Origin of the sequence: Streptomyces sp. CA-106110 (assembly GCF_050936285.1) — a bacterium.
Classification (GTDB): Bacteria; Actinomycetota; Actinomycetes; order Streptomycetales; family Streptomycetaceae; genus Streptomyces.
In genome coordinates this window covers 7,400,986-8,323,731 of record NZ_JBNJNB010000001.1, presented here as the reverse complement: position 1 = coordinate 8,323,731, position 922,746 = coordinate 7,400,986, and the positions used below count along the sequence as shown (strand labels likewise).

The window sequence follows — 922,746 nt, the reverse complement described above, 5'->3', positions numbered from 1 at the left end:
GGCGGCCGCACCGTCGTGCAGGCCGGCCGCGACCTGCACCTGAGCTGGCCGATCGTGCAGCAATGCTTCGAGGACTACGCCGCCCAGGTCCTGCCCGAGACCCCGCCCGCGACCTCGGCGATAGGGATCGACGAGACCCGGCGGGGCAAGCCGGTGTGGAAGCAGAACCCGGCCACGGAGAAGTGGGAACTCGTCGCGGACGCCTGGCACATCGGTTTCGTCGACGCGATCGGCGGACAAGGGCTGTTCGGCCAGGTCGAGGGCCGTAACGCGGCCTCGGTCGCCGACTGGCTCACCGCCCAGCCCGCCTCCTGGCGCGAGCAGGTCCGCTACGTCGCCATCGACCTGTGCTCCACCTTCCGTGCCGCCGTCCAGCGTGCCCTGCCGCATGCGGCCGTGGTCGTCGACTGCTTCCACATCGTCCAACTCGCCCAGCGCCACCTCGCCGACCTGCGCCGCCGCCTCACCTGGAAGCAGCACGGCCGCCGAGCCCGCAAAGGCGACAGCATCTACACCGTCCGCAAACTCCTGCGCCGAAACAAAGAAGACCTCACCGAGGACCAACACACCCTCTTTAAGGTCGAGTTGGACCACATGGGCACCTACGGCCGACAGATCTACACCGCCTGGCAGGCCAAAGAACTCCTGCGCGACCTCCTGCACCTCGCCGTCAGCCGCGCCCACACCACCCCCGACCACTCCGCGATCTCCGCCGCCCGCCACCGCTTCCTCGCCCACGTCGCCGACCACGCCCACCTGCCCGAACTCGTCACCCTCGCCGAGACCATCGAGCAGTGGTGGGACGGCATCGAGACCTACCTGACCACTGGAATCACCAACGCCGCCTCCGAAGGCAACAACCGCCTCATCAAACTCGAAGCGCGTAACGCCTTCGGCTTCCGGAACCGAGCCAACCAACGACTCCGGTCACGCTGTGCAACCACACGCCGGAGCCGCCGGGAGGCGCACCCCCACTAAATTCGAAGACCCGGGTTACGAAGACGGCCCTCTGGTCGCGGGCAGCGCCTACCTGGACAACCCCTTACTCTGGCCCGTGCACCTCGGCTCCTGCTTGCAGTTGGCCATGGGCGCCAAGACGACGGATTAGCATTAAAAGGACGGAAACACTTCCGGAGTTTTCCAAAAACGGGGCCGAGTGAGGGAAATTACCCTCCGCGCGCGCTTCTCGCCCACAGTCGTTGCAGGCCCGTATTTGTGATTCGCACTCGTCCCGACAGCGTGCAACATGTCGTCATCGCGCCTGGTAGGCGTGTCAGGCAACACCTTAACGATCACTCCGGTTACTGTGCGGGCCCCAGGGGTTTTTCACAAGGGATTGAACACGCCAGTCGGCGGACGAGATTTTTTTTCCAGCCAATTACTGGCGTATCCCGGTCGAGAGGATACGAACCATGCACGACTTTTCGCGTCGCGGCCTGTTCAAGGCGACGGCGGTCGCCGGAGCCGGCGCGGTCGCCGTCCCGGGCGTTACGGCCGTGGAGGCCCCGTACGCGAGCGCCGCGAGCCACGGGCACGAGAACGGGAAGTGCCCGCGGGCGCAGCTGACCGGCCGCATCGTCCACCCCGAAGACGCCGGATACACGGACGCGCGCCTCGGCTGGGACCAGCTCTTCTCCCACTATCCGCTGGTCATCGTCTTCGCCCAGAACACCCAGGACGTGGTCAACGCCCTGACGTGGGCGCGGCAGAACGACGTGGCGGTGCGGGTGCGGAGCGGCCGCCACGCCCTTGAGGGCTGGTCGAACGTGGACAACGGCCTCGTGATCGACATCAGCGAGTTGAAGTCGGTCCACATCGACACCCGCTCTCGTATCGCGACAGTCGGCGCTGGGCTCAACCAGTTGGAAGCGGTGACCACACTCGCGAAGCAGGACCTCGCGGTGACGACGGGAACGGGGGCAGCGTAGGCCTGTCCGGTGCGACGCTCGGCGGCGGATTCGGCTTCCTCACGCGCTGGCTCGGCATGGCCTGCGACAGCCTTGTGGGGGCCGAGATCGTCGTCGCGTCGGGTACGGAGTGCGCCAAGGCGATCAGGGTGGATCTGGAAAACCACTCGGACCTGCTCTGGGCGCTCCGCGGGGCGGGAAACGGCAATTTCGGGATCGTCACGTCACTCACCTACAGCGTGGCTCCGCTGAAGAGCGTCACTTATCTGCAAGCGACGTGATCCGGAGCCGAGGTTCTGCAGGACGACCTGCGAGGGGTCTTCGACGCATGGCAGCGTACGGCACCGGTCGCGGATAACCGTCTCGGCACCCAGCTTGAGATCCACAAGAACCAGATCCTGCTGTTCGCAGTTCTCGCGGAAGGATCGGAGGCAGAGGCGCGGCAGTTGCTGGCCCCGATCCTGTCGGTCGGCAGCCCCCAGGTCTCGGTTGAGGTCGACAACTGGGGCGTGGTGTATGCGAAATTCCAGATTCCGACCGCGGCCGAACCCGCGAATTGGAAGTTCTTCTCCCAGTTCACCACCAGACCGTTCCCGAAGACGGCAATCGACGTGATCGCCTCATTCATGCAGAACGCCCCTACGGACGACAGCAATTTCTTCACCCAGGCCTTCGGCGGGGCGGTCAGGAGGCAATGCCACGTAGCGTAAGTTGATCAAGGGCGTGGGGCCGCCTTCGACTCCGGGCGGTAGGTTGCTGACCGTGACTCAGGGTGCTGGTGCAGGCGGGCGGTTGCCGGAGTGGATCTCGATCGGGCTGCTGGCGGGCTCGGTCCCACGTGATGTGATCGACGACGCGGTGCGGGCGTTCGGACGGCAGGCCAGACGGTCGGACGGGAAGCTCCCGCCGCATGTGGTGGTGTACCTGGTGATGGCGTTGGCGCTGTTCGCGGACGACGACTACGAAGAGGCCATCACCCGCCTTTCGGAGCCGTTGGAGCGGTGGGGCTGCTGGGACCGGGCCTGGGAGGTGCCCACGACCAGCGCGATCACCCAGGCCCGCAAGCGCCTGGGCTCCGAACCGCTCGCGGAGATCTTCGACCGCATCACCGAGCCGGTCGCGGAGCAGCTCACCCGCGGGGCCTGGCTCGGGCCCCGCCGCCTGGTCTCCATCGACGGCATGGAGTGGGACCTGCCCGACACCGAATCCAACGCCGAGGCGTTCGGCCGCTCCGGGACCGCCGCCAATCCCTCCGCCTTCCCCAAGGCGCGGGTGCTCACCCTGGTCGAGACCGGCTCCCGCGCCCCGATCGGGGCGGCGATCGGGCCGATCGCCGGCAAGCGCGCCGGCGAGCAGACCCTGGCCTTCCATCTGTTCGAGCGCCTGGAAGAGGACATGCTGCTGCTGGCCGACCGGGGCTTTTTCGGCTTCGAGCAGTGGTGCGCTGCCGCCGGGACCGGCGCTGACCTGCTCTGGCGCGTCGGCGACACGCTCACCCTCCCGCTGGTCGCGGACCTGCCCGACGGCTCCTACCTCTCCCTGGTCTACTCCCCCCGCCTCAACACGGCGGCGCGGGGCCGACTGCTGGAAGACGCCCGCGCCGGGCGGGAGGTCGATCCCGCAGCCGCCCGAGTGGTGCGCGTGGTCGAGTACGAGGTCCCCGACCGCGGCACCGACGCCGAGCGGGAGCTGATCTGCCTGATCACCACGATCACCGACCACACGAACGCCCCCGCCCCCCTGCTCGCTCACGCGTACCACCAGCGCTGGGAGCACGAGCAGTCCAACGATGACCTGAAGACCGCCCTACGCGGCCCAGGCCGCATCCTGCGTTCCAAGAGCCCGGACCTCGTCCGGCAGGAGCTGTACGGCTACCTGCTCACCCACTACGCGATCTCCGCCCTGATCTGCCGGGCCGCCACCGAGGCCGACATCGACCCCGACCGGGTCAAATTCACCCGCACCCTGCGCATCGTCCGCCGCCGCGTCGCCGACCCGGCGGCTATTTCCCCTGAGGACCTGGACGCCATCCTGGCCAGGGTCCGCGCCGACATCACCCGCAAGAAGAACCTCAACCCCCGCCGCCGCCATCGCAGTTACCCCCGTGTCGTCAAGCGCGCCCGGCACAACAGCTACCGCGTCAAGCGTCCTGCCGACACCGGCACCCGCCATCCGGCGCCGCCCACAATCCACCTCGTCAACGCCCGAGCACTCACTCTCACAGCATGATCAACTTACGCTACGTGGCATTGGGTCAGGAGGAGCCCCGGGGCGGCACCGCTTTCCCGCATCGCAACGCGCTCTTCTACTCCGAGCCCGGCGCCGGCTGGGGGAAGCGCAGCGACCAGCCAGGCGTCTCCGACCCGCTCACCCCGCAGGCCCAGGCCTGGATCGCCGAGTTCAGCCAGGCGCTGCGGCCCTACGTGAACGGCGCCTACGTCAACGTGCCGAACATCGCGCAGCAGGATTGGGAAACCGCCTACTGGGGATCCAACTTCGACCGGCTGCGCGAGATCAAGGCCAAGTACGACCCGTACAACGTCTTCCAGTACGAGCAGAGCATCCCGCCGGCGTCCCGCTCGCGCGAACGCGCGTGACCCACCTCAGCCGGCAGGCACTTGCGCTCGCCCTCTGCCATCGGCCCGCGCACGGCCCGTCCGGCGGGTAGGCGGCACGGCGGCCCGGAGCAGCCACCACCAATGACCGAGGCCCAGGTCTCCGGGTACCACCCCGCTGATCTGGGCCTCGGTCGCGTCCCAAGGATCTTCCACCCCTGGTCATCCGGCCGTCGGGGTCGGCAGCACCCGCTCGGCCAGCCGCAGCACCGTCGCCATGGCGCCCTTGGCTCCCATTTCACGCCAAGCCATTCTCAGCGCGATCGGTTCGTAATGATCCGTGACCCGTAGGAAGCGCACGCCCGGTGTGCTGACGTTGTCGGCGACCGTCGTCAGCGTCAGGGCGCAGCCCACCTCCGCCTCGACGAGGGCCAGCAGGGTCCACGTGTCGGGCGCGACCTGGACGATGTCCGCCGAGAAGCCGGCGCTGTGCGAAAGGCTGCGCAGCCGGTCGATGAGTACCGAGCCGGAGTAGGGCGGCAGCGAGACGAACGGCTCGTGCGCCAGCTCCTCGATGCGGACGGTCTTCCTCTGGGCAAGGCGATGCGAGGCGGCTACGGCGACGACGAGGTTCTCGTGCGCCACTACGCGTGCCGCGAGGCCCGGGATGGCGCCGTCCCAGCGGGAGAAGCCGATCTCCATCTCCCCCCTCAGCACCTTGCTGAGCGCGGGCATGGCGAAGTTCTGGCTGTGGAGCTCGATCTGGATGCCCGGGTAGTCCTGACGCACCTGCCGGGCCAGTCTGCCGACCATCGAGTGGGTCGACGCCCCGGCGAACGCCACTCGTACCAAGCCCACTTCACCTCGTCCTGCCGCCTTCACGACCAGGAGGGCGCGGCGATGGGCCTCCAGCATGTCCTGGGCCGGGCCACGCAGGGCCTCCCCTTCCGCGGTCAGGCGAACACTGCGCGTGGTCCGCTCGAACAAGCGGGCCCCGAGTTCCTCCTCCAGACGGCGCACGCTGCGGCTGACCGGAGGCTGGGCCAAGTGCAACCGCTCGGCGGCACGGCCGAAGTGCAGCTCCTCCGCCACGGCCAGGAACACCTGCACGTCCTGGATCTCCATGACATCCTCCGCCCGCCTCGCCATTGATGTCGCCATTGAAATAGTACTCGTCCAATTAGGTATTGGACTCATATCAAAACGAGGCGCAGCCTGGGAAATGTCGCACGTGAGTGCGGTAAGCGACAGGAGAGAAGGGAGCAACGATGCTGTTGCCCACCACGGACCCTGAAGAGGCGGGCCCAGTGGCCACCACCGGCCCCCTTGACGGCGTCGTCGTGGCCGACTTCAGCCGTGTACTGGCCGGTCCTTACTGCTCGATGCTGCTCGCCGACCTCGGAGCCACGGTCATCAAGATCGAGAGTCCCGCCGGTGACGAGACACGGCACTACAAGCCGCCCACCCTGGGTGAGAACTCGACCTACTACCTCTCCCTGAACCGCAACAAGCGATCCATCGTGCTGGACCTGACGAACCCCACGGACCTCGGCACGGCCCAGCGGATCGCGCGCCGCGCGGACGTCGTCCTGCAGAACTTCAAGCCGGGAGGTGCGGCCCGTTTCGGGCTGGACCATCCCTCGGTCGCGAAGGAGAACCCCGCCGTCGTCTATGCCTCGATCAGCGGCTTCGGCACCCGGCCGCAGGCCGCAGGGCTGCCCGGATACGACCTCCTCGTCCAGGCGATGTCCGGCCTGATGGACGTCACCGGCACACCCGATGCACCGCCGCTGCGGGCCGGCGTGCCGATCGTCGACGTCATGACCGGCCTGCACACCGCGATCGGCATCCTTGCGGCCCTGCACCACCGCATCCGCAGCGGTGAAGGCCAGCACGTCGAGCTGAGCCTGCTGATGTCCGCCCTGTCCGGCATGGTGAACCAGACCGGCGCGTACGTCATGGCAGGGACCGTGCTGCACCGGATGGGCAACGAGCACCCCAGCCTCTACCCGTACGCGCCCTTCGAGACGCGCGAGGGACAGCTGGTCATCGCCATCGGCAACGACCGGCAGTTCCGGCGCCTTTGCCGGGTGCTCGGACTGCCCGAGCTGGCCGACGACCCCCGTTTCGGCACCGCTCACGCCCGCAGCGTGAACCGGGACCACCTGCGGCCGCTGCTCACCCACGCCCTGTCCGAGCGCACCGCCGACCAGTGGTTCGACCTCCTGACCAGCGCGTCGATACCGGCAGCCCCCATCCAGGACACCGCCGGCGGTCTGGCCGCCGCGACCCGGCTCGGACTCGAACCCGTCGTCCTGAGCGGCAAGGGTGACCGGGCCCTTCCCGGTATCCGAAACCCCATCACCTTCTCGGCCACGCCTCCCACGTACCGACACGCACCACCGGGACTCGGCGAACACCGCGAGGAGATCCTCGCCTGGCTCGACGGCCCGTCTTCCGCACTCAACGAAAGGGATCCCCGATGACCGCAGTACCCGACCCCGTCGAAGGCATCCCGACACGCCCCGTGGACACCGACTACTACGGCCTGCACGAGCTGCTGTCGGACGAGGACCGCGAACTCGTCCAGCGCGTCCGATCCTTCGTGCAAGACGACCTTCTGCCCGTCATCAACGGCTACTGGGAACGGGCGGAGTTCCCGCAGGCCCTCCTGCCGGCCTTCGCGAAGGTGGGCGTGGCCGGCACGACGGCGAACAGTTACGGAGCACCCGGCCTCACTCAGTTCCAGACGGGCCTGGTCGCGATGGAACTCTCCCGTGGTGACGGGAGCTTCAACACCATCAACGCCGTGCACTCAGGCCTGGTCATGGGCACCCTCGACCGCTTCGGCAACGATGAGCAGAAGCAGCGATGGCTTCCGTCGCTCGCCCGGCTCGACAAGCTCGGCGCCTTCGGTCTCACCGAGCCCCAGCACGGCTCGGACTCGGTGCGGCTGGAGACCAGCGCGCGCCGCAACGGCGACGGATACCTCCTGTCCGGTGCGAAACGCTGGATCGGCTTGGGGCACATCGCCGATGTCGTGATCATCTGGGCGCGGGACGAGGCCGACGGCAAGGTGCGGGGCTTCGCCGTGGAGAAGACCGATGGCCGCTACCCGGACGGATTCCAGGCCTCCCCCATCCTCGGGAAGATCGGCAAGCGAGCCGTCCCCCAGGCGGACATCCAGCTTCACGATGTCTTCGTCCCCCACGACAACCTCCTCGCCGATACCCGCTCGTTCCGGGATGTCTCCACCGTCCTGAGCGCCACGCGTTCTTTGGTGGCGTGGGAAGCACTGGGGCACGCCACCGCGGCGTACGAGATCGCCGCGCGCTACGCCCTGACCCGCCACCAGTTCGGGAAGCCGATCGCCAGCTTCCAGCTCATCCAGTACAAGCTCGCCAGGATGCTCGGGGAGCTCACGTCCATGCAGCTCCTGTGCTTCCGCGCGGCAGCCCTGCAGGACAGCGGACGGTACCGCAACGCACAGGCGTCGCTGTTGAAGATGCACGTCTGCGATAGGGCCCGTGACCTGTGCCGGGAAGCCCGCGACATGCTCGGAGGCAACGGGCTCCTGCTGGAGAACGACGTGGCCCGTCACCTCACCGACATGGAAGTGGTCCACACCTACGAGGGGACGGACTCCATCCAGTCCCTCATCGTCGGCCGCGACATCACCGGTATAGCCGCTTTCGCCTGACCCACCGGGAGGAGAACTGACATGACAGCCGAAAGCTACATCTACGACGGCGTGCGAACCGCCTTCGGCCGGCACGGAAGGGCACTGGCCCACATCCGGCCCGACGACCTCGCGGCCGAGGTCATCACCGCCCTCCTCGCCCGGCACCCGGACCTGGATCCCGCGCGCATCGACGACGTCTTCCTGGGAGACGCCAACGGAGCAGGCGAGGACAACCGCAACGTGGCCCGGATGAGCGCACTTCTGGCCGGTCTGCCGACGTCCGTCCCGGGAGCCACCGTCAACCGCCTCTGCGGCTCCGGTCTCGAAGCGGTCGTCCAGGCGAGCCGCGCGATCGAGTCGGGGGACGCCGACGTGCTCCTCGCGGGCGGCGTCGAGTCGATGAGCCGCGCGCCCTGGGTCCTGCCCAAGCCGGAACGGGGGTTCCCCGCAGCCGATCAGACCCTCTACTCCAGCACCTTGGGGTGGCGTATGACCAACCCCAGGCTGCCCGCCCAGTGGACGGTCTCCAACGGAGAGACCGCCGAGATCCTGGCGGACAAGTTTGGCATCAGCCGCGAGGAACAGGACGCCTTCGCGCTGCGCAGCCACCGGCTTGCCGCGCAGGCCTGTCGCGACAGCGTCTTTGACGACGAACTCGTCGCACCGGCCGGATCGAACCTGACGCGCGACGAAGGAATCCGGGAGGACACCACCCTGGAGAAGCTGGCCGCCCTGCGACCCGCCTTCCGCCCGGACGGCACGGTGACCGCAGGCAACTCCTCCCCGCTCAACGACGGCGCGGCCTGCCTGCTCATCGCGAACTCCCACGCGGGGATCAAGGGCGATCCGCTCGCCAGGATCGTCTCCCGTACTGTCGTCGGCAACGACCCGGACATCTTCGGGATCGCTCCCGTCGAAGCCGCCGACAAGGCGCTGGCCCGCGCGGGACTGCGTTGGCAGGACGTCGACCTCGTCGAACTCAACGAGGCCTTCGCCGCCCAGTCGCTCGCCTGCCTCACATCCTGGCCCGAACTCGACCCCGAGCGCGTGAACATCCACGGCGGAGCCATCGCCATCGGCCACCCCCTCGGTGCGTCAGGTGCGCGAATCACCCTGCATCTGGCCCATGAACTGCGCAGGCGAGGCGGTGGGATCGGCCTCGCGGCACTCTGCATCGGCGTGGGGCAGGGGATCGCGGTCGTGCTGGAAGCCTGACCGTCGGGGACTGTCCCGTATCCACGCTGTCCGGCGTGCTGCTCGGCCCCAGCGCGTGCGACGGGTGCCGGACATGAGACTCGCCGGCGCATCAGAAACATTCTCAGCCGGGCCGGCCCGATTCCCGGCCACATGGCCCACGAGGTCGCCCGACGTCCCGATCAGCTCAGCGTTCGGCCGAGGAGTACCGGGCCGATCCGCTGCCTACGGGCCATGAGCCCGCCCATGACCGCCCACTCGGGGAAGGCGTCACCGGGCGATCACCGACCTGGGCATCCTCGCGCGGTCGGGCACAGGCGAACAACTGCGCTTGTCGCACACGCGCGTCGACCCGAGCGCACAGGGCCGCGCTGAACCCGCGGTCCCGACCGACTGTCCACGCCGATCCAAAGGAGACCCACGTGCACATCAGAATCATCGGCACCGGCGTGATGGGCCGCGGCATCGCCCAGTGGGCCGCCACCGCCGGTCACACCGTCGAACTGGCCGACGCCCGCAAGGAAGCCGTCCAGGACGCGATCGAATTCGTCCGTCACATGCTCGCGCGGGCCGCGAGCAAGCACCGCATCACACCCGAGGACGCCACGGCCGCGGCCGAGCGGCTGATCCCGCTGGACGAGCCGATGGCACCGGGCCAGGACGTGGATCTGGTCATCGAGGCGGTCCTCGAGGACCTCGACGTCAAAGCGGAGCTGTTCCAGCGGCTCGAGCGGATCCTGCCCGCCCGGACCGTCCTCGCGACGAACACCTCGTCGCTGCCGGTCACCCAGATCGCCGCGCGGCTGTCCGACCCCTCGCGACTGGTCGGGCTGCACTTCTTCAACCCCGTGCCGTTGATGAAGATCGTGGAGGTCATCCCTGGAGAGCTGACCCGCCCGGACATCCCGCCCGCTCTGGTGAAGCTGGTCCAGGAGACCGGGCACCGTGCGGTGACGGTGACCGACACCCCCGGCTTCCTGATCAACCACGCCGGCCGCGGTCTGGCCACCGAGGCATTGGCCCTGCTGGAGGAGTCGGTCGCCGATCCGGTCGGAATCGACCGGATCGCCCGCGACGTACTGGGCCTGCGCATGGGGCCGTTCGAGCTCATGGACCTCACCGGCCTGGACGTATCGGCCGCGGTCATCGACGCGATCTGGCGCGGCTTCCGCTACTCCGACCGGCTCCGGGCCTCCTACCTGACGCCCAACCGGGTCGCGGCCGGGCTGTACGGCCGCAAGACCGGGCGCGGCTTCTACTCGTACGCTCCCGACGCCCCAGCCCCGGCCGAGGAACCGATCACCGGTGATGCCGACCGGCCGGTCCAGGTCGCGGGTGACGGACCGGACGCCGACGCCTTGCGCCAGACCTTGGCCCGGGCCGGCGCCGACCTGTCGGCGTCCGACCGGGCGATCGTCCTGGTTCCCACGTGGGGTACGACCGTGGCCGCCGCGATCTTCGGCGACGGCCTGCCCACCCGGCGTACCCTGGGCATTGACGCTCTGTCGCTCGACACGCCGCGCCGAGTGCTGGCCACGACCCCCGCGGCGGACCCGGATGTGGTGCGCGACGCGCAGGCGGTCCTGACCAGGTCCGGTGCGACCGTCACGGTCGTCCGGGACACCGCGGGATCGGTCGCCCAGCGGCTGCTGTCCTCGATCGTCTCGGTGGCGGCATCCATCGCCGAGCGCTCCATCGCCACCCCCGACGACATCGACGCGGCGGTCACGGCCGGCCTCGGCTACCCGCACGGCCCGCTCGCCTGGGGCGAGCTGATCGGACGGCGGCGACTGCTCACCCTGCAGGAGGGACTCCACCGCACCACGGGTGACCCTCGCCACCGGCCGACCCGCTGGGTCACCGAGCGTGTCCAGCTCGGTCTCCCCCTCACCTTCGGGCATACGGAGAAGTAAGGAGCCCCGGACATGCGCTGGTGGTCGTCGCTGGTCACGATCGGCCGGGAGGGGCTGCGCGTGCAGCAGGTCTTCGCGGCTCCGTCGGCCATCGCGCGGGCCGTACTGGCCGTGCTGCTCGCCACGGTCCTCGGCCGGCTGCTGGACGACCCTGTCGCCGGGGCCATGGCCAGCGTCGGAGCGTTCATCTGCGGCATCGGCACGCTGCTGAGCCCACTGCGGCACCGTGTGGTCAACGCGCTCGGGATGGCCGCGGCCTTCAGCGCGATGGCGGTGCTGGGGGCCCTGGTGCACGACACCACCTGGCTGTTCCTCCTGCTGCTCGCGCTCGCGGCGTTCGCCGCCGGGCTGTGGCGGACGCTGGGCGTCGCGCCCGGCATCCGGGGTTGCCTCACGCTCATCGGGCTGATGATCACGGGTGATCTCGCTCCCGACGTGCACGGCGGCCTGGTGGTCGCCGGGTGGATCGCGACCGGGACCGGACTCGTCGTGGTGGTCCAGCTGCTCCCGCCGTACGGTCCTCGGTTCGCCGCCCAGCGCCGTGCCCTGACGGCTCTGTACCGGGCACTCGCCGAGGCCTCGGTCACGGCGGACTCCGCCGCCCTGGCCCGGTCCGCTCCGTTCACGGCGGCCCGGCAGGCCCTGGACCTGCTGCCGCAGTTCAGCCGACCGCCGGCGGCGGCCATGTTCGGACTGCTGGGAGAGGCCGAGCGCATCCGTCGCGTGCTGCAGACCGTGCGGCTGACGGCACCCACGGAGACAGCGGCCGGGAGCCAGGAAGTACTGGCCGCCGCCGCTCAGGTGCTGGACGGCATCTCCCGTACGGTGGCCTCCGGCCGCGAGCACCGCACCCTCGAGGAGGTCTGGACCGTCCTGGAGTCGTGGGCGGCCGCCTCGCCCGTGCGCAGCGTGCGCGACCTGGCCACGCGGCTGCGGCCGGCCGAGCAGCTGGCCCTGCGCTCGACCGACGACCGCCTCGGCGACGCACTGGAGCCCCACTCCGAGGTGCCCGGCCTGTACGCGGGCACCGCCTCCGCGGCACGCACCGCTCGCCGGATGCGGGCGCAGCTCCATCCGCAGTCGCCGATCTTCCGCCATGCGGTGCGGCTCGCGGTGGGCGTGGGGGTCGCCGAGGTCATCGGCCGGTCGATCGGCGGATGGGGCGGGCTGGGCATCTCCGCGCACGGCTTCTGGGTCGCCCTGACCACCATGCTGGTGCTCTTCCCGGAGTACGGGCACACCATCGCCCGCGGCTGGGGACGGGCGACCGGGGCCGTGCTGGGCGGTCTGCTCGCCTGGGCGCTGTCCCTGCCGCACTGGTCACCCCTCGGCCTTGCGGTCGCGTCGGTGGTGCTGGCGGCGGCCTCGTTCGTGACCCTGCGGACCGGACAGCTGATGCTCAACCTCTGGCTGACCACCTGGATCGTCTTCCTGATCCACCACGTCGGCGGGCTGCCCGGGCCCACGGCGTGGGCACGCGCCGCCGACACCGTGGTCGGCGCCGCGCTCGCCGTACTCATCTTCCTGGTCTGGCCGACCTGGTCCACCCGGCGGCTGCCGGGCCTGCTCGCGGAGTGGCTGCGGGTGCAGGACCGGCTGCTCCCCGAGCTGCTGACCGGCTATGCCGACGTCGGAGCGACCGATCCGGCGGCCGTCGACGAGCTGAGGGCGCGATCACGGCAGGTCAGGGAGCACCTGGAGACCGCGGTGAAGGAGTCGCACGCCGAACCGGCCCAGCGCCACAGTCCCTGGTCGACCGCGCAGCTGGAGCAGATCAGCACCCAGGTGTCCATGGTCGCCGGGTGCGTCACCCTGCTGCACGAACACCTGCCGCGAACTCCGCACGACACCGTGCCGGAGCTGACCGAACTGGCCGATCCGATGCACGAACACCTGTCCGCCCTGGCCCGTGCCGCCGCCGGAGCCGAGCCCGTGGCCCCGGGAGCACTGCGGTCGGTGTTCGACTCCTTCACCGCCCGGTCCGGCCTGCCGGCCGAGCTGTCCTACGGTTCCGACAGAGCCGTGACCAGCCACGCCGTCGCCCTGAGCGCCGCAACCGTCGACGCCGTCGAGGCCCTCACCGCCACCATCGCCTCCCGCCACCGCCCCCGTCGTCACGCGGCAGCCTGAGATTCCGCAGGCCGGTCTTCCGCCTCGGCCGGGCGCTCGAGGGATCGGTGCCGGAGAGCGCCTGGGCGCGCGGCTGGTCCTGTGTGGTCCCCGTGCTTCCCCGCCCGGCCGACGATGCCTGCCTCCTCCGTTTCCGCCCCCCGTAACGGCGGCCGGTGACCATGGCCTCGTGCTCGGTATGCGGCGCCGGCCGGTGGGGACGGGACTACCGAGCGGACACCCAGTACGGCCCCGGAACGAGCGAGGAGCGGGGGACGACCGGCACGGCCATCTCATCGAGGTGGGCGTCCAGGGTCAGCGCCGCGTTGATGATGGCAAGGTGGGTCAACGCCTGGGGGAAGTTCCCCAGTTGTTCGCCGGTCAGCCCGATTTCCTCGGAATACAGTCCGAGATGGTTGGCATACGTGAGCATCCTCTCGAATACGAGCCTGGCTTCTCGAAGACGGCCGGCGAGAGCGAGGGCTTCGACATACCAGAAGGTGCACGCGGAGAAAGTACCTTCGGAACCCCGCAGCCCGTCCGGGGAAGCCGCCACGGCCCCGGCGTTGTTCCGTTACGCCCGACTTCGTAGTAGTTGATCAGATGCCGTAGACGGCGAAGGCGTCGTTGTGGTTGAGGAGATCGCGGCGGGCGTGGGCGATGTTGGCTCGTCCGGCGAGGCGGAACGTGCTGATGCCCAGGTTGCGGAAGCTGGCCAGGGTTCGGGGGGCGGTGCCGGTCCGGACCTGGGAGTTGTCCTCGTGGAAAGTGACGTCCCGCACCCAGTGGATCTTGTTTTCGATGGACCAGTGGGCCCTCTCGTAGTGGTTGAGGTGAGCGGGGCCGGCGAGGTGGGCGGGCATGCTGGTGACGCCGAAGACGATCTCCTTCCCGGTCCAGGTGCCGTCGAGGCCGCCGGTGTCACGGCGCAGGCGGAAGACCTGTCCCGCGCCGGGGAAGAGGGCGTCGTCGGCTTGGGCGGTGCGGATCGTGCGGCGCTCGGTGCGCCCGTGCCCACGGTCGTCCTCGGCCTCGGTGGTCTCGGTCCACTCGGCGTCGGTGCCGGCCAGCAGCGCCTGGGCCGCGGCGCGGGCCAGCGGCTGGTTCCCCTTCAGGATTAGGACGTAGTGGGCGTCGAGCCGGTCCGTGATCAGGCGGGCGGTCTTCTTTGTGGTGTGCAGGGCATCCAGGGTGAACACCCATCCAGGCAAGGCGAGTTGGGTCAGCAGGGTGCGGGCCGCCTCGCCCTCGCCGCGCTTGTCCGGAACCTGGGTCTGGCCGAGGACCGCGCCGCTGGCGTGGGCGACCGCCCCGACCAGGAAGACCCGCCCCGATTCGGTGCGGGCGCCGGTCAGGGCCTTGCCGTCGAAAGCCGCGGCGGGCAGGAGCCCGGCCGGCGCCGGGTGTTCCACGGCCCGCTGGGCGGCGCGGCGCTGTTCGCGCTCGATGGGCCCCGGGGTGCACGGGATCTCGGGCGCCGTTGCGGTTCCGGCCGCGACTTCGGTGACGTAAGCACAGGTCGCCGCGTCCAGGGCGTCGGCGTCCAGGTCGGCGAGCACGCGGCGGAAGGTGCGTTCGCTGGGTACGAGGTACTGGCCGGCCAGCGGGTCGTACCGGGCGCCGATGCGTGCCAGTTTGATCTGCGGGGCGCGGGTGGCCCACTGCCAGATCGCGGTCATGGAGTCGCCGCCGACCACCAGCGTCGCGCACGCAGCCAGCACCAGGATCACCACCAGAGGATGCCGCCGCCCTCGCTCCGCGCGCCGGTCAGGGACCTGGCGCAGCCTGCTGACCAGCGCAGAATCCGCTGCCGCAGGGTCGGCGGCGAGCTCGGCCTCCCACAGCGCGAGGTCGGTGAGCTGGCCAAGGACAGAGCTGATCAGAGAGGATGCGGACACGAGCGCGGCTCCTGAGACGATCTTCTGGCGTAGGAACCTGAAAGGTCATCAGAGGCCGTGCTCGCCTCGCAACTTGCCACCTCACTCCACGGACAAACAACCCAAAACCCATCAACGATCAACTACGCCGGGGCCGTGGGGAAGCCGCCGGATCATAACGGTAGACGAGATTGTCCGACACCAGATCCTTCTTGATCGCGTCCATCGTGGACAACCAGCGGGGGTCGTTGGGGGCGATGAACCCCACCGCCGGCATGACCAAGAGGGAGGAGTCCAGGACGTCACTGCCGAGGTACTGCGTGAACGCGGCGCGCTCCCGACTCCAGCCGCGTTCCATGACCTGCGAATAAACGGCATTGCGGTGGCGGATCCACTCGCTCAGCTCGGCCGGACGGCCTCTGGCGGTCGCCATGCGAATGGCCCGGTCCAAGGCGATCCAGGTCGCGACCCGACCATAAGTGAAGTTCTTGTCCCCACCACGGGTTTCCCATATCCCCGCCTCGGGCCGCTCCCAGTTGTCGCACACCCAGTCCACTATGCGGGTCAGCGCCTGCCAGTTGGCGTAGCTCGTCTGCAGACGGCGCTGGTCGGCGTGTTGGAGGCAGTCCAGCACCGACCCGTAGATGTCGAGTTGCAACTGGTCGGCGGCGCCGTTTCCGATGCGTACCGGAGCGGATGCCCGGTAGCCCTCCCAATGGTCCAGGGTCTCCTCTCCCAGATTCCCCGAGCCGTCCACCCGGTACATGACCTTCAGGGGGTGCCCCCCTTCATTGGCCTGTTCCCGGACGCGGTCGCCCATCCAGTCCGTGAATGCGGCGGCTTCCTCGGTGAAACCCATCCCGAGCAGAGCGTGCAGGGACAAGGTGGTGTCCCGGACCCAGGCGTAGCGGTAGTCCCAGTTGCGCTCGCCGCCGATCTGTTCCGGCAGGCTGGTCGTGGGAGCCGCGATCATGGCCCCGGAGGGGGCGTAGGTCATGAGTTTGAGTGTCATGGCAGAGCGGTTGACCATTTCCCGCCATCGACCTGTGTACCGGGAATGTGCCAACCAGTCGTGCCAGAAGCTGACCGTGCCCTCCAGAAGCCGGTCGCACTCCTCCGGCGGAATGATGCGGGGCGGACCTTCAGGGTCCGTCTCCAGCAGCACCCCGCTGGCACCGCCGGCCCTCAGCCTTGCCGTCAACCGCAGCACACCCTCGCGAATCCGCCCTTCGCCCGCGCACTTGTCGCCGAGCGAATCCACGACGTGTACGGCCAGACGCTCATCTCCGCCGGTGAATTCCCAGCCCTCCGCGGTCGCGGTGACCTCATGCGGTTGCCGTTCATAGTCGAACCGGGGCGCGATCTCGATGTTGAACGCCATTTCGCCCCGCGCGCACCGCAGCAGACGTACCAGCCTGTGGTTCCTCGTCGGCCTGCCCGTCAGCACCGGGGGCATGAAATCGATGACCGCCGCCACGCCTTGTTCGGTGAGGAATCTGGTGACCAGCACGCAGGTGTCCGGAGAATAGTGCTGCCGTTTCGCGTATGTCCCCACCCGAGGACTGATCTTGCAGTAGCCACCAGTCTGATGGTCGAGGAGCGATCCGAAAATACTCGGCGAGTCGTACCGCGGACTGCAGAACCAGTCGATCGTCGCCTCGGAGGAGACCAGTGCGGCCGTCTGCAGGTCACCGATGAGCCCGTGTTCCGATATCGGCGGGTATTCGTCCATAGAGCTTCTCGCCTTCCGACCGGTCGTATCGCCCACCGAGCCCTGTCTGCGTCGGCCCTTCCCCGCTGGTCGTCCGCCACCTGCCCTGCTGCTCGCCGCTGGATGGCGCCCCATGTCCAGACTGCATGCTGTGGACAGGTCCCGCATGATTTGTCGCCCCTTGCCGCGGGAGAGGCAGAACAAGCCCCGGCATCAGGACCGCCGGTGGGCGACGTCGTGGGGTCCGCAACAGATCTCCCATCGACTCAAGGCCGACGCCCCCGACCTTGCCTCCACGCACATCCCGCACGAGGCGACCTCCCGGGCCCTCTGCACCCAGGGACGCCGAACGCTCAAGCGCGGGCTCGTCGCCTGCCTGCGTACCGGGCGTGCGCTGCGGGTGCAGCGAGCAGGCTCCCGACAGCGCGCCAACAGTCACGTCACACCCGACGTCATGATCAGCGAGCGGGCCAGCGGAGACCGGGGACCACGTCCCGAGGTTCTTCCACCCTCCATCGGTGCGCCCACGTGTTCAACGCGCACGCGGACCGTGCGGTGGAAGGTGTTGCGCTCCCCTACTACGCCGCTGCCTCGGAGTTCGCGCGCCCGGGCTCCATGGCTGACGGTGGGTTGCGCGTACCGGGGATGCGTATGACCGCCTCGGTCCCCTGAGCATCGGCGGGTTGCAGCGTCACTGTGCCACCGGCCTGCTGAACAACCTTGGCCACGATGGCGAGGCCCAGACCGCTTCCCGGCAGGCTGCGCGCTGTCGGCGAGCGCCAAAACCGGTCGAACACATGCGGCAACTCGTCGGCGGGAATGCCCGGGCCTTGGTCGCGCACCGTCAGCCGGCCGTCGCTGAGCCGAAGACTCACGATGCCTCCGGCGGGCGAAAACTTGACGGCATTGTCGAGCAGGTTCACCACCGCTCTTTCCAGAGCGGTGGGTTCGGACAACACGTACCACTCATCCAGGTCACTGGTGAACTCGAGTTCACTGCCCCGCAGCTTCACACGCTCCATGGCACGTCTTGCCACTTCGTGCAGGGCGACGACGTGCAGGGATGTCTCGTCCGGTGTGGTGTCCGGCCGGGAAAGCTCCTGCAAGTCGGCTGTGAGGGCCGCGAGTTCTCCCACCTGGGACTCCACGGAGTGAAGCAGGTCATTCATGGCCTTTTCGGGAATATTCCGGCCTGACTTGTGGCTCCTGATCAAGAGTTGGATGTTCGCGCGGAGCGATGTGAGTGGGGTGCGCAACTCGTGTCCGGCATCGGCGATGAGTTGCTGTTGGCGGTCTCGCGACGTCGCGAGAGCCTCGGTCATGTCGTTGAAGCTCTTGGAAAGCCGGGCGATCTCGTCATTGCCGTCGGCAGGTATCCGAACTGTCAGGTCTTGCGTGTGTGCGATGTGCTCCGCGGCATCCGTGAGATGTCCCACCGGCCGCAGGCCGGCACGGCTGATTCCTATCCCGGCCGTGGCCGCGCCGACGACGCCGAGTCCTGCGAAGCCGAGCAGGAAGAGGGCGAGACTGTTCAGGGGCTTGTCCACGACATTGAGGGATTGCGCGATGGATACCGCGTAGTCCCCCGAGAACCGCGGGGGCATATCGGGATGTGTCGTCGAAACACGCATCCTCTGCCCGTCCTGCGACGTGGCGTCATGCACCGCCGACCTGAGCATGCCCCGCGCGACGGCGAGATCGCTCTCATCGACGGCAATCTTCTTGTTGCCAGGAGCGACACATACCGTCCCGTCCGCGGTGATGACCTGCACCACATAGGGCGTGGGCGTTTCGCTGCGTTGGCCCGTGTCCGGCAATTCCGTACCGCACAGACTCAGCAGATCCTGGACATACCCGGGCGATGCCTGCACGCTCTCCAAGTTCGAGTCCAGTTGAGCTGTCAGCTGCTGACGGGTGACGAGCCATGACGCTACTGCGACGGCACTCACCGCTACGGCCACGGCCGCGGCAGCGGACAGTCCCAGTCGCAGCCGCAAGGTCAGACGCCAGAGCGGGCTCTTCATGTCAGTCGTTCCCTCGAGTGTTCACTGCGCGCCCCTTGCCACTCCGAGGCAGGCGCGTTTGCACCATGGCCGCCCACCGGCCCTGGGCACACTGCCCAGACGGCGCACGCACGCCGGCTGCACCGTGCGCTGACCGGCTCCCTCGTCCTATGCCGAGAGTGTGCGACGCGAAAATGAGAGCCATCTGAACGCTCTGGCCCGATGTCCCGCCAGCCCGCCCTCCGAGGAGCTGCAAGATCATCATCAAAGGGATGGCGGCCACTATTGGTTTGTGGACGTGGGCTCGACTTTGCGTGCGAGCAGGTGAATCTCCTGGAACTGCCGACGGTCGGTGGGCTGTGGATTACGAACCATCCGGGCTACCTCGGCCAATCCGGACGTGCGCAGCATCGCGGCGAGGTGATCAGGCGACCACCGATAGGCCGGCGCAACCGCGTGGTCGAAGACCTGTGGCGGGTGAGACGGGTCATCGCCGGCCCAGAAGCCGACCAGAAGATGGCCGCCAGGTGCCAGCACACGATGGAACTCCGCCAAAATGGCGGGGAGTTCTTGCGGTGGAGTGTGGATGATGGACCAACGGGAGAGGACGCCTTCCAGCATTCCGTCGGCGATGTTCAACGCGGCCATCGAGCCCACGTCGAACCGCAGGTCCGGGTAGGCCTGTCGAGCCAACTTGATCATCGCAGGAGAGGCATCCACGCCGAACGCCGCCAGCCCCAACTCGCTCAGGCGAGCGGTGATATGGCCAGGTCCACATCCCAGGTCCGCCACCTGACCGCCGCCACTCGCACTGACGACCTCGGCGAAGGCACTCAAGACTGCGCGATCAAGGGGCCTGCCACGCAGCTCGTCGCGGAACCGCTGCGCATACAAGGAGGCAGCAGCGTCGTAGGCATCACGGGTGGCACTGAGGGCATCATGTCCGACCATGTCCGCGACAATAGTCCTGGCGCTGAGCCCGGCTGCCGTTCCTCCCTCGGCTGCACTCGCCCACGGCGGATCAAGGGACATCCTTCGTCCGACGCTCTTGGTGTCAGCCGCTGATGTCGGACGTCAGTGGGTCGCTTGACGGTGGCCTGGACAGGGAACTGCTTCCCCTACCTCAGGAACGCCGACTTGGACGCTGGGCGACCACGACCAGGTACAAACCGAGGAGGCCGAACGGCATGCCTCCGTAGAACAGCAGGCTGTCACTTCGGGGCCCAGTGATGAAGAGCTGCATGAAGAGGAAGAGACCGAGGGCCAACGCGCCGTAGCCCCACAGACGCGGCCGTGCGATCGACACTCTCCGCACTGGGGGCCGAGCCGTTGTCACGGCAACCAGGCCCGGGGCGAAGCAGAGGACCGCGGCCAAGATCAGAAATATGTCCATGCCGGACTGACATCCCATGGTGAGAACGCGGTGCCGACCAAGTGATCAACCGGCGCGCAGATCATCCTCCTCTGCGAGTGCGCACGCAAGGATCAGGGGCCACGCGTACCTGAGCGCCGCCTTTCCTCTCCCGGCATTCGCCGACCGCGATCCTCGCTCGATCCCGGCTCCGCTCCCGGCCTGCCGTCCCGGTGCTCCAACGGGAACGTGTTGTCCTGGAGCATGAGGGGCCGGCCTGGATGTCAGATGCCCGAAGCCGTCGGGAACATCAAGACGGGTCGCACGTCGGTCGGGATCGGTTCTCCCGTGCCGCGATCTCACGGAACAACGCTGCGAGTTTGTGCAGTTGCTGCTGTCGTGCTTGCTCGGCCTTGCGCCTCGCCTCTCGTGCGTCATCGACGACCCCCCAGGTGCCGCCAAGGCCGACGGCGAACCACACTGCGGCGTGCATGTAGGCGTGCTGGTGCACGCGGTGGATGCCCACGGCGTAGGCGCCGAGGGTGCACAACCGCACAGCCCATCGGTTTATCGCATCGGCCTTCCGCTTGAGCCATCGGTCCCGCGTGGTGCTGTGCCCGCTCAAGTCCTCACCTTGCTTGCTGGTCCTACCGACGGCCGGTAGCGCCGAGCCTATAGACGCTGATCCGCCTCGGACGGCCAGGGGAGGGTCCCGGCGCTCGGTCGTGCAGTACTGCGCCATGGGCGGCTCCGCCTCACAGCACAACCCACACCGGGTCCCACCATGGTTCCCCGGGGTTCCCCGCACGATCGGGCACCCATGCGGCACGGGCACCTTGAACCGGCGCATCTCTCCCAGCGCGGCGATCCTGGGCGCGCCGATCTCGTCGGTGGCCTCGCCCGTCCGGATGACATGCCGCACCGCCTCCACTCGAGCCGTGCCACGCCACCCGAACGCGTCCACGCTTCGCACTTAGGGTCACGCCAGGAGGTAGCGGATGCGAGTGGGGTTGCACGCGCTCGGCATCGGTGACGGTGCCCGTCCGGAGGTCATCCGAGCGGTGGCCACAGCCGCGGAGACGCACGGCTTCGCGAGGCTCTGGTGCGGCGAGCACGTGGTGCTCGTGGATGCGCCCGTCTCCCGCTACCCCTACTCCGCGGACGGCCGGATCGCCGTGCCCTCGGACGCGGACTGGCTGGACCCGCTGCTCGCCCTGAGCTTCGCGGCGGCGGTCACGAGCCGGATCGAACTCGCCACCGGCGTAATCCTGTTGCCTGAGCACAATCCGATCGTGGTCGCCAAACAGGCCGCCACACTCGACGTGCTCTCAGCCGGGCGGTTCAGCCTTGGTGTCGGGGCCGGCTGGTCGGCCGAGGAGTTCGCAGCGCTCGGAGTCCCCTTCGCCGGGCGCGGGCGGCGGACCGAGGAGTACCTCGCCGCGATGCGCACGCTCTGGGCCGAGGACCCGGCCTCCTTCGCGGGGGAGTTCACGCGCTTCGACGCGATCCGGGTCAACCCGAAGCCCCTGCGCGGCGGCCGGCTCCCAGTCATGATCGGCGGCAACAGCGACGCCGCTCTGCGCCGCGCGGTCGCGCTCGCCGACGGCTGGTACGGCTTCAACGTCCCGGCGGCCGACGTCGGCGCGCGCGTCGCCGTCCTCGCCGACGAGTGCGCCCGCCAAGGTCGCGCCTTCGACGAACTCATGGTTGCTGTCGCGTTGAGCGACGGCACACCGGAGCACCTGCCGTCACTCGCCGCAGCAGGCATCGCAGAACTCGTGGTCGTCGGCGCACCCCCGCCGACTCCCGACGCGGCAGCCACCTGGGTCGCGGAACTCGCCCGGACGTGGATTCACGGGAACCAGTGACCGGGGTCGGCTGGGTCACCAGCCACCATGGCCTTCGCTCCCCCGGGCACGCGGAGTCCGATCACGGTTCCAGTCATCGCAAAGGGTGGGCCGGACACGCCTCCCACCGCCTTGCCCGCTGCTTCGAGCGCCGGGCTACCGTCATCGACGCCTTCTTCGACCTCGCCGACACCGTCATCACTGTGCGTGGCCTGATCCGCCAGGCATGGACACATCGCTGGGACGAGTGCCCGAACCCCGTCCGTGACCACACGCCAATCCGCGCGGCCCTCTCAAAGCGGTGTGCCCTTCAGCCGTCCATCCGGGATTGTCCGACCGCAGAGCCTGAGTGCCAGGTCTTCGGCGGCGCCGTGCAGCGCCGGGCCCGATCCGTACGACCAGTCAAGGTCGGTGGCCTGGAAGCTGTGTCCCTCAATGTTGATGCCGAAGTGTGTGTGCACGCCGCCCTCGGTGAGGTCGTTGAGAACGACCCGGATCGTCTCGTCGGGTGAGCGGCGCGGCACCCCGAGCGGTACGGTCACGTCGAGGCCGTGGATCACCACATGATTGAGCGCGCCGTGGTACCCGCCACCCGGCGGCGTCCAGTGGTGCATCACCTCGTCGCGCAGGTTGGCGACGAGCTTGCCAGTCGGTAGTTCGGCGTCCCGGCGGGCGATCCGGTTCGACAAGCGGCTGAAGTCAAAGTCGCAGCGGCGCAACTCGGCCATGAACTCCTCCTCGGAGTACCGGGCCGCCATGGTCATGTGCGCGATGACTTCGCGAACCCGCCACCCCTCGCACAGAGATGGGGTGTCCCACTGCGCATCGGAGGCGAAGCCGAGCAAGTCGGCGAGGGCCGCGAACTCGGCGGCTACAGCAGGTTGCAGAGAGGCGTCATCCGTCAAGGTCATCAACTCCATGCTGCTCGTACGGTCGTCGATCGTCACCAGGTCAGACGAACCACCTGCGCCAAACTCATCGGTCCACGGTGATACAGGTTCATGGAGATCTCCACTGTAGATCGGCAACCCTCCATGTGAGCCCCAGACCAATTCCTGCACCGCAATCTGGGTGCTCTGTGCCCACGGATCCCGGCGACCTCTTTTGGTCCGCACCCTGGGACTTCCACGTGGAGGCGTCTGGGGTCCGAACAGCCGACCATCCGCATCACAGATCCACGCGGGACTCTGTCTCCCGGCTCCCCTGCCGCAACACGACGTGCGCGGGCCTGAACGGCAGACTGCGCAGGGTCGGCTCCATGACCTTGAAGAGCGCTTCTGCGTCCGCGCCGTAGGCGTACACCACGGCTTCGCCACCACCGAACTCGTTACCGTCGACCTCGCCGACTCCCGCCTTCTTGACGGCGACCGCCATGGCCCGCTCAGCGTCGAATATGGCTTCGCGCTCAGCACGTGAGCCGTACTCGTCGTCACTCAGGCGGTAATGGGCGATGACGGCCTGTTCCGACGTCTCCGGTTCGGGGAGCTCAAAGAGTGTGTCCATGAGCGCACGATCCCACCAGCCTCTGACAACGCGCCCTGCCGGACATGCCGTGCCCAGTCCACGCGGTTACCCGAGGCCGCGACCGCCGTCATCGGCAGCGGAGCCGGGAAGCGCGCCTGGCGGAGCGGAGCGCAGCCGGGGCTTGCTGGGGTAGAGAAACTTCCACCGCGCGGAGGCCCCGGGCTTCGGCCGCATACGACGCCTACTGAGCGTGAGGTGATCAGCCCTTCGGCTCGGCCGCCTGGACTCATTCGGCGCGCTGTCCGACACGGAGGACGCTCAGATAACGGCGGGGTGCTCGGTCGCCCATCCGCGTGCGGATGCGCTGGGCGATGGCGTCGAGCAGGGGCTCACGGACGTCGCGGTCGATCTTCCGGTACAGCGACGTCGAGCGAAGGAGATCGGCGAAGCCGTCCCCGTCGAACCACTGAACGGTCGGGTACCAGCGCACGATCGTCGGGCCGAACAATCTTCCAGGGTCGTCGACCAGTCCCCAACCCTCGTCGGTGGTCCGCACGTCGTCCTCCAGTGGCGGATGGCTCCAGCCGGGGTTCCCGGGGCAGAACCGCTCATGGAGGTCGGCGGTCTCGGCGTACACCTCAGGCTCTCCCGGCCGGCGGACAACGACGTTGCCGAGCAGTGCCATCCAGCCTCCGGGATGGAGCACGCCGTGCGCTCGCTGCCAGCCGATCGACGGGTCGACCCAGTGCCACGACGACGCAGCCACGAGGACGTCGAAGCGTCGACCGCGGTCGTCCCACTCCTCAAACGTCGACGTCTCGACTTCGACGTTACGGAAGGTGGCGATCCGTTGGCGAGCCAGTACGGCCATGTCCGCGCCCGGCTCGATGGCGGTCACGGAGCATCCGAGCGCTGCCAGCGAGCGCGTCGCCTGACCGGTACCGCAGCCCACCTCCAGCACCGACGACCTTTCGTCCATGCCGGTGACGGCGACAAGGTCCGCGAACAGTTCGTCGGGGTATCCCGGCCGGACCCGGTCATAGATCTCCGGCACCTCGTTGAACACCCGGCCGAGGTCATGTCGATTCGGGCGCGCCTTCGGATCATCAGCCACGAGCGCACAAGCTATGAGGCTCGTCGACGGGGCGCCACTGGTTTGGCGGCAGCCGCTGACGCGCTGCCGCCGCCAGTTCGGAGAAGTCCGAAGACGATCAAGCCAGTCCAGACGCCCTGCCTCGCTCGTCGAGGAGTTGGCCCATCACCTCGCCGAGTACTCCGGTGCCGGCCGGACCGGGCTCGTCTTTAGCCGTCAACCGGCCCCACGCGAAGATCCGGGCAGTCATCCGCAGAAGTCTTCCGCCGGCTCGGCCAGGAAGACGTCAAGATCGTCGCCGTACAGCGTTCGGACCGAAACCACTGAACAGACCGACCTGCCCGTCAGGTTGGAAAAGCCTCGTTGTCGCGCGACCGCGCTGCCATCAGCGCGGATGCGCGCCTCATGAGCGCAAGCGTGAGCGCGGACGTCACGGCATCCGGGCTTGACGTTCACACTAATGTGACCCTTTAGCGTCCGTTCAGCAGCTGAAGGCCAGCTGAACGGCGCAAGGAGACATTGCCATGTCCAAGGCTCTGACAGGACGGACTGCGCTCGTGACCGGAGGGTCGCGGGGTATCGGTGCGGGGATCGCTCGTGAACTGGCGCGCGAGGGTGCACACGTTGTCATCACCTACCGAAAGTCGCGCGAGCAGGCGGAAGAGGTTGTAGCCGACCTGACCGCTCTTGGGGCGGAGGCGCTTGCCGTACAGGCGGATCAGTCCGTTCCCCACGAGGCGTCGACCGCTGTCGAACAGGCTGCCGAGTTCCTGGGCGGCCAGATCGATGTGCTGGTGAACTCTGCCGGAGTCGCCGTCATGGGCACCGTCGACCAGTTGGACCTGGACCTTCTCGAAGGGGTCCAGCAGATGATGGCCACCAATGTGATGGGGACCGTCGTCACCACGCATTCCGCATCGCGCTATCTGCCCGACGGCGGGCGGGTCATCCTGATGGGAAGCAATGTCGCCCACCGCATTCCCGTCCCTGGCGTTGCCGAATACGCGGCAAGCAAGGCAGCGATCGACCAGCTCGGCCGCGGGTGGGCGCGCGACTTCGGCCCGCGCGGCATCACCGTCAATGTCATACAGCCCGGGGCGACCGACACGGACATGAACCCCGCGGACGGGCCGAACGCTGCCCCGCAGGTGGCCATGACACCGCTGGGGCGCATGGGCACCACCGTGGACATCGCCAAGGCGGTCGTCTTCCTCGCCAGTGAGAACGCTGCGTACATCACAGGCGCACGGTTGACCGTCGATGGCGGATTCAGCATCTGATTCGGAAGCAGCACCCATAACGCGCGGGGCTCCGGTGCCAGGACGACGGTCGACGGCACCGGAGCCCCGCCACTGGGGAATCCGTCCGTTGCGGCGTCCTCCAGCCCGCCTCCGTCTCACCGGCATCGTCAGCCCTGCGCCTCACCGACAGCGCCTTCCAGCAGGTGAGCGCTCGGCCGCGTGAGTCTCGCCGCTGTTACTCCGCAACCAGGACCAGGACTCCATCCGCGGTCGTAGGCGTGGGGGCCGTGCCGTCCTCCTGGAGGCGCAGGTATGCCTCGATCGCGCGCTGGTTGCGTTGCAGCACGTCGATGCGCCGTTTGATGCTGCTGAGTTGACGTCGCAGACCGTCCAGGTCTCTTGCTTCCGGGCACTCCCGGGCGTGCGCATCGCCCTCGGCGGACTCGAGACAGGGCAGGACCTCGCGGATCATCTCCGTCGTCAAACCGGCTTCGAGAAGTTCGCGGATCTGCAGTACACGGTCGATGGCCGGCTCGCCGTACGAGCGGTATCCGTTGGGGCTCCGGAACGGCGTCAGGATGCCGACCTCTTCGTAGTAACGAAGCAGCCGCGGCGCGACACCGGTCTTCGCGGCCAGTTCTCCGATCTTCATACTTCCCTCCCCCTGTCAGGCATTCGTGCGGACGGTACGACTCGTCGTCGCACAGGTAGTCGATCTTGCCTTCGGCCGCTGGACCTTCACACTACTGGAAAGGTTTGACTTCTTCCGCGGTCCGGAATGTGAGATCAAACCGCCGCCGCCACAGTGTCGGCGTCCTTAACCAACGAAGGTCGGCGAAACGGCTTTGGGCTGGAGTTTCAATGCCCCGGTCAAGCGCCGCTGCCTGGGGCTTGGAGCACTGGTTTGGAAGACGGCGTATGCGGCCACTGGCCGACCTGCCGAGACTCCAACCTGGGCCAGACTGGGACAGAGCGCAGCAGGGCCCGTCGTTCCCCGTGGCTCCCCCCTGCGTCCCCTCAGAACGGGCCCGCAGCGGGCACGATGGGCCCCCTCGATGCCGAACTACGGGCACGACGGTCACCAAGGTCTACTGAGCACCTTTTGATCCGCAGCTCAAGTCGAAAATGACGTGGTCCAGTTGGCCCCGCGGTGTGAATATGGCCGGATGCTCTTTCGCGCTGCGACAGCAGACCCCGCAGATCTCAACCGCGCCGCCGCCTACCCGGCCGATGGTCCCGTCCCCGCCTTGACCGCGGAAAGGATCCGAGAGGAGCTCGCGAGCAACCAGTTCCGCCCCGAGTGGATCTGGTTCGCTGAGGACGAGAAGGGGAAGATCCTGGCTCGCGCTCTGTGGTGGGGCCGTGCCGACAGCGCGCGGCCGATCGCGCTCGATTGCCTCCAGGTGCACTCCAGCGTCGCCGACCCGGTCGCCATCGCCTCCGGTCTGCTTGCCGCTGCCCATGCCGCCTTCGGGGCTCTTCCTGCTTACAACATCTCGCTGCCCCGCGACTGGCGGAGCAGCCCGGCGTTGGTCGATGCGGTGGCCTGGCGTAGGGAGGCGGCGTACAGGTCCGGACTGAGCAGCGAGATTGAGCGTCTGCGGTACGAGTGGACACCGGCTGCCGAGGTCCCTGTGCCTGCGGGGAAGCTGGTCTTCCGGGAGGGTACGGACGAGGAGTTCCTCGACGCGTTCATCCGGCTGTCGGCCGGGAGCCTGGATCTGCACACACAGAACGAGCTCCGCTCGATGGACCCCGAGCAATTGGCCGGCGGACATCGAGTTCTACCTCAACTGTCCTGGTGAGCGCTCCTGGTGGCGCCTTGCCGAACTGCCGGACGGCACTCTGGCGGGCCTGGCCATCCCCTCCGCGACCCCCTACCACCGAAACGTCGGCTACCTGGGTGTCGTCCCGGAGCAGCGCGGACAGGGCCTGATCGACGAAATCCTCGCCGCGATCACCAGGTTCCACGCGAGCGAGGGTGCCGACCGCATTACCGCTACAACGGACACCGTCAACGCTCCGATGGCCGCCGCCTTCGACCGCGTGGGCTATGAGATAACGGAGATCCGCCTCGTCCTGGAATCCCCATCGCAGTGAGCCGACAAGCTCGTCCCCGACGGCCAACAGGGAGCGACGGCGGCAGCGTAACCACGCGGTCGGCGTAGCGGCTTTGTGTGATCACAGCGTCGTGGCGTCTTGATGGCCCCGTTGTCCGGGGGCTGGTGTCGATCACTCAATTCCGAGGGGCCCAATGCCTAGATCCTCACGCATGACACGACGCATCTGAGCCATGGCCGTGCGCCGCTGCGCTATCAAGGGGGCTTCCTCGGCGGATCCGACAGCCACCCCCCGGGCGTAGGCGTCACGTATCGTGCGCCAACCGTGAAACGCCTCATTCCCTGCCGCCACGACCTGAGGCGGGCCCACGAGCCACAGGCGCTCACTTGCTGTGTAGATACCCGTGCCGCGGAAGGCTTCCCGCACGGCGGCATCACGCGCCGAGTCGGACATGTGATCGCCCAAGGCGACAGCGCGGATCTCTTCACCTGCGGCTTTAAGCGCGGAAACGAACTCGGTGTACACCTCGCGCCGTACCTCCAGCGCGTGCCTGGCCTCCTCCCGCTGCCACCGATTGCGATCCGCGATCAGAGTGGCCGAGATGCCGATGACGGCACCAGCCAGTGTAGAGAGCAAAGGCATCCAGTCCATGCGCCGCAGCTTGTCTGAACCAGTGCGCGAGTACCAGTGGTCTCGTTGCGGACGCGGGCCCAGTGCGGCGGCGCCTGCCTTCACCGTGACTCCCCGCTGTTCCCCGCTCGATCTGGTGCGGTTGTGGCGCAGCAGCGATCCTGTGTCAGGAAGGGGTGCTCTCGAGCAGCGTCAGTGAGCAGCCTTACCACTTCCGCCACTTATCCGTGATCTGGTACCGGCCGAGTCCATGTCGGGCCCGGGGCGGTCAGAGCGACAATGTCGACGCCGTGCTCGGTAAGTGATCGGTCGATGTAGTCGCACAGTAGCTCGCGCTCGTCGGTTTCGTAGGTGCTCCCGTTGTGGGCTTCGTTCACCGCGTTCAGGGCCAGGACAACGCGTTCCACGACGCCGAAGATCTGCGCGTCGTCTGCCTCAGCCAGGCAGCGAAGCTCTGTCTCGAAGGTGTCGAGGACGGCGTCGGTCGCCGTGAGCAGATCTTCGGGGAACAGCTCCGCCATGCATGCGCACTCAGGATCCAGGGTGCCGGCGGCAAGCTCTTCAGCTTCCTCCGCTAGGCCCTCGCGCCATATCGTCGTAGGTCTCTCAGCCATGGAGCGGACCGTACAGCGCAGGTCTGACAGGGGGCTGGGCATCGACGTGACTCGTACGCCGGCGCCAGGTGCACGCTTTCCAAGTGTGCTGGTTCCGGTCGGGCGGCCGTATGGAGGCGTTCACCTGTGTGCATGTGCGGCCGTCGCCTTGGAACGCGACTTGCCGTGGTACTCATCCGGACGGGGCGGTACGTGCATGAATGAGACCAGAAGTGAGACCACTACCGGTGCTGGTCGACTGGGCGGCACGAACGAACGGGCAGCCTTCTGATCCGTAGGCCGGTGCGACATCATCACGAACCGACTTCCTGCCAAGACCCGTTGGCTGGTCTGCCGAGTCGTCGGTGTGCCACTGTGCGCAGTAATACGCCTCTGTTGATGTCAGCTACTGATGTCACGCCAGGTCCTGGAAACCGTGATCTACCGGATGTGCGTGGCGGGTGGCAAGATCACACGAGTGTCCGATGCTGCTGAGTTGTCGTTGCGGTGGGGAGGGAAGTCCGCACGCTGGTGGACCGCGCTGGCCGCGCTCTTCGCGGTCGCGGCGGGGGTAGCGGCACGCCTCGGTGCTCCGGACGCCCAGGATTGGGGGATCCTTTCCGCATGCGTGGGTTCGGCGGCTGCCTTGGGCGTCGGGCTGCTCAGGCGACGGGTGGAGGCGGGCCCGGACGGGCTGCGTTTCCGCACCGTGCTGCGGTGGCGGCGGCTGGAGTGGGATAAGATCGTCCGCTTTGAGGACCTGCGGGTAGATTCTGCCGACTCCCGGATCAGTACTCCGAACCTGCGTGCCGCGGCCACGTTGCGCGACGGCTCCACGGTCTCGCTGCCGGTGCCATGGGTCGGCGCCGCCGACGTGGGCGACTTCGAGAAGCAACTGTCCCAGTTGCGTGCACTGCACCGCCGTTACAGGCGCAGCACCCGGGGGTCATGACTGGGGCAACCTCGGGCCCCGGTCGCTCTCTGGAACAGAGCCCCTGGCCTGTGGTGCGGAAGGTCAACTATCCGAACCAGCGTGAACCCGGCGCCCTTGTAGTACCGGTGCAGCCCCTCATTGTCCTTCCATGCGTCGAGACGCACAACTCGGCCTGCAAGGCCAGCGGCGGCAGAGGCGTTTCAATTCCCGTCCCGTTCAAGGGATCGGCGCCGCTTCGGCCGAGGGCGGATGTAGTCGAGGATGGCGCCTGCAGTCGTCACCACGACTACCACCGACATGAGGGCGGAAAAGATCCGCAGCACCCCCTCGCCATATAGGGCCTGGTAGCCGAACCAAGCCAGGGCGATGCAGGTCATCAGGCCGTCGCCAAGTCTTCTCAAGCGCGGGTCCATGCGCACTCCCGAGTCAGCACGCCCGCGAACCGAGCCCCTGAGTGTGGCATGGACCCGCCCGCGTCCTGCACCCACCACTCTCCCCAACTCCCATCCGGTCCGCCGTCGACCCACACACCGTGGAGCGGGCGTGGTTCAGGGCGTCCAGGTGGAGCGCGCCACGTAACAACGTAAGGAGGATTGATCATGGCACCGCTCGGCGGCCTGACCCACCGAACGTCTTTCTCGGCGCGCGGCGGTGTCCTGCGCCGGAACAACGTCCGGCGGATCTGGCTCCGTGCCCTCGCCGCGACCGGCCTCGGCGGCGTGCGCTTCCACGATCTCCGGCACACCGGCAACACTCTGGCCGCGACCGGTGGTGCGACCACGCGCGAGCTGATGCACCGCATGGGCCAGTCGTCGGTGCGGGCCGCGCTGGTCTGTCAGCACCTCGTCAACGGCCGCGATCACCAGATCGCCGACCACGTCGACGGACAGATCAAGAGGGTGAAGCGGCCCCCGCGCGGTCCATCTGGCACGTAAGTGGCACGACGGCTCCGAACAGCCAAGAAAGATCAAGGCCCAGGTCTCCGGGTACCTCCCCGCTGACCTGGGCCTTCATCGTGTCCTGAGACCGGTGGGCGCGGACGGTTTCGAACCGCCGACATCCGCCTTGTAAGGGCGGCGCTCTACCGCTGAGCTACGCGCCCAGGACGAGTCGACAGCCTACCTTGCCCGGGGGGATGCCCGGCAAACGCGTATACGCGGGATGCGGGCGGGCGGCAGCCCTCGGCGGTCCCTGGCGCCCCCGTACCGGGGGTTAGCCCCACCCCTGATCCGGGAGAGTGCCGGATCCTCCCGGGCGCCCGCCCTGCGTACGGTCGAAGGGCGCTCGGGGCCCTCCGGGCCGAGTCCAGGGTTCAAGATTTCAGGGAGAAACTCATGGCTCGTACGACGCGGCGTACTGGACCCGGTCGGCGTACTCGCGTGATCGCTCTCGGCGGTGTCGCCGCCGTGGTCGTCGCGACGGTCGCCGGGTGCGGGAACGATGCCGGGGACGACCCGCACCCGGATCACCGTACCTTCGCACTGCACGGCCGGACGCTCACCGTCGACTCCGACGACTCGGCGCTGGAGATCGTCCCGGCCGATGTGCACCAGGTCGAGGTCACCCGGTGGTTCAAGGGGACGGTCGTGGTCGGCGGGGACCCTCGGGTGACCTGGGCCATGAAGGACGACCGGCTCGTTCTGCGGCTGAAGTGCTCCGGGCTGGTCGCGGACTGTTCCGCCCGGCACCGGATCGAGGTGCCGCGCGGGGTGGCCGTCAAGGTCGAGGAGGGCGACGGGAGCGTGCGGGCGCAGGGTTTCAAGGACGCGCTGAGCATCCGTACCCAGGACGGCTCGGTGCTGGTCACCGACGCCTCAGGGCCGCTCACGCTGGACAGCGCGGACGGGTCGGTGCGGGCGAGGGGCGTGCACTCGCGCCGCGTGCACGCCACGACGCAGGACGGCTCCGTCGACCTCGAACTGGGAGCCGTGCCCGATCGCGTCGAGTCGAGCAGCGCGGACGGCTCGGTCACGATCGCGCTGCCGCACGGCACGTACCGTGTCAGCACCCGCGCGCAGGACGGCTCGGTTCATGTGTCGGTCCCCAGGGATTCGGCCAGCTCCCATGTGATCGACGCGCGGACGGAGGACGGGTCGGTCACCGTACGGACGGCGGGGTAGTCCGCAGGGCCGGGAGGGACGAGATCCGGCCACTGCGCACAGTGAACCGAACGCCCCGTGTGTTCGTCCTCAACCGGTGGGAGAATGACACCGGGCAGGGCGGATGACAGCACGGGAGAGGGATGTGACGGCGACACCACCACAGCCGTGCACGCCGTTCGCGCCATGCGCGCGCCATCGATCGCCGAGCTGTCGGCCCGGTCTCACGCGCGCGCCGCGTCCGTCGGACACCGGGCACCACGATCTGCACGCCGCACGGGAGACCGCCGGCGCGTCCGGCAGCATTGATCCGCGCGCGGCCCAGGGCGCCGCACGGAGCGCGGCGTCCCGTCGCCCCACTCCGGCCCGTGACGTCCTGGCGCTGCTCAGCCTGCCCCTCGTCGCCGCGCTCGGCGCCGCCCTCGTTCTGCCCGCGGCGTTCGCCGGGGGCGGGACGCGGCGCTGGTTCGGAGGGCGGTCCGAGGGGCAGCGGGCCCAGGCGCAGGCCGCCAAGGACGCCGCCGCGGCCGCCTTCTACGAGCTCGACACCGCCCAACGCGATCTGCGGATCTCGATCGAGACCATCGCCGCCGTGGACGACTCCCCCGCCGCCCGTCGTGCCCTCTCCGACTTCGAGGCGCTCGGGCGGCGTATCGACGAGGCCAGTCACCAGTACATCCAGGCCGTCGACGCGCATGACCTCGACCGGGTCGATCTCGAGGCCTCGGCGGCCTCTCACGCCCGTGCCGAACTCACCACGGCCAAGGACGAACTGACCCGTGTCAAGCAGGAGCTGGATCGTTTCGGCGACAGTCTCGGGCCGTTGCTCGGCAAGGCCGAGACCCAGCTCGCCCGGCTCGCCCCGGCCGTGGAGCGCGCGCGCCAGGCCCTGCTCGCCGCGAGCAACGCCCTGGACGGCGTCCGGGCCTCGGGGCTCAAGGCCGACGACCTGGCCGCCCGGCTGGCCGCCCTCGCCCCCGAGCTGACCAAACTCAACCAGGGCGCCGGCCGGCACGGTGCGGCGCAGACCCTGGAGCGCGCCGAGCGTGTGGCCAGGGAGGCCGAGGCCGTACGGACGCAGGCCGAGCGGCTGCCCGAGCAGGCCGCCGAGATCGATCACCGGCTCGTCTCGCTGCGGACCCGGGCGCAGGCGCTCACCACCCGGGCCGGGCAGGTGCAGCCCGTGCTGAGCGAGCTGCGGCGGCGGTTCACCGCGGCGTGCTGGCAGGACCTGCAGCACGTGCCGGATCAGGCCGGCGAGACCGTACGGCAGGCCGAGCTGAAGCTCAGGGAGGCGCAGACCGCGCGCGACGACCAGCGCTGGCCGGACGCGACCTCGCTGCTGTCGACCGTGCGGTCGCTGCTGAACACGACGGACGAGGCGGTGTCCGCGGCCGGTGACCGGCTGCGGCGGCTCAACGCCGTGCAGAAGGATCCGCAGCAGGAGATCGAGCGGACGCGGTTCGCGATCCGTGACGCGCAGCGGCTGGCCATGACGGGGCGGACGAATCCCGATCCGCGGCACGCCCGTCCGCTCGACGATTCCGTGGCCCGGCTGGACCGGGCGGTCGCCACGCTCGAGGGCCGTCACCCGGACTACTGGCACTTCCTGACCGAGACGGAGGCGGTGCGCCAGACGGTGGCCCGGGTGGTCTCGCAGATCCGGGAGGAGCGGGGAGCCGGTCACTGAGGCCCGGCTCCCCGCTCCGGAAGCGGCCCGCTCAGGTGCGGTAGGCGTAGTACGCCGCGTTCGGGTACGACGCGATGATGCTCGCCACCGACCTGTTGTAGGTGTTGGTGGAGTGGTACGTCACGTACGGCACGCCCTGCGGGCTGCGGTAGGTGACGATCATCGAGTGGTCCTTCGACCCGTCCTTGTTGAAGTCCATCTGCAGCACGTCACCGACGTCCATCTGGTAGACGTTGGCGAGGCTGGTGACCCGCTTGGAGGACAGGGCGAACCATGAGAACTCGTTCACGCCGACGAACGAGTCCGACTGGATGTCGGCGGTGCCGAACCACTTGTGCCAGTCGTACGTGTAGCCGGGGACGTGCTTCCAGCCGCCGGCCTTCAGGGACTGGCTGACGAAGTTGGTGCAGTCGCCGCCGGCGCCCTGCCCGTTGAAGTCCGGGTAGGCCGGGTTGTAGTTGTTCCAGTACTTCTGCGCGTACGCCGCCATGGCCTTGTAGTCGTAGCCGGTGACCGAGAAGTTCTTCGGCTTGGCCGGCGCGGACCGCGTGGTGGCGGAACGGGTCGCCGAGGGCGGCCCGTCGTCGGCGGCGGTGGCCGGCGCGGCGACGGCCGGCTTGGCCACCTGGTTCACCGCGAGGTAGCCGTCGTCGGTGTCACGTATACCGCTCAGCTGCCAGTCGCCGTGCCGGTCCGCCTTGAACGTCAGCTCGTGGTGGGCCTGAAAGCCGGTGGTCTTCGGCTCGGTGCCCTTGACCTTCTCGTACGTCAGGGTCGTGGTCTCGGTGACGTCGACCGTGGCGCGCCGGCCCTTCACCTGCGTGGCGTCCAGCGTGACGCTGGTGCTGGCCCCGCTGTACTTCTCGCCGAGCTACGCCAGGCGGGACTTGCGGCCGCTCAGCTGGTCAAGTGCCGAGCTCTCCGCGCGTGACTGCGTGCCGGACAGACGTACCTTGCCGGAGAAGCCGGACGTGCGCTGCTTGCCCTCGGCGCCGCGCCCGTCCACCAGGGCCTGCGTGCGGTCGGTGAAGACCGCGTCGGCCAGTCGCTGGAAGGTGGCCTTGGTCGCCGGGTCCACCGTCGGGTCGTCGGTCACCGCCGCACCCGCGCTCCAGTTGGGCAGCAGGGCCACTCCGGCGACCACCGAGGCGGCCGCCGCCGTGATGATGGTCGCGCGGCTCCGCTTACGGCTCAATCTTCTTGATTTCAATGATGTTCCCCTCTATGCCGGTACCCCTACCGGGCGTTCGCATCTTCGCACGGCCTCTGTGGCAGTTGTGAAGAGGGGATGCACCAGTGGAACAAGACTGTTCCAGGCGTCAGTTGACAACCGTCGACCAGTCCGGCGACTGGGCCGGGTCCAGACTGCGCAGCCGCTCGAGCGTTCCGGGCTTCTGCACGTCGAGCCAGTCGGCCAGTTCCTTGAAGGACACGCACTTGACGCCCTTCTTGGAGCAGACGTTCTTGACGACCTGGTCGATGGCCTTCATGTAGATGCCGCCGTTCCAGTCCTCGAAGTGGTTTCCGATGAACAGGGGAGCCCGGCTGCCGTAGTAGACGCGGTTGAAGCCGGCCATGTACGAGTCCACGGTCGTCTGCTCCCACTCGGCGTACTTCGCCGGATCACCCTTGGTCTCGCCGCCCGACTGGTTGTAGAGGAAGTTGAAGTCCATCGACAGGCCCTGGTACTTGCCGCCCTCGTACGGGAGCATCTGCAGCGGGAAGTCCCAGATGCCGTTCTTCTTCACCGGCCATATCTGGAAGTCGCCCGGGGAACTGGCGTCGTAGCGCCAGCCGTAGCTCTTCATGGCCTTCAGCAGGTTCGGCTGGCCCTCCAGGCAGGGCGCGCGGCCGCCGGTGACCTCGTCCTTGAAGTCGAAGGGCAGCGCGGGGATGTCCTTGTAGCCGGTGTTGGTCTTCCAGTTCTGGACGAAGGAGTAGAACTGGTCGATCTCGCTCTTCCACTCGTCGACGCTCCAGTCGCCGCCGCCCTTGGCGCCGCAGAAGTGGCCGTTGAAGTGGGTGCCGATCTCGTCGCCTTCGGCGTAGGCCTGGCGGAGCTGCCCCAGCGTCTCGCGTATGTGCTCGTCGGTGGCGTAGTCGATGGCCGCGTCGCCCGGCGAGTGCATCGGCCCGTGGTACAGGTCCTTCTTGCTCTTGGGCAGCAGATAGATGCCCGTGAGGAAGAAGGTCATATGGGCGTCGTACGCCTTGGCCATCTCCCGGTAGTGCGAGAAGAGATGGTCGCTGCCCTCCAGCGCGCCGTCCCAGGAGAAGACGACGAACTGGGAGGCTTTTCACCGGGTTTGAGCGGAACCGGCTTCAACTCGCCCTTCTGCGGGCCGGTGTACGAGGTGGACCCGTCGCCGAGGATCTTCGTCTTGCCGTCCCACTTCGGCGTCTTGCTCGGCTTGGCCGCAGCGCCCTTGCCGTCGCCCTGCCGGGCTCCGGCGGAGGCGGTGGGTGCGGTGTCGTCGTGCCGGGAGACCGCGAGGAAGGTCACCGTCACCGACGCCAGGGCGAGGAGAGCCGCCAAGGTGATGTTCCGGCGGTTGGTACGTGCGGGTCGGGCGCGGCGGTGGCCGTTTCTCGTACTCATGGGCGGCTCGTTCTGCGAGGAGGCGGGCGGGGTGCGGTCTGCGGCGCCGGCGTCAGCCGAGCGGGCTCATGGCCTCCGTCCAGATGCCGTAGGGCACGCTGTCCGCCGGGGTTCCGGCGAGCCCCTTGAGCGGCAGCGGTTGGAGGCTCTTGGACAGGTCCATGCGGTAGGCGACGATCGCAGTGGACACGGACTTGGCCGTTCCTACGTACCAGGAGGCTGTGTCGTCCTGTGTGGTTCCGGCTTTTCCGGACACCTGCGCGGAGACGGAGGCCGCGCTCGGATGGGCGGTGCGGAAGGACTGAGTGAGGGCATCGTCGACCTGGCGGGCCACCGCGGAGCCGACGGCCTGGCGGGGCTTCGGCGTCTTCAGGGCGACCAGGGAGCCGTTGCGGGTGATGCGGCGAACCGAGTACGGCTCGGTGTGCGTCCCGTCCGAGGCGAACGTGGCGTACCCGCTCGCCATCCGGATCGCACTGGGCGTGGCATTGCCCAAGGACAGCGCGGGCACCTGCGGGCCCATGCTCGAGGAGAGCAGTCCGGCCGCCTCCGCCGTCTCGCGCACCTGCACCAGGCCGGTGTCCATGCCGAGCTGCATGAAGGGCGTGTTCACGGACAGGGCGAGGGCCTGGGCCAGGGTCATCTGGCCGTAGGACCTGTTGCCGTCGTTGTGGGCGGCGACCCTCTTGCCGCTGCGGTCCCAGTACGGACCCTCGGGCGTGGTGACGGGGACGCCGTCGTCGCCGTCGTAGAGCGACTCCGGGGTGACCGGGGTCGCGGGGCCGCCGCCCCGGGTCTTGTGGACGCCGTGCTCGAGACCCGCGGCGTAGACGAACGGCAGAAAGGCCGAACCCGCCTGCACCGTAGTGGCGTTGGACTCGTTGTAGCCCTGCGTACGGTGGTCGGGGCCGCCGTAGACGGCGAGGATGCGGCCGTCGGTGGCCACGAGGCGGCTCCGTAGTGCGCGGTCTTCGCAAGGTCGGGGTGATCGATGCCGCCCTGTTTGCGGGCCTTGGTCACGGCGTCGGTGAGCGCGTCCTCACGCTTGCGGTCGAAGGTCGTGTAGATCTGGTAGCCGCCCAGGTCGAACTGCTTGTCCGAGATGTGCGCGGACTTCTTGGCGTACTGCGAGGCGAGTTCGACCAGGTAGTCGCTCTGCTTACCGGTGTCGTAGAGAGGGTTCTGCTTGAGCGGCTCGGGGAACGTCTTGTACTTCGCCCGCTCTTGCGGCGACAGCTTGCCGATCTTGACCATGCGATCGAGGATCCAGGACCACCGCTCGACCGCCCGCTGGTGGTTGGCCTGGTTCAGGGTGGGGTCGTAGAGACCGGCGCCCTTCAGCAGGGAGGCCAGAAAGGCGGCCTCGCCCGCGTTGAGCCGGCTCACGTCCTTGCCGTAGTAGGCCTGGGCGGCACGCTGGATGCCGTAGGTGCCGCGACCGAACCAGCTGGTGTTGAGGTACCCCTCGAGGATGTCGTCCTTGCTCATCCTGTTGTCGAGCTTGAGGGAGATCATCGCCTCGGTGAACTTGCGGTCCACCGTCTGGTTCTGGTTCAGGTAGACGTTCTTCACATACTGCTGGGTGATGGTCGAGCCGCCCTGGGTGTCCCCCTGGCCGACCGTGCGCCACAGGGCTCGGGTGAGGCCTTTGAACGAGATGCCCGGGTCCGAGTAGAAGCTCTCGTTCTCCGCGGCGAGCACCGCCCAGCGCACCTGCTCGGGTATGTCCTTCAGCGGCATCGCCTGCCGCTGCACCCAGCCGGTGCGGGCCATGGGCGTGCCGTCGCTCCAGAAGTAGACGTTGTCCTGCTGGGTGGCGTACGAGTTGAGGTTCTTCGGTATGTCCGTAGCGGCGTACGCGACGACCAGGAAGAGGCCGCTCAGAACCACGGACGTCAGCCCGCCCCCCAGCCACTGCCGCCAGGAGGGCATCCAGCGCCGCCAGCCGGTGCGGCCAGGGCGCGGGTAGACCGGCTTGAGTTTGCGGGCGTAGGGCGCGAGCCGCTGGGCGTACGGCTCCAGCTTGCGGGCGTAGGGCTCGAGCTTGCGCACGTACGGCTGGAAGAACGCGGTGACACGAGTGAGGGGCGGGGCCGGGGCTGCCTTCTTGCGGCTGGCGCGCCGCCCGGCGGGCTTTGGCCGGAACACCCGCAGTTGCATCGTGGCGTCGGGCGCCTGCTGCGCGGCGGCCTCCGGGTCCGGCTGCGGAGGTGCCACGGCCTTCAGCTGCATCGTGGCGTCCGGAGGCAGCGCGGAGCCGACCTTCAACTGCATCGTAGTGTCCGGGGGCAGCGGCACCCCGGCCTTCAACTGCATGGTGGTGTCGGGGTCGAAGGATGTCTCGGCCCGGGCCTCGCCTTCCGCAGGACGCTGCCGGGGCTGCTTCGGCGTCGGCCGGCCGGGCGGGAGACCGTCGTTCTCGCTAGCCACGGCAGCCTCCGGCGCACACACGAACCCGGAAGCACCGCCCCCGTATCCGCTGCCAAGCCTGGGTCACCACTGCGTCTCCCTCCGCACTCGGTGTTGCGCGCGCGGGTAGATGCAGCTGCCACGTATGCGGCTGCGAGCCCCCCTCACGACGATGCGGCTCATCGTGACTCACATAAAAATATCAGCGGTCTCTGTGGTGTCCTGGGTCAGGAGGGACGAAGAAATGGCCAAGTCGGGAACTTTGAGGAGATCTTAAGAAGATCCTCGGGCCGCCCAGGGGCCCAGCAGCCCCACGAAGTCCTGGGACCGCCCGAAACCGCCGGTTAGTCTGTGTCCATGCCTCGCTATGAGTACCGCTGCCGTACCTGCGGCGACACGTTCGAACTGAGCCGTCCGATGGCGGAGTCCTCCGCACCCGCCGCCTGCCCGTCGAGCCACGACGACACGGTGAAACTGCTGTCGACGGTCGCGGTGGGTGGCACCGCGTCCGCTCCGGCCGCTGCCCCCCGCGTGGGCGGCGGCGCCGGTGGCGGGTGCTGCGGCGGCGGCTGCTGCGGCTGAAACCGCTCGGCCGCGCCGCGCCGGGCCCGGCGCATCCGGTCGCGCCGGGCCGGTCACCGATCGACGGCAGTCGGCCTACGCCTCCCGCGCCGCCTTCAGGAACTCCCGCAGAATCCGCTCCCCGGCCAGAACTCCCCGCTCGGGCAGGGCACTGATCGCCGGTGCCGTCCAGTCTGCGTCGGCCAGTTCGCCGTGGCCCGGGCGCCAGCCGCGGTCGGCTGCCAGCAGCAGGTCAGCGTCGAGCAGCGAGTCCCCGGCCGCCAGGGTGAGGGTGGCGCCGGTGCGACGGACGACCTCGCGCACCGCCGCGCTCTTGGTCAGCGGTTTCGGCACGGCATAGATCTTGCGGCCCTGCAGGGACACGGTCCAGCCGCGGTTCTCCGCCCACACCGCCAGTTCCTTCACCCATTCCTGGGGCAGCAACTCGCGTTCGACGACGAGATAGACGAAGAGGTCCTCCGCGACCCGGTGCTTGCGTACCCAGGCCGGGTCGGCGGTGGTCTCCAGATGCTCCCGTACCTCGGCCAGTGGCGCGCACTCGTCCGCCAGCCGGGCGAGCACCGACGCGTGCCAGTCGGGGTCGGAGACGCCGTCCGCCAGCAGATGGCCGCCGTTGGCGCAGATCGCGTACGCCGGGGCGGGACCCGGCAGGTTGATGCGCTGGTACTGCTTGCGGGTGCGGGTCGTCGTCGGCACGAACACCGCCCGGTCGGCGAGGTCGGTGAGCAGCGCGGCCGCGGTCTCGGTCATGTACGACAGGGGCTTGCTCTCGTGCACCTCGACGCACAGCAGCCGGGGCGCCCTCGGATCCGGCATGGTCAGCGCGAGCGCCGCGGACGAGTAGATCAGCGTACGGTCGAGGTCGCTGGCGACCAGCACGGGGGTCATACCGCCACCGCCTTGCCGTCGGCGCCGGTGGCGCCCCGTGTGTACTGAGGATGGATCAATCCGACACAGGTGTAAGGGAGTCCGTCGACCTCCTCGACCGGTACCCCGCGCTGCTCGGCCAGCAGGCGTACATGGTCGAGGTCGGCGCCGGCCCCGGACCGCGCCAGGATCTTCCAGGGCACCCGGCGCAGCAGCACCCGGGTCGTCTCGCCGACACCCGGCTTGACCAGGTTCACATCGTGGATGCCGTACTCCTCGCTGATGCGCTCCACCGCCGCCCAGCCCTCCCAGGTAGGGGTGCGGTCGCCGGCGAGCAGTTCCTTGGCCTGCGCACAGGCCGCCTCCTCGACCTCGGAGAACCGGGCGGAGACGGCGTCGAGGAAGGCGCCCGACACATCGGCACCGGCGAGCTCCCGGTAGAACTTCGCGCCGTGGTAGTCGTGCGGGCCGACCAGGTCGGCCCGCAGCACCGTGCGCGAGATCAGCCCGGACACCGTCGAGTTGAGGCAGGCGGAGGGGATGAGGAAGTCCTCCCGCGTGCCGTACGTCCGGACACAGGAGCCCGGGTCGGCGAGAACGGCTATCTCCGGGTCGAAGCCGGTGATGCCGTCGGACTCCTCGAACTCCCGTATCGCGTCGGCCAGTTCCCGGGTGATGGCGCCCTTACCGGTCCAGCCGTCGACGAAGACGACGTCGCGGGGGTCGTGCCGGTCGGCGAGGTAGCGCAGCGCGTTGGCGTCGATGCCGCGGCCACGCACGATGGACACCGCGTAGTGCGGCAGGTCGAGGCCGTGCCGGTGGTGGGCCCAGCGGCGCATCAGGATGCCGACGGGGGTCCCGGCGCGGGCGAGCGAGACGAGGACCGGGCGCGGTGACCGTTCCGCCAGCAGGCTCTCGGTGACCACGCCGACCGCCTGCGCGATCCGCACGGCCGAGCTTTCGAGAGCCGCGTGGAACAGCTCCTGATACTGCTCGCTCGGCTGGTACTCGACGGGAAGGGACTCGGCGTAGTGCGCCCCGCCCTTCTGGATCGCCTCCTCGCGCTCCTCGGTCGGCGCCTCCAGGGTGACGTCCGAGAGATCCTGGAGCAGCCAGCCGACCTCGTCGGGCGCGTACGAGGAGAAGGCGGGGCCGCGGAGTGGCTCGGGCAGCATGGCGGGCCTTTCGGGGGCATACGGAGGCGCGGGGACGTAACTGGGTACGACCGCGAGCAGGACGTGCGGGGTGTGAGCGGCGAGCCGGTCGAGCAGGCCGCCGGGGGCGTGCAGTTCGGGAGTGTCGGCCACGGAGTCCACGACCGCGACGACGGCGTCGAAGCCGGCGTCCGCGACGTTGTAGGCGTAGCGCTCGCCGGGGCCGTCGGCGGGGGCGTCATGGGCGGGGAAGACGATCCGGCTGCGTATCGCGTAGCCGGGATCGTCGACGGCCAGGACGGGCGAGCGGGTGGTCGTGGAGTAGCGGACCTCGGCCGGAACGGTCTCCTCCAGCTCGCGGGCCAGGCGGAGCGGCGCGTACATCAGCTCCTCGAAGCCCAGCACGAGCACGCGCCGGGCCCCGCCGGGTATTGCCTCGGCGAGCCGCGCCGCCATGGCGGGCAGCGCGTGCTCCAGCCGGGCCCGGTGCCCGGGGGTGAAGCCGTGCCGTCCTCCGTCGGGCAGCCCGCGGGGCCAGCCGAGCTCGACCCGGGTGACCGTCCCGTACGCCTGGCGGTGGGGTACGGCCGACTCGTGCCGGGCGACCAGCTCCTGCCCCTTCTCCAGGACGCCCTCCGGCAGCCGAACGGTGCCGGCGGCCGCCGTCACGAGGTCGATCCGGGCGCCGATCTCCCGCCCGAACTCCGTCAGCCGCCCCAGGTCCGCGGCGGAGCGCATATCGACCAGCGCCACCACGACATAGCGCTTGCGCGGGTACCGCTGGTGCAGATCCCGGATGGTGTTCATGACCGTGTTGCCGGTCGAGAACTCGTCGTCGACCAGGACCAGCGGACCGTCGCCCGCGAGCAGCGCCGGATCCTCCGGGAGCAGCAGGTGCGAGGTCGCGTGGGAGTGGGACTCCTCGAAGCCGCCGGCCTGGGCGACGCCCTCGACCGGGCGGCGCGTGGAGTGGAGACAGGTCGCGAGACCGAGACCGTCGGCGACCGAGTGGCCGAGTCCGGTCGCCGTCTCCGCGTACCCGAGGACGACCGCGCGGCGCCCCTCCTCGGTGCTCAGCAGGTCCCGTACCCTGCGGCCGAGCGCGAACCCGTGGCCGTGGACGACGGACGGGAGCTGCGGGACGTGCTTGCCCAGCACATTGGAGACCAGCAGGTGCGCGCGTTTGGGGTTGCGCCGCAGCGCGAGCCCGAGCAGATCGGTCAGCCGCTCGTCGCCGACGAGCTCGACCCCGAGCCGCTCGGCGACCCAGGTTCCGGACCAGACCATGTTCTTCATCGGTTCCTCGTCGGTACGGCGTCAGTGCGACAGTGGGGCGGTGGCGCCGCTCAGCCCGGAAGCCCCCGCGGCCAGCAGGTCCACGAAGCCGATCTCCTCGTCCGCCACGCCGAAGACCTCGGCGCGCTGGAGGGTGCGCTCGGCCCAGGCGCGATGCGGCTTCACCTCGTTCATCTTGTTCGTGTAGGCGGAGCGCAGCACGCCCCCGCCGAGGCGCTCGGGCCTCAGGATGTCCTGGGCATCGCTGAACTCCTCGTGACTGACGACCGACAACGCGTGCACGGGCATCACGTGCGAGGGGTGGATGCAGGTCTTGCCGAGAAGGCCGTTGGCACGGTCCAGGGAGATCTCGCGCAGCAGCCCGTCCAGGTCGCGCTCGATGAGCGTCTCACGCAGTTCCTCGACCTCTCCCTCGAGGAACGGGCTGCGCCGCAGCTGCGGCTTGAACATGCGCTCCTGGACCCGGAAGTACTCCCACACCGGCCCGGTCACGGTGAACCCGGTGCCGTCGGCACGCCCGAGGACGTTGACCACGTCGGCGATCACGGAGGCGACGATCTGGACGTCGTACGCCGTCATGTCGGGCGCTCGGCGCAGGCCGTAAGAAGAGCAGAAGTCGGTGACGCCGAGTCGCAGCGCGAGGACGCGGTCGCGGTACTTGTCCACCGTGCGGAAGATGCCCGCCAGCGTCTCCCGGCGCGTCTCCAGGTAGAGCAGGGAGGGCGACTCCAGGACGGGCATGGCGAACAGCCGGCGCCCGCTCGCCGCCTCGGCCCGGGTCAGCGCCTCCATGAAGGCGACACCGCGCTCCTCGGTGAACTTCGGCAGCACGAATCCGGACAGCAGGCGGACCGCCGGGCCGAGCCGGGCCACCAGGTCCGGGATCTGCTCGGGCAGCCGGACCCGGATGAAGAGCAGCGGAAGCTCGACGTCCGAGGAGGAGGCCAGGGCGGTCAGCTGCCGGACCAGGTTCTCCTCGGCGTCCACGACGTCGGCGTCGTCGATGGAGTCCTCCAGGCACAGCACCATGGAGACGACTCCGCGCCGCGCCTGCTTGACCACGTCGTCGCCGAGCTGCGGGCGGGTCGCGGGACTGTAGAGCGTGGCTCCCAGGGCCGCCGCGAGCACGCGGGCCGGGGAGTCGGCGGTGAACACGGCCGGCTCCCGGTGGAAGAGGCGCTGCCGCTCCTCAGGGGCGATGTGCCCGAAGTGACGCATAGGACTTTCCCCCGTGGTGTTAGCGATGCGACAAGACGTGGCCGGTAATAGTACGTAGGACTCGATGTCCTGGGTTCCCGTCGGGCATGAAGTTCAGGTAACTCGGCTGTGTCGGCGGTACGTCAGCAGCACGGCGGTCACCGCCACCCCCACGTTGTCGTGACCTGGACGGAGAAGGCAGGATGACGCCATGACGCACGCGATGCTGAAAGGGTCGAACGTAGCGCTCGAGGCCACGGCGGTACGGGCGGTGCTGCGTTGGGCACCGGGACAGGGCGTCCCGGACGTGGACGCCTCGGCGCTGCTCCTCGGCCCCGACGGACGGGTGCGGTCCGACGAGGACTTCGTCTTCTACAACCAGCCCCGGCACCCTTCGGGGAAGGTCCGGCTGCTCGGCAAGAAGCGGGAAGCGGACAAGCTGACCGAGACGGTCCAGACGGATCTGGCGGGCATCGAGTCCGGCGTGGCGCGGATCGCGCTGGTCGCCTCCGCGGACGACGTCACCTTCGACCGGGTGCGGGCGCTGTGCATCCTGCTGTACGACGCGGCCGTCGCCGACGGGGAGCCGCTGGCGTACTTCGAGATCAAGCCGGAGACCGGCGCGGAGACGGCACTGATCTGCGGCGAGCTGTACCGGCGAGGCGACGGCTGGAAGTTCCGGGCGCTGGGCGAGGGCTACTCGAACGGGCTGAAGGGCCTCGCGAACGACTTCGGCATCTCGGTGGACGAGTCGGAGGCCCCGCAGACCGACGCGGGTCTGCCCATGGCGGAGGCCCCGGACACCGCGGTGGTCCACGGCGTGGGTACGGTGTCGGTGCCCGCCCCGCCCGAGGTGTCGGTACCGCTGCCGCCGGAGCAGCCGCTGCCGCGACAGCCTGCGTACGGGTATCCGCCGGTGCCGGCGCCGACGCAGCCCGCATACGGCTATCCCCAGCCGGTCGGCCGGCCCGCCTACGGCTATCCCCAGCCCCAGACGGCCGCGGCACCCGACCCGGCGTACGGGTATCCGCCCACCGCGGCGCCCGCGCCTGACCCGGACTTCAAGCTGCCGCCGCAGGGGCCGCAGTTCATCGGGCGGTAGCCGGCGAAAAGCCCGTGGGCGGGGCCCCGGCGGGCGGGGCCGGCTCACGCCTTGGTCTTGTACCCGCGGCCCCACTGCAGGCCCCATCCGTACAGCCGGTCCAGTTCCGCCTGGAAGCCGTAGACGAACTTCACCTCGCGGCGGACGACGAGCTCGCCCTTGATGTTCTCGATCATGACGACCGCGCACGAGCGGGCCTGCGGATGGCGTTCGTCGAGCCCGATCTCGATGCGCGGGCCGTTGCTGGGGTAAAGGGCGACCACCGCGTGCGTACGGTCGAACGCCGGCGTCTGGTCGTAGATGTAGACGAATACCAGGAGCCGTTTGAAGTCGTCCCGGTGGTCGAGGTTGACGAAGATCGTCTCACCGGAGCCGGAGCCGAACCGGTCGTCGCCGCTGAGCTTGATGTACGGCGGATCGTTGAGCTCCCCGAAGAAGCTGCCCAGCGGCTGAACCACACCCTTGGTGCCGTCCGACAGCTCGTACATGCAGCCGAGGTCGAGGTCGACGTTGACCATGCTCTGGGTGTGCGCCTGGACGACCTCCGGGGTGAACAGGCGGAACGGATGGCGCAGCAGACTGCCCCGCTCGGGGCCGCCGATGTCCGAGGTCCGCATCCGCCACGACAGGTTGATACGCAGGTTTCCGGTCGCCGCGCCCTGCTTGGTGAGGGAGACCCGGTGGTGCCGTTTGGTCAGCTCGATCGAGTTGGTCGCGGCGCTGCCCGAGTCGAACTCGGTCGCGCGCCCGCGCCACATACCGTCCCAGAAGCTCATGCCCGCCCCCTGCACTGCACTCACGGTTCAACAGCCGCGGGGCGGCCGTCGAGGACGAATCCCCACGGCCGCCCCGCACAGAGCGTTCCTCGCCCTGGAGCCCGTCACACCCCGGACGAGACCTCAGTCTTCGCGTCCGAGCTCTCCGCTTTTCCCTCGGCCGCCGCGAGCGCGCGGTTACGGCGCACGGAGGACCAGAAGGACCAGCCGATGAGGAGGACGCCGACGAGACCGGTGATCACCTCGTTGATCTGGTGCTGGATGGTGACCATGAGGATCACGGCCAGCGCGCCGATCGCGTAGTGCGCGCCGTGCTCCAGGTAGACGTAGTCGTCGAGGGTGCCCTGGCGGACCAGGTAGACCGTCAGCGACCGGACGTACATCGCGCCGATGCCGAGGCCGAGCGCCATCAGGATGATGTCGTTCGTGATGGCGAAGGCACCGATCACACCGTCGAAGGAGAAGGACGCGTCCAGGACCTCCAGGTAGAGGAACATGAAGAACGCGGCCTTGCCGGCCAGGAGGACCGCCGAGCGCTCCTTGCCGGTGCGTACGGCCTCTTCCTCCTCCTCGTTCTCCCGCTCCTCCTCATCTTCGAGCCGGTCCTCGAAGTAGCCGGAGAGACCGCCGACGATCATGTAGGTGATCAGACCGGCGATGCCGGCGATCAGTACCGTCTGCGCCTTGTCGGCGTGCGTGCCACCGTGCTGGTGGGCGTGGGTGGCGAAGGTGAAGGACGTGATCAGCAGGACGACCAGCGCGATGCAGACCGACAGCATGTCGACCTTGCCGAGCTTGGCGAGCGGCCGCTCGATCCAGCGCAGCCACTGGATGTCCCGCTCCTCGAAGATGAAGTCCAGGAAGATCATCAGCAGGAACATCCCACCGAAGGCGGCGATCGCCGGGTGGGCATCGGTGACGAGCTGCTGATACTGATCCTTGTCGGTCAACGCCAGGTTGACCGCGTCTATCGGGCTCTTTTTCGCCGTGATGGCGACGATCACCACGGGGAAGACCAGCCGCATGCCGAACACCGCGATCAGCACGCCCACCGTGAGGAAGATCTTCTGCCAGAAGGCACTCATCTTCTTCAGGATTCCGGCGTTGACCACCGCGTTGTCGAAGGACAGCGAGATTTCGAGGATGGACAGGATCGCCACGATGCCGAAAGCGGTCCACCCCCCATAGAGGACCGCAAGGACCAAGCCGACCGCGGTGACCACGAACGACCAGCCGAAGGTTTTCAGAAGCACTGGCTACCCAATCCGAATCTCTACGGGGCTCCCCCGTCGCCGTACCCGGCTTTACGAAACGTTGACTCCGAAGTCTAGAGCGATCCCGCGCAGACCGGATGCGTACCCTTGACCTACGGCCCGGAACTTCCACTCGCCGCCATAGCGGTAGAGCTCGCCGAAGATCATCGCGGTCTCCGTGGAGGCGTCCTCACTCAGGTCGTAGCGGGCGAGCTCCTGGCCGTCGGCCTGGTTGACGACACGGATGAAGGCATTGCTGACCTGCCCGAACGTCTGGCCACGCTCGTCGGCCATGTGAATGGAGACAGGGAAGACGATCTTGTCGCACTGGGCGGGCACCTTGGCGAGGTCCACCAGGATCGACTCGTCGTCACCCTCGCCCTCACCGGTGAGGTTGTCACCGGTGTGCTCCACCGAGCCGTCCGGGCTCTTGAGCTGGTTGTAGAAGATGAACCACTCGTCACCGAGGACCCGGCCGCCGCTGCACAGCAGCGCGCTCGCGTCGAGGTCGAAGGGGGCTCCGGTGGTGGAGCGCGCGTCCCAACCGAGCCCGATCATCACCTGCGTGAGGTTCGGTGCGGCCTTGGAGAGGGAGACATTGCCTCCCTTGGCGAGCGTGACGCCCATGTTGCTGGTCCTCCCCGAGATGATGCTGCTCTGGTTGTTCTGCGCGTCCGGCGCCGCACACAAACGGTGCGGCGCCGGACGACAGGGCTTTCAGCCGGCTCAGACGTTCACGCCGAAGTCCTGCGCGATGCCGCGCAGGCCCGAGGCGTAGCCCTGCCCGATGGCGCGGAACTTCCACTCCGCGCCGTGGCGGTACAGCTCGCCGAAGACCATGGCGGTCTCGGTGGAGGCGTCCTCGCTCAGGTCGTACCGGGCGATCTCCTGCTGGTTGGCCTGGTTGACGACGCGGATGAACGCGTTGCGCACCTGGCCGAAGGACTGCTGGCGGTTCTCGGCGTCGTAGATCGACACCGGGAAGACGATCTTCTCGACCTCGGTCGGGACCGAGGCGAGGTTGACCTTGATCACCTCGTCGTCGCCCTCGCCCTCACCGGTGAGGTTGTCACCGGTGTGCTCCACCGAGCCGTCCGGGCTCTTGAGGTTGTTGAAGAACACGAAGTTCTGGTCGCTGCCGACCTTGCCCGACGTGTTCAGCAGCAGGGCGCTGGCGTCGAGGTCGAAGTCGGTACCGGTCGTGGTGCGGACGTCCCAGCCCAGACCGACGAGGACCGCGGTCAGGCCGGGGGCCTCCTTGGTCAGGGATACGTTGCCGCCCTTGCTGAGGCTGACTCCCACGAGTCCCTCCATTGGTGTCCGGGGGCGGGGAGCCCCGTCGTGCGTTGGCATCGGATCAACGAGTCGATCCTAGTGACGGGTTCCCGTGGCCTGCAGGCCTTGGAACCCGAGAATTACAGGGTGTCGAGCGCCTTCACGTACTCGTTCAGGTCGCGCGCGTCCGGCAGGTCGTTGACCACGCTCCACCGCACGACGCCTTCCCTGTCGATGATGAAGGTCCCGCGCACCGCGCAGCCCTTCTCCTCGTCGAAGACGCCGTAGGCGCGCGAAGTGTTGCCGTGCGGCCAGAAGTCGGACAGCAGCGGGTACTCCAGGCTCTCCTGCTCGGCGAAGACGCGCAGGGTGTGGATGGAGTCGTTGGAGACGGCGAGCAGCTGCGTGTCGTCGTTGACGAACTTCGGCAGGTTGTCGCGCAGCGCGCACAGCTCGCCGGTGCACACACCGGTGAAGGCGAACGGGTAGAAGAGCAGGACGACGTTCTTGTGACCGTGGAAGTCCGAGAGACTCACGGTCGCGCCGTGGTTGTCCTTGAGCTCGAAGTCGGGGGCCTTGTCGCCGACCTGGATCGCCATGGGCCTGCATCCCTTCGCTGAGGCTGTTCGGGTGCCGACCACCCTACGCAGCGATCACAGCGGACCCACGGACGGGCTGAGTCGAGTCAGCCCGTCCGGCGTGCTGGGACGAGGCCGTCAGGCCGGAAGGGGGTCCGGGGGCTTCGCCCCCGGGCACGGCCGCCTCGGCGGCCGGCCACCCCGGCGGAGCGTCACCGCTTGGACTTGGCCGCCTTCGGCGTCACCAGTCGGGACCCGCTCCAGTCCTTGCCCACGCTGACACTCTTGGACGCCGACAGACCCGCTGTCGTCGAGGCTTCCGAGATGTCGCTCGGCTCCACGTAGCCCGTACGGCCGGTCTTCGGCGTGAGGAGCAGGATCGAGCCGCCTTCTTCGATGTACGTGGTGGCGTCCACGAGCACATCGGTCAGGTCGCCGTCCTCGTCGCGGAACCACAGCACCACGGCATCGGCGACGTCGTCGTACTCCTCGTCCACGAGCTCGCTGCCGATGACTTCCTCAATGGCCTCGCGGAGCTCCTGGTCGACGTCGTCGTCGTAGCCGATCTCCTGGACCACCTGCTCGGGCTGGAACCCCAGCCTCACGGCAGGGTTCGTCCGCTCCTCCGCGTGGTCCGCGGTCGCGCTCACGGGTTGCCTCCTGATCATGTCTTGGTGAGTATCTCAGCCACGCGCCTACGCGAAGCATTGGCCGTAGTCCACACGGGCGGGGCGGATCGCGCAAGTACCCGGCGGTTCAGACCGTCGAAACGGTGACGATCCTGGCCGTGTCGCCGCAACTCCAGGCACGGTATCGCGTCCAAGGGTGATCTACACCACACCGTTCTGCCCGGTTTGCGCATTCCGGAATCATCCGCGGGTACGAGTGTCGAATGACTTTGCGGGACGCGTCACGACTCGAGCGTATCGTTGCGTTTTGGTCGGGCTCGTCCCCCGAAGACCGGTCCCGCGTGATGGTTACCTCACAGTAGAGATGACGTTTCGCTTCCGCGAGGTACACGATGGGGATCGGCGCAGGCACAAGGAAAAAGTGGCCCTCTGACAGGTAAGGAACAGCGTGGCTTCCGGATCCGATCGCAATCCGATCATCATTGGCGGCCTTCCGAGTCAGGTTCCTGACTTCGATCCCGAAGAGACCCAGGAGTGGCTCGACTCCCTCGACGCCGCCGTGGACGAGCGCGGCCGTGAGCGAGCCCGCTACCTGATGCTCCGTCTGATCGAGCGGGCCCGCGAGAAGCGCGTGGCCGTGCCCGAGATGCGCAGCACGGACTACGTCAACACCATTCCCACCAAGAGCGAGCCGTTCTTCCCTGGCAACGAGGAGATCGAGCGCAGGATCCTCAACGCCACGCGCTGGAACGCGGCCGTCATGGTCTCCCGGGCCCAGCGGCCCGGCATCGGGGTCGGCGGCCACATCGCCACCTTCGCCTCCTCCGCCTCGCTGTACGACGTGGGCTTCAACCACTTCTTCCGCGGCAAGGACGAGGGCGACGGCGGCGACCAGGTCTTCTTCCAGGGCCACGCCTCTCCGGGCATCTACGCGCGCGCGTACCTCCTCGACCGGCTCACCGAACGTCACCTGGACGGGTTCCGCCAGGAGAAGTCCAAGGCCCCGTACGGACTCTCCAGCTATCCGCACCCGCGCTCGATGCCGGACTTCTGGGAGTTCCCGACGGTCTCCATGGGCCTCGGCCCGATCGGCGCGATCTACCAGGCCCGGATGAACCGCTACATGCACGCGCGCGGTATCGCGGACACCTCCCGCTCTCACGTGTGGGCCTTCCTCGGCGACGGCGAGATGGACGAGCCGGAGTCGCTCGGCCAGTTGTCGATCGCCGCCCGCGAGGGCCTGGACAACCTGACCTTCGTCGTCAACTGCAACCTGCAGCGCCTGGACGGCCCGGTGCGCGGCAACGGCAAGATCATCCAGGAGCTGGAGTCGGTCTTCCGGGGCGCCGGCTGGAACGTGATCAAGCTCATCTGGGACCGCACCTGGGACCCGCTGCTGGCGCAGGACCGGGACGGGATCCTGGTCAACAAGATGAACACCACGCCGGACGGCCAGTTCCAGACGTACGCGACGGAGTCCGGCGCCTACATCCGCGACCACTTCTTCGGCGACGACCACCGGCTGCGCGCGATGGTCGAGCACATGACCGACGACCAGATCCTGCACCTGGGCCGCGGCGGGCACGACCACCGCAAGATCTACGCGGCGTTCAAGGCGGCCAAGGAGCACAAGGGCCAGCCGACGGTGATCCTGGCCAAGACCATCAAGGGGTGGACGCTGGGCCCGAACTTCGAGGGCCGCAACGCCACCCACCAGATGAAGAAGTTGACGGTCGCCGACCTCAAGCACTTCCGGGACCGTCTGCACCTGCCGATCTCCGACCAGGACCTCGAGTCCGGGCTGCCGCCGTACTACCACCCGGGCCGGGACACCGAGGAGATCCAGTACATGCACGACCGGCGCAGGTCGCTCGGCGGGTACGTCCCGACGCGCGTCGTGCGCTCCAAGCCGCTGCAGCTGCCCGGCGACCAGACGTACGCGAGTGTGAAGAAGGGCTCCGGTCAGCAGTCCATCGCCACCACCATGGCGTTTGTTCGACTGCTGAAGGACCTCATGCGGGACAAGGAGATCGGCCGCCGGTTCGTGCTGATCGCGCCCGACGAGTACCGCACCTTCGGCATGGACTCGTTCTTCCCGAGCGCGAAGATCTACAACCCGCTCGGCCAGCAGTACGAGTCGGTGGACCGGGACCTGCTGCTCGCGTACAAGGAGTCGCCGACCGGCCAGATGCTGCACGACGGCATCTCCGAGGCGGGCTGCACCGCGTCGCTGATCGCCGCCGGTTCGGCCTATGCCACCCACGCCGAGCCGCTGATCCCCGTGTACGTCTTCTACTCGATGTTCGGTTTCCAGCGCACGGGTGACCAGTTCTGGCAGATGGCGGACCAGCTGTCTCGCGGTTTCGCCCTGGGGGCGACCGCCGGCCGTACGACGCTGACCGGTGAGGGTCTGCAACACGCGGACGGCCACTCGCAGCTGCTGGCCTCCACCAACCCGGCGTGCGTGGCCTACGACCCGGCGTACGGCTACGAGATCGCGCACATCGTGCAGGACGGTCTGCGCCGGATGTACGGCTCCTCGCCCGAGCACCCGCACGGCGAGGACGTCTTCTACTACCTCACCGTCTACAACGAGCCGATCCAGCAGCCGGCCGAGCCCGCGAACGTGGACGTCGAGGGCATCCTCAAGGGCGTCCACCGGATCGCCGAGGGCACCTCGGGCACCGTCCCGGCCCAGATCATGGCCTCCGGTGTCGCCGTGCCGTGGGCGCTCGAGGCACAGCGGATCCTCGCCGAGGACTGGAACGTGCGGGCCGGTGTCTGGTCGGCGACCTCCTGGAACGAGCTGCGGCGCGAGGCCGTGGAGTGCGAGGAGCACAACCTGCTGCACCCCGAGGAGGAGCAGCGGGTGCCGTACGTGACGCAGAAGCTGGGCAGCACCGAGGGTCCCTTCGTCGCCGTGTCCGACTGGATGCGATCGGTTCCGGACCAGATCGCGCGCTGGGTGCCGGGGGCCTACCAGTCCCTCGGCGCGGACGGCTTCGGTTTCGCGGACACCCGTGGGGCGGCCCGCCGCTTCTTCCACATCGACGCGCAGTCGATCGTGGTCGCCGTTCTGGCGGAGCTGGCCAGGGCGGGCAAGGTCGACCGCTCGGTGCTCAAGCAGGCGATCGACCGCTACCGGCTGCTCGACGTGCCGGCGGCCGACCCGGGAGCGGCGGGCGGCGACGCGTGAGGCCGGGGTCGCACTGACCGCGACAAGGGCGGCGGGCCGATGGCCCCGCCGCCCTTACGCGTTCCTTACGATGCAGCCATGGAGCAACCGTCGGCGCAAGCCCGTTGGGAGCAGCGCACCCAACGGCCGCTGTTGGCGCTCGCGCTGTTGTTCGCCGTCGCCTACGCCGTGCCGATCGTGGACAACCCGGCGGACCCGACCCTGGCGCTCGCCTGCACGGTGACGGAGTGGGTGGTGTGGGGCGCGTTCGCCACCGACTATCTCGTACGGCTCGCGATCGCCCCCTGCCGTCGGGAGTTCGTCCGCACCCACTGGCTGGACCTGGGTGCTGTGGTGCTGCCCGTCCTCCAGCCGCTGCGGCTGCTGCGGATGGTGTCGACGCTGCTGCTGGTCGGGCGGCGGGCCCGGATGGCCTCGCAGATCCAGCTGACCACGTACGTGGCCGGCGCGGTCGTCGGGTTGCTGATGTTCGGGTCGCTCGCCGTGCTGTCGGTGGAGCGGGAGTCTCCGAACGGGAACATCAAGACGCTGGGGGACGCCCTGTGGTGGTCCTTCACGACGATGACGACCGTGGGCTACGGCGATCATGCGCCGACCACCGGGCTCGGGCGGATTCTCGCGGTGGGGCTGATGCTCTCCGGGATCGCGCTGCTCGGTGTGGTGACCGCGAACATCGCCGCCTGGTTCATCGCGCGGTTCGACCAGGACGACGTGGAGGAGCGCCGGCAGACGGCGGCGATCGAGGCGCTGACGGAGGAGGTACGGGCGCTGCGGGCCGAGGTGGCCGCGTTGTCGGGGACCTCGGTGCCGCACCCGCACACACCTGAGAAGGCGGGCCCGAGGCCGTAGCCGGGCCCGCCTCTCGCTCCGCTTCGGCCCCTCGGGTCAGAGAAGTGCGTTCCCGGGGGTCGTCAGGCCGACCAGCCAGATGAGTGCCAGGAGGGTGTCGATCGCTCCCAGGACCAGGGCCACCAGGGCCGGGACGGCGTGCGTGCCCGCCCAGCTGCGGCCCATGGCCAGCTAGCCGCAGACCACGGCGACGGGACCGAGGACGATACCGAGGGCGAAGAAGCCCGCGATCGCGCAGACGACTCCGATGATTCCCAGCGTCGCGCGATCCGGCCCGCTCCTGGACCACATCCGGCCTCGTGAACGGGGGTACCTGCGCGTACTGTTTCCGAAGCCCGCCATCATCAACTCCCTGAACTCTCTAGCCGGTTCGGGCCTGATGTGCGGGTACCCCCGTTTTCCGGGCCAAGTCCTGCCCGCGCGCCGCCCCCCTCCGGCAGCGCACCGCAGTCCAGCCGTCCTCCGCCTCGCGAAGCCCTGCCGTGCGAAGGACGTGACCCGCCCTGACCCGTGACGCCCCGGGCCGGGCGGGATCTCGACCGTCGTCACCCTGCAGGGCGAACTCGCCCGGGTGGCGTCAGATGTGCGCGGCCCCCGCGCCGGCCTCCGCGTTCTCGCCCCGCTTGGTGAGCAGGGCGACCAGCACTGCGACCGCCGCGACACCCGCGGCGACCAGGCAGGCCAGGCTCATACCGGAGATGAACGTGTCATGGGCGACAGTGGTGATCTTCTGGGCGATCGCGGCCGGGGTGTCCGGGGTCACCGGGGCCACACCCACCTGTACCGCCTCGGAGGCCTGGCCGAGCTGCGCCCCGGTCAGCGGCGGCAGCTTGGCGTCCGCCCAGTTGCCCGCGAGGTCGTGGTCCACCTTGGAGGCCATCACGGCGCCCAGAACCGCCGTGCCGAGGCTGCCGCCGATCTGCATGGCGGCCTGCTGCAGACCGCCCGCGACACCGGAGAGCTCCATGGGCGCGTTGCCGACGATGACCTCCGTGGCGCCGACCATGACGGGCGCGAGACCGAGGCCGAGCAGCGCGAACCAGATCGACATGACACCGCTGCCCGTGCCGGCCTTCAGCGTCGACATCCCGAACATGGCGATCGCGGTGGCCGCCATGCCTCCCGCGAGCGGGATGCGCGGGCCGAGCTTGGTGATCGCCGCGCCCGCGAGCGGAGAGCCGACGATCATCATGCCGGTCAGCGGAAGCAGGTGCAGGCCCGCGTCGACCGGGCTCATACCGTGCACGTTCTGCAGGTAGAAGGTGACGAAGAACAGGCCGCCCATGAAGGCGATCGCCATGAGGACCATCAGGACGACACCGGCCGACAGCGGCACCGAACGGAACAGCCCCAGCGGGATCAGCGGCTCCTTCACCCGCGTCTCCCAGAAGGAGAAGAAGGCGAAGCCCAGCACGGACGCACCGATGAACAGCCAGGTCTTCGCGTCGCCCCAGCCCCAGGCCGGCGCCTTGATGAGCGCCCAGACCAGGCAGAACATGGCGCCCGACAGCAGCACGATGCCGAGCAGGTCGAAGGAGCGCGGCGCGTTCTTCGCACGGTGGTCGGTGAGGATCACCAGGCCGAGGACGAGCGCGAGGGCGCCGACCGGCACATTGATGAAGAAGACCGACTGCCAGCTGACGTGCTGGACGAGCAGACCGCCGAGGATCGGGCCGCCCGCGGTGGAGGCGCCGATGACCATGCCCCAGATGCCGATCGCCATGTTCAGCTTCTCGGCGGGGAAGGTGGCCCGCAGCAGGCCGAGCGCGGCCGGCATCAGCAGCGCGCCGAACAGGCCCTGGAAGACGCGGAAGGTCACGACGAGGGCGATGCTGTCGGACAGGCCGATGGCACCGGAGGCGGCGGCGAAGCCGACCACGCCGATCAGGAAGGTCTGCCGGTGCCCGAACCGGTCGCCGAGCTTGCCCGCGGTGATCAGGGTGACCGCGAGGGCGAGGAAGTAGGCGTTGGTGATCCACTGGACGTCGGCGAAGCTCGCGCCGAGGTCCTTGGCGATGGCCGGGTTGGCGATGGCGACGATGGTGCCGTCCAGGGCCACCATCATGACGCCGACCGCGACGGTGATCAGGGTGAACCATGGGTGGCCGCGCAGTCCGCGTCCGGGCGTCCGGTCCGACGGCGCCGCCGGCCGGCCTGCCGTCTTGTCCCCCGGTCCCGTCGCGTCGACGGTGGTCTGACTAGTCATACGGTGGAGGCTAGTGACAGCCACTGACAATCGACAAACCAATTCACATGTCGGTAACTGTCACGCCACTCCCGGATAGGCTGAACGGGCCAGATGAACAGAAAGAGGACACATGGAGACGGCGCCGCGGCCGGGGCTGCGTGAACGCAAGAAACAGCGCACCCGGGACGCGCTGCTGCGCGCCGCCCTGGAACTCTTCCTCGCTCAGGGGTACGAACGGACGACGGTCGACGAGATCGCCGAGGCCGTGGACGTGTCGCAGCGCACCTTCTTCCGGTACTTCGCCGGCAAGGAGGAGGCCGTCTTCTTCGCCCATTCCGTCGCCGCCGCCCACTTCGTCGACCTGGTGCGCGCCCGGCCGCGCGACGAGGCGCCGCTGGAGGCGCTGCGGCAGGCGGTCCTCCAGGGCTGGGACGGCATCGGCGAGGCCATCGAGCAGATCATCCCGGTCCAACTCCATCTGCGCACCTACCGCTTGATCGAGTCGACGCCGGCCCTGTTCGCCACCCACCTGCGCCGTTCGGCGGAGCTGGAGGAGGAGATCGCCCGCGTGATCGCCGAGCGCGAGGGGCTCGACGTGGACACGGATCCACGGCCGCGCGTGGCGGTGGCCGTGTTCGGCGGGGTGATACGCGTGACGGAACGGCTGTGGAGCGCACGGGAGGACCTCAGCGTGGCCGCGATCCACGAGTTGACGGCCTCGTATCTCGATGCCGTGCGCCCGGTGTTGGCCGAGCAGTGGCGCACGGAGTGACCAGGCATTCCTCCCGCGGGCGTCAAGCCAATTACCGGCGCGCAGGGGCCCGGAGGCACCCGACGGGGTGAGATCCGGCCACCCGGAGTGCCAAGTGACGTGCGCCTCATCGACTTACCGTGACGATCGAACGCAAATCACACCCGTTTTGCCGCAATTGGCGTACGAGAAACGTGAGACGCATCACTCGGTTAACGCGAAACACTCCCGTTCTCCTAGTGTGTCCTTCCAGTGACTTCCTTCGACACCTCCCCGCAACTCAACGTCTGGCGTGCACTGCTTGCGCTGGGCGTGGTCTTCGTGATGCTCGCGACGACCGGCTGGACCGCCGTGCGCAGCCATCGCGGCGCCACGCCCCTCCAGGCGTCGCGTTCGGCGTGGGAGCACGGCAGGATCGCCGGACGCGAGCTGCCGGACCCCGGCGCGTCCCCGGCCCGGATCGCCGATTTCTTCGCCTCGCTCAGCGCCCACCAGCGCTCCCGGCTCGCCCACCGCTACCCGCTCGCGGTCGGCAACATGAACGGGGCGCCCGTGCAGCTGCGCTACGCGGCCAACCGGATCGCTCTCGGCAAGCAGCGCAAGGTCGAGCGCGCCCGGATGCACGACGACCGGCTGTCGTCCGTCGGGCAGCGGGAGGCGGGCCGCCTCATGCACCGCTTCGAGGCCCTGATGAGCCAGGGCCGGCAGATCCTCGCCTTCGACCCGGAGGGCTCGGGCCGTATCGCCGAGGTCCTCGGCGATCTCGACACCGCCCAGCGGATCTCGGTCGTCGTCCCGGGTGTCGACACCGATCTGCTCACCTTCCAGCGCACCTACCGCGCGTACTCGGCCCCGGTCGGCATGGCCACGTCACTGTACGCGGCCGAGCACGCGGCGAGCCCCCGGACACGTACCGCCGTGATCGCCTGGGCGGACTACACCGCGCCCAGCGGCCTCGGCATGGAGGCGGCGACCGCGATGCGCGCCGAGGAGGGCGCCGTCAGGCTGAACGCCCTCGTCCGCGCCCTGCCCGGCCGCTCGCCGATCCAGCTGTACTGCCACAGCTACGGCTCGGTGGTGTGCGGGGTGGCGGCGCACGCACTGCCGTCCCGGGTGTCCGACATGGCGGTGGCCGGCAGCCCCGGCATGCGCAGCCAGTCGGCCGCCGGGCTGCACACGACCGCCCGGGTGTGGGCCATGCGGGACGCCGACGACTGGATCCAGGACGTGCCCTACCTGGAGGTCGGCGGCCTCGGCCACGGCGCCGACCCGGTCTCCCGAGCCTTCGGGGCGAGGGTGCTCTCCGCGCAGGGAGCCAAGGGTCACGCAGGCTACTTCGCACCTGGCACCGAGAGCCTGCGGAACTTCGCCGCGATCGGTGTTGGCGCATACCGCACGGTGGACTGCGTCCGCCATGATGACGTCTGCCAGCCGGGTTTGTCCGGGTCGGCGTCGTCCGGACGCGCATAGAAAGACAGGAATTGCGGTCTGCCGGGGGAGGCGACGGAGGAGCAAGTGCCGCATACGATAAGCCGCATGGGTGACGTACTGGCCGGATTTCATGCCGCCTGGGAGTTCGACTCCGACTCCGTGCTCATCCGCTTCGAACGGGGGATCCGGACGCCGAAGCTGTTCCAGGCGCTCGGCGAACGGCGTATTCCCCTGGAGGCGATCGCGGGGGTGACGCTGACCGAGGGGAAGCGCGGGACCGTGGTCCTGCACGCGGTGCCCAGGCCCGGCGCCGACCCGCTGATGGAGGCGGCGGACGGGCAGCTCAAGGAGGCGTCCAACCCCTACCGGCTGGTCCTGCCAGCCGAGCGGGAGGCGCTCGCCGAGTACTACGCGGACGAACTGCGCTCGCTGCTGACCGCCGACGGCGCTCCAGCCGAGCGGTTCCTGGTCGATCCGCCCGGGACGCCGCAGCAGTTCAAGGCGTACGACGGAAAGGCGTCCTTCGACGGCAGGGCGGTGTCCTTCCGCTGGTTCTGGACGGGCGCGTCCTCCGCCAAGTGGAAGGCCGGCGACCAGAGTTTCCCGGTCGGCGACCTCAGCGGGGTCGAGTGGCGTTCCCCCGAGGTCTTCGAAGGCCATCTGCGGCTGCTGCGGCGGGAGCCGGCGGTTTCGCAGCCGGCTCAGCCGGACCAGGATCCGTCCTCCGTGGTATTCGGGCTGGGCTACGGCCCGGTGCATGAGTCGTTGCCCTTCGCGGCGGCGGTGCTGGCCGCCGTACGGGCCGCCGGGCTGGCCCCGGTCGCGGTGCCCGCCGCCAGGCGGGACCCGGCGGACATCGCCGAGCGCATCCGCCACCTGGGGGAGCTGCACAAGGCGGGCCTGGTCACGGACGAGGAGTTCAGCACCAAGAAGGCGGAGTTGCTGGCGGAGCTCTAGCCTCCGGGCGGAGCTCCGCCGTCCGCCGGGTGCGGCGCTACTCCCTGCCCGCCGATGCGAACGTCATGTCCGGGTAGCGGTCGCCCGCGACCTTTGCGGCGATCGGTTCCAGCAGGGCCAGTTCGGCGGCGGTCAGGGTGATGTGCGTCGCCGCCACATTCTCCTGGACGCGCGTGCGCTTGGTCGTGCCCGGGATCGGGACGACCGGCAGTCCGTGCACCGCGGCCTGCTGCTGGGCCCAGGCCAGCGCGATCTGCGCCGGAGAGGCGCCATGGGCCTCGGCGACGGCCCTGATCGGCTCCAGGAGCGCCACGTTGGCGGCCGCGTTCTCACCGGTGAAGCGGGGCATCGTCCGGCGGAAGTCCTGGTCCGTCAGGTCGGTCTCGGCGTTGGAGAAGGAGCCCGTGAGGAAGCCGCGGCCGAGCGGTGAGTACGGCACCAGGGCCACGCCCAGTTCCTTGGCCGCCGGGACCACATTGGCCTCGATGTCCCGGCTGAACAGCGACCACTCCGACTGCACCGCGGCAATCGGGTGGACGGCCCGGGCGGCGCGTAGTTCGCCGGCGATGACCTCGCTGAGTCCCAGGTGCCTGACCTTGCCCTCACGCACCAGCTCCGCCATGGTGCCGACGGTCTCCTCGATCGGCACGTTCACGTCCCGGCGGTGCATGTAGTAGAGGTCGATCACATCGACGTCCAGGCGCCTGAGGCTGGCCTCGACGCACTCACGGATGTAGGGCGGGTCGTTGCGGATGACACGCTTGTACGGTTCGTTCGGCGACGAGGAGATCGCGAACTTCGTCGCGATGACCACCTCGTCCCGGTGCGCCTTGAAGAACGGCGACAGGAACTTCTCGTTCTCCCCCGCGCCGTAGGCGTCGGCCGTGTCGTAGAGCGTGACGCCCAGCTCCAGCGCCCGCTCCAGCGCGGCGCGCGACTCCCCGGCGTCCGAGGGGCCGTACGCCCAGCTCATGCCCATGCAACCCAGGCCCTGCACGCCGACCTCGGGGCCGTCGTCGCCGAGCCGCACCCTGGCGATCCTGCTGTCCGTCATCGGGGCCTCTCCGACGCCAGGGCCTGCCCGGCGTCCGCGTAGAAGTCGATCTTGCGGTTGAGCACCGCGAGCGTGTCCTGGAGTTCCGCGATCCGGGAGAGCACGTCCCGGCGGGTCGCCTCCAGGAGTTCGTAGCGCTCGGCGTAGGTGTGATCTCCGGCACGCACCAGCTCGGCGTAGCGCACCATGTCGGCGACGGGCATACCGGTGAGCCGGAGCTTGCCGACCAGGTCGAGCCAGGCGAGGTCGGCGTTGCAGTAGCGGCGCTGACCGGTGTGCGAGCGGTCCACGTGCGGCATGAGCCCGATCCGCTCGTACCAGCGCAGGGTGTGCGCGGTCAGGCCGGTGAAGGCGACGACCTCGCTGATCGTGTAGCTGTCCTGCCCGTCGGGCCGGGGGTGGCCCAGGGGCGGGACGGAGCAGACGTCGGTCCCGTTGTCGGCCGCCTCGGCCAAGGTCTCGATCACCGTCATGCACCCCACGCTAAAACCTTCGAGTGGACTCCAAGCAAGCGGAGTGGGGTGAAAATGGCGAGACCCCGGCAGACGGCCTGACTAGCGTGCGCCTCATGAGTGTTGTACGCCGGGCCGTGCCCGAGGACGCCGCCGAGCTGCTGCGGCTGCGTCAGGTGATGCTGGACTCCGTCCACTCCGCAGGTTCCGCCACCCAGTGGCAGGTGGAGTCCCTGCCGACCGTGCGCCGCCGTCTCGCCGATCCCGGGACAGGATTCGCGGCGTTCGTCATCGACCATCCCGAGCGGCCGGGGGCGCTCGCGGCACTGGTGGCCGGGACGGTCGAGTACCGCATCGGCCGCGAGGGCAATCCGCACGGCCGGGTGGGGCACGTCTTCAGCGTCGCCACCGATCCCGACGCCCGCCGCCGCGGATACGCCCGCGCGTGCATGGGGAGGCTGCTTGACTGGTTCCGCGAGCAGGACGTCCGGCAGGTCGACCTGAACGCGTCCGCCGAGGCCGAGCCGCTCTACGCGTCGCTGGGCTTCGTACGCAAGCCGGACCCCTCGATGCGGCTGCAGCTGTGAGCCGCATAGGCTCGGAAGCATGTCCTTGCAGAGCCTGGCGCTGATCGAGAACTGGCCCGTCGCCACCGCCGCCGCGGCGGTGGTCCGTGCGGACGGCACCGTGCTCGGCACGCGCGGCCCGGTCGACCACCGCTTCCCGCTGGCCTCGGTCACCAAGCCGCTCGCCGCGTACGCGGTGCTCGTCGCGTACGAGGAGGGGGCGGTCGAGCTGGACGAGGCCGCGGGACCGCCCGGCTCCACGGTCCGCCATCTGCTCGCGCACACCTCCGGGCTGGCGTTCGACGAACACCGGGTGATGTCGGCACCCGGGGAGCGGCGGCTGTACTCGAACGCCGGGTTCGAGGTGCTGGGCGACCATGTGGCCAAGGCGACGGACATCCGGTTCTTCGAGTACGCACGCCAGGCGGTGCTGGAGCCGCTGGGCATGACCTCGACGAGCCTGGACGGCTCCCCGGCCAAGGACGGCGTCTCGACCCTCGCCGACCTGGTGCGGTTCGCGGCGGAGGTGCAGGCGCCGCGGCTGCTGGATCCGCGGACGATGGCCGAGGCGATGACGGTGCAGTTCCCCGACACGAAGGGCGTGCTGCCGGGGTACGGGCACCAGAACCCCAACGACTGGGGACTCGGATTCGAGATCCGCGACTCCAAGTCGCCGCACTGGACGGGGAATTCGTCCTCGCCGAGGACGTTCGGCCACTTCGGGCAGGCGGGCACGTTCCTGTGGATCGACCCGGACGCGCAGGTGGCGTGCGTGGCGCTGACGGACCGCGCGTTCGGGCCGTGGGCGACCGAGGCGTGGACGCCGTTCACGGACGCGGTGCTGGCGGAGCTCCGCGGGCGCTAGCCCATCTCCCACATCAGCAGCTCCGTCTCCGTCACACCCATCGCCTCCAGGTCCTTCGCGTCCGTGATCCGCGCCGCGTCCCCCGGGCCCAACTCATGCCCGCCCAGGTGCGCTTCGCCGCGGACCACATGCACGTACGCATACGCGGCGTCCGGCACCGCCGTCCGCTCCCCCGCCCCCAGGCGGCGCACATGGAGCATCGCGCGGGCCTCCGGGACCGCGTACGGCGTGGAGTCGGCGATGCCGTGGACCACCTCGTACACGGGATCGCCGCCCGGTTCCAGCGGAGCCAGCCACATCTGGACGAAGACCAGCGGCACGTCGCCGTCGTTGCGCTCCACATGGCGCACGCCACCGGCCGCGCTCAGGCGCTGGACGTCGCCGGGCCGGATCACCGAGGTGCGGCCCGTCGAGTCACGGTGACTCAGCTCACCCTCCACCACCCATGTGACGATCTCCGTGTGGCTGTGCGGGTGCTCGTCGAAGCCCGCGCCGGGTGCGAGCCGCTCCTCGTTGCAGGCGATGACCGCGCCGAAGCGCAGGTTGTCGGGGTCGTAGTGCGGACCGAAGCTGAAGGCGTGCAGGGACTCGATCCCCGCGGCCGGATCCCCCCCGCGGTAGCGCTCGCCGGCGCGCCGTACGTCCATCACGGGATCCACGGTAGTCCCGCGCGGCGCCCGCCCTCCGGGACCCCCAGCACACGGCCCCGGCCCGATAAGGCAGTCTTGTCCCCGTGCCCCATCCCGAAGCCAGCCACACCGAACACGCGGTGCGCTCAGTCCATCCGCACGCCGCGACACTGAAGCGGCTGGAGAAGTCCTCCGGAAGCCTCGCCGCACAGGCCATCGCCCGCATGGACGAGACCCTGCCGTGGTACCGCGCGATGCCCCCGGAGAACCGCTCCTGGATCGGTCTGGTGGCCCAGGCGGGCATCGCCGCCTTCACCGAGTGGTTCCGGCACCCGGACGCGCCCCAGGCGATCTCCACCGATGTCTTCGGGACCGCGCCGCGCGAGCTGACCCGCGCCATCACGCTGCGCCAGACCGTGGAGATGGTGCGCACGACCATCGAGGTGATGGAGTCCGCCATCGACGAGGTGGCCGCTCCAGGTGACGAGTCCGTGCTGCGTGAGGCGCTCCTGGTGTACGCCCGTGAGATCGCCTTCGCCACCGCCCAGGTCTACGCGCAGGCCGCCGAGGCACGCGGTGCCTGGGACGCCCGGCTCGAGTCGCTCGTCGTCAACGCCGTGCTCAGCGGGGAGGCCGACGAGGGGGCGGTCAGCCGGGCCGCCGCGCTCGGCTGGAACTCGCCCGAACATGTGTGTGTGGTGCTGGGTACGGCGCCCGACGGTGACAGCGAGTTGACGGTCGAGGCGATCCGGCGGGCCGCCCGGCATGCCAAGCTCCAGGTCCTCACCGGGGTGCTCGGGGACCGGCTCGTGGTGATCGCCGGGGGCCGCGACAACCCGCTCGCCGTGGCCAAGTCGCTGATCGGTCCGTTCGCCGCCGGAGCCGTGGTGGCCGGTCCCGTCGTGCCCGATCTGCTCGCCGCGACCCGCTCCGCGCAGGCCGCGGCCGCAGGCCTCAAAGCGTGTTCTGCCTGGCAGGACGCACCGCGGCCGGTACTGGCCGACGATCTGCTCCCGGAGCGCTCGATCGCCGGAGATCCGAGCGCGCGCGAACAACTGGTGGAGGAGATCTACAGACCGCTGGAAGAGGCGGGCTCGGCTCTCCTGGAAACCCTGAGCGTCTACCTGGAACAGGCGTCAAGTCTCGAAGGCGCCGCAAGGATGCTCTTCGTTCACCCGAACACCGTGCGCTACCGGCTCCGACGTGTGACTGATGTCACCGGCTGGTCGCCGTCTGATGTACGCTCCGCGTTCACGTTGCGGATCGCACTCATCCTGGGGCGGCTGACCGAGGGGGAACCCCAGAACTAGTCTTTTGTCGGAGGCCCACAAAACCCCCTGCGGTTCTTCGTCCCTGTCCTCACGGGCGGCTTTGGCCGTCCCCAAGAGAGAGTGTGAGAGTGCTCGTACTCGTCGCTCCCGGCCAGGGCGCCCAGACGCCCGGCTTCCTGACTCCCTGGCTCGAACTCCCCGGCGCCGCCGACCGTATCGCCGCCTGGTCGGACGCCATCGGGCTCGACCTCGCCCACTACGGCACGGAGGCCGACGCCGACGCCATCAGGGACACCGCCGTGGCCCAGCCGCTGCTGGTCGCCGCCGGTCTGCTGTCCGCCGCGGCACTCGGTGACATCGTTCCCGGGGCGGTCGCCGGCCACAGTGTCGGTGAGATCACCGCCGCCGTCTTCGCGGGCGTCCTCGAGGACGCGGCCGCTCTGACGCTCGTCCGCCGGCGCGGGCTGGCCATGGCCGACGCCGCCGCCATCACGCCCACGGGCATGTCGGCGCTGCTCGGCGGCGAGCCGACGACGACGATCCCGCATCTGGAGAGGCTCGGTCTGACCCCGGCCAATGTGAACGGCGCAGGGCAGATCGTCGCCGCCGGCACCCTGGAGCAGCTCGCCGCCCTCGAGGCCGACAAGCCCGAGGGAGTGCGCCGTGTCGTCCCGCTGAAGGTCGCGGGCGCTTTCCACACCCACCACATGGCCCCCGCGGTCGACGCCCTGGCGCACGCCGCCGAGGCGCTGGCGCCCGCGGAGCCGAAGGTCACCTACGTCTCGAACAAGGACGGGCAGGCCGTCGAGACCGGCCCCGAGGTGCTCCAGCGCCTGGTCGGCCAGGTCGCCAACCCGGTCCGCTGGGACCTGTGCATGGAGACCTTCGAGAAGCTGGGCACGACCGCGCTGATCGAGGTGTGCCCCGGCGGCACCCTGACCGGCCTTGCGAAGCGAGCGCTGCCCGGCGTCACGACGCTGGCCCTGAAGACCCCCGACGACCTCGACGCGGCTCGCGAGCTCATCGCCGAGCACAGCGCCTGATCAGGAGACCCGTGAGCATGTCGAAGATCAAGGCACCGAAGGGCGCTCCCTACGCGCGCATCCTCGGCGTCGGCGGCTACCGCCCCGTCCGGGTGGTCCCCAACGAGGTGATCCTGGAGAAGATCGACTCCTCCGACGAGTGGATCCGCTCGCGTTCCGGCATCGAGACCCGGCACTGGGCGAACGACGAGGAGACCGTCGCCGCGATGTCCATCGAGGCGTCCGGCAAGGCGATCGCCGACGCCGGGATCGACGCCGAGCAGATCGGCGCGGTCGTCGTCTCCACCGTCTCGCACTTCAGCCAGACCCCGGCCATCGCCACCGAGATCGCCGACAAGCTCGGTACGAACAAGGCCGCCGCGTTCGACATCTCGGCCGGCTGCGCGGGCTTCGGCTACGGCCTCACGCTCGCCAAGGGCATGATCGTCGAGGGGTCCGCGCAGTACGTCCTCGTCATCGGCGTGGAGCGCCTCTCGGACCTGACCGACCTGGAGGACCGGGCCACCGCCTTCCTGTTCGGCGACGGTGCGGGCGCGGTCGTCGTGGGCCCCGCCGAAGAGCCGCACATCGGCCCGACGGTGTGGGGTTCGGAGGGCGACAAGTCCGAGACGATCAAGCAGACGGTGCCCTGGAACGAGTTCCACGCCCGGATCGGCTCGATCGGCGGGACCTCCACGGCCGACGTCTCCGGGCTCCCGGTGGACAGCGAGGGCAACGTCAAGTTCCCCGCGATCACCCAGGAGGGTCAGGCGGTGTTCCGCTGGGCCGTGTTCGAGATGGCGAAGGTCGCCCAGCAGGCGCTGGACGCGGCCGGGATCAGCGCGGACGACCTGGACGTCTTCATCCCGCATCAGGCGAACGTGCGGATCATCGACTCGATGGTGAAGACTCTCAAACTGCCGGAGCACGTCATGGTCGCCCGCGACGTGCGCACCACCGGCAACACCTCGGCCGCCTCGATCCCGCTCGCGATGGAGCGGCTCCTGGCGACCGGCGAGGCGAAGAGCGGCGACACCGCGCTCGTCATCGGCTTCGGGGCGGGTCTCGTGTACGCCGCGACGGTCGTTACCCTCCCCTAGGCACTCCGTGCCGGATCAAGCGGTCCGACACGGGAACTGCAAGCACCTGCCGCTGACGCGGTGGGCGCCACACCCTCTGGATACATACGAAGGAGCGCCTGACATGGCCGCCACTCAGGAAGAGATCGTCGCCGGTCTCGCCGAGATCGTGAACGAGATCGCCGGGATCCCCACCGAGGACGTCCAGCTGGACAAGTCCTTCACCGACGACCTGGATGTCGACTCGCTGTCCATGGTCGAGGTCGTCGTCGCCGCCGAGGAGCGCTTCGACGTGAAGATCCCCGACGACGACGTCAAGAACCTCAAGACCGTCGGTGACGCCGCCGAGTACATCCTCAAGCACCAGGTCTGATCAACCGATCAACCTGGGCAGACTGCCCAACGCCGGGCCGGTGGCCCGGCCTTCGGGCCGTCGCCCCGCCACCCGGCGGTGGCGCCGCTGAATCCTCGCATCCGTTGGAGAAAGAATTCCCGTGAGCTCGACCAATCGCACCGTGGTCGTCACCGGTATCGGCGCAACCACACCGCTGGGTGGCGACGCGGCCTCTACCTGGGAGGGCCTCGTCGCCGGCAAGTCCGGTGTCGGCCCCCTCGAGCAGGAGTGGGCCGCCGAGCAGGCGGTCCGCATCGCCGCGCAGATCGCCGTGGAGCCGTCCGAGGTCATCCCGCGGCCCCAGGCCCGACGCCTTGACCGCTCCGCGCAGTTCGCGCTGATCGCGGCCAAGGAGGCCTGGGCGGACGCCGGTTTCACCGACAAGGCGGGTGAGGACTCGAGCGTCGACCCCGACCGTCTCGGTGCCGTCATCGCCTCCGGCATCGGCGGTGTCACCACGCTGCTCGACCAGTACGACGTACTGAGGGAGAAGGGCGTCCGCCGGGTCTCCCCGCACACCGTGCCGATGCTGATGCCGAACGGCCCGTCCGCGAACGTGGGTCTGGCCGTGGGCGCCCGTGCCGGTGTGCACACCCCGGTGTCCGCGTGCGCGTCGGGCGCCGAGGCCATCGGCTACGCCATCGAGATGATCCGCACCGGCCGCGCCGACGTCGTCGTCGCCGGCGGTACGGAGGCCGCGATCCACCCGTTGCCGATCGCCGCGTTCGGCAACATGATGGCGATGTCCAAGAACAACGACGACCCGCAGGGCGCCTCGCGTCCCTACGACACCGACCGGGACGGCTTCGTCCTCGGCGAGGGTGCGGGCGTCCTGGTCCTGGAGTCCGCCGACCACGCCGCCAAGCGCGGTGCCCGTGTCTACGCGGAGGCGGTCGGCCAGGGTATCTCCGCCGACAGCCACGACATCGTGCAGCCCGAGCCCGAGGGCCGCGGCATCTCGTACGCCCTGCAGAACCTGCTCGACAACACCGACCTGAACCCGGCCGAGGTCATGCACGTCAACGCGCACGCCACCTCGACGCCGGCCGGTGACGTGGCCGAGCTGAAGGCGCTGCGCAAGGTCTTCGGCGACGACGCGGACCACATCGCGGTGTCCGCGACCAAGTCGATGACCGGTCATCTGCTCGGTGGCGCGGGCGGAGTGGAGTCGGTGGCGACCGTCCTCGCGCTGTACCACCGCGTCGCCCCGCCGACGATCAACATCGAGAACATCGACCCCGAGGCGGAGGCCAACGCCGACGTCGTCCGCGGCGAGGCCCGCAAGCTGCCGGTGGAGGGCCGGATCGCCGCGCTGAACGACTCGTTCGGCTTCGGCGGCCACAACGTCGTCCTGGCGTTCCGCACGGTCTGACGCGCACCGTCCCCGTCACGTATGAAGGGCCCCCGCCGCTCGGCGGGGGCCCTTCGGCTGTCGTCGCGTGCCGTTCAGCCGTCGTCAGGTGCTCTTCAGACGACCTGGTGCAGCCACCGCACCGGGGCGCCTTCACCCGCGTAGCGGAACGGCTCCAGCTCGTCGTCCCAGGGCTTGCCGAGCAGTCTGGCGAGTTCGGCCTCGAGGTCCGTCTCGCCGCGCTGGGAGCGCACCAGTGCGGCGCGCAGCCGGTCCTCGGGGATCAGGATGTCGCCGTGGATGCCGGTGACGGCGTGGAAGATACCGAGGTCAGGGGTGCAGCTGTAGCGCTCGCCCTCGGCGGTCGGGCACGGTTCCGCGGTCACCTCGAAGCGCAGCAACTGCCAGCCGCGCAGGGCGGAGGCAAGCTTGGAGGCGGTGCCGGGCTCGCCCTGCCAGGAGAACTCGGATCTCCAGGTGCCGGGAGCCGCGGGCTGCCGGATCCAGTCGAGGTTGACGCGCGTGCCCAGCACGCCCGCGACCGCCCACTCGACGTGCGGGCACAGTGCGCGTGGCGCGGAGTGTACGTACAGGACTCCACGTGTCGTCACCTGAACCTCCGGGCAGACCGCGACATCTTGTAACTTTACGGAACGTGCGTGGCAGAGCGGCCACGGGGCGAGGCTACCGTGCTGCGGCGCAAGGAGTGTGACGTACCGTCGGTCCGGACGGCCGTAAACTCCGATGTTTCACCCAAGGGGACGCGCGACTGACCCAGCGTGTCCGAAGCGCTGCCGAACTAAGGCGTCCATGGACCGCCGGGCCATGGACAACGAACGAGGGGACCAGGATGCGGAAGCGAAGCCACCGCCCACGGACCGTGGTGGCGGTCACGGCGGCGGCTCTTCTCGTGCTCGCCGGGTGCGACGCCTCAGGGGGCGACGGCACCGCTTCGCAGACGACCACCGAGCAGTCGCGGCCGTCCCCGAGGCCGGCGCAGCTCTGGAACCGCTCCCCGGGCTCGATCGCCGCCGTCGGCGACTCCATCACCCGCGGCTTCGACGCGTGCAACGTGCTGTCCGACTGCCCCGAGGTCTCGTGGGCGACGGGCAGCGACGCCGGCGTCGGCAGCCTCGCGGTACGGCTGCTCGGGGCGACCGGGGCCGCCCTCAAGAGCTGGAACTACGCCGTGACCGGGGCCCGGATGTCCGATCTGGCCGGGCAGATGGTGCAGGCCGCGCGGCGGAAACCGGAGCTGGTGACCGTGATGGTCGGCGCCAACGACGCTTGTCGGCCCTCCCCCTCCGCGATGACCTCGGTCGCCGACTTCCGCGCCCAGTTCGAGGAGGCGATGGCGGCACTGCGTGACGAGCAGCCCAAGGCGCAGGTCTACGTCTCCAGCGTGCCGAACCTGAAGCGGCTGTGGTCGCAGGGCCGCACCAGCCCGATCGGCAAGGAGGTGTGGAAGCTGGGGATCTGCCCGTCGATGCTCGGCAACGCGGACGCGCTGGACGAGGCGGCGACGAAGCGGCGCGACAAGGTGCAGGCCCGCGTGGAGGCGTACAACAAGGTCCTGAAAGAGGTGTGCGCGCGGGACCGGAGGTGCCGCTTCGACGGCAACGCGGTCTTCGACTACCGCTTCGGCACCGACCAGCTCAGCCAATGGGACTGGTTCCACCCGAGCAGGAACGGTCAGGCACGGCTCGCGGAGATCGCCTACCGCACCGTCACGGCGAAGGACCCCGTGACCTAGTGTTTCCCACATGAGCGAACTTTTCGGCACACTTCCCGACGGCACCCCGGTACGCCGCTGGACGCTCGAGCGGGACGGGGTGCGCGTGCGGGTCCTGTCGTACGGCGGGATCGTGCAGTCGGTGGAGATCCCCGACCGGGACGGACGCCGGGCGGACGTGGTGCTGGGCTTCCCCGGGCTGAACGGCTATCTGGAGCATCCGGAGCCGTATCTCGGTGCGCTGGTGGGCCGGTACGCCAACCGCATCGGGGGTGCCCGCTTCCCGCTGGGCGGCCGGAGCTACGCACTCGAGCCGAACGACGGGCCGAACTCGCTGCACGGCGGTGCGCGCGGATTCGACAAGCGCGTGTGGGACATGGAGCCGGTCGAGCACGGCGTACGGCTGTCCCGGGTGAGCCCGCACGGCGAAGAGGGCTTCCCCGGCCGGCTGGAGGTCTCGGCGACCTGCACCCTCGATGCGCGGGGCGCGCTGCGGATCGCCTACGAGGCGGTCACGGACGCGACGACCGTCGTCAACCTCACCAACCACTCCTACTGGAACCTGTCCGGTTCGGGGCATGCGGGCGGGCACGAACTGCGCATCGCCGCATCCCGGATCACCCCGGTGGACGGGGACCTGATCCCGGCGGGCGAACCGGCGGACGTGACGGGCACCCGCTTCGACTTCCGCACGGCGCGGAAGACCGGCGTGGGCTACGACCACAACTTCGTGCTCGACAAGGGCGTGACCGCGACCCCGGAAGAGGTCGCCGAACTGCACGATCCGGCATCCGGGCGGGTACTCACCGTGGCCACGACCGAGCCCGGGCTCCAGCTCTACACCGCGGACCACCTCGGTGCCCCGTTCGCCCCCGGCGACGGGATCGCGCTGGAGACGCAGCACTTCCCGGACTCCCCGAACCGGCCGGACTTCCCGAGCACCGTCCTGCGACCGGGTGAGGTGTACCGCTCGGAGACGGTGTACGCCTTCGGGGTAAGGGCCTAGCCGCTCCCGCCGCGCGGCACCGGCCCCGCAACGCCCCGAGCCCCGGTCCAGGGGTCAGGTCCCGGACCGGGGCTGCTCGCGGGGAGGCCTGCCCCGGATCAGACGTTAATCCCCGTCGTGCGCCGGTGGTCCGCGATCGAGCGCCGGGCCTGGATCTCGTACGAACCCTTCACAAACGACCAGGCGTTCGAGTTCACACCCCGGACCTCGCACCCGCATGGCGTACCGGTAGCCGCCTGTGGAGCGACAGATCTCGTGGTCCTGCCGCGACATGCGGGCGATACGCATGTCGTACCGCGACGCCATGACGGCCAGGTCCAGGAGGGAGGAACGGCGCGCGGAGATCGTGCGTGCGGCCTTGGAAGTGATCGCCGAGCGCGGCTACCGCGGAGCGAGCATGGCGGCGGTCGCCGAGCGGGTGGGCCTGACCCAGCAGGGGCTGCTGCACTACTTCCCGACGAAGGACGCGCTGCTGGTCACGGTGCTCAAGGAGCGGGACCAGTGGGACGCGGTACCCGACGGCCGGTGGCGTCCGGACCTGCTCGCCGCGCTCATCGAGTACAACGCGATGCGGCGCGGAATCGTGCAGACGTTCGCGGCGCTGCTCGGCGAAAGCGTCACGGAGGGGCACCCGGCGCGTGGGTACTTCACCGAGCGGTACCGCGGCGTGCGCACGAGCATGGCGGCGATGCTGCGCGCCGAGTACGGGGAGCGGCTGCCGAGCGGCCTGACACCCGAGCGCGCCGCCCCGTTGCTGGTGGCCGTGATGGACGGACTGCAGTACCAGTGGCTGCTCGATCCGGACTCGGTGGACATGCCGGGAGCGTTCCGGGACTTCCTGGTCCTGCTGGGCGAGGCGGCACCGGAACCGACGGGCGGACGCTGAACGGCCGTGAACCCCGGCGCACCCGTGGTCGCGGACGCGCCGGCTTCGACGAGGAAGAGCACGCCCGGGTTCGCGCTTTCCTTCGCTGCGGACTCACCTGCCGGCGGGCACCGCCGCCACCACTTCCACCTCGATCAGCGCCTCGGGGCGGAACAGCCGGGTCGCCTCGAAGGTCATGCTGGTGGGCGGGGTTCCGGTGAGGAACTCGCGTCGTACGGAGCCGTATTCGTCGAGCCTGGAGATGTCCGTCAGGTAGGTGCGGATGCTGACGATGTCCGACAGGGCCGCCCCGTGCGCCGTGAGCAGCGCGTCGATCGTCTCGAAGACGCCCCGGCTCTGCTCGGCGAGGGTCGCGCCCTCGGCGATCTGTCCGGACAGGAACAGCAGCGCGCTGCCGTCGGCGAACCCGACGCGCGCGACCTGGGAGTAGTACGGGCTCAGCGGCTGGGGTGCGGAGGCGGGGTTGTCCAGGGTGATCTCCATGCCGTCGACGCTATGGCCGGGCATGGGATGCAACAAGCGAATGTCTAGCATGGCTGCCATGCTTCTCCCGCATGACGAGAACCTGTCCGGCGTCCCCGGTCTGACCACCGTCTGGTTGCGGGTCTTCCTCGAGGTCGCACGGCAGGGCTCGTTCACGGTGGCGGCGCGGCGGCTCGGCTGGACCCAGTCCGCGGTCTCCCGGCAGATCTCGGCGCTGGAGTCGGCACTGGGCGGGACCCCGCTATTCGACCGGCTGCCGCGAGGGGTGCGGCTCACGGAGGCCGGGCTGGTGCTCGTACCGCACGCCGAGACGGTGGTGGAGCGGCTGCACGACGCGGCCCGCGACCTGGCCGCGCTGCGTGAGGCGACCGGGGGCCGGCTGCGGATCGGTGTCTTCCCCACGGCGGACGCGGCGCTCGTGCCCCAGGCCATCGCCGCGTTCGCCGCCCGCCATCCCGGGGTCCGCCTCACCCGCGAGGAGGGCCTGACCCCGGGACTCCTCGACGGGCTGGCCGCGAGCCGTCTCGACCTGGCGGTGGTCTCCACGACCGGCACGGCTCCCCTGGCGGACTTCACACTCCATCACCTCCTTGACGAGACCCTGTACGTCGCCGTGTCCGCGGGCCACCCGCTCGCCGACGGCGGCCCGGTGCGACTGCTCCAACTCGCCGACGCCGACTGGATATCCGGTACCCCACGCCCCGAGGGCTCCCTCCTCGACGCGGCCCTGCGCCACGGCTTCCGGCCTCGCATCGCGCACGTCGTGGCCGAGTGGACAGCCAAGCTCGGGTACGTCGCGGCCGGTCTCGGCGTGGCCCTGGTCCCGGCCCTGGCGGCGGACTCGGTGCGCCCGGACGTCGTACTGCTCCCGGTCCTGGACGAGGCGGCGCCGGCGCGCGCGGTGTACGCGGCGACGGCCCGGGGGCGGTCCCTGACCCCCGCCGCGGAGGCGTTCGTGAAAGCGCTCCGCGAGGCGGCGGCGCGACTGCCCGTCTGAGTCCCGCACCGTGGCACGCACCACGGCCGCCACGCGATACTGCGCCCGTCCGGCACCACGCACCCCACTGCGACGGAAGGACCTGAACTCCCTTGACTTCCCTACGTGTGCGGAGCGGCGTCCTGGGACTGGCCCTGCTCGCGGGGCTCACGGCCCCGCAGACGGCGACCGCCGAACCCGCCGCCACCACGACCGCCGAGGAGCAGCGGCTCGACCGGGCCGTCCCGCAGGAGATCCTGAAGCGCTCCGGATTCGACTCCATGGCCCCGGAGTTGGCGCGGGCGCTGGCGAAGACCCACTCCTACACACAGGCCGAGCGGGTCGTCGCCCGGCAGGGGTCTTCGCTGTGGCGGCGGGCCGTCGACCGGGCACAGGGCCGGGGCGCGACCGGCGGCGACCTCAGCAGGGACGACGATCGGCCGCTGTACTGGGCGCGGTTGGGGATGACCCGTGAAGTGCGGACCTGGGAGCCGCGGTTCGGTCTCACCGGCACCCAGCGGGAACGGCTCCTGTCCGAGCTGGAGGTGACCTCGCGCGGCCAGGACACCGTGCGCTACCCGCACGGCAAGGGTGTGCAGCGGATCCTGCTGACCGGGTTCGACCCGTTCACGCTGGACCGGGACATCCGGATCTCCAACCCCTCCGGGGCCACCGCGCTCGCCCTGGACGGCACCACGATCGAGACGGCCCACGGCCCGGCGCGCATCGAGACCGTGGTGTTCCCGGTGCGCTGGAAGGACTTCACCGACGGTGTGGTCGAGCGGACGCTGCGGCCGTACCTGCCGAAGGCCGACCTGTTCACCACCGTGAGCCAGGGCAGGATCGGCCGCTTCGACATCGAGCGCACCAACGGGGCCTGGCGGGGCGGCTTCCCCGACAACGACACCATCGGCCGGACGGAGACCGTCCCGGTCGCGGACCCCGCCACGCAGCCGCAGTGGACGTCGACCACCCTCCCGTACCGGGCGATCGTCGCCGCGGACACCGGGCGCTTCCCCGTGTACGACCACACCGAGGTGACCGAGATCCCGGCGGGCGGCACGGCTCCCGTCGTACGGACGGACCGACGGCCGGCTCGGTGGCCCGGGCCGGGGGCGGCGGCGACTACCTCTCGAACGAGATCGCCTACCGGGCGACGCTGCTGCGGGACCGGCTCGGGCTGCACGACACGCTGCCGGGCGGGCATGTCCACACCCCGGTCCTGCAGTTCGGGACGGGCAACACGGACCCGGCGACCGGCACGGTCACCGACCCCGAGTTCGTACGCAACCGGCTCGCCATCATCGCCCAGGTGAGGTCCATCGTGACGGTGGCCGCGGACACCGCGTTCGGCGTCAGGCGCGGCTGACCTGCTCACCCTTGGGGTCCTCCGCCCCGGCCGACTCCTCGCCCAGCAGGTCGCGGGCCAGCAGCGTGGCGCCCGCGACCGCGCCCGGCATCAGGAAGACCGCGACGAGGGGGACGAGGAAGGCCAGGCCGAGGGGCGTGCCGAAGCCCCAGACGAGCAGCTTGCGCGAGCGCAGCAGGGTGAGGCGCTCGCGGAGTTCCACGCCGCGGCGCTGGAGGGCGACGGCGGTGAGTTCCTCGGTGAGGAAGAAGCCGGTGACGAAGAAGCCGGCCACGGGGACGACGGTCTGCCCGACGATCGGGAGGAAGCCGAGGGCGAACAGGAGGACGCCCCAGAGCGCCGCGCGGACGAGGATGCGGAGGCTGTCGCGCGTCGAGATCCACAGTTCGCGGTGGAGGGGCAGGCCCGACTGCGGGGCGGTGCCGTCCGGGGAGACATCGCGGTCGACCCGCTCCGAGAGGCTCTCGTAGAAGGGCTGCCCGACGAGAAGGGTGACCGCCGTGAAGGTGAGCACGGCGAGGAGGAGGGCGAGGGCGAACAGGACGGCCGTGAGGAAGCCCCGGAAGAGGCCGAGCCAGGGGCTCGGCCAGGTGTCGGCGAACGGTGTGGCCCAGGTGACGGCGTCATCGCCCCACAGGGCCAGGGCGACGAGTATCGCCGTGTACAGCACCAGGGTTATCAGCCCCGGCAGGAGGCCGAAGCCGTACTGCCTGCCGTGCCGGGCCACCCATCGCTGGCCCTTCAGGAGATGAACGAATCCCGCCCCGAGATCATGCATGGGGGAGACTTTACCCACGCGGCCGGGCACCGAGGAGCGTGCCCGCGGCGAGGCCGGCCGCCGCGGGCAACTGCGGGCTGCTGTCAGAGCTTGACGATCATCTTTCCGATGTTGTCGCCGCGCAGCACGCCGAAGAACGCCTCCAGGTTGTTCTCGATGCCCTCGACCACGGTCTCGCGGTACTTGAGGTCGCCGGAGCGGACCCAGGGACCGACCTCCTGGACGAACTGCGGCTGCAGGTCGTAGTGGTCGCCGACGAGGAAGCCCTCGATACGGCCACGGGTCTGGATGAGGCGGACGAGGTTCTTCGGGCCGGGCGCGGGCTCGGTGTCGTTGTAGACGGAGATCATGCCGCAGACGGCGATCCGGCCGCCCTGGTTGAGGGACCCGATGGCGGCCTCCAGGTGCTCTCCGCCGACGTTGTCGAAGTACACGTCCACGCCGTCCGGAGCGGCCTCGCGCAGCTGGCGGCTCACCGGACCGTTCTTGTAGTTGAAGGCGGCGTCGAAGCCGTACTCCTCCAGCAGGAGCTTGACCTTCTCGTCGGAGCCCGCGGAACCGATGACCCGGGAGGCGCCCTTGAGCTTGGCGATCTGGCCCACCTGGCTGCCGACCGCACCGGCGGCACCCGACACGAAGACGGAGTCGCCCTCCTTGAAGGAGGCGGTGCGCAGCAGACCGGCGTAGGCGGTCAGGCCGGTCATGCCCAGCACGCCGAGGTAGGTGGAGAGCGGAGCGGCCTCGGGGTCGACCTTGACGGCCTGCTTGCCGTCCACCACCGCGTACTCGCGCCAGGCCAGGAAGTGCAGGAGGTGGTCGCCGGCCTCGATCCCCTCGACGTTGGAGGCGATGACCTCGCCGACCGCGCCGCCCTGCATCGGCCGGCCCAGCTCGTAGGGGGCCGCGTACGACTTGGCGGCGCTCATGCGGCCGCGCATGTAGGGGTCGACGGAGACGTACTTGTTCCGTACGAGCACCTGGCCCTCGCCCGGCTGCGGGATCTCCGCCTCGACCAGGGCGAAGTCCTCGGGCTTGGGCCAGCCGACCGGGCGGCTGACCAGGTGCCATTCGCGGCTGACGGAGGGGAGGGTGGGGGAATCGGTCATGGCGCCTTTCCTCACGGCTGCGGCTTTGAGTACTTCACTACCTGAAACAACCATGCGCCTGAATATTTCATGCTGTCAAGTAACAGGGTAGCCTGGATGCCATGGCCACCCAGAAGACATCCCGCATAGACCCCCTGACCCTGGAGGTCGTGGAGCTCATCGGCACGGTCGTGGCCCGCTACCACGAAGAGTACGAGGAGGCCGCTGCCGAGCACGCGCTGACCGGGGCGCAGGCGCGACTGCTCGGCCTGCTCTCGCTCGAACCGCTGCCGATGCGGCGGCTGGCGCAGAAGCTGAAGTGCGAGCCGTCCAACGTCACCGGGATCGTGGACCGGCTGGAGGCGCGGGGTCTGGTGGAGCGCCACCCGGACCCGGCCGACCGCCGTGTGAAGCTCGCGGTGGCCACGGAGGAGGGCCGCCGAGTCGCGCGCGGCCTGCGCGACTCCCTCGACTTCGCCCGCGAGCCGCTGGCGGGACTGTCCGACGCCGAACGGCTGTCCCTGCGGGACCTGCTCCGCCGGATGCTGGGGGCGTAGGGCACCGCGCGGTCACCCGCCGCGGCCGCCCAACGTGCCGGCTCAGGCGCCCCCGGAAGCCGGGCGCCGGGGACGGCCCGGCGGTCCGGAAGTCGAGCGGCGCCTCCGTTCGACCCGCGGACCGCTCAGGTGCACCACCACAGGAAACGGTTGCAGGTTTTCGTCGGCGACGGTCGCGGAGTCGGGCTGGCCGAGGGCGGCTTCGTCGCCGGAGCGCTGCTCGGCGTGGACGACGGCGTCGGCTGGGGGGCCTGGACCGTGCGGGTCGGGAGGACCGTCGCGGTCGGCGACGGTGTCTCCTTGTCGGCCTTCTTCTTGTCCTTGGCGGACTCCGACGCCGACGGAGACGCGGAGGTCGATGCGGAGATCGAGGTCCCACCGGCGGCACCGCTGCCATCGGGCATCGCGGTGCTCTCCTTCACGGAGGCGCCGCCGTCCGCCGTCGCGTCCCCGGCGGCCGCGGTCTTCGGATTGGTCCCGGGCGCCTCTATGCCGAGTTCGGCCAAACTCAGGGCACCCGCCGCCAGCAGCAGCCCGGCGCCCACGAACAGCACCCGCCTGCGCCGCCGGCGATGGGCCGCGGCCTTGCGGTCGCGACGCCCGGCCCGTCCCTCGGGAGCGCCGTCACCGTCGCCCGAGGCGACGCGCGCCTTCGACCGCCGCCGGCCCTGCGACCGCCCGGGCCGCGCGGGTTCGTCCTCGTACGGCACCTCGGGTTCCTCGGAACCGTCCGTGCCGTCGTATCCCTCGTAACCGTCGCCGGCGGGGTGTTTGCCCTCCTCCTCCGCGGCGGCGTACGCGTGCAGTTCTTCGACAGGTGTGCCGCACCCCGGGCAGGCGAGGGCGCCGTTGAGGTGCCTTCGGCACGGGTGGCAATAGTCCATGACGCGGGAAGACTAAATTCCGCACGGGTAACGTTCCTAGGGGCAGCTGTGAAAGTTGTGTGCTGAACCACCCTGAACGGTGTGGCGAGTTGAACACGGAGCGCTACGGCGTTCCCGGATCGCTTGCCGAAACCGTTATGCGTACGCCCCATTGACACCCCCGCCGCCCCCTCCTTACTGTCACGCCAGCATTTCGAACGCGTGACGAAATTTCGAACACGCCAGTCTGAGCCGACGAGGCACCGTCCGAGCAGCGAGGGGCAACTGCCGTGCGCATCACCGGAATCAGCACACACGTGGTCGGGACGCCATGGCGCAACCTGACCTACGTCCAGGTGCACACCGACGAGGGCGTCACCGGAGTCGGAGAGACCCGGATGCTCGGCCACACGGACGCGCTGATCGGCTATCTGCGCGAGGCGGAGACCAACCACATTCTCGGTTCCGACCCGTTCGCGGTGGAAGAGCTGGTCCGCCGGATGAAGTACGGCGACTACGGCCGGGCGGGCGAGATCGTGATGTCGGGCATCGCAGTCGTCGAGATGGCCTGCTGGGACATCAAGGGCAAGGCACTCGGCGTCCCCGTCTGGCAGCTCCTCGGCGGAAAGGTCACCGACCGGGTCAAGGCCTACGCCAACGGGTGGTACACGACGGAACGGACACCCGAGGCGTACCACAAGGCCGCCCAGGAGGTCGTCGCCCGCGGCTACCGGGCCCTGAAGATAGACCCGTTCGGCACCGGCCACTTCGAGCTCGACCACGAACAGACCCTCTACTCCGTCTCCCTCATCGAGGCCGTCCGCGACGCCATCGGCCCGGAGACCGAGCTGATGCTGGAGATGCACGGCCGCTTCTCCCCGGCCACGGCCGTCCGGCTCGCCCGCGAGCTCGCGCCGTTCAAGCCGGCCTGGCTGGAGGAGCCGGTGCCTCCCGAGAACCTCAAGGCGCTGGAGAAGGTCGCCGCGAAGGTCGACATCCCGGTCGCCACCGGCGAACGCATCCACGACCGCATCGAGTTCCGCGAGCTGTTCGAGAACCAGGCCGCCGACATCCTCCAGCCGGACGTCGGCCACATCGGCGGCATCTGGGAGACCCGGAAGCTGGCCGCCACGGCCGAGACCCACTACATGCTGGTGGCCCCGCACAACGTGGGCGGCTCCGTGCTCACCGCCGCCTCCCTCCAGGTCGGCTTCACCTCCCCGAACTTCAAGATTCTCGAGCACTTCAACGACTTCGCGGACGCGGAGATCAAGAAGGTGGTCAAGGGCGCGCCCGAGGTCGTCGACGGCTACTTCCACCTTTCCGACGCCCCAGGGCTCGGTGTGGAGCTGGACACCGACGCAGCGGCCGAGTTCCCGCAGCAGCAGGCCCGGTTCGACCTGTGGGCCGAGGGCTGGGAGCAGCGCAAGCCGAAGGGGACGCAGTGAGCACCGAGGTCGTCGTCGAGGCGCCGGGCGTGCACCGTCTGGCCCGCCACGAACCGGTGGCGCCGGGCCCCGGAGAGGCACTCGTACGGGTGCACGCCGTCGGCATCTGCGGCAGCGACCGCGAGGTCTTCCAGGGCAACCGGCCCGAGGGCTACGTCCGTTATCCCCTCGTGCCCGGTCACGAGTGGTCCGGCACCGTCGAAGCGGTCGGCGCCGGAGTGCCCGAGGCACTCGTGGGCCGCGCAACCGTCGGGGAGGGCTTCCGCAACTGCCAGGTGTGCGACCGCTGTCACGCGGGCGAGACGACCCTGTGCACATCGGGGTACGAGGAGACGGGCTTCACCCAGCCGGGCGCGATGGCCGCCACCCTCACACTCCCTGCCCGTCTGCTGCACGTCCTCCCCGAGGACGCCGACCTGACGGCGGCGGCCCTGCTGGAGCCCGCCGCCTGTATCGCGGCCGCCGCGCTGAAGGCGAACGCCCGGCCCGGCGAGCGCGTCGCCGTGGTGGGCACCGGCACGCTCGGCATGTTCGCCGTGCAGTTCCTCAAGGCCCTCTCCCCGGCCGAGCTGCTGGTGGTCGGCACCCGCGACGACCGCGAGGCACTGTCCCGGCAGTTCGGCGCCACCGACTTCCGCACCCGGGACCAACACCTCCCGGCCGGCTTCGACGTCGTCATCGAGACCGCCGGGTCCGTTTCCGCCGCGCGCACCGCAGCGGCCCTGCCCAGGCGCGGCGGACGCCTCGTCCTCACCGGCATCCCGGCACCCGGCGCCGAGGGCCTCGACCCCACCGATCTCGTCGTACGGCAACTGGAGGTGCACACCGTTTTCGGGGCGCCGCCGGACGCCTGGGCGCACACGGTCCGGGTCTTCGGCGCCGGGCTGCTCGATCCGCTGCCCCTGATCACACACGAACTGCCGCTCGACGGGTTCCCGCAGGCCATGGAACTGTTGGGGTCCGGCGATCCGAAGGTCGGCAAGGTCCTGCTGCGTCCCTGACACTCCCGGACCGTACGCCGGCACGGAATCACCCGACGAGTTCCGTGCCGGCGTACCACCCGGCCTCTCCACGCCCCACAACACGAACGTTGTCCGAAATACCGAACGTGAAGGACGCCTTGTGACCGACTCCGCTACGGCAGCCCGCAGGCCCGGTGAGCAGGTGCTCGCCGCGCTCGGCCTGGGCGCTCCCGTCCCTTCCCCCGCCGACGCCTCTCCGCACACCTTCCCCGGAGGCGGCCGCTGGCGCACCGAGATCCCCTCGTGCGAGGGACCCGAGGCGCTGGCCGTGGTCCTCAAGGAGTCCTCCCGGCTCGACGTGCCCATCCACCGCATCAGCCAGGGCAGCGGGGTGTGGATGCTGACCGACGCCGAGATCACCGAGATGGTCGAGGCGACCGGTGAGCGCGACATCGAGCTGTGCCTGTTCACGGGGCCGCGCGGGACCTGGGACATCGGCGGCTCCGTACGAACCGACTCGCGCGGGGCCGGGCTGCGCGCCCGCGGCCACGACGCCGTCGCCGGCTGTGTCGAGGACGCCGTCCGGGCCACGGAACTGGGCGTCAAGTGCCTGCTCGTCGCCGACGAGGGGGTGCTCTGGACGCTGCACCGGGCCCGCACGGCGGGGATCATCCCGGCCGACACCACCCTCAAGGTGTCCGCGCTCATCGGGCCGGTCAACCCGGCGTCGTACTCCGTCTTCGAGCACCTCGGCGCCGACTCCCTCAACGTACCGAGCGACCTGACGCTCGATCACCTCACCGAGATCCGGCGGGTCTCCGCCGCCCCCATGGACATGTACATCGAGGCCCCCGACGACCTCGGCGGCTATGTGCGGATGTACGAGGTCGCCGAGCTCATCCGGCGCGGCGCACCGCTGTATCTGAAGTTCGGTCTGTCCAAGGCCCCCGGGATCTACCCGTACGGCACCCATCTGCGGGACCTGACCCTGGACACCGCCCGGGAGCGGGTGCGGCGCGGCCGGCTCGCTCTCGACCTGCTCGCCCGGCACGGCGCGGACGGCGACATGGCGCCGCTCGGCTCCCGGCTGCCCGGCCCGCTGCACCGGTTTCCCACTGATGTCACCCCACTCAACGACGAGAAGAACGAGGACTGATCAGCCATGCGCACTCGTAGAGCCGCTCTCGCCGCGACAGCCGCAGCCGCCTCCCTCGCCCTGACCCTGTCCGCCTGCGGCCAGAACAGCGAGGGCGGCAGCAAGGAGGACAAGGGGAGCGCCAAGGGCGGCACGATCGGCATCGCGATGCCGACGAAGTCCTCCGAGCGCTGGATCTCCGACGGCAACAACGTCGTCAAGAACCTCCAGGCCAAGGGCTACAAGACCAAGCTCGTCTACGGCGAGGACGACCCGGACACCCAGGTCTCGCAGATCGAGAACCTGATCACCCAGGGCGTCAAGGGCCTGATCATCGCGGCCATCGACAACAAGTCGCTGAACAACGTGCTCCAGGAGGCCGCCGACGCCCACATCCCGGTCATCGCCTACGACCGGCTGATCCTCGGCACCAAGAACGTCGACTACTACGCCTCCTTCGACAACACCAAGGTCGGCGAACTGCAGGCGGGCTACATCGTCGACAAGCTCGGCCTGAAGGACGGCAAGGGCCCCTTCAACATCGAGCTGTTCGCCGGCTCCAACGACGACAACAACACCAAGTACTTCTTCAACGGCGCGATGAGCGTCCTGAAGCCGTACATGGACAGCACGAAGCTGGTCGTCCGCTCCGGCCAGACCGCGCTCAACAAGGTCACCACCCTGCGCTGGGACGGCGCCACCGCGCAGAAGCGCATGGACGACATCCTCACCTCCTCGTACAAGAGCCAGAAGGTCGACGCCGTCCTGTCGCCGTACGACGGCATCTCCATCGGCGTGCTGTCCTCGCTGAAGTCGGACGGCTACGGCAGCAAGAGCAAGCCGCTTCCGGTCGTCACCGGCCAGGACGCCGAGCTGGCCTCGGTGAAGTCGATCATCGCCGGTGAGCAGACGCAGACCGTCTACAAGGACACCCGCAAGCTCGCCGAGGTCGCCTCGACGATGGTCGACGACGTGCTGGCCGGCAAGAAGCCCGAGGTCAACGACTCCAAGACCTACGACAACGGCGCGAAGGTCGTCCCGTCGTACCTGCTGCAGCCGGTGAGCGTCGACAAGACCAACTACGAGGAGACCCTGGTCAAGGGCGGCTACTACACCGACGCCGAGCTCAAGTGACCCCGCGGCCGTACCCGACCCCACACTGATTGGAAGGCACGACCATGGCGGGACCCGTCCTGGAAATGCGCTCGATCGTCAAGACCTTTCCCGGCGTCAAGGCGCTGTCGGACGTCACCCTGACCGTCCGTCAGGGCGAGGTCCACGCCATGTGCGGGGAGAACGGCGCCGGGAAGTCCACCTTGATGAAGGTGCTCTCCGGCGTCCATCCGCACGGCACCTACGAAGGCGAGATCCTCTTCGAGGAGGAGATCTGCCGCTTCAGGGACATCCGGGCGAGCGAGCAGCACGGCATCGTCATCATCCATCAGGAGCTGGCGCTGGTGCCGTTCCTGTCCATCGCCGAGAACATCTTCCTTGGCAACGAGCACGCCACGCGCGGCTTCATCAACTGGAACGACACCCTCAAGCACGCCACGGAACTGCTGCGCCGCGTCGGTCTCGACGAGCACCCGGAGACCAGGGTCGCCGACATCGGCGTGGGCAAGCAGCAGCTGGTGGAGATCGCGAAGGCGCTGTCGAAGTCGGTGAAGCTGCTCATCCTCGACGAGCCGACGGCGGCCCTGAACGACGAGGACAGCGGCAAACTCCTCGATCTCATCCTGGAGTTGAAGAACCAGGGCATCACCTCGATCATCATCTCCCACAAGCTGAACGAGATCCGCCGGGTCGCCGACTCGGTGACCATCCTGCGCGACGGACGCACGATCGAGACGCTCGATGTGAAGGCGCCGGAGACGACCGAGGAGCGGATCATCGCCGGCATGGTGGGCCGCGACCTCGACCACCGCTTCCCCGAACGCACTCCGCACGAGGCCGGGGAGGACGCGGCCCCGGCGCTGGAGATCCGCAACTGGACGGTGTTCCACCCGATCGACCAGCAGCGCAAGGTCGTCGACGATGTGTCGATCCAGGTGCGGCGCGGAGAGATCGTCGGCATCGCGGGACTGATGGGCGCCGGGCGCACCGAGCTGGCGATGAACGTCTTCGGGCGCGCCTACGGCCGCTACGCGAGCGGCACGGTGCTCAAGGACGGCCGGGAGATCCGTACGAAGACCGTCGCCGAGGCGGTCGGACACGGCATCGCGTACGTCACCGAGGACCGCAAGCACTACGGACTGAACCTCATCGACACGATCAACCGGAACATCTCGCTGACGGCGCTGAAGAAGGTGGCGAAGCGGGGCGTGGTCGACGAGCACGAGGAACGGCAGGTCGCCGAGGGCTACCGGAAGTCCATGAACATCAAGGCGCCGACCGTCTTCGAACCGGTGGGCAAGCTGTCCGGAGGCAACCAGCAGAAGGTCGTCCTCAGCAAGTGGATCTTCTCGGGGCCCGATGTGCTGATCCTGGACGAACCCACGCGCGGTATCGACGTGGGCGCCAAGTACGAGATCTACACGGTCATCGACCGGCTGGCCGCCCAGGGCAAGGCGGTCGTCTTCATCTCCTCCGAGCTGCCGGAGCTGCTCGGTATGTGCGACCGCATCTACACGATGGCCGCCGGAAGGCTGACCGGTGAGGTGCCGCGGGCCGAGGCCACGCAGGAAGTGCTGATGCGCCATATGACGAAGGACAAAGAGGTGACGCGATGAGCGCCGATGTGACCGCGAAGACCCCGGCCCCCGCGCCGCCGGGCAGAGGCGGATCGGCCGGCGGCGAGGGTCTGCTCCAGCTGATGTTGAACGGTCTGCGCCGCAACATGCGGCAGTACGGCATGCTGATCGCGCTCGGCCTGATCGTCGTCCTCTTCGAGATCTGGACCGGCGGGGACCTGCTGCTGCCGCGCAACGTCTCCAACCTTGTGCTGCAGAACAGCTACATCCTGATCCTCGCGATCGGCATGATGCTGGTGATCATCGCCGGGCACATCGACCTCTCGGTCGGTTCGCTGACGGCGTTCGTCGGCTCGTTCGCCGCCGTGCTGACGGTCAGCCATCATGTGGCGTGGCCCCTCGCCCTGGTGCTGTGCCTGCTGGTGGGCGCGGTCGCGGGCTCGGTCCAGGGGTTCCTGATCGCGTATCTCGGCATACCGTCGTTCATCGTCACCCTCGCCGGGATGCTGCTGTTCCGCGGTCTGACGGAGATCCTGCTCAAGGGGCAGACCCTCGGCCCGTTCCCGGACGGGCTGCAGAAGATCGGCAACGGCTTCCTGCCCGAGGTCGGCCCGAACACCAACTACCACAACCTCACACTGCTCCTCGGCCTCGTGCTGATCGCAGCCGTGGTACGGCAGGAGATGCGGGACCGGCGGCGGCAGCAGGAGTTCGCCCTCGACGTGCTGCCCGGGCGGCTGTTCGCGCTGAAGCTCGTCGCACTGGTCGCCGCGGTGTTCGTCCTGACGCTGCTGCTCGCCAGCTACAAGGGTGCCCCGATCGTGCTGATCATCCTCGGTGTCCTCGTGGCCGGCTACGGCTATGTGATGCGCAACGCCGTCTTCGGCCGCCACATCTACGCGATCGGCGGCAACCTGCCGGCGGCGAAGCTGTCCGGCGTCAAGGACAAGCGGGTCACCTTCCAGGTGTTCCTGAACATGGGCGTGCTCGCGGCCCTGGCCGGTCTGGTCGTCGCGGCCCGCCTGAACGCGGCCTCACCGAAGGCGGGTGTGAACTTCGAGCTCGAGGCGATCGCCTCGTCGTTCATCGGCGGCGCGTCCATGAGCGGCGGTGTGGGCACCGTCCTCGGCGCGATCATCGGCGGTCTTGTCCTCGGCGTGCTGAACAACGGCATGAACCTTCTCAGCGTCGGCACCGACTGGCAGCAGGTCATCAAGGGCCTGGCCCTGCTGGTGGCGGTCGGCTTCGACGTGTGGAACAAACGCAAGTCCGGTTCGTGAGCCGGCAAGGCCCCCACCCGGCGGTGGGGGCCTTGCGCTTCCTCGTGCGACCCGTCCCCGACTCGCCGGGCGCGTGACGCGCCACCAGCGGGAACGGTTCCCGAAGACACATCTCTTTCACATCAGTTGAACACCGCCTCCCGCGCATCCGTATGAAAGGGCGGCCCGTGCTCCCCCCTGCACGGGCCATCTGAAAGTCGACGGGCCCGGTCGTCCCCACCGGGCCCGCCTCATACGGAGGTTCCATGGCCGACAACGTCACCTCGCTCTTCCGCAGCACCGCAGCGCACAGCCCCTCGATGGCAGCGCTGACGCGGGAGGGTGGCGACGGTACCGGCCCGGTGGACTTCTGCATCCCGTGCAACCCGTACTTCCCCACGTCCGCCATGTTCGACGAGATGGCGACGCGGCTGCGCGAGATCGTCACCTACTACCCGAGCAGCGCCGACACGATCACGGCCGAGCTGTGCAACCTGCTCCAGCTGCCGCCGCAGTGCGTGGCGATGGGCAACGGCTCGACCGAGCTGATCACCTGGATCGACCACCTGCTGGTCCGCGAGTCCCTCGCCGTCCCCGTCCCCACCTTCGGCCGCTGGACCGACCAGCCGATGGAGACCGGCAAGCGCGTCGACATGTTCCCGCTCCAGGAGTCCAGCGGATTCGCCCTGGACCTGGCGCAGTACGCCGAGTTCATCCGCAGACGCGGCACCCGCGTCGCCGTCGTCTGCAACCCGAACAACCCCGACGGCGGGTTCGTGCACCGTCAGGCGCTCGTGCAGTTCATGGACGCGATGGCGGATCTGGACCTCGTGGTGATCGACGAGTCGTTCCTGGAGTTCGCCGACGCCGAGAACGAACCGAGCGTCGTCCAGGACGCCGTGATGCGCCCGAACGTCATCGTGCTGCGCAGCCTCGGCAAGAACTTCGGCCTGCACGGCATACGGTTCGGCTATCTGGTCGCCAACCCCTCGCTCGCGGGCAAGGTCCGCTCGATGCTGCCGAAGTGGAACCTCAACTCCTTCGCCGAGCACGTGGTGTTCATGCTGAAGGAGCACGCCTCCGAGTACATGGAGAGCCTGCACCAGGTCCGCCGGGACCGCCTGGACATGTCGCGCCAGCTCTCCCAGCTCCCCGGCCTGACGGTCTACCCGTCGCAGGGCAACTTCCTCTTCGTGCGCCTCCCCGTCGGCGCCGAGGGCACCGTGGTCAGGGACCGGCTGCTGACCGAGCACCGGATCCTGGTCCGCGAGTGCGGCAACAAGATCGGTTCATCCAGCCGCTTCCTGCGGCTCGTGGTGCGCCCCGAGGTGGACGTGCGTCGCCTGGTGTCCGCCATGGAGCAGGTGCTCTACGGGACCAGGAGGGGAGCCGCCGTGCCCGAGCTGAGCACGGGGACCAGCTACAGCTCGGGCACGGCGGCGGTGGACCGGCTCGTCAGCCAGACGAACGGGGCCGGTGTCATGGGACTCGCCTCCCAGGCCGCGTCGATGCCGCTGGCCCCGGGCTCGGCCCCGGCGCCCATGCCCACGCCGGCTCCGCTGCCGACGCCGGCTGCCCCCATGCCGGCACCCGTGCCCATGCCCGCTCCCATGCCGGCACCCGTGCCCATGCCCGCTCCCATGCCGGCACCCGCGCCGATGCCGGTACCGATGCCCGCCCCGGCAGCCGCCGTCCCCATGGCCCCCGCGATGCCGCCGGGGGTCACTCCGGCCCCCGCGACCGGCTTGCAGCCCGTTCCGCAGACCGGTCTGCCCGGGCTGGCGGCGGCCGCGCAGAACCGGCGCGGCATGCCCGCCGCGGGCGGCCTCACGGCCGCCCAGGTCCGCGGCCGCACCCAGCCGGAGCCGGTCCCCGAGCCGACCGGCTGGCCGGCGGCGGGTGCGATGTACAACCAGGTCGGCTGAGCCGCCCCTCACCCCCACCGACCCTCCGTCGCCCACCCGGCGCGAGCCGGACGGGTGCCGTGTGCCCGCAGAGACGCCCCAGGCCGGTCGGACTGCTCTGCCGAGGGCTTCCACCCGCTCGGCAGATCGATCTCGACGCGCACGGTCTTGCCGGGCGGCGGCTCGCGGTCCAGCACCTCCCACCGGTCCGCGAGCGCGTCGACGAGCACAAGCCCGCGGCCGCTCTCCGCCAAGGCTGCCGGTGACCGCACCGCACCGGGCGCCGACGGGTGCGGCGGCCCGCTCCGGGTGTCGCTCACCTCGATCCGGACGCTGCCGGTGACCAGGGACAGCCGCAACTCGAAGTCCCTGCCGGGTACGCGGCCGTGCGTCACCGCGTTCGCGGCCAGTTCGGCGACGATCACGGCGGCGGCCTCGGAAGTGTCCGTCCCGTGCGGGACGCCCCAGGTGTGCAACTGGTTCAGCGCAAGGTGCCGGGCCAGCCGGGCGCCGCGCGGGATGGCGCTGAGGCGCTGCGCGAACACACGTACGGTAACCGGGCCTTGGGGAGTGGGGGGTGCGGTCATGCGCCCAATCTGGCGGGCGGGAGGGGCACTTCACCAGGTCGACAGCACGTACGCTGCGGCAGCGTACGCGTTCACCGACTGGACAGTACCAGTTACTTTCCGTGACCATGGCCGCGGGAGGTGGCTGACGGTGGTCGATGGTGCGACGGGTACGGGCGGGGAGCCGGAGTCCTCGGACAGTCTGCGGACGTTCGGGGCGGTGGTGCAGGCGTTACGGGAGCACGCGGGGCTCAGTCGGGACCAGTTCGGCGAACTGGTGCGGTTCTCCAAGCACACGGTCGCGTCCGTGGAGCTGGGGCGCCGGATGCCGATCGGTGCGGACGGCGCCTGGTCCCGGATCCGCCCGCTGCTGTCCCCGGCCGTACCCGCCTACACCGGCGTCTCCTTCGTCGAGACGGACCTGCACGAGGCGGCCGTGCGGCATCCGGCGACGGCCGAACTCCTGGGCGGGGGGATGATGTTCTCGCTCGCCGACGGCAGGGGCTTCCTCACGCACCTGGAGACCGACGGCTCGATCCACGCGTACGTGGCCGTCAAGGCCCCCGAGGACTGGCTGCCCGGCATCGACTTCACGGACCCGGCCGCTGCCAAGGCGAAACTGCTGGGGTATTTCGAGGGCTGGGACGACCGGTTGCGTGCTCTCGTCGCCGACGCGGACGGCACGCCGACCCCCCGTCAGATCCACGCCCTCCCGGTCGGCCACCGCTGGAACCGCACGCCCGGGGTGACCCTTCTCGGCAACGCGGCCCGTCTGATGTCGCCGTTCGCGGGCGAGGGCGCGAACGCGGCGATGCAGGACGGCGCGGAACTGGCCACGGCGCTCGCCGGGCACCCCGGCGACCCCGAAGCCGCACTCTCCGCGTACGAACACGCCCTGTTCCCGCGCGTCGAGCGGGCCGCCGCCGAGTCGGCCGAGGGCCTCGCTCTCCTCTTCGGCCCGGACCCCGTACGGAACCTCGTCGCGATGATGAGCGGCGGCGCCTCGTAGTCCGGGTTCCGGTCAGGGGTTCTCCCAGGCCGCGGGTTCCTCGGCCAGTGCCCGCACCGGGGCCGGCAGCGTGCCCGTCGCGATGTCCGCGAGGGTGACGCCCTCCAGGATGCGGCGGACGTTCGCCCGGACCGCGACCCACAGCGGCAGCAGCGGCTCCGCGGGCCCGGTGTAGGCGAGCCGGTTCGGGCGTTCGCCGCGCACCGAGACGATCGGGCCGTCCACCGCGCGGATGACGTCGGCCACGGTGATCGCGTCGGCCGGGCGCGCCAGCCGGTAACCGCCGTTGCCGCCGCGCCGACTGTCGACCAGGCCGCCGCGGCGCAGATCTCCGAGGATCCCCTCCAGGAACTTGTGCGGGATGTCCTGCGCGGAGGCGACGGTCTCCGCCTTCACCGGATCGCCGCCCTGGCGCACGGTCAGCTCCAGTGCCGCCCGTACCGCGTAATCCGCCCGTGCCGAGATCCTCATACGCTCATTGTGATGCCTGTCACCGGCCACAATGTCGGCAGCCGCGCCCGTGAGGAGACTGTCCTGGTGTTGAGCAGACGTACCTTCAGCGCGCTCGTCGGCACCGCCACGCTCGGCCTTTCGCTGGGCGGGAGCGGTGAGGAGTGCGCCGCCGTCACCGCGCCGACCGGTCCTGTCCCCGAGCCGCCGGGTGCGGACGGACGGGACCACTCGGTGGGCTTCGACAAGTACTCGATGATCGTCGACGGCAGACGGGTCGTGCTGTGGTCCGGCGAGGTGCATCCGTTCCGGCTGCCGAGCCCTTCACTCTGGCGGGACGTCCTGCAGAAACTGCGCGCCCACGGCTACAACACGATCAGCGTCTACGTCTCCTGGAACTACCACTCCCCGGCCCCCGGCAGATACGACTTCACGGGCGTGCGTGACCTCGACCTGTTCCTGCGCACGGCCGCCGAGACGGGGCTGTACGTGACCCTGCGCCCGGGCCCGTACATCAACGCCGAGGTGGACGCGGGCGGCTTCCCCGGCTGGCTGACCGCCACCGAGGGCACGGCCCGCACCGCCAACCCCACATACCTGAGGCATGTGGACGAGTGGCTGACCGCCGTGAACCGGATCGCCGTCCGGCACCTGTACACCAAGGGGACCGGCACCATCGTCCTCTACCAGCTGGAGAACGAGTACGCGAACCACGTCACGGAGGCGACGGGCCGCGACTACATGGCCCACCTCTACCGGAAGGTGCGCGCGGACGGCGTCGACGTGCCGCTCTTCCACAACGACAAGGGCAGGAACGGCCACTGGGCGCCCGGCACCTTCGACACGGGCGGCGGCGAACAAGGGCGTTGGCTGTACGCCTTCGACGGCTACCCATCGCCGTTCCAGGTGCCCCCGGACTGGGGGTACTTCGGCCCCGGAGGGACCAAGGGCGGGTCGACCGCGAGCCCCGACACCCCTGGGTTCCTGGCCGAGTTCGGGGGCGGCTGGTTCGATCCGTGGGGCGGCGCCGAGTTCGACGGCAAGGGGTACGCGGAGTCGCGCCGCACCCGGGACGCGGCCTACGAGCGGCGGTTCTACCTGACCAACCTCGCCAACGGCATCAAGGTCCACAACGTCTACATGACCTTCGGCGGCACCTCATGGGGCTGGCTGCCCGCGCCGGTCGTCTACACGTCGTACGACTACGGGGCCGCGCTGGACGAGGCCCGGCAGCCGACCGCCAAGCTGGTCCCGATGCACCAGCTCGGCCATCTGCTGTGCAGCGTGCCGGATCTGGCCAAACTCGACCGCGCCGAGGACATCGATGCCGGCGGCGGTCCGGGCCTGAGGGCCTATCACCTCGTCAACCCGGACACCAAGGCGCACGTCTACGTGCTGCGGAACGACACCTCCACCGAGGCCGTCGCCGCCGTCCCTCTCTCCGGGACCACCGTCCGCGTGGCCCTCCCCGGCCGCGACGCCCGGCTGCTGACCACCGGCCTCTCCCTCGGCCCGCGCACCCTGCGCCACTCCACCGCCCAGCCCATGCTGTGCCTGACCGCGGGCCGCCAGGACGTCGCCGTGTTCACGGGCCGCTCCGGCGAGGCGACACAGACCGTCCTGGAGTGCGCGAGCAAACCGTCCGTCACCGTGCTCGAAGGCGATGCCCTGTACGAGTACCGGGACGGGGCGCTGCACGTGGACGCCGGGCTCGGCGGTCTCACCCGGGTGCTGGTGGAGGGCGGAGGAGTGCCGCGACCGCTGCTGCTGCTCCTCGCCGACGACCAGACGTCCGTACGGCTGTGGCGCCATGACACCCCGTCGGGCTCCCTCCTGGTGTACGGGCCCGCGCTGCTGCGCACCGCCGTCCTGCGCGGCACGGCCGCGCGCCTGACCGGCGACACCGTCGAGCAAGCGGACCTGGAGGTGTGGGTACCGCGCGGGGTGACGGAGGTCGTCTGGAACGGGCGGCCCGTGCCGGCACGCGTCACCGCCTCCGGCAGTCTGCGCGCCACCCGGCGGCTGCCAGGTGCGGGACCGGTCCGGCTGCCCGCGCTGACCGGGTGGCGGCGGAAGGCCGAGAACCCCGAGTCGGCCGCCGGCTTCGACGACTCGGCATGGCGGACGGCCGACCGGACGTCCTCCTACAGCACGACACCCGTGCCCGCGGGAGCACCCGTCCTCTTCGCGGACGACTACGGCTTCCACTACGGGGACGTCTGGTACCGGGGCCGCTTCGAGGACGCGGCGGACGCCGGGTCGGTCTCGCTCTCGTATGTCACCGGCACCCAGGGGCTGCTGATGGCGTGGCTGGACGGAGAGCCGCTGGGCACGCACCGGATGCCCGTGCCGGACAAGAAGACGGTGCGGCAGGCGACATGGGCGGCGACGGCGACGTTCCCGCTCCCGCCGGAGAAGGGGCCCGCGGTGGGCAAGGAGAAGGAGTCCCACGTCCTGTCCGTCCTCGTCCGCCGGATGCAGCACGACCAGGACGGCCGGGCCGACGACACCCACAAGGCGGGACGGGGACTGGTATCCGTGTCCTTCGGCGGCGCGTCGCCGAGGGTCGGGTGGCGGATCCAGGGCGGGGCGGCGCCCGATCCGGTGCGCGGCCCGCTCAACAACGGCGGGCTGTACGGGGAGCGGCACGGCTGGCATCTGCCTGGCTTCGCGGACGGCGACTGGCAGTCCGTCGCTCTGCCGCGGGCCGAGCGGCTACAGGGCGTGGTCTGGTACCGGACCGGATTCCGGCTCGCGGTCGATCCCGGGACGGACGCGTCGATCGGGCTGACCCTCACCGACGACCCGGACCGCGCCTACCGGGTGCAGATCTTCCTCAACGGCTGGAACATGGGCCAGTACATCAACGACGTGGGTCCGCAGCACACCTTCGTGCTGCCGAACGGGGTGCTCGACACCCGGGGGGAGAACACGCTCGCTCTGGCGGTCCTCTGCGACGGGACGACGCCGTCGGGCCCGGGGGCGGTGGAGCTGACGCTGCTCGGCCGGGCGTCCGGAGGAGTCCCGGTGACCCGGGTGGACTCTCCCGGCCCGACGGGCGCGGCCTAGACCGCCGTCCCGCGGGGCAGCACGGCATGGGCGATGCCGGTGAGGTTGCCCTGCAGGATGAGGATCTCCCTCTGGCCCGATCCGTCGAGACCGGCGGCGTAGACGTTCCCGGCCAGGTCGGTGATGTACATACGGCCGCCGTCCGGATCGAGGGCGATGCCGATGCCCTCCATCAGGTGGGTCATCAGGATCTCGGGCGTCCGCCGGCCGCCCGGCGGGTCCGTCGGAGCGCGGTTCACGGTGTTGCCGCGCGGCGGGTCCCCTCGATCCGTCCAGTACAGCATGTGCTCGGCGAGGTCGAGTTCCAGGTCGATGGGCTCCGGGAGACCGTCGAACAGCACCTCGATGTCGCCGCGTTCGGCCGGGCTCTCCCCTGCGGGCAGGCCGATCCCGGCCCGCAGGATCCTCCCGAATCCGGCGTCGCTCGGGCCCTTCTGCGTCCAGTAGAGGTGTCCGGCGGCCGGGTCGACCGTGACGCCCACGCACCACTTCGTCTCGTCGCGGCGGTCGTCCTCGCCCTGTCCTGCCTGCACCAGGGTCTCGAGGTGCGAGCCGTCGAGGTCGCAGCGCATCACGCGCATGCCCTCGCGATCGCCCCAGTACAGCTTGCGGCCGGCGGCCTCGAGGTGGAGCTGCTTCGGCGTGTGGGTGACGCCGCTGGGCACGATCGTCGTCCGGTTGCCTCCGTCCAGGTCCACTCGTTCGATCGAGCCGTCGTTCTCCGGCGGGAAACCCATGTTCGTCCAGTAGATGTGCCCGGCCACCACGTCGACGGCGACCCCGTCGGGGATCCTGCACCCGGTGACGAGGACCTTCTTGGCTGAGCCGTCGGGGTTGACGGAGAACAGGCGGCCGTCGCTGCTGGCCTCGAGCACGAACAGTCTTTCCTGGCGCCGGGTCACGGTCCTTCCTCCGCCGGGCGACCGGCCGCGGCGGACGGTTCGTGCTCGGCCCGCACGGCCAGCAGGGCGGACAGCATCGCGTCCCGCCGGGCGTCCAGTTCGTCGATCGAGCGGCCGCCCGCCTCCTCCAGGACGCCGTTCACGATCGTCTCCTTGAGCTCGGGCGTGAACTCGGGAGTGCCCAGGTGCTGCCAGGACTCCACCATCCGCGGCATGAGGGTGTCCATGAAGTGCTGGATGCCGCCCTCTCCTCCGCCGAGATGCCACAGCAGATGGGGGCCCATGACTCCCCATCTGAGCCCCGGCCCCCAGGACACCGCGTCGTCGGAGTCCGCCACGTCGAGCACTCCCTCCTGGACCAGATAGACGACCTCGCGGTACAGCGCTTCCTGGATCCGGTTGGCGACGTGCCCGGGGAGCTCCTTCTTGAGGTGAATCGGTTTCTTGCCGATCGCGGCATAGAACGACATGGCCTCCCGGATCGTCTCCGGCGCGGTCCTCGTCCCGCCGACGACCTCGACCAGCGGGATGATGTGCGGCGGGTTGAAGGGATGGCCGATGACGGTCCGCTCCGGATGACGGCACTCGGCCTGGATGACGCTCATCGTGATGCCCGACGAACTCGACGCGATGATCGCGTCCGGCGGCGTGGCATCGTCGATGTCGGCGAACAGCCGGACCTTCAGCTCCGGGCGCTCCGGTGCGTTCTCCTGTACGAAATCGGCGTCCCCGAGTGCCTGGCGGAGGTCCGCGGTGAAGCTCAGGCGCTCCGGCGAGGCGTCGGGTGCGAGCCCGATGGAGGCCGCCGCGTCCCATTTCGCCGCCACGTACGACCGCAGGGCCGTCTCCGCGGTGGGGGCGGGGTCGGTCGCCGTGACGTCGAAGCCGCGGACGAGATAGTGCGTCGCCCAGCTCGCACCGATGGTGCCGGTCCCGACGATCGCCACGCGGCGGACGGTTCTGTGCGCATTCATGGCTGGTCACTGCTCCTGGAAGTCGTACGCGGGCTACGGGGGAAGGAATCGGCCGGCCTGGCCGGCATCAGCGGCCGTGCCAGACGGGGGCGCGCTTGTCGGTGAACGCCCGTGCGCCTTCCTGCGCGTCCTCGCTGGCGAACACCCCGCTCGTGAGCTCGTCCTGCCGCCGGAAGGCGTCGCTCTCGTTCAGGCTCTGCGTCTCGCGCACGACCTCCTTGACGGCCGCGAGCGCCAGCGGAGCGTTCCGCCCGACGCGCTCCGCCAGTTCGCGGGCCACGCCGAGCGCGGCGCCGGACGGGGTCAGCTCGTTGACGAGGCCGTGCTCCTTGCCTTCGGCGGCGGTCAGCGGCTCCCCCGTCAGCAGCACACGCATCGCCACGTGGTGCGGCAGGCGGCGCGGCAGCCTGACCAGTCCGCCCTCCGCGGCCACCAGCCCGCGCATGACCTCGGGGAACCCGAAGCGGGCGTCCTCCGCCGCGACGATCAGGTCGCAGGCCAGCACCATCTCGAAGCCACCGCCGAGCGCCCAGCCCTCGACCGCGGCGATCAACGGCTTGCGCACGGTCGTTCGGGTGAGTCCGCCGAATCCCCGGCCGGGGAGCACCGGCAGCTCACCCCTGGCGAATGCCTTCAGGTCCATGCCCGCGCTGAACACCCCGCCCGCGCCCGTCAGGACGCCGGCCGTCAGCTCCGGGTCCCCGTCGAGCAGATCCACGGCCGCCCCGAGCTGTACGGCGACCTCGTGGTCCACGGCGTTCTTCTGCTGCGGGCGGTTGATCGTGATCGTCAGCACTCCGGCGCGGCGATCGTGCAGCACCACGCCCGGCGCTCCGGAAGCCGTGCTCATCGCGACGCCTCCCCTTCCGGCGCGCCGGGAATCGCTCCCTCGGCGTGCAGTTCGGCGATCTCGTCGGGGCCGAATCCCAGCTCGGTGAGGATCTCGTCGGTGTGTTCGCCCAGGTCCGGTGCCCGCTTCGCCGGGATCTTCGGCACGCCTCGCAGATTGACCGGACTGCTGATGGTCTCCTCCAGCCCGGTGACCCCTTCCTGCGGCACGACGATGTCGTTCACGCGCAGCTGCGGGTCCTGCACGGCCTCCTCCGGTGTCTGAATGAGGCTGAAGGTGACGCGTTCCCGGGCCAGAGCGTCCTTCCAGTGGGCGAAGGGCCGTGAGCGGAACTCGGCGTCGAGCAGCTCGGCCAGCGCGCCGGCGTACTTGACGAAGCCCTCGGTGTCCGCGAAACGGGGATCCTCGAGCAGCTCGGGGTGTCCGATGGCCCGCGTCAGTCCCGGCCAGTGCGGGGGTGAGGCGACCAGCATGAACCACTCACCGTCCGCGGTCAGATAGGGGTTGATCAGCGGGTTCGCCGGCGCCTTCCGGTCGTGCAGCTCGAACGGCGTGCCGCCGGCGAGCGCGCCGGCCACGAGCGTTCCGGTGGCCCAGACGCCCGTCGCGAGCAGCGAGGTCCCGACACTGGCCCCTTGCCCCGTCCGTTCGCGGCGGTACAGGGCGGTCACGATCGCGGCGTAGATCGCGATCGCCGTCATGTAGTCGCCGCTGCCCCAGACCGGCACGGTCGGCGGGGCTCCCGCGTCCCGGGTGGAGGCCAGCAGCCCGCTGCGCGACCAGGCGGCGGTCAGGTCGAAGCCCGGCTGCCCGGCGTCGGGCCCGGCATCCCCGAAGCCCGTGATGTCGGCGTAGACGACCTTCGGGTTCCAGCCCGCGATCTCGTCGTAGCCGAGGTGCAGCTTCTCGCGCGTGCCGTGCGGAAAGTTGGTGATCACCACGTCGGCCCACTCGACGAGGCGCTTCAGGATCCTGGGGGCCCCCGGGGACTTCAGGTTGATCACCATGCCGCGCTTGTTGCGGTTGGCGAGGTGCCAGCTGTAGTTGGCCTGTGCCCGGGGGCTGGGGGGTACGGAGCTCAGCCCCCGCTGAGGGTCGCCCGCTCCCGGTGGCTCGATCTTGATGACGTCCGCTCCGAAGTCGGAGAGCACGGTGGCCGCGGCCGGTGCCGCGATGAAGCTCGACGCGTCGAGCACCTTCAGGCCGGTGAAGACGGATTCGATGGTCATGGCCATCACTTCACGAAGGCGCTGAGGCCGCCGGTGACGGCACGTCCGACGATGAGGGTCTGGATCTCCCGCGTGCCCTCGTACGAGTAGAGGGCCTCGGCGTCGGCGACGAAGCGGCCGACCTTGTAGTCGAGGACGATGCCGTTGCCGGCCAGCAGCTCCCGCGCCCACCCCACGTTCTCCCGCATGCGCACCGTGCAGTAGGCCTTCGCCAGGGCGGACTGCTCGTCCCGGTACACCCCGGCGTCCTGCAACTGGGCCAGCCGCGTCACCATCCCGCACGAGGCCGTGGCGTTGCCGAGCATCTTCACCAGCAGGTCCTGCACCAGCTGGAAGCCTCCGATCGGGCGGCCGAACTGCTCGCGCTCCTTCGCGTACTGCAGGGCGATCTCGTAGGCGCCGAACATCACTCCCACCGCCTGCCACGCCACCCCGCTGCGGGTCCGGCGCAGGATCTCGGCAGTCTCCTTGAACGAGTTCGCCTTCTGCAGCCGGTTGGCCTCCGGGACGCGGCAGCCCTCGAGCACGATGTCGGCGTTCTGCACGATCCGCAGCGCCATCTTGTGCTCGATCTTCGTCGCGGTGAACCCGGGGGTGTCCTTCTCCACGACGAAGCCCAGCACATGACCGGTCTCGACATCACGGGCCCAGACGACGACCAGGTCGGCGAAGGTGGCGTTGCCGATCCACCGCTTGGCCCCGTCCAGGACCCATCCGTCGCCGTCCCGGCGCGCGGTGGTCTGCAGGCCGCCGGCCACGTCGGAGCCGCCGTGCGGCTCGGTCAGCGCGAAGGCGCCGATCTTCTCGAAGCGGCTCATCGCCGGCAGCCAGCGGCGCTGCTGTTCCTCCGAGCCGCAGGTGAGGATGGTGCCCATGGCCAGACCCGTGTGCACACCGAAGAACGTGGCCATGGATGCGTCGGCGTGCCCGAACTCCAGCGCGATGAAGCCCGCGAGGAGGTTGCTCGGCTTGGATTCCGAGGAGTCCGGGTCCGCCCAGTCCAGCAGCCCCAGCCGCCCGAAGCCCTCCACCAGCTGGAAGGGGAACTCGGCCCGGGCCCAGTAGTCGTCCACGATCGGGTCCACCTGCGTGCGCAGGAACTCCCGGATGGACTCGATCGTCCCCCGCTCCCCGTCCGACAGCAGTTCCTCGTAGGCGTAGAAGTCCGCGGGCAGCAGCCCTTTGTCCAGGTAGGGGCCGGAGGGTGTGGGCAAGGTCGTGGTGCCGCTCATCGCAATCTCCCTCAAGCGCTGCGGGGCATGGCTCGGAGATCCGCGCCCGTCAGCGCTCTCCCTGCCCGGCGTATCGGTTCTTGGCGCGTATTGAACGCGGAACCGGGGCCGGTTGCCCGGACCCGCGCCGACCGCGGGTGCCGATGTCGCCGCCGACCACCCCAGTGGCCCGCCGCCCGCCCCGTGCGGGAGAGGCCGGGACCTTCCTGGTGACCGGCTGCCCGAACCGGGATCGCCTTCCCGGACAGGGGGGCGAGGGCTGCGCTCGGGACGGCGCTGTGGAGAACGGCGCTGATGCCGCCGTGCCGCGGTGGTCCCGGCGACCTGGTGGGGCCGGCCCGCACCGGGTCGGCGCGGGCCCCGGCTTCGGTGAGCGCGACAGGGTGCCCGGTGCGGGCCATGAGGCCCTCCCGGGGAGGGACGGAACGGCGGCGAGGCGGGGGAACGCGGCCCCGCCCCGCCGCCGCACGGGACCCTGGAGCGGGTGTCAGCCGGCGAAGGCCGGCTGCGGCAGGCCCGTTCCGGCGCCCGGTACGACGAGCACCGAGCCGGAGAGCGGATGCGGGGCGTCCGGACCCGTGCGGGCCGTGGTGATGTAGAGGTCGGCCAGGTCCGCCCCGCCGAACGCACAGGCGGTGGGCCGGGGCACGGGCAGTTCGAGTACGCGGTCCAGCTCTCCGGAGGGGGTGTAGCGGTGGACCGCCCCGCCGTCCCACAGGGCGACCCAGACGCAGCCGTCGGCGTCGACGGCGAGCCCGTCCGGGAAGCCGCGGTCGACCCGCGCGAGCGGGCGCCGATCGAGGGGGAGTCCGTCGTCGCCGACGTCCAGGACGTCGACGCGCCGGGTCGGCGAGTCGACGTAGTACATCAGCCGGCCGTCGGGGCTCCAGCCCGTGCCGTTGCTGACGGCGACGTCGTCCAGCACCGTGCGCACCGTGCCGTCCGGGGCGATGCGGGACAGCGAGCCCCCGCCGGGCGCCTCGTCGTAGCGCATGGTGCCCGCCCACAGCGAGCCGTCGGGGGCGACGGCCGCGTCATTGGCACGGCGGCCGGGCACGGGTTCGCGGAGCAGCCAGCGGAAGTCACGGCCGCCCGGCCCGTAGAGGCCGACGCCGTCCCGGAGGTTCACCACCAGGCCGCCGCCCACACGCGGCTTGGCGGCACCCACATGCTGCTCGGTCGCCATGACGATGCGGTGCCCGGAGGCGGGGTCGTACGTGTGCACGCGCGAGCCCAGGATGTCGACCCAGATCAGCCGCCGGGCGCCGGTGTCCCAGGTCGGCCCCTCGCCGAGGGCCGCCTCCGCGCGTACGGCGACCTCGAACCCCCTCATGCGGCACCCCGGTGGCCGAGCCGCTCGGAGAGTTCCCCGGCACCCTTCCTGGCGAGCTGCTCCAGTTCGCCGCGGCGCTCGTCGCTCCAGCGGATCATCGGGACGGAGATGGAGAGAGCGGCCACCACTTGCCCGGTGCGGTCGCGCACCGGTGCCGCGACACAGCTGACGTCGGGGTTGGACTCGCGGGTCTCCACGGCGACGCCGCGGGCGCGGATCTCGCCCAGGGCCTCCCGCAGGACGGTCGCGTCCGTGATGCTGTTCGGGGTCATCGCGGCGAGCTCGGCACCGTCCGGGATGCGCGCGGCCAGTTCCTGCTCGGGAAGGGACGCGAGGAGCATCTTGCCGACCGAGGTGCAGTGGGCGGGCAGCCGGCGGCCGGCCGCCGACACCATGCGCACGGCGTGCGTGGAGTCGACCTTGGCGATGTAGATGACGTCGGTGCCCTCGAGGATCGCCACGTGCACCGTCTCGTCGCAGGTCTCGGCGACGGACCGGGCGACCTGCTGGCCCTCGGCGGCGAGGTCCAGCTGCTCGGCGTAGCGGCTGCCGAGTTGATACGGGCGCACGCCGAGCCGGTAGCGTCCCGGCTGGCCCGGCACCGGGACGACGTACGAGCGGGCGGCGAGCGTGGTGACCAGCTCGTGCACGGTGGTGCGCGGCAGCTGGAGCTTGCGCACGATGTCGGGGGCCGAGAGCGTCCCGTCCCCGTCGAGGAAGAGCTCCAGTATGTCGAGAGCCCGGGTCACGGCAGGTACGAGGCGTCCCACGACCGGCCCCCTCTCCTGTGTTCGAAATTTCAACTGGTGATCGGCATGGCGAACACAGGCTAGTCACAGTGGGCTTGGCCGGGCAATGGCCGTGCGGTGCGTGCGACGGTGGTCCGGGGCCGCCCGCCCCCGGGTCACGGGGTGCCGGGGATGGGCCCGAAACCCTTCTCGCGGGCTTCGTCCGGCACTGCCGCCCGGAAGGCCGGGCGGGCAGTACGGTGGGGCGCGTAGACCCTCGACCGAGACGCAAGGCTGTCGGCAACGCTCGTGACCCGGACCTCCCATCCCTTCGGCGCCCTGGACTTCCAGCTGGTCCTGCTGCGCCGTATGGCCGACCACAATCCGGACCTGGTCGAGAACGCCCGCCGCACGCTGGGCGTGTCCATCGCCGACATGCGTGAGGCCAACAAGCGGTGGCAGGCGATGGTCCGCTCGCCGCGTCCCCGGCCGGCCGCTTCCCGGTACCGCTCGGTGCTCGGCGAGCCCGAGTCGACGCAGCCCCGCCGGATCGGCGACCTGGACTGCGAGGCCGTGCTGTGGCCGGTGCCGCTCTGGCCGGACCTGCGCTTCGAGATCCTGGTGGCACCGAACGGGGTGGTGTGGAACGAGTGGCTGGTGCGCGCCCCGGGCGCCACCGCACCGGCCCTGGAGAGCGTGCGGGACCTCACGCCCTGGTCCTGCACGGTCGACGAGGTGGCCCGCGCCTTCGCCCCGGCCCGCCCGCTGGAGGGTACGGCACCCACGCGCTGGGGGCTGGCTTTCACCGCGCCGGACGCGTCGGGCGAACGGCGGGCGTGCGCCGCGGAGTTCACCTGGGGTCTGCTGCAGCGGGTCGGTGTCCGCGGGCAGCCTTGAGTATCTCCGTCACGACCACGGGCACCGATCCGGGGTGCAGGTCGAGGAACAGGTTCGGCTCGACCAGTTCGAGCTCCATCACGCACGGCCCCCCGTCCGCCCCGTCCACGAGGTCGACACGGGCGTAGAGCAGCTCGGGTGTGCCCGGTACGGCGGCCAGCGCGCGCCGGGCGACGTCGAGTTCGGCCGTGGTCGGGTCCCAGGGTTCCACGCCGGGGTGGGCCACCTTCTTCTCGTCGTACAGAGTGCCGGGCACGAGGACGGCGCCCTTCCGGCTCGCGTGCAGGAACCGTCCGCCGAAGAACAGCAGCGCCCGTTCCCCGCCGGCGTCGATGCCCTTCACATAGGGCTGCACCATCGCGGTGAACCCCTCCGCGTGCATCCGCTCGAGCTGCCGTACGGCGGTGGCGTGCTCCCCGGGCGTGTACCGGGCGGCGAACCGGGCGCCCGCGCCGGAGGTGGGCTTGACCACGTACTCGTCGTCCCCGGGCAGGTCGAGGGGATCGCCGGGAGCGACATAGCGCGTGGGGACGACCGGGACGCCCGCGGCGGCCAGCTCCCCCAGATACCGCTTGTCGGTGTTCCAGCGCACGACCTCCACCGGATTGACCAGCCGTGTGGCCTTCGCGCACCGTTCGGCCCAGCCCGTGAACTCCGCCGCCCGCCAGCTGTAGTCCCAGGTGGAGCGGATCACGGCCAGGTCGTACGCCGCCCAGTCGACGTCCGAGTCGTCCCAGTACACGGCATCGGCCCCGGCCCCGGCCGCCCTCAACTCCGTCACCAGGCCGGGCAGATCGCGGTCCGCAGAGACGTCCGGCCCGGGGCGGCAGGTGACGAGCGCGACTCGGGCGGCATCGGTGCGGGGCACGTCTGGACTCCTGTTCGGGCGACGATTGCTGCGCGCAGGCTAACAACGGGCCGGGGAGCCGCGGCACCCCATATGGGCGGCGGCTGTCAGGGCACGACCCCTGGGTGGCTCGCCCACGTCGGCCGGGACCGGGCGAAGTGAGGTGTCCATCACCACCCGAGCGGGTTTTCGCTCACTCTGGTGTAGGAACGGTCCTTGAGTCCGTACGTCCGCTTCGACCCCAGGAGTGCTCCGCGTGTCCTCCCTCTTTCCGGCCCTGACCGAGTCCTCGGCCGGGCGGCGGCCCGCCCTGCGCTTCGGGGAAAGGGCCCTGACGTACGCGGAACTGGCCGCGGCGGCGGGTGCGCTCGCCGGGCGGATCGGCGGGGAGGCCAGGGTGGCCGTGTGGGCCACGCCCTCGTTGGAGACCGCCGTCGGTGTGGTGGCCGCGCTGAGCGCCGGTCTGACCGTCGTACCGCTCAACCCGAAGTCCGGGGAGAGCGAGCTGCTGCACATCCTGTCGGACAGCGCGCCCTCGCTGGTGCTGGCCGCCCCCGGCGACGAACTTCCCGGGCCGGTGGGCGAGTTGGAGCGCGTCGATGTCGATGTGCGTGACGCCGGCGCGTACGCGCCCGCCGATGCCGCCGACGAGGACCCCGCCCTCGTCGTCTACACCTCCGGGACCACCGGCCCGCCCAAGGGCGCCGTCATCCCCCGCCGCGCCGTGGCCGCCACGCTCGACGCGCTCGCGGACGCCTGGCAGTGGACCGGGGACGACGTGCTCGTGCACGGGCTGCCCCTGTTCCATGTGCACGGGCTGGTTCTCGGCATCCTCGGCCCGCTCCGGCGGGGCGGGTCCGTCCGGCACCTGGGACGCTTCAGCACCGACGGCGTGGCACGCGAGCTCGGCGGCAGGGCGACCATGCTGTTCGGCGTGCCGACGATGTACCACCGGATCGCGGAGGCGCTGCCGGGCGACCCGGGGCTGGCCAAGGCGCTGGCCGGCGCCCGGCTGCTGGTCTCGGGGTCCGCCGCGCTGCCCGTGCACGACCATGAACGGATCGCCGCCGCGACCGGCCGCCGGGTCATCGAGCGCTACGGGATGACCGAGACCCTGATGAACACGAGTGTCCGCGCGGACGGGGAGGCGCGCCCGGGCACGGTCGGTGTGCCGCTGCCCGGGGTCGAGCTGCGGCTCGTCGAGGAGGACGGCTCGCCGATCGCCGCGTACGACGGGGAGACGGTCGGCGAGATCCAGGTCCGCGGCCCGAACCTGTTCACCGGGTACCTCAACCGGCCCGACGCCACCGCCGCCGCGTTCACCGCCGACGGCTGGTTCCGCACCGGCGACATGGCGGTCCGTGAGGCCGACGGGTACGTACGCATCGTGGGCCGCAAGGCCACCGACCTCATCAAGAGCGGCGGGTACAAGATCGGGGCCGGTGAGATCGAGAACGCCCTGCTGGAACACCCGGGGGTACGGGAGGCGGCCGTCACCGGGGAGCCCGACGAGGATCTGGGGGAGCGGATCGTCGCCTGGGTGGTGCCGGTGGATCCCGCGACCCCGCCCGGCGCCGACGAGCTGGCCGACCACGTGGCCCGCCGGCTCGCCCCGCACAAGCGCCCGCGGGTCGTGCGGTACCTGGAGGCCCTGCCCCGCAACGACATGGGCAAGATCATGAAGCGGGCGCTGGGCGATGCCTGAGCGCCCGACCGCGCGGGAGGCCCTCGCCCTCGTCACCGAGGACTTCGGCGAACTCCCCCACCCCGTGCGGGAGTCCAACCCGGACGGCCCCCTGGAGTGGGCGGGCTACGACGCCTCGCGCGCCCGCGCCGCCGCACGCACCGGCGAGGCGGAGTCCGTCGTCTGCGGCCGGGCGACCGTCGGCGGCACCCCGGCCGTACTGATCGCGTTCGAGTTCGGCTTCCTCGGCGGGTCCCTCGGCGAGCGCACCGGGGACCGCCTGGAGGCGGCGCACAGGTACGCCCGTGAGCACCGGCTGCCGGTCGTCTCGCTGGTCGCGACAGGCGGCAGCCGGATGCAGGAGGGCATGCTCGCGCTGACCCAGCTCCAGCGGGTGGCCCGGCAGACGGCGCTCACCCGTGCGGCCGGGCTGCCGCAACTCGCCGTCCTGCGCGACCCGACGACCGGCGGCGGCTGGGCCACGCTGGGCGCAGGCGCCGATGTGGTGCTGGCCCTGCCGGGCGTCCAGGTCGGCTTCGCGGGCTCCCGGGTACGCCCGCCGGACGCGGACCCGGCGGCGTACACCGCGGAGGCCCAGCTCGCGGCCGGCACGGTCGACGCGGTCGTACCGCCCGAGCAACTGCGCGAGACGGTCACACTGTGGCTGCGGCTGCTGACGGCTCCCTCGGCCGAGCCGGCGCCCGTACCCGCCGCGCTCGGTGCGCCGGACCTGCCGGCCACCGGCTGGGACGCCGTGCGGCGCGCCCGCGACCCGGAGCGCCCGCGCGCCGGGGCCTACCTGGACGCGTACTTCACCCGCCGGGCGGCCGTCGGCGGCGACCGCAGCGGTGGCAGGGACGCGGAGGGCATGCTGTGCGGTTTCGGCATCCATGACGGCCGTACGATCGCGTACGCCGCCCAGACCGGCGCCGCGACCCGCCCCGCGGGATACCGCACGGCCGCCCGGCTGATCCGCCTGGCCGACGCCCTGTCCGTGCCCGTACTGACGCTGGTGGACACCCCGGGCGCCGCCAACGACGCGGAGGCCGAACGGCAGGGCGTGGGCGCCGCCATCGCGGATCTGTTCACCGCGGTCGCCACCGCCCGTACGCCCGTGACCACGCTGGTGATCGGCGAGGGCGGCTCCGGCGGCGCGCTCGCCCTGGCCGCCCCCGACCGCACCTGGGTCGCACCTGACAGCTATTTCTCCGTCATCGCACCGGAGTTGGCGGCCGCGATACTCAAGCGCCCGGCCGACCAGGTGCACACCACGGCGGACCAGCTCCGCCTGCGCCCCCAGGACCTGGTGGAGCTGGGAGTGGTACAGGGAATCGCAGCCACCGAGACCGCCCCACCAGGGTGAACCACGGAACACCGGCGCGGGCGGGCAGGGGAGCTCCACTTGCGAGTGGACGCGGGGGCTGCACGGCGGGCAGGCGCGGGGACTCCGTTGAGGGGCTCGGCTTGCAGGCCCGGGAGCTCCGCTTGCGGGCGGGCGCGGGTGTTCCGCTGCGGACGAGCGCGGGAGGCTCCACTGCCGGCGACCGCGGGGGCCCTACCTCAAGCAGGCGCGAGGGCCGTTGCCGGGCACCGCTTGCGGCCGGGGGCTCCACACTGCGGGCGGGATCGGGAGCCCGACAGCGGGGAGGCATGGCGGCTCCGCTTGCGGGCGGGGTGTTCCGCTGCGAACGAGCGCGGGAGCTCCACGACGGGGAGCGTGGCGGCCCGGCTTGCGCGCGGGTGCGAGAACTCCTCCGCGAAGAGTCGCGAGGACCCCCTGCCTAGGCACCCGCGGCGGCCCCGCTTGCAGACAGGCGCGGCGACTCCTCCGCGGGCAGGCGCGGGAACTCCTCCACCGACAGACGCGGAGACTCCTCCACAAGCGGCCGCACAGGCTTCGATGCCGAGGTCAGCGCGCGGTGGCAGGGGAGCGCGGGCGCAAGCTTCCCGGGGCGCGACGCACCCCAGTTCACCCGTCCGGGTGAACCCGCCCGGCCCCTCTCAAGGGGCGAGGTCCTTCCGTCCGGCGCACGATGCTGAAGGAGAGGCCCGCCACCCGGCGGCCACCCGCGGTCTGTTCTCGGAAGGTACCGCCATGACCGTCAGTCTGGACCAGCTGCGCCGTTGCCATTTCGCCGTCGACCTGGGAGCGGCCCGGACCCGTGTCTACGTCAAGGGGGCCGGGCTTGTGGTGGACCAGCCCAGCGCCGCCGCTGTGAACACCCGGACCGGTGCGCTGATAGCGGTCGGTGAGCTCGCCGAGAAGATGACAGGGCGTACTCCCGCCTACATCCGCGTGGCGCGGCCCGTGTCCGGCGGCACCGTCGTGGACATCGAGATGGCCCAGCGGATGCTGCGCCAGCTGCTGGGCGAGAAGCTGCGCCGGAGCCTGCGCCGCAAGCCCCGGCTGCGGGCGGCGGCCTGCACGCCCCACGACGCGGACCCGCTGGCGCAGCGCGCGGCCATCGAGACGCTGGTGGGCCTGGGCGCCCGGCGGGTGGAGCTCGTCGACACGCTGGTCGCGGCCGCCGTGGGGTGCGGGCTGCCGGTGGAGCAGCCCGAGGCCTCCATGATCATGGTCTGCGGGGCGGCCGCCACACAGATCGCCGTGCTGTCGCTCGGGAACATCGTGACCGCGGAGCGGATCCCCGTCGGGGGCGAGGCGGTCGACCACGCGATCGTGCAACATCTGCGGCACGAGCACGCGTTGATGCTGCCGAGCCAGTCGGTACGGCCGTTGCAGCTCGCCCTCTCCGGCAACGGGCTCACCCCGCACGGACCCGCGGCCACCGAGATCCTCGGGCGCGACGTGGCGACGGGACTCGCGCGTTCCGTGCTGGTCGACACCGCCGCGGTACGGGACGCCATCCAGACCCCGCTGACCGCCGTCCTCGACGGCATCGGCAAGGTACTGCGGGACTGCCCGCCCGACCTGGTGGCCGACCTCGCCGACCGCGGCATCATGATGGTCGGCGGCAGCGCCCTGCTGCCGGGCCTCGACCAGATGCTGCGCCAGGCCACCGGTATGCCCGTGCACATCGCCGAGCGACCGGACATCTGTGCGGTCCAGGGCCTGGGAGAGATGCTGGAGGGCAGGATCCAGCCACTGCTTCTCAATCCGCTCGCGGCCTGACCCGAAGGGGGCCCGCGCCCCGGTGCCCGTACGGCACCCCTTCGTGGACCGTCGCCGTACCGCGCCGTCCTCCGCCACGGCGTCACAGGGCCTGCTCAGCCCAGACGATCTTGCCCTGTGAGGTGTAGCGCGTCCCGACCGCCTCGGCGATCTCGGTGACGATGAGCAGGCCGCGCCCGCCCTGGTCACCGGCCTTCGGATGCCTGGGGTGCGGGGCCGCGCTGCTGGTGTCGGACACTTCGCAGACCAGGGCGCGGTCCCGGATCAGGCGCAGTTCCACCGGGCCGGTCGAGTAGCGGATGGCGTTCGTGACCAGCTCGCTGGCCAGCAGCGTGGTGCTGAAGTCGAGGCCGTCGAGGTCCCAGGCCTGCAGCTGCCGCCGGGTCCAGGCACGGGCCACCACGACGGCCGCGAGGTCGTGGGGCAGCCGCAGACTGGCGATGTCCTGGGAGTCCAGCGCCCGGGTGCGGGCGGCCAGCAGTGCCTGGCAGTGGTCGGGGAGCAGCACGCGCGCGTAGTCGTCGAGGACCGCCTGGACCGGGTGGCCGGACCAGCTCGGCACCGCCCGCGAGGTCGGCCCGAAGCGTGTCTCCGGAGCGGGCTCGGGTGCCTCGCCGCTGCTGCCCAGGAGCAGGACGCTGTCCGGATGGACCTGGAACTCCCACTCCTCGAAGAGCTCGTCCGAGGAGCCGAGCGGCCGGTGCTCGGGCAGGTAGGGGGTGCTGACCCTGCCCTGGGCGGTGACGACCTGAAGACAGACGTTGCCCGCCCGTGAGACCGTGCAGCGCCCGTTGACCGGGTCGTAGACCAGGAACAGACAGTGGTCCCCGGCGCCCGCCGGCTCGTCGTCGGCGGCCGTGGAACAGCCCTGCGGCGAGGGTGGCGAGGGACTGTCCGCGGCGATGCCGTTCACCCGCGCCAGAAGCTCCGAAGGCGCCATGTCCAGCCTGGCGAGCGCACCGATCACCGCCCGCAGCCATCCCATCCGGGCCGCCGCGCCGAGGCCTTCGTCGCCTGCCACGCCCACCACGAGGGCGAGACGTGCGCCCGGGAGTCGGATGGCGTCGAACCACGCACCGGCGGATCCGCCGGACGAAACCTGTCCGCCGATGGCGGGCGCCGCGGTCACTGAGGGCATCTCCTCCGGCAGCAGAGAGCGCTGCAGCTCCCGTCCGGCGTCCTCCCACTCGATGCGGCGTCGCATCAGGTCGAGACCGCGGGCCGTGCGCTCCGCGAGTTCGGTGGCCGCCCGCAGGTCGTCCTCCCGGAACGGCGGAGTACCGGCGCGCCGGTAGAAGGTCGCCAGTCCGAGAACCAGGCCCTGGACGGTCAGCGGGACGACCATCATGCAGCACAACCCGGCTTCCTCGATCCGCCGGGCGCGGTCCGGGTCACGTGCCAGCCACCGGGGCTGGGAGCCCAGGTCGCGGACGATGCGAGGCCGCAGGTCCTTGACGCACTTGCGGTACGGAGTCTTGGCGGGCAGCCTGCTCGCGTCGCCGACCGCATAGGCCGGACGGCATCCACGGCAGTGCACCGAGCGGAAGGCGGCGCGCCGCAACGTGGGTCGTGCGCTCTGCGCTCCGTGCCAGGCCCGTTCCCCGCACCGGACCGTGTCCGAGAGCTCGACGGCAGCCAGGTCGGCCAGACCGGGCACCGCCGCGTCCGCGAGGCCTTGAGCGAGCTGGAGCGGGTCCCCCGCGGGCCTGGCCGGGCACCCGTCGGTGTGTGGAGGAGTGAAAGGGGTCATGGTGGCCGTCCTGAGGATGTACCTGGGTGGCTGTGCTGTCATCCAGGTTCCGCCCGCACCGTGACGTGCCGCATCCGCGCCGTACCGCAGTGAGGGTCCGCAATGCGCACCCGGGGGCTCGCGGGGATCCCGCAGCCCGTTGCGGGTTTCCCGCACACTCCCGCCCGAGGGCCGTATGGAGCGGCCGGAGGGGCGACCGGAGTCCTACCGTTGCTGTTATGAACGTCCAACGTCACGGCCCCGCTCCCCCGGCCGACCCGCGGACGACCGTGGTCCTCGCGGACGACCATCTGGTGGTCCGGGCAGGTATGCGGCTGCTGCTCTCCCAGGACAAGGCCTTCCAGGTCGTCGCTGAGACCGGCACCGTGCCCGAGACCCTGCGCGTCGTGCAGGACCGCCGTCCGTCCGTGCTGGTCCTGGACCTGTCGATGGGAGGACAGTCGAGCCTGCCGGTCATACCCGAGCTGCTGGCCGCCTCCCCCGAGACACGGATCCTGATCCTCACCATGCAGGAGGATCCCGCGTTCGCGCGGGCCGCGATGAGGTCGGGAGCCACCGGCTACCTGCTCAAGGAGGCCGCCGGCGAGGAACTGGTCGCGGCGACCCGTCAGGTCTCCACCGGTGGCACCTACGTGCAGCCAGCCATGGGAGCCCGCCTGGCGACCGCGGACAACGGGAACGGCGGCGGGAACGTGCTGACCGGCCGCGAGGTCGAGGTGCTGTCCCTGCTGGCGGCCGGACACACCAACCAGGAGATCGCCCGGCGCCTGTATGTCTCGGTGCGGACGGTCGAGACCCACCGGGCCCGCATCCGGGACAAGCTCGGCACGGAGACAAGGGCCGAGCTGATCGCGGCGGCACGCGAGCGCGGGCTGCTCACATGACCTGGGGGCTGCCACCGCGGTTCCGCCTCGTCACCGAGGCGGCGGCCACCGCACTGCTGGTGGCGGCCCTGGCACTGGAGGTCACCGACCAGCCGCTGCAGTCCGAACTCATCCTCTCCCTCGCCGCGGCGATCCTCTTCTTCACCGCCGCGTCCCTCTCCACCCTGGCGCGCCGGACCTGGCTGATGGTCGTGGCCGGGATCTCGATGATGCTCGCGGTGGCGGGACTGGTCCGCATCGCCCAGGAGCCGCTCCTCAACGCCCTGCACGTCCTGCCCCTGCTGCTGATCGCCTACGCGGCCTCCACCGGACGCGCCACGGCTCTGCGCCAGCGCAGACTCGAGCGAATACGGGCCTCCGCGCGCCGCGACGGTGAGGAGCGGGAACGCCACCGCTGGGCCCGTGAGCTGCACGACGACACGCTCCAGGAACTGGGCGCGGTGCAGATCGTGCTGGCCTCCGCGGCCGTCGGCGGGCGGCCCGAGGCCATGCAGGGGGCCATCGACCAGGCGCGCAGTCTCATCAGCAACCAGATCGCCTCGCTGCGGCACCTGATAGCCGAGCTGCGCCCGGCCGCCCTCGACCAGCTGGGGTTGCGGCCGGCCCTCCAGACGCTGTGCGAGCGCGCCTCGGAAACCTTCGGCATCGCCGTCGAGTTCCGCGGCGACCCGGACGGGGACGGGGTCGGCGACAGCCGGCTCAGCCCCGAGGCGCAGGCCCACGTGTACCGCATCGTCCAGGAAGCGGTCACCAACGCGGTGAAGCACGCCCAGCCCCGCACCATCCGGGTGAAGCTGCACGAGCACGGGCGCACGGTCACCGCGACGGTGACGGACGACGGCTGCGGGATGCCCAACCCACCCGGCGCCCGCACACCCCATCGCGCCAGGGGCGCCGCGTCCCAGGGCATGGGCCTGGCGGCCATGCAGGAGCGCGCGGACCTGCTGGACGCGTATCTCGCCTTCTCCAGCGTGCCCGGCGCGGGGACCCGGGTGAGGCTGCGGGTGCCGTACGACCGGTGACGTGGCGGGCCCGGCGCCGAGCGGACCCGCTGGACGGAACCTGCCAAGTGGCGTACCCCACGGAAAGATCCCCGCGCCCGTGCGTCCGATCCGGGGGGCATGGCCGGCCTGATGCGAGAGAACCTCTGCGTCACGCGGGACATCGAGCCGGCCTCGGGGGCCCGGACCGACCGTCCTCCGGCACGACTGGGGTGCCGGCGGATCGCCGCAACCCGGGCGCGACGGTGCTGGTCCCGCTGAGGGCCCCGGCACGCCCACGAGCGGAGCGCATCCGGGGGGCCGAACTCCGCACCGGCTGGGGCCAGTTGGTGTCCTGATCTTCCGCCACTCGGGCGGGCGGCGGGCCGACTGCCGATCCCTGATGTGTCGTTACCGCCATCCGTGGCAGAGAGGGTGCACAATCGGTGCAGGTGAAAATGTTCCTGCACCGACAGGCCTCGGTGGGGCGGGTGGGACTCGAACCCACGGCCGACGGATTATGAGTCCGCTGCTCTAACCGGCTGAGCTACCGCCCCGTTACGGCGCGTCGCGTACATGTGTGCGCGCCGTCTGCCGCAGCATAGCCGCTCATACGATCTCCTGCTTCGGATGGTCGGCTACACGTGACCTTGAGGACCCCACCAAAGGTGCGGCGGTTCCCGCGGACATAAAAAAGGACCCCAGCGGGGTCCTCTTCAGCGCTCCCCCGACTGGACTCGAACCAGTAACCTGCCGGTTAACAGCCGGCTGCTCTGCCAATTGAGCTACGGAGGATTGAGCTCCCCCGACTGGACTCGAACCAGTAACCTGCCGGTTAACAGCCGGCTGCTCTGCCAATTGAGCTACGGAGGAATGCCTCGTTGCATCGAACGTACCTACCTGGGTATCCGCCAGGGGGCGCGCGCTCGCTGCGACACATACATTAGCGCAAGCAGGGGGGTGCTCCGCCAATCAGTACTCCCCCGCGCCGATGCCCACGCAAGGGACGACGCAGACGCAAGGGAAGGGTGGCCGCCATGCGCTATCGGCTCACGTTCGTCGCCGGACTGGTTCTGGGCTACGTGCTGGGCACGCGAGCCGGACATGAACGGTACGAGCAGCTGAAGAAGTCCGCCCGTCAGGTCGCCCAGAACCCCGCCGTCCGCAACACCGCCGAAACCGCTGCCCAGCAGGGACGCGAGATCGCCGGGAAGGCCTTCCACGTCATGAGCGACAAGGTCGGCGACCGCATGCCGGCCTCGGTCGCCGGGCGTGTCCGCTCCCTGCGTGACCGGAACGCGAACGGCAGCGGCGGGGACGACTGGGGAACGAACAGCACCTGACGGCCCCGGCCGCCGGCACCCGTCCGGCGGCCGGCAGGCTTCCGTTCGCGCCGGGAGTGTCGTGAAGCGCTCCCGGCGCGGCGCGGTCACCCCCCTCCGTACGGCAGAATTCCGCCATGGGGATAGTCGCCGGGTTGGACAGTTCGCCCGATTTCACTCGTATCGTCGTCTGTGACACGGACACGGGTGCCGTGCTCAGGCAGGGGTATGCACCGCATCCGGTGGAGAGCCCCGAGGCCGGCGCCGCCGGCGGAGGCCGTCCCTCCGACATCGATCCGCAGGCCTGGCTGCTGTCCCTCGGGGAGGCTGCCGGCGGCGGGCTCCTCGAAGGCGTGCAGGCCATCGGCGTCTCCGCCCAGCAGAACGCGCTGGTCCCGCTGGACGCCCAGGGCGCCACCGTGCGGCCCGCGCTGGTCGGCGGCGACAAGCGGGCGCAGGTCGCGGCGGCCGACCTGATCGAGGCCCTCGGCGGCCGGCAGGCCTGGGCCGAGGCCGTCGGATGCGTACCCCAGGCCGCGCGGCCCGTGACCAAACTGCGCTGGCTCGCCAAGAGCGAACCCGACAACGCCCGGCGCACCGCCATGCTGCTGCAGGCCCACGACTGGCTCGTGTGGCAGCTGCTCGGGCGGCCGTTGCGCAGGACCACCGATCGCGGCGGGGCCTCCGGGACCGGGTACTGGTCGGCGGCGACGGGCGCCTACCGCACCGACCTGATCGAGCTGGCGCTCGGCCATCAGGCCATGGTGCCCGAGGTACTGGGGCCCTCCGAGGCGGCGGGGACGACTCCGGAGGGGCTGCTGATCTCCGCGGGCACCGGCGAGACCATGGCGGCCGCCCTGGGTCTCGGCATCGGGCTCGGCGACGCGGTCGTCTCACTCGGTGCCTCCGGATCCGTCATGGCCGTGCACCCCGAGGCACTCGTCGACTCGACCGGGATGATCACCTCGCTGGCGGACGCGACCGGCATGCATCTGCCGGTGGTGACCACGCTCAACGCGGTGCGCACCCTGCGCGGCACCGCCGAACTGCTCGGCGTGCCCGACCTGGAGGCCCTGTCCGAGCTCGCCATGAAGTCGACACCCGGCTCCCACGGGCTCGTCCTCCTGCCCTACCTGGAGGGCGAGCGGACCCCCAACCTGCCGCACACCGCGGGCACCCTGGCCGGACTGCGGCGCGAGTCGATGCGGCCCGAGCACCTGGCGCGCGCCGCGTTCGAGGGAATGCTGTGCGGACTCGCGGACGCGCTGGACGTACTGCGCGGGCGCGGCGTCGAGGTGCGGCGGATCTTCCTGCTGGGAGCCGCCGCGGAGCTGCCCGCCGTGCAGGCCGCGGCGCCCGCGCTGTTCGGCGTGCAGGTCGTGGTGCCGCAGCCGGCCGACTACGCGGCGGTCGGTGCGGCCCGGCAGGCGGCCTGGTCGCTCGGCGTGTCGCGGGGCACGCTCGACCCGCGCACCCCGCCCGCCTGGCAGGGACCGGCCGGCCAGGTGCTGGACCCGGGCGACGAACTGGCGGTGGGACAGGCGGTGCGTCAGCAGTACGTGTCGGTGCGCGAACAGACACATCCGGGGGCGTTCCGCTCATAGGGTCACAAACGCCCGCACCTTCGAACGTTCACCCGGTGCCGTACACGTGCGGGCGTACCGCTACGGTGCCTTTTCCGGCTCCTTGCCTGTCCACGTCCGGTGGCTGATTCCACGTCAGCTTTTTCGCCCGCCGCCGCATTATTCAGTTGAGGTAACGCGGGTGGAGTGTCGGACGATAGTGGGTGGTGCATCACCGACCGCGATGCCGTCCGTCGACGACTCCGAGAGATCTCGCGTGCTCATACGACTTCTGAGGGCCCACCTGCGCCCGTACAAGAAACCGATCCTCCTGCTGGTGCTGCTGCAGTTCCTGCAGACCTGCGCCACGTTGTACCTGCCCACCCTCAACGCGCACATCATCGACAACGGTGTCGTGAAGGGCGACACGAACTACATCCTGACCTTCGGCGGCCTGATGATCGGGGTCTCCCTCGGCCAGGTCGTGTGCAACATGGGCGCCGTCTACTTCGGTGCCCGCACCGCCTCCGCCGTCGGCCGGGACATCCGGGCCGCCATCTTCGACCGGGTGCAGTCCTTCTCCGCCCGTGAGGTCGGCCATTTCGGGGCGCCGTCGTTGATCACCCGCACCACGAACGACGTGCAGCAGGTGCAGATGCTCACCCTGATGACGTTCACCCTGATGGTGTCGGCGCCGATCATGTGCGTGGGCGGCATCGTGCTGGCGCTCGGCCTGGACGTGCCGCTGTCCGGCGTACTGGTCGCCGTCGTGCCCCTGCTCGGCATCAGCGTGACGCTGATCGTGCGGAGGCTGCGGCCGCTGTTCCGCAGCATGCAGGTCCGTCTCGACACGGTGAACAGGGTGCTGCGCGAGCAGATCTCCGGCAACCGGGTCATCCGCGCCTTCGTCCGCGACGACTACGAGAAGGGCCGCTTCGGGGAGGCCAACACGGAGCTCACCGAGGTCTCCCTGCACACCGGCCGGACCCTCGCGCTGATGTTCCCCATCGTGATGACCGTGGTGAACCTCTCCTCGATCGCCGTGGTCTGGTTCGGGGCGCACCGCATCGCCAGCGGCGGCATGCAGATCGGCGACCTGACCGCGTTCCTCGCCTATCTGATGCAGATCGTGATGTCCGTGATGATGGCCACCTTCATGTTCATGATGGTGCCGCGCGCGGAGGTGTGTGCCGAGCGCATCGAGGAGGTGCTCGACACCGAGTCCAGCGTCGTGCCGCCCACCGCCCCGGTGGGCGAGCTGCGGCGCCACGGCCATCTGGAGATCCGCAACGCCGGGTTCCGCTACCCGGGTGCCGAGGAGCCGGTTCTCAAGTCCATCGACCTGGTGGCGCGGCCCGGCGAGGTCACGGCCGTCATCGGGTCCACCGGCAGCGGCAAGTCGACCCTGCTCGGGCTGATCCCCCGCCTCTTCGACGCCACCGAGGGCGAGGTGCTCGTGGACGGCGTGAACGTCCAGGAGGTCGAGCCGCGGCTGCTGGCGAAGACGGTCGGGCTGGTCCCGCAGAAGCCGTACCTGTTCGCGGGCACGGTCGCCACCAACCTGCGCTACGGCAATCCTGATGCGACGGACGAGGAGCTGTGGCAGGCGCTGGAGGTGGCGCAGGCCAAGGAGTTCGTCTCGAAGCTGGAGAACGGGCTCGACTCCCCCATCGCGCAGGGCGGCACGAACGTCTCGGGCGGCCAGCGCCAGCGTCTGGCCATCGCCCGCACCCTCGTCCAGAGGCCGGAGATCTACCTCTTCGACGACTCCTTCTCCGCGCTCGACTACGCGACCGACGCGGCCTTGCGGGCGGCGCTCGCGCAGGAGACCGCGGAGGCGACCGTCGTGATCGTCGCCCAGCGGGTGGCGACCATCAGGGACGCCGACCGGATCGTGGTCCTCGACGAGGGCCGGGTCGTCGGCACCGGCCGGCATCACGAGCTGATGGCAAGCAACGAGACCTACCGGGAGATCGTGCTCTCCCAGCTCACGGAAGCGGAGGCTGCCTGATGGCCGGGCCCATGGGACGCATGATGGGCGGGGGCGGCCCCGACCAGCGCTCGATGGACTTCAAGGGGTCCGGAAAGCGGCTCCTCGCCCAGTTCAAGCCCGAACGGACCCTCATCGTCACGATGTTGGTCTGCGGCGTGCTCAGCGTGGGGCTCTCCGTGACCGGGCCGAAGATCCTCGGCAGGGCGACCGACCTCGTCTTCGCCGGGATCATCGGCCGGCAGATGCCCGCGGGACTCACCAAGGAGCAGGTGCTCGAGTCCATGCGGAAGCGGGGCGAGGGCGGCATCGCCGACATGCTCTCCGGCACGGACTTCACCCCGGGCAAGGGCATCGACTTCGATGCCGTGGGGAACGTCCTGCTGCTCGCGCTCGGCACGTTCCTGGTGGCCGGCCTGCTGATGGCGGTGTCCACCCGGCTGTCCAACCGGGCCATCAACAAGACCGTCTACCGCATGCGCGAGGACGTGCAGGCGAAGCTGTCGCGGCTCCCGCTGTCGTACTTCGACCAGCGGCAGCGCGGTGAGGTGCTCAGCCGCGCGACCAACGACATCGACAACATCGGGCAGACGCTCCAGCAGTCGATGGGCCAGCTCGTCAACTCCCTGCTCACCATCGTCGGTGTGCTCGTGGTGATGTTCTGGGTGTCGTGGGTGCTGGCGCTGGTCGCACTCGTGACCGTGCCGCTCTCCTTCGTCGTGGCCACGCGGATCGGCAAGCGCTCCCAGCCGCACTTCGTGCAGCAGTGGCGCACCACCGGCAAGCTGAACGCGCACATCGAGGAGATGTACACCGGGCACACCGTGGTCAAGGTGTTCGGGCGCCAGGACGAGTCGGCGCAGCAGTTCGCCGAGCAGAACGAGCAGCTGTACGAGGCCGGTTTCAAGGCGCAGTTCAACAGCGGTGTGATGCAGCCGCTGATGATGTTCGTGTCGAACCTGAACTATGTGCTGGTGGCCGTCGTCGGTGGACTCCGGGTCGCGTCGGGCTCCCTGTCCATCGGTGACGTCCAGGCCTTCATCCAGTACTCGCGGCAGTTCTCGATGCCGCTGACGCAGGTGGCGTCGATGGCGAACCTGGTGCAGTCCGGGGTCGCCTCGGCGGAGCGGATCTTCGACCTGCTGGACGCGGAGGAGCAGGCCGCCGACCCCGAGCAGGGACAGCGTCCGGAGGAACTGCGGGGCCGGGTGGCGCTGGAGCACGTGTCGTTCCGCTACGACCCCGACAAGCCGCTGATCGAGGATCTGTCGCTGAAGGTCGAACCGGGGCACACGGTCGCGATCGTCGGCCCGACGGGTGCCGGGAAGACCACGCTCGTGAACCTGCTGATGCGGTTCTACGAGGTCACCGACGGGCGGATCACGCTCGACGGGGTCGACGTCGCCAAGATGTCCCGGGACGAACTGCGGGCCTCGATCGGGATGGTGCTCCAGGACACCTGGCTGTTCGGGGGCACGATCGCGGAGAACATCGCGTACGGGGCCGCGCGCGAGGTCACGCGCGGGGAGATCGAGGAGGCGGCGCGGGCGGCGCACGCCGACCGGTTCGTCCGTACGCTGCCGGACGGCTACGACACCGTGATCGACGACGAGGGCACGGGGGTGAGCGCGGGTGAGAAGCAGCTCATCACCATCGCGCGCGCGTTCCTGTCCGACCCGGTGATCCTGGTGCTGGACGAGGCGACCAGTTCGGTGGACACCCGCACGGAGGTCCTGATCCAGAAGGCGATGGCGAAACTGGCGCACGGACGGACGTCCTTCGTCATCGCACACCGGCTGTCGACGATCCGGGACGCGGACACGATCCTGGTGATGGAGAACGGGTCCATCGTCGAACAGGGCACGCACAGCGACCTGGTGGACGCCGACGGTGCCTACGCACGGCTGTACAAGGCGCAGTTCGCCCAGGCGGTGGCCGAGGTCGACTGAGTCCCTGGGGGCCGCTCCCTGCGAGCGGCCCCCTTTTCAGTCCAGGTAGCCCCTCAACTGGTCCGCGAACGCGTGGTCCCGGAGCTTGTTCAGGGTCTTGGACTCGATCTGGCGGATGCGTTCACGCGTCACGCCGAAGATGCGGCCTATCTCCTCGAGGGTGCGGGGACGGCCGTCGGCGAGGCCGTACCGGAGCTGTACGACCTTCCTCTCCCGTTCGCCGAGGGTGGAGAGAACCGCCTCCAGGTGCTCCCTGAGCAGCAGGAACGCCGCGGACTCGACCGGGCTCGCGGCGTCGCCGTCCTCGATGAGGTCGCCGAGGGCCACGTCGTCCTCCTCGCCCACGGGGGCGTGCAGCGAGACGGGTTCCTGGGCGAGCCGCAGCACCTCGCTGACGCGCTCGCTGGGCAGCTCCAGATGGGCGGCGACCTCTTCCGGCGTCGGCTCGTAGCCGCGCTCCTGGAGCATACGGCGCTGGACGCGGACGACGCGGTTGATCAGTTCGACCACGTGGACCGGCACGCGGATGGTGCGGGCCTGGTCGGCCAGGGCCCGGGACATGGCCTGACGGATCCACCAGGTCGCGTACGTCGAGAACTTGTAGCCGCGGGCGTAGTCGAACTTCTCGACGGCCCTGATCAGGCCGAGGTTCCCCTCCTGCACGAGGTCCAGCATGGTCAGTCCGCGGCCGACGTACCGCTTGGCGACGGAGACGACGAGCCGCAGGTTGGCCTCGATGAGCCGGCGCTTGGCCATCCGGCCCATGACCACCAGCCGGTCCAGGTCCAGGGCGAGCCGGGTGTCCAGGTCCGGGGTGTTGACCAGCTTCTCCTCGGCGAACAGGCCGGCTTCGACACGGCGGGCGAGCTCCACCTCCTCGGCGGCCGTGAGCAGGGGGATGCGGCCGATCTCGCGCAGATACTGACGGAACAGGTCCGAGGAGGGACTGCCGCTTGTCTCCGCGGGGGCGCGCAGCGGTTCGACGGGCTCGGGCTCCTCGGTGGCCTCGCCCGCGGGCGGCTCGTCGAGTTCAGGCGGGTCCTGGGGCTCGGCCTCCGTCCCGGGATCCTGCGCGAGCCCGTTGTGCGTGGACACCGCCGTGAGGACGCCGGTATCCATGCCCGGCTCGTCGCTGACGACGTCGGTCTGTGTGAGGGTCTGGGTCTGCACCGGGGCGACCTCCAGGAATGTCGCTGCTGAGACATGCGGCAGCGGTATGTCGGGGATGGGTCCGGTGGTCCGCCCGCCGGCCATCCCGTAGTCGATGAGCGGAACCGCGGGGATGCCGGACCCGCTGTGGGCGGGTCGGCCGCGCTCCGAGGACTCAGGCACCGGAACCCAGTGTGGAGTACGACACATCGCTCCCACGAGGGGCGTGCGTCCACTTTTTGAGTCCGGTGCGTGACCGGGTGGTTACTCAGTTTGTTCGACCATCTGACCGGAGGACCGGGAGCATAGGGGAAGGACCGATCGGGCTAGACGGGGGACATGAGCGAGAACGAGGAGCTGCGACGTCGCCTCGAGGCACTCGAGGCGCGCGTGGACGAGGTCGTGGAGCAGCAGGCCACGACGCGTAACCTCGCCGTCGGGTCCGACCGGGACGTCGCCGCGCTGCGGGAACAGCGGCGCGCGGACATGCAGTTGATCCGGGACTTGTGGGACACCCAGCTCGAGCACGGCAGGACGCTGCACCAGCACGGGGAGCTGATGGGAGCCCTCGCGGCCGGGCAGGCCGAGCACGGCAGGATCCTGGCCGAGCACAGCAGGATTCTCGCCGAGCACAGCGGGATTCTGGCCGGGCACGGCGGGATGTTGCGTTCCCTGGCCGCAGGACAGGCCGCGATCCTGGACCACCTCGGGATCGCCCCGCCCGAGTCGGGCCCGGAGGACTAGAAACCCTGCGCGGCGGCGCTCACAGCGCGGCCGTCCCGCGTTCGCGCAGCGCCTGGTCGTACTGCTGCAGGACCCACAGTTCGTTCTGCACGGCAGTGAGGTGGGCCGGGTCCGCGTGGGAGCCGAGGCGGGTCAGGGTGCTCTGGATGTCGCGGACACGGCGCTCGACGGCGCGGCGGCGGACCGTGACCAGCTGGGCTCCCGCGTAGGTGTCGTCCACCTCTTTGCGCAGCATGATGGCCTCGACCGCCAGCTCCGTCACCATGGCGCGGACCGTGTCGTCGGGGGCCGCCTCGCGAACCCGGACCAGGTACTCCTGCGGGTCCTGCGCGCCGTACTCCGCTCCCCCCGCCTCCAGGATCGCCTGGCGCACCGCCGCGTACGGCGGTGCGGTGAACTCGTCCATCCCGTACGCGTCGAACGCCGGGGAGACCAACTCCGGTCGCTGGAGAGCGAGTTTGAGCAGCTCGCGCTCGGTCGCGAAGACCGGGTTGCGAAGGTTCAGCGCCGGGCCGGAGACCGTCGGGCGCGGAGCCGCCTGGTAGGGCTGCTGGGGGTGGCGGCCGGCGGGCGCGGGTCCCCTGCCGCCCCGGTCGCGTGCCCAACGGGCCAGTTGCGCCACCCGCTTGACCACGAACTGGGTGTCGAGGATGCCGAGCATGCCGGCGAGCTGGACCGCGACCTCGTGCTGGGCGCCGCTGTTCTTGATGCGGGCGACGATGGGGGCCGCCTCGTCAAGGGCTGCGGCACGGCCGGCGGGGGTGTCGAGGTCGTACCGTACGACGATCTGGCGGAGCGCGAACTCGAAGAGCGGGGTGCGGGGTTCGACCAGGTCGGATACGGCCTCGTCGCCCTTCGCCAGGCGCAGCTCGCAGGGGTCCATGCCGTCCGGCGCGATCGCGATGTACGTCTCGGCGGCGAACTTCTGGTCGTCCTCGAAGGCGCGCAGTGCCGCCTTCTGCCCGGCCGCGTCACCGTCGAAGGTGAAGATCACCCGCGCCGAGCCGTTGTCCATCAGCAGCCGTCGCAGGATCTTGATGTGCTCGCCGCCGAAGGCCGTGCCGCAGGTCGCGATGGCCGTGGTGACCCCCGCGAGATGGCAGGCCATGACGTCCGTGTACCCCTCGACGACCACCGCCCGGCTCGACTTCGCGATGTCCTTCTTCGCCAGGTCGATGCCGTACAGGACCTGCGATTTCCGGTAGATCGCCGTATCGGGCGTATTGAGGTACTTCGGCCCGTTGTCCGCCTCGTACAGCTTTCGTGCGCCGAAGCCCACCACGTCGCCGCCGATGTCGCGGATCGGCCACATCAGCCGGCCCCGGAAGCGGTCGATGGGACCGCGGCGGCCCTCCTGGGAGAGACCGGACAGCAGCAGTTCCTTGTCGCTGAAGCCCTTGCCGCGCAGAAAGCGGGTGAGGTGGTCCCAGCCCTGGGGGCTGTAGCCGACGCCGAAGTGGAGCGCGGCGGCCTGGTCGAAGCCGCGCTCGGCCAGGAACGTCCGCCCCGTCTCCGCCTCGGGGCCGGAGCCGAGCTGCTCCGCGTACCACTCGGCGGCCAGCTTGTGGGCCTCGACCAGGCGGATGCGCTCACCGCGCTGGTGGGTCGGGTTGTACCCGCCCTCCTCGTACCGCAGCGTGATGCCCGTCCGGGCGGCGAGGCGCTCGACCGCCTCGGAGAACGAGAGGTGGTCGACCTTCATCACGAACGTGATGGTGTCGCCGCCCTCCTGGCAGCCGAAGCAGTGGAACAGGCCCTTGCTCGGGCTGACCTGGAAGGACGGGGACTTCTCGTCGTGGAACGGGCACAGGCCCTTGAGGTTGCCGCCGCCCGCGTTGCGCAGCTGGAGGTATTCGGACACGACGGAGTCGATCGGGACCGCGTCCCGTACCGCCTTCACGTCCTCGTCGTTGATCCGTCCTGCCACGAGGAGATTCTACGGTGGCGCACCGACAGCCACGGGGCTCGTGCGGCGCCCCGGCGAAGACGCGGGGCGCACGCGCGGGCACCTAGGCGGACAGGCTCTCCAGCGGCACTCCGGGGTCCGCCAGCGCCTCCGGGTTCACCACGGTCCTGGCCCGGATCAGGTCCTGGATGCGGTCTGTGACGTCCCACACATTCACGTTCATACCGGCCAGCACCCTCCCCTCCTTCAGCCAGAAGGCGATGAAGTGCCGCTTTCCGGCGTCGCCCCGGATCACCACCTCGTCGTACGACCCCGGCGGCGCCCACCCCGAATACTCCATCCCGAGGTCGTACTGGTCGGAGAAGAAGTAGGGCACGCGGTCGTACGTGATGTCCTTGCCCAGCATCGACCGGGCGGCCGCAGGGCCGCCGTTGAGGGCGTTGGCCCAGTGCTCGACCCGCAGCCGGGTGCCGAACAGCTCGTGCCGGAAGGACGCCACGTCCCCCGCCGCGTAGATGTGCGGGTCGGAGGTGCGCAACCCCGCGTCCACCGCGACGCCGCCCCCTTGCGCGCGGTCGGCCAGCTCCAGCCCCGCCGACTCCGCCAGGGCGACCCGCGGCGCCGCGCCGATGGCGGCGAGCACGTCGTGCGCGGGGTGCTCGTCGCCGTCGTCGGTGCGGGCGGCCAGCACCATGCCGTCCTGGCCGACGATCTCGGTGAGCCGTACGCCGAAGCGGAAGCGGACGCCGTGCTCGCGGTGCACTTCGGCGAAGAGGTTGCCCAGCTCGGGGCCGAGGACCGCGTGCAGCGGGGTCGGCTCGGCCTCCACGACGGTCACCTCGGCGCCGTACTCGCGGGCCGCCGCCGCGACCTCCAGGCCGATCCAGCCGGCGCCCGCGATCACGAGGTGGCCGTTGTCCCGGCCGAGCGAGGCGAGGACGCCCTTGAGCCGCTCGGCGTGGGCGAGCCGGCGCAGATGGTGGACACCGGCGAGATCGGTGCCCGGGATGTCGAGGCGCCGGGGCTCGGCTCCGGTCGCGAGCAGCAGCTTGTCGTAGCGGACGAGGGTGCCGTCGTCACCGAACCGGACCGTCCTGGCCTCGCGGTCGAGGGCGACGACGGTCTGGCCGAGGTGCAGCTCGATGTCGTTCTGCGCGTACCAGGCGGGCTTGTGGACGAAGACGCTGTCTCGCTCCTCCTTGCCGAGGAGGTACCCCTTGGAGAGCGGGGGCCGCTCGTAGGGGTGGTCGCGTTCGTCGCAGATCAGTATCACCCGGCCGGTGAAACCCTCCGCGCGGAGTGTCTCGGCCGCTTTCGCACCGGCGAGACCTCCCCCCACGATGACGAACGTCTGATCCGCGTCGACCACTTGATGCCTCCTCTTAAGGATGTCGCCATATGCGAGCCTCTCGCATGGAGCGTGGTGCGGGAAGAGGGAGTGCCCCGATCAGGCCGGGTCCCGTCACCTTCGGCTCATGTCCGCCGGGTCAGCCGTGCGTGCAGGGAGCGCGCCGAGGCGTCCGTGAGCGAGGCAATCTGGTCGACGATCACCCGTTTGCGGGCGCGGTCGTCGGCGGCCTCGGCGAACAGGGCCCGGAACTGCGGGTCGAGTCCTTCGGGGGCCCGGGCGGTGAGCGCCTCGGCCAGCTCGGCGACCACGACCCGCTGGTCGGCGCGGAGCCGCTCCTGCTCGGCGCGCTGCATCACGTACCGGTCGGCGACCGCCTTGAGGACCGCGCACTCCATGCGGGCGCCGTCCGGTACCACGAGTTCGGCGGCGTACCGCGTGAGGCGCCCGCTGCCGTAGGCCGCCCGGGTGGCGCCTTCCGCGGCCAGGCAGAAGCGGCCGATGAGCTGGCTGGTGGCGTCCTTCAGCCGGGCCTGGGCGACCGCGGAGCCGTCATAGCCGCGCGGCCACCACTCCTGGGTGAGGAGCCGTTCGAGGGCCTCGGCCAGTTCCTCGGGGTCGGTGTCCGCCGGCACGTACCGCCCGAGGGCGACGGCGAACACCGCCTGCCGCTCCGGCTCGGCGTGCAGGCAGCCGGGGTCGATATGGCCGGCGTGCAGGCCGTCCTCGAAGTCGTGCACCGAGTAGGCCACGTCGTCGGACCAGTCCATGACCTGAGCCTCGAAGCAGGTGCGGTGGCCGGGCGCGTCCTTGCGGACCCAGTCGAAGACGGGGCGGTCGTCCTCGTAGACGCCGAACTTCCGGGACGTGGAATCGGTGGGGTGGGCGCCGCGCGGCCAGGGGTACTTGGTGGCGGCGTCGAGGACGGCCCGCGTCAGGTTGAGGCCCACGCTGACGAGTTCACCGGTGTCGGCCCCCACGAAACGCTTGGGCTCGATGCGGGCGAGCAACCGCAGGGACTGGGCGTTGCCCTCGAAGCCGCCGCAGTCCTCCGCGAACTCGTTCAGCGCCTGCTCGCCGTTGTGCCCGAACGGCGGGTGGCCGAGGTCGTGGGAGAGACAGGCCGCCTCGACGAGGTCGGGGTCGCAGCCGAGGGCGGCGCCGAGCTCACGGCCGACCTGGGCGCATTCCAGCGAGTGGGTGAGCCGGGTGCGGGGGCTGGCGTCCCAGGCGTCGGTACTGGTCTCGCCCGCGGCCGCGGAGCCGAGGGCCTGGGAGATGCCCGGGGCGACGACCTGTGTCTTGCCCGCGAGCCGACGCAGCGCCGCCGAGTGCAGCACCCGCGCGCGGTCGCGCTGGAAGGCCGTGCGTCCCGGGCGTTTGTCGGGTTCGGGTGCCCAGCGCTCGACGGCCGCCGCGTCGTACGCCGAGCCGGCCGCGCCGTTCTCGTACCGCGCGCAAGTGTCGTCGGCCTTCGGTGCAGTCCCGTCCATGACCCGACAGTAATCGCAGCGGATGACAATCGGGATGCGGGCGTCCGTCTACCGGCGGGCCGTTTCGCGGGCGCACGGGTGAAGGGCGGCCTCGGGTTCTCCCGGGCGAACGCGGCCGGATTCGGGGCGGGAGCGCCGAGGGTCCTGGGCGCGGACAGGCCCCGGAATCGGCCCGCCGGAGTGGAGCCGGTGGGTTCAGGCCGTGGCCAGCGCGGGCTCGGCGGTCGGCTCGGCGGGCTCAAGTGCCTGGTCGTAGCGGTGCAGGACGAGCCGGGCCATCGCCGGGTGGGCGCCGAGCGGGGCCGCGGCGACCCCGGGGGCGGCCTCGGCGCACTCGGTGGCGAAGCGGCCGGGCGCGGCGAAGCAGGAGGCGACGGCGATCCGGTGACGACCGCGGGCGGCGAGCGCGCGCACCGCCTCGGACACGGTGGGCGCGGCGGCGGAGGCGTAGGCGGGGACGACGGGGACGTCCAGGCGTTCGGCGAGGAGCTCCGCGATGCGACGGGTGCCGGCGGCGGAGTCCCGGTCGCGGGAACCGGCGGCGGCGAGCACGACGGCGCTCGCCCGGCGCCGGCCGTCGCTGAGCGTGGTGCGCCAGCCCGCCTCGACGAGCCGGGCGTAGAGGGCCTCCACAAGGAGGGGGTGCGGTCCGAGCGGTGCGGCGATACGGATGTCCGTCCGCGCCGCCGCGACGGCTTCGGGGATGTCCCGCTTGACGTGGTGGCCGCGGCTGACGAGCAGCGGTACGAGGACGGCGCCGGGGTCGCCGAGCGCGGCGAGCGTGTCGGGCAGCAGGGGCTCGTTCAGCTCGATGTGCCCGAGGTGCACGGGCAGATGGGGGCGCAGTTCGCGGACCCGTTCGGCGAGGGTGCGCACGGTGGACAGGGCGCGCGGGTCGCGGCTGCCGTGTGCCACGAGGACGAGCGCGGGCGGGGCCGGGCGCCGGGAGCCGTTCATGCTGACCAGGCCGAGCCGGCTGCCGAGCTGACTGGTGATCCGGTCCATCAGTTGCGCCGTGCTGTCGAGGTGGGTGCCCTGGAGCGGCCGGCCGCCGGGGCTGGGCTGGGACTCGTCTCGAGGAGGGTTCGACGCCGTCATGGACCGATCCTGACGGCAGCAGATTGCCGGACTGTTGCACCACCGTGACCGCGCTGTTTTCCGGGACTTCACCTCGCGGGGGCGCACGGGGTGAGAAGCGCGGGGCCGGCCGCAGCCCCTCGCGGGGAGCGGGGCCGTCGACCGCGGGCCCGTCCTGGTCCGGCGCGAACCGGATCACCGTACGCTGCGTCCTCACTGGTGACACTGGTGAGAGCGAGCGACCCGGGGGGACGCGTTTCGATGGGCCTGCCGCGCCTGAGGATCCGCAGACCGAAGCTGCCGCGTACGCGTGCGGGACAGCGGCGGGCCGTACAGGGTCTTGTGCTGCTGTGTGTGCTGGCGCTGCTGCCGGCGACCTGGATGTTCCTGACCACGGGCAGCCGGCTGCGCACGACCGCGGATGTGCCCCGCACCGATGTGGCCGTCGTCTTCGGCGCCGGTCTGTGGGACGGCGAGCCGTCGCCGTACCTCGCCCACCGGCTCGACGCGGCCGCGCAGCTCTACCGGGCGGGCCGGATCAAGGTCGTCCTGGTCACCGGCGACAACAGCCGCGACGACTACGACGAGCCGGACGCCATGCGCGTCTATCTGACGAAGCACGGTGTACCGGGCGGCCGGGTCGTGCGCGACTACGCCGGGTTCGACACCTGGGACTCCTGCGTCCGGGCGAAGAAGATCTTCGGTGTGGACCGGGCGGTCCTGATCAGCCAGGGCTTCCACATCCGGCGCGCCGTCGCCCTGTGCCGGGCGGCGGGCGTGACGTCGTACGGCGTCGGCGTCGACGACAAGCACGACGCGACCTGGTACTACGGCGGCACCCGGGAGGTCCTCGCGGCGGGCAAGGCGGCCGTGGACGCGCTGTTCCAGCCGGACCCGACCTTCCTCGGCCCCAAGGAGCAGGGGGTCGTGAAGGCACTCGCGCAGGCGCGGGGCTGAGGGCGCGGAGCACGGGCGGACGGGACCTCACCGCGCCGGGCGGCCCGCGGGGAGGCCGCCGTCCCGGCCGTGTAACCGGCGGCCGCCACGGCACGTAACACCGCCGACGCAGGCTGGGCGGTATGCGGAACACCTCGACGCCCACCCATTGCCCGTACTGCGCGCTCCAGTGCGGGATGAATCTCTCGCCCACCCCGACGGGAGGCGTCCAGGTGAGCGAGCGCGCGGACTTCCCGGTGAACCGTGGCGCGCTGTGCGGCAAGGGCCGGACGGCACCCGCGCTGCTGTCGTCGGGGGTCCGGCTGACCTCGCCGTTGGTGCGCCGCGCAGGGGTTCTCAGGCCCGCCGGGTGGGAGGAGGCCCTGGACCGCGTCGCCGGGGAGCTCGCCCGGGCGCGGGTGGAGCACGGCCCGGACGCGCTCGGGGTGTTCGGCGGGGGCGGCCTGACCAACGAGAAGGCATACGCGCTCGGGAAGTTCGCCCGGGTGGTCCTCGGCACCTCGCAGATCGACTACAACGGGCGGTTCTGCATGTCGTCGGCGGCGGCCGCGGGCGTACGGGCGTTCGGCCTGGACCGGGGGCTGCCGTTCCCGCTGGAGGACGTGCCGCGCACCGGGTGCGTGATCCTCGTCGGCTCCAACCTGGCGGAGACGATGCCGCCCGCGCTGCGGTATCTGACGGAACTGAAGGAGAACGGCGGCACGTTGATCGTGGTCGACCCGCGCCGTACCCGGACGGCCGAGCAGGCGGACCTGCATCTGGCGCCCCGCCCGGGCACGGATCTGGCGCTGGCGCTCGGTCTGCTGCACCTGATCGTGGCCGAGGGGCGCACGGACGAGGCGTACATAAGGGAGCGCACCAGCGGCTGGGAGGAGGCGCGGGCCGCGGCGATGGCGCACTGGCCGGAGTACGTCGAGCGGATCACCGGGGTGTCCGTGCCCGAACTCCGGGCGGCGGTACGGCTGTTCTGCGAGCCGAAGGCCGCGATGGTGCTCACCGCGCGCGGACCCGAGCAGCAGTCCAAGGGCACGGACACGGTGGGCGCGTGGATCGACCTGTGCCTGGCGACCGGCCGCGCGGGCCGGCCGCTGTCCGGCTTCGGCTGCCTGACCGGCCAGGGCAACGGGCAGGGCGGCCGCGAGCACGGTCAGAAGGCGGACCAGTTGCCCGGCTACCGCAGTCTGACCGACCCCGCGGCGCGGCGCCATGTCGCCCGGGTGTGGGGGGTGGACCCGGACGCGCTGCCGGGCCCGGGCCGCAGCGCCTACGAACTCCTCGACGCGCTGGGCACGGACGTCCGCACACTGCTGCTGATGGGGTCCAACCCGGTGGTGTCGGCACCGCGCGCGGCGCACATCGAGGACCGGCTGCGCTCACTGGACTTCCTCGCCGTGTGCGACGTGGTCCGCTCCGAGACGGCGGAACTGGCCGACGTGGTCCTGCCGGTCACGCAGTGGGCGGAGGAGACGGGCACCACGACCAGCCTGGAGGGCAGGGTCCTGCTGCGCCGCCGGGCGCTCGCCCCGCCGCCCGGAGTCCGCAGCGATCTGGAGGTCCTGCACGAACTGGCCGCCCGACTGGGCATGGAGAAGGGCTTCCCCACGGACCCGGAGGAGGTCTTCGGCGAACTGCGCCGCGCGAGTGCGGGCGGTCCGGCTGACTACTCCGGGATCACCTACCGGAGACTGGCCGAGGAGAACGGTGTGTTCTGGCCGTGCCCGGCGCCGGCCGCCGGGGAGGACGTACTCCCGGACGATTCCGGGCTCGACGGGCCACCGGCGGCCGTTCACCCCGGTACCCCCCGCCTCTTCCTCGACCGCTTCGCCACCGGCGACGGGCGGGCGCGGTTCGCCGCCGTGTCGTACCGTCCCGCCGCCGAGGAGCCCGACGACGACTATCCGGTACTGCTGACCACCGGCCGGGTCGTCGCCCAGTACCAGTCGGGGGCGCAGACGCGGCGCGTGGAGGAGCTGAACGCCGCCGCGCCGGGCCCGTATGTGGAGATGCATCCCCGGCTGGCCGAGCGGCTCGGCGCGGTGGACGGGGAGGCGGTGGCCGTGGTGTCACGACGGGGCCGGGCCGTCGCGCCCGCGCGGATCAGCCGTGCCATCCGGCCCGACACCGTCTTCATGCCCTTCCACTGGCCGGGCGAGGGCCGCGCCAACACGCTGACCAACCCGGCGCTCGACCCCACCTCCCGGATGCCGGAGTTCAAGGTGTGCGCGGTACGGCTGGAGCGGGTGACCGGCGACCCCGGAGAGTGACTCAGGGAGTGGGCGTCCGTGAGGCGCTCGCCGCGCTGTCCGGTGGCGGGGTGCTCGCTGCCGCTCCGCCGGACGGCACGCCCGGCCGAGGTGCCTCGGACGTCCCGCCGGACGATCGGGACTCCGGGAACGGGGAGCCGTCGCCGCCCGTGCTCTCCCCTGTGTTCTTCCGCGTGGGATCGATCCCGACGGTCAGCGTCGCCAGCAGCCCCTTGTCCGCGTCCCCGGTGACGTGTATCAGCCCGTCCCTCGTGCCGCCTCCGCCGTACACCGGGTCCTGAGCGAGCCGGGTGCGCGTGCCGGTGTGCCGGGTGTAGGGGGCCCTCGCGCCGACCTCGTCGGAGTACCGGTCCGCGAAGAAGAGCTCGCCGGTCCAGTTGACCCTGCCGCCCGCGTAGGTGCCGCCGGTCGCCCTGCCTCCGGTGTGCACCCTGACGTGGAAGTGCGGGGCCCGCCGCGCGTACCAGCCGGGGAAGACGGTCGCGAACTCGGCGGTCCCGCCGGCGTCGGTCGTCTGGAAGCCCCGCAGATACGTCCGTGGGTTCGCGCCGCTGTTGTCGCTGCCCGCGGCGGGCGCGGTGCCGCCCGGCCTCGCGGTCGGGTAGCCGGAGTAGTAGCCCCAGGCGTCGCAGTGCCAGACCTCCACCGCGGCGTCCTTGAGGAGCGCACACGCGTGCGGCTCGTCGCGCACGGTCAGGCGCAGCGTGAGCGGGACGCCCTTCTTGCCCTCGGTGATGTCCCTGCGGAACGGTGCGCCGGCGAGGTGGTAGGGCCCCTCGGTGACGCTCGGGTTGAGGACGCACAGTCCGTCGCCGGGAGCGGGGCTCGGCACCTTGCCGGGACCGGGGCCCCGGGAGACCCGGGACGGGGAGGAGCAGGAACTGAGCACGGGCCCCAGGACGGCACCCACGGCGGCGCCGCCCAGCGCGAGCGCCCGCCGCCGGGTGAAGTCGCTTTCGCTCATGGCCCGGACCCTAGGCGCAGCGGCCCGGCGGCAGGAGGGGGCACACGGGGCGGTCGCCCGCACGAGCGATGCGGTCCCGCCCGCTTCTCTGGCTCACTCGAAAGCCGGACATCCCGGGTCTCAGCGGCGCGCCGACCAGTCCCCGCTCTCGATGGGCCTGCCGTGCGCGCGCAGCCGTGCGGCGACCGCGGGCCCCGCGACATAGACCCAGGCGTGCACGGTCCTGCCGTCGGCGGCCGTGACGTCCCGGCGCACCCGCTCGTACAGGGTGTGGGGATCGCCCGGCACGTACTCCTCCAGCCGGTCGAGGGCGGCGAGCAGTTCGCCGTACGCCTCGGGCAGCGCGGTGACGATCTCACCGGTGACCGTGCCCCCGTCCTGCTCCACCGCGTACGGGTATCCGGGGCCGTCGTACAGCACGGCGCCGGGCAGCAGGCCGGGCTCCTCGCGGCGGGTACGGCCGCGCAGGAAGAGGTCGTGGTTGTGCTCGCCGGGGCGCAGCGTCCCGTACACGAAGAACGGCAGTCTCACGCGTCCGCTCCCCTCGTCCGTCCTGTCGGCCGCAACCATGCGTCGTCTCACCTTCGCACCTCTGACCGCGCCTGCCGAAACGATCCTCACCCCCCACACACATCTCCTCGACCGCGCTATGGACATGACATGTCATGAACCCTTAAATCAGGGGAACGCCTGAGGCCCACGCCTCCGGCCCCCCTATGCGCCCCCACGCGCCTTCCCGAGGAGACCGATGAGTCGGATACGGCACATCCGAGGTTCCCGTCTCACCGCGGCCGGTACCGCCGCGACCACCGCCGCCCTGCTGGCCGCCGCTCTCGCCCCCGCCCCCACCGCCGGCGCCACCGACAGACCCAGCCGGGCCACCGCGATCGACAACGCCGCCGCGGCACTGGTGCACCAGGCCACGCGCCTGGGCCTGACCCCGGCGCAGGGCACGAGCGTACGCGACGTCGTCGTGGACGCCGACGGCAGCCAGCATGTGCGCTACGACCGCACGTACCGTCAACTCCCCGTCCTCGGCGGCGACTTCGTCGTCCACATGAGCCCGAACGGCTCCTACCGCAGCTCGGACCGGGCCACGAAGCGTGCCATCACCGTGCCGACGACCACTCCCTCCGTCAAGGCTCCCGAGGCGGCCGATCTGGCCACCACCGCGCTGCGCGCCGCGAACGCCGGCGAGCTGCTGAAGAAGGTGACCGCCAAGCCGCAGCTCGTCGTCGACGCGCTGCACGGGGCGCCGCGGCTCGCCTGGCGCACCGACGTCGTGGGCCAGGACTCGCTCGGCAACCCGGTCGCCCGCACGGTCCTCACGGACGCCCGCACCGGGAAGCAGATCGACGCATGGGACAGCATCGAGACGGCGAGCGGCGACGGGCAGTCCCTCTACAGCGGCACGGTCGGTCTTGAGACGACGCAGTCCGGATCGACGTACCAGCTCAAGGACCCGACCCGGGGCAACACCTACACCGGCGACGCCGCGAACAAGACGGACCTGTGCTTCCTCGGGATCTGCTTCAGCCGTGCGCCCGCCACCCTGTTCACCGACTCCGACAACCACTGGGGCACGGGCACGGCCTCGGACCGCTCCTCGGCGGCGGTGGACGCGCAGTACGGCACCGACGAGACCTGGGACTACTACAAGAACGTCCACGGCCGCAACGGCATCGCGGGCGACGGCAAGGGCTCGTACAACCGTGTGCACTACGGCACCAACTACAACAACGCCTTCTGGGACGACAGCTGCTTCTGCATGACGTACGGCGACGGTGACGGGACGACCTTCGGCCCGCTGGTGGCGCTGGACGTGGCGGGCCACGAGATGTCGCACGGCGTGACGTCGAAGACGGCGGCGCTGACGTACTCGGGCGAGTCGGGCGGCCTGAACGAGGCGACCTCGGACATCTTCGGGACCCTGGTGGAGTGGTACGCCAACAACTCCTCCGACCCCGGTGACTATCTCATCGGCGAGAAGATCGTCCGCTCGGGCTTCGGCAAGTCGGCGCTCAGGTACATGGACAAGCCGTCGAAGGACGGGAACTCGGCGGACTGCTGGAGCTCGTCGGTCGGGAACCTCGACGTCCACTACTCCTCGGGCGTGGCCAACCACTTCGCCTACCTGCTGGCGGAAGACAGCGGCGCGAAGACCCTCAACGGCGTCTCATACGACTCCCCCACCTGCAACGGCTCCACGGTGACAGGCATCGGCCGGGACAAGCTCGGCAAGATCTGGTACCGGGCCCTGACGGTCTATATGACGTCCTCGACGAACTACGCGGGGGCGCGCACGGCCACGTTGAACGCGGCCAAGGACCTCTACGGCGCGGGCAGCACCGAGTACAACGCGGTGGCGGCGGCGTGGAGCGCGGTCAACGTGAGCTGATCACCGCCGTGCCGCGGCGGGCGTAAATCCGTGGCGGGCCGGGTCCCGGTGCGTCTACGCTCCGGCACCCGACCCGCCGACGGCCTCACGGAGACCCATGCCCGCCGCGAAGATGCACGCCGACGAACTCGACGTCGACAGCGCCCTGGTGCGCCGGCTGATTGCGGAGCAGTTCCCGCGGTGGGCGGGGCTGCCCCTCGCCGACGTCCCGTCCGCCGGGACCGACAACGCCATGTTCCGGCTGGGCGACGACATGGTCGTACGGCTGCCGCGCCGCCCGGGCGCGGCCGGGCAGGTGGCCAAGGAGCAACGCTGGCTCCCGCTGCTCGCCCCGCACCTCCCGCTGCCGGTCCCGGTGCCGCTCGGCCGGGGCGAGCCGGGGCCGGGGTACGGGCAGCCCTGGTCGGTGCTGCGCTGGCTGGACGGCGAGAACGCGTACGACGCGCCCCTCGCCGATCTCACCTCGGCAGCCGAGGAGTTGGGCCGCTTCGTGGCGGCACTGCGCAAGGCCGACGCGACCGGCGGCCCGGCCTCCTGGCGCGGCGGCCCGGTCGGGGCGAACGACGCACACGTCCGCGCCGCGATCCGCGACCTGGGCGCCGAAGACCGGGTGGACGCGGCCGCGGCGACCGCGCTGTGGGAAGAGGTCCTCCGGCTCCCCCAGTGGGACGGCGATCCCGCGTGGCTGCACGGCGACCTCCTGCCCGGGAATCTGCTGACCGGGGCCGGCCGGCTCACCGCGGTGATCGACTTCAGCGGCCTGGGCGTGGGCGATCCGGCGGCCGACACCCTGGCCGCATGGGCTGTCTTCACGACCGGCACCCGCGAGGCGTTCCGCGAGGCGGCCGAGTGCGAGGACGCGACGTGGGCGCGGGGACGGGGGTGGGCCCTGTGCTTCGGGCTGACGGCGGAGCACTACTACCGGCAGACGAACCCGGTCCTGGCGGCGGTGGGCCACCGGACTGTGGCGGAGGCGCTCGCGGGCTGAGGGGGTCGTGGCGGAGCAATGGGCGCTTCGGACACAGCGGTCCTCCAGGACCCGCGCACCGCCACCGCCCTGCCCGACCGGAACGGCCGGCTGCTCCTTCGCACGCATCCGCGCAGGTCAGCGGCGGATCCGAAGATGCCCGGAAAAAACTTCCGGCGCGGTGTCGAGAAAGCGTCGACGACTCCGACGTCCCCTGTGAAAGTTGCCCACAAGGGGCGGCGGCACGCACCCAGGGAGCGGAATCATGAAGTATCTGGTGATGGTCCAGGGCTCACAAGCCGACTACTACGCGATGCAGGGAAAGGGCTCCGAGCACAGCCCGGTCTGGAGCGAGAAGGACCTGCAGACGATGTTCTCCTTCATGCAGGCCGTCAACGACGACCTCGCCGAGTCCGGTGAACTGGTCGACGCCCAGGGGCTGGTCGAACCCGCGCAGACCCGCTTCGTGCGGGCGGACAAGGACGACCGCCCGGTGATCTCGGACGGCCCCTACGGCGAGACGAAGGAAGTGCTCGCCGGGTACTGGGTGCTGGACTGCGAGAGCCTGGAGCGGGTCACGGAGATCGCGGCGCGCGTCGCCCGGTGCCCGGTCCCGGAGGGCTCGCCCGATCACCCGGTCGTCATCCGCCCCATTCAGGAGAGCGGCGGCGATCTGTGCCCGTGACAGGCACGAGCGAGGTCGAGGACCTGCTGCGGCTGCACGCACCGCAGGTCCTCGGTGCGCTGGTGCGCCGCTACGGGCACTTCGGCCCGGCCGAGGACTCCGTACAGGAGGCACTGCTCGCCGCCGCGCAGCAGTGGCCCAGGACCGGCGTACCGGTCAATCCGCGCGGCTGGCTGATCAAGGTGGCCTCGCGCCGCCTCACCGACCAGCTGCGCAGCGACGAGGCGCGGCGCCGGCGCGAGGAGACGGCGGCGCAGCTGACACCGCGGGACGCCTTCACGGCGCCTCCGCCCGGTGAGAGCCGCGCCCCGTCCGACGACGACACTCTGACGCTGCTCTTCCTGTGCTGTCATCCCGCCCTGACGCCGGGCGCGCAGATCGCACTCACCCTGCGGGCCGTCGGCGGTCTGACGACGGCCGAGATCGCCCGTGCGCTGCTGCTGCCCGAGGCGACGGCCGCGCAGCGGATCAGCCGGGCGAAGGCGAAGATCAAGGACGTGCCGTTCCGTCAGCCGCGCCCCGAGGACCGCGACCAGCGGCTGGCGGCCGTGCTCCAGGTGCTCTATCTGATCTTCAACGAGGGCTATACGGCGACCTCCGGAACGACTCTGCAGCGCGCGGACCTCGCACATGAGGCGATCCGGCTGACCCGTGCCGTGCGGCGACTGCTGCCGCGGGAGGGCACGGTCACCGGGCTGCTGGCCCTGATGCTGCTCACCGAGGCGCGCAGCGCGGCCCGCAGCGGTCCCCACGGCGAGCTGATCCCGCTCGACGAACAGGACCGCGCACGCTGGGACCGCAAGGCGATCGCCGAGGGCACGGCGCTGGTGGAGGAGGCGCTCTCCGAAGGCCCGGCCGGCGCCTATCAGCTGCAAGCGGCCATCGCCGCCCTGCACGACGAGGCGGAGCGGGCGCAGGACACCGACTGGCCGCAGATCCTCGCTCTGTACGACCTTCTCATGGCCCGTACCCCCGAGCCCATGGCGGCGCTGGGGCGGGCGGTGGCGGTCGCGATGGTGGAGGGCCCGAAGGCCGGGCTGGCCGAAGTGGCGGGGATGGAGGACCAGCTGACCGGCCATCACCGGCTCGACGCCGTACGCGCCCACCTGCTGGAGAAGGCGGGAGACCGGGAGGGCGCCAGGGCCGCGTACCAGTGGGCCGCGCGGCACACCCTCAGCATCCCCGAGACCCGCTATCTCCAGATGCGGGCGGCACGGCTGGGACCCGGCGCCGAGGACACGGACAGGACACCGCCCGGCAGTTGACCGACGCGCTGCCCATCGACCGAACCGCCTCCCGGCGCCCAGGTGCGCCGGACTACCCCGCGTACGGCCGCGTCCGCTTCGCCTCCCGCAACGCCCCGGCCCACCAGACGAGTTGATCCAGCATCACCTTGACGGCGGCATCGGGACCCGTCGTGTCACGCGGCCGGCCCTCCTCGTCGAAGGCGGCGCCCCCGCCGTGGAAGGACACCGTGTCCCGCATGGTGACCGCGTGGAGTTCGGCGAAGACCTGGCGCAGGTGTTCCACCGCGCGCAGGCCGCCCGAGACGCCGCCGTACGAGACGAGGGCGACCGGTTTGGCCCGCCATTCGGTGTAGTGCCAGTCGATCAGGTTCTTCAGGCCCGCCGGGAAGGAGTGGTTGTACTCGGGCGTGAGGACGACGAACGCTTCGGCGCCGCCCAGCTTCGGGGTGACCTCGGCGAGCGCGGCCGTCGCCCGGGGGGACGGGGCCAGCGTCGCGGGCAGCTCGGCCTCGGCCACGTCCACGACATCGAGTACAAGGTCGTAGCGTTCGCGGATCCGGCCGAGCAGCCACTCGGCGACGACGGGAGCGAAGCGGCCCTGGCGGTTGCTGCCGATCACGACGGTGACGCGGACAGGCGCGGAAGTGGGGACATCTGTGATGGTGTTCATGACGCACAGCCTCATACCTCAACCATTCTTGAGGTCAAGCGCGCACCTCCGGGTCGCGGCCGGGCCTGCCCGCGCGCCGTCACCGCGCAGCGCGTCTCACTCTCCGTCACCCGTTTCGCAGCCGCGTCTGGGCCCTTCGGGTGTTCTGTCGCGACCCCCTGTCGCATGCCCGCTGACCTGCCCGAATGCCGCCTCCTCCAGCCGGTGGGGCTGTCGACCTGACACTCGTTCACCGTATTTCTGACACATCGTCAGAAGGCGGCTCGGGCCCACAGCCCTTTTCCTCGAGAGTGCAGGGCACGACCTACGCAGCGGCACACTGGGGGTGCCGCGGGCCGTGTCCCCGGAGGAGCACCGCCATGCGACGAACGGCCCGCCTGATCACCGGTCCTGTGCTCGCCGTCGCCGCCGTCGCGCTGGCCGCCGGAACCGCGTACGGCAGTGACGCCCGAAAGCTGGAGGTCTTCCCCACGACCGTGGTCCCCGGAGCCGACGTGACCGTCAACACGGCGGCGTGCGGCCCGGACGGCTCGGCCGCCGGGGACGCCACCGCGGTCGGCGCCGGCGTCTTCACCCTGGTGCCCAGCGCGCATAAGCAGGACGCGATCGGACGGTTCCGGGTGCCGCCGAGCGCACAGCCGGGCACGTACGAGATCGTCGCGAAGTGCGCCGGCGCCCGGCACGACACCGTGGCGGGGGACCTGATCGTCTCCATGACCGCGGCCAAGAACCCGGCGCTTCCGAAAGGAAGCGTGCAGACAGGGGTCGGGGGCGCACTCGGCCCCGACCCCGTGCGGTCCGCGGCCGGCGTGGCGGCGCTGGCTCTCGCGGCCGCCGGCGGTACCTGGCTCCTGCATCGACGGGCGAGAGCCGACAGGATGTGACGGACATTCCGCGCTGTCCGTCCGCCGGTACCGCCCCCCGCTCCCCCTCCGGGTCCGATGCCCCTCGCGGCCCGGAGGGGGCTCTTGATCCCGCATCCGATCGGAGTTTCATGTGAACAAGGTCGGCACGTCCGGCACGGTCGGAGACGCCGCCATAGCATCCGTCACGATAGCCGCCCTGTGCTCCGGTGTGTGGCTGCTGCACAGCGCCGAGAGCCAGGCACCACCGCAGCCGTCGGCCGCGCAGGCGGCCGCGGTCACGGACAGCGTGAAGCCCGGCTCGCCCCCGTTGCCGCCCTCGCCACCGGACCGCATACGCATACCGTCGATCCGCGTCGACGCCCCTCTCACCGGACTCGGGCTGACCGACAAGGGCCGCCTCAAGCCCCCGCCCGCGACGGACAAGAACCTCGCCGGCTGGTACCGGGGCGGCGCAACCCCCGGAGAGTCGGGCACCGCGATCGTCGCCGGTCATGTCGACAACGCGACGGGCCCGGCCGTCTTCTACGCCCTCGGCGCGGTGAAGAAGGGCAGCACGATCGAGGTGCACCGGCGCAACGGCTCGACGGCCGTCTTCTCCGTCTACGGGGTCCAGGTCTTCTCGGACAAGAAATTCCCCGACCACACGGTGTACGGGACAGCGCACCGCCCCGAGCTGCGGGTGATCACCTGCGGTGGCGGCTACTCACGCGGGACGGGCTACCGGGGAAACGTCGTCGTCTTCGCACGCCTCACGGCCGCACGCTGATCAGCCCTGCCGGCCACGCCCCGCCCGAGGGCGCGCGACCGGCGCCGGGTCCCTGCCCGACGGGACCTCACCACCAGCGGACGCCGCGGCACCGCACCCTCACAGCCGCGCCCCGCCCACGCTGAGGGCAGCGTTCCTCACGGGAAACGGCCGTGATGCGGCCGGGTAACGTCGGCACCGCACGCTGCGGTGCATGACCTCGGACACGCGTGTGGTGGTGATCGGCGCCGGACTCGCGGGCACCCGTCTCGCCCGGCGGCTCGGCGAGCTCGGCACGCCCGCCCTGCTCGTCGGCGAGGAAGAGCACGCCCCCTACAACCGCGTCCTGCTCGCCGACGTCCTGGCCGGCCGCTACGCGCCCGAGGTGATCTCCCTGCCGGCGCCGGAGCACCTCGTCCGCGCCCGGGTCGTCCGGATCGACCGCGCGCGCCGCGAGCTGCACTGCGCCGACGGCTCGGTGATCGCCTACGGCACGCTCGTCCTCGCCACCGGCTCCAACCCCGTGCTCCCGCCCCTGCGCGGCCTGCTCGACGGCGACAGGCAAGAACTACCCGCGGGCGTGCACGCGTTCCGCACCCTGGACGACTGCCTGCGGCTCGCCGGGGCGGTACGCGAAGGGGTGCGTGCCGTCGTCGTCGGCGGCGGACTGCTCGGCGTCTCCGCGGCCCGCGCGCTCTCCGTCCGCGGCGCCCATGTCGTTCTCGCCCAGCAGGCCGAACGCCTGATGGAGCGCCAGCTCGACCCCCCGGCCTCCCGGCTGCTGCACCGCCACCTCGGCGACCTCGGCGTGGAGATCCACACCGAGACGCGGGTCCGCGGCGTGCGCACCCTCGGCGGGGCGGTTCACTCCGTGGAGATGGCCGACGGCTATGCCCTCGGCACCGATCTCGTGGTCCTGGCCTGCGGCGTCCGCCCGCGGGTGGGACTGGCCCAGGATGCGGGACTGGCCGTCCGCAAGGGCATCCTCGTCGACGACGAACTGCGCACCTCGGACCCGCACATCCGGGCCATCGGCGACTGCGCCGAGCACGCCGGCACGGTGTACGGGCTGGCCGCCCCGGCCCTCGAACAGGCCGACGTCCTCGCCGGACTGATCGCGCCCGGGACCGGCCTGCCGGGCGGCCCGGCCGCCCGCTACACCGGCACCCGCGCCCTGACCCGGCTCACCCTTTCCGGTCCTGCCGTCCTCGACCTCGCCGCCTTCGGCGAGACGGACCCGGAACCGGGCGACGACACGGTCCAGCTCGCCGACGCCGTCAGCGGCACCTACCGCAAGGTCGTCGTCCGCGACGGCCGCCTCGTCGGCGGGGTGCTCGTCGGTGCACTCGGCACCGTCGGCGTACTCGCCCGCGCCTGGGAGGAGGCCGAGCCGCTCCCGGCCGACGCCCCCCTGCTCCACCTGCTCACCAACGACGGAGGCTCCTGATGTCCACGGCCACCCCCACCCTCGTGCTCGTCGGCCACGGCATGGTCGGCCAGCGCTTCCTCGAAGCTCTGGCCGAGCGCGGCCTGACCGCCACGCACCGCGTGGTCGTGCTGTGCGAGGAGCCGCGCCCCGCCTACGACCGGGTCCGGCTCACCTCGTACTTCTCGGGCACCACACCCGAGGAACTGTCCCTGACCGACCGGGAGTTCATCGAGCGGCACGGGATCGAGCTGCACCTCGCCGACCCGGCCCTGACGATCGACCGGGACGCTCGAACGGTCACCGCCCGCTCCGGGCTCACCGTCGCCTACGACACCCTCGTCCTCGCCACCGGCTCCTACCCCTTCGTCCCACCGGTCCCCGGCAAGGACGCGGAGGGCTGCTTCGTCTACCGCACCATCGAGGATCTGCTGGAGATCGAGGAGTACGCCCGGACGAGGGCGACCACCGGGGCCGTGGTCGGCGGCGGGCTGCTCGGTCTGGAGGCGGCCGGCGCACTCACGGGCCTGGGCCTGGCCACCCACATCGTGGAGTTCGCGCCGCGCCTGATGCCGGCGCAGGTCGACGAGGGCGGCGGCGCCGCGCTCCTGCGGACCGTCAAGGGGCTGGGCCTGACCGTGCACACCGGCACGGGCACACAGGAGATCGTCGCCGGTGCGGACGGCCAGGTGACGGCCATGAAGCTGTCCGACGGCTCGGTACTCGACACCGACATGGTCGTGTTCTCGGCCGGGGTCCGCCCCCGCGACCAGCTCGCCCGGGACTGCAGGCTCGTGGTCGGCGAGCGCGGCGGCATCGCCGTGGACCAGCAGTGCCGCACGGTGTCCGACCCACGGGTGTTCGCGATCGGCGAGTGCGCGCTGGCCGCGGACGGCCGGGTGTACGGGCTGGTCGCGCCGGGGTACGAGATGGCCGGGACGGCCGCCACGGCGATCGCCGACGACGAGGCAGAAAAGTCGTCGTTCACCGGCGCCGACCTGTCGACCAAGCTCAAGCTGCTGGGCGTCGACGTGGCGTCCTTCGGTGACGCACACGGCACCACCGCGGACTGCCTCGACGTCGTCTACGCGGACTCACGCTCGGGCACGTACAAGAAGCTGGTCATCGGCCGTGACGGGGAACTGCTCGGCGGCATCCTGGTCGGCGACGCGGAGGCGTACGGCACCCTGCGCGCCCTCACCGGGTCCGTACCGCCCGTCGCCCCCGAGCAGTTGGTGCTGCCCGCGGGGTCCGGCGCCCCGGTCCAGCTCGGCCCGTCCGCGCTGCCCGACGAGGCCGTCGTCTGCTCCTGCCACAACGTCACCAAGGGCACGATCCGCGGCGCGGTCACCGAGCACCGCTGCTCGACCGTGCCCGAGGTGAAGAAGTGCACCAAGGCCGGTACGGGCTGCGGAAGTTGCGAGAAGGTGCTCGGCCGGCTCGTCGCGGACGAGCTGGCGGCGAGCGGCGTCGTGGCCGACAAGGGGCTATGCGGCTGCTTCCCGCAGACCCGCGAGGAGCTCTACGAGATCGTCCTCGCGCTGCGCATCTCCTCCTATCAGCAGCTCCTCGACCGCTACGGGCGCGAGGGCGCGCGCGGCGGCGACGGCTGCGAGACCTGCAAGCCGGCCATCGCCTCGGTCGTCGCCTCGCTCGCCCCGGCGATCGGCGCCGACGGCCATGTACTGGACGGCGAGCAGGCGGCCCTGCAGGACACCAACGACCACTTCCTCGCCAACCTGCAGAGGAACGGTTCGTACTCGGTCGTGCCGCGCATCCCCGGTGGTGAGATCACCCCGGAGAAGCTGATCGTGATCGGTGAGATCGCCCGCGACTTCGGCCTCTACACGAAGATTACCGGGGGCCAGCGGATCGACATGTTCGGCGCGCGGGTGGAGCAACTGCCGCTGATCTGGGCCCGGCTGGTGGACGCGGGCTTCGAGTCGGGGCACGCGTACGGAAAGGCCCTGCGTACGGTGAAGTCGTGCGTGGGCCGGACCTGGTGCCGCTACGGCGTCCAGGATTCCGTGCGCATGGCGATCGACCTGGAGCTGCGCTACCGGGGCCTGAGGTCCCCGCACAAGCTGAAGTCGGCGGTCTCGGGGTGTGCCCGCGAGTGCGCGGAGGCCCGTTCGAAGGACTTCGGCGTGATCGCCACGGCGAAGGGCTGGAACCTCTACGTCGGCGGCAACGGCGGTGCCACCCCGCGTCACGCGGACCTGCTGGCCCAGGACCTGTCCGACGCCGAACTGGTCCGCCTGATCGACCGGTTCCTGATGTTCTACATCCGCACGGCCGACCGCCTGGAGCGCACCTCGGTGTGGCTGGAGCGCATCCCCGGCGGTCTGGACCACGTACGGGACGTGGTGGTCCAGGACTCCCTCGGCATCTGCGAGGAACTCGAGTCGCTGATGGCGGCACATGCGGCGAACTACCGCGACGAGTGGGCGCAGACCCTCGACGACCCGGAGCGGCTGGCCCGTTTCGTGTCCTTCGTGAACGCCCCCGGCACCCCCGACCCGGTGGTCGGCTTCGTCCCCGAGCGCGACCAGATCAAGCCCGACCTGCCGTTGCTGACGCTCGGCACCCGCCCCCTGGAAGGAAGCGCGCAGCGATGACACCGGCACCCGGCACGCGAAGCCCTGAGGTCCGGCTCCGCCTCGACCACGACCGCTGGCTCACCGTCTGCGACCTGGGCCTGCTGGTTGCGGGCCGCGGGGTGGCGGCACTGCTGCCCGACGGCCGCCAGGCGGCGGTCTTCCGCGACCGCGCGGGCCGGCTGTACGGCATCGACAACCGCGACCCCTTCAGCGGCGCCGCCGTCCTCTCCCGCGGCCTGACGGGCACTCACGAGGGCCGCCCGTTCGTCGCCTCCCCCTTGCTGAAGCAGCGCTTCGACCTCACGTCGGGCCAGTGCCTGGACGACGAGAAGGTGCGCGTGGCGGTGTACGAGGTACGCAGCGCCTGACCGCTGGGCGGCGTCCCCGCACAGGGTGTGCACTCGGCTCTCTGAACTGCGTGTCCGAGGCCACGAAGCCCCGCGCGGAGGAGTGAGAACACATGAGAGCTGAGCGCGTTGCCGACGCGGGCGTTAGAAACAGTGCGGAGAGGCCGCTCAGCCATGACCGAATCGTAGCGACAACACTACTGATGGTTCGGATGACGAGCATGGCGAGTATGGCGAGTATTGCGAGTAAAAAGTCTGCTAGCGGCCCATTTGAGCCTTTGCCGTAAGAGGTAAACGCTCTACGCTTATTTCTATACGAAGGAGGGACGCCGGCCTGCCGCGTCCGCGGTGGCCGGCTCGTGCATCCAGAAAGAGGTTCAGCAATGGCGCCATCGTCCACCCGGCCCGAGCTCGATGAGACGTACACCGAGATCACCGACTGGTTCTTCGAGACCTACCTGCCGCGGTGGGTCACGGCCGTGGAGACTTCACACGATCCCTCCTTCATCGGCGACTACTGGGCAGCCCCGCTCTGGGTCGGAGACGACAGCGGGCCCGTCATCCTCGCCCCCACGGCGGAGGACGTCACCGCATGGTTCAAGGTCACCTTCGACCGCCTGAGAACCGCGGGCTACACGCATACCGCGGTGCTCGACCGCCGCGTGGTGGTGTTCAACAAGGACGGTGGCGCCATTGACGTCATCTGGTCGCGTCGCCGCGCCGACGATTCGGAGATCGAGCGCCTGGCTGTGCACTTCGTCATCGCCCGCGGCGGCGACGGGCTGCGTATCGTGACGATCGAGGCCACCCTCACCGACTCCGACACGCTCGACGAGGTGTGGCCGATCCGCCGGGGCGGGGACCTGTGACCTCCGCCGTCCTCGCGCAGCGGTTCGCTCCGTCGGGCCTCCGCTCATGATCGTCGCCACAGGCGACACGAGGACGCCGACAGACATCGCGCTCGCCGCATATGAGCGCGCCGGCGAGCCCAAGAAGCTCATCGCCCACGAGGGCGGGCACTTCGGCGCGTACGTCGCCCCCTTCGACGAGACCGGTGGCAGGGCCACGGACTGGTTCATCCAGCATCTCAAGCCCGCCGCGACCAGCTGACGAGCACCAGGCACACAAGGAAAGTCACGCATCATGGCATCTGACCTTCGTTTCCACGTCCACGTCGCCGACCCGACCCCCGAACACGGCACACCCCCGGTGCCGCACGGCCACCCGGCGGTCGCATCCCCCATGTCATCGACGCTCATCACCGGTGAACGCGACGCCGTCCTCGTCGACACCCCATGGACACACGAACACATTCGCGTGATCGGCGACTGGATCGCCTCGTTCGACAGAAACCTGACCGCGATCTACATCACCCACGGCCACGGCGACCACTGGTTCGGCGTGCCCGGACTGCTCGACCGGTTCCCAGGAGCAAGGGTGTACTCAACCGCCGGGACCGCCAGGTACATCAGGAAGCAGCACGAGACCCGCGGCGAGCAGTGGGACGCCCGGTTCCCGGGGCAGGTCTGCGAAGGAGAGATCCACCCGGAGATCATCCCGGCGGAAGGCATCGAGCTGGAGGGCAACGTTCTGAAGGCGGTCGAACTCGGCCACACCGACACCGACGAGACAACCGGTCTGTGGGTACCGTCCATCCGCCTCTTCGTCGCGGGCGACTCGGTCTACAACCACTGTCACCAATACCTCAACGAATCCGGCGACGGGGGACTTCAGGCGTGGTACCGGGCGCTGGACACGATCGAGGCGCTGGATCCGACGTACGCGGTGGCCGCCCACAAGGACAAGGCACAGCCTGACGACGCGGGCGCCGTCCAGCGGACGCGGACCTACCTCGACACGTTCCAGCGACTCGCCGCAGAGGACACCCGCACGCCCGAGGAGTTCTTCGACGAGATGATGCGGCTGTTCCCCGGGTACGCCAACCCGAAGGCCTTGTGGCGCAGCGTCGTCGCAGTCATCGGCCGGCCCACCGCCGGGTGAAGACCTCTCGCGGCGCCGGGCTCGACGATCCGGTGGGCGTCGGCGTGGCTCACGCCGACGCCCACCGGGGCGGCTCGGCCAGGGCTGGACATCAGCTGGGTCAGTTCTCCTGCCACCAGGCGGTGACGGCCTTGGCGTACTCCTCCGCCGCTTCCTCCCAGACGAAGTGTCCCCCCTCGATGATCTCGAGCTTGCTGTGGGGCAGGCGCTCGTGCAGGTACTCGGCGTTGACCACCGGCACCACCGAGTCCTTGCTGCCGTTGATGATCTGGACCGGCGTCTCGACAGTGGCCAGCAGGTCGCCCAGGACCGGCAGTTCGGCGGGATACGCGCGAACGTAGGACATCTGGTCGACGAAACGCTGTCCCACGTAGGACGCGAGGTAGTCCTCGCGCACCTCCTCCGGCAGCTCGTAGCCCTCGATCTTGTCGACCGCGACCGTCACGATGGTCTTGGGGTTCATGGCCCGGTACGGCGCCAGGTCCTCGGCATGCACCCACTCGCGCAAGGGACTGCCCAGTTGCAGCGGGACTGCCGCCCCGCCGGTGCCCACGACCGCGCTGCGGAATCGGTCCGGGTGCCGGGCCACGGCGAACAGCACCGCGCTAGTGCCGATGTCCGGGCCCACGACGTGGGGCTTCGCCAGCCCGAAGGTGTCGGCGAGCCGCACGATGAACTCGCTCATCGCCTTGGGCGAGAGCAGGTCCTCCCGCAGCTCGGAGTGCCCGAACCCCGGCAGGTCCACCGCGATCAGGTGAGCGTGCTCGGCCAACCGGGACCAGGTCGCGTCGAAGGCGTACAGGCTCTCCGGCCACGGGCTCAGCAGCAACGCGTCGCAGTCACGGGGCTCGTCGCTCTCGGCGTACCGGATGGACAACCCGTCGATCGTCCGGAATCGGGGCTTGATCTCACTCATGTTCTCCTCCTCTGACAGACACCGCGAGCCGAGTGACCCTTCGTTCGCGAGGCGGCCGCCAGTCGACGAGATCGACAGGGACAACGGCGGGATGTAATGACCTATCGAATTAGTCACTTACTTCCTACCACGGCTCCCTACCGACATGTAAGCTCCTTTCACGAAAAGACCCTGTGGTACGGTGCTGGCGTGAGCAGAGAAGGACAGGACACCGCACGGTCGATCCCCGCCACTGCCGCGGCCATCGTGGATCTGCTCAACTCGCGAGCCCACGGCATCACCCCGGCCCTCCCGGACACGCTCGAGAGTCCGCAGACGGCAGGCAAGATCCTGCGCCCGTTCGGTCAGCCCGAGGGGCAGCAGCCGGCACCGAGCCTCATCGCCGAGGTCCGTGACCTGCGTGCGGCCCTCGTTGACATCGTCACGGCATCGGAACCCGAGGAAACGACAGCCGGCTGGGCACAGATCACGCGGTGGTCGTCTTCGATCACACTGAGGCAGGTCTTCGCGGCGCCGGGAGAGGTGGGGCTGCAGCAGATCGACGGCGATCCCGTGATCGGCGGTATCACCATCGCGGTGGCGGAACTCGTCGCCGACGGCACCTGGCGGCGCATCCGCGCCTGCGCCAACGAGACCTGCGCCCACGCCTTCTACGACACCACGCGCAGCCGCACTCAGCGTTGGCACTCGTACGAGGTCTGCGGCAACAGGAACAACGTGGCCGCGTATCGAGCCAGGCACAAGGCCCGGTCCACGCGCTGACGTGCGCCCCGGCGCGACGAGGCGGGGTGATCGATACCGGGCCCGCCCGTCCACGATCGCCGCTGCCCTCAAGGACGCGCGGCTCGTTCCCCGCGACCACCCGGGCGGCGGCACGCGTTCTTCCGCCAGACACCCTTCCGCCTCGGCAGCCCACCCAGCGCGGCGGCGAGCCCTTCCTGCCACGCGACGTCGAAGTGCGACCAGACCACATGAAGTAATGACCTAAACTGGATGGCGATTACACGTAGTGGGTGTGACCCGTGCTTACCTGGTCCCCGATCTCCTCGGCACTGGTCTCGCTCAAGAAGCAATCGACTGATGGGAAGAGCAGGCATGGCCGCGCACACATCGGATACCACCTGGCGTGGCCGAGCACTGGTACCCGTGCTCGTCTACGTGGGCACAGTGGTGGCGGTGATCAGCAGCCTCGGTGCGCCGCTGATTCCCACCATCGCCGGAGCCGACCATGTGCCACTCTCCGAAGCCCAGTGGTCCCTGACCGTCACTCTGCTGGTCGGAGCGGTTGCCACCCCGACGATGGGGCGGCTGGGCGACGGTCCGCTACGGCGCCCGACGATCCTCGGTGCCCTGTCGTTCGTGCTGGTGGGAAGCGCGCTGGCGGCCCTTCCGTTCGGCTTCGTCTGGCTGGTCGTGGGCCGGGCGTTCCAGGGCGTCGGGCTCGGCCTGATCCCGCTGACCATCGCGACCGCCCGGGACAACCTGCCGGCGGAGCGTTCCCGCTCGGTCATCGCGCTGCTCTCGATCACCACCGTGACCGGCGTCGGCCTGGGGTATCCGTTGACCGGTCTGATCACCCAGGTCTTCGGGTTCCATGCCAGTTTCTGGTTCGGTGCGGCGGTCAGCGGCATCGCCCTCATCTCCGCGGTGGTCGTCCTGCCGCACACCCGGCACCTGGCGCCGCGCCGTCTCGACGCGGTGGGCGCGATCCTGTTCGGTGCGGTCCTCGGCGGGCTTCTGCTCGCGCTGAGCGAGGGCGAATCCTGGGGTTGGACATCGCCGACACTGATCAGCGTGTGCGCCGCGTCGCTGGCGTGCCTGGCGGTCTGGATCGTGTACGAGCTGCGGACCGGTCAGCCGCTGGTCGACCTGCGCCAGCTCCGCAACCGTGTCGTACTGACCGCCGACCTGATGGGGCTCGTCGCGGGCATGGGGATGTACCTGCTCTTGTCCCTGGTCACGCGGCTGGCCCAGACGCCCGCCGGCCCGGCTCACGGCTTCGGGGTGTCGGTTGTCGTCGCCGGATTGATCCTGCTGCCCTTCTCGGCCGGCAGCCTGTCGGCGAGCAGGGCCGTCCCGCTGGTGGCACAGCGCTTGTCCTGGCGGTTGACGCTGCCGCTGTCCTGCGGCGTCATCCTCCTGTCCATGCTGTGGTTCGGGCTGAACCGGTCCGGCCTCTGGGAGCTGTTCGTCGTGATGGGCGTGGCGGGCCTCGGTGTCGGCTGCGTCTTCGCCTTGGTGCCCGGGTTGGTCGTCAACTCGGTGCCGGCCAGGGAGGTCGGGAGCGCCATCGGCTTCAACCAGGTGCTCCGCTACGTCGGGTTCGCCACGGGAAGCGCGTTGAGCGCCGCGGTACTCGAGTCCCACACCAGGGTCGGAGCGGTCCTGCCGGACCCCGTCGGCTACAGGTTCGCGGCCGTGCTGGGATGCGCGATCTGCGCGGCGGGCGCAGTGACCGCGATCGTGCTACCGGGGCGGCGCCGCTCCCAACCGGACGTCCCCGTGGACGGCGGGGAAGCGCCGACCGTGGGCATGCCGGTGCGGAAAGGGCAGGAGCCCGCCGATCGCAGCATGGAAACCACAGGCTGACCTGAAGCCGGAGCGATCGAAGGCGAGGCCGTCAGCACGCCTGCGGCCAGGGGGCCGAGCTCCACGGCTACGCTCCCAGGCAACCGGCCCCACCCGTCCCGCTGGTCTCCACACAAGGTGGCGCTGGACCACCGTCCGTCAACGCGAGCTTGCGAAAACCCCAGGTCAATCCTTCGGATGCTGCCACGCCTTGTACGTGAACTCGAGGCTGTACCCATCAGGATCGAAGACGTTGGCCGCGTAGTACCCGGGAGCGTAGTAGGGGCGGTCCGCGGGTGCGCCATTGTCGGTCGCACCCGCCGCCATGGCCGCCGTATACGCCGCGTCGACCGCCTCCTTCGACGGCGCGGTGAAGCCGACATGCGCGGCACGTCCCTCACTGACGCCGTCACGCAACCAGAGCACAAAAGCCGTGTCGGTACCGAACCCCTTGAGGTCGGGGTGACCCTCCGGGCCGGTCGAGCCGTCGAAGTCGATCACGTGGCTCATGCCCAGCGGCTTCAACGTCTGGTTGTAGAACTCGACGGAGCGGTCCAGGTCGCTCACCGTCAGGAAAACATGATCGATCACTGTCTCATCCCTCTCTGAAGCACTGAAGACGCCAGAAACGTAGTGCGAGACCAGGACTGTTCCGATCCTGGTCTCGATAAGCATCGGAAATGTGACTGCCACCTCAGCCCGCCTGCTGCGACTGCTCGCGGTGTTGTCCAGCCGGCCGTCATGGACGAACGGCGAGCTGGCCGAGTGGCTGGGCGTCACCGAACGGACCGTGCGCCGCGACATCGCCCGCCTGCGCGAAGCGGGGTACGGCATCGACTCCGAGGGCGGCCCCTACGGCGGCTATCGCCTGGGCCCCGGCAAGCGAATGGCGCCCCTGACACTCGACGACGAGGAAGCCCTCGCGGTGTTCGCCGCGCTACGCGAGGCCCCCGGCGACGACCCAGCCGCGACGTCGGCGTTGCTCAAGCTGAGGCATCTGCTGCCGGCGCGGGTCGTCGAGCGAATCGACGCGGTGGACGACAGCTCCGTCGACATCATGCAGGCCGAACCCGGCCGGGTCGCCGTCCCGCTGCTGTTCGAGATCGCGACCGCCTGCCACCGCGGGGAACGGCTGTCGCTCACGTACCGCGACGCCCGCGGCACCGAGACCAGACGGCAAGTGGATCCACATCGGCTGGTTCGCAGCCCGAACCGGTGGTACCTGGTCGCGTTCGACGTGGCCAAACATGAATGGCGGACGTTCCGTGCGGACCGCATCATCGCCGCCCAGACGACAGGGGCCGGCGTTGAACTCGAGGACCCGCCGGACGCCGCTGACATGGTGACGAAGATGCTGGTGAGCGACTATCCGTACTACGCGACGGCGCGAGTCGCCGTGCCCTTGGCGCAGGCACGCCACATTGTTCCGCCCCACCTGGGCAGCTGCCGGGCCGACGGTCCGGACACCACCTGCATCACGATCGGCGGCGTCACTCCCGACAGCCTCGCTGCCGCATCGTTCCGCTTGCCGACACCGCTCCGCCTGGTCGCATCCGATGAGGTTTACGAGGCGGTCCACCGTCGGGCGGCGCAGTTCACCGAGGCTGTCCAGTGCGCAGAGGGCGACTCCTCTCGCACCCGGCAAGGGGTGCCGTTGACCAGCGGCGAAGCAAGGGACAAGTAGCCCGAGAGTAACTTCGCGGCGAGCGGAGCTACTTCGGCAATGACCGTCGAGTGGCTGGTCAGCCGGGCCTCAAGTCAGTTTCCATCTGGTCTGTCTGACGTGAGATCGTCGCCTTCCTTCGGCGCCCGCGCTGACACCCGACACGGCCCGGTGAACCGTCCCGGGCACAGCACCCGGGCCCCGCTCACGCCGACGCGGCGCTGTCACCCGGAGGCCTGCGGAGCAGGTGCAGACAGACAGTAGAGAACTCGGTGATCACTCAGGCTCGTGCCTGCTCGACTACAGGGATCGATCACGAAAGTCCGCTTCGCCTACTGCCGGAGGCTCTAAGATCCACAGCTGGCAGAACAGTGGGAGGGGATGGCATGAGAATGCGCATGCGTGCTGCCGCAGCCGCGGCAGCGGCAATAGTGGGGCTGCTTCCGATAGGCGCAGGCGCAGCGTCCGCGGAGCCGCTCGGTACGCACACGGCGGCAGCCCATCAGATCGGGACAATGAAGGAGTGGGGTAGCGGCATCCACAAGTCCTACCGCCGGGGTAACACCGTCTACCTCACCATGTACTACACGCAGAAGTCGCCGGACGCGCTGGTTCCGTTCGGCTTCGGGCTGTCCTTGTGGAACCACTCCGCCCCGGGCGAAAAGCAGCTGCGAGGCATCACCGCGACGTGGTGGAACCCCGTGCGCCACCGCTGGGAGAAGCCCAGCTACCAGGAGTCGGACGGGTTGTTCGGCTTCGACCTCCCCGCCGGTTCCACGGTGAAGCTCGCCTCCGGCAAGGTCGGCCACGTCTACGTGCGGGTCACCTTCGGCAAGACCGCCTACACGGGCCAGTGGCACTTCGAGCCGATGGTGACCGCCTACTCGTTGCTCACTCGGAAGGGCACCTCCGACAACAATTTCCTGGCAGACAGCAGGACCCAGTACACGTCTACGCTGCGCCCCTGACTTCGCTCTTGCATGACGGTCTGCCGGCTCCGTCGGCAGACCTGGAGGCTCTTGGCTGAGGGCCGCTGCCATCATGTCGGCGGCCCGGTCTTCCTCCGCGCCCCGTTCCACAGGCTGCCATCCGTGCGCCAACTTGCTTCCGACCTCGGGCTGGTCAACAACACCGTGGTGCGGGCCTACCGCGAACTGGAGGTCGCAGGTCTCGTCAGGAGCCGCAGAGGCTCCGGTACGCAGGTCATCGCCCCAGCACCCGAGACCGACCTCAAGGCGAAGCTCCAGGAATACGCCAACAGTTACGCGGCTGCTGCAAAGCAGCTCAATTCCACCGACGAAGAAGCCCTCGCGGCGATCCGTCACGCCTTGGCAAGCATCGACACAGCCTGATCAGGACAGCACACATCTTTCGCGTCGGGCCATCATGCGCTCAGTGGTCAGGAGGTCATCTCCCCGGTAGTCGCAGTGGTGGGTGTCGCCCAGATAACGACGGACCCAGCACCGTGGCCCGCAGCCACCTTCACGATGCCGGGGTCGATCCACATCACGGTTCTCATCGGCAGGTCGAACGAGGTGAGCCTGAAGCCGGCGCGCGCGGCGGCGTCCGCGAGCACGTCGTCCGGCACAGGGTCGACCACGACGGCGCGCATGTAGGAGCCGAAGTCAGGCTCGTCGGGCAGCCAGCAGTACTTCGCGAGGTGCTGTTCGATCCTGTCGGCGAGGGCGGTGCGGAACGCGTCGATCTGTTCGCGGGTGCGCTGCCGCCTGCCGTGGGCCGTTGTGACGTTCGCCGAGGCCGTACGTAGCGGCGCGCCGACATCATGGTGCGAGGGCGTGGCGAGCTGCTCGGCCCACCAGGCGGCGGCAGCCGCAGCTTCGGGGCGAGGGGCCATCGGCCCCATCCCCTCGAGGCTGCCGCGAGGATGGTGAGGGTGCGCGGGCGGTTCGGTGAGGGTCATAGTGATCCCTAGGTCGAGACCGGCGCGGGGGGCGGGATGCCAGTGTGCAGGCCCGTGAAGGCCTTGTGAAGTATGTGGCCTTTCGTTACCGCGGGTAGGTCAACTCGACCAGGCGGGCGGCCGGACGGCCGCCACTCGCCCATCACTTCCGCTCGAAACGCTCCAGCGGGTCAACGGCAACCAACGTCAACAAACGCCATTTTCCTGGTCAGCCACTTAGAGCGTGCGCGGATAGGCGGGTGTAAGGGCTGGATGCAGGTGCAGGCACGGGCCTGCGCGATCATGTGAGTTGCTACGCTCCGTGACCGTGGAGGCTCCGTGCCTGCGCTCCCATTATGGCTTGTCGATCCGCTCTGGCAGCAGTTCCGGGAACTGCTACCAGAGCGCGGTGAGTTCGCTTCCGACCACCCGCTGGGCTGTCATCGCCGACGCATCGGTGACCGCACTGTCTTCGACCGGCTCGTGCAGGTACTGGTGTTCGGCTGCGGCTACCGCAAGGTCGCCGACAATGCGTGCTCGGCGACGACCATCCGTACCCGCCGTCAGGAGTGGATCGAAGCTGGGGTCTTCGAACGCCTGGAGCTGCTCGTTCTGGAAGCCTACGACCGTTTCATCGGCCTACAGCTGTCGGATGTGCCAGTCGACGGCTGTCACTCAAAGGCCCCCTGCGGTGGTGAAGTTGCAGGCCCTTCGCCCGTGGACCGGCGAAAGGGCGGTATGAAACGCTCCACCGCAACAGACGCCGGCGGCATCCCGCTCGGCGCTGTCACCGCTCCCGGCAACCGGCACGACTCCCCGCTGCTGGGTCCCACCCTGGAGAGACTGGAACGTATCGGGCCGCTCCCGGAAAACGTCACGGTCCACCTCGACGCCGCCTACGGCACCGGCAAGGGAACCAGAACGGCAGCAGAGTACGGCCTGCGGGCACAGGTCGCGGTCAAGGGCGTGGCCGCACCGATCCAGAACACCAAACGATGGCCGGTGGAGCGCACGAACGCCTGGGGCAATCAATTCTTCAAGATCGCTCGCTGCACCGAACGCCGCACCGAAGTCATCGATGCGTACCTGTCGTTGGCCCACGCCATCATCACTCTGCGTCGCCTCATCCGCCGCGCGTGGACCCTCTACCGCTGGGACACACGCCCCCGGAAACGCCCCTGAACACCGCCTATCCGCGCACGCTCTTAGCTTGAAAGTCCCCGCACACAATGCAGGGAGGGGCACCCTCGCACAGGGTGCAAGACCGACCCCCCGCACAAAGTGGTGAACAACGGCCAGTGGGTATCGACGGGGCGTCGGAGCCGCAGGCCACCGGCCGTCGAGCGTGACCGGCAGCAGCCCCGCCCACCTGCGAATTTCGAGCGGCAGAGGAGAAGGGCCAGCCTGTGCGGGCCCAGGCCGCCCCGTTGCCTGTCAGTGCAGTCCGCTGTAGGCGGCCATGATGATCTCCATGCCGCGGTTGTCCTCCTGCTGGTCCCGGTCGATCATCTGGTTCATGACATAGGCCACCGTCATGCGTGAGCCGGGATCGCTCGCGACCAGCGAGCCGCCCCAGCCACCCCAACCGAAGGTGTTGCCGAACTTACCGAAACCCACCGTCCAGCACATCGGGGTGTCCAGCACGCGGTCCTCGCCGCGGAACACTTCCTGCCACGCGGGTTCGCAACCCTGGGGGGACAGCAGTCGCACGCCGCCGGCCGAACCCTGGTTCGCCAATACCGACTGAGCCAGGGCGACAGAGCGAGCGTTGCCGAAGCCGTTCACCGCAGGGATCTGCACACGGCGCCAGGCCAGGGAGTTGGCGTCCTTGACCTGGATCGCCACACCGGTATTTTCCCGGCGTGTGCCGTCCGGTCCGAGCGGTGCGCTGGCGGTGTACTCGTCGGACAGCGACGGCGGCGGGATGAGCGGTGCGACGCGGTGGTCATGTTCGGCGGAGAGTCCGATGTGGAAGTCTGCGCCGAGCGGTTTGGCCACCTCTTCGGCGAAGAACTCGCCGAGACTGCGGCCGGTGATGCGGCGGACGATCTCACCCATAAGGAAGCCGAAGGTGAGCGTGTGATAGCCGGCGGCCGTTCCCGGCTCCCATTCGGGCGCCTGCGCGGCCAACCCTGCCGTCACGCTCTCCCAGTCGTAGAGTTCCTCGACCGCCCTCGGCCCGGACAGGTCCGGCAGCCCCGCGGTGTGCGACAGCACGTGCCGCACCAGCACGTTCTCCTTACCGGCCGCGGCGAACTCGGGCCAGTAGGCGGCGACCGGCGCGGCCAGATCGAGCTCGCCCCGGTCGGCCAGAATCAGCGCGCACAGGGCGGTCATGTTCTTGGTCGTCGAGTTCACGCCGGTGAGCGTGTCGCGCTCCCAGCTGACGGAGCGGTCCGAATCGGCGTACCCGCCCCAGATATCGACCACCGGCTCGCCGTCAACGTAGACGGCCGCCGAGGCACCCACGTCGTCCTTGCCAAGCAAAGCTGCAAGGGCCGCCCGGACTGCCTCGAACCGCGGCTCGCAAAACCCCTTAACATCAGTCATGGGCGTGAGCCTCATGCAACGCCAGGGCTTCCTGCCCAACAATTCCCGTACTGGTTCTGTCGGGCGGGGCGCGATCAAATCTTCTCCACTCCAGCAGGCAGCCTTACAGCGCGCGGTCGGGCCGCCGGACCCCTCGGTCGACCGCTCCTGTCTTCGCCTCGCGGTCGGCCGATGGCCCGGTCGGCGCCCTAGACCGCAGCGCCGATGACCATCAAGGCGCCGCACGCGGCGCACGGCCGGCCTGGACTCGTGTGGCTCCTGCGGCTGTTTGGCAGGGTGGGCGTTCCTCTGCGGAGACGCAAGAAGGAAGGACGGAAACGCGTGCTGGAGCGGCTGAATCAGGCGCTGGACCACCTTGAGGCCTGCCTCGACCGGGAGGTCGATATGGCCGAGGTAGCCCGGATCGCCGCGGTGTCGGAGTACCACTTCCGGCGGCTGTTCTCCGCGCTCGCCGGGATGCCGCTCCCGGTCTACGTGCGCCGGCGACGAATGACGCTCGCCGGGGCCGAGGTGCTGGCCGGGGAGCTGACGCTGCTCGATGTCGCGGTGCGGTACGGGTACAGCTCGGGCGAGGCGTTCGCCCGGGCATTCCGGTCGGTGCACGGCATCGGGCCGGGCGAGGCCCGGCGCACGGGTGCGGTGCTCACGGCACAGCCGCGCATGTCCTTCCGTGTTGTCGTCGAGGGGAGTACGACCATGCGCTACCGGATCGTGGAGAAGGAGTCGTTTCGGGTCGTCGGCAGGAAGGCCCGGCTCCCGCTCGTGCGCGAGGGGGTCAACGCGGCCGCCGCGGCGCACGTGGAAAGCCTGGACAAGCAGGCAATCGTGCGGATGAAGGAGCTGGTCGGCCAGGAGCCGGAGGGGATCCTGTCGGCGGTGGTGTACCTGACCGACAGCCGGGAAGAGGGCGCCGAGGCGGACTACTGGATCGGCGTGGTGACCGGTCCCGAGGTGGCAGCCGAGGAGCTCGACGCCCTCGACGTGCCGGCCGGGACCTGGGCGGTTTTCGACAACCACGGGCCCTATCCGAGCGCCCTCCAGGAGCTGTGGCGAGACGTGTTCACGCAGTGGTTCCCCTCGAACCCGTACACGAGCCGGACAGGTCCAGAGCTCCTGCGGACGCAGCCGGTGGAGATCGGCGCGGAGACCGACTCCCAGCTGTGGATCCCGGTCGAGAGGGGCAGCGGGAGCGCCGGGACATGAACACCAGCACCTCGGCGATGCCCTCCGCGCGGAAGCCCGCCGACGACTGCGGACAAAGATCAGACCGCAACGAGGGCACAACGGCTTCGCGGAGGCTCAACGGCAACCAACACCAACAAACGCCATTTCCCTGGTCAGCGACTTAGCTTGACCGTCTCCGCAGAGGATGCCCGAAGGGGCGGCACCCCCGCACAGGGTGTACGGCTGACTTCCTGATCTGGGAAGTCAGCCATCTCCCATACCTTGAGGGCACTCTCAGGGCACATCGCTCAGCGCGGCTTCCATCATGGCGGCGGTCCGGTCTTCCTCCGCCTCCCACAAGTGCGTGTAGACGTTCAGCGTGATCGATGGCTTAGCGTGACCAAGCCTCATCTGCACCTGCTTCGGCGTCGCCCCGTTCCTGATCAGCACTGAGAGCCTGTCGGGTGGCTGATCATGCGCGAAGCGTGACGGCCGCGATCTGCCCTCTGGGCATGGCGACGGCCCCGGAATGATCACGTGGTGTGTGCCAGTGCGACAACTCCGAGGCCGTCAGCGGCCCATGCTATCCGTCCAGCCTGACCGATGAGATGTGGGAGATCATCCAGCCGCTCCTTCCCATGCGTGACCTGCGGAAAGGCGGCGGGGTGCGCAAGTACCCGGATCGGCTGGTGCTCGACTCAATCTTCTACGTGCTGCGCTCGGGCTGCCAGTGGCGGATGCTCCCGCGCGACCTGATGCCCTGGGACGCGGCCCACCGCTGGTTCACCAAGTGGCGCCGGGACGGCACCTGGGACCGCGTCCACGACGAGCTGCGCCGTCAGGTCCGGATCGGGGCCGGACGCGATCCCGAGCCGTCAGCCGCCGTGATCGACGCCCAGTCGGTCAAAACCAGCGAGGGCGGCGAGGCGCGTGGATTCGACGCGGGCAAACGAACGACGGGGCGGAAGAGACATCTGATCGTCGACACGATGGGCCTGCTGCTGGTCGTCACCGTCACCTCCGCGTCCGTGCAGGACCGCGCAGGAGGCCGCACCGTCCTGGCCCGGCTCGCCGCCGGCTTCCGCACAGTCAGTCTGGTGTGGGCCGACGGCGGATACGCCAACTCTGTTGATTCCACGCTGCTTTCATGGGCTCGCAACGCGCTGGACATCGTCGTCCAGATCGTGAAGCGGACCGACGATGTCAAGGGTTTCAAGGTCCTGCCCCGCCGCTGGGTGGTGGAGCGAAGTTTCGGCTGGCTGGTCCGCAACCGCCGACTGGCCCGCGATTACGAACGGCTGACCGCGACCTCCGAGGCCATGATCAAGGTGGCGATGATCCGCCTGATGCTCGTCCGGCTCGCCGGGCAGCCAACGCGGTGGAGCCACGAATCCCACCGCAAGACCGCCCGAACCAAGACCGTCGAAGACCTCATCGCAGCGTAATCAACCAGCCACCCGACAGGCTCTGAGGCGTAGAAGTGCCGCAGATCGTGAAGCGTCGTGTCCTCGGGGACACGGACGTTGCTGCCTGACTTCTTCAGGTGGGTGTTCGCCCGCTTGACGTTCCGGGCCCACACTTTCGCCCAACTGCCACGCCGGATCGCTCCGCCAGTCTCGCTGGTGTACAGCAGGCGGGCGTGGCGCCACACGGGCTTACGCGGGTTCGTTCGGTCCTCGATGTGGACGACCCGAGGCGGAAACTGCTCACGGTGCCGTGTGATCCCGTCGACGACGGAGAGCCCTTGAGGAACGGCCCGATAGCTCTGCTTGGTCTTCGGCTCCCCGAGATACGGAACGCCCTTGTCCGGACCGATCACCTGCTGCTTGACCGTGACCAGTTCAGTCGGCTCTCCATCTTCCAGGCCGAACAGCTCACCTTGGCGTAGACCCGTCGACGCGGCCTGCCGCACCAGGGCCCGGTAGCGGGGAGACGCCGTGGCAATCAGCGCCTTCACCGCGTCCGGGTGAAGCGGATGGATCTCGGGATAGAACACCTCGGGGGGCTTCAGGCCCTCCCACGGGTACTTCGCGATGATCCCTTCCTGGTGGGCCATCTTCAGGATGCTGGTGCAGACATTCCAGGGCGTCGCAAAGGTCGACGGAGCAATGACCGCAGACCGCTCTTTGATCCACTTCAGTCCGTCTGCCCGCTGAATCCGGCCGATCTCCCGATTGCCGAAGGTCGGGTAGATGTGCAGCCGTAGGGCGCGCTCGACGTTCGTCTCGGTCCGCTCGCGGTGTACGGCTGTCTCCTGCCAGCGTTCAGCGATGGCCCTGAACTTTTGCTTGCCCAACTCCCGGTTCACGAACGTGCCGCCGTCGAGTTCAGTCGTCACCTTGGCGGCACGGGAATCCGCAGCAGTCTTCTTCTCGAAGTTCTCCTTGCACTGCTTGCCGGACAAGTCCCGGTAGCGCACCTGCCAACGTTTCCCTGTGCCGTGCTCGGTGCTGGGATACACCGTCTGGGTCTTGCTACTGTGCGCCTCGCACGGCTCGGCGTCGGCCGGCGGTCGGGACAGGTGCCAGCGGTCGTACACCTCAGCCATCAGTTCCCCTCCCCCTCCGGGCAAGCCGAGCCAGCCATGAGGTGGCGTTCTTTCTGGTGGGGTTCGTCGCTGTCTCGGGTCATGCCGCGCGTCGGCCTCCGATCTCGTCAGCGTCGTACTTGTCGAGGGCTTCGGCGTCGTACAGAACATGTCGACCGCGTCTGATGAAGCACTGCGGGCCGGTTCCGGCGTAGCGCCAGTAGCGGACGGTTGCGGGCGACGTGCGGTAGCGCTCGGCGACTTCCGCAGTCGTCAAGTACTTCTTCATGACGTCCTTCCTGTGGCGAGCGACTACTCGCACGGTCATGACCCCGAAGCTGATTTCGGGATTGTGCGGCGGGGCTCGGGTGGGGGTCTGCGTCTGTCCGAGGTGCGGGAATCTGCGTCACCGCGTCATCTGCGTCAGCCGGGCCTCTGACCTGCGGGTTTCTGTGAGCAGAGGCCTCGGGAGGTGTGTCACCGGCGCGGGGTGGTCCCTGTCATCGGTGACGCGGATGACGCGGGTGACGCAGCCGCCGCCCGCCTGCGTCACCGCTGTAGCGGCAGGTCACGGGCCGTTTTCGACCCTTGGGTGACGCGGGTGACACAGCGTCCCTTCTCTTCGGACAAGAGAGAGGGGGTGTCTGTTGTTGGTGCGCTGCGCCTCAAGGCGTGAAGGTCGACACCCTCCAGCGCGGTCAGTTCCTCACGGGCGGTTTGGCGGTTGAGCTGGAGGTGACGGGCGATCGACGCGGCGAGGGCGGATTCACCGGGGGTGTGGCCGTGTCCGGCGTACTGCCAGTCGGCAAGGATCAGGATCGTGTCCGGCTCGACCTCTTCCAGGCCGAGGGCTTCACGTTCCTGGGCGGCTCGGTAGTCGGCGCGTTCCTGGCGGAGGGCGCCGAGGGTGGTGGAGTACTGGCGGGATTTGGTGGAGAAGTGGCCGCGGAAGCCGAGCATGTGGGCCCAGGCCCACAGGCGGCGGTCAGGGTAGAGGGGGTCGAGCAGCTTGCAGGCTTCGATGAGGCGGCGTGCGTGGTCGGGGACTTGGTGGCGGTCGAGTTCGGCGAGTTCGCCGATGCGGCGGTCGAGGGTGCCGGTGGTCTCGGCGGCTTTGGTGGCGTATTTGGCGACGTAGGCGGCGACGGCCTGTTCGGTGATGTCGGAGCCGTCGCCGAAGGCTTTGATGGGCCGGACGTCGAGCTGGGTGCCCCAGCGGAAGGTGCGGGCGAGCTGATCGCCAGCGGCCGGCACCGACACCGAGGTGTAAGAGTGCCCGGCGGCGGCGCGGATCGCGTCGGTGAGCAGCTCGACCGTTGCCCAGGCCGGGGGCGGGGTGTCCGGTCCTTCCGGTCCGTCGATGCGGATCACTGCGTGGAAGTGCACGGCACCGCGCTTTTGGAACTCGGCGACCTTGCCGTACGACAGCCGGGCGCGCTCCTTCAACTCTCGCTGGGTCAGGCCTGCGCGGGCGGCGATCTCGCGGCGGAGCCGGTTGGTGAAGCGCTGCCACAGCTGCCCGGCATGGTTGTTGAAGAGGACGGCGCCCGCGTAGTCGTACGTGGCCGGGTCCAGCGCGATGCCGAGGGCCGGGTCGTCGGCAGTGTGACGGGTGCCGCAGCGGCAGGCGCCACGGTCGGGCCGGTTGTGGACGGGGCCGAAGGACGGGGCGGTGAGGGTGGCGAAGACGCGGGGGTGGTCGCGGACGGTGGCCGGGATGTCGCGGCGGTCGTCTCCAGCGAGTCCTGCTCGGATGAGGTAGTAGGTGTCGCCCGCGTAGGTGAAGGCGCAGGCCGGGCAGCGAGAGGCGCGGCGGTTGCCGCACGCGATGCGGAGCCGTCCGCCGGGCTCGGACTCGGTGGAGTAGTGGTGCAAGGTCTGGCCGGTCGTCTTGTCCTTGTGGAGCGTCCAGCCGGTCAGATGGATGGGGTCGGCGCAGCCTCCGGTGCGGCGGATCTGCTCTTCCCAGCGGTGGAAGTCATCGGCCGAGGCCACCCTCAGCAGGTCGCCGAGGGTGACCGGGTCGAGCAGCTGCTCAGGCACGGGCGCCCTCCCGGAGACGGGCAGGGCAGGTTCCGGTGCCGTGGCAGGCCGGGCAGTGGGCGGTGATGGTGCGCAGGTGGCCGCGGGCATCGCGGCCGCCGAGGGTGACGGCGGCGGAGGCGAACCCGTCGCAGGCTGGGCAGACCCTCGGTGGGCGCGGGGTGCGGTGGGTCATGATGGTGGTTCCTTTCGATTGCGGTTGGAAGGAACGGCCCCGGGTGGCGGCGTGCTTGGCGGCTTGTGCGCCACCCGGCGGCTGGTCGGTGAGAGGCGTAGGGCCTCGGCGGCCCCGGCCCTTAACCGCGTACATGGCCGCGTCGGCAGCGGCGAGAGCGGCGGTCAAGGCGGGCACCGGGAGAGCGGCGACGCGGCAGGCACCGACCGAGGTGGCCAGCGGCAGCGACCTGCCGCCGTAGTGCAGCGGCCGGTGAAGTGCGGCGGTGAGCGTGTCGAGGTCGGCGGCGGCCAGGTCCTGGATGACGGCGACGAACTCGTCTCCGCCCAGGCGGCCAGCGGTGCCATTGCGTCCGCACCAACCGCGTAGCCGGTTGGCGGTCTCGATGAGGGCGGCGTCCCCGGCGGCGTGGCCGTGGGTGTCGTTGAGGGTCTTGAAGTGGTTTTCCCGGACTAACTCAGGTGGCGTGTGGGGCGTCATGATGGAGACCTCCATGCGAGTGGAGGCGGGGCGCGGTGGCTTTGGTAGGTGGCCGCGCCCCGCGTGCTGGACAGGGGGTTGTGAGAGTTGCGGAGACGGGAAGAGCGCGTGGACATCACTGAGCACGAGCTGGCCGATCCATGGGAAGGACTTCTCGTCGCTCCTGCTCATGGCAGTGCCGTCGGAGTGCTGGTCCTGGCAGGATCCAGCGGGCGCATTGACCGCGAACGAGCGCGCATCCTGGCTCAGCAAGGAGTCACTGCCTTGGCGATCCGCTGGTTCGGTGGGCCAGCGCAGAGCCCGGGAATTTGCGAAGTCCCCTTGGAGACCTTCACCACCGCCGTCGACGTCCTTCAACGTGAGGGAGCGCGACGCATCGGAATTCTTGGTGTCTCCAAGGGAGCTGAAGCAGCATTGCTCACGGCGGTGCACGACTCACGCGTGGACATGGTCGTCGCGTTGTCGCCCACCTCGCGGGTCTGGTGCAACGTCGGTCCAGGCCGTGACGGAGCGCATCACCCGTATCGCTCGTCCTGGACGTGGCAGGGGCGGCCGCTGCCTTTTGTCCCGATGGACGACTCGTGGTCTTCCCCGGAGCCAGACAGCGGGCCCGTCGCCATCCGCGGGTGGTACGAACTCAGTGAACGGACCTTCGCTCACCTCCTTCCGCCAGCAGAGATTCCCGTGGAGGCCGCCAGAGCCGACCTGCTGCTGATTGCAGGCGGCGACGACGCGATGTGGCCGTCGCTGCCTTTCGCCGAACAACTGGCGCAACGCCGGCGCTCGGCCGGAGCTACTGTGCGTGTGATCGCGCGCGACGATGCCGGGCACCGACCGCGCCTTCCTGGGGAGAGCCCCGCCTCAGCGTCCCCGCACTTTCAGTACGGAGGCACGCCTGAAGCTGACGCGCTCCTCGGCAAGGCTGCATGGCCTCATATCCTTGACGGACTCGCCGGCGGGAGCCCATCCGTGCATAGCGGCTGCGGATGAGAGGCCGATGCGTCTTGGTCACGAGGTCCCCTTTCGGTTTCTGATCTGCGGGATCCCGATTGGCTGTATGTCTCGTACCGGTCGCCATCCCACCGCGACCTCCGACACACCGACTTGGCCTGCGGTAGTCCGGTCAACATGGTCGAGGTCGACCAGGATGACGGCGGCGCGCGGGTGCCGGCGGATGCAGTGTTCGGCGCGGGCGGTCCATCCGGCGCGGGTGTGCAGGCCGGTGAGCGGGTCTCGACGGGCGGAGGAGAGTCGGCGGGTGAGGATGCCGCCGTGCACGGCCCAGCCGAGTAACGACGCAAGGCTCGCGGCTATGTGTAGGTCCATGACGTTCTCCCGTGGCGATGGCGGTTGGCGGCCGGATGCCAGTCCCAGATGCGGCGGCGTGCTTGGCGGCTTGTGACACCGCTCCGGGGGACGGTCACCGACGTTTGGTGTCGGAGTTGACCAGCGAGCGGATCACCAGGGCGCAGATGGCGAGCGAGGCGCCCGTGATGGCGATCGCCAGGAGCATGGAGACGAGGACGGCGCCGACGACCAGGACCACGGCCGTGCCGCCACCGACGAGCGCGACCACGGCGCCAGGGGTGAGCTGGATGGTGGGCCGGGCAGGAGCCGGGGCGACCGGCATGGGCGCGGGGACCGTCGAGTGCTGGACCGCGGCGGTCGGCTCGACGATGGCGGGCGGTGTGACGATGCCAGTCGGCATCGGGTTGGTCGGGACCTTGGGCCGGAGCATGGCGCGGTCTTCCTTTCCTGGTCGGGTTACTTGAGGAAGCTGTCGATGGCGGGGGCGAGGACGCTGTCGGCAAGGAGGAAGCCGCCGAGCAACAGGACGGCGACGAGCCACCAGGGCGGGCGGATGAGCTTGACGCCGAGGTAGCCGACAACGAGCAGGGCAAGCCAGAGCGGGACCTGCATGGCGGGGGCCTCCTAGCGGACGCGGCAGCGGTGGGTGCGGGCGGCGAGCTGGGCGGCGGAGGAGCTGGAGTAGTCGGCGGACCAGCCGCACCGGTCGTTCGTGCACACGGCGGCATGCTTGGTGTGGCCGTTGCGGTCGCGGTGCGTGCCGATCTGCACCGGGCCGATCCGCATCACGGAGTGGAAGTGGTCACGGGCAGGCATGGCGAGGTGGTTCTCCCTTCGGGTCAGGCAAGTTGAGCGGCGATGGCGTCGGCCAGTTGCGGCGGGACGCCGAGCCGGGCGCGCAGGGTCTCGGTGTCGATCCGGGTGCCGGTACGGGCGCGGTGGTCGTCGGCGACCTTGCGGGCGTGCTCGACCAGCACGGCCGGAACCGCGGGCGCCGGGTCGGCGGCCGGGAGGGCCGGGGCGTCCTCAGACGGGGTGACCGGAACGAGGTCCGGCTCCGGCTCCGGGGTGGGATCGGACTCGATGTCGGGTGCAGGGTCCGGGGCCACGGGTGCCGGCGGATGCAGCGCCCGGTCTCCGGCTGAGTGAGCGAGGAGGGTTCCGCCGAGGAAGGCGAGGGCGGGCCATCCGGCGATGCCGAGCCGGAGCGGGGCGGGCGGATGGGCCAGGTCGAGGAATCCGGCGGTGGCGATGTTGGCGCCGAGCGAGGCGAACAGGGCGATCACGAACCAGGACCAGGCCAGCCGGGAGGGCCCGTCGGAGCGGAGGCGTCGCCAGGCGGCGACCAGGAGCAGGTCGACGCTCACCGGGTAGGCCCAGGCCTTCCATCCGGCCTGTCCGGCTGCGGCGGCCAGGTCGTGCAGGTGGGCGAAGGACAGCGCCCCGGCGATGACGGCCTGAACCAGGACGGCGTCGATACGCAGTCGCGAGCCCATGGCGGTCACCGCACCGGGGGGCGGCCGTTGGCCTCGGCGATGGCCTGCAGGACCCGGTCGAGGTTGGTCGCGTCCAGGCCACTGACGGCGTCGCCGAGCGGGATGCGGGCGGCCGCGTCGGCGAGGGAGGCGGCGATGGCCAGGATGCGCAGTTCCCCGCCAGAGGCGGGCAACTCCTTGGCTTCCAGGGCCTCGACGACCTTGAGCCAGTCGATGCCGTACGGCTCTGGGGCGAGCCCGGAGTAGTCGATCAGCAGCAAGCCGGGCCGTTCTGCCAGGCGCTTTACCCACAGCCCATGGTCGATCAGGAGGTTGATCGCGGCCCGTAGGGCGGGCGAGCCGTCCGCCGTGGTCTGGAGGGTGCCGGCCAGCCCGTCGAGGGCGATCGTCATGGCGCCGTTGTCGGTGTCGTACCAGGGGCAGTCGCGTTCGTCGTGGTCGATGCCGGTCTCGTCGCCGTCAACGTCGCCGCAGTACTCGCAGAACACGGGGTGCTCCCTTCTGTGATGAGGCATGGAGGGGGTAGGGACCTGGCGCGAAGGCGGTCGCGCCGACCGTGAGGCGGGGAGGGTCAGGCCGTGGCGGGAGCCGTCTTGGCCAGCGGCACCGGGGCCGCAGGGATGCCCGGCAGCGCGGGCCGGAACGGCGCCAGTTCGGGCAGGTCCGGGGTCCGGTGGGCGTGTCGGTTGCAGAGGTTGGCGGCCTGGCGCAGGGAGGTGTGCGGGGCGCGGATGCGGTGCCAGCCGCCGGTGGAGTCCCCGGCGATGGCCACGCCGCGCATTTCGGAGGGGATCTGGATGGCGGCGAGGACGGCGTCCGGGGAGATGTCTCCGAAGGCCATGTTGGCGGAGGTTTCGTCGTTGACGCGGTGGGCGGTGCGGCCGGTGAGCTGGGCGCGGAGCATGGTGATGCCCTTGCCGAGTTCGGAGCCGAAGCGCTGCCCGCAGATCTCCAGGTAGATGCCGGCCGCACGGCCCAACTGGGCCAGCCGGACCAGGGCGGTGATGATGCGGTCCCGGCGCTTCTCCTCCTCCTTGGAGGCGAACAGGGCGAGTTCGGCGACCTCGTCGACCAGCACCACGATCGGGGTCGGACGCAGGTCCTCGGGCAGGTCCCAGATGTCTGCGGCGATCTCCGCGTCCGGGACGGCCGAGGTGATGCGCTGTTCGGCGCGGATGAGCTGGTAGACCTCTCCCATGCGGGTCACAAGTGCGTCGAGGAGTTCGGCGGCGGTGTCGGGGTTATCCGCCAGGGCGGAGAACCGGCGGGCCAGCGGGAACAGCTCCACCCCCTGCTTGCAGTCGATCCCGACCAGGGCAACATCCTGCGCGGCGAGTCCGGCGACCAGGTTGCGCTGGTAGACGGACTTGCCGGACTCGGTGGCGCCCAGGGTGAGGGCGTGGGGTATCGCCCGGTAGTCGCGGTAGTGGACCGAGCCGTCCTCCCGCAACGCCACCGGGACCCGCATGGAGCGGGTGTCGGTCTTGGCGGGCATGTGCACCCGCTTAAGCACGTCGTAGCCGGTCATCCGCACCTCGACCACACCCGAGCGAATCTCCCGCGAGGTGACGCCGTACATGGAGAAGGAGTGGCGCAGCCGGTCGGAGGCGGCGGCAACGTCGAAGGCGTCCTGCCCGGGCCGCAGTTTCAAGCGCAAGATCAGGCCGGTCCGCGTCGGGCGCAGGCGCAGGATGCGCGGCGGGCGGGATTCCGGGGCGGGCCGGTTGGTGGCCCGGGCTAACGCCAGCCGCCACCGCGACGGGGGGACGGTCAGCCCGCAGGCGTCCATGACCGTGGCGTAGCGGACCAGGACCCGGAGCGAGGCGAGGGTGACCCCGAAGGTCATCCAGTACCAGGCGGGGCGCCGCCACCGCAGGAGACCCGCGGCAGCAGCGACCAGCACCAGCGCGACCGTGAACCCGGTCATCGTCAGGCCGCCTTGGGCTTCGCCGCAGCAGCGGCGAGCGAGGTGACCGCGACCGCGCGGAACGCGATCCCGTGCCGCTTCTGCCCGTTGAAGTCGTTCTCCCACGGCCGGGCGATCAGACCCGTGAGCGCGACCGGGGTGCCCATGGCCAGCTCACCGGAGATACCGGGCTCGGGAACGGTGACGGACAGGATCTCTACCTCGTCGTTCGCCGCGAACATCACGTCCACGGTCATCAACTTCGCGCCCGTCTCGGCATCGGTGGCGATCTCACCGGTCCGACGGTCCTTGACCTTCGGCTGCGGAGTCTTGGCGACCATCACGGTCGCCGCGGAGGTGTCGACAGGAATCTGACGCACAGCAGATCACTCCTCTATAGAGGTTGGGCTCCGTCACTCATGTACATGAGTGACATGAAGAAGAGTGTCTGACTCCTATACATGAGTCAACCCGCCGCGAAGAAGAACTCGCAACGGGTTGAGGAGAGTTGAGGCTGCGTCAGTCTGAGGCAGGGATCCGGTACTCGAAGATGAACTGGTCAGCGGCCATGAGCGTGTCACAGACCTCCACCACACGGCCCTCGGTCGTACGCGCCTCGCGGATCAGATGAACCACCGGCGCACCCGGGCTGAGCGCCAGCTCCGACGCCTCAGCCTTGGAGGCCGTACGCGCCTGCAGCGTCTCCACGAACTCGGCGAACTCGTGCCCGTGGTCCTCGAGTCGGGCGTAGATGCCACCGCCGCCGGGGTTCTCGGCGAACAGCTCGGGGATGTCCTTGACGACATCCCACGGGAGGTACGACGTCGCGGTCTCGACGGGGGTGCCGTTACGGAAGTAGAGGCGACGCCGGGCGAGCACCTGGGTGCCGGCGGCGATGCCCAGTCGCTGGGCGGCATCCTCGGGGGCCTCCATGGGGCCGATATAGAGGACGCTCACCTTGGCCGTGGCGCCGGACTGTGCAGACTCCGCGAGGTAGGCAGCCTTGCCGCCCTGGCGGTGCGAGCGCCGGAAGCGGTCGGAGGAACGATGCCGTACCGGCGGGCGATCCTTCACGATCGAGCCCTTGCCATGCCGCGTCTCGACAAGCCCGCTCGCGCGGACCTCGACCATGGCCTTACGAATCGTGCCACCCGAGACGCCGTAGCGGTCCACCAGCTCCGACTCACTCGGCACCATCTCACCAGGCTTGAGGACACCAGCCCGGATCTGCTGCACGATCTCCTCGGCGATCTGCACGTACCGAGGTACAGCCCTCTCACCTCCTACCGCTGTTCCCATAGTCCTCCTCTTCCTCCTATGCTCCTGTACATGAGTAACAGTGCCCAGGAAGGCCAGTCAACGCCGCTGCACTCCGTGTCCGTGGCCGGAGTAGTAGTGCGCGAAGACGGACGCCTCCTGGCAATCCGCCGAGCGGACAACGGCACTTGGGAGCTCCCCGGCGGCGTACTCGAACTCAACGAGACCCCCGAGGCAGGCGTCGCCCGCGAGGTCCTGGAAGAGACCGGCATCCACGTCGAGGTCGACGAACTCACCGGGGTCTACAAGAACACGACCCGCGGCATCGTGGCCCTCGTCTTCCGCTGCAAGCCCTCAGGCGGCACCGAGCGCACCTCCACCGAGTCCACCGCAGTCGAATGGCTCACACCCGACGAGGTCAGCGAGCGCATGGCCGAAGTCTTCGCGATCCGACTCCTGGACGCCTTGGACGGCAACGGCCCACATGTTCGAAGCCACGACGGCAGGCAGTTGATCTCGGCATCGTGACTGATCTCGACAACGCCCCTGGGAACTTGCGGGACTTGCTCGCCGAGATTCAGGCGCACCCGGGGTGCGTGGTCGAATCACCTGATAGCAGGTCGGTGACGGTGGACGCTCGTCATCGCGTTCCCACCGATCTCCGTGAGCTGCACCAGTTGTGTGCCGGCGTCTCCTTGCACGTGGACGCGGACTATCCGTGGTGGCTTACCGGTCCGTCTGGCGTGGTGCCCGCAGGGCCTCTGTTGCTGACGCCAGAGGTCGCCGAGCAGGTGGCCGCAGAGGATCCAGCAGATCTCACGAATTCCTGCTACGTGATCGCGCAGGAGGCGCCAGGTGCCACGGGCGGGCAGCTGGTGGTTGTCGATCTGCACCCGGAACGAGTAGGGCGCTGCTATCTCACGGCATGGGACAGCTTCGGCCTGGTGGGAGAGATGCCCATCGTCGCCCTGTCGATGGCTGAGCTGCTCGGGTGGTTGCTGCGCCTACGCGGGGGCAACCCGATGGACCACCTGCCGGACCTGGGCGATGCCTACGACGCCCTCCCGGGATCCCCTGACTGATCACAGTCATCCCGACCAGTCGAGGCAAGCGGTGTCAAGCATCAGGTGAAGCCACAACGTCAAGCATCAACCGAGACAAGACAGCGCAGTTGATCTCGGCGCGGTAAGACTTTCCCTACTTCATCAAGCACCCGTCGTCGCTTCGCTCCTCCGGGCGGGAGCGGGCGGCCGGCGGCGCCCGCGCTCATGTCTCCGCCCCGCTCGGCACCGCCGGCCGCCCGCTCCCGCCCAAGAGGCAGGCACACCGGCATGAGGTCAGAACACGTCGTGGCGGGGGCGGTCGGCTCCGCGACTTTAGCCAGCCACTTTGGCGCGAGCCTCGAAGATCATGGCCCCAACGTCGTGCTTTACCGGGCAGGTCCACAGACTGCCCGACGCGCCGGAAGCTTACGGGGCCATGATCACTCGCGCCAAAGCAGCTCCCGGCCAAAGTCGCTACGCCGACCGCGCATCCAAGGCGCAGACCATGGCAACCAACGCTTGAAGCCACTCCAGAGCGACCCGTTTCCAGTACAGGGTTCGGTCTATGGACCGGCGAGGTAAAGCTGCCAGACTGCGTCTGTGCCACTCTCGCACGATGCCAGCGGTTGCTCACCAGGCTTGTATCCCACCTGCGTGAAGCCAAGGCGTCGGGGCACCGCCTCGCTGGCAGTGTTGGCCAGGTCATGCACTATCTGTACGTACTCGACGCCTGGCAGCGCGAACGCTTCCTTCGTCATGGCTGCCGCTGCTCGTGTGGCCAGGCGGAGCCTCCCCCTGAGTGGTGGACACCCTGACCTCGACCCCGGTGGGGGTCGGGAGAGGGTGACCGATTATGGTGATGAAGGTCTATTCGCCCGAGTTCAAGGCCGACGCCGTGGCCCTGTTCCACTCGGATGCTGATCTCACGATCGCGCAAGCCGCGCGTGACCTGGGACTCAACGCGGAGACCCTGCGGAACTGGATCCGCGCCGACCGCGCCCGCGGCGGCAGCACCACCGGCTTGACCAGGAAGAACGTGACCAGCACCACCCCGGCCGTCGAGGCCACCCGCGAGGAGCTCGCAGCCCGCATCCAGGCCCTGGAGGCCGAGCTGAAGGCCGCCCGCAAGGAGAACGCCACGCTCGCCACCGAGCGGGACATTCTGCGCAAGGCGACGAAGTTTTTCGCCTCGGAGATGACCTGGTAGGCCGCTGCCAGTTCATCGAGGACCACTGCGAGACCTACCCGGTCAAGCGGCTGTGCCAGGTGCTCGACGTGCACCGCTCCAGCTTCTACAAGTGGCGGGCGGGTCGCGAGGCCCGCGCCGCGCGGGAGCGGACCGAGGCGGCCCTGGCGACGAAGATCAAGGCCGTGCACGACGACTCCGACGGCACCTACGGCTCCCCGCGCGTCACCGCCGAGCTGCGGGACACGCACGGCATGGAGATCAACGAGAAGAAGGTGGCCCGCGTCATGCGCAAGTTCAACATCGTCGGGGTGCACCTGCGCAAGAAAGTCCGCACCACCGTGCCCGAGCCGGCGAACCAGGTGGTGCCGGACCTGTTCGGCCGGGACTTCACCGCCGCCGAGCCGGGTGCGAAGTACATGGGCGACATAACCTATCTGCCCGTCGGCGACGGCGAGTTCCTCTATCTCGCCACCGTGCTGGATTGCTTCAGCCGCCGGGTGGTCGGCTACTCCATCGCCGACCACATGCGCACCGAACTGGTCGCCGACGCGCTGCGGATGGCCGCCACGACCCGCGGCAGCCTGGACGGGGCGATCTTCCACAGCGATCACGGAGCCCAGTACACGTCGAAGGAATTCGCCGACCTGTGCAAGGAGTTGGGCATCACCCAGTCCATGGGCGCCGTCGGCACCAGCGCGGACAACGCCGCCTGCGAGAGCTTCCACGCATCCCTGAAACGCGAAACACTGCAAGGCGCCCGCCGCTGGGACGGCGCCCGCGCCTGCCGGCTGTCCGTGTTCCGCTGGCTCACGCGCTACAACACCCGCCGCAGACACAAGAAGAACGGCCAGCTCAGCCCCGTCGCCTACGAGGCCCGACACTCAGCTACACTCACACTTGCCGCATAAGCATACAAACCGGTGTCTACTTCTCGGGGGGAACCCCCGGCCCCTACCTGTGGCGGCTGGATGTAGCCAGTACCCCATCTCCCGACCGCGCGTATCGGCGATGCGGAACAGAGAGCAGCTACCTACCAGCTTTCCCGCGTCGCTGATTGCATAGTGGTACGCCTGGCCGGCACGCCATTCTGGGTCGCAACGGGCCAGGAAGTCGGAGGTGGCCTGCTGGCTGTGGCCAGCCACCCAGGGCATCCACGGCTGCAGATGGTGAAGTGACTCTTCGATCAGCTGGAACAGGGTCTGGAAGTCTTCCTGGAGCCGCCAACGACGCAAGACGAAGTCTTCGCAGTCGATGACGGGCTTCGGACGGCTCATGGCGATCATGGTCCAACGTTTGGGTGGATGCTCGCAACGCGATTCCTACAGGCACAGGGACGCAGTTGAGCGTCGCAAGAGGCACGGTAAGACGGCAACGAGAGGTGAGGGCCAGCCAATGACCGTGAGCCGACCGCGTGATCACGGTTCCGGCATCGTGCCCGGTCCGGCGGGAACCAGCGGGGACTCACGGGGAACACCGGCGCCGATCTCGCTCCGACCCAGCTCGAGGAGTTGCCAGGTCAGCCGTGATCCGCATACGGCGTCTTCCAAACTAGGGCTCTCGGCCAGCGTACGGCCCCATGATCTCGCGACCCATGGCAGCTCCAGCCCAAAGCCGACCGCCAGCCGCGCGGGCGGCGGCAGGGTGGGGCTCAGCTCAGGCGGAGAGGCGCACGTCGCCCACATACCGCACATCTCTGAGCGGAACGCCGTCGTACTCCTCGACTCGCTCGGCGCCGTCTGGCGAGAAACCCGCGCGCTCGTAGAACCGCAGCGCCCGGACGTTGTCCGCGAGGACCCACAGTTCCAGACGCCGGAATCCGAGCTCGTCGGCCAACGAACGTACTGCCTCCATTAGCCGTCGGCCCATGCCAGTTCCTATCCGATCCGGCCGCACGTAGAGGGCGTAAAGCTCACCGGTCGCGCCCCCGTCGGGATCGCCAAGGCGCAGCCCCATTGCGGCCCACCCGGTCACCGTGCCAACGTCAGTGGCGACGAGGTTCTCTACCTGGTTCCCGGCCGCCTTGAACCACTCCCGACGCTGGGCCGCGTCCTCTTTGACGCTCATGGCATCGAGGTAGCTCTGCGGCACGATCCCGGCGTACGCCGCCCGCCAGCCGCTCACCCGGACCGCCGAAACGGCGTCTATGTCACTCAGCTCCATCGCCCGCACCTCGATCATGAGCGGATGGTAGCTGCGTACGAGTGACCAGTCGCTCGATTTTGGGGCCAGGCACGGACGCACCGCGCAGCTCTGCTGTACAGCAACCACCACAACCGCACCCGACCGACACGAGCCCCTAGTCCGTCTCAGACGCCGTCCCAGACAAAGTGAGATGCGCCGGTGCGGAGAGCAGCCAGAGCGGCCAACGACGTCTCGTCGCCACCGCCGAGCAGTCGTTCGAGCTGTTCCCGCTCCATGACCTCGCCCCTGGTCCGGATCCTGCTGTACAGCAGCCCCTCGCCTGAAAAACAGAAGGTCGGCTGTGCCCTGCGTGCCCGTTGCGTGCCCGGTCCGACGGGACACAGCGGGGACTCACGGGGAACAGCGGCGCCGATCACGCTCCGGCGCAGGTCAGGGAGTTGCCAGGTCAGCCGCCATCCGCATACGGCGTCTTCCAAACTAGTGCTCCAGGACCCGGGCAGCGGCGCTTGACTGGGTCATTGAAACTCCCGGCCAAAGTCGCTACGCCGACCTAATGCGTCAACGTGGCCGCAGCACCGTGACAGGCTCAGCTCATCGCCTACGATGATTCATCCAGGAGAGATCCTCTCCGCTGTTGCCCATGGACGCACGCTTCCAGGCGCGCAGATCACGCCGAGACTCCCGCGCATCGAGCTCCATACTGCGGCTGTCTCGGTTCGTACTCCCACGGCGTCGTGCGCGCCGGTCGACGAGGACGCCCAAGACGAGGAACCCCAACACCACCAGCGCTGCTGGCGCCACGAGAATCATGAACCCGATAGTGCAGCCGCTCAACTTCGCTGTCCAGCCTAGGAGTACGGGGTCATTAAAACGGCTCTCCCGGCATCGGTGTGGGTCAGCCGGTGCGAGTTGGGGGGCGCTCCCAGGGTAGGACGAGGGTGATGGGTCCGCAGGTGAGCATGACCAGGGAGAGTGCGGCTGTGGCGGTGTGGAAGCCGTAGGCGCGTCGGACCAGTAGGCGGACGTGGTTGTTGAGGCCCTCCGCCCGCCCATTGTTGATCTTCATGCGGATCGAGGCGAGGATCCCGTCGCGGAACTTGCGGATGGTCTTGGCGACCTTGATGAAGGCGGGGAGCTGGGAACGCTGGGCCTGGGAGGTCCAGCGGTCGATCAACTCGGCGGCCTCGTCGGCGTTCAGGTCGCCGGCGAAGATGGCCCGGAAGGACTCCTTGAGGCGGTAGGCCCGCCAGATGCCGCCGCCTTTGCGGCGGAGCTTGCGGAGTGTGGATGCCTGTTCGTCGGTGAGGTTCTCCGGGTTCTTGAGCAGCGACCAGCGGGCGCCCTTGAACTTCTTCGCTCCTTCCTGGTCGCCGAGCCCGCGCATCTCGTTCCAGGCTTCGCGGCGCACAGTGTCCAGGGCGTCGCCGACGAGCTTGACGGCGTGGAAGGGGTCGATGCAGATCGCGGCCTGCGGGGCGTGGCCCTTCTCGCGGACGCTCTTGGCGAAGGCCGGGCCCATGTCCATGCTCACCGCGGCCAGTCGTGCGGCACGCTCGGGGCCGAGCTCGGCGAAGAACCGGTCGAGCGTCTCGCTGTCCTTGCCCTCGGCGCCCCAGACGATCTTCTTCCCGGTGTGGTCGGCGACCAAGGTGAGGTAGTTGTGGTGCTTCTTCCAGCTCACTTCGTCGACGCCGATGGCGACCAGGCCGTCGAGCCGGTCGGTGTCCAGGCCGTCGGTGACCACGCGGGCGCAGATGCGGCCCACAGTGTCCCAGTCGACGCGCTGCAGGCGGGTGATGGTGGTCTTGTCGGTGCGGGTGGCCAGGTAGGCGACGACGTCCTCGAAGTCTCGGGTGAAGCCGGAGCGGTGCCTGGCGAAGGGGACGGCCTCGATCTTGACACCGTGCTGGGGACAGTCCAGGCGGCGAAGGTTTGCACGCAGGACCAGGCCCCAGCGGCCCAGGTCCAGATGCCGCCAGCAGGAGGAGACCGGCCGGGTGTCGTACCGCGACGCAGCGGTGAAGTCACAGCCAGCCTCCGGGCAGACCAGACGCCGACGGGTCAGCACCACGTCCACGATCACGCGGTCCTCGCCGAACGACACGTCGGTGACGCTCGCGCCGGGAAGGTCCAGAAGGCGGTTGAATGCAGTGGTAACGCGCACGGCGCTGGCTCTCCGGCAGGTCAGGACGGTCTTCGACAACCTCCAAACCTACGGTCCACCCCGTGCGCGTCCTGCATTCCACCGCCCTGGGACGGAACCATCCAACCCGGTCAACACATTGACGCCGAGATCACACCCAGTCACCCACACCCATACCCGGAGAGCCATTAAAACTCCGCCGCCCGCGCGTCAAAGTGTGGGCCCCAGGGTTGACTCGGCGGGCACTTCAAGATCAGTGTGGTTGATCAATTCCCGGTGAGTGGGGGCAACGTGTCGTTACGGCGGTTGCGGGGATGGGCCCTGGCGGTAGCCGTCGTGATCGGCTGGGGGACGGCGGGATGCTCCTCGGGGATGCCCGCCAGTACCAGGGCAGTCATCGGGGTCGATGCGCCGATAGCCCTGGCTGATCAGGCCGTTCACTTGAGGATCAGTGGTCTGGAGCCACACGACGAGATTACTGTCGGCTCGTCGGCGACCGCACGCGACGGCAAGGTGTGGCACGGCCAGGCAAAATTCACCGCGGACGACCACGGCATCGTTGATCTCTCCACGACGAGGCCGGTGTCGGGGACGTACAACACGGTCGACGGAATGGGCCTGTTCTGGTCGATGAGGCCCCCTACCGGCGACCCGAACAGTGACTACTTCTCCCTCCATTCCCCTGAGTCCTCCCCCTCGTACGCCGTGAAGATCACCGTGACGGCGCATGGGCGGCAGTTGGCGAGCCGCATGCTCACCCGCGAAGGCGAGGCCAAGGGAGTCAGCGCCCGAACGCTCACCCTGGCCCACGACAAGGTCGTCGGAGAGATGTTCCTGCTGCGGCCCGGCACTCCTCGGCACCCGGCCGTGTTGGTCTTCGGCGGATCCGAAGGCGGTGTCAGCATGAAGTGGGAGGCGGCTCTGCTGGCCTCCCACGGCTACCCGACGCTGGCCCTGGGCTACTTCGGGGAGCCCGGCCTGCCCGCCACCCTACGCAACGTCCCGCTGGAGTACTTCGCCACCGCCGCCCACCTGCTGGCAGCCCAGCCCGGCGTGGACCCCTCACACATCATCGCCATGGGTTACTCCCGAGGCAGCGAACCCGCCCTGCTCCTCGCCGAGAACTATCCCCGTCTGATCCACGGCGCCGTCGTGTACTCCCCGTCGTCCAACGTCAACCAGGGATTCGGCGGGGGCAACGCCTGGACCAAGGACGGGCATCCCATCCCCCAGGGCAGCATCCCGCTGGACCACCTCAGCGGACCCCTTCTGGCCATCGCCGGAGCAGACGACGCCCTATGGCCATCACCGACCTACGTCAAGGCGATCACCGGGGAGCTGCACGCCGCCCAGGACCGGTACCCGTACCAGGCGCTGATCTACCCCGGGGCCGGGCACGGTGTCGGAACCTTCCCTTTCCTCCCGGAGGGCACGGTTGACCCATCCCTGGGCGGCAATCGCGTCGGCAACGCTGTCGCGAAGGAGCAGGGCTGGCCCAAGGTCCTTGCCCTCCTCGCCGACATCCAGAGGTGAGTGCCACGGCACGCAGGCCGGAACAGGCAGCCCCCGTCAAGACCACGTGCGGCGGCTGACACCAGCGGCTGACACCAACAAGCACGAACAACAGCGATCGGCGCCGAACCTCAGTGGACGATCGGCCGAGGCGCAGTGGTGGTTGGTCGAGTTGACAGACACCCGTGATCGACCTGATAAGGATGACGTCGAACCGTAAAGCTGCCGCCGCGGCTTACTCCACCGTGCACGTTGTATGCGGGTCATGACAGAGAGCCGCAACGGCAACCGTCACCAGGATTAGGGCATGTCCCGTAGATCATTGCGGGGGTGGAGCGTTGGCCTTTGGTGGGCGTGCTCTGCCATATGTCGTTCGGCGAGAGAGGCGATCTCGTGCACGGTCGCCACGGGCACTGAGAGGGCGATATCCCATGTTTCGTCATCGTGGCCGATGAGGATGACCGCTTGGTCTCCACTCTTCGCCCAGTAAACGGGGGCATCGGCGGATGTGCCGATCGCGAGTGAGCGGCGTGCGTTCCAGTCCGCGTCGTCGATGCCGTGGAGTCGCACGAAGTCCGCAGCGGGGGCCCAGATATTCAGCTCCCACGTGGGGGTTTGCAGCTTCATCGCGACCACGGAGCCGGTCGCTTCGTTCAAGGTCACATCCACCATGGGGACGATGATCACACGCCATTCTGCTGAGCAGCCGAAGGTTCCCGTTTGTCGTGGTGGACGGGGTGCCCGGGCCGTCTCTGGGTCAGTTGTGGCTGTACAGACGCGCCGCGCTCCATCGATCCGCCACGTCGAGCTACTACGTCACTCGGGCCGCGATCTAGTCACCACGCCGCGGACCATCTGTGGACAGGCCATGGCTGCCCACACCGACGTGAGACTGTGCCCAGCGACTTCGTGAGCAACCGAAGGGCCCTCCGGAGCCGTGCCACTCTCGTGCCAGAACGGACGGGGACTCACGGGGACTCGGGGGGCATAGGGGTGCCCGCCGTCGGACTCGGCCAAGGCAGGGACCCCGCAGGTCACGCCCGTGGTCGCCCACCTCGCTCCTAAAGCGGTGCTCACCCGAGTCGTCAGCGTTGCAGAAGTCGTCGAACAGCACGTTGACCACGTAGCCCAGATCCTCGAGTTCCTCCGGCTGAAGCCACACGTCGCGTTGCCATGAGGGACTCGTCAGAGCGAGAACCGCCGGCACAACATGCGGACGAAAAGCGGGGAACTCGATGCCGTGATCAGTTACCCAGCCAGCCTACTGCGCTGGTGAGGGGCGTTGGCGTTGTCCGATCACGGGACTGCGGACAGAGACAAAACGGCTCTGGTCGGAGTTTTGTGAATGGCCAGGTCAGCAGCACGGGGATACTGGGGATCCAGCCCCACTGCGGAGGTCGCTACCCAACAGCCACGACGTGACCGGCCGTGACCTGAGGAGAGTTGGGAAGCAACGACGCGAGGTTGTCCCGTACGAAGTCCGTCGCCCGCTTGACTGACTCGTCGGCCCCGGCTTGGTCTTCATAGACGCTGGTAGAGACCATCACTCCATTCCCGCCGTCAACCCAGTAGTAGGCCACGAAGCCGGGGACTTGGCGGAGGAGGGGGACGAATCCCTCGTCCACTCGGCGTCCCGCCTCGGCAGGATCCGTCACCCCTTCGTACCGCCGAACCACTGCGTACATAGCTATCTCCTCATCGATCCCAGGGCCGCCTTGCTCGAAACGACATACCCCTCAGCGCGCGTCCCCCGCTCGTGGGACGTCCGGAAGGCACTCGGATAGGCGCATGGGCCATCCGAACTGGGCATCTGTTGTGTGCGGGGCGAAACGGGGCTTCACGGAACTCTGGTCAGAGCCGTTCTAGAGCCCCATCAGCCCCCGCAGCAACAGACTGCGGCGCCAGACAGACTTGGGCGCCTGTCGAATCCGTGTCGAAATCCGGCTTGTTGGGCGTCCAGCTGAGGGATAGACACAGGTCAACGCGAGGATGAGCCTCAACCCGCCAAGCGCCTTCTAAGCGCTTGGCCGCAGGTCCAAGTCCTGCCTGGGGAGCCATCCCAGGGCACAACGAGGGCACAACTGCTTCGGGCGGGTTCAACGGCAATCAACGCCAGCAAACGCCATTTGGCCTGGTCAGCGACTTAGCTTGACAGTCTCCGCAGACAATGCAGGGAGGGGCGGCACCCCCGCACAGGGTGCCGCCCCTTCCGGTGCGCCGGGATCGTCGTCGTATCGGTGAGGGTCAGGGCCCGACGACGATCCCGGGGTCTCTCAGCGGTGGTCGCTGTCCTCCGCCTGCGACGCCGCCCGGCCCGCCTCCAGACGCGCCACCGGGATCCGGAACGGCGAGCAGGAGACGTAGTCGAGTCCGACCTCGTGGAAGAAGTGGACCGACTCGGGGTCGCCGCCGTGCTCGCCGCAGACGCCGAGCTTGAGACCGGGGCGGGTGGCGCGGCCGGCTTCGGCGGCCGCCTTCACCAGGGAGCCGACGCCGTCCCTGTCGATCGTCTCGAAGGGGCTGACGCCGAAGATGCCCTTCTCCAGGTAGGCCGTGAAGAACGACGCCTCCACGTCGTCCCGGCTGAAGCCCCACACGGTCTGGGTCAGGTCGTTCGTGCCGAAGGAGAAGAACTCGGCGGCCTCCGCGATCTGACCGGCGGTCAGCGCGGCGCGCGGCAGCTCGATCATCGTGCCGATCGCCAGCTTCAGCTGCGTCCCCGAGGCAGCCTCGACCTCGGCGATGACCCGGTCGGCCTCCTCGCGCACGATCTCCAGCTCCTGGACCGTGCCCACGAGCGGGATCATGACCTCGGCGCGCGGGTCGCCCTTCGCGGCCTTGCGCTCGGCAGCCGCCTCCGCGATGGCCCGCACCTGCATCGTGAACAGGCCCGGGATGACCAGGCCGAGGCGTACGCCCCGCAGGCCCAGCATCGGGTTCTGCTCGTGCAGGCGGTGCACGGCCTGGAGCAGGCGCAGCTCGTTCTCGTGCGGCTCCTGACGGGACTCCGCCAGCGCCACACGCACCGACAGCTCGGTGATGTCGGGCAGGAACTCGTGCAGCGGCGGGTCCAGCAGGCGGATCGTCACCGGGAGGCCGTCCATCGCCTCGAAGAGCTCGACGAAGTCCTGCTTCTGGAGCGGCAGCAGCTCCTTGAGGGACTCCTCGCGCTCGGTCTCCGTGTCCGCCAGGATCAGGCGCTCGACCAGCTCACGCCGGTCGCCGAGGAACATGTGCTCCGTACGGCACAGGCCGATGCCCTGCGCGCCGAAGCGCCGCGCCCGCAGCGCGTCCTCGGCGTTGTCCGCGTTGGCGCGGACGCGCAGGCGGCGCTTGCGGTCGGCGAACGCCATGATCCGGTGCACGGCCTCGACGAGCTCGTCGGCGTCGTCGGCGCCCGCGTGCATCCTGCCCTCGAAGTACTCCACCACCGGGGAGGGGACCACCGGGACCTCACCGAGGTACACCTTGCCGCTCGACCCGTCGATCGAGATGAGGTCGCCCTCCTCGACCACGTGCCCGCCCGGCACGACCATCCGCCGGCGCTTGGTGTCGACCTCCAGCTCCTCCGCGCCGCATACGCAGGTCTTGCCCATGCCGCGCGCGACCACGGCCGCGTGGGAGGTCTTGCCGCCGCGCGAGGTGAGAATGCCCTCGGCCGCGATCATTCCGTCCAGGTCGTCCGGGTTCGTCTCGCGGCGGACCAGGATGACCTTCTCGCCCGAGCGGGACCATTTCACCGCGGTGTACGAGTCGAAGACCGCCTTGCCGACCGCCGCGCCCGGCGAGGCCGCGATGCCCCGGCCGACCTGCTCGACCTTCGCCTGCTCGTCGAAGCGCGGGAACATCAGCTGCGCGAGCTGCGCGCCCGTCACCCGCTGCAGCGCCTCCGCCTCGTCGATCAGGCCCTGGTCCACCAGCTGCGTCGCGATCCGGAAGGCCGCGCCCGCGGTGCGCTTGCCGACGCGGGTCTGCAGCATCCACAGCTGGCCGCGCTCGATGGTGAATTCGATGTCGCAGAGATCCTTGTAGTGGTTCTCCAGCGTCTCCATGATCTGCATCAGCTGGTCGTACGACTTCTTGTCGATCTGCTCCAGCTCGGCGAGCGGCACCGTGTTGCGGATGCCCGCCACCACGTCCTCGCCCTGCGCGTTCTGCAGGTAGTCGCCGTACACGCCCTGGTGGCCGGAGGCGGGGTCACGGGTGAACGCCACACCGGTGCCCGAGTCGGGGCCCAGGTTGCCGAAGACCATCGAGCAGACGTTCACGGCCGTACCGAGGTCGTGCGGGATGCGCTCCTGGCGGCGGTAGAGCTTGGCCCGGTCGCCGTTCCAGGAGTCGAAGACCGCCTTGATGGCGAGGTCCATCTGCTCGCGCGGGTCCTGCGGGAAGTCGCGCCCGGCCTCGGCCTTGACGATCTTCTTGAACTTGGTGACCAGCTTCTTCAGGTCCGCGGCCTCCAGCTCAGTGTCGACCGTGACCTTCTTGGCCACCTTGGCCGCCTCGAGCGCGTCCTCGAAGAGGTCGCCGTCGACGCCGAGGACGGTCTTGCCGAACATCTGGATGAGGCGGCGGTAGGAGTCCCACGCGAAGCGCTCGTCGCCGGCCTGCTTCGCCAGGCCCTGGACCGACTTGTCGGAGAGGCCGATGTTGAGGACGGTGTCCATCATCCCCGGCATCGAGAACTTCGCACCGGAGCGGACCGAGACGAGCAGCGGGTTGTCGGCCTGGCCGAGCTTCTTGCCCATCCGCTCCTCGAGCGCGGTGAGGTGTGCACTCACCTCGTCACGCAGTGCCGCGGGCTCCTCGCCGCTGTCGAGGTAGACCTTGCAGGCCTCGGTGGTGATGGTGAAGCCCGGAGGGACGGGAAGGCCCAGGTTGGTCATCTCGGCGAGGTTGGCACCCTTGCCACCAAGGAGGTCCTTGAGGTCCTTGTTGCCTTCGGTGAAGTCGTAAACGAACTTCGCGCCCTCGGCGCCGTTCTCGGCTACGTGGTGATCTTTGTTTTCCGACACGGTCTCGACTCCTCGAGGACGCGGTGGCTGCCCTGACGGCGAGGAACATACCCAGATCGAAGGCGTCTGGGTACGTCCACTTGTGCGTCACAAGCCTGTACCCACTCGTCCGCCACCAGATCGAAAGTCAAGGCTCGGCAACCGCCCATCGGGTGTTGTTTTCACTTCTTGAACGCATCAACGTCCTTAGGCACGTCCAAACGCTCGAATGAGCAGCTGTCGGCACTTCTGATTTCGATCGATGAACGATCAAGGGGTGGCACTCAGTGCCACCCCTTGGAGAAGTGCAGTCGCACTGGAACCGCTCATCTGAGCGCAACCCCTATCAGGGGTGGCGAGAATCACGCTATGCGAGGCGGCCGGCTTTCACCATGCGGACGGGCATCCGGACAGAAACACGCCCGTCCACAGGGCAGGCCGCCACCCCCGTCACACCCCGAGCGCGAGCAGCCGCTCCTCCACCCGCTCCGGGGCGTAGAGGTGCTCCACGACCAGCGCACCGGCCCCGATCAGCCCCGCCCGCTCCCCGAGCTGCGAGGTCACCACTTCCAGGTGCGCCGTGGAGCGGGGCAGCGCCCGCTGGTACAGCAGTTCCCGGACACCGGTGAGGAAGGGTGTTCCGGCCAAATCGCCGGCGATCATCAGGACCCCGGGGTTCAGCAGGGTCACCACGGTCGCGAGGACCTCCCCGACCAGCCGCCCCGCCTGCCGTGCCAGCGCGGCGGCCTCCGGGTGCCCGGCGGCCAGCAGATCCCGTACGTCCGAGCCCGAGGCGGCCGGCACTCCCGCCTCCGCGAGCCGGCGGGCGACGGCACCGCCGCTCGCGACGGCCGCCAGACAGCCGTACGAACCGCACCGGCACAGCGCATCGGCACCGTCGGGAACGCGGATGTGGCCGATGTCCCCGGCGCCGCCGTCGATCCCGCGGTAGATCCGGCTGTCGACGACCACACCCGCGCCGATGCCGGTGGAGACCTTCACCAGCACGAACGCCGAACAGTCCGGGTGGCCGGTGCACTGCTCGCCGTACGCCATCAGGTTCGCGTCGTTGTCGACCAGCACGGGCAGGTCGGCCGTACCGCCCGTGCGCTCCGCGAAGGCGCGGCCCAGCCTGCCTCTTATGTCGTAGCCGTCCCAGCCCGGCATGATCGGCGGCTGGACGACCCGTCCGGTGTCACGGTCGACCGGCCCGGGGACGGCCAGCCCGATCCCGCACACCTCGTGCGCGCCGTGGCCCGTCTTCCGCAGCAGTTCGGCGAACCGGCCGCCGAGTTCACCGAGCACCGCGTCGGGGCCGTCCTCGATGACCAGGGCCCCGGAGTGCTCGGCGAGCACTTCGCCGGTCAGGGAGAGCACGGCGGCGCGGGCGTGCCGGGTGTCGAGGTCGGCGGCGAGCACCACCGCGTGGGCGTCGTCGAGCTCCAGGGTGATCGAAGGGCGGCCCCCCAGCGGGGAGTCGACCGGTCCGCCCGCCCCCTCGCGCAGCCAGCCGGCCCGGAAGAGGCGGTCCAGGCGCTGCCCGACCGTGGCCCGGGACAGGCCCGTGACCTGCTGCAGGGCGCCCCGTGTCGTGGCGCGGCCGCTGCGCACCAGCGCGAGCAGATCCCCGGCTCCGGCCTGACCGCCCGGCTTTCCGGCCCTCCCGCTCATGCGAACCCCCTTGCGTTCACTGACCCTGCATTACATGCTGAGTTTTGCGTGTTAAATAGGCGTAACCCTACGGTAGCCACTGCCGAACCCGTCGGCCGGACGTCTTTCGGGGAGACCTGAGTGGACCGAAGTACCCAACTCACCCGCCGTACGGAACCCACGGGTCCTGTGCGCCCCTTGGGGCCGCCGCCGGCGTCCTCTCCGGGTGAGACCGTCCGTTCCGGTCCCCATGTATACGATCCGGCGGGGCCTGCCGGGTCGCTGCACGTCAGGGCGGCGCAGGTGCTGGAGGACAACTGGACGGGGACCTCCACGGTGCCCTCGCGCCGTCTGTACCCGCACCAGTGGTCCTGGGACTCGGCGTTCATCGCGATAGGCCTGCGGCACATCTCGCCGCTGAGGGCACAGACGGAACTCGAGACGCTGCTCGACGCCCAGTGGGCGGACGGGCGCATCCCGCACATCGTCTTCAACCCCTCCGTGCCGCTCGACGCGTACTTCCCGAGCCCCGACTTCTGGCGCTCATCGACCGCGGGGCGCGCTGCGGGCGCCCCGCGCACCGTACAGACCTCGGGCATCGTGCAGCCACCGGTGCACGCGCTGGCCGCCTGGCTGGTGCACCGGTCGGACCCGGGGCTGTCCCGGGCGCGCGGCTTCCTGGCCCGGGTCCACCCGCGTCTGGCCGCCTGGCACCGCTATCTGCTGCACCGCCGCGACCTGGGTGGCGGCGGGCTCGCCTCGGTGGTCCACCCCTGGGAGCAGGGCATGGACAACAGTCCCGCCTGGGACGCCCCGCTGTCCCGTGTCACTCCGGCCCCGGCCCGCTCCTTCCGCCGCGCCGACCTCGACCACGGGGCGCCCGAGGACCGGCCCACGGACCTGGACTACGGACGGTATGTGCGGCTGGCGGCGGACTACCGGGACGGCGGGTACCAGGACGGAGCGGCCGGGAGGTACCGGGAGGGGCCGGAAGGGACGTCCTCGGCCGGAGGCGGCGCGTTCGCGGTCGAGGACCCCGCGTTCAACGCGCTGCTGATCGCGTCGGAGCACGCGCTCGCCCGTATCGCCCGGGAGCTCGGCGCCACGGGCACGGCGCGGCACGCCCGTGCGGAGCGCCTGACGGCGGCCCTGGTCGACCGCCTGTGGGACCCGGCGGAGGGGCTGTTCCTGTGCCGGGACGTGTGCGGCGGCTCCCTCATCCCCGAACGCAGTGTCTCCGGGCTGATACCGCTGCTGGCGCCCACACTGCCCCGCGACATCGTCGCCGCGCTCGTCCGAACTCTGCGCGGGCCGCACTTCGGGCTCGGCGGCGCGACCCGGCTGGTACCGAGTTACGACCTGCTCGGCGAGGCCTTCGACCCCCACCGGTACTGGCGTGGGCCCGCCTGGTTCAACACCGGCTGGCTGGTGGAGCGCGGCCTCAGGGCGCACGGGGACGGCGCGAGCGCCGACGGGCTGCGCGAGGCCCTGCTGACCACTGCGGACGCCACGGACTTCGCGGAGTACGTCGACCCGTACACCGGCGAGGCGTGCGGCGCGCTCGGCTTCAGCTGGACCGCCGCGCTCACGCTCGACCTGCTGCACGAACGCCCCGGACACGGCGTGTCCCCCGCGGGCATCGGCACGTTCGACAGAAGTGAGAAGTGACCAGGGAGGGGACCGGGGATGACGGAGCGGCATCATCTGCTCGTGCGCGGCGGGACGTTCGCCGCCGTGGGCGACGGCGGGGACATCAGCGGGGTGCGGGGCGGCGGTTCCCCGGCCGGATTGTTCGTACGGGACGCACGGCACCTGAGCCGGTGGCAGCTCACCGTCGACGGTGCGGTGCCCGAGACGCTGACGCCGGTCGCCGGCGGGGACACCGTCCGCTGTGTCCTCGTGCCGCGCGGCGGCCGCCAGGAGCCGCCCGCGCACACCGTCTTCCGTGAACAGGCCGTCGCCGACGGCGCGTTGGTGGAGTCGCTGCGTGTCACCAGCAACCGCCCGGTGCCGACGACCGTCCACGTCGCGGTCACCGCGGACGCCGATTTCACCGACCAGTTCGAACTGCGCTCCGACCACCGTACGTACGCCAAGTCCGGTGCCGTCCGTTCCCGTCAGGTCCTCGACGACGGCGTGGAGTTCAGCTACCGGCGCGGCGAGTGGCGGTCCCGTACGACCGTGACGGCCGAACCCCCGCCGGACGGTGTGGAGGAGACGGGCACGGGCGCCCGCCGCCTAGTGTGGACGCTGGACCTTGAGCCGCACGGCTCGGCGGAGCTGGCGCTGCGGGTCGCCGCCCGGCCGCACGGGGCGGTGCAGGACCCGGTGGTCCCGCCTTCCCCCGCCGCCGTCAACAGGCAACTCCTCGCGCTCGAGGGCGAGTTCATGGAGGGCGTGGCCTTCCCCACCGGCTGGCCCGAGCTGGCCACGGCCTGCGCTCGGGGCCTGTCGGACCTCGCCGCGCTCCAGGTGCCCGCGACCGGCCCCGACGGCGAGGAGCTGCACGTCCCCGCGGCCGGCGCCCCCTGGTTCCTCACCCTGCTGGGCCGCGACGCGCTCCTCACCTCGCTGTTCGCCCTGCCCTACCGCCCCGGGCTGGCCGCGGCCACGCTGCCCGCTCTCGCCGCGACGCAGGCCACCGAGGTGGGCACGCGTTCGGTGGCCCAGCCGGGGAAGATCGTGCACGAGGTGCGGCACGGGGAGCTGGCGCACTTCGGGCAGGTGCCCTACGGGCGGTACTACGGCTCGGTCGACGCGACGCCGCTCTTCCTGGTCCTGCTCGGGGCCTACGTCGAGCAGACCCGAGACATGGCACTGGCCCGCCGGCTGGAACCCAACGCCCGCGCGGCGATCGGCTGGATGCTGGACCACGGCGGGCTCACCTCGCGCGGCTATCTCGTCTACCGCGCCGACCAGGGCGGCCTCGCCAACCAGAACTGGAAGGACTCCCCCGGTGCGATCTGCTGGGCCGACGGCAGCCGTCCGGTCGGTCCGGTGATGGCGGCGGGTGCGCAGGGGTACGCCTACGACGCGCTGCGCCGCACCGCGCACCTGGCCCGCACGGTGTGGGACGACGAGGTGTACGCGGCGCTGCTGGAGCAGGCGGCCGGGGATCTGCGCGACCGCTTCCAGCGGGACTTCTGGATGGACAACCGTGCCTTCCCGGCGCTGGCCCTGGACGGCGAGGGGCGCCAGGTGGACGCGCTCGCGTCGGACGCGGGCCATCTGCTGTGGTCCGGCCTGCTCGACAAGGAGTACGGAGAACTGGTCGGCCGACGGCTGCTGGAGCCCGACTTCTTCTCCGGCTGGGGCGTACGCACACTGGCCGCGGACCAGTCCGCGTACCACCCGATGTCGTACCACCGTGGCTCGGTCTGGCCGCACGACAACGCGCTGATCACGCTGGGGCTCGCCCGCTACGGGCTGCACGACGAGGCCCGTACCGTCGCGCACGCGCTGGTCGAGGCGGCGACGGCCACGGGCCACCGGCTGCCGGAGGTACTCGCCGGGTACGGCCGCGACACGCATCCGGAGCCGGTGCCGTATCCGCACGCCTGCGTCCGTGAATCGCGCTCGGCGGCGGCACCGCTCGCACTGCTCACCGCGGTCGGCGGCGCCTAGCGCGGCCTCCCGAGCCTGGTTGACCTCGGATTTGCCGGGTGTTTGCCGGGCGCTGGGCACCGTGGTTGAACGCACGTCCCCGGCCGCCCGTACGGGATGACGGCGGGCTCAAGCCTCCCCAGCGTGGCCCGCCCTCCGCCACGGGCTTCGCACGGAAGGACCCTCGGGTTGCCTCTCAATACACGCTCACCACAGACGACGGACAAGGCTGAGGCGGCCACGGACGGGGTCCTGCCGGCGGAGGACGATCGGCCGGCGCCGGATTCAGACGGCGGCAGCGCCGAGTCGCACGCATCGGCGCACGGCGACGGCGACTTGGCGACCGAGCACTCCCAGGAGCACCGGCCCGGCGCGGACGGGGCCGGGGATCCGGCCGGTGGCGCCGCCACCGACGACACCGCCTCGGCCGGCGCCGAGTCCGGCGCCCCGGATGAGAGGACGACCGAGGCCGCGTCCCACGTCGCCCCCGAGGAGGCCGCCGGCACGCCCGCCACCGACGGCGAGCCCGACGCGACCTCGACGGAAGCCCGAACCGGCACCGACACCGCTGACACCGACAGCGAGCCCGACGCGACCTCCGCGGAAGCCCAGAGCGGCACCAACGCCTCCGGCAGCGACGGTGAGCCCGACGCGAGTTCCACGACTGTCCAGTCCGGCGCCGACCGCAAAAACGAATCCGGATCGGCCACCCCCGGCACCCAGGACGAACCCGGGTCGGCCACCCCCGGCACCGAGGACGAACCCCGGTCGGCCACCCCCGGCACCGAGGACGAACCCCGGTCGGCCACCCCCGGCACCGAGGACGAACCCCGGTCGGCCACCCCCGGCACCGAGGACGAACCCCGGTCGGCCACCCCCGGCACCGAGGACGAACCCCGGTCGGCCGCCGCCGAAGCCGGTACCGGCACCCCCACTGCCGACACGGGCCGCCGCCTCCGGGGGCTGCGCAAGTGGAGGGCCGGCCACCCCATGGCCGCCCGCGTGCTGGGCGGCGCCCTCACCGTTCTCGCCGGTGCCCTGGTCGTCGCCTCGTTCCTCATGCCCAACAAGCCCGACTTCCGGCCCGCGGTGTTCACCCGGATACCGGTGGAGGCCCTGATCGGCGCCGTCGTGCTGACCGCACTGCCACGGCGGCCGCGGCTGATCGTGGCCTGGCTCGGCGGGATCGCGCTCGGCGTGCTGACCGTGCTCGACGTGCTCGACATCGGCTTCTACCAGTACCTCGGCCGGGGCTTCAACGTCATCCTCGACTGGCCCCTGTTCAGCGACGCCTACGCCTACCTCAAGGACACGCTGGGCGGAGCGGGTGCCCTCGCCGCCCTGGTGGTGGCCATCGCACTCGTCCTCGTCGTCCCCGCCGTCTCCGCGCTCGCCGTCGTCCGGGTCAGCAATGTGATGGCCCGGCACCGCACCACCACCACACGCACCGTCCTGGTCCTCAGCATGGTGTGGATGACCTGCACGGCCCTCGGCCTCCAGGTCGGCGGGATGCAGCTGGCCTCCGACCACACCATCACGCTGCTCCAGTACCGCGCCGACAACCTTCGCGCGACCGTCCGCGACGAGCGCGAGTTCACCAAGACCGCCCAGGACGACGCCTTCGGCAACACCCCGGCCGCGCAGCTCGTGCCGGATCTGCGCGGCAAGGACATGGTCTTCACGTTCATCGAGAGCTACGGCCGCAGCGCGATCGAGGACCCGGTCATGGCCCCCGGTGTCGACCGGACGCTGGACGCAGGCACCCAGGCCCTGGCCAAGGCGGGCTTCCACGCGAAGAGCGGCTGGCTGACCTCGGCGACGTACGGCGGCAGCAGCTGGCTGGGCCACTCCACCTTCATGTCGGGCCTGTGGGTCAACAACCAGAACCGCTACCGGACGGTGACCGCGAGCGACCACCTCACCCTCACCGAGGCGTTCAAGAAGTCCGGCGCCTGGGACACGGTCGGGATCATGCCGGGTGTGCAGAAGGGCTGGCCGGAGGCGAAGTGGTACGGCCTCGACAAGGTCTACAACGCCTTCCAGCTGGGCTACAAGGGACCGAAGTTCAGCTGGTCGACCATGCCGGACCAGTACGCGCTGGAGCAGTTCCAGCAGCGGGTGCACGGCAAGAAGCACGACAAGCCGCTGGCGTCGTTCGTCATCCTGACCTCCAGCCACCAGCCGTGGGCGCCGATCCCGAAGATGGTCGGCTGGGACCAGCTGGGCGACGGCTCGGTCTTCGACGCCATCCAGAAGGCGGGCAACAACCCGGCGGACGTCATCGCCGACTCCGCCCGGTCCAAGGAGGAGTACGGCAAGTCCGTCCAGTACTCCGTGACCGCTCTGACCCAGTGGCTGGAGCGCTACGGCAACGAGGACACCGTGCTCGTCTTCCTCGGCGACCACCAGCCGATCTCCCGGGTCAGCGGGAACCACGCCAGCCGTGATGTGCCGTGCACGATCGTCGCCAAGGACCCGAAGGTGCTCGACAAGATCGCCGACTGGGGCTGGACGGACGGACTGCGGCCCGCCCACAACGCGCCGGTGTGGAAGATGAGTTCGTTCCGCGACCGCTTCCTGACGGCGTACGGCTCCACCCCGCACCCGTCGAAGCGCTGACCCCCGGGGGCATCAGCCTCCGGACGTGTCCAGCTCCGCGTCCTCGCCGATCCCCGCGCAGTCGTACGGGTCCTTGAGCCAGCCGTCCGGCAGCACCACCCGGTTGTTGCCGGACGTGCGGCCACGGGGCCCGTCGGCGCCCAGCGGCCAGGCCTGGTCGAGGTCGAGCTCGTCCAGGCCGGCCCGCAGCTCCTCGAGGGAAGAGGTGATCGCGAGCCGCTTGCGCATCTCCGAACCGACCGCGAAGCCCTTCAGGTACCAGGCCACGTGCTTGCGGAAGTCGATGACTCCGCGCGGCTCGTCGCCGATCCACTCGCCGAGCAGGGTGGCGTGCCGGACCATGATGTCCGCGACCTGGCGCAGCGTCGGCCGCATGATCGCGGCCGTACGGCCTTCGAAGGCCGCCATCAGGTCCGCGAACAGCCATGGGCGCCCGAGGCAGCCGCGGCCCACCACCACTCCGTCGCAGCCCGTCTCGCGCACCATCCGCAGCGCGTCCTCGGCCGCCCAGATGTCGCCGTTGCCCAGCACCGGGATCTCCGGGACGTGCTCCTTCAGCCGCGCGATGGCGTCCCAGTCCGCCGTACCGCCGTAGTGCTGGGCGGCGGTACGGCCGTGCAGCGCGATGGCCGTCACGCCCTCCTCGACGGCGATCCGACCGGCGTCCAGGTAGGTCATGTGATCGTCGTCGATGCCCTTGCGCATCTTCATGGTGACCGGGAGGTCCCCCGCGCCGCTCACGGCCTCGCGCAGGATCGCCCGCAGCAGGTTCCGCTTGTACGGCAGCGCGGAACCGCCGCCCTTGCGGGTCACCTTCGGCACCGGGCAGCCGAAGTTCAGGTCGATGTGGTCGGCGAGGTCCTCCTCCGCGATCATGCGGACGGCCTTGCCGACGGTCGCCGGGTCCACGCCGTACAACTGGATCGAGCGCGGCTTCTCGGTCGCGTCGAACTTGATCAGCTGCATGGTCTTGTCGTTGCGCTCGACCAGGGCCCGGGTCGTGATCATCTCGCTGACGAACAGCCCCTTGCCACCGCTGAACTCCCGGCACAGCGTGCGGAACGGCGCGTTCGTGATCCCGGCCATGGGCGCGAGCACGACGGGCGGCTGGACGGTGTGCGGACCGATCGGCAGCGCCGTGTACGGCGTCGCCGGGGTCGCCGTGGTCGGGTTCGTCGTGAGCGTGGACATTCCCCCATTGTCACGTATGCCGAGGGGTACCCGGCACGGATCCGTCCTGTGGGACCATGTAGCGGTCATTAGTTAACCGCACTATCGATATCGGCGTACGATGGATCACATGCCCGAGCTCAGCCACCGACGACGTTTTCTGGTTCTCGCGATCTGCTGCATGAGCCTGCTGATCGTGAGCCTCGACAACACCGTCCTGAACGTCGCACTGCCCTCGATGCAACGCGAGCTCCACGCGACCACGGCGGGTCTGCAGTGGACGATCGACGCGTACACCCTGGTCCTCGCGTCGCTGCTGATGCTCGCCGGGTCCACGGCCGATCGCATCGGCCGCAAGCGCGTCTTCATGGCGGGCCTGATCGTCTTCAGTATCGGCTCGCTGCTGTGCTCCCTCGCACCGAACCTGGACCTGCTGATCGTGTTCCGCATGGTGCAGGCGGTGGGCGGTTCGATGCTCAACCCGGTCGCCATGTCGATCATCACCAACACCTTCACGGACGCACGTGAGCGCGCCCGCGCGATCGGGGCCTGGGGTGCCGTGGTCGGCATATCCATGGCGGCCGGCCCGCTGGTGGGCGGGTTGCTCGTCGAGTCGGTCGGCTGGCGGTCGATCTTCTGGGTCAACCTGCCCGTGGGCTTCGCCGCGCTCCTGCTCACCCTGCGCTACGTCCCCGAGTCCCGGGCCCCCAAGGCCCGCCGCCCCGATCCGGTCGGCCAGTTGCTGGTGATCGCCCTGTTCGGCTCCCTCACCTACGCGATCATCGCGGCCCCCGACTCCGGCCTCGCCTCCGTCCTCCCGTTCGCGGGCATCGCGATCGTGGCCCTGCTCGGCCTGTTGTGGTTCGAGCCCCGTCGCGCCGAGCCCCTCATCGACCTGCGGTTCTTCCGTTCGGCCCCGTTCAGCGGTGCCACCGTGATCGCGATCAGCGCCTTCGCCGCGCTGGGCGGCTTCCTGTTCCTGTCCACGCTCTACCTGCAGAACGTGCGCGGCCTCGACGCCCTGCACGCGGGTCTGTGGATGCTGCCGATGGCGGCCCCGACCTTCCTGTGCGCACCTTTGTCCGGCCGTCTGGTCGGCAGCCACGGACCGCGCCTGCCGCTCCTGATCGCGGGTACGGCGATGACCGCGAGCGCCGTGCTGTTCGCGGCCTTCGAGGCGGAGACGGCGAACGCCACGCTCTTCGTGGGGTACGTCCTGTTCGGCATCGGCTTCGGCTTCGTCAACGCCCCCATCACCAACACCGCCGTCTCCGGCATGCCCCGCGCACAGGCGGGCGTCGCCGCCGCCGTCGCCTCCACCAGCCGGCAGCTCGGCCAGACCCTGGGCGTCGCCGTGGTCGGCGCCGTGCTGGCCTCGGGCGTGGCCTCCTCCTCGTACAAGGACACCTTCGTCGCCGCCGCCCGTCCCGGCTGGTGGATCCTCACCGCCTGCGGACTCGCGGTGCTCGCCCTGGGCGCGCTCACCTCCGGCCGGTGGGCCAGGGGGACGGCGGAGCGTACGGCCGATCTGCTGGAGTCGGCCGAGGTCCGGGAAGCCGCCGGAGTCTCGACGTAGGGAGCCCCGTTCGCGCGTCGGCCGCCGCAGAAACGGCGGCCGACGGCTCCTCCTCCCCTACACCGCGCTCCTGGCCAGTGCGATGTCCTGGAGCTTCTCCAGCCGCAGCCCCGACTCCTCGTCCGCCGGCGCGTAGGTGACCATCCGCGCTCCGTCGTGCGGCCCCAGCCACAGGTCCGTGTGGTCCAGGGTCAGCCGACCGACATGGGCGTTGAGGAACTGCTTGCGCTTGCTGCGGACGCCGACGACCTCGTGCCGCTCCCAGGCCTGCCGGAACTCGGCGGACTCGGCCGTGAGCCGCTTGAGCAGCATCTTCCAGACGGGTTCGCCGAGATGGCCGGCCATGGCGCCACGGAACTTGGCGGCCATGAGCCGCATGGTCTCCTCCAGCTGCACGATCGACGCCTGCCAGTCCGCGTTGGTGTAGCACAGCACCATGCAGTTGCGGTCCGTCGGCGGGACGCCGTCGAGGTCGCACAGCAGCAGCCCGTAGGTGCGGTTGTAGGCGAGGATGTCGTACCGGCTGTTCTGGATGCAGGCCGGGATCGGCTCCAGCTGTTCCAGCAGGGCGCGCTGGGCGTCGGTGACCGGCGAGCAGCTCGAACCGGGGGCCGGGTCGATGGCCCCGGCCAGGTTGAACAGGTGCGACCGCTCGCTGCCGTCGAGCAGCAGGGCGCGGGCCAGGGCGTCGAGGACCTGGACGGAGACCTGGATGTCCCGGGCCTGTTCCAGCCAGGTGTACCAGGTCACTCCGACCGCCGAGAGGTGCGCGACCTCCTCGCGCCGCAGCCCCGGGGTGCGGCGGCGCCGGCCGCGGGGCAGTCCCACCTGCTCCGGGGTGATGTGCTCGCGCCGGTGCCGCAGGAACGCGGCCAGTTCGTGCCGCCGGATGTCCGATGCGGGCGCCTCGCGGTCTCCCCGTGCCCGCGGTTCACGGACAGCCGTCGTCTCCTGCACCATGGTCGTCATTCCCCCAGCCTGCCGAGTACCGGACCCTGTTGCCAGGTAGCGCTTCTACCAGGATAAGGAGACTCTGGTACCCCTCTGAGTCTCCCCGCAGGCTCGATGGCGTGACCGAAACTCTGACTTCCCGTACCGTCCGCTCGCCGGTGACCACGCCCCGGCTGAGCGGCCTCGGACTCTTCACGGTGCTGCTGGCCGCGGCACTGCCGCTCATCGACTTCTTCATCGTCAACGTGGCCCTCCCGACGATCGGCAGGGACCTGCACGCGAGCGAGGCCGTGCTCGAACTCGTCGTCGCCGGGTACGGGCTGTCGTACTCCGTCCTGCTCGTCCTCGGCGGGCGGCTCGGCGACCTCTTCGGCCGCCGCGAGTTCTTCTTCGGCGGGATGGCGGCCTTCGGGGTCACCTCGCTGGCGTGCGGGCTCGCCCCGAACGCCTGGACACTGGTCGCCGCGCGGGTCGCGCAGGGCGCGGCGGCCGCCGCGATGCTGCCCCAGGTGCTCGCCACGATCCAGGCGGCGACCAGCGGTCAGCGCCGCGCCAAGGCGATGGGCCTGTACGGGGCGACGGCCGGGCTCTCCATGGTGGCCGGGCAGATCCTCGGCGGTGTGCTCGTGGCCGCGGACATCGCGGGCACCGGCTGGCGCTCGGTGTTCCTCGTCAACGTCCCCGTCGTGGTCGTCGGCCTCGTGCTGGCCGCGCGGACCGTCCCCGAGACCCGCTCCCACCACCCCGAGCCGGTGGACGGACCCGGCACCGTGCTGCTCGCCCTCTCGCTGCTGACCCTGCTCGCGCCGCTCACCGAGGGACGCGCGGCCGGCTGGCCGCTGTGGACCTGGCTGGCCCTCGCCGCCTTCCCGTTCGCGGCCTGGGCGTTCTACGCGGTGGAGCGCCACGCGGACCGGCGGGGCCGCACGCCGCTGGTGCCGCCGAGCCTGTTCGCGCTGGTGTCGCTGCGCCGCGGGCTGATCATGATCGTGCCGTTCTCCATCGGCTTCAGCGGGTTCATGTTCGTGATCGCGGTGTCCCTGCAGCAGGGCGCCGGACTCGGCCCGGTCGGGGCGGGCCTGGCACTCGTGCCCATGGCGGTGGCGTTCTTCGTCGTGTCGCTCTGCGGACCGCGGCTCGTCGCCCGGTTCGGCACCCGTGTGGTGAGCGTCGGCGGTCTGGTCCAGGGCGTCGGTGTGGCGCTGATGGCGTTCGCCGCCTGGCGCTCCTGGCCGCATCTGGGCGTGGTGGAGCTGCTGCCGGGCGCGGCGGTGGCCGGCGCGGGCCAGGCGCTCCAGCTCCCGATCGTGCTGCGGATCGTCCTGTCCGAGGTCCCGCCGGCCAGGGCGGGCGTCGGCGGCGGCGTGATGATCACGACCCAGCAGTCGGCGCTGGCGCTCGGCGTGGCGACGCTCGGCTCCCTCTTCCTGGCCCTGGTGCCCGGCATGGGGATGCGGGACGCGCTGGTGACCACGCTCCTGGTCCAGCTGGCCGGTGTGGCCCTCACGGTCGGCCTGAGCCTGCGCCTGCCGCGCACGATCAGCTGACGCCGGGCCCGCCCGGAAGTGCCCCGCGTCCGCACAGGACGCGGGGCAACGGAGCGCTTCGGCGAAGGCTCGGTGACAGGAGTGTCAACTCGCCGTACAAGACGCCCTATCGATCTTGCTGGTGCTGCACACTCCTTGCTGCGCGGGCGGACAGGTTTTCCGTGGAGGCGTCATGCTGCAGATGAACACGAGCAAGGTCAGCCGCTGGGACCAGGACGGGCATGAGCACGTGGTGCGAGTGGAGGGGACGGGGGCGAAGCGCAAGATCCGGTGCGACACATGCGGCTGGCGCAAGAGTGCCCAGTTCCTGCCGTGGCTGAAGGCCGAGGAACACCTCGCCGAGGAACACCAGGCGACGGAGGACCAGGCGGAGACCCAGCAGTGACCTGCCCCCGGGCGACGACCGGGCACGGGCCCTCCTCGGCCCGGCGGGCGGACGGCGTCGGCCCTTGCGGGGACTGCCGCAGTGCACCGTCGTGCACCGGCGGTCCCGGCCGGGCCGGGACCGCACGGTCCGGCCGGCCGGACCGGCGGGCTCATGCGGCATCTCCTGGCGTCGGAAGGCTCCCGGTCCGCTTCCGGTGAGCGGCTCCGGGCCCAGGGCTCCCGGATCGAAGAGAAAGGCGGCCCCGGTGCGGGACCGCGGCACGATTCCGTTCTCCTCGGCCCCACCCATGGACGGCGACCCCATGCGGCCCATACAAGTGGTCACATGGCAGCAATGGACTGGAAATTGGTCGTCGACACGCACAACGCCCCAGCCCTGGCCGACTTCTGGGCGGCGGCTCTGGGCTACGAGGTGGAGGACAACAGCGCGCTGATCGAGCGGCTGCTGGCGGCGGGCCAATTGCCGCAGATGGCGGTCGCCGAGCACAACGGCATCCGGGTCTTCCGGGGTTTCGCGGCGATCCGGCACCCCGAGGACCCGTACGACAAGGAGACGGGCATCGGCCGGGGCCGCCGGGTCCTGTTCCAGGACGTCCCCGAGCCCAAGAGTGCCAAGAACCGGCTGCACATCGACGTCCACGCGGGCCCCGAGGCCCGGGACGCGACGGTCGCCCGGCTGGAGTCCCTGGGCGCGACGCGCGTCGAGGAGGTGGACAAGGGCCCCGCCGGCCACTGGTGGGTCATGCGGGACCCGGAGGGCAACGAGTTCTGTGTCGCCTGAGCGCGGCCTGCCTCAGGTACCGGCCCGCAGCCCGCGCAGCAGCAGATCCAGCACGGCCTCGAACTGGTCGTCGATACCGGGCCGCGACCACTCCCGGTGGTAGGACGGGTCGTGGAAGCGGCCCGTGGCGTGGAACAGGGCGCGGGCCGTGGTCGCGGGGTCGGCGGCGGTGAAGGCACCGGACGCGGCACCGTCGCGGACGATCTCCGTGAGCTGGCCCGTCAGGTCCTCCAGGTGCTGGTCGACCACCTGGCTGTTCTCGTCGGCCAGCACGGTGAAGGTGGCGAACAGCTCGGGGTCGTCCCCCGCCTTGTGCCGCTTGGCCTCGAACAGCCCCCGGAACCAGTCTCGCAGCCGCGTCTCGGGATCCGCCTCCTCGGTGACGAACCCGGCCAGCGCCGCGGCCGTACGGTCCAGCCACCGCTTGGTGACCGCGTCCCGCAGTGCCGCCTTCGTACGGAAGTGGCGGTACACGCTGCCGTGGCTGACGCCGAGCGCGCGGGCCACGTCCACCACGGTGGCCTTGGCGGGGCCGTGGCGGCGCAGCACCTCCTCGGTCGTCTCGAGGATGCGCTCGGCGGTCAGGGTCTCGGTGGTGGGTGCCATGGCAAAGACGCTACCCGCCGGCGGGGTCAGCGCTCGCTGTCGAGGTGCGTCATCTGCATCTCGGGGTAGCGGGCACCGGCCGCCGCGTCCGCCGGAACGGCCGACTCGATCGCCGCCAGGTCGGCCTCGTCCAGGGTCACGTCCAGTGCGCCGAGCGCCTCGGACAGGCGTTCCCGGGTGCGGGCGCCGGCCAGCGGCACGATGTCTCCGCCGCGGGACAGGACCCACGCGATGGCCAGCTGGGCCACGCTCACTCCCTTCTGTTCGGCGATCTTGCGCAGCGCGTCGACCAGGCCGAGGTTGTGGTCGAGGTTCTCGCCCTGGAAGCGGGGCGAGAAGGAGCGGAAGTCGTTCGCGGCCAGCTTCCGGTCGCGGGTGAAGTGGCCGGAGATCAGGCCGCGGGACAGGACGCCGTACGCGGTGATGCCGATCCCCAGCTCCCGGGTGGTGGGCAGGATGCGGTCCTCGATGCCCCGCGAGATGAGCGAGTACTCGATCTGCAGGTCCGTGATCGGGGCGGTGGCGGCGGCCCGGCGGATGGTGTCGGCGCCGACCTCGCTGAGGCCGATGTGCCGGACGTGTCCCTTCTCCACCAGCTCGGCGATGGCTCCGACCGTCTCCTCGATCGGGACGTCGGGGTCGAGGCGGGCGATCCGGTAGACATCGATGTGGTCGACGCCGAGCCGCTGGAGCGAGTACGCGGCGAAGTTCTTGACGGCGGCGGGGCGGCCGTCGTGCCCGGACCAGTTGCCGTCGGGGTCGCGGAGTGCGCCGAACTTGACGCTGACCAGGGCCTGTTCGCGGCGGGCGGCGGGGGCGGAGCGCAGGGCCTCGCCGATGAGCATCTCGTTGTGGCCCATGGCGTAGAAGTCGCCGGTGTCGAGCAGGGTCACGCCCGCTTCCAGGGCGGCGTGGATGGTGGCGATGGACTCGGCCCGATCGGCGTCGCCGTAGAGGGCGGACATGCCCATGCAGCCGAGGCCGACGGCGGAGACCTGGGGGCCGGTGGTCCCGAGCTGGAGGGTGCGCATGAAATCTCCCTGGTTCTCGTTGAAGCGTGAATCCAGCATGGCATGACAGCTGACAGATTTCAATATCTGTCATTCGTCATCTGTCACCCTCACTCGCCATCCATCACCTGCCCCACCCGCACCGTCGCACTCCGGGCGCGGCCGGGCGCGCGATCTGGTCCAGACCTATTGACGAGAGGTCTGGACCAGCGCACCGTCATGCCTACGACACCTCACCGCACCCCCACCGGGAGGCCCGCATGCTCCGCCACAGGTTCCGCCTGCTCGCCGCCGCCCTGACGGCGGCGTTCCTCGTCCCGCTGTCGGTCGCGACCGCCCCCACCGCGTCCGCGGCCGACACCTGCGCCGTGAAGTCCCGCCCGGCCGGCAAGGTCCTGCAGGGCTACTGGGAGAACTGGGACGGCTCGTCGAACGGGGTCCACCCGCCGTTCGGCTGGACCCAGATCACCGACTCCCGTATCGCCGCGCACGGCTACAACGTGATCAACGCGGCGTTCCCGGTCATCCGCTCCGACGGCACCGCGCTGTGGGAGGACGGCATGGACACGGGGGTGAAGGTGGCGACCCCGGCGGAGATGTGCGCGGCCAAGGCGGCGGGGCAGACGATCCTGCTGTCCATCGGCGGGGCGACGGCGGGTATCGACCTCAGCTCGACGGCCGTCGCGGACAGGTTCGTCTCGACGATCGTCCCGATCCTGCAGAAGTACAACTTCGACGGCATCGACATCGACATCGAGACGGGCCTGGTCGGCAGCGGGAACATCGGCCAACTGTCCACGTCCCAGGCCAACCTGGTCCGCATCATCGACGGGGTGCTGGCCAGGATGCCGTCGAACTTCGGCCTGACGATGGCCCCGGAGACCGCGTACGTCACCGGCGGCAGCATCACCTACGGCTCGATCTGGGGCGCGTACCTGCCGGTCATCAAGAAGTACGCGGACAACGGCCGGCTGTGGTGGCTCAACATGCAGTACTACAACGGCAGCATGTACGGCTGCTCCGGCGACTCCTACGCGGCCGGTACGGTGGCGGGCTTCGTGGCGCAGACGGACTGCCTGAACAAGGGCCTGACCGTCCAGGGCACCACGGTCAAGGTGCCGTACGACAAGCAGGTCCCGGGACTGCCCGCCCAGTCCGGAGCGGGCGGCGGCTATATGTCACCGTCCCTGGTCTCCCAGGCGTGGAGGCACTACGGCACGAGCCTGAAGGGCCTGATGACCTGGTCCGTCAACTGAGACGGCTCGAAGAACTGGACGTTCGGCGACAACGTCAGGGCGCTCCAGGGCCGCTGAGGCCGCCGGTGAGGCCCTGCCCCGCCACCAGCGACCGTCCGAGGGTGCTCCGCCCCTGGCGCGGGGGCGGGGCCGGGGCTCGACAGGGGACGACGAAGCCCCCGGTTCCCGCGCAGGGAACCGGGGGCTTCCCGGACGGCTTCCGCACCTCGGCGCCGAACCGTGACCGGCGCGTGTGCGGCGTGCTCAGCAGCCGATCAGACGGCTCGCGAGGTAGCCCTCGATCTGGTCCAGCGACACGCGCTCCTGCTTCATCGAGTCGCGCTCACGCACCGTCACGGCGTTGTCGTCGAGCGTGTCGAAGTCGACCGTCACGCAGTACGGCGTGCCGATCTCGTCCTGGCGGCGGTAGCGGCGGCCGATGGCACCCGCGTCGTCGAACTCGATGTTCCAGTGCGCGCGCAGCGCCTGGGCCAGCCCCTTGGCCTTCGGGGACAGCTCGGGGTTGCGGGACAGCGGCAGGACCGCGACCTTCACCGGCGCCAGCCGCGGGTCCAGGCGCAGCACCGTGCGCTTCTCCATCTTGCCCTTGGCGTTCGGCGCCTCGTCCTCGACGTAGGCGTCCAGCAGGAACGCCAGCATCGCGCGGCCGACACCCGCCGCGGGCTCGATGACGTACGGGGTCCAGCGTTCGCCGGCCTCCTGGTCGAAGTACGACAGGTCCTGGCCCGAGGCCTTGGAGTGGGCGCCGAGGTCGTAGTCCGTGCGGTTGGCGACACCCTCCAGCTCGCCCCACTCGTTGCCGCCGAACTGGAAGCGGTACTCGATGTCGGCGGTGCGCTTGGAGTAGTGGGAGAGCTTCTCCTTCGGGTGCTCGTACCAGCGCATGTTCTCTTCGCGCAGGCCGAGGCCCGTGTACCAGTTCCAGCGCTCCTGCATCCAGTACTCCTGCCACTTCTCGTCCTCGCCCGGCTTGACGAAGAACTCCATCTCCATCTGCTCGAACTCGCGGGTGCGGAAGATGAAGTTGCCCGGCGTGATCTCGTTGCGGAAGGACTTGCCCATCTGCGCGATGCCGAACGGCGGCTTGCGGCGCGAGGTCTGCTGGACCTGGGCGAAGTTGGTGAAGATGCCCTGCGCGGTCTCGGGGCGCAGGTAGGCGATCGAACCGCTGTCCTGCGTCGGGCCGAGGTGGGTGGAGAGCAGACCCGAGAACTGCTTGGGCTCGGTGAACATGCCCTTGTTGCCGCAGTTCGGGCAGTTGACGTCCGCGAGGCCGTTCTCCGGCAGCCGGCCGTGCTTGGCCTCGTATGCCTCTTCCAGGTGGTCGGCGCGGAAACGCTTGTGACAGGAGGTGCACTCGGTGAGCGGGTCGGTGAAGGTGGCGACGTGACCGGAGGCCACCCAGACCTCGGTCGCCAGGATCACCGACGAGTCGATACCGACGACGTCCTCGCGCGACGTCACCATGTAGCGCCACCACTGGCGCTTGATGTTCTCCTTGAGCTCGACACCCAGCGGTCCGTAGTCCCAGGCGGCACGCTGACCGCCGTAGATCTCGCTGCAGGGGAATACGAAGCCACGGCGCTTGCTCAGGCTGACGATGGTGTCGATCTTGTCGGCGGCCACGGTGCTCTCTTCATTACGACGACGGGCGACGAAGCGTCTGCTGCGGAGCATTGCTTCAGAGCGAATGCTTCAGGTTACCGGCGGGGGCTCCCATCCAATCAAATCGGTAGGGCACCCGGAGCGGGTACCCGGGCGGGCCCTGCTCTCACCGCGATCGTTGTTGACAACGGTTTCCATGTTTGTTGAAAATGACTGTCATGAACGTACGACGACGCCTCATACCCGCGACCGCCGCCACCGCCGCCACCGCACTCGGGATCGCGGCCCTCTCCGCCTGCTCCACCGACAGCGCAGCCGCAGGCAACACGGACAAGTTCGACGTCGTCGCGTCGTTCTACCCGATGGCCTTCCTCGCCGAGCAGATCGGCGGCGACCACGTCCACGTCACCAGTCTCACCCAGCCCGGCCAGGAACCGCACGACCTGGAGATCAGCGCCCGGCAGACCGCGCAGCTCCAGGAGTCCGACGCGGTGCTGTACCTCAAGAACCTCCAGCCCTCCGTCGACGACGCCGTGGCCCAGTCGGAGATCAAGACGAAGATCGACGCCGCCTCCCTGACCACCCTGGAGGAGCACGGCAACGAGGTCGGCGGCCACGCGGCCGAGCACGACACCCACCAGGGCGAGGAGTCCGGCGGCAAGGACCCGCACATCTGGCTCGACCCGGTGCGCTACGCCCAGGTCGCCGAGGGTGTCGGCAAGGCCTTCGAGAAGGCGGACCCGGACCACGCGGCCGACTACCGGAAGAACACCGCCGCCCTGGTCAAGAAGCTCGACGGCCTCGACACCGAGTTCAAGGCCGGCCTCGCGAACACGAAGACCAAGGTCTTCGTCACCACGCACGCCGCCTTCGGCTACCTCGCCGAGCGCTACGGCCTCACCGAGGAGGCCATCAACGGCCTCGACCCCGAGTCGGAGCCCAGCGCCGCGCGCGTCAAGGACCTCGAGAAGATGGCGAAGGCCGACGGCGTGACGACCGTGTTCTACGAGACGCTCGTCAGCGACAAGACCGCGAAGACCATCGCGCAGGACGCGCGTCTGAAGACCGACGTCCTCGACCCGATCGAGGGCATCACGGACAAGTCACGCGGCAAGGACTACTTCGCCGTCCAGGAAGCGAACCTCAAGGCCCTGCAGACGGCCCTGGGCGCCAAGTGATCGTCGGGGAGGCCGACATGGGCGAGACGGACAACAAGAGCGGGCCCGTCATAGCGATGCGCGGGGTACGGGCCGAGCTGGGCGCCCGGCCCGTCCTGCGTGGCATCGACCTCACCGTGCGCCGCGGTGAGGTCGTCGCCCTGCTCGGCGCCAACGGCTCCGGCAAGTCGACCGCGATCCGCAGCGTCGTCGGCCAGGTGCCGGTCAGCGGCGGCGAGATCGAGCTGTTCGGCGTCCCGCGCGGCCGCTTCCGCGACTGGGCGCGCGTCGGCTACGTACCGCAGCGCACCACCGCCGCGGGGGGCGTCCCGGCGACGGTCACCGAGATCGTCTCCTCGGGCCGGCTGTCCCGGACCCGCTTCGGCGTCTTCCGCAAGGCCGACCACGCGGCCGTACGCAGAGCGCTGGAGATGGTCGGGATGGCCGACCGCGCCAAGGACTCCGTGAACGCCCTCTCCGGCGGCCAGCACCAGCGGGTGCTGATCGCCCGCGCCCTGGTCGCCGAGCCCGAGCTGCTGATCATGGACGAGCCGATGGCGGGCGTCGACCTGGCCAGCCAGGAGATCCTCGCCCGGACGCTCCGGGAGCAGGTGGCGGCCGGTACGACGGTCCTGCTGGTCCTGCACGAGCTGGGCCCGCTGGAGCCCCTGATCGACAGGGCGGTCGTTCTGCGCGACGGCTGCGTCCTGCACGACGGACCGCCCCCGCACGCGGTCGGCCAGCATGCGCTGCCCGGCCACGACCACGTCCACCCGCACGCACCGGCGGGCACCGAATCGATCCGTACGGGACTGCTGAGCTGATGGAACTCCTCGACTACGAATTCATGCGGCGCGCGTTGCTCGCCGCCGTGCTGGTCGGCATCACCGCCCCCGCCATCGGCATCTACCTGGTGCAGCGCCGCCAGCCCCTCATGGGCGACGGCATCGGCCACGTGGCAATGACGGGCGTCGGTCTCGGCTTCCTGTTGCACAGCTCCCCCGTGTGGATGGCGACGGCCGTCTCCGTGCTCGGCGCGGTCCTCATGGAACTGATCCGCTGGTACGGCAAGACGCGCGGCGACATCGCGCTCGCCATGCTCTTCTACGGCGGCATGGCGGGCGGCGTGATGTTCGTCAACATCGCACCGGGCGGCTCCAACGCCAACCTCAGCTCGTACCTGTTCGGCTCCCTGTCGACGGTGTCGCCGTCGGACGTGACGGCCATCTCGATCCTCGCCGGGTTCGTGATCGTGGTGACCCTGGGGCTGCGCCGCCAGTTGTTCGCGGTCAGCCAGGACGAGGAGTTCGCCCGGGTCACGGGCCTGTCGGTCCGCGCGCTGAACCTGCTCACGGCGGTCACGGCCGCGGTCACCGTGACGGTCGCGATGCGGGTCGTCGGCCTGATCCTGGTGTCCGCGCTCATGGTGGTGCCGGTGGCCGCCGCGCAGCAGCTCACCCGTAGCTTCGCGACGACCTTCGTGATCGCGGTGGTGATCGGGGTCACGGTGACGATCAGCGGCACGGTGACGTCGTACTACCAGGACGTACCGCCCGGTGCCACGATCGTATTGCTGACCATCGGCGTGTTCGTCGTGCTGACCGCCCTGGCCACCCCGCTGGCCCGTCGACGCGCCCGCGCGGTCGCCGCCGCGCAGGCCGCCGGGGACCCGCTCGAGTGCGCAATTCCGGCCACCCGGGAGGCGACCGACGAGGTCGGAGTCTGACCATGCCCCGTCCGGGCTGGCACAATGGCCCGGCAGGGCGCAGACGTGAGCCGGGAGAGAGCCGACGAGGCGCGCCGGTGTCGACAGCGCGACCACGCGGCGGCCCGAAGGGCTGAGCACGGTCGCGGTCCCGGCACCGGCTCGAGGTGCCCCGTAGGCGAGCGAGCCATCAAGAAGGAGGCAACGGTGACGACCGCCGGCCAGCCCGTGAAGGGACGATCCACCCGCCAGCGTGCCGCCGTCGCGGCGGCGCTCGACGAGGTCGACGAGTTCCGCAGCGCGCAGGAGCTCCACGACATGCTCAAGCACAAGGGCGACTCGGTGGGCCTGACGACGGTCTACCGCACGCTGCAGTCCCTCGCCGACGCGGGCGAGGTCGACGTCCTGCGCACGTCCGACGGCGAGTCCGTCTACCGCCGTTGCTCGACGGGCGAACACCACCACCACCTGGTCTGCCGCATCTGCGGCAAGGCCGTCGAGGTCGAAGGCCCCGCGGTGGAGAAGTGGGCCGAGGCGATCGCCGCGGAGCACGGCTACGTCAACGTCGCCCACACGGTGGAGATCTTCGGCACGTGCGCCGAGTGCGCGGCGGCCGCCGAGGGCTGAACGGGGCTCAGGCGCGCGGCAGCTTGCTGTCCAGCAGGACGCGCAGCCGCTCCACGTCCTCGGGGGTACGCGCGCCTCGCTTGACGAGCACCACCGTAAAGGTTCCGGCACGGTCGGGGCTGCGCAGCAGGAAGCAGCGGTCCGACTCGGCATAGCTGCCGTAGTTGGCCCACGCCGTGCGCGAGTCGACGTGGGCGCTGACCAACCGCACGCCCTCCTCGCCGACGGTCACCCGCATCACACCGTGGTGCTGGTTCGCCCGCAGCATCCGGCGTGCCGTCACACGAGGCACCCGGAACATCAGCACCGGCCACAGGATGAACATCACCCCGAACGCGACACCGGTGCTGTCATCTCCGCGCAGACCGGCCGTCAACGCCACCACTCCCAGCAGCACGATGCAGAGGAGGGAGACGGGGCGGTACAGCAGGCTCAGCCCGCCTCGTTTGCGCATCATCAGCCGGACGGCTTCCGTCATGTCCTCGAGCCGGAGTTCGCACTCCAGCACGATGTCGGTTCCGCGCTGCCCCACGGTCTGCTCGGTCACGGCCCCTCCCCAGGTCGTACGGTGACGAGCCGTGATCGTAGAGCAGGGTCCTGCGGGGGCAATGGGCGGGCTACTGCTCGCCTTCCATGGCCTGCAGTTCCTCGTTCGGGATGGCACCGCCGAAACGGCGGTCCCGGGAGGCGAACTCCAGGCACGCCCGCCACAGGTCGCGGCGGTCGAAGTCCGGCCAGAGCACGTCCTGGAAGACCATCTCGGCGTAGGCGCTCTGCCAGATCAGGTAGTTGGAGGTGCGCTGCTCGCCGCTCGGCCGCAGGAACAGGTCCACGTCCGGCATGTCCGGGTAGTAGAGGTATTTCGCGAGGGTCTTCTCCGTGACCTTCGCGGGGTCGAGCCTTCCCGCCTTCACGTCCTCGGCCAGCGCCTGCGCCGCGTCGGCGATCTCGGCCCGGCCGCCGTAGTTCATGCAGAAGTACAGCGTCAGCCGGTCGTTGCCCTTCGTCTGCTCCTGGGCGATCTGGAGCTCCTTGGCCACCGACTTCCACAGCCTGGGCATACGACCCACCCAGCGCACCCGGACGCCGAGTTCGTCGAGCTGGTCACGGGTCTTGCGGATGAAGTCGCGGTTGAAGTTCATCAGGAAGCGCACCTCGTCGGGCGAGCGCTTCCAGTTCTCGGTGGAGAAGGCGTACAGGGAGATGTTCCCCACGCCCATCTCGATCGCGCCCTGCAGCACGTCCAGCACGCGCTCGGCGCCGACCTTGTGCCCCTCGGTGCGCGGCAGTCCCCGCTCCTTGGCCCACCGGCCGTTGCCGTCCATCACGATCGCCACGTGCTGCGGCACCAGCTCGCCCGGGATCTTCGGCGGGCGGGCCCCGGACGGGTGCGGCTCCGGGGTCGTGTACTCGCGGCGCTGACGCCCCAGGAACCCGCGTACGGCCATGTGCTTCTCGTCTCCCTCGATCTCAGGTCGCTCTACTGTTCCACGTACCGGAGCGAGCGCAGTCCGCGCTCCAGGTGCCAGTGCAGATAAGCCGACACCAGCCCGCTGCCCTCCCGGACGTACCGCGGCTCGCACGCGTCCGCGGTCTCCCAGTCTCCCGTCAGCAGCGCGCCGAGCAGTTCGAGGGCCCCTGCCGAGGGTACGACGCTGCCGGGCACCCGGCAGTCACCGCAGACCGATCCACCGGAGGCCAGGGAGAAGAACCGGTTCGGCCCGGGCATGCCGCACTTGGCGCAGTCGCCGAAACTGGGCGCGTAGCCGTTGACGGCGAGGGAGCGCAGCAGGAAGGCGTCGAGGACGAGGTTCGGCGCGTGCTCCCCGCGGGCCAGCGTCCGCAGGCCGCCGACGAGCAGCAGATACTGCTGGACCGCCGGTTCCCCCTCGTGATCGGTGAACCGCTCGGCGGTCTCCAGCATGGCGGTACCGGCGGTGTAGCGGGCGTAGTCCGTCACGATCCCGCCCCCGTACGGGGCGATGGTCTCGCTCTGCGTGCACAGCGGCAGTCCGCGCCCCACCAGCTCGCTCCCGCGCGCGAAGAACTGCACGTCCACATGAGAAAAGGGTTCCAGCCGGGCCCCGAACTTCGACTTGGTCCGGCGCACGCCGCGGGCCACGGCGCGCACGCGTCCGTGACCCCGCGTGAGCAGCGTGATGATCCGGTCCGCCTCACCCAGCTTCTGGGTGCGCAGCACGATGCCGTCGTCGCGGAACAGACTCATGGGAGTCATTCTCGCCTACGACGGGCGCGCTCCGGGCCGTATGGTCCGCTTTCCGGTCGCGGGTGCCCGTCCGTCAGGGCACCTCGCCACGACTGCGCGCGTTGGCGTACGCGGTCGCCGCCCTGAGGCGCTCCGCCGGGGTCGCGAGGCGTACGGCCTCCGGCTCCACGTCCCATTCCTTGCCCCCGCCGTAGGGTCTCAGCTGTACATACGGCCCCTCGTGCCCCATGACCACGCCCACCCTCCCGGTACGGATGTCGACGGCGTGCGAACCGACGGGCGGCGGTTGCATCACAGCCCCGTGGCACGCTGCGCACGGGGGGCCGCCGCGAGCGGGGCGGCGACGCCGACGGGACAGCCGCCCGATGCCACGGGCGTGCGTTGGGTCTCGCGCGCGAGAGCCAACGGATCGAGCCGGAGCGACGGTGACGTGATTCGGGTGTCCGCAAGCACAGCCCGCAATTCCTTCACTGGTTCCTCCGCCTCTTCGACGCATCGCGCCGAGTCTCGTCCCCCGAGTGATACGTGTACTGCAGCCACCGTGCTCCCCTTCCTTGTCGACTTTTACTCTTCGCATCTCCATAGTGACGCTCTGCATCTACACTCGACAGGTGTCTGTGCCCTACAAGTGCGAGGCAGGAGAGGGATGTTGGGCCGGCCGACGGTGCGCGCCCGGCGTGCGGGGAGCTCTGCGGCGCGGGGCTGAGCCCGGCCACGGGTGCGGTGTCCGCTAGCGGCGGTCCGGGAGCGCTTCCTGAAGTTCCGCATCGAGGTCCGGATCGAGGTCCGAGGGGCCCCGACGCGCCGCGTCGCGGCGCAGCAGGGCCAGGTGCGCCCCCGTCAGCGCCATCATGAGGCCGATGTTGACCAGCGCCGCCACGTGCATGCCGTCGGTGAACGCCGTCCTGGCGACCGCGAGGAGTTCACCGCCGAGCCGCTCGGGCAGCCGGCCGGCGGCCTCGGTGGCACCGCCCAGGGTCGCGCGGGCGGCCCCGGCCGGATCGAGTTCCGCGCCGTCCGGAAACGAGCCGAGGTTCAGCTTGGCGCGGTACACGGCGGCGGCGACGGACCCGGCGACGGCCACGCCCAGCGCCTCGCCCAGGTTCGCGCCGGTCTCCCCGATGCCCGAGGCGTTGCCGGCCCGTTCGGGCGGGGCGCTGCTGATGATCACGTCGTTGGTGAGGGCGAGCGCCGCCTGCACCCCGAAGGAGGTCACGGCGAAACCGGCGACGGCGAGGGCCGGCCCGGACGTCGTACCCGCCCGGGTGAGCAGCACCAGCCCGGGCACGGACAGCAGGAAGCCACCCGCCATGACCCATCCGGGTCCGATGCGGGCCGCCACCAGGGGTGCCAGCAGCGCGCTCACCACGCCCGCGAGCACCGCGGGCAGCGTCCACAGCCCGGTCGCCAGCGGAGACAGGCCCAGCACCAGCTGGAAGTACTGCAGAAGCAGGAACTGGATCCCGGTCACCGCGAAGAGTCCGAGGGTCAGCCCGCCCAGCGACACCCCGAACGCCGGGCGGGAGAAGAGCCGGAGGTCGAGCATGGGATCGGCGAGCCGCAATTGCCTGCGCACGAAGACGACACCGAGGCAGAGGCCCACGGCGACGCTCAGCAACGGCAGGGTGCGCAGACCCTGCTGGGCGATCTCCTTGAAGCCGTAGACCACCGGCAGCACCGTGGCGATGGACAGCATGACGCTGACCGGGTCCAGTCGGCCGGCCTGCGGATCGCGGTACTCGGGCAGCAGCAGCGGCCCGGCGATCAGCAGAACGACACCCACCGGCACACCGAGCAGGAAGACCGAGCCGTACCAGAAGTGCTCCAGGAACAGCCCGCCGATCAGCGGGCCGACCATTCCGCCGATGCTGAAGTTGGTCATCCACACCGCGACCGCCACCCGGCGCTGCCCCGGGTCACGGAACATGTTGCTGATCAGGGAGAGGGTCGACGGCATCAAAGTCGCCCCGGCCACCCCCAGCAGGGCGCGCGAGGCGATGAGCGTCCCCACACTGGGCGCGCAGGCGGCGAGCACCGAGGCCACGGCGAAGGCGGCGGCACCGATCAGGAGGAGCCTGCGGCGCCCGATCCGGTCACCGAGTGTCCCCATCGTCGCGAGGAAACCGGCGACCATGAAGCCGTAGATGTCGACGACCCACAGCAGTTCCGTACTGCTCGGGTGCAGACGCTCGCTGATGCTCGGCGCGGCCAGGTGCAGCACGGTCATGTCGAGGCCGATGAGCATGGTCGGCAGCGCCAGGACCGCGAGCCCGATCCACTCCCGTCGCCCGGCCCGGGTTGCGCTCACCGCGGTGAGCCGGCCGCGCCGGAGGGCACCAGGGCGTCCCGGAAGACCTCGAGCAGGCGGCTCACCGCATGCGTGACCGGCCGGGTCAGCGCCTCGTCGGGCGTGAGCCACAGGGCCGAGGTGCCCTCCGGCCCGAGTTCCACCGCGCGGTCCGCGTCCACCGCCTCGGCCGTACGGTACACATGCCACAGATGGGCGTCGGCACCACGCCGGCAGCCGTCACCGGGCACCGCGATCGTGGCCAGCTGCTCCAGCGGCTCGCCGGCGATGCCGGTTTCCTCGGACAGCTCGCGTGCCGCCGCCTCGTCGGGGTGCTCATGGCACTCGACGTGCCCGGCGGGGATCGTCAGGCCGAACGGGAACGCCGTCCGGTCGAACAGCAGGACGCGGCCGTGGACGTCCCGGACGAACACGCCCGCCGTCTCGTGCCAGTACTCGCCCTCGTCGTCCGTCCACCACCGGACCGCTGGGTCCAGCACCAGCGCCCGGTCGGCGACATGCCCGCAGGCGCCGCACGCGCAGTGCCGTCGGCCGTCCGCCGTGGTGCGCCACCGCACCGCTTCGCCGCGGCACCGCAGACAGTAGTGGTGCGCGGCGCCGTCACTCAGCGCGTGCGCTGGAAGGAAGTCCAGTTTCATGCCTCGCTCCCGGAACTCCCGGGGACACTCGCGTTCTTCGACCGCGCGTCACGGATGGCGCGGCCGTGCCGGACGGCACGGCCGCGCGCGGCGGACCACCCCAGGTGCCCGCCGCGTGAAGCCGGATGTGCAGGGCCCGGCGGACCGTCAGTCGTCCAGCCCGAACCGGGAGAACAGTTCCTTGTCACCCGTGACGTACGAGGTGTCGGTGATCGCCGTCTGGTCGGACGGACCGCGGCTGCACATGCACATGTGCCGGCCGGTGGACACCACACGTGCCGCACGCGCGCCACCCGAGGACATGATCTCCTCGGCGATGTCCTTCACCAGGTGCTCCTGGATCTGGAACCTGCGGCTGAACGCCTGCACCAGCCGGGGGAACTTGCCCAGGCCGAGGATCCGGTCGCCGGGCACGTACGAAACCGCCACCTTGCCGTAGAAAGGCAGGAAGTGGTGCGCGCAGATCGAGTAGTAGTTGATGTCGTGCACGCGGACCACACCTGCGTGTTCACCCTGGACCTCGACCGTCGTCTTGAGGATCGTCGAGGTGTCGATCTCATAGCCGCTCAGCAGCTGGCGGTAGGCGCGGACGATACGGGGCTCGCATTCGGGTTCCCGGTACCAGTCGAGGGCGCGTTTGTCGGTCGTGACGTTTTCTTCGAGCCACTCGGCGATGCTGCTCACGAACACACCTCCAGATGGACGGATTTGCGCGTTTGCTGCTGTCGTTTCAGCTGTGCCTGTGGCTAGTTCCGCACAAGTGGCCATCCGGGGAACGGCCGTCCCCGTACTGGAGCTCGGTACTCGCGTCGCTCGCCGGGACTCCCCGGGATCCGTCTCACCGGACCGCATACGAGCGCACATGCGCCTTGAACAGCAACTTCGCGCTGACGGTGTCATGCTGCCCGCGGCCAGCATGGTGCGCAACTCATCACAGATGTCCGGGTGACCCCTCACTCTCTCGGTCTTTCCCGCTTCCCAAAATGGTTAATTCACTGTAAAGCTTTGCAAAGAGAGCACGTCGAGAACGGGAGAAGGACGCGGCGTGGGCCGAGGTGTGCGCTCAGCCGGACGCCGCGGTCGGTTCGGGCTCCGGGTCCGGCCCGGTCGGCTCCGTGGCCTCCCAGAGCACGTTGAAGCGGTTGATCCGCTCGGACACGTGCTCCCGGGTCATCTTCAGCGTCGTCTTCGCTGGCATGACCTCAACGTCCGGCTCGGTCTCGTAGGAGAGTTCGCCGTCGAAGACGATGAAGTCGTTGAGCGGGGTCACCTGCGCGGGCGGTGGCAGCAGGGAACGGACCGCGATACGGGCGTCGATGCCGAACTCCCGGTGCCGCTCGCACAGGCGCTCGAGGCTCGGGGTGCGGTCCTCGGGCTTGCTGACGAGGAACAGCCGCCGCACCACCACGCCGCGCTGGCTGATCGCCCTCTCCTGGGCCTTCAGGTACCGGTTCGCCGGCTCGCTGAACCAGAAGTCGCGGTCCACCGAGGTGCTGGTGGCGTACACCGTCTTCTTGGCGCAGGTGGTGAGGTCGATCAGCCAGTCGTGGTTCTCGCCCGGGCAGTCGGCACTGCCGTTACTGAGGCTCTCCATGAGCGAGGCGAGCCGGCCGATCTCCTCCTGGGCGAAGGTCTTGACGAGCTCCGATCCGTGCTCGCCGACCTGCGTGTACTTACGGGCCAGCCGGGTCACCCCGTCGGAGCGCAGCACTGAACGGTCCACCTGGCTGAACAGCTCGGTCGCGTCGTTGATCTTGGCGAAGCTCTCGTCGACCGCCCGGCGCATCTGCTCGTGATGGCTGGTCAGGCTGTCCCGCATCTCGCGGATGCGCCGCTTCTGGCTCTCCTCCATCGACTCCAGGCGTTGCTCGAACTCCATGAGGTACTGGATGATCAGTGCCGAGCCGCCGAGGACGACGGACACGGTCAGCTGCCACACCTGGTTCTTGTCCTGATCGAGGACGTTGGTCAGCACATAGGTGGCTGCGGCGACCGCGACCGTGAGCAGCGTCTTGCGGAGCAGCTTGGGTATGCGCTGCTCCTCCCGCTGCGGCACGGCCCTCACGTCCCCTGTCGATGCTCCGCTCATTTCGGCCTCCCCCGTCGGGTGTCTGGTTCGTGCCTCCGCTCAGCGCGTGCTCAGTGCCTCGTGCAGCAGCGGAATGGCCTGGACGGCCAGTTGATCCCGGATGCGCTGGACCAGGGTCTGCCATTGGCGAGTGAACCCCGGCTCTCGTTCCAGCACGTCCCACAGGTGGCCCAGCGCCGGGTCCACGTGTGCGCGCGGCATCCACAGATGCAGCAGGTGATCGACGGCCGGGCGCAGGGCGAGGACGGCCGAGGGGCCGTCCGCGGCGCCGAGCCTGCTGTTGTCGAGCATGTGCACGACGGTCGTCAGCAGCCAGTCGTGCAGCGCGAGGTCCTCGCACAGGCCCGCCGCCGCGGCGGGCGGGGTGCCCTCAGGCAGCCGCAGCTCGACGGTCCGCAGCCCGTCCTCGGCCAGAGTGAAACGCTCCAGCGCCGGCCCCTCACCAGCCGCAGCACGACGCGCGGCCCACCGCAGATGGGTGCGCCGCGACTTGAAGGGTGCCTTGTGGTCGAGCAGCGGGTGGCGCAGCAGCTGGGCGAGCAGGCCCTCGGCGATCATCCCGAGGTCCAGCTCGCCGCGTGCGGCGCCGCCCAGGACGCCCGCCGCGGTGGCCTGCTCGGGAAGTTTCCCGAAGGGTTCGACGATCCCGGGCCGCACCAGGTAGTGGCCCCAGGGGCGGCGCGAGTCGGGGCCGCCGGCCGGGGCGCCGAAGTACGCGGTGGCCTGCAGCACGCGGCCCTCGGTGAGCGCGGCCCGGGCGGCCACCGTGCCGACGGCGCGCACCTTGGCGCCGTTGGAGGTGGGCAGCCGGCAGTCCACGCCGGTCAGGACCTGCGGCGAGAGCGCGTAGAGGTTGGGCCGCTCGGAGACGCGGACGTGTTCGTCGGCGCGCAGTCTGAGCAGCTGGGCGGCGGCCCGGCCGTCCAGCGCCTGGAAGGACGGCAGCAGCCCCGTGCGCGTCTCACCGCAGGCGAGCACCGGACCCGCCGAGTGCCCGGGAGCTGCCATCTCAGCTCTCCCCGTAGGAGAGGGTGGCGGCGGGCTCCTCGTAGAAGACGTATGTGGCGCGCTGGGCCACCGCGGCCGGAACCGCGACCCGTTCGCGGGCGGAGCGCTCGGCGACCTGCCGCAGGGCTGCGGAGTCGACGTCGATCTGGTCGAGGACGAGCCGTACGGCGTCCTCCACGGCGAGAAAGCGGTTGGGCATCAGGGTGCAGGTGCGGTATGCGCTGAAGGGTGCCGCCGAGGCGTTGAGCCGGAGCAGCGGCGGCAGCCGGTCCCAGTCGTAGGGGAAGTCGCCGCCGTCCCAGGGGCGTGGGGTCAGCACGGGCTCGCCGAGGTGACGCAGCAGGCCGAGACGGGCCAGCTGCCAGACGGCGGCGAGGAACGGGCAGGACCACAGACGCTGTCCGTCCTTCTCCGACCACAGCTCGACGTCCATGAACACGGAGTGGTTGCGCGCCGCGGTCTCCTGGGGAGGCTGCCAGCCGGTGATCTCGCCCATGGCGCTGCGCGAGGAGGGGGTGCGCTGTCCGTTGGCGAGCCAGCCGGTCTGGCTGACGGACGGGCGGGAGCCGTAGCTGCCGGGCGGCGGCGACTCCACGAGACGGTGCATCACGGCCTCGGCGAGCTCGATCTTGTCGGCTACGGCGCAGCCCGACTCACGCGCCAGGTAGTCGATGACCAGTCCGGCCCGTTCGGCCTCCGCCAGCACCATGGGCACGAGTTCGGCGGGGGTGGAGAAACGGGTGAAGTAGTCGTCGATGAGGAAGCACGTGCTGATGCGGGGCCGCTTGCCTCCGGCGCGGCGTGCGGCGGAGGCGCGGGCGGCGTCCACCCAGATCCGCACCTCGGCGAAGTGCTCGCGCAGCCGCTCGGGGCCGGCCTCGAAGTCCTCCATATAGAGGTGGCCGAGCTCCAGCGAGAGATGGGACAGCGGTAAGGACTGCGTGCGGGGCTGTGCGGTGGTCTCCTGGAACACGGCTTCCGTCACGCCTGCTCCCAGTACTTGTCGTCGGTCAGCCGGCCGGCCAGTTCGCTCAGCGCCTCCCATGTCTCCCGGTTGGCGATCTGGCTGTCGAGCACGTCCTCGTCGGTGATGAGCTGCTCTCGCCACTGCAGGACGGGCTCCAGGGGCACGGAGCCGAGGACCTGGGTGTATCCGATACCGAGGGTGGAGGACATCTGTTTGAGGTCGCGGTCGCACTCCCGCATCCAGGCGGACTGGGTGGCCGAGACCTGCGACCACAGCGACGACTCGGGGTCGGGTACGGCGGCCCGCACGAAGCGGATGACGCTGCGCAGCGCGTCCTCGTCGTGGCCGCGGGCCACACCTCCGGCGACGATGCCACGTTTGCCGAAGACCAGGCTCGCCGCGGCCGCCACGTGCTGACGGGTCCAGCGGTGGAAGACCAGCCAGCGGAACTCGACGCCCCGCATCTCCCGCTGCGAGGTGGCCTCCAGGACCATGTCGACGGCGTAGCTGCGGCCGGCACTGAGGTCGACGACGATCAGGTCGAACTCGCTGTTGAGCCGGAGCAGCAGATCGACACAGCGGCGCAGGTTGTCCTCGCCGGTCGCGAACTCGCCGCCGCTGAGGTCGCCGGGCATCAGTACCAGACGGCCGGAGCCGGGCGGCCGGTTGCGCAGCACCCGGTGCTCGGTGTCCGCCCACACGTCGATACGGAGCGGCTCGCCCACCGTGCCGCTCAGATACGAGTGCAGGCCCCGGTCCTCGGCGGCCTGGCGCGCGTCCGGGACGTCGAAGACGGCCGCCGCGGTGGGCGAGCCGAAGTCGAAGTCGAGGTAGCACACGTCGTCACCGGCCAGCGCCCGGTGGTAGGCGAGGTTGGCGCTGGTGACGGAGCGGCCCGTGCCTCCCTTGTCGGAGGCCGCGAAGACGAGCACGGCTACACCCCCTGGACCGCGGCCTCGCGGGCCCGGGCGAGGGCGTCGAGCTGCCCGAGCACGTCGAGCGTCAGCGCACAGGCGGTTCCGGGCTGTTCGTCCACGAGTGTGCGGGCACGGCGCAACTTGACCTCGATGCTCCTGAGTTCCATTCCGCGGTTGCCCTCGGAGGCGGGCGCGGGCTCCATCTGTTCATTGCCCAGGAGATGACTGGACTCGCTGAGCAACGCCCTGGCCAGTTGGGTCAGTTCGGTGCTGCGGATCGGCGGCTGCCGGTACATCTGGTGGACCTGGACCATCACCTCGGTGACGCGCTCGGTGACGTTCCAGGACACCGGTCCTTCGGAGACCGGCGATTCGGGGTAGGCGGCGTGGACGTTGTCCCACAGGCCGACGCCCTCGCCGTCGCGAATGCGGCGCATCCACACATGGCCGAAGATGTCCTCGGCGAGCCTGAGCAGCCGGTCGTGCGAGCTCAGGTTGCGGGAGAGCGTGCACAGCTGGATGGTGCGCTTGAGCAGCTGTGCGGAGAAGTCGGTCATGGTCCACTGCATCTGCGGCCCGATACGTTCGCTGCCCTGCAACGGCAGGGTGACGCCGGGGTTGTGCAGCTGGACCATGGGGTCGTCGCGCATCATGCGGCTGGTGATGCGGCCCCGCTCGGCGAGGCGTTCCATCACGCTGACGGTGCGGGTCAGGTCGTCGTCGGTGGCCCGGCGCCGCATCAGGTCGTGGACGAGGATGGCGGCGACGGAGAGGGAGAAGTACTCGGACTCCAGCTTCTGGCCGGTGGTGCGCCAGGGGATGTCCTCCAGGGGCCAGCGGTCGGTGTCGAAGCGCGCGATGCCCGACCAGAACTGCTGGGTGATCTCCCAGCGCAGTCGTAACGCCTCGGCGAGCTTCTGCTGCTCGGAGTTGAGCAGGCCCAGGGTGAGGGTGCGGTCGGAGAACAGGTCCTGGATACCGTCGAGTGCGACCACGGTGAAGTACAGGTAGGGCACCGGGTTGGCGACGCCCACGGGCTGGGGCCCGATCTCCTCGTCGGTCTCCACCTCGGGGGCGTCCTTGACGATGCTCCAGCCCCAGCCGCACTCGAAGAGCTGACTCTCGTCCTTGAGGCCCTCCTCGACGTCGACACCGAGGACGAAGCTCTCGACGATGGCCGCGCGCAGCGGCCGGAAGCGGCGCTGGAACCTCTGCAGGACGTGCCGCTGCGACAGCCGTCCCTGGCCGAGGAGTTCGCAGAGGGTGCGGCCCTGGGAGGAGTCGGTGTCGAAGACGTTGACGGTGAAGGAGCGCAGCAGGCTCACCATGGCGGCGGTGAGCCGGTTGCTGGTGGCGGCCCGCAGTTCCTGGATCGTCTCGTGGATGTCGCTGCGGCGGGTCTTGGACTCGTACACCTTGAGGAAGCCGAGCGTGGCCAGGCAGAGGGTGATCGACATCGAGTAGGAGTCGACCACCCCCAGTGCGCGCTGTTCCTCGGTGAGGTCCCGGTGCTCGTCCATGGAGAGGAAGTAGTGGCCACCGGCGAACGTGGGCCTCTTGTCGTCGCCGATGTGCATGCGCATGAACTGGTTGGCGGCCGTGACGAGGTTGGCCGGGATCTCCAGCCGTCCGCCCGCCTTCCTCAGGACCTTCTGGACGTCGTCCTGCGTGGTGTCCGGGTCGTCCAGCCGGAAGGCCGGGATCTCCGTGGCCGGATACAGGAGGCACAACAGGTGCTCGGCGTCGGCGACACTGCTCTCCCCACCCCACTTGCCCCAGGTCCACTCGCCCCCGTCGAACGAGTTGCGGGCGACCGCCTGCCAGATGTCCAGCAGATGCTGGCGTGGCTTGATCTGCATCCCATGCCCCTCACACAGGCCGCACTGCCATCAATTGAAGATGAGCCCTCTTCTGTTGTGAAGATTCGGTCCTCAACCGGCCGGAATATCGGAGTCCGAATTCCGTCGGCCGCAGGCGACGATCATTCCCGAATAACCTTCGCGTACGGCGGCCGAGGCCTTGAGGCGGGTGGTCTTGAACTCGCCCGCAAAAGGCTCGAGGCTCTCGTACACCTCCGACTCTCCCACGTCGCAGGCGGGGAAGAAATGCTCGCCCGCATGATAACCCTTCGAATGTTCCATGAACGCGGCGGCGAAGGGCGCGCCTGGGGCCAGGGCACGCAGGAAGCACTCGACGCCCCTGGTGAACTCCTCGTGCGAGGTGGTCATCGACTCCGCGACGAAGAACATGGTCCCCATGGACCAGCGGCCCTGGTGCCGCACGAGGTCGAAGAGGTCGCCCGACTCGACCCGGACGGCCTTGCGGAACTTGGCCCGCGGATCCATGTCGAGGGCGGCGTAGCCGTCGTTCTTGCACAGGACGCGCCAGAACTGGTCCCAGTTGGCGTCGTAGGACTCGGTCTGGCCGCGCAGGTAGCGCACATTGGCGGAGGAGCGTTCGAGGAGGGTGATCTCGTCACACCAGGGCAGCATGGTCAGTGCGGGGTAGAGGTTCGCGCCGGCCCCCACGTCGATACCGGAAACCGGTCCGGCAGCATGCTCTCTGAAATGATCGCCGAAATGATCGCGTACGATATGAAGGATCTCCGCGTCCTCCGCCTGTAAGTCACGGTAATTGTGATCAACGTAGGCGATCGGATCGAATGCGGCCCAGGACACATCCGCATTCAACTGCGCGTCCCCCGGCGATCTGAAGGTCATCGCCCCACGGTACCAATGTCCAAGGCCCACTGGATCCCCCTCGCCTCGATGTCGCAGGAACAATTACCTCCCGCGGGGCGCATCGGGGGCGCACCGGGGCGAATGCACTTTTGGACCTGATCCCGCCTTGAACGGCCAGATCGTTGCCGCTCAAGATGGTCGTAACTCTGTCGAACACACCCGAACGACAGACGGCGCACGTCCCACCCGTACCACCCGTGCGGGTGGCACGGACCCTTGACTCCATCTCGCAGGGGGGCGGCATGACCGCGTTTCCAGAGGAACGTTTCCCTTCGCCCGGCGGCCGTATCGGCCCGTCCCTCTTCCGTGAACGGGCGTTCGTGGACCGGCCCCTGACGATGAGGGGGGTGACCGAGGACGACCTGCCCGAACTCATCCGCGTCGACCACGAGGCCTTCCCGGACGACCCGTACCCCCACTTCGTCCTGCGCCAGTTGTTCGATCTGCACGGCGACTGCCTTCTCGTCCTCGACGACGGGCGGAGCCTGCACGGCTACGTCCTGTACGTGACCACGCGGGACGGATACCGGAGCTGGGTCGTCAGCCTCGGCGTCACGCGCGACCAGCGGGGGCGGGGGCTGGGCCGACGGCTGATGCTGGAGGTGCTGCGCCGGCTGCGCGGCGACGGCGTCCGCGAGGTCCGGCTGACGGTGGAGCCGGCGAACGCCGCCGCCATCATGCTGTACCGGTCACTGGGCTTCTCGTCCGACGAAGGCGTCCGCAAGGACTACTTCGGTGCCGGGGAGGACCGCCTCATCATGACCCTCGGACTGTGAGCCGCGCGGACCGCACCGGGGAGCCTAGAAGACACCCCTCGCGTCCGGCCGGCCCCTCGCCGGGGCGCCCGTCACCGCCGCCTCGATCCCGCTGAAGTGGTCCGTCATCGCCCGCTCCGCGCTCTCCGCGTCCCGGGATCGCAGGGCCCTGACGATGTCGCGGTGGCGGCGGGCCGTCAGCTCGGGGGCGGGGCCCCCGGGCCACTCCCGGGCGAGGGCGACCCGCCGGAACACCGTCCAGAACGCGCCCAGTAACTGCGGCACGAACGCGTTGCCCAGCGTGCCGTACAGCAACTCGTGGAACTCCCGGTCGAGTTCAGGAAAGGGGCGGCCCTCGCGGCCCGCCGCCTCCATGCGGTCCACCACCGCCTCCAGCCGGTCCAGCTCCGGCTCGGACACCGTCGTCGTCACGCGGCGGATCAGCCCCTCCTCCAGCACCTCGCGGACCTGGAGGATCTCGTTCAGGGCGTCCATCTCGTCGTCGGGCCGGGTGAGCGCGCGGAAGGTGAGTCCGTCGACGAACGGGGTGAGCGACGCCTGCCCGACATACGTCCCGTAGCCGTGCCTGATCTCCACGATGTCGAGCGCCTGGAGCGCCTTGAGCGCCTCCCGCACGGAGTTGCGACTGACCTCGAGATCGTCCATCAGTTCCGACTCGGTGGGCAGCGGATCGCCGGGCCGGAGTTTGCGATCGAGGACGAGTTGCATGACCTCGCGCTGGATCCGGCCGCTCACGCGCCGCTCGGCCTCGTGCCTGTTTCCGGGCTCCTGAGCCATGCGCCGAATCGTACGCGCGCGTTCGCCCGGCGTCGTCTCCCGGTATGGACATATTGCCAACTACCTACATTTCACGACGCCATTGGTCGCACCTTTGGCGGTTACGCCATTCGGGTAACGTCCCTTGACCACCCCGGCGCCCCCTCCTAGGGTCGCGCTGCCGATGGAGACGTAGGACGTCGTATCTCCCCCGTCCTCCAGTCACCTGCCGAAGACTCCACCCAGATCATGTTTGCTGGAGGAACCGTGCGCGACGTCGCCCGCGACGTACCGGCGCCGGCCCGCTGGGCGTTCTTGAGGTACTCCGGCGCGCTGGGCGCGGCAGCCCTCTCCTCCTCGCCGGCCGCCTGCTCCTGGGGCCCGGAGTCCACCAACGACATCGGCGGCCACCACACGCTGACGGCGGTCATCGGGTACGGGAACGACGGCAGCTGGGATCCGACACAGACCGCCTCGGCCTTCAGCATGGCCACCAACAACCACATCTACGAGGGGCTGCTCGACACCGATCCGATCTCCCGCAAGCCCTACGCGGCGCTCGCCACCGAGGTGTCGAAGGACCCGGACGGTACGTCCTGGACGCTCACGCTGCGGTCCGGTGCGACCTTCCACGACGGGCATCCGGTCACGGCCGACGACGTCCTGTTCGTCTTCGACCGGATCCTCGACCCGAGGACACCGACGCTCGTCACGGGCTTCTTCGCGAGCTGGCTGAAGGAAGTGCGCAAGATCGACGCGCGGAACGTCGAGCTGGTGCTCAAATTCCCCTTCCGTGACGGGCTTTCCCGGCTGACGCTGGCGAAGATCATGCCGAGGCACGTCTTCTCCCGGCCGGGCGGCTGGGACGACGCCGTCAGAGGCACAGCGATCGGCTCGGGACCGTATCGGCAGAGTGCGCACCACCCCAAGTCGAATACGGTCCTCGAGGCGTACACCCGCTACAACGGGCCGCGCCCGCCCGCCTTCAAGAAGATGAACTGGTTGTCGATCGTCGACGCCGCGCCACGTGTCGCCAGGATCTCCGGTTCCGGCGCGGGGGCGCAGGTCGCGGACAACATCCCGTACGCCGACATCGGGCATCTGAGGCGGGACGGGCTGACAGTCGCGGGCGGCGCCGGGATGAACAACCTGTTCCTGATGTTCAACACCGGGCACCGGCCCTTCGACGACGTCCGGGTCCGGCAGGCGCTGCACTACGCCATCGACAGCGAGAAGATGGTCAAGGTCGCGCTCAGGGGCCGCGGCAGGCCGTCGACCTCCTTCCTCGACGAGGCCAACCCCGCCCATCGGAGGGCCCGGACGGTCTACGGCCACGATCCCGGCAAGGCCAGACGGCTCCTGAAGGAGGCCGGGGTCAGCGGGCTGCGGATCGAGCTCCTGGCGGTGAACGTGAGCTGGGTCGTCGACTGTCTGCCGACCATCAAGTCGTCCTGGGACGCGATCGGTGTGCGGACGGCGCTCTCGCCGCAGGAGACGACGGCCGTGTTCACGAAGCTCGACCAGAAGCAGGACTACCAGGTCGTCGCCGCCGCCACGAACCCCAACCAGTTCGGCGCCGACGCCGATCTGATCATGCGTTACAACTACGCCCCGCAGAACCTGTGGATGCGCTACGCCCGCTGGGCGGACCACCCCGTTGCCGAGAGGCTCTTCGCGGACATGGACCGGGCGACCCGGGAGCCCGACCCGGACAGAAAGCGGACGATGATCCAGGACTGCATCGATGTCGTCGCCGAGCAGGCCGTGCTCTACCCCGTGGTCCACAACGAGCTGATGACGGCGTGGAACCCCGCACGACTCACCGGCGTGAGGGCGCAGCCCTACCCGGGCATCAACCTTCTCCAGGCCAAGTGGGCCTAGCGACAGGGGGCACAGTCCGTGGTCGCCATCGCCAGGATTCTGACCCGCCGGGTCCTCCTGCTCGTGCCGCTGATGCTCGGCATCGTGCTGTTCGTGTTCCTGTTGATGCGGTTCTCGGACACCGACCCGGCCTCCGCGTTCTTCCAGGGCACCGATCCGACACGGCGGCAACTGCACGACTTCCGGGAGTGCAACGGGCTGCTGGACCCACTGCCGGTGCGCTACGTCCACTTCGTCGGCGCGCTGCTCCACGGCGACATGGGCACCAGCGTGCTGACCCGGGCGCCGGTGGTCGAGCAGGTCACCACCGCGCTGCCGCTCACGCTCCAGCTCACCTTCCTGGGGCTCGGGATCGCCGTGGTGCTGGCGCTGCTCGGCGGGGTGACCGCCGCGATCTACCGGGACCGGCCGCCGGACCAGATCATCCGGGTGGTGTCCCTGACCGGGGTCGCCGCTCCCGGTTTCTGACTGGCCCTGCTGATGATCCAGTATCTGGCCGTGGACCGGGGCTGGTTCCCGACCGGCGGCTACATCAATCCGGCCGACTCCTTCACCGGCTGGCTGCGGACGATGGCCCTGCCCGCGCTCGCGCTGTCGCTACCGGTGGCGGCGCAGCTGACCCGCATCGTGCGCACGTCCGTGGTGGAGGAGCTGGACAAGGACTACGTGCGCACGGCGATCGGCAGCGGGCTGCCGCCCCGGGTGGTGGTCGGGCGGAACGTGCTGCGGAACGCGCTCGTCAACCCGCTGACCGTGCTGGGCCTGCGGGTCGGCTATCTGCTCGGGGGCGCGGTCGTCATCGAGACGATCTTCTCCCTGCCCGGGATGAGCAAGTTGATGATCGACGCCGTCAAGAACGGCGACCCGGCGGTCGTCCAGGGCGTCGTGCTGACGACCGCGGCCAGTTTCGTGGTCGTCAACCTCGTCATCGACATCCTGTATCTGCTGGTCAACCCGCGACTGAGGGATACGGCCCGGTGATCGCCACACGCAAGAGCCTCACCGAGGCCCTGTCCCGCCCCGGGCTCCGGCTGCGCGGCCGGCGCCGACTGCCGGCGCTGCCGAAGGCCGCGCTCTGCTTTCTGACCCTCGTCGCGATGGTGGCGCTGCTCGCACCCCTCGTCGCCCCGCACGACCCCCTGGACCAGCAGGACCCGGTCGACGGTACTGGGCACCCGTCGGCCGCGCACTGGATGGGCCAGGACAGCCTCGGCCGGGACATCCTCAGCCGGCTGATGTACGGCGCCCGCTGGTCCCTCGCCATCGGACTCGGGGCGACCGCCCTGGCACTGGTCGCCGGGGCCCTGCTCGGGGCGGTCGCGGCGACCTCCCGCAAGGCGGTGGACGAGACGCTGATGCGCGGTCTGGACATCGTCATGGCGTTCCCGGGCATCGCACTCGCGGCGGTCCTCATCTCCGTGTTCGGCGGCGGGATCACGGTGCTGATGTGCGCGATCGCGTTCCTGTTCACCCCGCCGGTCGCCAGGGTCGTACGGGCCAACGTCCTGGACCAGTACGGCGAGGACTATGTGACGGCGGAACGGGTCATCGGCGCCCGCACCCCTCATGTCGTCGTCCGGCATGTGGCTGTCAACTGTGCCGCGCCGGTCCTCGTGTTCTGCACGGTCCAGGTCGCCGAGGCCATCGTGTTCGAGGCGTCGCTGTCCTTCATCGGCGCGGGTGTGCGGCCCCCGGACCCGTCATGGGGCGGTGTCATCGCGGACGGCAAGAACATGGTGCTCACCGGCGGCTGGTGGGCCACGGTCTTCCCGGGCCTGCTGATGCTGGTCACGGTCCTCTCGTTGAACGTCCTGGCCGAGGGCGTCCTGGACGCGTGGGCGGCTCCTGCGGCACGGGACGCGGAGGTGCGGGGGGACGGCGACCGGCTGGAGACGCCGGAGCCCGGCAGCGGCGAGGTGGTGCCGTTGCCCGGGCTCGCCGAGGCCGCGCGGCGACTGCGCTCCCGGGCCCGCCCGCTCCCCGGCGGGGAGCCGGTGCTCGCCGTGGAGGACCTCGCCATCGACTTTCCCGGCCGGCACCACGGCGTTGACGTCGTCGACGGGGTGAGCTTCGAGGTGCGTCCCGGTGAGGTGCTCGGCCTGGTCGGCGAGTCGGGATGCGGCAAGTCCCTGACGGCGCTCGCGGTCATGGGCCTTGCGCCTCGGGGCGCCCGGGTGCACGGACAGGTGCGTTTCCACGGGCGGCAGTTGGTGGGCACGCCGATGCGCGCCCGCCGCAGGCTGCTGGGCCATGAGATGGCGATGATCTACCAGGACGCCCTGTCGTCGCTGAACCCGGCCATGACGATCCGGGCCCAGCTCGGACAGGTCGTACGGCGCGGCGGACGGCGCAGCCCCGCCGAACTGCTGACGCTGGTCGGCCTCGACCCCGGGCGCACGCTGCGCAGCTACCCGCACGAACTCTCCGGCGGTCAGCGCCAGCGCGTCCTGATCGCCATGGCGCTCTCCCGTAACCCGCGGCTGATCGTCGCCGACGAGCCGACCACCGCGCTCGATGTGACGGTGCAGGCCCAGGTCGTCCAGCTGCTGCTGAGGCTGCGAGAGGAACTGGGCTTCGCGCTGGTCCTGGTCTCGCACGACCTGGCGCTGGTCGCGGACGTCACGGACCGGGTGGTGGTGATGTACGGCGGACGGATCGTGGAGACCGGGGTGACCGCGGACCTGGTGGAGGCGCCGGCCCACCACTACACGCGCGGACTGCTCGGCAGCGTGCTGTCGCTGGAGTCCGCGGCCGAGCGGATGACGCAGATCAAGGGGGTCGTGCCCGCCCCGGCGGACTTCCCGGCGGGGTGCCGCTTCGCGGACCGCTGCCCGTCCGCCGACGAGGTGTGCCGGTGGACGGCGCCCGCGTTGGCGGGGACGCCCGCGCACCGGGCGGCCTGCCACCACCCGGCGGTCCGCCTGGGGACGGCGGAGGAGAGCGAGGCCGTCGGATGAACGCGATCGTGCGGCTCCGCGACGCCCATGTCGTCCACCGGGCGCGCAGCGGCGGGCTGTTCACCCGGGACCGGGTGCACGCGCTGACGGGCGCCGACTTCGCGATCGCGCCCGGTGAGACGGGCGGTGTGGTCGGCGAGTCGGGCTGCGGGAAGTCGACGCTGGCCAAGGTGCTGGTCGGAGCCGAACGGCCGACGTCGGGCACGGTGCTCTTCCACGGCCGCGACCTGTGGTCGATGCCGCCCGCCGAACGCCGGACCGCGGTCGGCGGCAGCACCGGCATGATCTTCCAGGACCCGTCGACCGCCCTGAACCCCCGGCTGACCGTCCGGCGGATCCTGCGCGACCCGCTGGACGTGCACCACTGGGGAACCAGGGCCCGGCGCGAGGAACGGGTGAGGGAGTTGATGGCCCTCGTCGGTCTGCCCCGCACGCTCACCGAGGGGCTTCCGGGGCGGCTCTCCGGGGGCCAGCGCCAGCGTGTCGCCATCGCCCGCGCCCTCGCACTGGAGCCGGACCTGGTGGTCGCGGACGAACCCACGAGCGCACTGGACGTGTCGGTCCGCGCACAGATCCTGAACCTCCTGCTAGATCTCAAGGAGAGCCTGGGCCTCGCCCTCGTCTTCGTCTCGCACGACATCCAGACGGTACGGCGGATGAGCGACCGGGTGATCACGATGTACCTCGGCCGGATCGTCGAGGAGGCCCCGGCCGACCGGGTGACCGGCCACGCACGGCACCCCTACACCCGCGCCCTTTTCTCCGCGACGCCCGGGCTGCTGGATCCGATCGACCCGATCCCGCTGGCCGGCCCGGTGCCGTCGGCGACCCGGCCGCCGAGCGGGTGCCCGTTCCGCACCCGCTGCTGGAAGGCGGACGAGGTATGCGCCGCGGCGATGCCCGAGTTCTCGGGCGCGTCGGCCGCCGGGCACCGCTTCCGCTGCCACCATCCTGTGGAGGAGGGCGAGCCGACCGGCGACCTCGTGCGCCAAGCGGCGGTGCCCTCCCCGGCCACCGTCGTGGCCGAGGCACTGCCGGACCGGAAACACGCGCGGGAGCCCTGATGTCCTTCCCCACCTCCAGTGAGCCGCACGGACGCACCGGCGCCCCGAAGCCGCACGGCAGGAAGGCGGTGTCCGGTGTGGTCCCGCCCGTCTGCACCCCCCTGACACCGGAACGTGAGGTGGACGTCGCCTCGCTGACGAGGCTCGTGGACCATCTGCTGAGCGCCGGGGTGGACGCCCTGTTCGTGCTCGGGTCCTCGTCCGAGGCGGCGTACCTGACCGACCGCCAGCGGTGCCTGGTGGTGGAGACCGTGGTGTCCCATGTGGGGGGCCAGGTCCCGGTGCTGGCCGGCGCGATCGACATGACCACGCCCCGGGTGCTGGACCATGTGGCGGCGACGACCGGGGCGGGCGCGGACGCGGTGGTCGTGACCGCGCCCTTCTACACGCGGACGCATCCGGCGGAGATCGCCCGCCACTTCCGCCTGGTCGCCGACCGCTCCCCCGTCCCGGTCCTCGCCTACGACATCCCCGTCGCCGTCCACACCAAGCTGAGCCCGGAGCTGGTGCTGGAGCTGGCCGCCGACCGGGTCCTGGCCGGGCTGAAGGACTCCAGCGGTGACCTGGCCGGCTTCCGCGCCGTCGTCAGTGGCGCCCGCACGTGGGCCGGCGGCACGGACTTCAGCGTGCTCACGGGGTCCGAGCTGGTCGTGGACTCGGCGCTGGCGCTGGGCGCGGACGGGGCGGTGCCCGGACTGGCCAACGTGGACCCCGAGGGCTACGTCCGGCTGGACCGGCTGTGCCGCGCGGGCGACTGGGACGCGGCCCGGGCCCAGCAGGACCGGCTGTGCGCGCTGTACGGCATGGTCGGGGTCGGGGACCCGGTTCGGATGGGCGGCAGCTCCTCGGGCCTGGGGGCGTTCAAGGCGGCACTGCACCTGCGGGGGGTGATCGCCTGCCCGGCCACGGCGGAGCCCCAGGTGCCGCTGTCCCCGGAGGAGACGGAACGGGTGGGGAAGTTCCTGGCGGCGGCAGGGCTGCTGTAGCCGTCAGCCCAGCCGGGCGACAGGGATCCGGCGGAACTCGATCGAGTTGTAAGGACCGCTCGTCCCGGTCTCGTACAGGATGCCGACCCTGGCGCCGCGCAGCTGTACGAGGTCGCTGTAGGCGGCCCAGTGCCGGGACAGCGTCAGCGCCTTGCTGAAGGTCGCCCCGCCGTCGGTGCTGCGCCAGATCGCCATCGCGCGGCGCGCGGTGGGGGTGGAGGGTCCCGAGAACAGCAGGGGCGCACCGCGACCGCCGAGTTGCAGCGTGCTGCCCTGCACGGGCGGGACGTCGTCCAGGGTGCGCTGCACGGCGAACGGGCGGTCCAGGCTCTGCCCGCCGTCGCCGGAGTAGCTGTCGAGGCGGTTGCCCGCGCTCCTGCCGCCCTGGTCGCGTGCGCTGAAGTAGAGCCTGCCGTCGGGGAGTTGGGCGGCGCTGCTCTCGTTGGCGTTGGTCCGCCCGTCGTAGGACTCGTCGGCGAAGCCGATGTGCCAGCTGAGCCCGCCGTTGTCGCTGTAGAGCGCGTGCGCGCCGTAGTACCTGGCCTCCCGCCCGGTGTCCCGGGAGCCTGCGGGCGGCGCGGCGGAGTGGTTGGCGGGCACGACGAGACGGCCTGCGTACGGACCTCGGGTCAGGGCGATCGCATGGCCGGGACCGGTGGCGTACCACCGCCAGTGCGGCCGTTTCACCTCCGCGGTGATGTCCCGCGGGGGCGTGAAGTGCCGCCCGTCGTCACCGCTCGTCTGTACGAACACCCGGCGGCTCCGCACCGGCGTCGCCTTGCCACGCATGATCTTCGACTCGGTCATCGCGCCGCCGTTGTAGGACGTGACCAGGACGATCCGCCCGGTGCGCGGGTCCACCACCGGCGCCGGATTCCCCCGGGTGTCCCCCCTGCCGGCGGCGACCACTTCGAGGGGCCCCCAGGTGCAGCCGCCGTCGGAGGAGCGCTTGAGCACGACATCGATGTCGCCGCTGTCCCCCGCACCGTCGCGCCGCCCCTCGGCGAAGGCGAGCACGGTCCCCTTCCGGGTCGTGACGACCGCCGGGATCCGGTAGGTGTTGTATCCGCCCCGGCCGGCGGTGTACGGCACGGAGGAGGTGCAGTCGGGGGCGGCGGAGGCGGGCGAGGCGGGTGCGATGGTCATGAGCGGTGTGAGCAGCGCGGCAGCGAGGACGGCGCGGCACAGAGGTGTCATCCCTCTCCCCAGGGGCTGTGGTCCCCGAAGGGACGGTGACCTTGTCGGTCACATGCTCCCCAGCCTCAGCGCGTGTGATCCCCAAACCGTGCGCGACTCACTGGCGCGAGTGACCTAGGACGGCGTCCGTGCCGCCGCCAGCAGGCGGGTCACGTCGTCCGAATGGATCGTGAGGGCCGCGCCCACGGTGGCGAGGACGTCCCGTTCCGCCGGGGTGTAGGGGCCGTCCGCCAGGGCGATACGGGCGCCCTGGAGAAGGATCGTCTCGCGGCCCGCGGAGGCGAGATGGGGGGCGAGGGGGTCCAGGGCCTCGTGGAGTTCTATGGCCAGGCTGGTACCGCCCGGTTCGCCGCAGACCCGGCCGGTGTCGGCGGCCAGGGCCTCGACCAGGGCGCCGAGCCCGTCCCCCGTGCAGTCGTCGAAGCCGGCGGAGCGGACGGCTGCGGCGGCCGTCTCCAGGGACGTCCGGGAGCAGGCGCCGCCCGCGGCCAGTACGGCGAGGGCCACCGTGTGGACCGCGTCGCGGAGCATCGCCGAGAAGCGGGTCGTGGTGGGGTGGTCGAGGACGTCCGTGCCGTAGTGGCGGCCGCAGGCCGCGCACTCGACGACCGGGCCCGTCTCGCCACGCGGCAGGACCGGGAGCCCGACGAGGGTGAAGCGGCGCCGCCCGGCGAGCCGCTGGTAGTTGCGGTCGCCCCCGCAGCCGGGGCAGAAGAACTCACCGTCGCCGAGGGCGGTCCATGCGGTGCGAATTCCGAGGACGTGCGCGGCACGGCTCTTACGGACTCCTCGGCCGTTGCGTCCCCGTCCTGGCAGCACGTCGCACCTCCGTAACCCCACGGCAACGTCGCCGCGCTGGCGTGATGTTAGCCACATTGGCGAGGCGAAGTCAGTACCCCGGACGAGACCGTGCCGTGATCTCCGGCCGAAATGGCTGGTCCATGACGCGGCCCCGCCCGCCCTTGAGGGCGGACGGGGCCGTGAACGGGCCGGTCAGAGGGTCAGCGGTCCGCGCGGTTGACCGCGGAGACCACCGCCTTCAGCGATGCACGTGTCGTGTTCGCGTCGATGCCGATCCCCCAGAGGACCTTTCCGTCGATCGCGCATTCGATGTATGAAGCGGCCTGCGCCGAGGCGCCCTCGCTCATGGTGTGTTCCTGGTAGTCCAGCAGGCGTACGTCGATGCCGATGGACTGCAGGGCGTCGAAGAAAGCCGAGATCGGGCCGTTGCCGGAGCCGGTCAAAACCGTGTCCTCGCCGTCGACCGTGGCCTCGACCGTGAGGGTGTCCACGCCGTCCGTGTCCGTCGTCGACTGTCCCGTCCGTACCTGGATGCGGCCCCAGGGGTTGCCCGGGTTCGGCAGGTACTCGTCCTGGAAGACCGACCAGATCTCCGCCGGCGTGACCTCGCCGCCCTCGGCGTCCGTCTTGGCCTGGATGATCTTCGAGAACTCGATCTGCATCCGGCGCGGCAGGTCCAGCTTGTGGTCGTTCTTCAGGACGTAGGCGATACCGCCCTTGCCGGACTGCGAGTTGACGCGGATGACCGCCTCGTAGGAGCGGCCGACGTCCTTGGGGTCGATGGGAAGGTACGGCACAGCCCACTCGATGTCGTCGACGGTCTTGCCCTGGGCGGCCGCGTCGGCATCCATGGCGTCGAAGCCCTTCTTGATGGCGTCCTGGTGGGAGCCGGAGAAGGAGGTGTAGACGAGGTCCCCGATGTACGGGTGGCGGGGGTGGACCTCCATCTGGTTGCAGTACTCCCACGTGCGGCGGATGTCGTCGATGTGGGAGAAGTCGATCTGCGGGTCGACGCCCTGAGAGAAGAGGTTCATGCCCAGGGTGACCAGGTCGACGTTGCCGGTGCGCTCGCCCTGGCCGAACAGGCAGCCCTCGACACGGTCGGCGCCGGCCATCACGGCCAGCTCGGCGGCGGCGACGGCGGTGCCGCGGTCGTTGTGCGGGTGGGCCGACAGACAGACGTACTCGCGGCGGGAGAGGTTGCGGTGCATCCACTCGAAGCGGTCCGCATGCGTCGACGGTGTCGAGCGCTCCACGGTGGCGGGCAGATTGAGGATGATCTCCCGGTCCGGCCCGGGCTGCCAGACGTCCATGACCGCCTCGCAGACCTCCAGGGCGAAGTCCAGCTCGGTGTCGGTGAAGATCTCCGGGCTGTACTGGTAGCCGAACTCCGTACCACCGGCCCCGGTGTCCAGCAGCTTCTCGGCGTACTCCATGACCAGCCGCGTGCCGTCCACGGCGATCTGCTTGATGTCGTCCTTGGAACCGCGGAAGACGACCCGGCGGAAGACGGGGGCGGTCGCGTTGTAGAGGTGGACGTTGGCCCTCTTCGCGCCCTTCAGGGACTCGACGGTCCGCTCGATCAGGTCCTCGCGGGCCTGGGTCAGTACGGAGATCGTCACGTCGTCCGGGATCGCGCCCTCTTCCTCGATGATCGAGCGCACGAAGTCGAAGTCGGTCTGGCCGGACGCCGGGAAGCCGACCTCGATCTCCTTGTAGCCCATCTTCACCAGCAGGTCGAACATCGCGCGCTTGCGGGCCGGCGACATCGGGTCGATCAGGGCCTGGTTGCCGTCGCGCAGGTCCGTGGAGAGCCAGCGCGGGGTCCGGGTGATCCGCTGGTCGGGCCAGGTGCGGTCGGGGATCTCGACCTGGTCGTACGGTCGGTACTTGTGGATCGGCATGCTCGTCGGCTGCTGGCGGTTCGCCATGATGCTCGGGCTCCTCAGAAGGTCCGGGAAGGACGGCCGACTACGCAACGCCAAGCTCCGCGGGGAGGGGGTCGACCTCGACTACAGGCCCTCGCCGCGGCAGCTAAGGAGGAGCAGCCCGAAACGCATGATGCTCCGCATGCTAGCCGAGCCGCACCGGATACGAAGGCCTGTATCAGTATGCGGGACCGGGGAGGCAATTCGGACAAAAGGTGCGTCAGCTCACAGCGGCCGGGATCGGGGGTCATAGCACCTCACCGCGGAACCGGCGGCTCGAAGTCGCGGCTTTTCACCAATCATGGTTGCGGATGGCGACAGAGTCGTGACGGAGTGCAATGGTGCCGGACATGACCACCAACGGGGGCTTTGAGCCCGTCTTCTGCACCATCGTGCCGCCGCACGTCCTCGACAGACTCGCGCAGCACGAGGACTCCTCCGTCGCCACTCCCGCGCGCCGCACCCTGGAGCGCGACGCCCTGGAGCGCACCCGCCGCCGGCTGACCACAGTCCTCGGCGCGCCCGCCGCGACCCCCGCCGAGCACCCGGCCGGCCAGCCGTACCGCACCGTCTACGACGCCGGGCACCAGCAGAACCTGCCCGGCAGGAAGGTCCGCGGCGAGGGCGACGAGCCCGGCCAGGACGCCTCGGTCAACCGGGCCTACGCGGGCCTCGGCGCCACCTTCGAGCTGTACCGGCAGGCGTACGGCCGCGACTCCATCGACGGCAAGGGGCTGCCGCTGGACGCGACCGTGCACTTCGGCGAGGACTACGACAACGCCTTCTGGAACGGCGAGCAGATGGTCTTCGGCGACGGCGACAACGAGATCTTCCTCGACTTCACCATCCCTGTGGACGTCATCGGCCACGAACTCACCCACGGCGTCACCCAGTACTCCGCGAACCTCACCTACTTCGGCCAGTCGGGCGCCCTCAACGAGTCGCTCTCGGACGTCTTCGGCTCACTGATCAAGCAGTACACCCTCGGCCAGACCGCCGCCGACGCCGACTGGCTGATCGGCGCCGGGCTGCTCGCCCCCCACGTCACCGGCAAGGCGCTGCGCTCGATGAAGGAGCCGGGCACCGCGTACGACGACGACGTCCTCGGCAAGGACCCGCAGCCCGCGACGATGGACGGCTATGTGCGGACCAGCCAGGACAACGGCGGGGTGCACATCAACTCCGGCATCCCCAACCACGCCTTCTACCTGGCGGCCAACGCGCTGGGCGGACACGCCTGGGAACGGGCCGGGCAGATCTGGTACGACGTACTGACCGGCGGGGAGTTGCAGCCGGACGCCGACTTCGCGGACTTCGCGAAGCTGACGGCGGCGGCGGCCAAGACCCGCTACAGCGACGGCGGCGAGGAGCAGGAGGCCGTCCTCAAGGCCTGGGAGCAGGTCGGGGTGCCGACCTCGTAGCCCCGAGCGCCCGTCTCGTACTAGACAGGTCCCATGCGTATTCGGGTGAGGCGTACGGGCGGGTTCGCGGGCATCGAGCGCCGGGCCGAGGTGGAGACCTCGGGACGGGCCGACGCCCAGGAGTGGCACGCCCTGGCCGAGCGGGCACTGACCGCCGGCCGGGGCGCGCCGCCGGCCGGCGTGCCGGACGGCTTCAGCTACGAGATCAGCGTGGACGGCAGGACCGTGTACTGCGCGGACCCCCGGCTGACCGAGGAGCAGCGGACGCTGATCTCCCGGGTACTCAAAGAAGGCGCCTGATCCGTCCCCGGGAGGCGTCCGATCCGGCCTCCCGGGATACAAGTGGCAGTTCACGCCTGGCCGTTGACTTCCGTTACCAACGGTAAGGATGATCCGGCGCATGGTGACGAACCCGATACCTCAGTTCCCGGCCGGCTTCCTGTGGGGCGTGTCGACCTCGGCCCACCAGATCGAGGGGGCAGCCGGCGAGCGCGAGCCCTCCGTGTGGGACGCGTTCACCACCGAGCCGGGGCGGGTGAAGGACGGCTCGACCGCGGCGGTGGCCTGCGACTCCTACCACCGCTACCGCGAGGACGTGGCGCTGCTGGCCGGCCTCGGCGTGGACGCCTACCGCTTCTCCATCTCCTGGCCCCGGGTGAACTCACCCGGGGGCCTCGACTACTACGACCGGCTGGTGGACGAGCTGTGCGGGGCCGGAGTGCGGCCGGTGCCGACCCTGTTCCACTGGGACCTGCCGGCCTCACTGGACTGGCTGGAGCGGGACACGGCGTCCCGGTTCGCCGAGTACGTGTCGGTCGTCGCCGAGCGGCTCGGCGACCGCGTCACCAAGTGGATCACCCTCAACGAGCCCGCCGAGCACACCCTGCTGGGCCATGCGCTCGGCGTCCACGCGCCGGGCAGGCGGCTGATGTTCGGCGCGCTGCCGGTGGCCCACCACCAGCTGCTCGCCCATGGCCTGGCCGTCCGGGCGCTGCGCGCGGCCGGGGCGGCGGGCATCGGGATCGCCAACTCGCACGGGCCGACGTGGCCGGCCTCCGGGAGCCGGGAGGACGTGGAGGCGGCGGAGTTCTACGACGTCCTGCTCAACCGGCTCTTCTCCGACCCCCTCCTGCTCGGCCATTACCCCGAGGGCGTCGGCGCGTTGCTGCCCGGCGACGTCGAGGCCGATCTGAAGGTGATCGCGGAGCCGGTCGACTGGTACGGGATCAACTACTACGCGCCGGTGAGAGTGGGCGCTCCGCAAGGCACGGAGATCGAGTTCGGCGGCCTCAAACTCCCCGTCGAGCTGCCCTTCTCGGTGCGGGAGATCGAGGGCCACCCGGTGACGGACTTCGGCTGGCCGGTGGTCCCCGAGGCGCTGACCGAGCTGCTGACCGGCTTCCGGGAGCGCTACGGCGACCGGCTCCCGCCCATCGTCATCACCGAGAACGGCTGCTCGTACGAGGGCGTCGACGACCAGGAGCGCATCGCCTACCTGGACGGCCACATCCGGGCGCTGCACCGTGCGGTGGAGGCGGGGGTCGATGTGCGCGGCTACTTCGTGTGGTCGCTTCTGGACAACTTCGAGTGGGCCGAGGGGTACGCGCAGCGCTTCGGGCTGGTGCACGTGGACTTCGAGGACGGGTCGCTCGCGCGGACCCCCAAGGCGTCGTACGCATGGCTGCGCGACGCTCTGCGGGCGCGAAGATGACGACGGACGAGCGGCCTGCCGAGCGGCCCGCGGACGCGCTCGCCGAGCCTGTCGAGCGGGTCGGCCGGAGCTGGACCGCGGCCCTGTCCCTCGCCAACGCGGCCATCTGGGTCGGCTGGTACGGCCCACTGCAGATCCTGCTCGCCTCCCAGGCGAAGGACTTCGCGCCCGGCTCCGGCATGTCCAAGGAGACGATGCTGGCCTGGGTCACGGGCGCGGGCGCGGTGGTGTCACTGCTCGCGAACCCGTTCTTCGGGGCGCTCTCGGACCGCACCACGGCCCGCTGGGGCCGGCGTACGCCGTGGATCGTGGCCGGGACGGCGGGCGGGGCGCTGTCGCTGCTCCTGCTCGCCGACGCGGGTGGCCCGTGGACCATGGCGCTGGGCTGGTGCCTGGTCCAGCTGACGCTCAACGCCGCCTTCGCGGCCGTGACGGCGGCGGTTCCCGACCGGGTGCCGCGGTCCCAGCGGGGCTCGGTGGGAGGCTGGCTGGGCGCGGCACAGATCCTCGGCGTGGTCGGCGGCACGGGCCTGGCGACCGTGGCCGGGGGCGTCGCCGCGGGCTACGCGGCGTGCACGGTGTTCACGATGGCGGGCGTGCTGCCGTACGTGCTGCGCCACAGGGATCTCAGACTGCCGGCGGCGGACCGGCCGCCCTGGTCCCGGCGAGCCTTCCTGGCCGGGTTCTGGCTCAGTCCCCGCCGCCATCCCGACCTGGGCTGGGCCTGGCTGACCCGATTCCTGATCAACCTCAGCAACGCGCTGGTGCTGCTGTACCTGCTCTACTACCTTCGGGACCGCCTCCACCACGCCGACCCCGACCAGGGTGTGCTCGTCCTCACCGCGGTCAACGGTGTGACCCTCCTCGCCACGGTCGTCGTCGGCGGGGTCTGGTCGGACCGGGTGGGCCGCCGCAAGCCGTTCGTGATCTGGTCGGGCGTACTGATGGCGATCGCCACGGCCGTCCTGTCCGGCTGGCAGACCTGGCCGGGCACGGTCGTCGCGGCCGCGGTCCTGGGCGTCGGGTTCGGGGTCTTCACCTCGGTCGACTTCGCGCTGATGACCGACGTCCTGCCGAGGGCGCTGGACCGCGGCAAGGACCTCGGGATCATCAACGTCGCCAATGCCCTCCCCCAGGTCGCGGCCCCGGCCCTGGCGGCGCCGATCGTGACCCATCTGGGCGGTTACCGGGTCCTGTACCTGGTGGCGGCGGTGATCGGGCTCGCCGGGGCGGTGCTGGTGGGGCGGATCAGAGGGGTGGACTGAAAGCCGGGACAGAAGACGCCATACCACGGTATGGTCTTCTTATGGCGACGAAGAAGATCACGATCACCGTTCCGGAAGAGCTCTTGGAGGCGGCGCGAGGGCTTACGGACAACATCTCCGGCTTCGCGGCTGAGGCCTTGGCGGCCAAGATCAGACGCGAACTACTGGCCGAGGACCTGCGGCGTTACGAGGAGGAGCACGGCGCGTTCACAGAGGAGGAGATGGCCGAGGCCTTCGCCCGCCTCAACGGCACCGCACCCTCGAACCAGGAAGCCGCGTGACACCGATCGCCACCCTCGTCCTCGACTGCGAAGGCCTCTCGGCCTGGATGGCACAGGACCGAAAGACCGTCGCCCTGTTCAAGGCGCTGACCCTCACGGAGGCGAACCTGGTCGTATCGGCCAACACCATCATCGAAGTCACTCACGAAGGCACCAGCATGCCGCGCCTGAACTGGGCACTGTCCCGCGTCAAGGTCGAACCCGTCACCGAGACGGCCGCCAGGGCCGCCGCCGAGCTCCTGAAGGAAGCCGGCCTGCACGGCCACAAGTACGCCATCGACGCCACGGTCGCCGAGGCCGCCCTCCGTCAGTCCGGCCCGGTGGCGGTCCTCACCTCCGACGCCGACGACATGCGGAAGCTGTGCGGCAGCCGCGTCAGGATCATCGCGCTCTGACCGGCCGGGGCGGCGCCGGCCCGGTGACGCAGGTGCTGTCGTACAAGCACACGGAAAAGTCCTACGGCTCTGTCCATGCCGCGTCGTACTCTTGAAACCGCGAGGCCGCCCGCAGCTGCGCGGCCCTACGGAGGAGGAATCGCAGGCCTACAGAGCCGGCCCATGACTCAGACACCCACAGCTCACACCCCCGCGCAGGGGCAGGCGAGAACGCAGATCACCGTCCCTGCTCAGCACCCCATGGTGATGGTGCTGGGTTCCGGTGACTCCCTGCTGCGCGTGATCGAGACGGCCTTCCCGGGGGTCGACATCCATGTCCGGGGCAATGAGATCAGCGCGGTCGGCGACCCGGCGGATGTCGCCCTGATCCAGCGCCTGTTCGCAGAGATGATGCTGGTGCTCCGCACCGGGCAGCCGATGACGGAGGACGCAGTGGAACGCTCGATCGCCATGCTCAGGGCGAGCGACGACGGTGAGGGCGACGGATCTGAGACCCCGGCGGAGGTGCTGACACAGAACATCCTCTCCTCCCGCGGCCGCACGATCCGTCCCAAGACGCTCAACCAGAAGCGCTACGTGGACGCGATCGACAAGCACACGATCGTCTTCGGCATCGGGCCGGCCGGTACCGGCAAGACCTACCTCGCGATGGCCAAGGCGGTGCAGGCCCTGCAGTCCAAGCAGGTCAACCGCATCATCCTGACCCGCCCGGCGGTGGAGGCGGGCGAGCGACTCGGCTTCCTGCCCGGCACGCTGTACGAGAAGATCGACCCGTATCTGCGCCCGCTCTACGACGCGCTGCACGACATGCTCGACCCCGACTCGATCCCGCGGCTCATGGCCGCCGGGACGATCGAGGTCGCGCCGCTGGCCTACATGCGGGGCCGGACGCTCAACGACGCCTTCATCATCCTGGACGAGGCCCAGAACACGAGCCCCGAACAGATGAAGATGTTCCTCACCCGCCTCGGCTTCGACTCGAAGATCGTGATCACGGGTGACGTGACCCAGGTCGACCTTCCGAACGGGACCAAGAGCGGTCTGCGGCAGGTCCAGGAGATCCTGGAGGGCGTCGAGGACGTCCACTTCTCCCGGCTGTCGTCCCGCGATGTCGTACGGCACAAGCTCGTCGGCCGTATCGTCGACGCCTACGAGAAGTACGACAGCGAGAACGGCACCGAGAACGGCACGCACAAGCCGGCCGGACGCGGTAAAGCCGGACACGCGCACAAGGGGAAGTAGACCAGCAGCACCATGTCGATCGACGTCAACAACGAGTCCGGTACCGAGGTCGACGAGCAGGCGATCCTCGACATCGCCCGCTACGCGCTCGCGAGGATGCGCATCCACCCGCTCTCCGAGCTCTCGGTGATCGTCGTGGACGCCGACGCCATGGAGCAGCTGCACGTCCAGTGGATGGAGCTGCCGGGGCCGACGGACGTCATGTCCTTCCCGATGGACGAGCTGCGGCCGCCGGCCAAGGACGAGGAGGAGCCGCCCCAGGGCCTGCTCGGCGACATCGTGCTGTGCCCCGAGGTCGCCGCCAAGCAGGGCGCCGAGGCGGTGACGCAGCACTCCATGGACGAGGAGCTCCAGCTCCTGACTGTGCACGGCGTGCTGCACCTGCTCGGCTACGACCACGAGGAGCCCGACGAGAAGGCCGAGATGTTCGGCCTCCAGGCCGCCATCGTGGACGGCTGGCGCGCGGAGAAAGGTATGACCGGCCCGTCGCCGGCTCCGACCGTCTCATGAATCCGCAATTGGTCCTCGGCGCGATCGCTCTGATCGTCGTCGCCTGGCTCGCCGCCTGCGCGGAGGCGGGCCTGGCGCGCGTCTCCAGCTTCCGCGCCGAGGAGGCCGTACGCAGCGGACGGCGTGGCAGCGCCAAGCTCGCCCAGATCGCCGCGGACCCGACCCGCTACCTCAATGTGGCGCTGCTGGTCCGCGTGGCCTGCGAGATGGCCGCCGCCGCCCTGGTGACGTACGCCTGCCTCCAGGAGTTCTCCGACACCGCCGAGGCGCTCCTGATCGCCATCGCGGTCATGGTCCTCGTGTCGTACGTCGCCGTCGGCGTCTCCCCGCGCACCATCGGTCGCCAGCACCCGCTGAACACGGCGACGGCGGCTGCGTACGTCCTGGTGCCGCTGGCCCGGATCATGGGCCCCATCCCGCCCCTGCTCATCCTCATCGGCAACGCCCTCACCCCCGGCAAGGGCTTCCGGCGCGGCCCCTTCGCCTCCGAGGCGGAGCTGCGCGCACTCGTCGACCTCGCGGAGAAGGAGTCCCTCATCGAGGCCGAGGAGCGCCGCATGGTGCACTCGGTGTTCGAGCTGGGCGACACCCTCGTGCGGGAGCTGATGGTCCCGCGGACGGACCTGGTGGTCATCGAGCGCTACAAGACCATCCGCCAGGCGCTGACCCTGGCCCTGAGGTCCGGCTTCTCGCGCATCCCGGTCACCGGCGAGAGCGAGGACGACATCGTCGGGATCGTCTATCTGAAGGATCTGGCCCGCAAGACGCACATCAGCCGGGACGCCGAGTCCGAGCTCGTGTCCACCGCCATGCGGCCGGCCACGTTCGTGCCCGACACCAAGAACGCGGGCGACCTGCTGCGCGAGATGCAGAAGGAACGCAACCACGTCGCCGTCGTCATCGACGAATACGGCGGCACGGCCGGGATCGTCACCATCGAGGACATCCTCGAGGAGATCGTCGGCGAGATCACCGACGAGTACGACCGCGAGCTGCCGCCGGTCGAGGAGCTGGGCGGGGACCGCTACCGGGTCACGGCCCGTCTCGACATCGGAGACCTCGGCGAGCTGTACGGGCTCGAGGCGTTCGACGACGAGGACGTGGAGACGGTCGGCGGACTGCTCGCGAAGGCGCTGGGCCGGGTGCCCATCGCCGGTGCCTCGTCGGTGGTCGAACTGCCCGACGGGCGGGAACTCCGGCTGACCGCGGAGGCCGCGGCCGGCCGCCGGAACAAGATCGTGACCGTGCTGGCGGAGCCGGTGGGCCCGGTCGAGCCCCCGGAGGAGGAGCCGAAACCGGAATGACCCCCCAGGAGTTGCGCGCGTTCTGCCTGTCCTTCAACGCGGTCGTCGAGGACTTCCCGTTCAACCCGGACACCTCGGTCTTCAAGGTCCTCGGCAAGCTCTTCGCCCTGACGCACCTGGACGCGCGGCCCCTGACGGTCAACCTCAAGTGCGACCCGGACGACGCGGTACGGCTGCGGGCCGAGCACCCCGGTCTGATCATCCCGGGCTGCCACATGAACAAGCGCCACTGGAACACCGTCACCGTGGACGGCGGGCTCCCGGACCGCCTGGTCCGTGAGCTCGTCGAGGACTCGTACGACCTGGTGGTCGCCGGACTGCCGAGAGCCGACCGCCTCCGCCTCGACCGGCCCTGACCCGGGCCGCCTCGAGCGGCCCGTTCTTCGTATGCTCGGGGCATGACCGACAGCAACGCGCTCGAACCCGAGGACCGCAAGATCGTCACCCTGGCCCGTTCCGCGCGGGCCCGCAACGGAGTGCCCGAGGGTGCCGCCGTGCGGGACGAGACCGGGCGTACGTATGTCGCCGGGACCGTCGCCCTCGACTCCCTGAAGCTGAGCGCGCTGCAGACGGCGGTGGCCATGGCGGTGGCGTCCGGGGCGAAGTCCCTTGAGGCGGCGGCGGTCGTGACCGAGTCGGAGTCCGCGTCCGCGGAGGACCGGGCGGCGGTGCGGGACCTCGGTGGACCGCAGACGCCGGTGCTGGTGGCCGGTCCCGACGGGACGGTCCGGGTGACGGTGACGGCGGGCTGAGGCCCCGTACGGCCACGGCCGCTGTCCGTCCGGACGGCGGCCGTTGCCTGCCGTCCGGACGCGGGGCGGTAACCGCCCTTGCGCAGAACGAGAACTGACGGATCGTCAGTCCACTTGCCGCATCTCCATTGACTTCTCACACGACCCGCACATCAATGCCCCCTGTCGGTGCGGAAGAGCCGCCGCGCCCGCAATCACACGAGGGGGCCATCATGGCTTTGCAAACCCGAAGACGCCGCTGGGCCTCGGTGCTCGCGGTGACCGCTCTGGCCGTCGCCGGCACAGGCGCCCTGGCCTGCCCGGCCGGAGCCGCCCCGCAGCAGGTGGACTTCCCCACCCACTGCATCCCGCCCGCGATCGCGGGCATCCCGCCGATCGACGGCACCACCACCGCGAAGATCACGGTGGACAACGCCGCCCCCAAGGTCGGTGACACGGTCGCCGTCACCTACACGGTGGTCACGCCCGCCGCGAGCAACCCCACCGATCTCGCCCTGCCGGCCGACATCATGACGCCCACCGGCAAGGTCACCCTCGGCGGGGCGCAGACCGGCAGCGTCACCGTCACCGGACCCAAGAAGAACGATCCGGTGCCGGGCAGGGGCGCCTTCCCGTCGTTCAGCATGACCGGCACCTTCACGGTCACCTCGCCCGGCGCCATCACGCTCTCGCCGGGCGACTACAACATCCACACCAGCTACATCCTCGAGCTGGACACCCCCTGCACGGTCACCCAGCCGCCCGCGCCCGTCTCCGAGACGGTCACCGCGACGGACTCCACGCCCGTCAACAACCGTGCCATCACCCTCGGTTCGGCCTCCGGAAAGCCCGGCGACAGCGTCACCGTCACGGGCGGCAACTTCACCCCGGGCGCGACCGTGACACTGGCGGGCCGGTCCGGCGCTACGCAGACCGCGGACACGGCGGCAGTGACCGCGGACGCGCAGGGCGGCTTCAGCGGCTCGCTCGTCGTGAACGACACGACGACGACCGGTGTCGTGGCCTACGAGGGCGGCGCCTGGAGCCAGGACAAGGGGGCCGGTCCCGCCGCGTACACCGTCGTGGACGACACACCCGTCCCGGCGAACAGCCAGAAGCTCACCGCCGCGGTGAAGGCCGGCACCCTGTCGATGTCGCAGGCCGGGGACAGCGTGCAACTGTCCTCGGTCGACTTCGGCAAGGGCGGGGCCTCGCAGGGCGCCCTGCAGACGGTGACCGTCAAGGACTTCCGCGGCGGACCCGCGGGCTGGTCCCTGACCGGCAAGGTCACCGACTTCACCGGGCCCGGCGCCAGGATCGACGCCGGACGGCTGAGCTGGACCCCCGCCTGCGCCACCAAGGCGGGCAGCCCGGGCACCTGCCGGGCCGGCTCGGCGGGTGCGGTGGGCGCTTCGGGCGCGACCCTGGCGTCCACACCCGACGGCACGCTCACCGGCGGTGAGTTCACCGTCGACGCCGGGCTCTCGCTGGACGTCCCCGCGTTCGCCCCGCCCGGGTCGTACTCCGGCGTGCTGACGCTCACGCTCACCTGAGTCCGGTTCATCTCGCCCAGCGGCCGGGCGGCCCTCGCACCGGGGCCCGCACCCGCCCGTCCACCTCCTTCCCGGGGGTCCGCACCCATGCGCAAGCCGAACGCCCCGCTCCTGGCTCTCCTGCTGTCCCTTCTCCTCGCCGCCCCGGCGGTGCCCGCCCACGCGGCCGACAACGGCGGCTGGTCGGTCTACCCCGCCTCCTCGCAGCTCGCCGCACGCCCGTACTTCTATCTCTCCGCCGACCCGGGAACGACCCTCGACGACAAGGTGGTCGTCGCCAACAAGACCGGGAAGCCGCTCACCTTCCGGCTGTACGCGGCCGACGCCTACAACACCGTGCGCGACGGCGGGTTCGCCGTGCGGACGCTCACGGAGAGGCAGCGGGGGGTGGGCGCCTGGGCGAAGCCCGCGAAGGACCGGGTGACCGTTCCAGCGCACCGCGCGGTCACCGTGCCCTTCACGCTCCGGGTGCCCGAGGACGCCGAACCGGGCGACCACCCGGGCGCCCTGGTGGCGCTGGACGAGCGGGTCGACCGTGGGAACGGCTCCCTCGCACTCGGTGTGCAGCAGGCCGTCGGCGCCCGCGTCTACCTCCGGGTCGGCGGGCCCACCCTCGCCGCCATCGCCGTCGAGGACGTCCGCCTCAGCCACCACCAGCCCCTGGTTCCCGGCCTCGGGAACAGCACGGCCACCCTCACCTACACCCTGCACAACACCGGCAACGTCACCCTCGACCCGGCGGTGGAGCTGCGGGCGACGGGCCTCTTCGGCCGTACGCTCCTTGCCCGTCGCATTGCCAAGGTTCCCCCGGAGCTGCTGCCCGGTCAGCGTGTGCGGCTCACCGCACCGTGGCGGGGCGCCCCCCAGTTCGACTGGGGCGAGGTCACGGTGACGGCGAGCGCGAAGGACACCCGCGAGTCGGCGGGCACGTCCTTTGTCGCGCTCCCGTGGCTGGTGGTGGCGGTGGCGGCCGCGGCGGGGGCCGTGGCGGGGTGGCTGACGGTCAGAGGGCGTCGGGGCCGCGCTCGCCGGTCCGTACCCGTACGACCGTCTCCACCGGCAGCGCCCACACCTTCCCGTCCCCGATCTTCCCGGTCCGGGCGGCCCGCACGATCGCGTCGATGACGGCGTCGGCCTCCGCGTCCTCCACCACGACCTCGATCCGGACCTTGGGCACGACGTCGACCCGGTACTCGGCCCCCCGGTACACCTCGGTGTGGCCCCGCTGGCGTCCGTAGCCGCTCGCCTCGGTCACGGTCAGTCCGTGCACACCGAGTTCCTGGAGGGCCGTCTTGACCGTGTCGAGGCGGAACGGCTTGACGATCGCGGTGATGAGCTTCATGCCGGGCACGTGACCTTCTGCGCGGGGGCGGGGCGAAGCGGGAGTCCCGGGCTCCGTGGCCCGGGACGCCGCGATCGTAGGCGGTCCCGGCCTGCGCCGTAAGGTCCCGGCGGGTGGGCTCCTCCTCTCCGGTCGCGGGAGAGCCCAGGGCATGGCCGCGTTTTCCGGTTCCGTACGGGGTTGTCCCGGTGACGTTCCGTGGTGCCCCGGGTTTCCCGTACCCTCACCGGGCCCGGGGGCGCTCGGCCGTGCGGCGGGGCTCCGTGGATCAGGGAGAATGGGCGCCATGAGCGTTCGCACCCAGTCCTCCGAGCCGACCGAGGCCGTCCACCGGGCGGGATTCGCCTGTTTCGTGGGCCGTCCCAATGCCGGCAAGTCCACCCTCACGAACGCTCTCGTCGGGCAGAAGGTGGCGATCACCTCGAACCGGCCGCAGACGACGCGGCACACGGTGCGGGGCATCGTGCACCGCCCGGACGCGCAGCTGATCCTGGTCGACACCCCTGGTCTGCACAAGCCGCGCACGCTGCTGGGCGAGCGGCTCAACGACGTGGTCCGCACGACCTGGGCCGAGGTCGACGTGATCGGTTTCTGCCTGCCCGCCGACCAGAAGATCGGCCCCGGTGACCGCTTCATCGCCAAGGAACTGGCGGGGATCAAGAAGACCCCCAAGGTCGCGATCGTCACGAAGACCGACCTCGTGGACTCCAAGACCCTGGCCGAGCAGCTGATCGCGATCGACCGGCTGGGCCAGGAGCTCGGCATCGAGTGGGCGGAGATCGTGCCCGTGTCGGCGGTCGGGGCCAAGCAGGTGGACCTGCTGGCGGACCTGCTGATCCCGCTGCTGCCCGAGGGCCCCGCGCTCTACCCCGAGGGCGATCTGACGGACGAGCCGGAGCAGGTCATGGTGGCCGAGCTGATCCGCGAGGCGGCGCTCGAGGGCGTGCGTGACGAACTGCCGCACTCGATCGCCGTGGTGGTGGAGGAGATGCTGCCGCGCGAGGACCGCCCGGCGGACCGGCCGCTCCTCGACATCCACGCGAACCTCTACATCGAGCGGCCCAGCCAGAAGGGGATCATCATCGGGCCGAAGGGCAAGCGGCTGAAGGAAGTCGGCATGAAGTCCCGCAAGCACATCGAGGCACTCCTCGGGACCCCGGTCTTCCTCGACCTCCATGTGAAGGTGGCCAAGGACTGGCAGCGGGACCCCAAGCAGCTGCGGCGGCTGGGCTTCTGACGGGCCTCGCCCCGAACTCCGCGACCGCTCACGCCGGGCGGCGGAACCCGATGGTCGGCACGGCCCTGCGGCGCGGCCACGGCTCGACGCTCGCCTCCGGGACGAGCCCTTCCAGGAACGCGTAGCGGCTGAGCGCCACGGGGTCCTGGTCCTCGTACGACTGCACCCGGCGCCACCACGCCGCGATCTCGGACCAGCCGGGCGCCGAGAGCGAGCCGCCGAACTCCTGCACGGACAGAGCGGCGGTCAGACCCGCGAAGGCGAGGCGGTCGGCCAGCGGCCACTCGGCCAGCGTGCCGGTGACGAACCCTGCCACGAAGACGTCGCCCGCACCCGTGGGGTCGAGTGCCTCCACGGCGATGGCGGGCACGCCGGCGGATTCCCCGGTGCGCCCGTCCACGGCGTACGCGCCCTCGGCGCCGAGGGTGACGACGGCCAGCGGCACATGGTCGGTCAGCGCACGGGCGGCGGCGCGCGGGCAGTCCGTGCCCGTGTACCGCATGGCCTCCTCCGCGTTCGGCAGGAACGCCTCGCAGTGCTCGAGATCGGTGAGTCCGGCCAGGTCCCAGGCGCCGGTGCCGTCCCAGCCGACGTCGGCGAAGACCCGGGTGCCCTTCTTGGCGGCCTCGGCGATCCAGGGGGCGGGTCGGCCCGGCGTCAGCGAGGCGACGGCGGCGCGGGCGCGGGGCGGGCAGGCGGGGGCGGGCTCCTCCGGCGGCGGTTCGTGGCCGTGGGAGACCATGGTGCGCTCGCCCTCGTACGCCATGGAGACGGTGACCGGCGAGTGCCAGCCGGAGACCCGGCGCGAGGTGGAGAGGTCGATGCCCTCGCCCTGCTCCAGCTCGTCCCAGCAGTACTCGCCGTAGTGGTCGTCGCCGAAGGCGGCCGCCAGGCAGGTCCGCAGCCCGAGGCGGGCCAGCGCGGCGGCCATGTTGGCGACGCCGCCGGGGCTCGAACCCATCCCGCGCGCCCAGGACTCGGTTCCGCGCACTGGGGCGGAGTCCAGCCCGGTGAAGATGATGTCGAGGAACACCGTTCCCGTGAGGTAGACGTCCCAGGGCGGGTCCCCGGGCGCGCGCAGAGCGGTCAGGGGATCGAAGTCGGGATGGTGGTGCGGGTCCTCCCCGATGTGGGGATGGCGGTGCGGTCCCTCTCCGGTGGTCGAGGTCACGGTGGCTCCCTGACATGGTGCGGATCCAGCCAGTGTGCACCAAGAGAGGCGGATGCAGGCCCGTCGACGACTGCCCGGGGACCGGGTGGCGCCGTCGCCCCGGATTACCATCGGCGCATGTCAGAGACAGGGGGCGTCCGCGAGGTGAAGTCGGCCGCGCGCACGGTGGAGCTGCTCGAGGTGCTCGCCGCACGCGGCGACCGTCCGGCGCGCCTGCAGGAGCTGGCCGACCAGTTGTCGGTGCCGCGCAGTTCGATGTACGCCCTGCTGCAGACCCTCATCGCACGGGGGTGGGTGCGCACGGACGTCACGGGCTCCCTCTACGGCATCGGCATCCACGCCCTGCTGACGGGCACGAGCTATCTGGACTCCGACCCGCGGGTCCGGTCGGTGCGCCCATATCTCGACGAGGCGTCGGAGGCGCTCGGCGAGACGATCCACATGGGACGGCTCGACGGCACGGACGTGGCCTATCTGGCGACGCGCGAATCGCACGAATACCTGCGGACGATCAGCCGGGTGGGCCGACGGCTGCCGGCGCACGCGGGCGCGCTCGGCAAGGCGCTGCTGGCGGAACGGCCGGACGAGTCGGTGCCCGCCGGCCCGTACGAGGCGCTCACCCCGCAGACGCACACGACGCGCGCGTCGCTGCTGGCGGACCTCGCCGCGATCCGCGAGCGCGGTCACTCCGTCGACCGCGAGGAGAGCGTCCTCGGCATCGTCGGCTTCGGCTTCGCGCTCCGCTACGACACCCCGGCCCAGGACGCCATCAGCTGCTCGGTGCCGGTGGCCCGGCTGACGCCGGGTCATGAGGAGCGCATCGTCGCCGTGATGCGCGAGGTGCGGGACCGGATCGAGGGGGTCGCGGCACCCCGCGCCGGGGCGCCGCACTGGCGCTGACACGGGAACATCCGGCGACGATCATCGAAAAGCCGAGCACTTACCCGCCGCCACCAGCCTCAAACTGAAAAGTGATCCAGATCACACATCCTGAGCTTCTTCTCGAACCGCGTGCTTGATACAAATTTCCCGCACGTTCCTGTCGGTCGACGGACGGCGCCCACCCCCCTTTTTTTCCAGCCGCCCATCCCGCACGCCCTGGAACGCCCGTGTCCTCCCGCCCCGCCCCGCCCTGGCCCCTCGTCGCCCTCTTCACGGCCGGGTACCTCGCCGCCTATCTGCTGCCGACCACGGTCGGCAGGCTCGATTCCGGCCTGCCGCTGTCCCCGACCCAGGCCGGTTCCATCGGCAGCGCCCTGCTGTTGAGTTCGGCCTGCGCGGGCTTCCTGCTCGCCGCCCACGTCCACCGCATCGGCACCCGCCGCCTCGCGCGTGCGGGGCTGCTGCTCGCCGCCGCCGGGTACGGCACGGCCGCACTCAGCCACAGCATCCCGGTGGTCGTCGCGGGAGCGGTCGCGGGCGGATTCGGCTCGGGTACGGCCACCACGGTCGCCGCGACCGGAATCGCCGCCCACCGCGACCCGCACCGTGCCTCCACCCTGGGTCTGCTCGGCGTCTCCGCGCTCGCCGGGGTGGTCTATCTGACGGTCCCCCACCTCGGGCCGGGCCACGGTCTCCCGCTGGCCGCGCTCGCGCTCACCGCGCTGCTGGTGTGGCCCGCGACCGGCCGCCTCGCCGGTCCGGCCCGGTCGGCGACGCCTCCCCGCGGGACGGGCGCGACGGGCCGCCTGCCCCGTGCCCGCTCCGGGCTCGTCCTCGCGGCCGGGATCCTGTGCTGGTCCCTCGCCCAGAACTCCCTGTGGGGCGTCAGCGGGCGCATCGGGCTCACCCAGGCGCACCTCTCGGAGGTCACCGTCGGCGCAGTCTTCGCGGTCGCGCTCGGCGCCGGGCTGCTCGGCGTGATCGGTGCGAGCGTGCTCGGCCCGCGCCTCGGCCGCGCGGTGCCCATCGGCGCGGGTACCGCGCTCATCGCCGGCTGCATCGCGCTCAGCGCCTCCGCCAACGGCCTCGGCACCTTCGCGGCCGGCGAGATCGCTTGGAACACGCTCTACCCGATCGTGCTGTCGTATCTGATCGGTCTGGCCGCCTCCCTCGACAGCCGCGGCCGCTGGGCCGTCCTGGTCGGCTCGGCGTCCTCGCTGGGCACCGCGGCGGGTCCCCTGGCCGGCAGCCTGCTGTCCGCGCAGGCGGGCTTCCCGGCGATGGGCACGATCCTCGCCGCCGGCCTGCTGGTCATCACGCTCCCGCTGACCGCGGTCGCCCTGCACACCGGCGGCCGTCCCCTGCTGCCCGGCGCGGCACGCCGTCGCACCTCGGCGGTCGTGGTGGCCGTCACCACGGGCACCCCCTCGGGTGCGGTACCAGCGGCCGGCGCACCGGAGCAGACGGTCGTGGAGTTCCCGCTCGACGCGACGGCGGTGACGGCGCAAGAGGAGTACGACACGGCGGGACCCCGGCAGGCGACCGCCGCACCGGGGCCCGGAACCGTCTAGCGTCCGCCGAACTCGTACGCGTCCACCTCGGCCAGATAGCGCGTCCGCCGCTCCTCGTCGTGCTCCAGGAAGGAGGCGGCGAAGGAGTTGCGGGCCAGCTCGCGCATCCGCTCCTCGGTCAGGCCGAGGGTGTCGCGTACGGCGTGGAAGTTGTCCCCGATGTAGCCGCCGAAGTACGCGGGATCGTCGGAGTTGACGGTGCACAGCAGCCCGGCGTCGAGCATCGCGGGCAGCGGGTGGTCCGCCAGGGTGTCCACGGCCCGCAGCCGGACGTTGGACAGCGGGCACAGCGTCAGCGGCACGCGCTCGCGCACCAGCCGCTCCACGAGCGCGGGGTCCTCCATGCAGCGCAGTCCGTGGTCGATGCGCTCCACCCCGAGGACGTCGAGGGCCTCGGTGATGTACTCCGGCGGTCCCTCCTCACCGGCGTGCGCGACCCGGCGCAGCCCGAGGGCGGCTGCGGCCTCGTAGACCTCGCGGAACGTGACCGGCGGGTGGCCGACCTCGGCGGAGTCGAGGCCGACGCCGGCGATCCGGTTGAGGTACGGCTTGGCGGCCTCGAGCGTCTCGAGGGCCGAATCGGCGGACTCGTCCCGCAGGAAGCACATGATCAGCTGAGTGGAGACGCCGTGGTTCTCCTCGCTGCGGCCGAGCGCCCGCCACAGCCCCTCGACGACCGTGCCCATGTCGACGCCCCGGACGATGTGGGCCTGCGGGTCGAAGAAGATCTCGGCATGCCGCACACCCTGCGCGGCGGCCCGCTCCAGATAGGCGTTCGCGAGGTCCTCGAAGTCCTGCTCGGTCCGCAGCACGGCCATGAGCTCGTAGTACAGGTTCAGAAAGGACTGGAGGTCCTCGAAGGCATAGGCCTCGCGCAGCGCGTCCGCGTCGGCGTAGGGCAGTGCCACGCCGTTGCGCGCGGCCAGCGCGAAGGCCAGTCCGGGTTCGAGGGTGCCTTCGATGTGGAGGTGCAGTTCAGCTTTGGGGAGGGGCATCAAAGCATCGTAAGGCCCGGTCATGCGCGTTTCGGGACAGGCACCCTGAGCAGGTCGTGCGCCACGGTCAGCTCCCCTTCGAAGCCGGCGGCCCGGGCCTGCCGCTCGAACTCCTCGGGCTCCGAGTAGCGCTGGCTGAAGTGGGTGAGGACCAGATGCCGCACGCCGGCTTCCTGGGCCACCCGAGCTGCCTGACCGGCCGTCAGATGACCGTGCTCGGCCGCGAGTTCCTCGTCCTCGTCGAGGAAGGTGGACTCGATGACGAGCATGTCGCAGCCCTCGGCGAGGGCGTGCACCCCGTCGCACAGCCTGGTGTCCATGACGAACGCGAACCGCTGACCGCGCCGTGGCTCACTCACGGCTTCCAGCGGGACCCCGTCCAGGGAGCCCTCGCGCTGGATTCGGCCCACGTCAGGGCCCTTGATCCCGTACTCGGCGAGCCGCTCGGGCAGTATCCGCCGCCCGTCGGGCTCGACGAGCCGGTACCCGAACGACTCCACGGGGTGGGACAGCCGGCGGGCTTCGAGCGTGTACGCGGGGGTCGTCGCGAGCACCCCGTCCTCGGCGACCGGTTCCTCGGCCAGCTGCGCGGTCTCCCGGTAGGCCGTCGCGTACCGCAGCCGCTCGAAGAAGAGCTGCCCGGACCGCGGATAGTGCGCGGTGATCCTGTGCGGCACCCTGTCCAGGTTGATGCGCTGAATGACCCCGGCCAGCCCCAGCGAATGGTCTCCGTGGAAGTGGGTGATGCAGATCCGGCGCAGGTCGTGGGCGGCGACCCCGGCCCGGAGCATCTGCCGCTGGGTGCCCTCACCGGGATCGAAGAGGATGCCCTCCCCGTCCCACCGCAGCAGGTAGCCGTTGTGGTTGCGCTGCCGGGTCGGGACCTGGCTGGCGGTGCCCAGGACCACCAGTTCACGTGCGGACACGGCGCCTTACCCGGGGGGCCACTGCATGCCGCGGCCGCCGAGAAGGTGGCCGTGCGCGTGCCAGACGGTCTGTCCTGCGCCGCTGCCGGTGTTGAAGACGACGCGGTAGCTCTCGAGCTTCTCCTGCGCCGCGACCTCGCCGGCCTCGTGCAGCAGGTCGGCGGCGATGGCCGGTTCGGCGGCGGCGAGGGAGGCGATGTCCGGGTAGTGGACCCGGGGAATGATCAGTATGTGGGTCGGCGCCTGGGGGTTGATGTCCTGGAAGGCGACGGTGGTGTCGGTCTCTCGGACGATCGTCGCCGGGATGTGCCCCGCGATGATCTTGCAGAACAGGCAGTCGTCCTGCGGCTCTCCCGCCATGGGTGCCTCCTCGCACAGACTGATCATGACGACGGCATCGTATCGGCCTTCCGTGCCCGCCCTGAGAGGGGCGGGCACGGAAGAACCGACGCCGTGCGGCGGACCAGGCGCGTCCCTACGCCGGTGCCGGGCCCGGGGGGTGCACAGCGGCTGCGACGGATCACAGCGGCGGCAGCTCCGGCGGGGTCTTCGACGGGTGTTCCTCCAGCGCGGCCAGCGCCCTCCGCACCGCCTCGTCCAGCTGGGCGTCCCGTCCGGCCGCGTAGTCCTGCGGAGCCTGGACCACCTCGACGTCCGGATCGACCCCGTGGTTCTCCACGCCCCACCCGTAACCCTCCAGCCAGAACGCGTACTTCGGCTGGGTCACCAGCGTGCCGTCCACGAGCCGGTACTTGCTGTCGATGCCGATGACGCCGCCCCAGGTGCGGGTCCCGACGACCGTTCCGATCCCGAGCGCCTTGATCGCCGCGTTCACGATGTCCCCGTCCGAGCCGGAGAACTCGTTGGCGACGGCGACGACGGGCCCGCGCGGGGCGTCCTCGGGGTAGCTGTACGCCCGCAGCCCGCGCGGGAGGTCCCATCCGACGATCCGCCGCGCGAGCTTCTCCACGACCAACTGCGAGGTGTGCCCGCCCCGGTTCTCGCGGACGTCCACCACCAGCCCCTCCCGGGCGACCTCGATCCGCAGGTCGCGGTGGATCTGGGCCCAGCCGGGCGCCTGCATGTCCGGCACATGCAGATAGCCGAGCCGCCCACCGGACTGCTCGTGCACGTACGCCCGCCGGTCCGCCACCCACGCGTGGTACCTGAGCGGTTCCTCGTCCGCGATCGGCACGACGACGACATGCCGCGGATCGCCGCCGCCCGCCGGTGAGACCGTCAGCTCCACCGGTGTGCCCGCCGTGCCGACCAGCAGCGGCCCGGGCCCGGTCACCGGGTCCACCGGCTGACCACCGACCGCGATGATCGCGTCCCCGGCCCGTACGGCGACGCCGGGCGCCGCCAGTGGCGCGTGGGCGGCCGGGTCGGAGGTCTCCGAGGGCAGCACGCGGTCGATCCGCCAGCCGCCGTCCTCGTGCCGGGAGATGTCGGCCCCGAGGAGCCCCTGCCGCCGGTCCCCGCCGGGCCCGTGGCCGTTCGGGGTGACGTACGCGTGCGAGGTGCCGAGCTCTCCCTGGACCTCCCAGAGGAGGTCCACGAGATCGTCGTGCGTGGCGACCCGGGCGATCACCGGCCGGTACCGGTCCAGTACGCCCTGCCAGTCGACCCCGTTCAGGTCGGCCCGCCAGAAGTTGTCCCGCATCAGGCGGCCGGTCTCGTCGTACATCTGCCGCCACTCGGCCGCGGGGTCGACCGTCTGCCGTACCCGCGACAGGTCGACGGTGACGTTGGCGTCGCTGTCGTCGTCGTTGGGGGCCCGCCGGTCGCTCGGCACGGCCTTGAGCTTGCCGTCGGTCCACAGCAGCACCCGCTTGCCGTCACCGCTGACCGCGAACTGGTCGGCGTCCGCGGCGAGGTGCTCGATGCGCTGCTGGACGAGGTCGTAGCGCTCCAGCTCCGTCTTGGGGTCCGGATCGTCGGGCGTGGCGCGCGAGGCACCGAGCACCCCGCGCACCGGGTGCCGCAGCCACAGCACCCCGTCCTTGGCGGCCCGCAGCCCGGAGTAGCGCGCGGCCTCGACCGGGAAGGGCACGATCCGGTCGGCCAGCCCGTCCAGGTCGATCCGGGTCGTGGGTGCGCCCTCGCTGTCGGGTGTCTCGTCCTTCTCGGGCGCCGCGAGGGGACGGCCGTGGCGCTGCGGCCCGAAGGGGGACGGGGTGGTCGCGGCGAGGGTGATCAGGTGCGGCCGCGAGCCGCCCACGAACGCCAGGTCGAAGACGTGTTCGTCGTAGACCGGGTCGAAGGAGCGTGCCGAGAGGAACGCCAGGTGCTTGCCGTCCAGGGTGAACGCCGGTGAATAGTCCCGGAAGCGCAGCGGGGTCGCCTCCGTCACCGAAAGGTCGGCCGTGTTGGCGAGCTTGAGGTGGCGCAGCGGGCGCGGACCGGGGTGCGACCAGGCGAGCCACGCCGAGTCCGGCGAGAAGACGAGCCCGGTGACCTCCCCGTCCTCGCTACGGTCGACCTCGCGCACCTCACCGCTGTCCCGCTCGACGAGCAGCACCCGTCCGTCGTGTGCCGCGACCGCGACCCGGCTGCCGTCCGGCGCCACCGCGAGCCCCAGCACCCGTCCCAGCCGCCCGGCCGCGAGCCGGCGCGGGACGGCACCGGGCAGCAGGCCGGTGGCGGGAGCGAACTCCAGCGCGTCCTCGCCCTCCGCGTCCGTCACCCACACCACCCACTCCTCGCCGTCGGCGCGGAAGGCGCGCGGCAGCCGGGCCCGTACGCCGGGTTCGGCGGCGAGCGCACGGGCAGGGCCCGAGCGGTGGGTGACCCAGTGGACGGCACCGCGCACGGAGACCGCGCTGCCGCGCCCGGTGTGGTCGGGCGAGGCGGCTCCGAACCAGCGGGCGGCGCTAACGGGGTAAGGCTGGACGTCGACGCGCTGGCCGCCGAGCCGGATGTCCAGCCGCCGGGGCTCGGCCCCCTCCAGGTCGTCGAGGAGCCAGAGTTCACCGGCGGCGGCGTACACGACACGGGTGCCGTCGGTGGCGGCGTGCCGGGCGTAGAAACCGTCGAGCGGGGTGTGCCGCCGCAGGTCCGAGCCGTCGGCGAGCGACGAGTACACCGCCCCGATGCCCTCGTGGTCGCAGAGGAAGGCTATGCGCTCGCCCACCCACGCCGGGTACTCGATGTTCCCGTCGAGGTCCTCGTGCAGCCGTACGAACTCGCCCTCGCCCTCCCGGTCGATCCACAGCTTGCCCGCGGTGCCGCCCCGGTACCGCTTCCAGTGGGCGGCCTCACGGCCCATGGGCGCGGACAGCAGCACCCTGGCCGGACCCTGGGCGACCTCGCCGACGGGGCCGTACGGCAGTGTGGTGGCTGGTCCGCCGTCGAGCGGTACGGTGCGCACCCAGGTGCGGCGCAGCGAGGCCTGGCCGACCGTGCTCAGGGCGAGCACCTCGCCCTCACGGGTCCAGCCGCGCACCTGGGTCTTCGAACTGCCCCAGTGCGTCAGGCGCTTGGCGGGGCCGCCGTCGATCGGGGCGATATGGACCTCGGGCGCACCGTCGCGGGTCGAGGTCCAGGCGACGGTCGTACCGTCCGGAGATATCCGAGGATGGTTGACCGGGACGTTGTCGGCGCTGACCCGCCAGGCGCGGCCGCCGTCGAGGGGAGCGACCCAGACGTCGTCCTCGGCGGTGAAGGCGACCAACTCGCCGTACAGATGCGGGAACCGTAGATACGCGCGCGATGCGGACTGAGTCACCAGGTCACCCTAAGCAGCGATCCCGCTCTCGAACAGGGGTTTACCCCACATGATCCGGTCCCGTGCAGCCGTCACTTGCCCCGCACCGGCCAGCAGGTGGGATCGCCCTGGCACCAGATCGTCCTCGTCACGGTGACGGTGGGGCCGGGCTGCCCGGGCGCGGCCGGCTGGAAGGAGACGGGCGGCGCCGGTGTGGCCGCGTGGCAGTCGCCGAGGCCCCGGACGTGGAACACCTGCCTGCCGCCCACCGTGGCCCTCAAGTCCCCGCGCACGCAGGCGCCGTCGACGGCACGGGTGACGCGGCCCTTGACGGTGATGTCCCTGTCGTCGTCCGTGCGCCCCTGGCAGTCGACGGTGACGACGGTGGTCTCGGAGGGCGCGGGCGTCCTCCCGGACACGGCGCTCCTGCCGCCGTTGCCGTAGGTGCCCGTACAGCTGAGCCAGCGCACCTTCACGTGCTGCCGCTCCAACTCCTGGGTGGCGGTCCGGTCGGTCGTGTACGCCACCGAGACGGAACCGAGATCGCCGGGCTGGCAGGCCACGACTCCGCCCATGACGGCCGCCACGACGCCGGTGACCACCACGGCCCGCCGCCCCGCCGGCCGCCGCCCAATACGTCTCAATGCCACCATGGACGGCAGATTGCCACCCTCGCGCCGTCGACGGTAGGGCGCATACGGCCACCCGGGGGCCCGTGTTCCCCGGTGCGAGCAGCGGTTCCGATGGGGCGGAATCGCTGCGTGCCTTCTGCCGACGCGCCGTCAGGGGCGGAGCAGCAGCCACTCCTGAAGCTCGATCAGGTTCCCCTCGGGATCCCTGAGATGGGCGACACGCATGCGGTCGGTCATCGAGGCCGGACCGTGCACCAGTTCGGCGCCGCGGGACGTCGCCTGCTCGCAGTACGCGTCCAGGTCGTCCACGCGCAGCACCACCAGTGAGCGGTGGCCCACCGGCTCCTCACCCAGTTCGCCGAGGATCCCGGCCATCATCGCCCGGTCCTGCAGCGCGATGCCCGCCGAGCCGGTGGCGGGGCTGAACTTCTCGTAGGGCCCGTTCACCGCCCCCGACTGGGGTTCGAGGCCGAGTACCTCGGCGTAGAACCGGTAGCAGCGGGGGAAGTCGGTGACCAGCAGCCGTACTTGGGCGAGTTCCACGGTGTTCCCCGGATGTCAGGACCAGCGGCCCGTGCGGCCGAGCAGCAGCGCGGCCGCCACGGTCCCCGCGGTCGATGTCCGCAGGACGGTGTGCCCCAGCCGGAACGCCCGCGCCCCCGACTCCCCGAACTGCGCCAGCTCCTCCGGGGCGACGCCTCCCTCGGGTCCGACGACCAGCACGATCTCACCACGGGTGGGGAGCTCCACGGTCGCCAGGGGCTCGTCGCCGCTCTCGTGCAGGACCGCGGCGAAATCGGCTTCGGCGAGGAGTGCCGCGACCTGCTTGGTGGTCGCCGCGTCCGCGACCTCAGGGAAGCGCACGCGGCGGGACTGCTTGCCCGCCTCCCGGGCGGTCGCCCGCCATTTGCCGAGCGCCTTGAGCCCGCGGTCGCCCTTCCACTGCGTGATGCACCGGGACGCCGCCCATGGGACGATCGCGTCCACCCCGACCTCGGTCATGGTCTCCACGGCCAACTCGCCCCGGTCGCCCTTGGGCAGGGCCTGGACGACGGTGATGCGAACGGGCGCCGGGGGCTCCTCGTGCAGGGACTCCAGGTCCATGACCACCAGCCGGTCCTTGCCCTCGGCCGCCTTCACCACCCCTTCGGTCCACCGTCCGCGCCCGTCGGTGAGGACCACGTCCTCACCGGGCCGCAGCCGCTTCACCGAGACAGCGTGCCGCCCCTCCGGTCCGTCGAGTACGAACTCCGGCCCAATTCTGTCGAGTTGGTCCACGACGAAGACGGGAGCCGTCATCGCCCGGCACCTCCCCTCGACAACACTGTCGCGGCCACCAGTTCCGCCGCGAGCACCTCCACCAGCTGCGCGGCGGGCAGTTCGCGGGCCAGACGGTGCCCCTGCCCGGCCCACAGCCCCATGCCCTGCGCGTCACCCGCCTTGGCGGCCGCCTTGCGCAGCGTCGAGGTGAGGTGGTTGATCTCGGGGTACGCGGCGGGCGCGTAAGGCCCGTGCTCGCGCATGAACCGGTTGAGCAGACCGCGTGCCGGGCGTCCGGAGAAGGCGCGCGTCAGCTCCGTGCGGACGAAGAGGGGGTCGGTCAGCGCCTGCTTGTGCAGAGGGTGCGCGCCGGATTCGGGCGTGGCCAGGAACGCGGTGCCGAGCTGCGCCGCGCTCGCGCCCGCCGCGAGCACCGCGGCGATCTGACTGCCGCGCATGATGCCGCCGGCCGCCACGATCGGGATCCGTACGGCCTCGCGCACCTGCCCGACGAGCGAGAGCAGTCCGATGCCGGACCCGTCGTTCTCCTGGATGTCCCGGTGGGTGCCCTGGTGGCCGCCGGCCTCGACACCCTGCACGATCACCGCGTCGGCGCCCGCCTCCTGCACCGCGAGGGCCTCGTCCGCGGTCGTCGCGGTGACCAGCGTGAAGGTGCCCACACGCCGAAGGGAGTCCAGGGCCGCAGGCTCGGGCACCCCGAAGTGGAAGGAGACCACGGGAACCGGGTTGTCGAGGAGGACGGCCAGCTTGGCGTCGTAGCCGTCGTCGCGGCCGCTGTCGGGATCGCCCAGTTCGGTCTCGTACCAGGCGGCCTCGCCGGCGAGCTGCTCGGCGTAGACCTCGACGGCGGCGCGGTCGCAGTGGTCGGGCTGCGGCATGAACAGGTTCACCCCGAAGACGCTGCCCGTCAGCCCCCTGAGCTGCTTGATCTCCTGGTACATCCCGTCGGCGGTCTTGTAGCCGGCGGCGAGGAACCCCAGGCCGCCGGCGTCGGACACGGCCGCGGCGAGAGCGGGGACGGAGACGCCGCCCGCCATGGGGGCCTGCACGATCGGATGGCGGAGAAGATCGGTCAGCGCGGAGGACATGACGGCATGTTGCCACGTCCTTGGAACAAGTCCGAATCCGGGCGTCCCCTGGCATATGCCAGGGGAAGAGGCGGCGGGTCAGAGGTGGTGGCCGGGCGTCCGCGGGCGGCACGATCCGGTCCACGAGCGGCACGATTCAGCCCAGTCCAGGCGCAACCGGCCCGTCATGGAGTCCCCCCGCTCGAGCGAGGTCGAGAGTGGAAGATCGAGGACGAGGCCGTTCAGACCGAAGCGCGAGCTTCGGCGCGGCAGCCTGGGGGCGGCAGCCTCCGGTAGGGCCACCCCGGCGCCGGGTGCGTCACCGACGCCGGGTGGCCACTCCACGGGTCAGCGCCCGTTGAACGCGTCCTTCAGCCGCGAGAACAGTCCCTGCTGTCCCGGCTGGAACTGGCCCTGAGGGCGCTCTTCGCCGCGCAGCTGCGCCAACTCCCTGAGGAGCCGTTCCTGTTCGGGGTCCAGCTTCGACGGGGTCTGCACCTCGACGTGCACGACCAGGTCGCCCCGGCCGCCGCCGCGCAGATGCGTGACACCGCGGCTGTGCAGCGGGATCGACTGCCCGGACTGGGTGCCGGGACGGATGTCGATCTCTTCCAGGCCGTCCAGCGTCTCCAGCGGGACCTTGGTGCCGAGGGCGGCCGCCGTCATCGGGATGGTGACCGTGCAGTGCAGGTCGTCACCGCGACGCTGGAAGACCGAATGCGGCAGTTCGTGGATCTCGACGTACAGGTCGCCGGCGGGACCGCCACCGGGGCCGACCTCGCCCTCGCCCGCGAGCTGGATCCGCGTGCCGTTGTCGACACCCGCGGGGATCTTGACCGTGAGCGTCCGGCGGGAGCGCACCCGCCCGTCGCCCGCGCACTCCGGGCACGGGTTCGGGACGATGGTCCCGAAGCCCTGGCACTGGGGGCACGGCCGGGAGGTCATGACCTGGCCCAGGAAGGACCGCGTGACCTGGGAGACCTCACCGCGGCCGCGGCACATGTCACAGGTCTGCGCGGATGTGCCGGGCGCCGCGCCCTCACCATTGCAGGTGTTGCAGACGACGGCCGTGTCGACCTGGATGTCCTTCGTCGTGCCGAAGGCGGCCTCGTCGAGCTCGATGTCGAGCCGGATCATGGCGTCCTGCCCCCGGCGGGTGCGCGAGCGCGGTCCACGCTGCGACGCCGTGCCAAAGAACGCGTCCATGATGTCGGAGAAGTTTCCGAAGCCGCCCGCACCGAAGCCGCCCGCACCGGCCGCGCCCGACTGGGACAGGGGGTCGCCGCCGAGGTCGTAGACCTGCTTCTTCTGCGGGTCCGAGAGGACCTCGTAGGCGGCGTTGATCTCCTTGAACCGCTCCTGCGTCTTGGGATCGGGATTGACGTCCGGGTGCAGCTCGCGGGCGAGCCGACGGAACGCCTTCTTGATCTCATCCTGCGACGCGTCGCGGCGCACGCCGAGTACGGCGTAGTAGTCCGTGGCCACTTACGACTCCGCCAGGATCTGTCCGACGTACCGTGCCACCGCTCGTACCGCTCCCATCGTTCCCGGGTAATCCATGCGGGTCGGTCCGACCACGCCGAGTTTCGCTACTGCTTCGCCGCCCGAACCGTAGCCCACCGAGACGATGGACGTGGAGTTGAGTCCCTCGTGGGCGTTCTCGTGGCCAATACGCACGCGCATGGCCGGATCCTTCGCCTCTCCCAGCAACTTGAGCAGCACGACCTGTTCCTCGAGTGCCTCGAGGACGGGACGGATGGTGAGAGGGAAGTCATGTGCGAAGCGGGTGAGATTGGCGGTGCCGCCGATGATCAGCCGCTCCTCGGTCTCCTCCACGAGCGTCTCCAGAAGGGTGGAGAGCACCGTCGAGACCGTGCCGCGGTCCTCCGGTTCGTCGAAGGCCTCCGGCAGGTCCTGGACCAGCTGCGGAACGTCCGCGAAGCGGCGGCCCACGACCCTGCTGTTGAGACGCGCGCGCAGATCGGCGAGAGACGTCTCTCCGAACGGCGCCGGGCAGTCGATCATGCGCTGCTCGACCCGGCCGGTGTCCGTGATCAGCACGAGCATCAGCCGCGCGGGCGCCATCGACAGCAGCTCCACATGGCGCACCGTCGAGCGCGTCAGGGACGGGTACTGCACGACGGCGACCTGCCGGGTGAGCTGTGCGAGCAGCCGCACGGTGCGCGTCACCACGTCGTCGAGGTCGACCGCGCCCTCCAGGAAGTTCTGGATCGCGCGCCGCTCGGGCGGGCTCATCGGCTTGACGGCCGCGAGCTTGTCCACGAAGAGTCGGTAGCCCTTGTCCGTGGGGATGCGTCCGGCGCTGGTGTACGGCTGGGCGATGTACCCCTCCTCCTCCAGCGCGGCCATGTCGTTGCGGACGGTGGCCGGGGAGACACCGAGCTGGTGCCGCTCGGTGAGCGCCTTGGAACCCACCGGCTCCTCGGTACCGACGTAGTCCTGGACGATGGCGCGCAGCACTTCGAGCCTGCGTTCACTGAGCATCGCGCACACCTCCAGCGATTCGTCCCCTTGACGCTCCCCTGGCACTCTGCGTGTACGAGTGCCAGCATCCCGGAGCAAGTGTACGGCGGTCGGGTACGCACCCGGCAAGGCCGGGCGACGCCGTCGTACCGACGTGTACCGACCTGTCCTGGGCTGTCCTCCCGGATCGGGCGCCTACCGATAGCGTCGGCGCATGACGGTGCTGTGGGAAGGGTCCGGGTGGGAGGCGCTCGGTCCGGGAGCGGGGCGCACACGGCTCCCGGGCTGGAACTGCACGGCGGGACTGGTGGTCGGCGAGCACGGGGCCCTGATGGTCGACGCGGGCTCCGGCCCGGGCGAGGGCGCGCGGTTGCGTACCGAGGCGCTGCGGCTGCTCTCGACCCTCGGCGGGGACCGGCGTGTGACCCATCTCGCGCTCACCCACCCCCACTTCGACCATGTCTTCGGTGCGGCAGCCTTCGCGGACGCCGAGGTGTTCGGCGCGGCAGGCATCGACACGGTGCTCGTCCACGAGCGGGGCGAACTGGTCGCGGACGCGGTGCGCAACGGCCTGGACGCGGAGGTGGCGGCCGAGGCGGCGGACCTCCTGGTGCCTCCGCGCCATCAGGTCTCCGGTGAGTGGACCCTGGACCTCGGCGGGCTGCGGGTGCTGCTGGCGAACGTGGGACCCGCCCACACGGCCCACGACCTCGTCGTCCTCGTCCCCGGGGAGCGGGACGTCGTCTTCTGCGGCGACCTCGTGGAGGAGTCGGGCGAACCCCAGGCGGGCCCGGACGCGGTGCCCTCCCACTGGCCTGCGGCTCTGGACCGGCTGCTGGAGCTGGGCGGGGAGGACGCGGTGTACGTGCCCGGGCACGGCGCGGTGGTGGACGCGGGGTTCGTACGGGCGCAGCGCGACGAGTTGGCGGCACGTTACGGCGTGTCGTAGAACCTGGCGTAAGGCTTCTCCTATCGTCATCCGAATGCGCCAGTACTCGCCGGACCTGACTCCGCCGTGGAAGAAGCCCAAGCCCGTCCCGGAGGTCCCGGCGGATCCCGGTCTGGTGGTCGAGGAGCCGCGCACCGGCTTCTGCGGCGCGGTGATCCGCTGCGAGGCGGGCACGGTGACCCTGGAGGACCGCTTCGGCAAGCACCGGGTGTTCCCGCTGGAACCCGGGGGCTTCCTGCTGGAGGGCCGGGTGGTGACGCTGGTGCGCCCGTCAAAGATTCCGGCGCGTCCCACGCATACGGCCTCGGGCTCGGTGGCCGTCCCCGGGGCCCGCGCGCGAGTGGCCCGCGCCGGCCGTATCTACGTGGAGGGCCGCCACGACGCGGAACTGGTCGAGAAGGTGTGGGGCGACGACCTGCGCATCGAGGGCGTGGTGGTCGAGTACCTGGAGGGCGTCGACGACCTGCCGTCCATCGTGTCGTCCTTCGCGCCCGGCCCCGACGCCCGCCTCGGCGTGCTGGTGGACCATCTGGTCCCCGGCACCAAGGAGTGGCGCATCGCCGAGTCGGTGACGAGCGAGCACGCACTGGTGGTGGGCCACCCCTACATCGACATCTGGCAGGCGGTGAAGCCCGCGGCCCTGGGCATCCCGGAGTGGCCGCGCATCCCGCACGGACAGGACTGGAAGAAGGGCGTGTGCCGGGCCCTGGGCTGGCCGGAGAACACGGGCGAGGCGTGGCAGCGGATCCTGTCGCGGGTACGGTCCTACAAGGACCTGGAGCCGGAGCTGCTGGGCCGCGTGGAGGAGCTGATCGACTTCGTCACGGCGCAACCGTGAGCGGCGGCAGCGTACGAACCAGGTGAGGGATCGAACCGCTGCTCCGCGTTGGTTCCCCCGGCTGTGTGATCAGTCCACCAGGTCCCGTACCACCGCGTCCGCCAGCAGCCGTCCGCGCAGCGTCAGCACCGCTCGTCCCTCCCCGTACGGCTCCTCCTCCAGGAGCCCGTCCGCCAGGGCACGGCGCGACGCCGCCAGCCCCTCCTCCCGCAGCAGGGACAGCGGCACTCCCTCCCGCAGCCGCAGTTCCAGCAGGATGCGCTCCACCCGGCGGTCCTCCTCCGACAGGACCTCCCGTCCGGCGCCCGGCGACCGCCCCGCCGCCAGTGCCGCCGCGTACGCCCCCGGATGCTTCACGTTCCACCAGCGCACGCCGCCCACATGGCTGTGCGCGCCGGGGCCCGCGCCCCACCAGTCGGCGCCGCGCCAGTACAGCTCGTTGTGGAGGCAGCGACCCGCCTCGGACGTGGCCCAGTTCGAGACCTCGTACCAGTCGTAGCCCGCGGCCCCCAGCGCCTCGTCCGCGATCAGATAGCGGTCCGCGTGGACATCGTCGTCCGTCATCGGGATCTCGCCCCGGCGGATGCGGCGCGCGAGTTGGGTGCCCTCCTCGACGATCAGCGCGTACGCCGATATGTGGTCGGGACCCGCGCCCAGCGCCGCGTCCAGCGATGCCCGCCAGTCGTCGTCCGACTCCCCCGGCGTGCCGTAGATCAGGTCCAGGTTCACATGCTCGAAGCCCGCCGCCCGCGCCTCGGCCACGCAGGCCTCGGGCCGGCCCGGGGTGTGCGTGCGGTCCAGGATCTTCAGGATGTGCGGGCGCGCGCTCTGCATGCCGAAGGAGATCCGGTTGAAGCCGCCCTCCCGGAGCGTGGCCAGATAGCGCTCGTCGACCGACTCCGGGTTCGCCTCCGTCGTCACCTCCGCGTCGTCCGCGAGCCCGAACTCGTCGCGGATCGACCCCAGCATCCGTACGAGCTCCTCCGCGGCGAGCAGCGTCGGGGTGCCGCCCCCGACGAATACCGTGCGGACCTCGCGCGGGTCGTCGCCCAGCACCTTGCGGGACAGGCGGATCTCGTCGATCAGCGTCTCGGCGTAGTTGTCGCGGGACGCCAGCACTCCGCCCGTGCCGCGCAGCTCCGTCGCGGTGTAGGTGTTGAAGTCGCAGTAGCCGCAGCGCGTGGCGCAGTACGGCACGTGGAGGTAGAACCCGAGGGGGCGCTCGGCGGCTCCGGCCAGGGCGTGCGCGGGCAGCGCCCCGTCGTCGGGGACGGGCTCGCCGTCGGGGAGTGCGGAAGGCATGTCCTCCATTGTCCCGTACCGCCGGGACAACCCGGCTGTGCCGATGAGGCGGTCATTGCGCCTGCAGCACCAGCAGCGCCAGGTCGTCCTCGGGCGGCTGCTCGCCGAACTCGTGCACCAGCCTCCTGATCCGCTCCGCGATCAGCTCCGCGCTCAGCCCGGCGCAGCCCGCGAGCGCGGCGGCCAGCCCGTCCCCGTCGTCGAACTGGCGGGGGCCGCTGCGCCGCTCTGTCACCCCGTCCGTGACGCACAGCAGGCTGTCGCCGGGATGCAGCTCGAAGGTCTCGCAGGTGTACGGCACGTCCTCGACGACCCCGAGCAGCGTCTGCGACCGCCCCATGGCCCGTACGCCGCCACTCGGGCCCAGCAGCAGCGGCAGCGGGTGCCCGGCGGCGGCCAGCGTGCAGCGCACTCCGCCCTCGAAGGGGACCAGCTCGCCGTACAGGAGCGAGAGGAAGCGGGCGTGTGGGCCGTCGTCGATGACCGGCACGGGCGCACCCGCGGCCACCAGAGCCCGCGCCGCCGCGTCGGAGGCCTCCGTCGCGTCGTCCAGCAGAAGCTGGTTGAGGCGGTCCAGCACATCGGGGACCGCGTAGCCCTCGCGGGCCAGCAGCCGCAGCCAGGGCCGGGCAAGCCCGATCACGACGGCCGCCTCGGGACCCTTGCCCTGGACGTCGCCGAGCGCGAAGCACCAGCGTCCGGCGCCGGCCGGGAAGATGTCGTAGAAGTCGCCGCTCGGTCCGCCGCCCTTGTCGCAGGGCTCGTACACGAGCGCGCTGCGCACCCGGGGGATCTCGGCGACCGCGCCCGGCAGCAGCCCGCGCTGCAGCACCCGGCTGATGGTGGCCTGGCGTGCGTACTGCCGGGCCGCACCGATGGCCAGCGCCACCCGGCGGCTCAGGTCCTCCACGAGCCCGGTGATCTCGTCGGGGAAACGCAGCAGCCCGGCCCGCCCGATGACGAGCGTGCCCAGCGGCCGGCCGCCCGCGATCAACCGGTACGCGAGCGCCGCCCCGGTCGCACCCCGCGGGCCGAGCGCCTCGCCCGGCCAGGGCACGGGCACCGCCCTGGAGCGCACCGCCTCGGGCAGCCGGGGCGGATCCTTCTCCAGGGCCAGGCGCAGTTCCTCGATGCGGTTCTCGCTGCCGTGCCAGACGCGCGCGAGCCGGGGCCCGGCGGCGATCGCCGCATCGGGCCCGTGCCAGCCGGTCGCCTCGTCCTCCAGCCAGACCGCGCACCAGTCGGCGAGCCGCGGCACCAGGAGCTGTCCGGCGAGCGCGGCGACCAGGTCCTCGTCGAGCTGTCCGGCGAGCAGGTCGGAGGCCTCGGCGAGGAAGGAGAGCGCGCCGCGGCCCCGCCAGTCCCGGTCGTACACGGCGCGGGCCGGCTCGGTGAAGGCGGGAAGTTCGGGTCCGAGTATCTCGGCCGCGCTCAGCCCGTGTTCCAGGGCGCCGTCACCGGCGTAGGCCTCGAGCTCGTCCTCGGCCTCGAGGACGTGGTCGAGGGGCAGCAGTGCCCAGACCGTCTTGCTGCCGGGGCGGTAGGTGATCCCCCAGGCCGTGGAGAGCGTGGACACGAGCCGCAGCCCGCGCCCGTACTCCGGTATGCCGTAGGGGCGTTCGGCGCCGTCGTCCCGTACCGCGCGGGAGGGGTGGTGGTCGGAGACCTCGACGACGAGGCCGGTCGGCTCGTCGTCCGTGTTCTCGAGACGGCAGGCCACGTCGACGTCCGTGCCCGCGTGCACGACGGCGTTGGTGACGAGTTCGCTGACGACCACCAGCGCGTCGTCGGTCAGCCGTTCCGTGAAGGTGTCGGGCTCGGCGGCCCGTGCCCAGTCGGACAGGGCGGCGTGCACCAGCCGGCGGGCCGAGCCGGCCGCGAGCGGTCCCCCTGGCAGCGTCGCACGCACCACCGTGTGCAGCCCCGCGGCTTCTTGCACAGGCGCATCAGGGCCACGGGAGACGGTCTCCCGTTGCGTGGGAATGCCCCGCATGGACGGCTCCCCGAGCGGTTCGGACGATTACGCGTCTGACAATGCGGACAGAGTGACAGACCGGGAACGCCCATAAGCGTCGAGTTACCGAAGTGGGTCGCCATGAGTGAGAACAGTGCTACAGATGTGTTCGAAGACGGACAGATTCGAGCATCGGAACGGCACCCTTTGCTCATGACGAGGACAGCCGCCCGGACGGCGGCTCCAGATGCTGCCGAGGAGGGGCCCGGCCAGGTGGCGGCGCCGAGGCGCTGGTCCACCGCCGGGGCGGCGGCTCTCGGACCCGGCGGAGTGCCGCGATCACGTCGGAAAGCTGCGGCGGCCGGTGGCGGGGAACGTCAAGCGGTGCCGTCGGCCCCAGCCGACGGCACCGCCCGAGGCACCCCTACGCTTCGCGCGCCCCCGCGTACATCTCGTCGATCAGGTGCTTGTACTCCCGCTCCACGACCGGCCGCTTCAGCTTCAGGCTCGGCGTGATCTCCCCGTGCTCGACGTCGAGGTCCCGCGGCAGCAGCCGGAACTTCTTGACGGTCTGCCAGCGCTGGAGGCCCTCGTTGAGTTGCTTCACATAGCCGTCGACCATCTCGACCGTAGCGGGCGCGGCGACGACCTCGGCGTACGACCTGCCACCCAGGCCGTTCTCCTTCGCCCACTCCATGAGGGCCACCTCGTCCAGGGCGATCAGCGCGGTGCAGAAGTTACGGTCGGCGCCGTGCACCAGGATGTTGGAGACGTACGGGCACACCGCCTTGAACTGGCCCTCGACCTCGGCCGGCGCGATGTACTTGCCGCCGGACGTCTTGATGAGGTCCTTCTTGCGGTCCGTGATGCGCAGGTAGCCATCGGGGGAGAGTTCACCGATGTCGCCGGTGTGGAACCAGCCGTCCGCCTCGAGGACCTCGTCGGTCTTCTCGGGCAGCCCGTGGTAGCCCTCCATGATGCCCGGGCCGCGCAGCAGGATCTCGCCGTCGTCCGCGATGCGCACCTCGGTGCCGGGCAGCGGCTTGCCGACCGTGCCCGTGCGGTACGCCTCGCCCGGGTTCACGAAGGAGGCCGCGGAGGACTCGGTGAGGCCGTAGCCCTCAAGGATGTGGATGCCGGCGCCGGCGAAGAAGTACCCGATCTCGGGCGCGAGGGCCGCGGAACCGGAGACGCAGGCGCGCAGCCGGCCACCGAAGGCCTCGCGGATCTTGGCGAAGACGAGCGCGTCGGCCACCTTGTGCTTGGCGCCCAGGCTGAAGGGCACCGCGTGGGTACCGGTCCGGCGGAAGTTGTCCTGGGAGACCTTGGCGTACTCACGTGCGACCTCGGCCGCCCACTGGAAGATCCGGTACTTGGCCGCGCCGCCGGCTCGTGCCTTGGCCGCGACCCCGTTGTAGACCTTCTCGAAGATGCGCGGCACGGCCGCCATGTACGTCGGCTGCACGACCGGCAGATTCTCGATGATCTTGTCGACCCGGCCGTCGACGGCGGTGACGTGCCCCACCTCGATCTGGCCGGAGGTGAGCACCTTGCCGAAGACGTGCGCGAGCGGCAGCCACAGGTACTGCACGTCGTCGCTGCCGACCAGCCCGGTCGCCGCGATCGCCTTCGCCATGTACGCCCAGTTGTCGTGCGGCAGGCGCACACCCTTGGGGCGGCCGGTGGTACCGGAGGTGTAGATGAGGGTGGCGAGCTGGTCCTTGGTGATCGCGCCGACCCGCTCCTTGATCAGCTCGGGGTGCTTCTCCAGATAGGCGGCGCCCCGGGTCTCCAGCTCGGCGAGGGTGAGCACCCAGTCGCCGGTCTCGACGCCCTTGGGGTCGATCACCACGACATGGGTCAGCTCGGGCAGCTCGGCGCGCCTCTCCCGGGCCTTGGCCAGTTGCTCCGCGTTCTCCGCGATGAGCACCTTGCTCTCGGAGTCGGAGAGGATGAAGGCCGACTCCTCGGCGTTGGTCTGCGGGTAGACGGTCGACGTGGCCGCGCCGGCGCACAGGATGCCCAGGTCGGCGAGGATCCACTCGACCCGCGTCGAGGAGGCGAGCGCCACCCGCTGCTCCGGCTGCACACCCAGCTCGATCAGTCCGGCCGCGATGGAGTAGACCCGCTCCGCGGCCTCGGCCCAGCTCAGCGACTTCCATTCGTCCGGGCCCTCACCGGAGGCCGGGGGCACGGGGTAGCGGTAGGCCTCTGCCTCGGGCGTTGCCGCCACGCGCTCCAGAAAGAGGGCCGCCACGGACGGCGGACGGTTCTCGATCAAAGTCTGTGTGTCGCTCACGACATCCTCCGGGGCCCGCGACGGTGCGGCTGACTCAGTGCAGCTGACTCGATGACTCAATACTGATGGCTCGATGCGACTGGCTCACGGCGTCCGGCGTCACTCCGGCGCACTTGTTTAACTCGCGAGTAACTACCGAGCAGAGATCAGGGTAGAGCCCGACCGGCCGGTGCGTAAGGGGCGGTGGCGTGTCACTTCCAACAGAGAGCGACCGGGTACACGCACAGGACCCGTCGCACTTTCGTACGACGGGCCCCTGTTCGGCCGGTTTTCCGGGGATCCCTCGGTTACTTCTTGCCCTTGGCCGACCCCGCGCTGTCATCGCTGGACAGGACGGCGATGAAGGCCTCCTGGGGAACCTCCACGGAACCCACCATCTTCATCCGCTTCTTTCCCTCCTTCTGCTTCTCCAGCAGCTTCCGCTTACGGGAGATGTCACCGCCGTAGCACTTGGCGAGGACGTCCTTGCGGATGGCGCGGATGGTCTCGCGGGCGATCACCCGGGAGCCGACGGCGGCCTGGACCGGCACCTCGAAGTTCTGCCGCGGGATCAGCTCCTTCAGCTTGGCGACGAGCCGGACACCGTAGGCGTACGCCTGGTCCTTGTGGGTGATCGCCGAGAAGGCGTCCACCTTGTCGCCGTGCAGCAGGATGTCCACCTTGACCAGGGAGCTGTTCTGCTCGCCGGTGGGCTCGTAGTCCAGCGACGCATAACCGCGGGTCTTGGACTTCAACTGGTCGAAGAAGTCGAAGACGATCTCCGCGAGCGGGAGCGTGTAGCGGATCTCGACTCGGTCCTCGGACAGGTAGTCCATGCCGAGCAGCGTGCCGCGGCGGGTCTGGCACAGCTCCATGATCGCGCCGATGAACTCGGTGGGCGCGAGGATCGTGGCCCGCACGACCGGCTCGTAGACCTCTTCGAGCTTGCCCTCGGGGAACTCGCTCGGGTTGGTGACGATGTGCTCGGTGCCGTCCTCCATGATCACGCGGTAGACCACGTTGGGCGCGGTGGCGATCAGGTCGAGCCCGAACTCGCGCTCCAGGCGCTCGCGGACCACATCGAGGTGGAGCAGGCCGAGGAAGCCGACGCGGAAGCCGAAGCCGAGGGCGGCGGAGGTCTCCGGCTCGTAGACGAGCGCGGCGTCGTTGAGCTGGAGCTTGTCGAGGGCCTCGCGCAGGTCCGGGTAGTCGGAGCCGTCGAGCGGGTACAGGCCCGAGAAGACCATCGGCTTCGGGTCCTTGTAACCGCCGAGGGCCTCCTGGGCCCCCTTGGCCTGGCTGGTGATCGTGTCACCGACCTTGGACTGGCGGACGTCCTTCACACCGGTGATGAGGTAGCCCACCTCGCCGACCCCGAGCCCGTCGGCCGGGAGCATCTCAGGCGAGCTGACACCGATCTCCAGCAGCTCGTGGGTCGCGTTGGTGGACATCATCCTGATGCGCTCGCGCCTGTTGAGCTGTCCGTCGACGACACGGACATAGGTGACGACGCCCCGGTAGGAGTCGTACACCGAGTCGAAGATCATCGCGCGGGCGGGCGCGTCCACGACGCCGACCGGCGCCGGGATCTGCTCGACGGCCTTGTCCAGCAGGGCCTCGACGCCGAGACCCGTCTTGGCGGAGACCCTGAGCACGTCGCCGGGCTCGCAGCCGACGAGATTCGCGAGCTCCTCGGCGAACTTCTCGGGCTGTGCGGCCGGCAGGTCGATCTTGTTGAGGACGGGGATGATCGTGAGGTCGTTCTCCATCGCCAGGTAGAGGTTGGCGAGGGTCTGGGCCTCGATGCCCTGGGCGGCGTCGACGAGGAGGATCGTCCCCTCGCACGCGGCGAGCGACCGCGAGACCTCGTAGGTGAAGTCGACGTGCCCAGGGGTGTCGATCATGTTCAGGATGTGCGTGTTGCCCGGATCGTGGGTCGGGGCCCACGGCAGACGCACCGCCTGGGACTTGATCGTGATGCCGCGCTCGCGCTCGATGTCCATGCGGTCGAGGTACTGAGCGCGCATCTGCCGCTGCTCGACGACACCGGTCAGCTGGAGCATCCGGTCGGCGAGCGTGGACTTGCCGTGGTCGATGTGCGCGATGATGCAGAAGTTGCGGATCAGTGCCGGGTCGGTACGGCTCGGCTCGGGCGCATGGCTAGGGGTGGCGGGCACGCAGGGTCCTGATTCTTGAGGCGTCCGCAGTGTCTGCGGTCTCGGGTCGGATCGATACGTAGCCTCCATCGTCCCACGCGCGGGAGGCTGCGACCGTTTTGGGCCATGTCGTGACGGGCCGGACGGCCGGATCGGGCGACGCCCGGGGGCCTCTGCGGCTGGTTTGGGCCGCCAGAAGGCGGCTGGTAGCCTGGGTGGCTGTGCCTCATGCCCTCTCAGCGCGAGGCACGACTTCAAGAAATCATCGGTGCGTGAGGCTCCCAGCCCCGCGTGCCTGAACCTGAAAAGGCTCATTCGTGGCGAACATCAAGTCCCAGATCAAGCGGAACAAGACGAACGAGAAGGCGCGCCTTCGCAACAAGGCCGTCAAGTCCTCGCTCAAGACCGCGATCCGCAAGGCTCGCGAGGCCGCTGCCGCGGGTGACGCCGGGAAGGCCACCGAGCTCCAGCGCGCTGCCGCGCGTCAGCTCGACAAGGCTGTCTCGAAGGGCGTCATCCACAAGAACCAGGCCGCCAACAAGAAGTCGGCGCTGGCCACCAAGGTCGCGTCCCTCAAGGGCTGACACTTGATTTGACGCCGGAAGGAATCGAGCGGGCCCTCTCTCATCCGCTCCCATCCGGCACCCCGGGTTCGTACGCGGCCTGCGTTCGCCACGCGGGTACGAGCCCACGAGCTTGAACCGAAGGCCCCGCCACCGCCCTTCCCCAGGGTGAGCGGTCGGGGCCTTCGGTGTGCCTGCACGATGCCGCCCCGGGCGGAAGCCCGCGACTAGCCCCGGCCTCTGGAGCGCGCCGCCCGCGCGATTGTGACGACCGCCTTCTCCAGGGCGTACTCCGGATCGTCCCCGCCGCCCTTCACGCCCGCGTCGGCCTCCGCGACCGCCCGTAGGGCGACCGCCACCCCTTCCGGTGTCCAGCCCCGCATCTGCTGGCGGACCCGGTCGATCTTCCAGGGCGGCATGCCCAGCTCCCGGGCGAGGTCCGCGGGACGCCCGCCGCGCGCCGACGACAGCTTGCCGATGGCCCGCACGCCCTGCGCGAGCGCACTTGTGATCAGCACCGGCGCCACGCCCGTGGCCAGCGACCATCTGAGCGCCTCCAGCGCCTCCGCGGCCCGGCCCTCGACCGCCCGGTCCGCCACGGTGAAGCTCGACGCCTCGGCCCGCCCGGTGTAGTAGCGGCCGACCACCGCCTCGTCGATCGTGCCCTCGACGTCCGCCACCAGCTGGGACACTGCCGACGCCAGCTCCCGCAGGTCGCTCCCGATCGCGTCCACGAGCGCCTGGCACGCCTCCGGCGTCGCCGAACGTCCCTGCGCCCGGAACTCCCCGCGCACGAACGCCAGCCGGTCGGCCGGCTTGGTCATCTTGGGGCAGGCGACCTCGCGTGCCCCCGCCTTGCGCGCGGCGTCGAGCAGTCCCTTGCCCTTCGCGCCGCCCGCGTGCAGCAGTACAAGGGTGATCTCCTCCGCGGGCGCGGCGAAGTACCCCTTCAGCTCCTTGATCGTGTCGGCCGACAGATCCTGCGCGTTGCGGACGACCACGACCTTGCGCTCGGCGAACAGCGAAGGACTCGTCAGCTCGGCGAGCGTGCCCGGCTGCAGCTGGTCCGAGGTCAGATCCCGTACGTCCGTGTCGGCGTCGGAGGCCCGGGCGGCGGCCACCACCTCCTGCACGGCACGGTCGAGCAGGAGGTCCTCCTGGCCCACGGCAAAGGTCACGGGGGCGAGGAGGTCATCGGTCGCGGTCTTCTTGGCCATCACGGAAAGCATCCCACGGGCCACTGACAACCCGGTCCGGCCGCCCTCCGGCCGCGGCCGGACCCCGGGTCACACCTCGGCGCTACGGCTCCTCCCGCCAGCCGTCCCACTCCCCCACGAACTCGTCCAGCTGCCCGGCATCGAGGACCTCGGCCTCGTCCCGCAGCACCACGAGCCACTGCGCGTCCTCGGCGTCGTCCTCGCCGGCCAGCGCGTCCCGGACGATCCGCGGTTCCTCGTCCAGCCCGAACCGCGCCCCGAGCGCCTCCGCCACCTCTTCCGCGGCATCGCGGTCGGGCAGCACCAGCACATGTCTCACATCGCTCACCACGTCATTTTCCGCTACGGCCGCTCCGCCCGACGCCGGGGCCGCCGTCGAAGACGCAGGTCACCGCCCGTCGTCCGAGGCCGCTCGGACCGTGGGCACCCGGTCCAACTCGATCCCGAACCGCTCCCGGTACGTCTCCAGCACCTCCTCGTCTCCCGCCAGTTCCGCCACCTCCGTCTTCCCGTCGGGGGCCGTCGTCGTCAGACGGCTGCCGCTGAGCGTGATCCGCCCGCCGTCCTCCGTGACCCGCGAGCACACCAGCGACCGCACGAGGTGCGACGCGGGAGAGGTGGTGTTCCACCAGGCTCCGACGGTGAAGTCCTCAAGCACCCGCGGCCGCATCTCCAGCCGGTACTGGAGCTCGCCGTCCCGCAGCACGTCGAGATCCCCGCACTCCGCGGCATCGCCGCCCCCGCGAACCCCTGCCGCATCCGCCCCGGCCTCGATCACCCGGAACGCACCGCCCGCATCCCGCTGCTCACCCCGCTCCCCGAACGCCAGCGGCCAGTGGCTGTTCGCCCCGAAACCGACGTCCGCGAGCCAGTCGCCCCCGTCCACCGTCCGCACCCGCAACGCCAGATGGGCGTACGGCACCCCCAGCCGCTCCTCCTCCCCGTACACCCGCGCGGCGAGCAGCGTGACATCGAAGCCGAGGGCCGCCAGCAACGCCCCGAACGCCCCGTTGAGCTCGTAGCAGAAACCTCCCCTGCGCCCTCCGCCGATCTTGTCCAGCAGCCGGCCCTCCTCGAGCACGATCTCCTCGCCGAGGTGGATCGACAGGTTCTCGAACGGCACGGTCTGCAGATGCCGAAGATGCAGCTCGCGCAGCACGTCGACGGTGGGCCAAGCGGGATACTCCACCCCGATTCGGCGGAGATAGGCGTCAGCCTGTGCGGAATTCATGTGCTCAGTCTCTCGCCACTCTCAGACCGGCGCCCGCACCTACGACGGCAATCGCCCCGTCCTCGTCGGTGCGCAGCACCATCGCGCCCTCCTCCCGCAGCGCCGCGACCGTGCCGGGAGCTGGGTGACCGTAGGGATTGCCGAAGGCTTCCAACAAGTAGTTCAAGGGGAAGCCGCCCATGACGGAAAACGTGCAGGTCAGAGGCGCTGGGCAATCGACTCGCTCACACAGTGCCGTGCCTACACAGCTCAGGGGCGTGTCTGCCCTCCGCCTCAGCGTCCTGACCGACGAAACCACCAGTCCCGAACGTCAGCGGGAAGCCAATCAGCGCGCTGCCGCTTCGATGGGAATCGACCTTGCCGACAGGGAAGCCGTTGACCTAGGCGTCAGCGCGAGCAAGACCACGCCCTTTGAGCGGCCGGAGTTGGGCGCATGGCTCCAGCGCCCGGACGACTTTGACGCGCTGGTCTTCTGGCGATTTGATCGCGCCGTTCGGTCCATGGACGACATGCACGAATTGGCGAAATGGGCGCGCGAGCACCGGAAAATGGTCGTGTTTGCCGAAGGTCCGGGCGGGCGGCTGGTGCTGGACTTCCGTAACCCGCTAGACCCCATGGCTCAGCTCATGGTCACGCTGTTCGCGTTCGCGGCGCAGATGGAAGCTCAGGCAATCCGGGAGCGCGTAACCAGCGCGCAAGCTGCAATGCGGGTCATGCCTCTTCGCTGGCGTGGTTCCCGTCCGCCGTACGGCTACATGCCCGCCCCGCTCGCACGGCCCCGGCGTTGTTCCGTTACGTCCGACTTCGTAGTAGTTGATCAGATGCCGTAGATGGCGAAGGCGTCGTTGTGGTTGAGGAGATCGCGGCGGGCGTGGGCGATGTTGGCTCGTCCGGCGAGGCGGAACGTGCTGATGCCCAGGTTGCGGAAGCTGGCCAGGGTTCGGGGGGCGGTGCCGGTCCGGACCTGGGAGTTGTCCTCGTGGAAAGTGACGTCCCGCACCCAGTGGATCTTGTTTTCGATGGACCAGTGGGCCCTCTCGTAGTGGTTGAGGTGAGCGGGGCCGGCGAGGTGGGCGGGCATGCTGGTGACGCCGAAGACGATCTCCTTCCCGGTCCAGGTGCCGTCGAGGCCGCCGGTGTCACGGCGCAGGCGGAAGACCTGTCCCGCGCCGGGGAAGAGGGCGTCGTCGGCTTGGGCGGTGCGGATCGTGCGGCGCTCGGTGCGCCCGTGCCCACGGTCGTCCTCGGCCTCGGTGGTCTCGGTCCACTCGGCGTCGGTGCCGGCCAGCAGCGCCTGGGCCGCGGCGCGGGCCAGCGGCTGGTTCCCCTTCAGGATTAGGACGTAGTGGGCGTCGAGCCGGTCCGTGATCAGGCGGGCGGTCTTCTTTGTGGTGTGCAGGGCATCCAGGGTGAACACCCATCCAGGCAAGGCGAGTTGGGTCAGCAGGGTGCGGGCCGCCTCGCCCTCGCCGCGCTTGTCCGGAACCTGGGTCTGGCCGAGGACCGCGCCGCTGGCGTGGGCGACCGCCCCGACCAGGAAGACCCGCCCCGATTCGGTGCGGGCGCCGGTCAGGGCCTTGCCGTCGAAAGCCGCGGCGGGCAGGAGCCCGGCCGGCGCCGGGTGTTCCACGGCCCGCTGGGCGGCGCGGCGCTGTTCGCGCTCGATGGGCCCCGGGGTGCACGGGATCTCGGGCGCCGTTGCGGTTCCGGCCGCGACTTCGGTGACGTAAGCACAGGTCGCCGCGTCCAGGGCGTCGGCGTCCAGGTCGGCGAGCACGCGGCGGAAGGTGCGTTCGCTGGGTACGAGGTACTGGCCGGCCAGCGGGTCGTACCGGGCGCCGATGCGTGCCAGTTTGATCTGCGGGGCGCGGGTGGCCCACTGCCAGATCGCGGTCATGGAGTCGCCGCCGACCACCAGCGTCGCGCACGCAGCCAGCACCAGGATCACCACCAGAGGATGCCGCCGCCCTCGCTCCACGCGCCGGTCAGGGACCTGGCGCAGCCTGCTGACCAGCGCAGAATCCGCTGCCGCAGGGTCGGCGGCGAGCTCGGCCTCCCACAGCGCGAGGTCGGTGAGCTGGCCAAGGACAGAGCTGATCAGAGAGGATGCGGACACGAGCGCGGCTCCTGAGACGATCTTCTGGCGTAGGAACCTGAAAGGTCATCAGAGGCCGTGCTCGCCTCGCAACTTGCCACCTCACTCCACCGACAAACAACCCAAAACCCATCAACGATCAACTACGCCGGGGCCGTGGCCCCGCTCGAAGGTGGCGGGTGGACCCTAGTGCAAGATCCGGAAGCCGTCGCAGTAATTGAGCGGATCATCAAGGAACTGCACAGCGGAAAGACAGCGGCGGCAGTCGCAACCGGTCTGAACACCGACGCCATTCCTTCACCCCGCGATCACTGGAGTCTACGGAAAGGGCGCGGCACGGGAGGAAAGACGGGCGGCGAAAAGGGCGAGACCGTTCAGCGTGAGCGCTTCGCGTGGCGGCACGGGGCGATCAAGGAACTGCTCACCAGCGAGCGGCTGTTGGGCTGGAAGACGCAGGACAACAAGCCCGTGCGGGACAGCAAGGGAGCGCCGGTAATGGCGACGGCTGAGCCGATCCCCACCCGCGAGGAATTCGACGCTGTGGGCGCGCTGTTCGCTGAGCGGGCCGTAGACAACAAGCATACCGACCGCACCGACACTGTTGCCCTCTTGCTAAGGGCGCGCAGAGAATCAACATGCTGGTTTGATCTTCGTTGGTGGCTGGTTGCCGTACCTGTCGAGGTGGGTAGCCAGGTCCGTTGGGGTGCGGAATCTGGCTGTCGACGGCGGGATCGTGTGGCCGGCCTCGGCCAGGAGGGGTCGCACTTCCTGGACAGCGCGGGTGAGGGTGCTTCTGGTGACGCCGAAGAGCTGGGCAAGCAAGTCATGGGTGCCGATCTTGCGCTGGTAGAGCACGGTGGCCAGGATCCGGTCGGCGTCGGAGAGCTTGTCCTTGGCCCCTGCGCCGCGTGTTCGGTGTCGTTCGCCGCCCCGTCGCTCGTGGCGGAGCCGCTCGCGCTGTTCGGCCAGGGCAGGGATCAGATCGTTGAGCAGGGTGTCCAGTTCGACGAAGGTCATGCCGGTCAGCTCAGGGTCCCAGAGCATGGAGCCGTCGATGCGAGCCGGTGCTGCAGCCGGCCGGGCGACGGTCGCGGGATCCGTCCTCGGGCCGGGAGTGGGCGGGGCATCGGCGGGGTGGAGCGTGTAGTTCCAGTCTCCGTGGAAGCGGTGCCTGCTCATCGCCAGGGCGTCGATCTCGGCGTCGGTGACTTTGATGCCGGTGTCGTAGGTGTTGGTGTCGAGTGCGGCCTCGACCCGGAGCCCGGTGCCGGTGGTGGTGGCTGCGATGGTATTCACGATGACGTCGTGGCTGGTCAGCGGTCTGCCGCGCCAGTTCATGGAGATGTGGGAGAACAGCCGGTGCTCCACTCTGTTCCATTTCGATGTGCCGGGCGGCATGTGGCAGACCGTGATCTGCAGGCCGGTCTCGGCCGCGAGGGCTGCGAGTTCGGTCTTCCATGCGCGGGTGCGGTAGCCATTGGAGCCGCCGGCGTCCGCGGTGATCAGCAGCCGTGCGGCATGCGGGTAGTCGTGCCGGCCACGGGCATGCCACCAGCGGCCAATCGAAGCGACCGCGAAGGCCGCGGTGTCGTGGTCGCACCCGACGTTGACCCAGCCGGTGTTCGCCGTGATGTCGTAGATCCCGTAGGGGATCGCCTTGCCCGGCCCCTGCCGGTCGAGGAAGTCGTGCGTCTTGACCTGCACCGGCTCGCCCTGAGGCTGCCACTCACGCCCAGCGTTCTTGTACTCGCCGACCAGCTCTTTCTTCTTCGTGTCCACGCTGATCACCGGATCCCCGGCGTCTCGGTGATCGCGGGCCTGTTCGTTGATGTAGCGGAACTGCGCGTCGCGGTCGGGATGCTGGCTGCCCTCGATCGTCTTGGCGTTGGCCTGCAGACTGAAGCCCTCCTCGCGCAGCAGGTCACCGACGGTGTCCGCCGAAACGCGATGGCCCTGCCGAGTGAGTTCACCGGCGAGTTTGCGCGTCGACTTCGTCGTCCAGCGCAGCGGCGACATCGGATCCCCACGCATATCCGGCTCGACCAGCGCCAACAGCGCAGGACGCAACCCCTCGTCCACCTCGGCCGCCCTCTTACGCCCGCCGCCGGGGCGGCGGACCCGTCCCGAAGGCTCCGCACCCGCCTCCAGCTCGTCGACGCCCTTGCGGACGGTGGTCTCGCTGACCCCGGCCGCCTGCGCGACCGCCCGGATCCCGCCGTGTCCCAGGATCCGGGCCTCGGTTCCCATCAGCAGACGGCGCTGACGCTCGTCCAGGTGCGGAACCAACACCGCTAATCTCACAAAGAGTTGATCACGAGTCTCCTGCGATATGGCCATATCACATCAACGAGCCAGATCCACGGAAGCAACACCTTGATTCTCTGCGCGCCCTAACGGCTTGGTGCGCGATAGCTGACACCCCCTGCCTAGGTACGCGAACGGCCGTGCGGGACGATCATGATTGTGACGTCAGGATGGGCCCGCACGGCCTTGAGGCATCGTATCTGTACGGGGATCCCGCGCCGCCGCTTAAGCAAGCTGATTGTGGAGCTGGCCGACCCGTGGACGGCCCGTGAGGAGTCCCGGCTGCGCGAACGCCGAGGCCACGACCGGCAGCGCGCCGCAGGAGCCGGCCCCGACCACGAACTGGTCTTCACCGACCGGGTCATTGCCACCCTGGTCGTCCTGCGCTTCCAACTCCCGCACGCCGCCCTCGCCGTGTTCTACGGCGTGGACCGCTCCACGATCACCCGCGCCGTTCACGAGGTACGCCCCCTGCTCGCCGCCCGCGGTTTCGCTATCCCCGATGGCCCCGACCTGCGGCTTCGCTCCCTGGCTGATGTCTTCGCCTACGCCGCCTCCCACGGTGTGGAACTGCGGATCGACGGTACCGAGGTCCGTGTACGCCGCCCCCGGGCGAACAAGCCCGGCCGCCGGGCGTTCGTCTCCGGCAAGATGAAGCAGAACACCAAGAAGGCCAGCGTCATCAGCGACGAGAAGGGCCGCACCCTGTGGACCGGGGCCATCCGGCCCGGCCGTATGCACGATCAGACCGCGCTGAAGACCGAAGGCATCTCGGACCTGTTCGAGCAGTTCCCCCAGGTGAAGGCCAAGGTGGACGCCGGATACCGAGGCCTGGCCAAACAGTTTCCCAACCAGGTCGAAGCCCCGCCGCTGAAGCCGAAGAAGGATTCCCCGCCCGAAGAAGTAGCTGTCTGGGAGGCCGCTCGCAAGAAGCAGTCCTCCGAGCGGATTCCAGTCGAGCACGCCAACGCCGAGCACAAGCAGTGGCGGTCCCTCCAGCGCTGGATCGGACGCCGCGAGTACTACGACGAGACCCACCTGGCCATCGCCAGCCTGGTCTCCGACCGCACCGCCGAGCGGTGATCATCCACCAGCCAACCCGCCAGGCCAACACGACCCGACCTCAATCGCGCACCAACTCGTAAGGGTTATCCACTGCGCCGGCTGTGGCGAACACATGTATCTGCACCGTCCGTCGCCAACGAGCAAGAGCACAAGCCGCACCGAGACCTATAAATGTGGTTCGTTCACACGTGGCGTTAAGTGCGCGTCCCCAGCGACCGTGAAACGGGAATGGGTGGACGACTATGTGACTGAGCGCTTCCTTACCTCTGTGGGCGGGCTCAGGCTCACGGAAACCCGCCGCATCCCCGGGTACAACCCACAGCCCGAAATCGACGCCACAACGGCCGAATACGAAGCCCACATGGCGGAGCAAGGGCGGCAGCGCAGCAAGGCGGCACGGGACGCATGGCAGCGACGGGCGGACGCATTGAGCCTTTCTCGGTAACCGGCGGTCGCTGAGTGTGATCGCCTCCGGGTGTCTCGTGGTGCACTCCCAACTCCGGGCAGGCGTAAGGCCCCTGGTAGGAACGATCTTGCAACAGAAAGATCCGACCGAGGGGCCTCACGTGCCGACCAGTGTCACATACACCGCCGTGCTCGATGTCCGGCGCTCCACCGCCGAGCACCTGGCCCGGCTCCTGCGAAGCCATCGAACCGAGGTCGGCACCCGCCGCGGGCGCCGCGCCCTGGGCTGCTTCAAGCAGGCCGTGCTGATCCTGCGCTGGTTCATCGACGGCACCCGCCTGGCCCAACTCGCCCGCGACAACGCCCTGTCCACGTCCACCGCCTACCGATACCTGCACGAAGGGCTGACGGTCCTGGCGGCCGGGGCACCGGACCTGGCCACCGCGCTGGAACGGGCGAAGGCGGCCGGCCTGACCCATCTCAATCTGGACGGCACGGTCATCCGCACCGACCGTGTCGCGGCCCCGGGGCCCAACGGGGCAGACCTCTGGTGGTCCGGGAAGCACAAGCATCACGGCGGCAACGTGCAGGTCATCTCCGCCCCGGACGGCTGGCCGATCTGGGTCTCGCCGGTGCGGCCCGGCCGCGAGCACGACACTACCTGCGCCCGCCACCACGGGCTGCTCGATGCGCTGAACCGGCTCGCCGACCAACTGGGCACCCTCACCCTGGTCGACCTCGGCTACGAGAACGCCGGAGACGGCTTCCGTCACCCGGTCAAGAAGCCCGCGGGCGGTGAACTCACCGAAGCCCAGCAGACCTTCAACAAGGTCATCCGAGGTATCCACGGGATGTGCGAACGCGCGAACGCCCTGCTCAAGACCACCTTCAAGGCCCTGCGGCGGGTCAGCCTCGATCCCAGCCGCATCACCCAGATCGCCGCCGCAGCCCTCGTCCTACTCCAACTTGAATACGACCGCACCATCTGAACGTTCACACACAGGCATGATCGCTTACCGGGAAAGGTTCATTGGACGCGCGGCTAGCGGAACTGGAATCGCGCGAAGCCACGCCCGAACGCGTCGAAGTCACGCAACTGCCGCACACCTACGCCGACGTATGGGCGGCAGCGAACGACACGGAGCGGCGCGCAATGCTGCGGGACGCTGGGGCAGTGCTCCGTGTGCGTAAGGCGAAGCGCGGCAAGGTGTTCGGGCTGGACGAGAGCCGGGTGAGCTTCAACCTGCGGGAAGCATTCTTCGCTGACGCGGCGCTGGACCTTGAGGCGATTGCGGCGCTGAGTCGGTAGCTACAGCTATACGGGCCCAGTCTGGAGCGATCCGGGCTGGGCCCCTTTGCATGCCCCTAGGAAGCCCGTAACGGGCCCACAGAGAGCCGCAGATACGTTTCTACTGGCTCGTCAGACCATCGCGCCATCGTCGAGCGGCTTCAGGCTGGTCCTCACGCGCGTGAGGAGCCGTCTCGATGAGATGCAGGAGGACCCAGGCCACGCCGAAGCATTCGTCGTGGCCGAAGCAGTCCGCCAAGGCATGGGCCTCCTCATCGGTCACGGGTCGCTCAATAAGATCCAGAAGAGCTCCCGCGCGTTCGACGGCCTCCTCAAGAGCCTCGTCGGGCTCGCCGTCCTCGGACGGGAGTTTGCCCAGGGCGGTGAAGTCAGCAACCTCCGGACGGATCACGACACATCCTTCCTACCATTGGGGTGAAGCCGCCGTGGCGGCTTCACCTCAGGCTATCGGGACGGGAGACCTTCTCAACCGTGATCACGATCTACGGCTGGAGTACTAATTAGGCGGATGGTATCTTGGAATTGAGCCCGCCCCAAATGCCGAAAGGCGCCGGGTTGATCACGTCACGGGGCGGGCCCTCTCCTATTTAACTAAATGCATTTACAGCCCCGGATCGGCTGTCTATGCCGAGTAGCCGAGGGGAATCCCACCCCTCGGCTCTCACAGAATCCGTGCGTAACAGTCTCCCGTTACACGGCTCTTGCCACTCTGATCACCAGGCCACGGACGCCACTGTGGTCCATCTCCAGTGCGCGAACATGCGGGGATACCTATCGGCAATCTCCCACATCTTCTGGAGCGCTTTCCGCAACGCCGCCAGCTTCTTGTACTTCTGACGGATCCACCGCACCAAGTAGGCATTGATGCGCATCAGGAGTGGGTTCAGCGCCGACCGGTAAAACCGGCCGAAATACTGCATCCAGCCCCGCACGGCCGGGTTGATCCGTCGTGCGAGCTCGACAAAGGAGAGATCGGACCGGGTGTGGAGCCGCCAACTGCGGACTTCCGCACTGATCCTCTTCAGAGCTTCCTTGCTGATCGCCGGCTCGAACGATGTGGACCGCCGTCCGTGCTTGTTCCGGCTCTCGCGTGCGCGAAACGTGTACCCGAGAAAGGTGAACTCCGTCTGCCCGAAGGGCCGTCGGCGCTTACCGTCCCGGCAGTACACGATCTTGGTCTTGTCGGGGTGCAGGTGCAGCCCGACCTCCTCCATCCTGTCCATCAGCGAGGCCAGTACTTCGCGGGCCTGACGCTCCGACACGCAGTGCACGACCGCGTCGTCGGCGTAGCGCTCGAACGTGATACCCGGCCACTTTCGGGCGAGCCACAAGTCGAACGCGTAGTGGAGAAACAGGTTCGCCAGCACGGGCGAAACCGCTGATCCCTGGGGAGTCCCACAGTTCCGCTCTTGCAAGGTGCCATCGGGCAGTTGAAGCGGAGCTTGGAGCCACCGCTTCACATACAGAACCACCCAACGGGCATCGGTGTGCGCTTCCACAGCTTTGACGATGAGGTCCCACCGGACGCTGTCGAAGAACTTCTGGACATCGAGATCGATCACCCAGTCTCTCTTCCAGCAGCGTTGACGGCACCGTTCTACCGCATCCAAGGCCGATCGTCCGGGCCGGTAGCCGTAGGAGTCTTCATGGAATACGGGATCGACCCGTTCCATCAGATGCCTGGCCACCACCGTCTGGGCGATTCTGTCGGCCACCGTGGGCACGCCCAAGATCCTTACGCCGCCTCCGGGAGACGACTTGGGAATCTCCACCGCACGTACCGGCGGGGGAAAATACGTCCCTGACGACATCCTGTTCCAGATCTTATAAAGGTTGCCCTTCAGATCCTTCTCGAAGTCCTCAATGGAGCGACTGTCCACGCCGGGCGCGCCTCTGTTCGCTTTCACTCCTTCGTACGCCTCCCAGACTTCCCGTTTCGAAATATCAAACGGCTTGCCTGATGACTTCAACGCGTCCATATAGGTCCTCCCGGGAAGCCCGGTTGTCTAGATAAACAACGTCACGAATGGCCCGGCCCCTTCGCTCCACTCTCATTACAAGAGCTTCATCACTACTACGAACCGGTCCGCCAGCGTGCCCCGCATCGGTACTCGATCCCTTGTGGTGTCCGCCACTTGGGACACTCCCTCTCACCCGCTCGAAGACGGGGCAGTATCGAGGCACGCCTTCTCCTGTTCCATGCGAGAGCGGCAGACCGGCCTCACGTCGTCTACATGCCGGACACCACCTGGCCAGTAAGCGGATTCCCGCCAGGCTCTTCCCGGAGTTAGCTAAAGACCCCGGTTTTGATGCCATCTGTCTGCTTAACGACACTTCAGCAACGATTCGCTTGCGCTCGTCTTCCCGATCCCCACCTGACGCCTCTCGGGCGCCTTTTCCTCATCGCTCACCACGACAGTCTTCGGCTAACGCGGCATGAGGCGGTTTAGAATCTCCCTCCGCAGGGCGATTCTGAAGGGCCATACCTTCATCTCTCGCACAGCATCGCATCCAGAAGCTTTCCTACATCAACTCCCTTTCGCGTTCAGGACACAATTAGCTAAATCATCGGGGCCGAAATTGGTTCTCCGGCGGGGTCGGGAAGGGTTTACCGGCCGGATTCTGCCGGGCAAAATATGGGGTAGCGGCTCACGCCGCACTCCGGGTCCGCCGACGGCGGCCCGGCGGTACTGGGGTCCGCTCGGACCGGGGAGCCGCCAAGCTCCGTCCCGTCATCCTCGCAGCGCTCACCCCGTGGAGGGGGCCTGGCAGCCCTGAGCCACGAAGACCGGATCTTCGTGGAGGGCACTGTGCCCGAGAAGCGGAAGTACACCCTGTCGCCGGAGGCGCTCGCTGCGCGCAGTAAGGGCGGAAAAGCCGTGCACGCGACGCTTGACGCCTACGTAAAGCGGATCGTGGACCGTGCGCCGGAGCTGACCGACGAGCAGATCGAAATGCTGCGCCCCCTGCTGCGCCCGGTTTCCGGGGGTGCGGCGGAATGAGCGCATACGTAAGGGGCCCCTTGAGCAAGGGCCCCCACGCAGAGCACGACGCCACCAACGTCACGGGCAATCGTACCCAGGACGACACATCCTTTAACGAAATCGAGTCGGAGGCCCCGGCCCTTTCCCCGGAGCACCACGACGAGATCGTGAACGGCTCCGCCGTGAGCGCGGTCGTCGCCGCCGCGCGAGGCTACGAGACCCTGCACGACACCCCCGAGAACCGGGCCCGGCTCAAGGAGCTGGGGTTCGTCAGGGACGCGTACGACCGTGACGCGGCGTGGCCGATCCTGCTGGTGCCGGTCCGCCGGGCGACCGGCGAGGTGATCACGCACCAGGCCAAGCCCGCCGTTCCCCGTGTGGTCAGCAAGGGCCGCCGGGAGCGGCCGGTCAAGTACGAGACGCCTCGGGGCAGCCGAGTGCACCTAGACGTCCCGGAGTTCACCCGGGAGCGGCTGGCCGACCTGGACGAGCCGCTGTGGTTCACCGAGGGCGCCAAGAAGACGGACAGCCTCGTGACCCAGGAGAAGGCGGCCATCGGCCTGGCAGGCGTGTTCTGCTGGCGCCGGTCGCTCGGCACCCTCGGCGACTGGGAGGACGTGCCCCTGCGGGGCCGCCGGACGGCCGTGGTGTGCTTCGACGCCGACGCCCGCGACAAGGCCGAAGTGCGGGCCGCCATACGCCGGTTCGGGCTGTGGCTGCGCTCCAAGGGCGTGGAGAAGGTGCTGTACGTCATCGTCCCGGCGTCGGTGAACGGCACCGACACCAAGGGCGTGGACGACTACTTCGCCGCCGGGGGCACGCTGGAGGCGCTGCGGGAGGCCGCCAGCGACTCGCCGCCCGACGACGGCCCGGCCGACGGGCAGTTCACGGACACGATGCTGGCGGAGGCCGCCGTCGCGGAGGTGCTGGACGGCCGCTTCCGGTACGCCGAGGGTCTCGGCTGGCTGCAATGGACCGGCGCCGTCTGGCAGGGCTCCAGCGACCGGCACGTGAGCCAGGAGATCCACGACCTGTTCGCCGGACTGCGCTGATCCGCCCGCCTTCCGGGGCCCGAGAAAGCTCATGGCCGGTACGACTCGATCGAGCGTGCTCGCGCACCTGGAGACTTGTTCACATGGGGTCCGCTCCGGCGTTCCCTGATCATCAGAGTGGCCCTGCTCGGTAGCGTGGCGGATATGAGGAATCAGTCCCCCACCCGGGCAGGGCCGTTGAGGGGGTAACGGGCGACAGGGCTGCACGGACATCCTGCGCTGCTTCGGTGGCGCAGGCACCCATCGGTGCCTGCTGGAGGGCCAGGTCGTGACCTGTGTTGAACTGCCATCAATCGCGTCTTCCTCGGGTGGGCTGCGCCCGTGCCGGTCGCTCAGACAGCGGGAAGCCCCCCGGGGAAGGCATGCGCTGTGACGTGGACGCTGCCGGAGCCAATGCTGAGCGCTCCCGTGCCAAGCCCCGATCTGCGGCCGGGAGGGGCGGGGGAGCCAAGTGGGGCGGCTGGCGGGCGATGCTGTCCGTGGACGCCGGGCGGATCATGCAGCGCTCCCGCAAGGGCACCGGCCTCGAACAAACCGGTCTTGCCAGAGACCTCCGCCGCCGGCATGCAGCTTCCCGACCGCACCGCGCTCGACGGCGAACTCGTCGTGTGAGAGGCCTCACGCCTCGCGTTCGAGCGCCTGCAGGGCCGTTTGCGGCCGGCCACATCACCAGCTTTACGGGGCGTCAGGCACAGACCTTCAGTGTGCGACCAGTCGCTCGCTCATCCACTGCAGCATCGGCGGGATCTCCCGCTCCCAGGTGTTGAAGTTGTGCCCGCCGTTCGGAAGGATGATCGACGAAACCCTGGTCACGTTCGTGTCCTGCACGCTCTTGATGAACCTCATCGTGTCCTTGTAGTTGTGCTCACCGACCCTGCTGCTGGTGACGAGCAGCGACGTCTCGGGCGCGGCCAGATGCTTGAGCGCCCAGAAGAGGTCGGCACGGTTCTGCAGGTTCTTGTCGCCGTGGAAGAGGTCCCCGGTGGTGGGGTCGATCGGCGCCCGGTAGTACGGCGACAAGCCCGCGGCGGCCGCGTACGACCCCGGGTGGTGCATGGCGATCTTGAGTGCGCAGTAGCCGCCGGTCGAGTCGCCGACGATGCCCCAGCTGGCGGGCGTCTTGTCGACCCGGTAGCGGGCCATCACCGAATCGCGCAGATCCTTGGCGAAGAACGTCTCGGTCTGCGGGCCGCCGGGAACGTCCACGCACTCGGTGTCCCGCGGCGGCGCCACGGTCGGACGCAGCATCACCAGGATCATCGGCTGCATCTTCCCGCTTTTGGCCAGCTGCTGCGCCGTGCTCGGGTAGTGCAGCTTGTCCACCAGCCCCTGGGCCGTGCCCGGGTAACCCGTGAGAACGACGGACACCGGGAACTTGCGCGCGCGGTTCTGCGGCTGAAAGTACTCCGGGGGCAGGTACACGAACGCCGGCGCGGCGAGATGGGTCGTACGGCCGATGATGTCGACCTTCTGGACCTGCCCGGCCATCTGCGGCAGCGCGCTGCTCGCACCGATGACCCGGGAGGCGGAGACCACTTGGACGGGGCTGCTGCCGCCCTCCGCCATGTGGTCGACGACCACTCCCTGGCCGGTCTCCTGGCCGAACAGGTCGGCCCAGCTCGCGTAGAAACCGAAGGCCTGATTCGTGGCGAGTCCCACCGCGGCGAAGAGCACCAGCTGCGTGCCGAGCAGCAGCCCGAACCGTCCGGTGACGGCACGCCAGTTCTGCCGGGCCAGTCGCGGCCACAGCCAGACCGTGCCGAGGAGCAGTAGGACGGCGAGGACGATCGCCAACATCAGCACTTTGTTGCTCGTGAGACCCATGGGCTGTTACCTGCCTGCGCTCTCCGCCCGGCACCCGCCCGCGCTTCGTTGCGAGGGCTTGCCCGGGGCTTTCCTTGGCCTTTGACCCGACTTTCCGGTGGGGAGTGAACCTCTCCTCCCGAGACACCGTCCTAGAGGGCCCAATGTCGCCGGATGCCCGATCGGGCCCGGGTTCAAGGTCTCTCGCAGAACTACGAGATGCGATGTCTGTCAGGGTAGATGAACAAATATCGGGTGAGGTTCCGCCCCGATCCAGCCGGCCGCGGCGCATACTGCGCGGCCCGCGCCCCGAGACCGAAAGAGTGCAACGGCTGCGAAGCACACTGATTTCTGGTCGGTTCAGTGTCCGGCTGGCGGCTGGATGTAGTCCTCCAGGCGGGCCACCGCGAAGCCCTGTTCCCGGACGCGTTTGAGTAGATTCGCGAACATCTCCGTCATGGTGGCGCCCTTGAGCTCCGCAGGGCCGCGGAAATGGGCGAGGATTATGTCGCCGGGACGCAGCTTCTTGTCTGGCTCTTGGTACTGGATCGTGCGTATCTGCATGGACTCGCGCCACCAGACGATCGCTCGTGGCCCGCACTCTCCCACCGCGATCTTGGTGTTGTTGTTGTACGCCCCGTAGGGCGGCCGGAAGAGGAGCGGGGCGGTGCCGAAGTGCTGGGTGAGGGTCTTCTGGTCGCCGCACACCTCTTGCTTCTGGCGGACCAGTGGGATGGTGTTCATCGCGGGATGGTGCAGGGTGTGGTTCTGGATGTGGTTGCCCATCGCCTGCAGTGACTTGAAGTACCCGTAGTCCGACTTGATGGCGTCGTTCATCAGGAACATCGTGATCGGGATCTTCAGGTCCCGCATCATCTCGATGAACTTGGGGTCCTTCTCCAGTCCGTCGTCGACGGTGATGAAGACGACCTTCTGGGATGTCGGTACGTGTGTGAAGACCGGAACCGGGCCGGTCGCGGACAGCTTGATGGGTTTGTCCGCCGGGAGCCGCGGGCAGCGGTGTCAGGCCCCACTTCTGCCAGGCGGCAGGCTCAGCCGGGACGTGCGAGGCGGTCCCGGGCGTGCCGCCGACGGTGGCGGACGCCGACGGGGTGGCCGCCGGACCAGTTGCGTTGCCACCGCTCATGCCGCAGCCGCCTACGGACAGGGCCAGGAGCGCGCTGGCCAGCGGGGCGTAGAACCTGCCGCCTATGTAGCGTCGCTTCACCGTACCGGTCTCCTGACTGCAGAGCTGACCTTGACTCTGCTGGGAAGGTAACCGCGGCATGAAAGGTGAAGTTCAGCGGCATGAAAGGCGAAGTTCAGCGGAGGGTGAGAATATGGCCAAAGCCGACACCGCCCCCGGGCGCCATGCGGGGCGTCACGGCCGACGCCCGGCGGGAGGCGGCCGGTGCGGTGGGTGAAGGAATCGCGCAGCTGCTTGGCGCCCGAGGTCTTCTGCCGCGCTCGCTGTCGGAGCCGTGTAGACCGGCTTGAGTGCACGGAAGATCTTGTCTCAGTCCTGGCGGCCCGCGTAGCGGAACGACGCCCGGATCAGGTGAAGCCGTCAAGAATCAACGCGTTGCTTCGCAGGAACGATCTCGTTGATGTGGTATGCGAATATCCGACGAGGTTCGCGGGCAACTGGCGCGACGGTTCGAGGCCCTGCTCCCTCATCTGAACGAGCGTCAGCGGCGGCTGGCGCTGGCGACCGAGGCCCGACTGCTTGGCCACGGAGGTGTGCGCCTGGTCGCGCAGACGGCCAGGGGCAGCGAGACGACCGTCCGCAAGGGCGTGTTCGAACTCGAAGCCGGGGCCGAGCCGTGGTGGGCGGATGCGGGCCGAGGCCGTTGACCCGCATCTGGTTCCGGCGCTGATGTCGCTGGTCGAGCCGGATGAGCGCGGTGATCCGATGTCGCCACTGCGCTGGACGACGAAGTCGCTGCGTCACTTGGCCGCCGAGTTGTCCCGGCGGGGGCATCGTGTGACCGCGCCCACGGTGGGCCGGCTGCTGAAGGAACACGGGTTCAGCCTGCAGGGCACCGCGAAGACTCTGGAGGGCGATCAACACCCCGACCGGGATGCGCAGTTCCGTTATATCAACGAGCAGGTCAAAGAGCATCAGGCCGCGGGCGAGCCGGTGATCAGCGTGGACGCGAAGAAGAAGGAGGTGCGACACGATGCTGCACGAGATGAGTGAATGCGCTGGTCAGACGCCCGACGACTGACGTCGGCAGCGTGTTCCTGGCCAGTGCTCAAGGCCAGTCCCCACCTCGACGTGCGTTGCCGGTAACGGCTCGGTGCGGAGCTCGGGGGAAAAGCCCAAGGGCCTGCGTTCCATCCGTAGGCCACAGGCAAGGGGAAGACCGGACGGGTGAAGGCGACTGAACCCCTGATGATGCTTCGTGATCTTTGACCCCGCAGATGGGATGTTCCAGCGGGGTACAGGACTGGCCGTTGAAAAGCGGCAGGCGCCGGTTGGGGATTCTTTGTCAGCCGGCAGAGCATCGCCGTCCCGGAGTTAAGGGGGCACCCACCCCGGTCGCATCTCGCTCGTGTGGAACGTGGTAACCCCGATGGGGTCCGGAGGCAGCTTCTCCGGTAAGCCGACCGCGAGGAAGGCCCAACTCCCCAGCGGGCACAGGACGATCCAAGAAGCCAAGGCCGGCAGCCGAAAGGCAGCAGGAAACCGGGACTGGTGACCAGCGCCTCCGCTGGTCGTCCCGCATAACTGGCCGGATACGGGCACTGCCCGGACCCGAAAGGGTGCTGACGTGGATCAGGTGGGCCTGTGAGAACCCAATGACTATCAACGCTCGAACCGAAGGACAAGTTGGACACCATGGCAACACCGAAAGCCACGGCGGACTCCGCCGTGGTTCACCGGGCTGCGGTGAACGGACCGGAGGACGAACCCACCGACTGGCTGTCAATCGATTGGCAGGCGACGGAGGGAGAAGTAAGGCGGCTGAGGCAGAGGATCTTCACGGCGTCGCAGGCAGGGGACCTTAAGCGGGTCCGCAATCTGCAGAAGTTGATGCTCCGTTCCCGCGCCAACACGCTGGTGAGCGTGCGGCGGGTTACGGAGGTCAATGCTGGCCGCAAGACGGCGGGCATCGACGGGATGGTTGTACTGCTGCCCCGGGGAAAGGCCGAGTTGGCTGACTGGTTGCAGCACAAGGCCGCTCCGTGGAAGCCCCGACCCGTCAGGCGGGTATTCATACCGAAGGCGAACGGGCGTCAAAGGCCGCTCGGGATTCCCGTGATCTTGGACCGGTGTCTTCAGGCCCTGGTTCTCGGTGCACTTGAACCCGAGTGGGAAGCACGGTTCGAGCCGCGATCCTACGGATTTCGGCCCGGCCGTGGCTGTCACGACGCGATCCAGGCCATCTTCCAGGCAGCGAAGGGCAAGGACCCCAAGCGGCAGTGGGTGCTGGACGCCGACCTGACGGCGGCATTCGACCGAATCAATCATGATCGGCTTCTGGCCCTGCTCGGACAGTTCCCCGCCCGAGGCCTGATTGAGCAGTGGCTCAAGACCGGGGTGGTCGACCAGGGAAGATTCGCCCCGACGGTGGAGGGGACCCCGCAAGGCGGGATCGTTTCGCCGTTGTTGATGAACGTGGCCCTTCATGGGCTGGAGGAGGCGGCTGGGGTCCGCTATCGGCAGACCGGTGCTCATGCCGGTGAGACCGAGGCGGGCGCGCCGATTTTGATCAGGTACGCCGACGATCTCGTGGCTCTCTGTCACAGCCGCGAGGATGCCGAACAGGTCAAGGCTCGGCTCGCCGCGTGGCTGGCGCCCGGGGGCCTGGTCTTCAACGAGGACAAGACGCGCATAGCGCACCTTGATGACGGCTACGACTTCCTGGGGTTCAACGTCCGCCGCTATCGCGGCACGCTGCTGATCAAGCCGAGCAGGGCTGCCCTGCAACGGATTCGGGACCGGCTCTCCGCCGAGGTGATGACCCTGAGAGGGGTCAACGCCGCAGCGGTGATCGCCAAACTCAACCCGATCATCCGGGGCTGGGCCGCCTACTACCGGGGCGTGGTGTCCAGCGAGGCGTTCGCCTCCCTGGACTTCCACATGTGGAAGCTCACCTACAAGTGGGCCAAGCACAACCACCCGAAGAAGTCGAAGCACTGGGTGGCGTCCCGATATTTCGGTCGGTTCAACCGGTCCAGGCAGGACCGGTGGGTGTTCGATGACCGGGAATCCGGGGCCTATCTCACCAAGTTCGCCTGGACCAAGATCGTCCGGCACCAGATGGTTTCGGGCCGGGCGTCGGTCGACGACCCGGCCCTGAGCGAATACTGGGCTGCACAACGGAGAAAGGGGAAACCCCCGCTGAGTACGACCGGGCTGCGACTGCTGCGGAAGCAGCACGGCCGCTGCCCGCTCTGCGACGGGCTCCTCCTGCACGCCGACCGCGAACCGCAGAGCCCATGGGAATGGGAACAGTGGCTCAAAGTGACCCGGCAGGCGGTCCGCAAGAACGCAATCACCGCCGAGCCGGGCCGCAGCACACCGAACAGCGCCGCCTATCTCCGCCTGATCCACACCCACTGCCACCGCTGGCGCGGTGCCAGCACCGGCAGTCGGACAGCACTGCAACCTGCCAGCAGCCCTCCGGGGCCTGCTTGAGCCGTGTGCTCGGACGACGGGCATGCACGGTTCTGAGGGGGCGGGAGCACAGCAATGTGCTCCCGCTACCCGACCAGTTGGGGCTGCTGCCGATGGCCGGGCAGGAGTGGCGCCCGCGCGGGCAGCCCGTCGAGGTCGAGGACCACAGCTTCTTCGCCGGCCCGCGCGTGGAGACGGTGGTTCCGTACGGGATCTACGACATGAACGCGAACGCCAGCTGGGTGAACGTCGGGGTCGACCACGACACCGCCGCGTTCGCGGTCGCTTCGATCCGCCGCTGGTGGCAGGCGCGCGGCCGGCACGACTACCCTGCCGCGTCCCGGCTGCTGATCACGGCGGACGCCGGTGGGTCCAACAGCTACCGCTACCGGCTGTGGAAGGCCGAGTTGGCCGCGTTCGCCGCCGAGGCCGGCCTGACGGTCACGGTCTGTCACTTTCCGCCGGGCACGTCGAATAGGGTCGGGGACTGGCGCGGTGACGCAGTACGTGCGTTCCGTTTCCAGCCCCCGCCACCTCGATTCCGTGCATGCGGTTCTCCCGCACACGGCTCACCGACGCCGTTCACCACCGGCATTCGGCTTCCCCCGCCAGTCCCGAAAGGGCCTGGGGGCGACGACGTTTCCAGAAAGGCTGACCAGGCCCAGGTGGTCCGGGGAGGCATACGACACCACGTACCGTCCAAAGCCACGGGAGCGTTTGTGGCGTTTGCTGATGAATAGCGCCATCCGCATCCGCACATACTCCCTGATCACACCGAAGCGGTGAGCCGAGTTACCGTACTTGAAGTACGCGGCCCAGCCGGTCAGGAACAAGTTGAGGTCCTGAACCACCACCTCGGTCGGCAGCAGCAGTCTGGAGCGGTCCGTGAGTTCCCGGATCCGTTCCCGTGCGTGCCGCACCGCCTTGTCTGCGGGCCAGCGAGCGAGGAAAGGGAACGGCCGCCGCCCGGGGCGGGCGGGCGCGTTCACCATCCGGTGATGGAAACCGAGGAAGTCCACTCCCTCGCCTCCCGCCCGAAGGCACACAATCCTGGTCTTGGCCTCCTTCGGCTCCAAGCCGAGTTCAGCCAGCAGTTCCCGAAGCCGCGCCAGCGCGGCCTCGGCCTGCCGCCGGGACCTGCACATCACCAGCGCATCGTCGGCGTAACGCACCAGCACCCCATGCTCCAGCTCGTCCCATGCCCGATCGATCCGGTGCAGGTAGACATTGCAGAGCAAAGCGGATGCAACCCCGCCTTGCGGGGGTTCCGGTGACCGGCCGACGGACCTGCCCCTCCTCCATGACCCCCGCGCGCAGCATCACGCGCAGCAGCTTCAGGAACGGCTGGTCGCAAATACGTTCCTCGACCGCCTGTATCAGCTTCTCGATCGGAATCGCCTCAAAGCAGTTGGCGATGTCCGTCTCCACCACCCAGTTGCGCCCCCGCCAGGACTCATCGATGAGAACCTGAAGCGCATCGTGGGCACCGCGCCGGGGACGGAACCCGAACGAACACGGAAGGAAATCCGCCTCGAACACCGGCTCCGCCACCAGCTTCCATGCGGCCTGGACGATCCGGTCGCGCACCGAAGGGATCGACAACGGTCTTTGCTCCAGCGTGCCGGGCTTGGGGATGAACACCCGACGCGCCGGGAGCGGACGATAGCTGCCGGTCTTCAGTTCCGCGGTCAGTTCGTCGAGGAGCCGGGTCACCCCGTACTCCTCGATCTCTTCCAACGTGGTCTGGTCGATACCCGGAGCGCCGTTGTTGCGGCGCACCGCGACCCACCCGCGCCATAGGACGTCCCTGCGCGAGACTTTGTCCATCAGCGCATGGAACCGCCGTCCGGGGTCGGCCTTGGCCGCCCGGTAGAGCGCATGCTGCAAGGCACGGACCGGATCCGAGGGAGGACGTCCCCCGTCGGCGGGACTAGCCACGTGGGCACTCACCGGGCCCCTCCTCCACATCTCTACGCATCGACGAAGTAGCGGCCCTTCCCTCACCGGCGGTTATGTTGTCCGCTCGGCTCAAGCAGTACTACGGCCGCCTCTGACGCCCTCCCGGCCGGCACCCACTTCCCGAGGTCGTCGGTTATAGGGCACCCAGCTTCCGGCAGCGTCTATGCGCAGGCCGCCGGGCCGGGGAGGGCCTCTCCAGTTCCCGCCGTCACTATCCGAACGTTCCGTGCCCCTTACGCCGGGGAGTTCTTCACGGCTGCGATTCCAGGGTCTTCACCGTTTCCATGGCCTTCGCCCTGACACTCCGGGCTCGGCTCTCCCTTGTCCCACCTCACGATGGGGATTTTCACGACGCGGCAGGCTTCGCTTGATGCTACGGACCGTACGGTTGCTCCCCCTTGAAGGGCTTTCGACGCTGGGCTCCGACATCGGGCGTTTCCCCCCGACACCGCCAGCCTGCTACCGGGCCTCCTGGCAGCTACCCGGACCGGACTTGCACCGGCAAGCGACGACGAGCTTACGACTAACGATCAACCGCCTAACACGATCAACCTCCAGCCTTCTGGACGCACAGTGGAATAAGATCGAGCATCGGTTGTTCTCGCACATCACCATGAACTGGCGCGCCAGGCCGCTGACCAGCCACGAGGTCGTCCTCAACACGATCGCCGCGACCACAACCCGGACCGGGCTGCGTGTCGAGGCCGTCCTCGACCAGGGCTCCTACCCGACCGGCATCGCGGTCAGCCGCGACCAGTTGCAGGCTCTGCCGATCACCGCACACGCCGAGCACGGTCGGTGGAACCACAGCATCGCCCCAACCGGCGGCACGGCTGCCGCGCCACGCGCCGACGAGCGCGCCGCAGCCCGCACACAAGCCCTGCAGATGCTCGCCGATCCCCGCCTGACCGGCATGAGCACCGACCAACTGGACGCTCTGCGGACCCAGTTGGCGCCAGCTCAGGCAGCCCGGGCCGAACAGCGCCGCTACGTGCTGCGCGGCGGCCGACGCGTCGCCACGACCGGCCGCAGCCGCTCGCTCCTATCGGATGCGGACGAGGTCCTGCTCACCGTCGTCTACCTGCGGCAAGTCTGCCCGCAGAAGGTGCTGTGCGACCTGCTCGGGATCAATCCGGTCACCGTCGGCCAAGCCATCAAGGCAACCCGGCAGCTGCTGGACGAACAAAAGATCAGCATCACGCCGACGGTCGTGCGCTACTTCACCCGCGCCCACGATCTCCGCGCCTGGGCCAACGGCACCGACCCGGCCGAGCAGGCTCCAGCGATTCCAACCCGCCAGGCCCTGACGGACCCGGCGTTGACCGGCATGAGCCGCGAGACGCTGCACGCCCTGCTCGAGGAGCTGATCGTGCCCTATGCCGCCGCGATCGAACAGCGCCGTCACCGCCAGCGCGGCGGCGACCGTCGCCCGGGCACCCGTGGGGGCGTCTTCCGGCAGAAGATCACCGACGGCGACTGGGTCCTCGCGACGATCCTCTACCGGCGCCGGGTCTGCGGCCTGGGCTCCCTCGCCGAGCTGTTCGGCGTCTGCCGCAGCACGCTGTGGAACGCGATCAACGACGTCCTGCCGATCCTCGACGCCCACCGCATCGCTATCACCCCCGCCGAACACCGGCACGCCACAGCAGCCGACCTGCTCGCCTCGGTCAACGAGCCGCACACGGAGGATCAAGATCACAGGGGCGGGGATAACCGACATGTTGATTCTTGACGGCTTCGGTGGACGACACATGTCTGGGTGATCGCCTGGGGGTAGACCGCCGAGATGGAGTCGGGCAGGCAGGCCCTTGAGCCCGTCGCAGACGACCATGCACACGTCTTCGACGCCGCGGTTCTTGATCTCGGTCAGGACCTGGAGCCAGTATTTTGTGCCTTCGCCGCCGTCGCCGGCCCACGGGCCGAGGATCTCGCGGGTGCCGGCCACCGCGACCGCCAGGGCGACGTAGATAGGCCGGTTCGCCACCTGACCGTGGCGTACTTTCACGTGCACACAGTCGATGAAGATCACCGGATAGAACACGCTCCTATCGATGGTGGTAGGCGCATCGCGGGGTGCCCCGATACGGGGTGCTATCAGCAGGTCGCTGACGAGGTGGAGCCGGGCGAGGTCGTGGTGTGTGAACGCGTGAGCGGCCTGAGCATCGTGGGCGGGTTCGCGCGAGAGAGCGTCGATAGACCAGCGTCGCGCGGCCGCCGTTCCGCAGCATCTCGATCATGCGAGCACACCTCCCACGCCGAGTGGCGGTGGGGCGGCAGGCGGGGTCTGCGTGGACGGCCGGCAGTCTGCGAGGCGACACCAGGCGGCGCGGCGTCCCGCCCAGCCCGACCCGGCAGCACGACGACCACCCGGAGCGGTCATACGGGTGGGCAAGCGCGACGAAACCCCTCTGCGCAGCCCGCACCGAGCGGAGGGGGGCATGCGCATTCGGCGCCGGTGAGAATCTCTGTTACGGCCGTCACATGGCGCCGCGCGCCCGAAAGACTCGACGCGCTGACCTGACGGCGAAGACCAGCACCGTGGCCGCTAGTACGAAGCTGACCGCGTCGACGATCTCGACTACGGCATAGGGCGCGTGCCAAAGATGCGGCACCCTCGTGCCGATCATCCCCAGGCCCATGAGGAGGGGGAACCATGCCCAGAAGAAACGCAGGGCCTGGTCGGGAGTCTCTCCCTCCGAAATCTTGGTCCGCTCCCACCAGCGGCTCCCGAGACTTACGAGAACCAGCACGCACCCGACCGCGACTACGGACCAGTCCATGAACCGCAGCATCACATCTCCCTTGATCGGGAAAGATCTTCCTCTCACGGATGACCGCACGCAAGAAGCGGTATCCCGCCTCGGGCGATCCAGTCGAGGGCCGGGGCCCCGGCCCTGAAGCACCAGTTTGGAAGACACCGTATGCGGATGGCGGCCGACCTGGCAGCGCTGGTCGTCGTTGAGCACTCTTCGACGGTCCCGAGACGGCCCTGAAGGGCGCTCTCGTTCCGGACGCTGAGAATGCACAGCATGATCGCGCCGATCGCGGGTAGATGCGTGCGTATCGAGAGGGGGCCTGCGGCAAAGGGACGGCTCCATCCCGGGTTCCACAGTTGTGGGTCGGGGCTAGTTACCCGAAAAGGCATGTTGACCTGGGGAAACGCCGATGGGCACGCCACAGGGGCGTGTCACTAGGAGCGAAGATCGTGCCTGGTCAGCGGCCCGGGGCGAGTTCGATGACCTTCTTGGGCGGGGTGAGGTTCAGGGCGGTGAAGATGTCGCGCTGGGGCTTGGTCAGCTCGGTGGACTGCCGGAAGGTGCCGGCCGGACCGGTGTAGGTGACGGCGTGCAGGCGCTGGAGTTCGGCGCGCAGGCGGTTCCAGGTCTGGCCGGTGGCGTTTTCGGCGATGCGGATCAGTAGCAGGGCGAGCCAGCACAGCAGGACGTGGGCGCGGATGCGGTCCTCGCGGCGGTGGTAGACCGGGCGGAGGTCCAGCAGTTGCTTCATGTCCTTCCAGTCCCGTTCCACTTCCAGGAGCTGCTTGTAGCCCAGGGCGATGTCCTCGGCGGACAGACCAGGGTCGGAGGAACGCAGCAGGTACTTGCCGTCGAGTTTCTCCTCTGCGGCGATCTTCTTCTTGTCGATGCGCAGGAGGCCGCCGGGGGTGGTCCGTAGGAACCGTTTCAGGCCGGGCTTGGTGGACAACTGCCCGGCCAGGTGGGCGCGTTCGGCTGCGGTCAGCTTGTCGGTGCCGGCGATGGCCTCTTCGAGCTGGGCGACCATCCGGGCCCGGATTGCGGCGTCGCGGGTGGCCTGGTCGGGGTTGAAGCAGATGATGAACCGGTCGTCGGAGCCGATGTCTTGCGCTCGCAGGCGCAGGGCGTCGGCGTCCGGGGTGTGATGGTGCCCTCGGCTGCGCCCGCGTGAGTGCCGCAGGCGGTGGTGCGTGCGGCCGTCGGAGCCCGGGGCGCGGCCGGGACCGCTGGTGGGAGTCGCTGTACGTGTGCGTGATCGAAGTGCCATGTGCCGAGGATCGGGCAAGCCGCCCGACCGCGGTGATCTTGGTCAAATTCCGGGGATTACCACCTGGTTGTGGACAACTTCGCCACCCGCCAGCGTCACCGAGGCGACACCACGACCCCCAGCAGCCCCGGTCCCGTGTGCGCCCCGATCACGGCGCCGATCTCGCTCACATGCAGTTCGGCCAGGCCCGGCACTCGCGCGCGCAGACGGTCCGCGAGCGCCGAAGCCCTCTCGGGTGCGGCGAGATGGTGGACCGCGATGTCGACCTTCGCATCGCCGGAGCGTTCGGCCACGATCTCCTCGAGACGGGCGATGGCCTTGGACGCGGTCCGCACCTTCTCCAGCAACTCGATACGCCCGTCGGCCAGCTGGAGCAGCGGCTTCACCGCGAGCGCCGAGCCCAGCAGTGCCTGGGCGGCCCCGATCCGGCCGCCTCGCCGCAGATAGTCGAGCGTGTCGACGTAGAAGTACGCGGAGGTGCCCGCGGCCCGCTTCTCCGCCGCCGTGACCGCTTCGTCGACCGAGCCACCCGCCTCCGCGGCCTCCGCGGCGGCCAGCGCGCAGAAGCCGAGGGCCATCGCGACCATCCCGGTGTCGACCACACGCACCGGCACGGGAGCCTCTCGCCCGGCGAGCACGGCGGCGTCGTAGGTGCCCGAGAACTCGGAGGACAGGTGCAACGAGACGATGTCGGTGGCTCCGGTCTCGGCGACCTTGTGATAGGTCTCTGCGAAGAGCTCGGGGCTGGGCCGGGATGTGGTGACGGGCCGTCGCTTCTGCAGTGCCTGGGCCAGGGAGCGGGCCGAGATCTCGGTGCCCTCCTCGAGCGCCTGGTCGCCCAGGACCACGGTCAGCGGCACCGCGATGATGCCGTGGCGCTCCATCGTCCGCGGCGGCAGGTAGGCCGTTGAATCGGTGACGATCGCGACATGGCGGGACATGAGCTGGAGGTTACCTGCCGGACCGCACGGGCGGCAGTCCGGCCCCTCCGACCTTCGCTCCCCCTGACCGGATCACCGGGTGCTCTCGGGGCGCGGCTTCTTCTGCCAGGGGTATGCCGCACGCTGTCCGGACGACCCGACGGCGGGCCGGGCCTGCCCTCGCACCGCACGGGACTCAGGTGTCTCCGGCCAGGTCTGGCCGCCGTCGGCCGCGACCCCGGGGTCCGGTGCCTCGGGCCAGGTCACGGCGGGCGGCGTCGGCTGCTCCTTGGTCCAGTGCCGCAGGGCGCCGGCCTCCACGTCGATCTGCGCGCTCAGCGCGTCGAGGTCGTCGTCCGCGAACCGGCGTGCCCGGTCGTGTGCCGCCCACCGCAGCGAGTCCGCGGAGTGTGTGATCCGCTCGGTGCGCTCGCGCAGTCCGGGCAGCCGGGAGGCCAGCGCCCGCCGGTCCGGATCGGTCTCCAGGCGCTTGAGCTCGGCGTCCAGTTCCTGCCCGTACATGCTGAGGCGGTGGAAGAGGTGCAGCGACTCCTTCAGCGACGCGTCGTCGACGGCACCCGCCTGCAGCGCGTCCTGTGTGGCACGCATCGAGGTGCGCAGTGTCAGCCTGAGCCCGGCGACCTCGCCCGCCGGTCCGATCTGCGCAAGTGTCCTGGCGCGCAGAGCGGTGTCCTCGACCGTGCGGCGGGCCTGCGCGATCGTACGGTCGACACCGCGTTTGGCCGCGCCGATCGCCTTCACCGTCGCGTAGACCCCGAGCACGACGCACAGCACGAACAGGAGCACGATGACGGTCAACACGGATTCCACGTCGCTCCTCCTCCGGCCGGCAGTGGCTGCTGCGCCTCTTTCACGGTAAACGCAAAGGGCGGGTTCGGGGTTCCGGAAGAACCCCGAACCCGCCCGTAGGGAAGTACCCCGATATGGCGGAACCGTTCGGCGCTGTCCGCGTCCCGGCGGCCGGGACGGAGCGGAAGAGGGCCCGGACCGGGCCCTTCGGCCGACCGCGGCCGTCAGGCGGTGACGATGTTGACCAGCTTCGGCGCGCGCACGATCACCTTGCGGATCCCGGCGCCGTCCAGCGCGGCGACCACCTTCTCGTCGGCCAGCGCCACCTTCTCCAGCTCCTCCTCGGAGATCGAGGGGGGAACCTCCAGCCGTGCCTTGACCTTGCCCTTGATCTGGACGACGCAGGTCACGGTCTCGTCCACGACGTACGCCGGGTCGGCGACCGGGAAGTCCCGGTGGACGACCGAGTCGGTGTGGCCCAGCCGGCGCCACACTTCCTCGGCGATGTGTGGGGCCAGCGGCGCGATCAGCAGCACCAGGGCCTCGGCGACCGAGTGCGGCACCGCTCCCTGCGTCTTGGTCAGGTGGTTGTTCAGCTCGGTGATCTTGGCGATGGCGGTGTTGAACCGCAGACCCTCCAGGTCCTGGCGCACTCCGTCGATCGCCTTGTGCAGCGCCCGCAGGGTGTCCTCGTCGGGCTCCGCGTCGACGACGGTGACCTCACCGGACGTCTCGTCCACCACGTTGCGCCACAGCCGCTGCAGCAGCCGGAACTGACCGACCACCGCGCGCGTGTCCCACGGCCGCGACACGTCCAGCGGACCCATCGCCATCTCGTACAGGCGCAGCGTGTCGGCCCCGTACTCGGCGCAGATCTCGTCCGGAGTGACCGCGTTCTTCAGGGACTTGCCCATCTTGCCCAGCAGTCGGCTGACCTTCTCGCCCTGGTAGTAGTACGCGCCGTCGCGCTCCTCCACCTCGGCGGCCGGAACCGCGATGCCGCGGCTGTCGCGGTAGACGTAGGCCTGGATCATGCCCTGGTTGAACAGCTTGTGGAACGGCTCAGCCGAGGAGACGTACCCCAGGTCGTACAGGACCTTCGACCAGAACCGCGCGTACAGCAGGTGCAGCACCGCGTGCTCGGCGCCGCCGACGTACAGGTCGACTCCACCGTGCGGCATGCCCTCGCGGGGGCCCATCCAGTAGCGCTCGATGTCCGGGTCGACCAGCTTCTGGTCGTTGTGCGGGTCCAGGTAGCGCAGCTCGTACCAGCACGAACCGGCCCAGTTGGGCATGGTGTTGGTCTCGCGGCGGTACTTCTTCGGCCCGTCGCCCAGGTCCAGGGTGACGTTGACCCATTCCTCGTTGCGCGACAGCGGGGTCTCGGGCTGGGTGTCCGCGTCGTCCGGGTCGAAGGTGCGCGGCGAGTAGTCCTCGACCTCCGGCAGCTCCAGCGGCAGCATCGACTCGGGCAGCGCGTGGGCGACGCCGTCCTCGTCGTAGACGATCGGGAAGGGCTCGCCCCAGTAGCGCTGGCGGCTGAACAGCCAGTCACGCAGGCGGAAGTTCACGGTGCCCTCGCCGATGCCCTTGCGCGCCAGCCACTCGGTGATCCGCGCCTTGGCCTCGGCGACGTTCAGACCGTCCAGCGAGACGACCTCCCCGGAGGAGTTGACGATCTTCGCGTCGTACGAGACGAAGGCGTCCTCCCAGGTCGAGGGGTCGGTGCCGCGACCGTCGGTCGGCTCCACGACACAGCGGATCGGCAGCTCGAAGGCCCGGGCGAAGGCGAAGTCGCGGGTGTCGTGCGCGGGGACGGCCATGATCGCGCCGGTGCCGTAGCCCATCAGGACGTAGTCGGCGATGAAGACCGGGACCTTCTGGCCGTTGACGGGGTTGGTGGCGTACGCGCCCGTGAAGACGCCGGTCTTGTCCTTGGCCTCGGCCTGACGTTCGACGTCGGACTTGGAGGCGGCCTGGGCGCGGTAGGCGGCGACGGCCTCGGCGGGCGTGGCGTGACCGCCGGTCCACACCTCATGGGTGCCCTCGGGCCAGGCCTCCGGGGTGAACTTGTCGACCAGCGGGTGCTCGGGCGCCAGCACCATGTAGGTGGAGCCGAACAGGGTGTCCTGGCGCGTGGTGAAGATCGTGATCGCTTCGCCGTCGATCGCGAAGTCGACACGGGCGCCCTCGGAGCGGCCGATCCAGTTGCGCTGCTGCAGCTTGATGGCCTCCGGCCAGTCCAGCTCCTCCAGGTCCTCCAGCAGCCGGTCGGCGTACGCGGTGATGCGCATGTTCCACTGGCGCAGCTTGGCCTTGAAGACGGGGAAGTTCCCGCGCTCGGAGCGGCCGTCGGCGGTGACCTCCTCGTTCGCCAGGACGGTGCCCAGGCCGGGGCACCAGTTGACGGGCGCGTCGGAGGCGTAGGCCAGGCGGAACTCGCCCAGGACGTTGGCGCGCTCGGCGACGCTCAGCTCGTTCCACGCGCGCGTGGTGCCCGGGACGCCGCGCTCACCGGACTCGAACTGGGCGATCAGCTCGGCGATCGGACGGGCCTTGCGCGCCTCGTCGTCGTACCAGGAGTTGAAGATCTGCAGGAAGATCCACTGCGTCCACTTGTAGTAGTCCGGGTCGATCGTGGCGAACGACCGGCGCTTGTCGTGGCCCAGGCCCAACCGGCGCAGCTGGACCTTCATGTTCTCCATGTTGGCCTCGGTGGACACGCGCGGGTGCGTGCCGGTCTGCACGGCGTACTGCTCGGCGGGCAGGCCGAAGGCGTCGAAGCCCAGGGTGTGCAGGACGTTGTGGCCGGTCATGCGCTGGAACCGGGCGAACACATCGGTGGCGATGTAGCCCAGGGGGTGACCGACGTGCAGACCCGCACCGGAGGGGTACGGGAACATGTCCATGATGAACTTCTTGGGCCTGGCGGCCAGCTCCGGGTCGCCGGCCAGGTCGCCCTTCGGGTTCGGCGCCTCGTAGGTGCCGTCGGCGTCCCAGAAGTCCTGCCAGCGTGCCTCGATCTCGGCCGCCATGGCAGCCGTGTAGCGGTGCGGCGCGGTCTCCGCCGATACGGCAGCGGCGACAGCGGGGTTCGTCTCGCTCATGATCCTCAAAGCTCCATCGATCGTCTCTGCCGGCGGAAATGAAAAAGCCCCTCGCACAGGAGGGGACGCCGCGCCGATTCCGACCATCCGTTACGTCCGGCGGTCGGGACTGATCAGCGCGGCCCGCTAAGCAGAAGGCGTACGGCACGCATGGCGTCAGGGTACCCCAGCGCCCGAGCGCACCGCGACGGGCTTCCCGGCGGCACCCCCGGTAGCGGACCGCAGTGAACCCAACACGGGACCCAGCCGTACTCAGTCACCGACGGTCGAGTTGTGAAGGCCACGAAAGGCTGAACAAGGTTCAAATGTTACTTCGCGTAACGACAGCTAATCGGACATCGGTACCACCCCGTTGCCCTTTGATAACAACGCAATAACTCAAACCACGTACTGCCCGGTTTGGAGCCCCTTAGAGTGCGGCAGCGGGACCGCCTTCCCGAAACTGTTCGGAGTTGCCCCCATGAACCCTCCTCGTAGTAACAGCTCGCTCCCCAAGCCGGGCCGCTCGGCCTACGGCATGGCGACGGCTGTCGTACTGCTGCTGATACCAGTGATCGTGCTTGCCGGCGGAAACGCAGTCCGTGACTTCCTCAACTTCGGAGCGGGCGTCCTCTCGCTCGTCTCGCTCAGCTGCTCGGTGATCTGGGGGCTCGTCGCCCAGGACCGGATCTTCCTCAACATCCGTCAACGGCTCGTCGCCCAGGCCGTGCACCGGACGACCGCAGTCGCCTCGATCGCGTTCCTCCTGGTGCACATCACCGTCAAACTGGCACTCGACCACACCGTGCTGATCGGCGCACTGATCCCCTTCAGCCTCGGCGTCAGCGGCTCCGCCGGACTCATCGGCCTCGGCTCCCTGGCCGGCCTGCTCATGATCTTCGTGGGGGTGACCGGCGCGTTGCGCGGTGCCTTCGCGTCCCCGGCGCCCGTCGCGGCCCGCTGGCGGGCGATGCACATGCTGGCCTACCCGTCCTGGTGCGCCGCGCTGATCCACGGCCTGTACGCGGGACGCGCGGCGAAGCCTTTCTTCACGGTGTCGTACGAGCTCTGCCTGCTCGGCGTCATGGCGGCACTGGCCCTGCGCGCGGCGCCTCGCCCGGTCAAGCGGAAGGTGGCCGACCGGATCTTCGCGATCGTCGGAACCGACGACAGGCCCGGACGCGACGGACTGGACGCCAGCCGCGCCCGCAACGCGGAGGCGGCTGCCGCCCTGGCGGGCTTCGGAGCGCGCTCAGCGGGCCGCGCCGGCGCCGACAGCGGACTGATCCCCCAGCAGCCCTCCGCGCCCCTCTACGACGCCCCTCCGGCCCGCACCATGACCCCCGAGCCCGGAAACGGCTTCGCGGCCGCCTACCGCGCCATGTCGGCCACCCCGCGCGCCCAGGGCCCGGTCACGCCCAACCCGACGCAGCGCATGAACCCGCAGACGGACATGCAGCCCACGCAGGCGATGCCGCGGATGGACGGCACCGGCAGCACCTCGGGCAGCTGGCCGATCCCCTCTCCGCCGCCCGTCGGCGAGGCGCCCCCCTCCGCGTACGACCCGCTTCAGGACACCGGGTACAACATCCCGGCCTATGGCAATTCCGGCTACAACGGGTACGGCGGGGGTGAGATGTACGACACGAGTGAGACGAACAGCCCCTACGGCACGTACAACACGAATAACACGTACAACAGCGGTCCCGCCACTGAGACGTTGCCCGGCGCCTACGACACGCCGAGTACCGGCGAACCCTGGAACGCGCCTTCCGGAGGCTTTTAGTGAACGAGGCCCTGCCCGACGTCCCAGAAGTCCGCGTGGTCGGACTTCCGCAGCTCACGTCGGGCTTCGACCTTGTCGAGCGACTCGACCTGCCCATGCACCTCAAGGTGCACGGCCCGCTCGAGCCGATGGGCGGCGAACAGCTCGCACAGCTGGCCGAGCAGACCTCCTTGAAGGGGCGTGGCGGCGCCGGCTTCCCCTTCCACAAGAAACTGCGGTCGGTCGCCGAGTCGGCGATCCGCCGCGGTATCCGGCCGGTGGTCGTCGTCAACGGCAGCGAGGACGAGCCGGCCTGCCGCAAGGACACGGTGCTGATCAACCGTGCCCCGCACTTGATCCTGGACGGTGCCCTGCTGGTCGCCGAGGCCCTCGGCGCGCGGACGCTCGTGGTCGGGGTGACGCGGGCCTCCACCGAGCGCTCGATGGAGCAGGCGCTGGCCGAGCGCGGGCTGAGCGACCGGCGCGGCGCGCCCATACGCGCGCGCGTGCAGCGCAATCCGGTGCGGATGGTCACCGGCGCCGCCGCGTCGCTGATCCGCTCCATCGACGGCGGTCCGGCCATCCCGCCGGGCCGCAAGACCAGCGCCTCGCAGAGCGGCGTCGGCGGCGCGCCCACACTGCTGTCGAACGCCGAGACGTTCGCCCAGCTGGCCATCGCCGCGCGCATCGGCGCCGAGCGCTACTGCAACACCGGTCTGTACGACGAGCCGGGCACCGTCATGCTCACCGTCTCGGGCGCGGTCAACCGCCCCATGGTGATCGAGGTGCCGACGGGTGTGCCGCTGCGGTACGTGCTCCAGCTTGCCGGTGCCCCGCCGGCCCCGCAGGGCGTCCTGACCGGCGGCTACCACGGCAAGTGGATCGACGCCGCGACGGTCAACGAGGCGATCGTCTCGCGCAACTCCCTCGACGCGGTCGGCGGCTCGCTCGGCGCCGGCGCGATCCTGCCCATCAGCCAGGAGACCTGCCCGCTGGGTGAATCCCTGCAGGTGGCCAAGTGGCTGGCCGAGGAGAGCGCGGGCCAGTGCGGGCCCTGCTACCTCGGTCTGCCCGCCGCGGCCCGCGGCATGGAGGACATCCTGAACGGCGGCGGTCCGGCCGCCCTGGAAGCCCTGAAGCAGGTCGCCAAGGCCGTGAAGAGGCGCGGTGCGTGCTCGCACCCGGACGGCTCGGCGATGTTCCTGGAATCGACCATCAAGGCCTTCACCGACGACCTGGCCGCCCATGTCCTCGGCAACGGCTGCGGCAGGCCCGTGGAGGGCGTGCTGCCGCTCTTCGAGGGCGGCAGGGCACCCACAGGCATCGCGGGCGGTGGCCAGGCCGAGCCCGAGGCGGGTGCCAGCCGGCAGAAGATCTTCGTCGACTGGACGCTGTGCCGCGGCCATGGCCTGTGCGCGGACATCCTCCCGGAGGTCTTCGAACTGGGCGCCGACGGCTTCCCCACGGTCGCCCAGGCGCCCGTGCCCCGGTACGCGGAGGCGAAGGCGCTGCGGGCCGTGCGCCGCTGCCCGGCGCTCGCGCTGCGGATCGAGGAGGACACCCGCTCCGGCGCGCCCGCGCGCAACAACCTGCCGGTGCTGTCGCAGGGCCGCGGACGCCGCGCCCTCGGCCGCTGAACCGCGGACCACGGGCCCCCCGGGCGGGGCGGCCCGTGGATCCTCGACGCCCGGAACGGGCCCCACACACGCCGAAGGCGGTCCATCCGATCGGATGGACCGCCTTCAAGTCTTGTGGAGCTAAGGAGAATTGAACTCCTGACCTCCTGCATGCCATGCAGGCGCTCTACCAACTGAGCTATAGCCCCTCGCGGCCACGCGGCGGAGCCGCATGTTGACCGTGTCGCCCGGTTTCCCCGGCGGCGACGCCAACATTACACGGTCCACCGGGTGGAACACCAAATCGTTTCCGTCCGTGCGGTTACGGGCCCACCCGCACGGATACACGGGCTGACGCCGCTCCCGGACGGCCGACGTCACCGGTCCGGGCCCGCTTCCGCCCGTCAGGCCGTGGCGAACGAATAGAAGCGTTTGAGCGTGCAGTGCTCATCCAGGAGGCGGCCGTAGATCGGCTCCCCCTCCAGTTCCCGATAGGTCTCGATCGGGTCGCCTTTTATGATCAGCGCCCGCGCGCATTCCTCGCACCAGTACTGGTAGTCCGGATTGACCGGTTCCATGTCGCGGACGATCGGCGTGCCACTGCCGCACCAGTCGCACTTCCGCCTGTGTGCACCCATCAATCAGCTCCAGCTGTGGCCGCAGGCCGTGCACACGTAGGAGACGCCGCCGTTGTCGCCGAGGACCTGTGCGACGTGGGACGAGCCGCAGGAAGGGCAGTCGAGGAGGGTGGCTGTCCGACGTGTCACCGCAACTGCGAGGAGATCGTGGACCTCCCCGCGGATGCTCGCAGGCATCGCTACTCCCTCCCGTCGGGCCGCACCCCCTTCCGGCCGTTTGATTCTGCCACGGCCGGGCCAATACGGTCAGCGACGCATTCGTACCAGTCCGGACACGGCGCCCAGCGTGGCCGTCGCGGCCATGCACACGAGGGGCGCATCCGAAGAGGTATACGCCCCGAGGGCCCCAAGTGACTCAAGCCCATTCGAGAAGAATCGGCCCGAGGGCCGCGAGCCCCGGCCGGCGGGCCGAGCCGGGTGACGCGGCTCCCGCGGGACAGCGCCGGAGCCACAGCGGGCAGTCCTCCCCGGGCCGCGCACGAGCGCCCGGTGGGCAGCGGGACGGCAGCTCCGGGGCGGGCAGATCGCGACCGGACGCCCCGTTGCAGCGACCGGCGCCAAGCACCCTCGTTCGCGCCCCATCGTGAAGTGACACTGCATCAGGAACGAGCGCATGCGGGGGCATCGCGGCCGAACCAGCCGCCGGCACGAGGCCGAAGGCGAGCAACTCCCCCGCGTTCCCGGCCAGTCCGCAGCGGGCGAAGCGGCCGCGCACATCCCGTCCCGACGATGCCGAAGCGCCAGATCGTGGTGTGAGGTGAAACACAGGGCATGAAAAAATCCCGCCCACTGGACGGGATTCTCTATCGATCTTCGATGACTCGAAGTGTCGATCCGTGGAGCTAAGGAGAATTGAACTCCTGACCTCCTGCATGCCATGCAGGCGCTCTACCAACTGAGCTATAGCCCCTTGCGTTCTTCCCGCCCGGCGGGGCGAACAAGAAGAACTTTAGCCTGTGAGCTGCCGGAAAGTGAAATCCGGGCCCCGGTGGCGGTGAGGAGGCGTCAGTCGTCGTCGCCGAGGACCGGCTCCGGCAGCGTGCCCGCGTTGTGCTCCAGAAGGCGCCAGCCGCGTACGCCTTCGCCGAGCACGGACCAGCAGCAGTTGGAGAGACCGCCGAGGCTCTCCCAGTGGCGGGCTTCGAGGCCCAGCAGCCGGCCGATGGTGGTGCGGATCGTGCCGCCGTGGCTGACCACCACGAGAGTGCCGTCCTCGGGGAGCTTCTCGGTGTGCCGCAGGACGACCGGGGCGGCGCGGTCGGCCACCTCGGTCTCCAGTTCGCCACCACCGCGGCGGACGGGCTCACCGCGCTTCCAGGCGGCGTACTCCTCGCCGTACCGGACGATGATCTCCTCGTGGGTCAGCCCCTGCCAGACGCCCGCGTAGGTCTCGCGCAGAGCCTCGTCCAGGGTGACCTCGAGGCCGGTGAGCGCTGCCAGCTCGGCGGCCGTGTGGGCGGCGCGCTTGAGGTCGGAGGCGACGATGGCGTGCGGCTTGAGGGACGCCAGCAGACGGGCGGAGCGGCGGGCCTGACCGATGCCGGTCTCGGTCAGCTCGACGTCAGTGGAGCCCTGGAAGCGGCGCTCCACGTTCCACGGCGTCTGGCCGTGCCGCCACAGAATGACCCGGCGGCCCCGGCCCTTCTCGCCGGTGCCGGCGCCCCGGGCCGTCACCGCAGCTCCCCGCCCAGATCGGCATTGAGCTCGGCGGCGTCCTCGGCGGCCTGCAGCCGGGCGTGCTCGGCGGCCTTGCCCCGGGTGGCCTTGGCGTCCGCGGGCAGCTCGAGCTCGGGGCAGTCCTTCCACAGCCGCTCCAGGGCGTAGAAGACGCGCTCCTCGCTGTGCTGGACGTGCACCACGATGTCGACGTAGTCCAGCAGCACCCAGCGGGCCTCGCGGTCGCCCTCCCGGCGCACCGGTTTGGCGCCGAGCTCCTTGTTCAGCCGCTCCTCGATCTCGTCGACGATCGACTTGACCTGGCGGTCGTTGGGCGCGGACGCGAGCAGGAACGCGTCCGTGATCGACAGCACGTCGCTGACGTCGTAGGCGATGATGTCGTGCGCGAGCTTGTCGGCGGCCGCCTGGGCGGCGGCGGTGATGAGCTCGAGAGAACGGTCCGTTGCGGTCACTACGAGGCTTTCCTTCGGCGGTCAGTGATACCTCAAGGGTCTCACGGACCGCTGACGACACCCCACGTGATTAATCGGGTAGGAGGGCCGGGTCGCCCGGCCCTCCTCCCACACCACCGGACATGCGGGTCACGCATCCGGCGGTTCATCGAGCTGATCTCAGTCGTTGCCAGGTCGGCTTGAGTGTGAGCAGACCGAGGTCGTCCCAGTAGGCGTTGGGCAGTGCCCGCTGGAGGACGGGAGAGCCCGCGATCCGCCAGTAAGCCTTGCTGCTGTTCCCCCACTGGTGGGAGAACGACTCGCTGATTCCGAGCCTGCGCAGGTTCGCCCGGCGGGTCCGGGGGATCTTCCACTCCTTCCAGCGGATCTGCCGCATCCTGCGGCGGAGCCACTCGTCCAGATCCCGGAACGGCCTGGAGGCGTCCGAGAGCTGGAAGTAGCCCATCCATCCGGTCATGAAGCGGTTGAGCATCGCGATACGTTCGTCCATCGCGATGCTCCACCGCCGCGAGGTCAGCTCCCGGATCTTCGTCTTCCAGCGCGCCAGCGCCCTCGGATCGATCCGGATCTTCACCCCGCTCCGGGTGAAGTAGAAGCCGAACCCCAGCAACGTCGCGACGGAGGCTGGGACTACCTTCGACTTCTCCCAGTTGACCTTCAGTTTCAGCCGCTGCTCGACCACGGCCGTGACCGAGTCGAGCACCCTGTGAGCGGCCCGTTCGCTCCGCACGAAGACACGCACGTCATCGGCGTAACGCACGAACCGGTGACCGCGCCTGAACAGTTCCCGGTCCAGGTCGTCGAGCATGATGTTCGACAAGACGGGCGAGAGCGGGGATCCTTGCGGGGTTCCCTCCGCGCTCGGCATCTTCACGCCGTCCACCATGATCCCGGCTTCCAGATACCTGCGGATCAGTCTCAAGACCCTGCGGTCACCGACCTTGCGCGCCACCCGCGCCATCAGGACGTCATGCTGGACGCGGTCGAACGAAGCCCGGACTTACTACCCGCATCGAGGACCTCGCGGCCGCGTTGCGCGCTGGGGCCGCGGGGTTGTACTGCGCGGTGGCGGCCGTCGAGTTGCTGATTGGCCAGGAACGGTGGCTGCGCCGCGACGACTTCATCGCGGACTTCGTCGAGATCGTCCCTGCTGCGGACGGGACGCCGATGGCGTTCGTCGACTGGTCGCGGGTGGCAGCCTGTCTGAAGCGCGGGCGGCTGGCCTGCTCCACCGGCGAGGGCCAGGTGCTGCGGCTGTGCGCGAGCCTGGTCGAGGGCGTCCCCGTTGACCTGGGCACCGTGTTGACCAGCGTGGACGCACCCACCGTGGTACTGGTGGCCCGCGCCGTGCTGCGCGCCGGCGGCTGTGCGGAGGTCGCTCTGCCCTTGCGAGACGGTGGTGCGCGGTGAGGTCCGTGCAGGTGGTCAGGGACCACCACCCGCTCAAGGGCCGCAGCCTTCAGGTACTCGGCCAGATGCACTGCCGGGGACGGCTGGAGCTGCTGCTGGTCCTGCCGGACGGGAGCAAGTCGCTCATCCCGGCCGCCTGGACTGACTTCCCTCAGGACAGGGAAGAAGCCACCGGCGCCGGAGACGATCGCATCAGGCAACTTGCCTCGTCGGTCAAGCTGTTGGAGGCGCACGGGCTGGTTTCCTCGCTTCTCGCCCGGGCGATCGCTGGGCGGGAGCAGGCTGCACGGCAGTCACCGTGCAAGGAGGACGACCGTGCAGCCTGTCCAACTCAGTCTGCTCCCCGAGCAGGTATCCCCGCCGCAGAACCAAGTGATCGGCCGACTCCCGCAGCCCCAGCTGCAAGAGGCCGTCACCCAGCTGGCCCATCTCATCGCCAAGATGACCGCCGCACGCCGAACGGAGGCTGACGATGAGTGAGCACAGTAAAGTCACCGCGTCCCATCGACAAAGAGCGGCGATCGTCTACGTGCGCCAGTCCACTCTGCTTCAGTTGGAACGCAACAGGGAGTCCACGGCCCGCCAGTACGATCTGGGCCAGCGTGCGGTGGCGCTCGGGTGGTCCCGTGCGCAGGTCAGCGTCGTCGATGAGGACCAGGGCATCTCCGGCGCCAGTGCCCTGGGGCGGTCCGGGTTCGCCGGGCTGGCCGCCCGGGTCGGCCTGGGCCAGGTCGGGATCATCCTCGCGCTCGAGGTGAGCCGGCTGGCCCGCAATAATGCGGACTGGTACCGGCTGCTCGACCTCGCGGCGATGACCGACACGCTGGTCGCCGACGCGGACGGCGTCTACCACCCGCGTCGGTTCGACGACCGCCTCGTGCTGGGCATGAAGGGGACCATGGCCGAAGCTGAGCTGCACATTCTGCGGGCCCGCCTCGACGGCGGGGTGCGCAACAAGGCCGCCCGCGGGGAACTGCGACGCGGCCTTCCCGTCGGTCTGGTCTGGGGCGAAGCCGATGGCGAGATCCTCTTCCATCCCGACGAGGCCGTGGTCGGCGTGATCCGCGCGGTCTTCGAACACTTCGCCGCCTGCGGCTCAGCGCGCGGGGTGTGGCTGTGGTTGCGCGAGCAGGGCCTGAAGTGGCCGCTGCAGCCGACCGGGTACGTCAACGGCACCGAGATCGTCTGGGTCGAGCCGACCTACCACGCGGTGCACAACACGCTCACCCACCCCGCCTACGCCGGTGCCTACGTCTACGGCCGCACCCGCTTCGAACGCCGCCTCGACACCGACGGCACCGTGCGCACCCACCGCCGCGTCCTGCCCCGCGACCAGTGGCAGGTCCTGATCGAGGACCACCACGAGGGCTTCATCACCTGGGAGGACTACCTGGCCAACCAGGAGAAAATCAGTGCAAACACCCGCCCGCGGCGTCACGAGCCCGGCACCGGCGCGGTCCGTGAGGGGTGCGCGCTGCTGCAGGGCCTGGCCGTCTGCGGCATCTGCGGGCGCAAACTCGCCGTCTTCTACCAGGGCCCTGCCAAGGCCACCCCCGGCTACTACTGCACCGGATCCGGACAGCTGGTCGACGGCCGCGGCACGCGCCACCTGCAGGTCGGCGGGCAGGCCATCGACGCCGCGGTGGCCGCCGCGTTCCTGGCCGCGCTCACCCCCGCCGCCCTGGAAGCCTGCCTCAAGGCTGCCGACCAACTCGAAGCCGACCACGACACGGCGCTTGCCCAATACCGGCGCGAGGTCGAGCGCGCCCGCTACGACGCCTTGCGCGCCGAGCGCCGCTACCGAGCCGTCGACCCGGACAACCGCCTGGTCGCCCGCGGCCTGGAGGCCGACTGGGAGAAGACGCTCACGGCCCTGGCCGCCGCCGAGGCCGAGCTCGCCCGCCGCGATCGCCGCCGGCCCACCGCCCTCACCGCGGCCGAGCGCGCCACGGTGCTCGCCCTCGCCGACGACCTCCACCCGGTCTGGACCGCCGAGACCACCACCGACAAGGACCGCAAGCAGCTGCTGCACACCCTGCTCGAGGACGTCACCCTCACCGTCCACCGCGACGACTCCGACCCGCGCGCCGAGGCAGTCATGCGCTGGAAAGGCGGCGCGATCAGCAAACTGGTGGTGCCGATCCGCCGACCGCAGCCGAAGATCCGCACCGACGAGGACACCGTCGACCTCATCCGCCGCCTGGCGGTGCACTACCCGGACGCCCAGATCGCCGGGATCCTCAACCGCCAAGGTCGGCGCACCGCCCGGGGATTGTCATACACGGCCAGTAGAGTCCAATCACTACGGCACCACTGGGGCATCCCCTGCCACACCAAGAGCGACAAGCCGCAGGAAGGAGAGCTGGTCACCGTGGCCCAGGCCGCCGACCGACTCGGTCTCGCGCCCTCCACCCTGCATCGCTGGCTGGGCGACGGCTTCATCGCCGGCGAGCAGGACACCCCCGGCGCCCCCTGGCGCATCCGCCTCACCGACGAACTCCGTGCCCTATTCGTCGAGGACGCCCCCGACGGCTGGCTCGCCATGCTCGAGGCCACCCTCGCCTACGGCGTCTCCCGCCAGACCCTGTTGCAGCGTGTCAAGCACGGCGAACTGAAGGCCGTCCACGTCCGCACCGGACGCAGAAAAGGCCTGCGTATCGAGCCCCCGACCCCTCAGAACAGCCTGTTCTGACCCCCACAATCAGCACAAGGAGCAGTGTGACGATGCGTCAAAGAACCGGTCCAGATCAAGGTCCACGACCCACCGGTGGCCGTCCTCAATCGCCCGCCGCGCGACCCTGACCGCCTGGTGGGCGGACCGGCCGGGACGGAACCCGAAGGACGACCCCGAAAACTCCGGGTCGAAAATGGGCACGAGCACTTGCGCGATGGCCTGCTGGATCAAGCGGTCCAGCACCCGCAGCACCCCCAGCATCCGCTCGCCACCGCCAGGCTTCGGGATGACCACCTGACGGACCGGCGCGGGCCGGTAGATGCCCGCATCAAGAGCGGACCGGACCTCTGACCAGTGCACCAGCAGCCACGGACGCAACTCCGCCGTGGTCATGCCGTCCACCCCCGGAGCACCCCGGTTCGCCTCGACACGTCCAAGCGCCGCGAGCAGGTTCTCCTTCGAGAGCATCAACTCCCACAAGAACAGCTCCTGTTCGCGGTGAACGTCTTCCATGGAGTGCGCCGACCGGCCACTGCGCGCCGCCGTGGGCTCTGCCGGATGCACCGGCTCCTCCCCCTGCGGCCCTGCGGAAGCAGGTTTACTGCGGTCCACGTGACCGGCACGAGCAACCACCACATCACCCGTTCCACTCGATGTTCGGCCCTTCCCAGCCCGCCGCCCCGCGACTCATCCCGGCTGGTACTACGACCTCTGCTGACTTCTGCCCGGTCAGACAGCACCTTCCGGCGCTGCCCGTCGGCGCGGCGACGTCTTCAGCACAACCGACACCCGGACAGATCTCCCCAGGTAAGAACGATCACTGTCCCTGGATCCCCGCCGCGTTTACGCACTGGCCTTCTTGGCAGTGACGGGCTTCACCTTCTCGTGCAGGCTCACCCGACCAGCACGCCTCATACGCGGTTCGTGTTCCTCGGTACCCAGGTCTCGCCTCGGGCTTCCTCCAGACCCCATCTCACGATGACGCCCTTGCCTCCGGCTCGGGGTTAGCACCACCTCTTCCCCCAAGGGACTTCCACCCCCAAGCAATCGCCCATGCTGGGCACACACGGAGCACACCCCCGGCCCTCCGGGGGTGTGGCCCGCGTCACGAGGACGGCTTGTAGTCCTGGCCGAGGACGACCGAGACGTCGGCGCTGCCGGCGATCTTGCCCTTCTTGACGGAGCTGGTCGGCAGACCCAGCGTCTTGGCGACCTCGATCGCGTTCGCCTTGTCGCCGTCGTCGGCGTAGATGATCTGGGAGGCGACCTGGGCGGTGCCGGTGCCGGCGTCGAGGAAGGTGTAACCGCCGTTGACGAGGACGACCCGCGCCCGCTCGGCCGACGACTTGGAACCGGTGGCGTTCTTGATGCCGACCCGGACGGCGTCCCCGGCCTGGGGGCTCTTCACGGTGCCGCCGAGCAGGGTCTTCACCACGGTGTCGGTGGCCTTCTCGCCGATCGAGCCGTCGGACTGGACCGGGAGCAGTTCGGTCTTGTAGTCGCCGTCCTTGGCGTGCTCGGCGAGTTTGGCGAGGAAGGTGCCGAGGTCCTTGTCGTTCAGGGACGGGTCGAGGATCTGGGCGAGCGTCTGCACGGTGATCGTCGCGGCCTGCGGGTCCGAGGACAGCTTGCGCAGCACGCCCTGCATGACCTGGCCGAACCGTGCCAGCTGGGCGTCCTGGGACTCGCCCGGACCGCGGTACGTGGCGTAGGCGACGGCCATCTTGCCGCTGAGGGTCTGGTCCTCCCCCTTGTGCACGAGGGGGGCGCCGCCCTTCTTCTTGGCATCGGGGTCGGGGACGTCCGTGTCGGTGGTGACCTCGATGTTGCCGACGAGCTCGACGAGGTTGTTCAGGTACGGGGTGTCCAGGCGCCAGGTGCCCTCGATCTTGGTGCCCAGGACCGAGTCGATGGCGTCGCCGGTGCCGGAGGAGCCGTCGTCGGCGACCGACTTGGCGAGGGTGGTCGTGCTCCCGTCGTCCGAGGTCAGCGCAAGGGAGTTGGGCAGCAGGACGGTGGCGCCCTGCTTGATGGTGGTGTTGTTGACGAGCAGCGCGGTTGAGGTGCCGCCGCCCTTGGTGTTGTGCAGATGGACGACGATGACGTCCCGGTTCTGGGCGCCGGCGGCCGGCGTCGTGCTGCCGGACTTGTGGTCCGAGGAGGTACCGGGCAGCTTGCCCGCGTACCAGAGGTAGCCGACGCCGCCGACGGCCACCAGGGCGAGGACCACGACGAGGCCGACGATCCGGCTGCGCGCCCGGCGCCTGGCCTCCTCGCGGCGCTCCGTGCGGTTCTCGGTGAACTGCAGCCAGTCGATGACGTCTTCGGAGTTGCCGTCCGGCTCCTCGACGAAGGCGAACTGCTCGGTGTGGTAGTCACGGTCACCGCGCTGCTCCATCCGAGGCGGGGTGTCCCCTCGGCCGTCCGGGCCGCCGCTGAAACCGGCGGGGCCGTCCGTGTGCCCGGATCCACGCTCGGCCGGACCCGTCTGCTGCGGGATGTAGGCGGTCTGTTCCGTGACACGCGGCTGCTGCCCGCTCGCGGCGGTCTGCCCGTAGGGGTCGTAGCCGGGGGCGGTGTTCCCGTACGGGGCATAGGGGTCGTACGAGGGGGCGGACGGCTGCCTGCCGGTTTGCTGCGGCGGCACAGGTCGCTGCCTGCCGGTTTGCTGCGGCGGCACCTGCTGCTGCCGGCCCGTTTGCTGCGGCGGCACCTGCTGCTGCCGGCCCGTTTGGTACGGCTCCTGGGCCTGCTGCTGCGAACCGGTCCCGTACGGGTCGTAGGTGTAGCCCCGGGGCTGCCGGGGCTGCTGCTGCGTGCCGTAGGGGTCGTATCCCTGCTGGGTCCGCTGGGCAGGGATCTGCTGGTACACAGGCTGCCCGAACTCGTCGTAGCCGACGAGTTCATACTGGTCGCCGCCCGCGTACCCGTCGTATCGGTCGTTCACCGGTGCCCCTATCAGCTCACTCGCCGCGGTACAGCTGCCGCTTGTCGATGTAGCGCACCACACCGTCCGGCACCAGGTACCAGACGGGTTCGCCCTTGGCGACTCTCGCACGGCAGTCTGTGGAGGAGATGGCGAGAGCGGGAACTTCGATGAGTGACACACCGCCCGCGGGCAGGCCCGGGTCGGTCAGGGTGTGACCGGGGCGGGTGACGCCGATGAAGTGCGCCAGGGAGAACAACTCGTCCGTGTGGCGCCAGGTGAGGATCTGGCCCAACGCGTCGGCACCGGTGATGAAGAAGAGGTCGGTGTCGGGATTGAGGGCCTTCAGATCGCGCAGGGTGTCCGTGGTGTAGGTGGGACCCCCGCGGTCGATGTCGATGCGGCTGACCGAGAACTGGGGGTTCTCGGCCGTGGCGATGACCGTCATGAGATAGCGGTCCTCGGCCTCGGACACCTTGCGGTCGGTCTTCTGCCACGGCTGTCCGGTGGGTACGAACACCACCTCGTCGAGGTGGAACTGCGCGGCGACCTCACTGGCCGCGACAAGGTGCCCGTGGTGGATCGGATCGAACGTCCCACCCATGACGCCCAGGCGGCGTTTGCCCGGGTGCGACGGCCCGCTTCCGGGTCCGAATCCCGGGCCATTCGCCGGACCGGTGGGCATGTGCTGCTCTCCCATGCGTGCAGACCCTACCGGCCCGGCCGACGGAACCCGGCCGACGGTCCCCCACGGACGGCCCGGACCAGGCGTTTTGCCGGACTCAGCGGTCGCGGTTGAAGCGAGTGGTGATCCACAGCAGCAGGAGCAGGATGACAAAGGCCCCTCCGCCGGTCATGAACGGGCTGATGCTGGCGTGGCGTTCGCCCTCGCCCTCGGCGAGGGTGGCCAACTGGGCAGCGGTGCTGTGGAAGCTCATCTTCGGCAGTACCTATCCGGTGTGGGCGGGATAAAGACGTCAGTTCATCGTATGCGGGCGCCTGCGCGCCGATCACGCCGACTCCGCCATCGGGGCAGCCGGTTGCCCGGCCGACCACGAAGCGGGCCGTGCGGCTACAGAGCCGTCGCGTTCGTCACTGGTCCTTGCGCTTGTAGCCCCGCAGCAGGAACCACGCGGTCAGGGCCGTGCCGAAGACCATCACGATCAGCACGACGCGGAGCAGATTGCCCGGGCCCTGCCGATCGGCGGCCATCGCGGCCTCGGTGAGCCAGGCGGCGGAAATGTGCTCCATGGGATCGCTCCTAACAGTGTGCTGCCATGCCACCGTATCTCCGCCTAGGCTGGACTCCGCTTCGGGGGCACATCGGGCGTCGCACACCGCGCAGCCATCACTCGCGCGGCGGCCCGATGATCAATCGCACAGTGGTCACCAGACACATGGGGGACACATGTCCGACGTCGGCCATGAGCACAACGGGCACGAGCACGTGCCGAGCAGGCAGCGCAGGCGTTTCCCGGGGATCTCCTCGCGCGCGTACGAACACCCGGCGGACCGTTCGGCCCTGGTGGCCCTGCGCAGGCTCAGCGGCTTCGACACGGTCTTCAAGGCACTCAGCGGTCTGCTGCCCGAGCGCAGCCTGCGACTGCTGTTCCTGTCCGACTCGGTGCGGGTCTCGGACGCGCAGTTCGCCCATCTCAACGACATGCTGCGGGACGCCTGTTACATCCTGGACCTGGAGAAGGTTCCGCCGATGTACGTCACCCAGGACCCGCAGCCGAACGCGATGTGCATCGGCCTGGACGAGCCGATCATCGTCGTGACCACCGGGCTCGTGGAGCTGCTCGACGAGGAGGAGATGCGGGCGGTCGTCGGGCACGAGGTCGGGCACGCGCTGTCCGGCCACTCGGTCTACCGGACCATCCTGCTGTTCCTCACCACCCTCGCGATCCGGGTCGCCTGGATCCCGCTGGGCAACCTCGCGATCATGGCGATCGTGACCGCGCTGCGGGAGTGGTTCCGCAAGTCGGAGCTGTCGGCCGACCGCGCCGGACTGCTGGTCGGGCAGGATCTGCAGGCCTCGATGCGGGGGCTGATGAAGATAGCGGGCGGTAACCACCTGCACGAGATGAACGTGGACGCCTTTCTCGAGCAGGCCGAGGAGTACGACGCCGGAGGCGATCTGCGCGACTCGGTGCTCAAGATCCTCAACGTGCTGCCGCGCAGCCACCCCTTCACCACGGTCCGCGCGGCCGAGCTGAAGAAGTGGGCCGCCTCCCGCGACTACCAGCGGATCATGGACGGTCACTACCAGCGACGCGACGAGGACAAGGACACGTCCGTCTCGGGCTCCTTCCGGGAGTCGGCGGCCAGCTACGCGAACGACGTGAAGGAGTCCAAGGACCCGCTGATGAAGCTGGTCAGCGACCTCGCGGGCGGCGCGGGCGACTTCGGCGGCCGGGTACGGCGCGGCTTCGCCGGCTTCACGAGCAACGCCCCCAAGGACACCCCCGACGGGCCGCAGGACGCCCACCCGGACGACGAGGCCCCCGAGGAGGGCAGCCCCGGAGAGAAGGACGACGCCTGACCGACGGCACCGCCGAGCCCATCCGGGCCTCGCCCGGGGGACGGTCCTCCTGGGCCCGGCCCGGGGCCAGGGGCTACGGCGCGGGCCGGAGCCGCGGGACACCTGGCGGCGACGCCCGCGCACGGCTCTGCCGGGCCGCCTCGACCCGGCCAGCTGGTCCTCTGGGCCAGGAAGCCACGTCTCGGACAGGAACACGCCTGGCGGCGACGCTCCGCCCGCGCACAGCCCTGCCCGGCCGCCTCGACCCCGGCAGGCTGGCTCCCTCCCCGCCCAGAGCCAGAGGCCACGCCCCACGCCGTGGGCCGGGAGCCACGGCTCGGGTCAGGAACCCTGGCGGCGAGGAACGTCCACGCACAGCTATGGCCGGCGACCTCGACCCCGTCGGGCTAATCCCCTGGCTCCGCCCGAGGCGAGGAGCCACGGCTCAGACCAAGAACCCCTGGCAGCGATGCTCCCGCCGGGGCACAGCTCTGCCCGCCCGCCTCGATCCCGTCGGACTTACCCCGTGGCCCTGCGGGGGCCGGGTACCACGGCTCAGGCCAGGAACCCTGGCGGCGAGGAACGTCCACGCACAGCTATGGCCGGCTGCCTCGGACCCATTGGGCGGTTCCCGTGGCTCCCCACGGGGCCAGGTGCTACGGCTCAGAGCAAGAACCCCTGGCACCGACGCTCTCGCCCGCGCACAGCCCTTCCCGGCCGCCTCGACCCCGGCGGACTCGCCCCGTGGGCCTGCCCGGGCAACCGCCCCAGTGGCCCCGCCCGACTCGAGGAGCCACGGCTCAGGCCAAGAAGCCCCCGACGGCGACGCTCTCGCCCGCTCACAAGCCCTGGTGCCCGACCGCCTCGACCCCCTCCGGGCACGCCCCGTGACCCCCGCCCGGGCAACCGCCCGCCCCTGGCCTCGTCGGGGGGCAGGAAGCCTCGGCCCAGGGCAGGAGATCCCTGGCGGCGACGCTCCGTCGCGCACAAGCCCTGTCCGGGCCGCCACGGGTCGTGCAACGGGTGCGCCGGGCCCGCGGGACCGGCGTGGATTACGGAGGATCCACCATGGGCCCGCGCCGCCCGGAAGGCGCCAGAGGCCTCCAACGCGGCCCGGAAGCCCAGGCCGTGCCCTTCCCGCTAGACCTTCGGCTGTGCGCTCGTCGCCAGGGTGCCGCACAGGGCCGTGGCGCTGCCCGTCGCGTAGGGGTCGGTGCCGGGCGGGCCGCCCCCCTTGGCCGTCTGGCCCGCGAGCAGCGGCTGGAGGTGGTCGGCGGCGTCCTGGGCGCACGCGAGCGGACCGGCCTGGACGTAGGAGACCACCAGCACCGCCTGGTGCATACGGAGGTCGTCGCGGTCGAAGCGGAAGGTCATCTCGCGCCGCACGGTGAACAGCGAGGCCCGAGCCTTCGCGTCACCGCCGGTGGGCTTCAGCGCGTACACCAGGGTGTGGTCGGCACTGACCTCGATCGTGTCGGAGTTGATCTCCGCCGCCTGCATGGTGCCCTGGACCCGGATGTTGCGTCCTGCCAGCTGGGCATGGGTCGGGTCGAAGCGGATCAGCCAGCCGGTGGCCGCATGCCGCCCGTCCGCCGCCGGGTGGACGAAACTCTGGTCGAACTGGTCGAGCTGCTGGGGGTCGAGCAGGACCCGGACGGAGCGCACGGCGCCGCCGGTGAGGACGGCGGGGTCGAGCGAGGACTCGACGAGGTAGTCCTTCGCGGTGGTCAGCGCGGCCACGACCTGGCTCTCGGAGAAGTGCGCGGTGCGCCGGGCGGCGGGGAGGGTGATGCCCTCGGCGCCGACGCGGAACTGGGCGGCGGGGCTGTGCGCGAAGAGCCTCTCCGCGTCGGGGGAGCCGGGGACCGCGGACTGGGGGGCGAGCGGGATGACCGTCATGTGCAGCGGCTCGGCGGCCTGCACCCTGGGGGCCGGGTACGGGTGGCGTACACCCATGTAGACGGCGGTGCCGAAGGCGACGGCTATCAGCAGGACGAGGAGCAGCGCCTGCCGGGACAGGCCCCGGTGCAGCGCCGGGCGGCGCCGTACGGCCGGGGCGTGGTCGGCCATCCGCTCCCGCGCCGAGTACTCCTGAAGGCGGGCAGCCCGCACAAACGATTCGTCGAACACGACGGATCGGTACTCGTCCTCGCCACCACCGGGAGCGCCCTCGGGTGTCCCCTCAGGTGGGTCTCCAGGCCCGCCCATATCTTCAGAGTAGGTCTCCGGGAGCTCAGGTAAACGCCCTGGTACACGACAAGTTCTGACAGGTTCTCACCAGGTTTTCGAACGAAAGTCGAACACCGTTGTCCGGGGCGTCAGGGCGTCCGGGGAACCGCGGAGAACGCCGGGGGCGAGGGGTTTACGGAGGCCGAGGGAGCCGTGGCGGCGCTCGACTCCGGGCCCTGCTTCACACCGGTCGTGGTAGGGGGCGGGATCTGCTCCTGGCGGCCCGAGGACGCGCCCCGGTACACCGCGGTGAAGGCCAGGGCGACCATGCCTATACCCATCACGAGGGCGAGCATCCACGCGACCGGGCGATGCCAGCGCGCACCCTTGCCGTATCGCCTGCCGTACAGCCCCAGCGCGCCGTGGCGGCCCTCGAGGATATCCGCGTCGTCCAGGTCGTCCAGATCCGGACCGTGGCCGAAGCCGTCGTCGGGGCCGAATCCGTCCTCATAGCGCTCGTCGTCGCCGCGAGCGCCGCGGGCGTGCGCCCGGCGCGCCTCGGCCTCCTGGGCCTCGGCGCGGGCCTGGGCGGCGGCGAGGAGTCTCTCCACGGCCGTGGGCTCGTGGACCGCGGCCGACCGTACGAAGGCCTCGTCGAAGACCACGGAGGCGAACTCTTCGTCCATACCTCCGCGGTCGCGGTCGTCGTCGGGCTCCCGGCCGTCGTCGAACGGCGTGCCCCCCACGTCCTCCGGCACGGCTCCAGAGTAGACCTAGGGGGTCAATTTGGGCAGACGGTAAGGAAATTCATCCGCCTGCTGAGACGCGTTCACAGGTGGGTGCCAAGGAACGCCGGCTGACGCAGGACTGAGCGCCCGCTCAGCGCCGTACGTGCCCGTCGCCGGTGACGATGTACTTGGTGCTGGTCAGCTCGGGCAGGCCCATCGGTCCCCGCGCGTGCAGCTTCTGGGTGGAGATGCCGATCTCCGCGCCGAAGCCGAACTGCCCGCCGTCCGTGAAGCGCGTCGAGGCGTTCACGGCGACCGTGGTCGAATCGACCAACTGGGTGAAACGACGAGCGGCCTGCTGCGAGGTGGTCACGATCGCCTCGGTGTGGCCGGAGCTCCACAGCCGGATGTGCTGCACGGCCCGGTCCAGGGAGTCCACGACCGCGGCGGCGATGTCGTACGAGAGGTACTCGGTGTCCCAGTCCTCGGGCGTGGCCTCCACCACCGTCGCCCGGGAGTCCTTGGCGTAGGCCATCACCCGCTCGTCGGCGTGCACGGTGACCCCGGCGTCCGCGAGGGCGTCCAGGGCGCGGGGCAGGAACTGGGCCGCGATGTCCTGGTGGACGAGGAGCGTCTCGGCGGCGTTGCACACGCTCACCCGCTGGGCCTTGGAGTTGATCAGGATGTCGATCGCCATGTCGATGTCGGCCCGGGCGTCGACGTAGACATGGCAGTTGCCGGTGCCGGTCTCGATCACCGGGACCGTGGACTCCTCCACGACCGTCCGGATCAGGGACGCGCCGCCGCGCGGGATGAGCACGTCGACCAGACCGCGGGCGCGCATCAGTTCGCGCACCGATTCACGGCCCTCGCCGGGGACGAGCTGGACCGCGTCGGCGGGCAGCCCGGCGCCACCCACGGCGTCGCGCAGGACCCGTACCAGGGCGGCGTTCGACGCGTACGCGGAGGAGGAGCCGCGCAGCAGCACCGCGTTCCCGGACTTCAGGCACAGCGCGGAGGCGTCCACGGTCACGTTCGGCCGGGCCTCGTAGATGATCCCCACGACGCCGAGCGGCACCCGCACCTGGCGCAGGTCGATGCCGTTGGGGAGGGTCGAGCCGCGCACGACCTCGCCGACCGGGTCGGGCAGGGCGGCCACGTCCCGGACGTCAGAGGCGATGGCCCGGATCCGCTCGGGCGTGAGCGTGAGCCGGTCAATAATCGCCTCGCTGGTGCCGGCCTCACGGGCCTTGGCGATGTCCTCGGCGTTGGCCTGGACGATCTCGCTCGTACGGACCTCCAGCGCATCCGCGACGGCGAGCAGCGCGTCGTCCTTCTCGGCCCGCGGCAACGGCGCGAGGTCGGCGGCGGCGGCCTGGGCTCGATAGGCCGCCCGGGCGACCGGGGACATGGAGTCGTACGGCGAGAGCGTGGTCATGAAGGAAGGGTAGTGCGCCGGATGTACCGTCCACGGCTCGTCCCACACACCGAGACACCCTCAAAACGGGTGAACACCGACCGGTGCCGCCGGTAGTGGTCCGTACCCTTCGGCGACGCGCTGGTGGTAGGTCTCGCGGTCGATGACCTCGAGGCCGACGATCTCCCAGGGCGGCAGCCCCGCACTCTGCCGGTGCTCGCCCCACAGGCGCAGGGCGACCGCGGCGGCGTCGTGCAGGTCCCGGGCCTCCTCCCAGTACCGGATCTCCGCGTGGTCGCCCGCGTAGCGGCTGGTCAGCAGGAACGGGTGATCGTGGGCGAGCTGCTCGAGCGCGCGCCGGACCTCCTTCAGCGGGACCTCCTCGCCCGAGACGCTGAGGGTGACGTGCCACAGCCGGGGCAGGTCACCCGGCTCCCCGTAGGCGTCCTGGGCCCCGACGCCGACCAGGGTTCGCTCCTCCCCCGTCGCGCGGGAAGCGACGCCGTCATGAGAGCCACCGGAGGTGCCGCGACCGCGGAACGCCGCCACCCCAGGGCGCACTCGTCTCACGACGGCCTCCTTACGCAGTACTCGTGCGGAATGTGTCCCCAAAACGCATCCCCGAGACAAAGTGGAGCAGGCCGCACGGCACCATGGGGCGGTTTTACGGAACGTCCCCCACCGGAAGACCCCGGCGCTCGGGCCTTTTCGGCCCGTTACTGGTGCAGGACGACCAGGTCGTCCCGGTGCACGACCTCGCGTTCGTACGCGGGTCCCAGATCGCGCGCCAGTTCCCGTGTCGAGCGGCCGATCAGCCGGGGGATCTCCCTGGCGTCGAAGTTGACGAGCCCGCGTGCCACCGCCCGCCCCCCGCTGTCGCGCAGTTCCACGGGGTCCCCCGCGACGAAGTCGCCCTCGACGGCCGCGATCCCGGCGGGCAGCAGCGACTTGCGGCGTTCGACGACCGCGCGCACGGCCCCGTCGTCGAGGGTGAGCGAGCCCTGCGGGGTGGAGGCGTGCTGAAGCCACAGCAGCCGGTCTGCGGATCGCTTGCCGGTGGGGTGGAAGTACGTGCCGGTGTCCCGGCCCGCGAGGGCGTCGGCGGCGTGCACGGCGGAGGTGAGCACCACGGGGATGCCGGCGGCGGCCGCGATCCGGGCCGCCTCGACCTTGGTAACCATGCCACCGGTGCCGACGCCGGCCTTGCCCGCGCTGCCGATCTCCACGTGCGCGAGGTCCTCGGGGCCCCGCACCTCCGCTATACGCGAGGTGCCGGGTCTGCTCGGGTCCCCGTCGTAGACGCCGTCCACGTCCGACAGCAGCACCAGCAGATCGGCGTGGACCAAGTGGGCGACGAGCGCGGCGAGGCGGTCGTTGTCGCCGAAGCGGATCTCGTCCGTGGCCACCGTGTCGTTCTCGTTGACGACGGGCAGCGCGCCCATCGCCAGGAGCTTGTCGAGGGTGCGGGAGGCGTTGCGGTGGTGGGCGCGGCGACGGGTGTCGTCGGAGGTGAGCAGCACCTGTCCGACCCGGATGCCGTGGCGGGCGCAGGAGGCGGTGTAGCGGGCCACCAGGAGGCCCTGTCCGACGCTGGCGGCGGCCTGCTGGCGGGCGAGGTCCTTGGGACGGCGACGCAGGCCCAGTGGAGCGAGGCCCGCAGCGATGGCTCCGGAGGAGACGAGGACGATCTCCTTCTCTCCGCCGCCCACCCGTCTCCCCCCATCGCGCTCGACCGAGGCCGTTCGGGCCACCCCCTGCTTTCGGTGCTTGGCGAGGACGTCGACGAGCGCGTCGACGCGGTCGGCGTCGAGGCCGCCCGCGGCCGTGGTCAGCGAGGAGGATCCGATCTTGACGACGATCCTGCGGGCGTCCGTCACTGCCTGCCTTGCCACTGTCACCTGCGTCGTCCTCACTCGGCGGTCCCTGGCACCACGCGCTTCGCCACCGCGGCGCCACCAGGCAATCTACGCGAGCGAGACAGATCCCCGCGCGCGCATTTCGCAGCGTGGACCGAGGCCGAGCGCATGCCGCCGAGCGCATGCCTTGGGGCGGTGAGCAAGGGGCCCATGAGGAGGTGATGCCCCCATCGCTTCGCTTTGCCCGCCGCGGCCGCGGCTGATGTCGCACCCCGCAGCCACCTGGAGTCGGCCGGACCCGCAAGACACCCCTGGCTAGGCGCGCGGCGGTGTGCGCGCCTCCCAGGCCGAGGCGATCATGGAGCGGACGTCATGGCGGGACTTCCACCCCAGCTCCGTGGCGATCATGTCGGCCGAAGCGACCACCTTCGCCGGGTCGCCGGGGCGGCGGGCGGTGACCTCGGGGATGCCATCCCGTCCGGTGACCTCGCCGATGAGCCGGATCATCTCGCGCACCGAGACGCCTTCGCCGCGCCCGATGTTGAGGGTGAGGTCGCCGCTCTCCCCGGCCGCCGTGCGCTCGGCGAGCTTGCGGGCGACCGCGAGGTGCGCATCGGCGAGGTCGGCGACGTGGATGTAGTCACGGACACACGTGCCGTCGGGCGTCGGATAGTCGTCGCCGAAGATCAGCGGCGGCAATCCGGCATCGAGCCGCTCGAAGACCATCGGGACCAGATTGAAGACGCCGGTGTCGGCAAGGGCGGGCTCGGCAGTGCCGGCGACGTTGAAATAGCGCAGACAGGCGGTGGCCATGGCGTGAGCGCGGCCGGCGGAGCGGACCATCCATTCGCCGACGACCTTGGTCTCGCCGTAAGGGCTGAGCGGCGCGCACGGCGTGTCCTCGTTGACGAGTTCCGCGGTGGGCATGCCGTACACGGAGGCGGACGAGGAGAAGAGAAAGCGCCGGATCCCGCCGGAGACAGCCGCGTCGAGCAGTACCTGAAGGCCCGTCACGTTCTCCTTGTAGTAGAAGAGGGGACGTTCGACGGATTCACCGACGGCCTTCTTGGCGGCGAGATGGACGACGCCGTCGACCGCGTGCTCGCGCAGGACGCGGTCGAGGAAGGCACGGTCGAGGACGGTGCCGCGCTCCAGGGGGACGTCCGCGGGCAGCCGTGCCGGGTCGCCGCTGGAGAGGTCGTCCACGACGACCACCCGCTCACCGGCCTCGGCCATGGACTTGACGACATGGGAACCGATGTAACCGGCACCGCCGGTGATGAGCCACGTCATTCGGGCACCCTAACGCGAACCGGGCGGCACGACGGTCATTCGGGACAGCCGGGCCGCCACGCGGAAGGAGTCAGCCCCGGTTCGCGAGCGAGGCGCGGAACGCCACGCACTCCTTGTACACGGGCAGGATCCCCGCCTCGCGGGCCTCGGCCAGAGTCAGGCCCTGGGCGTCCTTGGCGGACAACTCGGGCTCGCCGGCGATGGGCCACTCGATGCCGATCTCCGGGTCGAGCGGGTGGACGGTCCGTTCACGCTCGGGGGCGTATCCCTCGGAGCAGAGGTAGGTGACGGTCGCGTCGTCGGTCAGCGCGCAGAAGCCGTGACCGAGACCCTCGGAGAGGTAGACGGCCTTGCGTTCCTGGTCGTCGAGGCGCACGGCCTCCCACCGACCGAAGGTCGGTGAGCCGACGCGGACGTCGACGATCACGTCGAGCACGGCGCCGCGCACGCAGGTCACGTACTTCGCCTGGCCGGGCGGCACATCGGCGAAGTGGATGCCGCGCACGACACCGGCCGCGGAGACGGAGAGGTTGCCCTGCTTCAGATCGAGCGCGTGACCGACGGCCTCGGCCATGTGTTCGGCCTTGTACCACTCCAGGAAGAGGCCGCGGGCGTCGCCGTGCTGCCGGGGGACGAACTCCCAGGCGCCTTCGATACCAAGGGGGTTGACCTTCATCGAACGAGTCCCATCCTCTCTCAGGCCTCGTGGGCGAGCAGGTTGAGCAGGTAATCGCCGTAGCCACTCTTGGTCAGCGGCTCGGCCAGCGCACGCAGCCGGGCGTCGTCGATGAACCCGACACGCCAGACGGCCTCTTCCAGGCAGCCGATCTTCATGCCCTGACGCTCCTCGACCACGCGCACGTACTCGGAGGCCTGGACAAGGGACTGGAAGGTGCCGGTGTCGAGCCAGACGGTGCCGCGGTCGAGTACCGAGACCTGGAGCTCGCCGCGGTCCAGGTAGTACTTGTTGACGTCGGTGATCTCCAGCTCGCCGCGGTCGCTGGGCTTGAGGCCCTTGGCGATCTCGACGACCCGGCTGTCGTAGAAGTACAGACCCGGCACCGCGTAGCGGGACTTGGGATTCTTCGGTTTCTCCTCGATGGAGCGGGCGCGGCCCTGCTCGTCGAAGTCGACGACGCCGTACGCGGTCGGGTCGGAGACGGCGTGGGCGAAGACCACACCGCCTTCGGGTTCGCGGTAGCCGGCGAGCTGCCGGCCGAGGCCGACGCCGTGGAAGATGTTGTCGCCGAGGATCAGCGCGACGGGCTCGTCACCGATGAATTCCTCACCGATGACGAATGCCTCGGCAATTCCGTTGGGCTGCTCCTGCGTGACGAACTGGATATTCAGCCCGAGATCGGACCCGTCACCCAGCAGCCGCTCGAACTGGGGACGCTCGGCGGGGCCCGTGATGATCAGAATGTCCCGCAGTCCGGCCATCACCAGGGTGGACAGCGGGTAATAGATCATCGGCTTGTCGAAGACCGGCATCAGCTGCTTCGACACCGCACGGGTGATCGGCCACAGTCGGGAGCCGGTACCACCGGCGAGCACTATTCCACGCATGGGCACGCAGCCTACGGCAGCCCGCGGAGCGCCCCCGCCACCCCCGACGTGAGAACGGCCACGGAACAGCCGCGGAAGAGCCGACGACGGGTGCCCATACAATGGCGGCTCTTATGAAGATTCTCGTCACCGGCGGCGCCGGGTTCATCGGTTCACAGTTCGTGCGGGCACTGCTTCTCGGGGAGCTGCCCTCGGGCGAGGGCGCCCAGGTCACCGTCCTGGACAACCTGACCTATTCCGGTAACGAGGAGAACCTCGCACCGGTGGTCGACCAGGCCGGTTACAGGTTCGTCCGCGGCGACATCCGCGACTACCCGACGGTCGACGACGCGATGCGCCGCCAGGACGCGGTGGTGCACTTCGCCGCCGAGTCCCACGTGGACCGCTCGATCGCCGACTCGTCGCCGTTCGTGACGACGAACGTGCTCGGCACCCAGGTACTGCTCGACGCCGCGAAGCGTCACGGTGTGGGCCGGTTCGTGCATGTGTCCACGGACGAGGTGTACGGCTCGATCACCGAGGGCTCGTGGACCGAGGACTGGCCGCTGGCGCCGAACTCGCCGTACTCGGCCTCGAAGGCCGGCTCGGACCTGCTGGCGCTGTCGTACCACCGCACGCACGGCATGGACGTCGTGGTCACCCGCTGCTCCAACAACTACGGGCAGTACCACTTCCCCGAGAAGATGATCCCGCTGTTCACCACGAACCTGCTGGACGGCAAGAAGGTGCCGCTGTACGGCGAGGGTCTGAACGTGCGCGACTGGTTGCACGTCTCCGACCACTGCCGGGGCATCGAGATGGTGCTGCGCGGTGGCCGGGCCGGCGAGGTCTACCACATCGGAGGCGGCACCGAGGTCACCAACAAGGAGCTCACCGGCATGCTCCTGGAGGCGTGCGGGGCGGGCTGGGACATGGTCGAGCACGTCGCCGACCGAAAGGGCCACGACCTGCGCTACTCCCTGTCGATCGCCAAGATCCAGGAGGAGCTCGGCTATACGCCGCTCGTCACGTTCGAGCAGGGCCTGGCCGACACCGTCCAGTGGTACCGCGACAACCGCGCGTGGTGGGAGCCGCTCAAGGCGAAGGCGGCGCTTCCCGCATGAGCCGCTGGCTGATCACCGGCGCGGGCGGCATGCTCGGCCGTGACCTCACCGAGGTCCTCGCCGGACGCGGGGCGCAGTCCGTCACCGCGCTGACCCGCCAGGACCTGGACATCACCGATGCCGCCGCGGTCCGCGCCGCGGTGGCGGCCCACGACGTCGTGGTGAACGCCGCCGCGTGGACCGACGTGGACGGCGCCGAGACCGAGGAGGCCGCGGCCACCCGGATCAACGGCGAGGGCCCGCGGGTGCTGGCCGAGGCGTGTGCCGTCGAAGGCAGCGTGCTGGTCCAGGTCTCCACCGACTATGTCTTTCCCGGGGACGCCACCGAGCCGTACTCGCACGACGCCCCGACCTCGCCCGTGAACGCCTACGGGCGCAGCAAGCTCGCCGGCGAGCGGGCGGTGACCGAGCTGCTGCCCGAGCGCGGCTACGTGGTGCGCACGGCGTGGCTGTACGGCGCCCACGGGCGCAATTTCGTCCAGACCATGCTGAACCTGGCGGACCGGCGCGAGACCGTGGACGTGGTCGACGACCAGCGCGGCCAGCCGACCTGGACCGTCGCGCTCGCCCGCCAGATCGCTCAGCTGGGCGAGGCGGCCGTGGCGGGCCGGGCTCCGGCGGGCCTGTACCACGGCACCGCGTCCGGCACGGCCACCTGGTTCGACCTGGCGCGCGCCGCCTTCGAGCTGACCGGTCTCGACCCGGAGCGGGTGCGCCCGACCACCTCGGAGAAGTTCGTACGGCCGGCCCGTCGCCCTTCGTACAGCGTGCTCGCGCACGACCACTGGGCCGCGGCGGGTGTGGCGGTGCAGCCGCACTGGCGCGAACAGCTGGCCGAGGCCCTGAAGGTGACAGCTCCGGGCGGGCGGACGAGCCCGTGAGCCTTCTCGACCGCATAGCCACGGCGCTGCCGCAGGGCACGGCGTTCGTGGGCGCCGGAACTGCGGTGCTCGGCGCCGCCAGTTACGTCCATCTCGCGGCGGCCGGCCACACGCTCGCCGTCGACGACATGGCAAGCTTCTCGGTCCTGTGGACCGTCGTGTTCTCCATCGGCCTGGGGCTGTTCTTCCCGGTTGAGCAGGAAATCACCCGGATCGTGGCCGGCCGCGTGGTGCGCGGCGACGGGGCGCTGCCGGTGCTGCGGCGCGGCGCGGTGCTTTCTTTCGGGCTGCTCGCGGTCGTGCTCGTGCCGCTCGCGCTGTTCGCCCGGCCGCTCGCCGATCTGTTCTTCCACGGGGACACGAGCCTGGTCCTCGCGCTCGCCGGGGCGTTCACCGCGCTGGCCGTGGCGTATGTGACGCGAGGCGTCCTCGCCGGGCTCGGCCGTTTCGAGGCGTACGGGATGCAGCTCGGCCTGGACGGCGTGCTGCGCATCGTGCTGTCGGGGGCGCTCGCGGTGGCCGGTGTGCAATCGGCGTTCGCCTTCGCGGCGGTGCTCACGGTGGCCCCGCTGCTGGCCGTGCTGGCGACGATCAGGCCGGTGTTCCAGGGCTCGCGGCCGGGGTCGCAGGCACAGTGGCGGGAGCTGATCGAGCACCTGGGGCTGCTCGTCGGCTCGACGCTCCTGGCCCAACTGCTCGTCAACATCGCGGTGATCAGCACGAAGCTGATCGCGACGGACAACGACGCGCTGGTCGCGGCGCTGCTGTCGGCCCTGATCCTGGCCCGTGTGCCGCTCTTCGTCTTCGGCGCCTTCCAAGTGTCGCTGCTCGCGGGGTTGTCGTCGGCCGCGGCCGAGGGAGACACCCACGGTTACCGGCGGCTGTTGCTGCGGGCCACGTCGATCACGGCGGGACTCGGCGTGGCCGGGGGCATCGGCGCGGTGGCGCTCGGACCGGCGTTGCTGCCTGCGGTGTTCGGGACGCCCGACGTGCTCGGTGCGACCGACTTCGCCTGGCTCTCGCTCGGCACGACCCTGTACATGCTGGCCATGGTGCTGGGACAGGCGCTGCTGACGAGCGGCGGTGCCCGCATGCAGCTGATGGCGTGGATCGTTGGCACGGTCGTGCTCGTGGCGGTCACTCTCAGTCCGCTGGAACTGCGCGACCGGGTCGAGTTGGCCTACACGGCAGGGTCGCTGACGGTGGCCACCTGTATGTCACTCGTGATTCACGCTCGTGTAAGCTACCGCCCTGCGCGCTCATAGGATGATCGCCCATTCCATCGATCTCCGTAAGCACTGCGGCAGACAGTGGAGGCAGCGGTCTGCCTCAGCGGTCGCCCCACCCCTGGTACACCCCTGGAAGAGTAGACAGGCCCTATCCATGAGTCGTCCGATACACCGGAGTGCGGCATGAAGTTGTGGATGCTGACTTCGGTCACCGGAATCATCCTCGTCACGTGCATCGTCGTGTTGCTGCGCCGCCGCAAGCTCAAGGAGAAGTACGCGTTCCTCTGGGTGCTCACCGGTGTGGTGATCATCCCGCTCGGCTTCTTCCCGTCGGGTCTGGACTGGGTGGCCCGTGGCGTCGGGGTCGCCTCGGGCGTCAGCCTCATCCTGTTCCTGAGCGTGGCGTTCCTCTTCATCGTCTGCCTCCAACTGAGCTGGGAGGTCGGTCATCTGGAGGAAGAGGGCCGGACACTGTCCGAGGAGGTGGCGCTGCTCCGCGTCGACGTCCAAGATCTCCGGGCCCGGCTGAACGAGCACGAGGCCCCCGCCGTAGCTGCCGAACAGGGGGGCCGGAAGTGATCGACGGCAAGCGAGTACTGATCATTATGCCCGCCTGGAACGAGGCGGACGGCGTCGGCGACGTCATCAAGGAGGTCCACACCACGCTTCCGGGTGCGGACATCCTCGTCGTGGACGACGGCTCCGCCGACGACACGGCCGCCGTCGCCGGCGCGGCCGGCGCGACCGTGATGAAGCTGCCGTACAACCTCGGCGTGGGTGGCGCGATGCGGGCCGGCTACAAGTTCGCGCACGACCGCGACTACGACGTGGCCATCCAGGTCGACGCCGACGGCCAGCACGACCCGCGCAACGTGCCCGAACTGCTGGCCCGGCTGGACGGCGACGCCGACCTCGTCATGGGCGCCCGGTTCGCCGGCACCGGCGAGTACCAGGCCCGCGGCCCGCGCCGCTGGGCGATGCTCGTCCTCGCCTTCTGGCTCTCGCGCATGGCGCGCACCAAACTCACCGACGTCACCTCCGGCTTCCGCGCCTGTGGCCGCGATCTGATCGACGTGTTCGCCCGCTGGTACCCGGTCGAGTACCTGGGCGACACCGTGGAGTCGACGATCGCCGTGATACGGGCCGGCTACCGCGTCGAGCAGGTCCCCGTCGCCATGCGCGCGCGGACGACCGGCACGCCGAGCCAGTCGCCGTGGAAGGCCACGCTCTACCTCGGCCGCATCGGCATGATCCTGCTGCTCGCGTTCAGCCGCCAGTCCGCGCTCGGCCCTGTACGGAAGGGTAAGTAGGCCAGGTGCAGCCCCTCGACATCATGCTGCCGCACTACGGTGACACCGGTCTGATGCAGGCCGCCGTACACAGTGTGCTCGACCAGACCGACAAGGACTGGCGGCTCACCGTCGTCGACGACGGCCGCGAGGAGGGCGTACCGGAGTGGTTCGACTCCCTCGGCGACAGCAGGGTCCGCTATCTGCGCAATGAGCAGAACCTGGGCATCACCCGCAACTTCCGCAAGTGCGTGGAGCTGGTGGAGTCGACGCACTTCACCATGCTCGGCAGCGACGACCTGTTGATGCCGACCTATGTCGAGACGATCCGCGCGGCCGTCGAGGCCGTGCCGGACGCGGCGATCTATCAGCCGGGCGTCGAGGTCATCGACGAGCACGGCAACCCGTCCACCTCGCTGGGCGACGAGGTCAAGCGGCGGCTGTACGCGCCGAAGAACGACGGCCGCCGGCTGGAGCTCTCAGGCGAACCGCTCGCCGCGAACCTGCTCGGCGGCAACTGGCTGTACTTCCCGTCGATCTGCTGGCGGGCCGACGCCGTCAAGTCGGTCAACTTCCGTGAGGACCTCTCGGTCATCCAGGACCTTGCCCTGATCATCGAGCTGATCCAGCGCGGCGAGAAGCTGGTCGTCGACCCGGCGCCGGTCTTCCGCTACCGGCGCCACTCGGCCAGCCTCTCCTCGGCCGAGGCCGTCACCGGCGCCCGCTTCGGAGAGGCCGTGCGCTTCTTCAACGAGGTGGCCGACGAACTGGACCGGCACGGCTGGCCCAAGGCCGCCCGATCCGCCCGGCGCCACCTGTCCATGCGGCTGCACGCGCTGACCATGCTTCCGGGGGCGCTGCGCCACCGCCGGTCGGACGCCGTGCGCCGGCTGCTCGGGTACGCCCTGACCAGAACCGAGTGATCGTCTTCCGCGAAGCGGCACCAGGTGCCCTGCGCCCCGCGGAATTGTGACCCGCCTTCCCCCCTCCGAAAGCCCAGCCAACATGACTCCTATGCAAGCTGCAGAGCCGTCCACCGAGCCCCGGTTCAGCATCATCGTGCCGGCGTACGGTGTCGAGGCGTATCTGCGCGACTGCCTCGACTCCGTGCTGAGCCAGTCGTTCAAGAACTTCGAAGTCATCGCGGTCAACGACGCCTCGCCCGACGCCTGCGGCGAGATCATGGCCGAGTACGCGGCGGCGGACCCGCGCGTCATGGCGGTGCAGCTCGAACAGAACGTGGGTCTGGGCCGGGCGAGGAACGCGGGCATGGCCCGCGCACGAGGCACCTACCTGATCTTCCTCGACAGCGACGACGCGATGCTGCCGGGCTCCCTGCAGGCCATCGCCCGCCGCCTGGACGAAACCGGCGATCCCGAACTGCTGGTCTACGACTACGCCCGTACTTACTGGGACGGCCGGATCACCCCGAACACCAAGCGCGCGGTGCTCACCAACAGTCCGCGCGGAGCGTTCCGCCTGGACGACAGCCCCGGACTGCTCGAGCTGCTCCAGGTCGCCTGGAACAAGGCGTACCGCCGCGACTTCGTGGAGCGCTGGGGATTCGTCTACCCCACGGGCTACTACGAGGACACCCCGTGGACCTACCCGGTCCTGGTGGCCGCCGAGACCATCGCCGTCCTCGACCGGGTCTGTGTCCACTACCACCAGCGGCGTCAGGGCAGCATCCTGCACTCCACCAGCCGTAAACACTTCGACGTCTTCGACCAGTACGAGCTGGTCTTCGCGTTCTTGGCCGAGCACCCCGAGTTCGAGCGCTGGCACAGCGCGCTGTTCGAGCGTATGACCTTCCACCTGCGGGTGATCGAGAACATGCCCGGCCGACTGCCCGCCGGGGCCCGCGCCGAGTTCCGCGCCCGCCGGCTGCAAGCCGAGCAGACCAACCGCCCGGCCGGCTACCGTGAGCCGAAGGCCGCCACGTCGACGTCGGCAGCGCGCCGGGCCGCCAACCGGCTTCCCCGACCGCTGCGTTCCGCCGCCCGCAGGGCGTACCGTTCCGCCCGCAGGCTGAAGAAGCCGGTGCGTACCGCGGTCCTGGTGGCCTACTACCGGGCGCAGCGGATGCTGCCGGTGAAGAAGGACGTCGCCGTCTTCGCCGCGTACTGGAACGCCGACTACGCCTGCAACCCGGCGGCCATACACCGAAAGCTGCTCGAACTCGCCCCGGAGATCAAGTCGACCTGGGTGCTCAAGCCGGGCTCGCGCAACACTCCGCCGCCCGGTACCGCCGTCGTCCACCCGGGCTCCTTCGGCTTCTGGCGCGCGATGGCCCGCGGCAAGTACTTCGTCAACAACGTCAACTTCCCGACCCGCGTGGTCAAGCGGCCAGGGCAGGTCTTCGTGCAGACCCACCACGGCACACCGCTCAAGCGGATGGGCGTCGACCAGATCGAATACCCGCTGGGTCGCGCCGAGTTGGACATGGAGACGCTGATGCAGCGGGTCGACCGCTGGGATTACAGCATTTCCGCCAACAGCTTCACCACCGCCATCTGGGAGCGGGCCTACCCGGCTGGCTACACCTCCCTCGACTACGGCTACCCGCGCAACGACGTCCTGGTGAACGCCACCGACGAGGACAAGGCGCGAGCCCGCGAGAAGCTCGGCCTCGCCCCCGGCACCAAGGTCGTGCTGTACGCACCGACCCACCGCGACTACCAGGCCGTACCGCGGCCGCTGCTCGACCTGGAGCACTTCGCGCAGCAGCTCGGGCAGGACTTCACGGTGCTGGCGCGGGCCCACTACTTCAACCTGGGCACGGGCCCCGGCGCCGCGGACGGCTCCGGAATCGTCGATGTGAGCGGACACCCCTCGGTCGAGGAGCTGTACCTCGCGGCCGACTGCCTGCTGACCGACTACTCGTCGCTGATGTTCGACTACGCGCTCCTGGACCGGCCGGTAGTGACCTTCGCCAACGACTGGGAGATCTACCGGGCCACCCGCGGCACCTACTTCGACATACACGTCCAATCGCCCGGCCCTGTGGTGGCAACCGAGGAGGACCTTTTTGACGTCTTCCTCTCGGGGCGCTGGTGCGATGACGCGTCCACGAAGGCACGGGCGGAGTTCCGCAGGCGGTTCTGCGAGTTCGACGACGGCCGCGCCGCGGAGCGTGTGGTCCGCAGGGTCTTCCTGAACCAGGAGAACGTACCGCCGGTGGCGCTCTCCCCGGAGGGCCAGAGCCGCACCGCGCGGGGCTAGAGCTACCGTGTCCGGCGAGTCCGGTCAGCGCCGGACACGAACGAATACCTTGAGAAAGGCGCAGTACCCCAGATGCCTCCCCGTCTGTCACTAGTCGTTCCCTTGTACAACGTGGAACTCTTCCTCGACGAGTGCCTGCAGTCGATCGCGGACCAGACGTTCACCGACTGGGAGGCAATCGTCGTGGACGACGGCTCCACGGACGGCAGCCTGGCGATCGCCGAGAGATGGGCGGCGAAGGACAACCGGTTCCGCGTCGTCACGCAGGAGAACAAGGGGCTCGGACCGGCGCGGAACACCGGGGTCGCCCATCTGACCGAGGGCACCGAGTTCCTCGCCTTCGTCGACAGCGACGACAGCGTGCTGCCCGACGCGTACGAGCGCTGCATCGCCAGCTTGGTGGCGACCGGCTCCGATTTCGTCAGCGGCAACGTCAACCTGCTCAAGGCCGGCGAGATCCTGATCTCCCCGCTGCACGAGAAGCGGCTGCGCACCGACCGCAAGCGGACCCACATCACTCGGGACAAGGACCTCGTCTACGACCGCACGGCCTGGAACAAGGTCTTCCGCCGGTCGTTCTGGGACAAGCACGCCTTCGAGTTCCCCGGCATCCTCTACGAGGACGCCCCGGTCACCCTGCCCGCGCACTTCCTGGCCTCGGCCGTCGACGTCCTCGGCGAGCCGATCTACCTGTGGCGGCAGCGCACCGGCGGCGCGCCTTCCATCACCCAGCGCCGCACCGAGCCGGTCAACGTCCGCGACCGAATAAGATCGTGCGACTCCGTGAGCCGCTTCCTGGCCTCCCAGCCGGGCGAGGCGTACGCCCAGCACAAGCGCTGGTACGACGAGATCTTCATCACCGACGAGCTGCCGCTCTTCATGGGCGTCCTCGACGAGGCGGGCGAGGAGTTCCGCAACCTGTTCATGGCCGGCGCCGCCGACTTCCTCAGCCGGGTCGACCCGCGGATCATGCCCCGGCTGCCGGTCGCGCTGCGTCTCAAGTGCCACCTCATCCGCGAGGGCCGCCTCGACGAGCTCATGGAGCTCCTCGCCTTCGAGCGGGAGACCGGCCGGGCCGTTCCGGTGGTCCGTCAGGGCCTGCGCCACTTCGCTGACTACCCGGTGATCGACCGGAAGAAGCGCGCGGTGCCCCGCTCGGTGCTGCGCGTGGACTCCGACTTCTCGGCCCGGGCCCGCGCCGAGGAGCTTGTGTGGCGCGGCGGCCGTCTGCGCATCGACGGCCACGCCTACATCCGTAACGTGGCCGCCGAGCGCCCGCAGCGGACCGCCCTGCGCGTCCTGATGTTGCGCGAGGTCGGCAGCCGGCGCACGATCCTGGTGCGGCCCAACCGGACCCGTGCCTCGCGCGCCACGCAGACCTCCGGCCAGTCGCTGCACAACTACGACTGGTCGGGCTTCTCCCTCGATCTCGACCCGGCCACGCTCAAGGCTCGTGGCGGCTGGCGCGACGGCGTGTGGCGAATCACCCTCGCCACTGTCCAGCAGGGCATCGTCCGCCGGACCCGGCTCAAGGCGGGCGAGAGCGGCAGCGCCGAGAGCCCGGTCCCCTTCTGGGTGGAGAAGGACGTGCGGGTGGTCCCGTACGTCGCCGATGAGCACCTGTACGTGCGCGTCGAGCGGGTCCGCGCCAAGCTGGCCGGTCACCGGGCCGTGGACGGGGCCCTGGAGCTGACCGGTGTCCTCGGCCACGAAGCCGTCGGCGCCGCGCCGCTCACGCTGCGCCTCAGGCACGGTTCCTCCGAGGCGGTCCTCGAGTACCCGGTAGAGCGCACGTCCAGCGAGAAGTTCTCGGTCCGGGTACCGCTCGGCGACCTGGACGTCGAAGGCCGCGACTCCCGTAACCTGCATGTCGCCGACAAGTGGACGGCCGAGCTGGCGATCCAGGGCGGGCGCTGGTTCACCGTGGCCGTCGAGGCCGGCCAGGGCGACCTGGGCCGGCAGCACTCGCTCGACGGCAGCCCGGCTGCCGCGTGGGGTGGGCGCACCGTGGCCGTCACCGACGACGGCGTGGGCGGCCTGGCGCTGCGCACCCAGCCCGTCCAGCCCATGGTCACCGAACTCTCCGTCACCTCCGAGGGCCGGATCCTCCTGGCGGGCGCACTGCCCGCGACCGTGGACGAGCCGGTCGAGATCGTGCTGCGGCACAGCCAGCACGCCGAGGAGCACACCCACCCGGTCACCGTCACCGACGGCGACTTCCGGGCCGAGTTCCTGCCCGTGCCCGACAGCATCAGCGAGGTTCCGCTGCGCCAGGGCCGCTGGTATCTGTTCGCCCGCACCACCGGATCTCGCGTCGAGGTTCCGGTCCGCGCCGTACCGTCGACGCTCGCAGGACTACCGAAGCACTTCACCCTCCGCGGCCGGGACCACACACTCACCCACCGTTTCTTCGACCGGCTTCTGGTCGAGGCGGCACCCGACCTGGGCCCCCAGGAGTTCGGCTGGTTCCGCCAGCGCGAGCTGCGCACCCGTCTGTACGCGGAGGCGCGCACGGCCCCGCTGCGCGACACGGTCCTGTACGCCTCCTTCTCCGGCCGCCAGTTCTCGGACTCGCCGCGCGCGGTCTACGAGGAACTGCTGCGCCAGGGCGCCGACCTGGAGCACGTGTGGGTGGTGGAAGACCGCCGCGCCCACATCCCCGAGGGCGTCAAGGTCGTCCGGCGGTGGAGCAGCGAGTGGTACGAGGCGCTCGGCCGCAGCCGGTACATCGTCACCAACACCCACCTGCCGCACTGGGTCCGGCGCCGCGAGGGCCAGGTCATCGTGCAGACCTGGCACGGCACCCCGCTCAAGCGGATCGGCCACGACATCGACAGCGTCCAGTTCGCCGACCGCAAGTACCTGTCGAAGGTCGCCGAGGAGACGCCGAACTGGAGCTTCCTCGTCTCGCCGAACCGGTTCTCGACGCCGATCATGAAGCGGGCGTTCCAGTACGACGGCGAGATCCTGGAGTCCGGCTATCCGCGCAACGACGTGCTGCTCTCCGAGACGACGGAGCAGCTGGCGCGGACCGTGCGCGAGCGCATCGGCCTGCCGGAGGGCAAGAAGGTCGTACTGTACGCGCCGACCTGGCGGGACGACCAGTTCTACCAGGCGGGTAACTACAAGTTCGATCTGCGGCTCGACGTGAAGAAGGCGGCCGAGCGCCTCGGCGACGACCACGTTCTCCTCGTCCGCAAGCACTCGAACATCGTCGACGCGGTGCCCGGCGCCGGTGACGGTTTCGTCTTCGACGTGTCCAGCTACCCGGACATCGCCGAGCTGTTCCTGATCACGGACGTGCTGGTCACGGACTACTCGTCGCTCATGTTCGACTTCGCGAACACGGGCCGTCCCATGCTGTTCTTCACCTACGACCTGGATTACTACCGCGACCAGCTGCGCGGCTTCTACTTCGACTTCGAGAAGAGGGCCCCCGGTCCACTGCTGCAGACCTCGGACGAACTCATCGACGCGCTCGCTGACACCGAGCGGATCAGCGCTTCGTACACGGAGGCCTACCGCGAGTTCAAGGACGTGTTCTGCGACCTCGACGACGGACATGCCGCCGACCGGGTGATCACCCGGATGCTGGAACTCGCACACCCCGATCGACCGTCCACCAAGCCCGCGGAGCAGCGTTGAAAGTGCCCACGATCCCCTTCCCCAGAGGCTCGCTGAGAGAGCGCCTGGAGCGTATTCCGGCGCGGCGTCGGCTGCCGCTGGCCGTCTACGCCATCACGCAGATGATCTTTCTGCTCTGGTGGGCGGCCTTCTACCCGGGCGGGATGAGCTACGACTCCATCGCGTACGTGTGGCAGGTCACCACCGGTCACTGGATGTCCAACCACTCGGTGGCCTACAACGTACTGGTGTGGCTCTCGATCCAGCTCACCGGCGACCTGGCGCTGCTGACGTTCGCGCAGAGCGTTGCCATGGCGGCGTCGCTGGCCTACGCGACGGTCACGCTGCGGCAGTTCGGTGTGCGGGGCAAGTGGTGCGCGGCGGCCGCGATCGCGTGCGCGGCGCTGCCGTCGATCGGCTCGTTCACCATCTTCATCTGGAAGGACGTGCCGTTCGTCATCGGCGCGGTCCTGGCGTTCGCCGCGGCCGGGCGGCTCGTGGTGCGCCGGATGCGTGGGGTGCAGTCCGTACGGGACAAGGCGTTCCGGAACGAGATCGCGGTCCTGTTCGTCGGCTTCCTGTGCATGGGCCTGTCCCGCAACAACGGTCTGCTCGTCGCGGTCCTCGCCGCGCCGGTGCTGCTGCTCGTGCTGCCGAAGATGCGCAGGGCGCTGCTGGTCGCAACGGTGATCCCGGTGCTGATCTCGGGCCTGTTGAACGTGTGGATCTATCCCGCTCTGGGAGTGATCACGCCGACGAAGGACCAGGTGTACGCGATGAACTACGCCGACATCGCGGTGGTCTACGGCAAGTACCCGCAGACCTTCACCAAGGCCGACAAGGAGCTCATGGCGAAGGTGGCGCCGCTGTCGCACTGGAGCGGCCGGGCGGCCAACTGCTACAACGCCGACTGGGCGATGCAGAAGCCGATGAACCGCAAGATGGCCGCGAAGTACAACAGCGAGCTGATCGACCTGTGGATGCGGGTCCTGAAGCGGACGCCCGACCAGATGATCGGGGCGCGGTTGTGCCGCTCGCAGATTGCGTGGTCGCCGTTCCCGGGCCCGGCGGACATGCAGGGCAACACGCTGATCAGCCCCCCGTCCGTGCCGAAGAACCTGTTCGGCTGGACGGACTGGAACACCGACATGAGGGACAGCCCGTACCGCCCGGTCCTGAAGATCCGCCCGCTCAACGACCAGCTGCACGGCGTGGCGTTCTTCGTGTGGAAGGCCAGCAAGACGCCGCAGCTGCAGTGGCTGCTGTTCCGGGGTGCCACCTGGTGCTACGCGGCGTACGCGGTGTTCCTGGCGTTCTCGCGTCGGCACCGGAACTGGGCGCCGCTGGGCATGATGTCGATCCCGCTGGCACTCCAGTTGACGGTGGTGGCGGCGAACCCGGCCCCGCTGGCGCGGTACATGTTCGCGCCGATGTTCCTGGGCATCCTCACGCTGACGCTGATCGGCGCGAAGCCGCAGTTCGGCAGGCGGAGCGAGGGAGAGACCGGGGCCTCCGGTCCATCCAGCAAGTCGGAGGACTCCCCCGCCACCGACCGCGACCCGCAACCCGAACCGGTCGCCTGACCCCGGATACGACGAAGGGCCTGCCCGCATTCCCTCGGGAACGCCGGCAGGCCCTTCGTCATGTCGGTTCCGGGCGGGCCGACCCGACTAGAACGGCTCGAACCCGTCGAACTCGCGCTGCACCTCGTCCCGCTCCGTCTGCCGCTCACGACGACGCTGTGCGGCCGGGCGGGGAGCCTCGAAGCGGTGGTCCTCGCCGCGTCGGCCCAGCATCTCCGCGCCCGCCATCGCCGTCGGCTCCCAGTCGAAGACGACCGCGTTGTCCTCGGGGCCGATGGCGACGCCGTCGCCGGTCCGGGCGCCCGCCTTCATCAGCCCCTCCTCGACACCGAGGCGGTTGAGCCGGTCGGCGAGGTAGCCGACGGCCTCGTCGTTGTTGAAGTCGGTCTGCCGCACCCAGCGTTCGGGCTTCTCGCCCCGCACCCGGAACAGCCCGTCGTCCTCGCGCGTGACCGTGAAGCCGGCGTCGTCGACGGCCTTCGGCCGGATGACGATCCGCGTGGCCTCCTCCTTCGGCCGGGCGGCGCGAGCCTTCGCGACCAGCTCGGCGACCGCGTACGACAGCTCCCTGAGCCCGGTGTGCGCCACCGCCGACACCTCGAAGACGCGGTAGCCGCGCGCCTCCAGGTCGGGCCGGACCATCTCGGCGAGGTCCTTGCCGTCCGGCACGTCGATCTTGTTCAGGACGACGATCCGCGGACGGTCGCCGAGCCCGCCGTACTGCCGCAGCTCCTCCTCGATGACGTCGAGGTCGGACACCGGGTCGCGGTCGGACTCCAGGGTCGCCGTGTCCAGGACGTGCAGGAGCACACTGCACCGCTCCACGTGCCGCAGGAACTCAAGACCCAGTCCCTTGCCCTGGCTGGCACCGGGGATGAGTCCGGGCACATCGGCGATCGTGTAGACGGTCGAACCCGCAGTCACCACGCCCAGGTTGGGGACGAGGGTCGTGAACGGGTAGTCCGCGATCTTCGGCTTCGCCGCGCTCAGCACGGAGATCAGCGACGACTTGCCGGCACTCGGATAGCCGACCAGCGCCACGTCGGCGACGGTCTTCAGCTCCAGGACGATGTCCTGCACGTCGCCCGGCACACCGAGCAGCGCGAAGCCGGGCGCCTTTCGCCGCGCCGAGGCCAGCGCCGCGTTGCCGAGCCCACCCCGCCCGCCCTGGGCGGCTACGTACGACGTCCCGTGCCCGACCAGATCGGCCAGCACGTTGCCCGCCTTGTCGAGCACGACCGTGCCGTCCGGCACCGTCAGGACCAGGTCCTGACCGTCCTTGCCGGCCCGGAAGCCGCCCTCGCCGGGCTTGCCGTTGGTGGCCTTGCGGTGCGGGGAGTGGTGGTAGTCGAGCAGCGTGGTCACGGACTGGTCGACGGTGAGGATGACGTCCCCGCCGCGACCTCCGTTGCCGCCGTCGGGGCCGCCGAGCGGCTTGAACTTCTCACGGTGAACGGAGGCACAGCCGTGGCCTCCGTTACCCGCGGCGACGTGCAACTCGACGCGGTCCACGAAGGTGGTCATGGTGGGGTGCCTCCAGCACTTCAGCTACGTACGGATATGTCTTGTGTCAACACGCGAAAGGCGGACCCGCCTTCCCGACCGGGAAGTGAGGTCCGCCTCGCGAAACGTTCGGTCGAAGCCGTGAATCAGACGATTCAGGCGACCGGAACGATGTTCACGACCTTGCGGCCACGGTGGCTACCGAACTCCACCGCGCCGGCCTGCAGCGCGAACAGCGTGTCGTCGCCGCCACGGCCGACGCCCGCACCCGGGTGGAAGTGGGTGCCGCGCTGGCGGACCAGGATCTCACCCGCGCTCACGACCTGACCGCCGAAGCGCTTCACGCCGAGCCGCTGGGCGTTGGAGTCGCGACCGTTCCGGGTGGACGATGCGCCCTTCTTGTGTGCCATCTGTTCTCAGTCCCTTACTTCGCAGCCGGGGGGATCGCCGTGACCTTGATCGCCGTGTACTGCTGGCGGTGGCCCTGACGACGGCGGTAGCCGGTCTTGTTCTTGTAGCGCAGAATGTCGATCTTCTGGCCCTTGTGGTGGTCCACGACCTCGGCCTGGACCTTGATGCCGGCCAGCACCCACGGGTCGCTGGTCACAGCGTCGCCGTCGACAACGAGCAGGGTCGAGAGCTCGACCGTGTCGCCAACCTTGGCAGTGGAAAGCTTGTCAACCTCAACGATGTCGCCGACAGCAACCTTGTGCTGGCGACCACCGCTGCGCACGATGGCGTACACGCGGATCTCACTCTCTCGCTCGGGAACGGAACCCCGCAGGCCAGCCGCCCGGCATCGCGGACAGCCTCTCCCGGCCAGCCGTGTGCCCGGGAGGAAGAGGTTTACGGGGATGCGGCGGGTCAGTGGACACGCCGACGGTCAAGGGTACGGGGCCCGCCCCACAAGGGTCAAACCGGGCCCCGTCTCATCCGGCGACCGCCGCTGCGTAGTCCCTGTACGCCTCCTTGATCCGCGTCGGGGGCAGCTCGAGGTGCTCCAGGATCGTGTAGCGGCCGGGCCGGGTCTGCGGGGCGAACTCCACCGCCCGTACGAACTCGTCGTCGCCGAACCCGATCTCCTCCGCCAGCACCGGCAGCCCGTGCCTGCGCAGCGCCCTGGCCATCAGCCGGGACCCGTCGTGATCGCCGCGCAGATGCATGGCGAAGGCCGCGCCGAGCCCCACCTGCTCGCCGTGGCTGGCCGCCCGCTCGGGGTACAGCAGGTCGAGCGCGTGACTGATCTCGTGGCAGGCCCCGGACGAGGGCCGGGTGTGCCCGGCGATCGACATGGCGATGCCCGACAGCACCAGTCCCTCGGACAGCACCGTCAGGAACCCGTCGTCACCGCAGCCGCCCGGGTGCCGCAGCACGGCCTCGCCCGCCTGACGTGCCATCGCGGCGGCGAGGCCGTCGACCTTCTCGCCGTTGACGCGGTGGGACAGCTCCCAGTCCGCGACCGCGGAGATGTTGGACAGGGCGTCGCCGATCCCCGAGCGCACGAACCGGACCGGCGCCTCCCGTATCACCGTGAGGTCGATGAGGAGCGCGATCGGGTTCGGCACGCCGTAGGAGCCGCGTCCCGCGTCGTTGTCCAGGATGGACACGGGCGAGCAGATGCCGTCGTGAGAGAGGTTGGTGGCTACGGCGACCAGGGGCAGGCCGACGCGCGCCGCGGCGAACTTGGCGCAGTCGATGACCTTGCCGCCGCCCAGACCCACCACCGCGTCGTAACGGCCGGACTTCATCTCACCGGCCAGCCGGACCGCGTCGTCGAGGGTGCCGCCGCCGACCTCGTACCAGGTGGCGCCGGGCAGTGACGGGGCCAGCCGGGCGCGCAGCCGGGCGCCCGAGCCGCCGCTCACCGCGACGGCCAGCTTGCCCGAGTGCGAGATGCGCTCGTCGGCGAGCACGGTCGCCAGGTCGTCCAGGGCACCCCGGCGGATGTCGACGACGACCGGGGACGGGATGAGCCTGGTCAGTACCGGCACGCGATCTCCCGGCCCCTGGCGAGGTCGTCGTGGTTGTCGATCTCGACCCACGCGACGTCACCGATCGGCGCCACGTCGATCGTGAAGCCGCGGTCGACCAGCTCCTGGTAACCGTCCTCGTAGTAGAGCTGGGGGTCCCGCTCGAAGGTGACCCGTAGCGCGTCCGCCAGCTCGGCTGCCGCGTCGCCCTCGATGAGCGTGACGCCGATGTACTCGCCGGTGGCCTCGGACGGCTCCATCAGCTTGGTGATCTTCCGGACACCCTTCTCGGGGTCCACGACGACCTTCATCTCCTCGTCGGCGAGCGACTTCACCGTGTCGAGAGCGAGGATGATCTTCTTGCCGTCACCGCGGGCGGCCAACAGCGTCTTCTCGACGGAGACCGGGTGCACGGTGTCGCCGTTGGCGAGGATCACACCGTCCTTGAGCGCGTCACGGCCGCACCACAGGGAGTAGGCGTTGTTCCACTCCTCGGCCTTGTCGTTGTCGATGAGGGTGAGCTTCAGGCCGTACGTGCGCTCCAGGGCCTCCTTGCGCTCGTACACGGCCTCCTTGCGGTAGCCGACGATGATCGCGACCTCGGTCAGACCCACCTCGGCGAAGTTGCCGAGGGTCAGGTCCAGAACGGTCAGGGCATCCGGGTCGCCCTCCGGTCCCACCGGCACCAGCGCCTTGGGCAGGGTGTCGGTGTAGGGGCGCAGACGCCGTCCGGCGCCGGCCGCCAGCACGAGGCCTATCATCGCGGTTTTCTCCTTTTCTTTTCCGCCGAGGCCGCGGAAGGTGAGGTCTCGGCGTCACAACTGTCTGACGGGCGCGGTCCGCAACACGGTGGCTCGTGGCTCGGTCCCGTGGGGAAACAGCGTGGTCCTGCCCAGGAGCGGGCAGGACCACACAGCGTCGGACGACCGGGTCAGCTCTCGTCGGCGGAGGCCGCGACGGAGGACAGCGTCTGCTGCGCCGCCGCGGTCTTCTTCGCGGTCTTCTTCGCCGTCGTCGTAGCGGTCTTCGCCGCCTTCTTGGCCGTGGCCTTCTTGGCGGCGGTCTTCTTGGCCGCCGTCTTCTTCGTGGCGGCCTTCTTCGCCGTGGCCTTCTTGGCGGCCTTGCGAGCCGTCTTCTTGGCCGGGGCGCCCTCTTCGGCGGCCTCGGTCACCTCAGCGGTCTCCGCATCCTCGGTGGACTCGTCCGCCGAGGCCTCCTCCGACACCGACGGAACGACCACGACGGCCGTCTCCTCGGACGCGGTCGGCGCGGTGGCCTTGCGCACGGCACGGCGGCGCGGACGGGCCGGGGTGGCACCCTCGGCGGATGCCTCGACCGGGGCCTGCGGCTGCTCGGCCGGCGTCTCCTCGGCCTGGGCGGCCGCCGGCTCGGGCGCCGTCGGCGCGGACTCGGGAACCGTCACCACGGCCGCCTCGGCGCCCGCGGGGGAACCGGCGGGCGCCGACACCTTGCGGGTCGCCCGGCGGCGCGCCCGGCCCTTGGGCGCGGCCTCCTCCTCGGCCGGCGCGGACGGCGCCTCGACGACCGGGTCCTCGGCCGCCACCGGCTCGGCTTCCGCCTCCTGACGCGACTTCGGCACACGCTCGTCCGTACGGGACCTCGGCGCACGCTCCTCACGCGGCGCTCCCGCGGGGGCCGACGCCCTCCGGCCGGCCCTGCGGCGCGTACGGCCCCGGGACGCGGCCGCCTCGGCCTCGGCGACGCTGCTGTACAGCTCCTCGTCCGGGGCGAACGCGGGCTCCGGCATCGCGACGGGTGCCGCGCCCTCCGCGGCCACCTCGGCCTCGGTCTCCTCGACGACCTCCTCGGTCTCCGCGACCACGGCCTCGTGCATCTCGTGCTCGTGCTCGGCACCGCCCCGGCCGCGCTTCCTGCGCTTGCCGCCGGTGGAGACGGGCGCCTGGTCCATGTGGACGATCACGCCGCGGCCGTTGCAGTGGACACAGGTCTCGGAGAACGACTCCAGCAGGCCCTGTCCGACGCGCTTGCGCGTCATCTGCACGAGACCGAGCGAGGTCACCTCGGCGACCTGGTGCTTCGTACGGTCCCGGCCCAGGCACTCCAGCAGGCGCCGCAGCACCAGGTCCCGGTTGGACTCCAGCACCATGTCGATGAAGTCGATGACGATGATGCCGCCGAGGTCGCGCAGCCGCAGCTGACGGACGATCTCCTCGGCCGCCTCCAGGTTGTTCCTGGTGACGGTCTCCTCGAGGTTGCCGCCCTGACCGGTGAACTTGCCGGTGTTGACGTCGACGACGACCATCGCCTCGGTCCGGTCGATCACCAGCGAACCGCCGCTGGGCAGCCACACCTTGCGGTCCAGCGCCTTGGCGAGCTGCTCGTCGATCCGGTACGTGGCGAAGACGTCGACCTCGGAGGTCCACCTCTGCAAACGGTCGGCCAGGTCGGGCGCTACGTGCGAAACGTACCCGTGGATGGTCTGCCACGCCTCGTCGCCGCTGACGATGACCTTGGAGAAGTCCTCGTTGAAGATGTCGCGCACGACCCGGACGGTCATGTCCGGCTCGCCGTACAGCAGCGACGGTGCGTTCGAGCCGCCGCCGTTCTTCGACTTCTTCTGGATGTCCTCCCACTGCGCCTGCAGCCGCTCGACGTCCCGGCGCAGCTCGTCCTCGCTCGCGCCCTCGGCAGCGGTGCGCACGATGACGCCCGCGTCCTCGGGAACGATCTTCTTGAGGATGGTCTTCAGCCGGGCCCGCTCGGTGTCGGGCAGCTTGCGGCTGATGCCGGTCATCGAGCCCTCGGGGACGTACACGAGGTAACGGCCCGGGAGGGAGACCTGGCTGGTCAGACGGGCACCCTTGTGGCCGATCGGGTCCTTGGTGACCTGGACCAGCACGGACTGCCCGGACTTGAGGGCGGACTCGATGCGGCGCGGCCCGTTCGCCATGCCCAGCGCCTCGAAGTTGACCTCGCCCGCGTACAGCACGGCGTTGCGGCCCTTGCCGATGTCGATGAAGGCGGCCTCCATCGACGGCAGGACGTTCTGCACCTTGCCCAGATAGACGTTGCCGACGTACGAGGTCGCCTGCTCCTTGTTGACGTAGTGCTCGACGAGCACGCCGTCCTCCAGGACGCCGATCTGCGTGCGCTCGCCGCTCTGGCGTACGACCATCACGCGCTCGACGGCCTCGCGGCGGGCCAGGAACTCGGCCTCGGTGATGATCGGCACACGGCGGCGGCCCTGCTCGCGCCCCTCACGGCGGCGCTGCTTCTTGGCCTCCAGACGGGTCGAGCCCTTGATGGACTGCACCTCGTCGGTGCCGTCACCGGCCCGCTCGTCCTTCTTGCGGGGCTCGCGCACCTTGACCACCGTGCGCTCGGGGTCGTCCGAGGACGGCTCGGCGTCGGCGGCCGTGTCACCGGCCCGGCGGCGGCGACGGCGACGGCGTCGGCTGCTGCTGGACGACGAGGGCTCCTCGCCGTCCTCGTCCGCCTCCTCGGCGTCCTCCTCGATCTGCTCCGCGGTGTCCTCGGCGTCCTGCGCGGCCTGCTCGGAGGCGAGCTCCTCGGAGTCCTCGGACTCCCCGGCCTCACCCTCGGCGGACTCGCCACGGCGACGGCGGCGACCACCACGGCGACGGCGACGGCGCGAACCGGTCTCCTCCGCCTCCTCGGTGTCGTAGCCCTCGGCCGACTCCTCCGGCTCCTCCGGCTCCTCTGCCTCGTCCACCTCCTCGGTGGCCTCCGGCGTCACGGGGGCGTACTCCTCGTCACTGCCTCGGCGACGGCGGCGACGGCGCTGCCCCGCGAGCTCCTCCTCGCCGGCCTCCTCCTGCTGCTCCACGGCCTCGGCGGCAGCGGCAGCGGCGGCCCGCTGCGGGGTCTGGAACATCGGCTCGGTGAAGACCGGCGCCTGGAACACGGCGACCGCGGGCCGCGCGGGCCGCTTCACGGTCTCGCCCGCCTCCTCCGCGACAGGCCGCGCGGGCTCGGAGAACCCGGTGGCGGCCTTGCGGGAGACGCGACGGCGGGAACGGCGCGATGCGCCCTCCTCGGCGACCGGCTCGGACTCCGGCGCGGCGGCCGCCTCGGCGGCGGTCGGCTCAGCCTCCGCGGGGGCGCTCACGGGCGCCTCGACGGGCTCTTCGGCGGTCTCCGCCGCAGGCGCACCGGCCGGCGCGGAGACTCGGCGGCCGGCCCGGCGACGGGTGCGGCGCGAGGCGGCCTCTTCGGCCTCGGCAACCGGTTCGGCCTGCTCGCCGACCGGCGCCTCGGCGGGCACGGCGACCGGCTCGGGCTCATGGGTCTCTACGATCTCGGCGGCCTCCGGCGACGCGGCGGGCGCGGACACACGGCGCGTGGCACGACGACGCGTACGCGGCGGAGCCGCCTCCTCGGCGGCAGCCTCCGCGGTCACCGGCGTCTCGGCGCTCTCCGCGGTCTGCGCCTCCTCAGCCTCGCCGGAAACGGCAGGCACCACGACCTCAAGGGTCTCGGCGGCCTCCGGCGACGCAGCGGGCGCCGACACACGGCGCGTGGCACGACGACGCGTACGCGGCGGAGCCGCCTCCTCGGCGGGGGCCTCCTCCGGCTGCGTCTCAGGGGAAACGGCGACCTCGGCCACCGCCTCCGTCTCTTCGATCTCCTCTGCCCCGGGGGCTTCCGCGACCTCCGCCGCCTCGGCGGGCGGTTCGGTCTCGGCAGCGGCCGGTATGGCCGGTCCGGTCACGGTCTCGGTCGCCGCGGCGTCGGCCGCGGTCGACGGCGGTCCCGCCGGGCGCGACGCTGCGCGGCGCCGACGGCGCGGCGGCAGCGTGTCGCTGGGGGTGGTGTTCTCGGAACCCTGGGTGGGTTCGGTCGGTTCGAGCATGCGGGCGTATCTCCCGTCAGGCTCCCGGGCGCCGCACCTGGTCCGGCATGGGTGCCGGTGACGTCCGCGGCTCGCGCGATGCGCGGTGCCGCCGTCCGCGGTGCGGGCGCCGCACGGAAGCTGTCTGTGTCCTGTCTCGCCGGTTCCGTACACCATGTCGCGTACGGCCTGGCGAAAGTCTTCTGGTCGGTGCGCTGCCCGACCCAGGTGGCTCCCGAGTACGAGGGTGGCGCTACGACGTCCGTCCCTACGCGGAACCTTCCTTACTCCGGCGTCGCCGCGGCGGTAGTCACGGCGGCCGTGTGCGGCTCGGTCGCTACTGCCTCGCGGTCGGGCGCGAGTGGGTCGGTCACCGTGCCGGTCTCTTCATCGAACAGCCCCTGCGCCAGCCTGGTCACCGCTGCGGGGACCGGCGGCGCCAGGTCGGCCACGGCGCGGAGACCGGACAGGACGTCGTCGGGTCGTACGGCAGGCGTCACGTGCCGAACAACCAGCCGCAGTATCGCACAGGGCTGGTCGGCGGGCCTATCAGCCTGCGAACTCTGCGTTGTCACACTTTCCAGGGTCGCGACCGCGGCACGGGCGTCGAAGGTACGGACGCCGTTCTTGGTCATGCGCTGGACCTCCACGGCCCCGGCCCCGTTGAAGGCCTCGACCGCGCGTCCGGCCTCGGCCGGGTCCACGCCGTCCAGCCGCAGCTCCCACACGGAAGCCGTCAGCCGGTCGGCCAGTCCCGCCGTACGGGCCTCGACCGCGTCGACGATGTCGAGCCCGGTGGGCAACGACTCGTCGAGGAGTTCGCGCAGCTTGTCCGGGTCACGCGCCTCGGTCAGCGCGATTTCCAGGTACTCCGCCTCACTGCCCGTGCCGGTGGGTGCGGCATTGGCGTACGACACCTTCGGATGCGGCGTGAACCCCGCCGAGTACGCCATCGGTACCTCGGCACGGCGCAACGCACGCTCGAAGGCGCGCTGGAAGTCACGGTGGCTGGTGAACCGGAGGCGGCCGCGCTTGGTGTAGCGCAGTCGGATGCGCTGCACCGCGGGTGCGGGCGGCGGGCCTTCGGGCTGTCGCTTGCCCAGTGTCGTTCAGTCCTTCGTGAGAGCGGTGGTACTGCTACCTAGAGTACGTGTCTCGGCCGCCTTCGGTTCCCGCCGGGAGATCGTTCGGGGCCCGCCCGGATCCCCGATGAGCATGCGCCGCAGGTCGGCGCGGGCCTGCCGCGCGGACTCGCGTACGAGGGCCGTCGCCCGCCGCGCGGACTCGCGTACGAGGGCCAGTGTCCGCCGCGCCGCCCGGCCCACGGCGTGCGCGGCCGCTGCGGCCGGCCGCAGCACCGCTTCCCGCAGCACGTGCCCGATCGGCGTCAGCACCATCCGGTACGCCCACCGCACCGGCTCCACGAAGATCCACCGCATGAGGGTGCCCAGGAATCGGCCCACGACGAGCGACACATGCCCGGCGACGCGCCAGGCATGGCCGAACGCGGCGCCGATCTCGCGTCCGACGGCCCAGAGGACGCGCCCGACCGGGGCGAGGACCCACCGGCCGACGGCGAGCGCGGGCGGCACGAGGACCACGCGCACGATCCAGTACAGGGCGACCCCCGCACCGGTGCCGATCACGTGTACGGCCCGTACGGCACCGGCCGCGACCCAGGCGATCCCGTGTCCCAGTGGCGTCAACACGTACTGGTACAGCCACCTGGCCGGAACCACGACCAGGTACCCCACGAGCCACGCCACCGCCGCGAACGCCCCGGCGCCGAGAGCGGCGAGGACGTACCCGGCGCCCTTCAGCAGCCAGGCCACCGCACGTCCACGGGGGCCAGTACACGCGCGTACCGTTCCTAGCTAGTCAGTGAGCAGGAGTGAGTCTTGTACCCAATCCTGGTCAACTGGCGCATCCCGAACGGTGGTGGATGCACTGGTCTCCCGCGTTCGCGCCGCGTCCGGCGACACGGATCGTGTCCGTGGTCCAAGGATGCGGGGGCGGGTTCCCTCACGCCCTGGGGTGCCGTGTCCGGCCTGGGCGGTCCGATGCCCCACGCGATCGCTCTGGTCGTGTGGGCGCGGTGCCGTCCGTCGCCGGATGCGGTGCCCCAGGGCGCGCCTGCCGATCGCGATGCTCGCGGCATCGTGACGGCTGGTTTTCCTGGTCGTGTTAGTGAGGGGCTTTTGCCAGTGCTGGGCGCCCCACCTGCTGGTGTAGGCCGGGTCCACGGCGATGACGGTGACGCCGAGCTCGGCCGCCATGCTGACGAGCCGGGCCCGCAGCCTGGATACCGGCATGCCGGAGATCACCTGCCTGAACCGCCTCTGGCGGCCGTGCTTCTCCCGGGTCTTCTCCGTGCTGAAGTCGAGGTCTTCGATCGCGATCGACACCCTGTGGCGTTTCGCCTAGTGCAGGAGCCGGATCAGCGCATGCCGTACCTGGGCGTCACGATGGTTTGCGGTGCCGGACAGGTCGTAGAAGAAGCGGCGCGGTCGGCCGCATGGGTTGCCGTGCTGATCGAGCCGCCAGGCGGCGAGGTGGTCGGCGTTGGTGTCGACAGCGATCAGGCCGCCTGTGCGGGCTTGGGACAGGGGGACGGTTGTGACCGGCGGGATCGTCCAGGAGGCGGTGAGGTACCAGCGGCAGCGGTCTGTGTCGTAGTGGATGCGGTAGGCCACGGACCGGTTCGTGGTGATGCGGTCGGCCCACTCGTCGCTGCGGTGGTGGAAGACCGCAGCGCCGGTGAGCGTATACCGGCCGTGCGGGGCGTTGGCCAGGTGGGCGAGCGGACCAGGCAACTTGAGTGACACCTCGCCGTCCGGGGTGACGCGGATGGTCTCATTGCCGAACCGCTTGCCAGATTCCCCGTCCGCTTGGAGGAACCAGCGCGATGCTTCCCAACGTTGCCGCCACTGGGCCTGCGTGAGCTGGGCGGCTTGCAGGTTGTGCCGGTTGCGCACAAGCCGCTTCCCGCCGCGCACAACCCGGACGCGGCCCACAGCACAGTCGGCCTGCTCGGCACGCAGCCGGTCTTCAAGGACCTGCAGGCGCCGGGACTTGGCGAACCACTCCTTGGCGCTGCGGTAGCCGCCCGGCGCCCGCCTACTCCCCTTCTCCCCGATCGGCAGGGACAGGCGGTGCGCGATCGTCCGCACGCCCGCCTGAAGGCTGTGGATATGCGCGAGTTGGGCACGCCGCGCAAGCGCCCACTGATCATGCGTGGCCTTGGTGATGCTCCCGGCCCAGCGCGACGAAGACTCCCCCGTCAGGGCCCGCTTACGCTCCGCCCACCTGTCCGCGGAGTGCTCCAGGCCGTCGGCGCACCGGCGTTTGAGATCTCTTGAGGCCAGCGAGCCAAGATGCGCGCCCACCAGGCGCAACACCGCCTCGTCGGCGGCGCTCAGGTGGCTCAGACGGGTGCGGATCGCCACGCCGGACGGGCCGACGGCCACGAAGGGAGCAGCGATCGTGCGCAACGACTCACCACGCATCGATGTACCCCGCTCCCCAACGCTTGATCAGCAACAGGAAGAACGGTACGGGCCGGCACTGACATCAGCGGCCGCCATACGAGGCGAGTGCGCTACAACACCACGAACCAGAACATGCTCCTGCACACCCCCGCACGCTCCTGCACATCCGAAAACGAACAGTTCCCCACCCCCACACGAACCCGGAACCGATCCCGCGCAGCACCCGGCTGAGCCCGGCACCGATCCGCCGCAACAGCCGGGCGGCAGCGCGCCCGAGCGGCGTGAGCGCGTGCTCGTACAGCCACGCGGCCGGGACGACGACCAGGCGGTGCCCCAGCCAGGCCGCGGCCCTACCGAGGGGAACGAGGGCGTAGCGCCACAGCGTCACCCATGGCCACACGAACGCCGCCCACGCCATCCACAGCAGGGCGCGGCCCACCGGCCTCAGTACGGCGTCGCGCAGGAGCCGTCCGCCGGCGACCAGCGCGTCCCACACCATGCGCACCGGAACGACCAGCACGAGCACGACGATCCGCACGGGCAGGCGGACGGCGACGGTGAGACACCCCTCGGCAGGGGGCCGGGGCGACGGTTTCTCCAGGTCCATGCCGACATAGACGCCTCAGCGGCCCGTACGGATGCGGAGACACGAGCCGCCGTGCTCCGGGGAAGCAAACCCGGTGAGCCTCTCGCTTATATGACGAGGCCTCAGCAGCCGCACCGCCTGTCCCCCATGATGCCGCCCGGCCCCGCAGGTGCGGCTGCGGGGCCGGGCGGCAGGGTGGGGCGGTCGGGTCAGACGGTGGTCAGCGCGGCCCGGCCCCGTTCGGCCTTCGCCGGTCCGGCGGGGGACGGCCGCACGTCGAAGTCGAAGATGGAGGTCGGCACGTAGAGCGAGCAACAGGCATTGGGGATGTCGACGATGCCGCTGATACGTCCCTCGACGGGGGCGGCGCCGAGCAGGAGGTAGGCCTGCTCACCGGTGTAGCCGAACCTCTTGAAGTACTCGACGGCGTTCAGGCAGGCCCGTCGGTAGGCCAGCGTCGCGTCCATGTAGTAGTTGGTGTCCGTGTCGTGGTCGACGGAGATCCCGATGAAGGTGAGGAACTCCGTGTAGCGCGGCTCGACATTGCCGGGCATGAACACCGGGTTGGTGGAGATTCCGTAGGTCTCCATGCCGCCCTTGATCAGGTCCACATGGAAATCGATGAATCCGCCCATCTCGATGGCACCGCAGAAGGTGATCTCTCCATCGCCCTGGCTGAAGTGCAGGTCGCCGCCGGAGAGTTTGGCGTCCTTCACGTATACGGGGCAGTAGGCCCGCGATCCGCGCGTGAAGTTCTTGATGTCCTGGTTGCCTCCGTTCTCACGGGCCGGCACCGTGCGTGCGCCCTCCGCGGCGATGCGTGTGGCGAGGTCTCCGGTGGCCTTGCCGGCGAGTGCATGGGAGGAGTCCGGGGGCACGGCGAGGGGCGGCACCCGGTCCGGGTCCGTGTCGATCAGCGCCTTCTCGCGCGCGTTCCACCGGGCGAGCATCTCGGCGGAGGGAGCGGTTCCGAACAGTCCGGGGTGGGTGATGCCCGTGAAGCGGATCCCGGGAAGATGACGGGAGACCGCCTGCTGCCCGTGGAAGTCCCATATCGCCTTGTAGGCGTCCGGGAAGTAGTCGGTGAGGAAGCCACCGCCGTTGGCCTTGGCGAAGATGCCGGTGTATCCCCAGCCCTGGCCCGCCGCGTCCCCTGCCTGCTGGGGAACGGGGCCGAGGTCGAGTAGGTCGACCACCAGCAGGTCGCCTGGTTCCGCTCCTTCCACGCCTATCGGGCCACTGAGCATGTGGGGGATGGTCAGATCGATGTCCCGCACGTCGTTGGCGGAGTCGTTGTTGCCGATCTGGCAGTCGGTCCAGTCACGGCATTCGATCCGGAACTCGGCTCCGGGCTTCACCATGGCGACGGGGGGGATATCCGGGTGCCACCTGTTGTGTCCAGGCGGGTCCTGTTCGCGCATCGACTTGGTCTGGTCCACGCTGTAAATGACTTCGGGCATGACAGCCTCACTTTTCTGGTCCGGTCAGGTCGGTGTGCCCGTGTTCCCGGCTGATCCGGGAGGTGCGGCCGACGGGGTTGTCCCGGTCGGCTGCCGTGATTTCCTGGTGAGTGGCCACAGTGCCCCGAACACCAGGAGGGCGAAGGCTCCTTGGGCTATGGCGATCTCCGTCGTGTGCTTCCAGTAGCCGGAGAGCAGCAGCGCAGCGGGGATCACACCGGTGATCCAGCCTTCGATCGCCGTCACCCAGCCCACATAGACGGTGAGTTTCGCCATCTTGAGGCCGAGCAGCAGGAAGAAAAGGAACCACAGGAACGCCCAGTACAGCCAGATCACCCCGAACGGGTAGTCCTTGAAACGGTGGAAATTGACGAACGAATACCCCAGGGCGGCAATGGCCACAAACAGGGAGTAGTAGCCGACGCCCGAGGTGTCGAGACCGGCCAGGAGGCCGATTCCCACGTAGAGGTAGGTGAATGCGAACAAGTAGATGCCGGAAGCCGCCAGAATCTTGTCCTGGTCGCCGCCGGCCGTGAAGATGAGGTAGGTCGGCGTCACCGTCTGCAGTACACCTACGAACAGGTTGAACACCGCTCCCGACCGGGCCTCGACCTTCTCCAGCAGCAACAGGCCGTTCATGAACAGCACCGCACCGACGAAGAGCAGTCCCACGTTTCCCACGGGGATGCACCTCCAAAGGCCGCGTGGGGACGGAACACCGTCGTCATGCCAGGGAATGACGGCACAGCAGGAGCGGCATCGGTGTTCCGGCGCCGGAACCCGCCCGGGCAACTCCGCCTGGATCATCACCTTCAGGGCCGGGGCAATTGCGAGAGCGCGGGGTGCGGGCGCGGCGGCAGCCGCTTGCGCCGTGGTACCTCGGACACAACTGCCGGAGCCTCACGGGACTTTTCCTCCCGTTCACGGAAGGAGGAGATCTCGTGCGAGGTCACGGCGAAGGCAGGTGACGAAAACACACGTCTGGCCGTGCCCGCGCAAACAGGGCAGCCGTACGCCGTGGGAGCGGTGCCGATCGCGAGCTTGACGTCGAAAGACCCGCAGCGACCGCAAAGGTATTCGTAGGTTGCCATGAAGCCGCCTCCGGAGTCGGCGCACTGTGCTGGAACCCGACGTCTGCGACGCGCTCCGAGAAACGTGCGCCACTACTACCCCATCTCAAGGAGACGTCGCGAAAACCACCCTTGTCAAGGTCGTTCCGGACCACCCCGAGGAGACCGTGCAGGGGTTCGGCAACGCGCTTTTTCGGCGCATGATCCGGAAGAGCGGCTTTACTCGCACGCTCCTCGTGGAACTGGCGACAGCGGTTGACCGGCGGGAGCAGGAACACGCTCCCGGGCGGCCTCCGCACCCGTCCGGCTCTCGTCCCGAACGGTCACCGCGACGGGAGCCGTATGCCCGCTGTGAGCAGGTTCACGGGCTTTTTTCTGGACGGATAAGGCTGACGGCTTTTAGCGTTCAGATTCATCTCTTTCCAGAGAATGTGGGCAATGCGCCGCGCATGTCGAAGGCGACAGCATTTCCCACCGAACTTCCGCGGGACAAGGTCAACGCCGGAAAGGTGGAGCAGTGAGCATGGACGCCGTGTGGGTCCGGGGCGTGAACGGCATTCAGATGCATCACGTGACCGACCTCCAGGACGCCGGCAGGTTCCTGGGCAATGCAGCCATGGCGCTGCGGGCCGCCCACGTGAGGACCGGCACCGACCAGTACGCCGGTGTCGCCGCCGAGCTCAAGGCCCTGGCTACGCGGGTTCGGGAGCTCGAGGAGGAGGCCCGCTCGGCCATGCACGAGCTGCACGCGACCGATCCGGAGCGGTTCGTCCGCTGCCGGGACGGTCACGAGCCATGGCCGGGCGAGATCCCGGCGGGGTTCATCCCGCGCCACACCTGCATGGACGAGTGTCTCTACCATGATCGCGGAGTACTCGAAGCGATCATGCAGTGCACCTGCGGCGGGCCGGTCTGCCAGGCGTGCGAGATCGGCGGCAAGCCCTGAGGGCTCGCTCGACCCGGGCCCAGTCCCTGACGCGCGGCAACACGTGACCGGCGACGGTCGAGGCACCGGCCGCGCACGGACAGCCGGAGCAGATCGGTCCTACCCGGCCGCCGACCCGCTCGAGCTCGACCGCTCCTCGTGGCGGGTGTGTACCGCGATCCGGAGCAGTTCCTCGACCGCACCAGTCAACCTGCGGTCCTTCGGCCACACCGCGCGCAGTTGCCGATGCAGATCCACCCCCGTCACCGGGACCTCCACGATGCGCCCCTCGGCCAGGTCCTCCTGGACGGTGACCGCGCTGAGCACCGCCGGACCGGCCCCTTCGGCCACGGCGCTGCGCATCGCGGCGTTGGCGTCCAGCACCATCAGGGGTCTGACCGGCTCGACGCCCGCGCCGGCGAGTACCCGCTCGAGGGTCTCACGCGTACCTGAACCGACTTCGCGGACGATCAGGCGAGTCCGGGCCAGCTCCTCCAGATCCACCGGCTCCCGCCGTCGTGCCCAGGCATGCTGCGGCGCGCACACGACGACCAGCCGGTCGCTGCCCACCTGGCGTGAACTGAGTCCGGACGGCACGGAGGGCGCCTCGATAAAACCCAGGCTGATCCGGCCACTCGCGGCGAGCGCGCCGACCTGTTCGGAATTGGTCACCTTGAGGCTGACGTAGACGTCGGGCGATCGCCGCTGCAGCGCGCCGATCCAGCGCGGCACGAAGTGTTCGGCCAGCGTCATGCTGGACGCCAGGCGCAGATCGTCGGCGCGGTCGCCGCGCAGTGCCGCGGCGCCCGCCATCAGTGAGTCCACTTCGGCCAGCACACGCCCCGACCACTGGCACACCGCCTTGCCCTCGGTGGTGAGCACGGAGCCGCGGGTGTCGCGGTTCACCAGGGTCAGCCCCAGGCGCCGCTCCATCTGGGTCAGCCGCTTGCTCGCGGCGGGCTGGCTGATCCCCATCCGCTCGGCGGCCCGGCCGAGGCTGCCGAGCTCAGCCACCAAGGTCAGCAATTGGAGGCTGCCGAGGTCGGGAGGCGACGCGCTCATAACCACAGCCTATGAGGGCATGCCCAAGTGGGCATACCGGGTCGCCGCCCGCCCGGCGAACATGGAGCTGTCCGGAAGAACCGCGAGAGCGCCCGGACCCGACGCGATGAGGACGTCGGCGCGATACCGGTTCCACCACCCGGTATTCCAGACGGTGTAGGGCCCACGGATTCGCCCGCCACCTTCTCCCAAAGCGAGACCGAGAAGAGTAAGGACCAACCATGTCTCACCATCTCGACACTCCGCTGGCGGCCCAGAACGGTCAGCTGTTCATCGATGACCTGTACGTCTTCCCGGGCGAGCGCAGCACGGTGTTCGTCATGGACGTCAATTCCGACATCACCGGCGTCTACGCCCAGCCGGGATTCCACCCGGAGGCACGGTACGAATTCAAAGTCCATTTCGACGGCGCCGACTTCGAGACCCTGACCTATCGTGTCTCCTTCGGCGAGCCCGACCCGGAGGGCAGTCAGTCCCTGCGGCTGCATGTCCTGACCGGGGACGAGGCGCGCGAGGACTCCGCCGACGGCGACCTGGTGCTCGAGGGCCGCACCGGTGAGACGGCCGCCGCGGACGGCACCCGCCTCTGGGCCGGGCGCATCTCCGACTCGTTCTACATCGACCTGTCGCTGCTGGCCGTCGTCAACGGGGCGGTGGCGAAGGGGACGGCGGTGGACCTGTCGGACTGGCGCCCGAAGGAGGCGCAGAACAGCTTCGCGGGCACCACCGTGGAGTCGATCGTGCTCGAGGTGTCCCATGAGCGCGCGCTGCTGCGCCCCGGGACCCGCACCGGCGTATGGTGTGCGACCAAGCTGGCCACCGACGCCGGCGGATGGCGGCAGATCAACCGCGGCGGGCACCCCATGATGTGGCCGATCTTCTGGCCCGGCGACACCGACTTCTCCAACCCCGCCAACACCCGGCACCCCTCCGAGGACTTCGCCGCCGCCGGCGAACTCATCGCCGGCCAGGTCGCGGCCGTCGTCGCGGCCACCGGGACCTGCGCCGACCCGGAGGGGTACGGCCGGACCGTGGCCCGGCAGCTGTTCCCCGACGTACTGCCCTACGTCGTCGGAACCCCCGCGACGTACGGCTTCGCCACCCGCAACGGCCGCACCCTGGCCGACAACGCGCCTGAGGCGATGCTGTCCCTCGCGACGAACACGGCCGTGCCGGCCGGGCTCAAGCCGTCCGTCGCGGAGCACCTGCGGACCGCCGGCTTCCCCTACGTCGTGCCGGTCTGACCGTCCCCGCCCGCGCCACCGCGGGACGAGCTCACCGGAACGGGTCGGGTCGTACGAGCCACAAGGCGCCGGTGAGCGCGAAGGGCTTCCGCGAGCAATGTGCTTGCGGGAGCCCTCCGGTGTGCCGCCTGCAGGTAAACGGTGAGAGGACGATCACGAGAAGGACGTAGGGGGCGACCAGGTCGTCAGGGGCGGAGGAGCAGGCTGCCGCCGCGCTCCTTCGCGGCGGCGTAGCACCCGGCCATGTCCTGCCAGTTGACGACCTGCCACATCGCCTCGATGAAGTCCACCTTCTGGTTCTTGTACTGCAGATGGAAGGCGCGCCGCCCTTGGGCGCGACGCCGTGGCCGGTCCTACTCGGCGCGGTGTTCGGCGGGTGCGGGCTGCGCGAGGCCCGCCGTCCACTTCTCCTCGATGCGGGCGACCTTCCACACCAGCAGGGCAATGACCCAGGTGGCGAAGAACAGACCGACGATGACGTAGCCGATGATGTTGAGGTCGAGCCCGGCGACCCGGTCCCAGAACGCGCCGTGCAGGTGAGCCTTCTCGGCTACCAGGCCGAGGAGTTCGGCGGTGCCGATGATCAAGGCGACGGCGACGGACAGGCCGGTCATGGTGAGGTTGTAGTAGACCTTGCGGACCGGCTTGGAGAACGCCCAGCCGTAGGCGAAGTTCATGAACGAGCCGTCGATGGTGTCGAGCAGGGACATGCCGGCCGCGAACAGGATCGGCAGACACAGGATCGCGTACCAGGGGAGGCCGGAAGCCGCGCCCGAACCGGCGAGGACGAGCAGCGCGATCTCGGTCGCCGTGTCGAAGCCGAGGCCGAAGAGGAGGCCCAGCGGGTACATCTGATGGGGCTTGGTGATCGACTTCATGAGGCGGCCCAGGAGGCGGTTCATGAAGCCGCGGTTGTTGAGCTGCTCCTCCAGGGCGGCCTCGTCGAAGTGGCCGGTGCGCATCTGCCGGAAGACCTTCCAGATCCCGGCCATGATGAGCAGGTTGATGAACGCGATGACGTAGAGGAACGTTCCGGAGACGGTCGTGCCGATCCAGCCGGTGACGTTGTGCAGCTGGGAGTTGTCGTTCTCGACGGGTCCGGCCAGCGCCTTCACTCCCAGGGAGAGGAGGAAGGCGAGGGCGAAGACGATGCTGGAGTGGCCGAGGGAGAACCAGAAGCCGACCGACAGCGGGCGCCGGCCCTCGTTCATCAGCTTCCGGGTGGTGTTGTCGATGGCGGCGATGTGGTCGGCGTCGAAGGCGTGCCGCATGCCGAGGGTGTACGCGGTGACGCCGATGCCCATGCCGAAGGTCTTGGTGCCCAGGCTGTAGTGCTCGGGAGCGACGATCGCCACCAGGGTGAACCAGCCGATGACGTGCAGCGCCAGGATGAAGGCGGCCATCCCGCCGAGACTGGCCCACTCCTTGCGGGTCATCGAGGTACGGATGCGGTGCCACGAGATGCCGCGTCCGGAAGCCGGGGCGCCCGGCCGGACGGAAGCGGAATCGGGGGTGGTCATGGGGGCGTGGGCCTTACTGATCGGCGGGAGGCTGTTTTCAGCCGTGCCTACCAGGTTTCTGCGAATAATTCGCAACTACAAGTTAGCCGCAGTAAAGCCCGGATCAGGTTTCGGTCAATGGCCCGAAAAAAGGCAGAGAGGGCCGCGCGTCATACGGGCGGCAGAGGCTGCTCCGTCCACACGGTCTTGCCGTCGTGGGTGTAGCGGGTGCCCCATCGCTCCGTGAGCTGCGCGACCAGGAAGAGCCCGCGTCCGCCCTCGTCCGTGCTGAGGGCCCGCCGGAGGTGAGGGGACGTGTGGCTGGTGTCGGACACCTCGCAGATCAGGCACTGCGTACGGATGAGGCGCAGGGTGATGGGGCCGGCCGCGTACCGGTAGGCGTTGGTGACCAGCTCGCTGGCCACCAGCTCGGTGGTGAAGGCCAGGTCCGTCAGTCCCCATTCGGTCAGTTGCTCCGTCGTCAGCTCCCTGGCGCGGGCAGCGGCGGTCGCCTCCAGGGGCAGCTGCCACGAGGCGACATTCTGCGGCGGCAGCACCCGGGTACGGGCGATGAGCAGGGCGATGTCGTCGCTGGGCAGGTGGTCCGTGGGCAGCAGCGCTTCGACCACGGCGTGGCAGGTGCGGTCCAGAGGATCGGCGGCGACGCTGAGACATGCGTGCAGATTCGCCAGCGCGGCGTCGACGTCGCCGTTGCGCGCCTCCAGGAGGCCGTTGGTGTAGAGCGTGAGCAGACTGCCCTCGGGAAGGTCGATGTCGCACGTTTCGAACGGCAGTCCCCCGAGGCCGAGCGGCGGCCCTGCGGGCAGGTCGAGCACGGTCACCTGGCCGTCCGGGGTGGACGCCATCGGTGCCGGGTGGCCGGCGCGCGCCATCGAGCAGCGACGGGAGACCGGGTCGTAGACCGCGTAGAGACAGGTGGCCCCGACCACCTGCTCCACCACCGACCCCTGGCCGTCGGCGTTGGCCTCCAGTTCGGTGGCCACCAGACTGACCAGATCGTCCAGCCGGGCCACGAGCTCGTCGGGTTCCAGGTCGAGGCTGGCCAGCGTGCGCACGGCGGCCCGCAGACGGCCCATCGAGGCCGCGGCGTGGATCCCGTGGCCGACCACGTCCCCCACAACGAGAGCGACCCGGGCCCCCGACAACGGGATCACGTCGAACCAGTCACCACCGATACCCGGCTCGCCGCTCGCCGGGAGATATCGACAGGCCACCTCGACGGCAGGGAGGTCGGAGACCGCACTCGGCAGCAGACTGCGCTGAAGTGTCAGGGCGGCGCTCTGCTGCTGGGTGAAGCGGCGCGCGTTGTCGATGCAGACGGCCGCACGCGAGGAGAACTCCTGGGCCACCGCGGCGTCGTCGTCCTCGAAAGGCTCCGAATGGCGCGCTCGCCACAGACCCACGATGCCCAGGACCAGGCCGCGCGCCACCAGGGGCACCACGATCAGCGAATGGACGCCGAGACCCATGGCGATCTCGACCCGCCGCTGGTCCATGGCTTGCCACTCGGGGCGGAGGGACAGCAGCCGTTCGAGAATCGGGCGCTGCTCGGCCAGGCACCGCGCCTGCGGGGATTCCGGAAGGAGCGGGACCGCCTCGCCCTCCTGGTACGGGACCCGGCGATCCGGGGGCGAGAGGGCCACCCGGACCAGCGGGACCGCCACACCGGGGGGTGGTTCGTCGCCGAGTGTCACCGGCTTCAGAAGGTCCACCGAGCAGTAGTCGGCCAGGCCTTGAGCGGCCACCTCGGCCAGCTCACGGGCGGTCTGGGCCACATCGAGCGAGGTTCCGATCCGGGCGCTCGCCTCGTTCAGCAGAGTGAGCCTGCGCCGGGCCCGATGGCGCTCGGTCACGTCCTCGATCGTCTCGGCCACACCGAGGACCCGGCCCGTGGCGTCCTCCATCCGGAACGCCGAGACGGACACGATCCGTTCCCGGCCCGGATCCAGCCGGGTCCGGGCGGACTGCTCCGTGAAGATCAACGGCTCGCCGGTCTCCAGCACGTGCCGTACCCGCTCCTCGGCCGGACCCGCGTCCTCGTCGACGAGGAATTCGCGGGGACGGTGTCCCACCGGCGCCTCGGCGGGGACGCCGCTCGCCTTTTCGACGGCGCGGTTGACCCGGAGCACCGTCCTCTCCGGACTGTGAATGACCAGACCGATCGGGGAACGGTGGTACAGGCCGTCCAGCAGAGCACGGTCCCGCTGCCAGGCGATGATCTCCGCCACCGGGGCACCGACCAGAAACCACTCCCGGCAGTCCCCGTCCCGGCTGATCGCACGGGCCCGGAAACCGAGCTCCACACGCCGTCCGTCACGGTGCCGGACGGGCAGAGACCCGAACCAGCTCCCCGTGCTCATGGCGTCCGCGGCGGCGGCCCGCGCGGCAGGCAGGTCACGGGCGTCGATCAGCAGGTCCCGCCACGCCCGTCCGATCACTTCCGTGGCCTTGTAACCCAGCAACTCCTGGGCACGTGCGCTCCAGCCGACCACGGTGCCGTGCTCGTCGAGCACGGCCGAGGCACTGTGCCCGAGGGCGAACGGATCCTCCGGACCCTCGCTGAACAGCATCGACGGCGTCCCCATAGCCACCACCTTGCCTCCGTGACTCCGATCTTCCTCCCCCCGGTCTCCGTCCGCGACTCTCCCGGTCCTTTCGGCCCAGCGGTTCGGCAGGAGTGCTCGGCGGTGCCCACACGTCCGCGCTCAGGAGGCGAGGATGCCGATGCCGTCGCCCAGCAGCTTGAGTCCGAGGACGAAGAAGAGGACGGCCATCAGGGCTGCGTTGTGCTGTGCTGCCCAGTCCCGCCAGGAGCCAAGGATTCGCTCGGCCCGCTCCCCCATGAACAGGAAGACGGCCAGCGGTGCCAAAACCCCGAGCGAGGCGATGACGACGAAGACGGCGAGTGCCCCGATCTGCTCCGGCACCGGGATTCCGGCCGAGCTGATCGAGGCGCCCGCGGCAAGGGTCAGGGGTGCGTTCTTGGCGTTGGCCGCCGACAGCAGCAGCCCCAGCCCGAAGACCTTGCGCGGGGTGAAGCGGTCGATCGCGGCCATCCACTTCGACAGCCGGGCCTGCGCGGGGTCGGTGGGCCGTCGGCGCCACTGCCGGACGGCGAAGAGGACGAGCAGCACGCCCAGGGCGAGCTTCAGAGCGCCGACCCAGGTGGCCGGGTGCTTGTTCGTGGACGCGCCGCCCGGGCCGCCCACCGCGAGCATGATCGCGCCGAGGAGTGCCAGACCCAGGAGCCAGCCCACGGCGAACAGGGCGCCGTTGAGGCGGCCGCGCCCAGTGGCCAGGAGGAGGATGATCGCCACGATGGGAAGCGGGCTGACCGCGACACCGGCCGCCAGGCCCAGCACCTCGCCTACGGCGTGTCCCAAGGTGGGCTCCTCGCGGGTAGAAGAGGTCGGGCAGGCCGGACAGCCGGGGTCCGGCTCAGTTCTTGATTCGACTGACGGCCATCGGCAGATGGCGCGGACCTCGCAGAACTGCGTTGCGGCGGTAGCAAGGCGGGTCCTCGACCAGGCGCGGACTGTCAAGCCGGCGGGCAAGCTCGGTCAGGGCGAGCTGGGCTTCCAGCCGGGCGAGGGTTCGCCGAAGCAGTGTGCGAGGAACGCGCACTGCGCGTATCCCTGACACCGGTTGAGATCGACGACAAGCCCCATGAGCCTTCAGCTCCTTCGCGAGGTGATCACGCGCGCTGCCGTCGTTCCACGCCGGCAGGCAGCCCGGACGCGAGCTGTCCCCTGCGCCCCAGCGTGTGCGAGCCCGTCCACGGGCGCACGTCCACCAAGCCGACAGAGTGAGCCCGGCACCGGGACAGCCCACGGGCCTCGCGTTCCCGTCAGGGATTCCCGGATCGTGCGGCGGCGAGTGTCCGGGCGGTGCGGGCCCGGGAGGCCACTTCGACGACGCTGAGCAGCCGGTGCCGGTCCAGGACATGGTCGAAGCCCGGGACGATGTGGGCGCTGTCGCGGAGGTCGGCGGCGAGCGCGGCACGGACCCCCGTACGTCGGTGTCGAGCCCCTCCGCCCGATCACATCGGGGAAAGGGCTCGACCATCCGCCCAAGTGCCGTCCGGTCCCCGGCCCCGCTCAGGCGAAGTGCCGGATACGAGCGGCCGTTTCGGGCGCGTACGGCGGCCAGTCGTCCACCGATCCGGTCCTCCCGAACTCGGCGACCGCGCTCGCGAGGGTGCGTCTCAGGGCACGCTGGGCGTCTCCTGGCCTGCCCAGCATCGGACTGTCCTGGTAGGCGTCGAAGGTGTTGAAGAGGAAGGGCAGTTCGCCGCAGTGGGTGGCGCCCAGGGAGAGCTCGTCCTCGACCGGCCGGTAGTCGAACTGGTAGACGTAGGTCGCGTTGCCGCCGGCCGCATGGTGGTCGGCGAGCTCCAGCGCGCCGTTGCGGAACACCTCGCCGGTCTCCACCGCGGTGAAGATCTGCGCCGGCGTCGCCTGCGGAAGCCGGGCCGCCTGCCGCTGGTAGACCTCCTGGGCCTGCGCGCCGATCTGACCGGTCAGGATGTCCAGCGCACCGGCGGGGGTGAGGTTCTGGATGTCCGGGTCGAGGGCGAAGAAGGCCGTCATCTCGTCCTGGGCGGTGCCGATCAGCAGAGGCTTGCCCTCCAGTGCGCCGTCCGCGACCGCTCGCTGCCAGGCGAGGGGAGCACCAGGGCCACCGAGCACCGGATACATCGGCGGGGCGACATCGCCCGGACGCACGAGTTGTGCCGCGAGCCGGCCGTAGGCGGACAGCAGTTGCTCAACGGGCAGTGCACGCAGTGCCTTTGCGGCGTCCGCGCCGCCCGGCACACCGAGCAGCCGCAGGTACGTCTCGGCGTTCTCGGCCGCGGTCTGCGGGTCCTGCGGCCGCACTCCGAAGGGGCTGCTTTCCAGCAGCACCCGGGTGACGAGTCCCGTTGTCCGCGGATCGAGCGCCAGCGACAGGGCCGAGTACGCCCCGGCCGACTGCCCGCCGACCGTCACGCTGCGCGGGTCGCCGCCGAACGAGGCGATGTTGTCCTGCACCCAGCGCAGCACGGCGGCCTGGTCCTGGGAGCCGAGGTTGGCGGCACCGATCTCCGGCAGATACAGATAACCCAGCGGTCCCACCCGGTAGTTCGCGGTCACCACCACGATGTCGCCCAGTGCGGCCAGACGGCTCCCGTCGTACCAGTCCCATCCACCGGAGCCGCTGGAGAAGCCGCCCCCGTGCCACCAGACCAGGACAGGTCGGGGCGCCCCGCCCTCGAGCGCCCGCAGCGGACTGAAGACGTTGACGGTCAGGCAGCCGTCCTCGTCCCAGTCCGGCACGCGGCGCCCCATCACCCGCTCCAGCCGTGAGGCCGCCTGCGGTACGGCCGGCCCGGCCTGCACCGCCTCCTTCACCCCCGACCATCCCGGGTGCGGCCGCGGCGGCGCGAAACGCAGCTCACCGACCGGCGACGCGGCATAGGGGATTCCCCGGAAGGAGATCGCCTCGCCTTCCGCGACCCCCCTGACCTTGCCCCGGTCCGTGCCCACGGTCCGGCCCTCGACACCCGTCATCGTGCTCACCTTTCTCGTCGCGGCTGCTCTGAGTCCGTTTCTATCCGGGCGAGGGAATCCGAGCCAGAAAGAACCCCCTGAGACACAAACAAGCGACATAGGATCTTGCTATATGAAGAAAGCGCGCCACCAGCTGGAGGAAACGGACCGCCGGATCACGGCCGCGCTGCTGGCTGCCCCGCGGGCCTCCTGGCGCACGGTCGGCCGCGTCCTGGGCATCTCGGAGCGCACCGTGGTGCGGCGTACGGCGCCGCTGTTCCACGACGGAACGCTGCGTGCCACAGCCGTGCGCAACCCCGCGTGCTTCCCCGATCTGATTCCGCTCGCACTGCGCATCCGGTGCCGGCCCAACCGGATCGGCACCGTCGCCGCCACCCTGGCCCGCCGCCCCGACACCATCTGGGTGGACGTCCTCGGCGGCGGGGACGAAATCTGCACCATCCTGTTCCTGGCCGGGCCGGAGGCGCGCAACACGCTGCTGCTGCGCGACCTCCCCGCCACCCCCGCGGTCCAGTCGTGGACCTCTCATGTCCTCCTGCGGGTCTTCCCGGCCGCCTTCGACTGGAGCGGCGGCCTGCTGTCGGAAGCCGAGCTGACCGGTCTGCGCCCCGGCACGCCTGCGGCGCCCACCCGCTCCGCCCTGCTGCCCGTCGACGACCAGCTGATCGCCGCGCTGATCGAGGACGGGCGGGCCTCCTACACCGACCTCGCGCGCCGCGCCGACACCACCGCCCTCACCGCCCGCCGCCGCCTGGAGGCACTGGTGGGCGGCCAGGTCCTCAGACTCGCGACCGAAGTCGATCTGGCCCGGCTGGGCATGCGCGCCGAGGCACTCCTGTGGATCACCGTCGCACCCGGCGGTCTGGAGGAGACGGGCCGCGTGCTCAGCCGCCACCCACAGGTCCGCTTCACCTCGGCCACCACCGGTCCGGCCAATCTCCTCGTGGCGGTGGCGGCAGCCGACCTCGACGCGCTCTACCTCTTCCTGAGCGAGACCGTCGGCGCCCTCAAGCACATCTCCAGCCTTGAGGTCACCCCCATCCTGACCGGGGTCAAGCGGACCGGTCTGGTCCGTCCGGGCAGCCTCTGAGCCGACCGCGTCCGGCGGGGTGCATGCGCAGGCGAGGCCGCCGCCCGTATGACGAGAACGAGCCTCCTGATCGAGTTTCCTGATCGGCAGTGGGTGAGCGAGCGCTCGCAGGAGAGCCGAACGCCCCGGGCCGCAACGAGCGGTACTACGTCCACAACGACGGCCGCGCCGCCAAGGGCCGGCGGCCCGATGAGTTCCGGAGCCCGCCGGGGTCTACCTCTGCACAAGCCAAAGCTGCGAGCTCTGTGAGGGGACCATGACCACCCACGCACTACCCCCCGTCGTCGACGCCGCAACCTGGGAGCACCGGCTCGAGGCACTGCGGGCCCGGGAGAAGGCCGCGACGCGGGAGCTCGACGCCATCGCCGCCGAGCGCCGCCGCCTGCCGATGGTCGAGATGCCCGACTACACCCTCGAGGGCGAGGACGGGCCGGTCCGGCTGGCGGACGTCTTCGAAGGCAAGAGGCAACTGATCGTCTACAACCACATGTGGTTCGCCGGCAAGGAATGGCAGTGCCCGGGCTGCACGGGGTTCACCTCGCAGTACACCCGCCTGGAGTTCCTGGACAACTACGATGCGCGATTCGTCATCGTCACCCAGGGCCCGATCAAAGAGGCACTCGCCTACAAGCAGCGGGTCGGCAACCGGATGCCGTGGTACTCGACGGCGAACAGCTCGTTCGGGGCCGACGTCGGCGCACCGCCCGACGGAGGATTCGCGGTCAACGTGTTCCTGCGCGACGGCGACACCGTCTACCGCACCTGGCACACCAACGGCCGGGGTACCGAGCAGCTCAGTCACTCCTTCGCGCTGATCGACCTCCTGCCGTACGGACGGCAGGAGGAATGGCAGGACTCGCCCGAGGGCTGGCCTCAGTCGCCCACCTACAGCCGGTGGGCGACGTCCAAGGACATCGCCGCGGCCTACGGCCCGGGCGCCGACGGCAGCTGAACCGGGCACCCACGTGCCCGGCGTCGCTGACGCCCGGCACGTGGGTGCCGCGCTGGTGCGGGTCCGGGTCGGCATGGAGCAGTCCGCCCAGAACGTCGCTGCCCACACCCTTAATAGCAACCAATGGTTGTGCATGGCCGGGAAACGCTCTACCGTGATACGCAACCAAAGGTTGCGAGAGGGGAAATCCGGTGGAGTACGGCAGCATCGAGCGGGAGATCCACATCGAAGCCACGCCCGAGGTGGTCTACGAGGTCATCAGCAGGCCCGAACACCTGAGGGAATGGTGGCCGGACGAAGCCGAGCTCGAGCCGGTGCCCGGCGCCACCGGGGCCATCACGTTCGGCGACAGGACTGCGCCGGGGGCGAATGTCGTACCACTCACGGTCTTGGAGGCCGACCCGCCCCGGCGGTTCTCCTTCCGGTGGGTGTACGACGAGGGTGAGGCCGCGACAGCGGCCAACTCCCTCCTGGTGACCTTCGAGTTGGTCCCGTCCGGTGCGGGCACACTGCTGCGCTTCACCGAGACGGGGTTCCGGGAGAAGGGCTGGGAGGCGGCTGTGCTCGAAGAGGAGTACCGCCAGCACGTCACCGGCTGGGACCACTTCCTGCCCCGCCTGGTCGCCTACGTCGCCCGGCTGGTGGCGGCGCGATGAGCGTCACCATCGACGACGAGCTCTGGTCGGCGGTGGGGGACCCGACACGTCGGCGGATGCTCGACCTGTTGTTGACCGACGGCGGCGGAACGGCGACCACGCTGAGCGAGCAGCTTCCGGTCACGCGGCAGGCAGTCGCCAAACACCTCGGCGTCCTCGACCGGGTCGGACTGGTCCACGTCACGCCGTCCGGGCGCGAGCGCCGCTACGACGTGGACGAGGCTCAGCTTGCCCGCGCGGTCGCGCAACTGTCGGCGGTCGGGGCCACCTGGGACGCCCGGCTGCAGCGCATCAAGCGGATCGCCGAGGCAATCCAGCGCAGCCGAAAAAGCTGACCCGTCACGAACGCCGCACGTCCGTGGCGGCGCTGGTCAACCGCGCCCGAATGCGGGCGCCTACACGAGAAAGAGGCAGCGAGATGGTGGACATCCTGCACAGGATCGGAGTCACGTCGTCCCCTGACGACGTCTACGCGGCCTTGACCACGGTCGAGGGGCTGGCGAGCTGGTGGACCGAGGACACGGACGGCGACGGCAAGGCCGGAGGAGTACTCCGCTTCCGCTTCGTGCCGGGCGGGTTCGACATGAAGGTCCTGGAGGCTCAGCCCGCCAAGCGCGTGCTCTGGGAAGTCGTCGACGGGCCCGACGAGTGGATCGGCACGCGGATCCACTTCGAGCTGAAGCAGGAGGACGGCTTCACCATCGTGTTGTTCCGGCACGAGGGCTGGAAGGAGCCGGTGGAGTTCATGTACCACTGCAGCACCAAGTGGGCGACCTTCCTGATGAGCCTCAAGAAGCTGGTCGAAACCGGCAAGGGCGAACCCGCGCCGCACGATGTCAGGATCAGCAACTGGCACTAGACCGTGCCCGTCATGTCCGGGCACGGCTCGACAAGCAGCGCGAACACAGCAGGACAGAGGTGCCAAGTTGGCTCTCGCAGGAGCCAGTGCCAAGATGTCGCATGTGCTTGTTTTGGACTACGGCAACCGTTGCCGCACGTTCCCGAGCTTGGCTGAGGGTGGAGGCATGAACGTCCAGCTGCTGGTGGTACCGGACTGCGCCAACGAAGCTGCGGCACGCGACCTGCTGACTCGCGCTCTGTCCGATCTCGGGCTCGCGGACGTCAACGTCGGCACCCGGATGGTCGGCAGTCCGGAACTGGCTGCCGAGTTGAGGTTCGTGGGATCGCCGACGTTCTTGATCAACGGGCGGGATCCATTCGGCGAGCCCGATCGGGTTCCCGGACTGACCTGCCGGGTCTATCGCGGCCCGGACGGTGCCCTGTCCGGCCTCCCGGAGATCCGCGAGCTGCGGCAAGCACTGCGACAGGCAGCCGCGCAGGCTGAAGATGCCCGGACGCTCCCGTCCCGGCCCGCGTGACCCGGTTCGTGTTCAGGGCTGAAGACCATGGCCAAGCATGCGGTGCCGCATCCCGCTGACGGTCACCGCCAGTCGATCGCGCAGCGCGGGGTCGCCTTGTCCGTCTGCGGGCACGGTCCCCCTCAAGCCGGCCGTTGGGACAAGGTCAGCCTGCGTCGGTCTCGATCGACGCTCATGACGGTCACGGAAACCTTATCGCCGATCTGTACGAAGTCCTCCAGAGCGGCCACGGGCACCGAACCAAGGTCGCGCAGCGGGACAAGGCCCTCGACCCCGTCCGCGACCTGGACGAAGAAGCCGAAGGGGACCACCTTGGTCACTCGCCCACGCAGTGTCCGGCCCACCGCGACGCCGTCGGCGAACACCAAGAAGGGGTCCGGCTGAGTCGCCCGGAGGGACAGCCGGGCTCCCCCCGGATCGGCTCGTCATCCGGTCCGCTTCTCAGCCACCCCGCCGGGGAGCTTGGCCGCGAGTACGTTCACCGAGGTGATCGTGGGTGGCGCGCTGAACAGCTCGCCCCCACGGGCCTCGATCTGTTGACGCACCTTGCCTTGGTCACGCGCTTCGCGGTCCTCTTCTGTCTCGAAGGCGCCGAAGATCCAGAAGGAGCTGAGTACCACCCGGAAGGAGAACGAGGCCAGAGTCCCCGGCTCCGCGTCGACCAGGGCCTTGACGACGGCTGAGCGCGGACCACAGCCGCCCCGCCAGGAGTGCCACTCGGGCTCTTCCCTGCTCCCGTTCCGTACCGGAGCTTCGAGATCACCATAGATCCGGGCTGCCTGATCTTCATGCACACGAACGGCCTCACCGATGGAGACACAGCAGAGCCGATCGGGACGCCACGAGCGGCAGGGTTCAGAGTCGGCTGATCTCGATGTATTCGAAGGTCAGCAGCCCGTTCTCCGCGTAGGGAAGCCGTCCCAACTTGTCCTGCGTGTCCTGCAGGCTCTCGGCCTCCACCAGGAGGAATGCGCGAGGCTCCGACTGCAAGGGCATTGCGGCCCCGGAGACGATGTCAGGAGCAGCGCAGCAGAATCATGAAGCCGAAGTCCATGTGGAGCTGCTGGTGGCAGTGGAACAGGGACAGCCCTGGCTGGTCGGCGGTGAAGTCGAAGTCGAGGCTCTGGTAGCCGCCGAGCATGACGACGTCCTTGCGCAGGCCGTGGGTGGGGGTTCCGGCGATATGGGTGACCTCGAACGTGTGGCGGTGCAGGTGGAGGGGGTGGATGTCGTCGGTGGCGTTGCGGAACCGAAGCCGGTATCGCTTGCCGCGCTCGACATCCATCGCCGGCTCGTTGGTCTCCATGTTGAAAGGAACGCCGTTGAGGGTCCAGATGTTGAATCCCTTGTCCGCTGCGTTCTGTTTCTCCACCAGCAGGTCGATCGCCTGGTCGGGTTGCCGTGTGGTGCCGCCGGAATGGGCGAAAGTGCGGTAGTCCCAGGTGAATGCGGGTGGTGCGATCCACTGCGGGGATCCACCGCGGCCGGCGTACTCCACCACGGTGCCCATGCCGGCGTCCCGGTCATCGTCGGAGAGGTCTCCCAGCACCCAGACACCCGGATGGTTCATCTCCACCAGGGCCGAGACGCGTTCGGCCGTGCCGATCCACAGCACCGGCACGTCGGCCTGCCGGGGTACCGGATTGCCGTCGAGCGCCACCACTTTGAAGGTGTGGCCGGGCAGGGCAAGGCTGCGGATTTCCGTGGCACTGGCATTGAGGACGTGGAACAGCACGCGCTGCCCGGACTTGACCTTGATCGGCTCGCCGTGGCCGAGTTTGCGGCCGTTGACACTGAACGCCCGGTAGCCGACTTCGTAGCCGTGCGGCATCCCCCGGGCCAGTGAGTCGGCCATCGCTTTGTCGCCCTGGCTCTTCAGGTCCGGCAGGGGGGAGCCGGCCAGGAAGTTCTGGGCCATGTCTCCGCCGTGGCTGAGGGAGGGCTCGAACTCCTTCAGTGTCAGGAACACTTCCTGGTCGTAGGCCCCGGGGTTGGTTTTCGGCTCGATGTACACCGGGCCTGCCTGACCGGTGTACGTGCTGCGGGTCAGGTCACCCCAGGCTGCCACATGGGTGTGGTAGAAGCGGAAACCGGCCGGTCCAGGAGTGAAGGACAGTCGCCGCATCCCGTGCGCGGGGATGAACGGGGTGCCCTCCTCGGACGCGCCGTCCACTGCGGCGGGGACGAATTGACCGTGCCAGTGCAGCAGTTCGGGGATGCCGGTGTCGTTGTGGACGTCGACCACGACCGGGCGGCCTTCCGTGAACCGCAGGAGCGGGCCGGGGAACTGCCCGTTGTACGTCGTGGTGGAGACGATCGTGTCCGGCGCGAGTTCGACGCGGCCTTTTGCGATCCGCACCGTGTAGTCCGCTTTCCCTGCGGGAGCGGCCGCGCCGGACAGCCCCGAGGAGTCGCACGCGGTGAGTGCGGGGGCACCCGCCCCGGCCAGCAGGGACACGCCGCCCAGTTTGAGGGCATCGCGACGAGAGATCGGCACGACTCTGCTCCCTTCCCCGCTCCCTGGGGCAGTGCCGGCGGATACGGGTCGGTTACACATGCGCGGAAATCCGGGCATGTGCTGCCAATTTGGTACAGCAGAGAAATGTAGCCCGGCAGCGGCCAGGATGCACCGAGGACGCGACGGCACCGACTGGCACACCTGCTCGCAGCGACAGGGCACCGACGCCCTGAGTGCGCGTGGACCGATCGCAGCACACTCCACCGTCGTAGGTCCTCGTCGACCGTCGCCGACTGGGAAAAGGCCCGCTCGTCCACGCCTGCGGCAACCTCGCCCTCGCTCGCCCCGCCGGCGCGCAGCGGAGCAAGGCCGGCCTACGTCACCCGACTCGGGGTTGCCACCCGCGCGGGCGCCTCGTTGAGGAAAGGCCGCGGTGCGACCTTGCATGGTGAGCGGATCCAGTGCGGGTCACCAACTGCTCTTGGTCACGCCGGGGAGCTCGCCCGCATGGGCCAGCTCGCGTACGCGGATGCGGGACAGGCCGAAGGCACGAAGGTGGCCGCGGGGGCGCCCGTCCACTGCGTCGCGGTTTCGCAGGCGGGTGGCGCTGGCGTCGCGGGGCTGCCGGCGCAGTTCCCTCTGTGCAGCGGCGCGTTCGTCGTCGGACGTCCGGGGCGACGAGATGATCGCCTTGAGTTCAGCGCGGCGCGCGGCAAAGCGGGCCACGATCCGGCGCCGCTGATCGTTTTTCGCGATCTTGCTCTTCTTCGCCATCAGATCTTCCCTCCCCGGGCGCGGATGCGGGCCACCGCTGCTTCGATGCCGATCGCATCGACCGTCTTGAGCCCTTGGCGGAGAGAGTGAGCCGGACGTGGCGTCCTTCGCTCGGCAGCCAGTAGCGCTTGCGCTGGATGTTCGGGTCGAAGCGGCGCCTGCCGCGCCGGTGCGAGTGGGAGATGTGGTGGCCGAAGCCGGGCTGCCGACCGGCGAGTTGGCAATGGGCGGACATGTTTCCTCCTCGTGGGGTGGCAGCACAGTAGCGCTAAATGAAAATGAAAACCAATCTCCTGTAGGGTGCTGCCCATGGCCCGTAACGAACTGCGCCCGATCATCAAGCTGAGGTCCACCGCCGGCACCGGCTACACCTACGTGACCCGCAAGAACCGCCGTAACAACCCGGACCGGTTGACGCTGCGCAAGTACGACCCGCTCGTCGGCCGCCACGTCGACTTCCGTGAGGAGCGCTGACAGCCGTGAACCCCGGAATCCACCCCGCCTACCGCCCCGTCGTCTTCCGCGACAAGGTCGCCGACTTCGCCTTCCTCACCCGGTCGACGGCCACGAGCGACAAGACCGTCGAGTGGGAGGACGGCAACACCTACTCGGTCATCGACGTCGAGATCTCCTCGGCGAGTCACCCCTTCTACACCGGCACCCAGCGGGTCCTGGACACCGCGGGACGGGTCGAGCGCTTCGAGCGGCGCTACGGACACGAACGGAGCAAGCCGTGAGCGAGGACCAGGCGCGGCTGCCGGTCGCGATCGTCGCCGGACTGCACGCCGACGCCCGCCGGGCCGCCGTGGAAGAGATCCTGCGCACGGTCCCCGGTTCGGTCGCGCTGTACCACGACCTGACGGCCGCCGTCGACAGCGCGGTGCACCGCACGGTACGTGACGCCGGCGGCCTGCTGGCCCGCGGCGACGCCCCCTTGGTCAACGACTGCGCGTGCTGCGCGCTGCGCGAGGACCTCGTCCCCGAACTGCTGCGGATTGCGCGGGAGGGCAGGCACCGGCTGGCCGTCGTGGAACTGTGGGACTCCGTCGAACCCGAGGGCATGGCCCCCGTCATCGCCGCCGCAGGAGCCCCGCTGATGCTGACCGGGGTCGCCACCGCGGTCGACCCGGGACTCGTCCTGCCGTTGCCCTGCTGCCGCAGGCGTGCGACGAGCACGGCGTGAGCACCCTTGTCTGGCGGCGTGAACGGCCCTTCCACCCACAGCGCCTCTATGCCGCGCTGGAGGAGCTGACCTGCGCCGCCGCCCGCAGCCGCGGACGGTTCTGGCTGGCCGACCGGCCCGACACCCTGCTGTCGTGGGACGCCGCGGGCGGGGCACTGTGTGTGGAATCGGCCGGGCCCTGGCTGGCTGCGCTGCCTGATGCCGCCTGGGAGATGGTTCCTGCCGAACGTCGCGTCGCGGCCTCCCTGAACTGGCACCCCGAGCATGGTGACCGCTGCCAGTACCTCACCTTCACCTCACCCGGCCTGGACCGCGAGGGTCTGCCGGCCCTGCTCGACTCGTGCCTGCTCACCGACGACGAGTACGCGGTGGGCAGGGAGGGCTGGCAGGAACTGCCGCACGCCTTCGACGACTTGCTCGACCCAGTGGCCTGAACCGTGCCCCGTTCCGGTGACGCTCCGGCCCGACGACATGACGGCATCCACTCGTCCGGCCTGGTGAGCCGCGGAACCCGCATGGCCGACCCCACCCCATGGAGAGAGGACCGACCCGACCATGCCCCCCCGACGCACGAGCACCCTGCGGCAGCCGGCCAAGCGCCGGCGCGCCAACCCGCTGGACGCCGCGGGCATCACGTACATCGACTACAAGGACACCGACCTGCTGCGGAAGTTCATCTCCGACCGCGGAAAGATCCGCAGCCGCCGGGTGACCCACGTGACGCGTCAGCAGCAGCGGCAGATTGCGCAGGCCATCAAGAACACACGTGAGATGGCGCTGCTGCCTTACAACTCCCGGTAGACGTGGGCGTCATAGACACCCTAGACCACAGGCCGGCCGTCCGCGTACGGCCGGCCTGTGCCGACCCGCGTCGACGCTTCCCGTACGGGTCCGGCGGCTCCGGCGACACTCATATTGGAAATGGATGTCATGAGCATATGCTGACGTTGCGACGGGGCACGGTCAAATCTCCTTACTTCCAACGCGCCGATCAATCAGGCGAGTTGTGTCATCAATGGGGCAAACGGGGGACCCTTTTACCCCATACGGAGGAGGTGCGGAGATGAGCGAGGCCGCGGGCGGTCCCCCGAAGCCGCCCTGTCGCCTTCGCCGTCCGCGGCTCAGGTCATGCCGCCGCCACCGGGCGGGTGAGGGATAGACCGCGCCACACGGGCTTCATCCCGGTCGGGCCGATGTGTATGGCCGCTGCGGGGTGAGCCTTTGACGGTTCGCCACCCAAGCCGGGGGCCTCGTCTCACGACGCCTGGACGAGGTCGCCCGGGTTGCTCGTCGTGGCGCCCGCCGCGGCCGCGGCACGCCGGCGGGCAAGCCTGCCGAAGAACCAGTAGCCCGCGACCAACAGAGCGACGAGGACAAGAGTTTCGGCCGTTCCCCAGACCCACGTGGACGCGCTGACCTCCTTGGGCGGGAGCTTGGGCAGGTCGTCCGGAAGGACCGGGGAGCGCCTGGCCACGTCGGCCTGGAAGGCCTGGTTGCGCGCCGAACCGTGCAGGAATGGCGCGACGAACAACAACACCATCCCGAGGAGGGTCTCGACCGTCACCACGACGGGGAACTCCCGGACGAGGACCGTGCGCAGCGGGCGTACGTCGCCTGTGGCACGCAGAGCGTCGATCCTCGGGTGCAGCCAGAACTGGTTGAAGGCACCGAGGAGCAGCAGGACGCCGAAGATGAGGATCTTCACGCCGAGCACGCACCCGTACATGGTCGTGAGCAGCTGGGACGGACCGTCGACGTGCTCCCAGTACAGGAACAGACCCGAAAGGGCGATGGCGGCGACGCAGCTCATCGCGGCGGCGGAGAAGCGGCGTATCGACGGCGACCAGAACGCTTCCCGTTCGGCGGGGCCGACCGCGCCCGGCAGCGCGAGCAGCGCCAGGCCCGCCAGTCCACCCAGCCAGACCGCACCGCCGAGCAGGTGCAGCATCCACATCAGCGTCTCGAAGATGGTGCGGTCCCAGTCCTCCGGTACCTCGTCCGGGAACTTGGTGGTCCCCAAGGCCACCGCGCCGGCCCCCAGTCCGACGGCCAGCAACCACCTCCGGGCCGGACCCGCCGCCACCCGGCGCGCGCAGAGCGGAGCGAGCACCACGGCACCGGCGAGGACGAGGGTGACCTCCAGCCCGGACAGACGGCCGGCGTTGCTGCCGTCGTACAGCGCGCTCCACGCCGCACCGTAGTCGTAGCCGCTGCCGTCCTCCGACGCGCCGTGGGCGAGCCCGGTGAGGACGGCGGGTACGGCCAGAAGCCCGAGCACCACCGCCGCGCGGGACAGACGGACCGTCACCGCAGCGAGCGTGCCCGGTCCGATCCGGCGGGCGGTCCCGCGGCCACGAGCGCAAGGGCCGTCAGCCCGACGAGGCCCATCAACGTCACCCAGGCCGCCCACGCAACGGCGCTGTCCTCGAACGGGCCGAGGGGAGTCGAGGGCGGCGCCACGGCGAGTGGCAGGGCAGGCGGAAACGGGCTGAGCGGGGGCATGGCCGACCGTCCTTGGAGGGAGGAACATCCAGAGCGAGGTTCGGTTAGGCATTCCTAACTTGAATGATCAATGGTTGTTTCTTTCAAGGATTCTTCAAATCGGCGGCCCAGGCGGACTGGGCGGGAGAGGGGTGGGTGGTGCCGTGCGCGTCCCGGGGTGGGTGCCGTGCGCCCTTTCAACGGCCCCAGGACGGCCGGGGAGTGCGCTCGGCTGCGCACAAAACCAACCGGCCTGGTTCGAAGCATTTCGACTTGTCGATAGCCTGCGTCACCATGACGCGCGCCTGGATCCTGCCGACCTTGCTCGTCCTCTGCGGCTCGGTCGTTGCGACCGGGCTGATCCACAGTGAGAACCTCGGCGCGGCCGCCGTACTCCTGCTGATGTTCGTGCTGCTCGCAGGCGTGAACTCACCCCTGATCTTCCCGAGGTCGATCGGTGCGCTGGAGGCGCAGAGCCGCAGCGCGGTCGACGGACGGCCGGTCGTCTTCTGGCGGCCGGGCTGCACGTACTGTCTGCGGCTGCGCATCCGGTTGGGTCGTAGCGCCCGCCAGTTGCATTGGGTCGACATCTGGCGCGACCCGGCTGGAGCGGCAGCGGTGAGAGCGGTCAACGAGGGCAATGAAACCGTGCCGACTGTCATCGTGGCGGGTCAGCCGTACGTCAACCCCGATCCTTCATGGGTGCGTGAACAGCTTTCCCGCTCGGTGTGACCAGGAGCGGTGTCGCCAGGGGCCGCACTTCGGAGCGTGTGCCCACTCGCAGCAGGAGCCGGTGCCGCGTTCTTGACCGTCAGCGGCAGCGGCTACTACCCCGTCGGGCCCGTGTCCGTCCCCCGATCCCCTTCGACGGAGAGACGGCTTCCCAAGCCGCCGCTCCGGTTTGCGTGCCGCTCCGAAGGAGTCGATTCTGATGGTGAGGCATGCCAACAGATCGTGTGGACCGAGCGCAAGGGCTGCGGGAGCTTGTGGCGACCGCGACCTGATCAGGGAGCGGGTTCCAGATGAGGCTTGTCGTCGATCTCAACCGGTGCCAGGGATTCGCGCAGTGCGTCTTCCTCGCCCCGGACGTCTTCTCCCTGCACGGGGACGAAGCGCTGCTGTTCTCCCCTCGCTTCGACGAGGCACAGCGCGACCGGGTGGAGAAGGCAGCTGCCGCCTGCCCGGTTCAGGCCATTCTCGTCGACTACTCGGACGAGCCGACGAAGGGTGTGGAGCCCCATGTCGGCTGACACGGACGTCGAGGTCCTGCGGCGCCAGGGCCGCATTGTCGTCGTCGGAGCCTCGCTGGCCGGCCTGCGCGCGGCGGAGACCTTGCGCGACCAGGGCTTCACCGGATCGCTGACCATGATCGGCGACGAGCCGTACGAACCCTACGACCGGCCGCCGCTGTCCAAGCAGGCGCTGCTCGGACGGGCACGGCCCGAGGACACCGTGCTGCCGCGGCGGCGTGACATCGACGCCGAATGGCGTCTGGGCGTCGCCGCCGAGGGCCTGGACCGGGACGCCAAACAGGTACGCCTGGCGAACGGCGACACCGTCCCCTACGACCGCCTGCTGATCACCACCGGGACCAGAGCGCGACCCTGGATCCACCCCGAAGAGGCCACGCTGGACGGGGTGTTCGTGCTGCGTACCCGCGACGACTCCGCACGCCTGCACCGGAAGCTGACCGGGGGCGTGTCCCGGGTGCTGGTGATCGGCGCCGGTTTCACGGGCTCCGAGGTCGCCTCCGTCTGCCGGGAGCTGGGCCTTGAGGTCACGGTCGCCGAACGCGGCCCGGCACCGCTGGTGGGCGCACTCGGCGGAGTGGTCGGCTCGGTCGCGGACGGGCTGCAGCGCAAGCACGGAGTCGACCTCCGCTGCGGCATCAGCGTCACTGCCCTGGAGGGCGACTACGTGGGACGACTCAGGCGCGCCCATCTGTCCGACGGTTCGGCGATCGACGTGGAGGTGGCGGTCGTCTCGCTCGGTGCCATGCGGAACACCGAATGGCTCGCCGGCTCGGGTGTGGCCGCGGGTCCCCGGGGGATCGCATGCGACGCCGGGTGCCGGGTGTTCGACGTCAACGGCATCGTCACCGACGACATCTACGCCGCCGGAGACGTCGCACGCAGCCCCCACCCGCTGTTCGATTACCAGTTCCTGGCATTGGAGCACTGGGGCAACGCGGTCGAACAGGCCGAGATCGCCGCCCACAACATGATCTGTGCAGGTCCGGACCGCCGTCCTCACCTGTGGCTGCCGATGTTCTGGTCCTCCCAGTTCGGTGTCAACATCAAGTCGGTGGGTGTTCCCCCGCTGGCCGACCAACTGGTCGTCGCCCAGGGGACGCTCGCCGAGGCGCGGTTCGTGGCGGTGTACGGGTACCGCGGCCGCGTCATCGCCGCGGCGTCCTTCGACGGAGGCAAGTGGCTGGGGTTCTACGAGCAGCAGATCGCGGCCGGAGCGCCCTTCCCCCCGGAGTACCGCTCGGTCGACCGCCGAACCGAGACGCTGCAGCCGGTCGACCCGGCCTTCCCCGACCCCCACCTGCCCACCCACGGCCCCACCGTCACGCTGACGGGTCACTCACCGAGCGAGCGGCGTGTCGAGTTCACTCCGTCATATGCCTGATCACCGGCCCTGTGCCGCCCAGAGCCCCGAGGAGACGCCATGACGTCCGGCACCATCTCCGCGCAGATCACCGACTACGCCAATCGAGCCGATCCGTACCCGCTGTACGCGGAACTGCGCAAGACACCGGTCAGGCGGGAGGACGACGGCACCTACCTGGTCAGCACCTACTACGAGGTGCGGAGCCTGGCCAACGACCCGCGGCTGAGCAACGACACGCGCAACCGTCCACCCGGCTACGCCCGCACAGCAGAAGCGGAGGACACAGGCCTGCCACCGAGCTTCATCTTCACCGACCCGCCGGTACACGACCGGCTGCGCGACACCATCAACCGGCCGTTCGGTCCCCCGCACAGCCCCAGGTTCCTCGACGACCTGCGCGGAGACCTGTCCAAGGTCGTCACCGAGCTGCTCGACTCCTTCGAAGGCAAGGACCAGGTCGACATCGTCGAGGACTTCGCCTACCCCCTGCCCGTCACCGCCATCTGCAAGGTCCTCGGCGTGCCGCGCGAGGACGAACCGCGCTTCCACGGCTGGGCCGATGCCCTGGCATCGTCACTCGATCCACAAGCCGGCGAGGAAGGCCAGGCAAAGGGACAGCAGGCGCGCCAGGACCTGGGCGCCTACCTGTCCGACCTGATCGAGACCAAGCGCCGCCACCCCGGCCCCGGGATTCTCAGCGCACTCGCCCCCGACATGACACCGGAAGACCTGGAGGCCACCGCGGTGCTGCTCCTGGTCGCCGGCCACGAGACCACCGTCAACGCGATCACCAACACGACCCTGACCCTGCTGCGCCACCCCGACATCCTTGAGCGGTTCCAGAAGGAGCCGGAGCTGGCCGTCCCGCTCATCGAGGAAGTGCTGCGGTACGAGCCCCCGGTCCAATTCGTCCCGTGGACCACCGCCCTGGCCGACATCGACGTCGCCGGCACCACGATCCCCAAGGGCTCGCCGGTCTGGCTCATGCTGGCCGCGGCCAACCGCGACCCCAAGCGCTTCAAGGACCCCGACCGGTTCGACCCCGACCGCAAGGACAACGAGCACCTGGGCTTCTACACCGGCATCCACTACTGCTTCGGCGCCCCCCTCGCCCGGATAGAACTCCATCTGGCTGTGCCCGAACTGTTCCGCCGGGTCAAGTTCTCCCGACTGCTCGAAGACCCGCCGCCGTACCGGGCCAACGCGGTGCTGCGCGGCCCCCGTCACCTTCCCGTGGCGATCGAGGGCGTCACGGCCTGAGCGCCGCGGAATCTCTCACCCCGACCCTCGAAGATCGAGACGACCACGACCGGGGTGGGAGTCCCGGAACGCAGCCGTGGCCAGGCCTGATCGTGAAAGAGCCGTGGCGGTGCCGGCGTTCAGCGGCTGCTGAGACCCGCAATCCCCGTCAGTGGATGGGAGAGGGACGCGATGTCATGTTCCCCTGCCTCTTCGGCCGGGCCGCCGGGCAGCGGAACGGCGCGGATGTGACCGCCCAGATCGGACACATAGGCGACGCCGGCGGCCGGGTCGACAGCCAGCCCGATCGTCTCGGCGAAGCCGCTCGCCAGGATCTGCGGGGGCTCGCCCGATGCTCCCGCTGCCGGGATCGAGGCCCGGTTGAGCGTGTTTCCGCCCGGCGGCGCGCCACGGTCGGTCCAGTAGAGCCAGTCACCGTCGAGGTGCAGGTCGATCGGCTCGGGCAGGTCGGACCAGAGCAGTTCGATGTCCGTGCGCCGCTCCGGGCTCTCCCCGGTCGGCAGCTCCAGGCCGGCGCGGAAGATACGGCCTTTGCCGCCCTTGGCCGGGCCTTTCTGCGTCCAGTAGAGGTATCCGTGGACGGGATCCACCGCCACGCCCACGCACTCCTGGGAGATGTCGCCGGGCGGGTTGACCACCAGATCGGTCAGGCCGCTGCCGTCCGTCCGCACCCCACCGACCCGGCGGCCCTCCCGGTCGCACCAGTACAGGAACCCGGCGCCGTCAGACGTCAGTTGCTTACCAGTGGTGATCGTGCCGGGCGAGACCACGTCCCGCCGACCGGTGCCGTCCAGCTGCATCGCGTGCAGGCCGCCGTTACGCCGGGAGAAGTCCTGCGCTGCCTCCCCGGAGCCCTTGGCGGGATCGACGGTCGGCGTGCCCATCGTCGTCCAGTACACGGTCCCGGACTCAACCACGATCCCGTCCGGGAACGAGCCCGCATCCCCGACCAGCGTCTCCACCCGTCCGTCCGCGATGCCGACCCGCAGAATGCTCCCGGACACGGCCGCCAGCACCATCAGTTCGTCCCACACCTCGGCACCCCTCGCCTCTCTCCTCGGTGGCCTCCTTGCGCCTTCCATCGCAGTCCCATCCGCGCTGCCGCGCGACTCCCGTTGGGCCACCCGAGGAAGAGACCGGGCACAACGGAGAGGCGGAGAGCGGACCGGGCAGGCCTTCCCCGCAGGTGCTTCACGTCTACCGCCCTCGTACGGCCCGCTCCGGTCGCTGTCCGACAAGGCCGCTGCCGAGACTGGGGTGGCCGGTGTGCGCCCTCACAGCAACCGTCACGAAAGCAGGCATGATCATGGCCTTCGCCCTTCCCACCGACATGGAGAACCGTCCGGTCGCCGTGATCGGGGCAGGCACCCTCGGCCGCAGGATCGCGCTGATGTTCGCCGGCCGGGGTGGGCTGGTCCGGATCTTCGACAAGTCCGCGCAGGCAGGGGAGGCAGCGCGGAAGTACGTCGAGGAGAACGTGGCTCAGGTCGCCGCGAAGGCCGAGGGCGGCAAGCCGGGCCGGGTGGTCATCACCGGCGACATGGCCGAAGCCCTCGCCGAAGCCTGGCTCGCGGTCGAGGCCGTGCCCGAGCACCTGGACCTGAAGAAAGAGATCTTCGGGGAACTCGACCGCACCGCGCCACCCGACGCGATCCTGGCCAGCAACTCCTCCTCCTACGCGTCGAGCGAGTTCATCGACCGGGTCGAGCACCCCGAGCGGGTGCTCAACATGCACTTCTCCATGCCGCCCGCACAGAACGCCGTCGACCTCATGTCCGACGGCCGTACCGACCCGGGCATCATGGAACTGCTCAAGAGGGAGCTCCCCCGGTACGGGGTGTTCCCGTTCGAGGCGCACAAGAAGTCAACGGGCTTCATCTTCAACCGCATCAGGGCGGCCATCAAGCGCGAAGCCCTCGAAGAGGTGGCCGAGGGGGTGTCCACACCACAGGACATCGACGAGATGCGGAAGATCAACATGGGCGGGTCCGCCGGGCCCTTCCAGATGATGGACCAGGTCGGCTTGGACGTGGTCCTGGACATCGAGAACCACTACGCCGCCGAGAACCCGAACCTGCCCACAGGGCCTCGCCAGTTGCTGAAGAAGTACGTCGACGCCGGCCACTTGGGCGTCAAGACCGGACAGGGCTTCTACACCCACCGCCATCAGGGCTGACGCTTCGGCCGCCCATTCGAGACCGACGAGGGAAGCCAGGAACGATGAAGATCGCGATTCTGGACGACTATCAGAATGTTGCTCTGAGTCTGGCTGACTGGGATTCGCTGGACGCTCACACAGACGTCTTCAACAGGCCGTTCGCCAACGAGGAAGCGACCGTGGCGGCTTTGGCCGACTACGACGTAGTGGTGGCTATGCGTGAGCGCACACCATTTCCTTCATCGACGCTGGGCCAACTGCCTCAAGTGCGGTTGCTCGTCACCACCGCCCCTGTCAACGCGGCGATCGATCTCCACGCCGCCCGAGAGTTGGGCATCACCGTCTGCGGAACAGGTTACTTCTCACACCCGACCGTTGAACTTACGTGGGGACTGATACTTTCCGCAGCACGTTTGATTCCACAGCAGGTAGCGTCCGTACGTTCCGGCGGCTGGCAAGTGGGGCTGGGTACGAGTCTGAGCGGCGCCACCCTGGGAATCCTGGGCCTGGGACGACTGGGCACCCGGGCACGGCCCCGGCGTAGTTGATCTTTGATGGGTTTTGGGTCGTTTGTCCGTGGGGTGAGGTGGCAAGTTGCGAGGCGAGCGCGGCCTCTGATGACCTTTCAGGTTCCTACGCCAGAAGATCGTCTCAGGAGCCGCGCTCGTGTCCGCATCCTCTCTGATCAGCTCTGTCCTTGGCCAGCTCACCGACCTCGCGCTGTGGGAGGCCGAGCTCGCCGCCGACCCTGCGGCAGCGGAGTCTGCGCTGGTCAGCAGGCTGCGCCAGGTCCCTGACCGGCGCGCGGAGCGAGGGCGGCGGCATCCTCTGGTGGTGATCCTGGTGCTGGCTGCGTGCGCGACGCTGGTGGTCGGCGGCGACTCCGTGACCGCGATCTGGCAGTGGGCCACCCGCGCCCCGCAGATCAAACTGGCACGCATCGGCGCCCGGTACGACCCGCTGGCCGGCCAGTACCTCGTACCCAGCGAACGCACCTTCCGCCGCGTGCTCGCCGACCTGGACGCCGACGCCCTGGACGCGGCGACCTGTGCTTACGTCACCGAAGTCGCGGCCGGAACCGCAACGGCGCCCGAGATCCCGTGCACCCCGGGGCCCATCGAGCGCGAACAGCGCCGCGCCGCCCAGCGGGCCGTGGAACACCCGGCGCCGGCCGGGCTCCTGCCCGCCGCGGCTTTCGACGGCAAGGCCCTGACCGGCGCCCGCACCGAATCGGGGCGGGTCTTCCTGGTCGGGGCGGTCGCCCACGCCAGCGGCGCGGTCCTCGGCCAGACCCAGGTTCCGGACAAGCGCGGCGAGGGCGAGGCGGCCCGCACCCTGCTGGCCCAACTCGCCTTGCCTGGATGGGTGTTCACCCTGGATGCCCTGCACACCACAAAGAAGACCGCCCGCCTGATCACGGACCGGCTCGACGCCCACTACGTCCTGATCCTGAAGGGGAACCAGCCGCTGGCCCGCGCCGCCGCCCAGGCGCTGCTGGCCGGCACCGACGCCGAGTGGACCGAGACCACCGAGGCCGAGGACGACCGTGGGCACGGGCGCACCGAGCGCCGCACGATCCGCACCGCCCAAGCCGACGACGCCCTCTTCCCCGGCGCGGGACAGGTCTTCCGCCTGCGCCGTGACACCGGCGGCCTCGACGGCACCTGGACCGGGAAGGAGATCGTCTTCGGCGTCACCAGTATGCCCGCCCACCTCGCCGGCCCCGCTCACCTCAACCACTACGAGAGGGCCCACTGGTCCATCGAAAACAAGATCCACTGGGTGCGGGACGTCACTTTCCACGAGGACAACTCCCAGGTCCGGACCGGCACCGCCCCCCGAACCCTGGCCAGCTTCCGCAACCTGGGCAGCACGTTCCGCCTCGCCGGACGAGCCAACATCGCCCACGCCCGCCGCGATCTCCTCAACCACAACGACGCCTTCGCCGTCTACGGCATCTGATCAACTACTACGAAGTCGGACGTAACGGAACAACGCCGGGGCCGTGGGCACCCGGGTAGCAGAAATCGGTGCGGCCTTCGGCATGGACACGATCGCCTGGAGCCAGAACCTCAAACCGGAGGACGCGCGGGCGAAGGGCGTGGCCTACGTTTCACGCGACGAGCTGTTCTCGGCTCTCCGGGCATGGATGTGGGTCAGCCGGTCCGGGTTCGGGGTCGTTCGTGGGGTAGGACAAGGGTGATGGGTCCGCAGGTGAGCATGACGAGGGCGAGGGCGGCTGTGGCGGTGTGGAAGCCGTAGGCGCGGCGGATCAGTAGCCTGACGTGGTTGTTGAGGCCTTCGGCCCGACCATTGTTGATCTTCAGGCGGATGGAGGCCAGGATCCCGTCGCGGAACTTGCGGATGGTCTTGGCTGCCTTGATGAACGCGGGCAGTTGGGAGCGTTGGGCCTGCGAGATCCAGCGGTCGATCAACTCGCCTGCCTCGCCGGCGTCCAGGTCCCCGGCGAAGATCGCGCGGAAGGATTCCTTGAGCCGGTAGGCTCGCCAGACTCCGCCGCCCTTCCGTTTGAGCTTGCGCAGGGTCGTGGCCTGCTCGTCGGTGAGGTTCTCCGGGTTCTTCAGCAGGCTCCAGCGGGCGCCCTTGAACTTCTTTGCCGCAGCCTGATCGCCGAGTTGGCGCAGCTCGTTCCATGCCTCGCGGCGCACGGCGTCCAGGGCGTCACCGACGAGCTTGACCGCGTGGAACGGGTCGATGCAGATCACGGCCTGCGGGGCGTGGCCTTCTTCGCCAACGCTCTTGGCGAAGGCCGGCCCCATGTCCATGCTGACCGCGGCCAGTTCTGCAGCGCGCTCGGGGCCGAGTTCATCGAAGAACTCGTCCAGGGTCTCGCTGTCCTTGCCCTCGGATCCCCAGACGATCTTCTTGCCGGTGTGGTCGGTGACCAGGGTCAGGTAGTTGTGGTGCTTCTTCCAGCTGACCTCGTCCACCCCGATGGTGACCAGGTGGTCGAGTCTGTCCTCGTCGAGGCCGTCGGCGACGACGCGGGCGCAGATGCGGCCCACGGTGTGCCAGTCGATGCGCTGCAGGCGGGTGATGGTGGTCTTGTCGGTGCGGGTGGCCAGGTAGGCGATGACATCCTCGAAGTCGCGGGTGAAGCCGCAGTGGTGCCGGGCGAAGGGCACGGCTTCGATCTTGACGCCGTGCTCGGGGCAGCGCAGGCGGCGCAGGCCGGCCCGGACGACCAGGCCCCAGCGGCCCAGGTCCAGGTGCCTCCAGCAGGAGGACACCGGCCTGGTGTCGTAACGCGTGCGGGTGGTGAAACCGCAGCCGGTCTCCGGGCAGGCCAGACACCGGCGGGTCAGCGCCACGTCCACGATCACCCGGTCCTCGCCGAACGACACGTCGGTGACGCTCACGCCAGGAAGCTCCAGGAGGCGGTTGAATGCGGTGGTGACGCGCACGGTGCGTGGACTCCTGTAGCTTCGGTACGGCCTTCGACAGCCTCCGAATCTACGGTCCGCCCCGTGCGCGTCCTACGTTTCACCACCCCAGGCGGAACGATCCAACCCGATCAATACATTGACCCCGAGATCCCACCCACCAGCCCACACTCATGCCCGGAGAGCCCTGTTCTCTCGCTCGGACGTACTGAGCATTCACGTCGTGCTCAGCAAGCGGACACGCGGACTGGTCGGCGAGCGTGAATTGCGCTCGATGAAGTCCACAGCGATTTTGGTCAACACGTCACGAGGGCCTGTGATAGACGAGACTGCCCTCTTGCGGGCTCTCAACGAGAAAACGATCGCGGGGGCGGCACTGGACGTCTTCGACCGCGAACCACTGCCCGCCGACCACCCTCTGCGCTCCGTGCACAACGCCGTGGTGACCCCGCACATCGGATACGTGAGCCGGGACCTGTACGAGGTCTTCTACCGCGATGCCGTCGAAGACATCGCAGCTTGGGCGGCAGGTTCTCCGCTTCGCCTGCTGACGTGAAGGGCGGTGCGCCCAAGCAGCGATCGCGAGCTGCCGCCGACCACTCCCCTGGGAGTCAGCTCTGGATGTCGGGGAGCACCTCCGGGGATCAGGGCGGATCCGGGGATCATGCCCCATGGCTCGAAGACGGATTGCCCACGTACACCAGCGCGGGCCCACAGCCAAGAACGGCGGGCCATGCCAACGGTCAGCACGAGCCTACAACGTGGATCGCCGGTACCGAGACTGACCGAGTGCGGACCCAGTGAGCCGTCGAGCCCCCTCCCATTCAGGGAGGGGGCTCGAGTGGTCTCACAGCGGCTAGCTCACCTCAGTGCGCGTGCCCACTCGCCGCAGGCGCCGGTGCCGCGCTCTTGACCGTCAGCGGCAGCAGCTTCTGTCCCGTCGGGCCGATCTGGATGCACGAAGTACGTTGATTGGTATGGGGAAACGAACCAGGACGCGAAGCGCGACAGACCAGAAGCAGTACGCCGTCGAGATCGAGTGGACGAAGGCCGACCTTGCGCTCTTAAAGGAGCTGAAGAAGGCAGAGGACCTGTTACCCGACGACGCTCCGCGGGCTCTGTTGTCCGTGCGCCTGTCCGTCCTCACGGACGATACGACGTCACCGGCCCGGCAAGAGCTTGATCTACGCATGCTCGCCAGAGAACGCGGCTATCGAGTCGTCGGCGTCGCAAGTGACCTCAACGTGTCGGCGACCAAGGTTCCCCCCTGGAAGCGCAAAGAGCTCGGGGACTGGCTCAACAACCGGGTGCCGGAGTTCGACGTACTGCTCTTCTGGAAGCTGGACCGTTTCGTACGGCGCCTTATTGAGCCTTTCTCGGTAACCGGCGGTCGCTGAGTGTGATCGCCTCCGGGTGTCTCGTGGTGCACTCCCAACTCCGGGCAGGCGTAAGGCCCCTGGTAGGAACGATCTTGCAACAGAAAGATCCGACCGAGGGGCCTCACGTGCCGACCAGTGTCACATACACCGCCGTGCTCGATGTCCGGCGCTCCACCGCCGAGCACCTGGCCCGGCTCCTGCGAAGCCATCGAACCGAGGTCGGCACCCGCCGCGGGCGCCGCGCCCTGGGCTGCTTCAAGCAGGCCGTGCTGATCCTGCGCTGGTTCATCGACGGCACCCGCCTGGCCCAACTCGCCCGCGACAACGCCCTGTCCACGTCCACCGCCTACCGATACCTGCACGAAGGGCTGACGGTCCTGGCGGCCGGGGCACCGGACCTGGCCACCGCGCTGGAACGGGCGAAGGCGGCCGGCCTGACCCATCTCAATCTGGACGGCACGGTCATCCGCACCGACCGTGTCGCGGCCCCGGGGCCCAACGGGGCAGACCTCTGGTGGTCCGGGAAGCACAAGCATCACGGCGGCAACGTGCAGGTCATCTCCGCCCCGGACGGCTGGCCGATCTGGGTCTCGCCGGTGCGGCCCGGCCGCGAGCACGACACTACCTGCGCCCGCCACCACGGGCTGCTCGATGCGCTGAACCGGCTCGCCGACCAACTGGGCACCCTCACCCTGGTCGACCTCGGCTACGAGAACGCCGGAGACGGCTTCCGTCACCCGGTCAAGAAGCCCGCGGGCGGTGAACTCACCGAAGCCCAGCAGACCTTCAACAAGGTCATCCGAGGTATCCACGGGATGTGCGAACGCGCGAACGCCCTGCTCAAGACCACCTTCAAGGCCCTGCGGCGGGTCAGCCTCGATCCCAGCCGCATCACCCAGATCGCCGCCGCAGCCCTCGTCCTACTCCAACTTGAATACGACCGCACCATCTGAACGTTCACACACAGGCATGATCGCTTACCGGGAAAGGTTCACTGACCTCAGCACCATGATCGACTGGTGTCTGAAGTACGGAAAGAACCTCGTCTCCAAGAACGACTCCATCGATCTGACCACGAGGGCCGGGAAGATCATGGTCACGATCATCGGCGGCATTGCCGAGATCGAGGCCGCCAACACGAGCACCCGCGTGGCGAGCCTGTGGGACTACACCAAGACACAGAGCGACTGGCTTGTGGGCAAGCCCGCATACGGTTACGAGACAGCGGAAGACGAGGGTGGCAGGGTCGTTCTCGTCATCAGCAAGAGCGCCTACAGGGCGCTGCACTGGTGCCGCAAGGCAGCCACGAGAGCACAGCCGGCATCCGCCCGACGCATGGCGAAGGTGCTCGTACGCTCCAAGCTCTGCGGACCGGGGCTGACAACGTCGACTCTCATCCGACGACTCAGAAATCCGGCGCTCATGGGGTACCGAGTAGAAGAGGACAAGAACGGCGGCGTACGGCGCTCGAAGATCGTTCTCGGTAGTGACGCCAAGCCCATCCGCGTAGCTGACGCCATCTTCACTGAGGACGAGTTCAACAGCCTTCGGCAGGCGCTGGACCAACGCCGACGGGACCAGCCGCCCCGTAACCCCGAGGGGGCAACCAAGTTCCTCGGAGTCCTGATCTGCCACGACTGCGGCACCAACATGAGGGTGAAGAAGACCACCTACAACGGCAGGGCGTACACGTATCTGCGGTGCAACGAGTGCAAGAGCGGGGGCCAAGGCGCGCCGAACCCGGACGGGATCTATCGCAGGCTCGTTGACGACGTCCTGAAGGTTCTGGGCGACGAGCCGGTGATGACCCGCGAGTACCGGCAGGGAGCCGACGCACGGAAGGAACAGAAGCGCCTCGAAGAGTCCGTCAGCTACTACATGACCGGACTTGAGCCGGGCGGCCGATTCACGAAGACGCGCTTCACCAAGGAGCAAGCCGAAAAGACGCTGGACGATCTCATCAAGCAACTGGACGCCATGGACCCTGACTCAACCAAAGATCGGTGGGTGGCGGTTCACAACGGTAAGTCGTTCCGTGCCCGCTGGGAGGAAGGCGGTATGGAGGCCATGGCCGCCGACCTGCACCGCATCGGCGTCAAATGCAAGATCAAGCGGACCAGGGTAGAGGGCGTGCGCGCGCCGCGCATCCACATGAAACTCTTGATCCCCCGGGACGTACGGAACCGCCTGATACTAAAGGAAGACGACTTCGCCGATGCCTTCTAGCTCGCGGCGGCCAGAGCGGGCAACCACCTAGCGTTTGCCTTCGCGTCGCTGGCCGGCTTGGAAGCGCTCGGCTTCGCGGGCTCGGCACTGTCCCCTCCAGCACTGCGCCCCGTCACCGCGAGCAGCACGCGAAGGCGCAGCTTTTCGACCGGTCACGGGCGCCCGTCTGACGATTCAAGATCATCGCGACGACGAGACGTAAGCGACGCGTTCGTCCTGTTGTCCTGTGGGGCGGTTCGGTCTGTGAGGCCCGGTCCTCACACGTCCAAGCTGTGCGGCCCGCACTCAGGTCTTGCGCCGGGTGATCCATCTTCCCCCAGTGTTCCCGGCAACCCTGCCGATGTAGAGGCCAAGACTGAGCTCGTCACGGTCGGGGGCAAGCCGTTCCTCCACAGCTTCCGCCTCGGTGGTGCGGCCCGCTCGGCGGTACGACGCTGAAAGATTGGCACGGGCGCGAAAGGTGTCGGCATGGTCCAGGCCGAGCAGTCGGTCGTGATCGGCGGCCACGTGCTCCCCGAGGGCGATGGCCTCCGCTACCCGGCCTGATTCGAGATAGGAGGCGGCAAGGTTCGTGCGGGCGTGGAGTGTCTGGGGGTGTACGGATCCGAGGACTCGCTGGTAGTCGGCGAGAATGTGCTCCCCGACGGCGACGGCCTCCTCCACCCGGCCTGATTCGAGATAGGAGGCGGCAAGATTGGCGCGGGCGGTGAGCGTCTGGGGGTGTACGGATCCGAGGACTCGCTGGTAGTCGGCGAGAATGTGCTCTTCGAGGGCGATGGCGTCTTGGGCGCGTCCGGCTCCGCGGAGGGAGACGGCGAGGTTCGTGCGGGAGGGAACCGGGGACCCCGTAACGCCCTGGACATCGAGCTGCAAGGGTACGACCGGTGGCACGTCGACATCACCAACCGTAGCGACGAGCCCATCCGAGACGTTCTGGTCCGCTTCGGCGATGCGTACAACGCGGGAGCAGCGGCGATCCTCGAAGCCGCTGAGATGCCTGAGAACGGCCGCCGCACTGTCCCAGTGCACATTGTGGGCGCCGGTCACACCGCGCGGTTTGAGTCCCCGTCATGGGGCTCCCAAATGACTGTCGACAACAACCGACCGGTCGTGACCTTCACTGACGCTGCCGGCAACCGTTGGGGCCTTGATGAACATGGTGAACTGTGCGAGACCCCCGGGCCATAAAAGTTCTTCGTCGGCGGAGGGAGTGGCGAGCCCTGACCTTCCGGGAGGCCTTCGGCTGCGCTGCTGGCAGGCAGGACGGGTGAAAGGAGCCGCCGAAGGAGCTTCGCTAAGCCTCGATCCACCGACCGATGCCTGTGGATGACGCTTGGGAAAATGAAGAAGTGCCTTGTGACCTGCGATGATGGGAGTTCTTCACGCTTCCAGCACGCACAATCAGCAAGGCACTTCCGAGATGCAAGTTTCCCATACGCCAGCGGCGGTCTCCGCTGCGTTCGATGACCCGAATCTGATCGCGTATGCCGGGCTGGTCCCGGTGATGCGGCTGGCCGAGCGGTGTGGTCTGCCGCGACTGGTGACGGAGAAGGTCAAGTTGACCGGGGTGACGAACGGCGCGGGTGCGGCGGCGGACGCGAAGGTCACCAGCATTGTGGCCGGGATGGTCGGGGGTGCGGACAGCATCGACGACCTCGACGTCCTGCGGCACGGTGCGATGCCGGCCATGTTCGGCGGCATTCGTGCCCCCTCCACGCTTGGCACTTTCCTGCGCGCGTTCACCCACGGCCATGCCCTCCAACTCCACGCCGTACACAGGAGGTTCCTGGGTGCGCTGGCCGCGCATACCCCGCTGCTGCCCGGGGCCGACCAGATGGCGTTCATCGATGTCGACTCCACCCACAAACGCGTCTACGGCCGCACCAAGCAAGGCGCCGAGTACGGCCGGTTCAAAGGCATCCGCACCCTGCACCCACTGCTGGCCACGATCTGCACTCCACAGTCCCGGCCGGTGATCGCCGGGGTGCGGATGCGCCGTGGCAAGGCAGCCGACTCCCGCGGCGCCCCGAAGTTCGTCAGTGAGGCCCTGGCTACCGCCGCGGAGGCCGGCTGCACCGGCCTGCGCGTCCTGCGGGCGGACTCCCAGTTCTACAACGCCGGGGTGATCGCCGCCTGCCGCCGGGCCGGCGCCCACTTCTCGATCACCGCCGGCATGAACCCCTCCATCAAGCGGGCCATCCTCGCCATCCCCGACCAGGCATGGCGGCAGATCACCTACCCGACCGCGGTGCCCGACCCCGAGACGGGGGAACTCATCTCGGACGCCGAAGTCGCCGAGATACCCGCCTACACCGCGTTCGCCAGCCGCAAGAAGACGGAGCGGGTCACCGCCCGGCTGATCGTGCGCCGGGTCCGCGACCTGGCCAAACCCGCGGTCGTGGGAGAGCAGGGGGAGCTCTTCCCCGCCTGGCGCTACCACCCGTTCTTCACCGACAACCCCGCCCCCACCCTCCAGGCCGAGCGGGAACACCGCCACCACGCCGTCATCGAGCAGGTCATCGCCGACAGCAAGAACTCCGCCCTGGCCCACCTGCCGTCCGCGCACTTCCACGCCAACGCCGCCTGGCTCACCCTGTGGGCCATGGCCTACAACCTCCTGCGGGCCACCGGCGCCCTGACCTCCGCCTTCCACGCCAAAGCCACCACCGCCACCCTCCGCGCCCACCTGATCCACGTCCCGGCCCGCCTCGCCCGCTCCGCCCGGCGCATCACCCTGCACCTCCCGCACAACTGGCGCTGGCAGCACGCCTGGACACACCTCTTCGACACCGTCCACGCCCCGCCCGAACCCGGCTGACAGTCCCTGCCCACCCCGCCCGCCAGGGCCCGACCGGAACCGAACCGTGGAAAAGCTGAGCAGACCAGCGGATACCACCTGCCCAGACACAGACACCGACCCGAAACCCGCTCAAAAACCGGTCAGAAGATCCATTCCAGGCCACGTCGGTGGATCAAGGCTAAGGTCGGTCGCGGCTTTGGCAGGGAACTGCCTCAAGAACATGTCCCGTAACACCAATGAGCCCCCTCCCAAGCAGGGAAGGGGCTCAACCGGTCACACAGCCACCCGTAGGCCTCGAACCGGCCCTCAGATCCACTCCACCTCGGAGACGATCTGAGCGCTAGCGCCAGGCAGGAGCAACGGCGTCCGGGACGGGGCCGATGGAGCCGGTGGGCGGGAACAGGGAACGCCGACCGCAGCCAGTACGGCAGCCACCTCGTCCTCGCTCGCCCCCGCCAACGCCTCAATCACCCGATCGAGTGCCTGGCCCACGTCAGTGCGCGTGACCACTCGAAGCCAGCGTCGGACCTGCGTTCTTGACCGTCAGAGGAAGCAACTTCTTGCCGATCGGGCCGATTTGTATCCGGGTGTCCATCTGCGGGCACAGCCCCACCCAAAGCGCCCTCAAGCCGACCGCTGAGACAAAGTCAGCCTGCGTCGACGCCGATCGATGTCCATGACGGTTACTGAAACCTCGTCGCCGACCTGCACGACGTCCTCCGGTGCGGCCACGGGCGCCGGACCAAGCTCGGCCAACGGGACGAGACCTTCAACCCCGTCCGCCACTTGGACGAAGACACCGAACGGGACCAGCTTGGTCACCCGCCCACGCAGTGTCCGGCCCACCGCGACGCCGTCGGCGAACACCAGAAAGGGGTCTGGCTGTGTCGCCCGCAGAGACAGCCGGGCTTCACCGTTCCACGTGTCGAACTGCAAGAACTCGCACAACACTCGCTGTCCGATCTCAACGACCTCGGACGCCGCCTCGAGACGACTCCAGGACAGCTCGGGATACGTGATGAAGCCGACGCCTGGATAGACCGGATGATCAGGGCCCTCGTCCAGCGCCACGAACACGCCGAACGACTCGATCGCCGCCACCGTGCCGGTCAGGATCTCGCCCAGACGACGCCGCTTGAGAAACGCCCAGAGTTCCGGGTTCTCGGTGGCCGCCATCGACAGCAGTGCCCGGCCCGCATCCAGATCCACGCCGACCACCTCGGCGGTGATCCTCTGGCCGACGACAGCGACCTCGGCAAAACCCCGACGCCAGGAGCCGTCCAATCCCCCCACCAGCCCGAGGGGATGAGCGGCGAAACCGTCCAGGATCACCGACAACCCGGACCGAGTGACCGACGCGACTGTCCCGCGGCAGAGATCACCGACCTGGATCGCCGCAAGAAACTTCCTGACGGCCTCATCGGCCGACGCCTCCCCCATGCCGCCCAGGCTCTCACGAGGAGCTCACCAAACCCACTCCCCCTCACCCACTCCCCCTCGAACTGAATGCCCGCGCTGCTCCCAGGCGCCGGCAAGATGGCGTACTCGGAAGATCCCGCCGCCAGACAGCAACAAGCCCCTCCCGACACGGGAGGGGCTCACCCGACTGCGCAGGCGCCGTAAGTTTGGAACCACTCCTCAGACCCACTCCACCTCGGAGACGATCTGTGGGGCGTCTCCCGGACCCGGCAGAGGTGTCCGGAACACCACCGACGGCGCTGGCAAGCGAGGACGGGAAGCACCGACCGTGGCCAACATTGTCGCCACCTCGTCCTCGCTCACCCCCGCCAGCGCCTCAATCACTCGATCGAGTGCCTCGCTCACGTCAGTGCGTGTGCCCACTCGAAGCGGGCACCTGACCAGCGTTCTTGACCGTCAGCGGCAGCAACTTCTTGCCGGTCGGGCCTACTTGTACCCATGTATCCATCTGCGGACACACCCCGCAGTCGAAGCACGGTGTCCAGCGGCAGTCCTCGACCTCCGTCTCGTCGAGGGCGTCCTGCCAGTCCTCCCAGAGCCAGTCCTTGTCGAGACCTGAGTCCAGGTGGTCCCAGGGCAGGACCTCCTCGTAAGTGCGCTCCCGGGTGGTGTACCAGTCGACGTCGACGCCGAAGTCCGCCAGCGCCTTGTCCGCGCAGCTCATCCAGCGGTCGTAGGAGAAGTGTTCGCGCCAGCCGTCGAAGCGGCCGCCGTCGTCGTAGACCGCGCGGATGACCGCGCCGATCCGGCGGTCGCCGCGGGAGAGCAGGCCCTCGACGATGCCGGGCTTGCCGTCGTGGTAGCGGAAGCCGATCGAGCGGCCGTACTTCTTGTCGCCGCGGATCTTGTCGCGGAGCTTCTCCAGACGGACGTCCGTCTCCTCCGCGGAGAGCTGCGGGGCCCACTGGAAGGGGGTGTGGGGCTTGGGGACGAAGCCGCCGATCGAGACCGTGCAGCGGATGTCGTTCGAGCCGGAGACCTCGCGGCCCTTCTGGATCACGTGCATGGCCATGTCGGCGATCTGGAGGACGTCGTCGTCCGTCTCGGTCGGCAGGCCGCACATGAAGTACAGCTTCACCTGGCGCCAACCGTTGCCGTAGGCGGTGGCGACCGTCCGGATCAGGTCATCTTCCGAGACCATCTTGTTGATGACCTTGCGGATGCGTTCCGAGCCGCCCTCGGGGGCGAAGGTGAGGCCCGAGCGCCGGCCGTTGCGGGTCAGTTCGTTCGCCAGGTCGATGTTGAAGGCGTCCACGCGGGTGGACGGGAGGGAGAGGCCGATCTTGTCTTCCTCGTAGCGGTCCGCCAGACCCCTGGCGATGTCGCCGATCTCCGAGTGGTCGGCCGACGACAGCGACAGCAGGCCCACCTCCTCGAAGCCCGTCGCCTTCAGGCCCTTGTCCACCATCTCGCCGATGCCCGTGATGGAGCGCTCGCGCACCGGGCGGGTGATCATGCCCGCCTGGCAGAAGCGGCAGCCGCGGGTGCAGCCGCGGAAGATCTCGACGGACATGCGCTCGTGGACGGTCTCCGCCAGCGGGACGAGGGGCTGCTTGGGGTAGGGCCACTCGTCCAGGTCCATGACGGTGTGCTTGGACACACGCCACGGGACACCCGACTTGTTGGGGACGACGCGGGCGATACGGCCGTCGGAGAGGTACTCCACGTCGTAGAAGGCCGGGACGTAGACCCCGCCGGTCCTGGCCAGGCGGAAGAGGAGTTCCTCGCGGCCGCCGGGGCGGCCCTCCTCCTTCCAGGCGCGGATGATCTTCGTGACCTCCAGGACCGCCTGCTCGCCGTCGCCGATCACGGCGCAGTCGATGAAGTCGGCGATGGGCTCGGGGTTGAAGGCCGCGTGGCCGCCCGCCATCACGATCGGGTCGTCCAGGGTGCGGTCCTTGGACTCCAGCGGGATGCCCGCGAGGTCCAGGGCCGTGAGCATGTTCGTGTAGCCGAGTTCGGTGGAGAAGGACAGGCCCAGTACGTCGAAGGCCTTCACCGGGCGGTGGCTGTCCACCGTGAACTGCGGGACGCCGTGCTCCCGCATCAGCTCCTCCAGGTCCGGCCACACGCTGTAGGTGCGCTCGGCGAGGACGCCCTCCTGCTCGTTCAGGACCTCGTAGAGGATCATGACGCCCTGGTTGGGCAGACCGACCTCGTAGGCGTCGGGGTACATGAGGGCCCAGCGCACGTCACAGGCCTCCCACGGCTTGACCGTGGAGTTGAGCTCTCCGCCGACGTACTGGATCGGCTTCTGCACATGCGGAAGCAGGGCTTCGAGCTGCGGGAACACCGACTTGGCGGCTTCGGCAGACATCTCGCGACTTTCGTGAGCTGGACGGTACGGACAGGGGTGACCATCAAGCCTAACGCGATCGCGCCGCCTCTTCGGACGCCCGGACGGCTCAGGCGGCCGCGGGCGCTCGCCCCCGGGCGCCCGGCGCGCTCGGGCACGCGCTCCCAGCGTCCCGGTCCGCTCAGAGGCGCGCGCCGTCCTCCGCCGTCTGCCAGGCCTCGGGCAGTGCCGCCTCCGCGGCCGCCGCGCGCTGCTCCTCGCGCCCGTACAGAACGCCGTAGGTGAAGGTGCTCTCCCCCGCCGCGTGCGCCAGGGCGGACAGTTCCAGCAGGGTCTGCCTGGCCATCACGCTGTCCTGGTGGTCGCCGAGCATGGTCTGCAGGGACTTCATCGACTTGACCAGGACCTCGGCGGGCTTGCCGAGCGCGGGCGCGGCGGCCTCGGCGGCGTACCGGGTGCGCTTGGCCTTCTTGCGGGCCTCGTGGATGGCCACGTCGCGGTCGGGGCCCGGCGGCAGGTCCAGGGCCTCGTCGACCAGGACGGCGACCTTGCCGAAGTCCTTGCGCACGGCTTTGGCGATCACCTTCGACGGATCCCCGGCGGCCGCTTCGAGCAGGGGCGGGTCGGCGATCAGGGCGTCCAGGGCGTTCAGCAGCCGCAGGTAGCGGTCGCCGTCCAGGACGGAGATCAGCCGCTTCCGGGAGCCGCCGCGCCGGGCCTCCGACCAGGTGCGCAGGCGGCCCTGGACCGGGCCGGAGACCAGGGAACGGGGCAGCCCGGACAGTGCGGTCGTCAGGTGCTCGGTGAGGACTTCCCGGTCGCGGTCGATGCCCAGTTCGCCGGCGAGCCACTTCAGGTCGTCGGCGATCGGGTCGGTGATGCCGCGGTCCAGGACCTTGCCGAACGAGCGGAACGTACTGCGGAGCCGGCGGGTGGCCACGCGCATGGAGTGGACGGAGTCGAAGACGTCGCGGCGGACCGCGGGGTCCATTTCGAGGATCGTGTCGCGCTGGACGCGGGCGTAGGCGAGTACGTGGTCGCCCGCGGTGGCCGGCGGCTCGGGTTCGGCGGCGGGTCCGGTGCCGTCCCCGGTCTCCTCCAGTGCCCTGGCCAGTTTGGACGGGGCGGAGGAGCGGTTCACGCCGGCCTTGCGGAGCTTTTTGTCGACCTTGTCGAGGAAGGCGGGGTCACCGTCGTCCGCGAGCTCGACTTCGATCTCGGTCCATTCGGCGGTGCCCTTGTCCCCGGTGAGGCGCTCGGCGCGGACGCGGTCGAGGCTGACCTCGGCGAGCAGGGTGCCGTCGGCGTCGACCAGGTGGCGGATGTTCCGGGCGGAGCGCAGGCGGACGAGGGGGACGAGGGCGGCGTCGCGGACGCGGGAGCGGACGAGGCCGGAGAGGTAGGCGGGGACGGTGTCGGAGAGCGGGGCGTGCACCTCGTCGCGGACGCCCTCGGCGACCGGCAGCTTGAGGTGCCAGCCGGCGTCGCTGCCGCCCGTGCGGCGGCGCAGGGTCAAGGAGGCGCCGGCCAGCCTTTCGTCGGCCGTGTCGTAGTAGGTGGCGTCGAGTTCGGCGACACCCTTGTCGACGACGGCCGAGACGCCGCCGATGCTGGTCAGATCCGGCAGTTCGTCCCCGGCCCCAACCTCGTACTTCCGCTCGATTTCCCGCTTTGTGTCCGCCATGCACTGAATCTAGTACCGCCGGGGCCGAAGGGGCAGAGCCCGCGGCCCCCGTCTCGAACCGTGCCTCTCCATCAGCGCTTCTCGGACACACGCCGTGCCGTCGGGGGCCGCGGGCACCCTCTCCGCGCTCTAAGCCGACAGTGGCCGCTGCACGCGGATGGACTGCAGCAGGCCTACCGCTATCCAGACCGCGAACATCGACGAGCCGCCGTAGGAGACGAACGGCAGCGGCAGTCCGGCGACCGGCATGATGCCGAGGGTCATGCCGATGTTCTCGAAGGACTGGAAGGCGAACCAGGCGATGATGCCGGCGGAGACGATCGTGCCGTAGAGCTCGGTCGTCTCGCGGGCGATCCGGCAGGCCCGCCACATGACGATGCCGAGCAGTACGATGATCAGTCCGGCGCCCAGGAAGCCCAGTTCCTCGCCCGCGACCGTGAAGACGAAGTCGGTCTGCTGTTCGGGCACGAACTGGCCCGTCGTCTGTGAGCCGTGGAAGAGGCCGGCTCCGGTGAGCCCGCCGGAGCCGATGGCGATGCGCGCCTGGTTGGTGTTGTAGCCGACGCCCGCGGGGTCCAGGTCGGGGTTGGCGAAGGCGGCGAAGCGGTTGATCTGGTACTCGTCCAGGATGTGCAGTTGCCATACGGCGATGGCGCCCAGGGCGCCCGCGCCGATGAGGCCGAATACCCAGCGGTTCGAGGCGCCGGAGGCGAGCAGCACGCCCAGCACGATGATCACCATGACCATGACCGAGCCCAGGTCGGGCATGAGCATGATGATCAGCATCGGCACGCTGGCCAGGCCGAGGGCCTGGGCCACTGTCCGGTGGTCCGGGTAGGCCTTGTCGCCCGCGTCGACTCTGGCGGCCAGCAGCATCGCCATGCCCAGGATGATGGTGATCTTCACGAACTCGGAGGGCTGGAGGGAGAAACCGCCGCCGAGCACGATCCAGGCGTGGGCGCCGTTGACCGTCGCACCGAGGGGGGTGAGCACCATGAGGATCAGGAGCACCGAGATGCCGTACAGGATCGGCACGGCGGTGCGCAGGGTGCGGTGACCGAGCCACACCGTGCCGATCATCAGGACGAGTCCGATGCCGGTGTTCATCAGATGCCGGATCAGGAAGTAGTAGGGGTCGCCCTGGTTGATCTCGGTGCGGTTGCGGGTCGCCGAGTAGACGAGGATCGTGCCGATCAGGGACAGCGCCATGGCCGACATCAGTATGGGCCAGTCGAGGCGGCGGGCCAGGCTGTCGCGGGCGAAGATCCGGGTCCAGCCGGCCCTCTCGGGTCCGTACCCGGAGACGGAGAAGTTGTTCGCTCCGGTCACGTCAGGATCCTTCGCCTCTTCTTAGGGCGGGCCGTGCCCCTGCGGGTGGTGCGGTTGCTCGCGGTCGGTGAGGGGACGGTGGCCGACGGGGTGTCGGTGGGCGTTCCCCCCTGCTGGTCCTGTCCGCTCGCCTGGTCCGCTTTCGGGTCGTACTTCTCGATCTTCGGCGCCACGATCGACCCGTCGGGCTGGATCTTGGGCAGGTCCTTCTGCGGGGTGTACAGCAGGGCCTTCTTCTTGTCGATCGAGCCGTCCTTCTGGACGCCGTACAGGGCGTCGTAGATGTTGTGGACGGCTTCACCGGAGGCGCCGGAACCCGTACCGGCCTGAGCGATCGTCATGATGACCGCGTAGTCGCTGGAGTAGGTCGCCAGCCAGGACGTCGTCTGCTTGCCGTAGACCTCGGCGGTACCGGTCTTGGCGTGCAGCGGGATCTTGTCCTGAGGCCAGCCGCCGAACTTCCAGGCGGCGGTACCGCGGGTGACGACACCCGCGAGGGCCTCGTTCATGACGTCCCGTGTCTTCCCGTCGATCGGCAGCCTGCCGTGCGACTTCGGCTTGATCTCGGTCACGGTCTTGCCGTCGGGGCTGACGATCGCCTTGCCGATGGTCGGGTTCCACATCGTGCCGCCGTTGGAGATCGCCGAGTAGATGACGGCCTCCTGGACCGGGGTCAGAAGCGTGTCGCCCTGGCCGATGGAGTAGTTGATCGAGTCACCCTCGCGCATCTTGTTGCCTTCGAGGCAGTTCTCGTACGCGATCTTCTGGACGTAGTCGCCGTCCTTCTTGCCGGTCTTGCACCAGGCGTCCTTGTTGGCCTCCCAGTACTTCTGCTTCCACTGGCGGTCGGGGACGCGGCCGGAGACCTCGTTGGGCAGGTCGATGCCGGTGGGCTTGCCGAGGCCGAACTGGTGGGCGGCCTTGTAGAAGTAGTCCTTGGGCTGGCCCTTCTTGGGGTTGATGCCGCCGTCCTTCTTCCACTCGTTGTCGGCGAGGCCGTAGAAGACGGTGTCGCAGGAGACCTCGAGGGCGCGGCCGAGCGAGATGGGGCCGAAGTTCTCGCCCTCGAAGTTCTTGAAGACCTGGCTGCCGACCGAGTACGAGCTGGTGCACGGGTAGTTGCCGTCGAAGGGGTAGCCGGCCTCGATGGCGGCGGCCGTGGAGACCACCTTGAAGGTCGAGCCGGGTGCCGACTGCCCCTGGATGGCCCGGTTGAGCAGCGGGTAGTCGGAGTTCTTGCCGGTGAGCTGCTTGTAGTCCTTGGCGGAGATGCCGCCGACCCAGACGTTCGGGTCGTAGGTCGGGGCGGATGCCATGGCGACGATGCGGCCGGTCTTGGCCTCCATCACGACGACGGCGCCGGAGTCGGCCTTGTACTTCTCGCCGGTGACCTTGTCGAACTGGGTGCGGGCGATCTTCATCGCGTTGTCCAGCTCGTACTCGGCAACTCGCTGGACCCGGGCGTCGATGCTGGTGATGAGGTTGGAACCGGCGTCGGCGGCGTCGCTCTTGGCCTTCCCGATGACGCGGCCCAGGTTGTCCACCTCGTAGCGGGTGACGCCGGCCTTGCCGCGCAGCGCCTTGTCGTACTGGCGCTCGAGACCGGAGCGGCCGACCATGTCGGAGCGCAGATAGGGCGAGTCGGTGTCCTTGGTCTGCTGGATCTCTCCGTCGGTGACGGGCGAGAGGTAGCCGAGGACCTGGGCGGTGTTGGCCTCGCCCGGACTCGGGTAGCGGCGCAGGGCCTCGGGGTCGGCGGTGATGCCGGGGAAGTCCTCGGAGCGCTCGCGGATCTGCAGGGCCTGCTTGGGGGTGGCCTCGTCCGTGATGGGGATCGGCTGGTACGGCGAGCCGTTCCAGCAGGGCTGCGGCGTCGAGGAGTCACAGAGGCGGACCTTGTCCATGACCTCCTGGGGCTTCATGCCGAGGACCCCGGCCAGCTTGGTGAGGACCCCCTTGCCGTCGTCCTTCATCTTGAGCAGGTCGGTGCGCGAGGCGGAGACCACGAGCCGCGCCTCGTTGTCGGCGATCGGGACACCGCGCGCGTCCAGGATGTCGCCGCGTACGGCGGGCTGGACGACCTGCTGGACGTGGTTGCCGGAGGCCTCCCTGGCGTACTCGGCGCCGCTGCGGATCTGGAGGAACCACAGCCGGCCGCCGAGGGTGCCGAGGAGGGAGAGAACGAGGATCTGGATGACGACGAGCCGGATCTGGACGCGCGGGGTCCGGCCGGTCTCGGGGATGTTAGTCATGGGCGAGGCCCATTTCGTCGAAGGTGGTGGTGGGGGTCGGGCGGACGTCGGTCACTGCTGCCGCCCCCTCTCCGTGCACGTACACGTCATACGAGTACACGGCCAACCTGTGCGACCAGGCGGCCGTCCAGCCGGTCCTCACAGCCTCTTGACCCCCTTGATGCGTCCCGCGCGGGACACCCGGGCCTTGGCCGCCTTGACCCGCAGTCCTCCGCGCTGGCTGCCGATGCGCAACCCGGTGCCGGAGGACAGCCAGCCGGAGGCGACGTCCGACGCCTTGGTGGAGCTGGACTCGGCGAGCGGGTCGTTCTCGGCGCGGCGGGCCAGGGCCATGATCCCGGGCACGACGAACGGCGCGAGCAGCAGGTCGTACGCCGCGGCCGTGAACAGCAGGCTGGCGAGGCCCACATGGCGGGCGGCGGTGTCACCGACCAGGGCGCCCACGCCCGCGTACAGCAGGGTGGAGCCGATCGCGGCGGCGACCACCACGGCCATCGGGGCTGTCGCCGACTTCAGCCGGCCGTTGTCGGGCCGGGCGAGTCCGGCGAGGTAGCCGATGACGCAGAGCACGAGGGCGTAGCGGCCCGCGGCGTGATCGGCGGGCGGGGCGAGGTCGGAGAGCAGGCCCACGCCGAAGCCGATGAGGCAGCCGCCGACGTGGCCGTAGACCAGCGCGAGGGCGACGACGGTCAGCAGCACGAGGTCGGGCACGGCGCCCGGCAGGTGCAGACGGGCGAGGACGCACACCTGGATGACCAGGGCGACGATCACCAGAGTGGTGGAGAGCAGCATCCGGTTGAGGCGCATCTGGTTCAGCTCCTAAGGCGTCTGCTGCAGGCCGGTGGCCGGGGCCGAGGGCGTGACGGTGGCCGGGGCGGAGGGCGTGACGGAGACCGTCACGGTCGGCGTTGGCGTCGGCTTGGGCTTCGGGGGCAGAACGGTGTCCCGCGGGTCCTTCTTGGGCGTCTGGACGACGACACCGACGACGTCGAGCTTGCTGAAGGACGCGAAGGGCGTCACGTAGACCGTGCGGGTCAGATCACCGCCGGAGGGGTCGACCCGGGAGACCACGCCGACCGGGACACCGGGCACGAACGGTCTGTCGGCCTGCGAGCCGAAGGTGACCAGACGGTCGCCCTTCTTCACGTCGGCCTTGCCGTTGAGCAGCTGGACGCGCAGCGGACGGTCGCCCTGTCCGGAGGCGAAACCGAGCTCGTCGCTGCTCTCCATGCGCGTACCGACCGTGAAGTCCGGGTCGTTGGCCAGCAGCACGGTCGAGGTGTCGGGGCCGACCGTGGTGACGCGGCCGACCAGCCCGTCACCGTTGAGCACGGTCATGTCGCGCCTGATGCCGTCGTTCGCGCCGACGTCGATGGTGACGGTCCAGGAGAAGCCCTGGGCCGCTCCTATGGCGATGACCTCGGCGCCCTTGATCCCGTACTGTCCCTCACCCGCCATCCGGATCATCTTGTCGAGCTGCTTGAGGCGGCTGCGGTTGCGGTCGTCGCTGCCCAGCTTCGCTTTCAACAAGGCGTTGGAACGCTCCAGTTGAGCGATGCGATCGTGGCGGCTGCCGGAGTCACGTACGGCCGCGATCGCGTTGCCCACGGGGTCGACGGCGGTCGACACCCCGTTCTCGATCGGGCCGAAGACCGTGGCAGCGGCCTGACGGGCACCTTCGATCGGCGAGTCCTGGCCGCCGCGGATGTCCACCGTGATCAGAGCGAACGCGATGGCGATCAGCAGCAGCAGAAGCAGCCGGCTCTCTCGTGTGTCCCTCACGTGCGGCGGCCGTGCCTTCCTCGTCGGATTGTGTAGGGCGGGCCCCGGGAGCGCGGTGCCCAGTGGGAACGTGGGCGGAACCCGGGGACGGTATGGGGGAGTTTATGCCTCTATATCAACGATCCGCCGCACGAGAGGCGAACGTCTCGTACGGCGGAATCGACGCGTCGCGTCATCTGCGGGGCTGGGCGTCCAGCACCTGCTGGAGTGCCTCGAACTCCTCGACGCACTTGCCGGAGCCCAGCGCCACGCTGTCCAGCGGGTCCTCGGCGATGTGGATCGGCATGCCGGTCTCCCGGCGCAGCCGCTCATCGAGCCCGCGCAGCAGGGCACCGCCGCCGGTGAGCACGATCCCTCGGTCCATGACGTCGCCGGACAGCTCCGGCGGGCACTTGTCGAGGGTCGTCTTCACGGCGTCCACGATCGCGTTGACCGGTTCCTCGATCGCCTTGCGGACCTCGGCCGCCGAGATGACCACGGTCTTGGGCAGCCCGGAGACCAGGTCCCGGCCGCGGATCTCGGTGTGCTCGTCGGCGTCGAGTTCGTACGCCGAACCGATCGTGATCTTGATCTGCTCGGCCGTCCGCTCACCGAGGAGGAGCGAGTACTCCTTCTTGATGTGCTGGATGATCGCGTTGTCCAGCTCGTCACCCGCGACGCGGATGGACTGGGCGGTGACGATGCCGCCGAGCGAGATGACCGCGACCTCCGTGGTGCCGCCGCCGATGTCCACCACCATGTTGCCCGTGGCCTCGTGGACCGGCAGGCCGGAGCCGATGGCGGCCGCCATGGGCTCCTCGATGATGTGCACCTGGCGGGCGCCGGCCTGGGAGGACGCCTCGATGACGGCACGGCGCTCAACGCCCGTGATGCCCGACGGCACACAGACGACGACCCGCGGGCGAGCCAGATACCGCCGCTTGTGGATCTTCAGGATGAAGTAGCGGAGCATCCGCTCGGTGATCTCGAAGTCGGCGATCACACCGTCCTTGAGCGGGCGCACCGCGACGATGTTGCCCGGGGTCCGGCCGATCATCTTCTTCGCTTCCGCGCCGACCGCGAGGATGCCACCGGTGTTGGTGTTGATCGCGACGACGGACGGTTCGTTGAGTACGATCCCACGACCCCTGACGTACACCAGCGTGTTGGCGGTCCCGAGGTCGACAGCCATGTCACGGCCGATGAACGACATTGAGTTCCCCATCAGGATTCGTCTGGCCTTCCCAAGTTTGAGCGTTTCACGGCTTTTGCTGGGGCGGCGAAGTGGGTGCTGTGACGTGAAGGCTTACATCGTAGTCTCGCCTGCACGAAACACTGCGCGAGGGTCTTCGCCATTGTCAGCAGATGACGCGTCGCCTCGCCCCAGGAGACGGGCGTTCGGGGGTAGCCGTTCCCCCGAACGGGGCGCATATGCCAGGCGTTGGCGGGGTTTTGACGGCTGAATTTTTCAGCCGCCCCGTTCCGGCATCCGGGTGACGTGACAAACCCTCAGAAATATTCACAAGACGCGTTCAGAAGTTCATCGCCCGTACGCTCAGAAGCGGCCGGGGAAGAAGATCTTCAGCTCGCGTTCGGCGGACTCCTCCGAGTCGGAGGCGTGGATCAGGTTCTCGCGGACGATGACACCGAAGTCACCGCGGATGGAGCCGGGAGCGGCGGCGATCGGGTCGGTGGGCCCGGCGAGCACGCGCAGCCCCTCGATGACCCGCTCGCCCTCGACGACGAGCGCGACGACCGGGCCGGACGCCATGAACTCCACCAGCGGCTCGTAGAACGGCTTGCCCTTGTGCTCGCCGTAGTGCAGCTCCAGGGTCTCCTGGTCCAGAGTGCGCAGTTCCAGCGCGCTGATGGTCCAGCCGGCCTTGCGCTCGATACGGCCGATGATCTCGCCGATCAGCCCGCGACGGACGGCGTCGGGCTTCAGGAGGACGAGGGTGCGCGAGGTCACGAGAGGACTCCTTTATCGGTGGTGCGGGAGGATGAGGCTACAGGGCGGTGCTGGCAGGTTTTCACACAGCGTCAGGCGCACTCCATGAGGGGCCGGGGGCCGCACGACCGGCCGTCCACGAGCCGCGGTGGCGTACTGGCCGAGGCACCACGGTGCGGCCGTACAGAGCCGGCGGCGGGGTCCCGTGACGGGCTCCCCGGGCGCCGGACGCCGCACCACTAGGCCGGGCTGTTCTCGCTGCTCTGGACGGCCGCGAAGCGGGCCTTCGCCTCGTCGATCTTCCGGCCGTAGTGGACCGACGCCCACCACAGCGCCGCGAAGATCGCGCCCAGCAGGAACATGGTCGGGACCACGAACCCGGAGGCGATCAGCGCGATCTGCAGCGCCCAGCCCAGCAGGACGCCGCCGGGACGGGTGATCACGCCGCACAGCACGACGCTGAGCGCCATGGCGATGCCGCTGACGGTCCAGACCGTGCCGGTGGACAGGTTCGGGTCCTTCATCGCGACCAGAGCGGCAAAACCGATGACGAAGAACTCGCCGATCAGGGTCGAAGAACAAAGTGTGCGCACGGAGAGTCAGCCCTTCCCCAGAAGCAGTCGGGCCTCGCCGACCGTGATGACGGAGCCGGTGACCACCACGCCACCGCCCGCGAACTCGCCCTCCTCCTCGGCCAGCGTGATCGCGGCCTCCAGGGCGTCCGGCAGCCGCGGCTCGACCTGCACGCGCTCCTCGCCGAAGACCTCGACGGCGATCGCGGCCAGCTCGTCCGCGTCCATCGCGCGGTGGCTGGAGTTCTGGGTGATCACGACCTCGGCGAAGATCGGTTCGAACGCCTCCAGCAGACCCCGGACGTTCTTGTCGCCGCTCGCGCCGACGACGCCGATCAGCCGGCTGAAGTCGAAGGCCTCGCTCACGGCGTCGGCGGTGGCGCGGGCGCCCGCCGGGTTGTGGGCGGCGTCCAGGACGACCGTCGGGGAGCGCCGTACGACCTCCAGACGGCCCGGGGAGGACGCCGAGGCGAAGGCCTTGCGGACCGTGTCGGCGTCCAGCGGCTCGGGCCGCTGGGAGCCCACCCCGAAGAACGCCTCGACCGCGGCGAGCGCCACGGCGGCGTTGTGGGCCTGGTAGGCGCCGTGCAGCGGCAGGTACACCTCGTTGTACTCGCCGCCGAGGCCGCGCAGGGTGAGGAGCTGGCCGCCGACCGCCACCTGCCGGGAGACGACGCCGAACTCCAGGCCCTCGCGCGCCACGGTCGCGTCCACCTCCACGGCCTTCTTCAGCAGCACCTGGGCCGCGTCCACCGGCTGCTGGGCCAGGATGACGGTGGCGCCCTGCTTGATGATCCCGGCCTTCTCCTCGGCGATCTCGCCGGGCGTGCTGCCGAGCCGGTCGGTGTGGTCCAGGTCGATGGGGGTCACCACCGCGACGTCCCCGTCGATCACGTTCGTCGCGTCCCAGCTGCCGCCCATGCCGACCTCGACGACCGCGACGTCGACGGGGGCGTCGGCGAAGGCCGCGTACGCCATGCCGGTGAGCACCTCGAAGAAGGAGAGCCGGTACTCCTGCTGCGAGTCGACCATCTCCACGTACGGCTTGATGTCGTCGTACGTCTCGATGAACCGCTCGGCGGAGACGGGCGCGCCGTCCAGGCTGATCCGCTCGGTGACGGACTGGACGTGCGGGCTCGTGTACCGGCCCGTGCGCAACTCGAAGGCGCCGAGCAGGGCCTCGATCATGCGGGCGGTGGACGTCTTGCCGTTGGTCCCGGTGATGTGGATGGACGGATACGACCGCTGCGGCTCCCCCAGCACGTCCATCAGCGCCGAGATACGGCTGACGGACGGCTCCAGCTTGGTCTCGCCCCAGCGCGTGGCCAGTTCGGCCTCGACCGCCCGCAGCGCCTTGTCGACCTCGGGGTCGGCGGGCCGCGCGGGCACCTCGGCCTGCGGCGGGCCGCCCTGGGTGCGCAGGGTACGGCTGCCGGCCTCGATCACCGCGAGATCGGGGTCCCGGTCGGTCTCGGCCGAGACGATGTCTTCGAAGGGATCGCTCTCATTGGCGTCACGCGGGGGCAGGTCGCTCACAGGGCCAGTCTACGGAGCACGGGTGACAGGCGCGGTCGCGGGCAGCCATGCCGCCGGGGGCGGCTGCCCGAGCGCCGCCGGGAGCCCGGAAAGAGGCCTCGCGCGGGCGGACGCGTGCGTCCCGCCCGTCGAGGCAGGACCTATCCCGCCGAGGGATCGTCCAGGGTGATGTGGAAAGTGACCTGCCGCTCCGTTCCACCGGCCGCGACGGTGTGCACATACCCCCGGGCCGTGCTGTACGCCCCGGAACCACCGGTGAGGGCGATGTCGACCGCGGGGGCGGGGGTCGCCTGGCCCTTCAGGTGGAGGAGCGCCTGCGAGGTGATCTGGCCCTCGGGCAGAGCGAAGGTACCGACGCACTGCAGCTGGACATCGCCCGGCTGGACCCGGATATAGGTGCAGACCACACTGTGGTCGCCGATCTTCCTGCCGCCGCTGTAGAGGTCTTCGGCGATGACGAGCTCGTCGCCCAGGCTGAGCCCCTTCGTACCCAGATCGAGGGACTGGGACTGAGCCTGTCTCGCGGTCAACCGGATGGTCTCCGCGCGGTGGCCGTCGGCGTGCGCGCCGCCGGGGGCGATGCGACGGCGGACGCCGCGGAGAGGACGGCCAGTGCGGCGGCCAGGCCGGCGGCCGTGCCGAGACGTAGGGCGGTTCTGCGCATGGTGCGCCTGTCAAACGGCGTAGGTGTGCCCTCACGCCCCATGGTCCGGTTCGTGCGGCCTTTCGCCCGATGTGCCGTACCGTTCGGGCGAATTCGCCGCCCCGACGCACTCACCGGCCGTGCACGGGGAACGCCCGGCCGGGGTCTCCCGGGCCGGGCGTTCTACGCGGACTGTGCGTGGCGGGCTCACCTCACCGCACGGAACCCCTATGCCTGCGGCAGGCGCTCCAGCTGGGCCTGGATCCGGGCGATGTCCTCGTCCGCCTTGGCGAGCCGTGTGCGGATCTTCTCCACCACCTGGTCGGGGGCCTTGGCGAGGAACGCCTCGTTGCCGAGCTTCGCCGTGGCCTGGGCCTTCTCCTTCTCCGCCGCAGCCAGGTCCTTCGCGAGGCGCTTGCGCTCCGCCGCCACGTCGATCGTGCCGGACAGGTCCAGCGCAACCGTGGCGCCCGCGACCGGCAGGGTCGCGGTGGCGGTGAAGCCCTCGCCCTCCGGCTGCAGGCGCAGCAGCTGGCGGATGGCGGCCTCGTGCGGGGCGAGCGAGGTGCCGTCGAGGGTCAGCCGGGCCGGAACGCGCTGGCCGGGCTGCAGGCCCTGGTCGGCACGGAAGCGGCGGACCTCGGTGATGACCGACTGGAGGGTCTCGATCTCCCGCTCGGCGGCCGCGTCACGGAAGCCGCCCGGGGCGTCGGCCCCAGGAACCGACACAGCCTTCGGCCACTCGGCGATGACGACCGACTCGCCACCCGTGAGGGTGGTCCACAGCGTCTCCGTCACGAACGGCACGATCGGGTGCAGCAGCTTCAGGGTGACGTCGAGGACCTCGCCCAGGACGCGCTTGCTGACCTCCGCGGCCTCGCCGCCCGCCTGGAACGTCGTCTTGGACAGCTCGACGTACCAGTCGAAGACCTCGTCCCACGCGAAGTGGAAGAGGGCGTCGGACAGCTTGGCGAACTGGAAGTCCTCGTACAGGGCGTCGACTTCGGCGACGACCGAGTTCAGACGGGACAGGATCCAGCGGTCGGTCGCCGACATCCGCTCGGACGCGGGCAGCGGGCCCTCGACCGTCGCACCGTTCATCAGGGCGAACCGCGTGGCGTTCCAGATCTTGTTGGCGAAGTTGCGCGAGCCCTGGACCCAGTCCTCGCCGATCGGGACGTCGACACCCGGGTTGGCGCCGCGGGCCAGGGTGAACCGGAGCGCGTCCGACCCGTACTTGTCCATCCAGTCCAGCGGGTTGACCGCGTTGCCGAAGGACTTCGACATCTTCTTGCCGAACTGGTCGCGGACCATGCCGTGCAGGGCGATGGTGTGGAACGGCGGGGTGCCGTCCATCGCGTACAGGCCGAACATCATCATCCGGGCGACCCAGAAGAAGAGGATGTCGTAGCCGGTGACCAGGACGGAGTTCGGGTAGAACTTCGCGAGGCTCTCCGTCTGCTCGGGCCAGCCCAGCGTGGAGAACGGCCACAGGCCGGAGGAGAACCAGGTGTCGAGGACGTCGGTGTCCTGACGCCAGCCCTCGCCGCTCGGGGCCTGCTCGTCCGGGCCGACGCAGACGACCTCGCCGTTCGGTCCGTACCAGACCGGGATGCGGTGGCCCCACCACAACTGCCGTGAGATGCACCAGTCGTGCAGGTTGTCCACCCAGTCGAAGTACCGCTTCTCCATCTCCTGCGGGTGAATCTTGACCTTGCCCTCGCGGACCGCGTCACCGGCGGCCTTGGCGAGCGGGCCGACCTTGACCCACCACTGCATGGACAGCCGCGGCTCGATGGTGGTCTTGCAGCGCGAGCAGTGGCCCACCGAGTGGACGTACGGCCGCTTCTCGGCGACGATCCGGCCCTCGGCGCGCAGAGCGGCGACGATGGCGGAGCGGGCCTCGAAGCGGTCCAGGCCCTGGAAGGGACCGTGCACGGTGATGACCGCGTGCTCGTCCATCACCGTGATGGCCGGCAGGTCGTGGCGCTGGCCGATCTCGAAGTCGTTCGGGTCGTGGGCCGGGGTCACCTTGACGGCGCCGGTACCGAACGCGGGGTCGACGTGCTCGTCCGCGACGACCGGGATGGAACGGTCGGTCAGCGGCAGCTTGATGAGCTTGCCGACCAGGTGCTTGTAGCGCTCGTCGTCCGGGTGGACGGCGACCGCGGTGTCACCGAGCATGGTCTCGGCACGGGTCGTGGCGACGACGATCGCGTCGTCCCCCTCGCCGTACTTCATGGAGACGAGTTCGCCGTCGTCGTCCTGGTACTCCACCTCGATGTCGGAGATCGCGGTGAGGCAGCGCGGACACCAGTTGATGATCCGCTCGGCGCGGTAGATGAGCTCGTCGTCGTAGAGCCGCTTGAAGATGGTCTGGACGGCCTGGGACAGGCCCTCGTCCATCGTGAACCGCTCGCGCGACCAGGCGACACCGTCACCCAGTCGGCGCATCTGCCCGGAGATCTGCCCGCCGGACTCGGCCTTCCACTGCCAGACGCGCTCGACGAACGCGTCACGGCCGAGGTCGTGGCGGGACTTGCCCTCCTTGCCCAGCTCACGCTCCACGACGTTCTGCGTGGCGATGCCGGCGTGGTCCATGCCCGGCTGCCAGAGCGTCTCGAAGCCCTGCATGCGCTTGCGGCGGGTCAGGGCGTCGATGAGGGTGTGCTCGAAGGCGTGCCCGAGGTGCAGGCTGCCGGTGACGTTCGGCGGGGGGATGACGATGGTGTACGGAGGCTTCTCGCTCTTCTCGTCGGCCTCGAAGTAACCCCGCTCTACCCAGCGCTCGTACAGCGGCCCCTCTACGTCGGCCGGCGCGTACTGGGTCGGCAGTTCGGTGTCGGGCGCTGATGGCTGCTGCTGAGCGTTCTCGGTCACGGGGTCAGTTTAGGGGTGTCACCGGCCCGTCCCGAAACGCGATTCTTTCGTAACGGTGAGCATGGCCCGGCCGTGGCACTTCTTCGCTTGCGCCAGGATGTGAGGGATCCATAAGCGTCTCTGGGGGGAACCCAGAAGATGAGCCACAACCAGCCGGGCCCGTACTCCGGACCGCCCCAGCAGTCCGGGCCGTACGGTCAGCCGGGCCCCTACGGCGGTCCACCACAGGCACCCCAGCCCGGTTACGGCTACCCCCAGCAGACTCCGCAGGCACCCCAGCCCGGTTACGGCTACCCCCAGCAGGCACCCCAGGGCATCCCGCCCCAGCACAACCCGTACGGCCAGCAGCCCACCCCGCCGCCCGGCCAGCCGCCTTACGGCCAGGCGCCCTACGGACAGCAGTCCTACGGACAGCAGCCGTACGGCGTTCCGCAGCCGCCGGCACCGGCGGGCGGCAAGAAGAAGACGGGCCTCATCGTCACCGGAGCGGTGGCGGTCGTGGCCGCGATCGCGGTGGTTGCGTACTTCGCGATCGGCGGGGGCGGCGGCTCCGCCCTCGCCGACGACGGCCCGCACAAGCTGACGACGCCGAGCAAGATCCTGGGCGACTACACCCGGGTCACCGGGGACGGTTCCGCCGCCAACGACTCGTCGACGGTGAAGAACCTCGAGGCCAGCGGCGTCCAGAACGGCACGGCCGTCTTCGGCATCTACTCCGCGGCCGACTTCAGCAAGTACAACCCCAAGGACCCGTCCACCGCGCCCGGCACGGCCGATCTCGCAGCGGCCAAGTCCATCACGTTCGTCGGCGGCTACGGCAAGATCGCCGACCCCGAGGCCGCCCTGGACAAGTTCTTCGCCTTGATCAAGAAGCAGACCGAGGAAAGCTCCGCCGGCGGCAGCACCGGCCAGAAGGCCGAGCTGCTCGGTTCGCCGGAGTCGGCGGACCTGGACGGCGGGGTGATGAAGTGCCAGGCGGCCAAGGGCACGAACGCGGTGACCAAGAAGGAGAAGACCGACTGGTTCTGCGTGTGGGCGGACTACAGCACGCTCGCCATGGTCTCCCCCGGCGACAACACGACCGACGTCACCAAGGACACGGCGATCGACGTCACCACCAAGGTCCACGACCAGGTCCGCGTCAAGGGCTAACGCTGCGCTGAATCCCAGCGAAACGGGGCGCCCCGCTGTGGTGCGGGACGCCCCGTAGTTGGTCTGCGGCTCTGTCTCAGCAGGGTCGAAACACAGAGGTGCCCGGTGCTGCATGCACCGGGCACCTCGCGTGACATACCGAACGACGGCTACGCCGTCTTCTGCTCCCCCGCTCCCCGGCCGCGCGCGTCACGCGGGATCAGGGTCGGGTTCACGTTCGAGAGAACCACATCGGCCGTGATGACCACGCGGGCCACGTCCTTGCGGGACGGGACCTCGTACATCACCGCCTGGAGGACCTCCTCCATGATGGCGCGCAGACCGCGGGCGCCCGTCTGGCGCAGGATCGCCTGGTCCGCGATGGCCTCCAGGGCCTCGCGCTCGAAGTCCAGTTCCACGCCGTCGAGTTCGAAGAGGCGCTGGTACTGCTTCACGAGGGCGTTCCGCGGCTCCACCAGGATCTGCAGCAGCGCCTTGCGGTCGAGGTTGTGGACCGAGGTGATGACCGGGAGGCGGCCGATGAACTCCGGGATCATGCCGAACTTCACCAGGTCCTCGGGCATCACGTCCTCGAACTGGTCCTTCGACTCCAGCTCCCGCTTCGAGCGGATCGTCGCGCCGAAGCCGATGCCCTTCGCGCCCGCCCGGGATTCGATGATCTTCTCCAGGCCCGCGAACGCGCCGCCCACGATGAACAGCACGTTCGTCGTGTCGATCTGGATGAACTCCTGGTGGGGGTGCTTGCGGCCGCCCTGCGGAGGCACGGAGGCCGTCGTGCCCTCCAGGATCTTCAGCAGCGCCTGCTGCACGCCCTCACCCGAGACGTCCCGGGTGATCGACGGGTTCTCGCTCTTGCGGGCCACCTTGTCGATCTCGTCGATGTAGATGATGCCCGTCTCGGCCTTCTTGACGTCGTAGTCGGCCGCCTGGATGAGCTTGAGCAGGATGTTCTCGACGTCCTCGCCGACATACCCCGCCTCCGTCAGCGCCGTCGCGTCGGCGATGGCGAACGGGACGTTCAGCATGCGGGCGAGAGTCTGGGCCAGGAGTGTCTTGCCGGAGCCCGTCGGGCCCAGCAGCAGGATGTTGGACTTCGCCAACTCGATGGCGTCGTCGCGGCCTTGAGCGCCGCCGTTCTCACCCGCCTGCACCCGCTTGTAGTGGTTGTACACCGCGACGGACAGGGCCTTCTTCGCGGCCTCCTGGCCGACGACGTACCCCTCGAGGAACTCGTAGATCTCGCGGGGCTTGGGGAGTTCCTCCCAGCGCACCTCGCTCGTCTCCGCGAGTTCTTCCTCGATGATCTCGTTGCAGAGATCGATGCACTCGTCGCAGATGTACACACCGGGGCCTGCGATGAGCTTCTTGACCTGCTTCTGGCTCTTGCCACAGAACGAGCACTTGAGCAGATCGCCGCCGTCACCGATGCGTGCCACGGTGTGCTTCCCCTTCGCCTGGGAGACGCCTTACGTCCAGCGGCTCCTGGTGCTGCCTTATGTCCGACGGTACCTTGCCGGGCCCCCCGTTCGGGCCCCCCTTGGCACGGTTCACTTTGACGTGTACCGAGTCACACCGTGCCAAGGGGCGGCAGACGATACAGATCCGATGACGAATCCGGTGGATTCGCGTCAGCGGACAGATGCGTTGTTCATCTTGCGGGTCGAGATGATCTGGTCGATCAGGCCGTACGCGAGCGCGTCCTCGGCCGTCAGGATCTTGTCGCGCTCGATGTCCTCGCGGATCTTCTCGATCGGCGTGTTCGAGTGCTTGGCCAGCATCTCCTCCAGCTGCGAGCGCATCCGGAGGATCTCGTTGGCGGCGATCTCCAGGTCGGAGACCTGACCGCGGCCCGTCTCACTGTACGGCTGGTGGATCAGCACCCGGGCGTTCGGGAGCGCCATGCGCTTGCCCGGGGTGCCGGCGGCCAGCAGCACGGCGGCGGCGGAGGCGGCCTGGCCCATGCAGACCGTCTGGATGTCCGGCTTCACGAACTGCATCGTGTCGTAGATGGCCGTGAGCGCGGTGAAGGATCCGCCCGGGCTGTTGATATAGACCGAGATGTCGCGGTCGGGGTCCATCGACTCCAGGCACAGCAGCTGCGCCATGACGTCGTTGGCGGAGGCGTCGTCGATCTGGACGCCGAGGAAGATCACGCGCTCCTCGAAGAGCTTCGCGTACGGGTCGTACTCGCGGATGCCCTGCGAGGTGCGCTCCACGAAGCGCGGGATGACGTAGCGGGACTCGGCCACGGGGGCGGTGTACTCGGCACGCGCACGGTCATAGAGGCCGCTGCCGGGGAAGTCGTTCACGGTGTCTCCTGAAAAGGGCTGAGGCGGTGGCTGGGGGCTGAAGAGGCGCTGGGGCCCAGGGGCCCGGTGAGCCCGTAGGGGGTCTGACCGGGCGGTACGGGCCCGGTGGGAGCCCCGTCGGGGTCTACCCGGCCGTACGGGCCCGGTGAGGCCTTACGAGCCCGCCCCGGTGCCTCCGCCGCCCGGCATGCCGGCAGCGGTGGTGATGACCTCGTCGATCAAGCCGTAGCCCTTCGCCTCCTCGGCGTCGAACCAGCGGTCGCGGTCCGAGTCACGGGTGATCTGCTCGACCGACTGGCCGGTGTGGAAAGAGGTGAGCTCGGCCATGCGCTTCTTGGTGTGCAGCAGCCGCTCGGCGTGGATCTTGATGTCGGACGCCGAACCGGCGAGGCCGGCCGAGGGCTGGTGGATCAGGATCTCGGCGTTGGGCAGGGCGAAGCGCTTGCCCCGGGTGCCCGCGCTGAGCAGGAACTGTCCCATCGACGCCGCCATGCCCATGGCGATGGTCACCACGTCGTTCTTGATGTACTGCATGGTGTCGTAGATGGCCATACCGGCCGTGATGGAGCCGCCGGGGCTGTTGATGTAGAGGTAAATGTCCTTGTCCGGGTCGGCGGCAAGGAGCAGCAGCTGTGCAGTGATCCGGTTGGCGATGTCGTCATCCACCGGCTGACCGAGGAAGATGATCCGCTCGTTGAGCAGCCGGCTGTAGACCTGGTCGCCGAGGCCGCCACCGATGGAAGGCTCGCCGGCGGCGGAGGGCATCAGATTCGTCACGTATCCACCTGCTCGTCTTACGACGGCGCGGAGCCGTCTCACGTGTTCTGCCGGGGCGTGGGACCCCGTGCGCCCCTCGCACGGGCGGCTTCGGGGACTCCCCTGCCCTCGTATTCATGGACCCTAACGCGCAGGCAGGCGGGTGCCATCCCGCTTCTGCGGGTGTTCGCTGTCAGCGCATGGGCGTTGGCCTTGCGGGACCCGGCGTCCGGGGCGCCGTGACGGGCTGTCGCCCCGGGCTCCGTGACCATTGTCGCCATGGGACGTGCGGCGGGCGCGCTGTGCGGGTCGTTCGGGGGCGCCCGTACGGGTCCCGGCCTCTTGCGGGGCTCCCGTCGTGGGCTTGGCCCCTTCGTCCCCCGGGGGCGGGGCAGAGCCCACCGGCGCCGGTCTCCCGGGGTCGCGTGTGCGGTCCTCCGCGCCCCCTGGAGCGGCGCCCGCCCCTGACTCCTGCCGGGCGCCCCGGCCCTCCCCTGACGGCCGAAGAACGCCGCCTCCCGGTTACGCCGTCCGCGTACGAGGACAGGCCCCAGGACGCATGGCGTCCCGGGGCCCGTGGTACGGCAGGTGTCCGTGAGGGCTACGCCTCCGGCTTCGCCTCGCCGGCCTCCGCGGCCTCGGCGGCGGCCTCCGTGGCCTCCGACTCGTCCTCGTCCTCGTCGTCCAGGTCGACGGGCTCACCGTTGGTGTCCTTGACCGTGGCGGCCTCGACCACCACCGCCAGGGCCTTGCCGCGGGCGACCTCACCGACGAGCATCGGGACCTGGCCGCCCTCGACGACCGCCTGGGCGAACTGGTCGGGGGACATGCCGGAGGAGGCCGCACGCCGCATGAGGTGCTCGGTGAGCTCCTCCTGGCTGACGCTCAGCTTCTCCTTGTTGACCAGCTCGTCCAGGACGAACTGGGTCTTGATGCCCTTGATCGCGGCCTCGCGCGTCTCGGCCTCGTACTCCTCGGCGCTCTTGCCCTGGATCTCCAGGTACTTGTCGAGGGTCAGACCCATCTGGCCGAGCTGGTGGTGCTCGAGGTTGTGCTTACGGGTGTTGATCTCGTCCTCGAGAAGCTTCTCGGGGATCGGGACCTCGACCAGCTCGAGCAGCTTGTCCAGGACACGCTCCTGGGCCTGCGTGGCCTGGTCGTACTGCTTCATGTTCTCGAGGCGCTTGCGGCTGTCCGCCTTGAGCTCCTCCAGCGTGTCGAACTCGGAGGCGAGCTGAGCGAACTCGTCGTCCAGCTCGGGGAGTTCGCGGGAGGCGACCTGGGTGACCTTGACCGTCACCTCGGCCTCCCTGCCGGCGGCGGAGCCGCCCTTCAGCTCGGAGGTGAAGGTGGCCTTCTCGCCGGCCGACAGGCCCTTGACGGCGTCGTCGACGCCGTCGAGCAGCTCGCCGGAGCCGATGGTGTAGGAGACGCCGCTGGCGACGCCGTCCTCGAGGACCTCGCCGTCGACCTTGGCCTCGAGGTCGATCGTGACGACGTCACCGTCCTCGGCGGCGCGCTCGACCGGGCTCGTCGACGCGAAGCGGTCGCGCAGCTGCTCGACGGACTTCTCGATGTCCTCGTCCGTCACCTCGACGGCGTCGACCTCGACGTCGATGCCGGAGTAGTCCGGGATCTCGATGGCGGGGCGGACGTCGACCTCGGCGGTGAAGGACAGCACCTCGTTGTCCTTCAGCTCCTTGATGTCGACCTCGGGCTGGCCCAACGGGTTCAGCTCGGCCTCGTTGACCGCCTCGGTGTAGAACTTCGGAAGCGCATCGTTGACGGCCTCCTCGAGCACGGCGCCACGACCGAACCGCTGGTCGATGACCCGGGCCGGGATCTTGCCCTTGCGGAAGCCCTTCACCGTGACCTGCTGGTTGATCTTCTTGTACGCCGCGTCGAGGCTGTCCTTGAGCTCCTCGAAGGGCACCTCGACAGTGAGCCGAACCCGGGTCGGGTTCAGGGTCTCCACGGCGCTCTTCACGGTTCGGTCTCCTTGTGGCTGACTTCTTGGGGTTCTGCCGAGCTGCTCCGCCCGGGACGGGCGGGCCTTCGGCGGATTCGCGGGCCCCTGCCTGAGAGACTGGGCAGTGCAGACACACGGGCGCGCAGCTTGCATAGTAACCGCAGGCACTGGGCACCCCAAAAGGCGATCAGTCGAGTCGTCGCCGAGTGACGCCGATCGGTGGTCGGGGTGGCGGGATTTGAACCCACGGCCTTCCGCTCCCAAAGCGGACGCGCTACCAAGCTGCGCCACACCCCGTGCTGGTGCGACACGTAGGGTACATGCCCGGACCGGTCACGTCGGCCGGATTGCAGATGGGTGAACGCACAGACCAACGCGTTGGCCTCCGGGGCGGGCGACCCGCTACGATGCCTTCTGTGCCGCGGTCACTGACCTGCGGCGCGTCCTGTTGCGGGCGTAGCTCAATGGTAGAGCCCTAGTCTTCCAAACTAGCTACGCGGGTTCGATTCCCGTCGCCCGCTCTTGTGGCTCAGGGCCAGGTCGGAGGATCTTTCCTCGTCCTGGCCCTGATGCATTTCCGATCTTCGCCCGGCCCTACGTGCCCGTTGCGTGCCCGTGGGATAGGCGGCCCTCTCGTCCCATCGCGAGATGACGGCGCGGGCATCGCCTCGGAGGCCGGGATGATCCGGGCCTCCGAACGCCTGCTACGGTCGCCCCGTGGGGAGCCTGTGGGGGCGTGTGCTCGGCTGCGCGATACTGCTGACGACTGTGGGCTGTGCGGTACAGGCCGGCGCACCGGATTCGGTCGATGGACCGACCGCACCGCGGGTCGCACACTCGTCGGCGCCGGTCGCATCGTCCTCGCCCTCCGGACGACCCACCTCGCCGCGGCCCGCGTCCGCGACGCCCTCGGCCGCCGTCACCCCGCAGGTCGCCGCCGACCACACCTGTGCCGCCCGCGACCCGAGACTGCTGGTGATTACTGGTCGCGCACCTGTTGCCAACCGAGTGACAGGGGGCGGGCAGATGCCCGATCACGACGTCGTGGCCGAGCTCTGACCAGCAGTCCCGCAAGACGCCTGTCTTCCAGTCGCTGTCGGTCGGCAGGGCGATCAGGGCAATCGGGGCGGGCGCGTCGTCGTTGTCGGGGACGGGCGTGCCCGGGACCGCTGGTGCTTCGGTGCCCGGCCGGCGCGCGTCGTCGGAGCCTGGTGCATCGTCGACGGGAACCAGCCCGAACACGGTAAAGCTGATGGCCCAGTAGGCCACCAGCAGCACCACGCCGTGCCAACGCCTGAGGTGCCCGGTGAGAAGGGCGTAGGCGGCGAACCCGTTGATCGCCACGAGGGCCGGCAGGTGCCACCTGAAGACCTCCGGGGTGATCACGAGCGCGCCGCCGGCCAGGGCGATGATGCCCACCTTCGCGGTCACCGAGAACACGACGCTGCCGATGACGTTGCCGACACCGATCGGCCGGCCGGCCGCCGACCCGGCTGTGCCGGACATGGGCGCGGGCTCTGCCGACCGCCTGCTCCCGCCCGCGGCGGATGGGGCATGGGCAGGTGCCGCCTCGTCTGCTTCGGGCAGGTGGGCGCACGCCCCTGGGGCGCAACCTCGTTCGACAGCTGTCTGTGACCCGTCGGTGACTGGCCCGTCCGTTCGGGTCGGCTTTTGTCGCGTATACGCCACACGCGGAGCACAGGCGCGGCTACGGGGCGCAGCGGCGTTCGCATGCGTCACCGGTGCGGCGACGGCACAGCTCGCCTCCCGGCGACCATTCACTCCACCGGGAGCGCCGGGTCCGGTCGCCGGCGGGTGGGGTCACGAGAGCGGCCGCATCCGCGAACAACCCCATCCGCGTTCGCGTTCGCTCAGAAGTTGATCGAGTTGATGGTGTCGGCTATCGAGTTCAGGAACCGGTTTATGGACGGCGCCATACCGGTCGAGGCCAGGAAGAAGCCGAAGAGGATGGCCACGATCGCTGGGCCCGCCTTGATCGAGCCTCCTCGGATCAACACCACCAGGATGATCGCCAACAGCAGCACCACTGACAGCGAAATGGCCACAACTGATCACACCCTCGGTCGGTCCGCTCTCCCGGCCCGGGGGCACCCTTCCAGCGCACCCCCGCTGGAACCATCGTGCCACCAACCGGCCCACCCTATGCGGCCCGTGAGGCATCGTCGGCCACGTCAGCCGCGCGCAGCGCGTGCGCAGCGCCGGAACGTGACGATGAACACCGCCCGCCCGAAGGGCATTTAAGAGGATCCCTGCGGGCGAATCCACAGTGATCGTTTCTATGGCCACACATCACGCACGCAGATAATCCGAATACGCTTGGCCATCCCTTCGGACCGGACATTCCGCCAGAGTCGCCCACCGGCACTATGCCCACTTTAGTCCGGATGAATACGGGCACAACACCCCTACCTGGTAGGTAAATCCGCATGTTCGGCAATGTGCGACGGAACACGCTCACGCGACGTCGACTTTCCCGACTCGGGGGTATGCGCAGGCGAAACCGGTATTCGCATCGAGGGTTTTACGGAAGCCCATGACAACGCTAGGGTGCCTCAGATGTTCCACGCTGCCTCATCCTCCGCAAGAGCAACAGGGCCGTCCCCGGCACCGCCGTCGCCACCCCCCTCGGCGCAGTCACCGACCGAGGGAGTACCGGCTCCACGCGGTTCCCGGACCGCCGCCAAGCCGCCCGCCAAGCAGCGTGACGCCTTCTTCGACAACGCCAAGTACCTCGCGATCGTGCTCGTGGCGATGGGGCACTCCTGGGAGCCCCTCAAGGGCGGCCATCGCACCCTGGAAGCGGCGTACATGTTCGTCTACGCCTTCCACATGCCGGCGTTCATCCTCATCTCGGGCTACTTCTCGCGCAATTTCGACCTGCGCCCCGACCGGCTGAAGCGGCTGCTGACGGGGGTGGTCGTGCCGTATGTCGTGTTCGAGACGGCGTACGTGCTCTTCAAGCGTGCGATAGGCGGCGACCCTGATCTGGCGATCAGCCTGCTCGACCCCTGGTACCTGACGTGGTTCCTGATCGCGTTGTTCATCTGGCGGCTGACGACCCCCATCTGGAAGCTGGTCCGCTACCCGGTGCCGCTCGCGATCGCGATCGCGATGCTCGCCTCCGTCTCCCCCGACATCGGCGACGACCTGGACCTTCAGCGGGTGCTGCAGTTCCTGCCGTTCTTCGTCATCGGCCTGTCGATGAAACCGGAGCACTTCCAGCTGTTCCGGCGCCGCGCGGTGCGCGTCCTGTCGGTCCCGGTGCTCGCCGGCGGGCTCGCCGTGGCCTGGTGGGCCGTGCCGCGGATGAACCCCGCCTGGTTCTACCACCGCGACAGCGCACACGAGTTGGGGGTGCCGTGGTGGTGCGGTCCGATCATGGTGCTCGCCCTGCTGGGCTGCTCCCTGCTGCTCACGGCCTGCTTCTTCTCGTGGGTGCCGCGTCGGCAGATGTGGTTCACGACACTGGGCGCGGGCACGCTGTACGGCTACCTGCTGCACGGGTTCTTCGTGAAGGGCGCGGACTACCGGGGCTGGTACGACCACGGTTGGCTGCACCGGCCGCTCGGTGAACTGTTCGTGACCCTGCTCGCCGGGGCTGTGGTGACCGTGCTGTGCACCCCTCCGGTGCGGCGCGTGTTCCGGTACGTGATGGAGCCCAAGATGGAATGGGCGTTCAAGCGGGACGCGTCCGCCCTCGCACACGAGCGGGCCGGGGCCTAGGCGATGCGCCGGGCAGTGTCACCGCCTGGGTGACACTGCCGGCTCGATGAGATACCGCTTGGTCACCCGGCCGCCGTACCACCCGTCGATCAGGCCCGCGATGCACGCCAGCAGCCCGTCCCTGGCGGCTTCGGGAAGAGCCCGGTGACCGGAATAGGTCCGCAGCAGCTCCAGATGGTCCGACGTGCCATACGTGAGGTCCTGCTCGTAGCGGCGGAAGTCCGTGGGGCCGAACGCCACCTCCTCGGCATGGTCGGAGCCGTCGATGCCGGCCGCCGCGGGGCCGCAGCCCGGGCGGAGAGTGCGGACCCCAGCGCTCGTAGCAGCGCTGGACCTCGACGAAGAACTCCTCGGTGCCGCCCATCACATGCCGGCTGCGCACCACGGCGAGCGCTCCGCCCGGACGCAGCGCGTCGGCGACCTTGGCCGTCCGCACCGCCGGATCGATCCAGTGGAACGCCGTCGCCGAGACGACCGCGTCGAAGGGCTCCTCCGGCAGCGGCCAGCTCTCGAAGTCCGCCGTCACCACCTCCACCGCCGCGGCCCCGGCCAGGTTGCGGCGGGCCACGGCCGCCATGTGCGCACCCGCCTCGACAGCCGTGATCCGGCAGCCGCGTCCGGCCAAAGGCACCGTCGCCTGGCCGGTCCCGCAGCCCACCTCCAGTACGCGGCTGCCGGGGCAGGCACCCGCGAGTTCCACGAGGTCGTCGTACAGCTCCGGCGGATATCCGGGCCTGGCCCGGTCGTACAGCTCCGCGTCCTCGTCGAAGATCCGGCCGAGGCGCACCCGCCGGGATTCCTCGGGCCGTTCGTCGCGCATCGCGTGCGCGGTCTCGTCGGGCATGCGGAGCAGGCTAGGCGAAGTCCGCCCGCAAGGGGCGCACGGTGAGTGCCCGCGAGGCCCCGCGGGGGACGGCGAGTCGTGTGCGGCCGGTCCCGGCCCCAGGGGCGCCCTGGGGTCCTCTCCTTACGAAGTGCCCTTGAGGTGTCGCATCAGCCTCTCGAAGTCCTGCCATCCGGAGAGGTCCGCCGGATCCCCCGGCAGCGGGTAGTACAGCGCCGGGCGCGTTCTGGGGCCGAGCGGGATCGGGGCCTCCTGCAGAGGAGTGCGGCGGGCCCTGTCACCCGGCATCGCGCGGACCTCCTCGGCGCCCAGGACGAAGGCGAACGGTACGCCCGGGCCCTCGAAGCGCGGCGGTACGGACAGGTCGCGGCGGGCCTTGCGGATCTGGACCAGCATCGACTGGAGGTCGTGCCGGGTCGCCAGCGCCTCGGCTGCCGCGCGGACCGCGTCCGTCGGCACCTCCTCGCCTGGCCCGTAACCGAACGCCAGGGTGACGTCCTCCTCGACCCCGCCCTTCGTACGGCTGATGCGGACCGTCGCGAGCCCGGGGCGCTCCGGGGTGCCGACCACGACGAGCCAGGTCGGAGCAGGTGACCGCTCGTGCGCCGCGTCCGTCAACTGCCGTAGCGACCACGGGAGGTTGGCGGGCTCCTCGGTGCCGCACCCGGCCGGTGGCTCGCCCGTGATCTCGCGCCACACGGTTTCCAGCGCTCCGCCCAGAACGAGCCGGTCGTCCGCCGGATGGACGGCCCGGAAGGAGATCGCGAGCTGCCGCTCCCCCATGGCCGCGTTCTCCGCGAGGTCCTGCTTGAAGGAGTCAGCGACCGGGGTGCGCGGGTCCTGCGGGGTGGCGTCCGGCGACTCCACCGTCACGAACAGGCCGTTCTTCCACTCCAGGACGGCCCCGGACAGCCCGTCGTAGTAGCCGTCCTCCTCGTCCTGCACGACCCAGCGCGAGGGCCAGCCCGGCAGGCTGTTGCGGACGGCGGGCGACAGGCGGGTGCCCGCGGGCGTCACGATCTGCAGGCCGAGTTCGGCTGCCGCCGCCGCGCGCAGGGCGTCCGAGAGCCAGGCCGTCATCGCGACGACCGGGCGGTCCTGGATGACGACGGCGACCTTGTCGGTGAGCACATCCACGGCGGGCTGGGCGGCGGCGGGCGTCGGCACCGCGCTCACTCCGTCGGTCTTCACCACGGCCAGGGAAGTCGCGGCCTGCGGCGGCCAGGCGGTGCCCCCGACGAGCGAGGCCAGACGGGCCGCGAAAGTGCCCGCCAGTTGCTCGGCCTCCGCGACGCCGGTGGTGGCCCGGGCCTCCGTCCACCAGTACGGCACCTCCGGCTCGCGTGCGCCGAGCAGCCGCTCCGCCTCACCCCTGACCTGGACCAGCAGCGGCGCCTCCACGGAGACGAGCGGGCGCCCCTGCTCGTCGCAGAGCTGCACCACCGCGCCCTCGCCCTCCGTGCCCACCAGCTTGTCCGGGCCGCCGGAGAGCAGACCCGCGATCACGCTCAGCGGGTCGGGCATCTTCTGGGTGAGGGCGATGACGTCCTTGGTCATGAGGTCGGCAGGTCCTTCGACGTGGTCGGTTCGGGTGTCGTACGGCTCCGGTCCCCCGGACGCACAGCGGAGACCGCCCGGTTCACCGGTCCCCCGCGTACACGGTCTGGATCAGCCGGTTCGGCTCACCCCGGCGCACCAGTACCCCGCGCCCCGACGGCTGCTGGGTGGCGTACACACCGGGGAAGAGCTGGCCCTCGCTGCGGTCGCCCGCCATCACCAGCGCCGAGGCGCCGGACTCGCGCAGGCCCTGGAGCAGCGGCTCGTACAGGCCACGGGCGGCGCCCGCGACCCGGCGGGTGACGACGAAGTGCAGGCCGATGTCGACGGCGGAGGGGATATACGGCAGGAAGGGGGCGAGGGGTTGCTGGCCCGCCGTGGTCAGCACGTCGTAGTCGTCGACCAGGATCACGATCCGCGGGCCCGTGCCCCAGCTGCCCGGCTCCAGGTCCTCGCTGTCCGCGCTCTCGTCGGGCAGCCGCTTCTCCAGCTCGCCGGCGATACCGGCCGACAGGGCTCCGGCCAGCTTGGAGTTGTAGGCGTAGCCGCCGCGGTACTCCTCGGGGATCGCGCCGCGCAGTCCGCGCCGCGGGTCCATGACGCCGAAGACCAGTTCGTCCTCGCTGTAGCGCTCGATGAGCCCGTTCGCGACGACCTTCAGCAGATTGGTCTTGCCGCACTCGCTGTCGCCCATGATCAGCAGATGCTGGTCGTGCGCGAAGAGGTCGAGCAGGACGGGCGCCAGCCGGTTCTGGTCCAGGCCGATCGGCACCCGGCGCGGCTCGGCCGACGGGCCGGGCAGCAGCCGGGGTTCCAGGACGTGCGGCAGCACGCGCACGGGCTGGGCGACGTCACCGGTCCAGGTGGCGCGGACCGTACGGGCGGTGCGTTCCAGGACGGCGCCGAGGTCCGCGGTGTCGGCGAGGCCGTCCGTGCGCGGCAGCGCGACCTGGGCGAAGAGCTTGCCGTCGGTGAGGACGCGGCCCTTCTCCTCCGGTGCGAGGGTCTCGGCGAGCTTGCGGTCCACGCTGGACTCGCTCGGGTCGTTCAGGCGCAGTTCGACGCGGGTGCCGAACTGGGACTGGGTGGCGATGCGCACGTCGTTCCAGCGGAGCATGCCTGCGACGACGTGGATGCCGTAGCCGCCGCCTCGTTTGAGGATGTCGACGACCGGGTCGTCCAGTTCCTCGAAGTCGTCACGCAGGGCGCCGAAGCCGTCGATGAGCAACACGACCTCGGTGGAGGCCAGCTCCGGCAGACGGCCCGCCGCGCGCAGGGTGCGCAGCTGTTCCAGCGAATCGATGTTGTGGATCCGGAACAGCTCCTCGCGCTGGTCGAGCATGCCGCGCACGGAGTCGATGGTGCGTGCGGCGCGCTCGCGGTCGGCGCGGCCCGCGACGCCGCCGACGTGCGGCAGCCCGGCGAGAGCCTGGAGACCGCCGCCGACCAGGTCGAGGCCGTAGATGCCGACTTCCTGCGGAGTGTGGGTGAGCGCCAGGGAGAGGCCGAGGGTGCGCATCAGCGTCGTCTTGCCGGACTGCGGCCCGCCGATGACCGCCACATGGCCGCCCGCGACCGTCAGGTCCAGATACCACTGGCCCTGCCACTGCTTCGTCGGATCGTCCAGGATGCCCATCGGCACCCGGAGCGGACCCCTCCCGCCGGCGGCCCGGCCACCCCCGGCCGACGAGCGCTCCGCGCGCCCCCGTTGATCGGCGAGCTGCATACCGCGCGGCCCGACCTCGACGGGTCCGGCGACCTTGTCGAGGGCGATGGCGTCGGGCAGCGGGGGCAGCCAGATCTGGCGCACGGGCCGGGACCCGGCCCCGCGCTCGATCTGCTGAACCATGACGCCCATCTCGGTGGGACCGGTCTCGCGGCGCCGCATCTGCGGCTCCTCGGCGCCCGAACCCTCCGCCTGGCCCAGGGTGTTGTACGCCGCGTACTCCAGGGCGAGCGGTCCGGTGTCCTCCTCCTCGCGCTGGACGGGACCCCGGTAACCGCCGGAGACATAGCTCGCCTTGAACCGCTCGTAGTGGCTGGTGTCGACCTTGAGGTAGCCGAAGCCGGGCAGCGGCGGCAGATGGAAGGCGTCCGTGGTGTCCAGGACCGTACGGGATTCGTCGGCGGAGAAGGTACGCAGACCGAGCCGGTAGGACAGATACGTGTCCAGGCCCTTGAGTTTGCCGCCCTCGATGCGCTGGCTGGACAGCAGCAGATGCACGCCGATGGAGCGGCCGATCCGACCGATCGACAGAAACAGGTCGATGAAGTCCGGCCTGGCGGTGAGGAGTTCGCCGAACTCGTCGATGACGACGAACAGATGCGGCAGGGGCTCGAGGTCGGGGCGCTTCTCGGCGCGCAGGGCGGCGTAGTGACCGATGTCGGCGACGTTTCCGGCGTCCTTGAGGACCTGCTGGCGGCGTTTGACCTCGCCCGCCAGCGACGCGTGCACGCGCTCCACCAGGCCCGCCTGGTTCTCCAGGTTGGTGATCACTCCGGCCACGTGCGGGAGGTCCGCGAAGGGGGCGAAGGTGGCACCGCCCTTGTAGTCGACCAGGACCAGCGCGAGGTCCTCCGGCGGATGGGTGGCGACCAGCGCGAGGACCAGGGTGCGCAGCAGCTCGGACTTGCCGGAACCGGTGGCGCCGACGCACAGACCGTGCGGGCCCATGCCCAGTTCCGAGGACTCCTTCAGGTCGAGCAGGACCGGCTCGCGGCTGTCGCTGATGCCGATCGGCACGCGCAGGAAGGCGCGTTCGCCGCGCGGCGCCCACAGCCGGTCGAGGTCAAGGCGGGCCACGTCGTCGATGCCGAGCAGCTCCGCGAAGTCGACCGGGCCGGTCAGCGGCGCGTCGACCATGGACTCGGCGGACAGCCTGAGCGGGGCGAGCATCCGGGCCAGGCCCTCGGCGAACGGGATGCCGACCTCGTCGACCGTGCCGTGCGCGCTGATCGGCTCGGCCTCGCGCAGGTCCTCGATGACGATCCGGTCGCCCTCCACAGTGATCCGGACCCCGACCTGGCCGGGCTCCTGGATCCGCTGGTCGAGCAGGTGCAGCACGGTGACGCCCATGTCGCGCAGACCGACCGCGTCATCGGGGCGCGGCAGGTCGACGGCGTCCTCGCCATGGCCGTCGGTGACCACGAGCAGCCGGGAGGTCATGGCGAGGGCGTCCTTGCCGGACAGACCGCGGCGCACCTCGGCCGCGTAGGAGGCACGGCGGCGCAGCTCGGGGCCGATCTGGCGGGACAGCTGGGGCAGTGAGGGGGCGATGCGGCGGGCGGCGACCGGGCCGTCGAACTGCTCGGAGTCGAGCAGATGCGGCAGCCACTTGGCCCACTCCCACTCCGCCAGCCGGTCCCCGGGGACGGCGAGCGCCATGGCGACGTCGTCCGGAGCGTGCGTCGCGGCGGCCTGGACGATCAGGGCGCGGGCCACCCGCAGGGTGTCCTCGCGGGGGCCGATGACACTGATGTTCCCGACCCGGTCCAGCGGGACGGTGAGCGGGAGTTCCGTGCCGGTGCCGAAGCGGGCCGTCAGCGCGGACGCCTCGTTCAGCATGAACTGGTCCGGTGGAGTGAGCACGGACGAGCTCTGCTGGCCGACCCTCAGATCCCGTACGGGCATCTCACCGGTGCCGACGCGCACGCGCAGGAAGTCGGCGTCCAGGCGCCGCCGCTCCCACAGGCGGGCCGGATCGCGGACTATGTCGTACAGCGCGTCCGGCGGCGGGTTGAGCACCTGCGCCGTCTCGCGCCGCTCCCGTTCCTCCTTGGACAGCTCCTCGCGCGTGTCCTCCAAGTACGCGAGATATGCCTCGCGTTGGGTGCGGCGGGTTCGCTGGGCCTTGCCGCGCTGGGAGAACACCAGCGCCATGGAGCCGGCGATGGTGACCACCAGGATGATCGCGCCGAGCCCCGCGAACTGGCTGTTGCGCACGACGGTCATCATCACCACGGACGACATCACGCCGGCCACGGGCAGCAGCGAGGTCGCGATCGAACCGGCCTTGCCCTCGGGCAGGTTGGGCGGCGCCTCGATGGTGCGCGGCTCGGGGGCCGCCGGGGGCCGGGTGGTGCGGGCCGGCCGGTGGATCAGTCGGGTGCTCATGTGCCGTGTCCTCCCCCTTGCTTCAGCGGCGCTTCTGGGAGAGCTGGAAGACCTCCGCGGCCAGGCGTGTGGCGGCCAGCCGGGTGGCGTGTGCGAGGAGTTCGGTGCGGATCGCGCCGCCCGCCGCCAGGTGCCGGTCGTAGGGCAGTACGTGGACCCGGGCGCCGGTCGCGCGCAGCGTCTCCGCGGCCTTGGTGGCGTCGAGTCCGGTGTGCGGGACCATCTCGGTCAGCGTGACGACGGTCCCCTCGATGACATGACGCGGCAGGCCGCGCATCCACTCCAGGACGGCGAAGGTGCTGGCGACGCCCTCCAGCGTGGCCGGCGCGGTCAGCACCCGCGCCTGGGAGGCGGACAGGGCGACACGGGCGACCTCGGCGGGCAGGGTCTCGCAGTCCACGACGGTGACGCCGAAGTAGCGCCGCAGGGACACCATGACCCGCTCGTACGCCTTGGTGTCGAGCATGGCGCCGATCTGGCCCTGGCTGCCGGGCAGCAGCCAGGCGTTGTCGGGGAGTTGGACGAGGTAGCCGGTGACGTCGAGCAGCGACATCTGTGGCTCCACGATGCCCGCGACATCGCCGGTGGTCCAGCGCAGTGTCTCGGCGCCGAGCCTGAGCGGCAGCGTGCCGAGGGCCGGGTCGGCCTCGATGATGAGGGTCGGGTCGTGCCGGTAGTGCGCGTATGTGGTGCCGAGCAGGGCGGCGACGGTCGTCTTGCCGGCTCCGCCGCGGATCGAGGTGACGGCGATCTGCCGCCCGGTGGTCACGGCCTGCTGGAGCACCTCGGCGGTGGCGGTGGCTCCGGCGACCTCACGGGCGGCGGAGGAGGAGACGGTACGGCGCACGGCGCGCAGGGCACGGGCGGAGAGCGGCTCGCCATGGCGGGGCTTGAGGCCGGCACCGGCGAGCTGCTTGTCGACGACGGGGCGTGAGTCGGGGGTGCGGGGCTGCGGCCGAGGGCCGGCGGGCCGCTGAGCGGGCACCGGACGGTGCTGAGGCTGTGCGGCGGCGCCCTGCTGTCCGGCGTACGCCTGCTGGGGCACGGGCTGCTGGGGGTGCTCGTACGCCTGCCCCTGCGCGGGTGCGCCCTGCGGGTGCGGCTGTGCGGCACCGGGGACGGGCGTGCCCTGCGGGTGCGCCTCGGGGCCCTGCTGCCCGGAGCCGCCCCTGAGGTTGCGCAGCACGTCGCTCTGCCAGTTCTCCCCGTTCGGCATGTCGCCCTTCTCTCCTGTCCGCCCCGCCCGGAGCGGCCGCACCATCTGTCAGAACTTGTTGAGCAGCTGCCCGTAGATGCCGAACACGCCGACGGCGAGCGGGAACAGCCCGATCACACCGATCGACTCGATCAGATCGCCGACGCGCCGCAGCCGTACCTGCACATGCTCCGGCGGCTGCACGGCGAGGACCAGCAGCGGCAGCACCGCGGCCGCGCACAGCACGGCGAGCGGTCCGGCGCCCGCGGCGTGGTCCATCCAGAGCACCACCAGGCGTACGACGAGCAGGGCGGCGGCGGCGAACAGCGCGACCACCTCGGCGACCAGCGGAAACGCCCGGGCCCTGGACAGCAGCACGACGGCGACCAGCGATGTGAGGGCCACGGTCCACACGGTCGGCTCCGGCGCGGTGGTCAGCAGCCAGCCGCCGGCGGCGGCCGAGACGGCGGTGGCGATCGTCGCGAGGGCGAGCCCGCGGTGCGTGGCCGCCAGCGCGTTGCCGACCTCGTGCCGGCTGACCGATACGCCTCCCGACCTGCGGTCGTCGAGCCCGGTCAGACCGGAGGCCATCAGCGCGAAACGGGGCAGCAGCCCGAGCAGCACGACGGAGAGCACGGCCATCACGGCGCCGAGCCGGGCCGGTTCGTCCTGCACGGCGGCGGCCGTCTCCCAGACGACGGCGATGACCGCCGCCGCGCCCGCCCCGATGAGCCCGCCGCGGCCGAGCGGCGAGAAGAAGGCGAGCAGCACGAGGGTGAGCACCAGCGCGGCCACGACACCGGCGAGCCGGGCCGTCCCGGGCCAGTCGTAGGCGTCGGCGGCGGTCCAGGCGGTGAGCGGCCCGAGTCCGCCGGAGGCGAGGAGCAGCGCGGTGGCCAGTCCCTGGTTGCCGTTTCCGACCTTGGCCACCAGGGCTCCGGCGAGGAGCAGGACGAGGGTGGCGGCCACCAGTCCCGTGGTGAGGGGGCGGAGGTCGAACTCGTGCCGGGCGAGGACGGCCGCGGTCACCGCGAAGACGAAGGTGGCCACGCCGGCGGTGACCCGGCGGGCGGCCGGGCGCCAGCGCCAGGCGCGCAGGTCGAGGTCGTCGGCGACCTGGTCCGTGACATCGTGCACGACCGGCGCGGGCGGGGCGGCGTGCGCCCGCACGAGCTGGAGCACCGCGCCGTCGGCGATCTCGGCCGAGGACAGCGTGGCGTCGTGCGGCAGCACCGAGCCGTCCGAGGTGACGAGTTGCCGTGTCATAGGGCGTGCGGCGGCCCGGTCGTCGAGCAACTGCAGGATGTCGGGTAGCAGTTGGCCGATCGGGGTGTCCGACGGCAGGACGATGTCGGCTCGCCGTCGCTCACCGACCAGGGTGACCCGGCTCAGCTGGGCCCGGGAAGTCGTTGCTGTGCTCACCACTTGGGGGAACCTATCATCGCGATGTCGTCCGAAACGGTGTGTCCGTACGGGGGTTCCGTGGAGGCGCGCGACCTCCCTGGCAGGGTCATGCCCACCCGGCGGACCGGGTTCACCTCTTCGTGCCTTGCTTCGTGCCGTCGGCGGTGGGCGTCTGGCCGCCGCTTCCGCCGGACGGGGCGTACAACTGCTCCTGCTGCTGCTCCTGCTTGTTCTGCTCGGCCTTCTGCTTGGCCAGGGTGGCGTGGAGGAAGGACCAGCCGACGCAACCGGCGCACAGTACGGCGGCGATCGCGATGCCCGCGAACATCTTGCCGAACCGCTCGTCCACCGTGCGCCGGCCGCGCTGGGCGCCGAACAGCAGCGCGTCACGCATCCGCCGGCGGCGTACCGCCACCGACTCCAGCAACTGGCTGTCGTAGTCCCGTGTCATCAGCAGTCCCGTGCCGTTCCGTACCGTCCTGTGTCGGCCGCGGTCGCCGTCGGCCCGTCAGTCATCTGCACCGAGACCGAGGTACTCGCGCATGGCCGCGTACTTGCGGGTGAGCCGCTCGGCGGTGGGGGCGTCGAGGGCCGCGAGCCGGTGCGGGTCGGCGTTGTGCGCGAGGTCGGCCGCCTTGACGAGCCGGGCGCCCGGGGTGGCGAGGATGCGCCTGGCGTACGCCTGCGGCTCCTCTCCCGGGGGCTTGGTGACGGCTCGCACGACGTCCTTCGTCACCTGTGACAACGGGGCCGCCTCCAGCCACTCCTCGGTGAGGACGCCGTCCTCCACGGAGTCGTGCAACCAGGCGGCGGCCACGAGTTCGTCGCCACCGCCCCGGGCCCGTACGCCGTCGGCGACGGCCTGAAGATGCTCCGCGTAAGGCCGCCCGGCCTTGTCCTTCTGCGCGGCGTGCGCGGCACGTGCGACGGCCTCGACCTCGGCCAGGCTCATATGTGCCTCTGATGACCGCGGTTCGTGCGGCATGAGCGGCATGACAAGCTCCCCCTAACTTTGCCCCTGCAACATAAGGCATGGACGAGCGGGGAGTACAGCCCAGTTGCGGTCGGGGGATGCCGGGGGGCGGTGGAGGCTCGGTGCCGCCCGAAGGTTCGACGCCCTGGGCAGTCGGCAATGCGTGACGCATGGTCAGCCCCTGCTCACCAGGTCCCTGAGCGCTCCAAGAGTCCCCACCTCGGAGAGTGAACCGGGTACGACGTGGCTCCTCTCGCTGTCACCCGCACCTTCCATCAGCTCGGCAAGTAGAGCGGTGGGCGCAAGGTCGCGAGCCTTGGCGTCCCGTAGCTTCCAGAGCCACGGAGCACCGGCATTGAGGTCCGCAGGACGAAGCCCCGGCGGCGTCAGCCAGCCGGCCGCCTCATCCGCATCGTTGGCCCACACATATCCGATGACCGAGCCGGCCGCATTGGCGATGCTCACGTACTGAACCGGGCCGTCGGTGGCACGGTTGTACCGCGGCGGTCCGCTGACCTCGTTGAACGGTAGATCTTCTGCGAAGCGCGGGTTGATCCGCTGTTCCCTACTCACCTTTGGCAAGGGCTTCGACTGCGGCGGCGTTCGGAGCGTCAGTCAAAGAACCGGGCACAGGCCGTCCCTTGCCACCTGGTTCCGGGACGGCCAGCAACTCGGCGAGAGCCTGGGACGGTCGAATACCCCGTTCCTTGGCATTGCGCAACCGACGAATCCAGAAGCCGCTCTCGTTGACCCCCCGAGGTCCGGCGGCCTGCTGCGGTTCGTACGCAGCGGCATCGTCCTCGTCACCGGCCCACACATATCCAAGGACCGCGCCGCCCTGCTTGTCGATCACCGTGAAGTACTGCACCGGCTTGTCGGTCCAGTCCCTGTAGCGCGGCGGACCGCCCGGCCTTTCCACGAACCTCATGTCGTCGTCGAAACGCGGGTTAATCGGTCGTTCACTGCTCATGATGTCCACATTCCTTTACATCCACCTGATCCGCAACGAGGCTACGGCTTCGGTAGAACCTCCCCGTAGACGTGCCACTTGCCTGCCTCATCCATGAATACGCGCGTCACCTTGTAGTTCGTACCGCGCGCGAGTAGGAGTTCCCGTTCTCCGGGATTCGCGGAGATGTGGTCGATCCAGAGGGCAGGCGTGTCTTTTGGCACCCGCAAGTGCATGACCACTGGCTTGTGCCGGAAGGGCGGCGGCACCGTCTTTCCGAGCGCCGTGGAGGTGTACCCAGGGTCCCCGTAAGAGTGGCCCACCATCTCCATCGGCGACCTTAGGTTGAGGTGCTCGATCCCGGTGCCGCGCACGACGATGATGTTTTCCGGCACGGGGCGGCTTCCCATGACTCGGTCCATCTCATTGATGGTGTGCACGATGCCGGGGGACACATCGGGTTCGGCGCCCCGCAGGTGACCGTTGATCTGCGTGTAGTAGTGATCACTGTAGGTATGCAGTGCATCCTTGCCAGAGGGGTCGAGGGTATCCAGGAAGTTGTTCCAGTACGCGTCGCCGTAGCCCTGCCCTGCTTCGTCGCTGGCGCTGGGCGCCGGATTTGTGCCGTGCTCCAGTTCCGCTGTGGCCACCGCGTGCTTCTCCGCGTCGGTGGCAAGGTTGTCGAAGTCGTCCCCCGACATGAGCGGCTTGTACTCGAACGGCTCCCCGGCCCCGCCGTGCCCCACCGTGTCCGTGCCCGAGTGGCCCGGCGCCACCGGAGCGTCGGCGCTTTGATGCGCGGCCGTGTCCACGCCATCGTGCCCGACCCCCGCGTGGTCACCGGCGTGCGCGGCATCGTGCCCGGCGCCGTCGTGACCCGTGCCGTCATGGCCCTGACCATCGTGGCCATGCCCGTCATGCCCCGCGCCGTGGGACCCGTCGTGCGTGTGGCCGCCCGGGGTGTCGTGCCCGGTGCTGTGCGGCGTGTGGTCGGTGCCGTGCTGGAAGTCGTGCCCCGGGTGGGGCGTGCCGGACGGGACGTCGTGCCCCGTGTGCGGCGGGACCGTCGGGGCCTCGTGCGGTGTCGTGGTCGGCGCGTGGTCGTACGACGTCGGCGTCGCCGTGTGGTCGTACGACGTCGGCGTGCCGTCGAAGGTGCCGCTCGGCGTATGACCGGTGGTGCCGCCCGGCGCCGTGTCGTAGTGACCACCCGGCGCGGTGTCGTAGTGGCCAGCCGGCGCCGTGTCGTAGTGACCGCCCCGCGGGATGTCGTAGTGGCCGCCCGTTGCCGCCGCGTCGGTCGTGTGTGTCACTCCGCCCGCCGCGCCGTCCCCCGCGCGTACCCCCGACAGCGCCGGTTCCTGGATCGTCCAGTGGGCCGGGAGGCCCGGTGCCACCTCGTGCGGTACCGGTGTGGTGTCGATGGTGCCGTCGTGGGCGATGAGGTTGCCGTTCGGGTCCAGCAGGCGGCCGTCCGGCAGATGGACGGAGCCGTCCGGGAGTTTGGGGATCTCGACGTTGCCGACGCCCTTCAGCGCCTTGCTGATGTCCCCGATCTTCGACAGCCCGGCTCCGGCACCCTTGGCGATGTACGTCATCGGGTCGATGACCCTGCCCGCCAGCGACAACGCCTTCGCGACCGCACCCGCCTTGCCCGCACCCGACGCCGCACCCCCCGCACCACCCGTGAACACCGTCGTCAGCACATTGAAGGTGACCGCACCCGCAGCACGAGCCGGGTTCTTGCCCCACTCGTCCCACGCCACCAGCGCCTTACCCGTCTCCTTCATCGCCGTACGCGAATCACGCAACCACGACGGCAACTTGTCATCCGGCAACGCCCAGAACAACGCCCCCGCACCCGGCATCGAGGAAATCACCAGACCAGTCGCCAACTGCGCCAGACCCTTCCACGCCTGACCCATCGCCTCCCAGCCACCACAACCCACCAGCGTGCCCAGACCCTTGATCGTCCCCCACACCCCGTCGACGATCAGCCCGTCCCACACGAACGACTTCACCCAATGGCCGATCTCGTACCAGTGGTGCTTCTCCTCCACCGGGTCACCCCAGGGAAGCTTCGCGTCCTTCATGTCCCGGGCGTTGAACCCGTACTGGTCCTTACGATCCGACCCGTCCCCGGCCACCATCTGCGTCCCACCGAACAACGCAGTGATCTTGTTGTGGCACGTCCGCTCCGCCGCCCAGAACGCCGCCACCGCCGCCGTCACATCATCACGGATCTGATTGTGGTGATCGACCTTGTCCCCGTCGTACTCCCAGTCCCCGTCACCCTTGACCGAGTCCACGAACGCCGTCGCATCCAGCTTCAACTGCTTCAGCTTCGCCACCAGCGGACGGATCTCCGTCGCATACGACGACAAGGCGGAGGACACCGTCTCCAGATCGCCGGCGAACCCGTCCGCCCGATCCGCCACCGGCTTCGTCGTCGCGAACAACTGCTCCGCCTCCGGCGCCGTGTAATACGCCGACAGACCCTGGAACTGCGTATGCACATCCCGGCCCGTGGACCGCACATGCGACGCATCCGACTTCAGATCGCCGTAATCCTTCTCCAACTGCGCCAGATCACCCGTGAACTGCGGAATCTGCCCAGGATTGATCACGCCTTGCCCACCCCCGGCAGATCCACCCGCGGCTCCGCCAACGCCTTGCGCTGCGCCTCCGCCGCCATCGCCTCATCACCCTGCAGATACGCCGTCGTCGCATCCACCGCACCCTGCAACGACTTCCCCGCCCGCAACGCGATGTACTGCAGATCCTTCGTCGCATGCTCCGCATACTGCGACAAGGCCAGGGCCACCAGACCACCCTGCGCCTTCTCCCCACCCCCGCCGCCCTCAGCGGAAACGGTGCCGGCACTGGACGCCGCCGACGTCAGATGCTCCCCATACGCCTTCGCATACCCCTCAAGATGCGACGCCGTCTCACCCGTCGTCTTCAACACACCCTGAATACCCTGCGGCTTCAGATCCCAGCCGGTCATCCCCGTCGTCCTCTGTGTCTGCTCGGCGCCAGCCCAAGCGAAGCCAACACACGGCCCGAAGGCCGCCTACGTCAGCCGATGTTGTCGACCGCCGACTTCGCCTTCGCGATCGTCGACTGCGCCGTCGCATCGTTGTGCTCCAACGTCGACTTCAGCAACGCGATGATGCTCTTGACCTCCTGCGACGCACGATTCCACCGCAACTCCTTGCCGTGGTACTCATCCGCCACACCATCCGCCGTGAAGTCCGCCATCGCCGCCTTCACCTGACGGTCCCGCTCCGCGATCACCGACTCCAACCGGCCGATCACCGCCTGGATATTGCCCTGCGCATCCGCCGACGCACCCGTGTCATACGACCGACGATCCGCACCCGAACCCGCCATCACACACCACTCCCCGTAAGAAAGACTTCAGCCCAACAACCGTGCGTCACACAGAACTTCAGCGGAACCGCGCCCCGTCGAAGTTCGCCGCGCCCATCTGACGCCGCGCGTTCTCACCCTGCTCCTGGTCACCCGAAGCGAACGCCGAGTCCATCCCCGACTGACCACCCAGAATCGCCGCCAGCGAACCGTTCAGCTCCTGAGCGATACCGTCCGCCCGCCCCTTGAACTGATCGAACGCCGCACGCCCCGCACCGTTGAACTTCCCCTCCAACGGCTGCGCCGCCTGCACCAACTGACGGATCAACGTCCCCAGTTTCTCGCTCGACCCACGCGAGCCCTTCATCAGCGTCGACAGGGTCTGCGCCCCCATGTCGAACTTCATCGTGTCTCCCCGTTCCGACCCATCGGTCGTGTTCCGTCTGCGACGTACGTGTTGCCATCTCTATCAACTGGGGGATTGCCCGTGCAATCGACGCTCACAGAGCCGCCACAAAGGTGTGACCCGGCTGTGGTGTGATACGGGGCATCCTTCGCAACTCATCCAGGTCACCGGCCAGGATGAGGAGTTGGGACGGGAGCGCGCTCGTCGCCGGTCCCGGTGCGATGATCACCGTCGCGAATCAGACACGTGGCAATCAGCGTCCGCAGGGGGCGTGCGGGGCCCGCGTGGGGGTGGCTCAGCGCGCGACCGAGACCGTCGGGCCCTCCCGGCAGATCAGCAGCAGCGCCCGGTCGTCGTTCACGTCCTTCGCCACCGCTTCGATGAGATGCCAGGCGGCGCCGTGGAAGCCGCCGACGACGTAGCGGTCGGCCTCGCCGGTGAGGCGGTCGATGCCCTCGACGATGTCGCGGTCGGAGGTCTCCACCAGGCCGTCGGTGAACAGCATCAGGACGTCGCCGGGCCGGAGCGAGCCCTTCACGGAGTCGAACTGGGCGCCGTCGTAGACACCGAGGAGGGGGCCTTCCGCCGCCTTCTCCTCCCAGCGGCCACTGCCGGCGCTAAGCTGGAGGCCCGGCGGGTGACCGGCCGAGTACAGCTCGTAGTCACCCGAGTCCAGGTCGAGGACCAGGTGGATGGAGGTCGCGAAGCCCTCGTCCCAGTCCTGGCGGAGCAGATAGCCGTTCGCCGCCGGCAGGAACGCGTGCGGCGGCAGTGAGCCGAGCAGTCCGCCGAAGGCCCCCGACAGCAGCAGGGCGCGCGACCCCGCGTCCATGCCCTTGCCCGAGACGTCCGTGAGGACGACCTCCAGCGTGCGGCCCCCGTTGGTGCGGGCCGCCACCACGAAGTCACCCGAGAACGACTGCCCGCCGGCCGGTCTGAGCGCCATCTCACGGTGCCAGCCGAGTGGCAGCTTCGGCAGCTTGCTCTGCACCCGGATGCGTTCGCGCAGGTCGAAGAGCATGGTTCCGCCGCGCCGCCAGGGCACCCCGACGCGACTGCGGAACTGCGCGATCAGCAGTCCGAAGAAACCGCAGGCCGCGACCACGAGCACGATGCCGGGCGTGACCCGCGAGGGCCCCTCCGTGTACGGGCCGAGTCTGACGGACTCGACGATCAGCGCGGTGGCCGCGGCGGCGTACAGGCTGAGCAGGCTGGAGGGCCGCAGAAGCAGACCGCCCGCCACGATCGGCAGGACGAGGACGGCGGGCGAGCACCACACGGGGTCGACCAGGGTGGTCGCCGCTATCAGGGGGATCATCAGCAGCAGGCCGGCGAGCGCCACCCAGTCCGAGCCGTCCCCGCGGAAGTAGTCCACGGCGGATCTGCGCAGGCCGGTTCTGGCCCGGTGCCACTGCTTCTTCAACCGGGCCGTGAACGTGTCGGCTTCCGAGCGCCGCTCTTGTCCTGCTGCCATTGCTCGGGACCCTATCCATCCGACCAGGCCCTTGGCACGGGAGGTCCCACTTGTCCCCCGTCCGAGCGCTGAACTTCACAGCAACCCGGCACCCATGACCAGGGGGAAATCCCCTCGCTCGTCCTGCATTGCCCTGATAGTCATGGCGCATGACGACCGACGTGCGGGTGCTGCGGCAGGACGAGTGGAACGAGTGGTACAGGAACCTCCTCCGGGCCTTCGGCGGGGCGGATGAATCGGCCGAAGAGCGTGAACTATGGAACGAACTCACCGAATTCGATCGCTCTCTGGGCGTATGGGACGGAGAGGTGTGTATCGGCACGGCGGGGGCCTTCAGCTTCCGGCTCACGGTTCCCGGCGGTGCCTCGGTCCCCGCGGCCGGCATCACGATGGTGAGCGTGGCGGCCACGCACCGCCGACGCGGGGTACTGACCTCGATGATGCGCCGGCAGCTGGACGACATCCGTTCCTGGGGTGAACCGCTCGCGGTGCTGACCGCGTCGGAACCGGCGATCTACTCCCGGTTCGGATACGGCGCCGCGACCTTCCACATGGGCGCCGAGATCGACACGAGCCGGGTCGGCCTGTCCGTTCCGGCCGGCACGGATGACGTACGGCTGCGGTACGCCGCCCCGGCCGACGTCCTCGACGCCTGCGAGGCCGTGTACGCGCGGCTGGTGCCCGGCCGTCCCGGCATGCTGGCGCGCCAGCCCGGCTGGGAGAGGGTGGCGCTGCTCGACCCGCCGAGCGAGCGGGAGGGAGCGTCGCCGCTGCAGTGTGTGGTCGCCGAGCGGGACGGAGCGATCACCGGGTACGCACGCTTCCGCACCAAGCTCGGCTGGGGGGTCTCCGGGCACGACGGCACGGTGAGCCTGCTGGAGCTGGCCGCTCTCGATCCGGCGACGGACGCGGCCCTGTGGCGCTTCCTGACGGGCATCGACCTGATGACCACGCTGTACGTGCGCGGAAGGCCCGTCGACGACGGGTGGCAGCACATGGTGTCCGACATCCGGCGGTGCCGGCCGCGGCTGCGGGACGGGCTGTATCTGCGGCTGGTCGACGTGGCAGCGGCGCTGGAGGCGCGGACCTACCAGGCGCCGGTGGACGTGGTGTTCGAGGTCGAGGACGCGTTCTGCCCCTGGAACACGGGGCGTTGGCGACTCACCGGCGATACGAAGGGCGCGTCCTGCGTACGGACCACCGACGCGGTCGATCTCGCGCTGTCCATACGGGAGTTGGGGGCGGCGTACCTCGGCGGTGTGTCCCTGGCCTCGCTGGCGTCGGCAGGGCGGGTCCGGGAGCTGCGGCACGGGGCGCTGGCGGAGGCGGCGTCGGCGTTCGGCTCGGTGACGGCGCCGTGGCTGCCGCACGGCTTCTAGCCGCGGTCACCGGCTACGGCTTCTGGCAGGCCGGGCACCAGAAGAGGTTGCGGGCGGCGAGATCGGCGGTGCGGATCTCGCCGCCACAGATGTGGCAGGGCAGGGTCGCCCTGCGGTATACGTACACCTCGCCACCGTGGTCGTCGACGCGCGGTGGGCGGCCCATGGCCTCGGGGGTGTGTTCGGGGCGGACGGTGTCGATGCGGTTGTTCCGCACCCCCTCGTGCATGAGCTCGACGAGATCGGCCCAGATCGCGTCCCACTCGGCGGGCGTGACGTCCCGGCCGGGCCGGTAGGGGTCGATCCGGTGGCGGAAGAGGACCTCGGCGCGGTAGACGTTGCCGACGCCGGCGATGACCTTCTGATCCATGAGAAGGGCGGCGATGGACGTACGGCTGCGCACGACGCGGCGGTACGCGGACGTGGGGTCGGCGTCCTCGCGGAGCGGGTCGGGGCCGAGGCGGCGGTGTACGGCAGCCTTCTCCTCGGCGGTGATCAGCGCGCAGGTGGTGGGGCCGACGAGATTCACGAAGGAGGCCTCGTTCGTGAGGCGGAGGCGGACCGTGTCGGTGGGCGGCGGCGCGGGGGCGTCGCCGAACGCGACCTTGCCGAAGAGGCCCAAATGGATATGCACCCATTCGCCGTCGCGGAAGCCGAGGAAGAGGTGCTTGCCGTGGGCGTCGGCGGTGTGCAGCTCGGCCCCGTCGAGGAGAGCGGCGGCGTCGGCGAACTTCCCCTGGGGGCTGCGGACGCCGACGGCGCCGCCGGCGAAACGGGCCGCGTAGTCCTTGGCCAGCCGATGAATGGTGTGCCCCTCCGGCACGGTCGCCCTACCTCCCGGTGAACGTGACAAGTCGGGGCCCCGCCCGGAAGCCGGGCTGGGCTTCCCTGGGAACCGGCGGAGCCCCCGGCAGCTGCCTCAGACCTGCGGGTGGTGCGAGGGGATCGGCGGCAGCTCGCCCGTGGTCTCGTACGACGTGAGCATGTTGATTCGGCGCTGGTGGCGCTCCTCGCCGGTGAACGGCGTGTTCAGGAACGTCTCGACGAACTTCGTCGCCTCGTCCTGCGTGTGCATGCGTGCACCCACGGCGACGACGTTCGCGTTGTTGTGCTGCCGGCCGAGCGAGGCGGTCTCCTCGCTCCAGGCGAGGGCGGCTCGCACGCCCTTCACCTTGTTCGCGGCCATCTGCTCCCCGTTGCCGGAGCCGCCGATCACGATGCCGAGGGAGTCGGGGTCCGCCGCGGTGTGCTCCGCCGCGCGGAGGCAGAACGGCGGGTAGTCGTCCTGGGCGTCGTAGATGTGGGGCCCACAGTCCACGGGCTCATGGCCCGCGGCCTTCAGCCACTCGACGAGGTGGTTCTTCAGTTCGAAACCGGCATGGTCGGAGCCGAGATACACGCGCATGGTCCGAGTGTGTCACGGCTCCCGCCGCTCGGCCTCGCGGGGTACATACCCCCGGAAAATGTGAGCCAGACTATAGAACCTCAAGGAAACCTCAAGTAACAATCCGGAATCAAAGGTTTTCGAATTCCATTACCTCCGATTCAATGGACCGACTCGTACACCGCTCGTACGAGCCCCGGTACCGCTCGTAAGGCACCGGGCACGTCCGTACGTACGTGTGTCCCCCCCCACATTCCGTACACCGGCTCAAAGGAAATACGTTTCATGACCTCGCAGCCGTCCCCCACAAAGGCCGGAAACAATCCTGGCCACCCCGGAGAACCCGGCACCGGCCTGCAGGCCGGACTCAAGAACCGTCATCTGACCATGATCGCCATCGGCGGCGTCATCGGCGCCGGGCTGTTCGTGGGCTCCAGCTCCGGAATCGCCACCGCGGGTCCGGGCATCCTGCTCTCCTACGCCCTCGTCGGAACGCTTGTGGTCCTTGTGATGCGCATGCTGGGTGAGATGTCCGCCGCGAACCCCACCTCGGGCTCCTTCTCCGCACACGCCGACCGTGCGCTCGGCCGCTGGGCCGGATTCTCGATCGGCTGGCTGTACTGGTTCTTCTGGGTGGTCGTGCTCGCCGTGGAGGCGACCGCGGGTGCCAAGATCCTCGCGGACTGGATCCCGGCCGTGCCCCAGTGGGGCTGGGCCCTGATCGTCATGGCCGTACTGACCGCCACCAACCTGGTGTCCGTCGGCTCCTACGGTGAGTTCGAGTTCTGGTTCGCCGGAATCAAGGTCGTCGCGATCGGCGCCTTCATCGTCATCGGCGCGCTCGCCATCTTCGGTGTGCTGCCCGGCGTCCACAGCGATCAGGCGAGCTTCGGCAACCTCACCGGTCACGGCGGCTTCCTGCCCAACGGTCCCGGGACCATCCTCACCGGTGTGCTGCTGGTGGTCTTCTCCTTCATGGGCAGCGAGATCGCCACACTCGCGGCGGGCGAGTCGGAGGACCCGCGGCGTGCGGTGACCAAGTCGACCAACAGCATCATCTGGCGTATCGCGGTCTTCTACCTGGGCTCGATCCTCGTGGTCGTCTCCCTGGTGCCGTGGAACGACCCCGCGATCGCGAAGAAGGGCTCGTACGTCGCCGCCCTGGACTCCCTCGGTATCGCACACGCCGGTCAGATCATGAACTTCATCGTGCTGACCTCGGTGCTGTCCTGCCTGAACTCCGGGCTCTACACGGCCTCCCGGATGGCCTTCTCGCTCGGCCAGCGGGGCGACGCGCCCAAGGCGTTCGCCCGGACCACCGGCCGTGGTGTGCCGATGACGGCGATCGTCGTCTCCGTCCTCTTCGGCTTCCTTGCCGTCTTCTTCAACTACAAGTACCCGGACTCGGTCTTCCTCTTCCTGGTCAACTCCAGTGGCGCGGTCGCCCTGTTCGTCTGGCTGGTGATCTGCTTCTCGCAGCTGCGGATGCGGAAGATCATCCAGCGCGAGGCGCCGGAGAAGCTGATCGTGAAGATGTGGCTGTACCCGTACCTGACCTGGGCCGCGGCGGCGGTGATCGTGTTCGTGCTCGGCTACATGCTGACCGACACGGAGCACGACGGACGCGAGACCGTCCTGCTGTCGCTCCTCGTCGCCGCGGTGGTCCTCGTCATCGCCGTGGTCAGGCAGGCGCTCGGCGGCAGCAAGGCCGCGGAGCCGGTCGAGGACGCGCAGAAGGCGCGGGCCGAGGTCGGCGCCTGACCGGCACACGGACATGAGCAAGGGGAAGGGGCCTCGCGGCGTACGGCCGCGGGGCCCCTTCCCGTTCGTCTCGCTCCGGGTCGGCCGCACCGGTGCGACGTCACCGGCCGTCGACCTCGACAGGGCCGGAAAAGCACCGGGGGACGGGCACTCGGCCCGTCCCCCGACGCCGAACGGCCGGAACTACGACGTCACTTCCGGGCGAGCTTCCAGGCGCCGGGCAGCAGGCCCATCGCCAGGGCCGCCTTGAGGGCGTCGCCGATCAGGAACGGGGTGAGCCCGGCCGCGATCGCCGCGTTGGCGGACATGCCGGTGGCGAAGGCGAGGTACGGGACGCCGACCGCGTAGATGATCGCCTCACCCAGCAGCATCGCGCCGGCCGTACGCAGCACCGAACGGTCGGCGCCGCGACGGGCCAGGGCACCGAGGACGGTGGAGGCGATCAGCATGCCGAGGATGTAGCCGAAGGAGGGGGCGGCCGCACCGGAGGCGCCACCGGCGAACCACGGCACACCGGCGACACCGGCCAGCGCGTACAGGGCGAGCGACAGGAAGCCGCGGCGGGCGCCGAGTGCCGTGCCCACGAGCAGCGCGGCGAAGGTCTGCCCGGTCACCGGCACCGGGGAACCCGGCACGGGCACCGAGATCTGCGCGGCGAGCCCGGCGAGCACGGCGCCGCCCACCACGAGGGCGACATCACGGACCAGCGTGGAGGCACCTCCCCGCGCGAGCGAAGCCGAGAGCCTGGGGGAGGGCAGCAGGTCGGCGAGGACCTGGCCAGGACGTGTGGTGGCGGTGGCGGTGCTCATGGGGGACTCACTCCGGCGCAGGGGGCGGTTCGGGACACGGCGACGCTATCCCAGGGGCGGTGCGGTGATCACCGTCAGCGCCCGACAAAGGGGGGATCCGTGGCTTGGTGGGCTGTTCACAAAAGATGCGGGCTACACCCGATACGGCGTGATACCGGTCACGGAGGTGGAGGGCTGCGCGGAAGGGGAGCGGTTCCGGCGGCGTCTGTAGGGTTTCACCAACCGGGCTTGCCCCTTGAACGGCCGCTGTCTCGCCCGTCGGTCACCGTCTGGGCACGGGTGGCCGTTTTGCCGGCTACACCTCGGTCGCTGCGTGACCTCACCCTCACGGTCCGTGGGACACGTGTCCGGATAGTGGGCGGTCTCTCCCGGTGAGCGGACAGACCGCCCAGACTGTGGGGCGATTTTGCCCGACTCATGCACTGGACGAGCCGCTCTCATGCCCAGCACCACTCTCGAGACGCCCCCGAAGCCCGACACCGCGCTCTCCCACGGCCTCAAGCAGCGCCACCTGTCGATGATCGCCCTCGGCGGTGTCATCGGCGCGGGCCTGTTCGTCGGCTCCGGAGCCGGCATCGCCGCGGCCGGACCCTCGATCGTCATCGCCTATGCCGTCTCCGGACTGCTCGTGATGCTGGTGATGCGGATGCTCGGCGAGATGTCCGCCGCCTACCCCTCCTCGGGCTCCTTCTCGGCGCACGCCGAGCGGGCGATCGGCCCCTGGGCGGGCTTCACCGCCGGCTGGTCGTTCTGGGTGCTGTTGTGCACCGCCGTCGGCCTGGAGGGCATCGGCGCGGCGAAGATCGTCACCGGCTGGCTGCCCGGCACGCCCGAGTGGGCGTGGGTGGCGCTGTTCATGGTGGTCTTCTGCGGCACGAACCTGGCCGCGGTGAAGAACTTCGGCGAGTTCGAGTTCTGGTTCGCGGCGCTCAAGGTCGGCGCGATCACCCTGTTCCTGGTGCTCGGCGCGCTGGCTATCGCGGGCGTCCTGCCCGGCACCGACTCCCCCGGCACCTCGAACCTCGGCGACTTCCTGCCGCACGGCAGCGAGGGCCTCGTCATCGGCCTGCTCGCGTCGGTCTTCGCGTACGGCGGCCTGGAGACCGTCACCATCGCGGCGGCCGAGTCGGAGGACCCGGTCAAGGGCGTGGCGAGCGCGGTCCGCACCGCGATGTGGCGCATCGGGATCTTCTACGTCGGCTCGATGGCGGTCATCGTCACCCTGGTCCCGTGGGACTCGAAAGAGGTGGTGGAGAAGGGCCCGTACGTCGCCGCCCTCGACCGCCTGGGCATCCCCGGTGCCGGGCAGGTGATGAGCGTCGTCGTCCTGGTCGCCCTGCTCTCGGCGATGAACGCCAACATCTACGGTTCCTCGCGCATCGCGTACTCGCTGGTCGAGCGCGGTCAGGGACCCAGGGCGCTGGCCCGGGTGTCGGGGGGCGTGCCGCGGACGGCCGTGCTCACCTCCTCTGTGTTCGGCTTCGTCTGCGTGGTCCTCAGCTACTGGCGGCCCGACGACGTCTTCCCCTGGCTGCTGAACATGATCGGCGCGGTGATCCTGGTCGTCTGGTTCTCCATCGCGGTCGCGCAGCTGCGTCTGCGCCGCAGGCTGGAGCGGGAGGCGACCGACAGGCCGGCGGTCCGGATGTGGGCGTTCCCGGCACTGACCTGGGTGGCGCTGGCGGGCATGGTGGCGATCTTCGTCCTGATGGCGCGGCAGCCGGACACCCGGGTGCAGCTGTACTCGACCGGCGGAATGACGCTGTTCCTGGCGGCCGTCGGCTACGCCAGGCAGCGGGCGCGAGCCAGGAGCTGACGCGCCGCATGCGCCGGACGGCCCCGCGAGCGGAACACTCCCTGAGGGGAGTGACTCGCGGGGCCGTCCCGTACCGGACCTGCCGGTAGGAAAAGTTCCGGGCGATCGTAGGCAGATGTCGAACGAGAGGACACTCGCCTGCCACACCTGCGGAGCGGATCAGCCGCACCGTCAGCCGCGGGACGAGCGCGAACGCGAGATCATCCGCAAGCTGACGAAGAAGCGCTACGTGGAGGACTACTGGATCTGCGCGACCACCGAGCGGGACTGCCGCAACATCCGCTACTGGTGGAGCATCAAGCCCTTCGACCCGCCCCAGAAGATGCCCGAGCCCGAGTGAGGCTCACAGGTTGCTGAAGTCCGGGCCCTTCGTCCGCGTGCGCTTGATCTCGTAGAAGCCCGGGACCGAGGCAACCGCCAGAGTGCCGTCCCACAGCTTCGCGGCCTCCTCGCCCTTGGGCGCCGGGGTGACCACCGGGCCGAAGAAGGCGAGCTGCTCGCCGTCGGCGCCCGGCACCGCGATCACCGGGGTGCCCACCTCCTGGCCGACCTTGTCGATGCCCTCCTTGTGCGAGGCGCGCAGCTCGGCGTCGAACTCGAAGTCCTCCTGGTCGGCGTAGTCGATCAGGTCCGCGGGAAGGCCGACCTCGTCGAGCGCGGCGGTGATCGCCTCGAGCGTCGGGCCCTCGCCCTGGTTGTGGATGCGCGTGCCGAGAGCGGTGTACAGCGGGCCGAGGACATCGTCGCCGTGCTTCTGCCAGGCAGCGGTCACCACACGCACCGGCTTCCACGCCTTGGTGGCCAGCATCTCCCGGTACTCCTCGGGCAGCTGGTCCAGCTTGTCCTCGTTGAGCACGGCCAGGCTCATGATGTGCCAGCGCACCTCGATGTCCCGGACCTTCTCGACTTCCAGCACCCAGCGGGAGGTCATCCAGGCCCAGGGGCACAGCGGGTCGAACCAGAAGTCGACGGGGGTCTTGCCGGAAGCGGTCACGGTCTCGGACATGGCTCTCCTAGGGAAGGGGGTCCTACACCATTCAACAACAGAGATCGCTCCGGCCATTCCCGGGATCCGTAAGAGGTGGTGCGCCCCGTTACCCGCTGTCAGGGGCGCATGGCAGGATCGGTCCTGTCCGTCCCCCGACCCAGCCCCTAAGGAGTGCCGCCCGTGCCCGGTGAGAACCTGTCCCGCGACGAGGCCCAGGAGCGGGCAGCGCTGCTGTCCGTCGACGGGTACGACGTGTCGCTCGACCTGCGCTCCGCCGTGGGGGAGGCACCCGGCGGCGCGGACGGCGGCCCGCGCACGTTCCGCTCGGTCACCACGATCCGCTTCCGCTGCGCCGAGCCGGGCGCCACGAGCTTCGCCGATCTGATCGCCCCGAGCGTCACCGCTGTCTCGCTCAACGGCAAGGACCTCGACCCCGGCGAGGTCTTCGACGGCACCCGCATCCGCCTGGAGGACCTGGCCGCGGAGAACGAGCTGATCGTCGACGCGCAGTGCGCCTACTCCCGCACCGGCGAGGGCATGCACCGCTTCGTCGACCCGGAGGACGGCGAGGTCTACCTGTACACGCAGTACGAGCCCGCCGACTCCCGCCGCGTCTTCGCGAACTTCGAGCAGCCGGATCTCAAGGCCCCGTTCCGCTTCGAGGTCCGCGCCCCCGAGGAGTGGACGGTGTGGAGCAACGGCGCCGGCGAACGGCACGACGGGGTATGGCGGTTCGCGGAGACGAAGCCGATCTCCACGTACATCACCTGTGTCGTCGCGGGCCCGTACCACTACGTCACGGACAGCTACTCCCGCACCTTCGACGACGGCACGAAGCTGGAGATCCCCCTCGGCGCGATGTGCCGCAAGGGTCTGGCGCGGCACTTCGACGCGGACGACGTCTTCCTGGTCACCAAGCAGGGCCTGGACTTCTTCCACGACCACTTCGACTACCCGTACCCCTTCGGGAAGTACGACCAGGCGTTCGTGCCCGAGTACAACCTCGGCGCGATGGAGAATCCGGGCATGGTCACCTTCCGCGAGGAGTACATCTTCCGCGGCAAGGTCACGCAGGCGTCTTACGAGCGCCGGGCCAATGTGATCCTGCACGAGATGGCGCACATGTGGTTCGGCGACCTGGTGACCATGGCGTGGTGGGACGACCTGTGGCTGAAGGAGTCCTTCGCGGACTTCATGGGCTCCCTCTCGCTGGTGGAGGCCACCCGCTTCACCAACGGCTGGATCACCTTCGCGAACAACCGCAAGGCCTGGGCGTACCGCGCCGACCAGCTGCCCTCCACTCACCCCGTCACGGCGGACATCCGCGACCTGCAGGACGCCAAGCTCAACTTCGACGGCATCACCTACGCCAAGGGCGCGTCCGTGCTGAAGCAGCTGGTGGCGTATGTGGGCCGTGAGGCGTTCCTGGAGGGCGCACGCCGCTACTTCAAGCGGAACGCGTACGGCAACACGCGCCTCGGGGACCTGCTGTCGGTCCTGGAGGAGACGAGCGGCCGGGACATGGCGGCCTGGTCACGCTCCTGGCTGCAGACGGCCGGCGTCAACTCCCTCACCCCGCAGGTGCTGCTGGACGAGGAAGGGCGCGTTGCCGAGCTGTCCGTGGTCCAGGAGGCCGCCGAGTCGCACCCCGAACTGCGCCCGCACCGGGTGGCGGTGGGCCTGTACCGCAGCGAGGGTGACGCCCTTGTCCGGTACGCGCGCGCCGAAGTGGACGTCCACGGTCCGCGTACGGTGGTCGGCGAACTGGCCGGCGCCGAGGCTCCGGAACTGGTCCTCGTCAACGACGACGACCTCACGTACTGCAAGATCCGCTTCGACGACACCTCACTCGCGACCCTGAGGGACCGTCTCGGCTCCGTCACCGACCCCCTCGCGCGGGCGCTGTGCTGGTCGGCGCTGTGGAACCTGACCCGGGACGCGCTGCTGCCCGCCCGGGACTTCATCGACCTGGTGCTGCGCTTCGCCGGCCGCGAGTCCGACATCGGCGTGCTCCAGATGCTCCACAACTGGGCGAACTCGGCGCTGACGTACTACGCGGCACCCGACTGGCGCGAGACGGGCGGGCGGCTGCTCGCGGACGGCGCGCTGAGCGAGCTGCGCCAGGCGGAGCCGGGCAGCCAGCACCAGCTGACCTGGGCGCGCTTCGTCGCGGCGGTGGCCCACGACGAGGCCGACCTGCGCCTGCTGCTGGATCTGCTGGCAGGCACCACGCAGATCGAGGGTCTGGACGTGGACCAGGAGCTGCGCTGGGCGTTCCTGGAGCCGCTGGCCGCGCACGGAGCGGCGGACGACTCGGTGCTCACGGCGGAACTGGCGCGTGACGACACGGCCTCCGGCAAGCGGCACCAGGTGCGCTGCCTGGCCGCGCGCCCCTCGGCCACGGTCAAGGCCCAGGCCTGGGCCCAGGTCGTCGAGTCGGACGCCCTCTCGAACGCACTCGTGGAAGCGACCATCGCGGGCTTCGTGCAGCCGTCGCAGCGGGAGCTGCTCGCGCCGTACACGGAGCGGTACTTCGCGGCGATCGACCGGGTGTGGGCCGAGCGGTCCATCCAGATCGGGATGGACGTGGTGAGGGGCCTGTTCCCCGTGTTCCAGGACTCGCCCGGGACCCTGGACGCGGCGGACGCGTGGCTCGCCGCGCACGAGGACACACCGCCGGCGCTGCGCAGGCTGGTGCTCGAGGCGCGCGACGACCTGGCCCGCAGTCTGCGCGCCCAGGCCCGCGACGCCCGGCCGGCCCGCTAGGACGACACCGCCGGGGCGCCACACCGGCGCCCCGGCGAATCGGCCTCGCATGCGGACGGGCCGGAGCGGTACCGCCGGAAGTGATGTCCGGCGCACGGCCGGGCCGGACTTCCGTGGCGGGAACGGCAGTTGACGGGTACGCAGGAACGACAGTTACGAAATACGAGTAACCCCACCCGTAACCTGCCGCCGCCCCCATTCGGACCAGCCTCTTTCGGCAGTCGAACGCGCGTACTTTAGCGCCGTGTTGTCCGCATTTGACGACGGATGTGTAACAGGGGTTAGGCGGCGGACCGGGCGCGGGAACGTCGGGGGCATGACGCACAACACCCCGCTCTCCCCCCGCCCCCTCCGCCATCTGTCGGAGACGCAGCGCCGGGTGCTGACCACGGCACAGCTGCGCGCCCACGGTGTGACCGCCGCCGCAGTCGACGCGCAGTGCCGCCCCGGTGGCCCCTGGCAGCAGTTCCTGCCGGGCGTCTACCTGCTGCACCAGGGCCCGCTGACCTCCGAGGAACGGCTGCACGCGGTGCTGCTCTACGCGACGCGCTCGTCACCCGGCGGCCCGGCGCCCGCGGTCCCGTCCCAGCCGGGCGCCCCCGCCCTGCGTCCCCCGCTGCCCCAGCCGGACGCGATGATCACGGGCCTGGCCGCGCTGACGCTGTACGGCTTCACCTGCTCTCCTCCGCTGACCTCGCTGGAGCAGATCGACGTCCTGGTCCCACGGATGCGGCGGCTGCGCAGCACGGGCTGCGCCCGGGTGCTCCGCACCCCGGCCATGCCGGCCGCGCACCAGGTGACAGGACTGCCCGTCGCCCCGGTTCCGCGCGCCCTGGCGGACGCGGTGGCCGAGCTGCCGGACGCGGGCACGGTACGCCGCCTGCTGACCGAGGCGGTGCGCGGCGGCCACTGTGATCCGGCCGCCGTGGTCAGCGAGCTGCATCAGGCGAGACTGCTCAGCCGCCCGCACGTGGTGGACGCGGTGGACTCGATCCTCGCGGAGCGCCGGGCGATGGCCGAGGACCGCCTGTACCGGATGGTGCGCGAGTACGGCCTTCCGGAGCCGGTGTGGAACGTCGATCTGAAGCTTCCCGGGGGGCCCTGCCTCGGCGGCCTCGACGCCTACTGGCCCGAGCAGGCGGTGGCGCTGGAACTGGACACGCGGGCGCCGCGCCACGGCTTCCGGCAGGAGGACGACCCCCTGTGGTCGGAGTACGCCCGCAAGCGCGAGCAGCTGGAGCGGCTCGGCATCACGGTCGTCCACGTCACGCCGAGGAAGCTGCGGGCTGCGCTGGAGCAGCAGGCGACGGTGGTCCGCACCGCCTTGATGGCAGCCGCGGACCGGGATCCGGCCGCGTATGTCGAGGTGCTGCCCCGGTAGTGACCACCGGGGCGGTCATCTGGAGGAGAGAGGAGGGGGCCGCCGGTCCGGCGGCCCCCTCCTCGTGCACCGTGCCGGTCAGAGCGTCTCCGGCAGGGGCGGCTCCGGCAGTGCCTGCCGGACCCACTCCGTGTGCAGCTGGTCGATCAGCGCCGCGTACGAGGCGATCATGCGGGTGCGGCTGAACCGCTCACGGCTGTGTTCGAAGACGGGCGCGAGAGCCGGGCGGGCGGCCGCGGCGTCGGTCCAGGCCTGTGCGATCGCATCCGGGTCGGGCGGGGTGACGAAGCCTTGCCCGGCCACGATCAGCGCGCTGTCCCCCACGTCGGTGGCGACGGGCACCGCACCGCACATCATGCCCTCGATCAGGCACAGCGGCGCCGCCTCGCCCCAGGCGGAGGTCAGTGCCACCACGTCGGAGGCCGCGTAGACGGTCTCCATGTCGCGGCGGACCCCGAGCCGGTGGAGCCGGTCGGCGAGCCGCAGGTCCTCCCCGAAGGCCGCCTCGATGTCGTCCTGCAGCCCGGGCTGGCCCGCGGTCATACCGGCCCCGCACATCAGCACGTGCCCGTCGGGCTCGCTGTGCAGCCAGGCACGCGCGGCGCGCAGGAAGAGCGGAACGTTCTTCATGGCGTCGTACCGGGCGGCGAAGACGACGACCGGCGCCGTGTCCGGGATGCCGAGCGCGTCCCGCAGCTGGATCCGCCGGGCCGGGGCCGGCCGGAAGCGCAGCAGGTCGACGCCGTTGGGGATGACGTGCAGCACCTCGGCCGGGATCCCGGCGGCCTCGTAGGCGGCCCGGGTGGACTCGGCGCAGCAGACGCAGGCCACCACGGTGCCGTCGGCGATGGCGGCCTTCAGTTCGTCGAGCGCCGCGCCCTGGTTCTCCGGGTCGGAGCGGTGCAGGCTGACCACCACCGGCCGTCGGGGCAGGCCTCCCTGGTTGAGCAGGGCGAGCGGCTGCTCCTTGAGCGACAGGATGACGTCGGCATCCGCCATCGCCCTGGCCGTCGTCGCCAGCTCCGGCCCCGTGAACCGGGCCGGGTCGGCGGTGACACCCCCGGGCAGGCCGAAGGTGCGGCCCAGGGACGTGACCTCGACGTCGGCCGCGGTCAGCGACCGGTAGCAGGCATCGTCCTCCATGGGCTGCCGGGTGGCCTCACGGAGCACCTCCCCGTGGAGGCTGAGCACACGGTGGTGCTGGCCGCCTTCCTGGAGTCCCAGGACGACGTCGGTGTGGAGGATCCGGGCACCCCCGGAGAAGAAGCCCTCGTAGACCGAGAGCACGTGCAGACCGTGCCTCAAGCGCACGCGACCACCCGCCTTGCATAAATATCGAACCATCCCCGTGAACAGCGGGTTGTCCGATATGAGGCGGCATAGATGTTTCAGGCAGATGAACTGCGTGTCTCATGTCCGGGTCGGATGCGTTTACACCGGAACTCGATGATCTTGAATACGGTGGTCCCGGGTTCGCGGAATGACCATGGGCGGACGACCGACCCGATCAAGGTGCCCGAGGCAGGACATTACACCCTCCCCGAGACACGTCCCGAGGGCTGCCCCCGGTCACAACCCGGGGGAGGGCGGCGATCCCGGTGGATCGCCGCCCTCCCCGCCGCGGGGCGGGTCAGTGGCCGCAGAACTCCGCCTCGATCACCGCGTCGGCGTCCCCCAACCAGTCGCCGTTGAAGTTGAAGGCGAGGGAGTGGCGTCCGTCCGCCGTGGTGACCGCCGATGACGTCGAGCCGTGGATGCCGCCGTCATGTCCCCAGACATGGACACCACAGCTCAGTTTCCGGTCGATCAGGCCGAGGCCATAGCTCGCGTCCGGGTGGCCCTTGGCCGTGGTGGTCGTCTTCATCTCCTTCAGCTGCTCGGGCGGCAGCAGCCTGCCCGTCAGCAGGGCCGAGTAGAAGCGGATCAGGTCCGCGGAATCCGAGATCATCCCGCCCGCCGAGGACGCCATGGAGGGATTGAGGGCCGTGACGTCGTACGTCGGGCCGGTCGTCGCCTCCGCGAGTTTGCCGTAGGCGCGGCTGCTCGGCTGCGGAACCGTGGTGCGCGTGCCGGGAAGCGAGGTGGCGCGCAGCCGAGCGGGGCGATGACGCGGTCGCGGATCTCCCTGGCGTACGAGTGTCCCGTGACTCTTTCGATCACCATTCCGGCCAGGACGTAGTTCGTGTTGGAGTAGCTCCAGGAGGTCCCCGGCGCGAACTCCGGCTTGTGGGACACCGCGATGCGGACCAGGTCCTGCGGCGCGAGTGTGTCGTAGCGGTGCCGGAAGAAGCCGTCCTTGAGGAAGTACGTCCGGACGAAGCTGTCGTCGGCCGTGTAGTCGTAGACGCCGCTCGTGTGGTTCAGGATCTGCCGGACGGTGATCCGGCGACCGTCGTGGCCGTGGCCGCGGACCACACCGGGCAGCCACTTGTCCACCCTGTCGTCGAGGGACAGCCGTCCCTCCGCCTCGAGTTGGAGCAGCACGGTCGACACGAACGTCTTGGTGATGCTGCCCACGCGGTAGCGGTCCTGCGCCGAGCGCGGCCTGCCGCTCCGCAGGTCGCCGACGCCCGAGGTCGCCTTCCATGTGCCGTGTCCGTCCCTGGCCGTGGCGGTCACGCCGGGGACGCCGGTCTTGACGGCGGCGTCCATCGCCTGCCGGGTCGCGCTGTGGCCGGCCGCCCGCGGGGCGGCGGACGCCGGGGCGGTGAGGGCCGCCGCCGTGACGGCCGCCACCACCGCCGCTCCCGTCAGTCCCGTACGTACGGACATGTCTTCCCCCTTGCCGTCGATGGCCTTTGTCGGCGAGAGGGACCGCGTCGGGGAAGGCAGGGTTGCCGCTGCGAACGGCAGTTGAGCGCGTTTCAGCCCTTCTTCAGGACCAGTTCCGTGTTGCGGTCGACCGCGCCGCCCGCGAGGGTCATGTTCGCGCCGGGGGCGTTGAAGGCCAGTTCCCGGTAGAGCGCGGCCAGGCCCGTCTGGGTGAGGTCGCCGAAGTCCGTGCGGTGCGGCGCCGATGACTCGATGAGCGTGGTGAAGACCGAGAGCGTGCCGTCCTTGTTGTCCACCAGCTCGATGACGCGGGCGAGCTGGGGGTGGTCGACGTGCGAGGCGGTGGAGATCTCCTAGAAGGAGCGGCCGTCGGGCGCCGAGTGCGGGGTGATCACGTTCTTGTGGATATGGCCGTTGACCCAGGCCAGCACGTTCGGGTGGCTGCCGAGCAGGGCGATCACCTCGCTGCCGCTGTGGCGCCGCTCGCCGGGGTGGGCCGGATCGGGGCGGGTGTTGTCCATCGTCTTGCTGGTGTGGTGGCTGAAGACGACGGCGTACGAGTCCTCGTGGTCGCGCAGGGTCTTGTCCAGCCACTTCAACTGGGCCGTACCGATGGAGCCTTCGTAGTGGCCGCCCGCGTCGGTCGTGTCGAGGCTGATGCCGATGACGTCGTCGGAGATCCGGAAGGAGTAGTACTGGGTGCCGGCGTCGACGTTCGCCGTGGAGTAGCCGTGGCCGACCGGGCCGAGACCGGTGTAGGCCGGGTCGAGGTGGGCCTTGAGGTATTCGGCGGGGGTGTACGGAGCCCGCTTCTCGTCCGGGGTGACCGAGCGCATGTCGCGCGTGTGCGCCTTCAGCAGGTCACGGAACTGGACGCCCCTGGGGTCCTTGGCGTTCTTGATGGCGTCCTGGAGCTTCGTCGACTCCGCCGCGGACAGGCTCATCAGCTTCTTGCCACCGATGGCGTACTCGGCGAGGTAGGGGTCGCCGTGCGCGTAGCAGCCGAGCGGCAGGGCGTCGTGGTTGCCGACCGTGGAGTACCAGGGCAGCTTGAGGCCGGGGCTGCGCACCTCGCGGATCGCGGCGGCCAGGTAGCCCTGGATGTGCGGGAAGCCGAGCTGCTTGTCGCCGTCGCGGACGGTCGTGTCGGGCTGCCAGTACAGCTTGAGACCGCTGTTCTGGACGCCCTCGTAGTGCCGCGGGTCACCGGAGTCGGGCGTGAAGCGGCCACCGCTCATGATCTTCATGAACCACTCGAGTTCGGACTTGGCGTTGTTGTCCGTGTTGTCGCCGGTGGTCATGACGAAGCGGAGAGGAGCGCCGGTCACGGGGGCGCCGTGCAGCGAGTTGACCCGCTCGACCAGCGAGATCGCGCCCTGCACGGTCAGCGCCTCGTGGGGCCGCCAGGCGTGCTGGTCGGTGGAGCGCAGGTACTCGAGGCGCAGCGGGTGCTGGCTGTCGATCAGATGCAGGTCGGTGAACTGCACGAACGCCGCAAGGGTGGTACGGCGTCCGTCGCGGCCCGCCTTGGGTGCGGCCAGCTCGCTGCGCACGACGCGCTTCCAGCCGGGGCCGTCGCCCAGCCGGCGGTATCCGGAGGCGGTGCGCGGCGCGGCCACTCCGGCCAGCGTGGTCCCCGTCGTGTACGGGGCGGAAGACACGGCACGCGCCATGGAGGTCTCCCCGGTCGAGAGCGTTCGGGACTGGGCGAGGGGGTCGGCGACGAGGGCCTGCCCCGCGCCGGTGCGGGCCGAAGCGCCGGCGGCGTGGCCTTCCCCCGGTCGCAGCGCGAGTCCAAAGCCCGCGGTGAGGGACGCCGCTCCGGCGGCGGCGAGCAGGGTGCGACGATGGAGTGCAGCCGCCGTGGCGACAGAGCGTATGCGCGACATGGCGCGGTCTCCCCGAGTGCGAACGCGACAGCAGTGACCGCGGGACGATCGCTGTTGCGAACTCCCGCTCACGCTGGATCGTTGGCACCAGAAATGACCTGGATGTTAACGAGGCGGCAACGCACAGCGCCGATCGCCGAACGTGGATCTTGGACCACCTTGCGCGTCCACGACACCTCCCCGGACGGCCGGGAGACGGTCACTCAGCGTTCATTTCCCGGGGTATCCGAAGCCGTCACCGGTGAGTGGAGGCCGGCCCGCCACGGGCCGTTGGCGCCACAGCTCGAGCCCCGTGTCCACGAGTCCGAGCCGCCGCAGTCCGGTGACGGCGGCGAGATCATGCCAGGCGGCCAGATCCGTGGAGCCGCCGACCTCGCTGCGGAGTTCGCCGCCGATGACACGGCCCTCGTAGACGAGCCGTACGGCGTGGTGGTCGACGGTACGGCCGAAACGCCCGCGCAGGCTGCGGCGGATCGAATCCACCCCGAGCAGCCCGGTGAGCTCTACGCGGAAGCCGGTCTCCTCCTCCACCTCTCGCAGGGTCGTGTCGTAGGGGTCCTCGCCGTGTTCCATGCCGCCGCCGGGCAGGGTCCACTCGGACGTGCCGCCGGGGCCCGGCATCCGGGCCAGCAGGAGCCGGCTGTCACGAACGCAGATGGCGTAGGCCGCCACTCTCAGCTTCTTGCGCACCCAGGGACGTTAGCGCGCCGGGCCCGGATTGGCAGGGGAGTATGCGGGACGGGACCAGCGAAGTGGCACGGCGCCCCGCGTCTGGACGGCTTCCGACAGGGTGAAACGGACACTTCGTTCGCCGTCGGCGCCGAACTCCGTCCGTGCCGCGCCCGAGAGCTGCAGTGCCGTCCCCGTCGTCCAGTCGAGGAACAGCAACCCCGCCCTGGGGTCGGCCGCCAGGTTGCCGAGGGTGAGGAACATGGAGTTGCCCGGGTAGTCGCGCCAGCTCAGTTCGCGGGGTGAAGCGGCCTGTACGAAGCCGGGGTTGCCGCCCCGGTGGCTCACATCGGCTCCGCGATCGTGGACGGTGGCGAGAAGGAACGTGTCGGACCGGCTGATGAACTCCCGCTGCGCGAGGGTCAGTCCACTGCTGCGGCACGGCTCCTGTGGCCGCCGGTCCCTCACCCACTCGTACGACTCCCTCTTCTGGAGGTACCGGGGGCAGTTGGAGAACACCTGGTCCGCCTCGATCGCCAGGCCGCCCGGGGCCGGACGGGACCGGCCGTTGAGGCGCATACGGCGGCGGGTGCGCGGGTCGAGGGCGATCGTGCCGACATGAAGGCCGTCCACCGTCAGCGCCCACGCCAGCGGATCGGCCGGTGCGACTCCGGCCGCGACCGAGATCCGCCGCGGGCTCGTAGCCCGGACGAAACCCGGCTCCCCGGTCAGCGGCGACGCCCACACCGCGCCCCCGGCCGGATCGGCCGCGCCGATCACCAGCATCGGCTGGAGCGCCAGGAAGGCCGCGGCCACCGGCTTCAGTCTGTCGCCGACGGCCCGGCCCACATGGTCCGCCTGATCGCGGACGCCGAGCCGGTCCTGCAGTGCGCGCGAGCCTTCGTGGTACATCCCCACTCCTAGAAGAAACCGCAGGTCGGGGCGGACGCATGCGGCGCGGGGGCGCCTTCGGCACCACGGGGCGCGCTGATCTCCAGCCGCGTTCCGTCCGGGTCGTGGAAGAAGATGCCGCCGGACGCGGAGCCCTCACGATGGGCGACCACGCCCTCGTAGGCGAACTCGACGCCGTATCCGCGCAGGGCCGTCTCGTACTCCCTGACCTGCTCGGCCGTGTCCACCTCCAGTGCGAGATGGTGCAGTCCGGCGTGGCCCGGGTCGTACGCACCCTGCGCCTGCTGCCAGAGCGTGACGACCGGGCTCGGTCCCTCGCCCAGGAACGCGTACCTCCGGCCGTCCTCCTTGCCCTCGGCGAGCACCTCAAAGCCGAGGACGTCCCGGTAGAAGCCGAGCGAGCGGTCGAGGTCGGTGACGTTGAGGCCGATGTGGCCGGTGCGCAGTGACATGGGAGGTCTCCTTGGTCCATGGCAGCCCGGAGAGGTGGGTTAACTGTTGAAGAAGACGTTAGGGGTTAGAATGGGGCACGTCAACCAGTCACGTACCCTTGAGCGGTTAGTACAGGTCAGCAGTCGAGGAGCAGCCGATGCCCGCCACCCGTGATCCGCGCCCGCTCACCGGCGAGCCGCTCGCGCTCGACCTCCTGAACACCCGGTGGATGGACGAGGGCGCCGTCCAGGACCTGCTCACCGACACCGAAGGCCTCGCGGTATGGCTCGCCGCCCACGGGCTCGACGGATTCACCGCCGGGGACGCGGCCCTGCGCAACACGCTCCGGGCGCGTGACGCCCTGAAGGCAGCGGTGGACGGCCCGCCGGAAGACGGGGCGGCCCTCGTCGACGCCGTGCTCGAGCACGGGCGCATCCGGCCCACCCTGGACCCCCAGGGGCCCGGCGAGCACGCCGAGTTCGACGACCCGGACTGGGGTCCCGCCTGGCTCGCCGCCCGCAACTACCTGGAACTGCTGACCGCCGCCCCGGACCGGATCCGCGGCTGCGCGCACGACGCCTGCATCCTGCACTTCTTCGACACGTCACGGAACGGCACCCGCCGCTGGTGCTCCATGGCGGCATGCGGCAACCGCGCGAAGGCGTCCCGTCACTACGCGCGCACCCGCGAGGGATGAGACCCGCGACTTACTCGTGTAGACACACAGTCCGCCCACAGGAATGTCCCGTCCTGGGCGGCTAAGTCCCCGATGACGTATGGCGGGATCACGCCATGACTCCATCCCGCCACGGTCAAGTCTCCCCAAACAACCATCCCTTGGGTAAAGCTGAGCGGTCTTCCGGACCCGAAATCCGGACGACTGCGGTCTGAACCACGCCACCTTCAGGTTCCGACCGCACCACCCTCGTTCCTTTACCTACAAGGGATGCCGATGACTGAGCCTCACCGCGCCCCGATATCCGGCGCGAGACGCGTGGTCCGGATAGCCGTCGCCACGGGTCTCGTGGCCGCGCTCTCCGCGGCCGGGCCGATACCCATGGCCTTCTCTGCCGACCATCACCCCGCCTCCGCCGACCCGACGGTCAAGTCCGCCGCCGCCAAGCTCGGTCCGGACGACGCGGAACTCCTCGCCGACGCCAAGGCGGACGGCGCGAAGAACGTCACGATGATGATCGCGACCGCACCGGGGCAGACCGAGCAGGTCGCCGGGGAGCTGAACGCGGTCAAGGGCGGCTCCGTCGGCCGCGCCTACGACAAGCTCGGCTATGTCCGCGCCACCGTCCCGACGGCCAAGGCCGACTCGGCCATCGCGGCCGCCGCGAAGCTGTCCTCGGTGCACGCCATCGACCTGCGGCAGGAGATCCCGCTCGACGACCCGTCGCCGAGCGCGGACACCGCCAAGGGGGCGACGCACAGCGGCACGGCCACCTACACCGGCCCGAACAAGAACACGCCCGCCAAGAACCCGTACAACCCGTCCTTCGAGACGGGTGCCGTGGACTTCGTCAAGGAGCACCCGAAGGCCGACGGCCGGGGCGTCACCATCGGCATCCTCGACGCGGGCGTGGACCTCGGTCACCCGGCGCTGCAGAAGACCACCACGGGCGAGCGGAAGATCGTCGACTGGGTCACCGCGACCGACCCGATCCTCGACGGCGACGCGACCTGGCGTCCGATGGTCACCCCGGTCTCCGGGCCGACCTTCACCTACAGCGGCAAGACCTGGACGGCGCCGGCGGGCTCGTACGAGGTCAGCATCTTCCGGGAGTCCGCCACCGCGGGCGGCGACGCCGCCGGCGACGCGAACCGCGACGGCGACACCACCGACTCCTGGGGCCTGCTCTACGACCCTGCGGCCGGCACGGTCCGCGTCGACCTGAACAACAACGGCGACTTCACCGACGACACGCCGATGAAGCCGTACAAGGACGGCTACCAGGTCGGCTACTTCGGCACCGACAACCCGGCGACCGACGTCGTCGAGCGGCAGCCCTTCGTCGTGCAGATCCGCAAGGACGTGCCGATGGACCCCTACGGCGGGTCCTGGGTCGGCCAGAAGGCCGACTTCGTCAACATCGGTGTCATCGAGTCCGAGCACGGCACGCACGTCGCGGGCATCACCGCCGCGAACGGCCTGTTCGGCGGCAAGATGAGCGGCGCGGCCCCAGGCGCGAAGATCGTCTCTTCCCGCGCCTGCACCTGGAGCGGCGGCTGCACCAACATCGCGCTCACCGAGGGCATGATCGACCTCGTCGTCAACCGCGGCGTCGACATCGTCAACATGTCGATCGGCGGCCTCCCGGCGCTCAACGACGGCAACAACGCGCGCGCCGAGCTCTACACGCGCCTCATCGACACCTACGGCGTCCAGCTGGTGATCTCCGCGGGCAACTCCGGCCCCGGTGCCAACACCATCGGCGACCCCGGCCTCGCGGACAAGGTGATCTCGGTCGGCGCGGGCATCTCCCAGGAGACCTGGGCCGCCAACTACGGCTCCCAGGTGGAAACGAAGTACTCGCTGATGCCCTTCTCCTCGCGCGGTCCGCGTGAGGACGGCGGCTTCACGCCGACGCTCGTCGCGCCCGGCGCCGCGATCAACTCCACGCAGACCTGGATGCCGGGCTCCCCGGTCGCCGAGGCGGGCTACTCGCTGCCGGCCGGCTACTCCATGCTCCAGGGCACCTCGATGGCGTCCCCGCAGGCCACGGGCGCCTCGGCGCTGCTGCTGTCGGCCGCCAAGCAGAAGGGCATCGACCTGACGCCCGCGAAGCTGCGCACGGCCCTCATCTCAACCGCCGACCACATCAAGGATGCGCAGGCGTACGAGGAAGGCGCGGGCCGCATCGACATCCTGAACGCGTGGGACGCGATCAAGGACGACGCCACCGCCCACGACTACACGGTCAAGGCGCCGGTCGACACCGCGATCGACTTCGCGCTGAAGACCCCGGGCTTCGGCACCGGCCTGTACGACCGCGAGGGCGGCCTCAAGGCCGGTGACAAGAAGACGTACGACATCACGATCACGCGTACGTCCGGTCCGGACCAGGCGCTCCGCCACGAGCTGCACTTCGCGAACAACTACGACAACACCTTCCGCCTGCTCGGCTCCGACGAGGTGAAGCTGCCGCTGAACCAGCCGGTGACCGTCCAGGTCCAGGCGTCGCCGAAGGCCGCGGGCATCAAGAGCGCGATCCTCGAGGTCGACGACCCGCGTACCGAGGGCCTCGACAAGCAGATCCTCACCACGGTCGTGGTCTCGACCCCGGTCAAGTACACCTACTCGGCCAAGAGTTCGGTGCAGCGCAACAGCACCCGGTCCTACTTCGTGACCGTGCCCGAGGGCGCCAAGTCGCTGGAGGTCGCGATCGGCGGGCTGAAGGACAAGAGCCAGACCCGGTTCATCGCGATCCACCCGTACGGCGTTCCGGTCGACAACACCTCGACCCCGTTCTGCTACAACAACTACCTCGACGGCAACGGCTGCAAGCCCGACGTGCGCTCGTACGCGGCCCCGCAGGCCGGTGTCTGGGAGATCGAGGTCGAGGCGCGCCGGACGTCCCCGCTGCTCGACAACCCGTACAAGCTCGACGTCAGCGTCCTCGGCGCGGCCTTCGACCCGGAGACCGTGACCGTGCCCGAGGCCAAGGTCGGCACCCCGGCCACCGCCTCCTGGAAGGTGACGAACGGCTACGCGGCCCTCGACGGCAAGCTCAAGGGCGGCCCGCTCGGCTCCTCGAAGACGGCGCGGCCGACCATCAAGGGCGGCGAGACCCAGACCAGCACCGTCGAGGTGCCCGCGGGCGCCACGTCGCTGGACGTGGCCATCGGCAATGTCTCCGACACGGCCGCCGACCTCGACCTGACGGTCTACGACGCGAGCGGCAAGCAGGTCGCGCAGTCCGCCGACGGCGACTCCGAGGAGTCGGTGCACATCGCCTCGCCCGCCGCCGGCACCTACACCGTCGAGGTCGCGGGCTACTCGGTCCCGTCCGGCTCGACGGCGTACGACTACCGCGACGTGTTCTACTCCCCCTCGCTCGGCCAGGTGACGGTCGACGAGTCGGCGCCGGTGCAGCTCGGCACGGGTGACACCGCGACGGTGTCCGGCTCAGTCACGGCGGCCGCGGCCGCTCCCGAGGGCCGGGAGTTCTTCGGCCAGGTCCAGCTTGTCAACGCGCGCGGCACCGTCGCGGGCGTGGGCAACGTGAAGATCGAGAAGGTCACGCCGTAGTACATGGCACGGCGGTGAGGGCGGGCGTCCGTACGGGCGCCCGCCCTTCGTCGTCGCAGGGGTCAGGAAGGCCCGCCGGACGGCAGCCCGGAGGGGCACGCGGTGTGCAGGGAGCCGGGCAGCGCCCTGGTGATCCAGGCACGGTTAGCGGCGACGCGCTCGCCGCCGACGGCCCACAGGGTCGGCCCGTCCGCGCCCTGCGGGATGCGGATCAGCACATGCTGGCCCTGGCGCGGCTGCGGCTCGGCCCCGCGGTCGAGGAGGAAGGTCACACGGACCGGGCCGTGGTCGGGCCGGTAGTACCGCGTGACGGTCAGGACCACCCGGATCCGGGGATCGCCGAGCGGTCCCACCTCGGCCACCGTCCCCTCCACGACGAGCCGGGAGCACGCGACTTCCCGCTCGGGATCGGACGGCACCGGCCCGTCACCGTCCGCCTTGCCGGCCGCGCCCGCGCTCGTGGAGGCGACGTCGGCGCTGCTCTTGCTGTCGCTCTGCGACCCGCTGAGCGACAGGAGCCGGCCCAGCCCGACGACGACCGCCAGGGCCGCCACGGCCGCGAGCGAGCCGAAGGCGATGCGCAGGGCACGGCCCCGGCGCGCAGGCCGCACCGGGCGGGGGACGTGCGGGATGTCCCGGTCGGTGCCTCGCCCCGACTCGTCCGGCGCGGCGTCCGTCCGGGAGACCCGTACGGCGGCCGGCGACGACGCCTCGCCCGGCGGCGCCGCCAGCGTGTCGCCGATGATCCCCAACTGCTCCCGCAGCACGGCCACATCGGCCAGTGCCGCCCGGTGCCCCGCCATGAACTCGGCGTCGGCCCGCGCGGCGTCGGGCAGCGGCTCGCCCGTGATCGCGGCCATCAGCGCGTCGGCGCCGTCGTACTCGGCGGCCACGTCACACCACCTCGTCCTCGTGCAGACGGTCGCGCAGCGCGCGGACCGCCGAGTGGAGCCTGCTCTTGACCGTGCCCTCGGGGATGCCGAGCTCCTCCGCGATCCCCCGGACGGGCAGATCGGCGTAGAAGCGCAGTACGAGGACCTGACGCTGGGCGTCGGGCAGCTCGTCCAGGCCCTGGGCCACGGCGAGCCGGAGGAGACGGGAGTCCTCGCCCGGGACGTGCTCCGGCTGCCGCAGGGAGGCCAGCCGCTCACCGAGCCGCTCCTGGCGGCGCTTGGCCCGGTGCCAGTCCATCGCCAGGTTCGAGGCGACCACCGCCGCCCACGCCGAGACGTCCCGCGGTGCCTCCCGGCCGCTCGCGGCCCGCTCCAGCAGCCGCAGGCGGACCTGCTGCACCCCGTCCGGCAGGTCCGCCTGCGGCACCCCGCCGAGCGCGAGCACCGCCCGCACCCGCCGTTCCTGAGCCACGTCCAGGGGGTCGTCCACCGCATGGTCCGCCCCCGGCCCGCGGCGGGCCATTCTGCGCAGCACAGCCACCCCTCCCCTTGCGCGTTTCCTCTACGACGCCGCAGCGGGCCGAAACGTTCGGCCGGTTTCCGCGGCAGACGGCAGAGGCGTACGTCACACCGTCGTATGGGCCCGGAGGCGGTGGGCAGGCACCCGGCGGCACAGCTTGTCGCGCGGAGCCTTCGCGGGATGAATTTCTCCAGCTCAGCGGGTTGCAGGCAGGAGGTCCGCAACCGGCGTCCGCGCCGTCACGTCCCATTCCTCGGGCACACAGCGCAAAGAATTGGACAGGCAGCCAGGGGTCGGCCGCATGATGGAAAAGCCTCGGCCGAGCAGCACACACGTAAAGACACGCAGAGGGAGTCGCCGTGAGGGTCGGAATTGTCGGAGCCACCGGTCAGGTCGGCACGGTCATGCGCAGGATCCTCGTGGAGCGGAACTTCCCGGTCACGGAGCTGCGCCTGTTCGCCTCGGCCCGTTCGGCGGGGACGGTCCTCGACGGTGTGACGGTGGAGGACGCGGCGAGTGCCGACTACACCGGCCTGGACATCGTGCTGTTCTCCGCGGGCGGCGCGACCTCGAGGGCGCTGGCCGAGAAGGTCGCCTCGCAGGGCGCCGTCGTGATCGACAACTCCTCGGCCTGGCGCAAGGACCCGGACGTGCCCCTCGTGGTCTCGGAGGTGAACCCGCACGCGGCCGTGAACCGCCCCAAGGGCATCATCGCCAACCCGAACTGCACGACGATGGCCGCGATGCCGGTGCTCAAGCCGCTGCACGAGGAGGCCGGCCTGGAGGCGCTGGTCGTCGCCACCTACCAGGCGGTCTCCGGCTCGGGCCTCGCGGGCGTCGCGGAGCTGCACGGTCAGGCCCAGAAGGTGGTCGCCGACGCCGACAAGCTGACCCACGACGGCGAGGCGGTCGACTTCCCCGAGCCGCAGGTATACAAGCGCCCGATCGCCTTCAACGTGGTGCCCTTCGCGGGCAACCTGGTCGACGACGGCCTGAACGAGACCGACGAGGAGCAGAAGCTCCGCAACGAGTCGCGCAAGATCCTCGAGATCCCTGGGCTGAAGGTCTCCGGCACCTGCGTCCGCGTCCCGGTCTTCTCCGGGCACTCTCTCCAGGTCAACGCCCGCTTCGCGCGTCCGCTGCCGGTGGAGCGCGCCACGGAGCTGCTGGCCGGTGCCCCGGGCGTGGCGCTCTCCGACATCCCGACCCCGCTCCAGGCGGCCGGCAAGGACCCGGCGTACGTGGGTCGCATCCGGCGCGACGAGACCGTGGAGAACGGCCTGGCGCTGTTCATCTCCAACGACAACCTGCGCAAGGGCGCGGCACTCAACGCGGTGCAGATCGCGGAGCTGGTGGCGGCGGAGCTGAGCGAGTAACCAGCGGCACGAAGACGGGGCGTCCACCGGTGACCGGTGGACGCCCCGTCTTCGTGTTCAGAGCGCCAGATGCCGCCGTAGCGCGGCGTCGATCTCGGCCAGGCGCCGGCGCGGAACCGTGCCGATCGGCCGCAGCAGCCTCTCCGCGGCGAGGGCGCGTACTTGCTCGCACTGCACCTTGGAGTCCTTCGCAAGGCCGCATTCCTCTGCCGGCAGCAGGACCTGAAACGGGTGGACGCGGGAGGTGTTCGTCGTCAGCGGCACCAGCGTGACGACGCCGCGGCCGGTTCGCTCCACGGCCGCGTTGGCACCGTTGTTCGAGACGATCACCGCCGGGCGCGCCTTGTTGGCCTCGCTGCCGCGCGTGGGCTCGTAGTCGACCAGGTAGATGTCACCGCGCTTCATCGGCGAGCCCGTCCCCCGAGAACTGGTCCCAGAACCCGGCGTCCTCGCTCCCCTCCCACTCGGCGAAAGCCTCCACGTACTCCTGCTCCAGCTGTGCTTGCCGCAGCAGTTCGATCGCGGCGTGTATCACGGCCGACCGGGACTCGGCGTCGGTGCGCGCTGCGTACTCGTCGACGAAGGCGACATCCTCCTGTGGCAGGCTCACACTGATCTTCATACACTTGATGCTACCAGCGGTAGGAACGTAATGGCTACCGCAAACCGGGGCCCGCTCATGGAAGGATGGCGCAACCCACACATAACGAGGAGATGACCGCGTGCCTGGCACAAACCTGACTCGCGAAGAGGCACAGCAGCGGGCGAAGCTGCTCACCGTTGACTCGTACGAGATCGATCTCGACCTCTCCGGCGCGCAGGAGGGCGGAACCTACCGGTCCGTGACCACGGTGCGCTTCGACTCCGCCGAGACCGGCGCGGAGTCGTTCATCGACCTGGTGGCCCCGGCCGTCCACGAGGTCACCCTGAACGGCGACCCGCTCGACCCCGCCGAGGTCTTCAAGGACTCGCGGATCGCGCTCCCCGGCCTCCTCGAGGGCCGCAACGTGCTCCGCGTGGTCGCCGACTGCGCGTACACCAACACCGGCGAGGGCCTGCACCGCTTCGTCGACCCGGTCGACGAACAGGCCTACCTCTACACCCAGTTCGAGGTCCCGGACGCCCGCCGCGTCTTCGCCTCCTTCGAGCAGCCGGACCTCAAGGCCACCTTCCAGTTCACCGTGAAGGCGCCCAGCGGCTGGACCGTCATCTCCAACTCGCCCACGCCCGAGCCCAAGGACGACGTCTGGGTCTTCGAGCCGACGCCGCGGATCTCGACGTACATCACGACGCTGATCGTGGGCCCGTACCACTCGGTGCACAGCGTGTACGAGAAGGACGGGCAGTCCGTCCCGCTCGGCATCTACTGCCGGCCCTCCCTCGCCGAGTTCCTCGACTCGGACGCCATCTTCGAGGTGACCCGGCAGGGCTTCGACTGGTTCCAGGAGAAGTTCGACTACGCGTACCCGTTCGAGAAGTACGACCAGCTCTTCGTGCCCGAGTTCAACGCGGGTGCGATGGAGAACGCCGGCGCGGTGACCATCCGCGACCAGTACGTCTTCCGGTCCAAGGTGACGGACGCGGCGTACGAGGTGCGGGCGGAGACCATCCTGCACGAGCTGGCCCACATGTGGTTCGGCGACCTCGTGACCATGGAGTGGTGGAACGACCTGTGGCTGAACGAGTCGTTCGCCACCTACACGTCCATCGCGTGCCAGGCGTACCACCCGGCGTCCCGCTGGCCGCACTCCTGGACCACGTTCGCCAACTCCATGAAGACCTGGGCGTACCGGCAGGACCAGCTGCCGTCGACCCACCCGATCATGGCCGAGATCAACGACCTGGACGACGTCCTCGTCAACTTCGACGGCATCACCTATGCCAAGGGCGCCTCGGTCCTCAAGCAGCTCGTCGCCTACGTCGGCATGGACGAGTTCTTCCGCGGCGTGCAGGCGTACTTCAAGCAGCACGCGTTCGGCAACACGCGCCTGTCCGACCTGCTGGGCGCCCTGGAGGAGACCTCCGGCCGCGATCTGAAGACCTGGTCGAAGAAGTGGCTGGAGACGGCCGGCATCAACGTCCTGCGTCCCGCTGTCGAGACGGACGAGAACGGCGTCATCACCTCCTTCGCCATCCGCCAGGAGGCCCCGGCGCTCCCGGCCGGCGCGAAGGGCGAGCCCACCCTGCGTCCGCACCGCATCGCGATCGGCCTGTACGACCTGGACGAGGGCATCGGCAAGCTGGTGCGTACCGAGGACGGCCGGATCGAGCTGGACGTCGACGGCGAGCTGACCGCCGTACCGCAGCTGGCCGGACGGCGCCGGCCGGACGTCATCCTGCTCAACGACGACGACCTGTCGTACGCGAAGGTCCGACTGGACGAGAAGTCCCTTGCCTTCGTCACCGAACACCTCGGCGACTTCGACTCGTCGCTGCCGCGCGCCCTGTGCTGGGCCTCGGCCTGGGACATGACGCGGGACGCGGAGCTGGCGACCCGCGACTACCTCTCCCTGGTCCTGTCCGGCATCGGCAAGGAGTCCGACATCGGCGTCGTGCAGTCGCTGCACCGCCAGGTGAAGCTCGCGATCGACCTGTACGCCGACCCGTCCACCCGCGAGGCGCTGCTGACCCGCTGGACGGACGCCACCCTCGCCCATCTGCGCTCCGCCGAGCCGGGCAGCGACCACCAGCTGGCGTGGGCGCGCGCCTTCGCGGCGACCGCCCGTACGCCGGAGCAGCTCGACCTGCTGGAGGGCCTCCTGGACGGTTCGCAGACCGTCGAGGGTCTGGCCGTCGACACCGAGCTGCGCTGGGCGTTCGTGGAGCGGCTGGCGACGGTGGGCCGCTTCGACGAGACGGAGATCGCCGGCGAGCTCGGGCGGGACAAGACGGCGGCCGGTGAGCGGCACGCCGCCACCGCCCGCGCCGCGCGCCCGACCCCGGAGGCCAAGGCGGAGGCCTGGGCCTCGGTCGTGGAGTCCGACAAGCTGCCGAACGCCGTGCAGGAGGCCGTGATCGGCGGCTTCGTCCAGACCGACCAGCGCGAGCTGCTCGCCCCCTACACCGACAAGTACTTCGAGTCGGTCAAGGGCGTCTGGGACTCCCGCTCGCACGAGATGGCCCAGCAGATCGTGGTCGGCCTCTACCCGTCGATCCAGGTCTCCGAGGACACGTCAGCCAAGACCGACGCGTGGCTGGCCGCCGCCGAGCCGTCCCCGGCACTGCGGCGTCTGATCCTGGAGTCGCGGGCGGGCATCGAGCGCGCGCTCAAGGCGCAGGCCGCGGACGCCGCCGCGCAGCGGTAGGAAGAGTGAGGGCGCCCGGCCTGCGCCGGGCGCCCTTCGCCGTACTTAGGTGCCGTTGGCACCGGCCGTCGTTCGTGGTCGCGGGCTCGTCCTGACGAGGCCTGCCGGTGCGGCGGCGGCACGCGGACGGAGCTGACCGAGGACCGTCGCCCCGAACGCCAGCGCCATGCCGGAGAGTTGGACGGGAGTGAGCGCCTGGCCGAGCGCCGCCCAGCCGACGACGGCGGCCGTCAGTGGGGAGAGCGGCCCGAGGAACGTGACCTGGGTGGCGCTGAGGCGACCGATACCCCGGAACCACAGCCAGTAGGCGACAGCCGTGTTCGCCAGCGCCAGATAGAGGTAGCCGCCGACGGCCGGCCCGTCGAGCGCGGGCGGCGCCCCCTCCACGAGCAGGGCGATCGGCGCGATCAGCACTCCACCCGCGGTCAGTTGCCAGCCGGTGAGGGCCAGCGGCCCGACACCGTCCGGGCGGCCCCAGCGCTTGGCCAGCACGGTGCCGGCGGACATCGACGCGGTGGACGCGAGCGCGGCGAGGACGCCGACCGGGTCCAGCGCACCGGCCGCCTTCAGGACGACGAGGCTGACGCCGAGCGCCGCGGCCACACCCGCCAGCAGCGTACGAACGGTCGGCCGTTCGCCGAGCAGCAGTGCGGAGAGCCCCGCCACGAAGAGCGGGCCGACCGACCCGACCACGGCCGCCATCCCGCCGGGCAGCCGGTAGGCGGAGAGGAACAGCAGCGGGAAGAAGGCGCCGATGTTCAGCGCGCCGAGCACCGCCGCCTTCCACCACCAGGCGCCGCGCGGCAGCGCCCGCCCGAGCGCGAGCAGCACCAGCCCGGCGGGCAGGGCGCGCATGAGTCCGGTGAACAAGGGGCGGCCGTCCGGCAGGAACTCGGTGGTCACGGCGTATGTGGTGCCCCAGGAGACAGGGGCGAGGGCGGTGAGCAGGACGGTGGCGTACCGCTTCATGACGGGCTCCGTTCCACAGGCAGGGGGCCACGACGGAGCCCCTGTTCACTCGACTCCGATTAGCTTATCCCTAAGCTACTTTCCAGCAAGCTACTTTCTTGCGAGCGACCGAGACGGGGCGGATACTCTCTCCATGGCCAAGGACAACCGCGAGGGCAACGGCGCGGGCGGGGGCGAGGGGGAGGCCCCCAGGGATCCCGTCGACGCGATCATCGGGCAGTGGGCCGCCGTGCGGCCCGATCTCGACACCGCCGGGATGGAGGTCTTCGGGCGCATCTTCCGGCTGTCGCGCACGATGGGCGACCGGATGGAGAAGGCGTACGCACCGTTCGGCATCTCGCGCGGCGAGTTCGACGTCCTGGCGACCCTGCGCCGCTCCGGAGAGCCGTACACGCTCTCGCCGCGCCAGCTCTCGGCGGCCCTGATGCTCACCACGGGAGGGATGACCGGCCGCCTGGACAAGCTCGAGCGGGCGGGGCTGCTGCGCCGCTCACCCGATCCGCACGACCGGCGCGGACTCCAGGTGACGCTCACGGAGCGGGGGTTCCGGCTGATCGACGAGGCAGTGGGCGCGGGCCTCGTCCTCCAGGCCGAGGCGCTGAGCTCTCTGAACCCCCAGCAGGCTGCCCAACTGGCCGAGCTGCTACGTCAGTTGCTCGCCGGTACGGTCGGCTCCGGCCCGTCGAGCTGATCAGCTCCGCTCCGGGGCGTCCGATGCCCCGGCGAGGTACCACCGTCCCGTGGGCAGGGCCGCCCGCGCCGAAGCATCGACCCGACGGCATCCCGTCGATTGCGGCCGAACAGGTGAAACCGGATGCATCCCCGGCCCGCCACCTCATGGCTGACAGACGACGAGGGAGTCCACGCGCCGCACGGTGTCGTACGGGTGCGCGGACTCCCTCGACGGAAGTGCGAGAAGGATTCGGTCAGGGCGATGACCCGGGCGGACCGGGCCCACCGCTTCGGGAGCGGTGTCAGCCCTGCTTGGCCTGCTTGCGGGTCTTGTCCGTGATCATGACGAGACCGGCGATCACCCCGAACAGCACAAGCGGCGCCAGCACGAAGAGCCCCAGCGTCTCGGCCACGCTCAGGCCCGTGCCGGGGTCGTCGCCGTCGTCGCGGGTCAGCGCGAGCGCAGGGGACGACATGAGCAGCATCATCAGCGTCGTACCGGCGGCCAGGGCGCCGGCGCGCAGGGCGTTCTTCTTGTCCACGGTGCCAAACTAGCGAACGTCCGATCGGCCCGCGCGCCCGGGGTGGGCTACGGGCCCTGGGATGCGACACCGGCCCGGTGACGCGGCACGGGCCGGGTCCCGGTCAGCCTCCCCTTCCCCGCATCACATCCACCAGCGCGTACAGCCGCGGCGAGGCCGCCAGATCCTCCAGCGACACCGGGTGGCCCTCCGCGTCCGCTATCGGCAGCCGCCAGTTCGGGTACTCGTCCCAGGTGCCCGGCAGGTTCTGCGGGCGGCGGTCGCCCACCGCGTCCGGGAGCCACACCCCGACCAGCCGGGCTGGCGTGCGCAGCAGAAAGCGGTGGACGGCCTGGATCTCCCTCTCCTCCGACACCGTCGAGACCCCTCCGCTCGCCCCCTTCAGCATCCCCAGCCGGGACAGCAGGGCGAGCCACTCACCGGTGTCGGCGGCGGCAGCGGCCCGCTCCTGGTCGAGCGGGCGGGCCAGCAGCCCGAGCCGGTCGCGCAGTTCCACGTGTTCGCCGGTGAGCCGGGCGGCGGTCGGCGGCAGGTCATGAGTGGTGGCGGTGGCCAGGCAGTCCGCCCGCCAGCGCTCGGGCGGCAGCGGTCGCCCGGTGCCCTCCCAGTCGCGTTCGAACCACAGGACGGACGTACCGAGCACGCCGCGCTCGTGCAGCGCCTCGCGCACTCCGGGCTCCACCGTCCCGAGGTCCTCGCCGATGACCAGGGCCCCGGCCCGCGCTGCCTCCAGGACCAGGACGGCGAGCATGGCCTCGGCGTCGTACCGGACGTAGGTGCCCTCGATGGGCGGCTGTCCTTGCGGCACCCACCAGAGGCGGAACAGGCCCATGACATGGTCGATGCGCAGGGCGCCCGCGTGCCGCAGCAGTGCACGGAGCAGCCGACGGTAGGGGGCGTAGCCGGAGGCGGCGAGGCGGTCGGGGCGCCACGGGGGCAGGCCCCAGTCCTGGCCGCGCGCGTTGAAGGCGTCCGGCGGCGCGCCCACCGACATCCCGGCCGCGAGGTACTCCTGCTGCGCCCAGGCGTCGGCGCCGCCCGGGTGCACGCCGACCGCGAGGTCGTGGATCAGACCGACGGCCATCCCCGCGTCGCGCGCGGTGCGCTGGACGGTGCCGAGCTGGGCGTCGGTCAGCCAGGCGAGCCTGCTGTGGAAGTCGACGCGGTCCATCAACTCGGCACGCGCACGTGCGGTCTCGGGCGAGCGCGGATCGCGCAGCCGGGAGGGCCAGCTGTGCCAGTCCGATCCGTAGACCTCGGCGAGCGCGGACCAGGTGGCGTGGTCCTCCAGCACCTCGCCCTCCTGGGCGAGGAAGTCGGCGTAGGCGGCGCGGCGTCCGGGGCCGAGGGGGACGGCATGGATGAGTTCGAGCGCCTCGCGCTTGATCTCCCACACGGCGTCGCGGTCGATCAACTGGCCCTTCTCGAGGACCGATTCCCGCGCCCCGGCGGCTCGCTCCAGCAGCGTGCGCAGGCGGTCCTGGTCCTCGACGTACGGGAACTCGGGCACCTCCTCGACGCGCAGGTGCACGGGGTCCGGGAAGCGGCGGGAGGAGGGACGGTACGGGGACGGGTCGGTGGGGGCGCCGGGGACGGCCGCGTGCAGAGGGTTGACCTGGACGAACCCCGCGCCGAGCGCCCGGCCGGCCCAGGCGGTCAGCTCGGCGAGGTCGCCGAGGTCGCCCATGCCCCAGGAGCGGCGGGACAGCAGGGAGTACAGCTGGACGAGCAGTCCGTAGGAGCGGGCCGGCGGCGCGGGCAGCCGGGCGGGCGCGGCCACGAGATGGGCGTCGGCGGTGCGTCCGTCGGGTGCGGTGACGCGTAAGGCGTGGACGCCGGGCGGGAGTTGTTCGGCCGAGGCCCGCGTCTCGCCCAGTTCGGTCTCGATGCGCAGCCGGGTGCCCTTCGGCAGGGAGGCCAGCGCGGCGGGCGGCTGTCCGCCCCAGCAGACCACGGTCGGCGGCAGCAGCCGCTCCCGCAGTTCGGTCTCGCGCGCGGCGAGGGCGCTGCGTACGGCCTCCGGTGTGCTCGCGTCCACGCTGAGTGCGGCCAGCGCGGCGGTGACGGCCGTGTCCGACGCGGCGACCGTGCGGTCCGGGGAGGGGCGGTAGGAGGTGGCGACGCCGTGCAGCGCGGCGAGCCGGGCCAACGGCGTCCCGTCGGGCGCGGGGTCGGCCGGCGTCATCTAGTACCCCGTGGGGTCCGGGCCGGCGGCCGCGGGCTCGCTGGTCAGGGGCGTCAGGTCGGCGAGCGGAGGTTCGCTGGTCAGGGGCTCGGCGTCGGGCAGCGGCGGCTCACTGGTCAGCGGCGCCTCGGCACAGGCGCTTTCGGCGCTGAGGACGCACAACAGGAAGTCGGGGTCGGCGGACGGTTCCGCGTCGCGTTTGGACAGGGCCGGGAGCAGGGGGTGTGCCGGTGCGGCCACGAGGGCCTCCTTGTCGTCGTACGACGGATGCGGGCGAGAGCAGGCCTACCCAGTGGGCGCGTCCGCAGACGTATGAGGACGAACAACGTGGGACTGCTCACATTTCGTCCCCGTACGCCTCACCCAAGAGGGGCAAAGCGCCATAACAGCCACTCCCGGCGACACTCTAACGAGAGGAACGGCAAGTCCGGCGCTTCTTTCGACGCTCACCACCGCCCGGGTGCCGAACCGGCGACTCCGGCGGGACCGATAGAGGGGGTGTGAGACTGTTCCGCCCCATGGGGGGCCACCGGGAGAAGGACACGGACGCGGCCTTGCTGCGCGCCGTCGCGGACGGCGACTCGGCCGCGATGGCCACGCTCTACGACCGGCACGCGGGCTGGCTGCACGCGCGGCTGACGCGCCGTTGCGCCGATCCCGAAGTGGTGCGGGAAGTGCTGCAGGACACCTTCGTGACGGTGTGGCGCTCGGCGGCGGGGCACCACGGCGAGGAGGCCAGCGGCTGGCTGTGGACGATCGCCGCACGGCGCCTGGTCGACACACGCCGTGCCCAGGAGCGGGCCCGGCGCATCGAGACGGCACCGATGGACGCGGTGCAGGTCGAGCACCAGTCGGCCGTGGTCGTTCCGTCCGCGGAGGAACGGGCGTTGGCAGCGCTGGAGTTCGGTGACGTGGGCACCGCCCTGGACCGGATCTCCCCGGAGTTGCGCGAGGTGCTGCGGGCGACGGTCGTCGACGGGCTGACCACCCGGGAGACCGCCCGGCTGCTCGGCATACCCGAGGGCACCGTCAAGAGCCGTGCCCTGCGCGCCCGCGCGGAACTGCGCTCCGCTCTCGCCCAGTTGACCCCGACACCGATGGGAGGCCGGGCATGACCCACTGGCACGCCCCGGAAGACCTGGTCAGCCGCTACGCGGACGGTTCGCTGCCGGAGTCGGACGCGTGGTCGCTGGAGAAGCACCTGGAGCACTGCGGACGCTGTGCGACGCGCGTGTCGCGGGCGGTACGGCAGACGGCGGCAGCAGGGGTCCTGGCCCAGGTGCGGAACTCGGTGCTGGAGGCGGCACCGGCGCAGGTGCGGAACACGATGCCGGAGGCGGTGCCCGCGTCCGGGCCGACGCCCGCGCCGGCTGTCTCCAACGCCCGCCTGTGGTCGTCCAGAACCGCGCTCCGCTCCTGGTGGCCCGCTCTCGTCCGGGTGCTGTGGGCCGCCGGTCCCGCCGTGCGCGGGGCCTGGCCGCCGGCCGTGCTGCTCGTGGCCGTCGGAGCCGTCGCACTGGCGCACGCGGGCGGTTTCGACGGGGCACGGCCGCTGCTGCTCGCCGTCGCGCCCGTCGTGCCCGTCGCCGGGGTCGCCCTGTCCTACGGGGCTCACGCCGACCCGCTGCACGAGATCGCGGCGGCGACTCCCTCCGGGGGGCTGCGGCTGGTACTGACGCGCACGACCGCCGTCCTGGCCGTGAGCCTTCCGCTGCTGACCCTCGCCGGGCTGCTGCTGCCCGCCTCGGGCGCACCGGGTGCGGCCGCCTGGCTGCTGCCCGGGCTCGCCCTGACGCTGGCCTCGCTGGCCCTGGCCTCCTATGTCGGCTGCCGTGCCGCGACGGCGGTGACCGGAGGCGGCTGGCTGTGCGCCGTGGTGGTGCCGGCGCTCACCGCCCCCGGCAGCGGGCTGACCTCACGCCTCGCCGAGCGGCTCTCCCTGTACCTGGACGGCGCCCCGGCCCAGGGCGGCTGGGCGGCGGCGACCGCGCTCTGCGCCGCGCTGCTGGCCACCCGCCGTCCCGCCTACGGGCGACTGGAGCAGCGGTGACGACGACCGCGGAGTCACCGCGCACCGGCACCCACCACCCACATCTGGAGAAGCGTTGAGCACGATACGAGTGACCGGCCTGCGGGTGCGGCACCGCAGGACCGTCGCCCTCGACGGGGTCGACCTCGCGCTCGGCGCGGGCGTACACGGTCTGCTGGGCCCCAACGGCGCGGGCAAGACGTCCCTGATCCGCGTCCTCGCCACCGTCTGCGAACCGGCGGCCGGCCGGGTGGACATTCTCGGGAAGGACGCCGGCGACCACCGGGGTCGCGGCGAAATCCGCCGCCGTCTGGGCTATCTGCCGCAGGAACTGGGCTACTACCCGGGGTTCACGGTCCGCGAGTTCGTCGCCTACGTCGCCTGGCTGAAGGAGATGCCCGCCGCCGAGGCCCCGGCCGCGGTGGGGCGTGCCGTGGACCGGGTCGGTCTCGGCCCACGCATCGACACGAAGATCAAGACGCTGTCCGGCGGCATGGTCCGCCGCGTCGGCGTCGCCCAGGCCATCGTCAACGAGCCCGACGTCCTGCTGCTGGACGAGCCGACCGCGGGCCTCGACCCCGAACAGCGCGTGGAGTTCCGCGAGTTGCTGCGCGAACTGGGCGCCGCGGCCACGGTGGTCGTCTCCACCCACTTCGTGGAGGACGTGGCGGCCGCCTGCACAGAGGTGACCCTCCTGGACGCCGGGCGAGTCGCCTACCGCGGCACCCCCGAGGCGCTCACCGCGTTCGGCGCCGCGTCGGACGGGCCGGGCGACCACCCGATGGAGCGCGGCTACACGGCGGCGCTGCGGGCACACCGTGGCCAGGCGGTGCGGGAGGCGGCGCGATGAGCCTCGTGGCCGGAAGGAAGCAGCCGATCGTCCGCCCGCAGCACCCCTTGCGCACCGAGGCCCTCCGCGGCCTCGCCCCCTGGTCCGGGGCCGCTGTGCTCCTGACGCTGGCCGCGACTTTGGCCGGTTCCGCCGGGCGCTGGCAGGGCGGCTGGGACGAGACGGCCGCGCAGTTGCACAACGTCTTGCTGGTCGTCGTGCCGCTCGCGGCGGCCGCCGGTTGCCGGCAGGGCGGGCGGGAACGGCGGCGGCACACCGAGGAGTTGTGGCGGACGGCCGCACGGGGACCGCTCGTCCGGTTCCTGGCCTCGGCGCTGCCCATCGGGCTGTGGACGGCCGCCGGGTACCTGGTCGCGGCGGCCCTGGCCCTGCTGGCCACCTGGCCCTACGCCCAGGGCGGCCGCCTCTGGCCGACCGCGCTGCCGGGCGATGCGGTGGCGGTGGCGGCCGCCGCCCTGATCGGTCAGGTCGTCGGCCGGCTGGTGCCCACGCGGCTCGCGGCCCCGCTGCTTGCCGTGGCCGGCTACCTCGGTCTCGGCCTCGCGCTGGACCGCTTGGGCTTCGGCCGCTCGCTCAAACCGGCCTTCCCGGTTCCGGACACCTGGGTACCGGTGTGGTGGCAGCCCGTGGCGATGGCGGTGTGGGCAGGCGGTCTCGCGGCGGCCGCGGTGCTGGTGCACACGCTCCGCCGCCGGTCCACGGCCCTGCTGCCGCTGGCCGCCGCCACGGCCGCGGGAGCCCTGCTGGTGCAGACCGGGGACGGGCTGTGGCACGACGACCCGGTCGCCCGGCGGCAGGTGTGCGACACCTCCACCACGCCCGCCGTCTGTGTGAATGCCCGCTACGCCGGACTGCTCCCGCAGGTCACGGATGCCCTGTCGGGCATCACCGGCCGGCTGAAGGGCGTACGGAACCTGCCCGTCCGATGGGAGGACCACCCGGGTTCACCCTGGCCCGACGAGGCGGAACTGCCGATGGTCACCCCGTTCGGGCGGTCGGTCGTACGGGGGCGGCTGACCGATCCGCAGCAGTACGCGTGGGAGGCGGTGGCGGCGCTGCGGCTGCGGGGCGACTGCGGGGAGAGGACGAACGCACGCGTGCTCCGGGCGGACGACGCCGTGGAGAACTACCTCGCGCCCAACCCGCTGCGGAAGGCCTTCGACGACGAGGACGCCCAGGGCGACGAAGCACATCGTGCGGAGCTGAGGAAACGCCGCGCGGCCCGGGCGCGCCTGGCGGCGATGGACGAGGATGAGCGCCGCACCTGGCTGTCCGCCTACTTCGCGGCCCGGGGCGCCTGCGACGTGGGCGGGGTACCGGAGCTGTGACGGGCCTCCGGGAGCCCCGCCCGGACCTCGGAGGCGGGCGACCACCTGGCCCTGCCAGGTCGGACGGTCGGGATGTGGGCGCGGGCGGCCACGGTCGGTGCGGCTCGGCCGGGCAGCGGGGCTTCAGGTCGTACGTCGTGGTGCTCACCCGGAAGGGCCCCGTGGCCATGAGGGCCACGGGGCGTGCCCCGGGTATGCAAAAGCCCGGATCGTCAGGCTGAAATGCCGTCGATCCGGGCCAAGGCGTCGTCCGCGCCGTACGGCTGCAGGTATGGCAGCCAGCGCGGGTCCCTATGCCCGGTTCCGATGATGCGCCAGGCGAGCCCGGTCGGCGGCGCGGGTTTGTGACGCAGCCGCCAGCCCAGCTCGAAGAGATGACGGTCGGCCTTGACGTGGTTGCAGCGGCGGCAGGACGCCACCACGTTGTCCCAGACGTGCTGACCACCGCGGCTGCGCGGAATGACGTGGTCGACGCTGGTTGCGACGCCACCGCAGTACATGCACCGGCCGCCGTCACGTGCGAAGAGCGCGCGCCGGGTAAGAGGAACGGGCCCCCGGTAGGGAACCCGAACGAATCGCTTCAGCCGGACCACGCTCGGTGCGGGGACAGTGACGGTTGCGCTGTGCATGAAGGCGCCGGACTCCTCGAGGCAGATGGCCTTGTTCTCGAGGACGAGGACGAGCGCGCGGCGGAGCGGTACGACGCCGAGTGGCTCGTACGACGCATTGAGGACCAGGACATGCGGCACGGATGCCTCCTTGTACGCCGGCGGCGCGTGGCTCGCGCCGGGACGATCTGCAGTCAGTCTCCCCTCATGCCTGGTGGAAGCGCCACCATGTCCCGGTAACGGGCTGGGAGTGTTTTCGACCACACACGATGCATCCCCCGTTGCGCGCCCCTTTACTTCCCCAGGTGAGCACGGTCTCTCCACGGAACATCGGCACGATCCCCACGCGATGCCCCGTTAGTGTGGTGCCCTGCCCTTCCGGTGACCTTCCCGTGACCTCGACGGCCCCGATGGCCCTGCCCACCTTGACCGCCCACACCGGAGGCAGACGCTGCACCAGGAGGTACCTGCCGTGTCCCTGCCCGCGCTATCGGCCGCCGGCGCCGCCCCGTATCCGTCGCCCTCGCAGACGACGGCTCCAGCGGTCCCCACGTTCCAGGACGCCCAGGAGAGCGCGAACAACGCCGCCAGCTGGGTCGAGCAGAACTGGTCCACGTGGCTCGCCATCGGCCTGAGGGTTCTGCTGATCCTGGTGATCGCGGCGGTACTGAGAGTGGCGGTGCGGCGAGCGATCACCAAGCTGATCGACCGGATGAGCCGCACGGCCGAGGCGGTGGACGGCACGGCCCTCGGCGGGCTGCTGGTGAACGCGGAGCGCCGCCGGCAGCGCTCGCAGGCGATCGGCTCGGTGATGCGGTCGGTGGCGTCGTTCGTGATCATTGGTACGGCCGGGCTGATGGTCCTGGGGAGCTTCCAGATCAACCTGGCGCCACTCCTGGCGTCCGCCGGTGTGGCGGGCGTGGCGATCGGTTTCGGCGCGCGCAACCTGGTGACGGACTTCCTGTCCGGCGTGTTCATGATCCTGGAGGACCAGTACGGCGTCGGCGACACCATCGACGCGGGGGTGGCCTCCGGCGAGGTGATCGAGGTCGGCCTGCGGGTGACGAAGCTGCGCGGCGTGGGCGGCGAGATCTGGTACGTGCGCAACGGCGAGGTCAAGCGCATCGGCAACCTCTCCCAGGGCTGGGCGACGGCCGGGGTCGACGTGACCGTCCGCTCCGTCGAGAACCTGGACCGGGTGAAGACGACCCTGGACGCGGTGACGGAGCGGATGAGCAAGGACGAGCCGTGGAACGAGCTCCTGTGGGGCCCGATCGAGGTGCTCGGCCTGGACAGCGTGCTGCTGGACTCGATGGTCGTCCGGGTCTCGGCGAAGACGATGCCGGGCAAGGCTCTGGCGGTGGAGCGCGAGCTGCGCTGGCGCATCAAGCTGGCCTTCGACGAGGCGCACATCCCCATCGTCGGCGGCCTGCCGGCCGAGCCGGGGCCGCAGCCCCCGATCGATCCGACGGCGATGGTGGCGGCTCCGTCGGTCCTCTCGAATCCCGAGTCCCCGCAGGCGCAGGCGGCGTCCCCGATCGTGCCGCCGCGGTCGGCGACGATGTGACAGGTCGTACGTAGGAGGCGGCGTCCGGGTGCTCCGGGCGCCGCCTCTTGGCGTGTACGAGAGGGCGGAACGGTTCAGCACGCTCGTTCGAGTGAACGGGAACGATTTTGCAGGTCAGCGGCCCGACCGAATCGCGCATGCTCCCACCGGGGCACCCAGCGCGGGCGTAGCCCGGCAGCAACGCGACGAGGAGATCCAGCGATGATCGCCGCACCTGTCCCGGAGCCGGCCATGGAGCCACAGCAGGACCCCGTCGATCTGCTGATCGTGATCGAGGAGGCGTCTCAGGCGCCGACTCGACCCGAGTACGTCGAGGGGATGGCCATCGTGCCGTCGCAGCCGGATGAAACCCACAACGATGGGGCCGGAGAGCTGTACCACCAGTTCCGTGTTGCCGGGGTCCGCCTCGCCGGCTTCGACAACGGCTACCGCGTTGCCCACAAGGACGGCAGCACCATGGCGTTGGTGGTCCCCGACTTCTATGTGCGGCGCCGTAGGGCATCCGAACTCGACAAGGCGTACTACAGGGCCCACAAAGGCTGGTACCCCATCGACATGCTCGCTCTGGTCGGCGAGGTCACGTCCACGAACCACGAGACGGACACCGGGCCCAAGCTCCGCACCTACGCCGCCGCCGGCGTCCCCCTCTACGTGTTGATCAACCGCGACACGAAGACCGCTCACCGCTACACCGACCCGGTCATGCCCGGCGACGACCCCACCAAGGCGTACTACGGCGACGAGTCCAAGGTGCACCTGGGCGAGCCCCTCTCGCTGCCGGCCCCGTACCTGACGCTGGACACCGCGCCGTTCCCGGAGAGCTGACCACACCCACTCCATCCGAGGCCGCCGGGCATACGCTCGGCGGCCTCGGCCGTTCCCGGTGGCTCCGTACGTAACGAGTTGATTGCCACCAGTGGCCGGTATTGACGCCTCCCTTGCGGCAGGCCTAACTTCCTCTCACCCAATAGGAAACTTTCCTAACAGTGATCTTCGGGACCGCCCGAACACGGGAGGACACCGGAAGATCATCCGGTGGACTTCCAGGCGGCCCCGCTGGGAAGCTGGGCTGTTGAGAGGCAGGTGGCGACAGACATGGCAGGATCCGCCGGCCCGCCGGGCACCCCGCGTGTGCTGCGCGCCATGAACGACCGCGCCGCCCTCGATCTCCTCCTGGAGCACGGTCCGCTCAGCCGTACCCGTATCGGCAAGCTCACCGGCCTGTCGAAGCCCACCGCCTCCCAGTTGCTCGCCCGCCTCGAAGCCGCCGGCCTCGTCCTGATGACCGGCACCAGTGAGGGGCGTCCGGGCCCGGGCGCCCAGCTCTACTCGGTCAACCCGGCCGCCGCCCACGTCGCCGGCCTCGATGTCACCCCAGAGCGCATCCTCGCCGCCGTCGCCGACATCACCGGCAGGTCGGTGGGCGAGTACGAACTGCCCACCCCCGGCCGCCGCGCGCAACCCGTGGTACGCCAGGTCACGGACGCTCTCGAAGGAGCGGTGAAGGCCGCCGGGCTCGCGGTCTCCGATGTGCACCGGGTGGTCATCGGCACCCCGGGGGCCTTCGACCCCAACACCGGGCGGCTGCGCTACGCCTCCCATCTGCCCGGCTGGCACTCCCCCGCGCTGCTCGACGAACTCGCGGCCGCCCTGCCGATGCCCGTCGAGTACGAGAACGACGTCAACCTCGTCGCCCTCGCCGAGCAGCGGCTCGGCGCCGCCAGGGGCCACGGCGACTTCGTCCTGCTGTGGAACGAGGGCGGTCTCGGCGCCGCCCTCGTGCTCGGCGGCCGGCTGCACCGCGGCTGGACCGGGGGCGCGGGCGAGGTGGGGTTCCTGCCGGTGCCCGGCGCGCCCCTGGTCCGCCAGGTGACCCGGGCCAACAGCGGCGGCTATCAGGAGCTGGCCGGCTCCCAGGCCATCCCCCGGCTGGCCCGGGATCTGGGCATCAAGGACGTGCCCACCGGCCCGTACAGCGAGGTCGCCGCCGCTCTCGTCGCCCTCGGCGCCGACAGCACCACCGGCCCCCACCGGCGGCTCCTCGAGACATACGCGACCCGGCTGGCGACCGGCCTTGCCGCACTGGTCTCCGTGCTCGACCCCGAACTCGTGGTCCTCAGCGGCGCCTTGCTCACCTCCGGGGGCGAGCCGCTGCGCGCCCTGCTCCAGGCCGAACTGGAGGAGCTGGCCGCGTCCCGGCCGCGCCTCGTGGTCGGCGACGTACGCGAACACCCCGTGCTGCGCGGCGCGTTGGAGAGCGCGCTGGCAACCACCCGCGACGAGGTCTTCAACACCTCGCGCTGAACCCCGGCCGATCCACTCCGGTTCCACCTCGGCCCCGCACCCGCTCCGGCCCGTACCTCACCCAGCCCGTCCCAGGGAGCCCCCGTCATGCCCGAAGTCATGCCCAAAGTGATCCGAAAGACGGCTTTCGCCCTCACCGCGTCCCTCGCTCTTCTCACCACCGCCTGTACCGGGCAGTCCTCCTCCGGCGCGGACGACGACGCGTCCAAGGAGACCACCATCAACTTCTGGCACGCCTGGAGCGCGCCCTCGGAGACGAAGGCCGTGAACGCGCTGATCGCGGGCTTCGAGAAGGCGCATCCCAACATCCACGTCAACGTCGTCGCCAACATGACCGACGACAAGATCAACCAGGCGCTGCGCAGCGGCGGGGACAAGGCGCCCGACGTCATCTCCTCCTTCACCACGAACAACGTGGGCAAGTTCTGCTCGTCGGGTGCCCTCGTGGACCTCAACCCCTTCTTCAAGAAGGCGGGCATCGACCCGGACGCGACCTTCCCGAAGGCGATGAACGAGTACACCCAGTTCGACGGCAACCGCTGCACGGTGCCGCTGCTGGGCGACGCCTACGGGCTCTACTACAACAAGACGGCCTTCAAGAAGGCGGGCATCACGAACCCGCCCAAGACCTGGTCCGAGTTCGAGGCCGACGCGAAGAAGCTGACCATCTCCGACGGCGACGGTTACAAGCAGCTCGGCTTCATGCCGGACTACCACGGCTGGGAGACGACCACCGAGCACTACTTCGCCCAGTTCTCCCCGACGTACTTCGGCAAGGACGGCAAGTCGAGCCTCGCCACCGACCCCGCGTTCACCGCCGGATTCACGCTCCAGAAGAAGCTCGTGGACGAGCTGGGCGGCTTCCAGAAGCTGGAGAAGTACCGCTCCAAGCTGGGCGACGAATGGGGTCCCAAGCACCCGTTCCACACCGGCCAGGTCGCCATGCAGCTCGACGGCGAGTGGCGCCTCGGCATGGCCCTGGACGCCAAGCCCGGCTTCGAGATCGGAGTGGCCCCGCTGCCCGTGCCGGACGACCAGGCCTCCCAGTACGGCAAGGGCTACATCACCGGCACCATCGCCGGTATCGCCGCCAACAGCAAGAAGCAGAACGCCGCCTGGGAGCTGGTGAAGTACATGACCACGGACACGGACGCCGTGGTCGGCTTCGCCAACGACATCCACAACGTGCCGTCCACGCTCGCCGCGCTCAAGTCCCCGAAGCTGAAGTACGACCCGCGCTTCAAGACGTTCCTGGACATCGCGGCGAACCCGGATTCGACCACGACTCCCGCGTCGATCAACGGCGGCCAGTACCTGGTGACGATCCAGCAGCTCGGCTACGACTACGAGAGCGGCAAGGTCAAGGACCTCACGTCGGGCCTCGAGAGCACGGCCAAGCAGATCGACACGGACATCGCGCAGGCCAAGTAGCGATGAGCACGATCACCCTCGCGTCCAAGCGCCGCCGGGCGGCGCTTCGGACGGTCGCCTTCCTGTCGCCCTGGCTGATCGGCTTCGCGGTCTTCTTCGCGTACCCGCTGATCTCCACGGTCTACTTCTCGTTCATGCACTACGACGGCTTCAGAGCGCCGACGCGGAGCGGGACGAAGAACTGGGCGTACGTCTTCCAGGACTACCCGCTGTTCTGGCCCGCGCTGCGCAACACCCTGTGGCTGGTCCTCGTCATGGTCAGCCTGCGGGTCGTCTTCGGGCTCGGCGTCGGCATGCTCATCACGAAGATCAAGACGGGTACGGGTGTCTTCCGCACCCTCTTCTACCTGCCCTACCTCGCCCCGCCCGTCGCCGCCACGATGGCCTTCGCCTTCCTCCTCAACCCCGGCACGGGACCGGTCAACTCGATCCTGGAGAGGATCGGCTTGCCGGCGCCCGGCTGGTTCAACGACCCCGCCTGGTCCAAGCCCGCGCTCACCCTGCTCGCCCTGTGGGGTGTGGGCGACCTGATGGTCATCTTCATGGCCGCCCTGCTCGACGTGCCGAAGGAACAGTACGAGGCGGCCGAGCTGGACGGGGCGTCGGCGTGGCAGCGCTTCCGGTACGTCACCCTGCCGAACATCTCGCCGATCGTGATGTTCGCGGTGGTCACCGGCGTGATCCAGACCATGCAGTACTACACGCAGCCGCTGATCGCGGGAAAGGTCGCCTCGGGTGTGATCCAGGGCGCCGGCACGCAGTTCGAGCCGGGCTACCCCGAGAAGTCCACCCTCACCCTGCCCCAGCTGGTCTACAACCTCGGCTTCCAGCGCTTCGACTACGGCTCCGCCTGTGTGGTCGCGCTCGTGCTCTTCGCCCTGTCCATGGTGTTCACCGCGTTCCTGATGCGGCGCCGGGGCGGTCTCAACCTGGCAGGTGACTGACCATGACCCAAGTACTCGACAAGCCGGTGGAGTTGAGAGCACCCGTCTCACCGGCCGAACGCACCGCCCGCCGCAAGGCCCTCCTGGAGTGGATCGCGGTCCACTCCCTCGGCGTGGCCGCCGCCCTCTTCTTCACCCTGCCCTTCGTCTTCGTGTTCCTGACCTCGCTGATGAGCGACACCCAGGCGCTCAGCCGCGATCTGATCCCGCACACCTGGGAGTGGGGCAACTACAAGAAGGTCTTCGACACACCCGGCTTCCTCACCTGGTGGAAGAACACGCTGATCTACGCGGGTCTGGGCACCGTCCTGACCGTCGTGTCGTCGATCCCGGTCGCCTACGCCCTCGCCAAGTTCCGCTTCCGGGGCCGCAACCTGTCCCTGATGCTGGTGATCTCGATGATGATGCTGCCACCACAGGTGATCATCATCCCGATGTACCTGTTCTGGGCGAAGCAGCTGGACCTGTCCGGCACGCTGTGGCCGCTGATCATCCCGATGGCGTTCGGCGACGCCTTCTCCATCTTCCTGCTGCGCCAGTTCCTGATGACCATCCCGAACGAGTACCTGGACGCGGCGAAGGTCGACGGCTGCGGTGATCTGCGCACCCTGCTCAAGGTCGTCCTGCCCATGGCGAGGCCGGGCATCGCCGCCGTCGCGCTCTTCCAGTTCTTCTACGCCTGGAACGACTACTTCGGCCCGCAGATCTACGCCTCGGAGAACCCGGGGGCGTGGACCCTCAGTTACGGCCTGGAGTCGTTCAAGGGCGCGCACCACACCGACTGGAACCTCACCATGGCCGCGACGGTGCTGGTCATGGCCCCCGTGATCCTCGTCTTCTTCCTCGCCCAAAGGGCGTTCGTCGAGGGCGTCACGCTCACCGGAGTGAAGGGCTAGCAACACATGAAACTCACCGTGGTCGGCGGAGGCTCGACCTACACACCCGAACTCGTCGACGGGTTCGCGCGGCTGAGGGACACCCTGCCCGTCGAGGAGCTGGTCCTCGTCGACCCGGCCGCCGAACGCCTGGAGCTGGTGGGCGGACTCGCCCGGCGCATCTTCGCCAAGCAGGGACACCCCGGCCGCGTCGTGACGACGAGCGACCTGGACCAGGGGGTCGAGGGCGCCGACGCCGTGCTGCTCCAGCTGAGAGTGGGCGGCCAGACCGCGCGCGAACAGGACGAGACCTGGCCGCTGGAGTGCGGCTGCGTCGGCCAGGAGACCACCGGCGCGGGCGGTCTCGCCAAGGCGCTGCGCACGGTCCCGGTGGTCCTGGACATCGCCGAGCGGGTCCGCCGCGCCAACCCGCAGGCCTGGATCATCGACTTCACCAACCCGGTCGGCATCGTCACCCGCGCGCTTCTGCAGGAGGGCCACCGGGCGGTCGGTCTGTGCAACGTGGCGATCGGCTTCCAGCGCAGGTTCGCCGCCCTGCTCGGTGTCACTCCGCCCGACGTCCACCTCGACCATGTGGGCCTCAACCACCTCACCTGGGAGACCGGTGTGCGCCTGGGCGGCCCCGAGGGCGAGAACGTGCTGCCGAAGCTGATCGCCGAGCACGGCGACTCGATCATCGAAGGCATGGGGCTGCCGCGCGCCCTCCTCGACCGGCTCGGCGCGGTCCCGTCGTACTACCTGCGCTACTACTACGCGCACGACGAGGTCGTACGGGAACTGAGGACGAAGCCGTCGCGCGCCGCCGAGGTGGCGGCCATGGAGCGGCAACTGCTGGAGATGTACGGCGACCCGGCACTCGACGAGAAGCCCGCGCTGCTCGCCAAGCGCGGCGGTGCCTACTACTCGGAGGCCGCGGTCGACCTCGCCGCGTCCCTGCTGGGCGGAGGGGGATCGCCCTACCAGGTGGTGAACGCGTACAACAAGGGCACGCTGCCCTTCCTGCCCGACGACGCGGTCATCGAGGTGCAGGCGGCCGTGGGCCCGCACGGACCGACGCCCCTGCCCGTGCCCGCCGTGGACCCGTTGCACGCAGGCCTGATGGCGAACGTGACGGCGTACGAGGAGCTGGCTCTGGAGGCGGCCCTGCTCGGCGGCCGGGACCGCGTCTTCCGTGCCCTGCTCGCCCACCCCCTCATCGGCCAGTACGAGTACGCCGAAGCCCTCACCGACCAGCTGATCGCGCACAACCGGGAGCACCTCGCGTGGGCCTGACCGCAAGTGTCCTCGCCATCGACGCGGGCAACAGCAAGACCGACGTCGCCGTCGTGGCCGAAGACGGCGAGGTCCTCGGAACCGCTCGGGGCGGGGGCTTCCGCCCTCCGGTCGTGGGTGTCGCGGCGGCCGTGGACGCCCTGGGCGAGGCCGTCGGGCAGGCCTTCGCCCGTGCCGGGGTCACGGCGGCCGGCCATGTCTCGGCCTGTCTCGCCAACGCGGACCTGCCGGTGGAGGAGGAGCAGTTGGCGGCCGCGCTGCACGCGCGCGCGTGGGGGACGACCGTCGAGGTGCGCAACGACACCTTCGCCATCCTGCGGGCCGGTGTCGCCGAGCCCCGGGGGGTGGCGGTCGTCTGCGGCGCCGGGATCAACTGCGTCGGCATGCGCCCCGACGGACGCACGGCGCGCTTCCCCGCGATCGGCCGTATCTCCGGTGACTGGGGCGGCGGTTGGGGACTGGCGGAGGAGGCCCTGTGGTGGGCGGCCCGCGCGGAGGACGGCCGGGGCGGGCCCACGGAGCTGGCGCGCACCCTGCCGGCGCACTTCGGGCTCGACACCATGTACGCGCTCATCGAGGCGCTCCACCTGGAGCACATCGCCCACGACCGGCGCCATGAGCTGACGCCGGTGCTGTTCGCCACGGCCGTGCAGGGCGATCCGGTGGCCCGCGCGATCGTCGACCGGCTCGCGGAGGAGGTGGTCGCCATGGCGGCGGTCGCGCTGACCCGGCTCGACCTGCTCGACGAGGAGGCACCGGTGCTGCTCGGCGGCAGCATCCTCGCCGCCCGCCACCCCCAACTCGACGACCGCATACGGGAACTGCTGGCCGACCGGGCCCCCAAGGCGGCCCCGCGGGTGGTCACGGCCCGCCCGGTGCTCGGCGCGGCCCTGCTGGGCCTGGACCACCGACACGCCCCGAAGGAGGCACACGCGCGCGTACGGACGTACTACGAGGACGCATGACCCTTGCCCCGGCGCCCTCTACGGCCGCCGGCCCCCGGGAACCGAACACAGGCACTCCGCGTATTCATGGACAGGGTGGGGCGACGAACGGCGTGACCGGCGTCCGGCACAAACGCTGCGATCCGGAAACAAGATCGTATAAAGGCCTGTGCGGATACCGGTCCCGGCGGCGATACTTGCCGCCGTGCGCCTGCGTCCGCTCCCACGCTCCGGACGGAGGTGACGGACGGATGACCATGGGGGAGGTCAAGTGACACAACCGCAGCAGGGCGGCGCTCCACCTGCGACGCCCACGATGCCCGCCGTACCGCGGCAGGCCACGTCCGCGGTACGGACGGCCCTCGTGTCACCGGGCCGCACGGCCTTCGCCGAGGGCGTCGACCGGTTGCGCACCGCCGCGACCACCGAGCCCGGGCGGCTGCGCGTCATCGGTGCCGTCCTCGCCCTCGTCGTCGTCGCGTTCGGGGCCGTCACCGCCTGGCAGACAACCGACCGGGCGAATGCGGCGGACGACGTGCTGCACAGCAGCCAGCCGCTCAGCGCGGGCGCCGCCGACATCTACCGCTCCCTCGCGGACGCCAACACGACGGCCTCCAGCGGATTCCTGTCGGGTGGTCAGGAACCCGCCGCGACCACCGCGCGGTACGACAAGGACATCAGGACGGCCGCCGCCGGGCTCGTCACCGCAGCCGCGAGCACCGACCCCGGCTCCCCCGCCGCGACCACCATCGCCAAGCTCAACGAACTGCTCCCTCAGTACAAGGGCCTCATCGAGCGGGCCCGGGCCAACAACCGGCTGGGGTTCCCGGTGGGCGGCGCCTATCTGCGGGCGGCCAACGAGTTGATGCAGCAGGAGATGCTGCCGAAGGCGCAGGACCTGTACACCAAGGAGAACCAGCGGCTGCGCTCCGACTACGCGGACGCGACCCCGTACCCCTGGTTCGCCATCGCCCTCGGCGTGCTCATCCTGGCCGCCCTCGGCTGGGCGCAGCGGCGCCACTTCCTGCGTACGAACCGGCTGCTCAACCACGGACTGGTCGCCGGCACGGCCACGGCCGCGATCCTGCTGGTGTGGCTCGTCGTGGGCCACAGCGTCGCCCGCGCCGGGCTGGACTCCTCGTACGCCCACGGCGTCCGCTCGCTGGACGTGCTGCACGACGCGCGCATCGCCTCCCTGAACGCGCGCGGCAACGAGAACCTCACGCTGGTCAGCCGCGGCGCCGAGACCAAGCAACTGCCCGACGGCACGGTCGAGGACGCGTACGACTACGCGTTCCAGCAGGACATGAAGACGCTCTCCGCCGGGCTCGCCCGGGCCGTGTCCCTGGCCGACGACCGGGCGGGCGAGCAGCCCGTGACGGCCGCGACCGGCAACATGAAGGTCTGGCAGCAGCGTCACAAGCAGGCCAGGACCGCCGACGACGACGGCGACTACCAGGCCGCCCTGAAGAAGATCATCGGCTCCGGGGCGGACCAGCCGACGGGCGAGTGCTTCGACAGCGTGGACGCGAACCTGGCGAAGGCACTGGGGCACGAGGAGAGCGAGTTCCGCCAGTCGGCCAGCGGTGGCCGGAATGCGATGACCGGGCTCCCGGCGGGCGCGGCGGTCCTCGCGCTGCTGGGCGCTTCGGGCACGCTGCTGGGTATCGGGCGCAGGCTTTCGGAGTACCGGTGAGAGGGGGAGCGGCGATGATCACACGGCGCCTGAGGGCGAGCCTGAAGGGCTGGGGCGGTGTGGGGGCGATGCTGGTCGCCTGCGTCCTCACCGCGGTCTTCGCGCTGCTTCTGCCGCTGAGCGGGGCGGGCGTGGACGGCTCCACCGGGACGAACGGCCAGGGCCTCGCCGAGGGCACGCAGGCGAAGGCCGACTCCTGCGGCGGCCACCCGGAGCGGCTGAGCCCGCCGCCGTCCGGCGACGAGAGCGGCCGGGCGGTCACGGCCATCAAGACGCGCGGCTATCTGTCGGTGGGCGTGGACCAGAACAGCTACCGCTGGGGCTACCGGGACCCCAACGCCAAGGGCGGCGACCTCGAGGGCTTCGACATCGACCTCGCGCACGAGATAGCTCGGGCGATCCTCGGCGATCCGAACGCCGTGCGTTTTCACGCCATCCCCACCAACCAGCGCATTCCGGCGATCAAGAGCGGGCAGGTGGACATGGTGGTGCGCACCATGACGATCACCTGCGACCGGCTGCGGGAAGTCGCCTTCTCGGACCCGTATTTCACCACCGGCCAGCAGGTCCTCGCCCCGAAGGGGTCCGGCATCACGGGCTACGACAAGTCGCTCGCCGGCAAGAGGATCTGCTCGGCGGAGGGGTCGACGGCCAACACCAGGCTGGCGGACGACAAGAAGGCCGGCCGGCTGGCGGCGTCCACCGATATCTCCACCACCGTCCCCAATCAGCTCGACTGCTTGGTGCGGCTGCAGCTCGGCGAGGTCGACGCGGTCGTCACCGACGGCGCGCTCGCGGCGAGCCAGGCGGCCCAGGACCCGACGGTCGAACTCAAGGGGAAGCCCTTCACGACCGAGTACTACGGCGTGGCGATGAACAAGGACTCCAAGGATCTGGTACGCCGGGTCAACCAGGTGCTGGTGGACTACCGCAAGACCGGCTGGCAGACCTCGTACGACAAGTGGTTGTCCCAGACGCTCGGCGCCGACTCGGCGTCGTCTCAGCCGCCTTCCTCCTGACCGAGGCAACCGGCCTGATACCACTGGAGAGTTACCCCGGCGCACCGGACAGCGCGCACTGGGCACGACGAGACGAGAGGTGATCGATGGGCGTCGCGGGACCCACCGGGCCGGTGATGGACCGGGACGAGGTGGACCGTGCGCTGGCGCGGCTCGGCTCGGAGCACGAGGCCATAGAGACCTCGCTTCTCGCCCTGCAGGACCACGCGGGCCGCAGACTCCTCGAGGGTGCCGAGCTGACGGGCGTCACCAAGGAGCGCTGGACGTCGACAGAGGCGTCGATCACCCTGCTGTGGACGTACTTCGACGCCTATGCGGACGCTCTGCGCCGCGCGCGGGAGATCCGCGCCCGCCGCCGCTGGTCCAGCCGCGAGGACCTGGTCGAGCTGACCGACCTGCTGCGCGGTTCCGGCGTGACCGTGGCGGGCAGCGCGTCGGCGACCGCGAACGCGCCGACGCTCGCGGGTTCCGGCAGGCTCAGCGAGCAGTTCACGCTGGCACAGCTCGTGGAGCGGATGAACGAGCTGTACGCGGCCTCGCTGGACATGGTCGTCGCCGCCGACGCGGTGTGGTCCGCGCTGCCCGCCCGAATCGATTTACTGGCCGCGGAGTTGCAGCGCACCCGCCGACTGGCGCACTCCGTGGGCGTACGCCCGGGTGAGCATCCGGCCGGCGACGACCTGGAGTGCATCACGCGCACGCTGACGAACCTGCGCGAGCAGGTGGTCTCCGACCCGCTGGCGTACTGGGTCCCGACGCAGGGGAGTTCGGCGCCCGGCGGCGGTCGGCCGGACACGACGGCGTACGACCGTGAGGCGCGCGCCCTGGAGGACGTGCGTCGGGAGATCGACGCGGTCCTGGCGGTCCGTCAAGATGCCGAGACCCGTCTCGTCAAGCTGCGCGACCTGCTCAGCCGTGCCGATCGCACGCTGTCGGAGGCCCGCAGCGCGCGCGGTGAGGTCCTCGCGAAGATCGCCGCCTCGGAGGTGCCCGCGGTCAGCGGTCCGCCGACCGTGCTGCAGGAACAGCTGGCGACCGCCGCCGAGTACCGCAGAAACGCCCAGTGGCACCGGCTCTCACCGCTCCTCGAGTCGCTGGAGCAGAGGGCGGAGGACGAACTGCTGCGGGCCCGCGAGTCCCTGACGGCGGTCACCGCGCCCCTGGCCGTCCGCGCCGAGCTGCGCGGCCGCCTGGACGCGTACAAGGCGAAGGTCGCCCGGCACGGCCTCGCGGAGGACCCGGTGCTGGTCGAGCGGTACGACGCGGCGCGCCGCATGCTGTGGAGCGCGCCCTGCGACCTCAGAGTCGCCGAACAGGCGGTGCTGCGCTACCAGCAGGCGACCGCCGAGCTGCTCGGTCCGTGCGTGCCCCAGCAGGGCGAGCCGGCCGACCGGAGGGGGGAAGCATGAGTCAGGCAGGACAGAAGTGCCAGCGGCCCGGCTGCGAGGGGTCGTACGAGGACGTGGGCGGCGGCGAGCTGTACTGCGACACGTGCGGACTCGCGCCGGTCGTCTCGGTGACGGGCATGGTCGGCCCGTCCGCCACGGGTGTCACCGCGGGCGGCAAGGGCTCACAGGGCTCGGAAAGCGCGGGGTCGGGGGCCAGCTCCCGCACCTCGTCGCGGTCCTCCCAGTCCCGCCGCTCGGTCTCGGGACGGCTCACGGGCCGCTCTTCCAGCCGCTCGGTGTCGGTCCGCAGCTCCGGTTCGACGAGCGGGACTTCGGGGCGCAGCCGGCTCGGTCTCGGCCTGGTCCAGGTCCCGGACGTGCCGCGGCCCGACCCCCGTGCCATGGTCCTCGAGAACCCCGAAGTCCCCGAGCGCAAGCGGTTCTGCTCGCGTTCCGACTGCGGGGCCCCCGTGGGGCGGTCGCGCGGCGAGAAGACCGGGCGCACCGAAGGGTTCTGCACCAAGTGCGGCCACCCCTACTCGTTCGTGCCCAAGCTGCACGCCGGGGACATCGTGCACGGCCAGTACGAGGTTGTGGGCTGCCTCGCGCACGGCGGGCTCGGCTGGATCTACCTCGCGGTGGACCGCGCGGTCTCCGACCGGTGGGTGGTCCTCAAGGGCCTGCTCGACACCGGCGACCAGGACGCGATGGCCGCGGCGATCTCCGAGCGGCGCTTCCTCGCGGAGATCGAGCACTCCAACATCGTGCGCATCTACAACTTCGTGGAGCACCTCGACCAGCGCACCGGCTCACTCGACGGCTACATCGTCATGGAGTACGTCGGCGGCAAGTCCCTCAAGGAGATCGCCAACTCCCGCCGCACCCCGGACGGAAGCCGCGATCCGTTGCCGGTCGAGCAGGCGTGCGCATACGGCATCGAGGCGCTCGAGGCCCTCGGCCATCTGCACAGCCGCAACCTCCTGTACTGCGACTTCAAGGTCGACAACGCGATCCAGACCGAGGACCAGCTCAAGCTGATCGACATGGGCGCGGTACGCCGGATGGACGACGACGAGTCGGCCATCTACGGCACGGTCGGCTACCAGGCGCCGGAGGTCGCGGAGGTCGGTCCGTCGGTGGCGAGCGACCTCTACACGGTCGCGCGCACCCTCGCCGTGCTCACCTTCGACTTCCAGGGCTACACGAGCGTCTACGTGGACTCCCTGCCCGACCCGGACAGCATCGAGGTCCTCCGCCGGTATGAGTCCTTCTACCGCCTGCTGGTGCGCGCCACCGACCCCGACCCGGCCCGCCGGTTCGCGTCCACGCAGGAGATGTCGGAGCAGCTGACGGGAGTGCTGCGGGAGGTCGTCGCCCTCCAGACGAACCGCCCGCGGCCCGCTCTGTCGACGCTGTTCGGGCCCGAGGTCAAGGTCACGGACACGGAGCTGTTCCCGAGGCTGGACGGGGACGTGTCGCGGCTGGGGGCCAGAGTGGTGGCGCCCCGGCGCCGCCGTGGGACCGCCGAGGGCTCCGGCGCTCTCGCGTCCACCGGCGCCCCCTCTTCGCTCTCTCCTGCCGCCCTGTCCTCCGCCGTCACGGGTTCCGGTGGGGGCGGGTGGCCGGGCGCCGCAGGCACGGGCGGACCAGCCGCCGACGGTTCCGCCACGCCCGCCGTCGTCAAGACGGTCGACGCCTCCGCCGCCGCGCTCGCACTGCCGGTCCCCCACGTCGACCCCGGCGACCCCAACGCCGGTTTCCTCGCCGGTCTCATGGCCTCCGCGCCCTCGGAGCTCATCACCGCGCTGCACGCCGCGCCCGTGAACTCCCTGGAGCTGCGCCTGCGCGAACTGCGGGCCCGGCTGGAGATGGGCGAGGCGGACGCCGCCGGACGGGCCCTGGAGGCGCTGGAGGCGGACCACCCCGACGACTGGCGGGTCGTGTGGTACCGCGGTGCCACCGCGCTGGTCACCGGCGACCACGAGGGCGCCGCGCTCTCCTTCGACGCGATCTACGACGCCTTCCCCGGCGAGCCCGCCCCGAAGCTCGCCCTCGCCCTGTGCGCGGAGGTCCTCGGCCAGCTTGACAACGCCGCCGAGTACTACGGACTCGTATGGACGACCGACCCCAGTTACGTCAGTTCGGCGTTCGGCCTGGCCCGCGTCCAGCTCGCCTCCGGTGACCGCCGCGGTGCTGTTCGCACCCTGGAGTCCGTGCCCGAGGCCTCCATCCACTACACAGCCGCCCGTGTCGCCGCCGTGCGGGCACGGCTGCGACACCGTACGGGCCAGGGCCCCGACCCGGCCTTTCTGGACGACCTCGTGGCCGCCGCGGGACAGGTCCAGGCGCTGGAGGCGTACGGCCTGGACGCCGTGCGGCGCGAGCAGTTGTCCACAGAGGTCCTCGGTTGCGCCCTGGACTGGGTACTCTCCGGTAGCCAGGCCTCCGAGCCGTCGGCGGCACCGGGTGGGCGGGCGCTGCTCGGCAGCGACCTGGACGAGCGCGGCCTCCGCTTCGGCCTGGAGCGTTCGTACCGGACGCTGGCCAGGCTCGCGCAGGGCGGCGAGGAGAGGATCGACCTGGTGGAACGAGCCAACCGTTACCGCCCCCGGACGTGGGTGTGATCGATGTCGCAGATGCCCCAGCCGACAGCCCTTTCGAGGTGCCCCAGTTGTGAGGAGCCCCTCGAGTCGGGCGACCGCTACTGCGGGGCCTGCGGGTACGACCTGTCGGTGGTGCCCGCCCCGCCAGCGGACACCCCGACGCTCACCATGAACAGCACAGCACCGCACCCGCGTTCGGAGGCGGATTCCGTGGACTGGCCCGCCGCACCCCCGTCGGGCGGCCCCGGTGTGCCCGCACCGGTGCATCTGCCGACCGACATCCAGGGCACCGACTCGGGCGGCTCCCAGCTGCCCGCCGCGTCCACGGCGAAGGACGTCTCCAGGGGCGTGCGGTTCGACCGTCCGTCGGAGCCCGACGACTACCACCTCGCGGCCCCGCAGCCCGTCGACCCGCGCACCGCCGTCCCGGCCACTCCGCCTTCCGGCACCAAGGTCTGCGTGGCCTGCCGCGCGGGGAACGTGGACGACGACGGCTACTGCGAGAACTGCGGCCACGCCCAGCCGCGCGAACGCGACCACGTGGAGCAGGAGTTGGGAGCGGTGGCCGCGGTCAGCGACCGGGGCCTGCGCCACCACCGCAACGAGGACGCGTTCGCCGTCTCCTCGACCGCGCTGCCCGACGGCTCGCCCGCCGTCGTCGCGATCGTCTGCGACGGCGTCTCCTCCGCGACCCGCCCCGACGAGGCGTCGCTCGCCGCCGCCCGCGCGGCGAACGAGGAGCTGCTGGACGCCCTGCCGCGCGGCACCCACCCCCAGCAGGCCATGCACGAGGCCATCGTGACCGCCTCGCACGCCGTCAACGCACTGGCCACCGAGCCGGAGACGGCCCAGGAGCACACCCCGCACCAGAACGCGCCCGCCTGCACCCTCGTCGGCGCGGTGGTCACCAGCAGCCTGCTCGTCGTCGGCTGGGTCGGCGACAGCCGCGCCTACTGGATCCCGGTCGACCGATCGGCCCCGCCGGCCCGGCTCACCGAGGACGACTCGTGGGCCGCGCAGATGGTCGCCGCGGGCCTGATGAGCGAGGCCGAGGCGTACGCCGACGAGCGCGCCCACGCGATCACCGGCTGGCTCGGCGCGGACGCGTACGAACTGGAGCCGCACACCGCTTCGTTCAAGCCGGACCGTCCGGGTGTGGTCGTGGTCTGCACGGACGGGCTGTGGAACTACGCGGAGGCCGCCGAGGAGATGGCCGAGGTGGTGCCGCCCGGCGCCGAACTGCGGCCGCTGCACACCGCACAGGTGCTCGTGGGGCACGCCCTGGACGGCGGGGGCCACGACAACGTAACAGTGGCCGTGCTCCCGTTCCCCGCCCCTCCGCAGGGGGCAGGATCCGCCTGAGGCGTGCCCCGTGGGCACACCCGTGGCCGGCGAGAACGGCCCTAGGACCGGAGGGGACCGGTCCGCAACCAGTCATCACCCCACGGCGGTGGGGTCCTCTAGGGGGATCAGAGAAGGCATGGCCAATTTCTCGAAGTCGAACGTGCCGCAGTTCTCGGTGGACGTCTACCAGAACGAGTACCTGCCGGAGGGCGGCCGGGAGGTCAACGCCATCGTGACGGTCACGGCGACCGGCGGCGGTACCACCGGAAGCGCCGTCGCCGCGCCCCACCTCTACACGCCCGGGCACGGCCCGAGCGCCGCCGTGGCGATCATGGTCGACTGCTCCGGGTCGATGGACTACCCGCCGACCAAGATGCGCAACGCACGCGACGCGACGGCCGCGGCCATCGACACCCTGCGCGACGGTGTGCACTTCGCGGTGATCGGCGGCACCCATGTGGCCAAGGAGGTCTACCCGGGCGGAGGGCGGCTCGCCGTCGCCGACGCGACCACGCGCGACCAGGCGAAGCAGGCGCTGCGCAGGCTCAGCGCCGGCGGCGGCACCGCGATCGGCACCTGGCTGCGCCTCGCCGACCGACTGCTGTCCTCGGCCGATGTCTCCATACGCCACGGCATCCTGCTCACCGACGGCCGCAACGAGCACGAGTCGCCCACCGACCTGAAGGCCGCGCTGGACGCCTGCGCCGGCCGTTTCACCTGTGACGCGCGTGGAGTGGGCACCGACTGGGAGGTCAAGGAGGTCACCGGGATCGCCTCCGCGCTGCTCGGCACCGCCGACATCGTCGCCGACCCGGCCGCCCTCGCCGCCGACTTCACGCAGATGATGGAGACGGCGATGGGCAAGGAGGTCGCCGATGTCTCGCTGCGGCTGTGGACGCCTCTCGGGACGGAGATCAAGTTCGTCAAGCAGGTCGCACCCGCCGTCGAGGACCTGACCGCCCGCCGGACCGAGGCGGGCCCGCGCGCCGGGGACTACCCCACCGGCTCCTGGGGCGACGAGTCCCGTGACTACCACGTGTGCGTCCGGGTCCCGGCCGCGAACATCGGCCAGGAGATGCTGGCCGCACGGGTGTCCCTGGTGATACCGCAGGGCGACGGCAGCGCCCAGAACCTCGGCGCCCAGGGGCTCGTACGGGCCGTGTGGACCGACGACATGACGGCGTCCACGTCGATCAACCCCCAAGTCGCGCACTACACGGGCCAGGCCGAACTGGCACAGGTCATCCAACAAGGACTGGATCTACGCAAAGCGGGCGATTTCGATGGCGCAACGGCCAAGCTGGGCCGCGCCGTTCAGCTCGCCAGCGTCTCGGGAAACGCGGATACTGCGAAACTGCTTGCCAAGGTGGTGGACGTGGTCGATGCCACGACAGGTACTGTGCGACTGAAGACAAAGGTCGCGGAGGCCGACGAGATGACTCTCGAGACACGGTCCACAAAGACTGTTCGTGTAAAGAAGTGACCTGAAGGTCCTGCCAGCAACGAGCCCGACCCCGCGGGGTCGGAGACCCACACCGGCCCCAGCGGCCGGAGAAGGAGAGGGGGAAGCGCCGACATGCCGACCTGCCCGAACGGACACCAGTCGGGTTCCGACGACTGGTGCGAGGTCTGCGGTCACCGTATGGCCGGTGCCGTGCCCCCGCCGCCTCCGCCGCCGCCCACCACCGGTTACGGCTATCCGCCGCCGGGTTCGCCCCCGCCGCCTCCGGGCGCGGGCGGCCGGCCCGGTGGACGGCCGATGTCCGCCGCACCGGACTCCGGACCGGAACTCTGCCCGCAGTGCCGTACGCCCCGCGAGGGCGGCGCGCCGTTCTGCGAGGAGTGCCGGTGGAACTTCCTGACCAACACGGCGACCTCGTACACCCCCGCCGCACCGCGCCCGTCGGCGCCCAACCCGGCCCTGCGCTTCCAGCAGGGCGGGCAGACCGTGCCCGGCCCCGACTCGTTCGACTACGAGAGGTCCCGCCCCTCGCAGGTGAACCGGCCCGCGGAACCGATTCCTCCGGGGCCGGCCTTCGGCGACGAGCCGTCCGGTCCGACCGGCTTCGGCGGAGGGGGCCCGCGCCAGTCCGGGTACGGCGGCGATTCCCCGCGACCGTCCGTCTTCGGCGGCGACCCCTCATCCCCGTCCGCCTTCGGTGGGGATCGCTCGAATCCGGCTCCGCCGCCGCCCGGGCCCAGGACAGGTGGCCCCGGCGGTCCGCGGACCGGTGCCCCGGAAGCGCCCTCGGCCTTCCAGGGCGGTGCCCCCTCCGCCTTCCAGCGGCAGGCCCCGCCTCCCCCGCCGCCGACCCAGGGCTTCCCGCCCGTTCCGCCGCAGCCCGGCGGTCCGTCCTTCGGCGGCGGTGACGACGACTGGGTGATCTCGCCTCCGTCGTCCTCCCCGGCCACCGGGGCGGCCGGCGGTCCGGCGGGCCCCGGTGCCGGTCAGGGCGGGGGCTACGGCTACCCGCAGCCCGGTTCCGGCCAGGCCGCGCCGCCTCCCTACGAGCAGCAGCCGCTCACCTGGACCGCGACCATCGGTCCGGACCGCGAGTACTTCATGGCGATGATGCAGCGCTCCGGCCCCGAGGCCGCAGGCCTCAACCTGCCGGCGTACTCCCCGGAGCAGCAGCGCACCCTCACCGGCAACCAGGTCACCATCGGCCGGCGGCGCCACTCCACCGGTGACACCCCGGACATCGACCTGTCCGTGCCGCCGGAGGACCCGGGCGTCTCGCACCAGCACGCGCTCCTGGTCCAGCAGCCGGACGGCTCCTGGGCGGTCGTCGACCAGAACTCCACGAACGGCACCACGGTCAACGGCGGCGAGGAGCCCATCCAGCCCTTCGTTCCGGTACCCCTCCAGGACGGGGACCGGGTGCACGTGGGCGCGTGGACAACGATCACGATCCGCCGGGGCTGAGCACTCAGGGCCGCGTGCGCGTACGGGACTCCTCACAGGCTCTCGTACGCGTGCGCGGCCGTGGCTTCTCACCTGTTCTTCTCTGCTCTTCTGCGGCCCGTCTCCACGGGCTGGTGTGCCGGGCCGGTGTTCCGGCATGGCGTTCCCTGGCGGCGTTTCCGGGCCCTTGTGCGGCTTTCGCGTCGCAGGGTTCGGGTTGCCGGTCGTTCGGCATTCACGCGCGATGTTCTTGGATGTGGTTCCCCGTGCGGCCTTGCGGTCGGGTGGTCAGGGGCGTGGCCAGGGTGTGCGGCCGGTAGCAGGTCCTGAGGCGCACTCCGACACCCCCTCCCGCCCCCACGCGTGGCTGCTCGGGACCATGCGGCCGGCTCCCGGTCACGGGCATCCCGACTGCCCGATCATGGGCGCTACCGACTGCCCACCCAGTGGGCGGTTCAGGAGGTGGTCCTAAGCCTTGGGACCTCGGTCGTCGCGTCTGAGACCATGGACGACGTGAGAGAGATTCGGCGCGGCACGCTGCAGGAGCAGACCTTCTACGAGCAGGTCGGCGGTGAGGAGACCTTCCGCCGTCTCGTGCACCGCTTCTACGAGGGGGTGGCCGAGGATCCGGACCTGCGGGCCATGTATCCGGAGGAGGATCTGGGCCCGGCCGAGGAGCGCTTCACCCTGTTCCTGATCCAGTACTGGGGCGGCCCGACGACCTACGGCCAGAAGCGCGGCCATCCGCGCCTGCGCATGCGCCACGCCCCGTTCACCGTGAACCAGGCCGCCCATGACGCCTGGCTCAAGCACATGCGGGTCGCCGTGGACGAACTCGGCCTCTCCGAGGAGCACAGCACCACGCTGTGGAACTACCTGACGTACGCGGCGGCGTCGATGGTGAACAGCCCGGAGTGAGTCCGAGAGGTCCGGGCCGGGGCCGGGGACTCCCGGCCCGCAGGCTTGCTGCCCGGCGGCGGATTCCCGCCGTCAGCGGACGCTGACGCCCAGGGCGCCGAGCCCGGCCCGCCGCACGGCGATCGAGCCGTACGGTGTCCGCAGCCTCAGCCACGTGCCCGACGAGAACAACCCCAGCGGCTCGGTGCCGGACGCCGACCGCGGTACGGGGCGGAGGAAGCCGAGCGACTGCGCCGCGTGCGCGGCCCGCACCGGCAGCTCGGTGTCGCCGATCGCGCGGGACCAGATCTCTCTGCCGATCCGGTCGAGTTCGGTACGCGTGCGCCGCTCGGGGGCCAGCTCCTGTGTACGCGAACGGAATTCCGCGACCGCCGCGGCCACGGTCGCCCGCAGCACGTCGGGGGCGGGCAGTCCCGGCTCGGGCCGCCAGCCGCTGCGCGGCGGGAGGACCCCGGCCCACGGCGGCCCGGTGACGGCCGCCGGTACGCCGGCTGTGGCTGCCGGCTCATCGACGGATTCCAGGAGTTCGCCGGCCGAGACGGTCACGTCGAGCCCGACCTCCAGGCCGTTCTCGTACGGCTTGGCCAGCCGTACCGCCCGGACCGCGAGCACCTCGAACGACGGCGGCCGCCCGAACACGGCCAGCGTCGTCCCGGTCGACTGCACACGCACCACCGCACCGCGGTCGTAGTGGATCAGCCTGGCCAGGAAGGCGGCAAGGTCCGCCGCCTCCCCGTCGTCCTCGAGATGGAGCACCGTCATGCGGCGACGGCCTCCTCCTCGTCGTCGTTGTACCCCGCGAGGAACTCCCGCTCCTCGGCGGTGAGCCGCCGCGGCCGCTGTGCCTCGAAGTCGAACGGCACTATCACGGTCGAGGCCCGGACATAGACCTGGTCCGGGTCCTTCACTTCGTAGCCCAGCGTGAAGGACGCGGCCTTGATCTCCATGACCCACAGCTCGATGTCCACCGGCGCGTGCCGGTGGACGAGCTGGCGTTTGTAGTCGATCTCGTGGCGCGCCACCACGGACCCCTGCTTGAACTGCTTGTCCGGGCGGAACAGGAAGTCGATACGGGCTTCCTCCAGGTAGCGGAGGAACACCACGTTGTTGACGTGGCCGTATGCGTCCATGTCCGCCCAGCGCAGAGGGCAGCGGTAGATGTGCCGCAAGATCAGCCCCGGGTCAGCTTCTTGTAGGTGGCACGGTGCGGACGGGCCGCGTCCGGGCCGAGCCGCTCGATCTTGTTCTTCTCGTACGACTCGAAGTTGCCCTCGAACCAGAACCACCTGGAGTCGCCCTCGTAGGCGAGGATGTGGGTGGCGACGCGGTCGAGGAACCACCGGTCGTGGGAGACGACCACGGCACAGCCCGGGAACTCGAGCAGCGCGTTCTCCAGCGACGAGAGCGTCTCGACGTCGAGGTCGTTGGTCGGCTCGTCGAGGAGCAGCAGGTTGCCGCCCTGCTTCAGCGTCAGCGCGAGGTTGAGGCGGTTGCGCTCACCACCGGAGAGAACACCCGCGGGCTTCTGCTGGTCCGGGCCCTTGAAGCCGAACGCCGACACATAGGCCCGCGACGGCATCTCGACCTGGCCGACGTTGATGTAGTCGAGCCCGTCGGAGACGACCTCCCACAGCGTCTTCTTCGGGTCGATGTTCTCGCGGCTCTGGTCGACGTACGAGATCTTGACGGTCTCGCCGACCTTGATCGAACCGGAATCGGGCTCCTCCAGCCCCTGGATCATCTTGAACAGCGTGGTCTTGCCCGCACCGTTCGGACCGATGACGCCGACGATGCCGTTACGCGGCAGGGTGAAGCTGAGGCCGTCGACGAGGACCTTCTCCCCGAAGGCCTTGTTGAGCTTGTCGACCTCGACCACGACGCTGCCCAGACGCGGGCCCGGCGGAATCTGGATCTCCTCGAAGTCCAGCTTCCGCATCTTGTCGGCCTCGGCCGCCATCTCCTCGTAGCGGGCCAGACGCGCCTTGGACTTGGCCTGCCGCCCCTTGGCGTTGGAACGGACCCACTCCAGCTCTTCCTTCAGACGCTTCTGCCGCTTGGCGTCCTTCTGGCCCTCGACCTTCAGGCGCGTGGCCTTGGTCTCGAGGTACGTGGAGTAGTTGCCCTCGTACGGGTAGGCGCGGCCGCGGTCGAGCTCGAGGATCCACTCCGCGACGTTGTCCAGGAAGTACCGGTCGTGGGTGATGGCCACGACGGTGCCCGGGTACTTGGCCAGGTGCTGCTCCAGCCAGTTCACGGACTCGGCGTCGAGGTGGTTGGTGGGCTCGTCGAGCAGCAGCAGGTCGGGCTGCTCCAGCAGGAGCTTGCACAGGGCGACGCGGCGGCGCTCACCACCGGAGAGGTTGGTGACGGGCCAGTCGCCGGGCGGGCAACCCAGGGCGTCCATGGCCTGCTCCAGCTGCGCGTCCAGGTCCCACGCGTTCGCGTGGTCGAGCTGCTCCTGGAGCTTGCCCATCTCGTCCATGAGCTCGTCGGTGTACTCGACCGCCATCTGCTCGGCGATCTCGTTGAACCGGTCGAGCTTGCCCTTGATCTCGGCGACACCCTCCTGGACGTTCTCCAGGACGTTCTTCTCCTCGTTCAGCGGGGGCTCCTGGAGCAGGATGCCGACGCTGTAACCGGGAGTGAGGAAGGCGTCACCGTTCGACGGCTGCTCAAGACCGGCCATGATCTTGAGGACGGTCGACTTACCGGCGCCGTTCGGGCCGACGACGCCGATCTTCGCACCCGGCAGGAAGCTCAGGGTTACGTCGTCGAGAATCACCTTGTCGCCGTGCGCCTTGCGCGCCTTGCGCATGGTGTAAATGAACTCAGCCAAGAGAAACCGTCCGGCAGCTTGAAATCTGGCAGTGGGCAGATACAGCCCATCTTGCCTGACCGCCACCCCTGAGCGGAAACCCGTTACGCCCGGGGCCTCTGACCTGGGGTTTCGCTGGTGGCGGCTGTGGCTCGTCTGTCTCTGTCGGTCGCCGTCGAGTGCCCTTGGGCGCCCTCGCGCGGCCCGGAGACGGCCCGGGAGTGATCAACCGGGCAGCCGAACCTTCACCTGGTGGTTGTGGTGAGCATGATCAATCACTTCGCCCTCCACGTAGGCGCCCATGGCGGGCAGCTCCATCCAGCGCGGCATGGCCGTGGCCTCAGCCAGCGCCACGGCGTTCGGGACACCCTCTATACGGATGAAGACTCCGAAGCGCCGGCGACCGATGACCTCCCCACCGACGCGCGTGCCAACCGGTAGAGCGACGACGGTCGCCTCCCAGCACCGCCGAACCGCCTCGGCCGCCGGCGCCTTGCGGCCCGTGGGCCACACGTACTCGTCCATAGGCAGAACGGCCCGTGAGACAGTCGGGCACGGCTCACCGATCGTCACCGGGGAGAAAGATCCATGAGAGCGCTGCCCGCCGTCACCGGCCGTGATGAGTTCGACGTCCTGGTCGTCAGGACCGACTACCACGACGACCAGGCGTGGCAGGACGTGACAGCGGCGCTGATGGGGCCCTGGGGGGACAGGCAATACGAGGCACACGTCCACTTCGTAGACGACCCGGCCTGGGCAGGAGCGACCGTTGACGAGGTGCTGAATGCGGTCTGCGCCGACGAGAACCTGGCCGTTGTCTTCCTCGCCGACCGGACAACCATGCAGGCCGAAAGCCACGCGTTGCTGGCGGTCACCACGCTGACGCGGGAGGAGTGCGTGGACGACGAAGACTACGAGCAACTGACCGAGTTCGGCCGTGAGTTCCGCACCATCCCCGCAGGGGTCCACGACGTCCACGCAAACCTGAACATCGGCAACCTGGGCTTCGAGGAGTACGCCGCATGGGCTCACGATGATCCTGACGGGATCTACCGGTCTTTCTGAAGAAGGCTCACGGAACTGCGGACAGAGTCAATTTCAGGAATCCTCATCAGCGACGGGTAGTCCGCAGAGGTGTGCGGTTGTCCGCCGCTGTCCGTGGGCGTTGTCACGCAGTCAGACACTCACCCACCCACCCAGGAAGCGGTGTCGTAGGAGTCGGCTAGGTTGCACGGATGACTGCCATGGATCCGCTCGTGCCGGCACTTACCGGTCTGCTCGTCGATGTCGTGTGGTGGCTGGAGAGTTGCGGGGACGAGGAAGTGGATCCCGACTCCGCGGTGAAGATGATGGAGAGCGTCGGCTGGGTGCTGCTGCGACAGCCTATGGACCAACGCCACCGCCTGTTGCAGGTGTTCGCGGACTTGGCCAAAGCTGAGCAAGATCCTGCGCGGCGCCAATTCCTGGAGTCGTTCCCCTTCGCCATCGGCATGGTCGAGGAGCAAGAGAGCTGAGTGCGAGGCCGACCGGTAGGTGCCCGGCTGCCGGTTCAGCCATAACTGGTTACGGGTGGCCTAACCTGCGGCCGTCAAGTCAATCAGAGCGTCCTTCTACGGCCGCAGGCTTCGCCCAGTCGGCGCTGGGTCAGCCCTAAAGCTTTCCGCCTCAGCTTGATGACTCGGCCGTAGTCGCGGTCTCGTGAGGCGTCTCGGAGTCCTCTGGCCAAGATCGCTGGAGACGTCATCGACGAGATCCTCACCGCGCACCTCACGGCTCGTGGTCGCCGTGGCCTCGCGTGAGCAGCGCTACGTACTCCGTTGCAGGGACAGCGTTCGGGAGCGCGGCTTAAGGGTTCAGGGTTTGTCGGGGCAGATCGCCTTGGCCACTTCGCTCAGATCGTTGTTCAGCTGATGATCGCGCCCGGGCAGCCGGTGCACCTGCGCCTGCGGAATCACGCGGGCATAGAGGTCGGCATGCGACGGTAGGGCGGTCTCGTCCTCGAGTCCGTGGAACACATGCACCCGCGCGCCGTGCGGCAGCCTCGCGCCGAGGTCGCCGGGCAGCTCGAACTCGTCGCCTGGCCAGCCGCCCTGACCGACGAACGGGGCGGCGATCAGCACGATCGCCGCTAGCCTGCGCTCCGGGGGCTGCTCGGCGAGTGCATGGATGAGGATCGTCCCGCCCACCGAATGGCCGGCCACGACCGCGCCGTCCTCCAGGTCCGCCATCTCGCGCCGGATCGCCGGGCTCCACCGGGCGTAACTCGGGTCGCCCTCGTCGGGCATACGCGGGTAGCGGACCTCGTGCTCGTCCCCGAGCTCTCGACTCAGGCTGTCGACCAGCTTGTCGTCCCATTCGTCGTGCGCGCCCGCGCCGCCGCCCTGGATGAACAAGATCTGCTGAGTCCCTGTCATGTCGATCGTCCTTTCGTCGATCACATTCCCGCCATGCTCCATCGTGCATCCACCTCTCGGACGTTCCTGTCAAGGCCGGTCCATCCCGCCCCGGGAGAAACTGATCTCCGCCCCGGGAGACGAAGTGGTGGCTCGGCGCGCTATGCCTGAACGACCACCGGTCGACACCGATGCCTGCCACCACAGGGAGGTACGAGAAGGGCCTCATCTCCGCGCCAGAAGTCGGAGCGATCGACCGGCATCGGGATTCGTCGTCCAGCAGAAACGCACGCCCAGCAGACCCGAGCCCGCCGTGATCCATGCGTACGACTGCACGATGATCGCGGGCAGCACGCACCCGATCGGAGACCACGAGGCCCGCGTCGCCCTGACGGATCCGAACGTCGAACCCTGCGTCTTTCTGCCGCCCGGACAGCGAGCTGGGCGTACTGGACTAGAAGCTGTGCATCCCAGCCGGGAATGCGGCGTGCCCAGGTCACGGCAGTCATGGCGAGTTGGCCGCCTCGTTGCCTGGTTGAGGAGTATCGAAGTGATCAGCCACAGCTCGTCGGCCGCCCTGATGCGATCAGTGGGCGGTGGGCGCGGCGGCTGCGGTCGATTCTCTGACAGGCAAGAGGCCCCCGGGGGGTGCCCCTATGCCCTTCGTCAAGCGATCGTGATGATGGCTGGCATGAGGGATGAGGTTGAGGGCCTGGGGCGTGAGAGCCGTCGGGGTGGACGCTGCTGCACTTCGCGGCGGACGCGCTGCGGACGCTCTGCGGGTTCATCCAGGAGGGCCGTCCCGAACTCGATGACGTCGACGCTGACGCCATCAGACTGTACGGATTTCACGTCCGAGGGCCACACGAGCCTGATCCTGCGGACCGGGAAGCGGAGCTGCGCAGGGCCGTGGAAGCCATGAATCCGCCGCGCCTCTACACGCTGAGCCCTGACGGGTCACTGATCGAACGCGACGGCCTTTAGTTCACGACCTGCGTTGCCCCAGTCCCGTCTCCTCCCCGGCCGCCGCCGGAGGTTCAAGGCCAGGGCTGAGCTTGCCGCTGACAGCAGATCTCCGGGCGGATTGAATGAGGCGCCGTTCGGCCGCCGTCGTCCACAGGGTGTGGACCCAGGCGGCCGGCGGAGCAGCCCGGAGACCGGCCACGTGGACTCAGTTGACCGTCGGCGTCTCTTTCTTGCGGAGCAGCACGAGCGTCGCGCCACCGATCACGACGAAGGCGATCGCCGTGCCCGCGATGATCGGAGTCGCGCTCGACGTGCCGGTCTCGGCGAGGTTGGTGTCCGTGGGTGCCGTACCGCCCACCGTCGCCGGGCTCGGCTCAGTGAGGAGCTGGGCCGCCAGTCCACCCGTGCTGCTCTCGGTCTTGCAGTCCAGGACGCCCTTGAACCACTTTCCGAAACCGCCCGCACCCTTGATCGAGAAGTCGTAGGCCTGGTCCTCCTGCAACGGGACCGTCACGGTCCGCGTCTTTCCCGCCGGAACGGAATGCGAGGCGCCCATCAGCTCGAAGGTGAACGGCGCATCGCCCGTGTTCGCCGCGGTGATGTCCAGGCCGCCCTTGGCGCAATCTTTCTCGGCCGACAGCGCGGGTATCGCGCCGGTGGCGGCCCAGCTCGCCGTCGCCGTCGCGGAGACGGTCGACTCGCTGGAGCCGGCGAGTATCTGCGTCTGACTCCGGGTCTCGGAGGCGAAGGCCCGACCGACCGGCACTGTGGTCGACGCCTGCACGGTCAGTTCGGCCGAACCGTCCTGCGCCTTCTTCGGCACCTGGAAGTAGATTCGTGCGCCATTGGCGGCGGACGTCACCTCCTTGCCGTCCTTGTCGACGATCTTGACGCCGGACATCGTGGGGTCTGCCGGCGGTGTCACCGTGACGCTGTCGGCGTTCGTGTGGACCGTCACCGGGCCGAGCCGCTCACCGGGATGGCCCGAGACGGCGGGCGGGTCCAAGGTCAGGGACGCCGAGGGCTCAGGGAGGTCCTGGGCGCTCTTCTCCAGGTAGTCCGCGAGCTTCTCCGCCCGGGGGTCGACCGCATCCACGTGAGCGCCGTCCGAGTAGCGCCAGATCGCCACCTGGGTGCCGGCCGCCGCGTCCTGTTCGGTGAGGCCGCTGGCACCGGCCTTGGCCGCCAGTGCCGCCAGGTTGTTCACCTGCGGGTAGGAGTTGCGCAGAATCCAGCGGATCTTGCCCGCGTTCTTGTTGCCGTTCAGAGACGTGCCGCTCCAGGGCGTCTCGTGATACTTGGCGTCCTTCTGCGCGGGGTTGTGAATGTCGATGCAGTACGTCTGCAGGGTGCCGCCGTTGTCGACGGACATCTCGAACAGCCCCGCGGACACCTGCTCGTCCGTGCCGCCGTCATGGACGACGGCGGCACCGTATGTCTTGAGGCCGCCTATGGTCGCGGTTGCGCCACCCTCGCTCTGCGGTGTCCCGTCGGCGGCCGCCACGCCCGCGGTGGCCAGCAGGCCTGCCGCGACGAGTCCGGACACCAGCGTCGCGGCGGCGAGGCGGGCGGCCCCTCGCCTGCGTGCGGGCGACGCGGACAACGAAGAAAACACAGAATTCCCCTTCGAGCAGGACCCGTTGACGTGGGGGGTGCGGTCCCACCAGCAGAATCAGAAGCCCCGAGAACTACGTCCGGCATCCTATGAACGCGGCGCACCCCCCTCCCCAGTAATGTCATCCGATAACCGATCCGACTCGGAATCGTTATCGCTCACACAGCCTGTGAGCTGCGCTTATCGATGAGTTACATAAGGATCCTTGGGATGTTGTCCGATGGATGCCCCGATAAGCGGCAGTTGGCACCAAGCTCAGGCGAAGCGGCTTGAGCGCACCTGCCTGACGTCACGTCACCCCCGCAGGCTCGGGCTCAGGTAGGGCCGCCGCCCCGGATTGGTCAGGTTCCTCGGGCCGCCCCGGCGGCTCCGTCTCCCAATTGGGCTCCGGTTGCGGTGACGTCCCGCCCTGTGCCTCGGGCCTGGACGACCGTCGGAAGGCCGAGGTGCCCCGCGACAGATCGTGACCGATCGCCACCGCGTCGAGGTCGGCCGACAGCCAGCCTTGGCCCTCCCGCTGCTCGGTCCGTACCTTCAGCCGCCCCTGGACCACGAGCGGATCGCCCACGGCCACGGACGCGGCCACGTTGGTGGCCAGGGAGCGCCGGGTCCACACCGTGAAGAAGTTGGTGTGCCCGTCCGTCCACGCGTTCTTCTCCCGGTCCAGATACCGAGCCGTCACCGCCAGCCGGAAGCGCGCCGTCGGACCCGTCGGCGACTCCCGGTACACCGGTTGAGTGGCGACGTTGCCGACCACGCACACTGTTGTCTCGTTCACGCGAGACCCCTCCCTCGTCCCGGCTCACAGGCCGGGTGGTACACGTACGGGCCCGTCCCGTACGGCTGCGTCTGCGTCTGCGGCGGCGGACCTGCCAGGTCGCATACCGCCGCCCTACGGCGACCGCGTTCGCTGCGATCGCCGCGGGATCAGACTGCCTCCGCCGGGCCGAGCCCGCTGAGCGCTGTGGGCTACCGGTCGGTTGTGGACAAATCAGCCACCCGAACGAGCTCCTCCGCCCATCGTCGGCATCTCCGCCGGCCGGGCTTCACCTCACTCGTGCTCCCGCCTCGACCCCCGTGACCTTCGCGTACTCCCCCCGCACCTCCCCGTACCGCAGCAACTCCGCCGCCACCGGATCCAGCACCCGTGCCCGTCCACACCCGGCCGCCGCCTCCCGCAGCCGCCGTTCCGCCTCGAGCCCGTACCTCCGGGCCGGTCCGCGCGCACCCATCCGGCAGCTCCACTCGACGAACGGGCCACCGACGACACCGGCCAGCACCAGCAGCGCCGGCGTCCCGAGGCCGGTCGGCATGAACCCGATGATCTGGCCCAGGACCCAGAGCACCCCCACGACCTGGAGGAGTGTCATCGCCACCTGGGCCAACACGGCGGCGGGCCACCACCCCGGGCGCGGCGGCCGGTCCGGCGCCTTGGCGACGTCCACCGCCAGCTCGTCGAGCGCCTCAGGCAGTCCCTGCGCGCCGCGCACCGCGGCCTCACGCACCGCCTGGGCCCAGGGCGTGGGAAGCCCGGTCGCGGCCCGGTCCGCCACCGTCCGTACCGCCTGCTCCACGCGCTGCCGTGCGGTGGCTTCCTCATCCGCGGGGGCGCGCTCGGAATCGGCGGGCGCACGCACGGGCAACCGTCCCGTAGAGGGTTCTCGGCGATCCCGGCACCGTCGCCACAAGCGCAACCAGGGCGTGCCGCAGGCCCGGTTGGCGTTGCGCAGCCACACACGCTCGGCGGCATCGCCCGCCGCGGTGGCTCCCACAGCGTCCGCGAGGCGTGCGGTGAACTCCTCGCGCGCCTCCTCACTGAGCCCGCCGCGGCCACCGGTCGCATAAACGGGCCGGAGCCGGGCCGCGGCCGCGTCCACATCGGCGGAGATGCGGCGCGCCGCCGCCCCGCGCTCCGCCACGAACTGACCGAGCAGTTCCCTCAGTTCGCCCACGCCCTCGCCACTGAGCGCGGACAGGGCGAGGACGGTCGCCCCGGGCTCGCCGTACTCACCCAGCGCGATACCGTCCCCGTCGAGCAGCCGCCGCAGGTCGTCGAGCACCTGCTCGGCGGCCTCCCCGGGCAGCCGGTCGACCTGGTTCAGGACGACGAACATGACCTCGGCGTGCCCTGCCAGCGGCCGCAGGTACCGCTCGTGCAGGACTGCGTCGGCGTACTTCTCGGGATCGACGACCCAGATGACCGCGTCCACCAGCGCCAGGATGCGGTCGACCTGCTCCCGGTGCTTCACGACCGCGGAGTCGTGGTCTGGCAGATCGACCAGGACCAGCCCCGCCAGTTGGGTGTCGTCCGGCGACTGCATCGGGCGCCGCCGCAACCGTCCCGGGATGCCGAGCCGATCGATGAGCGCGGCCGCGCCGTCGCTCCAACTGCACGCGACGGGCGCCGCCGTCATCGGCCGCCGTACGCCGGTCTCCGAAATCGCCACGCCGGCCAGCGTGTTGAAGAGAGTCGACTTGCCGCTGCCGGTGGCACCCGCGATGGCGACCACGGTGTGCTCCCCGGAGAGCCGGCGGCGCGCGGACGCCTCGTCCAGGACCCGGCCCGCCTCGGCGAGCGTGTCGCCGTCCAGCCGGGTCCGCGACAGGCCCACGAGTTCGCGCAGCGCATCCAGCCGCGACCGCAAGGGGCCGTCGTACGCCAGGGGCTCGGGCTGCCGAGTCGCCGGAGAGCGGGGCTCCACGATCGTGCCCTCCTCCTGATCGAGGGCCATCCCCGGCACGCGCCTCGCGATCAGTCCGTCGTCCCAGCCGGTGGTTCCGGTGCCGTCCCCAGGCTCTTCGCGCTGCGCGCACGAACACCGCGGGTCGCTCTCCACACGCGCGTGCCGGGCTTCGTCATCCGTCCGCGCATGCGGGTCCTCGCCCGCGACAGGCGAGTGTCTTGGGCCGCCTTCCCCCCACGCGTGGCCTGGGTGATTCCCCACGCGTGCGTGCCCTGCGTCATTGCCCGCGCGCCCGTGTGCGGGGCCGTTCCCCGTGCCGACGTGCCTCGAGTCGTTTCCCGCGTAACGCCGGGCGTCCTCATGCGCGCTCACGGCCGCTGGAGAACCCTCCCAGGCTCCGGGATCCGCCCCCTGGCCCCCCTTCGGGCGCGCCGGACTCCGCGGGTCTTCGGGCACGTGATCACCTTTGCTGCCGCCTCGGACGGAATCGCGTCTCGTACCCGTCCCCCCGAGCCCGCCCTCCGTGCCGGCCCGGTCGGAATCGTGCTCCACGCGCGCGTGCACGATGTCGTCGCCTGCCGTGCGGAGGGAGGGGAGCCCCCGCCCGTCCCGGGCTCGCCGGCCGGCCGCGGCCACGGCGCCGTCCGAGCGCTCCTCCGCGGGCTCGACCTTCGGATGCTGGACGTGACCCGTGCGGTCGCCGGCGGGAGTCTCCACGGTCACCTCTCCTTCTGCAGTACGGACAGCGCGGCAATGAGTTCGGCCTGGGACTCGACTTGGACGTCGAGGGCGTCCAGAGGGGCCAGACGGCGCTCGCGTTCCGTGCGCAGCGCCCGGTCGAGGTACTCGGACAGCACGCCTGCGGAGCGATCGCGCAGCCGTAGCGCCTTGTGCGCGCCGATCCGTTCGGCGAGTTCCTCGCCGGCGGGCCGCGCCCGGTCACCACCAAGGAGAGCGGTGGCAAGAAGGGCGGCCACCGCGTCGGAGTCCGGTGCGGCGCTCTTGTCGAGGTCGCGGACCTCTTCCTCGGCGTACTCCTCGAGGACGCGCCGCCAACGTCGCACGGTCATCCCGATGCGGTGCTCGGCGCTCTCCAGCGTCGGATCACGGTTCGTCAACTCGGGAGCGGCAGCCGCGGGTTCTCGCCGCCAGGCATCGTCGATGCGTTCGTCGGCGGCCGTGACGGCGCACAGCAGCAGGGCGGCCAGGCTCTCGGTCAGCGAGTCCAGGAGTTCACCGGAAGTGCAGTCGAGGGGGTAGCTGCGCCACCGCTTCAGGGCGTCGCCGGCGAGCACCGCTCCGGACTCCAGACTGTGCCGCACGCGCGCGTACTCGCTGTCGTACGCCGTGTCGACGGCGGCAGTGAGCCGCAGAGCCGCGGCGTACTGAGCGGCGGCCGCGCCGGCCAGCTCGGGCATACGGGACCGCAGGGAGTCGAGGACTCCCCGGGCCGTACGCGCCATGGCGGCCTCCCGGGCGGCGGGGTCCTGCACCTGGTACGTCAGCCAGGCACGCAGAGGCGCAACCGCGGTGGCGGGCAGCAGACCCCCGCCCCAGGCGGACTCGGGCAGCTCGGGCACGGTGAACCGGGGCACATGGCCGAGCCCGGCCTTGGTGAGCAGAGCGCCATATTGCCGCGACACCTCGGACACGACCTGGTGCGGCACCCGGTCGAGCACGGTGATGAGGGTCGCCCGGTGCTCCTTGGCGGTCCGCAGCAGATGCCAGGGCACGGCGTCGGCGTAACGGGCGGCGGTGGTGACCATGACCCAGATGTCGGCGGCACTGATCAGCTCGGCGGCGAGGATCCGGTTGTCCGCGACCAGGGAATCGATGTCAGGCGCGTCGAGCAGCGCCAGCCCGCGCGGCAGCGTGTCGGCGGTCTCGATACGCAGCACCGTTTCCTCACGCCCGACGGCACCCTGGAGATCCTCTACATCGTGAAGATCCTCGCCGGGGTCCTGATGCGGCAGCCACACGCGGGTGAGGCGGGGCAGCACCCGCATCCCACTGAACCAGTGATGGTCCTCGGGATGGCACACGAGGACGGGGGTACGCGTCGTGGGCCGCAACACGCCCGCCTCACTGACCTTGCGCCCTACGAGAGAATTGACGAGGGTCGACTTGCCGGCTCCGGTCGATCCGCCGACGACGGCCAGCAAGGGCGCTTCAGGCTCTCTCAGCCGGGGCACCACATAGTCGTCGAGCTGCGCGAGGAGCTCGTCGCGGTTGGCACGCGCCCGTGGAGCCCCCACCAGGGGCAGCGGGAAGCGTGCGGCGGCGACACGGTCGCGCAGGGCAGAGAGTGCTTCGAACAGCTGAGGCCGTACGTCCAAGGTCACCACATGCGAAGAATGCCCAACTTTGGCAGCTTTCTGAAGCATATGCACGTGTCTGCGTGCCGACAGGTCACAGTGGACGGAAGGGGCGACTGGGGCGCAGGCATAACGAGTACACAACACCCGGTGCGCGAGGCGTGAAAAGCGGTGCGCGATTCGTACCTGCCTGCGATTATCGGAGCGCTTCACCGAACCTCCACATCGAGCCACGGAGGCGAAGCACGAGGGACACGGACCGGAGAGCCCTATCCTTGTCCCCGGCAAGGTCACGGATCGGCCCACACCCGGGCACCAGACAGGCCACCACACCGGCCCCCGTAGCTCAGTGGATAGAGCAGGCGCCTTCTAAGCGCTTGGCCGCAGGTTCGAGTCCTGCCGGGGGCGCCACTGAGAGCTCTCCCACCGGGAGGGCTTTTTTGCTGGTCAGAGCAGGTACAGCCGCACGCAGAAGAGCGCCGGACCCTCCCTCGATGATCGCGGGGAGGGTCCGACGCTGTCCGGCTGTCACCGGGTTTCTGCGGGTGGCTGCGGTGAATACGCGGAGAAGTTTTTCGGGCACGGTTGGCTACCGATCCGCCTGTGAACTGCACTACGGATCTCCTATATCTGAACTGGCACCGCCCGGTCGCTCAGGTTGCCGCATGGACGTCCTGGGTGGCGAATTGCTGAGGTAGGGCTGCCGCCCACCGCAGGCCAGGCCGTGCTTCTCGACAACGACCTGGGCGAGTTCGGGCGCCCCGGGCCTGGCTGCCTGCAGGCTGACGCGTGAGGGGTTGGCCGCGCCACCGGCCGGCCGGACAGTGCCACCGCCTTGACCACGGGCTGGATCTGACGAAGCCGTGGGCCGTCCTTTGGCGTCCCAAGGGACGACCCACGCCCCCCTCCGGCCTGGGCGCGGCCCCGTGGTTGTCTGCGGGTGCAGGGGCGCGCCTCTGCCTTCGTGTCGCGTTGGGGCTCGGTGCGATCCGTACCGCCGGTGCGGGAGGTCTGCTTCGCTCCCCGCCCGCACCTTGCTGCGGGCCGGGCATTTTGCTGCGCTGCGGCCCGGACCGGGCGCTTCGCGCTCTCACGTGCTGCGGAGGCTGGGCAGCGGGTCGCCGGGGGCGCTCCGCGCCCCGCTCCCTCGCTCCGCGTTGCCCGTCTCCTTGCCCTTGGCGCTCCGCGCCGTCCGGCCCGGTCCGGCTCGCTCCCGTACCCCGGCTAGCAAGACCACAGTGCCCACATTGCAGCTGCCAGCTCCGGCTCCTCGCGGTAGGTCGCGTAGATGATGTCCATAACGCGGATTCCGCGCTCCTTGCATGTCTGTTCCACCGAAAATGTATTTAGCTCAAGAGCTTTCATGAACAACATAGGGTCACCGTTACCATCGATGACAATTTCCGTCAATCTCTCAGCGTGTTGCGCTGGATGGAGATCCAGGATGGAAGCCGCAGCCGCTACCTGACCATTTTCAAGGAGATTCCTGGAGAATTCATCCTGATTTCTCTCGATAATCTCTAGCAAGTCACCCTTGCTGAATTCAAACAGGCTGACGAGCTGCGTCATCAGATCCCGAGAGTACGGCGGGCGTTCCCAGTGTGAGCGCTGCGCGGGGAGTCGCTCTTCGAGCCCATCCTTCCAGAGGCGCCCGAAATCCACAAGGGTTTGCTGCCCGAAGTGGTACTCGAAATCCATGAAGGTTTGCTGTCCAAAGTGGTACTCGAAATCCATGAGAGTTTGCTGCCCGAAGTGCTTCCTCTCTTCTTCGGTTATCCTGAGCGCCAAGAAGGAAATATCGGCGATGTTCATTCGAGTGGTGTAGGCCCTGAGCAGTTCGAGGGCCCTGTTATCTTGGTCTGCTGTCAGTAGGCAGCCCTCGATTGCGATCCTTCTGGCGACTGGGTCGCTGTTTGAGAGCGCCAAGACCCAGTCTCCGGGGCTTGCTTGTCTGGCAACTCGCAAAATTTGAGGGACTGCCTGTTTACTGAAGGCGTGAGGCGCGCTTACCACTGTCAAATTCGGGTTTCGCCGTAATTGCTCGGTGATGTTCCCCCAGTGCATTTTTTTGCTACCCGGGTCCACTGTGATGAGAATCGATGGAATGGGGCCGTCTGCGTAGTAGGCTCGGTGTTCAGCGTCGATCTGACATCGACCGGTCCCGTCGCTCCTATGATATTTGGATTTCCCGCACTTGACCTGGATTCTAGCCATGGCGCCGGATACACAATCCGTCCCTTTGTAGGGAACCTGCAGGATTAGGTCAGTGCCGTAATCATCCCCTTGGTCCACGCTGATCACCGGCACGTGAGCTTCGAGGAATGTTAGGCGGACAAGCGATTCCCCTGCATTGCCCGTCAGACGCTGCGACTTGATCTTCGGCCCGATCGGATCGGTCACAAATATCTCCAGAGTAGGCTTACTGGGCCAGAAATTCCGGTTTCCCCTGACAGCGCTTGCAGTCGAGCAAGGTAGTCCTGTGCCGCAGGTTCTGAGCTGTAATGACGCTTCATCTCAGCAGCAAGTTCCCGGCTGGTCATAATCAGCGACGGCACCGACTGGCGATCCCCTTCGAGGGTCCGCTCTCCCATGGTCAGCGCCTGCTCCAAGTCGCCCTCGCGCGCCGCCGCGACTCCAAGCGTGACCCGCGCTACCGCGTTGCGTATCGGGGAACGCTACCGGACGGGGACGGCTGCTGCGGTTGTGGTACCTCGCTCCTGTACAGCAGGATCCCGGCGGGGGTGACGATGGAACGGCATCTGTTGGACAACAGCACTGACACTGGTACCGCGCTGGGCAAGACCCTTGCCCAGCGCGGTACCGAGGCCACTCAACCGGCAATCTCGGGTAGGTCGCCGCGTGCCAGAATCCGTTGTTTGAGGTCTCGGAGATGCCCGGAGATGCACCGGGCGTAGACCGCCAGTAGCACCGGGACGCTATTGCCCGCCCACTCAGCCACCTGCGCCGGCGGGATGCCGTCGTTGAGCCAATTGGTCAAGCAGGTGTGCCGCAGGTCGTACACCCGCTTGCCGAGCGGTGACGCGAACTCCTCCGGGGTGAGCACTCCCGCGCGAGCGCTCCGCCATGCCCGGCGAATGACCGAACCGGCGAGGATGCCGCCGTACTGGCCCTGGAAAAGGCGGTCGCCCGGCTTCAGGCTCTCTGCCTCGATGTGCTCACGCAGGATCCGCGTCAGCGACGGGTGCCCCGGCACGGCGCGGGTGTCGTCCGAGGCGCGTCCCTTCAGCCCGCGCTCTTCGTGGATCTCACCGTCATCCGTCCAGTTCTTCCCGACCTCCGGCTGAGCCATATGGAACAACAGCTCACACCACTGGTCTTCAGCGTCCTCGTCAGGGAGACGGACATCCGCAACGTCCATCGCCACAACCTCCTCCGGGCGCGGCCCGGCGTAGTACATGGTGGCGAAGAAGGCGTGCAGCCGCTTACCGCCGCGGGGGCGTCGACGCACCCACCCGAGCAGGCACGCTGCCTGCTCCGGGTTGAGGAGCGACCGCTTGTCAACTGCGGATGACGTCTTGGGCGCCGCCCCTCTCCCCTTCGGCAGGGGATTCGCTCGCAGGATTCGGTGCTTGACGGCGTACTCCATGGCCACGTTAAGGATTCGCCGGTTGCGCTTGATAGAGGTTGCCGCGGCCCGCGTGCCGTCCAACTTCGAGTCCACGGCCCGAAGTACCTCGTCGACCTTGGCAGGGTCCTCCCATGCGGCCATGGTCAGGGTATTGCGCTCTACCCACTTCAGAATCGTGGCCACCTCGGGTGGAGCATCTTCCCTGCGCCGCGCGTTGAACGCGAACTCCCGCAGTGCGGTGCGCACATCGACTGGACGGAACGGGGTCGGCGGTGTGCGCAGCAGGGCGATGGTGGTCGCCGTGAGCGCCTTGGCCGTGTTCTTGCGGTTGTTTCCACCAGTCCGGTGCCACTGGGCGTCTGCGAACTGGATGGCGAAGTCGTACCAGTTCACTGCGCTTGCCCCGGACTGGTGCGAGACGGGGCGCCCCGTGGCAAAACTGAATGCCTCGCCACGGCGCATGGCACTCACCAGCTCGGAGCGGAAGGCGTCCGCCAGTGCCCTCGTATCGAACGGCGCTCGCCACTCCTTGCCGTCCAGCTCCCACCGCACGGTGTGCGTTGTCTTGCGCTTGCCCCTGTAGACCGCCGTCTTCCAGATCTTGACGTTGTACGTCGTGCCGTCCATCAGGTGGCGTCCTCCCGATCGTCCAGCCAGTGTTCGTAGTCGCTGCGCCGGACCCGGATGTCACCGTTGGGCAGCTTGATACAACGAGGGGCACGTCCCTTCGCGCGCCAGTCGTAGAAGGTGGAGCGTGAGATCTTCAGGTCCTTGCAGATCTCCGCGAGCGTGAGCTTTTCGTCCCTGAGCCTTGGTAGGGCCGTCGTCACCGCACGCCGCCTTCGTTCCTCGGGCCGGACAGGCCGGACAGCTCCAATTCCGACTGTCCGGGGTGTTCGTGCTGGTCAGAAGGGGTAACCGGACAGCCGGACAGCGCGGACACCTCTTGGGTGCCCCGGGTCTGGGTCTCGGTGTCCGGGTAGTACCGGCCGCCGGGGTCCTTGGTGAGCTGTCCGGCGTCGGCCATGCGGTTGCAGGTGCGGCGGATCGTGTCGAGGTCGACGTGCGGCAGCTCGCCCGCCATGTCCTTGGGCTTGGCGCCGGGGTGGGCGCGGACGTAGCGCAGGATCGTGGCGCGGGTGTCGCCAATGGTGTGCTCGGAGACCGGGCCGTCCAGCAGGTGCCAGGCGCCGGAGGCGGGTTGGAAGCTGAGGGCGTACTCGGCTTCGTCGACGTCGCGGCCGGTGACGTGCAGGATGCCGTCCGCCTGTCCACGGGCCCGCTTCAGGACGAGCGTGGCGTCCGCGGCTCCGGCGATGCCGTTGGTACCGGAGACCTCCGTGAGGAAGTCCTCGGAGGCCGCCTTGCGCACGTGGTGCACGAGGACGACGGCCACGCCATAGTGGTCGGCGAGCCGCTTGGCGTAGCCGACGGCGACATAGTCCGCGTCGTACGCCGACACCGCAGCAGGGGCCTGGCCCCGCATCTTGGCGAACACGTCGATGACGACCATGCGCGCGTCGGGGTGGCGCTCCAGCCACCGGGCGATGGCCTCCATCCCGCCCTGCGGGAACGGCGGGCATTCGGTGACCAAGGTGAGCCAGGCGGGGGCCGGTTGGCCGCCGAGGATCTTGCCCATGCGGGTCTGGAGACGGCGCGGGGTGTCTTCCAGGGCGAGGTAGAGCACCGGTCCGCCTTCGACGGGTACGGAGTCGAACGCCTGACCGCCGGCCGCGACCGACAGGCCCAGTCCCAGCGAGAGCCAGGACTTGCCGACCTTGGGCGGTCCGGCCAGCACGTTGACGCCCTCGGCGAGGATGCCCGGCACGGCCCATTTCGGCTCGGGGAAGTGCGCGGCCATGAGCTGATCGGCCGTCCACGCGGTCCGGGGGCGCTCCCGCTTCGGCGGCGCCATGGGGGGCGTCTCGGGGTCGCTGGGCACGGAGTACAGATGCAGGGGCGGGATGGGGTTGGCGCTCATGCCGCCACCGTCCGGGGGCGCCGTGCTCCGGCCCGCAGGCCGGAGGCGATGGTGCGCCGTGCCTCGCGCTCGCCCTGGCCGACGTGGAGCGCGGCCGCCAGGAGCCAGCCGGTGACGTCGGCTTCGGTCAGCTCGCCTCCGGTGACGAGTTGTCCGAGGGCGACGGAGGCGAGGTAGAGCGCGTTGTTGTGCCCGTGCGGGCCGGAGTTGGTGACCCGCTCCACTTCCCCGTTGACCGCGGAGCGGAGGAAGGCGGTGCGCCGTCCGCGACCCGTGAGCGCGACCGTGATGGGCGTCTGCGGGGGCAGCGGGGCCGGGCACAGGAGTTCGGCGAGCCAGCCCGGGAGCGGTGCTACGGGGCCGTCGTGGGCGACGTCATAGGGGTGTCCGGCGAAGGTGCTGCCTGCGCCGACCACGAGTCCGCCCCACGCGCGGGTGTCGACCTTCCAGCCGAAGCCGCGGGCGCTGTCCCCGGCGGTGTTGCGCAGGGGTTCGCCCTCGGGGGCGGCGAAGTACAGGTGGGTACCGCCGCTCCACGTGCGCACCGTGTACGTGTCGGCGGGGAACGGCTGGCCGTGGCGCTCACAGAGCACGGCAAGGACGTCGGCGCCGTCGGTGACGCCCTGCTCCGCCCAAGCGGCCGGCGGGGTGTCGCCGGGGTGCTTAGGCCGATCCAGGTCGATGACGACCAGGCCAGAGGGGCCGGTGGCAATGCCGACATTGAAGGCGGCAACGGACCACGCGCGGGTAATGCGGTCCGGGTCCGTGGTGGCGCGCGGCTCCCAGTCGGAGACGGCCGGGCGCTTGTCGCCGGGGATGAGGGGGAAGACGCGCCAGCCGCGCGCTGCTGCGTCGAGCGCGGCGGTGAGCTGGGCAGAGCAGACCGTGTGCGGCATGCTGGGGGTTCTCCTGTTCTGTCTATGGACGGGCAGGGAGAACCGCGGCGGCGGGCGACCTTGCTGGGGAGTCCCGCCGCCGCGGCGTTGCTACTGGTTCTTGGCCCAAGCGGCGTACTGCCGGCGGACGTAATGGCGCGGCTCGCAGATGAGGGCCGTGACGTCCAGGTCCATCAGACGCTGGGCGGCTCGGGTGGCGAGGTCGGCCGCGTCGCCGGTGGCGCTGTCGGCTTCATCGGGCAGCGCGATGCGGTCCAGCAGGGCGGCTTTGCGGAGCCAGAACTCCCGGTGGAGTTCGTCGTAGAACGGCCTGTCGGTCGCGGTGCGGGCGGTCCAGCCGATCTCGCTGATGATGCTCGGGGCGAGCGCGTACGCCTCCTCCGGCGTGGGGCACGATTCCGGCTCGGGGCGGTGGTCTGCGGTGATGTACAGGCGAGTGCGCTGGCCATCGCGGGCGGGGTGCTGGCGCGCGGTGCCGGTCGTGAAGGCCTCGGACAGGGCCGCGCTAACGCGGTCGGCGTCGGTCAGGTCGCAGATGACGCGGATCTCAAACATGGTCAGATCTCCTCGGTGCTGATGGCGCTAAGTTCAGGCCGCCCGCTGGTCTCCACGGCCTTGAGGTCGAAGCCGGGCAGGGCGGCGCGGGTGATGAGGGCTTGGGTGAGCTGTTCGGCATAGGAGGCGCCGGCGCGGGCCACCTCGATCTGAGCTCCGGCGCGCAGGGCCTCGACGCGCTCGATGTGGGCGTGTTCCTCGCGCCGCGCGCCGGTCTGCCGCTCGTGTGCCACGCGCTCGCGGCGGTCCGTGCGCCAGTGCCGGGCGGCGAGCCCGTAGGCGATGGCGGTGGCCAGCGCCCACAGCAGCAGCGGCAGGGACAGCCCGTCGGCGTATCCGGCGACCCCGGCGAGGGCGAGCCCGCCGGAGGCGGCGAACGCGGTTCCGGCGATGACGCTGTCTCCGGCGCGGCCGACGCTGGCGCACACCCCGGCGCCCGCGGCGGCGAGGGACAGCGCGGTCATGAGCACGGCGTTGCCGAGGGAGTGTTCGGCGCCGTTGGCGTTCCAGATCCGGGCCAGCGCGAGCACGGTCGTGGTGGCCAGCGCGGGCGCGACCTTGGGCAGCGCGGCGGCGAGCCAGTGGCGGGCGACGATGGGTTCGTTCACGGCGTCACTCCTCTCAGTTGCCGAGTTCGGTCAGGGAGCGGGCGAAGGACGCCACCAGGTCGTGGATGGGGCCGTAGGCGCCGGTCCCAGCGGTGAAGAAGCCGAAGAGGAACAGCAGGACCGCGGCGCCTGTGCCGGTCGACTTGGTCTTGACGGCGACGGCGGATGCGGCGCCGAAAAGCAGGACGGCGGAGAAGGTGAGGGTCATGAAGGAATCTCGCTTTCGGGCGAGGGAGGCGGGTGGGTACGCTCCGTGGGCCCCGGGTGCTGGCAAGTTCGGGGCATTGACCGGCGACCGCGCCCACCTACCGTCTGCGTGATGAGGGGTCCGCCTGATGGCGGGTGGTCGCCGGTCGCCTGTTCAGCCGGTGCCGGCGCGGTAGATGCGGGCCCAGCGGTTGTAGAGCCAGCGGCCGACGCGTATGCGCTTGCCGGTGGCCTTGCAGTGGCGGCAGTCCTTGCCGCGCTTGAGCCGTCCCTTGCGATCGGTCTTCATCTCGAAGCCCCAGCCGGAGCACTTGCGGCAGTCGCCGAACGGCGAGACCGCACACAGGGCGCTGTAACCGAGAGTGACGGCTATCAGGCAGGCGATAGCAAGGAAGGTGGGGGTCATCAGGGGCCCTTCAGGCGGGTTTTCAGGGGGCTTCCGCAGGTAGGTGCTATCCGCTAGGTCACTGGCGGGGAGAGGTTTGGGGTGCTAGCGGGGGTGCTACCGGTAGCAGGGTTGGGTGCTACCGGTAGCACCGGTGCGGGGCTATGCGGCGCCCGGCTTTTCGTTACGCTCCGCAATCGCCCTCAGGAGATCTGCGCGGACGATGCCCCGCCGGGTGGTGCGGGTGCCGTCGTCCGTGGTGCCGGCTACGTCGCGGGTCTTGATGCCGTGCGGCTTGAGCGCGCTGGTGACGTTCTCGCCCTTCCACCCGCCGTAGACCTCGGGCCGGAGTTCGGCGAGGCGGACGGCGATCCGCTCGTTCCACACCCGCTCCTCCTTCTCCGGCACCACGGCCGCGACATCCGCGAGCAGGTCGTAGGACGGGCCGGTGACCTGCTCGGGTGCCTCCCCGAGGGCGTAGCCGGACAGGAGTCCTGCCTTCTCCCGCATCGTGCGGGCCCGGGCGGCGACGGCCACGGCGCCGGGCGCGTCAATGAAGGTGCCGTAGACGATCCGGGCGTCGGCGCCCTCGCCGACGAAGTAGTGCAGGCCCTTGTCTCCCCAGGCGAACATCGTGGCCCGCACGCCGCGCTTGTAGCTGCTCGTGCCGAGCACCATGTCGTTCTCGGTCTGGCCCATGACCTTCAGGCACCAGCGGGCCCCGGCGTTGGCGCTGATGCCGGTGGGCAGCGACTTGGCGTCCGGCCGCTGCGTGGCGAGCAGGAGCACGATCCCGGTGGCGGGGCCGCGCTTGACCAGGTCGGTGGCGATCGCCTCGAACTCCTTGCCGTGCTCGTCGTGTTCGAACAGCACCTGGCACTCGTCCACCCCGATCACGATCGGGTGCAGACCGAGGGAGCGCTTGTCGGCGAGTTGGCTGGTCACCTTTGACTCGGGGCAGATGTCCCGGGGCAGGGAGCGGATCACCTTGGTGCGCCGCCGGAGTTCCTCGCGCAGGGCGCGGAAGTCGCCCAGCGCGTACTGGATGGTCTCGTCTTCCTCGCTGACGCCGTGCCGGTGGGAGACGGCCTCGCCGACCGGATCGAGGTCGCCGGTGCCCTTCATGTCGTAGGTGTGCAGCTCAGCGCGCGGATCAAGCGCGGCGATCAGCAACAGCAGCCGCAGCAGGAACGTCTTGCCCATGCGGGGGATCGCGCCGATCACCCCGGCGATGAACATCAGCGTGACCGAGATCCAGCGTCCGCGCTGGTCAGTGCCGTACGGGGTGGCCTTGAACAGGTCCACGGTGCCGGACTTCAGCAGCGGCCATACCGGCTTGGGCGCGGACTTGAGGTCCTGGTCACCGACCCACAGCACCAGGCGCCCGGTGTGCTCGTCGGAGACGGCCTCCGGCCACACACAGCCCAACGGCCGGCGCAAGCCCGACGCGAGGCGTTCGCGGCGCTCGATCACGTCGGTCACCGTCACGCCGTAAGGGAGGTTGCCCTCCGCCCGCCAACCCGGCCCGTCGCGGGTGATCGGGGCGGTGAACTCGAACCCGTCCATGCCCTTGGCCTGCGCCTGATTGATCGCGGGTATCCCCAGGGATCCGAGCGCCCGCAGCACAATGTCGCTAGTCAGCTTGGTCGCCTTCGGCATTTCCACAGCCCTGTGGATAACGGGATCATCCGCCTTGCGCCCGGCGGCACCGAGCGCCAACACGATCGCACCCACCGACAGGGCCTGAAGCCAAGCGGGGGCGAGCACGTAGTTGGCGAGCGCGGCGCCCAGCCCGACGAACAGGGCCAGCACCATGACAAGCGTCCGCAGTCGGACCCGTCCGTCGCGCTGCCGCGACAGCTTCAGGTACTCCGCGGCATCCTCGCGCCGGACCGCGGCGAGTCGGACCGGCTCGCCCTCACGGTCGGCCAGCCAGCGCAGGGTGCCGCCTACGAACCGGGCGGTGCCGGTCGGGGCTTGCAGGGCGAGGCGGGCGGCGTAGACCGGCGCGCGCAGCGCGTGGTACCCGGCCGCGTGGGCGTAGTGGCGGGCCACCCACGAAGATGCGATCCGCAGTTCCGCGGTCGACCGCAGCCACACCGGGATGACCGGGTGTCGTCGGGCCCCGGCGAGCCGACCGAGGTAGCCCGGACCGGTGGCCATCGGGGTCGGCTGGTCGACCATCACGCGCACGGTCGGGTCGGCCGACTCGACACCCGACCGACCGGACTCCGGGTCGGGCGACCAGTCGGCGTCAGCTCCGGCTGTCTCGTCGGCCGACTCCGTGCGGGCCGACCGCGCCTTGTCGAGGTCGACCACGTCACCCCCGGAGTCGGTTGTCATCTCGGCTTCGAGTCGGTTGAAGAGTTCGCTGTCGTCGTCGGGGTGCTTCACTGAGGGTTCCTTCTCTCTGGGAGGGATGCGGGGCCCGGCCGCTGCTTTGGTCGGTTCGAGACCGGGCCCCGTAGCTGTTCAGACGGCGCGCTGTTCGTCGGGGTAGGCGCAGGGGACGCACATCCCGAGCGAGGTCGGGATGCAGTAGCTGTAAGTGATCCGGCATTGCGGGCAGGTGCGGCGGGCGAGCATTGCCAGGGCGAGCGCTCCCCACTTGCGGGAGGTCATCGGCCGGACCGGTTTCGCGCGGTCGACGCGGTAGAGGTAGGCGACCTGGGCACCGGACTTGCGGCCCCGGTGGTAGCGCATCACCTGGGCAGCGACCGGCTGTCCGCCGGGCCGCAGTCCGCGGGCGCGCAGCTGCCGGCGGGTGGCGTAGCCGACCGGTGCAAAGCGCCATGGGTAGGTGGGCACGCCGTACCGGGCGCCGGTGGGGTCGTAGCACGCGCCGAGCAAGGAGGACATCAGGCCGCCACCCCCACGACCGGAGCTTCGGGGCGGGCGCCGGGGCGGCCCGCGCGGCGTCCGGTGACGGTGGCGAACAGCCGCCCCAGCCCGGCACGTCGGGTTCCGGCGCGAGCCTGTTTGGCCGCGTACATCGCCTCATCGGCCCGCCGAAGCAGCCCCGAGAAGTCGTCGCCGGGGAAATCAGCGGCGCGCACCCAGCCGAGAGAGACCGTGGTCCGTACGGCCGCGTCCTGGCCCTCGACCGGGCGGGCGAGCACGCCGTGCAGCACGGCGAGCAGGTCGGCAGCGGTGCCGTGGTCGTCGAGCAGGAGGGCCGCGAACTCATCGCCCCCGAGCCGCCCGGCCACCCCAGACCGGCCAACGTGGCAGGCGAGCCGGTCCGCGGTCGCCTTCAGGAGCGCGTCCCCGGCCGCGTGGCCGAAGGTGTCGTTGATCTGCTTGAACCATGTTGACCGGACTACCGCAGGCCAAGTCGGTGTGTCGGAGGTCGCGGTGGGATGGCGACCGGTACGAGACATACAGCCAACTGGAGGAGAGGTTGTATGTCTTTGTCCCCCGACGTTCACCGCGATCTGCGGGCGATTCTGCTTCCACGATGGGGGCGCGTCGTACCGACTGGCGACGTGATCCCGTACATGGTCCTGGACCAGCGGGGTCAGCCGGTGGAGCCGATCCGTCGGTTCCTGCGCGACTTTCTGGCCCGCGGCCATTCTGCGGGCAGTGTCCGCAGCTACGCCTTTGACCTGTACCGATGGTGGCGCTTCCTCCAGGCTATCGACGTGCCCTGGGACAAGGTGACCTCCGCCGAGGTCCGCGACTTCGTGCTGTGGATGGGGCAGGCGGAGAAGCAGCGGCGCTTGCCGAGGACGAGGTCGGCTGCGACGGCGGGTCAGGTCAACCCAGTGACGCGGAAGCAGTACCCGGGAGACCGCTACAGTGCGCGGACGATCCGGCACAGCAACGCGGTGCTGCGGTGCTTCTACGAGTTCGTCATCGACGCGGGTGACGGCCCGCTGGTCAACCCGGTTCGACGGGATCGGAGCCGGGGTCGGCGGGCGAACGCGCATCACAACCCGCTGGAGCCGTTCCGGGCGGAGGGGCGGCTTCGCTACAACCCGAAGCTGCCCCGGCAGCGGCCCCGGGCCATGCCGGATGAGCGGTGGATCGAGCTGTTCGCGGCGATGCGCTCGAACCGGGACCGTGCGATCCTCGCGCTCGCGGTCAGTACAGCCGCCCGCGCAAGTGAGCTCCTGGGTCTGCGGGGCACCGATCTGGACTGGGGTGATCAGCTGGCCCAGGTCCGCCGCAAGGGCAGCGGCATGCAGCAGTGGCTGCCGGCCAGCGCCGAGTCGTTCATCTGGCTGCGGCTCTACCTGGAGGAACTTGGCCCGCTGGGTCCGGATGAGCCGGTCTGGTGGACGCTGCGGCGCCGGGAGCGGTCAGGGGATGTGCTGGAGCGTCGGCCGCTCACCTACGACGCGCTGCGGGCGGTACTGCGGCGCGCGAACGAGGCGCTGGGCACGAACTGGACAATGCACGACCTGAGGCACACCAGCGCCCTGCGCATGGTCCGCTCCCAGCGGCTGTCCCTGCGGGACGTCCAAGTGATCCTCGGACATGCGCACTTGACCACCACCCAGATCTACCTTGTCGAAGACGACCAGGAGGTCCTGCGCCGGGTCCATCAATACCTCGCCGACCAGGCAGAACCGGCAGCGGAGACGGCAGCAGACCACGGCGCCGTTGGCTACGACGCGGACGACCTGGCGGTGCTGCTGGGAGGTATCCCGCGATGACCGACACAACCACCGTGTCACTTCCCGCACCCCGGTCCGAGGGCACCGGCACCACTTCGGCGCCGGAGACGCCGCGCACGGGCCCGAACGACGATCTCACCCCTTCGGGCCTTCTGCCGCTGCTGACCACACACGGCAAACGCATCGGCTACTCGGAGGATCGGCTGCGTGACCTGAAACTCGGAGCCCAGGGCATCCTCGACTGGCTGAACAAGCAGCCGGGCGACGGATGGCAGCGGCGGTGGATCGCCGCCGGCGCCGACCGCAGGCTGGACTGGCTCAACACGTTGCCCGAAGGCTATTCCGCGGGTGTTGACCGGCGGCGAGCCCTGTCCCGACTCGGAGCGATCAGTCTCTTGCTGAACCGAGTCGTGCTACCCGACTACGACTTCCTGACGGCATTCAGCTCTGGCTGCCTGTTTCAGGAAGTACAGCGCACTGTCCAGCCGGACCTGGTCGCAGAGATGCTCAGGCGGTCGGCTGCGGCCGGCATGCCCTCGCGACGTCTCGAACAGGGCATAAAGGTGCTGGCCAAGATGGTCCTGCACACGGGAAAGAACTTCGACCAGCTGTCCGGCGAGGACTTCGAACACTTCCGCACTTGGGGTCTGAACCGGGAAAACCGGGTCCCGCCTGGCATCTTCCCAGCCTGGGATCTGCTGCGAAGCGTCGACGTCCTGCCGGCGAACGTCAGCTTCAAGGAGTTCTGCCACCAAGGACAACGGCCGACCCAGGAACTCGTCGACCGCTACCAGCTGCGCTGCCGAGAAGTGCGGGACGTGCTGATCCGCTACCTCGACGAGCGCCGACCGAGCCTGGACTATCCCTCCTTCGTCGCCCTGATCGGCCACCTCGTGGGTTCCTTCTGGTCCGACATCGAAGAACACCATCCCGACGTCGCCAGCCTGCACCTGCCCGAAGAGGTCGCGACGGCCTGGAAGGAGCGATTGAAGTACGTCACCAAGCGCCGGTCTGCACCCCGGCGGCGCAAGTCCTACCTGCTCATCCTGGTCGAGGTCCGCAGCTTCTACCTGGACCTTCAGGAGTGGGCCCTGGATGACCCGTCCTGGGCGCCGCACGCAGTGCCCAGCCCGGTGCGTCGCGGTGAGACCGACGGCCTGCAAAAGCAACGCCGCAGCACCATCGCGAAGATGCACCAGCGGGTCCGCGAGCGGCTGCCGCAACTGCCGGTGCTGGCCGAGACGGCCGAACGCCACCGTCGTGACCAGGAGACTCTTCTGGCTGCGGCGAAGGCCACGGCCGTCGGGGAGACGTTCGAGCACGCTGGGGTCGCCTATCGCCGCGTGATCTACAAGACCCATCTGAAGTCCGAGAAGCGGGCCCGCACCGAGGTGGTTCTCGTCGAGGACCCCGGCACCGGCGAGACCATCGACCTGAACCAGCATGAGGATGAGGCGTTCTGGTCCTGGGCCGTCATCGAAACTCTTCGCCACACCGGAATCCGGCGCGAAGAGCTCCTGGAGATCACCCACCTCTCTCTCGTCTCCTACCGCATGGCTGACAGCGGCGAGCTGGTCCCACTCCTGCAGATCGTGCCGTCGAAGAACAACCAGGAACGGCTGCTGCTGGTCAGCCCGGAACTGGCCAGCGTCCTGGCCACGATCATCACGCGCCTGCGCAACACCAACGGCGGCACGATCCCGATGACCAGCCGATACGACACCCATGAACGGGCCTTCGGCCCGATACTGCCCCACCTCTTCCAACGACGCCCGCGCGGTCACCGCAACGAAGTGATCTCCCCCGGCACCGTCCAAGACCTCCTGGACGCCGCCCTCGCCCGCACCGGACTGTGTGATGCGGCCGGTGAACCGCTGAAGTTCACCGCCCACGACTTCCGCAGGATGTTCGCGACCGAGGCGGTCACCGGAGGACTCCCCGTCCACATCGCTGCCCGCCTTCTGGGACACGAGGACTTGGCGACCACGCAGGCATACCTCGCCGTGTTCCAGGACGACCTCATCCGCTCCTACCGGTCCTTCCTCGCACAGCGGCGCAGCCTTCGGCCTGAGGCTGAGTACCGGGACCCGACCGATGAGGAATGGCGCGAGTTCCAGCAGCATTTCGCGCTTCGCAAAGTCGAGTTGGGCACCTGCGGACGTCCCTACGGGACTCCCTGCAAACACGAGCACGCCTGTGTTCGCTGCCCGATGCTGCGGATCGACCCAAGACAACGACAGCGACTGATCGAGATCACCCACAGCCTCAACGACCGTATTAAAGAGGCCAAGTCGAACGGCTGGCTCGGCGAAGCGGAAGGACTCCAGGTCAGCCTCGAAGCCGCAGGCAAGAAGCTGGCCGCCCTGGACCGGGCTGCTACGCGCAGCTCAACCCACATCGCTGATCTCGGGATCCCGCAGATCAGAAACCGAAAGGGGACCTCGTGACCAAGACGCATCGGCCGCTCATCCGCAGCCGCTAAGCACGGATGGGCTCCCGCCAGCGAGTCCGTCAAGGATATGAGGCCACGCAGCCTTGCCGAGGAGCGCGTCAGCTTCAGGCGCAACGTCGCTTGGATAGTCTAAGATCGCCTATCATCTCGCTCTTGTGTCGAGGGGTCACATAGCTGGTGAGACGTACCCGGAGCGGATCCGGATGGGGCTGCTGTCGCGGACCTTTACGCCCGAGTTGGTTGACTTTGTGGTTGACGAGGCTGGGGCGCGGGAGGAGCGGACTCGGTCCTTGCCGTCGCGGCTGGTGGTGTACTTCGTGCTCACGATGTGGCTGTTCACGGGAAACGGATACGGGCTGGTGCTGCGGGAGTTGGTGGAGCATTGGCCGCGTCGACGGGGTGAGGAGTGGCGGCCGGCCGGCACGGGCTCACTGACGTTGGCCCGCCAGCGAGTGGGGCCCGGTCCGCTCCGGTTGTTGTTCGACCGGGTCGCAGGGGCGAGCGGGAGTCCGGCCACCCCCGGTGCCTTCTGGCGTGGCCTGCGCCTGGCTTCCCTGGATGGCTCCCTGCTCGACGTGCCGGACAGCGAGGCGAACGCCGCCGCCTACACCCGCGCCTCCAACGGAGGCCGGCCCGGTCCGTATCCGCAGGTACGGCTGCTGGCACTGGTGGAGTGCGGCACCAAGGCGATGATCGGCGCGGTCTTCGACTCCTTCGCGGTGGGTGAGCGGACCCTGGCACGGCGCCTGCTGGTGCACCTGCACACGGGGATGCTCGTGATGGCCGACCGAGGCTTTCCCGCCTTCGGCCTGTGGCAGGCCGCCGCGGACAGGGGCGCCCAACTCCTTTGGCGCGTCTCGGACTCCTTCACCTTGCCGGTGGATCACGTCCTGTCGGACGGCACCTACCTCTCCCACCTCAACGGCCCGCGCGGGGCGCGGATCACGGTGCGGGTGATCGAGTACACGGTGCTGACCACCACCCTCGATAAGGACGGGGCGAGCGGGGAGACCTCCGAGCTGTTCTGTCTGATCACCACGCTGCTCGACCCGGCCTCGGCGCCCGCCCGCGAGCTGGCGGAGCTGTACACGGCGCGCTGGACCAGCGAAACGATCTTCAAACACATCAAAATCGAGCAGCGCGGCGGGCGAACCGCCACCCTCCGCTCGAACAGCCCCGCCATGGTCGAGCAGGAACTGTGGGCCATGCTGTGCGTCTACCAGGCCCTCCACCAGCTGGCCGCCGATTCCGCCCACCGCGCCCACCTCCCCGTCTCGCACATCAGCTTCAAGCAGACCCTCGCCGCCGCCCGACGCTCCGTCGGCGCGGACTTTTCCCCTCGCCAGCTGACCGCCAAGGTCCGTGACGTCCAGGACGACCTGATCCGCGAGGCCGTCAAGCCCCGCCCCGGACGCGCCGCACCCCGCGCCACCAAGCGCAGCGGCACCGGCTACCGCAGCCTGCGACCCGACGAACCGGCCACCACCCACGTCACCCACACCATCGAGCTCCAGCTCTTCCCCCAAGACCAACGCCCCGCACCACCGAACAGCCCAGCCATCCCGCAGATCACCACATATGACGAGACGTCGCCTCCGCCTCGACAGATGGCATCAGCTGCCTAAATCAAGCGACGTTGGCTTCAGGCGTGCCTCCGTACTGAAAGTGCGGGGACGCTGAGGCGGGACTCTCCCCAGGAAGGCGCGGCCGGTGCCCGGCATCGTCGCGCGCGATCACACGCACAGTAGCTCCGGCCGAGCGCCGGCGTTGCGCCAGTTGTTCGGCGAAAGGCAGCGACGGCCACATCGCGTCGTCGCCGCCTGCAATCAGCAGCAGGTCGGCTCTGGCAGCCTCCACGGGAATCTCTGCTGGCGGAAGGAGGTGAACGAAGGTCCGTTCACTGAGTTCGTACCACCCGCGGATGGCGACGGGCCCGCTGTCCGGCTCCGGGGAAGACCACGAGTCGTCCATCGGGACAAAAGGCAGCGGCCGCCCCTGCCACGTCCAGCACGAGCGATACGGGTGATGCGCTCCGTCACGGCCTGGACCGACGTTGCACCAGACCCGCGAGGTGGGCGACAACGCGACGACCATGTCCACGCGTGAGTCGTGCACCGCCGTGAGCAATGCTGCTTCAGCTCCCTTGGAGACACCAAGAATTCCGATGCGTCGCGCTCCCTCACGTTGAAGGACGTCGACGGCGATGGTGAAGGTCTCCAAGGGGACTTCGCAAATTCCCGGGCTCTGCGCTGGCCCACCGAACCAGCGGATCGCCAAGGCAGTGACTCCTTGCTGAGCCAGGATGCGCGCTCGTTCGCGGTCAATGCGCCCGCTGGATCCTGCCAGGACCAGCACTCCGACGTCACTGCCATGAGCAGGAGCGACGAGAAGCCCTTCCCACGGATCGGCCAGCTCGTGCTCCGTGATGTCCACGCGCTCTTCCCACCTCCACAACTCTCACAACCCCCGTCCAGCACGCGGGGCGCGGCCACCTACCAAAGCCACCGCGCCCCGCCTCCACTCGCATGGAGGTCTCCATCATGACGCCCCACACGCCACCTGAGTTAGTCCGGGAAAAGCGGTCGACGTCGGCCAGCACCACGACCGCCCGCGGGTCCCGCAGCAGCGCGGTGGCGCGACGGGTGAACGCCTCGCGTGTCCGCAGCCCGGTCAGCGGGTCGCGGCGGGCCACGTTCAGACGCCGACGCAGCCATAACGTGTGGGCCATCCAGCCGGAGGCAACCGGAGCCGCCCCGGCCAGCATGGTCACCAGGGTGTTCATGCCGCCGCCCCCTCGGTCTCCTCATCGTCGCTGCCGACGGAGTGCAGGCGGCGCCCCTCGGCCCGTTCGCTCAGCAGCAGGTCCCGCAGCGCGCGGGAGTTGGCGGCAGAGCAGTGCAGCGTGGTCCGGATGGCTTCCGCGTTGATCGCGTCATCGGCCCAGCCGGCCGTGGCCTCACGCGCCTCGGCGAGCAGCTCCGTCGGGGTCCGCGGCGCCTTGGCAGTCTTGGCCTTGCCCTTGGTACGGGACGGGCGCTTGCGCGGCGCCGCGGGCACCTCCGGCTTCGACTCCTCCGCCTGCTGCCCCGGCTCGGGGGGCACGTCCTCGCTCGTCGGCGCCAGATCGCCCAGCTTCAGCAGCACGCGTTCCGGGCGCGGGGTCTTCGACCGCCACCGCCAGCCGTGCCGCTCCCGGAGCCGAGCGCGGGCCAACTGCCGTTCGCGCTCCCGCTTAAGCGCCTCGGAGTACGAGGTGATCTCCCACAGCGTCATCCGTCGCCACAGGCCGAACGTCGAGACCGGAGCAAGCATCCAGCGGGATAACCGCACCTTCTCCATCCGTCGGCCGGTCGCAGCGCCGATCCGTACGGCATAGACGTGGGCGCCGATCTCGGAGAACACCACCCACAGCAGCGGCATCGTGCCGTGCGCCACCTGCGCCCATAGCGAGTGCCCGGCCGCCACGTTCAGCCCGCAGGTGACCAGCGTCAGCGTCCACGGCACGAACCGCACCCACGCCAGCGCCATATCCATCCGGATCAGCAGCAGGTTGGCCACGGTGAACACCGGAATGGCCACATCGATCCCGACCGGCAGCATCCACGGCGCGCCGAACCCCCACCGTGCGGCGGCAGCGGAGACCGCGTCGAACGAGGCGATCAGCCCCAGCGCCCCGACTCCGGCCGCGGCCAACGCGCCCAGTCCTGCCAAGGCCGTTTCGGGTTTCGTCAGCGGCGGCACCGCCGGCCGACCGGTGACCTCAGTCGTGGTGGTCATGACGTCTCGGCCTCCTCCGAGGCCTGAAGCTGGGCATCCATCAGCTCGGCTTCCACGTCACTGACCTGGCCGTCCACAATCCGCTGATAGACGGCTTCGCTCTCCAGGAACATGCGGTCCTGGTGGTCGACGCTCTCGCTCATGCCGCCACCCCCTGCCGCACCGAACCGCGACGGCCCGCGAGTCGGACCAGCGGGACGACGTCGAACAGTTCCGGGTGCGCCTCGACGACCTCAGCCGCGATACGAATCAGGTCATCGGGCATCCCGGGGTTCTCGGCGAGGATGTCGCGCGCCGCGTCCAGACGCGCCGCACGCTCCTCCTCCGTCTCGCCCTCGACCCCGAGCCACAGCTCAACCGGGGTACCGAGGGCAAGTTCCGCAAAATCCGCTGCGGAGATGGCCTGTTGGCGGCCGATGTACGTGCGCATGGACGTTCTCCTGAATCGACGGGACAGGGAGAACCGCGACGGCGGGCGACCTTGCTGGGGAGTCCCGGCACCGCAGCACTTTCAGATTGACCTAGGTCACTCCGACTGTCAAGAAGCTCTACGGGAGATCAGAGATCGACCTAGGTCCGGCTACTCTCGGACCCATGGAGCAGAGCTCAGAAGCGCCCAGGCAGGCGCCCACGGCCAAGGACATCGCTGCGGGATTCCGCGCGAAGATCACAGGCCCGAACCGTGAGTACGAACCGGGAGACCAGCTGCCTGCGGCTCGCAAGCTCGCCAAGGAGCTTGGCGTGCAGCTCATGACCGTGCAGGGCGCGTACGGCCAGCTCCGTGACGAGGGGCTGATTCTCACCCAGCAGGGCCGTGGGACGTTCGTCCGCGACCCGTCTGCGCCGCTCGGCACCGAACCGGGCAGCAGCCCTGCATTCACTGCCCTGGCAGTAGAACTCAGCTCGATTCATGACGCTCTTCGTGTGCTCGGCGAGCGGCTGGACCGTCTTGAGCAGATCGTCGGCAACGGGACTCCACCCTCGCGGTGAGATCGTCCGCGCGCCTCAGCAGCCGTTCGGCCTCGGCACGCGCCTCGCTCAGACTCGCTTCGATCGCGGCGAGTTCTAAGGGGGTCAGCCCTCCTGGCTCGCCGCTTCGCTCATTGCTCCCTGACATGCCAATGAGGATGCGGCCGGAAGCGGCAGAGGACCCGGACAGACTGTCCGGGTCCTCTTTCCTTACAGATCAAGTAAGTTGACGGTCCATCACCCGGCCGCCCCGTCCACAGCGTCCAGTACCGGCCCCCAGGGCAGTTCACGCCCCGCCGTCGCCTCCCTCGGCTCGTACAGCGGCCACACGACCGGCCCGTAGACCAGGTGCACTCCCCCAGCCCGAAGGGCGTCGATATGGCCTTGCCACGCAGGGTGGCGAGCGTGCGCCGCATTCACCCGCGGGAAAACGACAACCGGGAGACCAAGGGTGCCGATAGCCTCACCGACCTGCGTCAGAGCCTGGTTGTCCATCACCCCAGTAGCGAGCTTGGCAACCATGTTGGCCGACGCGGGCGCGACCACGTAACAGTCAACCGGCGGATGCGGGCGAGCCTCCCTCGGAAGCCGCGGTTCGTCACGCACGGGCAGACCAGTGAGCTTCTCCAGTCGCTCAGTCTCGCCGCTCATCCGCAGCCACTGACCTGCGGTCGGCGTCAGCGTGACGGCCACCCGCCATCCCCGGTCCATCGCGGGCTCAACGAGGCCGGTGCGCAACGCCTCGACGCCCCCGGCCGCCGACCCGACGACTCCGAGCACCCCACGCTTGCCTGAATTCACCGCACCGCCCTGCACCGCTGAGCCATCGCGAACACCTCGGACGAACGCGAGCCGCCGGTCACCGGAGACTGCTTGATGAGATCTCGCAGCGTCTCACGCACCCTGGGATTGTTGCGTACCAGCTGCGGCGAGGTGCGCTCAGCCGTACGCAGCTCCGAGAACGCCTCATCCCCCTGCCCGGCCAGCGACAGAGCACGCGCAAAGTCGATGCGGTGCGAGACGCTGCGTTCCTGCGGCATGTGGTCGACGTTGATCCGACCGTGCTCCACCACGTAGGAGACCTTGTCAAGGTCCAGTTCAATGGACAGGCGATGGAGCAGTACGTTCGTCGGCCCGAATCCGGTCTGCCAGTAGTTCTCATCCGACCCAAGGTCATCCGCCAGTTCTTTAGCTCGGTCCAACAGCGCGGTCGCGGTGGGCCGGTCCTGGTGGCGAGCCGCTGCGACGGCCGCACGCAGATGGATCATCCCCAGCAGACTGAGCGCGGCCGGGTTGCTATCGGTGACCTGAGACGCCAGCCACGTGGCTGCCGTGTTCCCCAGCTCCAAGGCGTCGTCATAGCCCCCGTTGGCCAGCAGGGCATGCGTACCGGAGCGTGCGGCGGACGCCAACACGAGCGGGTCGTCCGACTCGTCAGCGGCGCGCATCGCGCGCTCGGCAGCGAGCCAAGAGATGTCTGACTCACCGATCTTCGCGAGCGTGGTAGCGGCAAGGTGGTGCGTACGGGCGGATACCGCCCAGCAATCGCTACGCTCGTCGCCCCGGCGCGCCGCCCGATCCTCCAGCTCTTGTGCGGTCTGCAGTAGTGCGGGGAGAGCGGCGATGACGCTGCCGAGTCGTCCGCCCTGGTAGTCGTTCCATGCCTGTTCAACCCGTACGGCTACGGGGGCGGGAGTCGGAAGCTGAGCTTCAGCTTCGGGACCGAACAGCAGGCGTGAGAGCCGACGCGGGCTCATGAGGGCGTCGCGCACAGCGGGGACGTCGTCCTGTTGCCGCTCATCGTCCATGAGAACGGTCTGACCGAGCAGGTCACCGAGAGGCACGCGCAGGATGCGCGACAGCTCGGCAAGCATGTCGATGCGGGGCGGCTTCCTACGCCCTGTCTCGATCTTCGCGAGCCAGTCCGTACTACGACCGACCAGGCCGGCCAGCACCTCCTGGGTATAGCCGCGGCGCTTCCGGTAGAACGCGATGCGCTCGCCGATGCTGAGGTGATCTCCAAGACCACGCATGGGCCGTTGCCTCCGGCTGCTGAGTAGGGGCGTCCTTCACGGTACTGACGCGGCAGAGAACGGGTAAGCGGGCTTAACTCGTACCGCCATACCCAGCGTGCGGCACTAAAGAGGACGGGACCCGGACGGATTGTCCGGGTCCCGAGGAGCCCGCATCAGGTGTCCGTACTGTCCGGCTGTCCGCTAATGGCTCTCACCTGCACAAACGGACCGGACAGCTCAAAGCGCCGGTGTCCGGGCTGTCCGGTCACAGACGGCTGCAACACCCCGGGGGCTACTTCGTGTTGCAGCCCGTCGGCGAAGCCGACCTCCTCAACGGGCGCAGGAGCCTGAGGCGATTCCGATCTGCATCACCTCGCGAGGGGTGAGTAGCCGGCGTGAGACTTTCCCTACCTCATCAAGGCGGCTCGCTCCGCTCACCGCGCGCGGCACGGCCCCCGGCCGGGCCTGCGCTCCTGTCTTCGCCCCGCTCCAGCCCGGCCGCCGCCCGTGCCGCGCTGATGGCAATCAGTCGCCTGATGCCAGAGAAGGGGTACGTCGTGGCTGGGGCGGTCGACTCCACGGCTTTACGGAGCCACTTTTGCGCGAGCCTCGAAGATCATGGCCCCAAAGCCGCTCCACCGACCTTGCTACAGCACCGCCTTGCTGTGTGCCGAAACTTCGACCGTATGCGGCTGCCCAGGGACAGCACCGCGACGATTGATTTGCTCAGAGGTCACCCAAATGACGTCCGGGTGACCCGCTGCCGCCAGTTGTCTCAAAGCCGTTTCCTGTTCTTGACTCGGCACTAGTTCATAAATATCACGAACCAAAATTTCCAGCGAATCCGCCCAATCACTGTAGCGGATTGGATCGACTTCTCGCCTGAGGTAGTTGTGCATGATGTGCGGAAACTCGCCTTGCGGCAAAATTCCAGTCGCAAGCAATTCTTCCTGAAATTCTCGCCAAGGCGAGTCCTCGCGACCAGTTCTCGTATCGAACCATCGGAAGAAACTGAAGATCTTCTTTCCGGGAATGCGCACACGTAGATCACCATAGCTGACGGCATCAAGAGGAACCAAGCTGTCGTCCGTTACCCCCATAGCGGAAAGAATGGAATTGCCTTGCGGAGTAACCTTGTGCACACCTCCAACTGGCTGGAATTGGTTGGGATATCTCGACCCCCTGACAAGGAGGTATTTGCCGTCTAGGTAAATCTTGAATAGATACGAAGTAGAAACCCGGATTGGGCGATTCCTGTACCGTAGCGAGTACCACAAGTGTCGAATGTTGCCCCAATTTTGTGCCACTTCATCGATTACAGGAATGAAGAGTCCGACCCCTAGACCAGCGGTCATGTTGACGACTGTGGAATTAGAGATGAAGAAGCTAGCAACGACAGCGGATATGGCTAGGGCAGTGTATACGACCAGTCGCAGCAAGGCTTCTCCTACCGAGGCAGTGGAACGCGAGGGTTCGTTAGCAGATACCGACTTACCCACGTGAGTTGCGTATTAGAGTTTGCATGTCGTTCTAGCAAGATGCGCGAAACTGAATGCGCTTCATACATGGCGACCAGCAAGGCTCGCCTGACATTACCATCGGGCTCATTCTCGAACTGTCGGCGCAACAACTGGCCGTCAGCAATGCTGCTCACTCTGCCGAGATAACGAGCGGCAAACTCGCGCGGCAAACTTGGCTTGTTCTTATCCTGCAAGATGGCCCATGCCCTGTCGCGAATCTTCGCAGAGCGAAGTCTCATCCGAATCGCCGATTGAAGAATGCGCTGCTCCAGGTGATCATACTTGTGATCCTCGACGAGCCGCATAGTCGATATGTAGGCCCTGTGTATCCCCAAGCGCCTTTCAGGGAAGCACTCCAGATACCTCAAGAGCTCACTGGCCAGATGGTGACTCTCCTTCAAGTTTCGCAATGTCCATCCGAGCGCTCTATCGTCCTTGACATTACCCATGCGAAATAGCGCAAACTTAACGTCACGGTCTATCTGTTCAGCAGCAGTAGCCTCCGAGAAGAGTTTGTAAAGTCTCTCGCCTGCTCCAGTCTCACCAATCTTTATCCCATAGTTGATAGCATCTTTTTCCAAGCTCTCAAGCTGTGAAAGTGCCTGTGCCGAGTCGTATATATGAGTCTTGGTAGTGGACATGGTTAGGCGACGCGAGCGCAATATCGAATTAATCTCTAGCAGTGCGTTACGAAGTGACTCCCTCTCTGTGTCAAACAGCATCATATCGTCCGAGTAGCGCAGATAATCTAGACCCGATCTGTGCACAAACTCATCAACTGGAAGCAGGTAGAGATTGGCTAGGATCGCCGATGAGTCAGGCCCCTGAGGTATGCCCCATGCGTGACTTGACGATTGGAACACTCGAATGTATCGAATAAGATGTTCTGTCACCCAACGCGTCGCTCCAGCGGACTGAATGTCGATCGCCAATGTGCCGGCATCTATGTGCTCATAGAAAGAAACAACGTCCGTTCGAGCCAACTGATACGGGGCCTTCGCCATCATGCGAACGCCCTGTTTTTGCATAGACACCCAATTATTGATAGGCGACCAAAACGCCTTCCCATTATCACCCCACCGGGCACTATGTACACTGCTGTGAAGCTGAGCCTCAACCAACTCGGCAATAGAAAACACGAGAGTGTCGTAAACGAGTCGATCGTGTACTGCGAGACGCGCGATAGGGCGCACAGCGACAGAATTTTTGGGCAAGTCTAGAATTTCTATATAATCAGGCCCAACGTCGCCATCTCGAAGCGAAGAGACAACTTTCTTTCGCACCTCCCCCCAAGACGAATTAATGTCAGCCCAATTTATTATGTCTGGTATCTCTGACCTTCCTCGTCCATGGAGGAGACGGGTCCATGCCTCGTCAAGATAGGTCAAGAAGGGGCGGCGCCTCATCGTGTGCTTTCGCCCCCCGTATCAGCATCCCCAGTGCTTGCAGAGCAAGCGTAGCCAAGCATTAGTGCTCTGGACAGTCACCTAGCCGACCGATAGGGGTCGCGGTTGGACAGCCACCGTGGCTGACTGTCGTGAGCTAAGGCTCAGACCTCCATGCTCGAGACACAGCCCGGAGGGGCGACAAAGCAAAGGGTCGTGCCATTGGCGTGCCAGATCCTGCGGGGAACCACGGGGGACAGCAGGGACTAGCCCCGAGTGCGCCCAGCGCTCTAGGACCGCTCGGACGCAGGTCAGCGCACTAATAGCCCTCAGAAACCCAAGCTTCCCAAGCTGATGTACGTGGCTACGCAGCGAGGGGCCTTCTGTCAGCTTCGACCAGTAGCCTGCGACGATCACCCGTGGCACGCCTGGAGGGTTCGTGGAAGCTACCGCTCTCGTTAGTCCCGATCGGTTGTGGTCGGCGCCAGAGGTCTTGGTGCGTCCCAGCCCTGTTCCGGCGGCGGCAGGGGTCTACGGGTGGCACTTCAAGCAGTCGCCATACCAGGACCTGGACGCTGGGCGCCTGCTCTACGTCGGGATAGCCCCGCGGTACATGGCGAACCGAACCAGCACGCAGAACCTGCGCAAGCGGGTGCGCTACCACTACCGGGGCAACGCGGCCGGCTCGACGCTGCGGTTTACCCTCGGATGTCTGCTCGGACTTGAGCTGCGCCGCGTGGGCAGCGGCAAGCGGATGACCTTCGGCAAGGCCGGCGAAGCCGCCCTGAGCCAGTGGATGGCGGACAACGCGCGGGTGTGCTGGATTGAGCAGAACGAACCGTGGGACCTGGAGTCACAGCTCATCTCCCGACTCGACCTCCCGCTGAACCTCGACCAGAACCGCCACAACGCGTTCCACAGCCGCTTGAAGGAGCTACGGGCCCAGGCTCGCCAACGAGCGCGGGAGTTGCCCATCAGCTCGTAGGCCGCCGAGCGGGCCGCCGGGTCATCTTCTGGGCCGTCCCTGGGCCGTCCGAGGGCGCTCGACAGTGGCCAATCGGGACCGATCCGACCCGTACGCCGAAGCGGACGCCCCGCAGCACCGCATCTTGACTTGCCGCCACGTTCCCCCACCCTCCGTTCTGGGCTTGTCGTAGCATAGGCCAGCCTGGCCGCCTGTATCGCTGGAGCTCTGACCTCCTAGCCCCAACTCGAAGGCGTGTGAGCAACTTCCATGGGTCAGGCAACATGAGCTAACAACGAGGCGCCCGTTGCTGTACAGCAACGAAGTACAGCAACCCCAGCAACCGGCAACGCCCGGTACCGGCCCTCATAGGCTTTCGGGCAGCCTGTATGACCTCCAATGACCGATCTTTCTAGACCTACGGATCAGATGATTGGCGCGCAGCACCTCCCCGCTTTACGGGCGACATCGGGCACCTGCCAACGTCCAAATCCGCTCACGACCGCATCGGGGAAACCAGCCCGACTTGGATGTGCGTTGTCGCGTAATGGTCAACCATGTCCAGCACTTGGCCGATGACAGCAGCATCGAAGTGCTCCCGCCCCTGTAGGGGCTCCTCGCCCGCCTGCCGAAGAGCGGCCAAGATGGCCCGTTCAAGCTTTGGAGCCTCGTCGCCGGGGAGATCAACCAGCAACCGAACAACACGCCTGTAGCCGGATCGGGAGTGCGCACGGAGGCGCCCCGCAGGATCACCGGAGGTGATGCCAAACTTCACGCGAGCACGTTCCTCGTCGATTACAACGTAAAACACGTCCCAGATCTTGTTAGAGCAAGCCCGGCAGAAACCGGCGCCCTGTTGGACCGTGGTAGGCCGCGGTCTACATTCATGACCAACAGCACACCGCACCCGATGGGGGGTGTTCGCCCCAAGCCATTTCGGCTCCAGCACGGTTCCGCCCAGTTCAGCCACTCGTGCCCGGAACTCCCGCTCCGCCACAACCGGATCGTTGCCAACACAAGCAAGGCACATGCCGGATCCGCCTCGGAGGCTACTGGGCCGCGGCGTGCATTCGTGACCGGCTGCGCAACGAGCGCGATGGGGGTGGTCCTTGCCGAGCCACCTTTGCTCCAGCACCGTCCCGCCCAGTTCAGCCACTCGTGCCCGGAACTCCCGCTCCGCTGCTACGGGATCGTTGCCAACACAGGTCCGACAAAGCCCCTGACCACGTTGGATGTTGCCAGGCGTAGGGGTGGCTTCGTGACCAGCCGCGCACCGTACCCGATGGGGACGGTTGTTGCCGAGCCAGGTCGGCTCCAACACCGTCCCACCCAACTCGGCAACCCGAGCTCGGAACTTCTGCTCCGCCACCTGCGGATCGTTGCCCGCACACGTCCGACAGATACCACCGCCCTGCCCGACATTGCTGGGTGTAGGGGTGGATTCGTGACCAGCCGCGCACCGTATCCGATGGGGACGGTTGTTGCCGAGCCAGGTCGGCTCCAACACCGTCCCACCCAACTCGGCAACCCGAGCTCGGAACTTCTGCTCCGCCACCTGCGGATCGTTGCCCGCACACGTCCGACAGATACCACCGCCCTGCCGCACCAAGCTTGGCAACGTTCGACTCTCGTGACCCATGACGCACCGCACTCGGTGACGAGCATTTACCCCTAGCCAGGTCGGCTCTAGAACCGTCCCGCCCAGCCCAACCACTCGTGCCCGGAACTCCCGCTCCGCCACCTGCGGATCGTTGCCCGCACACGTCCGACAGATACCACCGCCCTGCCGCACCAAGCTTGGCAACGTTCGACTCTCGTGACCCATGACGCACCGCACTCGGTGACGAGCATTTACCCCTAGCCAGGTCGGCTCTAGAACCGTCCCGCCCAGCCCAACCACTCGTGCCCGGAACTCCCGCTCCGCCACCTGCGGATCGTTGCCCGCACACGTCCGACAGATACCACGTCCTCGTTGGACGCTGTTGGGCCGTGGAGTGCAGTCGTGGCCAGCCGCGCACCGTACCCGGTGAGGCACAATCGCCCCGAGCCAGCTCGGTTCCACAACGGTCCCGCCCAACTCCGCCACGCGTGTCCGGAATTCGAGCCAGGCCTCAGCGGACTTCCGCGACAGCGGTCGTGCAGTGCCCACGCCTGTTCTCCCAGCTACTCGGGCGCCGAGCAAGGCGCGCGCTTGTGTGCTGGCTGAACCGTAGCGATTGAGTACGACAAGGTCGCAGGTGACTGCCGCCTTCGCCCCCCACGTCTGGCGGCATGAGGCCGTGTCCCACGACGTGGTGTAGGGGATCAAGCTCTACGCGTTCCGGTTCGAAGTACGTGGCGATCTACGGGAAGCGGCAGCCTACGAAGGCTCCTGGTAGGACCAGTTGGCCACCCGGTCGGGCGCAGAGACCAGCTCTGGCCTGCGAGTTCCGATGTCTTGATCCCCTACACCACCTAGCGGGACGCCACCCCAAACTGGTGAAACAGTCGACGCAGAAGAGACCTCCGGAGCCGTATGCCCAGGTTCGAATCCTGCCGGAGCCCAGTAGCCGGAACAGCCTGATCATGCTGCTGCCGTGTAGGCCTCTCTCTGGGGGTCCATCGGTCCGACTGCCCGGTCTGGGAGGCAGCAACACACGGGGGCCTTCGCAGCCCTCTGGAGGGTCCCGTATCGCGATCGAAGAGCAGGGCCGGAATCTTCGCCTCCGGTGAATGCGCGGAGAAGTCAGGGCGCCCGAACAGGGAGTCACGAAGGACACGCAGGTCAGGCGCGTTACGGCGAGGAAGCGCACAGCTCTCTTCTAAGCGCTTGGCCGCAGGTTCGAGTCCTGCCGGGGGCGCCAAGCGCGACCAGCAAAAACGCCCGAGAAGGATCTTCCCTTCCCGGGCGTTCGACGTGTTTGACGGCAACGCTGACGGCAACGGCCCCGTCACTCGTCGGACAGGAGCGTCCCTAGCCTGTCCAGGGCGGCCCGCTTCTCGGTCATGTCCGCGTGCGCGTAGATGTTCATGGTCACGTCCAGCGCACTGTGCCCCACGATGTCGCGGACGACGTGCGGCGGGATACCAAGCCCCGGCTGCGCTCCGCTCCGCCGGGCGCGCTCCCGGCTCCACTGCGCGCTGCGCTCCTGCCTTCGGCCCGCTCCGCGCACGCTGCGCCGACGCGCGCCCACGTGTGGATAGGACCGGAGGCCATCAGTCGAGCACCGCAGACGGCGGCCACGGTCAGAACAAGCCTCCGGCGGGGGCGCTCAGGCTCCGAGATGGAGGGGCGCCGTTAGCGAGTGCCGGCCGGAGTGGCGTGCGCGGGGAGCTCCCATCCCGTCTGCCATCGACCCAGGCAGAGCCGAGCAGCCGCGGCCCAGGGCGTCAAGGTCGTTCGTACAGTGGCGCGCTCCACCTTGACGCCCTGAACCACGCCCACTCCACGGTGTGTGGGTCGACGGCAGACGGGATGGGAGCCGGGGTGGATCGTGGGTAGAGGTGGTCACGATCAGCATCCCGATATGTGGTGGAGCCGCCGCTGAGTGAGATCCGCCGCTCGGCGTGATCTCGTCCCAGTTAGTGCTTGACCTTCGAGTCGGGTTGAAGGTTTACCGTCGACAGCGTGACGACCTACCGCATATCGCAGCTGGCCGAACACTCCGGTGTTCCCGCGAGCACGCTGCGTTTCTACGAGACCGCCGGGCTGCTACCCGCCGAACGGACCGCCTCCGGATATCGGGTCTACGGCGAGGACGCGGTGGACCGACTGGCATTCATCTCCTCGGCGAAGCTGCTCGGCTTGGCGCTGGAGGAGATCCGCACGCTCCTGAACGTCCGTGAGGAAGGCGTGTGCGCTTCGGTGCGCGCCCGGATGCTGCCACTGATCGCCGACCAGATCAGGGAGACGGACGGGCGAATCGCGGAGCTGCGCGCCTTCTCCGCTCACCTGGCCGAGGTCCATGCCGACCTGGCAGGCCCTGCGCCGGCAGGGGCATGCGGCCCGAATTGCGGCTGCACGACGACCGCGGCCCGCTCCGCCGGCCCCGTACCGGTGACACTCTCACCGACCCGCCCCATGACCGACCCAGCGCCCGAGCCGGAGCGGGAGGCATGGCGGGACGCCCCGATTGCCTGCACGCTCGGCGGAGCTGAGTTGGGCGAGCGGACCGAGCAGTGGCGCACGCTCATCGCGAAGGCGGACCGACGCGAGGAGATCACCGACGGCCTACGGCTGTCTTTCCCGCCGGATGCCGAGCTCGCCGGCCAAATCGCAGCGCTCGCGGCAGCCGAGCAGGGTTGCTGCGCGTTCTTCGACTTCACCCTGCATCTGACCCCCACAGCCCTCCAGCTGAACGTCCGCGCACCGGAGAGTGCCGTCGGGATGCTGGCCGATCTGTTCGGAGTACCCGCATGACAACCACCTCGCCCTCCCGTCCCTCCAAGCCGTGGGGCATGCTCGGCGCCGGGATGGCCGCCGTGGCTGCGTGCGCGGTCTGCTGTGCCGGGCCGATCCTCGCCGTGCTCGGCAGCGTCGGTGCCGCCTCCGCGATTGGTGCCCTGTGGGTACCCGCCCTCGCCGTACTGGCCGTGGCCGCCGTGGCCGGGATTCTGGTCGTACGCAGGCGCCGCCGTTCTGCAGCCTGCCGCACCTCTCCGGGACGCGTCGATCTCGGCATGCCCAGTCTTGGCCAGCCGGACCAGGACAGCACGCCGACGGATTGACTCAGCGCACGGCCCCATGCCGGGGCCGCAAGATGACCTGTGAGGATGGACAAGCGGCTGCCACGAGGGCGGGCCGCGCAGTAGTTAAGGAGCAGACGGGGTGCCTGAGCAGGGACCGCAGGGCCTGGTCGAGCGGATGGAACGCCACCAGGTCGCGATCTACCTTGCGGCGATGGCCGCCGGGGGTCTGCTGGGCTGGCTGGCCCCGAGTGCCGGCCCTGGGCTTGAGCACGCTATTAGCCCCGTGCTGGGCGCTCTGCTGTTCGTCACCTTCCTCCAGGTGCCCGCCGCCGAGTTGTTCCGGTCCCTACGCGACGGCCGGTTCCTCACCGCTGCCCTGGTGGTGAACTTTGTGGTGGTGCCGTTGGTCGTCGCGGCGATGTTCACGTTTCTGCCTGCGGACCAGGCCGTCCGGGTCGGAGTCCTGCTGGTCTTGCTGTGCCCGTGCGTAGACTACGTGATCGTCTTCTCGGGGCTGGCCGGCGGCGCAAACCACCGCCTGTTGGCCGCTACGCCGCTTCTGCTGGTGGCGCAGATGCTGCTGCTGCCGGGATTCCTGTACCTGTTCATGGGCTCCGACCTGGCCGAAATCGTCGAGGTCGGCCCGTTCGTGAAAGCCTTCACCTTCCTGATCCTCATCCCCCTGGTACTGGCTTGGGCCGTACAGGCGTGGGCCGTGCGCCGCCCAGCTGGTCAGAAGGCCGCTGACGCTGCGAATACCACGATGGTGCCGCTGATGGCCGGGACCCTGCTGACGGTCGTCGCCTCCCAGGTGCCCAAGCTCGGTGACAATCTCGCCGATGTAGCCGCCGTCATCCCCTTCTACGCACTGTTCCTCGTGGTCATGGCCTTCGCCGGGAGAGCTGTGGCCCGGCTCTTCCGCCTCGAGGCCTCGGCCGGGCGGGCGATCATCTTCACCGGCGCGACGCGTAACTCCCTGGTCGTGCTGCCCTTGGCCTTGGCCCTGCCAAACACCTACACCGTCGCTGCGGCCGCCGTGGTCACCCAGACCCTTGTCGAAGTCCTCGGCATGGTCACCTACGTCCGCCTCATCCCCCGCCTCTTGCCCGTCGGAGAAACGACCGCAGCCGCCGAGCCTGCCGCCCACTGATCACATCAGGACGGCCGACGAACTGCAGCTGATCTCTTCAACGCAAGGCGCAGAGAGTCGGACACCGCGCGCGGATGGCTTGTCAAGAGCCCATGCGATCGCTGATACCAGCGGCTGACACCAACAAGTGCGGACACTAGCGGTCACCGCCGAACCGGAGCGACCAAGTAAGGGGAAGCCAGGCACGAGTTGGCTGAAGTAGGCGACGCCTGTGATCGACCTGATGAGGAAGAGGTCACAAGTTCAAGTCATCAAGATCACGTGCTCATGGCGTCCGTTGTGGTTGGGGTGGAATGGCATCGGAGGACGTCGCGAGTCCTGCGGACCTGGATGACTGGCGGCCGGGGCTGAAGGGATGCGAAAGTACGGCGATCAGCGGCAGTGTGTCCCGTGCCGCGAGGGCGGCCGGAAGGGGCGGGATGAACGTCGATGCGGGGTCCCGGCGGCGCATGAGGGGCTGGGGCGTCTTTGCTGCGGTGGCCGTAGCGGCAGGAGTACTGCTGGTCAGGTGGCTCGCGCCCGATCCGTGGCTGACCATCCAGGATTTCGCCCAAGGGCCTGATGCAGCGGCACCGTCGTGTTCCTGGCCCGTCCACCTCGAAAAGGCCAACCCGGATCAGGCCGGACTCATCCGCTGCTATCTGCGTGCCATCGCCCACCACAGTACGAGCGAGCTCCGCACAGCGGTCCGGGCCCGGGACGATGACGGCCCGACCGGATTCTCCGCAGCCGACTTCGCCCATACACAGGACGTGAACAGCGGGACTGCGACAGTAACCGTCGTGGACAATGACGTTGACAGCGCCGACGCCACCGTAGTGATCCGCTACGCGGACGGCGTGCGGCAGGAGCTGGACATCCACCTGGCGAACCCGTCGTCGCCGGACTCGTGGCGGTTCTGGGACGTCGGCACGTACCCGAGCGATCCGAACGACCAGCCTGGCGTGAGCGTTTCAACGCCGTAGTACTCGTGCCGGGTACTCGGCAGCCGTACAGCGGCGAAGCACAGCAACCGCCGTGACCGCATATGGCCGGCGCCCTCCGCAGCCAACCGCTCGACCAGTCCGACAGACCTCAACGACCGAGCAGCCGATAGTTCGCATCGAGGGGATCAGGGCAGCCCCCAAGGCGTGCCACTCTCGTGCCAGAACGGACGGGGACTCACGGGGAACATAGGTCCACAGGGGGAAGCCCGGCCGGATTCTGGCCAGGAAGGGAATCCGCAGGTCACGCCTGCGACCGCCCAACCTCGCTCCTAAAGCGGGTGTCGCACACCGCCCCGCAGCCGATGTCCAGCGCCCAACGCGCGTTGAACGCGCGCACGACACCGATATACGAATCCAGATCGCTGCGGTCGGAATCGAGCGGATCGCAGATCGCATCCACCCGCGGAAGATCTCGTCAGTCATGCAGTAGAAGGCACACGGGGCACACGGAAGGGGTGCCCTCCCCCAACAGCGGAAGGGCACCCCAAGGGCGGTCAGCGGTCGTCACGGTCGTGGTGGCCCCAGCCGTTGTTGCCTCGGTCGTCACGGTCGTGGTGGCCCCAGCGGTCGTGGCCCCAGCCGTAGTTGCCCCGGTCGTCACGGTCGTGGTGGCCCCAGCGGCCGTGGCCCCGGCCGTAGTTGCCCCGGTCGTCACGGTCGTGGTGGCCCCAGCGGTCGTCACGGTCGCCGCGCCCGTAGTCACCATGGTCGTGACCACGGTCGTACGTGACATGAGATACCACCGAGGGTGCATAGGTTGCGGCGCTGGCGCCAGTGGCGCCGCCCAACAGGACGGCGGCTGCGACGCCCAGCGCGGCGGCAAGACGGGAAACCCGCATTCCGTGCTCCTTTCACGGCAGGTGCCTGATGCGCCCGCCTGGTCGGACACATCAATATCTACAGCCGAAATGTCACGTTGAGTCAGAATTCAAGTTAAAGACACCTTTTTTGATGGTATGTGTCGAGTCAGGAGCCGGCACCAGGCGTGTCGGCGTCACCCGCGCGCACGCGAACCGGAGGCCCGCGCCCAGTCCACCAGGGTGAACGTGCATCACACGATCTTGCCGAAGCTCCCCACCCCACACTTGTCCGCGATCACCTCCAACAACAGCAACCCCGCCCCGACTCGTCCCGTAGTCCGGTCCGGCACACGCGAACAGGCATCAGCACCCGTGGACTATCCATGACCGGGAAATCAACCAAAGGCGGCGCTGAGGCCGGTGACCTGCGGGAATCTCCAGCGTAGAAGCGCACTCCGGAGCCCTTGCCGTACAGCAGCGGAGTACAGCAACCACCGCAACCGCGCCTGGCTGTCAGAAGCCGTCAATGGCGGACTGCCCAACCCACCACACCTCTCTGCCGACGGACGTGCTCGCCGTAGGGGAGCAGGCCGACGTCCCCTTGTGACTTTGCGGGTTCGGGGCGGCAGATCACTGCCAGGGGTGTGCACTGGCTTGTCCCCCTTTCACCCGGGCAGCAAGAGACCCCGGCCGGTAACCATCCGGCCGGGGTCTCCCTATGCGTTGTTACTCGGGGCGGATGTGCTCCGCCTGCGGACCCTTCTGCCCCTGCGTGACATCGAACGTGACCCGCTGGCCCTCTTCCAGGGAGCGGAAGCCGGAGGCGTCGATGTTCGAGTAGTGGGCGAAGACGTCGGGGCCGCCGCCGTCCTGCTCGATGAAGCCAAAGCCCTTTTCGCCGTTGAACCACTTGACGGTACCGCTGGCCATGCCTGTCTCCCTCAAGGAAATTCGGGCCCCGCACCGTGCGGGATCCGGAGGTGATCGCCTTGGTCCGGAGAGGCGCTGAACAGCAAGAACGCCCGAGACGTGTGTCACGGGTGAACGGGACTTCGGAACCACGACTACCGGCAGCGACGCTACACCGGGCGCGGCCACACGTCACAGGCCTTACGGGATCGCGTAGGCGAATCTCTAGCGTCACGACGGCCGTTACCGGCCGACGTCGCGGCGGCTGCGGACGGCCTTCCACGCCGGCCCGGTGAGATCGACGACCATCATTCCGTCTGCAGCCTCGCGGACGAGGATCCAGCCCTTCGCCTTGAGCCCTTCGAGCTGCTGCCGAATGTCCGGGCCCAGCTCCTCGACGAGCTGCGTCTCCAGCGGTTGCGTGCCGCCGTCCAGGAGCTCCGCGAGCCGGAAGACGAGCGCTTCCTCCTCAGCGGTGATACGGAAGTCCATGCGCTGACGCTACGTCCCTACCGACCAGGGCGCGCGGCCACCCCTAGGCCCCGGCACCATCACGTGGGATGGAGTTCCGATCTGAGTGGAGGTCACCCAGGACGCCCCGTGTCGCGTTGGCCCGGCATCAGTGGATTGGGCAGGTACATGCCGCTCACTCAGAAGAAACGCACCCGCCGAGAGTTCGGTACGAACGGGTCGTGCCAGACGCGTGCCAGATCGTACGGGGAACCGCGGGGAACCGCGGGGAATCAACGGACCCGCCCGCCAGGCGTCAACACCCTTCCGCCGCAGGTCAGCCCTGCAGCGAGCCCTAGATCACGTTAGCTTCCCCAGGTGATGGCCTGCTGCCGGCCTTGACCACCGTCGGCCCGTGCTGATCGGCTGAGCCCATGGCCACGGACTTCAGCGAGTACGAGGCGGCAGTGCCGATCTTGGCGGCGCACCAATGAGCCGCTCGTTGTCCTAGTCTTTGTCCAGTGCGCTGACGGACGCCATCGTACGCGAACCCCGTCTGAGCTGCACAGTGAACGCCCACGACCGACTCTGAACAGCCATGCGGACAGTTGGAAAGCGTGTGGGCCAGCAGCAGCGGCCGATCTTATGGACGCCGCTCGCTCGAATCGCTGGTGTCCTGCACAACCCTGGAGAGCAGAAGTCGGACATCGAACTCCGTCCAGCAGTCCGACACTTCGATACCCACCTCGGTCCCGCAGGGGCTGCACATCAGATTGGGGCCGGCCGAGCCGTCAGGGCGGCAGCACCCGACCCGACGCGCGGGGTCGACGTGCGGTCGGAGCAGCACGCCATCGAGAGGGTTGATAACCGCCGTCAGGCACTCCCCACAGTCCGGAGCCTCATAGGACACCCCGAACGGTGCGGGGTCGAGCATGAAGGAGCCCCGCAGGACCGTGGAGGGCCCGTACGTGTAGTGCTCCCTACCCCGAATGCGCTGCAACGGCCGCCACTCCACGCGTCGAAGGCTCGCCGAAAGCGGCGCGTCACAACCCCGGCACCTGAAGACTGTGAACAACGCCCACCCCTGCGTCCGTCCTATCCGTCGCTCACACGCTAGCGGCAAGCTGTGACGTGTCCACTGAGCTGCAGCACCACAAGCGCACCGGAACGAGCGGGGAATAGCCGTAACCGCTGGGCCGCCCAGCCGCCCATGGGCGAGTTAACGCCCCTGTACGCGGTCCAACGGTCGACCAACAGACTCGGAAAGCGTGTTGGTGGGGACCTGCACAGCCTGCCGTTCCGGCCGGCAGACGTGGCTCTCGAGCAGGGCGAGCACGAGTCACGTGTACCTGCAGGCCGACTCGCTGCGGTACAGCAGCGAAGTACAGCAACCGCAGCAACCGGCCCCGCCCAGCAGTGACCTCGAAAGACCACAGAGCAACCTGTATGACCGCTGTCGCCCGATCTCTGTAGAGCTACGGATCAGAAGGTCTCTGACATCCATTGCTGACATCAACGTCGTCGGACGGTGGCGGATCCAACGGGCCTCCAGCGGATCGGAGAGCCGCCGCCGCTCATTGTTCCGGCAGATCGCTGGGAGCCGAAGTCGAACTTGTAAAGCGGCGGTCGCATCAAGTGACCCGTCTCACCGAAGTTTGATCAGTCTCACCGAAGCTTCACGGGGTTGGACTTCGTCTCATCGGACTTTCACCGCTCGCTGATCCGGAGCCGTGTCAGAGGCGGGGTCTAGGGTGCGGAGCCGTGGACGCTGCTGATCTTGACTATCAGGCCCGAACGTTGACGGGCTGCATTCCTTCATCACTGGTAGCCCGGCTTCTCGAGCTCGGCCATGAGCGGGAGGTGGAGCTGCAGGCCGGCCGCGGGGAGTGGTTCTGCGCGCTGGGGTGGGCGCGATTGCTGGGCGATCGGCAGCAGTACGCGCGGGCGCTGGAGGTGCTCGCCCCGTACATCGCGACGGGCTGGTGGCCAGCGGCCCAAGCCCAGGCCGAGCTGCTGGAGGGTTGGGGGCGGGCCGACGAGGCGATCGCGCTGTGCCGCCCGTACGCGGAGGCCGGGGACCGGCTGGTCCTGAACTTCTTCGCTCGCCTGCTGTCCCGTCACGGCCACGGCGCCGATGCGTTCGCGCTGCTGCGGCCCGGAATCGATGACTGGTTCCTCGCCGAGGGCCTGGTGGACGTCGCCGAAGTCGCGGGTCTGGACGAGGAGGCTGCCGCGCTGTTGGAGGCCCGCATCGCCGCGGCGGTCCCGGCCTGCGACGACCCCGACTGCGGCAGGCTCCGCCTCGAACCGTCCAACGCCTTCCCTCTGCTCGCCGCCATCCGGGAACGACAGGGCGGGATTGAGGAGGCGATCGACCTGCTGCGCCGCCGGGATAGCACCTCGGTCAACGGCCGCGACGCGCTGGCCGACCTGCTGGCCAGACACGACCGGATCGAGGAACTGCGCGCGTACGCGGCCTCCGAGTACCACGGGCACGCCGCGCAGCGCCTGGCCGAGGTCTTTGAGGAGCGCGGCGATGCGGAAGGAGCGATCACCGTCTACCGGACGTTCGCTGAAGAGTCCGACGGCATGTGGCACGTGGCCGTCCCGCTGTCCGAACTCCTGGTCCGGCACGGGCAGGGCAACGAGGCGATCGGAGTGATGCGTACCCTCGCCGACCGGCCTGGCGGCGCGGAGGACTGGATCGTCCACACGCTGTGCACCCTGTACGCCGACCAAGGCCGGGCCCCCGACGGCCTGGCCTACCTCGACATTCTCAAGACGCGCCGCGGCGGCAAGGAAGACTGGGACTTCTTCCGGATCCGGCTCCTTCTCATGGTTCGCCTCGGCCTGCTCGACGAAGCAATCGAGCAGACCCAGACGCACCCCGAACAAGACACCTGGTACGCGGCCTGGTCTCTGTCCGACCTCCTCGCCACGGCCGGCCGCGCCGAGGAGGCCCTCTCCGTTCTTGAACGGCACCCGGCCTGCAACACCTCGCTCCGGGCCAAGTGCCTCATCGACCTCGGCCGCATCGAGGAAGCGGTGCAAGTCCTCCAACAACGCCCGCAGCCCGCACCGGCAGACGATCCTTGGGCCGGCACCCACTCCACCGAACCGCCGTTCTGACACTGCTCCACCAGCTCGGGTCGCTGCTGAGCGCTGTGGTCAAACTTCGGTGAGACGGGTCATCAAGGCCCGGACGGCAGTGACGGCAACGCTGACGGCAACGAGTGCGGACGACGACAACACCCGGCGGCCTGTCACGGAAGCCCCGCAGACTTGCTGGCCCAGCCAACTGGGGTGTGCCCGCAACTACTAAGCGCTTGGCCGCAGGTTCGAGTCCTGCCGGGGGCGCCACTGAGAGCCCTCCCACCGGGAGGGCCTTTTTGCTGGTCAGGACGAGTAACACTTGATACGGCCAAGCCCCAGGTACTCCCCAACGATCAAGGGAAGCCTCCGGGGTCGTCCGGCTGTCACCGGGTTTTCGCGGGTGCTCGTGTCGAATACGTGTCGAAGTTCTCGGCCTGGAGAATCAGCCAGCGCAAGGCGGCTCCGGAAGATCACCGGCGGCTTCGAGCCGCGGTGGCCAAAAACACGGGGACGCTGTTCCCGGCCCACTCCGCCACCTGGGCGGGCGGTACCCCGTCGTTGAGCCACACTTGGTCAGGCGCGTGTGCCGGTTGTCGTACACACGCCTCCCCGTGGGCGACTCGTAGACGTGCGGAGATAACACCGCCTTGCGCGCACTGCGCCAGGCCCGGCGGATGACGGAGCCCGCGAGAATGCCGCCCGTCTCCCCCTGGAACAGCAGGTCTCCCGGCTTGAGCTGTTCGTCCTCGATGTGCTGCCGCAGGATGCGTGTCGGGGCAGGGTGCCCCGGCACGGTCCGCGTGTCGCCCTCGGCGCGGCCCTTCAGGTCGCGTTTCTCGTGGATCTCCCCCGTGTCGGTCCACTGCTTTCCGATCTCCGGGGTCGCGGTGTGGATCAGGAGCTCGGACCACTGGTCACGGGCATCGGAAGCGGGCAGCGTCACGTCCTCCACGCGCATGGCCACGGCTTCCTCGGGTCGCGGACCGACGTCTCGATCAGCTGATCGTTCCGTGGCTACAACTCGCACCGCTCGCCCAGATCGCGGGGCGCCTCCGTCTCGATGCTGAATGAAGTTGCGCACGAGGTCCACGCATGATCGACAGTCAGGACAAAGTCGCCAGTGAACACTGCCAGGTCGTCCATGATCGTCGTCACGCCCGATTCCGACCGCCGGGCCGAGGCTGCATCTTGGCGATCTCGCTCGCGCTGTGAAGCCAGTAGTACGGAATGAAGGCGGCGATCACGGCCACGCCGAGCGGGGGAAGCAGGAGGCCGAGCAAGGCTCCGGTGGCGATCCAGACGAGGGCGCGCAGGAAGCGGTGACTGATGACTGCGACGCCGGCTGAGTCGATCGTGGTGACGATCATGACGGGCGTGCCACCAGATGACGTTGAACAGAAGGTCCATGAACCAAAAAGAGGTGCCGTGGAGGACGACCGCGGTGCGCTGCCCGTGTCCGTCACGGAACGCCTCGGCCAGTACGGAGGTGGCGAACGGCAGGAGCGCGATGTCCATCAACAGCACGGTATTGAGGTACAGCACCACCCGGTCGACACTGCGGATGTGGTCGAACAAGATGTGGTGGCTGGCCCACACCTGTCCGATCAGCATGAAGGTGATGGCGTAGGCCAGGTAGGACGGCCAGAGCGCGGCGAGGCTGTGCAACAGGTGGCTGGTGTCGCAGGGTGCATGGATCTCCAGGACGAGCAGCGTAATGGCGATGGCCATGACGCCGTCGCTGAACGCGACAACCCGGGCAGGATCGCGTTCTGCATCCAGCGTCGACGCTCCTGGTCCGTCTGGTCCATGAGCAGGCTCTGTCATGGCCCCAGCCTCAGGCACCGGACATCATTACGCGCGCCAGCGGCCCCGATCTCCGGCCGGGCGGGCGGGCGGATGGTCAAGCATCAAGCGAAGTTGCACAACCACAGGGGACATCCACAGGGGACTCGACCGGGATAGAACGTTCCCTACTCCATCAAGTGCCCGCGCAAGTGCGGGCTGGCCCTTGGGCTTTGGCCCCTCTCGCCGTCGTCGCCCTCGGATCGCGGAGGTCGGATTCCAAAGACGGATCTCGCTTGCCGTTCCTCTCGTACCTCCGGTGATACTCGGTCATGAGCAGAATTGTCGAGGTCATCGTGTTGGCCAGCCGTGCAGAAGAGATCATGGAACCGTTGACCCAGCGAGACCCCAACCGTAAGTGGTCTGGACAATTCGCTGCTGCCGGGCATGGCTGGGTCGCCGAGTTCGTGCGGCGGAGCAGCTGGGTCGGACTCCTGGAACATTTGGAGTCGCAGCCGTGGCCCTCCCCGCACTCCGTGCAGGTGCTGATCCGTGACGAGGAAGATGACTGCTTCGGCTTGTGGATGATGCACGACGGCCGGCTTGTGGAAGTGCCGCTGCCGCGCACCAGTCGCTACTTCTGGCGAAACCACTACACAGGTGAAGTCGATCCTGACTGCCCCGGAATTCTCATGCGCACGGACAAGTCTGATGGCCCGCCCGAAGGGGACTGAGCCGCCGACCGTCGAACTGTCTTGTCGAGGGAGGTAGTTGCAGTGGTGGGCGTCTCTCAGATAACGACGGATCCACCACCGTGGCCCGCGGCCACCTTCTCGATGCCGGGGGCGGCCGACGGCGCTGCGGTTCGGACCCATTCGGCGGACATGGCGTTGGCAGGCTGCGCGCCTCGGTGGCGAGCATGGATGCATGGTGGAACACGCGACGGTCGTGCACGGCATGACCCGGAACACGAGAGCGATCGCGCCACATCCATGCCAGATCAGGCGGGGACTCACGGGGAATCGGGGTGGGCAGGGGTACGTGCCGAGGGGTACGTGCCGCCCGACTCGGTGCAAGGTAGGGAACCGCTGGTCGCGCCAGTGATGGCCCAACCTCGCTGCTAAGGCGGGTGTCGCAGGTTCGAATCCTGCCGGGGGCCCATAGCTTGAACAGCGGAAACGCCCCGGACCTGATCGGTCCGGGGCTTTGACGGCAACGACCCCCGGGCGGCACCTCGGATATTGCCGCGTGCTCTGGCCTGACTGACATCCGAATTCTCCACGTGGGCCTCATCGCTCCGGGCTGGCCGCGGGGTGGATGGTGGGGGCGGGTCAGTAGCGGGCGCCGACCGGGGCCTGGATGGCGTCGAGGTCGGCGAGGTCGGCGGCGGAGAGCCGGAGGTCTGCGCCGCCGGCGTTGTCGGTGAGGTACTTCGGGGTCTTGGTGCCGGGGATGGGGACCACGTGCGGTCCCTGGGCGGTCAGCCAGGCGAGGGCGACCTGGGCGGGGGTGGCGCCGATCCGGTCGGCGACCTCACGGACCTTGGCGGCGATGTCGAGGTTGGCCCGCAGGTTGTCCTGCTGGAAGCGCGGCAGGCGCCGCCGTTGGTCGTTCTGCGGCAGTTCGTCGAAGGAATTGAAGCGGCCGATGAGGAAGCCACGGCCCAGGGGCGAGTACGGCAGGACGCCGATGCCGTGGTCCTTGCAGTAGGGCAGAACCTCGTCCTGGACGTCTCGGGTCCACAGCGAGAACTCGGACTGCACCGTGGTGACCGGGTGCACGGCCTGGGCGCGCTGGATCTGCTCGACACCGACCTCGGACAGGCCCAAGTGGAGGGCCTTGCCGGCCTCGACGGCCTCGGCCAGGGCGCCCCAGGTCTCCTCGATCGGGACCTCGGGGTCCACGCGGTGCAGCTGGTAGAGCTCGATGTGGTCGGTGCCCAGCCGGCGCAGGCTGGCGTCGATGGCGGCGCGGACGTGCTCGGCCCGGCCGTTCGGCTTGACCAGCGGGGAGCCGCCGGGCCCGCCGGTGGGGTCGATGCACTCCATGCCGACCTTGGTGGCGATCACGGCCCGGTCGCGCCGGCCGGCCAGGGCCCGGCCGACGAGCTCCTCATTGGTGTACGGGCCGTAGACGTCGGCGGTGTCGATCAGCGTCACGCCCAGGTCGAGGGCCTGGTGGATGACGGAGACGGAGGTGGCCTCGTCACGCTGGGTGGCCATGTCGTAGGCGAAGCTCATTCCCATGGCGCCCAGGCCGATGACGCCGACCTCGGGTCCGTTGGTGCCCAGGGTGGTGTTGCGCATGCTGTGTCTGCCTTCGTGCGGATCGGAGGGCTGCCGGATCACAGCCCGTGAACGGGAAGCCACGGGATCGACGGTCTTCCTCGCGGCCCCTCCACCCTCGCCTCCGCGTACGGGACGCGGCAGGCCGCACAGTGCCGGGGAGCGGCGTGCCAGGGAGCGATACGGCCCCCCAACGCCGACGCGTCCCGGGCACCGGTTTGGCACACTTTCTGAATGAGCCCTGACCAGCACAGCAACGACCTGGCGGGGTTCCTGCGTGCCCGCCGCACCCAGGTCACCCCCGAGCAGGTCGGCCTTCCCATCGGGCCAGGACTTCGCCGCACGCCTGGGCTGCGTCGCGAAGAGCTCGCCACCCTTGCCGGGGTCAGCATCGACTACTACACGCGCCTGGAACGCGGCAAGGAGACCCGTCCCAGCGCCGCTGTGGTCGACTCGCTCGCGCGCGCACTGCGCCTGCAGGAGGACGAACACGATCACTTGCGCCTGCTGGCCGCACGAGCGGCCCGCAACGCCACCGAACCACCCACCGCACCCAGCCGCACGGTACGGTCCGGCGTCGCACTCCTACTGGAGAACCTGCGGCCCAGCCCCGCCTATGTCCTCAGCCGCACCTTGGACATACTCGCCGCCAACCCGGGCGGCCTGCATCTGTACGCGGGCATCGAGAGCTGGCCAGTCAAGCAGCGCAACCTCGCCCGCTACTACTTCCTGCACCCCCAGGCCCGCGACCTGTTCCCGGAGTGGGAGACCCGGATCCGCGGCTGCGTCGCACGCCTGAGGGCCCTGGCCGGCACCGACCCCGACGCCCCCGACCTCGCCCAGCTCGTCGGCGAGCTCCTCCTGAAGAGCCCAGACTTCGCCCGCTTGTGGGAGCGATACGACGTCCGCCCCCATCGCCCCGGCACCAAGCACTTCCACCACCCCCAGGTCGGCAACCTCACCTTGGGCTACCAGTCCATGCAGCTGGATGGCACCCCCGGCCACCGCCTCGTCGCCTACTACGCCGACGTCGCAAGCCCCGACCACGACGCCATGGTTCTTCTCGACATGCTCGGCAACCACCAGACCCCGGATTCCGCCGACCAGAACACCGGCTGGGCCTGACGGCACCCTCCGACGGCAACGAAGCTGCCACGGGCGATGCTCCGGCCTCATACCGATGTCCGGACGGCGGGTGAAAATTTGATCATCCCTAGACTGCCGGGAGCGGGAAGTGCTGAGCCCCCGCTGGATATCGTCGTCAACGCGTCCAACGGCGGGGGTACTGCGGCGGCGTGAGGTGGCGGGGGCGGCCACGTAGTGCTCCAGCGCCAGGCATTGACCGGACGTGGTTCCGCTCGACAACAGGCCCCCACGCCAAGGTTCAGACGCAATGTCGGGCGTGAGAGGCACGCCCGTCCGAGACAGGAGCCGTAGTGGCACTGAAGATACCGAGACCGCGAGCCACCGTTGCCGCTTGCGCAGCAGCAACGGCGGTCGCACTCGCGATGGGCGCCGCTCTGCCCGCCACCGCCGCCGGATACACCGCGTCGGCCGGCCCATTTGGCCCCGCAGTCGGTCTGACCGGCACCGACGGCCGGCAGAGCCTGATCGACGTCAAGGTGGCCGGGAACGGCACGGCATTCGCCCTGTGGCGCAACAAGGCTGCTGGCGCTACTACGTGGGACATCCAGGCCACCGTCAGGCCTGCGGGCAGCGACACATGGTCCGCTCCCCACTCTCTGTTCGCCAGTAACGACGCGACCGCCCCGGCCGTGCTGACTGTGACCGCCGATGGGCACGCCGAGGCAGCCTGGAGGACCGGCAACTACAACGACGGCTCGCTGGCCGCCGTCTCGGCGGGCTGGGACCCGGCGACGGGCCAGTGGTCGGATCCGATCACGCTCACCGCCTACGCCGGGCTGGACCTGTCGATGCCCCAGATGGCCGCTGCGGCAGACGGCACCGTCACCGCCGTCTGGGTCCAGGGCGACGGAGGCTGGAACTACGAGGCGATGACCGCCACGCTCGCCCCCGGCGCGGCGGCCTGGTCGGCGCCGCACCGTCTGGGGTCCTTCTCAGGCGGCTTCATCGAGCAGTTCTCACTCGCGGTGGCTCCCGACGGAGCGGCCACGACGGTCTGGGACGCCTGGGACAGGACCAGTGACTCCAATGTCGATTCCATCGTGACCCGGGCCACTCCCGGCGGAGACTGGAGCAGCCCGGTCGCTCTGCTGGGCGCGGACGCCAAGTCCACCGATGTACAGGTGTCGATGTCCGCCAAGGGCGCGACCACGGTGCTGTGGCAGAGCGCCACCAACGGGGTCGAGACGCTGAAGTCCCTCAGCAGGCCCTCCCCGACCGGCAGTTGGAGTGCCGTCCAGACTGCCGTGCCGATCCTTCAGGACAACGACGACAGCGGCCCACTTACCGCCCCCAACGGTGACGTCACCTACGTGTGGGCGGGCTGGACCGGCAGCGCCGGCATACCGATCGTCCAGGCCGTCACCCGAAGCGCGAGCACGGGCGCCTGGTCCGCGCCGAAGACGCTGTCCACCGGCTACGTCAACTGGCAGGTGGACGCGTCCATCGGCGCGGACGGAACCGTACAGGTCGTGTGGCCGCAGACACCCGGCATCGACAACGGCAACGACCATTACCTGGAGTGGGCCGTCCGGGCCGGCGGCACATGGAGCAAGGCCACCGCGCTCAACGCCACGCCGGTCGCCGACGTCCCCGACATGGACGCCCTGACAGGCGAAGTGGCGGCAGGACCGGACGGCCGGGCCACCGTGCTGGGACGGACGGCCGTCTACGCCCCTGGTTCCTCCGACCGCTACACCTCCCAGGTGTGGAGCCGGTCGCAAACCCTGCTGACCAAGCCGCAGATCACCTCGAAGGCGACCGTGAGCGGGACCGCCCGCACAGGTTCCAAACTCACGTGCTCCGCAGGCTGGAGCGGCTACAACACCACCGTCGCGTGGTCCTGGCTGCGCGATGGCAAGGTCATCTCCGGCGCCACCAGCAAGACCCACACCCTGACCTCGGACGACTACACCCACAAGGTCTCGTGCAAGGTCACGGTCGGTAACGGCGCTGGTTCGGTCAACTCCACCTCCCCCGCCGTCACGGTCGCCGTCGGCCCTTCCCTGAAGGCCACCAAGGCGCCCTCCATCAGCGGCACCGCCAAGGTCGGTTACAAGCTCACGACCGCCCACGGCACCTGGTCGCCGACCGCCACCTCCTACACCTATTCCTGGAAACGCAACGGCAAGACCATCACCGGTGCCACCAAGTCCACCTACGTGCTGGTGAAGGCCGACAAGGGCCAGAAGATCACCGTCAAGGTCACCGCCCACCGCTACGGCTGGACGAACGGATCGGCCACCACAGCATCCGTCACCGTCCACTGAGAGAACCTGCGCCCTCCGCGGTGTGGGGCAGCGGCGGGTCCGGGCCGTCGCAGTTATGGCGAACACGCGATCCAGGCGCCGCCGGCGCGGCAGCGTCTCCCCACGGGGACGGGCTCCAGGCGCGGGGCGTAACCGACCACTCACCCCCCACTACGAGGACGGCTCTCCGCCTTGCGGTGCACCGCGCCAGACGCCCTGGGGCCCGCCCTCAGAGCGGGCCCCGCGGCAATTTGACGACAGGGCCTCGGCCGCGCCCTCCCGCCGCGTTGACGGCCGCCGTCTCGGCTGAGCGACCGGCCGTCAGCTCTCCTGCGGATTCGGATCAGATGACGGTCAGCGTCAGGACCGGCGTATACGTACCGGGCAGCGTTGAGGTCGGTGCGTCGAGGTCGAGGCCAGCCCCGACATCCGCGACGCCGGGGCCGATGCCGGTGGCCAGCGTCCGGGCGTCCTTGAGCCCGCTGCCGTCGCCGGGTACGACCAGGGCCCCTGCCGTGACGGACTGGACGTTGCCGCGGTCGACGATCGCGGGGGCCCAGGTCAGGCTGCTCCCGTCGATGATGCTTCCGGCCGGGCCGGTGAAGTCGCCGACCTGGCCGGAAGCCGTCCAGCCGATGTTGCCGGGACGGGTGTCGCTGACGGTGACCGGGGTCATCTGCCCCGAGGTGTGGAGGAACTCGCCCGACGAGTCGAGCACCGGACTGGGCAACTCGACGTGCGGGCTGCCCGCGATGGAGATCGCCAGCGCCCCGGGCTCGAGGGTCGTCGTGATCGACTGCGTCACGCCGGGGGCGGTGCCGTCGCACGGAGAGCTGCTCACTCGGTCGCAGGCGGACGGGTAAGGGGCCGTCTCGAGAAGCGTGTTGGTGCCGTCGGTGGAGAAGGTGGGGTTCTGGCAGCTCTTGATGTCGATGCTCTGGACGTCGACCCCGGGGATCCTGCGGACCTGCTTGAGGCCCGCCTCCACGAGGTTCCTCGGCAGCGGCGAGTAGCCCAGGTTGTCCACGTGCTGCTGCCCCTGGCAGAGGAAGTAGTACGCGAAGGCAACGAGCGTCTTGCCCTTCTGGTTGTTGAAGTTCGACTCCAGCGCGGTCGGGATGATCATGTACGTGTAGGTGGAGAGCGGATAGGCGCGCGGGTCTGTGTCGTTGTAGACGTCGTCGAGGATCTGCGTCAGATAGTCGGGCGAGGAGGGGTCCTCGTTGATCCGCGCCTTCAGCAGCGCCACCGCCACGTTCGACGCGGTCGGCTCGACGTAGTACCCGGCCTTGTTGAGCACCTTGGCCACCGGGAAGCCGGTCGTGTACACCGCGTACGAGTACTCGACGTACGTGATGGTGCCCTCATTGCCGGCCTGCGCCACATAGCCGGAGACACCGTTCGAGCCCGCCAGGCTGACGAAGCCGCTACCCGGCACGATCGGGTAGGTCGAGGTCGCCCCACACGGGGTGCTGCTGCCCGCGCGACGGCAGTAGTCGTCCCACAGCGACGGATACTGCTTGCTCATCCAGGTGCTGAACTGCGCCGTGGGGCCGGACCTGTCGGAGCGCACCACCGGGACGACCGGGCGGGCGGGCAGCGCGGAGGCGAGCGCGGGGTTGTCGGCCTTGATGGCGGGGTCGTTCCAGGTCGTGATCTGGCCGGTGAAGATCTTGGCGATGACCTCGCCGGACAGCCGCAGGTTGGTCACCCGCTTGCCGCCGATGGTGAGGTTGTACATGAACGACGTACCACCGGCCACGACCGGCATGTACGCGTACTTGCGGGACGGCGCCGAGTCGACGACGCCCGAGTCCTTGAAGCCGTAAGGGATCTCGGAGACGGCGTAGTCCACGGTTCCGTTGCGGAACTGGTTGCGGCCGTCCGACGAGCCTGTGCCGATGTAGTTCACGGTCATGCCGTACTGCTTGACGTTGGCCCGCCACTGGTCGAGAGCGTTCTGGCTCCAGGTGGAGCCGGCACCCGCGATCGGCACGTAGGTCGCGGCGCTTGCTGGGGTGGCGCCGAAGAAGAAGGCGGCCAGAAGGAAGAGAGCAGTGACGGCTCTCAGGCGTGCGAAGGGTGCCGGAGGCAATCCGAGCATGGCTGGTGACTCCTGGTCCGTGTGGGTGAGTGCGGGCCGTGGTGGTGGAGCGGTTACTCAGTGCCTGGGGTGGTGGTTGCGGACCTGAGGTGGGCTCACCTGCTCTTGCCCTCGGCATCCCGCGCGAGGCCTGCACGCGCCGGTGCCGCTGATCGCCGACCGCTTCCAATGCGCCATCGGTCCCCCCTTGTCACGGAGCACGGTGCCCGTGCCCGCAGCGCGATCGAGGGCCCCCTGAGCCTCGATTGCATCGCGCAAGAGTGCGCGCCTCGCCGCAACCCGGGGCGACGGACAGGTAAAGGACGAACAGCGAACACACCAACGCCGGGTCCGCGGTGGTCGGGGTTTCTGCCGGTGTGCCGCGAAGTTGGCATGGTGGGCGACCGAATCCGCCCGACCCGTACGGCTGGTGAGGGAGCGGACCACCACGCCGCCCGCGAGGTGGCCGAGCAAGGCCATCCCGAGCGGCATCGCGCGACCTACCACCGCGCGCACGGGGTCCGCCACTTCCACGGCTGCTGGACACCAGGGCCGCTTCGGACAACGTCTGCCACGTAACTCGTGTGCGAAGGCGCCGTGTTCGCGAGATCGTGGCGTATGGCCTCAGACGCATACGACTGGCACTTCACGCAGGACGTGGAGGAGTTCCTCGACCGAGCCGGAGCGTTCCTCTGGTCCGAGCCCGCGCTGCACACCGTCCAGCTGACGGTCACCGACATGGTGCGTACGAACGGGATCACCGCGTACGGCGAGGAGGCGCCGTACTTCGGTCGGCTCGTGGGCGGTGACGGCACGGTGCGCGCCACCGTCATGCGCACGCCCCCGTTCCAGCTCCAGCTCACCGCTCTCCCCGACAGGGCAGCTGACGCGCTGGCGGTACGGCTCGTCCAGGACGGGAGAGCGGTCCCGTCGGTCTTCGGTCCGGCGGAGGCGACCGCCGAGTTCGCGGCCGCCTGGGAGCGTCGCACCAGGGCCACGGCCCGGCTCATGATGAGCCAGCGCCTCTACCGTCTCGGCACCCTCACCCCGCCTGAGCCCGCGCCACCCGGGTGCGCCCGCGCCGCCGGGACGGACGACCGCGAGCTGATCGCACGGTGGTACGACGAGTTCTGCACGGACATAGGCGCGGAGACCCGGCACGACCCCGAGCGCTGGGCCGAGAGCCGGCTCGCCCAGGGCGGGATCGTGCTGTGGCAGACCCCCGACGGCACGCCTGTCTCCATGGCGAGCGCCCCGCCCGAGGTCGCCGGGCAGGTCCGCGTCGCCATCGTCTACACCCCCGCCCCGCTGCGCGGCCGCGGCTACGCAGGGGGCGCCACCGCCGTGGTCAGCCAGACCGCGCTGGACTCGGGTGCCAAGGAGGTCCTGCTCTTCACCGACCTCGCCAACCCCACGAGCAACGGCCTCTACCAGCGGCTCGGTTACCGTCCGGTGGCGGACTTCGCGACATACGAGTTCGGGGACGGCACCACGAAGGACTGACACCGCCTCAGGGCCACGGCAGGCTCCTGGCCACGTATGACTCGACCATCCCCACACCTTGGCACACCTGCCCGTCGCGTGCCCGACCGGGCGGCGATGAGCGGGAACCCACGGGGAACCAGAGGTGCCGGCACCACTCCTCACATGTCCGCAACGTCGCAGCTGAGGAAGCAACCGCGTACAGCGTCTTCCAAACCGGCACTCCAGGTAGTGACCGCACAGGGAATCAGTCGTGGTCTTCCCGTCCGATCAGGGTCGTGGCGTTCCGGTCGCCCGCGGCTGCTCGGTGCCGCAGTGCCGACACTTGGTAGCAGCGGCCGGCAGGTCCTCGGACAGACAGGCCGGGCATGTCTTGACGGGCCCCGGCTCTCCGAAGACCACCGCACCGCGCCGCGCCGAATAATGCTTGTACGGTACGACGATGAGGAAGTAGACGACGGCCATGAAGATGATGAAGTAGATGACTGCCGAGATGAAAGAACCGATATCGAGGTACGTGGTCTTGTTGCCCGCTTTGCCGAGTTGCCATCCCAATCCGACTGAACGGCTGCCCTGAGCACGCGCAATGATGGGATTAATGACAAAATCGGTGAATGCCTTGATCAAGGTGCTGAAAGCCAATGCGACAATGAGGCCTACGGCTACGACGATGACATCGCCGCGCATCAGGAAGTTCTTGAAACCCTTGAGCATTCCCGGCTCCTCGCGATAGGCCCCCCGAGCGGGGCAGGGCAGCACGCTACATTCTTCGGCATGCCTTGAGCGTTACGGCGCGGACGCAGGAGGCACTCTTCCCTCGGCCGCCGAAATCCACCGGCGACCGGCACGCCAATTGGACGAATGATCACAACCGGCCAGCCGGGACAGAGGTGGATGTGGTGTCTCGGGCGGGAGAGCTGAGGCTCCCGATGGCAGCGTGGACCTCTATGGTTCCTGGCCGGAAGCCCCGGCCAGTCGGGGTGCGGCTGACATCCACGGCTGACTCATCAGCAAGTGTTCAGTGAGGCTGATGCGAGCGGCCAACATCGCGCCTTCCGGAGCCGGGGGAACGTCGATGGACAGGCACACAAGTACCGCCGGATCGAACTCCTAATAACGCGGTGATCAACTGGTCAGCCGCGATCCGCATACGGCGTCTTCCAACACGGGTGCTCCAGGGCTCCCTCACGCCGATTCTTCACTGGACCATTAAAAATCCGCCGACATGCAGCCGACGCCCTCTACCCGTCGATCGGGAAGCGGTAGACCGTCGACTGCCTGGCTTGGAAACCGAGACGTTCGTACAGCCTGTTGGCCGCCGCACGATCCGGCCTGGAGGTGAGGTCCACAGTCCGAGCATCTGCCGTCTCCGCGATTCGCAAGGCTTCCCGCGTGAGGAGTCCAGCGACTCCCCGGCCTCGCGCAGCACTGTCAACGACCACATCTTCAATGCGGCCCCTCACACCAGATGGCAAGGGCAACAGCACCAGGGTCAGGGTGCCGACGATCGCCTCGGACGTCCGCGCGATGAGCACGGTGTTGGCATCACACGTCACCATCCGGTCGACTGTCTCGAAGTCGAGGGGCTTGGCCGTCGATGAGAGCTGCGGCAGAAGTCGGCTAAAGGCATCGACAAGTTCCTGAGTCGCTGCCCGGGTGATCTCTACACGCACGTCCATGCCGGGAGCCTATCCGTCGCCAGACACAGCGGCGGCACTCTCGGAGCTAGCGCCCACGTCATGATCAAGGTCACTCAGTCGTGCCACAAGCGCGCCAGATCGAGGGCTGAACCAGGGGGACCCGCGGTGGTGGGGAGAACCGAACAAGATCGACCCCTCACCAGACTTGCTGGTCAGGGGTCGGTTCCCACTAGCGTGGCGGCGCCAACCCCACATCGGCCCCACTGGCACACCCTCGACGGTGCGCAGGTGCGTACTGCCCTGCTCGATCTGGTCGTCCAACTCGGCCTGCACTTGCGCCAGCGAGGCCAGACCCCCGGGTCATGACCCTGACCCTGACCCCTGAAGTTCGCCGGCAACACCCAGTGGGAGAAGACTCGCCGCCTGCCGGAGGTGTCCGCACCTGAAGAAGACCTGTGCAGCCTGGCCTACCAGCCGATGGACGCCGCCGAGCTGCAGTGGGGACGCCTAACAGGGCTCATCTTCATGGCGAGGACCTCATAGACGCCGGCCAGGCCGCCCAGCAGATCTGCCTCGATCACGCACGCGAGGCCCGCCTGGTCGCCGATGAGACCACGGATGGCATCCGCGCCAAATACGGGCCAGGCGCAGTCGGCTGCGCCGAATACATGTCGAGGTTCCCGGCAGGGAGGGTCAGCCGCCGTCCGGTATCTCGGGAGGATCACCGGCCGCTTCACCGGGTGGATCCTCAGCCGCCCGGAGCCCCTCACCGAGCCCGAACACTGCCGGCTCAAGACCGTCCCCACACATTGCCTCGAACCCGATCCCCTCACCCGGCACGTCCGCTCCTTCGCGGCGATGCTCACCAAGCGCCAGGGCGAACGCCGCCGGCCTGCTCGACCCCGGTCGGCAGGGCCCGGGCCTGTCCCGTTCCGCAAGAAGTCTACACCTGTATACTTATGGGAGAGAGACTTCGCATCACCGCAGAGTGCGGCGTACGAAGCGGGTCCATGAGAGGGAAATACGAGATGAATCTCAACCTGACCGGTAAGCGCGCGCTCGTCACAGGTTCGAGCGCGGGGCTCGGCGAGGCCACTGCGAAACTGCTGGCGGCCGAGGGGGCCGCGATCGTGGTCCACGGCCGGGACAAGGACCGCACGGAGAAGGTCGCGCGGGAGATCCGCGAGGCCGGTGGCACGGCCGTCACGGTCGTCGGTGATCTCGCCGACGACCGTGCCGCCGCCGACGTCGCCCGGGCCGCCACCGCGGACGGCCCCGTCGACATCCTCGTCAACAACGCCGGCTTCTACCGGCACCTGTCCTGGGCCGAAGCCACCCCCGACGAGTGGCGCGACACCTACAACGTCAACGTCGTCTCAGGCGTCCGCATGATCCAGCACCTGGTCCCCGCCATGCGCGAACGCGGCTGGGGTCGTGTCGTCACCATCGGCGGGGGACTCGCCTCCCAGCCGATGAACACCCACCCCCAGTACAACGCCACCCTGGCCGCCCGGCACAACCTCGCCGTTTCCCTCGCCCGCGACCTCAAGGGCACCGGCGTCACATCGAACATCGTGTCCCCCGGAGCGATCCTCGTCGAAGCCACCAAGGACCTCGTCACCAGCATCGGGCCCGCCCGCGGCTGGGGCCGGACCTGGGACGAGATCCAGCCCAACGCCGTCCAGGCCCTCATTCCCAACGACCAGGAACGCTTCGGCGAACCCGATGAGATCGCCGCAGCCGTCGCCTACCTGTGCAGCGACTACGCCCAGTACGTCAGTGGAGCCACCATCCGCGTCGACGGCGGACTCATCCGCTCCGCCTTCTGAGCCAACACCCCGCCATCCCGCGTGCCGGCGACGGACGGCTACCCGTCGGTGCCGTCGAGACCGGTTCCGGGCACAGAAGTGCCACCCGCCTCGCGGATGACCGGTTCGAGCATGTCGGCGAGGAGGGCGGCGAGGCGGCCCTCGTCGGCCGTGACGAGGGGGGTGGTACCGACGACGCTGCGCAGCAGCCACGTTCCGGCGACCAGCGCCAGGGCGAGCTGCGCGCGGACGTCGGCGTCCGATCCGTCGAGCAACCCCGCGAGACGGGCGCCCACATGGGTTTCCACACCCTGCCGGACGATGTCCGCCGCCTCCGGATCCGGTGCCGAGCGCAGCAACAGGAGAAACGGGTCGAGCCGCTCGGCGCCGAACGCGGTGCGCTCGGCGAGCGTGTGGGCGATGGCGCCCGACAGACCGGTGCGTTCGTCGCCGACGACGGTCGGCGGGGCGAAGGCACGATCGACGGCCTGCGCGAACAGGCCCTCCTTCGAGCCGAAGTAGCGGTTGATCATCATCGCCGTCACACCCGCCCGCTCGGCGATCTGCCGCACCCCGGCCCCGGCGTATCCGTGCTCGGTAAACTCCACGACCGCGGCGGCGAGAATCGCCTCGCGTGTCGCGGCGCCGTCGCGCTTGCGGGCAGGATGTGCAGTGCTCATGGTCAGGAGCATACGGGGCGCTGATGCGCGGATTTCGGGACCGCGGAGCCACGATCGGAACGCTGGACGGGGAAGACCGGGCGAAACATGCGGCGGCCCACCGGCGCCCCGCCGGCGTAACTCAGAGTGGCCACACCACAGAAGTTGGGCCAGAACCAACGTAGATGAGCGCTGACGGTTCAGAGCACTCAGCAATCCCCCCAGGTCGCCGCCCACTCGCCGGCCAGGTCACTGTTGGGGTCGAGATCCTCGGGCTTGCCCGTAATGCCGTGGGCGTCGAGGAGTCGACGCTCGACCCCGCCCAGAGGATGAGCGCGTGGTCAGCCTTGGCGGCCGGGGAGCATGGCCAGGGCCTGGGAACGCTGTGCGACGAGGTCGTCGTAGGTGCCGTCGCGCTCAGCCCAGCGGTGCATGAGGACCCGCTCGACCAGGATCTCGTCGGGGGTGAGGTCCTGTGAGAGCAACTGCATGACCTCGGCGGCGAAGTCGTCGAGCGGCAGTGCGTGCGGGTTCACCTTCTCCTGTCCTGCTGTGGCGACGGCCGGGGGAACGAGCTCGACGACGCCGACGCCCGTTCCGTCGAGTTGCACGCGCAGTGCCTCGGAGTAGGCGTGCACCGCGGCTTTCGAGGCGGCGTAGGTGGGCATCGGCGGGAACGGCAGGAAGGCGATGCCGGAGGTCACGGTGATGAAGGTGCCGGCGCCGCGTTCGACCAGGTGCGGGGTGAAGGCGTCGATGACCCGGATGGTGCCGACCAGATTGGTGTCGATCGTCGTCTGTGCCGTCTCGAAGTGCGCGGAGTCGCGCAGGTCCTCCAGGAGCATGACGCCCGACATGGTCACCACCGTGTCCAGGTCGGGGTACTGGGCGAGCACGGCGTCACGGGCACGTGCGACGGAGACACCGTCGGTGACGTCGATGCCGAATGTGCCGAAACCTTCTCCGGCGAGTTCCGAGAGCGCCTTGGGGCTACGGCCGCCGACGGCCACGGTGCTGCCCGCCGCGGCGAACCGGCGGGCCAGTTCCCGCCCGATGCCCGAGGTCCCGCCGACGATGAGAACGGTGCGGTTGGAGAGATCCACGAGATCGTCCCTTCAGTTCAGGGCGCCGACGGCGTTCAGGCTCGCGGCGCATTCAGCGATGCACTCTGTCCTTCACAAAGAGTGATGCCACAAGTCTTGACGGCATCCGCCGGCTGTAGCAGTGCCCCCGTCTTCCCTGGTCCTGCCAGGGCCCCCTCTGAAGTGCGCGCACCGCATTACGGTGTCGGTATGAAGGATGAGGAATCCGACAACCGGCTCGGCAGCTACCTTCGCGCCCGGCGTGAGCTGGTCTCCCCGGCACAGGCAGGGCTCCCGGCCGGCGGCATCCGCCGCGTCCCCGGCCTGCGCCGTGAGGAAGTCGCGCTGCTCGCCGGAATCAGCCCCGACTACTATCTGCGCCTGGAACGCGGCCGCGACAAGAACCCTTCGCCTCAGGTCCTCGAATCACTCGCGCGCGTCCTGCACCTCGACGACATCGAGCGGACGTATCTGCTCGGCCTCGTGGCAGCCCGCCCGAGGACGCCGCGCCGCCGGCGACCCGAGCACGTACCGGCACGGGTGCACCAGCTCCTCGCCCACCTTCAGATCCCCGCGTTCGTCGAAGGACGCGCCTTCGACGTCCTGGCCTCCAACCCGATGGCCCTCGCGCTCTCCCCGCGACTGCGGCCCGGCGAGAACCGGCTCCGTTCCCTCCTCCTCGACCCTGAGGAACAAGCCTTCCACCAGGACTGGCCGAAAGCCGCCGCCAGCTTCGTCGCCGCGCTTCGCACCACCATCGGGGACGACATCGACAACCCCCGGTTCGTCGAACTCGTCGGAGAACTCGCCCTGTCCAGCCAGCGGTTCCGCACCCTGTGGGCCCGACACGACGTCCGCAACCTCGACGGAGGCACCACCACCGTCAACCACCCCGTCGTCGGTGAACTACGGCTCCACCGCGACAAACTCCCTGTAGACGACGTCATCCTGGTCATCTACTACCCCGACAAGGGCAGCGACAGCGACGAGAAACTGCAACTCCTCGCCGCACTCTCACACACCGAACCCGCCGAACCCACCGACACAGCACACAGCAGGCCGGCAGACACCCCGCGCCCGAAGTCACCCTGACGAACACCGGCCGTCCGGCGGCGCAGCCAGAATGACCGCGCCACCATTTCCGCCATCCGCGGACCGCCCCGGTGCCCTGGCCATGAGCCGTCCCCGACGCCGTGTCGCACAGGGGCAGCAGGCCGCCGGGCGGGGCGGGCAGGCCGGGCAGGGGCGACCAGCCTCACCGCCGTGCGGACACGTTCCCGGGAGTGGACTGCACCGCTGCCTCCGGTTCCGGTGCGGGCCTCGAGCGGAGGGCCAGGCAGCCCAGGGCGAAGCCGAGCAGGGTGTCGGCGACCGTCAGCCAGGCTGCGATGTGCATACGGCCGGTGAACCCCGCGCCGTTGAGGACCGTCCCGATGACCGCTATGCCGAACAGGGCGCCCGCCTGACGCGCGGTGTTCTGGACACCGGAGGCGAGCCCCGACTGGTGGGCGGGAACGGTGGAGATGACGATCGAGGTCAGCGCCGAGAGCACGAAGGTGCTGAACACCCCGAGCAGCAGCATGCCGACCGCGGGAAGCACGTAGCCGCTGCCGTGGTCGGTCACGGCGAACAGCGCACAGCCTGCGGCCGTGCCGACGAAACCGATGATCAGCATGCCCATGTGCCCCAGCCGTCGCGCGAGCCTCTTGTAGAAGAGGAAGGTCGCCGAGACCGTGCCCAGCGTGGCGGGCAGGAGGGCGACCCCGGTCGCGGCCGGGGACCAGCCGCGGGACTGCTGGAAGTACAGCGACAAGGTGAACAGAGAGCTGTAGAACGCGAAGCCCATCAGTGCCGCGGAGACCACGGCCGTGGTCCGCTGCCGGTGGGCGAAGAAGCTCGGCGGCAGCAACGGCTGCGCGACCCGGCGCTGGCTGACCACGAAGGCCACCGCTGCCAGGATGCCGAGGGCCCCGGGCAGCAGCGTCGACAGCGAGCCCCAGCCCGCCGAGCCGGCGGTGATGATCGCCGCCGTCACCAGGCCCAGCGCCAGGATGGCCAGCACCTGCCCCGCCCGGTCTGCCCGGGTGCCGAGCTGGCGGGGCGTCTCGGCGATACTCGCCGAGATGAGGAGGAGGGTGACCACGCCGATCGGCACGTTCACCAGGAACACCGACCGCCAGCCGAACCAGTCGACCAGCACACCGCCGACGAGCGGGCCGGCCGCAATGGCCAGGGTCGAGGTGGCCACCCACGCCACGGCGGCGCGCTGCCGCCTCTCGGCGTCCGGGAACAGGTGCGGGATGAGGGCGAGGGTGGAGGGCAGGAGCGCCGCCGCGCCCAACCCCTGCAACACCCGTCCCGCGATCAGCACACCGGTGGCCGGTGCGGCGGCGCAGAGCGCAGAGGCGGCCGTGAACACCGTCAGACCGCACAGCAGCAGCCGCTTCAGACCGATGCGATCCCCCAGGGCGCCGGCCGTCAGCAGCAGTGCGGCGAGCACGAGCGTGTAGCCGTTCACCGTCCACTGAACGCCTGCTATCGAGGTGTGCAGGCTGCTGCGCAGGTCGGGCAGCGCGACGTTCAGGATGTTGGTGTCCAGAATGATCATGAAGTAGCCGAAGCAGATCGCGGCGAACCCGAGCGTCGACCGCTTGGCCGTCGAAAGTCCCGGCGTGGGTGTCCTCAGTCCTGGCACGGGTGTCCTCCCGGAGTCGTGTGCCTTGTTTCCGGACCTCACCCTCGCGGCCCGCGGTCGTGCTGCGCGTCGGTCACCGTGACTGGTGCGGATGATGACCGGCCAGGGACAGTCGAGATGACTGATGCGGCGCCGGTGCGGACGCGGCATCGTGGCGAGCACACCCGATGAAGGCAGGAGGGACGACAGTGCAGGCCACACCGAACCCGTACGACGACACTGCGGCGTCCGGGCATCGTCCCGTACCACCGCGTCCGGCGTGGGCGACCGGCGCGTCCCGTTCCGCCGGGGCGTGGAATCCCGACCCCCGGCCATGTGAGGCAGCCCCTTCGGCGGCCCGTCTCGTCTTCGCGGCGGACCGTGCCGCCCGCGACGTGAACGGCCCGGCGGCGTGAATCCGCTGCTCATCGCCTACGACGGCACGCCGCGGGTGGTGGAGGTGGCGGCCACCCTGGTGGCGGGTTACTCCGCCGTCCTCCTGGTTTCCACGCGGGACGGGGACGCCGCGCGTGCGGACGATCTCGCGCGCCGGGGTGCCGTGCTGGCCGCGAGCCTCGGGATCAAGGCGGTGCCGTGTTCCAGGGCCGGCGACGGGCCGCCGTGGCAGGTGATCGCCCAGGTCGTCAGGGAGACCCGGGCCTGGATGGTGGTGGGCGGACGCGAGGCCGAACCGCTCATCGGCCACGTGGCGTGCCCAGTGCTGGTGGTGCCGTGAGCGAGGAGACCCGCAGGTGTGGCCGCCGGCTCTGAGAAAATGCCTCCCGTGACAGGTGACTGTCTGTTCGGCCGCGACGCGGAGAAGGCCCGGCTCGACCTTCTGGTCTCGCGTGTGCCCACCGAAGGCAGCTCCCTGCTGCTACGGGGCGAGGCCGGTTACGGCAAGACGGCTCTGCTGGACTACGCCGCCGCCCGGGCCGAGGCGCAGGGGCTGCAGGTGCTCCGGGCCGGCGGCGCCGTGTCCGAGTCCGATCTGCCCTTTGCCGTCCTCCACCAGCTGCTGCACCCGGTCGTCGGCCGGCTGGACGACCTGGTGCCGGTGCAGCGCGAGGCTCTGGGTGCCGCCCTCGGGCTGGTGGCCGCCGATCCGGGCGGGAACCGCTTCATGATCTCCGTCGCCGCGCTCACCCTGCTCAGCGACGTCGCACCGGTCCTGGTGATCATCGACGACGCGCAGTGGCTCGACCGATCCTCGGCCGACGTACTCCGGTTCGTCGCCCGTCGGCTGGCGGGCGAACGCATCGGCCTGCTGATCGCCGGCCGCAGCGGCCAACCGTTCGACGCGATCGCTCTGCCGGAGCTGGCCGTCGGACCACTGGACGACGAGGCGTCACAGGCACTGCTGGCGGCGACCGCCGGCCGTCGGCTCGCGGCAACGGTACGCGACCGGCTGCTGGCCGAAGCGGCGGGGAACCCGCTCGCGCTCAGCGAGTTGCACGCCAGTCTCACCGAACAGGAGCTGTCCGGCGCCGTGCCCCTGGCGGACCGGCCGTTCTGGGCGACCCAGCTGACCACGGCTTTCGTCCACCGCGCGCAGCAGCTGCCGGGCCCGACGCGCACTCTGCTCCTCCTGGCCTCGGCGGACAGCGCACTACGGCTCGACGAATTGCTGGCGGCCGGCGCAACACTCGGCGCAACGGTCACCGACCTGGCCGCCGCCGAGGTCGACGGTCTGGTCGCCGTCCGCGGGGGCTCACTCGTCTTCCGGCACCCCCTCGTACGTTCCGCGGTCTACCAGAGCGCACGGTTCCTGGAACGGCAACGGGCACACCTGGCGCTGGCCGATGTACTCGCCTCCGATCCCGACCGGAGCGCACGGCACCGGGCCGCCGCGGCCGCGGGAAATGACGAGCGGACGGCGGCGGACCTGGAGGCCGTCGCGGAACGGGCACAGCGGCGAGGTGCCCCCGCCGAGGCCGCCGCCGTGCTCGCCCGTGCGGTCGAGTTGTCCCCCGCCCCGGCCGATGCCGCCCGGCGGGGCGTCCGGGCCGCGGAAATGGCCAGGCTCTCGGGGCGCCTGTCCTGGGCGCGTACCCTCGCGGACGCGGTACCGGCGCTCGACGCCGACGCCCCGACCGCGGCTCGACTCGCGCACACACTGGCGGCCATCCGGAAGGAGTCCGGGGACCTGGCGAGCGCCTGCCGGACGGTTCTGGGCGCATCCGCCTCCGCCGTCGACCCGGGGACGGCCGCGCTGATGCTCTCACGCGCCGCCTTCTACGCCTGGAACGCCGGCGACGAGCCACTGCTGCGGGAGGCGTGCGGACGATTGCGGGGGCTCGATGCCGCTCCGTGGCGCAAGGCGGCGGCGGTGCTCGACGGGGAGGAACCGCCGAACCCGCAGCCGCCGTCGGAGGACGTTCCGGCATGGGCCCGGTTGATGGCCGCCTATGCCTCGTGGACCGCCGGCGAGCGGATCTGGACGCCCCCGGCCGTGACACGGGTCGTCGACGAACTGCGCGCCGCAGGCTCCGTCGGCGAGCTCCAGGTGGGGCTGGAGGTCCTGGCCGAGGTGGAGGCCGAACGGGGGCGGCCGGAGAACGCCCGGCTCGCCGCGGACGAGGGGCTGCGGCTGGCCGAGGAGATCGGCGGGGAGCTCCACCCCCAGATCTTCCGTTCGCTGCTGGCTGTGCAGGCCGCCCGCTCGGGGGACCGGGAGACGGCGACGGCCATGGCCCGGGCGGCGTACGACTGGGCGGCGCCGCGGCGCGTCGCGGGTATCGCCGGGCGTGCGATGTGGGCGATGGGCTTGTCGGAGCTGGCCGGTGGCGACCCGCTCGCGGCGCATCGCCACCTCGTCCGGATCTTCCGGAAGGGCGACAGCGCGGCGCATCGCTCCATCGCGGCGCGGGCGCTGGCGGACGCCGCGGAGGCGGCCGTTCGCGCCGGTGCGTCGACGGAGCTGCCCGCGGAGCTCCTGGCGTCGGAGACCTCTCTGGGACTGCGGGCACGCGCCCTCGTGCACCCCTCGCCGGAAGCCTTCGCGGCCGCTCTGGACGCGGCCGGATCAGCACGATCGCCATTCGAGGAGGCCCGCACGCGTCTGGCCTTCGGTGAGTGGCTGCGCACGGCCAAGCACGTGAGGGAGGCCAAGCCCCTGCTGCGTGAGGCCTTGGAGGCCTTCGAGACGCTGGGAGCCGCCGACTGGGCCGGCCGTGCCCGTCTGGCGCTGCGTTCCGCGGGTGAAAGCGCCCCCGTGCGCGATGCGCGCCTGGCCGGACTGCTGACTCCGCAGGAACTCCAGGTCGCCAGGCTCGCCGCGCAGGGACTGTCGAACAAGGAGATCGGGGCGCAGCTCTTCCTGTCCCACCGTACGGTGGGGCATCACCTCTACCGCCTGTTTCCCAAGCTGGGTATCGCGAACCGCTCCGAGCTGCGCCGCCTCGACCTGTGATCTCGGGCATCCGCTCCCGGCCAGCCACGGATCGACGCCGCGAGCCCGGCGGACCCCGCCCGGCCGCAGGTCTGCGGCTCCACAGACCCGCAGGCCCGTAGACCCGCAGGCCCGTAGGCCCGTACTGCGCTACGCCCACTGTGGTTGCCGGCCCCCGGACGGACTGGCTTCCCGCGCGGCGCGCGCCCCGCGGCCCGCGCCCGCGTCGCGGGGCGTCGCCGGCCAAGAACCCGGGCAGCGCGGACGGCGTAGGGAGGCGGGACAGCAGAATCGGCTACCCACCCGCATCGTGCACGTGGTGGCGAGCAGCCACGAGGACGGGGCAGGCAGGGCAGCAGCTGCGGTCACCGCGCGGGGGCGGACCTGACCTGATTACCCTGAGTGCAAGGGAACGCCGCTGACCGCGCCGCCGGTTACATGAACTGCGGGAGCGCGGATCCGGAGCGAGTGGGCCCGGAAGGGCTTCGGCCTTCCCGGCGATGGCTCTCCTGGCGAACATGCCAAGTCCCCCAGGGCGCTCCGGCTGCAGAAGGTGTTCCAGCGTCTTCTTGCCGAACCAGCTGACGCCGAACGACGGGACCAGTGGGATGGGGATTCCGGGCGAGGCATCCGCGGACAGCCGTGGTGCGGATCTGCGCGAGTGGCTGCTGCGGTTCGAAGAGGATCAGGCCATCCTGGACGCACTGTTCATCCAGTCGCCGATGGGTGTGGCCGTGTTCGACACCGAGCTGCGCGTGGTACGGGCGAATCACGCGCTCGAACGCATCCACGGGATTCCCAACGCCCGGCTCCTCGGCCACCGGCTCAGTGAGGTCCTGACCGACATGGACACGGCCGCGATGGAGAGCCGACTCGCCACGGTTCTGGAGACAGGCCTCCCCGTCGTCGGCTCTGTGTACCGCGGCCGCACACCCGCCGATCCCGGCAGAGACCACGTCTGGGAGACGTCCTCGTTCGCGCTGACCGGCCCGGACGGCCAAACCCTGGGCGTCACCGACACAGTCGTCGACATCACCGACCGCCACCGCACCCGCGAGCGCCTGGCCCTGCTCGACGAAGCCGCCGCCCGCATCGGAACGACACTCGATGTCACGCGCACGACCCAGGAACTTGCCGATGTCCTCGTCCCGCGCGTCGCCGACCTCGCGTCGATCGACCTCCTGGACGGCGTGGCGGCGGGCGAGGAGTCCCCGCCCCCAGGCCCAGGACTGGTCACGCTACGTCTCACGGCGCGCAAGGCCTCCCGTCCGGAAATCACCGAAGGGCTCCGGCAGATCGGACAGGTCCAGGACTTCCCCGTCGGCTCGCCCCACATCCAGAGCCTCGCCGACGGGCAGCCCATGCTGCTGTCGACCATCGACCCCGAGGTCGACTGGATCCGCAACTCCCCCGACCCCAGAACCCGGAAACTACTGATGCACGGGACGCATTCCCTCATAGTGGTGCCCCTGCGCGCCAGGGACACGATCCTGGGAGTGGCGCATCTGTACCGCACAGCGGCCCGCCCGGACTCCTTCGAACCCGACGACCTCGTTCTCGTACAGGAGTTGGTCGCTCGCGCCGCCGTCTGTGTGGACAACGCCCGCCGCTACACCGGCGAGCGCGACGCCGCCGTCACCCTCCAGCAGAGCATGCTCCCGCGCAGCGTGCCGGACCAGAGCGCGGTCCACGTCGCGCACCACTATCGGCCCGCCCGCGCACACGCCGGAGTGAGCGGCTGCTGGTTCGATGTGATACCGCTGTCCGGCGCCCGCGTGGCCCTGACCGTCGGGGACATACCCGGCACGGGCGTCGAGGCCACCGCCTGCATGGGGCAGATCTGCTCCGCCGTACGTACCCTCGCACAACTGGACCTCGCCCCCGACGAGGTGCTGGCCCGGCTCGACGACATGGTTCCGCGCCTGGTCGAACGCGAACACACCGCGGGATCCCCACCCATCGTGGAGAAGCTGGTCGGTGCCACGTGCCTGTACGCGGTCTACGACCCGGTCTCCCGCCGGTGCGTCATGGCGAGCGCCGGACACCCCGCACCCGTCGTCGCCGATCCGGCCGACCAGGTCCGCTTCGCCGAACTGCCGTCCAACCAGCCGCTGGGCCAAGGTGACCCCGTCTTCGAACCCCACGAAGTGGAGCTTGCCGAGGGAAGCGCCCTGGTGCTGTACACCCAAAGCCTCGTCCACGCTTGTCATGCGGACCGCACGCTGGAGGAGCGGCTCGGCGCGATCATCACGCAGTCCCGCCGTTCACCGGACGAGATCTGTCGAGCAGTTGTCGACGCGGTGACCCCTCACCTGGCGCCCCAGGACGACTTGGCGCTGCTGCTCGCCCGCACCCGTACGCTCGACGCCGAACAGGTCTTCACATGGGACGTGCCACCTGATCCCACCGCCGTCGCCGACGCCCGTTCGCTCGCCCTGCGCCGGGTCCACGAGTGGGGTCTGGACGGCCTGGCCTTCAGCACCGAACTCATCATCAGCGAACTGGTCACCAACGCCATCCGCCACGGCACCCCACCGATCCGCCTCCGGCTCATCCGCGACCGCATGCTGATCATCGAGGTCAGCGACGCCAGCAGCACCTCACCGCACATCCGCCGGGCCGCCACCACCGACGAAGGCGGACGCGGGCTCTTCCTCGTCGCCCAGTGCTCCCACCGCTGGGGAACCCGCTACCACGCCACCGGCAAGACCATCTGGGCAGAACAATCCATGACCGACAGCCCTCTCGCCGCGTCGCACCGCGGCCCGGAGAAATTCTGAGGGTCCGGACAGCGCGCCTGCCGCCACCGACGACAACGCTGCCACCCGAACAGTCGACAGCGGTCGGGGAGGCATGCGACCAGTCCAAGTACACCGCTGGACGGCGTCGACGGACGACGGGGGCAAGCGCGCACCGACGAATACTTACGGCGAGAGGCACGGCCCCGCCCGGGAACCGCCGCTACAGGCCGGACTCACCGCTCTCGACAAGGGGGCCGGCCCGCCCGAGGTCCGCTCGAGGGCGCTCCACGACGACCGGGAAGGGGCCCTTGGAGCCATTGGGTGACGGCCACCGCGTGGCGGGACGAGGCGTGGGCGAGGCGGGTGAGGTGAGAGGGCGGGCAGGCGGGCGGACAGTTAGCCTGACCGGCCAGGAGCCCCCTCGACGTCGGGAGCAGCACGTGGCAAGGCTGGGAGTGTGGAAGTGGGCGGGAGAGCACGGCCGCCTGCTGCCGACCGTCCTGCTTCTCTTCGCCGTGTCGATGGACCTCGGCACGCCACCCACCGTCAGCGCTTCGGCCCTCTACACGGTTGCGATCCTGGCGGCCGCCCCCCTGCTGTCCCTGCGCGGCACCATCCTCACCGGGGTGAGTGCGTTATTCCTCGACTGGGCCATGTTCGTCAATTTCGGCTATCGCCAGAGTGCGATCGCCTTCAGCGAGCTGAGCATGGTCGCGACAGTCACCGTGATCGCGGCCTTCCTCAATCGCCTCTTGTACCACCGGGAGATGCAGCTTCGGTCCGTACGCGATATTGCAGCCGCTGTTCAGCGTGCCGTCCTGCCGCACCCGCCGGAGAGAATCGGTCCGCTGCGCTTCGCCGCACGCTACGAGGCTGCTCAAACGGATGCGCAGATCGGCGGGGACCTCTACTCGGTGGTCGACACGCCGTTCGGCGTGCGCTGCGTGATCGGCGATGTGCGCGGCAAGGGGATGGGAGCCGTCAGGGCGGTCGCGGTCGGCATCGGGACTTTCCGAGAGGCAGCCCAGCAGGAGCCCAGCCTGATCGGCCTCGTGGAACGGCTGGAGCGGGCCGTCGCTCTCGAGGCACGGCAGTCGGGGAGTACGACCGAGCTCGAAGGGTTCATCACAGGCGTGTTGGCGGAATTCCCCCGGTGGGGAAAGGAAGTCCGGTTGGTCAACCGAGGACACCCGGCGCCTCTGCTGTTCCTGGGAGACACAGTGCAGTACGTCGAGCCCGGTCGGCCCAATCTGCCCCTCGGCCTGGCTGCCCTCGGTACCAACCCCGAGTGCGTCGACACGGTGACGTTCCCCGAAGGGGCCAGTCTGCTGCTCTACACCGACGGACTCACCGAAGCCCGGGACGAGACGGGCACCTTCTACGACCCTGTCGGCAGGTTCAAGGGGCATCGGCATCCCGGCCCGGAAGCCCTCCTTGACGCCCTGCTTGCCGACGTGTCCCGGCACACCGGTGGCCAGAGAACTGATGACTTGGCGCTGCTGGCCATTACCCGGACACCCGACAACGCTTGACCGACGAGCGCTGGCGGCCGGCACTCCGACGTCTGGCGGCGTCGCCTCTCACTGACGGGGCTGCAACAGCCCGGGTGCTGACGGCCGTACCAACAGCGTCATCACGCGGGCCGGCGCCGCTCGCTGTCTCAACACCACTCAGCTCAGCGGCCGTTCAGGCAGGCTCGAAGAACGGCTCGGGCACGGACTGTCGCCCGCACGCGAGGTTCCCCAGGGGATCAGCCCTCCCGTCGTCCCGGGCACGGTCAACTGGCCTTGGTTCTGTGACGACCGGACCGACAGCTGGGCGTGGATCCCTCGCCGGGGCGCAGCGGCGGCTGCCGTACAGCAGCGGAGTACGGCAACCACAGCAACAGACCACCACCGACCCCTGGCACCCACACGACCCGCCTCCCAACCGCTATGACCTTGCAGCCGAGAGGAGGCCGGGCGTGGGGTGCCGCGTCTCACCCTCGGACGCGGTACGGGGCAAGGAACGTGGTCAGCGCCCCCAGCATCTCCTCGGGTGCCTCTTCGGCGACCCAGTGACCACAGCCGGGAATGACCAGGCTCTGCACGTCGTCCGTGACAGCCCTCATCGTGATCGCGGCCCCCTCACCGATGCTTGCCGCTCCGCCGATCGCCAGGACGGGCATGGTCAGCAGGCCGGCCTTCTGGCGTTCCACGTTCTGCGCGAGCGTGGTGTCGAACGCGCGGTAGAAGCTGAAACTGCCGCGCAACGCGTCGGGGCTGGAGGCAAGCGTTTGGACGTAGAACTTGACGGCGTAATCGGGCAGTTTCTTCACGGCGTTGGTGTCGAACTCGAAGCCGAAGAAGATGTCTTCCCGTCCCCTGACGAGCTGCTCATTGATTTTGGCGAGCCGGTTGAACCCGATGTGCCACACCCTGTCGTTGAGCCACTCGGGGCCGAACAGCGGCGGTGAGACGCTGATGCCCGGGAGGGGAGCCTCGGCGACGACCAGGCGGTCGACCCGCTCCGGGTGGTCCGCGGCCAGGGCGTAGGCGATGGGCATGCCGGTGTCGTGGCCGACCACGGCGAACCGCTGGTGGCCGAGCGCGTCCATCAGCGCGGCCAGGTCGCCTGCGATGGTGGCGGTGTCGTATCCGTCCTGGGGCTTGTCGGTGAGGCCGACGCCGCGCTGGTCGACGGCGATGACGGTGAAGTCCTTGGCCAGCGTGGGCATCAGCAGGCGCCAGGCGTACCAGGTCTCGGGCCAGCCGTGCACCAGCAGCAGCGCCGGCCCGTCGCCTCCGATGACCACGTGCTGGCGCAGTCCGTTGGCGTAGACGAACCGGCTGGTGAACGTCTTGGTGAACCCCGGCGGCAGATGCGGCGCCTGCGAGACGGAGCCCGGGCCTTCCACACCGCCGTCCGTCGACCATCCGTGGCGGGATCCTGCTTCTGCTGCTGCAGCCGACTGGGTGGGGAGCACGCCGAGGGATCCGGCGGTCGCTGCGGCCATCGCGGCGGCCGAGGTGGAAAGGAACTTTCGCCGCGACTGCGGCGGGATCGCTTCAGACACGGTAGACCTCCTGTGTTGTCTGGCTTGCATGTAAAGGCGAAATGTCAGAGGTGGAAGCGCCGGCGGCTCATCGGAGCGGCAGCGCTCATCGCCGCGGCTTCGAACGCGCTCCCACAGACGGATCGGCCACTGTGTGACAGAGGGCGTCGGTGATCAGAGCGGTGGGCACGGCCGGGTGCTCCAGCCCCGACTGGGCCGGCTGACGGCTGGCGGGCCGAACGCTGTTGACGGTGGATCAGGTAAGCCGGTCAGAGCGTCAACGTGGCCGTGAGCAGGGCGTCGGCCGCGGCGATGTCACCACTGATCCACTCCGGGCTCGCCGGCTGCCGCTTCCACAGGGCCAGCAGCAGCTCGGCCGCAGTGACCTCCACCGCGGCGGCCGCGGGTCCGGATTCCACGGGCCGGGTCCGCGGGATGTCGCCCGGCTGGATCAGCCAGCCGTGACCGGTGTCGGTGGTGCGCAGCGCCACGGGCGCCGGCAGCGGCTTCAGCTCGCTGCCGCCCCAGACCATGGGAACCATCACGGCGAACACCTCGTCCACGCCGTCGGCTGCGATCAGCGGATCGACGTGCACCTCGGCACCCGTGGCCAACTGGGCGTCGACCAGGTGGACCGCCGTATCCATGGCCACGCGACGGAACCAGAACGCCGCGACCGCGTCTTCGATGCCGAACGCCCAGCACGGAGCGGCCGGATCGGCCTCCTCCAGGGCGGCCAGCAACAAGGCCGCCCCCTCGGCGTACCAGTCGGTGATCTGCTCCCCCTCCGCCGGGGCGAACTGTTCACGGCACAGCTCCCCGGTCCGCACCACCGCCGCCGCGAAGCGGTACGCCTGGCCCAGATGGGTGCCCAGGTCGTGCAGGCTCCAGCTGCCGCAGGTGGGCACGGGTGTGCCCGGGTCGGCGCTGCGCAGCAGCGACTCGAATGCCGCCACCTGCTTCCGCAGCACGGCCCGGTAGGTGTCGGGGGCGAGCGGCAGCAGAACGGGGGACTGATTCACAGCGATCTCCAGTGGGACGAGTGACTGGCGGAAGCACCTGCTTCCGCTGCCCTTGACCGAGACACTCATCAGGATGACGGCAAACATCCTGACCGGCCGAGGCAAGCATGCACCCCTGGGTTGGTTTTTACAAGCCTGGTTCTATGGACTCGGGATATGAGGCTGCCCAAGGCTGATCAACGTCGGCCAAATGCAAGCCAGTTGATCGAATCTCGGGAAGCAGATCGGCCGTAGCCGCACGGTCCAGTGCCAGCCGGCGACGGAAGTGTCATCGCGTCGAGCGGCGCCTGATCTCCGTCTGTCTAGCGGCACGCCCGGCCGGCTTGAACCCTCAGGGGAAGCCCAGGTCGAACACGCCTGGACCGCTCCCACCGAGCCCGGCCGGCGCGTCGTACTCACCACATCCGCCTAATGGGACGTGCCGGGTCGGTGAGACTCGGTGCCGTAGCCGCCAGCAGGTGAACACTTCAACCGCCGGAAGCATCCGACTTCTGTGGTCAGACCGTGCCCCTGCTGGTCGGCCGGGAGGCCAGACCGTTGATGGGGTGGCGTGCCCGCCCCACAGGGCGTGAGCACTGGATCCATTAGGCCGCGTGCCGCGCCTTCCGCAGGCTGCAGAGGAAGCGAAGTTCCTGACCAGGAGGATGAGTTGCTGCTGATCGGCGATGACTGGGCCGAAGACCACCACGACGTCGAGGTCCAGGACGAGGCCGGCCGGAAACTGGCCGCCGCGAAGCTGCCCGAGGGCGTGGAGGGGATCGCGAAGCTGCACGAGCTCGTCGCGAAGCACGGCGGTAAGGACCTGGAGGCCGTCGAGGTCGTGGTCGGGATCGAGACCGACCGCGGTTCGTGGGTGCAGGCCCTGATCGCCTCCGGCTACCAGGTCTATGCGATCAACCCCAGGCAGGTCGCCCGGTTCAAGGAGCGGTACGCCTCCTCCGGAGCCAAGAGCGACAAGGGCGACGCGCACGCGCTCGCGGACATGGTCCGTATCGACCGGGACCAGCTACGGCCGGTGGCCGGGGACAGCGAGCAGGCGCAGGCCGTCAAGGTCGTCGCCCGTGCCCACCAGACCCTGATCTGGGAACGCACCCGCACCTTCCAGCGGCTGCGCAGCACGCTGCGCGAGTACTTCCCCGCCGCCTTGAACGCCTACGCAGACCTCACACTGACCAGCACGGACGCGCTGGAACTGCTGATCAAGGCCCCTACCCCGGCAGCCGGGGCGAAGCTGACCCGCACTCAGATCACCGCCGTGCTGGCGCGCGCCCGGCGCCATCACCGGGACGCGAAAGCAGCCACGATCCAGACCGCGCTGCGCGAGCGGCAGCTCGGCCTGCCCGAGCCGGTCACGGCCGCCTACGCGGCGACCGCCACTGCCCACGCCCGGCTGATCATCGCGCTGAACGAGCAGATAGTCGAGCTGGAGGGACGGGTGAAGGCCCATTTTCTCGCGCACCCGGACGCTGAGATCTACCTCTCGATGCCCGGCATCGCAGAGATCACCGGCGCCCGGGTGCTCGCCGAGTTCGGAGACGATCCCACCCGCTACACCAGCGCAAAGGCCCGCAAGAACTACGCCGGCACCAGCCCGATCACCCGGGCCTCTGGCAAGAGTCACACCGTCCAGGCCCGCTACGTCCGCAACAACCGGCTCGCCGACGCGCTGCAGACCCAGGCATTCTCCGCCCTGCGCGCCTCGCCCGGAGCCCGCCACTACTACGACAAGCAACGTGCCCGCGAGGCCGGTTACAACCCGGCTCTGCGGCAGGTCGGCAACCGCCTCGTCGGCATCCTCCACGGATGCCTCAAGACCCGAACCCTCTACGACGAAGCGACCGCCTGGTCGCACCACGCCCACCCCCATGCCGCTTGACACCAAACGACATGGGGTGTCTGACCACCACACGTACGACGACGTTCGAGCGCGACGAGCGGCCAGGACCGCCGATACAGCAGGGGAACCGAGGCGTGTGACGGCAGTTGTCCGGCTGTCATCGGATCGTGCGCCGACAAGCAGGTGTTCTGCGACTCCCCCGGCTCCCCTTCCAGAGGCAGCGCAGGGAACGGTCAGACGATTCGGTTCTCCGCACTGACCATCCAGGCGTACTTCTCCAGGGAGTCAATGATCGCGTGCAGCAGGTCGACCGTGGAGGGATCCTCGCTGTCGACCTGGTCATGGTGGGTGCGCAACGTGTCGACGGTGGCGCGCAGACGCGTGGTGACAAGATCGACGACCGCGCTCACGCTCAGCTCGCCCTCCGGGAACGGGGGGAGCGTGGTGGTCGTGGCCACGGTGTCGGAGCGGCCGTCCGGCCAGGTTCCTAGAGCGCGCATGCGTTCGGCGATGGTGTCGGCCGACTCCCGGGCGTCGTCGACGATCTCGTCCAGTTGAAGATGCAGATCCCGGAAGTTGTGGCCGACCAGGTTCCAGTGGGCCTGTTTCCCCTGGAGATGCAGTTCGACGAGATCCACCACGATCTGCTGCAACGCTCGGGCGAGCCGTGGCGAGGCCGTGAATCCGGTGACGTCGGTCTCCGAGCGTCGGGAACCCCCAGGAGAAGCGGTCATGGCGTGTCTCCTTCAGAAAGCACCACACAGCAGACCCCCTTGAACAGGAGGCCTGTTCATCTACGCGATCAACCCTACGTAGGCCTCCTCGTGCCGCCACTGCGCCTGATCCGGCCGGGCGGACATCCGAGCGGTACGTGCCGCCGCAGACAGAGCCCGTAGGGTTCCACCCATGGTGACTGCGACTGTCCGCGAGTGGAGCGACGAGGAAGGATGGGGCGTGCTCGACTCACCCGAGACGCCCGGCGGCTGCTTCGGCCACTTCTCCGCCCTCCAGATGACCGGCTTCCGCACACTGTCGCCCAGACAGCAGGTGGACCTCACCTGGGAAGCCCCCGGCTTCGAACAGGACGGGTACGGCTACCGCGCAGTGAACATCGTGCCTCGGCCTGCCTGACATCCGCATCCGGCTGTGAGGGTGTCGACGGAGCCGCCTGAGGTCTGCCCCTTCATCTGACCAATGCGTGCTGCCCGGTTGACCGACGGCATGCCGATCACTCGAGGGAGATCAGGCAGGAGACGAAGACGAACGCGGCGAACCAGCCGGTGAGCGCAGCGATTGTTCCGATGGCCCAGGGCCATTCGAGCTCCCACCGGGCGACCGCGCGCCACAGCATGTAGACCGAAGCGAGGAGTGCCACGGCCAGCCCCGGAACGCCGAGGACGAGTGCGGCGAAGAGCCAGGTGTCGTGAGGGTTGAGTTCGCAGCCGAAGCCGATCCCCTCGCATCGGCCCGCGGAAACCGACGTGGGGAGCTGCGTCCACCACAGGGTCAGTCCGCCGATGAGCAGGCCGTACCAGGCAGCCATGAATGCCAGACTCCGCCAGACGAGGGTCCGCCTGGCTCCGTGTGGAATCGGGTTCACGATCGTGAGCGTACCCAGCCGTCCGGTGCGTACCCGCCGGCGTACTCACTCGCGCTGAGCAGGATCATTGCTCGCGACCCGGGCGTACGCCGTGCGCTCCTCGGTGTCATTCGCCGGACGTGCGGCCGGCCCGCCTCTCCAGGCGCATCGCGTCTCGGTGGCTTCTCACCGCACTGCGCATCCACACCGCGGCTACGAGGAACACCAGGCCGGACACCACCGCCAGCCCCCAGGACGCGTACGCGATGCCAAGGACGCACCCGGCCAGCCCGATCAGCGCGACGAGCACGCTTCTCCAGGCCGTCCACAGGACGCCCCGCTGCGCATTGTCGAACAGCATGCCGCCCACGCCGAAGCTGGTGACAGGACCGTTCTCGCTGTTCTCTCGTTTCGGCATCCCGGCAGCGTGCCGCCTCAAGACGTGGGTGTGCGTTGACGCCCGTCCAAGGCCAGCTGTCGATCCGGCGGCGGCTTCGCTCCCGTCTGGCAACGCGCTGGTGAGCGCGGTGGCTGTCAACAGGCTGATGCGCGAGGGGCGGTGGGTTCTCAGGCCGGACTTCATGAGGGTGCCTTTCGCGAGCGGAACGGACAGATCGCGGGCACCGCTCCCGCGCGCCTGGGCGGAACGCGCCGTGGCGGCAGGGAAGTTGCAAGCGAAAGGTTGCAGTTCGACAACTGACGGATGTTCTGCGCGTGCCACCTCTACGCGCATGGCCCACGTGTTGTCGGAGCTGCCCCACCCGCGGGTCCCTGCGGGATTCACGGGACTCGGCACTGACGTTCCCCACTTGGATCGCCGCCGGGGCCACTGTCGGTGCCCCCGTCTAGATTCACCGCGTGACCGAGTCCTCCTACCTCGCTGCGGTCCGGGAGTCGTACGACACCGTGGCCGCCGCATACACCGCTCGCGTGAAGACCCCCGCCGAGCTGGACCCCTTGTCCCGCTCGATGCTGGCCGCGTTCGCCGAACTCGTACGGGCCGATGACCGCGGCCCGGTCGCGGACCTGGGGTGCGGCCCCGGCAAGGTGACGGCACACCTGGCCGGCCTGGGAGTTTCGGCATTCGGGATCGACGTGTCGCCGAAGATGATCGAACTGGCGCGAGAGGCCCATCCGGGCCTGCGGTTCTCTGTCGGTTCGATGACGGCGCTGGAGCTCGACGACGGAGTGCTCGGCGGGATCCTGGCCTACTACTCGACTCACCACACGCCGCCGGAGTTGCTGCCGGTCGTGTTCGCGGAGTTCCATCGCGCCCTGGCGCCCGGTGGGCATCTGCTGCTGGTCGGTCATGTGGGGGACGGCGAGCAGGTGCGTCCCACCCACGCCTATGGCGGCCACCCTGTCTCGTACCGGTCCTATCTGCTACCGGTGGACCGGATCGCCGAACTGCTGGACCAGGCCGGGCTCGTCGTCACCGCACACCTGGTGCAGCGGCTCGACGAAGGGAGGGAGAGAACGATCGCCAGCTTCCTGGTCCGCAGACCGGAGCTTCCCGGTGCTTGAGATCAAGGCCAGGGACGGGCTCAAGCCCTTTCTGGCCGCACCTGCCGAGATCCGGCCGGTCGAGCGAATCCCCCTCGGCGATCCCGCCAAGGGCGTGATCCAGTGGCGACCCGGCCCCCTCGGGCCGTCACAGCGGAGCCCGTCGATGCGGTGTCCGCGCGGGGGGCCCGCGGACCACGGCGGCCGGGGCCGCCCCGACGCCACCACCCGGCGTTACTGCTGTGCACCCATCTGCATGCTCGACGTCGTACCACGGTCGGCTTCGTCGTGGACCAGCAGGGAGAGCAGGGACGCCACGGTCAGACCGGCCTCGGCCGGATGCCGCAGCACCTTGCCCGGCTCGATGCGGTAGGTGTTCGTGCGTCCCTCGCGCATGTGCGACAGATAACCGTCCTGCTCAAGATCGGAAATGATCCTCTGAACGGCGCGTTCGGTGAGCCTGCAGTGAGCAGCGATGTCTCGGATGCGGACGTTCGGGTCATCAGCGATGGCCGCCAGCACGCGTGCGTGGTTGGTGACGAACGTCCATCCGCTGTGAGGTTCAGGCACTCCAACCATGGGTGAATCTTACGGTTCACCCTTGGCTGCAGTCGAATACGTGACATATATTTCGTGCAAGCAATGACGTGTTCGATCGTGGGAAGACCCCGCGACGGAGGATGACCGGGTGTCCTGGGGAGAGACCGTGATACCGGAGCACGCCTCGGGAATGCAGACATCGCCACAAGGTGAGGGCCAAGCCGCCCCATCGCCGAAGCTGCCGTACGTCATGACCCTCACCACCCGTCCCGAGGGCGACAGGGTGGTCGTGGTGCTGCGCGGCGCCATCGACTGGGAGGACGAAGAAGCGCTCAGGCGCGCCCTGCTCGACGCTCTCGGCCGGTCCGTCCGGGGAATCGACCTCGACCTCAAGGGGGTCTCCTTCTGGGACTGCTCCGGCCTCAATGTCCTGCTCGCCGTGCGCAGCGTGGCATTGCTGGACGGCAAGACAGTGGTCCTTCGGGCGACCAGTCCCGTGGTGGATCGCGTACTCGAGTTGACCGACACGCTGGCGCTGTTCACTGACGGCGCCGAGCAGTGATCACTTCGGCGGTGCCGGGGCCCACCAGGCTGACGCGCTCGCCGACCTCTCGGGCCGACCACGCCCCGCAGACGCTCGGGTAAAGTCTCCCCGTTGATCAGAAGGGGGCTCACATGCGACTTCGCTGTGCCGTGCTCGACGACTTCCAGCAGATCGTGACCTCCGTCGCGGACTGGTCGCCGCTGGAGGACCGGGTCGACGTCGTGTCCTTCGCCGAGCACTTCGCCGACGAGGACACCTTGGTCGAGGCACTCGCCGAGTTCGACATCGTCGTCACGCTGCGCGAGCGCGTCGCGTTCCCCGGCTCGCTGCTCGCCCGGCTGCCCCGTCTGAAGCTCCTTGTCGCCTCAGGGATGCGGAACAGTGTCATCGACTACGCCGCCGCCGAGACGCACGGAGTGACCGTGTGCGGCACGGCGAGTTCCTCCACACCGCCCGTCGAACTGACCTGGGCCCTGCTGCTCGGGCTCGCACGCGGCATCGTGGAGGAGACCAACGCCGTGCGCGGCGGCGGGCGTTGGCAGAGCACCGTGGGAGCCGATCTGCACGGGCGGCGGCTGGGAGTGCTCGGCCTCGGGAAGATCGGCAGCCGGGTGGCGCAGGTCGGGCTCGCCTTCGGCATGGACGTCGTCGCCTGGAGTCGGAACCTCACCAAGGAGCGCGCGGACGAGGTCGGCGCCGAACTCGCCTCCTCGATGGACGTCTTGCTCGCGAGCAGCGACTTCGTCTCGGTGCACCTCGCGCTCGGCGACCGCACCCGCGGGCTGATCGGCGCTCGCGAACTCGCGCTGCTGAAGCCGACCGCCTATCTGATCAACACCTCCCGCGCCGCCATCGTCGACCAGGACGCGCTGCTGGCGGCGCTGCACGAGGGCCGGATCGCGGGCGCCGGCATCGATGTCTTCGACGTGGAACCGCTTCCGGCCGACCACCCGATGCGCACCGCGCCGCGCCTGCTTGCCACTCCGCACCTGGGTTATGTGTCGCGCGCCAACTATGCGACGTACTACGGCCAGGCCGTCGAAGACATCCAGGCGTACCTCGCCGGAGAGCCGCTACGCCGCCTGGGCTGATCCAGCCGGCCCGGTATCCCGGTCCACCGGCCCCGCGGCGCGTCCGTCGTGGTCGGCCCACACCGTGCCGTACGCGGTCGGCTGCCGGTCCCGCGCGCCGTGCGACGGCAAGCGCCGGGGCGCCGACCGCGCCCTGGCTCAGCCGCGCAGGTTGCGCGTCGGCAGCAACACGTGCGCTGCGGTGCTCAGCGTTTCCACCGCGCCCGCGAACGCGGCCAGTCGCTCCGGTGCGACGGGCCTGCCGGGTGCCGCCTCGGGCCAGGGGCGGGTGGCGAACATGAAGTAGGCGAAGCCGCGGGTACGGACTGCGGCGAACCACTCCGGAGGCACCGAGCACTGGGCGTTGAGGTACGGCATGGTGAGGACGGCCTGACCCGCCTCTGCCAGCAGCGTCATGGGCAGGCCGGGGCGCTGTGCGCCGTCCACGACATCCCCGCCCAGGTTCAGCCCGTTGTTGCGCAACAAGGCCGCCACGGCGGCCGCGGAGCCTTCGGGGCCGTTCGCGCCGTCGCCGAGGGAGTAGGCCAGGAGGTAGGGCATGTCCCCGTCGGGGGCTTGCCCGCTCCAGGCCAGAACGACGAGCGTGCCGAGGTCGACGGCACGGAAAGGGCGCGTGTCGCTGGGAGTTGTGGTCACCGCGGAACCGTATCGACGGGCCACGGCGCCGCTGGACGCTTCCTCGCCCGACCGGGGGATTCAGGCGACCGCGACCACACGAACGAGGGATCCGCGGTGACGGCACGGCCGCGGGCAGCGGCCGAGGTCACCGGCCCGCGAGAGGAAGCCCGCCCAGCAGTCGGGCGGGAGTGCCCTGCTGGTTGAGCGTCTTCGTCGTGCTGTTCACGGTGCTGAGCACGGAGTCCTTGTTCTCGGTGTCGAGCCCGTCCGACTGGTGCGCGAGGGGGCGCACGTCCAGTGACTTCTGGCAGGTGATGGTCTTCAGGGCACCGTTCAGGCTGGTGGGCGTGATGTCGGAGGTGTCCCCGGCGAATGTGGGAGCGGCGAACGCGGGGGCGGCGACACCGGTGGCGGCCAGGGAACCGGCGAGGACGGCGGCGACCTTGAGGGACTTCATGGTGTTCCTTTCTTCGGCGACCCATGTCACCGGGGGAAGGGGTACTTCCTGGCTAACGAGCCCCCTGACCCGCGGAAACCCCGCTCGCGGAAGATTTCTGCGGCCCCTGCGGAAGAAAGGCGCACGTCCCCCGGACGGTACGACGCCGTACGCGTCCGAGGGACGTGCGGATGCTGCGAGCGTGCGGGTGCGGCGGACAGCCGTCGGGGTTCTTCACGAGCGGACCGGCGGCTGTCCGGCGCGTGGGGTACCCCGACTCACATCATGGGACGGGACGGCGAGGCCGTGGCCGTGGACGGCGCGGTGAGGCTGGGGCTCGGCATGGGCCGCAGGCTGGGCATCGGGGGAAGACTGGGCATGGGCGGCAGGCTGGACATCGCCGGCAGGCCGCCCTCGATCATGTCGGAGACGACGACCTTGACGAGTGCGCCCAGCACTCGCGCGGCAGCCGGCAGCACCCTGGTGGAGTCGCCCGAGGTGGCGGCCGCCATCAGCCTGTCGACCGTCGTCTGCAGGTCGGCGAGTGCGTCGCCGAGCACCCCCGACCGGGTGGGCGAGGTCATCGGCGCGGGCGACGCCGTCCGGGTGGGCGAGGTCATCGGCGCGGGCGACGCCGGACTGCCCATCTTGGCGATGGCGTCCTTGGCGGCCTTGCCGAGCCTGGCCGCATCGCTCGCGGAGAGCTGACCGTTGTCCGCCTTGAGCACGGCGGTGACCAGTTCGGTGACCGGTACCACGGCGCTGTTGATGCTGGACAGCTCCTGGGCCCGCGCCAGCAGCGCGTCGGCGCCGGGCAGGGGTGCCGTCGCCACCTGCGGCCGGCCCCGAGCTGAGTCGTGGCCGGCGGCCACGGCGGCCGGCCCGGTTATTCCGAGGAGGAGTGTGGCGCAGAGGGCGGAGGAGGCGAGGCGGCAGGCGGGCAGAGCACGCATGGGTGTTCCCTTTCGTTGTGAGCCTTGAGCCTTGAACTCACCGTGAAAGGTGACATCGCGGCCTGCAACCGATCGGATGCATTCCGTGCTGTCCGCAACCCCCCGGAACCCGCTTCTTGCCTGGTCAGAGGCTCTTGCATGAGTTGAAACCCGATCCGCCCGTTCGAGTAACACCCGGACGGGCGCACAACGCCAACCGGCCGTCCCCCGGAGGGGGGACGGCCGGTAGAAGGGTCCGCTGAGGCGTCAGCCGTTGACGCAGCTGTTGCCGAACGCAGGGTTCAGCAGGCCGACCACGTCGACCGTGTTCCCGCACACGTTGACCGGAATGTGCACGGGGACCTGCAGAACGTTGCCCGACAGGACGCCCGGGGAGCTGTCGGCGGCGCCGCTTGCGCCGCTGTCGGCCGCGGCAATGCCGGCGGTGCCGGCCACGGCCGCAGCAGCAACGGAAGTCAGGGCCAGGCCCTTCGCGATACGCGACATGGAGAGGTACTCCTTGGGGATCGTCACAACAGCCGGGGCGGAATGCCCGACGTTGAGTCAACTGCGAGGTGGACGCCGTAGTTGCGCCTCCGATGGGGTGATGTCCCACATCACCGTGGTTTACGTCTCCGACGCATGTGGCCCACGCTCCACGGCCCCGGCCCGCGGCCGACGACCGGGACCGCGCCCATCGAGAACAGGTCGGCCCACCTGGAGCGGGGCCGCCCAGGCAAGAGGGCCGGACCCGCTGCGCCGGGCCCGGCCCGGCGGTCCGCGCGTCCCCCGAAGCGACGGCCGGCGCGCCCAGCCTGCCGTCAGATGATCCTTCCGGTCTTGGAAAAAAGCGCACTCCGGTTCGGCGGGAGCACAAGACTGGTCGCCTCACCGGTGATCCGGTCCGGCCCGGGCAACCCGGCCGGAACCACCACGATCGCCCCGCGCGCCACCGCGAACTCCCGCGGCGTGCAGCCGGTCAGCGCCCGGAACTCCCCGCTGAGATGCGCCTGGTCGTAGAACCCGCAGATCGCCACGGTCTCGGCGGCCGACCTGCCGGACGCGAGCAGACGTCTCGCGCGTTGCATCCGCAGCACACGTGCGGCGACTTTGGGGGCGAGCCCGATCTGCTCGCGGAACCGGTTCTCCAACTGCCGTACGCTCCAGCCGACCTCGTCCGCGAGCCGCGGTACGGGGACGGCGCCCCCGCTGCGCCGCAGCACCGACCAGGCGCGCACCACCCTGGCCGAACTCGGCGGCCCCGTCCGGAACCAGCGGGTGAGCACGTCGTCGAGCAGGTCGAAGCGTTCCGTCCAGCCGGGCAACGTGGCCAGCGCGGCGGCGAGTTCACCCACGCTCGCCCGTCGCGACGTACCCGGCGGCCGGCCGCGGGCGAGCGCATGGGGCAACGCGTCCGGGTCCACCGCCCGGTTGGTCAACTCATGCTGCGGCGTGCCGATCAGCGTGAACGCGGCCCACGGCGCGAGCAGAACCTCGATGCCGGCGATCCGCCCCCCGTGGTCGCCGACGGCCGGGGTGGTGGTCGGCCCGGAGTAGACCGACACCAGGCTCGTCGTGGGCGCCCCGGCGCGGGAGATGCGTACGGGGCCCTCGAAGCCCAGCAGAAGCGTCGCCGCACCGATCGGGGCCTCCAGACGGCTGCGCGGACCGTTCAGCGCCAGCCGGAGCCCGCGGTAGGCGATCACGCCCGGGCGCAGCCGCGGATGGGGCGGCGCCACCACGGTGTCCCAGTCACCGCCGGGCCCGTGTCCGCCCCGCGACGCCATCGCACGCTCCATCGGCCCTCCCCCAGCAGACACCGGGACCCACCATGGTGCACACCATCGGAGGAGGCCGGAACCCCGCCTGGCGGCAGGTGCCCGTCGGTCCTCGTCCGCGGGTCTTCGTGGCGCCTACGCCCCGCAGGACCTCAGGAACGCCCGGGTCCGCTGTGCGATCGGCAGCGGCTTGTCCGCGTCGCACGGATACATGTCCTGCTCCACGATCGCGAACAGGTCGACGTCGAGTTTTTGCGCGGCCGCGAGCACCGGTTCCAACGCGGGGACGCCGGAGGGCGGTTCGCACATCACGCCCAGCGCCACCGCGGGTCCGAACGGGATCTCGTCCGCCCGGACCTGGGCCAGGATCTCCGGGTCGACCTGCTTGAGGTGGAGGTACCCGACGCGCTCCCCATAGGTCTCGATCAGCTTGACGCTGTCGCCGCCGCAGTACGCGTAGTGCCCGGTGTCCAGGCACAGCGACACGGCCGAGGAGTCCGTGGCGTCGAGGAACCGGGTGACGTTCTCCTCGCTGTCGATGTGTGTGTCGGCATGCGGATGGACGACGATCTCCAGTCCGTACCTCTCGCGCACCTCGCGTCCCAGCCGCTCCGTCTGCGTGGTCAGGTGCCGCCACTGCTCGGCGGTCAGCGTGCTCGGCTCCAGCACCTCGCCCGTCTTGTCGTCCCGCCAGAACGCCGGGATGACCACGAGGCGCGAGGCGCCCATGGCCTGGGTCAGCACCGCGATCTCCGAGACGTGCGCCCAGGTGGAGTCCCACACCTGAGGCCCGCGGTGCAGCCCGGTGAAGACCGTGCCCGCGGAGACCTTGAGGCCGCGCCGCCCGGTCTCCTCGGCGAGCACCGCGGGATCGGTGGGCAGGTAGCCGTACGGGCCCAGTTCGATCCACTCGTACCCGGACCGGGCGACCTCGTCGAGAAAACGCCGCCAAGGCACCTGCCGGGGGTCGTCCGGGAACCAGACACCCCAGGAGTCGGGGGCCGATCCGATGCGGATGCGGGAGAGTGGGCCTTGAGGTGACAACGGCGTCATGGGCGTCAGCTTCCGATCCCTCCGAAGCCATGTCAAGCTGTCGTCCGAATGTCTGGACAAAACATTGACACGGCTCCCTCAGCGCGGCTAGACCTGGGGGCAGCCGATGCGAAGGGAACTCGATGGAGGAGTTCAAGGAGCCCGCGCCGCACTCCGCCGAAGGGCCCGACGGCCCGCCCGGCCCCGGCGAGCCGTACGACCTGATCACCATGGGCCGGATCGGCGTGGACCTCTATCCGCTGCAGACGGGCGTGCCGTTGCCGCAGGTGACGTCTTTCGGGAAGTTCCTCGGCGGTTCGGCGACGAACGTCGCGGTCGGCGCCGCACGCCTCGGACGACGTACGGCCGTGATCACACGCACGGGCGACGACCCCTTCGGCACCTACCTCCACGAGGCGCTGCGCGGCTTCGGCGTGGACGACCGCTGGGTCACGCCGGTCGCGGGACTGCCGACCCCGGTGACGTTCTGCGAGGTGTTCCCGCCGGACGACTTCCCGCTCTACTTCTACCGGCAGCCCAAGGCTCCGGACCTGGAGATCGACGCGCACGAGCTGGACCTGGACGCGATCCGCGCCGCGCACGTCTTCTGGATGACGGGCACGGGCCTGAGCGAGGAACCCAGCCGCACCGCCACCCTGGCCGCGCTCGCCCATCGCGCCAAGGCCGGGATCACGGTCTTCGACCTCGACTGGCGGCCCATGTTCTGGCAGGACCCGGCGGCCGCGCGCCCGTTCTACACCGAGGCCCTTCGCCACACCACCGTCGCCGTGGGCAACCTCGACGAGGTGGAGATCGCCACCGGCGAGCGCGACCCGCACACCGCCGCCCGCGCCCTGCTGGACGCCGGCGTCGAACTCGCGGTCGTCAAGCAGGGCCCCAAGGGCGTCCTGGCCGTCGCCGACACGGGCGAGTCGGCGGAGGTCCCCCCGCTCCCGGTCAAGGTCCTCAACGGCCTGGGCGCCGGTGACGCCTTCGGTGGGTCCCTCTGCCACGGGCTGCTCGCCGGCTGGCCGCTGGAGCAGATCATGCGGCACGCGAACGCCGCAGGCGCCATCGTCGCCTCCCGTCTCGAGTGCTCGTCCGCCATGCCCTCGGCCGAGGAGATCGAGGAAGCGGTCACGGCGGGAGCGGTGCGATGACGGCCGGGCGCGGCGGGGACGCACGACCCAAGGGAGCGGGCACCGCCTACCGGACGGGCCCCACGGTCGTGCGCGCACGTGTGGAGAACCAGGAGGCCGCTGCCGCACGCGTGGATGACGAGGAGAACGCGACCGCGAGCCTGGCACAGAGCAGGGCCCCCATCGCGCGCGTGGCACACGAGCAGACTCCCGCCGCGCGCGTGGACATCGCCGAACTCGTCCGCCTCCGTGCCCACCGTCCCGAGGCGATCGCCGAGGCGGCCGCTCGCCGGGCCCGCCGCCCCCTGATCGACGACGCCGACCGGCTGATGATCGTCGCCGCCGACCACCCCGCCCGCGGCGCCCTCGGTGTCGGCGACCGCAGGATGGCGATGGCGAGCCGCGCCGACCTGCTGGAGCGGCTGTGCCTGGCACTGTCCCGTCCCGGTGTCGACGGGGTGCTCGGCACCGCCGACATCCTGGACGACCTGCTGCTGCTCGGCGCCCTGGACGGCAAGGTCGTCATGGGGTCGATGAACCGCGGCGGCCTTCAGGGCGCCTCCTTCGAACTGGACGACCGGTTCACCGGCCACCGCCCGCAGGACATCGAGCGGCTCGGCTTCGACGCGGGAAAACTGCTGCTCCGCATCGACTACGACGATCCGGGATCGCTCGACACCCTGGAGTCCGCCGCGCGTTGCATCAACGAGATGGCCGAGCGCCGGCTGCCCGTCTTCGTCGAGCCGTTCATCAGCCGCCGCATCGCCGGGGGCGCGCTCCGCAACGACCTGAGCGCGGACGCCGTGACCAGGTCCATCGCCATCGCCAGTGGTCTGGGCGGGAGTTCGGCGTACACCTGGCTGAAGGTCCCCGTCACGGAGAACCCGGACGACATGGCCCGGGTCATGGAGACCTCCACGTTGCCCGCCGTGCTGCTCGGCGGTGACGTCGGAGAGGACCAGGAGGGCGCGTACGAGAAGTGGCGCGGCGCCCTCCAACTGCCCACTGTCAAGGGCCTGGTGGTGGGCCGTTCGCTGCTGTACCCGGCGGACGGCGACGTCATCGCGGCCGTGGACACCGCCGTAGGACTTCTGTGAGGGCCGCATGAGCAACGAGCTGTACGTCCCGAGGGGCGCCACCGCGAACGCGCAGTACGCCCTCGACATCGCCCCCAAGCGGGCCGGCTGGAGTCACAGCAGCCTTCGGATCGTGGAACTCGCGCCCGGCGGTTCGCACATGTTCACCACCGGTGACAGCGAATGGATCGTGCTTCCCCTCGAGGGTGCCTGTAACGTGCACATTGAGGACAAAAGGTTCGAACTCCTGGGCAGGGACGACGTATTCGCGGGAGCTTCCGACTTCGCGTACGTGCCCCGGGACGCCCGGGTCCAGATCGCCTCCGGCGCGGGAGGCCGCTTCGCCCTGGCAGGAGCGAAGTGCGAGCGCCGACTCCCCGCCCGCTACGGCCCCGCGCCGGAGGTCCCCGTCGAAGAGCGCGGCAGTGGCACCTGCGCCCGCCGGGTGCGCAACTTCGCCTCGGCCGACGCCTTCGAGTGCGACAAGCTCATCGCCGTCGAGGTGATCACGCCCGGCGGCAACTGGTCCTCGTACCCGCCCCACAAGCACGACGAGACGCGGCCGGGCGAGGAGACGGAGCTGGAGGAGATCTACTACTTCGAGATCGAGGGCCCGAACGGTTTCGGGTACCAGCGCGTATTCCCCTCCCGTGAGGGCGGATCCGACGTCCTCGCCGAGGTCCGCAGCGGCGACGCCGTGCTCGTACCCGACGGCTGGCACGGCCCCTCCATCGCCCAGCCCGGACACACCATGTACTACCTGAACGTCATGGCCGGGCCGGGTGGGGAGCGCCAGTGGCGGATCTGCTTCCACCCGGACCATACGGAGGGATACCGATGACCTCGACGACGAGGCTCACGGTCGCGCAGGCGCTCGTACGCTTCCTGGCCGCCCAGTACACCGAGCGCGACGGCGTGCGCCGCCGGCTGATCGGCGCGACATGGGGCATCTTCGGCCACGGCAACGTCGCGGGCATCGGGCAGGCCCTGCTCGAGTACGGCGATGCCATGCCCTACCACCAGGGCCGTAACGAGCAGTCGATGGTGCACGCGGCGGTGGGTTACGCCCGCCAGTCGAACCGGCTCTCCACACATGCCGTCACGACGTCCATCGGGCCCGGTGCCACCAACCTGGTCACCGGCGCCGCTCTCGCCACGATCAACCACCTCCCGGTCCTGCTGCTCCCCGGCGACGTCTTCGCCACCCGTCCGGCCGACCCGGTGCTCCAGCAACTCGAGGTCCCGCACGCCGGGGACGTGTCCGTCAACGACTGTCTGCGGCCGGTCTCGAAGTACTTCGACCGGATCACCCGCCCCGAGGCGCTGATACCGGCCGCACTCGGGGCCATGCGCGTCCTCGCCGACCCGGTCGACACCGGCGCGGTCACGCTCGCGCTGCCGCAGGACGTGCAGGCCGAGGGTTACGACTGGCCCGAGGAGTTCTTCGCCGAGCGGACGTGGACGGTGCGCCGTCCGGCCGCCGACCCCGTCGAACTCGCCGAGGCCGTCCAGGCGATCCGCTCCGCCCGACGCCCGCTCGTGGTGGCCGGCGGCGGCGTCCACCACAGCCGTGCCGAGGGCGCCCTCGCCGAGTTCGCCTCGGCGACCCTCATCCCGGTCGCGTCCACGCAGGCCGGCAAGGGCTCGCTGCGCTGGGACCACCCGCAGGACGTGGGCGGCGTCGGGCACACCGGGACGGCGACCGCCGACGAACTGGCCCGCACCGCCGACCTGGTGATCGGCATCGGCACCCGCTTCACCGACTTCACCACGGCCTCCGGAACCCTGTTCAGCGGCGACGGCGTCCGCTTCCTCAACCTCAACATCGCCCCGTTCGACGGCCACAAGCTCTCCGGCCGGCCACTGGTCGCGGACGCGCGCAGCGGTATCGAGGAACTGACCGAGGCGCTGGAACTGCACGACCACCGCGTGGACGCGGCGTACGTCGCCGAGTACACGGAGGACAAGCAGCGCTGGGAGCACCGGGTCGAGGCCTGCTTCGAGGCCGCCGAACCCGACGTCCGGCCGACTCAGCCGCAGATCATCGGCGCACTCGACGCCGTCGTCGACGAGTCGGACATCATCGTCAACGCGGCCGGCTCGCTCCCTGGCGACCTGCACAAGCTGTGGCGGTCCCGCTCCCGTGACCAGTACCACCTCGAGTACGGCTACTCGTGCATGGGCTACGAGATCCCGGCGGCCATCGGCGTGAAGATGGCCGCCGCGGACCGGCCCGTGTGGGCGCTGGTCGGCGACGGCACGTATCTGATGATGCCGACGGAGCTCGTCACGGCCGTGCAGGAAGGCGTAGCGATCAAGGTCCTGCTCGTGCAGAACCACGGCTACGCCTCCATCGGCGGCCTGTCGGAGTCGGTGGGCGGCGAGCGCTTCGGCACCGCCTACCGCTTCCGGGCGCAGGACGGCACCTACACGGGGGCGCCGCTGCCGGTGGACCTCGCCGCCAACGCGGCGAGCCTGGGCATGCGCGTGTTGCGTGCGAAGACCGTGCAGGGCCTGCGTGCCGCCCTCGCCGAGGCGCGCGACGCGGACACTCCCACATGTGTCTACGTGGAGAGCGAAACCTCAGACACTGTGTCGGGCGCGCCCCCGGCACAGGCCTGGTGGGATGTACCTGTGGCCGAGACCGCGACAAGGCCGTCGGCGGTCAAGGCGCGCGAGGAGTACGACCGGCACGTCTCGACCCGACGCCGCCATCTGTGAAGGAGTTTCTGGGCATGACGAAGATCGTCAATCACTGGATCGGCGGCAAGACCGTCGAAGGCGCGTCGGGTACGTACGGTCCGGTGACGGACCCGGCGACCGGCGCCGTCACCACGAAGGTCGCCTTCGCGTCCGTCGACGAGGTGGACGCGGCCGTAGCGGCGGCCAAGGACGCCTACCGGACGTGGGGCCAGTCCTCGCTGGCGCAGCGCACGTCCATCCTCTTCAAGTTCCGGGCGCTGCTGGACACGCACCGCGACGAGATCGCCGAGCTGATCACCGCCGAGCACGGCAAGGTGCACAGCGACGCGCTCGGCGAGGTCGCCCGCGGCCTGGAGATCGTCGACCTGGCGTGCGGTATCAGCGTGCAGCTGAAGGGTGAGCTGTCCACGCAGGTCGCCAGCCGCGTGGACGTGGCCTCGATCCGGCAGCCGCTGGGCGTCGTCGCAGGCATCACGCCGTTCAACTTCCCGGCGATGGTCCCGATGTGGATGTTCCCGATCGCCATCGCATGCGGCAACACGTTCGTGCTGAAGCCCTCCGAGAAGGACCCGTCGGCGTCCGTCCGCCTCGCCGAACTGCTGGCGGAGGCCGGACTGCCGGACGGCGTCTTCAACGTCGTCCACGGGGACAAGGTGGCCGTCGACCGGCTGCTGGAGCACCCGGACGTCAAGGCGGTGTCGTTCGTGGGCTCGACCCCGATCGCCCGCTACATCCACACCACGGCCTCCACGAACGGCAAGCGCGTCCAGGCCCTGGGCGGCGCCAAGAACCACATGCTGGTCCTGCCGGACGCCGACCTGGACGCGGCGGCCGACGCGGCGGTCTCGGCGGCGTACGGCTCGGCGGGAGAGCGCTGCATGGCGATCTCCGCGGTGGTGGCCGTCGGCGCCATCGGCGACGAGCTGGTGGAGAAGATCCGCGAGCGCGCCGAGAAGATCAAGATCGGTCCGGGCAACGACACGACCTCCGAGATGGGCCCGCTGATCACGAAGGTGCACCGCGACAAGGTGGCGTCGTACGTGGCGGGCGCGGCGGCGGAGGGCGCCGAGGTCGTCCTGGACGGCACCGGCTACACCGTCGACGGCTACGAGGACGGCCACTGGATCGGCATCTCGCTGCTGGACAAGGTGCCGACCACGGCGAAGGCCTACCAGGACGAGATCTTCGGCCCGGTGCTGTGCGTGCTGCGCGCCGACACCTACGAGGAGGGCGTCGAGCTCATCAACGCCTCGCCGTTCGGCAACGGCACCGCCATCTTCACCCGGGACGGCGGCGCGGCCCGCCGCTACCAGCTCGAGGTCGAGGCGGGCATGGTCGGCGTCAACGTGCCGATTCCGGTCCCGGTGGGCTACCACTCCTTCGGCGGCTGGAAGGACTCGCTCTTCGGAGACCACCACATCTACGGCAACGACGGCACGCACTTCTACACCCGCGGCAAGGTGGTCACCTCCCGCTGGCCCGACCCGTCGGAGGCCCCCGCGGGCGTCGACCTCGGGTTCCCGCGCAACCACTGACGCACCGTCGTAAGCCCCGTCAGGCCGTCCGGATACCGGACGGCCTGACATTTTTTTAACGCGTTCGCTGCGGTTCCCGTATGGGTGTCATCAAACGGGTGATGAAGGCTCAGACCGTGAAACACCTTCGAAAGCAAGGTCCAACGACGCAAGGTTTTGAGTAATGAGAAAGATGGACGCCATGTCCTGAGAAAGCAACGTGACGTAGGTCGCTTTACAAGTACGGAATCCGAAGGTAAACGGCCATTGACGCAGCGGTTTTCGTCGGGGTTCCATGCAGCCCACCGGGAGAGGACGAGCAGCAGGACGACCCAGCCTCCGGAGGCGATAGCGCTCCCGCCCGAACCACCGCCGCACGAGTCGATCGGAACCCGCCGCATGACCGATACGCTCCGCCCTGTCGACACCTCCGTAGCCCCGGCACCGGAGAGCAGTCCCAAGACGCTCAAGCGCTCCATCGGCGTCGTCGGCGGCACCCTGCTCACGCTGTCCTGCGTGACGCCCGCCTCCACGCTCTTCGTGGTCGTACCCGACCTGTTCGGCTCGCTGGGCACCGCGACCGCCGTGACGATCGCGATCGGCTCCCTCCTCTGTATCGCCGTGGCGTTCTGCTACTCGGAGCTGGGCACCCTCATCCCCAGCGCGGGCGGCGAGTACGCGATGGTCTCGACGCTGGCCGGACGGCTGGCGGGCTGGCTGGTCTTCGTGCTGTCCCTGCTGGTCGTCGTGATCGTTCCGCCGGTGATCGCGATCGGCACGGCGGACTACCTCGCACCGATCGTCCACCTGGACCCGGCGATGACGGGTGCGGGAGTCATGCTGCTCGCCACCCTGGCCGGTCTGCTGGACCTCCGTGCCAACGCCTGGATCACCGGTATCTTCCTGGTCCTGGAAGTGGTGGCCGCGGGCGTCGTCGCGGTCCTGGGCTTCACCCACAGCCAGCGAGGCCCGAGCAGCCTGGTCTCGATGCAGGTGGCCGGCTCACAGGGCCACACGGACACCGTGACGGCCATGCTGGTGGTCTCCGGGCTCGCCATCGCCCTCTTCGTCACCCAGGGCTTCTCGACCGCCGTCTACCTCTCCGAGGAGTTGGAGAACCCGCGCCGCAACGTCGCCCGCACGGTCCTCGCCACCCTCGCCATCTCCACCGTGGTCATCCTGGTGCCGGTCGTGGCCATCACCATGGGCGCCTCCGACCTGAAGGCGCTGACGAGCGGCGACATCAGCGGCATGGTGACCGCCTGGTCCAACTCGGCCGTCGGCACCTTCGTGAGCCTGTGCGTGGCGCTCGCCATCATCAACGCGGGCATCGTCATGGTCATCCAGAACTCCCGCGTTCTGTTCGCCTCGGCCCGCGACAAGGCCTGGCCCGGGCCGGTCAACAACGCCCTGTCCAAGCTCGGCCGGTTCGGCTCCCCGTGGGTCGCCACCCTGGTCGTCGGTGTCCCGGGCGCGCTCCTCTGCTTCGTCAATCTGGACACCCTCTACGGCGTCACCGGCGTCTCGGTGACGGGCATGTACCTGCTGGTGGCCGTCGCCGCCCTGCTCGCCCGGCGCGGCTCGCACCGGCACACGCCCGCGTGGCGGATGCCGCTGTGGCCCGCGATGCCGCTCCTGCTGATCGCGGTCCTCGCGTACGTCCTCAGCCAGCAGGAGGTCGACTACCTGCTGTGGACGGGCGGCATCACGGCGGTCGCCACGCTGTACTGGGCCCTGTACCTGCGCCCGCGCCGCGACACCCGCTGGCTGGTGTCGATCCCGGAGGACGCACAGGTCTGAACCCCCTGGAGAGTCCCGCCGGGGGCTGTCCGCAGCAGGTCAGAGGGCCGGAGCCACACCCGTCTCCAGAGCGGCGAGTGCCGAGGAACCCGAGTACACCGGACGGCCGCCGCGCAGGACACGGAGGTGGACGGTGCCCACCGGATGGTGGGTGGAGTGGCCGAGACGGTGTGGGGTGAGGGAGGGCAGGGGCAGCCGCAGAACGGGGCTGCCCGCCGCCTCACCGGTGAGCTCAGCACGGATGCGCGGTCCGGTGGCGGTGAGCCGCCACCGGCCGGCCCGGTGTCCGCCCCGCACGATCGCCGCCGGAGGGAACAGGTGGACGCGCCGGCCGCCCATGCTGATCACCATGCCGCTGACCGGCACGGTGACCGGGCCCCGCCCGAGCAGGCCGCCGGCGAACGCGACACCGATTCCGCCGCCGTCGAAACCCTGGGCCTGCCCCCACCACCACTGGGGAGGGAAGCCACGCCCCCAGGACTTCTCCGCGTACACCTCGCACGCCGAGAGGTCCCAGCAGTGCTCACCCAGCCGTACCGTCCCCTCAACCCGCGCGTCGAAGAGGTGAGGGTGCCAGTAGTGGTTGAGCCCCGGCAGCAGGGAGAAGACGCTCGCGGCCGGAAGGAGGGTCCGCCGCGCCGGCGCGGGCACGACGGTCGCCTCCAGGCACACGTCCGCGAAACGGACGCACAGCGTGTCGCGGGCGAAGTCGAGCACGGGCGGAACGCGCACCGCGTGGCGGCCGGAGGCGGCCCAGGCCCCGTCCTGAGTGGTCGATCGGACGAGGGAGAGCGGGCTCGCCGCGACCGTCACGCTTCCCCACGTACGGCTCCGGTGGTGGTTGACCGCGCACGCGACCACGAGGACCCGGCGCCGCTCGGTGTCCGTGAACCGCCACAGATACCCCTCCATCCGGGCACCGTGGGACCGAAGTGCGTCTCCCCAGGGCGGGGTCGCGCCCGTGCGGTGCCACCATGTGGCGGGCACCCTCAGGTCTCCCGCCGGGCGGTGTGCCCCGCCGCCGCGGTGCATCGCTCCCGCCGGCAGCGGGGCATGGGCACGGCACCGAGGGCTTGGACACCGAGGGCTTGGAGTGCCGCCGCCGTCCCGCAGATCTGTGTGCCGGCCTCTGACGCGTGTGCCGGACCGCTCATGGCTGAGGTGCCCGGTCCTCGACGGGGCGCGGAGCCGGAGTGGCGCGTCCGCGCCCGGGCCGCCGCCGGTGCGCGGCCACAGCCGTCCGGACCAGCCACCCCACGAACAGCGCGGAGGTGCCCACCGCGATGACGACCCACAGCGCGGGTGCCGGTGTGCCGCGCACGGCGAGGTCGACGAGCAGCGCCGTCGTGGTCGCGCAGGTGGTGAGCGGAAGCTGCATGGAGGCCCAGAAGGTGACGCGGTCCGCGCTGTACGGCTCCGCCAGCGCTCCGCGCCGCAGTCCCCGGAAGGCATGGATGCCGGCCGGAGCGCACACGAACAGGGCGGCCGCCACGATCAGCGGCAGCCGACCGGTGGCGGTCAGCGCCAGCACGCCGGTGTAGAGGCCCGCCTGCCCGGCCCCGTACGCGTTGACCACGCGCACCGGGCCGAGGGCGGCGGCGAGGGTGTGCTTGCCGACAAGTCGGTCGCCTTCGATGTCGGCCAGGTTCATGATCAGGCAGCGCAGCACCTGAAGAAGGCAGACGACGGCCGTGCACCACAGCAGCAGCGGGCTGAACCGGCCGGCCTGCAGCAGGGCGGCCAGCAGCGGGCCCATGCCGTAGAGCACGGCCGCGCAGGTCACTTCGCCGAACGCGTGGTAGTTCAGCCGCAAGGGAGGAGCCGTGTAGAACCAGGCCAGTGCCATCAGCGTGACGGCCAGGAATCTCGCGGATCCGCTGGGCATCGCGGCCGTCAGCGCGATGCCGGTGAACAGGGCGACGAAGGCGGCGGAGAGGCTGACACCGGGCTGGAGGAGCCCGTCGACCAGGGTCCGGCTGCCGCCGGTCCAGGACGTGGGGGACGGGTTGGCCCGGTCCGCGTCGAGGTCGAAGTACTCGTTGCAGAAGTGCGTCATCAGGTGGGTCGACCAGGCGAACCCGAGAGTGAGCAGATACGCCGAGAAGGAGAACTCGCCCGTCGCGTGGACGGCCAGGGTGACCCCGAAGCCGGTCACCATCATGCTCTGGAACAGGAACTTGACCCGGGCCAGTCTGAGGAAGGCGGCCACCGGGCCGATCCCGGCCGGTGCGGCGGCCGCCCGAGTGGGGCTCATAGGGCCTCTTTGGTCGCCACGATGATGCCGTGCGGAGTCCAGCCGGGCACCGTCATCCGCTCGACGGCGCCGAACCCCGCCTCCCGCAGGCACTGTTCGTGCACGCGCCAGGGATAGATCATCCCGCCCTCGGCGGGCAGGGACGCGAAGTAGACGCTGTCGAGGGCGGCGATCAGCGGTCCGTCCCCCTCGTCGTGGGACATCGAGTTGAAGACGACGGCACGGCCGCCGGGCCGCAGGGCCTCGTGGGCCTTCCGCAGGAGGGCCGTGTTCTCCTCGGGGGTCCAGATGACCAGTTGGTGTGCGAAGAGCACGCAGTCCATGTCCGCCGGGAACGGGTCGGCGAACATGTCGCACGGGTGTACCGAGACCCGGGAGGCCAGGCCCGCCTGGGCGATCCGAGCCTCGGTCACCTTGGCGGACGCGGGGATCTCCAGCACGGTGACGTCGAGGCCGGGATTGTGCCGGGCCAGGGCGATCGCGTTGACGGCGTCGCCACCGCCGCAGTCGAGCAGACGCCTCGCACCGGTGAGGTCGAGCTTGCGCACGAGGTGTTCGTTGGCCAGTTCGGACCAGGAGCGCATGTAGCGGTAGAAGACGTCTTCGAGGCGCGGGTGGCCGGCGAAGCGGTGGTACAGGTCGGGGTCGTCACCCGGAATGCGCCGCAGGCCCACGTTGGTGTTCTGCCGCAGTGAGTCGACGAAGTCCGCCTGTCCTTCGTAGACGATGTGCTGTTCGAAGCCGACCGTGTCCTTGATCTTGGGCCAGGTCCCGTCCTTCTCGAGTGCGACGATGAGGTCGGCTGCCCGGTAGCGCGACCCTTCCTTGACCGTCAGACCGAGGGAGGTGCACCCCAGCAGCAGAATGGCCCCGGCCCGCTCCTTGAGCTCCAGGCGGTCGCGGATCTCCGCCTCCGTCAGCGGGCCTTGCGCGAGGAGCAGTTCGATCAGGCCGAGTTCGCAGGCCGCGTTCAGGTACTGGAAGGCCGCGTGCCCGAACAGGATGAACGACAGGCGGTCCATGGTCAGCCCGTGAGGCGGCTGTCCGGGAGCGGCCTGCGCCCCGGAGGGCTGCGCCGTGGTGGATGACGTCATGAGGAGCCTTCTGGCGGCGTAGGAGGACGGGCGCGCATGCGCGGTGGCCGTGCGTCATGCGGCACTGTGGCGACGACGCATGCTCGCACGCGAGATCAGTGCGGCGAAGGACCCCTGGTCCCTGCGGGTGAATGGGTCACTCACCCGGTCCAGGGGCCGGTGTTTCCCGGCATCGGGCATGCCAGGATGCTGCGTCGGCGGGAATCCTTCCGTTTGTCCTCACGACAAAGGACTCCGGGCATGGAGCTGCACACGACCACGCTTTCCCCTCGTTCCCTGGAGCAGGACGCGGGTTCTGACGGAAAAAGACCTCCGGAACTCCTGGGGATCGATCACATTCGGCTGTGCGTGGGAAACGCGCGGCAGGCAGCGTACTTCTATGTCACGGCTTTCGGCATGGAGCTGACCGCCCATCGCGCCGGTGAGAAGTCCCGCCACGGCACGGTGGAATATCTGCTCACCTCCGGTGAGGTGCGGCTCCTTGTCACCGGCGGAGTCGAGCCGGACAGCACCGCCGCCCGATGGGCCGCCGATCACGCGGACGGTGTCAGTGACATCGCCCTTGAAGTGGCCGACCTCGACGCGGCCGTGGCCCACGCGGTCGCCGCCGGGGCCACCCTGGTCCAGGAACCCACCACCCACGCCGACGAGTCGGGGCAGATCCGTACCGCCGCCCTCGCCACCTACGGGGAACTGCGCCACACCCTGGTGGAACGCGGCCGGTACCAGGGATTGTTCATGCCCGGCTTCGACCGGCCGTCCGTGGCTCCCGCACCCCGCGGCCCCCGGCTCTTCCACCGCGTCGACCACACCGTGGGATGCGTGGAATACGGCCGCATGGACGAATGGGTCGACTTCTACCGGCGTGTACTGGGCTTCACCACCATGGCGGAGTTCATCGGCGACGACATCGCCACCGAGTACTCCGCCCTCATGAGCAAGGTCGTCGCCGACGGGACAGGAAAGGTGAAACTCCCGCTGAACGAACCGGCTCCCGGGAAGAAGCGGTCCCAGATCGACGAATACCTTCAGTACCACCGCGGGCCCGGCGTCCAGCACATCGCCCTGCAAACGGACGACATCCTCGCCGCGACCGATGCGCTCCGGTCGGCGGGCGTCGATTTCCTGACGACCCCCGACACCTATTACGACGACCCGGAACTCCGCGCCCGTATCGGGACGGTCCGCGTCGACATCGCCGCACTGCGCGAACGCGGAATTCTGGTCGACCGGGACGACGACGGCTATCTGCTGCAGATCTTCACCCGGCCACTCGTCGACCGCCCCACCTTCTTCATCGAATTGATCGAACGTCACGGCAGCCAGGGCTTCGGAAAAGGGAACTTCAAGGCCTTGTTCGAGGCCGTGGAACGTGAACAGGAACGCCGGGGAAACCTGTAGTCACCTCCGCCTGGACAGATCTGAGGAGCGGTCGGTGAACCGTGCGACTCTCGCCAAGAATCCGGATGACGTCACGCGCATGTTCGACGAAGCGGCACACCACTACGACCGGACCAACACGCTGCTGTCCGGCGGCCGCGACAGGGTGTGGCGCGCCCGTACCCGGGCGGCACTGGGCCTCCGCGCGGGCGACCGATGCCTCGACGTCGCCTGCGGGACGGGGGTGTCCACCGAGGAACTGGCCAGGTCAGGAGCCACGGTCATCGGCATCGACCGCTCGCCGGGGATGGTCTCCCAGGGCGGTGGCAGGTCCGTGGACATCCGTGTCGGGGACGCTCTGTCGCTGCCCTTCGAGGCACACGCCTTCGACGCCGTGACCATCATGTTCGACCTGCGCAACGTGGTCGACCCGGTGGCCGCGCTGCGCGAGATGGCACGGGTCACCCGGCCCGGCGGACGGCTTGTCGTCTGCGAGTTCAGTCACCCCGTCTGGCCGCCGTTCCGCACCGTCTACCTGCGCTACCTGATGGGCGGCCTGCCGCGGATCGCCCGCAGTGTCTCCAGCAATCCGGCCGCCTACACCTACCTGTCGGACAGCATCCTCGCCTGGCCCGACCAGCCCCGGCTCGCCACGATGATCAAAGAGGCCGGCTGGGGACACGTCGCCTGGCGCAACCTCACCGGAGGCATCGTCGCGCTGCACCGCGCGACCGTCCCGCAGGCGTCCGACGCGTCCGCGTCCGGCGCGTCGGGGTCCGCACCGGGGGAGCCACGAACGTGAGGGGTCCGGAACGGATCGACTCACAGGTGCTCGTCGTGGGGGCCGGTCCGGCGGGATCGACGGCCGCGTACCACCTGGCGCGGCAGGGTGTGCACGTGGTCATGGTCGAAAAGGCGGTCTTTCCACGGGAGAAGGTCTGCGGGGACGGGCTGACCCCGCGCGCCGTCCGGCACCTCGTGCGCATGGGCATCGACACGTCCGCTCCGGGCTGGAGCCGCAACCGAGGGCTGCGCTTCGTCTCCCGCGGAGTGGTCCTCGAGGTCGACTGGCCCGAAAGCGGCTCATTCCCTGGCTACGGCCTCACCCGCACCCGGCACGACTTCGACCGGATCCTCGCCGAGCGGGCGGTCGCGGCGGGTGCCGTGCTGCACACGGGGACCAAGGCCGTCGAACCCGTCCAGGACGCGAGCGGGCGGATCACCGGCGTCGTCGCCGTGGGCCCCGAGCGCAGGCCCCTCACGTTCAGCGCGCCGGTGGTGATCGCGGCGGACGGCGTCGCCGGACGACTGGGCCTGGCCATGGGCGTCACCCGACTGGCGAGCCGTCCCGTGGGCACCGCTGTGCGCCGCTACTACCGCAGCCCCGTCAAGCACGAGGACCCCTACCTGGAGTCCTGGCTGGACCTGCGCCGCCCGGACGGACGGATCCTCCCCGGCTACAGCTGGATCTTCCCCATGGGCGACGGCCGGGTGAACGTGGGCCTCGGCGTCCTCAACGACTCGCGCACCGGCGCCACCGACGTCCGCAAGATGCTCGCCCCGTGGCTCGACCGGACCCCGCAGGAGTGGGGACTGCACGACGAGAGAAGCGCCGACGGCCCGCTGCGCGGCGCCGCACTGCCCATGGGATTCAACCGCCTGCCGCACTACCACCGCGGTCTCCTGCTGATCGGTGACGCGGGAGGCATGGTCAACCCGTGCAACGGCGAAGGCATCGCGTACGCGATGGAGTCGGCGGAACTCGCCGCCGACCTCGTGGCCCAGGCCGTCAGCCGGCCCTCGGGGGTTTCCCGTGAACAGGTTCTCAGCGGCTACCGCCAGGAGATCTCCACCCGCCTCGGCCGCTACTACCGCCTGGGACGGGGCTTCTCCTCGCTGATGGCCCGTCCGATGTTCACCAGCCTGGTCACCCAGAACGCGGTGAAGTCGCCGCGCGTCATGGGTGCCATGGTGCGGCTGCTGTCGAACCTCTCCGACAGACCAGGGGCGGACGCCGTGGACCACCTGGTCAACTCCATGGTCCGCGTCATCCCCCGGGACCGGCGCCTCACCTTGGGGTAACCGCGGCTGACGGAACCGCCAGGGGTGGCTGCGCCTTCGTCGCGGGCCGGGGAGAGACGGTGGCCGGCCGCGGTCGTCGCTCAAGAACCGCTCGGCCCGTTCGGTACGCACGAGCCGGTCGAAGGGTCCCCCGCGGCGGTCAGGAACCGCTCGGCCTGTTCCGCGCGCGGGCCGGTCGACGAGCTCCCGGTCACGGCGACTTCCGCGGCGGCCGTGGCACGGCGGTTTTCCTCCGGCCTTCACGTACCACGCCTGCGGTAGGCGGCAGCGGAGCCGTACGCCTCCGGGAGGGCAGCGGTTCAGCCCGGCGGCTGCTTCGGTTGTCGGTGCCGGGCCTTACCGTTGACGCATGGATCTTCGACTGCGGGCAGTCCGGGGGCTGCGCCGAAGGACCGTGGCCGCCGTGGCCGCGGTCCTCCTCGTACTGGCCGGTGCCGGCACGTGGACGGCCGTCGCCTCGGACGACGCGCCTGCCGTGCACCGCGCCGACAGGCTCATGGACATGGGCGGCGGAGTCCGGATCGACACCTCGTACTTCACCTCGGGATCCGGTGGCCGCCGCCCGGCCGTCCTGCTGGCGCACGGCTTCGGCGACAGCAAGAAGGACGTCGAGGGCCAGGCCGAGCAGCTCGCGCGCGACGGGTACGCGGTGCTGACCTGGTCGGCACGCGGATTCGGCAGGTCCACCGGGAAGATCGGGCTCAACGACCCCAAGGGCGAGGTGGCCGACGTCTCGAAGCTGATCGACTGGCTGGCGAAGCGGCCCGACGTCCAGCTCGACAAGCCCGGCGACCCGCGCGTGGGCATGGCGGGCGGGTCGTACGGCGGTGCCATCTCGCTGCTGGCCGCGGGGTACGACCACCGGGTGGACGCGATCACCCCGGCCATCACCTACTGGAATCTGGCGGACGCCCTGTTCCCGAACGGGGTGTTCAAGAAGCTGTGGGCCGGCGTCTTCATGAACTCCGGCGGCGGCTGCGGCAGATTCACCACCGAGTTGTGCCGGATGTACGACCGGGTGGCCGAGTCCGGGATGCCCGACGCGCAGGCGCGGGCTCTGTTGGAGGAGCGGTCCCCGTTCGCGGTCGGCAAGGACATCAAGGTGCCCACGCTCCTGGTGCAGGGTCAGTCCGACTCACTGTTCCCGCTCGGCCAGGCCGATGCGGCGGCCAGGGCGATCAGGGCCAACGGCGCCCCCGTGGACGTCGACTGGATCGCGGGCGGGCACGACGGCGGGGACCTGGAGACGAGTCGCGTACAGGCGCGCGTCACGGCGTGGTTCGACCGCTATCTGAAGGACAAGACGGGTGTCGACACCGGCCCTGCCTTCCGCATCACCCGCACCGGCGGCTTCAACTCCACGGACGGCACGATCCTGCTCCGGGGCGCGAGCGGGGACCTGTACCCGGGGCTGGAGAGCGGCCGGAGGACGGTCTCGCTCAGCGGTCGGCAGCAGAGTTTCGCGAACCCGGCGGGTGCCAACCCGCCCGCTGTCTCCGCGCTCCCCGGTCTCGGCGGCCAAGGCGGCCTGTCCCAGCTGTCGTCGCTGGGCATCGGGGCGTCGCTGGACTTCCCCGGGCAGTACGCGCACTTCGACTCACAACCCGTACGCGGCGACCTGTGGATCACCGGCTCGCCGACGGTGACCGTCCATGTGACGTCGACGAGTGACGACGCCGTCCTGTTCGGCAAGGTGTACGACGTCGGGCCAGGCAGCGTCCAGCCGGTCCTGCCCTCACAACTGGTCGCCCCCGTCCGGGTGACCGGCGCCAAGGCCGGCAAGGACGTCACGCTGACCCTGCCCGCGATCGACCACGAGGTGCAGAAGGGGCACCAGCTGCGGCTGGTCCTGGCCTCGACCGACCTCGGCTATGCCTCCCCGGCGGCGCCCGCCACGTACACGGTCGCCCTGAAGGGTGCTCTGGAGGTGCCGACGGCACCGGGTGTGACGACCGCGGCGGCCCCGCTTCCCTCCTGGGTGTGGTGGTTCCCGCCGGCCGGCGCGCTGATCGCCCTCGCACTGCTCCTGACGGGCCGCAGGCGCCGAACGGCCACCGCGCCCGATCCCGCTCTGGCCTCCGTGCCGCTGCAGATCACGGACCTGAGCAAGCGATACGCCGGCGCGGCGGACCGGTACGCGGTGCGGGACGTCTCGTTCCGCGTGGAGAAGGGCCAGGTGCTGGGCCTGCTCGGGCCGAACGGCGCCGGCAAGACCACGACGCTCCGCATGCTGATGGGTCTGATCAAGCCGGACGCCGGCGAGATCCGGGTCTTCGGCCATGCGATCCGTCCCGGTGCCCCGGTGCTGTCCCGGGTCGGCGCCTTCGTGGAGGGCGCCGGATTCCTGCCGCATCTGTCCGGCCGGGAGAACCTGGAGCTGTACTGGCAGGCGACGGGTCGCCCGCCCGAGGACGCGCATCTGGACGAGGCGCTGGAGATCGCCGGTTTGGGGGACGCGCTGGCGCGCGCGGTGCGCACCTACTCGCAGGGCATGCGTCAGCGCCTCGCGATCGCCCAGGCGATGCTCGGCCTGCCGGACCTGCTGATCCTGGACGAGCCGACCAACGGCCTGGACCCGCCGCAGATCCGCGAGATGCGCAAGGTCATGATCCGGTACGCGGCGGCGGGCCGCACGGTGATCGTCTCGAGCCACCTGCTGGCGGAGGTCGAGCAGTCCTGCACCCATCTGGTGGTCATGGACCGTGGGCGTCTCATCCAGGCGGGCCCGGTGGACGAGATCGTGGGCTCCGGCGACACGCTCCTGGTCGGTCTGGCCGCCGATGTCCCCGACCCGCTCGTGGAGAAGGTGGCCGCGCTGCCCGGAGTGGCCTCGGCGGTACGGACGGAGGGCGGACTGCTGGTACGCCTGGCGTCCCCCGCCGAGCCAGTCGTCGCACCGGGACGCCACCCGGAGCCGACCGCCCCTGCGGAGCCGATGACACCGGTCGGTGTGTCCGGGGCGGCGGTTGCCACCGATGTGCCCGCCGGGCCGATGGTGACCGGGGACGGTTCTGCCGGGCCGGACTCGCCCGCCGGAGTCTCCGTGGTGGCACTCGCGCTCGCCGTGACCCCTCAGGAGCCGATCGCCTCCGGGACGGTCTCCGACGAGCCGGCCGTGTCCGAGGGCTCCGGCGAGCCGGTCGTGACCGCCGTGCCTGCCGGGGGCACCGGCGGGTCGGCGGCGGCCGCTCGGCTTCTCGTCGAACTCGTCCGGCTCGAGGTGCCGGTGGCCTCGCTGGGTCCCCACCGGCGTCTCGAGGACGCCTTCCTCACTCTGATCGGAGGTTCCGCATGAGTGCGCTCGCCGAGCGGGCGGAGACGGCCGACGGTTACCGGGCGCGGCGGACGCTGCCCCTGCGGGTCGAGCTCGTCCGGCAGTTGAAGCGGCGCCGGACGCTCGTCATGGGCGCGATCCTGGCCCTGCTCCCCTTCGTGCTGGTGATCGCCTTCGCCATCGGCGGTCAACCCGGCGCCCGCAACGGCCAGGTCACGCTGATGGACACGGCGACCGCGTCGGGCGCCAACTTCGTAGCGGTGAACCTCTTCGTGTCCGCCGGGTTCCTGCTGGTCATCCCGGTCGCCCTGTTCTGCGGTGACACGGTCGCCTCCGAGGCGAGCTGGTCCTCGCTGCGCTATCTGCTCGCGGCGCCCGTCCCGCGGTCCCGGCTGCTGTGGTCCAAGCTCGTGGTCGGTCTCGGCCTGAGCCTCGCGGCCATGGTGCTGCTGCCGGTCGTCGCGCTCGCGGTGGGCACGGCGGCCTACGGCTGGGGACCGCTGGACATACCGACCGGCGGCTCCCTCGCCGCGGGCACGGCGGCCGGACGGCTCGCGGTCGTGGTGGCGTACATCTTCGTGTCCCAACTGGTCACCGCCGGGCTCGCGTTCTGGCTGTCGACCAAGACGGACGCGCCACTGGGCGCGGTCGGCGGCGCGGTCGGTCTCACCATCGTGGGGAACGTGCTGGACGCGGTCACCGCTCTCGGCCACTGGCGCGACTTCCTGCCCGCGCACTGGCAGTACGCCTGGGTCGACGCCGTTCAGCCGCGTCCGGAGTGGGCCGGCCTGATCCAGGGCACCGTGGTTTCCATAACGTACGCGCTCGTGCTGTTCGCGCTGGCCTTCCGGGGTTTCGCGCGCAAGGACATCGTGTCCTAGGTCAACGGAGGATCTCCCACCGGTCTCGGCGGCCGCCCGCCGTGGCCGGTTCGAGATCCATCCGCAACGCCCCGTACCGCACATCCGGGCCCCTTCCGCCGTCACAGTCACAGACGTCGACGTCAGCGGAGACAAGGGGGCACCCATGGGGGACTACCGGACACGACGACCGCACGGCACGCTGCTCGCGCTCATGATCGCGGGCGGCCTGCTGATCACCGGCTGCTCGGGCGGCGCCTCGGACCACTCGGGCAAGTCGTACGGCTCGGCCCCGTTCCCCGCACCCGCGTACAGCGCGGGGCGGAGTGACGGCCGGGAGAGTGCGAACCACCTCTCCACGTTCGCACTGGACGTGGACACCGCCTCGTACGGCTACACGCGCCGCACCCTCGCCGAGGGGCGTCTGCCGGATCCGGCGACCGTACGCCCGGAGGAGTTCGTCAACAGCTTCCGCCAGGACTACGAACGGCCGCGCGGCAACGGCTTCACCGTCACCGTCGACGGCGCGCGCACCGGCAAGGACGGCTGGTCGCTGGTCCGGGTCGGCCTCGCCACCCGCACCGCGCCGGAGGGCGAACGCCCGCCCGCGGCGCTGACGTTCGTCGTCGACGTCTCCGGTTCCATGGGCGAGCCCGGCCGCCTCGACCTGGTCAGGGACTCCCTCGGTATGCTGACCGACCGGCTGCGGGACGACGACTCGATCGCGCTCGTCACCTTCAGCGACGAGGCCAGGACGGTCCTGCCGATGACCCGCGTCGGCGGCCACCGCGCCCGCGTCCACGACGCGATCGACGAACTGCGGCCCACGAACTCCACCAACCTCGGCGCGGGTGTCCGCACCGGGTACGCCACCGCGGTCGAGGGTCTGCGCCCGGGCGCCACCAACCGGGTCGTGCTGCTCTCGGACGGGCTGGCCAACACCGGCGACACCGATGCCGACACCATCCTGGAGCGCATCGCGAACGCCCGCCGCGAGCACGGCATCACCCTCTTCGGGGTCGGTGTGGGCAGCGAGTACGGCGACGCGCTCATGGAACGCCTCGCCGACCGGGGCGACGGGCACACGACGTACGTCTCCTCCGACGAGGACGCCCGCAGCGTTTTCAGCGAGCAGCTGCCGCAGAACGTCGAGCTGACGGCCCGGGACGCGAAGGCCCAGGTCGCCTTCGACCCGCAGACCGTGGCGGAGTTCCGCCTCGTCGGCTACGACGACCGGCGCGTCGCCGACGAGGACTTCCGCGACGACCGCGTGGACGGAGGCGAGGTCGGCCCCGGCCACACGGTCACCGCGCTCTACGCGGTCCGCACCCAGCCCGGCGCCACCGGGCACCTCGCCACGGCGAGCGTCCGCTGGCTGGATCCCGGCACCCGCGCCCCGCACGAGGAGTCGGGGCAGTTGGAGACCGGCTCCCTCGAGGACGATGTGTGGCGGTCCTCGTACGGACTCCAGGTCGCGGCGACGGCGGCGTACTTCGCCGACGACCTGCGCCAGGACGCCGCGCACCAGGCCCCGCTCCCCGGCAGTCCGGGCCTCACCGCACTCGCGGAACACGCGGAGGGGCTGGCGGCGCGCCGGCAGGACACGGACGTACGGAGCCTCGCGAAGGCGATCCGGGAGGCGTCCGCACTGCGGGGCGTGGACTGACCCGTCCCCCGCACCGCGCGCCCTCGAACCGCACGATCTTTGTCCGCACCGTTGAAAATCCTTAACTCGCGAGTAAGTTGACTTCCAAGTAAGTACGCACGTCCGCACGCGAGCCGCGACCGGAGCCGTCATGAGCGTACGCAGGGATCTGAAACGGGCACGGAGGCGCAGCGACCTGGTGGACCGCGCCGGGGTCGAGCTGATCAGGGACGATGCGGGGACGGTCCGCGAGGTGCGCAGCGCGCCGATGGCGCCGCGCCCCTCGGCCGGCAGTACCGCCGACCTGCCCTTCACCAACGCGGCGGAGGCTCCCGGGGCGGTGGTGCTGCGCCGTCAGGAGGGCGCCACCTGGCGGCCGGTGACCGCGGCCGCCTTCGCCGCCGAGGTGACCGCCACCGCCAAGGGGCTGATCGCAGCGGGTCTCGAACCCGGCGACCGGGTCGCGGTCATGTCCCGCACCCGCTACGAGTGGACCGTTCTCGACTTCGCGATCTGGGCGGCCGGCGGACAGTCCGTTCCCGTCTACGCCACCTCCTCCGCCGAGCAGGTCGACTGGATCGTGCGGGACTCCGGAGCCCGCTTCACCGTCGTGGAGAGCGCGGAGAACGCGCACACGGTCGCGACGGCGACGGCCTCGCATCCGCAGCCGCCGCAGGTGTGGTGTCTGGACGAGGACGCCCTCGGCAGGCTCGCCGTCCTCGGCCGCGGCATCCCCGACGAGGAGGTGACCAAACGCCGTGCCGCGCTCACCCCCGACACGGTGGCCACGGTCTGCTACACCTCCGGCACCACCGGCCGCCCCAAGGGCTGCGTCCTCACCCACGCCAACCTGCACGCCGAGGCCGCCAACACCGTCGAACTGGTCCACCCCGTCTTCAAGGAGGTCACCGGCCAGGTCGCCTCGACCCTCCTGTTCCTGCCGCTGGCCCACATCCTGGGCCGCACCCTGCAGATCGCCTGCCTGATGGCCCGTATCGAGCTGGGCCACTTCCCGAGCATCAAGCCCGATGAACTGCGGCCCGCGCTACGGGAGTTCCGCCCCACGTTCCTGGTGGCCGTCCCTTATCTCTTCGAGAAGATCCACGACACGGGTCGTGCCACCGCCGAACGGATCGGCCGCGGCGCCTCCTTCGACCGCGCCGACCGTGTCGCGGTCAGCTTCGGCGCCGCGCACCTGAGGAAGTTCCTGGGCGGCGGCAAGGGCCCGGGCCCGGGGTCGTACGCGGCGTGGGCACTGTACGACCTGCTGGTCTACCGGCGGATCCGCAAGGAGCTGGGCGGCCGGATGCAGTACGCCATCAGCGGCGGCTCCCCGCTCGACCGGGATCTCAGCCTGTTCTTCTACGCCTCCGGGATCATGGTCTACGAGGGCTACGGGCTCACCGAGACGAGTGCCGCCGCCACCATCGTCCCGCCCCTCGGGCCCCGCCCCGGCACGGTGGGCCTGCCCGTCCCGGGCACGGCCGTCCGCATCGCCGACGACGGCGAGGTCCTGATCAAGGGCGGCGTGGTCTTCGGCGGGTACTGGAACAACCCCGCGGCGACGGACGCCGTGCTCAGCGGCGACTGGTTCGCCACGGGCGACCTGGGGGCGCTCGACCAGGACGGCTATCTCACCATCACCGGCCGGAAGAAGGACATCCTCATCACCAAGGGCGGCAAGAACGTCTCCCCCGCCGTCCTGGAGGACCGGCTGCGCAGCCGCTCGCCCGTCGGCCAGTGCATCGTGGTGGGCGACAACCGCTCTTATGTCGCCGCCCTGATCACTCTTGACCCCGAAGCGGTCGCCCACTGGCTCGCCGTGCGCAAACTGCCCACGGACACCCCGATGTCCGAGGTGGTCCGCGATCCGCAGATGCGCGCGGAGGTGCAGAAGGCCGTCGAGCACGCGAACCAGGCGGTCTCCCGGGCGGAGTCCATCCGCAGATTCGCCTTGGTCGAGGGCGAGTTCACGGAGGAGAACGGACTGCTCACCCCCTCCCTGAAGATCAAGCGGCAGGCCGTGACAAAGGCGTACGCGCGGGAGATCGAGGAACTGTACGGCGACTGAGGCCGTACGAGAGCCGTCGCACCGGCCCGAGCGCGCCAAAGGGGCGGCCCGCCGAGCCGCTCGGCGGGCCACTCCTGGTGTACCGGGCTCAGCTGTTGCCGGTGCCGTTGCCGGACAGGACCGGGATGTCGTCCAGGATGTGCGACAGCGGCTCGTCGCCCTTGGCCTGAGTGGAGTTCTCGGTGCACTGCTGGTTCTGCGGCGAGGACAGGACCGGGACGTCCTGGACGGCGACCGGTACGACGCCGACGCGCGAACCGGCGTTGACCTTGGCCGGCAGGCCGACACAGGGCTTGTTCAGGGAGCCCTGAACGAGGGCCATCTGGGGGCTCATGCTGCCGTACGTGGCCGAGTTGCCGTACTGCTGCGTGGAGCTGTTGCCGTTGGTGGACGTCGTGCCACCGTCGTCGCTGATCGCCAGCGCCTGCTGTGCGGCCGCCGCCGAGGCGCCGACAACGGATGCGGCGACTACCGCGGCAGCCATGAACTTCTTCATCACTTGCTAGTAGGGCTTGGTTACCTTGGGTGAGTAGCGGTGTGTCGTCTCTCGGAGGTGAGGGGAATGACACCGCAGGAGCTCACGGAGGCCCAACAGCGGTTGGAGTCGCTCGCGGCCGAGGTGTTCGGCTCGTTCGGGCGGGTGGATCAGCGGCGGTGGGGCGAGCGGTATGTGCGGGGGCTGCTGGGCGCGGGGCGGCGCAAGTCGATGGAGCCGATGGCCGCCCGGCTGGGGGTGGACCGGCAGGGCCTGCAGCAGTTCCTGGCCGACTCCCCGTGGTCGCACCAGATGGTGCTGGCCGAGCTGGCCTGGCGGATGGAGCCGGCCATCCACCCGGCAGCCTGGGTGATCGACGACGTGTCCTTCCCCAAGGACGGTCATGCCTCCCCGGGGTGGCCGCGCAGTACTGCGGCGCGCTGGGCAAGACCGCCAACTGCCAGGTCGCGCCGAGTCTGCACCTGGTCACCGACGCCGCCTCCTGCCCGGTGAACTGGCGGCTGTTCCTGCCCGCCGAATGGGATCCGGCCACCGCAGACGAGCCCGAGAGCGCCGTCCTGCGGCGCCGTCGGGCGCGCGTCCCCGATGAGGTCGGGCACGTGCCGAAGTGGCAGCTGGCCGTGGACATGGTCGACGAGCTGCGCTGCTGGGGCCTGGATCCGCCGCTGGTGGTGGCCGACGAGGGCTACGGGCAGGACGGGGCCTTTCGCCTGGCACTGGAGGAGCGGGAGATCGCGTATGTCGTCGGGGTGCGGTCGGATACCGCGGTGTTGCCCCAGACGGCGGCGCGCACCGCCCCGCCGTGGTCGGGCACCGGGCGGCCGCCGGTGCCCTGCTACCGGGACAAGCCGGTGTCGGTCCGCGAGATCGTGCTGGCCGCCGGGCGCGGCGCACGGCACCGCGTCACCTGGCGGCGCGGCTCGAAGGGGCCGCTGCGCTCGTACTTCGTCGCGCTGCGGGTCCGGCCGGCCGGAGCGCGGGTCCGCCGGGCGCACCCCGGTGAGGACCTGCCGGTGTGCTGGCTGCTGGCCGAGTGGCCCGCCAAAGAGCCGGAGCCGACCAAGTACTGGCTGTCCACCTTGCCCGCCCACGTTCCCCTGCGGCGCCTGGTGCGGCTGGCGAAGATCCGCTGGCGGGTCGAGCACGACTACCGGGAATTGAAGACCGCCCTGGGGCTGGGCCACTTCGAGGGACGCACCTACCAGGGCTTCCTGCGACATCTCACGCTGGCCTCGGTGGCGCAGGCGTTCTGCACCCTGGAGCGACTGTGCCCGCCAGCACCGGCCACGGTCTGACGATCTACCAGGTCGTGGCCGGGCTCCAAGTCCTCCTCGTCTGCTGGGCCGGGGCGTGCCCCACCTGCCGAAGACCCTGGCCCTGATACGACACGCTCGCCCCCTACCTGACCAAGCCCTACTAGTCCCTTCTGGAGAAACCCCGTCCACCGGAGCGCTCTGGACAACTACCAGGCGATCTCTTGGTTGCTCCCATTCACTCCGATGGTCCATACGGAGGAGTGGAACAGGGCCGCGCCCCACCTGCGGAATGGCCGAATCAGCCGCCGTGGACCGGCCCGTCCGGGTGAATTGCCGAAACCACTCCGAGGGGGCCGGGTTGGTGGCAGAGCAGGACCATGGATCTTGGCCGGGAAAGGTACGGGAAATGTTCCGCAAGGGAATGGCCGGCGTCCGCAGCAGCCGCTCGTCCGGGGCTCGCTCGACAGGCTCTGCGTAGGCCCGCCGGCGAAGGAGAACGCCGGGTCGCTCGTGGGTCTCGTGCCGGTCGCGGCCCAGGACGTGCCGGTCCTCGGCCGCGCAGAACCAGCGGTGCGCCGGGAACTCGACCCGGGCCAAGGGTGACGAATCGTTTTCGCACCTCGTGAACGACATCCCGGTCCTGGCGGGCAACGGTACTGGCAACAGCCGAAGTTCGGGCTGCACGCGGCTGCCCGCAACGAGCAGGCCGGTGACGAGTTGGGGCGTGCCCTAGAGCAACTCCCCATCCTGCTCGGTGCATTGCCTCGACTCTTGCGGGATCGGATCGATCCCCGATGCGCTTTGCGTATGAATTCACCGGCGGCGTTCGGGTGAATTAGTTGGCGCATGCAGTTCGGGAGTTGCTTCAGCCGCCTATTCCTCGTTTCACAGTGTGCAGGTCGTGCGGCGAGCTGTTCAAGTTGTGCTCGCTCGGCTCCGGCCAACGTCGCTTGGATAGTCTAAGATCGCCTATCATCTCGCTCTTGTGTCGAGGGGTCACATAGCTGGTGAGACGTACCCGGAGCGGATCCGGATGGGGCTGCTGTCGCGGACCTTTACGCCCGAGTTGGTTGACTTTGTGGTTGACGAGGCTGGGGCGCGGGAGGAGCGGACTCGGTCCTTGCCGTCGCGGCTGGTGGTGTACTTCGTGCTCACGATGTGGCTGTTCACGGGAAACGGATACGGGCTGGTGCTGCGGGAGTTGGTGGAGCATTGGCCGCGTCGACGGGGTGAGGAGTGGCGGCCGGTCGGCACGGGCTCACTGACGTTGGCCCGCCAGCGAGTGGGGCCCGGTCCGCTCCGGTTGTTGTTCGACCGGGTCGCAGGGGCGAGCGGGAGTCCGGCCACCCCCGGTGCCTTCTGGCGTGGCCTGCGCCTGGCTTCCCTGGATGGCTCCCTGCTCGACGTGCCGGACAGCGAGGCGAACGCCGCCGCCTACACCCGCGCCTCCAACGGAGGCCGGCCCGGTCCGTATCCGCAGGTACGGCTGCTGGCACTGGTGGAGTGCGGCACCAAGGCGATGATCGGCGCGGTCTTCGACTCCTTCGCGGTGGGTGAGCGGACCCTGGCACGGCGCCTGCTGGTGCACCTGCACACGGGGATGCTCGTGATGGCCGACCGAGGCTTTCCCGCCTTCGGCCTGTGGCAGGCCGCCGCGGACAGGGGCGCCCAACTCCTTTGGCGCGTCTCGGACTCCTTCACCTTGCCGGTGGATCACGTCCTGTCGGACGGCACCTACCTCTCCCACCTCAACGGCCCGCGCGGGGCGCGGATCACGGTGCGGGTGATCGAGTACACGGTGCTGACCACCACCCTCGATAAGGACGGGGCGAGCGGGGAGACCTCCGAGCTGTTCTGTCTGATCACCACGCTGCTCGACCCGGCCTCGGCGCCCGCCCGCGAGCTGGCGGAGCTGTACACGGCGCGCTGGACCAGCGAAACGATCTTCAAACACATCAAAATCGAGCAGCGCGGCGGGCGAACCGCCACCCTCCGCTCGAACAGCCCCGCCATGGTCGAGCAGGAACTGTGGGCCATGCTGTGCGTCTACCAGGCCCTCCACCAGCTGGCCGCCGATTCCGCCCACCGCGCCCACCTCCCCGTCTCGCACATCAGCTTCAAGCAGACCCTCGCCGCCGCCCGACGCTCCGTCGGCGCGGACTTTTCCCCTCGCCAGCTGACCGCCAAGGTCCGTGACGTCCAGGACGACCTGATCCGCGAGGCCGTCAAGCCCCGCCCCGGACGCGCCGCACCCCGCGCCACCAAGCGCAGCGGCACCGGCTACCGCAGCCTGCGACCCGACGAACCGGCCACCACCCACGTCACCCACACCATCGAGCTCCAGCTCTTCCCCCAAGACCAACGCCCCGCACCACCGAACAGCCCAGCCATCCCGCAGATCACCACATATGACGAGACGTCGCCTCCGCCTCGACAGATGGCATCAGCTGCCTAAATCAAGCGACGTTGGGCACCGGCCGTCACAGGGGCACGACCGCACAGAAGGGAAACCACGTGAAGCACAAGAAGAGCGCTGCCGTTGTCGCCGGCGCCATCATGGCCCTGGGAATGGCTGCTCCGGCGATGGCCGACTCGGGCGCCGAAGGTTCCGCCGTCAACTCTCCGGGTGTTCTGTCCGGGAACGTCATCCAGATTCCCGTGCACGTGCCCATCAACGCGTGCGGTAACACGGTCAACGTCATCGCGCTGCTGAACCCGGCGTTCGGCAACGCGTGCTCCAACAGCTGACGTCATAGCCGCCGCGGCTGATGTCCTCACTCACCAGCCGCCCGGCCGTGTCAGGGCCGGCCCTGGACTGCACTTCACGGCTCCAGGGCCGGCTTTCCCACTACTACCAGCAGGAAGACAACTAGATTGCGACAGACCCTGAGCAGGGGAATGGTCGCGGCGGCCGCCGCGACGGGCATCCTCTCCCTGTGCGGCAGCCCGGTGCTCGCGGACTCGCAGGCCGACGGCACCGCGGCCGGATCACCGGGCGTCGCGTCCGGCAACACCGTCCAGGTCCCCGTGCACATCCCGGTCAACGTATGCGGCAACACGGTGAATGTGGCCGCGGCGCTGAACCCCGCGTTCGGCAACTCCTGTGCCAACGGCGGCCCCGCAGCGCAGGCGGCCCCTGTGCAGCAGGTCCCCTCCGTCCCGGCGCAGACCCCCCGTGACAGCGGTTCCAGCTGCGCCCCGTGCTCGAGCGGCCCCGGCACGGCCCAGCCTGGTGTCGGCGTCTCGCACACACCGGCGCAGGGGACCAGCCAGACCGGCCAAGAACACCCCGCGCAGCCCAGCGTTCCCCAGCAGCAGCCGAACACGCCGGAGATCGGCGTGCCGGCGGTCAACTCGCCCAGCACGCAGACGCACGTGGCGCCCGCCGCCCTGGCCGAGACCGGCAGCGAGGGTCTGCTCGCGGCCTCGGCGGTCAGCGTCGCGATGCTGGCCGGCGGGCTCATCCTGTACCGACGGGGCAGGACCACGTCCCACCGCTAGCGGGCCGGTGCCGGGCACCTCGCGCGCCCGGCACCCGCGCCGCACAATTCCTCCTCACGGCACGGCCCAGGGGCGGTAACCCATTCACATGGGTGCCGCCCCTGGGCCGTATCCGTGTGCGGAACTCGGAGGTGGGTCCGGGGCGGCGAAGACGCCGTTGACGGCCCCGAATTCATCATCCGTGTCACAAAGAACTCCTCCGTGTCACACATGTCCCGGATACGCGGCCCTTCCGTCACACCCGGTTCACAAGCCCTGTCCGCTTCGCGAGGTGCCTCGTTGAGGGAGCACAGGCTTTGTGATCGCCAGCGCAGCGCCCGGCTCCCCCGACGACCTCCCCCAGGTCGCCGCCGCGGCGCGCGCGGGGAGGTGCTGCTGATGACCGAACGTCGTCTCTGGTCCTACAAGGAGATCGCCGCGCACATCCGGGTGCAGCCGGACACCGTGAGGTCCTACCGCAAACACGGACTGCTTCCGCCACCCGACCATGTGGAGGGCGGAAAGCCCTACTGGTACGCCGACACGGTGCGGCACTGGGTGGCCTCCCGCCCCGGCAATCGCGGCCGCGGAGAGACCTGACTTTCCGGTTCGCCGAACGACCCGCCCCACGCGGGGCGGGTCACTCGTCCGTCGTCGCCTTCGCGGCCGTGCCGGGTGCGTAGCTCCGGGGGCCGGAAGGGACCGCGACGACCCGGCCCGTCCGTCGAGGACGTCTCAGATCCACGGTTCGATCACCGTCACTCCGTTGCCCGGGGTAGTACCCATCGCTGCCAGGGCCCCGGGGGACGCGCTCAGCGGAATCGTCGAGGTGACCAGGAGGTCGGGGCGCAGGGCGCCGGAGCGGACCAACTCCAGCATGGGCGGGTAGGTGTGGGCCGCCATGCCGTGGCTGCCGAGGAGTTCCAGCTCCAGGGCGATGGCCCGGGACATGGGCACCGGGGTCGTACCAGTCGTGGACGGCAGCAGGCCGACCTGGACATGGCGGCCGCGGCGGCGCAGGCCGTTCACCGATGCGGCACACGTCGCCGGGGAGCCGAGTGCGTCAAGGGAGACGTGGGCACCGCCGCCCGTCAGGGCGCGGACGGCCTCCGCCGTGTCCTCGGTGGCCGTGGCGTCAAGGCACTCGGCCGCCCCGAACTTCCGTGCCAGGTCGAGGGCCTGAGGCGATACATCGACGGCGACGACCCTCGCACCACACGCCGCCGCGATCATCACCGCCGAGAGGCCGACACCGCCGCAGCCGTGCACCGCGACCCACTCCCCCGCCGCAGCCCGGCCCTGCTGGACGACCGCACGGTAGGCCGTGGCGAACCGGCAGCCCAGCGACGCGGCCGTCCGGAACGACATGTCCTCGGGGACCGCGACGAGATTCACGTCCGCGTGCTCCAGCGCCACGTACTGTGCGAAGGAACCCCACTGCGTGAACCCCGGCTGGGTCTGCCGCTCGCACACCTGCTGGTCGCCCGCCGCACAGGACGGACAGCTCCCGCAGGCGCAGACGAAAGGCACCGTGACCCGGTCGCCGGGCCGCCACCCGGTCACTGCGGCGCCCACCTCCTCGACCACACCCGCCAGTTCGTGGCCTGGCACATGGGGAAGGGTGATGTCCGGGTCGTGTCCCATCCAGCCGTGCCAGTCGCTGCGGCACAGGCCCGTCGCCTCGACGCGCACCACGACACCGTGCTCGGAAGGCTCCGGGTCCGCCACCTCGCGCACCTCGGCCGGCTCTCCGTACCGCTCGAACACCACCGCACGCATACGACCGCACCTTCCGCCCGCGTCTGCGATCTCCGGGTCCGGGCCCGGACCCGGACCCGGACCCGGACCCGGACCCGGAGATCATCCCTCCGGCGGAACGCTAGCCGCGCGCCCCGGCCTTGTCGCGGTCCCGGTCGGCCTCGGATTCCTGGACAACGACCGCCAACGGTTCCTCCTCGTGCAGCCCGAACCGCTGGTGGAAGCGCCGCAGCGGTGCGGGAGCCCACCAGGTGGCCCGGCCGGTCAGTCGCATCACCGCCGGGACCAGCAGGCTGCGCACGACCATCGCGTCCATCAGGACCGCCAGCGCGATGCCCAGACCGAGCATCTTGGTGTTGGTCACCCGTGAGGTACCGATCGCGACCATCACCACCGCCAGGATGACCGCCGCCGCGGTGATCAGCCCGCCGGTGCGCTGCAACCCGAAGCGCACCGCCTCACGGTGGTCGCCCGTGTGGTCGTACTCCTCCTTGATACGGGACAGCAGGAAGACGCCGTAGTCCATGGAGAGACCGAAGGCCACGCAGAACATCAGGACCGGCAGCGTCGTCTCGATCGAGCCTGGACTGGTGAAGCCGAGCAGGCCCGACAGATGCCCGTCCTGGAAGACCCAGACCACCGCACCGAACATCGCCGTGAGACTCAGTGCGTTGAGCAGGACCGCCTGCACCGGAATCAGCACGCTGCCGGTGAGCAGGAAGACCAGGAGCAGGGTGACAGCGGCGATGACGGCCGTCGCCCAGGGCAGCCGCTCGGCGATCGCGTGCTTGGAGTCCACCAGGATCGCGGCCGTGCCCGTCACCGAGGTGTCGAACGGGGCTCGGACGCCGCGCAGTTCGCCGACCAGCCGCTGCGCTCCGGAGTCCACCGCCTCGCCCCTCGGCTGGACCGTGAAGTACGCCTTCTCGCCGCTGACCAGCGGTCCGTCCACCCGCTGCACCTCGGGCAGAGCTGCGACGCGGTCCTTGTAGGCGGCGTACTGCGCCGGGGTGGCCCGTCCCTCGGCGAGCACCTCCAGGGCGCCGCCCGGGCTGCCCGGGAACCCGTCGCGAATGTGCTGCTGCACCACATGGGAATCGGCGCCCGAAGGCAACTGACGGTCGTCCGCCGTGCCGAACTTCACGCCCAGGAAGGGCAGTCCGAGGATCACCAGGCCGACCGTGGTGGCCACGGCGAAGATCGGAGCACGCCGCATCACGAGCGCCGCCATCCTACCCCAGCCGGTGCCCTGCCGGGTCTCCCGCGGGGCCCCGCGCCTGAACAGCCGCCTCAGGTCGAGGGCGTTCACCCGGTGGCCCAGCAGCACCAGGGCCGCCGGGAGCAGGACCAGGGCTGCCGCCGCGGCCAGGAGCACCACCGCGATGCCGGCGTAGGCGAAGGAGCGCAGGAAGTACTGGGGGAAGACCAGCATCGCGGCCAGGGAGACGGCCACCGTCAGGGCGGAGAAGAGGACCGTACGCCCCGCGGTGCGCAGCGTCACGGCGACGGCGCTCAACGGGTCGCCGTCCGTGGACAGTTCCTCGCGGAACCTGCGCACGATGAACAGCGCGTAGTCGATGGCGAGGCCGAGACCCAGGGCCGTGGTGAGGTTCAGCGCGAAGACGGACACGTCGGTGAGCTCAGTGAGCCCGCGCAGCACGGCGTTGGTGCCGAGGATGGCGACGATGCCGATGCCCAGCGGCAGCAGGGCCGCGACCGCGCTGCCGAAGACCATCACCAGCAGCACCAGGGTGATCGGCAGGGCGATCAGCTCCGCCCGTGCCAGGTCCTCCTGGATCGTCGTCTGCATCTCGGAGCGCACGGCGACCGGGCCGCCGACCTTCACCGTCACCGGGCCGTGTGCTCCCCGGTAGGAGGGCGCGATGCGGTCCAGGGTGTCGCTCGCCGCCTTCTCCTCGCCCGTGATGTGCGCCGCTATCAGCGCCTCGTGGCCGTCCGCGGCGCGCAGCGCGGGCGCGCCCGACTTCCAGTAGGAGCCGACTCCTGTGACACCGCGCTCCGAGGCGAACCGCGCGGTCAGACGCTCGGCCTCGGCGGCGACCGCCGGATCGTCCACGGACCTGTGCCCGGAGTCGACGAGGAGCAGCAGATTGGGCTGTGAAGCGGGGAACTCACGCTCCAGCGCCGTGGTCGCGTACGTGGACTGGGCGGCCGGGTCCTGCCAGCCGCCGCTGCCCAGCCGGTCGGCGACCCCGCTGCCGGCCACCACGGCCAGCGCGGTGAGCAGCAACGCGACGAGCAGCGACAGCCGGGGCCGCGCGGTCACGAAGCGGGTCCAGCCGCCGGGCCGCGCACCTCCCGGTCCTGTACCCCCGGGGTCCATGCCCGGTTCGGATCCGCCCCCTTCGTCGCGCCTGTCCCGGCGAACTGTGTTGTTGACTTCGGCCATGATGCGGTGTCCCCTTCACCGTGACCCCGCATCCTGTACGTCCGTGCAGGGGGCATGGGTCGTCCATTGCACATAGACTGGAAAACACGAGTCTTCGCTCGCGTTCCAAGAATGCGAGCGACCGCTCGCGTTTGTCAATCGCGTTCCGAGAAGCTGGGGATAACGCGTGCCCAAGAGTCAGCAGACGGAGGGGCCGGTCACCGGGCCGGCCACGGAACCGGCCGAGCAGCAGCCGCAGGAGACCAGGCCGCGCCGCCGCCAGGCGCGCGGCGAGCGCCGCATCGCCCAACTCCTGCAGGCCGCCGCCACGGTCTTCTGCCGCACCGGCTACACCGCCGCGAGCACGAACGCGATCGCCCGGGAGGCCGGCGTCTCCCCGGGCACGCTGTACCAGTTCTTCCCGAACAAGGAAGCGATCGCGATCAGCCTCGGCGACGAGTTGCTGCGGCAGTGGCAGGAGTCGCAGGACCGGGCCCTCGCCCAGGAGAACCTCGGGCTGCCCCTGGCCGAGATGCTGGACGCGACCCTCGACCCGTTGATCGCCTTCAACGTCGAGAACCCCGCCTTCGCCGTCCTCCTGCACGGCCCCGACACCCCCGGACCGATCGCCCAGGAGCACAACACCCTGCACGAGGCCTCGCTCACCCGCATCGAGCAGATGGTCGCCGGCTATCTGCCGACCACACCGTCCGACGAGCGCTCCCGGACCGCGAACATGGCGCTCGCCCTCTTCAAGGCCGGCCTCGACCTGATCATGTCCCACGAGGGCGTGGAGCGGGAGGCGTACATCGCCGAGCTGAAGAGCGTGATGTACCGGTATCTGGAGCCGCTTCTGGGCGACAAGCCCAGCCCCTGAGGCCGTCGCGCGGCCGCCGGGCTCGGCACGGCAGCCGCGCCCGCGTGGCAGCCCCACCCCGCGGTCCCGACCCGGCTCAGACCTCGCCCCGCCCAGCCCCGGCCCCACACCGCGACCCCGCCCCGCCCGCCGATCCACGCGCCGGCCCCGCGCGGCAGATGACCCCGCGCGGCAGCCCAGGTCCGCAGCCCGGCCCCGGCACGCCGCCGCCCGGCCCCGCGCACCGGACCCCAGGCCCGAGGAGCGCGCCCGCGACGCGCCCCGAACCTCTTTGATGAATACCCCCTAGGGGTATAGTGTGGTTGCACGTAAGCCTCACGTGCCTCCTCGAGGAGTAAGACATGACCGCGCAGACCGACGCCCCTGGTTCCGTGACGACCGTCTACAAGGTGAGCGGAATGAGCTGCGGGCACTGCGAAGGCGCCGTCTCCGGCGAGATCTCCGGGATCACCGGAGTCAGCTCGGTCACCGCCGTCGCATCCACCGGCGAGGTGACCGTGGTCTCCGCCGCGCCCCTCGAGGACGAGGCCGTGCGGGCCGCGGTCGACGAGGCCGGTTTCGAACTCGTCGGCAGGGCCTGAAGCACCAGCATCTGCTCTCCGCACCGGGCCATGTCGACCAGCTGATACTGGCTCCGCACGGCCTGGTCCGTTGTCTGGAGTCCGGACATGACCAGCACCACAGCACCCGCCCCGATAGAGGTCGCCGCACCCGCCGAGGTCGAGCTCACCATCGGCGGCATGACCTGTGCCTCCTGCGCGGCCCGGGTCGAGAAGAAGCTCAACCGCATGGACGGCGTCACCGCCACGGTGAACTTCGCCACGGAGAAGGCGAAGGTCGCGTACGCCCCGGGGATCGAGGTCGCCGACCTGATCGCCACGGTGGTGAAGACCGGCTACACCGCGGAAGAACCCCCGCCGCCCCGGCCCGAAGCGGCCGACGGGCCCGAGGAGACCGACGGCGGCGGCCGGGACCCCGAGTCGGCCGCCCTCCGTCAGCGCCTCACCGTCTCGGCGCTGCTCGCCCTGCCCGTCGTGCTGCTCTCGATGGTGCCGGCCCTGCAGTTCGACAACTGGCAGTGGCTCTCACTGACGCTGGCCGCTCCCGTCGTCGTATGGGGCGGACTGCCGTTCCACAAGGCCGCGTTCACCAACGCCCGGCACGGCGCCGCGACCATGGACACCCTGGTCTCGGTCGGCACGCTCGCCGCGTTCGGCTGGTCCCTGTGGGCGCTGTTCTGGGGAGATGCCGGGATGCCCGGCATGCGTCACGGCTTCGACCTCACCGTCTCGCGCACCGACGGCTCCTCGACCATCTATCTCGAAGTGGCGGCCGGAGTCGTCGCGCTCATCCTGCTCGGCCGCTATCTGGAGGACCGCTCCAAGCGGCGCGCGGGCGCGGCGCTGAAGGCGCTGCTGGAACTCGGCGCGAAGGACGTGGCGGTCCTGCGCTACGAGGAGGGCGGGCGCGACGCGCTCCAGGGTGACGGCGACGGCACGCAACGGGGCGTCGCTCGTGAGGTGCGCATTCCGGTGGCGCGGCTGGCCGTCGGCGACCGGTTCGTCGTACGGCCCGGCGAGAAGATCGCCACGGACGGGACGGTCGTCGAGGGTGTCTCCGCGGTCGACGTCTCCATGCTGACCGGGGAGTCGGTGCCGGTCGACGTGGCGGCCGGCGACGCCGTGACCGGCGCGACCGTGAACGTGGGGGGCCGGCTGGTGGTCGAGGCGACCCGGGTCGGCGCCGACACCCAGCTGGCGCGAATGGCGCGGCTCGTCGAGGACGCGCAGAACGGCAAAGCAGAGGTGCAGCGGCTCGCCGACCGCGTCTCCGGGATCTTCGTCCCCGTCGTGCTGCTGATCGCCCTGGGCACGTTCGGGGTGTGGCTCGGTGTCACCGGCGACATGGTGGCCGCGTTCACCGCGGCCGTCGCGGTGCTGATCATCGCCTGCCCCTGTGCGCTGGGCCTGGCCACCCCGACCGCGCTGATGGTGGGCACGGGCCGCGGCGCCCAGCTGGGCATCCTCATCAAGGGCCCGGAGGTTCTGGAGTCCACGCGCCGGATTGACACGGTGCTCCTGGACAAGACCGGCACGGTCACCACCGGGCGCATGACCCTCCAGGGGGTGTACTCCGCCGAGGACGCCGACGAGAAGGAGGTCCTGCGGCTCGCGGGCGCCCTGGAGCACGCCTCCGAGCACCCCATCGCCCAGGCGATCGCGGCGGGCGCCCAGGAGCGCGTCGGCGACCTTCCTGAGGTGGAGGGCTTCGAGAACGTCCCCGGGCTGGGCGTCCGCGGGCGCCTGGAAGGGCACGAGGTCACCGTGGGCCGCTTCCCGGGCGCCCTCCCTGCCTCCCTGGGCCGGGCGAAGGCCGGGGCCGAGACAGAGGGGCGTACGGCCGTCGTGGTGGCCCGGGACGGCGTGGCCCTGGGCGTGCTCACCGTCGCCGACGCGGTCAAGGAGAGCAGTGCCGAAGCCGTACGGGAACTGCGCGCGCTCGGGCTGAAGCCGGTCCTGCTGACCGGTGACAACCGGACGGTGGCGGAGGCCGTGGCGCGCGCCGTCGGCATCGCCGCGGGCGAGGTGATCGCCGAGGTGCTGCCCCAGGACAAGGTCGAGGTCGTCCGGCGCCTCAAGGCCGAGGGACGGACGGTCGCCATGGTCGGTGACGGCGTCAACGACGCCGCCGCGCTCGCCACCGCCGATCTGGGCCTCGCCATGGGTACCGGCACGGACGCGGCGATCGAGGCCGGCGATCTCACGCTGGTGCGCGGTGATCTGCGGGTGGCGGCGGACGCGATCCGGCTGTCGCGGCGGACGCTTGCCACGATCAAGGGAAACCTCGTGTGGGCGTTCGGATACAACGTGGCCGCTCTGCCGCTGGCCGCCGCCGGGCTCCTCAACCCCATGATTGCCGGTGCGGCCATGGCGTTCTCCTCGGTGTTCGTCGTCACGAACAGCCTTCGGCTCCGGACGTTCTCCTGACGCGAGAGCCGCAGCCCCTCTAGAGTCCGAGGCGTGCCTCACATAAGCTCTTCACAAGGCTCGCGCATCATCCTTACGCTGGGGCCTCGATCGCCATTTCGGGGCTCTTGCGCACCTTCAGGACATATGCAAGAGACGCAGATCACAATGATGTGAACGTAACCAGCGGAAGGGTTCGTGAGTCTAAGTTGGCGATGTCAGAAGCGTCTTGGGGGGCGTGACTGACATCTGGGGATGTCTTGGGGGACGTTCCCAGGAACTGCGTTGCCGGGGCACGTACACCGGGGAGCTTTGAGCGGCCCTCCCGTCGGTACGCGTCCCGGCAGACCGCATCGCAGTGGTACGCCGAGTTGTGCTCGTTTTGCTCGCAGCGATTCAGGCGCTGTCCCGTAGACGCCCGGCCGGATCCCGTGGGGGGAATCCGCACCGGGACATGGGAAGGCGCCCTGTGTGCCGGCCCGTGGGGGGACCGTCTGCAGGGCGCCTTCCGCTTATCGCATGACGCACAACACGCACCAGGCGTACGCCGCTCTACGACGACGTACGCCTTACGTACACAGAGACAAACGCCTCACGTACGCGGAAATACTCAGCGCTCCTCGACCGGAACGAAGTCGCGCTCGACCACGCCCGTGTAGATCTGACGCGGACGGCCGATACGCGAGCCCGGCTCCTTGATCATCTCGTGCCACTGGGCGATCCAGCCCGGCAGCCGGCCGAGGGCGAACAGGACCGTGAACATCTCGGTCGGGAAGCCCATCGCGCGGTAGATCAGGCCGGTGTAGAAGTCCACGTTCGGGTAGAGCTTGCGCTCGACGAAGTAGTCGTCGGACAGCGCGTGCTCCTCCAGCTTGAGGGCGATGTCGAGGAGCTCGTCCTCCTTGCCGAGGGCGGAGAGGACATCGTGCGCGGCGGCCTTGATGATCTTGGCGCGCGGGTCGAAGTTCTTGTAGACCCGGTGGCCGAAGCCCATCAGGCGGACGCCGTCCTCCTTGTTCTTCACCTTGCGGATGAAGGTGTCGACGTCGTTGCCGGAGTCACGGATGCCCTCGAGCATCTCCAGGACGGACTGGTTGGCGCCGCCGTGCAGCGGGCCCCACAGCGCGTTGATGCCGGCCGAGATCGAGGCGAACATGTTGGCCTGCGAGGAGCCGACCAGCCGGACCGTGGAGGTCGAGCAGTTCTGCTCGTGGTCCGCGTGCAGGATGAGCAGCTTGTCCAGCGCGGAGACGACGACCGGGTCGAGGTCGTACTCCTGCGCGGGGACGGAGAAGGTCATGCGCAGGAAGTTCTCGACGTAGCCGAGGTCGTTGCGCGGGTAGACGAAGGGGTGCCCGATCGACTTCTTGTAAGCGTACGCGGCGATCGTCGGCAGCTTGGCGAGCAGGCGGATCGTCGAGAGGTTGCGCTGCTTCTCGTCGAAGGGGTTGTGGCTGTCCTGGTAGAACGTGGACAGCGCGGAGACCACCGAGGAGAGCATCGCCATCGGGTGCGCGTCGCGCGGGAAGCCCGTGTAGAAGTTCTTGACATCCTCGTGCAGCAGGGTGTGCTGCGTGATCTCGTTCTTGAAGGCGGAGAGCTCGTCGACGGACGGCAGCTCACCGTTGATCAGCAGGTAGGCGACCTCCACGAAGGTGGAGCGCTCGGCCAGCTGTTCGATCGGGTAGCCGCGGTACCGGAGAATGCCCTGCTCGCCGTCGAGGTAGGTGATGGCGGATTTATATGCGGCGGTGTTGCCGTAACCGCTGTCCAGGGTGACCAGACCGGTCTGGGCGCGGAGCTTCCCGATGTCGAAGCCCTTGTCACCGACGGTGCTGTCGACCACCGGGTAGGTGTACTCGCCGCCGTCGTACCGCAGTACTACAGAGTTGTCGCTCACGTCTTCCCTCACCGACGTAGTGCCTCATCTTCGAGGTGCCCTGACTGTCTCTACCATCCCCCATTTGGCGCAGGAGAGTGCACTCGGGGTCGACCCTTGGGCTCATCGGCGGCACTGAGTGCCGTCAACTGGCTCATCCTGCCCGCCTCCGCGCGGTTCCGGAAGTGCTCTGTGACCTTTGCGACTCGTTTGATCGATCATTTTTTTGGATTGCCGTCGGGAAGCCTGCAACTCGAGCCCCGGAGGGCCTCGGGGACGGTCTGGAGTCTGCCCTTGCGGGGCTCCGGAGACGGGTCCGGACCCCCTTTCCGGGACCCCGGGGCGGTCTGGAATCGGGATGCCCGGACTCAGTCCTCGAGGCGCCTCGGGGAGAGCCGGTAATCCAGGGCCGTACCGCGCCGGCCCGCCGACACCGTACGCACCGCCTGTCCGATCGCCTTTCGTGAACCGACGAGCACGACCAGCTTCTTGGCGCGGGTCACCGCCGTGTACAGCAGGTTCCGCTGGAGCATCATCCATGCCCCGGTGGTCACCGGAATCACCACGGCCGGATACTCGCTGCCCTGGGAGCGGTGGATGGTCACCGCGTAGGCGTGCGCCAGCTCGTCCAGCTCGTCGAACTCGTACGGGACCTCCTCGTCCTCGTCCGTCAGCACCATGAGGCGCTGATCGACCGGGTCGAGCGAGGTGACCACGCCCACGGTGCCGTTGAAGACACCGTTTTTCCCTTTTTCGTAATTGTTGCGAATCTGGGTGACCTTGTCGCCGACACGGAAGACCCGGCCGCCGAACCGCTTCTCCTGCAGGTCGGGGCGGGCGGGGGTGATCGCCTGCTGGAGCAGCCCGTTCAGGGTGCCCGCCCCGGCGGGTCCCCGGTGCATCGGCGCGAGCACCTGCACATCCCGGCGCGGGTCGAGCCCGAACCGGGACGGGATCCGCCGCGCCGCCACGTCCACCGTGAGCCGGCCGGCCTCCTCGGTGTCGTCCTCCACGAAGAGGAAGAAGTCCTTCAGGCCGTCGGTGAGCGGGTGCTGCCCGGAGTTGATGCGGTGCGCGTTGGTGACCACGCCCGACTGCTGGGCCTGGCGGAAGACGCGGGTGAGGCGGACGGCCGGGATGGGGCTCCCGTCGGCGAGCAGATCCCTGAGGACCTCTCCCGCGCCGACGCTCGGGAGCTGGTCCACGTCGCCGACGAAGAGGAGATGAGCACCCGGTGCCACGGCCTTGACCAGCTTGTTGGCGAGCAGCAGGTCGAGCATCGAGGCCTCGTCGACGACGACCAGATCGGCGTCGAGGGGACGGTCCCTGTCGTATGCGGCATCACCGCCGGGCCTCAGTTCGAGCAGCCGGTGGACGGTGGAGGCCTCGGCACCCGTGAGCTCGGAGAGCCGCTTGGCGGCGCGCCCTGTCGGGGCGGCGAGCACGACCTTGGCCCGCTTGGCCCGGGCGAGCTCGACGATGGATCGTACGGTGAAGGACTTGCCGCAGCCAGGACCGCCGGTCAGGACGGCGACCTTCTCGGTCAGCGCCAGCCGTACCGCCTCCTCCTGCTCGGGCGCCAGCTCGGCTCCCGTGCGGCCCTTGAGCCAGCCCAGCGCCTTGTCCCACGCCACGTCCCGGAAGGCGGGCATCCGGTCCTCCTCCGTCCGCAGGAGACGCAGCAGCTGGGCGGAGAGGGAGAGCTCGGCGCGATGGAAGGGGACGAGGTAGACGGCGGTGACGGGATCCCCTCCGTCCGGTCCCGGTACCCGTTCCCGTACGACACCGGGGTCCGAGTCGTCCTCGGGGGGCGCCGCCAGCTCGGCCAGGCACTCGATGACGAGCCCGGTGTCGACCTGGAGCAGCTTGACCGCGTCCGCGATCAGCCGCTCCTCGGGGAGGTAGCAGTGCCCCTGGTCGGTGGACTGCGACAGGGCGTACTGGAGGCCGGCCTTCACGCGCTCCGGGCTGTCGTGCGGGATGCCGACGGACTGGGCGATCCGGTCGGCGGTGAGGAATCCGATGCCCCAGACGTCGGCGGCGAGGCGGTAGGGCTGGTTCTTGACGACGGAGATGGAGGCGTCGCCGTACTTCTTGTAGATGCGCACGGCGATGGACGTGGACACCTGGACGGTCTGGAGGAACAGCATGACCTCCTTGATCGCCTTCTGCTCCTCCCAGGCGTCGGCGATCTTCTTGGTCCGCTTCGGGCCGAGGCCCGGCACCTCGATGAGCCGCTTGGGCTCCTCCTCGATGATCTGCAGGGTGTCGAGCCCGAAGTGCTGGGTGATGCGGTCGGCGAAGACGGGGCCGATGCCCTTGACGAGACCCGAGCCGAGGTAGCGGCGGATGCCCTGGACGGTGGCCGGCAGGAGCGTCGTGTAGTTCTCCACGGTGAACTGCTTGCCGTACTGGGGGTGGGAGCCCCAGCGCCCCTCCATCCTCAGCGACTCCCCGACCTGGGCACCGAGGAGCGCGCCCACGACGGTGAGCAGATCACCGGCGCCGCGGCCGGTGTCTACGCGGGCGACCGTGTATCCGTTCTCCTCGTTGGCGTACGTGATGCGCTCGAGCACACCCTCCAGCACGGCCAGGCGCCGCTCACCGGCACCCGCCTGCCCCGCCCGACTCGCCTCCTGGGTCATGATCCGACGCTACCGAAGAGGACTGACAGGCGGTGCCCGCCCGGCGCCCTTCCCGCGCGGCCACCGCGGATTCGAGGGCCCTTGCATGATGGGGCCATGGATCCGGTGCTCCGCGACCTGCCGTCCGCCTTCTGGAGCGTTCCCTACGTGGGCTCCCGCTTCCCGGGGTCGCCGGCGGTGGCCGCGCGCCCGGGCCTTGCGGCGGGTGCGAACTGCCAGCTCTTCGCCTACGAGGTGCTCCGGCACTTCGGCCTGACCCCACCCGCCCTGCGCTCGAGCGACCTGTGGACGGACACGCGGGCCACGGTCCGGGTGTCCGCCGCCCGGCCGCTCGATCTGATGCTGTTCAACGCCACCGCCGACCCGTACGGCGCCCATGTCGGCGTGCGGGTGAGCGAGGGACGGGTGCTGCACCTGTGTGCGGAGGTGGGCCGGCCGGCGGTCTGGGAGCCGGCGGAGTTCGCGGCACGGGAGCGGTACCGGGTGCTGGTCGGCATCAAGCGGGTGAACGCGGCGCGAGTGAGCGAGGATTCCGACGGCGCGGGATGAACGATGCGGGCGACCGCCCAGACCGGGAGCCGAGTTGTCCGTCGGACATGACACGACCGTTGACCGCGGTCCTTCTGAAGAACGTCGCCGGATCGACAGCCTTGCGCCTGCCGAAAGGATTGAGCCGCCTATTGCCTTCGGCGTGGGACGAGTGGGGAAAGAACCCGGCTCGTGCCGCGGGTTCCCCGCCTCGGTTCTCGATCCATCGCCGCAGTTCGGCACCGGTCAGCTCCCGGGAAGCCTCTTGCTCCACAATCACCACGGGTCCGAAACCCGATCCCGACGCACCCTCGATCTCGGCGCTCTGATCCAGCGTCACCTGGAATGAGTTCCCCTTTACGAGATGGGCACTGTTGAGCTTCGCGTTCCGCAGGATCACGTCGTCTTCCCAGAACCACGTCACGCGGTGCCTTGGCCGGCGCCAACTCCGGAGGCGGCCATGGTCTGTCTGTCGCCCCGGGCGCGGAAATCTGTCGCGCCCCGTGAGCGTGAGTCGTTAGTCTCCGCCTCAGCGTGGCGAGGTACGGGACCGCGAGGGGAGCCGGACATGGAGACTGAGCGCGTACGGACCGACCGTTTGGGCTTGCTGCTCGACCAGTTCGACTGTGCCAGGGAAATGGCCCAGGTGCGGCTGACGGGGCTCAGCGACGAGGAGTATCTGTGGGAGCCGGCACCCGGCAGCTGGTCGATCCGACGCCGCGGCGAGGCGGCCACGCCCAGGGCGTTCGGGCCGGGCGACTGGGTGCTCGATCAAGGCGCCCCGGAGATCCCGGCGAGCGAGTACGCAGAGGTTGCCCGGCAGGCCGCCGGCGGCATGACCGTCGCCAAGATCGCCGACGACTGGGGCGTGAGCGTCGAACGGGTCGAACAGGTCCTCGCCCACATCGGCCCGCCGGAGCCCGACGAGACACCGGTCACCACCATCGCGTGGCGGCTGGGACACCTGCACTTCTGCTTCGCGGGCGGATGGCAATGGACCTTCGGTGAACGGCGCCAGGACCCGAAAACGCTGGTCGACTTCACTCCCAACGCTGCCCTGGCCGTCGAGCGATTCTGGGCGGTGATGGACCGCTGGCGAGACAGCGTCGCCACCGTGACCGACGAGCAGCTCGACACGATCGGCTTCTCGCAGTACCCGTACGGCTCCGACCCCGACGATCCGTACGCCGCCGTCCTGTGGGGCTCCAACCTGGAATTCATCCACCACATGGCCGAGATCGCGCTGCTCCGCGACCTCTGGCGGTCCCGTTCCACCACGCGCGAGTAGATCGAGCGCCGGCCCCCGAGTCCAGGTGACGGACCGGGCCGGCACAGCGCCGGTCAGTGCCTACCCGTGAGCCTCTCCATCGGCCCCGATGCTGCCACGCCCGGGGAGGAGCCACTTCCACTCCAGACTGCTCGGCTCCAGCAGCCCGCGCTCTCGCAGCACCGTCATCCGTGCGGCGGTCATCAGTGCCGAGTCGAGTCCCGGTGGCGCGAAGACCATGTCGCCGCACGTGCGGGTTTCATAGCTGATCGGTCAGTCCGGACCACGTCCGCTCCCAACTCCGGACGACCGGTCGCCCATCAGCGCAGTGTTCCACGCGGACGCCAACGTCGCCGAGAAGTACCGTCCTGCGTCAACCACTCCGTGGTCACCCACCGGCCGCGAGTTCGCGCAGGGTGGTGAGGTCGGCGGTGCGCGGTCCGGCCATGGGGTCCACGTGGCCGGCACCGGCCTCATCCGGCAGACCGGACGCCTCGGTCAGCGCCGCCGACGGGGTCAGACCGCGATCATGGGCGGCGCGCAGGCGATCCAGCCACAGCAGGCCGGCCTTGTACCCGTCCTCGTCGGCGTCGTCCCTCGGCTCGAAGCCTGCGGCCCGCTCGGTGTCGGACGCCCACAGATGGCCGAGGAGTCCATGGTCCCCGTGTACGGGAACGTAACGGACCTCGCCGTCCGCCGAGCGCTTGTAGCCGGGCTCGGCAAACCCCGGAGCGTGCTGGAAAACCCGGTTCCGGTAGGGAATCTCAAAGCTGCCCCAGACGTCCGAGGCGGCACCGTCGGCGCCGAAGAAGTTCCCGACACCGGACTCGGTCGGCCGGCCGAAGTACGTGGGATCATCCGGGTCGGTCTCCGAGTCGAGTGCCACCGCGAGATCATTCAGCACGGCAGCCAGGCGCGGCGCGTTGGCCTCGGAGATGCCGGGCTGAGGGCGTCCCTTCAAGTCGTAGGGCATCCAGGCGTCCGAGAACGTGACGAGATCGACGGAGACGAAGTCGGCGAACGCGGAAGCCCCCAGTCGGAACAGTCCCTCCTGAAGGACTTCGCCCTCCCCGGTCAGCAGGACACCGGCACAGTCGACGGAGGCGTCGACGGAACCGACCTCGCCGGGGCGCAGGCCCGACCTGACCCTCGCCGCCAGTTGTTCCACCGCCTCGGCGACCTCATACGCGCCGGGCACCGTGAGCTCCTCGCCGAACAGTCGGCTGTTCGACGTACCCGCCTCCGCGACGGACACGCGCACCGCCGGCTCGCCGGCGGCAAGCCCGTGCGCGGCTATTACCTTGTACGCGATCAAAAGATCGCGAAGACAGCGGACCAGGACGTCCGCCGCCTCGTCGCTACGGCCCCAGGTCCAACGTGCGACAGGCGTACTCGCGATCACGCCGTTCCCTCCGGGGTGAATTTGCCACCACGCGGAACGAAGACGACTCCGTCCGGTGTGCGAATGACGAACTGCTCCTCGACGCCGTACTCCTTCGCCCAGAGCGCGGCGCGGCGCAGGTACTCCCGCATCAGCAGGGCGCGTGAACGGGTACGGGCGCTCGCCACGTCCCAGTCGCCGTACCACCGACCGCGCGCAGACGATCCAGGACCGTATGCGAAAGCTCGGCACTCACTACGGATCCATCCCCTTCAGGCGCAGTTGGTGGTGGAGCAGCCCTTCCGCTGCAGCTCGCGCCGAAGGCATCGACTCAAGACTGCCCTTCAGGGCGAGGCTCGTGCCGGCCCCGATGCTGCCACGCCCGGGGAGGAGCCACTTCCACTCCAGTTTGCCCGGCTCCAGCAGCCCGTGCTCCCGCAGCACCACCGTCATCCGTGCGGCGGTCATCAGTGCCGAGTCGAGTCCCGGTGGCGCGAAGCCGTCCAACTCCCATTCCCACGAGGCGCACGGCTGGGGTGCACGCATCAAAGTGGACATCGGTTTCCTAACGGGCAGACCTGGCGCTCGGCCGGGATGGTGATGGAACATTCCCGGAAGCGACGCTCATAGGTCGCGCCGGTCCTCCTTGCGCCAAACCCTCGCCGGCTGTCCTCTTTCGTCCCACTCCTGGTGCGACAGCAGGGTCAACCCGTCTTCCGTGAGCACCCTCTCCGAAGCGAGCTTGCCGTTCTGGTGCCACTCCCGGGAAAGTCTCGGGGTCGAGCTTCACCGGGACATCACCGCCCTACACCATTCAGCCCTGCGAAGCGGTGTTCTCCCACGCTCGGGTCGGGCGCCCCTCCTCGTCCCATTCGTAATGGGACAGCGGGGTCCCGCCGTCCGCACTGTGAAGCTTCTTCTCGGCGAGGACTCCGTTCTCGTGCCAGCTCTTGTACTCACCCGACAGGGAACCCGTCCTCATCGTCCCCTCCGCGCGAAGGACCCCGCTCTTGTACCACTCACGGAACGGACCGTCCCGGTACCCGTCTGTGTACGTCACCAGACTCACACGGTGTCCGGCGAGGTACTCCTCGACTTCCCCTGTGAAGAGTTCACCGCGATACAGGAGTCGCTGGGCATAGTCGAGGTCCACATCGGGATCGTCTAGTAGGGCTTGGTCAGGTAGGGGGCGAGCGTGTCGTATCAGGGCCAGGGTCTTCGGCAGGTGGGGCACGCCCCGGCCCAGCAGACGAGGAGGACTTGGAGCCCGGCCACGACCTGGTAGATCGTCAGACCGTGGCCGGTGCTGGCGGGCACAGTCGCTCCAGGGTGCAGAACGCCTGCGCCACCGAGGCCAGCGTGAGATGTCGCAGGAAGCCCTGGTAGGTGCGTCCCTCGAAGTGGCCCAGCCCCAGGGCGGTCTTCAATTCCCGGTAGTCGTGCTCGACCCGCCAGCGGATCTTCGCCAGCCGCACCAGGCGCCGCAGGGGAACGTGGGCGGGCAAGGTGGACAGCCAGTACTTGGTCGGCTCCGGCTCTTTGGCGGGCCACTCGGCCAGCAGCCAGCACACCGGCAGGTCCTCACCGGGGTGCGCCCGGCGGACCCGCGCTCCGGCCGGCCGGACCCGCAGCGCGACGAAGTACGAGCGCAGCGGCCCCTTCGAGCCGCGCCGCCAGGTGACGCGGTGCCGTGCGCCGCGCCCGGCGGCCAGCACGATCTCGCGGACCGACACCGGCTTGTCCCGGTAGCAGGGCACCGGCGGCCGCCCGGTGCCCGACCACGGCGGGGCGGTGCGCGCCGCCGTCTGGGGCAACACCGCGGTATCCGACCGCACCCCGACGACATACGCGATCTCCCGCTCCTCCAGTGCCAGGCGAAAGGCCCCGTCCTGCCCGTAGCCCTCGTCGGCCACCACCAGCGGCGGATCCAGGCCCCAGCAGCGCAGCTCGTCGACCATGTCCACGGCCAGCTGCCACTTCGGCACGTGCCCGACCTCATCGGGGACGCGCGCCCGACGGCGCCGCAGGACGGCGCTCTCGGGCTCGTCTGCGGTGGCCGGATCCCATTCGGCGGGCAGGAACAGCCGCCAGTTCACCGGGCAGGAGGCGGCGTCGGTGACCAGGTGCAGACTCGGCGCGACCTGGCAGTTGGCGGTCTTGCCCAGCGCGCCGCAGTACTGCGCGGCCACCCCGGGGAGGCATGACCGTCCTTGGGGAAGGACACGTCGTCGATCACCCAGGCTGCCGGGTGGATGGCCGGCTCCATCCGCCAGGCCAGCTCGGCCAGCACCATCTGGTGCGACCACGGGGAGTCGGCCAGGAACTGCTGCAGGCCCTGCCGGTCCACCCCCAGCCGGGCGGCCATCGGCTCCATCGACTTGCGCCGCCCCGCGCCCAGCAGCCCCCGCACATACCGCTCGCCCCACCGCCGCTGATCCACCCGCCCGAACGAGCCGAACACCTCGGCCGCGAGCGACTCCAACCGCTGTTGGGCCTCCGTGAGCTCCTGCGGTGTCATTCCCCTCACCTCCGAGAGACGACACACCGCTACTCACCCAAGGTAACCAAGCCCTACTAGGTCGATGCGCTGCATGTACATCACCATGGAATGTAGTTCGTGTTGATGTCGGGCGGGTGTCCCAGGAACCGGCCGAAGCCGCTCGGGACATCATGCAAGAGGTGGGAACAGTTGACGCAGAAGGGCGCTCGCTTCGGAACGACCTTTACTCCCAGAGCGTTGGGCTCCTTCATGAACGGGAAGTAGACGGAGGCATGCGTCTGAGCCATCGCCCGCGCATCGGTGGGCAGCCCCAGCTTGCTGCGCTCGTGCAGTAGCTGATTCACCGCCTTGACCTCGGCGTGCTCGAGCAACTCAGCGGGATGCGGTTTGTTTCCTGAGATCTCGTGATAGCGCTCGGCAAGCGTCGGGTGCAGGTCTTCGAGGGGGATCAGCGCTTGACCCGGCCGTCCATTGATCCCTTCGAAGACAAGCCCCGTGTGCCGGTCCAGAACCACACCGACAGCCTGACCGGTTTCCGTCTTCGGGAAATCACCCGTGTTCTTGGCCTCAATATAGACATGGGTCCGCTCTCGGGACAGAGCCCAACGTCGCTTGATTTAGGCAGGTGATGCCATCTGTCGAGGCGGAGGCGACGTCTCGTCATATGTGGTGATCTGCGGGATGGCTGGGCTGTTCGGTGGTGCGGGGCGTTGGTCTTGGGGGAAGAGCTGGAGCTCGATGGTGTGGGTGACGTGGGTGGTGGCCGGTTCGTCGGGTCGCAGGCTGCGGTAGCCGGTGCCGCTGCGCTTGGTGGCGCGGGGTGCGGCGCGTCCGGGGCGGGGCTTGACGGCCTCGCGGATCAGGTCGTCCTGGACGTCACGGACCTTGGCGGTCAGCTGGCGAGGGGGAAAAGTCCGCGCCGACGGAGCGTCGGGCGGCGGCGAGGGTCTGCTTGAAGCTGATGTGCGAGACGGGGAGGTGGGCGCGGTGGGCGGAATCGGCGGCCAGCTGGTGGAGGGCCTGGTAGACGCACAGCATGGCCCACAGTTCCTGCTCGACCATGGCGGGGCTGTTCGAGCGGAGGGTGGCGGTTCGCCCGCCGCGCTGCTCGATTTTGATGTGTTTGAAGATCGTTTCGCTGGTCCAGCGCGCCGTGTACAGCTCCGCCAGCTCGCGGGCGGGCGCCGAGGCCGGGTCGAGCAGCGTGGTGATCAGACAGAACAGCTCGGAGGTCTCCCCGCTCGCCCCGTCCTTATCGAGGGTGGTGGTCAGCACCGTGTACTCGATCACCCGCACCGTGATCCGCGCCCCGCGCGGGCCGTTGAGGTGGGAGAGGTAGGTGCCGTCCGACAGGACGTGATCCACCGGCAAGGTGAAGGAGTCCGAGACGCGCCAAAGGAGTTGGGCGCCCCTGTCCGCGGCGGCCTGCCACAGGCCGAAGGCGGGAAAGCCTCGGTCGGCCATCACGAGCATCCCCGTGTGCAGGTGCACCAGCAGGCGCCGTGCCAGGGTCCGCTCACCCACCGCGAAGGAGTCGAAGACCGCGCCGATCATCGCCTTGGTGCCGCACTCCACCAGTGCCAGCAGCCGTACCTGCGGATACGGACCGGGCCGGCCTCCGTTGGAGGCGCGGGTGTAGGCGGCGGCGTTCGCCTCGCTGTCCGGCACGTCGAGCAGGGAGCCATCCAGGGAAGCCAGGCGCAGGCCACGCCAGAAGGCACCGGGGGTGGCCGGACTCCCGCTCGCCCCTGCGACCCGGTCGAACAACAACCGGAGCGGACCGGGCCCCACTCGCTGGCGGGCCAACGTCAGTGAGCCCGTGCCGACCGGCCGCCACTCCTCACCCCGTCGACGCGGCCAATGCTCCACCAACTCCCGCAGCACCAGCCCGTATCCGTTTCCCGTGAACAGCCACATCGTGAGCACGAAGTACACCACCAGCCGCGACGGCAAGGACCGAGTCCGCTCCTCCCGCGCCCCAGCCTCGTCAACCACAAAGTCAACCAACTCGGGCGTAAAGGTCCGCGACAGCAGCCCCATCCGGATCCGCTCCGGGTACGTCTCACCAGCTATGTGACCCCTCGACACAAGAGCGAGATGATAGGCGATCTTAGACTATCCAAGCGACGTTGCGATCCGACCCGTCCCCGGCCACCATCTGCGTCCCACCGAACAACGCAGTGATCTTGTTGTGGCACGTCCGCTCCGCCGCCCAGAACGCCGCCACCGCCGCCGTCACATCATCACGGATCTGATTGTGGTGATCGACCTTGTCCCCGTCGTACTCCCAGTCCCCGTCACCCTTGACCGAGTCCACGAACGCCGTCGCATCCAGCTTCAACTGCTTCAGCTTCGCCACCAGCGGACGGATCTCCGTCGCATACGACGACAAGGCGGAGGACACCGTCTCCAGATCGCCGGCGAACCCGTCCGCCCGATCCGCCACCGGCTTCGTCGTCGCGAACAACTGCTCCGCCTCCGGCGCCGTGTAATACGCCGACAGACCCTGGAACTGCGTATGCACATCCCGGCCCGTGGACCGCACATGCGACGCATCCGACTTCAGATCGCCGTAATCCTTCTCCAACTGCGCCAGATCACCCGTGAACTGCGGAATCTGCCCAGGATTGATCACGCCGACTGCACCCCCGGCAGATCCACCCGCGGCTCCGCCAACGCCTTGCGCTGCGCCTCCGCCGCCATCGCCTCATCACCCTGCAGATACGCCGTCGTCGCATCCACCGCACCCTGCAACGACTTCCCCGCCCGCAACGCGATGTACTGCAGATCCTTCGTCGCATGCTCCGCATACTGCGACAAGGCCAGGGCCACCAGACCACCCTGCGCCTTCTCCCCACCCCCGCCGCCCTCAGCGGAAACGGTGCCGGCACTGGACGCCGCCGACGTCAGATGCTCCCCATACGCCTTCGCATACCCCTCAAGATGCGACGCCGTCTCACCCGTCGTCTTCAACACACCCTGAATACCCTGCGGCTTCAGATCCCAGCCCGACACCACGCACCCCCGTGCTACGAGTTCCGCCTACATCAGCCGATGTTGTCGACCGCCGACTTCGCCTTCGCGATCGTCGACTGCGCCGTCGCATCGTTGTGCTCCAACGTCGACTTCAGCAACGCGATGATGCTCTTGACCTCCTGCGACGCACGATTCCACCGCAACTCCTTGCCGTGGTACTCATCCGCCACACCATCCGCCGTGAAGTCCGCCATCGCCGCCTTCACCTGACGGTCCCGCTCCGCGATCACCGACTCCAACCGGCCGATCACCGCCTGGATATTGCCCTGCGCATCCGCCGACGCACCCGTGTCGTACGACCGACGATCCGCACCCGAACCCGCCATCACACACCACTCCCCGTAAGAAAGACTTCCATCGACAGACCTCACCGAGGCCCCCGGCTCAGACACCGCGAACCACCTTGTCCCGGCTCAACAGACCGGAACAGGAGGCGAGTTCAGCGGAACCGCGCCCCGTCGAAGTTCGCCGCGCCCATCTGACGCCGCGCGTTCTCACCCTGCTCCTGGTCACCCGAAGCGAACGCCGAATCCATCCCCGACTGACCACCCAGAATCGCCGCCAGCGAACCGTTCAGCTCCTGAGCGATACCGTCCGCCCGCCCCTTGAACTGATCGAACGCCGCACGCCCCGCACCGTTGAACTTCCCCTCCAACGGCTGCGCCGCCTGCACCAACTGACGGATCAACGTCCCCAGATCCTCGCTCGACCCACGCGAGCCCTTCATCAGCGTCGACAGGGTCTGCGCCCCCATGTCGAACTTCATCGTGCCTCCCCCTGCGGTGAGTTGGTCCCACTGAACGATTCTCCAGTCACCATGTTCACGTCCAGGCGTCGCACTCGCAACCACCTGACGTCACAGCCCCGCTACAGAGGACGGACCGCCTCGCAGGCCACGCGGGGCGACACCACGCCCCCATCAAGCCCCAACGGACGCGGACATGAGACCCGGATCACATGGGTCACAATCCGGTCTCGGCGTCGTTCACACCCTTGATTCACCTCCATGTAATCGATTCCAATCCTTCCTGTCAGTCATGGAAACGATTCCACGGACTCACAAATGCACCCATAACGGATCCACAAGGAGGTGGTCCTGGCGATGGCGAGCATCAAGGACGTCGCCGCCGAGGCGGGCGTTTCCGTCGCCACGGTGTCGCGCGTCCTCAACGACCACCCGTCGGTCAGCGCCGACGCGCGCACCCGCGTGCTGGCCGCCGTCGAGACGCTGGGCTACCGCCCGAACGCCGTCGCCCGGTCCCTGCGCACCGACCATACCCGCACCCTCGGCCTGGTCATCAGCGACGTACTGAACCCCTACTTCACCCACCTGGCCCGCTCCGTCGAGGAGGAGGCCCGCGCGCTCGGCTACAGCGTGATCATCGGCAACGCCGACGAGCGGCCCGATCTCCAGGACCACCATGTGCGGACCCTGCTGGACCGGCGGATCGACGGACTGCTCGTCTCGCCGACCGACGGCGGGTCGCCGCTCATGCTGGACGCCGCGCGGAGCGGCACGCCCATGGTCTTCGTCGACCGCTGGATCCCGGGCATCGACGTACCCGTGGTGCGGTCCGACGGAGGCGCCGCCGTCCACGATCTCGTCGCCCATCTGCACGGGCTCGGGCACCGCAGGCTCGCGATCATCACGGGGCCCGCGGCGACCACGACCGGCCAGGAGCGCGTCGAGGCCTTCCGACAGGCCATGGGCGCGTACGGGCTTCCCCTGCCGGACGACTACATCGGCCAGGGCGACTTCCAGGCCGAGAGCGGGCGCCGGGCCACCGAGCGGTTCCTCGACCTGGAGGAGCCGCCCGAGGTCGTGTTCGCCGCGGACAACCTGATGGCGCTCGGCGCGCTGGACGCCATCCGGGCGCGCGGGCTGCGGGTCCCGGACGACATCGCGCTCGCCGCGTTCGACGACATCCCGTGGTTCGTGCACACCGCACCGCCGATCACCGCGATCGCCCAGCCCACGGGCGAACTGGGGCACGCCGCCGTGCGCGCGCTGGTCGACCGCATCGAGGGGCGGCCACCGGAGTCCGTCACGCTCCCCGCGCGGCTCGTCGTACGCCGCTCGTGCGGCGAACCCGCTCCCCAGGGACAGCCCCGGCCGCCCGCCCTCCCAGGGCAATCCGCTCCGCAAGAGCCGCCGGCTCGCACGGAGCCGTCCCCCGCAACGAACAGGAGCCAGTCGTGAGCAACGCGGACGAGTTGCTGCGCATCGAAGGCATACGCAAGACCTTCCCCGGTGTGGTCGCGCTCGACAGTGTCGACTTCGATCTGCGCCGGGGTGAGGTGCATGTGCTGCTCGGTGAGAACGGCGCGGGCAAGAGCACCCTCATCAAGATGCTCTCCGGCGCCTACCGCCCCGACGCCGGGCGGATCCTGGTCGGCGGCGAGGAGGTGCGCATCCACGGTGCGCAGGACTCCGAGCGCCTCGGGATCGCCACCATCTACCAGGAGTTCAACCTCGTTCCCGATCTGACCGTCGCCGAGAACATCTTCCTCGGGCGCCAGCCGCGCCGGCTCGGGATGATCGACCGGAAGAAGATGGAGGCCGACGCCGCCGAGCTCCTCGAACGCGTCGGCGTGCAGGTGTCCCCGCGTGCCCGGGTGCGTGAACTCGGCATCGCGCGGCTCCAGATGGTCGAGATCGCCAAGGCGCTGAGCCTGAATGCGCGCGTGCTCATCATGGACGAACCGACGGCCGTGCTCACCTCCGAGGAGGTCGAGAAGCTCTTCGCCATCGTGCGCACACTGCGCGAGGACGGCGTCGGGATCGTGTTCATCACCCATCACCTGGAGGAGATCGCCGCCCTCGGGGACCGGGTGACCGTGATCCGCGACGGCAAGAGCGTCGGGCAGGTACCGGCCTCCACGCCCGAGGACGAGCTCGTACGCCTCATGGTGGGGCGGTCGATCGAGCAGCAGTACCCGCGTGAACGGCTCCAGGCGGGCACCGCGTTGCTCACCGTCGAGGGGCTCACCCGGGACGGGGTCTTCCACGATGTGTCCTTCGAGGTGCGGGCCGGTGAGGTCGTCGGCATCGCGGGGCTCGTCGGCGCCGGCCGTACGGAGGTCGTGCGGGCCGTGTTCGGTGCCGACCCGTACGACAAGGGCACCGTGCGCGTCGCGGGTGCGGATGTGCGGCGGCACGACGTGAACGCCGCGATGGCGGCCGGGATCGGTCTGGTGCCCGAGGACCGCAAGGGCCAGGGACTCGTCCTCGACGCGTCCGTCGAGGAGAACCTGGGGCTTGTGACCATGCGGGCCGCGACCCACGGCGGGCTCGTCGACCGCAGGGGACAGCGGGCCGCCGCGGCCGGGGTCGCCGAGCAGCTCGGTGTGCGGATGGCCGGGCTCGCCCAGCATGTGCGCACGCTCTCCGGCGGCAACCAGCAGAAGGTCGTCATCGGCAAGTGGCTGCTTGCCGACACCAAGGTGCTCATCCTCGACGAGCCGACGCGCGGTATCGACGTCGGCGCCAAGGTCGAGATCTACCAGCTGATCAACGAACTGACGGCCGCGGGCGCCGCCGTCCTGATGATCTCCAGCGATCTGCCCGAGGTGCTCGGCATGAGCGACCGGGTCCTGGTGATGGCCCAGGGCCGGATCGCGGGCGAACTGACCGCCGACGAGGCGACCCAGGACTCCGTCATGGCGCTCGCCGTCTCCACACCCACCACATCTGTCAACGGAACGGAGGCCACCCGTGGCCACTGACACGCTCAAGGGCCGAGCGGGCGCCGGTGGCGCCACGGGGGTCCGCCGTCTCCTGCTCGACAACGGCGCGCTGACCGCGCTGATCGTCCTCGTCATCGCGATGTCGGCGCTGTCCGGCGACTTCCTGACGACGGACAACCTGCTCAACATCGGCGTCCAGGCGGCGGTGACCGCCATCCTCGCCTTCGGCGTCACCTTCGTGATCGTCGCGGCGGGCATCGACCTGTCGGTGGGTTCGGTCGCCGCGCTGTCGGCCACGGTCCTCGCCTGGAGCGCCACATCGGCGGGGATACCGGTCGCGATAGCCGTGCTGCTCGCGATCGCCACGGGCCTCGCCTGCGGTCTCGTCAACGGCATCCTGATCTCGTTCGGGAAACTGCCGCCGTTCATCGCGACGCTCGCCATGCTGTCGGTGGGCCGCGGTCTGTCGCTGGTCATCTCCCAGGGCTCCCCGATCGCCTTCCCCGCCTCCGTCTCCCACCTGGGCGACACGCTCGGCGGCTGGCTGCCGGTGCCGGTCCTGATCATGGTCATCATGGGGCTGCTGACGGCGTTCGTGCTGGGCCGTACGTACATCGGGCGCTCGATGTACGCGATCGGCGGCAACGAGGAGGCGGCGCGTCTGTCGGGCCTGCGAGTGAAGAGGCAGAAGCTCGCGATCTACGCGCTGTCGGGTCTGTTCGCCGCCGCCGCGGGCATCGTGCTCGCCTCGCGTCTGTCGTCGGCGCAGCCGCAGGCCGCCAACGGCTACGAGCTGGACGCGATCGCCGCGGTCGTCATCGGCGGCGCCTCCCTCGCGGGCGGCACCGGCAAGGCGTCCGGCACGCTGATCGGCGCGCTGATCCTGGCGGTGCTGCGCAACGGCCTGAACCTCCTTTCGGTGTCCGCCTTCTGGCAGCAGGTCGTCATCGGTGTCGTGATCGCCCTGGCGGTGCTGCTGGACACCGTGCGGCGCAAGGCGGGGGCCACCCCCGTGGCGGCCGGTACGACGTCCCCGGGCGGCAAGGGCAAGCAGGCGGCGACGTACATCCTGGCCGCCGTGGTCGCGGCGGCCGTGGTGGGCGGGGTCTCCTTCCTGCACGGCGGCTCGTCCTCCACGACGCAGAAGGTCGGCCTGTCGCTCTCGACCCTCAACAACCCCTTCTTCGTGCAGATCAAGTCGGGTGCGCAGGCGGAGGCGAAGAAGCTGGGCGTCGACCTGACCGTCACGGACGCGCAGAACGACGCCTCGCAGCAGGCCAACCAGCTGCAGAACTTCACCAGCGAGGGACTGGGTTCGATCATCGTGAACCCGGTGGACTCGGACGCCGCGGGCCCGTCGGTGCGGGGCGCGAACAAGGCCGGCATCCCCGTCGTGGGTGTCGACCGCGCCGTCAACAAGGCGAACACGGCCGCGCTGGTCGCCTCCGACAACATCGAGGGCGGCAAGCTCGCCGCCAAGGCGCTCGCCGAGAAGCTCGGCGGTCAGGGCAAGATCATCATCCTGCAGGGCCAGGCCGGCACCTCCGCCAGCCGTGAGCGCGGGGCGGGCTTCGCCGAGGGGCTCAAGGCCTACCCGGGCATCCAGGTCCTGGCCAAGCAGCCCGCCGACTTCGACCGGACCAAGGGCCTCGACGTGATGGCGAACCTGCTCCAGGCGCACCCGGACGTCCAGGGCGTGTTCGCCGAGAACGACGAGATGGCGCTCGGCGCGATCAAGGCGCTCGGCTCCAAGGCCGGCACCTCGGTCCAGGTGGTCGGCTTCGACGGCGAGCCCGACGGCCTCGCCGCGGTCAAGGCGGGCACGCTGTATGCCTCGGTGGCGCAGCAGCCGACGCAGCTGGGCCGGATCGCGGTCGACAACGCGCTGCGGGCCGCCGAGGGCAAGAAGGTCGAGCAGACCGTGAAGGTTCCGGTGAAGGTGGTCACGAAGGAGACCGTGGCCGGGTTCAGCGGCTGACCCCCGCGTTCCCCCGGTCGCCACGGCCGGGGGCCGCGCCGCGCGGACGAACGACAGCGCGCGCGGACCCCGGCCGTGGCACCGGCCTTCATCGCTGTGAGGATCCACGGGGATCCGTTGGGAGACAGTCATGTACGACTACGACCTCCTGGTCGTGGGATCGGCCAACGCCGACCTGGTGATCGGGGTCGAACGGCGCCCGGCGGCCGGGGAGACGGTGCTCGGCTCCGACCTGGTCGTCCACCCGGGCGGCAAGGGCGCCAATCAGGCCGTCGCCGCCGCCCGGCTCGGCGCCCGTACGGCGCTGCTGGCCCGGGTCGGCGACGACGCGCACGGACGACTTCTGCTGGACTCGCAGCGCGAGGCGGGCGTCGACACCGTGGGCGTGCTGGTCGGCGGCGCGCCCACCGGGGTCGCACTGATCACGGTGGACCCGTCGGGGGACAACAGCATCGTGGTCTCGCCGGGTGCCAACGGCCGGCTCGTGCCGAAGGACGTACGGGCGGCGGGCAGCCTGCTGGAGGCGTCCCGCGTGGTCTCGGCGCAGTTGGAGATCCCGCTGGAGACGGTCGTGGAGGTCGTACGGACTCTGCCGTCCGGCACCCGTTTCGTTCTGAACCCCTCACCGCCGAGGCCGCTGCCCGCGGACGTGCTCGCGGCGTGCGACCCGCTGATCGTCAACGAGCACGAGGCACGGGTCATCGCGGGCGACGACCTGGGCGGCACGCCCGAGGACTGGGCGGCCGCGCTGCTGGCGCTCGGCCCCCGTTCGGTCGTGGTGACGCTGGGCGCGGAGGGCGCGCTGGTGGCGGACGGCGAGGCCATGACCCGTGTGCCGTCCGTGAAGGTGGAGGCGGTGGACACGACGGGCGCGGGCGACGCGTTCACGGCGGCGCTGGCGTGGCGTCTCGGCACCGGCGAGACGCTCCCGGAGGCGGCGGCGTACGCGGCCCGGGTGGGCGCGGCCGCGGTCACCCGTCCCGGAGCGCAGGAGTCGTTCCCCACCTCGGAGGAGGTGGCGGCGCTGTGAAGAAGCGCGGCATTCTGAACCGTCATCTGGCAGGCGCGCTCGCGGAGCTGGGGCACGGGCAGAGGGTGCTGGTGTGCGACGCGGGCATGCCGATACCGGCGGGCCCGCGTGTGGTGGACCTGGCGTTCCGCGCGGGGGTGCCCTCCTTCGCCGAGGTGCTGGACGGCCTGCTGGACGAACTGGTGGTGGAGGGGGCGACGGCCGCGCACGAGGTGCGGGACGCGAACCCCGAGGCCTCGTCCCTGCTCCAGGCCCGCTTCCCGGACCTCGAACTGATACCGCACGAGCAGCTCAAGGAGCTGACGGCGGGCGCACACCTGGTCGTCCGCACCGGTGAGGCCCGCCCGTACGCGAACGTGCTGCTGCGCTGCGGGGTCTTCTTCTAGCGGCCGTTCAGAGCGCCGGGAAGGCCGGGCGTACACCGACCTGCCGCTCAGCGGGCGCTCGGCGGCCCGCCGGGGCCGGTGATCGGCGGGAACGATTCGAGGGGGCCCGGTCGGTCGACCGGGCCCCCTCGCCTTCCCCCCCGTATCAGAACCCCCGCGATCCCCCCAGATCCCTTCCCCCACAAGAATTCTGACGCCCAGTACGACACCCGGGGCCGAGGGAGGGTTGCACAGCCTTCGCGGATTTTTCTCCGGAGCCGACGGTGCTGCCGGTGCGCCCGCCGCGGCGGGCGCACCGGCGCGGCCCCCGCGGCAGGCCCCCGTTCCGACCGTGGTCAGGCCACGTGCTCGGTGAAGCGGGCCACCGTCTCGGCGAGCACCTCGCGCCCGTCGCGGGCCCACAGCGCCTCGTTGAACAGCTCGACCTCGATCGGCCCGGCGTAGCCGGCCGCCTCCACGTACCCCCTCCACTCGCGCATGTCGATCACACCGTCGCCGATCTGGGCGCGTCCGTTCAGGACCCCCTCCGGCAGGGGGGTGGTCCAGTCGGCGAGCTGGAAGGCGTGGATGCGGCCGCCGGCGCCCGCGCGGGCGATCTGCTCGGGGGCGGTGTCGTCCCACCAGAGGTGGTACGTGTCCACGGTGACGCCGACCTGCTGGGCCGGGAAGCGCTCGGCGAGGTCCAGCGCCTGGGCCAGCGTCGAGACCACACAGCGGTCCGAGGCGTACATCGGGTGGAGCGGTTCGACGGCGAGCCGCACCCCCCGCTCGAACGCGTACGGTCCCAGCTCCCCGAGGGCGTCCGCGATCCGCTCGCGTGCGGCGCGCAGGTCCTTGGAGCCGGCCGGCAGCCCGCCCGACACCAGGACCAGCGTGTCCGTGCCGAGCGTCGCCGCCTCGTCGACCGCCCGGCGGTTGTCGTCCAGGGCGCGGGCCCGCTCTTCCGGGTCGGCGGCGGTGAAGAAGCCGCCCCGGCACAGCGTCGTCACGCTCAGACCGGCGTCGCGGACCAGTTTCGCCGTGGCGTCCAGTCCGTACGACCGGACGGACTCCCGCCACAGGCCCAGCCCGCGTACACCCGATTCGAGGCAGGCGTCGGCCAGTTCGGGCATGCCCAGCTGCTTCACCGTCATCTGGTTGATGGAGAAGCGCTCCGGGGCGGTGCCGCTCATCGGTCCGCTCCGTAGAGGGACAGCAAGGTCCTCATCCTCGTCTCCGCGCGTTCCGGGTCGGGGAACAGCCCCAGACCGTCGGCGAGTTCGTAGGCCTTCGCGAGGTGCGGCAGCGACCGCGCCGACTGCAGGCCACCCACCATCGTGAAGTGCTTCTGGTGGCCCCCGAGCCAGGCCAGGAAGACCACTCCGGTCTTGTAGAAGCGGGTCGGCGCCTGGAACAGGTGACGCGACAACTCCACTGTGGGATCGAGGAGTTCCCGGAAACCCTGCACGTCGCCCGTGTCCAGCACCCGTACGGCCTCGGCGGCCGGTGGAGCCAGTGGGTCGAACACGCCGAGCAGCGCGTCGCTGAAGCCCTGCTCGTCGCCCGCGATCAGTTCGGGGTAGTGGAAGTCGTCGCCCGTGTAGCAGCGCACGCCCGGCGGGAGCCGACGGCGCAGATCGATCTCGCGCTGCGCGTCGAGCAGCGAGATCTTGACTCCGTCCACCTTGTCCGGATGGGCGGCGACGACCTCGAGAAACACCTCTGTGGCCGCGTCCAGGTCGCCCGAACCCCAGTAGCCCTCCAACGCGGGGTCGAACATGGGACCGAGCCAGTGCAGGATCACCGGGTCGGCCGTCTGGCGCAGCAGGCGGCCGTAGGTCTCCAGGTAGTCCTCCGGAGCCTTCGCCGTCGCCGCCAGCGCACGCGACGCCATCACGATCGCCTGCGCGCCCGCCTCCTCGACCACGGCGAGCTGCTCCTCGTACGCCGTGCGGATCTCCTCGAGGGAGCCGGCGGCGAGCTGGTCGGTGCCGACTCCGCAGGCGATACGGCCGCCGGCCGACCTGGCCTCGGCACAGCTGCGGCGGATCAGTTCCGCCGCGCCCGCCCAGTCCAGGCCCATCCCGCGCTGGGCGGTGTCCATGGCCTCGGCGACGCCCAGCCCGTGCGACCACAGATGGCGGCGGAAGGCGAGCGTCGCGTCCCAGTCGACGGCGGCGGGCGAGTCGGGCGACACGTCCGCGTAGGGGTCGGCGACCACGTGCGCGGCGGCGAAGACCGTACGGGAGGTGAAGGGGACGCCGGTGGAGACGGCGAGGGGTTCGCGGCGGGGCTCGTACACGCGCAGCCGGCCGTCGGCGCCGGGGAGCCGGATCGTCACAGCGGGATCTCCGGTACGTCGATACGGCGGCCCTCGGCCGAGGACTTGAGGCCCAGTTCGGCGAGCTGGACACCGCGCGCGCCGGCCCACAGGTCCCAGTGGTAGGGCGCGCCGGCGTAGACGTGCCTGAGGAACAGCTCCCACTGGGCCTTGAATCCGTTGTCGAACTCGGCGTTGTCCGGGACCTCCTGCCACTGGTCGCGGAAGACCTCGGTGGCGGGCACGTCCGGGTTCCAGACCGGCCTGGGGGTGGCGGAGCGGTGCTGGACACGGCACTTGCGCAGTCCTGCGACGGCCGAGCCCTCGGTGCCGTCGACCTGGAACTCGACGAGTTCGTCGCGGTTGACGCGCACGGCCCAGGAGGAGTTGATCTGGGCGATCGCGCCGCCTTCCAGCTCGAAGATGCCATAGGCGGCGTCGTCGGCCGTGGCCTCGTACGGCTTGCCGTTCTCGTCCCAGCGGCGCGGGACGTGGATGGTGGCGAGTGCCTGGACGGACGTCACCCGGCCGAACAGCTCGTGCAGCACGTACTCCCAGTGCGGGAACATGTCGACGACGATGCCGCCGCCGTCCTCGGCGCGGTAGTTCCAGGAGGGCCGCTGGGCGGACTGCCAGTCGCCCTCGAAGACCCAGTAGCCGAACTCTCCGCGGACGGACAGGACTCGGCCGAAGAAGCCGCCGTCGACGAGCCGCTTCAGTTTCAGCAGGCCGGGCAGGAAGATCTTGTCCTGGACGACGCCGTGTTCGACGCCCTTCGCCTGTGCGCGGCGGGCCAGGTCCAGGGCTCCCGCCAGGCCCGTCGCCGTCGGCTTCTCGGTGTAGATGTGCTTGCCGGCGGCGATCGCCTTCTTGATGGATCCCTCGCGCGCGGACGTGATCTGGGCGTCGAAGTAGATCTCGACGTCCGGGTCGCCGAGGACCATGTCCAGATCGGTCGACCAGTGGTCCAGTCCGTACTGCTCGGCGAGCGCCTTCAGGGCGTGCTCGCGGCGGCCGACGAGCACCGGCTCGGGCCACAGCACGGTGCCGTCACCCAGGTCGAGGCCGCCCTGCTCGCGCAGGGCCAGGATGGAGCGGACAAGGTGCTGCCGGTGGCCCATGCGTCCCGTCACACCGTTCATGGCGATCCGCACCGTCTTGCGTGTCACGTCGTTCCCTCCGTACACGTCCGGCGCCCCGTACGCCCCCAGGGAGCATGACAGTAAACGCTTTCTAGGCAAGAAGACGCTAGCCTCTGTCCGACGGGTCGGACAAGACCGCGGGAATGACGGGATTGTGCAGGTCCGTACAGGGCGTGGCACAGGGCGACACGACGGATACAGGGCGCTGAAGTCGGTCGGTCCGTCGAACAAGGGGAGCCGCGGGCCTGTACACGGAGGTCCGGAGACCGGTAGATGGACGTCTGCGGAGAGGGGCGGGCCGCAGGACCACACGAAGGTCTCCCCGCCCATGAGCACGACGACAGCAACGACAACGACGACAGCGGCAACGACGGACAGCCACAGCGACGACGAGCACGACGATCGGCGGCAGCGACGATCGGCGAGTACGACGAGACGCCCGACCGGAGGACGACGATGACGGTGACCCTGGCGGACGTGGCGGCGCGCGCGCAGGTGTCGCCCGCCACCGTGTCGCGCGTACTGAACGGGAACTACCCCGTGGCGGCGTCGACCCGGGAGCGGGTGCTGCGCGCGGTGGACGAACTGGACTACGTCCTCAACGGCCCGGCGAGCGCGCTCGCGGCGGCCACCTCGGACCTGGTCGGCATTCTGGTGAACGACATCGCCGACCCGTTCTTCGGGATCATGGCGAGCGCGATCCAGTCGGAGATCGGGGGCCCGGGAGGCCGGGCCGGCGGCGAACGGCTCGCCGTGGTCTGCAACACCGGCGGCTCTCCGGAGCGGGAATTGACGTATCTGACGTTGCTGCAGCGCCAGCGGGCGGCGGCCGTGGTGCTGACCGGTGGCGCGGTGGAGGACAGCGCGCACGCGGAGGCGGTCGGCGCCAAACTGCGCAAGCTCACGGCGGCCGGGACCCGGGTGGTCCTGTGCGGCCGCCCTCCCGCCGCCGAGGCGATCGCGCTGACCTTCGACAACCGGGGCGGTGGGCAGCGGCTCACCGAGCACCTGACCGGGCTCGGGCACCGGCGGCTCGGCTACATCGCCGGCCCAAAGGAGCGTACGACCACCCGCCACCGGCTGGAGGGACACCGGGGGGCACTGGCCGCCGCGGGGATCGAGGACGACCCGCGGCTGACCATGCACGGCTCCTACGACCGCCGCTCCGGTTACGAGGCGACGCTGGAACTGCTGCGCCGGGAACCGTCGTTGACGGCGATCGTTGCGGCGAACGACACGGTGGCACTGGGCGCGTGCGCGGCGCTGCGGGACTCGGGACTGCGCATTCCCGAGGACGTCTCGGTGGCCGGCTTCGACGACCTCCCGTTCGCGATCGACGCCGTACCGGCCCTGACGACGGTACGGCTGCCGCTCGCGGAGGCGGGCGCCCGGGCCGGCCGGATCGCGATGGGCCGGGAGGAGCCGCCGCCGGGCGGGATCGCCACGGTGCGCGGCGAGTTGATGGTGCGCGGGTCGACGGGCGCACCGCGCGCATAGGGGCGCGGCGTCGCCGCGGCCCGCCGCGCCCACAGGTTCGCCGCCAGAAACGGACGCGGCAGCGCGAGCAGCCCGATACGGCGTGCTGCGACCCATGGACGGCGGCCCCGAGTCGACGTACGCTCGTTCCGTACCTCTGACTGAGTCAACCATCGGACAGCAGGGGCCGGCCATGACCGTCCAGGACATCCGCACGTTCAACCGCTTCTACACCAACGTCATCGGCGCGCTGGACTACGGCCGCCATCTCTACGCCCCGTACACGCTCACGGAGTCCCGTGTGCTGTACGAGCTGGCGCACGCGCCGCGCACCGACGCGGCCGACCTGCGGGGCGAACTCTCGCTCGACGCGGGCTATCTGAGCCGCATCCTGAACAAGTTCGAGCGGGACGGCCTGGTCGAGCGGGCCACCTCCGACACGGACCCGCGCCGTCGGCGGGTCACGCTCACCACGCGCGGCCGCGAGACGGCAGACCTGCTCGAGGAGCGGGCCCGCGAGACCGTCGCCGCGCTGCTGGACACCGTCGCCCCCGCCGACCGGCCGCGCCTGGCCGAGGCCATGGGCACGATCCGCTCGCTCCTCTCGGACGGCCGCGCCGCACGCCCCGAGGACGTGGTGCTGCGCGACCCGGCGCCCGGCGACCTGGGGTGGATCGTGCAGCGCAACGCCGCGCTCTACGCCGCCGAGTACGGCTGGAACGCCGACTACGAGGGGCTGGTCGCGCGGATCGTCGCCGACTTCGCCGAGGACCACGACCCTCATCTGGAGCGGGTGTGGATCGCCGAGACCGGGGGAGGGCGGCCGGTCGGGTGTGTGATGTGCGTACGGGACGAGGCCCCGGCCACCGCCCGGCTGCGGCTGCTGCTCGTCGAGCCCGACGCGCGCGGCCTCGGCATCGGCGACCGGCTGGTTGAGGCGTGCGTGGACTTCGCGCGCGGCGTCGGCTACCGCGAGCTCGTCCTGTGGACGAACGACGTCCTCGCCGCCGCCCGGCGGATCTATCTGCGCCACGGCTTCGTCCTCGTCGCCGAGAAGCCCCACCGTTCCTTCGGCAAGGACCTGGTCGGCCAGGACTGGCGTCTTGACCTGCTCGGCGTCCGGGAGTGAGGACGAGGGGCGCCATGCGCGAGTGACGAGTAGGGTCCAAGAACATGAAGCTGGCGTTCTCCACCCTCGGCGTCCCCGGTGTGCCCGTGCCGGACGTGGTCCGGCTCGCGGCCACGAACGGCTACCACGGCGTCGAGCTGCGCGCACACCCCGAGGAGCCGGTGCACCCCGGCATCGGCCCGGCCGCGCGGGCCGAAGTGGCCGCCGAGTTCAAGGCGGGGGGCGTCGAGATCCTGGGACTCGCGGGGTACGCGCATGCCGCCGCCCCCGGGGACGACGGGCCCGTGCTGGACGAGATGCGTCAACTGCTCGAGCTTGCGCACGATGTGGGCGCCCCCTCCGTCCGCGTCTTCCCGGGCGGCGGCACGGATCAGTCCCCCGAAGAGGCCGATGCCACCGCCGCGCGGCGCCTGGGCACCGCCGCGGAGTACGCCGCCGACCTCGGCGTCCGCATCCTGCTGGAGACCCATGACTCGCATCCCACCGGCGCTGACCTGATGCGCATCCTCGGCACGGTGGGACACCGCCAGGTGGGCGCGCTGTGGGACGTGATGCACACCTGGCTGGGCGGCGAGCAGCCGCAGGAAACGTACGCGGACCTGTGCCCGCACCTCGGCTACGTGCAGGTCAAGGACATCGCGTCCGCCGAGGACAAGACCCCCCTGCCGCTGGGCCACGGGGTCCTCCCGCTCACCGAGTGCGTGGAGGTCCTCTCCCGCCACCACTGGGACGGCTGGCTGTGCTGGGAGTACGAGAAGCGCTGGTACGAGGCGGCACAGCCGCTGCCGGAGCTGCTCGGACCGGGCCGGGAGCACCTGACCCGGCTGCTGAGCGAGTCGGCCTGACCGCCTGATCCCGCCCGTTATTCGGTGGCCGGGGGGACAACGGGGCGGTTAGCCTCCGCGCCGTGATCCAGCACCTCCGGCCCGCCGCCTCATGAACCTTTCCCGTGCGTTGATCGACGTGCGCCCGCTGCGGACGTCCCCGGCGTTCCGGCGGCTGCTGATCGGGCGGACGGTGTCCGTGCTCGGCGGTTTCATGGCCATGGTCGCCGTCATGTACCAGGTCTGGGACATGACGCACAGCACGGTCTGGACCGGTGCGGTGGGGCTGGCGCAGGCGCTGCCGATGGTGGTGTTCGGGCTGTTCGCCGGCTCCTGGGCGGACCGGGGCGACCGACGGCGGATCTTCCTCGTCGCCACCGTGGGCCAGGCGTCCTGCTCCCTGCTGCTCGCGGTGCAGGGCTTCCTCGGGCACGTGCCGGTGGCGGGCGTGCTCGCCCTGCTGGCCGTGCACTCCGGTTTCGGTGCGGTCGGCGGACCGGCGTCGGGGGTGTTCGTGCGCCGGCTGCTGCCCAAGAAGGAGGTGGCGGCCGGACTCGCCCTCAACCAGATCTCCTTCCAGGCGATGATGCTCCTCGGCCCGGCGCTCGGCGGTCTGGTGCTCGGCTGGGCCGGCGTCGGCGTCTGCTACCTGCTCGACGCCCTGAGCTTCGCCGTCGCCTTCTACGCCGCCTTCCGGCTGCCCGTGCTTCCGCCCGAGGGCGAGCCGTCGCGGACCGGGCTGCACGGGGTGGTGGACGGGTTGCGCTTCCTCGCCCGGCACCGCGTGGTGCGCGGAGCGTTGATCACCGACCTGGCGGCCACCGTGCTGGCCATGCCCATGAGCCTGTTCCCGCTGGTCAACGCCGAGAGGTTCGGCGACAACCCGCGCACCCTCGGCCTCTTCCTGTCGGCCGTCGCCGTCGGCGGTGTCGCCGGCTCGACCCTGTCGGGCTCGATCACCCGCTGGGGACGCCCCGGACTGGTGATGCTCTGCGGCGCCGGGACCTGGGGAGTGACGCTCGCCCTGTTCGGTCTGACCACCGACCCCTGGGCCGGGCTCGCCCTGCTGGTGCTGGCCGGGGCCGCCGACACCACCTCGGTGATCTCGCGCGGCACGATCGTGCAGACCCGCACCCCGGACGTGCTGCTGGGCCGGGTCACGGCCGCCGAGCAGATCGTCGGCCAGGCGGGCCCCAACCTCGGCAACCTGCGCGGCGGCCTGGTCGCCGGCTGGACCTCCGGCGCGACCGCGCTCGTCAGCGGCGGACTGCTGTGCCTGCTCGCGGTCGTGTTCGTGGGGTCGAGCACGCCGGAACTGCGCGAGGGGGCCTCGCCGGATCGGCACGACGATGCCGCGCCGCAGCTGCGGGACGCGGCCACGCCGGACGCGCCGTGAGCGCGGTCCACCGGCTGTCGGTCAGACCAGGATCCGCGCCCACACCGTCTTCCCGACGCACCGGTCCCTGACCCCCCACGACTCCGCCAGCGCGGCGACCAGCAGAAGTCCACGACCCGAGGTCGCCTCCGGATCCGGCTCCTCCAGGTGCGGCCGGTTCGGGGAGGCGTCGACCACCTCGACGTCCACGGCCTTCTCGCCGTCGTACGTCATCGCGACCTCGAAGTAGCGGCCGGGTACGCGCCCGTGGCGGACCGCGTTGGTCGCCAGCTCCGAGACGACGAGTTCGACGATCCCGCGGGCATCGGCCGGCACGGCCCAGGAACGCAGGACGCAGCGGGCGCCACGGCGGGCCTCCACCGCGTTGCTTGGGGTGGGCGCGAACCGCAGCCGCCAGGTGCGGAGCCCGAGATTTGCGCCGTCACTTTCTGTGTTCATAGGGATACTTTCGGCGCTGGTCGCTACGGTCACCAGTGACCGAGCGTCGACAACCGCGTACGGCAACTGGTGCCGGTTGCGCGTTGATCGGCGTTGAGCCGGGTAGAGGGGATCGCTGCGATGACGCAGCCCAGGAAGAACTCGTCGTCGCCCGCCGCGCAGTACTTCGCGGAGGTCCTGCGGACGCTGCGTGTGAAGGCCGGGTTGTCCCAGAACGAGTTGGGCGAGCGGATGGCGTACTCGGGCGCGGCGGTGAGCGCGGTCGAGACGTGCGCGAAGCCGGCGACGGACGAGTTCATCGAGGCGGCGGAAAGGCGCTCGACGCCGGGGGGCTTGTTTCGGTGGCGGCCAAGTACCTGCGGCTGGAGCGGTATCCGGCGCATTTCCAGGGGTTCGTGCAACTGGAGCAGGAAGCGATCAGCGTCTCCTCGTATTGCGTGCAGCTCATCGACGGCCTGCTGCAGACCGAGGCATACGCGCACGCCGTGCTGAAGTCCGCTTTCCCACCGCTGGACAACGAGGAGATCGACCAGTTGACTTCGGCCCGCATGGAACGCAGGAGCCTCCTGGACCGCAAGCCCTCGTGTGTGGTCAGCGTGATCCTCGAAGAGTCCGCGCTCCGGCTGCCGATTGGCGGTCAGGAGGTCATGCGCAAGCAGTACGAATACCTGGTCGCCTGCGCGGAGCGCCCCAACGTGGTGCTCCAGGCCATGCCGATGAGCAAGGCCGGACACGCAGGCCTGCAAGGGCCGATGAAGCTGGTCGAGACCCCCGAGCAGACCACCCTTGTGTACATGGAAGGAAACGGGCACAGCACGCTCGTGGCCAAGCCGGAAGACGTCGGAGTACTCGCTCGTCGCTATGCAATGATCAGAAGCCAGGCCCTCCGGCCGGAGGAAACCACCGTCCTGATCGAGCAGTTGGCGGGTGAGCTATGACCGAGCTGGCGTGGTTCAAGAGCAGCTACAGCGATTCGAGCGGTGGCGATTGCGTCGAAGCCGCCTACGCCTGGCACAAGAGCACCCATAGCGACAACACGGGCGGTGAATGCATCGAGGTCGCCGCCACCACCGCCATACACATCCGCGACTCCAAGACCCCCGACCGCCCCTACCTCACCGTCTCCCCCGGCGCCTGGGCCGACTTCCTCGCCACCCTTGCCTCCAGTCGTGACCGGCACTCCGGCCACTCCTCCGCCGTGATCGAGTAGATCGCGGAGTCCCGGAGCCGGTCCTCCTCGCCCGGGGCCCAGGAGCGGGACCAGTTGCGCAGGACGCCCTCAAAGCGGGCGCCGATGCTCTCGATGGCCGCACGAGAACGGCTGTTGCGGGCGTCGGTCTTCAGATCGACCCGGGAGACGCCCCACTCCTCGAACGCGTGGCGGCACAGCAGCAGCTTGGCCTCGGCGTTCACGCCCGTGCCCTGGGCGGAGCGGGCGAGCCAGGTGAAGCCGACCTCGATGGCGTCGAGTCGGTCGTCCGACAGCCAGGAGCGCGGCTCCCAGTACGACGTGGCACCCACCGCGCGTCCCGTGGCGAGGGAGATCTGGGCGTACGGCGCGAGCCGGCCCGTCGCCGCGCGGACGAGTTGCGCGTCGATGTAGTCCCCGACTTCGTCGTCCCCCGGCACCCATGTGTACGCGTAGGTGCCCCGGTCCTCCTGCGCCGCCGCCGCCAGGTCGGCCGCGTGCCGGTGCTCCAGCGGCTCGAGTCGCACGAGCGTGCCCTCCAGGACCGGCCCCTCCAGCTTGAAAGTCAACGCCCTACGCCTCTCATGGTTCACGGCTCCGCGAACGCCTCGTGGAAGCCCGGGAGATTCTCGCTCATGCACCCGGGGCCGTCGAACGAAAATCCCGGCGCACATATGCCCTCGACCACTCCGCATCGACTTCCGGAATCGGCCGCTTTCACGGGAACCTCGCACGACCGCAGTTCGTCCAATGCGCACGCCGCCGGATGAGTCTCCGCGATGCGGTGTCGGCCCTCGCTGCCGTCTGCGATCGCCGACCACCCCCTCCGCCGCACGCGACCGGCAGCGCACGGCCGCCATCGGCGCGCCCCCTCCTACAGCGCCGATGGCGGCCACTCGCCGGATACCGCGCATTCCCTTGACTGGCAGAAACTTCCGGGATAGTGGTGACTCTTCGGAAGTTTCCTTCAGCGATCTCCTCCGGAAGGAGCGCAGGTGCACGACGCCGGAACGGGAAGCACCCCGACCCCCTCCAGACGTACGGTCCTCGCCACCACCGCGGGCCTGACCGCGGCTCTCGCCCTCACCCCCGGCACCGGCCACGCCGCCGTGCCCGCCGACGACCGGCTGCGGACCCTCATCTCCCGTATGACCCTCGAAGAGAAGGTCGGTCAGCTCTTCGTGATGCGGGTCTATGGCCACTCGGCGACCCAACCCGATCAGGCCGACATCGACGCGAACCTCGCGGAGATCGGCGTGCGGACGGCCGCCGAGCTGATCGCGAAGTACCGCGTGGGCGGCATCATCTACTTCACGTGGGCGCACAACACCCGTACTCCGCACCAGATCGCGGACCTCTCGAACGGGATCCAGAAAGCGTCGCTCGCGCAGCCCCGCGGACTCCCCGTGCTGATCGCCACGGACCAGGAGCACGGGATTGTGGCGCGCGTGGGCAAGCCCGCCACCCTGTTCCCCGGGGCGATGGCGATCGGCGCGGGCGGTTCGCGCTCCGACGCCCGTACACTCGGCCGGATCGCCGGTGCCGAGCTGCACGCCCTCGGCATCCGCCAGGACTACTCCCCCGATGCCGACGTGAACGTCAACCCGGCCAACCCGGTGATCGGCGTGCGGTCCTTCGGCGCCGACCCGGACGCGGTGGGCGGCCTGGTCGCGGCGGAGGTGAAGGGGTATCAGTCGTCGGGGGTCGCGGCGACCGCCAAACACTTCCCGGGCCACGGCGACACGGCCGTCGACAGCCACTTCGGCTTCCCGGTCATCACGCACAGCCGCGAGCTGTGGGAGAAACTCGACGCGGTGCCGTTCCGGGCGGCGATCCGGGCGGGGATCGACGCCATCATGACCGCGCACATCATGGTCCCCGCGCTCGACGACTCCGGTGACCCGGCGACCCTCTCGCACCCGGTCCTCACCGGCATCCTGCGCGAGGAACTGGGCTACGACGGGGTCGTGGTGACGGACTCTCTGGGCATGGAGGGCGTGCGCCAGAAGTACGGCGACGACCGTGTGCCGGTGCTCGCGCTGAAGGCGGGCGTGGACCAGTTGCTGAGCCCGCCTTCCCTGGACGTCGCGTGGAACGCGGTGCTGAAGGCCGTACAGGGCGGCGAACTGACCGAGGCACGGCTCGACCAGTCGCTTCTGCGCGTCCTGCGGCTGAAGGCGAAACTGGGGCTGCTGGACCGGCCGTACGTCACCGACAGCGGCGTCGACCGGACCGTGGGCGTCCCGGAGCACTTGCGCGCGGCCGACCGCGTCGCGGACCGTACGACCACGCTGCTGGTCAACCAGCAGGGCCTGCTGCCCCTCTCGCGCCGTACCCACTCTCGTCTGCTGGTGGTCGGCGCGGACCCGGCGTCGCCGTCGGGCACCGACGGACCGCCCACCACGGTGCTGGCGAACGCCTTCACCGGCCTCGGTTTCACGGCGACCGCGCTGTCCACCGGCACCGCGCCCTCGTCGGCGGCGATCGACAACGCGGTGGCGGCGGCGGGGAACGCGGACGCGGTGGTGGTGGCCACGTACAACGTGAGCGCGACCAGTTCCCAGCGGACCCTGGTGAACCGTCTGATCGCCACCGGCAAGCCGGTGATCGCGATCGCCGTCCGCAACCCGTACGACGTGGCCCAACTCCCCGATGTGGGAGCCTGCTTGGCCACCTACTCCTGGACGGACGTGGAACTGCGCGCGGCAGCCCGGGTCGTCGCGGGCCGGGTGAAGCCACACGGGCGGCTGCCGGTACCCGTCCAACGAGCAGACGACCCGGCACAGGTTCTGTACCCCATCGGCTACGGAATGTCGTACTGAACGTACGCCTCACACCGCGCATCTCGCACCCGAATGTCGCAAAACATCACACATGTCTGGCGTATCTCGTGATCGCGGGTCACGCTGGACCGGATGTTTGCGATGCGAAAAGGACAGGCGTGGGCGGGTGCGCTGATGACCGCTGCGCTGACGATGGTGGGGCTCTCCGGATGCCAGACGTCCTCGGAGACGGACGGGAAACGGCCGGGCCAGGGCGGAAGGTCGGCGCAGCCGTCCGGATACGGGGCCGAGTTCCTCGCGGTGGACGAGTGCAGTTCCTTCGGGACGACGAGCTTCACGGAGGTTCCGTGCACGAGCGAACGGGCGGCGGCCCGGGTGATCGCGCGGTACGACGGCCCCATGGAACAGGGTCCTCCCTGCGCGGCGACCACGGACTTCGTCCTGAACATCAGCAAGTCCACGCCGTCGCCGGACGCGGGCAAGGCGGTGCCGCAGGGGTACGCGTGCATGCGGAACCTGGAGCCGCCGCACCCGGGGGACCCCGGCGGCGGTGGCGGACCGCTCACCATCGTGGGTGACTGCGTGTACGGGGCGGGCGGCGGCGAGGTCCGGGAGACGGCCTGCGACGGCAGGGGCGCCCACGCACCCGAGTACAAGGTGACGTCGGCCGTCGCGCAGCGCTCCCGGTGCCCGGCGTCGACGGCGCTCTACGTCCAGCTCGGCGGCGACAAGCCGGTGGGCTGCGCCCGGCCGGTGTGAGCACCGGCCGGGCGCAGCGGGGGACTTACGGCCGGAGCCTCGGCTCGCGTTCCACGTCCCGGCGGTCCAGCTTCGCGTCGTACGCGGCGAGTGGCTTCGCCGCCGACGGGTTCCGCTGCACCGCCGTCGAGGCGACACCCGCCCAGTCCAGGATGCGGGCGGTGGCCAGGGTCTTCTGGTCGGAGACCAGGCCGGCCACGTTCGCACCGTGGTTCAGGCCGGGGGCGGTGAAGACGTACGCATCACGCGCGCTCGAGCCGAGCCGGAAGCGCTCGGCACCCCACGGGTCGTTCTGGCCGTAGACGAAGAGCATGTGGTGCGCGTCGTGCCTGACCCAGGTGTCCACGTCCCGCATCGCCGACGGCTGGAACTTCATCGGGATGGAGCGGGGCACGAAGTTCCGGGGCGGCTGGTAGCCGTAGCGGACGTACTTCTTCTCGATGTACGGGAAGTGGATCGTGGGCGCGCCCAGCTGAGTACCCGCCTGGTAGTAGTACGGCGTGTACGGCTCGAGCCCCTGGTCCGTGTAGAAGGAGAAGCCGGAGATCGTGTCCACGGAGTTCCAGATCTCGTCGTCCGTGGCGTTCTTCGCGTCCGCCGGGATCGTGTCGCAGTCCTTCAGCAGGCTGTACTGCCAAAAGCCCCACACGTAGTCGAGGACGACGGCCTCGTAGGCCCGGTCGAGGCTGCCGATGGTGTTGAAGGTGTAGCCGTTGTCCACCGCGTACTGCGCGTACTTCTTCTCCAGCGGCTCCCGGCGCACCAGCGCCTCGCGCTGCACGGCGTTCAGCCGGTCCCGGCACTCCTTCGTACCCACGCTCGTGAAGAAGCGGTCGTAGGCGGAGTCCTCGTTGTTCACGACGTCGTTCGGCGCGACGTACGCGACGACGCCGTCCATGTCCCGGGGGTAGAAGCGCTCGAAGTACGTCGCCGTCATACCGCCCTTGGACCCGCCCGTGGCGATCCAGTTCTTGCTGTAGATCGGCTTGAGCGCCTCGAAGATGCGGTGCTGGTCGCTCGCCGCCTGCCAGATGTCGAGCTTCGACCAGTCCGCGGGCTGCGGACGGGAGGGGGTGAAATAGCGGTACTCCATGGAAACCTGGTTGCCGTCCACGATCTGGGTCGGCTCACGGCGGCCCGGGGTCGTGGAGACGTTGTAGCCGCCGGTGTAGAAGACCGTCGGCCGGGAGACGTCCTTGTGCAGCACGGTGATCCGCTGCTGGAACGTGCCCTTGGACGGGTGCTGGTGGTCGACCGGCTGGGTGTAGTTCAGGACGAAGAAGCGGTACCCGGCGTACGGCTTCTCCTCGATCAGGCTCATGCCGGGTATGGCGAGCAGCCGGTCCTTGATGTCCGTGTCGGCTGCGGCAGCGGTGGCCGCCGTCGCCGTACTCAGCATGCCTATGAGCACTACGAGCGCCAGCAGCCATCTGAGCGCTTTGCGCATGCACCCTCCCCTTCAACGCGGATGTCCGCCGGAACCTAGCGGAGCAACCGCCCTGGCACCAGGGGAGGTTGGAGAAACCTGTGAATTGGCCAAGAAGGCCCCGCCGGCTTCAGCCGTGCGTCAGCACAGGATCCAGCCCGAGCTGACCGAACCCGAGCCCACCGAACCGCGCACCCACACGCACCGGTGTCCGGCGTGCACGGTCACGGGACCCGCGTGGTGCCGGTACCGGCCGATGTCCGCCGCGGGGCGGCTGCCACGCGCCTGCACACTGACCGACATCGGCCTGAGGCCGGACACGTTCTTCGCCACGGTCATCGCGCACACATAGCCGTCGCGCTTGTAGATCCACACCGAACCGGTGGAGAACGGGAGCGTGCGGACCTTGCGCCCGGAACAGAAGTCGGCCGCCTGCGCGTTCCCCGGGCTCGCCACCGCGAGCAGACCGGAGGCCGTCAGCACGGCCAGACCGAGCGCCAGGCGCCGGCGTATCGCACCACTGTCCACTGTTGTCCTCCCCGTGACGATCAGCGTACTGGTGTACGGACGCAGGGCGTGCGTCGGATGGTTGCGTCGCGACGCTGTCCCGGACGGCGGTTCTTGCGGGTTCCGGACGACATCACCGCACTCCCGTCTTCCTGCCGGCCGGAAGACGGGAGTGCCGGCGTCATGCCGTGGAGCACACTGGCTCCGCGTCATGCCGTGGAGCCCACCGGCTCCTCCTGCTCGGGCTCGCCGATGAACGTCTGCCACAGCTGCGCGTACCGACCGCCGATCGCCAGCAGTTCCTCGTGGGTGCCGTCCTCGGTGACCCGCCCGTGGTCCATCACGACCACGCGGTCGGCGCGGGCGGCCGTGGTCAGCCGGTGGGCGACCACAAGCGTCGTACGGCGACCGGCGAGACGGTCCGTCGCCTGGTTGACCTGCGCCTCGGTGGCCAGGTCGAGCGCGGCGGTCGCCTCGTCGAGCAGCAGGACATCGGGGTCGACCAGTTCCGCGCGGGCCAGCGCGATCAACTGCCGCTGTCCGGCGGACAGGTTGCGGCCGCGCTCGGCGACCTCGTGCAGATAGCCGCCCTCCAGGGTGGCGATCATGTCGTGCGCGCCGACGGCCCGCGCCGCCGCCTCCACCTCGGCGTCGGTCGCGTCCGGACGTCCGTAGGCGATGGCGTCCCGGACGGTCCCCGCGAACAGGTACGCCTCCTGCGGGACGACGCCGAGCCGGTGCCGGTAGGAGGAGAGGTCGAGGGAGCGCAGATCGGTGCCGTCGACGAGCACCCGGCCGCGCGTCGGGTCGTAGAAGCGGGCGACGAGCTTCACCAGGGTCGACTTGCCCGCACCCGTCTCGCCGACGAAGGCCACGGTCTGCCCGGCGGGGATCCTCAGGTCGACACCGCTGAGCGCCTCCTCGTCGTCGCCGTAGGCGAAGTCGACGCCCTCGAAGGCGATGTCGCCGCGCAGCGACGGCACCTCGAGCGGCTTCTCGGCGGCCTTCGTCGTGGTCGGCTCCCGCAGCAGTTCCTGGATACGGCCGAGCGAGACCGAGGCCTGCTGGTAGCCGTCGAAGACCTGGGAGAGCTGCTGCACCGGCGCGAAGAACAGGTCGATATAGAGGAGATACGCGACCAGCGCGCCCGTCGTCAGTGTCCCCGCGTCAACCCGGTGCCCGCCCACGATCAGGACGGAGGCCGCGGCCACCGAGGACAGCAGCTGCACGAAGGGGAAGTACACCGAGATCAGCCACTGGCCGCGGATGCGCGCCTGGCGGTAGCTGTAGCTGCCCTCCGTGTACCGCCGCCCGCCGTCCTCCTCGCGCCTGAACGCCTGCAGGATCCGCAGCCCGGACACCGACTCCTGGAGATCCGCGTTGACCGTCGACACCCGCTCGCGGGCCAGCTCGTACGCCTTCACACTCGCCCGGCGGAAGAAGACGGTGGCCACGATCAGCGGCGGCAGTGTGGCGAAGACGACGAGCGCGAGCTGTACGTCGATCACCAGCAGCACGACCATGATGCCGAAGAAGGTGACGACGGAGACGAAGGCGGTGACGAGGCCCGTCTGCAGAAACGTCGACAGCGCGTCCACGTCGGTCGTCATCCGGGTCATGATCCGGCCCGCCAGCTCCCGCTCGTAGTAGTCGAGTCCGAGCCGCTGGAGCTGAGCGAAGATCTTCAGCCGGAGTGCGTAGAGCACGCGTTCACCGGTGCGTCCGGTCATCCGCGTCTCACCGATCTGCGCCACCCACTGCAACAGGACGGCGAGCAGCGCGAGCAGGGACGCGGCCCAGACCGCGCCGACGGCCATCCGCGAGACGCCCTGGTCGATGCCGTGCCGGATCAGGATCGGCAGCAGCAGGCCCATGCCCGCGTCGACGGCGACCAGGCCGAGGCTGGCGAGGAGGACCAGGCCGAAGCCGCGCAGCAGCCGGGTCAGTCCGTACGACTCCTCGGGCCGGACCGCGCTTGCCTCGTCGATCTCCGGGGTGTCGTCGGCCGGCGGCAGCTTCTCCACCTGGGCGAGGAGCTCGGGAGTGGCGGGGGTGCCGGTCAGCGCGAGGTTCTTGGGCTCACGATCACCGGTCCACAGGTGCGGCGTGACCCCGCGCTCGGCGTCGAACTCGGCGTCCAGCTCCTCCCGGACAGTGGTGTCCTCCTGCGGAGAGACGAGCGGCACATGGCCCGGGGAGACGCCGCCCAGCTCGTCGGGATCGGTCAGCAGCCGGCGGTAGAGGGCGGACCGCTCCTGGAGTTCCTCGTGCGTGCCGATGTCGGCGAGCCGGCCGCCGTCGAGGACGGCGATGCGGTCGGCGAGGTTGAGGGTCGAGCGCCGGTGGGCGATCAGCAGGGTCGTCCGGCCCTGCATGACCTGCTTCAGCGCCTCGTGGATCTCGTGCTCGACACGGGCGTCCACCGCGGAGGTCGCGTCGTCCAGGACCAGCAGCCGCGGGTCGGTGAGGATGGCACGGGCCAACGCGACGCGCTGGCGCTGACCGCCGGAGAGGGTCAGTCCGTGCTCGCCGACCGTGGTGTCGTACCCAGCGGGCAGCTCGGTGATGAAGCGGTCGGCCTGCGCGGCACGCGCGGCCTGCCGGATCTGTTCCTCGGTGGCGTCGGGGCGGCCGTAGGCGATGTTGTTGCGGACCGTGTCGGAGAAGAGGAAGGAGTCCTCGGGGACGAGGCCGATGGCGGAGCGCAGCGACCCGAGGGTCAGCTCGCGCACATCGTGGCCGCCGACGAGGACGGCACCGTGCGTGACGTCGTAGAAGCGCGGCAGCAGCAGCGAGACCGTCGACTTGCCCGAGCCGGAGGAGCCGACGACGGCGAGGGTCTCACCGGGGCGGATCTCGAAGGAGAGGCCGTCGAGGACCGGCCGCCCGTCGCGGTAGGCGAAGGAGACGTCGTCGAACTCGACGGTCGCCGGAGCGTCGGCGGGCAGTTCCTTGCTGCCTTCCTTGAGCGAGGGCTCGGTGTCGATCAGTTCCAGCACCCGCTCGGCGCCCGCACGGGCCTGCTGGCCGACGGTGAGGACGACCGCGAGCATGCGCACCGGGCCGACGAGCTGGGCGAGGTAGGAGGAGAAGGCGACGAACGTGCCCAGTGTGATGTGGCCGTGCACCGCGAGCCAGCCGCCGAGCGCGAGCATGGCGACCTGGCCGAGGGCGGGCACCGCCTGCAGGGCGGGGGTGTACTTCGCGTTCAGCCGGATGGTGCGCAGCCGCCCCGCGAAGAGCCGGCGTCCGACTTCCCTCAGCTTCCCGGTCTCCTGCTCCTCCTGTCCGAAGCCCTTCACCACGCGTACGCCGCTGACGGCGCCGTCGACCACGCCCGCCACGGCCGCGGCCTGGGCCTGGGCGTACCAGGTGGCCGGGTGCAGCCGGGTGCGGCTGCGCTTGGCGATGAACCACAGGGCGGGCGCGACGGCCAGCGCCACGAGCGTCAGCGGCAGTGACAGCCACGCCATGATCACCAGGGAGATCAGGAAGAGGAGGAGGTTCCCGATCGTCATCGGGAGCATGAACAGCAGTCCCTGGATCAGCTGGAGGTCGCTGGTGGCGCGGCCGACGACCTGGCCGGTGGACAGCTCGTCCTGACGCCGTCCGTCCAGTCGGGTGATCGTCGTGTACATCTCCGTCCGCAGGTCGTGCTGGACGTCGAGAGCGAGCCGTCCGCCGTAGTAGCGGCGGATGTAGGTGAAGACGTAGACGAGGACGGCCGCGCCGATGAGGGCGCCGGCCCAGGGCGCCATGGACCGGGTGTGCTTGCCGACCACGTCGTCGATGATCACCTTGGTGACCAGCGGGACGAGCGCCATGACGGCCATGCCGCCGAGGGAGGACCCCAGCGCGAGGACGACATCCGCCGGATGACGCCAGGCGTAGCCGGCGAGCCTCCACGCCCAACCTCGCGTTTCCCCCTGGTGCGCTGTCACGCCGGTGCCCTCCTCGAGACCTGATCTTCCGGAAGGCACCAACGCGAACAGAAGCGGATTTCATCCCTCCGCAACAATTCCGAGACCAAGGCCCCAGGGAGGGCGGTGCCGCGGACCTAGGACGCCGTGGGGTGCGGGAGACGGACGCGCAGTGAGTACAGACGGGTGATCTGTGCCGCGTTCTGGCTGTCGTCGCTGACCAGGAGGACGTTCAGCCGGCCGTGCGAGGCGCCCGTGATCGTCATGCCCTCGATGTTGTCGAGGAGCGGGTTCGGCTGGGGCTGCTTGGCCGTCGCTCCCAGTGACGGGCAGTTCACGATGTCGGCCAGGAGCGTCTTCTTGACCAGGCGTACGCCGGTCTGGCCCGTGAGGTTCTCGATGCCGCTCGTGTCGGTGGCGTGGCGCAGGTCGGCCAGGTAGAGGCGGACGGTGTTGCCGTACCCGGCGGTGAACCCGCGCTCCAGGACCAGCAGACGCCCGTCGGGAGTCGCCGTGGTCTCGGAGACGCCGAGACCCGCATCCGCGCGGTAGCCGTACTGGGCCGCGAGCGCGAAGTGCCGCCCGTGCCGCGTCCAGGTCTGGAAGCGCACGATGCCGGCCGTGTCGCCGCTCAGCGAGCCCTCCATGCCGGCGAGCAGTCGGTGCCCGCCGGGCAGCAGGGTCAGGCCCTCGAAGGTCTGGTTCGAGGTGGCGCGCCCGGCCGGGGCGACCCGGAGGGAGTCCGGCACCGGCAGACGGTCGAGGATCTTGCCGTCGCGGGAGTAGCGGCGTACGGACGGCTCGGTCTCGGAGGTGACGAGACGGGTGCCGTCGCGGTCCACGACGAGCCCCTCGGAGTCGAGCGCGGCGCCGTTCTCGTCGGCGAGGTTCACCACGCTCGTGGGCGCGAAGGTGTTGCGGTCCAGGGTGAACAGCGAGGAGCGGTCGGAGAGCGCGGCGATCCGGCCGTCGCTGCCGATGGAGAGCGCGGAGAAGTTGCCGACGAACGTACCCTCGTACGTCGTCTTGTCCAGGGCGTCGGAGAAGCCCTTGATGTCGACGCTGGAGGAGCAGGCGTGCGCGGCCGTGCCGGTCGCGGCGGACGCTACGGCGGCGGGCCCGGCGGCGGCCGGCCAGGCGGCCGCCGCCAGGGTGGCGGTGACGGTGCCGAGAAGCATTCGCAGGCGCATGGCGCCACCGTAGGGCGAGCCGGTGGAGCGTGCATGGACTCGCCGTGAGTCGACGGGAGTCGGACGTCAGCTCGCGGGAACCGCGGGCATGACCTCCTGCGGCGTACTCGTGGGCACGTACGCGGTCTGGGCGGTGGTCGTCGGCACCAGATCCTTGTGGATGGCCTTTGCCACGTTCTGGATGGTGGTGACGCCGTAGCTCATGGTGCTGTTGTCCTGGGTGAGCACGGTGATCATGTAGTCGTGGCCGCGTCCGTTGAACGTGCCGACGCTGTGGATCCGCCAGCCGTGTGTGGCGCGCTGCAGCCAGCCGTTCTTGACGTGCACGGAGACGCCGGACGGGGCGCCCGCCGGAGTGCCCCAGCGCTGCGAGGAGATGACCTTCCCCATCAGCTTCAGGATGTACGCGCGGGAGTTGTCGCTCAGCACGGTGTTCTTGGCGGTGACGAGCTTGAGCAGCTTCTGCTCGTCCTGCACGGTGATCTGGGTCAGGCCCCAGTAGCCGTTCGCGCCCGGCTTGGTCTGGGTCATGCCGGCGGCCGTGAGGAAGCCCTTGATCTTCGTCAGGCCGAGCTGCTTCCACAGCGCGCTGGTGGCGTTGTTGTCCGACTTGGTGATCATCGCCGTGGTGAGGCTGACCTCACGAGAGGTCAGATAGCGGTTGTGCTTCTTGGCGTCCCACAGCAGCGTGGCGAGCACGGTGACCTTGACGACACTGGCCGAGTCGTAGGCACTGGTGGCGCGCAGCGAGCAGGTGGTGTTGGTGGAGCGGTCGTAGAGCCCGACCGCGACGGTCCCCTTGCGGCCCGCGAGCGCTGCGGTGATGTCCTTCTGCAGTTTGGCGGCCAGGCCCGCCTTGCCCGACGTACAGGCGACCGTCGGCGTGGCGGCAGCGGCCGGCGCGGCGCTCGCCACGAGCGGTATGAGCACCCCGGCACCGAGGCTCGCGCAGAGCACACGGGCGCGCCGGGACATCCGGTGAGTCATGGAGTCCCCATCTTCTTGGTGGAATCGGACGTGCCCCGGCACGTCCGAACTCATGACGCACAGACACGGGTGAATGGTTGTACGGAGGACGGCCCTTTCCCCGCTCCGCGCCCGCGGCTCCCTCCGCCGGCGGGGACGCCGCCCGGCGGCGCAACCCTGACCCCCGTCCTGCCGGGGGCTGTTGCGATCATGGGCGGACGCGTCCGGAGCATGGGGAGGAAGAGGAAACAGTGAGCTATTGCCTGGAGATGAGCACCGGCGACATGCGCAGGGTCATGCGGCTGCTCACCGCGGTGGAGCCGACGCCGCAGCAGGAGCGGCTGCTCGGGATCGTGCGTGAGAGGTGCGCGAAGACCGACGCCCGGTTCCACGACCAGGGCATCGATCTCGGGGTCTCCGTCGGCCAGGCACTCGAAGAACTGCTGGAGGGCGCACTCAGCGTGGACGTGAGCCCCGCGTACACGTACGCCTTCCACGAGGTGGTGGCGTGCCACTTCTCCGACACCGTGGACCTCGGGTCATGGCGGCGGATGTCCTGGTTCCACTCCGTGGACGACGAGCTGGCCCGGCACGGCGTGCCGTCGGATCTGCGGCCGGGCACGTTCCTGTTCAGCGGGCCGCCGGTAGGGCTGCCGCACCCCGGCGACATCGTTCCGCAGATCGGCGTCCTGCCGGCCCCGCGTGCCGCCGCGCTCTGCGACGCGTACGAGGCGGTGCTGGACCGGCTGGATCCCGACCACCAGGGGACGGTCCGCAGGTTCGCCGAGGTGCTGCGTGTCGAGGCCGAGGAGTGGGAGAGCGCCCGGAGCCTCGGCCAGACGAACGACACGATCTTCTTCTGGTTCCGGTGATCCCGTCCGGGCCCTTGAGTCCGTCTCCGGCGGTCCGGGCCCTTGAATCCGTCTGCGGCGGTCCGATCCCTTGAGTCCGTCTCCGGCGATCAGGTTCTGGTCGGGCCGCGTCACTCCAGGTGCGTCGGGGCGAACATCCGCAGGACCGCCGGGAGGACGACCACCGAGGGACCCGGCTGGGCAAGGGCCTTCGTGAGGTCGTCCTCAAGGGACTCCGGGGTCGTGCGGACCCCCGGGACACCGAAGGACTCGGCCAGCGCCACATAGTCAGGGCGGGTCAGCTCCGTCCCCGTGGCCTCACCGAAGGCGTCCGTCATGTACTCGCGCAGGATGCCGTAGCCGCCGTCGTCCACGATCAGCCACGTCACGTTCAGGTCGTGCTGCCGTGCCGTCGCCAGCTCGGCGATGGAGTAGAGGGCTCCCCCGTCGCCCGAGACCGCGAGGACCGGGCGCGTCGGGTCCGCTACGGCCGCGCCCAGCGCCGCCGGGAAGCCGTAGCCGAGGCCGCCGGCGCCCTGCGCCGAGTGCATGGTGTTGGCGCCTCGCGGGTCGAAGGCCGACCACGCCCAGTACGCGAGGATCGTCATGTCCCAGAAGGACGGGGAGCCGGAGGGCAGGGCACGCCGCACCGACGCCAGCACCTGCTGCTCCAGGGTCAGTTCCTGGGACGCGATCCGCTCGGCGACCCGGGCCAGCAACGCCTGTACGCGCTCGGGGGCCGCCGCGTCCTCCCGTACGGACACCGTTTCCAGCAGGGCCTGCAACGCCAGGCGTGCGTCCGCGTGGATGCCCAGGGCCGGCTGGTTGGACTCCAGCTTGCCGAGGTCCGCCTCGATCTGAATCACCCGGCCGCGCGGCTTGAACGTGTAGTAGTTCGAGGACAGTTCGCCGAGTCCGGAGCCGACCACCAGCAGGACGTCCGCGTCCTCGAGGAAGTCCGTGGTGTGGCGGTCCTCCAGCCAGGACTGGAGGGAGAGGGGGTGCTCCCAGGGGAAGGCGCCCTTGCCGCCGAAGGTGGTCACCACCGGGGCCTGGAGCCGCTCCGCTAGCGCCAGGAGCTTCCCGGAGGCGTCCGCCCGGACCACTCCTCCGCCCGCAATGATCGCCGGACGGGCGGCCTTGGAGAGCAACTCGGCGGCCACCGCGGTCAGTTCGGGGCGCGGCACCAGTTCCTTGGGGGTCGCGTCCATCGCCGTCACCACCGGCAGGCCCGTCTCCCCCAGCAGCACGTCCTGCGGGATCTCTACCCACACCGGCCCGTGCGGGGCCGTCAGCGCCGACGCCCACGCCTCCGCGATCGCAGACGGGATCTGGGACTGGGTGCGGACGGTGTGGACGGACTTGACCACGCCACGGAACGAGGCCGCCTGGTCGGGAAGTTCGTGGAGGTAGCCGTGGCGGCCGCCGCCCAGCCCCGCGGTCGGGATCTGGCTGCTGATCGCGAGGACCGGGGCCGAGGCCGCCGCCGCCTCCTGGAGCGCGGCCAGCGAGGTCAGCGCGCCGGGGCCGGTGGACAGGAGCAGCGGTGCCGCCTCGCCCGTGATCCGGCCGTACGCGTCGGCCGCGAAGCCCGCGTTGTTCTCCACCCGCAGTCCGACGTACCGCAGATCGGAGCGGCGCAACGCGTCGAACATGCCGAGCGCGTGCTGGCCGGGCAGTCCGAAGACCGTCGTCGCGCCCAGCCCGGCCAGCGTCTCCACGACCAGGTCCCCGCCGTTGCGGCCGCGGGGAGGGTTCAGCGCGGCCTCGGTCTGCGCCGCCGTCGGACGGAGGACCAGGTCGTGGTCGTGGGTCACTTGGTCTCGGTCTCCTCACCGGCGCGGGCGGCCGCGATCTGGCGGGTCATGATGGTCGTGAGTTCGTACGCGGTGTGCGACGCGGCCACCGACGTGATCTCCGCGTGGTCGTACGCGGGCGCCACCTCGACGACGTCCGCCGAGACGAGGTTGCAGGAGGCGAGGCCGCGCAGGATCTCCAGGAGCTCACGCGAGGTCATGCCGCCGGCCTCGGGCGTGCCGGTCCCGGGGGCGTGGGCCGGGTCGAGGCAGTCGATGTCGATGGAGATGTACAGCGGGCGGTCGCCGATGCGCTGGCGGAGCTGGTCGGCGACCTCGTCCGCGCCGCGCCGGTAGATGTCGGCGGAGGTGACGATGCCGAAGCCCATCTTCTCGTCGTCGGTGAGGTCCTGCTTGCCGTACAGCGGGCCGCGGGTGCCGACGTGGGAGAGCGCGGAGGTGTCGAGGATGCCCTCCTCGACGGCGCGGCGGAACGGGGTGCCGTGCGTGTACTCGGCGCCGAAGTACGTGTCCCAGGTGTCGAGGTGGGCGTCGAAGTGCAGCAGTGCCACGGGGCCGTGCTTCTTCGCGACCGAGCGCAGCAGGGGCAGCGCGATGGTGTGGTCGCCGCCGAGCGTCATCAGGCGGGCGCCCGTGCCGAGCAGCTCGTCGGCGGCGGCCTCGATGGTCTCCACCGCCTCGTTGATGTTGAAGGGGTTCACCGCGATGTCGCCGCCGTCCGCGACCTGGGCCAGCGCGAAGGGGGAGGCGTCCTGTGCCGGGTTGTACGGGCGCAGCAGGCGGGACGCCTCACGGATCGCGTTGCCGCCGAAGCGGGCGCCGGGGCGGTAGGAGACGCCCGAGTCGAACGGCACACCGACCACCGCGACGTCGGCGGTGCCGACCTCGTCGAGGCGGGGCAGCCGGGCGAAGGTCGCCGGACCCGCGTACCGCGGGATGCGGGACGAGTCGACGGGGCCGCGGGGCCGGCTCGCGCCTGCGGTGTTCTCGGTGCTGCTCATCGTCGGACTCCTCCGGGTCTTGCGTGATTCTTCCAGTGTCGCGGACCCCACGGCGGGGCCCGCACGGCCCGGCAGCCGCTGGGCTGCCGGGCCGAAGCAACGGGGCTAGACGCCCACGGCCGCGGGCTCCTCCGTGTGCGCCGCGCCACGTCCCGCCAGCCGCTCGCGCCAGGTGGCCAGCACCGCCTCGTCCGTCGGCTTCGTCGCGAGCGACACCACGACGTACGCCGCCAGCGACGCCAGCAGTCCGTAGTAGACGGGCTCGTTCGCGAGGATGCCGTAGGACGCCATCAGGCCGATGACGGCGAGACCGCCGACCACCACCGAGGCGAGGGCGCCGTGCACGGTGCCGCGCTTCCACAGCAGTCCGCCCAGGATCGGCACGAGCAGGCCGCCGACGAGCAGGTTGTACGCGACGGTGAGCGCCTCGACCACGTTGTCGATCGCGATGGCCGTACCGATGACGCCCACCCCCATGATCAGGATGAAGGCGCGGTTGCCCTTGACCTCGTCGTGCGCGCCCTCGTCGCCGCGCACGGCACCGCGCAGCCGCGACCAGATGTCGTTGTTGGCGACGGTCGCGCACGCGATGAGCGCGCCGGAAGAGGTCGACATCACCGCGGCCAGCGCGGCGGCCAGCACCAGCCCCCTGACGCCCACGGGAAGTTCGTGCTTGACGATGGTCGCGAAGGCGTCGTCGGGGCTGCCCAGGTTCGGGTAGAGGACCTTGGTCGCGGTGCCGATGACGGCACCGGCGAGCGCGTAGGCCAGGCAGTAGGTACCGGCCACCGTGCCGCCCCACTTGGCGGTCTTGTCGCTGCCCGCGGTGAACACGCGCTGCCAGATGTCCTGGCCGATCAGCATGCCGAACGTGTAGATCAGGACATAGGTGAAGATCGTCTCGCCGCCGATGCCCAGCGGGTCGAAGTACGTGGTCGGCAGCTTGGCCTTCATCTCGCTGAAGCCACCGGCCCTGACGACCGCGACCGGCAGCAGCAGGAGCAGGACGCCGATGGTCTTCACCACGAACTGCACCATGTCGGTGAGCGTGATGGACCACATGCCGCCGAGCGTCGAGTACGCGACGACGATGGTGCCGCCGAGGATGATCGCGACGGTCCGGTTCATGTCGAAGAGGACGTCGAAGATGGTGGCGTAGGCGATGGTCGAGGTGACCGCGAGCATGAGGGTGTACGCCCACATGACCAGGCCCGATATCACCCCGGCCCGGCCGCCGTACCGCAGGTCGAGCATCTCGGAGACGGTGTAGACCTTCAGACGGGCGATGCGCGCGGAGAAGAAGACGGACAGGGCGAGCAGACCGAGGCCGATGGTGAACACCATCCAGGCGCCGGAGAGCCCGTACTGGTAGCCGAGACCGACGCCACCGATGGTGGACGCGCCGCCGAGGACGATCGCCGCCATGGTGCCGGAGTACATCGCGGGCCCGAGCCGGCGGCCCGCGACGAGGAAGTCACTCTTGGACTTGGCGCGGCGCATGCCCCACCAGCCCACGGCCAGCATGCCGGCCAGATAGACGACGATCACTGTGTAGTCGACGGCCATGCGGGGTCTCCTTCGCGCACTTTCCGGTGGCGTGTCGTGCAGATACGTTGGGGGTGGGGGCGCCGGCAGCTCCTCACGGGGACATCCGCCCGTACCCGCGGCTGCCGGTCTGGACCGACCCTAGGTGGCCGGAAAGCGACTGCGAAGTGTACGTTTCATCCATTCAAGCGGAAGGGGATGGAGGGTACGCACACATGCCGGACGCATCCTCACCAGCGGTGCCGCCCACCCCGCCGATCCCGCTGTCGGCGCTGCTGGCCCGGGAGGACCTGGCCCTGCGCCAGATCGCCGGACCGGCCGACCCCGGCATCGTGATCCACTGGGCGCACACATCGGAGATGGCCGACCCCTACCCGTATCTGCTCGGCGGCGAGCTGCTGCTGACGGCGGGCGTGCACGTGCCCGGGCCGGCCGGCTCGGGCGGCTACTTCGACGAGTACGTCTCCCGGATCGTGGCGGCCGGCGGCGCGGCCCTCGGCTTCGGCCTCGCCCCGGTGCACGACACGATGCCCCGGACCTTGGTGGCGGCCTGCGACGCGCAGGGGCTGCCGCTCCTCGAGGTGCCGCCACAGACCACCTTCTCCGGCGTGGCCCGCGCCGTCTGGCAACTGATGGCCCAGGCCCGCCTGGCCGAGCTGCGCCGGGTGACGGAGGCCCAGCAGAGTCTGGCGGCCGCCGCCTCCCGCCCTGACCCGGTGCCGTCCGTGCTGCGGCAGCTGGCCCAGCGGGTGGGCGGCTGGTCGGTGCTCTACGGGCCCGACGGGAGCCGGACCGCGGCGGCGGGCCGGGAGCCGGGGCCCGAGGCGCGGGCGGCGATGGCGGAGCTGGCGCAGGTCGTGCGACCCGCCGGGGCGGCGCCACGGCCGCCGTCCCGTTCCGCGGCGGCCGAGCAGCCGGACGGTCCCGCCGGGGCGGTCCACCCGCAGCCGGCCGGGAGACCTGCGCCGTCCTCCGCCGCCGACACCGTCGCCGGGACCCATCTGGCCGCCTACGCCCTCGCCCCCGGTCAGGGCTTCGTCCTCGGTGTGGCCTCCCCGCAGCGCGACACCGGTGACCACACCATCGCGTCGGTGGCCGCGGTCCTCCTCTCCCTCCTCACCGGCGAACACCGGAGCGGCACGGGCGCCGCGCGTTCGTCGGCGCTCGTACGGCTGCTGCTGGGAGCCGCGCCGGAGGAGGTGGCGCCGCTGCTCGGGACCGAGCGGTGGCTCGTCGTCCACGCCCACCCGGATGTACCGCCGGCCGGGGCCACCGGGCCGCGCCCTGCCGGCACGGACCCGCACGGCGGCATGCCCGTCTCCGCGCTCGGCGCCGCGCTCGGGTCCACACTGATCGACGTCTCGGAGAGGGTCGTCAGGGTCCTCGTCCCGGCCGACCGCGAACCGGCCCCGCAACCCGGCTGGACCCTCGGCGTCAGCGCTCCCGCCGCCCCGCACGACTGGCCCTCCGCCGACGCCCAGGCGGCCCGCGCCCTGGCCCGCGCCCGCGCCACCCGCGCGGCCCTGGTCCGGCACGGCAACCGCCACGGCCTCGCCGACCTCGTCCCCCACGAAGAGGCCGAGGCGCACGCCCGCGCCCTCCTCGCCCCGATCGACACCACCCCCGCGCTCACCGAGACGCTGCGCACCTGGCTCTCCCTGCACGGCAGCTGGGACCGCACCGCGGTGGCCCTCTCGGTGCACCGCAACACGGTCCGGCAGCGCATCGCCCGCTGCGCGACGCTACTGAACGCGAACCTGGATGATCCGGACATACGGATGGAACTGTGGTTCGCGCTGAAACAGCCGGGACAGGGCTGACGGACCGGCCTGCCCGGCGCCGAGTGACGCACGTCCCACGGTGCGGAACGCCGGCAGACCACGCGGAGCGCACCGGCAGAATGGGGGGCATGCCGATACCCGGGACCCCCAGCCGCGCCGAGCTCGTCGACCACCTCGTGCAGACCCGTATCGCGGGCGACGTCGCCACACCCCGCGAGAACAACCTCTCCCACTACCGCAAGCTCGCGAACGGCGACCGCAACTTCTGGCTGGGCCTGGAGCTCGGGGACCGCTGGACCGACGAGCAGGACGTGCTCGCGGTCATGGCGGAGCGCTGCGGCGTCAACGACGACCCCGAGTACCGCTATGGCCAGGACACCATCGATCCCGAGCTGACCGTCGACGCCCTCGACCGCTTCGCGGCCCGTCTGCGCAAGGCCACCGCCGGCGAGCAGCGCGTCCTGCTGGCCACCGGCCACCCCGGCGGCCTCCTCGACGTCCACCGGGCCACCGCCGCCGCGCTGCGCACCGCCGGCTGCGAGATCGTCGTCATCCCGGAGGGCCTCCAGACGGAGGAGGGCTACGTCATGCAGTTCGCCGACGTGGCCGTCCTGGAGCACGGCGCCACCCTCTGGCACACGCACTCCGGCGAGCCGATGCGCGCGATCCTGAAGGGCCTGCAGGCCGAGGGCCGCGCCCTGCCCGACCTGGTCGTCGCCGACCACGGCTGGGCGGGCTGCGCGGGTCAAATGGGCATCGACTCCGTCGGCTACGCCGACTGCAACGACCCGGCCCTTTTCCTCGCAGAGGCCGAGGGAACGGTCCAGGTGACGGTCCCCCTCGACGACCACGTCACGAGCCCCCGCCACTACGACCCTCTGACGGCGTACCTGCTCAATGCGGCGGGGCTGGCCTGAGCGATCCGGAAGGTCATACTCCGACCACCGACGGCAAGATCATCGCAAGCTTGCCTCCCGCTCGTCGGGTCCCGTATCGAGTCGGAGCTGATCCGGCGCGACTGAGCCGACTCCGGGCCGGGGCAACAAAAACGGGGGGTCGCCCGCGCGGGCGAACCCCCCTTCCGGTCTCCCGGCGTCACCGCGGGACCCGGACCACACCTTCCTGGATCACCGAGATCGCCAGCCGCCCGTCCTGGGTGTAGATACGGGCCTGGCCGAGGCCGCGGCCGCCGTACGCCGACGGGGACTCCTGGTCGTACAGAAGCCACTCGTCGGCCCGGAACGGGCGGTGGAACCACATCGCGTGGTCCAGCGAGGCCCCGACGACATCGCCGACGGCCCAGCCGCCGCGTCCGTGCGCGAGCAGGACGGAGTCGAGGAGCGTCATGTCGGAGACGTATGTGGCGAGGACGACATGCAGCAGGGGGTCGTCGACCAGCTTGCCGTTGGTGCGGAACCACACCTGGGAGTGCGGTTCGCGCGGCTCGCCGAACTTGCCGTACGGCGGCTCGTCGACATACCGCAGATCGACCGCCTCGCGCACCTCGAGGAACCGCTCCACCACATCGGGCGGAAGGTGGTCGTAGCCGCGCATCCTCTCGTGCGAGGTGGGCAGCGTCTCCGGGTCGGGCGCGGGCGGCATCGGGGCCTGGTGGTCGAGGCCTTCCTCGTACGTCTGGAAGGACGCCGAGAGGTGGAAGATCGGCTGTCCGTGCTGGATCGCCACGACACGGCGCGTGGTGAAGGAGCGGCCGTCACGGATGCGGTCCACGGTGTAGACGATGGGTGCGCCCGCGTCCCCCGGACGCAGGAAGTACGCGTGCAGGGAGTGGGCGGGCCGGTCGTGGGGGACCGTCCGTCCGGCGGCGACCAGCGCCTGGGCCGCCACCTGCCCGCCGAAGACGCGCGGGACGACGGCGGACCGGGACTGACCGCGGAAGATGTCCTCCTCGATCTGCTCCAGGTCGAGCAGATCGAGGAGGGACTGCAGTGCCTGACTCATGAGGTCAGTTGTATCCGGTGTATCCGGCAGACTTTTCGCGGACCTTACAGGCCCATGTCCTTGGCGATGATCGTCTTCATGATCTCGCTGGTGCCGCCGTAGATGCGGTTGACGCGGTTGTCGGCGTACAGACGGGCGATCGGGTACTCGTTCATGTAGCCGTAGCCGCCGTGCAGCTGGAGGCAGCGGTCGATGACGCGGTGCGCGACCTCGGTGCAGAACAGCTTGGCGCTCGCGGCCTCGGCCGGGGACAGCTCACCGGCGTCGAGGGCCTCCAGGGCGCGGTCGGCGACCGCCTCGGCGGCGTCCACCTCGGCCTGGCAGCCGGCCAGCTCGAACTTGGTGTTCTGGAAGTGGGCGACCGGCTTGCCGAAGACGGTGCGGTCCTGCACGTACTGCTTGGCGAACCGGACGGCGGCCTTGGCCTGCGCATAGGCGCCGAAGGCGATGCCCCAGCGCTCGGAGGGCAGGTTGGCGCCGAGGTAGTAGAAGCCCTTGTTCTCCTCGCCGAGCAGGTCCTCGACCGGGACCTTCACGTCGACGAACGCCAGCTCGGCGGTGTCGGAGGTCTTCAGGCCGAGCTTGTCGAGCTTGCGGCCGACGGAGTAGCCCTCGGACTTGGTGTCCACGGCGAAAAGGGAGATGCCGTGGCGGCGGTCCTCGGCGGTCGCCGGGGAGGTACGGGCGCAGACGATGACCCGGTCGGCGTGCACGCCGCCTGTGATGAAGGTCTTGGCGCCGTTGAGGACGTAGTGGGTGCCGTCCTCGGAGAGCTTGGCGGTGGTCTTCATGCCCGCGAGGTCGGAGCCGGTGCCCGGCTCGGTCATCGCGATGGCCCACATCTCCTCGGCGGAGACGAACTTCGGAAGGAAGCGCTTCTTCTGCTCGTCGGTCGCGAGCATCTTGATGTAGGGCAGGGCGAGCAGCACGTGCACGCCGGAGCCGCCGAAGTTGACGCCCGCGCGGGCGGTCTCCTCGTACTGGATGGCCTCGAACTTGTGCGTGTCCAGGCCGGCGCCGCCGAACTCCTCCGGGACGTTGATGCCGAAGAGTCCCAGCTCGGCCAGCTTGTAGTAGAACTCGCGCGGCGCCTGGCCGGCGGCGAACCACTCGTCGTAGACCGGTACGACCTCGGCCTCAATGAAGGCGCGCAGGGTCTCCCGGAATGCCTCGTGATCCTCGTTGAACACCGTACGGCGCACCGCCGCCACCTCCACCTGGCTCTGTCTAAGCGCTTGCTCAGACTGAACCGTACCGGCGGGTACGGACACCCGTCCAGGGGAGCAGACCCGTAACGCTCGTCACGCTTGCGGAGCAGCCCGCTCAGTCCTGCCTGGCCGCCGCGAACGCCCCCCTCGCCATCCGGTGCAGCAGCCCGGCCGTCACCGCGCGCCCCGGCAGCGCACCCGGCCGCCCGAGGTGGGGAGTCGAGTTCAGCAGGCCGAACACCGAGTGCACGGCCGAGCGGGCGGTCGGCTCGGTCAGGCCCGGATACACCTCACGGACGACCTCCACCCACAGCTCCACGTACTGCCGCTGAAGCTGCCGCACGAGCTTGCGGTCGCTGTCCCGGAGGCGGTCCAGCTCCCGGTCGTGCAGGGTGATCAGGGGACGGTCGTCGAGCGCGAAGTCGATGTGCCCCTCGATCAGCGAGTCGAGGACCGTCTCGGGGTCGCGCCCCTCGGGTCCCCCGTCGGCCTCGGCGACCCGTCGCCTGGCCCCGGTCAGCAGCTGCCCGCTGATGCCCACGAGCAGCTCGGCGAGCATCGCGTCCTTGCCCGCGAAGTGCCGGTACAGACCGGGTCCGCTGATGCCGACCGCGGCCCCTATCTCGTCGACCCCTACACCGTGGAAGCCGCGCTCGGCGAAGAGCCGGGCGGCCTCCTTCAGGATCTGCTCACGACGGGTGGGTGCGTCGGTTCTCGTGGCCATGAAATCGATTCTAGACAGGGAGGTTAGCGCTCGTTAACCTGGAGGAAATGCGTTAACGCTCATTAACAAGGTGAGGGGACCGCAGGATGCTGGAGGCACCGGAGCTGACGAGCGCGGCCGATCCCGCGTCGGAGGCCTGGCGGGCCAATGAAGAGGCGCACCGCGCGCTCGGCGAGGAGCTGCGGGCCAAGCTGGCCGCGGCCCGGCTCGGCGGCGGCGAGAAGGCCCGTGCGCGCCACACGGCGCGCGGCAAGCTGCTGCCGCGCGACCGCGTGGACACCCTGCTGGACGCGGGGTCGCCCTTCTTGGAGCTGGCGCCCCTCGCCGCCGACGGGATGTACGACGGGCAGGCGGCCGCCGCCGGGGTGATCGCCGGGGTCGGGCGGATCAGCGGCCGCGAGTGCGTGGTCGTGGCCAACGACGCCACGGTCAAGGGCGGCACCTACTACCCGATGACGGTAAAGAAGCACCTGCGCGCCCAGGAGGTGGCGCTCGAGAACCGCCTCCCCTGTGTGTATCTGGTCGACTCCGGAGGCGCCTTCCTGCCCATGCAGGACGAGGTGTTCCCCGACCGCGAGCACTTCGGGCGGATCTTCTACAACCAGGCCCGCATGTCCAGCGCCGGCATCCCCCAGATCGCCGCGGTGCTCGGATCCTGCACGGCCGGCGGGGCGTACGTCCCGGCGATGAGCGACGAGGCCGTGATCGTGCGCAACCAGGGCACGATCTTCCTGGGCGGCCCGCCCCTGGTGAAGGCGGCCACCGGTGAGGTGGTGACGGCCGAGGAGCTGGGCGGCGGCGAGGTCCACTCGCGGGTGTCGGGCGTGACCGACCACCTCGCGGAGGACGACGCGCACGCGCTGCGGATCGTGCGGACCATCGTCTCGACCCTCCCCGCGCGCGGGCCGCTGCCCTGGGAGGTCGTCCCGTCGACGGAGCCCAAGGTCGATCCGTTCGGCTTGTACGGTGCGGTGCCGGTCGACTCGCGCACGCCCTACGACGTACGCGAGGTCATCGCGCGCGTGGTGGACGGTTCGCGCTTCGCCGAGTTCAAGGCGGAGTTCGGGCAGACGCTCGTCACCGGCTTCGCCCGCATCCACGGCCACCCGGTCGGGATCGTCGCCAACAACGGCATCCTGTTCTCCGAGTCCGCCCAGAAGGGCGCCCACTTCATCGAGCTGTGCGATCAGCGCGGCATCCCGCTGGTCTTCCTGCAGAACATCTCCGGCTTCATGGTCGGCCGCGACTACGAGGCGGGCGGCATCGCCAAGCACGGGGCCAAGATGGTCACGGCGGTCGCCTGCACACGCGTACCGAAGCTCACGGTGGTCGTGGGCGGCTCGTTCGGCGCGGGCAACTACTCGATGTGCGGCCGGGCGTATTCGCCGCGCTTCCTGTGGATGTGGCCGAACGCGAAGATCTCGGTGATGGGCGGCGAGCAGGCCGCGTCGGTCCTCGCGACCGTCAAGCGCGACCAGTTGGAGGCCCGCGGGGAGTCCTGGCCGCTGGAGGACGAGGATGCCTTCAAGGCCCCGATCCGCGCCCAGTACGAACAGCAGGGGAACGCCTACTACGCGACGGCCCGACTGTGGGACGACGGCGTGATCGACCCGATGGAGACCCGGCAGGTGCTGGGCCTGGCCTTGACCGCCTGTGCCAACGCCCCACTGGGCGAACCCGGCTTCGGCGTCTTCCGGATGTGAGGGGGATCCATGTTTGACACGGTGCTTGTGGCCAACCGGGGCGAGATCGCGGTGCGCGTCATCCGTACCCTGCGCTCGCTCGGCGTGCGCTCGGTGGCCGTCTTCTCCGACGCGGACGCCGACGCCCGGCACGTCCGGGAGGCCGACACGGCGGTACGGATCGGGCCGGCGCCCGCGACCGAGAGCTATCTGTCCGCGGAGCGGCTGCTGGAGGCCGCCGCACGGACCGGCGCCCAGGCGGTGCACCCGGGGTACGGCTTCCTCGCGGAGAACGCCGCGTTCGCGCGGGCGTGCGCGGAGGCGGGCCTGGTCTTCATCGGGCCTCCCGCGGAGGCGATCTCGCTCATGGGCGACAAGATCCGCGCCAAGGAGACGGTGCAGGCGGCCGGGGTCCCGGTCGTCCCGGGATCGAGCGGGAGCGGGCTCACGGACGCCGAGCTGGCCGACGCCGCCCGGGAGATCGGCATGCCGGTGCTGCTGAAGCCGAGCGCGGGCGGCGGCGGCAAGGGCATGCGGCTGGTGCGGGAGCAGGAGAAGCTCTCCGACGAGATCGCCGCCGCGCGCCGCGAGGCCCGGGCGTCCTTCGGCGACGACACACTCCTCGTGGAGCGCTGGATCGACCGGCCCCGCCACATCGAGATCCAGGTGCTGGCCGACGCCCACGGGAACGTGGTGCACCTGGGCGAGCGCGAGTGCTCCCTCCAGCGCCGCCACCAGAAGATCATCGAGGAGGCGCCGAGCGTCCTCCTCGACGAGGCGACGCGCTCGTCGATGGGCGCGGCGGCCGTCCAGGCGGCCCGCTCGTGCGGCTATCGCGGCGCGGGCACGGTGGAGTTCATCGTCCCGGGCGGCGACCCCTCCGCGTACTACTTCATGGAGATGAACACCCGCCTCCAGGTGGAGCACCCGGTCACCGAGATGGTCACCGGCCTCGACCTGGTGGAGTGGCAGCTGCGGGTGGCCGCGGGAGAGCCCCTGTCCTTCGGGCAGGAGGACGTCACGCTCACCGGGCACGCGGTGGAGGCCCGTATCTGTGCCGAGGACCCGGCCCGCGGCTTCCTCCCCTCCGGCGGGCGGGTGCTGTCGCTGCACGAGCCGCAGGGCGACGGGGTGCGCACCGACTCGGGACTGACCGAAGGCACCGAGGTGGGCAGCCTGTACGACCCGATGCTGTCGAAGGTCATCGCGTACGGCCCGGACCGCGCGACCGCGCTGCGCAAGCTGCGGGCGGCCCTGGCACAGACCGTCACCCTGGGCGTGCAGACGAACGCCGGGTTCCTGCGCCGTCTGCTGGCCCATCCGGCGGTCGTGGCGGGCGAGTTGGACACCGGGCTGGTGGAGCGCGAGGTGGACGGCCTGGTACCGGCCGAGGTGCCGGACGAGGTGTACGAGGCCGCGGCGGCCGTCCGCCTGGAGGCACTGCGACCGCGGGGCGAGGGCTGGACGGACCCGTTCTCCGTGCCGAGCGGCTGGCGACTGGGCGGCGAACCCAAGCCGGTGTCCTTCCCGCTGCGGGTCCTGGAGCCGCTGGAGTACGCGCCCCGGGGCAGCCACACGGTCACGGAGGACTCGGTGTCCGTCGTCCTGGACGGTGTCCGCCACACCTTCCACCGCGCCGCCGACTGGCTCGGCCGCGACGGCGACGCCTGGCACGTGCGCGACCACGACCCGGTCGCCGCGTCGCTCACCGGTGCCGCCCGCTCCGGTACCGACTCGCTGACCGCGCCCATGCCCGGCACGGTCACCGTCGTGAAGGTGGCCGTCGGGGACGAGGTGGCCGCGGGGCAGAGCCTGCTGGTGGTCGAGGCGATGAAGATGGAGCACGTCATCTCCGCCCCGCACGCGGGGACCGTCGCGGAACTCGACGTCACCCCGGGCACGACGGTCGCCATGGACCAGGTGCTGGCCGTGATCGCGCCGCACGAGGACGACAGCGTGGAGACGGAGGGGAAGGAATGACCGCTCAGGGACTTCCCATGGTCGTACAGTCCGAGGACCTGCCCCCACGGGTCAGGATCCACGAGGTCGGCGCGCGTGACGGACTGCAGAACGAGAAGCGCACGGTCCCGACGGAGGTGAAGGCGGAGTTCATCCGCCGGCTCGCCGACGCGGGCCTGACCACCATCGAGGCCACCAGCTTCGTCCACCCCGAGTGGGTGCCCCAACTCGCGGACGCGGAGGAGTTGTTCCCGCTCGTCCACGAGCTGCCGGTGGCCCTTCCCGTCCTCGTCCCGAACGCGCGCGGGCTGAACCGCGCCCTCTCGCTCGGCGCCAAACGGATCGCCGTCTTCGCCAGCGCCACCGAGTCCTTCGCCAAGGCCAATCTCAACCGCACGGTGGACGAGGCCCTGGCCATGTTCGACCCGGTGGTCCGGCAGGCCAAGGACCGCAAGGTGCACGTCCGCGGCTATCTGTCGATGTGCTTCGGCGACCCCTGGGAGGGCCCGGTCCCCATCCACCAGGTCGTCCGGGTCAGCAAGGCGCTCATGGACATGGGCTGCGACGAGCTGAGCCTCGGCGACACGATCGGCGTGGCGACACCGGGCCATGTCCTCAACCTGCTCTCCGAACTGAACGAGGAGGGCGTGCCGACCAGCGCGATCGGTGTCCACTTCCACGACACCTACGGCCAGGCGCTCGCCAACACCCTGGCCGCGCTCCAGCACGGCGTGACGACCGTCGACTCCTCCGCGGGCGGCCTCGGCGGCTGCCCGTACGCGAAATCCGCCACCGGAAACCTCGCCACCGAAGACCTCGTGTGGATGCTTCAGGGCCTCGGCATCGAGACCGGGGTCGATCTGGGCCGGCTCACCGCCACGAGCGTGTGGATGGCCGCCCACCTGGACCGGCCCAGCCCGTCCCGCACCGTCCGAGCCCTCTCCCACAAGGAGTGAATCCCATGGACCACCACCTCTCCCCCGAGCTGGAGGAACTCCGGCGCACGGTCGCGGAGTTCGCTCGCGACGTCGTGGCGCCCAAGATCGGCGACTTCTACGAGCGCCATGAATTCCCGTACGAGATCGTCCGCGAGATGGGCCGCATGGGCCTGTTCGGGCTGCCGTTCCCGGAGGAGTACGGCGGCATGGGCGGCGACTATCTGGCGCTGGGCATCGCGCTGGAGGAGCTCGCCCGTGTGGACTCCTCAGTGGCCATCACCCTGGAAGCGGGCGTCTCCCTGGGCGCGATGCCTGTGCACCTCTTCGGCACCGAGGAACAGAAGCGCGAGTGGCTGCCCCGGCTGTGCGCGGGCGAGATACTGGGCGCCTTCGGCCTCACCGAGCCGGACGGCGGCAGCGACGCCGGAGCCACCCGTACGACGGCCCGCCTGGACGCGGACACGAACGAGTGGGTGATCAACGGCACGAAGTGCTTCATCACCAACTCGGGCACGGACATCACGGGTCTGGTCACGGTCACGGCGGTCACCGGCCGCAAGCCGGACGGCAAGCCGCAGATCTCCTCGATCATCGTCCCGTCCGGCACGCCGGGCTTCACGGTGGCAGCGCCGTACTCGAAGGTCGGCTGGAACGCCTCGGACACCCGTGAACTGTCCTTCCAGGACGTCCGCGTGCCCGCCGCCAACCTGCTCGGCGAGGAAGGCCGCGGCTACGCCCAGTTCCTGCGCATCCTGGACGAGGGCCGCATCGCCATCGCGGCGCTGGCGACCGGTCTGGCCCAGGGCTGCGTGGACGAGTCGGTCAAGTACGCCAAGGAACGCCAGGCCTTCGGCCGGCCGATCGGCGCCAACCAGGCCATCCAGTTCAAGATCGCCGACATGGAGATGAAGGCCCACACGGCCCGGCTGGCCTGGCGCGACGCCGCCTCCCGCCTGGTCTCCGGCGAACCCTTCAAGAAGGAGGCGGCCCTGGCGAAGCTGTACTCGTCCACGGTCGCCGTCGACAACGCCCGCGACGCCACCCAGATCCACGGCGGCTACGGCTTCATGAACGAGTACCCGGTGGCCCGCATGTGGCGGGACTCCAAGATCCTGGAGATCGGCGAGGGCACCAGCGAGGTACAGCGGATGCTGATCGCCCGGGAACTGGGGCTGGTGAGCTGAGCCACCCGCGACCGCGGGTTCACCGCGCGCGGAGCGTGGAGTACGCGAAGATGCGCGCGATCGCCGGCGAACGCACGGCGTAGGCGAGGCACTTGAAGGGGTCGGACGGCCGGGATCGGCGGTCCGGCCCCTTCCTCGCGATGGCAATCCTGTCGAAGCGCCCTCAGCCGTGCTTCTGCAAGCAGCCGGACGTGCGGCTCGCCCCCCACCGCCCCGGCCCAGCACGACGGACTGTCGGGTTTTCCGCTGTCCGGACCCCTGCCCTCTCGACAAAGACTAAGGTTAGGCTAACCTATCTTCGAACCCAATCGGCGGACGCTCCGCCCCGTTCGAAGGCAGCCACACTCATGTCCCATGCTCGTGCCACCCGTCTCTCCCGCCGCGGCATCCTCGCCGCCGGCGGCGCCCTCGGCCTCGGTGCCGTGCTCGCGGCCTGCGGTGACGACAAGGGCAAAAGCAGCGGCTCGGGCGGCGGGAAGGCCGCGGCCACGTCCGGACCCTGGTCGTTCAAGGACGACCGCGGGCAGACGGCCAAGGCGGACAAGACCCCGGCGGGCATCGTCGCCTTCGTGGGCGCCGCCGCCGCCCTCCACGACTACGGCATCGATGTGAAGGGCGTCTTCGGGCCGACGAAGACCAAGGACGGCAAGGCCGACGTCCAGGCCGGCGACCTCGACATCAGCAAGGTCACGATCCTCGGCAACGAGTGGGGCCAGTTCAACATCGAGAAGTACGCGGCCCTCACTCCCGACCTGCTCGTCACCACGATGTTCGACGATGCGGGCACCCTCTGGTACGTGCCCGACGAGTCCAAGAAGAAGATCCTCGCCGTCGGTGCGCCGAGCGTCGGCATCTCCGTCTACGACCGCCAGATGACCGAGCCGCTGCAGCGCATGCTCGACCTCGCGAAGTCGCTCGGCGCGGACACCACTTCGGCGAAGATCACCCAGGCGAAGAAGCGGTTCGAGGACGCGGCCGCCCGGCTGCGGGCGGCCACCAAGGCCAATCCCGGCATCAAGGTGCTGGCGGGCTCCGCGAGCCAGGACATCTTCTACGTCTCCGGCTCCAACCTCTCCATCGACCTGGAGTACTTCAAGGCACTCGGCGTGGACTTCGTCGAGCCCTCCGCCTCGGTGCTCAAGGCCAGCGGCGGCTGGTTCGAGAACCTGAGCTGGGAGAACGTCGACAAGTACAAGGCCGACGTCATCATGATGGACAACCGCACCTCGGCCATCCAGCCCGCCGACATCACCGAGGCGACCTGGAAGAAGCTCCCCGCGGTCAAGGCGGGCCAGGTCATCGCCCGCAACCCCGAGCCCATCCTGTCGTACGACAAGTGCGCCCCGCTGCTCGAGGACCTCGCCAAGGCCATCGAGACGGCCAAAAAGGTCGGCTGACCCGTCCCGACCCGTTTCCTGACGCTCAGGAGCATTCATGACGACGGCCGTGGCCGCCCCGTTCCGTTTCTTCTCCCTCCAGGTCGTACGGACGAGGCGGCTCGGCCCGTCCCTGGTCCGGGTCACCTTCGCGGGGGAGGATCTGCGCGCGTTCCACTCCAAGGGATGCGATCAATCCCTCTCGCTGTTCCTCCCGCACCCCGGCCAGCCGGAGCCGGTGATCCCCATCGAGCTCGGCGACGACTGGTGGCGGGGCTGGCGTGAACTCCCGGACGACGTACGGGCGGTGATGCGCTCGTACACACTCCGGGCCCTGCGGCGCGACCCGGACGAGATCGACATCGACTTCGTGTTGCACGGTGTGGAGCCGGGGGCGACCGTCGCGGCGGGACCAGCCTCGGTCTGGGCCTCCCGCGCCACCCCCGGGGACCACGTCGTCCTCCTCGGCCCGGCGGTCGCGGACAACCGTGCCGTCCGCTTCCGTCCGCCCGAGGACACCGATCTGGTGGTGATCTGGGCCGACGAGACCGCCGTACCCGCCGCCTCCGCGATCCTCGAAGCGCTGCCCGCGGGCATCCGCGTCCGCGCCTGGCTGGAGGCCGGGTACGCCGGTGACATCCAGGACCTGGCGACCGAGGCCGACGCCGAGATCAGCCGGCTCGTACGCAGCGAGGGGTCTCCCGCAGCCCTCGACGCGCTGCGGCGGACCGAACTCCCCGCGGCCGACGCCCCGTACATCTGGATGGCGGGTGAGTCCGGCCGCGTCAAGGAGCTGCGCCGGCACTTCGTCGGCGAGCGCGGGATCGACCGGCACCGCGTCACCTTCGTGGGGTACTGGCGGCTCGGGCTGAGCGAGGAACAACTGCGCGCACAGGAGTGACGGCGGTCACGAAGAGGGCGGCATTGTCGTGATCAAACTTAGGTTAGGCTAACCTAAGTAAAGGCGATGTCGCCCTCTTCTGCCCCGCCTCTCCTGCCCCGTACGGACTGTCCCCACCGGGAGGACCCCCACATGCGCTCGCACCTGCTCAATGACCTCACCGCGGAGCACTACCGCCGCTCCGTGACCGAAGGAGTAGAGCGGGTGGCCGCCAAACTCGCCGCCACCGACCGTCCGTTCACCGGCGTCACGGCCGGCACCCTCGCTCCCAAGATCGAGCGGATCGACCTGGACCGCCCGCTCCACGACACCTCCGCGGTCCTCGACGAGCTGGAGGAGCTCTACCTCCGGGACGCGATCTACTTCCACCACCCCCGCTACCTCGCCCACCTCAACTGCCCGGTCGTCATCCCGGCCGTGCTCGGCGAGGCCGTCCTGTCCGCCGTGAACTCCTCCCTCGACACCTGGGACCAGTCGGCCGGCGGCACCCTGATCGAGCGCAGGCTCATCGACTGGACCGCCGAGCGCATCGGCCTCGGGCCCGCCGCCGACGGCGTGTTCACCTCCGGCGGCACCCAGTCCAACCTCCAGGCGCTGCTGCTGGCCCGCGAGGAGGCGGCCAAGCCCGGGCCGGAAGGCGCGGCCTCCCTCGCCGAACTGCGCATCTTCGCCTCCGAGGTCAGCCACTTCAGTGTGAAGAAGTCGGCGAAACTGCTCGGCCTCGACCCCGAGTCCGTGGTCTCCATCCCCGTCGGTTCCGACAAGCGCATGCAGACCGTCGCCCTCGCCCACGAACTGGAGCGCTGCGCTCGGGACGGACTGACCCCGATGGCCGTCGTCGCCACCGCGGGCACCACCGACTTCGGCTCCATCGACCCGCTGCAGGAGATCGCCGAGCTGTGCGCGCAGTTCGGCGTGTGGATGCACGTGGACGCCGCCTACGGCTGCGGACTGCTCGCCTCGCTCCAGAACCGGGACCGCCTGGCCGGCATCGAGCGGGCCGACTCGGTCACCGTCGACTACCACAAGTCCTTCTTCCAGCCGGTGAGTTCGTCCGCCGTACTGGTCCGGGACGCCGCCACCCTGCGCCACGCGACCTATCACGCCGAGTACCTCAACCCGCGCCGCATGGTCCAGGAGCGCATTCCCAACCAGGTCGACAAGTCCCTCCAGACCACCCGCCGCTTCGACGCCCTCAAGCTGTGGCTGACCCTGCGCACCATGGGCGCCGACGGGATCGGGCAGCTCTTCGACGAGGTCTGCGAGCTGGCGCAGGAGGGCTGGAGCCTGCTGGCCGCCGACCCCCGGTTCGACGTGATGGTGCGTCCGGAGCTGTCCACCCTCGTCTTCCGCTACATCCCGGCGGCCGTCACCGACCCGGCCGTGATCGACTGCGCCAACCTGTACGCCCGCAAGGCGCTGTTCGCCTCCGGCGACGCCGTGGTGGCGGGCACCAAGGTCGCGGGCCGCCACTACCTGAAGTTCACCCTGCTCAACCCCGAGACGACGGCGGACGACATCGCCACCGTGCTCGATCTGATCGCCGGCCACGCCGAGCAGTACCTGGGAGAGTCCCTTGACCGCGCTTCCTGAAGCCACCGCCAAGACATACGACTTCGTGGGGATCGGGCTCGGCCCCTTCAACCTCGGCCTCGCCTGCCTCACCGAGCCGATCGCCGCGCTCGACGGCGTCTTCCTCGAGTCCAAGCCGAACTTCGAGTGGCACGCGGGGATGTTCCTGGAGGGGGCCCACCTCCAGACCCCGTTCATGTCCGACCTGGTCACCCTGGCCGACCCCACCTCCCCGTACTCCTTCCTCAACTACCTGAAGGAGCAGGGCAGGCTGTACTCGTTCTACATCCGCGAGAACTTCTACCCGCTGCGCGTCGAGTACGACGACTACTGCCGCTGGGCCGCCTCGAAGCTGCGCAGCATCCGCTTCGGCACGACGGTCACCGAGGTCACGTACGAGGACGAGGTGTATGTCGTCCGGACGCGGACCGGGGACACCTACCGCGCCCGGCATCTGGTCCTCGGCACGGGCACCCCACCGCACATCCCCGAGGCCTGCCGCGGCCTCGAAGGCGAAGTCGTCCACAACTCGCGCTATCTGGACCACAGGCACCAGCTCCAGGCCATGGATTCGATCACCCTGGTCGGCAGCGGCCAGTCCGCGGCGGAGATCTACTACGACCTGCTCGGCGAGATCGACGTCCACGGCTACCGGCTGAACTGGGTCACCCGCTCCCCGCGCTTCTTCCCGCTGGAATACACCAAGCTCACGCTGGAGATGACCTCTCCCGAGTACGTCGACTACTTCCACGCGCTGCCCGAGCGGACCCGCTACCGCCTCACCGAGCAGCAGAAGGGCCTGTTCAAGGGCATCGACGGCGACCTGATCAACGAGATCTTCGACCTGCTGTACCAGAAGAGCCTCGACGGCCCGGTCCCCACCCGCCTGCTCACCAACTCGGCGCTCACCAGCGCCCGCCACGAGGACGGCAGCTACACCCTCGGCTTCCGCCAGGAGGAGCAGGGCAAGGACTTCGAGCTGCGCTCCCAGGGACTGATCCTCGCCACCGGCTACAAGTACATCGAGCCGGAGTTCCTGAAGCCCGTCCGCGACCGCCTGCGCCACGACGAGCACGGCAACTTCGACGTGGCCCGCAACTACTCCATCGACCTCTCGGGCCGCGGCGTCTTCCTGCAGAACGCCGGCGTCCACTCGCACAGCGTCACCAGCCCCGACCTGGGCATGGGCCCCTACCGGAACGCGTACATCATCCGGGAACTGCTCGGCACCGAGTACTACCCGGTCGAGAAGACCATCGCCTTCCAGGAGTTCGCAGTATGAGCACGACCGCCCTCGGCACCCTCGCCTTCCGCCCCCTCGACCCCCTCGAGGACGCCGTGCTCCTGCACGGATGGGTGACGCACCCCAAGGCGGCCTTCTGGATGATGCAGGACGCCCGGCTGGAGGACGTCGAACGCGCCTACATGGAGATCGCGGCCGACGAGCACCACCACGCCCTCCTCGGACTGCACGACGGCGAGCCCGCCTTCCTGATGGAGAAGTACGACCCGGCCCACCGCGAGCTGGTCGGGCTGTACGAGCCGGAGTCCGGCGACGTCGGCATGCACTTCCTGGTCGCGCCGACCGACGCACCCGTGCACGGCTTCACCCGGGCCGTCATCACCGCCGTGATGCGCCACCTGTTCGACGACCCGGCGACCGAACGCGTCGTCGTCGAACCCGACGTCCGCAACACCGCGGTGCACGCGCTGAACGCCGCCGTCGGGTTCGTGCCGGCGCACGAGATCCGGAAGCCGGAGAAGACGGCGCTGCTCAGCTTCTGCACCCGAGAGCAGTTCGAGCGGGCGGTGACGGCATGACCCTCGCCGACGCCGTCTCGCACCTGTCCCCCGAGCCCTGGGAGAAGGCCAACCGCCTTCTCCTGCGCAAGGCGCTCGCCGAGTTCGCGCACGAACGGCTGATCACCCCCGAACGGGAGGACGACGGCCACTACGCCATCCGCAGCGACGACGGACTCACTCGCTACCGGTTCACGGCCACCGTCCGCGCCCTCGACCACTGGCAGGTCGACCCGGACTCGATCACCCGCCACCGGGAGGGCGGTGAACTCCCGCTCGAGGCTCTTGACTTCTTCATCGAGCTGCAGCGGTCCCTCGGGCTGAGCGCCGAGGTGCTCCCGGTGTACCTGGAGGAGATCTCCTCCACCCTCTCGAGCACCTGCTACAAGCTCGGCAAGCCGCAGATCACCGCCGCCGAGCTGGCGCGCAGCGGGTTCCAGGACATCGAGACCGGCATGACCGAGGGGCACCCCTGCTTCGTCGCCAACAACGGGCGGCTCGGCTTCGGCATCCACGAGTACCTGTCGTACGCGCCCGAGACCGCGAGCGCGGTCCGGCTGGTGTGGCTGGCCGCGCACCGCTCACGGGCCGCGTTCACGGCGGGGACCGGGATCGTGTACGAGTCCTTCCTGCGGGACGAGTTGGGTGAGGCGACGGTCGAGCGCCTCCACCGGCGGCTCACGGACCAGGGTCTGGACCCGGCCGACTACCTCCTCATACCCGTCCACCCCTGGCAGTGGTGGAACAAGCTCACCGTCACCTTCGCCGCCGAGGTCGCCCGGCGGCACCTCATCTGCCTCGGCGAGGGCGACGACGAGTACCTGGCCCAGCAGTCCATACGGACCTTCTTCAACAGGAGCAGTCCCGAGAAGCACTATGTGAAGACGGCCTTGTCCGTCCTCAACATGGGCTTCATGCGCGGGCTGTCGGCCGCCTACATGGAGGCCACCCCGGCGATCAACGACTGGCTGGCCCGGCTCATCGAGAGCGACCCGGTCCTCAAGTCGACCGGCCTCACGATCATCCGCGAGCGCGCGGCCGTCGGCTACCGCCACCTCGAGTACGAGGCCGCCACCGACCGCTACTCCCCGTACCGCAAGATGCTCGCCGCCCTGTGGCGGGAGAGCCCGGTGGCCTCGCTCCAGGAGGGCGAGACCCTGGCGACCATGGCGTCCCTCGCCCATGTCGACCACGAGGGCGCGTCCTTCGCCGGAGCGCTGATCGAGCGGTCCCGGCTGGGGCCCACGGAGTGGCTGCGCCGCTATCTGCGCGCCTACCTCACCCCGCTGCTGCACAGCTTCTACGCCTACGACCTGGCCTTCATGCCACACGGCGAGAACGTGATCCTCGTCCTGAAGGACGGTGTCGTGCAGCGGGCGGTCTTCAAGGACATCGCCGAGGAGATCGTGGTGATGGACCCGGACGCGGTGCTGCCGCCGGAGGTGGCGCGGATACGCGCCGAGGTCCCGGAGGAGATGAAGCTCCTGTCGATCTTCACGGACGTCTTCGACTGCTTCTTCCGCTTCGTCGCGGCGAACCTCGCCGCCGAAGGGGTCCTGGACGAGGAGGACTTCTGGCGGACGGTCGCCGAGGTGGTCCGCGCGTACCAGGACGCGGCTCCGCACCTCGCCGAAAGGTTCCGGCAGTACGACATGTTCGCCCCCCGGTTCGCCCTGTCCTGCCTCAACCGGCTCCAGCTGCGGAACAACAGGCAGATGGTCGACCTGGCGGATCCGTCAGGAGCGCTTCAACTGGTGGGGGATCTGAGGAATCCCGTCGCGGGGCTGTAGCGCCGCGCACAGACGGGCGGGCACCCCGGTGTACGGTCCACCGGGGTGCCCGTCGTGATGCTCGGCCTACCGCGTCGGCCAGGGCACCTGCGGCGACCGGTAGTACCCGATCCCCATCGCCTCCCAGCGGGGCCCTTGCGCGGCGAGCCGCACCCGGTAGGCGTTCCAGTCGTGGGTGGAGGCGGGCGACCAGCCCAGTTCGGCCACTCCGGGCAGCCGCGGGAAGGCCATGTAGTCGATGTCGGCGTTCCGGACGATCGTCTCGGTCCACAGCGGCGCCTCGACGCCGGCGATCGCCGAGGCCGGCACGCCCGGAAGGTAGGCGCCCGGGTCCCAGTCGTAGGACCGCTGGACCTCGACCAGTCCCGCCCAGTCCTGACCGAGCGGCGTGTCCTCGGTGTACTTCATGTCGAGGTAGAACCGGTCGGCCGGGGACAGGATCAGCCCGGTGCCGTTCTGCGCGGCCTTGGCGACCTGGGCCTTCTCGGCGGCGCTGGTGTCGTCGAGTCCCCAGTACTGCGCGAGCGCGCCCTTGACCGGGTGCGCACCGGTGATCTGGTGCCAGGCGATCACGGTCTTGCCGTACTTCGCGACGATCGGCTGCACCCGGTCCATGAACTTCACATAGTCGTCGTGGCTGGTGGAGTGCGCCTCGTCGCCACCGATGTGGATATAGCGGCCCGGTGTGATCGCGGCCAGCTCGCGGATGACGTCGTCGAGGAAGCCGTACGTCACCTGCTTGGGCACGCACAGCGAACTGAAGCCGACGTCGGTGCCGGTGTAGAGCGGAGGCGCGACGCCGTCGCAGTTGAGTTCGGGGTACGAGGCGAGGGCGGCGTTGGTGTGGCCCGGCATGTCTATCTCGGGGACGACCTCCAGGTAGCGGGAGGCCGCGTAGCGCACGATCTCCTGGTACTGCGCCTTGGCGTAGTGGCCGCCCTCGCCGCCGCCCACCTCGGTCGAACCGCCGTAGGTCGCGAGGCGCGGCCAGGAGTCGACGGCGATGCGCCAGCCCTGGTCGTCGCTCAGATGCAGATGCAGGGTGTTGATCTTGTAGAGGGCCAGCTCGTCGATGTAGCGCTTGACCTGCGCGACGGTGAAGAAGTGGCGGGAGACGTCCAGCATGGCGCCGCGGTAGGCGTAGCGCGGGGAGTCCTTGATGGTCCCGCCCGCGACCGTCCAGGGCCCGGGCTGCGCGGTCTTCTTCTCGACGGACGCCGGCAGGAGCTGGCGCAGCGTCTGCACTCCGTGGAAGAGCCCGGCGGGCTTTCGGGCGGTGATCGTGACCCCGCTGGGACCGCTGTCGAGGCGGTAGCCCTCGTCGCCGAAGCGGCCGCCGTCCAGGCGGAGCCGGATGCCGCCGCTGCCGTGCGTGGTGACCGGCAGGGGATAGCCGGTCGAGGGCCGCAGGACGCCGGCGAGGTACTCGCCGACCTGACGGGCCGCGGGAGAGTCGTCGACGCGGATGTGCGTGCCGCGGGTGATCCGGTACGGGGATCCCGCGGGCTCCACCGAAGCGGGCGCCGGTATCACCCGGCCGAGAGGCTCGGCGACCGGGCCGGTGGCGGCGGGTGCCGATCCGACAGCGAGGGAGAGTCCGGCAGCCGCCATGAGCAGCAGCGTACCGAGGAGGCGGGGCGTTCTGTGGTGCGGTCTCACATGCGCTCCCTTCCACGAGCGTTCACGGGCTCGTCCGGCCCGGGACCCGATGGGTATAGACCACTCTCTCGCACAGCGGGCCGAAGCATCCCCCTCATGGCGGAAATCACCGAGAGGGAGGCAGGCGGATCGCGGCGGCGAGCGAGTGCGCCTCGGGGTGGAAGAGGAGTTCACAACGGCGAACAGGCGGCCCTCGCCCCGAAGGGAGGACCGCCTGCCGTCCGTGCGCCCTGCCGCGCGGGCGCGCGAGTGGCCTTACTTGGCCCGGCGCGCCACCGTGAAGTGGTCGACCTGCTCACCGGTCTCGGCGATGCCGCGCACCGTCAGCGTGGCGTAGCGGCCCTTGGACGCCGGGGTGACGTCGACGCGCAGGAACGAGTAGTCGAGGTAGCGCACGCGCGACCAGGCGACGGTCTCGTTCTGCTTGCCGTCCTTGACGTTGATGAAGGAGGCCACGGAGTCGACCTCGTTCTCGTGGCCCTCGTAGGACAGCGGGGCGCTGAACGCGTACAGGCTGCGGCCGGCCGCGCCCGCCGTCACGTAGACGACGCCCTCGGTGTCGGAGTACGCGGTGCCACCGATCGGGAGCTTCTTGACGACCGAGTTGCCCTTGAGGACGTCGGTGCGCTCGTACTGGTGGTTGTGGCCGTTGATGACCAGGTCCACCGTGTACTTGTCGAACAGCGGCACCCACTCCTGTCGCACGCCCCCCTCCGAGGCGTGCGCCGTGGAGGTGCAGTACGCGCAGTGGTGGAAGAAGACGACGATGAAGTCGATGTCGTCGCAGGCCCGGTACTTCTTGAGCTGGGCCTCCAGCCACTTGGTCTGGGTGCCGCCCGAGATGCCGAGGTTGGCCGGGATCTCGAAGGAGATGTCGTTGGCGTCCAGCGAGATGACCGCCGTGTTGCCGTAGACGAAGGAGTAGACGCCGGGCAGGTTCTTCTTGTCCGGCCCGTTGTCCGGCAGGGTCCAGCGGGCTTCCTCGCCGCCGTAGCCGTTGGGCGAGTACCAGGCCTCCATGTCGTGGTTGCCGTAGGCCGGCATCCACGGAACCTGCTTGGCGACGGACTCCGTCTGGTACAGGAACTGGTCCCACACACGGGAGTCGAAGCCGGTGTCGTCCTTCCGGCCCTGGCCCGCCGGGTCGCCGTAGGCGATGTCGCCGGCGTGCAGGTGGAAGGCCGGGTTCTGGCCGAGCAGCAGGCTGTTGTTGGCCAGGGCGTGGTAGCTGACGCCCTCGTCGCCGAAGGCCGTAAAGGTGAACGGCTCGGAGTGCGTGGGGGCGGTGGTGAAGGTGCCGAGGGTGCCCAGCAGGTGACGCTCGGCCGGGTCGAAGCCCGCGTGGCCGACGCCGTAGTAGTAGGTCTTGCCGGGGCGCAGGTTGGTGAGCTTGGCGTGCAGGTAGTACTGCGTGTGGTCGCCGCTGGCGCCGACGCCCGCCGGGGTGTAGAGGGTGCGGACCTCAGCGGGGATCTTGCGGGAGAGGTCCGTGGGGTGGGCGCCGACCCGGATGAACGGGTTCTTCACGGCGACCGGGACCTGCCAGGAGACAGTGATCTCGGTGCGCGGGTCGTTGCCGAACGCCAGGTGACGGCCGAAGGGGGCGACGAGCGCGCCGTCCACGGACTCGACCGCGGGGGCCGTGCTCTGGGTCGGGACGGCGGCCTGGGCCGTGGCGCCCGACACGAACGCGCCACCGGTGACGGCACCGAGGGTGACGGCGCCGCCTCTCATCATCGTGCGCCGGGAGAATCTCGCGCGCAGGTACTCGTGCTGCTCCGCGATGCTCATATCGGCCGCGAGCTTCTCAGGTACTCCCATACGAGGTATGTCCATGTGGCCAGAAGTTCCTCCACATAAGGAACGTGGCACAGGACACAGGTTAAACAGATCTCAAACAGGACCCCATAAGAGCTTCAACCGCGCCTCTGCCCGAAATCGGGCACGATTCTTGCGATTCCGACGCTCGTGCTCCAGGATCTACCGGGTGCACGACGAACTCGTTGATCATCTGGCGCGGTCCACGACCCTCAGCAGGGGCGAGGCGCTGCGCGTGGTCCAGGACGTGCTCGCCTACTTCGACGAGACGACCGAGGATTTCGTCCGCCGCCGCCACCGTGAACTGCAGGCCCAGGGCCTGGTGAACGCGACGATCTTCGAGCGGATCGAGGCGGATCTGAAGTACCGCGCGGTCGCACCGCCCGAGCTCACGCTCCGACAACTGCGCCGCATCGTCTACGGCTGAGACGCCGGGGCTACTTCATCGCAACGGGGAGAAAAGGGACTTAAGGAATCATATGTGCGGAATCGTCGGATACATCGGCAAGCGTGATGTGGCCCCGCTGCTGCTGGAGGGCCTGCAGCGGCTGGAGTACCGCGGCTACGACTCGGCCGGCATCGTCGTCACCTCGCCGAAGACCGCGGGCCTGAAGATGGTCAAGGCCAAGGGCCGGGTCCGCGACCTGGAGGCCAAGGTCCCCGCGCGCTTCAAGGGCACGACCGGTATCGCCCACACCCGCTGGGCCACCCACGGCGCCCCCTCCGACGTGAACGCCCATCCGCACCTCTCGGCCGACCACAAGGTCGCCGTCGTCCACAACGGCATCATCGACAACGCTTCCGAGCTGAGGCGGAAGCTCGAGGCGGACGGCGTCGAGTTCCTCTCCGAGACCGACACCGAGGTCCTCACCCACCTGATCGCGCACTCCCAGGCCGACACCCTGGAGGAGAAGGTCCGCCAGGCGCTGCGGGTCGTCGAGGGCACCTACGGCATCGCCGTCATGCACGCCGACTTCCCGGACCGCATCGTGGTGGCCCGCAACGGCTCCCCGGTCGTCCTCGGCATCGGCGAGAAGGAGATGTTCGTCGCCTCCGACGTCGCCGCGCTGGTCGCCCACACCCGCCAGATAGTCACCCTGGACGACGGCGAGATGGCCACTCTCAAGGCCGACGACTTCCGCACGTACACCACCGAGGGCACCCGCACGACCGCCGAGCCGACCACCGTGGAGTGGGAGGCCGAGTCGTACGACATGGGCGGCCACGACACGTACATGCACAAGGAGATCCACGAGCAGGCCGAGGCCGTGGACCGGGTGCTGCGCGGCCGCATCGACGACCGGTTCTCCACCGTGCACCTGGGCGGCCTGAACCTGGACGCCCGCGAGGCCCGGCAGATCCGCCGTGTGAAGATCCTCGGCTGCGGCACCTCATACCACGCGGGCATGATCGGCGCCCAGATGATCGAGGAGCTGGCCCGCATCCCGGCGGACGCCGAGCCGGCCTCGGAGTTCCGGTACCGCAACGCGGTCGTCGACCCCGACACGCTGTACGTGGCGGTCTCGCAGTCCGGCGAGACCTACGACGTGCTGGCCGCCGTCCAGGAGCTCAAGCGCAAGGGCGCGCGGGTGCTGGGCATCGTCAACGTGGTCGGCTCCGCGATCGCGCGTGAGGCGGACGGCGGTATGTACGTCCACGCGGGACCCGAGGTGTGCGTGGTGTCCACCAAGTGCTTCACCAACACCACGGTCGCCTTCGCGCTGCTCGCGCTGCACCTCGGCCGCACGCGCGACCTCTCGGTGCGCGACGGCAAGCGGATCATCGAGGGCCTGCGCAGGCTGCCCGAGCAGATCACCGAGATCCTGAAGCAGGAGGAGGAGATCAAGGCGCTGGCCGAGCAGTTCACCAACGCCCGGTCGATGCTCTTCATCGGACGTGTGCGCGGCTACCCGGTGGCCCGCGAGGCCTCGCTGAAGCTGAAGGAGGTCTCGTACATCCACGCCGAGGCCTACCCCGCCTCCGAGCTGAAGCACGGCCCGCTGGCACTGATCGAGCCGGCCCTCCCCACGGTCGCGATCGTGCCGGACGACGACCTGCTGGAGAAGAACCGCGCGGCCATGGAGGAGATCAAGGCCCGCAGCGGCCCGATCCTCGCGGTCGCCCACCAGGAGCAGGAGAAGGCGGACCACACCATCGTGGTCCCGAAGAACGAGGACGAGCTGGACCCGATCCTGATGGGTATTCCGCTGCAGCTCCTCGCCTACCACACGGCGCTGGCGCTGGGCCGGGACATCGACAAGCCGCGCAACCTGGCCAAGTCGGTGACGGTGGAGTAGCAACCCGCCTACGCGGGCCCGGACATGAACGACCCCCTGTGTGCCACCAGCACAGGGGGTCGCTCTTTTCAGGGGCCGGGGCTGCCCTTCCCCGAGTTCACGGCTCCGTTCGAACTGGGGGACCCTCATCCCCGGCCGGGCGCTGCGTCAGCCGGCGGCCGTCACCCCCCGACCCCCAGCACGTCGCGGAAGGGCCGTCGGCCACTTGGCCAGTACGGCCGTCGCCGCATACCAGGCGACCAGGCCCGCGGCGACCGCGAACCAGCCGGCGACCTTGCCCAGTGAGTCGTTGCCCGCGAAGCGCGCGATGGCGAGCAGCAGCATGGAGACGAAGAGCAGCCCGTAGGTCCCCTGGTCGAGGACTCCGCCGGTGGCTCCGAGCGCGAGGCTGAGCGCGACGAGGGCGAACAGCAGGAGGAAGAGTCCTGCCGCGTTGTCCGACATTTGGTTGCCGGCCGTGACGGCCCAGGTGAACCACAGGGCGCCGAGCGCCGAGAAGGCCGTACCCGTGGCGGTGTCGCGGTCGCGGAAAGCGAGGAGGCCGACGAGGAACAGGGCCACGCCGCCGACATAGTGGGCAAGTGACACGGCGTCGGCCGTCGTCACGCCGTCGATCACCTTGGTGGATCCGAGACCGAACGCCAGCAGCGTGATGCCCAGCGCAAGCCGGCCGACGGTTGAGGTGGTGCTTCCCGCAGAGACGTCATTGTCCACGGCGGGCTCCCTTCTGTCCTGCATGTAGGGCTGTGCGGTGACCGATATATTCCCTTCACAAGGACACAAACACCTCTACGCGCGAGTAGCTTTGTCCGGTCACGCAAGGGAGTTGGCGGTACCCACGGGGCATCTCACCTGGGCCAACGTCGAGTTGCGGAATGACAACAGCCCGGTTGCGATACCACGCCCGACAGCAGGCGCCCGGCAGTCGCACAGCGCGATGCACCGGCGGCAGAAACGGGCCCGCACCGGCGCCGAAGGCTCAGGGGATGACGATCACGGGCCGCTGGGCGCGCTTGGCCAGACGCCCGGCCACCGAGCCGAAGATGCGGCCGACGATGCCGTGGGTGGAGCCGACGACGATCGCGTCCGCCTCGTACTCCCGCCCCACCTCTTCGAGTTCATGGCAGATGTCGCCGCCGCGCTCGACCAGGATCCAGGGGACCTCGGCCAAGTGCTCCGCACAGGCGAGCTCGAGCCCGAGAACCTCTGTACGGTGGTCCGGCACGTCGACGAAGACCGGTGGCTCACAGCCGGCCCACACCGTGGTGGGCAGCCGGTTGGCGACATGAACGATGATCAGGCCCGAGCCGGAGCGATAGGCCATACCGATCGCGTACGCCAGCGCACGCTCGCTCGAGGTCGAGCCGTCGAAGCCGACCACCACGCCGTGCTTGAAAGCGGGGTCGCAGGATGAGCGTGTCTCTTCCGCCGCCAAGGGCTCGGCCGCCGTGGGATCGGCGACGGGGCGCTTGCGGTCCGCGGGATCCAAGAATTCGTGACCGGCCATGAGTGTCTCGGCGTTGTGATCCTCGTGGGTGGGACGACAGTGTGCGGCGGAGCTGTGTCCGGGAATCATCTTCCCAACCCCATACCCCCAAGGGTACGGCGGCACGCCTCCTTAGCCCAGATCCCGCGCAACCGCACGGGTTCCAGGGAGCATGCACGAGGGGGCACCTGTAACGCAATGGTTGCTGCCCCGTACAGGCGGTTTGCACGGGGTTCACCCAGGAATCAGGAAGGACCACGCGCCGGCGGCTCCCCGGGGCCGTGCGCCGGAGCGCGGACCCGTGCGCCGCTCCACCCGCGAGTGACCCACCGCTCGAACGGCCGTTGAATCCGGTGACCCACCGCCGTAGGGAGCACGCCGTGTCCCAAACCCGCACCGCCCCCCAGAAGCACCCCGAGCCGGACACTACGGGCGACGTGGTCCGCTGGGCGGCCTTCTGCTGTGTCCTGGTACCCGTGGTCCTGGTCTGGTACGGCATCTCACCGGCCGCCGCGATCAGCGCCGCACTCGGTCTGGTGACCGTCACCGCCGCGTGCCGCGCGCTGCTGCGGCAGTCCGAACGGGGCGCGGCGCAACTGCGGGCCGAGGAGAGCACCCCGCACCGGGTATGCCACGGGAGGACCGGAACGGGGGCGCACAGGGGCGGACGGCACACCGGGGGAAACACTCCGGTCGACTGACCGGTTTCCGCGCACGCGCCCGCTTCTTTTCAGCCAACTTCTCGGCCCGCCGCATACCTGGGCCCCAGGACCCCCCACCCCCCGTTCGACCTGCGCCGAAAGGGTCCCGGAGGGCGCGCGCACCCTATGGGGATTGGCCACTGGGACGAGGCGCACTTCCCTGCACGGCTCGCGAGTGCAACGCTTCGTGATCGAATGCTTCACGCCAAGTTGCCATGTCGACAATGTGCCGGATGGTGAACTGGTTCACGTCGGCACCGGGGGACCCAGTAGATTCGATCATGACTGACGGCGGGGGACTCGTGCAGGACCAAGGGGAAACGTGCAGGAGCGACACAACCGAGGAGCCGCGACCACTGAGGGGGGCTTAGCAGGATGAGCCACGACTCCACTGCCGCGCAGGACGCCGCGGCCCGGAAGCTGTCCGGGCGACGGCGCAAGGAGATCGTTACGGTGCTGCTGTTCAGCGGCGGCCCCATCTTCGAGAGCTCCATACCGCTTTCGGTGTTCGGGATTGACCGCCAGGACGCCGGAGTGCCGCGCTACCGATTGCTGGTGGCTGCCGGCGAAGAAGGCCCGCTGCGGACCACAGGGGGCCTGGAACTGACCGCGCCGTACGGCCTCGAGGCGATCTCGCGGGCCGGCACCGTCGTTGTGCCGGCCTGGCGGTCCATCACCTCGCCGCCGCCGGAGGAGGCGCTCGACGCACTGCGCCGGGCGCACGAAGAAGGTGCCCGCATCGTCGGGCTGTGCACCGGGGCCTTCGTACTGGCCGCCGCCGGACTGCTGGACGGCCGGCCGGCCACCACGCACTGGATGTACGCGCCGACACTGGCCAAACGCTATCCATCAGTGCACGTCGATCCACGCGAGTTGTTCGTGGACGACGGGGACGTGCTGACGTCGGCGGGTACGGCGGCCGGTATCGACCTCTGCCTCCATATCGTGCGCACGGACCACGGCAACGAGGCCGCCGGCGCGCTCGCCCGGCGTCTGGTGGTCCCACCGCGCCGCAGCGGCGGTCAGGAGCGCTACCTCGACAGGTCTTTACCGGAGGAGATCGGCGCCGACCCGCTCGCGGAGGTCGTCGCCTGGGCGCTGGAACACCTCCACGAGCAGTTCGACGTGGAGACACTCGCCGCGCGCGCGTACATGAGCCGGCGGACCTTCGACCGGCGCTTCCGCTCGCTCACCGGGAGTGCGCCGCTGCAGTGGCTGATCACCCAGCGGGTGCTCCAGGCGCAGCGGCTGCTGGAGACCTCCGACTATTCGGTCGACGAGGTCGCCGGGCGCTGCGGCTTCCGCTCCCCGGTGGCGCTGCGCGGGCACTTCCGGCGGCAGCTCGGCTCGTCGCCGGCCGCGTACCGGGCCGCGTACCGGGCGCGCCGTCCGCAGGGTGAGCGCCCCGGGGGCACCGACATTCCCGTGGGTCCGCCGGTACCGCAGGTTCCGCAGGAGGCGGCGCCGTTGCCGATGCAGACCCGCCGCACGGCCGCCGCCAGCTCCCTGGGCCCCGCGGCGTCCCTGTCCACGGACCACGGCAGGCACGTCCCCGAGCTGTACGCGGCGAGGGGCCCGAGCCTGCCCGGACAGCGCAGCGCGCACTAGCACCGCGGCACCGCAGCGGGCGGGACCCGTGGTGCGTACGAGGTCGTACGCACCACGGCTCCCGCCTGTCCGCAGTCCTGGGGCCGGCCCGCGCATGCCCGTGACGCGTCCGCGTGAGCCGGTCCCGCGCACGTCTCCTGCTTCCGGGGGTGCTTCCGGAGGTCTTCTCGTCCCCCGGGCCGTCCCTCCGTGCACGCACGGGCAGGTCCGTCCGGCCCGGCCGGGCCATAAGGTGGGACACATGAACGATCGCATGGTGTGGATCGACTGCGAGATGACCGGACTCTCGCTGTCCGACGACGCGCTCATCGAGGTGGCCGCGCTGGTCACCGACTCAGAGCTGAACGTACTCGGCGAGGGGGTGGACATCGTGATCCGGCCGCCGGACGCGGCGCTGGAGACGATGCCGGAGGTGGTGCGTCAGATGCACACCTCCTCGGGGCTGCTCAACGAGCTGGCGGGGGGCACGACGCTCGCCGACGCCGAGGAGCAGGTCCTCGCGTACGTACGGGAGCACGTCAAAGAACCCGGCAAGGCCCCGCTGTGCGGCAACTCCGTCGGCACCGACCGCGGCTTCCTGTCCCGCGACATGCCGACGCTGGAGGACTACCTCCACTACCGGATCGTGGACGTCAGCTCGATCAAGGAGCTCGCCCGGCGCTGGTATCCGCGGGCGTACTTCAACAGCCCCGAGAAGAACGGCAACCACCGGGCGCTGGCCGACATCCGGGAATCCATCGCGGAGTTGCGCTACTACCGGGAGGCGATCTTCGTGCCGCAGCCGGGCCCCGACTCGGACACGGCACGCACGATCGCGGCCCGGCACGTGGTGCCCGCGAAGTAGCCGCTCGCCGAGGCCCTGACGAGACCCTGACGGACCTCGAAGAAACGCTGGCGCGAGCACCCCTTCGGACCCTGTACACTTTTTCTCGGCCGATGCGGAAAGCCACTTGGATAACCGCCGGTCATGGTGGGTGTAGCTCAGCTGGTAGAGCACCTGGTTGTGGTCCAGGATGTCGCGGGTTCGAGTCCCGTCACTCACCCTGTGAAGTCAGCCGGTGACCCGGAGAAACGGGTCACCGGCTGATCTCGTTTCAGGACTCGCGGCTCTGCGGGCCGTCCTCCGCCCACGGCCCGGCAGCGGGCACGTGGGCGAACGTGCACTCAACCCCAGGGACAGCCGGGCGGCCGGCCCCGGCGGCATGCGGACTACCGGCTCCCCTCGATCCCCTCCCCGGCACACGGCCCAGCGCTCCGCACCGGAACACTGTGGCGCGGAGCACATCGGAGACATCCGTCACCATCGACCCGAATCCGGCACGCCCCGGGTCCGTCCGGGTCCGTCCACCGCCTCAGGAGGAGCCCCGCTCCACCAGTTCCGCCGGCAGGACCACCTGGCGGCGGTCCAGGGTCCGGGAGCCCGCCGGGCGTTGGTCCGCGATCTCGTCGAGCAGCAGGTCGATCATCGCGCGGCCCATCTTCTCGATCGGCTGGCGCACGCTGGTCAGGGGCGGGTCCATGTGGCGGGCGATCGCCGAGTCGTCGTAGCCGACCAGCGCCACGTCACCGGGTATGCGGCGGCCCGCCTCACGCAGTACCTGTCGCGCGCCCGCGGCCATCACGTCCGACCCCGCGAACACCGCGTCCAGACCTGGGCGGCGGGCCAGCAGCTCCGCCATGGCCCGGCGGCCGCCCTCCTCCGTGAAGTCACCGGGGACGATCAGCTTCTCGTCCACCTCGCGGCCGGCGTCCCGCAGCGCGTCCCGGTAGCCGTCGACACGCCGCTGGGCACCGTACACGTCGAGCCGGCCCGTGATCGTCGCGATCTGCGCGCGGCCCCGGGCGATCAGGTGCTCGACCGCCGAGCGGCCGCCGCCGTAGTTGTCCGAGTCCACCGACGGCAGCGCCTCGCCCGCCGAACGGGGACCGCTGATCACCGCCGGGATCTCCAGCTGGGCCAGCAGATCGGGCAGGGGGTCGTCCGCGTGCACCGAGACCAGCAGCACACCGTCCACCCGGTGCGCCGCCAGGTACTGGGCCAGGCTTCGGCGCTCCCGGTCGTTGCCCGCGAAGATCAGCAGCAGCTGCATCTCCGTGTCCGACAGCTCGGCCCCCACACCCTTGAGCATGTCCGAGAAGTACGGTTCCGCGAAGAAGCGGGTCTCCGGTTCGGGGACGACCAGGGCGATGGCGTCCGTGCGGTTGGCGGCCAGTGCGCGGGCCGCGGTGTTCGGTACATAACCGAGCTCCGCGACCGCCGCCTCGACGGCCGCGCGCGTCGCATCGCTCACCCGGGGCGAGCCGTTGATCACCCGGGAGACCGTGCCGCGGCCGACGCCGGCGCGTGCGGCCACCTCTTCGAGGGTGGGTCGACCGCCACTGCGGCCCCGCGCTCCGTGGCTTACCATTGGCCCCGCCTCCCGCCGTCGAACCCACGTTGGCCTGGAATCTAACAGTCGCCGCAGTCCAGGTGACCGTCACCGGGCGCCGACGTCATCGACCCCCGGATCCGGCCCGGACCGTGCGGGCCCTGGCCCGTTCCCATCCGCTCCCGCCCGGTCCAGTTAACAGCCCGATAACCGAACGCATCTGTGCGTGTCCGCTCCCTTGACACCCTCGCGGGAACCGACGACTCTTCAACTCATCACCTGTGGGAGCGCTCCCACGGTACCTGACACATACACATCCCGCACGTTCCCCGCCCGAGCCGCAGCGAGCACGACGGGCCCAACCAATGCAGTTGGCCGGGGGGTCGGCACGTCAGGCAACAGGAGGACGCAATGCGCACGAGTACTCGCCGGTCCCACGGGCTGGTGGCCCTCGCGGCCGTCGCCGCGCTGACGACGGGGCTGCTGGCCGGCTGCGCCAAAGACTCGGACGACAACTCGTCAAACTCGAACGGCGGTGGCGGTGGCAAGGGCAAGACCACGCTGACCGTGGGCACCTTCGGCGTCTTCGGCTACAAGCAGGCCGGACTCTACGACGAGTACATGAAGCTCCACCCGGACATCACCATCAAGGAGAACGTCACCACCCGCACCGACGTGTACTGGCCCAAGGTGCTCACCCGCCTGCAGGCCGGTTCCGGCACGGACGACATCCAGGCCATCGAGGTCGGCAACATCACCGAGGCCGTGCAGACGCAGGCCGCCAAGTTCGTCGACCTCGGCAAGGACGTCGACAAGTCCCAGTGGCTGGACTGGAAGGTGGCGCAGGCCACCACCAAGGACGGCAAGACGATCGGGCTCGGCACCGACATCGGCCCGATGGCCATCTGCTACCGCAAGGACCTCTTCCAGAAGGCCGGTCTCGAGACGGACCGCGCCAAGCTCGCCGAGTCCTGGAAGGGCGACTGGTCGAAGTACGTCGGCGTCGGCAAGGAGTACATGAAGAAGGCGCCGAAGGGCACCAAGTTCGTGGACTCCGCGGCCTCCGTCTACAACGCGGCCCTCGGCGGCGCCGAGCAGCGGTACTACGACAACGACGACAATGTCGTCTGGGACAAGTCCGACGGTGTGAAGAAGTCCTGGGACGTCGCCATGCAGGTGGCGACCAGCAACATGTCGGCGAAGCTGAAGCAGTTCGACCCGACCTGGGACCAGGGCTTCGCCAACGGCACCTTCGCGACGGTGGCCTGCCCGGCATGGATGCTCGGTTACATCGAGCAGAAGTCCGGTGACTCCGGCAAGGGCAAGTGGGACGTCGCGGCGGCCCCGACCGCGTCCAACTGGGGCGGCTCCTTCCTCGGCGTGCCGACGGCGAGCAAGCACCAGAAGGAGGCCATCGACCTGGCGAAGTGGCTGACCGCGCCCGAGCAGCAGGCCAAGGTCTTCGCCAAGCAGGCCAGCTTCCCCTCGACGCCGTCCGCGTACGCGAGCCTGCAGCCGCAGGCCGACACGACGACGTACTTCTCCAACGCGCCGATCACCCAGATCTTCTCGGACTCGGCGAAGACCATTCCGACGCAGTACTTCGGCATCAAGGACCAGCCGATCAACTCCGCGCTCACCGACGTCGGCATCCTCCAGGTCGAGCAGAAGGGCAAGTCCCCCGCTCAGGGCTGGGACGCGGCCGGCAAGGAGATCAAGGACGTGCTCGGCCAGTGACCAGCTCCAAAGAGGCTCTCGCGCACTCCGCGTCGAGCGCCGAGACCGCGCCCGGCAAGCAGCCGGGCGCGGTCGGGGGCGCTCACGGTCGCGGCAGGCCGGCGACGGGCACAGACTCCTGGCGCAGCCGGCTGTACCGCTGGGACATGAAGGCGTCTCCGTATGTGTTCATCGCCCCCTTCTTCATCGTCTTCGGGGCCTTCTCGCTGGTCCCGCTGCTCTACACGGCCTGGTACTCGCTGCACAACGTGCAGCTCTCGGCCCTGGACCATCAGACCTGGACGGGTCTGGACAACTACAAGAACCTGTTCTCCTCCGAGTTCTTCTGGAACGCCCTGGGGAACACCTTCACCATCGGTGTGATCTCGACGGTGCCGCAGCTCCTCGCGGCGCTGTGGCTCGCGCATCTGCTCAACTACCGGCTGCGCGGCTCGACCGTCTGGCGGGTCGTGATGCTCACCCCGTACGCCACCTCGGTGGCGGCGGCGACGCTGGTCTTCACGCTGCTGTACTCCTGGGACGGCGGCATGATCAACTGGCTGCTCCACTTCGTCGGGGTCGACCCCGTCAACTGGCGGGAGTCCGACTGGGGTTCGCAGTTCGCCGTCTCCTCGATCGTGATCTGGCGGTGGACCGGCTACAACGCGCTGATCTACCTCGCGGCGATGCAGGCGATCCCCAGCGACCTGTACGAGTCGGCCGCCCTCGACGGTGCGAACCGCTGGAAGCAGTTCCGCCATGTGACGGTCCCGATGCTGCGGCCCACGATCCTGTTCACGGTGATCGTCTCGACGATCGGCGCGACGCAGCTCTTCGGTGAACCCCTGCTGTTCGGCGGGGTCAGCGGATCCAAGGGCGGCTCGGAGCACCAGTACCAGACGCTCGGCCTGTACATGTACGACCAGGGCTGGATCATCGGCAACCTCGGCAAGGCATCCGCGATCGCCTGGTCGATGTTCCTGATCCTGCTGGTGGTGGCCGTGATCAACATGCTGCTCACTCGACGGCTGAGGAAGTCCCAATGACCACTACCGACCTGACCCTGCCTCAGGCGGGGACGAAGGCCAAGGGCGAGCGGACCCCCCGGCGCCGCAGGGTGATGGGCGCGGGCAAGCAGCTGGACGCGGGGCCCGTCACCTATGTCGTGCTGACCGTTTTCGCGCTGGTCTCGCTGGCTCCACTGGTGTGGACGGCGGTCGCGGCCTCCCGCAACGACCGGCGGCTCGCCGAGACGCCGCCTCCGCTGTGGTTCGGCGGGAACCTGTTCAAGAACCTGCAGGCGGCCTGGGAACAGGCCGGGCTCGGCACGGCGATGTTCAACTCCACGCTGGTCGCGACCACCATCACGGTCAGCACGGTCCTGTTCTCCACGCTCGCCGGATTCGCCTTCGCCAAACTGCGGTTCCGGTTCTCCAGCGTGCTGCTGCTGCTGACCATCGGCACCATGATGATCCCGCCGCAGCTGGCCGTCGTACCGCTGTACCTGTGGATGTCGGACCTGGGCTGGTCCAACCAGCTGCAGACCGTCATCCTGCCGACGCTGGTCACCGCCTTCGGCACGTTCTTCATGCGGCAGTACCTGGTGCAGGCACTGCCCACCGAACTGATCGAGGCGGCGCGGGTGGACGGCGCGAGCAGTCTGCGCGTCGTGTGGCACGTGGTCTTCCCCGCGGCGCGGCCGGCGATGGCCGTGCTCGGCCTGCTGACCTTTGTGTTCGCCTGGAACGACTTCCTGTGGCCGATCATCGCGCTGAACCAGCAGAACCCGACCGTGCAGGTGGCGCTCAACTCGCTCGGCACCGGATATGTCCCCGACCAGGCGGTGATCATGGCGGGTGCGCTGCTCGGCACACTGCCGCTGCTGATCGCCTTCTTGCTGTTCGGCAAGCAGATCGTCGGCGGGATCATGCAGGGCGCGATCAAGGGCTGACCCTCCGCCACGCTCGGCAGCCTCGCGCGGGAGGGGTCCCGCAACGGACCCCCGGCGCCACCGCCCTTGCGTCATCGGGGGCCGGGTCATCGCCGCCCCGGCCCCCTCGTCCCCTCTTTCCCCTACCTCCGTCGGTCTCGACGACCATCTATGGGAGCGCTTCCATGCCTGAATCCGCACTGCCGGTGACCCCGGTGACCTTTCCTCCCGCCTTCCTCTGGGGCGCCGCGACCTCCGCGTACCAGATCGAGGGAGCGGTGCGGGAGGACGGCCGCACCCCCTCGATCTGGGACACCTTCAGCCACACGCCGGGCAGGACGGCCGGCGGCGAGACCGGTGACATCGCTGTCGACCACTACCACCGCTACCGCGAGGACGTCGCGCTGATGGCCGAGCTGGGCCTGAGCGCGTACCGCTTCTCGATCTCGTGGTCGCGCGTGCAACCGACGGGCCGAGGGCCCGCGGTCCAGCGCGGGCTGGACTTCTACCGCCGCCTGGTGGACGAACTGCTCGCCCACGGCATCAAGCCGGCGATCACCCTCTACCACTGGGATCTGCCGCAGGAGCTGGAGGACGCGGGCGGCTGGCCCGAGCGGGACACCGCGTACCGCTTCGCCGAGTACGCCGGCATCGTGGGCGAAGCCCTGGGCGACCGGGTGGAACAGTGGATCACCCTGAACGAGCCCTGGTGCAGCGCGTTCCTGGGGTACGGCTCCGGCGTGCACGCCCCGGGCCGTACGGACGCGGCGGCGGCGCTGCGCGCGGCCCATCATCTGAACCTGGCCCACGGCCTCGGCACCTCCGCACTCCAGTCGGTGATGCCGTCCCGCAACACGGTGGCGGTGAGTCTCAACTCATGCCCGGTACGGCCGGTGTCGCAGGACCCGGCGGACCTGGCGGCGCGGCAGAAGATCGACGATCTGGCGAACGGCGTCTTCCACGGCCCGATGCTGCACGGGGCCTACCCGGAGACCCTGTTCACCGCGACGGCTGCCATCACGGACTGGTCGTACGTCCTCGACGGCGACCTGGCGACCATCGACCAGCCGCTGGACGCACTGGGTCTCAACTACTACACGCCGACGCTCGTGTCGGCGGCTTCGGAGACGGCCGGCAGCGGTTCGCGGTCGGACGGCCACGGCGCGAGCGCCTACTCGCCCTGGCCGGGCGCGGACGACGTGACCTTCCACCAGACTCCCGGCGAGCGCACCGAGATGGGCTGGACGATCGACCCGACCGGCCTGCACGAGCTGATCATGCGGTACTCGCGGGAAGCGCCGGGGCTTCCGCTGTACGTGACGGAGAACGGCGCCGCGTACGACGACAAGCCCGACCCGGAGGGCCGCGTCCATGACCCCGAGCGGACCGCGTACCTGCACAGTCACCTGTCGGCGGTCCACCGGGCCATCACGGACGGCGCGGACGTCCGCGGCTACTACCTCTGGTCCCTCATGGACAACTTCGAGTGGGCCTACGGCTACGAGAAGCGGTTCGGGGCGGTGTACGTGGACTACGCGACGCTGGCCCGCACGCCGAAGTCCAGCGCGCACTGGTACTCCCGGGCGGCCCGGACCGGGGCGCTGCCGCCGCTGGAGGACTGACCACCCGGGGGCGCGACACGAGAGGGAGGTGCCGCGCCCCCGGGGGCTCGACCGCGCCGGGCAGAGCCCTACTTGAAGGCGCCGAACGCCTTCGAGAAGGCGAACCTGTCCTGGACGACCGAGCTGCAGGTCGCGTCCGCCGTGGGCTTGGCACCGCCGTCGCACTGCTTGTCGCGCGTGGCCGACCACATCGACAGCCAGCCAAGGCCCTTCGACTTGGCGAAGTCCACCAGCTGGGTAGCGTCGTCGACCTTGAAGATCTCGGACGACACGTCGTTGACGCCGATCATTGGGGTGACCGCGACCGTCTTCCAGGCCGCGCTGTCGGACAGGCCCAGCACGCTCTTGATCTGGGCCTGGGTGGCGGTGGCGGCCTGCTCCGCGTAGGTGCCCATGTCACCGCTGTACGAGGCGCCGTAATCCATCGCCATGATGTTGACGGCGGACATCCGCACACCGTTGGCCTTGGCGTCGGCCAGGAGGTTCACACCGTCCTGGGTCAGGCCCTCCGGCATGACGGGGAGCGTGAACGACACGTCCAGGCCCGGGTGTTGCTGCTGGAGCTTGGCGATGGCCTGGGCGCGGCGGGTGTTCGCGGCCGTGTTCGGCAGCGCGCCGCCCTCCACGTCGAAGTCGACCTTGGTGAGCTTGTAGGCGTCCACGGCCTTCCCGTAGGCCGCGGCCAGTGCGTCCGCCGAGGAGCAGGCCGTGGCCAGTTCCGAACCGGAGGCGCCGCCGAAGGAGACGCGGACGTCGCCGCCCTTGGCCCGCAGGGCGCCGATCTGCGCGGCCACGGCGTCGCTGCCGATGGCGGTGACACCGCCCCACTTGGGCGTGCAGCCGCCGCCGTCGGTGACGAAGGCGAGGTTGTAGTCCTTGACCCCGGTCGCGTCCGCTGAGGCGATCAGGTCGAAGGCCGGGTAGAGGGACGTGTCGACGTACGGGGCGAAGCGCGCGCTCGTGGCCGTGCCGGAGCCGGAGGTCTGGGAGGCGGTCGGCGAGGGAGTGGGGGTCGCCGTGGCGGTCGGCTTCGTGGTCGTGCTCGGCGGCGGAGTCGGAGTCGCCGTGGGGGTCGCGGACGTGGTGGGGCGGCCGCTCGGCTCCGGCGTCGCGCCGTCGTCGGCGGAGCACTTCGCGCCGTCTATGAGACAGCCGCCCGGATCGCCGGAGCCGGTCACGACGAAGCCGACGGTCACGGATTCGCCTGCCGCCAGCCCGTCCTTGTCCCAGGACGGCGGCTTCACGGTGATGTGCTGTCCGCTCACCGTCGATGTGCCGTTCCACAGGGAGCTGATCTTGACACCGGACGGCAGGTCGAACTGCAGCATCCAGTCCCCCTTGGTCTGGCCGCTGTCGTTCGAGACGACGTACTGCGCGGTGTAGCCCGTCGACCAGTCACTGGTCTTCGTGTACACGGCTCCGACGCCCGCGGCGTGCGCGGTGCCGGTGATCAGGAGCGCTCCGCCGCCCACGACGGAGGCGGCGACGACACCGCCGATCGCCTTGCTTCTGCCGCTGATCCTGCGCCGGTGCGTGCTGCTCATCGCGTGCCTGCCTTCGCTGCTCACGGGGGGTGGGGGTGCGGCAGCACGCTAGCGATCCGGAATCGGGCCAATCGGATTGATCTGGACCGGAGTTGAGGATCTTAGGGTGCGCTTAAGGAAGGGATCGGGGACGGTTAAAGGGAGAGACCGATCTGCCGGACCGCCGACGCCGTACCCGGTGCCCCCGGCGCACCGGGGCCCGCCCGTCGAGCTGGAACCAGATGCGCACCTCCGTGCCGCCCAGCACCGAGGAGCCGATCCGCACGTCCCCGCCGGTCGACTCCGCGAGCCGGCGCACGATGTCCAGGCCGAGGCCCGTCGAGCCGTCGCTGCCCGAACCGCGTCCCCGGGCCATGGCCGTCTCCGGGTCGAGGATCCCGGGACCCGCGTCGGAGACCAGCACGATGACCGCGTCCTCGCCGTTGTGGACGTCGACCGCGAAGGCCGTGCCCTCCGGGGTGTGCCGGAAGACGTTCCCGAGCAGCGCGTCGAGCGCGGCGGCGAGGTCGGCGCGGGCCACGGGTATGCGTACCGGCCGGTCGGCTCCGGCCACCCGCCACTTGCGCCTCTCGTCCTCGGCGAGCGCCGACCAGAACTCCATCCGCTCCCGCACGACCTCGGCCGCGTCGCACCCGGCGCCCGGTCCTGCCGCCACGGTCTGCGGCTTGGCCTCGCGCGCCGTACGGATGATCGTGTCGACCTCACGCTCCAGTTGCGCCACCGCGGCGCGTGTCTGCTCGGCGGCCGGTCCGTCGCCGAGGGAGGCGGTGTTCAGCCGCAGCACGGTCAGTGGGGTACGCAGCCGATGGGACAGATCGGCGGCCAGTTCGCGTTCGTTCGCCAGGAGTTGCACCACCTGGTCGGCCATCGAGTTGAACGCGACCGCCGCCAGGCGCAGTTCGGTCGGGCCCTCCTCGGGTACCCGTGCGCCGAGCTTCCCCTCCCCCAGGTCGTGCGCGCCCTCGGCCAGACGCTGGGCGGGCTGCACCATCCGCACGCCGAGCCGGTCCGCGACCGCCACCGAGCCGATGATCAGTGCGACACCGACCGCGGCGAGCACCGCCCAGGCCGTGCCGACGCCGTTCGTCACCTCGGACTCGGGGACGTACACCTCGACCACGGCGATGCCACCGGAGCTGAGGGCGGTGGGCTGGAGCAGCGCCGAGCCGCCGGGCACCTCGGTGGTGGAGGCCCGGCCCAGTCTGCGGGTGGCCGCGATGTCCTCGGCCGGGGCACGCCGGCGGCCGATGTCCAGCGCCTTGGTGCTGCCGGCCGCGGGGATGTGCACAGCCATCCCGTCGTCGGAGCCCGCCGAGGCCACCACCCGCTCCAGCTGGTCGCGTTCGGTGGTGATGGACAGGGCGGGCGCGATCGCGGCGGCCTCGCGCTCCGCGTTCGAGAAGGCGCGGTCGCGCGCCATCTCCTTGACGACGAGGCCGAGCGGTACCGCGAAGGCGACCACGACCATGGCGGTCACCGCCAGGCAGACCTTGACCAGCGCCCATCTCATGTCAACGGCTCCGCCCTCGGTGGTTCCAGCTTCACGCCGACACCCCGCAGCGTGTGCAGATAGCGTGGCTTGGCCGCCGTCTCGCCCAGCTTCCGCCTGAGCCAGGACAGATGGACGTCGATGGTCTGGTCGTCCCCGTAGGACTGCTGCCACACCTCGGCGAGCAGTTCCCTGCGGGGCACCACGACACCGGGCCGGCCGGCGAGGAAGGCGAGCAGGTCAAACTCACGGCGGGTCAGATCCAGTCGGTGCCCGTCCAGTTCGGCGAGCCGGCGCAGGAGGTCGATCGCGAGGCCGCCGACGCGGATGACCGCCGGGGGCGCGGCTCCGACGGCGGCCGCACGGGCCCGGCGCAGCACCGCCGCGATCCGTGCCGACAGGTGCTCGACCGAGAACGGCTTGGTCAGATAGTCGTCCGCGCCCGCGTTCAGCAGGCGGACGACCTCTGCCTCGTCGTCGCGTGCGGTGGCGATGATCACCGGTACGTCGGTGATGCCGCGCAGCATCTTCAGCGCCTCGGATCCGTCGAGATCGGGCAGTCCGAGGTCGAGGATCACGAGGTCGAAGGGAAAGTGGGCGACCTCGCGCAGTGCCTCCAGTGCGGTGCCGACGCTGCGCACGGTGTGCCCGGCCTCTGTCAGGTGCCTGATGAGGGCCGAGCGTACGAACTGGTCGTCCTCGACCACGAGCACACTTGCCATGGGCGGCACCGTACGCCATACGGGGAAGTGCTTCCGGGGGCTGTGGACAACTCCCCGTGCGATAGCGCGAGAAGCGGAACTGTGTGCGACTCGCGGGACACCGGTGGGGCGCGTGGGGCAGTATGGCCGGGATGTTGAGAGGACTCGTACACGTACTGGCATGGTCGCTCGCCACGGGCGCGGCGGTCACGCTGTCGTGGTGGGGCGTCCACACGGTGATGGCGGGGACCGCCTACGACCCCCCGCGCGCCCTGCCCATCACGGCGGGTGGCGCGACGACTCAGGGCACCAGGCCGCAGATCGCGTCGACGGAGCGGCCGGAACCGTCGCGGAGTGCGAGCGGGACGCCCGCGCCGAGCACGACGCCGGTCCCCTCGAAGAAGTCCGGCACGAGCCCCTCGCCCTCCCCGACGACGCCCCCGTCCTCCCCTTCTGCTTCCACCAGCCGCGTCACGAGCCATGACACCACCGGCGGGCGGGCGGTCTTCGACCTCGGTACGACGTCCGCGACGCTGGTGTCCGCGACGCCCGGTCCGGGCTGGTCGATGCAGGTGTGGAAGACGGAGTCGTGGATCCGCGTGGAGTTCGCCTCCGGCACGCAACGGGTCACCGTGTTCTGCACGTGGCACGACGGCCCGCCCCATGTGGACGTCGAGACCTACTAATCCGGCACGGGGGCAGCGTGGTGCCTGCCGGCCACGCGGGTCAGCGGAAGACCGAGGGCGGGGGCGCCGGTGACGCCACGGCCGCCGCGTCCGTGACCGCCACCGCGCCACCGGTGAAGTCGGTCAGTGCCCTGCCGTGCTCCACGCGCGCGGGGTGCGGGTCCGAGGCGGCTCGGCGGGTGAGTTCGGCGAACGGAAGAGGATGGGCGGAGGCGATCAGAACCGCGTTCCCGAAGCGCTTGCCGCGCAGTACGACGGGGTCGGCGATCAGAGCGAGTTCGGGGAAGACAGCCGCGGCGGTCGAGATCTGCCCGCGCAGATGGGCGAGCGGCGGGCCGTCGGCGAGGTTGGCCGCGTACTGGCCGCCGTCCTTGAGCACCCTGCGGACATCCGTGAGGAACTCGACCGATGTCAGATGGGCCGGGGTGCGCGCCCCGCTGAACACATCCGTGATGACCAGGTCCGCCCAGCCGTCCGGCACCTTGGCGAGTCCCACGCGGGCGTCCGCGGAACGCACCCGTATGCGGGCGTTGGGGTCCAAGGGCAGCGTGCGCCGCACCAGTTGGACGAGCGAGGCATCGCGCTCGACCACCTGCTGGGTGGAGCGGGGGCGGGTGGCGGCGGTGTAGCGGGCGAGGGTGAACGCGCCTCCGCCGAGGTGCACGGCCTGCACCGGCCGACCGGGCGGCGCGGCCAGATCTATGACATGGCCGAGGCGCCGCTGGTACTCGAAACCGAGGTACGCCGGGTCGTCCAGGTCGACCATCGACTGCGGGGCGCCGTCGATGAGAAGGGTCCAGGCGCGCGACCGGTCCCGGTCGGGTATCAGCTGGGCGAGACCGCCGTCGACCGCCTCGACCACCGGCTCGACGGCCTTCTCCCGCCGCGCGTTCCGTGACCTGCCCATCCAGCCATTATCCGGGGCCCTGCCGCGGGCGGCCCACTCGGCCGCCCCGTGGCGACCGCCTGGCGCGGACCGTCAGCGTCCGGCTACCGACAGTTGTCGGCGGCCTCGAGCAGTCGGGCCGCCTCCCCGAGCGCCTCCCGGAGCACCGCGGGGTCCGTCGCCAGCTCCGCCTCGCCCGGAGGGAGCAGCCAGCCCGTGCCCTCGACCGGAGGTTCCGGGGCGACCAGGCTGATGCCGCGCCCCGCCGTCTGCGTGCAGGTGCTGCCGGGGACGTCCCAGGCGTCGGCTGTCCCGGGCGGGACCAGGAAGCCCAGGGTGTCGCAGCCGTCGTCGTGGAGGACGGGCCCGACGCAGTCGCCCGCACCGCGGCGGAGGATGTCGACGGCCTCGAGTCCCTGCCGGGCCGGGACGGTCACAAGGTCGGGGGCCTGGGTCGGCGGCGCGCCGCGGTCCGCGGCGGGCATGCGGCACGCACCCGGCGGCTGCGTACGGAACTCGGTGCTCTGCGTGGTCTGCATCCCGGCCTCCAAAGCGGAACCCCTCCTCGGCAGTGAGTTGGGTCGGGAGTTCGGGGGGCTCCCGGTCCACCGGGTTAAACGCTTCGGACCGTCAACGGCAACGGGCACAACACCATCGCAAAGGATGGCAGTTCATGGCAGATCGCGTATGAGATATCCGGTTTGCAGCTAAACCTCGCGTGACCACTCCCACTGGACGGGTACGTTCTTGCACCGCCGGACTCAGGGAACCAACTGTCACCACGCGGGCAAGTCGTCCCGAATCCGGCATGGTTCGACGGTTCGCACGAGAGGGCCCGACCATGACCACGTCCCAATACCCCAGGCCATCGCGGCCCAACCTCGCCTTCCGACAGCTGCGCGGACAGCGCTCGCCGGGCGAGTTCGCCGCGTCGGTTCGACGCGCCGCGGTGGAGATCGGTGAGCGGGTCAGCTGTGACGCGCGGTACATCGGACGGGTCGAGGCGGGCGAGATCCGTTGCCCCAACTACGCCTACGAACGGGTGTTCCTGCATATGTTCCCCGGTCGCACGCTGGCGGACCTGGGATTCGCACCTCGCTCGGCCGTACGCGGCCGGGCGGCGCGCATCGCCGACGAGGCGCCCCCCGCACACGCCGGCCGCCGTCCGTACGCTCCGAGTGAAACGCGCGGGGCGGGCAAGACGTATGAAACGCCAGATACCTCCGAGACGCACGAGCCGTACGGCACACGCGCGTACGACGAACAGAACCACGAGGAGAGCGACGTGCAACGTCGCGCATTCATGACCGGCGGCACCTTCACAGTGGCGGCCGCCTCCCTGAGCCCGCTGGGGCTCGCCTTCGGCGGCACCGCAGCGGCCGTCGAACGCCCTGTCCACCGTACGGGCTCGTCCGAGGCCTGTGCGCTCGAAGAGGCCGTACGCAAGATCCGCCTGCTCGACGACCGGCACGGCGCGGACGGCCTGTACCGGCGTGCCGCCGCCCCGCTGCGCGCCGCGTACGCGTTGCTGGACGCCGGTACGACCCGGCAGGCCGTGGCCGACCGGCTGTACGCGGGCGCCGGGGAACTGGCCATTTCGGTCGGCTGGCTCGCCCACGACTCGGGACGCTTCGACGACGCCCGCTCGCACTACGCGGAGGCGCTGGCCACGGCTCGGATGTCCGGAGACCCGGCTTTGGAAGCCCACGCGTTCTGCAACACGGCGTTCCTCGCGCGCGATGCCGGACGGCCGCGGGAGGCCGTACGGGCGGCGCAGGCGGCCCAGCGCGCCGCACGTCCGCTCGGCTCGAGCCGCCTGATGTCGCTGCTCGCCCTGCGGGAGGCGGGCGGCTGGGCCGGGCTCGCCGACCGGTCGGGCTGCGAGCAGGCGCTGGTCCGGGCGCAGGCCCTGTTCGAGCGCGGGACGTCGGACGCGGACCCCGAGTGGATGACGTTCTACGGCGAGGCCGAACTCGAGGGCTTGGAGGCGCAGTGCTGGTCCACGCTGGGCGACTGGCCGCGCGCGGCCCGGCACGCCCGGCGCGCCGCACATCTGCAGGACCCGCACTTCTCCCGGAACATCGCCCTGTACACGGCGGAGCTGGCCGACGACCTGGCCCGCGGCGGCCGCCCCGACGAGGCGGCGCAGGCCGGACAGCGCGTCATCGACCTGCTGGGCGAGGTCCAGTCGTCCAGGATCCAGACGATGCTGGCGGGCACGGCGAGAGTCCTGCTGCCCCACCGCCGGACCTCCGGCGTGTCGGCGTTCCTGGACCGCCATGCCTCGCTGCCCAGGATCCCGTGAGGACGACGGCTACGCCGTGAGGTGACCGCAGTCGTTCCACGACTCGATCGCCGGTTCCCCGTACGCCCATCCGAGCACCGACAGTGACGTCGGGTTGAGACGTATGCGAGCGGCGAACTCCAGTGGTAGCCCCAGCCAGCGCGCTCCCAGCGAGCGCAGGATGTGGCCGTGGGCGAAGACCAGGACGTCCCGGTCCGCCGAGCGGGCCCAGGACACGACCTCGTCCGCGCGCGCGGAGACCTCGGCCAGGGACTCCCCCTCCGGGACACCGTCGCGCCAGATGAGCCAGCCCGGCCGGACCGACTGGATCTCGGCCGGCGTCATCCCCTCGTACGCGCCGTAGTCCCACTCGAGCAGTGCGTCCCAGGCGCTCGCCCGCTCACCGAACCCGGCGAGTTCGCACGTCTCACGCGCGCGTGCCAGCGGACTCGTGCGCACCTCGACTCCGGGCAGCCCGTCCCAGGGTGCCCGGTTCAGCCGTTCGCCGAGGAGCTTGGCGCCCCGTCGCCCCTCCTCCAGGAGCGGCACGTCGGTCCTGCCGGTGTGCTTGCCGGACAGAGACCACTCCGTCTGTCCGTGCCGGGCCAGCAGGATGCGCGGTGCCATGAACGTCCTTTCCGGGATGAACCGAGAGGAAAACAACAAGGAAGTCACACCATCATCGCGCACCCCGTTCACGGGCAACCCGGTGGGAGATCTCTGCGTCTTTGAGGGCCGGGGGCGCGTCCTGACGAATGGGCGCGTACACCGTAAAGTGACTCGACCGGGTCACCGGGAGCAGCAGAGCAGAAGGGGGAGGGCGAATCGGATGCCGCAGGCCGAGTCACCAGGCACCGGGGTGAACCCGCCGGTCCGGCCGCGCTGGTGGACCGAACTTCCCCTGATCCTGCTGGTGTACGCCTCGTACTCGGCCGGCCGGCTGCTCGCCCGGGGTGACGTCGACGACGCCGTCGAGCACGGCAAGTCGATACTGCACCTGGAGAAGGTGCTCCGTATCAACGCCGAGAACCCGCTGAACCGTCTCTTCACCCGCGAGCCATGGCTCGGCATACCGGCCGACTTCTGGTACGCGTCACTGCACTATCTGGTGACGCCCGTGATCCTGGTATGGCTGTTCAGGCGCCGTTCCGAGCACTACCGCGCGGCCCGGACCTGGTTGATGACCTCCACGTTCCTCGGCCTGATCGGCTTCACGCTGACGCCGACCTGCCCACCCCGGCTGCTGTCCGCGGCCCACGGTTTCGTCGACACGATGGCCCAGTACAGCTCGTACGGCTGGTGGGCGGGCGACGCGAGCGCGCCGCGTGGTCTCGGCGGCATGACGAACCAGTACGCGGCGATGCCGAGTCTGCACGTCGGCTGGGCGCTGTGGTGCGGAGTGATGCTCTGGCGACACGGCCGCACACGCTGGGCCAAGGTGGCGGGCGTCGCCTACCCGGCGCTTACCGCGATCGTCGTGATGGGCACCGGGAACCACTACCTCCTCGACGCGGTCGCGGGCATCGCCGTCATGGGCGCCGGCTTTCTGCTGTCCCGGCCGATGACGCGAGCGGCCGACGCGGTCCGCGCCCGGCTGCGGACCGCGACCGCCCCCGCCACGGGCGCCTCTACGACCACAAGTTCCTCGATTGTCAGTGCTGGATGCCAGACTTCGGCGGGTGAGCGAATTCCCCGACAGCGCATCTCCCGCACCGCACCGGGAGCCGGGCCGGGTGCCTCCCCCGCGGACGCGGGGGACGGCGCTGCGGCAGCGGCTCGCTGACCTGCGCGGCCCGGCCGTACCGCCGAAGGCGCTCGACGCCCGCGCGCTGGCCGCGCTCGCCGCGAACCCGGGGTGCAGGCGCCGCGCGCTCCTCGACGGCGCCGGGGTGGACAAGTCGTCGCTGGCCGATGCGCTGGGAGCCCCGTCGGCCTTCGGCCAGTCCCAGTTCGCCTTCATGCGGGGCAACGCGTTCGAGGCCAGAGTCAAGGCGGACGGCGGCGCCGAGCTGCTGCGGCTGGTGCACGAGAAGCTGGACCCGACTGCCGAGCCGCCGGGCAAAGCCCTGGTTCCCGATCTCGCCGCCATAGGGCCCGAAGGCCGCGCTGCCCGTACGGCGCTGGCGTTGCGCGAGGCCACCGAGGCGCGCGGCTGGGCGCTGCTCGACCACCCCATGCTCGCCCTCGACGTGGCGGGCTCCCCCGCGTTCCTGGAGCCGGACGCGGTGGTGGTGCACCCGGACGGCAGCTGGACCGTCGTCGAGATCAAGTCCTTCCCGCTGCTGGACGGATCGGCCGACCCGGCGAAGGTGGGGGCGGCCGCCCGGCAGTCCGCGGTGTACGTGCTGGCGCTCGAGGAGGTCGCGGCGCGCCTCGGCACGACGCCGGAGGGGCGCGCCGCCGTAGAGGTACGTCACCAGGTCCTGCTGGTGTGCCCGAAGGACTTCTCCAACCTGCCGGCCGCGTCCCCCGTCGACATCCGCAAACAGCGCGCGGTCACCCGGCGCCAGCTGACCCGGCTCACCCGGATCGAGGAGATCGCGGACGGCCTCCCCGACGGCACGTGCTTCGCGCCCGACCTTCCGCAGGAAAAGCTGACGGCCGCCGTGGAGTCGGTCCCGGCGACCTATGCACCCGAGTGCCTGGCCGCCTGTGAACTGGCCTTCCACTGCCGCAGCCGCTCACGGGCCGAGGGCGCGGTGACGTCCTACGGCCGCTCGCTGCGGGCCGAGCTGGGCGGGCTGACCACGGTGGACGAGGTACTGGCCGCCGCCCACGGCACGGCGGGAGACCCGGACGACCCGGCGGTGACGGCCCTGCGCCGGGCGGCGCGGCTGCGGACGGAGGCGCTCGCCGCCCGGGAGGACGCCGTATGTCACTGATCGCCACGCTCGCCCGCCTGGAGGCCGTGCGGTCCGGCCGCGCCCAGCCCACGGCCACGGTCCGGCACCGGCACCTGTCGGAGCGCCCCCTCGTCTTCGTTCCGCTGACCACCGCGGGCGAGGCCGGTGCGCCGCTCGGAGCGCTCGTCGGCACCGACCGGGACGCGCCCCGGCTGCTCGTGGTGCCGCAGCCGCGCGACCGGGACCTCAGGTTCGCCTTCCTCGCCGACCTCGCCGACGTCGTCCTGCCGTACATCGACGGGTACGCCGAGGCGGTCGAGGCCGCCGAGCGCACCGAGACCGACCCGGAGACCGGCAAGCGGGTCAAGGTCGAGGTCGACCTGTGTGCGGACAGTCCGCAGTTGATCGTGCCGAGCCGGGCGGGCATCGACTTCGTACGGCTGCTGGGGCGCTCCACGCGGTTCCGCCGCACCGCCGAACAGGACCCCGAGACCCCGCACCCGGCGCCCCCGCGGGTGCCGCTGCTCGGCCGCTGGCTCACCCACTTCGGGGAGCGCTCCCGGGTCCCGGGCTCCTCGTTGCTGCTCTCGGTCACCGATGTACTGACGCAGCACTGGGCGACCGGGCAGTCCGGGCTCGAGGACCAGCATCTGGGCGCGCTGCTCGCGTGGATCGACCCGCCGCAGGGCGCAACGGGCGCGGAGGCGGCGCTCCGGGCGGAGCTGGCGCGGGACGCCCACGGCCAGTTGCTGTGCCCCCCGGCAGGCCCCGCCACCGACCCGGCCTTCGACAACAAGCTGCTCGCCCCGGCCATCGAGCGGTACGACCGCGCGCGGACGCGGCTGGCCACCGCCGAGGACGGTGTCGAGGCGGACGACCGGTTCGCCGAACTCACCGCAGCCGAGCGCGAGATCCGCGCCCTCGTCAAGAGCCGGACGCGTCCGACCTGGGACGCGATGTGGCACGGCCTCGACCTGCTGCGTGCCCTGCCGGAGGGCGCGCACGTCGAGGAGCGGTGGACCCGCGACCGCTGGTCGTTCACCGGCCACCGGGACCGCGTCGCCGCCGGGGAACCGCCGCAGCCGCGCCGCGACGACGCGGTCACGGCGGCGAACAAACTCGCCACCCGCGAGCGCGAACAGGGCCGGCTGGACGCCCAGCAGGCACTCGACGACCCGCTGGTCATGGCCGGGCGGCGGCTGACCGGGGAGGCGTTCGCGGGCGAGGTCACGGACGTCGTGATGACGTACAGCGAGGGCAAGCGGCCGAGCCCGCGCCCGCTGGTGACCGTACGGACCGAGGACCGACCGCATCTCGGGGAGCGCTCGAAGGTGTACCGCTCGCTCGGCGGGAAGCCCCAGGGGGCCGAGTTCGTCGCATACGAAGGGCAGCACGAGGGGCGGCACGACGAGGGAAGCGACGGGGACGGCGTCGGCGGCGGCCTGGTGGTCCTGCGCATCGTCGACAAGATGGGCCGCGGCAAGGAACCCGAGGCCGGGTCCGTGCCCGAGAAGGGCGACCATGTGTGCTTCACGCTGTTCGAGCACGAGCAGCGCGGCGGAGCGAAGCTGCCCGAGCCCGAGGAGACGCCCTGGACGCACGGCGGACCGCCGGGCGAAGCGGGGGCACTGCCGCAGCCGGATCCGGTGACCGAGGAGGACGTCCTGTGACCGCGTTCGCCCAGCCGGGCAGCGCCTTCGATCCGGGGAGCGCGGCCGCCCGGGCCACCGAGGCGATCCTGCGCGACACGCTGCACGGCACGTACCGCGGGGTCGTCGTCGACTCGCCGCCGGGCGCGGGAAAGTCGACGCTCGTGGTCCGCGCCGCGCTGGAACTGGCGGCGGCCGGCCGGCCGTTGATGGTGATCGCGCAGACCAACGCACAGGTGGACGACCTGGTGCTGCGGCTCGCGGAGAAGGATCCCGGCCTTCCGGTCGGCCGGCTGCACAGCAGCGACCCGGACCCCTACGACCGGGCTCTCGACGATCTTCCGCACGTCCGGAAGTCGACGAAGGCGGCCGATCTGGCCGGCCTCGACGTCGTCATCTCGACCGCCGCCAAGTGGGCCCACGTGAAGGACGTCGAGCCGTGGGGGCACGCCATCGTCGACGAGGCGTACCAGATGCGTTCGGACGCGCTGCTGGCGGTGGCCGGCCTGTTCGAACGAGCACTGTTCGTCGGCGACCCCGGACAGCTGGACCCGTTCTCGGTCGTCGGTGCCGAGCAGTGGGCGGGCCTGTCGTACGACCCGTCCGCGTCCGCGGTGACCACGCTCCTGGCCCACAACCCCGAGCTGCCGCAGCACCGGCTGCCGGTGTCCTGGCGGCTCCCGGCCTCCGCGGCGCCGCTCGTGTCGCACGCGTTCTATCCGTACACGCCGTTCCGCAGCGGAACCGATCGCGGGGACCGGCGACTCGGCTTCGCAGTGGCGTCCGACGGCTCCGGGCCCGACCGGGTGATCGACGAGGCGGCCGAGACCGGCTGGGGGCTGCTGGAGCTGCCCGCCCGGCACACCCCGCGAACGGACCCCGAGGCGGTGCGGGCGGTCGCGACGGTCGTACGGCGGCTGCTGGACCGGGGCGGGGCGGCGGTCTCGGAGCGGGCCGGGGAGCCGGTGCCGCTCACCGCGGACAGGATCGCCGTCGGCATGGCGCACCGGGACCAGGCGGCCGCGGTGCGCTCGGCGCTGACGGACCTCGGCGTGCGGGACGTGACGGTGGACACGGCCAACCGGCTCCAGGGCCGGGAGTTCGATGTGACGGTGGTGCTGCATCCGCTGTCGGGGCGCCCGGACGCCACGGCGTTCCATCTGGAGACCGGGCGGCTGTGCGTACTGGCGTCCCGGCACCGCCACGCGTGCATCGTGGTGTGCCGGGCGGGGGTGTCGGAGCTGCTGGACGACCATCCTTCGACGGAGCCCGTGCAGCTGGGGGTGACGGTGAAGTTCCCGGACGGCTGGGAGGCGAATCACGCGGTGCTGTCCCATCTGGCGGAGCATCGCGTGGCGTGGCGCCCCTGACGGCGTAACCCGGGAGCACCTGGCCGCGTCCGGCGTGACACAGGCCGGGCCGGCAGTCCTGTCCCTCGCGGAGGCCTGGCCGGACGACGGTCCTGACCAGTGTGAAGGCCGACGCTCGTGACGACTTCCGGGCGGCCGGGAACATCATGTGACCCGGCGGCCTTGAGACTGCGGATGACGTGCGGCGGGGGGAGCGCGTGGCGGTGGTGTCCCCGCACCCCCCGCGCCCTTGCGGCGTCGCGAGACAATGGACGGTGGCCCAACCAAATGACGGCGCCACCCGAACCGTACGAGGAGGAGAAGACATGTCGGAGCCCACGCCGCGTCGGAACGAGCCGCGGCTACGCCCCGCGCCCCTGCTCTTCGAGCCCGCGGAGGCGGCCTCCGACCCGGAACACTTCTTCGACCTGGAGTCGATCGACGACCCGCGGGCACTGCTCGCGCGGGCCACGGAGCTGACCCAGGCGTTTCGCGCGGCGGCGGACCGGGCGGCCGAGTACCAGGCGGTCGCCGCGGCCCAGCTGGCCGATCCGCGCCGCTTCGACCGGCTGACGCCCGCGGCGATCGGCGAGCAGGCGGAGTGGACCGAGGACTACGCGAAGAAGATGGTGGAGTTCGGCCGGGACCTGCTGCGCGGCGCCGAGGCGAGCGGGCCGGAGAGCCTGGGCTGAGCCGGGGGCCGGGTCCCCGGTCCAGCCGGGTCCGCCCTGGCCGCCGCACGAATGATCATTTGGCATATGCCGTGCGGCACAATACTCCGCCCTGCCCCCTCCCGTCCCGATTTTCCGCAACTCGCCGAGATGGTTCGCTCACTGTCGGTAGACAAGACGGTATGAGCAGCCGAACGCCGTTGCCCGCACCCTTCCGCGCACCCCTCTCCGACCGGTTCGACGTCTCCGGGGTCACCTCGGAGGGCGCCGCCTGGCTCGCCTCGGCAGGAACGTATCCCCGGAGCACGCTCGCACACTGGGCCGAGCGCCCCACCGCGCCGGTGGTGCTGCCCTGCGGTGTCGCGTTCGACGTGGTGAACGCCCCCGCGATCTTCGGGCGCCGGATGCTCGACCGGCTCTGGGACGAGGGGCCGGGCTCCGGGCCCGTAGCCGCGCACCGGGGCCGGATGCTGCTGTTCGCGGCGCCGGGCACGGCACGCCGGCTGCCGGCACTGCTCGACTGGGAGGAGTGGGGCGGCCGTGCCCACCCGATTCCCCCGCTGCTCTGCCACGGCCCCGGTGATGCGGTGACCGTGCCCGCCGTCCGACCCGCCGTGCCCGCGACTCCCCGCCCGGAATCCCGCTGGCTGGCGGCGCCCGACACCCGCCACCCCTGGCTTCCCGGCCCGGAGATCTTCCTCTGGGCAGCGGTCCGCGCGGCCCGCACGTCGGCCTCCACTGCCGTACGGATATCGATTTTTCCTCCCGCCGACCAGGGTGCTAAGGTCTACGACGTCAGCAGGCGCCGCTAGCTCAGTTGGTTAGAGCAGCTGACTCTTAATCAGCGGGTCCGGGGTTCGAGTCCCTGGCGGCGCACGATGGCGATGGCGAGTCGTGTTCGCGGACAGCGCGAACCGGGCTCGCCATCGTTGTTTTCGCGCGGCTTCGCCGCGCGTGGTGGAGGCTTCGCCACCCACACCCCCCGTCCGGGCCCTGCGGCGGTCACCGCCCGCTGCCTGCGCGGGACGAGTGCGCGGAAAGCGTGAACCCCGACCGCCACCTCCGCCCTCCACGCACCCTGAGAACCTCCCGGCACCCGGCATGCTCACCGTTGTGTCCACCTCAGCTCCTCGTGATCCGTACCGTCCACGCCCCGGTCGGCGTACGGTCCTCCACCTCCACCCGGACTCCGTCCCCCGGCACCGTGAAGCTCTCGCCGACCCGCACCGGCGCGTCCGCGAGGCCGGGATTGACCGAGGTGCCCCAGCACGCCGAGGTCCGCGGATGGGCGTCGACGACCTCGATCGGGCCGCCGCCTGACTCCGTCGCACCGCGGACCCGGTAGAGGAGGATGCCCTGCGTGCAGGCCTCGACATCGTTGCCCACCATCCCGCGCGCCTCGATGGCGAGCACACTGTCGGGCCCCGTCCGCACGACCGCCAGCTTGGTGCCACGCCCCGAACCGAACGCCTCGTAACCGGCACCCGGTACCTGCGCGGCGCTGCCCGCCGCGCCCGTCATCCCGGCCGCGCGGACGGTGGTCGCGTTCACCGGCACCTGCGGTACCCCGGTCGGCCCCGACTCCAGGGCCTCCAGCGTCAGCCGCGTGTCCGCGCTCCGGACGCACACGACCTGGCGCGGGTCCAGCCAGCCCAGCTTCCACTTGTGCCAGGCGAACAGGTCGGGCGCGAGTCCGAACTGGCTGCCCATGAGGTCCCAGTCACCGACATAGGTGTCCCAGTCACCCTTGCCGTCGACCGGGCGGTGGTACAGGTCGGGCAGGTCGAAGACATGGCCCGTCTCATGGGCGAGGACGAGCCGGTCCGGCGGGTGCTTCTCGAAGACCGTGACCACCCGCCGGATGTCCGTGCCGTCGGCGTGCAGCGGTGAGTCGAGGTTGACCACCTTCGTGGCGTCCGAGTCAACTCCGGGTGCGTCCGGATCGGCCACGAGGTACACGACGGGGAAGCGCGAGAAGTCGACGTACTTGTCCGACACGGCGATGGCGTCACGCAGATACGCGGCCCGGTGCCCGGGGTCCCAGTCGCGCTTCATGGCGTACCAGGCCGACGGGTGGGGCATCCGGATCCAGCGGTTCAGCGGATGCGGACGCACCGTGAACCGGCCGTAGGAGGCACGCTCGAAGAAGCGACTGGTGGCCGGGAAGTAGTCCGCGGTCAACTGGGCCGGCTTGGTCACCGGCTTCGCGTCCGGGAAGGACAGGAAGATCATGACCGCGTCCAACGGGCGGACAGGACGCGTATACGCGGCGTTCCAGGTGTCGAGGCCTTCCGAGTGGTGTGCCTGGCTGCGCGTGAGCTCACAGGGTGTCGCCGTCGGGTCGGCGAGCGCGGGCCCCGTGATGAGCGAGGTCGCCACCAGCGCCACCATCACCGCTGCCACGGACGCGGCACTGCGCAGGACAGGCGTCCCGAACCGGGCGGACTTCTGCAGGGCGTCCCGGATTGGCCCCACGAGGGGCAGCGGGCATGGCACGTCGACCTCCTGGGAGCGGATCCGGGACCTCAGCACCCAGCTTTGTCGCACTTGTATGACTATGTCCTGTTTGCCTGCCCCAGGAGGGTGAGACACCGTCAGGCGGGGGAAAGGCCAGATGGGAACCGCGAGTACCGGGGAGGGGCGGTGCAGGGCGGGAGCGCAGGACGGCGCACGATTTTCGAGGGGGCGGCCGAGACGGTCCGGCGCCTCCAGTACTCACGCAACGTCACAATCGAGGGCTGCCTGATAGAGCGGGGCCCGGTGCGGGCAGAAACGATCTGTCAGGACGTGTGCTCGCCCCGGGACGCTGGACAGCGGCTGGAAGGCCCTCGGGGCAGCCTCTATGATCGGCACACGTTCCTGCACGGACACGGCTCGTACGGTCGCTCGCCATGCGGCCGTCGACCCCGACGAGACCCACGAGATCCGTACGAAGAACGAGTGCACTGCGGGAGCGAGCGGTGAGCGGAACGTCCGAAGGGCCAGCGCCCGCGGCAGACCTCGTCGGCCCGGTCGTCACAGACAGTCACGAGACCATGTCATCCGGTACGTCCCAGCCACCGCTCCTCGCCGACGTGCATCCGGTCCCGTCGGCCACCGACCCACCGCCGTCGCCCCGTGCCGCGGATCCCCTGTTCGCCGCCTTCGCCGCCGCGCCGCTCGCCATGGCGGTCGTCGACCGGGAGGGGCTGGTCGTCACCGCCAACGAGGGGATGGGATCGCTGCTGGGCACCGCCGCCGAGGGGCTGCTCGGGAAGGTCGCCGCCGACCTGGTGGACCTGTCCTCGGACGCCCGCACCTGGCACGCCTTCCGCGAGGTGCTGCGCGGGCGCCAGGCCCGGCTGCGCTGCACGCGCCGGCTCAAACATCCCGACGGGCACTCGCTCTGGGTCCAGGTGACCGTCACCCCGCTGCCCCAGACGGAGCAGGCCGTCCTGCTCTCGGTCACCGACATCAACGCCCGCCGCGAACTCCAGGCGCAGCTCAGGCACTTGCAGATGCACGACCCGGTGACCCGGCTGCCCAACCGCACACTGTTCTTCGAACGTCTGTCGGCCGCGCTCGAGGCGGAGGCGTACGAGGAGAGCGGGACCGGCCGGATCGGGCTGTGCTACCTGGACCTCGACGGGTTCAAGGCCGTCAACGACACGCTCGGCCACCGGGTCGGCGACCGGCTGCTCGCGGCCGTGGCGGAGCGGCTGACGCGCTGCGCGGACGAGGCCGGCCAGGCGCGGGCGGTCACTCCCCTGGTGGCCAGGCTGGGCGGTGACGAATTCGCGCTGCTCGTCGAGGACTCGACAGGTACCGACCAGCTCGCCGAACTGGCCGGGTCGGTGCTGAAGGCACTCCAGGCGCCGTTCGACCTGTCCGGGCAGCGACTGTCCGTGTCGGCGTCCATCGGCGTCGTGGAGCGGCACACGGCCGGGACGACGGCGACGGGTCTGATGCAGGCCGCCGACACGACGCTGTACTGGGCGAAGGCCGACGGCAAGTCCCGCTGGACCCTCTTCGACCCCGAGCGCAACGCCCACCGCATGACCCGTCAGGCTCTCTCCTCCGGCCTGCGTCCGGCGATCGAACGGGGCGAGTTCGCCCTGGAGTACCAGCCGCTCGTGGGGATGGAGGACGAGCGCGTGCGCGGGGTGGAGGCGCTGGTGCGCTGGCATCACCCCCAGTTCGGCACGCTGACGCCGAATCGGTTCATCGGGCTGGCGGAGGAGGACGGCTCGATCGTCCAGCTCGGCCGCTGGGTGCTGAGGACGGCATGCGGTCAGGCGCGCCGCTGGCAGCTGGAACGCCCGGACGAGCCGCCGATCTTCGTCAGTGTGAACGTGGCGGTGCGTCAGGTGTGGGACTCCGACCTGGTGGCCGACGTGGCCGGCACACTCACGGAGACCGGACTCGCCCCGCACCTGCTGCAGTTGGAGCTGACCGAGTCGGCCGTCATGGGCTCGTCGGGCCGCCCGCTCCAGGCACTCCAGGCACTCAGCGACATGGGGGTGCGGATCGCCATCGACGACTTCGGCACCGGCTACTCGAACCTCGCCTACCTCAGCAGGCTGCCGGTGTCGGTGCTGAAACTGGACGGCTCGTTCGTCCGGGGTTTCCAGTACGAGGGCACGGGCGACCGTCCGAATCCCGCCGACGAGGTCATCGTCGAGGCCATGATCCAGCTCGCGCACCGGCTGGGCCTGACGGTCACCGCCGAGTGCGTGGAGACGTCCGCGCAGGCCACCCGGCTGCGCCGGATCGGCTGCGACACCGGTCAGGGGTGGCTGTACTCACGGCCCTTGCCGCCCGACCGCATCTCCGAGCTGGTCGAGGAGGCCTGCCGCCCTTCGTGACGGGCAGACGGGGAGGGCGCCGACCCGCGGTTCCCGGCCCGTTCGGCTCCCTGAACCGCGGACCGACCGTGCGCGGCCCGGGCCCCGAGTCCGGCCCTCCGCCCGCGCTCAGGCGGTCGGCAACCCGTAGGCGTCGGCGATCAGTTCGTAGGAGCGCACCCGTACGTCCCCGCCGTGGGCGTTCGACGTGATCATCAACTCGTCGGCGCCGGTGCGCTTCTGCAGACCGTCCAGGCCGGAGCGGACCTCGTCCGGAGTGCCATGGATGACGTTCGCGCTCCAGCTCTCGAAGAACTCCTGCTCCAGCGGCCCGAATTCGTACGCCTCCGCCTCCTGCGGGGTGGGGACGAGCCCGGGACGGCCCATGCGCAGCCGGAGCATGTTCAGGGCGGCGGCCCTCACCTGGCGGCGGGCCTCCTTCTCGTCGTCGGTGGCGAGGGCGGCGACGCCGATGAGGGCGTACGGCGTATCGAGGACCTCGGACGGGCGGAAGGACTCGCGGTACAGGTCGAGCGCCGGGATGGTGTTCTGCGCCGAGAAGTGGTGCGCGAAGGCGAAGGGCAGGCCGAGCATGCCGGCCAGCCGGGCGCTGAAGCCGGAGGAGCCGAGCAGCCAGATCGGCGGCCGGTGCGGGGACTGGACGCCCCCGGGGGAGGTGGCCTGGACGGGGCCTGGCACCGCGTGGATACGGGCGTACGGATGGCCGTCCGGGAAGTCGTCGTCGAGAAAGCGGGTCAGCTCGACCAGCTGCTGGGGGAAGTCGTCGGCTCCCTCGTTCAGCCGGTCGGTGCGGCGCAGCGCGGCGGCGGTGGCGCCGTCCGTGCCGGGGGCACGCCCCAGACCCAGGTCGACGCGGCCGGGTGCCATCGCCTCAAGCGTGCCGAACTGCTCCGCGATGACCAGCGGGGCGTGGTTGGGCAGCATCACCCCGCCCGAGCCGAGCCGGATGCGGTCCGTGTGCGCGGCGAGGTGGGCGAGGATCACGGCGGGAGAGGAGGAGGCCACGCCCGGCATGGAGTGGTGCTCGGCGATCCAGTACCGGTGGAATCCCCGGGACTCCGCGAGCCGGGAGAGCTCGACACTGGTACGGAGCGCGTCGGTGGCGGTGCTCCCCGCACCGACCGTGACCAGGTCGAGTACGGACAGGGGGACGGGCGCCGTGCCCTGCGCCGAACCTCGGATCTCCTCCACCGAACTGCCTCCTGCGTCTGGGTCGCGACTCAGGCGCCACAACAGGGGGCAATCCCTGGTTATTCCCGGTCACCGCCCGGGGCCGGGGCGTCACACCTGGACGATCGGCTCCCTGGTGAACAGGGCCCCGAGGCGGGGGGCGTTCACACGGCGGTCCACCAGGCGCAGGGCCTCCCACACCGTGACCTGGTTCGCCGTGAGGACCGGCTTGGCCAGTTCCTTCTCCAGGAGCGTCAGATGCGCCGCCGTGTGCAGCCCCGTGTCGGGGAGCAGAACCGCGTCGGCACCTGCGTGATCACCCTCCTGGGCGAGCGCCAGTACCTCCTTCGCGCCCCAGCCGGCCGTCTCCGCCGCCGTGGCGCCGCCCGCGGATCGGACCGAGACCACCTCCACACCGGCCGCCCGCAGGAACCCGGCGAACAGGTCCGCCACATCGTCCGGGTAGGTCGCCGCGACGGCCACGCGCCGCGCGTCGAGCTCCCGCACGGCGTGCACGAAGGCGAACGAGGTGGAGGAGGCAGGCATCCCGGCCGTGCGGGCGAGGGCGCGCACCTGCTCGTGGGCTCCCTCCCAGCCGTGCACGAAGCTTCCGCTGGTGGACGCCCACACCACCGCCTCGGCGCCCGCGAGGCGCAGTTCCTCCACGCCCGACGCGAGCCGCTCCGGCGAGCCGATCTCCCGCAGCCCGTCCAGCCGCAGCGCGCCCTGACCGGTGTCGGTGTGCACGAGGTCCACCCGGATGTCGCTGGCCAGCAGCTGCTCGATGCGTGGATAGTCGTCCTCCGCGGAGTGGCCCGGGTAGAGGAATCCAAGTGCGGTCATGCCGAACCTTCCTGTTCTTCCGGCGGTGCGGGTCCGTGGTGCGCTGTCTCTCCGCCACTGCCCTCGAGGACGTGACAGCCGGCCCCCAGAAGAGCCTGACGGGGTCCCGTCACCCGGGTACCCAGATGACGCCGAGCCCCGCCCACATCCTCACCTGGTTGGCCGAGAGGACATCGGCCGCGATGTGTTACGGCGCCTTCCCTCAGGAGCGGGCGGCTAACGCCGAAGCGACGGCGTGCGGGGCGCGGCGTGCGTGTTGACGGCGCCGGTTTCCGGTGCGACGGTGGTCCATCCGCGCATGTCAGACACCCGGTCGGCACCGTCGGCCGGTGCCGATCGAGGACACGGGTGCCGCATGACCGCTCCCCCGCCCGGCCGCCCGACCCTGCTCGTCCTGGACGCCGAGCCGCTGCCCCGTCTCGGCCGCCTGACCGGCCGGGTGCGGATCGAGCACGCGGATGCCTCGACGCTCGCCGAACGGCTGCCGCACGCGGACGTGCTGCTCGTCTGGGACTTCACCTCGCGGGCGGTGCGCGACGCCTGGCCCGGTACGGGCCGCAGGCCACGCTGGGTGCACACGGCCAGCGCGGGCGTGGACCACCTGATGTGCCCCGAACTCGTCGCGTCCGACACGGTGGTGACGAACGCGCGCGGCGTCTTCGACCAGCCGGTCGCCGAGTACGTGGCCGCGCTCGTCCTCGCGCTGGCCAAGGACCTGCCGCGGACCTGGGAGCTGCAACGGGAGCGGGAGTGGCGGCATCGCGAGACCACGCGGCTCGCGGGCACCCGCGCGTGCGTGGTCGGCTCCGGGCCGATCGGGCGGACGATCGCCCGTACGCTCAAGGCGCTCGACGTCACGACGGCGGTCGTGGGCCGCGTCCCGCGCACCGGCATCCACGGCCCGGCCGACCTAGACCGGCTGCTGACCCGCGCCGACTGGGTGATCGCGGCGGCGCCACTGACGCAGCAGACGTACGGCATGTTCGACGCCCGGCGCTTCGGTGTCATGCAGCCCTCCGCGCGCTTCATCAACGTCGGGCGCGGGCAGCTCGTGGACGAGGACGCACTCGCCGAGGCGTTGACGAAACGGTGGATCGCGGGCGCGGCGCTCGATGTCTTCCGGCACGAACCACTCGGTTCCGACAGCCCGTTGTGGCGCGTTCCGGGCCTGCTCGTGTCCCCCCACATGAGCGGCGACACGGCCGGCTGGCGCGATGAGCTCGGCGCGCAGTTCGTCGCGTTGTACGAGCGCTGGGCGGCAGGCGAACCACTTGTGAATGTGGTCGACAAGAATCGTGGATACGTGCCCGGCCACTGAGGGTCCTCCCGGCCCGCATCGTGGCAGGTCAGTGCGGCGATGGAGCGGAATGACGCCGTCCGGGCGGGGCAGCCCGGCGAAGCGCGGGGCCGAGAGGGGCCTGAATACATCGCCCGGTCTCGGGTAGCGGCGCGTCCATGGCTCCACCACGGACGAATGACCCAGGGAAAACCGGAACCACCAGACGGTCGCTGCTGGCCGGCGTCGCCGCGCTGGGCGCCGCCGGCTGCAGCCGCGTGGCCGCGGCGTCGACCACGCCCGGCGGTGATCTGCTCAGCCGGCTCAAGGCCCAGGGCGTCGTTCGCCTCGGCATCGCCGGTGAGATCCCCTTCGGCTACATCGACAAGAACGGCGACCTCACCGGCGAGGCCCCGGAGCTGGCCAAGGTCATCTTCAAACGCCTCGGCGTCGACCGCGTTCAGCCCGTGCCGACCGAGTTCGGCTCGCTGATACCCGGACTGAACTCACAGCAGTTCGATGTGGTCTCGGCCGGGATGTACATCAATGCGGACCGCTGTCAGCAGGTCATCTTCGCCGACCCCGACTACCAGATGCTCGGCTCCTTCATCGTGAGCAAGGGGAATCCGAAGGGTCTGCACTCCTACCAGGACGTCGTCGCGAAGAAGGCGAAATTCGCCACCGGCACCGGGTACGCCGAGATCCAGTACGCCGTCGAGGCCGGCTACAAGGAAAGCGACATCCTGATCGTCCCCGACCAGGTCGCCGGGCTGAACGCGGTGGAGGCCGGGCGTGCCGATGTGTTCGCCGGCACCGCGCTCACCACCCGTGAGGTTGTCAAGAAGTCCCGCAAGGCGGAGGCCACCAAACCCTTCGCGCCTCTCGTCAAGGGCAAGCCGCACATCGACGGCGGCGGCTTCGCCTTCCGGCCCACCGAGACGGGCCTGCGGGACGCCTTCAACGTCGAGCTGAAGAAGATGAAGGCGAGCGGCGAGCTCTTCCGCATCCTGCGCCCGTTCGGTTTCACCAAGGCCGAGATGACCGACATGACCGCGAAGGAGCTGTGCCGCGGATGACATCGGGACTCTGGGAACTCGTACTGAAGGGCGTATGGACCACCGTCCAGCTGCTCGTGCTCAGCGCGCTGCTCGCGACGGGCGTCTCCTTCGCCGTCGGCATCGCACGCACCCATCATCGGTGGATCGTCCGCTTCCTCGCCGGTTTCTACACCGAGGTGTTCCGCGGCACATCCGCCCTGATCATGATCTTCTGGGTGTTCTTCGTGCTGCCGCTCGCCTTCGGCTGGCAGCTGGTGCCGCTGTGGGCGGGCACGCTCGCCCTCGGACTGACCTACGGGGCGTACGGCGCCGAGATCGTGCGCGGCGCCCTCAACTCCGTCGACCCGGCGCAGCGCGAAGGCGGGATCGCACTGAGCTTCACGCCCTGGCAGCGGCTGCGCAAGATCCTGCTTCCGCAGGCCGTGCCGGAGATGATCCCGCCGTTCTCCAACCTGCTGGTCGAGTTGCTCAAGGGAACCGCGCTGGTCTCCATCATGGGCATGGGTGACCTGGCGTTCAGCGGCAACCTGGTGCGGCTCGCGCTGCAGGAGAGCGCGCAGATCTACACCTACATCCTGCTCATCTACTTCGTGATCGCCTTCCTGCTCACCCGGCTGATGCGCAGGCTCGAGCGCCGCCTCAAGGCCGGGGTCGGAAAGGTGCCGCAGCCCCGGGTGTCCATCCCTGAGCCCGTCGGAGGTGGTGTCTCGTGAAGTGGGACTGGGGTGCCGTCCGCGACTTCATGCCGCATTTCTGGGACGGCCTGCTCGTCACCCTCCAGGCGCTGGCCCTCGGCTCGCTGATCTCGTTCGCCCTGGGCCTCGTATGGGCGCTGCTGATGCGCACACCCAGCCGGTGGGTGCGCTGGCCCGTGAGGATCGTCACCGAGTTCATCCGTGACACCCCGCTGCTGGTGCAGCTGTTCTTCCTGTTCTATGTGCTGCCCGAATGGGGTCTCACCTTCTCCGCGCTGACCACCGGTGTCATCGCGATCGGCCTGCACTACTCGACGTACACGATGCAGGTCTACCGGGCCGGTATCGAGGCCGTCCCGGCCGGCCAGTGGGAGGCGGCGACCGCGCTGAGCCTGTCCATGCGGCGCACCTGGACTGTGGTGATCCTGCCGCAGGCGATCCGAAGGGTCGTACCGGCGCTCGGGAACTACGTGATCTCGATGCTCAAGGACACACCGCTGCTGATGGCGATCACCGTCCTGGACATGCTCGGTGAGGCGCGGCTCTTCTCGCAGCAGCACTTCCAGTTCACCGAGCCGCTCACCGTCATCGGTGTGGCCTTCGTCCTCATCTCCTACCCCGCCTCCCTCCTCCTGCGAGCCCTGGAGCGACGCCTTGTCCGCTGACACCCCCCTGATGAAGCAACCCGACGCCCACACGGGCTCGCCGGCGGCCACCGGCGAGCTGATCCGCTTCGAGAAGGTCACCAAGTGCTTCGGGGACCACACGGTCCTCGACGAGCTCGACTTCTCGGTCGACGCGGGCAAGCACGTCACGCTGATCGGCCCCTCGGGCTCCGGAAAGACCACGATCCTGCGGCTGCTGATGACCCTGACCAAGCCCGACAAGGGCACGATCACGGTCGCCGGGCAGCGGCTGTTCCCGGCCGGCGAGAAGCAGGTCCGGGAGATCCGCAAGAACATCGGAATGGTGTTCCAGCAGTTCAACCTGTTCCCGAACATGAAGGTGCTGCGGAACATCACCGAGGCGCCGGTGACCGTCCTCGGCATGTCCAAGGACGAGGCGGAGCAGCGGGCCCGGGAGCTGCTCGACCTGGTCGGGCTCAGTGACCACCTGGACAAGTTCCCGAGCCAGCTCTCCGGTGGCCAGCAGCAGCGGGTCGCGATCGCCCGGGCCCTGGCGATGCGCCCGCAGGTACTGCTGCTCGACGAGGTGACGTCCGCGCTCGACCCGGAGCTGGTCGCCGGGGTCCTCGACGTCCTCCGTGACATCGCCCGCAGCACGGACATCACCATGCTCTGTGTGACCCACGAGATGAACTTCGCCCGGGACATCTCCGACCGGGTCCTGATGTTCGACTCGGGCCGGGTCATCGAGGCCGGCGCCCCGGAGAAGATCTTCAGTGAGCCCGAACAGGAGCGGACGCGGGAGTTCCTCAGCGCAGTGCTGTGAACGCGAGGAGTGAAGGCAGCGGTCCGGCCCCGGTCACGGCGGTCGGTTCATGACCCTGGCATATGCCAAAGTGGCGCGGCCCTGCTGGGAGGGCCGATCACGCCGCGAAGTTGGCGAACACCCGCTCCCCGGCCGACCCTTGAGCCTTATCGTGGAGGCAGCCAAGCTGTCCCGAGAACGGCCCAAAAAGCGCAGGGGGAGATCGTGGCGCTGACCCATGAGCCGACCGCCCCGTACCACTCGGCCCAGGACGCGCTGCGCGTCCTGGAGACGGTGGCGCGGCGCCCGACCGGCGTCACCGACTCCGAGCTCGCCCGCCAGTGCGGCCTCGGCACCCAGCGGCTGACCGCGCTGCTGCGGATGCTGCGCCGGGAGGGATACGTCGATCAGACCGCCGACGGCGCCTACGTCACCGGCGCCGCGCTCAGCCGCCTGGGCTCCGCCCACGGCCGCGACCAGGCGCTGCGCGAGACTCTCCAGCACACCCTCGGCCGGCTGCGCGACTCGGTCGGCGCCGCCGTCTACATCAGCCGCTACATCGACGGTGAGATCCAGGTCACCCAGTGCGCCGAAAGCCCGGCGACACCCGCGGTGCACGAGTGGGTGGACTTCCGCTCCTCGGCCCACGCGAGCGCGGTCGGCAAGAGCCTGCTGGGTCAGCTCGACCTGAACGGCCGCCGGGACCACCTCGCCCGGCACAAGATGGCCCGGCTCACCTCGCGCACGATCACCAGCGAGAAGCTCCTGCTGTCCCGCCTGGACGCCCATCCGCCGACGGTCCCGATCCTCGATCTTCAGGAGTACGCGGTGGGCACGGTCTGCGCGGCCGTCCCGATCACCGCGGGCTCCTCGGTCGGCTGCCTGGCACTGTCCCTGCCGGTCGAGCACGTGCACCGGCTGCGGCAGGCGGCGGACCGGCTGAACAAGGGAGCGGCCCCGGTGCTTCTCTCGCTGGCCATCTGAGGGTGGTCAGAAGCACCCCCGCAGACCAGGTAGTATTTCTTTTGTCGCCGACGCGAGAGCGGAGTGCGACGGAGTCTGCGCCGCTAGCTCAGTTGGTTAGAGCAGCTGACTCTTAATCAGCGGGTCCGGGGTTCGAGTCCCTGGCGGCGCACGATGGCGATGGCGAGTCGTGTTCGCGGAAAGCGCGAACCTGGCTCGCCATCGTTGTTTTTGCGCGGCTGCGCCGCACGTGGTGGGGGCTTCGCCACCCACACCCCCGTCCAGGCCCTGCTGCGGTGAGCGCACGGTGCCTGCGCGGGACGAGTGCGCGGAAAGCGCGAACCATAACCGCCACCTCCGCTGCGCGCCACGGCGAACCGCCTGGGTGCGTGCGCCTCCGCTACGGCATTCCCGCGAACGGGGTGTCGCCGGCGAAGACCTCGGTGTAGGTCACCATGAAGCCGATGCAGAACGCGACGATCACCCCGAGGAAGACCAGGATGCCGACCGTGCTCGCCAGGGTCTTGGCCCGGGCCGGTGGGTGGGCGGTGGCGTGTTCCGGGTGGGCCGCCGTGTAGTGGACGGGGACGATGTCACCCTCGACCGTCGTCCCCGGCCCGCCCGCCTCCTCGAAACGGACGGTACGGCCTTCGCAGGTGGTGAACTCGTACACGTGGTGCAGTGTCGTCGTCACGGAGTCCTCATTGCGACGGGTGGTCGTGTACGTCCGCAGACAGCGCGCCTCGGCGGTCAGGCCGCTGTTCCAGTTGCTCCGCAACCGCAGCGAGCGGCGGATCACCGCGGCCGCCGCGACCAGCGCCATGGCCATGATCAGGCCCGGCACCACATAGAACAGGAAATCCATCGCTTCTCCCCCGAGTCCGGTACGGCTCCACGCACGCGGTCATGGTCATGACGGCGTGCGTGGAACGTACCCTCCCGGGGAGCCGGTGCTCCTCAAGCAATGCTCAGAAGGAACGCCCGGCACGAACCCGGGACAGGACTCCGGTCAGAACGTGACGTCTGCACAGGAGTAGAACGCGTTGGCGGTGTCCGCGATCGTCCACACGCCGAGGATGACGTGGTGCCCGCTCAGCCCGGCCGGCAGGGTGCCGCTGTGGCTGAGGGTGGACGGCGGACGCTGACCGTTGTACGGGACCGTCAGGAACGGGGTGGTGTTCAGGTCAGTCCGGGTCAGGGCGTGGTTCTGGTTCCAGCCCTGCTTGGTGACGTAATACTTGAAGTCGGTCGTCGCGTGCGAGGCGGTGAACTGCCAGCGGAAGGTGTAGCTCTGACCGCCGGTCACCCGGGTGGTCGGCCAGGCCGCGCCCGAGGGTGTCCTCGGCTGGTCGAGCGCCCCGAAGTTGGTGTGGTTCGCCGAACATATCTGCCCGTCGTTCGGCCCGGCCGCGGGGAAGCCCTTCGGGCCCTCGACGCTCTGCGGCTCCCACTGGATGTCGCCGCAACCGGTGACGATGCCACCGTTCGCGGCGCACATCTTCTGCCGGCTGAGGGGCTGGTCGGTGTAGCCGTGGGCGTCGGCCCCGCCGGTGGACAGTACGAACGTGCCGGCGGTGGCGAGGCCGACCGCGGCCGCGTACCACTTCGCCTTCCTGGTCGCATGGATGCGCATGCTGCTGCTCCTGGAGGATGTGGGGAGTTCCTTGAGCCGTGCGCGCAGCGTTCAGGTCTAGACCAAGTCCCAGATTATTGCCGGGAGTTGAACATGTCCATACCAATCCGGCGTGGCTTTCACGCCCCGTCCGCGGTCCTCCCCGTGTAGAACGCGACCGTCAGATCCTTCACCAGCGCCTTGCGCTCGTAGTCGTCGAGTTCGACCAGGCCCCGCCTCGTCAGCCGGACCACCGTGTCCTCGACCGAGTCGACGACCGAGCTGAGCACGGTGTCGCGGTGCTGGGCCTCGAGCGCGGCGATACGGCGGCGCTGCATCCGGGCGGCGACCTCGGGGGCGTACTCGATCCGTGTCGGCTGCACCACGAACACCTCAAGGCCGACCGGTTCCGCGTCCGCGGCCACCAGCCGGGTCAGCGCGTCGCCGACCGCCTCCGCGTTGCGCAGGCTCACGATGGCCGTACTGCCGGGCACGTCGGCCGGCACCTGCGGCAGCACACGGGCCAGCGCCGCCTCGACGCACTCCCGCAGATAGGCCTCGTGGTCGTCGATGCCGAGCATGGCGCGCGCGGTGTCCCGGACCAGCCACGTCACCATCAGGACCACGTGCAGCGCGACCCCGTTGGCGTCCACCGCGGGCATCGGCTCGCTGCGCCAGTGCCGCACTCGCACATCGGCCCGTGTGCGCAGCACCAGCGGATTGACCCACACCAGGCCGGTACGGCGGATCGTGCCCCGGTAGCGCCCGAACACACTGAGCACCCAGGCGCGCCCGGTGTGGCCCCGCATGAGCCCGCCGAAGCCGAGGAGGAAGAGCAGGCCCGCCCCGATGTACGCGGCCAGTTGCGGCAGCCCCACCCCGACGGGGACGGACGCCGGAAGCTGCAGCAGGCGGAGCGCGGCCGGCGACACGAAGCCCACCCACCACGAGATGACCCCGCAGGCGGCCACGCCGGCCAGACCGACCAGCACGCCGAGCGCACCCGGCAGCACCCGTGCGGGCCGCTCCACCAGGTCGGGGTCGAGGTCGGGTGGCTTGCGGCCAGGCGGGGTCGAGGGACGGACCTTCGGCTGTTCGCCGGTGCCGAGCCGCCGCCCCACCACCGTCGTGTTGACCGGCACCGCGGCGTCGGGGTCCTCACGGAACAGCAGGTGAACAGGGATGTCGGTGGTCGAGTCGCCGTGGATGAGCCGGGCCTGCCGGGCCTCCGCTTCGTCCGGCGCCTCTTCGGAATCCGGGTGCTGCGATGTGGTGCTCATTCGTGCCTCCTTGCCTTGGCCCCGGAGTGTGGTGACGGGGCGCGGAATACGGACCGGGAAAGGGAGTTCGGAAAGGGCCGGTGGCCAGGTCAGGAGAACAGGAGCCGCCAGGTATCCGGGCCGGGGTAGCCGTCGGCCTCGGCACCGTGCCAGCCCTGGGCCCGCTGGAACGCTTCGACATTGCGGCGGTCCGGCTCGCCCCAGTGCGGCCCGGGCCCGCCGGTGTAGTGCCTGCCGAACCCTTTTTTGATCAACTGGCGGCCCAGCCGCGTGACATACGGGTTGTGTGCGCCCGGCCGGAACATGCCCAGGCCGGGAAAGCCGGACACCAAGGCCCGGGATGCGGCCCGCAGTTCGTCAGCGGTCACGGAGATCCCGGCCATCGGCATGTCCTCGCCCTTCTTCTGTGCCATGGACCAGGCCGTCGCGCCCGGCCCCGCGACCGCGCCCGCTCCGGACAGGGCGCCCGCGTAGCCGTCCACTGTGGCCGGATCGTCGTCGGTCAGCGGCAGGTCCTTGTCCCCGAGGCCGGCCTTGCTCTCGGTGACGTTCTTGTAGCGGTAGGGGACATAACGGTCTGAATTGGACCAGTACGCATAGGGGGTGGCCTGCTTCCGGGCCTTCGGCGGGGTCTCCTCGTAGGCCGCGTACTGCGTGTGCGTGTAGTCCGTCCAGCCGCCGAAGATCACCACGTGCGACCCGCGTTCGGGGTCGTCGACGTTGTGGAAGAGGAGGATGTCGCCCGGCTGCAACTGCTCCTTGGCGATGCGGACACCGAACTTGTCCAGGCTGCCCGTCCATTCGTTGGTGCCGAGGTTCCAGGCCATCGAGACGAAGCCGGAGCAGTCCTGCCGGTAACCGTCCGACCAGTAGTCGTCCATGCTGTACGGCACCCCGGCCGCGACCCATTGCTTGGCCCGGTTGATGATCTGGGCACGGGTCGTCGCGGGCGCGACGGCGGCGGCAGGCGCCCCGGCGGGACCGTTCAGCGGGGCCGTGTATCCCTGCGGGGTGTCCGGCGGCTGGTCGTCAAGGGGGGCACCCGGGCGGGGCGGCGCGTGGGTGGTCGCCACAGCCGGTGCCACCTGGCCCGCACCGAGCACCGCGGCCACTGCGGCGGCCAGCACGATCGTCGTGCGGGACGTCACACGGCCGGAGCGCCCGGTGCGGCATGCCGGGAGGAGAGCGCGGCGCCAGTGAACACAGCCGGGGCAGTCGCAGCCGGACGCCGGATCGAATTCCTCGAACACCGGAGTCCGCATGCCGCGTCCTTCACCCTCACTGTCGCCACCTTGGAGGATTTGTACTGTTTTCTGCATGTATGTCAGTTTCACTAACTGGACAGCGGAATCGTGGGATGACGGCCCGAATGTTGCGGGCGTTCCGTTCCTCCGGCGGTACGGGCACCCGCCGGACGGAGGCCGTCATGAGCCGTCCGTGGTCCGGAGCACCCCGTCGTCTCGGGTAGAGTTCTCCAGGTCAGCAGGCGCCGCTAGCTCAGTTGGTTAGAGCAGCTGACTCTTAATCAGCGGGTCCGGGGTTCGAGTCCCTGGCGGCGCACGACCGGAAGGCCTCTCGCGAGAGCGGGGGGCTTTTTCGTGTCCTCTCGCGCCCGGCGAACCTCCCGATGCACCCCGCTACCCTCTGGCCATGGCACGCGACCTGCAGGAGCGGATCAAGAGGCTCATCGTCGACCGCCGGCTGCCCCCGGGTGCGACACTGCCCACCGAGTCCGAACTGATGGCGCTGCTCGGAGCCAGCCGGAACTCCGTGCGCGAGGCTCTGAAGGCGCTCCAGGCGATGGGCATCGTAGAGATCCGGCATGGTTTCGGCACCTACGTCGGCCCGATGTCCCTGGCCCCGATGGTCGAGGGCCTCGCCTTCCGCACGGTCGCCGGGCACCACCGCGGCGAGGACAGCCTGCTGGAGTTCCTCGAACTGCGCGAGGCGGTGGAGTCGGGTCTGGTCTCGCGCCTGGCCGGCTGGCTGCCGGAGCGCGATCTCGTCGAACTGGGCGCGCTCGTGGACCGCATGGAGCAGCAGGCCGCAGAAGGGGCCGGCCTCGCCGAGACCGACCGCGCCTTTCACGCCGCCCTCTACCGAGGGCTGGGCAACGCCCTGCTGGGCGAGGTGCTGGAGGCCTTCTGGGACGCGTTCCACCGTGTCCGCACGGATCTGGTGGACCTGCCGCAGGACCCGAAGGTCACCTGCCGGCAGCACCGGGAGATCCTCGACGCCGTGCGGTCCGGGGATTCCGCACGAGCGGAGAAGGCCATAAGGGAGCACTTCCTCGGCATCCGCACCCGACTGACCGCAGCAACCGCCCCGGACGGTGGGACGCCGTAGAGCTCAGGAGGCCAAGGGTCGCCGGCGCATGCGAGTCGGGGGACGCGGCGAGGGCGGGAGGGGCGCCTTGTCGACGGAGGCGACCGGCCCCGCTGAGGGCGGATGTCACCGGCCGGTGCCCGTCAGGTACGCCGACACCACCACGTTCGCCGAGTAGGTCCGGCTCACCGGGTCATAGGTGCCGCCGCAGGTCACCAGCCGCAGCTCGGCCCGGCCCGGCTCGCGTGTCCCGTACGCCTGCCGGGCGTCGAAGCCCTCGCGGGCCAGGACCTTGACGTCCTCGACGGTGAACTCCGCGATCTGCCCGTCGTCGCGGGCCACCCGGACCTTGGCCCCCGGTCGCAGACCGCTCAGCCCGTAGAAGACGGCCGGCTTGGTGTCGGTGTCCAGGTGCCCGACGAACAGCGCGGTCCCGGCGGCGCCGGGCGCCACCCCGGCCTGGTACCAGGCGACGACGCCCGGCTGGTCGTAGGGCGGCGCATCCGGCGCTCCCTGCCCGTCCAGCCCGCGCGGCACGACCGGTGCCTGCACCCCGAGGTCGGGGATGTCGACACGCAAGGGCACCGCCCGCCGCAACGGCTCCGCGGCAGGCGGCAGTTCGGGCTGCGGGGGACGGCCGACGGCTGCCATGTCGCCGGTCATCGGCGCGAAGATCCCCTGGCGTACGTCGGTGACGTCACGGCCCCACTGCCACAGCCCCAGCAGCAGGACCACCCAGGCGACACCCATCAGCATGCGTCCGGTGACGGAGGAATGTTCATGTACCGACATGGCTCACTCCGCGCCTCTGCCCCGGCGGGCACTACGGGCCACGACCGCGGCGCACGCGACGCCGGCGAGGACGAGGCCGATGATCGCGTGCAGGGCGCCGGGCCCCGCGACCCGGGCGTCGGCGGACGAGCCGCGCGCCGTACCGCCGCCGCCCGCGTGCACCGGGGCGATCGGCGAGGAGGGGGCGGAGGGCGGGACCGTCGGAATGGCGGAGGCGGAGCCGCTCGGGGAAGGCTGGGCGGACGGCGCGGTCGCCGTCGGTCCGGCGACGCTGATCATGCCCTTGACCTCCTGGTCGTCGCAGCCGACGGTGACGGAGTAGGTGCCGGGCGCCAGCGCGGTGCGGACCCGGGTGTCACCGGTCAGCAGGCCGTCCTCGCCGACGAGCCGCGCATCCGCGACGAACGCGTCCGATGTGGCGGTGCCGGTCACACCGGGGCAACCCCGTACGGCCAGCTGGATGTCGGTGCCGGGCGCGGGGGAGGCAGGGGTCATCCAGACGCCCTGCTGGTCCGCCGCGTACGCCATCGGAACGAGGGCGGTCGCGACAGCGGCCCCAGCACACAGAGTGAGCCGTAGTGAACCCATCGTGAAACCTCCCGATACCAGGAGATTCCCCTTTCAGGCACTCCGGCGCATCCGGACGGGACCCCCGGCTACTCCGTCCGGGTGCCGGGGGACCTGTTGCCGAGCGGGCCTCGGATGCGGCTCTCGTCGCCACCCGTCAGGGATGTCAGGCGAGGTCGACGAGGTCCGCGATGGAGTTCACGATGTGTGAGGGGCGGAACGGGAACCTGTCGATCTGCTCCGGCGTGGTCAGCCCGGTGAGCACCAGGAACGTCTGCATGCCGGCCTCCATGCCGGCCAGTACGTCGGTGTCCATCCGGTCGCCGATCATCGCGCTGGTCTCGGAGTGCGCCCCGATCGTGTTGAGCCCGGTCCGCATCATCAACGGGTTCGGTTTGCCCGCGAAGTACGGCTTCTTCCCGCTCGCCTTGGTGATCAGCGCGGCGACCGCGCCGGTGGCGGGCAGCGGGCCCTCGGGGGACGGGCCGGTCTCGTCGGGGTTGGTGCCGATGAACCGGGCGCCGCCCTTGATCAGCCGGACCGCCTTGGTCATGGCCTCGAAGGAGTAGGTGCGGGTCTCGCCCAGGACGACGTAGTCGGGCTCCTGGTCGGTCAGGATGTAGCCGATGTCGTGGAGCGCGGTGGTCAGCCCGGCCTCGCCGATGACGTAGGCCGAGCCGCCGGGGCGCTGGTCGTCCAGGAACTGGGCGGTGGCCAGCGCCGAGGTCCAGATGTTCTCGACCGGCACCTCCAGACCCATCCGGCGCAGCCGGGCGTGCAGATCACGCGGGGTGTAGATGGAGTTGTTCGTGAGCACCAGGAACGGTTTGCCGGACTCACGCAGCTTTTTCAGGAAGGCATCGGCACCGGGGATCGGAACACCCTCGTGGATAAGCACACCGTCCATGTCGGTGAGCCACGACTCGATGGGCTTGCGCTCTGCCATGTGCCATCTCCTGCCCTACGTGGTGCTGCGTGAGTCCCAGCGTAGCGATCAGCTGTTCGTGGCGGACTTCCAGTCGTCGACGTACGTCTGAAGGTTCTTGTCGATGTCGTTCCAGTCCGGCTCGAAGACCTCGACGCCGTCCATCAGCTTGGTGAGGGCGATGGCGTTGGCGTCGGTGGCCTTGACGTCCGTACGGGCGCTGAAGCCGCCGCCGATCTCGCTGACCTGCTGCTGCGCAGTGCGGCCGAGCATGAAGTCGAGCAGCTTCTTCCCGTTCTCGCTCTGCGGGGCCTTGTTCAGGAGAGCGGCCGCGTACGGCAGGGCGAAAGTGGTCGCCTTGCCGCCCTGCTTGGCCGGGAACCAGATGCCGAGGTTCGGCATGCTCTTGGACTGGGCGTAGTTCATCTGGACGTCACCGTTGGCGACGAGCAGTTCGCCCTTGTCGATCTTGGGCGCGAGCTTGCCGGTCGACGCCGACGGGCCGACGTTGTTGGCCTGGAGCTTCTTCAGGTAGTCGAGCGCCGCCTGCTTGTCGCCGAAGTCGTGCATCGCCTTGACCAGCACGGCGGTTCCGTCGCCGGCGACACCGGGGGTGGAGTACTGCAGCTTGTTCTTGTACTTCGCGTCGAGCAGCTCCTCCCAGGTGGTGGGGGCCTGCTTCAGCTCCTTCTTGTTGTAGACGAACCCGAAGTAGTTGTTGACGACGGAGGTCCAGGTGCCGTCGGCCGCCTTGTCGGCGCCGGAGACCTGGTCGGAGCCCTGCGGCGCGTACTTGGCCAGGAGTCCCTTGCCGTCGGCCTGCTGGATGAACGGGGGCAGGGTCACGAGCACGTCGGCCTGGGGGTTGCTGCGCTCGCGCAGGGCGCGCTGCACCACCTCGCCCGAGCCGCCCTCGACGTACTTGACCTTGATTCCGGTCTGCTTCTCGAAGTCCTTGAAGACGCGGTCGTACCAGCCGTCGTTGTTCTCGCCCTTGAGGCCGTCCGCGCTGTAGACGGTGACGGTCTTGGCGTCGGCCGCGGAGGAGTCGCCACCGCAGGCGGTGAGAGAACCGGCGAGGACGAGGCTGCCGAGGACGGCGGCGATCGGCTTGATGTGGTTTCTGGGCATGACGAGATGAACTCCTTGCGTGGACGGGAGAGTCGGGGTGGAGCGAGTGGTCAGCGGTAGGCGGCCCGGGTACGGATCCGGGCCACGGCGAACAGGACGAGGAGGGTGGCCGTCATGAGGACGACGGCGAGGGCGGAGCCGGTGAACAGCGAGCCCCGGTCGGTGGCGGCGTAGATCTGCACCGGAAGCGGAGCCCAGTCGGGCGGATAGAGCATCATCGTGGCGCTCAACTCGCCCATGGACAGGGCGAAGCAGAGGCCGGCCGCGGCCGTGAGGGACGGCAGCAGCAGCGGGAGCCGGACCCGCCACAGCACATAGCCGGGACGGGCCCCCAGGGAGGCCGCGGCCTGCTCGTAGGCGGGGTCGAGGCGGAGGACGGCCGCGGAGACCGACTGGTACGCGAAGGCCGTGACGAGGACGGTGTGCGCGAGGATCACGATCCAGCAGGTGCCGTTGAGCAGCACGGGCGGCTGCGAGAAGGCGACGAGGACCGCGAGTCCGACCACCACCGAGGGCACGGCGACCGGGAGTACGAACAGCGCGTCCATCACCCGCTTCAGAGGCTTCGGCAGGGCGTGCGCACCGATCGCGCTCCAGGTGCCGACGGCGAGCGCGAGCAGGCTGGCGGTGACCGCGGTGACCAGGCTGGTGATGAGCGCCTGGAGCGAGTCCCCGTGCGTGGCCGCGGTGTAGTGCGCGGTCGTGTAGCCGGACGGCAGCGCCCCCGACCAGTGACTGGCGAACGACGCGGCCAGGATGACGAGCAGCGGCAGCGCGAAGAGCGGGAGGAAGAGGACGAGGAAGCAGGTCCACAGGGCCCACTTCCCTGTGCGGCTATGCACCAGCACGGCGGCTCACCACCCGGTAGAGGGCGAAGAGGCCCACGGAGACAAGGACGTTGACGACGGCGACGACACAGGCGCCCGGGTAGTCGGACTCCAGGATCGCCTTGCTGTAGACGAGCATGGGCAGCGTGGTGACGCCCTTGGCGCCGGTGAACAGCACGATGCCGAACTCGTTAAGGCAGAGCACGAGGACGAGTCCTCCGCCGGCCGTGAGCGCGGGCAGCGCCTCGGGCAGGATCACCCGGCGCACGATCCGCGCGGGCCGCGCGCCGAGCGATGCCGCGACCTCCACCTGCGCGGTGTCGAGCTGCGAGAACGCGGCGAGGAGGGGCCGCATCACGAACGGCGTGAAGTAGGTGACCTCGGCGAGGAGGACACCCCAGGGCGTGGTGAGGAACTGGAAGGGCCCCGAGGCCACGCCGGTCGCCTCGCTCCACAGCCCGTTGGCCATGCCCACGCTGCCGTAGATGAACAGGAGGGCGAGCGTGATGAGGAAGGAGGGGAAGGACAGGAAGACGTCGACGAACCTGGCGACCGCCTTCGCCCCGGGGAACGGGACGAAGGCGATCACGAGCGCGAGGAAGAACCCGAGGACCAGACAGCAAGCGGTGGCGGCGAGCGCCAGCCAGACGGTGGTCCACAGGGCCTCGCGGAACGCCACGGAGGCGAAGACGTCCGTGTACGGCTTGAGGGAGGTGCCCCCGGTGTCCGGCTGGAAAGACTGCCGGACGACCAGGGAAAGGGGGTAGAGGAACGCGGCGGCGAGCAGGACCGCGGGAGGAAGAGCCCAGGCCAGACGCCTAGTCACGGCTCACCCCTGCGGCCAGCAGCACGCCGTCCTCGGGCGCGAAGTGCACCTCGACCGTCTCCCCCGGCGCGGGCGGGCGTCGCAGCTCCCCCACATCGGCCATGACCCGGTGGCCCGCCACGTCCACGTACAGGCGGTGGGTGGCGCCGCGCCACTGGATCTCGCCGAGGACTCCGGCCAGCCGGTTGGGTCCCGGCCCGAGCCGGACGAGGTGCGGTCGTACGCACAGGGTCGCCGCGGCCCCCTTGGCCGCCCCCTGCGTGTCCACCTGCAGGTCGACGCCGCCGAAGGCGACTCCCTCGGCCCCCACGGTCACCGGCAGCAGGTTCGCGTTCCCGACGAAGGACGCCGTGAACTCGGTGCGCGGCGCCCGGTACAGCTCCTGCGGTGTGCCGACGTCCTGCAGCCGGGCGCGGTCCATGACCGCGATCCGGTCCGCCAGCGTCAGCGCTTCGACCTGGTCGTGCGTGACGTAGAGGATCGTCACGTCGGGCAGCTCCCGGTGCAGCCGGGCCAGCTCCGCGAGCATCCCGGAGCGCAGCCGGGCGTCCAGCGCGGACAGCAGCTCGTCGAGGAGGAGTACGCCGGGGCGTACGGCGAGCGCCCGCGCGATCGCGACCCGCTGCTGCTGCCCGCCGGACAGCTCGCGCGGATACCGGCGGGCGTACTCGCCCATGCCGGTCATCTCCAGGGCCTCGGCGACCCGGCCGGGGATCTCCCGCCGGGGCGCCTTCTGCGCCTTGAGCCCGAACGCCACGTTCTCCTCGACCCGCATGTGCGGGAAGAGCGCGTACTGCTGGACGACCATCCCGATGCCACGCCGGTGCGGCGGCAGCCCGGTCACGTCGCGTCCGCCGAGGAACACCCGCCCGGAGGACGGGCGCACAAACCCGGCGACCGCCCGCAGCGCGGTCGTCTTGCCCGAGCCCGAGGGCCCGAGCAGCGCCATGACCTCGCCCGGTTCGGCGGTGAGGTCGAGACCGTCCAGGACGGTGGTCCCGCCGTACGCGACCGACACCCGGTCGAAGCGAATACCGGTCATGCCGCGTCGACTCCACTCAGCAGAGCCGGGAGTTCGGCCACCGAGCCGAGCACATGCGTGGCGCCGGCGGCGCGCAACGCCGTGCCGTCGTGGGCACCGGTGAGCACTCCGGCCACCAGTCCCGCCCCGGCGCGCACCCCGCTGAGCATGTCGTAGGAGGTGTCCCCCACGACCGCGACCTGCCGGACGTCCTCGGCCGCCCGGGTCCGCACGAAGGCCTCGAGGACCATGTCGGGGTAGGGCCGGCCGCGGCCTCCGGCGTCCGCCGGGCACAGGGTGAGCGGCACCAGATCCCGCCAGCCGAGGGCGTCGAGGATCGCGTCCTGGGTGACCCGGGCGAACCCGGTGGTCAGCACGACGGTCAGTCCGTCGGCCCGCAGTTCCTCGACGGCGGCGCGGGCCCCGGGCACCTCGGAGATGAGCCCTTCGTCGACCAGCTCCCCGTACGCCTTCTCGAAGGCGGCGTTGCCGCGCTGGGCGAGGCTCTCGTCGCCGAACAGATGCCGGAACACGGAGATCTTGGACTCGCCCATGGTGGCGCGTACATAGGCCAGTTTCTCGGCGTGGTCGGCGGAGTCGGGCCGCACTCCGAGTTCGGCGGCGGCCGCGGCGAAGGCGCGCTCGACGAGACCGCCGTCGGCGACGGTGGTGCCGGCCATGTCGAGCACGACGAGACGTATGTCGGTCATGGGGTGAATCACCAGCTCAATTCGTTCGCGGTGGTCTCGGCGATGGCGGGCGCGCAGGTCATTCCGCGCCCACCGGGCCCGGTGACCAGCCACACCCCGTCGCGTACCTGCTGTCGGTGCACGACGCGTGTGGTGTCGGTGCACTGCGTGTACACCCCCGCCCAGCGGCGGCGGATCTTCGGCAGCGGCCGGCCGAGGAATCCCTCGACGACCTCGGTGAGGTGGTCGTAGGGATCCTCGAGCGTGTCGAAGGCGAAGGGGTGCTCGTACTCGTGGGTGTCGCCGATGGTCAGTCCGCCGTCGGCACGCTGCACCATCAGCAGCTGCATACGGTGGGCGGCGGCGGTCGGCGTCTGCGGCTCTTCGGCTTCGAGGCCGTCGAGGGCCTCGCTCCGGTAGGCCGGGTAGTAGCGGAAGCTGTCCCCGTCGGCGACCGAGGTGGGGAGGGGCTCGCCGAGCGGGGCGGTCTGCATCATCTGCAGCCGTACGCGGCGTACGGGCAGGTCGGGCGCCAGTTCCTTGACCAGCCCGCCGAGCCAGGCGCCCGTGCACAGCACGACCGCGTCGGCGCGGTGTACGTCCCCGTGGTCGTCGCGGACCGTGCCGGGGCCGGTGACCTCGCGGACCTCACGGCCCGGCAGGAAGGTGTAGTTCGGGGACTTCTTCAGCGCCTCGCGCAGGGCGAGCTGGGCGGTGCGGGGCTCGACGGCGGCGTCCCGCTCGCAGTACAGAGCCGCTTCGTAGGTGCCGCGCAGGGCCGGGTTCACGGCCCGCGCCTCGGTCGCGGACAGCAGCTTGTAGCCGCGCGCGGCCGCGTCCGCACGGGCCAGGGCGGCCTCGGCGACGGCCAGTTCACGGCCGGTGCGGACGAGGGTCAGCGAGCCGTTGGCGCGGAAGCCGAGCGCGGGCACGCGGGCACCGATCTCCTCCCACAGCTCCCGGGCGCGCAGAGCCGTTTCCAGCTCCTCCCCGCCCGCGCGGCCACTCACCCAGACCTGGCCGAAGTTGCGCAACGAGGCGCCGCGGGCCTCGGCCTCCCGCTCGATCTGTACGACCTCATGGCCGCGTTCCACTGCTTGCCAGGCGTGCATGGTGCCCACCACGCCGCCTCCGACGACTGTCACTCTCACGTCAGCCACGCTCCTTGGAATCGGGAAATCGAAAGGATCCTCCTGGCAACCAAATGGTGAACCGACCTTCAAGTTTGGGCTAGACCCGTTATCTTTCCGTGATAAAACACGGTGGGCATGCGATCCAAAGCGATGCAAAAAGGGCGGGCACACGGCCCGCCCCGACCGCCGCCCTCAGCCTCCGAGATGCGCCGAGAAGGAGAACCGGTCCCCCCGGTACAGCGTCCGCACCCGCTCCAGCGGCCGCCCCGTGGTGTCCCGCGAGACACGGTGGATCAGCAGCATCGGCAGGGCCGGCGGGGTCCCGATGAGAAGGGCCTCGCGCGGGGCGGCGAGCACCGTCTCGATGCGCTCGTCGGCGTCGCCGAAGCCGATGCCCTGCTCGTGCAGATAGCCGTAGAAGGAGGAGTCGGGATCGAAGTCAGTGTCGAGCCGCGGGACCCGCGCCACCGCCACATAGGTGCTCTCCAGACCGACTCGTTCGTCGTCGGCCAGCAGCACACGTTCCATGTGCCAGACCGGTTCGCCCCGGGTCAGTCCGCTCTCGGCGGCGAGGGTGTCGTTGCAGGGAAAACGGTCGAGCGTGATGAGACTTCGGCCAGGGGTGCGCCCCTGTCTGCGGACGCCCTCGGTGTAGCTGGCCAGGGACAGCGGCTGCTCCAGCTTGGGCCCGGCGACCACCGTGCCCCTCCCCTGACGGCGCAGCCTCCCCTCCAGCAACAAGTCGCGCAATGCCTGCCGCACGGTCTCGCGTGCCACGTCGTACCGCTCGGACAGATCGCGTTCGGTGGGCAGCAGCCCGCCCTCGCCCAACTCCGCGACGAGTGCCGCGATCTGTGCCTTCACCGCGTAGTACTTCGGGATGCGGCCGTGCTCGGGGATGCCGGAGCGGACGGGGGCTCCGGGGTCCTGGTCGTTCGGGTAGTCCACGGGTTGATCGTCGCAGACGAATCCGGGTCGCCGGTCGAGGGGCTGCGCGCCGGGAGGCTCAGCGGCGCCTGCGGAACAGCAGGATGGGCAGGCCCGCGACGATGACTCCGCCTGCCATGAGCAGCAGCCCTTTGAGGACCCCCCTCAGCCCGCGCCCTTGCCGCGGCCCGGTGGAGGCCAGTTCCTCCGCGCCGGGACTGCGCCCTGCGGTGGGCGACGCCGTCTTCCGTGGCGGGTCCGTGGCGGCGCCGGCCGCCCCCACGATCCGGAACCGGTAGTCGTTGGACTCGCCCACCCAGTCCCCGTCGTTCCCGTGGCGCTGCACGATCGCGGCGTTCGCCACGACGTCGTTCGCGCCGGTGCCGGAGGCGATCGCGAGCCGGACCTTGACGGTGAGCGTCCGGCCGGGCGCGATGCTGAAACCGGGGAAGCCGTCGTCGAAGACGCCGACCAGTTCGGCCCGGTCGGTGCGCCGGAAGGTGACCCGGTGCGGGCGGTCACCGTCGAAGAACTCCAGTTCGGGCTGGGTGACCGTCAGCGCCCGCTTGGTGTCCACCAGGACCAGCACCGGGTGGATCGCGCCGCAGACCTGCCCGGTCGTGTTCTTGAGGTCGATGAACCAGGTCTGCGCGGCACGACCGGGCTCGTACCGGTCGGGGCCGCCCTTGATGCTGGTGGCGAGCGGGAAGGAGCCGCCGGCCGGAGCGGTGCAGGTGGCCTGCTGGTCGGCGGGGTACGCAACGGCAAGCGTGGGCCGGAGGAGGGCGCAGGCCGCGAGCGTGGAGAGCGCCACCAGGGACAGTCGGGAGCGTCTGGACAGTCGCATGGAAGCATGACCGGCCATAGACGGCGGCCCCTGAAGCACGCCACGCCCGACCGGCCTCAGCCCACCGGCCAAGTCCCCTCGATCAGCGCAGCGGCCGGACATCGGCCGGGGGGGCGGCGCGGACATCGGTGCGGGCGGACACCGGCGCGGGCCCGGGACGGTCGGACATCGGCGCGGTCGGAGCGCGGGCGGGTGCCCGCGCCCGGGGTCAGCCCTCCGCCCGGCCGAACAGCGGCGCGAGCAGCAGCTGTGCCGCGCCCTCCGCGACGCCGCGCGCCCCGCCGGGTGCGAGGCGCACGGGGACGGCCGCAGCAGAGCCCTCGCGCCGGGCGCGGGCGTCGAGGACGGCGCCCACTCCCCGTACGAAGGCATCCGGATCGGCGGCGACGGTACGCCCGCCGAGCAGCACCAGGTCGATGTCGAGCAGCCCCACCAGGTTCGCGGCGCCCGCGCCGAGGACGCGCGCCGCCTCGGCCAGGTCTCCGCGTCCGACGGCGGCGAGGCACAGCGCCTCGACGCAGCCGCGGTCGCCGCAGCCGCACGGCGGCCCGTCGAGCTGGATCACCTGGTGCCCGAACTCCCCTGCCCCGGTCCGGGCCCCCCGGTGCACGGTCCCGCCGATGACGAGGCCGGCGCCCAGCCCGGTCCCGAGGTGCAGATAGGCGAACGACGCGTGCGTGTCCCCGTCCGCCCCGCCGAGCGCGAGCCCGAGCGCGGCGGCGTTGGTGTCCTTGTCCACGACCACGGGCATCGCGAGCCGCCGCGCCAGCGCGTCCCGCAGCGGGAACCCGTCCCACTCGGGGAAGCCGGTGACGCGGTGCAGCACGCCGTGCAGATGGTCCAGGGGACCGGGAAGCGCGACGCCGACCCCGAGCACAGGCACGGAACTCCCCGCTTCGGCGGACTCCCCCGGCTCCCCGTCGGACTCCGGTCCCGCCCCCGCTTCCCGGGCGGCACGCACCGCCGCGCCCTGCGCTCGCAGGGCCTCCACCTCCCGGGCCGCGCTCTCCACCACGGCCTGCGCTCCTGCGCCCAGGTCCAGCGGGGCCCGGCGCTCGGCGACCACCGCGCCCGTGAGGTCGCACAGCACCGCCCGCAGTTCGTCCCGGTCCAGATGCAGGCCCACGGCGTACCCGGCCCCGGGCTCCAGCCGCAGCACGGTCCGCGGTTTGCCCCCGGTGGAGGCGCGGCGGCCCGCCTCGGCCACGAGTCCGTCCGCACGCAGCCGGGCCGTGATCTTGCTGACGGCCTGCGGGGTCAGCCCGGTGCGCTCCGCGAGCTCCAGACGGCTGATCCCGCTCTCCCCCGCCGTGCGCAGCAGATCCAGCACGAGCGCCGTGTTGTGGCTGCGCAGCGCCGGCAGGTTCACTCCGCCCGCCACGGTCCCCGCGACCCCACGCCTGCCTCCTCCGGCCCCCGCATACGTCCTGTTCACCCAGCCATTCTCTCTCGCGCTTGCACTTTGGCAACAGCGTTGCGAAAGTGGTGCCCATGACTGGCACAGCCCCTGGTACCGACACCCCCCTCCGCGTGGGCCTCGTGGGCTACGGCCTCGCGGGCTCCGTCTTCCACGCCCCGCTGATCGCCGCCACCGAGGGCCTCGTCCTCGACACGGTCGTCACCTCGAACCCGGAGCGGCAGGAGCAGGCCCGCACCGAGCACCCCGACGTGCGCATCGCCGCCACCGCCGACGAACTGTGGCCCCGCGCCGGCGAGCTCGACCTGATCGTCGTCGCCTCCCCGAACAAGACGCACGTCCCGATCGCGACGGCCGCCCTGGAGGCCGGCCTGCCGGTCGTGGTCGACAAGCCGATCGCGGGCACGGCGGCCGAGGCGCGCGGACTGGCGGCGCTGGCCGAGAAGCGCGGCGTGCTGCTCTCCGTCTTCCAGAACCGCCGCTGGGACAACGACTTCCTGACCCTCCGCAAGCTCCTGTCCGAGGGCGAACTCGGCGACGTCTGGCGCTTCGAGTCCCGCTTCGAGCGCTGGCGCCCTCAGCCCAAGGGCGGCTGGCGCGAGTCCGGCGACCCGGCAGAGATCGGAGGTCTGCTCTACGACCTCGGCAGCCATGTGGTCGACCAGGCACTGGTCCTCTTCGGCCCCGCTGCCTCCGTCTACGCCGAGGCGGACATCCGCCGCCCCGGCGCGGAGACGGACGACGACACGTTCATCGCGCTCACCCACACCAACGGCGTCCGCTCCCACCTGTACGTCTCCGCGACCACGGCCCAGCTCGGCCCGCGCTTCCGGGTGCTGGGCTCCAGCGCGGGATACGTGAAGTACGGCCTGGACCCGCAGGAGGCGGCCCTGCGCGAGGGCCTGCGCCCCGGCACCGGCTGGGGTCAGGAACCCGAGTCCCTGTGGGGCCGCATCGGTGCCGGCGAGTCCCCGCTCACCGGCGGCGGCAACCCGGTGCCGACCGTCCCCGGCGACTACCCGGCGTACTACGCGGCCATCGCGAAGGCCGTACGCGAGGGCGGCCCCAACCCGGTCACCGCGCTCGAGGCGGCCGCGGCCCTGGACGTCCTCGAGGCGGCCCGGCGCTCGGCCCGCGAGGGCGTGGCGGTGAAGCTGTGACCACGACCGCACCCGAGATCCCGGAACTCGAGGAGCAGGAGCGCCGCCTGACGCTCTCCCGCTTCACGTACGACGACGCATGGGCCCTGGGCACGCTGCTGGTGGAGCTGGCCCGGGCCCGCAAGGCCCCGGTCGCCATCGACATCCGCCGCGGCGGCCAGCAGCTCTTCCACGCGGCACTGCCCGGCTCGACGCCGGACAACGACGCCTGGATCGACCGCAAGCGTCGCGTCGTAGAACGCTACGGCTGCTCGTCCCTGCTGGTCGGTACCCGCTTCCGCGCCAAGGGCACGACGTTCGAGGAGTCCTCCCGCCTCGACCCCGACGTGTACGCGGCACACGGCGGCGCGTTCCCGATCACGGTCGAGGGCGCAGGCGTGATCGGCACGGTAGTGGTCTCCGGCCTGCCCCAACTTCAGGACCACGCCATGGTGGTGGAGGCACTGGAGCGCCTCAAGACTGAGGGCTAGTCCGCCCCGAAAGGGGCGCGCGGAACTACGCGCTCAACCCCCGCCGACCCGCGGCCGCCGTACACGCGCAGCCCCCACCACAAGACCGCGCCCCCATAGGGGCGCGGGGAACTGCGCAATCACCCCCCGACGCCCCGCACCCGTCAAACCCCCGCAACCCCGGGCAGCCCCCAGGCCGTCACGCCCAACAGAGGCGCGGGGAACGAAGCAAACCCTCCACCCCCAGCGGAGCGCTCACGCATTCTTGAGTTCCTGCCGCTGCCGCCCCAACCCCGAAATTTCCAGCTCCACCACGTCCCCGGCCCGAAGGTACGGCTTCGGGTCGGGCTGCCCGAGCGCGACTCCCGCCGGCGTACCGGTGTTGATGACGTCCCCCGGGTACAACGTCATGAACTGGCTGACGTACCGCACGACTTCGGCGACCGGGAAGATCTGCTCCGCCGTGGTCCCGTTCTGCTTCAGCTCACCGTTGACCCAGAGCTTCAGCGCCAGGTCCTGCGGGTCCGCCACCTCGTCGGCGGTCACCAGCCACGGCCCGAACGGGTTGAACGTCTCACAGTTCTTCCCCTTGTCCCAGGTCCCGCCGCGCTCGATCTGGAACTCGCGCTCGGAGACGTCGTGCGCCACCGCGTATCCGGCGACATGCGCGAGCGCCTCCTCGTGCGACTCCAGATAGCGGGCCGTGCGTCCGATGACGACCGCGAGTTCGACCTCCCAGTCGGTCTTGGTGGACCCGCGCGGCACGAGCACGGTGTCGTCGGGCCCGACGACCGTGTCCGGCGCCTTGAAGAAGATCACCGGCTCGGCGGGCGGCTCCGCGCCGGTCTCGCGCGCGTGGTCGTGGTAGTTCAGGCCGATGCAGACGATCTTGCCGATGCGGGCGAGCGGCGGTCCGACACGCAACCCGGCGGCGTCCAGTTCCGGGAGCCCGCCCTCCTCGGCGGCAGTCCGGATCCGGCGCAGCGCCGCCTCGTCGGCGAGCAGCGCACCGTCGATGTCCGGGACGAGAGCCGACAGATCCCGAAGGATCCCCTCGGCGTCGAGCAGCGCGGGCCGCTCCGCCCCCGCCGTACCGACTCGCAGCAGCTTCATGATCCCCATCTCCTCGATCGCGGGCAGCCCGGTCGATGGGTACGGCCTGAGTGCGGCAGGGGACGCAGCCATCGGAGGACTGGTCGATCCTCCAAGGTAGCCGTCCAGTCCGCAATACCCCGTTCACGGACTGGACCGTCGTCGCCCGCGCTCAGCGGTACAGCACCATCCGCTCGACCGCGCTCCACGTCGTACTGGTCACCACGTACAGCGCGGCGGCCAGCGGCACCACCGCCACCGTGACGAGGGTGAAGAACGACAGGAACGGCATGGCCTTGGTGACCGCGCCCAGACCGGGCACCTGCCCGCCGTCGGCGGCCGGGACCGGCATCGCGGCCGTCATCCGCTTCGTACGCCGGTAGTTGTAGGCGGCGACAGCCGCGACAAGCGCGAACAGTGCGAGATAGACGAGACCCGCCGTCCCGAGGAGCCCACCGTGGCCCAGCGCGTCGGCCCACCGGCCGCCGAGCGGTGCGGCCAGCAGCGAGTGGGTGAGCAGGGCGTTGCTCCGGCCGCCGATCGTCGTGTTCGAGAACAGGTGGTAGAGGAGGAAGAAGGCGGGCAACTGCAGAAGCCCGGGCAGCAGTCCGGACAGCGGCGAGATGTCCTCCTGAGCGTGCAGTTCCAGGACCGCCTTCTGAAGCTTCTCGGGGTTCCTGGCGTGCTTCTTGCGCAGTTCGGCGATCCTCGGCTGGAGCTTGGCACGGGCCTGCTGCCCGCGCGCGGCGGCCCGGGACAGGGGGTGGACCAGGAGCCGTACGAGCGCGGTGAACAGGACGATCGCGGCGGCTGCCGCGGAGGCGTGGAAGAGCGGCTGAAGCAGTTCGGCCAGCCGTTCGACCAGGCCGGCGAACACGGACATGAACGTGGACATGGGTGAGCCCTCCGGGGGTCTCGTCGTGCCGGGGTGATGAGAGGTGTCGGCATGACGACCCGCGTGGGGTCACACGTGTGCACCGTACGGAACGAACGAGTGCGTGCCCTACGCGACGGTCGCCGGGAGGGCACGCCCCGGTGCCCGCGGTCGCCTGCGTCCCGGGGCGTCGGGGTCCCGTTGCGGCAGGAACGCCGTACGGTGCTCGCGGTCTCGGATGGCCGTGCGCACCCGGGTCGGCGGCACGGCGGGAGCGCTGCGCGCGGCGATCAGCGCGCACGCGGCGAGGGCGGTGCCGACCGCGGCGGTCGCGGCGAAGGCGACGGCCGCGGGCAGGCTGCCGGCGTCGAGGACGGCGACCTCGAGGAGCAGGATGAGCAGCGCGGCGGCGGGGCGCAGACTCGCCCACATCCGGACCATCGACCGCCCCTCCCCTCTGCCGACCGCCCTTGTGATGCGGCCTACCGCCCTTGTAGCGCCTCGGTCTCCAGAGGCTCCAGCAGCCTCTTCGGCCTGAGGAGCGCCCGGCTGACCGGATCGGCCGGGGCCCGGTCGACCCCGGGTCCCGGCACCATTTCGACGTCCGGGACGGGCACCACGGTTCCGCAGACGGGACATTCGCCGTACGGTCCGAGCTCCGTGCCGCAGGCCGCGTGCCGGTAGACGAGCAGGGGCTTCTCGCAGAACTGCTCGCGACCCCAGAGTCCGAGCGAACGCAGGATGGGCCACAGCGCGATGCCGCGGTCGGTGAGGACGTACTCGTCGCGCGGTGGCGACTCCTGGTAGCGGCGCTTCTCGAGGATGCCCTGGGCGGTCAGGGTCTGCAGGCGGGCCGCGAGTACGGCACGCGGCGCGCCGAGGTGGACGAGGAAGTCGTTGTAGCGGCGCACGCCGTAGAACGCGTCGCGCACCACCAGCAGTGTCCAGCGCTCGCCCACGACCTCCAGCGCCCGGGCGATCGAGCACTCTTGCGTCGCGTAGTCCTTACCCAGAGCCATGCACCCCACTGTACCCAGATTCCGACCAGTTAGTTCATTGACCGAATCGACTTTTCCCAAACTTGATTCAATGACCGAACCGAGACCTGCTAGGGTCAGCCACAGGCAAGGTTCAATGACCGAACCAAGCTCTGTCGCTGAACACCGTCGGTCCGAACCCCTGAACCGACCCGCCCCGGAAGGGCAGGCCATGCCACAGCTGGAACGCACGTCCAACACCGAACTGGACCGCACGTCCACGACCGCCGCCGCAGAGCGCGCGGCCGCTCCCGCGGCCGGCGAGACACCACGGGCGACCGCCACCCTCGCCCTGACGAGCGCGGCCACCGCCGTGGCGCTCATGACCTACACCGCGCCGGCCGTCACGCTCCCCGCCACCGCCGCCGCCCTGCACACCTCGGTCTCCGCGCAGGCCTGGCTGCTCAACGGCACCCCGCTGGGCCTGGCCGCACTGCTCCTGGTGGCCGGCAGCCTCGCCGACGACTACGGCCGCCGCCGGATCTTCGTGGCGGGCACGGTCGCCCTCGGGCTCACCACCGTGCTCGGCGCCTTCGCGACCAACACCTGGATCTTCACCGTGGCGCGTATCGCGCAGGGCGCGGCGAGCGCCGCGATCCTCGCCAGCAGCCTCGGCCTGCTCGTCCACGCCTTCCCGTCGGCACGGGGCCGGCTGCACGCGACCGGTGTGTGGGGCGCCTTCGTGAGCGGCGGCATCGCGGTGGGGCCGGTGGTCGCCGGGGCCATGCCTAACTGGCGGTCGACGTACGGAGTCCTGGCCGCCGTGACGCTGATCGTGGCGGCCCTGTCCGCACGCGCCCTCACGGAGTCCCGCGCACCGCGCGACGGCCGCCCGGACATGCTCGGCGCCCTGGTCTTCAGCCTCGCCCTGGTCTCCCTCGTGGCCGCGCTGACCCTGGGCCGCGACGGCTGGCTGCGGACGCCGGTGGCCCTGCTGTTCGCCACCACCGTGGTGCTCCTCGCGGTCTTCGCCCTGGTGGAAAGCCGCACCCGCACGCCGATGATCGACCTCTCCCTGCTGCGGCGCCCCCGCTTCCTCGGCTCGGCGGCGGGCGGTCTGTTCACGGGCCTGGCGGTGCTGGGCCTGTTCACCTTCCTGCCGGCACTGCTCCAGCGGACGATGGGCCTCTCCCCGATCGACACGGCATGGCTGTTCCTGCTCTGGTCCGGACTGTCCTTCCTCGTCGCGCTCCAGGCGAAGCGCCTGGCCGGCCGCGTCTCGTCGCGCCACCAACTGGCCATCGGCTTCGCACTGCACGCGGTGGGCGTCCTGACCATGCTCGGTGCGGTCGGCTCGGGTTCTTGGGTCCGCGTCCTGCCGGGTCTGGTGATCGGCGGCATCGGCAGCGGCCTGCTGAACGCCGCGCTCCCGCTGGTCGCCGTGGAATCGGTCCCCACCGAGCGGGCGGCGATGGGCTCGGGCGCCCAGCAGACGTTCCGCTACATCGGCTCGTGCGCGGGCGTGGCCCTCACGATCGCCCTGGTGACCACCGGTGGCGGCTCGCTCGCCCACGGGGCGAACGTCGCCGCGGTCGTCTCGGCGGTCCTGGCGGCGGTGGGTGCGCTCGCCGTGCTGGCGCTGCGTGAGCGGGCGTAGGGACTACCGGGGGCGTGCGGAGGCGAGCATGCCCCACACCACCAGCCGGTACCGGGAGGTGAACTCGGGCGTGCAGGTGGTCAGGGTGAGGTAGTACCCGGGACGGTCGTACCCGTAGGACGGATCGACGCGGCTGCGCGGCACCGGCGCGATGACGCCGCCGTCCACCGGAGAGGTCCGGGGAAGCACCTGGCCGACGACGTACGTGTACGTGGCGGACCTGGTCTCGACGGTGACGGTGTCCCCGCGGCGCAGACGGTTGAGGTACCGGAAGGGTTCGCCGTGGGTGTTGCGGTGCCCGGCGAGCGCGAAGTTGCCCGCCTGGCCCGGCTGGGCGGTGCCCGGGTAGTGACCGACGTAGCCCTTGTTGAGCACGTCGGCCTTGCTGACGCCCTCGGCGACGGGGGCGCGCAGGGAGAGCCGCGGGATGATGAGGACGGCGTAGGCCTGGGAGGGGCCGGGACGAACGGGCCCGCTCACGGCCGTCCGTCCTTGCTTCCGGACTCCGGACCCGCTCGTGGCGCCGGTACTGCCGGCCGTAGGCGTACTCACGGAGCCACCGGCCGACGAGGAGGCCTCCGGCGCGCCCCACTCCCGCTCCAGCGCCTGCACCTTGCGCTCGGCTCCCTGCCGCGCCTCCCGGTTGGTCCACCACAGCTGATGCACCACGAGCAGCAGAAGCACGACGCCGACGGTGACCAGCAGCTCACCACCGGTCCACAGAGCCCGCAGGCGCCGGGCACGGCGCCGCCGGAGGGCGTGGTGCACGACGGGGGTGCGCATGGGGCCGGACGATAAGGGGTGCGGCTTCAAGTGGCCATGAGCGTGCAGCGATTGACGCGCTCCCGTCCCACCGACGAACGCCCAGCGAAACGCAGCGGCGGTATCCGATCGTCACGGACTGCCACACACCTGGGGGCACCCGGCCGCACGACTCACCGACCCCTCCGCAACCCCTGGCCTGCGAATCTCTCTCCTTTGTCGGTCGGCGGCAGTACGGTGTCCCCCATGCGCCCCGACACGCCTGCCGAGAACGTCGACCACAACGCCGAAGCAGCACGCCTGGAGCGGGCTGCCGGCCTGTATCCCGAGGACGCGGAACACCTGCTGCTGCAGTCCGCGGCCCACCGGGAACTGGCCGACGACCGCCCCGGTGCCACCGCGCTGTACGACCGGCTGCTGTCATCGTCCGAGCCGCTGGAGAACCCGCACCTCGTACGAGCACTGAAGGCGTCGAACCTGTGGGAGTACGACCACGAGGCCGAGGCCCGGGCGATCATCGACGGAGTGCGCATGGCCTCCCCCGGGCAGCCGGCGCCCTGGCTGATCGTCGCGGAGTCCCTGGAGACGCACGACGAGCTGGAGGCGGCGGAGGCGACGTTCACCGAGGGGCTGACGCTCCTGCTCGGTGACCACGCGGAGCCACCGCAGTCCACGCACCCGCTCCTGTACGGCCGCCACCGGGTCCGCCGCATGCTGGGCGCGGCGCACGACGAGTGGGACAGGCTGGCGGACACCCTGCACTCCTCCACGGTCTCCCTGGACGAGCTGCACGACCCGAAGCGGATCTGGTCACTGGGCTCGGACAACCCGGCGGAACTGGAGGCCGAGATCAGCCGCCTGCGGGCAGAGCTGGGCGCGTACCGGGAGGCGCTGTCCCGCCCGTTCCCGGTGGCGGTCCTGCACTGGCCGACGACCGAACTGACGGAACTGGTGTCGGCGTACCCGACGCTGACCGTGGAGTACCCCTCCCGCGAGGAGCACCTGGCGACCATAGAGGGCTCCCTGAGAGAACTGGCCGCCTCCGGCACACCGAACCTGGGCATCGTGACGGGCACGGTCCCCTCGTACGAGGCGTTCGCGGCCTCGGAGGGCGCATCACCGGCGGACGTGGCGCTCCTGCCCCAGTACGCGACGACACTGGCGGCCCGAGGACGGGCTGTGGCTTGGCCGCCGGAGCGGGGCAGCGTGTGCTGGTGCGGAACGGAACAGGTTTACGAGGAGTGCCACGGAGAGGTCGGCTGACGGGGCTGCCGGCAGCGGTCACCTGGGGAGACAAGAAGCGCACCACCATCCCTGTCAGGGCCTCCTGGTACAACGGCTGCATCGTCCAAGGACATGCTCAACCGGGGGGAACACATCGATGTCTCATAGCCACAGCCACGCACCAGCTCCCTCTGCTGGGTTGTACGAGCAGCTCATCACCCTTCGTCTCGAACAGCAGCTGAAGGAGCTTGCCAGCGTCGGCTGGCACCCCATCAGCGAGTCAGTCGGGGCAGAGTCGGTGCCGCATGTCCTAGCCCGACACATCTCGAGCACCGTGCAACGTGTCCTGCAAAACCTCCCATCCGAGGAGCGGGTCTACGCGGCCAATCACATCCTCGCGTCCGTCAGCACACTCGAAGGGGCGCAGGAATGGATTGACATGGTGGCTGACGGACCTCGGCAGCTCTTCGCCCTGACCCGCCAGGAGGCTCCAGGCGTCTTCGCGCTCCGCCCCGCCACTCCCCTATCCGATACCGCGCTGCTCACAAACGCGCCGGAAGATCCGAGCCTCGGCTTCGAACTGCGTGCCGAACTCGCCACCGCCGACCGAGTCGACCTGCTTTGTGCCTTTGTGAAGTGGCACGGGCTGCGGATCATCGAGCAGTCCCTCAGAGCAGCCCGGGAGCGAGGCCTGCGCATACGTGTCATCACGACCACGTACATCGGCGCAACCGAGCGGCGGGCGTTGGACAGGCTTGTACAAGAGTTCGGCGCCGAGGTGAAGGTCAACTACGAGACGCGGTCGACGCGGCTCCACGCCAAGGCATGGCTGTTTCACCGTGACAGCGGTTACGACACGGCGTACGTCGGGAGTTCCAACCTTTCCAAAGCCGCACTACTGGACGGCCTGGAGTGGAACGTTCGGCTCTCTTCCGTAGCAACGCCCGATGTCCTGAGGAAGTTCGCGGCGACCTTCGAGGCGTACTGGAGCGACCCATCTTTCGAGGCCTACGATCCCGCGACGGATGGCGAGCGGCTCCAGGAAGCATTGGCAATTGCGGGAGGCGTCTCTTCCAAAGCGACGGCGGATCGCGGTATCACCCTGTCTGGCCTTGAGGTACGGCCCTACCCGCACCAGCGCGACATGCTGGAGCGGCTGGAAGTCGAACGCGAAGTGCACGGCCGGAACCAAAATCTGCTCGTGGCTGCGACCGGCACAGGCAAGACTGTGATGGCGGCTCTTGACTACAAGCAGCTGCGGAAGAAACACGGCCACGACCTACGCTTGTTGTTCGTTGCCCATCGCAGAGAGATCCTGCAACAGTCACTCCGCACATACCAAGATGTTTTGGTCGACGGTAACTTCGGCGAGTCCTTCCACAGTGGAGAGATCCCCGATCGATGGACACACGTCTTCGCGAGCGTCCAGTCGCTCAGCGCACGTGCCTTGGAGCGGCTCGCTCCTGACCACTTCGATGTGATCGTGATTGATGAGTTCCATCACAGCACATCACCCACGTATCGGAAGATCCTCGAGCACTTCACACCCGTGGAGCTGCTGGGCCTGACGGCCACGCCCGAGCGCATGGACGGCAGGAACGTCCAGGATGAGTTCTTCGACGGTCGAATCGCCGCCGAGATGCGCCTGTGGGAGGCCCTGGAAAATGACCTCCTGAGCCCTTTCCACTACTTCGGGATCAGTGACACCACCGACCTGAGTGCCGTCGAATGGAAGCGGGGCGCGTACGACGCCGGCGCTCTGAGCAATGTGCTGACCGGTAACCATGCTCGAGCACGCCTGGTCGTCAAGGCGGTAGAGGACAAGGTTGCGGAGCCTGGCGCGATGCGTGCACTGGGCTTCTGCGTCTCCGTCGCACACGCGCACTTCATGGCGGAGTACTTCAGGACCGCCGGCCTCAACGCCGTGGCCCTGTCGGGCGAGACTCCGACCGAGGAACGGAAGCAAGCTCTAGCCGAGCTGGCATCCGGGACGCTCCAGGTCATCTTCTCGGTCGACCTCTTTAACGAAGGCCTCGACGTGCCGGATGTGGACACACTTCTGCTGCTACGTCCCACCTCCAGCGCCACGGTGTTCCTTCAGCAACTCGGCCGCGGGCTTCGCCGCAGCGAAAACAAGGCCGTCCTGACTGTGCTGGACTTCATCGGCCAGCACCGCAAGGAGTTTCGCTTCGAGAACCAGTTCAGGGCTCTCACCAACCTGACGCGTAAACGCCTGCTGGACAGCATCGAGCATGACTTTCCACAGCTCCCCTCCGGTTGCCAGATCATCCTGGAGGAGAAGGCCAAGAGAACAATCATCGCGAATATCAAGGAGCAGATCGGGGTCAATGTCACGGCACTTGCACGCGAGGTAGCCGACTACGCAGAACCAAAGCTCAGTCGCTACCTATACGAGAGCGGGCGCGAGCTCAAAGAGCTCTACCGAGGCAACGGCAACTCCTGGACCGGACTGCTCCGGCGCGCGGGTCTGTTGAAGGGTGAGGCTCCAGAAGGCGAAGCGGCCCTCCTCAAGCGGGTGTCCGCCTTCCTCCACGTCGATGACCCGCTGCGTGTTGCCGCGTATACACGACTGCTGGAGGACGACGCCCCGCCCTACAGCGCCCTCAACAAGCAGCAACAGGCCTACGCGCGCATGCTGTTCTTCCAGCTGTGGCCCTTGGGCGGCGTCACCCGCAAAGGCTTCGCGGACTATGACGAAGGCTTCGCCACACTCCGCAATCAGCACGCCGTACGCAGCGAGTTGAGGCAAGTGCTGGAGTACAACCTCGCCCACACCGAACATGTCCCGATCCCTCTCCTGGGGATCGGCGACCCCAGCGGCGTCCCCCTCACCGTGCACGCCTCATACAGCCGCGAAGAGATCCTCCCGGCACTCGGCCAGTCGTTCATCGGCGGCTTCATGCCAGGTGACTTCCGTGAGGGCGTGAAATGGTGTGAGTCCATGAGGACCGACGCTCTGCTCATCACCTTGGAAAAGGATGAGAAGGACTTCTCGCCGCAGACGCGTTACCACGACTACGCCCTGAGCGAGACCCTCTTCCACTGGGAGTCCCAGAACCAGACGTCGAACACCTCCCCCACTGGGCTCCGCTACCAGCGTCACGTCGCTGAAGGCAGCCATGTCCTGCTCTTCGTACGCCGATACAAGAACACCGACATCGGAGGGGCCCAGCCGTGGATGCTGCTCGGCCCCGCTCAGTACGTCGAGCACAAGGGGAGCAAGCCGATGGCCGTTACCTGGCGGCTTAAGCACGAGATTCCGGCGGATGTTTGGGCGTACTCCGCCATCGCGGCCGGCTGAACCGCCCCGACGCCGACTCCTCACCCAGGGCGTATCTCCGGTCTCCTTCTCCGCGCAGAAAGCGCACCTGGGGAGATCAACGCCGAGCCCGGAGGCGGGCGCCGCCGCTGTGTGCGGCGGGTTCCGCCTCCGGGCCCGTCCCCCGGTCAGCCGGTCGTGCTCAGCCGAACTGTCCCGGCTGGTAGGCGCCCGCCGGCTGCTGGACGAGGACGTTCATGCGGTTGTACGCGTTGATCAGGGCGATGAGGGAGACCAGCGCGGCGAGTTGGTCCTCGTCGTAGTACTTCGCGGCGTTCGCCCAGACCTCGTCCGGGACGCCGCCTGCCGCGTCGGCGATGCGGGTGCCCTGCTCGACCAGTTCCAGGGCGGCGCGCTCGGCGTCCGTGAAGACCGTGGCCTCCCGCCAGGCGGCGACGAGGTGGAGGCGCTGGTGGTCCTCGCCGGCGGCCACGGCGTCCTTGGTGTGCATGTCGGTGCAGAAGGCGCAGCCGTTGATCTGGCTGGCCCGGATCTTCACGAGTTCCTGCGTCGCCGCGGGCAGCGTCGAGTCGCTGATCACCTTGCCGGCCGAGTTGATGTACCTCGTGAACTTGCCTGCCACGGGGTTGGTGAAGAAGTTGAGACGGGCTTCCATGGCGATCTCCTTGCCGTATCGACGGTTACACAGCCCTGACGGAGCACCACCGCACGATGTGACCGGCCGGGCGGGCGAGTGCATGTGACCTGCGTCTCATCCCACCCTGGGCTCGTCGCGCGTTGAGGGCGGCCCTGGACACAGGCGTCACACCGCTCTTGACCGATCCGACCTTCCGAACGGCATGGCGCGGCCGGCGGGGGCGCGCCCGGGCAGGGGGTGAGGCCATGGTCCTGCCGGGCGCGGAGTTAGCCTCGGTCATCAGCCGCAACGGCGACCCGGACACACCGGCACAGGAGGCAGCAAGCGATGGCGAAGGTTCCTACGGCCCTGGTGGCCGCGACCGGTCTCGTCGGCGGGTACGGGGTCGCCCGCTGGAGCAAGAAGCGGCAGCTCGGCGGGGCCGTGCTCGCCGTGGCGGGCGCCGCGTCGGCCGAGCGGTGGCGGCGGCAGGCGGGCGGTGCTGCGGCCGGGGCGCTGACCGCCGCGTATGTCGCGGCGTTCGCCGGGTCGCATCCGCTGGCCAAGAAGGTGGGCGCGTGGCCCGCGGTGTTCGGGGTCGCCGGAGCCGTCGCCCTCGCCTCCTGGGCCGTGGCCGACCGGCGCGGTTAGGCGCCCCCGGTCAGCCGAGCCCTCCGGCAGCCGCTCCCCCGCCGCCCCCGGAGACGGGCCCGCTCACTCCCCGGAACGTCCGCCGATACGCGTACGGACTCGTCCCGACGACCCGCTTGAAGCGGTCGCGGAAGGCCGTGGGGGAGCCGAACCCCGTCTGGGTCGCGATGCGCTCGACGGGATGCGACGTCGTCTCCAGGAGGTACTGGGCACGCCGGATCCGCGCCCGGTGCAGCCACTGCAACGGGGTCGTGCCGGTCTGTTCGCGAAAGCGGCGGTTGAGGGTGCGGGCGCTCGTGCCCGCGCGGGCCGCGATGTCGTCCAGGGTCAGGTCGCGGTCCGCGTTCTCCTCCAGCCAGTGCAGCAGCGGCTCCAGAGTGGTCCCCGCAGGGGCCGGCGGCCGGGAGTGGACGATGAACTGGGCCTGGCCGCCCTCGCGTTCGAGCGGCATGACCGACAGACGGGCCGCGTCCGCCGCGACCGCCGAGCCGTGGTCCTTGCGGATCATGTGCAGGCACAGGTCGAGCGCCGCGGCCGCGCCCGCCGAGGTGAGGAACTGGCCCTCGTCGACGTAGAGCACGTCCGGGTCGACCGTCACCTCCGGGTGGCGTTCGGCCAGCAGGGCCGCCGCCACCCAGTGCGTCGTCGCCCGCCGTCCGTCCAGCAGCCCGGTCGCGGCGAACACGAACGCGCCAGCACACACCGACGCGATGCGCGTGCCGTTCGCGGCGGCCGCACAAAGGGCCTCCTTGACGCCCTCCGGAAGCGGCCGTGTCGGGTCCTCCGTGCCCGGCAGGACGATCGTGTCCGCCTCCGCCAGCGCCTCGAGCCCGTACGGCGCCCGGATCCGGAACGTGCCCGCGTCCACCTCCTCCGTCGGTGCGCAGATCCGTACCCGGTAGGCGGGCCGTCCGTCCGGCAGACGAGTGCGTGAGAAGACCTCGATCGGCGCCGAGAGGTCGAAGGGGATCACCTGGTCCAGCGCCAGGATGGCCACGGTGTGCATGGCGAGAGCGTACGGGGGCGCCGGGTCACGGCCAAGGCGCGGGGGTGATGGATACTCCTCGATCTCCGCAGGTCGGCGGCCATGCGCGGGTGCATGGCGGGAATCCGTTGGGTACTGGCAATTCCGCCACTTCCGTCAGTGATCTTCGCGCCCGTAGCGTCGGCCCGTGACCAAGTTCCTTCTCGCCGTCCATGTCCTCGCCGCGATCGTCGCCGTCGGGCCCGTCACCGTCGCCGCGAGCATGTTCCCGCCCGTCGCCCGCAAGGTGCTCGCCGAGCCTGCGGAAAGCCGGCACAGCCTCGCGCTTCTGCACCGCATCTGCCGGGTCTACGCCCTCGTCGGGGTCGTCGTCCCCGTGTTCGGGTTCGCCACCGCCAAGAACATGGGCGTGCTCGGCGACACCTGGCTGATCGTGTCGATCGCGCTGACCACGCTCGCGGCAGTGGTGCTCGGTGCCCTGGTACTGCCCCGCCAGGGCACCATCCTGGAGGCGGTCGAGGGCGGCGTGGTCGGTGAGCGGGCCACGGTCCGGCTCGCCATGGCCACCGGTGTCTTCAACCTTCTGTGGGCCGCCGTCACCGTGCTGATGATCGTGCGCCCGGGGTCCACGACGGGGGCCTGACGGCCGCGGAGGGGCTGTCGTGTCACAACGGGTTTGTCTGCGGCAGGTCCTCCCGCGCCCACTCCCCGCGGAGCGCGCGTGCCACTCCGGTCGTCACGAACACGCCCGCCGCGATCAGCAGCGTGTAGAAGCCCCATGCCAGGGGCCACAGCGCGGCGTCCGGTGCGGGGTGGGTGCGGAAGGAGACGTACATCAGCACGGCAGGCGGTGTTGCGACCAGGAGCAGCGGCCAGCCCAGGTGGTCCCAGTGGCCGAAGTAGGCCGCCAGGAGCAGCAGGGTCACGGTGAGGACGAGGACGCCGACGCCCGTGACGGGGGTCGTGTCCTCGGTGGCCGTGGGTGTGGCCGGCTGGTTGCGCGGGTCCCACGGGAGGCACAGCAAGTAGGCCGCGGCGGCGAGGGCGGCGCCGAGCAGGCGGATCAGCCAGCGCTCGGGCCAGGGACGCGTTCGCATCGGGCAGAGCAGCTTCTCGGTCATGCGTACGAGGGTTTCCGCGGAGCGGCGGAGTCGGCAGAGTACGGGTACTCAGATCCCCCTGGGCACCTCGCACACGGCCCCGCGCCGGCGGCCGCGACGGCCTCGGAGCCGCGACAGACCCGAAGCCACCCGACCACGCCCGTCGCCACGGCGCCGACCCGCAGCCCCCGGGCCAGGCCGCCGCCGCCACGGAAACGCAGCAGCCACGCACCCGGAGCCGCCACAGCCCCGCGGCCGCGGCGGCCTCGCAGGCGCGAAAGACCCGACGCCACCCGACCACGCCCGCAGCCCCCGGGCCGCGCCCCCGCCGCGACGGACACGCAGCAGCCACCCGCCCACGCCCTTCGCCGCGGCGCCAACCCGCAGCCCCCGGCCATGCCGTTCACCGCACCGGGCCCACGGCCGCCGGCCGAGCCCCGGCGCCAGGTCTACGGCCCAGCCCGCGCTCCGACGCCGGGTCTACGGCCTCACCCGCGCCCCGCCCCAAAGACTTACGGCCGAGCCCCCGCCCCCGCCGTCGTCGCCGTCAGCGGCGTGGCGATGTCCTCCAGCGACCGTCGTTCCGCCCGGACCGCGAGCAGGGCCGCGACCAGCCCCGCCGCGCACATCAGGGCCGCGCCGATCTGGAAGGCGAGGACCGTGTCGCCGACCCGGCCGGTGCTCGTGAGGTCCGCGAACAGCAGCGGTCCGCTGATGCCGCCGGCGGCGGTGCCGAGGGCGTAGAAGAAGGCGATCGACATGGCCCGCGTCTCCATCGGGAAGATCTCGGAGACCGTCAGATACGCGCTGGACGCGCCTGCCGAGGCGAAGAAGAGCACCGCACACCAGCACGCCGTCAGTGTTCCCGCGCTCAGCGAGCCCCGGTCGAACAGCCAGGCCGTGCCGAACAGCAGCAGTCCGGAGAGCAGGTACGTCGACGAGATCATCACCCGGCGGCCGACAGTGTCGAAGAGTTTGCCGAGCAGCAGCGGGCCGAGGAAGTTGCCGACGGCGATGACGGCGAAGTAGTAGCCGGTGTCGCCGGTGGGGACGTGGAAGAACTTGGTGAGGATCGCGCCGAAGCCGAAGGTGATGGCGTTGTAGAGGAAGGCCTGGCCGATGAAGAGGGAGAAGCCGAGCACGGCGCGTTTGCGGTAGACGGTGAAGACGGTGCGGGCGATCTCGGCGAAGCCGATGCTCTCGCGCTGGTGGATGGTGATCTCGCCCTTGGGCGCCGGGAGCGGCTCGCCCTTCTCGTCCTCGATCTGCCGCTCGATGGAGGTCACCACGCGTTCCGCTTCCTTCTCCCTGCCGTGGATCAGCAGCCAGCGCGGGCTTTCGGGGACGTGCCGGCGCACGAGCAGGATCACCAGGGCGAGGAGGGCGCCGAGGGCGAACGTCAGCCGCCAGCCCACGTTCACGGGCAGAAGGTCGGTGTTCAGCGCGACGATCGACAGCAGCGAGCCGCCGATCGCGCCCAGCCAGAAGCTGCCGTTGATGATCAGGTCGACGCGGCCGCGGTAGTGCGCCGGGATCAGCTCGTCGATCGCGGAGTTGATGGCCGCGTACTCGCCGCCGATGCCGAAGCCGGTCAGAAAGCGGAAGAGGAAGAACCACCAGGTCGAGAAGGAGACCGCGGTCAGGGCGGTGGCCGCGAGGTAGACCGCGAGGGTGATCATGAAGAGGTTCTTGCGGCCGTAGCGGTCGGTCAGGCGCCCCCAGAACAGCGCACCGACACAGGCGCCCGCCACATAGAGCGCGGCCGCCGTGCCGGTGACCGCGCTCGAGGAGATCGGCAACCCGCTGCCGGGCTCGGAGAGACGACTGGCGATGTTGCCGACGACCGTGACCTCGAGGCCGTCCAGGATCCATACCGTGCCGAGCCCGATCACGATCGTCCAGTGCCAGCGTGACCAGGGCAGACGATCCAGGCGGGCGGGGATCGCGGTGGTGACCGTGCCGGGTGGGGGCGCGGTGACGGACATGGTTGCCTCCTCGGGGACGCCGGGTGACGCCGCACCCACCCCGAGTGCCCGATCGGCGGACGGTTACGCTCCGAGCGCCCGCGACACGATGTAGATCAACAGCCCCGCGAGCGAGCCCACCACCGTGCCGTTGATCCGGATGAACTGCAGGTCGCGGCCGATGTGCGCCTCGATCTTCCGCGTGGTGTGCACGGCGTCCCAGCCAGCGACGGTGTCCGTGATCAAGGACGTGATCTCCCTGCGGTACGTCGTCACGACGTGCACCGCGGCGCTCTCCACCCACTTGTCGACCTTGGACTGGGTCCGCTCCTCGGTGGCCATGCGCTGGCCCAGCGACAACAGCGAGGCCCGTACGCGCTGCCGCAGCTCGCTGTGCTCGTCCTCGGCAGCGGACACGATCATGGAGCGGACGGCCGTCCAGGCGGAGGCGATCAGGTCCTGGACCTCGCCCCGGCCCAGTACATCGCCCTTGAGCCGCTCCACGCGGGCGCGGGTGTCGGTGTCGGACTGGAGGTCGGAGGCGAAGTCGGCGAGGAACCGGTCGAGGGCACCGCGCGCGGGGTGCGTGGGCGAGTCGCGCATCTCGGTGACGAAGCGCAGCAGTTCCTTGTAGACCCGCTCGCCGACCTTCTTGTCGACGAACCGGGGAGTCCAGCCGGGGGCGCCGCCCTGGACTGCGGACATGACCTGGTCGTCGTGCAGGACGAGCCAGTCGTGGGCGCGGACGCAGATCAGGTCGACGACCCGTTTGTGGCCGCCGTCCGCGACGACCTTCTCCAGCATCTTGCCGAGGGGCGGAGCGATCTCCTGCGCGTCGGCGCGGCGCGTTATGGCCTCGCCGACCACCGCCTGGACGTCCGAGTCGCGCAGCACCGTCAGCGCTCCCCGCAGGGCCGTCGCCAGCTCCGCCGTCACCCGGTCCGCGTGTTCCGGATCGGCGAGCCATGTGCCCAGCCGGGCGGCGATGCCGACGGCGTGCAGGCGCTGTCGCACGACCTCCTGGGAGAGGAAGTTCTCGCCGACGAACTCGCCGAGGGAGATGCCGAGCTGGTCCTTCTTGTTGGGGATGATCGCCGTGTGCGGGATGGGCAGGCCGAGCGGGTGCCTGAAGAGCGCGGTGACCGCGAACCAATCGGCCAGCGCACCGACCATGCCTGCCTCTGCCGCGGCGGCCACATAGGCCGCCCAGGGGCCCGCGCCCGCGCCCCGCGCCCAGGTGGCCAGGGCGTACACGAGCGCCACGAGGAGCAGCAGCCCGGTCGCCGTGCTCTTCATCCGGCGCACACCTCGGCGCTTCTCCTCGTCGGCGGGGCTGAAAGCCGTCATCGCCCGGCTCGTGGCGGTATCCGAGCGGGCAGGCGGCACCTCAGCCACCACTTCCTCCGGTTCCGTGCGTTCCATCCACTCCACCCGTTCGTGTCCCCCGTACACATTGTCCCTTCCTGACCGACTCATGGAACGGAACGGGAGTTCCCGGCGTCTGTCCGCACGGAGAAGTCTCGGGGCTTTTCAGGGTCTCGTCCGGGTTCCCCGGACGCCGGGCAACCCGGACACTGGGGCAAGGCCTGTCCGTTCCGTCACGATCCGCCACGGGTCCCGTCGGCCTCCTCCCGCGCCATGACGCATCATGGTGATGATCGACACCGGAGCCCCGGACTCCCGTCCCGAGGAGAACACTCGCAGCATGACCAGGCGAAACGGTTATGCCCTGATCGCTGCCTTGTGCACGCTCATCCTGGCCGTGTCGGCCGGCATATTCATCGGCGCCACGACCGGCGACGGCGGTGACCAGGGGACGCTCACCGACGGCCTTCCCGGCCGGCCGGGCACCGCCGCCCCCGCTTCCACCGGCGTCTGGGTCGGCGCATGGTCGGCCTCGCCCTCCGGTGCCGAGCCGGGCACCGGGACGTACGGGATGGCGGGACGCTCCGTGCGCAACGTCGTGCACGTGGGCATCGGGGGTACTAGCGCCCGTATCACGCTGTCCAATCTCTACGGTCAGCGGCCGCTGACCGTCAGCCACGCCTCGATCGCCCTCGCCGCGGCCCACAACGACGCGGCGGCGGCCGCGGGCACCCTGCGCCCGCTCACCTTCGCCGGGGCCGTCTCGGTCGTCATCCCGCCGGGCCGGCAGCTGGTCAGCGACGCCGTCCGGATCGCCGTGCCGCGCGACTCGGACGTGCTCGTGACCACCTACTCCCCCGACCCGTCGGGCCCGGTCACCTTCCACCGGACCGCACGGCAGATCTCGTACGCCGCCCTGGGCGACCGCACCCAGGACACCGGCGGTGCCGCCTACCGGGAACAGACGTCGTACTGGCGCTATCTGACCGCTCTCGACCTGCTCAGCAAGGAATCGGTCGGCACCGTCGTCGCGCTCGGCGACTCGATCACCGACGGCGTCACCTCCACCGAGGGCGCCAACCGCCGCTGGACCGACTTCCTCGGCCGCCGGCTGAGCGAGGCCGCCGGCTCCGCCGAGGTGCCCCGCTACAGCGTGGTCAACCAGGGCATCAGCGGCAACCGCGTGCTGGCCGGCGGGTCCGCCCTGCCGCTCCCATCGAGCGGGGGCGCCTCCATCGCCGACAACCCGAGTGCCCTCGCCCGCTTCGGGCGTGACGTCCTCGGCCGTGCGAACGTCAAGGCGGTCGTCATCGAGCTCGGTGTGAACGACATCCTGCGCGACCCCGGCCACGCCGACCCGGACCGGATCACGGCCGGGCTGCGCACCCTAGTCCGCGAGGCGCACGCGCACGGACTCAGGGTCGTGGGCGCGACGCTCATGCCGTTCCAGGGTTACCCCGCCTACCGGGACGACCGCGAGGAGGTGCGGCAGGCCATCAACGCGCAGATCCGCTCGGGCACGGTGTACGACGAGGTCGTCGACTTCGACAGGGCGCTGCGCGACCCCTACGACCCGCGCAGGCTGCGCGCCGACTACGACTCGGGCGACCACCTCCACCCCAGCGACGCGGGTTTCCGCCGGATGGCGGAGGTCTTCGACCTCTCCTCGCTGAAGGGGGCGGCACCGGCGCAGCTGTGAGAACGGGGACGGGGGCCGGTCCGCGACCGCTGTGCGTGCCGCGGCCGGAGGCCGACCGCGAAGCGGTGCGGCACCCGCCGACAGAGCCCGGCTCAGTACGGGCCCAGCCCGACCCGGCCGGTGCCGTCCGAGGCGGGACGCCCGGTCAGTACTCTCCGCTCCGCCGCCGGTCGCGGTGCTCGCGCCGGGCCTCCCGGCGCTCCTCGTGCCGCTCGCGGCGCTCCTCATGCCACTCCCGGCGCTCGTCACGGCGATCCCGCAGCAGGTCGCGATGCGCTTCCAGGGCCTCGCGGTGGGACGCGTGCAGGTCCCTGCGAACGGCCTTGCGGTCCAGCTTCTCCCGGCGCCGCTCCTCCTTCAGCCGCTGCCGTTCGGCCCGGGTCAGCTTGCGCTCGACGCCGACTCCGCCCCAGAAGGCGAACCCGGTGACGATCACGCGCGGCGCGCCCGCCTCGCCCGGCACGCCCTCCTCGCGGTGGTCGAAGCCGCCCATGATCCCGATGCCGCGTACGACCACCTCGACACCCGGCGGCACGATGACGCTGACCCCGCCCATGATCGCGACGCAGTTGATCTCGACCTCGCGGTCCGCGAAGTGCGCCTCGCGCAGGTCGATCTCACCGCCGCCCCAGAGGACGAAGGAGCTGAACCGCTTCGGCACCGTCCAGCGCCCCTTGCGCTGGAACCCGGACATGATGGCGACGGCCCAGGTGGACGACCCGTCGCCGCCGACGACCCGCCCCGCCCAATCCCCGTCTCCCACCGGCTCCTTGACCAGCGAGACCGGCGGAGCCGTGACGCCCGCCGCGGGCAGGTCCCGGGTGATCGGCGCCAGCTCCCCGTACGTCCGCGCCTTGTACGTCGCCTCCAGCCGCTCCTCGAACTCCTCCATGTCGAGCCGGCCCTCGGCCAGGGCGTCCCGCAGGACCTCGGCGACACGTTCGCGGTCGGCGTCGGAAGCACGGAGATCCGGGACGGAGGGCCTGGGAGGTGTCCCGTCGGAAGACACGGCGTCGGTCATGCGATCAGCCTACGAGGTCGTCGGGCGGCGGGCTACGACACCGCTCGCTCGGCCTGTCCCAGCCCCGCGTACATCTTCGCGATGACCGCCTCGATGTCCGGCTCCCGCACCGACAGGTCCACCAGCGGGTACTCCGCGGCGACCCGGGCCACCAGGGGGGCAGCCGACTCCGACGCCGGGAACGCCAGCCACTGCCGCGCCCCCTCGACCCGCACCACGCGCGCGGGCGGTGCCTCGATCGGCGGCATCTCCCGCTCCAGGTCGACCACCAGGGTGCGCTCGCTGTCGCCCACCTCGTGCAGTCCGGCGAGCCCGCCGTCGTAGACCAGCCGCCCGTGGTCGATGACCATCACGCGTGAGCACAACTGCTCGATGTCCTGCAGGTCGTGCGTGGTCAGCAGCACCGTCGTGCCGCGCTCGGCGTTCAGGTCCCGCAGGAATTCGCGCACCCTGGCCTTGGAGGCGACGTCGAGGCCGATGGTCGGCTCGTCGAGGTACAGCACCTCGGGGTCGTGCAGCAGTGCCGCCGCGATGTCGCCGCGCATCCGCTGCCCCAGGGACAGCTGCCGGACCGGGACGTCCAACAGGCCGCCCAGCTGGAGGAGTTCGACGCAGCGGTCCAGGTTCTCCCGGTAACGCCCGTCCGGGATGCGGTACATACGGTGCATCAGCCGGTAGGAGTCGATCAGCGGCAGGTCCCACCACAGGGTGGTGCGCTGGCCGAAGACCACCCCGATGCGCCGGGCCAGCCGCGTCCGCTCCCGGGCGGGGTCGATGCCGGCGACCCGCAGCCGGCCGCCGCTCGGCGTCAGGATCCCGGTCAGCATCTTGATCGTCGTGGACTTCCCGGCGCCGTTCGGCCCGATGTACCCGACCATCTCGCCGCGCGTCACGGTGAAGGAGATCGAGTCGACGGCCCGCACCTGCCGCCGCTCACGGCGCAGGAAGCCGGTCTTCCGGCGCACGTCGAACACCTTCTCGACCCGGTCGACTTCGATGAGGCCGCCGCCCACGAGGCCACCGTCCATGCCGCCACCGTCCACCACGAAGCCACCTTCCATCTGGGCCCTCAGCTCCCCGTACTCCGGTACGAACGCAGTCCCGCCCGCCAGGCCGCCCCCGCCGCCGCACAGCAGCCCGCCGCGACCAGCGGTGGGGCGAAGGCGACCCACACCGGCAGGTCGAGCGGATAGGGCCGCCCCAGCACATACAGTGCGGGCAGCCAGTTGACGAAGGCCAGCGGCAGCACGAACGTCACCCCGCGCACCAGGTCCTTGGCGAAGACGGTGGGCGGGTACTGCAGCATGGTCTGACCGCCGTACGTGAACGAATTCTGCACCTCGGAGGCGTCCTGCGCGACGAACTGGAAGGCCGCGCCCGCCACGAACACGGCGCAGAAGATCACGGCGCCGCTCAGCAGCGACAGCGGGACCATCGCCACCTTCAGCGGGGTCCAGGACACGTCCAGGGAGGTGACGGCGTACCCGAGGACCAGCACCCCCTGGGTGATCCGGCCGATCCGGCGCAGCCCGAAACGGTCCGCAGCGACCTGCGCGAGCACGGGCACCGGGCGGACCAGGATCGTGTCCAGCGTCCCGTCGCGCACCCGCCGCCCCAACCGGTCCATCGAACCGAGCGCGAGGTCTGCGAGACCGAAGGCAGTTGCGGACAGGCCGTACAGGAACGCGACCTCGGGCAGGCGGTAGCCGCCGAGCACATCGATACGCGAGAACATCAGCATGATCGCGACGAAGTCGAACGCGGTCGCCGCGAAGTTGCCGAACGCGGTCATGGCGAAGGAGGCGCGATAGGCCATCGTGGAGCGGATCCACATGCCGCTGATCAGGAAATAGGCGCGCAGCCCCGCCCGCACGCGCCCGTACTCCCGCGCCCCGCCGTGAGCCGTGTCAGCCACCCTGGACCACCACCCGCCGGGTCGCGGCCGACTGCACCAGCCGGCCGAGGGCCAGCAGCACGACCGCCCACGCACCCTGGAAGGCGTACGTGGGCAGGGGCCGCGCCCGGCCTAGGAGCACATCCACCGGAGCCTGCATCAGGGCGGACCAGGGCAGCACGCGGACGGCCTCGCCGAGAGCGCCGGGGAAGACGTTGAGCGGCAGCAGCAGGCCCGAGCAGAAGACCGCCACCAGCGCGGCGAGCTGGGCGGCACCCGCCCCGTCGAGCAGCCAGAAAGCACCCAGCGCCACGACGAAGCGGATCGCGAAGCTCACCAGAACCCCCAGCGCCACCGCGATCACAAAGGCGATCCAGGCCAGCGGCCGGGCCGGCAGTGCCAGCGGGAAGACCAGCGCGCCGAACACCAGCGGGACCACGCCCCGGCCTAGCAGATGGAACAGGGCCCGCCCGGCATCCGAGGCCAGCCACCACAGCTGGAGGTCGGCGGGCCGGTACAGGTCGATGGCGATGTCACCGGTTCGGATGCGTTCGATCAGTTCGTCCTCGAAGCCGCCGCCGAACACGGCCACCGTCATCAGCAGCCCCTGACTCACCCAAACGAACGTAAGAGCCTGCGCCTGGTCGTATCCACCCAGGTGGGGTCGCTCGTTCCACAGGGCAAGGTAGGTGTATGCCAAGATCAACCCGAAGACTGTGTTGGTGAAGACTCCCGCCGCGGTCGCGGTTCGGTAGGTCGCATACCGCCGGAAACCACCGGCGGCGACGGCGGCGTACAACCGCCCTGTCCCCACGGGAAACCTCCTTCGACGCAGGCGGGCCGAAGCGCTGGAGCCTAGCGCGCGGACAAGTGGTGTACCACGTGTTTTCCACGCCCGACATGTCCGTCATAACGGGAACGTGGGCGCGAGGTGCGGCAGTCTTCATCGGGGACGCACTTGGCGTACGGGAACGTACGACGCGAAACGGGAGTCCGGCAGACGATGAGCGACGAGCCGCAACACAGCAGCCAGACCCTGGCACCCGAAGAAGACGAGCTGCCCGGGCTGACCGGGCCACCACCCGGCCGGCCCGGGCGTCCAGGCCGCACGGGCCGGCGCAGGCTGATCCCGACCTGGCGGACGGTGCTCGGCGCCTTCGTGACCGGACTCCTGCTCCTGACCGGCCTGTTCGCGCTCGGATACGCCATCGTCAGCATCCCGGCCGCGAACGCCGCCGCAACCAAACAGAGCAACGTGTACCTGTACGCGGACGGCACCGAACTGGCCCGCGACGGCTCGGTCAACCGCCAGAACGTGACGCTCGCACAGATGTCCAAGGACGCCCAGCACGCGGCGCTCGCCGCCGAGGACCGCGACTTCTACTCCGAGTCCGCCGTCGACCCCAAGGCGATGGTCCGCGCCGCCTGGAACACGGCCAGCGGCAAGGGCAAGCAGTCCGGATCCACGATCACCCAGCAGTACGTGAAGAACTATTACCTGGCCCAGGAGCAGACCATCACCCGAAAGGTGAAGGAGTTCTTCATCGCGATCAAGCTCGACCGCGAGAAGAGCAAGGACCACATCCTCGAGGGCTACCTCAACACCAGCTACTTCGGCCGCAACGCGTACGGCATCCAGGCCGCCGCACAGGCCTACTACGGCGTGGACGCCAAAAAACTCACGGTCGGTCAGAGCGCCTACCTCGCCGCCCTGCTGAACGCACCCAGCCAGTACGACATCATCGCCCACCCGGAGAACGGGCCGGCGGCCATGGCCCGCTGGAAGTACGTCCTCGACGGCATGGTGAAGATGCGCTGGCTGACCGAGACGCAACGACGGGCGGTGACGTTCCCCATGCCACGCGAGCCGGTGACCGCGCCCGGCCTGTCCGGCCAGCGCGGCTACCTCGTCGAGGCCATCAGGGACTACCTCGTCGGCAACAAGGTCATCGACGAGAGCACCCTGGCCGCCGGGGGCTACCGCGTCACCACCACCTTGCAGAAGTCCAAGCAGGACGCCTTCACCCAGGCCGTGAACGACCAGCTGATGAGCAGGCTCGACAAGAAGAACCGCAAAGTCGACCGGTACGTCCGCGCGGGCGGCGTGGCCATCGACCCGGCCACCGGCAAGGTCCTCGCGATGTACGGCGGCATCGACTACACCAAGCAGTACGTCAACAACGCGACCCGCCGCGACTACCAGGTCGGCTCCACGTTCAAGCCGTTCGTGTTCACCTCGGCCGTCCAGAACACTGCCAAAACGCAGTACGGCGACACCATCAACCCCTACACGGTGTACGACGGCACGAACAAGCTCCCGGTGGACGGCTGGAGCGGCGGGACATACGCGCCCGAGAACGAGGACGAGGTCTCGTACGGCCCGATCACCGTCGGCACGGCCACCGACAAGTCGGTGAACACGGTGTACGCCCAGATGGCGGTCGACGTCGGCCCGTCCAAGGTCCGGCAGACCGCGATCGACCTCGGGGTGCCCGAGAACACGCCCGAAATGAGCCCGTACCCGTCGATCGCGCTCGGTGCGGCCACCGCCAGCGTCCTCGACATGGCCCAGGCGTACGCGACGCTCGCCAACCACGGCAAGCACGGCGCCTACACGCTGATCGAGAAGGTCTCCAAGGACGGCAAGGAGAACGTCACGCTGCCGGACGAGACCCCCAGGCAGGTGGTGAGCCGCGAGGCGGCGGACACCACCACGTCCATCCTGCAGAGCGTGGTGGACAGCGGCACCGGAACGGCCGCCCAGGCCGCCGGCCGGCCCGCCGCGGGCAAGACGGGCACCTCGGAGGACGACCGGGCCGCCTGGTTCGCCGGCTACACCCCGGACCTGGCGACGGTGGTCGCCGTGATGGGCCAGGACCCGGACACCGGCCGGCACGAGTCGCTCTACGGAGCGACGGGCCTGGACCGCGTCAACGGCGGCGGCGCACCGGCGGAGATCTGGGCCCAGTTCACGGAGGCGGCCCTCCAGGGCAATCAGATCCAAAACTTCAACCTGCAGCTGCAGGAGGGTGCGCAGCCCTACGACGAGCCCCCCGGCGACTACAACGGCGACTTCAACGGCGGCTACAACTGGGACGACCGGCCCGGCGGCGCCGGCCCCCGGAACAACGGCGGCCCGACGAACACCCCGGGGCAGAACCAGAACCGGACCCCCGGTCGGAGCGACGGCGCCACCACCGGAGCGGGCAGCACACCGGGCACGACCGGCGGCGGCACCGCGGGCACGGGCGGCACCACCGGCGACGGGGCCACCCCGGACACCGGCGGCACCGCGGGAACAGGCGGCCCTCCCGGCCGGCGCGGCACCACCGGCACCGGAGGCGATACGGAACCAAACCGCAGCCCCGGCGACGGCGGAATCACCGGGACCGGCAACACGGCCGGCCCACTCGGGGCGACGGGTGGAGCGGGAGCGTGAACCGGCAGGGGCGTGAACGGGCGGGATGCCCCGCCGGGACGACCGTCGATCCGGATCGTCCGAGTCATCAGAATCTTGCGGCTCGTGCGGATCAGTGCGGCGAGGTCGCCTTGAGCCCCACCACGGCCACCAGCAGCAGCGCCACGAAGAAGATCCGCGCGGCCGTCGCGGGCTCGCCGAGGACCGCCATGCCCAGCACTGCCGCACCCGCCGCGCCGATGCCCACCCAGACGCCGTACGCCGTACCGATCGGCAGCGATCTCGCGGCGTACGACAGGAGCAGCATGCTCGCGACGATGCCGGCGCCGGTGGCCAGACTCGGCCACAGGCGGGTGAAACCGTCGGTGTACTTCATCCCGACCGACCAGCCGACCTCCAGCAGGCCGGCGACGACAAGCAGAACCCAGGCCATGACGGCACCTCCGTGTTCTCGTGATCAACAGGGGGTGCGTCGTCTTTGCGGTCCCGGTACGGCGCGTCTCGTCGGGTCCCTCACGGGTCGGCCCACCGTAGCAAAGAAACGTAAAAAGGGGCTGGTGACAGCCGCCACCAGCCCCTTTGCGACGTGAACTACAGGTACAGGCCCGTGGAATCCTCCGACCCCTCGAAGCGGTCCGCGGCCACGGCGTGCAGATCGCGTTCGCGCATCAGGACGTACGCGGTCCCACGGACCTCGACCTCGGCCCGGTCCTCCGGGTCGTACAGGACCCGGTCACCCGGCTCCACGGTCCGTACGTTCTGCCCGACCGCGACGACCTCGGCCCAGGCGAGGCGCCGGCCGACGGCCGCCGTCGCGGGGATCAGGATGCCGCCGCCGGACCTGCGCTCACCCTCGGCGGCGTCCTGCCGCACCAGCACACGGTCGTGCAGCATCCGGATGGGCAACTTGTCGTGGTGGGTCTTCTCGCTCACGCCCCCGAACCTACCCGCCTTCGACGGCTCCGTGCGCGTCCGGGTCAGCCCTTGCGCCGCCGGGAGCCGTAGGCGAGCAGCCCGACGACCCCCACGACCACCAGCGCCACGGGCACGACACGCTCCAGACGCGGCGCACCGTCCTTTGTGACGAACTGCCCCTTCACCTCGCTGACGACCCGGTTGACGCCGACGTAGGCGCGCCCGAGCGTGTGGTCGATGTTGGAGACGACCTTGGCCTTCGCGTCCCCGACGATCGTCTTCGGGTGCACCCGGACGCCGATCTCGTCGAGCGTCTCGGCGAGGGTTTCGCGACGGCGCTCGATGTCCGCCTCGATCTGCGCCGGAGTCCTGGTGTCCGGCGTGCTCGACGTGTCCGCCACCGCGCTTCCTCCGTGGTCGTTTGCGACGTGTTCCGCGCAATTCCTGCATCTGTGGTCGACAGTCTGTCAGCTTCGTCCCCGACGCACTCCCCGGCACCCCCACTGGAGGCACCGGAAGGAGATTAGGCTCGTCGGGGTAACCCGCCCCTTGCCACGTGAGGTACCGATGAGCGAGCGACTCAAGCCCGGCGACACCGCCCCCGCCTTCACCCTGCCGGACGCCGACGGCAACGAGGTCTCCCTGGCCGACCACAAGGGCCGCAAGGTCATCGTGTACTTCTACCCGGCCGCGCTCACCCCGGGCTGCACCAAGCAGGCGTGCGACTTCACCGACAACCTCGAACTGCTGGCGGGCGCGGGCTACGACGTCATCGGCATCTCGCCCGACAAGCCGGAGAAGCTCGCGAAGTTCCGTGAGAAGGAGTCCCTGGAGGTCACCCTCCTCGCCGACCCCGACAAGCAGGTCCTGGACGCGTACGGCGCCTTCGGCGAGAAGACGATGTACGGCAGGACGGTCGTCGGCGTCATCCGTTCCACGGTGATCGTGGACGAGGAGGGCAAGGTCGAGCGCGCCCTGTACAACGTGCGGGCGACGGGGCACGTGGCGAAGATCATCAAGGACCTGGGCATCTGACGACACATCCCTCGAGCCCCGCGGCCCGCACCGGTACACCCCGGCGCGGGCCGTTTTCGTTCCCGGGCGTGACTGTCCGATATCCGGTTCGTTGATCCGTACGGGCTGCGAACACGCGGCCGAGAGCGGAGGGGGCGCCATGGCCACGGGCCCGTACGACCGAATCGCGCTGGCATCGGCGGTCGCACAGTCCTGCACGTGGAACGACCTCATGCGCCGACTGGGCCTCAAGCCCAGCGGCGGGCAGCGCCGCGTTCTGCAGCAACGAGTCGCCGCCCACGGAATCGACACCGGTCACTTCACACATCGAAGCCCATGGCGCAGATATCCGGACGCCGCGATCGCCGCCGCGGCGGCATCGTCCACGACGCTGCGCGAAGTCGCGCTGAAGCTCGGCGCCACGCCCGCGACCGGCACCCTCGCGCACATCCGGCGCCGCATTGCGGCAGCCGGTATCGACATCAGCCACTTCCCGGGCATCGACCGGCCGTACTTGGACCTTCCCTTCACCCACGACCAACTGCGGACCGCAGCCAGGTCCGCCGGAAGTGTGCGGGAAGCAGCCCGGATCCTGGGAGTGCCCGATGACAGCCGGTCGCGCGCCGCCTTGGGACGGATGTTCCGAGAACAGCGCATCGACACATCCCACTTTCGCAACGCCCGTACCGCGGTCCCCGAGGACGCACTACGCGCGGCCGTGCCCAAGGCCATGAGCTACGCCGACGTCATGCGTGCCCTGGGACTCGAGGTGAACGACACGAACCACCGGCGCGTACGCCGGGCGGTCGCCCGACTCGGCCTGGACACCAGCCACTTCACACGGCGCACCTGGGGTGTCGAACCGGTGGCTCCACGCACAGCCACGGCGGAACGGGTGCTGGTGGTCCTCCCTGACGGTTCGGCGCGCCCCAACCGGACGCGCCTGCACGCAGCGCTCCAGGAAGAGGGAACTGCCTACCGCTGCGCGTCCTGTGGAAACCAGGGGCAGTGGCTGGGGCAGCCGATCACACTTCAGATCGATCACATCAACGGCGACTGGCTGGACAACCGCATCGAGAACCTGCGGTACCTGTGCCCGAACTGCCATGCACTGACCGCAACATGGTGCAGGCAGAAGGGCGGGCGCTCGGCGAGGCAGGAGGACTCCCCCGTACACTGAGCGACACAAAGCGGCGCAGCGCAATGAAATGCCCGCTTTGGGGCGGTCGTGGCGAAATAGGCGATACGCGCGGGTTTTAGGTGCCCGTGGGAGAAATCCCGTGTGGGTTCGAGTCCCACCGACCGCACAGACATGAAGAGGCCCGGTCCATACGGACCGGGCCTTGCTCATGGCCGGGCCTCAGCCCAGCAACTCCCGCACCACCGGTACCAGCGCCCGAAACGCCTTCCCCCGGTGGCTGATCGCGTTCTTCTCCTCGGGGGCCAGTTCGGCGCAGGTGCGGGTCTCGCCCTCCGGCTGGAGGATCGGGTCGTAGCCGAAGCCGTTGCTGCCCGACGGGGTGTGGCGGAGGGTGCCCTTCAGTTGGCCCTCGACCACGCGTTCCGTGCCGTCCGGCAGGGCCAGGGCCGCCGCGCAGGCGAAGTGGGCGGCGCGGTGGGCGTCGTCGATGTCGGCGAGCTGGGCCAGGAGCAGATCCAGGTTCGCCTTGTCGTCGCCGTGCCAGCCGGCCCAGCGGGCCGAGAAGATGCCGGGGGCGCCGTGCAGGACGTCCACGCACAGGCCCGAGTCGTCCGCCACCGCGGGCAGACCCGTGGCCTGGGCCAGGGCGTGGGCTTTGAGCAGGGCGTTCTCGGCGAAGGTGACGCCTGTTTCCTTGACGTCGGGGATGTCGGGGTAGGCGTCCGCGCCGACCAGGTCGTGCGGGAGGCCCGCGTCGGCGAGGATCGCCCTGAGTTCGGTGATCTTTCCGGCGTTGCGCGTGGCGAGGATCAGGCGGGTCATGCCCCCCAGTATCCGTGCGCCGCGGGCCGCGCCCGCCCCTGCCCCCGGGGGTTGCGGGGCGCTACGACGGGCAGACCTTGGTCAGCTCTCCCGCTGCGTCGGTCACCGGTCCGACGTCGGGGGTCTTGTTGCCGTTCTGGACGGCCTGGCGGACGTCGGTGACGGCCTTGCGGAGGTCGTCGACTGCCTTATTGACGTCGACGTTGTCCGTTTTATCGCCGATCTGGTCGAGGTTCTTCTCGATGGAGTCGAGGGACGTGTCGGTCTGTGCGGGGTCGTTCGCGGCGTTCTCGACGGCCTGCTGAAGGTCGGTGACGCTGTCGGCGATGGCGTCGGCGGTCTGTACGCAGTCGATCGCCTTGTCGACGGCGTCGCAGCCCGCGCTCGCGCCCACGGCGGTGAGTACGGCGACGGCGGCGAATGCGGCGGTGGCGATGCGTCGGCGGTGGCGCGCGGCCATGGAACGGTTTCCCTCCCCGTTGGCGGTGCCGCACGCTCCGTGGCGCGCCGGCCGGTCCGGCTCGCCGACCCGTGGGGGTCGTGGAGAGCTGCGTGGGGCGCCCGGGAAGGCCCCGGGCGCCCCATCGCAGTAGTGCGGCTGTCCCTGAAAACGCCGGGCGGCGCTATGCGGTTGCCTCGAGGACCGCCCGCTGGATCGCGGTGAGCTGGTCGCAGCCCGCGACCGCCAGGTCGAGCAGGGCGTTGAGTTCCTTGCGGTCGAAGGGTGTGGCCTCGGCGGTGCCCTGCACCTCGACGAAGCGGCCGTCGCCGGTGCAGACGACGTTCATGTCGGTCTCGGCGCGTACGTCCTCCTCGTAGCACAGGTCGAGGAGGGGGACGCCGCCGACGATGCCGACGGAGACGGCCGAGACGGTGCCGGTCAGCGGCTGCCGGCCGGCCTTCACGAGCTTCTTGTGCTGGGCCCAGGCGACCGCGTCGGCGAGTGCCACGTAGGCGCCGGTGATCGCGGCGGTGCGGGTGCCGCCGTCGGCCTGGAGGACGTCGCAGTCGAGGACGATGGTGTTCTCGCCGAGCGACTTGTAGTCGACGACGGCGCGCAGGGAGCGGCCGATGAGCCGGCTGATCTCGTGCGTGCGGCCGCCGATCTTGCCCTTGACGGCCTCGCGGTCACCGCGGGTGTTGGTGGAGCGGGGCAGCATGGCGTACTCGGCGGTGACCCACCCTTCTCCGCTGCCCTTGCGCCAGCGCGGGACGCCTTCGGTGACGGAGGCGGTGCAGAGGACTTTGGTGTCGCCGAAGGAGACGAGGACGGAGCCCTCGGCGTGCTTGCTCCAGCCGCGTTCGATGGTGACGGGGCGGAGCTGTTCGGGGGAGCGGCCGTCGATGCGAGACATGGGACCGAGCCTAGTCGTACATGGGTCAGGGGCCGCTTCCCGGTGGGAAGGGCCCCTGATGTGTGAGCGGGTGGCTCACATCATGTCTTCGATCTCCGCGGCGATGGGGTCCGCGTCGGTGCCGATGACGACCTGGATGGCGGTCCCCATCTTGACCACGCCGTGGGCGCCGGCGGCCTTCAGGGCGGCCTCGTCGACCAGCGAGGCGTCGTGGACCTCGGTGCGCAGCCGGGTGATGCAGCCCTCGATCTCGTCGATGTTGTCGATGCCACCGAGCCCGGCAACGATCTTCTCAGCCTTGCTGGCCATGTCTTTTCTCCCTGATCCGGAACCGCTTTGTCGCAGTAACCCACAGTCGGCCCAACTTCGCGAGCGGTCTGGTCGTCCGAACCCGAGACAGGCGTTCCCGACGGCGCGACCGTCCTGGGCTGGTCTACACCACTTGGGGAAACGCCGCCAACCCGGCTGTCTGGGGTGCGCGCGGGGGCGTCGGCGTGACGTGGCGATCGTCACGCCGATCGGACTTCTGGTCACATACGCCCCTCGGGCTATCGTTTCGGGTGATTCGCGACGAGTGCGACACTACTTGCCGCATTTTTACGGCCACGGATTCCATGGGTTCCTTGTCCCACCTTCACCGTGCTAGAACAGGTCTACACCAGTGAGTGGTGTAGACCACGCGGGTGCTGTCCACCCCTTTTCGCCCTTCCCGTCCCCCGGCAGCCCCGGTACATGGAGGAACTATGAGCACCGCCACCGCAACCTCGGCGGCCCCCGCAAAGAAGCGGGGATCAGGTCTGTTCCAGGGCCTGCAGAAGGTCGGCCGCAGTCTTCAGCTCCCGATCGCCGTGCTGCCGGCGGCGGGCATCCTGCTGCGGCTGGGGCAGCAGGACATCCACGACAAGCTGAACCTGCCCGACAAGGTCACAGCGGTGTTCGCCACAGCCGGTGGCGCGATCTTCGACAACCTCCCGATGCTCTTCTGCATCGGTGTCGCGATCGGTTTCGCGAAGAAGGCCGACGGCTCGACCGCGCTCGCCGCCCTGGTCGGCTTCCTGGTCTACAGCAACGTACTGAAGGCCTTCCCGGTCACCGAGGCGAAGGTCCAGGCCGGCGCCGACATAGCCGCGACCTACAACAACCCCGGTGTCCTCGGCGGCATCCTCATGGGTCTGCTGTCCGCCGTGCTGTGGCAGCGCTTCCACCGCACCAAGCTGGTGGACTGGCTCGGCTTCTTCAACGGCCGTCGCCTGGTGCCGATCATCATGGCCTTCGTCGGTACGCTCGCCGGCGTCTTCTTCGGCCTGATCTGGAAGCCGATCGGCGAGGGCATCTCGAACTTCGGCGAGTGGATCACCGGTCTCGGCGCCCTGGGCGCGGGCCTCTTCGGTCTGATCAACCGTGCGCTGATCCCGGTCGGCATGCACCAGTTCGTGAACACCGTCTCCTGGTTCCAGATCGGTGACTTCAAGAACTCGGCCGGCCAGGTCGTCCACGGTGACCTCAACCGCTTCTTCGCCGGTGACCCGACCGCCGGACAGTTCATGTCGGGCTTCTTCCCGATCATGATGTTCGGTCTGCCGGCCGCGGCGATCGCCATCGCGCACTCCGCCCGCCCCGAGCGCCGCAAGGCCGTGATGGGCATGATGATCTCGCTGGCGCTGACCTCCTTCGTGACCGGTGTGACCGAGCCGATCGAGTTCTCGTTCATGTTCATCGCCCCGGTGCTGTACGCGATCCACGCGGTCCTCACGGCCCTGTCCATGGCGATCACCTGGGCGCTCGGCGTCCACGCGGGCTTCACCTTCTCCGCCGGCGTCATCGACTACGGACTCAACTGGAACCTGGCCACCAAGCCCTGGCTGATCATCCCGATCGGCCTTGTGTTCGCGGCGATCTACTACGTCGTCTTCCGCTTCGCGATCACCAAGTTCAACCTCCCCACCCCGGGCCGCGAGCCCGAGGAGGAGGTCGAGGACCTCACCAAGGCGTGAGCCCCTCACGAGCGACACGAAGGCCCCGGAACCTCTTCGGTTCCGGGGCCTTCGGGCGTGTGCGGGGGTTTCCCGTGCGGCGGGGCTAGACCTCGTACGTGGCGCGCGCCGCCGCCAGCTCCACCGGACCCTTGTAGACCGCGCGGGCGTCCGCCAGGTTGATCTCCGGGTCGGTCCACGGCGGGATGTGGGTCAGGATCAGGCGGCGGGCACCGGCGCGGGCGGCCGCCTCGCCGGCCTCGCGGCCGTTGAGGTGGAGGTCCGGGATGTTCTCCTTGCCGTAGGTGAACGCCGCCTCGCACAGGAACAGGTCCGTGTCGCGGGCGAGTTCGTCCAGCGCCTCGCTCACGCCGGTGTCGCCGGAGTACGTGAGCGACCTGCCGCCGTGCTCGACCCGGATGCCGTACGCCTCCACGGGGTGGCGGACGCGTTCCGTGTGGACGGTGAAGGGGCCGATCTCGAACGTGCCCGGCTTGACCGTGTGGAAGTCGAAGACCTCGCTCATCGAGGAGGCCGAGGGGGTGTCGGCGTAGGCAGTGGTGAGGCGCTGCTCGGTGCCCTCGGGACCGTAGACCGGGATGGGTGCCGCGCGGCCGCCGTCGTGGCGGTAGTAGCGCGCGACGAAGTACCCGAGCATGTCGATGCAGTGGTCGGCGTGGAGATGGCTGAGGAAGATCGCGTCGAGGTCGTAGAGACCGCAGTGGCGCTGCAGCTCGCCCAGGGCGCCGTTGCCCATGTCGAGAAGCAGCCGGAAGCCGTCGGCCTCGACGAGGTAGCTCGAGCAGGCCGAGTCCGCGGACGGAAACGACCCCGAGCAGCCGACGACGGTGAGCTTCATAAAGCTGGAACCTCCGCGTGGCAGATAGTGCAGAAGGCAGGGATGTGGACGGTGACGGGGGTCGTGCGGTCCGTCGAGCGTAAGGCGCAAAAGGGCCGGTCGCTCCTCCGCCAGGGGCCGTTGTGGGCGAACTCACCTGTGGTGTCACCGGTTCGGCTGGACCGACGGCGCATGAGGGGCGCGGTAGGGCGCGCGGCAGTTGTGAAGGGCGGGCGACGCGCCGGACGCGCCGGTACCGTCATCCATATGGACACGTCCTGGTGGCTCGCGCTGGCGGCGGTGGTGCTGCTGGCGCTGGTCGCGACGCTGGTGGACGGCTGGGGGCGCGGGCACCGCCGTCGCCGTGCGGCCACGCGTCCGCCGGGCCGCACCGGGGTGCATCCACGGCCCGCCGAGATCTGGTGGGCGAGTGTGCCGTACGACGACCGGCCGGGCGGCAAGGAACGGCCGTGTCTGGTGCTGACGGTGCACGGGAGCAGCGCGACCGTCGCGAAGATCACCAGCCGGTACCACGACGAGCGGGCGGGAGTCATCCCGCTGCCGCCGGGGACGGTCGCCGACGCCCACGGCCGGCCCAGCTTCCTGGAGACCGACGAGCTGCGGGACGTTCCGCTGTGGGATTTCCGGCGCCGGGTGGGCGTGGTGGACCCCGCACTGTGGGATCAGGTGCGGTACCTGGCGGGGTGATCGGCCTCATGGTTGGTCCTCGTGGCGTCGTCCGCGTGACGCGTTCTCATGGCTCGGTCACCGTGACCGTGACCGTCCACTGCTCGATTCCCAGGCACGACACCTGGCCCGGGCGCTTGGCGCACAGCGGGCGGGTCGCGGTGAGCCGTGCCGTGCCCGGAGCCACCGCTTTGTAGGCGGCGACGGCGTCGCCGGGCTGGATGACGATGCCGGCGTTGGTGGCCTGGAGTGCGCCGCCGGTGGCCTTCACGGTGGTCCACGGCCGGTCCTGGGTGCCGTCCAGGGTGAGGCGGAGCTGTCCGCCCTGTGTCAGGCATACGGTGCGACCGGTGTCGGCCGCGGTGAGCTGTACCTCCGGAGCACAGACCGTCCCGCTCGCCATGGGGGCCGGGGAGGGCGGTGCCGATGGCGACAGGGAGGGGGAGGGAGAAGGGGACGCCGAGGCCGGTGTCGGGCCCGACGGGGTCGACGCCCCGCTGCCCGCGGCCGAGCCGCCGCCCCCGCTGCCGCAGCCCGCGACGAGGAGCGCCGCTGCCGCGGCGGCGACGAGGGTGGTCCGGTGGAACGTCGTACGGCGCATGGGCGGCCGCCTTCCTGTGCCTCGTCCATTGTCCTGTGCCCTGCCGCTGGTGTGACGTTTCTCCAGCCCATCAGGATCCCTGGCCGAGCGCCACCGGGCCCCGGCCGCACACACGGCCGGGGCCCTTTGCGCACAGGTGCGTCAGCTGGTCGTCAGGGCGGTGTCGTCGACGACGAAGCTGGTCTGCAGCGAGGAGTCCTCCACGCCGCTGAACTTGAGGGTGACCGTGGACCCCGCGAACGAGGAGAGGTCGAAGGACTTCTGGGCGTATCCCGAGGCCTTGTTGAGGTTCGAGTACGTCGCCAGCGTGGTCGACCCGGCGGTCACCGTCAGCTTGTCGTACTGGGTGCTGGTGGTGGTCTCCGCCGTGTCGATGTGCAGGTAGAAGGTGAACGTCGCCTTGCAGCCGGACGGGATCGTCACCGACTGGGACAGCGTGTCGGTGTGCGAGGTTCCGTATCCGTCGAGCCAGGCCTTGTACGACCCGCTGTGCGCGGCCTCACCGGTGTCGTTGGTGATGACCCCGCTGGTGGCGGTCCAGGTGGTGTTGCCGGACTCGAAGCCCGCGTTCCCGAGCAGCTGCGCCGAGGAACAGGTGCCGCCGGAGGAGCCGACCGTCCAGCTGAAGGAGGCCGAGCCGGAGGCGCCCGTGGAGTCCTGGGCGGTGACGGTCACGTTGTAGGTACCCGCGGTGGAGGCGGTGCCGGAGATCAGGCCGGTCGAGCTGTTGATCGACAGGCCCGTCGGCAGACCGGTGGCGCTGTAGGTGAGGGCCGCACCCGCGCTGTCGGTCGCGTGGATCTGCAGGCTGACCGAGCCGCCGGTGGTGGTCGACTGGCTGCCCGGGCTGGTGACGGTCACGGTGTTGCCGCTGCTGCTGCCGGCGGTGAAGGCGGCGGTGCCGTTGGGGGTGCCCCAGCCGGTCGGGCCGTCGTAGCCGGTGGTGGCGGTGCAGAAGTACGAGGGCGAGCAGCTGCCGTTGTTGCCGGTGGTGACGTCGTACAGGTTGGAGGTGTGGGAGTACGGGTACTTCGCCGGGTAGTCGCTGGCGCCCGGGGTGCCCGCGAGGGCGTAGACGCCGGCGACGATCGGCGAGGAGGCGCTGGTGCCGCCGTAGACCGCCCAGCCGGAGCCGCCATAGGTGTCGTAGACCGCCACACCGGTGGCCGGGTCGGCGACGGCGGAGACGTCGGCCTCCATGCGCCGGGAGCAGCCGGTGTCGGTCTGCCAGGAGGGCTTCGGGTCGTAGGCGGAGCAGCCGGAGCCGGTGCCCTCGGTGCTGTTGGTCTTCCACACCGACTCGATCCAGCCACGGGAGTTGGAGGACGTCGTCAGCGCGGTGCCGCCGACCGCGGTCACGTACTGGGAGGTCGCCGGGTACTCGGCGCCGTAGGCGGAGTCGCCCGAGGAGACCGTGATGGCGACACCCGGGTGCTTGAAGTACTGGGTGTCCTCACTGGTCTGGGAGGAGGACTCGGAGCCGCCCCAGCTGTTGGAGACGAACTTCGCGCCGAGGGAGACGGCCTCGTTCTCCGCGATGCCCAGGTCGCTGTCGGAGGCCGAGTTGGCCTCGACCAGGATGATGTTGCAGTTGGGGCAGACGGCGCTGACCATGTCGATGTCGAGCGCCTCCTCACCGGCCCAGCCGGAGTCGTTGGAGGGCAGCGACGTGGTGGAGCCGGTCTGGCTGACCTGCGTGAAGCAGCCGTTGGCCTTGGTGCACGCCGACAGGCCGTAGGTCGAGCGGTAGGTCGCGAGGTCCGACGCGGCGTTGGGGTCGTTGTAGGCGTCGACCACGGCGACCGTCAGGCCCGAGCCGCCGGTGGAGGGCAGGTTGTAGGCGCTGTGCAGGTTGGCCGGGCTCAGGCCGGAGGGTGCGGCGGCCAGCGCGGCGGACAGCCGCTGCTTGATGTCGGTGCGCCGCTGGGCGAAGCAGGAGGCGTGGCCGGCGCTGGGGGTGCCGCAGAGGTGCTGTGTCGACACCTTCTGTCCGGCCTTGCCGGTGGAGTGGAAGGTCTGGGCCTTGGGGTCGGTCAGCGCCTTGGCGTTCTGGGCGGCGCGGGTCGAGTGCGTGGACTGCGCGGTGTCGGGGGCGCTCTGGGCGCCGGCGGACGGGGCCGCCATGAGGCCGGCGACGGTGAGGGCGAGAGCGGGGAGTGCGGCGGTGAGGAGTCTTCGCAGACTCCGGCGCCGCTTGCTCGGGCGGGACTCACGCATGGGGGTGCTGCCTCTCTCGGTTTGAGGCTGGCGCCGCGGGCGGCCTGGGTGGGGCCGAACGCGGAGCCACAGCCGTAAGTGGGGATTCACGAGCGAGTGGCAGGCCGTGACGCGCGTAGCGACGGTGAACGCACGGTCATGGTCATGACACCTGGAACACCTTGAACACCCCACAGGGCCCAGTGAGCGGGTCATGACAGGATGCGGGCAGAACGTAGCCCCGGAGCGGAGAGAGCGGGCAGTCCCGGAGGAAGATCTTTGCCGCTCCATAGGCGGCACTTAGCGCACCCATGGACAGGGGTTGGCGCGATGATGAGAAGGCGGGTCCCGGGGGCGAAACCCCCGGTCACCCCTATAGGGATAACCCTATGCCCACAGTTGGCCGTGCAGCGTCTCGATCGCCTCTTCCGTCGTCGCCGCCGTGTAGACGCCCGTCGACAGGTACTTCCAGCCGCCGTCGGCCACGATGAAGACGATGTCGGCGCTCTCGCCCGCCTTGACCGCCTTGTTGCCGACCCCGATGGCCGCGTGCAGGGCGGCACCGGTGGAAACCCCGGCGAAGATGCCTTCCTGCTGCAGGAGTTCACGGGTACGGGTCACCGCGTCCGCCGAGCCGACCGAGAAGCGGGTGGTGAGCACCGAGGCGTCGTACAACTCGGGTACGAAGCCCTCGTCGAGGTTCCTGAGGCCGTACACCAGGTCGTCATAGCGCGGCTCGGCCGCGACGATCTTCACGTCCGGCTTGTTCTCGCGCAGATAGCGGCCCACGCCCATGAGCGTGCCGGTGGTGCCGAGACCGGCCACGAAGTGCGTGATGGACGGCAGGTCGGCGAGGATCTCGGGCCCGGTCGTGGCGTAGTGCGCGCCCGCGTTGTCCGGGTTGCCGTACTGGTAGAGCATCACCCAGTCCGGGTGCTCGGCCGCCAGTTCCTTGGCGACGCGCACCGCGGTGTTGGAGCCGCCGGCGGCCGGGCTGGAGATGATCTCGGCTCCCCACATGCCCAGCAGGTCCCGGCGCTCCTGGGAGGTGTTCTCGGGCATCACGCACACCATGCGGTAGCCCTTGAGCTTGGCCGCCATGGCCAGCGAGATGCCCGTGTTGCCCGAGGTGGGCTCCAGGATCGTGCAGCCCGGGGTCAGCCGCCCGTCCTTCTCCGCCTGCTCGATCATGTGCAGCGCGGGGCGGTCCTTGACCGAGCCGGTCGGGTTGCGGTCCTCCAGCTTGGCCCAGATACGGACGTCGGCGGACGGCGAGAGCCGCGGCAGGCGCACCAGAGGGGTGTTGCCCACCGCGGCGAGCGGAGAGTCGTAGCGCATCTGCGATCAGGCCGTTCCGGAGCGCCGCCCGGCCACCGCACGGGCCGGCCGCGGCTGCGCCGCGGCAGAACCTCCCGCCACGGCCGGCAGGATCGTCACGTTGTCGCCGTCGGCGAGCTTGGTGTTGATGCCGTCGAGGAAGCGGACGTCCTCGTCGTTCAGGTAGACGTTCACGAACCGGCGCAGCTCGCCGCCGGCGGCCTCGTCGACGATGCGGCCCTGGATGCCCGCGTGACGCGTCTCGAGGTCGGCGAGGAGTTCGGCGAGGGTCTCCCCGTTGCCCTCGACGGCCTTCTGACCGTCGGTGTACTGGCGCAGGATGGTGGGGATGCGGACCTCGATGGCCATGGCTTGGGGCTCCTGTCGGGAGAGGTCTGGATGGGGGGTGCCCCCAGCTCGGAGCCGAGGGCTGGACGGACGGCACACTGCGGCGCAAGAGCGGGTGGAACGCGGGGCGGAGTGCCGCGGCCCTCATGGCCGTCGGCGACAGGGCGGCGTCAACAGAAGGCGCTGTTCAGCCTGCACAGGTCGACGTGCAGCCGCGCCACGAGCAGCATGCCCGGCGTCTTCTCGCTCACGTCGTGGAAAACCATGGGGTCATCGTATCGATTCCCGTGCCGGTGACCGGAGTGTGATCTCACATGATGGATGAATTCTGACCGAATTGCGGGATCAGTAGTGCTCCACCACGGTGACCTCCTCTTCCGTCACCTCGCCCTCCAGAATCCGGAACGAACGGAACTGGAACGGGCCCGCGTCGTCCGTGTCGGCGGTGGAGACCAGGACGTAGTGCGCGCCGGGCTCGTTGGCGTACGAGATGTCGGTGCGGGACGGGTACGCCTCGGTCGCGGTGTGGGAGTGGTAGATGACCACCGGCTCCTCGTCGCGGTCGTCCATATCCCGGTACAGCTTGAGCAGATCGCCGGAGTCGAACTCGTAGAACGTGGGCGAGCGGGCCGCGTTCAGCATCGGGATGAAGCGCTCGGGGCGGCCGGAGCCCACCGGGCTCGCGACCACGCCGCACGCTTCGTCGGGGTGGTCCTTGCGCGCGTGGGCGACGATCTGGTCGACGAGGGCCTGGGTGATGGTCAGCATGACGGTCAGGATAAGCAGACAGGGTCCGCGCGCAGCGCGTCAGGCGGAGCGGCGGCGAGCGGCGAACGGGCCGCCCCGTACCGGAAAGTGGTACAGGACGGCCCATATCGCGGACACCGTGAGCGGCGGGCGGCCGGCGGTGCGGCCAGGAAGCCCGGGGGGTCACCGCAGGTCCAGCCGGTGCCCTCCCTCAGCGGCCGGGTTGTATTACTGGTGGGCCGGCGACTACGCGACCTCGGCCGGGCGGCGCCGGACGGCGGCCTGGTAGCCGACGACGAGCAGCAGGAACCAGACGCCGAAGACGTACAGGCCGAGCCGGGTGTCACCGTTGAGCGCCATCAGGACGACGACGAAGCCGAGGGCCGCGATGCCGAGCCAGTTGGTGACCGGCGCGCCCGGCATCCGGAAGTCGGAGGCCGGCAGGAGACCGGCCCTGACCCGGGAGCGGTAGCGCAGATGAGCGGCGAGGATCATGATCCAGGTCCACAGCCCGGCGCAGGTGGCGACCGAGGTGATGTAGACGAACGCCTTGTCCGGCGAGAGGACGTTGACCACCACGCCGAGCCCCATGACGAGCGTCGAGACCACCAGCGCGGGCAGCGGCAGCTGCCGGCCGCTGAGCCTGGCCACCGTGTCGGGGGCCTCTCCGCTGAGGGCCAGCCCGCGCAGCATCCGGCCAGTGGAGTAGATGCCCGAGTTGCAGGACGACAGCGCGGCGGTGAGCACCACGAAGTTCATGATCCCGGCCGCGCCCGGGATGCCGACGGCCCCGAAGACCTGCACGAACGGGCTCACACCCGGGGTGTACTTGGTCCAGCTGTAGACGGAGAGGATGACGATCAGCGAGCCGACGTAGAAGATGCCGATACGGACCGGAAGGGTGTTGATGGCCCGGCGGAGGGTCTTCTTCGGGTTCTCGGCCTCCCCGGCGGTGATGCCCACCAGTTCGACACCCAGGTAGGCGAAGATCACGCCCTGCATGGCCAGCATGGCCTGCCAGGTGCCGCTGGGGGCGAACCCGCCGTCCGACCACAGATGGCTGACCGAGGCGGTGTCACCGACGGAGGAGAAGCCGAAGGTGAGGATGCCGATGCCGATGACGATCATGGCGACGATCGCCGTCACCTTGACGGTGGAGAACCAGAACTCCAGCTCCCCGAAGAGCTTGACCGAGACCAGGTTGGCGATGAAGAGCACGGCCAGCGCGATGGCGGCGGTGGACCAGACGGGCACCGAGGGCCACCAGTAGTTGATGTAGTGACCGGCCGCCGTGACCTCGGACATGCACGCGGTGATCCACAGCGCCCAGTACGACCAACCGGTGACGAACCCGGCGAAGGGGCCGAAGAACTCCCGGGCGTAGTCGGCGAAGCTGCCCGATGTCGGGCGATAGGTGAGCAGTTCCCCGAGGGCCCGCATGATGAAGAAGATCACGATGCCGGCGGCCGCGTAGCACGCGATGAGGCTGGGCCCGATCTTCGCGATGCTGGCACTCGAGCCGTAGAAGAGCCCGGTGCCGATCGCGCCGCCGATGGCGATCATCTGGACCTGGCGGCTGTTGAGACCGCGCCGGTATCCCTCCTCGGCGGCCTCGCCGCCCACGGCCTTGCCGATGTCGTGCTCCTGGTCGACCTGGGACGAGGTCATGTCGGTGCGCCTTTCTCCATGCCGATCCGAGCCGCTCGTGCGACCTCGGATCGGGTTCCGATCCCCCCGGATTTGCTGGAGTGTGCCTGGCCGACGGTCCGTCGACTCGGTGGCGCGCCCGGCCGGACATGGGTGCTGCCCTCCGCCAAGCGGTCGTGAAGGTCTACCACGCCGTGAGGTTGATCCATCGCTCGGTGTATGAGGTGCGCCACACTCAGTGACACCCACGAGGCGCGAAGGGTGACAAACAGGACGGCGGTGGTGACGCGATCGTTATCCGGATTTGAGTGTCCTCTAAGCGACCACATGGACACGTTCAGGTGACCGGCGGGCGGCTGCACGGCCCGCGCCCAGCCTGGCAATACAGGTCCCGTCCTGGCCTCCGGCCGCCCACGGAACCCGGCTCCCCCGCCGCGGCGGGCGACCGAAGCTCAGATCTCGATCAACTCACTCGCACCATGATCTTCGCGGCCGCTAACGTCACGCCCGTCGAGGGCGGACCGGGTTCAACAAGGGCCTGGCGAGCAAGGTCGCCAAGCAGGCCGTCGGTGCGGGTGCGACTCCCGCATCACGGCTCTCGTGAGCTGAGACCGGGCGGCACAGCAAGGAGAAACGATTCTCCGGCGGGTGCGTCGTCCAGGCCGGCGGCACCCGCCGCGCGTGCGCGACGGGCGTGCCGACCGAGAGCTCAGGGCATCAGGGTCGTGACCAGCGTCTCCTGGAGCCCGCCGAGCCAGAGGTAGGCCATCACCATGGGCTTGCGCGGATCCTCGTCCGGCAGCCGGTAGAGGTGATCGGTGTCGTCCTCGTCGACGACCTCAAGGCGCGAGCCGATCGCGAGGCGCAGGTCGTTCAGGGCGCCGAGCCACTGCTCGGACTCCTGCTGGGACAGCTTGAGGACGCCGCCCACCTCGCTGGCCGAGGTGAGCGCGTCGAGCGAGCGGATCACCGCGAGGGCGTTGTCCCGCTTGCGGGCGCGCAGATCGTTCTCGGTGAAGCGGCGGAACTCGGCGGAGTGCGCGTGCTGCTCCTCGGCCTCCTCGGGCGAGGCCGGCTCGCCGCCGGGCCCGCCGTACGCGTCCGGGAACAGCCGGCGCAGCACGGGGTCGGAGGGCGGTTCGCTCGGGCCCTCGTTGAACAGCTCGGCGAGGGGGTCGTCGGGGGCGTTCTCGGCGGGGCCCGGCCCGATGAGCTCGAGCAGCTGCACGGCCAGCGACCGAATGATGGAGATCTCGACGTTGTCGAGGGCGACGGCGGCACCGCCGCCGGGGAGCGATTCGAAGTGTCCTGACATCAGGGAGGTCGTTACTTCCGGTCCTGCTGGAGGGTGGCCCACAAACCGTAGCCGTGCATGGCCTGCACGTCGCGTTCCATCTCCTCGCGGGTACCGCTGGAGACGACCGCCCGGCCCTTGTGGTGGACGTCGAGCATGAGCTTGGTGGCCTTGTCCTTGGTGTACCCGAAGTACGTCTGGAAAACGTACGTCACATAGCTCATGAGGTTGACCGGGTCGTTGTGGACGATCGTCACCCATGGGACATCGGGTTCGGGGACGGCGAACTCCTCCTCCGCCGACTCGGTCTTTTCGATCTCTAGGGGTGCGGGTGCCGTCACACGGCCCATGCTGCCACCTCGACCGGGGCCCCGCGCAAACGGACACCGCGATCACCACCACAAATCGTCAGACTGACGAAATGGGAGTACGATCAGCGCTCATGAACACTGCGGACCTTGGGTTGCCGGTGGACGTGCCCTCGACGGCGCTCTTCACCGACCACTACGAGCTGACGATGCTGCAGGCCGCCCTCCAGGCGGGCAGCGCCGAGCGGCGCTCCGTCTTCGAGGTCTTCACCCGGCGGCTGCCGGACGGCCGCCGCTACGGCGTGGTGGCCGGCACCGGGCGTGTCCTGGACGCGGTCGAGAACTTCCGCTTCGACGGGGACGTCCTCGGCTTTCTGCGGGAGAACCGGATCGTCGACCGCGACACCCTGGACTGGCTGGCCGAGTACCGCTTCGACGGCGACATCTGGGGCTACCCCGAGGGCGAGGTGTACTTCCCGGGCTCGCCGATCATGCGGGTCGAGGGCTCCTTCGCGGAGTGCGTGCTCCTGGAGACCGTGATCCTCTCCATCCTCAACCACGACTCCGCCGTCGCCGCCGCGGCCTCCCGTATGTCCTCGGCCGCCGACGGCCGGGCGCTGATCGAGATGGGCGCCCGGCGCACCCACGAGCTGGCCGCCGTGGCCGCCGCGCGCGCCGCGTACGTGGGAGGCTTCACCACCACCTCCGACCTGGCCGCCGGCTTCCGGTACGGCATCCCGACGGTCGGCACGTCCGCCCATGCGTTCACCCTGCTGCACGACAGCGAGCGGGATGCCTTCCAGGCCCAGGTGGACTCGCTCGGCCGGAACACCACGCTGCTCGTGGACACCTACGACGTCGCCGAGGCCGTACGCATCGCCGTCGACATCGCCGGACCCGAACTGGGCGCCGTGCGCATCGACTCCGGCGATCTGCTGCTGGTCGCCCACCGGGTGCGGCAGCAGTTGGACGAGCTGGGCGCGACCGACACCAAGATCGTCGTCACCTCCGACCTGGACGAGTACGCCATCGCCTCGCTGCGGGCGGCGCCTGTGGACGCGTACGGCGTCGGCACCCAGCTGGTGACGGGTTCCGGCCATCCGACCTGCTCGATGGTCTACAAGCTGGTCGCCCGCGCCGAGTCGGCGGACTCGAGTGCTCCGCTGATGCCGGTGGCGAAGAAGTCGGTCGGCGGAAAGACGTCCATCGGGGGGCGCAAGTGGGCCGCGCGGCGGCTCGACGAGGACGGCGTCGCGGAGGCCGAGGTGATCGGCACCGGGCCGGTCCCGCAGGAGCTCGTCGACCGGCAACTGCAGGTCCAGCTGGTCAAGGGCGGCCAGGTGATCGCCCGCGAGCCGCTCGACGTCGTACGCGACCGGCACACGGCCGCGCGCGCCGGCCTCCCGCTGTCGGCGACCCAGCTGTCGCGCGGGGAGCCGGTCCTTCCGACCGAATACGTCTGAGGCGTTCCGTACTAAGCGCTCGGCACCACCCCGGGGGCCGGAGTGGGTGCGGCTTCGGCCGACCCGTCCGGCTCGGCGCATGAACGGGCGGCCCGTGGGAATGCAACGGCAGCGCGACCCGCGCACCTGCCGACCGCCACACGCCCCCTCCCGCCCGGCCCGTGAAGTCTCTAGGCTCGGTAGTTCGTACAGACGGCCGGGCCTCGCACCCCTCCACTCCGATCCGCCGCCAAGCCGAAGGACACCGACCATGCAGCGCGCCTTGATCGTCGTAGATGTGCAGAACGACTTCTGTGAAGGCGGCAGCCTCGCGGTGGCCGGTGGTGCCGATGTGGCCGCCGCGATCACCGAGCTGATCGGTCAGGCCCCCGCCGGCTACCGGCATGTCGTCGCCACCCGCGACCACCACATCGCCCCCGGCGGGCACTTCGCCGACAACCCCGACTACGTGCACTCCTGGCCCGCGCACTGCGTCGCGGGCACGGAGGGCGTGGGCTTCCACCCCAACTTCGCCCCGGCGGTCGCCTCCGGCGCGATCGACGCCGTGTTCGACAAAGGCGCGTACGCGGCGGCCTACAGCGGGTTCGAGGGGGCCGACGAGAACGGGGTGTCGCTCGGCGACTGGCTGCGCGCGCGGGAGGTCGACGAGGTGGACGTGGTCGGGATCGCCACGGACCACTGTGTGCGCGCCACCGCCCTGGACGCCGCGCGCCAGGGCTTCCGCACCCAGGTGCTGCTGGACCTGACCGCAGGCGTGTCGGAGGAGACCACGGAGCGGGCGCTGGAGGAGCTGCGCGAGGCCGGCGTGGAGCTGTCCGGCAAGCCCGTGGTGTAGGGCACGCGCACTCCTCCTGCGCCTCCTCCTAGGCCTGAGCCTGCGCCGTCTGGCGCCTCAGCAGCGCCCTGATCGGGTGCCACAGCTCCTGGGACAGCTCCTGGCCCGCGCTGTCGGGGGCGGTGCGCCATATCAGGCCGTCGGGGTGGTGCAGGACCGCCGTGATCTCGTCGGGGGTCGGCGGAGCCACGTTGCCGCGCAGGTAGACGGCGCGCAGACCCAGATTGCGCAGGCGCGTCAGCGCCCGTGCGCGGTTCTGGGCGAGGACGAGCACGCGGACGAAGCCGCTGCCCGAACCCGGACTGGGCAGGTTCAGCGCCACCACCACGCTGCCGCTCGGCAGCTTGCAGAAACCTCCTGCGGCCATGCCTGTCACACCCCCGTGAGACCTTGTGTCAATAAGAGAGCTACAGGACGCACCTAAACACGATCGGCCGCGCCCCGCTAGAGGGTCGCGGCCGATCGTGCTCTGACCTGCGAAAACAGTATTCAGTTTGTGATCGGCGCCACCAGGGACATGATCGTCCGGGAACTAGTGCTTCTGCGTGAGCACGGCCACCGTCAGTACGCTGCCGTCCGTCGTCTGCTGCAGGAGCTTGATCTTCGTGTGGGTGTCCGGCACCTTCACACCCGCATACGGGGTCTCGGGGTAGTAGTACGTGCCCTTGTGGTCGTCGAAGAGCGAAACGCCCGCGCGGCTGTTGATCTTCATGGCCACGCCGTTGTTGTGCAGGGTGATCGCGTCCGTCCGCTCCAGGGAGAACGAGGAGTCGAAGGCCTGGATGCGGTTGCGCATGTAGGTCCCGTCCGCCCACTTCAGCGGCTTGGCGTTCGCGTCGATCGGCAGGATCAGGCCCTCGCCGGGGTGCGCGCTGACGTTGTTGTCGGACTGCGAGGTGTCCCAGAGCCAGATCAGCAGACCGTTCTGGTACGGGAAGTGCTCGACCCAGCCCGGCTTGGTGTTCAGGAAGCCGAAGTTGTACGGGCCGGTCTTCAGGGTCGAGTCGTACGACACGTACTGGCGGTTCTCGGCGATGTAGTACTGCGGGTAGTCGCCGCTGTAGGAGGCTCCCTTGACGGAGAAGCCGCTGACGGCCCAGTCGCCGGTGCCGTTCTCGGCGCCGTCGCTGAAGACGGCGGAGCCGTCGGCCGTGATGGTGATGTCGTCCGCCGCGAAGCCCTTCTGGGCCACCCCGGTGTCGGTGGTGTAGCGGAAGCGCAGCTTGATCGACTTACCGGCGTAGGCGTCCAGCGGGTAGACCAGGTCGCCGTACTTGTCGATGGTGCCGGTCAGGGCCGGCTGGTCGCTCGCGTCGCGCGGGATGGCGGCACCGTTCACCGTGCCGTCGATCGCCTTCCAGGTGGCGCCGCCGTCGGTGGAGACCTCCGTGTACAGGAAGTCGTAGTCCTTCTCGATGTCGTAGTAGCCCTTGAGGGACAGCGAGGCCGACGACTTGCCCGTCAGGTCGACGTCACGGGTCAGCGTGTTGTTCAGGCCGTTGCCGCTGCCGCTCCACCACTGGTACGAGCCGCTCGCCGGGGTGACGAGGTCCGTGGTGACCGTCTTCTTCGGCAGCGTGACGATCAGCGCCTGCGGCTTCGCGGTGTTGTACTCCGAGTAGCCGAGCTTCGTCAGCGAGGGGGAGCCGGAGCCGACGACCCGGTAGTTCAGCCAGCCGAGCTGGAGCTTGTCCCAGGCGGTGAAGTCGCCGGGGGTGTCGCCGATGCTGTTCTTGCCCGTGCCGAGCCACGAACCCGAGGACATGAGGTCCCAGAAGGCGGTGGAGTTCTCCGCCCTCCCGGTGGTGTCGTAGTTGTCGGGCAGGCCCAGGTCGTGGCCGTACTCGTGGGCGAAGACGCCGAGTCCGCCGTTCTCCGGCTGGATGGTGTAGTCGCCGACCCAGACGCCGGTGTCGCCGATCTGGGTGCCGCCGAGCTTGTTGTTCGCGGGGCCGGTCTTGCCGGCGTCGGTGCCGTACGCGTACCAGCGGTGCGCCCAGATGGCGTCCTCGCCCTGCGCGCCGCCGCCCGCGGACTCGTCCTCACCGGCGTGCACGATCTGGAAGTGGTCGATGTAGCCGTCGGGCTCGTTGAAGTTGCCGTCGCCGTCGTAGTCGTAGCGGTCCCACTGGTCGTACTGGGCGATCGCGGACTTGATCTGGGCGTCGGTGTCACCGGCGGCCTTGCGCTGGGCGACCCACTTGACCAGGGCGTCGCTGACGAGGTTCCACACGCAGGTGTCGCACTCGTTGGTGCCGTAGCGGGCCTCGTTGTAGTCGACCTTCACCCAGTCCTGGACCTGGCCGTCGACCGAGTAACGGCCCGAGGAGGCCTTCTCGTAGAACTGCTTGAGGGACTTCTTCTTCGGGTCCGTGGAGAAGTAGAGGTCCTGGAAGTGCTGCCGGTTGTAGTCCGCCTGCCACGCGGTGCTGTTGTCCGCGGCGCGGTCCGGCTCGGCTATCTGGTTGTGCGCCGGCCCCGCGGTGCCGCCGTACTGCGACGTCTTGGTGCCGAACTCGGCGAGGATGGTGAAGATCTTGTCGGTGCGCTCACGGGCGAGTTCGACGTACTTGCCGTTGCTGAGCTTCACCACCTTCGACGCGCCGCGGTCGGTGACCTTGGCCTTGCCGGAGATGACCCGGCCCAGTGCTTCCTCGCGCTGGGCATCCTGAGTCTTGCTCAGCGGTCCGTCGAGGTCGTGCTCCCTGCTCTTGACCGGCTGCGGGTCGTGCCGGTTGGCGGCGGCCGACGAGACGCCCGGCCCGGTCTGGGCCGCGGCGGACACCGACAGCGTGGCGGTGGCCGCCGCGAGCGTGACGGCCGCGGCGGCCGCTCTGAACGTCCAGGATCTGCTGTTCACTTGTAGTCCTCCCCGACGCGTCCGATCGCGCGGAAGAGGGGTCCTGTCCTGGAAGGTCCGCGCGCGGTATACGCGTGTGTCAAGTGACGACATTTGACCGGAGGTTTAAGAGAAAAGACAGACCTTGACTTGAACAGGCCAAGTGCATTAACGGAAGCAGACGTCCGCTATGCGAACGGCATAATCTCCTGTCAACAGGCGCGTAAGCCCGTCCAGTCGGTGGACCGAATGACTCTGTGCGCCCCCCGTGCACCAGCACCGTGCGTTAGGTCACGCTTACCAACGGTTCCGCTCGGGCATGCAGGCGAATAGAGTCGGCGGGCAGTACGGCCGGAATGGCGGTGGATCGCCCTGCCGGCACCCTGTCACCCCGCGATTCCGGGCTGGACCCCAAGTGCACCGGCAATCCACACAGTTGTCCGCATCCTCCCCCATAGCGAGAGGCACGGGGGGAGACCCCCACCCCGAGGAATGGCCATGCCTCGTCCGAACGCCGCACAGCTCGCCTACGGTTCCTGCACCGTGATCTTCTCCACCCTCGCCATGCTGCTGCTGTCACAGACGAGTTCGAGCCCGGGGATCGCCGTGATCGCCCTCGCGGCGCTCGCTCTCGGACTGCTCGTCGCCGTGACGGTCCCGCTGCCGAAGTCCGCGTCGGGGGCCGAGCGGCCCGCCGCCGAACGGCAGGCCCCGGCCGGACGCCCGACGGCGTCCGTCGGATCCACCGCAGGCGCAGAGCCCGTACACGAGACGGCGCACCCCTGAACCGAGCGCGCTTGCACAGCACTTGACGGATACTTCGGACAATCGCACAACGAGCAACGGAACCGGCGGGCCCGTATGGCACGGGCCCGCCGGTTCTTGGTGCGCCGCCGTCCGCCGGCTCGGCCTCTCACACCGTGCTGACCTCCACGGTCCGGGCCGCCTTGTCGTGCAGGCCCTGCTTGTAGGGCCGGTCGAAAAAGCTCCAGCCGCCGCAGATCGCGGTCCAGATACAGGCGCAGCAGAACGCGAACGGAAGCCACAGCACCAGCGCCCGGACCAGCGATGTCTGCACGGAAGGGGTGGAGCCGTCCGTCAGATTGGCCACCCGTATGTTGAGCAGCTTCTTGCCGAGCGTCTGCCCTGACCTCGAGATCATGATCGTGTCGTAGGCCGTGTAGAGCACCGTGGCGATCACGGACTGGCCCAGGGACTTGCCGTACTCGACCCGGTTGGCGTTGACGTTGTACTCGGTCGTGTGGAACGCCCAGGACAGCAGCACGACGATGATCCCGACGATGATCATGTCGATGATCCGTGCGAGCACCCGCTTGCCGCTGTCGGCGAGCGGCGGCATTCCGGCAAGGGGGTCCGACTCGCCGTACGGGCCGTAGGGTCCGCCGCCATAGGGACCTCCGCCTCCGTAGGGGCCGCCACCGTACGGCGGAGGCGGGCCGTACGGGCCTCCACCGCCGGGCGGAGGGCTGCCGTACGGGCCCCCGTCGCCGGGCGGGGGTGCGCCGTAAGGGGGTTGGCCGCCGCCGGGCGGCGGCGCGCCTCCGGGAGGTGGATGGCCGCCGGCCGGGGGCTGGTCGCCGTGCTGTGAGCCCCAGTGGGGTGCGGAACCGCCGCCCTCGGACGGCGGGGGCTGCTTCCGGAACGGATCGTCGTCCGGGGACCCCCCGGAACCGGGGGGCGGCGGTTCGGTGCTCATGGCCCGAGTCGACCGCGAACCCTCCGGCTCCGCATCCCTACAGGGCCGTCCGGGTCAGCCCGCCACGAACGTGTGCGCCGCCTTGTCGTGCCAGCACTGGTGCCAGGGACGGTCGAACAGACACCACAGGACGCCGACGACGCCGACCACCAGCAGACCGGGCACGCAGTAGACGAGCCAGCGGCGCAGAGCCGGGCCGAACGCCGGGGGCTCATGGGCCTCGATGTCCCGCACCTCGATGCCGCACAGCTTCTTGCCCAGCGTGCGGCCCCACTTGACGGTGGGCAGCACCTCGTAGAGGACGCCGAAGCCGAGGAGCACGGCGAACACGACGGCGAGGTAGATCGAGGTCGTGCCGTCGAGCAGCCAGACCGTGACGGTCTGGCCGGACAGCCGGGCCGCGTCGATCTTGTCGTCGATGTGGTCGATCGCCTTGGTGCCCAGCGGTACGGCGGCCACGCCCGTGACCGCCGCCAGCACCAGGGTGTCCAGGAGCCGGGCGGCCAGCCGCTTGCCGAGGCCCGCGGGCCGGGCCGCCGCCTGTGCCCGGGCGGCCGCCTGGAACGGGTCGTCCACCGGCGGCTTCCAGGGCGGGAGGGGCCGGTCGCCCTCGGATGCCGGGGTCGCCAGCCGGTGCACCTGCTGCGCCCAGGAAGGCTGGCCGCCGCCGGGGCCCGTGGTCATCGGCGTTGCGGCCGGTCCGCCGGACTGCTGCGGGAGGCTCGTCGCGGGCTGCTGGGAGAGCGAGCCGGCCGGCTGCTGCGGGGGCAGACCGGTCGAGGGTGCCGACGGCGACGGGGCGGACGGCTGCCGCGGCGGCGCGGTGCGCTGCGGGCCGGGCTCCGGCACCTGCGGGTCCAGGCCCAGGGCCTGGCGGGCCGCGGCCTGGGCGCTCGCGGAGGGCTCGGCCGTCGGCCGCCCCGGACCGGGACCGGCCGCCGCGGTGCTCCCGCCCTGCTCCCCCGTGCGCGGGGAGAGCGCACGGAACGTCATGGTGCCCTCGGAGGGCGCGGGGCCGCCGGTACGGGAGGTGTCCCGGGCACCGGTGCCTGAGCCCTCGCCGCGCGGCTGCCGGCGGAAGACGGCCGTGCCGTCCGGGACCGGGGAGGAATCCGGGTCGGCGGGCGGGATCGTCGCGGTGCCGTCCGTGCGGTTCGCGGTGCCGTCGGGCCGCCCGGCGAGCGGGAGCCGCGGGTCGGCGCCCTGCGACGCGCCCCACGACACCCGGCGGTCCTGGTCGCCGCCGAAACCGGACTGCCGGGAGCGGTCGGCGCCCCACGCAGAGGCGGGCTCGGGCCGGCTGCCGTGCTGGGCGTCGGCCCGGCTCACTTGAGGGGTCGCCTCGACCGGGTCCTCGTCGAAGAAGTGCGGACCGGTCTCCTCCACCGAGGGGTGGGCGGGTGCCGCGCCGGGCGGCGGAGAGAGCGGCCGGCCGTCGCCGGGCGACGGGGAGAGCGGTCGGCCGTCGCCGGGCGCCGGCCGACTGGTGCCCGGCACCCAGGCGACACCGTTCCAGTACCGGACATATCCAGGAATGGACGGATCCGGGTAATAGCCTTCGCGGGGCCTGTCGTCACCGGGTGCCGGGGTTGGGGCGCTCATGTCCGTCGTCCCGTATCTGCTCGGGGGGTCGTGTAGACATCCACATCTATCAGAAGCCGGGTGTGAGTACGGCCGCTCCGCCCGTACCCACCCCTTTCCGGGCGACACCGCGCAATCCCTTCACACACCTGGAACACACCCCGAAAGAAATCATCCGAACTCGTGTAACGCCTGCCGCGCCCCCACGCGGCGTGCACACGGCTGTGTGCCGATGGCGCCCGTCCCACCGGGAGACTCAGAAGAGCTTGCCCGGGTTGAGGATGCCGAGCGGGTCGAAGACCTTCTTGACGGCCTGTTGCATCTCCACGCCCACCGGGCCGATCTCACGGGCCAGCCACTCCTTCTTCAGGACGCCCACGCCGTGTTCGCCGGTGATCGTGCCGCCGAGTTCCAGGCCGAGGGCCATGATCTCGTCGAAGGACTCGCGGGCGCGCCGGGACTCCTCGGGATTCTGTGCGTCGAAGCAGACGGTCGGGTGCGTGTTGCCGTCGCCCGCGTGTGCGCAGACCCCGATGGTGAGCCGGTACTTCTCGGCGATCCGCTCGACCCCTTCGAGCATCTCGCCGAGCCGGGAGCGGGGCACGCACACGTCGTCGATCATCGTGGTGCCCTTGACGGCCTCCAGCGCGGTCAGCGACAGCCGCCGCGCCTTCAGGAGCATTTCGGACTCGGCCGCGTCGTCGGCCGGTACGACCTCGGTGGCGCCGGCCGCCTCGCACAGCGCGCCGACCGCCGCGAGGTCGGCGGCCGGGTCGGGGGTGTCGAAGGCCGCGAGCAGCAGGGCCTCCGTGGTCTCCGGCAGGCCCATGTGCGCGAGGTCGTTGACGGCCTTGACGGTCGTACGGTCCATCAGTTCGAGGAGGGACGGCACATGCCCGCCCGCCATGATCCGGCACACCGCGTCGCACGCGGCGGCCGCGGACCCGAACTCGGCCGTCAGCACCAGCTGCTGGGGCGGCTGCGGCTTCAGGGCGAGGATCGCGCGGACGACGATGCCGAGCGAGCCCTCGGAGCCGACGAAGAGCCGGGTGAGGTCATAGCCGGCGACGCCCTTGGCGGTGCGCCGGCCGGTCGACATCAGGCGTCCGTCGGCGAGGACGACGTCAAGTCCGAGGACGTATTCGGCCGTGACCCCGTACTTCACACAGCACAGGCCGCCGGAGGCGGTGCCTATGTTGCCGCCGATCGTGCACATCTCCCAGCTGGAGGGGTCCGGCGGGTAGTACAGGCCGTGCTCGTTCACCGCGCGGGAGAGCGCGGCGTTGACGACACCGGGTTCGACGACGGCGATACGGTCGACCGGGCTGATCTCCAGGATCCGGTCCATCTTCGTCAGGGAGAGCACGATGCAGCCCTCTGAGGCGTTGGCGCCGCCCGACAGGCCGGTGCGGGCGCCCTGCGGGACGACCGGGACGCGCAGTTCGGTGGCGGTCCGCATCACGTGCTGGACCTGCTCGACGGTGCGCGGCAGCACGACCACGGCCGGGGTGCCGGCCGCGCAGAAACTCGCCATGTCGTTCGCGTACGAGGCCGTGACGTCGGGGTCGCTCAGGACGGCGTCGGCCGGAAGGCCGGCCTTGAGACGGTCGAGGAGGTTGCCGGTGACTTCGTCGCGCGGGGCTTCGATACGGCTCATGATCACAGCGTCGCACCCGGGAGCGGCGGTGTGAACCCCGTACGCACGGGGCAGGCCTGGGGGCTGCCTGTCCCCCGCCGTGAACGGTGCTCGTGGTCCCGCGGGCGCTCTCGCGGCGCCCGCGGGACCACGGGAGCGCCCGGCCGACCCCTGCTCGGTCGGGCGCTCCACCGGCTCAGAGGTTGCCGCGCCTTTCCTGCTCCCGCTCGATGGCCTCGAACAGGGCCTTGAAGTTGCCCTTTCCGAAGCCCATGGAGCCATGGCGCTCGATGATCTCGAAGAAGACCGTCGGACGGTCCTGGACCGGCTTGGTGAAGATCTGCAGCAGATAGCCGTCCTCGTCGCGGTCAGCCAGGATCTTCAGCTCGCGCAGGGTCTCTACGGGGACACGGGTGTCGCCGACCCACTGACCGAGGGTGTCGTAATACGAGTCCGGAGTGTCGAGGAACTGCACGCCGGCCGCCCGCATCGTCCGCACCGTGTGCACGATGTCGTTGGTGTTCAGCGCGATGTGCTGGACGCCGGGACCGCCGTAGAACTCCAGGTACTCGTCGATCTGGGACTTCTTCTTGGCGATCGCGGGCTCGTTGATCGGGAACTTGACCTTGAGCGTCCCGTCGGCCACGACCTTGGACATCAGCGCGCTGTACTCGGTCGCGATGTCGTCGCCCACGAACTCCTTCATGTTCGTGAAGCCCATGACCTTGTTGTAGAACTCCACCCACTCGTTCATACGGCCGAGTTCGACGTTGCCGACGCAGTGGTCGATGGCCTGGAACGTGCGCTGCGCGGGCGGCTCCACGATCGGCGCGGCGGCGGCGAAGCCGGGCAGGTACGGACCGTCGTACCCGGTGCGCTCGACGAGGGTGTGACGGGTCTTGCCGTACGTGGCGATCGTGGCGAGGACGACGACACCGTGCTCGTCCTTGAGCTCGTACGGCTCGGCGACCGAGCGGGCACCTCGCTCCATCGCGTGGGCGTACGCGGCCCGCGCGTCCGGGACCTCGATCGCGAGGTCGATCACGCCGTCGCCGTGCTCGGCCACGTGCTCGGCCAGGAAGTGGCCCCAGGTGGTGGCGGACTTGATGACCGAGGTGAAGACGAAACGGGCGGAGCCGTTCTCCAGGACGTACGAGGCGGTCTCACGGCTGCCGTTCTCCGGTCCGGAGTACGCCACGAGCCGCATGCCGAAGGCGGTCGAGTAGTAGTGGGCGGCCTGCTTGGCGTTGCCCACGGCGAAGACGACCGCGTCCATTCCCTTCACCGGGAAGGGGTCTGCCTCGCGCGCGGTGTCGGGGGTGTGGTGTGTGGTCTGCGTCATATCCGCAGCCTCACCCTTCCTCGCAAGGTGCGCAATAGTTTGCGTATCGGCTGGGCAATCTGCTCAGCGGAAGCCCCGTATCGACGGGCTTTCTGTACACGATGACCATCTGGGAGCGCGGGTATGGCGATCGATCAACTGGACGCCCGGCTGATCCTGCTGCTGGCGCGCGAGCCGCGCATCGGGGTGCTGGAGATGTCCCGGCGGCTCGGGGTGGCGCGTGGCACGGTCCAGGCGCGCCTGGACCGGCTTCAGTCCAATGGAGTGATCCGCGGATTCGGCCCTCAGGTGGATCCCGCCGCGCTCGGCTATCCCGTCACCGCGTTCGCGACGCTGCAGATCCGGCAGGGACAAGGACCCGACGTGCGGGCCCATTTGGCGACCGTCCCGGAGGTCCTGGAACTGCACACCACGACGGGCAGCGGGGACATGCTCTGCCGGCTGGTGGCTCGCTCGAATGCCGACCTACAACGTGTGATCGACCGAGTTGTCGGCTTTGATGGCATCGTCCGGGCCTCCACGGCGATCGTCATGGAGAACCCCGTTCCGCTGCGGATCATCCCGCTGGTGGAGCAGGCGGCGGAGGACCGGCAGAGGACCTAGCCCACCGGGGTGAGCGCACGTGAGCTTCTACGATTACCTGGCCGACAGCCACCGGCGGTTGTTCATAGAGGCCTGCGGACATGTCGGCGCCGTCCTCGTGTGCACCCTCCTCGCCGCGGTCCTCGGCGTGCTGATCGGCCTCGTCGCCTCTCGCAGCGAGCGGGCCGGCGACCTCGCCACGGCCGCCACCGGCGCCTTCCTGACCGTCCCCACCCTGGCGCTGGTCGGCCTGCTGATCCCGGTCACCGGACTGGGCCTGGCGCCGACGCTGGCCGCGCTGACCCTGTGCGGACTGCTGCCGATCGTGCGGAACTCCCTCGTGGCGCTGCGCACGGGCGACCCTTCGCTGGTGGACGCGGCCCGGGGCATCGGCATGTCGCGGTGGGCCCGGTTCGTCCGTGTGGAGCTGCCGCTGGCCTGGCCCTCGATCCTCACCGGGATCCGTGCCTCCACCCGCCTGCTGGTGGGCGTCGCCGCGGTCGCCGCGTACGCCTCCGGACCCGGTCTCGGCAACGAGATCTTCCGCGGCCTCGGCTCCCCGGACAGCGAGAACGCGCTCAACGAGGTGCTCGCGGGCACGCTCGGCATCTTCGCCCTGTCGGTGCTGTTCGACGCCGCCTACCTGCTGCTCGAGCGGCTGACCGTCCCCCGGCGGATCGCGAGACCGGTTCAACCGGAGGAGAGGACGACGTGACCACATACGAGGTGGAGGAGCAGGAGGAGACCCGGTCGCCCGCCCCGCCGGGTCCCCGGTCACCGCGGATCACGTGGCAGAAGCTGACCCTGCTGCCCACGGCACTGGTGGTCCTGCTGCTGACGACCCTGCTGTGGTTCCGGCAGGCCCGGCTGGACACGTTCTCCCAGAACGCCCTCTCCCAGGGCCGGGTGGAGAAGGCACTGTGGCAGCACATCGAAATGACCACGCTCGCCACGTTCCTGGTGATGGTCATCGCGATCCCCCTGGCCATCGCGCTGACCCACGGGGCGGCGGGCAGGTTCACCGCCACGGCGACGGCCATCGCCACCGCGGGCCGACGGGCCCCGGCGATCGGCCTGCTGGCGTTGCTGGTGCTCTGGCTCGGCACCGGCCACAGGGCGGTCCTCGTCGCCATCGTCGCCTACGCCGTCCTGCCCGTGCTGTCCCACACGATCGCGGGGCTGAAGGAGAACGACTCGCCGCTGCTTGAGGTCGCCCGCGGCATCGGCATGTCCCCGATGGACGTGCTGGCCCGCGTGGAACTGCCCATGGCCCTCCCGCTGCTCCTCGCGTGCGCACGCATCGCCCTGGTGCTGAACGTCGGCACGGCGACCCTGGCGGCGTTCGGCGGAGGCGGCGGTCTGGGCGTGCTCATCACCGCCGGGATCAGCCATCACAGTCTGCCGCTGCTGCTGCTCGGCTCGGTCCTCACGACCTCGCTGGCGCTGCTGATCGACTGGGGGATCTCGATGGCGGAACTGCTGACGGCCATGACGCTCGACGGGGGCCTCAGGGGCCTGTAGCGGTCCTGCGGAGCCACTTGCAAAGAACCTCTTGCAACGACTTCTTTGCAACGCTACCTTTGCATGCATGCAGGAGCCCGACGACACCACCCCGCACGAGGACGAGCGGCCACCGCGCCTGCTCGACGCCCGCTCGCTGCGCGGCCTCGCACACCCCCTGCGCATGCAGCTGCTCAACGCACTGCGGCGCGGCGGACCGGCCACCGCATCCCAGCTGGCCGCGAAGCTGGGCGAATCCAGCGGCGCGACCAGCTACCACCTGCGCCAGCTCGCCGCCCACGGCTTCGTCGTGGACGCACCGGAGCACGGCAAGGGACGGGAGCGCTGGTGGAAGGCCCAAGACGAGGCGCTGGTCTTCGACAGCAACACGTTCAAGGACGCCGGCCCTGAAGTGCGGGGGGCGGCCGACCTGTACCTGCACGAGATCGCCGCCACCCACACCCGCGAACTGTCGACCTGGCTCGGGACCCGCGACGACTGGCCCGAGGCCTGGCACGGCGCCGACGACATGAGCGACGCGACGCTACGGCTGACGCCCGAACTCGCCCGCGAACTCGTGGGAAGAATGCACACCCTCATCGAGGAGTACCGCGCCCTCTCCCCCGGCAAGAACACCCCGGGGACCGAGCAGGTGCGCGTCCACACCCACCTCTTCCCCCTCCAGACGGATTGAGAGGCACGACCGATGCACCCGGACACGCATCTCGAGCTGCACCGCACCCGCGCCACCGACCTCCGTGCCGAGGCCGACGCGCACCGGCTCGCCGCCGACGCCGGCCACCCCCGCGACCTGCGGGTACGCCTCGGCTGGACCCTCGTCGAGGTCGGCCTGCGGCTCGCCGCCGCACCCCGGCCCGCCACCGTCTAGCAGCTCGGGACCGCGCCCTTCCCCTTCTGCAGCGCCACCAGCGCGTCGACCGCGCCGTTCAGGGTGGTCACCGGCACCAGCCGCAACCCCTTCGGCAGCTCCGCCTTTGCGTCGGCGCACTCCGCCCTCGGGACCAGGAAGACCGTCGCGCCGTCGCGGCGGGCGGCCTGCGTCTTGAGAGCCACCCCGCCGACGGCACCGACCGCGCCGGCCGCGTCGATCGTGCCCGTACCGGCGATCGTGCGGCCGCCCGTGAGGTCGCCGCCGCTGCCGTTGCCCTTCAGCTTGTCGATGATCCCGAGGGTGAACAGCAGACCCGCGCTCGGGCCGCCCACATCCGCGAGCGTCAGAGTGACCTTGACGTTCCGGTCGCTGAGGTCCAGGTATCGCAGCGCCGCCTGTGTCGCCGCGTCCTGGGACTCCTTCATCTGCGCGGTGTTGTGCTGCTCGATCTCCTTGACGGTGTTCCCGCTCGGGTAGACCGCGTCACGCGGCAGCACCGCGCGGTCCGTGCGGACCCAGCCGTCGACCACGTCGCCGAGCGAGACCCGTGCGTCGGGGCCGGTGGCCTCGATCGTCGTCATCCGCAACTGACCCGTGGTCGTGCGGATGGGCGCCCCACTGATCGTGATCACGGGCGTGCCCTTGTTCGCGCCGAGGACGTTGGCCGTCAGGCCGGGCTGCGCCACTGCGAAAGGCAGCGGGGCGAACGCCGCCGTGGCGAGCAGGGCCACGACGGGCAGGGCGCAGACGGCGGCGGCCTTGGGGCGCGAGAGGCGAGAGAACACGGGATCAATCTAACGCGGTGGTGACTTCGTGCCAGGTCCCGGGCGGTGCCGGAGCGGATCCCACGGCCCGAGCCCGGCACCGGCACGGGTGCCGGCACAGTGTCCCGCCGCTGGTGTCATGCCCCGTACAGGTCGGTCCGCCCGGTGGTGAAGCGTCGCAGCGCCTCCGGGAGGGGTGCGACGCCGATCCCGGGCGCGGACGGCACCGGCAGATGTCCGTCCCGGAGCACGAACGGTTCGGTGATGTCCTCCGCGAAATAACGGGAGGACGCCGAGGTGTCTCCCGGCAGGGTGAACCCCGGCAGGGCGGCCAGCGCCAGGTTGGGCGCGCGTCCGATGCCCGTCTCGAGCATGCCGCCGCACCACACCGGCACCCCGTGCGCATGGGCCACGTCGTGGACGCGCCGTGCCTCGAGGTAACCGCCGACCCGCGCGGGCTTCACATTGACCACCCGGCAGGCGTCCATGGCGATCGCGGAAGCGGTGTCCCGGGCGTTGTGCAGGGACTCGTCCAGACAGACGGGGGTGGTGACGCGCTGCTGGAGCCGGGCGTGGGCATGAAGGTTGTTCTCGTCCAGCGGCTCCTCGATGAGCAGCAGCCCGAAATCGTCCAGCCTCCGCAGGTGCTCGGCGTCGGCGAGCGTGTACGCGGTGTTCGCGTCGACCTGGAGCGGCAGCGCGTCCCCGAAGCGCTCGCGCACGGCTCGTACCGGCTCCAGGTCCCAGCCGGGCTCGATCTTCAGCTTGATGCGGACGTATCCCTCGGCGAGGTAGCGCTCGACGTCGTCCAGCAGTTCAGGCACGGAGTTCCTGATGCCGACCGAAACCCCGCACGGCACCCGGTCCCGTACGGCTCCCAGGTAGGTCGCCAGGGACATGCCGTACGAGCGCAGCTCCGCGTCCAGGACCGCCGTCTCCAGTGCCGCCTTCGCCAGCTCGTGCCCCTTGACCACCGCCAGGGCGGGGGCGAGCGCGGCCGTCGTCAGACGGGGCAGGGCGGCGACGCGCGGCAGCAGGAAGTCACGCAGGACGATCTCGGCTCCGGCGACGAACTCCGGGCAGTACCGGGGTTCGGGGTCGGCCGCGAACTCCGACCAGCCCTCGGCGGTGTCGGTGACGACGTGCAGCAGGAAGGTGTCCTTGTCGGTCATCGTCCCGAAGGAGGTGCGGAACGGCGTGACCAGTGGGATCGCCACGTGAACGATCTCGGCGCGTTCGAGTTTCATGCCAGGGAACCCTCCGGTCGGGTGAGCGTGTACCAGCCGTCCCGGGACATGTCCGTCGCCCTGAACCCCTCGGCGAAGGCCTGCCTGAAGACGTCGCGGACGGCGTGCCGCCAGCGCAGGGCGAGTGCCGGGTCGGCGGTGCGCAGGGCGACGACGTCCTGCGGGACGCGGCACCACACATGCCGGTCGTCCTGTGACCGCCGGGCGAGCGGGGTGCCGTCGGGGGCCTCGTGCGTGGCGGGTGCGCAGCCGCGGTCACCGCTCTCGTACGGCTGCCGGGGCGCCGCCAGGTCCCAGGTGACCGTGAGCCGGTCGCTCTCGTCGCCGTCGTTCACGCCGTCGGCCATCGGACCGTAGAAGTCGACGAGGTACTCCGTGCCGGTGGCACCCAGCTTCGCCAGGTTGAAGCGGGCGTTGCGGCCGACCAGCGGGTCGAAGGTCCAGCGCAGGGTGCGGGCGCCGCGCCCCAGGAGCCAGGCGCGCTGTGCCTGCTTGACCGGGTACCCGACGCCGTGGTCGGCCGCCGCCACCAGGGAGTAGGCGTCCGCCTCGGCGGGCGGCCCGAAGACGGCCACGCAGGCCCCTGCCAGCCGTTCGCCCGCGAAGGCGGCGTGCACGGCACCGCCGGAGTGCACCAGGCTGTGCAGCACTTCGGCGGGGATCGGCGGACTGGTGCGGGGGGTCCGCCAGACGTCGCTGAAGTAGTCGGCCACAGCGGCGAGGCCGGTGACGTCGTGCACGGTACGGAGGTGGACGCCCGCGGCCTGCGCGGCGTCGTCCGCGAGCCGCGCCACGCGCGTGTGGGCGGCGGACAGGTCCGTGTCTGCTGTCATGGCTCGAGTTTCCGGGCGCGGAGCGGGCGCCGCGTTGTACCGGACGCCAAAACCTGCCTACCGTCCTGGTGGGATCGGCCAAGCGGCGAAGGAGGCACCCCATGGACGCCTGCAGCCTCGGTGACCTGCTCGATGTCGTCGGCGAGCCTTCCGTCCGGCTGCACACCGCGCCCGCCGGGCTCACCGCGCCCGTCACCGAGGCGCTGCTGTACGACGCCCACGCCCCGCTCCCCCGTGCGCCGGGCGCGCTGCTGCTCGCGGTGGGTGTGCGCGCCCAGGCCGCGGGGCCGCTGGTGCGGGCCGCCGCACAGGCGGGGATGACCGGCGTGGTCGTACGCGGCACGGACGGGCCCGTCGCCGACGCCGAGGAGGCCGGGGTCGCACTGCTCTCCGTCAAAGAGGACGCCGCCTGGCACCGGGTGCACCTGCTGCTGGCCTCGGCGATCGGCGCCCGCCCGGTGGCGACGGGCGGTGGGGACGCGCGCGGTGAACTGTTCGCGCTGGCCGACGCGGTGGCCGCGGCGGTCGGCGGAGCCACCGCGATCGAGGACCCGGGGCAGCGGATCCTCGCGTACTCCACGGTGCTCGGGCAGCCGACGGACGAGGATCGCCGCCAGGGCATCCTCGGGCTCCGGGTGCCGGGAAGCCCGGAGAACACCGAGCAGTACCGGATCGTCTTCGCCGCCGAGGGCCCGGTGCGGCTCCCGGCGCTCGCGGGCGCGCTGCCCCGGCTCGCGGTCGCCGTGCGGGCCGGCGGTGAGACCCTCGGTTCGCTCTGGGTCGTGGACGACGGCGGGCTGGCGCCCGACGCCGAACAGGCGCTGGCCCAGGGCGCCTCCACCGCGGCGCTGCTTCTGCTGCGGGCACGCGCGGCACAGGAACTGGCCCGGCACCAGGACGGCGATCTGCTGCGCCGCCTCCTCGACGGCACGGCCGACCCCGATGCCGCCGTCCACCGGCTCGGTCCCGAACCCGTACGGGTGGCCGCGTTCACCGTCGACTCGACGGTGTCCGCGCCGGACGGCGAGCAGACCGCGCTGCGGCTCCTGGACCTGGTGCGGCTCCAGTGCGAGGCGCACTACGGACGGCACGCGTGCGTGCTCGTCGACGGGATCGTGTACGCGCTGCTGCCCGCTCCGGGCGAACGCGGCGAGCGGCACCGGCATCTGGCCGAGGACATCGTGCGGCGGGCCGGGTCGGCGCTGCGGGTACCGGTACGGGCCGGGCTCGGCGAGGTGGTGCCCTCGCTCGCCGGTGCGCCGGCCTCCCGGGCCGACGCGGACCGGGTGCTGCGGGTGCTCGGTCCCGGGCTGCCGGTGGCGTGCGTGACCGAGGTGCGGCCCCGGATCACGCTGCTGCGGCTGGCCGAAGTGATGCGAGGGAAGCCGGAGTTGACGGTGGGGTCGGGGCGGGACCTCCTGGACCACGACGCCGGGCACGGCACTGCCCATGCGCGCACGCTGCTGGCGTGGTTCGAGGCCGGAGGCGACATGGCGGGCGCTGCCGAACGGCTGGGCGTCCATCCCAACACCTGCCGCTACCGCCTCCGCCAGATCCAGCGCCGGCTCGGCATCGACCTGGACGACCCGGACGAACGGCTGGTGCTGTGGCTGCAGTTGAGGGTGCTGGGCCGCGGTTGAGGGGGCGGGTCGGCGGAACCCGGACGGCCGGCGGGGCGACGGCGCGGGCGAACGCCGGTGCCGGGACTGCGGTTGAGGGCCCCGGACAGCGGACCCGGACGGCGAACCCCGGCGGCGGTCGTCAGCTCAGCGCCTCGGCCACCTCCCGGGCGGCGTCCACCACCCTCGGCCCCACCCTCTCCGGTATGGAATCCGACAGCATCACGACCCCCACGCTGCCCTCGATCCCCGTCACCCCGAGCAACGGCGCGGCGGCTCCGCTCGCGCCGGCCTCCAGTTCCCCGTGCGTGAGGGTGAAGCCGGGCTCGGTGCTCGTCCGCAGACGGGCGGCGAGTATGGCGCGGCCGGCGGCTCCCCGGTCGAGCGGATGCCGGAACCCGGCCCGGTACGCCACGTGGTAGTCGGTCCAGGTCGGCTCGACCACGGCGACCGCCAGCGCCTCCGTCCCGTCGACCAGGGTCAGGTGCGCGGTCGCCCCGATGTCCTCGGCCAGGGCCCGCAGCGCGGGCAGCGCGGCCTCCCGCACCAGAGGGTGCACCTGACGGCCGAGGCGCAGCACTCCGAGCCCGACCCGGGCGCGGCCACCCAGATCGCGGCGTACGAGTGAGTGCTGCTCCAGGGTCGCGAGCAGTCGGTACACCACAGTCCTGTTCACGCCCAGCTTGGTGGACAGTTCGGTGACGGTCAGCCCGTGATCGGTGTCGGCGAGCAGCTTGAGGACCTTGAGGCCCCGGTCGAGCGTCTGGGAGGTCTCCGCGGTCACGACGCCCACTCCTTAGTGGTGAGGACGGCGGCCCCTCGCGGCAGATGCGACACCGAGTCCCGTCGGCGACGCGCTTCAGAGGCCGCCGATCGGCCGGCGGCCCGGGCGGCTCCCGGACTCAGTCGCTTCACGGCTGCGCTCCGCGGCGGCGCTGCCACGGGGCGTGTGCGTAGCGGGACAGTAGCGAGCTGGTTCGCTCAGCGGAAGGCTCCGTCCAGAATCCGGTCAACGAGCCTTACCTGGTCGTTCTCTTTGCGGAGGTATGTACGGCCCGGTCCCCGCCGGAAAGTCGCGCACCCCGGTCCCGCACGCCCGCCGGGCGCCTCGCGGCATCACCTCATACGGGTGGCCCACTCCTGGACTTTCGCGATGCGCTGGCGCAGTTGACCCGCGGTGCACTCGGCGCTCGGCGGGCCGCCGCACACCCGGCGCAGCTCGGTGTGGACGACGCCGTGCGGCTTGCCGCTCTGATGGACGTAGGCGCCGACCATCGTGTTGAGCTGCTTGCGCAGTTCGAGCAGTTCCTTGTGGGTGACCACGGGCCGCCGCTCGGCGGGCAGTTCGAGCAGATCGGCCTCGGTGTCCGGTTTCTTGCGACTGTGCGCGATCTGCCGGGCCTGCCGCTTCTGCAGCAGCAACTCGACCTGCTCGGGCTCGAGAAGGCCGGGAATGCCCAGATAGTCCTGTTCCTCTTCGCTGCCCGGGTGGGCCTGCATCCCGAACTCGGCGCCGTTGTACATGACCCGGTCGAAGACGGCATCGGACTCCAGCGCCTCGAACGGCAGCATGTCCTGCTCGCCGGTGTCCTCGTCCTGTTCCCGGTTGGCCTCCTCCATCTCCTTCTCGGACTCGGCGTACGGGTCCTCCTCCTCGCCGCCCTTCTTCGGCTTGTCGAGGACGTGGTCGCGCTCGACCTCCATCTCGTTGGCGAAGGTGAGGAGGTCGGGGACGGTCGGGAGGAAGACGGAGGCGGTCTCGCCGCGGCGCCTGGACCGTACGAAACGGCCCACGGCCTGGGCGAAGAAGAGCGGTGTGGAGATGGTCGTCGCGTACACCCCGACGGCGAGCCGCGGCACGTCGACACCCTCGGACACCATGCGCACCGCGACCATCCAGCGGTCGTCGTTGTGGCTGAACTCGTCGATACGGTCGGAGGCGCCGGCGTCGTCGGACAGCACGAGGGTCGCGCGGTGCCCGGTGATCTCGCGGATGAGCTTGGCGTACGCGCGGGCCGACTCCTGGTCGGAGGCGATGACCAGGGCACCCGCGTCCGGGATGGCCTTGCGGATCTCGGTCAGACGCTGGTCTGCGGCGCGCAGCACGCTGGGCATCCAGTCGCCGCGCGGGTCGAGGGCGGTGCGCCAGGCCTGGCTGACGGCGTCCTTGGTCATGGGCTCGCCGAGCCGGGCGGCGATCTCATCGCCCGCCTTGGTGCGCCAGCGCATGTTGCCGCTGTAGGAGAGGAAGATGACCGGCCGCACGACCCCGTCGGCGAGGGCGGAGCCGTATCCGTAGGTGTAGTCGGCGGCGGACCGGCGGATGCCGTCGTTCCCCTCCTCGTACGCGACGAAGGGGATGGGGTTGGTGTCGGAACGGAACGGCGTACCAGTCAGGGCGAGCCGGCGGGTGGCCGGTTCGAACGCCTCCAGGCAGGCCTCGCCCCAGGACTTGGAGTCGCCCGCGTGGTGGATCTCGTCGAGGATGACGAGGCTCTTGCGCTGCTCGGACCGGTTGCGGTGCAGCATGGGCCGGACGCCGACGCCCGCGTAGGTGACGGCGACGCCGTGGTACTCCCGGCCGAGCGGTCCGGCGCTGTACTCGGGGTCCAGCTTGATCCCGATCCGCGCCGCCGCCTCGGCCCACTGCTTCTTCAGGTGCTCGGTCGGCGCGACGACCGTCACCTGCTGGACGACGTGATGGTGCAGCAGCCAGGACGCGAGCGTCAGCGCGAAGGTCGTCTTGCCGGCGCCGGGCGTGGCGACGGCGAGGAAGTCACGCGGCTGCTCCTGGATGTACTTCTCCATCGCCCCCTGCTGCCAGGCACGCAGCTTGCCGGCGGTACCCCAGGGAGCACGGCCGGGGAAGGCGGGAGACAGATGGTGCGAGTGCGAGGAACTGCTGGCGGCGGCGGTACTCACGGTCTCCGGTTCGCTGGGGCTGGGGTGGCTCGGCTACGTATGACAACCGGGCCACCCTACCGGTGGGCCCACCCGCCACTCGGGTCAACACCGCCGCATCGGGCCCGGGTGCGACACGGCTCACAGATCATCGGAGCGGGCCTATGACTCACCGTTCCCGCAGCCGGGTCGTCACCCATGCCCCCACCAGCGCCACCGCCGCCATCGGCAGGAACACCACGGCGAAGGCCGCCGGGTGGGAGCCGCCGGCGGTCGCCTCGGTCGTCGTACGGGCCAGGGCGCCACCGCCGAGCGCGGCGAACGCGGCGCCGCCCGCGGAGAGCAGGACGACGTTGGAGAGGCCGTCGGAGATCTGCAGGGCGGCCGAGTTGGCGCCCGCCTCCTCGGGTGCGGACAGGCGCAGCAGCAGAACGCTGGTCGAGGAGATGACGAGACCCATGCCGAAGCAGCCGAACCCCCAGGCGACGGCGACGATCCAGACGGGCACCGAGTGGATCAGCACACTGGGCGCCGTGGTGATCGCGGCCGCGACGACGAGCATGCCGAGCGTCATCAGCCGCTCCCGGTACGCCTCCAGGCGCGGCCTCGACTGCACGTACGACCCGAGCGCCCAGGACCCGCCGCCGGCCGCGAGCGAGAACCCGGCGAGCGTGGGCGACAGGCCCCGCTGGGTGACGAGCATGAGGGGGACGAAGCTCTCCGCCGAGATGAACGCGCCCGCCGCCACTCCGCGCAGCAGCACCACGGACGGCAGTCCGCGCGCCGCCCGGTAGGTGCCGCGGGGCAGCAGCCCGAGCACCGACGGGACGAGCAGCGTGACGCCCGCGATGCCCGGCAGGAGGGACACCCAGGCGAGGTCCTGGGCGGCGTACTGAAGGAGTCCCGCCCCCAGGGAGACACCGAGGGCGAGCCGGATGCGGCGGCCGTCGAAGGGCCCCGTGACAGCCCCCTCGGCGGGGCCGCCCGCCCGGTGCCGTATCGCGGGCAGCGCGAGCGCCAGCGGGAACACCACCAGCACCGGGATGCCGATGAACACCCAGCGCCAGCCGAGCTGTTCGGTCACCGTGCCCGCCGCCAGCGGGCCCACCACGGAGGGGACGACCCAGCCCGCCGCGAACCCCGCCATCATGGCCGGTCGCAGCCGCTCCGGGTAGGCGCGGCCGACGACGACGTACAGGGCGACGATCACGAGTCCGCCGCCGAGTCCCTGCACGGCCCGCCCCAGGATGAACACCCACATCGCCCCGGCCGTCCCCGACAGCAGCAAGCCGGCCGCGAAGGCGGCGATGCCGCAGGTCAGCGAGGCGAGCGGGCCGCTGCGATCCGACCACTGGCCCGCGAACACCATGCCGAACAGGCTGGTGGTGAAGAACGCCGAGAACGCGAAGGCATACAGGGACAGCCCGTCCAGATCCCGCGCCGCGACCGGCATCGCCGTGCCGACGGCCGTCGCCTCGAAGGCGATGAGCAGGACGACGGAGACGATGCCGATGCTCAGCGCCCGGTACGGCCGGCTCAGCACGCCGGCGGTGTTGTCCACAGGGGCGGGAGGCGGGGCGTCGGCGACGTCGGTGTCGCGAGGTCTCGGAGCTGCCATGTTCGTCAGAGTAAGGGGCTCGACCAAGATTCGCCCCTGTCGGAAGACGGTGGTCGAGGGGGACCTTGGTCGTACGACCCACCGTTCATGAACGGCGTATGGCAGTCCTGTTGCGGCCCCGGCGATCCTCTTGAGCCCCCGGAACGCCCCGCCATACGGTCGACGCATCAGGTCGGAACGAGTGAGCCGTGCCGCACCTGATCCCGGCCGTGTGCCCGAGTGGTTCAGGGACTCGCCTGCAAAGCGAGTTACGCGGGTTCGATTCCCGCCATGGCCTCCAGTGCCTTGAGCAGGCAGAACGACAGGGCGGCACCCCGAGAGGGGTGCCGCCCGTTGCTCGTCCGTCTCTGTTCCCGTCTCGGTTGCGGGAGCGCTCATCATGACTGCGCTCCGGCAACGAGGCAGGGAGGGCCTACCGAGGAGAGCCGGCGGGTACCCGCCGGCCGCCCTGGGTCAGCTCCGCGCCGCGCGCTTGGCCGCGCGGGAGCTGCGGATCGCGCGGGTGACGACGGGCGGCAGCAGGTCGACCGCGATGCGGCGGGTGAGGCCGCGGCCCGGGGCGGCGGGCGTGGAAGGCCGGGCGGCTGACTGCTCTGCGGCGGGCTCGGGCTCCGCGGCGTGCCGGGAGAGCGGGACGGACGGCGCCCGCATGCCCTTGGACTTGAGCCGGATGATGCGGTGTCCGGCCGCCTCCTGGACGCTGAGGAGGCAGTCATCGCGACCGCGTGCCATCGCCAGCAGCTCCTTCTGCACCTGGCCGGGGTCGCCCCAGGTGCCGTACAGCTTCTGTGTGCTCAGACAGATGGGGCGCAGGCCCCTGTTGAGCACTGCCTCCCAGGCGGCCACGGAGACACCGGGCGTGTGCTCCGAACGGAAGTCGTCCAGGACGACGACTCCGCCGGGCAGCAGCAGGTCGTGCGCCGCGCCTATGTCGGCGTACACGTGCTTGTACAGGTGCGAGGCGTCGATGTGGACGAACCGGCAGGAGCGGGGCTCGACCTCGTCCGGCACCAGGGAGCTGGGGCCCTCCAGGACACGGGGCAGCTCGTCGTGGAAGGAGAGGTAGTTCTCCTCGAAGGCCCGTCGGTTGAGCGCGCTGTACGACTTCGTCGACTCCGCCCGGTTGGCGGCGTCCGGCGCAGCGCCCTCGAAGAGGTCGCACACCGTGTACCGCTCACCGTCACGGAGGTGGCTGCCGAGGAAGATCGCGCTCTTCCCCATGTACACCCCGACTTCCAGCAGATCGCCCCGCATCCCTGCGGACTCCTGGCGCGCCAGGATCCAGTCGAAGAGCATCTGGTCCAGTACGGGGAACCACCCGGGAACGTCTTCGAATCTGCGGGGTGGTTGGGGTGCGGTGTGTACGGTCGTCATGCGAACAGGCACTCCCTTGTGCGGACGAGCTGGTGTGAGATTGCTGCGTACCTGCCCCGGTACGCATATCCAAACGTGGGACAAGATGAACGGTGGGCCAATTTCCGTATCGGCGCCGCGGCCCACTTGGCCGGCACGGCGTCTGAGGGCACCTGGGCGGCACCCCGGACGTCCCCGCCGCCGGGCGACGCCGGCGGCGGGGACGTTCAGGGATGCGTCAGAGCGCCAGTGCGGTCAGCTGCTGAGCAGGGTGAAGTCTCTGACCGTCGTCGCCCCCTTCTTGATCTTCACCGTGGCCGATGTCGGCTGATAGCCGTCCTTGGCCGCGATGACCTGGAGCGGGCTGTTGCGGGCGTCGAGCCACAGTGCGTAGCTGCCGTCCGCAGCGGTCTTGATCGTGTAATGGGTGGCCCCGCTGGAGATCTGCACGGTCGCGCCGGCGATCGGGCCACCCACGGACGCCGTCACCGTGCCGGCGATCTTGCCCCAGGTGGTGGGCGGCTTCACGGTCAGTGAGACGCCGACCGGGTCGAGCCGGTACGGGGTGTCGCTGCGCGGAATCAGCGAAGCGGTGTAGGTGCCCGGCTGGGTGATCTCCGGTACGGAGGCGTCGAGCGTGACCGTGAGCGTCGTGGAGGCGCCCGGTTGGACGGTCACCGTGTTCGCGCTTTCGGTCAGCCAGGTGACATCGGCGGCGTGCACCTGGTCGTAGCCTGGCAGGACCTCGGAGGTCTTGATCGGGGTGCCTGCGCTGGTGAGACCGCCGATCGCGTAGAAGCCCAGGCTGCCGCCGCCGCGGTAGACCGAGGCGTTGGCGTTGGGCAGGGCACTCCAGACGTTCTCGCCCGGCTCGTAGGCCCACACCTGGTTGGTCAGCGCGGTGCCGTTGTCGACCACGCCGCCCCGGATCAGCAGCATTCCGTTCGCCGAGGCGTAGGCCGCGCCCCAGGCGTCGGTCGGCTGGTCCGCGACGGGCGACCAGGTGTTGGTGTCGGGGTCGTACATGTAGGCGTGCTTGGAGGTCACGCGTTGGGCCTCGCCGCCCGAGCAGTAGAGCTTGTCCGCGATGGCGCCGCAGGACTCCCAGGCCACCTGCTGCGGGTACGGGGCCGCCATCGACCAGGAGTCGGTGTCCGGGTCGTAGACGGAGACGTCGGTGGAGCCGCAGCCGAGGGTGGGGCAGCCGCCGACCGAGTACAGCTTGCCGTCGAGTACCGCACTGCCCGCGCCTGCGTACGGCTTGGGCATGCGGGCGCCCGTGCTCCAGGTGTTGGTGGCGATGTCGTAGATCTCCAGCTTGGCGTCCGGGCTGCCGCTGCTGCCCCAGCCGCCCGCCACGTAGATCTTGCCGTTGATCAGTCCGTGGGCCGGGGCGTCGCGGGTGTCGGCGCCGGAGGCGAGCTTGGTCCAGCTTCCGTTGTACGCGTAGAGGTCCTTGGTGCTTGCGCCTCCGATGGAGCCGAACGCGGAGTAGACGGTGCCCTGGTAGGTCTCGACCGCGTTGTCGCCGGTGGCCACCGGCAGGTCGGGGACGGGCTGCCAGGCGGTGCCCGGGGCGCTGAGGGCGCGGGCCGTCGCGTGGGACTGGCGGGCCCTCGAGGCGGCCGCGGGCGAGGTGAGCCGCAGCGGCGAGTAGGAGCCCTTCACCAGGTGCAGGGGGGTGCCTGCACGCTTCAACGGGACCGCTGCCCGCTGTATGGCGAATCCTCCGGTCTTCTCGGTGAGGTTGACGGTGGCCGGTGCGGTGCCGTCGTTGGTGACGGTCAGGGTCTGGCTCGCGCTCTTGCCCCAGGCCACGTTCTTGGCGATGGGCGCCGGGGTCAGCTTGAGCCGGCCGGCCTTGAGTGCGAGGTCGTGCTTGACCGTGCCGTCCGGGGTGATGTCCACCGGGTCGGTGGCGGTGGTGTAGCGCGACAGCGCGGCGGCCACGGGGTGGTTGCCCGTCAGGTGCGAGAACATCCAGTAGAAGCCGTCGCCCACCTGCGCATCGTCGGGCGTGGCCGTGCTGGTGGTGTGGTCACCGGGGGCGTCGGTGCTGGTGACGGTGGCACCGTTGACGCCCGCCTGGGTGTTGGCGTCCGTCACATGGCCGACGAGGAGGGCGCCGGGTACCGGGTCGTAGGTGCGCTGCCCGAGGAAGACGTTGTCGAGCTGCCACCACATGCCCCAGTCGATGGTGGTGTAGTGGAAGCGCACCCGGACGTCGCTCTTGCCCGCGTAGGCGTTGAGCGGCAGTTCGATGTGGGCTGGACCGCGAACCCAGATCGAGGTCTTCTCCCACAGGGTGGTCCAGGTGGTGCCGCCGTCGGAGGAGATGTCCACATCCGCGGTGTTGCCCGCCCAACCGGCGTAGTCGGTGTCGAAGGCCAGGATGGGCGTGGTCGCCGAGCCGAGGTCGAACGACGGCGAGACCAGCGAGGAGTCCTGCGTCTGCAGGCCGCTGAAGTCGCTGTCGACGATCGCGGAGCCGCCACTGCCGCCGGTTTTGTTGCCCCGGCCGCCCGGGTCGTCGAAGGTCCAACCGCCGTCCGTGCCGTCGGCGTTGACCACGCTCCAGCCGTTGCCGGGCCCGGTGGTGGAGTCGAAGGCCTCGGTCGGGCCGTGCAGGTTCACGGCGTAGCCCGGCGCCTGGGCGGCCGCCGAGTCCACGGGGACGGCGACGTCCAGCTTCTGGTCGGCGGTCGCGACCTGGACGGTCTTGTCGACCGCCTGGTAACCGGGGTAGTTGGCGGTGACGTGCAGGGTGTACGAGGCGCCCTGCGGGAGCTTCAGGGAGTAGGCGCCGGTGGCGGGGTCGGTGAAGACCGGGCCGCCGGGCACACGGTCGGCGGTGATCTTCGCGTAGAGCGGCCAGCCGTGGCCGGAGCCGTCGGTGACCTTGCCGGAGACCGTCTGCGTGGGCAGGGCGTCGAGGCTGAAGGACTGGGCGACGGTGCCGCCGTCGGCCAGGACGACACCGTCGGCATGGCCTACGGCGTAGCCGTACACGCTCGCGGTCATGTCGTAGGTGCCCGCCGGGATGTCCAGCCGGTAGGTGCCGGATGCGTTCGAAATGGCGGTGTTGTCACCGGCCTTGACGGTCACTCCGGCGATCGGCTTGCCGGTGCCGCGGTCGGTGACCGTGCCGCTGATCACGCCGTGCGGGCCGGTGCGGAACGCGTCGATGCCGTGGGGAGTGCCGAGCCCGGTGGGGCCGTCGTAGCCGGGGCCCGCGGTGCACAACACCGCCGGGGTGCAGGTGCCGTTGCTGCCGGCGGTCACGTCGTTGAGCGAGCCGGCCTGGGCATAGGGGTAGGCGTTGGGGTACGTTCCCGCGGCCGGGGTGCCGGCGTCCGCGTAGACGCCCGTGATGAGCGGGGCGGATGCGCTCGTACCGCCGTACACCTGCCAGCCGTCGGCGCCGTAGGTCTGGTAGACCGAGACGCCGGTGGCCGGGTCGGCGACTGCCGAGACATCGGCGACGGTGCGGTTCGCGCACGCGGTGTCGGTCTGGAACGCGGGCTTCGGCTCGTAGAGCGAGCAGCCCGAACCGGGGCCGCCGCCGCTGGGGCCGTGCCACACCGACTCGCTCCAGCCGCGGCTGGTACCGGAGTCCTTGACCAGGGCGGTGCCGCCGACGGAGGTGACGTACTGCGAGGCCGCCGGATAGGCGACGCCGTAGCTGCTGTCACCCGAGGACGCGACGACCGCCACGCCCGGGTGGTTGTAGTAGGGGTCCAGGGCGGTGAGTTCCGCCGGGTCCTCGCCGCTGCCCGCAGTACTGTTGTACCCGGAGCCATACGAGTTGGAGACGTACTTCGCGCCGAGCGCGACCGCCTCGTCCACCGCGGCACCCATGTCCGCGAAGGCCGGGCTGTCCGCCTCGATCAGCAGGATGTGGGCGTTGGGGGCGGCAGCGGACACCATGTCCACATCGAGGGATATCTCGCCGGCCCATCCCGGATCAGCGGCTGGATACTGCCTGCCGCCGCGCTGGTCGACCTTGGTGAAGCAGCCGTTGGCCGTGGTGCACGCGGGCAGACCGTACTGCTGGCGGTAGACCGCCAGGTCGGCTTCGACGCTCGGGTCGTCGTAGGCGTCCACGATCGCGACGGTCTGGCCGGCGCCGCCGTCCGCACGCAGCGCATAGGCGCTCTGCAGGTCGTCGGCGCCGAAGCCGGACGGGGTCGCGGACAGCGACTGCACACCCTTGCGGGCGGCCACGTCGGTGCGGCGCATCGCCAGGCAGGCGAACTGCCCGGGCTTGGGGTCCGCGCACTGCTGGACGACCGCGGTCTTGCCGGAGGGCGCGGCGGCCGCGGGCGCCGCCGCGGGCAGTTGGAGTCCGATGAGGGCAAGCGCTGCCGACAGGAGGCCGGCGACCGCGGTGGCGGCTCGCCCTCCACGTCCACCGCTCGGTCTGAGACGGATCGTACGCACGGAGAATCTCCTGAAACCGGAGGTGACCGGGCGATGAGGATGTCCCCGCCCGATCGCGGCCCGATCAGACCGCTGGCGTATGCAACTGCCTCCGCCCTGCCGCCCGGAAGGCGTCGTGGCTGTCGCATATGTGACACGCCCAAAAGCGCCGTGCGGGGTCGACGTCCCGTCATCCGGGGAGGGACGTCGCATCCGCGCGCAGGCGCGGTCGCGGGGAGATCCGCGACGACATCCACGAAGCCTTCCTCAGCCTGGCCTGCGGCATCATCTGCCGGCGCCGGGTGGTCGACCTCTCAGGAGCCTTGAGAGCACGACAGTTGGGCGAAGCGCGATCACGGTCTCAGGGGTGTCGTCGCCGCCGGCGCCGCGGTATGACGTGGTCGACGTGGTCGACGTGGTCGACGTCAAGGATGGGCACGCCGGTATCCGTGCGTTTGGGGGGGTGCGGTTCAGGCCGGCCCTAGGCGAAGTCCTCGGTGGCGTCGACGCCGCAGCGGCGCAGTACTTCGATGACCTGGCGTTCGAGGTCCTCGCCCACCTTCGTCACCTCGGGAATGCCGAGACTTCCGAACTCGTCGCTGGGCCGGTGCATGCCGAAGACCGCGTTGTCGTCGCCGTCGCTCCACACCAGCATCCGCAGGGGCGCGTACAGCAAGGCCCTGGGGTCGTACCGCACCATGCTCTCGGCGGTGACGTGGTTTCCGGTCAGGTACTCCATCGTCCTCACCTGGTGGCCTGCCAGCTTCAAGAGCTGGGTGCCGTTGAGCCGCCAGTAGCGGACCAGGTGGTTGGGGGCGTTCACCTCCATGGCGGCACGGACGTCGTCCCAGCTGCCGCCGGCCTCCGCGATGAGCTCGACCACCCCCACGTCGGCGATGGGCGCCGCTTTCTCGAAGGCGGCGATGAAGTCGCCGTAGGGAATTCCCGTGTGGACTTCGACCCGCTTCACGGTGTGGGTTTCACTCGGCATAAAAGAACTTCCCTTGCTGCTGGGCCCGCATCGTTGGACGGCGGGCCGGATACGTTGCCGACAGCGGAAGCCTCAGAAAAAGAACCGTAGGTTCGTCGGGCGAGCCGGGCAACTCGGGCTGGGTGTTCGGGGCGCACCCTGGAAGCCATATCCATGCGAACGGAGATTCGTTTGGGCCGGCCGATTGAGCAGCTCGGTCGGCGGTACCCGCAGAGAGCGGGGCGAAGCCGCCCCGATGCGAGGGAGGGGCCAGAGTCTCCGAGTGTGCACAGAGAGCGACGGTGATCAGAGATGACCTACCAACGCCAAGCCCCACGCCCACGCCTTCGTGACGTCATCCGGCTCGCCCTGGTCGGTGTCCTGGCGGCCCTCCTGACGCTGGGCGCCGGTCCCGCCCGGGCGGCCTCCTCGGGGCACGTCTCGACGATCGACGAGGCGACCCACCAGATGACCGTCACGGACAACGGCCGGACGGTGATGACCTTCGCCGTGGGCTTCGGAAAGCTCAGCTTCCGTACGCCGTCAGGAACGTTCCACGTGCTGGGCAAGGACGCGGTCGTCCAGATGACCTCGTGCAGCGCGCGCATCACGTGTGATCCGCACAGTCCCAATTACTACTCGCTCACCGTCCACTGGGCGGTGCGCCTGACCAACGCCGGTGTGTTCGTTCACGCGGCCCCCTGGGACCACTCCATCGGCCGGGCCGACACCTCCCACGGCTGCATCCACCTGAGCACGGCGGACGCCCGCCGCTTCTACGATTTCAGCCGGGTCGGCGACACGGTGATCGTCAAGCACACCGGCTCGAGCGGCCGGTAGAGGTGCGCAAGCGGCGTGAAGGGGTGGCATTCGCGGGAGCGTGTCGCCCCTTCGTCCGTCCTTCGTGGGCGGCTCCCCCCGCGCATCGGCTTGCGGTTCCGGACGTAGCGTCCCCGCCCACGAGCGTCGTCCGCCGGGGCCAGCACGATGTCCGAGGGCAGGCGCATCCGTGGGCGGACCACGTCCGGTGACCCGGATCGCCCCGGCCCGGGCCGACGCTATGCGTACAGTCCCCCGCCCGCCTGGTCCTCGAAGGCCTCCGGCCAGTAGCGCCAGCCGTCGTCCTTAGGGGTCCTCGGGGTGGGGTCGCAGGCGATCGGGTCGACCGCGGCGAGCGTTTCGGCCATGGTGGCGGCCAGTTGCTCGTACGCGTCCGTCAAGTCGTGCTCCTGGTCGAGCGCCTTCTCGCGGTGCACCAGCCAGACCGTGAAAGCCAGGGTGGAGATGTCCGCGTTGAGCGGGCGAAGGACCGCGTCGGCCTCGCTCCAGCACAGGACCGCCCCGGTGGCGCCGTCGACGACCAAGCTCGTGTCCTCCACCAGATAGCCGAGGCGGATCAGCCGGTCCGCCTCCGAAGGCAGTTCGTCCGCGGTGAACCGGTCCTCGTCCGCGTAGTACTCGGCCAGCGTGGGCAACGGCACGTCCGTGTCGAGTTCGTACCAGTAACCGTTCTCCGGGAGGCCCACCTCACGCAGGAAGCGGCGGGTCGGCTCGTGCGTGAGCGTGCCGGGGAAATCGACCTCCTCGAAGCGCACGACGGCAGCGGAGCCGAACTCCTCGTCCAGCAGCCGCGACGGCAGGTCGAGCGCAAGTCCCGTTCCGGGGCGGGCGATCCGGGCGAGGGGGCGGATCAGCGCGGCCATCCGCCAGTACGGCGCCAGGTCCTCCCCGGCGTCCGCGGCGAACACCGACGCCAGCCGCTCGGACGCCGCCGCCACCGCCTTGGGGCCGTATCCCTGGGACGCGAACCGGCCCCGGGACGCGATCAGTTCGTCCGTCGCAGCCGCGCACCGCAGCAGCGCGTCCAGCGACGGCGCGAGCGGCGAGAGGTCCATCAGGCCGGGGTGACGCGGGTGGACGTGGGTCGTGAAGATCTCGCCCGTGGTGCCGTTCAGTACAAGGGACTCCAGGTCCCGGTCGACGGTCCGCAGCGCGCCTATGACGAGTTGGTCCCGCAGTTCCTCCGCGAGCCTCTCCGCGTCGTCGACGAGCTCGGCGACCCGTCGCAGCGCGGGCCGACGGCGCAGCGCCCCGAATCCCAACAGGGCGCTGTCGGACGGCAGTCCGGGCCCGGTGAGCAGGCGCCGTGTCGCCTCGTGTGTGACATGCGGATCGAGATCCGTCCCGGTCAGCGTGATCACGCCACCGATGTCGGTCGTGCCCATTGCTTCCCCCGTGTACTTCGTCCCCAGAGCTGCCCGTGGCGGAGGGACGACCCTCGTCGAGCGGCTCTCCCCCGACGTCGAAAACCATACGCGGCCCCACTGACAACGCGGCCGGCATCGGTCCGGGACCCGCCGCACGCCCTGGGCACGTGACGAAGACCACAGGCTTTTTCGGGGAGGGCGCGGCCCGTCAGGTGAAGTACACCCCGCCGAGGACCACCACGATCGCCGCCAGCACGAACACGAGGATCCACCCCAGCAGCTTCCCGACACTGGGTGGAGGCTCGTAGCGCGGCTCCTCGGCCGAAGGCGCGTCAGGGGTCTCGGGGGTCTGCTGGGGCTGGTCGGTCACGTTTCGCTCCCGCTCACTGCGCTGTCACCACGGCCGCCTGCGGACGGATCGGCAGGCGATTGACGGGGCGGCCCGTCGCCGCGCGTACCGCCGAGGCGATCGCCGCCGGGGAGGTCACCACCGGCACCGCGCTGACGGACTTCGCTCCGAAGGGCGCGACCACGTCCCGTTCCTCGACCAGCTTGACGATCCGGATCTCCGGCGCGTCCAGTGCCGTCGGCAGGGCGTAGCCGGTCAGGTCGGGGTGGCGGATCAGGCCGCGGGCGGTACGCAGGTTCTCCGTGAGCGCGATGCCCACGCCCTGGGTGACGCCGGCCTCCACGCGCGCCATGAGCTGCGTCGGATTCAGCACCCGGCCCACGTCCTGGGCGAGCGCCAGCTCCACGACCCGTACCGAGCCGATCTCGATGTCCACGTCCACCACGGCGCGGATCGCGCAGAACGCGAGCCCCACGAAGGCGTCGCCCTGGCCCGTCTCGTTCAGCGGCTCCGTCGGGTGCGGGCGGCACTGCGCCGTGGCCCACAGCTCCTTGCCGTCCATCGCCTCGGTGACGGTGGTCGACAGCACTCCGTCGTACGAGGTGATCTTGCCGTCGGTGATCTGGAGCAGCTCGGTGGACATGCCGAACTTGTGCGCCAGGGGTTGCAGCAGCTGCGTGCGGACCATCTTGGCGGCACGTTCCACCGCGCCGCCCGACACCCAGGTGTGGCGTCCTCGGCAGCCCGGACCGGCCGGCGGCTGGTCCGTGTCGACCGGTGCCACGTGCACCTCGTCGATGCCGAGTGTGTCCTGGACGATCTGCCGGGCCAGCGTCGCGAAGCCCTGACCGGTCTCGACGGCCGCGCACAGCACGGTCGCGACGCCGTCCTGCACCTTCACCGTCGCCGTGGAGACCTCGTCCGCGCCCTCGGCGCCCAGCATGTGCACCATGCCGACGCCGTAGCCGACGCCCCGGCGCACGGCACCCGGTTCGCCCGCACCCTCGGGACCGCCCGGCAGCAGCCAGTCCTCCTCGGGGGTGTCCTTGGGCAGCGGGGGCAGCGGGTAGTCCCGTACCGCCTCCAGCAGTTCGGCCACGGGTGCCGGGCAGGTCACCGTCTGGCCCGTGGGCAGGACGTCACCCGTCTCCAGGACGTTGCGCAGCCGCAGCTCCGCCGGGTCCACGCCGAGCTTCTTGGCGAGCTTGTCCATCTGGGCCTCGTAGGCCGCGCACACCTGCATCGCGCCCTCGCCACGGACGTGGCCCGAGGGCGGGTTGTTGGTCCGCACGGCCCAGCCCTCGATGAAGGCGTTCGGGACGACGTACGGGCCGCAGGCGAAGGAGACGGCGGCGGCGAGCGCCTCCGAGGAGGTGTCCGCGTACGCCCCGGCGTCCAGCAGGATCTGTGCCTCGACCTTAACCAGCTTGCCCTCGGCGTCCGCGTGGTGGCGGTAGCGCAGCAGGGTGGGGTGGCGGTGGACATGCCCGAGGAAGGACTCTTCGCGCGTCGCGGTCAGCTTGACCGGGCTGCCCGTCTTCAGCGCGAGCAGACCGAGCGGCAGCTGGAAGCCCTGGTCCTCGCGGTCGGCGGTGGCGCCGGGCACTCCGGTGACGACCACCTTGACCTGCTCGGGTTCGAGGCCGTAGACCGCGGCGGCCCGGTCCCGGTCGGTGTGCGGGTCGGTCGAGGCGACGTACAGCTCGACCCCGCCGTCGGGCCGGGGCACGGCGAGCCCCGCCTCCGCGCCGATCGGGGCGGGGTCCTGGCGGCCGATGCGGTAGAGGCCCTCGACGACGATGTCACCGGCCGCGTCCGGGTCGCCGTGGCGCAGCGGGATGTGGCGGATCAGATTGCCGTCGGGGTGCAGCGGCTCGGCCTCGAAGGCCTGCTCCGGGTCGGTCACCGGGTCGAGCACCTCGTACTCGACGATGACGGCGGCGGCGGCCATGCGCGCGGTGTCGGGGTGGTCGGCGGCGACGGCCGCGATGGGCTCACCGTGGTGGCGCACGATCTCGGAGGCGAACACCGGCCGGTCGGCCGTTCCGCGGCCGTGGAGGGCGCCGCCGGGCACGTCCTCATGGGTGACCACGGCGCGGACGCCGGGCATCTCGCGCGCGTGACCGGTGTCGATGGACAGGATGCGCGCGTGCGGGTGCGGCGAGCGGAGCACGGCGGCCCACAGCAGGCCCTCGGCCCACAGGTCGGCCGCGTAGGGGAAGGTGCCCTCGGTCTTGGCGCGGGCGTCGGCGGACGGCAGCGAGACGCCGAGGCCGTGCGGCATCAGGTCCGGGGCGGGTACGGGTGCGGCCGCCGCAGTGGTCGCGGTGCCGGCTTCGTTGCTCACGCCTGGCCTCCGTCCTGGCCGTAGGGGTGCTCGTTCGGGGCCGCGGCGTCGAACGCGGAGGAGTGGACGCCGCCCGCCCCGGGTCCGGCCTGGTGGGGGATGCGGGCCTCGTCGGCGTCCGGTGCCGCCTCCGCGTGCGCCTCGCGCTCGGCGACGACCTCCCTGACGGCCTCGACCACGCCCCGGTAGCCGGAGCAGCGGCACAGGTTGCCGCACAGCGCCTGACGGGTCTCCAGCTCGGTGGGCGCGGGATTGCCCTCCAGCAGGTCGTGCAGGGTCATGGCGATGCCGGGGACGCAGAAACCGCACTGCACGGCGCCGCACCGGGCGAGCGCCCGCTGCACGTCCGAGGGCTGCCCGTCGACGGCGAGGCCCTCGACGGTGCGCACCTCGCTGCCCGCGGCGGTGACGGCCGGCACCAGGCAGGACGCGACGAGCCGTCCGTCGACCTGGACGTTGCAGGCGCCGCACTCGCCCTGCGAGCAGCCGTCCTTCGCGCCGGCGAGGCCGAGCCGCTCGCGCAGGACGTACAGCAGCGACTCGCCGATCCAGGCGTCGGTCACCGGCCGGTCGGCACCGTTCACCCTGAGGACGTACGACGCCAGGGGGTGCTCGTCGTTCGTGGGTGCGGGCCCGGGGGCCTGCTCGCCCGATTCGGCTGCCTCCGCCGGCATCTCGGGCCCGGGATCCGGTGTCTCTTCGGCCTCGGGGGCCCCGGAGGGCTCAGACGGCTCCTGGGCGGCCTCGGGAGCCTGCGGGGCACCGCCGGGCCGCCCGGCCTCGTACGACCCGCCGGAAGGCTCCCCAGGAGCCCCGGCGGCCACTTCGGCGGCACTCTCCGGTGCCTCGCCCGGCCAGGGCTGTCCGGGCGCTCCCGTCGCCCAGGGCGCGGCCGCACCGCCCGGCAGGGTCGCGGGCGGGGTGCCGCCCCACTGCTCGACCAGCGAGGACGTGCTGAACTCGCCCGACTCGTCCGGCAGATCGCCGCCCGCCACCGGGATCGACCACTGTCCGGTCACGTCGTGCCCGGGCGCAGGCGCCTCCTGCGCGGCCGCCGACTCCTGGAAGTTCCACTGCCCGGTCGCGCCCGGGTCGTAGGCGAACCGGCCGCCGCCCTCCTGGCCGGCGGTGTCCTGGTCGGGCCACTGGGCACCCTCTGCGGACGCGCCCCAGTTGCCGCCTGCCGCCGCCGGGTCGACGGGCGTGCCCGCGGCCGGGGTGAAGGAAGGCGGCACATAGCCGTGGCCCGGCGCGGCGAGCGGGCTGTCGGCGGCGGCGAGAAGTGCGTCGATACCGCCCTCGGGGAGCTGGACGAAGGCGGTCGCGCTGTCGTCGTAGTCCCCTTGCGGCAGCCGCTCCCAGGAGCCGCGGGCGCTGCGCCGGGAGTCGCCCTCGCGGTGCTGGTCGTCGGTCACGACAGTGCCCTCCCCAGTGCTCGTCGGGCCAGCGCGGCGACGGTGCGCCGCAGGTGCATCACGGCGGGCGGAAGCTGCTGCACGGAGCCGTCCTCCGCCGGTGCCGCGTCCGGGATGCAGGCCGAGGCGACGTACTCGCCGAAGGCCGTGCGCGCCTCCGGGACGATCGTGCGGTTGTTGTCCCAGTCGATGAGCTGGGCGACCCACTGCTCGGCCTCCAGAGGGCGCAGCGGCATCGGCGCAATGGCGCCGACGGCGCAACGCACACCGCGCCGGGCGGGGTCGAGGACAAGTGCCACGGAGGCGACGGCCCGCCCGGGGCCGGTACGCCCGGTGGCCTTCAGGAAGACCTGGGGGGCGTGCAGCAGCGGCACGCGCACATAGCCGATGAGTTCGCCGGAGCGCAGCATCTCCACGCCCGCGAGCAGGTGCGAGACCGGGATCTCCCGGCGGGCTCCGCCGGGCCCGACGATGACCAGCGTGGCCTCGAGGGCGGCCAGCACCGGGAGCGCGTCCCCGGTGGGGGCGGCGGAGGCGATGTTGCCGCCGAGGGTGCCGGCGTTGCGGATGTGCGGCGGCCCGGCCGCGCGCGCGGCCGCCGCGAGGGCGGGGATGAGGGCCGCGAAGTCGGGGCGGCCCATGCGCGCGTGGGTGAGTCCGGCGCCGAGCAGCGCGTGGCCGTCCTGGTACTGCCAGCCGCGGATCTCGCTGATGCGGCCGAGACCGACCAGCGCGGCCGGTCGTAGCTGCCCGGAGTTGACCGCGGCCATGAGATCGGTGCCGCCCGCCACGGGAACGGCGGCCGGCACGGCGGCGAGCGCCGCCACGGCCTCGTCCAGCGAGGCGGGCAGCGTCACGGCCTGCGCCGCCTGCGGTGCGTGCGTGGTCAAACCGGCTGCCCCTTCCCGCTGCCCCACTGGTCCCACCTGTGCTGCCGTACGGTACGTGCTGACAGGGCGGACGTGGCAACTCTGGCACATCTTTCCAAGCCCCCGACGCGGGGGTCCGCTAGGAGGCATTCGCCCCCCACCAGGAAGATGGTCCGCTTTGATGATCAATGCCCAATAAGGGCGAATTGCCGTTTTTCGGTGATGCTTGTGTCACTTCTCCCATGCGGGGTCACGTTTCCAGGGAGTCCGGCGCCTCGCCCGCCCCTCCACGGCCGCCTCACACGTTCGGGGGCGCACCCTCGATCGGGCGTCCGAGCACACCCGGTCGCCGCTGCCACGGACGTGGTCCCGCGGGCGGCCGGTAGGCCACTCCCAAGGCGTCGAGCCGGCGGTAGTGCGCGGTCATCCGCCGCTCGAAGTCCGCGAAGTCGCGGTCCGCGGGGGCGGGCAGGGCGCTCCAGGCCACCTCGGCGAAGGCGGCGAGCCGGGGGAACGTCTGGTAGTCCACGCGCGACTGATCCTCCATCACCTCGGTCCACACGTTGGCCTGGGTGCCGAGGACGTGCCGCGCCTCCTCTTCGGTGAGCTGCGGCGGAACCGGCTCGAAGCGGTAGACATCCTCCAGAGTGCGCACATATCCGATGGGCACCGGCTCGTCCGCCCCGCCGTCCTGACGGTGGTCCAGGTACACCTGCTGCTCAGGGCACATCACGACGTCGTGCCCGGCCCGCGCCGCGGTGATACCTCCCGCGTACCCGCGCCACGAGGACACCGCGGCACCGTCCGTGAGGCCCAGTGCCGTCGTCTCGCCCTTGGGTGCTCGTGATTCCCGCAGGCCTTCCTCGCCGTCCGCGGCCGGGGTGCGCTCTTCGGCCCGGCTCCCGCCCTCCAGGATCTCGTCCCAGCCGATGAGCCGGCGGCCGCGCGTACCGAGCCAGGTGTCGAAGTGCCGGATGAACCACGCCTGCAGACCGTCCTCGTCGGCGAGCCCGAGTTCCTTGATGCGCGCCTGGGCGGCGCGGGACTTCCGCCACTGGTCCTTGGCGCATTCGTCGCCGCCGATGTGGATGAAGTCCGAGGGGAACAGTTCCAGGACTTCCTCGAGCACATCCTCGTAGAACCTCAGGGTGTTGTCGGTGGGCGCGAGGACGTTCCTGGAGATGCCCCAGTCGTCCCAGACCGTGAGGGAGTCCGTGTCGACGACGTCGCGGTTGCCGAGTTCGGGATACGCGGCGATGGCCGCCTGGCTGTGCCCGGGCATGTCGATCTCGGGGACCACGGTGATATGCCGCTCGGCCGCATAGGCCACGATCTCGCGGATGTCTTCATGCGTGTAAAAGCCACCGTGCGGTTTCTCCTCCCACAGCGGGGACGCTCGGTGGCCGAATCTCGTGCGCGCCCGCCAGGAGCCGACCTCGGTGAGCCGCGGATACCGCTCGATCTCCAGACGCCAGCCCTGGTCGTCGGTGAGATGGAAGTGGAAGACATTGAGTTTGTGCGCGGCCATCAGGTCGAGGTAGCGCAGCACACCGTCCTTGGGCATGAAGTGCCGGGCGACGTCGAGCATGAGGCCGCGCCAGGGGAAGCGCGGCGCGTCCTCGATGATCTGGTGCGGAATTCCGTGGCCGGCTCCCGGCCGCACGGGTGCGCGCCGGAAGGCCTCGGGCCCGAGGAGCTGACGCAGCGTCTGGGCGCCCCAGAACACTCCGGCCGCGCTGCCGCCCCGGATCTCCACACCCCAGTTGACAATGGCGCTGAGTTTGTATGCCTCGGGTTCCAGTGTGTCGTCCAGGCGGAGCCGTACGGAATTGCGGCTGTCCTCGGCACCGGGCGGCAACGGCAGGCCGAGGGCCGCACCGAGAGTGGAGCGCAGCCAGCGTTCGGTGGTACCCGTACCGGGTGCGGCCACCAGGGCGGTTTCCCGGTCGAGCAGGACCCCGCAGCGCGTGGGGCCCTCGATGGCGCGCGGCGCCGGAATCAGTTCCATCACGTCAGTCCTTTACCGCTCCGCCCGGCCCGGAGACCGCCCGTCGCTGTACGAGTACGAATGAAGATCGGACCGGAAGAAGACGAGAAGTGCCGTCGTCACAGGAATCCGCCGCATGAATCTGGCGATCGGGAACGGGCGGTCAGGAACGTCATCAGCGGCCTGGGCCGGCGCCGGAAGCCACATCGCGGCCTGGCCGTCGCCGCGGGAAACGCGACCATTCCCGGGGCGAGGACGGCCGGACCCACCGGGCGATGGCCGTTGAGGAAGCAACGGCCGAATTCCCGCCCCCTGAAGGCGGATCCGCACCTGCGCGGCGCCGTCGAATCCGGCGGCCGTCACGGCGCCGGCCGCCGGATGAAGGCGGGGCGCCGCAGGAGTGGCAGAAGCCGTGCCGATCCGGCCCGGCCGAGTGGATTCCGACGGCGGTCGCGATCAAATCCATCCGGGCCGCCGGGACTTGAATGCCGCATTCCGTCAAGGCGGCGATGCGGGGCCCGATGGCGTCGCGGGCAGTTCTCCGGGCCGCCGATGACGGCGTCGACGCACCGGGAAGGCCGAGGGGCCGGGCGGGCGTCCAGTGGCGCGACGGTTCGGGCAGAGTGCTTCATCGAGCATCCTCCGGATCGAGCGCGTTGCAATATGTGCAATGGACGCTCTGCCCTGCACAACATCGGAGGCTACGGGCTCATGAACATGCCGACAACAGATCGCACCGCCCGGTGACCCGGCGGGACGCGTCCCCGGCGCCGGCAGGACGCCGGGCGGAAGGCACGAAGACCCCCGGGGTGCGCCACTGCGCGCCCCGGGGGTCCGGCGATGCCAGTCGGTGAGCCCGTCGGCTACTTGTCGCCGCCCTTGCCTTCGTCGCCACCGCTGCCCATGGAGTCGTAGATCTCCTTGCACATGGGGCAGACGGGGTACTTCTTCGGGTCGCGGCCCGGTACCCACACCTTGCCGCACAGCGCCACGACGGGCGTGCCGTCGAGCGCGCTCGCCATGATCTTGTCCTTCTGGACGTAGTGGGCGAAGCGCTCGTGGTCACCGTCGCCGTGCGACACCTGCGGTGTCGGCTCGACGAGGGTCCCCGTACCAGTACCGCGCTCGGGCTCAAGAGTGCTCATAGGGCCAAGGGTACTGAAGCCCGCACGCATCAGTTGAGCGTAGGGTCGTCCGGGTAGGTGGCCACCATCGCCAGCTCACTGCGCTGGCGTCGCAGCACCTCGCGCCACAGCCTCTCGGGCTCCGGGGACGACACGTCGCCGGGCTCCGACTCCACGACGTACCAGGCGCCCTCCACCAGCTCGTCCTCCAGCTGACCGGGGCCCCAGCCCGCGTACCCGGCGAAGATGCGCAGCGAGCCGAGCGCCTGGGCGAGCAGCTCGGGCGGCGCCTCCAGGTCGACCAGACCGATGGCCCCGTGCACCCGCCGCCAGCCGAGGGGGGCTCGCTCTCCCGATCCACCGGGGATCACCGCGACACCGAGCGCCGAGTCCAGCGAGACCGGTCCGCCCTGGAAAACGACCCCGGGCTCGCCCGCCAGGTCCGCCCAGCCCTCCAGGATGTCGCCCACGTCCACGGGGGTGGGGCGGTTGAGCACCACACCGAGCGACCCCTCCTCGTCGTGGTCGAGGAGGAGCACCACAGCGCGGTCGAAGTTCGGGTCCGCCAGGGCGGGCGTGGCCACGAGCAGCCGCCCTGTGAGCGAGGACACCTCGGTCATGCCAGACATGATCCCGCATCTTGCGTCCGGATGGGGAGGCAATACGGGTACGCGGGTGAATGCAGCTCAGGGCGTACAGGTGTGGCCCGGGCGCACACGGCGGGCGGTAACCCCTTGCGTCCGGATACGCACGGTTCGTGTTGTGGCGAATCTATGACGTGGCTGGGAAGTACTTGGGCTTACTCGAGGGGGGTAGGCGGCCATTACGCTTACGTCTCCGGCCCCTGCCCAACTCCACGGAACGCGAGATCCATGACCGTCAACGACGATGTCCTGCTTGTCCACGGCGGAACCCCGCTGGAGGGCGAAATCCGTGTCCGAGGTGCGAAGAACCTCGTGCCGAAGGCCATGGTCGCCGCCCTGCTGGGCAGTGCGCCGAGCAGACTGCGCAACGTTCCGGACATCCGCGACGTACGCGTGGTGCGCGGGCTGCTGCAGCTGCACGGTGTGACGGTCCGTCCGGGCGAGGAACCGGGCGAGCTGGTGCTCGACCCCACGCACGTCGAGAGCGCGAACGTCGCTGACATCGATGCCCATGCGGGCTCCTCGCGCATCCCGATCCTCTTCTGCGGCCCCCTGCTGCACCGTCTGGGCCACGCGTTCATCCCCGGCCTCGGCGGCTGCGACATCGGCGGCCGTCCCATCGACTTCCACTTCGACGTGCTGCGGCAGTTCGGCGCCGTCATCGAGAAGCGCGCGGACGGCCAGTACCTGGAGGCGCCCAAGGGGCTGCGCGGCACGAAGATCCGGCTGCCGTACCCGTCCGTCGGCGCGACCGAGCAGGTGCTGCTGACGGCCGTGCTCGCCGAGGGTGTCACCGAACTGTCCAACGCGGCCGTCGAGCCGGAGATCGAGGACCTCATCTGCGTACTGCAGAAGATGGGCGCGATCATCGCGATGGACACCGACCGCACGATCCGCATCACCGGTGTGGACAGGCTCAGCGGCTACACCCACCGCGCCGTCCCGGACCGTCTGGAGGCCGCGTCCTGGGCGTCGGCGGCGCTGGCGACCGAGGGCGACATCTACGTCCGCGGCGCGCAGCAGCGCTCGATGATGACGTTCCTGAACACCTACCGGAAGGTGGGCGGTGCCTTCGAGATCGACGACGAGGGCATCCGCTTCTGGCACCCCGGCGGCCAGCTGAAGTCCATCGCGCTGGAGACGGACGTGCACCCGGGCTTCCAGACGGACTGGCAGCAGCCGCTGGTGGTCGCCCTGACCCAGGCCACGGGCCTGTCGATCATCCACGAGACGGTCTACGAGTCCCGCCTCGGCTTCACCTCCGCGCTCAACCAGATGGGCGCGCACATCCAGCTCTACCGCGAGTGCCTCGGCGGCTCGGACTGCCGCTTCGGGCAGCGCAACTTCCTCCACTCCGCGGTGGTTTCGGGCCCGACCAAGCTCCAGGGCGCCGACCTGGTCATCCCCGACCTGCGCGGTGGCTTCTCGTACCTGATCGCGGCTCTGGCGGCCCAGGGCACCTCCCGGGTCCACGGCATCGACCTCATCAACCGCGGCTACGAGAACTTCATGGACAAGCTCGTGGAGCTGGGTGCCAAGGTCGAGCTGCCCGGTAAGTCACTCGGCTGAGCGAGCCGGTACGGCGCGAGGGGCGGTCACCCGGATCGGGTGACCGCCCCTTTGGCCTTACTGGGCCCGTACGCCGTCCCGAGGAGCGTCTACGGGCCTCGTTACGCCGTCCCATGGCGGTACGGCCTTCGCTGCGCCGTCCCGTGGGGGTACGGCCTCGTACGCCGTCCCGTGGCGCACGAACGGCAGGGTCAGTTGCCCTTGGCGGCTTCCTTGAGCTTGGAGCCCGCGGAGACCTTCACGCTGTAGCCGGCCGGGATCTGGATGGGGTCGCCGGTCTGCGGGTTGCGCGCGGTACGAGCGGCACGGTGGGTGCGCTCGAAGGTCAGGAAGCCGGGGATGGTGACCTTCTCGTCGCCCTTGGCGACGACCTCGCCGACCGTCTCGGCGAACGCGGCCAGCACGGCGTCGGCGTCCTTGCGGGTCACCTCGGCGCGGTCGGCCAGCGCGGCCACCAGCTCACTGCGGTTCATGTTGTTACTCCCGTGTTCTTCTTGCCGTTGAGGCGTGCCACGCGGCGGAGCCGCATGATGGGCACGTCGAAGCCGATGCTGCCAGGGTCCTCGGTGGGCCCCCGGACCCGGGTCCGTCGTCAGACCCTTCGCGCCCGAAGACGCATCCTGCCCCCACCTGCGGCGGGAAAGCCAATCCGGCACCCGTAGGAGTCGTGAGAACACCCGTGGGAGTCACACGAAAAGCGCCACTGCCTCATTGTGGTGACGCCGTTCCGCGCGCGGCAACGGATCGCAGGCCCCCGGGGGCCTGACCTGGCCGCCACCATAGAGGGCGACCAGGCGCCCCGGGTTCCACGACGCGCCGGATCCACGCCACCGTGGCAATGCTCACAGCCCGGGCGCAGCAAGGCCTACTCGGCGGAGGCCGCCACCGCCTTCGCGGCGTCGCGCACCGCACCCGCGACCGCGCCCGCGACCTTGTCGTTGAACACGCTCGGGATGATGTAGTTCGGGTTCAGCTCGTCCTCGGTGACGACGTCCGCGAGCGCGGTGGCCGCGGCCAGCATCATCTCCGTGTTCACCGTGCGGGACTGCGCGTCCAGCAGACCGCGGAAGACGCCCGGGAACACCAGGACGTTGTTGATCTGGTTCGGGAAGTCGGAGCGTCCGGTGGCCACAACGGCCGCGGTCTGGCGGGCGATTGCGGGGTCGATCTCGGGGTCCGGGTTCGCAAGCGCGAACACGATCGCGCCCTCGGCCATGGCGGCCACGTCGTCGCCGTCGAGCACGTTCGGGGCGGAGACGCCGATGAAGACGTCGGCGCCGCGCACGGCCTGCTTGAGGGTGCCGGTGAGGCCCTCGTGGTTGGTGTTGTCGGCGATCCAGCGCAGCGGCGAGTCGGGGGCGGCGGCCACCAGGTCCTCGCGGCCCGCGTGCACGACACCGTGGATGTCGGCGACGACGGCGCTCTTGACGCCCGCCGCGAGCAGCAGCTTGAGGATGGCCGTACCGGCCGCGCCGGCACCCGACATCACGACGCGCACATTCTCGATTCCCTTGCCCACCACGCGAAGTGCGTTGGTGAGGGCGGCGAGGACGACGATCGCGGTGCCGTGCTGGTCGTCGTGGAAGACGGGGATGTCGAGGGCCTCGCGCAGCCGGGCCTCGATCTCGAAGCAGCGGGGCGCGGAGATGTCCTCGAGGTTGATGCCGGCGAACCCGGGGGCGATCGCCTTGACGATCTCGACGATCGCGTCGGTGTCCTGGGTGTCGAGGCAGATCGGCCAGGCGTCGATGCCGGCGAACCGTTTGAAGAGGGCCGCCTTGCCCTCCATGACGGGCAGCGCGGCCTTCGGGCCGATGTTGCCGAGGCCCAGTACGGCCGAGCCGTCCGTCACGACCGCAACGGAGTTGCGCTTGATCGTCAGACGGCGGGCGTCCTCGGGGTTCTCGGCGATGGCCATGCAGACGCGGGCGACGCCCGGCGTGTAGATCATGGAGAGGTCGTCGCGGTTGCGGATGGGGTGCTTGGACGCCATCTCGATCTTGCCGCCGAGGTGCATGAGGAACGTACGGTCCGAGACCTTGCCCAGGGTCACGCCGTCGATACCGCGCAGCTTCCCCACGATCTCCTCCGCATGGGCAGTGGAGGTGGCCGCGATGGTGACGTCGATACGGAGCTTCTCGTGGCCGGACGCGGTGACGTCGAGGCCGGTGACCGAGCCTCCGGAGGACTCCACGGCCGTGGTGAGCTGGGAGACCGCGGTTCCGCTCGCGGGCACCTCCAGCCGGACCGTCATCGAGTAGGAGACGCTGGGCGCCGTTGCCATGGCCGACTTCCTCTGCTTTAACCGTGTGGCGGATATGCCGTCCGATCGTCGCACCTACTGAGGAGTACGTGGTAACGGCCCCGGATTGCGGACGTTTCGTTCGTCACAACCGAGTACTTTCGGAAAGCGTCTTCCACCATACGAGAGGCCTGGACGACGGTGGAAGCGACCCGGCCCACCAGTGAGAAGAGGTCCGCGTCACGGATGTGACGCGGACCTCTCGAACGTTCAACGACACCGACCCGCCATGCTCGCCTCGCGGCAAGTGGTCGCTCGCAGCGACAAAGGTTGGGCCCGGGGGCTTGGATCGGGCCGGTGTCACGTCAAGGCTAACAAACAGATCCGGCAAGGCCATTCCCGAACCGAGAGTTCATCTTCCGTACGGGTCAGTCCAGGTCAGCCGGGGGCCGATCCAGGCCCCGTCCAGGTCAGTCCCGGAGCAGATCCGGCACCCCGGCCGCGTCCGGCTGGTCGCGCTCGCTGGAGACCACCGTCAGCTGCTGGGTCGCCCGGGTCAGCGCCACGTACAGCACCCGCAGGCCCGCGGGGCTCTCGTCGGCGATCTCCGCGGGCGAGACGACGATCGTCGCGTCGTACTCCAGGCCCTTGGCCTCAAGGCTGCCGAGCGCCGCCACCCGGTCGCCGAGCCCCTCGAGCCAGCGGGCCGCCTCCTCGCGCCGGTTCATGGCCACGACGACGCCGACCGTGCCGTCCACCAGGCCGAGCAGCCGGGCGGCCTCGCTCCGTACGGTCTCGGCCATCGACCCGCGCACCACTGGGAAGCGCGGCCCGACGCCCGTGGAGCGGACGGCAGAGGGGGCCTCGGAGCCGGGCATCGCCAGGGCGAGGACCTTCGAGGCCAGATCGGCGATCTCCGCCGGGTTGCGGTAGTTGACCGTGAGGGTGAAGCGGCGGCGCGGACGCGTGCCCAGTGCCTCGTCGCGCGCCTCGGCCGCCTCGTCGGTGTCGGACCAGGACGACTGGGCCGGGTCCCCCACCACCGTCCAGGTCGCGTGCCGGCCGCGACGCCCGACCATCCGCCACTGCATCGGCGTGAGGTCCTGGGCCTCGTCGACGATCACATGCGCGTACTCGGTCCGCTCCTGGGCGAGCCGCTCGGCGCGCTCGCGCTGCGACTCCTCGCGTACGGGCATCAGCTCCTCGAGACCGGTCAGCTGGTCGAGCGGGTCCATTTCCCGCTTCTTCTTCGGGCGCGCGGGCAGGCCGAGGACGGCCTGCAGCTCGTCCAGCATCGCCACGTCGTGCACGGACAGCCCCTGCCGCTTCAGGGAGCGCGCGACCCTGCGCACCTCCGACGGGCTGAGGATGCGCCGCGCCCAGCGGCCGAGCCGCCTCTCGTCGGCCATCGCGGCCAGCACGACCTGCGGGCTCAGCTCCGGCCACCAGGAGTCCAGGAACGCGACGAAGGAGTCCTCGGAGGCGATGTCCTCGTCGAAAGAGGAGCGCAGCTCGGCTGCCAGCTCGGGGTCGGTGTGCCGGGTGGCCGAGCCGGAGCGGTTCCACAGGGCGTCCAGCAGCAGCTTGCGGGCGCGCGGGCGCAGCAGGTTCACGGGAGCGGTGCCGCTGAGGGCGTGGTGCCGGATGCGCTCCAGTTCCTCAGCCTCCAGTTCGAGGCGGCGACCGAAGGCGACGACCCGCAGCCGGGTCGGCGAACCGTTCGTCTCCAGGGCCCCGCGGGCGGCCTTCCGCAGCACCTTGAGCATGCGGTACGAGCCCTTGGCCCGGGCCACGGACGGGGAGTCGTACAGCGTGGCCTCGGCGCCGTCGACCAGCGAGCCGATGGCGCGGATGGCGACCTGGCCCTCCTCGCCCAGCGAGGGCAGCACGCCCTCGGTGTAGGCGACCAGCAGCGGAGTGGGCGAGACGATCAGGATGCCGCCCGCGTATCTGCGCCGGTCCTGGTAGAGGAGGTAGGCGGCCCGGTGCAGGGCGACGGCGGTCTTGCCGGTGCCGGGGCCGCCCTCGACATAGGTCACGGAGGAGGCGGGGGCGCGGATGACCATGTCCTGCTCGGCCTGGATCGACGCCACGATGTCCCGCATGGTGTGGGTGCGGGCCTGGCCGAGTGCGGCCATCAGGGCGCCGTCGCCGATCACCGGCAGCTCATGGCCGTCGAGTGTCGCCTTCAGCTCGGGGCGCATCAGGTCGTCCTCGACACCGAGCACCCTGCGGCCCTTGGAGCGGATGACCCGGCGGCGTACGACCCGCCCGGGTTCGACCGGCGTGGACCGGTAGAAGGGGGCGGCGGCGGGCGCCCGCCAGTCGATGACCAGGGGCGCGTACTCCTCGTCGAGGACACCGATGCGGCCGATGTGCAGGGTCTCGGCGATGTCGGCCGTGTTGTCGGCCCGCACCGCGCCCTCGGCGGGCTCGACCGCCGTGTACGCGCCGTCCGGGCCCTTCTTGCCGTCCTTGCCGGGAAGCAGGTCGATCCGGCCGAAGAGGAAGTCCTCGAACTCGTTGTTGAGCCGGTTCAGGTGGACGCCGGCCCGGAAGACCTGCGCGTCGCGCTCGGCCAGGGCTCCGGGCGTGCCGACGTGGCCGCGCTGGGCGGCGTCGTGCATCAGGAACTCCGCCTCGTGGATCTTCTCCTCGAGGCGCCGGTACACCCGGTCCAGGTGTTCCTGTTCGACGCTGATCTCCCGGTCGCGGAGCGAGTCGTGCGCGGACCTGCCGACCGGGCCGAGCGCGGTTTCCTGCTGAACCTGAGCGGCCACCGGGCCCCCTTCTTATGTGCTGGGCAGCCGTCTACCGTACGCGAAGGGGGCCCGAAGAGGCTACGCGGCCTGCCCCGGGCCCCCTGCACGCGTCAGCCCGCGGCGTGGTCCTGCGTACGCCGCGGGAGGTGCTCAGGAAGCTGCGCGATGGCCTACGCGTTCACCTCCACCAGCCGCTTCCCGTCGAAGGTCATGACCTCGAAGTGGTCGATCTGGTTCGGCGTGAAGGCAGCGCCGCCGTGCACGTAGAGCGGGTACTTCGCCGCTTCGGTCTTGGCGTTCGGGATGCCGTAGCCCCAGTTCGGGACGGACCAGGAGGTGACCGTCTCGCGCTCGCCGTTCTTGCCGACGGCGATCAAGGAGCACTTGAGCGGGCCCTTGACGTTCTTCAACTGGAGAACGGCGTGGGTGCCCCAGGCCCTGGGCTCCACCGCGACCACGGCGTTGACCTTGGTGCTCGGATCGGTCCCAGAGTGCTTGTCCTTCATGATCTGGAAGGCCTGCTGGGCGGGGCCCATGGCCATCGGGTCCTGCGCCGTACCGCTGTCGCCGCCGCCGTTCACCGCCATGACGGTGAGCGGGCCGCCGATGATCAGCGCGGCCGCGGCCGCCACCAGATAGAAGCCGCGCCGGCGTTTCTGGGCACGCCGCTCGGACACCTCGTCGATCAGCCGCTCGGCCAGCCGTGGGCTGGGCTTCGCGGACAGGGATTCGCCGAGGGCCGGGGAGCCCTGGCTGCCGGGCAGGTCCGCGAGTGCGGCCAGCATCGGCTCCATGCCCGCGAGGTCGTCCAGCTGCTGGGCGCACCAGTCGCAGGTGGCGAGGTGGGCCTCGAAGGCCGTCGCCTCGGCGTCGTCCAGGATTCCGAGGGCGTAGGCGCCGACGGTCTCGTGGATGTCGCCCTGTCCCTGGGGACCCTGTGGACCTCTTACGGCTCCCGGGCCGCCGGTTCCGAATCCCCCGTACACATTGCTCATGCCGTCACCCCCCGCTCCTCCAGCGCCAGCTTCATGGACCGCAGGGCGTAGAAAACCCTCGAGCGCACCGTCCCACTGGGGATGCCGAGCGTTTCGGCCGCCTCATTGACCGTACGCCCTTTGAAGTACGTTTCGACCAAGACCTCCCGGTGAGCAGGGGTCAGGTCGTCCAGCGCGTCCGACAGTGTCATCAGCCACAACGCCTTGTCGATCTCGTCCTCCGCGGGGATGACCTCCAGCGGCGACGGGTCCACCTCCTGCGGCCGGGCCTGCCGGCTGCGGTGGCCGTCGATGACGATGCGCCGGGCGACCGTCACCAGCCAGGGGCGTACCGAACCGGTCGCTCGATTGAGCTGGCCGGCGTTCTTCCAGGCACGGATGAGCGTTTCCTGCACGACGTCCTCGGCGCGCTGCCGGTCGCCCGCGACCAGGCGCAGCACATAGGCGAGCAGGGGTCCCGCGTGTTCTCTGTACAGGGCGCGCATCAGCTCCTCGTCCGGTTCCCCCGACGAGGACGACGAGGACGAGGTCATGCGATGGCGGGCCCTTGGCCTTCGTTCATCAGCCACGGCGGAATCCTTGCGCACGCCTACCTCCGGTGTCCGGGGGTTCCCCCAGTCGGTCGCTCACATCCGGGTACGCAGACAAGGGCCGCCGTGTTCAAAGTGAGACCACAAATTTCTTGGGGAAGGTGTGGAACGCCATGCTCCTGGGCACCCATTCCTCCCCCAACGGGACATACGGCATCAGCAGTCGAGAGACGCAGGTCACAGCAGTCGGAGGCTTCACTCGCCGGCAGGGCTGGATCATCCTGTGAAAATTTGGCTTGACTTTGATGGAGGGCCTGTCGAGATCCGTCACCCGCAGTTCAGTTTCAGCCACCGTCTGCCATTACTCGGCCGTGTTCCCGCGCGTTCCAGAATGCCTTCCCTTTTACGGCCGGGGATCTACTTTCAGCGACGGATCGTCCCCTTTCCGTCACCTGGTGATTTTCCCTTCGCCACCGGTCCTCTTTTTCGTGGCCATTTCTCTTCTCCGCCGCGCCACCGGCCGATGCCCCGGCGCGGGTCCGCCGCATCCGGCGTCCACCACCACACCTGGAACCCGGCCGCAGCCGGGTCGCCCGGCGGGGTCACGCGCGGGCGAGTGCGGCGCGGCGGCGGTGGCGGGCCACCCGTTCCCGGTTGCCGCACACCTCGCTCGAGCACCAGCGGCGACGGCGCCCCCGGGACGTGTCCAGGTAGACGATGGGGCAGTTGTCACCCGCGCACTGCCGCAGACTCGCCCGCGCCTCCGGGTCGGTCAGCAGCTCGACGGCCTCACGAGCCACCGCGGCCAGCAGTTCCTCGCACCCCGGCAGGGCCCACAGCCGCCGTACCAGCACGCCCTCCTCGGTGCGGATCGCGCAGGGCGCGGGCACCGTCCCCTGCGCCACCGTGTTGACCCATGCCAGTGCCCCGTCGGCCGGATGCCCGTCCAGTTCGCCGCGCACCAACCGCCCGATGTACCCGCGCAGTTCACGGAAGGCCGCCAGCCACCGCGCGTCCACCCCGGTCAGCGGCGTGCCCACCGGCACCAGCCCGGCCCCGTCGATCCATGCCCGCAGCCGCTCCACCGAGTCGAGCCGCTCCTCGGGATGCGTCGTCGCCAGCAGGTCCAGGCAGATCCGACCGGAGTCGAACCGCAGCTCGGACGAGGCCGTGGCCGTGTCGGATGCCATGTGCCTGTCACCGCCTTGGAGTTGCCGCCGCGAGCGGCGGCCGGTGTGGTCCGCCGAAGAGACGTGTCCGCGCGAGGATGCCCGGGTACCGGGAGTTCGTACCCCCGTTCGTACCCACTACAGTGCACGTCCGCACCTGCCCCGGGAAGGCCCCGTACGCCCCTGCCTCCACCGCGGACACCGGCTTGTGCGGCTGCGCGGTCGTCTCCGTGTGCCGGACTCGTCAGGACGGCTCAGACATCGGCGTACTTGGACTCCGCCACCGGGTCGAGCGCCAGCCGGTAGCCGCGCTTGACCACCGTCTGGATGAGCTTGGGCGCCCCCAGAGCCGTACGCAGCCGGGCCATCGCCGTCTCCACGGCGTGCTCGTCGCGCCCGGCCCCCGGCAGCGCCCGCAGCAGCTCCGCCCGGGCGACCACCCAGCCCGGACGCCGGCTCAGGGCGCGCAGCAGGGACATGCCGGCAGGCGGCACGGGCCGCAGCGCTCCGTCCACCAGCACGGCATGCCCTCGGATCTCCACACGGTGGCCGGCGACGGGCAACGTCCGTGCGCGGGCAGGCAGTTCCTGGCACAGCAGTTGGACAAGCGGGCCCAGCCGGAAGCGTTCGGGCTGGACCGTGTCCACGCCGCGGGCCTGGAGCGGCAGCGCGGTGACAGGTCCGACGCAGGCGGGCAGCACGTCGTGGTGGAGGGCGGCGAGCAGGTCGGAGCCCAGTCCGCGCTCCTCTGCACGGGAGAGCAAAGACGCGGCGGCCGGCGCACTGGTGAAGGTGAGCGCGTCCAGGCCACGGGTGACGGCCGCGTCCAGAAGCCGGTCGACGGGCCCGATGTCCTCCGGCGGCATCCACCGGTACACGGGGACCCCGACGACCTCGGCGCCGCCCTCCCGCAGCGCCTCGACGAAGCCGGGCAGCGGCTCGCCGTGCAACTGGACGGCGATACGCCGGCCCGCCACGCCCTCGGTCAGGAGCCGGTCCAGGACCTCGGCCATGGACTCCGAGCCCGGTGACCAGTCCTCGGTCAGCCCGGCCGCCCTTATGGCGCCCTTGACCTTGGGCCCGCGTGCCAGCAGTTCCACCCCGCGCAGCCGGTCCAGCAGGGCCTCGCCGAGCCCCCAGCCGTCGGCGGCCTCGACCCAGCCGCGGAAGCCGATCGCGGTGGTGGCGACCACGACGTCCGGCGCCAGGTCGATCAACTCCACTGTCGCGGCCAGCAGTTCACCGTCGTCGGCCAGCGGCACGATGCGCAGGGCGGGGGCGTGCACCACGGCCGCGCCGCGCCGCTGGAGCAGGGCGCCCAGTTCGTCCGCCCGGCGCGCGGCCGTCACGCCCACGGTGAACCCCGCGAGCGGGCCGTGCTCAGGTCGCTGCTGGTTGTCGTCCATGGCCCTCGTCCCGCACTTCGGCCGGCATTCCGGTCCTACGCCTCGTCCTCGGATTCCGACGAGCCTGTCAACGACGCATGACGGGCCCGGTTCCGCTTCGTGTCACCGGTGTTACCGATCCGGTCCGGCCCCGGAGGCGCCGCACGGATCTCCGGCTTTCCGGCCGGGGAACCGTGGGCGCCCCCGGAAGGACTCCGCGTCACACCTCGGCGTAGCCGAGCTGCGGCTTCGCCGCCGCGGCAGCGGCCTTCGGCTGCGCCTGCCCGGCCGGGCGGCGAAGGTATACGGCCCAGGTGACCGCGAAGGCGACGCCGTAGAAGGCGAGGAAGGCGACGAACGCGCCCGTGCCGGAGCCGTAGGAGAGGAAGGACTGCCGGAAGGCGAGGTTGATACCGACGCCGCCGAGAGCGCCCACGGCCCCGATGAGTCCCATCGAGCCGCCGGAGAGCCGGCGCCCGTAGGAGACGGCCTCGTCCCCGGACAGCCCCTTGGCGACGGCCTTGGCCTGGAAGATCCCCGGAATCATCTTGTACGTGGACCCGTTGCCGAGCCCGCTGAGTGCGAACAGCACCGCGAAGACGGCGACGAACAGGGGCAGCGACTTCTGCACACTGGCCACGACCAGGACCGCGGTCGCGCCGGCCATGGCGACGAAGTTCCACAGGGTGATCCTCGCGCCGCCGTAGCGGTCGGCCAGCCATCCGCCGACGGGACGGATGAGGGAGCCGAGGAGCGGGCCGACGAAGGTGAGGTACGCCGCCTGGAGCGGGGTCTGCCCGAACTGGTTCTGCAGCACCTGCCCGAAGGCGAAGCTGTAGCCGATGAAGGAGCCGAAGGTGCCGATGTAGAGGAAGGACATGATCCAGGTGTGGACGTCCCTGGCGGCGTCCTTCGCGGCCCCGGTGTCGTTCCTGACGGACGCGATGTTGTCCATGAAGAGGGCGGCGAGTACGGCGGCGACGACGATGAGCGGGATGTAGAGGGCGAGCAGCACGCGCGGCCCGCCGTTCGCCCCGATGACGGCGAGGGCCGCGAGTTGGATGACGGGCACGCCGATGTTGCCGCCGCCGGCGTTGAGTCCGAGGGCCCAGCCCTTCTTCCGCAGCGGGAAGAAGGCGTTGATGTTGGTCATGGAGGAGGCGAAGTTGCCGCCGCCGATACCGGCGAGCAGTCCGACCCACAGGAAGGTGGCGAAGGACGTGCCGGGCTCCATGACGACGAAGGCGGCGACCGTCGGTACGAGCAGCAGGCAGGCGGAGACGATCGTCCAGTTCCGCCCGCCGAAGACGGCGACGGCGAAGGTGTAGGGCACGCGGACGACCGCCCCGACGAGTGTGACCACCGAGGTGAGCAGGAACTTGTCGGCGGGGGTCAGCCCGTACTCGGGGCCCATGAACAGGACGAGCACGGACCACAGGGTCCAGACCGAGAACCCGATGTGCTCGGAGAGGACGGAGAAGGCGAGGTTGCGCCGGGCCACCCGCTGCCCGGTCGTACGCCAGAAGGTCTCGTCCTCCGGATCCCAGTGCTCGATCCAGCGGCCTCCCCTGCGCGGTGCGGGGGCTGTGCTCGGGGCTGTCATGGCGCCTCCACGGTTCTCCGGTGCCCGGGTGTCGTGAGTCCCGAAGGTAGGAAGGACGCGTTTCCGCACTGTGCCCGCGGGTGACCGCGAGGGAACGTTGCTCTCACGGGGTGGGGAGGGGTGCGGTGAGGGGGCCGGGCGCGGTGACGAGGCCGGCACGGTGGGGGGCCGGCACGGTGGGGGCTGGCACGGTGAGGGACCGGGCGCGCTGAGGGACCGGGCGCGGTGAGGGGCGCGCTCGCCGCACGGGTGTGCCCACCCGCGGGACGCCACGCCCGCTCGCGTCGGCGCCGAAAAGGCGCCCGCGGCGAACTGCCAGGCGTCAGGAAGCAGGCCGGCCCATGATGTCGGCGTCGGCGGCCGGGAGCCACGCCCCCGGGGGCCAGCGCAGCCACCCCTCGGCCGCACCGGTCTCGGCTGCCGCCCGTCGCAGCGCCTCGATCCCGGGATGGGTCGCGCCCTTGCGCCACACCAACGACACGGGGGACAGCGGCACCGGGTCGACCAGCGGTCGCAGGACCGTGCGCGGCATGGGCGGGAAGTCCGTCACCGCCAGGATCGGGTTCCCTCTCTTCGCCATGATCCGCTGGAACTCCGCCGTCCCGACGGCGAGCGGAGCGGGCGGTGCGATGCCGATGCCCCGGTTCTCGAACAGGCGGCGCGCGAGGTCGGTCCACTCCGGTGTCCGAGGGTTCCCGGCGCCCGCGTACACCGTCTCACCGGCCAGCGCGGACAGCGGCACCTCGGCCAGCGGTACCAGGCGGTGGCCCTCGGGCAGGATGATCGCCATCCGCTCGTACCGCACGGGCTGCTGTTCGAGCCGGGTCCGGACCGCCGGATCCAGCCCGGCGAACCGCCCGAACGACGCGTCGAGCCGCCCGGCGAGGATCTCCGTGGCGGCCCCGGTCAGACCGCTCTCGTAACGGGTCATCAGTTCGGTGTCGGGGACCAGTTCACGAGCGTGGTCGAGGATGCGGCTGCCGATCAGGCCCGGGCTGTTGACGTCCACCAGCAGCGGCCGGTCGGGCTCGCCGTCCCGCCCGAACGCGGCGAGCAGCGCGCTCTGCGCCTCCAGCACCCGGCGCGCGTACGGCAGGAGGCGCGCGCCGTCCGGGGTCAGGGACACCTGCCGGGTGTTGCGGATGAACAGCTCGGCGCCCAGTTCCCGTTCCAGCCGGCGGATGTCACGGCTGAGCGCCTGCTGGGCGACGTAGAGCCGGGTCGCGGCACGAGTGAAGTGCAGTTCCTCGGCGACGGCGAGGAAGGCACGGAGCAGGCGGGGGTCGACGGTGGCGGCGGGCATCCGCAGAACTTACAACCCAGGTGCGTCAATCACCACCGAGTAAGTGTTGGACCGCAGGTCAGGGGGCGGGCGACGGTTGCACCATGCCGCAACTACCCGCCCTCGCCCTCCGGCCCCGCAACCCCTATCTGCGTCTCTTCACCGTGCCCGGCACCCGCGCCTTCACGGCCGGGAACCTCATCGCCCGCCTTCCCATCGGCATGTTCAGCGTAAGCGCGGTCATCATGATCGCGGGTGCCCGGGGTTCGTACGCCCTCGCGGGTGCCGTCACCGCCACCGGCCTCGTGGCGACGGCCGTGGCCGGCCCCTGGGTCGCGCGGCTCGTCGACCGCCACGGCCAGGCGCGGATCGCCGTCCCGGCCGCGGCGTTCGCCCTCCTCGGCGGTCTGGCCCTGCTGCTCTGCGTGCACTACGACGCCCCCGACTGGACCCTGTTCGCCGCCTACGCCGCCACCGCCACGACCCCCAACATCGGAGGCCTGTCCCGCGCCCGCTGGGCCCATCTCCTCCGCGACGACCCGGACGCCCTGCACACCGCGAACTCCTTCGAACAGGCGGTGGACGAGCTGTGCTTCATGCTCGGCCCGGTGCTGGCCGCCTTCCTCTGCACCCGGCTCTTCCCGGAGGCCGGAACCCTGATCGGCGGGATCCTGCTGCTCACGGGCATGCTGGTGTTCGCGGCCCAGCGCGCCACGGAGCCGCCGCCGAGCCGAGGCGCCCGTACGGCCGCCCCGTTCCGCGCGCCCGGCATGCCCCCGCTGCTGCTGGGCCTGCTCGCCACGGGGGCGGTGTTCGGCTCGATGGAGGTGGTGACCATCGCGTTCGCCGACGCCCACGGCCACAAGGCGGTCGCCGGCCCGGTCCTCGCGCTGCAGGCCGCCGGATCGTGCGCGGCCGGTCTGCTCTACGGCACGCTGCGGCCGGCGGGCCCTCCCGAGCGCCGCTACCTGTGGTGCCTGACGGTGATGGCCGCCCTCATGTCACTGCCCCTGCTCGCGGCCCGCACCACCGGCTCGCTCGCCGCCCTCGCCCCCGCCCTGCTCCTGGCGGGCATGGCCACCGCGCCCACGATGGTCACCGCGATGACCCTGGTTCAGCGCCGCACACCGAAGGGCCGCCTCAACGAGGGCATGACCCTCGCGGTGACGGCCCTGCTGGGCGGCGTGGCCTGCGGCTCCGCCACGGGCGGCTGGGCGGCGGAGCACCTGCAGCCGACAACAGGTTTCACCGTGCCGGCCACCGCGGCGGTACTCGCACTGCTGATCGCGGTGGGGCACAGGCGCGTTGCGCGGATATCCGCCGATGCACAGGTCTCCCGATGGACACCCTCGAAGGCGGACAGCCGATGAGGCGCAGCCTGCGCCGAGCAGGGCGCGGGAGTGCGCGCGGCCTCCTCGACAGCCTTCACCAGGCCGTTCGCGAGGTCGAAGGCGTTCTCGCGATAGAAGCCGAGCTCGGTGTGAGAGGCCTCCTCCGATGATCTCCTGGCTGGTCTCGGTGGCCGCTGCGTCGCAGCAGCTTGGCCGAATTCCGTCCGACAGGCTCCTGGCACGACAAAGGCCCCGCCGCTCGTAAGCGGCGAGGCCTTGCCCACATGGGGTAAGTGGAGATGGCGGGAATCGAACCCGCGTCCAACGGTGCGGAATCAGGGCTTCTCCGTGTGCAGTCCGCTGCGTTTTTCTCAGCCCCGGAGATCACGCGAACAAGTCTCCGACGGGCTCAGTCACTGTTTGGTTTCCCTCTTCACCCCGTGACCGGGATCAAGGTTTAGTCCCCTAGCTGATGCCAGGATCCGGGTCGGGAACAGCCCCGGGCTGACACTTCGCAAGTCGCTACTTAGGCAGCGAGGGCGAAGGAATCGCGCTTGGTGTTGGCGATTATTTTTTTCGGCCTGTGGTTTACGAGATCATGGCCGCTTCCTCGACACGCTTCCCCTGCTTCGACAGCCGCTGTCGAAACCGATCATCCCCATGTTGATTTTTCAATCGGCGCCCCTCGCGAGGAGGGACTGGCACCGGCGTGCGGTGCGGACGTCATCATACGGGATCAACGCACCTTCATGCCAGCGTATTCCCGGTGGCCACCCGGTCGTGGGACCAAGTTCAACCGTCCGGCGTGCCCGGTCGTTCCCGGATCAGGCCCGCTGCCGGCGCCGTGCCGCAGACATCGCCCGGTCCGCCTCGCGGCGGTCCTGCTTCTCGCGGAGCGTCTGCCGCTTGTCGTACTCCTTCTTACCCCTGGCCAGCGCGATCTCGACCTTGGCGCGGCCGTCCTTGAAGTACAGGGCGAGGGGCACGATCGTGTGACCCGTCTCCTGCGACTTGGACTCCAGCTTGTCGATCTCGGTGCGGTGCAGCAGCAGCTTCCGCTTGCGGCGGGCGCTGTGGTTGGTCCACGTGCCCTGGCTGTACTCCGGGACGTGGACGTTGTGTAGCCACGCTTCGTGACCGTCCAGCTGCACGAAGCCGTCGACGAGCGAGGCCCGGCCCTGGCGCAGCGACTTCACCTCGGTCCCCATCAGCACGAGACCGGCCTCGTACGTGTCGAGGATGTGGTAGTCGTGCCGCGCCTTCTTGTTCTGCGCGATCAGCTTGCGCCCTTTTTCCTTAGCCATAGTGCCGCCATTTTCGCACTGCGGAGGGGTGACGAGGAAAGCCGATTACGGCGGGTGTCGATTACGGGGGGCGACGTGCTGCGCTACGAGGCGTCGCCGAGGCCGCTGAGCACCGTCTCGGCCCGCTCCAGCACCCGCTCATCGACCTCCAGGTCGGGGGTGATGCCCCGGCCGTCGACGCTGCGACCCGCGGGGGTGCGGTAGTGCCCGACGGTCAGTTCCGCGACGGAGCCGTCGGGGAGGCGGCTCGGCATCTGGACCGAGCCCTTGCCGAAGGTGCGGGTGCCTACGACCACGGCCCGGCCGCGGTCCTGGAGAGCACCGGTGAGCAGTTCGGCCGCACTCATGGTGCCGCCGTCGACGAGTGCGACCAGGGGTCTGGTGGTGTCACCGCCGGGATCGGCGTGCAAGGCGCGCTCGTCGCCCTTGACGTCGTACGTGGCCACGAGCCCGCCGTCGAGGAAGGCCGACGCGGCGGTGACGGCCTCGGTGACCAGTCCGCCGGAGTTGCCGCGCAGGTCGAGGACGATCCCCGCACCCTTGGGGGCGGCCGCCACGGCTTCGCGCACGAGGTCGCCGGAGCCCTTGGTGAAGGCGGCGACCCTGATCATGGTGACGTCGCCCCCGAGCCGGCGCACGGTCACCGAGTCGGTGGACAGCCGGGCCCGGCGCAGTACCTCGTTCCACCGGTGCGTGCCGCGTTGCAGGCCGAGCCGGACCGGGGTGCCGGCGGGGGCGTCGTCGGCATCACCTCGCAGAAAGGACATGACCTCGGTGACGGGCCTGCCGTCGACGTTCTCGCCGTCGACGCTGCGCAGCCGGTCGCCCGTGCGGATCCCGGCGGCGTCCGCGGGCGAGCCGGGCTGCACCCGCGTCACCTCGATCCGGCCGTCGCGCTCGCGGCGGGCGGAGAGCCCGACGCCGGTGTACTGGCCGTCGAGGGCTTCCTCGAACTCCTGGTACTCGCCCCGGGAGTAGACGGCGCTCCAGCGGTCGCCGCTGCGGCTGACGGCACGTTCGGCCGCCTCCATGGGGGACTTGCCGTCGGCCATGGCCCGCGCGGCCGCCTCGGCGACGTCGTCGTCCTGGCCGACCTTGGCGACCGGGGTGGTGGAGGGCGATTTCCCGACGGATTCGTCGAACGAGCCGGTCGCGGCGCCCGCGACAAGGACGCTCGCGAAGACCAACGTCAGGGCCGCCCCGTGGCGGATGCGACGGGGCTGACAAAACAAGTCATGGCCTGACATGCGGGTGAGTCTAGGACAACGCATGGGGGCGTACGGGCGGTTGCCCGCACGCCCCCATTGGCGTGCATCACACCTTCAGGTACTTGCGCAACGCGAAGAAAGCGGCAAGCGCGGGCATCAGCAGGCTCGTGGCGAGTATCAGCGGCAGCTTCGTCAACACGGCGTCCCAGCCGATGAAGTTGATCAGATTGAGCTTGTGGGACAGGTCGAGGCCGTGGTCGATGATGAAGTACCGGGCGACCACCAGGAATCCGCACGCGACGGTGCCGCCGATGAGTCCGGCGACCGCGGCCTCCATGATGAACGGCGTCTGGATGTAGAAACCGGAGGCGCCGACGAGACGCATGATGCCGGTCTCACGACGACGGCTGAACGCGGAGACGCGCACGGTGTTGACGATCAGCATCAGCGCGACGACGAGCATCATCGCCATGACCGCGCGGGCGGCCCAGTTCATGCCGTTGAGCAACCCGAAGAGGTTGTCGAGGATGCCCTTCTGGTCCTGCACCGACTGCACGCCGTCGCGGCCGTTGAAGGCACTCGCGATGACCTGGTACTGCTCCGGGTTCTTCAGCTTGATGCGGTACGACTCCTGCATCTGGTCCGGAGTGAGCGAACTGGCCAGCGGAGAGTCGCCGAACTGCTCCTTGTAGTGCTTGTAGGCCTCGTCCTGCGACTCGTAGGTGACCTTCTGGACGACGGTCGTCATCTTGTCCAGGTCGCCGAGGATCTGCTTCTTCTGCTCCTCGGTGACCGCGCCCTTGGAGCAGTTGGGGTCGGACTCCGCGTCGCTCTTGTTGCACAGGAAGACCGAGACGTTGACCTTGTCGTACCAGTAGCCCTTCATCTGGTTCACCTGGTCGCTCATGAGGAGCGAACCACCGAACAGGGCAAGCGAGAGGGCGACCGAGACGATCACCGCGAAGGTCATCGTCAGATTGCGGCGGAGACCGACACCGATCTCCGACAGAACGAACTGGGCGCGCATGGCGTCTGCTCAAGCCTTTCCGTGGATCTCAGTGCTGGTAGCCGTAGACGCCGCGTGCCTGGTCGCGGACGAGGCGGCCCTTCTCCAGCTCGATGACGCGCTTGCGCATCTGGTCCACGATGTTCTGGTCGTGGGTCGCCATCACCACGGTCGTGCCCGTCCGGTTGATCCGGTCGAGCAGTTTCATGATGCCGACGGAGGTCTGCGGGTCGAGGTTTCCGGTGGGCTCGTCGGCGATCAGCAGCTTGGGCCGGTTGACGAAGGCCCGCGCGATGGCGACGCGCTGCTGCTCACCACCGGACAGCTCGCCCGGCATACGGTCCTCCTTGCCGCCGAGCCCGACGAGGTCGAGCACCTGGGGCACGGACTTGCGGATCTCGCCACGCGACTTGCCGATGACCTCCTGGGCGAAGGCCACGTTCTCGGCGACCGTCTTGTTCGGCAGAAGACGGAAGTCCTGGAACACGGTCCCCAGCTGGCGGCGCATCTGCGGCACCTTCCAGTTGGAGAGACGTGCGAGGTCCTTGCCCAGGACGTGCACCTGCCCGGTGCTGCACCGCTCCTCGCGGAGGATCAGCCGCAGGAAGGTGGACTTTCCGGAGCCGGAGGACCCCACGAGGAACACGAACTCGCCCTTCTCGACCTCCAGGGATACATCCCGGAGGGCCGGACGGTTCTGCTTGGGGTAGACCTTGGAGACATTGTCGAATCGGATCACGGATGCACCACGGGCCGTTGGGATTGGTGACCGTGACCATACGCGAAGCAGGTGTACCGGCGCAGTCGCCGGTCTGGGTTGTACGAGAGTTATGCGTTTTGTCCACCCCCGGCCGCAGCACGAACCATGACATCCTGCAATTCGGCCGGGGAGACGCGATCTGCCGCGGGAGGGTCCCGCGGCTCCGGAGCCAGCCGCCTCGACCGCCCGGGGAGCGCTTCCAGGCCCCATACCCTCAAGGCCCCGCGCCGAAATCGACGGAACCTGGCACAGTGGAGTGGGGAACGGTTGCGTTCCCGGAAACGTTGTGTACGTGTAAGCGGCACAAGGAGGGCGAGGCGCATGACGTACGACCGATTGGTGTGCGCGAACTGCGCGGCGCCCGTCAGTGAGGGACGCTGCCCCGTCTGCCGCGCGAGCCGAGAGCGCCTGCAGCAGGAAAACCCCTGGTCGGGGCTGAATCCAACGGCGCTGATCGTGCTCTTGGCCGTGCTGATCGCAGCAGTGGCGCTGCTGGCGCACCAGACGGCGTAGGACAGCCGCACACACGGCGGCACAGGGACATACGAAGGGGCCCGGAGCGGATGACGCTCCGGGCCCCTTCCCATGCGCTTCTCAGGCCTGCGGACGGCTGCATGAGCCCGTCGGCCTCGGCCGGGCGGCTTGAGCCCTTGGTCAGACAGCAGCCCCGTTGCGGCCGCTGACGAAGCGCGGCAGCACCCGGAAGCCGATACCACCGGCGATCATCGTGGCGGCGCCGACCAGCAGGAACGCGGTCTGACCGGCACCCGTCTCGGCCAGTTGCTTGCCGCCGCCCTGGGCGGAGGTGTCGGAGTTGCTGTTGTCCGCACCGGTGTCGGTCAGACCCGAGGAACCCTTGCCCTGCTGGACCGGGTTGTTGCCGCCGTCGGGGTTGGTGTTGTCGCCGCCACCGTTGCCGCCGCCGTTCCCGTTGCCGTGGCCGCCGCCGTTGCCCTCGGTCGGGTCGTCGGTCGGTTCGGTCGGTTCGCCGGTGGGCTGGGTCGGGTCGTCGGTCGGCTCACCCGTGGCGGTCGGCGGCTCGGACGTCGGCGGCGCCGGAGGCGTCGACACGGGGGCCGAGGGGATGCCGGTCTGGGAGGGATCGCCGGTCGGCTCGCCGGTCTCGTCGCCGAGGCCGGCGGCGACGTGGACCCTCAGGCCGTCGTCGTCCGCGCTCGCGCCGATGTTGAGGTCGAGCGCCGAAGCGGCACCCGCGGCGGTCAGCGAAGCGCCGGCGGCGATCACCGTACCGGCGGCTATCCGCGCCATACGGATCCGCGTCTTCTTGGTCATCTGCCTACTACCCCCAGTAGCTGATCGTCAGTGGGGCAGCGCCCGGGGCCACGGCGTCGGGGGCGGCTGTACGGAAGCCCCCCGGTTCACATGCACCCCAGAGATACGCATGCCGCGCGTCACCCTTCCGAGTTTTCACAGCAACGTCAAGGTCGTTGCGTACGCGATGTCCAGTAAGTGATCGTTTGCGGGAGACGTCGCAGCGTGAGTGTGATGTAAAACCCAGACATCCGGCCACAGAAAAGGCAACTGCCCCCGCTTGGGGGGCAGTTGCCTTGTCGACAAAGCGTCGTTGTCAGGTGGCGATTTCGCCGTTCACCGCCGGACTTACTTCTCCTGCTGCTTGCGCCAGCGAATTCCGGCCTCGATGAATCCGTCGATCTCACCGTTGAACACGGACTCGGGGTTGCCGACTTCGTATTCGGTCCGCAGGTCCTTGACCATCTGGTACGGGTGCAGGACGTACGAACGCATCTGGTTGCCCCAGGAGTTGCCACCGTCGCCCTTGAGGGCGTCCATCTTGGCCTGCTCCTCCTGCCGGCGCCGCTCGAGGAGCTTGGCCTGCAGGACGTTCATCGCGCTGGCCCTGTTCTGGATCTGGGACCGCTCGTTCTGGCAGGTGACGACGATGCCGGTGGGGAGGTGCGTGATCCGCACGGCGGAGTCGGTCGTGTTGACGCCCTGGCCGCCGGGACCGGAGGACCGGAACACATCGACGCGGAGGTCGGAGTCGTCGATCTCGACGTGGTCGGACTGCTCGACGACGGGAAGGATCTCGACGCCCGCGAAGGAGGTCTGGCGCCGCCCCTGGTTGTCGTAGGGGGAGATACGGACGAGGCGGTGCGTGCCCTGCTCGACGGAGAGGGTGCCGTAGGCGTACGGCGCCTGGACGGCGAAGGTCGTGGACTTGATCCCGGCCTCTTCCGCGTACGACGTGTCGTAGACCTCGGTCTTGTAACCGTGCTGCTCGGCCCATCGCAGGTACATGCGCTGGAGCTTCTCCGCGAAGTCGGCGGCGTCGACGCCACCGGCCTCGGCGCGGATGTTGACGAGCGCCTCACGGGCGTCGTACTCGCCGGACAGCAGCGTCCGGACCTCCATCTCGTCCAGCGCCTTCTTGACCTCGGAGAGCTCGGACTCGGCCTCGACGCGGGTGTCCGGGTCGTCCTCGGCCTCGGCGAGCTCGAAGAGCACCCCGAGGTCGTCGATCCGGCCACGCAGGGCCTCGGCCTTCCTCACCTCGGCCTGGAGGTGGGAGAGCTTGCTGGTGATCTTCTGCGCCTCGTCCGGGTTGTCCCAGAGGGACGGCACGGCCGCCTGCTCCTCGAGCACGGCGATGTCTGCCCTCATCTTCTCGAGGTCCAGAACGGCCTCGATCGACTCCATGGTCGAGGAGAGGGACTTGAGCTCTTCGGATACATCGACGACTGCCACGCATCCAGCGTAACGGCTCCGCCGCGAAGCCCATGCCGGGTGACTGCCGCTTCCCGGGACACCCGGGGGCCACGCGAGCCGCTGAGGCCGCCGCCCCGCCGCCCCTTCCGGCCTGGGCGGCCGCGTCCTCGGGCGCCGGACAGGCCTCGCCTTCGGGCGCCGGACAGGCCTCGCCTTCGGGCGGCGGGCGGCCTCGCTTTCGACCGCCGGGAGCCGGGCGGCCGGGGTGCCGCCTGGCAACGGGCCTGAGGGCTTCGGGCCGCTGGGGCCCGGGGCGGAAGGGCCTCCCTGTCGGGCGGCCGGGGTGCGCCTGGCACTGGGCCGGGAAGGTTCGGGCCGCTCGGCCCCGGGGCGAAGGGACCTCGCTGTCAGACAACCGGAGTGCGTCTGGGCACCGGGTCCCTGGGCACCGGGACGCCGGGCCACTGGGCGGAGAGGGCCGAGCCCGGGACGCCGGGCCGGTGAGCCCTGGGCCCGGGACGCGGGGCCCAGAAAGCCGCGCCTCGGGCGCCGGGCGACCTCGCCTTCGGCCGCCGGGCGCCCGGGGTACGTCTGGTACTGGGCCGGGAAGGTTCGGGCCGCTGGGGCACCGGGGGGAAGGGACCTCGCTGTCAGACAGCCGGAGTGCGTCTGGGCACCGGGCCCCTGGGCCACCGGGCGGAGAGGGCCGGGCCGGGACGCCGGGCCGGTGAGCCCTGGGCCCGGGACGCGGGGCCCAGAAGCGCTGCGCCTCCGGCGGCGGGCCGCCACGCCTTCGACCGCCGGAGGCCGGGCGGCCGGAGTGCGCGTGACCACCGGGCCTGAGGGGTTGGGGCCGCCGCCCCGGGGCGCAGAGGCCTCGCCTTCGGCCGCCGGAGGCCGGGCGGCCGGGGTGCGCCTGGCACCGGGACGGCCGGGCCCGTGAGCCATGAGCCCCGGACGCCAGGCCCAGATAGCCGTGCGTCTCGGACGCCGGACGGTGGAGGCACCGGTCCGACGTAGCGCGACCGTGCGTGTACCGGCTGTCAGGGCGTCGCCGGGGCCGAGTTCTTTGTGTCTGTCGGGCCCGCGGTGTCGTCTCCCGAGGTGGCCAGCCATGCGCCGACTCCGATGGCCGCGAGCAGGGTCGCCGTCGCCGCGCCCAGTGCGATCCGGCGGCGGCGGGCCTGCGCCCGGTGGCGGGCCGAACCCGGGCGGGGTGCGCCCGCGGCACGGGGCGCGCGTGCCGTGCCGCGGGCGCCGCCCGCCAGCTCGTCGGGCCCCGGCACCCGCATCGACGTGTGGGTGTCCCGGTTCGAGTCCGTCTTGGCCCCCAGGACCAGCGGCACCGCCCCCCGCCGGGCCGGCGCCACCGCGGGGTCACCCGGCGCCGCCGCCTCGTGCGGCTCCTCCACCGGCTCCGTGTCCGGCTCGTCCACCTCCAGCGGCGGCATCCCGGCCAGCAGTGGCAGTTGCTCCCGCAGTCGTGCGGCGAGCTCCGAGGCCCGCAGCCGGGACGCGGGCGCCTTCGCCAGGCACTGCAGCATCAGCTGCCACAGCTCGTCCGGGATGCCGGGGAGGGGGACGACGGTCTCGGTCACATGCCGGCGCAGCACCGCGCCCGGGTGGCCCCCGCCGAACGGCGTGAAGCCCGCCAGGAGCTCGTACAGGACCGTCGCCAGCGCGTAGATGTCCACGGCCGCCCTCGGCGGCAGTCCCTCGACTATCTCCGGGGCCAGGTAGTCGGGCGTACCGATGATCTTCGTGGCCCGGGTCCGGCGCGGCGAGTCGATCAGCTTGGCGACGCCGAAGTCGGTCAGCAGTGCCGGGTGCGCGCCGCCGGGACCCAACGGGCCCTGCATGTCGAGCAGCACGTTCTCCGGCTTGACGTCCCGGTGCACGATCCCCGCCGCGTGCGCCGCGGCGAGCCCGTCCGCCACATCGGCCACGATCGCCACCGCCGCCTCGGGCGCAAGGCGGCGCTCCCGGTCCAGGCGGGTGCGCAGATCGGTGCCCCGGACCAGGTCCATGACCAGCGCCAGGTCGTTGCCGTCGACCACCAGGTCTCGAACGGACACCACGTGGGGATGGTCGAGCCCCAGCAGCGCCGTGCGCTCCTGGACGAAGCGGCCCACGAGCTCCTGGTCGGACGCGAGGTCCTCCCGCAGCATCTTGATGGCGACGGGCCCTTCCGGCCCCTCGCCCAGCCACACCGTGCCGGCGCTTCCCCGCCCCAGGATCTGGTTAGCGGTGTACCGGCTGCCGATCTTCCGTGCCAAGGCTGCTCCTACTGGGGACGCGTGTTGCCGACGCTGCGCCGTTCCGGGGCCGTTCTGCCGCGGCGGACGCCGCGATTCCCGGACCCGGTCGACAAAACTACGCGTCCGAAGGGGCAACCTTCACCGCCGAAGCGGAAATCACCCTTCAGGTGTCGACAAATCCCCAAAGTCGAAGCGTTCTCAGGTCAGTTCGAACGTCCGACGCTCAGGGGGTGTTGCCACTGGTGCCGCTGTCACCGAGCTTCCCGATCCATCCGGTCACGGAGGAGAACCAGTCGCTCAGCTGCGCCCAGTACGACTTCGACGTCCCGATCCAGTGCTGCAGCGGGCTGAACTCCCACACCAGCCACCCGGCGACGAACAGGATGACGATCGTGAACAGGCACCCCTTCAGGCAGCCAAGTCCCGGGATCTTCATCGGGTTGGCGCTGCGCTGACGCGGCGGCCGCGGCTCGCGCGCCGGACGCGGGGCCGGCTGCTGCGGCGCGGGCGCGTAGCGCTGCTGCTGGTGCTGCGGCGCGGGGGCGTACTGCTGCCGCTGGGGCGCGTACTGCTGGGGCTGCTGCCGCTGCGGATACCCGTATCCGGGGGCGGGCTGCTGCTGCGGCCGGTTGACCTGCCGCTGCGGACGGCGGCGCAGCGGGTCCTCGGCGGGGTCGAGGTACGCCTGGACCTGGGTCTGCTCGTTGCGGTCGCGGGCGGCGCGCAACTGGTTCTGCCAGGGGTGCGGATCCTCCTGCCCGGACTGTCCGCCCTGCTGGTTCTGCGACATCGGCGGTATGACGGCCGTCGGGTCGGCCGCGCCTCTGTTCGGCAGGACGGCGGTGGGGTCGGCGGCGCCGAAGGGGCCCGAGGTGTGCGGCAAGACGCTCGTCGCCGCGTTCGGGTCGTATCCGGCGGCGCCGTGCGGCAGGGCCTGCGTGGGGTCGGCGGAGCCGGGGACGGTGGCCGGGGAGGGGTCCGGCGCGAGCAGCGCGGCCACACCCTCCGCCGCGGCGATCTGCGCGGAGTTCGCGTGCACGCCGACACCCTCGGCGACCACCCGCAGCGCCCGGGCGAGGTTCTCGGCGCTGGGCCGCTCCTCCGGCTTCTTGCGCAGGCAGCGCTCTATGACCGTCCACAGCGGGTCGGGGACCGTCGACGGGCGGCGCGGCTCGGCGCTCAGGTGCTGGTGGAGCACCTCCAGGGCCGATCCGCCGGCGAACGGAGGACGCCCGGTGACCAGCTCGTACAGCAGGATGCCGGCGCCGTAGACGTCGACGGCCGAGGTCTGCGGACTGCCCTCGGCCGACTCGGGGGCGACGTAGGCGGGCGTGCCCACGAACTCGTGTGTGCGCGTGAGGCCGGGTGAGTCGGCGAGCCGGGCGATGCCGAAGTCGGTCAGCATCGGGTGCATCTCGCCGCCGTCCTGCTTGAGCAGGACGTTGGCGGGCTTCAGGTCGCGGTGCACGACGCCGTCCGCGTGGCTCGCGGCCAACGCGTCGGCGATCTGCGCGGTGAGCAGGGCCGCGCCGACGGGTGTGAACGGGCCGTTCTCGCGGAGGTGGCGGTGCAGGTCGGGGCCGTCGACGAGGTCCATGACCAGCGCCAGCAGATCACCCTCGACGACCAGGTCCCGCACCCGCACGATGTTCGGATGGGTCAGGCGGAGCAGGACGGACCGTTCCCGCAGGAACCGCATCACGACGTCCGGGTCGCTTGCCAGCTCCTCCTTGAGAACCTTGATCGCCACAGTCTCGCCGGGCTGGCCCGCGACGGCCGCCTCAGCGCCCGCGGCCTCGCGCTGGCGGGCTCGCCAGACGGTGCCCGTGGCGCCGCGTCCGAGCGGCTCCTCGAGCAGGTATTTGCTGCCTACCGGCCGCACGTCATGCGCTCCCTGCTGCTTGCTTGTCCGGTCCGTCCACCGCGCTACCGGTGTTCCGTCCCACTGTAGTGCCGCAGATCCTGGCACGCGGGTGTCGGCGGTCCTTGCTCGTACCACCGCTTTCACAGCCAAGGACGTCGGTGAGCACGTCAGCGTTCCCCTTCCTTCCCTGTGGTTCCCGGTCTCCCCTTCCCTGTCGTTCACAGGTCTCCGAACGGCCTGCCCGTGGACACCTGCGCGTGGGGGTTTCCCGGGAGAGGGCCTACTGGGCGAGCGCCGAGCGGCGACCTCGCGGGGCCGGGGCGCGGCGGCCGTCTTCCGCCACTGTGTGCCGCCACGGCTGCGGCCGCGAGCCGTGAGCGCCGCGAGCCGTGAGCGCCGCGAGCCGTGAGCGCCGCGAGCCGTGAGCGCCGCGAGCCGTGAGCGCCGCGAGCCGTGAGCGCCGCGAGCCGCTGTCGCGGTGTGCCACCGGCGACGGAGCACCGAGGAGCTCCAAGGAGCACTGCCGCCCAGGCGCGGCAGCCGTTTCGCCGCGCTTCGCACATGTGGTGTACGGACGGGCATCCCGTACACGTTCGATGAGGAGACGCTCGCTTCGGTGCACTTGGTTGCCGGGATCAGACGTGACCGATCTCAAGCGGACACCTGCTGGGCACTGGTCAGGCACTTTTGCGGGCAGAGCCGACCAATCAAGATCACTTGACGGCGGGCGACGGGCGCGCTGTCGGTGGCAGGTGCGAGGATGCTTCCCGTACCGGCCATGTGCTCGTGCGCGGTGGGGGGAAGTCGCGGTGGGGGAACGCGACGCAGCCCCCTTCCCCGTCCGCGGGCGCCCGTGCAGAAGGGACCGCTGACGGCGATGCAGATCCGGCTGACCGTCGTAGACCCGCTGGGCACGCCCCCGGAGCCCCGGGTGCGCGCCGCGAGCTGCGATGTGCTGGTCACCGCGCCCGCCGGGACGGCGCTGGCCGCGGTCGCTTCGGGACTGGCCTCGGCGGTCGGCTCGGTCGGGGGCGCCGTACTGCCCGAGCGCGGTCGAGAGCCCGCGGGAGCCGCCGTCGCGCTGTACGCGGGCGCGGAGCGGCTGGACGCACAGCGCTGCACGCTGGGGGAGCCGCCGCTACTGGACGGCGCGGTGCTGACCCTCGGCGCCCCCGCGGACCCGGGCCCCGAGCCCGACGAGGACGCGGCACAGCTGCACGTGGTCGCGGGCCCGGACGCGGGCGGCGTGCATCTGCTGCACGGCGGCGTGATCCGCATCGGCCGCTCCGCCGACGCCGACGTCCCGCTGGACGACCCCGACGTCTCCCGGTTGCACTGCGCCGTCACGGTCGCCGCCGACGGCACCGTCTCGGTCGCCGACCTGCACTCGACCAACGGCACGGTGCTGGACGGCAGGCCGGTGACCGACCACCCGGTGCGCTTCACCCCCGGGGCGCTGCTGCGCCTCGGCGAATCGGCCCTGCGGCTGGCCCCACCCCGCGGTGTACGGGCCGTGGGCACGGCGCCGGACGGGGAAGGACATGTGCGGGTCCTCGGCGAGGAGGACCCGGAAGACCCGGCCGGGCCCGCACCAGCGGCGACCGTCCCGCACGCGCGCGTGGTGACCGGAATGGGGTCGGCCCCGGGCATCACCGCGGCCTCCGGCGCCGACCGCGCCCCGGGGGCCGGGCGCCCCTCCCCCGGCACCGGGTCCGCCCCGGCCGACAGAGCAACCGGAGACACCCATCACGGCTTCGGCGTCACCACCTGGGGCGCCTCCGGCGGGGCTGCCCCAGGGGCCCAGGAGCACGCGCCCGTGGAGCCGCCCATCCCGACACCGGTGGTACCGGTCCAGGCCGGGGCCCCGCTGATCGAGAGCCGGGACCCGGTGGCCGGGGACATGGCCGAGGACAGCACGCGCAAAGGCACCCCGCCGCGCGGGACGAACGTGCCGCCGGGGGTACGCAGGCGCGGTGGCCTCACCGCGTGGGCGCGCCGGCTGGCCGGAGGTCGCGGCGATCAGAGCAGCAGCGGGCTGGAGGCGTACGGCGAGGGCGTGGATGCGCAGGCGCTCGCACCCCTTGCTGCCCCGGGCCGGGAGAAGTGGCCCGACCCCGCGACCCTGCTGCTGAACGCGCTCGGCCCCGGACCCCGGCTGTGGGAGCGCGGCCCCGAGCATCCGGAGTCGCTGACCGTGCGGCTGGGTACGGCCGACCGAGCGGCGCCCGACGGTTCTGGGCTGCTGTCCGCGGTGTCCGTCACCGCTGACCTGCGCGAGGTCGGTGCACTGGGGCTCGCAGGCCCCCGGGAGCGGCTGGCCGGGCTGACACGCGCGGTGGTGGCCCAGCTCGCAGCGCTGCACTCGCCCGACACGCTGGAGCTGGTCCTGATCAGTGCCGATCGCTCCCGCCCGCTGGAGGAGCGCACCGCCGACTGGTCGTGGCTCGGCTGGCTGCCGCACCTGCGCCCGGCGCACGGCCAGGACTGCCGGCTCCTGCTGGCGTACGACCGCGAACAGGCCACGGCCCGCACGGATGAGCTGCTGCGCCGCCTGGAGGACCACCTCACGGACCCCGACGGCCTCGCCGGCACCCCCCGCCGGACCGCCCCCGGCGACCACGGCACAGCCCGTCCGGCCGCTCCCGGCGGTCCGGCGGCCGGGCGGGGCGCCCGTCGCCCCTCCTGGGCGCGGGACGACAACCAGGCGGACGGCGCCTTCTCCGGGCCCTGCACCGTGGTGCTCGTGGACGGCGACCCGGGCGGTGCCGGTGTGCGCGAGGCCGTGGTGCGGCTGGCGGAGCAGGGAGCACGGGCCGGAATCCATGTGGTCTGCCTGGCCGAGGCTCCCCCGGCCTCGCCCGCCTCGCCGGTCACGGAGACGTACGAGGCGGCCTGCGCGGTCTCCCCGGCGTTCCGCGCATGCGGGGCCGTCGCCCTGCTGAGCGGGGACGTGGCCACCGCGCTGCGGCTCATGCGGGTCGCACCCGGGGACGGTGCGGACGCCGTGCGCGCGCTGCGCGCCCCGGTGGGGCACGGCACCGTCGCCGCGGTGGACGCGGTGTCCCCGGCGTGGGCGGAGCGGTTCGCGCGGGCGCTGGCCCCGCTGCGGACGGACGGCGGCGGGGACCGGCAGGTGCGGGTCTCTGCGCCGCTGCCCCAGGCGGCGCGACTGCTGGACGAGTTGGGCCTGGCACGGGCCACCCCCGCGTCCCTGATGGCGCGTTGGGCCGACGCCGTGGACGACACCTCGGCGCCGGGCGGGCGCGGTTGGGCGGTGCTCGGTGCCGGCCCGCGCGGCCCGGTGTGCCTCGATCTGGCCGCCGAGGGGCCGCATCTGCTGGTCGAGGGTCCACCCGGCAGCGGTCGTACGGAGCTGCTGCGTTCGATCGCCGCGTCGCTCGCCGCGGCCGAGCGCCCGGACCGGCTGGGCATCGTGCTCGTGGACGGCCGCGATTGCGGCGGGAACGGCGGCTCGGGCGGGGAGGGCCTCAAGGTCTGTACGGATCTGCCGCACGTCACCACGCATCTGGCGGCCAACGACCCGGTGCGGATGCGGGAGTTCGCGCAGGCGCTGAGCGCCGAGCTGAAGCGACGGGCCGAACTGCTGGGGGGTCTCGACTTCGCCGAATGGCACACGCGGCAGGAAGTGTCGGCGCGGATCGTGCCGCAGCGGTCGGAAAGCGCGGCCCCGGGCGACCTGGACTCACCGCCGAGCACGACGCTCCGGCTGCGTCCCGCGGCGACGCGGCAGCAGACCGAGGCGCGGCCGGCGCCTGCCCGCCTTGTCGTGCTGGTCGACGACCTGGACGCGCTGCTGTCCCCGGCCCTCGGATCGCCGGGCCGCCCGGCGGCAGGATCGGTCGTACGGGCCCTGGAGGCCGTGGCGCGGGACGGAGAGCGGCTCGGGGTGCATCTCGTGGCCGCCGCCGGCCCGGGCGGACGGACGGCCGAGTGGGAACCGGCCCGCGCGGCCTCACTGCGGGTGACGCTGGACGAGGTGTCTTCGGGCCCGGAGGAACCGGCGCCGGGCCGGGGGCGGTTGACGCGGGCGGACGGCAAGGTGACGCCGTTCCAGGGCGGGCGGATCACGGGGCGTATCCCCCGCACGGCGACGCTGCGCCCGACGGTGGTGCCGCTCGAGTGGCACCGCATGGGCGACCCGCCCGCCCGGCGTCCCGTCCGCGAACTGGGCAACGGGCCCACGGACCTGGCCCTGCTGGCGAGCGCGCTGGAGGGGGCGGCGCGGTCGGTGTCGGCGGCAGAGGTGCCTTCGCTGTTGTAACGCCGGATGCCATGTGTCCGGCTTGCGCCGAGCGGCGCCTGCGTGGCGCGCCCGAGTGGCGCCGCCCAGGGTCGCTGACTGTACGTCACGAGGCCTTCATGATCGGCACCAACGCCCTGACCCCTGGCGCGTCCATCTCGCTGGTGATCCCGCCGGCCGTCTTCTTCGCGTTCCAGCGGCAGTTCGTGTCGGGCCTCATGGTGGGCACCGTCAAATAGCACGTTCCGTACGGCGGTTCAGGGGGTGGACCGGCACCCGATCCGCCCCTCGCCGTTCACCTGAGGTTTCCTTCACCGTTCCCCCGAATGCCACATCCGGCGTAACCAAAGCGGTCCATCGACCGTTTCCGGGCAGTATGCCCGCGTCGATCCCATGGATGCCCCTTGCCCAGGTTCAGTGTCATCGTCCCCGCGTACAAGGTTCAGGCGTACCTGCAGGAATGCCTTATGTCCGTGCTGGAACAGTCGTACAGGGACTTCGAGTTGATCGCTGTCGATGACGACTCTCCCGACGCCTGCGGGTCGCTCATCGACGAGTTCGCCGCCCGTGACGCCCGCGTCCGCCCGCTGCACCTGCCGAGGAACGTGGGGCTCGGCCAGGCCCGCAACGCCGGGCTGCGGCAGGCGACCGGCGACTATGTGCTCTTCCTCGACGGTGACGACACCCTGACCCCGGGCGCACTCGGGGAGGTGGCCGACCGGTTGGCACAGACCTCGGACCCGGACGTCCTGGTCTTCGACTACGCCCGTACCTACTGGACCGGGAAGACCGTCCGCAACCAGCTGGCCGGCCTGCTCACCGAGAAGGGCCCCGCGCCCTTCCGCCTCGACGACCGCCCCGGCCTGCTCTCCCTGTTGATGGTGGCCTGGAACAAGGCGTACCGCCGCGACTTCGTCGAGCGCGAGGGCTTCACCTTCCCGCCCGGCTACTACGAGGACACCCCGTGGACGTTCCCGGTGCTGCTCACGGCGGACACCATCGCCACCCTCGACCGGGTCTGCGTCCACTACCGCCAGCGCCGCCGTGGCAGCATCCTCGGCTCGACCAGCCGAGCGCACTTCGACGTCTTCGACCAGTACGACCGGGTCTTCGCGCACCTGGACGCGCATCCCGGGCTCGCCCACTGGCGGCCGGTCCTGTTCCGCCGCATGGTCGACCACCTGGCCACCGTCTACGCCCGGCGCGGCAGGCTTCCCCGGGACAGCCGCGCCGAGTTCCTGCGTCTGGCCCGAGACCACTACCGCCGCCACCGGGTCCCGGGCGCCCCGCTCCGGCCGCGCCATCTGCTGATCCGCCTGGGCAGCCATCACACCTACCGCCTGGTGTCGTCGGCGTCCCGGTTGGGGCGCGGCGCACGGCGCCTGGTCGCCGGGGCGGGCAGGCAGTTGACCGCCGCCGCGCTCCGGACGCACTACCGCATCCAGCTCCGCCTTCCGCTGCGCACCGACCGGGCCGTGTTCACACGGGACGCTGGGGGCAGGTACGGCTGCAACCCGGGCGCCCTTGAGTCCGCGTTCCGTAACCTGCTCCCGCACATCCGCACCGCGTGGATCGCACAGCCCGAGCACCACCACACGATCCCGGTGGCCACCCAGCGGATCCGGCCCGGATCGGCCGCGTACTGGACGGCGCTGGCCCGCTCCAAGTACCTCGTTCACAACGCCGACTTCGAACCCCGCGTGGTCAAGCGCCGGGGACAGGTCCTGATCCAGACCCGGCAGGGCACCCCGGTCAAGCGCATGGGCCTCGACCTCCAGGACCGTCCGGTCGCCGCCCGCGGCTGCGACTTCGGACGGATGCTGCGCTCGGCCGACACCTGGGACTACGTCGTGTCCGGCAACCGCCACTCCACCCTCGTCTGGGAGCGCGCCTTCCCGTCCGGGTTCACCACACTCGAGTACGGCCTCCCCCGCAACGACGTCTTCGCCCGCGCGACCTCGGCGGACGTGGCCCGGCTGCGCCAGACGTTCGGCATCCCCGAGGGCTCGGTGGCCGTCCTGTACGCGCCCACCCACCGCGACTACCGCACCGACGGGCGCCCCGCCCTCGATCTGGAACGCTTCCTGCGCGAACTCGGCCCGGGGTTCGTACTGCTGACCCGTACGCATCCCCCGTACGGCGAGGCCCCGGCGCGGGCCGCCGGCGGCCGGGTGATCGACGTCACCGGCCACCCGAGCGTGGAATCGGTGTGCCTGGCCTCGGACGCGCTGGTCACCGACTTCTCCTCGCTGATGTTCGACTACGCCAACCTCGACCGGCCGATCGTCGTGTACGCGGACGACCGGGAGACCCACGAGGCGACCCGCGGCACCTGTTTCGACGTGCGCGACTGTCCGCCGGGCGCACTCGCGCGCGACGAGGACGAGCTGATCGACATCTTCGCGACAGGCCACTGGCGCGGGTCCCGATCGGCGCAGCTGCGCAGGGTGTTCCGTGAGCGCTTCTGCCGGTACGACGACGGGCGCGCCGCCGAGCGGATCGTGCGCCGGGTCGTGCTCGGCGAGAGCGCCTGGCTGCCGTCGATCGTCCCCCTCGCGGACCGGCGCCCGGTCCCGTCCGCCGCGCTGGGTCTGCAGGCCCCGCCGCTCACCAGCGTCCCGGTGCCCGGCCGCCGCATGCCGGTCGCCGAGCGCCTCTGACCCCGATGCCCCGACACCCGGAGTTCCGCATGCCGCGCAGGCCCACCCCCACCCGGCCCGTCATCTGCCGCCCCGCCGGGCGGCCGGGACGCTGACGACCGACTCCCCGACGCACTGGCCCCGGCACAGCGACCGGGGCCCGAGAGAAAGAGCAGAATGCCCCTCTTCAGCATCATCGTCCCTGCGTTCGGCGTCGCCGGCCGGTTGTCCCAGGCACTGGACTCCGTCCTCGCCCAGTCGTTCGGCGACTTCGAGCTGATCCCGGTCTGCGACGCCCCCGGCTCCCCGGCGGGCACGGTCGCCGGCACGTACGCCGAGCGGGACAACCGGGTCGTTCCGCTCACCTCGCCGCCGGCCGGCGGCCTGGGCGTGGCCAGAAGCGCCGGGACGGAAGCGGCGACCGGGGACTATCTGCTGTTCCTCGACGGAGACGACGTCCTCAAGCCCGGCGCCCTCGCGGCGATCGACGCGCGCCTGGCGGAGACCGGCGAGGTGGACGTCCTCTACTTCGGCCATGAACGGGTCCCCTGGTGGGAGGGTGCGGCGTACGCTCCCCCGCTCGGCGAGGCCCCCGAGGGCGCCTTCAGCCCCGATCGGGCCCCGGAGCTGACCTGTGTGGGCGTCCCCGCGTGGAGCGCCGCCTACCGACGCGCGTTCGTCGCCGGTCACCGACTCGCCTTTCCGGCCGGTCACTTCACCGACATCGGCTGGGGCGGCCGGGTCACGCTCGCCGCCGAACGCCTGGCCGTGCTGCGCTCGGTCTGCGTACGGCATCTGATGCGCCGCCAGGGCAGCCGGCTGCACAGCCCGGGCGAGCATCAACTCGACCTCCTCGACCAGGTGGACGCGGTGCTCGTCCGGGCCGCCGAAGTCGCCCTGCCCGCAGAGCGGTTGCGACCGCTGTTCGAGCAGCTCTTCGGCGAGGTGCTGCGGACCGCCGCGCATCCCGAACGGCTGCCCGCGCAGCTGCGCCGGGTCTTCTTCCGGCGGGCGTCACGCCTCTGTCGCCGCCACCGCCCGGCCGGGTACCACCCGCCCGCGGGCAGCGTCGGGGTGCAGCACCGGCTGCTCGCGGCCGGTGCGTACAGCGCGTTCCACACGCTGCGCGGGGTGAGCCTGGGCACGGCGAAGGCGGCTCGGAAGGTCCCGGTGCCGCGTAGGCCGCGCACTCGCCTCCGGTACGCGCTCGGGCTGCGCCGGCCGCTCGATCCGAACCTCGCCGTGTACTGCGCGTACTGGGGCCGCGGCTACGCCTGCAATCCGGCCGCGATCCACGCCAAGGCCCGCGAACTCGCCCCGCACATCCGCTCGGTGTTCCTGGTCGAGCCGGACGCGGTGGACAGCCTGCCGGAGGACGTGGAATACGCGGTGATCGGCAGCCGGACGTACTGGGACGTGCTCGCCCGCGCCACGTACCTGGTCAACAACGCCAATTTCGCGGACGGTGTGGTCAAGCGCCCCGGCAGCGTCCATCTGCAGACCCAGCACGGCACCCCGCTGAAGAAGATGGGCATCGACCAGTCGACCTACCCGGTGGTCGCCGCGGCGACCGGCAGCTTCACCAAGCTGCTGGCCAGGGTGGACCGCTGGGACTACAACCTCTCGTCCAACCGGCACTCCACCGAGATGTGGGAGCGCGCCTTCCCGGGCTCCTACGAGACCCTCGAGTACGGGTATCCACGCAACGACGTCTACTGCACCGCGACCGCCGAGGACGTCGCCCGCATCCGCCGCGAACTGGGCGTGCCCGAGGACAGGAAGGCCCTGCTGTACGCGCCCACGCACCGCGACCACAGCACGGGCTTCCACACGCGCCTCGACCTGGAGGCGTTCTGCGAGGCGATCGGCGACCAGTACGTCGTCCTGCTGCGCGCCCACTACTTCTACGACCAGGGCGCGGCGGGAAGCAGCGGGCGGATCATCGACGTCACAGGGCACCGCTCCTCCGAGGACGTCTGCCTGGCCGCGGACGCCCTGATCACCGACTACTCGTCGATCATGTTCGACTACGCCAACCTCAACCGCCCCATCGTCGTCTACGCGGACGACTGGGAGGTGTACCGGGAGATCCGGGGCGTCTACTTCGACCTGATGGAGGCACCCCCTGGACGGGTGGCGCACTCACCCGCGGAGCTGGCGGCCGTCTTCCGGGACGGTTCCTACGCGGACGGGATCGCGGCGGGCCTGCGCGCCGCCTTCCGTGAGCGCTTCTGCCAGTTCGACGACGGACGTGCCGCCGAACGCGTGGTGCGGCGGGTACTGCTGGGCGAGCCGCCGGAGTCGATCCCGCCGCTGATCCCGCCGGCCGAGCGCATCCCGGCTCCGGCCCACACCCTCGTGAGGAGCTGATCCCGTGCCCCGTTTCAGCGTCATCGTCCCCGTCTTCAAGGTGCGGGGCTTTCTGCGCGAATGCCTCGACTCGGTGCTCGAGCAGTCGTACGCCGACTTCGAGGTGATCGCCGTCGACGACTGCTCGCCCGACGGCTGCGGGGCGATCCTCGACCAGTACGCAGAACGGGATCCGCGCCTGCGTGTGCTGCATCTCCCGCAGAACGCCGGTCTTGGCCGGGCGCGCAACGCCGGGATGCCGTATGCCACCGGGGACTACCTCCTCTTCCTCGACAGCGACGACACGCTCACCCCGGGCGCACTGCGCGCGATCGCCGACCGGCTCGAGGAGACCCGGGATCCGGACGTGCTGGTCTTCGACTACGCCCGCACGTACTGGTGGGGCGGCACCCGCCGCAACGCGCTGGCCCGGGTGCTGACCGAAGCCTGCGAGGGCACTTTCACGGCCGCGGAGCGCCCCGAGATCCTCGAGCTGCTGATGGTGGTGTGGAACAAGACCTACCGACGGGACTACGTCACCGAGCACGGCTTCAGCTTCCCGCCGGGGTACTACGAGGACACGCCCTGGACCTTCCCCGCCCTGCTCAGCGCCCGGCGGATCGCGACCCTGGACCGGATCTGCCTCAACTACCGGCAGCGCCGCCAGGGCAGCATCCTGTCCACCACCAGCCGCAAGCACTTCGACATCCACGACCAGTACGAGCGGGTCTTCGCGTATCTCGACGCCCACCCGGAGCTGGACCGCTGGCGGCCCTGTCTGCACCGCAAGATGGGCGAGCACTGTCTGGACGTCCTCGCCAAGCCGGGCCGGCTGCCCGCGTCCGCCAAGGGCGAGTTCTTCCGCCGCACCGCCGAACTCTTCCAGCGGCACCGCACGAGCGAGCCGGTCCCCGCCGGACTCCGCGTCCTGGAGGGCGGTTACGCCCGCTACCTGGCCCGGCAGCGGGCTGCCGCCGGCGCTGCCGCGTCCGGCCGGCTGGGCCGGCGGGCCCGCGGGGTGGCGGCCGGGCGGGCCAAGCGCGCCTGGACCTGGGCTCACCGGCAGCGGCCCCTGGACCCGGAGCTCGCGGTGTACTCGGCGTTCTCGCACCGCGGTGTACTCGGCGATCCCGCCGCGATCCACCACGCCGCCCGCGAACTGGCGCCGCACATCAGGAACGTGTGGGTGGTGCGCGAGGACCAGGCCGAGCACCTGCCTCCGAACGTCGAGTACGTCCTCCTGGGCTCGCTGGCCTACCGGCAGGTCACCGCGCGGGCCACGTACTTCGTCAACAACGTCAACTGGCCCCCGTCCCTGCTCAAGCGCCCCGGCAGCGTGCACATCCACTCCCACCAGGGCACGCCGCTGAAGTACATGGGGGCCGACCTGCTGGGCAAGCCGGGCGCCCGGCACGGCCTCGACGTGCCGCAGATGCTGCGCCGCGCCGACCGCTGGGACTACAGCCTCGTCGCCAACCGCCACTCCGAGCTGGTCTGGGACCGCGCCTACCCGTGCCGGTTCACCTCGCTACGCACCGGCAGCCCCCGCAACGACGTCCTTGTGAACGCGAAGCCCGGCGACGGGGCGGCGTTCCGGTCGCGGCACGGCATCCCGGTGGACCACACGGTCGTGCTGTACGCGCCGACCCGCCGCGACCATGTGCGGGGCGGCCATGTGGAGCGCTTCGACCTGGCCCGGTTCGCGGAGGACCTCGGAGAGGGCCACACCCTGGTCGTACGGCTGCACCCGTCGCTCGCCGACGGCCCGGCCCGCGGGATGGGGACGGCCGAGCTGCACCGCAGGGGCGTGCTGGTGGACGCCACCGACGAGCCGCACGTCGAGGAGGTGATGCTCGCCTCGGACGCCCTGGTGACGGACTACTCGGCCCTCATGTTCGACTACGCCAACCTGAACCGGCCGATCGTCGTGCACGCCGACGACTGGGGTGCGTACACGGCGAGCAGGGGCGCGTACTTCGACATCACGGCGAACGCGCCGGGGCATGTCTCGCGTTCGTACCGGGAGCTGTCCTGGCTCTTCGCGTCGGGGAGCTGCCGGGACGCGGACGCGGCGGCGCTGCGGGCCGCGTTCCGGGCGCGGTTCTGCGAGTTCGACGACGGGCGGGCGGCCTTGCGGGTGGTGCGGACGCTGATGCTGGGCGAGCCGGACGTCCCGGCCTCGATCCCGGCGCCCGCAGCGGGCGAGAGGGACGTGCTGACCTCGACATGACGAAGCGCCCGGGCCGGGAGGAGGTTCCGGCGCCGGGCGTGGCACGTGCGCGGCCTCGTACTCCCGCTCAGGTGTACGAGGCCGCGCACGGATCGGTCGTGGGATTACTCGACGACGAGCTCGACCGGGATGTTGCCGCGGGTGGCGTTGGAGTAGGGGCAGACCTGGTGGGCCTGCTCGACCAGCTTGCGGCCGGTCGCCTCGTCCACGGACTCCGGCAGCTCGATGCGCAGGGTGACCGCGAGGCCGAAGCCCTCGCCCTGCTTGCCGATGGTGACCTCACCGGTCACAGCGGCGTCGCTGACGTCGACCTTCGCCTGCCGGCCGACCACGCCGAGGGCGCCGGCGAAGCAGGCCGCGTACCCGGCGGCGAACAGCTGCTCGGGGTTCGTGCCCTGGCCGCTGCCACCCATCTCCACCGGGATGGCCATCTGGAGGTCGAGCTTGCCGTCGGAGGTGACCGCCCGCCCGTCGCGACCGTGTGTGGCGGTGGCGACAGCGGTGTAGAGCGCGTCCATGGAAAACCATCCCTCTCGAAATCATGTCCGTCGACCGGCCCTTCCGTCCGTCCGGGCGGCCTCACGAGATGAGTACAGCACACAATTCAATTGTGCACAACTAAATGGCGCTGCCGGGCTATCCTGAGGACATGAAGACCACGCCGACCATCAGTGCCGAGCCTCCTCCGGGCGCGGAGTTCCTGCGCCTGGACCGCCAGATCTGCTTCTCGCTCCACGCCGCGTCCCGGGCCTTCAACAGCGTCTACCGCGTCGTCCTCAATGACCTCGGGCTCACCTATCCGCAGTACCTGGTGATGCTGGTGCTGTGGGAGCACGGCGAGCTGCCGGTGAAGAAGCTCGGCGAGCACCTGCGGCTGGACTCCGGGACGCTCTCGCCCCTCCTGAAGCGGCTGGAGGCGGCGGGCCTGGTGCGGCGGGAGCGGAGCGTCCAGGACGAGAGGTCCGTGCACGTGCACCTCACGGACGAGGGCACGGCGCTCAAGCAGCGCGCCCTTGAGGTGCCGCGCCGGATCGGCGCGGCCACGGGCTTCGAGTTGGGCGAGATCATGGAGCTGCAGGCCCGCCTCGACCGGCTGACCCAGGCGCTGGACGCGGCGGCGCTGGAGGAGACGCCGGGCTGCGACTAGCCGCCCGGCCGCGACAGGCCACGGCGTACATAGAGCCGAAGGGTGAGACCCGGGCGCACGTACTCCGCACGGGTGACGAACTCCTCGTTCACCACCGCGAGTTTGGCGCGCTCGGTGGGGCTCCAGGGAGTCCACGACGGCCGCAGCGCGTACGGCTCGCTGACCACCCACACATAGGTCAGCCCGGCGAGCCGGCGCCGCAGTTCCCCGGGCCCGGCCTCCCGCCCGTACAGCGTCCCGTCCTCGGCGGCGGGCACGTCCAGCGCCACGTCCCTGACGCCCCGGAACCCCGCCGGATAGGTCAGCGCCGAACGCCGCTCCAGCGACGGCAGGAACAGCACGGGGTCGCCGGGCCGCACATGCCGCGCCACGACGGCGGAGACGGCAGCGAGGTCGTCGGGCCGGTGAGCGGCGCTGCGGTCGGCCCGGAGCAGGGGGAACTGCAGGACGAGCGCACCGCAGACGGCGAGCACACCGAACAGGGTTCCGCCCTGCCGCCGAAGCCATGAGGGCCGCCGGACGACCACACGCCCATCGGGCACGACCAGCCGCGGAGCCTCCTGAAGGGCGACTGCCCCCGTGGATGGGACAGGGCGACGGGGGACGGGTAGCGGACGGCCGCCGGACACGACGCCTCCGGTGGGACGACCGTCGTCGCCCGGGCCGAGGGGCCCGGTGGGCGTCCACCCGCCGGCCGGCCGCATTCGGCGCACGGCACCGGCCAGCCGCTCGGCACCCGCCGCAGCCAGCAGTGGCGCGCCGGCCAGCGAATACAGCACATACCTCTCGTCGTACAGAGGGGTGATCTGCGAGACGCCCATCAGCACCGCCGGCGGAATCACCAGCAGCGGCAGAGCCACCCCGGCCAGGGACACCTCCCGTCTGAGGCCCGGTCTCCACACAGCCGCCGCGACCAGCACCAGATACGGCCCGAGCATCGCCCGCGAAGGCCCCGCGAACTGCCGCACGAGCCGTTCCGCACTGCGCCCGTCCGGCGCCGACAGCCACGCCACCTGGGCCGCTTGCCCCCGCGAGACCAGCACCAGGGGCAGCAGCACCAGGACGGCGGCGCCCGCCGTACACGCCCACCCGCGCCAGACCCTCCCCGGCACCCGCGCGAGCGCCAGCGTGCAGGCGTGCGCCAACAGCACCAGCACGGCGAACTCGTGCAGCACACACGTGACGGCCACGACCACCCCGTACGGCCACCACCTCCCGCCCCGCACCGCCCTCAGGAGCAGCAGCGTCGCGCCCGCGACCCCGGCGGAGACCAGCGCGTACGAGCGGCCTTCCTGGGCGTAGTGCCCGGCCATCGGCGTGACCGCGTACAGCAGCCCCGCCCACAGCCCCACCCGGGGGCGGCACAGCCGTGTGCCCAGCGCGGCGACCAGACCCGCCGTCGCGGCCGCGCCGACGACCGAGGGAAGCCGTAGCAGCACCTCGCCGGGGTGCACGGCCAGGACCACGTGCATCAGCAGGTAGTAGAGGCCGTGCACCGCGTCCACGTTGTGCAGCAGATGCCAGATCTGCGGCACCGAGCGGCGCGCGACCTGGAACGTCGCCGCCTCGTCCCGCCACATCCCGCCACGGTCCAGTCCCCATACCCCGATCGCGACCATGACGACCACGGGGACGAGGACGGCCCCCCACTCCGTACGCCTTGCCGGCAACCGACTCATGCCTGCATTCAACATGCCCAGATTTTGTAGCATTAACTAACTTTTGCTGCGTGTTGACAGAGTATCTGCGCACATGAGGGATACATACGCCCTACCATCCGGGCTTGATGACTGCCTTGAAGAGTGTTCCGGAGTCCCGGGCGACCATTTCCGCGCCCGTTTCACCGCCCCTCCTGAAGAGGGTCCGCACGACGCGTCGGTTGCCTCTGCTCGCCGCCGGCTGGCTCGCCACCCGCGCCCTGATGCTGTGGCTGCTCGCCCACGACCAGTACGCTCTACTGGGCCGGGGCGGGGTCGCGCGGGAAGTGTGGAAGCTGTACTTCCACTGGTACGGCACCCTGCGGCACGGCGCGTTCCCCGCAGGCGACCACCTGTGGCAGTACCCGCCGGGAGCGGGGGCCGTACTGCTCTCCCCCGCCCTGCTCCCGGGCCTGACCTACTTTCAGGCCTTCGTGACCCTCACCCTGCTGACGGACGCCGCGATCACACTCGTCCTCGCACGCGTGGGCACGCGTCCGGGCCGCTCGTTGCGCGGTGCGGCGCTGTGGACGGCCGGCCTTCCGCTGCTGCTGCACATCCCGCTGGCCCGGTACGACGTACAGGTCACCGCCTTCGCGGTCATCTCCTTGCTCACGATGTCACGCTCCAGACACATGAGCGGAGTGTTCGCCGCGCTCGGCGCGCTGGTGAAGGTGTGGCCGGCGCTGGCACTGATCGGCACACCGCGCGGCCGTTCGACCCGTGAGGCGTGGACGGCGGCCGCGGTCACCGCGGTCACTCTTCTCGCCCTGCTCGCGGCTCTGTTCCGCCATCCGTTCGACTTCCTGCGCCAGCAGGGCGGCCGCGGCGTGCAGATCGAGTCGCTGGGCGGCACGGTGCTCATGTTCGCCCGCCGGGCCGGCTGGCCGGGGCACACCCACTACCAGTACGGGGCCGTGGAGTTCGTGGGCCCGCACGTGCACACGGTGGCGTTGTGCTCGCTCGTACTGACCGCGGTGGCCTTCGCCCTCCTGCTGCTGTGGCGGCTACGGAACCGCCGCTGGACGCCCGCGACCCCCTACGACGCGGCCCTCGCCGCCGTCCTGCTGTTCACGGTGACGAGCCGGGTGATCAGCCCCCAGTACATGATCTGGCTGATCGGACTGGCCGCGGTGTGCCTGACGTCGCGGCACACCACACAGCGCCCGGTGGCCCTGCTCGTCCTGGCGGCGACGGCGGTCAGCGTCGTCGAATACCCCGCCTACTACGGGGATGTCATCAACAGCACCTGGGCGGGCTGCTTGCTCATGCTCGTACGCAACACACTGCTCACGTCCGCCGCCGTCGTGTCCTTCATCCGCCTGTGGCGTTCCGGACGGCCCCTTGCGGAACGGACGAAAGCGGGTACTCCTCCACGGAACCCCCACGAGATTCCTGCCGTCTTCCGTACAGATGGTTAATTGCCTCTTAACAGATGATTACCAGGTATCCGTAATGTTCCGGCCTGTGGAATCGATGCACCCTCACGAGGCACAGGTCAGCGTCGTCGTCATCGGGTACGACGACGCCGCTCATGTGACGGACGCGGTGCGTTCGGCCCTCGCCCAGGGCGGTGTCGTCCGCGAAGTGATCGCGGTCGACGACGCCTCGCGGGACGGCAGTCCCGAACTCCTCGACGCCCTGGCGGCCGAGGACCCGCGGGTGAGGGTGGTGCGCCGAACCGTCAACAGTGGCGGCTGCGGCACCCCGCGCAACGACGGAATCGACACGGCGACCGCGCCGTACGTGATGTTCCTGGACAGCGACGACGTACTGCCGCCCGGCGCGGTGGAGGCGCTGCTCATGGCGGCCGTCGCACACGGGACCCCGCTCGCGGCGGGCCTGTGCGTACGCCGCGAACTGCCCTCGGGCCGCGAGACCCCCTGGCAGCCGGAGTTGTACGAGCGGCCCGCGCTGGTCTCCCGTCCGGGCCGGCGCCCCCGCCTCGCCTACGACACGCTGTGCGTCAACAAGCTGTACCGCACCGACTTTCTGCGCGAGAACGGCATCCGCTTTCCCGAAGGCCGCTTCCCCTACGAGGACTTCGTGTTCGGGGCGCGGGTCCTGGCGGCCGGTCCGGGCATCGCCCTGGTTCCCGAGACGGTCTACATCTGGCACGTCCGCCGCTCGGCCCGACGTCTGTCCATCTCCCTCGACCGCGCCGACATCGACAACTGGAAGGCGCGCATGGAGGCGAACCGGCAGGCGTACGAAATCCTGCTCGGCGCCGGTGAGAAGCGGCTCGCACGCGCGGCCCGCACCAGCTTCCTGGACCGCGGACTGCGCATGTACACGCGTGAGCTCCCGCTGCGCGACGAGGACTACCGCTCCGAGTGGTGGAAGCTCACACGCACCTACCTGTCGGACTTCGACGCGGCCGACTTCGCGCAGGCGTCCGTGCCGGGGCGGGTGGTGGCCCAGGTGGTGCTCGCCGCCGAACGGCCACGCGATCTGCACCGGCTCAAGGAACTGGCGGCCCGTCCGGCGCGGTTGAGCCCGCCGTACGCGAGCACCGCGGACGGCATCCCGGTCTGGTCGGCGGATCTGCCCCAAGTGCAACTGGACCATCTGCTGCACCGCCCCATGCGGCACCTTCCGGTCGCCGTCGAAGCGGAACTGCGCCCACGCGCCCGGGCCACCCGGCTGCGACTGCGCCTGCACGAGCTGTACGGACGGGTGGAGAACGCGCGTCCGGCCAGGGTCGACGTGGAGTTCACCCGCCGGGAAGGCCGCGCCCTGGTGGGCCTCTCCTGCACGGCCGCGCTCCGGCGGGAGCCGGAGTCGGGCGGCTGGACGGCCGAGATGCCGGTGGACCTCGCGAAGCTCGGCAGCGGCACTTGGGACCTCGAGCTGACCCTTCGCTTCGACGACGGCACCAGCCGCGACACCACGGCCCTTGCCCTCACCGGAGCGGGACTGGGCCGCCGCATGGTGCCGAACCTGCGGCATGGCGTGCTGCTGGTGCAGCCGTACGCGACGCACTCCGGAGCGCTGGCCCTCAGGGTGGCGTCGGGGGTGCGGGGAGCGACCTCCGTCCTGGGCCGCAGGCTGCGACGCCTGATTCACTGGAAGTGACCGAACCGACACCATGGGCCAACCGACGAGGGGACGACCGCACATGACCTGGCTGATCACCGGCGGCGCCGGTTACATCGGGGCACACGTCGTCCGTGCGATGACCGAGGCCGGCGAGCGGGCCGTGGTGTACGACGACCTGTCCACGGGCATAGCCGAGCGCGTGCCCGCCGAGGTGCCGCTGGTGGTGGGCTCCACACTCGACGGTGAACTGCTGCGCCGCACCCTGGCGGAGCACCCGGTGGCGGGCGTCGTGCACCTGGCGGCGAAGAAGCAGGTAGGCGAGTCGGTGGAGACGCCGCTGCTCTACTACCGGGAGAACGTGGAGGGCCTGCGTGTCCTGCTGGAGGCGGTGACGGCGGCCAGGGTTCCCTCGTTCGTGTTCTCTTCGTCCGCCGCGGTGTACGACATGCCGGACCTCGATCTGGTGACGGAGGAGACGCCGTGCGTGCCGATGTCACCGTACGGCGAGACAAAACTCGCCGGCGAGTGGCTGGTGCGCGCGACCGCCCGGGCCACAGGCCTGTCCGCCGCGTGCCTGCGCTATTTCAACGTGGCGGGGGCGGCGGCGCCGGAGCTGGCCGACGTCGGCGTCTTCAACCTGATCCCGATGGTCTTCGAGAAGCTGACCGAGAACGCGCCCCCGCGCATCTTCGGCGACGACTACCCCACACCCGACGGCACGTGTGTGCGCGACTACATCCACGTGGCCGACCTCGCGGAGGCCCACGTGGCCGCGGCCCGCGCGCTCCAGACCTCGCCCGGCGCGGATCTGACCCTCAACATCGGCCGCGGGGAAGGCGTGTCGGTCCGCGAGATGATCGACCGCATCAACGCGATCACCGGCTACGACACCCCGCCGGCGGTCACCCCCCGCCGCCCCGGCGATCCGGCCCGAGTCGTCGCCTCGGCCGACCGCATCGCCGGGGAGCTGGGCTGGACGGCGAAGCGCGACGTGGAAGACATGATCACGTCGGCCAGGGAGGGATGGGTGCGCAGGCATCCGGGGGCGGCGCGGGGCTGAGCCCGTCCGGAGGACGGTCCTGCGCTGCCGGCCGTCAGGCCCGCGCCAGGTCCGGGAACACGACACCCGTCAGCTCCTCGGACGCCGTCCACAGGCGGCGCGCCGACTTGGGGTCGCTGGCCGCGTGGGAGCGGCCCACCAGCGTGGGTCCGCCGCGCATCTCACCGAGGCCGTCCGGACCGACGTAGCTCGCGCCGGGCAGGTCCTGGGTCGCGGCGTACAGGGTCGGCAGTGCACCCCCCTTGTTGTCCTGGGCGAAGACGCGGTTGCCGACCCGCATCACGATCCGGCGTACCACGCTGGCGTCGTGGCCCTGGAGGTTGGTGGCGGCCCAGCCCGGGTGGGCCGCGAGGGCCCGCACCGTCGATCCCGCCTCGGTCAGCCGGCGCTGGAGTTCCAGCGTGAACAGCAGGTTGGCGAGCTTGGACTGGCCGTACGCCACCATCGGCGCGTACTCGCCGGTCAGGTTCAGGTTGTCGAAGTGGATGTGCATGCCGACCGGCAGGCGGTGCGCTCCCGAGGAGACGGTGACCACGCGGTCCGTGATGTGCGGCAGGAGCAGGTTCGTCAGGGCGAAGTGGCCCAGGTGGTTGGTGCCGAACTGCATCTCGAAGCCGTCCTTGGTACTGGCCTCGGGGATGTTCATGACGCCGGCGTTGTTGATCAGCAGATCCAGGTCTCCCCGCCAGCCCGCGGCGAACTCCCGGACGGAGGAGAGGTCGGCGAGGTCGAGGCGGCGCACTTCCACGCTTCCCCTCGCGCCGCGGACGGTCGCGGCGGCTGCCTCACCGCGCCGTACGTCGCGCACGGCGAGCACCACATGTGCGCCCGCACGGGCCAGGGCGTCGGCGGCCGCGAGTCCGATACCGCTGTTGGCGCCGGTGACGACGGCGATACGGCAGGTCTGGTCGGTGATGTCGGTTGCGTTCCACTTGTTCTGTGTTTTCGGCATGCCTTCAATGTAGGCGTCGCCAACAATGCTGTCAATGACAACAATAGTGACGGCGACAACAATGTAGGCGTCGATCACATGGTCGATACACTGGCCCGCATGCAGACTCGTCGTCGTTACCACCACGGAGACCTTCGCGCCGCGCTGCTCACCCGCGCGGAGGACACCCTCCGGGAGAAAGGCCCGGCCGCCCTGTCCCTCCGGGAGCTCGCCCGCGACCTGGGCGTCAGCCACGCCGCACCGAGCCGCCACTTCAAGGACAAGCAGGCACTGCTCGACGCCCTGGCGCTGGTCGGCTTCGACCGGCTGGACGAGGCGTTCGCGGCGTCGCTGGAGGGAGTGGGCGACTCCTTCGCCGAGCGGCTCGCCACGACCGCACGCACCTACGTCGACTTCGCCACCGCCAACGCCGAACTGCTCGACCTCATGTTCGCGATCAAGCACACCCCGGAGGCGTCCGAGGACCTGCTGGCCGCGTCCCAGCGGTGGACCGACCGGACGGTGAGCCTGATCGCCGAGGGCCAGCACCGTGGCGAGGTGCGCGAGGGCCCACTGGAGAGCGTGGGCATCGGGGTCTTCTCCACACTGCACGGCTACGCGACCCTCGCGGCCGGCGGCTCCCTGCCGCCCGAGGCATGCGAACCGGGCCTGGACGCACTGGTGGCGTACATGCTGCGGGGGTGTGCGCCGGAGAAGACGGCCTGAGGCGCCCGTACGCTGCCCTGGTGACCGAGTCGCACAGCCCTGCTCACACTTAGCGCGCCGTCACCGCCGTCCTCGGCTCCGCCGTCGGCGACGCACTGGGCGCACCCTTCGAGTTCGGGCCCGAAGGCGCGTTCTCAGCGCGCTTTCCCGCACCGGGCCAGGGCGGTGAGCTGTGCGGGGGCGGTGGCTGGGACCCGGGCGAGGCGACCGACGACACACAGATGGCAGTGCTCGCCGGGGAGTCACTGCTGGAGCGCGGCGGCCTCGATCTCCTCGTCCGCCCAGAGGTGAGATCAGAGCCTCACTCACAGGGGAGCGAGGCAGGTACGCGCAGGCTGAGGCACCGCGCACGCCGCTCCGCAGCGTCCCCCGCGTCCCTCACAACGCCTTGAGTGCCCCCGCCGTGGCGCGGGCCAGGCCCGCCAGATAGCCCTTCGGCAGCTTCGGTCCGCGTACCACCACCGCCCGCCAGTACAGCGGCCCCGAGATCAGGTCGAGGGCCAGGGCCGGGTCGATGTCCTCGCGGATCTCGCCACGGGCGGCGGCTGCCGCGACGATGCCGCTCGCCACGCTCTCCTGGCCCTCGCGCAGCGCCGTCTGCATGGCCTCGGCGATGTCCGGATTGCGGGCCGCCTCCGCCTGGAGGTCAGGGATGATCTGGCCCGCCACGGGGTGGCGCAGGGCGCGGGACGTGACCTCGTAGAGAAGTCTCAGGTCCCCCTCCAGGGATCCGGTGTCGGGGGCCGACAGGCCCTGGACGGCGACCGCCGAGACCAGGTCGAGGACCAGGTGCAGCTTGGAGCGCCACCTGCGGTACACCGCCGTCTTGCCGACGCCCGCCCGGCGCGCGATGCCCTCGATGGACATCCGTGCGAAGCCGACGGCCGCGAGTTCCTCGAAGACGGCCGCGCGAATGGCCTCCGTCACGTCCTCGCGCAGGACGGCCGCACCGGCGGGCGCCCTGCGGCGCCTTTTCACCTGGGGAGTGTCGGCGTTCGTGGTCATGCGAACCAGCATAAGGCGTAACGACGATACGGTTGCGTTCCGACGCCGGGACAGATTACGCTCGCGTTGCGACGATACGGCCCCGTCCCGACGTAAAGTGCAGTAGCCAAAACCCTCAAGAGCTGCACAAGACCCCAAGAGCAGAGCAAAACCCCGGCAAGAAGCGTGAGAAAAGCCGGAAACAGGCAGCCAGAGGGGTCGTTGCGGCGGGACACTTCGGACCGGTTCGCGCACCCGACCCCCCGAGCGAAAGCAGCGGATGTGAGCCAGGTTCTCCACACACCGCCCCCCACGGCGACTGAACAGGCCGAGACGTCGGCCGAGCTCGCCGCCAGGCACGGCCTCTCGGTCAGCGGCGCCCGCCCCTCCCTGTCCGAGTACGTCCGTCAGCTGTGGGCGCGGCGCCATTTCATCTCCGCGTTCGCCACCGCCAAGCTCACCGCCCAGTACGCGGAGGCGAAGCTCGGCCAGGTCTGGCAGGTCATGACCCCGCTGCTGAACGCCGCGGTGTACTACTTCATCTTCGGTGTCCTGCTGCACACCAAGAAGGGCGTGCCGGACTACATCCCGTTCCTGGTCACGGGCGTGTTCATCTGGACGTTCACATCGAGCTCGATCCAGACCGGCACCCGGGCGATCGCCGGCAACCTCGGCCTCGTCCGCGCCCTGCACTTCCCGCGGGCCGCGCTGCCGATCTCCTTCTGCCTCCAGCAGCTCCAGCAGCTGCTGTTCTCCATGGCCGCCCTGGTCGTCATCCTGCTCTGCTTCGGCATTCCGGTCGCCGCCTCCTGGCTGCTGGCGATCCCGGTGCTGATCCTGCAGTTCACCTTCAACGCCGGCATGTCGCTGATCATGGCCCGGTGGGGCGCCAAGACCCCGGACATCTCCCAGCTGATGCCGTTCGTGCTGCGTACCTGGATGTACATCTCCGGTGTCATGTGGAGCATCGACAAGTTGACCGGCGAGCACAGCGGTCTGCCGAGCTGGGTGGCGCCGGTGCTCAAGGCCAACCCGGCCGCCGTCTACATCGACCTGATGCGCTTCTCCCTGATCGACAGCTTCCACGCCAGCCAGCTGCCGCCGCACGTGTGGATCATCGCGACCGGCTGGGCCCTGGTCGTCGGCGTCGGCGGCTTCATCTACTTCTGGAAGGCTGAGGAGACGTACGGCCGTGGCTGAGAACGTGAGCGACTCCCGCATCCCCACCGTCGTCGCCGACGGCGTCGACATCGTCTACCGGGTCAACGGCACCGGCGCCGGACGCGGCTCCGCCACCGCCGCCCTCAACCGCATGCTGCGCCGCAAGCACGCCGAGAAGGCGGCCGGCGTCCGCAAGGTGCACGCGGTCAAGAGCGTCTCCTTCGTCGCCTACAGGGGCGAGGCCATCGGCCTCATCGGCACCAACGGGTCCGGCAAGTCGACCCTGCTCAGGGCGGTCGCCGGCCTGCTCCCGGTGGAGAACGGCGCCATCTACACCGACGGCCAGCCCTCCCTCCTCGGCGTCAACGCGGCCCTGATGGGCGACCTGACGGGCGAGAAGAACGTCTACCTCGGCGGTCTCGCCATGGGCATGTCCCGCGAGGAGATCAAGGAGCGCTACCAGGAGATCGTCGACTTCTCCGGCATCAACGACAAGGGCGACTTCATCACCCTCCCGATGCGGACCTACTCCTCCGGCATGGGCGCCCGGCTGCGCTTCTCCATCGCCGCCGCCAAGGACCACGACGTCCTGCTCATCGACGAGGCCCTGGCCACCGGTGACGCGGCCTTCCGCAAGCGGTCCGAGGAGCGCATCCGCGAGCTGCGCCAGCACGCGGGCACGGTGTTCCTGGTCAGCCACAGCAACAGCTCCATCCGCGACACCTGCGAGCGGGTGCTGTGGCTGGAGCGCGGTGTGCTGCGCATGGACGGGCCGACCGAGGAGGTCCTCGCGGAGTACGAGGCCTTCACCGGCGACAAGTCCGACAAGTCCAAGCGGCCAAGCACCCCCAAGAAGCCGAACCCGCCGAAAAAGGAACCTGCGGACGCCAAAGCCCCTCTTCCTTCCTGAGGCCCGCCCACGCGTTCGAACAGCCTCATCACAGCAGTAGCAGTGCCGCCGTGGGCGTATGAAAAGCAGGGAGACCACGTGCAACCAGGGCTGAGTGTCATCGTCCACGGCCCCGATCCCCAAGGTCGTCTGGGCGAGCTCCTCGACTCCCTAGGCGCCCAGCCCTTCGCCGAGTCCGAGGTGATCGTCGCGGCCGTCGGCGACTGGGCCCGGCAGCAGGCGGAGCGGCGTGCGGCCGAGGACTCGCGGATGGTGGTGCTGCCGCTGCCCGAGGGCACGAGCGACGGCGTGGCCCGAGCGGCGGGCGCCGCCCGGGCCACCGGCCGCTGGCTGCACTTCGTGCACGCCAAGGACGGACTGCCGGCCGGCGCCCTGCGCATCGTGGCCGACCGCACCACGGAACTCGGGGACTCGGCGGACGTCCTGGTCGTGGACCATGTCCGCTCAACCTGGCAGAACTCCGGGGTGCCCGGCGGGGACGGCCGGTTCCTGGCCCGGGTCGGCCGCCGTGCCGTCCCGCTCGCCGACTCCCCCCAACTGCTCCGGCTGACCCCGGTGCTGGGGAACCGCGTGATGCGCGCGGACTTCTGGCGGTCCCCGGACGTCCACGCGGACATCGCGGGCGAGGACGTCCTCGATGACGAGGCGTACACCGCCCTCGCCGTGCTCCTCCACGCTGGCGCGATCGCCTCCGTGGACCAGGTGGCGTACGAGATAAGGGACCTGCGCGAGCAGAGCCTGCCGCCGGTGGTCCCCGCGCAGCGGTACGCGGTCATCGACCGGTACGAGCGGCTGCACCGGCTGCTGGACGGGCGGGACGCGCCCGACGGACCGAAGTCTGTCCTGTACGACGTGATGGTGCGCGATCTGCTGCGTACCTTCGCCGGCGGCGGGATGCCGGAGCCGGTGGCGCGGGAGTTCTTCCGTCGCGCGTCGCGGGCCGCCGTGCGCCGGCGGCCGTCGTACCACCAGCGCCCCACCGGTCTCGACGGCATCCGCCACTCGCTCCTCGAGGAGAACGCGTACACTAAGTACCGCGCCTTCCAGGCCGCCAACCAGAAGCGGCGCGAGGTCAAGTCGGTGGTCGCGGCGGGCAGGCGCCAGGTCGGCGCGAAGTTGCGCGACCATCGCTACCGCCGGGCGCTGAGCGAGCCCGTCGACGCGGAACTCGCGGTGTTCTCGGCGTACTGGGACCGAGGTGTGGCCTGCAACCCGGCCGCGATCGCCGCCAAGCTCACCGAACTCGCGCCGCACATCCACCCGGTGTGGGTGGTGTCCCGGCACAAGGCGGCGCTGCTGCCGCCGGGCACCGACCACATCGTGCCCGGCACCCGCCGCTACTGGGACGTGATGGCGCGGGCCAAGTACCTCGTCAACAACGTCAACTTCCCCAACTCCGTGGTGAAGCGCCCGGACGCGATCCACCTCCAGACCCACCACGGCACCCCGCTCAAGCGGATGGGCCTGGACCAGCTCGACTTCCCGACCGCCTCCAAGGGGCTGGACTTCGAGGCGCTGCTGGCCCGTATCGACAAGTGGGACTACAGCGTCTCCGCGAACAGCCACTCCACGCGCATGTGGTAGCGCGCGTACCCCTCGCGCTACACACCGCTGGACTACGGCTATCCGCGCAACGACGTCTTCTACTCCGCCACGGCGGCAGACGTCCGCGCGATCCGCGACCGCCTCGGCGTAGCCCCGGGCCGCCGGGCCGTCCTCTACGCGCCCACGCACCGCGACTACGAGGCGGGCTGGACCCCGCGCCTCGACCTCGCCTCGCTGGCCGACCGGCTGGGCGAGGACACGGTCCTGCTGGTCCGCGGCCACTACTTCTACGGCGGTGCGGCCTCTCCGCTCGCCGGACTGCGCCGCTCCGGCCGGGTGATCGACGTGTCGTCGTACGACCCGGTCGAGGACCTCTCGTTGGCGGCGGACGCCCTGGTCACGGACTACTCGTCGATCATGTTCGACTACGCCAACCTGAACCGTCCGATCGTGATCTACGCCGACGACTGGGAGACGTACGCGAAGACGCGCGGCGTCTACTTCGGCCTGACGGCCGAGGCGCCGGGCCACGTGGCGCACACCCAGGAGGAACTCGCGGCCGTCTTCGAGTCGGAGGCATGGCGGGACGAGGCCTCCCTGAAGTCGCTGGCCGCCTTCCGGCGCCGCTTCTGCGAGTTCGACGACGGACGGGCTGCGGAGCGGGTGGTGCGCCGGGTGTTCCTGGGCGAGAGCGAGGAGTCGCTGCCGCCCGTGGTCCCCGTGGACGAACGGACCCCGGCCCCGGCCCCCTCGGAGGCGACAGCGTGATGACGACCACCCGGACCCCCGATGTGACGATCACGGTCATCGTCTACAACGACGCGGAGCGTCTGCCCCGCGCGGTGGCCTCGCTGCTGCGGCAGACCCACCCGGACATCGAAGTGATCATCAGCGACGACCACTCGACGGACGACACTCCGTCGGTCGCCCGGCGCCTGGCGGCACAGGACAAGCGGGTGCGCTATCTGCGACTGCCCGAGAACAGCGGCGGCTGCAGCGCAACCGGGCGATCGAGATCGCTCAGGCCCCGTATCTGATGTTCCTCGACAGCGACGACGAACTCCCCGCGAACGCCGTCGAGTTGCTGCTCGCGGCACACCGCGAACGCGACGTCGACTTCACCATGGGCGCGGTGGAACGCGTGCGGATCGACACCGGTCGCCGCTCGACCTGGATGCCGCACCTGGTCGCCGAGCGGCGCACGGTCGAGGGCATCGCGTCCGAACCGGGCCTGCTGTTCGAGCACCTCTCGACCAGCAAGATGTACCGGCGGGAGTTCCTCGACCGCCACAAGCTGCGCTTCCCCGAGGGCATCCACTACGAGGACCAGTTGTTCTCGGCACAGGCGTACTGCCTGGCGCGCTCCTTCACGATCATCCCCGAGCCGGTGTACCGCTGGTACATTGCGCCGTTCGTGGCGGCGGAGTCGGCGTCCATCTCCAACCAGCGGCACAAGCTCACGAACGTGCGGGACCGCATCCATGTGCAGCGGCTGATCGACGACTTCCTCGAGACGAGCGGCCACGGCGGGCTGCGCGAGCACAAGGACCACAAGTTCCTCAAGCACGACTTCCGGATGTACGCGGGCGATCTGCCGTACCGCGACGAGGAGTGGCTGGCCGGTTTCGCGGACGTGGTCACGCCGTATCTGGAGACACTGGCGCCCGGCGCGTACGCCCGACTGCCGCGTACGGAACGCGTGGTGATCCAGCTGGTGCGCGAGCGCCGGCTCGCCGAGGCACGGTCCGCGGCGCGGGAACTGGGACAGGAAGTGGCGCCGCGGGAGGTGGTGACGGACGGTTCGGGAGCGGTCCATTGGGGCACACGGACCCCGTCCTCTTCCTGGGCCCGCCGTGAACTGGACGTCTCGGAACTCGAATTGGAGGACCGGCCCTTCCCCAGCGCGCTGTTCCGCCACGAGATCACGTCCGTGACTCCGGGCCCGGGAGCGTCGGTCGATCTCTCGATCCGCACCTTCGACCCGGGCCTGCGTCTGCCTGTCGGCCCGCAGCGGGCGAGCGTCGTGGTCTCGCCCGGCAGGCGCCGCCTGGTCACTGCCTTCCGTCTGGACCCGGTCCGCCCCGGTGTCTTCGAGGGACGCGTCCGGGTGGACCTGGCGGCGGCCCATCTGCCCGTGCAGGGCTTCGAGGGCATCCGCCATCCGGTGCTGCGCCTGGAACATCAGGGCCTGACCAACACGGGCGTCCTGCTGGCGCCGACGGTCTTCCCGTCCCTCACGGCGACCCCCGTCGGCACCCTGCCGCACGACGTGACCGTCGAACCGGAGGGAAGCGGCCCTGGCCGCCTGCAGATCCGGTGGCGGCCCGTGGGAGTCACGGCACGCGTGGGCCCGGTGGTCGGCCGGGTGGCGGGACCGCGAGTACGGCGGGCGGCGCAGTTGGTCAGGAGCGCGTTGCGGTGACGGCGGGCGGCGCGTGGGCCCTGGCCCCCGCCGCCCCCGGAGAGTGCTGCCCGGTCCGGCTCCTGACCTGGACGATCCGCGGTCGAACACCGGACGGGTGCAGCAGCCTCCTCAGCGCAGTACCTCGTACAGCACCTGGCCCCCGGGTCCCGAGGCCACCTTCCGCACCGCCCGGTCGCCCGGCGGCAGCCCCCCGTCCGAGGGCCGCTGCACCACCCACCGCACGCCGTAGGACCGGAGCACGTCGAGACGTGCGCTCCGCGACGACCCGGCCGCGAAGTACGTCCGCACCGCCGCCTCCCGCCTCCCCTGGTCCGGCAGGAAGAAGTCCGGATATCCCGGAGCCACGGTGTACGCCCCGTACGCCGGGATCTGCCGCGCGGGATACGTCTTCGCCATCACCACGTCCCCGTACCGGACCCACGGGGTGATCCAGTGGTAACCCGTCCACGGCGCCCGGTACTTCGCCGCGACCGCCCCGGGCAGTGCGCTCCGGCCCACCACGAACCCCACGGTCTGGACCTGCGTCCACGCCCCGACAGCCAGCGCGGCCGCCAGCACCACGGCCGCCCAGTTGCGCAGCGCTCCCCGCGCCGCACCGGCCACCTCCACGGCCGCCGCCACCTGCGCCGGGATCAGCACCGCCGGCAGCGCCCGTCCCCAGGAGTAGTGCCCGGTCAGCCCGCCCGCCGCGAACAGCACCGCCCCGAGCAGGAAGAAGACCACCAGGGGGTCCCGCGGGTTCCGCCGTGCCCGCAGTCCCAGCGCCACCACTCCGGCCAGTACGAGACAGAACCGTGTGACCAGGTGCTGGTACAGCGGCCGGTGGATCGCCTCCAGGCCGCCCGTGCGCAGCAGCGCGAAGAAGTCGTAGTACGGCCAGAGCGCGAGGAGCGCCGACCCGAGCACGGCACCGGCCCCGAGCCGCGGCAGGACCCGGCGCCCGGGCCGCGCCCCGGCCACGGTCGCGATCGCGATCGCGATCGCCCCCAGCGTCGCCACCACCCCGGTGAACTGGTGGCTGAGCAGGATCACCGCCCACATCGCACCGAGCCCGAGGAAGGCGACCCATCCGGCTCCCTCGCCTTCCAGCGCCCGTGCCAGCAGCGCCCAGAAGTGGAAGGCGAGGCCGAGCGCGAACACACTCGGGTAAGCCACCGTCAGGGCAAGCGAGTTGAGACCGAGGAAGCCGCTCCAGTTGAACACCTGCGTGCCCCACAGGAACACCACGCACAGCAGGGCGAGCGGCGGCGCGAGACGCTCGGCGCTCAGCGTGCGGACGTACCGCCAGACGCCGGTGACCAGCAGCGTCAGACCGATCAGCGCGCCGATGCGCAGCACGACCCAGACGGACAGCCCGGTGAGGCGGGCGACGGCCCCGAGGAAGAGGGTCCACGGCGAGTAGTACGGGCTCGGCGTGTTCGCGTCGACCAGCGGATTGCCGGGGTCGAGCAGTCGGTGCCGCAGCCGCTCCACGGTCGCGGCGTGCATGCCGAGGTCGCCGTCCCAGGGCAGCCGGACGATCACGAGCAGCATCAGTACGGCGAGCAGGCCCAGGGCCGCCCACACGACGGCTCCGGCCCCTCCGCGCGGCGTTCCGGCGGCCGTGAGCGCGCTCCAGGGCCGCTTCGGCCTCTCGGTTCCCGTGGCCGGCCCGGTCTTCTCCTCGGCCCCGGTGATCCTTCTGCCGGTACCGCCTGTCCCGTCGGAGGCGACGCTCATCGCGCGCCGGCGCTCTGCTTCGCCTCGTGCTGGAACACCCACGTTCGGTACACCAGGAAGCGGAACGCCGACGCCAGCACGATCGACAGGGCCTTGGCCACGTTCGAGCCGAGCGGCCCGTTCATGTCGAGCCCGTGGTAGCCGACGTAGAACAGCACGCTCTCCATCAGCACGCCGATTCCGCTGAAGCCGAAGAACAGGACGATCTGCTGCCGGGTGCGCGAGGCGCGGTCCCGGTAGGCGAAGAAGCGGAAGCCGAGGTAGTTGGTGCCCATGGCGACGATGCTGGCGAGCACGGTCGCCGTCATCGGCGCCCACGTCAGAACGTGCAGAAGGAAGTTGAAGACGAGGATGTTGACCGCGACACCACTGCCGCCGACGACCCCGAACTTGGCCACCTCGACCACGATCCGCCGGGCCCGGGAGATCACCGGGGCAGGGGCGGGGACGACGGTCTCGGCTACCGGGCGAGCGACCTGGGGCCGCTGCTCGGAGAGGTTCACAGTCACGGGTACGGGTCCTCCACACTCGTTCGACGATCAGGCCAAACCTTAGCCCAAATGTCCCGTTTAGCAGGAAACGGTAAATTCAACTCCTGAATTGCCCAAGGTATTGACAAGAAAGCCGTCCCAGCCCTGCGAACTGAGGGAGGACGCCCGGACATACGAACGGGGGCGCCCCAACACCGTGGGGCGCCCCCGCCGTAGCGGTACCGGCCGTACCGCCGGGCGGTGCCTAGCTGTGCGTCCGCAGCAGCGTGCGCATCGTGCGCATCGCGACCGAGAGGTTCGCCAGGTCGAAGGAGTCCGAACTCGCGATCTCGTCGAGGGTGGTGCGCGCCCTCGAAAGGATCGCCGCGTTCCTCTCCTCCCAGGCCTTGAACCGCTGTTCCGGCGTGGAACTGCCGTTGCCCACCGAGAGGACCTCGGCGGTCAGGCCCGCGTGGGCCGCGTACAGGTCCTCGCGGATCGCCGCGCGCGCCATCGACTGCCACCGGTCGGCGCGCGGCAGTTCGATGATGCGGTCCATGAGCTGGGTAATCCGCAGCCGGTCGGCGAGGTCGTAGTAGACCTCGGCGACGGCCATCGGGTCCTTGCCCGTGCGGTCTGCCACCGAGACGATGTCGAGCGCCGGGAAGGCGGAGGAGAACCCGGCCACACGCGTGGCGAGTTGGTCCGGGACGCCGGCGCCCGTCAGCTCGTCGTAGATCTTCTGCCACCACTCGAGGTCCGCACCGCGCATCAGCTTGGGCAGTTCGTTCCAGACCTGCTCGACGCGGTCCTTGAAGAACTCGATGGTGCCGCTGAGCTCCAGCGGCTGCGGCCGGTTGTTGAGCAGCCAGCGCGTGCCGCGCTCCACCAGCCGGCGGGAGTGCAGGCGGATCCGGGTCTGCACATCGGCGTCGACCTGGTTGTCGAGCGCCTCCACCGCGTCCCACATCATGCTGGAGTGGAAGATCGCGCGGGACGCGGTCTGCGCCCTGACGATCTCCTCCAGCGATGCGCCCGTCTCCTCGCGCAGCCGGTGCAGGAAGCTCGTGCCGCCCGTGTTCACCGTGTCGTTGACCAGAAGGGTCGTCACGATCTCACGACGCAGCGCGTGGTGGTCGATCTGCTCGGGGAACTTCTCGCGCAGGGCCGTCGGGAAGTACTCGTGCAGCAGGGTGCGCAGATACTGGTCGTCCGGCAGCGGCGTCTCCAGCAGCTCCTTGGCCACGGTGATCTTCGTGTACGCCAGCAGGACGGCCGTCTCCGGGCCCGTCAGGCCGTGACCGGAGTTGAGCCGCTCGCGGATCTGCCGGTCGGTGGGCAGGAACTCCAGCGCCCGGTCGAGGTGGCCCTCGCGCACCAGATACCGGAGGAACCGCTGCTGTGCGTGCAGCATGTCCTTGGACTGGAACAGGGCGTTGGCGATCGCCACGTTCTGCGCGTAGTTGTTGCGCAGCACCAGAGAGCCGACCTCGTCGGTCATCTCGGCGAGCAGATGGTTGCGCTGCTTGACGGTCAGATCACCGTTCGCCACGACCGCGTTGAGCAGGATCTTGATGTTCACCTCGTGGTCGGAGGTGTCCACGCCCGCGCTGTTGTCGATGGCATCCGTGTTGATCTTTCCGCCATGCTGGGCGAACTCGATCCGGCCGAGCTGGGTCAGGCCCAGGTTGCCGCCTTCGCCCACCACCTTGGTACGCAGGTCGCAGCCGTCCACCCGGATGGCGTCGTTGGCCTTGTCACCGACGTCCGCGTGCGACTCCGCCGAGGACTTGACGTACGTCCCGATGCCGCCGTTCCACAGCAGGTCCACCGGCGCCTTGAGGATCGCCTGCATCAGATCGGCGGGGGTCATCTTGGTGACGGCCCCCTCGATGCCGAGGGCCTCGCGGATGTGCCCGTTGACCGGGATCGCCTTGGCCGAGCGGGGGAACACCCCGCCACCGGCCGACAGCAGTTCGGTGTTGTAGTCGGCCCAGGAGGAACGCGGCAGCTCGAACAGACGGCGGCGCTCGGCGTACGAGGTCGCCGCGTCCGGGTTCGGGTCGATGAAGATGTGCCGGTGGTCGAAGGCCGCGACCAGGCGGATGTGCTCGGACAGCAGCATGCCGTTGCCGAACACGTCACCGGACATGTCGCCGATGCCGACGACCGTGAAGTCCTCGGCCTGGGTGTTCACACCCAGCTCCCGGAAGTGCCGCTTCACGGACTCCCAGGCGCCGCGGGCCGTGATGCCCATCTTCTTGTGGTCGTAGCCCGCCGAGCCGCCGGAGGCGAAGGCGTCCCCGAGCCAGAAGTGGTAGCTCTCGGCGACCTCGTTGGCGATGTCCGAGAACGTCGCCGTGCCCTTGTCCGCGGCGACCACGAGATACGTGTCGTCCGAGTCGTGCCGGACCACGTCCGCGGGCGGCACGATCTCGCCGGCGACCATGTTGTCGGTGATGTCGAGCAGGGCGGAGATGAACGTCCGGTAGCTGCGGATGCCCTCCGCGAGCCATGCGTCGCGGTCCACGGCCGGGTCCGGCAGCTGCTTGGCGACGAACCCGCCCTTGGCGCCCACGGGCACGATGACGGTGTTCTTCACCATCTGCGCCTTGACCAGGCCGAGGATCTCGGTGCGGAAGTCCTCGCGCCGGTCGGACCAGCGCAGGCCGCCTCGCGCGACCTTGCCGAAGCGCAGGTGCACGCCCTCCACGCGCGGCGAGTACACCCAGATCTCGTACGCGGGGCGCGGCGCCGGCAGGTCCGGGATGGCCTGCGGGTCGAACTTCATGGAGAGGTAGTCGTGCGGCCTGCCGCCCCGCGCCTCCTGGAAGAAGTTGGTGCGCAGGGTCGCCTTGATCAGGGTGAGGAAGGAGCGCAGGATCCGGTCCTCGTCGAGCGAGGCGACCTGGTCGAGCGCGGCGTCCAGCTCCTCCAGCAGGGCGTCGGTCAGCTCCACCCCGGCCCGCTGCCGGTCCGGCGACATCCGCGCCTCGAAGAGGGAGACCAGCAGCCGGGTGGTGTGGACATTGTTTCGGAGGGTGTCCTCCATGTAGTCCTGGCTGAAGGTCGAACCGGCCTGACGCAGGTACTTGGCGTACGCGCGCAGCACCATCGCCTGCCGCCAGGTGAGTCCGGCGCTTAGCACCAGGGCGTTGAAGCCGTCGTTCTCGGCCTTCCCGGTCCAGGTGGCGGAGAAGGCGTCCTGGAAGCGCTCGCGGGCGTCATCGCCGACGTAATCGTTGCCGGTCATCGACTTGGGCAGACGCAGACCGAAGTCGTAGATCCACGCGATCGTGCGGTCCGCGCAGCGCAGCTCGTACGGGCGCTCGTCGACGACCTCGACGCCGAGCCGGTTGAGCACGGGCAGCACGGCGGAGAGGGAGACCGCCTCGCCCTTGCGGTAGATCTTGAAGCGGCGCTCGCCAGGGGCCGCGCCCACGGGCTCGTACAGGCTGAGGGCGAAGTTCTTGCCGCCCTCCTCGGTGGTGAGCTGCTCCAGGTGGACGAGGTCGGCGACCGCGGCACGCGGGGTGTGGTCGGCCTTGTAGCCCTCGGGGAAGGCGCCCGAGTAGTGGCGCTGCAGCTCGGCGCCCCGCTCCTCGCCGAGCTCGGCGTTCAGCGCCTCGTTGAAGGCGTCGGTCCAGGAGCGGGCGGCCTCGACGAGGCGGGCCTCGATGCGCTCCTTGTCGGCGTCGGACAGCTGCGGCAGCTCGGTGCCCTGCGGCACACGGACCACGAAGTGCAGCCGGGACAGGATCGACTCGGTGTTCCAGGCCGTGAAGTCGACGCTGGTACCGCCGAGTTCCTCCTTGAGGATGTCGATGATCCGCAGTCTCACGCCCGTGGTGTAGCGGTCGCGCGGCAGGTACACGAGGGCCGAGTAGTAGCGCCCGTACTCGTCCTGGCGCAGGTACAGCCGCAGCCGACGGCGCTCCTGGAGGTAGAGGACGGAGGTGGCGATGGAGCGCAGCTCGTCGGCCGGGGTCTGGAACAGCTCGTCGCGCGGGTAGGTCTCCAGGATCTGGAGCAGGTCCCGGCCGTCGTGGCTGTTGGGCGAGAAGCCGGCGCCGTCGAGGACCTCGTCGACCTTGCGGCGGATGACGGGCACCCGGCGCACGGACTCGGTGTAGGCGGCGGACGAGAACAGGCCCAGGAAGCGGCGCTCGCCGACCACGTTGCCGTTCTCGTCGAACTTCTTCACGCCGACGTAGTCCAGGTACGACGGGCGGTGCACCGTGGCGCGGCTGTTGGCCTTGGTGAGGACCAGCAGCTTGTGCTCGCGGGCCTTGGCGCGGGCGTCGGCGGGCAGCCGCTCGAAGGAGGGGCTCACCGGGTGCTGGTCGTCACCCGAGTGGTGCGGGTCGGATCGCAGTATCCCGAGCCCGGTGCCGGGCACGGCGGCCAGCACGTCGTCGTCGCGCAGCTCGTACTCGCGGTAGCCGAGGAAGGTGAAGTGGTCGGCGGACAGCCAGCGCAGCAGCTCGCTGGCCTCCTCCAGGTCCGCGGTGGGCAGGTCGTCGGGCACGGGCTCCTTCTGGAGCCCCTCGGCGACGCGCAGCGCGCACTCGCGCATCTTCTCCCAGTCCTCGACGGCCTCGCGGACGTCGGACAGGACACGCAGCAGATCGGCGGTGATCTGCTTCAGGTCACCGCGGTCGGTCTCGCGGTCCATCTCGACGTGGATCCACGACTCGACATGCGCGTCGTGCGGCAACGCGCAGTCGGGGCCTTCGGGCAGTACCTCGAGCAGCTTGCCGGTCAGGTCGCGGCGGACGACGAACTGGGGGTGGATGACGACGTGGATGCCGCGTCCCTGGCGGGACAGCTCGTTGGTGACGGAGTCGACCAGGAAGGGCATGTCGTCGGTGACCACCTCGACGACGGAGTGGCTGCAGGTCCAGCCGTTCTCCTCGACGGTCGGGGTGTGGACCCGCACGTTGGCCGTGCCCTGCGGACGCGTCTCGGCCAGTCTGTAGTGCGAGAACGCGGCTCCGAAGACATCCACCGGATCGCGGTCCGCCAGGTCCTCGGGGGCGGTGTGCAGGTAGTAGCGCTGGAGGAACGCGAGCACGGTGTCCCGGTCGGGGGTGCCCTCGCCCGTCGTCCCAGTCGGTAGGTGCCCCCCGACCGGGCTGTTCTCAGCTACCCGGGCGGCCCGTTCGAGCAGCTCGGCCTTGGCTTCGTCCAGCTTGGTCTGCATTGTCCTCTGGCTCCTGTCGCGCGCCGTTGCGTGACGTAGAAGGAAATACGGTCTCTTCTCCGACGTGACGTCGTGACGCGGGGTGTCCGGTCTGGTTCGACGCTATGCCGCACGGAGAGGAAGGTGGGGGGTTATCGGCCAATTCCGGCACCTGGGGCGGCTGTGACGCCTCTCTCGGCGCGTCGTGCGCCTCCCGCGTCCCCGGCACCCCTGCTGCCGTCCCGGGCGCCTGCGGCGCCCTTCCCGGCCGGCCCCGCCTGTGAGGATCAGCGACCGCCGCCCGGTCACGGATGTCGTCCGTGCTCACCGGGCGCAGGGCAGGGACAAGAACGTCCCCGCGAGGTATCGCGCTGATCACGCCACAAGGCTATCGCTCTGCACGGGGGGCACGTCATGAGCCGTATGTGTACAAAAGAGGGGGTCGAACTTTGACGTTCTGCACAGGGGCGTAGAGGACGATGCCGTGCAGAGCCGTCGGTGCGAACATGGCGGTACGAGCAGCGAGCACGGCCGGCAAGCGGTACGCGGCCCCTTGGCAGCGCCCTCGGCCTCGGGCACGTTGCCAGAAGCAGCGGACGCAGCCCTCCGCCCGACCGAGGGGAGCACAGCCAACATGACGCAGAAGATCCTGATCGTCACCGGCGACGCCGCCGAATCACTGGAGGTCCTCTACCCCTACCAGCGCCTGCGCGAGGAGGGCTACGAGGTCCATATCGCGGCCCCCAGCCGCAAGACACTCCGCTTCGTCGTCCACGACTTCGAAGCCGGTTTCGACACGTACACCGAGAAGCCCGGCTACACCTGGCCCGCCGACCTCGCCTTCTCCGAGGTCGACCCCGGTGACTACGCCGCCCTCGTCATCCCCGGCGGTCGCGCCCCGGAGTACCTCCGCAACGACCCCGAGCTGCGCAAGATCCTCAAGTCCTTCTTCGACACCGACAAGCCCGTCGCCCAGATCTGCCACGGCCCCCTGCTCACCGCCGCGGCCGACGCCCTGCGCGGACGGCGCGTCACGGCCTACCCCGCGCTGGAGCTGGACATGCAGGCGGCCGGGGCGGCCTTCCAGGACGTCGAGGCGGTCGTCGACGGCACCCTCGTCTCGTCCCGCGCCTGGCCGGACCACCCCGGCTGGATGCGCGAGTTCCTCACAGTGCTGCGCTCGAAGGCGCCGGTGACCTGACGGCACCCGGTGCGGCGCCCCGACGGGCGCCGCACACACCCGCTCAGGCCGCCAGCCGCTCGGCCTCCGCGACCGCCTCCCGCAGCGTGTCCACCACCGGCACACCGATCTCCTCCAGGCTGGCGCGGCTGTGGGAGCCGCCGGTGTACAGAACGGCCCGTGCTCCCACGTGCCGGGCGGCCACCGCGTCGTCAGCGGCGTCCCCGATCACCACCGTGCGCGCCGGCTGCACGCCCGCAAGGGCCCGTAGGTGCCGGACCATGTGCTCGGCCTTGCTGCCGCCGGACGGCCCGGTGCGCCCCTCCACCCGCACGAAGTGCGTCTCGATCCCGAAACCACGGACCAGGGGGACGAGCTCGTCGTGCATGTACATGCTGAGGATGGACTGGCTGCGGCCGGCCGACCGCCATCCCGCGAGCAGTTCCGTCGCGCCCTCGGTGAGCCCGCACCGGATGCGGTGCTCCGAGTAGTACCGGTGGAAGACCTCGTCCATGAGCCGCCACTCGGTGTCCGTCGGCAGCCGTCCCATCAGCCGCTCGTAAAACTTGGGCACCGGCACGCAGTACAGCGCCCGGTAGCGCTCCAGTGTGATCGGCGCCAGACCGAGTTCGGCGAAGGCCGCGTTCGTGGCCCCGATGATCGCGTCATTGTCGTGGAACAGCGTGCCGTTCCAGTCCCAGACGATGTGAGCGCTTCCGTACGTCCCCATGCCGGAAAACCTACCCGGCCCCACTGACAATCGCCGGTGCACCGGCCCCGCGGGAGGCAAAACCCGGATCAGTCCCCGAGCCCCAGCACATTCGGAACCTCCTGCGTCGCGTACCAGAGCAGCTCGTGGTCCTCGGCGCCGTTCACCACGAACTGCGCGTCGTCGTCACCGCGGTCCGCCTCCTCCAGCGCCTCGGCCGCCGCCGTGACGTCCGCCTCCGCGTCGGCCGCGTCGGCGTGCACCGCGGCCGCCTTGGCCAGCGCCACGGCCCCGGTGACCCGTACCTCGCCGAGCGCCGCCGGGTCGAGGCCCTTGTCGGGGTCGGCGGCCGCCGCACGGTCCGGTACGTCGACCGCGACGACCACCCGTCGCCGCGGCGCCCCCGGGTCCGCCGCCACCAGCCGCAGCGAGGCCAGCGCGGCCCGGCTCAGGGCCGCGTACTCCAGTTCCTCAATGTCGTCGGACAGGTACCACTCGCGCAGCGCGGGCGTGACGGCGTACGCGACCAGCGGTCCCGCACCCAGCTCACCCGTCTTGTACGCCTCGGCGAGCCCGGAGAGGGTCAGGGGGACGTAGACGCGCATGACGAGCCGCTTTCGTAGTCGGTGAGGCCGGCCGGACAGGCCCGTGGGAGGACCACGAGGAGGTCGGTCCCGCGCCTCCGGCGAGTCACCCAAGGATACGTGCGGCCGTCCCCCTTCGGGCCCCGGTCGCAGTCTTCCCCGTGGTCAACCGAGGCGCCCAGGGATCACCCGGTACAGCCCGGGCGCCCCATGGAGCCCCCCGCCCGTGCCCGCTCATCACCCTGATAGTTGAAGGCTCCCCCGTCTGAAGGCGGGGGGTTCCCGTCCGGCCTTGCGGCCGGACGCCCCTTGCGGGGCGCCTTCGGGCGTGTGTGGGGATTCCAGGCTCAGGCAGCCTTCCGGGCCGGCGGCCCGGAAGGTCTTACGCCCTCAGCACCTGCCGGGCACCAACCCGCCCGGACCAGCATCACGAACGCGGAATTCTTGTCCCGAGGGCGCACGGCTCCGCATCGCGTGCAGGTATACGTTCGCTCCCAGAGAAGCAGCGCGTGCTTGGTTCTCGCTCCGCAGTCTGCGCACTCCATCGTGGTGTGCGCGGGATGCACCAGGCGCACATCCCGCCCATGCTTGCGGCCCATCTCGATCAGGGCGCGCTTGGTTGCCGAGATAGCGGCGTCGGCCGCCTTCTCGGCCATGGTGGTCTTCGCGAGGAACTTCGGGCGGAAGTCTTCCACTGCGATCCGGTCATGGTCGCAGACCACGGACTTGGCCCACTTGCGGCCGGTGTCCTGACGCTGCCCGGCGACCTTGGCGTACGCCTTCGCGCGCAGCTTCTTCGCCTCGCGGTAGCCCTTCGAGGCGGCCTGCCCCTTGGCCGGTCGGCGTCGGGCCATCATCCGGTCATAGCGCGAGAGCTTCGCCTGGGCCTTCTTCCCATGCTGGGCGTGGGGAAGGTCGTAATCGTCGCTCGTGGTGGTCGCACTCTCCTTGACGCCCCAGTCGATCCCGATCACGCGGCCGGTCTTCGGCAGGTGCTCAGTGGTGGCGGCGGTCACGAAGGACGCATACCAATGGCCGATACTGTCGCGGTACACGCGCACCGAGGACGGCGCCTTGGGCAGCCGGCGCGACCACACCACCGTCAACACGATCCCGCCCGCCAGGTACAGGCGCCCGTCCTTGAGACAAAACCCACGCCGGGTGTAGTTCAACGACGGATCGGCCTCCCGCTTCTTCTTCCAGCGGGGCATCCCCGCACGCTGCCGCATCGGCAGCCGGGCCTTGATGTCCCCCAGCGCCTTCGCCCGCGATGTCGCGAAGTCGCGTATGACCTGCTGCTGCGGCACGCTCGCGCCCTGCGCGAGCCACGACGTCACCCGGCGCGCCCCGGTCAGCATCTTGTCGAGCTGCGCTGGACCACACGTCAACTTGTCCTTGGAACACACCTTGTTGTGCAGGTACACGGCCTTGGACTTGGCCACGCACTCGTTCCAGATCCAGCGGCACCGGTCCCACTCCGCTTCGAGCGCAGCCCGCGCGCCGGCGGACACACGAAGACGATACGTGTACCGGGCATGCCCGGCATCCCCATCCATCGTCGCGTCCGCCGTCATGAACCCGAATCTATCCGGGAGGACTGACAGTTGAGAGCTCTTGATCAAAGCGGGCCTACTCACCCCGCCCCGTGGTCGACGGCCAATCACCCTGGCGGCGATTGCCCTTTCCCCGCCCTGCTCCGCAGGAGTCCCATTCCTCCCCGGCCTGAAGGCCGGGGAGGAATCGGAGGAACCCGCTGAATCCTTCGGCCCCCGCGGCGCACCTCGGGATTCCTTGCGAGCGCGGCCCCGCGCCTCGTACAAGATCCCCACCGAGAAGTTACCGACCGGTATCCGCCGGTCCCGCGAAACGGGGATCCACATGAACAAGGTCATGACCAGGAACAGCACGATGTCCAAGGTCAAGCGGCACCCGGGCGGCCGCCCGCCGGTGCGTCACGACACCCGCCGCCCCGGCAGCACACCCCGCCATACGGCACCCCGCCCGGGGACGTCCCGCGCCACACCACCCGTCGCGCCGGGGCCGGCCGGTCCGGTTGCCCAGCAGCGCCCGACCGATGTCTTCGCCGACCGTCTGGTGTCCGTGCTGAGCGGTCAGCGCCCGGTGCACAGCATGCTCCGCCATACCGTCGGCCGCGCCTACGACGAGCTGGCCTGGCTCGCCGAACGCGGGGCACTGCGCACCCGGGGCGCCCGCCCCGTCGTCCGCGACATCGGGTACTACGTACCGCGCCCTGGCGCCATCGAGGCCTTCGCCCGTATCGGCGCGGGCGACCAGCTCCGCGCGATGGCGTTCCGCCTGGAGTGCGGGACGGACCACCGCTGGCGCTGCACGGCGGTGGAACTGGGCGGACCCCGGAGGCCGGGCAGGGACGACGCCTGACCCGGACGACACGAGGGGCCGGGCACCCTCCGGTGCCCGGCCCCTCGTCACGGCTGTGCCGACCGCAGCGGCGTCACTTCTTGCGGCGCCGCCCTGTCTTGGCCTGCTTGCGGCGCTCAGCGCGCGTGAGGCCGTCCGCCTCCGAGCGCACCGGCTCGTCGTCGCCGACGAAGTCGCCTTCGATGATGCCGCCCTCACCGTCCACGGTGGGCGCCGAGAAGTGCAGGCGCTCGCGACGCTGCGGCGCCTCGAGGCCCTTCGCGCGGATCTCCGGGCGAGCCGCCTGCGCCGCCACGGCCTCTTCCTTCTCCAGGGAGGGCTTGGCGTCCTCGACGGGGACCTCCTCGACCTGCTGCTCGACCTGGACCTCCAGGTTGAACAGGTAGCCGACGGACTCCTCCTTGATGCCCTCCATCATCGCGGTGAACATGTCGAAGCCCTCGCGCTGGTACTCGACCAGCGGGTCCTTCTGCGCCATCGCGCGCAGGCCGATGCCCTCCTGGAGGTAGTCCATCTCGTAGAGGTGCTCACGCCACTTGCGGTCCAGGACCGACAGCACGACCCGGCGCTCCAGCTCACGCATGATCTCGGAACCGAGCTGCGCCTCACGCTCCTGGTACTGCTCGTAGACGTCGTCCTTGATGGACTCGGCGATGAACTCGGCGGTCAGCCCGGCACGGTCGCCGGTCGCGTCCTCCAGCTCCTCGATGGTGACCTTCACCGGGTAGAGCTGCTTGAAGGCGCCCCACAGCCGGTCCAGGTCCCAGTCCTCGGCGAAGCCCTCGGCGGTCTCGGCACCGACGTACGCGTCGATCGTGTCGTCCATGAAGTGCTGGATCTGCTCGTGCAGGTCCTCGCCCTCCAGGACGCGGCGCCGCTCGCCGTAGATGACCTCACGCTGCCGGTTGAGGACCTCGTCGTACTTGAGGACGTTCTTCCGGGTCTCGAAGTTCTGCTGCTCGACCTGCGACTGGGCGGACGCGATCGCGCGCGTGACCATCTTGTTCTCGATCGGCACGTCGTCCGGCACGTTCGCCATCGACATGACGCGCTCGACCATCTGCGCCTTGAACAGACGCATCAGGTCGTCGCCCAGCGAGAGGTAGAAGCGCGACTCGCCGGGGTCGCCCTGACGGCCGGAACGACCGCGCAGCTGGTTGTCGATACGGCGCGACTCGTGCCGCTCGGTGCCCAGCACGTACAGGCCGCCGAGATCCTGAACCTCGTCCTTCTCGGCCTTGACCGCCTGCTCGGCGCGCTCCAGGGCGGCGGGCAGCGCCTGCGCCCACTCCTCGATGTGCTCCTCGGGGTCGAGCCCGCGCTGGCGCAGCTCGGCCTCGGCGAGGTCCTCGGGGTTGCCGCCGAGCTTGATGTCCGTACCTCGGCCGGCCATGTTCGTGGCCACGGTCACGGCGCCCTTGCGGCCGGCCTGCGCGACGATGACGGCCTCGCGGTCGTGCTGCTTCGCGTTGAGCACCTCGTGCTGGATGCCGCGCTTGGCGAGCTGCTGCGAGAGGTACTCGGACTTCTCGACCGAGGTCGTGCCGACGAGGATCGGCTGGCCCTTCTCGTGCTTCTCGGCGATGTCGTCGACGACCGCCTCGAACTTGGCGACCTCGGTGCGGTAGATCAGGTCCGACTGGTCGTTGCGGATCATCGGCTTGTTGGTCGGGATCGGGACCACGCCGAGCTTGTAGATCTGGTGGAACTCGGCGGCCTCGGTCATCGCCGTACCGGTCATGCCGCAGAGCTTGCCGTAGAGGCGGAAGAAGTTCTGCAGGGTGATCGTCGCGAGCGTCTGGTTCTCGTCCTTGATGTCCACCCCTTCCTTCGCTTCGATCGCCTGGTGCATGCCCTCGTTGTAGCGGCGGCCGGCGAGGATACGGCCGGTGTGCTCGTCGACGATCATGACCTCGCCGTCGATGACGACGTAGTCCTTGTCGCGCTTGAAGAGCTCCTTGGCCTTGATGGCGTTGTTCAGGTAGCCCACCAGCGGGGTGTTCACCGACTCGTAGAGGTTGTCGATGCCCAGCCAGTCCTCGACCTTGGTGACGCCGCCCTCGTGGATGGCGACCGTGCGCTTCTTCTCGTCGACGTCGTAGTCGCCGGTCTCCTCGGTGCCCTTGAGGGGGTTGCCCGCCTCGCCCTTCTTGAGGCGCGTGACCAGCTTGGCGAAGTCGCCGTACCACTTGGTGGCCTGGTCGGCCGGGCCGGAGATGATCAGCGGCGTACGGGCCTCGTCCACGAGGATGGAGTCGACCTCGTCGACGATCGCGAAGTTGTGTCCGCGCTGGACGAGCTCGTCCTGGGACCACGCCATGTTGTCGCGCAGGTAGTCGAACCCGAACTCGTTGTTCGTGCCGTACGTGATGTCGCACGCGTACTGCTCGCGGCGCTGGGCCGGCGTCATGTTGGCCAGAATGCAGCCGACGTCCAGGCCCAGGAACTTGTGGACGCGGCCCATCATCTCCGAGTCGCGCTCGGCCAGGTAGTCGTTGACCGTGACGATGTGGACGCCGTCTCCGGACAGGGCGTTCAGATACGCGGGCAGGGTGCCGACGAGCGTCTTGCCCTCACCGGTCTTCATCTCGGCGACATAGCCGAGGTGGAGCGCGGCACCGCCCATCATCTGCACGTCGTAGTGCCGCTGGCCGAGGACACGCTTGGCGGCCTCGCGCACGGTGGCGAAGGCCTCGGGCAGCAGGTCGTCGAGGGTCTCGCCATCGGCGTACCGCTGCTTGTACTCGTCGGTGAGGGCCCGCAGCTCGGCGTCGGAGAGGTCGATGAAGTCCTCTTCGATGGAGTTGACCTGGTCCGCGATGCGGTGCAGCTTGCGCAGGATCTTGCCTTCGCCTGCACGCATGATCTTCGAGAGGACGGACACGGGGGTTTGTCTCCTTGCCGGTCGGGCCTGGGACGGTCGGTTACGTATGACAGCTTGAGCAACGGCCATCGTAAGCGAGGACCCCGCCGCACCGGGAGGTCTGCCCCCGACAGCCACTAGGACAACGGACGGGCGCCGCCGAAGGTGCCGCGTCCTTGCCACGAAAAGTAACGGGCCTGACACGCGGAAACGAGCGCCACGGCACGACGGCGTGGCGGGTCCGGAAGGGCCGGTCGGCCGGCCAGGAACGGCGGCGGCACCGGCCGGCCCACCCGGCGGGAAACGGCCGCGGCGTATTCGAAGGCGCGGGCCCGGCCGGACACAGCCGCCCCCCTCGCGGCGAAAGCGACGCGGCCCGGGGTGAAAAATCATGGCGCCGGGGCGGGAGCCCGAGCAGAATCGGGCGATGGACCCCGTCACCCTGACCACCGCGCGTCTGGTGCTGCGCACCGTGGGCCCGAAGGACACGGACGCGGTGTACGTAGCCGCCCAGGACCCCGACATCCAGCGCTGGACGACGATCCCGTCGCCGTACCTGCGCGAGCACGCGGAGGCGTTCGCCGGGCAGGTGGTGCCGGACGGGTGGGCGGACGCCTCGATGTTCACCTTCGGTGTCTTCCTGCTGCCCTCCGACGAGCTGGTGGGCATGCTCGGCCTGACGATGCGCTCGCTGGGCGTCGCCGAGATCGGCTTCTGGGCGGCGAAGGAACACCGCGGCAACGGCTACATCACGGAGGCGGCGCTCGGCGCGTCGCGCTGGGCCTTCACACAGTTGTCGGTCGACCGAGTGGAGTGGCGCGCCGAGGTGGGCAACGCGGGGTCCCGTGCGGTCGCCGAGCGCGCGGGCTTCACCATCGAGGGCGTCCTGCGCTCCGCGATCAACAACAAGGGAGTGCGCCGGGACTGCTGGGTGGGCTCACTGCTGCCGTCGGACCTGGAGCTGCCGTCGACGGCACCGTATCTACCCGCACCTGCGCGGCCCGCGTAGGCCGGGGGCGCGGCACCGGGGCCGGTCGCCGGGTGCGGAGTGTCCTCCGACGTCGGGTGCCTGTCGCCGGGTGCGGGAGTGTCCGTCGCCGGGTGGCCATCCCTAAGTGTCGGGCCGTCGTCGTCGCACGTCGGAAGGGGTCCGCGTCCCGGCCGAGACCACCGGAACCCGCGTACCGCGATCGATGTCAGTGCCACGTCCTACCGTGTCACCATGCCGAGTCTTCCGCGCCCCGCCACCGAACTGACCGCCGACGAAGCCCGCCGCATCGCCCTGCGGGCCCAGGGTTTCCTCGGCGCGCCCGACCGCAGGTCCGGGGTCCGCGGCGTGCTGCGCCACCTGGGCGCGGTCCAGCTCGACACCATCTCGGTGCTCGCCCGCTCCCATGAGCTCATCCCGTACGCGCGCCTGGGCGCCATAGGGCGCAAGACGGTCGACTCGGCCTACTGGACGCCGTCGCCCGACGGCACGCCCGCGGCCGGGCCCCATGCGTTCGAGTACTGGTCCCACGCCGCGTGCATCCTTCCGATCGAGGAGTGGCCCCACTTCGCCTTCCGGCGCCGCGCCTACCGCGCCCGCCCGCACTGGAACCACACGCTCCCGGACGGGGTCTACGACCAGGTCGTCAAGCAGCTGCGCACCGAAGGCCCGCTCACGGCCACGGACCTGGGCGGCGCGAAGAAGACCAGCGAGTGGTGGGACTGGTCAGGCACGAAGGTCGCCGTGGAGCGCGCGCTGATGTACGGGGAGGTGGTGTGCGTCGAGCGCCGGGGCTGGAAACGGGTCTACGACCTCGCCGAGCGCGCGGTCCCCGAGGCACTCCTCCACGACGAACTGGACGACGCCGAGTGCCTGCGCCGTCTGGTGCGCCTGGCAGGCCAGTCCCTCGGAGTCGGCACGCGCGCGGACATCGCGGACTACCACCGTCTCAGGGGCGAACAGGTCGACTCGGTGATCGCGGACTCGGGCCTGGTCCCGGTGACGGTCGAGGGGTGGGGCAAGGCCGCCTGGGCGGACCCGGAGGCCCTGCAGACCCCGCCGAAAGGCAGGCACCGTACGACGCTTCTGTCGCCGTTCGACTCCCTGATCTGGGAGCGGGCGCGCACGGAGCGCATCTTCGGCTTCACACACCGCCTGGAGGCGTACGTCCCGAAGCCGAAGCGGGTGTACGGCTACTTCGCGATGCCGGTCCTCGCCGGCGGCCGGCTGGTCGGCCGAGTGGACCCCGCCCGCGAGGGACGCACACTGGTCGCCAAGCAGGTGGCCCTGGACGGCGCCAAGGCGGTCCCGGCGGTGGCCCAGGCCCTGCTGGAGGCGGCGACATGGGTGGACTGCACAAACGTCCGCGTGGAACGGGTGGACGACCCGGCGCTGCGCGAGCCCCTCATGCGGGAGCTGGCCCGAGCCCTGGACTGATTCCTGCCACCGCGGCGGGGGCTGAGCCCCGGTCCCGCTAGCGGATCTCGAGGATCTTCTCCCGCATCGCGTAGACCACGGCCTCCATCCTGGAGTGCAGCTGCAGCTTCTCCAGGATGTTGCGCACGTGGTTCTTCACGGTGTTCTCGGAGATGAACAGCTCCTTGGCGATGTCCCGGTTGTTCATTCCGGTGGCGACGAGTTTGAGGACCTCGAGCTCCCGGTCGGTGAGCCGGGGCGCCGGAACCAGCCGCCGCTCGTCGGTGCGCTGGATCATCGACTTGAACTCGGTGAGGAGTTTCGACGCCATGGAGGGGCTGATCTGCGACTGGCCGTCGGCGACCGCGCGAATGGCCGTGGCCACCTCGTCCGTGGAAATCTCCTTGAGGAGATAACCGGTCGCACCGGCCTTGATCGCGTCGTAGAGATCGGCCTCTTCATCGCTGATGGTCAGCATGATGATCTTCGCGCTGGGCGCCACCTCCTTGATGGAGGTGCACGCCTCGATCCCGCCGCGCTTGGGCATCCGTACGTCCATCAACACGATGTCGGGCAGCAGATCGGCCGCCTTGTCGACCGCCTCCGCGCCGTCCCCCGCCTCGCCGACGACCTGGATGTCCTCCTCGGCCGCAAGCACGATCTCCAGACCGCGACGGAAGAGGGCGTGGTCGTCCACGACGAGGACTCGGATCGGCTCCTTGCGTGGCGAGCCCACGTCCGGGCCCATGACGGTGGCGCCGTCGTCGGCGTCCTCGTCACGCATCGGTCCGAAGCTGTCCGCCATCGTTCCTCCCCCTGAAGGCTGCGGCTGGGGTCGTGTGCGTGCCATCGCCAACCCAAGGTAACGGCCCATCGGTTGGGCCGTTACGGCCATGATTCCATGCCCGGGTGGCGGTCAGGCGACAGAGCGCGGCGTGAAGAGGTCGCACACCGGTGCCCCTGGGGGCGCACGGGCTCACCAGGGGCACCGGGTCACAGCACTCATCCAGCGGGATCAGCCGCTGAGCGCTCCTGCCGCGTCGACCGTCTACGCCTGAGCCACCATCTGGTCCGTGCTGAGGTGAATGACGCCGTAGTCGTACGCGTGCCGTCGGTAGACAACACTCGGTTGCTTGGTTTCGGAGTCGACGAACAGGTAGAAGTCGTGCCCGACCAACTCCATTTCGTAGAGCGCCTGGTCGAGCGACATCGGGGACGCGACGTGGGTCTTCTCGCGTACTACGAGGGGGCCTTCGCCCTGCACCTCGAGCGATCCCACCTTCTTGGCCGCTACGCCGCCTGCCTCATCCTGCGGTACGACGCCGTGGCCGTTGAGTGTCGCGGCACCCGGGACGTGGTCGGGCACCTCGGCTGCCGTCAGCCGGGCCACCCCGCGACGTGTGTGTCGCTTGTCGTGCTGCTTGCGCAGCCGGGCCTCGAGCTTCTCCGCCGCCAGGTCGAGCGCGGCATACGGATCGCTGGCCGCTGCCTCCGCCCGGATCACCGGACCGCGGGAGTAAAGCGTGATCTCCACTCGGTCGCTGCGGTCGGCCTGTCGGGGGTTGGGCTCCTTGGACACCTCGACATCGAGGCTGATCACCTTGGCATCCAGCTTCTGGATCTTGTCCAGCTTCAGCTTGTCGGCCACGTGCTTCCGGAACCGCTCGGGCACCTCGGTCTTGCGGCCTTTGACGACGATGTCCACGCAGAACTCCGTTCCCGGATCGCTCCGCACCGCTGGCGGAGCATCTCCCTTGTGCACCAGGCCCCGGTGACCACCGGAGCCACGGACTCGGTGACTTCCACCTCCTCCTCCCCCCGGGGTGAGATCCCCACCCCGACCACTACGGGTGATTCAGAAAACCCGCAGATCGGCATTCGGATAAGCGAGGGACGGCCTGCGCCTTTCCCTCCACAACCGAACATATCTCGCCCGGACGGATGTCGTCACCCTCTACTACGGCGTACCTCCGTTCAGGTGAATTGACCTCCCCATTACCTGCAACGACGCAAGATCTGAGTCAGTTCCGGTTTATTTCGAAAGATTCCGGCGACGCAGCGACCACCGCCGCTCGGATCCGGTCTCCGAGGCCGTTCCCAGCGGTCATTTCCCGTGGTGCTCGCATCCAGTACGTCGTTGCCGTCCTCTGTTCTGCTCTCTGTTCCCCCGTTGCTTCCCCTGTCCCACGGACATACACATCCGTGTCCGCCGTCCGTGCAACGGCGAGCGCATCCCGGACCGCGCGCGCCGCCTCAGCCAGCGACGCGCCCGTGGTCATCAGATCGTCGACGAGCACGACGGGCGCGTCTGCCAACAGCCTCCCGCCTTCGCCGGCCACCTCCAGCGCGCCCGCGAGATTGGCCAGCCGCTGCCGGGAATTGAGCCCCGACTGGTCGGCCACGGCCCGTCGCTGCCGCAGCACGGCAGCCACCCGCGCCGCCGTCCCGCACCGGCGCAGCTCGCCCGCCGCAGCGAGCGCGATCCGCCGCGTGGGATCGTGCCCCCTCGCCCGCACCGCCCGCCGCGACGAAGGCACGGGCACGAGCAACACGGGTCCCCCTCCGCCGCTGTTGCCCGAAGCCCCCGATCTGCCGTCTGCCCGCCCTGCCCCCCGGCCCGCGCCGCACGGCACAGCGCCCGCATCGACCGCCGCCCGCCCGGCCTCGGGACCGATCGCGACGAGACCCGCCCGGACGGCCCCGGCCAGCGCCGTCCCAAGCGGTCCCGCGAGCGTGAGGACCCCCCGCTCCTTGTGCGCCAGGAGCGCGGCGCGCACGGCGCCCTCGTACGCGGCCGCCGCGTGCACCACGGGCAGCCCCACCGGTTCCGGCACCGGTCGCACCCGGCGCGGTGCGCCGCCGTGGAGAGCCGCGCGGCACTCGGGACAGAGCACCGTGCGCGGCCTGCCACAGCCGCCGCACTCGGCCGGCAGCACCAGGTCGGTGAGGTCCTGCCACCACCTCCGCATGACCCCACTGTGCCAACGCCCGCGAGGACCTGCCAGGCCTGTGGATAACTCCCGGCTTTCCCTGTGGATAACCGTCCGATGGCCGTGGATAACCGCCGAACGGACGGATGGCACGGGCGCGGATACGGCCGAGCCCGGACGCACGGCTGAACTCACGCGCACGGCTCACCCGGCATGCACGGCTCACCCGGGATAGACGGGTGCCGTCCCTTCCTTGACCACCTTCTGCCACTGCTCCCCGGCCGACAGGCGCACGATCCCGTCCACCGAGTACGCCACCAGCGGCAGATGCTCGTCCTCGGACGCCGCGATCTGCGTGACGCCCGTGAGCGAGGGCGGCGGAGTGCCCGTGGGCGTGGAGCCGTCCACCTGCACATAGCGCAGCTGCTGCACCCCGCCGGACTCGCGACCGACCACCACGAGCTTGCTGTCACCGGCCCACGACATGGCCGTGACCTCTTCCAGTTGCGGAGTCACGGAGTGCAGTTCGAGAACCGACACGCTGAGCCGCCCGCCGGACCCTGTGTCCCGCTCCACTCGTCCGATCTGCAGGGACGTCGTACCGTCCTTCTCCACGATCAGAGCGATCCGCGCACCGTCGGAGGCCACACGCACCGCGTCGATGCGCCCGTCCAGATCCGGCACGCTCACCTCGACCGGCCGGCCCGCGCCCTTCTCCAGCAGCACCAGCCGGGCGTTCTTCGGGTTGCGGTCGGCCACCCACAGGTCGCCCGCGCCGTCCCAGCTCGGCGTCGTCAGCCGGTCGCCCGGCGACGCGCCCTCACTGGTCAGCACGGGGTCGCCGAGCGAGGCGCCCGACACCAGCGAGCCCACATACAGATTCCGCCCGTCTGCGGAGACGCCGGCGGCGGTGTCCTCGTCCCGTGAGACGGCGGCCGAACGGAACTTCTTGTCTTCCTGGCCCAGCGCACCCGGAACCGGTTCGGGCTCCTTGGAGGTGCTTTCGCTGCGCAGGCGGACGAGCCGCTCCTTGCTGTCGATGAAGTAGTTGTACTCGGACCGCTTGGCCGTGCCGTGCGAGGCGATGATCTCGGCGTGGTTCTCGTCCAGCTCGCACAACCTCCTGCCGTTCGAGCGCTCGAGCTCGACCTGGTCCACACCCGTGGGCGTCAGGTCCTGAAGCGTGAACAGCAGCTGCGCCGCCATCCTGGTGCACTGCGTCTGCCCGACCCGGTCCGCCTTGTCGTTGAGCGGCACCGTCAGCTTGTTCTGGTCGTCGGGCGACAGGGAGGTGACCCCCCTCCTGAGCGCCGTACCCGACGGGAAGCTCGACGCCGCGACGGGGTCGAGCCAGCGTGTAGGGCCCTTCAGCAGAGAGCGGACCGTCGAGGTCACGGGGTCCACCTTGCTGCGTACGTACACCGGGTCCGCGACCGTGCTCAGCTGGCCGCTCGGGGAGGCGGGCGCGTTCGAGGCGTAGTAGTACTTGTTGACCGACACGTAGTTGCGCTGGAAGTCGGACTTGCCCATCACGACGCCCTGTGGCAGCGAGTCGATGCGCCACTGGTTGGTCTTCTTCTCCTGCGTCAGGTGCACCGTCCTGCTGTACGAGCCCGAGTCCGGCGCATACGCGTGCTCGGAGTCCACCACGGCGAGCCGGCTGCCGGTCAGCGTGTACGCGTAGTCGTCGCCCGCCTCCCGGCTCCTGGCCTGGTCGGCCTCGGCGTTCGGCCCGTCGGACAGCACCGTGGTGGAGTCATCCGGGTCCCAGTGGCGCCGCGCGCTGTCCGTCAGGTACTTCCGCGCCGTCTCGTACTGCGGGTCGTCGCTGGTCAGCGCCTCCAGGAAGCCCCGCACGATCTCGTCGGGCCCCGCGTCCTCGCGCGGCGGCACCGCGAAGACCCGGACCTGGGTGTCCTGCCGGGGCGTCGACTCGACCCCGCTGAGACCTCCGCTGTCCGGCATGGAGGCGCACCCGCTCAGCAGTACGGCCCCACAGCCGACATACACCCCCAGGTGCAGCGCACGCCGTCGGCCGCCCCCCTCAGCGCCCACCCGATGCCTCCCCTTGCTCACGCTCGTCGGGCCTGCCGACGCCGTGCGCCGGTTCCTGTGTGCTCTCGTCCTGGCGCCTCAGGGTCCCGGTGGACCGCGGCACCACACGCGCGCCGCTGCCGGGCAGCGCGGTCGGGTCGGCGGCAGGTGCCACCGTGGCCATCCGCGCCGCTATCGGGTCGCGGGAGGACGCCCTCTCCTCCGTGGCCTGCCGGGGCACCGTGGCCAGCCTGCCGGATCCGCCCTGCGGCAGACCGGCGTCGCTGAGCCCGCGATTGCGCCGGGAGTCCATGGGCTCCAGCGGTATCGGGGAACCCCTCAGCGGTTCGTCCGCGGTCCGCGGCAGCGTCAGCCGGAACTGCGAACCCCCGCCCGGCTCACCCCATGCCTGCAGCCAGCCGCCGTGCAGCCGTGCGTCCTCCAGGGCGATCGAGAGCCCGAGGCCCGTACCGCCGGTCGTACGCGCGCGTGCCGGGTCCGCCCGCCAGAAGCGGCTGAACACACGGGTGGCCTCCCCCGGCTTGAGACCCACACCGTAGTCACGCACCGCGATCGCCACCGCGCCGCCCGCCGCGGCGAGCTTGACGGTGACGTCCTTGCCCTCGCCGTGCTCGACCGCGTTGACCACGAGGTTGCGCAGCACACGCTCGACGCGCCGGGCATCCGCCTCGGCCACGACGGGCTGCTGGTCGCCCACGACACGGATCTGGGTGCCCTTGCGCTCCGCGAGCGGCGCGGCGCCGCTCACCACCCGTCGCACGACCTCACGGAGATCGATCGGCTCGGCCTCCAGCGCGGCCGCGCCGGCGTCGAAGCGGCTGATCTCCAGCAGGTCCGCGAGCAGCGACTCGAACCGGTCCAGCTGGTCGGCAAGCAGCTCGGCGGACCGGGCGGTCACCGGATCGAAGTCGACACGCGCCTCGTGGATGACGTCGGCCGCCATCCGCACGGTCGTCAGCGGCGTACGCAGCTCGTGCGACACGTCGGACACGAACCGCCGCTGCATCCGCGAGAGGTCCTCCAGCTGCTGGATCTTCAGCTGGAGGTTCTGGGCCATCTTGTTGAAGGCCTCGCCGAGCCGCGCGATGTCGTCCTCGCCGGTCACCTTCATACGTTCCTGCAGACGCCCGGCGGACAGCCGTTCGGCGATGCCCGCGGCCATCCGTACGGGTGTGACGACCTGACGCACCACGAGCCAGGCGATCGCCCCGAGGAGGACCACCACGAAGAGCCCGGCGGTCGCGAGCGTCCCCTTGACCAGGCTGAGCGACTTCTCCTCCTGTGTGAGCGGGAAGAGGTAGTACAGCTGGTACGGGTGTCCGTTCGGGTCGTTGATCTGCTTGCCGATGATGAGCGCCGGCTGCGTGTCGCGTCCGCTGTCGGTGTAGGTGATCCGGGTGTAGCTCTGGGCCACACCCATGCCCGCGCCGACGCGCGTGCGCAGGTCCTCTGGGACGCTCTGGCTCGGGTCCACCCCGCCCGACGCGCGCGGTCCGAGTCCGCGGTTGTCGTTGTCAGCGACGGCCGTACTGAGCGTGACCACGTCGAACGCGCCCTGACCGCCGCTGGAGAGCGACTCCACGAGGTCGCCCATCCACCCGCTGACGTTCTGCACGGGGTCGTTGCCGGCGCCCGGGTTGTCGTCACCGCCGCTCGCGCTGGCCGCGCTGTCCGCCTTTTGCCCGGCGACCGTGAAACCGCCCACGGCCTGGCTCTGCGACGCCTTCACCTTGGCGTCCAGCAGGCCGTTGCGCACCTGACCGATGACGACGAAGCCGAGCAGCAGCACCACGCCGAGCGACATCAGCAGCGTCGTGACGACGATCTTCAGCTGGATGTTGCGTCGCCACAGCCGCATCACGGGCAGCAGTGGACGGCGCACCCAGCGCATGACGAGCCGAAGGACCGGGCTGCCCTGGACTCCGCCCTGGAGCAGCCCGCCCTCGAAGAAACTTTCCCATCCGGAGCCCTGCCGACCGACAGGCCGCCCCGTACGGGCTCCCGGCCGACCGGGCGCCGAAGCGGCACTGTCCCGCGACATGTCAGCTGGGTCCGGCCTTGTAACCGACACCACGTACGGTCACCACGATCTCCGGCCGCTCCGGGTCCTTCTCGACCTTGGAACGCAGCCTCTGGACGTGAACATTGACGAGTCGGGTGTCCGCCGCGTGGCGGTAGCCCCACACCTGCTCGAGCAGGACCTCGCGGGTGAACACCTGCCACGGCTTGCGCGCCAGTGCCACCAGCAGGTCGAACTCCAGCGGCGTGAGCGCGATCGACTGCCCGTCCCGCTTCACCGAGTGACCTGCCACGTCGATGACGAGGTCGCCGATGGCGAGCTGCTCAGGCGCCGGCTCCTCCGACCTCCGCAGCCGCGCCCGGATGCGGGCCACCAGCTCCTTCGGCTTGAACGGCTTCACGATGTAGTCGTCCGCGCCCGACTCCAGACCGACCACCACGTCCACGGTGTCGCTCTTGGCGGTGAGCATCACGATCGGCACACCGGACTCGGCCCTGATCAGACGGCACACCTCGATGCCGTCCCGCCCGGGCAGCATCAGGTCGAGGAGCACCAGGTCGGGCTTGGTGTCACGGAAGGCGGCCAGCGCCTTGTCTCCGTCGGCTACGAAAGACGGCTCAAAACCTTCGCCACGCAGCACGATGCCGAGCATCTCGGCCAGTGCGGTGTCGTCGTCGACGACAAGGACTCGTCCCTTCATAAACGACATCATCCCATTCTCGTAACGGTGACCATGGCGCTGGTGAACAAGGTCACTGGCCTGTGACGATAGTCGTATGTGACCGTCACTGTCTGCCCTCGTCCGCGGACCTTGATGTCGGGAACGGGTTCCGGCTCCGAGGCGGGCAGCCTCGTCCCCGCCATCGTCACTCAACGCAGGCAGTCAGATACATCCTTTACCGAGACATCGCGACAAAATGCGCGAAGAGGATAAGGGGTTGTTTCGGTACGTGCCAGCGGAGCCACAGATGGACGTCTCGGACGAACTCCTTCTGCTGGAGTTCCCCGGACAGCGCGGAGCACCCGTTGCCTGCTTGATCGAGGCGCGGCAAGTGAGCCGCGTCGCCCGACGTCACAGGCGGATGACGACCAGGGCTATGTCGTCGCTGGCGCCGTTGGCGACGCCGAGGCGGGCCAGCAGCGTGTCGGCCAGCTGGTCGGGAGCAAGGGCGGTGTCCTGAGCCAGGGCATTGGTCAGGTGGGCCAGGCCGGTGTAGATGTCCTCGCCGCGGCGCTCGATGAGCCCGTCGGTGTAGAGCACGAGAGTGTCCCCCCGGGTGTAGGTCATGCTGGCCTGGGGGCGAGGGACATGATGCGGGCGGGCGCCCAGGGGCGGATCGGTGGCCTGGTCCAGCAACTCGCAGGTCCCGTCGCGGTGGAGCAGGACAGGCGGTGGGTGCCCGGCGTTGCTGTAGATGATCAGTCTGGTGCGGGGGTCGATGAGTACCTTGACCGCGGTTGCGGCCGTCGCGCCTTCAATGGAGCGGGCGTACAGACCGAGGATTTCCAGGGCCTGAGCGGGGCTGGGCAGGGCCCGGATGGCTGCACTCAGGGCGCTGCGCAGCATGCCCATGACGGCCGCAGCGTTCAGACCATGGCCGACGACGTCTCCGACCGCCACCGAGTAGAGGTCGGGTGGCAGATCGACGATGTCGTACCAGTCGCCGCACACGTTGAGTGATGTGGTCGCAGGCAGATACCGCACGGCGACGTTTTCGTAGCGGAGCAGGTCAGGGTCGTCGAGCATGGCTTCCTGCAAGGTGACGGCGACCTGGCGCTCGCGGGCGTGGGCTTGTCGCAACTCCTGATTCAGCCGCTGAAGCTCGCGCGCCCTCACGTAGAGCTCGGCGGCTATGCCTTTGTTGTGCTCGGTGAACTGACGTGCCCTGGGTGAGTGGACGAAGGTGGTGACGTCGTCGGCCCGTTGGACGACCCACTTCACGCTGCCGTCCGGCCCCGGAATCGGGGTGTGGACCACGGACCACCACCGCTCCTCGAACTGGCGCGGCCGGTCGGGGGCGGGTATGTCGTACCGCTGCAGCGTCAGGGTGTCCGACTTCCCGGTGTCCAGGACCTTCAGCAACGATGCCTTTACGTATTCTTCGTCGTCCCCGGGGGCGCCGGGATTTCCTGGCAGGGCGTCGAAGAAGTACTTCTCGATGAGCTCTTCCCTGGTTCGCCCGGTGATCTGGAGACATGCGGGGTTGACGTAGCGGATCACCAGGTCCTTGTCCAGCACCAGATACGGGCTCGGCGCTGCGTCACAGAACGCTGTGAAATCGAAGAAGTCCAGTGACATGCGCGCTCTCCAGGGTCCGTGAGCGCGACCACCTCAAATGTCATTCTATGGGCGATCCAGCGGCGGGGCTCGCCGACCTCAACCGGCGCCTGAGCTGCGCGTCTGCACCTGCTCCTTCGGCTCTCGCCGCCCCAGCGAGGCGTCCAGGGGAGCTCGCTACACCTTGAGCCTGCGACTCTCCCTTGAGGCCGCCGCATGCGCCCGTGGCGGCCCAGGATGGCTGGACGGCGGCTTCTACGTCTGTGAGGGAGACGTCCACCCGGCGGCCGACGACCGGGTGCCCTTTCCACGCCACCTGATGTGGCATCGCCCTAATGTCAGCCGGGAGCTGTCACGGCCCCTTCGTCTGCGAATCGCCGCAGGTGGAGGGGCCGTTTTCGTCGATCAGTGCGACATCAACCCATTGCCTAAATCGTTACCTGGCGCGACCTGTCGTACAGCGCGGCGAGTGCGTCGGCGGTCACAGGCGACACGACGCCCTCGTCGGTGACGATCGCCGTCACCAGTTCGGGCGGCGTCACGTCGAACGCAGGGTTGTAGGCCTGGGTCCCCAGGGGCGCCACCGCGATCCCGCCGCCCGCTTCCACTCCCGCCACCGGCACCCGAGGTGCGGTGAACTCCGTCACCTCATGTCCGGGCCGCTGCTCGACCTCGATGGACGCTCCGTCCGGCGTGTCCGGATCCACCGTCGTCACCGGTGCCACCACGATGAACGGCACGTGGTGGTAGCGGGCGAGCACAGCGAGCGGATAGCTCCCCACCTTGTTCGCCACCGAACCGTCGGCCGCGATCCGGTCCGCCCCGATCAGTACGGCGTCCACCTCTCCGGCGGCGAAGAGCGAGCCCGCCGCGTTGTCCGTGAGCAAGGTGTACGCCATCCCGTGGCGGGCCGCCTCGTACGCCGTCAAGCGGGCACCTTGCAGCAACGGCCGCGTCTCGTCCACCCACAGCCTGCGCAGACGTCCCACCCGGTGCGCCGCCAGCGCCACCGCGAACGCCGTGCCCTCCCCTCCGGACACCAGCGCCCCGCTGTTGCAGTGCGTGAGCACCCGGTGCCCGCCGCCCGGCAGCAGCTCGTCCAGCAGGGCCAGCCCATGCTGCGCCATGCGTCCGCTGGCCGCGGCGTCCTCCTGGTGCAGTTCCCGCGCCGCGGCGAGCGCCGCCGCGGCGGCCTGCTCCTGGCCTTGGCCGTCGGTGAGTGCGGTCCGGTACGCGGCCCGGGCCCTGCGCACGCCGACAGCCAGGTTCACCGCGGTGGGCCGGGCGCCCGCGAGCGCCGCGGCGGCATCGTCCACGTCGAAGCCGCGTGCGGCGGCGAGCGCGACACCGTACGCGCCGGCGATCCCGAGCAGCGGTGCCCCGCGCACGGCGAGAGTGCGGATCGCGTCCACCAGCGCGGGCGCGTCCGTGCACACGAGCTCGACCTCTTCCGCGGGGAGCCTTCTCTGGTCGAGAAGCACCAGCACGGGCCCCTCGGGCGGCTCGTCCCAGCGGATCACGGATATCCCCATGGACTGCATGTCCTCGCCGGATTGCGCGTACTGATCAGCCATGCCGTCAGTCTGCCCCGTATCCGGCCGACAATTGAAGGTGTACAGCAGGCTCTCCCCCCGGTCCCTTGGCGAACGCAGCGTGGCACGATGGCAGCCAACTCGCCGCCGCGACCGCGGACGGGCACCGTGAAGGAGCGACGATGGAAGACACTCCGGGCTGGGCCTCGCCCGGATCTGCCCCGGCCGACGGGCAGCAGCCGGACGCATCCGGCGCGCAGTCGCCGGAGCAGCCCACGGGTCAGGGCGGCGCCGATCAGCCGCAGCCGCCGAGCAAGTGGTCCAAGGAGCAGCCGCCGCCGGGGCAGTGGGCCGCTCCCCAGCCTCACGGGCCCGGCCAGAACCCGCCATCGCCGCAGCCCGGCCGGAGCTGGGCCTCCCACCCTCCCACCGCTCCCGGCGGCTACCCCGGCGCGGGCGCCGGATACGGCGGCTGGGGAGGACCCGACCGCGGATACGGCGGCAACGGGGCATGGGGCGGCGCCTGGGGCCCGCCCCCCGCCGCCAAGCCCGGCGTGATCCCGCTGCGCCCGCTCGGCGTCGGTGAGATCCTCGACGGCGCGGTCTCCACCATGCGCACCTACTGGCGCACGGTCCTCGGCATCTCGCTGGCCGTCTCCGTCGTCATGCAGACGGCCGTCCTTCTGCTCCAGAAATTCGTCCTGGCCGACAGCACCACCACGGACACCCTCAACGACCCGAACGCCTCCGTGCACGAGCTGAGCCGCGCCATGGCCGACACGATGGTGAGCTCCTGTGTCGTCCTGCTCGTGGTCCTGCTCGCCACGATTGTCGCCACAGGACTGCTCGCACCCGTCACCAGCCGCGCGGTGCTCGGCAAATCGGTGACCGCTGAGCCATCGCGCCCCTCCCGCTCCCAGCTGGCGAGGCTGATCGGCCTGACGGTGCTGCTGCCGCTCATAGCGCTCGCGGCCATCGCCGTGGGCACGCTGCCCGGCATCCTCGTCGCCGTGACCGCCTCCACCGCCGGAGGCACCGCGCTGGCCGTCCTCGGCGGACTGGTCGGGGGCGTGGCGGCCCTGTGGATCATGACCCGCTACTCGCTCGCCCCGTCCGCGCTGATGCTGGAGAGGCAGAGCATCCGCAAATCGATGAGCCGCTCCGCGAAGCTGGTGCGCGGTTCGTGGTGGCGGATCTTCGGCATCCAGCTGCTCGCCCAGGTCATCGCGGCCATCGTCGCGTCGCTCGTCGTGATCCCGTTCGTCATCGTGGCCGGGGCGGTGAGCGGTGACGGCATCAGCAGCCTCGTCAACAGCACCCCGGGCAGCGTCGGCTGGACGTTCCTCATCGTCAGCGGCATCGGCTCGGTGATCGGACGCATGGTCACCTTCCCGATCACCGCCGGCGTGACCGTGCTCCTCTACATCGACCAGCGCATCCGCCGCGAGGCCCTCGACCTCGATCTGGCCCGCGCCGCCGGTCTCCAGGTCCACGGCTCCGACACCCCCGGCACCACCCCGGGGAGCTGATGCGGTGAGCATGACGGGGGGAGTGCTGAAAGTCGTACCGGTGCTGTGGCGCTCGGGCGACGGACCACCGGTGACGATCCCACGCGACCCCGCGCGGGAGGTGGCCCGGCGCGAGCTGTCCAAGCGGATGTACCACGAGAACGACCCAGGGCTGCTGCAGCGCACTTTGAACGCCTTCTGGGACTGGGTCGACCGGCTGTTCGGAGCCGCCTCGACCGCGACACCGGGCGGCTCGGTGGGCCTGCTGGTCATCGTCCTGGCGGTGCTGGCGGTCGTCGTCGCCCTGTGGTGGCGCCTCGGCACCCCGCGGCGCGCCTCCGCGGCGTCCGCCGCGCTCTTCGAGGACCGCCCCCGAAGCGCGGCCGAACACCGTGCGGCCGCTGAGGCGCACGCCGCCCAGGGCCACTGGAACCAGGCCGTCCAGGAGCGCATGCGCGCGATCGTCCGCTCCCTGGAGGAACGGGCCCTGCTCGACGTACGCCCCGGCCGGACCGCCGACGAAGCAGCCTCCGATGCCGGCCGGACCCTGCCCGACCACGCCGACCCGCTGCGCACGGCGGCCCGCGACTTCGACGACGTCACATACGGCGGCCACACCGCCGGCGAGGGGACGTACCGCGGCCTGGCCGCCCTGGACGACGACCTGGAGCGCGCCAAGCCACAGCTCACCGGCAGCACCCTCGCCACGGCCCACAACGGCCGCCAGGGAGCCGCCGGATGACCACCGAGACCCTGCTCCCGTCCACCTCGGTCTCGCCCACCGTGCGCCAGGTCTGGACCCGGGCACGCGGTGTCCTGCTCGCCGTCGTCCTCCTCCTGATCGGGGCCCTCGCGCTCGCGGTCATCCGCTCGGACACCCATCACGGCCGCCTGGACCCGCGCTCCGCCGACCCCTACGGCAGCCATGCCGTCGCCGCTCTCCTCGCCGAGCGGGGAGTCTCCACGCGTGTCGTCACCACCCTGGACGAGGCCCGCGCCGCCGTCGGTCCCGACACGACGCTGCTGATCGCCGTACCCGACCTGCTGACGCACCGTCAACAGCAGGTGGCGCACCAGGCGGTGAAGGTCTCCGGCGGCAGGACGATCCTGATCGCTCCCGACGTCTCGGTCGCGACCCTGGCACCCGGGGTCTCGGCCGACCCCGCCCCCAGCTTCGAGTCGGCACTCGACCCGGACTGTACGCTGCCCGTCGCCCGCAGAGCCGGAGCCGCCACCACGGGCGGCCTCCGCTACGACACGAGCATCGACCAGGCCGACACCTGCTACCCCAGCGACGGCCTGCCCACCCTGGTGCGTGTCCCGGCCGTCTCCGGAGGCGGCGACACCGTCGTCCTGGGCGCGCCCGACATCCTCTACAACAACCGCCTGGCCGAGCAGGGCAACGCCTCGCTCGCCCTGCAACTTCTGGGTTCGCGCTCCCACTTGGTCTGGTACCTCCCCTCGCTCTCCGACGCCTCGGCCACCGATGCCGGCCGCAAGACCTTCTTCGACCTGCTCCCCTCGGGCTGGATCTGGGGCACCCTGCAACTCTTCATCGCCGCAGGCCTGGCCGCGCTCTGGCGGGCGCGCCGACTCGGCCCGCTGGTCGCCGAAAAACTCCCCGTCGCGATCCGCGCCTCCGAAACCGTCGAAGGCCGCGCCCGCCTCTACCGCAAGGCGGACGCCCGGGACCGCGCCGCCATCGCTCTGCGCTCCTCCACCCGCACCCGCCTCGCCCCCCTCGTAGGCATTCCCCTCGCCCAGGCGCACGCGCCCGAGGCCCTGCTCCCCGCACTGTCCGCACAGTTGCACGGCGACGCACAGTCCATGCACGCTCTCCTCTTCGGCCCGCCGCCCGGCGACGACGCGGCCCTGACTGCCCTCGCCGACCAACTCGACGCCCTCGAAAGAGAGGTACGCCGTCCATGATGGACCCGACCACTGACAACGCCGGGTACACCGGGGACGCGGGTACCGCCCGCGCCTCCCTGGAAGCCTTGCGCGCCGAGATCGCCAAGGCCGTGGTCGGCCAGGATCCCGCGGTGACCGGCCTCGTCGTCGCCCTCCTCTGCCGCGGACACGTGCTGCTGGAAGGGGTCCCCGGGGTCGCCAAGACACTGCTCGTGCGCGCACTGGCCTCCGCACTCGAACTCGACACGAAGCGCGTCCAGTTCACACCGGACCTGATGCCCAGCGACATCACCGGGTCCCTCGTCTACGACGCCCGCACAGCCGAGTTCTCCTTCCAGGCCGGCCCGGTCTTCACCAACCTGCTGCTGGCCGACGAGATCAACCGCACCCCGCCCAAGACCCAGTCCTCGCTCCTCGAAGCAATGGAGGAACGACAGGTCACGGTCGACGGCACCCCGCGCCCGCTCCCGGAGCCGTTTCTGGTCGCCGCGACGCAGAACCCGGTCGAGTACGAGGGCACGTATCCGCTCCCGGAAGCCCAACTTGACCGGTTCCTGGTCAAACTGACGATCCCTCTCCCCTCCCGCCAGGACGAGATCGACGTCCTCACCCGTCATGCCGCCGGCTTCAACCCCCGCGATCTGCGCGCCGCCGGCGTACGCCCGGTGGCAAGCGCGGCCGACCTCGAGGCCGCACGCGCCGCCGTCGCCAAGACGGCGGTCTCCCCGGAGATCACCGCGTACGTCGTGGACATCTGCCGCGCCACCCGCGAATCGCCATCCCTCTCCCTCGGCGTCTCGCCTCGCGGCGCGACGGCCCTCCTCGCCACGTCCCGGGCCTGGGCCTGGTTGACGGGTCGTGACTACGTCATCCCCGACGACGTGAAGGCACTGGCTCTACCGACGCTGCGTCACCGCATCCAACTCCGCCCGGAGGCAGAGATGGAGGGCGTGACGGCGGACTCCGTCATCAACGCGATCCTCGCCAACGTCCCCGTCCCCCGGTAATGGCACTCACCGGACGCGCCGCCCTGCTCGCGGCACTCGGCACCCTCCCGGTCGGCATCTGGGAACCCAGCTGGACAGGCATCCTCGCCGTCAACGGATCGCTCGCCCTGGCGTGCGCCTGCGACTTCGCGCTGGCCGCCCCGGTTCGGCGACTGGGTCTGAGCCGTTCCGGCGACACATCGGTACGACTCGGTGAAGCGGCCGACGTGACGCTCACGGTCACCAACCCCTCGAGCCGCCCCCTGCGGGCCCGGCTGCGCGACGCCTGGCCGCCCAGCAGCTGGCAGCCGGGGACCGAAACGCCCGCCTTCCGCCACCATCTGACGGTCCCTCCGGGCGAGCGCCGCCGTGTGACGACCCGTCTGCGCCCCACCCGCCGCGGTGACCGGCACGCGGACCGCGTCACGATCCGCTCCTACGGCCCCCTCGGCCTTTTCTCCCGCCAGGGCGCGCACACAGTCAATTGGACGGTACGGGTCCTGCCGCCCTTCGCCAGCCGCAAGCACCTCCCGTCCAAACTGGCCCGCCTCCGTGAACTGGACGGCCGCACCAGCGTGCTGATCCGCGGCGAAGGGACCGAGTTCGACAGCCTGCGCGAGTACGTACCCGGGGACGACACCCGTTCCATCGACTGGCGTGCTACGGCGCGTCAGTCGACCGTCGCGGTGCGCACCTGGCGCCCCGAACGAGACCGGCACATCCTGCTGGTCCTGGACACCGGCCGCACATCGGCCGGACGAGTCGGGGACGCACCTCGTCTGGACGCCTGCATGGACGCGGCGCTCCTGCTGGCCGCCCTGGCCTCCCGGGCCGGCGACCGCGTCGACATGCTCGCCTACGACCGCCGCGTTCGCGCCCTGGTGCAGGGCCGAGCCGCCCGTGACCTGCTCCCCTCACTGGTCGACGCCATGGCGACACTGGAGCCGGAGCTGGTGGAAACGGACAGCCGCGGGCTGGCGGCCACCGCGCTCCGCACTGCGCCACGCCGTTCCTTGCTCGTCCTGCTGACCTCTCTTGACGCGGCCCCCGTCGAGGAAGGGCTTCTGCCGGTACTGTCCCGCCTCACCCAGCGGCACACGGTGCTGCTCGCATCGGTCGCCGATCCTCACGTGGCCGCCATGGCGACGGCCAGGGGAAGTGCGGATGCGGTGTACGAGGCGGCGGCCGCGGCCCAGGCCCAGGCGGAACGCACCCGCACGGCCGAACAACTGCAACGCCATGGGGTCACCGTCGTGGACGCGACGCCGGAGGACCTGGCGCCAGCGCTGGCGGACGCATATCTGGCACTGAAGGCGGCGGGCCGGCTCTGAGGTCGACCATCCATTTCCGCCTCTCAGGGGGTGGGAACATGCCCTGAAATGCAGAAAACCCCGCACCGTAGGTGCGGGGTTTTCCCAAGATTTGTTCGGCGGCGTCCTACTCTCCCACAGGGTCCCCCCTGCAGTACCATCGGCGCTGTAAGGCTTAGCTTCCGGGTTCGAAATGTAACCGGGCGTTTCCCTCACGCTATGACCACCGAAACACTATGAAACAGACAACCCGCCCAGCACATCAGTGCGGGGATTGTTCGTGGTTTCAGAACCAACACAGTGGACGCGAGCAACTGAGGACAAGCCCTCGGCCTATTAGTACCGGTCACCTCCACACGTTACCGTGCTTCCAGATCCGGCCTATCAACCCAGTCGTCTACTGGGAGCCTTACCCCATCAAGTGGGTGGGAGTCCTCATCTCGAAGCAGGCTTCCCGCTTAGATGCTTTCAGCGGTTATCCCTCCCGAACGTAGCCAACCAGCCATGCCCTTGGCAGAACAACTGGCACACCAGAGGTTCGTCCGTCCCGGTCCTCTCGTACTAGGGACAGCCCTTCTCAAGACTCCTACGCGCACAGCGGATAGGGACCGAACTGTCTCACGACGTTCTAAACCCAGCTCGCGTACCGCTTTAATGGGCGAACAGCCCAACCCTTGGGACCGACTCCAGCCCCAGGATGCGACGAGCCGACATCGAGGTGCCAAACCATCCCGTCGATATGGACTCTTGGGGAAGATCAGCCTGTTATCCCCGGGGTACCTTTTATCCGTTGAGCGACGGCGCTTCCACAAGCCACCGCCGGATCACTAGTCCCGACTTTCGTCCCTGCTCGACCCGTCGGTCTCACAGTCAAGCTCCCTTGTGCACTTACACTCAACACCTGATTGCCAACCAGGCTGAGGGAACCTTTGGGCGCCTCCGTTACCCTTTAGGAGGCAACCGCCCCAGTTAAACTACCCATCAGACACTGTCCCCGATCCGGATCACGGACCCGGGTTAGACATCCAGCACGACCAGACTGGTATTTCAACGACGACTCCACAACCACTGGCGTGGCTGCTTCAAAGTCTCCCAGCTATCCTACACAAGCCGAACCGAACACCAATATCAAACTGTAGTAAAGGTCCCGGGGTCTTTCCGTCCTGCTGCGCGAAACGAGCATCTTTACTCGTAGTGCAATTTCACCGGGCCTATGGTTGAGACAGTCGAGAAGTCGTTACGCCATTCGTGCAGGTCGGAACTTACCCGACAAGGAATTTCGCTACCTTAGGATGGTTATAGTTACCACCGCCGTTTACTGGCGCTTAAGTTCTCAGCTTCGCCCCACCGAAATGGAGCTAACCGGTCCCCTTAACGTTCCAGCACCGGGCAGGCGTCAGTCCGTATACATCGCCTTACGGCTTCGCACGGACCTGTGTTTTTAGTAAACAGTCGCTTCTCGCTGGTCTCTGCGGCCACCCCCAGCTCAAGCAGCAAGTGCTCTCACCAGGCATGGCCCCCCTTCTCCCGAAGTTACGGGGGCATTTTGCCGAATTCCTTAACCATAGTTCACCCGAACGCCTCGGTATTCTCTACCTGACCACCTGAGTCGGTTTAGGGTACGGGCCGCCATGAAACTCGCTAGAGGCTTTTCTCGACAGCATAGGATCATCCACTTCACCACAATCGGCTCGGCATCAGGTCTCAGACACAAGCCAGGCGGATTTACCTACCTGACGTCCTACACCCTTACCCCGGGACAACCACCGCCCGGGATGGACTACCTTCCTGCGTCACCCCATCACTCACCTACTACCAGCTCGGGTCACCGGCTCCACCACTCCGCTCGACGTCAAAGACGACGAGCGGCGGCTTCACGGGCTTAGCATCCCCGGATTCGATGTTTGACGCTTCACAGCGGGTACCGGAATATCAACCGGTTATCCATCGACTACGCCTGTCGGCCTCGCCTTAGGTCCCGACTTACCCTGGGCAGATCAGCTTGACCCAGGAACCCTTAGTCAATCGGCGCACACGTTTCTCACGTGTGAATCGCTACTCATGCCTGCATTCTCACTCGTCAACCGTCCACGACTACCTTCCAGTGCCGCTTCACCCGGCAGACGACGCTCCCCTACCCATCACAGCCGGCGTTGGCCGTTATGCTGCAATGACACGACTTCGGCGGTACGCTTGAGCCCCGCTACATTGTCGGCGCGGAATCACTAGACCAGTGAGCTATTACGCACTCTTTCAAGGGTGGCTGCTTCTAAGCCAACCTCCTGGTTGTCTGTGCGACTCCACATCCTTTCCCACTTAGCGTACGCTTAGGGGCCTTAGTCGATGCTCTGGGCTGTTTCCCTCTCGACCATGGAGCTTATCCCCCACAGTCTCACTGCCGCGCTCTCACTTACCGGCATTCGGAGTTTGGCTAAGGTCAGTAACCCGGTAGGGCCCATCGCCTATCCAGTGCTCTACCTCCGGCAAGAAACACACGACGCTGCACCTAAATGCATTTCGGGGAGAACCAGCTATCACGGAGTTTGATTGGCCTTTCACCCCTAACCACAGGTCATCCCCCAGGTTTTCAACCCTGGTGGGTTCGGTCCTCCACGAAGTCTTACCTCCGCTTCAACCTGCCCATGGCTAGATCACTCCGCTTCGGGTCTTGAGCGTGCTACTCAAACGCCCTATTCGGACTCGCTTTCGCTACGGCTACCCCACACGGGTTAACCTCGCAACACACCGCAAACTCGCAGGCTCATTCTTCAAAAGGCACGCAGTCACACCAAAGTGCTCCCACGGCTTGTAGGCACACGGTTTCAGGTACTATTTCACTCCCCTCCCGGGGTACTTTTCACCATTCCCTCACGGTACTATCCGCTATCGGTCACCAGGGAATATTTAGGCTTAGCGGGTGGTCCCGCCAGATTCACACGGGATTTCTCGGGCCCCGTGCTACTTGGGTGTCTCTCAAACGAGCCGCTGACGTTTCGACTACGGGGGTCTTACCCTCTACGCCGGACCTTTCGCATGTCCTTCGCCTACATCAACGGTTTCTGACTCGTCCTGTTGCCGGCAGACAACAGAAGAGAGATCCCACAACCCCGTATACGCAACCCCTGCCGGGTCTCACACGCATACGGTTTGGCCTCATCCGGTTTCGCTCGCCACTACTCCCGGAATCACGGTTGTTTTCTCTTCCTGCGGGTACTGAGATGTTTCACTTCCCCGCGTTCCCTCCACACTGCCTATGTGTTCAGCAGTGGGTGACAGCCCATGACGACTGCCGGGTTTCCCCATTCGGAAACCCCCGGATCAAAGTCTGGTTGACGACTCCCCGGGGACTATCGTGGCCTCCCACGTCCTTCATCGGTTCCTGGTGCCAAGGCATCCACCGTGCGCCCTTAAAAACTTGGCCACAGATGCTCGCGTCCACTGTGCAGTTCTCAAACAACGACCAACCACCCATCACCCCGAACCATCACGGTCCGAGTTCACTGGGGCCGGCACCGAAGGACGACCACACGGCCGTACCTTCAGACACCCAACAGCGTGCCCGACACCCTCACCTCTCCAACTCGCGTTCCACGCCGAAGCAGTACTAACGACCAGAGCAGGTCAAGTGTGCTGAGTAGTCAACGTTCCACCCATGAGCAACCAGCATCAGACGTTCGCTGATGTACTGGCCTCTGACCAACCCGAGGGCTGGTGAGAAGTGCTCCTTAGAAAGGAGGTGATCCAGCCGCACCTTCCGGTACGGCTACCTTGTTACGACTTCGTCCCAATCGCCAGTCCCACCTTCGACAGCTCCCTCCACAAGGGTTGGGCCACCGGCTTCGGGTGTTACCGACTTTCGTGACGTGACGGGCGGTGTGTACAAGGCCCGGGAACGTATTCACCGCAGCAATGCTGATCTGCGATTACTAGCGACTCCGACTTCATGGGGTCGAGTTGCAGACCCCAATCCGAACTGAGACCGGCTTTTTGAGATTCGCTCCACCTCACGGTATCGCAGCTCATTGTACCGGCCATTGTAGCACGTGTGCAGCCCAAGACATAAGGGGCATGATGACTTGACGTCGTCCCCACCTTCCTCCGAGTTGACCCCGGCGGTCTCCCGTGAGTCCCCAGCACCACAAGGGCCTGCTGGCAACACGGGACAAGGGTTGCGCTCGTTGCGGGACTTAACCCAACATCTCACGACACGAGCTGACGACAGCCATGCACCACCTGTACACCGACCACAAGGGGGCACCCATCTCTGGATGTTTCCGGTGTATGTCAAGCCTTGGTAAGGTTCTTCGCGTTGCGTCGAATTAAGCCACATGCTCCGCCGCTTGTGCGGGCCCCCGTCAATTCCTTTGAGTTTTAGCCTTGCGGCCGTACTCCCCAGGCGGGGCACTTAATGCGTTAGCTGCGGCACGGACGACGTGGAATGTCGCCCACACCTAGTGCCCACCGTTTACGGCGTGGACTACCAGGGTATCTAATCCTGTTCGCTCCCCACGCTTTCGCTCCTCAGCGTCAGTATCGGCCCAGAGATCCGCCTTCGCCACCGGTGTTCCTCCTGATATCTGCGCATTTCACCGCTACACCAGGAATTCCGATCTCCCCTACCGAACTCTAGCCTGCCCGTATCGACTGCAGACCCGGGGTTAAGCCCCGGGCTTTCACAACCGACGTGACAAGCCGCCTACGAGCTCTTTACGCCCAATAATTCCGGACAACGCTTGCGCCCTACGTATTACCGCGGCTGCTGGCACGTAGTTAGCCGGCGCTTCTTCTGCAGGTACCGTCACTTTCGCTTCTTCCCTGCTGAAAGAGGTTTACAACCCGAAGGCCTTCATCCCTCACGCGGCGTCGCTGCATCAGGCTTTCGCCCATTGTGCAATATTCCCCACTGCTGCCTCCCGTAGGAGTCTGGGCCGTGTCTCAGTCCCAGTGTGGCCGGTCGCCCTCTCAGGCCGGCTACCCGTCGTCGCCTTGGTGAGCCGTTACCTCACCAACAAGCTGATAGGCCGCGGGCTCATCCTGCACCGCCGGAGCTTTCCAACCTCCACCATGCGGAGGAGGCTCGTATCCGGTATTAGACCCCGTTTCCAGGGCTTGTCCCAGAGTGCAGGGCAGATTGCCCACGTGTTACTCACCCGTTCGCCACTAATCCCCACCGAAGTGGTTCATCGTTCGACTTGCATGTGTTAAGCACGCCGCCAGCGTTCGTCCTGAGCCAGGATCAAACTCTCCGTGAATGCTTCCCCGTGATCGGGGCGACACCACGAGAGCGGAACAGTCGGAGGAATAATCCGACCGTTCACAGCGTCCTCGCTGTGTATTCTTCAAAGGAACCACGACCATCGGAAATATCTCCGACGGACGGGGTATCAACATATCTGGCGTTGACTTTTGGCACGCTGTTGAGTTCTCAAGGAACGGACGCTTCCTTCGTACTCACCCTCTCGGGCTTTCCTCCGGGCGCTTCCCTTCGGTGTTTCCGACTCTATCAGATCTTTTCTCGATCCGATTTCCTCGGTTGCTTTCCAGGTTTTCGCTTTCGCGTTTCCCTTTCCGGCGACCCCGACTTTATCAGAGTTTCCGGAGCCGATTGACCGGCGGTCCATTTCTGATTCAACGGGGGCTTCTCGGAAGCTGCGCTCCGGAAGCGACTAGACGCTCACTGTTGCTGGTGGATAGGTCCACCTCTAGGCAACTGTTCAAATCTACCTCCCCGCTCGACCCGTGTCAACGGCTCTTGTGGGGCGAAGAGGAGACTAGCAGGCCAACGCGGGGAAACGCACATCGAGCAGCCGACAGGGTGCCGGTCGGCTCACGCCGCCATCGGCACGCTCGCGCTGCGCTCGTCCGCACCCAGGTCACCGGTGTCGCCGGCCCGGACCGCACGTCCGCCCAGCACGTACACGTATGTGAGGAAGGCCAGCTCGGCGACGACGCCTATCCCTATGCGGGCCCACGTCGGAAGGCCGGAAGGTGTCACGAAGCCTTCGATGGCCCCGGACACGAACAGGACCAGGGCGAGACCGATCGCCACCCCGAGTGCGGCCCGGCCCTCCTCGGCGAGGGCGCTGCGACGGGTACGAGGACCCGGGTCGATGAGGGTCCAGCCCAGTCGCAGTCCCGTGCCGGCGGCCACGAAGACCGCGGTCAGTTCCAGGAGGCCATGGGGGAGCACCAGACCGAGGAACGTGTCGAGACGGCCCGCCGAGGACATCAGGCCGGCACCCACCCCGAGGTTCAGCATGTTCTCGAAGAGGATCACGAGGACGGGGAGGCCCAGGAAGACGCCGAGGACCAGGCACAGCGCGGCGGCCTGGGCGTTGTTCGTCCACACCTGGGCGGCGAACGCGGCGGCGGGATGGCTGGAGTAGTACGTCTCGTACTCGCCACCGGGGCGGGTCAAGGTGCGCAGCTCGCTGGGTGCCGCGATGGAGGCCTGGACCTCCGGGTGGGTGCCTATCCACCACCCCAGGAGTGCTGCAATCACCGTTGACAGCAGAGCGGTGGGTATCCACCAGCGGCGCGAACGGTAGACCGCGGCGGGAAAGCCGTACGCGAGGAACTGTGTGACATCACGCCACGAGGCCCGGCGCGTGCCGGTCACGGCACTGCGCGCGCGTGCCACCAGTTGACTGAGCCGACCTGTCAGCTGGGGATCCGGTGCGCTGGACTGGATGACGGAGAGGTGGGTGGCGGTGCGCTGGTAGAGGGCGACGAGCTCGTCCGCCTCGGCTCCGGTGAGGCGGCGCCGGCGGCGCAGGAGGGCGTCGAGACGGTCCCACTCGGCGCGATGGGTGGACACGAACACGTCGAGGTCCATGGGATGGGCTGCTCCTCGTCCTCTCGTACTGCGTGTCAGCTTGTCGTACCGCGGCGCGATGTGCCCCTCAGCTTGGCAGACTGACGTACCTCGGGGAGTACCAACTGACGTACCTCGGGGAGTACCAACTGACGTACCTCGGGGAGTACCAGGGGAAGGACGGCGGGCGTGAGTGAGCTAGTGACGGGCGAGGCGGTGGCGCTGGAGCTGCGCCCCGCGAAACTGCCGAGCCGTGCGCTGGCGGTGTTGCTCGACCTGGCCGTGGCCATGGCGGCATATCTCATCGTGACCATCGCACTGGTGGCCGCCACGTCCGGGCTGGACGAAGCCGCGCAGGTCGCGGTGTCGATCGCGACCTTCGTCCTGGTCCTGATCGGCGGACCCATAGCCGTGGAGACGCTCAGCCGCGGTCGTTCACTGGGCAAGCTGGCCTGCGGGCTGCGCGTGGTCCGGGACGACGGGGGACCGATCCGGTTCCGGCACGCGTTGGTGCGGGGCGCGATCGGTGCGATCGAGATCCTGATGACTTTCGGCATCGTGGCGTGCATCGCCTCGCTCGTGTCCGCGCGGGGCCGGCGACTCGGTGACGTCTTCGCGGGCACGCTGGTCGTACGGGAACGGGTGCCCGCAGGACGTTCGGGCTTCGTGCCTCCGCCGCCGCCCTGGCTTGCCGGGCGGTTCTCCCAGCTGGACCTCTCGGCGGTCCCGGACGGGTTGTGGCTGGCTGTCCGGCAGTACCTGACGCGGATGCAGCAGCTGGATCCGCAGGTGGGCCAGGCGATGGCGGAACGTCTTGCCTCGGATGTCGCAGCGCGCACGGGGGCGCCGGCGCCGTATGGGATTCCACCGGCCGCGTATCTGGCGGCGGTGTTGCAGGAACGGCAGGCGCGAGAGGCGCGGCGGGCGTTCGGCGGCTGGGGCGAGGGCGGGAGCGCCGGGGTGGGCCCTGGAGCGGGCAGCACGCCGGGTGGGTACGCCCCGTCGCCCCAGGAGGCTCCCCTGGCGGCGGGCGGAGCAAGCCCGTGGCGGGCTCCGGTCCCGACCGACGTGGACGACCGAGCCGCGACGTCCGCTCCCGCACAGCCGTATGCCTCCGCGTGGCCTCAGCCACAGTCACCCGCAGCCCCGCAGGACCGGCAGCCGGTGACTCCCGCGACGCCGCGGGCGGAGTCGGCGGATCATCCTGCCACCGGGTTCGTACCGCCCGCGTAGCCGCACGCGGCCGGCTCCTCGACGGGTCCGGGCCCCGTGGGGTGCGCGTCCGTCGGCGGTCTCGTCACTTCGGTACAGACCTCGCCGGCCCGTCCGGTGGTACCCGCCTCGGCATCTCTCGTCCAGCGCGAACGCCTGTCACGAGAACGTCGAGGGGGGTGACTCGAGGTCCTCGAGCTCGATGCCGGGTGCCGCGAGCACCACGTCCCCCGAGATGTGGACGGTGTGCAGCTCCCCCGTGTCCAGGTCCGTGACCTGGTATTCGTCCACGATCAGGGGGGCGTTGTCAGTGGCGTGTGCTTCTCTTTCGATCAGGGTCCAGGACTGGTCCACGGTGCGGGGGGCGAGGACCGGATCGGTGAAGGCGACGAGGCGTACGCGCGTCGCGGAGGAAGAAGAAGGGGTGAGGCGGAGCAGCCGGGCCGTGGCGACGAGGAAGGCCGGGGACGTGCCGGCGAAGGCGTGAGCGCGGACATTGCCTTCGGTGGCATGGGTGCCGGTGGGGTCGGTGCGGACCCAGGTGACGCCGTCGAGGGCGGCACCCCGCACCTGCCAGCCTCCGGCGTGGAGTTCCAGGCGGATGGGGCGGCCGAGTTCGTCGAGGGCCAGATCGACGGAGCCGGCCTGGTCGCCGGCCGGAGTGGTCAACTGCGAGACGTAGCGCCAGCCGGAGGGGCCGGGCGCGCACTGGAAGTGTTCTTCGCCGAGGGGGGTGTGGTCGTGCGGGTCATGAAGCGAATATCGGCCGCGGGGCATGGGGGTCCTGGGTCGTGACGGGCTGGTCGGGCCAGTCTGCCTGGCCTGGCTGAACGGGGCAGGCCCCCGGCACGGGGGTGCGGGGGCCTGCCTCGGAACTGCTCTGAGGTGCGCGTCAGTGCACGGACGCGCTCGCCACGTCGTGAGCGGCAGGCGCGCGTACGCCGACAGCCTGCGGTGTACGCGCGACCCGGTGCCTCAGGTGATCAGTAGCGGTAGTGGTCGGACTTGTACGGGCCCTCGACGTCGACGCCGATGTACGCGGCCTGCTCGGGGCGGAGCTGGGTGAGCTTCACGCCGAGCGCGTCCAGGTGGAGGCGGGCGACCTTCTCGTCCAGGTGCTTGGGCAGCGTGTACACACCGGTCGGGTACGCGTCGGGCTTGGTGAACAGCTCAATCTGGGCCAGCGTCTGGTCCGCGAAGGAGTTGGACATCACGAACGACGGGTGACCGGTGGCGTTGCCCAGGTTCAGCAGACGGCCCTCGGAGAGGACGATGATCTTCTTGCCGTCGGGGAAGGTCCAGGTGTGGACCTGCGGCTTGACCTCGTCCTTGACGATGCCGGGGACCTTGGCGAGGCCGGCCATGTCGATCTCGTTGTCGAAGTGGCCGATGTTGCCGACGATCGCCTGGTGCTTCATCTTGGCCATGTCTGTGGCCATGATGATGTCCTTGTTGCCGGTCGTGGTGATGAAGATGTCGGCCTTGTCGATGACCTCGTCGAGGGTCGTGACCTGGTAGCCGTCCATGGCCGCCTGCAGCGCGCAGATCGGGTCGATCTCGGTGACGATCACGCGGGCGCCCTGTCCGCGCAGGGACTCCGCGCAGCCCTTGCCCACGTCGCCGTAGCCGCAGACGACGGCGGTCTTGCCGCCGATGAGGACGTCGGTGGCGCGGTTGATGCCGTCGATCAGCGAGTGGCGGCAGCCGTACTTGTTGTCGAACTTCGACTTCGTGACGGCGTCGTTGACGTTGATTGCCGGGAACAGGAGGACGCCGTCGCGCTGCATCTCGTACAGGCGGTGGACGCCGGTCGTGGTCTCCTCGGTCACACCGCGGATCTCGGACGCCAGCTGGGTCCACTTCTGGGGGTTCTCGCCCAGGGTGCGGTGGAGCAGCTGGAGGATGACGCGGTGCTCGTCCGACTCGGCGGTCTCGATGGCCGGGACCTTGCCGTCCTTCTCGTACTCGACGCCCTTGTGGACGAGAAGGGTGGCGTCACCGCCGTCGTCGAGGATCATGTTCGGGCCGCCGGTGGGGCTGTCCGGCCAGGTCAGCGCCTGCTCCGTGCACCACCAGTACTCCTCCAGGGTCTCGCCCTTCCAGGCGAAGACGGGGATGCCCTGGGGGTTTTCGGGGGTGCCGTCGGGGCCGACGGCGATGGCGGCGGCCGCGTGGTCCTGCGTGGAGAAGATGTTGCAGGAGGCCCAGCGGACCTGGGCGCCAAGGGCGACCAGCGTCTCGATGAGCACGGCGGTCTGGACGGTCATGTGCAGGGAGCCGGTGACGCGGGCGCCGGCCAGTGGCTGCGTCTCGGCGTACTCCTTGCGGATCGACATCAGACCGGGCATCTCGTGCTCGGCGAGGGTGATCTCCTTGCGGCCGAATTCGGCCAGCGAGAGGTCGGCGAC

General features: G+C 70.0%; 780 protein-coding genes, 15 tRNA genes, 3 rRNA genes, 1 other RNA gene, 41 pseudogenes and 1 riboswitch (2 of these 841 cut by a window edge). Of the genes and pseudogenes, 374 read left to right on the top strand and 466 right to left on the bottom strand.

All coding sequences use genetic code 11. The annotated features are described in order from the left end of the window. The 6 genes and pseudogenes from ACQEXA_RS38375 to ACQEXA_RS38350 all read left to right on the top strand — a co-directional run. A protein-coding gene (locus tag ACQEXA_RS38375) for an ISL3 family transposase (RefSeq protein WP_432920902.1) crosses the window boundary here: on the top strand, positions 1-978 show its 3' portion. Its footprint begins 372 nt before the window's first position; only the last 978 of its 1,350 coding nucleotides appear in the window; its start codon lies off the left edge, out of view; its stop codon occupies positions 976-978. Positions 979-1,412: 434 nt separating this feature from the next. Further along, a complete protein-coding gene (locus tag ACQEXA_RS38370) occupies positions 1,413-1,928 on the top strand; it encodes an FAD-binding oxidoreductase (protein WP_432927168.1) in 516 nt (171 codons plus the stop codon). 56 nt (positions 1,929-1,984) lie between these two features. Further along, complete coding sequence (locus ACQEXA_RS38365; protein ID WP_433132319.1) at positions 1,985-2,188, top strand: hypothetical protein; 204 nt, start codon at positions 1,985-1,987, stop codon at positions 2,186-2,188. 165 nt (positions 2,189-2,353) lie between these two features. Next, positions 2,354-2,617: a hypothetical protein gene (locus ACQEXA_RS38360; RefSeq protein WP_433132317.1), complete on the top strand. Its 264-nt coding sequence runs from the start codon at positions 2,354-2,356 to the stop codon at positions 2,615-2,617. Positions 2,618-2,660: 43 nt separating this feature from the next. Further along, positions 2,661-3,920 (top strand): annotated as a pseudogene (locus ACQEXA_RS38355) (IS4 family transposase); the annotation flags it as partial. A gap of 212 nt (positions 3,921-4,132) precedes the next feature. Further along, positions 4,133-4,504, top strand: coding sequence for a BBE domain-containing protein (locus tag ACQEXA_RS38350; protein ID WP_433132316.1), 372 nt, complete (start codon positions 4,133-4,135; stop codon positions 4,502-4,504). A 180-nt stretch (positions 4,505-4,684) separates the two neighbouring features. Here ACQEXA_RS38350 and ACQEXA_RS38345 read toward each other — a convergent pair whose 3' ends face one another. Further along, a complete protein-coding gene (locus tag ACQEXA_RS38345) occupies positions 4,685-5,587 on the bottom strand; it encodes a LysR substrate-binding domain-containing protein (protein ID WP_433132314.1) in 903 nt (300 codons plus the stop codon). Between the two features lie 143 nt (positions 5,588-5,730). Here ACQEXA_RS38345 and ACQEXA_RS38340 point away from each other — a divergent pair, with 143 nt between their 5' ends. From ACQEXA_RS38340 to ACQEXA_RS38320, 5 genes are all read left to right on the top strand, one after another. Next, positions 5,731-6,948, top strand: coding sequence for a CaiB/BaiF CoA transferase family protein (locus ACQEXA_RS38340; RefSeq protein ID WP_432927176.1), 1,218 nt, complete (start codon positions 5,731-5,733; stop codon positions 6,946-6,948). Then, positions 6,945-8,162 (top strand): acyl-CoA dehydrogenase family protein, encoded by a 1,218-nt coding sequence (locus tag ACQEXA_RS38335; protein ID WP_433132312.1) that lies wholly within the window; start codon positions 6,945-6,947, stop codon positions 8,160-8,162. The genes ACQEXA_RS38340 and ACQEXA_RS38335 overlap by 4 nt, the downstream gene beginning before the upstream one ends. Positions 8,163-8,183: 21 nt before the next feature. Next, entirely contained in the window at positions 8,184-9,359 is a 1,176-nt protein-coding gene (locus ACQEXA_RS38330) for a thiolase family protein (RefSeq protein WP_432927180.1), read from the top strand. Positions 9,360-9,760: 401 nt separating this feature from the next. Continuing rightward, positions 9,761-11,251 (top strand): 3-hydroxyacyl-CoA dehydrogenase, encoded by a 1,491-nt coding sequence (locus ACQEXA_RS38325; RefSeq protein WP_433132310.1) that lies wholly within the window; start codon positions 9,761-9,763, stop codon positions 11,249-11,251. Positions 11,252-11,263: 12 nt separating this feature from the next. Beyond that, a complete protein-coding gene (locus ACQEXA_RS38320; protein WP_432927184.1) occupies positions 11,264-13,381 on the top strand; it encodes an FUSC family protein in 2,118 nt (705 codons plus the stop codon). A 205-nt stretch (positions 13,382-13,586) separates the two neighbouring features. Here ACQEXA_RS38320 and ACQEXA_RS38315 read toward each other — a convergent pair. The 3 genes and pseudogenes from ACQEXA_RS38315 to ACQEXA_RS38305 form a co-directional block, all read right to left on the bottom strand. Then, positions 13,587-13,910: pseudogene (locus ACQEXA_RS38315) on the bottom strand (glycoside hydrolase family 15 protein); the annotation flags it as partial. Between the two features lie 49 nt (positions 13,911-13,959). Beyond that, on the bottom strand, positions 13,960-15,258 hold the full coding sequence (locus ACQEXA_RS38310) for an ISAs1 family transposase (RefSeq protein WP_433132308.1): 1,299 nt from the start codon (positions 15,256-15,258) through the stop codon (positions 13,960-13,962). Positions 15,259-15,376: 118 nt separating this feature from the next. Continuing rightward, entirely contained in the window at positions 15,377-16,969 is a 1,593-nt protein-coding gene (locus ACQEXA_RS38305) for a glycoside hydrolase family 15 protein (RefSeq protein ID WP_432927188.1), read from the bottom strand. A 175-nt stretch (positions 16,970-17,144) separates the two neighbouring features. Between ACQEXA_RS38305 and ACQEXA_RS38300 the strand changes: the two are divergent. After that, positions 17,145-17,417 (top strand): annotated as a pseudogene (locus ACQEXA_RS38300) (IS30 family transposase); the annotation flags it as partial. A 109-nt stretch (positions 17,418-17,526) separates the two neighbouring features. On the opposite strand, the gene ACQEXA_RS38295 reads toward ACQEXA_RS38300, so the two are convergent. The 4 genes from ACQEXA_RS38295 to ACQEXA_RS38280 all read right to left on the bottom strand — a co-directional run bounded on the left by ACQEXA_RS38295 (position 17,527) and on the right by ACQEXA_RS38280 (position 20,927). Then, entirely contained in the window at positions 17,527-18,972 is a 1,446-nt protein-coding gene (locus ACQEXA_RS38295; RefSeq protein ID WP_432927190.1) for a sensor histidine kinase, read from the bottom strand. Between the two features lie 261 nt (positions 18,973-19,233). Then, positions 19,234-19,902 (bottom strand): class I SAM-dependent methyltransferase, encoded by a 669-nt coding sequence (locus ACQEXA_RS38290; RefSeq protein WP_432927192.1) that lies wholly within the window; start codon positions 19,900-19,902, stop codon positions 19,234-19,236. 172 nt (positions 19,903-20,074) lie between these two features. After that, complete coding sequence (locus ACQEXA_RS38285) at positions 20,075-20,257, bottom strand: hypothetical protein (protein ID WP_432927194.1); 183 nt, start codon at positions 20,255-20,257, stop codon at positions 20,075-20,077. A 355-nt stretch (positions 20,258-20,612) separates the two neighbouring features. Continuing rightward, on the bottom strand, positions 20,613-20,927 hold the full coding sequence (locus tag ACQEXA_RS38280; RefSeq protein WP_432927195.1) for a hypothetical protein: 315 nt from the start codon (positions 20,925-20,927) through the stop codon (positions 20,613-20,615). Between the two features lie 373 nt (positions 20,928-21,300). Here ACQEXA_RS38280 and ACQEXA_RS38275 point away from each other — a divergent pair, with 373 nt between their 5' ends. After that, a complete protein-coding gene (locus ACQEXA_RS38275; protein WP_432927197.1) occupies positions 21,301-22,170 on the top strand; it encodes an LLM class F420-dependent oxidoreductase in 870 nt (289 codons plus the stop codon). 95 nt (positions 22,171-22,265) lie between these two features. After that, a pseudogene (locus ACQEXA_RS38270) lies at positions 22,266-22,403 on the top strand (IS5/IS1182 family transposase); the annotation flags it as partial. 39 nt (positions 22,404-22,442) lie between these two features. Here ACQEXA_RS38270 and ACQEXA_RS38265 read toward each other — a convergent pair. From ACQEXA_RS38265 to ACQEXA_RS38255, 3 genes are all read right to left on the bottom strand, one after another. Further along, positions 22,443-23,210 carry a maleylpyruvate isomerase family mycothiol-dependent enzyme gene (locus ACQEXA_RS38265; RefSeq protein ID WP_432927199.1) on the bottom strand — a complete coding sequence of 256 codons (768 nt, stop codon included), beginning with the start codon at positions 23,208-23,210 and terminating at the stop codon, positions 22,443-22,445. A gap of 106 nt (positions 23,211-23,316) precedes the next feature. Next, positions 23,317-23,652, bottom strand: coding sequence for a hypothetical protein (locus ACQEXA_RS38260; protein WP_432927201.1), 336 nt, complete (start codon positions 23,650-23,652; stop codon positions 23,317-23,319). Between the two features lie 247 nt (positions 23,653-23,899). Continuing rightward, positions 23,900-24,727 (bottom strand): class I SAM-dependent methyltransferase, encoded by an 828-nt coding sequence (locus ACQEXA_RS38255; protein WP_432927203.1) that lies wholly within the window; start codon positions 24,725-24,727, stop codon positions 23,900-23,902. A 503-nt stretch (positions 24,728-25,230) separates the two neighbouring features. On the opposite strand from ACQEXA_RS38255, the gene ACQEXA_RS38250 reads away from it, so the two are divergent. Then, the gene (locus ACQEXA_RS38250) at positions 25,231-25,986 is read left to right on the top strand and encodes an SDR family NAD(P)-dependent oxidoreductase (RefSeq protein WP_432927205.1); all 756 of its coding nucleotides are present in this window, start codon (positions 25,231-25,233) and stop codon (positions 25,984-25,986) included. Positions 25,987-26,182: 196 nt separating this feature from the next. On the opposite strand, the gene ACQEXA_RS38245 is transcribed toward ACQEXA_RS38250, so the two are convergent. Continuing rightward, positions 26,183-26,599, bottom strand: coding sequence for a MerR family transcriptional regulator (locus tag ACQEXA_RS38245; RefSeq protein ID WP_432927206.1), 417 nt, complete (start codon positions 26,597-26,599; stop codon positions 26,183-26,185). Positions 26,600-27,113: 514 nt separating this feature from the next. On the opposite strand from ACQEXA_RS38245, the pseudogene ACQEXA_RS38240 reads away from it, so the two are divergent. Beyond that, a pseudogene (locus ACQEXA_RS38240) lies at positions 27,114-28,047 on the top strand (GNAT family N-acetyltransferase). A 132-nt stretch (positions 28,048-28,179) separates the two neighbouring features. Here ACQEXA_RS38240 and ACQEXA_RS38235 read toward each other — a convergent pair. Together ACQEXA_RS38235 and ACQEXA_RS38230 are read right to left on the bottom strand one after the other, a co-directional pair. Then, on the bottom strand, positions 28,180-28,659 hold the full coding sequence (locus tag ACQEXA_RS38235) for a hypothetical protein (protein WP_432927208.1): 480 nt from the start codon (positions 28,657-28,659) through the stop codon (positions 28,180-28,182). Positions 28,660-28,859: 200 nt separating this feature from the next. Then, on the bottom strand, positions 28,860-29,252 hold the full coding sequence (locus tag ACQEXA_RS38230) for a hypothetical protein (protein WP_433132306.1): 393 nt from the start codon (positions 29,250-29,252) through the stop codon (positions 28,860-28,862). 457 nt (positions 29,253-29,709) lie between these two features. Between ACQEXA_RS38230 and ACQEXA_RS38225 the strand changes: the two genes are divergently transcribed. Then, on the top strand, positions 29,710-30,183 hold the full coding sequence (locus ACQEXA_RS38225; protein ID WP_432927212.1) for a PH domain-containing protein: 474 nt from the start codon (positions 29,710-29,712) through the stop codon (positions 30,181-30,183). A 182-nt stretch (positions 30,184-30,365) separates the two neighbouring features. On the opposite strand, the gene ACQEXA_RS38220 is transcribed toward ACQEXA_RS38225, so the two are convergent. Next, positions 30,366-30,578 (bottom strand): hypothetical protein, encoded by a 213-nt coding sequence (locus tag ACQEXA_RS38220; protein WP_432927214.1) that lies wholly within the window; start codon positions 30,576-30,578, stop codon positions 30,366-30,368. 186 nt (positions 30,579-30,764) lie between these two features. Between ACQEXA_RS38220 and ACQEXA_RS38215 the strand changes: the two genes are divergently transcribed. Beyond that, a complete protein-coding gene (locus tag ACQEXA_RS38215; protein WP_433132304.1) occupies positions 30,765-31,100 on the top strand; it encodes a tyrosine-type recombinase/integrase in 336 nt (111 codons plus the stop codon). Between the two features lie 95 nt (positions 31,101-31,195). Here the strand turns inward: ACQEXA_RS38215 and ACQEXA_RS38210 are convergent. Beyond that, positions 31,196-31,267 (bottom strand) — tRNA-Val (locus tag ACQEXA_RS38210). 232 nt (positions 31,268-31,499) lie between these two features. Between ACQEXA_RS38210 and ACQEXA_RS38205 the strand changes: the two genes are divergently transcribed. Beyond that, a complete protein-coding gene (locus ACQEXA_RS38205; RefSeq protein ID WP_432927217.1) occupies positions 31,500-32,285 on the top strand; it encodes a DUF4097 family beta strand repeat-containing protein in 786 nt (261 codons plus the stop codon). 124 nt (positions 32,286-32,409) lie between these two features. Beyond that, complete coding sequence (locus ACQEXA_RS38200; RefSeq protein WP_433132302.1) at positions 32,410-33,954, top strand: hypothetical protein; 1,545 nt, start codon at positions 32,410-32,412, stop codon at positions 33,952-33,954. Positions 33,955-33,985: 31 nt separating this feature from the next. Here the strand turns inward: ACQEXA_RS38200 and ACQEXA_RS38195 are convergent. From ACQEXA_RS38195 to ACQEXA_RS38185, 3 pseudogenes are all read right to left on the bottom strand, one after another. Continuing rightward, a pseudogene (locus tag ACQEXA_RS38195) lies at positions 33,986-35,086 on the bottom strand (amidase domain-containing protein). A gap of 187 nt (positions 35,087-35,273) precedes the next feature. Continuing rightward, positions 35,274-36,553 (bottom strand): annotated as a pseudogene (locus ACQEXA_RS38190) (hypothetical protein). A 52-nt stretch (positions 36,554-36,605) separates the two neighbouring features. Further along, positions 36,606-38,785, bottom strand: a pseudogene (locus tag ACQEXA_RS38185) (transglycosylase domain-containing protein). A gap of 534 nt (positions 38,786-39,319) precedes the next feature. Between ACQEXA_RS38185 and ACQEXA_RS38180 the strand changes: the two are divergent. Continuing rightward, positions 39,320-39,544, top strand: coding sequence for an FmdB family zinc ribbon protein (locus ACQEXA_RS38180; RefSeq protein WP_432927221.1), 225 nt, complete (start codon positions 39,320-39,322; stop codon positions 39,542-39,544). Positions 39,545-39,619: 75 nt separating this feature from the next. Here ACQEXA_RS38180 and ACQEXA_RS38175 read toward each other — a convergent pair whose 3' ends face one another. Genes ACQEXA_RS38175 through ACQEXA_RS38165 form a run of 3 tightly spaced genes read right to left on the bottom strand, consistent with a single transcriptional unit; the run spans position 39,620 to position 44,079 of the window. Next, a complete protein-coding gene (locus ACQEXA_RS38175; RefSeq protein WP_432927223.1) occupies positions 39,620-40,432 on the bottom strand; it encodes an HAD family hydrolase in 813 nt (270 codons plus the stop codon). Continuing rightward, on the bottom strand, positions 40,429-42,861 hold the full coding sequence (locus tag ACQEXA_RS38170; RefSeq protein ID WP_432927225.1) for a phosphoribosyltransferase: 2,433 nt from the start codon (positions 42,859-42,861) through the stop codon (positions 40,429-40,431). The genes ACQEXA_RS38175 and ACQEXA_RS38170 overlap by 4 nt, the downstream gene beginning before the upstream one ends. A gap of 21 nt (positions 42,862-42,882) precedes the next feature. Next, the gene (locus ACQEXA_RS38165) at positions 42,883-44,079 is read right to left on the bottom strand and encodes an HpcH/HpaI aldolase/citrate lyase family protein (RefSeq protein ID WP_432927227.1); all 1,197 of its coding nucleotides are present in this window, start codon (positions 44,077-44,079) and stop codon (positions 42,883-42,885) included. 190 nt (positions 44,080-44,269) lie between these two features. Here ACQEXA_RS38165 and ACQEXA_RS38160 point away from each other — a divergent pair, with 190 nt between their 5' ends. After that, the gene (locus tag ACQEXA_RS38160; protein WP_432927229.1) at positions 44,270-45,160 is read left to right on the top strand and encodes a TerD family protein; all 891 of its coding nucleotides are present in this window, start codon (positions 44,270-44,272) and stop codon (positions 45,158-45,160) included. 44 nt (positions 45,161-45,204) lie between these two features. On the opposite strand, the gene ACQEXA_RS38155 is transcribed toward ACQEXA_RS38160, so the two are convergent. The 6 genes from ACQEXA_RS38155 to ACQEXA_RS38130 all read right to left on the bottom strand — a co-directional run bounded on the left by ACQEXA_RS38155 (position 45,205) and on the right by ACQEXA_RS38130 (position 49,692). After that, complete coding sequence (locus ACQEXA_RS38155) at positions 45,205-45,936, bottom strand: TerD family protein (RefSeq protein ID WP_432927231.1); 732 nt, start codon at positions 45,934-45,936, stop codon at positions 45,205-45,207. Between the two features lie 104 nt (positions 45,937-46,040). Continuing rightward, positions 46,041-47,189 carry a DUF475 domain-containing protein gene (locus ACQEXA_RS38150; protein WP_359399346.1) on the bottom strand — a complete coding sequence of 383 codons (1,149 nt, stop codon included), beginning with the start codon at positions 47,187-47,189 and terminating at the stop codon, positions 46,041-46,043. A gap of 51 nt (positions 47,190-47,240) precedes the next feature. Beyond that, positions 47,241-47,816: a TerD family protein gene (locus ACQEXA_RS38145; protein WP_359399344.1), complete on the bottom strand. Its 576-nt coding sequence runs from the start codon at positions 47,814-47,816 to the stop codon at positions 47,241-47,243. 99 nt (positions 47,817-47,915) lie between these two features. Next, the gene (locus ACQEXA_RS38140) at positions 47,916-48,491 is read right to left on the bottom strand and encodes a TerD family protein (RefSeq protein ID WP_359399343.1); all 576 of its coding nucleotides are present in this window, start codon (positions 48,489-48,491) and stop codon (positions 47,916-47,918) included. A gap of 113 nt (positions 48,492-48,604) precedes the next feature. Next, positions 48,605-49,063, bottom strand: coding sequence for a peroxiredoxin (locus ACQEXA_RS38135; RefSeq protein WP_432927234.1), 459 nt, complete (start codon positions 49,061-49,063; stop codon positions 48,605-48,607). Positions 49,064-49,254: 191 nt separating this feature from the next. Further along, positions 49,255-49,692, bottom strand: coding sequence for a DUF3052 domain-containing protein (locus ACQEXA_RS38130; RefSeq protein WP_359399339.1), 438 nt, complete (start codon positions 49,690-49,692; stop codon positions 49,255-49,257). A 427-nt stretch (positions 49,693-50,119) separates the two neighbouring features. Here ACQEXA_RS38130 and aceE point away from each other — a divergent pair, with 427 nt between their 5' ends. Further along, positions 50,120-52,867, top strand: coding sequence for a pyruvate dehydrogenase (acetyl-transferring), homodimeric type (gene aceE, locus ACQEXA_RS38125; RefSeq protein WP_432927236.1), 2,748 nt, complete (start codon positions 50,120-50,122; stop codon positions 52,865-52,867). Positions 52,868-52,945: 78 nt separating this feature from the next. Continuing rightward, complete coding sequence (locus ACQEXA_RS38120; RefSeq protein WP_433132300.1) at positions 52,946-53,716, top strand: potassium channel family protein; 771 nt, start codon at positions 52,946-52,948, stop codon at positions 53,714-53,716. Positions 53,717-53,752: 36 nt separating this feature from the next. Here the strand turns inward: ACQEXA_RS38120 and ACQEXA_RS38115 are convergent. Together ACQEXA_RS38115 and ACQEXA_RS38110 are read right to left on the bottom strand one after the other, a co-directional pair. Then, positions 53,753-54,061: pseudogene (locus tag ACQEXA_RS38115) on the bottom strand (small hydrophobic protein). Between the two features lie 232 nt (positions 54,062-54,293). Next, positions 54,294-55,922, bottom strand: a complete 1,629-nt coding sequence (locus ACQEXA_RS38110; RefSeq protein WP_432927239.1) for an MFS transporter — start codon at positions 55,920-55,922, stop codon at positions 54,294-54,296. Positions 55,923-56,034: 112 nt separating this feature from the next. Between ACQEXA_RS38110 and ACQEXA_RS38105 the strand changes: the two genes are divergently transcribed. The 3 genes from ACQEXA_RS38105 to ACQEXA_RS38095 all read left to right on the top strand — a co-directional run bounded on the left by ACQEXA_RS38105 (position 56,035) and on the right by ACQEXA_RS38095 (position 59,043). Beyond that, the gene (locus ACQEXA_RS38105) at positions 56,035-56,676 is read left to right on the top strand and encodes a TetR family transcriptional regulator (RefSeq protein WP_432927241.1); all 642 of its coding nucleotides are present in this window, start codon (positions 56,035-56,037) and stop codon (positions 56,674-56,676) included. Positions 56,677-56,907: 231 nt separating this feature from the next. Next, entirely contained in the window at positions 56,908-58,125 is a 1,218-nt protein-coding gene (locus ACQEXA_RS38100) for an alpha/beta hydrolase (RefSeq protein WP_432927243.1), read from the top strand. 66 nt (positions 58,126-58,191) lie between these two features. Further along, positions 58,192-59,043, top strand: a complete 852-nt coding sequence (locus ACQEXA_RS38095; protein ID WP_432927245.1) for a DUF4429 domain-containing protein — start codon at positions 58,192-58,194, stop codon at positions 59,041-59,043. 37 nt (positions 59,044-59,080) lie between these two features. On the opposite strand, the gene ACQEXA_RS38090 is transcribed toward ACQEXA_RS38095, so the two are convergent. Both ACQEXA_RS38090 and ACQEXA_RS38085 read right to left on the bottom strand, forming a co-directional pair. After that, on the bottom strand, positions 59,081-60,097 hold the full coding sequence (locus ACQEXA_RS38090; RefSeq protein ID WP_433132298.1) for an aldo/keto reductase: 1,017 nt from the start codon (positions 60,095-60,097) through the stop codon (positions 59,081-59,083). Beyond that, complete coding sequence (locus tag ACQEXA_RS38085) at positions 60,094-60,570, bottom strand: MerR family transcriptional regulator (RefSeq protein ID WP_359399320.1); 477 nt, start codon at positions 60,568-60,570, stop codon at positions 60,094-60,096. The genes ACQEXA_RS38090 and ACQEXA_RS38085 overlap by 4 nt, the downstream gene beginning before the upstream one ends. A gap of 95 nt (positions 60,571-60,665) precedes the next feature. On the opposite strand from ACQEXA_RS38085, the gene ACQEXA_RS38080 reads away from it, so the two are divergent. Both ACQEXA_RS38080 and ACQEXA_RS38075 read left to right on the top strand, forming a co-directional pair. Further along, complete coding sequence (locus ACQEXA_RS38080) at positions 60,666-61,136, top strand: GNAT family N-acetyltransferase (RefSeq protein ID WP_432927249.1); 471 nt, start codon at positions 60,666-60,668, stop codon at positions 61,134-61,136. A 19-nt stretch (positions 61,137-61,155) separates the two neighbouring features. Then, entirely contained in the window at positions 61,156-61,980 is an 825-nt protein-coding gene (locus ACQEXA_RS38075; RefSeq protein ID WP_433132296.1) for a serine hydrolase domain-containing protein, read from the top strand. On the opposite strand, the gene ACQEXA_RS38070 is transcribed toward ACQEXA_RS38075, so the two are convergent. After that, positions 61,977-62,627, bottom strand: a complete 651-nt coding sequence (locus ACQEXA_RS38070) for a pirin family protein (RefSeq protein WP_432939104.1) — start codon at positions 62,625-62,627, stop codon at positions 61,977-61,979. The two genes, ACQEXA_RS38075 and ACQEXA_RS38070, sit on opposite strands and share 4 nt — an antisense overlap. 86 nt (positions 62,628-62,713) lie before the next feature. On the opposite strand from ACQEXA_RS38070, the gene ACQEXA_RS38065 reads away from it, so the two are divergent. From ACQEXA_RS38065 to fabF, 5 genes are all read left to right on the top strand, one after another. Continuing rightward, the gene (locus tag ACQEXA_RS38065; protein WP_432927252.1) at positions 62,714-63,919 is read left to right on the top strand and encodes a PucR family transcriptional regulator; all 1,206 of its coding nucleotides are present in this window, start codon (positions 62,714-62,716) and stop codon (positions 63,917-63,919) included. A gap of 89 nt (positions 63,920-64,008) precedes the next feature. Beyond that, positions 64,009-64,923, top strand: a complete 915-nt coding sequence (locus ACQEXA_RS38060; RefSeq protein WP_432927254.1) for an ACP S-malonyltransferase — start codon at positions 64,009-64,011, stop codon at positions 64,921-64,923. A gap of 17 nt (positions 64,924-64,940) precedes the next feature. Further along, entirely contained in the window at positions 64,941-66,002 is a 1,062-nt protein-coding gene (locus ACQEXA_RS38055) for a ketoacyl-ACP synthase III (RefSeq protein WP_432927255.1), read from the top strand. 103 nt (positions 66,003-66,105) lie between these two features. Continuing rightward, positions 66,106-66,354 carry an acyl carrier protein gene (locus tag ACQEXA_RS38050; RefSeq protein WP_432927257.1) on the top strand — a complete coding sequence of 83 codons (249 nt, stop codon included), beginning with the start codon at positions 66,106-66,108 and terminating at the stop codon, positions 66,352-66,354. Positions 66,355-66,475: 121 nt separating this feature from the next. Further along, positions 66,476-67,747 carry a beta-ketoacyl-ACP synthase II gene (gene fabF, locus ACQEXA_RS38045; protein WP_432927258.1) on the top strand — a complete coding sequence of 424 codons (1,272 nt, stop codon included), beginning with the start codon at positions 66,476-66,478 and terminating at the stop codon, positions 67,745-67,747. A 95-nt stretch (positions 67,748-67,842) separates the two neighbouring features. On the opposite strand, the gene ACQEXA_RS38040 is transcribed toward fabF, so the two are convergent. Beyond that, positions 67,843-68,337 carry a DUF3145 domain-containing protein gene (locus ACQEXA_RS38040; RefSeq protein WP_359399306.1) on the bottom strand — a complete coding sequence of 165 codons (495 nt, stop codon included), beginning with the start codon at positions 68,335-68,337 and terminating at the stop codon, positions 67,843-67,845. Between the two features lie 239 nt (positions 68,338-68,576). Between ACQEXA_RS38040 and ACQEXA_RS38035 the strand changes: the two genes are divergently transcribed. From ACQEXA_RS38035 to ACQEXA_RS38025, 3 genes are all read left to right on the top strand, one after another. Beyond that, the gene (locus tag ACQEXA_RS38035; protein WP_432927260.1) at positions 68,577-69,479 is read left to right on the top strand and encodes an SGNH/GDSL hydrolase family protein; all 903 of its coding nucleotides are present in this window, start codon (positions 68,577-68,579) and stop codon (positions 69,477-69,479) included. Positions 69,480-69,489: 10 nt separating this feature from the next. Continuing rightward, the gene (locus ACQEXA_RS38030) at positions 69,490-70,464 is read left to right on the top strand and encodes an aldose epimerase family protein (protein ID WP_432927262.1); all 975 of its coding nucleotides are present in this window, start codon (positions 69,490-69,492) and stop codon (positions 70,462-70,464) included. Between the two features lie 286 nt (positions 70,465-70,750). Further along, positions 70,751-71,350, top strand: coding sequence for a TetR/AcrR family transcriptional regulator (locus ACQEXA_RS38025; RefSeq protein ID WP_432927264.1), 600 nt, complete (start codon positions 70,751-70,753; stop codon positions 71,348-71,350). Between the two features lie 93 nt (positions 71,351-71,443). Here the strand turns inward: ACQEXA_RS38025 and ACQEXA_RS38020 are convergent, their stop codons facing one another. Next, positions 71,444-71,833, bottom strand: coding sequence for a RidA family protein (locus ACQEXA_RS38020; RefSeq protein ID WP_432927266.1), 390 nt, complete (start codon positions 71,831-71,833; stop codon positions 71,444-71,446). Positions 71,834-71,882: 49 nt separating this feature from the next. On the opposite strand from ACQEXA_RS38020, the gene ACQEXA_RS38015 reads away from it, so the two are divergent. Both ACQEXA_RS38015 and ACQEXA_RS38010 read left to right on the top strand, forming a co-directional pair. Further along, entirely contained in the window at positions 71,883-72,830 is a 948-nt protein-coding gene (locus tag ACQEXA_RS38015) for a LysR family transcriptional regulator (protein WP_432927268.1), read from the top strand. Positions 72,831-72,922: 92 nt separating this feature from the next. Further along, positions 72,923-74,178: pseudogene (locus ACQEXA_RS38010) on the top strand (pyroglutamyl peptidase). Here the strand turns inward: ACQEXA_RS38010 and ACQEXA_RS38005 are convergent. Next, on the bottom strand, positions 74,165-74,956 hold the full coding sequence (locus ACQEXA_RS38005) for an EI24 domain-containing protein (protein WP_432927270.1): 792 nt from the start codon (positions 74,954-74,956) through the stop codon (positions 74,165-74,167). The pseudogene ACQEXA_RS38010 and the gene ACQEXA_RS38005 sit on opposite strands and share 14 nt — an antisense overlap. A gap of 83 nt (positions 74,957-75,039) precedes the next feature. Continuing rightward, positions 75,040-76,062 (bottom strand): NADP-dependent oxidoreductase, encoded by a 1,023-nt coding sequence (locus ACQEXA_RS38000; RefSeq protein WP_432927271.1) that lies wholly within the window; start codon positions 76,060-76,062, stop codon positions 75,040-75,042. A gap of 101 nt (positions 76,063-76,163) precedes the next feature. On the opposite strand from ACQEXA_RS38000, the gene ACQEXA_RS37995 reads away from it, so the two are divergent. Further along, positions 76,164-76,598, top strand: coding sequence for a MarR family winged helix-turn-helix transcriptional regulator (locus tag ACQEXA_RS37995; protein ID WP_360996706.1), 435 nt, complete (start codon positions 76,164-76,166; stop codon positions 76,596-76,598). A 125-nt stretch (positions 76,599-76,723) separates the two neighbouring features. Here the strand turns inward: ACQEXA_RS37995 and ACQEXA_RS37990 are convergent, their stop codons facing one another. Beyond that, positions 76,724-77,482 (bottom strand): SCO2400 family protein, encoded by a 759-nt coding sequence (locus ACQEXA_RS37990; RefSeq protein ID WP_432927273.1) that lies wholly within the window; start codon positions 77,480-77,482, stop codon positions 76,724-76,726. A gap of 269 nt (positions 77,483-77,751) precedes the next feature. Here ACQEXA_RS37990 and ACQEXA_RS37985 point away from each other — a divergent pair, with 269 nt between their 5' ends. The 7 genes from ACQEXA_RS37985 to ACQEXA_RS37955 all read left to right on the top strand — a co-directional run bounded on the left by ACQEXA_RS37985 (position 77,752) and on the right by ACQEXA_RS37955 (position 86,880). Continuing rightward, positions 77,752-78,909, top strand: a complete 1,158-nt coding sequence (locus ACQEXA_RS37985; RefSeq protein ID WP_432927275.1) for a mandelate racemase/muconate lactonizing enzyme family protein — start codon at positions 77,752-77,754, stop codon at positions 78,907-78,909. Then, complete coding sequence (locus ACQEXA_RS37980) at positions 78,906-79,910, top strand: zinc-dependent alcohol dehydrogenase (RefSeq protein WP_432927277.1); 1,005 nt, start codon at positions 78,906-78,908, stop codon at positions 79,908-79,910. Before ACQEXA_RS37985 ends, ACQEXA_RS37980 begins: the two co-directional genes overlap by 4 nt. A gap of 121 nt (positions 79,911-80,031) precedes the next feature. Beyond that, a complete protein-coding gene (locus ACQEXA_RS37975; RefSeq protein WP_432927279.1) occupies positions 80,032-81,027 on the top strand; it encodes a hypothetical protein in 996 nt (331 codons plus the stop codon). A 6-nt stretch (positions 81,028-81,033) separates the two neighbouring features. Continuing rightward, positions 81,034-82,140, top strand: coding sequence for a multiple monosaccharide ABC transporter substrate-binding protein (gene chvE / locus ACQEXA_RS37970; protein WP_432927281.1), 1,107 nt, complete (start codon positions 81,034-81,036; stop codon positions 82,138-82,140). A 44-nt stretch (positions 82,141-82,184) separates the two neighbouring features. Further along, positions 82,185-83,735 (top strand): multiple monosaccharide ABC transporter ATP-binding protein, encoded by a 1,551-nt coding sequence (gene mmsA, locus ACQEXA_RS37965; RefSeq protein ID WP_432927283.1) that lies wholly within the window; start codon positions 82,185-82,187, stop codon positions 83,733-83,735. Next, entirely contained in the window at positions 83,732-84,976 is a 1,245-nt protein-coding gene (mmsB, locus tag ACQEXA_RS37960; protein ID WP_432927285.1) for a multiple monosaccharide ABC transporter permease, read from the top strand. The genes mmsA (ACQEXA_RS37965) and mmsB overlap by 4 nt, the downstream gene beginning before the upstream one ends. 245 nt (positions 84,977-85,221) lie before the next feature. Further along, positions 85,222-86,880: a pyridoxal phosphate-dependent aminotransferase gene (locus tag ACQEXA_RS37955; protein ID WP_432927287.1), complete on the top strand. Its 1,659-nt coding sequence runs from the start codon at positions 85,222-85,224 to the stop codon at positions 86,878-86,880. Between the two features lie 8 nt (positions 86,881-86,888). Here ACQEXA_RS37955 and ACQEXA_RS37950 read toward each other — a convergent pair whose 3' ends face one another. After that, a complete protein-coding gene (locus tag ACQEXA_RS37950; protein WP_433132294.1) occupies positions 86,889-87,446 on the bottom strand; it encodes an ATP-binding protein in 558 nt (185 codons plus the stop codon). Between ACQEXA_RS37950 and ACQEXA_RS37945 the strand changes: the two genes are divergently transcribed. Then, positions 87,379-88,434, top strand: coding sequence for an FAD-dependent monooxygenase (locus ACQEXA_RS37945; RefSeq protein ID WP_433132292.1), 1,056 nt, complete (start codon positions 87,379-87,381; stop codon positions 88,432-88,434). The two genes, ACQEXA_RS37950 and ACQEXA_RS37945, sit on opposite strands and share 68 nt — an antisense overlap. A gap of 12 nt (positions 88,435-88,446) precedes the next feature. Here the strand turns inward: ACQEXA_RS37945 and ACQEXA_RS37940 are convergent, their stop codons facing one another. After that, a complete protein-coding gene (locus tag ACQEXA_RS37940; RefSeq protein ID WP_432927292.1) occupies positions 88,447-88,905 on the bottom strand; it encodes an RrF2 family transcriptional regulator in 459 nt (152 codons plus the stop codon). 63 nt (positions 88,906-88,968) lie between these two features. Between ACQEXA_RS37940 and ACQEXA_RS37935 the strand changes: the two genes are divergently transcribed. Next, entirely contained in the window at positions 88,969-91,953 is a 2,985-nt protein-coding gene (locus ACQEXA_RS37935) for a beta-galactosidase (RefSeq protein WP_433134719.1), read from the top strand. On the opposite strand, the gene ACQEXA_RS37930 is transcribed toward ACQEXA_RS37935, so the two are convergent. The 7 genes from ACQEXA_RS37930 to ACQEXA_RS37900 form a co-directional block, all read right to left on the bottom strand. Continuing rightward, entirely contained in the window at positions 91,950-92,855 is a 906-nt protein-coding gene (locus tag ACQEXA_RS37930) for a 3-hydroxyacyl-CoA dehydrogenase (RefSeq protein ID WP_432927293.1), read from the bottom strand. The genes ACQEXA_RS37935 and ACQEXA_RS37930 overlap by 4 nt on opposite strands. Beyond that, complete coding sequence (locus tag ACQEXA_RS37925; protein WP_432927295.1) at positions 92,852-93,829, bottom strand: 3-hydroxyacyl-CoA dehydrogenase NAD-binding domain-containing protein; 978 nt, start codon at positions 93,827-93,829, stop codon at positions 92,852-92,854. The genes ACQEXA_RS37930 and ACQEXA_RS37925 overlap by 4 nt, the downstream gene beginning before the upstream one ends. A 67-nt stretch (positions 93,830-93,896) precedes the next feature. Next, on the bottom strand, positions 93,897-94,679 hold the full coding sequence (locus ACQEXA_RS37920) for a crotonase/enoyl-CoA hydratase family protein (RefSeq protein WP_432927297.1): 783 nt from the start codon (positions 94,677-94,679) through the stop codon (positions 93,897-93,899). Next, on the bottom strand, positions 94,676-95,908 hold the full coding sequence (locus ACQEXA_RS37915; protein WP_433132290.1) for a CaiB/BaiF CoA transferase family protein: 1,233 nt from the start codon (positions 95,906-95,908) through the stop codon (positions 94,676-94,678). Before ACQEXA_RS37915 ends, ACQEXA_RS37920 begins: the two co-directional genes overlap by 4 nt. Positions 95,909-95,913: 5 nt before the next feature. Continuing rightward, positions 95,914-97,140: an acyl-CoA dehydrogenase family protein gene (locus tag ACQEXA_RS37910; protein ID WP_432927300.1), complete on the bottom strand. Its 1,227-nt coding sequence runs from the start codon at positions 97,138-97,140 to the stop codon at positions 95,914-95,916. A 487-nt stretch (positions 97,141-97,627) separates the two neighbouring features. Beyond that, entirely contained in the window at positions 97,628-98,473 is an 846-nt protein-coding gene (locus ACQEXA_RS37905) for an SMP-30/gluconolactonase/LRE family protein (protein ID WP_432927302.1), read from the bottom strand. After that, positions 98,470-99,243, bottom strand: coding sequence for an IclR family transcriptional regulator (locus ACQEXA_RS37900; RefSeq protein WP_360996663.1), 774 nt, complete (start codon positions 99,241-99,243; stop codon positions 98,470-98,472). Before ACQEXA_RS37900 ends, ACQEXA_RS37905 begins: the two co-directional genes overlap by 4 nt. A gap of 327 nt (positions 99,244-99,570) precedes the next feature. Between ACQEXA_RS37900 and ACQEXA_RS37895 the strand changes: the two genes are divergently transcribed. Continuing rightward, a complete protein-coding gene (locus ACQEXA_RS37895; RefSeq protein WP_359403724.1) occupies positions 99,571-100,098 on the top strand; it encodes a hypothetical protein in 528 nt (175 codons plus the stop codon). On the opposite strand, the gene ACQEXA_RS37890 is transcribed toward ACQEXA_RS37895, so the two are convergent. After that, complete coding sequence (locus tag ACQEXA_RS37890) at positions 100,052-100,966, bottom strand: ATP-grasp domain-containing protein (protein WP_432927305.1); 915 nt, start codon at positions 100,964-100,966, stop codon at positions 100,052-100,054. The two genes, ACQEXA_RS37895 and ACQEXA_RS37890, sit on opposite strands and share 47 nt — an antisense overlap. Before the next feature lie 235 nt (positions 100,967-101,201). On the opposite strand from ACQEXA_RS37890, the gene ACQEXA_RS37885 reads away from it, so the two are divergent. From ACQEXA_RS37885 to ACQEXA_RS37875, 3 genes are all read left to right on the top strand, one after another. Beyond that, positions 101,202-102,650 carry an acyl-CoA synthetase gene (locus tag ACQEXA_RS37885; protein ID WP_433132288.1) on the top strand — a complete coding sequence of 483 codons (1,449 nt, stop codon included), beginning with the start codon at positions 101,202-101,204 and terminating at the stop codon, positions 102,648-102,650. Then, complete coding sequence (locus tag ACQEXA_RS37880; RefSeq protein ID WP_433132286.1) at positions 102,643-103,992, top strand: carboxyl transferase domain-containing protein; 1,350 nt, start codon at positions 102,643-102,645, stop codon at positions 103,990-103,992. The genes ACQEXA_RS37885 and ACQEXA_RS37880 overlap by 8 nt, the downstream gene beginning before the upstream one ends. 732 nt (positions 103,993-104,724) lie before the next feature. Beyond that, complete coding sequence (locus ACQEXA_RS37875) at positions 104,725-105,762, top strand: rod shape-determining protein (RefSeq protein ID WP_432927311.1); 1,038 nt, start codon at positions 104,725-104,727, stop codon at positions 105,760-105,762. Positions 105,763-105,844: 82 nt separating this feature from the next. On the opposite strand, the gene ACQEXA_RS37870 is transcribed toward ACQEXA_RS37875, so the two are convergent. Next, entirely contained in the window at positions 105,845-107,512 is a 1,668-nt protein-coding gene (locus ACQEXA_RS37870) for an ATP-binding SpoIIE family protein phosphatase (protein ID WP_432927313.1), read from the bottom strand. Positions 107,513-107,730: 218 nt separating this feature from the next. On the opposite strand from ACQEXA_RS37870, the gene ACQEXA_RS37865 reads away from it, so the two are divergent. Together ACQEXA_RS37865 and ACQEXA_RS37860 are read left to right on the top strand one after the other, a co-directional pair. After that, positions 107,731-108,396, top strand: coding sequence for a response regulator (locus ACQEXA_RS37865; RefSeq protein WP_432927315.1), 666 nt, complete (start codon positions 107,731-107,733; stop codon positions 108,394-108,396). Beyond that, positions 108,393-109,418 carry an ATP-binding protein gene (locus tag ACQEXA_RS37860; protein ID WP_433132284.1) on the top strand — a complete coding sequence of 342 codons (1,026 nt, stop codon included), beginning with the start codon at positions 108,393-108,395 and terminating at the stop codon, positions 109,416-109,418. Before ACQEXA_RS37865 ends, ACQEXA_RS37860 begins: the two co-directional genes overlap by 4 nt. A gap of 441 nt (positions 109,419-109,859) precedes the next feature. Here ACQEXA_RS37860 and ACQEXA_RS37855 read toward each other — a convergent pair. From ACQEXA_RS37855 to ACQEXA_RS37845, 3 genes are all read right to left on the bottom strand, one after another. After that, positions 109,860-109,933 (bottom strand) — tRNA-Ile (locus ACQEXA_RS37855). 165 nt (positions 109,934-110,098) lie between these two features. Then, positions 110,099-110,171, bottom strand: a tRNA-Asn gene (locus ACQEXA_RS37850). Positions 110,172-110,176: 5 nt separating this feature from the next. After that, positions 110,177-110,249: transfer RNA gene (locus ACQEXA_RS37845), tRNA-Asn, on the bottom strand. Between the two features lie 164 nt (positions 110,250-110,413). Here ACQEXA_RS37845 and ACQEXA_RS37840 point away from each other — a divergent pair. From ACQEXA_RS37840 to ACQEXA_RS37825, 4 genes are all read left to right on the top strand, one after another. Next, positions 110,414-110,719, top strand: coding sequence for a YtxH domain-containing protein (locus ACQEXA_RS37840; protein ID WP_432927319.1), 306 nt, complete (start codon positions 110,414-110,416; stop codon positions 110,717-110,719). A gap of 116 nt (positions 110,720-110,835) precedes the next feature. Then, positions 110,836-112,302 (top strand): FGGY family carbohydrate kinase, encoded by a 1,467-nt coding sequence (locus ACQEXA_RS37835; RefSeq protein WP_361821043.1) that lies wholly within the window; start codon positions 110,836-110,838, stop codon positions 112,300-112,302. A 235-nt stretch (positions 112,303-112,537) separates the two neighbouring features. After that, positions 112,538-114,271: an ABC transporter ATP-binding protein gene (locus ACQEXA_RS37830; protein ID WP_432927321.1), complete on the top strand. Its 1,734-nt coding sequence runs from the start codon at positions 112,538-112,540 to the stop codon at positions 114,269-114,271. Next, complete coding sequence (locus ACQEXA_RS37825) at positions 114,271-116,199, top strand: ABC transporter ATP-binding protein (protein WP_433132282.1); 1,929 nt, start codon at positions 114,271-114,273, stop codon at positions 116,197-116,199. Before ACQEXA_RS37830 ends, ACQEXA_RS37825 begins: the two co-directional genes overlap by 1 nt. A 36-nt stretch (positions 116,200-116,235) precedes the next feature. Here ACQEXA_RS37825 and ACQEXA_RS37820 read toward each other — a convergent pair whose 3' ends face one another. Continuing rightward, entirely contained in the window at positions 116,236-117,531 is a 1,296-nt protein-coding gene (locus ACQEXA_RS37820) for an RNA polymerase sigma factor (RefSeq protein ID WP_432927325.1), read from the bottom strand. 156 nt (positions 117,532-117,687) lie between these two features. On the opposite strand from ACQEXA_RS37820, the gene ACQEXA_RS37815 reads away from it, so the two are divergent. Next, positions 117,688-118,092, top strand: a complete 405-nt coding sequence (locus tag ACQEXA_RS37815) for a hypothetical protein (RefSeq protein ID WP_432927327.1) — start codon at positions 117,688-117,690, stop codon at positions 118,090-118,092. Positions 118,093-118,111: 19 nt separating this feature from the next. Here ACQEXA_RS37815 and dnaG read toward each other — a convergent pair whose 3' ends face one another. The 4 genes from dnaG to ACQEXA_RS37795 all read right to left on the bottom strand — a co-directional run bounded on the left by dnaG (position 118,112) and on the right by ACQEXA_RS37795 (position 123,937). Beyond that, the gene (dnaG, locus tag ACQEXA_RS37810) at positions 118,112-120,019 is read right to left on the bottom strand and encodes a DNA primase (protein ID WP_432927329.1); all 1,908 of its coding nucleotides are present in this window, start codon (positions 120,017-120,019) and stop codon (positions 118,112-118,114) included. Positions 120,020-120,101: 82 nt separating this feature from the next. Continuing rightward, positions 120,102-121,367, bottom strand: coding sequence for an NAD(P)/FAD-dependent oxidoreductase (locus ACQEXA_RS37805; RefSeq protein ID WP_432927331.1), 1,266 nt, complete (start codon positions 121,365-121,367; stop codon positions 120,102-120,104). Positions 121,368-121,471: 104 nt separating this feature from the next. After that, positions 121,472-122,839, bottom strand: a complete 1,368-nt coding sequence (locus ACQEXA_RS37800) for a deoxyguanosinetriphosphate triphosphohydrolase (protein ID WP_432927333.1) — start codon at positions 122,837-122,839, stop codon at positions 121,472-121,474. Positions 122,840-123,034: 195 nt separating this feature from the next. Next, the gene (locus ACQEXA_RS37795) at positions 123,035-123,937 is read right to left on the bottom strand and encodes a sirohydrochlorin chelatase (protein ID WP_433132280.1); all 903 of its coding nucleotides are present in this window, start codon (positions 123,935-123,937) and stop codon (positions 123,035-123,037) included. A gap of 240 nt (positions 123,938-124,177) precedes the next feature. Between ACQEXA_RS37795 and ACQEXA_RS37790 the strand changes: the two genes are divergently transcribed. Beyond that, a complete protein-coding gene (locus tag ACQEXA_RS37790; RefSeq protein WP_432927337.1) occupies positions 124,178-124,873 on the top strand; it encodes a SanA/YdcF family protein in 696 nt (231 codons plus the stop codon). A 122-nt stretch (positions 124,874-124,995) separates the two neighbouring features. Next, a complete protein-coding gene (locus tag ACQEXA_RS37785; RefSeq protein WP_432927339.1) occupies positions 124,996-127,137 on the top strand; it encodes a molybdopterin oxidoreductase family protein in 2,142 nt (713 codons plus the stop codon). Position 127,138: 1 nt separating this feature from the next. Here ACQEXA_RS37785 and ACQEXA_RS37780 read toward each other — a convergent pair whose 3' ends face one another. Then, positions 127,139-128,101, bottom strand: coding sequence for an intradiol ring-cleavage dioxygenase (locus tag ACQEXA_RS37780; protein WP_432927341.1), 963 nt, complete (start codon positions 128,099-128,101; stop codon positions 127,139-127,141). Positions 128,102-128,221: 120 nt separating this feature from the next. Continuing rightward, positions 128,222-128,632 carry a gamma-glutamylcyclotransferase family protein gene (locus tag ACQEXA_RS37775; RefSeq protein ID WP_432927343.1) on the bottom strand — a complete coding sequence of 137 codons (411 nt, stop codon included), beginning with the start codon at positions 128,630-128,632 and terminating at the stop codon, positions 128,222-128,224. Between the two features lie 217 nt (positions 128,633-128,849). Between ACQEXA_RS37775 and ACQEXA_RS37770 the strand changes: the two genes are divergently transcribed. The 4 genes from ACQEXA_RS37770 to ACQEXA_RS37755 all read left to right on the top strand — a co-directional run bounded on the left by ACQEXA_RS37770 (position 128,850) and on the right by ACQEXA_RS37755 (position 133,416). After that, positions 128,850-130,499, top strand: coding sequence for a M4 family metallopeptidase (locus tag ACQEXA_RS37770; protein WP_433132278.1), 1,650 nt, complete (start codon positions 128,850-128,852; stop codon positions 130,497-130,499). 97 nt (positions 130,500-130,596) lie between these two features. Next, a complete protein-coding gene (locus ACQEXA_RS37765; RefSeq protein WP_433132276.1) occupies positions 130,597-131,487 on the top strand; it encodes an aminoglycoside phosphotransferase family protein in 891 nt (296 codons plus the stop codon). 244 nt (positions 131,488-131,731) lie between these two features. Further along, positions 131,732-132,151, top strand: a complete 420-nt coding sequence (locus ACQEXA_RS37760) for a YciI family protein (RefSeq protein ID WP_433132274.1) — start codon at positions 131,732-131,734, stop codon at positions 132,149-132,151. Further along, positions 132,148-133,416, top strand: a complete 1,269-nt coding sequence (locus tag ACQEXA_RS37755; RefSeq protein ID WP_433132273.1) for an RNA polymerase sigma factor — start codon at positions 132,148-132,150, stop codon at positions 133,414-133,416. Before ACQEXA_RS37760 ends, ACQEXA_RS37755 begins: the two co-directional genes overlap by 4 nt. A 52-nt stretch (positions 133,417-133,468) precedes the next feature. Here ACQEXA_RS37755 and ACQEXA_RS37750 read toward each other — a convergent pair whose 3' ends face one another. Beyond that, positions 133,469-134,068, bottom strand: coding sequence for an NADPH-dependent FMN reductase (locus ACQEXA_RS37750; RefSeq protein ID WP_433132271.1), 600 nt, complete (start codon positions 134,066-134,068; stop codon positions 133,469-133,471). 359 nt (positions 134,069-134,427) lie between these two features. On the opposite strand from ACQEXA_RS37750, the gene ACQEXA_RS37745 reads away from it, so the two are divergent. The 8 genes from ACQEXA_RS37745 (at position 134,428) to ACQEXA_RS37710 (ending at position 142,053) form a co-directional block, all read left to right on the top strand. Then, positions 134,428-134,952: a hypothetical protein gene (locus ACQEXA_RS37745; protein ID WP_432927353.1), complete on the top strand. Its 525-nt coding sequence runs from the start codon at positions 134,428-134,430 to the stop codon at positions 134,950-134,952. Positions 134,953-135,064: 112 nt separating this feature from the next. Next, positions 135,065-135,700, top strand: a complete 636-nt coding sequence (locus ACQEXA_RS37740) for a class F sortase (protein ID WP_433132269.1) — start codon at positions 135,065-135,067, stop codon at positions 135,698-135,700. A 193-nt stretch (positions 135,701-135,893) separates the two neighbouring features. Beyond that, on the top strand, positions 135,894-137,126 hold the full coding sequence (locus ACQEXA_RS37735) for an NAD(P)/FAD-dependent oxidoreductase (RefSeq protein WP_433132267.1): 1,233 nt from the start codon (positions 135,894-135,896) through the stop codon (positions 137,124-137,126). After that, positions 137,126-139,723, top strand: a complete 2,598-nt coding sequence (nirB, locus tag ACQEXA_RS37730; RefSeq protein WP_433132265.1) for a nitrite reductase large subunit NirB — start codon at positions 137,126-137,128, stop codon at positions 139,721-139,723. Before ACQEXA_RS37735 ends, nirB begins: the two co-directional genes overlap by 1 nt. After that, complete coding sequence (gene nirD / locus ACQEXA_RS37725) at positions 139,720-140,073, top strand: nitrite reductase small subunit NirD (protein WP_432927360.1); 354 nt, start codon at positions 139,720-139,722, stop codon at positions 140,071-140,073. The genes nirB and nirD overlap by 4 nt, the downstream gene beginning before the upstream one ends. Before the next feature lie 362 nt (positions 140,074-140,435). Next, a complete protein-coding gene (locus ACQEXA_RS37720; RefSeq protein ID WP_432927362.1) occupies positions 140,436-140,921 on the top strand; it encodes a DUF6841 family protein in 486 nt (161 codons plus the stop codon). A 46-nt stretch (positions 140,922-140,967) separates the two neighbouring features. Beyond that, the gene (locus ACQEXA_RS37715) at positions 140,968-141,162 is read left to right on the top strand and encodes a hypothetical protein (protein WP_432927364.1); all 195 of its coding nucleotides are present in this window, start codon (positions 140,968-140,970) and stop codon (positions 141,160-141,162) included. Between the two features lie 33 nt (positions 141,163-141,195). Next, entirely contained in the window at positions 141,196-142,053 is an 858-nt protein-coding gene (locus ACQEXA_RS37710) for an MBL fold metallo-hydrolase (RefSeq protein WP_432927366.1), read from the top strand. Positions 142,054-142,153: 100 nt separating this feature from the next. Here ACQEXA_RS37710 and ACQEXA_RS37705 read toward each other — a convergent pair whose 3' ends face one another. Continuing rightward, positions 142,154-142,969 (bottom strand): alpha/beta fold hydrolase, encoded by an 816-nt coding sequence (locus ACQEXA_RS37705; RefSeq protein WP_432927368.1) that lies wholly within the window; start codon positions 142,967-142,969, stop codon positions 142,154-142,156. A 189-nt stretch (positions 142,970-143,158) separates the two neighbouring features. Between ACQEXA_RS37705 and ACQEXA_RS37700 the strand changes: the two genes are divergently transcribed. Together ACQEXA_RS37700 and ACQEXA_RS37695 are read left to right on the top strand one after the other, a co-directional pair. Beyond that, positions 143,159-143,731: a CGNR zinc finger domain-containing protein gene (locus ACQEXA_RS37700; protein WP_432927370.1), complete on the top strand. Its 573-nt coding sequence runs from the start codon at positions 143,159-143,161 to the stop codon at positions 143,729-143,731. A 333-nt stretch (positions 143,732-144,064) separates the two neighbouring features. After that, positions 144,065-145,558 (top strand): MFS transporter, encoded by a 1,494-nt coding sequence (locus ACQEXA_RS37695; protein ID WP_432927372.1) that lies wholly within the window; start codon positions 144,065-144,067, stop codon positions 145,556-145,558. Between the two features lie 165 nt (positions 145,559-145,723). Here ACQEXA_RS37695 and ACQEXA_RS37690 read toward each other — a convergent pair whose 3' ends face one another. After that, complete coding sequence (locus ACQEXA_RS37690) at positions 145,724-146,212, bottom strand: VOC family protein (protein ID WP_432927374.1); 489 nt, start codon at positions 146,210-146,212, stop codon at positions 145,724-145,726. 7 nt (positions 146,213-146,219) lie between these two features. Between ACQEXA_RS37690 and ACQEXA_RS37685 the strand changes: the two genes are divergently transcribed. The 3 genes from ACQEXA_RS37685 (at position 146,220) to ACQEXA_RS37675 (ending at position 148,552) form a co-directional block, all read left to right on the top strand. Further along, positions 146,220-147,221, top strand: coding sequence for a helix-turn-helix transcriptional regulator (locus tag ACQEXA_RS37685; protein WP_432927376.1), 1,002 nt, complete (start codon positions 146,220-146,222; stop codon positions 147,219-147,221). Positions 147,222-147,715: 494 nt separating this feature from the next. Further along, positions 147,716-148,168 (top strand): hypothetical protein, encoded by a 453-nt coding sequence (locus tag ACQEXA_RS37680; RefSeq protein ID WP_432927378.1) that lies wholly within the window; start codon positions 147,716-147,718, stop codon positions 148,166-148,168. A 123-nt stretch (positions 148,169-148,291) separates the two neighbouring features. Further along, positions 148,292-148,552 (top strand): hypothetical protein, encoded by a 261-nt coding sequence (locus tag ACQEXA_RS37675; protein WP_432927380.1) that lies wholly within the window; start codon positions 148,292-148,294, stop codon positions 148,550-148,552. A 47-nt stretch (positions 148,553-148,599) separates the two neighbouring features. On the opposite strand, the gene ACQEXA_RS37670 is transcribed toward ACQEXA_RS37675, so the two are convergent. Continuing rightward, the gene (locus ACQEXA_RS37670) at positions 148,600-149,055 is read right to left on the bottom strand and encodes a hypothetical protein (protein ID WP_432927382.1); all 456 of its coding nucleotides are present in this window, start codon (positions 149,053-149,055) and stop codon (positions 148,600-148,602) included. 384 nt (positions 149,056-149,439) lie between these two features. Between ACQEXA_RS37670 and ACQEXA_RS37665 the strand changes: the two genes are divergently transcribed. Continuing rightward, positions 149,440-150,282 (top strand): IS5 family transposase, encoded by an 843-nt coding sequence (locus tag ACQEXA_RS37665; RefSeq protein ID WP_432920252.1) that lies wholly within the window; start codon positions 149,440-149,442, stop codon positions 150,280-150,282. Positions 150,283-150,534: 252 nt separating this feature from the next. On the opposite strand, the gene ACQEXA_RS37660 is transcribed toward ACQEXA_RS37665, so the two are convergent. Then, positions 150,535-151,650 carry a serine hydrolase domain-containing protein gene (locus tag ACQEXA_RS37660; RefSeq protein WP_433134717.1) on the bottom strand — a complete coding sequence of 372 codons (1,116 nt, stop codon included), beginning with the start codon at positions 151,648-151,650 and terminating at the stop codon, positions 150,535-150,537. A 321-nt stretch (positions 151,651-151,971) separates the two neighbouring features. Here ACQEXA_RS37660 and ACQEXA_RS37655 point away from each other — a divergent pair, with 321 nt between their 5' ends. Further along, on the top strand, positions 151,972-152,853 hold the full coding sequence (locus ACQEXA_RS37655) for an AraC family transcriptional regulator (protein ID WP_432927384.1): 882 nt from the start codon (positions 151,972-151,974) through the stop codon (positions 152,851-152,853). A gap of 255 nt (positions 152,854-153,108) precedes the next feature. Here ACQEXA_RS37655 and ACQEXA_RS37650 read toward each other — a convergent pair whose 3' ends face one another. After that, positions 153,109-153,264 carry an integrase gene (locus tag ACQEXA_RS37650; RefSeq protein ID WP_433132264.1) on the bottom strand — a complete coding sequence of 52 codons (156 nt, stop codon included), beginning with the start codon at positions 153,262-153,264 and terminating at the stop codon, positions 153,109-153,111. A gap of 158 nt (positions 153,265-153,422) precedes the next feature. Here ACQEXA_RS37650 and ACQEXA_RS37645 point away from each other — a divergent pair, with 158 nt between their 5' ends. Beyond that, on the top strand, positions 153,423-154,259 hold the full coding sequence (locus tag ACQEXA_RS37645; RefSeq protein ID WP_433134715.1) for an IS5 family transposase: 837 nt from the start codon (positions 153,423-153,425) through the stop codon (positions 154,257-154,259). Positions 154,260-155,441: 1,182 nt separating this feature from the next. Here ACQEXA_RS37645 and ACQEXA_RS37640 read toward each other — a convergent pair. From ACQEXA_RS37640 to ACQEXA_RS37630, 3 genes and pseudogenes are all read right to left on the bottom strand, one after another. Continuing rightward, positions 155,442-155,630: a helix-turn-helix domain-containing protein gene (locus ACQEXA_RS37640; protein ID WP_432927388.1), complete on the bottom strand. Its 189-nt coding sequence runs from the start codon at positions 155,628-155,630 to the stop codon at positions 155,442-155,444. A gap of 416 nt (positions 155,631-156,046) precedes the next feature. Next, a pseudogene (gene repSA, locus ACQEXA_RS37635) lies at positions 156,047-157,384 on the bottom strand (replication initiator protein RepSA); the annotation flags it as partial. Further along, complete coding sequence (locus ACQEXA_RS37630; protein ID WP_432927390.1) at positions 157,377-158,039, bottom strand: GGDEF domain-containing protein; 663 nt, start codon at positions 158,037-158,039, stop codon at positions 157,377-157,379. The gene ACQEXA_RS37630 and the pseudogene repSA, both read right to left, overlap by 8 nt. 108 nt (positions 158,040-158,147) lie before the next feature. Between ACQEXA_RS37630 and ACQEXA_RS37625 the strand changes: the two genes are divergently transcribed. Continuing rightward, positions 158,148-159,029, top strand: a complete 882-nt coding sequence (locus tag ACQEXA_RS37625) for an acyl-CoA thioester hydrolase/BAAT C-terminal domain-containing protein (protein WP_432927392.1) — start codon at positions 158,148-158,150, stop codon at positions 159,027-159,029. Positions 159,030-159,047: 18 nt separating this feature from the next. Here ACQEXA_RS37625 and ACQEXA_RS37620 read toward each other — a convergent pair whose 3' ends face one another. From ACQEXA_RS37620 to ACQEXA_RS37580, 9 genes are all read right to left on the bottom strand, one after another. Further along, a complete protein-coding gene (locus tag ACQEXA_RS37620; RefSeq protein WP_433132262.1) occupies positions 159,048-159,365 on the bottom strand; it encodes a hypothetical protein in 318 nt (105 codons plus the stop codon). A gap of 94 nt (positions 159,366-159,459) precedes the next feature. Then, positions 159,460-159,777 (bottom strand): SpdD-like protein, encoded by a 318-nt coding sequence (locus tag ACQEXA_RS37615; RefSeq protein ID WP_432927395.1) that lies wholly within the window; start codon positions 159,775-159,777, stop codon positions 159,460-159,462. Positions 159,778-159,803: 26 nt separating this feature from the next. After that, positions 159,804-159,959 carry a hypothetical protein gene (locus ACQEXA_RS37610; protein ID WP_432927397.1) on the bottom strand — a complete coding sequence of 52 codons (156 nt, stop codon included), beginning with the start codon at positions 159,957-159,959 and terminating at the stop codon, positions 159,804-159,806. Between the two features lie 12 nt (positions 159,960-159,971). Then, positions 159,972-160,163 carry a mobile element transfer protein gene (locus tag ACQEXA_RS37605; protein ID WP_365332883.1) on the bottom strand — a complete coding sequence of 64 codons (192 nt, stop codon included), beginning with the start codon at positions 160,161-160,163 and terminating at the stop codon, positions 159,972-159,974. A gap of 23 nt (positions 160,164-160,186) precedes the next feature. Then, the gene (locus ACQEXA_RS37600) at positions 160,187-160,843 is read right to left on the bottom strand and encodes a DUF2637 domain-containing protein (protein ID WP_432927399.1); all 657 of its coding nucleotides are present in this window, start codon (positions 160,841-160,843) and stop codon (positions 160,187-160,189) included. Positions 160,844-160,848: 5 nt separating this feature from the next. Further along, positions 160,849-161,331 (bottom strand): hypothetical protein, encoded by a 483-nt coding sequence (locus ACQEXA_RS37595; RefSeq protein WP_432927401.1) that lies wholly within the window; start codon positions 161,329-161,331, stop codon positions 160,849-160,851. A gap of 83 nt (positions 161,332-161,414) precedes the next feature. Then, a complete protein-coding gene (locus ACQEXA_RS37590) occupies positions 161,415-162,770 on the bottom strand; it encodes an FtsK/SpoIIIE domain-containing protein (RefSeq protein WP_432927403.1) in 1,356 nt (451 codons plus the stop codon). 2 nt (positions 162,771-162,772) lie between these two features. Then, positions 162,773-163,129, bottom strand: coding sequence for a hypothetical protein (locus ACQEXA_RS37585; RefSeq protein ID WP_432927405.1), 357 nt, complete (start codon positions 163,127-163,129; stop codon positions 162,773-162,775). Positions 163,130-163,268: 139 nt separating this feature from the next. Beyond that, entirely contained in the window at positions 163,269-164,048 is a 780-nt protein-coding gene (locus ACQEXA_RS37580) for a GntR family transcriptional regulator (RefSeq protein WP_432927407.1), read from the bottom strand. A gap of 18 nt (positions 164,049-164,066) precedes the next feature. Here ACQEXA_RS37580 and ACQEXA_RS37575 point away from each other — a divergent pair, with 18 nt between their 5' ends. Together ACQEXA_RS37575 and ACQEXA_RS37570 are read left to right on the top strand one after the other, a co-directional pair. Further along, positions 164,067-164,534, top strand: a complete 468-nt coding sequence (locus ACQEXA_RS37575; RefSeq protein ID WP_432927409.1) for an NUDIX hydrolase — start codon at positions 164,067-164,069, stop codon at positions 164,532-164,534. Continuing rightward, on the top strand, positions 164,531-165,088 hold the full coding sequence (locus ACQEXA_RS37570) for a hypothetical protein (RefSeq protein WP_432927411.1): 558 nt from the start codon (positions 164,531-164,533) through the stop codon (positions 165,086-165,088). Before ACQEXA_RS37575 ends, ACQEXA_RS37570 begins: the two co-directional genes overlap by 4 nt. Positions 165,089-165,612: 524 nt before the next feature. On the opposite strand, the pseudogene ACQEXA_RS37565 reads toward ACQEXA_RS37570, so the two are convergent. Next, positions 165,613-165,843, bottom strand: a pseudogene (locus ACQEXA_RS37565) (GNAT family N-acetyltransferase); the annotation flags it as partial. A gap of 59 nt (positions 165,844-165,902) precedes the next feature. Between ACQEXA_RS37565 and ACQEXA_RS37560 the strand changes: the two are divergent. Beyond that, a protein-coding gene (locus ACQEXA_RS37560; RefSeq protein WP_432920220.1) for an IS3 family transposase occupies positions 165,903-167,146 on the top strand; the annotation gives its coding sequence in 2 pieces (ribosomal slippage) (positions 165,903-166,242 and positions 166,242-167,146; 1,245 coding nt in all). Here ACQEXA_RS37560 and ACQEXA_RS37555 read toward each other — a convergent pair. The 4 genes from ACQEXA_RS37555 to ACQEXA_RS37540 form a co-directional block, all read right to left on the bottom strand. Further along, positions 167,120-167,512, bottom strand: a complete 393-nt coding sequence (locus ACQEXA_RS37555; protein ID WP_433134713.1) for a GNAT family N-acetyltransferase — start codon at positions 167,510-167,512, stop codon at positions 167,120-167,122. The two genes, ACQEXA_RS37560 and ACQEXA_RS37555, sit on opposite strands and share 27 nt — an antisense overlap. A gap of 379 nt (positions 167,513-167,891) precedes the next feature. Next, a complete protein-coding gene (locus ACQEXA_RS37550; protein WP_432927415.1) occupies positions 167,892-168,416 on the bottom strand; it encodes an N-acetyltransferase family protein in 525 nt (174 codons plus the stop codon). A gap of 128 nt (positions 168,417-168,544) precedes the next feature. After that, complete coding sequence (locus ACQEXA_RS37545) at positions 168,545-168,856, bottom strand: hypothetical protein (RefSeq protein ID WP_432927417.1); 312 nt, start codon at positions 168,854-168,856, stop codon at positions 168,545-168,547. Between the two features lie 419 nt (positions 168,857-169,275). Further along, a complete protein-coding gene (locus ACQEXA_RS37540) occupies positions 169,276-170,544 on the bottom strand; it encodes an ISL3 family transposase (protein WP_432920608.1) in 1,269 nt (422 codons plus the stop codon). Between the two features lie 351 nt (positions 170,545-170,895). On the opposite strand from ACQEXA_RS37540, the gene ACQEXA_RS37535 reads away from it, so the two are divergent. Continuing rightward, positions 170,896-172,056: an acyl-CoA thioesterase/BAAT N-terminal domain-containing protein gene (locus tag ACQEXA_RS37535; RefSeq protein ID WP_432927419.1), complete on the top strand. Its 1,161-nt coding sequence runs from the start codon at positions 170,896-170,898 to the stop codon at positions 172,054-172,056. A 279-nt stretch (positions 172,057-172,335) separates the two neighbouring features. On the opposite strand, the gene ACQEXA_RS37530 is transcribed toward ACQEXA_RS37535, so the two are convergent. The 4 genes from ACQEXA_RS37530 to ACQEXA_RS37515 form a co-directional block, all read right to left on the bottom strand. Further along, positions 172,336-172,707: a hypothetical protein gene (locus tag ACQEXA_RS37530; RefSeq protein ID WP_432927421.1), complete on the bottom strand. Its 372-nt coding sequence runs from the start codon at positions 172,705-172,707 to the stop codon at positions 172,336-172,338. 728 nt (positions 172,708-173,435) lie between these two features. After that, complete coding sequence (locus ACQEXA_RS37525) at positions 173,436-173,720, bottom strand: hypothetical protein (RefSeq protein ID WP_432927423.1); 285 nt, start codon at positions 173,718-173,720, stop codon at positions 173,436-173,438. Positions 173,721-174,308: 588 nt separating this feature from the next. Then, the gene (ppdK, locus tag ACQEXA_RS37520; protein ID WP_432927425.1) at positions 174,309-177,050 is read right to left on the bottom strand and encodes a pyruvate, phosphate dikinase; all 2,742 of its coding nucleotides are present in this window, start codon (positions 177,048-177,050) and stop codon (positions 174,309-174,311) included. Positions 177,051-177,479: 429 nt separating this feature from the next. Next, complete coding sequence (locus tag ACQEXA_RS37515; protein ID WP_432927426.1) at positions 177,480-178,700, bottom strand: ROK family protein; 1,221 nt, start codon at positions 178,698-178,700, stop codon at positions 177,480-177,482. Positions 178,701-178,877: 177 nt separating this feature from the next. Here ACQEXA_RS37515 and ACQEXA_RS37510 point away from each other — a divergent pair, with 177 nt between their 5' ends. The 3 genes from ACQEXA_RS37510 to ACQEXA_RS37500 all read left to right on the top strand — a co-directional run bounded on the left by ACQEXA_RS37510 (position 178,878) and on the right by ACQEXA_RS37500 (position 184,901). Further along, a complete protein-coding gene (locus ACQEXA_RS37510; protein ID WP_433134711.1) occupies positions 178,878-180,347 on the top strand; it encodes an MGH1-like glycoside hydrolase domain-containing protein in 1,470 nt (489 codons plus the stop codon). An 18-nt stretch (positions 180,348-180,365) separates the two neighbouring features. Further along, positions 180,366-182,303, top strand: a complete 1,938-nt coding sequence (locus ACQEXA_RS37505; RefSeq protein ID WP_433132260.1) for an amylo-alpha-1,6-glucosidase — start codon at positions 180,366-180,368, stop codon at positions 182,301-182,303. Positions 182,304-183,272: 969 nt separating this feature from the next. Further along, the gene (locus ACQEXA_RS37500; RefSeq protein ID WP_432939114.1) at positions 183,273-184,901 is read left to right on the top strand and encodes a CDP-alcohol phosphatidyltransferase; all 1,629 of its coding nucleotides are present in this window, start codon (positions 183,273-183,275) and stop codon (positions 184,899-184,901) included. A 12-nt stretch (positions 184,902-184,913) separates the two neighbouring features. Here the strand turns inward: ACQEXA_RS37500 and dusB are convergent, their stop codons facing one another. Then, positions 184,914-186,092: a tRNA dihydrouridine synthase DusB gene (dusB, locus tag ACQEXA_RS37495; RefSeq protein WP_433132258.1), complete on the bottom strand. Its 1,179-nt coding sequence runs from the start codon at positions 186,090-186,092 to the stop codon at positions 184,914-184,916. A gap of 109 nt (positions 186,093-186,201) precedes the next feature. Here dusB and ACQEXA_RS37490 point away from each other — a divergent pair, with 109 nt between their 5' ends. Beyond that, the gene (locus tag ACQEXA_RS37490) at positions 186,202-187,647 is read left to right on the top strand and encodes an MFS transporter (protein WP_432927432.1); all 1,446 of its coding nucleotides are present in this window, start codon (positions 186,202-186,204) and stop codon (positions 187,645-187,647) included. A gap of 57 nt (positions 187,648-187,704) precedes the next feature. Here the strand turns inward: ACQEXA_RS37490 and ACQEXA_RS37485 are convergent, their stop codons facing one another. Next, positions 187,705-188,616, bottom strand: coding sequence for a helix-turn-helix domain-containing protein (locus ACQEXA_RS37485; protein ID WP_432927434.1), 912 nt, complete (start codon positions 188,614-188,616; stop codon positions 187,705-187,707). A gap of 101 nt (positions 188,617-188,717) precedes the next feature. On the opposite strand from ACQEXA_RS37485, the gene ACQEXA_RS37480 reads away from it, so the two are divergent. From ACQEXA_RS37480 to ACQEXA_RS37470, 3 genes are all read left to right on the top strand, one after another. Continuing rightward, positions 188,718-190,145, top strand: coding sequence for an MFS transporter (locus ACQEXA_RS37480; RefSeq protein ID WP_432927436.1), 1,428 nt, complete (start codon positions 188,718-188,720; stop codon positions 190,143-190,145). A 172-nt stretch (positions 190,146-190,317) separates the two neighbouring features. Further along, the gene (locus ACQEXA_RS37475; RefSeq protein WP_432927438.1) at positions 190,318-190,530 is read left to right on the top strand and encodes a hypothetical protein; all 213 of its coding nucleotides are present in this window, start codon (positions 190,318-190,320) and stop codon (positions 190,528-190,530) included. Between the two features lie 327 nt (positions 190,531-190,857). Then, positions 190,858-191,313, top strand: a complete 456-nt coding sequence (locus ACQEXA_RS37470) for a VOC family protein (protein WP_433132256.1) — start codon at positions 190,858-190,860, stop codon at positions 191,311-191,313. Between the two features lie 12 nt (positions 191,314-191,325). Here ACQEXA_RS37470 and ACQEXA_RS37465 read toward each other — a convergent pair whose 3' ends face one another. Both ACQEXA_RS37465 and ACQEXA_RS37460 read right to left on the bottom strand, forming a co-directional pair. After that, positions 191,326-191,919, bottom strand: coding sequence for a TetR family transcriptional regulator (locus tag ACQEXA_RS37465; protein WP_359407281.1), 594 nt, complete (start codon positions 191,917-191,919; stop codon positions 191,326-191,328). Between the two features lie 26 nt (positions 191,920-191,945). Continuing rightward, positions 191,946-192,950 (bottom strand): aldo/keto reductase, encoded by a 1,005-nt coding sequence (locus ACQEXA_RS37460; RefSeq protein WP_433132254.1) that lies wholly within the window; start codon positions 192,948-192,950, stop codon positions 191,946-191,948. Between the two features lie 239 nt (positions 192,951-193,189). Here ACQEXA_RS37460 and ACQEXA_RS37455 point away from each other — a divergent pair, with 239 nt between their 5' ends. Further along, a complete protein-coding gene (locus ACQEXA_RS37455) occupies positions 193,190-194,185 on the top strand; it encodes a chitinase (RefSeq protein WP_432927443.1) in 996 nt (331 codons plus the stop codon). A 243-nt stretch (positions 194,186-194,428) separates the two neighbouring features. On the opposite strand, the gene ACQEXA_RS37450 is transcribed toward ACQEXA_RS37455, so the two are convergent. Then, positions 194,429-195,811 (bottom strand): glycine--tRNA ligase, encoded by a 1,383-nt coding sequence (locus ACQEXA_RS37450; RefSeq protein ID WP_432939119.1) that lies wholly within the window; start codon positions 195,809-195,811, stop codon positions 194,429-194,431. Between the two features lie 197 nt (positions 195,812-196,008). On the opposite strand from ACQEXA_RS37450, the gene ACQEXA_RS37445 reads away from it, so the two are divergent. The 4 genes from ACQEXA_RS37445 (at position 196,009) to ACQEXA_RS37430 (ending at position 199,279) form a co-directional block, all read left to right on the top strand. Further along, positions 196,009-196,968, top strand: a complete 960-nt coding sequence (locus ACQEXA_RS37445; protein ID WP_432927445.1) for a metal ABC transporter substrate-binding protein — start codon at positions 196,009-196,011, stop codon at positions 196,966-196,968. Positions 196,969-196,985: 17 nt separating this feature from the next. Then, entirely contained in the window at positions 196,986-197,771 is a 786-nt protein-coding gene (locus ACQEXA_RS37440; protein WP_432927447.1) for a metal ABC transporter ATP-binding protein, read from the top strand. Then, positions 197,771-198,673: a metal ABC transporter permease gene (locus ACQEXA_RS37435; protein WP_359407267.1), complete on the top strand. Its 903-nt coding sequence runs from the start codon at positions 197,771-197,773 to the stop codon at positions 198,671-198,673. The genes ACQEXA_RS37440 and ACQEXA_RS37435 overlap by 1 nt, the downstream gene beginning before the upstream one ends. 186 nt (positions 198,674-198,859) lie before the next feature. Continuing rightward, complete coding sequence (locus tag ACQEXA_RS37430) at positions 198,860-199,279, top strand: Fur family transcriptional regulator (protein WP_359407264.1); 420 nt, start codon at positions 198,860-198,862, stop codon at positions 199,277-199,279. A 7-nt stretch (positions 199,280-199,286) separates the two neighbouring features. Here ACQEXA_RS37430 and ACQEXA_RS37425 read toward each other — a convergent pair whose 3' ends face one another. From ACQEXA_RS37425 to ACQEXA_RS37365, 13 genes are all read right to left on the bottom strand, one after another. Beyond that, on the bottom strand, positions 199,287-199,826 hold the full coding sequence (locus ACQEXA_RS37425) for a hypothetical protein (RefSeq protein WP_432927450.1): 540 nt from the start codon (positions 199,824-199,826) through the stop codon (positions 199,287-199,289). 70 nt (positions 199,827-199,896) lie between these two features. Further along, positions 199,897-200,727 (bottom strand): isoprenyl transferase, encoded by an 831-nt coding sequence (locus ACQEXA_RS37420; RefSeq protein WP_432927452.1) that lies wholly within the window; start codon positions 200,725-200,727, stop codon positions 199,897-199,899. Between the two features lie 32 nt (positions 200,728-200,759). After that, positions 200,760-201,506: a DNA repair protein RecO gene (gene recO, locus ACQEXA_RS37415; RefSeq protein ID WP_432927454.1), complete on the bottom strand. Its 747-nt coding sequence runs from the start codon at positions 201,504-201,506 to the stop codon at positions 200,760-200,762. 73 nt (positions 201,507-201,579) lie between these two features. Next, positions 201,580-201,798, bottom strand: a complete 219-nt coding sequence (locus ACQEXA_RS37410; RefSeq protein ID WP_432927456.1) for a hypothetical protein — start codon at positions 201,796-201,798, stop codon at positions 201,580-201,582. 438 nt (positions 201,799-202,236) lie between these two features. After that, positions 202,237-203,814: an MFS transporter gene (locus ACQEXA_RS37405; protein WP_432927458.1), complete on the bottom strand. Its 1,578-nt coding sequence runs from the start codon at positions 203,812-203,814 to the stop codon at positions 202,237-202,239. Next, a complete protein-coding gene (locus tag ACQEXA_RS37400; RefSeq protein WP_432927460.1) occupies positions 203,811-204,452 on the bottom strand; it encodes an NUDIX hydrolase in 642 nt (213 codons plus the stop codon). Before ACQEXA_RS37400 ends, ACQEXA_RS37405 begins: the two co-directional genes overlap by 4 nt. A 147-nt stretch (positions 204,453-204,599) precedes the next feature. Then, a complete protein-coding gene (gene folE / locus ACQEXA_RS37395) occupies positions 204,600-205,136 on the bottom strand; it encodes a GTP cyclohydrolase I (RefSeq protein WP_359391148.1) in 537 nt (178 codons plus the stop codon). A 379-nt stretch (positions 205,137-205,515) separates the two neighbouring features. Beyond that, a complete protein-coding gene (locus tag ACQEXA_RS37390; protein WP_432927462.1) occupies positions 205,516-206,541 on the bottom strand; it encodes a DUF6879 family protein in 1,026 nt (341 codons plus the stop codon). 39 nt (positions 206,542-206,580) lie between these two features. After that, positions 206,581-207,549 carry an SCO2521 family protein gene (locus ACQEXA_RS37385; protein WP_432927464.1) on the bottom strand — a complete coding sequence of 323 codons (969 nt, stop codon included), beginning with the start codon at positions 207,547-207,549 and terminating at the stop codon, positions 206,581-206,583. Position 207,550: 1 nt separating this feature from the next. Continuing rightward, positions 207,551-208,534: an SCO2522 family protein gene (locus tag ACQEXA_RS37380; RefSeq protein WP_432927466.1), complete on the bottom strand. Its 984-nt coding sequence runs from the start codon at positions 208,532-208,534 to the stop codon at positions 207,551-207,553. Next, the gene (locus ACQEXA_RS37375) at positions 208,531-209,448 is read right to left on the bottom strand and encodes an SCO2523 family variant P-loop protein (RefSeq protein ID WP_359391140.1); all 918 of its coding nucleotides are present in this window, start codon (positions 209,446-209,448) and stop codon (positions 208,531-208,533) included. Before ACQEXA_RS37375 ends, ACQEXA_RS37380 begins: the two co-directional genes overlap by 4 nt. A 2-nt stretch (positions 209,449-209,450) precedes the next feature. Then, the gene (locus ACQEXA_RS37370; protein WP_432927470.1) at positions 209,451-211,292 is read right to left on the bottom strand and encodes an SCO2524 family protein; all 1,842 of its coding nucleotides are present in this window, start codon (positions 211,290-211,292) and stop codon (positions 209,451-209,453) included. 72 nt (positions 211,293-211,364) lie between these two features. Continuing rightward, the gene (locus ACQEXA_RS37365; RefSeq protein WP_432927472.1) at positions 211,365-212,153 is read right to left on the bottom strand and encodes an SCO2525 family SAM-dependent methyltransferase; all 789 of its coding nucleotides are present in this window, start codon (positions 212,151-212,153) and stop codon (positions 211,365-211,367) included. A gap of 263 nt (positions 212,154-212,416) precedes the next feature. Here ACQEXA_RS37365 and ACQEXA_RS37360 point away from each other — a divergent pair, with 263 nt between their 5' ends. Further along, a complete protein-coding gene (locus ACQEXA_RS37360; RefSeq protein WP_432927474.1) occupies positions 212,417-212,950 on the top strand; it encodes a GNAT family N-acetyltransferase in 534 nt (177 codons plus the stop codon). Positions 212,951-212,974: 24 nt separating this feature from the next. On the opposite strand, the gene ACQEXA_RS37355 is transcribed toward ACQEXA_RS37360, so the two are convergent. Then, positions 212,975-213,736, bottom strand: coding sequence for a FadR/GntR family transcriptional regulator (locus ACQEXA_RS37355; protein ID WP_433134709.1), 762 nt, complete (start codon positions 213,734-213,736; stop codon positions 212,975-212,977). Positions 213,737-213,973: 237 nt separating this feature from the next. Here ACQEXA_RS37355 and ACQEXA_RS37350 point away from each other — a divergent pair, with 237 nt between their 5' ends. The 5 genes and pseudogenes from ACQEXA_RS37350 to ACQEXA_RS37330 all read left to right on the top strand — a co-directional run bounded on the left by ACQEXA_RS37350 (position 213,974) and on the right by ACQEXA_RS37330 (position 220,594). Beyond that, positions 213,974-215,587, top strand: coding sequence for an ABC transporter substrate-binding protein (locus tag ACQEXA_RS37350; RefSeq protein ID WP_433132252.1), 1,614 nt, complete (start codon positions 213,974-213,976; stop codon positions 215,585-215,587). An 18-nt stretch (positions 215,588-215,605) separates the two neighbouring features. Then, positions 215,606-216,568: pseudogene (locus ACQEXA_RS37345) on the top strand (ABC transporter permease). Further along, positions 216,565-218,544, top strand: coding sequence for a dipeptide/oligopeptide/nickel ABC transporter permease/ATP-binding protein (locus ACQEXA_RS37340; protein WP_433132250.1), 1,980 nt, complete (start codon positions 216,565-216,567; stop codon positions 218,542-218,544). The pseudogene ACQEXA_RS37345 and the gene ACQEXA_RS37340 overlap by 4 nt, the downstream one beginning before the upstream one ends. Further along, positions 218,541-219,608, top strand: a complete 1,068-nt coding sequence (locus ACQEXA_RS37335; RefSeq protein WP_433132248.1) for an oligopeptide/dipeptide ABC transporter ATP-binding protein — start codon at positions 218,541-218,543, stop codon at positions 219,606-219,608. The genes ACQEXA_RS37340 and ACQEXA_RS37335 overlap by 4 nt, the downstream gene beginning before the upstream one ends. Then, positions 219,608-220,594 (top strand): dihydrodipicolinate synthase family protein, encoded by a 987-nt coding sequence (locus tag ACQEXA_RS37330; RefSeq protein ID WP_432927484.1) that lies wholly within the window; start codon positions 219,608-219,610, stop codon positions 220,592-220,594. Before ACQEXA_RS37335 ends, ACQEXA_RS37330 begins: the two co-directional genes overlap by 1 nt. A gap of 3 nt (positions 220,595-220,597) precedes the next feature. On the opposite strand, the gene ACQEXA_RS37325 is transcribed toward ACQEXA_RS37330, so the two are convergent. The 3 genes from ACQEXA_RS37325 to leuA form a co-directional block, all read right to left on the bottom strand. Next, complete coding sequence (locus ACQEXA_RS37325; protein WP_433132246.1) at positions 220,598-221,791, bottom strand: sialidase family protein; 1,194 nt, start codon at positions 221,789-221,791, stop codon at positions 220,598-220,600. Between the two features lie 114 nt (positions 221,792-221,905). After that, on the bottom strand, positions 221,906-222,610 hold the full coding sequence (locus ACQEXA_RS37320; protein WP_432927488.1) for a TerB family tellurite resistance protein: 705 nt from the start codon (positions 222,608-222,610) through the stop codon (positions 221,906-221,908). Positions 222,611-222,792: 182 nt separating this feature from the next. Then, positions 222,793-224,523: a 2-isopropylmalate synthase gene (gene leuA, locus ACQEXA_RS37315; protein ID WP_433132244.1), complete on the bottom strand. Its 1,731-nt coding sequence runs from the start codon at positions 224,521-224,523 to the stop codon at positions 222,793-222,795. A 347-nt stretch (positions 224,524-224,870) separates the two neighbouring features. On the opposite strand from leuA, the gene ACQEXA_RS37310 reads away from it, so the two are divergent. The 13 genes and pseudogenes from ACQEXA_RS37310 to ACQEXA_RS37250 form a co-directional block, all read left to right on the top strand. Then, entirely contained in the window at positions 224,871-225,941 is a 1,071-nt protein-coding gene (locus ACQEXA_RS37310) for a M4 family metallopeptidase (protein WP_359391113.1), read from the top strand. Between the two features lie 33 nt (positions 225,942-225,974). Then, positions 225,975-226,241, top strand: a complete 267-nt coding sequence (locus ACQEXA_RS37305) for a protealysin inhibitor emfourin (protein ID WP_432927492.1) — start codon at positions 225,975-225,977, stop codon at positions 226,239-226,241. 88 nt (positions 226,242-226,329) lie between these two features. Continuing rightward, positions 226,330-227,652 carry a GH1 family beta-glucosidase gene (locus ACQEXA_RS37300; protein WP_432927494.1) on the top strand — a complete coding sequence of 441 codons (1,323 nt, stop codon included), beginning with the start codon at positions 226,330-226,332 and terminating at the stop codon, positions 227,650-227,652. Then, the gene (locus ACQEXA_RS37295) at positions 227,649-228,917 is read left to right on the top strand and encodes an MFS transporter (RefSeq protein WP_432939125.1); all 1,269 of its coding nucleotides are present in this window, start codon (positions 227,649-227,651) and stop codon (positions 228,915-228,917) included. Before ACQEXA_RS37300 ends, ACQEXA_RS37295 begins: the two co-directional genes overlap by 4 nt. A 41-nt stretch (positions 228,918-228,958) precedes the next feature. Further along, a complete protein-coding gene (locus ACQEXA_RS37290) occupies positions 228,959-229,198 on the top strand; it encodes a type II toxin-antitoxin system CcdA family antitoxin (RefSeq protein ID WP_359391107.1) in 240 nt (79 codons plus the stop codon). A gap of 47 nt (positions 229,199-229,245) precedes the next feature. Next, the gene (locus ACQEXA_RS37285) at positions 229,246-229,593 is read left to right on the top strand and encodes a PIN domain-containing protein (protein ID WP_432939128.1); all 348 of its coding nucleotides are present in this window, start codon (positions 229,246-229,248) and stop codon (positions 229,591-229,593) included. 162 nt (positions 229,594-229,755) lie between these two features. Beyond that, entirely contained in the window at positions 229,756-230,835 is a 1,080-nt protein-coding gene (locus ACQEXA_RS37280) for a PhoH family protein (protein ID WP_359391105.1), read from the top strand. Between the two features lie 12 nt (positions 230,836-230,847). Continuing rightward, positions 230,848-231,345, top strand: a complete 498-nt coding sequence (ybeY, locus tag ACQEXA_RS37275) for an rRNA maturation RNase YbeY (protein WP_359391103.1) — start codon at positions 230,848-230,850, stop codon at positions 231,343-231,345. Further along, positions 231,342-232,649, top strand: a complete 1,308-nt coding sequence (locus ACQEXA_RS37270; protein WP_361000189.1) for a hemolysin family protein — start codon at positions 231,342-231,344, stop codon at positions 232,647-232,649. The genes ybeY and ACQEXA_RS37270 overlap by 4 nt, the downstream gene beginning before the upstream one ends. Further along, positions 232,646-233,005, top strand: coding sequence for an MmcQ/YjbR family DNA-binding protein (locus ACQEXA_RS37265; RefSeq protein ID WP_432927497.1), 360 nt, complete (start codon positions 232,646-232,648; stop codon positions 233,003-233,005). Before ACQEXA_RS37270 ends, ACQEXA_RS37265 begins: the two co-directional genes overlap by 4 nt. A 42-nt stretch (positions 233,006-233,047) precedes the next feature. Next, a complete protein-coding gene (locus ACQEXA_RS37260; RefSeq protein WP_432927499.1) occupies positions 233,048-233,401 on the top strand; it encodes a cytidine deaminase in 354 nt (117 codons plus the stop codon). Between the two features lie 212 nt (positions 233,402-233,613). Next, the gene (locus ACQEXA_RS37255) at positions 233,614-234,933 is read left to right on the top strand and encodes a beta-xylosidase (RefSeq protein ID WP_432927501.1); all 1,320 of its coding nucleotides are present in this window, start codon (positions 233,614-233,616) and stop codon (positions 234,931-234,933) included. An 87-nt stretch (positions 234,934-235,020) separates the two neighbouring features. After that, positions 235,021-236,040 (top strand): annotated as a pseudogene (locus ACQEXA_RS37250) (WxL protein peptidoglycan domain-containing protein); the annotation flags it as partial. On the opposite strand, the gene ACQEXA_RS37245 reads toward ACQEXA_RS37250, so the two are convergent. After that, entirely contained in the window at positions 235,937-236,275 is a 339-nt protein-coding gene (locus tag ACQEXA_RS37245) for a P-II family nitrogen regulator (RefSeq protein ID WP_359391093.1), read from the bottom strand. The pseudogene ACQEXA_RS37250 and the gene ACQEXA_RS37245 overlap by 104 nt on opposite strands. Positions 236,276-236,552: 277 nt before the next feature. On the opposite strand from ACQEXA_RS37245, the gene era reads away from it, so the two are divergent. Then, positions 236,553-237,512 (top strand): GTPase Era, encoded by a 960-nt coding sequence (gene era / locus ACQEXA_RS37240; protein WP_359391091.1) that lies wholly within the window; start codon positions 236,553-236,555, stop codon positions 237,510-237,512. A 28-nt stretch (positions 237,513-237,540) separates the two neighbouring features. Here era and ACQEXA_RS37235 read toward each other — a convergent pair whose 3' ends face one another. Beyond that, on the bottom strand, positions 237,541-238,683 hold the full coding sequence (locus ACQEXA_RS37235; RefSeq protein ID WP_432927503.1) for a carbohydrate kinase family protein: 1,143 nt from the start codon (positions 238,681-238,683) through the stop codon (positions 237,541-237,543). A 117-nt stretch (positions 238,684-238,800) separates the two neighbouring features. Between ACQEXA_RS37235 and ACQEXA_RS37230 the strand changes: the two genes are divergently transcribed. Then, a complete protein-coding gene (locus tag ACQEXA_RS37230) occupies positions 238,801-239,583 on the top strand; it encodes an IclR family transcriptional regulator (RefSeq protein ID WP_432927505.1) in 783 nt (260 codons plus the stop codon). 209 nt (positions 239,584-239,792) lie between these two features. After that, positions 239,793-241,136, top strand: coding sequence for an MFS transporter (locus tag ACQEXA_RS37225; protein ID WP_432927507.1), 1,344 nt, complete (start codon positions 239,793-239,795; stop codon positions 241,134-241,136). Here ACQEXA_RS37225 and ACQEXA_RS37220 read toward each other — a convergent pair. The 10 genes from ACQEXA_RS37220 to hrcA form a co-directional block, all read right to left on the bottom strand. Continuing rightward, the gene (locus ACQEXA_RS37220) at positions 241,133-242,131 is read right to left on the bottom strand and encodes an adenosine deaminase (protein WP_432927509.1); all 999 of its coding nucleotides are present in this window, start codon (positions 242,129-242,131) and stop codon (positions 241,133-241,135) included. The genes ACQEXA_RS37225 and ACQEXA_RS37220 overlap by 4 nt on opposite strands. Before the next feature lie 20 nt (positions 242,132-242,151). After that, the gene (locus ACQEXA_RS37215; RefSeq protein ID WP_432927510.1) at positions 242,152-243,057 is read right to left on the bottom strand and encodes a ribonuclease Z; all 906 of its coding nucleotides are present in this window, start codon (positions 243,055-243,057) and stop codon (positions 242,152-242,154) included. Positions 243,058-243,063: 6 nt separating this feature from the next. Continuing rightward, positions 243,064-243,417, bottom strand: a complete 354-nt coding sequence (locus tag ACQEXA_RS37210) for a histidine triad nucleotide-binding protein (RefSeq protein WP_432927512.1) — start codon at positions 243,415-243,417, stop codon at positions 243,064-243,066. Between the two features lie 160 nt (positions 243,418-243,577). Then, positions 243,578-246,784 (bottom strand): S41 family peptidase, encoded by a 3,207-nt coding sequence (locus ACQEXA_RS37205; RefSeq protein WP_433132242.1) that lies wholly within the window; start codon positions 246,782-246,784, stop codon positions 243,578-243,580. 71 nt (positions 246,785-246,855) lie between these two features. Beyond that, positions 246,856-247,416 (bottom strand): hypothetical protein, encoded by a 561-nt coding sequence (locus tag ACQEXA_RS37200; RefSeq protein ID WP_432927516.1) that lies wholly within the window; start codon positions 247,414-247,416, stop codon positions 246,856-246,858. Between the two features lie 129 nt (positions 247,417-247,545). Then, the gene (locus ACQEXA_RS37195) at positions 247,546-247,938 is read right to left on the bottom strand and encodes a VOC family protein (protein ID WP_432927518.1); all 393 of its coding nucleotides are present in this window, start codon (positions 247,936-247,938) and stop codon (positions 247,546-247,548) included. Positions 247,939-247,953: 15 nt separating this feature from the next. Further along, positions 247,954-248,694 (bottom strand): 16S rRNA (uracil(1498)-N(3))-methyltransferase, encoded by a 741-nt coding sequence (locus ACQEXA_RS37190; protein WP_432927520.1) that lies wholly within the window; start codon positions 248,692-248,694, stop codon positions 247,954-247,956. Then, on the bottom strand, positions 248,691-249,764 hold the full coding sequence (locus tag ACQEXA_RS37185) for a nitronate monooxygenase (RefSeq protein ID WP_432927522.1): 1,074 nt from the start codon (positions 249,762-249,764) through the stop codon (positions 248,691-248,693). Before ACQEXA_RS37185 ends, ACQEXA_RS37190 begins: the two co-directional genes overlap by 4 nt. A 327-nt stretch (positions 249,765-250,091) precedes the next feature. Beyond that, a complete protein-coding gene (dnaJ, locus tag ACQEXA_RS37180) occupies positions 250,092-251,228 on the bottom strand; it encodes a molecular chaperone DnaJ (RefSeq protein ID WP_432927524.1) in 1,137 nt (378 codons plus the stop codon). Further along, positions 251,229-252,248 carry a heat-inducible transcriptional repressor HrcA gene (gene hrcA / locus ACQEXA_RS37175; RefSeq protein WP_432927526.1) on the bottom strand — a complete coding sequence of 340 codons (1,020 nt, stop codon included), beginning with the start codon at positions 252,246-252,248 and terminating at the stop codon, positions 251,229-251,231. It lies immediately after the preceding gene. 193 nt (positions 252,249-252,441) lie between these two features. On the opposite strand from hrcA, the gene ACQEXA_RS37170 reads away from it, so the two are divergent. After that, positions 252,442-253,176, top strand: a complete 735-nt coding sequence (locus tag ACQEXA_RS37170) for an MBL fold metallo-hydrolase (protein ID WP_432927527.1) — start codon at positions 252,442-252,444, stop codon at positions 253,174-253,176. 34 nt (positions 253,177-253,210) lie between these two features. Continuing rightward, positions 253,211-254,014 carry a DUF3097 domain-containing protein gene (locus tag ACQEXA_RS37165; RefSeq protein ID WP_432927529.1) on the top strand — a complete coding sequence of 268 codons (804 nt, stop codon included), beginning with the start codon at positions 253,211-253,213 and terminating at the stop codon, positions 254,012-254,014. Between the two features lie 69 nt (positions 254,015-254,083). On the opposite strand, the gene hemW is transcribed toward ACQEXA_RS37165, so the two are convergent. The 4 genes from hemW to lepA form a co-directional block, all read right to left on the bottom strand. Beyond that, positions 254,084-255,316 carry a radical SAM family heme chaperone HemW gene (gene hemW / locus ACQEXA_RS37160; RefSeq protein ID WP_432927531.1) on the bottom strand — a complete coding sequence of 411 codons (1,233 nt, stop codon included), beginning with the start codon at positions 255,314-255,316 and terminating at the stop codon, positions 254,084-254,086. A gap of 52 nt (positions 255,317-255,368) precedes the next feature. Then, entirely contained in the window at positions 255,369-257,309 is a 1,941-nt protein-coding gene (locus ACQEXA_RS37155) for a SpoIIE family protein phosphatase (protein ID WP_433132240.1), read from the bottom strand. A 385-nt stretch (positions 257,310-257,694) separates the two neighbouring features. Beyond that, on the bottom strand, positions 257,695-259,569 hold the full coding sequence (locus ACQEXA_RS37150) for an AMP-dependent synthetase/ligase (protein WP_432927535.1): 1,875 nt from the start codon (positions 259,567-259,569) through the stop codon (positions 257,695-257,697). Positions 259,570-259,856: 287 nt separating this feature from the next. After that, entirely contained in the window at positions 259,857-261,725 is a 1,869-nt protein-coding gene (lepA, locus tag ACQEXA_RS37145) for a translation elongation factor 4 (protein ID WP_433132238.1), read from the bottom strand. A 296-nt stretch (positions 261,726-262,021) separates the two neighbouring features. Here lepA and rpsT point away from each other — a divergent pair, with 296 nt between their 5' ends. Continuing rightward, positions 262,022-262,288, top strand: a complete 267-nt coding sequence (gene rpsT / locus ACQEXA_RS37140; protein ID WP_432927539.1) for a 30S ribosomal protein S20 — start codon at positions 262,022-262,024, stop codon at positions 262,286-262,288. Between the two features lie 206 nt (positions 262,289-262,494). Here rpsT and holA read toward each other — a convergent pair whose 3' ends face one another. The 4 genes from holA to ACQEXA_RS37120 all read right to left on the bottom strand — a co-directional run bounded on the left by holA (position 262,495) and on the right by ACQEXA_RS37120 (position 264,881). Beyond that, the gene (gene holA, locus ACQEXA_RS37135; protein WP_432927541.1) at positions 262,495-263,484 is read right to left on the bottom strand and encodes a DNA polymerase III subunit delta; all 990 of its coding nucleotides are present in this window, start codon (positions 263,482-263,484) and stop codon (positions 262,495-262,497) included. An 82-nt stretch (positions 263,485-263,566) separates the two neighbouring features. Next, positions 263,567-263,812 carry a hypothetical protein gene (locus ACQEXA_RS37130; protein WP_361824271.1) on the bottom strand — a complete coding sequence of 82 codons (246 nt, stop codon included), beginning with the start codon at positions 263,810-263,812 and terminating at the stop codon, positions 263,567-263,569. A 60-nt stretch (positions 263,813-263,872) separates the two neighbouring features. After that, the gene (locus ACQEXA_RS37125) at positions 263,873-264,715 is read right to left on the bottom strand and encodes an arylamine N-acetyltransferase family protein (protein WP_433132236.1); all 843 of its coding nucleotides are present in this window, start codon (positions 264,713-264,715) and stop codon (positions 263,873-263,875) included. Between the two features lie 4 nt (positions 264,716-264,719). Further along, complete coding sequence (locus ACQEXA_RS37120) at positions 264,720-264,881, bottom strand: hypothetical protein (protein WP_432927545.1); 162 nt, start codon at positions 264,879-264,881, stop codon at positions 264,720-264,722. A gap of 91 nt (positions 264,882-264,972) precedes the next feature. Here ACQEXA_RS37120 and ACQEXA_RS37115 point away from each other — a divergent pair. Beyond that, positions 264,973-265,485 (top strand): annotated as a pseudogene (locus tag ACQEXA_RS37115) (recombinase family protein); the annotation flags it as partial. A gap of 47 nt (positions 265,486-265,532) precedes the next feature. On the opposite strand, the gene ACQEXA_RS37110 reads toward ACQEXA_RS37115, so the two are convergent. Then, the gene (locus tag ACQEXA_RS37110) at positions 265,533-266,831 is read right to left on the bottom strand and encodes an ISAs1 family transposase (RefSeq protein ID WP_433132235.1); all 1,299 of its coding nucleotides are present in this window, start codon (positions 266,829-266,831) and stop codon (positions 265,533-265,535) included. Between the two features lie 57 nt (positions 266,832-266,888). Between ACQEXA_RS37110 and ACQEXA_RS37105 the strand changes: the two are divergent. Next, positions 266,889-267,362, top strand: a pseudogene (locus tag ACQEXA_RS37105) (recombinase family protein); the annotation flags it as partial. A 78-nt stretch (positions 267,363-267,440) separates the two neighbouring features. On the opposite strand, the gene ACQEXA_RS37100 reads toward ACQEXA_RS37105, so the two are convergent. After that, on the bottom strand, positions 267,441-269,147 hold the full coding sequence (locus ACQEXA_RS37100) for an ISAzo13 family transposase (RefSeq protein ID WP_433128026.1): 1,707 nt from the start codon (positions 269,145-269,147) through the stop codon (positions 267,441-267,443). 120 nt (positions 269,148-269,267) lie between these two features. Here ACQEXA_RS37100 and ACQEXA_RS37095 point away from each other — a divergent pair, with 120 nt between their 5' ends. The 4 genes from ACQEXA_RS37095 (at position 269,268) to ACQEXA_RS37080 (ending at position 271,893) form a co-directional block, all read left to right on the top strand. After that, a complete protein-coding gene (locus ACQEXA_RS37095; RefSeq protein ID WP_432922089.1) occupies positions 269,268-270,197 on the top strand; it encodes a transposase family protein in 930 nt (309 codons plus the stop codon). Between the two features lie 43 nt (positions 270,198-270,240). After that, positions 270,241-270,624 (top strand): recombinase zinc beta ribbon domain-containing protein, encoded by a 384-nt coding sequence (locus ACQEXA_RS37090; protein ID WP_433134707.1) that lies wholly within the window; start codon positions 270,241-270,243, stop codon positions 270,622-270,624. A gap of 121 nt (positions 270,625-270,745) precedes the next feature. Next, positions 270,746-271,573, top strand: coding sequence for an HARBI1 family protein (locus ACQEXA_RS37085; protein ID WP_432922256.1), 828 nt, complete (start codon positions 270,746-270,748; stop codon positions 271,571-271,573). 41 nt (positions 271,574-271,614) lie between these two features. Further along, the gene (locus ACQEXA_RS37080) at positions 271,615-271,893 is read left to right on the top strand and encodes a hypothetical protein (RefSeq protein WP_433132233.1); all 279 of its coding nucleotides are present in this window, start codon (positions 271,615-271,617) and stop codon (positions 271,891-271,893) included. Between the two features lie 100 nt (positions 271,894-271,993). Here ACQEXA_RS37080 and ACQEXA_RS37075 read toward each other — a convergent pair whose 3' ends face one another. Both ACQEXA_RS37075 and ltrA (ACQEXA_RS37070) read right to left on the bottom strand, forming a co-directional pair. Beyond that, a complete protein-coding gene (locus ACQEXA_RS37075) occupies positions 271,994-272,284 on the bottom strand; it encodes a hypothetical protein (RefSeq protein WP_432927550.1) in 291 nt (96 codons plus the stop codon). Between the two features lie 322 nt (positions 272,285-272,606). Next, positions 272,607-273,872, bottom strand: a complete 1,266-nt coding sequence (gene ltrA, locus ACQEXA_RS37070; protein ID WP_433132231.1) for a group II intron reverse transcriptase/maturase — start codon at positions 273,870-273,872, stop codon at positions 272,607-272,609. A gap of 831 nt (positions 273,873-274,703) precedes the next feature. On the opposite strand from ltrA (ACQEXA_RS37070), the gene ACQEXA_RS37065 reads away from it, so the two are divergent. Then, positions 274,704-274,895, top strand: coding sequence for a hypothetical protein (locus ACQEXA_RS37065; protein WP_432927552.1), 192 nt, complete (start codon positions 274,704-274,706; stop codon positions 274,893-274,895). Then, positions 274,892-275,929, top strand: coding sequence for a DUF3854 domain-containing protein (locus tag ACQEXA_RS37060; protein WP_432927554.1), 1,038 nt, complete (start codon positions 274,892-274,894; stop codon positions 275,927-275,929). The genes ACQEXA_RS37065 and ACQEXA_RS37060 overlap by 4 nt, the downstream gene beginning before the upstream one ends. Positions 275,930-276,628: 699 nt before the next feature. On the opposite strand, the gene ACQEXA_RS37055 is transcribed toward ACQEXA_RS37060, so the two are convergent. Continuing rightward, on the bottom strand, positions 276,629-277,753 hold the full coding sequence (locus ACQEXA_RS37055) for an alpha/beta hydrolase (RefSeq protein ID WP_432927556.1): 1,125 nt from the start codon (positions 277,751-277,753) through the stop codon (positions 276,629-276,631). Positions 277,754-278,092: 339 nt separating this feature from the next. Further along, on the bottom strand, positions 278,093-278,635 hold the full coding sequence (locus ACQEXA_RS37050) for a polysaccharide deacetylase family protein (RefSeq protein WP_433134705.1): 543 nt from the start codon (positions 278,633-278,635) through the stop codon (positions 278,093-278,095). 711 nt (positions 278,636-279,346) lie between these two features. Between ACQEXA_RS37050 and ACQEXA_RS37045 the strand changes: the two are divergent. The 3 genes and pseudogenes from ACQEXA_RS37045 to ACQEXA_RS37035 all read left to right on the top strand — a co-directional run. Continuing rightward, positions 279,347-279,905: pseudogene (locus ACQEXA_RS37045) on the top strand (ISAzo13 family transposase); the annotation flags it as partial. Positions 279,906-280,574: 669 nt separating this feature from the next. Further along, entirely contained in the window at positions 280,575-282,377 is a 1,803-nt protein-coding gene (ltrA, locus tag ACQEXA_RS37040) for a group II intron reverse transcriptase/maturase (RefSeq protein WP_433132229.1), read from the top strand. 77 nt (positions 282,378-282,454) lie between these two features. Then, positions 282,455-282,829: pseudogene (locus ACQEXA_RS37035) on the top strand (ISAzo13-like element transposase-related protein); the annotation flags it as partial. Positions 282,830-282,925: 96 nt separating this feature from the next. Here the strand turns inward: ACQEXA_RS37035 and ACQEXA_RS37030 are convergent. Both ACQEXA_RS37030 and ACQEXA_RS37025 read right to left on the bottom strand, forming a co-directional pair. After that, positions 282,926-283,594: a group II intron maturase-specific domain-containing protein gene (locus tag ACQEXA_RS37030; protein ID WP_432922324.1), complete on the bottom strand. Its 669-nt coding sequence runs from the start codon at positions 283,592-283,594 to the stop codon at positions 282,926-282,928. Positions 283,595-283,694: 100 nt separating this feature from the next. Beyond that, positions 283,695-284,183: pseudogene (locus tag ACQEXA_RS37025) on the bottom strand (reverse transcriptase domain-containing protein); the annotation flags it as partial. A gap of 703 nt (positions 284,184-284,886) precedes the next feature. Here ACQEXA_RS37025 and ACQEXA_RS37020 point away from each other — a divergent pair. Then, positions 284,887-286,047, top strand: a pseudogene (locus ACQEXA_RS37020) (ISAzo13-like element transposase-related protein); the annotation flags it as partial. On the opposite strand, the pseudogene ACQEXA_RS37015 reads toward ACQEXA_RS37020, so the two are convergent. The 6 genes and pseudogenes from ACQEXA_RS37015 to leuS form a co-directional block, all read right to left on the bottom strand. Beyond that, positions 286,047-286,350, bottom strand: a pseudogene (locus ACQEXA_RS37015) (transposase); the annotation flags it as partial. The pseudogenes ACQEXA_RS37020 and ACQEXA_RS37015 sit on opposite strands and share 1 nt — an antisense overlap. A 442-nt stretch (positions 286,351-286,792) precedes the next feature. Beyond that, positions 286,793-287,095, bottom strand: a complete 303-nt coding sequence (locus tag ACQEXA_RS37010) for a hypothetical protein (RefSeq protein WP_432927563.1) — start codon at positions 287,093-287,095, stop codon at positions 286,793-286,795. A gap of 433 nt (positions 287,096-287,528) precedes the next feature. Then, positions 287,529-288,230 (bottom strand): annotated as a pseudogene (locus ACQEXA_RS37005) (IS1634 family transposase); the annotation flags it as partial. 203 nt (positions 288,231-288,433) lie between these two features. After that, positions 288,434-289,279, bottom strand: coding sequence for a DegV family protein (locus tag ACQEXA_RS37000; RefSeq protein ID WP_432927565.1), 846 nt, complete (start codon positions 289,277-289,279; stop codon positions 288,434-288,436). Between the two features lie 72 nt (positions 289,280-289,351). Beyond that, positions 289,352-290,089: a hypothetical protein gene (locus tag ACQEXA_RS36995; RefSeq protein ID WP_432927566.1), complete on the bottom strand. Its 738-nt coding sequence runs from the start codon at positions 290,087-290,089 to the stop codon at positions 289,352-289,354. A 203-nt stretch (positions 290,090-290,292) separates the two neighbouring features. Beyond that, the gene (gene leuS, locus ACQEXA_RS36990; RefSeq protein ID WP_432927568.1) at positions 290,293-293,175 is read right to left on the bottom strand and encodes a leucine--tRNA ligase; all 2,883 of its coding nucleotides are present in this window, start codon (positions 293,173-293,175) and stop codon (positions 290,293-290,295) included. A gap of 460 nt (positions 293,176-293,635) precedes the next feature. On the opposite strand from leuS, the gene ACQEXA_RS36985 reads away from it, so the two are divergent. Continuing rightward, the gene (locus ACQEXA_RS36985; RefSeq protein WP_433132227.1) at positions 293,636-294,940 is read left to right on the top strand and encodes a cytochrome b/b6 domain-containing protein; all 1,305 of its coding nucleotides are present in this window, start codon (positions 293,636-293,638) and stop codon (positions 294,938-294,940) included. Then, positions 294,940-296,556 carry an NADH-ubiquinone oxidoreductase-F iron-sulfur binding region domain-containing protein gene (locus tag ACQEXA_RS36980; protein WP_432927572.1) on the top strand — a complete coding sequence of 539 codons (1,617 nt, stop codon included), beginning with the start codon at positions 294,940-294,942 and terminating at the stop codon, positions 296,554-296,556. Before ACQEXA_RS36985 ends, ACQEXA_RS36980 begins: the two co-directional genes overlap by 1 nt. 115 nt (positions 296,557-296,671) lie before the next feature. Here ACQEXA_RS36980 and ACQEXA_RS36975 read toward each other — a convergent pair. From ACQEXA_RS36975 to ACQEXA_RS36940, 8 genes and pseudogenes are all read right to left on the bottom strand, one after another. Next, positions 296,672-296,744, bottom strand: a tRNA-Ala gene (locus tag ACQEXA_RS36975). A gap of 195 nt (positions 296,745-296,939) precedes the next feature. After that, the gene (locus tag ACQEXA_RS36970; RefSeq protein ID WP_016643127.1) at positions 296,940-297,173 is read right to left on the bottom strand and encodes a hypothetical protein; all 234 of its coding nucleotides are present in this window, start codon (positions 297,171-297,173) and stop codon (positions 296,940-296,942) included. Positions 297,174-297,176: 3 nt separating this feature from the next. After that, complete coding sequence (locus ACQEXA_RS36965; RefSeq protein ID WP_359391025.1) at positions 297,177-297,350, bottom strand: hypothetical protein; 174 nt, start codon at positions 297,348-297,350, stop codon at positions 297,177-297,179. Between the two features lie 660 nt (positions 297,351-298,010). Continuing rightward, positions 298,011-298,083 (bottom strand) — tRNA-Ala (locus ACQEXA_RS36960). Between the two features lie 95 nt (positions 298,084-298,178). Beyond that, positions 298,179-298,847 carry a histidine phosphatase family protein gene (locus ACQEXA_RS36955; RefSeq protein WP_432927575.1) on the bottom strand — a complete coding sequence of 223 codons (669 nt, stop codon included), beginning with the start codon at positions 298,845-298,847 and terminating at the stop codon, positions 298,179-298,181. Then, positions 298,844-299,302 carry a ribosome silencing factor gene (gene rsfS, locus ACQEXA_RS36950; protein ID WP_432927577.1) on the bottom strand — a complete coding sequence of 153 codons (459 nt, stop codon included), beginning with the start codon at positions 299,300-299,302 and terminating at the stop codon, positions 298,844-298,846. Before rsfS ends, ACQEXA_RS36955 begins: the two co-directional genes overlap by 4 nt. A 145-nt stretch (positions 299,303-299,447) precedes the next feature. After that, a complete protein-coding gene (locus tag ACQEXA_RS36945; protein WP_433134703.1) occupies positions 299,448-299,876 on the bottom strand; it encodes a group II intron maturase-specific domain-containing protein in 429 nt (142 codons plus the stop codon). A 36-nt stretch (positions 299,877-299,912) separates the two neighbouring features. Continuing rightward, a pseudogene (locus tag ACQEXA_RS36940) lies at positions 299,913-300,284 on the bottom strand (reverse transcriptase domain-containing protein); the annotation flags it as partial. A 50-nt stretch (positions 300,285-300,334) separates the two neighbouring features. Between ACQEXA_RS36940 and ACQEXA_RS36935 the strand changes: the two are divergent. The 4 genes and pseudogenes from ACQEXA_RS36935 (at position 300,335) to ACQEXA_RS36920 (ending at position 303,404) form a co-directional block, all read left to right on the top strand. Next, on the top strand, positions 300,335-300,712 hold the full coding sequence (locus ACQEXA_RS36935) for a hypothetical protein (RefSeq protein ID WP_359412606.1): 378 nt from the start codon (positions 300,335-300,337) through the stop codon (positions 300,710-300,712). Further along, positions 300,709-300,864: pseudogene (locus tag ACQEXA_RS36930) on the top strand (DUF5372 family protein); the annotation flags it as partial. The gene ACQEXA_RS36935 and the pseudogene ACQEXA_RS36930, both read left to right, overlap by 4 nt. A gap of 163 nt (positions 300,865-301,027) precedes the next feature. Further along, positions 301,028-301,192, top strand: a complete 165-nt coding sequence (locus tag ACQEXA_RS36925) for a hypothetical protein (protein WP_359412609.1) — start codon at positions 301,028-301,030, stop codon at positions 301,190-301,192. After that, positions 301,185-303,404 carry a recombinase family protein gene (locus tag ACQEXA_RS36920; RefSeq protein WP_433129891.1) on the top strand — a complete coding sequence of 740 codons (2,220 nt, stop codon included), beginning with the start codon at positions 301,185-301,187 and terminating at the stop codon, positions 303,402-303,404. Before ACQEXA_RS36925 ends, ACQEXA_RS36920 begins: the two co-directional genes overlap by 8 nt. A gap of 9 nt (positions 303,405-303,413) precedes the next feature. Here the strand turns inward: ACQEXA_RS36920 and ACQEXA_RS36915 are convergent, their stop codons facing one another. The 5 genes from ACQEXA_RS36915 to ACQEXA_RS36895 form a co-directional block, all read right to left on the bottom strand. Then, positions 303,414-303,950: a reverse transcriptase domain-containing protein gene (locus tag ACQEXA_RS36915; RefSeq protein ID WP_433132225.1), complete on the bottom strand. Its 537-nt coding sequence runs from the start codon at positions 303,948-303,950 to the stop codon at positions 303,414-303,416. Between the two features lie 541 nt (positions 303,951-304,491). Further along, the gene (locus ACQEXA_RS36910) at positions 304,492-306,333 is read right to left on the bottom strand and encodes a LytR C-terminal domain-containing protein (protein WP_433132223.1); all 1,842 of its coding nucleotides are present in this window, start codon (positions 306,331-306,333) and stop codon (positions 304,492-304,494) included. 16 nt (positions 306,334-306,349) lie between these two features. Continuing rightward, positions 306,350-307,012, bottom strand: coding sequence for a nicotinate-nucleotide adenylyltransferase (gene nadD / locus ACQEXA_RS36905; RefSeq protein WP_432927582.1), 663 nt, complete (start codon positions 307,010-307,012; stop codon positions 306,350-306,352). Between the two features lie 82 nt (positions 307,013-307,094). Further along, positions 307,095-307,250: a hypothetical protein gene (locus ACQEXA_RS36900; RefSeq protein ID WP_359391010.1), complete on the bottom strand. Its 156-nt coding sequence runs from the start codon at positions 307,248-307,250 to the stop codon at positions 307,095-307,097. A gap of 154 nt (positions 307,251-307,404) precedes the next feature. Further along, positions 307,405-307,563: a hypothetical protein gene (locus tag ACQEXA_RS36895; protein WP_359391007.1), complete on the bottom strand. Its 159-nt coding sequence runs from the start codon at positions 307,561-307,563 to the stop codon at positions 307,405-307,407. 157 nt (positions 307,564-307,720) lie between these two features. On the opposite strand from ACQEXA_RS36895, the gene ACQEXA_RS36890 reads away from it, so the two are divergent. Next, positions 307,721-308,857 (top strand): M48 family metallopeptidase, encoded by a 1,137-nt coding sequence (locus tag ACQEXA_RS36890; RefSeq protein ID WP_432927584.1) that lies wholly within the window; start codon positions 307,721-307,723, stop codon positions 308,855-308,857. 1,119 nt (positions 308,858-309,976) lie between these two features. Here ACQEXA_RS36890 and ACQEXA_RS36885 read toward each other — a convergent pair. The 8 genes from ACQEXA_RS36885 to rfbA form a co-directional block, all read right to left on the bottom strand. Then, positions 309,977-311,044, bottom strand: a complete 1,068-nt coding sequence (locus ACQEXA_RS36885) for a hypothetical protein (RefSeq protein WP_432927586.1) — start codon at positions 311,042-311,044, stop codon at positions 309,977-309,979. Positions 311,045-311,154: 110 nt separating this feature from the next. Continuing rightward, positions 311,155-311,763, bottom strand: a complete 609-nt coding sequence (locus ACQEXA_RS36880; protein WP_433132221.1) for a hypothetical protein — start codon at positions 311,761-311,763, stop codon at positions 311,155-311,157. A gap of 121 nt (positions 311,764-311,884) precedes the next feature. Further along, complete coding sequence (locus ACQEXA_RS36875) at positions 311,885-313,171, bottom strand: glutamate-5-semialdehyde dehydrogenase (RefSeq protein WP_432927590.1); 1,287 nt, start codon at positions 313,169-313,171, stop codon at positions 311,885-311,887. Positions 313,172-313,231: 60 nt separating this feature from the next. After that, the gene (locus ACQEXA_RS36870; RefSeq protein WP_432939134.1) at positions 313,232-313,711 is read right to left on the bottom strand and encodes a hypothetical protein; all 480 of its coding nucleotides are present in this window, start codon (positions 313,709-313,711) and stop codon (positions 313,232-313,234) included. 155 nt (positions 313,712-313,866) lie between these two features. Next, positions 313,867-315,048, bottom strand: a complete 1,182-nt coding sequence (gene proB, locus ACQEXA_RS36865; protein ID WP_433132219.1) for a glutamate 5-kinase — start codon at positions 315,046-315,048, stop codon at positions 313,867-313,869. A 273-nt stretch (positions 315,049-315,321) separates the two neighbouring features. Further along, a complete protein-coding gene (gene galE, locus ACQEXA_RS36860; RefSeq protein WP_433132217.1) occupies positions 315,322-316,299 on the bottom strand; it encodes a UDP-glucose 4-epimerase GalE in 978 nt (325 codons plus the stop codon). A gap of 70 nt (positions 316,300-316,369) precedes the next feature. Next, positions 316,370-316,975, bottom strand: a complete 606-nt coding sequence (gene rfbC, locus ACQEXA_RS36855; RefSeq protein WP_432927595.1) for a dTDP-4-dehydrorhamnose 3,5-epimerase — start codon at positions 316,973-316,975, stop codon at positions 316,370-316,372. 20 nt (positions 316,976-316,995) lie between these two features. Beyond that, positions 316,996-317,865, bottom strand: coding sequence for a glucose-1-phosphate thymidylyltransferase RfbA (gene rfbA / locus ACQEXA_RS36850; RefSeq protein WP_432927597.1), 870 nt, complete (start codon positions 317,863-317,865; stop codon positions 316,996-316,998). A 113-nt stretch (positions 317,866-317,978) separates the two neighbouring features. On the opposite strand from rfbA, the gene rfbB reads away from it, so the two are divergent. From rfbB to ACQEXA_RS36805, 9 genes are all read left to right on the top strand, one after another. Further along, positions 317,979-318,968, top strand: a complete 990-nt coding sequence (rfbB, locus tag ACQEXA_RS36845; protein ID WP_432927599.1) for a dTDP-glucose 4,6-dehydratase — start codon at positions 317,979-317,981, stop codon at positions 318,966-318,968. Further along, positions 318,965-319,849 carry a dTDP-4-dehydrorhamnose reductase gene (gene rfbD / locus ACQEXA_RS36840; protein ID WP_432927601.1) on the top strand — a complete coding sequence of 295 codons (885 nt, stop codon included), beginning with the start codon at positions 318,965-318,967 and terminating at the stop codon, positions 319,847-319,849. The genes rfbB and rfbD overlap by 4 nt, the downstream gene beginning before the upstream one ends. Continuing rightward, positions 319,846-321,114 (top strand): lipopolysaccharide biosynthesis protein, encoded by a 1,269-nt coding sequence (locus ACQEXA_RS36835; RefSeq protein WP_432927603.1) that lies wholly within the window; start codon positions 319,846-319,848, stop codon positions 321,112-321,114. Before rfbD ends, ACQEXA_RS36835 begins: the two co-directional genes overlap by 4 nt. A 147-nt stretch (positions 321,115-321,261) precedes the next feature. After that, a complete protein-coding gene (locus ACQEXA_RS36830) occupies positions 321,262-321,657 on the top strand; it encodes a DUF2304 domain-containing protein (protein WP_432927604.1) in 396 nt (131 codons plus the stop codon). After that, complete coding sequence (locus ACQEXA_RS36825; RefSeq protein ID WP_432927606.1) at positions 321,654-322,388, top strand: glycosyltransferase family 2 protein; 735 nt, start codon at positions 321,654-321,656, stop codon at positions 322,386-322,388. The genes ACQEXA_RS36830 and ACQEXA_RS36825 overlap by 4 nt, the downstream gene beginning before the upstream one ends. Positions 322,389-322,393: 5 nt before the next feature. Continuing rightward, on the top strand, positions 322,394-323,290 hold the full coding sequence (locus tag ACQEXA_RS36820) for a glycosyltransferase family 2 protein (RefSeq protein ID WP_432927607.1): 897 nt from the start codon (positions 322,394-322,396) through the stop codon (positions 323,288-323,290). A 91-nt stretch (positions 323,291-323,381) separates the two neighbouring features. After that, positions 323,382-325,589: a bifunctional glycosyltransferase/CDP-glycerol:glycerophosphate glycerophosphotransferase gene (locus ACQEXA_RS36815; RefSeq protein WP_433132215.1), complete on the top strand. Its 2,208-nt coding sequence runs from the start codon at positions 323,382-323,384 to the stop codon at positions 325,587-325,589. A gap of 72 nt (positions 325,590-325,661) precedes the next feature. Continuing rightward, positions 325,662-329,234 (top strand): CDP-glycerol glycerophosphotransferase family protein, encoded by a 3,573-nt coding sequence (locus ACQEXA_RS36810; protein WP_432927611.1) that lies wholly within the window; start codon positions 325,662-325,664, stop codon positions 329,232-329,234. Positions 329,235-329,236: 2 nt separating this feature from the next. Beyond that, positions 329,237-330,796, top strand: a complete 1,560-nt coding sequence (locus ACQEXA_RS36805; RefSeq protein ID WP_432927612.1) for a DUF6020 family protein — start codon at positions 329,237-329,239, stop codon at positions 330,794-330,796. Between the two features lie 87 nt (positions 330,797-330,883). Here the strand turns inward: ACQEXA_RS36805 and obgE are convergent, their stop codons facing one another. The 13 genes and pseudogenes from obgE to ACQEXA_RS36740 all read right to left on the bottom strand — a co-directional run bounded on the left by obgE (position 330,884) and on the right by ACQEXA_RS36740 (position 345,728). Continuing rightward, positions 330,884-332,320 carry a GTPase ObgE gene (obgE, locus tag ACQEXA_RS36800; RefSeq protein WP_432927614.1) on the bottom strand — a complete coding sequence of 479 codons (1,437 nt, stop codon included), beginning with the start codon at positions 332,318-332,320 and terminating at the stop codon, positions 330,884-330,886. A gap of 134 nt (positions 332,321-332,454) precedes the next feature. Beyond that, complete coding sequence (gene rpmA, locus ACQEXA_RS36795) at positions 332,455-332,709, bottom strand: 50S ribosomal protein L27 (protein WP_365884299.1); 255 nt, start codon at positions 332,707-332,709, stop codon at positions 332,455-332,457. 14 nt (positions 332,710-332,723) lie between these two features. Next, positions 332,724-333,044, bottom strand: a complete 321-nt coding sequence (rplU, locus tag ACQEXA_RS36790) for a 50S ribosomal protein L21 (protein ID WP_432927616.1) — start codon at positions 333,042-333,044, stop codon at positions 332,724-332,726. 184 nt (positions 333,045-333,228) lie between these two features. Further along, positions 333,229-334,290, bottom strand: coding sequence for an iron-containing alcohol dehydrogenase family protein (locus ACQEXA_RS36785; RefSeq protein ID WP_432927617.1), 1,062 nt, complete (start codon positions 334,288-334,290; stop codon positions 333,229-333,231). Then, positions 334,278-335,030: a sugar phosphate nucleotidyltransferase gene (locus ACQEXA_RS36780; RefSeq protein ID WP_432927618.1), complete on the bottom strand. Its 753-nt coding sequence runs from the start codon at positions 335,028-335,030 to the stop codon at positions 334,278-334,280. Before ACQEXA_RS36780 ends, ACQEXA_RS36785 begins: the two co-directional genes overlap by 13 nt. Before the next feature lie 170 nt (positions 335,031-335,200). Next, a complete protein-coding gene (locus tag ACQEXA_RS36775; protein WP_433132213.1) occupies positions 335,201-339,124 on the bottom strand; it encodes an Rne/Rng family ribonuclease in 3,924 nt (1,307 codons plus the stop codon). Between the two features lie 263 nt (positions 339,125-339,387). Next, positions 339,388-340,164, bottom strand: a complete 777-nt coding sequence (locus ACQEXA_RS36770; RefSeq protein WP_432927620.1) for a TIGR03936 family radical SAM-associated protein — start codon at positions 340,162-340,164, stop codon at positions 339,388-339,390. A gap of 48 nt (positions 340,165-340,212) precedes the next feature. Continuing rightward, positions 340,213-340,935, bottom strand: a complete 723-nt coding sequence (locus ACQEXA_RS36765; protein ID WP_432927621.1) for a hypothetical protein — start codon at positions 340,933-340,935, stop codon at positions 340,213-340,215. 42 nt (positions 340,936-340,977) lie between these two features. Continuing rightward, positions 340,978-342,609: pseudogene (locus ACQEXA_RS36760) on the bottom strand (IS200/IS605 family accessory protein TnpB-related protein). A 172-nt stretch (positions 342,610-342,781) separates the two neighbouring features. Next, positions 342,782-343,198, bottom strand: a pseudogene (locus tag ACQEXA_RS36755) (hypothetical protein); the annotation flags it as partial. A 188-nt stretch (positions 343,199-343,386) separates the two neighbouring features. Next, positions 343,387-344,637, bottom strand: a complete 1,251-nt coding sequence (gene fmdA, locus ACQEXA_RS36750; protein WP_432927622.1) for a formamidase — start codon at positions 344,635-344,637, stop codon at positions 343,387-343,389. Positions 344,638-344,661: 24 nt separating this feature from the next. Then, positions 344,662-345,318, bottom strand: a complete 657-nt coding sequence (locus tag ACQEXA_RS36745; RefSeq protein WP_433132211.1) for an AmiS/UreI family transporter — start codon at positions 345,316-345,318, stop codon at positions 344,662-344,664. Positions 345,319-345,449: 131 nt separating this feature from the next. Further along, entirely contained in the window at positions 345,450-345,728 is a 279-nt protein-coding gene (locus ACQEXA_RS36740) for an FmdB family zinc ribbon protein (RefSeq protein ID WP_433132209.1), read from the bottom strand. Between the two features lie 26 nt (positions 345,729-345,754). Here ACQEXA_RS36740 and ACQEXA_RS36735 point away from each other — a divergent pair, with 26 nt between their 5' ends. Together ACQEXA_RS36735 and ACQEXA_RS36730 are read left to right on the top strand one after the other, a co-directional pair. After that, positions 345,755-346,228: a hypothetical protein gene (locus tag ACQEXA_RS36735; RefSeq protein ID WP_432927625.1), complete on the top strand. Its 474-nt coding sequence runs from the start codon at positions 345,755-345,757 to the stop codon at positions 346,226-346,228. 2 nt (positions 346,229-346,230) lie between these two features. Next, entirely contained in the window at positions 346,231-346,653 is a 423-nt protein-coding gene (locus ACQEXA_RS36730; protein ID WP_432939137.1) for a hypothetical protein, read from the top strand. Positions 346,654-346,752: 99 nt separating this feature from the next. Here the strand turns inward: ACQEXA_RS36730 and ACQEXA_RS36725 are convergent, their stop codons facing one another. Further along, positions 346,753-347,694, bottom strand: a complete 942-nt coding sequence (locus ACQEXA_RS36725) for a LysR family transcriptional regulator (protein WP_432927626.1) — start codon at positions 347,692-347,694, stop codon at positions 346,753-346,755. A gap of 221 nt (positions 347,695-347,915) precedes the next feature. Here ACQEXA_RS36725 and ACQEXA_RS36720 point away from each other — a divergent pair, with 221 nt between their 5' ends. Further along, positions 347,916-348,938 (top strand): DUF4331 family protein, encoded by a 1,023-nt coding sequence (locus ACQEXA_RS36720; protein WP_432927628.1) that lies wholly within the window; start codon positions 347,916-347,918, stop codon positions 348,936-348,938. Positions 348,939-349,123: 185 nt separating this feature from the next. Here the strand turns inward: ACQEXA_RS36720 and ACQEXA_RS36715 are convergent. The 6 genes and pseudogenes from ACQEXA_RS36715 to ACQEXA_RS36690 form a co-directional block, all read right to left on the bottom strand. Further along, a pseudogene (locus ACQEXA_RS36715) lies at positions 349,124-349,258 on the bottom strand (Fe-Mn family superoxide dismutase); the annotation flags it as partial. Between the two features lie 33 nt (positions 349,259-349,291). After that, the gene (locus ACQEXA_RS36710; RefSeq protein ID WP_432927630.1) at positions 349,292-350,458 is read right to left on the bottom strand and encodes a HoxN/HupN/NixA family nickel/cobalt transporter; all 1,167 of its coding nucleotides are present in this window, start codon (positions 350,456-350,458) and stop codon (positions 349,292-349,294) included. A 149-nt stretch (positions 350,459-350,607) separates the two neighbouring features. Continuing rightward, positions 350,608-353,043 (bottom strand): SpoIIE family protein phosphatase, encoded by a 2,436-nt coding sequence (locus ACQEXA_RS36705; RefSeq protein WP_432927632.1) that lies wholly within the window; start codon positions 353,041-353,043, stop codon positions 350,608-350,610. Between the two features lie 120 nt (positions 353,044-353,163). After that, positions 353,164-353,841, bottom strand: a complete 678-nt coding sequence (locus ACQEXA_RS36700; protein WP_433132207.1) for a GAP family protein — start codon at positions 353,839-353,841, stop codon at positions 353,164-353,166. Between the two features lie 55 nt (positions 353,842-353,896). After that, positions 353,897-354,049 (bottom strand): annotated as a pseudogene (locus tag ACQEXA_RS36695) (cytochrome P450); the annotation flags it as partial. Between the two features lie 506 nt (positions 354,050-354,555). Beyond that, positions 354,556-356,007, bottom strand: a complete 1,452-nt coding sequence (locus ACQEXA_RS36690) for a carboxylesterase/lipase family protein (protein ID WP_433132205.1) — start codon at positions 356,005-356,007, stop codon at positions 354,556-354,558. 112 nt (positions 356,008-356,119) lie between these two features. Between ACQEXA_RS36690 and ACQEXA_RS36685 the strand changes: the two genes are divergently transcribed. The 6 genes from ACQEXA_RS36685 to ACQEXA_RS36660 all read left to right on the top strand — a co-directional run bounded on the left by ACQEXA_RS36685 (position 356,120) and on the right by ACQEXA_RS36660 (position 360,084). Next, positions 356,120-357,097: an Lrp/AsnC family transcriptional regulator gene (locus ACQEXA_RS36685; protein WP_432927637.1), complete on the top strand. Its 978-nt coding sequence runs from the start codon at positions 356,120-356,122 to the stop codon at positions 357,095-357,097. Positions 357,098-357,353: 256 nt separating this feature from the next. Then, entirely contained in the window at positions 357,354-358,049 is a 696-nt protein-coding gene (locus tag ACQEXA_RS36680; RefSeq protein ID WP_432927639.1) for a DUF899 domain-containing protein, read from the top strand. Between the two features lie 191 nt (positions 358,050-358,240). After that, the gene (locus ACQEXA_RS36675) at positions 358,241-358,705 is read left to right on the top strand and encodes an SRPBCC family protein (protein ID WP_432927641.1); all 465 of its coding nucleotides are present in this window, start codon (positions 358,241-358,243) and stop codon (positions 358,703-358,705) included. Continuing rightward, positions 358,702-359,040, top strand: coding sequence for an ArsR/SmtB family transcription factor (locus tag ACQEXA_RS36670; RefSeq protein ID WP_433132203.1), 339 nt, complete (start codon positions 358,702-358,704; stop codon positions 359,038-359,040). Before ACQEXA_RS36675 ends, ACQEXA_RS36670 begins: the two co-directional genes overlap by 4 nt. Before the next feature lie 83 nt (positions 359,041-359,123). Then, positions 359,124-359,564: an SRPBCC family protein gene (locus ACQEXA_RS36665; protein WP_432927645.1), complete on the top strand. Its 441-nt coding sequence runs from the start codon at positions 359,124-359,126 to the stop codon at positions 359,562-359,564. 166 nt (positions 359,565-359,730) lie between these two features. Further along, a complete protein-coding gene (locus ACQEXA_RS36660; protein WP_432927647.1) occupies positions 359,731-360,084 on the top strand; it encodes a hypothetical protein in 354 nt (117 codons plus the stop codon). Between the two features lie 122 nt (positions 360,085-360,206). Here the strand turns inward: ACQEXA_RS36660 and ACQEXA_RS36655 are convergent, their stop codons facing one another. Then, positions 360,207-360,428 carry a S1 RNA-binding domain-containing protein gene (locus ACQEXA_RS36655; protein ID WP_433134701.1) on the bottom strand — a complete coding sequence of 74 codons (222 nt, stop codon included), beginning with the start codon at positions 360,426-360,428 and terminating at the stop codon, positions 360,207-360,209. Positions 360,429-360,509: 81 nt separating this feature from the next. Further along, positions 360,510-360,854: a hypothetical protein gene (locus ACQEXA_RS36650; RefSeq protein ID WP_432939139.1), complete on the bottom strand. Its 345-nt coding sequence runs from the start codon at positions 360,852-360,854 to the stop codon at positions 360,510-360,512. Between ACQEXA_RS36650 and ACQEXA_RS36645 the strand changes: the two genes are divergently transcribed. Further along, positions 360,795-360,953: a hypothetical protein gene (locus tag ACQEXA_RS36645; RefSeq protein WP_432927651.1), complete on the top strand. Its 159-nt coding sequence runs from the start codon at positions 360,795-360,797 to the stop codon at positions 360,951-360,953. The genes ACQEXA_RS36650 and ACQEXA_RS36645 overlap by 60 nt on opposite strands. Here the strand turns inward: ACQEXA_RS36645 and ACQEXA_RS36640 are convergent. From ACQEXA_RS36640 to rpmB, 4 genes and pseudogenes are all read right to left on the bottom strand, one after another. After that, positions 360,940-361,080, bottom strand: coding sequence for a hypothetical protein (locus ACQEXA_RS36640; RefSeq protein WP_432927653.1), 141 nt, complete (start codon positions 361,078-361,080; stop codon positions 360,940-360,942). The genes ACQEXA_RS36645 and ACQEXA_RS36640 overlap by 14 nt on opposite strands. Positions 361,081-361,099: 19 nt before the next feature. Further along, entirely contained in the window at positions 361,100-362,581 is a 1,482-nt protein-coding gene (locus ACQEXA_RS36635; protein ID WP_432927655.1) for a multicopper oxidase family protein, read from the bottom strand. Between the two features lie 429 nt (positions 362,582-363,010). Continuing rightward, positions 363,011-363,316: a 30S ribosomal protein S14 gene (gene rpsN, locus ACQEXA_RS36630; protein ID WP_433132201.1), complete on the bottom strand. Its 306-nt coding sequence runs from the start codon at positions 363,314-363,316 to the stop codon at positions 363,011-363,013. After that, a pseudogene (gene rpmB / locus ACQEXA_RS36625) lies at positions 363,316-363,551 on the bottom strand (50S ribosomal protein L28). Before rpmB ends, rpsN begins: the two are co-directional and overlap by 1 nt. 74 nt (positions 363,552-363,625) lie before the next feature. On the opposite strand from rpmB, the gene rpmG reads away from it, so the two are divergent. From rpmG to rpsR, 4 genes and pseudogenes are all read left to right on the top strand, one after another. Then, positions 363,626-363,790: a 50S ribosomal protein L33 gene (rpmG, locus tag ACQEXA_RS36620; RefSeq protein ID WP_059126096.1), complete on the top strand. Its 165-nt coding sequence runs from the start codon at positions 363,626-363,628 to the stop codon at positions 363,788-363,790. Positions 363,791-363,795: 5 nt separating this feature from the next. Then, positions 363,796-364,053 carry a type B 50S ribosomal protein L31 gene (locus ACQEXA_RS36615; RefSeq protein ID WP_432927659.1) on the top strand — a complete coding sequence of 86 codons (258 nt, stop codon included), beginning with the start codon at positions 363,796-363,798 and terminating at the stop codon, positions 364,051-364,053. Next, a pseudogene (locus ACQEXA_RS36610) lies at positions 364,050-364,933 on the top strand (GTP-binding protein). The gene ACQEXA_RS36615 and the pseudogene ACQEXA_RS36610 overlap by 4 nt, the downstream one beginning before the upstream one ends. A 121-nt stretch (positions 364,934-365,054) precedes the next feature. Next, positions 365,055-365,300 (top strand): 30S ribosomal protein S18, encoded by a 246-nt coding sequence (gene rpsR / locus ACQEXA_RS36605; RefSeq protein ID WP_432927661.1) that lies wholly within the window; start codon positions 365,055-365,057, stop codon positions 365,298-365,300. A 454-nt stretch (positions 365,301-365,754) separates the two neighbouring features. Here the strand turns inward: rpsR and ACQEXA_RS36600 are convergent, their stop codons facing one another. Together ACQEXA_RS36600 and ACQEXA_RS36595 are read right to left on the bottom strand one after the other, a co-directional pair. Next, on the bottom strand, positions 365,755-366,807 hold the full coding sequence (locus tag ACQEXA_RS36600; RefSeq protein ID WP_433132199.1) for a copper resistance D family protein: 1,053 nt from the start codon (positions 366,805-366,807) through the stop codon (positions 365,755-365,757). Next, the gene (locus tag ACQEXA_RS36595; RefSeq protein WP_432927665.1) at positions 366,804-367,001 is read right to left on the bottom strand and encodes a hypothetical protein; all 198 of its coding nucleotides are present in this window, start codon (positions 366,999-367,001) and stop codon (positions 366,804-366,806) included. The genes ACQEXA_RS36600 and ACQEXA_RS36595 overlap by 4 nt, the downstream gene beginning before the upstream one ends. Before the next feature lie 273 nt (positions 367,002-367,274). Between ACQEXA_RS36595 and ACQEXA_RS36590 the strand changes: the two genes are divergently transcribed. The 4 genes from ACQEXA_RS36590 (at position 367,275) to ACQEXA_RS36575 (ending at position 370,856) form a co-directional block, all read left to right on the top strand. Beyond that, complete coding sequence (locus tag ACQEXA_RS36590) at positions 367,275-367,712, top strand: glutaredoxin domain-containing protein (RefSeq protein ID WP_432939141.1); 438 nt, start codon at positions 367,275-367,277, stop codon at positions 367,710-367,712. Between the two features lie 290 nt (positions 367,713-368,002). Beyond that, entirely contained in the window at positions 368,003-368,230 is a 228-nt protein-coding gene (locus tag ACQEXA_RS36585) for a ferredoxin (RefSeq protein ID WP_086722359.1), read from the top strand. Next, positions 368,220-369,614 (top strand): NAD(P)/FAD-dependent oxidoreductase, encoded by a 1,395-nt coding sequence (locus ACQEXA_RS36580; protein WP_432927667.1) that lies wholly within the window; start codon positions 368,220-368,222, stop codon positions 369,612-369,614. Before ACQEXA_RS36585 ends, ACQEXA_RS36580 begins: the two co-directional genes overlap by 11 nt. 39 nt (positions 369,615-369,653) lie before the next feature. Then, positions 369,654-370,856 carry a cytochrome P450 gene (locus ACQEXA_RS36575; protein ID WP_432927669.1) on the top strand — a complete coding sequence of 401 codons (1,203 nt, stop codon included), beginning with the start codon at positions 369,654-369,656 and terminating at the stop codon, positions 370,854-370,856. A gap of 119 nt (positions 370,857-370,975) precedes the next feature. Here ACQEXA_RS36575 and ACQEXA_RS36570 read toward each other — a convergent pair whose 3' ends face one another. Continuing rightward, complete coding sequence (locus ACQEXA_RS36570) at positions 370,976-371,890, bottom strand: hypothetical protein (protein WP_433132197.1); 915 nt, start codon at positions 371,888-371,890, stop codon at positions 370,976-370,978. Positions 371,891-372,162: 272 nt separating this feature from the next. Between ACQEXA_RS36570 and ACQEXA_RS36565 the strand changes: the two genes are divergently transcribed. The 4 genes from ACQEXA_RS36565 (at position 372,163) to ACQEXA_RS36550 (ending at position 375,217) form a co-directional block, all read left to right on the top strand. Continuing rightward, entirely contained in the window at positions 372,163-373,032 is an 870-nt protein-coding gene (locus ACQEXA_RS36565) for a 3-hydroxyacyl-CoA dehydrogenase family protein (RefSeq protein WP_432939144.1), read from the top strand. 44 nt (positions 373,033-373,076) lie between these two features. Further along, positions 373,077-373,562, top strand: a complete 486-nt coding sequence (locus ACQEXA_RS36560) for an NAD(P)-dependent oxidoreductase (RefSeq protein ID WP_432927673.1) — start codon at positions 373,077-373,079, stop codon at positions 373,560-373,562. A gap of 118 nt (positions 373,563-373,680) precedes the next feature. Further along, complete coding sequence (locus ACQEXA_RS36555; RefSeq protein ID WP_433132195.1) at positions 373,681-374,976, top strand: ISAs1 family transposase; 1,296 nt, start codon at positions 373,681-373,683, stop codon at positions 374,974-374,976. 43 nt (positions 374,977-375,019) lie between these two features. Next, on the top strand, positions 375,020-375,217 hold the full coding sequence (locus tag ACQEXA_RS36550; RefSeq protein WP_433132193.1) for a hypothetical protein: 198 nt from the start codon (positions 375,020-375,022) through the stop codon (positions 375,215-375,217). On the opposite strand, the gene ACQEXA_RS36545 is transcribed toward ACQEXA_RS36550, so the two are convergent. Continuing rightward, complete coding sequence (locus tag ACQEXA_RS36545; protein ID WP_433128623.1) at positions 375,171-376,439, bottom strand: ISL3 family transposase; 1,269 nt, start codon at positions 376,437-376,439, stop codon at positions 375,171-375,173. The two genes, ACQEXA_RS36550 and ACQEXA_RS36545, sit on opposite strands and share 47 nt — an antisense overlap. Positions 376,440-376,557: 118 nt before the next feature. Between ACQEXA_RS36545 and ACQEXA_RS36540 the strand changes: the two genes are divergently transcribed. From ACQEXA_RS36540 to ACQEXA_RS36525, 4 genes and pseudogenes are all read left to right on the top strand, one after another. Continuing rightward, positions 376,558-376,974: an NAD(P)-dependent oxidoreductase gene (locus ACQEXA_RS36540; RefSeq protein ID WP_433132192.1), complete on the top strand. Its 417-nt coding sequence runs from the start codon at positions 376,558-376,560 to the stop codon at positions 376,972-376,974. A gap of 421 nt (positions 376,975-377,395) precedes the next feature. After that, positions 377,396-377,782: pseudogene (locus ACQEXA_RS36535) on the top strand (recombinase family protein); the annotation flags it as partial. Between the two features lie 140 nt (positions 377,783-377,922). Next, complete coding sequence (locus ACQEXA_RS36530) at positions 377,923-378,750, top strand: HARBI1 family protein (RefSeq protein WP_432922256.1); 828 nt, start codon at positions 377,923-377,925, stop codon at positions 378,748-378,750. After that, positions 378,728-380,023 carry a recombinase family protein gene (locus ACQEXA_RS36525; RefSeq protein ID WP_433132190.1) on the top strand — a complete coding sequence of 432 codons (1,296 nt, stop codon included), beginning with the start codon at positions 378,728-378,730 and terminating at the stop codon, positions 380,021-380,023. Before ACQEXA_RS36530 ends, ACQEXA_RS36525 begins: the two co-directional genes overlap by 23 nt. Positions 380,024-380,308: 285 nt before the next feature. On the opposite strand, the gene ACQEXA_RS36520 is transcribed toward ACQEXA_RS36525, so the two are convergent. Then, complete coding sequence (locus ACQEXA_RS36520) at positions 380,309-381,070, bottom strand: tetratricopeptide repeat protein (RefSeq protein WP_432927680.1); 762 nt, start codon at positions 381,068-381,070, stop codon at positions 380,309-380,311. 373 nt (positions 381,071-381,443) lie between these two features. On the opposite strand from ACQEXA_RS36520, the gene ACQEXA_RS36515 reads away from it, so the two are divergent. Beyond that, entirely contained in the window at positions 381,444-382,841 is a 1,398-nt protein-coding gene (locus tag ACQEXA_RS36515; RefSeq protein ID WP_433132188.1) for an IS1380 family transposase, read from the top strand. 606 nt (positions 382,842-383,447) lie between these two features. Here ACQEXA_RS36515 and ACQEXA_RS36510 read toward each other — a convergent pair. The 14 genes from ACQEXA_RS36510 to ACQEXA_RS36445 form a co-directional block, all read right to left on the bottom strand. Next, on the bottom strand, positions 383,448-384,263 hold the full coding sequence (locus tag ACQEXA_RS36510) for a S1 RNA-binding domain-containing protein (RefSeq protein WP_432927684.1): 816 nt from the start codon (positions 384,261-384,263) through the stop codon (positions 383,448-383,450). Positions 384,264-384,648: 385 nt separating this feature from the next. Then, complete coding sequence (locus ACQEXA_RS36505; RefSeq protein WP_432927686.1) at positions 384,649-386,619, bottom strand: TIGR03960 family B12-binding radical SAM protein; 1,971 nt, start codon at positions 386,617-386,619, stop codon at positions 384,649-384,651. 160 nt (positions 386,620-386,779) lie between these two features. Further along, complete coding sequence (locus ACQEXA_RS36500; protein ID WP_432927688.1) at positions 386,780-388,282, bottom strand: CHAD domain-containing protein; 1,503 nt, start codon at positions 388,280-388,282, stop codon at positions 386,780-386,782. 129 nt (positions 388,283-388,411) lie between these two features. After that, entirely contained in the window at positions 388,412-389,611 is a 1,200-nt protein-coding gene (rodA, locus tag ACQEXA_RS36495) for a rod shape-determining protein RodA (RefSeq protein ID WP_432927690.1), read from the bottom strand. After that, entirely contained in the window at positions 389,608-391,863 is a 2,256-nt protein-coding gene (gene mrdA, locus ACQEXA_RS36490; RefSeq protein ID WP_432927692.1) for a penicillin-binding protein 2, read from the bottom strand. The genes rodA and mrdA overlap by 4 nt, the downstream gene beginning before the upstream one ends. Beyond that, positions 391,856-392,005 (bottom strand): hypothetical protein, encoded by a 150-nt coding sequence (locus ACQEXA_RS36485; RefSeq protein ID WP_433132186.1) that lies wholly within the window; start codon positions 392,003-392,005, stop codon positions 391,856-391,858. The genes mrdA and ACQEXA_RS36485 overlap by 8 nt, the downstream gene beginning before the upstream one ends. Beyond that, the gene (gene mreD, locus ACQEXA_RS36480) at positions 392,002-392,670 is read right to left on the bottom strand and encodes a rod shape-determining protein MreD (protein WP_432927694.1); all 669 of its coding nucleotides are present in this window, start codon (positions 392,668-392,670) and stop codon (positions 392,002-392,004) included. Before mreD ends, ACQEXA_RS36485 begins: the two co-directional genes overlap by 4 nt. 12 nt (positions 392,671-392,682) lie before the next feature. After that, complete coding sequence (gene mreC, locus ACQEXA_RS36475; RefSeq protein WP_433132184.1) at positions 392,683-393,645, bottom strand: rod shape-determining protein MreC; 963 nt, start codon at positions 393,643-393,645, stop codon at positions 392,683-392,685. A 172-nt stretch (positions 393,646-393,817) separates the two neighbouring features. Further along, a complete protein-coding gene (locus ACQEXA_RS36470) occupies positions 393,818-394,837 on the bottom strand; it encodes a rod shape-determining protein (protein ID WP_359390825.1) in 1,020 nt (339 codons plus the stop codon). 342 nt (positions 394,838-395,179) lie between these two features. Then, complete coding sequence (gene ndk / locus ACQEXA_RS36465) at positions 395,180-395,593, bottom strand: nucleoside-diphosphate kinase (protein ID WP_432927698.1); 414 nt, start codon at positions 395,591-395,593, stop codon at positions 395,180-395,182. Between the two features lie 218 nt (positions 395,594-395,811). Further along, on the bottom strand, positions 395,812-396,165 hold the full coding sequence (locus ACQEXA_RS36460; RefSeq protein WP_432927700.1) for a DUF4233 domain-containing protein: 354 nt from the start codon (positions 396,163-396,165) through the stop codon (positions 395,812-395,814). 6 nt (positions 396,166-396,171) lie between these two features. Then, on the bottom strand, positions 396,172-397,680 hold the full coding sequence (gene folC, locus ACQEXA_RS36455; protein ID WP_432927702.1) for a bifunctional tetrahydrofolate synthase/dihydrofolate synthase: 1,509 nt from the start codon (positions 397,678-397,680) through the stop codon (positions 396,172-396,174). A 140-nt stretch (positions 397,681-397,820) separates the two neighbouring features. After that, entirely contained in the window at positions 397,821-398,210 is a 390-nt protein-coding gene (locus tag ACQEXA_RS36450; protein WP_433132182.1) for an allene oxide cyclase barrel-like domain-containing protein, read from the bottom strand. Positions 398,211-398,551: 341 nt separating this feature from the next. Continuing rightward, entirely contained in the window at positions 398,552-401,203 is a 2,652-nt protein-coding gene (locus ACQEXA_RS36445; protein WP_432927707.1) for a valine--tRNA ligase, read from the bottom strand. Between the two features lie 138 nt (positions 401,204-401,341). Here ACQEXA_RS36445 and ACQEXA_RS36440 point away from each other — a divergent pair, with 138 nt between their 5' ends. Next, positions 401,342-402,355, top strand: coding sequence for a hypothetical protein (locus ACQEXA_RS36440; RefSeq protein ID WP_433132180.1), 1,014 nt, complete (start codon positions 401,342-401,344; stop codon positions 402,353-402,355). A gap of 149 nt (positions 402,356-402,504) precedes the next feature. Here ACQEXA_RS36440 and clpX read toward each other — a convergent pair whose 3' ends face one another. The 5 genes from clpX to ACQEXA_RS36415 form a co-directional block, all read right to left on the bottom strand. Next, positions 402,505-403,791 carry an ATP-dependent Clp protease ATP-binding subunit ClpX gene (clpX, locus tag ACQEXA_RS36435; protein WP_359390802.1) on the bottom strand — a complete coding sequence of 429 codons (1,287 nt, stop codon included), beginning with the start codon at positions 403,789-403,791 and terminating at the stop codon, positions 402,505-402,507. 192 nt (positions 403,792-403,983) lie between these two features. Then, positions 403,984-404,664 (bottom strand): ATP-dependent Clp protease proteolytic subunit, encoded by a 681-nt coding sequence (locus ACQEXA_RS36430; RefSeq protein WP_359390799.1) that lies wholly within the window; start codon positions 404,662-404,664, stop codon positions 403,984-403,986. A gap of 153 nt (positions 404,665-404,817) precedes the next feature. Then, complete coding sequence (locus ACQEXA_RS36425; protein ID WP_359391153.1) at positions 404,818-405,429, bottom strand: ATP-dependent Clp protease proteolytic subunit; 612 nt, start codon at positions 405,427-405,429, stop codon at positions 404,818-404,820. A gap of 592 nt (positions 405,430-406,021) precedes the next feature. Beyond that, positions 406,022-407,407 (bottom strand): trigger factor, encoded by a 1,386-nt coding sequence (tig, locus tag ACQEXA_RS36420; protein ID WP_432927710.1) that lies wholly within the window; start codon positions 407,405-407,407, stop codon positions 406,022-406,024. Between the two features lie 202 nt (positions 407,408-407,609). Further along, positions 407,610-407,686, bottom strand: a tRNA-Pro gene (locus ACQEXA_RS36415). Between the two features lie 153 nt (positions 407,687-407,839). On the opposite strand from ACQEXA_RS36415, the gene ACQEXA_RS36410 reads away from it, so the two are divergent. After that, positions 407,840-407,910 (top strand) — tRNA-Gly (locus ACQEXA_RS36410). A 73-nt stretch (positions 407,911-407,983) separates the two neighbouring features. Here the strand turns inward: ACQEXA_RS36410 and ACQEXA_RS36405 are convergent. Both ACQEXA_RS36405 and ACQEXA_RS36400 read right to left on the bottom strand, forming a co-directional pair. Further along, on the bottom strand, positions 407,984-408,895 hold the full coding sequence (locus tag ACQEXA_RS36405; RefSeq protein ID WP_433132178.1) for a hypothetical protein: 912 nt from the start codon (positions 408,893-408,895) through the stop codon (positions 407,984-407,986). 365 nt (positions 408,896-409,260) lie between these two features. After that, positions 409,261-409,455 carry a hypothetical protein gene (locus ACQEXA_RS36400; RefSeq protein ID WP_059131620.1) on the bottom strand — a complete coding sequence of 65 codons (195 nt, stop codon included), beginning with the start codon at positions 409,453-409,455 and terminating at the stop codon, positions 409,261-409,263. A gap of 511 nt (positions 409,456-409,966) precedes the next feature. Between ACQEXA_RS36400 and ACQEXA_RS36395 the strand changes: the two genes are divergently transcribed. Beyond that, positions 409,967-411,133, top strand: a complete 1,167-nt coding sequence (locus ACQEXA_RS36395) for an acyltransferase family protein (protein WP_432927714.1) — start codon at positions 409,967-409,969, stop codon at positions 411,131-411,133. Positions 411,134-411,151: 18 nt separating this feature from the next. On the opposite strand, the pseudogene ACQEXA_RS36390 reads toward ACQEXA_RS36395, so the two are convergent. The 14 genes and pseudogenes from ACQEXA_RS36390 to ACQEXA_RS36325 all read right to left on the bottom strand — a co-directional run bounded on the left by ACQEXA_RS36390 (position 411,152) and on the right by ACQEXA_RS36325 (position 427,421). After that, a pseudogene (locus ACQEXA_RS36390) lies at positions 411,152-411,977 on the bottom strand (class I SAM-dependent methyltransferase). A 123-nt stretch (positions 411,978-412,100) separates the two neighbouring features. Beyond that, a complete protein-coding gene (locus ACQEXA_RS36385) occupies positions 412,101-413,534 on the bottom strand; it encodes a DUF6177 family protein (protein WP_433132176.1) in 1,434 nt (477 codons plus the stop codon). 82 nt (positions 413,535-413,616) lie between these two features. Further along, the gene (gene eccCa / locus ACQEXA_RS36380) at positions 413,617-417,648 is read right to left on the bottom strand and encodes a type VII secretion protein EccCa (RefSeq protein WP_432927718.1); all 4,032 of its coding nucleotides are present in this window, start codon (positions 417,646-417,648) and stop codon (positions 413,617-413,619) included. Positions 417,649-417,670: 22 nt separating this feature from the next. Beyond that, a complete protein-coding gene (locus tag ACQEXA_RS36375; protein ID WP_433132174.1) occupies positions 417,671-418,864 on the bottom strand; it encodes a MinD/ParA family protein in 1,194 nt (397 codons plus the stop codon). 48 nt (positions 418,865-418,912) lie between these two features. Continuing rightward, a complete protein-coding gene (gene eccD, locus ACQEXA_RS36370) occupies positions 418,913-420,268 on the bottom strand; it encodes a type VII secretion integral membrane protein EccD (protein WP_432927722.1) in 1,356 nt (451 codons plus the stop codon). A gap of 109 nt (positions 420,269-420,377) precedes the next feature. Beyond that, positions 420,378-420,698, bottom strand: a complete 321-nt coding sequence (locus ACQEXA_RS36365; RefSeq protein ID WP_433132172.1) for a hypothetical protein — start codon at positions 420,696-420,698, stop codon at positions 420,378-420,380. A gap of 57 nt (positions 420,699-420,755) precedes the next feature. Next, the gene (locus ACQEXA_RS36360) at positions 420,756-421,232 is read right to left on the bottom strand and encodes an HD domain-containing protein (RefSeq protein WP_432939148.1); all 477 of its coding nucleotides are present in this window, start codon (positions 421,230-421,232) and stop codon (positions 420,756-420,758) included. 162 nt (positions 421,233-421,394) lie between these two features. After that, positions 421,395-421,793 (bottom strand): hypothetical protein, encoded by a 399-nt coding sequence (locus ACQEXA_RS36355; protein WP_432927726.1) that lies wholly within the window; start codon positions 421,791-421,793, stop codon positions 421,395-421,397. Then, positions 421,786-422,190, bottom strand: a complete 405-nt coding sequence (locus ACQEXA_RS36350; protein WP_432927728.1) for a hypothetical protein — start codon at positions 422,188-422,190, stop codon at positions 421,786-421,788. Before ACQEXA_RS36350 ends, ACQEXA_RS36355 begins: the two co-directional genes overlap by 8 nt. A 41-nt stretch (positions 422,191-422,231) precedes the next feature. Then, a complete protein-coding gene (locus tag ACQEXA_RS36345; protein ID WP_433132170.1) occupies positions 422,232-424,796 on the bottom strand; it encodes an ADP-ribosyltransferase in 2,565 nt (854 codons plus the stop codon). Beyond that, positions 424,793-425,176, bottom strand: coding sequence for a DUF6507 family protein (locus ACQEXA_RS36340; RefSeq protein WP_433132168.1), 384 nt, complete (start codon positions 425,174-425,176; stop codon positions 424,793-424,795). Before ACQEXA_RS36340 ends, ACQEXA_RS36345 begins: the two co-directional genes overlap by 4 nt. A 71-nt stretch (positions 425,177-425,247) precedes the next feature. Further along, on the bottom strand, positions 425,248-425,562 hold the full coding sequence (locus ACQEXA_RS36335) for a pore-forming ESAT-6 family protein (RefSeq protein WP_433132047.1): 315 nt from the start codon (positions 425,560-425,562) through the stop codon (positions 425,248-425,250). Positions 425,563-425,620: 58 nt separating this feature from the next. Continuing rightward, entirely contained in the window at positions 425,621-425,947 is a 327-nt protein-coding gene (locus tag ACQEXA_RS36330) for a hypothetical protein (RefSeq protein ID WP_433132166.1), read from the bottom strand. Between the two features lie 295 nt (positions 425,948-426,242). Next, entirely contained in the window at positions 426,243-427,421 is a 1,179-nt protein-coding gene (locus ACQEXA_RS36325; protein WP_359400779.1) for a PP2C family protein-serine/threonine phosphatase, read from the bottom strand. 149 nt (positions 427,422-427,570) lie between these two features. On the opposite strand from ACQEXA_RS36325, the gene ACQEXA_RS36320 reads away from it, so the two are divergent. Further along, a complete protein-coding gene (locus tag ACQEXA_RS36320) occupies positions 427,571-428,800 on the top strand; it encodes a GNAT family N-acetyltransferase (protein WP_432927736.1) in 1,230 nt (409 codons plus the stop codon). A 13-nt stretch (positions 428,801-428,813) separates the two neighbouring features. Here the strand turns inward: ACQEXA_RS36320 and ACQEXA_RS36315 are convergent, their stop codons facing one another. Further along, positions 428,814-429,623: an Fpg/Nei family DNA glycosylase gene (locus ACQEXA_RS36315; protein WP_433132164.1), complete on the bottom strand. Its 810-nt coding sequence runs from the start codon at positions 429,621-429,623 to the stop codon at positions 428,814-428,816. Between the two features lie 96 nt (positions 429,624-429,719). Beyond that, positions 429,720-430,205, bottom strand: coding sequence for a ribose-5-phosphate isomerase (locus ACQEXA_RS36310; protein WP_432927740.1), 486 nt, complete (start codon positions 430,203-430,205; stop codon positions 429,720-429,722). A 264-nt stretch (positions 430,206-430,469) separates the two neighbouring features. Between ACQEXA_RS36310 and ACQEXA_RS36305 the strand changes: the two genes are divergently transcribed. Continuing rightward, positions 430,470-431,945 (top strand): amino acid permease, encoded by a 1,476-nt coding sequence (locus ACQEXA_RS36305; RefSeq protein WP_432927742.1) that lies wholly within the window; start codon positions 430,470-430,472, stop codon positions 431,943-431,945. A 191-nt stretch (positions 431,946-432,136) separates the two neighbouring features. Here the strand turns inward: ACQEXA_RS36305 and ACQEXA_RS36300 are convergent, their stop codons facing one another. Beyond that, positions 432,137-432,754 carry a biotin transporter BioY gene (locus tag ACQEXA_RS36300; RefSeq protein WP_433132162.1) on the bottom strand — a complete coding sequence of 206 codons (618 nt, stop codon included), beginning with the start codon at positions 432,752-432,754 and terminating at the stop codon, positions 432,137-432,139. Between the two features lie 439 nt (positions 432,755-433,193). Between ACQEXA_RS36300 and ACQEXA_RS36295 the strand changes: the two genes are divergently transcribed. Continuing rightward, complete coding sequence (locus ACQEXA_RS36295; RefSeq protein WP_433132160.1) at positions 433,194-434,570, top strand: amino acid permease; 1,377 nt, start codon at positions 433,194-433,196, stop codon at positions 434,568-434,570. Between the two features lie 115 nt (positions 434,571-434,685). Beyond that, a complete protein-coding gene (locus tag ACQEXA_RS36290) occupies positions 434,686-434,910 on the top strand; it encodes a hypothetical protein (protein ID WP_359400757.1) in 225 nt (74 codons plus the stop codon). 3 nt (positions 434,911-434,913) lie between these two features. Here the strand turns inward: ACQEXA_RS36290 and ACQEXA_RS36285 are convergent, their stop codons facing one another. Further along, on the bottom strand, positions 434,914-435,576 hold the full coding sequence (locus tag ACQEXA_RS36285) for a mycothiol-dependent nitroreductase Rv2466c family protein (protein WP_432927748.1): 663 nt from the start codon (positions 435,574-435,576) through the stop codon (positions 434,914-434,916). 162 nt (positions 435,577-435,738) lie between these two features. Between ACQEXA_RS36285 and pepN (ACQEXA_RS36280) the strand changes: the two genes are divergently transcribed. Together pepN (ACQEXA_RS36280) and ACQEXA_RS36275 are read left to right on the top strand one after the other, a co-directional pair. Then, positions 435,739-438,324: an aminopeptidase N gene (pepN, locus tag ACQEXA_RS36280; protein WP_432927750.1), complete on the top strand. Its 2,586-nt coding sequence runs from the start codon at positions 435,739-435,741 to the stop codon at positions 438,322-438,324. A 316-nt stretch (positions 438,325-438,640) separates the two neighbouring features. Next, positions 438,641-439,705, top strand: coding sequence for a hypothetical protein (locus tag ACQEXA_RS36275; RefSeq protein ID WP_432927752.1), 1,065 nt, complete (start codon positions 438,641-438,643; stop codon positions 439,703-439,705). Between the two features lie 78 nt (positions 439,706-439,783). Here ACQEXA_RS36275 and ACQEXA_RS36270 read toward each other — a convergent pair whose 3' ends face one another. The 6 genes and pseudogenes from ACQEXA_RS36270 to ACQEXA_RS36245 form a co-directional block, all read right to left on the bottom strand. After that, positions 439,784-440,992, bottom strand: a complete 1,209-nt coding sequence (locus tag ACQEXA_RS36270) for a glycosyltransferase (protein ID WP_433134699.1) — start codon at positions 440,990-440,992, stop codon at positions 439,784-439,786. A gap of 343 nt (positions 440,993-441,335) precedes the next feature. After that, positions 441,336-442,477 (bottom strand): annotated as a pseudogene (locus tag ACQEXA_RS36265) (serine hydrolase domain-containing protein). A gap of 92 nt (positions 442,478-442,569) precedes the next feature. Continuing rightward, positions 442,570-444,366, bottom strand: a pseudogene (locus ACQEXA_RS36260) (TIGR03767 family metallophosphoesterase). Between the two features lie 210 nt (positions 444,367-444,576). Further along, positions 444,577-445,056, bottom strand: coding sequence for an NUDIX hydrolase (locus ACQEXA_RS36255; protein ID WP_359400742.1), 480 nt, complete (start codon positions 445,054-445,056; stop codon positions 444,577-444,579). A 9-nt stretch (positions 445,057-445,065) separates the two neighbouring features. Then, positions 445,066-445,953: a pyridoxamine 5'-phosphate oxidase family protein gene (locus ACQEXA_RS36250; RefSeq protein WP_432927759.1), complete on the bottom strand. Its 888-nt coding sequence runs from the start codon at positions 445,951-445,953 to the stop codon at positions 445,066-445,068. A 2-nt stretch (positions 445,954-445,955) separates the two neighbouring features. Then, positions 445,956-446,399, bottom strand: coding sequence for a VOC family protein (locus tag ACQEXA_RS36245; RefSeq protein ID WP_432927761.1), 444 nt, complete (start codon positions 446,397-446,399; stop codon positions 445,956-445,958). Positions 446,400-446,536: 137 nt separating this feature from the next. Here ACQEXA_RS36245 and ACQEXA_RS36240 point away from each other — a divergent pair, with 137 nt between their 5' ends. Both ACQEXA_RS36240 and ACQEXA_RS36235 read left to right on the top strand, forming a co-directional pair. Continuing rightward, the gene (locus ACQEXA_RS36240; protein WP_432927763.1) at positions 446,537-447,076 is read left to right on the top strand and encodes a CGNR zinc finger domain-containing protein; all 540 of its coding nucleotides are present in this window, start codon (positions 446,537-446,539) and stop codon (positions 447,074-447,076) included. 255 nt (positions 447,077-447,331) lie between these two features. After that, positions 447,332-450,634: a S8 family serine peptidase gene (locus ACQEXA_RS36235; RefSeq protein WP_432927765.1), complete on the top strand. Its 3,303-nt coding sequence runs from the start codon at positions 447,332-447,334 to the stop codon at positions 450,632-450,634. Positions 450,635-450,696: 62 nt separating this feature from the next. Here the strand turns inward: ACQEXA_RS36235 and ACQEXA_RS36230 are convergent, their stop codons facing one another. Both ACQEXA_RS36230 and ACQEXA_RS36225 read right to left on the bottom strand, forming a co-directional pair. Continuing rightward, positions 450,697-451,527: a hypothetical protein gene (locus ACQEXA_RS36230; protein WP_432927767.1), complete on the bottom strand. Its 831-nt coding sequence runs from the start codon at positions 451,525-451,527 to the stop codon at positions 450,697-450,699. A 1-nt stretch (position 451,528) separates the two neighbouring features. Next, positions 451,529-452,068, bottom strand: a complete 540-nt coding sequence (locus ACQEXA_RS36225) for a sigma-70 family RNA polymerase sigma factor (protein WP_432927769.1) — start codon at positions 452,066-452,068, stop codon at positions 451,529-451,531. Between the two features lie 338 nt (positions 452,069-452,406). Between ACQEXA_RS36225 and ACQEXA_RS36220 the strand changes: the two genes are divergently transcribed. Beyond that, positions 452,407-453,423, top strand: coding sequence for an aspartate-semialdehyde dehydrogenase (locus ACQEXA_RS36220; RefSeq protein ID WP_432927771.1), 1,017 nt, complete (start codon positions 452,407-452,409; stop codon positions 453,421-453,423). Positions 453,424-453,480: 57 nt separating this feature from the next. On the opposite strand, the gene ACQEXA_RS36215 is transcribed toward ACQEXA_RS36220, so the two are convergent. Together ACQEXA_RS36215 and ACQEXA_RS36210 are read right to left on the bottom strand one after the other, a co-directional pair. Then, on the bottom strand, positions 453,481-453,828 hold the full coding sequence (locus tag ACQEXA_RS36215; RefSeq protein ID WP_432927773.1) for a type II toxin-antitoxin system PemK/MazF family toxin: 348 nt from the start codon (positions 453,826-453,828) through the stop codon (positions 453,481-453,483). Continuing rightward, positions 453,815-454,045, bottom strand: coding sequence for a ribbon-helix-helix domain-containing protein (locus ACQEXA_RS36210; protein WP_359400714.1), 231 nt, complete (start codon positions 454,043-454,045; stop codon positions 453,815-453,817). Before ACQEXA_RS36210 ends, ACQEXA_RS36215 begins: the two co-directional genes overlap by 14 nt. Positions 454,046-454,145: 100 nt before the next feature. Here ACQEXA_RS36210 and pepN (ACQEXA_RS36205) point away from each other — a divergent pair, with 100 nt between their 5' ends. After that, complete coding sequence (gene pepN / locus ACQEXA_RS36205) at positions 454,146-456,728, top strand: aminopeptidase N (protein ID WP_432927775.1); 2,583 nt, start codon at positions 454,146-454,148, stop codon at positions 456,726-456,728. Positions 456,729-456,773: 45 nt separating this feature from the next. Here the strand turns inward: pepN (ACQEXA_RS36205) and ACQEXA_RS36200 are convergent, their stop codons facing one another. Further along, a complete protein-coding gene (locus tag ACQEXA_RS36200; RefSeq protein ID WP_432927777.1) occupies positions 456,774-457,697 on the bottom strand; it encodes an EamA family transporter in 924 nt (307 codons plus the stop codon). A gap of 133 nt (positions 457,698-457,830) precedes the next feature. Between ACQEXA_RS36200 and ACQEXA_RS36195 the strand changes: the two genes are divergently transcribed. Beyond that, positions 457,831-458,388, top strand: coding sequence for a MarR family winged helix-turn-helix transcriptional regulator (locus ACQEXA_RS36195; RefSeq protein ID WP_432927779.1), 558 nt, complete (start codon positions 457,831-457,833; stop codon positions 458,386-458,388). Between the two features lie 283 nt (positions 458,389-458,671). Here the strand turns inward: ACQEXA_RS36195 and ACQEXA_RS36190 are convergent, their stop codons facing one another. From ACQEXA_RS36190 to ACQEXA_RS36180, 3 genes are all read right to left on the bottom strand, one after another. After that, a complete protein-coding gene (locus ACQEXA_RS36190; RefSeq protein ID WP_359400708.1) occupies positions 458,672-458,911 on the bottom strand; it encodes a hypothetical protein in 240 nt (79 codons plus the stop codon). A gap of 103 nt (positions 458,912-459,014) precedes the next feature. Beyond that, a complete protein-coding gene (gene malQ, locus ACQEXA_RS36185; protein WP_433132158.1) occupies positions 459,015-461,096 on the bottom strand; it encodes a 4-alpha-glucanotransferase in 2,082 nt (693 codons plus the stop codon). Beyond that, positions 461,097-461,336, bottom strand: a complete 240-nt coding sequence (locus tag ACQEXA_RS36180) for a hypothetical protein (protein ID WP_359400702.1) — start codon at positions 461,334-461,336, stop codon at positions 461,097-461,099. 260 nt (positions 461,337-461,596) lie between these two features. Here ACQEXA_RS36180 and ACQEXA_RS36175 point away from each other — a divergent pair, with 260 nt between their 5' ends. From ACQEXA_RS36175 to ACQEXA_RS36160, 4 genes are read left to right on the top strand one after another with little or no spacing between them, the layout of a single operon-like run. After that, positions 461,597-462,211, top strand: coding sequence for an RNA polymerase sigma factor (locus ACQEXA_RS36175; protein ID WP_432927782.1), 615 nt, complete (start codon positions 461,597-461,599; stop codon positions 462,209-462,211). Beyond that, complete coding sequence (locus ACQEXA_RS36170) at positions 462,208-463,146, top strand: zf-HC2 domain-containing protein (protein WP_432927784.1); 939 nt, start codon at positions 462,208-462,210, stop codon at positions 463,144-463,146. Before ACQEXA_RS36175 ends, ACQEXA_RS36170 begins: the two co-directional genes overlap by 4 nt. Positions 463,147-463,201: 55 nt before the next feature. Then, positions 463,202-463,975, top strand: coding sequence for an ATP-binding cassette domain-containing protein (locus tag ACQEXA_RS36165; protein ID WP_432927786.1), 774 nt, complete (start codon positions 463,202-463,204; stop codon positions 463,973-463,975). Then, a complete protein-coding gene (locus tag ACQEXA_RS36160; RefSeq protein WP_433132156.1) occupies positions 463,972-465,303 on the top strand; it encodes a hypothetical protein in 1,332 nt (443 codons plus the stop codon). Before ACQEXA_RS36165 ends, ACQEXA_RS36160 begins: the two co-directional genes overlap by 4 nt. Before the next feature lie 212 nt (positions 465,304-465,515). Here the strand turns inward: ACQEXA_RS36160 and ACQEXA_RS36155 are convergent, their stop codons facing one another. After that, positions 465,516-466,052 (bottom strand): HNH endonuclease, encoded by a 537-nt coding sequence (locus tag ACQEXA_RS36155; RefSeq protein ID WP_331267001.1) that lies wholly within the window; start codon positions 466,050-466,052, stop codon positions 465,516-465,518. Positions 466,053-466,383: 331 nt separating this feature from the next. On the opposite strand from ACQEXA_RS36155, the gene ACQEXA_RS36150 reads away from it, so the two are divergent. The 16 genes from ACQEXA_RS36150 (at position 466,384) to ACQEXA_RS36075 (ending at position 487,142) form a co-directional block, all read left to right on the top strand. After that, positions 466,384-467,478 (top strand): mechanosensitive ion channel family protein, encoded by a 1,095-nt coding sequence (locus ACQEXA_RS36150; protein WP_433132154.1) that lies wholly within the window; start codon positions 466,384-466,386, stop codon positions 467,476-467,478. 201 nt (positions 467,479-467,679) lie between these two features. After that, positions 467,680-468,303 (top strand): Uma2 family endonuclease, encoded by a 624-nt coding sequence (locus tag ACQEXA_RS36145; RefSeq protein ID WP_432927792.1) that lies wholly within the window; start codon positions 467,680-467,682, stop codon positions 468,301-468,303. Between the two features lie 270 nt (positions 468,304-468,573). Further along, a complete protein-coding gene (locus ACQEXA_RS36140) occupies positions 468,574-469,782 on the top strand; it encodes an ROK family transcriptional regulator (protein WP_432927794.1) in 1,209 nt (402 codons plus the stop codon). A 99-nt stretch (positions 469,783-469,881) separates the two neighbouring features. Then, a complete protein-coding gene (locus tag ACQEXA_RS36135; protein WP_432939154.1) occupies positions 469,882-471,213 on the top strand; it encodes an ABC transporter substrate-binding protein in 1,332 nt (443 codons plus the stop codon). Between the two features lie 2 nt (positions 471,214-471,215). Continuing rightward, positions 471,216-472,157 (top strand): carbohydrate ABC transporter permease, encoded by a 942-nt coding sequence (locus ACQEXA_RS36130; protein ID WP_433132152.1) that lies wholly within the window; start codon positions 471,216-471,218, stop codon positions 472,155-472,157. Between the two features lie 2 nt (positions 472,158-472,159). Then, on the top strand, positions 472,160-473,053 hold the full coding sequence (locus ACQEXA_RS36125; RefSeq protein WP_432927798.1) for a carbohydrate ABC transporter permease: 894 nt from the start codon (positions 472,160-472,162) through the stop codon (positions 473,051-473,053). A 6-nt stretch (positions 473,054-473,059) separates the two neighbouring features. Then, on the top strand, positions 473,060-474,325 hold the full coding sequence (locus ACQEXA_RS36120; RefSeq protein WP_432927800.1) for a 6-phospho-beta-glucosidase: 1,266 nt from the start codon (positions 473,060-473,062) through the stop codon (positions 474,323-474,325). Continuing rightward, positions 474,316-475,290, top strand: a complete 975-nt coding sequence (locus tag ACQEXA_RS36115) for an N-acetylglucosamine kinase (RefSeq protein ID WP_432927802.1) — start codon at positions 474,316-474,318, stop codon at positions 475,288-475,290. Before ACQEXA_RS36120 ends, ACQEXA_RS36115 begins: the two co-directional genes overlap by 10 nt. A gap of 295 nt (positions 475,291-475,585) precedes the next feature. Further along, positions 475,586-476,965: a hypothetical protein gene (locus ACQEXA_RS36110; protein WP_433134697.1), complete on the top strand. Its 1,380-nt coding sequence runs from the start codon at positions 475,586-475,588 to the stop codon at positions 476,963-476,965. 14 nt (positions 476,966-476,979) lie between these two features. Then, positions 476,980-477,984, top strand: coding sequence for a glutamate ABC transporter substrate-binding protein (locus ACQEXA_RS36105; protein ID WP_432927804.1), 1,005 nt, complete (start codon positions 476,980-476,982; stop codon positions 477,982-477,984). Between the two features lie 86 nt (positions 477,985-478,070). Then, entirely contained in the window at positions 478,071-479,393 is a 1,323-nt protein-coding gene (locus tag ACQEXA_RS36100) for a hypothetical protein (protein ID WP_432927806.1), read from the top strand. Beyond that, complete coding sequence (locus ACQEXA_RS36095) at positions 479,390-481,996, top strand: tetratricopeptide repeat protein (protein WP_433132150.1); 2,607 nt, start codon at positions 479,390-479,392, stop codon at positions 481,994-481,996. The genes ACQEXA_RS36100 and ACQEXA_RS36095 overlap by 4 nt, the downstream gene beginning before the upstream one ends. Positions 481,997-481,999: 3 nt before the next feature. Next, positions 482,000-483,337: a protein phosphatase 2C domain-containing protein gene (locus ACQEXA_RS36090; protein WP_433132147.1), complete on the top strand. Its 1,338-nt coding sequence runs from the start codon at positions 482,000-482,002 to the stop codon at positions 483,335-483,337. 118 nt (positions 483,338-483,455) lie between these two features. Further along, on the top strand, positions 483,456-484,802 hold the full coding sequence (locus ACQEXA_RS36085; RefSeq protein WP_432927811.1) for a vWA domain-containing protein: 1,347 nt from the start codon (positions 483,456-483,458) through the stop codon (positions 484,800-484,802). 93 nt (positions 484,803-484,895) lie between these two features. Next, on the top strand, positions 484,896-486,245 hold the full coding sequence (locus ACQEXA_RS36080; protein WP_433132145.1) for an FHA domain-containing protein: 1,350 nt from the start codon (positions 484,896-484,898) through the stop codon (positions 486,243-486,245). Positions 486,246-486,728: 483 nt separating this feature from the next. Continuing rightward, positions 486,729-487,142 carry a globin gene (locus ACQEXA_RS36075; protein ID WP_432927815.1) on the top strand — a complete coding sequence of 138 codons (414 nt, stop codon included), beginning with the start codon at positions 486,729-486,731 and terminating at the stop codon, positions 487,140-487,142. Between the two features lie 72 nt (positions 487,143-487,214). On the opposite strand, the gene ACQEXA_RS36070 is transcribed toward ACQEXA_RS36075, so the two are convergent. The 4 genes from ACQEXA_RS36070 to ACQEXA_RS36055 all read right to left on the bottom strand — a co-directional run bounded on the left by ACQEXA_RS36070 (position 487,215) and on the right by ACQEXA_RS36055 (position 490,482). After that, positions 487,215-487,904, bottom strand: coding sequence for a hypothetical protein (locus ACQEXA_RS36070; protein ID WP_432927817.1), 690 nt, complete (start codon positions 487,902-487,904; stop codon positions 487,215-487,217). Next, on the bottom strand, positions 487,901-488,311 hold the full coding sequence (locus tag ACQEXA_RS36065) for an acyl-CoA thioesterase (protein WP_433132143.1): 411 nt from the start codon (positions 488,309-488,311) through the stop codon (positions 487,901-487,903). The genes ACQEXA_RS36070 and ACQEXA_RS36065 overlap by 4 nt, the downstream gene beginning before the upstream one ends. Positions 488,312-488,313: 2 nt before the next feature. Then, the gene (gene ettA, locus ACQEXA_RS36060; RefSeq protein WP_360999239.1) at positions 488,314-489,978 is read right to left on the bottom strand and encodes an energy-dependent translational throttle protein EttA; all 1,665 of its coding nucleotides are present in this window, start codon (positions 489,976-489,978) and stop codon (positions 488,314-488,316) included. A 204-nt stretch (positions 489,979-490,182) separates the two neighbouring features. After that, on the bottom strand, positions 490,183-490,482 hold the full coding sequence (locus tag ACQEXA_RS36055; protein ID WP_432927821.1) for a hypothetical protein: 300 nt from the start codon (positions 490,480-490,482) through the stop codon (positions 490,183-490,185). Positions 490,483-490,545: 63 nt separating this feature from the next. Between ACQEXA_RS36055 and ACQEXA_RS36050 the strand changes: the two genes are divergently transcribed. Beyond that, positions 490,546-491,022 (top strand): DUF6924 domain-containing protein, encoded by a 477-nt coding sequence (locus ACQEXA_RS36050; RefSeq protein WP_432927823.1) that lies wholly within the window; start codon positions 490,546-490,548, stop codon positions 491,020-491,022. 179 nt (positions 491,023-491,201) lie between these two features. Continuing rightward, positions 491,202-491,471, top strand: a complete 270-nt coding sequence (locus tag ACQEXA_RS36045; RefSeq protein WP_432927825.1) for a hypothetical protein — start codon at positions 491,202-491,204, stop codon at positions 491,469-491,471. Between the two features lie 339 nt (positions 491,472-491,810). Here the strand turns inward: ACQEXA_RS36045 and ACQEXA_RS36040 are convergent, their stop codons facing one another. Continuing rightward, positions 491,811-492,371: an alpha/beta fold hydrolase gene (locus ACQEXA_RS36040; protein ID WP_432927827.1), complete on the bottom strand. Its 561-nt coding sequence runs from the start codon at positions 492,369-492,371 to the stop codon at positions 491,811-491,813. Here ACQEXA_RS36040 and ACQEXA_RS36035 point away from each other — a divergent pair. Continuing rightward, a complete protein-coding gene (locus tag ACQEXA_RS36035) occupies positions 492,370-493,272 on the top strand; it encodes a DUF6233 domain-containing protein (RefSeq protein WP_433132141.1) in 903 nt (300 codons plus the stop codon). The two genes, ACQEXA_RS36040 and ACQEXA_RS36035, sit on opposite strands and share 2 nt — an antisense overlap. Positions 493,273-493,521: 249 nt before the next feature. On the opposite strand, the gene ACQEXA_RS36030 is transcribed toward ACQEXA_RS36035, so the two are convergent. The 4 genes from ACQEXA_RS36030 to ACQEXA_RS36015 all read right to left on the bottom strand — a co-directional run bounded on the left by ACQEXA_RS36030 (position 493,522) and on the right by ACQEXA_RS36015 (position 499,960). Then, positions 493,522-494,931, bottom strand: a complete 1,410-nt coding sequence (locus ACQEXA_RS36030; RefSeq protein WP_432927831.1) for a Cys-Gln thioester bond-forming surface protein — start codon at positions 494,929-494,931, stop codon at positions 493,522-493,524. 289 nt (positions 494,932-495,220) lie between these two features. Then, positions 495,221-495,709 carry a single-stranded DNA-binding protein gene (locus ACQEXA_RS36025; RefSeq protein ID WP_432927833.1) on the bottom strand — a complete coding sequence of 163 codons (489 nt, stop codon included), beginning with the start codon at positions 495,707-495,709 and terminating at the stop codon, positions 495,221-495,223. 268 nt (positions 495,710-495,977) lie between these two features. Further along, a complete protein-coding gene (locus tag ACQEXA_RS36020) occupies positions 495,978-498,182 on the bottom strand; it encodes a GTP-binding protein (RefSeq protein WP_432939159.1) in 2,205 nt (734 codons plus the stop codon). Positions 498,183-498,334: 152 nt separating this feature from the next. After that, positions 498,335-499,960 (bottom strand): dynamin family protein, encoded by a 1,626-nt coding sequence (locus ACQEXA_RS36015; RefSeq protein WP_432927835.1) that lies wholly within the window; start codon positions 499,958-499,960, stop codon positions 498,335-498,337. A 305-nt stretch (positions 499,961-500,265) separates the two neighbouring features. Between ACQEXA_RS36015 and ACQEXA_RS36010 the strand changes: the two genes are divergently transcribed. Continuing rightward, positions 500,266-500,341 (top strand) — tRNA-Arg (locus tag ACQEXA_RS36010). 813 nt (positions 500,342-501,154) lie between these two features. Here ACQEXA_RS36010 and ACQEXA_RS36005 read toward each other — a convergent pair. The 12 genes from ACQEXA_RS36005 to ACQEXA_RS35950 form a co-directional block, all read right to left on the bottom strand. After that, entirely contained in the window at positions 501,155-502,330 is a 1,176-nt protein-coding gene (locus ACQEXA_RS36005) for a DUF4365 domain-containing protein (RefSeq protein WP_433132139.1), read from the bottom strand. A gap of 430 nt (positions 502,331-502,760) precedes the next feature. Next, entirely contained in the window at positions 502,761-504,146 is a 1,386-nt protein-coding gene (locus ACQEXA_RS36000) for a tyrosine-type recombinase/integrase (protein WP_433132137.1), read from the bottom strand. Beyond that, positions 504,146-504,349: a helix-turn-helix transcriptional regulator gene (locus tag ACQEXA_RS35995; protein ID WP_433132135.1), complete on the bottom strand. Its 204-nt coding sequence runs from the start codon at positions 504,347-504,349 to the stop codon at positions 504,146-504,148. Before ACQEXA_RS35995 ends, ACQEXA_RS36000 begins: the two co-directional genes overlap by 1 nt. Further along, on the bottom strand, positions 504,346-505,500 hold the full coding sequence (locus ACQEXA_RS35990) for an AAA family ATPase (protein ID WP_433132133.1): 1,155 nt from the start codon (positions 505,498-505,500) through the stop codon (positions 504,346-504,348). Before ACQEXA_RS35990 ends, ACQEXA_RS35995 begins: the two co-directional genes overlap by 4 nt. Next, positions 505,497-506,396, bottom strand: coding sequence for a bifunctional DNA primase/polymerase (locus ACQEXA_RS35985; RefSeq protein WP_433132131.1), 900 nt, complete (start codon positions 506,394-506,396; stop codon positions 505,497-505,499). Before ACQEXA_RS35985 ends, ACQEXA_RS35990 begins: the two co-directional genes overlap by 4 nt. A 90-nt stretch (positions 506,397-506,486) precedes the next feature. Further along, a complete protein-coding gene (locus ACQEXA_RS35980; RefSeq protein WP_433132129.1) occupies positions 506,487-506,951 on the bottom strand; it encodes a hypothetical protein in 465 nt (154 codons plus the stop codon). A 2-nt stretch (positions 506,952-506,953) separates the two neighbouring features. Continuing rightward, positions 506,954-507,559, bottom strand: a complete 606-nt coding sequence (locus tag ACQEXA_RS35975; protein WP_433132127.1) for a hypothetical protein — start codon at positions 507,557-507,559, stop codon at positions 506,954-506,956. 13 nt (positions 507,560-507,572) lie between these two features. After that, positions 507,573-507,767, bottom strand: coding sequence for a hypothetical protein (locus ACQEXA_RS35970; protein ID WP_433132126.1), 195 nt, complete (start codon positions 507,765-507,767; stop codon positions 507,573-507,575). A 153-nt stretch (positions 507,768-507,920) separates the two neighbouring features. Continuing rightward, positions 507,921-508,172 (bottom strand): hypothetical protein, encoded by a 252-nt coding sequence (locus tag ACQEXA_RS35965; protein WP_433132124.1) that lies wholly within the window; start codon positions 508,170-508,172, stop codon positions 507,921-507,923. 141 nt (positions 508,173-508,313) lie between these two features. Then, positions 508,314-510,545, bottom strand: a complete 2,232-nt coding sequence (locus ACQEXA_RS35960) for a cell division protein FtsK (RefSeq protein ID WP_433132122.1) — start codon at positions 510,543-510,545, stop codon at positions 508,314-508,316. A 78-nt stretch (positions 510,546-510,623) separates the two neighbouring features. After that, positions 510,624-511,010 carry an RRQRL motif-containing zinc-binding protein gene (locus tag ACQEXA_RS35955; protein ID WP_433132120.1) on the bottom strand — a complete coding sequence of 129 codons (387 nt, stop codon included), beginning with the start codon at positions 511,008-511,010 and terminating at the stop codon, positions 510,624-510,626. Then, on the bottom strand, positions 511,010-511,531 hold the full coding sequence (locus ACQEXA_RS35950) for a GGDEF domain-containing protein (protein WP_433132118.1): 522 nt from the start codon (positions 511,529-511,531) through the stop codon (positions 511,010-511,012). Before ACQEXA_RS35950 ends, ACQEXA_RS35955 begins: the two co-directional genes overlap by 1 nt. Before the next feature lie 24 nt (positions 511,532-511,555). Here ACQEXA_RS35950 and ACQEXA_RS35945 point away from each other — a divergent pair, with 24 nt between their 5' ends. The 3 genes from ACQEXA_RS35945 (at position 511,556) to ACQEXA_RS35935 (ending at position 516,847) form a co-directional block, all read left to right on the top strand. After that, on the top strand, positions 511,556-512,809 hold the full coding sequence (locus ACQEXA_RS35945; RefSeq protein ID WP_433130734.1) for a tyrosine-type recombinase/integrase: 1,254 nt from the start codon (positions 511,556-511,558) through the stop codon (positions 512,807-512,809). Continuing rightward, positions 512,806-515,217 (top strand): tyrosine-type recombinase/integrase, encoded by a 2,412-nt coding sequence (locus tag ACQEXA_RS35940; protein ID WP_433130732.1) that lies wholly within the window; start codon positions 512,806-512,808, stop codon positions 515,215-515,217. Before ACQEXA_RS35945 ends, ACQEXA_RS35940 begins: the two co-directional genes overlap by 4 nt. A 208-nt stretch (positions 515,218-515,425) precedes the next feature. Continuing rightward, the gene (locus ACQEXA_RS35935; protein WP_432920441.1) at positions 515,426-516,847 is read left to right on the top strand and encodes an IS4 family transposase; all 1,422 of its coding nucleotides are present in this window, start codon (positions 515,426-515,428) and stop codon (positions 516,845-516,847) included. Between the two features lies 1 nt (position 516,848). Here the strand turns inward: ACQEXA_RS35935 and ACQEXA_RS35930 are convergent, their stop codons facing one another. The 4 genes from ACQEXA_RS35930 to ACQEXA_RS35915 all read right to left on the bottom strand — a co-directional run bounded on the left by ACQEXA_RS35930 (position 516,849) and on the right by ACQEXA_RS35915 (position 519,429). Beyond that, entirely contained in the window at positions 516,849-517,655 is an 807-nt protein-coding gene (locus ACQEXA_RS35930; protein WP_433130730.1) for an acyl-CoA thioester hydrolase/BAAT C-terminal domain-containing protein, read from the bottom strand. 345 nt (positions 517,656-518,000) lie between these two features. After that, positions 518,001-518,999 (bottom strand): DUF2637 domain-containing protein, encoded by a 999-nt coding sequence (locus tag ACQEXA_RS35925; RefSeq protein ID WP_433132116.1) that lies wholly within the window; start codon positions 518,997-518,999, stop codon positions 518,001-518,003. Then, entirely contained in the window at positions 518,996-519,142 is a 147-nt protein-coding gene (locus ACQEXA_RS35920) for a hypothetical protein (protein WP_433132114.1), read from the bottom strand. The genes ACQEXA_RS35925 and ACQEXA_RS35920 overlap by 4 nt, the downstream gene beginning before the upstream one ends. Then, positions 519,139-519,429, bottom strand: a complete 291-nt coding sequence (locus tag ACQEXA_RS35915; protein WP_433132112.1) for a hypothetical protein — start codon at positions 519,427-519,429, stop codon at positions 519,139-519,141. Before ACQEXA_RS35915 ends, ACQEXA_RS35920 begins: the two co-directional genes overlap by 4 nt. A 164-nt stretch (positions 519,430-519,593) precedes the next feature. On the opposite strand from ACQEXA_RS35915, the gene ACQEXA_RS35910 reads away from it, so the two are divergent. Continuing rightward, the gene (locus ACQEXA_RS35910; RefSeq protein ID WP_433132110.1) at positions 519,594-519,989 is read left to right on the top strand and encodes a GntR family transcriptional regulator; all 396 of its coding nucleotides are present in this window, start codon (positions 519,594-519,596) and stop codon (positions 519,987-519,989) included. Between the two features lie 216 nt (positions 519,990-520,205). Here ACQEXA_RS35910 and ACQEXA_RS35905 read toward each other — a convergent pair whose 3' ends face one another. The 4 genes from ACQEXA_RS35905 to ACQEXA_RS35890 form a co-directional block, all read right to left on the bottom strand. After that, positions 520,206-520,769 carry a flavoprotein gene (locus ACQEXA_RS35905; protein WP_433132108.1) on the bottom strand — a complete coding sequence of 188 codons (564 nt, stop codon included), beginning with the start codon at positions 520,767-520,769 and terminating at the stop codon, positions 520,206-520,208. After that, entirely contained in the window at positions 520,766-522,001 is a 1,236-nt protein-coding gene (locus tag ACQEXA_RS35900) for a helix-turn-helix domain-containing protein (RefSeq protein WP_433132105.1), read from the bottom strand. Before ACQEXA_RS35900 ends, ACQEXA_RS35905 begins: the two co-directional genes overlap by 4 nt. 629 nt (positions 522,002-522,630) lie before the next feature. Beyond that, positions 522,631-523,338, bottom strand: coding sequence for a hypothetical protein (locus ACQEXA_RS35895; RefSeq protein ID WP_433132103.1), 708 nt, complete (start codon positions 523,336-523,338; stop codon positions 522,631-522,633). 92 nt (positions 523,339-523,430) lie between these two features. Continuing rightward, positions 523,431-524,909 (bottom strand): RNA-directed DNA polymerase, encoded by a 1,479-nt coding sequence (locus ACQEXA_RS35890; protein ID WP_433132100.1) that lies wholly within the window; start codon positions 524,907-524,909, stop codon positions 523,431-523,433. Positions 524,910-525,501: 592 nt separating this feature from the next. Here ACQEXA_RS35890 and ACQEXA_RS35885 point away from each other — a divergent pair. After that, positions 525,502-525,873, top strand: a complete 372-nt coding sequence (locus tag ACQEXA_RS35885; RefSeq protein WP_433132097.1) for a GIY-YIG nuclease family protein — start codon at positions 525,502-525,504, stop codon at positions 525,871-525,873. A 2,909-nt stretch (positions 525,874-528,782) separates the two neighbouring features. On the opposite strand, the gene ACQEXA_RS35880 is transcribed toward ACQEXA_RS35885, so the two are convergent. Next, positions 528,783-529,025: a hypothetical protein gene (locus ACQEXA_RS35880; protein ID WP_433132094.1), complete on the bottom strand. Its 243-nt coding sequence runs from the start codon at positions 529,023-529,025 to the stop codon at positions 528,783-528,785. Positions 529,026-529,459: 434 nt separating this feature from the next. On the opposite strand from ACQEXA_RS35880, the gene ACQEXA_RS35875 reads away from it, so the two are divergent. From ACQEXA_RS35875 to ACQEXA_RS35860, 4 genes are all read left to right on the top strand, one after another. Then, positions 529,460-530,251, top strand: coding sequence for a heavy metal-responsive transcriptional regulator (locus ACQEXA_RS35875; RefSeq protein WP_432927871.1), 792 nt, complete (start codon positions 529,460-529,462; stop codon positions 530,249-530,251). Then, entirely contained in the window at positions 530,248-530,559 is a 312-nt protein-coding gene (locus ACQEXA_RS35870) for a hypothetical protein (protein ID WP_432927873.1), read from the top strand. The genes ACQEXA_RS35875 and ACQEXA_RS35870 overlap by 4 nt, the downstream gene beginning before the upstream one ends. Before the next feature lie 136 nt (positions 530,560-530,695). Further along, on the top strand, positions 530,696-531,670 hold the full coding sequence (locus tag ACQEXA_RS35865; protein WP_432939165.1) for an arsenic resistance protein: 975 nt from the start codon (positions 530,696-530,698) through the stop codon (positions 531,668-531,670). A 419-nt stretch (positions 531,671-532,089) separates the two neighbouring features. Then, the gene (locus tag ACQEXA_RS35860) at positions 532,090-532,635 is read left to right on the top strand and encodes a hypothetical protein (protein WP_433132091.1); all 546 of its coding nucleotides are present in this window, start codon (positions 532,090-532,092) and stop codon (positions 532,633-532,635) included. Positions 532,636-532,897: 262 nt separating this feature from the next. Here the strand turns inward: ACQEXA_RS35860 and ACQEXA_RS35855 are convergent, their stop codons facing one another. From ACQEXA_RS35855 to ACQEXA_RS35840, 4 genes are all read right to left on the bottom strand, one after another. Then, positions 532,898-533,056 carry a hypothetical protein gene (locus ACQEXA_RS35855; RefSeq protein ID WP_432927877.1) on the bottom strand — a complete coding sequence of 53 codons (159 nt, stop codon included), beginning with the start codon at positions 533,054-533,056 and terminating at the stop codon, positions 532,898-532,900. Between the two features lie 94 nt (positions 533,057-533,150). Further along, entirely contained in the window at positions 533,151-533,495 is a 345-nt protein-coding gene (locus ACQEXA_RS35850) for a hypothetical protein (protein WP_433132089.1), read from the bottom strand. Between the two features lie 687 nt (positions 533,496-534,182). Then, positions 534,183-534,386: a cold-shock protein gene (locus ACQEXA_RS35845; protein WP_055489114.1), complete on the bottom strand. Its 204-nt coding sequence runs from the start codon at positions 534,384-534,386 to the stop codon at positions 534,183-534,185. A 222-nt stretch (positions 534,387-534,608) separates the two neighbouring features. Beyond that, the gene (locus ACQEXA_RS35840) at positions 534,609-534,857 is read right to left on the bottom strand and encodes a hypothetical protein (protein WP_365325835.1); all 249 of its coding nucleotides are present in this window, start codon (positions 534,855-534,857) and stop codon (positions 534,609-534,611) included. A 1,818-nt stretch (positions 534,858-536,675) separates the two neighbouring features. Between ACQEXA_RS35840 and ACQEXA_RS35835 the strand changes: the two genes are divergently transcribed. Next, positions 536,676-537,944 (top strand): tetratricopeptide repeat protein, encoded by a 1,269-nt coding sequence (locus ACQEXA_RS35835; protein WP_432921657.1) that lies wholly within the window; start codon positions 536,676-536,678, stop codon positions 537,942-537,944. Between the two features lie 406 nt (positions 537,945-538,350). Here ACQEXA_RS35835 and ACQEXA_RS35830 read toward each other — a convergent pair whose 3' ends face one another. Both ACQEXA_RS35830 and ACQEXA_RS35825 read right to left on the bottom strand, forming a co-directional pair. After that, positions 538,351-538,866: a hypothetical protein gene (locus tag ACQEXA_RS35830; protein WP_432927881.1), complete on the bottom strand. Its 516-nt coding sequence runs from the start codon at positions 538,864-538,866 to the stop codon at positions 538,351-538,353. 56 nt (positions 538,867-538,922) lie between these two features. Next, positions 538,923-539,636 carry a TMEM175 family protein gene (locus ACQEXA_RS35825; protein ID WP_432927883.1) on the bottom strand — a complete coding sequence of 238 codons (714 nt, stop codon included), beginning with the start codon at positions 539,634-539,636 and terminating at the stop codon, positions 538,923-538,925. A gap of 386 nt (positions 539,637-540,022) precedes the next feature. On the opposite strand from ACQEXA_RS35825, the gene ACQEXA_RS35820 reads away from it, so the two are divergent. After that, positions 540,023-540,424, top strand: a complete 402-nt coding sequence (locus ACQEXA_RS35820; protein ID WP_432927885.1) for a hypothetical protein — start codon at positions 540,023-540,025, stop codon at positions 540,422-540,424. Between the two features lie 597 nt (positions 540,425-541,021). Here the strand turns inward: ACQEXA_RS35820 and ACQEXA_RS35815 are convergent. Then, positions 541,022-541,996: an aldo/keto reductase gene (locus tag ACQEXA_RS35815; RefSeq protein ID WP_432927887.1), complete on the bottom strand. Its 975-nt coding sequence runs from the start codon at positions 541,994-541,996 to the stop codon at positions 541,022-541,024. A 213-nt stretch (positions 541,997-542,209) separates the two neighbouring features. On the opposite strand from ACQEXA_RS35815, the gene ACQEXA_RS35810 reads away from it, so the two are divergent. Beyond that, positions 542,210-543,100, top strand: a complete 891-nt coding sequence (locus ACQEXA_RS35810) for a helix-turn-helix transcriptional regulator (protein WP_432927889.1) — start codon at positions 542,210-542,212, stop codon at positions 543,098-543,100. Between the two features lie 311 nt (positions 543,101-543,411). Continuing rightward, positions 543,412-545,388 (top strand): hypothetical protein, encoded by a 1,977-nt coding sequence (locus tag ACQEXA_RS35805; protein ID WP_433132087.1) that lies wholly within the window; start codon positions 543,412-543,414, stop codon positions 545,386-545,388. Between the two features lie 322 nt (positions 545,389-545,710). Here ACQEXA_RS35805 and pstS read toward each other — a convergent pair whose 3' ends face one another. Beyond that, positions 545,711-547,471 carry a phosphate ABC transporter substrate-binding protein PstS gene (gene pstS / locus ACQEXA_RS35800; protein ID WP_433132085.1) on the bottom strand — a complete coding sequence of 587 codons (1,761 nt, stop codon included), beginning with the start codon at positions 547,469-547,471 and terminating at the stop codon, positions 545,711-545,713. Positions 547,472-548,068: 597 nt separating this feature from the next. On the opposite strand from pstS, the gene ACQEXA_RS35795 reads away from it, so the two are divergent. Beyond that, positions 548,069-548,953 carry a GNAT family N-acetyltransferase gene (locus ACQEXA_RS35795; RefSeq protein ID WP_432927895.1) on the top strand — a complete coding sequence of 295 codons (885 nt, stop codon included), beginning with the start codon at positions 548,069-548,071 and terminating at the stop codon, positions 548,951-548,953. 249 nt (positions 548,954-549,202) lie between these two features. On the opposite strand, the gene ACQEXA_RS35790 is transcribed toward ACQEXA_RS35795, so the two are convergent. Beyond that, a complete protein-coding gene (locus tag ACQEXA_RS35790; RefSeq protein WP_359399149.1) occupies positions 549,203-549,646 on the bottom strand; it encodes an MscL family protein in 444 nt (147 codons plus the stop codon). Positions 549,647-550,173: 527 nt separating this feature from the next. Next, complete coding sequence (locus tag ACQEXA_RS35785) at positions 550,174-550,611, bottom strand: GNAT family N-acetyltransferase (RefSeq protein ID WP_433132082.1); 438 nt, start codon at positions 550,609-550,611, stop codon at positions 550,174-550,176. Between the two features lie 989 nt (positions 550,612-551,600). Here ACQEXA_RS35785 and ACQEXA_RS35780 point away from each other — a divergent pair. Continuing rightward, on the top strand, positions 551,601-552,401 hold the full coding sequence (locus ACQEXA_RS35780; RefSeq protein ID WP_432927899.1) for an SDR family NAD(P)-dependent oxidoreductase: 801 nt from the start codon (positions 551,601-551,603) through the stop codon (positions 552,399-552,401). A gap of 38 nt (positions 552,402-552,439) precedes the next feature. Here the strand turns inward: ACQEXA_RS35780 and ACQEXA_RS35775 are convergent, their stop codons facing one another. Next, positions 552,440-553,060 carry a TetR/AcrR family transcriptional regulator gene (locus ACQEXA_RS35775; protein ID WP_359399155.1) on the bottom strand — a complete coding sequence of 207 codons (621 nt, stop codon included), beginning with the start codon at positions 553,058-553,060 and terminating at the stop codon, positions 552,440-552,442. A gap of 320 nt (positions 553,061-553,380) precedes the next feature. Further along, positions 553,381-554,142, bottom strand: a complete 762-nt coding sequence (locus tag ACQEXA_RS35770; RefSeq protein WP_432927902.1) for an SDR family oxidoreductase — start codon at positions 554,140-554,142, stop codon at positions 553,381-553,383. Positions 554,143-554,331: 189 nt separating this feature from the next. Here ACQEXA_RS35770 and ACQEXA_RS35765 point away from each other — a divergent pair, with 189 nt between their 5' ends. Then, positions 554,332-555,213, top strand: a complete 882-nt coding sequence (locus ACQEXA_RS35765) for a helix-turn-helix transcriptional regulator (protein ID WP_432927904.1) — start codon at positions 554,332-554,334, stop codon at positions 555,211-555,213. Positions 555,214-555,376: 163 nt separating this feature from the next. Here ACQEXA_RS35765 and ACQEXA_RS35760 read toward each other — a convergent pair whose 3' ends face one another. Further along, positions 555,377-556,816, bottom strand: coding sequence for an MFS transporter (locus ACQEXA_RS35760; protein ID WP_433132080.1), 1,440 nt, complete (start codon positions 556,814-556,816; stop codon positions 555,377-555,379). Positions 556,817-557,207: 391 nt separating this feature from the next. Between ACQEXA_RS35760 and ACQEXA_RS35755 the strand changes: the two genes are divergently transcribed. The 4 genes from ACQEXA_RS35755 to ACQEXA_RS35740 all read left to right on the top strand — a co-directional run bounded on the left by ACQEXA_RS35755 (position 557,208) and on the right by ACQEXA_RS35740 (position 564,459). After that, positions 557,208-557,531, top strand: coding sequence for a hypothetical protein (locus ACQEXA_RS35755; protein WP_432927908.1), 324 nt, complete (start codon positions 557,208-557,210; stop codon positions 557,529-557,531). 48 nt (positions 557,532-557,579) lie between these two features. Continuing rightward, positions 557,580-560,207 (top strand): AAA family ATPase, encoded by a 2,628-nt coding sequence (locus ACQEXA_RS35750; RefSeq protein WP_432927910.1) that lies wholly within the window; start codon positions 557,580-557,582, stop codon positions 560,205-560,207. Between the two features lie 548 nt (positions 560,208-560,755). Then, positions 560,756-562,966, top strand: a complete 2,211-nt coding sequence (locus ACQEXA_RS35745) for a SpoIIE family protein phosphatase (protein ID WP_432927912.1) — start codon at positions 560,756-560,758, stop codon at positions 562,964-562,966. Positions 562,967-563,367: 401 nt separating this feature from the next. Next, entirely contained in the window at positions 563,368-564,459 is a 1,092-nt protein-coding gene (locus ACQEXA_RS35740; protein WP_433132078.1) for a PP2C family protein-serine/threonine phosphatase, read from the top strand. A 446-nt stretch (positions 564,460-564,905) separates the two neighbouring features. Here the strand turns inward: ACQEXA_RS35740 and ACQEXA_RS35735 are convergent, their stop codons facing one another. Together ACQEXA_RS35735 and ACQEXA_RS35730 are read right to left on the bottom strand one after the other, a co-directional pair. Beyond that, positions 564,906-565,982 (bottom strand): alpha/beta fold hydrolase, encoded by a 1,077-nt coding sequence (locus ACQEXA_RS35735; RefSeq protein WP_432927915.1) that lies wholly within the window; start codon positions 565,980-565,982, stop codon positions 564,906-564,908. 248 nt (positions 565,983-566,230) lie between these two features. Then, positions 566,231-566,983, bottom strand: coding sequence for a maleylpyruvate isomerase family mycothiol-dependent enzyme (locus ACQEXA_RS35730; protein WP_432927917.1), 753 nt, complete (start codon positions 566,981-566,983; stop codon positions 566,231-566,233). A gap of 649 nt (positions 566,984-567,632) precedes the next feature. On the opposite strand from ACQEXA_RS35730, the gene ACQEXA_RS35725 reads away from it, so the two are divergent. Continuing rightward, positions 567,633-568,859: an IS110 family transposase gene (locus ACQEXA_RS35725; RefSeq protein ID WP_433129981.1), complete on the top strand. Its 1,227-nt coding sequence runs from the start codon at positions 567,633-567,635 to the stop codon at positions 568,857-568,859. Between the two features lie 194 nt (positions 568,860-569,053). Here ACQEXA_RS35725 and ACQEXA_RS35720 read toward each other — a convergent pair whose 3' ends face one another. Further along, entirely contained in the window at positions 569,054-569,554 is a 501-nt protein-coding gene (locus ACQEXA_RS35720) for a Dps family protein (protein WP_432927919.1), read from the bottom strand. A 172-nt stretch (positions 569,555-569,726) separates the two neighbouring features. Between ACQEXA_RS35720 and ACQEXA_RS35715 the strand changes: the two genes are divergently transcribed. Further along, positions 569,727-569,951: a cold-shock protein gene (locus ACQEXA_RS35715; protein ID WP_432927921.1), complete on the top strand. Its 225-nt coding sequence runs from the start codon at positions 569,727-569,729 to the stop codon at positions 569,949-569,951. A gap of 97 nt (positions 569,952-570,048) precedes the next feature. Here ACQEXA_RS35715 and ACQEXA_RS35710 read toward each other — a convergent pair whose 3' ends face one another. Then, positions 570,049-570,420, bottom strand: coding sequence for a hypothetical protein (locus ACQEXA_RS35710; protein WP_432927923.1), 372 nt, complete (start codon positions 570,418-570,420; stop codon positions 570,049-570,051). 106 nt (positions 570,421-570,526) lie between these two features. Beyond that, complete coding sequence (locus ACQEXA_RS35705) at positions 570,527-570,817, bottom strand: hypothetical protein (protein WP_432927925.1); 291 nt, start codon at positions 570,815-570,817, stop codon at positions 570,527-570,529. Positions 570,818-571,257: 440 nt separating this feature from the next. Between ACQEXA_RS35705 and ACQEXA_RS35700 the strand changes: the two genes are divergently transcribed. Beyond that, positions 571,258-571,923: a class I SAM-dependent methyltransferase gene (locus ACQEXA_RS35700; RefSeq protein WP_432927927.1), complete on the top strand. Its 666-nt coding sequence runs from the start codon at positions 571,258-571,260 to the stop codon at positions 571,921-571,923. Positions 571,924-572,136: 213 nt separating this feature from the next. Here ACQEXA_RS35700 and ACQEXA_RS35695 read toward each other — a convergent pair whose 3' ends face one another. Continuing rightward, positions 572,137-572,481: a helix-turn-helix transcriptional regulator gene (locus ACQEXA_RS35695; RefSeq protein ID WP_432927929.1), complete on the bottom strand. Its 345-nt coding sequence runs from the start codon at positions 572,479-572,481 to the stop codon at positions 572,137-572,139. A 211-nt stretch (positions 572,482-572,692) separates the two neighbouring features. On the opposite strand from ACQEXA_RS35695, the gene ACQEXA_RS35690 reads away from it, so the two are divergent. After that, positions 572,693-573,004 (top strand): STAS domain-containing protein, encoded by a 312-nt coding sequence (locus ACQEXA_RS35690; RefSeq protein WP_432927931.1) that lies wholly within the window; start codon positions 572,693-572,695, stop codon positions 573,002-573,004. A gap of 113 nt (positions 573,005-573,117) precedes the next feature. Then, on the top strand, positions 573,118-574,077 hold the full coding sequence (locus ACQEXA_RS35685) for a D-2-hydroxyacid dehydrogenase family protein (protein WP_432927933.1): 960 nt from the start codon (positions 573,118-573,120) through the stop codon (positions 574,075-574,077). A 138-nt stretch (positions 574,078-574,215) separates the two neighbouring features. Here the strand turns inward: ACQEXA_RS35685 and ACQEXA_RS35680 are convergent, their stop codons facing one another. The 6 genes from ACQEXA_RS35680 to ACQEXA_RS35655 form a co-directional block, all read right to left on the bottom strand. Then, complete coding sequence (locus ACQEXA_RS35680) at positions 574,216-574,713, bottom strand: DUF5949 family protein (protein ID WP_432927934.1); 498 nt, start codon at positions 574,711-574,713, stop codon at positions 574,216-574,218. Positions 574,714-574,840: 127 nt separating this feature from the next. Beyond that, entirely contained in the window at positions 574,841-575,152 is a 312-nt protein-coding gene (locus ACQEXA_RS35675; RefSeq protein WP_433132075.1) for a hypothetical protein, read from the bottom strand. A 257-nt stretch (positions 575,153-575,409) separates the two neighbouring features. After that, positions 575,410-576,084: a hypothetical protein gene (locus tag ACQEXA_RS35670; protein WP_432927937.1), complete on the bottom strand. Its 675-nt coding sequence runs from the start codon at positions 576,082-576,084 to the stop codon at positions 575,410-575,412. Positions 576,085-576,330: 246 nt separating this feature from the next. Continuing rightward, a complete protein-coding gene (chpG, locus tag ACQEXA_RS35665; RefSeq protein ID WP_359399186.1) occupies positions 576,331-576,570 on the bottom strand; it encodes a chaplin ChpG in 240 nt (79 codons plus the stop codon). A 314-nt stretch (positions 576,571-576,884) separates the two neighbouring features. Continuing rightward, positions 576,885-577,850: a helix-turn-helix domain-containing protein gene (locus ACQEXA_RS35660; RefSeq protein ID WP_433132072.1), complete on the bottom strand. Its 966-nt coding sequence runs from the start codon at positions 577,848-577,850 to the stop codon at positions 576,885-576,887. A gap of 126 nt (positions 577,851-577,976) precedes the next feature. After that, positions 577,977-578,894, bottom strand: a complete 918-nt coding sequence (locus tag ACQEXA_RS35655; RefSeq protein ID WP_433132069.1) for a sugar phosphate isomerase/epimerase family protein — start codon at positions 578,892-578,894, stop codon at positions 577,977-577,979. A gap of 122 nt (positions 578,895-579,016) precedes the next feature. Here ACQEXA_RS35655 and iolC point away from each other — a divergent pair, with 122 nt between their 5' ends. From iolC to ACQEXA_RS35625, 6 genes are all read left to right on the top strand, one after another. Beyond that, on the top strand, positions 579,017-580,033 hold the full coding sequence (gene iolC, locus ACQEXA_RS35650) for a 5-dehydro-2-deoxygluconokinase (RefSeq protein ID WP_432927943.1): 1,017 nt from the start codon (positions 579,017-579,019) through the stop codon (positions 580,031-580,033). Between the two features lie 206 nt (positions 580,034-580,239). Then, positions 580,240-581,109, top strand: coding sequence for a Cgl0159 family (beta/alpha)8-fold protein (locus ACQEXA_RS35645; RefSeq protein WP_432939168.1), 870 nt, complete (start codon positions 580,240-580,242; stop codon positions 581,107-581,109). A gap of 7 nt (positions 581,110-581,116) precedes the next feature. After that, positions 581,117-581,929, top strand: a complete 813-nt coding sequence (gene iolB / locus ACQEXA_RS35640) for a 5-deoxy-glucuronate isomerase (RefSeq protein ID WP_432927945.1) — start codon at positions 581,117-581,119, stop codon at positions 581,927-581,929. Then, positions 581,926-583,809 carry a 3D-(3,5/4)-trihydroxycyclohexane-1,2-dione acylhydrolase (decyclizing) gene (gene iolD / locus ACQEXA_RS35635; RefSeq protein WP_432927947.1) on the top strand — a complete coding sequence of 628 codons (1,884 nt, stop codon included), beginning with the start codon at positions 581,926-581,928 and terminating at the stop codon, positions 583,807-583,809. Before iolB ends, iolD begins: the two co-directional genes overlap by 4 nt. A gap of 14 nt (positions 583,810-583,823) precedes the next feature. Next, complete coding sequence (gene mmsA / locus ACQEXA_RS35630) at positions 583,824-585,326, top strand: CoA-acylating methylmalonate-semialdehyde dehydrogenase (protein WP_433132066.1); 1,503 nt, start codon at positions 583,824-583,826, stop codon at positions 585,324-585,326. Positions 585,327-585,704: 378 nt separating this feature from the next. Further along, positions 585,705-587,105 (top strand): APC family permease, encoded by a 1,401-nt coding sequence (locus ACQEXA_RS35625; RefSeq protein WP_432927951.1) that lies wholly within the window; start codon positions 585,705-585,707, stop codon positions 587,103-587,105. 39 nt (positions 587,106-587,144) lie between these two features. Here ACQEXA_RS35625 and ACQEXA_RS35620 read toward each other — a convergent pair whose 3' ends face one another. From ACQEXA_RS35620 to ACQEXA_RS35610, 3 genes are all read right to left on the bottom strand, one after another. After that, positions 587,145-588,017 carry a tocopherol cyclase family protein gene (locus ACQEXA_RS35620; RefSeq protein WP_432927953.1) on the bottom strand — a complete coding sequence of 291 codons (873 nt, stop codon included), beginning with the start codon at positions 588,015-588,017 and terminating at the stop codon, positions 587,145-587,147. 238 nt (positions 588,018-588,255) lie between these two features. Next, entirely contained in the window at positions 588,256-589,359 is a 1,104-nt protein-coding gene (locus tag ACQEXA_RS35615; RefSeq protein ID WP_432927954.1) for a prenyltransferase, read from the bottom strand. Continuing rightward, the gene (locus tag ACQEXA_RS35610) at positions 589,356-590,453 is read right to left on the bottom strand and encodes a methyltransferase (protein ID WP_433132063.1); all 1,098 of its coding nucleotides are present in this window, start codon (positions 590,451-590,453) and stop codon (positions 589,356-589,358) included. Before ACQEXA_RS35610 ends, ACQEXA_RS35615 begins: the two co-directional genes overlap by 4 nt. Positions 590,454-590,693: 240 nt before the next feature. Between ACQEXA_RS35610 and hppD (ACQEXA_RS35605) the strand changes: the two genes are divergently transcribed. The 7 genes from hppD (ACQEXA_RS35605) (at position 590,694) to ACQEXA_RS35575 (ending at position 601,765) form a co-directional block, all read left to right on the top strand. Next, positions 590,694-591,854, top strand: a complete 1,161-nt coding sequence (gene hppD, locus ACQEXA_RS35605; RefSeq protein ID WP_432927958.1) for a 4-hydroxyphenylpyruvate dioxygenase — start codon at positions 590,694-590,696, stop codon at positions 591,852-591,854. 34 nt (positions 591,855-591,888) lie between these two features. Beyond that, positions 591,889-592,635, top strand: coding sequence for a demethylmenaquinone methyltransferase (locus ACQEXA_RS35600; RefSeq protein WP_432927960.1), 747 nt, complete (start codon positions 591,889-591,891; stop codon positions 592,633-592,635). After that, complete coding sequence (locus ACQEXA_RS35595) at positions 592,632-593,915, top strand: geranylgeranyl reductase family protein (RefSeq protein ID WP_432927961.1); 1,284 nt, start codon at positions 592,632-592,634, stop codon at positions 593,913-593,915. The genes ACQEXA_RS35600 and ACQEXA_RS35595 overlap by 4 nt, the downstream gene beginning before the upstream one ends. 349 nt (positions 593,916-594,264) lie before the next feature. After that, positions 594,265-597,210: an alpha/beta fold hydrolase gene (locus ACQEXA_RS35590; protein WP_433132061.1), complete on the top strand. Its 2,946-nt coding sequence runs from the start codon at positions 594,265-594,267 to the stop codon at positions 597,208-597,210. Continuing rightward, positions 597,207-598,070, top strand: a complete 864-nt coding sequence (locus tag ACQEXA_RS35585; RefSeq protein WP_359399218.1) for an ABC transporter permease — start codon at positions 597,207-597,209, stop codon at positions 598,068-598,070. Before ACQEXA_RS35590 ends, ACQEXA_RS35585 begins: the two co-directional genes overlap by 4 nt. Before the next feature lie 145 nt (positions 598,071-598,215). Beyond that, the gene (locus ACQEXA_RS35580; RefSeq protein ID WP_432927965.1) at positions 598,216-599,715 is read left to right on the top strand and encodes a YfbK domain-containing protein; all 1,500 of its coding nucleotides are present in this window, start codon (positions 598,216-598,218) and stop codon (positions 599,713-599,715) included. Between the two features lie 130 nt (positions 599,716-599,845). After that, complete coding sequence (locus ACQEXA_RS35575; protein WP_433132059.1) at positions 599,846-601,765, top strand: AMP-dependent synthetase/ligase; 1,920 nt, start codon at positions 599,846-599,848, stop codon at positions 601,763-601,765. Between the two features lie 88 nt (positions 601,766-601,853). Here the strand turns inward: ACQEXA_RS35575 and ACQEXA_RS35570 are convergent, their stop codons facing one another. Beyond that, on the bottom strand, positions 601,854-602,261 hold the full coding sequence (locus ACQEXA_RS35570) for a rodlin (RefSeq protein WP_433132057.1): 408 nt from the start codon (positions 602,259-602,261) through the stop codon (positions 601,854-601,856). 66 nt (positions 602,262-602,327) lie between these two features. On the opposite strand from ACQEXA_RS35570, the pseudogene ACQEXA_RS35565 reads away from it, so the two are divergent. From ACQEXA_RS35565 to ACQEXA_RS35540, 6 genes and pseudogenes are all read left to right on the top strand, one after another. Then, positions 602,328-603,556: pseudogene (locus tag ACQEXA_RS35565) on the top strand (IS701 family transposase). 291 nt (positions 603,557-603,847) lie between these two features. After that, positions 603,848-604,184 (top strand): annotated as a pseudogene (locus ACQEXA_RS35560) (rodlin); the annotation flags it as partial. 366 nt (positions 604,185-604,550) lie between these two features. Continuing rightward, the gene (locus tag ACQEXA_RS35555; protein WP_433134695.1) at positions 604,551-605,972 is read left to right on the top strand and encodes an IS4 family transposase; all 1,422 of its coding nucleotides are present in this window, start codon (positions 604,551-604,553) and stop codon (positions 605,970-605,972) included. A gap of 101 nt (positions 605,973-606,073) precedes the next feature. Then, a complete protein-coding gene (locus tag ACQEXA_RS35550; RefSeq protein ID WP_359399255.1) occupies positions 606,074-606,265 on the top strand; it encodes a chaplin in 192 nt (63 codons plus the stop codon). Positions 606,266-606,415: 150 nt separating this feature from the next. After that, the gene (locus ACQEXA_RS35545) at positions 606,416-607,018 is read left to right on the top strand and encodes a chaplin family protein (RefSeq protein WP_433134693.1); all 603 of its coding nucleotides are present in this window, start codon (positions 606,416-606,418) and stop codon (positions 607,016-607,018) included. A gap of 378 nt (positions 607,019-607,396) precedes the next feature. Continuing rightward, entirely contained in the window at positions 607,397-607,597 is a 201-nt protein-coding gene (locus ACQEXA_RS35540; protein ID WP_359399228.1) for a helix-turn-helix transcriptional regulator, read from the top strand. Positions 607,598-607,732: 135 nt separating this feature from the next. Here the strand turns inward: ACQEXA_RS35540 and ACQEXA_RS35535 are convergent, their stop codons facing one another. Beyond that, positions 607,733-608,776, bottom strand: coding sequence for a zinc-dependent alcohol dehydrogenase family protein (locus ACQEXA_RS35535; RefSeq protein ID WP_432927972.1), 1,044 nt, complete (start codon positions 608,774-608,776; stop codon positions 607,733-607,735). Positions 608,777-608,876: 100 nt separating this feature from the next. Continuing rightward, positions 608,877-611,099, bottom strand: coding sequence for an MMPL family transporter (locus tag ACQEXA_RS35530; protein WP_433134691.1), 2,223 nt, complete (start codon positions 611,097-611,099; stop codon positions 608,877-608,879). 232 nt (positions 611,100-611,331) lie between these two features. Between ACQEXA_RS35530 and ACQEXA_RS35525 the strand changes: the two genes are divergently transcribed. From ACQEXA_RS35525 to ACQEXA_RS35515, 3 genes are all read left to right on the top strand, one after another. Then, on the top strand, positions 611,332-612,021 hold the full coding sequence (locus ACQEXA_RS35525) for a TetR family transcriptional regulator (RefSeq protein ID WP_432927974.1): 690 nt from the start codon (positions 611,332-611,334) through the stop codon (positions 612,019-612,021). A gap of 341 nt (positions 612,022-612,362) precedes the next feature. Then, positions 612,363-612,602 carry a heavy-metal-associated domain-containing protein gene (locus ACQEXA_RS35520; protein ID WP_359399234.1) on the top strand — a complete coding sequence of 80 codons (240 nt, stop codon included), beginning with the start codon at positions 612,363-612,365 and terminating at the stop codon, positions 612,600-612,602. Between the two features lie 87 nt (positions 612,603-612,689). Next, positions 612,690-615,008, top strand: coding sequence for a heavy metal translocating P-type ATPase (locus ACQEXA_RS35515; RefSeq protein ID WP_433132055.1), 2,319 nt, complete (start codon positions 612,690-612,692; stop codon positions 615,006-615,008). 589 nt (positions 615,009-615,597) lie between these two features. Here the strand turns inward: ACQEXA_RS35515 and ACQEXA_RS35510 are convergent. Then, positions 615,598-616,887, bottom strand: a complete 1,290-nt coding sequence (locus tag ACQEXA_RS35510) for a citrate synthase (RefSeq protein ID WP_432927979.1) — start codon at positions 616,885-616,887, stop codon at positions 615,598-615,600. Between the two features lie 347 nt (positions 616,888-617,234). Then, entirely contained in the window at positions 617,235-619,511 is a 2,277-nt protein-coding gene (recD2, locus tag ACQEXA_RS35505; protein WP_432927981.1) for an SF1B family DNA helicase RecD2, read from the bottom strand. Between the two features lie 96 nt (positions 619,512-619,607). Between recD2 and ACQEXA_RS35500 the strand changes: the two genes are divergently transcribed. Further along, complete coding sequence (locus ACQEXA_RS35500) at positions 619,608-620,060, top strand: hydrolase (RefSeq protein ID WP_432927983.1); 453 nt, start codon at positions 619,608-619,610, stop codon at positions 620,058-620,060. Positions 620,061-620,607: 547 nt separating this feature from the next. After that, a complete protein-coding gene (locus tag ACQEXA_RS35495; RefSeq protein ID WP_432927985.1) occupies positions 620,608-621,327 on the top strand; it encodes a DinB family protein in 720 nt (239 codons plus the stop codon). 367 nt (positions 621,328-621,694) lie between these two features. Here ACQEXA_RS35495 and ACQEXA_RS35490 read toward each other — a convergent pair whose 3' ends face one another. The 11 genes and pseudogenes from ACQEXA_RS35490 to ACQEXA_RS35440 all read right to left on the bottom strand — a co-directional run bounded on the left by ACQEXA_RS35490 (position 621,695) and on the right by ACQEXA_RS35440 (position 628,989). After that, positions 621,695-622,708 carry a hypothetical protein gene (locus tag ACQEXA_RS35490; RefSeq protein ID WP_433132053.1) on the bottom strand — a complete coding sequence of 338 codons (1,014 nt, stop codon included), beginning with the start codon at positions 622,706-622,708 and terminating at the stop codon, positions 621,695-621,697. Next, positions 622,705-622,875: a hypothetical protein gene (locus ACQEXA_RS35485; protein WP_432927989.1), complete on the bottom strand. Its 171-nt coding sequence runs from the start codon at positions 622,873-622,875 to the stop codon at positions 622,705-622,707. Before ACQEXA_RS35485 ends, ACQEXA_RS35490 begins: the two co-directional genes overlap by 4 nt. Positions 622,876-622,942: 67 nt before the next feature. Then, the gene (locus tag ACQEXA_RS35480) at positions 622,943-623,245 is read right to left on the bottom strand and encodes a hypothetical protein (protein WP_432927991.1); all 303 of its coding nucleotides are present in this window, start codon (positions 623,243-623,245) and stop codon (positions 622,943-622,945) included. Positions 623,246-623,501: 256 nt separating this feature from the next. Further along, entirely contained in the window at positions 623,502-623,840 is a 339-nt protein-coding gene (locus tag ACQEXA_RS35475) for a toxin-antitoxin system YwqK family antitoxin (protein ID WP_433132050.1), read from the bottom strand. Between the two features lie 136 nt (positions 623,841-623,976). Beyond that, positions 623,977-625,205 (bottom strand): annotated as a pseudogene (locus ACQEXA_RS35470) (IS701 family transposase). Between the two features lie 80 nt (positions 625,206-625,285). After that, positions 625,286-625,759 (bottom strand): YwqJ-related putative deaminase, encoded by a 474-nt coding sequence (locus ACQEXA_RS35465; RefSeq protein ID WP_433134689.1) that lies wholly within the window; start codon positions 625,757-625,759, stop codon positions 625,286-625,288. Positions 625,760-626,063: 304 nt separating this feature from the next. After that, positions 626,064-627,227 carry an IS4 family transposase gene (locus ACQEXA_RS35460; protein ID WP_433134687.1) on the bottom strand — a complete coding sequence of 388 codons (1,164 nt, stop codon included), beginning with the start codon at positions 627,225-627,227 and terminating at the stop codon, positions 626,064-626,066. A 91-nt stretch (positions 627,228-627,318) separates the two neighbouring features. After that, a pseudogene (locus tag ACQEXA_RS35455) lies at positions 627,319-627,822 on the bottom strand (hypothetical protein); the annotation flags it as partial. Further along, the gene (locus tag ACQEXA_RS35450) at positions 627,819-628,205 is read right to left on the bottom strand and encodes a DUF6507 family protein (protein ID WP_432927995.1); all 387 of its coding nucleotides are present in this window, start codon (positions 628,203-628,205) and stop codon (positions 627,819-627,821) included. The pseudogene ACQEXA_RS35455 and the gene ACQEXA_RS35450, both read right to left, overlap by 4 nt. Before the next feature lie 29 nt (positions 628,206-628,234). After that, positions 628,235-628,549 (bottom strand): pore-forming ESAT-6 family protein, encoded by a 315-nt coding sequence (locus ACQEXA_RS35445; protein ID WP_433132047.1) that lies wholly within the window; start codon positions 628,547-628,549, stop codon positions 628,235-628,237. 113 nt (positions 628,550-628,662) lie between these two features. Beyond that, positions 628,663-628,989 carry a hypothetical protein gene (locus tag ACQEXA_RS35440; protein WP_359391479.1) on the bottom strand — a complete coding sequence of 109 codons (327 nt, stop codon included), beginning with the start codon at positions 628,987-628,989 and terminating at the stop codon, positions 628,663-628,665. A gap of 336 nt (positions 628,990-629,325) precedes the next feature. Here ACQEXA_RS35440 and ACQEXA_RS35435 point away from each other — a divergent pair, with 336 nt between their 5' ends. From ACQEXA_RS35435 to rbsD, 5 genes are all read left to right on the top strand, one after another. Continuing rightward, positions 629,326-630,423 (top strand): LacI family DNA-binding transcriptional regulator, encoded by a 1,098-nt coding sequence (locus tag ACQEXA_RS35435; protein ID WP_433132045.1) that lies wholly within the window; start codon positions 629,326-629,328, stop codon positions 630,421-630,423. Beyond that, a complete protein-coding gene (locus ACQEXA_RS35430; RefSeq protein WP_432927998.1) occupies positions 630,420-631,949 on the top strand; it encodes a sugar ABC transporter ATP-binding protein in 1,530 nt (509 codons plus the stop codon). The genes ACQEXA_RS35435 and ACQEXA_RS35430 overlap by 4 nt, the downstream gene beginning before the upstream one ends. Beyond that, the gene (locus ACQEXA_RS35425) at positions 631,939-633,888 is read left to right on the top strand and encodes an ABC transporter permease/substrate-binding protein (RefSeq protein WP_432928000.1); all 1,950 of its coding nucleotides are present in this window, start codon (positions 631,939-631,941) and stop codon (positions 633,886-633,888) included. Before ACQEXA_RS35430 ends, ACQEXA_RS35425 begins: the two co-directional genes overlap by 11 nt. A 130-nt stretch (positions 633,889-634,018) precedes the next feature. Beyond that, positions 634,019-634,918, top strand: a complete 900-nt coding sequence (locus ACQEXA_RS35420; RefSeq protein ID WP_432928002.1) for a ribokinase — start codon at positions 634,019-634,021, stop codon at positions 634,916-634,918. After that, positions 634,915-635,304, top strand: coding sequence for a D-ribose pyranase (gene rbsD / locus ACQEXA_RS35415; protein ID WP_432928004.1), 390 nt, complete (start codon positions 634,915-634,917; stop codon positions 635,302-635,304). Before ACQEXA_RS35420 ends, rbsD begins: the two co-directional genes overlap by 4 nt. Before the next feature lie 335 nt (positions 635,305-635,639). On the opposite strand, the gene ACQEXA_RS35410 is transcribed toward rbsD, so the two are convergent. Genes ACQEXA_RS35410 through ACQEXA_RS35400 form a run of 3 tightly spaced genes read right to left on the bottom strand, consistent with a single transcriptional unit; the run spans position 635,640 to position 638,772 of the window. Next, positions 635,640-636,476 (bottom strand): sugar phosphate isomerase/epimerase family protein, encoded by an 837-nt coding sequence (locus ACQEXA_RS35410; RefSeq protein ID WP_433132042.1) that lies wholly within the window; start codon positions 636,474-636,476, stop codon positions 635,640-635,642. Continuing rightward, complete coding sequence (locus tag ACQEXA_RS35405; RefSeq protein ID WP_433132040.1) at positions 636,473-637,624, bottom strand: dihydrodipicolinate synthase family protein; 1,152 nt, start codon at positions 637,622-637,624, stop codon at positions 636,473-636,475. The genes ACQEXA_RS35410 and ACQEXA_RS35405 overlap by 4 nt, the downstream gene beginning before the upstream one ends. Beyond that, positions 637,621-638,772 carry a Gfo/Idh/MocA family protein gene (locus ACQEXA_RS35400; protein ID WP_433132037.1) on the bottom strand — a complete coding sequence of 384 codons (1,152 nt, stop codon included), beginning with the start codon at positions 638,770-638,772 and terminating at the stop codon, positions 637,621-637,623. The genes ACQEXA_RS35405 and ACQEXA_RS35400 overlap by 4 nt, the downstream gene beginning before the upstream one ends. Positions 638,773-639,201: 429 nt before the next feature. Between ACQEXA_RS35400 and ACQEXA_RS35395 the strand changes: the two genes are divergently transcribed. The 4 genes from ACQEXA_RS35395 (at position 639,202) to ACQEXA_RS35380 (ending at position 643,570) form a co-directional block, all read left to right on the top strand. Beyond that, complete coding sequence (locus tag ACQEXA_RS35395; RefSeq protein WP_433134685.1) at positions 639,202-640,242, top strand: LacI family DNA-binding transcriptional regulator; 1,041 nt, start codon at positions 639,202-639,204, stop codon at positions 640,240-640,242. A 172-nt stretch (positions 640,243-640,414) separates the two neighbouring features. Next, positions 640,415-641,350 (top strand): bifunctional helix-turn-helix transcriptional regulator/GNAT family N-acetyltransferase, encoded by a 936-nt coding sequence (locus tag ACQEXA_RS35390; RefSeq protein WP_433132035.1) that lies wholly within the window; start codon positions 640,415-640,417, stop codon positions 641,348-641,350. Between the two features lie 44 nt (positions 641,351-641,394). Continuing rightward, positions 641,395-642,195, top strand: coding sequence for a sugar phosphate isomerase/epimerase family protein (locus tag ACQEXA_RS35385; RefSeq protein ID WP_433132032.1), 801 nt, complete (start codon positions 641,395-641,397; stop codon positions 642,193-642,195). Between the two features lie 91 nt (positions 642,196-642,286). After that, positions 642,287-643,570, top strand: coding sequence for an MFS transporter (locus ACQEXA_RS35380; protein WP_432928015.1), 1,284 nt, complete (start codon positions 642,287-642,289; stop codon positions 643,568-643,570). Between the two features lie 21 nt (positions 643,571-643,591). Here the strand turns inward: ACQEXA_RS35380 and ACQEXA_RS35375 are convergent, their stop codons facing one another. Then, the gene (locus ACQEXA_RS35375; RefSeq protein ID WP_432928017.1) at positions 643,592-644,008 is read right to left on the bottom strand and encodes an ATP-binding protein; all 417 of its coding nucleotides are present in this window, start codon (positions 644,006-644,008) and stop codon (positions 643,592-643,594) included. Between the two features lie 29 nt (positions 644,009-644,037). Beyond that, entirely contained in the window at positions 644,038-644,307 is a 270-nt protein-coding gene (locus ACQEXA_RS35370) for a hypothetical protein (RefSeq protein ID WP_432940054.1), read from the bottom strand. Here ACQEXA_RS35370 and ACQEXA_RS35365 point away from each other — a divergent pair. The 3 genes from ACQEXA_RS35365 to ACQEXA_RS35355 are packed head-to-tail and all read left to right on the top strand — an operon-like array spanning position 644,201 to position 645,218. Further along, complete coding sequence (locus ACQEXA_RS35365) at positions 644,201-644,500, top strand: hypothetical protein (RefSeq protein ID WP_432939181.1); 300 nt, start codon at positions 644,201-644,203, stop codon at positions 644,498-644,500. The genes ACQEXA_RS35370 and ACQEXA_RS35365 overlap by 107 nt on opposite strands. Further along, entirely contained in the window at positions 644,404-644,946 is a 543-nt protein-coding gene (locus ACQEXA_RS35360; RefSeq protein ID WP_433132030.1) for a DUF5753 domain-containing protein, read from the top strand. Before ACQEXA_RS35365 ends, ACQEXA_RS35360 begins: the two co-directional genes overlap by 97 nt. Then, a complete protein-coding gene (locus tag ACQEXA_RS35355; RefSeq protein WP_432928021.1) occupies positions 644,943-645,218 on the top strand; it encodes a DUF397 domain-containing protein in 276 nt (91 codons plus the stop codon). Before ACQEXA_RS35360 ends, ACQEXA_RS35355 begins: the two co-directional genes overlap by 4 nt. Here ACQEXA_RS35355 and ACQEXA_RS35350 read toward each other — a convergent pair. Further along, positions 645,119-645,766, bottom strand: a complete 648-nt coding sequence (locus ACQEXA_RS35350) for a GNAT family N-acetyltransferase (RefSeq protein ID WP_432928022.1) — start codon at positions 645,764-645,766, stop codon at positions 645,119-645,121. The two genes, ACQEXA_RS35355 and ACQEXA_RS35350, sit on opposite strands and share 100 nt — an antisense overlap. A 426-nt stretch (positions 645,767-646,192) precedes the next feature. Between ACQEXA_RS35350 and ACQEXA_RS35345 the strand changes: the two genes are divergently transcribed. Further along, entirely contained in the window at positions 646,193-648,019 is a 1,827-nt protein-coding gene (locus ACQEXA_RS35345) for a glycoside hydrolase family 3 protein (protein WP_432928025.1), read from the top strand. Between the two features lie 135 nt (positions 648,020-648,154). Further along, positions 648,155-648,739, top strand: a complete 585-nt coding sequence (locus tag ACQEXA_RS35340) for a hypothetical protein (protein ID WP_432928027.1) — start codon at positions 648,155-648,157, stop codon at positions 648,737-648,739. Positions 648,740-648,764: 25 nt separating this feature from the next. On the opposite strand, the gene ACQEXA_RS35335 is transcribed toward ACQEXA_RS35340, so the two are convergent. From ACQEXA_RS35335 to ACQEXA_RS35315, 5 genes are all read right to left on the bottom strand, one after another. Next, positions 648,765-650,186: a S28 family serine protease gene (locus tag ACQEXA_RS35335; RefSeq protein ID WP_432928029.1), complete on the bottom strand. Its 1,422-nt coding sequence runs from the start codon at positions 650,184-650,186 to the stop codon at positions 648,765-648,767. A 120-nt stretch (positions 650,187-650,306) separates the two neighbouring features. Continuing rightward, on the bottom strand, positions 650,307-650,693 hold the full coding sequence (locus ACQEXA_RS35330; RefSeq protein ID WP_432928031.1) for a hypothetical protein: 387 nt from the start codon (positions 650,691-650,693) through the stop codon (positions 650,307-650,309). A 188-nt stretch (positions 650,694-650,881) separates the two neighbouring features. Continuing rightward, complete coding sequence (locus ACQEXA_RS35325; RefSeq protein ID WP_433132028.1) at positions 650,882-654,613, bottom strand: ABC transporter ATP-binding protein; 3,732 nt, start codon at positions 654,611-654,613, stop codon at positions 650,882-650,884. A 116-nt stretch (positions 654,614-654,729) separates the two neighbouring features. Then, positions 654,730-655,782 carry an esterase-like activity of phytase family protein gene (locus tag ACQEXA_RS35320; protein WP_432928035.1) on the bottom strand — a complete coding sequence of 351 codons (1,053 nt, stop codon included), beginning with the start codon at positions 655,780-655,782 and terminating at the stop codon, positions 654,730-654,732. Between the two features lie 66 nt (positions 655,783-655,848). Next, a complete protein-coding gene (locus ACQEXA_RS35315; RefSeq protein ID WP_432928037.1) occupies positions 655,849-656,769 on the bottom strand; it encodes a serine hydrolase in 921 nt (306 codons plus the stop codon). 230 nt (positions 656,770-656,999) lie between these two features. Here ACQEXA_RS35315 and ACQEXA_RS35310 point away from each other — a divergent pair, with 230 nt between their 5' ends. Continuing rightward, entirely contained in the window at positions 657,000-657,620 is a 621-nt protein-coding gene (locus ACQEXA_RS35310; protein ID WP_432928039.1) for a DUF7691 family protein, read from the top strand. 110 nt (positions 657,621-657,730) lie between these two features. Here the strand turns inward: ACQEXA_RS35310 and ACQEXA_RS35305 are convergent, their stop codons facing one another. From ACQEXA_RS35305 to ACQEXA_RS35295, 3 genes are all read right to left on the bottom strand, one after another. Beyond that, a complete protein-coding gene (locus ACQEXA_RS35305; protein WP_433132026.1) occupies positions 657,731-659,416 on the bottom strand; it encodes a thiamine pyrophosphate-binding protein in 1,686 nt (561 codons plus the stop codon). Beyond that, positions 659,413-660,417, bottom strand: coding sequence for an agmatinase (gene speB / locus ACQEXA_RS35300; protein WP_432928042.1), 1,005 nt, complete (start codon positions 660,415-660,417; stop codon positions 659,413-659,415). The genes ACQEXA_RS35305 and speB overlap by 4 nt, the downstream gene beginning before the upstream one ends. 105 nt (positions 660,418-660,522) lie before the next feature. Next, positions 660,523-661,983, bottom strand: coding sequence for a sodium:solute symporter (locus ACQEXA_RS35295; RefSeq protein ID WP_432928044.1), 1,461 nt, complete (start codon positions 661,981-661,983; stop codon positions 660,523-660,525). 194 nt (positions 661,984-662,177) lie between these two features. On the opposite strand from ACQEXA_RS35295, the gene ACQEXA_RS35290 reads away from it, so the two are divergent. Together ACQEXA_RS35290 and ACQEXA_RS35285 are read left to right on the top strand one after the other, a co-directional pair. After that, positions 662,178-663,782 carry a PucR family transcriptional regulator ligand-binding domain-containing protein gene (locus ACQEXA_RS35290; RefSeq protein ID WP_432928046.1) on the top strand — a complete coding sequence of 535 codons (1,605 nt, stop codon included), beginning with the start codon at positions 662,178-662,180 and terminating at the stop codon, positions 663,780-663,782. An 89-nt stretch (positions 663,783-663,871) separates the two neighbouring features. Then, a complete protein-coding gene (locus ACQEXA_RS35285; RefSeq protein WP_432928048.1) occupies positions 663,872-664,660 on the top strand; it encodes a phosphatase in 789 nt (262 codons plus the stop codon). A gap of 178 nt (positions 664,661-664,838) precedes the next feature. Here ACQEXA_RS35285 and ACQEXA_RS35280 read toward each other — a convergent pair whose 3' ends face one another. The 3 genes from ACQEXA_RS35280 to ACQEXA_RS35270 form a co-directional block, all read right to left on the bottom strand. Continuing rightward, positions 664,839-665,705, bottom strand: coding sequence for an acyl-CoA thioesterase (locus ACQEXA_RS35280; protein WP_359391508.1), 867 nt, complete (start codon positions 665,703-665,705; stop codon positions 664,839-664,841). A 44-nt stretch (positions 665,706-665,749) separates the two neighbouring features. Further along, complete coding sequence (locus ACQEXA_RS35275; RefSeq protein ID WP_432939184.1) at positions 665,750-666,907, bottom strand: acyl-CoA dehydrogenase family protein; 1,158 nt, start codon at positions 666,905-666,907, stop codon at positions 665,750-665,752. Positions 666,908-667,028: 121 nt separating this feature from the next. Beyond that, positions 667,029-667,637, bottom strand: a complete 609-nt coding sequence (locus ACQEXA_RS35270) for an SACE_7040 family transcriptional regulator (RefSeq protein WP_432928050.1) — start codon at positions 667,635-667,637, stop codon at positions 667,029-667,031. 86 nt (positions 667,638-667,723) lie between these two features. Here ACQEXA_RS35270 and ACQEXA_RS35265 point away from each other — a divergent pair, with 86 nt between their 5' ends. From ACQEXA_RS35265 to ACQEXA_RS35220, 10 genes are all read left to right on the top strand, one after another. Further along, the gene (locus ACQEXA_RS35265) at positions 667,724-669,340 is read left to right on the top strand and encodes a carboxyl transferase domain-containing protein (protein WP_432928052.1); all 1,617 of its coding nucleotides are present in this window, start codon (positions 667,724-667,726) and stop codon (positions 669,338-669,340) included. A 9-nt stretch (positions 669,341-669,349) separates the two neighbouring features. Beyond that, the gene (locus ACQEXA_RS35260; RefSeq protein WP_432928054.1) at positions 669,350-671,299 is read left to right on the top strand and encodes an acetyl/propionyl/methylcrotonyl-CoA carboxylase subunit alpha; all 1,950 of its coding nucleotides are present in this window, start codon (positions 669,350-669,352) and stop codon (positions 671,297-671,299) included. Then, a complete protein-coding gene (locus tag ACQEXA_RS35255) occupies positions 671,296-672,234 on the top strand; it encodes a hydroxymethylglutaryl-CoA lyase (RefSeq protein WP_359391512.1) in 939 nt (312 codons plus the stop codon). The genes ACQEXA_RS35260 and ACQEXA_RS35255 overlap by 4 nt, the downstream gene beginning before the upstream one ends. Positions 672,235-672,239: 5 nt before the next feature. Further along, positions 672,240-673,400: an acyl-CoA dehydrogenase family protein gene (locus tag ACQEXA_RS35250; RefSeq protein ID WP_359391513.1), complete on the top strand. Its 1,161-nt coding sequence runs from the start codon at positions 672,240-672,242 to the stop codon at positions 673,398-673,400. A 347-nt stretch (positions 673,401-673,747) separates the two neighbouring features. After that, positions 673,748-674,797, top strand: a complete 1,050-nt coding sequence (locus ACQEXA_RS35245) for an ABC transporter substrate-binding protein (RefSeq protein ID WP_432928056.1) — start codon at positions 673,748-673,750, stop codon at positions 674,795-674,797. A gap of 37 nt (positions 674,798-674,834) precedes the next feature. Beyond that, positions 674,835-675,677 carry a siderophore-interacting protein gene (locus tag ACQEXA_RS35240; protein WP_432928058.1) on the top strand — a complete coding sequence of 281 codons (843 nt, stop codon included), beginning with the start codon at positions 674,835-674,837 and terminating at the stop codon, positions 675,675-675,677. A gap of 132 nt (positions 675,678-675,809) precedes the next feature. Then, positions 675,810-677,270 carry a lysine decarboxylase DesA gene (desA, locus tag ACQEXA_RS35235; RefSeq protein ID WP_433132024.1) on the top strand — a complete coding sequence of 487 codons (1,461 nt, stop codon included), beginning with the start codon at positions 675,810-675,812 and terminating at the stop codon, positions 677,268-677,270. Beyond that, the gene (locus tag ACQEXA_RS35230) at positions 677,254-678,531 is read left to right on the top strand and encodes a lysine N(6)-hydroxylase/L-ornithine N(5)-oxygenase family protein (RefSeq protein WP_432928062.1); all 1,278 of its coding nucleotides are present in this window, start codon (positions 677,254-677,256) and stop codon (positions 678,529-678,531) included. Before desA ends, ACQEXA_RS35230 begins: the two co-directional genes overlap by 17 nt. Further along, a complete protein-coding gene (locus tag ACQEXA_RS35225; RefSeq protein WP_432928064.1) occupies positions 678,528-679,070 on the top strand; it encodes a GNAT family N-acetyltransferase in 543 nt (180 codons plus the stop codon). The genes ACQEXA_RS35230 and ACQEXA_RS35225 overlap by 4 nt, the downstream gene beginning before the upstream one ends. After that, complete coding sequence (locus tag ACQEXA_RS35220; protein ID WP_432928066.1) at positions 679,067-680,839, top strand: IucA/IucC family protein; 1,773 nt, start codon at positions 679,067-679,069, stop codon at positions 680,837-680,839. Before ACQEXA_RS35225 ends, ACQEXA_RS35220 begins: the two co-directional genes overlap by 4 nt. A gap of 66 nt (positions 680,840-680,905) precedes the next feature. Here the strand turns inward: ACQEXA_RS35220 and ACQEXA_RS35215 are convergent, their stop codons facing one another. Continuing rightward, positions 680,906-682,450: a beta-N-acetylhexosaminidase gene (locus ACQEXA_RS35215; RefSeq protein WP_433132021.1), complete on the bottom strand. Its 1,545-nt coding sequence runs from the start codon at positions 682,448-682,450 to the stop codon at positions 680,906-680,908. Between the two features lie 303 nt (positions 682,451-682,753). Then, positions 682,754-684,319, bottom strand: coding sequence for a fibronectin type III domain-containing protein (locus ACQEXA_RS35210; RefSeq protein ID WP_432939187.1), 1,566 nt, complete (start codon positions 684,317-684,319; stop codon positions 682,754-682,756). A 166-nt stretch (positions 684,320-684,485) separates the two neighbouring features. On the opposite strand from ACQEXA_RS35210, the gene ACQEXA_RS35205 reads away from it, so the two are divergent. Both ACQEXA_RS35205 and glmS read left to right on the top strand, forming a co-directional pair. Next, complete coding sequence (locus ACQEXA_RS35205) at positions 684,486-684,743, top strand: hypothetical protein (protein WP_359391522.1); 258 nt, start codon at positions 684,486-684,488, stop codon at positions 684,741-684,743. 52 nt (positions 684,744-684,795) lie between these two features. Beyond that, positions 684,796-686,613, top strand: coding sequence for a glutamine--fructose-6-phosphate transaminase (isomerizing) (glmS, locus tag ACQEXA_RS35200; RefSeq protein WP_432928070.1), 1,818 nt, complete (start codon positions 684,796-684,798; stop codon positions 686,611-686,613). A 147-nt stretch (positions 686,614-686,760) separates the two neighbouring features. Here glmS and ACQEXA_RS35195 read toward each other — a convergent pair whose 3' ends face one another. Together ACQEXA_RS35195 and ACQEXA_RS35190 are read right to left on the bottom strand one after the other, a co-directional pair. After that, positions 686,761-687,327, bottom strand: a complete 567-nt coding sequence (locus tag ACQEXA_RS35195) for a GPR1/FUN34/YaaH family transporter (protein WP_433132018.1) — start codon at positions 687,325-687,327, stop codon at positions 686,761-686,763. A gap of 265 nt (positions 687,328-687,592) precedes the next feature. Next, complete coding sequence (locus ACQEXA_RS35190) at positions 687,593-688,120, bottom strand: universal stress protein (RefSeq protein WP_432928072.1); 528 nt, start codon at positions 688,118-688,120, stop codon at positions 687,593-687,595. Positions 688,121-688,479: 359 nt separating this feature from the next. On the opposite strand from ACQEXA_RS35190, the gene ACQEXA_RS35185 reads away from it, so the two are divergent. The 4 genes from ACQEXA_RS35185 to ACQEXA_RS35170 all read left to right on the top strand — a co-directional run bounded on the left by ACQEXA_RS35185 (position 688,480) and on the right by ACQEXA_RS35170 (position 691,451). Then, positions 688,480-688,800: a hypothetical protein gene (locus tag ACQEXA_RS35185; protein ID WP_359391526.1), complete on the top strand. Its 321-nt coding sequence runs from the start codon at positions 688,480-688,482 to the stop codon at positions 688,798-688,800. 375 nt (positions 688,801-689,175) lie between these two features. Beyond that, a complete protein-coding gene (locus ACQEXA_RS35180) occupies positions 689,176-690,408 on the top strand; it encodes a helix-turn-helix domain-containing protein (RefSeq protein ID WP_432928074.1) in 1,233 nt (410 codons plus the stop codon). 241 nt (positions 690,409-690,649) lie between these two features. Next, a complete protein-coding gene (gene orn / locus ACQEXA_RS35175) occupies positions 690,650-691,252 on the top strand; it encodes an oligoribonuclease (RefSeq protein WP_359391528.1) in 603 nt (200 codons plus the stop codon). Positions 691,253-691,378: 126 nt separating this feature from the next. Then, positions 691,379-691,451: transfer RNA gene (locus ACQEXA_RS35170), tRNA-His, on the top strand. Between the two features lie 309 nt (positions 691,452-691,760). Here ACQEXA_RS35170 and ACQEXA_RS35165 read toward each other — a convergent pair. After that, entirely contained in the window at positions 691,761-692,816 is a 1,056-nt protein-coding gene (locus tag ACQEXA_RS35165) for a LacI family DNA-binding transcriptional regulator (protein WP_432928076.1), read from the bottom strand. 372 nt (positions 692,817-693,188) lie between these two features. On the opposite strand from ACQEXA_RS35165, the gene ACQEXA_RS35160 reads away from it, so the two are divergent. The 4 genes from ACQEXA_RS35160 to ACQEXA_RS35145 all read left to right on the top strand — a co-directional run bounded on the left by ACQEXA_RS35160 (position 693,189) and on the right by ACQEXA_RS35145 (position 698,045). Next, positions 693,189-694,514, top strand: coding sequence for an ABC transporter substrate-binding protein (locus ACQEXA_RS35160; protein WP_432928078.1), 1,326 nt, complete (start codon positions 693,189-693,191; stop codon positions 694,512-694,514). Continuing rightward, on the top strand, positions 694,511-695,539 hold the full coding sequence (locus ACQEXA_RS35155; RefSeq protein WP_432928080.1) for a carbohydrate ABC transporter permease: 1,029 nt from the start codon (positions 694,511-694,513) through the stop codon (positions 695,537-695,539). Before ACQEXA_RS35160 ends, ACQEXA_RS35155 begins: the two co-directional genes overlap by 4 nt. Further along, positions 695,536-696,444, top strand: a complete 909-nt coding sequence (locus ACQEXA_RS35150; RefSeq protein WP_432928082.1) for a carbohydrate ABC transporter permease — start codon at positions 695,536-695,538, stop codon at positions 696,442-696,444. Before ACQEXA_RS35155 ends, ACQEXA_RS35150 begins: the two co-directional genes overlap by 4 nt. A gap of 164 nt (positions 696,445-696,608) precedes the next feature. Further along, positions 696,609-698,045 (top strand): GH1 family beta-glucosidase, encoded by a 1,437-nt coding sequence (locus tag ACQEXA_RS35145; protein WP_433132015.1) that lies wholly within the window; start codon positions 696,609-696,611, stop codon positions 698,043-698,045. Positions 698,046-698,113: 68 nt separating this feature from the next. Here the strand turns inward: ACQEXA_RS35145 and ACQEXA_RS35140 are convergent, their stop codons facing one another. The 3 genes from ACQEXA_RS35140 to ACQEXA_RS35130 form a co-directional block, all read right to left on the bottom strand. Continuing rightward, the gene (locus ACQEXA_RS35140) at positions 698,114-699,589 is read right to left on the bottom strand and encodes a glycoside hydrolase family 18 protein (RefSeq protein WP_433132013.1); all 1,476 of its coding nucleotides are present in this window, start codon (positions 699,587-699,589) and stop codon (positions 698,114-698,116) included. 112 nt (positions 699,590-699,701) lie between these two features. Then, a complete protein-coding gene (locus tag ACQEXA_RS35135; RefSeq protein WP_432928088.1) occupies positions 699,702-701,099 on the bottom strand; it encodes a sensor histidine kinase in 1,398 nt (465 codons plus the stop codon). Beyond that, complete coding sequence (locus ACQEXA_RS35130; RefSeq protein ID WP_433132011.1) at positions 701,096-701,800, bottom strand: response regulator transcription factor; 705 nt, start codon at positions 701,798-701,800, stop codon at positions 701,096-701,098. Before ACQEXA_RS35130 ends, ACQEXA_RS35135 begins: the two co-directional genes overlap by 4 nt. Before the next feature lie 131 nt (positions 701,801-701,931). Between ACQEXA_RS35130 and ACQEXA_RS35125 the strand changes: the two genes are divergently transcribed. Continuing rightward, positions 701,932-702,465 (top strand): hypothetical protein, encoded by a 534-nt coding sequence (locus ACQEXA_RS35125; protein WP_433132008.1) that lies wholly within the window; start codon positions 701,932-701,934, stop codon positions 702,463-702,465. Between the two features lie 40 nt (positions 702,466-702,505). Here ACQEXA_RS35125 and ACQEXA_RS35120 read toward each other — a convergent pair whose 3' ends face one another. Together ACQEXA_RS35120 and ACQEXA_RS35115 are read right to left on the bottom strand one after the other, a co-directional pair. Then, positions 702,506-703,372 carry a spermidine synthase gene (locus ACQEXA_RS35120; protein WP_432928094.1) on the bottom strand — a complete coding sequence of 289 codons (867 nt, stop codon included), beginning with the start codon at positions 703,370-703,372 and terminating at the stop codon, positions 702,506-702,508. An 83-nt stretch (positions 703,373-703,455) separates the two neighbouring features. Then, positions 703,456-703,890 (bottom strand): hypothetical protein, encoded by a 435-nt coding sequence (locus ACQEXA_RS35115; protein ID WP_433132006.1) that lies wholly within the window; start codon positions 703,888-703,890, stop codon positions 703,456-703,458. Between the two features lie 302 nt (positions 703,891-704,192). On the opposite strand from ACQEXA_RS35115, the gene ACQEXA_RS35110 reads away from it, so the two are divergent. Further along, positions 704,193-705,656: a hypothetical protein gene (locus tag ACQEXA_RS35110; RefSeq protein ID WP_432928096.1), complete on the top strand. Its 1,464-nt coding sequence runs from the start codon at positions 704,193-704,195 to the stop codon at positions 705,654-705,656. Between the two features lie 9 nt (positions 705,657-705,665). Here the strand turns inward: ACQEXA_RS35110 and ACQEXA_RS35105 are convergent, their stop codons facing one another. Next, positions 705,666-706,262 carry a histidine phosphatase family protein gene (locus ACQEXA_RS35105; RefSeq protein ID WP_359391540.1) on the bottom strand — a complete coding sequence of 199 codons (597 nt, stop codon included), beginning with the start codon at positions 706,260-706,262 and terminating at the stop codon, positions 705,666-705,668. 202 nt (positions 706,263-706,464) lie between these two features. On the opposite strand from ACQEXA_RS35105, the gene ACQEXA_RS35100 reads away from it, so the two are divergent. From ACQEXA_RS35100 to ACQEXA_RS35070, 7 genes are all read left to right on the top strand, one after another. After that, positions 706,465-707,418: a phosphatase PAP2 family protein gene (locus ACQEXA_RS35100; RefSeq protein ID WP_432928098.1), complete on the top strand. Its 954-nt coding sequence runs from the start codon at positions 706,465-706,467 to the stop codon at positions 707,416-707,418. Beyond that, complete coding sequence (locus ACQEXA_RS35095) at positions 707,369-708,517, top strand: hypothetical protein (protein ID WP_432928099.1); 1,149 nt, start codon at positions 707,369-707,371, stop codon at positions 708,515-708,517. The genes ACQEXA_RS35100 and ACQEXA_RS35095 overlap by 50 nt, the downstream gene beginning before the upstream one ends. After that, positions 708,508-710,148, top strand: a complete 1,641-nt coding sequence (locus ACQEXA_RS35090; protein WP_433132003.1) for a hypothetical protein — start codon at positions 708,508-708,510, stop codon at positions 710,146-710,148. The genes ACQEXA_RS35095 and ACQEXA_RS35090 overlap by 10 nt, the downstream gene beginning before the upstream one ends. Continuing rightward, the gene (locus ACQEXA_RS35085) at positions 710,145-711,497 is read left to right on the top strand and encodes an AAA family ATPase (protein ID WP_432928102.1); all 1,353 of its coding nucleotides are present in this window, start codon (positions 710,145-710,147) and stop codon (positions 711,495-711,497) included. Before ACQEXA_RS35090 ends, ACQEXA_RS35085 begins: the two co-directional genes overlap by 4 nt. A gap of 305 nt (positions 711,498-711,802) precedes the next feature. After that, entirely contained in the window at positions 711,803-712,168 is a 366-nt protein-coding gene (locus ACQEXA_RS35080; protein ID WP_432928104.1) for a hypothetical protein, read from the top strand. A gap of 161 nt (positions 712,169-712,329) precedes the next feature. After that, a complete protein-coding gene (locus ACQEXA_RS35075; protein WP_432928106.1) occupies positions 712,330-712,959 on the top strand; it encodes a bifunctional DNA primase/polymerase in 630 nt (209 codons plus the stop codon). Next, positions 712,950-713,023: transfer RNA gene (locus ACQEXA_RS35070), tRNA-Lys, on the top strand. The genes ACQEXA_RS35075 and ACQEXA_RS35070 overlap by 10 nt, the downstream gene beginning before the upstream one ends. Positions 713,024-713,269: 246 nt before the next feature. On the opposite strand, the gene ACQEXA_RS35065 is transcribed toward ACQEXA_RS35070, so the two are convergent. Next, complete coding sequence (locus tag ACQEXA_RS35065; RefSeq protein ID WP_432939193.1) at positions 713,270-714,643, bottom strand: M6 family metalloprotease domain-containing protein; 1,374 nt, start codon at positions 714,641-714,643, stop codon at positions 713,270-713,272. 464 nt (positions 714,644-715,107) lie between these two features. Between ACQEXA_RS35065 and ACQEXA_RS35060 the strand changes: the two genes are divergently transcribed. Then, complete coding sequence (locus ACQEXA_RS35060; protein WP_432928108.1) at positions 715,108-716,991, top strand: putative bifunctional diguanylate cyclase/phosphodiesterase; 1,884 nt, start codon at positions 715,108-715,110, stop codon at positions 716,989-716,991. 108 nt (positions 716,992-717,099) lie between these two features. Here ACQEXA_RS35060 and ACQEXA_RS35055 read toward each other — a convergent pair whose 3' ends face one another. After that, a complete protein-coding gene (locus tag ACQEXA_RS35055) occupies positions 717,100-718,182 on the bottom strand; it encodes an LLM class flavin-dependent oxidoreductase (protein WP_360991605.1) in 1,083 nt (360 codons plus the stop codon). A gap of 90 nt (positions 718,183-718,272) precedes the next feature. Further along, positions 718,273-719,004 (bottom strand): maleate cis-trans isomerase family protein, encoded by a 732-nt coding sequence (locus ACQEXA_RS35050; RefSeq protein WP_432928110.1) that lies wholly within the window; start codon positions 719,002-719,004, stop codon positions 718,273-718,275. 355 nt (positions 719,005-719,359) lie between these two features. Here ACQEXA_RS35050 and ACQEXA_RS35045 point away from each other — a divergent pair, with 355 nt between their 5' ends. From ACQEXA_RS35045 to ACQEXA_RS35015, 7 genes are all read left to right on the top strand, one after another. After that, a complete protein-coding gene (locus ACQEXA_RS35045) occupies positions 719,360-720,322 on the top strand; it encodes a D-2-hydroxyacid dehydrogenase (protein WP_432928112.1) in 963 nt (320 codons plus the stop codon). Between the two features lie 137 nt (positions 720,323-720,459). Next, positions 720,460-721,356 carry an ectoine/hydroxyectoine ABC transporter substrate-binding protein EhuB gene (ehuB, locus tag ACQEXA_RS35040; protein WP_432928114.1) on the top strand — a complete coding sequence of 299 codons (897 nt, stop codon included), beginning with the start codon at positions 720,460-720,462 and terminating at the stop codon, positions 721,354-721,356. Continuing rightward, a complete protein-coding gene (gene ehuC, locus ACQEXA_RS35035; protein ID WP_432928116.1) occupies positions 721,353-722,051 on the top strand; it encodes an ectoine/hydroxyectoine ABC transporter permease subunit EhuC in 699 nt (232 codons plus the stop codon). Before ehuB ends, ehuC begins: the two co-directional genes overlap by 4 nt. Beyond that, positions 722,048-722,698 (top strand): ectoine/hydroxyectoine ABC transporter permease subunit EhuD, encoded by a 651-nt coding sequence (gene ehuD, locus ACQEXA_RS35030; protein WP_433132001.1) that lies wholly within the window; start codon positions 722,048-722,050, stop codon positions 722,696-722,698. The genes ehuC and ehuD overlap by 4 nt, the downstream gene beginning before the upstream one ends. Before the next feature lie 10 nt (positions 722,699-722,708). After that, complete coding sequence (gene ehuA / locus ACQEXA_RS35025; RefSeq protein ID WP_432928118.1) at positions 722,709-723,485, top strand: ectoine/hydroxyectoine ABC transporter ATP-binding protein EhuA; 777 nt, start codon at positions 722,709-722,711, stop codon at positions 723,483-723,485. A gap of 204 nt (positions 723,486-723,689) precedes the next feature. After that, on the top strand, positions 723,690-724,448 hold the full coding sequence (locus ACQEXA_RS35020; RefSeq protein WP_433131998.1) for an IclR family transcriptional regulator: 759 nt from the start codon (positions 723,690-723,692) through the stop codon (positions 724,446-724,448). A 77-nt stretch (positions 724,449-724,525) separates the two neighbouring features. Beyond that, positions 724,526-724,599: transfer RNA gene (locus tag ACQEXA_RS35015), tRNA-Lys, on the top strand. A gap of 228 nt (positions 724,600-724,827) precedes the next feature. On the opposite strand, the gene ACQEXA_RS35010 is transcribed toward ACQEXA_RS35015, so the two are convergent. From ACQEXA_RS35010 to ACQEXA_RS34995, 4 genes are all read right to left on the bottom strand, one after another. Further along, positions 724,828-725,292, bottom strand: a complete 465-nt coding sequence (locus tag ACQEXA_RS35010; protein ID WP_432928121.1) for a hypothetical protein — start codon at positions 725,290-725,292, stop codon at positions 724,828-724,830. Between the two features lie 144 nt (positions 725,293-725,436). Then, the gene (locus tag ACQEXA_RS35005; protein ID WP_432928123.1) at positions 725,437-726,060 is read right to left on the bottom strand and encodes a lytic polysaccharide monooxygenase auxiliary activity family 9 protein; all 624 of its coding nucleotides are present in this window, start codon (positions 726,058-726,060) and stop codon (positions 725,437-725,439) included. A gap of 119 nt (positions 726,061-726,179) precedes the next feature. Then, entirely contained in the window at positions 726,180-727,319 is a 1,140-nt protein-coding gene (locus ACQEXA_RS35000) for an SPFH domain-containing protein (protein ID WP_432928125.1), read from the bottom strand. 89 nt (positions 727,320-727,408) lie between these two features. Next, entirely contained in the window at positions 727,409-728,581 is a 1,173-nt protein-coding gene (locus tag ACQEXA_RS34995; protein WP_433131996.1) for a peptidoglycan-binding protein, read from the bottom strand. A gap of 224 nt (positions 728,582-728,805) precedes the next feature. Between ACQEXA_RS34995 and ACQEXA_RS34990 the strand changes: the two genes are divergently transcribed. Continuing rightward, positions 728,806-728,879, top strand: a tRNA-Lys gene (locus ACQEXA_RS34990). 90 nt (positions 728,880-728,969) lie between these two features. Next, entirely contained in the window at positions 728,970-729,665 is a 696-nt protein-coding gene (locus ACQEXA_RS34985; protein WP_432928129.1) for a FadR/GntR family transcriptional regulator, read from the top strand. 105 nt (positions 729,666-729,770) lie between these two features. Here ACQEXA_RS34985 and ACQEXA_RS34980 read toward each other — a convergent pair whose 3' ends face one another. From ACQEXA_RS34980 to ACQEXA_RS34925, 12 genes are all read right to left on the bottom strand, one after another. After that, positions 729,771-730,436 (bottom strand): class F sortase, encoded by a 666-nt coding sequence (locus ACQEXA_RS34980; RefSeq protein WP_432928130.1) that lies wholly within the window; start codon positions 730,434-730,436, stop codon positions 729,771-729,773. Between the two features lie 3 nt (positions 730,437-730,439). Beyond that, positions 730,440-730,964 (bottom strand): hypothetical protein, encoded by a 525-nt coding sequence (locus ACQEXA_RS34975; protein WP_432928132.1) that lies wholly within the window; start codon positions 730,962-730,964, stop codon positions 730,440-730,442. Between the two features lie 205 nt (positions 730,965-731,169). Further along, a complete protein-coding gene (locus tag ACQEXA_RS34970; protein WP_359391562.1) occupies positions 731,170-731,949 on the bottom strand; it encodes an HAD-IIA family hydrolase in 780 nt (259 codons plus the stop codon). A 48-nt stretch (positions 731,950-731,997) separates the two neighbouring features. Next, positions 731,998-733,059 carry a 2-aminoethylphosphonate ABC transporter substrate-binding protein gene (locus ACQEXA_RS34965; protein ID WP_361821685.1) on the bottom strand — a complete coding sequence of 354 codons (1,062 nt, stop codon included), beginning with the start codon at positions 733,057-733,059 and terminating at the stop codon, positions 731,998-732,000. Between the two features lie 50 nt (positions 733,060-733,109). After that, complete coding sequence (locus tag ACQEXA_RS34960; RefSeq protein WP_432928134.1) at positions 733,110-733,907, bottom strand: ABC transporter permease; 798 nt, start codon at positions 733,905-733,907, stop codon at positions 733,110-733,112. Further along, positions 733,894-734,712, bottom strand: a complete 819-nt coding sequence (locus tag ACQEXA_RS34955) for a 2-aminoethylphosphonate ABC transporter permease subunit (protein ID WP_432928136.1) — start codon at positions 734,710-734,712, stop codon at positions 733,894-733,896. Before ACQEXA_RS34955 ends, ACQEXA_RS34960 begins: the two co-directional genes overlap by 14 nt. Beyond that, positions 734,705-735,754 carry an ABC transporter ATP-binding protein gene (locus tag ACQEXA_RS34950; protein WP_433131993.1) on the bottom strand — a complete coding sequence of 350 codons (1,050 nt, stop codon included), beginning with the start codon at positions 735,752-735,754 and terminating at the stop codon, positions 734,705-734,707. Before ACQEXA_RS34950 ends, ACQEXA_RS34955 begins: the two co-directional genes overlap by 8 nt. Continuing rightward, positions 735,751-736,443: a phosphonatase-like hydrolase gene (locus tag ACQEXA_RS34945; protein ID WP_360991568.1), complete on the bottom strand. Its 693-nt coding sequence runs from the start codon at positions 736,441-736,443 to the stop codon at positions 735,751-735,753. The genes ACQEXA_RS34950 and ACQEXA_RS34945 overlap by 4 nt, the downstream gene beginning before the upstream one ends. Positions 736,444-736,451: 8 nt before the next feature. After that, positions 736,452-737,573, bottom strand: a complete 1,122-nt coding sequence (locus tag ACQEXA_RS34940) for a TIGR03364 family FAD-dependent oxidoreductase (RefSeq protein ID WP_433131991.1) — start codon at positions 737,571-737,573, stop codon at positions 736,452-736,454. Positions 737,574-737,747: 174 nt separating this feature from the next. Continuing rightward, positions 737,748-738,503 carry a GntR family transcriptional regulator gene (locus tag ACQEXA_RS34935; RefSeq protein ID WP_359391569.1) on the bottom strand — a complete coding sequence of 252 codons (756 nt, stop codon included), beginning with the start codon at positions 738,501-738,503 and terminating at the stop codon, positions 737,748-737,750. Between the two features lie 58 nt (positions 738,504-738,561). After that, complete coding sequence (locus ACQEXA_RS34930; RefSeq protein ID WP_432928141.1) at positions 738,562-739,329, bottom strand: hypothetical protein; 768 nt, start codon at positions 739,327-739,329, stop codon at positions 738,562-738,564. 208 nt (positions 739,330-739,537) lie between these two features. Next, positions 739,538-740,764 carry an ROK family transcriptional regulator gene (locus ACQEXA_RS34925; RefSeq protein ID WP_432928143.1) on the bottom strand — a complete coding sequence of 409 codons (1,227 nt, stop codon included), beginning with the start codon at positions 740,762-740,764 and terminating at the stop codon, positions 739,538-739,540. A gap of 56 nt (positions 740,765-740,820) precedes the next feature. Between ACQEXA_RS34925 and ACQEXA_RS34920 the strand changes: the two genes are divergently transcribed. Both ACQEXA_RS34920 and ACQEXA_RS34915 read left to right on the top strand, forming a co-directional pair. Further along, a complete protein-coding gene (locus tag ACQEXA_RS34920; RefSeq protein WP_432928145.1) occupies positions 740,821-741,906 on the top strand; it encodes a Gfo/Idh/MocA family oxidoreductase in 1,086 nt (361 codons plus the stop codon). Next, the gene (locus ACQEXA_RS34915; RefSeq protein ID WP_359391573.1) at positions 741,903-742,376 is read left to right on the top strand and encodes a heme-degrading domain-containing protein; all 474 of its coding nucleotides are present in this window, start codon (positions 741,903-741,905) and stop codon (positions 742,374-742,376) included. The genes ACQEXA_RS34920 and ACQEXA_RS34915 overlap by 4 nt, the downstream gene beginning before the upstream one ends. Positions 742,377-742,610: 234 nt before the next feature. On the opposite strand, the gene ACQEXA_RS34910 is transcribed toward ACQEXA_RS34915, so the two are convergent. The 4 genes from ACQEXA_RS34910 to ACQEXA_RS34895 all read right to left on the bottom strand — a co-directional run bounded on the left by ACQEXA_RS34910 (position 742,611) and on the right by ACQEXA_RS34895 (position 745,340). Continuing rightward, complete coding sequence (locus tag ACQEXA_RS34910; RefSeq protein ID WP_433131988.1) at positions 742,611-743,468, bottom strand: fumarylacetoacetate hydrolase family protein; 858 nt, start codon at positions 743,466-743,468, stop codon at positions 742,611-742,613. Between the two features lie 151 nt (positions 743,469-743,619). Beyond that, positions 743,620-744,330, bottom strand: a complete 711-nt coding sequence (gene yidC, locus ACQEXA_RS34905) for a membrane protein insertase YidC (protein ID WP_432939196.1) — start codon at positions 744,328-744,330, stop codon at positions 743,620-743,622. Positions 744,331-744,450: 120 nt separating this feature from the next. Next, positions 744,451-744,762, bottom strand: a complete 312-nt coding sequence (locus ACQEXA_RS34900) for a DUF6412 domain-containing protein (protein WP_432928149.1) — start codon at positions 744,760-744,762, stop codon at positions 744,451-744,453. A 41-nt stretch (positions 744,763-744,803) separates the two neighbouring features. Continuing rightward, positions 744,804-745,340: a winged helix-turn-helix transcriptional regulator gene (locus ACQEXA_RS34895; protein ID WP_432928151.1), complete on the bottom strand. Its 537-nt coding sequence runs from the start codon at positions 745,338-745,340 to the stop codon at positions 744,804-744,806. Positions 745,341-745,530: 190 nt separating this feature from the next. Here ACQEXA_RS34895 and ACQEXA_RS34890 point away from each other — a divergent pair, with 190 nt between their 5' ends. Beyond that, a complete protein-coding gene (locus ACQEXA_RS34890) occupies positions 745,531-746,955 on the top strand; it encodes an MFS transporter (protein WP_433131985.1) in 1,425 nt (474 codons plus the stop codon). A gap of 3 nt (positions 746,956-746,958) precedes the next feature. Here the strand turns inward: ACQEXA_RS34890 and ACQEXA_RS34885 are convergent, their stop codons facing one another. Next, positions 746,959-747,738, bottom strand: coding sequence for a class E sortase (locus ACQEXA_RS34885; RefSeq protein WP_432928154.1), 780 nt, complete (start codon positions 747,736-747,738; stop codon positions 746,959-746,961). 225 nt (positions 747,739-747,963) lie between these two features. Between ACQEXA_RS34885 and ACQEXA_RS34880 the strand changes: the two genes are divergently transcribed. Both ACQEXA_RS34880 and ACQEXA_RS34875 read left to right on the top strand, forming a co-directional pair. Continuing rightward, positions 747,964-748,980 (top strand): hypothetical protein, encoded by a 1,017-nt coding sequence (locus ACQEXA_RS34880; protein ID WP_432928156.1) that lies wholly within the window; start codon positions 747,964-747,966, stop codon positions 748,978-748,980. Between the two features lie 118 nt (positions 748,981-749,098). Then, entirely contained in the window at positions 749,099-752,263 is a 3,165-nt protein-coding gene (locus ACQEXA_RS34875; protein WP_433131983.1) for a DUF3427 domain-containing protein, read from the top strand. 160 nt (positions 752,264-752,423) lie between these two features. Here ACQEXA_RS34875 and ACQEXA_RS34870 read toward each other — a convergent pair whose 3' ends face one another. Next, the gene (locus ACQEXA_RS34870) at positions 752,424-752,897 is read right to left on the bottom strand and encodes a carboxymuconolactone decarboxylase family protein (RefSeq protein WP_359391581.1); all 474 of its coding nucleotides are present in this window, start codon (positions 752,895-752,897) and stop codon (positions 752,424-752,426) included. Between the two features lie 309 nt (positions 752,898-753,206). On the opposite strand from ACQEXA_RS34870, the gene ACQEXA_RS34865 reads away from it, so the two are divergent. After that, positions 753,207-753,509, top strand: coding sequence for a hypothetical protein (locus ACQEXA_RS34865; RefSeq protein ID WP_359391582.1), 303 nt, complete (start codon positions 753,207-753,209; stop codon positions 753,507-753,509). 10 nt (positions 753,510-753,519) lie between these two features. Here the strand turns inward: ACQEXA_RS34865 and ACQEXA_RS34860 are convergent, their stop codons facing one another. Continuing rightward, on the bottom strand, positions 753,520-754,515 hold the full coding sequence (locus ACQEXA_RS34860; protein ID WP_432928161.1) for a GlxA family transcriptional regulator: 996 nt from the start codon (positions 754,513-754,515) through the stop codon (positions 753,520-753,522). A gap of 166 nt (positions 754,516-754,681) precedes the next feature. On the opposite strand from ACQEXA_RS34860, the gene ACQEXA_RS34855 reads away from it, so the two are divergent. Beyond that, positions 754,682-755,137, top strand: a complete 456-nt coding sequence (locus tag ACQEXA_RS34855) for a hypothetical protein (protein WP_432928163.1) — start codon at positions 754,682-754,684, stop codon at positions 755,135-755,137. Between the two features lie 22 nt (positions 755,138-755,159). On the opposite strand, the gene ACQEXA_RS34850 is transcribed toward ACQEXA_RS34855, so the two are convergent. The 3 genes from ACQEXA_RS34850 to ACQEXA_RS34840 all read right to left on the bottom strand — a co-directional run bounded on the left by ACQEXA_RS34850 (position 755,160) and on the right by ACQEXA_RS34840 (position 759,010). Then, a complete protein-coding gene (locus tag ACQEXA_RS34850; RefSeq protein ID WP_432928165.1) occupies positions 755,160-755,615 on the bottom strand; it encodes a hypothetical protein in 456 nt (151 codons plus the stop codon). Between the two features lie 491 nt (positions 755,616-756,106). After that, positions 756,107-757,579 (bottom strand): MFS transporter, encoded by a 1,473-nt coding sequence (locus tag ACQEXA_RS34845; protein WP_432928167.1) that lies wholly within the window; start codon positions 757,577-757,579, stop codon positions 756,107-756,109. A gap of 63 nt (positions 757,580-757,642) precedes the next feature. Then, the gene (locus ACQEXA_RS34840; protein WP_432928169.1) at positions 757,643-759,010 is read right to left on the bottom strand and encodes a DUF445 domain-containing protein; all 1,368 of its coding nucleotides are present in this window, start codon (positions 759,008-759,010) and stop codon (positions 757,643-757,645) included. A gap of 253 nt (positions 759,011-759,263) precedes the next feature. Here ACQEXA_RS34840 and ACQEXA_RS34835 point away from each other — a divergent pair, with 253 nt between their 5' ends. Further along, positions 759,264-760,622 (top strand): SGNH/GDSL hydrolase family protein, encoded by a 1,359-nt coding sequence (locus ACQEXA_RS34835; RefSeq protein WP_432928171.1) that lies wholly within the window; start codon positions 759,264-759,266, stop codon positions 760,620-760,622. A 145-nt stretch (positions 760,623-760,767) separates the two neighbouring features. Here the strand turns inward: ACQEXA_RS34835 and ACQEXA_RS34830 are convergent, their stop codons facing one another. Genes ACQEXA_RS34830 through ACQEXA_RS34815 form a run of 4 tightly spaced genes read right to left on the bottom strand, consistent with a single transcriptional unit; the run spans position 760,768 to position 764,351 of the window. Further along, positions 760,768-761,643 (bottom strand): DUF1707 SHOCT-like domain-containing protein, encoded by an 876-nt coding sequence (locus ACQEXA_RS34830; RefSeq protein ID WP_432928173.1) that lies wholly within the window; start codon positions 761,641-761,643, stop codon positions 760,768-760,770. Between the two features lie 32 nt (positions 761,644-761,675). Continuing rightward, positions 761,676-762,671: an ABC transporter ATP-binding protein gene (locus tag ACQEXA_RS34825; RefSeq protein ID WP_432939199.1), complete on the bottom strand. Its 996-nt coding sequence runs from the start codon at positions 762,669-762,671 to the stop codon at positions 761,676-761,678. 41 nt (positions 762,672-762,712) lie between these two features. Further along, entirely contained in the window at positions 762,713-763,558 is an 846-nt protein-coding gene (locus ACQEXA_RS34820) for an ABC transporter permease (RefSeq protein ID WP_432928175.1), read from the bottom strand. Then, positions 763,551-764,351: an ABC transporter permease gene (locus tag ACQEXA_RS34815; RefSeq protein ID WP_433131981.1), complete on the bottom strand. Its 801-nt coding sequence runs from the start codon at positions 764,349-764,351 to the stop codon at positions 763,551-763,553. The genes ACQEXA_RS34820 and ACQEXA_RS34815 overlap by 8 nt, the downstream gene beginning before the upstream one ends. 189 nt (positions 764,352-764,540) lie before the next feature. On the opposite strand from ACQEXA_RS34815, the gene ACQEXA_RS34810 reads away from it, so the two are divergent. Continuing rightward, positions 764,541-766,976: a transglycosylase domain-containing protein gene (locus ACQEXA_RS34810; protein ID WP_432928179.1), complete on the top strand. Its 2,436-nt coding sequence runs from the start codon at positions 764,541-764,543 to the stop codon at positions 766,974-766,976. 91 nt (positions 766,977-767,067) lie between these two features. Here ACQEXA_RS34810 and ACQEXA_RS34805 read toward each other — a convergent pair whose 3' ends face one another. From ACQEXA_RS34805 to ACQEXA_RS34795, 3 genes are all read right to left on the bottom strand, one after another. Next, complete coding sequence (locus ACQEXA_RS34805; RefSeq protein ID WP_359391593.1) at positions 767,068-767,388, bottom strand: DMT family transporter; 321 nt, start codon at positions 767,386-767,388, stop codon at positions 767,068-767,070. A gap of 33 nt (positions 767,389-767,421) precedes the next feature. Continuing rightward, a riboswitch (guanidine-III (ykkC-III) riboswitch) is annotated at positions 767,422-767,480 on the bottom strand. A 66-nt stretch (positions 767,481-767,546) separates the two neighbouring features. Beyond that, the gene (locus ACQEXA_RS34800; RefSeq protein WP_043440554.1) at positions 767,547-767,888 is read right to left on the bottom strand and encodes a GroES family chaperonin; all 342 of its coding nucleotides are present in this window, start codon (positions 767,886-767,888) and stop codon (positions 767,547-767,549) included. 44 nt (positions 767,889-767,932) lie between these two features. Continuing rightward, positions 767,933-768,271 carry a DUF3618 domain-containing protein gene (locus tag ACQEXA_RS34795; RefSeq protein WP_432928181.1) on the bottom strand — a complete coding sequence of 113 codons (339 nt, stop codon included), beginning with the start codon at positions 768,269-768,271 and terminating at the stop codon, positions 767,933-767,935. A gap of 166 nt (positions 768,272-768,437) precedes the next feature. On the opposite strand from ACQEXA_RS34795, the gene bcp reads away from it, so the two are divergent. The 3 genes from bcp (at position 768,438) to ACQEXA_RS34780 (ending at position 770,191) form a co-directional block, all read left to right on the top strand. After that, positions 768,438-768,905: a thioredoxin-dependent thiol peroxidase gene (gene bcp, locus ACQEXA_RS34790; protein WP_433131979.1), complete on the top strand. Its 468-nt coding sequence runs from the start codon at positions 768,438-768,440 to the stop codon at positions 768,903-768,905. Positions 768,906-769,044: 139 nt separating this feature from the next. Continuing rightward, the gene (locus ACQEXA_RS34785) at positions 769,045-770,064 is read left to right on the top strand and encodes an HNH endonuclease (protein ID WP_432928185.1); all 1,020 of its coding nucleotides are present in this window, start codon (positions 769,045-769,047) and stop codon (positions 770,062-770,064) included. 42 nt (positions 770,065-770,106) lie between these two features. Next, positions 770,107-770,191, top strand: a tRNA-Leu gene (locus ACQEXA_RS34780). Between the two features lie 53 nt (positions 770,192-770,244). On the opposite strand, the gene rdgB is transcribed toward ACQEXA_RS34780, so the two are convergent. From rdgB to ACQEXA_RS34760, 4 genes are all read right to left on the bottom strand, one after another. Beyond that, positions 770,245-770,847 carry an RdgB/HAM1 family non-canonical purine NTP pyrophosphatase gene (gene rdgB, locus ACQEXA_RS34775; RefSeq protein ID WP_432928187.1) on the bottom strand — a complete coding sequence of 201 codons (603 nt, stop codon included), beginning with the start codon at positions 770,845-770,847 and terminating at the stop codon, positions 770,245-770,247. Between the two features lie 61 nt (positions 770,848-770,908). Continuing rightward, positions 770,909-771,307 carry a hypothetical protein gene (locus ACQEXA_RS34770; protein WP_433131977.1) on the bottom strand — a complete coding sequence of 133 codons (399 nt, stop codon included), beginning with the start codon at positions 771,305-771,307 and terminating at the stop codon, positions 770,909-770,911. A 163-nt stretch (positions 771,308-771,470) separates the two neighbouring features. Then, on the bottom strand, positions 771,471-772,202 hold the full coding sequence (gene rph / locus ACQEXA_RS34765; RefSeq protein WP_359391599.1) for a ribonuclease PH: 732 nt from the start codon (positions 772,200-772,202) through the stop codon (positions 771,471-771,473). Between the two features lie 75 nt (positions 772,203-772,277). Then, positions 772,278-772,511, bottom strand: a complete 234-nt coding sequence (locus tag ACQEXA_RS34760) for a glucose PTS transporter subunit EIIB (protein WP_043440579.1) — start codon at positions 772,509-772,511, stop codon at positions 772,278-772,280. A 434-nt stretch (positions 772,512-772,945) separates the two neighbouring features. On the opposite strand from ACQEXA_RS34760, the gene ACQEXA_RS34755 reads away from it, so the two are divergent. After that, entirely contained in the window at positions 772,946-774,196 is a 1,251-nt protein-coding gene (locus ACQEXA_RS34755) for a PTS transporter subunit EIIC (protein WP_359391600.1), read from the top strand. Positions 774,197-774,281: 85 nt separating this feature from the next. Here ACQEXA_RS34755 and ACQEXA_RS34750 read toward each other — a convergent pair whose 3' ends face one another. Beyond that, the gene (locus ACQEXA_RS34750; RefSeq protein ID WP_432928193.1) at positions 774,282-775,034 is read right to left on the bottom strand and encodes an MBL fold metallo-hydrolase; all 753 of its coding nucleotides are present in this window, start codon (positions 775,032-775,034) and stop codon (positions 774,282-774,284) included. Positions 775,035-775,280: 246 nt separating this feature from the next. On the opposite strand from ACQEXA_RS34750, the gene ACQEXA_RS34745 reads away from it, so the two are divergent. Beyond that, positions 775,281-775,721: a type II toxin-antitoxin system PemK/MazF family toxin gene (locus ACQEXA_RS34745; RefSeq protein ID WP_432928195.1), complete on the top strand. Its 441-nt coding sequence runs from the start codon at positions 775,281-775,283 to the stop codon at positions 775,719-775,721. Between the two features lie 46 nt (positions 775,722-775,767). Here the strand turns inward: ACQEXA_RS34745 and ACQEXA_RS34740 are convergent, their stop codons facing one another. The 9 genes from ACQEXA_RS34740 to clpS form a co-directional block, all read right to left on the bottom strand. Next, positions 775,768-776,301, bottom strand: a complete 534-nt coding sequence (locus ACQEXA_RS34740; RefSeq protein ID WP_433131975.1) for a hypothetical protein — start codon at positions 776,299-776,301, stop codon at positions 775,768-775,770. Positions 776,302-776,442: 141 nt separating this feature from the next. Continuing rightward, on the bottom strand, positions 776,443-778,518 hold the full coding sequence (locus ACQEXA_RS34735) for a putative Ig domain-containing protein (protein ID WP_432928199.1): 2,076 nt from the start codon (positions 778,516-778,518) through the stop codon (positions 776,443-776,445). 366 nt (positions 778,519-778,884) lie between these two features. Next, a complete protein-coding gene (locus ACQEXA_RS34730; protein WP_432928201.1) occupies positions 778,885-779,835 on the bottom strand; it encodes a PLP-dependent cysteine synthase family protein in 951 nt (316 codons plus the stop codon). 6 nt (positions 779,836-779,841) lie between these two features. After that, positions 779,842-780,183 carry a MoaD/ThiS family protein gene (locus ACQEXA_RS34725; RefSeq protein WP_432928203.1) on the bottom strand — a complete coding sequence of 114 codons (342 nt, stop codon included), beginning with the start codon at positions 780,181-780,183 and terminating at the stop codon, positions 779,842-779,844. Between the two features lie 149 nt (positions 780,184-780,332). Further along, entirely contained in the window at positions 780,333-780,428 is a 96-nt protein-coding gene (locus ACQEXA_RS34720; RefSeq protein WP_432928205.1) for a putative leader peptide, read from the bottom strand. A gap of 79 nt (positions 780,429-780,507) precedes the next feature. Then, on the bottom strand, positions 780,508-780,930 hold the full coding sequence (locus tag ACQEXA_RS34715; RefSeq protein ID WP_433131973.1) for a Mov34/MPN/PAD-1 family protein: 423 nt from the start codon (positions 780,928-780,930) through the stop codon (positions 780,508-780,510). 225 nt (positions 780,931-781,155) lie between these two features. After that, the gene (locus tag ACQEXA_RS34710; protein ID WP_432928207.1) at positions 781,156-782,577 is read right to left on the bottom strand and encodes an amino acid permease; all 1,422 of its coding nucleotides are present in this window, start codon (positions 782,575-782,577) and stop codon (positions 781,156-781,158) included. A gap of 688 nt (positions 782,578-783,265) precedes the next feature. Further along, positions 783,266-783,871, bottom strand: a complete 606-nt coding sequence (locus ACQEXA_RS34705; RefSeq protein WP_432928209.1) for a DUF2017 domain-containing protein — start codon at positions 783,869-783,871, stop codon at positions 783,266-783,268. A gap of 11 nt (positions 783,872-783,882) precedes the next feature. Next, positions 783,883-784,200 carry an ATP-dependent Clp protease adapter ClpS gene (clpS, locus tag ACQEXA_RS34700; RefSeq protein ID WP_359391611.1) on the bottom strand — a complete coding sequence of 106 codons (318 nt, stop codon included), beginning with the start codon at positions 784,198-784,200 and terminating at the stop codon, positions 783,883-783,885. A gap of 92 nt (positions 784,201-784,292) precedes the next feature. Between clpS and ACQEXA_RS34695 the strand changes: the two genes are divergently transcribed. Then, positions 784,293-785,621 carry a nicotinate phosphoribosyltransferase gene (locus ACQEXA_RS34695; protein WP_432928211.1) on the top strand — a complete coding sequence of 443 codons (1,329 nt, stop codon included), beginning with the start codon at positions 784,293-784,295 and terminating at the stop codon, positions 785,619-785,621. 250 nt (positions 785,622-785,871) lie between these two features. Then, on the top strand, positions 785,872-786,456 hold the full coding sequence (locus ACQEXA_RS34690; RefSeq protein WP_432928213.1) for an isochorismatase family protein: 585 nt from the start codon (positions 785,872-785,874) through the stop codon (positions 786,454-786,456). Positions 786,457-786,484: 28 nt separating this feature from the next. On the opposite strand, the gene ACQEXA_RS34685 is transcribed toward ACQEXA_RS34690, so the two are convergent. Continuing rightward, positions 786,485-786,823, bottom strand: a complete 339-nt coding sequence (locus ACQEXA_RS34685) for a hypothetical protein (RefSeq protein WP_359391614.1) — start codon at positions 786,821-786,823, stop codon at positions 786,485-786,487. A 165-nt stretch (positions 786,824-786,988) separates the two neighbouring features. Continuing rightward, positions 786,989-789,316: an immune inhibitor A domain-containing protein gene (locus tag ACQEXA_RS34680; protein ID WP_433131971.1), complete on the bottom strand. Its 2,328-nt coding sequence runs from the start codon at positions 789,314-789,316 to the stop codon at positions 786,989-786,991. A gap of 477 nt (positions 789,317-789,793) precedes the next feature. Here ACQEXA_RS34680 and ACQEXA_RS34675 point away from each other — a divergent pair, with 477 nt between their 5' ends. Further along, positions 789,794-790,081 (top strand): hypothetical protein, encoded by a 288-nt coding sequence (locus ACQEXA_RS34675; protein WP_432928217.1) that lies wholly within the window; start codon positions 789,794-789,796, stop codon positions 790,079-790,081. 127 nt (positions 790,082-790,208) lie between these two features. On the opposite strand, the gene ACQEXA_RS34670 is transcribed toward ACQEXA_RS34675, so the two are convergent. From ACQEXA_RS34670 to hppD (ACQEXA_RS34655), 4 genes are all read right to left on the bottom strand, one after another. Continuing rightward, positions 790,209-791,012: an RDD family protein gene (locus ACQEXA_RS34670; protein WP_432928219.1), complete on the bottom strand. Its 804-nt coding sequence runs from the start codon at positions 791,010-791,012 to the stop codon at positions 790,209-790,211. Positions 791,013-791,066: 54 nt separating this feature from the next. Next, positions 791,067-792,614 carry an RDD family protein gene (locus ACQEXA_RS34665; protein ID WP_433131969.1) on the bottom strand — a complete coding sequence of 516 codons (1,548 nt, stop codon included), beginning with the start codon at positions 792,612-792,614 and terminating at the stop codon, positions 791,067-791,069. Between the two features lie 235 nt (positions 792,615-792,849). Next, positions 792,850-794,256, bottom strand: coding sequence for an FAD-binding oxidoreductase (locus ACQEXA_RS34660; protein WP_433131966.1), 1,407 nt, complete (start codon positions 794,254-794,256; stop codon positions 792,850-792,852). A gap of 169 nt (positions 794,257-794,425) precedes the next feature. Further along, complete coding sequence (gene hppD / locus ACQEXA_RS34655) at positions 794,426-795,571, bottom strand: 4-hydroxyphenylpyruvate dioxygenase (RefSeq protein ID WP_432928225.1); 1,146 nt, start codon at positions 795,569-795,571, stop codon at positions 794,426-794,428. Positions 795,572-795,694: 123 nt separating this feature from the next. On the opposite strand from hppD (ACQEXA_RS34655), the gene ACQEXA_RS34650 reads away from it, so the two are divergent. The 5 genes from ACQEXA_RS34650 to ACQEXA_RS34630 all read left to right on the top strand — a co-directional run bounded on the left by ACQEXA_RS34650 (position 795,695) and on the right by ACQEXA_RS34630 (position 798,542). Then, entirely contained in the window at positions 795,695-796,174 is a 480-nt protein-coding gene (locus tag ACQEXA_RS34650; RefSeq protein ID WP_359410336.1) for an Lrp/AsnC family transcriptional regulator, read from the top strand. 19 nt (positions 796,175-796,193) lie between these two features. Continuing rightward, complete coding sequence (locus ACQEXA_RS34645) at positions 796,194-796,868, top strand: ABC transporter permease (protein ID WP_432928227.1); 675 nt, start codon at positions 796,194-796,196, stop codon at positions 796,866-796,868. Then, positions 796,865-797,674, top strand: coding sequence for an ABC transporter permease subunit (locus tag ACQEXA_RS34640; RefSeq protein ID WP_433131964.1), 810 nt, complete (start codon positions 796,865-796,867; stop codon positions 797,672-797,674). Before ACQEXA_RS34645 ends, ACQEXA_RS34640 begins: the two co-directional genes overlap by 4 nt. 67 nt (positions 797,675-797,741) lie before the next feature. After that, the gene (locus ACQEXA_RS34635) at positions 797,742-798,347 is read left to right on the top strand and encodes an ArsR/SmtB family transcription factor (RefSeq protein WP_432928231.1); all 606 of its coding nucleotides are present in this window, start codon (positions 797,742-797,744) and stop codon (positions 798,345-798,347) included. A 12-nt stretch (positions 798,348-798,359) separates the two neighbouring features. Continuing rightward, positions 798,360-798,542 (top strand): hypothetical protein, encoded by a 183-nt coding sequence (locus ACQEXA_RS34630; protein WP_359410340.1) that lies wholly within the window; start codon positions 798,360-798,362, stop codon positions 798,540-798,542. Here the strand turns inward: ACQEXA_RS34630 and ACQEXA_RS34625 are convergent. The 3 genes from ACQEXA_RS34625 to ACQEXA_RS34615 all read right to left on the bottom strand — a co-directional run bounded on the left by ACQEXA_RS34625 (position 798,539) and on the right by ACQEXA_RS34615 (position 801,389). Next, complete coding sequence (locus tag ACQEXA_RS34625) at positions 798,539-799,330, bottom strand: S16 family serine protease (protein WP_432928234.1); 792 nt, start codon at positions 799,328-799,330, stop codon at positions 798,539-798,541. The two genes, ACQEXA_RS34630 and ACQEXA_RS34625, sit on opposite strands and share 4 nt — an antisense overlap. A gap of 116 nt (positions 799,331-799,446) precedes the next feature. Further along, a complete protein-coding gene (gene menC / locus ACQEXA_RS34620) occupies positions 799,447-800,556 on the bottom strand; it encodes an o-succinylbenzoate synthase (RefSeq protein ID WP_432928236.1) in 1,110 nt (369 codons plus the stop codon). Further along, positions 800,553-801,389 (bottom strand): chorismate synthase, encoded by an 837-nt coding sequence (locus ACQEXA_RS34615; protein WP_432928238.1) that lies wholly within the window; start codon positions 801,387-801,389, stop codon positions 800,553-800,555. Before ACQEXA_RS34615 ends, menC begins: the two co-directional genes overlap by 4 nt. Before the next feature lie 101 nt (positions 801,390-801,490). Between ACQEXA_RS34615 and ACQEXA_RS34610 the strand changes: the two genes are divergently transcribed. After that, positions 801,491-803,029 (top strand): PucR family transcriptional regulator, encoded by a 1,539-nt coding sequence (locus ACQEXA_RS34610; protein ID WP_432928240.1) that lies wholly within the window; start codon positions 801,491-801,493, stop codon positions 803,027-803,029. Positions 803,030-803,150: 121 nt separating this feature from the next. On the opposite strand, the gene ACQEXA_RS34605 is transcribed toward ACQEXA_RS34610, so the two are convergent. The 3 genes from ACQEXA_RS34605 to ACQEXA_RS34595 form a co-directional block, all read right to left on the bottom strand. Beyond that, positions 803,151-803,792 carry an IclR family transcriptional regulator gene (locus tag ACQEXA_RS34605; protein ID WP_360991460.1) on the bottom strand — a complete coding sequence of 214 codons (642 nt, stop codon included), beginning with the start codon at positions 803,790-803,792 and terminating at the stop codon, positions 803,151-803,153. 332 nt (positions 803,793-804,124) lie between these two features. Beyond that, positions 804,125-805,930 carry a DEAD/DEAH box helicase gene (locus tag ACQEXA_RS34600; protein ID WP_360991457.1) on the bottom strand — a complete coding sequence of 602 codons (1,806 nt, stop codon included), beginning with the start codon at positions 805,928-805,930 and terminating at the stop codon, positions 804,125-804,127. Positions 805,931-806,078: 148 nt separating this feature from the next. Next, positions 806,079-807,527: an MFS transporter gene (locus ACQEXA_RS34595; protein ID WP_432928243.1), complete on the bottom strand. Its 1,449-nt coding sequence runs from the start codon at positions 807,525-807,527 to the stop codon at positions 806,079-806,081. A gap of 205 nt (positions 807,528-807,732) precedes the next feature. Here ACQEXA_RS34595 and ACQEXA_RS34590 point away from each other — a divergent pair. Beyond that, positions 807,733-807,807 (top strand) — tRNA-Cys (locus ACQEXA_RS34590). Positions 807,808-807,980: 173 nt separating this feature from the next. Here the strand turns inward: ACQEXA_RS34590 and ACQEXA_RS34585 are convergent. The 3 genes from ACQEXA_RS34585 to ACQEXA_RS34575 all read right to left on the bottom strand — a co-directional run bounded on the left by ACQEXA_RS34585 (position 807,981) and on the right by ACQEXA_RS34575 (position 814,290). Continuing rightward, entirely contained in the window at positions 807,981-808,901 is a 921-nt protein-coding gene (locus ACQEXA_RS34585) for a class I SAM-dependent methyltransferase (RefSeq protein WP_432928244.1), read from the bottom strand. A gap of 234 nt (positions 808,902-809,135) precedes the next feature. After that, positions 809,136-813,251 (bottom strand): carboxypeptidase regulatory-like domain-containing protein, encoded by a 4,116-nt coding sequence (locus ACQEXA_RS34580; protein ID WP_432939202.1) that lies wholly within the window; start codon positions 813,249-813,251, stop codon positions 809,136-809,138. Positions 813,252-813,780: 529 nt separating this feature from the next. Then, entirely contained in the window at positions 813,781-814,290 is a 510-nt protein-coding gene (locus ACQEXA_RS34575; RefSeq protein WP_432928246.1) for a hypothetical protein, read from the bottom strand. Positions 814,291-814,581: 291 nt separating this feature from the next. On the opposite strand from ACQEXA_RS34575, the gene ACQEXA_RS34570 reads away from it, so the two are divergent. Continuing rightward, complete coding sequence (locus tag ACQEXA_RS34570) at positions 814,582-815,109, top strand: L,D-transpeptidase (RefSeq protein WP_432928248.1); 528 nt, start codon at positions 814,582-814,584, stop codon at positions 815,107-815,109. A gap of 218 nt (positions 815,110-815,327) precedes the next feature. Here the strand turns inward: ACQEXA_RS34570 and ACQEXA_RS34565 are convergent, their stop codons facing one another. From ACQEXA_RS34565 to ACQEXA_RS34530, 8 genes are all read right to left on the bottom strand, one after another. Then, entirely contained in the window at positions 815,328-816,494 is a 1,167-nt protein-coding gene (locus tag ACQEXA_RS34565) for an SUKH-4 family immunity protein (protein WP_432928250.1), read from the bottom strand. A gap of 190 nt (positions 816,495-816,684) precedes the next feature. Further along, entirely contained in the window at positions 816,685-816,846 is a 162-nt protein-coding gene (locus ACQEXA_RS34560; protein ID WP_359396933.1) for a hypothetical protein, read from the bottom strand. A 13-nt stretch (positions 816,847-816,859) separates the two neighbouring features. Further along, on the bottom strand, positions 816,860-819,172 hold the full coding sequence (locus ACQEXA_RS34555) for a xanthine dehydrogenase family protein molybdopterin-binding subunit (protein ID WP_432928252.1): 2,313 nt from the start codon (positions 819,170-819,172) through the stop codon (positions 816,860-816,862). After that, positions 819,169-820,587: a 2Fe-2S iron-sulfur cluster-binding protein gene (locus ACQEXA_RS34550; protein ID WP_432928254.1), complete on the bottom strand. Its 1,419-nt coding sequence runs from the start codon at positions 820,585-820,587 to the stop codon at positions 819,169-819,171. The genes ACQEXA_RS34555 and ACQEXA_RS34550 overlap by 4 nt, the downstream gene beginning before the upstream one ends. Next, positions 820,584-821,477 (bottom strand): FAD binding domain-containing protein, encoded by an 894-nt coding sequence (locus tag ACQEXA_RS34545; protein WP_432928256.1) that lies wholly within the window; start codon positions 821,475-821,477, stop codon positions 820,584-820,586. Before ACQEXA_RS34545 ends, ACQEXA_RS34550 begins: the two co-directional genes overlap by 4 nt. A 277-nt stretch (positions 821,478-821,754) precedes the next feature. After that, entirely contained in the window at positions 821,755-823,464 is a 1,710-nt protein-coding gene (locus ACQEXA_RS34540; protein WP_432928258.1) for a beta-N-acetylhexosaminidase, read from the bottom strand. Positions 823,465-824,306: 842 nt separating this feature from the next. Beyond that, positions 824,307-824,588 carry a DUF3039 domain-containing protein gene (locus tag ACQEXA_RS34535; protein ID WP_103841003.1) on the bottom strand — a complete coding sequence of 94 codons (282 nt, stop codon included), beginning with the start codon at positions 824,586-824,588 and terminating at the stop codon, positions 824,307-824,309. A 29-nt stretch (positions 824,589-824,617) separates the two neighbouring features. Continuing rightward, the gene (locus ACQEXA_RS34530) at positions 824,618-825,187 is read right to left on the bottom strand and encodes a YqgE/AlgH family protein (protein WP_359396945.1); all 570 of its coding nucleotides are present in this window, start codon (positions 825,185-825,187) and stop codon (positions 824,618-824,620) included. Between the two features lie 252 nt (positions 825,188-825,439). Here ACQEXA_RS34530 and murA point away from each other — a divergent pair, with 252 nt between their 5' ends. Next, a complete protein-coding gene (murA, locus tag ACQEXA_RS34525; protein ID WP_432928261.1) occupies positions 825,440-826,780 on the top strand; it encodes a UDP-N-acetylglucosamine 1-carboxyvinyltransferase in 1,341 nt (446 codons plus the stop codon). A 191-nt stretch (positions 826,781-826,971) separates the two neighbouring features. On the opposite strand, the gene ACQEXA_RS34520 is transcribed toward murA, so the two are convergent. From ACQEXA_RS34520 to ACQEXA_RS34480, 9 genes are all read right to left on the bottom strand, one after another. After that, the gene (locus ACQEXA_RS34520) at positions 826,972-827,253 is read right to left on the bottom strand and encodes an HU family DNA-binding protein (RefSeq protein ID WP_351222056.1); all 282 of its coding nucleotides are present in this window, start codon (positions 827,251-827,253) and stop codon (positions 826,972-826,974) included. Positions 827,254-827,645: 392 nt separating this feature from the next. Beyond that, positions 827,646-829,064: an NAD-dependent malic enzyme gene (locus tag ACQEXA_RS34515; RefSeq protein ID WP_432928263.1), complete on the bottom strand. Its 1,419-nt coding sequence runs from the start codon at positions 829,062-829,064 to the stop codon at positions 827,646-827,648. Positions 829,065-829,492: 428 nt separating this feature from the next. Next, complete coding sequence (locus tag ACQEXA_RS34510; RefSeq protein ID WP_432928265.1) at positions 829,493-831,802, bottom strand: HelD family protein; 2,310 nt, start codon at positions 831,800-831,802, stop codon at positions 829,493-829,495. 152 nt (positions 831,803-831,954) lie between these two features. Beyond that, entirely contained in the window at positions 831,955-832,779 is an 825-nt protein-coding gene (locus ACQEXA_RS34505) for an anti-sigma factor family protein (RefSeq protein ID WP_432928267.1), read from the bottom strand. Continuing rightward, positions 832,776-833,312 (bottom strand): sigma-70 family RNA polymerase sigma factor, encoded by a 537-nt coding sequence (locus tag ACQEXA_RS34500; protein ID WP_359397056.1) that lies wholly within the window; start codon positions 833,310-833,312, stop codon positions 832,776-832,778. The genes ACQEXA_RS34505 and ACQEXA_RS34500 overlap by 4 nt, the downstream gene beginning before the upstream one ends. Positions 833,313-833,911: 599 nt before the next feature. Beyond that, entirely contained in the window at positions 833,912-834,499 is a 588-nt protein-coding gene (locus ACQEXA_RS34495; RefSeq protein ID WP_359396957.1) for a CGNR zinc finger domain-containing protein, read from the bottom strand. Positions 834,500-834,732: 233 nt separating this feature from the next. Beyond that, positions 834,733-835,884, bottom strand: a complete 1,152-nt coding sequence (locus ACQEXA_RS34490) for a uroporphyrinogen-III synthase (RefSeq protein WP_432928269.1) — start codon at positions 835,882-835,884, stop codon at positions 834,733-834,735. Between the two features lie 199 nt (positions 835,885-836,083). Further along, positions 836,084-837,466, bottom strand: coding sequence for a NarK family nitrate/nitrite MFS transporter (locus ACQEXA_RS34485; protein ID WP_433131961.1), 1,383 nt, complete (start codon positions 837,464-837,466; stop codon positions 836,084-836,086). Positions 837,467-837,788: 322 nt separating this feature from the next. Continuing rightward, positions 837,789-838,769 (bottom strand): LysR family transcriptional regulator, encoded by a 981-nt coding sequence (locus tag ACQEXA_RS34480; RefSeq protein WP_432928273.1) that lies wholly within the window; start codon positions 838,767-838,769, stop codon positions 837,789-837,791. Between the two features lie 83 nt (positions 838,770-838,852). Between ACQEXA_RS34480 and ACQEXA_RS34475 the strand changes: the two genes are divergently transcribed. Further along, positions 838,853-840,118: an MFS transporter gene (locus ACQEXA_RS34475; protein WP_432928275.1), complete on the top strand. Its 1,266-nt coding sequence runs from the start codon at positions 838,853-838,855 to the stop codon at positions 840,116-840,118. Between the two features lie 252 nt (positions 840,119-840,370). Here the strand turns inward: ACQEXA_RS34475 and ssrA are convergent. The 5 genes from ssrA to ftsE all read right to left on the bottom strand — a co-directional run bounded on the left by ssrA (position 840,371) and on the right by ftsE (position 844,336). Next, positions 840,371-840,739, bottom strand: a transfer-messenger RNA (tmRNA) gene (ssrA, locus tag ACQEXA_RS34470). A gap of 164 nt (positions 840,740-840,903) precedes the next feature. Beyond that, positions 840,904-841,383 (bottom strand): SsrA-binding protein SmpB, encoded by a 480-nt coding sequence (gene smpB / locus ACQEXA_RS34465; RefSeq protein WP_360991373.1) that lies wholly within the window; start codon positions 841,381-841,383, stop codon positions 840,904-840,906. Positions 841,384-841,466: 83 nt separating this feature from the next. Beyond that, complete coding sequence (locus tag ACQEXA_RS34460) at positions 841,467-842,630, bottom strand: S41 family peptidase (RefSeq protein ID WP_432928277.1); 1,164 nt, start codon at positions 842,628-842,630, stop codon at positions 841,467-841,469. Positions 842,631-842,697: 67 nt separating this feature from the next. Beyond that, on the bottom strand, positions 842,698-843,618 hold the full coding sequence (gene ftsX / locus ACQEXA_RS34455) for a permease-like cell division protein FtsX (RefSeq protein WP_432928279.1): 921 nt from the start codon (positions 843,616-843,618) through the stop codon (positions 842,698-842,700). Positions 843,619-843,646: 28 nt separating this feature from the next. After that, complete coding sequence (gene ftsE, locus ACQEXA_RS34450; RefSeq protein ID WP_359396975.1) at positions 843,647-844,336, bottom strand: cell division ATP-binding protein FtsE; 690 nt, start codon at positions 844,334-844,336, stop codon at positions 843,647-843,649. A 342-nt stretch (positions 844,337-844,678) separates the two neighbouring features. Between ftsE and ACQEXA_RS34445 the strand changes: the two genes are divergently transcribed. Continuing rightward, complete coding sequence (locus ACQEXA_RS34445; RefSeq protein ID WP_055495124.1) at positions 844,679-844,870, top strand: hypothetical protein; 192 nt, start codon at positions 844,679-844,681, stop codon at positions 844,868-844,870. A 141-nt stretch (positions 844,871-845,011) separates the two neighbouring features. On the opposite strand, the gene ACQEXA_RS34440 is transcribed toward ACQEXA_RS34445, so the two are convergent. From ACQEXA_RS34440 to ACQEXA_RS34425, 4 genes are all read right to left on the bottom strand, one after another. Then, complete coding sequence (locus tag ACQEXA_RS34440) at positions 845,012-845,650, bottom strand: hypothetical protein (protein ID WP_433131960.1); 639 nt, start codon at positions 845,648-845,650, stop codon at positions 845,012-845,014. Between the two features lie 327 nt (positions 845,651-845,977). Next, positions 845,978-847,084, bottom strand: coding sequence for a peptide chain release factor 2 (gene prfB, locus ACQEXA_RS34435; protein ID WP_432928284.1), 1,107 nt, complete (start codon positions 847,082-847,084; stop codon positions 845,978-845,980). Positions 847,085-848,088: 1,004 nt separating this feature from the next. Continuing rightward, positions 848,089-849,321 carry a serine/threonine-protein kinase gene (locus ACQEXA_RS34430; RefSeq protein WP_432928286.1) on the bottom strand — a complete coding sequence of 411 codons (1,233 nt, stop codon included), beginning with the start codon at positions 849,319-849,321 and terminating at the stop codon, positions 848,089-848,091. Between the two features lie 205 nt (positions 849,322-849,526). Further along, a complete protein-coding gene (locus tag ACQEXA_RS34425; protein ID WP_432928288.1) occupies positions 849,527-851,185 on the bottom strand; it encodes a protein kinase domain-containing protein in 1,659 nt (552 codons plus the stop codon). Positions 851,186-852,044: 859 nt separating this feature from the next. Here ACQEXA_RS34425 and ACQEXA_RS34420 point away from each other — a divergent pair. From ACQEXA_RS34420 to ACQEXA_RS34405, 4 genes are all read left to right on the top strand, one after another. After that, a complete protein-coding gene (locus tag ACQEXA_RS34420; RefSeq protein ID WP_433134683.1) occupies positions 852,045-855,449 on the top strand; it encodes an FHA domain-containing protein in 3,405 nt (1,134 codons plus the stop codon). A gap of 383 nt (positions 855,450-855,832) precedes the next feature. Continuing rightward, on the top strand, positions 855,833-858,088 hold the full coding sequence (locus tag ACQEXA_RS34415; protein WP_432928290.1) for a bifunctional glycosyltransferase/CDP-glycerol:glycerophosphate glycerophosphotransferase: 2,256 nt from the start codon (positions 855,833-855,835) through the stop codon (positions 858,086-858,088). Between the two features lie 156 nt (positions 858,089-858,244). Beyond that, the gene (locus tag ACQEXA_RS34410) at positions 858,245-860,437 is read left to right on the top strand and encodes a bifunctional glycosyltransferase/CDP-glycerol:glycerophosphate glycerophosphotransferase (RefSeq protein WP_432928292.1); all 2,193 of its coding nucleotides are present in this window, start codon (positions 858,245-858,247) and stop codon (positions 860,435-860,437) included. Between the two features lie 4 nt (positions 860,438-860,441). Next, positions 860,442-862,646 (top strand): bifunctional glycosyltransferase/CDP-glycerol:glycerophosphate glycerophosphotransferase, encoded by a 2,205-nt coding sequence (locus tag ACQEXA_RS34405; RefSeq protein ID WP_433131958.1) that lies wholly within the window; start codon positions 860,442-860,444, stop codon positions 862,644-862,646. Between the two features lie 104 nt (positions 862,647-862,750). On the opposite strand, the gene ACQEXA_RS34400 is transcribed toward ACQEXA_RS34405, so the two are convergent. Further along, positions 862,751-863,164 carry an organic hydroperoxide resistance protein gene (locus ACQEXA_RS34400; protein WP_432928296.1) on the bottom strand — a complete coding sequence of 138 codons (414 nt, stop codon included), beginning with the start codon at positions 863,162-863,164 and terminating at the stop codon, positions 862,751-862,753. Between the two features lie 131 nt (positions 863,165-863,295). On the opposite strand from ACQEXA_RS34400, the gene ACQEXA_RS34395 reads away from it, so the two are divergent. Further along, positions 863,296-863,793, top strand: a complete 498-nt coding sequence (locus ACQEXA_RS34395) for a MarR family winged helix-turn-helix transcriptional regulator (protein ID WP_432928298.1) — start codon at positions 863,296-863,298, stop codon at positions 863,791-863,793. On the opposite strand, the gene ACQEXA_RS34390 is transcribed toward ACQEXA_RS34395, so the two are convergent. Further along, the gene (locus ACQEXA_RS34390; RefSeq protein ID WP_433131956.1) at positions 863,790-865,472 is read right to left on the bottom strand and encodes a glycosyltransferase family 39 protein; all 1,683 of its coding nucleotides are present in this window, start codon (positions 865,470-865,472) and stop codon (positions 863,790-863,792) included. The two genes, ACQEXA_RS34395 and ACQEXA_RS34390, sit on opposite strands and share 4 nt — an antisense overlap. Before the next feature lie 107 nt (positions 865,473-865,579). On the opposite strand from ACQEXA_RS34390, the gene ACQEXA_RS34385 reads away from it, so the two are divergent. The 3 genes from ACQEXA_RS34385 to galE (ACQEXA_RS34375) are packed head-to-tail and all read left to right on the top strand — an operon-like array spanning position 865,580 to position 869,589. Beyond that, positions 865,580-866,911, top strand: coding sequence for a glycosyltransferase 87 family protein (locus ACQEXA_RS34385; RefSeq protein WP_433131954.1), 1,332 nt, complete (start codon positions 865,580-865,582; stop codon positions 866,909-866,911). A gap of 55 nt (positions 866,912-866,966) precedes the next feature. Further along, on the top strand, positions 866,967-868,565 hold the full coding sequence (locus ACQEXA_RS34380) for a glycosyltransferase family 2 protein (protein WP_432928302.1): 1,599 nt from the start codon (positions 866,967-866,969) through the stop codon (positions 868,563-868,565). 43 nt (positions 868,566-868,608) lie between these two features. Then, positions 868,609-869,589, top strand: a complete 981-nt coding sequence (galE, locus tag ACQEXA_RS34375) for a UDP-glucose 4-epimerase GalE (RefSeq protein WP_433131952.1) — start codon at positions 868,609-868,611, stop codon at positions 869,587-869,589. Between the two features lie 34 nt (positions 869,590-869,623). On the opposite strand, the gene ACQEXA_RS34370 is transcribed toward galE (ACQEXA_RS34375), so the two are convergent. After that, a complete protein-coding gene (locus tag ACQEXA_RS34370) occupies positions 869,624-870,541 on the bottom strand; it encodes an oxidoreductase (protein WP_432928306.1) in 918 nt (305 codons plus the stop codon). Between the two features lie 99 nt (positions 870,542-870,640). Between ACQEXA_RS34370 and ACQEXA_RS34365 the strand changes: the two genes are divergently transcribed. Both ACQEXA_RS34365 and ACQEXA_RS34360 read left to right on the top strand, forming a co-directional pair. Continuing rightward, a complete protein-coding gene (locus ACQEXA_RS34365; protein ID WP_432928308.1) occupies positions 870,641-871,246 on the top strand; it encodes a TetR/AcrR family transcriptional regulator in 606 nt (201 codons plus the stop codon). A gap of 53 nt (positions 871,247-871,299) precedes the next feature. Further along, positions 871,300-871,518: pseudogene (locus ACQEXA_RS34360) on the top strand (ADP-ribosylglycohydrolase family protein); the annotation flags it as partial. A 106-nt stretch (positions 871,519-871,624) separates the two neighbouring features. On the opposite strand, the gene ACQEXA_RS34355 reads toward ACQEXA_RS34360, so the two are convergent. Next, positions 871,625-872,251 (bottom strand): TetR/AcrR family transcriptional regulator, encoded by a 627-nt coding sequence (locus tag ACQEXA_RS34355; RefSeq protein WP_432928310.1) that lies wholly within the window; start codon positions 872,249-872,251, stop codon positions 871,625-871,627. A gap of 261 nt (positions 872,252-872,512) precedes the next feature. Between ACQEXA_RS34355 and ACQEXA_RS34350 the strand changes: the two genes are divergently transcribed. From ACQEXA_RS34350 to ACQEXA_RS34335, 4 genes and pseudogenes are all read left to right on the top strand, one after another. Then, positions 872,513-873,430 (top strand): ABC transporter permease, encoded by a 918-nt coding sequence (locus ACQEXA_RS34350; RefSeq protein WP_432928312.1) that lies wholly within the window; start codon positions 872,513-872,515, stop codon positions 873,428-873,430. Then, a complete protein-coding gene (locus tag ACQEXA_RS34345; RefSeq protein WP_432928314.1) occupies positions 873,423-874,301 on the top strand; it encodes an ABC transporter ATP-binding protein in 879 nt (292 codons plus the stop codon). The genes ACQEXA_RS34350 and ACQEXA_RS34345 overlap by 8 nt, the downstream gene beginning before the upstream one ends. A 78-nt stretch (positions 874,302-874,379) precedes the next feature. After that, positions 874,380-876,614: pseudogene (locus ACQEXA_RS34340) on the top strand (CDP-glycerol glycerophosphotransferase family protein). Then, positions 876,614-878,268: pseudogene (locus ACQEXA_RS34335) on the top strand (glycosyltransferase family 2 protein). Before ACQEXA_RS34340 ends, ACQEXA_RS34335 begins: the two co-directional pseudogenes overlap by 1 nt. 111 nt (positions 878,269-878,379) lie before the next feature. On the opposite strand, the gene ACQEXA_RS34330 reads toward ACQEXA_RS34335, so the two are convergent. The 3 genes from ACQEXA_RS34330 to ACQEXA_RS34320 form a co-directional block, all read right to left on the bottom strand. Beyond that, a complete protein-coding gene (locus ACQEXA_RS34330) occupies positions 878,380-879,804 on the bottom strand; it encodes a hypothetical protein (protein ID WP_432939211.1) in 1,425 nt (474 codons plus the stop codon). A gap of 182 nt (positions 879,805-879,986) precedes the next feature. Beyond that, entirely contained in the window at positions 879,987-880,499 is a 513-nt protein-coding gene (locus ACQEXA_RS34325; RefSeq protein ID WP_433131950.1) for a GtrA family protein, read from the bottom strand. 226 nt (positions 880,500-880,725) lie between these two features. Further along, positions 880,726-885,663 (bottom strand): NAD-glutamate dehydrogenase, encoded by a 4,938-nt coding sequence (locus tag ACQEXA_RS34320; RefSeq protein ID WP_432928320.1) that lies wholly within the window; start codon positions 885,661-885,663, stop codon positions 880,726-880,728. A 613-nt stretch (positions 885,664-886,276) separates the two neighbouring features. On the opposite strand from ACQEXA_RS34320, the gene ACQEXA_RS34315 reads away from it, so the two are divergent. Next, positions 886,277-886,843: a DJ-1/PfpI family protein gene (locus tag ACQEXA_RS34315; RefSeq protein ID WP_433131948.1), complete on the top strand. Its 567-nt coding sequence runs from the start codon at positions 886,277-886,279 to the stop codon at positions 886,841-886,843. A gap of 43 nt (positions 886,844-886,886) precedes the next feature. On the opposite strand, the gene ACQEXA_RS34310 is transcribed toward ACQEXA_RS34315, so the two are convergent. From ACQEXA_RS34310 to ACQEXA_RS34300, 3 genes are all read right to left on the bottom strand, one after another. After that, positions 886,887-887,552: an HAD family hydrolase gene (locus tag ACQEXA_RS34310; protein WP_432928322.1), complete on the bottom strand. Its 666-nt coding sequence runs from the start codon at positions 887,550-887,552 to the stop codon at positions 886,887-886,889. A gap of 68 nt (positions 887,553-887,620) precedes the next feature. After that, positions 887,621-888,136, bottom strand: a complete 516-nt coding sequence (locus ACQEXA_RS34305; protein WP_433131946.1) for a DUF6912 family protein — start codon at positions 888,134-888,136, stop codon at positions 887,621-887,623. Between the two features lie 326 nt (positions 888,137-888,462). Beyond that, positions 888,463-889,689 (bottom strand): RNA-guided endonuclease InsQ/TnpB family protein, encoded by a 1,227-nt coding sequence (locus ACQEXA_RS34300; protein ID WP_432931508.1) that lies wholly within the window; start codon positions 889,687-889,689, stop codon positions 888,463-888,465. A gap of 304 nt (positions 889,690-889,993) precedes the next feature. On the opposite strand from ACQEXA_RS34300, the gene ACQEXA_RS34295 reads away from it, so the two are divergent. Then, positions 889,994-890,515 (top strand): Rv3235 family protein, encoded by a 522-nt coding sequence (locus ACQEXA_RS34295; RefSeq protein ID WP_432928328.1) that lies wholly within the window; start codon positions 889,994-889,996, stop codon positions 890,513-890,515. 73 nt (positions 890,516-890,588) lie between these two features. On the opposite strand, the gene secA is transcribed toward ACQEXA_RS34295, so the two are convergent. Next, a complete protein-coding gene (gene secA, locus ACQEXA_RS34290) occupies positions 890,589-893,399 on the bottom strand; it encodes a preprotein translocase subunit SecA (RefSeq protein WP_432928330.1) in 2,811 nt (936 codons plus the stop codon). Between the two features lie 406 nt (positions 893,400-893,805). Between secA and ACQEXA_RS34285 the strand changes: the two genes are divergently transcribed. Next, entirely contained in the window at positions 893,806-894,387 is a 582-nt protein-coding gene (locus ACQEXA_RS34285) for a GNAT family N-acetyltransferase (protein WP_432928332.1), read from the top strand. Positions 894,388-894,600: 213 nt separating this feature from the next. Further along, positions 894,601-895,803: a winged helix-turn-helix domain-containing protein gene (locus tag ACQEXA_RS34280; RefSeq protein ID WP_432928334.1), complete on the top strand. Its 1,203-nt coding sequence runs from the start codon at positions 894,601-894,603 to the stop codon at positions 895,801-895,803. 37 nt (positions 895,804-895,840) lie between these two features. On the opposite strand, the gene ACQEXA_RS34275 is transcribed toward ACQEXA_RS34280, so the two are convergent. From ACQEXA_RS34275 to mtnA, 8 genes are all read right to left on the bottom strand, one after another. Next, positions 895,841-896,587 (bottom strand): response regulator transcription factor, encoded by a 747-nt coding sequence (locus tag ACQEXA_RS34275; RefSeq protein ID WP_359397032.1) that lies wholly within the window; start codon positions 896,585-896,587, stop codon positions 895,841-895,843. A gap of 243 nt (positions 896,588-896,830) precedes the next feature. Next, a complete protein-coding gene (gene hpf, locus ACQEXA_RS34270) occupies positions 896,831-897,487 on the bottom strand; it encodes a ribosome hibernation-promoting factor, HPF/YfiA family (RefSeq protein ID WP_432928337.1) in 657 nt (218 codons plus the stop codon). 316 nt (positions 897,488-897,803) lie between these two features. Beyond that, complete coding sequence (locus ACQEXA_RS34265; RefSeq protein WP_432928339.1) at positions 897,804-898,751, bottom strand: ComF family protein; 948 nt, start codon at positions 898,749-898,751, stop codon at positions 897,804-897,806. A gap of 183 nt (positions 898,752-898,934) precedes the next feature. Further along, positions 898,935-900,767: an LpqB family beta-propeller domain-containing protein gene (locus ACQEXA_RS34260; RefSeq protein WP_432928341.1), complete on the bottom strand. Its 1,833-nt coding sequence runs from the start codon at positions 900,765-900,767 to the stop codon at positions 898,935-898,937. Beyond that, the gene (mtrB, locus tag ACQEXA_RS34255; protein WP_432928343.1) at positions 900,757-902,808 is read right to left on the bottom strand and encodes an MtrAB system histidine kinase MtrB; all 2,052 of its coding nucleotides are present in this window, start codon (positions 902,806-902,808) and stop codon (positions 900,757-900,759) included. Before mtrB ends, ACQEXA_RS34260 begins: the two co-directional genes overlap by 11 nt. Before the next feature lies 1 nt (position 902,809). Beyond that, positions 902,810-903,499, bottom strand: coding sequence for a two-component system response regulator MtrA (gene mtrA, locus ACQEXA_RS34250; protein ID WP_359397045.1), 690 nt, complete (start codon positions 903,497-903,499; stop codon positions 902,810-902,812). A gap of 360 nt (positions 903,500-903,859) precedes the next feature. After that, positions 903,860-905,086, bottom strand: a complete 1,227-nt coding sequence (locus ACQEXA_RS34245; RefSeq protein WP_432928378.1) for a SpoIIE family protein phosphatase — start codon at positions 905,084-905,086, stop codon at positions 903,860-903,862. 407 nt (positions 905,087-905,493) lie between these two features. After that, positions 905,494-906,639 carry an S-methyl-5-thioribose-1-phosphate isomerase gene (gene mtnA / locus ACQEXA_RS34240; protein WP_432928380.1) on the bottom strand — a complete coding sequence of 382 codons (1,146 nt, stop codon included), beginning with the start codon at positions 906,637-906,639 and terminating at the stop codon, positions 905,494-905,496. Between the two features lie 140 nt (positions 906,640-906,779). On the opposite strand from mtnA, the gene ACQEXA_RS34235 reads away from it, so the two are divergent. The 5 genes from ACQEXA_RS34235 to ACQEXA_RS34215 are packed head-to-tail and all read left to right on the top strand — an operon-like array spanning position 906,780 to position 912,333. Beyond that, a complete protein-coding gene (locus tag ACQEXA_RS34235) occupies positions 906,780-908,126 on the top strand; it encodes a proline-rich domain-containing protein (protein WP_432928382.1) in 1,347 nt (448 codons plus the stop codon). Between the two features lie 4 nt (positions 908,127-908,130). Next, complete coding sequence (locus ACQEXA_RS34230) at positions 908,131-908,847, top strand: DUF4129 domain-containing protein (RefSeq protein ID WP_432928383.1); 717 nt, start codon at positions 908,131-908,133, stop codon at positions 908,845-908,847. After that, entirely contained in the window at positions 908,844-910,034 is a 1,191-nt protein-coding gene (locus tag ACQEXA_RS34225; protein WP_432928385.1) for a DUF4350 domain-containing protein, read from the top strand. The genes ACQEXA_RS34230 and ACQEXA_RS34225 overlap by 4 nt, the downstream gene beginning before the upstream one ends. Continuing rightward, positions 910,034-911,023 carry an AAA family ATPase gene (locus ACQEXA_RS34220; protein WP_432939213.1) on the top strand — a complete coding sequence of 330 codons (990 nt, stop codon included), beginning with the start codon at positions 910,034-910,036 and terminating at the stop codon, positions 911,021-911,023. Before ACQEXA_RS34225 ends, ACQEXA_RS34220 begins: the two co-directional genes overlap by 1 nt. Then, a complete protein-coding gene (locus tag ACQEXA_RS34215; RefSeq protein ID WP_433131944.1) occupies positions 911,023-912,333 on the top strand; it encodes a DUF58 domain-containing protein in 1,311 nt (436 codons plus the stop codon). Before ACQEXA_RS34220 ends, ACQEXA_RS34215 begins: the two co-directional genes overlap by 1 nt. A gap of 93 nt (positions 912,334-912,426) precedes the next feature. Here the strand turns inward: ACQEXA_RS34215 and rrf are convergent. From rrf to ACQEXA_RS34195, 4 genes are all read right to left on the bottom strand, one after another. Next, a 5S ribosomal RNA gene (gene rrf / locus ACQEXA_RS34210) occupies positions 912,427-912,543 on the bottom strand. 85 nt (positions 912,544-912,628) lie between these two features. Continuing rightward, positions 912,629-915,733 (bottom strand): 23S ribosomal RNA (locus ACQEXA_RS34205). A 308-nt stretch (positions 915,734-916,041) separates the two neighbouring features. After that, positions 916,042-917,564 (bottom strand): 16S ribosomal RNA (locus tag ACQEXA_RS34200). The 16S, 23S and 5S rRNA genes sit together here, the layout of an rRNA operon. A 575-nt stretch (positions 917,565-918,139) precedes the next feature. Further along, on the bottom strand, positions 918,140-919,147 hold the full coding sequence (locus tag ACQEXA_RS34195) for a stage II sporulation protein M (protein WP_433131942.1): 1,008 nt from the start codon (positions 919,145-919,147) through the stop codon (positions 918,140-918,142). Between the two features lie 168 nt (positions 919,148-919,315). Between ACQEXA_RS34195 and ACQEXA_RS34190 the strand changes: the two genes are divergently transcribed. Next, complete coding sequence (locus tag ACQEXA_RS34190) at positions 919,316-920,359, top strand: RDD family protein (protein WP_432928391.1); 1,044 nt, start codon at positions 919,316-919,318, stop codon at positions 920,357-920,359. Between the two features lie 138 nt (positions 920,360-920,497). On the opposite strand, the gene ACQEXA_RS34185 is transcribed toward ACQEXA_RS34190, so the two are convergent. Both ACQEXA_RS34185 and ahcY read right to left on the bottom strand, forming a co-directional pair. Continuing rightward, positions 920,498-921,115 carry a hypothetical protein gene (locus ACQEXA_RS34185; RefSeq protein ID WP_433131939.1) on the bottom strand — a complete coding sequence of 206 codons (618 nt, stop codon included), beginning with the start codon at positions 921,113-921,115 and terminating at the stop codon, positions 920,498-920,500. 206 nt (positions 921,116-921,321) lie between these two features. Further along, positions 921,322-922,746: the 3' portion of an adenosylhomocysteinase gene (gene ahcY / locus ACQEXA_RS34180; RefSeq protein ID WP_360999809.1), read on the bottom strand. Its footprint extends 33 nt past the window's final position; the window shows 1,425 of its 1,458 coding nt (coding positions 34-1,458); the start codon falls outside the window, past its right edge; the stop codon is at positions 921,322-921,324.

Coding starts and splice junctions, on each gene's coding strand:
- ACQEXA_RS34950 (WP_433131993.1), bottom strand. CDS start 735,754: ATGACCGGTATTCGCTTCGACCGGGTGTCGGTCGCGTACGGCGGGACC.
- ehuA (WP_432928118.1), top strand. CDS start 722,709: ATGAAGCAACCCGACGCCCACACGGGCTCGCCGGCGGCCACCGGCGAG.
- ACQEXA_RS34515 (WP_432928263.1), bottom strand. CDS start 829,064: ATGGCAACGGCGCCCAGCGTCTCCTACTCGATGACGGTCCGGCTGGAG.
- ACQEXA_RS36585 (WP_086722359.1), top strand. CDS start 368,003: ATGAGGCTTGTCGTCGATCTCAACCGGTGCCAGGGATTCGCGCAGTGC.
- ACQEXA_RS34285 (WP_432928332.1), top strand. CDS start 893,806: ATGGACCCCGTCACCCTGACCACCGCGCGTCTGGTGCTGCGCACCGTG.
- ACQEXA_RS37435 (WP_359407267.1), top strand. CDS start 197,771: ATGGAACTCCTCGACTACGAATTCATGCGGCGCGCGTTGCTCGCCGCC.
- orn (WP_359391528.1), top strand. CDS start 690,650: ATGAACGATCGCATGGTGTGGATCGACTGCGAGATGACCGGACTCTCG.
- ACQEXA_RS36970 (WP_016643127.1), bottom strand. CDS start 297,173: ATGGGTGCACACAGGCGGAAGTGCGACTGGTGCGGCAGTGGCACGCCG.
- ACQEXA_RS37750 (WP_433132271.1), bottom strand. CDS start 134,068: ATGAACACCATCACAGATGTCCCCACTTCCGCGCCTGTCCGCGTCACC.
- hppD (WP_432927958.1), top strand. CDS start 590,694: ATGGAGCTGCACACGACCACGCTTTCCCCTCGTTCCCTGGAGCAGGAC.
- ACQEXA_RS36690 (WP_433132205.1), bottom strand. CDS start 356,007: ATGACGGGTGTCGAGGGCCGGACCGTGGGCACGGACCGGGGCAAGGTC.
- ACQEXA_RS37760 (WP_433132274.1), top strand. CDS start 131,732: ATGAAGTATCTGGTGATGGTCCAGGGCTCACAAGCCGACTACTACGCG.
- ACQEXA_RS36685 (WP_432927637.1), top strand. CDS start 356,120: ATGAAGAAAGCGCGCCACCAGCTGGAGGAAACGGACCGCCGGATCACG.
- ACQEXA_RS37955 (WP_432927287.1), top strand. CDS start 85,222: ATGGCCGACAACGTCACCTCGCTCTTCCGCAGCACCGCAGCGCACAGC.
- ACQEXA_RS37950 (WP_433132294.1), bottom strand. CDS start 87,446: ATGACCGCACCCCCCACTCCCCAAGGCCCGGTTACCGTACGTGTGTTC.
- ACQEXA_RS38245 (WP_432927206.1), bottom strand. CDS start 26,599: ATGAAGATCGGAGAACTGGCCGCGAAGACCGGTGTCGCGCCGCGGCTG.
- ACQEXA_RS34400 (WP_432928296.1), bottom strand. CDS start 863,164: ATGGACGCGCTCTACACCGCTGTCGCCACCGCCACACACGGTCGCGAC.
- ACQEXA_RS34965 (WP_361821685.1), bottom strand. CDS start 733,059: ATGCCCAGAAACCACATCAAGCCGATCGCCGCCGTCCTCGGCAGCCTC.
- ACQEXA_RS35940 (WP_433130732.1), top strand. CDS start 512,806: ATGACCGACACAACCACCGTGTCACTTCCCGCACCCCGGTCCGAGGGC.
- ACQEXA_RS36740 (WP_433132209.1), bottom strand. CDS start 345,728: ATGGCAACCTACGAATACCTTTGCGGTCGCTGCGGGTCTTTCGACGTC.
- iolB (WP_432927945.1), top strand. CDS start 581,117: ATGAGCAACGAGCTGTACGTCCCGAGGGGCGCCACCGCGAACGCGCAG.
- ACQEXA_RS34595 (WP_432928243.1), bottom strand. CDS start 807,527: ATGGCAGCTCCGAGACCTCGCGACACCGACGTCGCCGACGCCCCGCCT.
- ACQEXA_RS35555 (WP_433134695.1), top strand. CDS start 604,551: ATGGGGCTGCTGTCGCGGACCTTTACGCCCGAGTTGGTTGACTTTGTG.
- ACQEXA_RS37100 (WP_433128026.1), bottom strand. CDS start 269,147: ATGGCCATATCGCAGGAGACTCGTGATCAACTCTTTGTGAGATTAGCG.
- ACQEXA_RS34265 (WP_432928339.1), bottom strand. CDS start 898,751: ATGCGGAGGTGGTGGCAGGACCTCACCGACCTGGTGCTGCCGGCCGAG.
- dusB (WP_433132258.1), bottom strand. CDS start 186,092: ATGTCCACGCTCACGACGAACCCGACCACGGCGACCCCGGCGACGCCG.
- ACQEXA_RS36385 (WP_433132176.1), bottom strand. CDS start 413,534: ATGACCAAGGACGTCATCGCCCTCACCCAGAAGATGCCCGACCCGCTG.
- ACQEXA_RS36290 (WP_359400757.1), top strand. CDS start 434,686: ATGTCGAACGAGAGGACACTCGCCTGCCACACCTGCGGAGCGGATCAG.
- mmsA (WP_432927283.1), top strand. CDS start 82,185: ATGGCGGGACCCGTCCTGGAAATGCGCTCGATCGTCAAGACCTTTCCC.
- ACQEXA_RS35685 (WP_432927933.1), top strand. CDS start 573,118: ATGCGACTTCGCTGTGCCGTGCTCGACGACTTCCAGCAGATCGTGACC.
- ACQEXA_RS36285 (WP_432927748.1), bottom strand. CDS start 435,576: ATGTCCGAGACCGTGACCGCTTCCGGCAAGACCCCCGTCGACTTCTGG.
- ACQEXA_RS37695 (WP_432927372.1), top strand. CDS start 144,065: ATGGCCGCGCACACATCGGATACCACCTGGCGTGGCCGAGCACTGGTA.
- ACQEXA_RS38305 (WP_432927188.1), bottom strand. CDS start 16,969: ATGGACGAATACCCGCCGATATCGGAACACGGGCTCATCGGTGACCTG.
- ACQEXA_RS36130 (WP_433132152.1), top strand. CDS start 471,216: ATGAGCACGATCACCCTCGCGTCCAAGCGCCGCCGGGCGGCGCTTCGG.
- ACQEXA_RS35660 (WP_433132072.1), bottom strand. CDS start 577,850: ATGGCGTCGCGGGGCGGACACGGGCCCGGCGGTGACTGGGACACCGTG.
- ACQEXA_RS38000 (WP_432927271.1), bottom strand. CDS start 76,062: ATGACCGATTCCCCCACCCTCCCCTCCGTCAGCCGCGAATGGCACCTG.
- ACQEXA_RS36965 (WP_359391025.1), bottom strand. CDS start 297,350: ATGCCTGCGAGCATCCGCGGGGAGGTCCACGATCTCCTCGCAGTTGCG.
- ACQEXA_RS35985 (WP_433132131.1), bottom strand. CDS start 506,396: ATGCCGCACACGGTCTGCTCTGCCCAGCTCACCGCCGCGCTCGACGCA.
- ACQEXA_RS34735 (WP_432928199.1), bottom strand. CDS start 778,518: ATGCGTGAGTCCCGCCCGAGCAAGCGGCGCCGGAGTCTGCGAAGACTC.
- galE (WP_433132217.1), bottom strand. CDS start 316,299: ATGACGTGGCTCATCACCGGCGGTGCCGGTTACATCGGTTCCCATGTC.
- ACQEXA_RS35160 (WP_432928078.1), top strand. CDS start 693,189: ATGCGCACGAGTACTCGCCGGTCCCACGGGCTGGTGGCCCTCGCGGCC.
- ACQEXA_RS35005 (WP_432928123.1), bottom strand. CDS start 726,060: ATGCGCATCCATGCGACCAGGAAGGCGAAGTGGTACGCGGCCGCGGTC.
- ACQEXA_RS35370 (WP_432940054.1), bottom strand. CDS start 644,307: ATGAACTCGTCCGTCGCCGGCTTCGCGCACGTCTCGACCGCGCTCACC.
- ACQEXA_RS37410 (WP_432927456.1), bottom strand. CDS start 201,798: ATGCAACCGCCGCCCGTCGGTTCGCACGCCGTCGACATCCGTACCGGG.
- ACQEXA_RS36725 (WP_432927626.1), bottom strand. CDS start 347,694: ATGAGCGCGTCGCCTCCCGACCTCGGCAGCCTCCAATTGCTGACCTTG.
- ACQEXA_RS37620 (WP_433132262.1), bottom strand. CDS start 159,365: ATGGACCTACACATAGCCGCGAGCCTTGCGTCGTTACTCGGCTGGGCC.
- ACQEXA_RS36985 (WP_433132227.1), top strand. CDS start 293,636: ATGAACCCTCCTCGTAGTAACAGCTCGCTCCCCAAGCCGGGCCGCTCG.
- ACQEXA_RS35655 (WP_433132069.1), bottom strand. CDS start 578,894: ATGACGCCGTTGTCACCTCAAGGCCCACTCTCCCGCATCCGCATCGGA.
- ACQEXA_RS38095 (WP_432927245.1), top strand. CDS start 58,192: ATGGGTGACGTACTGGCCGGATTTCATGCCGCCTGGGAGTTCGACTCC.
- ltrA (WP_433132229.1), top strand. CDS start 280,575: ATGGCAACACCGAAAGCCACGGCGGACTCCGCCGTGGTTCACCGGGCT.
- ACQEXA_RS35375 (WP_432928017.1), bottom strand. CDS start 644,008: ATGAACACAGAAAGTGACGGCGCAAATCTCGGGCTCCGCACCTGGCGG.
- ACQEXA_RS35335 (WP_432928029.1), bottom strand. CDS start 650,186: ATGCGCAAAGCGCTCAGATGGCTGCTGGCGCTCGTAGTGCTCATAGGC.
- ACQEXA_RS36590 (WP_432939141.1), top strand. CDS start 367,275: ATGACGCGCGCCTGGATCCTGCCGACCTTGCTCGTCCTCTGCGGCTCG.
- ACQEXA_RS34570 (WP_432928248.1), top strand. CDS start 814,582: ATGACCTACCAACGCCAAGCCCCACGCCCACGCCTTCGTGACGTCATC.
- ACQEXA_RS37945 (WP_433132292.1), top strand. CDS start 87,379: ATGGCGCTGAGGCGCTGCGCGAACACACGTACGGTAACCGGGCCTTGG.
- ACQEXA_RS34420 (WP_433134683.1), top strand. CDS start 852,045: ATGCAGATCCGGCTGACCGTCGTAGACCCGCTGGGCACGCCCCCGGAG.
- ACQEXA_RS34485 (WP_433131961.1), bottom strand. CDS start 837,466: ATGACAGCCCCGAGCACAGCCCCCGCACCGCGCAGGGGAGGCCGCTGG.
- ACQEXA_RS34305 (WP_433131946.1), bottom strand. CDS start 888,136: ATGCGCGTCTACGTCCCCCTGACCCTCTCCGGGCTCGCCGAGGCGTAC.
- ACQEXA_RS36240 (WP_432927763.1), top strand. CDS start 446,537: ATGCCCGCCACCCGTGATCCGCGCCCGCTCACCGGCGAGCCGCTCGCG.
- mtrB (WP_432928343.1), bottom strand. CDS start 902,808: ATGTCGCGGGACAGTGCCGCTTCGGCGCCCGGTCGGCCGGGAGCCCGT.
- ACQEXA_RS37010 (WP_432927563.1), bottom strand. CDS start 287,095: ATGGACTGGTCCGTAGTCGCGGTCGGGTGCGTGCTGGTTCTCGTAAGT.
- ACQEXA_RS34945 (WP_360991568.1), bottom strand. CDS start 736,443: ATGACCGACATACGTCTCGTCGTGCTCGACATGGCCGGCACCACCGTC.
- ACQEXA_RS38295 (WP_432927190.1), bottom strand. CDS start 18,972: ATGAAGAGCCCGCTCTGGCGTCTGACCTTGCGGCTGCGACTGGGACTG.
- ACQEXA_RS38365 (WP_433132319.1), top strand. CDS start 1,985: ATGGCCTGCGACAGCCTTGTGGGGGCCGAGATCGTCGTCGCGTCGGGT.
- ACQEXA_RS38160 (WP_432927229.1), top strand. CDS start 44,270: ATGACGCACGCGATGCTGAAAGGGTCGAACGTAGCGCTCGAGGCCACG.
- ACQEXA_RS37785 (WP_432927339.1), top strand. CDS start 124,996: ATGCGGAACACCTCGACGCCCACCCATTGCCCGTACTGCGCGCTCCAG.
- leuA (WP_433132244.1), bottom strand. CDS start 224,523: ATGGCGAACCGCCAGCAGCCGACGAGCATGCCGATCCACAAGTACCGA.
- ACQEXA_RS37640 (WP_432927388.1), bottom strand. CDS start 155,630: ATGAAGAAGTACTTGACGACTGCGGAAGTCGCCGAGCGCTACCGCACG.
- ACQEXA_RS36890 (WP_432927584.1), top strand. CDS start 307,721: ATGTCCGACGTCGGCCATGAGCACAACGGGCACGAGCACGTGCCGAGC.
- ACQEXA_RS35295 (WP_432928044.1), bottom strand. CDS start 661,983: ATGGCCGTCGACTACACAGTGATCGTCGTCTATCTGGCCGGCATGCTG.
- ACQEXA_RS35625 (WP_432927951.1), top strand. CDS start 585,705: ATGACCGATACGCTCCGCCCTGTCGACACCTCCGTAGCCCCGGCACCG.
- ACQEXA_RS35270 (WP_432928050.1), bottom strand. CDS start 667,637: ATGGCCACGAGAACCGACGCACCCACCCGTCGTGAGCAGATCCTGAAG.
- ACQEXA_RS38180 (WP_432927221.1), top strand. CDS start 39,320: ATGCCTCGCTATGAGTACCGCTGCCGTACCTGCGGCGACACGTTCGAA.
- ACQEXA_RS38320 (WP_432927184.1), top strand. CDS start 11,264: ATGCGCTGGTGGTCGTCGCTGGTCACGATCGGCCGGGAGGGGCTGCGC.
- ACQEXA_RS34245 (WP_432928378.1), bottom strand. CDS start 905,086: ATGTCACTGGACTTCTTCGATTTCACAGCGTTCTGTGACGCAGCGCCG.
- ACQEXA_RS38250 (WP_432927205.1), top strand. CDS start 25,231: ATGTCCAAGGCTCTGACAGGACGGACTGCGCTCGTGACCGGAGGGTCG.
- ACQEXA_RS37445 (WP_432927445.1), top strand. CDS start 196,009: ATGAACGTACGACGACGCCTCATACCCGCGACCGCCGCCACCGCCGCC.
- ACQEXA_RS35150 (WP_432928082.1), top strand. CDS start 695,536: ATGACCACTACCGACCTGACCCTGCCTCAGGCGGGGACGAAGGCCAAG.
- ACQEXA_RS35840 (WP_365325835.1), bottom strand. CDS start 534,857: ATGGACTTCCGTATCACCGCTGAGGAGGAAGCGCTCGTCTTCCGGCTC.
- ACQEXA_RS38035 (WP_432927260.1), top strand. CDS start 68,577: ATGCGGAAGCGAAGCCACCGCCCACGGACCGTGGTGGCGGTCACGGCG.
- ACQEXA_RS35720 (WP_432927919.1), bottom strand. CDS start 569,554: ATGACCGCTTCTCCTGGGGGTTCCCGACGCTCGGAGACCGACGTCACC.
- ACQEXA_RS34715 (WP_433131973.1), bottom strand. CDS start 780,930: ATGCTGACCATCACCCAGGCCCTCGTCGACCAGATCGTCGCCCACGCG.
- ACQEXA_RS36405 (WP_433132178.1), bottom strand. CDS start 408,895: ATGTCCGGCACAGCCGGGTCGGCGGCCGGCCGGCCGATCGGTGTCGGC.
- ACQEXA_RS34540 (WP_432928258.1), bottom strand. CDS start 823,464: ATGGAACTGATTCCGGCGCCGCGCGCCATCGAGGGCCCCACGCGCTGC.
- speB (WP_432928042.1), bottom strand. CDS start 660,417: ATGAGCAGCACCGAGAACACCGCAGGCGCGAGCCGGCCCCGCGGCCCC.
- ACQEXA_RS35225 (WP_432928064.1), top strand. CDS start 678,528: ATGAGCACGACCGCCCTCGGCACCCTCGCCTTCCGCCCCCTCGACCCC.
- ACQEXA_RS36660 (WP_432927647.1), top strand. CDS start 359,731: ATGAACGTCCAGCTGCTGGTGGTACCGGACTGCGCCAACGAAGCTGCG.
- ACQEXA_RS34975 (WP_432928132.1), bottom strand. CDS start 730,964: ATGGCGTACGCGGCGGACCAGCAGGGCGTCTGGATGACCCCTGCCTCC.
- bcp (WP_433131979.1), top strand. CDS start 768,438: ATGAGCGAGCGACTCAAGCCCGGCGACACCGCCCCCGCCTTCACCCTG.
- ACQEXA_RS37310 (WP_359391113.1), top strand. CDS start 224,871: ATGACCACCAACGGGGGCTTTGAGCCCGTCTTCTGCACCATCGTGCCG.
- ACQEXA_RS35820 (WP_432927885.1), top strand. CDS start 540,023: ATGAGCAGAATTGTCGAGGTCATCGTGTTGGCCAGCCGTGCAGAAGAG.
- ACQEXA_RS36565 (WP_432939144.1), top strand. CDS start 372,163: ATGGCCTTCGCCCTTCCCACCGACATGGAGAACCGTCCGGTCGCCGTG.
- ACQEXA_RS37645 (WP_433134715.1), top strand. CDS start 153,423: ATGTGGGAGATCATCCAGCCGCTCCTTCCCATGCGTGACCTGCGGAAA.
- ACQEXA_RS34445 (WP_055495124.1), top strand. CDS start 844,679: ATGACGTACGACCGATTGGTGTGCGCGAACTGCGCGGCGCCCGTCAGT.
- ACQEXA_RS37440 (WP_432927447.1), top strand. CDS start 196,986: ATGGGCGAGACGGACAACAAGAGCGGGCCCGTCATAGCGATGCGCGGG.
- ACQEXA_RS34370 (WP_432928306.1), bottom strand. CDS start 870,541: ATGCCGAAAACACAGAACAAGTGGAACGCAACCGACATCACCGACCAG.
- ACQEXA_RS37690 (WP_432927374.1), bottom strand. CDS start 146,212: ATGCTTATCGAGACCAGGATCGGAACAGTCCTGGTCTCGCACTACGTT.
- nadD (WP_432927582.1), bottom strand. CDS start 307,012: ATGGGAGAGCAGCACATGCCCACCGGTCCGGCGAATGGCCCGGGATTC.
- ACQEXA_RS37995 (WP_360996706.1), top strand. CDS start 76,164: ATGGCCACCCAGAAGACATCCCGCATAGACCCCCTGACCCTGGAGGTC.
- ACQEXA_RS38145 (WP_359399344.1), bottom strand. CDS start 47,816: ATGGGCGTCACGCTCGCCAAGGGAGGCAATGTCTCCCTCTCCAAGGCC.
- ACQEXA_RS34635 (WP_432928231.1), top strand. CDS start 797,742: ATGCAGGAGCCCGACGACACCACCCCGCACGAGGACGAGCGGCCACCG.
- ACQEXA_RS35860 (WP_433132091.1), top strand. CDS start 532,090: ATGAACGTCGATGCGGGGTCCCGGCGGCGCATGAGGGGCTGGGGCGTC.
- ACQEXA_RS36875 (WP_432927590.1), bottom strand. CDS start 313,171: ATGACCACGCTCTCGCCGTACGACTCCATGTCCCCGGTCGCCCGGGCG.
- ACQEXA_RS35050 (WP_432928110.1), bottom strand. CDS start 719,004: ATGACCGCACTTGGATTCCTCTACCCGGGCCACTCCGCGGAGGACGAC.
- ACQEXA_RS36810 (WP_432927611.1), top strand. CDS start 325,662: ATGCCTCCCCGTCTGTCACTAGTCGTTCCCTTGTACAACGTGGAACTC.
- ACQEXA_RS34675 (WP_432928217.1), top strand. CDS start 789,794: ATGCCTCGTCCGAACGCCGCACAGCTCGCCTACGGTTCCTGCACCGTG.
- ACQEXA_RS36100 (WP_432927806.1), top strand. CDS start 478,071: ATGGGCGTCGCGGGACCCACCGGGCCGGTGATGGACCGGGACGAGGTG.
- ACQEXA_RS37245 (WP_359391093.1), bottom strand. CDS start 236,275: ATGAAGCTCATCACCGCGATCGTCAAGCCGTTCCGCCTCGACACGGTC.
- ACQEXA_RS37605 (WP_365332883.1), bottom strand. CDS start 160,163: ATGCCTGCCCGTGACCACTTCCACTCCGTGATGCGGATCGGCCCGGTG.
- ACQEXA_RS37800 (WP_432927333.1), bottom strand. CDS start 122,839: ATGGACGGGACTGCACCGAAGGCCGACGACACTTGCGCGCGGTACGAG.
- ACQEXA_RS34615 (WP_432928238.1), bottom strand. CDS start 801,389: ATGACAGCAGACACGGACCTGTCCGCCGCCCACACGCGCGTGGCGCGG.
- malQ (WP_433132158.1), bottom strand. CDS start 461,096: ATGACGCCGGCCGACCCCGCGCCCGACGGGACGCCGTTGGCCCGGCTC.
- ACQEXA_RS37165 (WP_432927529.1), top strand. CDS start 253,211: ATGCGCCAGTACTCGCCGGACCTGACTCCGCCGTGGAAGAAGCCCAAG.
- ACQEXA_RS36775 (WP_433132213.1), bottom strand. CDS start 339,124: ATGCTCGAACCGACCGAACCCACCCAGGGTTCCGAGAACACCACCCCC.
- ACQEXA_RS37220 (WP_432927509.1), bottom strand. CDS start 242,131: ATGCCCCTCCCCAAAGCTGAACTGCACCTCCACATCGAAGGCACCCTC.
- ACQEXA_RS36885 (WP_432927586.1), bottom strand. CDS start 311,044: ATGGGCGGGCCTGGAGACCCACCTGAGGGGACACCCGAGGGCGCTCCC.
- ACQEXA_RS34530 (WP_359396945.1), bottom strand. CDS start 825,187: ATGACCGAGGTGTCCTCGCTCACAGGGCGGCTGCTCGTGGCCACGCCC.
- ACQEXA_RS37790 (WP_432927337.1), top strand. CDS start 124,178: ATGGGCCTGCCGCGCCTGAGGATCCGCAGACCGAAGCTGCCGCGTACG.
- ACQEXA_RS36050 (WP_432927823.1), top strand. CDS start 490,546: ATGAGAGCGCTGCCCGCCGTCACCGGCCGTGATGAGTTCGACGTCCTG.
- ACQEXA_RS35945 (WP_433130734.1), top strand. CDS start 511,556: ATGTCTTTGTCCCCCGACGTTCACCGCGATCTGCGGGCGATTCTGCTT.
- ACQEXA_RS37765 (WP_433132276.1), top strand. CDS start 130,597: ATGCCCGCCGCGAAGATGCACGCCGACGAACTCGACGTCGACAGCGCC.
- ACQEXA_RS35990 (WP_433132133.1), bottom strand. CDS start 505,500: ATGAGCGCCAACCCCATCCCGCCCCTGCATCTGTACTCCGTGCCCAGC.
- ACQEXA_RS36040 (WP_432927827.1), bottom strand. CDS start 492,371: ATGACAGGGACTCAGCAGATCTTGTTCATCCAGGGCGGCGGCGCGGGC.
- ACQEXA_RS38090 (WP_433132298.1), bottom strand. CDS start 60,097: ATGACGGACAGCAGGATCGCCAGGGTGCGGCTCGGCGACGACGGCCCC.
- ACQEXA_RS37880 (WP_433132286.1), top strand. CDS start 102,643: ATGCCTGAGCGCCCGACCGCGCGGGAGGCCCTCGCCCTCGTCACCGAG.
- ACQEXA_RS35480 (WP_432927991.1), bottom strand. CDS start 623,245: ATGTCCACTTTGATGCGTGCACCCCAGCCGTGCGCCTCGTGGGAATGG.
- ACQEXA_RS35695 (WP_432927929.1), bottom strand. CDS start 572,481: ATGGTTGGAGTGCCTGAACCTCACAGCGGATGGACGTTCGTCACCAAC.
- ACQEXA_RS37555 (WP_433134713.1), bottom strand. CDS start 167,512: ATGAGCCGTCCGAAGCCCGTCATCGACTGCGAAGACTTCGTCTTGCGT.
- ACQEXA_RS35290 (WP_432928046.1), top strand. CDS start 662,178: ATGCCGGACGCATCCTCACCAGCGGTGCCGCCCACCCCGCCGATCCCG.
- ACQEXA_RS37190 (WP_432927520.1), bottom strand. CDS start 248,694: ATGACGGCTCCCGTCTTCGTCGTGGACCAACTCGACAGAATTGGGCCG.
- ACQEXA_RS34280 (WP_432928334.1), top strand. CDS start 894,601: ATGCCGAGTCTTCCGCGCCCCGCCACCGAACTGACCGCCGACGAAGCC.
- hrcA (WP_432927526.1), bottom strand. CDS start 252,248: ATGCTCAGTGAACGCAGGCTCGAAGTGCTGCGCGCCATCGTCCAGGAC.
- ACQEXA_RS38020 (WP_432927266.1), bottom strand. CDS start 71,833: ATGGAGATCACCCTGGACAACCCCGCCTCCGCACCCCAGCCGCTGAGC.
- rfbD (WP_432927601.1), top strand. CDS start 318,965: ATGAGCCGCTGGCTGATCACCGGCGCGGGCGGCATGCTCGGCCGTGAC.
- ACQEXA_RS37840 (WP_432927319.1), top strand. CDS start 110,414: ATGCGCTATCGGCTCACGTTCGTCGCCGGACTGGTTCTGGGCTACGTG.
- mrdA (WP_432927692.1), bottom strand. CDS start 391,863: ATGACTAACATCCCCGAGACCGGCCGGACCCCGCGCGTCCAGATCCGG.
- ACQEXA_RS38175 (WP_432927223.1), bottom strand. CDS start 40,432: ATGACCCCCGTGCTGGTCGCCAGCGACCTCGACCGTACGCTGATCTAC.
- ACQEXA_RS35110 (WP_432928096.1), top strand. CDS start 704,193: ATGACCACGTCCCAATACCCCAGGCCATCGCGGCCCAACCTCGCCTTC.
- ACQEXA_RS35190 (WP_432928072.1), bottom strand. CDS start 688,120: ATGGCCGGTCACGAATTCTTGGATCCCGCGGACCGCAAGCGCCCCGTC.
- ACQEXA_RS38230 (WP_433132306.1), bottom strand. CDS start 29,252: ATGGCTGAGAGACCTACGACGATATGGCGCGAGGGCCTAGCGGAGGAA.
- ACQEXA_RS34320 (WP_432928320.1), bottom strand. CDS start 885,663: ATGCAGACCAAGCTGGACGAAGCCAAGGCCGAGCTGCTCGAACGGGCC.
- mtrA (WP_359397045.1), bottom strand. CDS start 903,499: ATGATGTCGTTTATGAAGGGACGAGTCCTTGTCGTCGACGACGACACC.
- ACQEXA_RS34720 (WP_432928205.1), bottom strand. CDS start 780,428: ATGGTTTTCCACGACGTGAGCGAGAAGACGCCGGGCATGCTGCTCGTG.
- ACQEXA_RS35045 (WP_432928112.1), top strand. CDS start 719,360: ATGACCGCTCCCCCGCCCGGCCGCCCGACCCTGCTCGTCCTGGACGCC.
- ACQEXA_RS37525 (WP_432927423.1), bottom strand. CDS start 173,720: ATGTACGCAGTGGTTCGGCGGTACGAAGGGGTGACGGATCCTGCCGAG.
- ACQEXA_RS36900 (WP_359391010.1), bottom strand. CDS start 307,250: ATGAGCTTCCACAGCACCGCTGCCCAGTTGGCCACCCTCGCCGAGGGC.
- rfbC (WP_432927595.1), bottom strand. CDS start 316,975: ATGAAGGTCAACCCCCTTGGTATCGAAGGCGCCTGGGAGTTCGTCCCC.
- ACQEXA_RS38215 (WP_433132304.1), top strand. CDS start 30,765: ATGGCACCGCTCGGCGGCCTGACCCACCGAACGTCTTTCTCGGCGCGC.
- ACQEXA_RS34850 (WP_432928165.1), bottom strand. CDS start 755,615: ATGACCGAGAAGCTGCTCTGCCCGATGCGAACGCGTCCCTGGCCCGAG.
- ACQEXA_RS37865 (WP_432927315.1), top strand. CDS start 107,731: ATGAACGTCCAACGTCACGGCCCCGCTCCCCCGGCCGACCCGCGGACG.
- ACQEXA_RS37680 (WP_432927378.1), top strand. CDS start 147,716: ATGAAGGAGTGGGGTAGCGGCATCCACAAGTCCTACCGCCGGGGTAAC.
- ACQEXA_RS38015 (WP_432927268.1), top strand. CDS start 71,883: ATGGCTGCCATGCTTCTCCCGCATGACGAGAACCTGTCCGGCGTCCCC.
- ACQEXA_RS34225 (WP_432928385.1), top strand. CDS start 908,844: ATGACCACCGAGACCCTGCTCCCGTCCACCTCGGTCTCGCCCACCGTG.
- ACQEXA_RS34910 (WP_433131988.1), bottom strand. CDS start 743,468: ATGAAGCTGCTGCGAGTCGGTACGGCGGGGGCGGAGCGGCCCGCGCTG.
- fmdA (WP_432927622.1), bottom strand. CDS start 344,637: ATGCCCGAAGTCATTTACAGCGTGGACCAGACCAAGTCGATGCGCGAA.
- ACQEXA_RS37590 (WP_432927403.1), bottom strand. CDS start 162,770: ATGACCGGGTTCACGGTCGCGCTGGTGCTGGTCGCTGCTGCCGCGGGT.
- ACQEXA_RS35280 (WP_359391508.1), bottom strand. CDS start 665,705: ATGAGTCAGGCACTGCAGTCCCTCCTCGATCTGCTCGACCTGGAGCAG.
- ACQEXA_RS35670 (WP_432927937.1), bottom strand. CDS start 576,084: ATGCGTGCTCTGCCCGCCTGCCGCCTCGCCTCCTCCGCCCTCTGCGCC.
- ACQEXA_RS35830 (WP_432927881.1), bottom strand. CDS start 538,866: ATGCGCGTGGAGGACGTGACGCTGCCCGCTTCCGATGCCCGTGACCAG.
- ACQEXA_RS35550 (WP_359399255.1), top strand. CDS start 606,074: ATGGCCCTGGGAATGGCTGCTCCGGCGATGGCCGACTCGGGCGCCGAA.
- ACQEXA_RS36320 (WP_432927736.1), top strand. CDS start 427,571: ATGACGACCGACGTGCGGGTGCTGCGGCAGGACGAGTGGAACGAGTGG.
- ACQEXA_RS37615 (WP_432927395.1), bottom strand. CDS start 159,777: ATGCTCCGGCCCAAGGTCCCGACCAACCCGATGCCGACTGGCATCGTC.
- ACQEXA_RS35925 (WP_433132116.1), bottom strand. CDS start 518,999: ATGACCACCACGACTGAGGTCACCGGTCGGCCGGCGGTGCCGCCGCTG.
- ACQEXA_RS36085 (WP_432927811.1), top strand. CDS start 483,456: ATGGCCAATTTCTCGAAGTCGAACGTGCCGCAGTTCTCGGTGGACGTC.
- ACQEXA_RS37990 (WP_432927273.1), bottom strand. CDS start 77,482: ATGGACTATTGCCACCCGTGCCGAAGGCACCTCAACGGCGCCCTCGCC.
- ACQEXA_RS37055 (WP_432927556.1), bottom strand. CDS start 277,753: ATGGGTCTCACGAGCAACAAAGTGCTGATGTTGGCGATCGTCCTCGCC.
- ACQEXA_RS35705 (WP_432927925.1), bottom strand. CDS start 570,817: ATGCCGAAACGAGAGAACAGCGAGAACGGTCCTGTCACCAGCTTCGGC.
- ACQEXA_RS36000 (WP_433132137.1), bottom strand. CDS start 504,146: ATGGACGGCACGACGTACAACGTCAAGATCTGGAAGACGGCGGTCTAC.
- ACQEXA_RS36120 (WP_432927800.1), top strand. CDS start 473,060: ATGAAACTCACCGTGGTCGGCGGAGGCTCGACCTACACACCCGAACTC.
- eccCa (WP_432927718.1), bottom strand. CDS start 417,648: ATGAGCACCCGACTGATCCACCGGCCGGCCCGCACCACCCGGCCCCCG.
- ACQEXA_RS37895 (WP_359403724.1), top strand. CDS start 99,571: ATGGCCGACCACAATCCGGACCTGGTCGAGAACGCCCGCCGCACGCTG.
- ACQEXA_RS35765 (WP_432927904.1), top strand. CDS start 554,332: ATGAAGGATGAGGAATCCGACAACCGGCTCGGCAGCTACCTTCGCGCC.
- ACQEXA_RS34390 (WP_433131956.1), bottom strand. CDS start 865,472: ATGAGTCGGTTGCCGGCAAGGCGTACGGAGTGGGGGGCCGTCCTCGTC.
- ACQEXA_RS36070 (WP_432927817.1), bottom strand. CDS start 487,904: ATGACGGTGCTCCATCTCGAGGACGACGGGGAGGCGGCGGACCTTGCC.
- ACQEXA_RS35130 (WP_433132011.1), bottom strand. CDS start 701,800: ATGGCAAGTGTGCTCGTGGTCGAGGACGACCAGTTCGTACGCTCGGCC.
- ACQEXA_RS36305 (WP_432927742.1), top strand. CDS start 430,470: ATGACCTCGCAGCCGTCCCCCACAAAGGCCGGAAACAATCCTGGCCAC.
- ACQEXA_RS35955 (WP_433132120.1), bottom strand. CDS start 511,010: ATGTCCTCCTTGCTCGGCGCGTGCTACGACCCCACCGGCGCCCGGTAC.
- ACQEXA_RS36210 (WP_359400714.1), bottom strand. CDS start 454,045: ATGAAGATCAGTGTGAGCCTGCCACAGGAGGATGTCGCCTTCGTCGAC.
- ACQEXA_RS34695 (WP_432928211.1), top strand. CDS start 784,293: ATGAACACTGCGGACCTTGGGTTGCCGGTGGACGTGCCCTCGACGGCG.
- ACQEXA_RS34275 (WP_359397032.1), bottom strand. CDS start 896,587: ATGGCGGACAGCTTCGGACCGATGCGTGACGAGGACGCCGACGACGGC.
- ACQEXA_RS37365 (WP_432927472.1), bottom strand. CDS start 212,153: ATGACCTTCAGATCGCCGGGGGACGCGCAGTTGAATGCGGATGTGTCC.
- ACQEXA_RS36350 (WP_432927728.1), bottom strand. CDS start 422,190: ATGAGCAGTGAACGACCGATTAACCCGCGTTTCGACGACGACATGAGG.
- ACQEXA_RS34490 (WP_432928269.1), bottom strand. CDS start 835,884: ATGGACGACAACCAGCAGCGACCTGAGCACGGCCCGCTCGCGGGGTTC.
- ACQEXA_RS34845 (WP_432928167.1), bottom strand. CDS start 757,579: ATGTCCGTCACCGCGCCCCCACCCGGCACGGTCACCACCGCGATCCCC.
- hemW (WP_432927531.1), bottom strand. CDS start 255,316: ATGCCTTCCGCACTCCCCGACGGCGAGCCCGTCCCCGACGACGGGGCG.
- ACQEXA_RS36080 (WP_433132145.1), top strand. CDS start 484,896: ATGCCGACCTGCCCGAACGGACACCAGTCGGGTTCCGACGACTGGTGC.
- pstS (WP_433132085.1), bottom strand. CDS start 547,471: ATGCTCGGATTGCCTCCGGCACCCTTCGCACGCCTGAGAGCCGTCACT.
- ACQEXA_RS34475 (WP_432928275.1), top strand. CDS start 838,853: ATGCCGCAACTACCCGCCCTCGCCCTCCGGCCCCGCAACCCCTATCTG.
- ACQEXA_RS36300 (WP_433132162.1), bottom strand. CDS start 432,754: ATGAGCACCGCCACCGCCACCACACGTCCTGGCCAGGTCCTCGCCGAC.
- ACQEXA_RS38350 (WP_433132316.1), top strand. CDS start 4,133: ATGATCAACTTACGCTACGTGGCATTGGGTCAGGAGGAGCCCCGGGGC.
- ACQEXA_RS35080 (WP_432928104.1), top strand. CDS start 711,803: ATGTCGGAGCCCACGCCGCGTCGGAACGAGCCGCGGCTACGCCCCGCG.
- ACQEXA_RS36780 (WP_432927618.1), bottom strand. CDS start 335,030: ATGATAGGCCTCGTGCTGGCGGCCGGCGCCGGACGGCGTCTGCGCCCC.
- ACQEXA_RS35575 (WP_433132059.1), top strand. CDS start 599,846: ATGAGCGTACGCAGGGATCTGAAACGGGCACGGAGGCGCAGCGACCTG.
- ACQEXA_RS36895 (WP_359391007.1), bottom strand. CDS start 307,563: ATGGAGCACATTTCCGCCGCCTGGCTCACCGAGGCCGCGATGGCCGCC.
- ehuC (WP_432928116.1), top strand. CDS start 721,353: ATGACATCGGGACTCTGGGAACTCGTACTGAAGGGCGTATGGACCACC.
- ACQEXA_RS38330 (WP_432927180.1), top strand. CDS start 8,184: ATGACAGCCGAAAGCTACATCTACGACGGCGTGCGAACCGCCTTCGGC.
- ACQEXA_RS37490 (WP_432927432.1), top strand. CDS start 186,202: ATGCCCGAGCTCAGCCACCGACGACGTTTTCTGGTTCTCGCGATCTGC.
- ACQEXA_RS35590 (WP_433132061.1), top strand. CDS start 594,265: ATGGATCTTCGACTGCGGGCAGTCCGGGGGCTGCGCCGAAGGACCGTG.
- ACQEXA_RS36425 (WP_359391153.1), bottom strand. CDS start 405,429: ATGCCCTCCGCCGCCGGCGAGCCTTCCATCGGTGGCGGCCTCGGCGAC.
- ACQEXA_RS38155 (WP_432927231.1), bottom strand. CDS start 45,936: ATGAGCTTCTGGGACGGTATGTGGCGCGGGCGCGCGACCGAGTTCGAC.
- ACQEXA_RS38025 (WP_432927264.1), top strand. CDS start 70,751: ATGTCGTACCGCGACGCCATGACGGCCAGGTCCAGGAGGGAGGAACGG.
- ACQEXA_RS35795 (WP_432927895.1), top strand. CDS start 548,069: ATGGCCTCAGACGCATACGACTGGCACTTCACGCAGGACGTGGAGGAG.
- ACQEXA_RS37260 (WP_432927499.1), top strand. CDS start 233,048: ATGACCGACAGCAACGCGCTCGAACCCGAGGACCGCAAGATCGTCACC.
- rfbA (WP_432927597.1), bottom strand. CDS start 317,865: ATGCGTGGAATAGTGCTCGCCGGTGGTACCGGCTCCCGACTGTGGCCG.
- ACQEXA_RS34685 (WP_359391614.1), bottom strand. CDS start 786,823: ATGGCCGCAGGAGGTTTCTGCAAGCTGCCGAGCGGCAGCGTGGTGGTG.
- ACQEXA_RS34895 (WP_432928151.1), bottom strand. CDS start 745,340: ATGGCTCTGGGTAAGGACTACGCGACGCAAGAGTGCTCGATCGCCCGG.
- ACQEXA_RS35420 (WP_432928002.1), top strand. CDS start 634,019: ATGTACGACTACGACCTCCTGGTCGTGGGATCGGCCAACGCCGACCTG.
- ACQEXA_RS35500 (WP_432927983.1), top strand. CDS start 619,608: ATGGATCCGGTGCTCCGCGACCTGCCGTCCGCCTTCTGGAGCGTTCCC.
- ACQEXA_RS35135 (WP_432928088.1), bottom strand. CDS start 701,099: ATGAGATGGGCGCTGGTCAAGGTCTGCCTGGCGGTGACCGCCATGGTC.
- ACQEXA_RS36730 (WP_432939137.1), top strand. CDS start 346,231: ATGGACGCCGTGTGGGTCCGGGGCGTGAACGGCATTCAGATGCATCAC.
- ACQEXA_RS34900 (WP_432928149.1), bottom strand. CDS start 744,762: ATGGTCCGGATGTGGGCGAGTCTGCGCCCCGCCGCCGCGCTGCTCATC.
- ACQEXA_RS36815 (WP_433132215.1), top strand. CDS start 323,382: ATGCAAGCTGCAGAGCCGTCCACCGAGCCCCGGTTCAGCATCATCGTG.
- recD2 (WP_432927981.1), bottom strand. CDS start 619,511: ATGACCCAGGAGGCGAGTCGGGCGGGGCAGGCGGGTGCCGGTGAGCGG.
- ACQEXA_RS35790 (WP_359399149.1), bottom strand. CDS start 549,646: ATGCTCAAGGGTTTCAAGAACTTCCTGATGCGCGGCGATGTCATCGTC.
- ftsX (WP_432928279.1), bottom strand. CDS start 843,618: ATGCGCGCCCAGTTCGTTCTGTCGGAGATCGGTGTCGGTCTCCGCCGC.
- ACQEXA_RS36510 (WP_432927684.1), bottom strand. CDS start 384,263: ATGGGGGAGGCGTCGGCCGATGAGGCCGTCAGGAAGTTTCTTGCGGCG.
- menC (WP_432928236.1), bottom strand. CDS start 800,556: ATGAAACTCGAACGCGCCGAGATCGTTCACGTGGCGATCCCACTGGTC.
- ACQEXA_RS37720 (WP_432927362.1), top strand. CDS start 140,436: ATGGCGCCATCGTCCACCCGGCCCGAGCTCGATGAGACGTACACCGAG.
- ACQEXA_RS34870 (WP_359391581.1), bottom strand. CDS start 752,897: ATGGAAGCCCGTCTCAACTTCTTCACCAACCCCGTGGCAGGCAAGTTC.
- ACQEXA_RS35240 (WP_432928058.1), top strand. CDS start 674,835: ATGACGACGGCCGTGGCCGCCCCGTTCCGTTTCTTCTCCCTCCAGGTC.
- ACQEXA_RS37910 (WP_432927300.1), bottom strand. CDS start 97,140: ATGAGCGGCACCACGACCTTGCCCACACCCTCCGGCCCCTACCTGGAC.
- ACQEXA_RS37335 (WP_433132248.1), top strand. CDS start 218,541: ATGAACGCGATCGTGCGGCTCCGCGACGCCCATGTCGTCCACCGGGCG.
- ACQEXA_RS35540 (WP_359399228.1), top strand. CDS start 607,397: ATGACCGAACGTCGTCTCTGGTCCTACAAGGAGATCGCCGCGCACATC.
- ACQEXA_RS38120 (WP_433132300.1), top strand. CDS start 52,946: ATGGAGCAACCGTCGGCGCAAGCCCGTTGGGAGCAGCGCACCCAACGG.
- ACQEXA_RS35910 (WP_433132110.1), top strand. CDS start 519,594: ATGGAGCAGAGCTCAGAAGCGCCCAGGCAGGCGCCCACGGCCAAGGAC.
- ACQEXA_RS34295 (WP_432928328.1), top strand. CDS start 889,994: ATGAACAAGGTCATGACCAGGAACAGCACGATGTCCAAGGTCAAGCGG.
- ACQEXA_RS37125 (WP_433132236.1), bottom strand. CDS start 264,715: ATGAATTCCGCACAGGCTGACGCCTATCTCCGCCGAATCGGGGTGGAG.
- ACQEXA_RS37770 (WP_433132278.1), top strand. CDS start 128,850: ATGAGTCGGATACGGCACATCCGAGGTTCCCGTCTCACCGCGGCCGGT.
- ACQEXA_RS37270 (WP_361000189.1), top strand. CDS start 231,342: ATGAATCCGCAATTGGTCCTCGGCGCGATCGCTCTGATCGTCGTCGCC.
- ACQEXA_RS35340 (WP_432928027.1), top strand. CDS start 648,155: ATGACCGCTGCGCTGACGATGGTGGGGCTCTCCGGATGCCAGACGTCC.
- ACQEXA_RS35825 (WP_432927883.1), bottom strand. CDS start 539,636: ATGGCCATCGCCATTACGCTGCTCGTCCTGGAGATCCATGCACCCTGC.
- ACQEXA_RS36335 (WP_433132047.1), bottom strand. CDS start 425,562: ATGGCGGGTTCGGGTGCGGATCGTCGGTCGTATGACACGGGTGCGTCG.
- ACQEXA_RS34980 (WP_432928130.1), bottom strand. CDS start 730,436: ATGTCGGTACATGAACATTCCTCCGTCACCGGACGCATGCTGATGGGT.
- ACQEXA_RS38070 (WP_432939104.1), bottom strand. CDS start 62,627: ATGGACGTACGGCGCGCCGGCGAGCGCTACCGCGGGGGGGATCCGGCC.
- ACQEXA_RS34755 (WP_359391600.1), top strand. CDS start 772,946: ATGAGCACCGCCACCGCAACCTCGGCGGCCCCCGCAAAGAAGCGGGGA.
- ACQEXA_RS34725 (WP_432928203.1), bottom strand. CDS start 780,183: ATGGCCATCGAGGTCCGCATCCCCACCATCCTGCGCCAGTACACCGAC.
- ACQEXA_RS36325 (WP_359400779.1), bottom strand. CDS start 427,421: ATGGCAGCAGGACAAGAGCGGCGCTCGGAAGCCGACACGTTCACGGCC.
- ACQEXA_RS38085 (WP_359399320.1), bottom strand. CDS start 60,570: ATGACGGTGATCGAGACCTTGGCCGAGGCGGCCGACAACGGGACCGAC.
- ACQEXA_RS37705 (WP_432927368.1), bottom strand. CDS start 142,969: ATGAGTGAGATCAAGCCCCGATTCCGGACGATCGACGGGTTGTCCATC.
- ACQEXA_RS36035 (WP_433132141.1), top strand. CDS start 492,370: ATGTCGATCGTCCTTTCGTCGATCACATTCCCGCCATGCTCCATCGTG.
- ACQEXA_RS37575 (WP_432927409.1), top strand. CDS start 164,067: ATGCTCCTGTACATGAGTAACAGTGCCCAGGAAGGCCAGTCAACGCCG.
- ACQEXA_RS36680 (WP_432927639.1), top strand. CDS start 357,354: ATGACCACCCACGCACTACCCCCCGTCGTCGACGCCGCAACCTGGGAG.
- ACQEXA_RS34310 (WP_432928322.1), bottom strand. CDS start 887,552: ATGGGGACGTACGGAAGCGCTCACATCGTCTGGGACTGGAACGGCACG.
- ACQEXA_RS34665 (WP_433131969.1), bottom strand. CDS start 792,614: ATGAGCGCCCCAACCCCGGCACCCGGTGACGACAGGCCCCGCGAAGGC.
- ACQEXA_RS35895 (WP_433132103.1), bottom strand. CDS start 523,338: ATGACCGCTGGTCTAGGGGTCGGACTCTTCATTCCTGTAATCGATGAA.
- ACQEXA_RS34825 (WP_432939199.1), bottom strand. CDS start 762,671: ATGGACGGTGGCCTCGTGGGCGGCGGCCTCATCGAAGTCGACCGGGTC.
- ACQEXA_RS38075 (WP_433132296.1), top strand. CDS start 61,156: ATGTCCTTGCAGAGCCTGGCGCTGATCGAGAACTGGCCCGTCGCCACC.
- ACQEXA_RS34300 (WP_432931508.1), bottom strand. CDS start 889,689: ATGACGGCGGACGCGACGATGGATGGGGATGCCGGGCATGCCCGGTAC.
- ACQEXA_RS37465 (WP_359407281.1), bottom strand. CDS start 191,919: ATGGCACCCACCACCGAGACCCTGACCGCCGAGCGCATCCTCGAGACG.
- ACQEXA_RS35385 (WP_433132032.1), top strand. CDS start 641,395: ATGAAGCTGGCGTTCTCCACCCTCGGCGTCCCCGGTGTGCCCGTGCCG.
- ACQEXA_RS35245 (WP_432928056.1), top strand. CDS start 673,748: ATGTCCCATGCTCGTGCCACCCGTCTCTCCCGCCGCGGCATCCTCGCC.
- ACQEXA_RS35615 (WP_432927954.1), bottom strand. CDS start 589,359: ATGAGCCCCACTCGGGCGGCCGCCGCACCGGCCGGGATCGGCCCGGTG.
- ACQEXA_RS36505 (WP_432927686.1), bottom strand. CDS start 386,619: ATGTCTGCCGAAGCCGCCAAGTCGGTGTTCCCGCAGCTCGAAGCCCTG.
- ACQEXA_RS38290 (WP_432927192.1), bottom strand. CDS start 19,902: ATGGTCGGACATGATGCCCTCAGTGCCACCCGTGATGCCTACGACGCT.
- ACQEXA_RS35850 (WP_433132089.1), bottom strand. CDS start 533,495: ATGCGGGTTTCCCGTCTTGCCGCCGCGCTGGGCGTCGCAGCCGCCGTC.
- ACQEXA_RS35675 (WP_433132075.1), bottom strand. CDS start 575,152: ATGAAGTCCCTCAAGGTCGCCGCCGTCCTCGCCGGTTCCCTGGCCGCC.
- ACQEXA_RS34565 (WP_432928250.1), bottom strand. CDS start 816,494: ATGGGCACGACCGACATCGGTGGCGTGATCACGCTGACCGGGACGGAT.
- ACQEXA_RS37580 (WP_432927407.1), bottom strand. CDS start 164,048: ATGGGAACAGCGGTAGGAGGTGAGAGGGCTGTACCTCGGTACGTGCAG.
- ACQEXA_RS34650 (WP_359410336.1), top strand. CDS start 795,695: ATGGCGATCGATCAACTGGACGCCCGGCTGATCCTGCTGCTGGCGCGC.
- ACQEXA_RS37230 (WP_432927505.1), top strand. CDS start 238,801: ATGTCAGAGACAGGGGGCGTCCGCGAGGTGAAGTCGGCCGCGCGCACG.
- ACQEXA_RS37390 (WP_432927462.1), bottom strand. CDS start 206,541: ATGAGCGGAGCATCGACAGGGGACGTGAGGGCCGTGCCGCAGCGGGAG.
- ACQEXA_RS36125 (WP_432927798.1), top strand. CDS start 472,160: ATGACCCAAGTACTCGACAAGCCGGTGGAGTTGAGAGCACCCGTCTCA.
- ACQEXA_RS35495 (WP_432927985.1), top strand. CDS start 620,608: ATGGAGACTGAGCGCGTACGGACCGACCGTTTGGGCTTGCTGCTCGAC.
- ACQEXA_RS35935 (WP_432920441.1), top strand. CDS start 515,426: ATGGGGCTGCTGTCGCGGACCTTTACGCCCGAGTTGGTTGACTTTGTG.
- ACQEXA_RS38050 (WP_432927257.1), top strand. CDS start 66,106: ATGGCCGCCACTCAGGAAGAGATCGTCGCCGGTCTCGCCGAGATCGTG.
- ACQEXA_RS36500 (WP_432927688.1), bottom strand. CDS start 388,282: ATGGCGGACACAAAGCGGGAAATCGAGCGGAAGTACGAGGTTGGGGCC.
- mmsB (WP_432927285.1), top strand. CDS start 83,732: ATGAGCGCCGATGTGACCGCGAAGACCCCGGCCCCCGCGCCGCCGGGC.
- ACQEXA_RS35780 (WP_432927899.1), top strand. CDS start 551,601: ATGAATCTCAACCTGACCGGTAAGCGCGCGCTCGTCACAGGTTCGAGC.
- ACQEXA_RS35885 (WP_433132097.1), top strand. CDS start 525,502: ATGGCGAACCGAACCAGCACGCAGAACCTGCGCAAGCGGGTGCGCTAC.
- ACQEXA_RS34355 (WP_432928310.1), bottom strand. CDS start 872,251: ATGACCACGAACGCCGACACTCCCCAGGTGAAAAGGCGCCGCAGGGCG.
- ACQEXA_RS36710 (WP_432927630.1), bottom strand. CDS start 350,458: ATGACCACCCCCGATTCCGCTTCCGTCCGGCCGGGCGCCCCGGCTTCC.
- ACQEXA_RS37550 (WP_432927415.1), bottom strand. CDS start 168,416: ATGATCGAGGTGCGGGCGATGGAGCTGAGTGACATAGACGCCGTTTCG.
- ACQEXA_RS37325 (WP_433132246.1), bottom strand. CDS start 221,791: ATGACACCTCTGTGCCGCGCCGTCCTCGCTGCCGCGCTGCTCACACCG.
- ACQEXA_RS34220 (WP_432939213.1), top strand. CDS start 910,034: ATGGACCCGACCACTGACAACGCCGGGTACACCGGGGACGCGGGTACC.
- ACQEXA_RS36640 (WP_432927653.1), bottom strand. CDS start 361,080: ATGCCCTTGCAGTCGGAGCCTCGCGCATTCCTCCTGGTGGAGGCCGAG.
- ACQEXA_RS35520 (WP_359399234.1), top strand. CDS start 612,363: ATGACCGCGCAGACCGACGCCCCTGGTTCCGTGACGACCGTCTACAAG.
- ACQEXA_RS37000 (WP_432927565.1), bottom strand. CDS start 289,279: ATGTCCCGCCATGTCGCGATCGTCACCGATTCAACGGCCTACCTGCCG.
- ACQEXA_RS37210 (WP_432927512.1), bottom strand. CDS start 243,417: ATGGCGGGAGAGCCGCAGGACGACTGCCTGTTCTGCAAGATCATCGCG.
- ACQEXA_RS34535 (WP_103841003.1), bottom strand. CDS start 824,588: ATGAGCACTCTTGAGCCCGAGCGCGGTACTGGTACGGGGACCCTCGTC.
- ACQEXA_RS34495 (WP_359396957.1), bottom strand. CDS start 834,499: ATGGCATCCGACACGGCCACGGCCTCGTCCGAGCTGCGGTTCGACTCC.
- ACQEXA_RS34630 (WP_359410340.1), top strand. CDS start 798,360: ATGCACCCGGACACGCATCTCGAGCTGCACCGCACCCGCGCCACCGAC.
- ACQEXA_RS34885 (WP_432928154.1), bottom strand. CDS start 747,738: ATGCGCACCCCCGTCGTGCACCACGCCCTCCGGCGGCGCCGTGCCCGG.
- ACQEXA_RS35000 (WP_432928125.1), bottom strand. CDS start 727,319: ATGAGCACCACATCGCAGCACCCGGATTCCGAAGAGGCGCCGGACGAA.
- ACQEXA_RS38080 (WP_432927249.1), top strand. CDS start 60,666: ATGAGTGTTGTACGCCGGGCCGTGCCCGAGGACGCCGCCGAGCTGCTG.
- ACQEXA_RS37630 (WP_432927390.1), bottom strand. CDS start 158,039: ATGACGCCCCACACGCCACCTGAGTTAGTCCGGGAAAACCACTTCAAG.
- ACQEXA_RS38055 (WP_432927255.1), top strand. CDS start 64,941: ATGTCGAAGATCAAGGCACCGAAGGGCGCTCCCTACGCGCGCATCCTC.
- ACQEXA_RS36090 (WP_433132147.1), top strand. CDS start 482,000: ATGTCGCAGATGCCCCAGCCGACAGCCCTTTCGAGGTGCCCCAGTTGT.
- ACQEXA_RS37470 (WP_433132256.1), top strand. CDS start 190,858: ATGGCAGCAATGGACTGGAAATTGGTCGTCGACACGCACAACGCCCCA.
- ACQEXA_RS34750 (WP_432928193.1), bottom strand. CDS start 775,034: ATGAAGCTCACCGTCGTCGGCTGCTCGGGGTCGTTTCCGTCCGCGGAC.
- ACQEXA_RS38340 (WP_432927176.1), top strand. CDS start 5,731: ATGCTGTTGCCCACCACGGACCCTGAAGAGGCGGGCCCAGTGGCCACC.
- ACQEXA_RS35320 (WP_432928035.1), bottom strand. CDS start 655,782: ATGCGCCTGCGAATGCTTCTCGGCACCGTCACCGCCACCCTGGCGGCG.
- ACQEXA_RS34985 (WP_432928129.1), top strand. CDS start 728,970: ATGGCACGCGACCTGCAGGAGCGGATCAAGAGGCTCATCGTCGACCGC.
- ACQEXA_RS34745 (WP_432928195.1), top strand. CDS start 775,281: ATGGACACGTCCTGGTGGCTCGCGCTGGCGGCGGTGGTGCTGCTGGCG.
- ACQEXA_RS36580 (WP_432927667.1), top strand. CDS start 368,220: ATGTCGGCTGACACGGACGTCGAGGTCCTGCGGCGCCAGGGCCGCATT.
- rph (WP_359391599.1), bottom strand. CDS start 772,202: ATGTCTCGCATCGACGGCCGCTCCCCCGAACAGCTCCGCCCCGTCACC.
- ACQEXA_RS36560 (WP_432927673.1), top strand. CDS start 373,077: ATGAAGATCGCGATTCTGGACGACTATCAGAATGTTGCTCTGAGTCTG.
- ACQEXA_RS37455 (WP_432927443.1), top strand. CDS start 193,190: ATGCTCCGCCACAGGTTCCGCCTGCTCGCCGCCGCCCTGACGGCGGCG.
- ACQEXA_RS34705 (WP_432928209.1), bottom strand. CDS start 783,871: ATGTCAGGACACTTCGAATCGCTCCCCGGCGGCGGTGCCGCCGTCGCC.
- ACQEXA_RS37500 (WP_432939114.1), top strand. CDS start 183,273: ATGGCCGCCCGCGTGCTGGGCGGCGCCCTCACCGTTCTCGCCGGTGCC.
- ACQEXA_RS34830 (WP_432928173.1), bottom strand. CDS start 761,643: ATGACCGACGCCGTGTCTTCCGACGGGACACCTCCCAGGCCCTCCGTC.
- ybeY (WP_359391103.1), top strand. CDS start 230,848: ATGTCGATCGACGTCAACAACGAGTCCGGTACCGAGGTCGACGAGCAG.
- ACQEXA_RS34995 (WP_433131996.1), bottom strand. CDS start 728,581: ATGCGGACTCCGGTGTTCGAGGAATTCGATCCGGCGTCCGGCTGCGAC.
- ACQEXA_RS36365 (WP_433132172.1), bottom strand. CDS start 420,698: ATGACACGGGACTACGACAGCCAGTTGCTGGAGTCGGTGGCGGTACGC.
- ACQEXA_RS37400 (WP_432927460.1), bottom strand. CDS start 204,452: ATGAAACTGGACTTCCTTCCAGCGCACGCGCTGAGTGACGGCGCCGCG.
- glmS (WP_432928070.1), top strand. CDS start 684,796: ATGTGCGGAATCGTCGGATACATCGGCAAGCGTGATGTGGCCCCGCTG.
- ACQEXA_RS36310 (WP_432927740.1), bottom strand. CDS start 430,205: ATGCGCGTGTATCTCGGCTCCGACCATGCCGGTTTCGAACTGAAGAAC.
- ACQEXA_RS35410 (WP_433132042.1), bottom strand. CDS start 636,476: ATGAGCGGCACCGCCCCGGAGCGCTTCTCCATCAACCAGATGACGGTG.
- ACQEXA_RS37795 (WP_433132280.1), bottom strand. CDS start 123,937: ATGACGGCGTCGAACCCTCCTCGAGACGAGTCCCAGCCCAGCCCCGGC.
- ACQEXA_RS35145 (WP_433132015.1), top strand. CDS start 696,609: ATGCCTGAATCCGCACTGCCGGTGACCCCGGTGACCTTTCCTCCCGCC.
- ACQEXA_RS36395 (WP_432927714.1), top strand. CDS start 409,967: ATGTTCCACGCTGCCTCATCCTCCGCAAGAGCAACAGGGCCGTCCCCG.
- yidC (WP_432939196.1), bottom strand. CDS start 744,330: ATGTCCGTGTTCGCCGGCCTGGTCGAACGGCTGGCCGAACTGCTTCAG.
- ACQEXA_RS35100 (WP_432928098.1), top strand. CDS start 706,465: ATGCCGCAGGCCGAGTCACCAGGCACCGGGGTGAACCCGCCGGTCCGG.
- ACQEXA_RS35395 (WP_433134685.1), top strand. CDS start 639,202: ATGACGGTGACCCTGGCGGACGTGGCGGCGCGCGCGCAGGTGTCGCCC.
- ACQEXA_RS34865 (WP_359391582.1), top strand. CDS start 753,207: ATGGCGAAGGTTCCTACGGCCCTGGTGGCCGCGACCGGTCTCGTCGGC.
- ACQEXA_RS35580 (WP_432927965.1), top strand. CDS start 598,216: ATGGGGGACTACCGGACACGACGACCGCACGGCACGCTGCTCGCGCTC.
- ACQEXA_RS38005 (WP_432927270.1), bottom strand. CDS start 74,956: ATGCATGATCTCGGGGCGGGATTCGTTCATCTCCTGAAGGGCCAGCGA.
- ACQEXA_RS36515 (WP_433132188.1), top strand. CDS start 381,444: ATGCAAGTTTCCCATACGCCAGCGGCGGTCTCCGCTGCGTTCGATGAC.
- ACQEXA_RS35535 (WP_432927972.1), bottom strand. CDS start 608,776: ATGCGTGCGGTGGTGTTCGAGCGGTACGGAGAGCCGGCCGAGGTGCGC.
- ACQEXA_RS37660 (WP_433134717.1), bottom strand. CDS start 151,650: ATGACTGATGTTAAGGGGTTTTGCGAGCCGCGGTTCGAGGCAGTCCGG.
- ACQEXA_RS37505 (WP_433132260.1), top strand. CDS start 180,366: ATGACGGAGCGGCATCATCTGCTCGTGCGCGGCGGGACGTTCGCCGCC.
- ACQEXA_RS34930 (WP_432928141.1), bottom strand. CDS start 739,329: ATGCGACTGTCCAGACGCTCCCGACTGTCCCTGGTGGCGCTCTCCACG.
- ACQEXA_RS34690 (WP_432928213.1), top strand. CDS start 785,872: ATGCAGCGCGCCTTGATCGTCGTAGATGTGCAGAACGACTTCTGTGAA.
- ACQEXA_RS34890 (WP_433131985.1), top strand. CDS start 745,531: ATGCCACAGCTGGAACGCACGTCCAACACCGAACTGGACCGCACGTCC.
- ACQEXA_RS37535 (WP_432927419.1), top strand. CDS start 170,896: ATGCCCGCCAGTACCAGGGCAGTCATCGGGGTCGATGCGCCGATAGCC.
- ACQEXA_RS36135 (WP_432939154.1), top strand. CDS start 469,882: ATGCCCAAAGTGATCCGAAAGACGGCTTTCGCCCTCACCGCGTCCCTC.
- ACQEXA_RS34920 (WP_432928145.1), top strand. CDS start 740,821: ATGACTGGCACAGCCCCTGGTACCGACACCCCCCTCCGCGTGGGCCTC.
- ACQEXA_RS37875 (WP_432927311.1), top strand. CDS start 104,725: ATGACCGTCAGTCTGGACCAGCTGCGCCGTTGCCATTTCGCCGTCGAC.
- ACQEXA_RS34585 (WP_432928244.1), bottom strand. CDS start 808,901: ATGACGACCGTACACACCGCACCCCAACCACCCCGCAGATTCGAAGAC.
- ACQEXA_RS34575 (WP_432928246.1), bottom strand. CDS start 814,290: ATGCCGAGTGAAACCCACACCGTGAAGCGGGTCGAAGTCCACACGGGA.
- clpS (WP_359391611.1), bottom strand. CDS start 784,200: ATGGGCCGTGTGACGGCACCCGCACCCCTAGAGATCGAAAAGACCGAG.
- nirD (WP_432927360.1), top strand. CDS start 139,720: ATGACACCGGCACCCGGCACGCGAAGCCCTGAGGTCCGGCTCCGCCTC.
- ACQEXA_RS35285 (WP_432928048.1), top strand. CDS start 663,872: ATGCCGATACCCGGGACCCCCAGCCGCGCCGAGCTCGTCGACCACCTC.
- ACQEXA_RS36200 (WP_432927777.1), bottom strand. CDS start 457,697: ATGAAGCGGTACGCCACCGTCCTGCTCACCGCCCTCGCCCCTGTCTCC.
- ACQEXA_RS37330 (WP_432927484.1), top strand. CDS start 219,608: ATGTCCTTCCCCACCTCCAGTGAGCCGCACGGACGCACCGGCGCCCCG.
- ACQEXA_RS37780 (WP_432927341.1), bottom strand. CDS start 128,101: ATGAGCGAAAGCGACTTCACCCGGCGGCGGGCGCTCGCGCTGGGCGGC.
- ACQEXA_RS38335 (WP_433132312.1), top strand. CDS start 6,945: ATGACCGCAGTACCCGACCCCGTCGAAGGCATCCCGACACGCCCCGTG.
- ACQEXA_RS35355 (WP_432928021.1), top strand. CDS start 644,943: ATGACCGAGCTGGCGTGGTTCAAGAGCAGCTACAGCGATTCGAGCGGT.
- ACQEXA_RS34235 (WP_432928382.1), top strand. CDS start 906,780: ATGGAAGACACTCCGGGCTGGGCCTCGCCCGGATCTGCCCCGGCCGAC.
- mreD (WP_432927694.1), bottom strand. CDS start 392,670: ATGCGCCTCAACCGGATGCTGCTCTCCACCACTCTGGTGATCGTCGCC.
- ACQEXA_RS37200 (WP_432927516.1), bottom strand. CDS start 247,416: ATGGTGGCATTGAGACGTATTGGGCGGCGGCCGGCGGGGCGGCGGGCC.
- ACQEXA_RS34610 (WP_432928240.1), top strand. CDS start 801,491: ATGGACGCCTGCAGCCTCGGTGACCTGCTCGATGTCGTCGGCGAGCCT.
- ACQEXA_RS37460 (WP_433132254.1), bottom strand. CDS start 192,950: ATGCGCACCCTCCAGCTCGGGACCACCGGCCCCCAGGTCTCCGCCGTC.
- ACQEXA_RS34480 (WP_432928273.1), bottom strand. CDS start 838,769: ATGCCCGCCGCCACCGTCGACCCCCGCCTGCTCCGTGCCTTCCTCGCC.
- ACQEXA_RS34315 (WP_433131948.1), top strand. CDS start 886,277: ATGACGCAGAAGATCCTGATCGTCACCGGCGACGCCGCCGAATCACTG.
- ACQEXA_RS37815 (WP_432927327.1), top strand. CDS start 117,688: ATGAGCGAGAACGAGGAGCTGCGACGTCGCCTCGAGGCACTCGAGGCG.
- ACQEXA_RS34215 (WP_433131944.1), top strand. CDS start 911,023: ATGGCACTCACCGGACGCGCCGCCCTGCTCGCGGCACTCGGCACCCTC.
- ACQEXA_RS35715 (WP_432927921.1), top strand. CDS start 569,727: ATGGTGACTGCGACTGTCCGCGAGTGGAGCGACGAGGAAGGATGGGGC.
- ACQEXA_RS34385 (WP_433131954.1), top strand. CDS start 865,580: ATGACTGCCTTGAAGAGTGTTCCGGAGTCCCGGGCGACCATTTCCGCG.
- ACQEXA_RS34970 (WP_359391562.1), bottom strand. CDS start 731,949: ATGGCAGAGCGCAAGCCCATCGAGTCGTGGCTCACCGACATGGACGGT.
- ACQEXA_RS35530 (WP_433134691.1), bottom strand. CDS start 611,099: ATGGACCCCGGGGGTACAGGACCGGGAGGTGCGCGGCCCGGCGGCTGG.
- holA (WP_432927541.1), bottom strand. CDS start 263,484: ATGGCCAAGAAGACCGCGACCGATGACCTCCTCGCCCCCGTGACCTTT.
- ACQEXA_RS35250 (WP_359391513.1), top strand. CDS start 672,240: ATGGACCACCACCTCTCCCCCGAGCTGGAGGAACTCCGGCGCACGGTC.
- ACQEXA_RS37360 (WP_432927474.1), top strand. CDS start 212,417: ATGACCGCGTTTCCAGAGGAACGTTTCCCTTCGCCCGGCGGCCGTATC.
- ACQEXA_RS35980 (WP_433132129.1), bottom strand. CDS start 506,951: ATGTTTGAGATCCGCGTCATCTGCGACCTGACCGACGCCGACCGCGTT.
- ACQEXA_RS35775 (WP_359399155.1), bottom strand. CDS start 553,060: ATGAGCACTGCACATCCTGCCCGCAAGCGCGACGGCGCCGCGACACGC.
- ACQEXA_RS36045 (WP_432927825.1), top strand. CDS start 491,202: ATGGATCCGCTCGTGCCGGCACTTACCGGTCTGCTCGTCGATGTCGTG.
- ACQEXA_RS37280 (WP_359391105.1), top strand. CDS start 229,756: ATGACTCAGACACCCACAGCTCACACCCCCGCGCAGGGGCAGGCGAGA.
- ACQEXA_RS38345 (WP_433132314.1), bottom strand. CDS start 5,587: ATGGAGATCCAGGACGTGCAGGTGTTCCTGGCCGTGGCGGAGGAGCTG.
- ACQEXA_RS34395 (WP_432928298.1), top strand. CDS start 863,296: ATGAAGACCACGCCGACCATCAGTGCCGAGCCTCCTCCGGGCGCGGAG.
- ACQEXA_RS34860 (WP_432928161.1), bottom strand. CDS start 754,515: ATGCACACCGTGGCCATCCTGGCGCTGGACCAGGTGATCCCCTTCGAC.
- ACQEXA_RS37295 (WP_432939125.1), top strand. CDS start 227,649: ATGACGACGGACGAGCGGCCTGCCGAGCGGCCCGCGGACGCGCTCGCC.
- ACQEXA_RS35105 (WP_359391540.1), bottom strand. CDS start 706,262: ATGGCACCGCGCATCCTGCTGGCCCGGCACGGACAGACGGAGTGGTCT.
- chpG (WP_359399186.1), bottom strand. CDS start 576,570: ATGTCGCGTATCGCGAAGGGCCTGGCCCTGACTTCCGTTGCTGCTGCG.
- ACQEXA_RS35965 (WP_433132124.1), bottom strand. CDS start 508,172: ATGACCCCCACCTTCCTTGCTATCGCCTGCCTGATAGCCGTCACTCTC.
- ACQEXA_RS37735 (WP_433132267.1), top strand. CDS start 135,894: ATGACCTCGGACACGCGTGTGGTGGTGATCGGCGCCGGACTCGCGGGC.
- ACQEXA_RS34365 (WP_432928308.1), top strand. CDS start 870,641: ATGCAGACTCGTCGTCGTTACCACCACGGAGACCTTCGCGCCGCGCTG.
- ACQEXA_RS37860 (WP_433132284.1), top strand. CDS start 108,393: ATGACCTGGGGGCTGCCACCGCGGTTCCGCCTCGTCACCGAGGCGGCG.
- ACQEXA_RS38030 (WP_432927262.1), top strand. CDS start 69,490: ATGAGCGAACTTTTCGGCACACTTCCCGACGGCACCCCGGTACGCCGC.
- ACQEXA_RS37185 (WP_432927522.1), bottom strand. CDS start 249,764: ATGTCCTCCGCGCTGACCGATCTTCTCCGCCATCCGATCGTGCAGGCC.
- ACQEXA_RS36095 (WP_433132150.1), top strand. CDS start 479,390: ATGAGTCAGGCAGGACAGAAGTGCCAGCGGCCCGGCTGCGAGGGGTCG.
- ACQEXA_RS37060 (WP_432927554.1), top strand. CDS start 274,892: ATGAGCGCATACGTAAGGGGCCCCTTGAGCAAGGGCCCCCACGCAGAG.
- ACQEXA_RS37745 (WP_432927353.1), top strand. CDS start 134,428: ATGCGACGAACGGCCCGCCTGATCACCGGTCCTGTGCTCGCCGTCGCC.
- ACQEXA_RS36235 (WP_432927765.1), top strand. CDS start 447,332: ATGACTGAGCCTCACCGCGCCCCGATATCCGGCGCGAGACGCGTGGTC.
- ACQEXA_RS36110 (WP_433134697.1), top strand. CDS start 475,586: ATGCCCGCCGTACCGCGGCAGGCCACGTCCGCGGTACGGACGGCCCTC.
- ACQEXA_RS36705 (WP_432927632.1), bottom strand. CDS start 353,043: ATGGGGACGCCGTCGATGCTGTTCAGCGAGGGTCCGGAGGATCCGTTC.
- ACQEXA_RS37870 (WP_432927313.1), bottom strand. CDS start 107,512: ATGACCCCTTTCACTCCTCCACACACCGACGGGTGCCCGGCCAGGCCC.
- ACQEXA_RS35570 (WP_433132057.1), bottom strand. CDS start 602,261: ATGAAGAAGTTCATGGCTGCCGCGGTAGTCGCCGCATCCGTTGTCGGC.
- ACQEXA_RS34500 (WP_359397056.1), bottom strand. CDS start 833,312: ATGACCTCGTCCTCGTCGTCCTCGTCGGGGGAACCGGACGAGGAGCTG.
- ACQEXA_RS35870 (WP_432927873.1), top strand. CDS start 530,248: ATGACAACCACCTCGCCCTCCCGTCCCTCCAAGCCGTGGGGCATGCTC.
- ACQEXA_RS38220 (WP_432927214.1), bottom strand. CDS start 30,578: ATGGACCCGCGCTTGAGAAGACTTGGCGACGGCCTGATGACCTGCATC.
- ACQEXA_RS35380 (WP_432928015.1), top strand. CDS start 642,287: ATGAACCTTTCCCGTGCGTTGATCGACGTGCGCCCGCTGCGGACGTCC.
- era (WP_359391091.1), top strand. CDS start 236,553: ATGGGCGCCATGAGCGTTCGCACCCAGTCCTCCGAGCCGACCGAGGCC.
- ACQEXA_RS38110 (WP_432927239.1), bottom strand. CDS start 55,922: ATGACTAGTCAGACCACCGTCGACGCGACGGGACCGGGGGACAAGACG.
- rpmG (WP_059126096.1), top strand. CDS start 363,626: ATGGCCCGTAACGAACTGCGCCCGATCATCAAGCTGAGGTCCACCGCC.
- ACQEXA_RS35180 (WP_432928074.1), top strand. CDS start 689,176: ATGAGCCACGACTCCACTGCCGCGCAGGACGCCGCGGCCCGGAAGCTG.
- ACQEXA_RS36105 (WP_432927804.1), top strand. CDS start 476,980: ATGATCACACGGCGCCTGAGGGCGAGCCTGAAGGGCTGGGGCGGTGTG.
- ACQEXA_RS37420 (WP_432927452.1), bottom strand. CDS start 200,727: ATGGCCGTACGCGGGTTCCTGGGGCGTCAGCGCCGCGAGTACACGACC.
- ACQEXA_RS38275 (WP_432927197.1), top strand. CDS start 21,301: ATGCGAGTGGGGTTGCACGCGCTCGGCATCGGTGACGGTGCCCGTCCG.
- iolC (WP_432927943.1), top strand. CDS start 579,017: ATGGAGGAGTTCAAGGAGCCCGCGCCGCACTCCGCCGAAGGGCCCGAC.
- ACQEXA_RS37475 (WP_432927438.1), top strand. CDS start 190,318: ATGCTGCAGATGAACACGAGCAAGGTCAGCCGCTGGGACCAGGACGGG.
- ACQEXA_RS35440 (WP_359391479.1), bottom strand. CDS start 628,989: ATGAAGTTCGACATGGGGGCGCAGACCCTGTCGACGCTGATGAAGGGC.
- ACQEXA_RS37290 (WP_359391107.1), top strand. CDS start 228,959: ATGGCGACGAAGAAGATCACGATCACCGTTCCGGAAGAGCTCTTGGAG.
- ACQEXA_RS35010 (WP_432928121.1), bottom strand. CDS start 725,292: ATGGATTTCCTGTTCTATGTGGTGCCGGGCCTGATCATGGCCATGGCG.
- hppD (WP_432928225.1), bottom strand. CDS start 795,571: ATGACGCAGACCACACACCACACCCCCGACACCGCGCGCGAGGCAGAC.
- ACQEXA_RS37835 (WP_361821043.1), top strand. CDS start 110,836: ATGGGGATAGTCGCCGGGTTGGACAGTTCGCCCGATTTCACTCGTATC.
- rpmA (WP_365884299.1), bottom strand. CDS start 332,709: ATGGCACACAAGAAGGGCGCATCGTCCACCCGGAACGGTCGCGACTCC.
- ACQEXA_RS36075 (WP_432927815.1), top strand. CDS start 486,729: ATGGACGACGTGAGAGAGATTCGGCGCGGCACGCTGCAGGAGCAGACC.
- ACQEXA_RS36160 (WP_433132156.1), top strand. CDS start 463,972: ATGAGCCTCGTGGCCGGAAGGAAGCAGCCGATCGTCCGCCCGCAGCAC.
- ACQEXA_RS35785 (WP_433132082.1), bottom strand. CDS start 550,611: ATGGACGTGCGTGTAGAGATCACCCGGGCAGCGACTCAGGAACTTGTC.
- ACQEXA_RS37940 (WP_432927292.1), bottom strand. CDS start 88,905: ATGAGGATCTCGGCACGGGCGGATTACGCGGTACGGGCGGCACTGGAG.
- leuS (WP_432927568.1), bottom strand. CDS start 293,175: ATGAGCGAGACGAACCCCGCTGTCGCCGCTGCCGTATCGGCGGAGACC.
- ACQEXA_RS37285 (WP_432939128.1), top strand. CDS start 229,246: ATGGCACAGGACCGAAAGACCGTCGCCCTGTTCAAGGCGCTGACCCTC.
- ACQEXA_RS38260 (WP_432927201.1), bottom strand. CDS start 23,652: ATGGACACACTCTTTGAGCTCCCCGAACCGGAGACGTCGGAACAGGCC.
- ACQEXA_RS37600 (WP_432927399.1), bottom strand. CDS start 160,843: ATGGGCTCGCGACTGCGTATCGACGCCGTCCTGGTTCAGGCCGTCATC.
- desA (WP_433132024.1), top strand. CDS start 675,810: ATGCGCTCGCACCTGCTCAATGACCTCACCGCGGAGCACTACCGCCGC.
- obgE (WP_432927614.1), bottom strand. CDS start 332,320: ATGACCACCTTCGTGGACCGCGTCGAGTTGCACGTCGCCGCGGGTAAC.
- ACQEXA_RS35545 (WP_433134693.1), top strand. CDS start 606,416: ATGGTCGCGGCGGCCGCCGCGACGGGCATCCTCTCCCTGTGCGGCAGC.
- ACQEXA_RS35865 (WP_432939165.1), top strand. CDS start 530,696: ATGGAACGCCACCAGGTCGCGATCTACCTTGCGGCGATGGCCGCCGGG.
- ACQEXA_RS34440 (WP_433131960.1), bottom strand. CDS start 845,650: ATGACCAAGAAGACGCGGATCCGTATGGCGCGGATAGCCGCCGGTACG.
- ACQEXA_RS36275 (WP_432927752.1), top strand. CDS start 438,641: ATGACGCACAACACCCCGCTCTCCCCCCGCCCCCTCCGCCATCTGTCG.
- ACQEXA_RS35445 (WP_433132047.1), bottom strand. CDS start 628,549: ATGGCGGGTTCGGGTGCGGATCGTCGGTCGTACGACACGGGTGCGTCG.
- rdgB (WP_432928187.1), bottom strand. CDS start 770,847: ATGACCCGCCTGATCCTCGCCACGCGCAACGCCGGAAAGATCACCGAA.
- ACQEXA_RS36830 (WP_432927604.1), top strand. CDS start 321,262: ATGAAGTTGTGGATGCTGACTTCGGTCACCGGAATCATCCTCGTCACG.
- ACQEXA_RS36670 (WP_433132203.1), top strand. CDS start 358,702: ATGAGCGTCACCATCGACGACGAGCTCTGGTCGGCGGTGGGGGACCCG.
- ACQEXA_RS36360 (WP_432939148.1), bottom strand. CDS start 421,232: ATGCCGCACGAACCGCGGTCATCAGAGGCACATATGAGCCTGGCCGAG.
- ACQEXA_RS35140 (WP_433132013.1), bottom strand. CDS start 699,589: ATGAGCAGCACGCACCGGCGCAGGATCAGCGGCAGAAGCAAGGCGATC.
- iolD (WP_432927947.1), top strand. CDS start 581,926: ATGACCTCGACGACGAGGCTCACGGTCGCGCAGGCGCTCGTACGCTTC.
- ACQEXA_RS34730 (WP_432928201.1), bottom strand. CDS start 779,835: ATGCGCTACGACTCTCCGCTCGCCGCGGTGGGCAACACCCCTCTGGTG.
- ACQEXA_RS36440 (WP_433132180.1), top strand. CDS start 401,342: ATGAGCCACAACCAGCCGGGCCCGTACTCCGGACCGCCCCAGCAGTCC.
- ACQEXA_RS36665 (WP_432927645.1), top strand. CDS start 359,124: ATGGTGGACATCCTGCACAGGATCGGAGTCACGTCGTCCCCTGACGAC.
- ACQEXA_RS35920 (WP_433132114.1), bottom strand. CDS start 519,142: ATGAGCGAGAGCGTCGACCACCAGGACCGCATGTTCCTGGAGAGCGAA.
- ACQEXA_RS35075 (WP_432928106.1), top strand. CDS start 712,330: ATGAGCAGCCGAACGCCGTTGCCCGCACCCTTCCGCGCACCCCTCTCC.
- ACQEXA_RS35220 (WP_432928066.1), top strand. CDS start 679,067: ATGACCCTCGCCGACGCCGTCTCGCACCTGTCCCCCGAGCCCTGGGAG.
- ACQEXA_RS35690 (WP_432927931.1), top strand. CDS start 572,693: ATGACCCTCACCACCCGTCCCGAGGGCGACAGGGTGGTCGTGGTGCTG.
- ACQEXA_RS36055 (WP_432927821.1), bottom strand. CDS start 490,482: ATGGACGAGTACGTGTGGCCCACGGGCCGCAAGGCGCCGGCGGCCGAG.
- rpsN (WP_433132201.1), bottom strand. CDS start 363,316: ATGGCGAAGAAGAGCAAGATCGCGAAAAACGATCAGCGGCGCCGGATC.
- ACQEXA_RS34380 (WP_432928302.1), top strand. CDS start 866,967: ATGCACCCTCACGAGGCACAGGTCAGCGTCGTCGTCATCGGGTACGAC.
- galE (WP_433131952.1), top strand. CDS start 868,609: ATGACCTGGCTGATCACCGGCGGCGCCGGTTACATCGGGGCACACGTC.
- ACQEXA_RS34670 (WP_432928219.1), bottom strand. CDS start 791,012: ATGAGCACCGAACCGCCGCCCCCCGGTTCCGGGGGGTCCCCGGACGAC.
- ACQEXA_RS36215 (WP_432927773.1), bottom strand. CDS start 453,828: ATGAAGCGCGGTGACATCTACCTGGTCGACTACGAGCCCACGCGCGGC.
- ACQEXA_RS34880 (WP_432928156.1), top strand. CDS start 747,964: ATGCGCCCCGACACGCCTGCCGAGAACGTCGACCACAACGCCGAAGCA.
- ACQEXA_RS36375 (WP_433132174.1), bottom strand. CDS start 418,864: ATGCCGAACGGGGAGAACTGGCAGAGCGACGTGCTGCGCAACCTCAGG.
- rfbB (WP_432927599.1), top strand. CDS start 317,979: ATGAAGATTCTCGTCACCGGCGGCGCCGGGTTCATCGGTTCACAGTTC.
- ACQEXA_RS34520 (WP_351222056.1), bottom strand. CDS start 827,253: ATGAACCGCAGTGAGCTGGTGGCCGCGCTGGCCGACCGCGCCGAGGTG.
- ACQEXA_RS35970 (WP_433132126.1), bottom strand. CDS start 507,767: ATGACCCTCACCTTCTCCGCCGTCCTGCTTTTCGGCGCCGCATCCGCC.
- ACQEXA_RS35120 (WP_432928094.1), bottom strand. CDS start 703,372: ATGGGCAGGTCACGGAACGCGCGGCGGGAGAAGGCCGTCGAGCCGGTG.
- ACQEXA_RS35915 (WP_433132112.1), bottom strand. CDS start 519,429: ATGCGCACGTACATCGGCCGCCAACAGGCCATCTCCGCAGCGGATTTT.
- ACQEXA_RS34805 (WP_359391593.1), bottom strand. CDS start 767,388: ATGGCCTGGGTTCTGCTTGTCGTCGCCGGCCTGCTGGAGGTCGGCTGG.
- ACQEXA_RS35845 (WP_055489114.1), bottom strand. CDS start 534,386: ATGGCCAGCGGTACCGTCAAGTGGTTCAACGGCGAAAAGGGCTTTGGC.
- ACQEXA_RS36195 (WP_432927779.1), top strand. CDS start 457,831: ATGGCCAAGGACAACCGCGAGGGCAACGGCGCGGGCGGGGGCGAGGGG.
- ACQEXA_RS34185 (WP_433131939.1), bottom strand. CDS start 921,115: ATGCCCCGCGGCCGATATTCGCTTCATGACCCGCACGACCACACCCCC.
- ACQEXA_RS36340 (WP_433132168.1), bottom strand. CDS start 425,176: ATGACCGGCTGGGATCTGAAGCCGCAGGGTATTCAGGGTGTGTTGAAG.
- mmsA (WP_433132066.1), top strand. CDS start 583,824: ATGACGAAGATCGTCAATCACTGGATCGGCGGCAAGACCGTCGAAGGC.
- ACQEXA_RS35890 (WP_433132100.1), bottom strand. CDS start 524,909: ATGAGGCGCCGCCCCTTCTTGACCTATCTTGACGAGGCATGGACCCGT.
- ltrA (WP_433132231.1), bottom strand. CDS start 273,872: ATGGACGCGTTGAAGTCATCAGGCAAGCCGTTTGATATTTCGAAACGG.
- ACQEXA_RS37305 (WP_432927492.1), top strand. CDS start 225,975: ATGCGTATTCGGGTGAGGCGTACGGGCGGGTTCGCGGGCATCGAGCGC.
- ACQEXA_RS36145 (WP_432927792.1), top strand. CDS start 467,680: ATGATCGCCGCACCTGTCCCGGAGCCGGCCATGGAGCCACAGCAGGAC.
- ACQEXA_RS36720 (WP_432927628.1), top strand. CDS start 347,916: ATGTCTCACCATCTCGACACTCCGCTGGCGGCCCAGAACGGTCAGCTG.
- ACQEXA_RS37515 (WP_432927426.1), bottom strand. CDS start 178,700: ATGAGCGGGAGGGCCGGAAAGCCGGGCGGTCAGGCCGGAGCCGGGGAT.
- ACQEXA_RS35900 (WP_433132105.1), bottom strand. CDS start 522,001: ATGCGTGGTCTTGGAGATCACCTCAGCATCGGCGAGCGCATCGCGTTC.
- murA (WP_432928261.1), top strand. CDS start 825,440: ATGACCGTCAACGACGATGTCCTGCTTGTCCACGGCGGAACCCCGCTG.
- ACQEXA_RS34785 (WP_432928185.1), top strand. CDS start 769,045: ATGGCCACGGGCCCGTACGACCGAATCGCGCTGGCATCGGCGGTCGCA.
- ACQEXA_RS34810 (WP_432928179.1), top strand. CDS start 764,541: ATGAGCGACGAGCCGCAACACAGCAGCCAGACCCTGGCACCCGAAGAA.
- ACQEXA_RS35090 (WP_433132003.1), top strand. CDS start 708,508: ATGTCACTGATCGCCACGCTCGCCCGCCTGGAGGCCGTGCGGTCCGGC.
- ACQEXA_RS37915 (WP_433132290.1), bottom strand. CDS start 95,908: ATGACCATCGAATCCGTCTTCACCGGCCTGAAGGTGCTCGACGCGTCG.
- ACQEXA_RS35165 (WP_432928076.1), bottom strand. CDS start 692,816: ATGGTAAGCCACGGAGCGCGGGGCCGCAGTGGCGGTCGACCCACCCTC.
- ACQEXA_RS37300 (WP_432927494.1), top strand. CDS start 226,330: ATGATCCGGCGCATGGTGACGAACCCGATACCTCAGTTCCCGGCCGGC.
- ACQEXA_RS34460 (WP_432928277.1), bottom strand. CDS start 842,630: ATGTCAGGCCATGACTTGTTTTGTCAGCCCCGTCGCATCCGCCACGGG.
- recO (WP_432927454.1), bottom strand. CDS start 201,506: ATGAGTCTGTTCCGCGACGACGGCATCGTGCTGCGCACCCAGAAGCTG.
- ACQEXA_RS37155 (WP_433132240.1), bottom strand. CDS start 257,309: ATGCGGGGCATTCCCACGCAACGGGAGACCGTCTCCCGTGGCCCTGAT.
- ACQEXA_RS36295 (WP_433132160.1), top strand. CDS start 433,194: ATGCCCAGCACCACTCTCGAGACGCCCCCGAAGCCCGACACCGCGCTC.
- ACQEXA_RS37255 (WP_432927501.1), top strand. CDS start 233,614: ATGGCTTTGCAAACCCGAAGACGCCGCTGGGCCTCGGTGCTCGCGGTG.
- ACQEXA_RS36575 (WP_432927669.1), top strand. CDS start 369,654: ATGACGTCCGGCACCATCTCCGCGCAGATCACCGACTACGCCAATCGA.
- ACQEXA_RS36140 (WP_432927794.1), top strand. CDS start 468,574: ATGGCAGGATCCGCCGGCCCGCCGGGCACCCCGCGTGTGCTGCGCGCC.
- ACQEXA_RS37610 (WP_432927397.1), bottom strand. CDS start 159,959: ATGCAGGTCCCGCTCTGGCTTGCCCTGCTCGTTGTCGGCTACCTCGGC.
- ACQEXA_RS35215 (WP_433132021.1), bottom strand. CDS start 682,450: ATGGCGGCTGCCGGACTCTCCCTCGCTGTCGGATCGGCACCCGCCGCC.
- ACQEXA_RS35620 (WP_432927953.1), bottom strand. CDS start 588,017: ATGGAGGGGTATCTGTGGCGGTTCACGGACACCGAGCGGCGCCGGGTC.
- ACQEXA_RS36245 (WP_432927761.1), bottom strand. CDS start 446,399: ATGTCACTGCGCACCGGCCACATCGGCCTCAACGTCACCGACCTCGAC.
- ACQEXA_RS37265 (WP_432927497.1), top strand. CDS start 232,646: ATGACCCCCCAGGAGTTGCGCGCGTTCTGCCTGTCCTTCAACGCGGTC.
- ACQEXA_RS35255 (WP_359391512.1), top strand. CDS start 671,296: ATGACCGCTCAGGGACTTCCCATGGTCGTACAGTCCGAGGACCTGCCC.
- ACQEXA_RS37905 (WP_432927302.1), bottom strand. CDS start 98,473: ATGAGGGGGTTCGAGGTCGCCGTACGCGCGGAGGCGGCCCTCGGCGAG.
- ACQEXA_RS34875 (WP_433131983.1), top strand. CDS start 749,099: ATGTCTCATAGCCACAGCCACGCACCAGCTCCCTCTGCTGGGTTGTAC.
- ACQEXA_RS37095 (WP_432922089.1), top strand. CDS start 269,268: ATGATTGTGACGTCAGGATGGGCCCGCACGGCCTTGAGGCATCGTATC.
- smpB (WP_360991373.1), bottom strand. CDS start 841,383: ATGGCTAAGGAAAAAGGGCGCAAGCTGATCGCGCAGAACAAGAAGGCG.
- ACQEXA_RS34835 (WP_432928171.1), top strand. CDS start 759,264: ATGACCAGGCGAAACGGTTATGCCCTGATCGCTGCCTTGTGCACGCTC.
- ACQEXA_RS38205 (WP_432927217.1), top strand. CDS start 31,500: ATGGCTCGTACGACGCGGCGTACTGGACCCGGTCGGCGTACTCGCGTG.
- ACQEXA_RS37825 (WP_433132282.1), top strand. CDS start 114,271: ATGGCCGGGCCCATGGGACGCATGATGGGCGGGGGCGGCCCCGACCAG.
- ACQEXA_RS35125 (WP_433132008.1), top strand. CDS start 701,932: ATGTTGAGAGGACTCGTACACGTACTGGCATGGTCGCTCGCCACGGGC.
- ACQEXA_RS35460 (WP_433134687.1), bottom strand. CDS start 627,227: ATGGGGCTGCTGTCGCGGACCTTTACGCCCGAGTTGGTTGACTTTGTG.
- ACQEXA_RS34410 (WP_432928292.1), top strand. CDS start 858,245: ATGCCCCTCTTCAGCATCATCGTCCCTGCGTTCGGCGTCGCCGGCCGG.
- ACQEXA_RS35115 (WP_433132006.1), bottom strand. CDS start 703,890: ATGCAGACCACGCAGAGCACCGAGTTCCGTACGCAGCCGCCGGGTGCG.
- ACQEXA_RS34195 (WP_433131942.1), bottom strand. CDS start 919,147: ATGGACCTCGACGTGTTCGTGTCCACCCATCGCGCCGAGTGGGACCGT.
- ACQEXA_RS35435 (WP_433132045.1), top strand. CDS start 629,326: ATGGCGAGCATCAAGGACGTCGCCGCCGAGGCGGGCGTTTCCGTCGCC.
- ACQEXA_RS35585 (WP_359399218.1), top strand. CDS start 597,207: ATGAGTGCGCTCGCCGAGCGGGCGGAGACGGCCGACGGTTACCGGGCG.
- ACQEXA_RS35265 (WP_432928052.1), top strand. CDS start 667,724: ATGCTGGAGGCACCGGAGCTGACGAGCGCGGCCGATCCCGCGTCGGAG.
- ehuB (WP_432928114.1), top strand. CDS start 720,460: ATGGCTCCACCACGGACGAATGACCCAGGGAAAACCGGAACCACCAGA.
- ACQEXA_RS36170 (WP_432927784.1), top strand. CDS start 462,208: ATGACCCACTGGCACGCCCCGGAAGACCTGGTCAGCCGCTACGCGGAC.
- rpsR (WP_432927661.1), top strand. CDS start 365,055: ATGCCCCCCCGACGCACGAGCACCCTGCGGCAGCCGGCCAAGCGCCGG.
- ACQEXA_RS38105 (WP_432927241.1), top strand. CDS start 56,035: ATGGAGACGGCGCCGCGGCCGGGGCTGCGTGAACGCAAGAAACAGCGC.
- ACQEXA_RS37370 (WP_432927470.1), bottom strand. CDS start 211,292: ATGCAGATCAAGCCACGCCAGCATCTGCTGGACATCTGGCAGGCGGTC.
- ACQEXA_RS34760 (WP_043440579.1), bottom strand. CDS start 772,511: ATGGCCAGCAAGGCTGAGAAGATCGTTGCCGGGCTCGGTGGCATCGAC.
- ACQEXA_RS36920 (WP_433129891.1), top strand. CDS start 301,185: ATGAGTGAGCACAGTAAAGTCACCGCGTCCCATCGACAAAGAGCGGCG.
- ACQEXA_RS37710 (WP_432927366.1), top strand. CDS start 141,196: ATGGCATCTGACCTTCGTTTCCACGTCCACGTCGCCGACCCGACCCCC.
- ACQEXA_RS37385 (WP_432927464.1), bottom strand. CDS start 207,549: ATGGCAGCTCCCGGGCACTCGGCGGGTCCGGTGCTCGCCTGCGGTGAG.
- ACQEXA_RS38165 (WP_432927227.1), bottom strand. CDS start 44,079: ATGCGTCACTTCGGGCACATCGCCCCTGAGGAGCGGCAGCGCCTCTTC.
- ACQEXA_RS36470 (WP_359390825.1), bottom strand. CDS start 394,837: ATGTCGTTCATCGGCCGTGACATGGCTGTCGACCTCGGGACCGCCAAC.
- ACQEXA_RS34505 (WP_432928267.1), bottom strand. CDS start 832,779: ATGAGCAATGTGTACGGGGGATTCGGAACCGGCGGCCCGGGAGCCGTA.
- ACQEXA_RS35610 (WP_433132063.1), bottom strand. CDS start 590,453: ATGACGTCATCCACCACGGCGCAGCCCTCCGGGGCGCAGGCCGCTCCC.
- nirB (WP_433132265.1), top strand. CDS start 137,126: ATGTCCACGGCCACCCCCACCCTCGTGCTCGTCGGCCACGGCATGGTC.
- ACQEXA_RS36595 (WP_432927665.1), bottom strand. CDS start 367,001: ATGCCCCCGCTCAGCCCGTTTCCGCCTGCCCTGCCACTCGCCGTGGCG.
- ACQEXA_RS35950 (WP_433132118.1), bottom strand. CDS start 511,531: ATGTCTCGTACCGGTCGCCATCCCACCGCGACCTCCGACACACCGACT.
- ACQEXA_RS37485 (WP_432927434.1), bottom strand. CDS start 188,616: ATGACGACCATGGTGCAGGAGACGACGGCTGTCCGTGAACCGCGGGCA.
- ACQEXA_RS38135 (WP_432927234.1), bottom strand. CDS start 49,063: ATGGCGATCCAGGTCGGCGACAAGGCCCCCGACTTCGAGCTCAAGGAC.
- ACQEXA_RS34770 (WP_433131977.1), bottom strand. CDS start 771,307: ATGGCCGCGCGCCACCGCCGACGCATCGCCACCGCCGCATTCGCCGCC.
- ACQEXA_RS36330 (WP_433132166.1), bottom strand. CDS start 425,947: ATGAAGTTCGACATGGGGGCGCAGACCCTGTCGACGCTGATGAAGGGC.
- ACQEXA_RS35810 (WP_432927889.1), top strand. CDS start 542,210: ATGAGCCCTGACCAGCACAGCAACGACCTGGCGGGGTTCCTGCGTGCC.
- ACQEXA_RS35515 (WP_433132055.1), top strand. CDS start 612,690: ATGACCAGCACCACAGCACCCGCCCCGATAGAGGTCGCCGCACCCGCC.
- ACQEXA_RS38370 (WP_432927168.1), top strand. CDS start 1,413: ATGCACGACTTTTCGCGTCGCGGCCTGTTCAAGGCGACGGCGGTCGCC.
- mtnA (WP_432928380.1), bottom strand. CDS start 906,639: ATGGCTGATCAGTACGCGCAATCCGGCGAGGACATGCAGTCCATGGGG.
- ACQEXA_RS37670 (WP_432927382.1), bottom strand. CDS start 149,055: ATGGCCCCTCGCCCCGAAGCTGCGGCTGCCGCCGCCTGGTGGGCCGAG.
- ACQEXA_RS34740 (WP_433131975.1), bottom strand. CDS start 776,301: ATGCGCCGTACGACGTTCCACCGGACCACCCTCGTCGCCGCCGCGGCA.
- ACQEXA_RS34710 (WP_432928207.1), bottom strand. CDS start 782,577: ATGACCTCGTCCCAGGTCGACCAGGAGCACGACATCGGCAAGGCCGTG.
- ACQEXA_RS37715 (WP_432927364.1), top strand. CDS start 140,968: ATGATCGTCGCCACAGGCGACACGAGGACGCCGACAGACATCGCGCTC.
- ACQEXA_RS37170 (WP_432927527.1), top strand. CDS start 252,442: ATGACGGTGCTGTGGGAAGGGTCCGGGTGGGAGGCGCTCGGTCCGGGA.
- chvE (WP_432927281.1), top strand. CDS start 81,034: ATGCGCACTCGTAGAGCCGCTCTCGCCGCGACAGCCGCAGCCGCCTCC.
- ACQEXA_RS35210 (WP_432939187.1), bottom strand. CDS start 684,319: ATGGGAGTACCTGAGAAGCTCGCGGCCGATATGAGCATCGCGGAGCAG.
- ACQEXA_RS35260 (WP_432928054.1), top strand. CDS start 669,350: ATGTTTGACACGGTGCTTGTGGCCAACCGGGGCGAGATCGCGGTGCGC.
- ACQEXA_RS34330 (WP_432939211.1), bottom strand. CDS start 879,804: ATGCTGCTCGTGATCGTCCGGCTGCCCTGGGACGGCGACCTCGGCATG.
- ACQEXA_RS37920 (WP_432927297.1), bottom strand. CDS start 94,679: ATGAGCACGGCTTCCGGAGCGCCGGGCGTGGTGCTGCACGATCGCCGC.
- ACQEXA_RS37925 (WP_432927295.1), bottom strand. CDS start 93,829: ATGAATGCGCACAGAACCGTCCGCCGCGTGGCGATCGTCGGGACCGGC.
- ACQEXA_RS35315 (WP_432928037.1), bottom strand. CDS start 656,769: ATGACTCACCGGATGTCCCGGCGCGCCCGTGTGCTCTGCGCGAGCCTC.
- ACQEXA_RS35815 (WP_432927887.1), bottom strand. CDS start 541,996: ATGCGCAACACCACCCTGGGCACCAACGGACCCGAGGTCGGCGTCATC.
- ACQEXA_RS38170 (WP_432927225.1), bottom strand. CDS start 42,861: ATGAAGAACATGGTCTGGTCCGGAACCTGGGTCGCCGAGCGGCTCGGG.
- ACQEXA_RS38235 (WP_432927208.1), bottom strand. CDS start 28,659: ATGGACTGGATGCCTTTGCTCTCTACACTGGCTGGTGCCGTCATCGGC.
- ACQEXA_RS37530 (WP_432927421.1), bottom strand. CDS start 172,707: ATGGTGGATGTGACCTTGAACGAAGCGACCGGCTCCGTGGTCGCGATG.
- ACQEXA_RS35390 (WP_433132035.1), top strand. CDS start 640,415: ATGACCGTCCAGGACATCCGCACGTTCAACCGCTTCTACACCAACGTC.